The 922,746-nt window shown below is 41.4% G+C and carries 794 protein-coding genes, 35 tRNA genes, 7 rRNA genes, 5 pseudogenes and 1 riboswitch (2 of these 842 running past the window's edge); of the genes and pseudogenes, 526 read left to right on the top strand and 315 right to left on the bottom strand.

What is annotated here, in order from left to right:
• From KQP93_RS15185 to priA, 5 genes are all read right to left on the bottom strand, one after another.
• Nucleotides 1–177: the start of a gamma-butyrobetaine hydroxylase-like domain-containing protein gene (locus tag KQP93_RS15185; protein ID WP_217875071.1), read on the bottom strand. Its footprint begins 198 nt before the window's first position; only the first 177 of its 375 coding nucleotides appear in the window; its start codon is at nucleotides 175–177; the stop codon falls past the left edge of the window.
• 70 nt (nucleotides 178–247) lie between these two features.
• The gene (hslU, locus tag KQP93_RS15180; RefSeq protein ID WP_217875070.1) at nucleotides 248–1,576 is read right to left on the bottom strand and encodes an HslU--HslV peptidase ATPase subunit; all 1,329 of its coding nucleotides are present in this window, start codon (nucleotides 1,574–1,576) and stop codon (nucleotides 248–250) included.
• Between the two features lie 11 nt (nucleotides 1,577–1,587).
• On the bottom strand, nucleotides 1,588–2,106 hold the full coding sequence (gene hslV, locus KQP93_RS15175; protein WP_054552816.1) for an ATP-dependent protease subunit HslV: 519 nt from the start codon (nucleotides 2,104–2,106) through the stop codon (nucleotides 1,588–1,590).
• An 80-nt stretch (nucleotides 2,107–2,186) separates the two neighbouring features.
• Nucleotides 2,187–2,714 carry an SPOR domain-containing protein gene (locus KQP93_RS15170; protein WP_054563328.1) on the bottom strand — a complete coding sequence of 176 codons (528 nt, stop codon included), beginning with the start codon at nucleotides 2,712–2,714 and terminating at the stop codon, nucleotides 2,187–2,189.
• 16 nt (nucleotides 2,715–2,730) lie between these two features.
• Entirely contained in the window at nucleotides 2,731–4,911 is a 2,181-nt protein-coding gene (priA, locus tag KQP93_RS15165) for a primosomal protein N' (protein WP_217875069.1), read from the bottom strand.
• Between the two features lie 233 nt (nucleotides 4,912–5,144).
• Between priA and rpmE the strand changes: the two genes are divergently transcribed.
• Together rpmE and KQP93_RS15155 are read left to right on the top strand one after the other, a co-directional pair.
• Nucleotides 5,145–5,360, top strand: coding sequence for a 50S ribosomal protein L31 (gene rpmE, locus KQP93_RS15160; RefSeq protein ID WP_036973208.1), 216 nt, complete (start codon nucleotides 5,145–5,147; stop codon nucleotides 5,358–5,360).
• Between the two features lie 576 nt (nucleotides 5,361–5,936).
• The gene (locus KQP93_RS15155) at nucleotides 5,937–7,178 is read left to right on the top strand and encodes a malic enzyme-like NAD(P)-binding protein (protein WP_217875068.1); all 1,242 of its coding nucleotides are present in this window, start codon (nucleotides 5,937–5,939) and stop codon (nucleotides 7,176–7,178) included.
• 99 nt (nucleotides 7,179–7,277) lie between these two features.
• Here KQP93_RS15155 and metJ read toward each other — a convergent pair whose 3' ends face one another.
• Nucleotides 7,278–7,598 (bottom strand): met regulon transcriptional regulator MetJ, encoded by a 321-nt coding sequence (gene metJ, locus KQP93_RS15150; protein WP_054563330.1) that lies wholly within the window; start codon nucleotides 7,596–7,598, stop codon nucleotides 7,278–7,280.
• Between the two features lie 224 nt (nucleotides 7,599–7,822).
• On the opposite strand from metJ, the gene metB reads away from it, so the two are divergent.
• Nucleotides 7,823–9,082 carry a cystathionine gamma-synthase gene (metB, locus tag KQP93_RS15145; RefSeq protein WP_217875067.1) on the top strand — a complete coding sequence of 420 codons (1,260 nt, stop codon included), beginning with the start codon at nucleotides 7,823–7,825 and terminating at the stop codon, nucleotides 9,080–9,082.
• A 5-nt stretch (nucleotides 9,083–9,087) separates the two neighbouring features.
• On the top strand, nucleotides 9,088–11,433 hold the full coding sequence (gene metL / locus KQP93_RS15140) for a bifunctional aspartate kinase/homoserine dehydrogenase II (RefSeq protein WP_217875066.1): 2,346 nt from the start codon (nucleotides 9,088–9,090) through the stop codon (nucleotides 11,431–11,433).
• Between the two features lie 83 nt (nucleotides 11,434–11,516).
• Here metL and KQP93_RS15135 read toward each other — a convergent pair whose 3' ends face one another.
• On the bottom strand, nucleotides 11,517–14,021 hold the full coding sequence (locus KQP93_RS15135) for a penicillin-binding protein 1A (protein WP_217875065.1): 2,505 nt from the start codon (nucleotides 14,019–14,021) through the stop codon (nucleotides 11,517–11,519).
• Nucleotides 14,022–14,153: 132 nt separating this feature from the next.
• Here KQP93_RS15135 and KQP93_RS15130 point away from each other — a divergent pair, with 132 nt between their 5' ends.
• The 9 genes from KQP93_RS15130 (at nucleotide 14,154) to KQP93_RS15090 (ending at nucleotide 23,093) form a co-directional block, all read left to right on the top strand.
• Nucleotides 14,154–15,233, top strand: coding sequence for a pilus assembly protein PilM (locus tag KQP93_RS15130; RefSeq protein WP_217875064.1), 1,080 nt, complete (start codon nucleotides 14,154–14,156; stop codon nucleotides 15,231–15,233).
• Nucleotides 15,221–15,793, top strand: coding sequence for a PilN domain-containing protein (locus KQP93_RS15125; RefSeq protein WP_217875063.1), 573 nt, complete (start codon nucleotides 15,221–15,223; stop codon nucleotides 15,791–15,793). The genes KQP93_RS15130 and KQP93_RS15125 overlap by 13 nt, the downstream gene beginning before the upstream one ends.
• A complete protein-coding gene (locus KQP93_RS15120) occupies nucleotides 15,783–16,388 on the top strand; it encodes a type 4a pilus biogenesis protein PilO (protein ID WP_054563336.1) in 606 nt (201 codons plus the stop codon). The genes KQP93_RS15125 and KQP93_RS15120 overlap by 11 nt, the downstream gene beginning before the upstream one ends.
• Nucleotides 16,385–16,921 (top strand): pilus assembly protein PilP, encoded by a 537-nt coding sequence (locus tag KQP93_RS15115; RefSeq protein ID WP_217875062.1) that lies wholly within the window; start codon nucleotides 16,385–16,387, stop codon nucleotides 16,919–16,921. The genes KQP93_RS15120 and KQP93_RS15115 overlap by 4 nt, the downstream gene beginning before the upstream one ends.
• Nucleotides 16,908–19,001: a type IV pilus secretin PilQ gene (locus KQP93_RS15110; protein ID WP_217875061.1), complete on the top strand. Its 2,094-nt coding sequence runs from the start codon at nucleotides 16,908–16,910 to the stop codon at nucleotides 18,999–19,001. Before KQP93_RS15115 ends, KQP93_RS15110 begins: the two co-directional genes overlap by 14 nt.
• Before the next feature lie 179 nt (nucleotides 19,002–19,180).
• Nucleotides 19,181–19,699: a shikimate kinase AroK gene (gene aroK, locus KQP93_RS15105; RefSeq protein WP_036973192.1), complete on the top strand. Its 519-nt coding sequence runs from the start codon at nucleotides 19,181–19,183 to the stop codon at nucleotides 19,697–19,699.
• 27 nt (nucleotides 19,700–19,726) lie between these two features.
• Nucleotides 19,727–20,797 (top strand): 3-dehydroquinate synthase, encoded by a 1,071-nt coding sequence (gene aroB / locus KQP93_RS15100; RefSeq protein ID WP_217875060.1) that lies wholly within the window; start codon nucleotides 19,727–19,729, stop codon nucleotides 20,795–20,797.
• On the top strand, nucleotides 20,797–22,197 hold the full coding sequence (locus KQP93_RS15095) for an AAA family ATPase (protein WP_217875059.1): 1,401 nt from the start codon (nucleotides 20,797–20,799) through the stop codon (nucleotides 22,195–22,197). Before aroB ends, KQP93_RS15095 begins: the two co-directional genes overlap by 1 nt.
• A gap of 53 nt (nucleotides 22,198–22,250) precedes the next feature.
• Nucleotides 22,251–23,093 carry a Dam family site-specific DNA-(adenine-N6)-methyltransferase gene (locus tag KQP93_RS15090; RefSeq protein ID WP_217875058.1) on the top strand — a complete coding sequence of 281 codons (843 nt, stop codon included), beginning with the start codon at nucleotides 22,251–22,253 and terminating at the stop codon, nucleotides 23,091–23,093.
• On the opposite strand, the gene KQP93_RS15085 is transcribed toward KQP93_RS15090, so the two are convergent.
• Both KQP93_RS15085 and KQP93_RS15080 read right to left on the bottom strand, forming a co-directional pair.
• On the bottom strand, nucleotides 23,065–23,250 hold the full coding sequence (locus KQP93_RS15085; RefSeq protein WP_054563341.1) for a DUF2970 domain-containing protein: 186 nt from the start codon (nucleotides 23,248–23,250) through the stop codon (nucleotides 23,065–23,067). The genes KQP93_RS15090 and KQP93_RS15085 overlap by 29 nt on opposite strands.
• Nucleotides 23,251–23,255: 5 nt before the next feature.
• Nucleotides 23,256–23,552, bottom strand: a complete 297-nt coding sequence (locus KQP93_RS15080; RefSeq protein ID WP_054552801.1) for a hypothetical protein — start codon at nucleotides 23,550–23,552, stop codon at nucleotides 23,256–23,258.
• A 333-nt stretch (nucleotides 23,553–23,885) separates the two neighbouring features.
• Between KQP93_RS15080 and rpe the strand changes: the two genes are divergently transcribed.
• The 3 genes from rpe to trpS are packed head-to-tail and all read left to right on the top strand — an operon-like array spanning nucleotide 23,886 to nucleotide 26,289.
• Entirely contained in the window at nucleotides 23,886–24,572 is a 687-nt protein-coding gene (gene rpe, locus KQP93_RS15075) for a ribulose-phosphate 3-epimerase (protein ID WP_217875057.1), read from the top strand.
• Nucleotides 24,569–25,234: a phosphoglycolate phosphatase gene (locus KQP93_RS15070; protein ID WP_217875056.1), complete on the top strand. Its 666-nt coding sequence runs from the start codon at nucleotides 24,569–24,571 to the stop codon at nucleotides 25,232–25,234. The genes rpe and KQP93_RS15070 overlap by 4 nt, the downstream gene beginning before the upstream one ends.
• Before the next feature lie 50 nt (nucleotides 25,235–25,284).
• Nucleotides 25,285–26,289 (top strand): tryptophan--tRNA ligase, encoded by a 1,005-nt coding sequence (gene trpS / locus KQP93_RS15065; RefSeq protein WP_217875055.1) that lies wholly within the window; start codon nucleotides 25,285–25,287, stop codon nucleotides 26,287–26,289.
• A 128-nt stretch (nucleotides 26,290–26,417) separates the two neighbouring features.
• Here trpS and KQP93_RS15060 read toward each other — a convergent pair whose 3' ends face one another.
• Both KQP93_RS15060 and KQP93_RS15055 read right to left on the bottom strand, forming a co-directional pair.
• Nucleotides 26,418–27,311, bottom strand: a complete 894-nt coding sequence (locus KQP93_RS15060; protein ID WP_217875054.1) for a TraB/GumN family protein — start codon at nucleotides 27,309–27,311, stop codon at nucleotides 26,418–26,420.
• 55 nt (nucleotides 27,312–27,366) lie between these two features.
• Nucleotides 27,367–27,561, bottom strand: coding sequence for a hypothetical protein (locus tag KQP93_RS15055; RefSeq protein ID WP_217875053.1), 195 nt, complete (start codon nucleotides 27,559–27,561; stop codon nucleotides 27,367–27,369).
• 277 nt (nucleotides 27,562–27,838) lie between these two features.
• On the opposite strand from KQP93_RS15055, the gene KQP93_RS15050 reads away from it, so the two are divergent.
• Nucleotides 27,839–28,084 (top strand): hypothetical protein, encoded by a 246-nt coding sequence (locus tag KQP93_RS15050; protein WP_058583841.1) that lies wholly within the window; start codon nucleotides 27,839–27,841, stop codon nucleotides 28,082–28,084.
• A 14-nt stretch (nucleotides 28,085–28,098) separates the two neighbouring features.
• On the opposite strand, the gene KQP93_RS15045 is transcribed toward KQP93_RS15050, so the two are convergent.
• A complete protein-coding gene (locus tag KQP93_RS15045; RefSeq protein WP_217875052.1) occupies nucleotides 28,099–29,154 on the bottom strand; it encodes a hypothetical protein in 1,056 nt (351 codons plus the stop codon).
• 12 nt (nucleotides 29,155–29,166) lie between these two features.
• Nucleotides 29,167–31,986: an excinuclease ABC subunit UvrA gene (gene uvrA / locus KQP93_RS15040; RefSeq protein WP_217875051.1), complete on the bottom strand. Its 2,820-nt coding sequence runs from the start codon at nucleotides 31,984–31,986 to the stop codon at nucleotides 29,167–29,169.
• 162 nt (nucleotides 31,987–32,148) lie between these two features.
• Here uvrA and KQP93_RS15035 point away from each other — a divergent pair, with 162 nt between their 5' ends.
• From KQP93_RS15035 to KQP93_RS15025, 3 genes are all read left to right on the top strand, one after another.
• Nucleotides 32,149–33,516 carry an MFS transporter gene (locus KQP93_RS15035; RefSeq protein WP_054552792.1) on the top strand — a complete coding sequence of 456 codons (1,368 nt, stop codon included), beginning with the start codon at nucleotides 32,149–32,151 and terminating at the stop codon, nucleotides 33,514–33,516.
• Nucleotides 33,517–33,536: 20 nt separating this feature from the next.
• Nucleotides 33,537–34,241 carry a single-stranded DNA-binding protein gene (gene ssb, locus KQP93_RS15030; RefSeq protein WP_217875050.1) on the top strand — a complete coding sequence of 235 codons (705 nt, stop codon included), beginning with the start codon at nucleotides 33,537–33,539 and terminating at the stop codon, nucleotides 34,239–34,241.
• Between the two features lie 275 nt (nucleotides 34,242–34,516).
• Nucleotides 34,517–36,217 (top strand): EAL domain-containing protein, encoded by a 1,701-nt coding sequence (locus KQP93_RS15025; protein WP_217875049.1) that lies wholly within the window; start codon nucleotides 34,517–34,519, stop codon nucleotides 36,215–36,217.
• On the opposite strand, the gene KQP93_RS15020 is transcribed toward KQP93_RS15025, so the two are convergent.
• Nucleotides 36,214–37,113, bottom strand: a complete 900-nt coding sequence (locus tag KQP93_RS15020) for a 1-aminocyclopropane-1-carboxylate deaminase/D-cysteine desulfhydrase (RefSeq protein ID WP_217875048.1) — start codon at nucleotides 37,111–37,113, stop codon at nucleotides 36,214–36,216. The two genes, KQP93_RS15025 and KQP93_RS15020, sit on opposite strands and share 4 nt — an antisense overlap.
• 239 nt (nucleotides 37,114–37,352) lie before the next feature.
• On the opposite strand from KQP93_RS15020, the gene KQP93_RS15015 reads away from it, so the two are divergent.
• The 10 genes from KQP93_RS15015 (at nucleotide 37,353) to KQP93_RS14970 (ending at nucleotide 50,443) form a co-directional block, all read left to right on the top strand.
• Entirely contained in the window at nucleotides 37,353–39,380 is a 2,028-nt protein-coding gene (locus KQP93_RS15015) for an SUMF1/EgtB/PvdO family nonheme iron enzyme (protein WP_217875047.1), read from the top strand.
• A gap of 132 nt (nucleotides 39,381–39,512) precedes the next feature.
• Complete coding sequence (locus KQP93_RS15010; RefSeq protein WP_054552787.1) at nucleotides 39,513–40,556, top strand: rod shape-determining protein; 1,044 nt, start codon at nucleotides 39,513–39,515, stop codon at nucleotides 40,554–40,556.
• The gene (mreC, locus tag KQP93_RS15005; protein WP_217875046.1) at nucleotides 40,556–41,398 is read left to right on the top strand and encodes a rod shape-determining protein MreC; all 843 of its coding nucleotides are present in this window, start codon (nucleotides 40,556–40,558) and stop codon (nucleotides 41,396–41,398) included. Before KQP93_RS15010 ends, mreC begins: the two co-directional genes overlap by 1 nt.
• The gene (gene mreD / locus KQP93_RS15000; protein WP_058583828.1) at nucleotides 41,391–41,870 is read left to right on the top strand and encodes a rod shape-determining protein MreD; all 480 of its coding nucleotides are present in this window, start codon (nucleotides 41,391–41,393) and stop codon (nucleotides 41,868–41,870) included. Before mreC ends, mreD begins: the two co-directional genes overlap by 8 nt.
• Nucleotides 41,870–42,439, top strand: a complete 570-nt coding sequence (locus KQP93_RS14995; RefSeq protein WP_217875045.1) for a Maf family protein — start codon at nucleotides 41,870–41,872, stop codon at nucleotides 42,437–42,439. Before mreD ends, KQP93_RS14995 begins: the two co-directional genes overlap by 1 nt.
• A gap of 1 nt (nucleotide 42,440) precedes the next feature.
• On the top strand, nucleotides 42,441–43,913 hold the full coding sequence (gene rng / locus KQP93_RS14990) for a ribonuclease G (protein WP_054563357.1): 1,473 nt from the start codon (nucleotides 42,441–42,443) through the stop codon (nucleotides 43,911–43,913).
• On the top strand, nucleotides 43,913–47,770 hold the full coding sequence (locus tag KQP93_RS14985; RefSeq protein ID WP_217875044.1) for a YhdP family protein: 3,858 nt from the start codon (nucleotides 43,913–43,915) through the stop codon (nucleotides 47,768–47,770). The genes rng and KQP93_RS14985 overlap by 1 nt, the downstream gene beginning before the upstream one ends.
• Nucleotides 47,760–48,590: a carbon-nitrogen hydrolase family protein gene (locus KQP93_RS14980; protein WP_217875043.1), complete on the top strand. Its 831-nt coding sequence runs from the start codon at nucleotides 47,760–47,762 to the stop codon at nucleotides 48,588–48,590. Before KQP93_RS14985 ends, KQP93_RS14980 begins: the two co-directional genes overlap by 11 nt.
• Nucleotides 48,587–50,026, top strand: coding sequence for a metalloprotease TldD (gene tldD, locus KQP93_RS14975; protein ID WP_217875042.1), 1,440 nt, complete (start codon nucleotides 48,587–48,589; stop codon nucleotides 50,024–50,026). The genes KQP93_RS14980 and tldD overlap by 4 nt, the downstream gene beginning before the upstream one ends.
• A gap of 168 nt (nucleotides 50,027–50,194) precedes the next feature.
• Nucleotides 50,195–50,443, top strand: coding sequence for a hypothetical protein (locus KQP93_RS14970; RefSeq protein WP_217875041.1), 249 nt, complete (start codon nucleotides 50,195–50,197; stop codon nucleotides 50,441–50,443).
• A 58-nt stretch (nucleotides 50,444–50,501) separates the two neighbouring features.
• Here the strand turns inward: KQP93_RS14970 and KQP93_RS14965 are convergent, their stop codons facing one another.
• The gene (locus KQP93_RS14965) at nucleotides 50,502–51,236 is read right to left on the bottom strand and encodes a glutaredoxin family protein (protein WP_217875040.1); all 735 of its coding nucleotides are present in this window, start codon (nucleotides 51,234–51,236) and stop codon (nucleotides 50,502–50,504) included.
• 183 nt (nucleotides 51,237–51,419) lie between these two features.
• Nucleotides 51,420–52,781, bottom strand: coding sequence for a glutathione-disulfide reductase (gorA, locus tag KQP93_RS14960; protein ID WP_217875039.1), 1,362 nt, complete (start codon nucleotides 52,779–52,781; stop codon nucleotides 51,420–51,422).
• A 151-nt stretch (nucleotides 52,782–52,932) separates the two neighbouring features.
• On the opposite strand from gorA, the gene prlC reads away from it, so the two are divergent.
• From prlC to KQP93_RS14935, 5 genes are all read left to right on the top strand, one after another.
• Nucleotides 52,933–54,984 carry an oligopeptidase A gene (prlC, locus tag KQP93_RS14955; RefSeq protein ID WP_217875038.1) on the top strand — a complete coding sequence of 684 codons (2,052 nt, stop codon included), beginning with the start codon at nucleotides 52,933–52,935 and terminating at the stop codon, nucleotides 54,982–54,984.
• Between the two features lie 109 nt (nucleotides 54,985–55,093).
• A complete protein-coding gene (locus tag KQP93_RS14950; RefSeq protein ID WP_217875037.1) occupies nucleotides 55,094–56,272 on the top strand; it encodes a response regulator in 1,179 nt (392 codons plus the stop codon).
• Nucleotides 56,273–56,315: 43 nt separating this feature from the next.
• Entirely contained in the window at nucleotides 56,316–57,071 is a 756-nt protein-coding gene (locus KQP93_RS14945) for a class I SAM-dependent methyltransferase (protein WP_217875036.1), read from the top strand.
• Between the two features lie 149 nt (nucleotides 57,072–57,220).
• The gene (locus KQP93_RS14940) at nucleotides 57,221–59,146 is read left to right on the top strand and encodes a methyl-accepting chemotaxis protein (RefSeq protein ID WP_217875035.1); all 1,926 of its coding nucleotides are present in this window, start codon (nucleotides 57,221–57,223) and stop codon (nucleotides 59,144–59,146) included.
• 106 nt (nucleotides 59,147–59,252) lie between these two features.
• Nucleotides 59,253–59,726, top strand: a complete 474-nt coding sequence (locus KQP93_RS14935) for a peroxiredoxin (protein ID WP_063529354.1) — start codon at nucleotides 59,253–59,255, stop codon at nucleotides 59,724–59,726.
• Between the two features lie 75 nt (nucleotides 59,727–59,801).
• On the opposite strand, the gene KQP93_RS14930 is transcribed toward KQP93_RS14935, so the two are convergent.
• Nucleotides 59,802–61,937, bottom strand: a complete 2,136-nt coding sequence (locus tag KQP93_RS14930; protein WP_217875034.1) for a S8 family peptidase — start codon at nucleotides 61,935–61,937, stop codon at nucleotides 59,802–59,804.
• Between the two features lie 323 nt (nucleotides 61,938–62,260).
• On the opposite strand from KQP93_RS14930, the gene KQP93_RS14925 reads away from it, so the two are divergent.
• From KQP93_RS14925 to KQP93_RS14910, 4 genes are all read left to right on the top strand, one after another.
• Nucleotides 62,261–63,445 (top strand): NAD(P)/FAD-dependent oxidoreductase, encoded by a 1,185-nt coding sequence (locus KQP93_RS14925; RefSeq protein ID WP_217875033.1) that lies wholly within the window; start codon nucleotides 62,261–62,263, stop codon nucleotides 63,443–63,445.
• Nucleotides 63,446–63,681: 236 nt separating this feature from the next.
• Nucleotides 63,682–63,963, top strand: a complete 282-nt coding sequence (locus tag KQP93_RS14920) for an Imm27 family immunity protein (protein ID WP_058583814.1) — start codon at nucleotides 63,682–63,684, stop codon at nucleotides 63,961–63,963.
• A 399-nt stretch (nucleotides 63,964–64,362) separates the two neighbouring features.
• Nucleotides 64,363–66,858: a dGTP triphosphohydrolase gene (dgt, locus tag KQP93_RS14915; protein WP_217875032.1), complete on the top strand. Its 2,496-nt coding sequence runs from the start codon at nucleotides 64,363–64,365 to the stop codon at nucleotides 66,856–66,858.
• A gap of 554 nt (nucleotides 66,859–67,412) precedes the next feature.
• Complete coding sequence (locus tag KQP93_RS14910; protein ID WP_217875031.1) at nucleotides 67,413–68,678, top strand: sensor domain-containing protein; 1,266 nt, start codon at nucleotides 67,413–67,415, stop codon at nucleotides 68,676–68,678.
• 51 nt (nucleotides 68,679–68,729) lie between these two features.
• Here KQP93_RS14910 and KQP93_RS14905 read toward each other — a convergent pair whose 3' ends face one another.
• The 5 genes from KQP93_RS14905 to coaBC all read right to left on the bottom strand — a co-directional run bounded on the left by KQP93_RS14905 (nucleotide 68,730) and on the right by coaBC (nucleotide 77,930).
• Entirely contained in the window at nucleotides 68,730–70,427 is a 1,698-nt protein-coding gene (locus KQP93_RS14905) for a diguanylate cyclase (protein ID WP_217875030.1), read from the bottom strand.
• A gap of 136 nt (nucleotides 70,428–70,563) precedes the next feature.
• The gene (gene katG, locus KQP93_RS14900) at nucleotides 70,564–72,777 is read right to left on the bottom strand and encodes a catalase/peroxidase HPI (RefSeq protein ID WP_217875029.1); all 2,214 of its coding nucleotides are present in this window, start codon (nucleotides 72,775–72,777) and stop codon (nucleotides 70,564–70,566) included.
• 189 nt (nucleotides 72,778–72,966) lie between these two features.
• The gene (locus tag KQP93_RS14895; RefSeq protein ID WP_217875028.1) at nucleotides 72,967–75,720 is read right to left on the bottom strand and encodes an alpha/beta hydrolase family protein; all 2,754 of its coding nucleotides are present in this window, start codon (nucleotides 75,718–75,720) and stop codon (nucleotides 72,967–72,969) included.
• A gap of 316 nt (nucleotides 75,721–76,036) precedes the next feature.
• Nucleotides 76,037–76,624, bottom strand: a complete 588-nt coding sequence (slmA, locus tag KQP93_RS14890) for a nucleoid occlusion factor SlmA (RefSeq protein ID WP_054554189.1) — start codon at nucleotides 76,622–76,624, stop codon at nucleotides 76,037–76,039.
• A gap of 112 nt (nucleotides 76,625–76,736) precedes the next feature.
• Nucleotides 76,737–77,930, bottom strand: coding sequence for a bifunctional phosphopantothenoylcysteine decarboxylase/phosphopantothenate--cysteine ligase CoaBC (gene coaBC, locus KQP93_RS14885; RefSeq protein ID WP_217875027.1), 1,194 nt, complete (start codon nucleotides 77,928–77,930; stop codon nucleotides 76,737–76,739).
• 144 nt (nucleotides 77,931–78,074) lie between these two features.
• Between coaBC and radC the strand changes: the two genes are divergently transcribed.
• From radC to alr, 17 genes are all read left to right on the top strand, one after another.
• The gene (gene radC, locus KQP93_RS14880) at nucleotides 78,075–78,749 is read left to right on the top strand and encodes a RadC family protein (RefSeq protein ID WP_217875026.1); all 675 of its coding nucleotides are present in this window, start codon (nucleotides 78,075–78,077) and stop codon (nucleotides 78,747–78,749) included.
• A 273-nt stretch (nucleotides 78,750–79,022) separates the two neighbouring features.
• Nucleotides 79,023–79,259 (top strand): 50S ribosomal protein L28, encoded by a 237-nt coding sequence (gene rpmB / locus KQP93_RS14875; protein ID WP_036973115.1) that lies wholly within the window; start codon nucleotides 79,023–79,025, stop codon nucleotides 79,257–79,259.
• Nucleotides 79,260–79,270: 11 nt separating this feature from the next.
• Complete coding sequence (rpmG, locus tag KQP93_RS14870) at nucleotides 79,271–79,426, top strand: 50S ribosomal protein L33 (RefSeq protein ID WP_022946036.1); 156 nt, start codon at nucleotides 79,271–79,273, stop codon at nucleotides 79,424–79,426.
• Between the two features lie 228 nt (nucleotides 79,427–79,654).
• A complete protein-coding gene (rpsF, locus tag KQP93_RS14865; RefSeq protein ID WP_135926189.1) occupies nucleotides 79,655–79,996 on the top strand; it encodes a 30S ribosomal protein S6 in 342 nt (113 codons plus the stop codon).
• A 67-nt stretch (nucleotides 79,997–80,063) separates the two neighbouring features.
• A complete protein-coding gene (priB, locus tag KQP93_RS14860) occupies nucleotides 80,064–80,366 on the top strand; it encodes a primosomal replication protein N (RefSeq protein WP_135926322.1) in 303 nt (100 codons plus the stop codon).
• A 12-nt stretch (nucleotides 80,367–80,378) separates the two neighbouring features.
• On the top strand, nucleotides 80,379–80,606 hold the full coding sequence (gene rpsR / locus KQP93_RS14855) for a 30S ribosomal protein S18 (protein WP_002962753.1): 228 nt from the start codon (nucleotides 80,379–80,381) through the stop codon (nucleotides 80,604–80,606).
• Between the two features lie 35 nt (nucleotides 80,607–80,641).
• Nucleotides 80,642–81,094: a 50S ribosomal protein L9 gene (gene rplI, locus KQP93_RS14850; protein ID WP_054554192.1), complete on the top strand. Its 453-nt coding sequence runs from the start codon at nucleotides 80,642–80,644 to the stop codon at nucleotides 81,092–81,094.
• A 303-nt stretch (nucleotides 81,095–81,397) separates the two neighbouring features.
• Nucleotides 81,398–81,829 (top strand): type IV pilin protein, encoded by a 432-nt coding sequence (locus KQP93_RS14845; protein ID WP_308200367.1) that lies wholly within the window; start codon nucleotides 81,398–81,400, stop codon nucleotides 81,827–81,829.
• 5 nt (nucleotides 81,830–81,834) lie between these two features.
• Nucleotides 81,835–82,287, top strand: coding sequence for a GspH/FimT family pseudopilin (locus KQP93_RS14840; RefSeq protein WP_217875025.1), 453 nt, complete (start codon nucleotides 81,835–81,837; stop codon nucleotides 82,285–82,287).
• Entirely contained in the window at nucleotides 82,284–82,685 is a 402-nt protein-coding gene (locus KQP93_RS14835) for a type IV pilus modification PilV family protein (RefSeq protein ID WP_217875024.1), read from the top strand. Before KQP93_RS14840 ends, KQP93_RS14835 begins: the two co-directional genes overlap by 4 nt.
• Nucleotides 82,682–83,206: a prepilin-type N-terminal cleavage/methylation domain-containing protein gene (locus KQP93_RS14830; RefSeq protein ID WP_217875023.1), complete on the top strand. Its 525-nt coding sequence runs from the start codon at nucleotides 82,682–82,684 to the stop codon at nucleotides 83,204–83,206. The genes KQP93_RS14835 and KQP93_RS14830 overlap by 4 nt, the downstream gene beginning before the upstream one ends.
• A complete protein-coding gene (locus KQP93_RS14825; protein WP_254907683.1) occupies nucleotides 83,199–84,947 on the top strand; it encodes a DUF7305 domain-containing protein in 1,749 nt (582 codons plus the stop codon). Before KQP93_RS14830 ends, KQP93_RS14825 begins: the two co-directional genes overlap by 8 nt.
• Before the next feature lie 142 nt (nucleotides 84,948–85,089).
• Entirely contained in the window at nucleotides 85,090–85,641 is a 552-nt protein-coding gene (locus tag KQP93_RS14820) for an RNA polymerase sigma factor (RefSeq protein ID WP_054554197.1), read from the top strand.
• Nucleotides 85,628–86,113, top strand: coding sequence for a hypothetical protein (locus tag KQP93_RS14815; RefSeq protein WP_217875022.1), 486 nt, complete (start codon nucleotides 85,628–85,630; stop codon nucleotides 86,111–86,113). The genes KQP93_RS14820 and KQP93_RS14815 overlap by 14 nt, the downstream gene beginning before the upstream one ends.
• Before the next feature lie 11 nt (nucleotides 86,114–86,124).
• Nucleotides 86,125–87,066 carry a DUF4097 family beta strand repeat-containing protein gene (locus tag KQP93_RS14810; protein ID WP_217875021.1) on the top strand — a complete coding sequence of 314 codons (942 nt, stop codon included), beginning with the start codon at nucleotides 86,125–86,127 and terminating at the stop codon, nucleotides 87,064–87,066.
• A gap of 111 nt (nucleotides 87,067–87,177) precedes the next feature.
• Complete coding sequence (gene dnaB / locus KQP93_RS14805) at nucleotides 87,178–88,557, top strand: replicative DNA helicase (protein ID WP_217875020.1); 1,380 nt, start codon at nucleotides 87,178–87,180, stop codon at nucleotides 88,555–88,557.
• Complete coding sequence (gene alr / locus KQP93_RS14800; protein WP_217875019.1) at nucleotides 88,557–89,636, top strand: alanine racemase; 1,080 nt, start codon at nucleotides 88,557–88,559, stop codon at nucleotides 89,634–89,636. The genes dnaB and alr overlap by 1 nt, the downstream gene beginning before the upstream one ends.
• A gap of 5 nt (nucleotides 89,637–89,641) precedes the next feature.
• On the opposite strand, the gene KQP93_RS14795 is transcribed toward alr, so the two are convergent.
• Nucleotides 89,642–89,881: a DUF2960 domain-containing protein gene (locus tag KQP93_RS14795; RefSeq protein WP_054554201.1), complete on the bottom strand. Its 240-nt coding sequence runs from the start codon at nucleotides 89,879–89,881 to the stop codon at nucleotides 89,642–89,644.
• Between the two features lie 115 nt (nucleotides 89,882–89,996).
• Here KQP93_RS14795 and KQP93_RS14790 point away from each other — a divergent pair, with 115 nt between their 5' ends.
• The 3 genes from KQP93_RS14790 to KQP93_RS14780 are packed head-to-tail and all read left to right on the top strand — an operon-like array spanning nucleotide 89,997 to nucleotide 91,705.
• Entirely contained in the window at nucleotides 89,997–90,254 is a 258-nt protein-coding gene (locus KQP93_RS14790; protein WP_054563401.1) for a YkoF family thiamine/hydroxymethylpyrimidine-binding protein, read from the top strand.
• A gap of 20 nt (nucleotides 90,255–90,274) precedes the next feature.
• Nucleotides 90,275–90,898: a nicotinamide riboside transporter PnuC gene (gene pnuC, locus KQP93_RS14785; RefSeq protein ID WP_217875018.1), complete on the top strand. Its 624-nt coding sequence runs from the start codon at nucleotides 90,275–90,277 to the stop codon at nucleotides 90,896–90,898.
• On the top strand, nucleotides 90,899–91,705 hold the full coding sequence (locus tag KQP93_RS14780; protein ID WP_217875017.1) for a phosphotransferase family protein: 807 nt from the start codon (nucleotides 90,899–90,901) through the stop codon (nucleotides 91,703–91,705).
• Here the strand turns inward: KQP93_RS14780 and KQP93_RS14775 are convergent.
• Entirely contained in the window at nucleotides 91,702–91,884 is a 183-nt protein-coding gene (locus tag KQP93_RS14775; RefSeq protein WP_054563404.1) for a helix-turn-helix domain-containing protein, read from the bottom strand. The genes KQP93_RS14780 and KQP93_RS14775 overlap by 4 nt on opposite strands.
• Before the next feature lie 219 nt (nucleotides 91,885–92,103).
• On the opposite strand from KQP93_RS14775, the gene KQP93_RS14770 reads away from it, so the two are divergent.
• Nucleotides 92,104–92,178: transfer RNA gene (locus tag KQP93_RS14770), tRNA-Arg, on the top strand.
• A gap of 47 nt (nucleotides 92,179–92,225) precedes the next feature.
• Here the strand turns inward: KQP93_RS14770 and KQP93_RS14765 are convergent.
• Nucleotides 92,226–93,137 carry a pirin family protein gene (locus tag KQP93_RS14765; protein WP_217875016.1) on the bottom strand — a complete coding sequence of 304 codons (912 nt, stop codon included), beginning with the start codon at nucleotides 93,135–93,137 and terminating at the stop codon, nucleotides 92,226–92,228.
• A gap of 366 nt (nucleotides 93,138–93,503) precedes the next feature.
• Here KQP93_RS14765 and KQP93_RS14760 point away from each other — a divergent pair, with 366 nt between their 5' ends.
• Both KQP93_RS14760 and KQP93_RS14755 read left to right on the top strand, forming a co-directional pair.
• Nucleotides 93,504–95,120, top strand: coding sequence for a hybrid sensor histidine kinase/response regulator (locus KQP93_RS14760; RefSeq protein ID WP_217875015.1), 1,617 nt, complete (start codon nucleotides 93,504–93,506; stop codon nucleotides 95,118–95,120).
• A 58-nt stretch (nucleotides 95,121–95,178) separates the two neighbouring features.
• Nucleotides 95,179–95,400 carry a Rho-binding antiterminator gene (locus KQP93_RS14755; RefSeq protein WP_217875014.1) on the top strand — a complete coding sequence of 74 codons (222 nt, stop codon included), beginning with the start codon at nucleotides 95,179–95,181 and terminating at the stop codon, nucleotides 95,398–95,400.
• Here the strand turns inward: KQP93_RS14755 and zntB are convergent.
• On the bottom strand, nucleotides 95,395–96,366 hold the full coding sequence (gene zntB / locus KQP93_RS14750; RefSeq protein WP_217875013.1) for a zinc transporter ZntB: 972 nt from the start codon (nucleotides 96,364–96,366) through the stop codon (nucleotides 95,395–95,397). The two genes, KQP93_RS14755 and zntB, sit on opposite strands and share 6 nt — an antisense overlap.
• Nucleotides 96,367–96,526: 160 nt before the next feature.
• On the opposite strand from zntB, the gene KQP93_RS14745 reads away from it, so the two are divergent.
• The 4 genes from KQP93_RS14745 to KQP93_RS14730 all read left to right on the top strand — a co-directional run bounded on the left by KQP93_RS14745 (nucleotide 96,527) and on the right by KQP93_RS14730 (nucleotide 99,499).
• Nucleotides 96,527–96,949: an ATP-dependent zinc protease family protein gene (locus tag KQP93_RS14745; protein ID WP_217875012.1), complete on the top strand. Its 423-nt coding sequence runs from the start codon at nucleotides 96,527–96,529 to the stop codon at nucleotides 96,947–96,949.
• Between the two features lie 59 nt (nucleotides 96,950–97,008).
• On the top strand, nucleotides 97,009–97,914 hold the full coding sequence (rimK, locus tag KQP93_RS14740) for a 30S ribosomal protein S6--L-glutamate ligase (RefSeq protein ID WP_217875011.1): 906 nt from the start codon (nucleotides 97,009–97,011) through the stop codon (nucleotides 97,912–97,914).
• A 46-nt stretch (nucleotides 97,915–97,960) separates the two neighbouring features.
• Nucleotides 97,961–99,019: a succinylglutamate desuccinylase/aspartoacylase family protein gene (locus KQP93_RS14735; protein ID WP_054563408.1), complete on the top strand. Its 1,059-nt coding sequence runs from the start codon at nucleotides 97,961–97,963 to the stop codon at nucleotides 99,017–99,019.
• 312 nt (nucleotides 99,020–99,331) lie between these two features.
• Nucleotides 99,332–99,499 (top strand): hypothetical protein, encoded by a 168-nt coding sequence (locus tag KQP93_RS14730; RefSeq protein ID WP_254907682.1) that lies wholly within the window; start codon nucleotides 99,332–99,334, stop codon nucleotides 99,497–99,499.
• Between the two features lie 25 nt (nucleotides 99,500–99,524).
• On the opposite strand, the gene KQP93_RS14725 is transcribed toward KQP93_RS14730, so the two are convergent.
• From KQP93_RS14725 to recQ, 4 genes are all read right to left on the bottom strand, one after another.
• On the bottom strand, nucleotides 99,525–100,085 hold the full coding sequence (locus KQP93_RS14725) for a mechanosensitive ion channel domain-containing protein (RefSeq protein WP_254907681.1): 561 nt from the start codon (nucleotides 100,083–100,085) through the stop codon (nucleotides 99,525–99,527).
• 64 nt (nucleotides 100,086–100,149) lie between these two features.
• Nucleotides 100,150–101,865 (bottom strand): BamA/TamA family outer membrane protein, encoded by a 1,716-nt coding sequence (locus tag KQP93_RS14720; protein WP_217875008.1) that lies wholly within the window; start codon nucleotides 101,863–101,865, stop codon nucleotides 100,150–100,152.
• Nucleotides 101,866–101,932: 67 nt separating this feature from the next.
• A complete protein-coding gene (locus KQP93_RS14715) occupies nucleotides 101,933–102,229 on the bottom strand; it encodes a DUF3630 family protein (protein ID WP_217875007.1) in 297 nt (98 codons plus the stop codon).
• A gap of 7 nt (nucleotides 102,230–102,236) precedes the next feature.
• Complete coding sequence (gene recQ, locus KQP93_RS14710; protein WP_217875006.1) at nucleotides 102,237–104,060, bottom strand: DNA helicase RecQ; 1,824 nt, start codon at nucleotides 104,058–104,060, stop codon at nucleotides 102,237–102,239.
• Between the two features lie 225 nt (nucleotides 104,061–104,285).
• Between recQ and rarD the strand changes: the two genes are divergently transcribed.
• Nucleotides 104,286–105,209: an EamA family transporter RarD gene (gene rarD / locus KQP93_RS14705; protein ID WP_217875005.1), complete on the top strand. Its 924-nt coding sequence runs from the start codon at nucleotides 104,286–104,288 to the stop codon at nucleotides 105,207–105,209.
• Nucleotides 105,210–105,211: 2 nt separating this feature from the next.
• On the opposite strand, the gene KQP93_RS14700 is transcribed toward rarD, so the two are convergent.
• Together KQP93_RS14700 and KQP93_RS14695 are read right to left on the bottom strand one after the other, a co-directional pair.
• On the bottom strand, nucleotides 105,212–106,447 hold the full coding sequence (locus KQP93_RS14700; protein ID WP_217875004.1) for a GGDEF domain-containing response regulator: 1,236 nt from the start codon (nucleotides 106,445–106,447) through the stop codon (nucleotides 105,212–105,214).
• 78 nt (nucleotides 106,448–106,525) lie between these two features.
• Nucleotides 106,526–106,900 carry a DUF413 domain-containing protein gene (locus tag KQP93_RS14695; RefSeq protein WP_217875003.1) on the bottom strand — a complete coding sequence of 125 codons (375 nt, stop codon included), beginning with the start codon at nucleotides 106,898–106,900 and terminating at the stop codon, nucleotides 106,526–106,528.
• A gap of 90 nt (nucleotides 106,901–106,990) precedes the next feature.
• Between KQP93_RS14695 and KQP93_RS14690 the strand changes: the two genes are divergently transcribed.
• Both KQP93_RS14690 and KQP93_RS14685 read left to right on the top strand, forming a co-directional pair.
• Entirely contained in the window at nucleotides 106,991–107,845 is an 855-nt protein-coding gene (locus KQP93_RS14690) for a LysR family transcriptional regulator (RefSeq protein WP_217875002.1), read from the top strand.
• Nucleotides 107,846–108,041: 196 nt separating this feature from the next.
• The gene (locus KQP93_RS14685; protein WP_054563416.1) at nucleotides 108,042–108,974 is read left to right on the top strand and encodes a porin; all 933 of its coding nucleotides are present in this window, start codon (nucleotides 108,042–108,044) and stop codon (nucleotides 108,972–108,974) included.
• A gap of 84 nt (nucleotides 108,975–109,058) precedes the next feature.
• Here the strand turns inward: KQP93_RS14685 and recG are convergent, their stop codons facing one another.
• The 3 genes from recG to asnC are packed head-to-tail and all read right to left on the bottom strand — an operon-like array spanning nucleotide 109,059 to nucleotide 112,399.
• Nucleotides 109,059–111,140, bottom strand: coding sequence for an ATP-dependent DNA helicase RecG (recG, locus tag KQP93_RS14680; RefSeq protein WP_217875001.1), 2,082 nt, complete (start codon nucleotides 111,138–111,140; stop codon nucleotides 109,059–109,061).
• Nucleotides 111,141–111,179: 39 nt separating this feature from the next.
• Nucleotides 111,180–111,896 carry a tRNA (guanosine(18)-2'-O)-methyltransferase TrmH gene (gene trmH / locus KQP93_RS14675; RefSeq protein ID WP_217875000.1) on the bottom strand — a complete coding sequence of 239 codons (717 nt, stop codon included), beginning with the start codon at nucleotides 111,894–111,896 and terminating at the stop codon, nucleotides 111,180–111,182.
• A gap of 44 nt (nucleotides 111,897–111,940) precedes the next feature.
• Entirely contained in the window at nucleotides 111,941–112,399 is a 459-nt protein-coding gene (gene asnC / locus KQP93_RS14670) for a transcriptional regulator AsnC (protein WP_217874999.1), read from the bottom strand.
• Nucleotides 112,400–112,596: 197 nt separating this feature from the next.
• Between asnC and asnA the strand changes: the two genes are divergently transcribed.
• A complete protein-coding gene (asnA, locus tag KQP93_RS14665; RefSeq protein ID WP_054563419.1) occupies nucleotides 112,597–113,592 on the top strand; it encodes an aspartate--ammonia ligase in 996 nt (331 codons plus the stop codon).
• Between the two features lie 49 nt (nucleotides 113,593–113,641).
• Here asnA and KQP93_RS14660 read toward each other — a convergent pair whose 3' ends face one another.
• The 6 genes from KQP93_RS14660 to KQP93_RS14635 form a co-directional block, all read right to left on the bottom strand.
• Nucleotides 113,642–115,246: a DUF342 domain-containing protein gene (locus KQP93_RS14660; RefSeq protein WP_217874998.1), complete on the bottom strand. Its 1,605-nt coding sequence runs from the start codon at nucleotides 115,244–115,246 to the stop codon at nucleotides 113,642–113,644.
• Between the two features lie 153 nt (nucleotides 115,247–115,399).
• Nucleotides 115,400–115,792 (bottom strand): RidA family protein, encoded by a 393-nt coding sequence (locus tag KQP93_RS14655; RefSeq protein ID WP_054554223.1) that lies wholly within the window; start codon nucleotides 115,790–115,792, stop codon nucleotides 115,400–115,402.
• Nucleotides 115,793–115,803: 11 nt separating this feature from the next.
• Entirely contained in the window at nucleotides 115,804–117,909 is a 2,106-nt protein-coding gene (spoT, locus tag KQP93_RS14650; RefSeq protein WP_055021901.1) for a bifunctional GTP diphosphokinase/guanosine-3',5'-bis pyrophosphate 3'-pyrophosphohydrolase, read from the bottom strand.
• 130 nt (nucleotides 117,910–118,039) lie between these two features.
• Entirely contained in the window at nucleotides 118,040–118,315 is a 276-nt protein-coding gene (gene rpoZ / locus KQP93_RS14645; protein WP_058583782.1) for a DNA-directed RNA polymerase subunit omega, read from the bottom strand.
• Between the two features lie 102 nt (nucleotides 118,316–118,417).
• Nucleotides 118,418–119,038, bottom strand: a complete 621-nt coding sequence (gene gmk, locus KQP93_RS14640) for a guanylate kinase (protein WP_054563423.1) — start codon at nucleotides 119,036–119,038, stop codon at nucleotides 118,418–118,420.
• 169 nt (nucleotides 119,039–119,207) lie between these two features.
• Entirely contained in the window at nucleotides 119,208–120,068 is an 861-nt protein-coding gene (locus KQP93_RS14635) for a YicC/YloC family endoribonuclease (protein WP_217874997.1), read from the bottom strand.
• 181 nt (nucleotides 120,069–120,249) lie between these two features.
• Here KQP93_RS14635 and rph point away from each other — a divergent pair, with 181 nt between their 5' ends.
• From rph to rrf (KQP93_RS14610), 5 genes are all read left to right on the top strand, one after another.
• Complete coding sequence (gene rph / locus KQP93_RS14630; RefSeq protein WP_054554228.1) at nucleotides 120,250–120,963, top strand: ribonuclease PH; 714 nt, start codon at nucleotides 120,250–120,252, stop codon at nucleotides 120,961–120,963.
• Between the two features lie 22 nt (nucleotides 120,964–120,985).
• Nucleotides 120,986–121,630 carry an orotate phosphoribosyltransferase gene (gene pyrE / locus KQP93_RS14625; RefSeq protein ID WP_217874996.1) on the top strand — a complete coding sequence of 215 codons (645 nt, stop codon included), beginning with the start codon at nucleotides 120,986–120,988 and terminating at the stop codon, nucleotides 121,628–121,630.
• A 608-nt stretch (nucleotides 121,631–122,238) separates the two neighbouring features.
• A 16S ribosomal RNA gene (locus tag KQP93_RS14620) occupies nucleotides 122,239–123,779 on the top strand.
• 280 nt (nucleotides 123,780–124,059) lie between these two features.
• Nucleotides 124,060–126,942, top strand: a 23S ribosomal RNA gene (locus KQP93_RS14615).
• 123 nt (nucleotides 126,943–127,065) lie between these two features.
• Nucleotides 127,066–127,180 (top strand): 5S ribosomal RNA (gene rrf, locus KQP93_RS14610).
• The 16S, 23S and 5S rRNA genes sit together here, the layout of an rRNA operon.
• A gap of 531 nt (nucleotides 127,181–127,711) precedes the next feature.
• Here the strand turns inward: rrf (KQP93_RS14610) and KQP93_RS14605 are convergent.
• Entirely contained in the window at nucleotides 127,712–127,963 is a 252-nt protein-coding gene (locus tag KQP93_RS14605; RefSeq protein WP_175081208.1) for a LexA family protein, read from the bottom strand.
• Nucleotides 127,964–128,022: 59 nt separating this feature from the next.
• Between KQP93_RS14605 and KQP93_RS14600 the strand changes: the two genes are divergently transcribed.
• The gene (locus tag KQP93_RS14600) at nucleotides 128,023–129,138 is read left to right on the top strand and encodes an IS630 family transposase (protein ID WP_217874995.1); all 1,116 of its coding nucleotides are present in this window, start codon (nucleotides 128,023–128,025) and stop codon (nucleotides 129,136–129,138) included.
• A gap of 240 nt (nucleotides 129,139–129,378) precedes the next feature.
• Here the strand turns inward: KQP93_RS14600 and KQP93_RS14595 are convergent, their stop codons facing one another.
• Genes KQP93_RS14595 through gpmM form a run of 4 tightly spaced genes read right to left on the bottom strand, consistent with a single transcriptional unit; the run spans nucleotide 129,379 to nucleotide 134,164 of the window.
• Nucleotides 129,379–130,137 (bottom strand): divergent polysaccharide deacetylase family protein, encoded by a 759-nt coding sequence (locus KQP93_RS14595; protein WP_217874994.1) that lies wholly within the window; start codon nucleotides 130,135–130,137, stop codon nucleotides 129,379–129,381.
• Nucleotides 130,138–130,172: 35 nt separating this feature from the next.
• Entirely contained in the window at nucleotides 130,173–131,441 is a 1,269-nt protein-coding gene (locus KQP93_RS14590; RefSeq protein ID WP_217874993.1) for a S41 family peptidase, read from the bottom strand.
• Between the two features lie 35 nt (nucleotides 131,442–131,476).
• Entirely contained in the window at nucleotides 131,477–132,616 is a 1,140-nt protein-coding gene (locus tag KQP93_RS14585) for a murein hydrolase activator EnvC family protein (protein ID WP_217874992.1), read from the bottom strand.
• A 3-nt stretch (nucleotides 132,617–132,619) separates the two neighbouring features.
• The gene (gene gpmM, locus KQP93_RS14580; protein WP_217874991.1) at nucleotides 132,620–134,164 is read right to left on the bottom strand and encodes a 2,3-bisphosphoglycerate-independent phosphoglycerate mutase; all 1,545 of its coding nucleotides are present in this window, start codon (nucleotides 134,162–134,164) and stop codon (nucleotides 132,620–132,622) included.
• A gap of 192 nt (nucleotides 134,165–134,356) precedes the next feature.
• On the opposite strand from gpmM, the gene KQP93_RS14575 reads away from it, so the two are divergent.
• Genes KQP93_RS14575 through gpsA form a run of 4 tightly spaced genes read left to right on the top strand, consistent with a single transcriptional unit; the run spans nucleotide 134,357 to nucleotide 136,614 of the window.
• Complete coding sequence (locus KQP93_RS14575) at nucleotides 134,357–134,788, top strand: rhodanese-like domain-containing protein (RefSeq protein WP_054562817.1); 432 nt, start codon at nucleotides 134,357–134,359, stop codon at nucleotides 134,786–134,788.
• 30 nt (nucleotides 134,789–134,818) lie between these two features.
• Nucleotides 134,819–135,076, top strand: a complete 258-nt coding sequence (gene grxC, locus KQP93_RS14570) for a glutaredoxin 3 (protein ID WP_054550973.1) — start codon at nucleotides 134,819–134,821, stop codon at nucleotides 135,074–135,076.
• 41 nt (nucleotides 135,077–135,117) lie between these two features.
• Complete coding sequence (gene secB, locus KQP93_RS14565) at nucleotides 135,118–135,603, top strand: protein-export chaperone SecB (RefSeq protein ID WP_054550974.1); 486 nt, start codon at nucleotides 135,118–135,120, stop codon at nucleotides 135,601–135,603.
• Nucleotides 135,604–135,606: 3 nt separating this feature from the next.
• On the top strand, nucleotides 135,607–136,614 hold the full coding sequence (gene gpsA / locus KQP93_RS14560; RefSeq protein WP_055022087.1) for an NAD(P)H-dependent glycerol-3-phosphate dehydrogenase: 1,008 nt from the start codon (nucleotides 135,607–135,609) through the stop codon (nucleotides 136,612–136,614).
• A 74-nt stretch (nucleotides 136,615–136,688) separates the two neighbouring features.
• Here the strand turns inward: gpsA and KQP93_RS14555 are convergent, their stop codons facing one another.
• Together KQP93_RS14555 and trmL are read right to left on the bottom strand one after the other, a co-directional pair.
• Nucleotides 136,689–138,572 (bottom strand): putative bifunctional diguanylate cyclase/phosphodiesterase, encoded by a 1,884-nt coding sequence (locus KQP93_RS14555; protein ID WP_217874990.1) that lies wholly within the window; start codon nucleotides 138,570–138,572, stop codon nucleotides 136,689–136,691.
• Between the two features lie 103 nt (nucleotides 138,573–138,675).
• Nucleotides 138,676–139,140, bottom strand: a complete 465-nt coding sequence (trmL, locus tag KQP93_RS14550; protein ID WP_058586636.1) for a tRNA (uridine(34)/cytosine(34)/5-carboxymethylaminomethyluridine(34)-2'-O)-methyltransferase TrmL — start codon at nucleotides 139,138–139,140, stop codon at nucleotides 138,676–138,678.
• Nucleotides 139,141–139,241: 101 nt separating this feature from the next.
• Here trmL and KQP93_RS14545 point away from each other — a divergent pair, with 101 nt between their 5' ends.
• The gene (locus tag KQP93_RS14545; protein ID WP_082401648.1) at nucleotides 139,242–140,150 is read left to right on the top strand and encodes a cation diffusion facilitator family transporter; all 909 of its coding nucleotides are present in this window, start codon (nucleotides 139,242–139,244) and stop codon (nucleotides 140,148–140,150) included.
• Here KQP93_RS14545 and KQP93_RS14540 read toward each other — a convergent pair.
• From KQP93_RS14540 to KQP93_RS14530, 3 genes are read right to left on the bottom strand one after another with little or no spacing between them, the layout of a single operon-like run.
• A complete protein-coding gene (locus KQP93_RS14540) occupies nucleotides 140,129–141,070 on the bottom strand; it encodes an alpha/beta fold hydrolase (protein WP_217874989.1) in 942 nt (313 codons plus the stop codon). The two genes, KQP93_RS14545 and KQP93_RS14540, sit on opposite strands and share 22 nt — an antisense overlap.
• Nucleotides 141,071–142,456: an ATP-binding protein gene (locus KQP93_RS14535; protein ID WP_217874988.1), complete on the bottom strand. Its 1,386-nt coding sequence runs from the start codon at nucleotides 142,454–142,456 to the stop codon at nucleotides 141,071–141,073. It lies immediately after the preceding gene.
• A gap of 1 nt (nucleotide 142,457) precedes the next feature.
• A complete protein-coding gene (locus KQP93_RS14530; protein WP_217874987.1) occupies nucleotides 142,458–143,147 on the bottom strand; it encodes a response regulator in 690 nt (229 codons plus the stop codon).
• A 171-nt stretch (nucleotides 143,148–143,318) separates the two neighbouring features.
• Between KQP93_RS14530 and KQP93_RS14525 the strand changes: the two genes are divergently transcribed.
• Nucleotides 143,319–143,846, top strand: a complete 528-nt coding sequence (locus tag KQP93_RS14525) for a Spy/CpxP family protein refolding chaperone (RefSeq protein WP_217874986.1) — start codon at nucleotides 143,319–143,321, stop codon at nucleotides 143,844–143,846.
• 57 nt (nucleotides 143,847–143,903) lie between these two features.
• Here the strand turns inward: KQP93_RS14525 and yacG are convergent, their stop codons facing one another.
• The 7 genes from yacG to nadC form a co-directional block, all read right to left on the bottom strand.
• Nucleotides 143,904–144,137: a DNA gyrase inhibitor YacG gene (gene yacG / locus KQP93_RS14520; protein WP_054562797.1), complete on the bottom strand. Its 234-nt coding sequence runs from the start codon at nucleotides 144,135–144,137 to the stop codon at nucleotides 143,904–143,906.
• Between the two features lie 73 nt (nucleotides 144,138–144,210).
• A complete protein-coding gene (gene pilB / locus KQP93_RS14515; protein WP_217874985.1) occupies nucleotides 144,211–145,887 on the bottom strand; it encodes a type IV-A pilus assembly ATPase PilB in 1,677 nt (558 codons plus the stop codon).
• A gap of 193 nt (nucleotides 145,888–146,080) precedes the next feature.
• Nucleotides 146,081–146,680 carry a dephospho-CoA kinase gene (gene coaE / locus KQP93_RS14510; RefSeq protein WP_217874984.1) on the bottom strand — a complete coding sequence of 200 codons (600 nt, stop codon included), beginning with the start codon at nucleotides 146,678–146,680 and terminating at the stop codon, nucleotides 146,081–146,083.
• A 2-nt stretch (nucleotides 146,681–146,682) separates the two neighbouring features.
• Entirely contained in the window at nucleotides 146,683–147,579 is an 897-nt protein-coding gene (locus tag KQP93_RS14505) for a prepilin peptidase (protein WP_217874983.1), read from the bottom strand.
• A 123-nt stretch (nucleotides 147,580–147,702) separates the two neighbouring features.
• A complete protein-coding gene (locus tag KQP93_RS14500; RefSeq protein WP_217874982.1) occupies nucleotides 147,703–148,926 on the bottom strand; it encodes a type II secretion system F family protein in 1,224 nt (407 codons plus the stop codon).
• A 1,099-nt stretch (nucleotides 148,927–150,025) separates the two neighbouring features.
• Nucleotides 150,026–150,484: a pilin gene (locus KQP93_RS14495; RefSeq protein WP_217874981.1), complete on the bottom strand. Its 459-nt coding sequence runs from the start codon at nucleotides 150,482–150,484 to the stop codon at nucleotides 150,026–150,028.
• Nucleotides 150,485–150,979: 495 nt separating this feature from the next.
• Nucleotides 150,980–151,828 (bottom strand): carboxylating nicotinate-nucleotide diphosphorylase, encoded by an 849-nt coding sequence (gene nadC / locus KQP93_RS14490; protein ID WP_217874980.1) that lies wholly within the window; start codon nucleotides 151,826–151,828, stop codon nucleotides 150,980–150,982.
• A gap of 187 nt (nucleotides 151,829–152,015) precedes the next feature.
• Here nadC and ampD point away from each other — a divergent pair, with 187 nt between their 5' ends.
• The 11 genes from ampD (at nucleotide 152,016) to KQP93_RS14435 (ending at nucleotide 167,346) form a co-directional block, all read left to right on the top strand.
• The gene (ampD, locus tag KQP93_RS14485) at nucleotides 152,016–152,558 is read left to right on the top strand and encodes a 1,6-anhydro-N-acetylmuramyl-L-alanine amidase AmpD (RefSeq protein ID WP_217874979.1); all 543 of its coding nucleotides are present in this window, start codon (nucleotides 152,016–152,018) and stop codon (nucleotides 152,556–152,558) included.
• A 21-nt stretch (nucleotides 152,559–152,579) separates the two neighbouring features.
• The gene (gene ampE / locus KQP93_RS14480; RefSeq protein ID WP_217874978.1) at nucleotides 152,580–153,431 is read left to right on the top strand and encodes a beta-lactamase regulator AmpE; all 852 of its coding nucleotides are present in this window, start codon (nucleotides 152,580–152,582) and stop codon (nucleotides 153,429–153,431) included.
• Nucleotides 153,432–153,959: 528 nt separating this feature from the next.
• A complete protein-coding gene (pdhR, locus tag KQP93_RS14475; RefSeq protein ID WP_036965924.1) occupies nucleotides 153,960–154,709 on the top strand; it encodes a pyruvate dehydrogenase complex transcriptional repressor PdhR in 750 nt (249 codons plus the stop codon).
• A gap of 84 nt (nucleotides 154,710–154,793) precedes the next feature.
• Nucleotides 154,794–157,460 carry a pyruvate dehydrogenase (acetyl-transferring), homodimeric type gene (gene aceE / locus KQP93_RS14470; RefSeq protein WP_217874977.1) on the top strand — a complete coding sequence of 889 codons (2,667 nt, stop codon included), beginning with the start codon at nucleotides 154,794–154,796 and terminating at the stop codon, nucleotides 157,458–157,460.
• A gap of 9 nt (nucleotides 157,461–157,469) precedes the next feature.
• Entirely contained in the window at nucleotides 157,470–159,365 is a 1,896-nt protein-coding gene (aceF, locus tag KQP93_RS14465) for a pyruvate dehydrogenase complex dihydrolipoyllysine-residue acetyltransferase (protein ID WP_217874976.1), read from the top strand.
• Between the two features lie 188 nt (nucleotides 159,366–159,553).
• Nucleotides 159,554–160,978 (top strand): dihydrolipoyl dehydrogenase, encoded by a 1,425-nt coding sequence (gene lpdA, locus KQP93_RS14460; RefSeq protein WP_217874975.1) that lies wholly within the window; start codon nucleotides 159,554–159,556, stop codon nucleotides 160,976–160,978.
• A gap of 207 nt (nucleotides 160,979–161,185) precedes the next feature.
• Entirely contained in the window at nucleotides 161,186–161,848 is a 663-nt protein-coding gene (locus KQP93_RS14455) for a tRNA-uridine aminocarboxypropyltransferase (RefSeq protein WP_175078513.1), read from the top strand.
• A gap of 790 nt (nucleotides 161,849–162,638) precedes the next feature.
• Nucleotides 162,639–163,643, top strand: a complete 1,005-nt coding sequence (locus KQP93_RS14450; protein WP_209327232.1) for a Fe(3+) ABC transporter substrate-binding protein — start codon at nucleotides 162,639–162,641, stop codon at nucleotides 163,641–163,643.
• A gap of 77 nt (nucleotides 163,644–163,720) precedes the next feature.
• Nucleotides 163,721–165,355, top strand: a complete 1,635-nt coding sequence (locus KQP93_RS14445) for an ABC transporter permease (protein ID WP_217874974.1) — start codon at nucleotides 163,721–163,723, stop codon at nucleotides 165,353–165,355.
• The gene (locus tag KQP93_RS14440) at nucleotides 165,352–166,395 is read left to right on the top strand and encodes an ABC transporter ATP-binding protein (protein WP_217874973.1); all 1,044 of its coding nucleotides are present in this window, start codon (nucleotides 165,352–165,354) and stop codon (nucleotides 166,393–166,395) included. Before KQP93_RS14445 ends, KQP93_RS14440 begins: the two co-directional genes overlap by 4 nt.
• Nucleotides 166,396–166,446: 51 nt before the next feature.
• On the top strand, nucleotides 166,447–167,346 hold the full coding sequence (locus tag KQP93_RS14435; RefSeq protein ID WP_217874972.1) for a Dyp-type peroxidase: 900 nt from the start codon (nucleotides 166,447–166,449) through the stop codon (nucleotides 167,344–167,346).
• Here KQP93_RS14435 and argR read toward each other — a convergent pair.
• Nucleotides 167,343–167,810, bottom strand: a complete 468-nt coding sequence (argR, locus tag KQP93_RS14430; RefSeq protein WP_054551012.1) for a transcriptional regulator ArgR — start codon at nucleotides 167,808–167,810, stop codon at nucleotides 167,343–167,345. The genes KQP93_RS14435 and argR overlap by 4 nt on opposite strands.
• A 225-nt stretch (nucleotides 167,811–168,035) precedes the next feature.
• On the opposite strand from argR, the gene mdh reads away from it, so the two are divergent.
• Complete coding sequence (mdh, locus tag KQP93_RS14425) at nucleotides 168,036–168,971, top strand: malate dehydrogenase (RefSeq protein WP_105181340.1); 936 nt, start codon at nucleotides 168,036–168,038, stop codon at nucleotides 168,969–168,971.
• A gap of 89 nt (nucleotides 168,972–169,060) precedes the next feature.
• On the opposite strand, the gene ispB is transcribed toward mdh, so the two are convergent.
• Complete coding sequence (ispB, locus tag KQP93_RS14420) at nucleotides 169,061–170,032, bottom strand: octaprenyl diphosphate synthase (protein WP_217874971.1); 972 nt, start codon at nucleotides 170,030–170,032, stop codon at nucleotides 169,061–169,063.
• A 410-nt stretch (nucleotides 170,033–170,442) separates the two neighbouring features.
• Here ispB and rplU point away from each other — a divergent pair, with 410 nt between their 5' ends.
• The 5 genes from rplU (at nucleotide 170,443) to KQP93_RS14395 (ending at nucleotide 173,361) form a co-directional block, all read left to right on the top strand.
• Nucleotides 170,443–170,754 (top strand): 50S ribosomal protein L21, encoded by a 312-nt coding sequence (gene rplU, locus KQP93_RS14415; protein WP_036965957.1) that lies wholly within the window; start codon nucleotides 170,443–170,445, stop codon nucleotides 170,752–170,754.
• A 16-nt stretch (nucleotides 170,755–170,770) separates the two neighbouring features.
• The gene (gene rpmA, locus KQP93_RS14410; protein ID WP_054551015.1) at nucleotides 170,771–171,028 is read left to right on the top strand and encodes a 50S ribosomal protein L27; all 258 of its coding nucleotides are present in this window, start codon (nucleotides 170,771–170,773) and stop codon (nucleotides 171,026–171,028) included.
• Nucleotides 171,029–171,190: 162 nt separating this feature from the next.
• Nucleotides 171,191–172,345 carry an Obg family GTPase CgtA gene (cgtA, locus tag KQP93_RS14405; protein ID WP_054562776.1) on the top strand — a complete coding sequence of 385 codons (1,155 nt, stop codon included), beginning with the start codon at nucleotides 171,191–171,193 and terminating at the stop codon, nucleotides 172,343–172,345.
• Between the two features lie 79 nt (nucleotides 172,346–172,424).
• Nucleotides 172,425–172,904 carry a type 3 dihydrofolate reductase gene (gene folA / locus KQP93_RS14400; RefSeq protein WP_440590141.1) on the top strand — a complete coding sequence of 160 codons (480 nt, stop codon included), beginning with the start codon at nucleotides 172,425–172,427 and terminating at the stop codon, nucleotides 172,902–172,904.
• Between the two features lie 79 nt (nucleotides 172,905–172,983).
• Nucleotides 172,984–173,361 (top strand): DUF3718 domain-containing protein, encoded by a 378-nt coding sequence (locus KQP93_RS14395; protein WP_062566166.1) that lies wholly within the window; start codon nucleotides 172,984–172,986, stop codon nucleotides 173,359–173,361.
• Between the two features lie 481 nt (nucleotides 173,362–173,842).
• Here the strand turns inward: KQP93_RS14395 and KQP93_RS14390 are convergent, their stop codons facing one another.
• The 7 genes from KQP93_RS14390 to lptD all read right to left on the bottom strand — a co-directional run bounded on the left by KQP93_RS14390 (nucleotide 173,843) and on the right by lptD (nucleotide 182,571).
• Complete coding sequence (locus KQP93_RS14390) at nucleotides 173,843–175,858, bottom strand: methyl-accepting chemotaxis protein (RefSeq protein ID WP_217874969.1); 2,016 nt, start codon at nucleotides 175,856–175,858, stop codon at nucleotides 173,843–173,845.
• Between the two features lie 141 nt (nucleotides 175,859–175,999).
• Nucleotides 176,000–176,815 carry a symmetrical bis(5'-nucleosyl)-tetraphosphatase gene (locus KQP93_RS14385; protein ID WP_217874968.1) on the bottom strand — a complete coding sequence of 272 codons (816 nt, stop codon included), beginning with the start codon at nucleotides 176,813–176,815 and terminating at the stop codon, nucleotides 176,000–176,002.
• Between the two features lie 6 nt (nucleotides 176,816–176,821).
• Nucleotides 176,822–177,211: a Co2+/Mg2+ efflux protein ApaG gene (gene apaG / locus KQP93_RS14380; RefSeq protein WP_054550996.1), complete on the bottom strand. Its 390-nt coding sequence runs from the start codon at nucleotides 177,209–177,211 to the stop codon at nucleotides 176,822–176,824.
• Nucleotides 177,195–178,001, bottom strand: coding sequence for a 16S rRNA (adenine(1518)-N(6)/adenine(1519)-N(6))-dimethyltransferase RsmA (gene rsmA, locus KQP93_RS14375; RefSeq protein WP_054550997.1), 807 nt, complete (start codon nucleotides 177,999–178,001; stop codon nucleotides 177,195–177,197). The genes apaG and rsmA overlap by 17 nt, the downstream gene beginning before the upstream one ends.
• The gene (pdxA, locus tag KQP93_RS14370; protein WP_054562772.1) at nucleotides 177,998–178,990 is read right to left on the bottom strand and encodes a 4-hydroxythreonine-4-phosphate dehydrogenase PdxA; all 993 of its coding nucleotides are present in this window, start codon (nucleotides 178,988–178,990) and stop codon (nucleotides 177,998–178,000) included. The genes rsmA and pdxA overlap by 4 nt, the downstream gene beginning before the upstream one ends.
• Nucleotides 178,991–178,995: 5 nt before the next feature.
• Nucleotides 178,996–180,288: a peptidylprolyl isomerase SurA gene (surA, locus tag KQP93_RS14365; protein WP_217874967.1), complete on the bottom strand. Its 1,293-nt coding sequence runs from the start codon at nucleotides 180,286–180,288 to the stop codon at nucleotides 178,996–178,998.
• Between the two features lie 36 nt (nucleotides 180,289–180,324).
• Nucleotides 180,325–182,571, bottom strand: coding sequence for an LPS assembly protein LptD (lptD, locus tag KQP93_RS14360; RefSeq protein WP_217874966.1), 2,247 nt, complete (start codon nucleotides 182,569–182,571; stop codon nucleotides 180,325–180,327).
• A gap of 103 nt (nucleotides 182,572–182,674) precedes the next feature.
• Here lptD and KQP93_RS14355 point away from each other — a divergent pair, with 103 nt between their 5' ends.
• The 3 genes from KQP93_RS14355 to djlA are packed head-to-tail and all read left to right on the top strand — an operon-like array spanning nucleotide 182,675 to nucleotide 185,225.
• Complete coding sequence (locus KQP93_RS14355) at nucleotides 182,675–183,676, top strand: aminoglycoside phosphotransferase family protein (RefSeq protein WP_217874965.1); 1,002 nt, start codon at nucleotides 182,675–182,677, stop codon at nucleotides 183,674–183,676.
• Complete coding sequence (murU, locus tag KQP93_RS14350; RefSeq protein WP_217874964.1) at nucleotides 183,673–184,329, top strand: N-acetylmuramate alpha-1-phosphate uridylyltransferase MurU; 657 nt, start codon at nucleotides 183,673–183,675, stop codon at nucleotides 184,327–184,329. The genes KQP93_RS14355 and murU overlap by 4 nt, the downstream gene beginning before the upstream one ends.
• Nucleotides 184,330–184,352: 23 nt before the next feature.
• Nucleotides 184,353–185,225 (top strand): co-chaperone DjlA, encoded by an 873-nt coding sequence (gene djlA / locus KQP93_RS14345; protein WP_217874963.1) that lies wholly within the window; start codon nucleotides 184,353–184,355, stop codon nucleotides 185,223–185,225.
• On the opposite strand, the gene KQP93_RS14340 is transcribed toward djlA, so the two are convergent.
• Both KQP93_RS14340 and rluA read right to left on the bottom strand, forming a co-directional pair.
• Nucleotides 185,208–186,131 (bottom strand): DUF3530 family protein, encoded by a 924-nt coding sequence (locus KQP93_RS14340; protein ID WP_217874962.1) that lies wholly within the window; start codon nucleotides 186,129–186,131, stop codon nucleotides 185,208–185,210. The genes djlA and KQP93_RS14340 overlap by 18 nt on opposite strands.
• Nucleotides 186,132–186,212: 81 nt before the next feature.
• The gene (rluA, locus tag KQP93_RS14335; protein ID WP_082401641.1) at nucleotides 186,213–186,866 is read right to left on the bottom strand and encodes a bifunctional tRNA pseudouridine(32) synthase/23S rRNA pseudouridine(746) synthase RluA; all 654 of its coding nucleotides are present in this window, start codon (nucleotides 186,864–186,866) and stop codon (nucleotides 186,213–186,215) included.
• 133 nt (nucleotides 186,867–186,999) lie between these two features.
• Here rluA and KQP93_RS14330 point away from each other — a divergent pair, with 133 nt between their 5' ends.
• Nucleotides 187,000–187,230, top strand: a complete 231-nt coding sequence (locus tag KQP93_RS14330) for a hypothetical protein (RefSeq protein ID WP_217874961.1) — start codon at nucleotides 187,000–187,002, stop codon at nucleotides 187,228–187,230.
• A gap of 25 nt (nucleotides 187,231–187,255) precedes the next feature.
• On the opposite strand, the gene nadS is transcribed toward KQP93_RS14330, so the two are convergent.
• The 3 genes from nadS to rapA all read right to left on the bottom strand — a co-directional run bounded on the left by nadS (nucleotide 187,256) and on the right by rapA (nucleotide 190,895).
• Nucleotides 187,256–187,540 (bottom strand): NadS family protein, encoded by a 285-nt coding sequence (gene nadS, locus KQP93_RS14325; protein WP_217874960.1) that lies wholly within the window; start codon nucleotides 187,538–187,540, stop codon nucleotides 187,256–187,258.
• Between the two features lie 68 nt (nucleotides 187,541–187,608).
• Nucleotides 187,609–187,872: a type II toxin-antitoxin system RelE/ParE family toxin gene (locus tag KQP93_RS14320; RefSeq protein ID WP_254907680.1), complete on the bottom strand. Its 264-nt coding sequence runs from the start codon at nucleotides 187,870–187,872 to the stop codon at nucleotides 187,609–187,611.
• A 128-nt stretch (nucleotides 187,873–188,000) separates the two neighbouring features.
• Entirely contained in the window at nucleotides 188,001–190,895 is a 2,895-nt protein-coding gene (gene rapA, locus KQP93_RS14315; RefSeq protein ID WP_217874959.1) for an RNA polymerase-associated protein RapA, read from the bottom strand.
• Between the two features lie 299 nt (nucleotides 190,896–191,194).
• Here rapA and KQP93_RS14310 point away from each other — a divergent pair, with 299 nt between their 5' ends.
• The 3 genes from KQP93_RS14310 (at nucleotide 191,195) to KQP93_RS14300 (ending at nucleotide 196,975) form a co-directional block, all read left to right on the top strand.
• Nucleotides 191,195–192,592, top strand: coding sequence for a PhoH family protein (locus tag KQP93_RS14310; RefSeq protein WP_055197676.1), 1,398 nt, complete (start codon nucleotides 191,195–191,197; stop codon nucleotides 192,590–192,592).
• Between the two features lie 62 nt (nucleotides 192,593–192,654).
• Complete coding sequence (locus KQP93_RS14305) at nucleotides 192,655–196,083, top strand: response regulator (protein WP_217874958.1); 3,429 nt, start codon at nucleotides 192,655–192,657, stop codon at nucleotides 196,081–196,083.
• Nucleotides 196,052–196,975, top strand: coding sequence for a GGDEF domain-containing response regulator (locus tag KQP93_RS14300; protein ID WP_062566143.1), 924 nt, complete (start codon nucleotides 196,052–196,054; stop codon nucleotides 196,973–196,975). Before KQP93_RS14305 ends, KQP93_RS14300 begins: the two co-directional genes overlap by 32 nt.
• Before the next feature lie 37 nt (nucleotides 196,976–197,012).
• Here the strand turns inward: KQP93_RS14300 and KQP93_RS14295 are convergent, their stop codons facing one another.
• Both KQP93_RS14295 and KQP93_RS14290 read right to left on the bottom strand, forming a co-directional pair.
• Complete coding sequence (locus KQP93_RS14295; RefSeq protein WP_054562759.1) at nucleotides 197,013–197,393, bottom strand: DUF3192 domain-containing protein; 381 nt, start codon at nucleotides 197,391–197,393, stop codon at nucleotides 197,013–197,015.
• A 163-nt stretch (nucleotides 197,394–197,556) separates the two neighbouring features.
• Nucleotides 197,557–198,501, bottom strand: a complete 945-nt coding sequence (locus KQP93_RS14290; protein WP_217874957.1) for a D-2-hydroxyacid dehydrogenase — start codon at nucleotides 198,499–198,501, stop codon at nucleotides 197,557–197,559.
• 94 nt (nucleotides 198,502–198,595) lie between these two features.
• Between KQP93_RS14290 and zntR the strand changes: the two genes are divergently transcribed.
• From zntR to KQP93_RS14270, 4 genes are all read left to right on the top strand, one after another.
• Nucleotides 198,596–199,009, top strand: a complete 414-nt coding sequence (gene zntR / locus KQP93_RS14285) for a Zn(2+)-responsive transcriptional regulator (protein WP_082874003.1) — start codon at nucleotides 198,596–198,598, stop codon at nucleotides 199,007–199,009.
• Nucleotides 198,993–200,267, top strand: coding sequence for an SO_0444 family Cu/Zn efflux transporter (locus tag KQP93_RS14280; protein ID WP_217874956.1), 1,275 nt, complete (start codon nucleotides 198,993–198,995; stop codon nucleotides 200,265–200,267). The genes zntR and KQP93_RS14280 overlap by 17 nt, the downstream gene beginning before the upstream one ends.
• A 155-nt stretch (nucleotides 200,268–200,422) precedes the next feature.
• Complete coding sequence (locus KQP93_RS14275; protein WP_217874955.1) at nucleotides 200,423–201,553, top strand: 1-acyl-sn-glycerol-3-phosphate acyltransferase; 1,131 nt, start codon at nucleotides 200,423–200,425, stop codon at nucleotides 201,551–201,553.
• A gap of 99 nt (nucleotides 201,554–201,652) precedes the next feature.
• Nucleotides 201,653–201,898, top strand: coding sequence for a DUF1289 domain-containing protein (locus KQP93_RS14270; protein WP_055021180.1), 246 nt, complete (start codon nucleotides 201,653–201,655; stop codon nucleotides 201,896–201,898).
• Here KQP93_RS14270 and KQP93_RS14265 read toward each other — a convergent pair.
• On the bottom strand, nucleotides 201,895–202,596 hold the full coding sequence (locus KQP93_RS14265; protein ID WP_254907679.1) for a transporter substrate-binding domain-containing protein: 702 nt from the start codon (nucleotides 202,594–202,596) through the stop codon (nucleotides 201,895–201,897). The two genes, KQP93_RS14270 and KQP93_RS14265, sit on opposite strands and share 4 nt — an antisense overlap.
• Before the next feature lie 153 nt (nucleotides 202,597–202,749).
• Between KQP93_RS14265 and KQP93_RS14260 the strand changes: the two genes are divergently transcribed.
• From KQP93_RS14260 to KQP93_RS14250, 3 genes are read left to right on the top strand one after another with little or no spacing between them, the layout of a single operon-like run.
• Entirely contained in the window at nucleotides 202,750–202,950 is a 201-nt protein-coding gene (locus KQP93_RS14260; RefSeq protein ID WP_036966037.1) for a DUF3283 family protein, read from the top strand.
• Nucleotides 202,951–202,952: 2 nt separating this feature from the next.
• Entirely contained in the window at nucleotides 202,953–203,378 is a 426-nt protein-coding gene (locus KQP93_RS14255; RefSeq protein ID WP_217874954.1) for a GNAT family N-acetyltransferase, read from the top strand.
• Nucleotides 203,379–203,393: 15 nt separating this feature from the next.
• Nucleotides 203,394–207,899 carry an EAL domain-containing protein gene (locus KQP93_RS14250; RefSeq protein WP_217874953.1) on the top strand — a complete coding sequence of 1,502 codons (4,506 nt, stop codon included), beginning with the start codon at nucleotides 203,394–203,396 and terminating at the stop codon, nucleotides 207,897–207,899.
• Between the two features lie 22 nt (nucleotides 207,900–207,921).
• Here KQP93_RS14250 and KQP93_RS14245 read toward each other — a convergent pair whose 3' ends face one another.
• Together KQP93_RS14245 and KQP93_RS14240 are read right to left on the bottom strand one after the other, a co-directional pair.
• A complete protein-coding gene (locus KQP93_RS14245) occupies nucleotides 207,922–208,875 on the bottom strand; it encodes an ion transporter (RefSeq protein WP_054562751.1) in 954 nt (317 codons plus the stop codon).
• A 9-nt stretch (nucleotides 208,876–208,884) separates the two neighbouring features.
• The gene (locus KQP93_RS14240) at nucleotides 208,885–211,554 is read right to left on the bottom strand and encodes a bifunctional acetate--CoA ligase family protein/GNAT family N-acetyltransferase (RefSeq protein ID WP_217874952.1); all 2,670 of its coding nucleotides are present in this window, start codon (nucleotides 211,552–211,554) and stop codon (nucleotides 208,885–208,887) included.
• A gap of 169 nt (nucleotides 211,555–211,723) precedes the next feature.
• Here KQP93_RS14240 and KQP93_RS14235 point away from each other — a divergent pair, with 169 nt between their 5' ends.
• Complete coding sequence (locus KQP93_RS14235) at nucleotides 211,724–212,440, top strand: SIMPL domain-containing protein (protein ID WP_054562750.1); 717 nt, start codon at nucleotides 211,724–211,726, stop codon at nucleotides 212,438–212,440.
• Here KQP93_RS14235 and KQP93_RS14230 read toward each other — a convergent pair.
• The 9 genes from KQP93_RS14230 to KQP93_RS14190 all read right to left on the bottom strand — a co-directional run bounded on the left by KQP93_RS14230 (nucleotide 212,429) and on the right by KQP93_RS14190 (nucleotide 220,694).
• The gene (locus KQP93_RS14230; RefSeq protein ID WP_217874951.1) at nucleotides 212,429–213,685 is read right to left on the bottom strand and encodes a lipopolysaccharide biosynthesis protein; all 1,257 of its coding nucleotides are present in this window, start codon (nucleotides 213,683–213,685) and stop codon (nucleotides 212,429–212,431) included. The two genes, KQP93_RS14235 and KQP93_RS14230, sit on opposite strands and share 12 nt — an antisense overlap.
• 4 nt (nucleotides 213,686–213,689) lie before the next feature.
• Nucleotides 213,690–214,373: a hypothetical protein gene (locus KQP93_RS14225; protein ID WP_217874950.1), complete on the bottom strand. Its 684-nt coding sequence runs from the start codon at nucleotides 214,371–214,373 to the stop codon at nucleotides 213,690–213,692.
• A 99-nt stretch (nucleotides 214,374–214,472) separates the two neighbouring features.
• Nucleotides 214,473–216,308 (bottom strand): DUF885 domain-containing protein, encoded by a 1,836-nt coding sequence (locus KQP93_RS14220; protein ID WP_217874949.1) that lies wholly within the window; start codon nucleotides 216,306–216,308, stop codon nucleotides 214,473–214,475.
• A 40-nt stretch (nucleotides 216,309–216,348) separates the two neighbouring features.
• Nucleotides 216,349–217,482: a radical SAM family heme chaperone HemW gene (gene hemW / locus KQP93_RS14215; RefSeq protein ID WP_217874948.1), complete on the bottom strand. Its 1,134-nt coding sequence runs from the start codon at nucleotides 217,480–217,482 to the stop codon at nucleotides 216,349–216,351.
• The gene (locus KQP93_RS14210) at nucleotides 217,479–218,078 is read right to left on the bottom strand and encodes an XTP/dITP diphosphatase (RefSeq protein WP_217874947.1); all 600 of its coding nucleotides are present in this window, start codon (nucleotides 218,076–218,078) and stop codon (nucleotides 217,479–217,481) included. The genes hemW and KQP93_RS14210 overlap by 4 nt, the downstream gene beginning before the upstream one ends.
• A gap of 7 nt (nucleotides 218,079–218,085) precedes the next feature.
• Complete coding sequence (locus KQP93_RS14205; protein ID WP_217874946.1) at nucleotides 218,086–218,526, bottom strand: DUF4426 domain-containing protein; 441 nt, start codon at nucleotides 218,524–218,526, stop codon at nucleotides 218,086–218,088.
• 58 nt (nucleotides 218,527–218,584) lie between these two features.
• Complete coding sequence (locus KQP93_RS14200) at nucleotides 218,585–219,118, bottom strand: YggT family protein (RefSeq protein ID WP_054562743.1); 534 nt, start codon at nucleotides 219,116–219,118, stop codon at nucleotides 218,585–218,587.
• A gap of 23 nt (nucleotides 219,119–219,141) precedes the next feature.
• Nucleotides 219,142–219,963: a pyrroline-5-carboxylate reductase gene (gene proC / locus KQP93_RS14195; protein WP_217874945.1), complete on the bottom strand. Its 822-nt coding sequence runs from the start codon at nucleotides 219,961–219,963 to the stop codon at nucleotides 219,142–219,144.
• 17 nt (nucleotides 219,964–219,980) lie between these two features.
• The gene (locus tag KQP93_RS14190; RefSeq protein WP_217874944.1) at nucleotides 219,981–220,694 is read right to left on the bottom strand and encodes a YggS family pyridoxal phosphate-dependent enzyme; all 714 of its coding nucleotides are present in this window, start codon (nucleotides 220,692–220,694) and stop codon (nucleotides 219,981–219,983) included.
• Between the two features lie 2 nt (nucleotides 220,695–220,696).
• On the opposite strand from KQP93_RS14190, the gene KQP93_RS14185 reads away from it, so the two are divergent.
• The 3 genes from KQP93_RS14185 to KQP93_RS14175 are packed head-to-tail and all read left to right on the top strand — an operon-like array spanning nucleotide 220,697 to nucleotide 223,758.
• The gene (locus KQP93_RS14185; protein WP_217874943.1) at nucleotides 220,697–221,737 is read left to right on the top strand and encodes a type IV pilus twitching motility protein PilT; all 1,041 of its coding nucleotides are present in this window, start codon (nucleotides 220,697–220,699) and stop codon (nucleotides 221,735–221,737) included.
• Nucleotides 221,738–221,751: 14 nt separating this feature from the next.
• Nucleotides 221,752–222,885 (top strand): PilT/PilU family type 4a pilus ATPase, encoded by a 1,134-nt coding sequence (locus KQP93_RS14180; RefSeq protein WP_217874942.1) that lies wholly within the window; start codon nucleotides 221,752–221,754, stop codon nucleotides 222,883–222,885.
• Nucleotides 222,886–223,758: a hypothetical protein gene (locus KQP93_RS14175; RefSeq protein WP_254907678.1), complete on the top strand. Its 873-nt coding sequence runs from the start codon at nucleotides 222,886–222,888 to the stop codon at nucleotides 223,756–223,758.
• On the opposite strand, the gene ruvX is transcribed toward KQP93_RS14175, so the two are convergent.
• From ruvX to KQP93_RS14145, 6 genes are all read right to left on the bottom strand, one after another.
• Nucleotides 223,755–224,204 (bottom strand): Holliday junction resolvase RuvX, encoded by a 450-nt coding sequence (gene ruvX / locus KQP93_RS14170; protein WP_217874941.1) that lies wholly within the window; start codon nucleotides 224,202–224,204, stop codon nucleotides 223,755–223,757. The two genes, KQP93_RS14175 and ruvX, sit on opposite strands and share 4 nt — an antisense overlap.
• A 19-nt stretch (nucleotides 224,205–224,223) precedes the next feature.
• On the bottom strand, nucleotides 224,224–224,781 hold the full coding sequence (locus tag KQP93_RS14165) for a YqgE/AlgH family protein (RefSeq protein ID WP_217874940.1): 558 nt from the start codon (nucleotides 224,779–224,781) through the stop codon (nucleotides 224,224–224,226).
• A gap of 24 nt (nucleotides 224,782–224,805) precedes the next feature.
• The gene (gene gshB / locus KQP93_RS14160) at nucleotides 224,806–225,759 is read right to left on the bottom strand and encodes a glutathione synthase (protein WP_217874939.1); all 954 of its coding nucleotides are present in this window, start codon (nucleotides 225,757–225,759) and stop codon (nucleotides 224,806–224,808) included.
• 68 nt (nucleotides 225,760–225,827) lie between these two features.
• Nucleotides 225,828–226,562 carry a 16S rRNA (uracil(1498)-N(3))-methyltransferase gene (rsmE, locus tag KQP93_RS14155; protein WP_217874938.1) on the bottom strand — a complete coding sequence of 245 codons (735 nt, stop codon included), beginning with the start codon at nucleotides 226,560–226,562 and terminating at the stop codon, nucleotides 225,828–225,830.
• A gap of 69 nt (nucleotides 226,563–226,631) precedes the next feature.
• Complete coding sequence (locus KQP93_RS14150; RefSeq protein WP_217874937.1) at nucleotides 226,632–227,093, bottom strand: hypothetical protein; 462 nt, start codon at nucleotides 227,091–227,093, stop codon at nucleotides 226,632–226,634.
• Nucleotides 227,094–227,121: 28 nt separating this feature from the next.
• Complete coding sequence (locus tag KQP93_RS14145; RefSeq protein ID WP_054562733.1) at nucleotides 227,122–228,015, bottom strand: DUF350 domain-containing protein; 894 nt, start codon at nucleotides 228,013–228,015, stop codon at nucleotides 227,122–227,124.
• Between the two features lie 72 nt (nucleotides 228,016–228,087).
• Here KQP93_RS14145 and glnE point away from each other — a divergent pair, with 72 nt between their 5' ends.
• Nucleotides 228,088–230,874 carry a bifunctional [glutamate--ammonia ligase]-adenylyl-L-tyrosine phosphorylase/[glutamate--ammonia-ligase] adenylyltransferase gene (gene glnE, locus KQP93_RS14140; protein ID WP_217874936.1) on the top strand — a complete coding sequence of 929 codons (2,787 nt, stop codon included), beginning with the start codon at nucleotides 228,088–228,090 and terminating at the stop codon, nucleotides 230,872–230,874.
• On the opposite strand, the gene KQP93_RS14135 is transcribed toward glnE, so the two are convergent.
• The 3 genes from KQP93_RS14135 to tolC all read right to left on the bottom strand — a co-directional run bounded on the left by KQP93_RS14135 (nucleotide 230,871) and on the right by tolC (nucleotide 233,880).
• Nucleotides 230,871–231,446, bottom strand: a complete 576-nt coding sequence (locus tag KQP93_RS14135; RefSeq protein ID WP_217874935.1) for a TcpQ domain-containing protein — start codon at nucleotides 231,444–231,446, stop codon at nucleotides 230,871–230,873. The two genes, glnE and KQP93_RS14135, sit on opposite strands and share 4 nt — an antisense overlap.
• 59 nt (nucleotides 231,447–231,505) lie before the next feature.
• Entirely contained in the window at nucleotides 231,506–232,432 is a 927-nt protein-coding gene (gene lpxL, locus KQP93_RS14130) for an LpxL/LpxP family Kdo(2)-lipid IV(A) lauroyl/palmitoleoyl acyltransferase (RefSeq protein ID WP_217874934.1), read from the bottom strand.
• A 107-nt stretch (nucleotides 232,433–232,539) separates the two neighbouring features.
• Complete coding sequence (gene tolC / locus KQP93_RS14125; protein WP_217874933.1) at nucleotides 232,540–233,880, bottom strand: outer membrane channel protein TolC; 1,341 nt, start codon at nucleotides 233,878–233,880, stop codon at nucleotides 232,540–232,542.
• Between the two features lie 150 nt (nucleotides 233,881–234,030).
• Here tolC and KQP93_RS14120 point away from each other — a divergent pair, with 150 nt between their 5' ends.
• From KQP93_RS14120 to parC, 7 genes are read left to right on the top strand one after another with little or no spacing between them, the layout of a single operon-like run.
• Nucleotides 234,031–234,663 carry an NUDIX domain-containing protein gene (locus KQP93_RS14120; RefSeq protein ID WP_217874932.1) on the top strand — a complete coding sequence of 211 codons (633 nt, stop codon included), beginning with the start codon at nucleotides 234,031–234,033 and terminating at the stop codon, nucleotides 234,661–234,663.
• 9 nt (nucleotides 234,664–234,672) lie between these two features.
• Nucleotides 234,673–235,131, top strand: a complete 459-nt coding sequence (locus KQP93_RS14115) for a DUF1249 domain-containing protein (RefSeq protein ID WP_217874931.1) — start codon at nucleotides 234,673–234,675, stop codon at nucleotides 235,129–235,131.
• On the top strand, nucleotides 235,118–235,900 hold the full coding sequence (locus KQP93_RS14110) for a metallophosphoesterase (protein WP_217874929.1): 783 nt from the start codon (nucleotides 235,118–235,120) through the stop codon (nucleotides 235,898–235,900). Before KQP93_RS14115 ends, KQP93_RS14110 begins: the two co-directional genes overlap by 14 nt.
• Nucleotides 235,885–236,445, top strand: a complete 561-nt coding sequence (locus KQP93_RS14105) for a YqiA/YcfP family alpha/beta fold hydrolase (RefSeq protein WP_217874927.1) — start codon at nucleotides 235,885–235,887, stop codon at nucleotides 236,443–236,445. Before KQP93_RS14110 ends, KQP93_RS14105 begins: the two co-directional genes overlap by 16 nt.
• Before the next feature lie 33 nt (nucleotides 236,446–236,478).
• Nucleotides 236,479–238,368: a DNA topoisomerase IV subunit B gene (gene parE, locus KQP93_RS14100; protein ID WP_217874926.1), complete on the top strand. Its 1,890-nt coding sequence runs from the start codon at nucleotides 236,479–236,481 to the stop codon at nucleotides 238,366–238,368.
• A 52-nt stretch (nucleotides 238,369–238,420) separates the two neighbouring features.
• A complete protein-coding gene (locus KQP93_RS14095) occupies nucleotides 238,421–239,521 on the top strand; it encodes a PQQ-dependent sugar dehydrogenase (RefSeq protein WP_217874924.1) in 1,101 nt (366 codons plus the stop codon).
• A 10-nt stretch (nucleotides 239,522–239,531) separates the two neighbouring features.
• The gene (gene parC, locus KQP93_RS14090) at nucleotides 239,532–241,829 is read left to right on the top strand and encodes a DNA topoisomerase IV subunit A (RefSeq protein ID WP_217874922.1); all 2,298 of its coding nucleotides are present in this window, start codon (nucleotides 239,532–239,534) and stop codon (nucleotides 241,827–241,829) included.
• A gap of 37 nt (nucleotides 241,830–241,866) precedes the next feature.
• Here the strand turns inward: parC and KQP93_RS14085 are convergent, their stop codons facing one another.
• The gene (locus KQP93_RS14085; RefSeq protein ID WP_217874921.1) at nucleotides 241,867–244,182 is read right to left on the bottom strand and encodes a M66 family metalloprotease; all 2,316 of its coding nucleotides are present in this window, start codon (nucleotides 244,180–244,182) and stop codon (nucleotides 241,867–241,869) included.
• Nucleotides 244,183–244,489: 307 nt separating this feature from the next.
• Between KQP93_RS14085 and KQP93_RS14080 the strand changes: the two genes are divergently transcribed.
• The 3 genes from KQP93_RS14080 (at nucleotide 244,490) to KQP93_RS14070 (ending at nucleotide 246,910) form a co-directional block, all read left to right on the top strand.
• Nucleotides 244,490–245,176, top strand: coding sequence for a 1-acylglycerol-3-phosphate O-acyltransferase (locus KQP93_RS14080; RefSeq protein WP_082665677.1), 687 nt, complete (start codon nucleotides 244,490–244,492; stop codon nucleotides 245,174–245,176).
• Nucleotides 245,176–245,511 carry a ribonuclease E inhibitor RraB gene (rraB, locus tag KQP93_RS14075; RefSeq protein ID WP_054562721.1) on the top strand — a complete coding sequence of 112 codons (336 nt, stop codon included), beginning with the start codon at nucleotides 245,176–245,178 and terminating at the stop codon, nucleotides 245,509–245,511. Before KQP93_RS14080 ends, rraB begins: the two co-directional genes overlap by 1 nt.
• A gap of 181 nt (nucleotides 245,512–245,692) precedes the next feature.
• Complete coding sequence (locus KQP93_RS14070) at nucleotides 245,693–246,910, top strand: HD-GYP domain-containing protein (protein WP_217874919.1); 1,218 nt, start codon at nucleotides 245,693–245,695, stop codon at nucleotides 246,908–246,910.
• On the opposite strand, the gene KQP93_RS14065 is transcribed toward KQP93_RS14070, so the two are convergent.
• On the bottom strand, nucleotides 246,870–247,193 hold the full coding sequence (locus tag KQP93_RS14065) for a hypothetical protein (RefSeq protein ID WP_054562719.1): 324 nt from the start codon (nucleotides 247,191–247,193) through the stop codon (nucleotides 246,870–246,872). The genes KQP93_RS14070 and KQP93_RS14065 overlap by 41 nt on opposite strands.
• 336 nt (nucleotides 247,194–247,529) lie before the next feature.
• Here KQP93_RS14065 and KQP93_RS14060 point away from each other — a divergent pair, with 336 nt between their 5' ends.
• Entirely contained in the window at nucleotides 247,530–248,807 is a 1,278-nt protein-coding gene (locus KQP93_RS14060; RefSeq protein ID WP_217874917.1) for an outer membrane protein transport protein, read from the top strand.
• A gap of 113 nt (nucleotides 248,808–248,920) precedes the next feature.
• Here the strand turns inward: KQP93_RS14060 and KQP93_RS14055 are convergent, their stop codons facing one another.
• The 3 genes from KQP93_RS14055 to pepA all read right to left on the bottom strand — a co-directional run bounded on the left by KQP93_RS14055 (nucleotide 248,921) and on the right by pepA (nucleotide 253,887).
• Nucleotides 248,921–251,776 carry a valine--tRNA ligase gene (locus KQP93_RS14055; protein ID WP_217874916.1) on the bottom strand — a complete coding sequence of 952 codons (2,856 nt, stop codon included), beginning with the start codon at nucleotides 251,774–251,776 and terminating at the stop codon, nucleotides 248,921–248,923.
• Nucleotides 251,777–251,799: 23 nt separating this feature from the next.
• Nucleotides 251,800–252,246 (bottom strand): DNA polymerase III subunit chi, encoded by a 447-nt coding sequence (locus KQP93_RS14050; protein WP_217874914.1) that lies wholly within the window; start codon nucleotides 252,244–252,246, stop codon nucleotides 251,800–251,802.
• Between the two features lie 126 nt (nucleotides 252,247–252,372).
• Complete coding sequence (gene pepA / locus KQP93_RS14045; protein WP_054552638.1) at nucleotides 252,373–253,887, bottom strand: leucyl aminopeptidase; 1,515 nt, start codon at nucleotides 253,885–253,887, stop codon at nucleotides 252,373–252,375.
• A gap of 322 nt (nucleotides 253,888–254,209) precedes the next feature.
• Here pepA and lptF point away from each other — a divergent pair, with 322 nt between their 5' ends.
• Together lptF and lptG are read left to right on the top strand one after the other, a co-directional pair.
• A complete protein-coding gene (gene lptF, locus KQP93_RS14040; RefSeq protein WP_217874912.1) occupies nucleotides 254,210–255,322 on the top strand; it encodes an LPS export ABC transporter permease LptF in 1,113 nt (370 codons plus the stop codon).
• Nucleotides 255,319–256,386, top strand: coding sequence for an LPS export ABC transporter permease LptG (gene lptG, locus KQP93_RS14035; RefSeq protein ID WP_217874911.1), 1,068 nt, complete (start codon nucleotides 255,319–255,321; stop codon nucleotides 256,384–256,386). Before lptF ends, lptG begins: the two co-directional genes overlap by 4 nt.
• A 74-nt stretch (nucleotides 256,387–256,460) precedes the next feature.
• Here the strand turns inward: lptG and KQP93_RS14030 are convergent, their stop codons facing one another.
• The gene (locus KQP93_RS14030) at nucleotides 256,461–256,961 is read right to left on the bottom strand and encodes an RDD family protein (RefSeq protein WP_217874909.1); all 501 of its coding nucleotides are present in this window, start codon (nucleotides 256,959–256,961) and stop codon (nucleotides 256,461–256,463) included.
• A gap of 140 nt (nucleotides 256,962–257,101) precedes the next feature.
• Here KQP93_RS14030 and KQP93_RS14025 point away from each other — a divergent pair, with 140 nt between their 5' ends.
• The 5 genes from KQP93_RS14025 (at nucleotide 257,102) to KQP93_RS14005 (ending at nucleotide 263,409) form a co-directional block, all read left to right on the top strand.
• Complete coding sequence (locus KQP93_RS14025) at nucleotides 257,102–258,754, top strand: acyl-CoA dehydrogenase family protein (RefSeq protein WP_217874907.1); 1,653 nt, start codon at nucleotides 257,102–257,104, stop codon at nucleotides 258,752–258,754.
• A 176-nt stretch (nucleotides 258,755–258,930) separates the two neighbouring features.
• Nucleotides 258,931–259,015 (top strand) — tRNA-Leu (locus KQP93_RS14020).
• Between the two features lie 750 nt (nucleotides 259,016–259,765).
• Entirely contained in the window at nucleotides 259,766–261,937 is a 2,172-nt protein-coding gene (locus KQP93_RS14015) for a putative bifunctional diguanylate cyclase/phosphodiesterase (RefSeq protein WP_217874906.1), read from the top strand.
• Nucleotides 261,938–261,983: 46 nt separating this feature from the next.
• A complete protein-coding gene (locus KQP93_RS14010) occupies nucleotides 261,984–262,997 on the top strand; it encodes a fatty acid desaturase (RefSeq protein ID WP_217874904.1) in 1,014 nt (337 codons plus the stop codon).
• Between the two features lies 1 nt (nucleotide 262,998).
• Nucleotides 262,999–263,409, top strand: coding sequence for a GFA family protein (locus tag KQP93_RS14005; protein ID WP_217874902.1), 411 nt, complete (start codon nucleotides 262,999–263,001; stop codon nucleotides 263,407–263,409).
• Nucleotides 263,410–263,423: 14 nt separating this feature from the next.
• Here the strand turns inward: KQP93_RS14005 and KQP93_RS14000 are convergent, their stop codons facing one another.
• The 3 genes from KQP93_RS14000 to rhlP form a co-directional block, all read right to left on the bottom strand.
• Complete coding sequence (locus tag KQP93_RS14000) at nucleotides 263,424–264,608, bottom strand: MFS transporter (RefSeq protein WP_217874901.1); 1,185 nt, start codon at nucleotides 264,606–264,608, stop codon at nucleotides 263,424–263,426.
• Between the two features lie 96 nt (nucleotides 264,609–264,704).
• Nucleotides 264,705–266,762: a TonB-dependent receptor gene (locus tag KQP93_RS13995; protein ID WP_217874899.1), complete on the bottom strand. Its 2,058-nt coding sequence runs from the start codon at nucleotides 266,760–266,762 to the stop codon at nucleotides 264,705–264,707.
• A gap of 88 nt (nucleotides 266,763–266,850) precedes the next feature.
• Nucleotides 266,851–267,663 (bottom strand): rhombotarget lipoprotein, encoded by an 813-nt coding sequence (rhlP, locus tag KQP93_RS13990; protein ID WP_217874898.1) that lies wholly within the window; start codon nucleotides 267,661–267,663, stop codon nucleotides 266,851–266,853.
• A 251-nt stretch (nucleotides 267,664–267,914) separates the two neighbouring features.
• Here rhlP and KQP93_RS13985 point away from each other — a divergent pair, with 251 nt between their 5' ends.
• Nucleotides 267,915–268,349, top strand: a complete 435-nt coding sequence (locus KQP93_RS13985; RefSeq protein WP_217874896.1) for a hypothetical protein — start codon at nucleotides 267,915–267,917, stop codon at nucleotides 268,347–268,349.
• 102 nt (nucleotides 268,350–268,451) lie between these two features.
• Nucleotides 268,452–269,525 (top strand): endonuclease/exonuclease/phosphatase family protein, encoded by a 1,074-nt coding sequence (locus KQP93_RS13980; protein WP_217874894.1) that lies wholly within the window; start codon nucleotides 268,452–268,454, stop codon nucleotides 269,523–269,525.
• A 47-nt stretch (nucleotides 269,526–269,572) separates the two neighbouring features.
• On the opposite strand, the gene KQP93_RS13975 is transcribed toward KQP93_RS13980, so the two are convergent.
• Nucleotides 269,573–270,949 (bottom strand): NAD-dependent succinate-semialdehyde dehydrogenase, encoded by a 1,377-nt coding sequence (locus KQP93_RS13975; protein ID WP_217874893.1) that lies wholly within the window; start codon nucleotides 270,947–270,949, stop codon nucleotides 269,573–269,575.
• A gap of 166 nt (nucleotides 270,950–271,115) precedes the next feature.
• On the opposite strand from KQP93_RS13975, the gene KQP93_RS13970 reads away from it, so the two are divergent.
• From KQP93_RS13970 to KQP93_RS13960, 3 genes are read left to right on the top strand one after another with little or no spacing between them, the layout of a single operon-like run.
• Nucleotides 271,116–272,153 (top strand): NAD(P)H-dependent flavin oxidoreductase, encoded by a 1,038-nt coding sequence (locus KQP93_RS13970; RefSeq protein ID WP_217874891.1) that lies wholly within the window; start codon nucleotides 271,116–271,118, stop codon nucleotides 272,151–272,153.
• On the top strand, nucleotides 272,150–272,716 hold the full coding sequence (locus tag KQP93_RS13965) for a Crp/Fnr family transcriptional regulator (RefSeq protein ID WP_217874889.1): 567 nt from the start codon (nucleotides 272,150–272,152) through the stop codon (nucleotides 272,714–272,716). Before KQP93_RS13970 ends, KQP93_RS13965 begins: the two co-directional genes overlap by 4 nt.
• 49 nt (nucleotides 272,717–272,765) lie before the next feature.
• On the top strand, nucleotides 272,766–273,260 hold the full coding sequence (locus tag KQP93_RS13960) for a YgjV family protein (RefSeq protein WP_217874888.1): 495 nt from the start codon (nucleotides 272,766–272,768) through the stop codon (nucleotides 273,258–273,260).
• A 7-nt stretch (nucleotides 273,261–273,267) separates the two neighbouring features.
• On the opposite strand, the gene KQP93_RS13955 is transcribed toward KQP93_RS13960, so the two are convergent.
• Together KQP93_RS13955 and KQP93_RS13950 are read right to left on the bottom strand one after the other, a co-directional pair.
• On the bottom strand, nucleotides 273,268–273,801 hold the full coding sequence (locus KQP93_RS13955; protein WP_217874886.1) for a cytochrome b: 534 nt from the start codon (nucleotides 273,799–273,801) through the stop codon (nucleotides 273,268–273,270).
• An 81-nt stretch (nucleotides 273,802–273,882) separates the two neighbouring features.
• A pseudogene (locus KQP93_RS13950) lies at nucleotides 273,883–274,394 on the bottom strand (NUDIX hydrolase).
• Between the two features lie 216 nt (nucleotides 274,395–274,610).
• Between KQP93_RS13950 and KQP93_RS13945 the strand changes: the two are divergent.
• From KQP93_RS13945 to KQP93_RS13925, 5 genes are read left to right on the top strand one after another with little or no spacing between them, the layout of a single operon-like run.
• The gene (locus KQP93_RS13945) at nucleotides 274,611–275,951 is read left to right on the top strand and encodes a sigma-54-dependent transcriptional regulator (protein WP_217874884.1); all 1,341 of its coding nucleotides are present in this window, start codon (nucleotides 274,611–274,613) and stop codon (nucleotides 275,949–275,951) included.
• A 10-nt stretch (nucleotides 275,952–275,961) separates the two neighbouring features.
• Nucleotides 275,962–276,171 carry a histidine kinase gene (locus KQP93_RS13940; RefSeq protein ID WP_217874883.1) on the top strand — a complete coding sequence of 70 codons (210 nt, stop codon included), beginning with the start codon at nucleotides 275,962–275,964 and terminating at the stop codon, nucleotides 276,169–276,171.
• Between the two features lie 22 nt (nucleotides 276,172–276,193).
• The gene (locus KQP93_RS13935; RefSeq protein ID WP_217874881.1) at nucleotides 276,194–277,672 is read left to right on the top strand and encodes a sensor histidine kinase; all 1,479 of its coding nucleotides are present in this window, start codon (nucleotides 276,194–276,196) and stop codon (nucleotides 277,670–277,672) included.
• A complete protein-coding gene (locus KQP93_RS13930; RefSeq protein WP_062566100.1) occupies nucleotides 277,672–278,133 on the top strand; it encodes a response regulator in 462 nt (153 codons plus the stop codon). The genes KQP93_RS13935 and KQP93_RS13930 overlap by 1 nt, the downstream gene beginning before the upstream one ends.
• Before the next feature lie 50 nt (nucleotides 278,134–278,183).
• Nucleotides 278,184–280,151 (top strand): response regulator, encoded by a 1,968-nt coding sequence (locus tag KQP93_RS13925; RefSeq protein WP_217874880.1) that lies wholly within the window; start codon nucleotides 278,184–278,186, stop codon nucleotides 280,149–280,151.
• Here KQP93_RS13925 and KQP93_RS13920 read toward each other — a convergent pair.
• The 3 genes from KQP93_RS13920 to KQP93_RS13910 are packed head-to-tail and all read right to left on the bottom strand — an operon-like array spanning nucleotide 280,114 to nucleotide 283,842.
• Nucleotides 280,114–281,136: a LacI family DNA-binding transcriptional regulator gene (locus tag KQP93_RS13920; protein WP_217874879.1), complete on the bottom strand. Its 1,023-nt coding sequence runs from the start codon at nucleotides 281,134–281,136 to the stop codon at nucleotides 280,114–280,116. The genes KQP93_RS13925 and KQP93_RS13920 overlap by 38 nt on opposite strands.
• A gap of 21 nt (nucleotides 281,137–281,157) precedes the next feature.
• On the bottom strand, nucleotides 281,158–282,489 hold the full coding sequence (locus KQP93_RS13915) for a glycoside-pentoside-hexuronide (GPH):cation symporter (protein WP_217874877.1): 1,332 nt from the start codon (nucleotides 282,487–282,489) through the stop codon (nucleotides 281,158–281,160).
• Nucleotides 282,490–282,513: 24 nt separating this feature from the next.
• A complete protein-coding gene (locus KQP93_RS13910) occupies nucleotides 282,514–283,842 on the bottom strand; it encodes a GH1 family beta-glucosidase (protein WP_217874875.1) in 1,329 nt (442 codons plus the stop codon).
• A 230-nt stretch (nucleotides 283,843–284,072) separates the two neighbouring features.
• Here KQP93_RS13910 and KQP93_RS13905 point away from each other — a divergent pair, with 230 nt between their 5' ends.
• From KQP93_RS13905 to KQP93_RS13895, 3 genes are all read left to right on the top strand, one after another.
• Complete coding sequence (locus tag KQP93_RS13905) at nucleotides 284,073–285,341, top strand: sugar MFS transporter (RefSeq protein WP_217874874.1); 1,269 nt, start codon at nucleotides 284,073–284,075, stop codon at nucleotides 285,339–285,341.
• 47 nt (nucleotides 285,342–285,388) lie between these two features.
• Nucleotides 285,389–287,866, top strand: coding sequence for a glycoside hydrolase family 3 protein (locus KQP93_RS13900; RefSeq protein WP_440590140.1), 2,478 nt, complete (start codon nucleotides 285,389–285,391; stop codon nucleotides 287,864–287,866).
• Between the two features lie 106 nt (nucleotides 287,867–287,972).
• Entirely contained in the window at nucleotides 287,973–288,584 is a 612-nt protein-coding gene (locus KQP93_RS13895; RefSeq protein WP_217874871.1) for a fumarylacetoacetate hydrolase family protein, read from the top strand.
• Here KQP93_RS13895 and KQP93_RS13890 read toward each other — a convergent pair.
• From KQP93_RS13890 to KQP93_RS13880, 3 genes are all read right to left on the bottom strand, one after another.
• The gene (locus KQP93_RS13890; protein WP_217874870.1) at nucleotides 288,535–289,461 is read right to left on the bottom strand and encodes an ABC transporter substrate-binding protein; all 927 of its coding nucleotides are present in this window, start codon (nucleotides 289,459–289,461) and stop codon (nucleotides 288,535–288,537) included. The two genes, KQP93_RS13895 and KQP93_RS13890, sit on opposite strands and share 50 nt — an antisense overlap.
• 136 nt (nucleotides 289,462–289,597) lie before the next feature.
• Entirely contained in the window at nucleotides 289,598–290,650 is a 1,053-nt protein-coding gene (locus tag KQP93_RS13885) for an aldo/keto reductase (RefSeq protein ID WP_217874869.1), read from the bottom strand.
• Nucleotides 290,651–290,662: 12 nt separating this feature from the next.
• Nucleotides 290,663–291,091 carry an acyl-CoA thioesterase gene (locus tag KQP93_RS13880; protein ID WP_217874867.1) on the bottom strand — a complete coding sequence of 143 codons (429 nt, stop codon included), beginning with the start codon at nucleotides 291,089–291,091 and terminating at the stop codon, nucleotides 290,663–290,665.
• A gap of 153 nt (nucleotides 291,092–291,244) precedes the next feature.
• Here KQP93_RS13880 and KQP93_RS13875 point away from each other — a divergent pair, with 153 nt between their 5' ends.
• From KQP93_RS13875 to KQP93_RS13860, 4 genes are all read left to right on the top strand, one after another.
• On the top strand, nucleotides 291,245–291,451 hold the full coding sequence (locus KQP93_RS13875) for a hypothetical protein (protein ID WP_217874866.1): 207 nt from the start codon (nucleotides 291,245–291,247) through the stop codon (nucleotides 291,449–291,451).
• A gap of 61 nt (nucleotides 291,452–291,512) precedes the next feature.
• Nucleotides 291,513–292,565 (top strand): DNA polymerase IV, encoded by a 1,053-nt coding sequence (dinB, locus tag KQP93_RS13870; RefSeq protein ID WP_217874865.1) that lies wholly within the window; start codon nucleotides 291,513–291,515, stop codon nucleotides 292,563–292,565.
• 106 nt (nucleotides 292,566–292,671) lie between these two features.
• Entirely contained in the window at nucleotides 292,672–294,354 is a 1,683-nt protein-coding gene (locus tag KQP93_RS13865) for a carbon starvation CstA family protein (RefSeq protein WP_063529047.1), read from the top strand.
• 104 nt (nucleotides 294,355–294,458) lie between these two features.
• Entirely contained in the window at nucleotides 294,459–295,982 is a 1,524-nt protein-coding gene (locus KQP93_RS13860; protein ID WP_217874863.1) for a M17 family metallopeptidase, read from the top strand.
• Between the two features lie 72 nt (nucleotides 295,983–296,054).
• Here KQP93_RS13860 and KQP93_RS13855 read toward each other — a convergent pair whose 3' ends face one another.
• Both KQP93_RS13855 and KQP93_RS13850 read right to left on the bottom strand, forming a co-directional pair.
• Entirely contained in the window at nucleotides 296,055–297,689 is a 1,635-nt protein-coding gene (locus KQP93_RS13855; protein ID WP_217874862.1) for a methyl-accepting chemotaxis protein, read from the bottom strand.
• Nucleotides 297,690–297,838: 149 nt separating this feature from the next.
• Nucleotides 297,839–300,064 carry a S9 family peptidase gene (locus KQP93_RS13850; RefSeq protein ID WP_217874860.1) on the bottom strand — a complete coding sequence of 742 codons (2,226 nt, stop codon included), beginning with the start codon at nucleotides 300,062–300,064 and terminating at the stop codon, nucleotides 297,839–297,841.
• 112 nt (nucleotides 300,065–300,176) lie between these two features.
• Between KQP93_RS13850 and KQP93_RS13845 the strand changes: the two genes are divergently transcribed.
• The gene (locus tag KQP93_RS13845; protein ID WP_217874859.1) at nucleotides 300,177–300,581 is read left to right on the top strand and encodes an HIT domain-containing protein; all 405 of its coding nucleotides are present in this window, start codon (nucleotides 300,177–300,179) and stop codon (nucleotides 300,579–300,581) included.
• 63 nt (nucleotides 300,582–300,644) lie between these two features.
• Nucleotides 300,645–301,394: a substrate-binding periplasmic protein gene (locus tag KQP93_RS13840; protein ID WP_217874858.1), complete on the top strand. Its 750-nt coding sequence runs from the start codon at nucleotides 300,645–300,647 to the stop codon at nucleotides 301,392–301,394.
• 72 nt (nucleotides 301,395–301,466) lie between these two features.
• Here KQP93_RS13840 and KQP93_RS13835 read toward each other — a convergent pair whose 3' ends face one another.
• Nucleotides 301,467–303,167, bottom strand: coding sequence for a dipeptidyl-peptidase 3 family protein (locus tag KQP93_RS13835; protein ID WP_217874857.1), 1,701 nt, complete (start codon nucleotides 303,165–303,167; stop codon nucleotides 301,467–301,469).
• Nucleotides 303,168–303,440: 273 nt separating this feature from the next.
• Here KQP93_RS13835 and KQP93_RS13830 point away from each other — a divergent pair, with 273 nt between their 5' ends.
• Nucleotides 303,441–304,283 carry an HDOD domain-containing protein gene (locus KQP93_RS13830; RefSeq protein ID WP_217874855.1) on the top strand — a complete coding sequence of 281 codons (843 nt, stop codon included), beginning with the start codon at nucleotides 303,441–303,443 and terminating at the stop codon, nucleotides 304,281–304,283.
• A gap of 59 nt (nucleotides 304,284–304,342) precedes the next feature.
• Here the strand turns inward: KQP93_RS13830 and rdgC are convergent, their stop codons facing one another.
• Both rdgC and KQP93_RS13820 read right to left on the bottom strand, forming a co-directional pair.
• Entirely contained in the window at nucleotides 304,343–305,251 is a 909-nt protein-coding gene (gene rdgC / locus KQP93_RS13825) for a recombination-associated protein RdgC (protein WP_054552583.1), read from the bottom strand.
• A 90-nt stretch (nucleotides 305,252–305,341) separates the two neighbouring features.
• Complete coding sequence (locus KQP93_RS13820; protein WP_217874854.1) at nucleotides 305,342–307,105, bottom strand: sensor histidine kinase; 1,764 nt, start codon at nucleotides 307,103–307,105, stop codon at nucleotides 305,342–305,344.
• A 236-nt stretch (nucleotides 307,106–307,341) separates the two neighbouring features.
• On the opposite strand from KQP93_RS13820, the gene KQP93_RS13815 reads away from it, so the two are divergent.
• The 4 genes from KQP93_RS13815 (at nucleotide 307,342) to thrC (ending at nucleotide 312,599) form a co-directional block, all read left to right on the top strand.
• Entirely contained in the window at nucleotides 307,342–307,716 is a 375-nt protein-coding gene (locus KQP93_RS13815) for a response regulator (RefSeq protein ID WP_054562669.1), read from the top strand.
• Nucleotides 307,717–307,943: 227 nt separating this feature from the next.
• The gene (thrA, locus tag KQP93_RS13810) at nucleotides 307,944–310,361 is read left to right on the top strand and encodes a bifunctional aspartate kinase/homoserine dehydrogenase I (RefSeq protein WP_217874852.1); all 2,418 of its coding nucleotides are present in this window, start codon (nucleotides 307,944–307,946) and stop codon (nucleotides 310,359–310,361) included.
• Nucleotides 310,362–310,370: 9 nt separating this feature from the next.
• On the top strand, nucleotides 310,371–311,297 hold the full coding sequence (gene thrB, locus KQP93_RS13805) for a homoserine kinase (protein WP_217874851.1): 927 nt from the start codon (nucleotides 310,371–310,373) through the stop codon (nucleotides 311,295–311,297).
• Between the two features lie 18 nt (nucleotides 311,298–311,315).
• Complete coding sequence (thrC, locus tag KQP93_RS13800) at nucleotides 311,316–312,599, top strand: threonine synthase (protein ID WP_217874850.1); 1,284 nt, start codon at nucleotides 311,316–311,318, stop codon at nucleotides 312,597–312,599.
• Nucleotides 312,600–312,642: 43 nt separating this feature from the next.
• Here thrC and KQP93_RS13795 read toward each other — a convergent pair whose 3' ends face one another.
• Nucleotides 312,643–313,011: a hypothetical protein gene (locus KQP93_RS13795; RefSeq protein ID WP_217874849.1), complete on the bottom strand. Its 369-nt coding sequence runs from the start codon at nucleotides 313,009–313,011 to the stop codon at nucleotides 312,643–312,645.
• Nucleotides 313,012–313,302: 291 nt separating this feature from the next.
• Between KQP93_RS13795 and glyA the strand changes: the two genes are divergently transcribed.
• The 10 genes from glyA (at nucleotide 313,303) to KQP93_RS13745 (ending at nucleotide 323,692) form a co-directional block, all read left to right on the top strand.
• On the top strand, nucleotides 313,303–314,559 hold the full coding sequence (glyA, locus tag KQP93_RS13790; RefSeq protein ID WP_217874848.1) for a serine hydroxymethyltransferase: 1,257 nt from the start codon (nucleotides 313,303–313,305) through the stop codon (nucleotides 314,557–314,559).
• Between the two features lie 108 nt (nucleotides 314,560–314,667).
• Nucleotides 314,668–315,117, top strand: coding sequence for a transcriptional regulator NrdR (gene nrdR, locus KQP93_RS13785; RefSeq protein WP_054552576.1), 450 nt, complete (start codon nucleotides 314,668–314,670; stop codon nucleotides 315,115–315,117).
• A gap of 2 nt (nucleotides 315,118–315,119) precedes the next feature.
• On the top strand, nucleotides 315,120–316,259 hold the full coding sequence (gene ribD, locus KQP93_RS13780) for a bifunctional diaminohydroxyphosphoribosylaminopyrimidine deaminase/5-amino-6-(5-phosphoribosylamino)uracil reductase RibD (protein ID WP_217874846.1): 1,140 nt from the start codon (nucleotides 315,120–315,122) through the stop codon (nucleotides 316,257–316,259).
• Between the two features lie 4 nt (nucleotides 316,260–316,263).
• Nucleotides 316,264–316,917 (top strand): riboflavin synthase, encoded by a 654-nt coding sequence (locus KQP93_RS13775; protein ID WP_054562663.1) that lies wholly within the window; start codon nucleotides 316,264–316,266, stop codon nucleotides 316,915–316,917.
• A 42-nt stretch (nucleotides 316,918–316,959) separates the two neighbouring features.
• Complete coding sequence (gene ribBA / locus KQP93_RS13770; RefSeq protein WP_217874844.1) at nucleotides 316,960–318,075, top strand: bifunctional 3,4-dihydroxy-2-butanone-4-phosphate synthase/GTP cyclohydrolase II; 1,116 nt, start codon at nucleotides 316,960–316,962, stop codon at nucleotides 318,073–318,075.
• A gap of 105 nt (nucleotides 318,076–318,180) precedes the next feature.
• Nucleotides 318,181–318,645, top strand: coding sequence for a 6,7-dimethyl-8-ribityllumazine synthase (ribH, locus tag KQP93_RS13765; RefSeq protein ID WP_054562661.1), 465 nt, complete (start codon nucleotides 318,181–318,183; stop codon nucleotides 318,643–318,645).
• Between the two features lie 15 nt (nucleotides 318,646–318,660).
• Nucleotides 318,661–319,071, top strand: coding sequence for a transcription antitermination factor NusB (gene nusB / locus KQP93_RS13760; protein WP_054552571.1), 411 nt, complete (start codon nucleotides 318,661–318,663; stop codon nucleotides 319,069–319,071).
• Nucleotides 319,072–319,115: 44 nt separating this feature from the next.
• Nucleotides 319,116–320,090, top strand: a complete 975-nt coding sequence (gene thiL / locus KQP93_RS13755; protein WP_054562660.1) for a thiamine-phosphate kinase — start codon at nucleotides 319,116–319,118, stop codon at nucleotides 320,088–320,090.
• A complete protein-coding gene (locus KQP93_RS13750; RefSeq protein ID WP_054562659.1) occupies nucleotides 320,087–320,572 on the top strand; it encodes a phosphatidylglycerophosphatase A family protein in 486 nt (161 codons plus the stop codon). The genes thiL and KQP93_RS13750 overlap by 4 nt, the downstream gene beginning before the upstream one ends.
• A 33-nt stretch (nucleotides 320,573–320,605) precedes the next feature.
• Nucleotides 320,606–323,692 (top strand): ligand-binding sensor domain-containing diguanylate cyclase, encoded by a 3,087-nt coding sequence (locus KQP93_RS13745; protein WP_217874843.1) that lies wholly within the window; start codon nucleotides 320,606–320,608, stop codon nucleotides 323,690–323,692.
• Nucleotides 323,693–323,752: 60 nt separating this feature from the next.
• Here KQP93_RS13745 and dxs read toward each other — a convergent pair whose 3' ends face one another.
• The 3 genes from dxs to xseB form a co-directional block, all read right to left on the bottom strand.
• Nucleotides 323,753–325,615, bottom strand: a complete 1,863-nt coding sequence (gene dxs / locus KQP93_RS13740) for a 1-deoxy-D-xylulose-5-phosphate synthase (protein WP_217874841.1) — start codon at nucleotides 325,613–325,615, stop codon at nucleotides 323,753–323,755.
• 89 nt (nucleotides 325,616–325,704) lie between these two features.
• Nucleotides 325,705–326,592, bottom strand: a complete 888-nt coding sequence (gene ispA, locus KQP93_RS13735) for a (2E,6E)-farnesyl diphosphate synthase (protein ID WP_217874839.1) — start codon at nucleotides 326,590–326,592, stop codon at nucleotides 325,705–325,707.
• A 4-nt stretch (nucleotides 326,593–326,596) separates the two neighbouring features.
• Complete coding sequence (xseB, locus tag KQP93_RS13730; protein ID WP_217874838.1) at nucleotides 326,597–326,839, bottom strand: exodeoxyribonuclease VII small subunit; 243 nt, start codon at nucleotides 326,837–326,839, stop codon at nucleotides 326,597–326,599.
• A gap of 272 nt (nucleotides 326,840–327,111) precedes the next feature.
• On the opposite strand from xseB, the gene pomA reads away from it, so the two are divergent.
• The 4 genes from pomA (at nucleotide 327,112) to KQP93_RS13710 (ending at nucleotide 331,388) form a co-directional block, all read left to right on the top strand.
• Nucleotides 327,112–327,879, top strand: coding sequence for a flagellar motor protein PomA (gene pomA, locus KQP93_RS13725; protein WP_054552564.1), 768 nt, complete (start codon nucleotides 327,112–327,114; stop codon nucleotides 327,877–327,879).
• Nucleotides 327,880–327,882: 3 nt separating this feature from the next.
• A complete protein-coding gene (locus KQP93_RS13720; protein ID WP_058586203.1) occupies nucleotides 327,883–328,806 on the top strand; it encodes a flagellar motor protein MotB in 924 nt (307 codons plus the stop codon).
• Between the two features lie 129 nt (nucleotides 328,807–328,935).
• Nucleotides 328,936–329,412, top strand: a complete 477-nt coding sequence (locus KQP93_RS13715; RefSeq protein ID WP_217874837.1) for a hypothetical protein — start codon at nucleotides 328,936–328,938, stop codon at nucleotides 329,410–329,412.
• A 65-nt stretch (nucleotides 329,413–329,477) separates the two neighbouring features.
• Complete coding sequence (locus tag KQP93_RS13710; protein ID WP_217874835.1) at nucleotides 329,478–331,388, top strand: DNA topoisomerase III; 1,911 nt, start codon at nucleotides 329,478–329,480, stop codon at nucleotides 331,386–331,388.
• A 1-nt stretch (nucleotide 331,389) separates the two neighbouring features.
• Here KQP93_RS13710 and KQP93_RS13705 read toward each other — a convergent pair whose 3' ends face one another.
• Nucleotides 331,390–332,703 carry a M20 metallopeptidase family protein gene (locus KQP93_RS13705; protein WP_217874834.1) on the bottom strand — a complete coding sequence of 438 codons (1,314 nt, stop codon included), beginning with the start codon at nucleotides 332,701–332,703 and terminating at the stop codon, nucleotides 331,390–331,392.
• Between the two features lie 83 nt (nucleotides 332,704–332,786).
• Between KQP93_RS13705 and KQP93_RS13700 the strand changes: the two genes are divergently transcribed.
• The 16 genes from KQP93_RS13700 to ung all read left to right on the top strand — a co-directional run bounded on the left by KQP93_RS13700 (nucleotide 332,787) and on the right by ung (nucleotide 349,245).
• Nucleotides 332,787–333,644: a tetratricopeptide repeat protein gene (locus KQP93_RS13700; RefSeq protein WP_217874832.1), complete on the top strand. Its 858-nt coding sequence runs from the start codon at nucleotides 332,787–332,789 to the stop codon at nucleotides 333,642–333,644.
• A gap of 616 nt (nucleotides 333,645–334,260) precedes the next feature.
• Nucleotides 334,261–335,801: ribosomal RNA gene (locus KQP93_RS13695) — 16S ribosomal RNA — on the top strand.
• 280 nt (nucleotides 335,802–336,081) lie between these two features.
• A 23S ribosomal RNA gene (locus KQP93_RS13690) occupies nucleotides 336,082–338,965 on the top strand.
• 124 nt (nucleotides 338,966–339,089) lie between these two features.
• Nucleotides 339,090–339,204 (top strand): 5S ribosomal RNA (gene rrf, locus KQP93_RS13685).
• 77 nt (nucleotides 339,205–339,281) lie between these two features.
• A 5S ribosomal RNA gene (rrf, locus tag KQP93_RS13680) occupies nucleotides 339,282–339,396 on the top strand.
• Between the two features lie 657 nt (nucleotides 339,397–340,053).
• Entirely contained in the window at nucleotides 340,054–340,482 is a 429-nt protein-coding gene (locus KQP93_RS13675; RefSeq protein WP_138601813.1) for an FKBP-type peptidyl-prolyl cis-trans isomerase, read from the top strand.
• A gap of 84 nt (nucleotides 340,483–340,566) precedes the next feature.
• A complete protein-coding gene (locus tag KQP93_RS13670) occupies nucleotides 340,567–341,184 on the top strand; it encodes a histidine phosphatase family protein (protein ID WP_217874831.1) in 618 nt (205 codons plus the stop codon).
• A gap of 60 nt (nucleotides 341,185–341,244) precedes the next feature.
• Nucleotides 341,245–341,312: riboswitch (cobalamin riboswitch) on the top strand.
• Nucleotides 341,313–341,415: 103 nt separating this feature from the next.
• Nucleotides 341,416–342,246, top strand: a complete 831-nt coding sequence (locus KQP93_RS13665; RefSeq protein ID WP_217874830.1) for an ABC transporter ATP-binding protein — start codon at nucleotides 341,416–341,418, stop codon at nucleotides 342,244–342,246.
• Complete coding sequence (locus KQP93_RS13660) at nucleotides 342,239–343,228, top strand: FecCD family ABC transporter permease (protein WP_254907677.1); 990 nt, start codon at nucleotides 342,239–342,241, stop codon at nucleotides 343,226–343,228. Before KQP93_RS13665 ends, KQP93_RS13660 begins: the two co-directional genes overlap by 8 nt.
• 3 nt (nucleotides 343,229–343,231) lie before the next feature.
• Complete coding sequence (gene cobT, locus KQP93_RS13655) at nucleotides 343,232–344,293, top strand: nicotinate-nucleotide--dimethylbenzimidazole phosphoribosyltransferase (protein WP_217874827.1); 1,062 nt, start codon at nucleotides 343,232–343,234, stop codon at nucleotides 344,291–344,293.
• A gap of 1 nt (nucleotide 344,294) precedes the next feature.
• Nucleotides 344,295–345,101, top strand: a complete 807-nt coding sequence (locus KQP93_RS13650; protein WP_217874826.1) for an adenosylcobinamide-GDP ribazoletransferase — start codon at nucleotides 344,295–344,297, stop codon at nucleotides 345,099–345,101.
• The gene (gene cobU, locus KQP93_RS13645; protein ID WP_217874824.1) at nucleotides 345,098–345,625 is read left to right on the top strand and encodes a bifunctional adenosylcobinamide kinase/adenosylcobinamide-phosphate guanylyltransferase; all 528 of its coding nucleotides are present in this window, start codon (nucleotides 345,098–345,100) and stop codon (nucleotides 345,623–345,625) included. The genes KQP93_RS13650 and cobU overlap by 4 nt, the downstream gene beginning before the upstream one ends.
• Nucleotides 345,625–347,109, top strand: a complete 1,485-nt coding sequence (locus tag KQP93_RS13640) for a cobyric acid synthase (RefSeq protein WP_217874823.1) — start codon at nucleotides 345,625–345,627, stop codon at nucleotides 347,107–347,109. The genes cobU and KQP93_RS13640 overlap by 1 nt, the downstream gene beginning before the upstream one ends.
• Before the next feature lie 9 nt (nucleotides 347,110–347,118).
• Nucleotides 347,119–347,718 (top strand): cob(I)yrinic acid a,c-diamide adenosyltransferase, encoded by a 600-nt coding sequence (gene cobO, locus KQP93_RS13635; RefSeq protein ID WP_217874822.1) that lies wholly within the window; start codon nucleotides 347,119–347,121, stop codon nucleotides 347,716–347,718.
• A 1-nt stretch (nucleotide 347,719) separates the two neighbouring features.
• On the top strand, nucleotides 347,720–348,577 hold the full coding sequence (locus tag KQP93_RS13630; RefSeq protein ID WP_217874821.1) for a cobalamin-binding protein: 858 nt from the start codon (nucleotides 347,720–347,722) through the stop codon (nucleotides 348,575–348,577).
• Nucleotides 348,574–349,245 (top strand): uracil-DNA glycosylase, encoded by a 672-nt coding sequence (ung, locus tag KQP93_RS13625; RefSeq protein WP_217874820.1) that lies wholly within the window; start codon nucleotides 348,574–348,576, stop codon nucleotides 349,243–349,245. Before KQP93_RS13630 ends, ung begins: the two co-directional genes overlap by 4 nt.
• Before the next feature lie 21 nt (nucleotides 349,246–349,266).
• Here the strand turns inward: ung and KQP93_RS13620 are convergent, their stop codons facing one another.
• Both KQP93_RS13620 and tal read right to left on the bottom strand, forming a co-directional pair.
• A complete protein-coding gene (locus KQP93_RS13620) occupies nucleotides 349,267–349,455 on the bottom strand; it encodes a DUF3545 family protein (protein WP_054562330.1) in 189 nt (62 codons plus the stop codon).
• 186 nt (nucleotides 349,456–349,641) lie between these two features.
• A complete protein-coding gene (tal, locus tag KQP93_RS13615; RefSeq protein WP_217874819.1) occupies nucleotides 349,642–350,592 on the bottom strand; it encodes a transaldolase in 951 nt (316 codons plus the stop codon).
• A gap of 222 nt (nucleotides 350,593–350,814) precedes the next feature.
• On the opposite strand from tal, the gene yaaA reads away from it, so the two are divergent.
• The 5 genes and pseudogenes from yaaA to KQP93_RS13590 all read left to right on the top strand — a co-directional run bounded on the left by yaaA (nucleotide 350,815) and on the right by KQP93_RS13590 (nucleotide 353,834).
• Nucleotides 350,815–351,594, top strand: a complete 780-nt coding sequence (gene yaaA / locus KQP93_RS13610) for a peroxide stress protein YaaA (RefSeq protein ID WP_217874818.1) — start codon at nucleotides 350,815–350,817, stop codon at nucleotides 351,592–351,594.
• Between the two features lie 130 nt (nucleotides 351,595–351,724).
• Nucleotides 351,725–352,660, top strand: a complete 936-nt coding sequence (locus KQP93_RS13605) for a mechanosensitive ion channel family protein (protein ID WP_217874817.1) — start codon at nucleotides 351,725–351,727, stop codon at nucleotides 352,658–352,660.
• A gap of 212 nt (nucleotides 352,661–352,872) precedes the next feature.
• Entirely contained in the window at nucleotides 352,873–353,079 is a 207-nt protein-coding gene (locus KQP93_RS13600; protein ID WP_217874816.1) for a ribbon-helix-helix domain-containing protein, read from the top strand.
• A gap of 183 nt (nucleotides 353,080–353,262) precedes the next feature.
• Nucleotides 353,263–353,541 (top strand): annotated as a pseudogene (locus KQP93_RS13595) (type II toxin-antitoxin system RelE/ParE family toxin).
• On the top strand, nucleotides 353,541–353,834 hold the full coding sequence (locus tag KQP93_RS13590; RefSeq protein WP_054554253.1) for a HigA family addiction module antitoxin: 294 nt from the start codon (nucleotides 353,541–353,543) through the stop codon (nucleotides 353,832–353,834). The pseudogene KQP93_RS13595 and the gene KQP93_RS13590 overlap by 1 nt, the downstream one beginning before the upstream one ends.
• Nucleotides 353,835–354,118: 284 nt before the next feature.
• Here KQP93_RS13590 and serA read toward each other — a convergent pair whose 3' ends face one another.
• The 5 genes from serA to KQP93_RS13565 form a co-directional block, all read right to left on the bottom strand.
• Nucleotides 354,119–355,348, bottom strand: coding sequence for a phosphoglycerate dehydrogenase (gene serA / locus KQP93_RS13585; RefSeq protein WP_167659130.1), 1,230 nt, complete (start codon nucleotides 355,346–355,348; stop codon nucleotides 354,119–354,121).
• A gap of 14 nt (nucleotides 355,349–355,362) precedes the next feature.
• Nucleotides 355,363–356,016: a ribose-5-phosphate isomerase RpiA gene (gene rpiA / locus KQP93_RS13580; protein ID WP_054554255.1), complete on the bottom strand. Its 654-nt coding sequence runs from the start codon at nucleotides 356,014–356,016 to the stop codon at nucleotides 355,363–355,365.
• A gap of 54 nt (nucleotides 356,017–356,070) precedes the next feature.
• Nucleotides 356,071–356,667, bottom strand: coding sequence for a 5-formyltetrahydrofolate cyclo-ligase (locus KQP93_RS13575; RefSeq protein ID WP_217874815.1), 597 nt, complete (start codon nucleotides 356,665–356,667; stop codon nucleotides 356,071–356,073).
• Between the two features lie 13 nt (nucleotides 356,668–356,680).
• Nucleotides 356,681–357,247: a hypothetical protein gene (locus KQP93_RS13570; RefSeq protein ID WP_217874814.1), complete on the bottom strand. Its 567-nt coding sequence runs from the start codon at nucleotides 357,245–357,247 to the stop codon at nucleotides 356,681–356,683.
• Nucleotides 357,248–357,365: 118 nt separating this feature from the next.
• Nucleotides 357,366–358,883 (bottom strand): S10 family peptidase, encoded by a 1,518-nt coding sequence (locus KQP93_RS13565; protein WP_054562323.1) that lies wholly within the window; start codon nucleotides 358,881–358,883, stop codon nucleotides 357,366–357,368.
• A gap of 244 nt (nucleotides 358,884–359,127) precedes the next feature.
• On the opposite strand from KQP93_RS13565, the gene KQP93_RS13560 reads away from it, so the two are divergent.
• From KQP93_RS13560 to mrcB, 5 genes are all read left to right on the top strand, one after another.
• Nucleotides 359,128–360,357, top strand: a complete 1,230-nt coding sequence (locus KQP93_RS13560) for a diguanylate cyclase (protein WP_062566702.1) — start codon at nucleotides 359,128–359,130, stop codon at nucleotides 360,355–360,357.
• A 181-nt stretch (nucleotides 360,358–360,538) separates the two neighbouring features.
• On the top strand, nucleotides 360,539–360,877 hold the full coding sequence (locus KQP93_RS13555) for a P-II family nitrogen regulator (RefSeq protein WP_054554260.1): 339 nt from the start codon (nucleotides 360,539–360,541) through the stop codon (nucleotides 360,875–360,877).
• A gap of 9 nt (nucleotides 360,878–360,886) precedes the next feature.
• Nucleotides 360,887–362,116 (top strand): ammonium transporter, encoded by a 1,230-nt coding sequence (locus KQP93_RS13550; RefSeq protein ID WP_054562321.1) that lies wholly within the window; start codon nucleotides 360,887–360,889, stop codon nucleotides 362,114–362,116.
• 161 nt (nucleotides 362,117–362,277) lie between these two features.
• On the top strand, nucleotides 362,278–362,439 hold the full coding sequence (locus KQP93_RS13545; RefSeq protein WP_082401591.1) for a YqaE/Pmp3 family membrane protein: 162 nt from the start codon (nucleotides 362,278–362,280) through the stop codon (nucleotides 362,437–362,439).
• Nucleotides 362,440–362,530: 91 nt separating this feature from the next.
• Nucleotides 362,531–364,858, top strand: coding sequence for a penicillin-binding protein 1B (mrcB, locus tag KQP93_RS13540; RefSeq protein ID WP_217874813.1), 2,328 nt, complete (start codon nucleotides 362,531–362,533; stop codon nucleotides 364,856–364,858).
• Nucleotides 364,859–365,126: 268 nt separating this feature from the next.
• Here the strand turns inward: mrcB and hemL are convergent, their stop codons facing one another.
• From hemL to KQP93_RS13510, 6 genes are all read right to left on the bottom strand, one after another.
• Nucleotides 365,127–366,407: a glutamate-1-semialdehyde 2,1-aminomutase gene (gene hemL, locus KQP93_RS13535; RefSeq protein WP_217874812.1), complete on the bottom strand. Its 1,281-nt coding sequence runs from the start codon at nucleotides 366,405–366,407 to the stop codon at nucleotides 365,127–365,129.
• Nucleotides 366,408–366,478: 71 nt separating this feature from the next.
• Nucleotides 366,479–367,495, bottom strand: coding sequence for an aspartate carbamoyltransferase (locus tag KQP93_RS13530; RefSeq protein ID WP_055197864.1), 1,017 nt, complete (start codon nucleotides 367,493–367,495; stop codon nucleotides 366,479–366,481).
• Nucleotides 367,496–367,599: 104 nt separating this feature from the next.
• Nucleotides 367,600–368,034 (bottom strand): CopD family protein, encoded by a 435-nt coding sequence (locus KQP93_RS13525; RefSeq protein ID WP_054562318.1) that lies wholly within the window; start codon nucleotides 368,032–368,034, stop codon nucleotides 367,600–367,602.
• Nucleotides 368,035–368,054: 20 nt separating this feature from the next.
• Nucleotides 368,055–369,737, bottom strand: a complete 1,683-nt coding sequence (locus tag KQP93_RS13520) for a chloride channel protein (protein WP_054562317.1) — start codon at nucleotides 369,735–369,737, stop codon at nucleotides 368,055–368,057.
• 99 nt (nucleotides 369,738–369,836) lie between these two features.
• Nucleotides 369,837–371,144: a transporter substrate-binding domain-containing protein gene (locus KQP93_RS13515; protein ID WP_217874811.1), complete on the bottom strand. Its 1,308-nt coding sequence runs from the start codon at nucleotides 371,142–371,144 to the stop codon at nucleotides 369,837–369,839.
• 95 nt (nucleotides 371,145–371,239) lie between these two features.
• On the bottom strand, nucleotides 371,240–373,615 hold the full coding sequence (locus KQP93_RS13510; protein ID WP_217874809.1) for a diguanylate cyclase domain-containing protein: 2,376 nt from the start codon (nucleotides 373,613–373,615) through the stop codon (nucleotides 371,240–371,242).
• Between the two features lie 180 nt (nucleotides 373,616–373,795).
• Here KQP93_RS13510 and erpA point away from each other — a divergent pair, with 180 nt between their 5' ends.
• The 3 genes from erpA (at nucleotide 373,796) to KQP93_RS13495 (ending at nucleotide 378,406) form a co-directional block, all read left to right on the top strand.
• On the top strand, nucleotides 373,796–374,134 hold the full coding sequence (gene erpA, locus KQP93_RS13505) for an iron-sulfur cluster insertion protein ErpA (RefSeq protein WP_054562313.1): 339 nt from the start codon (nucleotides 373,796–373,798) through the stop codon (nucleotides 374,132–374,134).
• Nucleotides 374,135–374,237: 103 nt separating this feature from the next.
• On the top strand, nucleotides 374,238–375,329 hold the full coding sequence (locus KQP93_RS13500; RefSeq protein ID WP_254907676.1) for an efflux RND transporter periplasmic adaptor subunit: 1,092 nt from the start codon (nucleotides 374,238–374,240) through the stop codon (nucleotides 375,327–375,329).
• 2 nt (nucleotides 375,330–375,331) lie between these two features.
• Nucleotides 375,332–378,406: an efflux RND transporter permease subunit gene (locus KQP93_RS13495; RefSeq protein WP_217874808.1), complete on the top strand. Its 3,075-nt coding sequence runs from the start codon at nucleotides 375,332–375,334 to the stop codon at nucleotides 378,404–378,406.
• A 39-nt stretch (nucleotides 378,407–378,445) separates the two neighbouring features.
• Here the strand turns inward: KQP93_RS13495 and KQP93_RS13490 are convergent, their stop codons facing one another.
• Complete coding sequence (locus KQP93_RS13490) at nucleotides 378,446–378,619, bottom strand: hypothetical protein (RefSeq protein WP_217874807.1); 174 nt, start codon at nucleotides 378,617–378,619, stop codon at nucleotides 378,446–378,448.
• 311 nt (nucleotides 378,620–378,930) lie between these two features.
• On the opposite strand from KQP93_RS13490, the gene KQP93_RS13485 reads away from it, so the two are divergent.
• Complete coding sequence (locus KQP93_RS13485; RefSeq protein WP_054562310.1) at nucleotides 378,931–379,170, top strand: helix-turn-helix domain-containing protein; 240 nt, start codon at nucleotides 378,931–378,933, stop codon at nucleotides 379,168–379,170.
• Between the two features lie 117 nt (nucleotides 379,171–379,287).
• Here the strand turns inward: KQP93_RS13485 and KQP93_RS13480 are convergent, their stop codons facing one another.
• From KQP93_RS13480 to KQP93_RS13465, 4 genes are read right to left on the bottom strand one after another with little or no spacing between them, the layout of a single operon-like run.
• Nucleotides 379,288–380,667 (bottom strand): AmpG family muropeptide MFS transporter, encoded by a 1,380-nt coding sequence (locus KQP93_RS13480; RefSeq protein ID WP_217874806.1) that lies wholly within the window; start codon nucleotides 380,665–380,667, stop codon nucleotides 379,288–379,290.
• Between the two features lie 36 nt (nucleotides 380,668–380,703).
• Nucleotides 380,704–381,321: a peptidylprolyl isomerase gene (locus KQP93_RS13475; RefSeq protein WP_217874805.1), complete on the bottom strand. Its 618-nt coding sequence runs from the start codon at nucleotides 381,319–381,321 to the stop codon at nucleotides 380,704–380,706.
• 2 nt (nucleotides 381,322–381,323) lie between these two features.
• Nucleotides 381,324–381,875 (bottom strand): YajG family lipoprotein, encoded by a 552-nt coding sequence (locus KQP93_RS13470; protein WP_217874804.1) that lies wholly within the window; start codon nucleotides 381,873–381,875, stop codon nucleotides 381,324–381,326.
• A 13-nt stretch (nucleotides 381,876–381,888) separates the two neighbouring features.
• The gene (locus KQP93_RS13465) at nucleotides 381,889–383,022 is read right to left on the bottom strand and encodes a methyltransferase (protein WP_217876794.1); all 1,134 of its coding nucleotides are present in this window, start codon (nucleotides 383,020–383,022) and stop codon (nucleotides 381,889–381,891) included.
• 41 nt (nucleotides 383,023–383,063) lie between these two features.
• Between KQP93_RS13465 and KQP93_RS13460 the strand changes: the two genes are divergently transcribed.
• The 12 genes from KQP93_RS13460 (at nucleotide 383,064) to KQP93_RS13405 (ending at nucleotide 394,228) form a co-directional block, all read left to right on the top strand.
• Nucleotides 383,064–383,651, top strand: coding sequence for an alpha-ketoglutarate-dependent dioxygenase AlkB family protein (locus KQP93_RS13460; protein WP_217874803.1), 588 nt, complete (start codon nucleotides 383,064–383,066; stop codon nucleotides 383,649–383,651).
• Between the two features lie 73 nt (nucleotides 383,652–383,724).
• Nucleotides 383,725–384,036, top strand: a complete 312-nt coding sequence (locus tag KQP93_RS13455) for a BolA family protein (protein ID WP_217874802.1) — start codon at nucleotides 383,725–383,727, stop codon at nucleotides 384,034–384,036.
• 178 nt (nucleotides 384,037–384,214) lie between these two features.
• The gene (fabV, locus tag KQP93_RS13450; protein ID WP_217874800.1) at nucleotides 384,215–385,408 is read left to right on the top strand and encodes an enoyl-ACP reductase FabV; all 1,194 of its coding nucleotides are present in this window, start codon (nucleotides 384,215–384,217) and stop codon (nucleotides 385,406–385,408) included.
• 348 nt (nucleotides 385,409–385,756) lie between these two features.
• Nucleotides 385,757–387,100 (top strand): Na(+)-translocating NADH-quinone reductase subunit A, encoded by a 1,344-nt coding sequence (locus KQP93_RS13445; RefSeq protein WP_217876793.1) that lies wholly within the window; start codon nucleotides 385,757–385,759, stop codon nucleotides 387,098–387,100.
• Between the two features lie 4 nt (nucleotides 387,101–387,104).
• Complete coding sequence (locus KQP93_RS13440) at nucleotides 387,105–388,307, top strand: NADH:ubiquinone reductase (Na(+)-transporting) subunit B (protein WP_054554279.1); 1,203 nt, start codon at nucleotides 387,105–387,107, stop codon at nucleotides 388,305–388,307.
• A complete protein-coding gene (locus tag KQP93_RS13435) occupies nucleotides 388,300–389,052 on the top strand; it encodes a Na(+)-translocating NADH-quinone reductase subunit C (protein WP_217874799.1) in 753 nt (250 codons plus the stop codon). The genes KQP93_RS13440 and KQP93_RS13435 overlap by 8 nt, the downstream gene beginning before the upstream one ends.
• The gene (locus KQP93_RS13430; protein ID WP_054554281.1) at nucleotides 389,052–389,684 is read left to right on the top strand and encodes an NADH:ubiquinone reductase (Na(+)-transporting) subunit D; all 633 of its coding nucleotides are present in this window, start codon (nucleotides 389,052–389,054) and stop codon (nucleotides 389,682–389,684) included. The genes KQP93_RS13435 and KQP93_RS13430 overlap by 1 nt, the downstream gene beginning before the upstream one ends.
• Before the next feature lie 10 nt (nucleotides 389,685–389,694).
• On the top strand, nucleotides 389,695–390,303 hold the full coding sequence (gene nqrE / locus KQP93_RS13425; RefSeq protein ID WP_016708692.1) for an NADH:ubiquinone reductase (Na(+)-transporting) subunit E: 609 nt from the start codon (nucleotides 389,695–389,697) through the stop codon (nucleotides 390,301–390,303).
• A 19-nt stretch (nucleotides 390,304–390,322) separates the two neighbouring features.
• Nucleotides 390,323–391,549, top strand: a complete 1,227-nt coding sequence (nqrF, locus tag KQP93_RS13420) for an NADH:ubiquinone reductase (Na(+)-transporting) subunit F (protein ID WP_217874798.1) — start codon at nucleotides 390,323–390,325, stop codon at nucleotides 391,547–391,549.
• A gap of 112 nt (nucleotides 391,550–391,661) precedes the next feature.
• A complete protein-coding gene (locus tag KQP93_RS13415; protein ID WP_217874797.1) occupies nucleotides 391,662–392,693 on the top strand; it encodes an FAD:protein FMN transferase in 1,032 nt (343 codons plus the stop codon).
• Between the two features lie 78 nt (nucleotides 392,694–392,771).
• Complete coding sequence (gene nqrM / locus KQP93_RS13410; protein WP_055020649.1) at nucleotides 392,772–392,984, top strand: (Na+)-NQR maturation NqrM; 213 nt, start codon at nucleotides 392,772–392,774, stop codon at nucleotides 392,982–392,984.
• 266 nt (nucleotides 392,985–393,250) lie between these two features.
• The gene (locus KQP93_RS13405; protein ID WP_217874796.1) at nucleotides 393,251–394,228 is read left to right on the top strand and encodes a transposase; all 978 of its coding nucleotides are present in this window, start codon (nucleotides 393,251–393,253) and stop codon (nucleotides 394,226–394,228) included.
• Nucleotides 394,229–394,441: 213 nt separating this feature from the next.
• On the opposite strand, the gene KQP93_RS13400 is transcribed toward KQP93_RS13405, so the two are convergent.
• Complete coding sequence (locus KQP93_RS13400) at nucleotides 394,442–395,797, bottom strand: M14 family zinc carboxypeptidase (protein ID WP_217874795.1); 1,356 nt, start codon at nucleotides 395,795–395,797, stop codon at nucleotides 394,442–394,444.
• 415 nt (nucleotides 395,798–396,212) lie between these two features.
• Here KQP93_RS13400 and KQP93_RS13395 point away from each other — a divergent pair, with 415 nt between their 5' ends.
• From KQP93_RS13395 to cyoE, 6 genes are all read left to right on the top strand, one after another.
• Nucleotides 396,213–396,632 (top strand): hypothetical protein, encoded by a 420-nt coding sequence (locus tag KQP93_RS13395; protein WP_217874794.1) that lies wholly within the window; start codon nucleotides 396,213–396,215, stop codon nucleotides 396,630–396,632.
• Nucleotides 396,633–396,868: 236 nt separating this feature from the next.
• The gene (cyoA, locus tag KQP93_RS13390; protein WP_217874793.1) at nucleotides 396,869–397,783 is read left to right on the top strand and encodes a ubiquinol oxidase subunit II; all 915 of its coding nucleotides are present in this window, start codon (nucleotides 396,869–396,871) and stop codon (nucleotides 397,781–397,783) included.
• Nucleotides 397,784–397,785: 2 nt separating this feature from the next.
• Nucleotides 397,786–399,774: a cytochrome o ubiquinol oxidase subunit I gene (cyoB, locus tag KQP93_RS13385; protein ID WP_217874792.1), complete on the top strand. Its 1,989-nt coding sequence runs from the start codon at nucleotides 397,786–397,788 to the stop codon at nucleotides 399,772–399,774.
• Nucleotides 399,771–400,406 carry a cytochrome o ubiquinol oxidase subunit III gene (gene cyoC / locus KQP93_RS13380; protein ID WP_217874791.1) on the top strand — a complete coding sequence of 212 codons (636 nt, stop codon included), beginning with the start codon at nucleotides 399,771–399,773 and terminating at the stop codon, nucleotides 400,404–400,406. The genes cyoB and cyoC overlap by 4 nt, the downstream gene beginning before the upstream one ends.
• Nucleotides 400,406–400,765 carry a cytochrome o ubiquinol oxidase subunit IV gene (gene cyoD / locus KQP93_RS13375; protein ID WP_135923748.1) on the top strand — a complete coding sequence of 120 codons (360 nt, stop codon included), beginning with the start codon at nucleotides 400,406–400,408 and terminating at the stop codon, nucleotides 400,763–400,765. Before cyoC ends, cyoD begins: the two co-directional genes overlap by 1 nt.
• 142 nt (nucleotides 400,766–400,907) lie before the next feature.
• Nucleotides 400,908–401,792, top strand: a complete 885-nt coding sequence (gene cyoE / locus KQP93_RS13370) for a heme o synthase (protein WP_062566718.1) — start codon at nucleotides 400,908–400,910, stop codon at nucleotides 401,790–401,792.
• Nucleotides 401,793–401,872: 80 nt separating this feature from the next.
• On the opposite strand, the gene KQP93_RS13365 is transcribed toward cyoE, so the two are convergent.
• From KQP93_RS13365 to ettA, 3 genes are all read right to left on the bottom strand, one after another.
• Nucleotides 401,873–402,781 carry a histone deacetylase family protein gene (locus KQP93_RS13365; RefSeq protein WP_217874789.1) on the bottom strand — a complete coding sequence of 303 codons (909 nt, stop codon included), beginning with the start codon at nucleotides 402,779–402,781 and terminating at the stop codon, nucleotides 401,873–401,875.
• 53 nt (nucleotides 402,782–402,834) lie between these two features.
• Nucleotides 402,835–403,200: a PilZ domain-containing protein gene (locus KQP93_RS13360; RefSeq protein WP_217874788.1), complete on the bottom strand. Its 366-nt coding sequence runs from the start codon at nucleotides 403,198–403,200 to the stop codon at nucleotides 402,835–402,837.
• A 115-nt stretch (nucleotides 403,201–403,315) separates the two neighbouring features.
• Complete coding sequence (gene ettA / locus KQP93_RS13355; RefSeq protein ID WP_217874787.1) at nucleotides 403,316–404,989, bottom strand: energy-dependent translational throttle protein EttA; 1,674 nt, start codon at nucleotides 404,987–404,989, stop codon at nucleotides 403,316–403,318.
• Between the two features lie 246 nt (nucleotides 404,990–405,235).
• Here ettA and KQP93_RS13350 point away from each other — a divergent pair, with 246 nt between their 5' ends.
• The 4 genes from KQP93_RS13350 (at nucleotide 405,236) to KQP93_RS13335 (ending at nucleotide 411,263) form a co-directional block, all read left to right on the top strand.
• Entirely contained in the window at nucleotides 405,236–406,183 is a 948-nt protein-coding gene (locus KQP93_RS13350) for a homoserine O-succinyltransferase (RefSeq protein ID WP_217874786.1), read from the top strand.
• Nucleotides 406,173–407,240 (top strand): homocysteine S-methyltransferase family protein, encoded by a 1,068-nt coding sequence (locus tag KQP93_RS13345; protein ID WP_217874785.1) that lies wholly within the window; start codon nucleotides 406,173–406,175, stop codon nucleotides 407,238–407,240. The genes KQP93_RS13350 and KQP93_RS13345 overlap by 11 nt, the downstream gene beginning before the upstream one ends.
• A gap of 9 nt (nucleotides 407,241–407,249) precedes the next feature.
• Complete coding sequence (gene metH / locus KQP93_RS13340; RefSeq protein ID WP_217874784.1) at nucleotides 407,250–409,880, top strand: methionine synthase; 2,631 nt, start codon at nucleotides 407,250–407,252, stop codon at nucleotides 409,878–409,880.
• 342 nt (nucleotides 409,881–410,222) lie between these two features.
• The gene (locus KQP93_RS13335; protein ID WP_217874783.1) at nucleotides 410,223–411,263 is read left to right on the top strand and encodes a GGDEF domain-containing protein; all 1,041 of its coding nucleotides are present in this window, start codon (nucleotides 410,223–410,225) and stop codon (nucleotides 411,261–411,263) included.
• Between the two features lie 40 nt (nucleotides 411,264–411,303).
• On the opposite strand, the gene KQP93_RS13330 is transcribed toward KQP93_RS13335, so the two are convergent.
• A complete protein-coding gene (locus KQP93_RS13330; protein WP_217876792.1) occupies nucleotides 411,304–411,501 on the bottom strand; it encodes a CsbD family protein in 198 nt (65 codons plus the stop codon).
• A gap of 196 nt (nucleotides 411,502–411,697) precedes the next feature.
• Nucleotides 411,698–412,465, bottom strand: coding sequence for a substrate-binding periplasmic protein (locus tag KQP93_RS13325; protein ID WP_055020661.1), 768 nt, complete (start codon nucleotides 412,463–412,465; stop codon nucleotides 411,698–411,700).
• Nucleotides 412,466–412,633: 168 nt separating this feature from the next.
• Here KQP93_RS13325 and hrpB point away from each other — a divergent pair, with 168 nt between their 5' ends.
• Entirely contained in the window at nucleotides 412,634–415,054 is a 2,421-nt protein-coding gene (hrpB, locus tag KQP93_RS13320) for an ATP-dependent helicase HrpB (RefSeq protein WP_217874782.1), read from the top strand.
• 151 nt (nucleotides 415,055–415,205) lie between these two features.
• Nucleotides 415,206–415,643, top strand: a complete 438-nt coding sequence (locus KQP93_RS13315; protein ID WP_217874781.1) for an acyltransferase — start codon at nucleotides 415,206–415,208, stop codon at nucleotides 415,641–415,643.
• Nucleotides 415,644–415,647: 4 nt separating this feature from the next.
• On the opposite strand, the gene KQP93_RS13310 is transcribed toward KQP93_RS13315, so the two are convergent.
• Both KQP93_RS13310 and KQP93_RS13305 read right to left on the bottom strand, forming a co-directional pair.
• Nucleotides 415,648–416,739, bottom strand: a complete 1,092-nt coding sequence (locus KQP93_RS13310; protein ID WP_217874780.1) for an alkene reductase — start codon at nucleotides 416,737–416,739, stop codon at nucleotides 415,648–415,650.
• Between the two features lie 98 nt (nucleotides 416,740–416,837).
• Nucleotides 416,838–417,725, bottom strand: a complete 888-nt coding sequence (locus tag KQP93_RS13305; RefSeq protein WP_217874779.1) for a LysR substrate-binding domain-containing protein — start codon at nucleotides 417,723–417,725, stop codon at nucleotides 416,838–416,840.
• A 110-nt stretch (nucleotides 417,726–417,835) separates the two neighbouring features.
• Between KQP93_RS13305 and KQP93_RS13300 the strand changes: the two genes are divergently transcribed.
• The 7 genes from KQP93_RS13300 (at nucleotide 417,836) to KQP93_RS13270 (ending at nucleotide 425,658) form a co-directional block, all read left to right on the top strand.
• Nucleotides 417,836–419,017, top strand: coding sequence for an MFS transporter (locus KQP93_RS13300; protein WP_217874778.1), 1,182 nt, complete (start codon nucleotides 417,836–417,838; stop codon nucleotides 419,015–419,017).
• 88 nt (nucleotides 419,018–419,105) lie between these two features.
• Nucleotides 419,106–419,573, top strand: coding sequence for a nuclear transport factor 2 family protein (locus tag KQP93_RS13295; protein WP_217874777.1), 468 nt, complete (start codon nucleotides 419,106–419,108; stop codon nucleotides 419,571–419,573).
• Nucleotides 419,574–419,866: 293 nt separating this feature from the next.
• Nucleotides 419,867–420,457 (top strand): transcriptional regulator BetI, encoded by a 591-nt coding sequence (gene betI / locus KQP93_RS13290; RefSeq protein WP_217874776.1) that lies wholly within the window; start codon nucleotides 419,867–419,869, stop codon nucleotides 420,455–420,457.
• 1 nt (nucleotide 420,458) lies between these two features.
• Complete coding sequence (gene betB / locus KQP93_RS13285; protein ID WP_217874775.1) at nucleotides 420,459–421,922, top strand: betaine-aldehyde dehydrogenase; 1,464 nt, start codon at nucleotides 420,459–420,461, stop codon at nucleotides 421,920–421,922.
• The gene (betA, locus tag KQP93_RS13280) at nucleotides 421,922–423,592 is read left to right on the top strand and encodes a choline dehydrogenase (protein WP_217874774.1); all 1,671 of its coding nucleotides are present in this window, start codon (nucleotides 421,922–421,924) and stop codon (nucleotides 423,590–423,592) included. The genes betB and betA overlap by 1 nt, the downstream gene beginning before the upstream one ends.
• Nucleotides 423,593–423,721: 129 nt before the next feature.
• A complete protein-coding gene (locus KQP93_RS13275) occupies nucleotides 423,722–424,939 on the top strand; it encodes a BCCT family transporter (protein WP_217874773.1) in 1,218 nt (405 codons plus the stop codon).
• Nucleotides 424,940–424,950: 11 nt separating this feature from the next.
• The gene (locus tag KQP93_RS13270; protein ID WP_175082308.1) at nucleotides 424,951–425,658 is read left to right on the top strand and encodes a TorF family putative porin; all 708 of its coding nucleotides are present in this window, start codon (nucleotides 424,951–424,953) and stop codon (nucleotides 425,656–425,658) included.
• Between the two features lie 77 nt (nucleotides 425,659–425,735).
• Here the strand turns inward: KQP93_RS13270 and KQP93_RS13265 are convergent, their stop codons facing one another.
• From KQP93_RS13265 to KQP93_RS13255, 3 genes are read right to left on the bottom strand one after another with little or no spacing between them, the layout of a single operon-like run.
• The gene (locus KQP93_RS13265; protein ID WP_054562273.1) at nucleotides 425,736–425,951 is read right to left on the bottom strand and encodes a hypothetical protein; all 216 of its coding nucleotides are present in this window, start codon (nucleotides 425,949–425,951) and stop codon (nucleotides 425,736–425,738) included.
• 48 nt (nucleotides 425,952–425,999) lie between these two features.
• Nucleotides 426,000–426,890 carry a dienelactone hydrolase family protein gene (locus tag KQP93_RS13260; RefSeq protein WP_175079996.1) on the bottom strand — a complete coding sequence of 297 codons (891 nt, stop codon included), beginning with the start codon at nucleotides 426,888–426,890 and terminating at the stop codon, nucleotides 426,000–426,002.
• Nucleotides 426,891–426,938: 48 nt separating this feature from the next.
• On the bottom strand, nucleotides 426,939–428,090 hold the full coding sequence (locus tag KQP93_RS13255) for a hypothetical protein (RefSeq protein ID WP_175079995.1): 1,152 nt from the start codon (nucleotides 428,088–428,090) through the stop codon (nucleotides 426,939–426,941).
• 127 nt (nucleotides 428,091–428,217) lie between these two features.
• Here KQP93_RS13255 and KQP93_RS13250 point away from each other — a divergent pair, with 127 nt between their 5' ends.
• Both KQP93_RS13250 and KQP93_RS13245 read left to right on the top strand, forming a co-directional pair.
• Nucleotides 428,218–428,682, top strand: coding sequence for a MarR family winged helix-turn-helix transcriptional regulator (locus KQP93_RS13250; protein WP_217874772.1), 465 nt, complete (start codon nucleotides 428,218–428,220; stop codon nucleotides 428,680–428,682).
• Between the two features lie 86 nt (nucleotides 428,683–428,768).
• Nucleotides 428,769–429,518: an RIO1 family regulatory kinase/ATPase domain-containing protein gene (locus tag KQP93_RS13245; RefSeq protein WP_062566739.1), complete on the top strand. Its 750-nt coding sequence runs from the start codon at nucleotides 428,769–428,771 to the stop codon at nucleotides 429,516–429,518.
• 32 nt (nucleotides 429,519–429,550) lie between these two features.
• Here KQP93_RS13245 and KQP93_RS13240 read toward each other — a convergent pair whose 3' ends face one another.
• The 7 genes from KQP93_RS13240 to KQP93_RS13210 form a co-directional block, all read right to left on the bottom strand.
• Nucleotides 429,551–430,963 (bottom strand): family 43 glycosylhydrolase, encoded by a 1,413-nt coding sequence (locus KQP93_RS13240; protein ID WP_217874771.1) that lies wholly within the window; start codon nucleotides 430,961–430,963, stop codon nucleotides 429,551–429,553.
• Between the two features lie 250 nt (nucleotides 430,964–431,213).
• Entirely contained in the window at nucleotides 431,214–431,684 is a 471-nt protein-coding gene (locus tag KQP93_RS13235) for a hypothetical protein (RefSeq protein ID WP_217874770.1), read from the bottom strand.
• Entirely contained in the window at nucleotides 431,684–432,835 is a 1,152-nt protein-coding gene (locus KQP93_RS13230; RefSeq protein WP_217876791.1) for a PepSY-associated TM helix domain-containing protein, read from the bottom strand. Before KQP93_RS13230 ends, KQP93_RS13235 begins: the two co-directional genes overlap by 1 nt.
• A 101-nt stretch (nucleotides 432,836–432,936) precedes the next feature.
• The gene (locus tag KQP93_RS13225; RefSeq protein WP_054562265.1) at nucleotides 432,937–433,776 is read right to left on the bottom strand and encodes a mechanosensitive ion channel family protein; all 840 of its coding nucleotides are present in this window, start codon (nucleotides 433,774–433,776) and stop codon (nucleotides 432,937–432,939) included.
• A gap of 33 nt (nucleotides 433,777–433,809) precedes the next feature.
• Entirely contained in the window at nucleotides 433,810–434,520 is a 711-nt protein-coding gene (locus KQP93_RS13220; protein ID WP_175082312.1) for an LrgB family protein, read from the bottom strand.
• Entirely contained in the window at nucleotides 434,510–434,863 is a 354-nt protein-coding gene (locus KQP93_RS13215; protein WP_175079990.1) for a CidA/LrgA family protein, read from the bottom strand. The genes KQP93_RS13220 and KQP93_RS13215 overlap by 11 nt, the downstream gene beginning before the upstream one ends.
• 69 nt (nucleotides 434,864–434,932) lie before the next feature.
• A complete protein-coding gene (locus KQP93_RS13210; RefSeq protein WP_217874769.1) occupies nucleotides 434,933–435,724 on the bottom strand; it encodes a crotonase/enoyl-CoA hydratase family protein in 792 nt (263 codons plus the stop codon).
• A 257-nt stretch (nucleotides 435,725–435,981) separates the two neighbouring features.
• Here KQP93_RS13210 and KQP93_RS13205 point away from each other — a divergent pair, with 257 nt between their 5' ends.
• The 5 genes from KQP93_RS13205 (at nucleotide 435,982) to KQP93_RS13185 (ending at nucleotide 442,085) form a co-directional block, all read left to right on the top strand.
• Nucleotides 435,982–437,184: an efflux RND transporter periplasmic adaptor subunit gene (locus tag KQP93_RS13205; protein ID WP_254907675.1), complete on the top strand. Its 1,203-nt coding sequence runs from the start codon at nucleotides 435,982–435,984 to the stop codon at nucleotides 437,182–437,184.
• Nucleotides 437,185–437,193: 9 nt separating this feature from the next.
• A complete protein-coding gene (locus tag KQP93_RS13200) occupies nucleotides 437,194–440,307 on the top strand; it encodes an efflux RND transporter permease subunit (protein WP_217874768.1) in 3,114 nt (1,037 codons plus the stop codon).
• Nucleotides 440,308–440,425: 118 nt separating this feature from the next.
• The gene (locus tag KQP93_RS13195; RefSeq protein ID WP_054554325.1) at nucleotides 440,426–440,746 is read left to right on the top strand and encodes an HI1450 family dsDNA-mimic protein; all 321 of its coding nucleotides are present in this window, start codon (nucleotides 440,426–440,428) and stop codon (nucleotides 440,744–440,746) included.
• Nucleotides 440,747–440,814: 68 nt separating this feature from the next.
• Nucleotides 440,815–441,600: a DUF481 domain-containing protein gene (locus KQP93_RS13190; protein WP_254907674.1), complete on the top strand. Its 786-nt coding sequence runs from the start codon at nucleotides 440,815–440,817 to the stop codon at nucleotides 441,598–441,600.
• Nucleotides 441,601–441,614: 14 nt separating this feature from the next.
• Entirely contained in the window at nucleotides 441,615–442,085 is a 471-nt protein-coding gene (locus tag KQP93_RS13185; RefSeq protein WP_175079988.1) for a hypothetical protein, read from the top strand.
• 37 nt (nucleotides 442,086–442,122) lie between these two features.
• Here KQP93_RS13185 and KQP93_RS13180 read toward each other — a convergent pair whose 3' ends face one another.
• Nucleotides 442,123–442,608 carry an FKBP-type peptidyl-prolyl cis-trans isomerase gene (locus KQP93_RS13180; protein ID WP_054554327.1) on the bottom strand — a complete coding sequence of 162 codons (486 nt, stop codon included), beginning with the start codon at nucleotides 442,606–442,608 and terminating at the stop codon, nucleotides 442,123–442,125.
• 12 nt (nucleotides 442,609–442,620) lie between these two features.
• The gene (gene ygfZ / locus KQP93_RS13175; RefSeq protein WP_217874766.1) at nucleotides 442,621–443,532 is read right to left on the bottom strand and encodes a tRNA-modifying protein YgfZ; all 912 of its coding nucleotides are present in this window, start codon (nucleotides 443,530–443,532) and stop codon (nucleotides 442,621–442,623) included.
• Between the two features lie 120 nt (nucleotides 443,533–443,652).
• Here ygfZ and KQP93_RS13170 point away from each other — a divergent pair, with 120 nt between their 5' ends.
• Together KQP93_RS13170 and KQP93_RS21625 are read left to right on the top strand one after the other, a co-directional pair.
• The gene (locus KQP93_RS13170) at nucleotides 443,653–443,904 is read left to right on the top strand and encodes an FAD assembly factor SdhE (RefSeq protein WP_054562257.1); all 252 of its coding nucleotides are present in this window, start codon (nucleotides 443,653–443,655) and stop codon (nucleotides 443,902–443,904) included.
• Nucleotides 443,897–444,304 (top strand): protein YgfX, encoded by a 408-nt coding sequence (locus tag KQP93_RS21625; RefSeq protein WP_353956869.1) that lies wholly within the window; start codon nucleotides 443,897–443,899, stop codon nucleotides 444,302–444,304. The genes KQP93_RS13170 and KQP93_RS21625 overlap by 8 nt, the downstream gene beginning before the upstream one ends.
• On the opposite strand, the gene nadB is transcribed toward KQP93_RS21625, so the two are convergent.
• Nucleotides 444,279–445,901 carry an L-aspartate oxidase gene (gene nadB, locus KQP93_RS13165; protein ID WP_054554331.1) on the bottom strand — a complete coding sequence of 541 codons (1,623 nt, stop codon included), beginning with the start codon at nucleotides 445,899–445,901 and terminating at the stop codon, nucleotides 444,279–444,281. The two genes, KQP93_RS21625 and nadB, sit on opposite strands and share 26 nt — an antisense overlap.
• Nucleotides 445,902–446,294: 393 nt before the next feature.
• Here nadB and rpoE point away from each other — a divergent pair, with 393 nt between their 5' ends.
• The 10 genes from rpoE to pdxJ all read left to right on the top strand — a co-directional run bounded on the left by rpoE (nucleotide 446,295) and on the right by pdxJ (nucleotide 454,816).
• Nucleotides 446,295–446,876 carry an RNA polymerase sigma factor RpoE gene (gene rpoE / locus KQP93_RS13160; RefSeq protein WP_036969086.1) on the top strand — a complete coding sequence of 194 codons (582 nt, stop codon included), beginning with the start codon at nucleotides 446,295–446,297 and terminating at the stop codon, nucleotides 446,874–446,876.
• A 1-nt stretch (nucleotide 446,877) separates the two neighbouring features.
• Complete coding sequence (locus KQP93_RS13155) at nucleotides 446,878–447,504, top strand: sigma-E factor negative regulatory protein (protein WP_054562254.1); 627 nt, start codon at nucleotides 446,878–446,880, stop codon at nucleotides 447,502–447,504.
• Between the two features lie 4 nt (nucleotides 447,505–447,508).
• Nucleotides 447,509–448,462 carry a MucB/RseB C-terminal domain-containing protein gene (locus tag KQP93_RS13150; RefSeq protein ID WP_054562253.1) on the top strand — a complete coding sequence of 318 codons (954 nt, stop codon included), beginning with the start codon at nucleotides 447,509–447,511 and terminating at the stop codon, nucleotides 448,460–448,462.
• A 3-nt stretch (nucleotides 448,463–448,465) separates the two neighbouring features.
• The gene (locus tag KQP93_RS13145) at nucleotides 448,466–448,915 is read left to right on the top strand and encodes a SoxR reducing system RseC family protein (protein ID WP_217874765.1); all 450 of its coding nucleotides are present in this window, start codon (nucleotides 448,466–448,468) and stop codon (nucleotides 448,913–448,915) included.
• Between the two features lie 70 nt (nucleotides 448,916–448,985).
• Nucleotides 448,986–450,773, top strand: coding sequence for a translation elongation factor 4 (lepA, locus tag KQP93_RS13140; protein WP_217874764.1), 1,788 nt, complete (start codon nucleotides 448,986–448,988; stop codon nucleotides 450,771–450,773).
• A 26-nt stretch (nucleotides 450,774–450,799) separates the two neighbouring features.
• Nucleotides 450,800–451,735: a signal peptidase I gene (gene lepB / locus KQP93_RS13135; protein WP_175079984.1), complete on the top strand. Its 936-nt coding sequence runs from the start codon at nucleotides 450,800–450,802 to the stop codon at nucleotides 451,733–451,735.
• 2 nt (nucleotides 451,736–451,737) lie between these two features.
• Entirely contained in the window at nucleotides 451,738–452,415 is a 678-nt protein-coding gene (gene rnc, locus KQP93_RS13130; protein ID WP_054554337.1) for a ribonuclease III, read from the top strand.
• Nucleotides 452,405–453,337, top strand: coding sequence for a GTPase Era (era, locus tag KQP93_RS13125; RefSeq protein WP_054554338.1), 933 nt, complete (start codon nucleotides 452,405–452,407; stop codon nucleotides 453,335–453,337). The genes rnc and era overlap by 11 nt, the downstream gene beginning before the upstream one ends.
• Nucleotides 453,338–453,354: 17 nt before the next feature.
• Nucleotides 453,355–454,041, top strand: a complete 687-nt coding sequence (gene recO / locus KQP93_RS13120; protein ID WP_217874763.1) for a DNA repair protein RecO — start codon at nucleotides 453,355–453,357, stop codon at nucleotides 454,039–454,041.
• Between the two features lie 43 nt (nucleotides 454,042–454,084).
• Nucleotides 454,085–454,816 (top strand): pyridoxine 5'-phosphate synthase, encoded by a 732-nt coding sequence (gene pdxJ / locus KQP93_RS13115; protein ID WP_054554340.1) that lies wholly within the window; start codon nucleotides 454,085–454,087, stop codon nucleotides 454,814–454,816.
• Nucleotides 454,817–454,884: 68 nt separating this feature from the next.
• On the opposite strand, the gene KQP93_RS13110 is transcribed toward pdxJ, so the two are convergent.
• Nucleotides 454,885–455,211 carry a hypothetical protein gene (locus KQP93_RS13110; protein ID WP_217874762.1) on the bottom strand — a complete coding sequence of 109 codons (327 nt, stop codon included), beginning with the start codon at nucleotides 455,209–455,211 and terminating at the stop codon, nucleotides 454,885–454,887.
• 76 nt (nucleotides 455,212–455,287) lie between these two features.
• Nucleotides 455,288–458,056 carry a two-component sensor histidine kinase BarA gene (gene barA, locus KQP93_RS13105; RefSeq protein WP_058586457.1) on the bottom strand — a complete coding sequence of 923 codons (2,769 nt, stop codon included), beginning with the start codon at nucleotides 458,054–458,056 and terminating at the stop codon, nucleotides 455,288–455,290.
• A gap of 80 nt (nucleotides 458,057–458,136) precedes the next feature.
• Here barA and rlmD point away from each other — a divergent pair, with 80 nt between their 5' ends.
• The 5 genes from rlmD (at nucleotide 458,137) to eno (ending at nucleotide 465,633) form a co-directional block, all read left to right on the top strand.
• Nucleotides 458,137–459,462, top strand: coding sequence for a 23S rRNA (uracil(1939)-C(5))-methyltransferase RlmD (gene rlmD / locus KQP93_RS13100; protein WP_217874761.1), 1,326 nt, complete (start codon nucleotides 458,137–458,139; stop codon nucleotides 459,460–459,462).
• Between the two features lie 7 nt (nucleotides 459,463–459,469).
• The gene (relA, locus tag KQP93_RS13095) at nucleotides 459,470–461,629 is read left to right on the top strand and encodes a GTP diphosphokinase (protein ID WP_055197911.1); all 2,160 of its coding nucleotides are present in this window, start codon (nucleotides 459,470–459,472) and stop codon (nucleotides 461,627–461,629) included.
• Entirely contained in the window at nucleotides 461,629–462,429 is an 801-nt protein-coding gene (mazG, locus tag KQP93_RS13090) for a nucleoside triphosphate pyrophosphohydrolase (protein WP_217874760.1), read from the top strand. Before relA ends, mazG begins: the two co-directional genes overlap by 1 nt.
• 157 nt (nucleotides 462,430–462,586) lie before the next feature.
• The gene (locus KQP93_RS13085; RefSeq protein ID WP_054562242.1) at nucleotides 462,587–464,221 is read left to right on the top strand and encodes a CTP synthase; all 1,635 of its coding nucleotides are present in this window, start codon (nucleotides 462,587–462,589) and stop codon (nucleotides 464,219–464,221) included.
• A 113-nt stretch (nucleotides 464,222–464,334) separates the two neighbouring features.
• Entirely contained in the window at nucleotides 464,335–465,633 is a 1,299-nt protein-coding gene (gene eno, locus KQP93_RS13080) for a phosphopyruvate hydratase (protein WP_055020681.1), read from the top strand.
• A 50-nt stretch (nucleotides 465,634–465,683) separates the two neighbouring features.
• Here eno and mutH read toward each other — a convergent pair whose 3' ends face one another.
• On the bottom strand, nucleotides 465,684–466,355 hold the full coding sequence (gene mutH, locus KQP93_RS13075; protein ID WP_217874759.1) for a DNA mismatch repair endonuclease MutH: 672 nt from the start codon (nucleotides 466,353–466,355) through the stop codon (nucleotides 465,684–465,686).
• A gap of 540 nt (nucleotides 466,356–466,895) precedes the next feature.
• On the opposite strand from mutH, the gene rppH reads away from it, so the two are divergent.
• The 17 genes from rppH (at nucleotide 466,896) to KQP93_RS12990 (ending at nucleotide 482,705) form a co-directional block, all read left to right on the top strand.
• Nucleotides 466,896–467,414: an RNA pyrophosphohydrolase gene (gene rppH, locus KQP93_RS13070; RefSeq protein ID WP_054562240.1), complete on the top strand. Its 519-nt coding sequence runs from the start codon at nucleotides 466,896–466,898 to the stop codon at nucleotides 467,412–467,414.
• Between the two features lie 33 nt (nucleotides 467,415–467,447).
• Nucleotides 467,448–469,724, top strand: a complete 2,277-nt coding sequence (gene ptsP / locus KQP93_RS13065) for a phosphoenolpyruvate--protein phosphotransferase (protein ID WP_217874758.1) — start codon at nucleotides 467,448–467,450, stop codon at nucleotides 469,722–469,724.
• Between the two features lie 150 nt (nucleotides 469,725–469,874).
• Nucleotides 469,875–470,684 carry a sulfite exporter TauE/SafE family protein gene (locus tag KQP93_RS13060; protein ID WP_054554352.1) on the top strand — a complete coding sequence of 270 codons (810 nt, stop codon included), beginning with the start codon at nucleotides 469,875–469,877 and terminating at the stop codon, nucleotides 470,682–470,684.
• Between the two features lie 14 nt (nucleotides 470,685–470,698).
• On the top strand, nucleotides 470,699–471,502 hold the full coding sequence (gene lgt, locus KQP93_RS13055; RefSeq protein ID WP_054562237.1) for a prolipoprotein diacylglyceryl transferase: 804 nt from the start codon (nucleotides 470,699–470,701) through the stop codon (nucleotides 471,500–471,502).
• Between the two features lie 13 nt (nucleotides 471,503–471,515).
• Complete coding sequence (locus KQP93_RS13050) at nucleotides 471,516–472,367, top strand: thymidylate synthase (protein ID WP_217874757.1); 852 nt, start codon at nucleotides 471,516–471,518, stop codon at nucleotides 472,365–472,367.
• A gap of 26 nt (nucleotides 472,368–472,393) precedes the next feature.
• Entirely contained in the window at nucleotides 472,394–473,275 is an 882-nt protein-coding gene (gene galU / locus KQP93_RS13045) for a UTP--glucose-1-phosphate uridylyltransferase GalU (protein WP_217874756.1), read from the top strand.
• A 348-nt stretch (nucleotides 473,276–473,623) separates the two neighbouring features.
• Nucleotides 473,624–474,193 carry an SPOR domain-containing protein gene (locus tag KQP93_RS13040; protein WP_217874755.1) on the top strand — a complete coding sequence of 190 codons (570 nt, stop codon included), beginning with the start codon at nucleotides 473,624–473,626 and terminating at the stop codon, nucleotides 474,191–474,193.
• 73 nt (nucleotides 474,194–474,266) lie between these two features.
• Nucleotides 474,267–474,872 carry an SPOR domain-containing protein gene (locus tag KQP93_RS13035; protein WP_217874754.1) on the top strand — a complete coding sequence of 202 codons (606 nt, stop codon included), beginning with the start codon at nucleotides 474,267–474,269 and terminating at the stop codon, nucleotides 474,870–474,872.
• A 111-nt stretch (nucleotides 474,873–474,983) separates the two neighbouring features.
• Entirely contained in the window at nucleotides 474,984–475,583 is a 600-nt protein-coding gene (locus KQP93_RS13030) for a DUF4402 domain-containing protein (RefSeq protein ID WP_175082323.1), read from the top strand.
• 18 nt (nucleotides 475,584–475,601) lie between these two features.
• Nucleotides 475,602–476,069: a DUF4402 domain-containing protein gene (locus tag KQP93_RS13025; RefSeq protein WP_058586446.1), complete on the top strand. Its 468-nt coding sequence runs from the start codon at nucleotides 475,602–475,604 to the stop codon at nucleotides 476,067–476,069.
• 8 nt (nucleotides 476,070–476,077) lie between these two features.
• Complete coding sequence (locus KQP93_RS13020) at nucleotides 476,078–476,869, top strand: fimbrial biogenesis chaperone (protein WP_175082324.1); 792 nt, start codon at nucleotides 476,078–476,080, stop codon at nucleotides 476,867–476,869.
• Between the two features lie 20 nt (nucleotides 476,870–476,889).
• A complete protein-coding gene (locus tag KQP93_RS13015; RefSeq protein WP_217874753.1) occupies nucleotides 476,890–479,856 on the top strand; it encodes an MSCRAMM family adhesin SdrC in 2,967 nt (988 codons plus the stop codon).
• 13 nt (nucleotides 479,857–479,869) lie between these two features.
• The gene (locus KQP93_RS13010) at nucleotides 479,870–480,472 is read left to right on the top strand and encodes an SPOR domain-containing protein (RefSeq protein ID WP_217874752.1); all 603 of its coding nucleotides are present in this window, start codon (nucleotides 479,870–479,872) and stop codon (nucleotides 480,470–480,472) included.
• A 54-nt stretch (nucleotides 480,473–480,526) separates the two neighbouring features.
• Nucleotides 480,527–481,120 carry a FlgO family outer membrane protein gene (locus KQP93_RS13005; RefSeq protein ID WP_055020737.1) on the top strand — a complete coding sequence of 198 codons (594 nt, stop codon included), beginning with the start codon at nucleotides 480,527–480,529 and terminating at the stop codon, nucleotides 481,118–481,120.
• A gap of 14 nt (nucleotides 481,121–481,134) precedes the next feature.
• Complete coding sequence (locus tag KQP93_RS13000; protein WP_058586441.1) at nucleotides 481,135–481,809, top strand: FlgO family outer membrane protein; 675 nt, start codon at nucleotides 481,135–481,137, stop codon at nucleotides 481,807–481,809.
• A 3-nt stretch (nucleotides 481,810–481,812) separates the two neighbouring features.
• The gene (locus KQP93_RS12995) at nucleotides 481,813–482,478 is read left to right on the top strand and encodes a FlgO family outer membrane protein (RefSeq protein WP_217874751.1); all 666 of its coding nucleotides are present in this window, start codon (nucleotides 481,813–481,815) and stop codon (nucleotides 482,476–482,478) included.
• Nucleotides 482,479–482,630: 152 nt separating this feature from the next.
• Nucleotides 482,631–482,705, top strand: a tRNA-Arg gene (locus KQP93_RS12990).
• A gap of 25 nt (nucleotides 482,706–482,730) precedes the next feature.
• Here the strand turns inward: KQP93_RS12990 and KQP93_RS12985 are convergent.
• The 3 genes from KQP93_RS12985 to KQP93_RS12975 all read right to left on the bottom strand — a co-directional run bounded on the left by KQP93_RS12985 (nucleotide 482,731) and on the right by KQP93_RS12975 (nucleotide 486,377).
• Nucleotides 482,731–483,795 carry a zinc-binding dehydrogenase gene (locus KQP93_RS12985; RefSeq protein ID WP_217874750.1) on the bottom strand — a complete coding sequence of 355 codons (1,065 nt, stop codon included), beginning with the start codon at nucleotides 483,793–483,795 and terminating at the stop codon, nucleotides 482,731–482,733.
• A 187-nt stretch (nucleotides 483,796–483,982) separates the two neighbouring features.
• A complete protein-coding gene (nhaD, locus tag KQP93_RS12980) occupies nucleotides 483,983–485,416 on the bottom strand; it encodes a sodium:proton antiporter NhaD (RefSeq protein ID WP_082422933.1) in 1,434 nt (477 codons plus the stop codon).
• Nucleotides 485,417–485,648: 232 nt separating this feature from the next.
• Entirely contained in the window at nucleotides 485,649–486,377 is a 729-nt protein-coding gene (locus KQP93_RS12975; RefSeq protein WP_062566773.1) for a glutathione peroxidase, read from the bottom strand.
• 109 nt (nucleotides 486,378–486,486) lie between these two features.
• Here KQP93_RS12975 and KQP93_RS12970 point away from each other — a divergent pair, with 109 nt between their 5' ends.
• Nucleotides 486,487–487,386 carry a LysR substrate-binding domain-containing protein gene (locus tag KQP93_RS12970; protein WP_217874749.1) on the top strand — a complete coding sequence of 300 codons (900 nt, stop codon included), beginning with the start codon at nucleotides 486,487–486,489 and terminating at the stop codon, nucleotides 487,384–487,386.
• On the opposite strand, the gene KQP93_RS12965 is transcribed toward KQP93_RS12970, so the two are convergent.
• Nucleotides 487,369–488,559, bottom strand: coding sequence for a flagellar assembly protein FlgT (locus KQP93_RS12965; protein WP_217874748.1), 1,191 nt, complete (start codon nucleotides 488,557–488,559; stop codon nucleotides 487,369–487,371). The two genes, KQP93_RS12970 and KQP93_RS12965, sit on opposite strands and share 18 nt — an antisense overlap.
• A gap of 110 nt (nucleotides 488,560–488,669) precedes the next feature.
• Between KQP93_RS12965 and KQP93_RS12960 the strand changes: the two genes are divergently transcribed.
• On the top strand, nucleotides 488,670–489,128 hold the full coding sequence (locus KQP93_RS12960; RefSeq protein ID WP_054562225.1) for an LPP20 family lipoprotein: 459 nt from the start codon (nucleotides 488,670–488,672) through the stop codon (nucleotides 489,126–489,128).
• 113 nt (nucleotides 489,129–489,241) lie between these two features.
• Here the strand turns inward: KQP93_RS12960 and flgN are convergent, their stop codons facing one another.
• The 3 genes from flgN to flgA all read right to left on the bottom strand — a co-directional run bounded on the left by flgN (nucleotide 489,242) and on the right by flgA (nucleotide 490,769).
• Nucleotides 489,242–489,673 (bottom strand): flagellar protein FlgN, encoded by a 432-nt coding sequence (flgN, locus tag KQP93_RS12955; protein WP_130166620.1) that lies wholly within the window; start codon nucleotides 489,671–489,673, stop codon nucleotides 489,242–489,244.
• Nucleotides 489,666–489,986, bottom strand: a complete 321-nt coding sequence (gene flgM / locus KQP93_RS12950) for a flagellar biosynthesis anti-sigma factor FlgM (RefSeq protein WP_054553314.1) — start codon at nucleotides 489,984–489,986, stop codon at nucleotides 489,666–489,668. Before flgM ends, flgN begins: the two co-directional genes overlap by 8 nt.
• Nucleotides 489,987–490,064: 78 nt before the next feature.
• Nucleotides 490,065–490,769: a flagellar basal body P-ring formation chaperone FlgA gene (gene flgA, locus KQP93_RS12945; RefSeq protein ID WP_217874747.1), complete on the bottom strand. Its 705-nt coding sequence runs from the start codon at nucleotides 490,767–490,769 to the stop codon at nucleotides 490,065–490,067.
• 142 nt (nucleotides 490,770–490,911) lie between these two features.
• Here flgA and KQP93_RS12940 point away from each other — a divergent pair, with 142 nt between their 5' ends.
• The 21 genes from KQP93_RS12940 to KQP93_RS12840 all read left to right on the top strand — a co-directional run bounded on the left by KQP93_RS12940 (nucleotide 490,912) and on the right by KQP93_RS12840 (nucleotide 513,174).
• Nucleotides 490,912–491,844, top strand: a complete 933-nt coding sequence (locus KQP93_RS12940) for a chemotaxis protein (protein ID WP_054562222.1) — start codon at nucleotides 490,912–490,914, stop codon at nucleotides 491,842–491,844.
• 21 nt (nucleotides 491,845–491,865) lie between these two features.
• Entirely contained in the window at nucleotides 491,866–492,696 is an 831-nt protein-coding gene (locus tag KQP93_RS12935; RefSeq protein WP_054562221.1) for a CheR family methyltransferase, read from the top strand.
• A 135-nt stretch (nucleotides 492,697–492,831) separates the two neighbouring features.
• Entirely contained in the window at nucleotides 492,832–493,242 is a 411-nt protein-coding gene (gene flgB / locus KQP93_RS12930; protein WP_054562220.1) for a flagellar basal body rod protein FlgB, read from the top strand.
• 2 nt (nucleotides 493,243–493,244) lie between these two features.
• The gene (gene flgC / locus KQP93_RS12925) at nucleotides 493,245–493,676 is read left to right on the top strand and encodes a flagellar basal body rod protein FlgC (protein ID WP_058586423.1); all 432 of its coding nucleotides are present in this window, start codon (nucleotides 493,245–493,247) and stop codon (nucleotides 493,674–493,676) included.
• 13 nt (nucleotides 493,677–493,689) lie between these two features.
• Nucleotides 493,690–494,370: a flagellar hook assembly protein FlgD gene (locus KQP93_RS12920; RefSeq protein WP_058586422.1), complete on the top strand. Its 681-nt coding sequence runs from the start codon at nucleotides 493,690–493,692 to the stop codon at nucleotides 494,368–494,370.
• Between the two features lie 51 nt (nucleotides 494,371–494,421).
• Nucleotides 494,422–495,789 (top strand): flagellar hook protein FlgE, encoded by a 1,368-nt coding sequence (gene flgE / locus KQP93_RS12915; RefSeq protein ID WP_063529168.1) that lies wholly within the window; start codon nucleotides 494,422–494,424, stop codon nucleotides 495,787–495,789.
• A 160-nt stretch (nucleotides 495,790–495,949) separates the two neighbouring features.
• Entirely contained in the window at nucleotides 495,950–496,714 is a 765-nt protein-coding gene (locus KQP93_RS12910) for a flagellar basal body rod protein FlgF (RefSeq protein ID WP_054553307.1), read from the top strand.
• A gap of 21 nt (nucleotides 496,715–496,735) precedes the next feature.
• On the top strand, nucleotides 496,736–497,524 hold the full coding sequence (gene flgG / locus KQP93_RS12905) for a flagellar basal-body rod protein FlgG (protein WP_054553306.1): 789 nt from the start codon (nucleotides 496,736–496,738) through the stop codon (nucleotides 497,522–497,524).
• Between the two features lie 15 nt (nucleotides 497,525–497,539).
• Entirely contained in the window at nucleotides 497,540–498,223 is a 684-nt protein-coding gene (flgH, locus tag KQP93_RS12900; protein ID WP_054562216.1) for a flagellar basal body L-ring protein FlgH, read from the top strand.
• Between the two features lie 12 nt (nucleotides 498,224–498,235).
• Nucleotides 498,236–499,330, top strand: a complete 1,095-nt coding sequence (locus KQP93_RS12895; RefSeq protein WP_217874746.1) for a flagellar basal body P-ring protein FlgI — start codon at nucleotides 498,236–498,238, stop codon at nucleotides 499,328–499,330.
• Nucleotides 499,331–499,518: 188 nt separating this feature from the next.
• The gene (gene flgJ, locus KQP93_RS12890) at nucleotides 499,519–500,487 is read left to right on the top strand and encodes a flagellar assembly peptidoglycan hydrolase FlgJ (protein ID WP_217874745.1); all 969 of its coding nucleotides are present in this window, start codon (nucleotides 499,519–499,521) and stop codon (nucleotides 500,485–500,487) included.
• Nucleotides 500,488–500,500: 13 nt separating this feature from the next.
• Entirely contained in the window at nucleotides 500,501–502,549 is a 2,049-nt protein-coding gene (flgK, locus tag KQP93_RS12885) for a flagellar hook-associated protein FlgK (RefSeq protein ID WP_217874744.1), read from the top strand.
• A 2-nt stretch (nucleotides 502,550–502,551) separates the two neighbouring features.
• Nucleotides 502,552–503,784 carry a flagellar hook-associated protein FlgL gene (flgL, locus tag KQP93_RS12880; protein ID WP_217874743.1) on the top strand — a complete coding sequence of 411 codons (1,233 nt, stop codon included), beginning with the start codon at nucleotides 502,552–502,554 and terminating at the stop codon, nucleotides 503,782–503,784.
• Between the two features lie 346 nt (nucleotides 503,785–504,130).
• Nucleotides 504,131–505,090 carry a flagellin N-terminal helical domain-containing protein gene (locus KQP93_RS12875; RefSeq protein WP_217874742.1) on the top strand — a complete coding sequence of 320 codons (960 nt, stop codon included), beginning with the start codon at nucleotides 504,131–504,133 and terminating at the stop codon, nucleotides 505,088–505,090.
• A gap of 428 nt (nucleotides 505,091–505,518) precedes the next feature.
• On the top strand, nucleotides 505,519–506,487 hold the full coding sequence (locus KQP93_RS12870; protein WP_217874741.1) for a flagellin N-terminal helical domain-containing protein: 969 nt from the start codon (nucleotides 505,519–505,521) through the stop codon (nucleotides 506,485–506,487).
• A 160-nt stretch (nucleotides 506,488–506,647) separates the two neighbouring features.
• On the top strand, nucleotides 506,648–507,607 hold the full coding sequence (locus KQP93_RS12865) for a flagellin N-terminal helical domain-containing protein (protein WP_217874740.1): 960 nt from the start codon (nucleotides 506,648–506,650) through the stop codon (nucleotides 507,605–507,607).
• An 89-nt stretch (nucleotides 507,608–507,696) separates the two neighbouring features.
• Nucleotides 507,697–508,113 (top strand): flagellar protein FlaG, encoded by a 417-nt coding sequence (locus tag KQP93_RS12860; RefSeq protein WP_217876789.1) that lies wholly within the window; start codon nucleotides 507,697–507,699, stop codon nucleotides 508,111–508,113.
• A gap of 23 nt (nucleotides 508,114–508,136) precedes the next feature.
• Entirely contained in the window at nucleotides 508,137–509,540 is a 1,404-nt protein-coding gene (gene fliD / locus KQP93_RS12855; RefSeq protein ID WP_217874739.1) for a flagellar filament capping protein FliD, read from the top strand.
• Between the two features lie 40 nt (nucleotides 509,541–509,580).
• Nucleotides 509,581–510,003, top strand: coding sequence for a flagellar export chaperone FliS (gene fliS, locus KQP93_RS12850; RefSeq protein WP_217874738.1), 423 nt, complete (start codon nucleotides 509,581–509,583; stop codon nucleotides 510,001–510,003).
• On the top strand, nucleotides 509,993–510,289 hold the full coding sequence (locus tag KQP93_RS12845) for a hypothetical protein (protein ID WP_217874737.1): 297 nt from the start codon (nucleotides 509,993–509,995) through the stop codon (nucleotides 510,287–510,289). The genes fliS and KQP93_RS12845 overlap by 11 nt, the downstream gene beginning before the upstream one ends.
• A gap of 11 nt (nucleotides 510,290–510,300) precedes the next feature.
• Nucleotides 510,301–513,174: a 6-hydroxymethylpterin diphosphokinase MptE-like protein gene (locus KQP93_RS12840; protein WP_217874736.1), complete on the top strand. Its 2,874-nt coding sequence runs from the start codon at nucleotides 510,301–510,303 to the stop codon at nucleotides 513,172–513,174.
• Between the two features lie 66 nt (nucleotides 513,175–513,240).
• Here the strand turns inward: KQP93_RS12840 and KQP93_RS12835 are convergent, their stop codons facing one another.
• From KQP93_RS12835 to KQP93_RS12815, 5 genes are read right to left on the bottom strand one after another with little or no spacing between them, the layout of a single operon-like run.
• The gene (locus tag KQP93_RS12835; protein WP_217874735.1) at nucleotides 513,241–513,936 is read right to left on the bottom strand and encodes a class I SAM-dependent methyltransferase; all 696 of its coding nucleotides are present in this window, start codon (nucleotides 513,934–513,936) and stop codon (nucleotides 513,241–513,243) included.
• A gap of 2 nt (nucleotides 513,937–513,938) precedes the next feature.
• Entirely contained in the window at nucleotides 513,939–516,125 is a 2,187-nt protein-coding gene (locus KQP93_RS12830; protein WP_217874734.1) for a class I SAM-dependent methyltransferase, read from the bottom strand.
• A complete protein-coding gene (locus tag KQP93_RS12825; RefSeq protein WP_217874733.1) occupies nucleotides 516,119–518,422 on the bottom strand; it encodes an HAD-IA family hydrolase in 2,304 nt (767 codons plus the stop codon). The genes KQP93_RS12830 and KQP93_RS12825 overlap by 7 nt, the downstream gene beginning before the upstream one ends.
• Before the next feature lie 12 nt (nucleotides 518,423–518,434).
• The gene (gene tagD / locus KQP93_RS12820; RefSeq protein WP_217874732.1) at nucleotides 518,435–518,893 is read right to left on the bottom strand and encodes a glycerol-3-phosphate cytidylyltransferase; all 459 of its coding nucleotides are present in this window, start codon (nucleotides 518,891–518,893) and stop codon (nucleotides 518,435–518,437) included.
• Between the two features lie 3 nt (nucleotides 518,894–518,896).
• The gene (locus KQP93_RS12815; RefSeq protein WP_217874731.1) at nucleotides 518,897–519,784 is read right to left on the bottom strand and encodes a LicD family protein; all 888 of its coding nucleotides are present in this window, start codon (nucleotides 519,782–519,784) and stop codon (nucleotides 518,897–518,899) included.
• A 186-nt stretch (nucleotides 519,785–519,970) separates the two neighbouring features.
• On the opposite strand from KQP93_RS12815, the gene pseG reads away from it, so the two are divergent.
• From pseG to KQP93_RS12770, 9 genes are read left to right on the top strand one after another with little or no spacing between them, the layout of a single operon-like run.
• A complete protein-coding gene (gene pseG, locus KQP93_RS12810) occupies nucleotides 519,971–520,942 on the top strand; it encodes a UDP-2,4-diacetamido-2,4,6-trideoxy-beta-L-altropyranose hydrolase (protein WP_217874730.1) in 972 nt (323 codons plus the stop codon).
• A gap of 24 nt (nucleotides 520,943–520,966) precedes the next feature.
• Complete coding sequence (gene pseI, locus KQP93_RS12805) at nucleotides 520,967–522,043, top strand: pseudaminic acid synthase (RefSeq protein ID WP_217874729.1); 1,077 nt, start codon at nucleotides 520,967–520,969, stop codon at nucleotides 522,041–522,043.
• Nucleotides 522,040–522,780: a cytidylyltransferase domain-containing protein gene (locus KQP93_RS12800; RefSeq protein ID WP_217874728.1), complete on the top strand. Its 741-nt coding sequence runs from the start codon at nucleotides 522,040–522,042 to the stop codon at nucleotides 522,778–522,780. The genes pseI and KQP93_RS12800 overlap by 4 nt, the downstream gene beginning before the upstream one ends.
• 1 nt (nucleotide 522,781) lies before the next feature.
• Nucleotides 522,782–523,321: a GNAT family N-acetyltransferase gene (locus tag KQP93_RS12795; protein ID WP_217874727.1), complete on the top strand. Its 540-nt coding sequence runs from the start codon at nucleotides 522,782–522,784 to the stop codon at nucleotides 523,319–523,321.
• A gap of 1 nt (nucleotide 523,322) precedes the next feature.
• A complete protein-coding gene (locus tag KQP93_RS12790) occupies nucleotides 523,323–523,565 on the top strand; it encodes an acyl carrier protein (RefSeq protein WP_119853507.1) in 243 nt (80 codons plus the stop codon).
• Entirely contained in the window at nucleotides 523,555–524,301 is a 747-nt protein-coding gene (locus KQP93_RS12785) for an SDR family NAD(P)-dependent oxidoreductase (RefSeq protein ID WP_217874726.1), read from the top strand. Before KQP93_RS12790 ends, KQP93_RS12785 begins: the two co-directional genes overlap by 11 nt.
• A 1-nt stretch (nucleotide 524,302) precedes the next feature.
• Entirely contained in the window at nucleotides 524,303–525,649 is a 1,347-nt protein-coding gene (locus KQP93_RS12780; protein WP_217874725.1) for an AMP-binding protein, read from the top strand.
• Nucleotides 525,633–526,676, top strand: a complete 1,044-nt coding sequence (locus tag KQP93_RS12775; RefSeq protein ID WP_217874724.1) for a LuxE/PaaK family acyltransferase — start codon at nucleotides 525,633–525,635, stop codon at nucleotides 526,674–526,676. Before KQP93_RS12780 ends, KQP93_RS12775 begins: the two co-directional genes overlap by 17 nt.
• Nucleotides 526,660–527,793, top strand: coding sequence for an acyl-CoA reductase (locus tag KQP93_RS12770; protein WP_217874723.1), 1,134 nt, complete (start codon nucleotides 526,660–526,662; stop codon nucleotides 527,791–527,793). Before KQP93_RS12775 ends, KQP93_RS12770 begins: the two co-directional genes overlap by 17 nt.
• On the opposite strand, the gene pseC is transcribed toward KQP93_RS12770, so the two are convergent.
• Complete coding sequence (gene pseC / locus KQP93_RS12765; protein WP_217874722.1) at nucleotides 527,785–528,960, bottom strand: UDP-4-amino-4,6-dideoxy-N-acetyl-beta-L-altrosamine transaminase; 1,176 nt, start codon at nucleotides 528,958–528,960, stop codon at nucleotides 527,785–527,787. The genes KQP93_RS12770 and pseC overlap by 9 nt on opposite strands.
• An 8-nt stretch (nucleotides 528,961–528,968) precedes the next feature.
• Nucleotides 528,969–529,970: a UDP-N-acetylglucosamine 4,6-dehydratase (inverting) gene (gene pseB / locus KQP93_RS12760; RefSeq protein WP_217874721.1), complete on the bottom strand. Its 1,002-nt coding sequence runs from the start codon at nucleotides 529,968–529,970 to the stop codon at nucleotides 528,969–528,971.
• 208 nt (nucleotides 529,971–530,178) lie between these two features.
• Here pseB and KQP93_RS12755 point away from each other — a divergent pair, with 208 nt between their 5' ends.
• From KQP93_RS12755 to KQP93_RS12745, 3 genes are all read left to right on the top strand, one after another.
• Complete coding sequence (locus KQP93_RS12755; protein WP_217874720.1) at nucleotides 530,179–530,964, top strand: flagellin N-terminal helical domain-containing protein; 786 nt, start codon at nucleotides 530,179–530,181, stop codon at nucleotides 530,962–530,964.
• A 52-nt stretch (nucleotides 530,965–531,016) separates the two neighbouring features.
• The gene (locus KQP93_RS12750; protein WP_217874719.1) at nucleotides 531,017–532,291 is read left to right on the top strand and encodes an MBL fold metallo-hydrolase; all 1,275 of its coding nucleotides are present in this window, start codon (nucleotides 531,017–531,019) and stop codon (nucleotides 532,289–532,291) included.
• Between the two features lie 147 nt (nucleotides 532,292–532,438).
• Complete coding sequence (locus tag KQP93_RS12745; protein ID WP_217874718.1) at nucleotides 532,439–533,878, top strand: sigma-54 dependent transcriptional regulator; 1,440 nt, start codon at nucleotides 532,439–532,441, stop codon at nucleotides 533,876–533,878.
• Between the two features lie 475 nt (nucleotides 533,879–534,353).
• On the opposite strand, the gene KQP93_RS12740 is transcribed toward KQP93_RS12745, so the two are convergent.
• Nucleotides 534,354–534,941: a DNA-3-methyladenine glycosylase I gene (locus tag KQP93_RS12740; protein ID WP_217874717.1), complete on the bottom strand. Its 588-nt coding sequence runs from the start codon at nucleotides 534,939–534,941 to the stop codon at nucleotides 534,354–534,356.
• 127 nt (nucleotides 534,942–535,068) lie between these two features.
• On the opposite strand from KQP93_RS12740, the gene KQP93_RS12735 reads away from it, so the two are divergent.
• The 31 genes from KQP93_RS12735 (at nucleotide 535,069) to KQP93_RS12585 (ending at nucleotide 565,728) form a co-directional block, all read left to right on the top strand.
• Nucleotides 535,069–536,181 carry a sensor histidine kinase gene (locus KQP93_RS12735; RefSeq protein WP_217874716.1) on the top strand — a complete coding sequence of 371 codons (1,113 nt, stop codon included), beginning with the start codon at nucleotides 535,069–535,071 and terminating at the stop codon, nucleotides 536,179–536,181.
• Nucleotides 536,178–537,581 carry a sigma-54-dependent transcriptional regulator gene (locus tag KQP93_RS12730; RefSeq protein ID WP_175080831.1) on the top strand — a complete coding sequence of 468 codons (1,404 nt, stop codon included), beginning with the start codon at nucleotides 536,178–536,180 and terminating at the stop codon, nucleotides 537,579–537,581. The genes KQP93_RS12735 and KQP93_RS12730 overlap by 4 nt, the downstream gene beginning before the upstream one ends.
• A 170-nt stretch (nucleotides 537,582–537,751) precedes the next feature.
• On the top strand, nucleotides 537,752–538,084 hold the full coding sequence (gene fliE / locus KQP93_RS12725) for a flagellar hook-basal body complex protein FliE (protein WP_217874715.1): 333 nt from the start codon (nucleotides 537,752–537,754) through the stop codon (nucleotides 538,082–538,084).
• 20 nt (nucleotides 538,085–538,104) lie between these two features.
• The gene (fliF, locus tag KQP93_RS12720; protein WP_054562182.1) at nucleotides 538,105–539,820 is read left to right on the top strand and encodes a flagellar basal-body MS-ring/collar protein FliF; all 1,716 of its coding nucleotides are present in this window, start codon (nucleotides 538,105–538,107) and stop codon (nucleotides 539,818–539,820) included.
• Nucleotides 539,813–540,853 carry a flagellar motor switch protein FliG gene (fliG, locus tag KQP93_RS12715; RefSeq protein WP_130052073.1) on the top strand — a complete coding sequence of 347 codons (1,041 nt, stop codon included), beginning with the start codon at nucleotides 539,813–539,815 and terminating at the stop codon, nucleotides 540,851–540,853. Before fliF ends, fliG begins: the two co-directional genes overlap by 8 nt.
• Nucleotides 540,854–540,856: 3 nt before the next feature.
• A complete protein-coding gene (gene fliH / locus KQP93_RS12710) occupies nucleotides 540,857–541,675 on the top strand; it encodes a flagellar assembly protein FliH (RefSeq protein WP_217874714.1) in 819 nt (272 codons plus the stop codon).
• 17 nt (nucleotides 541,676–541,692) lie between these two features.
• Nucleotides 541,693–543,027, top strand: coding sequence for a flagellar protein export ATPase FliI (gene fliI / locus KQP93_RS12705; protein WP_055197963.1), 1,335 nt, complete (start codon nucleotides 541,693–541,695; stop codon nucleotides 543,025–543,027).
• Nucleotides 543,027–543,482: a flagellar export protein FliJ gene (gene fliJ, locus KQP93_RS12700; protein WP_217874713.1), complete on the top strand. Its 456-nt coding sequence runs from the start codon at nucleotides 543,027–543,029 to the stop codon at nucleotides 543,480–543,482. Before fliI ends, fliJ begins: the two co-directional genes overlap by 1 nt.
• A 100-nt stretch (nucleotides 543,483–543,582) precedes the next feature.
• A complete protein-coding gene (locus KQP93_RS12695; RefSeq protein WP_217874712.1) occupies nucleotides 543,583–546,021 on the top strand; it encodes a flagellar hook-length control protein FliK in 2,439 nt (812 codons plus the stop codon).
• 72 nt (nucleotides 546,022–546,093) lie between these two features.
• Nucleotides 546,094–546,615 (top strand): flagellar basal body-associated protein FliL, encoded by a 522-nt coding sequence (fliL, locus tag KQP93_RS12690; protein WP_054562177.1) that lies wholly within the window; start codon nucleotides 546,094–546,096, stop codon nucleotides 546,613–546,615.
• Nucleotides 546,616–546,624: 9 nt separating this feature from the next.
• A complete protein-coding gene (gene fliM, locus KQP93_RS12685) occupies nucleotides 546,625–547,716 on the top strand; it encodes a flagellar motor switch protein FliM (protein ID WP_054553268.1) in 1,092 nt (363 codons plus the stop codon).
• Between the two features lie 22 nt (nucleotides 547,717–547,738).
• The gene (gene fliN / locus KQP93_RS12680; protein ID WP_054553267.1) at nucleotides 547,739–548,140 is read left to right on the top strand and encodes a flagellar motor switch protein FliN; all 402 of its coding nucleotides are present in this window, start codon (nucleotides 547,739–547,741) and stop codon (nucleotides 548,138–548,140) included.
• Complete coding sequence (gene fliO / locus KQP93_RS12675; protein ID WP_054553266.1) at nucleotides 548,137–548,520, top strand: flagellar biosynthetic protein FliO; 384 nt, start codon at nucleotides 548,137–548,139, stop codon at nucleotides 548,518–548,520. Before fliN ends, fliO begins: the two co-directional genes overlap by 4 nt.
• 4 nt (nucleotides 548,521–548,524) lie before the next feature.
• The gene (gene fliP / locus KQP93_RS12670; RefSeq protein ID WP_175080825.1) at nucleotides 548,525–549,265 is read left to right on the top strand and encodes a flagellar type III secretion system pore protein FliP; all 741 of its coding nucleotides are present in this window, start codon (nucleotides 548,525–548,527) and stop codon (nucleotides 549,263–549,265) included.
• A gap of 39 nt (nucleotides 549,266–549,304) precedes the next feature.
• The gene (gene fliQ, locus KQP93_RS12665; RefSeq protein ID WP_036970111.1) at nucleotides 549,305–549,574 is read left to right on the top strand and encodes a flagellar biosynthesis protein FliQ; all 270 of its coding nucleotides are present in this window, start codon (nucleotides 549,305–549,307) and stop codon (nucleotides 549,572–549,574) included.
• On the top strand, nucleotides 549,575–550,354 hold the full coding sequence (gene fliR, locus KQP93_RS12660; RefSeq protein WP_217874711.1) for a flagellar biosynthetic protein FliR: 780 nt from the start codon (nucleotides 549,575–549,577) through the stop codon (nucleotides 550,352–550,354). It abuts the gene before it with no gap.
• A gap of 9 nt (nucleotides 550,355–550,363) precedes the next feature.
• Nucleotides 550,364–551,494, top strand: coding sequence for a flagellar biosynthesis protein FlhB (flhB, locus tag KQP93_RS12655; protein ID WP_217874710.1), 1,131 nt, complete (start codon nucleotides 550,364–550,366; stop codon nucleotides 551,492–551,494).
• A 71-nt stretch (nucleotides 551,495–551,565) separates the two neighbouring features.
• On the top strand, nucleotides 551,566–553,677 hold the full coding sequence (gene flhA / locus KQP93_RS12650) for a flagellar biosynthesis protein FlhA (protein ID WP_217874709.1): 2,112 nt from the start codon (nucleotides 551,566–551,568) through the stop codon (nucleotides 553,675–553,677).
• A 20-nt stretch (nucleotides 553,678–553,697) separates the two neighbouring features.
• Nucleotides 553,698–555,179, top strand: a complete 1,482-nt coding sequence (gene flhF, locus KQP93_RS12645; RefSeq protein WP_217874708.1) for a flagellar biosynthesis protein FlhF — start codon at nucleotides 553,698–553,700, stop codon at nucleotides 555,177–555,179.
• A complete protein-coding gene (locus KQP93_RS12640) occupies nucleotides 555,172–556,032 on the top strand; it encodes a MinD/ParA family ATP-binding protein (protein WP_054553259.1) in 861 nt (286 codons plus the stop codon). The genes flhF and KQP93_RS12640 overlap by 8 nt, the downstream gene beginning before the upstream one ends.
• A 26-nt stretch (nucleotides 556,033–556,058) precedes the next feature.
• Entirely contained in the window at nucleotides 556,059–556,769 is a 711-nt protein-coding gene (locus KQP93_RS12635; RefSeq protein WP_130166705.1) for an RNA polymerase sigma factor FliA, read from the top strand.
• Between the two features lie 40 nt (nucleotides 556,770–556,809).
• On the top strand, nucleotides 556,810–557,193 hold the full coding sequence (gene cheY / locus KQP93_RS12630; RefSeq protein ID WP_016708035.1) for a chemotaxis response regulator CheY: 384 nt from the start codon (nucleotides 556,810–556,812) through the stop codon (nucleotides 557,191–557,193).
• A 17-nt stretch (nucleotides 557,194–557,210) separates the two neighbouring features.
• On the top strand, nucleotides 557,211–557,978 hold the full coding sequence (locus KQP93_RS12625) for a protein phosphatase CheZ (protein WP_130166643.1): 768 nt from the start codon (nucleotides 557,211–557,213) through the stop codon (nucleotides 557,976–557,978).
• Between the two features lie 15 nt (nucleotides 557,979–557,993).
• Nucleotides 557,994–560,297: a chemotaxis protein CheA gene (locus KQP93_RS12620; RefSeq protein WP_217874707.1), complete on the top strand. Its 2,304-nt coding sequence runs from the start codon at nucleotides 557,994–557,996 to the stop codon at nucleotides 560,295–560,297.
• A gap of 62 nt (nucleotides 560,298–560,359) precedes the next feature.
• Nucleotides 560,360–561,523 (top strand): protein-glutamate methylesterase/protein-glutamine glutaminase, encoded by a 1,164-nt coding sequence (locus tag KQP93_RS12615; RefSeq protein ID WP_217874706.1) that lies wholly within the window; start codon nucleotides 560,360–560,362, stop codon nucleotides 561,521–561,523.
• Nucleotides 561,516–562,280, top strand: a complete 765-nt coding sequence (locus KQP93_RS12610; RefSeq protein WP_130166646.1) for a flagellar motor protein — start codon at nucleotides 561,516–561,518, stop codon at nucleotides 562,278–562,280. The genes KQP93_RS12615 and KQP93_RS12610 overlap by 8 nt, the downstream gene beginning before the upstream one ends.
• 6 nt (nucleotides 562,281–562,286) lie before the next feature.
• Nucleotides 562,287–563,246, top strand: a complete 960-nt coding sequence (locus tag KQP93_RS12605; protein ID WP_054562169.1) for a flagellar motor protein MotB — start codon at nucleotides 562,287–562,289, stop codon at nucleotides 563,244–563,246.
• An 11-nt stretch (nucleotides 563,247–563,257) separates the two neighbouring features.
• The gene (locus KQP93_RS12600) at nucleotides 563,258–564,028 is read left to right on the top strand and encodes a ParA family protein (protein ID WP_054562168.1); all 771 of its coding nucleotides are present in this window, start codon (nucleotides 563,258–563,260) and stop codon (nucleotides 564,026–564,028) included.
• A 2-nt stretch (nucleotides 564,029–564,030) separates the two neighbouring features.
• Nucleotides 564,031–564,789, top strand: coding sequence for a chemotaxis protein CheW (locus KQP93_RS12595; RefSeq protein WP_217874705.1), 759 nt, complete (start codon nucleotides 564,031–564,033; stop codon nucleotides 564,787–564,789).
• A 21-nt stretch (nucleotides 564,790–564,810) separates the two neighbouring features.
• Nucleotides 564,811–565,308 carry a chemotaxis protein CheW gene (locus tag KQP93_RS12590; RefSeq protein WP_054553251.1) on the top strand — a complete coding sequence of 166 codons (498 nt, stop codon included), beginning with the start codon at nucleotides 564,811–564,813 and terminating at the stop codon, nucleotides 565,306–565,308.
• Nucleotides 565,309–565,323: 15 nt separating this feature from the next.
• Nucleotides 565,324–565,728 (top strand): DUF2802 domain-containing protein, encoded by a 405-nt coding sequence (locus KQP93_RS12585; protein WP_055020709.1) that lies wholly within the window; start codon nucleotides 565,324–565,326, stop codon nucleotides 565,726–565,728.
• A gap of 30 nt (nucleotides 565,729–565,758) precedes the next feature.
• On the opposite strand, the gene KQP93_RS12580 is transcribed toward KQP93_RS12585, so the two are convergent.
• Both KQP93_RS12580 and fliK read right to left on the bottom strand, forming a co-directional pair.
• Nucleotides 565,759–566,067 carry an EscU/YscU/HrcU family type III secretion system export apparatus switch protein gene (locus KQP93_RS12580; protein ID WP_217874704.1) on the bottom strand — a complete coding sequence of 103 codons (309 nt, stop codon included), beginning with the start codon at nucleotides 566,065–566,067 and terminating at the stop codon, nucleotides 565,759–565,761.
• A gap of 5 nt (nucleotides 566,068–566,072) precedes the next feature.
• On the bottom strand, nucleotides 566,073–568,859 hold the full coding sequence (fliK, locus tag KQP93_RS12575) for a flagellar hook-length control protein FliK (RefSeq protein WP_254907673.1): 2,787 nt from the start codon (nucleotides 568,857–568,859) through the stop codon (nucleotides 566,073–566,075).
• A gap of 102 nt (nucleotides 568,860–568,961) precedes the next feature.
• On the opposite strand from fliK, the gene ccmA reads away from it, so the two are divergent.
• The 10 genes from ccmA to KQP93_RS12525 are packed head-to-tail and all read left to right on the top strand — an operon-like array spanning nucleotide 568,962 to nucleotide 576,677.
• On the top strand, nucleotides 568,962–569,582 hold the full coding sequence (gene ccmA, locus KQP93_RS12570) for a cytochrome c biogenesis heme-transporting ATPase CcmA (protein ID WP_095209716.1): 621 nt from the start codon (nucleotides 568,962–568,964) through the stop codon (nucleotides 569,580–569,582).
• The gene (gene ccmB / locus KQP93_RS12565) at nucleotides 569,582–570,268 is read left to right on the top strand and encodes a heme exporter protein CcmB (protein WP_217874703.1); all 687 of its coding nucleotides are present in this window, start codon (nucleotides 569,582–569,584) and stop codon (nucleotides 570,266–570,268) included. Before ccmA ends, ccmB begins: the two co-directional genes overlap by 1 nt.
• 1 nt (nucleotide 570,269) lies before the next feature.
• Entirely contained in the window at nucleotides 570,270–571,007 is a 738-nt protein-coding gene (locus KQP93_RS12560; RefSeq protein ID WP_217874702.1) for a heme ABC transporter permease, read from the top strand.
• Nucleotides 571,008–571,009: 2 nt separating this feature from the next.
• Nucleotides 571,010–571,213 (top strand): heme exporter protein CcmD, encoded by a 204-nt coding sequence (gene ccmD / locus KQP93_RS12555; protein WP_054553244.1) that lies wholly within the window; start codon nucleotides 571,010–571,012, stop codon nucleotides 571,211–571,213.
• On the top strand, nucleotides 571,210–571,689 hold the full coding sequence (gene ccmE, locus KQP93_RS12550) for a cytochrome c maturation protein CcmE (protein WP_054562161.1): 480 nt from the start codon (nucleotides 571,210–571,212) through the stop codon (nucleotides 571,687–571,689). The genes ccmD and ccmE overlap by 4 nt, the downstream gene beginning before the upstream one ends.
• Nucleotide 571,690: 1 nt before the next feature.
• A complete protein-coding gene (locus KQP93_RS12545; RefSeq protein WP_217874701.1) occupies nucleotides 571,691–573,646 on the top strand; it encodes a heme lyase CcmF/NrfE family subunit in 1,956 nt (651 codons plus the stop codon).
• Nucleotides 573,643–574,212, top strand: coding sequence for a DsbE family thiol:disulfide interchange protein (locus KQP93_RS12540; protein WP_217874700.1), 570 nt, complete (start codon nucleotides 573,643–573,645; stop codon nucleotides 574,210–574,212). The genes KQP93_RS12545 and KQP93_RS12540 overlap by 4 nt, the downstream gene beginning before the upstream one ends.
• Nucleotides 574,212–574,673, top strand: coding sequence for a cytochrome c-type biogenesis protein (locus KQP93_RS12535; protein ID WP_054562158.1), 462 nt, complete (start codon nucleotides 574,212–574,214; stop codon nucleotides 574,671–574,673). The genes KQP93_RS12540 and KQP93_RS12535 overlap by 1 nt, the downstream gene beginning before the upstream one ends.
• On the top strand, nucleotides 574,674–575,936 hold the full coding sequence (gene ccmI / locus KQP93_RS12530; RefSeq protein ID WP_217874699.1) for a c-type cytochrome biogenesis protein CcmI: 1,263 nt from the start codon (nucleotides 574,674–574,676) through the stop codon (nucleotides 575,934–575,936). It abuts the gene before it with no gap.
• A gap of 9 nt (nucleotides 575,937–575,945) precedes the next feature.
• Nucleotides 575,946–576,677 (top strand): MlaA family lipoprotein, encoded by a 732-nt coding sequence (locus KQP93_RS12525; protein WP_054562156.1) that lies wholly within the window; start codon nucleotides 575,946–575,948, stop codon nucleotides 576,675–576,677.
• A gap of 59 nt (nucleotides 576,678–576,736) precedes the next feature.
• Here KQP93_RS12525 and KQP93_RS12520 read toward each other — a convergent pair whose 3' ends face one another.
• Nucleotides 576,737–577,960, bottom strand: coding sequence for an EAL and HDOD domain-containing protein (locus KQP93_RS12520; RefSeq protein ID WP_217874698.1), 1,224 nt, complete (start codon nucleotides 577,958–577,960; stop codon nucleotides 576,737–576,739).
• A gap of 371 nt (nucleotides 577,961–578,331) precedes the next feature.
• Between KQP93_RS12520 and putP the strand changes: the two genes are divergently transcribed.
• Nucleotides 578,332–579,843 (top strand): sodium/proline symporter PutP, encoded by a 1,512-nt coding sequence (putP, locus tag KQP93_RS12515; RefSeq protein WP_054562154.1) that lies wholly within the window; start codon nucleotides 578,332–578,334, stop codon nucleotides 579,841–579,843.
• A 49-nt stretch (nucleotides 579,844–579,892) separates the two neighbouring features.
• On the opposite strand, the gene KQP93_RS12510 is transcribed toward putP, so the two are convergent.
• On the bottom strand, nucleotides 579,893–580,207 hold the full coding sequence (locus tag KQP93_RS12510; RefSeq protein WP_217874697.1) for a YebG family protein: 315 nt from the start codon (nucleotides 580,205–580,207) through the stop codon (nucleotides 579,893–579,895).
• Between the two features lie 246 nt (nucleotides 580,208–580,453).
• Here KQP93_RS12510 and KQP93_RS12505 point away from each other — a divergent pair, with 246 nt between their 5' ends.
• On the top strand, nucleotides 580,454–580,747 hold the full coding sequence (locus KQP93_RS12505) for a ComEA family DNA-binding protein (protein ID WP_054562153.1): 294 nt from the start codon (nucleotides 580,454–580,456) through the stop codon (nucleotides 580,745–580,747).
• A 28-nt stretch (nucleotides 580,748–580,775) separates the two neighbouring features.
• On the opposite strand, the gene KQP93_RS12500 is transcribed toward KQP93_RS12505, so the two are convergent.
• From KQP93_RS12500 to KQP93_RS12490, 3 genes are all read right to left on the bottom strand, one after another.
• Nucleotides 580,776–581,078: a DUF6170 family protein gene (locus tag KQP93_RS12500; protein ID WP_055197970.1), complete on the bottom strand. Its 303-nt coding sequence runs from the start codon at nucleotides 581,076–581,078 to the stop codon at nucleotides 580,776–580,778.
• Complete coding sequence (gene dsbB, locus KQP93_RS12495) at nucleotides 581,078–581,596, bottom strand: disulfide bond formation protein DsbB (protein WP_217874696.1); 519 nt, start codon at nucleotides 581,594–581,596, stop codon at nucleotides 581,078–581,080. Before dsbB ends, KQP93_RS12500 begins: the two co-directional genes overlap by 1 nt.
• 129 nt (nucleotides 581,597–581,725) lie before the next feature.
• The gene (locus KQP93_RS12490) at nucleotides 581,726–582,877 is read right to left on the bottom strand and encodes a chorismate mutase (protein ID WP_217874695.1); all 1,152 of its coding nucleotides are present in this window, start codon (nucleotides 582,875–582,877) and stop codon (nucleotides 581,726–581,728) included.
• A 334-nt stretch (nucleotides 582,878–583,211) separates the two neighbouring features.
• Here KQP93_RS12490 and KQP93_RS12485 point away from each other — a divergent pair, with 334 nt between their 5' ends.
• A complete protein-coding gene (locus KQP93_RS12485) occupies nucleotides 583,212–586,211 on the top strand; it encodes a bifunctional diguanylate cyclase/phosphodiesterase (protein ID WP_217874694.1) in 3,000 nt (999 codons plus the stop codon).
• Nucleotides 586,212–586,239: 28 nt separating this feature from the next.
• Here the strand turns inward: KQP93_RS12485 and KQP93_RS12480 are convergent, their stop codons facing one another.
• Nucleotides 586,240–586,569 carry a translation initiation factor gene (locus KQP93_RS12480; RefSeq protein WP_058586369.1) on the bottom strand — a complete coding sequence of 110 codons (330 nt, stop codon included), beginning with the start codon at nucleotides 586,567–586,569 and terminating at the stop codon, nucleotides 586,240–586,242.
• Between the two features lie 133 nt (nucleotides 586,570–586,702).
• On the opposite strand from KQP93_RS12480, the gene KQP93_RS12475 reads away from it, so the two are divergent.
• From KQP93_RS12475 to KQP93_RS12460, 4 genes are all read left to right on the top strand, one after another.
• A complete protein-coding gene (locus tag KQP93_RS12475; protein WP_054562148.1) occupies nucleotides 586,703–587,008 on the top strand; it encodes an STAS domain-containing protein in 306 nt (101 codons plus the stop codon).
• Nucleotides 587,008–588,678 (top strand): ATP-binding SpoIIE family protein phosphatase, encoded by a 1,671-nt coding sequence (locus KQP93_RS12470; protein WP_217874693.1) that lies wholly within the window; start codon nucleotides 587,008–587,010, stop codon nucleotides 588,676–588,678. The genes KQP93_RS12475 and KQP93_RS12470 overlap by 1 nt, the downstream gene beginning before the upstream one ends.
• A gap of 45 nt (nucleotides 588,679–588,723) precedes the next feature.
• Nucleotides 588,724–589,383, top strand: coding sequence for a GAF domain-containing protein (locus tag KQP93_RS12465; RefSeq protein ID WP_217874692.1), 660 nt, complete (start codon nucleotides 588,724–588,726; stop codon nucleotides 589,381–589,383).
• A gap of 73 nt (nucleotides 589,384–589,456) precedes the next feature.
• Complete coding sequence (locus tag KQP93_RS12460) at nucleotides 589,457–590,647, top strand: amino acid aminotransferase (RefSeq protein WP_217874691.1); 1,191 nt, start codon at nucleotides 589,457–589,459, stop codon at nucleotides 590,645–590,647.
• A 77-nt stretch (nucleotides 590,648–590,724) separates the two neighbouring features.
• Here KQP93_RS12460 and KQP93_RS12455 read toward each other — a convergent pair whose 3' ends face one another.
• The 8 genes from KQP93_RS12455 to KQP93_RS12420 form a co-directional block, all read right to left on the bottom strand.
• On the bottom strand, nucleotides 590,725–591,474 hold the full coding sequence (locus KQP93_RS12455) for a DUF3379 family protein (protein ID WP_217874690.1): 750 nt from the start codon (nucleotides 591,472–591,474) through the stop codon (nucleotides 590,725–590,727).
• Complete coding sequence (locus KQP93_RS12450; RefSeq protein ID WP_055020716.1) at nucleotides 591,474–591,989, bottom strand: sigma-70 family RNA polymerase sigma factor; 516 nt, start codon at nucleotides 591,987–591,989, stop codon at nucleotides 591,474–591,476. Before KQP93_RS12450 ends, KQP93_RS12455 begins: the two co-directional genes overlap by 1 nt.
• 111 nt (nucleotides 591,990–592,100) lie before the next feature.
• Nucleotides 592,101–593,750, bottom strand: a complete 1,650-nt coding sequence (locus KQP93_RS12445) for a BatD family protein (protein WP_217874689.1) — start codon at nucleotides 593,748–593,750, stop codon at nucleotides 592,101–592,103.
• Nucleotides 593,744–595,621 (bottom strand): vWA domain-containing protein, encoded by a 1,878-nt coding sequence (locus KQP93_RS12440; protein WP_217874688.1) that lies wholly within the window; start codon nucleotides 595,619–595,621, stop codon nucleotides 593,744–593,746. The genes KQP93_RS12445 and KQP93_RS12440 overlap by 7 nt, the downstream gene beginning before the upstream one ends.
• A gap of 1 nt (nucleotide 595,622) precedes the next feature.
• Nucleotides 595,623–596,609: a vWA domain-containing protein gene (locus KQP93_RS12435; RefSeq protein ID WP_217874687.1), complete on the bottom strand. Its 987-nt coding sequence runs from the start codon at nucleotides 596,607–596,609 to the stop codon at nucleotides 595,623–595,625.
• Complete coding sequence (locus KQP93_RS12430) at nucleotides 596,602–597,042, bottom strand: DUF4381 domain-containing protein (RefSeq protein WP_217874686.1); 441 nt, start codon at nucleotides 597,040–597,042, stop codon at nucleotides 596,602–596,604. The genes KQP93_RS12435 and KQP93_RS12430 overlap by 8 nt, the downstream gene beginning before the upstream one ends.
• Before the next feature lie 2 nt (nucleotides 597,043–597,044).
• On the bottom strand, nucleotides 597,045–597,989 hold the full coding sequence (locus KQP93_RS12425) for a DUF58 domain-containing protein (RefSeq protein WP_058586362.1): 945 nt from the start codon (nucleotides 597,987–597,989) through the stop codon (nucleotides 597,045–597,047).
• Between the two features lie 3 nt (nucleotides 597,990–597,992).
• Complete coding sequence (locus KQP93_RS12420) at nucleotides 597,993–598,949, bottom strand: AAA family ATPase (RefSeq protein WP_054553219.1); 957 nt, start codon at nucleotides 598,947–598,949, stop codon at nucleotides 597,993–597,995.
• Nucleotides 598,950–599,285: 336 nt separating this feature from the next.
• On the opposite strand from KQP93_RS12420, the gene fadI reads away from it, so the two are divergent.
• The 3 genes from fadI (at nucleotide 599,286) to KQP93_RS12405 (ending at nucleotide 603,484) form a co-directional block, all read left to right on the top strand.
• Nucleotides 599,286–600,596 (top strand): acetyl-CoA C-acyltransferase FadI, encoded by a 1,311-nt coding sequence (fadI, locus tag KQP93_RS12415; RefSeq protein ID WP_054553218.1) that lies wholly within the window; start codon nucleotides 599,286–599,288, stop codon nucleotides 600,594–600,596.
• Complete coding sequence (gene fadJ / locus KQP93_RS12410; protein ID WP_217874685.1) at nucleotides 600,596–602,821, top strand: fatty acid oxidation complex subunit alpha FadJ; 2,226 nt, start codon at nucleotides 600,596–600,598, stop codon at nucleotides 602,819–602,821. Before fadI ends, fadJ begins: the two co-directional genes overlap by 1 nt.
• A 132-nt stretch (nucleotides 602,822–602,953) precedes the next feature.
• Nucleotides 602,954–603,484, top strand: coding sequence for a GNAT family N-acetyltransferase (locus KQP93_RS12405; protein ID WP_217874684.1), 531 nt, complete (start codon nucleotides 602,954–602,956; stop codon nucleotides 603,482–603,484).
• A 13-nt stretch (nucleotides 603,485–603,497) separates the two neighbouring features.
• Here KQP93_RS12405 and KQP93_RS12400 read toward each other — a convergent pair whose 3' ends face one another.
• Entirely contained in the window at nucleotides 603,498–603,884 is a 387-nt protein-coding gene (locus KQP93_RS12400) for an MmcQ/YjbR family DNA-binding protein (protein WP_217874683.1), read from the bottom strand.
• A gap of 190 nt (nucleotides 603,885–604,074) precedes the next feature.
• Here KQP93_RS12400 and efpL point away from each other — a divergent pair, with 190 nt between their 5' ends.
• The 7 genes from efpL to KQP93_RS12365 all read left to right on the top strand — a co-directional run bounded on the left by efpL (nucleotide 604,075) and on the right by KQP93_RS12365 (nucleotide 611,353).
• Entirely contained in the window at nucleotides 604,075–604,647 is a 573-nt protein-coding gene (gene efpL / locus KQP93_RS12395; RefSeq protein WP_055020721.1) for an elongation factor P-like protein EfpL, read from the top strand.
• 146 nt (nucleotides 604,648–604,793) lie between these two features.
• Entirely contained in the window at nucleotides 604,794–605,522 is a 729-nt protein-coding gene (locus tag KQP93_RS12390) for an RDD family protein (RefSeq protein ID WP_217874682.1), read from the top strand.
• Entirely contained in the window at nucleotides 605,519–606,469 is a 951-nt protein-coding gene (locus KQP93_RS12385) for a stage II sporulation protein M (protein WP_217874681.1), read from the top strand. The genes KQP93_RS12390 and KQP93_RS12385 overlap by 4 nt, the downstream gene beginning before the upstream one ends.
• Nucleotides 606,459–607,919 carry a hypothetical protein gene (locus KQP93_RS12380; protein ID WP_217874680.1) on the top strand — a complete coding sequence of 487 codons (1,461 nt, stop codon included), beginning with the start codon at nucleotides 606,459–606,461 and terminating at the stop codon, nucleotides 607,917–607,919. The genes KQP93_RS12385 and KQP93_RS12380 overlap by 11 nt, the downstream gene beginning before the upstream one ends.
• Nucleotides 607,909–609,057, top strand: coding sequence for a DUF4350 domain-containing protein (locus tag KQP93_RS12375; RefSeq protein WP_217874679.1), 1,149 nt, complete (start codon nucleotides 607,909–607,911; stop codon nucleotides 609,055–609,057). The genes KQP93_RS12380 and KQP93_RS12375 overlap by 11 nt, the downstream gene beginning before the upstream one ends.
• Nucleotides 609,054–610,037 (top strand): AAA family ATPase, encoded by a 984-nt coding sequence (locus tag KQP93_RS12370; RefSeq protein WP_217874678.1) that lies wholly within the window; start codon nucleotides 609,054–609,056, stop codon nucleotides 610,035–610,037. Before KQP93_RS12375 ends, KQP93_RS12370 begins: the two co-directional genes overlap by 4 nt.
• Nucleotides 610,034–611,353 carry a DUF58 domain-containing protein gene (locus KQP93_RS12365; RefSeq protein ID WP_217874677.1) on the top strand — a complete coding sequence of 440 codons (1,320 nt, stop codon included), beginning with the start codon at nucleotides 610,034–610,036 and terminating at the stop codon, nucleotides 611,351–611,353. Before KQP93_RS12370 ends, KQP93_RS12365 begins: the two co-directional genes overlap by 4 nt.
• Before the next feature lie 73 nt (nucleotides 611,354–611,426).
• Here KQP93_RS12365 and KQP93_RS12360 read toward each other — a convergent pair whose 3' ends face one another.
• A complete protein-coding gene (locus tag KQP93_RS12360) occupies nucleotides 611,427–611,903 on the bottom strand; it encodes a DUF4234 domain-containing protein (RefSeq protein ID WP_130166674.1) in 477 nt (158 codons plus the stop codon).
• A 222-nt stretch (nucleotides 611,904–612,125) separates the two neighbouring features.
• Here KQP93_RS12360 and KQP93_RS12355 point away from each other — a divergent pair, with 222 nt between their 5' ends.
• A complete protein-coding gene (locus KQP93_RS12355; RefSeq protein WP_058586342.1) occupies nucleotides 612,126–612,320 on the top strand; it encodes a hypothetical protein in 195 nt (64 codons plus the stop codon).
• On the opposite strand, the gene KQP93_RS12350 is transcribed toward KQP93_RS12355, so the two are convergent.
• Complete coding sequence (locus KQP93_RS12350; RefSeq protein ID WP_370317884.1) at nucleotides 612,317–614,431, bottom strand: sensor domain-containing protein; 2,115 nt, start codon at nucleotides 614,429–614,431, stop codon at nucleotides 612,317–612,319. The two genes, KQP93_RS12355 and KQP93_RS12350, sit on opposite strands and share 4 nt — an antisense overlap.
• A gap of 176 nt (nucleotides 614,432–614,607) precedes the next feature.
• Nucleotides 614,608–617,328: an insulinase family protein gene (locus tag KQP93_RS12345; RefSeq protein WP_217874676.1), complete on the bottom strand. Its 2,721-nt coding sequence runs from the start codon at nucleotides 617,326–617,328 to the stop codon at nucleotides 614,608–614,610.
• Between the two features lie 195 nt (nucleotides 617,329–617,523).
• On the opposite strand from KQP93_RS12345, the gene sixA reads away from it, so the two are divergent.
• The 4 genes from sixA to KQP93_RS12325 are packed head-to-tail and all read left to right on the top strand — an operon-like array spanning nucleotide 617,524 to nucleotide 619,591.
• Entirely contained in the window at nucleotides 617,524–618,000 is a 477-nt protein-coding gene (sixA, locus tag KQP93_RS12340; protein ID WP_054562123.1) for a phosphohistidine phosphatase SixA, read from the top strand.
• 49 nt (nucleotides 618,001–618,049) lie between these two features.
• On the top strand, nucleotides 618,050–618,400 hold the full coding sequence (locus tag KQP93_RS12335) for a RidA family protein (protein WP_054562122.1): 351 nt from the start codon (nucleotides 618,050–618,052) through the stop codon (nucleotides 618,398–618,400).
• Complete coding sequence (locus KQP93_RS12330) at nucleotides 618,384–618,860, top strand: ASCH domain-containing protein (RefSeq protein WP_217874675.1); 477 nt, start codon at nucleotides 618,384–618,386, stop codon at nucleotides 618,858–618,860. Before KQP93_RS12335 ends, KQP93_RS12330 begins: the two co-directional genes overlap by 17 nt.
• Nucleotides 618,857–619,591 (top strand): SDR family oxidoreductase, encoded by a 735-nt coding sequence (locus tag KQP93_RS12325; RefSeq protein WP_217874674.1) that lies wholly within the window; start codon nucleotides 618,857–618,859, stop codon nucleotides 619,589–619,591. The genes KQP93_RS12330 and KQP93_RS12325 overlap by 4 nt, the downstream gene beginning before the upstream one ends.
• A 2-nt stretch (nucleotides 619,592–619,593) precedes the next feature.
• Here the strand turns inward: KQP93_RS12325 and KQP93_RS12320 are convergent, their stop codons facing one another.
• Together KQP93_RS12320 and smrB are read right to left on the bottom strand one after the other, a co-directional pair.
• The gene (locus KQP93_RS12320; protein WP_217874673.1) at nucleotides 619,594–620,514 is read right to left on the bottom strand and encodes an AEC family transporter; all 921 of its coding nucleotides are present in this window, start codon (nucleotides 620,512–620,514) and stop codon (nucleotides 619,594–619,596) included.
• Between the two features lie 24 nt (nucleotides 620,515–620,538).
• Nucleotides 620,539–621,096 (bottom strand): endonuclease SmrB, encoded by a 558-nt coding sequence (smrB, locus tag KQP93_RS12315; protein ID WP_130052001.1) that lies wholly within the window; start codon nucleotides 621,094–621,096, stop codon nucleotides 620,539–620,541.
• A gap of 101 nt (nucleotides 621,097–621,197) precedes the next feature.
• On the opposite strand from smrB, the gene prmB reads away from it, so the two are divergent.
• Nucleotides 621,198–622,133 carry a 50S ribosomal protein L3 N(5)-glutamine methyltransferase gene (prmB, locus tag KQP93_RS12310; protein WP_054553196.1) on the top strand — a complete coding sequence of 312 codons (936 nt, stop codon included), beginning with the start codon at nucleotides 621,198–621,200 and terminating at the stop codon, nucleotides 622,131–622,133.
• A 65-nt stretch (nucleotides 622,134–622,198) separates the two neighbouring features.
• Nucleotides 622,199–623,299: a chorismate synthase gene (aroC, locus tag KQP93_RS12305; RefSeq protein ID WP_217874672.1), complete on the top strand. Its 1,101-nt coding sequence runs from the start codon at nucleotides 622,199–622,201 to the stop codon at nucleotides 623,297–623,299.
• 87 nt (nucleotides 623,300–623,386) lie between these two features.
• On the opposite strand, the gene KQP93_RS12300 is transcribed toward aroC, so the two are convergent.
• The 3 genes from KQP93_RS12300 to KQP93_RS12290 all read right to left on the bottom strand — a co-directional run bounded on the left by KQP93_RS12300 (nucleotide 623,387) and on the right by KQP93_RS12290 (nucleotide 627,252).
• On the bottom strand, nucleotides 623,387–624,532 hold the full coding sequence (locus tag KQP93_RS12300; RefSeq protein WP_217874671.1) for a lipase family protein: 1,146 nt from the start codon (nucleotides 624,530–624,532) through the stop codon (nucleotides 623,387–623,389).
• On the bottom strand, nucleotides 624,529–625,173 hold the full coding sequence (locus KQP93_RS12295; RefSeq protein ID WP_217874670.1) for a DUF6795 domain-containing protein: 645 nt from the start codon (nucleotides 625,171–625,173) through the stop codon (nucleotides 624,529–624,531). Before KQP93_RS12295 ends, KQP93_RS12300 begins: the two co-directional genes overlap by 4 nt.
• Nucleotides 625,174–625,251: 78 nt before the next feature.
• The gene (locus KQP93_RS12290; RefSeq protein ID WP_217874669.1) at nucleotides 625,252–627,252 is read right to left on the bottom strand and encodes a fused MFS/spermidine synthase; all 2,001 of its coding nucleotides are present in this window, start codon (nucleotides 627,250–627,252) and stop codon (nucleotides 625,252–625,254) included.
• A gap of 130 nt (nucleotides 627,253–627,382) precedes the next feature.
• On the opposite strand from KQP93_RS12290, the gene KQP93_RS12285 reads away from it, so the two are divergent.
• Entirely contained in the window at nucleotides 627,383–629,383 is a 2,001-nt protein-coding gene (locus tag KQP93_RS12285) for a winged helix-turn-helix domain-containing protein (protein WP_217874668.1), read from the top strand.
• A gap of 13 nt (nucleotides 629,384–629,396) precedes the next feature.
• Here KQP93_RS12285 and KQP93_RS12280 read toward each other — a convergent pair whose 3' ends face one another.
• Nucleotides 629,397–630,236 (bottom strand): LysR family transcriptional regulator, encoded by an 840-nt coding sequence (locus tag KQP93_RS12280; RefSeq protein ID WP_217874667.1) that lies wholly within the window; start codon nucleotides 630,234–630,236, stop codon nucleotides 629,397–629,399.
• Nucleotides 630,237–630,337: 101 nt separating this feature from the next.
• Here KQP93_RS12280 and KQP93_RS12275 point away from each other — a divergent pair, with 101 nt between their 5' ends.
• From KQP93_RS12275 to KQP93_RS12240, 8 genes and pseudogenes are all read left to right on the top strand, one after another.
• Nucleotides 630,338–630,988: a glutathione S-transferase family protein gene (locus tag KQP93_RS12275; protein ID WP_217874666.1), complete on the top strand. Its 651-nt coding sequence runs from the start codon at nucleotides 630,338–630,340 to the stop codon at nucleotides 630,986–630,988.
• Between the two features lie 175 nt (nucleotides 630,989–631,163).
• A complete protein-coding gene (locus KQP93_RS12270; RefSeq protein WP_217874665.1) occupies nucleotides 631,164–632,327 on the top strand; it encodes a GGDEF domain-containing protein in 1,164 nt (387 codons plus the stop codon).
• Nucleotides 632,328–633,281: 954 nt separating this feature from the next.
• A pseudogene (locus tag KQP93_RS12265) lies at nucleotides 633,282–634,874 on the top strand (HD-GYP domain-containing protein); the annotation flags it as partial.
• Between the two features lie 122 nt (nucleotides 634,875–634,996).
• Entirely contained in the window at nucleotides 634,997–638,173 is a 3,177-nt protein-coding gene (locus KQP93_RS12260; RefSeq protein WP_217874663.1) for an HD domain-containing phosphohydrolase, read from the top strand.
• Between the two features lie 90 nt (nucleotides 638,174–638,263).
• Nucleotides 638,264–638,833: an elongation factor P hydroxylase gene (locus KQP93_RS12255; protein ID WP_303396559.1), complete on the top strand. Its 570-nt coding sequence runs from the start codon at nucleotides 638,264–638,266 to the stop codon at nucleotides 638,831–638,833.
• Entirely contained in the window at nucleotides 638,823–639,965 is a 1,143-nt protein-coding gene (locus KQP93_RS12250; protein ID WP_217874661.1) for an ATP-NAD kinase family protein, read from the top strand. Before KQP93_RS12255 ends, KQP93_RS12250 begins: the two co-directional genes overlap by 11 nt.
• 2 nt (nucleotides 639,966–639,967) lie before the next feature.
• Nucleotides 639,968–640,246 (top strand): YfcL family protein, encoded by a 279-nt coding sequence (locus tag KQP93_RS12245; RefSeq protein ID WP_217874660.1) that lies wholly within the window; start codon nucleotides 639,968–639,970, stop codon nucleotides 640,244–640,246.
• A 152-nt stretch (nucleotides 640,247–640,398) separates the two neighbouring features.
• Nucleotides 640,399–641,958: an AbgT family transporter gene (locus KQP93_RS12240; RefSeq protein ID WP_217874659.1), complete on the top strand. Its 1,560-nt coding sequence runs from the start codon at nucleotides 640,399–640,401 to the stop codon at nucleotides 641,956–641,958.
• A 143-nt stretch (nucleotides 641,959–642,101) separates the two neighbouring features.
• On the opposite strand, the gene KQP93_RS12235 is transcribed toward KQP93_RS12240, so the two are convergent.
• From KQP93_RS12235 to KQP93_RS12225, 3 genes are all read right to left on the bottom strand, one after another.
• The gene (locus KQP93_RS12235) at nucleotides 642,102–643,919 is read right to left on the bottom strand and encodes a DEAD/DEAH box helicase (RefSeq protein WP_217874658.1); all 1,818 of its coding nucleotides are present in this window, start codon (nucleotides 643,917–643,919) and stop codon (nucleotides 642,102–642,104) included.
• Between the two features lie 147 nt (nucleotides 643,920–644,066).
• Nucleotides 644,067–644,330 (bottom strand): GrxA family glutaredoxin, encoded by a 264-nt coding sequence (locus KQP93_RS12230; RefSeq protein ID WP_054553185.1) that lies wholly within the window; start codon nucleotides 644,328–644,330, stop codon nucleotides 644,067–644,069.
• A gap of 118 nt (nucleotides 644,331–644,448) precedes the next feature.
• Nucleotides 644,449–644,907 carry a TlpA family protein disulfide reductase gene (locus KQP93_RS12225; RefSeq protein WP_248527758.1) on the bottom strand — a complete coding sequence of 153 codons (459 nt, stop codon included), beginning with the start codon at nucleotides 644,905–644,907 and terminating at the stop codon, nucleotides 644,449–644,451.
• A gap of 330 nt (nucleotides 644,908–645,237) precedes the next feature.
• On the opposite strand from KQP93_RS12225, the gene KQP93_RS12220 reads away from it, so the two are divergent.
• Nucleotides 645,238–645,684: an Hsp20 family protein gene (locus tag KQP93_RS12220; protein ID WP_054562102.1), complete on the top strand. Its 447-nt coding sequence runs from the start codon at nucleotides 645,238–645,240 to the stop codon at nucleotides 645,682–645,684.
• A 63-nt stretch (nucleotides 645,685–645,747) separates the two neighbouring features.
• On the opposite strand, the gene KQP93_RS12215 is transcribed toward KQP93_RS12220, so the two are convergent.
• Nucleotides 645,748–647,298, bottom strand: coding sequence for a cryptochrome/photolyase family protein (locus KQP93_RS12215; protein ID WP_254907672.1), 1,551 nt, complete (start codon nucleotides 647,296–647,298; stop codon nucleotides 645,748–645,750).
• A 131-nt stretch (nucleotides 647,299–647,429) separates the two neighbouring features.
• On the opposite strand from KQP93_RS12215, the gene KQP93_RS12210 reads away from it, so the two are divergent.
• Complete coding sequence (locus KQP93_RS12210) at nucleotides 647,430–648,203, top strand: DUF4124 domain-containing protein (protein ID WP_217874657.1); 774 nt, start codon at nucleotides 647,430–647,432, stop codon at nucleotides 648,201–648,203.
• On the opposite strand, the gene KQP93_RS12205 is transcribed toward KQP93_RS12210, so the two are convergent.
• Nucleotides 648,198–648,659 carry a hypothetical protein gene (locus KQP93_RS12205; RefSeq protein WP_217874656.1) on the bottom strand — a complete coding sequence of 154 codons (462 nt, stop codon included), beginning with the start codon at nucleotides 648,657–648,659 and terminating at the stop codon, nucleotides 648,198–648,200. The genes KQP93_RS12210 and KQP93_RS12205 overlap by 6 nt on opposite strands.
• Before the next feature lie 244 nt (nucleotides 648,660–648,903).
• Between KQP93_RS12205 and KQP93_RS12200 the strand changes: the two genes are divergently transcribed.
• The 22 genes from KQP93_RS12200 to purF all read left to right on the top strand — a co-directional run bounded on the left by KQP93_RS12200 (nucleotide 648,904) and on the right by purF (nucleotide 672,381).
• Nucleotides 648,904–648,980: transfer RNA gene (locus KQP93_RS12200), tRNA-Met, on the top strand.
• Between the two features lie 289 nt (nucleotides 648,981–649,269).
• Nucleotides 649,270–649,725, top strand: a complete 456-nt coding sequence (gene rimP, locus KQP93_RS12195; RefSeq protein ID WP_217874654.1) for a ribosome maturation factor RimP — start codon at nucleotides 649,270–649,272, stop codon at nucleotides 649,723–649,725.
• Between the two features lie 38 nt (nucleotides 649,726–649,763).
• Nucleotides 649,764–651,263 carry a transcription termination factor NusA gene (nusA, locus tag KQP93_RS12190; RefSeq protein WP_217874652.1) on the top strand — a complete coding sequence of 500 codons (1,500 nt, stop codon included), beginning with the start codon at nucleotides 649,764–649,766 and terminating at the stop codon, nucleotides 651,261–651,263.
• 25 nt (nucleotides 651,264–651,288) lie between these two features.
• A complete protein-coding gene (infB, locus tag KQP93_RS12185; protein WP_217874651.1) occupies nucleotides 651,289–653,946 on the top strand; it encodes a translation initiation factor IF-2 in 2,658 nt (885 codons plus the stop codon).
• 110 nt (nucleotides 653,947–654,056) lie between these two features.
• Nucleotides 654,057–654,461, top strand: a complete 405-nt coding sequence (gene rbfA / locus KQP93_RS12180; protein WP_054553174.1) for a 30S ribosome-binding factor RbfA — start codon at nucleotides 654,057–654,059, stop codon at nucleotides 654,459–654,461.
• Nucleotides 654,461–655,405, top strand: a complete 945-nt coding sequence (gene truB, locus KQP93_RS12175) for a tRNA pseudouridine(55) synthase TruB (RefSeq protein ID WP_063706762.1) — start codon at nucleotides 654,461–654,463, stop codon at nucleotides 655,403–655,405. The genes rbfA and truB overlap by 1 nt, the downstream gene beginning before the upstream one ends.
• 110 nt (nucleotides 655,406–655,515) lie before the next feature.
• A complete protein-coding gene (rpsO, locus tag KQP93_RS12170; protein WP_054553172.1) occupies nucleotides 655,516–655,785 on the top strand; it encodes a 30S ribosomal protein S15 in 270 nt (89 codons plus the stop codon).
• A 244-nt stretch (nucleotides 655,786–656,029) separates the two neighbouring features.
• Nucleotides 656,030–658,159: a polyribonucleotide nucleotidyltransferase gene (pnp, locus tag KQP93_RS12165; RefSeq protein WP_217874650.1), complete on the top strand. Its 2,130-nt coding sequence runs from the start codon at nucleotides 656,030–656,032 to the stop codon at nucleotides 658,157–658,159.
• 128 nt (nucleotides 658,160–658,287) lie between these two features.
• Nucleotides 658,288–659,166, top strand: coding sequence for a lipoprotein NlpI (nlpI, locus tag KQP93_RS12160; RefSeq protein WP_217874648.1), 879 nt, complete (start codon nucleotides 658,288–658,290; stop codon nucleotides 659,164–659,166).
• Entirely contained in the window at nucleotides 659,150–660,352 is a 1,203-nt protein-coding gene (locus tag KQP93_RS12155) for a hypothetical protein (RefSeq protein ID WP_217874646.1), read from the top strand. Before nlpI ends, KQP93_RS12155 begins: the two co-directional genes overlap by 17 nt.
• Before the next feature lie 211 nt (nucleotides 660,353–660,563).
• Entirely contained in the window at nucleotides 660,564–663,356 is a 2,793-nt protein-coding gene (locus KQP93_RS12150; RefSeq protein WP_054562093.1) for a monovalent cation/H+ antiporter subunit A, read from the top strand.
• On the top strand, nucleotides 663,356–663,700 hold the full coding sequence (locus KQP93_RS12145) for a Na+/H+ antiporter subunit C (RefSeq protein ID WP_054553167.1): 345 nt from the start codon (nucleotides 663,356–663,358) through the stop codon (nucleotides 663,698–663,700). The genes KQP93_RS12150 and KQP93_RS12145 overlap by 1 nt, the downstream gene beginning before the upstream one ends.
• Nucleotides 663,697–665,214: a monovalent cation/H+ antiporter subunit D gene (locus KQP93_RS12140; protein WP_217874644.1), complete on the top strand. Its 1,518-nt coding sequence runs from the start codon at nucleotides 663,697–663,699 to the stop codon at nucleotides 665,212–665,214. The genes KQP93_RS12145 and KQP93_RS12140 overlap by 4 nt, the downstream gene beginning before the upstream one ends.
• Nucleotides 665,214–665,750 (top strand): Na+/H+ antiporter subunit E, encoded by a 537-nt coding sequence (locus tag KQP93_RS12135; protein WP_209327053.1) that lies wholly within the window; start codon nucleotides 665,214–665,216, stop codon nucleotides 665,748–665,750. Before KQP93_RS12140 ends, KQP93_RS12135 begins: the two co-directional genes overlap by 1 nt.
• Nucleotides 665,744–666,013 (top strand): K+/H+ antiporter subunit F, encoded by a 270-nt coding sequence (locus tag KQP93_RS12130; RefSeq protein ID WP_217874643.1) that lies wholly within the window; start codon nucleotides 665,744–665,746, stop codon nucleotides 666,011–666,013. The genes KQP93_RS12135 and KQP93_RS12130 overlap by 7 nt, the downstream gene beginning before the upstream one ends.
• A gap of 8 nt (nucleotides 666,014–666,021) precedes the next feature.
• Nucleotides 666,022–666,354, top strand: coding sequence for a Na+/H+ antiporter subunit G (locus tag KQP93_RS12125; RefSeq protein ID WP_054553163.1), 333 nt, complete (start codon nucleotides 666,022–666,024; stop codon nucleotides 666,352–666,354).
• 141 nt (nucleotides 666,355–666,495) lie between these two features.
• A complete protein-coding gene (gene truA / locus KQP93_RS12120; RefSeq protein WP_217874641.1) occupies nucleotides 666,496–667,290 on the top strand; it encodes a tRNA pseudouridine(38-40) synthase TruA in 795 nt (264 codons plus the stop codon).
• Nucleotides 667,291–667,448: 158 nt separating this feature from the next.
• Nucleotides 667,449–668,324, top strand: coding sequence for an acetyl-CoA carboxylase, carboxyltransferase subunit beta (gene accD / locus KQP93_RS12115; RefSeq protein ID WP_130051967.1), 876 nt, complete (start codon nucleotides 667,449–667,451; stop codon nucleotides 668,322–668,324).
• Nucleotides 668,325–668,349: 25 nt separating this feature from the next.
• Nucleotides 668,350–669,615, top strand: a complete 1,266-nt coding sequence (gene folC / locus KQP93_RS12110; RefSeq protein ID WP_217874639.1) for a bifunctional tetrahydrofolate synthase/dihydrofolate synthase — start codon at nucleotides 668,350–668,352, stop codon at nucleotides 669,613–669,615.
• A gap of 11 nt (nucleotides 669,616–669,626) precedes the next feature.
• Nucleotides 669,627–670,280 (top strand): SPOR domain-containing protein, encoded by a 654-nt coding sequence (locus tag KQP93_RS12105; protein ID WP_217874637.1) that lies wholly within the window; start codon nucleotides 669,627–669,629, stop codon nucleotides 670,278–670,280.
• 61 nt (nucleotides 670,281–670,341) lie between these two features.
• Complete coding sequence (locus KQP93_RS12100) at nucleotides 670,342–670,836, top strand: CvpA family protein (RefSeq protein WP_130051964.1); 495 nt, start codon at nucleotides 670,342–670,344, stop codon at nucleotides 670,834–670,836.
• An 18-nt stretch (nucleotides 670,837–670,854) separates the two neighbouring features.
• Entirely contained in the window at nucleotides 670,855–672,381 is a 1,527-nt protein-coding gene (gene purF / locus KQP93_RS12095; protein WP_217874636.1) for an amidophosphoribosyltransferase, read from the top strand.
• A gap of 51 nt (nucleotides 672,382–672,432) precedes the next feature.
• Here the strand turns inward: purF and KQP93_RS12090 are convergent, their stop codons facing one another.
• A complete protein-coding gene (locus tag KQP93_RS12090; protein WP_217874634.1) occupies nucleotides 672,433–672,984 on the bottom strand; it encodes an HdeD family acid-resistance protein in 552 nt (183 codons plus the stop codon).
• 155 nt (nucleotides 672,985–673,139) lie between these two features.
• Here KQP93_RS12090 and KQP93_RS12085 point away from each other — a divergent pair, with 155 nt between their 5' ends.
• From KQP93_RS12085 to yegD, 6 genes are all read left to right on the top strand, one after another.
• The gene (locus KQP93_RS12085; RefSeq protein WP_254907671.1) at nucleotides 673,140–674,834 is read left to right on the top strand and encodes a mechanosensitive ion channel family protein; all 1,695 of its coding nucleotides are present in this window, start codon (nucleotides 673,140–673,142) and stop codon (nucleotides 674,832–674,834) included.
• Between the two features lie 368 nt (nucleotides 674,835–675,202).
• Nucleotides 675,203–677,464: a TonB-dependent receptor gene (locus KQP93_RS12080; RefSeq protein WP_217874633.1), complete on the top strand. Its 2,262-nt coding sequence runs from the start codon at nucleotides 675,203–675,205 to the stop codon at nucleotides 677,462–677,464.
• 110 nt (nucleotides 677,465–677,574) lie between these two features.
• Entirely contained in the window at nucleotides 677,575–677,874 is a 300-nt protein-coding gene (locus tag KQP93_RS12075) for a hypothetical protein (RefSeq protein WP_217874631.1), read from the top strand.
• Between the two features lie 48 nt (nucleotides 677,875–677,922).
• Nucleotides 677,923–678,579 (top strand): HAD family hydrolase, encoded by a 657-nt coding sequence (locus KQP93_RS12070; RefSeq protein ID WP_217874629.1) that lies wholly within the window; start codon nucleotides 677,923–677,925, stop codon nucleotides 678,577–678,579.
• A gap of 97 nt (nucleotides 678,580–678,676) precedes the next feature.
• Nucleotides 678,677–679,516, top strand: a complete 840-nt coding sequence (locus KQP93_RS12065) for a DNA ligase (RefSeq protein ID WP_217876785.1) — start codon at nucleotides 678,677–678,679, stop codon at nucleotides 679,514–679,516.
• Between the two features lie 67 nt (nucleotides 679,517–679,583).
• Entirely contained in the window at nucleotides 679,584–680,951 is a 1,368-nt protein-coding gene (yegD, locus tag KQP93_RS12060) for a molecular chaperone (RefSeq protein WP_217874628.1), read from the top strand.
• Nucleotides 680,952–680,982: 31 nt separating this feature from the next.
• On the opposite strand, the gene KQP93_RS12055 is transcribed toward yegD, so the two are convergent.
• The 4 genes from KQP93_RS12055 to KQP93_RS12040 form a co-directional block, all read right to left on the bottom strand.
• Nucleotides 680,983–681,447, bottom strand: a complete 465-nt coding sequence (locus KQP93_RS12055) for a methylglyoxal synthase (RefSeq protein WP_054551787.1) — start codon at nucleotides 681,445–681,447, stop codon at nucleotides 680,983–680,985.
• A gap of 8 nt (nucleotides 681,448–681,455) precedes the next feature.
• Complete coding sequence (locus tag KQP93_RS12050) at nucleotides 681,456–682,088, bottom strand: LysE family translocator (RefSeq protein WP_217874627.1); 633 nt, start codon at nucleotides 682,086–682,088, stop codon at nucleotides 681,456–681,458.
• Nucleotides 682,089–682,186: 98 nt separating this feature from the next.
• Nucleotides 682,187–684,028: a S8 family serine peptidase gene (locus KQP93_RS12045; protein WP_217874625.1), complete on the bottom strand. Its 1,842-nt coding sequence runs from the start codon at nucleotides 684,026–684,028 to the stop codon at nucleotides 682,187–682,189.
• A gap of 223 nt (nucleotides 684,029–684,251) precedes the next feature.
• Nucleotides 684,252–685,424 carry a multidrug effflux MFS transporter gene (locus KQP93_RS12040; RefSeq protein ID WP_217874623.1) on the bottom strand — a complete coding sequence of 391 codons (1,173 nt, stop codon included), beginning with the start codon at nucleotides 685,422–685,424 and terminating at the stop codon, nucleotides 684,252–684,254.
• A 177-nt stretch (nucleotides 685,425–685,601) separates the two neighbouring features.
• On the opposite strand from KQP93_RS12040, the gene KQP93_RS12035 reads away from it, so the two are divergent.
• The gene (locus tag KQP93_RS12035; RefSeq protein ID WP_217874622.1) at nucleotides 685,602–686,078 is read left to right on the top strand and encodes a hotdog fold domain-containing protein; all 477 of its coding nucleotides are present in this window, start codon (nucleotides 685,602–685,604) and stop codon (nucleotides 686,076–686,078) included.
• On the opposite strand, the gene KQP93_RS12030 is transcribed toward KQP93_RS12035, so the two are convergent.
• The 12 genes from KQP93_RS12030 to bcsR form a co-directional block, all read right to left on the bottom strand.
• The gene (locus tag KQP93_RS12030) at nucleotides 686,075–686,563 is read right to left on the bottom strand and encodes a bactofilin family protein (protein ID WP_217874621.1); all 489 of its coding nucleotides are present in this window, start codon (nucleotides 686,561–686,563) and stop codon (nucleotides 686,075–686,077) included. The genes KQP93_RS12035 and KQP93_RS12030 overlap by 4 nt on opposite strands.
• Complete coding sequence (locus tag KQP93_RS12025) at nucleotides 686,553–687,701, bottom strand: M23 family metallopeptidase (protein WP_217874619.1); 1,149 nt, start codon at nucleotides 687,699–687,701, stop codon at nucleotides 686,553–686,555. Before KQP93_RS12025 ends, KQP93_RS12030 begins: the two co-directional genes overlap by 11 nt.
• 151 nt (nucleotides 687,702–687,852) lie before the next feature.
• Nucleotides 687,853–689,166 carry a fumarylacetoacetase gene (gene fahA, locus KQP93_RS12020; protein ID WP_217874618.1) on the bottom strand — a complete coding sequence of 438 codons (1,314 nt, stop codon included), beginning with the start codon at nucleotides 689,164–689,166 and terminating at the stop codon, nucleotides 687,853–687,855.
• Between the two features lie 155 nt (nucleotides 689,167–689,321).
• Nucleotides 689,322–690,368, bottom strand: a complete 1,047-nt coding sequence (gene hppD / locus KQP93_RS12015) for a 4-hydroxyphenylpyruvate dioxygenase (protein WP_217874616.1) — start codon at nucleotides 690,366–690,368, stop codon at nucleotides 689,322–689,324.
• A gap of 315 nt (nucleotides 690,369–690,683) precedes the next feature.
• The gene (locus KQP93_RS12010) at nucleotides 690,684–693,407 is read right to left on the bottom strand and encodes a metallophosphoesterase (protein WP_217874614.1); all 2,724 of its coding nucleotides are present in this window, start codon (nucleotides 693,405–693,407) and stop codon (nucleotides 690,684–690,686) included.
• 115 nt (nucleotides 693,408–693,522) lie between these two features.
• Nucleotides 693,523–694,953 carry a peptide MFS transporter gene (locus KQP93_RS12005; protein ID WP_217874613.1) on the bottom strand — a complete coding sequence of 477 codons (1,431 nt, stop codon included), beginning with the start codon at nucleotides 694,951–694,953 and terminating at the stop codon, nucleotides 693,523–693,525.
• Nucleotides 694,954–695,196: 243 nt separating this feature from the next.
• Nucleotides 695,197–699,009 (bottom strand): cellulose synthase subunit BcsC-related outer membrane protein, encoded by a 3,813-nt coding sequence (locus KQP93_RS12000; protein WP_217874611.1) that lies wholly within the window; start codon nucleotides 699,007–699,009, stop codon nucleotides 695,197–695,199.
• On the bottom strand, nucleotides 699,000–700,115 hold the full coding sequence (bcsZ, locus tag KQP93_RS11995; RefSeq protein ID WP_217876784.1) for a cellulose synthase complex periplasmic endoglucanase BcsZ: 1,116 nt from the start codon (nucleotides 700,113–700,115) through the stop codon (nucleotides 699,000–699,002). Before bcsZ ends, KQP93_RS12000 begins: the two co-directional genes overlap by 10 nt.
• A complete protein-coding gene (bcsB, locus tag KQP93_RS11990; RefSeq protein WP_217874610.1) occupies nucleotides 700,115–702,364 on the bottom strand; it encodes a cellulose biosynthesis cyclic di-GMP-binding regulatory protein BcsB in 2,250 nt (749 codons plus the stop codon). The genes bcsZ and bcsB overlap by 1 nt, the downstream gene beginning before the upstream one ends.
• Entirely contained in the window at nucleotides 702,361–705,027 is a 2,667-nt protein-coding gene (gene bcsA, locus KQP93_RS11985; protein ID WP_217874609.1) for a UDP-forming cellulose synthase catalytic subunit, read from the bottom strand. Before bcsA ends, bcsB begins: the two co-directional genes overlap by 4 nt.
• On the bottom strand, nucleotides 705,017–705,739 hold the full coding sequence (bcsQ, locus tag KQP93_RS11980) for a cellulose biosynthesis protein BcsQ (protein ID WP_217874607.1): 723 nt from the start codon (nucleotides 705,737–705,739) through the stop codon (nucleotides 705,017–705,019). The genes bcsA and bcsQ overlap by 11 nt, the downstream gene beginning before the upstream one ends.
• Nucleotides 705,736–705,963: a BcsR/BcsP family cellulose biosynthesis protein gene (gene bcsR, locus KQP93_RS11975; protein ID WP_217874605.1), complete on the bottom strand. Its 228-nt coding sequence runs from the start codon at nucleotides 705,961–705,963 to the stop codon at nucleotides 705,736–705,738. Before bcsR ends, bcsQ begins: the two co-directional genes overlap by 4 nt.
• A gap of 121 nt (nucleotides 705,964–706,084) precedes the next feature.
• Between bcsR and bcsE the strand changes: the two genes are divergently transcribed.
• The 3 genes from bcsE (at nucleotide 706,085) to tyrR (ending at nucleotide 711,111) form a co-directional block, all read left to right on the top strand.
• Nucleotides 706,085–707,710 (top strand): cellulose biosynthesis protein BcsE, encoded by a 1,626-nt coding sequence (gene bcsE, locus KQP93_RS11970; RefSeq protein ID WP_217874603.1) that lies wholly within the window; start codon nucleotides 706,085–706,087, stop codon nucleotides 707,708–707,710.
• A gap of 169 nt (nucleotides 707,711–707,879) precedes the next feature.
• The gene (gene bcsG / locus KQP93_RS11965) at nucleotides 707,880–709,460 is read left to right on the top strand and encodes a cellulose biosynthesis protein BcsG (RefSeq protein WP_217874601.1); all 1,581 of its coding nucleotides are present in this window, start codon (nucleotides 707,880–707,882) and stop codon (nucleotides 709,458–709,460) included.
• Between the two features lie 94 nt (nucleotides 709,461–709,554).
• Nucleotides 709,555–711,111 carry a transcriptional regulator TyrR gene (gene tyrR / locus KQP93_RS11960; protein WP_054561931.1) on the top strand — a complete coding sequence of 519 codons (1,557 nt, stop codon included), beginning with the start codon at nucleotides 709,555–709,557 and terminating at the stop codon, nucleotides 711,109–711,111.
• A gap of 79 nt (nucleotides 711,112–711,190) precedes the next feature.
• On the opposite strand, the gene KQP93_RS11955 is transcribed toward tyrR, so the two are convergent.
• Nucleotides 711,191–711,679, bottom strand: coding sequence for a hypothetical protein (locus KQP93_RS11955; RefSeq protein ID WP_217874599.1), 489 nt, complete (start codon nucleotides 711,677–711,679; stop codon nucleotides 711,191–711,193).
• A 109-nt stretch (nucleotides 711,680–711,788) separates the two neighbouring features.
• On the opposite strand from KQP93_RS11955, the gene KQP93_RS11950 reads away from it, so the two are divergent.
• The gene (locus KQP93_RS11950) at nucleotides 711,789–712,319 is read left to right on the top strand and encodes a thioesterase family protein (protein WP_054561929.1); all 531 of its coding nucleotides are present in this window, start codon (nucleotides 711,789–711,791) and stop codon (nucleotides 712,317–712,319) included.
• Nucleotides 712,320–712,378: 59 nt separating this feature from the next.
• Here KQP93_RS11950 and KQP93_RS11945 read toward each other — a convergent pair whose 3' ends face one another.
• The 10 genes from KQP93_RS11945 to KQP93_RS11900 form a co-directional block, all read right to left on the bottom strand.
• The gene (locus KQP93_RS11945) at nucleotides 712,379–713,623 is read right to left on the bottom strand and encodes a DUF642 domain-containing protein (protein WP_217874598.1); all 1,245 of its coding nucleotides are present in this window, start codon (nucleotides 713,621–713,623) and stop codon (nucleotides 712,379–712,381) included.
• Between the two features lie 347 nt (nucleotides 713,624–713,970).
• Entirely contained in the window at nucleotides 713,971–715,212 is a 1,242-nt protein-coding gene (locus KQP93_RS11940; protein ID WP_217874596.1) for a DUF642 domain-containing protein, read from the bottom strand.
• 269 nt (nucleotides 715,213–715,481) lie between these two features.
• Nucleotides 715,482–719,570, bottom strand: coding sequence for a poly-gamma-glutamate synthase PgsB (locus tag KQP93_RS11935; protein WP_217874594.1), 4,089 nt, complete (start codon nucleotides 719,568–719,570; stop codon nucleotides 715,482–715,484).
• The gene (locus KQP93_RS11930; protein ID WP_217874592.1) at nucleotides 719,563–723,837 is read right to left on the bottom strand and encodes a hypothetical protein; all 4,275 of its coding nucleotides are present in this window, start codon (nucleotides 723,835–723,837) and stop codon (nucleotides 719,563–719,565) included. Before KQP93_RS11930 ends, KQP93_RS11935 begins: the two co-directional genes overlap by 8 nt.
• Nucleotides 723,822–724,565: a hypothetical protein gene (locus tag KQP93_RS11925; protein WP_217874590.1), complete on the bottom strand. Its 744-nt coding sequence runs from the start codon at nucleotides 724,563–724,565 to the stop codon at nucleotides 723,822–723,824. The genes KQP93_RS11930 and KQP93_RS11925 overlap by 16 nt, the downstream gene beginning before the upstream one ends.
• Nucleotides 724,555–726,822, bottom strand: coding sequence for a hypothetical protein (locus KQP93_RS11920; RefSeq protein WP_217874589.1), 2,268 nt, complete (start codon nucleotides 726,820–726,822; stop codon nucleotides 724,555–724,557). Before KQP93_RS11920 ends, KQP93_RS11925 begins: the two co-directional genes overlap by 11 nt.
• Nucleotides 726,809–729,922, bottom strand: coding sequence for a poly-gamma-glutamate biosynthesis protein PgsC/CapC (locus KQP93_RS11915; RefSeq protein WP_217874587.1), 3,114 nt, complete (start codon nucleotides 729,920–729,922; stop codon nucleotides 726,809–726,811). The genes KQP93_RS11920 and KQP93_RS11915 overlap by 14 nt, the downstream gene beginning before the upstream one ends.
• Nucleotides 729,922–731,817, bottom strand: coding sequence for a hypothetical protein (locus KQP93_RS11910; protein WP_217874585.1), 1,896 nt, complete (start codon nucleotides 731,815–731,817; stop codon nucleotides 729,922–729,924). The genes KQP93_RS11915 and KQP93_RS11910 overlap by 1 nt, the downstream gene beginning before the upstream one ends.
• A 9-nt stretch (nucleotides 731,818–731,826) precedes the next feature.
• Complete coding sequence (locus KQP93_RS11905; protein WP_217874583.1) at nucleotides 731,827–733,995, bottom strand: CapA family protein; 2,169 nt, start codon at nucleotides 733,993–733,995, stop codon at nucleotides 731,827–731,829.
• 376 nt (nucleotides 733,996–734,371) lie between these two features.
• Nucleotides 734,372–735,025, bottom strand: a complete 654-nt coding sequence (locus KQP93_RS11900) for an OmpW/AlkL family protein (protein ID WP_054561921.1) — start codon at nucleotides 735,023–735,025, stop codon at nucleotides 734,372–734,374.
• A 234-nt stretch (nucleotides 735,026–735,259) separates the two neighbouring features.
• Here KQP93_RS11900 and KQP93_RS11895 point away from each other — a divergent pair, with 234 nt between their 5' ends.
• Complete coding sequence (locus KQP93_RS11895; protein ID WP_217874581.1) at nucleotides 735,260–736,678, top strand: MATE family efflux transporter; 1,419 nt, start codon at nucleotides 735,260–735,262, stop codon at nucleotides 736,676–736,678.
• A gap of 70 nt (nucleotides 736,679–736,748) precedes the next feature.
• Nucleotides 736,749–737,927, top strand: coding sequence for a succinyl-diaminopimelate desuccinylase (dapE, locus tag KQP93_RS11890; protein ID WP_217874579.1), 1,179 nt, complete (start codon nucleotides 736,749–736,751; stop codon nucleotides 737,925–737,927).
• A 212-nt stretch (nucleotides 737,928–738,139) separates the two neighbouring features.
• Here the strand turns inward: dapE and KQP93_RS11885 are convergent, their stop codons facing one another.
• A complete protein-coding gene (locus KQP93_RS11885; RefSeq protein WP_217874577.1) occupies nucleotides 738,140–739,858 on the bottom strand; it encodes a lysophospholipid acyltransferase family protein in 1,719 nt (572 codons plus the stop codon).
• A gap of 123 nt (nucleotides 739,859–739,981) precedes the next feature.
• Between KQP93_RS11885 and KQP93_RS11880 the strand changes: the two genes are divergently transcribed.
• Nucleotides 739,982–740,902 (top strand): 2-hydroxyacid dehydrogenase, encoded by a 921-nt coding sequence (locus KQP93_RS11880; protein WP_217874575.1) that lies wholly within the window; start codon nucleotides 739,982–739,984, stop codon nucleotides 740,900–740,902.
• Between the two features lie 97 nt (nucleotides 740,903–740,999).
• Nucleotides 741,000–741,134, top strand: a complete 135-nt coding sequence (locus tag KQP93_RS21490; protein ID WP_254907670.1) for a hypothetical protein — start codon at nucleotides 741,000–741,002, stop codon at nucleotides 741,132–741,134.
• 62 nt (nucleotides 741,135–741,196) lie between these two features.
• Here the strand turns inward: KQP93_RS21490 and smrA are convergent, their stop codons facing one another.
• From smrA to KQP93_RS11865, 3 genes are all read right to left on the bottom strand, one after another.
• Nucleotides 741,197–741,778 (bottom strand): DNA endonuclease SmrA, encoded by a 582-nt coding sequence (gene smrA / locus KQP93_RS11875; protein WP_054551764.1) that lies wholly within the window; start codon nucleotides 741,776–741,778, stop codon nucleotides 741,197–741,199.
• 411 nt (nucleotides 741,779–742,189) lie between these two features.
• Nucleotides 742,190–742,435 carry a hypothetical protein gene (locus KQP93_RS11870; RefSeq protein WP_054551958.1) on the bottom strand — a complete coding sequence of 82 codons (246 nt, stop codon included), beginning with the start codon at nucleotides 742,433–742,435 and terminating at the stop codon, nucleotides 742,190–742,192.
• A gap of 100 nt (nucleotides 742,436–742,535) precedes the next feature.
• Nucleotides 742,536–742,979 carry a hypothetical protein gene (locus tag KQP93_RS11865; RefSeq protein ID WP_217874573.1) on the bottom strand — a complete coding sequence of 148 codons (444 nt, stop codon included), beginning with the start codon at nucleotides 742,977–742,979 and terminating at the stop codon, nucleotides 742,536–742,538.
• Between the two features lie 151 nt (nucleotides 742,980–743,130).
• Here KQP93_RS11865 and KQP93_RS11860 point away from each other — a divergent pair, with 151 nt between their 5' ends.
• Nucleotides 743,131–743,514, top strand: a complete 384-nt coding sequence (locus KQP93_RS11860) for a response regulator (protein WP_217874571.1) — start codon at nucleotides 743,131–743,133, stop codon at nucleotides 743,512–743,514.
• Between the two features lie 99 nt (nucleotides 743,515–743,613).
• Here the strand turns inward: KQP93_RS11860 and rpsT are convergent, their stop codons facing one another.
• Nucleotides 743,614–743,874: a 30S ribosomal protein S20 gene (rpsT, locus tag KQP93_RS11855; RefSeq protein ID WP_054561913.1), complete on the bottom strand. Its 261-nt coding sequence runs from the start codon at nucleotides 743,872–743,874 to the stop codon at nucleotides 743,614–743,616.
• A 285-nt stretch (nucleotides 743,875–744,159) separates the two neighbouring features.
• Between rpsT and murJ the strand changes: the two genes are divergently transcribed.
• From murJ to KQP93_RS11780, 15 genes are all read left to right on the top strand, one after another.
• Entirely contained in the window at nucleotides 744,160–745,698 is a 1,539-nt protein-coding gene (murJ, locus tag KQP93_RS11850) for a murein biosynthesis integral membrane protein MurJ (protein WP_440590139.1), read from the top strand.
• Between the two features lie 73 nt (nucleotides 745,699–745,771).
• Nucleotides 745,772–746,698 carry a bifunctional riboflavin kinase/FAD synthetase gene (gene ribF, locus KQP93_RS11845; protein ID WP_199529263.1) on the top strand — a complete coding sequence of 309 codons (927 nt, stop codon included), beginning with the start codon at nucleotides 745,772–745,774 and terminating at the stop codon, nucleotides 746,696–746,698.
• 25 nt (nucleotides 746,699–746,723) lie between these two features.
• On the top strand, nucleotides 746,724–749,549 hold the full coding sequence (gene ileS, locus KQP93_RS11840; protein WP_217874569.1) for an isoleucine--tRNA ligase: 2,826 nt from the start codon (nucleotides 746,724–746,726) through the stop codon (nucleotides 749,547–749,549).
• Nucleotides 749,550–749,558: 9 nt separating this feature from the next.
• Complete coding sequence (gene lspA / locus KQP93_RS11835; RefSeq protein WP_054561910.1) at nucleotides 749,559–750,059, top strand: signal peptidase II; 501 nt, start codon at nucleotides 749,559–749,561, stop codon at nucleotides 750,057–750,059.
• Nucleotides 750,056–750,496, top strand: coding sequence for an FKBP-type peptidyl-prolyl cis-trans isomerase (gene fkpB, locus KQP93_RS11830; protein WP_055020954.1), 441 nt, complete (start codon nucleotides 750,056–750,058; stop codon nucleotides 750,494–750,496). Before lspA ends, fkpB begins: the two co-directional genes overlap by 4 nt.
• Nucleotides 750,496–751,425, top strand: a complete 930-nt coding sequence (gene ispH, locus KQP93_RS11825; protein ID WP_217874568.1) for a 4-hydroxy-3-methylbut-2-enyl diphosphate reductase — start codon at nucleotides 750,496–750,498, stop codon at nucleotides 751,423–751,425. Before fkpB ends, ispH begins: the two co-directional genes overlap by 1 nt.
• Before the next feature lie 38 nt (nucleotides 751,426–751,463).
• Nucleotides 751,464–752,489 carry a sensor histidine kinase gene (locus KQP93_RS11820; protein ID WP_217874567.1) on the top strand — a complete coding sequence of 342 codons (1,026 nt, stop codon included), beginning with the start codon at nucleotides 751,464–751,466 and terminating at the stop codon, nucleotides 752,487–752,489.
• Complete coding sequence (locus KQP93_RS11815) at nucleotides 752,486–753,196, top strand: LytR/AlgR family response regulator transcription factor (protein ID WP_369598762.1); 711 nt, start codon at nucleotides 752,486–752,488, stop codon at nucleotides 753,194–753,196. The genes KQP93_RS11820 and KQP93_RS11815 overlap by 4 nt, the downstream gene beginning before the upstream one ends.
• 180 nt (nucleotides 753,197–753,376) lie before the next feature.
• Nucleotides 753,377–753,931, top strand: a complete 555-nt coding sequence (gene pilV, locus KQP93_RS11810; protein ID WP_217874565.1) for a type IV pilus modification protein PilV — start codon at nucleotides 753,377–753,379, stop codon at nucleotides 753,929–753,931.
• A 1-nt stretch (nucleotide 753,932) separates the two neighbouring features.
• Entirely contained in the window at nucleotides 753,933–754,922 is a 990-nt protein-coding gene (locus KQP93_RS11805; protein ID WP_217874562.1) for a PilW family protein, read from the top strand.
• Nucleotides 754,910–755,392 carry a pilus assembly PilX family protein gene (locus tag KQP93_RS11800; RefSeq protein ID WP_058585470.1) on the top strand — a complete coding sequence of 161 codons (483 nt, stop codon included), beginning with the start codon at nucleotides 754,910–754,912 and terminating at the stop codon, nucleotides 755,390–755,392. The genes KQP93_RS11805 and KQP93_RS11800 overlap by 13 nt, the downstream gene beginning before the upstream one ends.
• A 15-nt stretch (nucleotides 755,393–755,407) precedes the next feature.
• Entirely contained in the window at nucleotides 755,408–758,434 is a 3,027-nt protein-coding gene (locus KQP93_RS11795; RefSeq protein ID WP_254907668.1) for a PilC/PilY family type IV pilus protein, read from the top strand.
• A 451-nt stretch (nucleotides 758,435–758,885) separates the two neighbouring features.
• Complete coding sequence (locus KQP93_RS11790) at nucleotides 758,886–759,398, top strand: pilus assembly PilX family protein (RefSeq protein WP_130166997.1); 513 nt, start codon at nucleotides 758,886–758,888, stop codon at nucleotides 759,396–759,398.
• Between the two features lie 12 nt (nucleotides 759,399–759,410).
• Entirely contained in the window at nucleotides 759,411–762,620 is a 3,210-nt protein-coding gene (locus tag KQP93_RS11785) for a PilC/PilY family type IV pilus protein (RefSeq protein WP_217874561.1), read from the top strand.
• Between the two features lie 152 nt (nucleotides 762,621–762,772).
• The gene (locus KQP93_RS11780) at nucleotides 762,773–763,198 is read left to right on the top strand and encodes a type IV pilin protein (RefSeq protein ID WP_217874560.1); all 426 of its coding nucleotides are present in this window, start codon (nucleotides 762,773–762,775) and stop codon (nucleotides 763,196–763,198) included.
• A gap of 6 nt (nucleotides 763,199–763,204) precedes the next feature.
• Here the strand turns inward: KQP93_RS11780 and KQP93_RS11775 are convergent, their stop codons facing one another.
• Together KQP93_RS11775 and KQP93_RS11770 are read right to left on the bottom strand one after the other, a co-directional pair.
• On the bottom strand, nucleotides 763,205–763,744 hold the full coding sequence (locus KQP93_RS11775) for a GspH/FimT family protein (protein WP_217874558.1): 540 nt from the start codon (nucleotides 763,742–763,744) through the stop codon (nucleotides 763,205–763,207).
• Nucleotides 763,745–763,816: 72 nt separating this feature from the next.
• Complete coding sequence (locus tag KQP93_RS11770; RefSeq protein WP_217874557.1) at nucleotides 763,817–764,365, bottom strand: GspH/FimT family pseudopilin; 549 nt, start codon at nucleotides 764,363–764,365, stop codon at nucleotides 763,817–763,819.
• A 138-nt stretch (nucleotides 764,366–764,503) separates the two neighbouring features.
• Between KQP93_RS11770 and KQP93_RS11765 the strand changes: the two genes are divergently transcribed.
• Nucleotides 764,504–764,842 carry a P-II family nitrogen regulator gene (locus KQP93_RS11765; protein WP_054551748.1) on the top strand — a complete coding sequence of 113 codons (339 nt, stop codon included), beginning with the start codon at nucleotides 764,504–764,506 and terminating at the stop codon, nucleotides 764,840–764,842.
• A gap of 326 nt (nucleotides 764,843–765,168) precedes the next feature.
• Here the strand turns inward: KQP93_RS11765 and KQP93_RS11760 are convergent, their stop codons facing one another.
• The gene (locus KQP93_RS11760) at nucleotides 765,169–765,927 is read right to left on the bottom strand and encodes an outer membrane protein assembly factor BamD (protein ID WP_054561898.1); all 759 of its coding nucleotides are present in this window, start codon (nucleotides 765,925–765,927) and stop codon (nucleotides 765,169–765,171) included.
• 129 nt (nucleotides 765,928–766,056) lie between these two features.
• Here KQP93_RS11760 and rluD point away from each other — a divergent pair, with 129 nt between their 5' ends.
• From rluD to clpB, 3 genes are all read left to right on the top strand, one after another.
• A complete protein-coding gene (gene rluD, locus KQP93_RS11755) occupies nucleotides 766,057–767,034 on the top strand; it encodes a 23S rRNA pseudouridine(1911/1915/1917) synthase RluD (RefSeq protein ID WP_217874555.1) in 978 nt (325 codons plus the stop codon).
• A gap of 5 nt (nucleotides 767,035–767,039) precedes the next feature.
• Nucleotides 767,040–767,762 carry a peptidoglycan editing factor PgeF gene (gene pgeF / locus KQP93_RS11750; protein WP_217874554.1) on the top strand — a complete coding sequence of 241 codons (723 nt, stop codon included), beginning with the start codon at nucleotides 767,040–767,042 and terminating at the stop codon, nucleotides 767,760–767,762.
• A 98-nt stretch (nucleotides 767,763–767,860) separates the two neighbouring features.
• The gene (clpB, locus tag KQP93_RS11745; protein ID WP_217874552.1) at nucleotides 767,861–770,437 is read left to right on the top strand and encodes an ATP-dependent chaperone ClpB; all 2,577 of its coding nucleotides are present in this window, start codon (nucleotides 767,861–767,863) and stop codon (nucleotides 770,435–770,437) included.
• Nucleotides 770,438–770,496: 59 nt separating this feature from the next.
• On the opposite strand, the gene KQP93_RS11740 is transcribed toward clpB, so the two are convergent.
• Nucleotides 770,497–772,044, bottom strand: a complete 1,548-nt coding sequence (locus tag KQP93_RS11740) for a methyl-accepting chemotaxis protein (RefSeq protein ID WP_217874550.1) — start codon at nucleotides 772,042–772,044, stop codon at nucleotides 770,497–770,499.
• 392 nt (nucleotides 772,045–772,436) lie between these two features.
• Here KQP93_RS11740 and gshA point away from each other — a divergent pair, with 392 nt between their 5' ends.
• Both gshA and KQP93_RS11730 read left to right on the top strand, forming a co-directional pair.
• On the top strand, nucleotides 772,437–774,011 hold the full coding sequence (gene gshA / locus KQP93_RS11735; RefSeq protein ID WP_217874549.1) for a glutamate--cysteine ligase: 1,575 nt from the start codon (nucleotides 772,437–772,439) through the stop codon (nucleotides 774,009–774,011).
• A gap of 136 nt (nucleotides 774,012–774,147) precedes the next feature.
• Nucleotides 774,148–774,756: a transglycosylase SLT domain-containing protein gene (locus KQP93_RS11730; RefSeq protein WP_054551741.1), complete on the top strand. Its 609-nt coding sequence runs from the start codon at nucleotides 774,148–774,150 to the stop codon at nucleotides 774,754–774,756.
• 89 nt (nucleotides 774,757–774,845) lie between these two features.
• Here the strand turns inward: KQP93_RS11730 and queC are convergent, their stop codons facing one another.
• Nucleotides 774,846–775,502 (bottom strand): 7-cyano-7-deazaguanine synthase QueC, encoded by a 657-nt coding sequence (gene queC, locus KQP93_RS11725; RefSeq protein ID WP_217874547.1) that lies wholly within the window; start codon nucleotides 775,500–775,502, stop codon nucleotides 774,846–774,848.
• 146 nt (nucleotides 775,503–775,648) lie between these two features.
• Here queC and queE point away from each other — a divergent pair, with 146 nt between their 5' ends.
• Nucleotides 775,649–776,314, top strand: a complete 666-nt coding sequence (gene queE, locus KQP93_RS11720; RefSeq protein WP_054564069.1) for a 7-carboxy-7-deazaguanine synthase QueE — start codon at nucleotides 775,649–775,651, stop codon at nucleotides 776,312–776,314.
• Between the two features lie 177 nt (nucleotides 776,315–776,491).
• On the opposite strand, the gene bcp is transcribed toward queE, so the two are convergent.
• A complete protein-coding gene (bcp, locus tag KQP93_RS11715; protein WP_055199277.1) occupies nucleotides 776,492–776,971 on the bottom strand; it encodes a thioredoxin-dependent thiol peroxidase in 480 nt (159 codons plus the stop codon).
• A 10-nt stretch (nucleotides 776,972–776,981) separates the two neighbouring features.
• Nucleotides 776,982–777,515, bottom strand: coding sequence for a glycine cleavage system protein R (locus KQP93_RS11710; protein WP_054553746.1), 534 nt, complete (start codon nucleotides 777,513–777,515; stop codon nucleotides 776,982–776,984).
• 367 nt (nucleotides 777,516–777,882) lie between these two features.
• On the opposite strand from KQP93_RS11710, the gene bamC reads away from it, so the two are divergent.
• Both bamC and KQP93_RS11700 read left to right on the top strand, forming a co-directional pair.
• Nucleotides 777,883–778,944, top strand: coding sequence for an outer membrane protein assembly factor BamC (gene bamC / locus KQP93_RS11705; RefSeq protein ID WP_217874546.1), 1,062 nt, complete (start codon nucleotides 777,883–777,885; stop codon nucleotides 778,942–778,944).
• Between the two features lie 71 nt (nucleotides 778,945–779,015).
• Nucleotides 779,016–780,383, top strand: a complete 1,368-nt coding sequence (locus KQP93_RS11700) for a YjiH family protein (RefSeq protein WP_217874545.1) — start codon at nucleotides 779,016–779,018, stop codon at nucleotides 780,381–780,383.
• 33 nt (nucleotides 780,384–780,416) lie between these two features.
• Here the strand turns inward: KQP93_RS11700 and KQP93_RS11695 are convergent, their stop codons facing one another.
• Nucleotides 780,417–780,563, bottom strand: a complete 147-nt coding sequence (locus KQP93_RS11695; protein WP_217874543.1) for a DUF2897 family protein — start codon at nucleotides 780,561–780,563, stop codon at nucleotides 780,417–780,419.
• A gap of 39 nt (nucleotides 780,564–780,602) precedes the next feature.
• Entirely contained in the window at nucleotides 780,603–781,139 is a 537-nt protein-coding gene (locus tag KQP93_RS11690) for an acyloxyacyl hydrolase (protein ID WP_217874541.1), read from the bottom strand.
• Between the two features lie 235 nt (nucleotides 781,140–781,374).
• On the opposite strand from KQP93_RS11690, the gene KQP93_RS11685 reads away from it, so the two are divergent.
• Together KQP93_RS11685 and KQP93_RS11680 are read left to right on the top strand one after the other, a co-directional pair.
• The gene (locus KQP93_RS11685; protein WP_217874539.1) at nucleotides 781,375–781,968 is read left to right on the top strand and encodes an MlaC/ttg2D family ABC transporter substrate-binding protein; all 594 of its coding nucleotides are present in this window, start codon (nucleotides 781,375–781,377) and stop codon (nucleotides 781,966–781,968) included.
• Between the two features lie 300 nt (nucleotides 781,969–782,268).
• Nucleotides 782,269–783,606, top strand: a complete 1,338-nt coding sequence (locus tag KQP93_RS11680; protein WP_217874537.1) for an ankyrin repeat domain-containing protein — start codon at nucleotides 782,269–782,271, stop codon at nucleotides 783,604–783,606.
• Between the two features lie 85 nt (nucleotides 783,607–783,691).
• Here KQP93_RS11680 and KQP93_RS11675 read toward each other — a convergent pair whose 3' ends face one another.
• The 5 genes from KQP93_RS11675 to KQP93_RS11655 are packed head-to-tail and all read right to left on the bottom strand — an operon-like array spanning nucleotide 783,692 to nucleotide 787,227.
• Nucleotides 783,692–784,147, bottom strand: coding sequence for a DUF2069 domain-containing protein (locus KQP93_RS11675; protein WP_054563600.1), 456 nt, complete (start codon nucleotides 784,145–784,147; stop codon nucleotides 783,692–783,694).
• Nucleotides 784,144–784,698 carry an NAD(P)H:quinone oxidoreductase gene (gene wrbA / locus KQP93_RS11670; protein ID WP_217874535.1) on the bottom strand — a complete coding sequence of 185 codons (555 nt, stop codon included), beginning with the start codon at nucleotides 784,696–784,698 and terminating at the stop codon, nucleotides 784,144–784,146. The genes KQP93_RS11675 and wrbA overlap by 4 nt, the downstream gene beginning before the upstream one ends.
• Nucleotides 784,698–785,045: an arsenate reductase (glutaredoxin) gene (gene arsC, locus KQP93_RS11665; protein WP_054563602.1), complete on the bottom strand. Its 348-nt coding sequence runs from the start codon at nucleotides 785,043–785,045 to the stop codon at nucleotides 784,698–784,700. The genes wrbA and arsC overlap by 1 nt, the downstream gene beginning before the upstream one ends.
• Nucleotides 785,046–785,099: 54 nt before the next feature.
• The gene (locus KQP93_RS11660; protein ID WP_217874534.1) at nucleotides 785,100–786,560 is read right to left on the bottom strand and encodes a M48 family metalloprotease; all 1,461 of its coding nucleotides are present in this window, start codon (nucleotides 786,558–786,560) and stop codon (nucleotides 785,100–785,102) included.
• Nucleotide 786,561: 1 nt separating this feature from the next.
• Entirely contained in the window at nucleotides 786,562–787,227 is a 666-nt protein-coding gene (locus tag KQP93_RS11655; protein ID WP_217874532.1) for a hypothetical protein, read from the bottom strand.
• A gap of 155 nt (nucleotides 787,228–787,382) precedes the next feature.
• On the opposite strand from KQP93_RS11655, the gene KQP93_RS11650 reads away from it, so the two are divergent.
• From KQP93_RS11650 to KQP93_RS11640, 3 genes are all read left to right on the top strand, one after another.
• Nucleotides 787,383–787,601: a hypothetical protein gene (locus KQP93_RS11650; protein WP_054563605.1), complete on the top strand. Its 219-nt coding sequence runs from the start codon at nucleotides 787,383–787,385 to the stop codon at nucleotides 787,599–787,601.
• Nucleotides 787,594–788,661 (top strand): AI-2E family transporter, encoded by a 1,068-nt coding sequence (locus KQP93_RS11645; protein ID WP_217874530.1) that lies wholly within the window; start codon nucleotides 787,594–787,596, stop codon nucleotides 788,659–788,661. Before KQP93_RS11650 ends, KQP93_RS11645 begins: the two co-directional genes overlap by 8 nt.
• A gap of 118 nt (nucleotides 788,662–788,779) precedes the next feature.
• Nucleotides 788,780–791,035, top strand: coding sequence for an aminotransferase class V-fold PLP-dependent enzyme (locus tag KQP93_RS11640; protein WP_217874529.1), 2,256 nt, complete (start codon nucleotides 788,780–788,782; stop codon nucleotides 791,033–791,035).
• Between the two features lie 71 nt (nucleotides 791,036–791,106).
• On the opposite strand, the gene KQP93_RS11635 is transcribed toward KQP93_RS11640, so the two are convergent.
• On the bottom strand, nucleotides 791,107–792,138 hold the full coding sequence (locus KQP93_RS11635; protein ID WP_217874528.1) for a LacI family DNA-binding transcriptional regulator: 1,032 nt from the start codon (nucleotides 792,136–792,138) through the stop codon (nucleotides 791,107–791,109).
• A gap of 348 nt (nucleotides 792,139–792,486) precedes the next feature.
• Between KQP93_RS11635 and pgi the strand changes: the two genes are divergently transcribed.
• The 5 genes from pgi to KQP93_RS11610 all read left to right on the top strand — a co-directional run bounded on the left by pgi (nucleotide 792,487) and on the right by KQP93_RS11610 (nucleotide 801,638).
• Nucleotides 792,487–794,133, top strand: coding sequence for a glucose-6-phosphate isomerase (gene pgi / locus KQP93_RS11630; protein ID WP_217874526.1), 1,647 nt, complete (start codon nucleotides 792,487–792,489; stop codon nucleotides 794,131–794,133).
• 267 nt (nucleotides 794,134–794,400) lie between these two features.
• Nucleotides 794,401–795,873, top strand: a complete 1,473-nt coding sequence (zwf, locus tag KQP93_RS11625; RefSeq protein ID WP_054563610.1) for a glucose-6-phosphate dehydrogenase — start codon at nucleotides 794,401–794,403, stop codon at nucleotides 795,871–795,873.
• A 5-nt stretch (nucleotides 795,874–795,878) separates the two neighbouring features.
• A complete protein-coding gene (pgl, locus tag KQP93_RS11620) occupies nucleotides 795,879–796,589 on the top strand; it encodes a 6-phosphogluconolactonase (RefSeq protein WP_058586230.1) in 711 nt (236 codons plus the stop codon).
• Nucleotides 796,590–797,299: 710 nt separating this feature from the next.
• Nucleotides 797,300–799,840 carry a TonB-dependent receptor gene (locus KQP93_RS11615; protein ID WP_440590138.1) on the top strand — a complete coding sequence of 847 codons (2,541 nt, stop codon included), beginning with the start codon at nucleotides 797,300–797,302 and terminating at the stop codon, nucleotides 799,838–799,840.
• Nucleotides 799,841–800,126: 286 nt separating this feature from the next.
• The gene (locus KQP93_RS11610) at nucleotides 800,127–801,638 is read left to right on the top strand and encodes a tryptophan halogenase family protein (protein ID WP_217874522.1); all 1,512 of its coding nucleotides are present in this window, start codon (nucleotides 800,127–800,129) and stop codon (nucleotides 801,636–801,638) included.
• Nucleotides 801,639–801,675: 37 nt separating this feature from the next.
• Here KQP93_RS11610 and KQP93_RS11605 read toward each other — a convergent pair whose 3' ends face one another.
• On the bottom strand, nucleotides 801,676–802,386 hold the full coding sequence (locus KQP93_RS11605; protein ID WP_217874521.1) for a DUF6445 family protein: 711 nt from the start codon (nucleotides 802,384–802,386) through the stop codon (nucleotides 801,676–801,678).
• A gap of 243 nt (nucleotides 802,387–802,629) precedes the next feature.
• On the opposite strand from KQP93_RS11605, the gene KQP93_RS11600 reads away from it, so the two are divergent.
• Together KQP93_RS11600 and KQP93_RS11595 are read left to right on the top strand one after the other, a co-directional pair.
• The gene (locus KQP93_RS11600; RefSeq protein ID WP_217874519.1) at nucleotides 802,630–803,334 is read left to right on the top strand and encodes a SapC family protein; all 705 of its coding nucleotides are present in this window, start codon (nucleotides 802,630–802,632) and stop codon (nucleotides 803,332–803,334) included.
• Between the two features lie 125 nt (nucleotides 803,335–803,459).
• A complete protein-coding gene (locus tag KQP93_RS11595) occupies nucleotides 803,460–804,494 on the top strand; it encodes an isoaspartyl peptidase/L-asparaginase family protein (RefSeq protein WP_217874518.1) in 1,035 nt (344 codons plus the stop codon).
• A 68-nt stretch (nucleotides 804,495–804,562) separates the two neighbouring features.
• On the opposite strand, the gene queF is transcribed toward KQP93_RS11595, so the two are convergent.
• Nucleotides 804,563–805,408 carry an NADPH-dependent 7-cyano-7-deazaguanine reductase QueF gene (gene queF / locus KQP93_RS11590; protein ID WP_217874517.1) on the bottom strand — a complete coding sequence of 282 codons (846 nt, stop codon included), beginning with the start codon at nucleotides 805,406–805,408 and terminating at the stop codon, nucleotides 804,563–804,565.
• Between the two features lie 59 nt (nucleotides 805,409–805,467).
• Here queF and syd point away from each other — a divergent pair, with 59 nt between their 5' ends.
• The gene (syd, locus tag KQP93_RS11585; protein WP_217874515.1) at nucleotides 805,468–806,007 is read left to right on the top strand and encodes a SecY-interacting protein; all 540 of its coding nucleotides are present in this window, start codon (nucleotides 805,468–805,470) and stop codon (nucleotides 806,005–806,007) included.
• A gap of 61 nt (nucleotides 806,008–806,068) precedes the next feature.
• Here syd and KQP93_RS11580 read toward each other — a convergent pair whose 3' ends face one another.
• From KQP93_RS11580 to KQP93_RS11570, 3 genes are all read right to left on the bottom strand, one after another.
• Complete coding sequence (locus KQP93_RS11580; RefSeq protein ID WP_054553724.1) at nucleotides 806,069–806,842, bottom strand: Zn-ribbon-containing protein; 774 nt, start codon at nucleotides 806,840–806,842, stop codon at nucleotides 806,069–806,071.
• Nucleotides 806,842–807,108, bottom strand: coding sequence for a hypothetical protein (locus KQP93_RS11575; RefSeq protein ID WP_054553723.1), 267 nt, complete (start codon nucleotides 807,106–807,108; stop codon nucleotides 806,842–806,844). Before KQP93_RS11575 ends, KQP93_RS11580 begins: the two co-directional genes overlap by 1 nt.
• Nucleotides 807,109–807,263: 155 nt before the next feature.
• Nucleotides 807,264–807,494, bottom strand: a complete 231-nt coding sequence (locus KQP93_RS11570; RefSeq protein ID WP_036969581.1) for a DUF2789 domain-containing protein — start codon at nucleotides 807,492–807,494, stop codon at nucleotides 807,264–807,266.
• A gap of 147 nt (nucleotides 807,495–807,641) precedes the next feature.
• On the opposite strand from KQP93_RS11570, the gene KQP93_RS11565 reads away from it, so the two are divergent.
• A complete protein-coding gene (locus tag KQP93_RS11565) occupies nucleotides 807,642–808,289 on the top strand; it encodes a GNAT family N-acetyltransferase (protein WP_217874514.1) in 648 nt (215 codons plus the stop codon).
• Nucleotides 808,290–809,049: 760 nt separating this feature from the next.
• On the opposite strand, the gene KQP93_RS11560 is transcribed toward KQP93_RS11565, so the two are convergent.
• Together KQP93_RS11560 and KQP93_RS11555 are read right to left on the bottom strand one after the other, a co-directional pair.
• Complete coding sequence (locus tag KQP93_RS11560) at nucleotides 809,050–809,349, bottom strand: DUF3301 domain-containing protein (protein ID WP_054553721.1); 300 nt, start codon at nucleotides 809,347–809,349, stop codon at nucleotides 809,050–809,052.
• Nucleotides 809,350–810,378: a DUF3549 family protein gene (locus KQP93_RS11555; protein WP_217874512.1), complete on the bottom strand. Its 1,029-nt coding sequence runs from the start codon at nucleotides 810,376–810,378 to the stop codon at nucleotides 809,350–809,352.
• A 106-nt stretch (nucleotides 810,379–810,484) separates the two neighbouring features.
• On the opposite strand from KQP93_RS11555, the gene KQP93_RS11550 reads away from it, so the two are divergent.
• The 10 genes from KQP93_RS11550 (at nucleotide 810,485) to KQP93_RS11505 (ending at nucleotide 820,489) form a co-directional block, all read left to right on the top strand.
• Complete coding sequence (locus KQP93_RS11550) at nucleotides 810,485–810,799, top strand: YqcC family protein (protein WP_217874510.1); 315 nt, start codon at nucleotides 810,485–810,487, stop codon at nucleotides 810,797–810,799.
• A 1-nt stretch (nucleotide 810,800) separates the two neighbouring features.
• Complete coding sequence (truC, locus tag KQP93_RS11545; RefSeq protein ID WP_217874509.1) at nucleotides 810,801–811,574, top strand: tRNA pseudouridine(65) synthase TruC; 774 nt, start codon at nucleotides 810,801–810,803, stop codon at nucleotides 811,572–811,574.
• Complete coding sequence (locus KQP93_RS11540; protein ID WP_105175164.1) at nucleotides 811,561–812,007, top strand: flavodoxin; 447 nt, start codon at nucleotides 811,561–811,563, stop codon at nucleotides 812,005–812,007. The genes truC and KQP93_RS11540 overlap by 14 nt, the downstream gene beginning before the upstream one ends.
• Before the next feature lie 128 nt (nucleotides 812,008–812,135).
• Nucleotides 812,136–812,867 carry an RNA methyltransferase gene (locus tag KQP93_RS11535; protein ID WP_217874507.1) on the top strand — a complete coding sequence of 244 codons (732 nt, stop codon included), beginning with the start codon at nucleotides 812,136–812,138 and terminating at the stop codon, nucleotides 812,865–812,867.
• A 60-nt stretch (nucleotides 812,868–812,927) separates the two neighbouring features.
• Complete coding sequence (locus KQP93_RS11530) at nucleotides 812,928–816,329, top strand: chromosome segregation SMC family protein (RefSeq protein ID WP_217874505.1); 3,402 nt, start codon at nucleotides 812,928–812,930, stop codon at nucleotides 816,327–816,329.
• Between the two features lie 33 nt (nucleotides 816,330–816,362).
• On the top strand, nucleotides 816,363–817,097 hold the full coding sequence (zipA, locus tag KQP93_RS11525; protein ID WP_217874503.1) for a cell division protein ZipA: 735 nt from the start codon (nucleotides 816,363–816,365) through the stop codon (nucleotides 817,095–817,097).
• A gap of 86 nt (nucleotides 817,098–817,183) precedes the next feature.
• Entirely contained in the window at nucleotides 817,184–819,205 is a 2,022-nt protein-coding gene (gene ligA, locus KQP93_RS11520; RefSeq protein WP_217874501.1) for an NAD-dependent DNA ligase LigA, read from the top strand.
• Nucleotides 819,198–819,542: a DUF3392 family protein gene (locus tag KQP93_RS11515; protein ID WP_217874500.1), complete on the top strand. Its 345-nt coding sequence runs from the start codon at nucleotides 819,198–819,200 to the stop codon at nucleotides 819,540–819,542. Before ligA ends, KQP93_RS11515 begins: the two co-directional genes overlap by 8 nt.
• On the top strand, nucleotides 819,539–820,027 hold the full coding sequence (locus KQP93_RS11510; protein WP_217874498.1) for a DUF2919 domain-containing protein: 489 nt from the start codon (nucleotides 819,539–819,541) through the stop codon (nucleotides 820,025–820,027). The genes KQP93_RS11515 and KQP93_RS11510 overlap by 4 nt, the downstream gene beginning before the upstream one ends.
• 9 nt (nucleotides 820,028–820,036) lie before the next feature.
• Nucleotides 820,037–820,489 (top strand): hypothetical protein, encoded by a 453-nt coding sequence (locus KQP93_RS11505; protein WP_217874497.1) that lies wholly within the window; start codon nucleotides 820,037–820,039, stop codon nucleotides 820,487–820,489.
• A gap of 61 nt (nucleotides 820,490–820,550) precedes the next feature.
• Here the strand turns inward: KQP93_RS11505 and KQP93_RS21620 are convergent.
• A pseudogene (locus tag KQP93_RS21620) lies at nucleotides 820,551–820,631 on the bottom strand (hypothetical protein); the annotation flags it as partial.
• Between the two features lie 67 nt (nucleotides 820,632–820,698).
• Here KQP93_RS21620 and msrB point away from each other — a divergent pair.
• Nucleotides 820,699–821,013 (top strand): annotated as a pseudogene (gene msrB, locus KQP93_RS11500) (peptide-methionine (R)-S-oxide reductase MsrB); the annotation flags it as partial.
• Nucleotides 821,014–821,031: 18 nt separating this feature from the next.
• On the opposite strand, the gene KQP93_RS11495 reads toward msrB, so the two are convergent.
• The 12 genes from KQP93_RS11495 to KQP93_RS11440 all read right to left on the bottom strand — a co-directional run bounded on the left by KQP93_RS11495 (nucleotide 821,032) and on the right by KQP93_RS11440 (nucleotide 827,400).
• Nucleotides 821,032–822,981 (bottom strand): ATP-binding protein, encoded by a 1,950-nt coding sequence (locus tag KQP93_RS11495; RefSeq protein WP_217874494.1) that lies wholly within the window; start codon nucleotides 822,979–822,981, stop codon nucleotides 821,032–821,034.
• Nucleotides 822,978–824,354 carry an extracellular solute-binding protein gene (locus tag KQP93_RS11490; RefSeq protein WP_217874493.1) on the bottom strand — a complete coding sequence of 459 codons (1,377 nt, stop codon included), beginning with the start codon at nucleotides 824,352–824,354 and terminating at the stop codon, nucleotides 822,978–822,980. The genes KQP93_RS11495 and KQP93_RS11490 overlap by 4 nt, the downstream gene beginning before the upstream one ends.
• A 6-nt stretch (nucleotides 824,355–824,360) precedes the next feature.
• Nucleotides 824,361–825,995 (bottom strand): response regulator, encoded by a 1,635-nt coding sequence (locus KQP93_RS11485; RefSeq protein WP_217874492.1) that lies wholly within the window; start codon nucleotides 825,993–825,995, stop codon nucleotides 824,361–824,363.
• A gap of 376 nt (nucleotides 825,996–826,371) precedes the next feature.
• Nucleotides 826,372–826,447 (bottom strand) — tRNA-Val (locus KQP93_RS11480).
• A 99-nt stretch (nucleotides 826,448–826,546) separates the two neighbouring features.
• Nucleotides 826,547–826,622: transfer RNA gene (locus KQP93_RS11475), tRNA-Val, on the bottom strand.
• A 39-nt stretch (nucleotides 826,623–826,661) separates the two neighbouring features.
• Nucleotides 826,662–826,737: transfer RNA gene (locus tag KQP93_RS11470), tRNA-Val, on the bottom strand.
• Nucleotides 826,738–826,780: 43 nt separating this feature from the next.
• Nucleotides 826,781–826,856: transfer RNA gene (locus KQP93_RS11465), tRNA-Val, on the bottom strand.
• Between the two features lie 38 nt (nucleotides 826,857–826,894).
• Nucleotides 826,895–826,970, bottom strand: a tRNA-Val gene (locus KQP93_RS11460).
• A 26-nt stretch (nucleotides 826,971–826,996) separates the two neighbouring features.
• Nucleotides 826,997–827,072: transfer RNA gene (locus tag KQP93_RS11455), tRNA-Val, on the bottom strand.
• Nucleotides 827,073–827,110: 38 nt separating this feature from the next.
• Nucleotides 827,111–827,186 (bottom strand) — tRNA-Val (locus tag KQP93_RS11450).
• Between the two features lie 26 nt (nucleotides 827,187–827,212).
• Nucleotides 827,213–827,288 (bottom strand) — tRNA-Val (locus KQP93_RS11445).
• Between the two features lie 36 nt (nucleotides 827,289–827,324).
• Nucleotides 827,325–827,400 (bottom strand) — tRNA-Val (locus KQP93_RS11440).
• 644 nt (nucleotides 827,401–828,044) lie between these two features.
• Between KQP93_RS11440 and KQP93_RS11435 the strand changes: the two genes are divergently transcribed.
• The 13 genes from KQP93_RS11435 (at nucleotide 828,045) to KQP93_RS11375 (ending at nucleotide 836,097) form a co-directional block, all read left to right on the top strand.
• Nucleotides 828,045–828,120 (top strand) — tRNA-Ala (locus KQP93_RS11435).
• Between the two features lie 39 nt (nucleotides 828,121–828,159).
• Nucleotides 828,160–828,235 (top strand) — tRNA-Glu (locus tag KQP93_RS11430).
• A gap of 130 nt (nucleotides 828,236–828,365) precedes the next feature.
• A tRNA-Glu gene (locus KQP93_RS11425) sits at nucleotides 828,366–828,441 on the top strand.
• Between the two features lie 169 nt (nucleotides 828,442–828,610).
• Nucleotides 828,611–828,686: transfer RNA gene (locus KQP93_RS11420), tRNA-Glu, on the top strand.
• A gap of 78 nt (nucleotides 828,687–828,764) precedes the next feature.
• Nucleotides 828,765–828,840: transfer RNA gene (locus KQP93_RS11415), tRNA-Glu, on the top strand.
• Between the two features lie 169 nt (nucleotides 828,841–829,009).
• Nucleotides 829,010–829,085, top strand: a tRNA-Glu gene (locus KQP93_RS11410).
• Between the two features lie 78 nt (nucleotides 829,086–829,163).
• Nucleotides 829,164–829,239 (top strand) — tRNA-Glu (locus KQP93_RS11405).
• 78 nt (nucleotides 829,240–829,317) lie between these two features.
• Nucleotides 829,318–829,393 (top strand) — tRNA-Glu (locus tag KQP93_RS11400).
• Nucleotides 829,394–829,609: 216 nt separating this feature from the next.
• Nucleotides 829,610–830,557 carry an HlyD family secretion protein gene (locus tag KQP93_RS11395; RefSeq protein ID WP_217874490.1) on the top strand — a complete coding sequence of 316 codons (948 nt, stop codon included), beginning with the start codon at nucleotides 829,610–829,612 and terminating at the stop codon, nucleotides 830,555–830,557.
• Nucleotides 830,554–831,480, top strand: a complete 927-nt coding sequence (locus KQP93_RS11390; RefSeq protein WP_217874489.1) for an ABC transporter ATP-binding protein — start codon at nucleotides 830,554–830,556, stop codon at nucleotides 831,478–831,480. Before KQP93_RS11395 ends, KQP93_RS11390 begins: the two co-directional genes overlap by 4 nt.
• Nucleotides 831,481–831,485: 5 nt before the next feature.
• Nucleotides 831,486–832,631, top strand: a complete 1,146-nt coding sequence (locus tag KQP93_RS11385) for an ABC transporter permease (RefSeq protein WP_217876780.1) — start codon at nucleotides 831,486–831,488, stop codon at nucleotides 832,629–832,631.
• Nucleotides 832,632–832,699: 68 nt separating this feature from the next.
• The gene (locus KQP93_RS11380) at nucleotides 832,700–833,863 is read left to right on the top strand and encodes a sugar ABC transporter substrate-binding protein (protein WP_217874487.1); all 1,164 of its coding nucleotides are present in this window, start codon (nucleotides 832,700–832,702) and stop codon (nucleotides 833,861–833,863) included.
• Complete coding sequence (locus KQP93_RS11375) at nucleotides 833,860–836,097, top strand: HAMP domain-containing hybrid sensor histidine kinase/response regulator (RefSeq protein WP_217874486.1); 2,238 nt, start codon at nucleotides 833,860–833,862, stop codon at nucleotides 836,095–836,097. Before KQP93_RS11380 ends, KQP93_RS11375 begins: the two co-directional genes overlap by 4 nt.
• A gap of 10 nt (nucleotides 836,098–836,107) precedes the next feature.
• Here KQP93_RS11375 and gloA read toward each other — a convergent pair whose 3' ends face one another.
• Nucleotides 836,108–836,506, bottom strand: a complete 399-nt coding sequence (gene gloA, locus KQP93_RS11370; RefSeq protein WP_054553771.1) for a lactoylglutathione lyase — start codon at nucleotides 836,504–836,506, stop codon at nucleotides 836,108–836,110.
• 252 nt (nucleotides 836,507–836,758) lie between these two features.
• Nucleotides 836,759–838,666: an aminotransferase class V-fold PLP-dependent enzyme gene (locus tag KQP93_RS11365; protein ID WP_217874484.1), complete on the bottom strand. Its 1,908-nt coding sequence runs from the start codon at nucleotides 838,664–838,666 to the stop codon at nucleotides 836,759–836,761.
• A 243-nt stretch (nucleotides 838,667–838,909) separates the two neighbouring features.
• Between KQP93_RS11365 and KQP93_RS11360 the strand changes: the two genes are divergently transcribed.
• A complete protein-coding gene (locus tag KQP93_RS11360) occupies nucleotides 838,910–840,445 on the top strand; it encodes a S10 family peptidase (protein ID WP_217874483.1) in 1,536 nt (511 codons plus the stop codon).
• Nucleotides 840,446–840,563: 118 nt separating this feature from the next.
• Here KQP93_RS11360 and nth read toward each other — a convergent pair whose 3' ends face one another.
• The 12 genes from nth to KQP93_RS11300 all read right to left on the bottom strand — a co-directional run bounded on the left by nth (nucleotide 840,564) and on the right by KQP93_RS11300 (nucleotide 850,139).
• Nucleotides 840,564–841,196 carry an endonuclease III gene (nth, locus tag KQP93_RS11355; protein ID WP_054553695.1) on the bottom strand — a complete coding sequence of 211 codons (633 nt, stop codon included), beginning with the start codon at nucleotides 841,194–841,196 and terminating at the stop codon, nucleotides 840,564–840,566.
• A 38-nt stretch (nucleotides 841,197–841,234) separates the two neighbouring features.
• Nucleotides 841,235–841,933, bottom strand: a complete 699-nt coding sequence (locus KQP93_RS11350; protein ID WP_217874482.1) for an electron transport complex subunit E — start codon at nucleotides 841,931–841,933, stop codon at nucleotides 841,235–841,237.
• Complete coding sequence (gene rsxG, locus KQP93_RS11345) at nucleotides 841,933–842,568, bottom strand: electron transport complex subunit RsxG (protein ID WP_217874480.1); 636 nt, start codon at nucleotides 842,566–842,568, stop codon at nucleotides 841,933–841,935. The genes KQP93_RS11350 and rsxG overlap by 1 nt, the downstream gene beginning before the upstream one ends.
• The gene (gene rsxD, locus KQP93_RS11340) at nucleotides 842,568–843,623 is read right to left on the bottom strand and encodes an electron transport complex subunit RsxD (RefSeq protein WP_217874479.1); all 1,056 of its coding nucleotides are present in this window, start codon (nucleotides 843,621–843,623) and stop codon (nucleotides 842,568–842,570) included. Before rsxD ends, rsxG begins: the two co-directional genes overlap by 1 nt.
• The gene (rsxC, locus tag KQP93_RS11335; RefSeq protein WP_217874477.1) at nucleotides 843,620–846,301 is read right to left on the bottom strand and encodes an electron transport complex subunit RsxC; all 2,682 of its coding nucleotides are present in this window, start codon (nucleotides 846,299–846,301) and stop codon (nucleotides 843,620–843,622) included. Before rsxC ends, rsxD begins: the two co-directional genes overlap by 4 nt.
• Nucleotides 846,302–846,309: 8 nt before the next feature.
• Nucleotides 846,310–846,864 (bottom strand): electron transport complex subunit RsxB, encoded by a 555-nt coding sequence (rsxB, locus tag KQP93_RS11330; RefSeq protein WP_054563643.1) that lies wholly within the window; start codon nucleotides 846,862–846,864, stop codon nucleotides 846,310–846,312.
• Between the two features lies 1 nt (nucleotide 846,865).
• Nucleotides 846,866–847,447, bottom strand: a complete 582-nt coding sequence (rsxA, locus tag KQP93_RS11325) for an electron transport complex subunit RsxA (protein WP_054553689.1) — start codon at nucleotides 847,445–847,447, stop codon at nucleotides 846,866–846,868.
• A gap of 176 nt (nucleotides 847,448–847,623) precedes the next feature.
• Nucleotides 847,624–849,567 carry an EAL domain-containing protein gene (locus tag KQP93_RS11320; protein WP_217874476.1) on the bottom strand — a complete coding sequence of 648 codons (1,944 nt, stop codon included), beginning with the start codon at nucleotides 849,565–849,567 and terminating at the stop codon, nucleotides 847,624–847,626.
• A gap of 195 nt (nucleotides 849,568–849,762) precedes the next feature.
• Nucleotides 849,763–849,839 (bottom strand) — tRNA-Asn (locus KQP93_RS11315).
• Nucleotides 849,840–849,868: 29 nt separating this feature from the next.
• Nucleotides 849,869–849,945 (bottom strand) — tRNA-Asn (locus tag KQP93_RS11310).
• 19 nt (nucleotides 849,946–849,964) lie between these two features.
• Nucleotides 849,965–850,041: transfer RNA gene (locus KQP93_RS11305), tRNA-Asn, on the bottom strand.
• 21 nt (nucleotides 850,042–850,062) lie between these two features.
• Nucleotides 850,063–850,139: transfer RNA gene (locus KQP93_RS11300), tRNA-Asn, on the bottom strand.
• 1,063 nt (nucleotides 850,140–851,202) lie between these two features.
• Between KQP93_RS11300 and KQP93_RS11295 the strand changes: the two genes are divergently transcribed.
• From KQP93_RS11295 to KQP93_RS11280, 4 genes are read left to right on the top strand one after another with little or no spacing between them, the layout of a single operon-like run.
• Complete coding sequence (locus tag KQP93_RS11295) at nucleotides 851,203–852,582, top strand: MATE family efflux transporter (RefSeq protein WP_217874474.1); 1,380 nt, start codon at nucleotides 851,203–851,205, stop codon at nucleotides 852,580–852,582.
• On the top strand, nucleotides 852,579–854,573 hold the full coding sequence (gene uvrB, locus KQP93_RS11290) for an excinuclease ABC subunit UvrB (protein ID WP_217874473.1): 1,995 nt from the start codon (nucleotides 852,579–852,581) through the stop codon (nucleotides 854,571–854,573). Before KQP93_RS11295 ends, uvrB begins: the two co-directional genes overlap by 4 nt.
• A 5-nt stretch (nucleotides 854,574–854,578) precedes the next feature.
• Nucleotides 854,579–855,508 carry a class I SAM-dependent methyltransferase gene (locus KQP93_RS11285; RefSeq protein WP_217876779.1) on the top strand — a complete coding sequence of 310 codons (930 nt, stop codon included), beginning with the start codon at nucleotides 854,579–854,581 and terminating at the stop codon, nucleotides 855,506–855,508.
• Nucleotides 855,508–856,164: a tRNA (adenine(22)-N(1))-methyltransferase gene (locus KQP93_RS11280; RefSeq protein ID WP_217874471.1), complete on the top strand. Its 657-nt coding sequence runs from the start codon at nucleotides 855,508–855,510 to the stop codon at nucleotides 856,162–856,164. The genes KQP93_RS11285 and KQP93_RS11280 overlap by 1 nt, the downstream gene beginning before the upstream one ends.
• A 15-nt stretch (nucleotides 856,165–856,179) precedes the next feature.
• Here the strand turns inward: KQP93_RS11280 and KQP93_RS11275 are convergent, their stop codons facing one another.
• The 9 genes from KQP93_RS11275 to KQP93_RS11235 all read right to left on the bottom strand — a co-directional run bounded on the left by KQP93_RS11275 (nucleotide 856,180) and on the right by KQP93_RS11235 (nucleotide 864,077).
• Nucleotides 856,180–856,422, bottom strand: coding sequence for a hypothetical protein (locus KQP93_RS11275; RefSeq protein ID WP_217874469.1), 243 nt, complete (start codon nucleotides 856,420–856,422; stop codon nucleotides 856,180–856,182).
• Nucleotides 856,423–856,491: 69 nt separating this feature from the next.
• Nucleotides 856,492–857,379 (bottom strand): DMT family transporter, encoded by an 888-nt coding sequence (locus KQP93_RS11270; protein ID WP_217874467.1) that lies wholly within the window; start codon nucleotides 857,377–857,379, stop codon nucleotides 856,492–856,494.
• A gap of 72 nt (nucleotides 857,380–857,451) precedes the next feature.
• The gene (locus KQP93_RS11265; RefSeq protein WP_082401733.1) at nucleotides 857,452–857,610 is read right to left on the bottom strand and encodes a YbaM family protein; all 159 of its coding nucleotides are present in this window, start codon (nucleotides 857,608–857,610) and stop codon (nucleotides 857,452–857,454) included.
• Nucleotides 857,607–857,879, bottom strand: coding sequence for a late competence development ComFB family protein (locus tag KQP93_RS11260; RefSeq protein ID WP_217874466.1), 273 nt, complete (start codon nucleotides 857,877–857,879; stop codon nucleotides 857,607–857,609). The genes KQP93_RS11265 and KQP93_RS11260 overlap by 4 nt, the downstream gene beginning before the upstream one ends.
• Before the next feature lie 46 nt (nucleotides 857,880–857,925).
• Nucleotides 857,926–858,819, bottom strand: a complete 894-nt coding sequence (locus tag KQP93_RS11255; RefSeq protein ID WP_217876778.1) for a histone deacetylase family protein — start codon at nucleotides 858,817–858,819, stop codon at nucleotides 857,926–857,928.
• Nucleotides 858,816–859,424 (bottom strand): primosomal replication protein, encoded by a 609-nt coding sequence (locus KQP93_RS11250; RefSeq protein ID WP_217874465.1) that lies wholly within the window; start codon nucleotides 859,422–859,424, stop codon nucleotides 858,816–858,818. The genes KQP93_RS11255 and KQP93_RS11250 overlap by 4 nt, the downstream gene beginning before the upstream one ends.
• Nucleotides 859,425–860,201: a TSUP family transporter gene (locus tag KQP93_RS11245; RefSeq protein ID WP_217874464.1), complete on the bottom strand. Its 777-nt coding sequence runs from the start codon at nucleotides 860,199–860,201 to the stop codon at nucleotides 859,425–859,427. It abuts the gene before it with no gap.
• Nucleotides 860,201–862,276 carry an ATP-dependent DNA helicase DinG gene (gene dinG, locus KQP93_RS11240; RefSeq protein WP_217874462.1) on the bottom strand — a complete coding sequence of 692 codons (2,076 nt, stop codon included), beginning with the start codon at nucleotides 862,274–862,276 and terminating at the stop codon, nucleotides 860,201–860,203. Before dinG ends, KQP93_RS11245 begins: the two co-directional genes overlap by 1 nt.
• An 85-nt stretch (nucleotides 862,277–862,361) precedes the next feature.
• Nucleotides 862,362–864,077 (bottom strand): tetratricopeptide repeat-containing sulfotransferase family protein, encoded by a 1,716-nt coding sequence (locus tag KQP93_RS11235; protein ID WP_217874461.1) that lies wholly within the window; start codon nucleotides 864,075–864,077, stop codon nucleotides 862,362–862,364.
• A 68-nt stretch (nucleotides 864,078–864,145) separates the two neighbouring features.
• On the opposite strand from KQP93_RS11235, the gene KQP93_RS11230 reads away from it, so the two are divergent.
• The 3 genes from KQP93_RS11230 (at nucleotide 864,146) to KQP93_RS11220 (ending at nucleotide 871,314) form a co-directional block, all read left to right on the top strand.
• Entirely contained in the window at nucleotides 864,146–866,494 is a 2,349-nt protein-coding gene (locus KQP93_RS11230) for a DNA polymerase II (protein ID WP_217874459.1), read from the top strand.
• 255 nt (nucleotides 866,495–866,749) lie between these two features.
• On the top strand, nucleotides 866,750–869,608 hold the full coding sequence (locus KQP93_RS11225; protein WP_217874458.1) for a TonB-dependent receptor domain-containing protein: 2,859 nt from the start codon (nucleotides 866,750–866,752) through the stop codon (nucleotides 869,606–869,608).
• 59 nt (nucleotides 869,609–869,667) lie between these two features.
• A complete protein-coding gene (locus KQP93_RS11220) occupies nucleotides 869,668–871,314 on the top strand; it encodes a tetratricopeptide repeat-containing sulfotransferase family protein (protein WP_217874457.1) in 1,647 nt (548 codons plus the stop codon).
• 40 nt (nucleotides 871,315–871,354) lie between these two features.
• On the opposite strand, the gene KQP93_RS11215 is transcribed toward KQP93_RS11220, so the two are convergent.
• Both KQP93_RS11215 and KQP93_RS11210 read right to left on the bottom strand, forming a co-directional pair.
• Nucleotides 871,355–873,145 (bottom strand): putative 2OG-Fe(II) oxygenase, encoded by a 1,791-nt coding sequence (locus KQP93_RS11215; RefSeq protein WP_217874455.1) that lies wholly within the window; start codon nucleotides 873,143–873,145, stop codon nucleotides 871,355–871,357.
• Nucleotides 873,146–873,420: 275 nt separating this feature from the next.
• Nucleotides 873,421–874,596: a DUF547 domain-containing protein gene (locus KQP93_RS11210; protein WP_217874453.1), complete on the bottom strand. Its 1,176-nt coding sequence runs from the start codon at nucleotides 874,594–874,596 to the stop codon at nucleotides 873,421–873,423.
• A 638-nt stretch (nucleotides 874,597–875,234) separates the two neighbouring features.
• Here KQP93_RS11210 and KQP93_RS11205 point away from each other — a divergent pair.
• The 6 genes from KQP93_RS11205 (at nucleotide 875,235) to KQP93_RS11180 (ending at nucleotide 888,743) form a co-directional block, all read left to right on the top strand.
• A complete protein-coding gene (locus KQP93_RS11205; RefSeq protein ID WP_217874450.1) occupies nucleotides 875,235–877,871 on the top strand; it encodes a TonB-dependent receptor in 2,637 nt (878 codons plus the stop codon).
• A 630-nt stretch (nucleotides 877,872–878,501) separates the two neighbouring features.
• On the top strand, nucleotides 878,502–881,144 hold the full coding sequence (locus tag KQP93_RS11200; RefSeq protein ID WP_217874449.1) for a TonB-dependent receptor plug domain-containing protein: 2,643 nt from the start codon (nucleotides 878,502–878,504) through the stop codon (nucleotides 881,142–881,144).
• A gap of 52 nt (nucleotides 881,145–881,196) precedes the next feature.
• Complete coding sequence (locus tag KQP93_RS11195; RefSeq protein WP_217874447.1) at nucleotides 881,197–882,147, top strand: methyltransferase domain-containing protein; 951 nt, start codon at nucleotides 881,197–881,199, stop codon at nucleotides 882,145–882,147.
• Between the two features lie 172 nt (nucleotides 882,148–882,319).
• Nucleotides 882,320–886,513 (top strand): ATP-binding protein, encoded by a 4,194-nt coding sequence (locus KQP93_RS11190; protein WP_369598765.1) that lies wholly within the window; start codon nucleotides 882,320–882,322, stop codon nucleotides 886,511–886,513.
• A 110-nt stretch (nucleotides 886,514–886,623) separates the two neighbouring features.
• The gene (locus tag KQP93_RS11185; protein ID WP_063707100.1) at nucleotides 886,624–886,929 is read left to right on the top strand and encodes an H-NS histone family protein; all 306 of its coding nucleotides are present in this window, start codon (nucleotides 886,624–886,626) and stop codon (nucleotides 886,927–886,929) included.
• A 68-nt stretch (nucleotides 886,930–886,997) separates the two neighbouring features.
• Nucleotides 886,998–888,743, top strand: coding sequence for a DEAD/DEAH box helicase (locus tag KQP93_RS11180; protein WP_217874443.1), 1,746 nt, complete (start codon nucleotides 886,998–887,000; stop codon nucleotides 888,741–888,743).
• Between the two features lie 27 nt (nucleotides 888,744–888,770).
• Here the strand turns inward: KQP93_RS11180 and KQP93_RS11175 are convergent, their stop codons facing one another.
• Nucleotides 888,771–889,103: a ribonuclease E inhibitor RraB gene (locus KQP93_RS11175; protein ID WP_217874441.1), complete on the bottom strand. Its 333-nt coding sequence runs from the start codon at nucleotides 889,101–889,103 to the stop codon at nucleotides 888,771–888,773.
• A gap of 201 nt (nucleotides 889,104–889,304) precedes the next feature.
• On the opposite strand from KQP93_RS11175, the gene KQP93_RS11170 reads away from it, so the two are divergent.
• The 6 genes from KQP93_RS11170 to KQP93_RS11145 all read left to right on the top strand — a co-directional run bounded on the left by KQP93_RS11170 (nucleotide 889,305) and on the right by KQP93_RS11145 (nucleotide 900,566).
• On the top strand, nucleotides 889,305–891,002 hold the full coding sequence (locus tag KQP93_RS11170; RefSeq protein WP_217876777.1) for an autotransporter assembly complex protein TamA: 1,698 nt from the start codon (nucleotides 889,305–889,307) through the stop codon (nucleotides 891,000–891,002).
• Nucleotides 891,002–894,688, top strand: coding sequence for an autotransporter assembly complex protein TamB (tamB, locus tag KQP93_RS11165; protein ID WP_217874440.1), 3,687 nt, complete (start codon nucleotides 891,002–891,004; stop codon nucleotides 894,686–894,688). Before KQP93_RS11170 ends, tamB begins: the two co-directional genes overlap by 1 nt.
• 91 nt (nucleotides 894,689–894,779) lie before the next feature.
• Nucleotides 894,780–895,670 carry a peptidylprolyl isomerase gene (locus KQP93_RS11160; RefSeq protein WP_217874439.1) on the top strand — a complete coding sequence of 297 codons (891 nt, stop codon included), beginning with the start codon at nucleotides 894,780–894,782 and terminating at the stop codon, nucleotides 895,668–895,670.
• 213 nt (nucleotides 895,671–895,883) lie between these two features.
• Entirely contained in the window at nucleotides 895,884–899,774 is a 3,891-nt protein-coding gene (gene hrpA / locus KQP93_RS11155) for an ATP-dependent RNA helicase HrpA (protein ID WP_217874438.1), read from the top strand.
• Nucleotides 899,775–899,949: 175 nt separating this feature from the next.
• Complete coding sequence (locus KQP93_RS11150) at nucleotides 899,950–900,261, top strand: response regulator transcription factor (protein ID WP_440590136.1); 312 nt, start codon at nucleotides 899,950–899,952, stop codon at nucleotides 900,259–900,261.
• Between the two features lie 8 nt (nucleotides 900,262–900,269).
• The gene (locus KQP93_RS11145; protein ID WP_062566996.1) at nucleotides 900,270–900,566 is read left to right on the top strand and encodes a PilZ domain-containing protein; all 297 of its coding nucleotides are present in this window, start codon (nucleotides 900,270–900,272) and stop codon (nucleotides 900,564–900,566) included.
• Here the strand turns inward: KQP93_RS11145 and KQP93_RS11140 are convergent.
• Nucleotides 900,563–901,753, bottom strand: a complete 1,191-nt coding sequence (locus KQP93_RS11140) for a class I SAM-dependent methyltransferase (RefSeq protein WP_217874434.1) — start codon at nucleotides 901,751–901,753, stop codon at nucleotides 900,563–900,565. The two genes, KQP93_RS11145 and KQP93_RS11140, sit on opposite strands and share 4 nt — an antisense overlap.
• Nucleotides 901,754–901,888: 135 nt before the next feature.
• Between KQP93_RS11140 and KQP93_RS11135 the strand changes: the two genes are divergently transcribed.
• Together KQP93_RS11135 and KQP93_RS11130 are read left to right on the top strand one after the other, a co-directional pair.
• Nucleotides 901,889–902,536 (top strand): HD domain-containing protein, encoded by a 648-nt coding sequence (locus KQP93_RS11135; RefSeq protein ID WP_217874433.1) that lies wholly within the window; start codon nucleotides 901,889–901,891, stop codon nucleotides 902,534–902,536.
• Complete coding sequence (locus KQP93_RS11130; protein ID WP_217874431.1) at nucleotides 902,529–902,930, top strand: VOC family protein; 402 nt, start codon at nucleotides 902,529–902,531, stop codon at nucleotides 902,928–902,930. The genes KQP93_RS11135 and KQP93_RS11130 overlap by 8 nt, the downstream gene beginning before the upstream one ends.
• Nucleotides 902,931–902,946: 16 nt before the next feature.
• Here KQP93_RS11130 and KQP93_RS11125 read toward each other — a convergent pair whose 3' ends face one another.
• Nucleotides 902,947–903,936: a response regulator gene (locus tag KQP93_RS11125; RefSeq protein WP_217874430.1), complete on the bottom strand. Its 990-nt coding sequence runs from the start codon at nucleotides 903,934–903,936 to the stop codon at nucleotides 902,947–902,949.
• On the bottom strand, nucleotides 903,933–907,262 hold the full coding sequence (locus tag KQP93_RS11120; protein WP_217874428.1) for a PAS domain S-box protein: 3,330 nt from the start codon (nucleotides 907,260–907,262) through the stop codon (nucleotides 903,933–903,935). Before KQP93_RS11120 ends, KQP93_RS11125 begins: the two co-directional genes overlap by 4 nt.
• A gap of 137 nt (nucleotides 907,263–907,399) precedes the next feature.
• On the opposite strand from KQP93_RS11120, the gene KQP93_RS11115 reads away from it, so the two are divergent.
• Complete coding sequence (locus tag KQP93_RS11115; protein WP_217874427.1) at nucleotides 907,400–908,470, top strand: GGDEF domain-containing protein; 1,071 nt, start codon at nucleotides 907,400–907,402, stop codon at nucleotides 908,468–908,470.
• On the opposite strand, the gene KQP93_RS11110 is transcribed toward KQP93_RS11115, so the two are convergent.
• Nucleotides 908,467–909,447: an ion channel gene (locus tag KQP93_RS11110; RefSeq protein WP_217874426.1), complete on the bottom strand. Its 981-nt coding sequence runs from the start codon at nucleotides 909,445–909,447 to the stop codon at nucleotides 908,467–908,469. The genes KQP93_RS11115 and KQP93_RS11110 overlap by 4 nt on opposite strands.
• Nucleotides 909,448–909,549: 102 nt before the next feature.
• On the opposite strand from KQP93_RS11110, the gene KQP93_RS11105 reads away from it, so the two are divergent.
• Nucleotides 909,550–910,230, top strand: a complete 681-nt coding sequence (locus KQP93_RS11105; protein ID WP_217874424.1) for a M48 family metallopeptidase — start codon at nucleotides 909,550–909,552, stop codon at nucleotides 910,228–910,230.
• Nucleotides 910,231–910,373: 143 nt separating this feature from the next.
• Here the strand turns inward: KQP93_RS11105 and KQP93_RS11100 are convergent.
• Both KQP93_RS11100 and KQP93_RS11095 read right to left on the bottom strand, forming a co-directional pair.
• Nucleotides 910,374–910,458: transfer RNA gene (locus KQP93_RS11100), tRNA-Tyr, on the bottom strand.
• Between the two features lie 49 nt (nucleotides 910,459–910,507).
• A tRNA-Tyr gene (locus KQP93_RS11095) sits at nucleotides 910,508–910,592 on the bottom strand.
• Nucleotides 910,593–910,704: 112 nt separating this feature from the next.
• Between KQP93_RS11095 and KQP93_RS11090 the strand changes: the two genes are divergently transcribed.
• Entirely contained in the window at nucleotides 910,705–911,220 is a 516-nt protein-coding gene (locus tag KQP93_RS11090; RefSeq protein ID WP_217874422.1) for a VC2046/SO_2500 family protein, read from the top strand.
• Between the two features lie 151 nt (nucleotides 911,221–911,371).
• Nucleotides 911,372–911,671 carry a DUF6172 family protein gene (locus KQP93_RS11085; RefSeq protein WP_217874420.1) on the top strand — a complete coding sequence of 100 codons (300 nt, stop codon included), beginning with the start codon at nucleotides 911,372–911,374 and terminating at the stop codon, nucleotides 911,669–911,671.
• A gap of 73 nt (nucleotides 911,672–911,744) precedes the next feature.
• Here KQP93_RS11085 and KQP93_RS11080 read toward each other — a convergent pair whose 3' ends face one another.
• The 3 genes from KQP93_RS11080 to KQP93_RS11070 all read right to left on the bottom strand — a co-directional run bounded on the left by KQP93_RS11080 (nucleotide 911,745) and on the right by KQP93_RS11070 (nucleotide 915,826).
• On the bottom strand, nucleotides 911,745–912,185 hold the full coding sequence (locus tag KQP93_RS11080; protein ID WP_054564020.1) for a hypothetical protein: 441 nt from the start codon (nucleotides 912,183–912,185) through the stop codon (nucleotides 911,745–911,747).
• A gap of 155 nt (nucleotides 912,186–912,340) precedes the next feature.
• Nucleotides 912,341–913,309: a cysteine synthase A gene (gene cysK, locus KQP93_RS11075; RefSeq protein WP_058583732.1), complete on the bottom strand. Its 969-nt coding sequence runs from the start codon at nucleotides 913,307–913,309 to the stop codon at nucleotides 912,341–912,343.
• Between the two features lie 195 nt (nucleotides 913,310–913,504).
• Nucleotides 913,505–915,826: a DUF5916 domain-containing protein gene (locus KQP93_RS11070; RefSeq protein ID WP_440590135.1), complete on the bottom strand. Its 2,322-nt coding sequence runs from the start codon at nucleotides 915,824–915,826 to the stop codon at nucleotides 913,505–913,507.
• A 227-nt stretch (nucleotides 915,827–916,053) separates the two neighbouring features.
• Here KQP93_RS11070 and KQP93_RS11065 point away from each other — a divergent pair, with 227 nt between their 5' ends.
• The 13 genes from KQP93_RS11065 (at nucleotide 916,054) to KQP93_RS11005 (ending at nucleotide 922,086) form a co-directional block, all read left to right on the top strand.
• Entirely contained in the window at nucleotides 916,054–917,205 is a 1,152-nt protein-coding gene (locus tag KQP93_RS11065) for a dicarboxylate/amino acid:cation symporter (protein ID WP_054553767.1), read from the top strand.
• Nucleotides 917,206–917,313: 108 nt separating this feature from the next.
• Nucleotides 917,314–917,964, top strand: a complete 651-nt coding sequence (gene uvrY / locus KQP93_RS11060) for a UvrY/SirA/GacA family response regulator transcription factor (protein ID WP_054564041.1) — start codon at nucleotides 917,314–917,316, stop codon at nucleotides 917,962–917,964.
• A gap of 8 nt (nucleotides 917,965–917,972) precedes the next feature.
• Nucleotides 917,973–919,796: an excinuclease ABC subunit UvrC gene (gene uvrC, locus KQP93_RS11055; protein ID WP_217874416.1), complete on the top strand. Its 1,824-nt coding sequence runs from the start codon at nucleotides 917,973–917,975 to the stop codon at nucleotides 919,794–919,796.
• 42 nt (nucleotides 919,797–919,838) lie between these two features.
• Nucleotides 919,839–920,384, top strand: a complete 546-nt coding sequence (gene pgsA / locus KQP93_RS11050) for a CDP-diacylglycerol--glycerol-3-phosphate 3-phosphatidyltransferase (protein ID WP_054564017.1) — start codon at nucleotides 919,839–919,841, stop codon at nucleotides 920,382–920,384.
• Between the two features lie 139 nt (nucleotides 920,385–920,523).
• Nucleotides 920,524–920,599: transfer RNA gene (locus tag KQP93_RS11045), tRNA-Gly, on the top strand.
• A gap of 12 nt (nucleotides 920,600–920,611) precedes the next feature.
• A tRNA-Cys gene (locus tag KQP93_RS11040) sits at nucleotides 920,612–920,685 on the top strand.
• 34 nt (nucleotides 920,686–920,719) lie between these two features.
• Nucleotides 920,720–920,806, top strand: a tRNA-Leu gene (locus KQP93_RS11035).
• A gap of 60 nt (nucleotides 920,807–920,866) precedes the next feature.
• Nucleotides 920,867–920,942, top strand: a tRNA-Gly gene (locus KQP93_RS11030).
• 39 nt (nucleotides 920,943–920,981) lie between these two features.
• Nucleotides 920,982–921,068, top strand: a tRNA-Leu gene (locus tag KQP93_RS11025).
• A gap of 111 nt (nucleotides 921,069–921,179) precedes the next feature.
• A tRNA-Gly gene (locus KQP93_RS11020) sits at nucleotides 921,180–921,255 on the top strand.
• 18 nt (nucleotides 921,256–921,273) lie between these two features.
• Nucleotides 921,274–921,347: transfer RNA gene (locus KQP93_RS11015), tRNA-Cys, on the top strand.
• A gap of 34 nt (nucleotides 921,348–921,381) precedes the next feature.
• Nucleotides 921,382–921,468: transfer RNA gene (locus KQP93_RS11010), tRNA-Leu, on the top strand.
• A gap of 171 nt (nucleotides 921,469–921,639) precedes the next feature.
• Nucleotides 921,640–922,086, top strand: coding sequence for a hypothetical protein (locus KQP93_RS11005; RefSeq protein ID WP_217874414.1), 447 nt, complete (start codon nucleotides 921,640–921,642; stop codon nucleotides 922,084–922,086).
• A gap of 17 nt (nucleotides 922,087–922,103) precedes the next feature.
• Here KQP93_RS11005 and KQP93_RS11000 read toward each other — a convergent pair whose 3' ends face one another.
• Nucleotides 922,104–922,746: the end of an alanine/glycine:cation symporter family protein gene (locus KQP93_RS11000; RefSeq protein WP_217874413.1), read on the bottom strand. 776 nt of this gene lie beyond the right edge of the window; 643 of the gene's 1,419 nt are visible here — the last part of the coding sequence; its start codon lies off the right edge, out of view; its stop codon occupies nucleotides 922,104–922,106.

Raw genomic sequence — 922,746 nt, 5'->3', positions numbered from 1 at the left:
TACTTGTTGCTTACCAAGTACGAGTTTCATAGGTTCATTGCCATGACCTTGTACTTCAGCAGAAGGTGAGTGAACACGCAAAAATTCAGCACTAAATTTGGCAATAGTTTGATCATCAAAATGAACATCTAATAATTTGCTAACCCTGTGATAATGCACTTTAGTGACTTCTTTCATGTGAGCCTTACCTTATATAAACTAAAAAGCCTCCAACTGGAGGCTTTTGATTATAACGCTAATTTGTTGATTAAAGAATGAAGCGACTTAAGTCTTCATCTTCAACAAGTGCACCTAAATGCTGCTCAACGTAATTGGCATCAATTGTTAGTGTTGAACCAGCTTTTTCTGAGGCATCAAATGAAATTTCTTCCATTAGTTTTTCCATCACTGTGTGCAAGCGACGAGCACCGATGTTTTCGGTTTTCTCATTTACTTGCCAAGCCGCTTTCGCGATACGTTCAATGGCATCATCAGTAAACTCAACGTCAACTTGCTCTGTTTTTAACAGCTCACGTTGCTGCTCAGTTAATGAAGCATGAGGCTCAGTTAAGATACGTTTAAAGTCATCAGCACTTAGTGCTTCAAGCTCAACGCGGATTGGTAAACGGCCTTGTAGCTCTGGGATCATGTCTGACGGTTTAGCCATTTGGAATGCGCCAGATGCGATAAATAACATGTGGTCAGTTTTAACCATGCCATGTTTAGTGCTTACTGTTGAACCTTCGATTAATGGTAGTAAGTCACGCTGAACACCTTCACGGCTAACATCTGGGCCAGACGCTTCACCACGTTTACAGATTTTATCGATCTCATCGATAAACACGATACCGTTTTGTTCTACTGCGAAGATAGCTTGCTCTTTTAACTCTTCAGGGTTAACAAGTTTTGCTGCTTCTTCTTCAACTAATAGCTTGAACGCTTCTTTGATTTTTAGCTTACGGTTGCTGCGCTTATCACCACCCATGTTTTGGAACATGCTTTGAAGCTGGTTGGTCATTTCTTCCATACCGGGAGGAGCCATGATCTCAACATTTGGCTGAGCTTGTGCAACATCGATATCAATTTCTTTATCGTCTAACTGACCTTCACGTAATTTCTTACGGAAAGATTGACGAGTAGAAGAATTCTCTTCAGTTTTTGACTCACCAAAGGTATCGCGTGCTGGTGGTAAAAGGGCATCTAAAATACGCTCTTCTGCCGCTTCTTCAGCGCGATGTTTGAATTTTTTGGTTTGCTGTTCACGCGTCATTTTAATTGAGATATCAACTAAATCACGGATGATCGTTTCAACTTCTTTACCAACATAGCCCACTTCGGTGAACTTTGTTGCTTCAACTTTAATGAAAGGCGCATTAGCAAGTTTAGCTAAGCGACGTGCAATTTCAGTTTTACCCACACCTGTTGGACCAATCATTAAAATGTTTTTTGGTGTTACTTCACTACGTAAATCATCGCTCAGTTGCATACGGCGCCAGCGGTTACGTAGCGCGATTGAAACTGCTTTTTTAGCTTTAGCTTGGCCAATAATATGTTGATCAAGCTCGTGAACGATTTCTCTAGGCGTCATCTCAGACATGGCAGTTCCTATTACAATTCTTCAATAGTTTGGAAATTATTCGTGAATACGCAGATGTTGCCTGCAATTGTAAGGCTTTTCTCTACAATATCACGTGCACTTAGGTCGGTGTTTTCTAGTAGCGCTGTGGCTGCTGATTGCGCGAAGTTACCACCACTGCCAATCGCAATTAGGTCGTTTTCTGGCTGCACCACATCACCGTTACCTGTGATAATTAATGAAGCAGTTTCGTCTGCGACTGCTAATAGTGCTTCGAGCTTTCTAAGTGCGCGATCACTACGCCAATCTTTGGCCATTTCTACGGCAGCTTTGGTTAAGTTGCCTTGGTGCATTTCTAGTTTGCTTTCAAATCGTTCGAAAAGGGTGAAGGCATCAGCAGTACCGCCAGCGAAACCAGCGATTACTTTGCCATTATAAAGACGTCGAACTTTGCGGGCGTTGCCCTTCATTACGGTGTTACCAAGTGAAACTTGGCCGTCGCCACCAATAACGACCTTGTCGTCGCGGCGTACACTTACAATAGTGGTCATGATTATTCCTCATCATCGAGCGGCAAGGCCGCTCGTAAAAAGCGATTGATGAGGTGTTTATATGGGTGAATGAACTAAAATCAAGTCCAAAGCCAAATTCCGCAGCCCATTATTTTGATGCGTTTAAGTTTATTCTTGTCACTTTCGGCTAAACGTTTGGTTTCGTATGGGCCTAAGCGCACTTTATACCAAACACCATTGCTGCCTTGTGTTTTCTTAACCTCGGCCACTAAGCCAGCAAAAGCGATTTTAGCTTTTAATGTTTGTGCTTGCTCTAATGTTCTAAAAGAGCCGCATTGCATTACATATGGACCTTTTTGTTCAATCTCTTTTACTTCAACCTGAACTTCGTGCTCTTTAATCTCTTTGATAAATTCAGGTGTTTTAGGTGGTGGAATAACCACTTCTTCTTTTTTAGTCGGGTTTGCTTGCTGCTCTACTAACTCAGGATCGGCATTATGTTTGATATACCATAGGCCGTAACCAAACCCGCCTACTAAGATAAGCGCAATTAAAACAAGAATAATAGGGAAAGGCTTTTTCGCCGGGGCTTGTTTTTTATTATTTCGATTTGCTGGTTTTTTATTTATGTAATCGTGTTGTGCCATGACTCTTAATTGGCCTTTAAATCATATCTATAGGATCAACATCTAAGCTCCAACGCACCTTTTGCGCTAATTTACTGGTACTTATATAGTCGACCATTTGCGCTAAATATTGGTGTAAGTGGGAGCGTTCCTGCGCCTGAATATGTAACTGAAAGCGATATTTACCTGCCACTCGTTCCAGTGGTGCAGGTATCGGACCGAGCAATTGTATACCAGATACGTTCTGGACAGGAACCAAATCAGTTAAAAAATCCATGACTTGATTTATGTTATGTCCTTCGGCACGAACCATAGCCATATTTGTGATTGGCGGAAGTTGCGCGTCTTCTCGCTCTGTGAGTGCATAACGGGCAAAATCTTGATAACCATTATTAACTAAGTCTTGCAGTAGCGGGTGCTCAGGAAAGTGAGTTTGTAATAATACTTGCCCAGGTTCACCACTGCGACCAGCACGGCCTGCCACTTGCGTAACCAGTTGCGCTAAATGCTCTGTGGCGCGAAAGTCACACGAATATAATCCACTGTCGACATCTAGGATTAAAACAAGGCTAACATCGGCAAAGTGGTGGCCTTTTGCCAACATTTGCGTGCCAACTAAGATACGCGCACCGCCTTGGTTAATATCATCAAGCGCTTTTTCTAAGCTGCCTTTACGACGTGTTGAATCTCGGTCGATACGACTAATCGGAATATCAGGGAAGGTTTGTGTTAAAAACTCTTCGATTTGCTCAGTGCCTTTGCCATTTGGAAAAATCTGCGTGCTGCCACAATCGGGGCATTGATGAGGCACCTGATGTTGTTCACCGCAGTGGTGACAAATCATCTGGCCAATGGCTTTATGAAAGGTTGCGCTGGTGCTACAACGTGAGCACTCACTTAGCCAACCACACTCATGGCATATTAGGGTAGGCGAAAAACCTCGACGGTTTAAAAACACCATTACTTGCTTACCTCGTTCTAAATGCTGGCGCATATAGGCAAGGCTGGCATGGGCAATCCCCGCTTGTTCAGGCTGGCCTTTCATATCCATTAAGTGGAACTGGTTATCAGTGCTGGTTTGAGCACGCTCAGTGAGGCTCAACAGCTGATATTTGTTATTAATTGCTTTATGTAAGGTCTCAAGTGCCGGTGTGGCACTACCTAGAACGAGCGGAATATTATGTTGGTATGCTCTATAAGCGGCTAGGTCTCTAGCATGATAGCGCAATGTATCTTGTTGTTTAAACGAGCTGTCGTGCTCTTCATCAACGATGATCATGCCAAGTGATAAAAAGGGCAAGAAAATACTCGAACGTGTGCCGATCACTATGGCGCAGCTGCCTTTTTCACAGAAACGCCAAGTTTGTAAGCGTTCGTTATCTGTTAGAGCTGAGTGCCATAGCATAATCGGGGTATCGGGAAAGCGACGACGAAAACGGTTGACTGTTTGTGGTGTTAAGCCAATTTCAGGCACTAATACTAAGGCTTGCTGACCTTTTTTGAGTACTTCTTCTAGGCATTGCAAATACACTTCGGTTTTACCACTTCCGGTAACCCCTTCAAGCAAAAAGCTTGTAAAGCCACGAGCTTGGTTAATGCTGGTGCAGGCAACAGCTTGCTCTTTATTAAGCACCGGCTTGCTACCAACAGTCGGCGCGCGTTGCTGCCATTGGTTATCATGTTCAATAAACTGAGTGATCAGTTCTTTATCGAGCAGACTGTCGATGGTTTTTTTGGTAAATCCGAGTGCTTTTAATTCTGTAACCGATGATTTGCCCGATTCGGCTAGCTGTTTCAATAAACTTAACTGGGTTTTTGCTTTTAGCGACGGCAGCTTTGCACCTTTATCGGTCAGCTCAACCATGTTAATGCTGGTTTTATCTGGGCATTCGCCTTGTCTTAATGCAGCTGGAAGTGCTGTATGAATGGTCTCGCCCAATGGGTAACAGTAGTAGCGTGCTGTGAATTTTAGTAATGCTAAATGTTGCTCAGATAAAACAGGCGTGTCGTCTATAACATCAATAATCGGCTTTATTTTGTCAGCTGGAACATCGGTTGATGTTTTAAGAGCCAAGACCACGGCAATCTTTTTTTGGCTACCAAATGGCACGCGAACACGCATACCTGGCTTTAACTCAGGGCTATGCAGCAGCTGTTCAACTTTATAATCGAAGGTACGCTGTAAAGGGACTTTTATGGCAACTTCTACAAAGTGCATAACAACTCAACTGAAACAAAGATAGAAAGATAATGTACTAAAATTACTGTTAAAAACCTACCAACAAATACTGAACAACAGCCCACTTGATTATTTTTTTAGCGAAAGATGCATTTAAAGCTTGTCGCAAGGTCACTTGAGCTATAAAATACGCGGCCTATTAATTGTATTAACTGCGTATGGTGCCAGACTTCGGGTTTGGAGAGCGATACGGCCTTAACTAGAGGTTCCCTATGAAAGAAGGTATTCACCCTAAGTACGAAGCTATCACTGCAACTTGTTCATGTGGTAACAAATTCGAAACTAGCTCAACTCTTTGTAAAGACATCCACTTAGACGTATGTTCTGAGTGTCACCCGTTTTACACTGGTAAGCAAAAGATTTTAGACACTGGCGGCCGTGTTGATCGTTTCAACAAGCGCTTCGGTGCACTTAGCAGCAAGAAGTAATCTCTGCTGTTTAGTTAAAAAAAGCACCTTAGGGTGCTTTTTTTATGCCTAAAATTCACAAAAGACATTTTTAATACTGCCACTTACTCATCATCTTCACTTATGTATCTTGCATAACTATTTCTGAGTGTTATGCCCATTATGTCGCTAATTTTGCAGACAAAGTGCCATCCCTTAGCTATATTCTTTTTTGTATAAATTGAGTATACCAATCCGCAATAATACTTAATTAAGCGTATTGGTATCTAAAAGTTATTAAAAATAATAAATTTAAATAATTTCGCGAGTAAATGCTGTGAACTTCGTTGAAATGGTTGTTTTTGGCTAATTTCGGCTATTTGCAGTGTTCGTGCGTATAAAATACAAAAACACGTGCTTAAAAGGTCATAAATAGGTGAATTTTTATGTCTGATTAATCGCAACTATGCACAGAAATTGTTGGGAAATCCTTTAAAATTAAGCGATATAGCATATAACAGGATAGACCTGATAATACTTGGAATTTTTATACATTACAGGTATCGTACTGATGCAAGCTCTCTCACTTTTTAACTTTTTGCAGGATACTATCGCGTTATGTCAGATTTTCGTGAACAAGCATTACATTACCACGCTCACCCCGTCCCAGGTAAAATTAGTGTTGAACTAACTAAACCAGCCGAAACGGTTAACGATCTCGCTTTAGCTTATAGCCCTGGTGTGGCTGAACCAGTCCGTGAAATTGCTGCTGATCCAGCAAATGCCTATAAATACACAGGCAAAGGCAACATGGTTGCGGTTATTTCAAACGGTACCGCGATTTTAGGTTTAGGTAACTTAGGTCCACTTGCATCAAAACCTGTAATGGAAGGTAAAGCGTTACTATTCAAACGTTTTGCTGGCCTTGACTCAATTGATATTGAAGTTAAACACCGCACAACAGAAGATTTCATTAATACGGTTGCTAACATCGCTGATACGTTTGGTGGTATCAACCTTGAAGATATTAAAGCGCCAGAGTGTTTTGAAATCGAAAAAGCGCTTATCGAGCGCTGTGATATTCCAGTTTTCCACGATGACCAACATGGTACAGCTATTGTGACTGCTGCTGGTATGCTTAACGCTCTTGAAGTGCAAGGTAAAGATATCGAAGATGCCATCATCGTATGTTTAGGTGCCGGTGCTGCTGCTGTTGCTTGTATGGAGCTTTTAATTAAATGTGGCGCACTGCGTGAACACATTTATATGCTTGACCGTAAAGGTGTGATCCATACACGTCGTGATGACTTAAACGAGTATAAGCAATTATTTGCTAACAATACCGATAAGCGTACATTACAAGATGTTATTGCTGATGCTGATGTTTTTGTTGGTGTATCAGGTCCTAACCTGTTAACTGCAGATGATCTTAAACTGATGGCTGATAAGCCAGTAGTATTTGCATGTTCAAACCCTGATCCTGAGATTGCTCCAGAAGTTGCACACAGTGCGCGTAACGATTTAATTATGGCAACGGGTCGTTCAGATTTCCCTAACCAAGTAAATAACGTGCTTTGTTTCCCATTTATTTTCCGTGGCGCGTTAGATGTTCGTGCAAAGGCAATTAATGATGAAATGAAAATTGCTGCAGTTCACGCTATTCGTGGCATCGCGAAAGAGCCTGTACCAAGTGAAGTATTAAAAGCAGCTGGCGTTGAGTCACTTGAGTTTGGTGCCGAGTACATCATTCCTAAGCCTATGGATCCGCGTTTATTACCACGTATTGCACGTGCTGTTGCTGAAGCTGCAGTAGAGTCGGGTGTGGCGCAAATCGACATGCCAGAAGGTTACATGCGTTAAACTTAATTAGCTATTAGGTATATCGCGCAATAAAAAACTCAGCCTAGGCTGAGTTTTTTATATCTGCGATTATCGGCGGTGATCCGATGGCCGAAATACTTATTCTGAATCAAGCACAGGGATATCTAATCCCATTTCTTGCATAATCTTTTTAACTTCTTCAGGTACCTTTTCAGGGTTGTCTTTACGTAGGTCGTCATCATTTGGTAATGGTTGACCTGTAAAAGCATGTAAGAAAGCTTCACACAATAACTCACTGTTCGTCGCATGACGCAGGTTATTGATCTGACGGCGTGTACGCTCGTCAGTTAATACTTTTAATACGTTAAGTGGGATTGATACGGTAATCTTTTTTACTTGTTCTGATTTTTTACCGTGTTCTGCATATGGGTGAATGTATTCACCGTTCCATTTAGCCATAAGTTGTTTCGTTGCCTCGGTTGTCAGTGATTTACGCCTTATTCACAGCGCAAGATGCGGAAATTCTATCTCTTTAAAAAAGATAGTCAAATACTAGTTATTTAGCCATCTAGTCGTGTAAATGTATAAACTTCTATGTGTGAGCCATAAATGCTTTGACTTCTCATATTTGATCATCTAACCTTTTAGACGTCTAAACATCCAATTTAAGAATAGGTGATGAAATGAGCGAAAAAAATAAAGCGACGATTGCTGTTCGTCACGGCATCGAAGCCGATAAACACCATGGTGCGGTTGTACCGCCAATTTACTTATCAACCACCTATTCGTTTGCTGATTTTGATACTAAGCGCCAGTATGACTATGGCCGCAGTGGTAACCCGAATCGCGATATTTTAGCTGAAACCTTAGCTGAGCTGGAAGGTGGTGCAAGAGGTATTATAACTGCAACAGGTATGTCTGCTGTGCATTTAGCCACTCAGCTTTTAAACAGTGACGATACGTTAGTGATCCCACATGACTGTTATGGCGGTAGTTACCGTTTATTCACCTCGCTTGAAAAACGTGGCCTGTTAAAACTAAAAGTTTTGGATTTAACTAAAACTGAAAACCTCCAAGAAATTTTAGCGATTAAACCTAAGTTGATTTGGATTGAAACGCCAAGTAACCCAATCTTGCGTTTAACAGATATTAAAGCAATCACTAGCATTGCTAAGCAGTGTGGTGCTTTGGTTGCGGCTGACAACACCTTCTTATCACCTGCATTACAAAACCCAATTGAGTTTGGTGTTGATATTGTTGTGCACTCAACCACTAAATACATCAATGGTCACTCTGATGTAGTGGGCGGTGCAGTGATTGCTGCAACGCAAGAGCTAGGCGATGAGCTTGCTTGGTGGGCGAATAATATCGGTATTACTGGAGCACCATTTGACAGCTACTTAACGCTTCGTGGTTTACGTACTTTAAATGTCCGTTTAAAGCAGCACCAAGAAAATGCCTTTGCCATTGCTGAGTATTTAGAGAGTTCACCTTATGTAAGCCAAGTTTACTACCCTGGCCTTGCTTCTCACCCACAACATGAGCTTGCTAAAGCACAGCAACGTGGTTTTGGTGGCATGGTGAGCTTTGATATTAAAGGCGACATTAACGATGCTGCTGCGTTTTTAACTAGTCTTAAAGATTTTAGCCTTGCTGAGTCGCTAGGTGGGGTAGAAAGCTTGATTTGTCACCCTGCAACAATGACGCACGCAGGCATGGAGCCTAAAGCGCGCCTTGAAGCTGGTGTGGGCGATACGCTGATCCGTATTTCTGTAGGCATTGAAGACGTAAAAGATCTCATTGCAGATTTAGACCGTGTTTTCAATTTAGTAAAACCAGGTCAAGGCCAACAAGTTACAAAAGCTGAAGCTAAGCTAACACAGCAAGATACACAGCAAAACGCGTCATTTAAGTTAACGCCAGCACATACGGCATTGTGGTAGAAGAAATGGTAAATATTGTTCATAAATTTGGTGGTTCAAGCTTAAGCTCGGCAGATCGTTATCATGCGGTAGCGAACATCGTTCTTGCGAATACTGAGCAGGGCGATTGCGTAGTTGTGTCGGCATCGGGTAAAACAACCGATACCCTAGTAAAGCTTTGGCAAAGTTACCAGCAGCAAGATAGCCAGGCTGTTAGCGATATTCTATTGCTTATTGATAACAATCAACGGGCTTTAATTGAGCAGCTACTTACAGGTCAGAATAAACAACAGGCCTTGGCACAGTTAAAAGATGAACTTGCCGTATTAAATGAATTAATTAGTCAGCAGCAGTTACTTGAAGCACCTTTACTTGCTCATGGTGAAGTGTGGTCGGCGCGGTTATTGGCTGCTTACCTAAATCAGTTAGGTGTTGATGCGCAAGATGTTGATGCAAGACAGCTGTTTACTCTAAATGATGGTCAGCTTTTACATCAAAAAAACCAACAGCAATGCAGTGATGCGATTAGCAGAACACATATCAACGTAGTAACGGGTTTTATAGCTGCAGATTGCCAAGGTAATACGGTGACATTAGGCCGCAATGGCAGTGATTACAGTGCCACCTTGTTAGCGAGTTATACTTTTGCTAAGCAAGTGTCTATCTGGACAGACACACAAGGTGTATTTAGTACTGACCCTCGTAAAGTTAAAAATGCAGTTAAGTATGCCAAGGTGTGCCGCGAGCAAGCTAACTTATTAGCGCGTTTGGGTAACCCAGTATTGCATGCAAAAACCTTGTCGCCGTTAAAAGACACAGAAATTAAATTGGTGGTAAGAAGTAGTTTTGATTGTGATGCAACGCCAACCGAAGTAGTAAAAGAAGGCTACAGTAAAGCAAAGCGTTTTATTACTACCTTAGATAACATCGATTTATTACGGGTTGATAAACTAAGCAGTGGTGAAGTCGGTGAGCTTAGTCAGTTAATTCAACACAGCCTGCACCACTTTACTAAACAGGGCGATACTTACTTGTTAGTACCTGGTCAAAGTACTCATCAGGTTGTGAGCCATTTAGCGGGTCGTGCCAATATTGTCGAGTCTAATTTAAGTGGTTGTGCAGTGGTTGCACCAACAGCTGATGTAATTGCCCTAACAGAGCAAGCAACAGCGCTTTTAAAAGAGCAAAGCATTCACCCTCGTTTTGTACAGCAAGACGATAACTATGTGTTGATCTTAAATGATCAAGCAATTGATAGTGATGTTTTAACTCTTCTACATGACAAGCTGGTAAACAAAGGCCAAGAGTTGGCCATTATCGTTGCTGGCCTTGGTAATGTAGGCGAGGTGTTCTTATCGCAACTCCAAGCTCAGTTTGCTCGTTTATCTGCCCATTATAAAATAAAAGTGGTTGCTCTTCTCCGCTCTAAGCAAATGCTATTTAGTGCCAGTGGTTTAAATAGTGAAACATGGCAGGAGCAGTGGCACAACGAAGCGCAAAGCTACGACAAAGCTGAATTATTAGCACGTATCAATGAGCTAGATTATGAGCACAAAGTGATAATTGATATCACAGCGAGTGAGGCTTTTAGTCAGTTGTATCCTGATTTTGTAGAGCTTAACTGTCATTTGATCAGTGCGAACAAATATGCAGGTACTGCTGCGAATAGTTGGTATCAAAACTTACGCACTAATTTAGCTGAGCGAAATCTACTATGGCGCTACAACACCAGTGTAGGCGCAGGTTTACCGATTAACTTTGCTTTGGCTGATTTGCAAAATAGTGGAGACAGCATTAACCGTATTGAAGGGGTATTCTCGGGTACTTTATCGTGGTTATGCAGCAGTTATGATGGTAGCGTGCCGTTTTCAGATTTAGTGCTACAAGCACAGCAAATGGGTTATACAGAGCCAGATCCTCGTGAAGATTTATCTGGCCGCGATATGCAGCGTAAACTGCTTATATTAGCGCGAGATCTAGGCCTTGATTTAGAGCTAGATGAGATAGCTTTAACACCTCTGATGCCTGAACAGCTTGCAGCAGGAAGCTGGCAAGATTTCCTTGCAAACAAACAGCTACTCGATGAATTTATGACAGAAAAAGCAGCCCAAGCTGCAGCTGAAGATAAAGTAGTGCGCTACACCGGTGCTATCACACTCGTTGATGGTAAGGTTCAGGCTCAAGTCGGTTTAGTCAATGTTGGTAAAGATGATGTATTAGCAAGCCTTAAACCGGGCGATAACATCTTTGTGATCAATTCACAGTGGTATACAGACAATGCATTAGTGATCCAAGGCCCCGGCGCGGGTAAAGAAGTCACTGCCGCTGGGGTGCACTCAGACCTATATTGGCTGGTAAATAACCTAAAATAATTTTGCTGATCTTAGTTTAAATAGCTAAGCAAAAAGCGCCTTAAAGGCGCTTTTTTATTGTTTCAAAATAGCAATTCACTTATTTAGAACAACTCTTCCTCAGTGCTGAGCTTTTCTTCAAATACGTCTGTTGGTTGATCAAGTACGTACTTGGTTGGTGCTGTGCCTTTGATAAAGTATTCAAAACGACTGGTATAGTCATTCTTATGGCTTAAAAGACCTGTTGCTAAGTCGATACGAACCGATACCAAACCTTCAGGAAACTCAATAGGTGCTTCTGGCATGCCATCGAGGGCAGCACGCATAAAGTCGACCCATGCAGGTTGTGCTGTTTTAGCCCCCGATTCTGCACCAGAGATTTGTGACTTATCGAGGTTACTATTGTAGGTCGAACGGCCAAGGGCTTTTCCAGGGTTATCAAAACCAACCCATACCGAGGTCATCACATTGCGGTTAAAGCCACTGAACCACGTATCAACCGAGTCATTGGTAGTACCTGTTTTACCTGCTAGATCACGACGGTCAAGCGCCTGTGCACGCCAGCCTGTACCACTCCAGCCTGTTTTGTGAGTCCAGCTACCACCACCCCAAATTGCACTGTGCATAGCTTGCGAAATTAAGAATGCATTTTGCTTTGAAATGATACGCGGTGCACAACGTGGAGTGCTCAAACCTTCTGATTGATTCAACTGATTATTATTTAGTGATGCAAACTCAGGTGTTACAACTGGTTCTGGTTCATCACAGGCAAGTTCTGGCTCGGTTTTGAATAACACATTACCAGCAGAATCCTGAATTTCAGAAATAAAGTAAGGTGTAATTAAGTGGCCGCCATTGGCGAAAGTACTCATCCCGCGAGCTAGTTCAAGAGGTGTGATTGAGGCACTACCCAGAGCCAATGACTCGCTACGGTTAATATCGCTATTTGAAAAGCCAAACTTAAGTAAGTGATCTGCAGTACGCTCAAGACCAACACCACGTAGTAAGCGTACAGAAATTACGTTTTTCGATTGAGCGAGTGCACGGCGAATACGAATAGGGCCGTTATAAACAGCAGGGCTGTTCTTAGGTCGCCATGCCACACCTTGGCTTTTATCCCATTGATTAATAGGTGCATCGTTGAGAATTGAAGCAAGTGTGTAGCCGTTTTCAAGTGCCGCTGAATAAATAAATGGCTTAATGTTTGAACCAACTTGGCGCTTTGCTTGAACTGCGCGATTGTATTGGCTTTGTTCAAAGCTGTAACCACCGACAATGGCTTTAATACGACCATCTTGTGGGTCAAGTGAAACAAGTGCGCTCGATGCTTCTGGTACTTGGCTAAGGATGTAGCTTTCATCTGCATTTTTACGCAGCCAAATTTGCGCTCCCGCTGATAAAATTTCAGTAGCCGTTTTTGGTGCGAAGCTTTGACGGTAACGGGTAATATACTTACGTGCCCATTTTAGGCCATCCCACTCAACAGTCACTTGTTCACCGCTTTTTAGTAATACATTGATTGACTGTTCAGCAACATTCGTTACAACACCAGCTAATAGTGGGCCAAACTCTTTGACATCTTTTAATTTAGATAAGATCTCTTCTTGGCTAAGTGGACTTTCGTTTTCGCTGTCCCATAACTGAGCCGTAGCACCACGATAGCCATGACGCATATCGTAAGCGTGTAAGTTATCAACAATGGCATCTTGTGCGGCTTGCTGAATATTTGAGTCAACACTGGTGTAAACTTTAAAACCAGTATTGTAAGCCCGCTCATGACCATAGCGTTTAACCATTTCAGCTCGCACCATCTCAGAGATATAAGGGGCGTAAACTTCAATTTCTGCGCCGTGGAATTTTGCTGTAATTGGGGCATTGATAGCCTCTTCGTATTCACTCTGTGTAATATACTTCTCGGTATACATACGGCCTAGTACAACGTTGCGACGTGACTTTGCGCGTACCGGATTACGAATAGGGTTAAGGGCTGATGGAGCTTTTGGTAGACCCGCAATCATCGCCATTTGTGCTAAGGTTAGTTCATTAAGGTCTTTGCCATAGTAAACTTGCGCAGCTGCACCAATACCAAAAGCTCGGTTACCTAATTCAATTTTATTTAAATATAATTCGAGGATTTCGTCTTTAGTTAATATACTTTCGATATGTAAAGCAATGAAGATCTCTTTGACCTTACGAATGTATGCTTTTTCTCTAGTTAAGAAGAAGTTACGGGCAAGCTGCATTGTTACCGTACTTGCGCCTTGTTTCTTTTCGCCTGTAGATATGAGTACAATGGCTGAACGGACAATACCAATTGGATCGATACCGATATGCTCGTAAAAACGGTTATCTTCTGTTGCTAAAATTGCATCGATTAATGGTTGGGGGATTTGATCTATTGTAACGGGAATGCGGCGTTTTTCACCGAATTGGTTAATCAATAATCCATCACGTGAGAATACCTGCATAGGTGTCTGTAATTGAACGTCTTTTAAAACCTGAACGCTAGGAATGTCAGGTTTAACGTAATAGTATAGACCAACTAAAGTGATTAGCCCCAAGAATGAGCAAATGATAATAAATTGTAAAGTTCGCTTTAATAAAATCACTTATATTTTCCCTAAATGGACTCCCAATTAGAATCGGAGACTGCTAGTATATATTGATTAAAAAATGAATAATATTTTTTCAGACAAAAATTATAACTTGTTTATTATTAAAACAAAGGCCAAGTTGCAAACATGCTAAGTCAGCTATTTAAAAAGCCTTCATCTATGATGGTAGGAATCGACATTGGGTCGCACTGTATTAAAGCAGTGTTGTTGCAAGAGACAGACGCGGGTATGCGGCTTGAAGCGTTAGCTATTGAACCTATGCCAAAAGGCGCTATGTCTGAGCGTTCTATTCAAGATATTGAAGCGATTGGTAATGTTATCGCTAAACTAAAAAGAAAAATTCCTAAATCAGCTCAAACCGCTGCCGTCGCCGTGTCAGGGCAAACAGTAATCACTAAGGTGATCTTTATGGATGTAACATTAACTGATGCTGAATTAGAGTCACAAATAGCGATTGAAGCTGATAGTTTAATCCCTTACCCGCTGGATGAAGTCAATATCGATTTTGAAAAACTGGCTATTAACGAAGCTGATCCAAGTAAAGTGAATGTACTGCTTTCAGCTGCGAGAACGGAGAGTGTTCAAGCGCGAGTCGGTGCTCTAGAAGTTGCAAATTTAAAAGCTGGGGTTGTTGATGTAGAAAGTTATGCACTAAGTAGAGCGATGGATATTTACTATCAACAATTGCCTAGTGATGCGTACAACAAGTGCGTAGCTGTGGTTGATATTGGCGCTGTACTTATGCTTGTAAGTGTAGTGCAAGAAGGCGAAACAATTTACACCCGTGACCAAGTATTTGGTGGTGACCAATATACCAACAGTATTGTTGCGTATTACAACAAGAGTTTTGATGAAGCTGAAATTGGTAAAACAACGGGAGATTTACCACCCAATTACACTTTCGAAGTTTTAGCCCCATTCCAAACTTCATTGTTACAACAAGTTCGACGTGCTGTGCAGATGTTCTTAACAACCAGTGGTAAAGACCAAGTTGATTATATTGTTTTAACTGGCGGTACCGCCATGATCGAGGGTTTAGATAGACTGCTAATTGAAGAGCTAGGCATTCACACCATAGTTGCAGAACCATTTGCCAACATTGAGATTTCGCCAAAAGTTGACCGCAATATGTTGCAGCGCCATCGTACTCAGTTTGCAATAGCTACTGGATTGGCATTAAGGAGTTTTTCATCATGCCACATATAAATCTGTTGCCATGGCGCGAACAACAACGAAAAGACTCCCAGAATAAGTTTATTACTATACTGTTTGGCGTAGTTGTTGCTAGCTTCCTAAGTATGTACTTACTAAGCTCTTTTTATGGTGGTTTACGCGAAGGACAAAATGTAAAAAATAATTTTTTAAATACAGAAATTGCTTTACTGAACCAACGTATTCGTGAAATTAACGAACTCGATAAGAAAAAAGAGAACTTACAACAGCGAATGCGCCTCATCGAAGAGTTACAGAGTAACCGTAACCTAGGGACGCAAATTATGGACGAAGTCGCTAAGATTGTTCCTGCTGGGGTGTATTTAACTAAACTTGAACGCCGTGATGACCGCATCCATGTAATCGGTCGCAGTGAATCAAATAACCGTTTATCTACCATGCTGCGTCAAGTTCAAGGCTCGTATTTATTAGAGCGACCTATTATGCAAGGTATCGTTGCTGGTGAGCAAACCTCAAGATTATTGAGTGATTTTAATATGGATTTTTACGTTAAGCCGTTTGATCAGATAGGTGAGGTGCGCGATGAACCTTGATATCAAAGCGTTAACAGATATAGATTGGAATGAAATTGAGCTTGAAAACATGGGCGATTGGCCCATCGCTGTTAAAGCTTTGTGCTGTGCGTTTGTGGCTGCGCTGGTTTTATACTTTAGCTACAGCTTATTAGTGTCTGACGAAATTGCCAGCTACCACAGTGCAGTAGCCAAAGAAACTGAGCTTCGCCAAACATACAAAGCAAAATACGCTATTGCGAGTAACCTAGAAATATATCGTCAGCAAATGGTTGAAATGGAAGATAAGTTCTCGCAGCTATTAAAGCGCTTACCAACCTCGAACGAGACACCTGGTTTGTTAGATGATTTATCTTACGTCGGCACCACGAGTGGTTTGACTTTCTTGAAAATTGGCTGGTTACCTGAAGTTGAAAAAGAGTTTTATACAGAACTACCAATTAAAATAGAAGTCGTCGGGACGTACCATGAATTTGGTGAATTTGTTGGTAAAGTTGCTCAGTTACCGCGTATTGTAAGTTTACATGACTTTACTATTCAAACTCTTGGCAATAATGAACTCACTTTTAGTGTTGTTGCCAAGACTTATCGTTATGAAGGGGGCACTAAAAAATGAAAAAGCTTCCCTTAATTATTGTCATGACTCTTGTGCTCAGTGCATGTAATGACGATACTTCAGAACAAAAAGAGTTTATTGATCAAGTAAAAGCAAGTACAACGCCTAAAGTTGAGCCGATACCTGAGATCACTAAGTTCGAGCATTTTGCTTATAATGCCGGGAAATTACGCAGCCCATTTGTGGCGCCTAAACCGGAAATTATCCAAAGCAATTTAGTGCAAGTTAAAAACTGCTTACACCCCGATCCTGATCGTGTTCGCCAGCCACTTGAAAAGTACCCGCTAGACAACCTAGTTATGCAAGGGACTATTGGCCGTGTTGGTAATACGTGGGCGTTGATAAAAGCTGCAGACGATACACTTTATCGAGTTACTGTAGGTAATTATATCGGTTTGTATCATGGTGAAATTAAACAAGTGCACGACAATTATATAGAATTATTAGAATTAATCCCGGATGGGGCTGGTTGTTGGAAAGAGCGCCTGACTAAGCTAGAAATGTTAGAGGCGAATACAAATGGTGCAAGTTAATCTTATGAAAGGTAAAAAGAAGATGCATATAGGAATGGCTTGGTTAAAACACATGCATAAATTCATGTTAGCTGCATTAGCCTTATTTTTGGCCCAGACGGCAATCGCTGCCCCTCTGTTGTATGATGTGCGTTATAACCCGTTAATGAAAGGCGAAACACAATTACAACTAGTATTTGATGAAGCCCTTACATTCGAACCAAAAGTTCAGGTGTATAACTCACCAGCTCGTATTGAAATGCTATTTAGCAATGTGGGTGTTGATAATGAAGTGCGTGATGTACCTGTTAATCAAGCAGGTATCCAGCATGTAACCAGTACCATGACTGCCGATGGTTTAAAAGTTGTTGTAACGTTAGACAAGCTAAAAATTTATAAAACAATGGCGAAAGATAATATTGTTACTTTACATGTTTCAGATAACCCAATCGCAACAGATGAATCTGCGGATGGGTTGACTGCTTCTAGTAACTTTATTAATACGGTGCAGTCGATTGATTTTCGTCGTGGTGAGAAAGGCGAAGCACGCCTGCTAGTTTTTTTACAAGATACGCAAGCTGCAATTGATGTACATGAAAGTGGCGGCAAAATTATTGCTGAGTTCCACCACACAGATATTTTAGATGATTTATTGTATCAATTAGATGTGATGGATTTTGGTACGGTTGTCAGTAACATCGAAACCTTCAAAGAAGGTAATATGACGCGCATCGTGGTTGAACCCAATGCAGCGTTTAAGTTTACTCACCAACAAATTGAAAATATCTTTACGCTAACTGTTGAAAAAGATGATACACAGCGTGCATACCTTGAAGGTGGTATTGAATATCAAGGTCGCCCTATGAGCCTTAACTTCCAAGATATTCCTATTCGCTCTGTGCTACAGATTATTGCGGGCTATAACGAGTTTAACTTAGTAACAAGTGATTCAGTAACAGGCAATGTTACATTGCGTTTAGACGGTGTTCCTTGGGATCAGGCACTTGATGTAGTACTTAAAATTAAAGGTCTTGATAAGCGTATGGATGGCTCTATTTTGATGGTTGCGCCATCAGAAGAGCTAGCTGCGCGTGAAGCAAAAGAGCTTCAAGCTAAACAGCAAGTTGAAGATTTAGAGCCGCTTTACAGTGAATATATCCGCCTTAATTATGCTAAAGCTGAAGAGTTTGCTGACTTATTGAAAACAGACACCAACAGTATTATTTCAGCACGAGGCAGTGTGTCTGTTGATAAGCGTACTAATACTCTACTTATCAAAGACACTGCAAAAAGTATCGAAAGCGTGCGCCGTATGGTAGAAACCTTAGATATTCCTGTTAAGCAAGTGGTAATTGAATCACGTATGGTGACAGTGAATGATAACGTACAAGAAGACTTAGGTGTTCGCTGGGGGATCAGTGATGTAGGTAGTGACGGCGCTATTTCTGGCACATTAGAAGGTGCTGGAGGCATGTTTGGTGCTGGCTCTTACGATAATATCCCAAGTATTTCTGACCGCTTAAATGTTAACTTACCGGTTTCTAGCCCTGCGGGTAGTATTGGTGTGCAAATAGCTAAGTTGGCCAACGGCACAATATTAGATTTAGAGCTAAGTGCCCTTGAAGAAGAAAACCGTGGTGAGATTATCGCAAGTCCACGTATTACTACGGCTAACCAACAAAAAGCGCGTATTGAGCAAGGTACTGAGATCCCCTACGTTGAAGCAGCATCAAGTGGTGCAACGACAGTAACCTTCAAAAAAGCAGTACTGAGCTTAGAAGTAACGCCACATATCACCCCTGATAACAAAGTAATTTTAGATCTCGTTATCACACAAGATACACGTGGTGATACCGTACAAACACCAACGGGTTCTGCTGTGGCAATTAATACCCAAGAGATTCAAACTCAGGTATTAGTAGAAAACGGTCAAACTGTGGTGCTTGGTGGTATTTTCCAACAGCAAATCGTTAACTCAACTAAGAAAGTACCTCTGTTAGGTGATATTCCATACCTTGGAGCGTTGTTCAAAAGTACGAGTGAATTTAACGAGAAGAAAGAGTTGTTAATCTTTGTAACACCAAAAATTCAAATCGATTAAGTGATTTTTTCTTAAGCAACGAGCAATTAGCATGTTTAATTGCTCGTTATCTGGCTTTTTATGCTAATTGACTTGAAATACCCAAGCAATTACTGAGATAATCCCCTCCTTAATTTTGGGGCCAGGTCGTTAGGCGGGGTTTTATTTCAAATTTTAGAGTTCGTTTGTACTAAAAAGATATGGCTGAGAAACGTAATATATTTCTAGTGGGCCCTATGGGGGCTGGCAAAAGCACAATTGGTCGTCACATTGCTGACCAATTACACCTTGAATTTTTCGATTCAGATCAAGAGATCGAGCGTCGTACTGGAGCAGACATTGCTTGGGTATTCGATCTTGAGGGTGAAGAGGGCTTTCGACTTCGTGAAGAAACTGTAATTTCAGACCTAACTGAGATGCAAGGCATTGTTCTTGCAACTGGTGGTGGTTCTGTGATCAGTAAAGAAGTGCGTAATAAGCTATCTGCTCGCGGTATCGTTGTATACCTAGAGACACCAATCGAAAAGCAAGTTGCACGCACGCAGCGCGACAAGCGTCGCCCATTATTGCAAACAGAAGAAGCACCGCGTGATGTATTAGAACGCTTAGCTGAAGAACGCGAACCGTTATACAAAGAAGTTGCTGATTTTGTTGTCCGCACTGATGAGCAAAGCGCGAAAGTTGTTGCTAATCAAATCATCGAGAAATTAGATTTTTAAAAACCAATAATAAAAAGGAAACTAGCTATGCTTGAATTAACAGTTAATTTGGACGAGCGAAGTTATCCTATTTATATTGGTCAATCTGCTCTTAAAGAGACTGGTCGGCTACGCGAGCACATCGGCGATTGTCGACCAATCATTATCACCAACGACACCATTGCACCTTTATATCTTGATGATGTAATGACGTCGTTGGCTGATCTTAACCCGTTATCTTTTACCATCCCTGATGGCGAACAATTTAAATCACTTGAGTGGTTTGAAAAGATTTCGGCGTTCTTACTTGAACATAACTGTGGTCGCGATACATGCCTTATTGCCTTAGGTGGCGGTGTTGTGGGTGATCTAACTGGTTTTGTTGCTGCATGTTATCAACGTGGCGTGCCTTTTATTCAAGTACCAACTACCTTGCTTTCGCAAGTGGATTCATCGGTTGGTGGCAAAACGGCAGTAAACCATCCACTTGGTAAAAACATGATAGGTGCGTTTTATCAGCCGCAAGCAGTATTTATCGATACGCAATCACTTCATACTTTACCTGAGCGTGAATTCGCAGCCGGTATGGCAGAAGTAATTAAATACGGCCTTATTTACGACACAGAGTTATTTGCTTACCTAGAGCAAAATATCGCTAACCTTAAATCACTTGATGAGCAAACTTTGCAGCATGTAATTTACCGTTGTTGTGAAATCAAAGCCTTGATTGTTGCGCAAGATGAAAAAGAAGCTGGTTTACGTGCACTACTAAACCTAGGGCATACCTTTGGCCACGCTATCGAAGCGCAAATGGGTTACGGTAACTGGCTACACGGCGAAGCCGTTGCGGCAGGTATGGTGCTGGCAGCACGCCTTGCACATACCCGTGATGACTTAGCTACTGCAGAAGTTGAACGCATTGTTAAATTGATTGCTGAGTATGATTTACCAGTCGATATTCCGGCAGAAATGACTAGCGAGCAGTTTTTAACGCACATGCGTAAAGATAAGAAAAACAAGAAAGGCACGATTCGCTTCATTTTACCTACTCAATTTGGTCAATGTGCGCTGGTAAGTGATGTTACTGATCAGCAGGTTTGTGATTTAATAGCGCGCTAATGCAATCGCAAATATTGCCTAGCCGTGCTGCGCTAGTTGATCGAATCGCTCTGCAGTTTGAATATGGGCAAAATCTAATTTGCTTACTTGGCCCGTCAGGCCTTGGTAAAAGCTATTTATTAGAAACCTTCATTACTGATAAATACCTCGACTTTAATAAAGCGTTTGTTCAGTTGTCTGGAAAGATGACCGACCAACAGTTTATGACTGAACTGTTAGAGCAAAGCTTTAGCAACCCGCTAATTGATCATTCTTTAAGTTTGTCTGAAAACTTCTATCAACTCTACAAGCAACAGCCTTGTGGTGATTGTTTATGGGTGATTGATGGAGGGCGTCATTTATCTGAAGAGTTAATTCAGCAATTAGAAATTATCGCCAAGCAAAGCCCGAGCACGTTATACATATTGATTGCATCGCAATCAGTCGGACAGTTTACTCAAGCGGTCGAAATTCACCTAGAAGCGCTTAACTTGAGCGAAAGTAAGCAACTTATGCGTTGGTTTTTCGACAACCTCCCTGTTGAAGAAGACCCTGTGTTTCGCACATTTTTACAGGAAGCACATGGTAACCCAGCCTTATTACTAGCTTGGCAGCCTGAACAGCAAACTGCGGATATTCGCGCACCTGAGAAAAGCTATAAACTGCTGTATTTAATTTTGGTCTTAATCACAACCATGCTGTTGATCATTGGCTTTTTATATAAAGCTGATATGACCGAGTGGTGGAAAGCACATTACCAACAAGATACAACAAGCTCTGTGGCAACGGCATTACCTGCAGAAGCAGTAATTAATGGCCCTGTAGAGAGCAAAGAGATCGTTACAGAACAAGCTCAAGATGAGCCTCAAGCCGAGCAGCAAGTTGCTACTAATGATGATGAAAAAACGACTCAGGCTGCCGGGATGCCAGTTGATGACTCTGATAGTAAAAACCATGAAAATGAAAGTCATAACAATAACGTGGCTGCGATTGTTGATAGCCTTTTGCCAGCAGAGTCATTAACAGAAGAGACTGAACAACCAACGACAGATGAAGTTGTAGCAGCCATCATCAGCGATGCTGAGCAAGCCGAGTCTGCAATTGAGCCAGAGCAGCCATTAGTGGGGAATGCGTGGTATTTATCTCAGCCAGACGACAATTTTGTAATCCAATTACTAGCGGTCACTAAGCAAGAGATCAGTGATAAGTTTATTAATGAAAATGGGTTGCAAGGGCAGGTAAATATTTACCAAAGCTTACGCAGCGGTAAGCCGTGGTGGATTGTCACTTATGGCAGTTATGTCACACTGAATGATGCTAAGAAAGGCGTAACAACACTTTCTGATAATGTGCGTAAAAATCAGCCGTTTTATAAAAAAATAAGTAAAATTAAGCAAGAAATCGCTTCACTAAATCAGTAAATTAAAACTGATTAGTGTAAAATCGCGCAACACCGAATTGAAGTTAAGAGCAAATGCAGCAAAAGACCAGAGCCTTCCTTAAATGGGCGGGTGGAAAATACAGCCTAGTTGAAGATATTCGTACCCGCTTGAAGCAAGCGAGTATGGATGCTGACACCTTAGTTGAACCTTTCGTTGGTGCTGGCTCTGTATTCCTCAATACCGATTTTAAGCATTATATTTTAAACGATATTAATGCGGATCTGATCAACCTGTACACTGAACTAAAGCGCACGCCTGACGAATTTATTAGCGATGCAAAAAAGCTATTTGTAGAGCTCAATAACCATCCTGAAGCCTATTATGAGTACCGTGTTCAGTTTAATCAGAGCAGCGATGTGTATGAGCGCGCAATTTTATTTTTATACATGAATCGTCATGGTTATAACGGTCTGTGCCGCTACAATCTTAAAGGTATTTTTAACGTTCCTTTTGGTAAATATAAGCGCCCGTATTTTCCTGAAAAAGAAATGCACTTCTTTGCTGAAAAAGCCCAGCAAGCAACCTTTACGTGTTTAGGTTATGACGAGGTCTTTAAGCTTATTCCTGATAATGCGGTTGTATATTGCGATCCACCTTATGTGCCTTTGAGTAAAACAGCCTCATTTACTTCCTACGCTAAGGGCGGTTTCAATTTAGATGACCAAGCAAACTTGGCGAACTTAGCTGAGCAAGCAGCATTCGAAAATAACACGCCGGTACTTATTTCTAACCACGATACGGTGTGGACTCGTAAGATCTACAGCCAAGCATCACTGGATGAAATTCAGGTAAAGCGCACGATTAGCCCGAAGGGCGGTTCACGCAATAAAGTGAATGAGCTAATGGCTATGTATTTAGCACCAAAGAAACGGTGAAATAAATCGCTGCTACAAACAGGCTGAATAAAACGAGGGCAATGACGATAATAGTACTGAGCGAATGCTCTTTGAAGTCAGCTTGACGCTTATTTTCTGATTGCACACCAAAAAATGCCGCAAAGACACTTTGTAATGCACTAATGAATTTGTTCATGCGATTTAGAACTTAGAACCTAAACCGCTAACTTTCTTTGATTCTTCACTACTTGTTAATAACTCAAGTAAATCAAGATAATGGAACTGAGCGCTGCGGCTATCACCCGTTAACCAAGAAAACCATCCTGTTTCTTGTTCTGCTTTCATACATTGAGCAGAAGATGATGATGCGTTAAGCGTATTGCATGAGCAACCAGACGCCGCTGCTAAAAAGTCGTCTTCATCAGCAGATGAAAAAGATACAAACGCAGCAACCGTAAGTGCGGACGCGATTAAGATCCCTATTTTAAAAGCACGCATGAGAATAACCCTTGTTTGTGTTATTTAGACAAGCATACATAACAATTGCTCAAATAACAAACTTAATTACGGCTGAATTAAATAAAAATTTAATAAAATTAGTCTTTTAAAGTAAATTTTATGTTTATATTTTGTTTCATTTAAATGCATTTATGCAAGCTGCTGAATAGAGTTATTGTTCAATTTTTGATTAAATTTACTTTAATTCAATAAGCTAAAAGGATTAGCCTTAAGTAATCCACTTTTAACCGTTAGCTGTGGTGTTTTAATCAGCTGTCGATTGGGTTACATTATGCGCTCTTCTTGCAGTCGCAAATTATGATGGAATCTCTCATGTTGGAAACATTACAAAAGTATTTAATAGCCCCTTCTATTTTATCAGCTGACTTTGCTCGTTTAGGTGAAGATGTTGATCGTGTGCTAGCAAGTGGGGCAGATGTTGTTCACTTTGATGTAATGGATAACCATTATGTGCCAAACCTAACTTTTGGCCCGATGATTTGTAAAGCACTGCGCGATTACGGTATTACAGCCCCGATTGATGTGCATCTTATGGTTAAGCCTGTCGATCGCCTAATTCCCGACTTTGCCGAAGCGGGCGCTTCTATTATTAGCTTTCACCCTGAAGCTAGCGAGCATATTGACCGTACCTTACAAATTATAAAAGACAGTGGTTGCCAAGCAGGGCTTGTATTTAACCCTGCAACTAGCCTTAGCTACCTTGAGCATGTGCTCGATAAAGTCGATGTGGTGCTATTAATGTCGGTTAACCCTGGTTTTGGCGGCCAAAGCTTTATTCCTCATACCCTCGATAAGCTTCGCCAAGCGCGTAAAATCATTGATGACTCAGGTCGTAATATTCGTTTAGAAGTTGATGGTGGCGTTGGTGTTGATAACATTGCTGAAATTGCAGAAGCGGGCGCTGATATGTTTGTTTCAGGCTCAGCGATTTTCAATCAACCAGATTACAAAGCGGTTATAGATGCGATGCGCAGCGAGCTTGCAAAGGTTGAGTCATGAAATACGATGCGGCATTTTTCGATTTAGATGGCACCTTAGTCGACAGTGTTTATGATTTATACATTGCGATGAATCTGACTCTAACTGACCTCGCATTTCCGGTTGTTACACAAAAGCTAGTTGAGAGCTGGGTAGGTAATGGCATAGAAACACTTGTAAAGCGTGGTTTGAGTGGTGATATGCAAATCAGTGAGCATTTAGATGAAGCCCTTACTGAGCGTGCAATTAATTTGTTTTATCAGCACTATGACCAAGTTGTAGGTGACTACAGTGCGCTTTATCAACATGTAGAAACTGGGCTTGCTGCACTTGCTGGTATTCCTAAAGTGGTGATCACCAATAAGGCACGTCGTTTTACCGAAAAGTTACTTGATAAGCTTTCACTGACTAGTCATTTTCAGTTGATTGTCTGTGGTGATGATATGGCAAAGAAACCATCACCTGAGCCTTTACTATTTGCTTGTCAGCAATTAGATGTCACCCCAGCCAAAGCAGTTATGATTGGCGACTCAAAAAGTGATATTTTGGCAGCAAAAGCTGCTAAGGTTGACGTTGTCGCACTCGGTTATGGCTATAACCAAGGTGAAAACCTCGCTGATTTCAATCCAGAGTACCTCTGCGAGAATTTCTTAGATATAATACCCGTTCTTACCCAAAGGTAAGTGCATTTTAATTTCGTCTTTTTAGTTTAGTAAAAATATAAAGGAACATCATGAGTAAACCAGTAGTGTTAAGTGGCATTCAGCCAACCGGTGGTATGACAATAGGCAACTATGTTGGCGCTATTAACCAGTGGCTTAAGCTACAGGAAGACCACGAAAGTTTCTTTATGTTAGTAGATTTACACGCCATTACTGTACGCCAAGATCCTGATCAGCTACGCTCGCGCGTGCTGGACGGTATTGCGCTTTATGCTGCATGTGGTATCGACCCAGAGAAAGCTGCGTTATTCGTACAATCTCAAGTGCCAGAACATGCACAGCTTAGTTGGGTGTTAAACTGTTATGCTCAAATGGGTGAGCTTAATCGTATGACGCAGTTTAAAGACAAGTCTTCTAAGCATGCGAATAACGTCAATGTGGGTTTATTCTCTTACCCTGTACTGCAAGCTGCAGACATCTTGTTATACCAAGCAGATCAAGTGCCAGTGGGTGAAGATCAAAAGCAACACCTAGAGTTAACGCGTGATATCGCAACACGTTTTAACAACCTATACGGTGATGTGTTCAAACTACCTGAGCCGTACATTCCTGAATTCGGCGCACGTGTAATGAGCTTACAAGATCCGCTCAAGAAAATGTCTAAATCAGATGAAAATCCAAACGGTTACATCATGTTATTAGATGAGCCGAAGAAGATTGAAAAGAAACTGAAGAAAGCAGTAACCGATTCAGACGAGCAAGCTCGTATCTACTTTGATCGTGAAGAAAAACCAGGTGTATCTAACTTACTTACTTTATTATCAGTTGCAACTAAGCGCTCAATTGAAGACTTAGTGCCTGAATATGAAGACAAAATGTATGGTCACCTGAAAAAAGACACGGCAGCAGCGGTCGTTAATATGATTGAGCCAATTCAAGCTCGCTTTAAAGAAATTCGCGAAGATCAGTCACTACTTGATAGCATTATGAAGTCAGGTGCTGAAAAGGCGAGTATTCGCGCTGAAAAAACATTAAAAGCAGTCTACGATGCGGTAGGTTTTATTCCTCGCCCGTAAGCTTGCACAAATTATTGAAATAAAAATACCGCTTTAAAGCGGTATTTTTTTATTAAAAACTCAGCACAATTAAAACAGTAAATAAGCAGATAAGTGCGGCAGCGGTTTTGTCTGTTTTTTCCATTTTCTTACTCCTCATCAGCGCTCAACTGTGCAATCACGTAGCCTTTACTTTCTAACAAGGCTAATAGGCTATCTTCACCGGCCAAATGAGCAGCGCCAACAAGTACCAACTCTTTTTGCTGGTCAGTAAAGTAATGCTCAATATGATTAAGCCAATTCAAATTACGTTGCTTAATGAGTATTTGGTAGGTGAGGGGATCATGTTGTTTTAATGGCATGATAGTAAGCTCATTCATTGCGTGCATATCGCCATTGCGCCATGCATCAAGCATTGCACTGTAAAGCGCTTGGTAACTTGATACTTGCGCTAACTGCGACTGAATAAAGGCATCTTCGTCTTGGCTGCCTAATTGCTTAAAAAGGTGTAATTGAAAAGCCAAGGTCTCAAGGTAAGCTAATTCTTTGCTGTCTTGTTGGGCTCGCTTTGCGAAATAGCTATCAACACCTTCACCGAAAAGCTGTTGTTTTTGTAGTTCTAGCGACATCATCAGCAAGCTCACCATAAAAGGGCGAAAGCTGTCGAGTTCGCTAAGTTGCATATCGTATTGAGTAAGCTGTGCTTCTAATTGTTTTTTTACTGTTGCAGAGAGCTTACTACTTAATGTTTCACCAGTTTCGTAACTCAGTGCTTTAAGCATAGTAAGTTGTGCTGAGCTATTACTCGGTGCTGGCACATCGGCTTCAAGTACTAGGGTATCGGCTTGTTTATATGCTTGATTAAATTCTGCAGGGAGTGGAAGCTCCTCGGGCGGTAAAGCATGAATTGAACCAGCAATATATATAAATTCATCGCCTTTGCTTACTTGCCAAACCGCACTTTTAGCAATGCAAAAATGACTTGTTATTAAGCTTGATGCTCCAAACGTTGAGATAAGTAAGCATTGAGTCAATGTTTTCATTATTTTAACCTGTAAATCGAGAGAGGCTTGCCCAATATATTGGGCAAGCAGAGCATTACTTGTTGAGCTTAAGCTCAATTTGCTGATCTATTTTATTGTTCATTTGCTCAATAGAGGCTTCGATAGATGTCTCTAATTGCTGGTTTAGTTTTTGATTACCTTCTTCGCTATTAAGCAAAGTATTAGGTGCTGTAACAACGAGTGCACTTACTGCTAGTATCGACATCATTTTTAAAACTGAATTGCTCATAATGTAATTCCCTTAATTGGTTTATTGGTTATATCAACGAAGCAAAGTTGGTTGGTAGCCCGTTGATGGAAACTACAATAGCGAGGAAAGTTGCTAGAGTCGCTTATCTAGTTCTAAGCGATTTATTTATAAGGTTTTAAAATTTTAATTTGTTTAATTTCAACAGTTTAAGCTTAATTGTTATGGGGGGAATAAGGTTTTAAAGTCTATTATTTTTGAGGCTTTGCATTTTGATGATAATGTGGGTGTATTAAAATAGGAACTGATAGGTTTTGTTATGGGCTTTAAAGTAAAACATTATGCGGCTAAAACAGTGGCTGCGAATAGCTCATTAGAATGGGAGCTAATTTTAACCGAACTGATTATTGGTAGCCTTTGCGCTGCATTCGCTAAGATCGGCTATGATGCTGCTATGTTACTTATTTTTATACCCAATTTAGTTATCGCCTTAGTTTGCTTTGGTTTTATTGGGCTTTCGGTATTTCATTTCATAAGAGAAAAACGCAGTAAACCAAGCGAGTAATATTGATTACTACGCTATTTTTCTACTGGGGTAACACCTGGCGAGTCGCAAGCAATCACTTCAAATTGATAGCCGTATTCGGCATGGTGATCAGGGGTTACTTGCACTATTTCGTAATCATTCAGCTCAACGGCTTTACTTTTTTCTGCTTTTAAACAGCGTGAATAGCTGTCGGCTTCAAAGCTGTAAGCAAACATCGCAATTAAACGTTTGCTGCGCTCAAAATAACCTTTGGTATCTAGAAACTGACGTAAGTTTTCGGCGGTTTCGCTGTCACCTTCTATATTAACGTCTTGGCTTGGGGCTGAGCTTTCTTCATTACCAGGAAGTTGTTGCTCGAGCTTCTCACCGAGTTCTTCGACTGCTTTTTGCTGCTCTTCACCGGATTCTTTGGCAATGACTTTGCTATCTAAAAAGGTGCTAACCATGTTGTTGAGTACTTCTTCGGGAGGCTGATCGTCGATAAACGAAATCAGGTTAATAAATACTACTGATGCTAAGACAAAGCGTACGATGGCAGTTAATAGAGGTGAGTAGCTTTGGCTTATAAATTTAATTCGCTCAGAGCCAAAGGGTTTTATCAGTAATAAAACAAATATATAGAAAGGTAAGAAAAGTTGAAATAACAATAAAGTACCTAGGGTTATTCCCATTGCCCAAGGGGGTAAATATAACAGGGTGGCAAAGTTATGGGTGTAATTAAAGTGATTAGCTGAGACATGAGTTACATCATTAACTATGCCGCTCGCACCGGCCAACACAAAATTAGCGATACTGGCGTAGAAGATTAAAATCAGTGCTTTGCCGGCAAGCGAGTGCCAAAGTTGATTAAACTTGGGCCAAAATTCAATAACAAGCGCAATAATGGTGATGGTGGCACTTAACCAGCCCGATTGCAGAACAATCAGGCTGCTTAATGCTAAAAGATAGAGCTTTTGTGCGGTACTTAAGTTAAACCAAATGGCTTGTAATCGTTCAACCAGCCTCGTTTTATGAGGCTGCCAGCTACGTTGCTGTTGTTGAAACTGTTTATTAGCGCGCCATTTTGCAATTTTTAAATACCTACGCACGCAATATCCTTTTTATAGTAGTGGTTTTAAGTACCTTCCTGTGTGTGAACGCTCACACTCGGCAACGTCTTCAGGTGTACCAGAAATTAAAATTTCACCACCGCCAGAGCCACCTTCTGGGCCTAAGTCGACAATCCAGTCTGCGGTTTTGATCACATCAAGGTTATGCTCAATAACAACAATGGTATTACCGTGATCGCGTAAGCGGTGAAGTACTACTAATAATTGCTGAATATCAGCAAAGTGTAAACCCGTAGTTGGTTCATCAAGAATATATAAGGTTTTACCAGTATCGCGTTTTGAAAGTTCACGAGCCAGTTTCACACGCTGCGCTTCACCACCCGAGAGGGTAGTAGCAGCTTGACCTAAGCGAATATACGACAAGCCTACATCCATTAATGTTTGCAGTTTACGTGCAATAGCCGGAATTTTATCAAAGTAGTCACGGGCATCTTCTACGGTCATTTCGAGTACTTGGTGAATGTTTTTACCTTTGTACTGTACTTCGAGGGTTTCACGGTTGTAGCGCTGACCTTTACATACATCACAAGGTACATATACATCAGGTAAAAAGTGCATTTCTACCTTGATCACGCCATCACCTTGGCAGGCCTCACAGCGACCACCTTTAACGTTAAAGCTAAAACGACCGACCTTATAGCCACGTGAACGGGCTTCTTGAGTACCCGCAAATAGCTCACGAATACCGGTAAAAATACCGGTGTAAGTTGCAGGATTTGAACGCGGAGTACGGCCAATAGGGCTTTGGTCAATATCAATCACTTTATCAAAATGATCTAGACCCTTGATTGACTTATACGGTGCCGCTTCTGCGGTCGTTGCGCCATTTAACTCGGTATGAGCCAGTTTAAATAAAGTGTCGTTGATAAGTGTCGATTTACCTGAGCCTGACACACCGGTGATACAGGTCATTAAGCCAAATGGAATACGTAAATCAACGTTCTTTAAGTTGTTACCTGTGGCACCAAATAACTCAAGCCATTTGTCGTTGGTTTGATGGCGAGCCTCAGGTACTTCAATTTTCTTCTCACCAGAGAGGTACTGACCCGTGATTGAATCTTTGCTAGCTAGAATATCGTCATGGGTACCTTGTGCAATAACATGGCCGCCATGAACACCGGCACCCGGGCCGATATCGATAATATGATCCGCAGCGCGAATAGCATCTTCGTCATGCTCAACCACAATGACCGTGTTGCCTAAATCGCGTAAGTGAATAAGGGTTTTTAGTAAGCGGTCGTTATCGCGTTGGTGCAAACCAATTGAAGGCTCATCCAGTACGTACATAACACCAACAAGTCCTGCACCAATCTGGCTTGCTAAACGAATACGCTGCGCTTCACCACCTGACAGGGTGTCGGCACTTCGCTCAAGCGATAAATAATTAAGGCCTACATTGATTAAGAAAGATAAACGGTCACGAATTTCTTTGAGAATTTTTTCGGCAATTTGTGCGCGCTGACCAGTTAGATTCAAGCCTTCAAAAAATGCCATGCTTTCGCCAATACTCATCGTGGTGATCGCTGGCAGGTTTGTTTGGCCAATAAATACGTGACGAGCTTCTTCACGAAGTCGCGAGCCATGACAGCTCGGACACGCTTGGCTTGTTTGGTATTTAGCAAGCTCTTCGCGAACTGAGTTTGACTCGGTTTCACGGTAGCGGCGATTCATATTATTTAAAACGCCTTCAAACTCATGGTTACGCGTAATTAAGTCGCCACGGTCATTGCGGTAGTTAAAGGCAATTTTAGTTTTGCCAGAACCTTCTAGAATCACCTTTTGCGCATCTTTTCCAAGCTCTTGGAAAGGCGCTTCTAAGTCAAACTTATAATGCTCTGCGACAGCTTGCAGCATTTGGAAGTAATAAAAGCTACGTTTGTCCCAGCCTTTAATTGCACCACCCGATAGGCTTAGCTCTGGATTTTGCACAACACGATTTGGATCAAAATACTGACGCACACCTAAACCATCACAGCTTTGGCATGCACCGGCCGGGTTATTAAACGAGAATAAACGTGGCTCAAGTTCACTCATGGCATAGCCACACGTTGGACAGGCAAAATTAGCAGAAAACAGCATGTCTTCGCTTAGAGAGTCGTCCATTGCCGCTACATGGGCAATACCACTTGACAGCTCAAGGGCTGTTTCGAATGATTCAGCTAAGCGCTGTTGTTGACCATCTTTCACTTTAAAGCGGTCAACCACAACCTCGATAGTATGCTTTTTATGAAGCTCAAGGGTCGGTGGATCTGATAAGTCACATACTTCGCCATCGATACGGGCGCGAATAAAACCTTGGCTTGCGAGTTGCTCAAGCAGTTTAACATGCTCACCTTTACGATCTTTTACCACCGGTGCTAATAGCATTAGCTTGCTACCTTCAGGAAGCGCTAAAACCGTGTCGACCATTTGGCTGATAGTTTGTGCGGCAAGTGGCAAGTCGTGAGTAGGGCAGCGAGGCTCACCTACACGGGCAAATAATAAACGTAGGTAATCGTAAATCTCGGTAATAGTACCGACCGTTGAACGCGGGTTATGCGACGTTGATTTCTGCTCAATAGAGATAGCTGGCGATAAACCTTCGATGTGATCAACATCGGGTTTTTCCATTAGCGATAAGAACTGTCTTGCATACGCTGACAGTGATTCAACATAACGACGTTGCCCTTCTGCATACAAAGTATCAAACGCTAAAGACGATTTCCCTGAACCAGATAGGCCAGTGATAACTATCAGCTTATCACGGGGAATGGTTAGGCTGATGTCTTTTAAATTGTGCGTACGGGCGCCTCGGACTTCAATGTTTTCCATGCTATCTCGTTTTATTACCTAATTATTTTTTCAGTATCTCATAATACGCGATAAGATTAATCCTTGATCAAAGAAAAAATCATCACTTACAGGTGATTATTTAGTTTTCGCTTGTGGTAGAATCCACGCTCAAATTTTAATAGACAGCAAGATCAGTAATTCATGACAGCATCTTCACTCAACTCTCGAGAAAAACGCGCTGCCGTTTCGTTGGCGAGCGTATTTGCATTCCGTATGCTTGGCCTATTTATGCTGATGCCAGTATTGGCTATCTATGGTCAGCAATTAGAAGGATTTTCGCCGCTTTGGATTGGCTTTGCTATTGGTGCTTATGGTTTAACGCAAGCCGTGCTGCAAATTCCTATGGGTTGGTTGTCTGATAAAATTGGTCGTAAAAAAGTGATTATTGGGGGCCTTTGTGTGTTTGCACTTGGCTCTGTTATTGCTGCAACCGCTGAGTCTGTGCAAATGGTTACGCTTGGGCGTGCACTACAAGGCATGGGGGCGATTGCCAGTGCCTTATTGGCGCTTGCTTCTGATTTAAGCCGTGATGAACAGCGTCCGAAAGTTATGGCCGTGATTGGTATGTGTATTGGTATGAGCTTTGCCGTTGCTATGCTACTTGGGCCAATTGTTGCTGCATCGTGGGGAGTTGCTGGGGTATTTTGGCTGACCGCTGGACTGGCCATTTTAGGTATTTTAATAGTGTTGTTTTTGGTGCCAAATGCTGTCAATAAGGCGCCAAAAGGTGACACACTTGCTACGCTTGATGATATTAAGCAACTGATTAAACATCCACAATTAGCACGCCTTGATTTTGGTGTGATGCTGCTTCATCTTACATTAACTACCGTATTTGTAGCCTTACCAGGCCAGCTTATAAAAGATGGCTTAGTTGCAGACCATCATTGGTATTTATATATCCCTGTGCTGTTTTTAGCGTTTTTCTTGATGGCACCAATGATGATTGTGGCGATCCGTAAAGAAAAAGAAAAACAAGCCTTTATTGGCTCAATCGCGCTGCTTGTTTTAAGTATGCTAGCGATGTCGTTATGGGTTGATTCGGTGATTGGCATCGGTATTTGTATGTTGGTTTACTTTATTGCCTTTAACTTTTTAGAAGCAACCATGCCTGCACTTGTTTCGCGTATTGCCCCTGCAAACCAGAAAGGTTCTGCGATGGGAGTATTTTCATCTACGCAGTTTTTTGGTGCCTTTTTAGGTGGTTTATTAGGGGGTTACGTTGCTCAAGCATTAAGTGCGCAAGCAGTGTTTGCGGCGGCGGCACTTGTTGGGGTAATATGGCTTATCCTTGCTTGGAATATGCAAGTCCCACCAAGAAGTAAAATAATTAGCTTAATGACTGAATTAAGTTCAGAGCAGCAGGCACAAGCGCTTGCTTCTCGTCTTGTTGCTTTACCGGGCGTAATTGAAGCAACGGTTGTCTGTGATGAAAATCGCAGCTATTTAAAGATTAATGATAAAGAATTTGACCTAGACCAAGCACGCAAAGTGGCTGGTTTAATCTAACGTTTTATAGGAGAAGTTCCATGGCACGCGGTGTGAACAAAGTTATCTTGGTTGGTAATTTAGGCCAAGATCCAGAAGTACGTTATATGCCTAATGGCAATGGCGTAGCGAATATCAGCATTGCTACGACAGATAGCTGGAAAGATAAAAACACAGGGCAAATGCAAGAGCGTACTGAATGGCACCGTGTCGTGTTATTTGGCAAACTAGCAGAAGTTGCTGGTGAGTACCTTCGTAAAGGTTCACAAGTGTACATTGAAGGTCGTTTACAAACGCGTAAATGGACTGACCAATCAGGCCAAGAAAAATACACTACAGAAATCGTGGTAGACATGGGCGGTCAAATGCAAATGTTAGGCGGTCGTGGTGAGCAGCAAGGTGGTGGCTATCAAGGTGGTGGCTATCAAGGTGGTCAATCACAAGGCGGTTACCAAGGTGGCCAACAACAAGCTGGCGGTTACGGCGGTGGTGCACAGCAATCACAAAGTAATAATAGCTATGCTCCACAGCAACAGTCTGCGCCAGCACAGCAGCAACAGCGTCCACAACAGCAATCTGCACCACAACAACAAAGCAATAACCAATATGGTGGCGGTTATGGTCAGCAGCAAAGCAGCGCACCTCAACAAGGCGGCTTTGCTCCTAAACCACAAAATGCACCACAAGGCGGTGCATCAAACCCAATGGAACCACCTATCGACTTTGATGACGATATTCCGTTCTAGGTCCTGACCCCTTTAAGTGTTTGAAATATTTTAAACCCAGCCTAGTTGCTGGGTTTTTTATTTGTCTAATACTTCGTTATCACTACTTTTACTTGAGTAGTTAGATTTACAAAATAATTCTCATTAACTTTTTTTGCTAGGTGTTTAAAATTAAAAAACTTTTGACAGCGCTGGTTCTAGGATATTTCTGATATTGCTTTAAATCGCCCTGCAGCCTTGTATTTATAGGGTTCTTGAACAACACTTTGTATATGTTTAAGCAACTAACCTGTGAAATGAAACGATACTTAGCTTCACAAATAAAGCAACCGGTGGTCATCTATGTGGCGGCCGCTTTTTTGCTATTAGTTGTTTTTAATATTTTCTTAAGTGATGTGTTGCACGACAAAGTTCATCGCACCGGTACTGAGCTTGCCAAGCAAGTGTATGAATTAAACCTCGACCCGATTGCTTCGCAAGATATTATTGCGACCTTAGTTAAAAGCCAAGGTTTTGCAATGAGTGCCAGTGATGTACCGCATAACTTTGCAAATTTTATCGATTTAGAGCAAGAAGTGTTTAGCTATAAAACGGTTAACTTGCGTTTATTTCATTGGCCTTCTTGGTTGGTTGAAAGTCACTTATTTATTTTCCTAAATTTAATATTGCTTGGCACTGGGTATTGGGGTTTCCGCTGGTGGAAAAAAATGTTCAAGCAATTAGCAATACCAGAAAAGCCGCTGAGCAAACCATTTGAACAATTAAACACCCAGGTTACAGCCAAGAAAATTGCATCACCTAAACCTTTAGGTCATCAGGATTTAAATATTTTGTATGGTGTGCCAACAAACTATAACCATTTGTTTGCGCTATTTTTTTGGAAGAACCCTTTTCCTGCTAACCTCGACGTTGATAATTACTTTAAGTTAGTCATTGCAAAAGGATTTGGTGAACTTGTAAATCGCTCTGTGAAATTATTGCCATCAGGTGGTATTGCCGTAACTTTAAACAGTGTTCCTGCCACCGAAGTTGATAAATACACAAAGCGATTACATCAGGTTATATATCAAGCTTGTTTAAATTATCGTAGTGACTTGTCTCGTGCTGATATAAAAATTGGTGTGTGTAATTACCGCACAGGGGCTGATCAGGCCGTGGTTTATCAGCTTACTAAATCAGCATTAGCGCTGGCGAAACAAAGTGCTTGGCAGCACATTCATCGCTTACCCTTTGGCCATACCCAGTCAAGCATGCTCGCTGATAGTAAAGAGCACCTATTTGAGTACATAAAGAAAAAACATTTTATGTTGTTTTTTCAGCCTTTGTTCGACTTACAAACAGGCGATATTTTACAGCATGAGGCGTTGATCCGTATTCGCCATAAGAGTTTAGGCTTGCTTGCGGCTCGGCATTTTATTCCTCATATGAGCAGTAAAAAAGATGTCTTGTTATTGGACCAAACTGTGATTTCTCAAGTGAAGAAAATGCTGCTGAATGAAACGGGGTCATTAACGGTGAGTATAAACTTACACGCAATGAACTGGTTTAATGACGAGTTTTGGCTGTGGTTTAAACAGGAAATGGAAGACTTTAATAGCGCAGACAAATTGCAATTTGAATTAAGCGAAGATGATTATCTAAAACAGCATAAAAAGCTGAGTGAACAGTTTGAATGTTTAGAGAAATTGTCTGCTGGTATTGTTATTGATAACGTGCGTAGCGCAGAGCATATAACAACTTATAGAGATATCAAAAATGTATGTAGTATTAAGTTAGCATTTGAACTGATACATAATATAGATACCAATACCCAACAGCAAAAAATTGTAAAGCAAATAATCTCTAAGGGTACTGAGCTAAACTTTCCTGTTTATGCGGTTGGAGTAGAAACACAGAACGAACTTGCGACCTTAAAAAACCTTGGGATCATTGCGGCTCAAGGCTTTTACTTTGCTGAGCCATTGCAAAAACTGGCGGATATTACACCTTACAGCTAGTCAATTAGTCCTCGGTACTTAAGGCCGTCTAAACCTTGTAGCCCACCAGTGTGCACTGCAATGATATGCGTTCCTTCACTAAAGTAACCTTGCTCTATTAATTGCCAAACGGCATAGAGCATTTTGCCGCTGTAGATTGGCTCAAGCGGGATTACGTGCTGCTCAGTAAAGGTTTGGCAAAATTGCCACAAGTCATCGCTAAACTTTCCGTAACCACCATCATGAAAGTCGCAAAGCAGCTGCCAGTTTTGTTGCTGATTTGCTTTATTACTAAGCTGCTTTATCTCATCAATTAAGTAGTGCGCTTGCTTCAGTACTGCGACACCTAACAACTTTGTGTGTTGTGGTGCACCTTCGATTAAACCTGCCAGTGTGCCGCCACTACCAGTTGGGCAAACAATCACATCAGAGCTTGGTAGGCTTTGCGCTAATTCTTTACAACCTAAAAGAGCTGCTGAGTTGGTACCACCTTCTGGCAATATATAGGCATTCGGAAACTGCGCTTGTAACTGTGCTAAATACGTTTGGTCGTGCCTTAAGCGGTAAGTAACTCGATTTACGGGGTGTAAGCTCATACCGCATTGCTTTGCGTAGTTGAGTGTTGGATTTGCTTCGTCTAATTCAGGGCCGCGAATAATACCGTAAGTTTTAAAACCAAATAGTTTACCCGCAGTTGCCGTGGCATGAATATGATTTGAAAACGCACCACCGAAAGTGAGTAGTTCAGATTTCCTCTGTTGCTGCATAGCATCAAGGTTAAACTTTAGCTTACGCCATTTGTTGCCACTAATTTGTGGATGAATAAGATCATCTCGCTTGATGCTCAGCTGAATTTTACGTGCAGCTAATAAGGGATGGTGGATTGTTTGTACTGGTGATTCAAAAGAACTATTCACGGCATTAATTTTCGTAAAAAAAACACGCCTAATTGTAGCAAAGTCGTCTTACAGATAGAAATTAGTCAATTAAACCAAAATGATTTTGTTATTTACTGGCATCAACTAAGGTAATAGATGTAAACTCAGATAATAATTGAACAAAGCTTGTGTTTTGCCTTGCAAGTACATAGCATAAGAGTTTAATTATAAAAAAATAATAATGACCAAATAATTGCCGCTTTTTGGGAATGGAATATATGCGAATTGCTCCTTTATCTCTGTTAATTTCAGTTAGTTTGCTAGCAACTAGTGCATTTGCACAAGATACTGCTACGGTAACTGGCATTCAATCAGAGATCAGTAAAAAACAAGCCGAATACGATAACTCGACCCTAATCCTCGAAAAACACCTAAAAGAAGAAAGTCAGTTACAAAAACAACTCGAATTATTGCGCGCCCGCTCAACTGAGCTAGACAAAGAAAAAAACCAAGCGTTAGATGCAATGAACGAGATGTATCGTCGACTGATTGATGACCCAACCCTTGATATCAGCAATGCGCAGTCGCGCTACCAAAAAGCTGTGGTTGATCACAAACAAAACAAAGATGATATTTCGATGCAATTGGCGGCAATTGCTTCACATAGAAAAGACATTGAGCAAATTCGTGTATCAAAGCACACCCAGTTAAACACCTTAGAAAGCTTAAAAGAGCAGTTAGCAACGGCACGTGTTGAGCGTTTACGTAACGAATTCACTCGTGAAGGCACATTAGAGGTTAATCACACGATTAACTGTAAGCGCACCGAAACACTTGCTGCCTGTGAGCAGCGAGGTCAACAAATGGGCTTACAAAAAGCCACTAAACGTTTTGTAGACCAGATTTTTGCTAACTTAACTGAAGAGCGTTTAGTTGAGCCAAAACGTAACCTTGCCGGTGCACAAGTTAAGATTTTAAGTAGCCATGTCGTGAATAGCGCGTTCAGTGGCCAAGGCAACTACAACGTAAACCTAAGCGTGACGATGCGCGGTGATGTAAACAGCAGCCGTTTATGTAGCTTACTTAACTTAGATAATCGTTTTTGTGCTGACTACGGCACGCCTTTGGCAGGTAACTTTCAACCAAGCTACGGCACCACATACTCAGATAGTCAGTTAACATTCAGTGACTCTCAGGATAATGGGCAGGTGGTATCGGTTTCACGTATGAGTGAGCAACCAGTAAGTGATTATTCTGTAAAAAAGCCAATAAAGGTTGAACCATTACCTGATCTAAAAAAATCTAAAATGGTTGAATTAACACTACGTTCAAATGTTTATGATGACGAAGTGTTTATTGATGGTGTGAGCTACGGCGCAACTAGGTTAACGACATCATTACCAACAGGTTTTCATGATATTGAAATTCGCAAACGTGGCTACAAAAGCTATAAAGCGCGAATTGATCTGCGTAAAGCACAAACCATTAATGCTAACTTAGTTAAAGTACCAGAGCCTGTTGTCGCTGAAGTGACTGCTCCGCCAGAGCAACCTGTAACAGCACCCGTTGCAAGTATTGTTAATAAAACCAGCTCTGCCAGCATTGTAGTTATTCCCGCTGGTAAATTTAAGATGGGTGACATTAACGGCAATGGGTTAGCGAATGAGCGCCCAGTGGTAGAAAAAACCATTGCTAATTCATTTGCAATGCAAAGCAAAGAAGTAAGCGTTGGCGAGTATGAGCAATTCGTTGCGAATACTGGCTACAAAACAGAAGCAGAAAAAGATCGCGGCTGTGCGTATTACTTAAATGGTGAACCAGTATGGGAAGCAACCTTAAACTGGCGTAATCCAGGCTTTGATCAAGAAAGTGATTTTCCGGCGGTTTGTTTAACTTATAACGATGCCAAAGCATATGCAGATTGGTTATCGGGTCAAACAGGCCAGCTATTTCGTTTACCAAGCGAGGTTGAGTGGGAATACGCTGCACGTGCAGGTAAAGAAACTGAATACCCTTGGGGTAACGAAATTGGTAAGAATCTAGCGAACTGCGGCTGGTGTGGTAGCGAATGGTCAAACAAGAGTGCTGCACCATCAGGGTCGTTTTCTCCTAACGCATTTGGCCTATACGATACAGTAGGTAATGTGTGGGAATGGACAAACAAAAAGTCAGGGCAGTCTGATGTGGCTGTTCGAGGCGGTGCATGGAATTTTGCTCCTAGCCTAGCACGCGTATCAACGCGCTTAATCTTAGCGCCAGATTTTCGTGCAAACTATATCGGTTTCCGTTTAGTACGCGAACGATAAGAATTTAAAAAGGAAGCAATGGATGCTTCCTTTTTTAGCATTTTAATTAAAGCAGTTGCGCTTTTTCATGATTAGCATGATAGAGTGAGAGCAGCTAGTATAAGAACGAATTTTCAAAGGTCATCCAGCCTCATGTTTAAAAAACTCCGTGGTATTTTTTCAAACGATCTATCGATCGACTTGGGTACAGCCAATACCCTAATTTATGTAAAAGAAGAAGGTATTGTATTAAACGAGCCTTCAGTTGTTGCTATTCGTCAAGAGCGTGCTGGTGGCCCTAAGAGCGTTGCATCTGTAGGTACTGAAGCTAAGCAAATGTTAGGCCGTACTCCGGGTAACATTAAAGCAATTCGTCCAATGAAAGATGGTGTTATTGCCGATTTCTACGTGACTGAAAAAATGCTACAACACTTCATCAAGCAAGTGCATAACAACAACTTTATGCGCCCAAGCCCACGTGTACTTATTTGTGTGCCATGTGGTGCAACGCAAGTAGAAAAACGTGCTATTCGTGAGTCTGCAATGGGGGCCGGTGCTCGTGAAGTGTATCTAATCGAAGAGCCAATGGCTGCGGCTATCGGTGCGGGCTTACCAGTATCTGAAGCAACCGGTTCAATGGTTGTTGATATCGGTGGTGGTACAACTGAAGTTGCCATTATTTCACTAAATGGTGTGGTTTACTCTTCATCTGTACGTATCGGTGGTGACAAATTTGATGAAGCTATCATCAACTATGTACGTCGTAATTTTGGTAGCTTAATTGGTGAAGCGACAGCTGAAAACATTAAGCACCAAATCGGTTCGGCTTTCAAAACAGACGAGCCAATTGAAATTGAAGTGCGTGGTCGTAACCTAGCTGAAGGTGTACCGCGTTCATTCACGCTTAACTCACACGAAATCTTAGAAGCACTGCAAGAGCCATTAATGGGTATTGTAAGCGCGGTAATGGTTGCATTAGAGCAATCTCCACCAGAGCTTGCGTCTGATATCTCTGCTCACGGTATGGTATTAACCGGTGGTGGTGCATTATTAAAAGACCTAGACCGTTTATTAATGGAAGAAACAGGTATTCCAGTTGTGGTTGCTGATGATCCATTAACCTGTGTTGCACGTGGCGGCGGTAAGGCGCTAGAAATGATTGATATGCACGGTGGTGACGTATTTAGCTACGACTAATGAAGTTACTTTTTGGTCGTACCATCTCTTTGCAACTGCGACTTTTTGTCGCAGTGCTTTTGAGTGTCGTGCTGATCGTGGGCGATCGCTACACTCAAGGTGGTACAACAATCCGCACCAGTCTAAACACTTTAGTTAGCCCACTTATTTATCTTGCCAACTTGCCCTATGAGCTATTTAGTATTGGCGCAAAAAACCTGCATACCCGCGAACAGCTTTTAACCGAAAACGAAGCACTAAAAAAGAAGCAGTTACTACAAAGCGAACAACTACAACAACTGTCATTTTTATCTCGTGAAAACGATAAGTTACGCGCCTTACTAGGTTCATCGGCTAAACAATCAAATCGTAAAATTATTACGCAAGTCCTCTCTGTTCATTCCAACCCGTATAGCCACCAAGTGGTTATTAACCGTGGTACAACAGATGGCCTAAGTGAAGGCCAAGCTGTGATTGACGAAATGGGTGTAGTAGGGCAAATCACCCAAGTTGGTTCAACTACCTCGCGTGTACTGCTGATGACTGATACAACCCATGCCACACCTGTGCGTATTTTACGTAACGATGTGCGTACTGTGGTTGAGGGCATTGGTAAAATTAACGTGGTAAAGCTTTCGCATGTACCGCATAGTCTTGATGTTCGCATTGGCGATATTTTGGTTACGTCTGGTCTTGGTGGCACCTTCCCAGAGGGTTATCCTGTTGCAGTGGTGACCGAAATTAACCGTGATGAAGGGCGTCCTTTTGCGCAGGTTTATGCTGAGCCAATTGCGCAACTTGACCGTATTCGCTTATTGGTTGTGCTGTGGCGTAATCAGCAGGAGAGCATCAGCAATGAATAGTCGTCACTTTTTGCTGATTGCTATCAGTATCTTCTTTGCATTGGTAATGGCATTAATGCCGTTGCCGATTTCGTTTGAACCATACCGCCCAGACTGGGTGTTAATGGTATTAATGTATTGGTCGTTAGCGGTGCCACACCGTTTAAATATTGGCACAGCTTGGGTCGTTGGTTTATTAATGGACCTTGCATCAGGCTCGCCACTCGGTGTGAACTCACTGACTTACTCGGTGTGTATATTTATCACAGCTAGTAACTTCCAAAAAATTAGAAACTTTTCTTTATGGCAGCAAAGCATTTTAATTGCTTTGTTTTTAACGCTTTACCACCTCATGCAGTTTTGGCTTAACCACTTTTTAATGGGCGTTTATTTTAGCCCGCATTATATGTGGCCAGTACTAACCGGCATGCTTTGTTGGTGGTGGATATTCTTAATTTTGCGTAAATATCGCCGTCATTTCAGGATTAGATAATGCAAACCGCAATTTATTTGGCGTCTGCATCACCGCGCCGAAAAGAGTTGCTCAGCCAAGTTGGCGTTGAGTTTTCTCAATTTAGCGTTGATGCTGACGAAAGCCAATTCCCAAACGAAGCCCCGCGTGACTATGTAGAGCGTCTTGCTAGACTCAAGGCGCAATCGGGCGTTGCTATGGGTTACACTGACCGTCCAGTACTTGGCAGCGATACCGTGGTTGTCATTGATGATACCGCACTTGGTAAGCCGCTAGACCAAGCTGATTTTACCGCTACCATGAAGCGCTTATCTGGCCGTACCCATCAAGTGATGACGGCTGTGGCAATTGCTGATAGTGAGCAAGTAAAAAGCTGCCTTGTTGTCACCGATGTTACATTTAAACCGCTAAGCGATGCTGAAATTGATGCTTATTGGCATAGTGGTGAGCCGCAAGATAAAGCCGGTGGTTATGGTATTCAAGGCTTAGGTGGCCGCTTTGTTAGCCATCTTTCGGGTAGCTATTTTGCGGTTGTCGGCTTACCTTTATATGAGACAGAGCAGTTATTAAACGAATTTTTAAGAGGGTAACATGAGCACCGAATTACTGATCAACGTTACACCGAGCGAAAGTCGCGTTGCGCTTATCGAAAATGGCGTACTGCAAGAAATCCAACTAGAGCGTATTGGCAACCTTGGGATTGTGGGCAATATTTACTTAGGTAAAATTAGCCGCGTACTACCGGGGATGCAGGCTGCGTTTGTCGATATTGGCTTAGAGAAAGCCGCCTTTTTACATGCATCAGACATTGTAAACAGTGCCTCAATTGTAGAAGGCGTTGATGAGCAGCCAATCAAAAAAGTACAAGATATTCGTGAGCTTGTGCGCCAAGGTCAACATATCATGGTGCAAGTGGTTAAAGACCCGCTAGGAACCAAGGGCGCGCGCTTAACAACCGATATTACTATTCCTTCTCGTTATTTAGTGTTTATGCCAGATGCAACACACGTAGGTGTAAGCCAGCGCATTGAAACGGAAGAAGAACGTTCGCGTTTAAAGAAAATTGTTGCCGAATATGGTGATGATGACGGCAGCTTTATTGTTCGTACCGCAGCAGAAGGGGCGTCGGAAGCTGAGCTACGTCATGATGCGGAATTCTTAAAAAAACTGTGGCAAAAAATCGTCACCAAGCGCAAAAAAACCAGTAAAGAAAGCATCTTGCATGAAGATTTAACACTGGCGTTTCGTACTCTACGTGACTACGTAGGTGAAGACATGGAGCGTATTCGTGTTGACTCAAAACTAACCTATCAAGAGCTTAAAGAATTTACTGAAGAATTTGTGCCGCTGTTATCGGGAGCACTAGAGTACTACCCGGGTGAGCGACCTATTTTCGATTTATTCGATGTTGAAACCGAGATCCAAAAAGCGCTACATCGTAAAGTTGAGCTTAAATCGGGTGGTTATTTAATTATCGACCAAACCGAAGCGATGACAACCGTTGATGTAAATACCGGTGCGTTTGTTGGCCATCGTAACCTAGAAGAAACCATTTTTAATACTAATATCGAAGCGACCTCAGCAATTGCTCGTCAGCTACGTTTACGTAACTTAGGCGGCATCATTATCATCGACTTTATCGATATGGTTAGTGATGAGCACAAACGCCGAGTCTTGCATTCACTTGAGTCTGCGCTTGCAAAAGATCGTGCAAAAGCCAACATAAACGGCTTATCTGCACTAGGCTTAGTAGAGATGACCCGCAAACGCACCCGCGAAAGCTTAGAGCACATTCTTTGTGATGTGTGTCCTGCGTGTTCAGGGCGCGGCTCGCAAAAAACAGTAGAAACGGTTTGCTACGAAATCTTGCGTGAAATCGTTAGGGTAAACCGTGCTTATGCAGCTGATAAGTTTATGGTTTACGCAGCTCCTTCGGTAAGTGAAGCATTGATCAACGATGAGTATCACAACCTTGCTGAGCTGGAACTATTTATCGGTAAGCAAGTCAGTATTCAAACAGAGAGTTTATATAACCAAGAACAGTTTGATGTGGTAATGATGTAATGAAGGCAAAAACGGTCTGCTTTTATTGTTTACGTAAGTTATGGCAAGTATTTGCTATTACTCTCGTACTGCTGGCCGTTATTGTCTCTGTGGTAAAGTATTCACTGCCATACGCAAATGATTATAAAGATGACATTGAAGCGTTTTTGTATGAACGCTTTGATGTAAATTTAGCGATTGGCTCAATCTCAGCCAGTTGGCATGGCCAAGGTCCTGCATTGGTCATCGAAGATATTTCTTTTGAAGATAACCAAACCTCACCGATTGCCCTCACCATTGATAAAGCGAGCCTTGAAGTTAATTTATGGGAGTCAGTAAAAACCCGTCAGCTTAAATCGAACTACTTTGTGATCAATGGTTTTCATGCTGATGTTGATTTACCCACTATGCTTGATTTGGGGAATAACCAGCAAACCAGCAACTTTGAGCAAAAAGAACTAATTGAAGGCTTATTCCTTGGTGAAACTGGTCACTTTGCGGTGCAAGACAGTAGCCTTAATTTTACCCTCAATGATGGTAAAGAGCGCAAGCTTATCCTCGAAAACATTGTCTGGCAAAATACTCCTGAGCAACATCAAGGCTCAGGCACGTTAGCGTTACCGGGAATTTCTGTGGGTAGCTTTGACGCCCGAATGGCGCTGAATGGTTCGACTCTTGAAACCATGGCTGGCGATATCTATGTGCAAGCAGCTAACGTCGATGTGTCTAAGTGGCTGGCGCAATATATTAATACCGACAAGCAGCAGCTTACTTCAGACATCAATTTACAAACCTGGTTTAGTCTTGAAAAAGGTCTGATCAGCGATGTGAAAGTGCAGTGGCTACCGAGTTTTATCAATTGGCAACAAAACCAAGAAGCACACCAAATAAGTTTAAGCGAAGGTGGTTTTCATTTATTTCCAAAGCAAAATGGCTGGCGCTTAAAAAGCACCGGACTCACCTTTGAAAGTGACTTAAAACAATGGCCAACCTTACAGTTTGAAGCTCAACTTGGCGATAAAAGCCAAATTTGGTTAAAGCAATTTGATTTTGCATTACTGGCAAAGTTATCGCAGTTAAGTAATTTTGAAGTACTTGCCCCGTTTTTAGCCCGTCAACCCAATGGTCAGTTAAGTGATGCCTATCTTGAGTTGGGTCAGCAGGATAACTGGCAACTTTGGTTTCAGGGCGAACAAATCAATTGGCTGTCGCTGCAGGGCATTCCTGGCGGTCAGGCGATTCGTGTTGATGGCTTAATTAATCAATCAGCTGGGCGAATTCAGCTATATGGCGAGAACAATCAACTGCTAACGAACGGCAGCTTTAGCCAAGATATTGCCTATAACCAATTAAATGTAGAGCTCGACCTTCACCATTACGATGATGGCTGGCGCATTAGTAGCGATAATATCTGGCTTGATAACGACGAAGTGACTGTGGCTGCTGAGATGATGCTCAGCCTGACCGATGAACCGCGGTTAGATTTATATGCTGAAGCCTATGCCCCTGATGCCAAAGTCGCTGGGCATTATTTCCCGTTACCTGTAATGAGCGAAAAGCTGGTTAATTACCTTAATGGCGCAATTAAGGGCGGTGAAGTCAATAAAGCTCAAGTGCTGTTTTCAGGGCCATTTAAAGGTTTCCCGTTTAAAGAGCAGCAAGGTCAATTTGAAGTGTTAGCGAATGTTGAAAACGCTAAATATAAGTTTTCACCAAGCTGGCCTGAAGTTGAAGATGCCAACGTCATTTTACATTTCGAAAATGAGCGCATGGATATCTATAGTAAGTCGGGCAAGCTGGTTAACCTCTCTCTAGGGGAGAGTGTTCATGTCAGTATTGCTGACTTAATGAATGCAGAAATCTTAAAAGTTGCCATTAATAAACGTGCTCATGGCGATAAGCTTAATCCTTTCTTCACGGCAACTCCGCTTGCCAAGCCTTTGGCGAGTGTTTTTGAAGTTGTGCAACCGCAAGGCGAAGCGACGGCCGATATTGAGCTGTTAGTTAATTTACGTTCGGGTCATGTGGATGCGATAGGCGAAGTTGAATTGGCTAATATTCCAGTTTACCTGGCACAACCTGGGATCACGCTTAACCACATGACCGGTATTGTTAAGTTTAATAACGATAAAATCGACTTAAAAAATGCCAAAGCAGATTGGATGGGCATGCCACTTACTGCCAACTACAACAGTGAAAATGTAGCAGATACCTATCGCGCCGAAATTGAGGTAAAGCTGGGCCTTGAAGCTGACCCTTTAATTGAACAAGCTCATGGTTTACTGGCCGGTTACTTAAGCGGTCAAAGTGATGTTGATATTAATGTGTCGCTTAACTTTTTACCAAATGACTTTAATTACCGCGCTGATGTGAATGGTAATTTAATCGGTGTGACCAGCAAGCTGCCTGCACCTTATAGCAAAAGCGCAGAGCAGAAATGGCCATTAACCGCAGTGGTACAGGGCGACCGTATTTCTAACTTGATCACCGCTAATGTTGATGAGCAGTTATTCTTTAATGCGATCTTAGATAACGGCGAAAAGAAATTTAGTAATGCCCATTTAATTTTAGGTGCGCAAGATTTAGGTTTGAATCGTGAAGGTTTTGCGGTATCAATCGATTTACCAAAAACCGAAATAGTGCCTTGGTTTGGCTTAATTGATCAAATTATTGCGCTTACCAAAGTTAAGTCTGATGCGCCAAGTGTGATGCCTGCGTTCAACAACGTAACGGGTAAATTTAATAAACTGGCACTACACAATATCGATTTTAATGATTTTGAATTTCGCTTAGCACCAAAGCAATCAGATTTAGAGTTAAAGCTAAATGCTAAAGAATTACGTGCCGACGCGCTTATTCCAACCGGTGAAACACGCAGACCAATTCAAATTTTTACTGACTACCTGCGTATTAATTTTAACGAAGTCGCAGATCAAACAGAGCAAAACGCTGAACCAGAAGATTTAAGCTGGTTAACCCGAGTCCCAGCCATCGAGTTTAACTGTGAAGATTGTAAAGTGGCTGAGTATCAGCTTGATAAAATTAAAAGCAGCTTAGTTGGGGAGAACGATAAACTCTTGTTTACTGAGCTGGTCATCGACAAAGGCGACCACGTATTACGTGGTAAAGGACAATTTGCTGATGGGCAAACACGCTTTAGTGGTAACTTACAAAGTGACGATATTGGCGAGTTATTTGATGAGTTTGATATCACCACTACAGTAAAAGATTCAGATGCCAATATTAAGTTTGATCTTGCATGGCAAGGCGCACCTTATAGCTTCGATGTATCAAGTTTAGCTGGTGAGTTAGATTGGCGTTTAGGTGAAGGGCACCTTGCTGAGATCAGTGATGGTGGTGCGCGAGTATTCTCTTTACTGAGTTTAGATTCGTTAGTGCGTAAGCTAAAACTGGATTTTAGAGATGTATTCTCTAAAGGCTTTTTCTATAACAGTATGCAAGGCACCATGCAGCTAGAAAAGGGCATAGCTTACACCCAAGATACCAAACTTGATGGTGTGCCTGCTGATTTAACGATTAAAGGCCATACAAACTTAAACACCTTTGAAATTGATTACGACCTAGCGGTTGCACCGCAGGTGACGTCGAGTATTCCAGTGATTGTGGCATGGATGGTAAACCCGGTAAGTGGCCTTGCAGCGTTGGCAATTGATAAAGTGATTCACTCGGCGCGGGTGATCTCAGAGATCAACTTTAAAGTAACAGGTAGTATGAACGATCCTGTCGTTGAAGAAGTAGATCGTAAGAGCCGTGAAGTGACGTTACCGCAAGCCGCGCAAAGCCAGCCGCAGTCGTCGACACAACTAAAATTAAAAGATGCCGCATCTTCAGCGAGTTTAGATAACAATGAAGGCTAACCCTCATCCACACGTTGTTGCTGTGCAAATGTGCTCAAGCATGAATGCTGAGCAAAACCTCGCTTTATTAGCAGAGACATTGAATCAGTTACCTGCAACTCGGCCATTGCTAGTGTGTTTACCCGAAAGCTTTTTGATCTTTAGTAAGCAAAGCCAAGCAAGTTATGAATTAGGTCTGCAAAGTGAGTCATATAAAGCGAAGCTTGCTGATTTATGTAAGCAACATGATATTTGGTTAGCTGCTGGAACCCTGCCTGTTTCACAGCAAAATGGTAAGTATTTAGCTGCCTCGTTTTTATTTAACAACCAAGGCGATGTGGTTGCGCAGTACAATAAAATTCACTTATTTGATGTGGATGTTGCCGACACTACGCGCAGTTACCGAGAGTCTGATGCGACGCAAGCAGGCAACGATATTGTGGTGGTCGACTCGCCATTTGGTAAAATTGGCTTAGCAGTATGTTATGATCTACGTTTTAGTGGCTTATTCACCGCCATGCAGCGCCAAGGGGCTGAGCTTATTTTAGTGCCCAGTGCCTTTACCACAGTTACCGGTGCTGCTCATTGGCATATTTTATTAGCTGCACGTGCAATCGAAACACAATGTTATGTGATTGCCGCAGCGCAGTGGGGTGAGCACGAGAATGGCCGCCACACTTATGGCCACAGCATTATTATTTCACCATGGGGAGAAACGCTCAGTGAGCTTGCCTCTGGTACCGGGTTTATCAGCCATGAGCTTGATTTAAACCGCTTGAATACAATTCGCCAAGACATGCCTGTGCAGTCTCAGCAACGATTTAGAGAGCATTTATTATGAACACGGTTGAACAGCATTTATTACATAACAGCCAACTAACGAGAGAAGAATTAGAAAAAACGCTCGCTTTTATCCATCAGCACCAAGTTGACTATGCCGACCTGTATTTTCAATCAAGCCATCACGAATCTTGGGTGCTTGAAGATGGCTTAGTGAAAGAAGGCTCATACAACGTTGAACGTGGTGTGGGTGTGCGTGCTGTTAGCGGTGAAAAAACCGGTTTTTCATACTCAGATGCGATTAACCTTGAAGCGTTAAACAAAGCCGCAACGGCAGCACGCAGCATTGCCAATGCTGGCGAAAACAAAACGATTCAGGTGTTCAGTGATGTAGCTGCTAAAGAGCAGTATGCGCCGCATCAACCAATTCAGAGCATGAGCAACGATGACAAAGTAAGCCTGCTACGTGAACTTGAAAACTATATTCGTCAATTAGCGCCGGATGCTGAGCAAGTGATCAGTTCAATGTCGGCGGTTTATGAAGAAGTATTAATTGCTGCAAGTGATGGCACCTTTGCCACCGATATTCGCCCGCTTATTCGCTTAAATTGCTCAGTGTTACTTGAGAAGAACGGCCGTCGTGAGCGCGGTGGTGCAGGGGGCGGTGCGCGTTTAGATTATGGTTATTTTAAAGAATTAGTTGATGGCAAACCGCGTTGGATGGAATACGCTGAAGAAGCTGTTCGCCAAGCAAAAGTAAACCTAGAAGCAATCGATGCACCTGCTGGTAGTATGGAAGTCGTACTAGGCGCAGGTTGGCCGGGTGTGTTACTACACGAAGCGGTAGGCCATGGCCTAGAAGGTGACTTTAACCGTAAAGGCGCATCTGCGTTTAGCGGTAAAGTAGGTCAAAAGGTGGCATCTGAGCTGTGTACAGTCGTGGATGATGGCACTATTGCTGATCGCCGTGGTTCATTAAACGTGGATGATGAAGGGACACCAGCTGCGTATAACGTGCTTATTGAAAACGGTATTCTAAAAGGCTACATGCAAGATAAGCTAAATGCCCGTTTGATGGGTGTTAACCCTACTGGTAATGCGCGCCGCGAATCCTACGCTCACTTACCTATGCCGCGTATGACCAACACCTATATGTTAGGTGGCGAGCACAGCCAAGCCGATATCATCAGCTCGGTGAAAAAAGGTATCTTTGCTCCTAACTTCGGTGGCGGCCAAGTAGATATTACGTCAGGTAAGTTTGTATTTAGTGCTTCTGAAGCTTACTTAATTGAAAACGGTAAAATTACACAACCTATCAAAGGTGCAACACTGATTGGCAATGGCCCTGAAGTGATGCAACAAATTTCGATGGTAGGTAACGACTTAGCGCTTGATAAAGGTGTTGGCGTGTGTGGTAAAGATGGTCAAAGCGTTCCTGTTGGAGTGGGCCAACCTAGCCTTAAAATTGATAACTTAACCGTGGGTGGTACGGCTTAAAACCATTTGCTCGTTTTATCTTATGGCAGGTTAAACTCTTAACCTGCCTCATTTTAGTTTGCCTACTCTTTACACAAAAACTTACATAAAAGCAGTACCAATACAGGTACTTTTTAGTTAACTTATTGCTTACAGTAAAAATAAAAACGTAAGTTTAGGGGTAACGATATGAAAGTTTTTACAGTTTTAATAGCGCTTTTAATGTTTACAGGCTGTGCATCACAGGCAGTAAAAGATGGCTCTGCAAATGAGGTTTATGCTGAACATGAGTGTTTAGGCGGTGAACTCGAAACTGATTATAGTTATACCATTTTTAGTACAGATGACGATGACAGCAATAAAGGTTCGGTGAAATCGACCTGTCACCCGGTTAAAACTGAAAGTGAATTTGAGCGCGACTTACGTACCGGTGGTTAACATCTAATCTAAAGTGGCTTATTTATTTAATTAAGCCACTAGAAATACTAATAAAACGCTAAAAAGTAATAAGCATCCATATACCTGCGGCAATCATAAATAAGTTTTCACTTAGTGAGATAAAGCCGAGCGGCACATTACTGTCGCCACCAACACAGGCACATTTCAGTTCTCGTTTATCGATATACACAGCCTTAATAACCGATATCGCACCTATACCACCAATAAATAATGAAAATGGTGCAACAGCTAAGGCGGGTAATTTAGCCACCATACCTATCGCTACATACGCCTCGATAAATGGATATACATAGGCGTAGGGCACGACACGCATGGCTAGTAAGTCATAGGTAATAAATGAGTTAGAAAAGCTGAATAAATCTTGCAGCTTTTGTATCGCTAATACCGCCATTGATAATGCCACGAACAGCATCAGATTTTGCATAGAAAATAAAGCTTCACCGCTGGCATAAGTAAAACCGCAGCTTAGTAACATGGTCACTGCAAAAATCGCTAATACAGGGGTGTAACTAGTACCTTGCTGACCTGCCTCGGGCAGATTAAAAAAGTCGCGCAAATCATCGTAACCGCCAATGCGTTTATCATTGATAAAGGTTTGTGGTGTGGTTTTTACATCATGCTGCTGTTTGAATTCGTCAGTTTGCTCACGGCTGGTTAAATGACGATCATCAACATCGTAGCCATGACGCTCTAATAAATCTTTTGATTTTAAACCAAATGGGCAAATATGCTCATCGGTCACCATTCGATATAAAATTGCTGACTTAGACACCGTGCCTCCTTGTAAAAATGCCTTGTTTACTGCGTAATAATTGCTTAATTACACAGTAAATGAGGGCAAATTCTTGCTATAACTGGTTACTTTATTAACAGTTACAAGGTTTGTGCCAGCTTTAAGCATAAAAAAACCTTGTGGCAGCACCACAAGGTTTTAAAATTGACTCGCAACGCGAGTTTATCTCATCGTTACAAATTCTTCAGATCCAGTTGGGTGAATTGCCACAACAGCATCAAAGTCTGCTTTGGTTGCGCCCATCTTCATTGCAACTGCAAAGCCTTGGATCATTTCATCAACGGTAAAACCAATGCCGTGTAAGCCAACAACTTTTTCGTCTTCGCCAGCACACACAAGCATCATGTTACATGCTTGGCGATGCTGAGTAACCGCTGTGTACATTGCTGCAAAGCTTGATTTATATACTTTAACGTTATCGCTGCCGTATTGATCAATCGCTTGCTGCTCTGTTAAACCAATTGTGCCGATTGGTGGATGGCTGAATACCACTGTAGGTACTAGCTCGTAGTCCATTTTTAAATCATCAGGTAATTCTTTATTGAATAAACGCTCTGATAGAGTACGACCTGCTTTAACGGCTACTGGCGTAAGCTCAATACCGTTTTCGATGATATCGCCAACTGCGTATACGTTTTCAGCTGTCGTGTTTTGGAATTCGTCTACTTTAACGTAACCGCCTTCAGTTACTTCAACACCTGCCGCAGCAAGATTGATCTTGTCAGTTGTTGGTGTACGGCCAATTGCCCAAATAACTTCATCAACGTTTTGGCTGTGACCATTTTCAAAGTGAATTGTTAAGCTACCATCGCTTTCTTTAACTACTTCTTTAGGTGTGCAATCAGTGTGAAGAGTCGGGCCTTCTTTCGCCATGATCTCGACAAGCGTATCAACGATGTATGGGTCAAAAGTACGAAGTGGTTTGTTTTTACGAACAAACAAGTGTGTTTCTGTACCAAGGCTATGAAGTACACCAGCGATTTCAACGGCAATGTAGCCTGCACCAACAACTGCAACACGCTTAGGCTGTGCGTCTAGTTCAAAGAAGCCATTTGAATCAATACCAAGCTCAGCGCCTGGAATGTTAGGAATAGTAGGGCGGCCACCAACAGCAACAAGAATATGGTCTGCCGTGTATAGCTCACCATTTACTTCAACTGTTTTGTTATCAACAAACTTAGCAAAGCCATTGATTACAGTTACACCATTGCTAGATAAGTACTTGTTGTAACCTTGGTGAATACGACCAATATACGCTTCGCGGCTTTCAACTAATTTAGCCCAGCTAAAACCTTTTAATTCAACATCAAAGCCGTAGTCAGGTGCATATGCGTTAATTGCTTCAGCAATTTGTGCGCCGTGCCACATTACTTTCTTTGGAACACAACCCACGTTTACACAGGTACCACCCATGTGTTTTGCTTCAATAAGAGCGACTTTTGCGCCACGCATTGCTGCACGGTTTGCAGAGGCAATACCGCCACTACCACCACCAATTGCAATGTAATCAAAATGCTGAGCCATAGTTTGTCCTCAAAAATAGATAATTCTTTATTAATTAATCGATTTAGTAATAAGTTGATAATAGCATAATAAAGACCAAGGTTAAGCCCCTTGTATTTCATCAATTCGCCCCAACTTCAAAATCATCTTCGCATAAAATTTGAGAACGAAAATGACAATTGCAGAAAATAACCCACTCATTGGTTTGGAAGGGCTTCCGCCGTTTTCTAAAATCAAACCAGCACACGTAGTGCCAGCATTAAAAGCGGCGATTGCTGAGTGTCGTACCAAAATTGACGAGGTACTGGCAACTAAATCATACACATGGAATGATTTGGTGCTTCCGCTTGAAGAAGCTGATGACAAGTTATCACGCTTATTTTCACCGGTATCACATATGAATTCTGTCGTTAATAACGACGAGCTACGTGAAGCTTATGAGCAATGTTTGCCGTTGTTATCTGAGTATTCAACGTTTGTTGGTCAGCATCAAGGTTTATACGATGCTTACAATGCGCTTCACAACAGTGACGAATTTAAAACACTAACGATTGCCCAGCAAAAAACCATTACTAATGCACTGCGTGATTTTGAGCTATCTGGTATTGCTTTAAAGCCTGAGCAACAAAAGCGTTATGGCGAAATCAGTGCGCGTTTATCTGAGCTGGCCTCTAAGTTTGGTAATAATGTAATGGATGCCACTCTCGCTTGGCAAAAGCATATTACAGATGAAAGCGAACTGGCTGGTTTACCAGAGTCTGCGTTAGCCCTTGGTGCAGATACAGCTAAAAGCAAAGAGCTAGATGGCTGGGTATTTACGTTAGATTTTCCATCTTACCTACCCATTATGACTTATGCTGATAACCGCGAGTTACGTGAAGAGTTTTACACTGCGTTTGTGACGCGTGCCTCTGATCAAGGCCCTAATGCCGGTGAGTTTGATAACTCTGCCATTATGAGCGAAGAGCTTGCCCTTCGTCATGAGCTTGCCGAGTTACTTGGCTTTAACAGCTACGCTGATATGTCATTAGCGACTAAAATGGCAGAAACGCCAGAACAAGTTTTCTCATTCTTAGAAGATTTAGCAGCTAAGTCTAAACCACAAGCTGAGCAAGAGCTTGCTGAGCTAACTGCTTACGCAAAAGACAAGCACGGTGTGACTGAGCTTGCTGCATGGGACTACGCTTACTATGGCGAAAAACTTAAGCAAGAGAAGTATGCTATTTCTGATGAAGTACTGCGCCCATATTTCCCTGCCAATAAAGTTTTAAGTGGCTTATTCACTACTGTAAATCGTTTATTTGGTATTAGCGTAAAAGAAGTCACAGAGTTTGATACTTACCACCCTGATGTACGTTTTTTCGAAATTTACGATAGCAGCAATACTTTACGTGGTCGTTTTTATCTAGATTTATACGCCCGTGATCGCAAACGCGGCGGCGCGTGGATGGATGACTGCATGGGTCGTAAAGTACGTGCTAACGGCGAATTACAAACCCCTGTTGCGTACTTAGTGTGTAACTTTAATAAAGCTGTGGGTGATAAGCCTGCTTTGTTTACGCATAACGAAGTGACTACGTTATTCCATGAATTTGGTCATGGTATTCACCATATGTTGACACAAGTTGATGCTGCGCCAGTTGCAGGTATTAACGGTGTTGCATGGGATGCGGTTGAGTTACCAAGCCAGTTCCTTGAAAACTGGTGCTACGAAGAAGAAGCGCTAAGCTTTATTTCGGGCCATTACGAAACAGATGAGCCGTTACCAAAAGAGTTATTAGATAAACTCCTAGCGGCGAAGAACTTCCAATCAGGTATGCAAATGCTGCGTCAGCTTGAGTTCTCGTTGTTTGACTTTACTATTCACCATACTTACAAAGTGGGTGAGCCATGTAACATTCAAGCAACTCTTGATGATGTGCGCAGTAAAACGGCCGTTGTTAAAGCGCCAGCATTTAACCGCTTTCAACATGGCTTTAGCCACATTTTTGCTGGCGGTTACAGCGCAGGTTATTACTCTTACAAGTGGGCTGAAGTACTTTCGGCTGATGCGTTTTCTAAATTTGAAGAAGAAGGCATCTTTAACCAAGCAACGGGCGAAGCTTTCTTAAAGAACATTTTAGAAAAAGGTGGCAGTGAAGAGCCAATGGAGCTATTTAAAAAGTTCCGTGGACGCGAACCACAAGTTGATGCACTACTTAGACATAGCGGCATTGCTGCATAATAAAGTTTGTTGATCTAAAGCGCCGTAAGGCGCTTTTTTTATTAATATTTCTTCGCAAATTCACGCTCTCGTACTATCCTTCTTAAAAAAGAGTTTATAGGAATTAAGCATGTCAAAACTTGTATTAGCCATTGATGATGATAAATATATCCATCATGTGATTGAGGAATCGCTATCGGGCTTTTGCACACTGATCCATGCTAAAAATGGCGACGAAGGATTAAGACAGGCGTTAAAGTACAACCCTGACATCATTTTACTTGATATCGAAATGCCGGGTAAAACAGGCTTTGAGGTATGTAACGAATTAAAAGCAAACCCGCAAACAAAAGACACACCTGTAATGTTTTTATCAGGTAAAACTGACCTGCCAGACCGTGTAAAAGGTTATAACGCAGGTGCTGCTGACTATATTGTAAAACCATTTAATGCTGAAGAACTCATGGCACGTATTCGCGTGTTGTATCAATATCGTCAGCACTCTAAAAAGCTTAAAAGTGATGTAGAGCGAGCGCAAATCACTGCCGAAATCGCAATGACAGATTCAGGCGATATGGGTCGTATAATGCGCTACGTTGGGCAAAGCTATCATGCACATGATATCAAAGCCTTATCTGAGCATATGTTTGAGTTTTTTAATCCGATGGAGCTCGATGTCGTACTGGCGTTTTGGTATCAAGATGTAGGCATATTTTGTAGTGCTGAGGGCGGGGTGTGTCCACTTGAGCAAGAGTTACTCGAAAAACACCGTGATGCAAATCGTTTTGTTGATTTTAGCCACCGCACAATTATTAATTACCCTAAAGTGTCGATGCTGGTTAAAAACATGCCACTGGATGATGCCCAGCTTTATGGTCGTTATAAAGATTTATTCCCGCATATTCTTGAAGTGACTAACGCCAAAGTACAAGACATGGAAAACAATGAGCGGGCACTGACTCAGGCGCAGCAAATTGGTAATTCTTTTAATGAGCTATCTGATCAAATGTACCAAAACAGTGATTCGCGCGAACATGCTGTCGAGAAATTTGCCGCCCAACTTGATGAGCTAAACAAGTCTATTGAGCAAAGTGGTTTATCGGGCAGCGACGAAGTCGCATTTCACTTGCAGCAATTAAAACAAACTCAGCTGATATTTACCTCACTGAATGAAGACTTATCGTTTATAAAGTTTCAGCTAAAGCATATTATCGAATCGCGTAGTGAACTTTTAGCGAGCTTACAAAAAATGGCTGAGCCGAGTGAGACCGAAGATGTGACTTCACAAACGGATATCGAGCTATTTTAAGCCATGCTATACTGGCGCCGAATAATATAGCTCGGAGTTTTGCGTGGTAATTTATTGTCCTTTTAAAGAAATGCGTCCTTATTTAGATGCGATTGAGCAACGTTTTGGTTTGGCTAAATGGGCTGAGCAAAATGCAGGATTTTCGCTTCATTATGACGATCAAGGTTTGAGCTTGAAAAAAAAGGACGAGCCTAAGCTTGGTGCTATTCATGTTGATTTTGTAACTGGTGCTGCAGCCCATCGACGCAAGTTTGGTGGTGGTAAAGGGCAGGCTATCGCAAAAGCGGTTGGCTTAAACAAAGGTGCCACGCCAGTGGTGCTTGATGCCACAGCAGGCCTTGGCCGCGATGGCTTTGTACTGGCATCATTAGGCTGTAAAGTGATTTTGCATGAACGCCATCCAGTGGTAGCTGCACTATTATTCGACGGCCTAGAACGCGCCTATAACGATGCTGAAATTGGCCCTTGGATGAAAGAAAACATGAGCCTAATATTTGGCTCTAGTCATACGTTACTGGCGCAGTGTAGTGATACTCCTGATGTTGTGTACTTAGATCCTATGTTTCCTCATCGTGAAAAATCAGCCCTCGTTAAAAAAGAGATGCGAGTATTCCAAGAGCTTGTTGGTGGAGATAGCGATGCCGATGATCTATTAGAATTTGCTTATCCGCTTGCTAGTAAGCGAGTCGTTGTGAAGCGCCCTGATTACGCCCCATTTCTAAATGACAAAACCCCGAGTATGCAAATCAAAACCAAGAAGAACCGCTTTGATGTATACGTAAAAGCTGCAATGGTCTGATACCATCCGCAATATTAAGCGAATTGGTATTTATTTAACCCTTTTGGGTTAGTTGCTATCGCTTTTACCTGTTATTTTTTACGGTTTACATCAAATTGTCATAAAAGGTTAATATTCTACGCGCGTAACGTTACTTGGGAATATCGTTTATGCGCGTGTCATCATTTACTCGGCTATTGGCCGTTTTACTCACACTCGCCAGTATCTTACTGGCAGCCACTCTGTTCTGGGCTAGTCAAACCTTACTCGGCTTAGAGCAGCAAGATAACGCTTATAATAAGCTGAAAAACACCATCATTATTGATTTAAAAAGTTACCTTGATGATTATTTAGAGCAAGGTGACAGCCAACACTTAAATAAAGCCTCAACGCTGATAAGCGATGTTAAAAAGCAGCACTTAGCTGAGCTACCTAATGAGCTAGCGGGTCAACTAAATAGCCAACTGACGGCCCTCGATAAAGACATTAACGGTAAGTATCGTGCTTTAGGTAAGCTATCGGGTAACGAAATGGCGCTGCTTGATAACTCTTTAAGACAAATGGCAGGCTCTGCCTCATCATTGATTGGCTATGCAAGTAAAGCCGAGCCGCAAACAGCGCTTGCGCTTGAATATTATCAACTTGCTGCTGACTACTACAGCGAAGTGACATCACTTGCTTTATATACTTACAAGTTAGTGATCAACTTTGATCAAGACACTAAAAACAGCCTTAATCAAAGTGTTGAAAACTTAAATGCCCTTGCTACTAAAATCGACAGACTCGAAAACCTAGGTGTAATGAGTGAAGTGGATGAAGACGCTTTATTTTTTGGTGAAGAGGCAGAAGATTTAGCCGGTGATATTAAAGCTGAGCTAACAAGCTGGCCTAAACGTTTCCCTCGTGATTTAGCATCAACACTTGAGCAAGCTGAGCAACGACAAACGGGCATGCAAGCACTGCGCGAACAAATCGGTGCGCTTTCAGCAACGGTACTCGGTGCAGAGCAAAAACTAAAAGATGAACAAAGCCAGCTTAAGCAACAAGTTTTCATCGTGTTTTGTGTCGCTATTGGCATGCTGGTGGTTTTAGCTGCGGGTGTGTATTTCGTACAGCGTAACCAAGTACTTAACCCTCTGCGCCAATTGCGTGATGGCTTTGCCTTCTTGATTGAAAGTAATGAGCTTAAAAACATTGAGAGTAAAAACCCGAAAACCGAAGTTGGTGAAATTGCTCATTACTTTAATCAATTGATTGAACGCCAGCGTGGTGAGGCAGAAGAGCGAGCACAAATGCTTAAGGTTATAAATGACTTTATGCTAGAGATGAGCGAGCACTTACATACCATTGCTCAGCAAACGGATGCCAGCCACTCTCAGGTTGAACAAAACCAAGGTTTACTTACTGATATTCAACACATTGGTGAGCAGGTCAATAACATTAATGGTCAAGTTGCTGATAACGCCAAACAAACCTTTGGTGCGATGGAGCAGAGCTTAGGCTTTGCCGACAGCATGTTAACTGCAAGCTCTCGCACTGAAGAGCGCGTTGAGCAAGGCCTCGGTAGCTTAAAAGAGCTATTAAAAGGCGTTGATGACGTTGGCCAAGTTATTGAGGTGATCAAAAACATTGCTGAGCAAACAAACTTGCTAGCATTGAATGCGGCGATTGAGTCGGCACGTGCAGGTGAGCATGGTCGAGGCTTTGCGGTTGTCGCCGACGAAGTACGAAAACTTGCCAGACAAACGCAAGGCTCGCTTGATGATATTAACAATCAGCTAAACCGTTTAAGTGAAAACTCAACCATGGTATCAGAGCAAATTAGTGCACTGGCTACTGATGCCGAGCTGCAAACACAAAATGCTCAAGAGCTTAAACGTAACTCAGAAGGCGTTGCCGACAACGCGCAAGATGCTAACAAGGTAGCGTTTGATGCCATGGAGCTTGCTAAGCAACAAAATGCCTTACTCGAAAACTTTAGCCAATCAATGCAAAGCATGAAAGGGCAGGTAAGTGAGTCGAACTCACTGGTTAGTGATATTCAGCATCGCCTACAAGAGCAAATGCACACCATTAAAACCAGCTTAGGTTTATAACTCTTCAAGGGGCGAGCAATGGTTTGCATTGTTTGCCCTTAAATCATGCGGTATTCAATTTTTTGGGTATATACTCTGTACTCTTATTTTCTTTCAAGGAATCACGATGATCGAACAAGGCCAAACTTTACCTGCAGCAACCCTTAGCGAATTAACCAGCGAGGGCATGCAAACCCTATCAACAGAGGCATTATTTGCAGATAAAAAAGTGGTGCTATTTGCGGTGCCAGGTGCATTTACGCCAACCTGCTCAAATGCTCACTTACCTGAGTTTATTACGTTAGCCGATAAAATTACCGCTAAAGGCGTTGATGCAATTTACTGCGTATCGGTGAACGATGCATTTGTAATGAAAGCATGGGGTGAAGCTCATAACGCTGAGCATATTCGGATGTTAGCCGATGGTGATGCAAGCTTTACAAAAGCACTTGGTCTAGATAAAGACACGGCTGGCTTTGGTGGCGTACGTTCAAAGCGCTATGCGATGATCGTTGAGAACCAAACGGTAACAGGGCTGTTTGTTGAACAAGACAAAGAGTTTGTAGTAAGCCGCGCTGAAGCTGTGCTCGAAAAGCTTTAATAGCAATATAAGTACAAAAAAGCCGGACGTAAGTCCGGCTGAAAAGTCCCAGGGGGGAACTGGGGAGATCAACTATTAAGGTTGATACTGTGCATCCAATGTTACACCAGAGAAAGTACGGTAAGCATTTAAGCTTAAGTGCCACGTACCTGCTTGTGGGTTACTGAATGTACATGTTTCTGCGTTACCGTTTTTGTACGGACGACAGTCATAACTTGAAGTGGTTGGTTGGCTACCAAACTTAACAAATAAGTCAGAATCACCTGTACCGCCAGACGTAGTTACTGTGAAGCTTGCCATACCTGCTGGTACTTCTAGCGTGTAGTGTTTCCACTGACCTGCACTTGCAGAGATATCAGTCACTGTGCCGCCACCTGCTTGTGGTGAACCTGAGCCTGAACCACCGCCAGAAGTTGTTAAATCACCCACTAGGCTAACACCTGAGTATGCAGAGTAACCATTCAGCATTACATGGTAAGTGCCTGCTGTTGGGTTATCGATAGAACATACTTCGTTGTTACCACCTTTATACGGGCGACAATCATAGGTTGACGTTGTTGGTGCACTACCTGCACGAACGTATAGGTCAGCATCACCTGTACCGCCACTCATTGTGAAGGTTACGTTAGTCGCACCTGTTGGAACTTCCATTGTGTAGAAAGTTTGGCTGCTAGCAGAGCCACTTAAACCAGTTAGTGCTTGACCATCTTCTAATACGTTACCCGTTGGTGGTGGCGGTGTTGTGCCTGATGCTGCTGCAACAGCGGCTGCTGCATCAACAATACCCGTACCACAGCTTGTACATGTTGCTGGGAAAGAACGCGTTGTTGATTTTAAGATGCTTTCGATTTCATCAGGCGTTGCAGAAGGTTTAGCTTGCTTGATTAGCGCTGCTACACCCGCAACATGTGGTGCTGCCATCGATGTACCTTGCGAGTAGTGGTATGAATCACTGCTTGGGCCTGTAGAACCTGAGTTGTGTGTTGATAACACACCTTCAGAGTCATTCGCAAAGCTTTGCGCGCCACCCGGTGCTGCAACGTCAATGTTGCTACCGTAGTTTGAGTAGTAAGCACGACCACCGTTACGACCAACAGATGCAACGTTTACAACGCCATTACAGTTACCTGGGTTGTAGTTTGCAGAGTTATCGTTATCGTTACCCGCAGCGATTACGATCACAGTGCCGTTGTTACGTGCTTGGTTGATAGCGCTTTGTGTTGTAGAGCTACATGAACCGCTACCACCTAAACTCATGTTGATAACATCAGCAGGGTTAGCATTTGCTGGTACGCCAGAAACCGAACCACCTGAAGCCCAGATAATACCGTCAGCGATATCAGAAGTTAAACCACCACATTTACCAAGTACACGTACTGGAACAACTTTTGAGTTGTAAGCAACACCAGCAACACCTTCACCGTTGTTAGTCACTGCTGCAACAGTACCCGCAACGTGCGTACCGTGCCAGCTTGAGTTTTGCGCACCATGTGTGTAACCACATTCGTTAGCGCTGATTGCATCACCTGGATCGCGTGCATCGCTATCACGACCACCACCATCGTTAGCTACAGACACATTAGAGATCATGTCATAGCCTTGAAGGATGTTGGCATTTAAATCAACATGAGGACGGTAACCAGTATCAAGTACCGCAACAACTACACCGCTACCCGTTGCTGTATCCCAAGCTGTAGGAAGGTTAAGACCACCCGCTTGCTCGTAGTAGTGCCATTGGTCGTCATAACGTGGGTCGTTAGGCGTTGCAAATGGCTTTAACATTTGGTCGATTTCGATGTATTCAACGTTACCAGATGCAACCATCTCTTGCATGAATTCTTGTGCTTCTTGAGCAGAAAGTTTTTTATCAGCACGCATAACGTGGTGATTACTCATCGCCATTGCGCGAACGTATTGCGCTTTTACTTTACCTTTTTTGCTGGTGAAGTTTTTAACAAAGCCTTTTGCTTTTTTGTTCATCATGGTTGGCGATTGTTCTGCTGCCGACATCGTCATCATTTCATCACTGTTGTTTTTATACTTGATGATGAATTGTGTACCAAAGCCTTCTTGGCCTTGTAATTTCGCCGCAGTTTCCTGCATAGATGGTGACATTAGTTGGTTTGGAGTAGCCATTGCTGCCGTCGTCCCAAACAACGCAGTCAAGCTCAGTGCAATTGCGCACTTCTTCAAGTTGTTGTTAGTTGTCATAATGATCCCTAGATTGTTATGTAAATCTCCACGATATTTTTCGCGAAGGGGGACAAAGGTAAAATAAATGTAAATTTAGTTAAAATATCGTTTTATTATGATTGTCTCTATTTTGGTTATAACTAAGTGTATAGACGTCTAAACTGGCCTTTTTATGGTGTTTTTCTACGCATTTCTCATAATAAAGTTATAATTTGTTGGTTTTGAGTTTTTGCTTTATTTCGTTTTTTGGTTTTATCTTTTTTGTAAAAACACCTCAGTGTTAACACAGCAGCGACAATAACTTGTTATAATCAGCTAAATTTTTTTAGTGAGTATGAGTAATGACCCAAGTAGATGTAATTGTGATTGGCGCCGGTGCCGCAGGTTTGATGTGTGCTGCACAAGCAGGCTACCGTGGTCGCAATGTTACTGTGCTTGATATGGGCAAAAAGCCTGGCCGTAAAATATTAATCAGCGGCGGCGGGCGTTGTAACTTCACCAATGAAAACGCAAGCCCAGACAACTACTTGTGTGGCAATCCTCACTTTGTAAAATCGTGTTTAAGTCGTTATACCCAGCATGACTTTATAGAGCTGGTGGACCGTCACGGCTTGGCGTATCACCATAAAACGCTGGGCCAGTTATTTTGTGATAACAGCGCTCAAGATATCGTCGACATTCTTTTAACTGAGTGTGAGTGGGCGGGTGTTAACATAGCGCTGCGTAACGAAGTACTCAGCGTGACAAAAACCGATGCGGGCTATGAAGTTATTACCGAGCAAGACAGCTATCAATGTGAGTCGTTAGTTGTCGCATCGGGTGGATTAACCATGCCTAAGCTCGGTGCATCACCAATTGGTTATAAAATTGCCGAGCAATTTGGTTTAACAGTGTTACCAACCATGGCGGCATTAGTGCCATTTACGTTGCACCAGCATGATAAAGATCGCTTTGATGGGTTATCGGGGATCAGCATTCCTTGTCTGCTTACCAGTGAAGATGGCACCCAGTTTAAAGAAAACATCTTGTTTACTCACCGTGGCCTTTCGGGCCCAGCGATTTTACAAATCAGTTCTTTCTGGCGCGCAGGGCAAACTGTGTACATCAACTTGTTACCTGAGCTCGATTTAAAACAGCAGCTTGAGCAGTGGCGTCAAAGCCAAGGGCAAAAGTCACTAAAAAATACCCTTGCGACAATTTTACCAAAACGCTTTGTTGAAATGCTGCACGATACTAAAGCTATCCCTGATTGCAATGTAAACCAACTAAGCCATGCGCAAATCGACGCGTTACATGACTACATTCACAATTGGCAAATTAAACCCAACGGCACCGAGGGTTATAGAACAGCCGAAGTAACGCTTGGCGGTGTAGACACCGACGAGTTAAGCTCAAAAACCTTCGAAGCGAAAAAGTCACCGGGCCTCTATTTCATCGGCGAAGTCACCGACGTCACTGGTTGGCTAGGCGGCTACAACTTCCAATATGCTTGGAGCTGCGGCTTTGCAGCAGGGCAGTATTGTTGATTTGAGTTGTTAGTTGCTAGTTGCTAGTTGCTAGTTACTAGTTACTAGTTGCGAGTTGCAAGGGGAAAGGTGTTAGTGGTCAGGTCATAGGCGCTAGGTTCTAGGAACTAGGTGCTAGGAGCTAGGCGCTAGGAGCTAGGTTAGCACTTGCTTGTAGGTCGTGCTTTAGCGCGCTGGAGTGATTTGTAATCCCAAACTGAAAAATACCAGAAGAATAGTATTTTGGTTGATAAGATATGAATCTAAGAAAAGATGAAAATAAATTAATCGGTAAGCATGTTTTTTTAAGCGGTAAAGTTGTGGCGGATAAAGTGGCACAGCGAATTGATTATTTAAAAAATAACGTAATGTTAGTCGTTGCATATTCCGATGATGGGTGGTCAACTTTACTGCGAGATCCTAATGATGGGCGACTCTGGGAGCTAATATACGACGACTCAGGCTCTCATGGCGCAGGTGCACCGAGTTTGATTCACTTAACGCTGGATAATGCGAAAAACAAATACAAATTCAAGTAAGAGAATTAATGAACAGCTAACGCTGTCGAATCAAAAGCCTCGCACTCGCGGGGCTTTGTTTTTAATAAACAGAGACTCAAAGAAGAAACTCTATATCTTATATTTGCGCCTAGACCCAAAACTAGCACCTAAAACTAGACAACTATAAGGTTACCCATTTATTTTTCATGCATATGATTGGTGATAAGTAGTTAAGTAAAACCATTGGGGTTAAGCTAAATTATTTTCTGATGCCATGGGCGAGGTAGTGGCAAAAAGAAAGACCTGATCCTATGAGTTTTATTGTTAATTTTCGTGAAAATTGCACACTTAGGTAAGGTTGTTTGATATGAGCTTACTCGATAATACAATTTAATGTATGATTCCATTGAAATTTAATTATGAATCATGGAGAGTAGTATGGTCTGGGAAAAGCAATTAAGACTCAGAATTCAATACTTAAGAAATCAAGGGTTTAAAACCTTAGAGGAAATTGTTCCTTATTGCGAAGGTGCTTCTCCTAGTGATGTAGAAATGCAAATGAAGGAGATGGGAGATAATGGTAAAAGTGAAAATATTGCTTCTTTGGATTACAGGAATAAGTTTTTCTTTAATTTACCTGCACCTAACCCTCTCTATTATCAATGGTGGTATACGCTAGGTTCACAGGAAGAGTTTGTTGGTAAAGTTTTAAGCTCACATGATAATGCTAAGGTTTTATGTATTGGAACCCCAACCATTGCTTCCGCACTCAACTCTTATGGAGTAGATGCCACACTTCTAGACATTGATCTTGATATAATCAAATTATTTAAAAAAACTTACGGGGACAAAAACGAAAGTCAGCACTATGATATTTTTGATGAACTTCCTCAAGAACTTCATAATAAATTTGATTTAACTATCATTGATCCTCCATGGTACAAAGAATATTTTGAAGCTTTCTTATCTCGGTCTATTAAGGCAACTAAAGATGGAGGTTTAATTTATTGTTCTATTCCTCAAGTTCTTACCCGGGCAAGTATTTCTGACGAACGAAAAGAGTTAATAGAATGGTTGAAAGGTAGTGGTCATGAAGTACTTTGTATTGAAAAGTCATCCTTTAAATATATTGTACCTGAGTTTGAAGGTATTTCATTTAAAGAGAAAAAACTAGATATGTCCAGCCAGCCTTGGAGAGCTTCTGACCTTCTTGTTATTCAGGTAAAGGGTAATAAAGAATTAGCATTTTCAGGGGGGAGAAATAATTTAATACGTAGTTTCTCAAGAGAAGGCAGTCAGTCAATCTTTCGAGTTTTTTTAGAAGAAAAAAATATAGTAACCGGTGTGGGCCCTCGACGTTCTGAGGGGTTTAAAGAAAGTATTAGTCGGAGAGAACATAAAGAGGAAGTGAATGTTTGGACTTCTAAAAAAGATGGTTTTCAATTTGAAGACTTGAATGTGGTAGAAAATGTGCTTTCATGTTGGTCTGATGGGAAATCGAAGGCAGAAACTATAGAGGCTCTTCAACCTGAATATCAAGAAATAAAGAATATAGTTGAAAAACATGATGAATTGCTGGAGTTATGGAGTCGACATGCGGATGGTGATGTCCGTCGAACAGCCAGAAAAATAAAAGAAATAAATGATTCTTCTCATAGCCAGTGGGCTTCTCAACCAAGTGCTAGAGAGTATGGAAGTAAAACTGATGGGTTTCGAATTGAGTTTCAACGTGATCGAGATCGAGTAATTTGGTCAAGTGGTTTTAGAAAGTTAGCAGACAAAACCCAGCTATTCCCATTAGATCAAGATGAGAATTTAAGGCAGCGCTTAGCTCATAGTATTGAAGTGATGCAGCTTGCTACAACAATATCAAACAGTTTTGGTTTGAATAATGATTTAGTGGAGGCTGGTGCCTTGGCACATGATGTTGGTCATACACCTTTCGGCCACGCTGGAGAAAATGCTATTGATCGCTTGTTTGTTGCTCTTGGGGTTGCGTGTGGTTTTAATCATTATGAACATGGGGTTGATGTAGTTAGGTATTTAGAAGGATCCTATCAAAATAGTGCTTTTGAAATTCATAACGGGCTAAATCTTACACCAGAGGTTTGTGACTGTATTTTAAAGCATACCTATTGTCATTCCGGCGGTGTGGGGAGCCATAAAGATGTTTGGGATAAATCTAAACACAAAGAATATTTGAAATGTTCGGGTTTTAGTCATCTTGAGGGACAAGCTGTAAGAGCTGCGGATAAAATATCGTATTTACTGTCTGATATTGAGGATGGAATTCGTTTAGGAGCAATATCTCATCAAGACCTTATGTACTGCAGATTATTTCACCGCTCTCCAATCGATTTCAGAATGAAAAGCGATGATATTCTTTATCTGAAATTTATTGAGCAGCGGGGAGCTATAATTAAATTATTGATGGAAGATATCATTCTTGAGTCATCTAAGCGAATTAGTTCATTAACTTCTATAAATGAAGTTCGGAATGCTGATGATTATTGTATTTATCATAGTCGAGAGATTATGGCTGATATGAGTGAAATTTGGGAAAAGATACAAGTAAGAAGGTTACATCGCGATCCTAGGGTCATAACGGCTAACTTGAAGGCTTCAAAAGTTGTAACAGAGCTTGTAATTCTTTTCACCTTATTCCCAGAATACATTGATGAAAGATTTCGTAAAGAGCATGAACGGCTGAGGACTTCTGGCTATATGAAACATTATGAGTCAGACTGCCCTAAAGTAAATATCCCTGAAAACTTTACTTCATTTCTGCCTTTGAACTTCATGATAGACTTTAGTACGGCAAAGCTAAATGGGATACCAATATACGACTTAGTAATTGCAAAAGACTACGTTGCTAGTTTTTCCGACAATAAATGCAATCAATTGCACCGAGAGTTACTAACTAGTAAATTTTGATTTTGTATAAATGTGATTGTTGATAATGTAAGCTTCATTTTGAAGTTTATATTATCAATTTTAGTGAGTAACTGGGATTGTTATTTATTCCGTGCTTTCGTATAACTGCTTACTATGAACTTAAGTTATAAAATAAAAAGCAGCTTTTCCTTCCAGTGAAGTTCTCACTTATTTAGTTAATTGCTTAGAGTCATATATTTTCTTATTATTCAGGGGAGTGCTTTACCTCTGTGTGATCGTCGTCAATTTGCAACTATCAAGTGAGCTGTCAAATTTATTTAAGCTTATGTAGCTGTATACTGCAGGTAACAAAGGTTTTTCAGAGAAACATATTGTTTTGCTTACATGTAATTTAATTTCTGCACATACATTTATTAGTGTTATATGGAATAAAGATGGAGTCGTACTGGATAAGTTAGGTACTAGACACTAGCATCACAAATAACGACCGACATGATCGAAAGTTCCAGCTCCCCGCTTAAAGCTAACTTCCGATTTATAGTCTATTATTTCATTTTACTGAGTAGTAATAATGTATTGGACTCGAGTTACCCATGAAACTTAATGACGTGCAGATGTTTGTTAATCCTATTTATCGGTTAATAGAAATTACACCTATCCCTGTCATTGTTTCCTCGCCTAGCGGTAAACTCGAATATGCAAACCCGGCACTAAAACAACTATTAGGTTACGAAGGCGATGAAGTGTACGCAGATGATGTTGTTATAACTCATGCTGATGACAGAGAGTTAAATAAAATTATTCGTGCCAAGCTTAACCAGTTTCCTGAGCAGCCCCTACAAATCGAAAAGCGTTACATGCATAAGTTGGGTCATGCTATTTATTGTCAGCTGAATATTGTTGCTGAGATGGATAATGACGGTAATGTTGTGCGTTATATTTCGCAAATTATTGACTTAACAACAGTCAATAAAGAGGCGGCCGCGGATATTTTGCTGACCTATTTGGTTGATAAATCGAATGATGCCATCTTTGTTGCAAACCCTCAGTTTGGTCAAATCCTTAATTGTAATCAATTTGCTTATAGGTGCTTAGGTTATGAAAAGGAGGAGCTTTTAAAACTAACCATTCCAGACATTAACCCTGACTACGATACCAAGGCTAAATGGCAAGAAAGGGTGGTGCGTATAAAAGCTCAAGAAACCACTATTTTTGAGTCGAGCTTAAAACAAAAAGATGGTCAGGTTTTTCCTACAGAAGTGAGTGTTTGTCATATCGACCACCAAGGGAAAAGCTATCTTCTTGCGATTGTCCGTGACATTTCAGCTCGAAAAAATAAAGAGCAGGCTTTGATTGAGCTTGCTAACCTTGACCCGCTTACTCAATTACCGAACCGTCGTTATCTAGAGCAATTATTAAATGATATATTTAGTGAAAATGGTGATGTGGCTGAGGGAATGGGCTTTATTTATATCGACTTAGATGAGTTTAAACAAATCAACGATCAGCATGGTCATGCACTAGGCGATGAAGTTTTGGTATGGGTTGCAAAGCAACTTAAAGCTGCCGTCAGAAGTACCGATTATGTGATAAGAATGGGGGGAGATGAGTTTTTAGTGGCTATTTCAGGCGTAACTAACACGACGATTCTGAATCGCTTGGCACATAAAATAGCGGATCAATTTTCAGCCCCTTTTAGTTGTAAAGGTAAGTCAATTGAAGTCACAGCAAGTATCGGTGTGACAGCGCATTTTCTCGGCGATGGTGTGTATGCAGCAAACCAGCTAATTGAAGAAGCGGATGCGGCTATGTACCAAGCTAAAAAGCAACCCGGAACAACCATCATTCATTTCAGCTAATGGTTTTAACGCCTTAAGTTGCTCTGAAACTTGAAACTTGAAACTTTCTCCTCAAGCAGCCACTTCAACACAATTACGGCCGTTACTTTTCGCTTTATACAATGCTTTGTCGGCAATGGTGAGGGTTTCTTTCACGGTTGTTGAAGCATGAGCTACGCTGTGTACACCAATACTCACGGTAAATTGCACGGTTTGCACCTCATCAATGGTGATGTAGGTTTCTTGGGCTTTTTGGCGAATTCGCTCGGCAACTTGCTTGGCATCAAGTAGGTTACAATTGAGTAGTAACACAAACTCTTCGCCGCCGTAACGGCAGGCTATATCAGCAAGGCCTTGCTCTGAGGTGAGTATGTTGGCAAATGCGATAATGACTTTATCGCCAACATCGTGACCATATGTGTCGTTGATGTTTTTGAAGTGGTCGAGATCAGCAATTAGGAGGGTTAACTCTTGCTGATTACTTGCCATCGCAGCAATCAATTCCTCACTTTTTCTGTCAAAGTAACGGCGGTTGTAAAGGCCTGTCATAGGATCTGTATCGACCAAGCGATTGAGCTCAGTTTGCTGTGCTTTAATTTTTTCGAGGCTCTTAATTCGATAAGAAAGAATAAACGCCATCATTAACGCTTCGAGCAAAATACCTATGCCTACACCGTGGCTATTAATCACGTTTGCGTCGCTGATCCCCTTGTAATAAAGCACCGCCAGCATATTAAAAATAACGAACATAGAGTGGCCGAGCAAAAAGTATTTTGCCAGTGTGTTACCTTTGCGCCACAGCGAAATAGATACTCCAAATGTCACCGTCATCATTAAAGCTGCTAAGCTGCTGGCAGGTTTTAATGCCCCCACAATATCGAACAAGCTATAGATAAAGTCAGCAACCAGTAGGAACAAAATAATCGACAGCGCGATATGCTCTTTAGGGTAATGCTTTTTGGTTTCGAAAATGAGCATGACAAAAATAACTAAAAAGCTTGGCATGCTCAGTAAGTTAGAATTGAGCTGTAGTAGCTCGGCACTAAAAATACCAAAGAAGTTAGCAGCAACACCATAAGATAGCGCCACCCACACCGTGCCAGAGATAAGATACAGCGCGTAAACAATGTTCTCGATTTTACGTGCCGATAAATACAAGAAGAAGTTATAAATCATTAGCGCTAACATCATCCCGACAAGTAGCGCAATGTAATTACCATTCCCGACAAGGGCTCGCTTTGAATGCTCTTCATCAAAAATAGCTAATGCAAACCACTGATGTGAAAAGGTCACGCTTTTTACGTAAATTGTTTTTTGTTGGTTGGGGGCAATATAAAACGAAAACACGGCACTGCCACCAAACATATTGGCTTTAGGGCCTGTTTTATCAAGTTGTATAACCGATTGGTTTATCAGTTGTGCTGATTGCGTTTCGTAAAAGCTGACTTCTTCTAAATGATAGGCATCTGGGTTATGCACAAATAAGCGTAGGGTATCGCTGTAGCTATTTTTTATAACTATTTTTGACCACGTCGTTTTAGCGTTAGTGCCCAAAGTAAGCTCGTTTTGACTGTTGGTAAAATTTTGCTGCTGAACTTGCGAAAGAGCCATGGCACCAGTGCTATCAATAAAATAGCTCATAGCAAATTGAGTGAGGTCAACGCTACGTTGTTCGATATTAACAATCGGGGAGTTATCTGCACGGCTTTGGGTCGTCATGCTTAGGCATAATGAGTAGATAACAAAAAGCAGTAAAAAACGCGCAATCATCCCTAATGCCTGTGTCCAAATAAATATAATAATAAAGTTTTATTTTTAACGTAAACCGCTGCCTTGTCGAGTAAATTATCAACGAAAATAAAAAAAGCCGCTAATTTAGCGGCTTTGTTGGTTGCGAAAATAAGAATTAACGTAGGTCGAAACGATCTAGCGTCATTACTTTAGTCCATGCTGCTACGAAGTCATCAACGAACTTTTGTTTAGCATCGTCAGAGGCATACACTTCAGCAATTGAACGTAGCTCTGAGTTTGAACCGAAGATTAAATCTACTGGTGTTGCTGTCCACTTAAGTTTGCCTGACTGACGGTCACGGCCTTCGTAAACACCTTCTTCAGAAGACTTAGACCACTTCGTTGACATATCTAATAGGTTAACGAAGAAATCGTTGCTTAATGTGCCAGGCTTTTTCGTGAATACACCGTGTTTAGTTTGGTCAGTATTCGCGTTAAGGGCACGCATACCACCTAGTAATGCAGTCATTTCTGGTACTGATAAGCTTAGTAAATCAGCACGTTCAACTAACATTTCAGCCGGTGATTTCCATGCTGAGCTGTAGTAGTTACGGAACGCATCTGCCGTTGGCTCAAGTACTTCGAATGATTCAACGTCAGTCATTTCTAATGACGCGTCCATACGACCTGGCTTGAACGGTACTGCGATAGAGAAACCTGCGTCGCTTGCTGCTTTTTCGATTGCAGCCGCACCACCAAGAACAATCATATCTGCTAGTGAAATTTCTTTACCGCCAGATGCTTTTTTGTTGAACTTAGTTTGGATTTTCTCAAGTTTGCTAAGTACTTTAGCTACTTCTTTCGGGTTGTTTACCGGCCAATCTTTTTGCGGAGCAAAGCGAATACGTGCACCGTTTGCACCACCACGCATATCTGTGTCGCGGTAGCTTGCTGCTGATGCCCAAGCAACACGCACTAGTTCAGATACAGATAAACCTGAATCTAAGATGCTAGCTTTAAGTGACGCGATATCTTTGCTATCAACTAGTTTGTGGTCAACCGCAGGGATGTAGTCTTGCCAAATTAATACTTCTTCTGGCACTAAGTCACCTAGGTAACGAGCACGTGGGCCCATATCGCGGTGGTTTAGTTTGAACCATGCTTTAGCAAATGCCAGTTCGAACTCTTTCGGGTCGTTTAAGAAACGCTGTGAGATCTTACGGAACTCAGGATCTGCTTTTAACGCGATATCAGTTGTGAACATGATAGGTGCATGACGCTTACCTTTAATATGCGCATCTGGCACTAGGTTAGACGCTTGACCATTTTCTGGGATCCACTGAGTCGCACCTGCAGGGCTCTTAGTTTTAACCCACTCAAAGCTGAATAAGTTTTGTAGGTAGTTGATTGACCAACGTGTTGGTGTCACTGTCCATGCACCTTCAAGACCTGAAGTGATGGTATCTTCAGAGTGACCTTTACCACATTTGTTTTTCCAACCTAAACCTTGCTCTTCAATACCTGCAGCTGCTGGCTCTTTGTCTAAACACGTCGCTTTTTTCGCGCCGTGTGCTTTACCAAAGCTGTGACCACCGGCGATTAGCGCAACGATTTCTTCATCGTTCATTGCCATGCGGCCGAATGATAAACGAATGTCTTCTGCTGCTAGAAGTGGATCAGGGTTGCCGTGAGGGCCTTCTGGGTTTACATAGATTAAGCCCATCTCTACTGCCGCTAATGGGCCTTTAAGTTTACCTTTTTTGTCACGACGTTCGTCAGTTAACATTTTGCCTTCAGGGCCCCAGTATACGTAATCTGGCTCCCAATCGTCTTCACGACCACCGGCATAACCGAAGGTTTTGAAGCCCATTGATTCAAGTGCAACGTTACCTGTTAACGCCATTAAGTCAGCCCAAGAAATGCTGCGACCGTATTTTTGTTTTATAGGCCAAAGTAAACGACGCGCCTTATCAAGGTTCGCGTTATCAGGCCAGCTGTTTAATGGGTCGAAACGTTGTTGACCACCGCCTGCGCCACCACGGCCATCAAAAGTACGGTACGTACCTGATGCGTGCCACGCCATACGGATGAAGAACGGACCATAGTGACCGTAGTCAGCAGGCCACCAATCTTGAGAATCAGTCAATACTTTCTCAATATCAGCTTTCACTGTGTTTAGGTCTAACTTTAAGAATTCTTTTTTGTAATCAAAGTAAGGACCCATAGGATCAGACTCTGCGCCATGGGCACGAAGTTGGCTAAGATCTAATTGCTCTGGCCACCAGAATTGGTTTGATTTGATGTCGTTTGTAGCTTGTACGCCTGTTGCCACCAACAGTGATACCGCAACAGCTACTTTAGACAAAGCTGACGTTGATTTCTTAAACATTGTGTAGTCTCCAGTTAGAAGTTGGATGAAATATAGATTTGTTCTGGTTAACTTTCCACTTACAAACTGGGGTTTAAATCGATTGATAAAATCGAAAAAATAGATGGTTTGATTGATTTTATAGAATAAAGCCAGCAAAAATGCTGGCTCTGGAGGAGGTGTGCAGTCAGCTTAAATTCAGCTTATTGCTTATTCTTCAATAAAGGGTGCGCCGTTTTTGATCCACTCAGCGGCTGGTTTGCCTTTTAAGTAGTGATCAAAATATTCCATCATGCGTACTGAGAAATCCACTTGGTTAGGGAATTTCTTCAGGTGATGTGGTTCACCTTCGTATTGTAAGAAGGTGGCATCTTTACCCGCACGGCGAAGCGCTAGGTAGTATTGAACACCTTCGTGCCATGGCACAGCATCATCTTTGTCGCCAAACATAATCAGAATTGGGGTGTTCACCTTATCTGCGAAGAACACTGGTGAATTTTCGATGTATAGCTCTGGCGCTTCGAATAACGTTTTACCAATGCGGCTTTGACCTGTTTCGTATTGGAACTGACGCGCAAGGCCTGATTTTAAGCGAATACCACTATAAGCACTGGTCATATTAGATACTGGCGCACCCGATACAACCGCCTTAAACATATCTGTTTGAGTGATCATAAAGGCGCTTTGGTAGCCTGCCCATGAGTGACCTTGTAAACCAATTTTATCTGGATCAGCAATGCCTAAATCAATTAACTTTTGAGTGGCGTTGATCATCGTTTGGGTTGACGATTTACCCGGATGGCCAATTTCAAAACGGATATCAGGTAAGAAAATCGCATAACCATTTGAGGTAAACATTGGGAAGTTAGGGCGATGATTTAACTCCATTTTCGGGAAGTCATACATGCGTTGGCTCATATAGCGGTAGAAGTACACAACCACCGGAACCTTATCGCCTTTTTTGTAGCCCGCAGGTTTGATTAATACGCCTTGTAAGTCTTCACCATCAAACCCTTTATAGCTAATAAGCTCAGGTTTTTCACCCCATGCAAAGTTGCTAATTTGTGGGTTTAGATTGGTAACACGCTGTGGCTTTTTGAAGCTGAAATCAGTTTGATAGTAATCAGGGAATTGCTGATATGTTTGCGCAGTAAATAGGTATTTGTCGGCATTTTTTGCCTTTTTCACCACATCATAGCGCTTTTTACCCGAAAGTACTTTGCTTACTTTATTGCTTGTTAAATCAAGCTTAGCAATTTCAGTTTGCTTATCTTGCAGGTTGGTTGCGCTTAGTAATAATGTTTCGTCTTTGGCAAAGCCCACTTGGTCTTTATCAAGTTTAATAACACGATATTGGGTATTGGTTTCTTTACCTTGGGTTAGGCGCGTTGCTTTTTGTGTTGCGACATCAAAAGCCCAAATATCAAATTTACTGTAAACCAGTACTTGGCTGCTATCGTTTAACCAGCCAGCAAAACCATAACCCGGCTGAGGTGATGGGTAGTCATGTTTATCATCAGCAAAAATAGCTTTAATTGCTTTAGATAAGCTCGAAACCTTGTTGTTACCTAAATCTTTGAGCTGTACTTGGCTGTCTTGGAAAAATGCCGCAAATTGACCATTTGGCGCAAGGCTTGGTCTAAACGGATAGTCGCTGACAATAGCGGTTTGTTTACCGGTTTTAACATCAACGCTGAAGTAATCTGCGTAAAAACCGCCATACATAACACGTTCTAGGTAAGGTCGGTCTGAATAGCCTAATAGCGCTTCGCGATGAGTATTAAGTGAAACCTCAGGCATATTCGGCGTGCTTAACTGCACAACTTGCTGACCATTTACATGATATACCGCTTGGTAGTGACGAAGCTTATTCGCTTTGTTCCATTGCTGCTCTTCGCGTGGCTTAATTTCAGCGTCTTTGTTGTGCCAAACGTTAAGGCCTTTTTGGTCGCGAATGGTATCGAAATCATATAAAGAAGCTTCATCTTTGTATTCTTTTGCGGCAACTTTTGCAGCGAGTTTAGGGTGGTTTTCAAAGTATAAACGAGCACCATCTTCAGACCATTTTAGCGATGCTGTTTTGCCAATAGTCCAACTGCTATCTGCAGAGTGAATGGTTGAAAGCGCCCCGTTTTGTAAAAGCTGTAAGCTGTGATCACGACGGCGTGTATCATCATTCACATAATTACCAATTAACAGCGCTGCGGTATTGCTGTTTGGCTGCCAAGCAATTTTGTTTGCCACAACGCCCGGCTCATCAATCAGTACACTCGTTGCAAAGTCATTATTAAGCGCAACTAATACAACTTGGTTGTCGGCACCATTACTGTAGCTTTGGCTTGCTAATAACTGCTCTCCGGTGCTGCTAATCGCATAGCTGAATACATTATTTACGGTGTGAGTGGTTTTGTTTTGAAGGTTAACAAGCACTAAATCAAAGCTTTTGTCTTTTTTGTCTGGCTTGATTTCGCTGCTGTTTTCGTCTTTTTCTTGGTCGTCTTTTTTATCTGCTTTCTTATCGAGTCGGTAAGCAAGCCATACACCATCATCCGATAACGCGTAGTCTTTTACATCGTTAAACGTTTGTTGCTCACCATTTTTAGTACTCACTAAAACAAGGTTGTTTTTTAGCTCATCTTTTTTCTTGGTGGTTTCTTTTTCAAGTAAGCTTGGTACCTGAGTAAAAGCCACCCAGTTTGCTGCTTTATTAATAGTTGGGCGAGTACCGCGCACAACGCTAGTTAGCAAGGTGTTGCTGTTTAATGTATAAACCAAACCTTGTGCATTACCGCGATACGGGTCGGCACTAAAGCTAAGAATTTGGCCATCTTCAGAAAGTTGGGTGCCTTTTGCATATTTAAAATCAAACACGTCTTTAAATTGCAGAGCTTCTTTTGCACTAACTTGTGCACTACCAAGGCTTGTCACCAAGGCTAAGCTCAAAAGTGATAATTGCGCTTTCATTTATCTTTCTCGTTGTTTTTAAATTGATGCACCCAGTGTAGCGTTTTTAATAAACAATTCGAGTAGATACGATAAGTGGCGTGTTTGGGGAGGTGGAAGGGGAAAGTTAGCGAGATTAAAGCTTGTAGGCGTGAAATTTATTTCACGCGAAAAAATTGCACAAAGAGAAGTGAATGAGAAAAGAATGAGGAAAGTTAGAAAGCAGCCTGCTAACTTTGCTCTTTCCCCTAGAAGCTCGCTAACTGTTTGGAATTCAATCTGATAGCTGACGGCTGAAGGCTGACAGCTCCAACTTTACTCTTCCCTTAGCAACTCACTACAACCAAATCTTCTGTAGCTCTGGCCATTGTTTTTCAAATTGTGCACTTGGTTTTGCTTTAAAGTCGCTGCGCACGAATTGATTCATCTTACCTTCTACATAGGCGAGTAAGAAGTTGGCTAGGGTGCTTTCGTCTGACTGGAATGCTTTACCTTCGCGAAGTTTGCGTTCGCGTAGCACTTGCTTGAACTGAGTTTCTAGCTTTTCAAATAAGCCTTGTACACGTTCACGTAAACGCTCTTGTTCACCTTGTAAGGCATCACCAGTCAAAATGCGGGTAATGCCCGGGTTTTTCTCGGCAAAAGCTAACAATAACAGCAAAATATTGTATACACGTGTTTGGCTTTCTTTCTCATTTTCTAAAATGAGGTTAATGCGTGATAACAGGGTATCTTCAATAAACTCGATTAGGCCCTCAAACATCCGTGCTTTACTCGGAAAATGGCGATATAACGCAGCTTCAGACACACCTACCTCAGCCGCGAGCTTTGCGGTGGTGATACGTTGACCTGGGCTGGTTTCTAACATTTGTGCGAGTGCTTGCAGAATCTGCTCTTTGCGATTACTTCTTTTTGTCGCAGGCATGACCATTCCTTTCTTATAATTTATTACTTGCGCTGTTGGGAGTCAGACAAGCCATTTTTTGTGCAAATGAGTGGCTTATGTTAATGTTTTATTCAGTTTCTTTCCAGCATTTTTACAAACGCTTGGCAAGCTCAGTCATTACGCTCATGGCTAAATCTTTTTTACTTCCCATTGCTAAATCTAGCTGCTCATTGTGCCAGAAGAGTGTTAAAGCATTATGATCAGAATTAAAGCCAAGGCCTTCTTTTGATACGTCATTTGCGCAGATCATATCGAGGTTTTTATTCTTTAATTTACCTTGTGCATAGCTTGCAACATCTTGAGTTTCTGCCGCAAAGCCAACGGTATAAGGGCGGTTTTCGCTAAGCGCAGCGACGTTAGCGATAACATCTGGGTTCTTAACTAAAGTAAGGGTTAGTTCATCGCCTTGCTTTTTCATCTTTTGCTCATGAATTGCTTCTGCACGGTAATCGGCTACTGCTGCACAGCCTATAAAGGCATCTGATTGCACGGCTAGCTCCATTGAGGCAGTGAGTAATTGTTCTGCACTTTCAATAGTAGTAAGCAGGGCATTAGCAGGTGCTTTAATTGTCACGGGGCCGGAAATTAGGTTGACCTTTGCACCTAAAGCAAGTGCAGCCTCGGCAAGGGCATAACCCATTTTGCCAGAGCTGTGGTTAGAGATATAACGAACAGGGTCGAGGGCTTCTCGGGTTGGTCCTGCTGTAATAGTAATGGTTTTGCCGGCAAGTAATGGCTCAACTTCAGGTTGTGTACAAAGTGCGACTAACTCATGAGGCTCTAACATGCGTCCTGCGCCTACATCACCACAGGCTTGCTCGCCTTTACCAGGGCCCCAAATAGCCACGCCGCGTTCGCGAAGTGTGGCAATATTTGCTTGTGTAGCAGGGTGGGCATACATTTGTTGGTTCATGGCTGGTGCTACAGCCACTTTTGCAGGGGTGGCTAATAGAAGTGTTGTTAGTAAATCATCGGCAATACCCATTGCCATTTTCGCTAAAATATTACTGGTTGCAGGGGCAACTAAAATAAGGTCGGCCCATTTGGCAAATTCGATATGACCCATCGCGGCTTCTGCTGCTGGGTCGAGTAATGAATCAGAAACAATCTCACCGCTTACCGCTTGCATAGTTAAAGGAGTAATAAAGTGTTTGGCTGAGTCGGTCATGACGACTTTTACTTCACAGCCTTGATCTTTTAAACGGCGAACAAGTTCTGCGCATTTATAGGCTGCAATACCACCACTCATACCTAGCAGGATTTTTTTATTTACTGATTTTTTCATTACGTGAAATTTAACCTTTGTCGATATGGGCTAACGATAGCAAATCTTTACCTATAGCATGAAGTTTTCTTTTATACAGACAGGAAAAAACTAAATTTTATAGTACAGTTTAATAAGTGGAATAGTTGTTTTAAGGATGAAGCAATGCCATTAACCGATCTACCTTTATCAGCAAGGCCGCGGGAGAAGTTACTTGCCCAGGGCGCCAAAGCACTCTCAGATGCAGAGCTATTAGCAATATTTTTACGCACAGGCGTGCCGGGCATGAATGCTATTGAGCTTGCAGAGCATTTACTCAGTATAAATAGTACATTGCAAAACTTGTTTAACGCGAGCGAACAAGAATTCTGCGCACAAAAGGGCTTAGGGGCGGCTAAGTATGTTCAGTTGCAAGCGGTACTTGAATTAAGCCGGCGCTATATGCTTGAGCAATGTAAACGCGAGGCATTATTTAATTCGCCGCAAGCCGTGTATGACTATTTAACTATTCAGCTGCGAGGCTTACAGCAAGAAGTATTTATGGTGCTGTACTTAGATAGTCAAAACCAGCTAATTAAAGACGAAGTGCTTTTTTACGGCACTATAAATGCAGCTTCTGTGTACCCACGCGAAGTTGTTAAAGCAGCACTGCGTAATAATGCGGCGGCACTCATACTTGCTCATAACCACCCAAGTGGGGTTGCTGAACCTAGTCAGGCCGATAAATTAATCACTACAAAATTACAGCAAGCCTTAGCCTTAATTGACATAAATGTGCTGGATCACATCATAGTGGGAGGTGAAAACTGTGTTTCGTTTGCTGAAAGAGGGCTTATATAGAGCTAAGTGTATAAGAGAGTGTGTTAAAAATGAGCAGTTTAGGGCGATTTTAGAAATTAGTTTAATTTAAATGCAGTTTTTACTTTCCCTAAGGGCATTCGATCTTTATAATTAGCCGCTATCAAATTTACACATGAGCTGATTGGATAAGATCTGTTACTTGATCTTTGCCTGTATAAGCTGTATAAAGAGCGCCCTTCGATTTATCCCGGGGCACAAATACTGGCCTAAGGGAAAATTAAGCTCGAGCGAAGTTATTGGAGATATATAGACATGTCTAAAGTATGTCAAGTTACAGGTAAGCGTCCAGCGGTTGGTAACCACCGTTCACACGCGAGAAACGCGACTAAACGTCGTTTCCTACCTAACCTACAAACTCACCGTTTTTGGGTTGAAAGTGAAAAACGTTTTGTAACACTACGCACTACTACTAAAGGTATGCGTATTATCGATAAAAAAGGCATCGACGCGGTTCTTACAGAAATCCGTGCTCGTGGCGAAAAAGTTTAAGGAACTGAATCATGCGCGATAAGATCCGTTTAGTTTCAACTGCTGGTACTGGTTTTTTCTACACTACCGACAAGAACAAGCGTAACATGCCTGAAAAAATGGAAATCAAAAAATACGATCCTAAAGCTCGTAAACACGTGATTTTCAAAGAAGCTAAAATCAAGTAATTTTAGTTTTCAGAATCTCAAAAACCCAGCCTCGGCTGGGTTTTTTGTTTTTAGCGCTTAGAAAATCTTATTAGAGCACAATTATCTAGCTTGGCTTGCTGTTTTATCTTGCTTAATTATCAATCTAAGCGTAAAATGCGCGCTCATTTCGGCTTATTAAATTTAATTCCTTGCCTTAAACCGACTGGCCGAAACGGTAGAAGGCTCTATTAACCGTAAGGAATATCCATGCGTCATTACGAAATCGTATTCATGGTTCACCCTGATCAGAGTGAGCAAGTAGCTGGTATGATCGAACGTTATACTGGTTCTATCACTGAAGCTGGTGGTACTATCCACCGTCTTGAAGACTGGGGCCGTCGTCAATTGGCTTACCCAATCGACAAGCTTCACAAAGCTCATTATGTTCTTATGAACGTTGAAGCACCTACTGAAGTAATCAGCGAGCTAGAAACTACTTTCCGCTACAACGATGCAGTGCTTCGTAACTTAGTTATGCGTACTAAAGACGCTGTAACTGAAGCATCTCCTCTTGCGAAAGAAGAGAAGAAAGAAGCACCAGCTGCTTAATCGTTTTGAGTTCAAGCATGGCGCTTGCAGTTGAGACAAAAAGATGAGCCAACCGCTTAATCCTTATATGAATCAGCTGACACTATCTGGGGTTGTATGTAAAACCCCAAAATATAGTCAAAGCCCTGCTGGTATACCGCATTGTATTTTTGTTCTTGAACATAAATCGATGCAAGTTGAAGCAGACCTTAACCGTAATAGTTATGTCAGGCTTCAAGTTGTTGCCAGCGGCACGCCATTGCAACAACAGACTCAACAATTGCACGTTGGGCACCAAGTGCAGGTGACGGGGTTTTTAAACCGTCACGAAGGTCGAAACGGCTTAAGCCAATTGGTCTTGCATGCTCAACATATAGAAAGAATTTTTTGAGGAATTTTACTCATGGCACGTTATTTCAGACGTCGTAAGTTCTGCCGCTTTAAAGCGGAAGGCGTACAACAAATCGATTATAAAGATCTAGCTACTCTTAGAAACTATGTTACAGAAAGTGGCAAAATCGTACCTAGCCGTATCACAGGTACTAGCGCTAAATATCAGCGTCAGCTAGCAACTGCTATCAAGCGTGCTCGCTACTTAGCCCTTCTTCCATACACTGACTTACATAAGTAAGCAGCGGATTAACAGTTTTTAAAAGGTGTAGAGACATGCAAGTTATTCTACTAGACAAGATCGCAAACCTAGGTGGCCTAGGTGACCAGGTTGTAGTTAAATCTGGCTTCGCACGTAACTTCCTTTTCCCACAAGGTAAGGCAGTTCCTGCAACTAAAGCTAACATCGAAACTTTCGAAGCACGTCGTGCTGATTTAGAAGCTAAGATCGCTGAAGATCTAGCTGCTGCTCAAGCTCGCGCTGACAAGTTAGAAGCATTAGCTGAAGTTACACTAGTTTCTAAAGCTGGTGACGAAGGCAAGTTATTCGGTTCTATCGGTACTCGCGACATCGCTGAAGCTATTTCAGCTGTTGGCGTTGAAGTTGCTAAATCAGAAGTTCGTTTACCTCTAGGTACTATCCGTGAGACTGGCGAATTTGACGTAGCAATCGCAGTACACTCAGACGTATCGGCTACTATCAAAGTAATCGTTATCGCTGAAGCTTAATAGCAATATTAAGTAAAAAAGGCCGCACTTAGGTGCGGCTTTTTTGTGCCTGAAATTTATAAATTGTAGCATTTTGTACCGCTATTGCTTCTTCTATGATCATTCAATAGCATTGCTTTCTACATTTTAAACACATAAATACCAATCCTATAATCTTACCTATTTTACAAACATGCATTCTTTTTTCTTAATTTTATTTTTCTTATTAGTATAATCGAATGAGTAAAAGTAAATTGGTTAAAATTGACACTGACAACGCTGTCATTTATATTGTGCTGGTTAAAAAGTATTAAGGGGTTGAGGTTGAAAAGTGCATTAGTACCACATGGAATGGGTAAACAAACAGGCTTTACATTAGTAGAAATTCTTATCGTGATCGCTATTTTGGGGATTCTGTATAGCGTAGCACTTCCTGCTTACACTGAGCACATGCAACGTAGTCGCCGTGCTGACATTCAACAAGAGTTACTGCAATACAGCGCCAGCCTTGAACGTATTTATTCACGAAATGGCGGCTATCCCAATGCATTTGCAACTCAAAATACTGACTATTACACCTTTACCTACACAGCAACAGATAAAGTATCAGGTGCTGTAAGCGATTTTAAAAATCGTGGCTACAGTTTAAAAGCCGCTCCTAAATCGGGTTCGGCGCAAGCAAGTGATCGCTGTGGTGACTTAACCGTTAAACATGATGGTAGTTATAGCGCTTCATTTAGTGATTGCTGGGAGTAACACAATTGCGTCGAATTGCAGGGTTTACCTTAATTGAGTTAATGGTTGTGCTGAGTGTTATTGGCATTATGGCAGCCCTTGCTTTTCCGTCTTTTAGTCAGCAAATTTTGCAAGATCGCGTGGTAACAACTGCAAATCAATTAAATAGCGCCTATAAATTTGCACGTAGTGAAGCGGTCAAACGCGACAAACCTATTAACCTAGTTGTCAGTAATAATAGTTGGCAAGTGACCTTCAACGAGGGCGGGGTAGACACGGTTTTAAAAGAATTTTCGGTCACAAAAAGCGGTGTTACCGTCAACTTAGTCGCATTGGCCATTACTGCCAGTGGCGAAGTTGATAAACAAGCTGAAATTCTAGTTAAAGATGAGCATACAAATACCACAGATTACGTGATGTGTGTGCTTAAAAGTGGCCAAAACTGGTTAGTAGAAAATTCACAGCGAGGATGTGCATGAATAAGCAGGCAGGCTTTTCATTATTAGAAGTGATGATTTCAGTGGTGATTGCTGGCATTGCATTACTGGGGTTGGCGGCAGCGCAGCTGAAATCGCTGCAATATGCAACCAATAGCTTTAATTACACCGTGTCACTTATTCAAGGGCAAAATACCATTGAGCGTTTGTGGCCGCGTATTTGTGAAATTCAAAAAACCAATACCACACTTTTTCAAGACGCGACATTTAGAGCTTCGCTCGCGCCACAAGTCAGTGATTATCAGCTGACGATCCCAGCTACTTACAGTGATGATATGCAAGTGAATGTGGCTTGGGTCGATAAGCGCATGACAGACAATGCAGAAAATCAAATTAGTCTAAATGCCAGTTTCCCTGATTTAACGGCGGTGTGCTCATGAATAAACGCGTTCAGGGTTTTACCTTAGTAGAATTGATGGTGGCATTGGCAGCTGGCGCGTTTTTATTAGCGGGAGTAAGCTTGTCTTACTCAGCGATTAAAAGCACGATTGAAGTGAGTAAAGAGCTTGAAAACGCGCAAGAAGTAATTCGCTATACCAGTAAAGTATTCAACCGCAGCATAAAGCAAACACAACTAACACCGATCATCAGTGCAGATAAAAGCACGATTACTATTACTCAGCCTAGCGGGGTCATTGCCTGTGATGGCTCTGCGACAACTGCGCAGGTGGTTGAAGTATATAGCTTAAATGGTGGCAACTTAATGTGTTCACTCGATGGTGCTGCCTCAGAGCGATTACTGACAGGTATCGAAACTTTGTCATTTGATATCACCGGGGAGCTTGTAACCGTTACTGTAAAGCCAAATGATTTACCTGCTCAATTTGGCAATGGCATTAATATTGATATTGCCTTAACCAATGCAATATTAGTCAAAGCATACGGAGCTGGCAGTGTATAACAAGCAAAATGGTTTCACCCTAATTACAGTGTTGATCTTAACCAGTATGGCCAGCATTGTGGTGCTTAGTTCGCTGCGTGAAAACATTGTTCAAGAGCGCTTAAGTGGTAACTTTCAAAAGAAATTAAACAGCCGCTTATTGGCAGAAAAAGGTGTGTTTGAACAAGCTAAGTTATTGCAACAAACCTTGAATGACGAAGGTGTATTAGCGGTTGAAGATTTGATCAGTAAAACCAGTAACGCATCGGGCTCTGGTGTTATCGCTGATGATGCCATTTTTAATGCCAGTTTAAGTCAAAATGCTGCCGGTGAGCTTGAAATTGCAAGCTTAGGGCAACGATTTGATGGTGACGCACAAAGTAACTTAGTCGCCCGTTTTGCAGTACAAGGCGCGAAAGGCAGCTCTATTTTCACTAATGCGATGGTGGGCTGTAAAGGGGTTAACTTGTCGGGTAGTGGCAGTATCGATAGTTACGATTCGAGCAAAGGCACCTATGAAGAAACCAAATCTAATGATGGTGATGTTTCAACGATTACTGGTGATTCAGATGTGGTGCTATCGGGCCATTCACCGATAAAAGGCGATGTAAAAGCAACCGGGGTTATCTACTTAAATGGTTCATCACCAATTATTGGTAATATCCATTCAAATACCGGCGTTTATATTTCTCCTGGCAGTGGTTTACGTGTTGACGGTAATGTCTATACCCGAGGTTATTATACCCATCGCGGCGGAACTGTTTCGGGGGTTGTGCGAGCGAATGGTGATGCAAAAATGCAGTGGTCAACATTCATCACTAATAGCCAAGACGAAGCGTTGGATATTATGTATGGCGGCTCAGGCGATTTTAAAGACACCTACAATAATCAACAAGATGGTGTGCACTACAGTGATAGCAAGTTTAACGTAAACCCGAATGTTGAGCCTATAACCGTTGCTGACCCAACCGCGCCCGATTATGACCCTACAAATCCAGACACCAGCTGCGACCCGTTAATTTTGCCAGAGAAAATGACAGACATCACAGACCAAGTGAGCAGTTATAGTTCTGTTTCGATTGGTCCTACGCAACAATTTAAACTTAATACTGAAAGGGGCTTTTTTAGTAGCGGTGGTAGCCAAGTTATTTTGCCAAGCCTTGCCGATGTTTTCTTGTTTAACTCTAAAGCGCAAAACCAAGCTAATGGCAGTAACAGTAAAGAGTATATCTTTGCACTTGATAGGCTCAAAATGACCAGTGACGGCAAAATGGAAGTTTCTGGTGGTGATGTTATTTTACTGATTGATGGCGACTTTTCGATGGAAGGGGATACCAGTTTAACAATCAAAAAAGACAGCAGCTTAACAGTGTTATTAACCGGAAAAGTAAATATTGGTGCAGGAGCAAAAGTCATTACTGAGCAGGAAGGATTAACCACCAGTGGCCATCCGTCGTTATCATTTTATTCATCATTTAATGGTGTAAATGGTGTGCAATTTAGTGGTGCTGCGAATTTATATGCGGCTATTTATGCACCTTTGACAACAGTGAAGCTATCGGGCAGTGGCGAGCTGTTTGGTAGTGTACGTGGCTCAACAATTACTGCATCAGGGGGCAGTGGTGCTCACTATGATGCAGGTTTATTACAAGTACAAAATGGTGGCTCGCCTGCTTCTTCGGCACGCATCGTATTTTTAGGTTGGAGCTACAAAACCACAGAAACAACTGAAGAAGAAAGCGAAGCATCACCTGGAGAATAACGCAAAGCCCCAAATAAAATTGTGTAAGCTCAATTATTTGTAGCTTACACAAAAAAATTTAATTTCATTTAAACCTTTTGAATCCCTCCTTACGTCTAATACACTAAATTCACAACAATAATCATAAAGGACAACATCCAGGATGTTGATAGATGCAGAACAAGCGTTCGCCCAGCAAAGTGAGCATGCCTTGATAGAGCGCGTAAAAAGCGGTGATCAAGCTGCCTATGCAACACTTTATGAGTTGCATGTGAAGCGGGTTTATAGCCTTTGTTTGCGATTGCTTGCAGACAAAGAGCACGCCGAAGATGCAACACAAGAAGTGTTTGTACAGTTGTGGCATAAAATCGCTAACTTTGATGGACGCTCACAATTTTCGACTTGGTTACATAGTGTTACCAGCAATATTGCGATTAGCTACATTCGCAAACATAAAAGCTGGTTTCAAAAAGTAGTGAGTTTTGAACAAAGCGGTATGGATGAACAAAGCGCCGCAGATTGCGACGGCTTTAACGGCCTCGACAAATTAGTACTGAGACTACCTGAGCGAGCACGTATGGTGTTTGTACTTCATGCAATTGAAGGTTATCGCCACGAAGAGATAGCAAGCATGCTTGATATGGCGGTCGGTTCAAGTAAATCGCAATTTCACCGTGCAAGGCAGTTATTAAAAGAGTGGTATGAAAATGAGTAAGCCAGAATTTGAACAATTTTTAAATGACTCGCTTAACCAGAAGCAAGATATTAGTCCAGACAAAGATCTCTGGCCCGGTATTGAGCGAGCAATTGCAACAGGGCAACCAGAGCAAGTTGATAAGCCAAACCATGGCTGGAATAAACTCGCTGCAGTTGCCGCTTGTTGTATTGCCGCACTATTGACCGTACAGCTTTTTGTTGGCCAAGGTGAGCCAAATAGCATGATGGCAATGAGTGACTATTTTACCAAGCAAAAGCAAGGTTTGTTGGTGCAGTATCAAAATCAACCTGCATTAACAGACAATTGGCAGCAACAGCTAAAAGAGTTAGAAGAAGCCGAAAGCGCCATTAAGCAAGCACTTGAGAATGAACCTGAAAACCCAGCTTTATTACAAATGCTATCGCAGGTTTATCAGCAACAACTGGACTTAATTAACAAGGTGCATGCACCTAAGTGGCAAACGATTTAGGAGTGACAATTATGAAATTACTAGCCTTAACTTTAGGATTACTGCCACTGATGGCAATGGCAGGACAAACCATTAATGAACAAATTGATGTACCTGCGAATAAACGCATTTTTATTGAAAACCAACGTGGTGATGTACGCATTGAAGGGTGGGATAAACCACAACTTAAAATCGAAGGTGAGCTTGACGATAAAGCACAAGGCTATCGTTTAGAGGTAGAAGGTAGCCGTGTTGAATTTATCGTAAAAATGCCGCGTAACTTAGGTGGCTGGAATAGCGGTGACGGCTCTCGATTAACCATTTACATGCCAAAAAGCAGTGAGCTTGAATTTGCTGGGGTGAATGTAACCGTTAGTGCTAAAGAGCTTGAAGCAGGCGCAGAGATTGATACCGTCAACGGTGATATCACAGTGCAAGATATTAGCGGCAACATGAGCTTTGAAACGGTCAATGGCGATGTAAATGCCCACGACTTAAACGGTGATATTCGCTTTGAAACAGTCAATGGTGAAATTAACGATAAAAACTCGCAAGGTGCTTTACGCTTTACCGCAGTGAATGGCGACATTAAGTCAAAAACCAAAGCACAAGATGTTCGCCTTGAAAACGTAAACGGTGATATCGACTTTGCTTTTGATGCAATTAAAAAGCTGCGCATCAATACCGTAAATGGTGAAGCAGAAGTTCACATCAACAAGTTACTAGCAGATGCCAATATTCGTTTTGAATCAGTCAGTGGTGATGCAGAATTTTACTTCCCTGCAGATGTATCGGCAACGTTTGAAATTGAAGCTCACGCTAACGGTAAAATCGTTAATGAGCTTAGTGATGACAGAGCAACGAAGGCGAAATACGGCCCATCTAGCGACTTAGAATTTAGTATTAACGGTGGGGATGCTGATATCGAAATGGATACGATTAGCGGACGCATTGAACTTCGTAAACAGAAATAGCGATTAGAGTACACTCAATTACAATAAAGCGGGAAGTTTTCCCGCTTTACTATTTGCACAGCCTTTGCAAGTCGATAGAATAGAGCCATTCAATTTTAGTTTTGTGATGTTATGGCCAAACCAGATAAGCAAGTCGATACGTTAAAAGTCCCTCCCCATTCAATAGAAGCTGAGCAATCTGTTTTAGGTGGTTTAATGCTTGATAATCAAGCGTTTGACCGTGTTGCTGAGTTAGTGGTTGCACAGGATTTTTACACCCGCACCCATAAGCTGATTTTTGAGGCTATGGTTAGTCTTGCTGAAGGCGGTGATCCAATCGATTTGATCACTATTTCTGAGAGCTTAGAGAAAAACAATCAGTTAAGTAGTGTTGGTGGTTTCGCCTACCTCGCTGAAATTGCTAAGAACACGCCAAGTGCGGCAAACATTGATGCCTACGCAAATATCGTGCGTGAGCGTGCTGTTATTCGTGAAATGATTGGTGTTGCGAACGAAATTGCAGAAGCCGGTTTTAGCCCAGAAGGGCGTACCAGTCATGACTTGCTCGATTTTGCTGAAAGTAAAGTATTTAAAATTGCAGAGCAACGCACAAAAAGCACCGAAGGCCCACAAAACTTACACAGTATCTTAGAAAAAACCGTTGATAAGATTGAAGAGCTTTATCAGTCGCCACAAGATGGTGTGACGGGTGTAAGCACCGGCTATGCTGACCTAGATAAAATGACGGCAGGTATGCAGCCTTCTGACCTTATCATTGTGGCGGCACGTCCATCGATGGGTAAAACAACCTTTGCGATGAACTTAGCCGAGCACGCAGCCATGACACAAGATAAGCCTGTACTTATTTACTCACTAGAGATGCCTTCAGAGCAAATCATGATGAGGATGCTGGCATCGCTAGGTCGTATTAACCAAACTAAAGTTCGTACCGGTCAGCTAGATGATGACGATTGGGCGCGTCTGTCGTCAACCATGGGCTTGTTGATGGAAAAAGGTAAGATGTATGTTGATGATGCATCGGGCCTAACACCAACAGATGTGCGTTCACGTGCTCGTCGTATTGCCCGCGACCATGGCGGTATTAGTATGATCATGGTCGATTACTTGCAGTTAATGCGTGTGCCAAGCTTGTCGGACAACCGTACCTTAGAGATCGCTGAAATCTCTCGTTCATTAAAAGCACTGGCAAAAGAACTGCAGTGTCCGGTTATTGCACTATCGCAGCTTAACCGTACCCTAGAGCAACGTGCCGATAAACGCCCAATCAACTCCGACTTACGTGAATCAGGCTCAATCGAGCAGGATGCCGACTTAATCATGTTTATTTACCGTGATGAAGTGTATAACGAAGACAGTACAGAAAAAGGCGTGGCCGAAATCATCATAGGTAAGCAACGTAATGGTCCAATCGGTAAAGTACGTTTAACCTTCCAAGGTCAATTCTCGCGTTTTGATAACTACGCGGGTCCAGCTATGGACGACGAATACTAATGCGCTTAGCCATTGCCGAAATCAACCTAAAAGCACTTGCTCATAATTTAGCACAAGTGAAGCGCTTTGCGCCTGGTTGCAAAGTAATGGCAGTGCTTAAAGCCAATGCTTATGGCCATGGCTTAGTTAAAATTGCTCAATACCTAAATGATGCCGATGCATTTGCGGTTGCTCGAATAGACGAAGCGTTAGCGCTACGTGCAGGTGGACTGACAAAACCGATTGTATTGCTTGAAGGTTTTTTTCATAAAGATGATTTACCTATCTTACTTGCCAATAACTTTCAAACCATTATTCATGATGAAAATCAGCTCGCAACGCTTGAAAATACAAGCCTTGATGCACCAATTGCGTGTTGGTTAAAGGTGAATACGGGTATGCATCGATTGGGTATTGCGCCATCGCAATTTGAGTCTTTCTACAGTCGCTTAAAAGCAAGCCCAAATGCCCGTGATGACATTAAGTTAATGACGCATTTCTCGTGCGCCGATGACATCAATGATGAAAAGACCGCTCAGCAAATTGCCTTATTTGATTCACTGGCAGATGGCAAAAGTGAGCAGCATTGTCTTGCAAACTCTGCTGGCATTATTGCTTGGCCAAAAGGCCATGGTGAGTGGGTGCGCCCTGGCTTGATGCTGTATGGCGTATCGCCAATGCTCAATGGCGTAGGGCAACAGCACGGACTAGAGCCTGTTATGCGTTTAACAACGCGAGTTATCGCGATACGCGATGTCGATGCCGATCAGTGTGTTGGCTATGGTGGACGCTGGCACAGCGATAAACCGACTAAGCTTGCGGTAGTTGCGATGGGCTACGGTGATGGTTATCCACGTCATGCTGAGCAGGGCACACCGGTTATTATTAAGTCGCAGCGCTATGGTATTGTTGGCAGTGTGGCGATGGATATGATCACGGTCGATATTGGTGATAACCACGACAATATCAAAGTAGGAGATGAGGTGATCATGTGGGGGCCTGAGCTTCCCGTTGAAGAGATTGCCCAGTGCGCAACTACCATTCCTTACGAGTTACTGTGTAATATCACCCCACGTGTAAGCTACGAGTATAAAGAGTAACTTTGTTACTCTTTAATAAAATACACGTCACTGAAACCCATTCGTGCGAATTCTTGGTCACGAAAGTTACGTACTGCTGCAGAGCCTTTTGAAGTCATTTCGACTTGTTGTTCCATCTTTAAGTAATTAGTTAAATCAATGCCTTCAGCCGCAGCAATGGCATGGTACATATCGCGGTATTTATCTTTTGCAAAATTGATTTCGCGAGGCTGGTTCTTAAATTTGTAAGTGATGCGGCGTGCCATAATGAATCCTCAATGTTTATCGGGGCTGATTTTACACTAAAAAATAACCATAGCCATGACTTGTTAGTATAAGCGGGTTACAATGCAATACTTTTCAAAGACTCGGTAAATCATAATGAAACTTTCAGTAGAGATCAGTAAGTACCCACTACATCAAGACTACATTCCGTTTATCAAAGGTTTTATTGACCGTGTAAACAGTTACGAAGGTCTTAAAGTGATCACCAACACCTTATCTACTCAGATTTTTGGTGATTATGATTTAGTGATGTCTGTACTTAATACTGAAATCAAACGTTCTTATGAAGAGTTTGGTAAAGCTATTTTCGTCTGTAAATTCTTACATGGTGACTTGTCGCCTAGCGAAGACTAAACCCTAAAGTAGCGCGTGTTATGGAATTTTTAAGCGAAACCTTCTCTGGCTTTACTGCCATGTCGCATTGGGAATATATTGCTGTTGCCTTATCGATGGCGTATTTACTGTTAGCGATTAAAGAAAGCTTATGGTGTTGGCCAGCCGCGTTTGTGAGCACCTTTATTTATACCGTAATGTACTGGAATGGCGCACTGTTGATGGAGTCGCTACTTAATTTTTACTACATGTATATGGCGGTATATGGTTGGGTGGTTTGGCGCAGGGGCATGAATAATAAAGATCATTTGCCCATTATTTCATGGTCGTTACAGCGTCATGCGGTGATTTTGCTTGCCACCTCATTGGCCTCAGTTGCCATTGGTTTTGTGATGACCAATTACACGCACGCTGATTTTGCTTATTTAGACAGCTTTACTACCTGTTTTGCGGTGGTGACAACCTACCTTGTTGCCAAGAAGGTACTGGAAAACTGGTTGTACTGGATTGTGATTGATGCAGCATCTATGTACCTATACTTTGAAAAAGGGTATTACCCAACCTTAGTACTTTTCGTGTTTTACACCATTATGGCCGCGTGGGGCTTTAAAACCTGGTATGAAGAATACGAGCAGCATCAGGCTAAGCCGCTTGCACAGCTATAGATGAAAACTGAGCAACAAATTTACGCGCTTTTTACGCGCTTCAACTCACGTTTAGTTATCACCTCAATCAGCCCGCTGGTTGAGGGACTAAGCAATGATAACTACCTAGTTAAAACAGCAAGCCAAGATTTTTTGGTTAAGCACTATCGCGACCACTGGCCGGCGATTGGCCTTGCAGCGCAAGCGCATTTTGCAAAGCAAAGCTGCTGCCCAGCCCCTATTTGGTTAGAACAAGCAACCGATACGGCTATTTTCGAATACGTGGCAGGCAGCATTGCCAGCGGTGAATTTTGTAGTAGCTTATTGCCCGACTTAGTTAATTTACACCGTTACCCTGTGCTTACTGAACCGATGGATATTGCCTACGAAATTAATTATTACCAGCGAACAGCGCGCTATCAGCAACATGCTGAGCTAATTAACCAGTCACTGGCTTATATTGCTTCAGCGCCTAAAGACATGGGCTTTTGTCATAATGATTTAGTGAAAGAAAATATCATTGTGAATGAGTCGGGTATGTTTTTAATCGACTTTGAATATGCCAAAAGTAACGATGTTTACTTTGACTTAGCTGCGTTGGTGGTGAGCTTTGCGTTAAATGATGAGCAGCAACTGGCGTTACTTAAACGTTACCAAGCGTTAGTGTGCGAACATCACGAGTTTTACTTATCAGTTGAAAAGCTCGCGGCATTTCATGCGCTGTTTTTGCTTTTATGTATTTGCTGGTATGAACAACGTGGTGCGATGGATAAAGTGGCGCCACTGCTAACACAGCTTAACCACTTCATAGAAAAAGCTAAAAATTAAAGACCGCCAATTCGCTCGGCAAGTTCTTTATATTTTTTTACGTCTTCTGGATCAAACAAAGGTTCACCTTTGTCATCTTGTGATTTCGAGATCAGTAAATGCTCGCGGGCAAGACGTTTTACGCGTTCGACTTTTACACCTAAAAACTCCGCGACTTGCTCTGTAGACATTAAACTCATGATCAAATTCCCCTTACATGGCAATACTGCCACCTTGTTATTAATTTTATTAAGTATACGTTAATACCTTGGTTCTGCACGAAAGTGAAGTGTTTTAATGCAAATTGCTGAATTTATGTGCATATAAAGGCCTCGATGCTAGCATTTAGCGCAAGATGCCATTATCATTGCCGGGTTGTCATGCTGATATCGCGAGTGAGTATTGACGACGACAAATGTGCTCTCGTGGTGAAATGGATATCACGTGGCCCTCCGGAGGCTAAGTTGCAGGTTCGATCCCTGCCGAGAGCGCCATTTGCTCTGATAAACATTAAGCTAGTTTCAATGGCTATGTAAAGAGGTTAGGGCAATGGAATAAACTCCTTCTCATCACCAACCACGTCTGGAAATTCTTTACTTTGCCAAGCTTTTTTAGCCTCTTCTATACGGTCTTTGCTTGTAGAAACAAAGTTCCACTCAATGTAACGTTTACCTAAGCTTTTGCCGCCTACCATTGCTATACGGCTGTTTTGGTTAGCTGTTAGTTTAATACCCTGTGGGCTATCAAATACTGCCATCGCATGCATAGGTATATGAGTATCTCTACATTGCATATCCCCTTTAACTACGTAGACACCAAGCTCACTTGTATTAGGTAAAACAAGTGATTGCCCTTGTTTTATTTCCGCTTCAATATATAAAGTCTCTGAAAAAGTTTTTACTGGTGATTCAACGCCATAAGCTGCTCCTATCATGACAGTAACTGAGACGTCGTCTATAACTGTTTTTGGGATACTAGTGGCAGGGTAATGATGAAATTCAGGTGAGGTTTCTTGAGCTACTTCAGGAAGTGCCAACCAAAGCTGTAAGCCTTCAATATTATGTGTCGAGTTACGTACCTCATCTCGTTCTCGTTCTGAGTGTACAATACCACGACCTGCTACCATCAAGTTTATATCACCGGGTTTGATAGACTGTTCACTACCTAACGAGTCACGGTGCAATATGTCACCAGAAAATAAGTAGGTAACGGTAGCAATACCAATATGTGGGTGAGGACGAACATCAATGCCAGTACCTGCTTGAAATGTTGCAGGCCCCATATGATCAAAGAAAATCCATGGGCCAATGGTTTTAAGTTTTGCCGTAGGTAAGGTTCGCCTTACAGAGAAACCACCGAGATCTTTATCTTTTGGCATTAATACCATTTTAATGGCGCCACATGAGTCTAGCTGTTTGCAATCACTTATTACATGCTCTGATTGGATACTCATATTTTACCCTAATGAAGTTGGTTGTTATTCGAGATTCATAGGTTGGATTTTAAAAAGCTTGAGCTCTGTTAAGTGTCAAATAGTTGCGCGAACGAAGACAGAGTTCACATCATGATTAACCAAGCTATAAAGCTAATTAAAGTTCTTATTTAACAAAGCATCAAACTTAAAGTGTTGAAACTATGAATCAATAAGTAGTTTTTCTTTATTTTATTTACTTATACAGCTATTTTTTACTAATTAAAGAATAACGGCGCCTACCTACTAGCAAGGGTATGTTCGATACTCTAGTTTCAAAGTTTGATTAAAGAGTTTTTTTGAATATTGGAGTAAAGCCTCAGACAATTTAGCGGGCAGAAAAATAGTATGATAAAAGCCAACATACCTAAAAATGAAAAGCAAAGGTTAGAAGCCCTTTACGACTATGAAATCGTAGACAGTGAAGCCGAAAAAGTATTTGACGACCTAACTACATTAGCATCTGAAATTTGTGAAACCCCTATATCATTGATTAGCTTGATTACGCCAGATCGCCAATGGTTTAAATCAAAAGTGGGCTTAGACGCTGATGAAACAAATCGAGAAATCGCTTTTTGTTCGCATGCGATTTTAGAGGATGATGTGTTTGAAGTATCAAATGCATTAGAGGATGAGCGCTTTTCAGATAACCCGCTAGTTTTAAGTGATCCTAATATACGGTTCTACGCAGGTGCTCAGTTGGAGACTCCGGGTGGGTTTAAAATAGGTACTTTGTGTGTTATTGATAAAAAACCTAAGACACTGAATGAGCATCAAAAAGTTGCTCTAAAAATTCTAAGTCGAGAAGTCATTAGTCAATTAGAGCTCAGAATAAAGAACAAACGACTAATTGAAATGAGTGAGCGTAAAACTGAGTATCTATCTAATATTTCACATGAATTAAGAACTCCACTCAATGCTATTGTCGGCTTATCTGAGCTAATTTTAATGCATGAAAAAATTGCCGATGTTGATGCTGAAATTCGTTCGCACGTGGATCACATTTGTTTTAGTAGTAAGAATTTGTTGGATATTATTAATGCTGTGCTTGATATAAGTAAAATCGAGGCCAACAAAATGGAGTTAAATGAGGAAAATATCAATTTAACCGATTTACTAACAAACATCATAACACTTCTCAAACATAAAGCTGAGCAGTCGGGTGTCACTTTAAATGAGCACTTTAACTTTGAATCTTGCACCTTAATAAACATTGATAGTCAAAAGCTCTCGCAGATCCTTATTAATGTTATTACCAATGCGATTAAATTTAGTGGCGCTGGCAAGTGTGTAGATGTGACAGCTTTTTTGCGAAATGAGCAGCTATGTATTGAAGTTAAAGATCAAGGGATTGGGATTTCAGAGGCAGATTTAAAATTATTATTTAATAAATTTGCGCAAGTTGGGAAGGCTAGTACATCACAAGAGGGAACAGGGTTAGGGCTTTCGATTACCAAAGGACTGGTTGAGTTAATGGCTGGCAACATTTCTATTTCTAGTGATGAGGGGGTTGGCACTACTGTAAATATAACACTTCCGTATTTACTCGAAATATCGAGTGCTCCTATATTGAAAAGTAGGTCAATAAACCAAGTCACTTTAAGCCAACGCAAAGCGTTAATTGTAGAAGACAATAAAGTGAATCAAGTTGTAATAGTTTCAATGCTAGAAAAGCTCAATATGACGTATGAAATTCTTGATGATGCAAACAATGTGCTTTCGAAATTAAAGAACAATCATGTTGATATAATTTTAATGGATATTAATTTACCTGGGATTAGCGGTGTTGAGGCTGCAAAGCTTTTAAAATCTAATCACATTGATATTCCTATTCTAGCTCTTACTGCTGATGTATTCTTAAGTTCAGAAGATAAGTCGGTGTTTAACGGCTTTTTATCTAAGCCCCTGCAATTAGAGTTGCTCGAACAGGCGTTGCTTAGAGTGTTTAATCAAGAGACTCAGTAATAAATGCATTGTGTTATTCATAATGTGCTGAATCTCAGAGCATAAATAAGGGGGCGGTATGCCTTATCAGCCTATCGCCTGTGGCGACTATGATAAATACGAATTATGGTGCATGCATAAATCGCTATTACATATTGCCTTAGTATCTGGTGAACAATTAGAAGGAAAAGCTGAGACCCTTAAGATACTCAATCCCGATGGCGAGCACCTGATTTTGGCTACAAAAAAAGGCGAACATGCCGTTCGCCTTGATTTAATTAAAGAGGTTGTCGAGTTATAGCCACTTCTTATTTTTAAAGTAAATGCCAATCCCGACGGTAAGCACCACCAAGAAAATAATAAAAAAGCTAAATGCGTAAGGGCTTTCAGTGCCCGGTATACCGCCTACGTTTACACCTAGTAAGCCAGTTAAAAAGCCAAGTGGTAAAAACAGTGCTGCAACCACCGACATCACATACATGCGCTGGTTTAGTTGCTCAGACACTTGGCTAGTAATCGCTTGTTGAATAATTTGCGCGCGTTCAATTGAGCTATCTAGCTCTTCTAAGTAACGGATCAACATATTGGTTGTTTCGTTTAAGCGTGCCTTATCGTCTTCATCTAACCACTTATACTTGTTGTTTAACAAAGTAATAAGGGCTTCTTTTTGTGGCCTTAGATAACGTTTTAACGCGATTGTTTGGCGGCGAATTTGCGCTAATGATTGATGATCAAAGCCCTTGTTTGGTTCATCAATTTCATCTTCAAAGCCATCGAGTGTGTCATCTAAACTGTCGATAACAGCTTGCATACGCGAGGTTAGGTTTTGTGCCAATTGGCAAACTAGTTCAGAAATTGAGATTGGGCCATTACTGTCAGCAAATGATTCAACAACATCTTGCACCGATAGTAAACGGCGTTTGCGCGTTGTTATGAGTATATTTTCGTTGATAAATAAGCGTAACGAGACCATGTCTTCAGGGCTTTGCGCAGGGTTTAGATTAACTCCACGCAAAAACAGCATATTACCATTAGTGACTTTGCTTAAACGCGGACGTGTTTCATCGGCAATTAGGGACTCAAGCTCGAAATCAGTTAATAAATTACTTTGCTCAAGCCACTCAACGGCTTCAGCTTGGCTGTAATCCATGTGCACCCAAAGTTTTCCGTGTTCGGGTTGCCAATTTTGCAGCTCAGTACTATTGTCAATAGCACGTGCACCGCCTTGTTCGTCTAAAATTAAGACATGAAGTAACCCATTGATCATATTGAACTCTCGTTTTACAAATAGTGGGATATGGTTGAGTATATACATTAGTATAGTCAAGACTATATTAATGAAATCGACTTATCGAGTGGATAAATATATTTCGTTGGTGTTTCTAGCTCTGTAGCGTATAAGACACTTTTTTAAAGAGGGCACATTAATGAGCGCAAAAATTATTGTTGGCTGGCGAGAATGGCTTGGCCTGCCTGAACTGGGAATAGAAAAAATCAAAGCAAAAGTTGATACCGGAGCAAGAACTTCATGTATTCATGCTTTTGACATTGAGGAATTTTCAGAAAATGGCGAAGCATGGGTGAAATTTACTACCCATCCTCTACAAGACGATGTAGAAACAACGGTAGAGTGTCGCGCCAAAGTAGTTGAGCGTAAGTATGTGACCAGTTCAAGCGGTCAGCGTGAGCTACGCTACTTTATTGAAACAAAATTAGTCGCAGGAACCCAAAGCTGGCCTGTAAAGGTGACTTTAAGTAACCGTTCAACAATGAAGTTTAGAATGTTGTTAGGGCGTACAGCAATGGAAAATCGCATAGTCGTTGATCCGGCTTTATCTCATTTATTATAGGAAAAGGACTTATCACACGTTGCTACGTGTATGAGTTTATCAGTTAAGGTTTTTAACTTATGAAACTTGGTATTTTATCTCGCAACCAAAATTTATATTCAACACGTCGCTTAATTGAAGCAGCAGAGCAGCGTGGCCACGAAGTGAAAGTAATTGATGCACTTCGTTGTTATATGAACATCAATTCAGAGCAGCCTGAAATCCATTACCGTGGTGAAAATTTAAAGGATTTTGACGCTATCGTGCCGCGTATTGGTTCGTCAGTGACTTTTTATGGCTGTGCGGTATTACGTCAGTTTGAAATGATGGGTGTATTCCCTGTCAATGAATCTGTGGCGATCACTCGCTCACGCGACAAGTTACGTTCACTTCAGCTACTCTCTCGTAAAGGTGTGGGTATGCCAGTGACAGGCTTTGCAAGTAAACCAGATGACGTAAAAGATTTATTAAGCATGGTGGGTGGCACGCCAGTCGTTATTAAGCTACTTGAAGGTACCCAAGGTATCGGTGTGGTATTAGCTGAAACACGCAAAGCTGCAGAAAGTGTAATCGAAGCGTTTATGGGCTTAAAAGCCAACATCATGGTGCAAGAGTATATCAAAGAAGCGGGCGGTGCTGATATTCGCTGCTTTGTATTAGGCGATAAAGTAATTGCCGCCATGAAGCGTCAAGCGCAAGAAGGTGAATTCCGCTCTAACTTACACCGTGGTGGTAGTGCGACTTTGGTTCGTATTACTCCAGAAGAAAGAAAAACAGCTGTTGCTGCAGCTAAAGCGATGGGCTTAAACGTAGCGGGTGTTGATTTACTTCGCTCTGCACGTGGTCCATTGGTGATGGAAGTAAACTCATCACCTGGTCTTGAAGGTATTGAAGTTGCAACCGGTAAAGACATTGCAGGCATGATTGTCGAGTTTATTGAAAAAACAGCGGCATCAAAGAAAACAGCAACTCGTGGTAAAGGTTAAGCCTTTACCCATAGGAAAATAAGCGCTCTATTAAAAGGAAAAGTGCGTGGCTAAGGTTAAGAAAAATACACCGTTTTCAATTTTAGGCGATACGGTGGGTGTTGGCGAACGTAAAACATTTGCAATTGAAGCTGCCAAGCTTTACACCCACTCGCCGTTAAATATTCCAATTGAAGTCGTCAATGGTGTGCAGCAAGGACCTGTATTAATGGTGTGTGCTGCAATTCACGGTGATGAGCTCAATGGTGTTGAGGTTGTTAGGCAGTTGCTTGCTAAAATCGATCCTGAGCAATTGCGCGGTACTATTATTGCGGTACCGATTGTGAATGTGTTTGGTTTTATTCATAAGTCACGCTACTTACCAGACCGTCGTGACATGAACCGCAGTTTTCCGGGCTCAACGCGTGGCTCGTTAGCTGGGCGAATGGCGAATGCGTTTTTTACTCAAGTGGCGATGCATTGTACGCATATTATTGATTTACACACAGGGGCAATTCACCGAACTAACTTGCCGCAAATTCGCGCTAATTTGAGCGACCCTGCAACGGCAGCCATGGCAAAAGCATTTGGCACTCCAGCAGTGATTGATGCGTCACTTCGAAATGGTTCATTACGCAGTGAAGCGGCCAATTTAGGCATACCCGTTATTACCTACGAAGCCGGTGAAGCGCTGCGCTTTGACCCAATTGCTATTGCTGCAGGTGTGCAAGGTGTTGACTATGTGATGCGCCATTTAAAAATGGTGCGCGGTAAGCGTGCTAAAAAGCTACCAGAGCCGATTATTGCAAGCTCGACGAGTTGGATACGTGCCGAAGTTGACGGTATTGTTCGTGCACAAGTATCACTGGGTGAGCGAGTAATGAAAGGGCAGGTTCTCGCTTATATAAGCAGCCCACTTGGTGATGCTGAACTTGAACTACTCGCGCCGCGAAGTGGTATTGTGATTGGTCAGCAAACTATGCCGCTTGTAAACGAGGGGGATGCCGTATTCCACCTTGCTTACTTTGCTCACGCTAACAGCCTAGTTGAGCAACAGCTCGAAAACTTTATTGATGAAATAAGTGATATTGAAGACGAGTTAAAGACCGCAGATTTAAATAACTAATAGCCTATTCTGTAATTCAAAAAGCCAAACTATCTGTTTGGCTTTTTTGTATCTGCCTGCCCGCATCTATTACTTGACCTTAGAGCAAGTACAAGGTTTATAGTTTTTTTACTTATACCAATCCGCAATAATACTTAATCATTTTGAGGGATTAAACCTGTCGCTACCTGCGTTAAAAATTTCTCATTTAGAACAACTAAATAACGAAATTTTTGCCTTGTTATCAACAAGGTTTTCTTGCCTCAAAATAGACTACTTAATTAAGCGAATTGGTATTACTGAATTGTCGCAACAATGACTAAAGGATCAAAGATGAAAATATTTCTATTTTACACAGGCTTAATTACGCTTGCTGTTTCACTTACGCACGGCTTTTTTACTGAGCAAAGTGTTGTTCATACTTTGTTATTTCACCCTTTAGTCATTTTATTTAGTTTTATATTAATCGCCTATGGAAGCAGAAAAATAGCACCTTTTTAACAAGCATCTCGTTAACTTTAAGCCGTTACTTTTTGGGGCCTAAAATACGTTTTATGGTTGGCGCTTTAGTCGCTGTAGGTGGGGTCTTTAACACCATTACAGGGCGGGTGACAAAGATGTTGTTTGGGTAAATCACTTTGTGACCATCAACATGCTCAAGTACGACATTCATCAAGCCCATTTCGATAATGCGGCCTTCTAAGAAATTTGCACCGTCAATTACTCTCACCCAAAAGCCAACACGGCAGTCGTTTTGAATAAACATCAACAAGAAGGCTGTTAGGTTACTTAGTAACGACCAGGCGGCAAAAAGCGCGACACCTAACATGGCAAAAATTGATGAGCCAAGTACTAATAAGCCGCGTAATTCTATACCCCAAAAAACTAGCACTAAACACAGCATAACAATGGCAAGAATGATATTGAGCAACAGCTCAGCGCGGTATTCGCGATGCGGATCAGCCTTGCCTTTAATTGCTTTTAACAGCAGCTTTTTGGTGGTTTTACGCAGTAGCGGGTAGAGCAAAACCGCGATAACAGTCACGATTAAATGATATTGCTCGTTAAAGAATTCGACGAAGTCCAAAAGGGTTCCCAAGTTAATAATTGACGTATCGATTTTAGCTTTTTAGCTAAACAATAACACTACTTTAAAAAGTATTTTTAACCGTTACTAGCCATTGCACAGAGTCAATATCGTCATCTTGTTTGTTAATAGGTGCGGCAATATCTAGGTGAATAACCGTACCGGCATTGGCACGGCTTGGTGCTAAGCGCAGGCCTACGCCTACATTTTGTAGTACGTTACCATTGGCACCATTGTCTTTGTCGTTATACCAGGCTCTACCAATATCATAAAACGCGGCACCACCCACTTTAAACAATTGCAGTAAGTCATATTCCCAGTAGTAGCGTTTTTCTAAAGTCACTAAAAAGCTGCGGTCGCCTACTTGGTAGTCAAGCGGGTAACCACGCAGGCCATTTTCACCACCAATAGTCAGCTGTTTATCAGCAGTGAGGTTTTCAGCATATTGTAAGCGTACTTTGGCGTACCAGCTTTGCCTTAGTGTGGTATTGAGATAATACTGTAGCTGCGTGCTAGCGAATAGGTTTTCGACATCATCGGTTTCTTCATTCCAGTAGCCATCAAGGTCTGCTTTAAAGCGCCATAACTGGTTATCTCCAGAGTAATGCGCTTTTGATAAAGATAACGAATAAATAGTACGGCTAGCATCGTCGCTAAAATCTTTACTCGAATAACCGAGTAAGGCATGGATATTCCAACCAAGATTTAAATCTTCAGTACGGTAGATACTATCGAAGTTTCTAACCTTAACGTAGTGATCTTCAAACCATTGACCACTAACATAAGGATAGCTCAGCGTTCTATCTTCAGCGATAGGGAAGCGCGTGAATGACGTTTCTCGAAAGGTTTCTTCGCGGTTTTCGATGCCAAGCTTAATACGCTGAGTCCAACTATTACCAAGTTGTGATGAATGACCAAAGTAAGCGCGGTTTAATAAGGTTTTTTGCTCAAATTCGCTAACTACATCGCCGCGATAGTAAAGTGACTCTCGGCGCTGATCTGAGTAACTTGTAACACCGTAACTGTAGGGCGTATCAATCGAGAAAAAAGGATAGCTTACATCGAGATAATGACGTTTACCGTCATCGTTATCTGAATATTCTAAACGGCCTTGATAACGGCTAGAGAATATATGCGGATCGTCATACACAAACAGGTAACCTGTGCGGTCAGCATCACGGGTGCGACTAAACGACACTCGTTTACCCCAGCCTAAAAAGTTAGATTCACGAAAGCCAATACTCGACTCATTTTCTCCGCCACTGCGGCTAAAGCTTATTTCAGGTAATAAGGTCCACAGATCGCGCGTAATGACTTTTACATGCACGTTGCCATCACAATCGAGCTTTGCGTTGATACGTGCATCATACAAGTAGCCTTGTTTACGCAGTAATCGCTCTGACTCTAGCAATTTACGTGGATTGTAAGCATCACCTTCTTCAAACAATAAAACGCTGTGTATTACATTAGGCTCTGTAGTCATGTGAGCGCGATTGGCAAAGCGGAATAAAAAGTTGTTTTCCTCTTCTAGCTCAGTGTTAAAGACGTTCAGCTGTTCAAGTTCAATAGAGACTATTTTACGGTTATTAGCGGCATCGGGGAGTGGGTTATCGGCATCGAGCTGGCGGCGTAAGTTATTATCTTGTGATTTAAGCGTGCGTTGGTTTTGACAATAATTATTATCGTCAGTGAATAACTGCTCTGCATGAACATTGGCTGCTATACAGATTGGTAATAGTGTTATTAACCTAGCAACAAAGTACGACTGCTTAAATCCCATTTACACCCTTAGTTGAGTATGTCCTGTGCAACTACTACATACTAAGCGTGGGAAAATGTCTAGCTTATTATTGTAATTGCGCGACTAAATACTGATGAAGTTGTGGTAAAACTGCGCTGGCTTCAACGCCCTCAGCATTGATCCAAATACTTTCACTATAATGTTCAAAGTTTAGATTAAAACTATGATCTGTAAAGTGAAAGCGTAATTGATGACGATCAGCACCAGCATCAAAGTCGGCGGTTGTTATGGCTGGCGCGTGCAAGAAAAGGGTTGCCCAAAGTTCAAAGTCTTCATCGTGTGGAAGCTCACTCGACGTTATGAGGATAATCTCATGCTCGGCATCATAGGTTAGTTCAGTCATAGCAGTCCTAATTGGTGGCAAGATAGTCGCGAATGGTATTTAAAAACGGTGCGCCGTACTTATTGAGTTTAGTGAAACCAACACCTGACACCTTTAAAAACTCACTGTCGTTGGTTGGCATGAGCTGCGCCATTTCAGCGAGGGTTTTATCATTGAATACCACATAAGGTGGTACATCATCGGCATCTGCCAACTCTTTACGTAAAGCGCGTAATTTCGCAAATAGCTTTTTATCGTAATTAAACTGAGCGAGTTTGTCTTGGTAAACGTGCTTAGCTTGTAAGCGAGGTTCAGCAAGTTGCAGTGCATATTCACTTTTAAGAACCGCACGAGCGGCTTCGGTTAAGCGTAATGAAGAACCTTGGGTAATATCTTGGCTTAATAATCCTTGATGGATAAGCTGCCTTAAAATACTCAGCCAAAACTCTACACTGTGCTCTTTACCTATGCCATAGGTGCTTAGCTGGTGGTGATTGTTATCTCGAATGCGGCTAGTGTTTGCACCGCGAAGTAACTCAACGATATAGCCAATACCAAAACGTTGCTCAGCACGATACACACATGACAAGGCTTGTTGCGCGACAAGTGTGCCATCAAAGCTAGTAGGTGGGTTTAAGCAAATATCACAGTTGCCACAGGTTTCGCGCTTATATTCACTGAAATAATTGAGCAAAATTTGTCTGCGGCATGTTTGTGCTTCGGCGAAGCTTGCCATCGCATTAAAACGCTGCTCTTCAACGCGGCGTCGCTGCTCGTCTTCAATGTCTTCAAAAAAGCGGCGTACGCGGCCTATGTCTGCCGGATCAAAATACATAATCGCTTCTGCAGCCAGACCATCACGGCCTGCACGACCGGTTTCTTGGTAATAGGCCTCAATGCTTTTTGGAATATCGTAATGCACCACAAAACGTACGTTTGGTTTATTAATCCCCATGCCAAAGGCAACGGTCGCAACCACAATTTGAATATCGTCTCGGGCAAAGCCCGATTGCACAAATTGGCGCTGCTCGTTACTCATTCCTGCATGATAGGCTGCGGTATTAAAACCTGCATCAGCAAGTTTTTCAGCAACATCGTCAACCCGTTTACGACTGGTGCAGTAAATAATGCCGCTTTGATTCTGCTGCTCTTTTAAATAGCGAAGCAGTTGCACCATAGGTTTGAATTTTTCTTCTATGGTGTATCGAATGTTAGGTCTATCGAAGCTGCCTGTGTGCACGTAAGGGTGGTTAAGCTGAAGCTGTTCAATAATATCGTAACGAGTTGCTTTATCTGCTGTTGCTGTAAGGGCCATCATGGGTACATGCATAAAGCGTTGCTTTAACTCGTTGAGCCGACAGTAATGTGGCCTAAAGTCATGACCCCAATGCGACACACAGTGGGCTTCATCAATTGCAAAAAGTGCGAGTTTTAGATGACTTAAGCGTTCTAAAAATTCGTGTTGCAGTACTTTTTCTGGTGCAACATATAACAGCTTAATTTGCCCATAGTGCAATTGCTGATAAACAGCTTGCTGCTCTTCAAAAGGCAGGCTGTTATTGATATATGCCGCTTGCACGCCAAGTGCTCTTAGTTGGGCAACTTGGTCTTGCATCAAGGAAATAAGCGGCGAGATAACCACAGTCACACCATCAAGGATCAATGCTGGTACTTGATAGCATAATGATTTGCCTCCACCCGTTGGTAGGAGAACAAGCGAGTCTTGTCCGTCTAGCGCTGCGGCTATAATCGCTTCTTGGCCATCACGAAAGTCCTTGTAACCAAACACTTGTTTGAGTACGGCTTGTGGTGATCGAACGGGTGTGTTGGACGTTGCGGTATTGGTATTCATCGCCGAGCATTTTAGTGGTTTTTTATAGCGATGTCTTTAGCAATATACCCAAACCACCTCAAAATGCAGAATTCAGCGTTTCACAGGTGCTTAATATTCAGGCGTTACTTTGCAACAATGGCAGTCCCTTTTAAGAAGTAAATACACGGGTTTATTTAGCGCGTTTTGGTTGCGTCACTGCTTAGGGGGCGTAAAATAGCGTTTTTAAACTATAAAGCCAAACTTATGCCTACCAACATTGAGCAGCGAAAAGGCGTTATTTTCGCTTGTTTAGCCTTTTTTATGTGGGGCCTTGCGCCCATTTACTTTAAGTTTCTACAGCAAATTTCTGCTTTTGAAATCTTAATGCACCGTGTTATTTGGTCGGTGTTATTTTTACTTCTTATTATTGCTGCTCGTCATCAATGGCAGCGTATTCGTGTGGTGCTCGGACAACCTAAATTACTTTTGATGTTGGTAATAACAGCAAGTTTACTAGGCTTTAACTGGGGGTTATTTATTTGGGCAGTGAACAATAATCACATGCTCGATACCAGTTTAGGTTATTACATCAATCCACTGCTCAATGTATTACTCGGTATGTTGTTTTTAGGTGAGCGACTGCGTAAGTGGCAAGGCGTTGCGGTTGGCTTAGCGCTTTGTGGTGTGTTGCTACAGCTTGTGAGTTTTGGTTCATTCCCTGTGGTTGCTTTCTCATTAGCAGGATCGTTTGCTATTTATGGTCTACTACGTAAAAAGTTACCAATAGAATCATTGCCAGGGTTATTGCTTGAAGCACTTATTTTATTACCTGTTGCACTTATTTACTGGTGGTTGATGGCGCCTTCTGCAAGCTCTGATTTAACTGCAAACGATTGGCACATTAATTTGTTACTCATTAGTGCCGGTGTGGTGACAACCTTACCGCTGTTATGTTTTACTGGTGCAGCAAAGCGTCTGCAATACAGTACGCTTGGCTTTTTTCAGTACATAGGCCCAAGTTTAATGTTTATGCTTGCCGTGGCGTTTTACGGTGAGGTATTTGATGCTGAGCGAGTTGTTACTTTTGCGTGTATTTGGAGTGCTTTAGCATTATTCAGCTGGGATTCGTACCGTCAAAGTCGTAAGCAACGCAAAGCGCGATTAGAAGCCGTAACTAAGCCTGTATAGGCTTAGCTTACTAATTTGTTGCGTCCAGATTCTTTTGCTTGATAAAGCTTTAAATCGGCCTGTTTTATTAGTTCATCTAAGCTGTAAATAGGCCCATTATGAAAACCAATCGACAGCGTAAATTTGATATGGTCTTTGCTAAATTCAGAGCTGTGCTTTTCAACAAACAAGCGGAATTTCTCTAAACGTTGCAGAGATTCTTGTGGGTCTTGATCAGCAAAATAGACCGCAAATTCTTCACCACCAAAGCGGCCTACTAAGTTATCTTCAAAATACTTTGCCATACATTGCGATAATCCCTTAAGAACCTCATCACCGGCATCATGGCCGTAGTTATCGTTTATTGATTTAAAGTGGTCAATATCAATCATGGCTAAAGCGACTGAGGTATCTGCTAGTTTTGCAGCTTTTAGGTGGCTGTTTGCTTCACCAAAGAAATAGCGGCGATTAGGCAGTTTAGTGAGGTAATCAGTGTTTGCTTGTAAACGAATCGTTTTGATGTTTTCAAGCATGTCGACGTTTTGGCTGAGCCGACAATAAAACTCTTCATTGTTGAATGGCTTGCGAAGGTAATCGTCTGCGCCAGATTTCAAAAAGCGCGTCGAAAGGTGTAAAGTATCGAGTGCAGATATGCCAATCACGGCTTTTTCATCATTAGAATATAAACGACGAATTTCAACACAGAGCTCATCCCCATTCATGTTAGGCATTTCGTTATCGGTAATGATCACCGATATTTTGGGGTTTTCAGCCAGTACTTTTAAAGCATCAACACCATCAACAGCTTCGATGGTTTGGTATTTATGACGGTTTAATAAGTGACAAATATGGTGGCGTGTTGCTGCTGAATCATCGACTACTAATACTAATATTTGCTCATTACGAGGTAAGCGAGCAAGTTGTTTTTCTAGATATTGATAGGCTTGTTTATTTTCTTTGGTGATGTAATCAATGATGGGGTGTTTTTCAACGATATTACGCGTTGTTTCGTCAAGATTACCGGTCATTACAATGGTCGGTATGTCGGCAGCGATAGTGCAAGGAACTGCTTCACCGGCTGGCGCATCAGGCAGAATAAAATCTACTACGGCACAAAAGTAACTGTGCTTGCTAATAAGCTCTTTTGCCTCAGCTAAGCTACCAGCTATGTCAGCTTCATAGCCAACTTTCTGCGCGATGTGTTTTTGCACCCGCGCAATGGTTGGCGTATCTTCAATTATTAATATTCTTCGAGTCACAGCTTGCCTTGTAATAACTTATTGGCGAAACAAAAGTTATTACAAGTTTTAACCCTAAAAGGGTAAAAAAGCAAATTCTTATAGGCTGTCTGGCTCAGAATAGTATTCAACACTTTGTGTTGTTGGGTTCGCGATACGAGAGCGCCCAAATAACGTGTGAAACTTGGTTTTACAGGTTGTTTGCTTAAGGTATTTGATCCAAGCGCGCTCAATTGGATTGGTCGCTTCAAGGTTACCGGTAACAACTTGAACAAATTGAGTTTGAAATTCATTTTGTGGTTCTAGGGTTTTGTTGTATAAACCCTTTAGAACAACACCATGCTGCTCGAGAATGTCGGCTTCTAGCAAAGTGAAGTGACCACTACGACCAAAACCGCGTGGGAAATTTTGATCATCATAGAATTGACGTTGGCTTGCAAATGCCTGACGAAGTGATGAAATGTCATTGCTCATGGCTTTATCCTCATGCCCTAATTTCTTGCTGGAGTATGGATCAAGTTGTCGATTTTATTAAACAAATTATTTTTATCGTAAGGGTAAAAAATGGATATCGATTTATTGAAGACTTTTGTTGAAGTGGTTCGTACGCGCCATTTCGGTAAAGCAGCTGAAAATTTATATATTACACAGTCTGCGGTGAGTTTTCGGATCCGACAATTAGAGCAAGGTTTAGGCGTTAACTTATTTATTCGTCAACGAAACAACATACAGTTAACGGCGCCGGGTGAGCGGCTACTGCCACACGCACAAATGATCATAACGGGTATGCAGCGCGCAAAAGTTGATGTGGCACTTGCTGATAATATGCATAAGCAAATTAGCTTAGCGGGAACACCTAATATTTGGGATGCATTTTTACAGTTTGGTATTACTAATATTGTTTCTGCTATGCCGGGTGTGTCGTTAGTTGCCGAAGTCAAAGCACAGCAAGAGAGTACTCGCTTGTTATTAGAACGTACTTTGGATTTGGCGGTGTTGTTCGATCCCCCTAAAGTAGATGAACTGGTTGTACAGCGAATTTGTGAGCTACCTATTATTCCTGTGAGCGCCTTTGAAACTGCAGATAGTGAAAACTTTTTCGATAATCAATATGTCTATGTCGACTGGGGTACCACCTTTTCTTTATGGCATGCTCGTGAGTTTAACGGCCACGCTCCTCCTTATTTCAGAACCAGCACAGGTCGTATTGCGCTTGATTTAATTTTGAAGTGCGGCGGTAGTGCGTTTATTCCTCAGTTATTAGTTGAAGAGCAGCTTGAATCTGGTGAGCTTTATCATGTTGAAGATGTTGCGCATACCTCGCGCGATGTGTTTGTGGCTTACCACAGAGATAATGAGCAAACCCCTTTATTAGAGAAGTTAGTGACCTTATTAACTGAACTACAAATAAAAGCTTAAAATTAATTTAATTTAGCTTTCATAAAAAATTAATGCTGCAACAGTAAGTTACGTTTTTATTTCAAAAATAATTACATTTTATGAAGCTAAATTGACGCTTTTGTTTCAATTGTCATCTTTCTGTCATTTTTCGCTGTCAAACTGCGCACATTGAAACACAACATGTGTTTTTTGTTGCGATTATTGAGGAAACGACATGAAATTTGCAAAGTCTAGCTTATTCCTAGCTTTATTTGGTGGTTTATCTTTTTCTGCATTAGCTGATGTAGATGTATATGGTAAAGCAAACGTGACTGTTCAATCATCAGATGATGGCGAAGGGTCTTTCACTGAAATTAAAAGCAATAACTCACGTTTTGGCTTAAAAGGTTCAGAAAAAATTTCTGAAGGCTTAGAAGCTGTTTATAAATTTGAGTTTGGTGTAGACGTATCTGACGCTGATTCAAAAGGCGACAATGACGATAACATCACCGCGCGTAACCAATACGTGGGTGTTAAAGGTAGCTTTGGTCAAGTTGTTATCGGTCGTAACGATACAGCAATGAAGCAGTCTCAAGGTAAAGTTGATTTATTCAATGACCTTGAAGGTGATATTAAGAACGCATTTAAAGGTGAAAACCGTTTAGGTGACACAATTTCTTATGCCTCTAAAGACTTCAGTGGCTTCAAAGTATTAGCAACTTATGTAGCTGAAGATGATGTAGATGCTGATAACGGTTACTCAGTAGCGTTAACTTACGGCGATGCAAAACTTAAAGAAAGCAAACTTTATGCATCAGTTGCAGCTGACAGCGAAGTAAAAGGTTACGACATTGTTCGTGCAACAGTTCAAGGTAAACTAGGTGACTTTAAACTAGGTGCTATGTACCAAACACAAGAAAAAGTGGATGGTAGTGCAGAAGCTGATGGCTACTTAGTAAATGCTGCTTACCAAATGAATAGCAATACTTTCAAAGTGCAGTACCAAGTAATTGACTTTGATGAAGGCGACAAGAAAACAGCTATTTCTGCAGGTGTTGATCACAAGCTTAGCAAAAACACCAAAGTATTTGGTTTCTACTCAACGTTTGATACAGACAATCAAGTTGACCAAGACTACCTAGGTGTTGGTATTGAATACAAGTTCTAATCCAACCTTTGGATAACTCCCTGACTTGTCAGCCCAGCTAATTAGCTGGGCTTTTTTGTTCTAGCAGAAAAGTTAGATTTGCGATTAAGCTTGTGCGTAGTTTGATTTGCCAGCAAGCCAACGTTGAATCAATTTATCGGTAAGCTCTGGATAGTCGTTCAAAATTTTGAAGGCAATGGGTCTTACATGATCGAGTGTTTGTTTATCGCGGTTTAGGTCGGCGATTTTAAATTCGGCTAGGCCTGTTTGTTTGGTACCAAGTACTTCACCAGGGCCACGAATTTCGAGATCTCGCTCAGCAATCACAAAGCCATCATTACTTTCACGCAGCACACCTAAGCGTTTTTGCGCTGTAGCTGATAATGGCGCGTGATAAAGTAAAACACAGTGTGATGCCGTTGCCCCACGACCAACACGGCCGCGTAGCTGGTGGAGTTGCGCAAGCCCCAACCGCTCAGGGTTTTCAATAATAATAAGGCTCGCATTAGGCACATCAACACCCACTTCAATCACCGTTGTGGCAACGAGTACATGGATATTGCCCGCTTTAAACTCACTCATAACGGCTTGTTTTTCGGCGGCTTTCATCCGGCCATGCACTAAGCCAACGTTTAGCTCTGGCAGTGCTGCTTTTAATTGCTCTGCGCTATCTTCCGCTGCTTGGCATTGCAGTACTTCAGATTCATCAATCAGAGTGCAAACCCAATACACTTGACGACCTTGCTCTGTACACGCTGTTCTCACACGTTGAATTATTTCGTCTCGGCGTGCATCAGGAATAGCCACCGTTGTAATAGGCGTTCTACCGGGTGGTAACTCATCAATCACTGAGGTTTCTAAGTCAGCGTAGGCTGTCATTGCTAGCGTTCGTGGAATAGGCGTTGCCGTCATCACTAATTGATGCGGGTAACAGTCACCAAAGCGGCCTTTTTCACGCAGTGATAAGCGCTGATGAACACCAAAGCGATGTTGCTCATCTATGATGATTAAAACGAGATTGTTAAACTCAACCTGCTCTTGGAATAATGCGTGGGTGCCAACAATCATTTGCGCTTCCCCAGAGGCGATTTTTTCCAAAGTCGCTGTGCGCTCTTTACCTTTACTTTTGCCACCTAACCAAGCGACTTCAACACCGAGTTGATTAAACCATTGGCTAAAGTTGATGCCATGTTGCTCTGATAAAATCTCAGTTGGTGCCATTAAAGCAACTTGGTAGCCTTCGCTGATCGCGGTGAGCGCACTGAGTGCTGCAACTAAGGTTTTACCAGAGCCGACATCGCCTTGTACTAGGCGCATCATCGGAAACGGGTGTTGTAAGTCACTTTTGATCTCTGCCACAACACGACTTTGCGCGTTGGTTGGGCTAAAGGCTAAATTAGCTAAAAATTGCTGCTCAAGTTGGTTATGAGGCTTTAAAGCAACCGCTTTTACCGTTTGCCCTTTTTGGCGTAGCTTTAAAAGGCTTAAGTTTTGCGCAAGCAGCTCTTCAAACACTAGCCGTTGCTGGGCAGGGTGCATACCTTGTTCAAGGGCAGTTAAATCAACATCGTTTTGTGGACGATGTAAGGTCATTAAAGCATCGGCTAAACGCATTCCGGTTGGCTGAAACTGTTCTGGCAGTAACTCTTCGACAGGGTATTTAGTTAATAGTGCAAGTGCTTGATCGCTAAGTGCACGAATAGATAACTGTTTAAGCCCTTCGGTAACAGGATAAACCGGCGTAAGCGTGGTGTTCGTTGGTTGCTCAGAAGGGGTATCCGATAAGCTGTATTCCGGATGTGTCATTTCAAAGCCAACACGGCCACGGCGGATCTCACCAAAGCAGCGAATGATTTTACCTGTACTTAAGGCATTTTTTTGAGCTGCGCTAAAGTTAAAAAATCTGAGCGTTAAACGGCCCGTGCCATCATTTACTTGGCAAACCAGCATGCGTCTTTTACCAAAGGTAATTTGGCTGGTTTCAATAGTGGCTTCAACACTAACATGGCTGTGCGGTTGGAGTTCGCAGATTGGGTGAATGCGGGTGCGGTCTTCATAGCGGTGAGGCAAATGAAACAGCATGTCTTGCACCGTATGAATATTTAGCTTAGCAAGGCGCTCGGCCATTTTCGGGCCGACGCCTTTTAATTCTGTAATTGGGTATAACGCTAAGCTAGGATGACTCAAAGGTAACTCAAATTATTAATTAGTAGACTGTTTTTCAGTTTACTTGCACTCGTTAGTGGCTTCAAGCGGTTGCGTGTGTTTTAAAATGTTCCAGAACCTTTCATCAGCAACAATTTCACCATTTTCATCGAGCTCAGGGTACGGTAGCTCTTTTTCGCGACATTGTTCGGCAATGATAGGGTGGCAGCCTTCAAACAAGATGCGGTGCTTAATTTTCGCATCAAGCATATCGCGGTTGTAAAGTCCGGCTTCTTCACGTTGGCGCTGTGCTTCAAATAGAATAAGTGCAGCAGCAACAGATACATTAAGAGATTGCACCATTCCTTGCATTGGGATAATGATATTTTTATCAGCATGAGCGAGGGCGCGTGGTGAAATACCATCACGTTCTTGGCCAACAATAACAGCCGTCGGTTTGGTGTAATCAATTTCACGAAAGTCGACTGCGTCGTCGCTGAGATGAGTAGCTAAAATTTGTACTTCAGGATTTTGTGCACGCATCATGGCAACAGCTTCATCGATATTACGATGCAAGTGAGTTTCGAGCCAGTTTTTACTACCACCTGAGGTATTGTTAGTTAACCATTTTTGATTCTCTGGCCATACAGCATGAACATGATGGCAGCCCGTCGCGTCAGCTGTGCGGGCAATGGCTGATAAATTATGATGCTTATGTACTTCTTCTAAACAAACCGTTAGGTCCGTTTGGCGGCGGTCTAACACGCGCTTAACACGCTCAAAGCGAGTTGTATCCATAGTTGTGTGCTCGTTGACGGATTCTAATTGGCGCTGATTATACCCTAGGGAACAACAGCACGGCTAATAGGGTTTTGTAATGAGATCAGCGTTTCTGTTGATTGAATAGCTTCGATGGCTTGTATTTTGTTAATTAACACATCTTGTAGATGATCAATTGAGCGTGTCATCACTTTGATAAATATACTGTAATTACCCGTGGTGTAATAGGCTTCGACAACCTCTTCTAGTTCTTTTAAATGCAGTAAAGTTTGTGGGTAATCACGGGCATTGTTGAGGTTAATACCAATAAAACAGCAAACATCGTAACCAAGCTGTTTGGCATCAATACTGACTTGGGTGCCAGTAATAATTCCAGCCTGTTTCATCTTTTCGACCCGAACATGAATAGTTCCGGCACTTACTGCAAAGCGTTTAGCGAGTTCTGCATACGCTGTTCGCGCATTTTCCATTAACGCATTAAGGATGTTTTTATCGAGATTATCGATTTGATAATTTTCCATAGTATTTTTTAGTGTTAATTATTGAATCAATAAATTTTATAGCATTATTTTTATGAAAATTTCAATGTTAAGTTCTTTTTATTGCGGGTTGTTGAAAATTATCTTTGTTTAGTTGAGGATTGTTTTAACAGGAGGGGCCAAGCAGCGGGTTTCTCTAATTAAGCAAGTAACAATAACTGGGAATGAGGCCAATTATTATGAGTTCACACTACCTGCAGCAACAGCAGCAAATTAGTAAAGTAAAACAGTTTTTTTCAAGCCAATTAGAACAACAATTAGGGTTAGTTGAAGTACAAGCGCCGATCTTGGCAAAAGTAGGCGATGGTATTCAAGATAACTTAAGCGGTACTGAAAATGCTGTATCGGTAGCAGTGAAAACAATTCCGGGTAGCCAATTTGAAGTAGTCCATTCATTAGCTAAGTGGAAACGCAAAACCTTGGCTGATTACGATTTTTCGGTAGGTGAGGGGCTCTATACGCACATGAAGGCGCTTCGCCCTGATGAAGAATCTTTAAGCCCAATTCACTCGGTATATGTTGACCAATGGGACTGGGAAAAAGTGATTTGCGAGAGTACAGAGCGTACCTTAGACAAGTTAAAAGAAACCGTGACATCACTTTATCAGGCGATTAAAGCAACAGAACGCTTTGTCGCAAGCGAGTTTGATTTAACGCCGTTTTTGCCAGAGCAAATCACCTTTGTACACAGTGAACAGCTACGTCAGATGTATCCTGACTTTACAGCGAAACAACGTGAAAAAGCGGTAGCACAAGAATACGGTGCGGTATTTTTAATTGGTATAGGCGGCACACTTGCAGATGGCAAAATTCATGACGTACGAGCACCGGATTATGACGATTGGTCAACACAAACCTGTAGTAAATTTGCAGGCTTAAACGGTGATATTTTAGTTTGGAACCCAGTACTTGAAGATGCATTTGAAATCTCTTCAATGGGCATTCGTGTAAGTCCTGATGCCTTAGCTACTCAATTAGCGATTACAGGCGACCAAGCTCGCCTAGAGTTTGATTGGCATAAACAGCTACTGGCGAAGAAGTTTCCGCAAACAATAGGTGGTGGAATTGGTCAATCACGACTCGCTATGTTGTTGTTACAAAAACAGCATATCGGGCAAGTACAAGTTGGTGTTTGGCCTGAGCAGCTAAAACAGCAAGTGGAAGGAATTCTTTAAATTAAGATTTAATGACCCTGGTAAAAAGAGGCTTTAAGCCTCTTTTTTATTAACTGGTTTTAAACTCTACCTCAACCTTGTTTTCTTCAAGCTTTACCTTACACGGTGGGTATTGGCGGTTAGTGAGTAATACTTTTTCGAAAATGTGAATTTCGACCCCTGAATGCAGTTTTTTATTAACGACCAACTGCGCATCTTCCAGTAAATCATGCAGGTGATGCTCTAAGCTAGAGAGCTTTTTCTCAAGCATTTCAGCTTGCTCGCAATAGTGCATTTGTGTGGCACCAATCTTTGCGAGTAACTGTTTTTTCTTTTCGGCGTCTTTTACTTGATCTGCTTTTTCGATAGCTGATTGTAATGTATCAAGTTGCGCATCTGTTTGTGCTAAGTCTTTTAAGCACTGATCTGTTTGCGCGGTGACATCAGCACCCGAAGTTGCTAAGTGAATGACCATTTTAGCACCCGATTCATTGCCGATTTCGCCGGCAATTAACATTTGTGCGTCTAAGATTTCTCCGCCGAATAGCTTGCCTTGCGGATTATCTTCTTGGCCTATTTGCAGTAGCTTAGTGGCTTTCATTATGCAATGGCTAGCTTGGCGTTCAATAAGAATATTATTGGCTTCAAGGTAGCAGTATTGACCATGTGATAAGTGAATATCACCTTGGCTGATAATATTACACGACAGTTTTTTATCTTCGAGCTGGTGGCCAATTACACCTTGTTTTATAGTGATATCGCCAGCTGCTGATAAATGACCAGACTCCACTGTGCCCATAACTGTGATATCGCCTTTGGCATTAATGCGCATGCCTGGTTCAACGTTATGAGTCACAATAACGCTACCTTCAAAATCTACGTGACCACTTTTTACGTTTACATCGGCAATAGTAAAAATATCATCGACACGCATACCGTTGGCAATATCAACGGGTACGCCAGCGATCACAGAAATTAGCTCAAGCGGGTTGTTCTTAGATATCTCAGTCCCTTCACCGGCCACTAATGTACTGTTTTCCCCCGGTTTAGCGGGTAGTACATCACCAGTAACGGTAAAGCCTTCTTTGCCAGGAGTAGCAGGAATTTGTTTGATGAGTAATACACCAGGTTCGACACTGGCGAGCTTACCAAAGTCACGCATATCGGCCGTGCCGTCTTCACGTAGCTTAGGTTTTTTTAAGCGATCTTTTAATGTCTCAACCTGTGGTACAAATTTGGATGGCTGGCCATCAATCGGTAACCGGCCTTTTGCGAGCACACCTTTAGCAACTTCACCCGCAGGTAACTCAAACTGTTGTTGTAATAACTTTTCTAAGAAAGCTTGCTTATAACCGCGGGCAACACCTGCTTTGATAAGCTCTTTTTTAGCATCGTCAAGCGTCATGACTTTGCCACCTTCAGCTAAAGTCAGCTCGCCTGTAGCCATCATTTTATCATCACTCAGGGTGACAACTAGGCTCGCATCATGTTTAGAGGCAACAACAAGCATGCGCTCATTTGAGTCGCTTTTAAAGAAATTATTGATAGCTTCATGATCCACTCTGCATTCGCAAAATGGTGACTTTTCTAATGCTTCGATAATAAACGCAGCACTAGGAGGCGAGTTTTCATGAACATCTAATAAAACGTTGCCGTTGTGAGCGAGCTTAAACACCTGGAGATCCTTTTTTACTACATTAGCTAAAGGTTTTACTTGTTATAACAACAGAGTGCTAGAGATTTGCTATTGAGTCAAGAATTTCGGTTGAGGGAAGTAATAACTTTTTCTAAAAAAGTGCCAGCAACTTTGCGTTGCTGGCAGGGCTGATTAGTTTGTTGAAGGTAGCTCCATGATACCGTCAATTTCAACTTGAACACCTTTTGGTAGCGCACGTACGCCAATTGCGGCACGTGCAGGGTATGGTTGCTTAAAGTACTGGCTCATCACTTCGTTAACAATCGCAAAGTTAGATAGGTCAGTTAAAAAGATATTCACTTTTACCATGTCTTGAATTTGACCGCCAGCAGCTTGGCAAACAGCTGTTAGGTTTTTGAATACTTGGTGAGTTTGCTCAGTAAAGTCTTCAGAGATCACTTCCATTGTTTCTGGTACAAGTGGAATTTGACCTGATAAATAAACTGCCGTGCCTACTTTAACTGCTTGGCTATAAGTACCGATTGCTGCTGGTGCATTATCAGTAGAAATAAAAGATTTGTTCATGATTATCCTTGTTACTTTTTACGATAGACTCTTTGCACATCAGGCATAACGCGAATGCGGCGCATAATGTTAGCAACATGAACGCGGTTTTTAACCGTGATGCCTAAATCTATCATGTATAAATTACTTTCTTTTTCGTCAGTTGCTATTTCAACAATATTGGCTTGGGTTGAGGCAACAACATTGGTTAATTTAGCCAGCGCACCTTGGTGATTGATAATCTCAATACGAAGGGCTGCAATATATTCTTTCTCTGGGTTATCGTCCCATTTTACAACTAGGTATTTTGAACGCTCTTTTTCCCAACCACGAATGTTTTTACATTCTTGGCGGTGAACAGTAAGGCCTTTACCTTGGCTGATATAAGCTGTAATAGCATCACCTGGGACTGGTCGGCAGCATTTAGAGTAATTAACTAACATGCCTTCAGTACCGATGATGGTCGCTTTTGCTTTTTGTGCTAGGTCGTCTAGGTCGTCTGCATCAACTTGCATCAAACGTTTTGCTATAAGCACACTCATTAGATTGCCTGAGCCTATTTCGACTAATAGCTCAAGTACGGTATTTAGTTCATGCTCTTGAAGTACACGGCGAATGTTTTCATCTGGAATATCATCGAGTTTGGTTTCACCAAGTGCTGAGTCTAGTAAACGTCGACCGAGCAGCATGGCTTCTTCATGCTGTTGGCTCTTCAGGTAATTGCGAATACCTAAACGTGCTTTACCTGTTACAACAAAGTTTAACCAAGTTGCATTAGGGTGCGCTCCAGAGCTGGTAATGATTTCGACTGTTTGCCCTGTATCAAGTGCTTTGCTTAGTGGGTGAGGTTTACGGTTAACGCGTGCACCTACACAGGTATTACCTACATCAGTATGAACTGCATAAGCAAAGTCGACTGCTGTCGCACCCATAGGTAGCTCAACGATACGACCATCAGGGGTGAAAACATAGATCTCTTCAGGGAATAGCTCTGTTTTAACGTTTTCAACAAACTCAAATGATGAGCCCGCACTTTGCTGAAGCTCCAGTAAGCTTTGCATCCATTGGCGAGCACGTTGTTGTGCTGTATGGCCTGCGCTATCACCGGCTTTTTTATACATCCAGTGAGCAGCCACCCCTTTATCTGCCATATGATCCATATCGTGGGTACGAATTTGAATCTCAACAGGAATACCATGAGGGCCAACTAATGAGGTATGAAGCGACTGATAACCGTTGGTTTTTGGTACAGCAATATAATCTTTAAAACGGGTTTCGATTGGTTTGTAAAGGTTATGAGCAACACCTAATACGCGATAACAGGTATCCATATTATCAACATTGATACGGAACGCGTAGATATCCATCACTTCGTTAAACGACAGCTCTTTATTAAGCATTTTTTTGTAAATGCTATAAAGGTGCTTTTCGCGACCAGATATAGTTGCTTCGATGCCAGACTCTTCTAAACGCGCTTCAATTTCAGTCTTAATATTACTGATAACTTCTTTACGGTTACCACGTGCTTTGACTACTTCTGATCTTAATGCGCGATGACGCATCGGGTATAACGCTTGAAAGCCTAAATCTTCTAATTCATTTTTAATATCATGAATACCAAGGCGGTTCGCAATTGGCGCATAAATCTCTAGGGTTTCACGGGCAATACGACGGCGTTTGTCAGGACGCAGTGCGCCTAAAGTACGCATGTTGTGAGTGCGGTCAGCCAGTTTAATTAAAATCACGCGAATATCTTGAGTCATCGCCATGATCATTTTGCGGTAGTTTTCGGCTTGGAATTCTTTTTTATCTTTAAAGCTGAGTTTATCTAGCTTACTCACCCCTTCAACAAGCTCGGCAACCGTGTCGCCAAAAATTTCAGCTAAGTCTTGTTGGCTAAAGTCAGTGTCTTCAATCACGTCATGCATCAGGGCAGCCATCAGCGTTTCGTGGTCTAAGTGCATGCCGGCAAGTATTTGTGTCACTTCGACAGGGTGGGTGATATAAGGCTCGCCACTTGAGCGTGTTTGGCCTTCGTGGGCTTCGCGAGCGACCACGTATGCTTTTTGTACCAGCTCAATATCAGCAGGTGGTAAGTATTCGGATATTTTCTTTTTGAGGCCTTCGAATAGATACAAAGTCACACTCCAATGCGCAAATGAAGTAAATCGGTAACGGTATGAATAGAATATACGATGAAAAGAAGGGCTTGCCAACGGCTAGTGTAGAAATACTAGCCGTATAGCTAAATCAAAGCGGGGAGCTTGATTACTGGTTGCCACCTACGATAGCAGCCACAGCAGCCATTTCTGCTGCTTCTTGATGTTGTTGTTCTTCACGATCAATTACGTCCATAGAAGAGCTATCTACTAACCCTTTCTCAATTTCACGTAAAGCAATAACCGTTGGTTTGTCATTTTCAGCATCAACGAGTGGATCTTTACCACCAACCGCGATTTGGCGGGCACGACGAGCCGCAACTAAAATTAAGTCAAAACGATTACCAATTGCATCTACTGCATCTTCAACAGTTACGCGAGCCATCTTAGCACTCCAAATAAATTCTTAAGCAAAGGCGTAGTTTACTGTACCAAGTTAAATTCGCCAATAGCTTGTGGTTAATTTTTATCTTATTCTTAAAAAGTATTACTTAAGTAAGTTCTCTAATAACGCCTGATGGCGCACAGTTTGGCTTTTTAACGATAAACGTTTAGCCATAACGATAGTTTCGATTTCTGTAAGTGCAGTATCAAAGTCATCGTTAACCACAACATAATCATACTCATTATAGTGTGATGTTTCTGATTGTGCTTTTGCCATTCTTCCTGCTATTACTTCAGCTGAGTCTTGGCCACGGTTATTTAAGCGTGATTCAAGTTCTTCTTTTGATGGTGGAAGAATAAAGATAGTCTCAACATCATCAACTAATTTGCGGATTTGCTGAGCACCTTGCCAATCGATATCTAAAAATACGTCAATACCAGCTGCAAGTTGGCTTTCGATTGCTTGCTTAGACGTACCATAGTAGTTATCAAACACTTGCGCCCATTCAAAAAAGTCATTTTTCTCAATTAGCGCTTTGAACTCATCCACAGAAACAAAATGATAGTGCACACCGTTTTCTTCGCCCGGGCGAGGTGAGCGAGTAGTGTGCGAAACTGATACTTTCATATCGCTGTGTTTCTTTAGTAAAGCACCAATTAAGCTTGATTTACCAGCCCCTGATGGAGCTGACAAGATAAATAAATTTCCGCGAGTTTGCGCCATGATCTGTCTCTAATAAAAAATAAACAGGCTCGGACTATCGCTAATCCAAGCCTTTAATTAAACTATTGTACTTTATTTCACTAAAAGTGCTCAAGTTTGCCCGCTTTTAGACTTTCAAAACAAAAGACCCAGCAGGTGCTGGGTCTTGTAAAAATGCTGTAAAGTGCGTTTATTCAATATTCTGAATTTGTTCGCGCATCTGCTCGATTAACACTTTTAGCTCTACCGCAGCGTTTGTGATGTCACTGTTGATAGACTTTGACGCTAACGTGTTTGCTTCACGGTTAAACTCTTGCATCATAAAGTCTAGGCGTCGGCCACATGCGCCGCCTTTAGTTAAGATTTTTTTGGTTTCTTTAACATGCGACTTTAAGCGGTCAAGTTCTTCAGCAACATCTTGCTTTTGCGCAAGATAAATAAGCTCTTGCTCAAGGCGAGACTCATCGATGTCAGTTTTTAGTTCTTCAAGCTTTTGGTTTAGTTTTTCGCGCTGCCATTTAGCGATTTCAGGTAAGTGAGCTTCAACAATGGTTACTTGCTCTAAAATAGCATCAAGGCGAGTTGCTATCATTTCTTGTAAGTTTGCGCCTTCATCGCCGCGAGCTTGTTTAAAATCTTCAATTACTTGGTCAAACCCTGCAATTAGCGCAGTGTTTACGCTATCCATGTCGAGCTCTTCGGCTTCCATAACGCCAGGCCAACGTAAAATATCAACAGGGTTGATGTCACCATTGCTTTGGTTTTGCACCCATTGTGCGCTTTTTATTAATTGCTCAGCGAGTGATTCGTTAATTGTTAACTCACCAACATGCGCTGGATTTGCAGCAAACTTTAAGAAAACTTCAACCTTACCGCGTTGTAAATGTTTACGTAAACGCTCACGAATAACCGGTTCCATGCCACGAAATTGCTCAGGTGCGCGGATAAAAGTTTCAAGGTAACGTTGGTTTACTGAACGAATTTCCCAAGTGCCAGTGCCCCATTCGCCTTTAATTTCGCGGCGCGCATAAGCTGTCATGCTGTGGATCATGGATGATTTCCTAGTGTTATTAAATTTACAAAGTTGACTGATTATACCGAATCAGCTTTTAACCTCTAGCGTAAATTTTCTGAAATGTGATTTTCTGATGCAGTTAATTATGTAAATGAACATGGCATCTGGCACCACATCGACTTATAATGTGGCAAATTCAGAATTAAGGGGATCGTTAATGCGTCCAAGCGAAAGAACACCTAACCAAATTAGACCGGTTACATTTACACGTAATTACACTATGCATGCTGAAGGTTCAGTATTAGTAGAGTTTGGAAATACTAAAGTTTTGTGTACAGCAACTGTTGAAGCTGGTGTACCACGCTTTATGAAAGGCCAAGGTAAAGGTTGGGTTACGGCTGAATACGGTATGTTACCTCGTTCAACACATACTCGTAATGGTCGTGAAGCATCGCGCGGTAAGCAGGGCGGTCGTACTATGGAAATTCAACGCTTAATCGCACGAGCACTTCGTGCTGCGGTTGATTTAAAGGCGTTAGGTGAAAACACCATTACTATCGATTGTGATGTTATTCAAGCTGATGGCGGTACGCGTACAGCATCAATCAGTGGCGCATGCGTTGCATTAGTTGATGCGCTTACTTACATGCGTAGTAAAGGTATGATTAATTCAAACCCACTTAAGCATATGATTGCGGCAATTTCAGTTGGTGTATATAAAGGTCAACCAATTAGTGACCTTGAGTACCTAGAAGATTCTGAAGCCGAAACAGATATGAACGTGATCTTGACCGAAACTGGCAAAATCATCGAAATTCAAGGTACAGCTGAAGGCGAACCTTTCTCATTCGACGAACTTGATGAGCTACTTACATTAGCTAAGCACTCAATTCGTGAAATTATCGACGTTCAAAAGCAAGCATTAGCTTAATAAAGAAGTAGGTTTATTAGTTATGAAAGATTATCAAAAAGAGTTTATTGAATTCGCACTTGAAAAGCAGGTGCTAAAATTTGGTGAGTTTACTTTAAAGTCTGGCCGCACTAGTCCTTATTTCTTCAATGCTGGTTTATTTAATACCGGTCGTGACCTTGCACGCTTGGGTCGCTTTTATGCCGCGGCACTTGAAGATTCGGGCATTGATTACGATGTATTATTCGGCCCTGCTTATAAAGGTATTCCAATCGCAACAACGACAGCAGTTGCTTTAGCTGATCATCACGACAAAGATGTACCATATTGTTTTAACCGTAAAGAGAAAAAAGCACACGGTGAAGGTGGTACATTAGTAGGTTCTGAACTTAAAGGTAAGATCATGTTAGTTGATGACGTGATCACTGCGGGTACAGCTATTCGTGAATCTATGGAAATCATTGCAGAAAATGGTGCAGACTTAAGTGGTGTTTTAATTGCACTTGACCGCCAAGAGAAAGGTAAAGCTGAGTTATCTGCTATTCAAGAAGTAGAGCGCGACTTCGGCACTAAAGTTATCTCGATTGTAAAACTAGCTGACTTAATTAGTTACCTAGAGGCGAAAGGCACAATGGATGAGCATTTAGCCGCAGTAAAAGCATACCGTGATCAATACGGCATTGCTTAACGCCTAGAAATGCGAATTTTTAAAAGCCCAGCTATATTGCTGGGTTTTTTTGTTTTTAGAGTATTGTACTTTTATGGCCTTAAATACGGTTAAAAAGTTATTGAAGCGTTAATAAAGTTTCTCTTTTGTGGTGTTTAGACTAAAAAGGATACAAAAGGCAGATTTTTTTAAGTTTTCTCAAAAAAGTGCTTGCGTTAATTCGCGGCATCCCTATAATGCGCATCCATCGACACGGCGGACTGCTTACAAACAAGCAAAACAACGAGTCGATTGAGTCAAGTAAAACTGAGTTTTGAAAAAATAAACTTTTCTCAAAATTAAGTGTTGACAAAAATAACGGCTTGCGTAGAATGCACAGCCCTTGAGACGCAAAAGTATCTCAAAACGTTCTTTAACAATATAAAGCAATCATCTGTGTGGGCACTCGTACAGATTGAGTTCTAACAGCAGATTCTAGTTCGCTAGATGACGCAAACAAATTTAGAGTCTCAATTGAACTGAGTGACCAACGGAAACAAGTTTACTTGTTTCAGCACAGTCAATTCGATATCGAAAGATATCAAAATTCAGAATTCATTGAGCATGTCCTTCGGGACAGAAAAAACTTTTAATTGAAGAGTTTGATCATGGCTCAGATTGAACGCTGGCGGCAGGCCTAACACATGCAAGTCGAGCGGAAACGAAGAGGTGCTTGCACCTCTGGCGTCGAGCGGCGGACGGGTGAGTAATGCTTGGGAATATGCCTTATGGTGGGGGACAACAGTTGGAAACGACTGCTAATACCGCATGATGTCTACGGATCAAAGTGGGGGACCTTCGGGCCTCACGCCATAAGATTAGCCCAAGTGGGATTAGCTAGTTGGTGAGGTAATGGCTCACCAAGGCGACGATCCCTAGCTGGTTTGAGAGGATGATCAGCCACACTGGGACTGAGACACGGCCCAGACTCCTACGGGAGGCAGCAGTGGGGAATATTGCACAATGGGCGCAAGCCTGATGCAGCCATGCCGCGTGTGTGAAGAAGGCCTTCGGGTTGTAAAGCACTTTCAGTAAGGAGGAAAGGTTAAGTGTTAATAGCACTTAGCTGTGACGTTACTTACAGAAGAAGCACCGGCTAACTCCGTGCCAGCAGCCGCGGTAATACGGAGGGTGCGAGCGTTAATCGGAATTACTGGGCGTAAAGCGTACGCAGGCGGTTTGTTAAGCGAGATGTGAAAGCCCCGGGCTCAACCTGGGAACTGCATTTCGAACTGGCAAACTAGAGTGTGATAGAGGGTGGTAGAATTTCAGGTGTAGCGGTGAAATGCGTAGAGATCTGAAGGAATACCGATGGCGAAGGCAGCCACCTGGGTCAACACTGACGCTCATGTACGAAAGCGTGGGGAGCAAACAGGATTAGATACCCTGGTAGTCCACGCCGTAAACGATGTCTACTAGAAGCTCGGCTCTTCGGAGTTGTTTTTCAAAGCTAACGCATTAAGTAGACCGCCTGGGGAGTACGGCCGCAAGGTTAAAACTCAAATGAATTGACGGGGGCCCGCACAAGCGGTGGAGCATGTGGTTTAATTCGATGCAACGCGAAGAACCTTACCTACACTTGACATACAGAGAACTTACCAGAGATGGTTTGGTGCCTTCGGGAACTCTGATACAGGTGCTGCATGGCTGTCGTCAGCTCGTGTTGTGAGATGTTGGGTTAAGTCCCGCAACGAGCGCAACCCCTATCCTTAGTTGCCAGCGATTCGGTCGGGAACTCTAAGGAGACTGCCGGTGATAAACCGGAGGAAGGTGGGGACGACGTCAAGTCATCATGGCCCTTACGTGTAGGGCTACACACGTGCTACAATGGCGCATACAGAGTGCTGCGAACCTGCGAGGGTAAGCGAATCACTTAAAGTGCGTCGTAGTCCGGATTGGAGTCTGCAACTCGACTCCATGAAGTCGGAATCGCTAGTAATCGCATATCAGAATGATGCGGTGAATACGTTCCCGGGCCTTGTACACACCGCCCGTCACACCATGGGAGTGGGTTGCTCCAGAAGTGGATAGTCTAACCTTCGGGAGGACGTTCACCACGGAGTGATTCATGACTGGGGTGAAGTCGTAACAAGGTAGCCCTAGGGGAACCTGGGGCTGGATCACCTCCTTATACGATTTAGAACTTATTTGTTCGTAGTGTCCACACAGATGATTGTTAGTTAGCTAAACCGCTTGGTTTAACTAATTAATATGCTCTTTAAAAATTTGGAAAGCTGATATTAAAATTCTTATAGATAACATTGTTATTTATAAAGAGTTTTCAAAAGTAAAAATATGCCATTAATCGAAAGATTAATTGGTATCTACTTTAGTATTCTCATCATTATTTGATGAATTAACTTCTGGCGAAGTTAACAGCTGTCACTAACAAAGACCCGTTTGGGTTGTATGGTTAAGTGACTAAGCGTACACGGTGGATGCCTTGGCAGTTGGAGGCGATGAAGGACGTATTAACTTGCGATAAGCCTAGTCAAGCTAGTAAAAAGCGCTTGAGACTAGGATTTCCGAATGGGGAAACCCACCTGCTTGCAGGTATCTTACACTGAATACATAGGTGTAAGAGGCGAACGCGGAGAACTGAAACATCTAAGTACCCGTAGGAACAGAAATCAACCGAGATTCCGGAAGTAGCGGCGAGCGAAACCGGACCAGCCCTTAAGCTTATTATGTGTTAGTGAAACATTCTGGAAAGTTTGACGATACAGGGTGATAGTCCCGTACACGAAAATGCATCTTAAGTGAAATCGAGTAGGTCGGAGCACGTGAAACTTTGACTGAATATAGGTGGACCATCATCTAAGGCTAAATACTCCCAACTGACCGATAGTGAACCAGTACCGTGAGGGAAAGGCGAAAAGAACCCCTGTGAGGGGAGTGAAATAGAACCTGAAACCGTGTACGTACAAGCAGTAGGAGCCCTTCGAGGGTGACTGCGTACCTTTTGTATAATGGGTCAGCGACTTATATTTTGTAGCGAGGTTAACCGATTAGGGTAGCCGTAGGGAAACCGAGTCTTAACTGGGCGTATAGTTGCAAGGTATAGACCCGAAACCCGGTGATCTAGCCATGGGCAGGTTGAAGGTTGAGTAACATCAACTGGAGGACCGAACCCACTAACGTTGAAAAGTTAGGGGATGACCTGTGGCTAGGAGTGAAAGGCTAATCAAACCGGGAGATAGCTGGTTCTCCCCGAAATCTATTTAGGTAGAGCCTCGGACGAATACTTACGGGGGTAGAGCACTGTTAAGGCTAGGGGGTCATCCCGACTTACCAACCCTTTGCAAACTCCGAATACCGTAAAGTACTATCCGGGAGACACACGGCGGGTGCTAACGTCCGTCGTGAAGAGGGAAACAACCCAGACCGCCAGCTAAGGTCCCAAAGTCATAGTTAAGTGGGAAACGATGTGGAAAGGCCCAGACAGCCAGGAGGTTGGCTTAGAAGCAGCCATCCTTTAAAGAAAGCGTAATAGCTCACTGGTCGAGTCGGTCTGCGCGGAAGATGTAACGGGGCTAAACTATGCACCGAAGCTGCGGATTCAAACTTTGTTTGAGTGGTAGGGGAGCGTTCTGTAAGCCGTTGAAGGTGTACCGGGAGGTATGCTGGAGGTATCAGAAGTGCGAATGCTGACATGAGTAACGATAATGCGGGTGAAAAACCCGCACGCCGGAAGACCAAGGGTTCCTATCCCATGTTAATCAGGGTAGGGTAAGTCGACCCCTAAGGCGAGGCCGAAAGGCGTAGTCGATGGGAAACGGGTTAATATTCCCGTACTTGGTATAATTGCGATGGGGGGACGGAGCAGGCTAAACAAGCATGGCGTTGGTTGTCCATGTGAAAGTGAGTAGGTTGAGAGTTTAGGAAAATCCGGACTCTTAAGACTGAGACACGAGACGAGCACCCAAGGGTGTGAAGTTGTTGATGCCATACTTCCAGGAAAAGCCTCTAAGCTTCAGATTATACCGAATCGTACCCCAAACCGACACAGGTGGTCAGGTAGAGAATACTAAGGCGCTTGAGAGAACTCGGGTGAAGGAACTAGGCAAAATCGTACCGTAACTTCGGGAGAAGGTACGCTCCTATCTGTGATGAGACTTGCTCTCTAAGCGGACGGGAGCCGCAGTGACCAGGTGGCTGGGACTGTTTATTAAAAACACAGCACTGTGCAAAATCGCAAGATGACGTATACGGTGTGACACCTGCCCGGTGCCGGAAGGTTAATTGATGGGGTTAGTTTTCGGACGAAGCTCTTGATCGAAGCCCCGGTAAACGGCGGCCGTAACTATAACGGTCCTAAGGTAGCGAAATTCCTTGTCGGGTAAGTTCCGACCTGCACGAATGGTGTAACCATGGCCACGCTGTCTCCACCCGAGACTCAGTGAAATTGAAATCGCAGTGAAGATGCTGTGTACCCGCGGCTAGACGGAAAGACCCCGTGAACCTTTACTACAGCTTGGCACTGAACATTGAACCTACATGTGTAGGATAGGTGGGAGGCTTTGAAGCAGAAACGCTAGTTTTTGTGGAGCCGTCCTTGAAATACCACCCTTGTAGTTTTGATGTTCTAACGTTGGCCCCTAATCGGGGTTACGGACAGTGCCTGGTGGGTAGTTTGACTGGGGCGGTCTCCTCCCAAAGAGTAACGGAGGAGCACGAAGGTTGGCTAAGTACGGTCGGACATCGTACGGTTAGTGTAATGGTAGAAGCCAGCTTAACTGCGAGACAGACACGTCGAGCAGGTACGAAAGTAGGTCATAGTGATCCGGTGGTTCTGAATGGAAGGGCCATCGCTCAACGGATAAAAGGTACTCCGGGGATAACAGGCTGATACCGCCCAAGAGTTCATATCGACGGCGGTGTTTGGCACCTCGATGTCGGCTCATCACATCCTGGGGCTGAAGTCGGTCCCAAGGGTATGGCTGTTCGCCATTTAAAGTGGTACGCGAGCTGGGTTTAGAACGTCGTGAGACAGTTCGGTCCCTATCTGCCGTGGGCGTTTGAGAATTGAGAGGGGTTGCTCCTAGTACGAGAGGACCGGAGTGAACGAACCGCTGGTGTTCGGGTTGTCATGCCAATGGCATTGCCCGGTAGCTACGTTCGGAACTGATAAGCGCTGAAAGCATCTAAGCGCGAAGCAGGCCTCGAGATGAGTTCTCACTAGACTTTTAAAGTCTCTGAAGGGCCGTTGAAGACTACAACGTTGATAGGCAGGATGTGGAAGTGGTGCGAGCCATTAAGCTAACCTGTACTAATTACCCGTGAGGCTTAACCATACAACGCCAAACGCGTTTTGTGACATCGTAACAGACAGAAGTTAAGAAACTAAAGTAGACATTTACTGATATCAGAATTCCGAATTTTAGTTAATTGCCAAGGCGATTAACGAACCAAATTTGCTTGGTGACAATAGCGTTTTGGACCCACCTGACCCCATGCCGAACTCAGTAGTGAAACGAAACAGCGCCGATGATAGTGTGGCATTTGCCATGTGAAAGTAGGTCATCGCCAGGCTCCAAATAAGAGAAAGCCCGATTCGAAAGAGTCGGGCTTTTTTGCGTTTAGAGCTGTCAGTTGAACTGTGGGGTTGTCCTGTACAGAGTCGTCCTCAGCACTCTCCTTGCTCACCCTTGTAGGATTTGCAGAGCAGAGCGAAACCCAACACGAGTTAGCGAGTTGCAAGTTAGCAAGGGTAAAGTTGAACTGCAGGGTTGTTTAGTACAGAGTTACCTTCAGCAACAACCCCCCGTAGGAGGCACTTCAGTGCCGAATCTAGACCTTTACAAACACATTCATGGCTAAAGCCATTCCTACAAGTACACTTTGCCTAGAACCTAGAACCTAGAACCTAGAACCTAGAACCTAGAACCTAGAACCTAGAACCTAGAACCTAGAACCTAGAACCTAGAACCTAGAACCTAGAACCTAGAACCTAGAACCTAGAACCTAGAACCTAGAACCTAGAACCTAGAACCTAGAACCTAGAACCTAGAACCTAGAACCTAGAACCTAGTACTCTTTCACATATATTTTGATCAGTTGCCCCTACTTAAATTCAGGTAACTGATCTTTTTCAATCAATAATTCAATACTCCTGCTTTTTCCAGTAACTGATGTTATAAATTTCTTCTTCTTAAGAACTGAAATCATTGAATGAACACTTGAAGATGCGGTTCCAAAGTAGCGCTCAAAATCACTTTCAGCAGGCGCAATCCCATTCACTTTTGTGTAGTAATAAATAAATGCTAAATACTGACCTTGCTTTGCTGTAAACAGTGGCGACTCTTCTTTATTCATAATGAACTTTTACCCTAATCAACGATCCTTTAACTCATATAAACTTACTTAATATTGTTATGAACCGAAAGTATATTGTTGAATTATCAGAAGAAGAAAAACAAGAATTAATAGACTATTGCAAAAAAGGCATGGTCAATGTTCGAAAGTACAAGCGTGCTGCTATTTTATTAAAAGCTGACCGTTGTAGATATACAACAGAGCAAATATGTGAAGCAGTTCAAGTGAGCTCTTCTACCGTATTTCGAGTCAAACGCCAGTTTGTTGAAGAAAATCTAGCGGCAGCTTTGAATGAAGGTGCACGAAGTGGTGCAATGAGAAAAACTTCTGCGAAAGATGAAGCAACCTTAATCGCCACAGCTTGTACTAAGCCACCAACAGGTCACGCTAGATGGACATTATCTTTACTTGGAGAGCGATTAGTTACACTAACAGATTTAAATAGTATCTCGTATGAAACAATACGGAGGCGTCTTAAAGAGAATGCACTAAAACCATGGCAAAAAAAGATGTGGTGTGTGGCGACAATGGATGCCGAATATATCGCGCGGATGGAACATGTGCTCGAGTTGTATGCTGAGCCAGCAGACGAGTTAAGCCCCATAATTAACTTTGATGAGGCGATGAAACAACTTGTAGATGATACTCGACCGGCACAACCAATGAAGCCGGGGCAGACTAAGCGGTTAGATTATGAATATAAACGTGTAGGTGTGGCCAACTTATTTGTATTCTTCGATCGCCATCGAGGGTGGCGGCATGTTAAAGCAACAGAAAGAAAGACGAAAATTGACTTTGCTAATTGTATGAGGGATTTAGTTGATCTTCATTATCCACATGCGAACAAAATAAAAGTTGTGTTAGATAACTTATCAACTCATACAGAAGGAGCGTTATATAAAGCATTTTCTCCACAGGAAGCACGCCGGATTTTAAATAAACTAGAATTACATTACACACCAAAACACGCGAGTTGGTTGAATATGGTCGAGATAGAAATTGGTAATATGAATAAGCAATGTTTAGATAGACGTATAGCAAGTATGGAAGAACTAAAGACAGAGCTCGCGGCCTGGGAATGGAGCAGGAATAAAGAAAGAACAAGTATAAACTGGATGTTTAATGTTGAATTAGCTCGTGAAAAACTTCAGCGGGCTTATGGTGCCCTCAACTAGTCAGAACTTGTGTGATGAAGTACTAGAACCTAGAACCTAGAACCTAGAACCTAGAACCTAGAACCTAGAACCTTCGTTAGAGGGAGACGCAGCACCAAACACCCACACTGTGCGGCTGATAGCTGACGGCTGAAAGCTGATAGCTCTGTGTTTGGTTTCGCTTCGCTCTACCCAACCTACGCCAGACTTCCAAACTTTCCCATCGCAAACTTTAATCTCGCTAACTCTCGTTTATAACGCTCATTCCCCTTGCCTTTGCTCTGCTTTGGCTAGTTGAATGTATTTTGTTTCGACTAGTTGTGAGAGGGGAACAAGTTCGAAGCCTTGTTGCTGTAGTTCTGGAAGGGCTTGTTGTAGAAAAGCAACGGTTTCTGGGTAGGGATGGGCAATGGCGATTGCGTAGTTGAAGTGTTCAGCTTTGCTTTTTAGTTCTTCAAGTTGATGTTGTAGCTGACTTTGGGTGACATTGTTATCAAGAAATACATGACGAGATACGTTTGCAACACCATACAGGTTAGCAACATTTTGTGCTTCACTTTGACTCGTTGTACGGCTATCTAAGAAGTACAAACCGCGTTTCTTTAATATTTCCATCGTCCATTTCATTGGCTGTGTAAGTTGTGTTAACTCAGAGCCCATGTGGTTATTTACCCCTTTTACTTGTGGTAGAGAGGCTAACGCATGACCAAGTGTTGTTTGTAACTCTGACTTACTCATAGTATCAGTGAGTGCACCCGGACCAAGTGCTTTAGTTTTATCAAGCGCTTGCATTGGTACATGTAAAAGTAGTTCTTTATGAGTTCTACTAGCACGTTCAGCAAATATTTGCGAATAGGGTGTATGGGGCAAGATTGAGAAGCTCACTTGCCCTGGTAAGTTTAATATTTCAAGATCTCGCTGATGGTTGCCTATATCATCAATTACTATGGCTATTTGCTTTGCTTGGCAAAATAGCGGTAGGCAACATACGGCGAGTAATAAGCCTGTTTTTAAATTCACTTTTTGTAATTATTATATCCGTTGTGAGCATTTACTTACTGCATAATAAAGAGCTGCTTTGCTGTAAGTTGCTTTTTGTCTTGTCCATCTAGAAGTGAGCTAAAAAGCGCCAATTCTTGGATGTTTTTTATTATAACGCCTTGGTCAATTTCTGAAAGCATTGTTTGATTAATACTCACATCTGGGGTGATCCCCTTCCCATCGATAGATTGACCCGAAGGTGTGTAATAACGTGCTGTAGTCAGTTTCAATGCGGTATTACCGTTACCGAGGGGTATCAAGGATTGCACTGAGCCCTTACCAAAAGAAGTTTCGCCAATTAGCACCGCTCGTTGATTATCTCTTAATGCTGCTGCAAGTATTTCAGCCGCAGAGGCAGAGTTTTCGTTAATCAGTACAGCAATGGGAGCGCCACTGAGTATGTCGCCTTTATGGGCTTTATACTTCTGATTAGCTTCATTAAAGCGGCCTTTGGTTGATACTATGGTGCCTTTATCTAAAAACAGATCTGCAACTTCAATGGCCCCTTGTAATGTACCGCCTGGGTTATCACGTAAATCAATAATTAAACCTGAAAGAGGGAAACTATTGGTAACCTGCATTTTTGCAAGTTCCCGAGCAACATCGTGTAATGTGTGGTTATTGAATGAGTTGATACTGATAAGCGCAACGCCTGTATCTGCTAAATGGCCATGAACGCTTTGTAAGTTGATTTGTTGGCGCTTTATCGAGAAATTTAACTCAGTATCTTTCTCTCTTTTAACTGCGACATCGACAGCACTTTGACCGCTTTGGCGAATTAATTTAGCCACTTCTTCGATACTTTTGTCTAAAATAGGTTGTTGATTAATCGCTATAACTTCATCATTTACCTGAAGACCCGCAACCGCCGCAGGTGAGTTATTAATAGTGTTAACAATATACACGCGACCATCTTCAACTTTTACTTCGATACCGAGTCCCGTGTATCTACCATTAGTGCTACTGAAAATCGCATCGAGCTCAGTTTCGTCGAGGTATTTTGAGTATGGATCAAGGCGTTCGAATAACGCTTCGACTTGTAAGTTATCAGGCTGGGTTACAAATGTGTTTTGTAGTTTCAGATCATCAACATAATATGTATGGATATTAAATAGAATTTCGTTTAGTTGCTGATGCTGTAGTGACTGTAACGAGGGTTTTGCAACAGCCTGAAACGATTGCAGTATCAGGCATAGCAAGCTGACAAGTAATAAAAAAGACAGCTGAGTAAAAAACTTAGCTGGGGATAAATGAGCTTTGTAAGAGTAAGTTGTGTTTAGCATCAGCTGCTCCTCATAGAGTGCAGCTATTTAATCAATTAAATGCGTCTGCACCATTTTACAGGATTTACTGCGCGTCCTTTGTGGCGTATTTCAAAGTATAGACCAGGATCCGGTTGTCCGCCGCTTTGACCGACTAATGCAATTGTTTCGCCTTCTCTAACAAGGTCGCCAACATCGCGAAGTAGAGTTTGAGCGTGACCATATAAGCTCATAAAGCCATCGCCATGATCAATAGCGATAACCCAGCCAAAGCCATTTAGCCAGTCTGCGTAAACAACTTGGCCGTTCTGTACGCTTTTAACATTACTGCCTTCTTTAGCGCTGATAAGTACGCCTTTCCAATCTATGTTGCCGTGCTTGCGCTGCCCAAAGCGGTGGCGTAATGCCCCTTTGGTTGGCCAGTCGAGTTTGCCCTTACTACTTTGTAAGCCTAGTAATTCAACCTTTTCACTTCGCTCTTGTTCAAGCTCTTCAATAGCGGTGATCAGGGTTTGCTCATTTTCTTTTAAGTAATCAATAGAGCTTTTAGTTTCTTTTAACGCTGACTGGAGTTTATTGAGGTTAGTTTTACGCTCTTGTTGTGCATTGACCAGAGCTTGCTGGCGTCTTTTTTGCTCATCATATAAGGCAACTAGACGTTGTTTGGTTTTTTCAAGCTCAGCTTGGTTGTCTGCAATTTCTTGCTGTAGTGCTTTGAGCTCTTCAATTTGCTCAATACGTGCTTTATTTAAATAATTATAATAACTTAGTGTGCGCTCAATTTTGGCTGTATCTTGTTGGTTAAGCAACATTTTTGAGTAGTCATGGCTACCCGCCATGTAGGCGCTTTTTAGTTGTGCGGCTAATAAGGTTTGGCGCTCTGCTTGCTGGGCTTTAAGTTGCTCGGCTTTAGCTTGTTGTTCTCGCTGTTGTTGCTCATTTTCTTTAACAGATTGGGCGGCAAGGTTTAATGCTTTGGCATTTTGAGCTATGTCGAGTTCATGGGCGCGCAGATCTTTACGCATTTGGGCAATGGACTTGCGTTGACCTTTAAGCTCAGCCTCTGTTTTTTGTAAAGCTGATTGAATGTCTGATAAGTCTTTTTTGGTTTGATCTTCATTAGCAACAACCGAAGTTGCTACTAATGAAGTCAGTATTAAACCAGTTTTAAGGAAGTGGTTAATACATTTACTCATAGCTTATTTCAGCGTCATGATTGGTTTACCAGTCATTTCACTTGGCTGCTCTAAGCCGAGTAGGTGAAGCATAGTTGGAGCCACGTCACTCAATGTTTTACCATCATGTGGTGTTGCATTACGGCCAACATAGATAAATGGCACTGGCTCACTGGTGTGTGCGGTATGTGCTTGGCCCGTTGCTGGGTTAGCCATTTGTTCAGCATTACCATGATCGGCTGTAATAAGCGCTTCACCACCATGTTCTTCAAGTGCTGCAACTACACGACCAATACAATGATCAACTGCTTCACATGCTTTCACTGCTGCTTCGAATACGCCAGAGTGACCTACCATGTCTCCGTTAGGGTAGTTACAGATGATAGCATCGTATTTACCGCTAGCGATTGCTTCAACCAATTTATCGGTCAGCATTTCAGAGTTCATTTCTGGTTGCAGATCGTATGTTGCAACTTGTGGTGATGGAATTAGTTCGCGAGTCTCACCAACAAATTCATCTTCACGACCACCGCTGAAGAAAAAGGTCACGTGTGCGTATTTTTCTGTTTCAGAAATACGTAGCTGTGTTTTACCTTGCTTCTCTAACCATTCGCCTAATACATTTGTTAAAGGCTCTGGGGCAAACGCAATCGGCGCTTTAATGTCTGCTGCGTACTCTGTCATCATCACAAAAGCGCTTAACTGTGGTGATTTTTTCTTATCAAAACCACTGAAGTCAGCATCAACAAAGGCACGAGTCATTTCACGTGCTCGGTCTGCTCTGAAGTTAGCAAAGATAACAGTGTCGCCGTCATTGATCTCAGCAGCTGCTTGGCCTTCTGGCACAACAGTTGTTGCTGCTACGAACTCGTCGTTCTCGTCACGTGCATAAGCCGCTTCTAGTGCGGTTACACCGTCAGTGTAGCTGTATTCAGCAATGCCACTAACCATAACATCATATGCAAGCTCGACACGATTCCAACGGTTATCGCGGTCCATTGCATAGTAACGACCAACAAGCGTTGCTAAGCGGCCACAGCCAAGCTCTGCAAATAAGGCTTCGATGCGCTCAATTGATGCTTTTGCACTACGTGGCGGTGTGTCACGGCCGTCTAAGAAACCGTGGAAGTAAACTTCTTTTGCACCGCGCTTAGCAGCAAGTTCAATCGTTGCCAAAATGTGGTCTTCATGACTATGAACACCACCTGGGCTTAAAAGCCCCATAATATGCACGGCTTTGCCTGCATTTACAGCTTTGTCGATATTATCAACAAGCGCTGGGTTGCTATCGAACTCACCATCATCAATGGCTTTTGTGATGCGAGTAAAGTCTTGATAAACGATACGGCCAGCACCTAAATTTACGTGGCCTACTTCAGAGTTACCCATTTGTCCTGCAGGTAAACCAACATCAAGTCCCGAACCTGAAATTAATGTATGTGGGCGGGTTGCCCAAAGGTTGTCGAGTACTGGGGTATTAGCAGCAAGTATGGCGTTACTTTCTGTGTCTTCACGGTATCCCCAACCGTCTAAGATCATTAATACCAATGGTTTTTTATGCTCTGTCATTATAGCTCCTGAAGATTGGCACTTATATATCACTAGCATACCGTGTTTTATGGTTTTGATCAGCTATCAATATGTCATATTAAAATATTTCACGCCCTAGCATTTTCAATTCAAGCACGTATACTTGCGTGGCAAATTTTAATTAACCCATGGCTATGCGCTGTGGTATCTAAATTTCTTAGTGGAAAACGCATGGATCAATATATTGAATTTATCTCAAATCATCCGGTTTTGAGCATTATCTGGTTAGCATTAGTCGCTATGCTGATCAGCAGTTGGTTTAAAAGTAAATTTTCGGCTATCCGTCAAATCAACCCACAGCAACTTACCTTGCTAATTAACCGTGATGATGGTCAAGTGATTGATATACGTGCACAAAAAGAGTTTAACTCTGGCCGTATTGCAGGCGCAACTCACTTAAATCCGGAAAAAGCAAAGCAATCTGATTTTTCAAGCCTTGAAAAGTTTAAGACTAAACCCATTATACTAGTATGTACCACGGGCATGACTGCCTCAGGTATCGCAACTGCAATGCATAAAGCAGGTTTTGAGCGTGTTTATGTATTAGCGGGCGGTATGGGCGCTTGGCAATCAGCTAGCTTACCTACAACGACCGGTCGTTAATAAGGCTCACTGCCCGATAGAGGAATTATTATGAGTAATGTTGTTCTTTACACAAAAGCATACTGTCCATTCTGCCAACGTGCTTTGGCGTTATTAGACAGTAAAGGTGTAGACTACACGAATATCGATATTGGTGTTCACCCTGAGCGTCGTGATGAAATGATCGACAAAGCAAATGGTGGTTACACAGTTCCGCAAATTTTCATTAATGATGAACATATCGGCGGTTGTGACGACATGATGGCAATTGAAGCGCAAGGCCTTTTAGACGCAAAGCTTAACGCTTAATAAATTTTAAATATAAAAACGAATACAAGTTAGGAATTACAATGAACGAAGAAAATCAAAACGCAGCAGCAGAACAAGCCGGCGCTCAATTCTCAATCCAACGCATCTACACTAAAGATGTTTCTTTTGAGACGCCTAACTCACCTGCTATTTTCCAAAAAGAGTGGACTCCTGAAGTTAAGCTTGACTTAGATACTCGTTCTAACAAATTAGAAGAAGGTGTGTTTGAAGTTGTTCTTGCTTTAACAGTAACGGCTTCAATCGGTGAAGAAACAGCATTCCTATGTGAAATCCAACAAGCGGGTATTTTCACAATTGGTGAAGTTGAAGAAGTTCAACTTGCACACATGTTAGGTGCTTTCTGCCCGAACGTACTTTTCCCTTACGCACGTGAAGCAGTATCAAACCTAGTTAACCGTGGTACTTTCCCACAATTAAACTTAGCGCCAGTTAACTTTGACGCACTATTTGCTCAATACATGCAACAACGTGCAGCTCAAGATCAACAGGCAACTGCAGACGCATAAGCTATGAGTACAGCACAATCAGCTGTTACAGTATTAGGGGCGGGGTCTTATGGCACCGCCCTTGCTATTTGCTTTGCCAGAAATGGCCACCCAGTGACCTTATGGGGCCGCAATAGCGATGACGTTGCTACGCTTGCAGCTGAGCGAAAGAATCAACGTTATGTTCCAGATGTTAGCTTTCCTGAAACCCTCCAACTAGAAGCCGATTTAGAAACGGCAGTTAAAGCAAGCAAGATCATTTTGGTTGTTGTGCCGAGTCATGCTTTTGCTGGCACGCTGCAAAAAATCAAACCTTGGTTGTCAGAAGGTGCTGAAGTTGCATGGGCTACCAAAGGTTTAGAGCCAAATACAGGGCGTTTACTGCAAGAAGTAGCGGTACAAGAGCTAGGCGATGATGTTCCTCTGGCTGTGCTTTCAGGGCCTACTTTTGCAAAAGAAATGGCAATGGGCTTACCAACCGCTATTTCGGTGTCGTCGACCTCGAAAGACTTCGCTAAGCAATTAGCTGACCTTTTACACTGTGGCCGCTCATTTAGGGTTTATAACAATGATGACTTCATTGGTATACAGCTTGGTGGCGCAGTTAAAAATGTGATTGCGATTGGCGCAGGTATGTCTGATGGTTTTGGCTTTGGTGCCAACGCACGTACTGCCTTAATCACTCGCGGTTTAGCTGAGCTTTGCCGTTTAGGGTGTGCATTAGGTGCCCGTTCAGATACCTTTATGGGTATGGCTGGCCTTGGTGACTTGATCTTAACCTGTACAGATAACCAATCTCGTAACCGTCGCTTTGGTCTTGCTCTTGGCAAGGGGGAAGGCGTAGAAGCTGCAATTGAATCTATTGGTCAGGTTGTTGAAGGCTATAGAAATACCAAAGAAGTGTATTTACTTGCTGAGCGCACAGGTATTGAAATGCCAATAACGGAGCAAATTTACCAAGTACTTTATGAAAATAAAGATGTAAAAGAAGCTGCGATGGCACTACTTGGCCGTGAGCAAAAATCTGAATAATTTAGATTGTGCACTGTTAAATAAAAAACGCGATTTATTAATCGCGTTTTTTATTTGATGTACCGTTGCAACCACTAGCTAGATTGCTGTTTTTCTAGCGTGTCATTAATAAACTCGCTGACTTGGTTGGCTTTTAATGGCTTGCAGTAATAGTAACCTTGTTGAAAATGACAGCCCATAATATGCAGCATGTAAGCTTGCTCTTCAGTTTCTACTCCTTCAGCAACCACATTTATGTCCAAATACTTAGCTAGCCGCACTATGGTGGCGGTGATATTACGATCTTGGTCGTTTTTATCGATATCTTTTACGAATGACTTGTCGATTTTGAGTGTATCGATTGGAAAACGCTTTAAGTAACTGAGTGATGAATGACCCGTGCCAAAGTCATCCAGCGCGATATGGACACCAATCGATTTAATACGTTTCATTTGCTGCTCTGCAAATTCAGGGTTATCCATCATGGCGCTTTCTGTGATCTCGAGTTCTAAGCAATGTGCCGGTACGTCAAATTTAGCTAAGTTGTCGATGAGTGTTTCAATAAGGCTACTTTGCTGAAAGTGTAAGGCTGAAATATTAATAGCGACATTACCAAATGAAATGTTTTGTTTTCGCCACTGGGCCAGTTGATTAAGCAGCTGCTCCATCAGTAATTGGGTGAGCGGAATAATGGCACCATTTTGTTCGGCAAGCGGAATGAACTCATCGGGGTTAATAACACTGCCATCTTCTTGAGGCCAGCGAACTAATGCTTCAAAGCCGTATAACTGATTATGCTGGGCATCAAACTTAGGCTGAAAATAAAGCTCAAACTCATTGTTGGTAATGGCTTTAAATAAAGCGCTCTCTTTGGTTAACTCGGTTGGGTCGAGAGTATGGCGCTCTTTATCAAAAAATTGATACGTATTACGGCCCATTTTTTTTGCATGATTCAAAGCACTATTTGCGCTGCGCATTAAGTATTCACAGTTGTAGGCGTTGTCTGGATAGATAGCAAGACCACAGCAGGCCGATAGCGAGGTCTCAAAACCATCTAACATAAATGGGGTTTTAAACTGCTGAAGGATGATGTCTGCGGTTTTTTTAGCAAAGAATACGGTTTGACCTGAATAAAGATAGGGCGGCACGAGTACCGCAAATTCATCTGCACCGAGCCTTGCAATAGTAAAGCCTGAATTTAGTGAGTCAGTTAAACGACAGGCCACTTCTTTTAGCAGTACATCGCCAATTGTGTGACCGAGCGAGTCGTTAATCTTTTTGAAATTATCTATGTCGATAAAGATGATTAGTAGGCTAGGGTAAGTGTCGTTACAAGCATTGATTGCTTTTTCAAGGGACTCTATAAAAATGGCACGGTTTGATAAGCCTGTGACACTGTCTTTGGTAGTGAGCTTGAGCATAGTTCGCTCGTTATTCTTACGAGCAGTTACATCAGAAAACATACCAACGTAACGTACAGAGCTTTTTGCAAAGCGTGGTGTGGTCACTTTTGTAATACACAAATCAATGGCGTAGGGTTGCCCATCTTTGCGTAAATTCCAAATTTCGCCAGACCAATAACCATCATTACTCAGCTCTTGTTGGATGATTTCTTCGAGTTGTGTATCACGACCAGCTTGCGTTAATGCTTTGAATTTTTTACCAAGTACATCGGCTTTTTTATAACCCGATATTTCACTAAATGCGTTATTAATTTCTATGATCCTAAACTGTTCATCGGTGACCCAAATACCATCTTTAGACTGGGAAAGTAGAGCATCCATCAGCGTCATCTTTTGGTTTCTTTGATAATAGATAACCGCACCAATGAGGATGACAATCGCTAGAAAGATTAGTAGTAATAGGGGAGTCGTATTGGGGGCTTGTGAGTTAGAGGGATTAGACACAGCAGCAGAAGCAGCACTAGAAAAGTGCTGCATCAGCAAAATGATACTGCATACTCGGGCAAAAAAGCGCATTAAATCCATCTTTAGGAACAAACTCACCTATTTAGGTTAGTCCATAAAAAATGGTCGTGCTAAACAATTAGTGAATATTTATTACAAGCGCTTTTTCAATGAGTTATTGACCGTTCACAAAACCCAGCTGACGCCAAGATTCATAAACAAATACAGCAACTGAGTTAGATAAGTTCATACTACGGCTGTCTTTTTGCATTGGAATACGTACACGTTGCTCTTTAGGCAACGACTGAATTAGATCATCAGGTAAGCCACGTGTTTCAGGGCCAAACACTAAACAATCGCCGGGTTGGTATTGTGCTTGATGATGAAATTGGCTGCCCTTAGTGGTGCAAGCATAGACTTTTTTCGGTTGGCATTTTTCTAGATATGCTTCAAACGAGGCATGGCGCTGTACATGACTAAACTCATGATAATCAAGACCTGCACGTTTTACGCGTTTATCATCCCACTCAAAACCAAGGGGTTCAATTAGGTGTAACGCATAACCTGTGTTTGCGCATAAGCGAATGATATTACCCGTGTTTGGTGGAATTTCTGGTTGGTACAACACAATATCAAGCATGTGAATCTCATTTATAAGGATTTGATCTGCTGCTGAGTATACACGAACTAGAATTAAAAGATGATATACTCAACACAGTTACTCACTAAAGGTAAGTTGTTGTGCAGCATCGTAGTTATGAGTTTTGGGTTAAAACAGCCAGTATAGTCACCATTGTTATGGTGAGTCTGATGATCGCGGCAAAAAGCTGGGCATGGCTTGCATCTGGCTCGGCGTCAATGCTGGGTTCATTGACCGATTCGTTAATGGATATCACCGCATCATTGATGAGTTTTTTAGTGCTAGGTTATGCACTACGCCCTGCTGATGACGACCATCGCTTTGGTCACGGTAAAGCCGAAGCATTAGCCGGGCTTGCACAAGCTGCTTTTATAGCTGGATCAGGTTGCTTCTTAGCGTTTCATGGCATTGAGCGCTTATTTAATCCTGTTACTTTAAAACATTCAGATCTTGGTATTTGGGTCAGTATTTTCGCTATTGTTTGTACGCTCGTGGTGGTATTTGTGCAAACTAAGGTGATAAATCACACCGAATCAATCGCCATTAAAGCAGACTCGATTCATTATAAAGGCGATTTAATCTTAAATTTGGCCGTACTACTGGCAATTGTGTTAGCGAAGTACGGTGTCGCTTATGCCGATCCATTGTTTGCTATTGGGGTGGCTGTTTATTTACTTTATAACAGCTGGGATATTGCTCGCGAAAGTGCTGATCACTTAATGGATAAAGAGCTCCCAGATGAAGAAAAACAACAAATACTAGCCATTGTGAATAGCCATCAAGACGTATTTGGCGCCCATGATATTCGCACCCGCCAAGGTGGTAAAATTAAGTTTATTCAGATGCATTTAGAGCTGGAAGACTCATTATCATTGATAAGAGCCCATCAAGTTGCTGATGAAGTAGAGGCGTTAATTCAAACGCATTTTGATTGTGAAATGGATATTTTGATGCACCTAGACCCACTTTCTGTGGTTAACAAAACACGTCAAAGCTCAGCACAAAATTGATAAAAATCGCTGAGTATTGTTTGTCTGATCTCGTCGCGTTCACACAATAGTTCGTGGCGAGCGCCCGCGTAGCTTTTTAGTTGTGCTTGCTTTTGCCTATGGGTAAGTGCAAATTGCGCAGCGTTATCGACCACAGTATCTTGCTCGGCGCTTGCGATAAACAAAGGAATATTGACTTTTTTATCGACTAATGAGGCAATAAAATCAAACGACGCATTGAGCCAGCCATAGGTTACACCACCTAGTTGTAAATCACCTTCTGCTGCATAAAGCTCTCTGAACAGTTTATATCGAATTTCACTACTGGTTAGTTCATTAGCTGCAAAGTCGACTGGTAAATAATCGCGTTGGCCAAATGCGTAACTGCGGCCAAGACCAAGTAAGGATGCAATTTTAGCAGCCAGTTTTGCTACAGGCTTTGGCGTGCCTTTGGTATAGATATCAAACATCGGCGCTGATAAAAAAGCACCCGCAAATTGATGCTGATAGCGCGATAGGTAATCATAGGCAATGGCACTGCCCATAGAGTGACCAAGCAAAACCTGCTTTCCTTGCCAGTGTTGATGCACCACTTTTTCTATAAATACAGCAAAGTCATCTGCGTAGTCAGTAAAGCGGTTTACATAACCCTTATGAGTGTTTTTTAAATGACGATAAGAGCGACCTTGCCCCTGGTGATCAACACTAAAAACTGCAAAGCCATTTTGATATAGCTCCCAAAGCAACTCTTTGTACTTAATCAAAGACTCTATACGTCCAGTACTGATAACGATGGCCGTTTTTGCTTGTTGAGGAATTGCATAGCCGTAATAAAGCTTGCCATGAGCGGTGCTCAGAAAGTCTTGCTGTAATTGCTCAGAAAAAAACTGATTAATATTAGGTAGGTTATTAACAAGACTTGCTTCGCTACTATAAAACATTTACTCACTCTTATAAGGTAGGCGGATGTTTACGCACAGTCCGCCATGTTCTTGGTTTTTAAGTGTTAGTGTACCATCATGTGCTGAGATAGCATTCTTTGCAATAGCAAGACCTAAGCCCGTGCCACCTGTGCTTCTATCACGAGCATGCTCTTGGCGAAAGAAGGGTTCACACAGCCTTGCTAGGTTTGCTTCATCAACCCCTTTACCGTCATCACAAATAGTGATGTAGATAGCATCTGATTCAACTAAGCCTATTGAGATTGAATGTTCTGCGTATTTAATGGCATTGCGAAGTACATTCTCAAGCGCGCTGGCTATTAAGGTTTCATCGCATTTTAAATCGGCTGTTAGTGTACCATTTACAATAAGCTCTTTATTACTTTGCTTGGCCTCAAATTGAGCATCGTTGAGTACATGATCTACAATCACTTGTAAGGATTGTGTACTCAACGCCAGAGTCTGGCTTTTGGCTTCTAAGCGTGAAACTTGAAGTACATCGGCAATCATTTTATCGAGCTGATTGGCCTCTTTTTCAATACGCTCTAAATAAGCGTGTTGAGCATCATCGGCTTGCATTTGTGCAAGGCCTGTGGCCATTTTTAAACGCGTTAATGGTGAGCGTAGTTCATGAGAAATATCTGCTAGCAGTCGTTTTTGAGCGCTAATAAGCTGCTCAAGTTGCACCGCCATGGTATTAAAGTCACGACCAAGTACACCTAACTCATCTTGACGAGTAGGAGATACATCGGCACGGGCAGTTAAATCGCCATGAGCAAGCTTTTTTGCGGTTTCTTTTAAGCTATTAATAGGTGCAATTAAGTTACGGCTAAAGAAGAAACTCAGCATCAAGGATGCAACTAAAGCTATCAGTAGTTTAAGCCAAACAGGCATTAGCCATAGGCTGACAAAAAACGGTTTCTTGCGTTTTTCATCGATTTCATAAAGATAAAACTTACCTTCAGGCACATTCAAAGCTACCGGTCCATAAGCTTGGTATTCATCGGTAAAAATAATTTGCGGACGCATATATTTGGTAAAGTTCAGCAAGCTTAAATCAATGTCTTTGGATACAGGTTCGCTAAGCATTTCAACACCATGAACCTCACCGTTTAAGTACAGTAATTTATGCTTTGATAAGCGCGGATGAGATAAAACCTCTTGAGTTGGTTTACCGTGCTTAGCAACAATACGCTCAATACTTTTAGCAGTGTACTCAAGATTTTTCAGCATGGGTCCACGCAGGTCGTCATTGCCGACATTGCTCGTTAACTGGCTTAAAAACACCAGTATTGTGATAGTCGCTATGACAGTAACCCAAAACCAAGCAAATATTTTTAAAAACAAATAATGGCGGGGATGCTTTAGCCAGCTTGGAGTTTGCATATTATTCGCCTTGTATTAATACATAACCACTGCCACGCATGGTTTTGATCCGTTCGTTACTAACGTGCTCTGCTATCTTTTTACGGATATTACTCACATGCATATCGATCGAACGGTCAAAAGGAGCAAGGCGTCTACCTAATACTTGCTCACTTATTTGCTCTTTGCTGATCACTTCACCAGCATGTTGCACTAGCATGGCAAGAATCTCATACTCAGTGCCGGTTAGGCTGAGTACATTGTCATTAACAGAAGCCTCACGAGTTGCGAAATTAACATTGATGCTGTTAACACTCAATGAGCTGGCTTGTTGGCTCGATAAGCTATTGATATGTTCGATGCGACGGGTAATTGCTTTAACGCGAGCTAGTAGCTCTCTGTGGTTAAATGGCTTAGGAATATAATCATCTGCGCCTAGCTCTAAACCAAAGATACGATCAAAATCTTCGCCTTTCGCGGTTAACATGATCACCGGTGTGAGCTTGTGTTGCCTTAATTGTTTTAGCACCTCAAAGCCATCCATAGATGGTAGCATCACATCAAGCAATATAAGCTCGTAGTTATGCTTAATAGCTTGCTTTAGGCCTTCAGCGCCATCATGAACACACTCTACCGTAAAACCTTGTGCTGATAAGTACTCGCTGAGTAATTCGCACAATCCTGTATCGTCGTCGATCATTAATAGTTTCATTCTGACACCTAGCTATTTATTTCTTTAAGGTTATTTTACTCAGTAAATTGTGCAAAAGTGAATCTTTACACAACCTTTACACTGGTTTGCGTTCCTTTGCATTGAATTAGTTATAGTTAACCCATCAGTCGGAAACGACAACAGAGCACAACCCAACAAAAGGTAATGATTATGACTATTTCAAATAAGCTTTCTAAATTCGTACTTGTTTGTGGTTTAGCAGCAGCCAGTGTAGGTGCTACATCAGCAATGGCGAAAGGAGACTTTAACCGTGGTATGAACCCACAGGCTCGTTTTTTACTTTCTGAGCGTGGTATTGATAAATTACAACTTACCGAAGAGCAGCAAACGCAACTTAAAGCGATTTTTGCCGAGCAGAAAACACAATTTGAAGCACTGCGTGGCGATAAAGATGCAATGAAAGCCGCTCGTGCTGCACACAAAGAGAAAATGGATGCGTTATTAGCAACAAAAGCATTTGACGAAAATGCCGCATTAGAGCTGATTAATGCGCGCCAAGAAAAAGGTCAGCAGTTTGCAATGCTAAAAATGAAATCTGACCATGCGATTTGGCAGGTTTTAAATGATGAACAGCGCGAAAGCTATCAAGAGATTAAAAAACACCTGCGTAAAAAAGGTCACAAGAAGGGCCACCATGGTCATCGAGGCGAACGCAAAGCTGAGCGTTCTGAAGGTTAAAAGTGATAGGTTATATTAAAAAATGCGGCAAATGCCGCATTTTTTGTATTTGACGCTTTATTCTTTAAAGAATGAATCATCGTTCTTAGCCAGCATTGCTTCGATATCTTCAATCATATCTTGGCTCAAATCATTAGCATTGCTAATTGGGCTAGAAATTTTATTGTTCTCAAACGACCACTCGCCTAAATCAATTAGCTGGCAGCGTTTTGAGCAAAATGGACGATGCGGGCTTTGCTCTGACCATTCAACTTTGGCTTTGCATGTTGGGCAGTTTACAACTGTTGGCATGGAATAACTCTCAAATAAGCACTTTTGTCAGATCTTACTGAACAGTAAACTGATAATCCAGTAACGAATTTGTTTAGAAACTCGTTACTCGGTTTATTTCTGCTAGAGAGGTAACACCGTCGGCGGCTTTTTTCAGGCCTGATAAACGCAGATCATTAAAGCCTGAGCGCAGAGATACTTCAGCGATTTCGAGTGAGTTACCACCACGCATAATAATTTGCGCTATTTCAGGGGTAATTTGCATTACCTCGTAAATACCAACTCGACCTTTATACCCTTCAGTACAGCTGTCGCAGCCTTTTGGAGCGAATAACTGAACTTCATTGAGCTTGTCTTTATCAAAACCTTGGCGAATTAACTCTTCATCAGGCAGTTTTTCTGGTGTTTTACACTTAGGGCAAAGTCGTCTTGCTAGACGCTGCGCAATAATAAGGCTGATTGAACTTGCAACGTTATAAGCAGGAACACCCATATTTAAAAGACGAGTAAGGGTCTCAGGCGCAGAGTTTGTATGCAGAGTTGATAATACTAAGTGACCAGTTTGCGCCGCTTTAATTGCTATTTCAGCGGTTTCAAGGTCACGGATCTCACCAACCATTACTACATCGGGATCTTGTCGTAAGAAAGCCTTTAATGCATTGGCAAAGGTCATGTCTGCCTTTGGATTAATTTGTACTTGGTTAATCCCTTCAAGGTTGATCTCTACCGGATCCTCGGCAGTACTGATATTGCGCTCTGGCTGGTTAAGAATATTCAAACCTGTATAAAGTGATACCGTTTTACCAGAGCCCGTTGGACCAGTTACTAAGATCATACCTTGTGGTTGCTCAAGTGCGTCCATGTAGAGTTTTTTCTGCTCAGGCTCATAACCAAGCACATCGATACCCAGCATGGCACTTGATGAGTCGAGAATACGCATAACGATTTTCTCGCCCCAAAGAGTAGGCAATGTACTGACACGGAAGTCGATACTTTTACGTTCAGTGATTTTAAGCTTTATACGGCCGTCTTGAGGTTTACGTTTTTCTGCTATATCTAGTCGTGACATAACCTTGATACGCGCGGATAAACGGCTCGCTAAGGTATTTGGCGGACTTGCCATTTCATGCAAAATACCATCGATACGAAAACGAACGCGGTAGCGGTGTTCATAAGGCTCAAAGTGTAGATCCGATGCGCCTTTTTTAATTGCGTCCATCAAAATTTTATTGATGTAAACGATAATAGGGGCATCGTCTTTATCTTCATCTTTGCTAGTTAAATCGCGAGGGGCTTCTGTTTCAAGCTCACCAAGTTCTTTAAACTCATCTTCACTTAAGTTTAGGCCTCCTGCGGCATCAAGTAATTGCTCGATTTTGTTTTCAAGTTGCGTGTAATCAACAACGACCACTTCGCATGAAAGGCCGGTACTAAATTCAAAGTTTTCAAAGGCACCGTAGTCGGTTGGATCTGAGGCTGCAATGTAGAGCTTACGACCTTTTTTAACTAGAGGTAGAATGTGGTGCTCACGAATTAGTTTGTCTTTAACTAGTTCTTCGCTAATGTTCGCAACGTCAAAGTCTTTGATGTCAAAATAAGGCACACGAAAAAGGTCTGTACATTGCTCTGCGAGCTCATGGCCAGCCATTCCACATGTTTTAGAAATAAGCTCTGCAGTAGAGTTATATTCGCGCTGCTTTGATTTTACGGTCTCTGCATCAATGCGACCGAGTGTAATAAATTTTCGAAGTAGCGGTGAGTTTATATTCATTGCGCACCTAGATTGATCCTTTATTGCCACAATCTAACAGAAAAAGTAAGGCTATTACATCAGTCTTGTCTGATTTTAGAAAAATTGCAAAAAAATTAACCTAAAACTCAGTTGTTTAGAGTTCGAGTTGGTACTTTTGTATTGGTTTCGGGGGGCTTCTATTGAATAAGAATCTATAAATAAAATCAATAGCCTAGTGAGAGTGTATTAGATACTTTTCATGCAGTTTTTGCACATCCGTTTTTACTTCTTCAAGAGGGCGGTTATTATCTAAAATATCTCCTGCTTTTTGTTGTTTATCAGCTCTGCTCATTTGAGAAGCGATAATTTGCTTAGCTAATTCTACAGAGACATTATCACGGGCTGTAGTTCTTGTAATTTGTACATCAACCGGAACATCAATTAGCAAGGTATGGTTGCAGTATTTTTCTAAGCCATTTTCAAAAAGTAAGGGAGCAACTAAGATGACATAATTGCTGGTGGCTTGCTTTAATTGGCTCAGCATTGATTCTCGAATAAGTGGATGCAATAAGTTATTTAGCCATTGCTTTTGTGATTCATTGGCAAAGATAATTGCTCTTAGTTTTGCGCGATCAAGCGTGCCGTTATTCGTGAGTATTTCATCACCAAAATGTGCTGTAATTTTTGTAAGGCCGACAGAGCCAGGCTCAACGACTTCTCTGGCAACTATGTCGGCATCAACCACTTGAATACCAAGCTCTTCAAACATGGCGCTTACTGCACTTTTTCCTGAGCCAATACCACCGGTTAGCCCTAAAACCCAGTTTGCCATAATTAGTAACCTAAATAGTTAAAGTAATAACTTTTAATTTGCTCACCCCAAAGTAAGGTGACCCATCCTGCGATGGCAAGGTAAGGCCCAAATGGGATTGGCGTGGTTTTGTCTTTACCTTGAATAATGATTTGCGCTATGCCGATTATGGCACCTACGACACTTGATAACAGCACGATAGTTAAAATATCTTGCCAGCCAAGTAGCGCACCAAACACGGCTAACAGTTTAAAGTCGCCATAACCCATGCCTTCTTTACCTGTAGCAAGCTTAAACAACCAATAGACACTCCATAAGCTTAGGTAGCCAACTGCTGCGCCGATAATGGCATCGCTCGGTGCAATGGTAATATCCATAGTGGCAGCAATCAGCGCTAACCAAACGAGTGGCAGGGTGAGCTGGTCAGGCAATAACATCTGATCTACATCGATAAAGGTTAATGCAACTAAAAACCAAGTAATCAATATATATAGAAGAGCTAGCTTTGTCGGGCCAAAAACAACGGCGACAACTAAACTTAGAACCGCAGTAAGCATTTCAACAATAGGGTAGCGCACAGAAATCGGTGTTTGACAATTTGCACAGCGACCTTTTAGCAATAGCCAACTTAAGACAGGGATATTTTGCCAAGCTTTAATCGGTGCTTTGCATTTAGGGCAGGTCGAATTAGGTTTTACTAAATTAAAGGGAGCTTGTTCTGTTTGCTGTTTTGAGTTGAGCTCATCGGCCAATACAATACGGCACTCAGTTTGCCATTCTCTTTTCATCATCAGTGGTAAACGGTAAATCACCACATTTAAAAAGCTACCAATACACAGGCCTACTAAGCCTACAGTCAAAAAATAAAACCACTGCTGACTTTGCATCGTAGTGGTTATATCAAGAAAAAAGTTTTCCATTAAAATACCTAACATCTGGCCATTTAGAGGCCGATTTTACTTCGCTGTATTGAACTATTCTTATTATTTATTTTATGAAGCAAGTAATCAATCAGCTTTTAGAGTTTTGCTTACAGCTATGTGTTAAATCACCGAACCTAATTGGAATATAGGCAAGTACATAGCAACAATTAAACCACCAACAAGCACACCTAATACAGCCATAATCAGTGGCTCAAGTAAGCTCGATAAACCATCTACGGCATCATCAACTTCTTGTTCATATATCGTTGCCACTTTAGCAAGCATACCATCAAGTGAACCAGACTCTTCACCTATGGCCACCATTTGCACCACCATATCAGGGAAGATTTTAGCGTTTTTCATCGCCCAGTTCATTAAGTTACCCGAACTTACCTCGGCTTTTATTTCTAAAATAGCATAACGATAAACCGCATTCCCGGAGGCACCAGCAGCTGAATCAAGCGCATCAACTAAGGGCACACCGGCAGCAAAGGTAGTTGAAAGCGTGCGAGCATAACGTGCAACCGCCGCTTTATTTAAAATCATACCAATAACAGGCAGTTTTAATATAGCTCTATCATTTGCATCTCTGAGTTTTTTACTTTTAAGTAGTGCTTCTTTGTAAACATAACCTGTAGCGACAACAGCAATAAGTATCATCCACCAATATTCCTGCATAAACTCAGAAATACCAATCACCATAAGGGTAAATGCAGGTAATTCAGCACCAAAACCATTAAAAATATCTTGGAATTGCGGTACCACGAATATAAGCAGAATTGACGTAACGATTAAAGCAACCACTAACACCGCAACGGGGTAAAACATGGCTTTTTTGATTTTTGACTTTAATGCCTCAGCCTTTTCTTTATAAAGTGCTACTCGGTCAAATATTTTATCGAGGGCGCCTGATTGCTCGCCAGAGGCTACCAGATCGCAATATAAATCATCGAAGTGTCGTGGATGTTTGCGAAGAGCTTGAGAAAGTGGCACACCAGCTTTTACTTCATCGCCAATTCCTTCCATTAATTTGGTGACACTTTTATTCTTTGCGCCAGAAGCAATCATTTCTATTGTTTGTATTAAAGGAACACCTGCAACGAGCATAGTTGCGATCTGACGGGTTATTAGAGCAATGTCTTTTGCTGTTATCTTCTGTACTCTTGTTCCAAATAATGGTTTCGGTTTACGCTTTACTTTAGAAGGCGTAATACCTTGCTTTCTAAGTTGAGCTTTTACAAGAGCAATGCTTTCACCAGATAGTTCACCTTCTAATTTTTTTCCTCGCGCACTTAAGCCAACCCATTGGAAAGTGTCCAGTTCTTTTGAGTTTTTTTCTTTCATTGATTCTTACCAGTGGACATCATATTTGTATGAAAAAGATATTTAACTACCTGATTATTTTCCCTTCTCCACATTCTACTATCTAAAAAGTAATGGTGTATATTTATAAAAAATATTACAGATATCAAAAAAGTGTGATTCGATATTTCACCGAATTTTATCATTGAGTCTAATTCAGTAGGGATTATATAAAAAATTAGGGCTGAAACTACAAATGGGACTGACCAAAAAAAATTCAAAAAGCTTACTCTTTTCTCTTGTTTTTTATTTTTATTATATGCGTATGTAAATAAAATGTATTGCAAAGAGTGGAAAAAAGGAATCATATAAAAGAAAACTTCATTTTTTAAAGCAGGAGACAGCCAAATGAAGACGCACACAAGAGGGGTAAGGGATGTAATAGACAGTCTATTTTTCTCTCTAGCGTAGAATAGTATTAAAGTTACAATAATTGGAGCGGCACACATTAACGTAATCAAACTTAACTGTTGAGAAATTTGTGATAAAAATCCATAAGTTTTATATTGTAAGCCCCAATAAGATTTTATGCTATCTGAGGTGAATATATTAAAAAAAGAACTTAGCCATAAGGCGTAAAGTGATACCTTAATTAAATTGATTTGTTGTTTTGTGAAATTAGAGCCACGTAAGCGGGAATATATCAGAAAACAACCAAAGGATTGTTTTATATAATGCCAGCCAACGGTAAAAAACATTAGATATAAAAGAAATACGAAGACATATTTGTTATTATTACGCAAACCCAAGAAAATAGTTAGCATTAAGAATGCTGGTACTAAATTTCCAACAAAGAAAAATGGAAATGACTTGAATATGTTGTTTTTAAACTCAAAATAAAAAATCTTATAACTCATTATAAAGTGTGGACCATTTACAAAGAAACTGAGTACCCACATAAGAAAAACATAATCAAAATCGATGAGGGAAGTATTTGAAAAAAAAACTAGAGAATAGACTATTAAAGAGAGCCCTCCAATGAACATGAAATCGGTTACAGGGGATATTAAACAACTTTTTTGAGTAACTGTCATTGAGGGAAGTAAGAGGTTAAAACCTCTTACTGTATCCTAAAGTAAAATTAAGGCGTAGCAGGAACGGTACAAGAACTTGGTAACCAACTAGCTTTCGCAGAACCTGAAACTGAGCCAGTACATACCCACTCAGAAATAGTGAATCCAGTTGTAAAGTTTGCAGCAGTAGCATCATTTGCACCATTTTTTGGCGTTAGAATAATCTTAAGGCCTGCCATGTCATCTTGTCCTGTTGCTTCGATTACACCAGCAGCAGATACTGTAGTGCCACTAACATACTTAGTTGCAACAAAACCTGTATCACAGTCATCAGGAGATTGACCAACTTGAGCCTTTTCTGATGCACAAGTTCTTGCTGTACTTGCTGCTAGCATTAGTTCTGTGCCCTTCGCTCTGGCTGTGTAATCTTGATAAGCAGGCAGTGCTACTGCTGCCAAAATACCGATGATTGCAACTACAATCATTAATTCAATTAGGGTGAAACCCTGTTGCTTTTGTTGTGTCATTTGTTCCTCTCCTAAAGGATATGATGATTTAGTAAGTTTAGCTGTAACTTCAGCGTTGTAAAATCAAGGCTTAATTTACAGGATAAATCTTACAATTTTACTTAAAGTTAGTTTGAGTAAAGCTTGATTATTAATAAAGTTTTACTAGAACGTACTATGTTCAGAGTTCATAAAATTACTTTAGCATTATTAAGCGTTTTTGGAAGCCATTTTCCTGTTAATAAAGTAATTTTTCAGAACTTTCCTACCTTTGTTTGATGTAAAATAAGCTTAGTTCTACATAGTTGTACTATTTATAAACACCGCACCCGCTCAGGAACTTATTGAATTGATTGCAATCTTGAGTAGGTTCAGGATGTGGGTATACAAAATAGTCAAAAGCGCTAAAAAGATATTGATTTTTTGTTATCTTCTCAGGTTTTTAACGTATTTAATGCTTTTTTTATTTTCTTGTCAACGAATTAGGTAAAGCATTAAATACGTAAGGGGAGGGGGTTAGGCGTTAAATCGCATTGAAAGATCGATTGATTGTAAATTTTTTGTAAGTGCGCCACTTGAAATAAAGTCAACACCGGCCTGTGAATAGGCTTTTAAGGTTTCAAGTGTCATGTTGCCAGAAACTTCAAGCTTTGCTCGCTTATCTGTAAGCACAACTGCTTGTTGAATTTGCTCTACTGTAAAGTTATCGAGCATTATGATATCAGCACCCGCTGTGATCGCTTGTTCAAGCTCATCAAGTGACTCTACTTCTACTTCAACAGGTTTTGTAGGGTGGTTGATTTTTGCTTGAGCAACGGCTTTATCAATACCACCGCAGGCAGCAATGTGGTTTTCTTTAATTAGGAATGCATCAAAAAGGCCTATGCGATGATTAGCACCACCACCACATTTTACAGCGTATTTTTGCAGCGCACGTAAACCTGGAATTGTTTTACGTGTGTCGAGTAGCTGCGTAGTCGTGCCTTCGAGCTCTTTTACATAATGAGCGGTTGTTGTTGCTGTACCAGAGAGTGTTTGTACAAAGTTAAGGGCAGTGCGCTCTGCGGTTAAAATTGCGCGAGCTGAGCCTGATGCTGTAAAGAGTGTACTATTTGCAGCTACTTTGTCGCCGTCATTTACGAGTACTTCAACGTTTACTGTAGGGTCAACTTGCTTAAATACTTCTAAAATAATGTCTTTACCACAAAATACACAGTCTTCACGGGTAATTACTTTGGCATTGGCTAGCTCATTTTCTGGAATTAGTTGCGCGGTAATATCACCGTCATTTGCGCTTTGGTAATCTAAATCTTCATCAAGGGCGAGTTTTACCAGTTGGCTAATTAAAGTGTGAGGGACTGACATGTCGAAAGCTCATTGTTTATTAATAAATTGGCGAAATTTTACTATGTTTAACCCCTTAATAGAAGACAAAGATCGACCACAGTCAAGTACCCTTACTCTTACTTTAAGTGATTGAATCAAAGCAACTAGACCCTGAGATTTTAACCCTTTACACTATTTAACTTTATTGTCATCGTTAGTTTTTAATATGCATATAAATGAATTGGGTCAACTAAACAATGTGTTACAAAGACCCTGTACACATTACGATGAGCGTCCTGAGGGCGAGGTGTCATTACTTGTTATTCATAATATTTCATTGCCAGCAGGGCAGTTCGCCACGCCTTATGTTGATGATTTATTTATGGGGGCAATTGATTGTACGGCACACGAAAGCTTTGCAGATTTAAAAGGCTTAAGAGTCTCTGCGCATTGCTTTATTCGTCGTACCGGTGAAGTTATTCAGTACGTGCCTTTTGAAAAACGCGCTTGGCACGCCGGTATCTCAACGTTTGAAGGCAGAGAGCGCTGTAATGACTTTAGCGTGGGCATTGAGCTTGAAGGTACAGATACGCAAGCGTATACCCAAGCCCAGTATAATGCATTACACTTAGTGACTAAGGCGTTGATGGCAAAGTACCCTGAGATAAACCGTTCACGCATTGTAGGCCACTGTGATATTGCACCGGGCAGAAAAACTGACCCTGGTGCGAGTTTTGATTGGCAATACTATTTTGATTTAGTGTTTTAGTTAAAGGATATAGGTAAAAGCATGATCTTAATTTCAATAATTATTGCTTTAGTGATTGAGCGCTTAGGGGCTCGCGCTAATTATTGGCAAATCGGTTTTTATGCCAATACCTATCTTAAGCACTCGCAAAAACAACTCTCAGAAAAAGGCTTATTTAATTCACCAACTGGTTTTTTAATTTGGTTAATGCTGCCTGTCGTTGCCGCAGGTTTAGTTTATCAACTCTCTGATTTTATTATTTGGCAGTTGGCTGTGAATGTTGCTGTGCTGCTGGTTTGTTTTGGCTGTGCTAAGCAACGTGCTCTATATAAGTCTTACTTAAATGCGTTAACCCGCAACGACCAAGAAGCGGCGACCTTATATGCATTACAAATGGGTCAAAAGAAGACAGAAGATGATCCTCAAGGTGAGACTTTTGGTCAAACTTTAGCTTGGCTAAATTTTCGCTTTTACTGTGCAGTTATTTTTTGGTTTGTGGTCTTAGGTGTACCTGGCGCGGTTCTTTATGCGCTAGTTCGAAACTTTGCTGATAAAGCCAGAGACGACCATAAAGTGGCTTACGCTAAACGTTTTAAACTGATCCATAGCTTACTGTTTTGGCTCGATTGGTTACCAGCACGGGTTGCAAGCTTTGGTTATTTAGTGATTGGTAACTTTAATAAAGGTACCAGTTGTTGGCTGAAATATGTGCTCGATTTTTCAGTGAGTAACCGAAAAGTGGTTACACAAACCGCACTTGCCGCTGAGCAAATCGAGCAGCAACATTTTGGCTGCACTTACGAAGCCACTTGCATGATGAAGCTTGTCAAAAGAAATGTATTGTTCTTTTTAGTGATCATCGCAGCATTAACCCTGTTTGGTGGCTTGGCGTAGCGTTTAAAGTTAGCGTGTTACGAGAGGTAGGACTGGCTTTAGCCGGGAATGTGTTTGAGTTAGCAAGTTTCAAGAGTAAAGCTTGTAGGAATGACTTTAGTCATGAATTGCTTTGTTAATGCACTTCGATTGAGTTTTAATTTTTCAGTACTGAAGTGCATCCTACTTCTAATTGTTTCCAGCACTCGACTCAACGACACGGTGGGGAACCCGCTGCTACGAAGCTACTCAATTCATCTAACATCTTAAATCTGGCCTCTAATAGCTTTGTCTATCAATCTGGTCTGACCATTTATTTTTTATTGTTTTTTCCTTCAGAAAAAGCCACTTTAATCCATACTGTTTAATCTTTAGACGAATTACGTTAGGGTGTAACTAGGCGCTGAACGTAGTGAAATTGACAGAAATACGGGTTTTTGATAACGTATGCGACAAATTTGGTATGACCAATTTACCTTTTTGGTCAAGGCACAAGGCTAAATACCCGATATTTATGGGGTTAGCGCATAACAATGCGGACGTTAATAAATGTCTTTAAAGATTAAAGCAGCAAAATTATCTGATGTAATTTTACAACAACTTGAGAATATGATTCTTGAGGGTTCGTTGGCGCCAGGCGAAAAGCTGCCTCCTGAACGTGAATTAGCGAAACAATTTGAAGTATCGCGACCTTCGCTGCGTGAGGCGATTCAAAAGCTAGAAGCTAAGGGGTTAGTAACGCGTCGCCAAGGTGGTGGAACGTTCGTAAAAAATCAGCTTGAAGAGGGGCTCACTGATCCGCTTTTTGATTTGATTAGTAAGCATCCAGAGTCACAATTTGATTTACTCGAATTTCGTCATGCCCTTGAAGGAATCGCAGCATATTATGCAGCTATGCGCGGCACTACGAATGACTTCAAAAAAGTAAAACAAAGCTTTGACAACATTGCGCTCGTTAATGACGACATTGTGCAAAAAGCAAAAGCAATTAATGCATTCCATTTTAGTGTGGCAGAAGCGTCTCATAACGTTGTACTGCTACATTTAGTTCGTGGTATGCAGGCCTTGCTAGAGCAAAATGTATTACAGAATTTAACTGTACTGTTAAAAAAACCACAGATCAGCCAGCAGCTCGCAGAACATAGACGACTGTTGATGGATGCGGTTATTGAAGGAAACCCAGAGCAAGCTCGTCTTGCTAGTAATGCTCACTTAGCCTTTATCGAAGAAGCCTTACTAGAGGCTGGCAAAGAGCATTCGCGGATTGAACGTAGTTTAAGACGCACCAAACAACATTAAGCAAGTGATTAGCTAAGTTTAGTTAACTACTTAATTTAAGATTTATTAAAATAATTAGTATTTTAAACATAAGGAAACCTCCATATGTCTGAAGTCAATAAAATTGACGTAGACGCGCTAGAAACACAAGAGTGGTTACAAGCCCTTGAGTCTGTTGTGCGTGAAGAAGGTGTTGAACGTGCTCAATTCTTACTTGAGCAAGTGTTAGAGCAAGCCCGTTTAGACGGTGTTGATATGCCTACTGGCACAACCACTAACTACGTTAATACCATTCCGGTAGATCAAGAACCTGCTTACCCAGGTGACGTAAACATTGAACGTCGTATCCGTTCAATCATTCGTTGGAATGCGATCATGATCGTATTACGCGCGTCGAAAAAAGATCTAGACTTAGGCGGCCATATGGCTTCTTACCAGTCTTCAGCTGCATTCTATGAAGTATGTTTTAACCACTTCTTCAAAGCACCAAACGATGTAGATGGTGGTGATTTAGTTTATTACCAAGGTCACATTTCTCCAGGTATCTATGCACGTGCATTTGTTGAAGGTCGTTTAACAGCTGAGCAGCTTGATAACTTCCGTCAAGAAGTTGATGGTAAAGGTCTTCCTTCATACCCACACCCTAAGTTAATGCCTGAATTCTGGCAGTTCCCTACGGTATCTATGGGTCTTGGTCCAATTGCCTCAATCTACCAAGCTCGTTTCTTAAAATACCTAGATGGTCGTGGCTTAAAAGACACTAAAAACCAACGTGTATACGCTTTCTTAGGCGATGGTGAAATGGATGAACCAGAATCACGTGGTGCAATCTCATTCGCTGCGCGTGAGAAGCTGGATAACCTATGTTACCTAATCAACTGTAACTTACAGCGTTTAGATGGCCCAGTAATGGGTAACGGTAAGATCATTCAAGAGCTTGAAGGCCTATTCAAAGGTGCAGGCTGGAACGTGATTAAAGTTGTATGGGGTAGTGGTTGGGATATCCTACTTGCTAAAGATACATCAGGTAAATTACTGCAGTTAATGAACGAAACTATTGACGGTGATTACCAAACATATAAAGCAAAAGACGGTGCATATGTTCGTGAGCACTTCTTCGGTCGTTACCCAGAAACAGCAGCACTTGTTGCTGATATGACTGATGAAGAAATCTTCGCACTTAAGCGTGGTGGTCATGAGCCTTCAAAACTATACGCTGCATTCAAAAAAGCGGAAGAAACCAAAGACCGTCCAACTGTTATCCTAGCTAAAACTGTAAAAGGTTACGGCATGGGTGAAGCGGCTGAAGGTAAAAACATCGCGCACCAAGTTAAGAAAATGGACATGACTCATGTTGAGCACTTACGTTCACGTTTAGGTCTACAAGATTTAGTTTCTGATGAAGAAATTAAAGACTTACCATATCTTACTCTTGAAGAAGGCTCTGAAGAGTACAAGTATCTTCACGCTCGTCGTGAAGCGCTTCAAGGTTACACACCTAAGCGTATTCCTAAGTTTTCTGAAAGCTTAACATTGCCAGAAGTTGACGCGTTTAAGCCAATACTTGAAGAGCAAAAACGTGACATCTCTACAACAATGGGCTTTGTACGTGCACTTAATGTGTTACTAAAAGACAAAGGCATTGGTAAAAACATCGTTCCTATCATCGCTGATGAAGCGCGTACATTTGGTATGGAAGGTTTATTCCGTCAAATCGGTATTTATAACCCGCATGGCCAAAACTACACTCCGCAAGACCGCGACATCGTTTCTTACTATAAAGAAGCAACATCAGGTCAGGTACTACAAGAAGGTATCAACGAGTTAGGTGCAATGTCATCATGGGTTGCTGCTGCAACATCATACAGCACTAACGATTTACCAATGATCCCATTCTACATCTACTACTCAATGTTTGGTTTCCAACGTGTAGGTGATATGGCGTGGATGGCCGGTGACCAACAAGCACGTGGTTTCTTACTAGGTGCTACGGCAGGTCGTACTACACTAAACGGTGAAGGTTTACAGCACGAAGATGGTCACAGCCACATTCTTGCTAACACGGTTCCTAACTGTATTTCTTATGACCCTACATTTGCATACGAAGTAGCGGTAATCATGCAAGACGGTATCCGTCGCATGTACGGTGAAGACCAAGAAAACGTGTTCTATTACCTAACGCTAATGAACGAAAACTACCATCAACCAGCAATGCCTGAAGGCGCTGAAGAAGGTATTCGTAAAGGTATCTACAAGCTTGAAACAGTGGCTGGCGATAAAGCGAAAGTACAGTTACTAGGTTCAGGTACTATCATGATTGAAGTGCGTAAAGCGGCACAAATCCTGAGCGAAGAGTATGGTATTGGTTCAGATGTATTCTCTGTAACATCATTCAACGAGTTAACTCGTGACGGTCAAGATGCTGAGCGTTTCAACATGCTTAACCCTGAAGCAGAGCAAAAGACTGCTTATATCACGAACGCATTAACAGATGCCGTGACTGTTGCAGCAACAGACTACATGAAGAACTACGCAGAACAAGTTCGTTCATTCGTACCAAGCAGCAACTACAAAGTGTTAGGTACTGATGGTTACGGTCGTTCTGATAGCCGTGAAAACTTACGTCGTCACTTCGAAGTGAATGCTGGTTATGTTGTGGTTGCAACACTATCTGAGCTTGCTAAACGTGGTGAAGTTGAGAAGTCAGTGGTTGTTGAAGCAATCAAGAAATTCGACATCGACACAAACAAAGTTAACCCGCTATACGCATAAGAGGTTCCAATGAGTATTGAAATTAATGTACCAGATATCGGTGGCGATGAAGTTGAAGTAACCGAAATCCTTGTTAGCGTTGGTGATAAGGTTGAGGTTGACCAATCGTTATTAACGGTTGAAGGCGACAAAGCATCAATGGAAGTACCTGCTGCACAAGCAGGTACGGTTAAAGAAATTAAAGTAGCTGAAGGTGATACGGTAACTACAGGTTCACTTATCATGATCTTCGAAGGTGAAGAACAAGCTGCGGCTCCTGCAGAGGTTAAAGAAGAAGCGCCAGCTCCAGCAGCTGCGCCTGCAGCTTCTGCTGTGCAGGAAGTAACAGTGCCAGATATCGGCGATGATGAAGTTGAAGTAACTGAAATCATGGTTGCGGTAGGTGACACGGTTGAAGAAGAGCAATCTTTATTAAGCGTTGAAGGCGATAAAGCATCAATGGAAGTACCTGCTCCAATCGCGGGTACGGTTAAAGAGATCAAAATCGCGACTGGCGATAAAGTGAAAACGGGCTCTCTAATCTTCGTTTTTGAAACAGCTTCAAGCGGTTCAGAAGCGCCTGCTGCAGAATCAGTACCAGCTGAAGCTGCGCCGGCAGCAGCGGCATCAAGCACTAAAGAAGTTAACGTGCCTGATATCGGTGGTGACGAAGTTGAAGTAACCGAAGTGATGGTTGCTGTTGGCGATAAGGTTGAAGAAGATCAATCAATCTTAAACGTTGAAGGCGATAAAGCATCAATGGAAGTACCAGCACCATTTGCCGGTACTGTTAAAGAAATCAAAGTAGCAGCTGGGGATAAAGTATCAACTGGCTCACTTATCTTTGTATTTGAAGTAGCGGGTAGTGCACCAGCACCAGCAGCAGCACCTGCTCCTGCAAAAGCTGAAGCCGCTCCTGCAGCAAAAGCGCCTGCGGCTGAAAAGCCAGCATCAGCACCTGCAAGCAACGAAGGTTTTGCAGATAACAAAGCGTATGCACATGCATCACCAGTTGTTCGTCGTTTAGCGCGTGAGTTTGGTATTAACCTAGCAAACGTAAAAGGCACGGGTCGTAAGAATCGTGTAGTGAAAGAAGACGTACAAAACTACGTGAAAGACCTTGTGAAGAAAGTTGAGTCAGGTCAGCTATCTGCAGGTAAAGGTAATGCCGGTGGCGGTGAGTTAGGTCTTATCCCTTGGCCTAAGGTTGATTTTGCTAAGTTTGGTGAAATTGAAGAGAAGAAACTTTCTCGTATCCAGAAGCTATCAGGTGCTAACTTACATCGTAACTGGGTGCAAATCCCGCATGTTACACAGTTTGACGAAGCTGATATCACAAGCCTTGAAGCATTCCGTAAAGAGCAAAATGCCCTTGCAGAGAAGAAAAAGCTGGGTGTTAAAATCACACCACTTGTATTTGTGATGAAAGCAGCGGCGAAAGCATTGGCTGAATTCCCAACGTTTAACTCTTCACTGTCTGAAGACGGCGAAAGCTTAATCTTGAAGAAATACATCAACATTGGTGTTGCAGTTGATACGCCAAATGGCTTAGTTGTTCCAGTGTTCAAAGATGTTGATAAGAAAGGCATCATTGAGCTTTCTCGTGAGTTAATGGATATTTCTAAGAAAGCACGTGACGGCAAGCTAACGTCATCTGATATGCAAGGCGGTTGTTTCACAATCTCAAGCCTTGGTGGTATCGGTGGTACAGCGTTTACACCAATTGTGAATGCGCCAGAAGTTGCTATCTTGGGTGTATCTAAGTCAGAAATGAAACCTAAGTGGAATGGCAAAGAGTTTGAACCTAAATTAATGGTTCCATTATCAATGTCATACGACCATAGGGTTATTGACGGTGCACTAGCAGCACGCTTTACTGTGACGCTAGCAAGCTACATGAGCGATATTCGTCAATTGGTGATGTAATCGCCTCATAAATTATAAGAATCAAATCCCAGCAAGTTGTTTTTTGCTGGGATTTTTACCATTGGCAATGATACAATCTTTGCTATAGAACAATCTTGGTATAGATATCTGCTCTCCCTTTCTGCCTTGCAGAAACATGGCAGTTAAACTTAGGGGCAGTGTCCCGTTCAAACATTTAAGGTAATAGCATGAGCAACGAATTAAAAACTCAAGTTGTTGTACTAGGCGGTGGTCCTGGTGGTTATTCTGCGGCTTTCCGTGCTGCTGACTTGGGCTTAGAAGTTACACTGGTAGAATCTCGCAACACATTAGGCGGTGTATGTCTAAATGTGGGTTGTATTCCTTCAAAAGCACTTTTACACGTAGCTAAAGTGATTGATGACGCAGCTGAAATGTCATCTCACGGCGTTACTTTTGGCAAGCCTGAAATCGACCTAGACAAAATCCGTGATTGGAAAGAGTCTGTAATCGGTCAACTTACTGGCGGCCTAGACGGCATGGCTAAAATGCGTAAAGTGAAAGTAGTTAGCGGCTACGGTAAATTCACTGGTAGCAACACACTTGCTGTTGAAGGTGAAGACGGTACAACAACAATCACTTTTGACAATGCTATTATTGCAGCGGGTTCTCAGCCTGTTAACTTACCTTTCATCCCTGAAGATGACCGTGTAATTGACTCAACAGGTGCGCTAGAGCTTAAAGACGTTCCTGAGAAACTACTTGTTTTAGGTGGTGGTATCATCGGTCTTGAAATGGGTACTGTATACCGTGCACTAGGTTCTGAAATCGACGTAGTTGAGTTTGCTGATCAATTAGTACCAGCAGCTGATAAAGACGTTATCAAGATCTACCAAAAATACGTTAAGAACAAGTTCAACGTAATGCTTTCTACTAAAGTTGTTGGCGTTGAAGCGAAAGAAGACGGTCTATACGTTTCATTCGAAGGCAAAAACGCACCAGCTGACGCAGTACGTTACGACAAAGTACTTGTTGCTGTTGGTCGTACACCTAACGGTAAATTACTTGACGCTGATAAAGCAGGCGTTAACGTGGATGAGCGTGGTTTCATCAATGTTGATAAACAGCTTAAAACAAACGTTGATCACATCTTCGCTATCGGTGATATCGTTGGTCAACCAATGCTTGCACACAAAGCGGTTCACGAAGCTCACGTTGCTGCAGAAGTTATCTCTGGTCAGAAACACTTCTTTGATCCTAAGTGCATTCCTTCAATCGCATACACAGATCCAGAAATCGCATGGGTTGGTGTAACTGAGAAAGAAGCTAAAGAGCAAGGCTTAAGCATCGAAACTGCTGTATTCCCTTGGGCTGCTTCTGGCCGTGCAATTGCTTCAGCACGTACTGAAGGTCAAACTAAGCTAATCTTCGATAAAGACTCAGGTCGTGTTATCGGTGGTGCTATGGTTGGTATCAATGCAGGTGAAATGCTAGGTGAAATCGGCTTAGCTGTTGAAATGGGCGCAGACGGTGAAGACCTAGCGTTAACTATTCACGCTCACCCAACATTAAACGAATCAATCGGTCTAGCTGCTGAAATCTTCGAAGGTTCAATCACTGACCTTCCAAACAAAAAAGCAATTAAAAAGAAGTAAGTTCTTTTGACTAATCGTTTTAAAAACCCAGCTCCGGCTGGGTTTTTTATTTTTAGCAATAAGTCATCAGCTTTCAGAACACTCTCTCCTTATAGCTCGCAGCTTAAAACTTAGATTAATATCTATTCCCCATATTTTTAGCTACAATACGCGCCGTTTAATTATCTGGTAAATATAGTGGCTACTATCTCAAATAATTCAGTGTTAATGCTTCGTGCTCAGCAAATGACTGAGTCTCGTCGTGAATTCAAAGCGCGAGGAGCAAAGCTAACGCGTTGTGAGCGTTGTTTATTAGCCGAACACTATTGTATTTGTGAAGGCGTTGAGCAAGCTCAGTGTGATGCCGCGGTCTGTTTACTTATGTACCATAATGAGAGTTTTAAGCCGTCAAATACTGGCCGTTTAATTGCTGAAATCGTGCCAGATAACCATGCCTTTAAGTGGGATAGAACAAATCCAGATGAAGCCTTATTAAGCTTGTTGGCAGATCCTCAGTATCAGCCAATGGTTATTTTTCCTGCCAGCGATGTTGATGATGAAGAGCGCGTGATCACCGAAGTAACTCCTGTTGAAGGTAAGCGTCCATTGTTTATCTTCTTAGATGGTACTTGGCGCGAAGCAAAGAAAATGATCCGTAAAAGCCCTTATCTAGATAATTTTCCTGTGCTTTCAATTACGCCTGAAAAGCTATCGGATTACCGATTGCGTGTTGCTCCGCATGAGCATCAACTAGGCACCGCTGAAGTGGCTATTATGGTACTTGCCCTTGCGGGTGAAGAAGATGCTACACAAAAGCTTGAGCAACATTTTATTAAGTTTAGAGATGCTTACCTGCTAGGTAAGCGTAATAAGGGACGCCCAGAGAAATAACTCTTTACTAAATTTTAGGCAAAAGAAAAGCGCGTACTATCTCTAGTCGCGCTTGCGGAATCTTCTTAATTTTTTGCATCCTGCAATTGAATCTAATCAACTCCCTAAACTTTGCCAATCCATGCTATTACACTTTACTTATTGGTTCTGTGCAATATAAGGCAATCCCGCCTTGTTTCCTTGTTAGTCCTTTACATCCATGCTGGTAAATACTTTACCACTCCCTTACGTGTCATCCTGACACTATCCCTTTATTTGCAAATCCGTTGCGATGCCCTAACGGCCTGTCCTTTATTCCACTTTTTGAACTTCCTGTATAACAACGTCCTGTTGTTATGCCATTCCACATCATCCTGATGTTGTCCGTAGGTTGTCACTCCATTGCGTTACTCTTCCTGAGCCTGTCCTTGATTCCTTATTCTCCTAATGAACCTTATTCCGCGGTATTATGAGTAATGCTTCCTTATCCATCTACTCATTAAGCTTCTTGCTTAGTTGATGTAAGTAATTATAGAGAAATGGGAAAAGCTGAGTAGGTCAAAATCTTACTTAATCTGCTGGTTATTTTATTGTCATTTAAAGTATATTGTTATATTTCAAATATTTATCTTGTTTTGTGCAGTGTTTGCTGGTGGTTTTTACTCAATAACTGCCATGTGGGTGAGATATGTCTTACATGCAAATTCCTAAATGGCAGTTAGGTTGATTGAAATATAAGTTTAAACGGGTGCACTTTGCCCTAACTCTAGGTAAAATATTTTGATAATTGTTACTATTTAGGTGCTATAAAATGAAGAAAACAGCCTTAGTATTACTTAGCGCATTATTAAGCGCGCCTACATTTGCTGCAGATGTAGTAAATATTTACTCGTTTCGTCAACCATTCTTAATTCAGCCTATTTTGGATGATTTCACTAAGCAAACAGGTATTAAAACTAACGTGGTTTTTGCCAAAAAAGGGTTAATTGAACGTGTAAAGCGTGAAGGTAAGCACAGTAAGGCTGATTTAGTATTAACCTCTAATTTTAGTGCGCTGATTCAATTAGAGGACTTAGGCTTAACGCAATCAATTAATAGTGATGTGGTTAATGCGAATGTGCCAAGCACTTTTCGCGATGCCGACGGTCAATGGATAGCACTTACTAAACGTGTACGTAATGTTTACTCTGCAAAAGAGCGTGTTGGTGCACTTGGTGAGTTAACTTACGAAGATTTAGCGGACCCAAAATACAAAGGTAAAATCTGTACTCGCTCTGGCAAACATCCATACAATTTAGGTTTAGTTGCTTCTATGGTCGCTCACCATGGCGAAGCAAAAACTAAGCAATGGCTTGAGGGCGTAAAAGCCAATTTAGCACGAAAGCCGCAAGGTAATGATAGAGCGCAAGTCAAAGCCGTGAAAGAAGGTTTATGCGATCTGGCGTTAGGCAACAGCTATTATTTCGGCAAAATGATGCAAGATGAGCAGCAAAAATCATGGGCTGAAGCGGTATATATTAATTTCCCTAACCAAACAAACCGCGGTTCTCATATCAACGTATCGGGCGTTGTTATGACCCGTTATGCTAAAAACCCTGAAAATGCCTTGAAACTGATTGAGTATATGACCGACAATAAGGCGCAAAATATGTATGCTTCAGTTAATATGGAATACCCTGTAAAGCAAGGGGTTGCATTATCTGAAATGGTTGCATCATGGGGTGAGTTTAAAGAAGATAGCCTCCCTCTTGATGAGATCAGCAAATATCGCCCTGTGGCACTGAAGCTGATTGATGAAGTAAAGTTTGATTTATAACGAGGATATTTCTCGTAACACATTTTTATAAAAGCTGTTTTTTAACAGCTTTTATTTTATCTGGTATTAATCCACTTATGCATGTGAAGTTTTCGCTGTCGCGTTGGCAGCTTATAGCCTGGCTTATTGGCCTGTTGCTTGTTACGCCATTAGGCTTTTTATTATTTGAATCTCTGCAAGGAGATTCAGATGTATTTCAGCACCTTTTCGATACCGTGCTTTGGGATTATACCCGTAGTACTCTCATACTTATTGCAGGGGTGGGGCTGCTGAGCTGTGTAATTGCATTGCCGTTAGCTTGGTTAACTGCATATTGTGAGTTTCCTGGGCGTAAGCAATTTGAATGGGCATTAATGTTGCCATTAGCAATGCCAACTTATCTTATCGCTTATGTGTATACCGACTTACTTGATTACGCAGGGCCAGTACAAATCGCCCTTCGAGACTGGTTTGGTTGGCAATCACCAGACGATTACTGGTTTTTTGATATTCGTACACTAACTGGGGCTATTATTATGATTGCCTTGGTACTCTATCCTTACTTATTCCTTATTTTTAAAACGGCACTCAGAGAGCAGTCTTTTAAACTAGTACAAGCTAGTCAGCTGATGGGGTTATCACCATTACAAAGCTTTTTACGCGTTAGTTTGCCCCTTGGTCGTGGGGCGATTGTGGCAGGCGTTACATTGATCAGTATGGAAGCGATGGCTGATTTTGCTACGGTTAATTACTTTGCTGTGAGCACACTGACGACCGCTGTTTACGATACTTGGCTTGGCTATTACTCATTAACTGCAGCGGCGAAAATTTCAGGCATTATGTTACTGATTTTGTTTTTAACCATCATGGTTGAACGCTTTAGTCGTCGCAACCAAGCTGTGTATGAGCGTCAGTCAAGCGTTAACAGCGCAACCTTGTATCGCTTAAAAGGCGGTGGGGCATGGGCTGCAAGCTTGGCTTGTACCGTTGTGTTGGTATTGGCTTTTATCTTACCAGTTGGGGTGTTAGTTAAATACGCCATTGTCTATGCAGATGAAGCATGGAATGGGGCATTTTTTAATTACGCTTGGCAAAGCTTTAAAGTGGCTGTTGTGGTGAGTATTGCAACTATCCTATTGAGCTTATTGGTATTGTTTTATCAGCGCATTGCGAAACAAGCTTACCCTTTGATCCCTGGGCGTTTAGCAAGTACTGGCTACGCCTTACCTGGTACGGTGTTAGCCATTGCCGTATTACTACCATTAACTCAGCTAGATGATGCATTAAACAATTGGCTTGAGCCTTTTGGTCTATCACCGGGCTTACTTTTGAGCGGCACTTTATTTGCAATGATTTTTGCTTATGTTGTACGTTTTTATGCGATTGCGCATGGCGCGCTTGAAAGCAGTTTTTTACGTATTAGCCCATCGCTAGATATGGCCAGCCAATCAATGGGCAAAGGGCCCTTACAAACCTTGTGGCGAGTACATTTACCACTGTTAAAGCGCGGCATTCTAACAGCTGGCTTGTTAGTATTTATTGAGTGCATGAAAGAATTACCTGCAGCTCTATTACTCAGGCCTTTTAATTTTGAAACCCTAGCTACTCATGTTTTTCAATATGTTAGTGATGAGCAATTGGAGCTTGCGTCAATTTCAGCCTTGTTTATCGTGTTAGTTGGGTTAATCCCTTTGTATTTCGTTAATCGTTCGATGGAGCAAAATCACTCATGAGTCATTTGATAATTAAAGACTTAGCTTATCAGTACAATGCGACTCAGGTGTTGAGTGAACTAAACCTCAATGTTGAACAAGATGAAATCGTCTGTTTGCTTGGCGCTAGTGGCTGTGGCAAAACCACAACCTTAAAGGCAATTGCCGGGATTTTACAGCCTGAGCAAGGCTATATGAGTATAGATTCAAAAGTAGTCAACGATAGTGGGCTGTTTGTTGCACCGGAAAAACGTAATATTGGCATGATGTTCCAAGACTATGCGCTGTTTCCTCATTTAACGGTAAGCGACAACATAGCGTTTGGCCTAAGCAATATGAGCAAAGGGCAAAAGCGAGAGCGTGTAGATGAAATGCTCAGCCTTGTTAAACTCGATGGTTGTGCACAGCGATATCCGCATCAGCTTTCTGGTGGTCAGCAGCAACGAGTGGCAATAGCCCGTGCACTTGCTTACAAACCAAGTTTATTATTACTTGATGAGCCATTTTCGAATATTGATACACAAGTGCGTTTTGAGCTGATTGCTGATATACGCCGCATTATTAAAGCTCAGCAGGTTTCTGCGGTATTTGTTACCCACTCTAAGGAAGAAGCTTTCGCATTTGCTGACACGCTTGCGGTTATGCATGGCGGAAAAATCGCCCAACAAGGCTCTCCTGAGCAGTTATTTAGCCAACCTAACTCAAAGGTGGTTGCAGAGTTTCTTGGTACGGGCATATACTTAACGGCAAAAGTATTAACGCCAACTGAATACGAAACGGCGTTTGGTGTGGTTCACTCATTGACACCGAACAATGCAGATTGTCAGCAAGGTCAAGTGTATATAAGGCCGCACCATATTCAGTTGTGTGAAGCTGCGCACAGTGACGCAAACAGTTTAACCATCTTGCACAGGCGCTTTATCGGTACGCGTTATGTATATCGAATCAATATTGCAGGGCAAGAGTGTGAAGTTGCTGCAGAGCAAGACCGCGTGTTAGCTGTTGAGCAGCCTGTAAAAATAAAAATAATGCCGCACACAGTCAATTTTTTTCATGATTAGTAATCTTGGATCCTTGGCTTTGTGCAAATAACGAGAAGCTAAGGATTCACTATGGCGCAAGCGCAATCTGGGATTTGTGCTGAAGCAAACTTACATGGTTTGCACCTGTTTTTTAATGTTTACGATGGCCATGATGAGTCATTACGTAAAAAACTAAAACGCGTTAGCATCATTCAAGATGAGTTTGCTGATCAGTTCTCAGAAGCCATGCTATCGTGCGTGGTTGCCCTTGGTGCTCAATATTGGCCGCATATTCTGCCCGAGTTTATCCCTAGCCAATTGCAAAGCTTTCCGAATGTGACTCATAGTGAGCATGTGATTAGTGCTCAGCCATTTGACTTGTTTGTGCAAATTCGCTCAGACCGTGAAGATGTAAACCACCTATTTGCTCTGCAAATTCTAAAATTATTAACACCGGATGTTGAGCTGGTGGAGCAGGTCCGTAATTTTCGGTTTTTAGATGGACGTGATTTTAACGGCTTTATTTATGCAGGCGATACACCTCATGGCCGTCAAAAACGCAGCACAGCACTTATCAACAAACCGGGTCACTTTGAAGACCAAGGCAGTTATATTCATGTTCAGCGCTTTGTGCATGATTTGAGTGTCTGGCAGCATTTATCGTTGTCTGAGCAAGAGCAAATCATGGGGCGCACGCGTCTAGATAACACCTTGATTGTGCCTGCTGTAGAAACCAGTCATGCGGTTCGCAGTGAATTAAAAGATGAGCATGGACAGCCGCTATTACTTAACCAAAGTATGCCATTTGGTGATGTGCATAAGCAGGGGATTTTAATGGTTTCGTGTGCTGCGCAAGGGGATGGGTTTGAACAGGTATTAAAAAGTCGCTTGGGGCAGGGCGATTGCTATGATCATTGGCTCGATTTTACTCAAGCCGATATGGGATCTGCCTTTTTCGCCCCGTCAGTAAACTTCTTAAAGCAACTTTAAACGGTATCGAATAAAGTGCGCACGCGATCAAGCGTCACATCGATTTCAGAAATCTTCGCAGGGGCGATAAAAATAGTGTCGTCGCCTGCAATGGTGCCGAGTACACCATCCGCCTTACCGAGTGAATCAAGTAAACGAGCAATTAATTGTGCTGCACCTGGACTGGTGCGAATAATAATCATCATTTCGTTATGCATAATATCAATAACAAGCTGACGCAGTGGGCTTTTCGCTGTTGGCACACCCATTTCAGCCGGTAAACAATAGACCATTTCTTGTTTTGCATTACGAGTACGTACTGCACCGAACTTGCTTAACATGCGAGAGACTTTACTTTGACTAATATTATCAAAGCCTTGCTCTTTTAATGCTTCGACAATCTCACCTTGTGAGCCGAAGTTTTCTTCTTTTAATAGCGCTTTAAACGCTTTGATCAGTGCTTCTTGTTTGTCTTGTGGTTGCATGTTGCCGTTTCTTTATTCATAAAATGTAGGGTAATTCTACACAACTCTGCATATTTATGCAGTATTAGTTTACAAAGTCGTCCAAAATGCTGTGTCTTTACAGCCAAGTTTACAACTATGGTCGAAATTATACGCGAAATAAGCAGGATAAATTTGTTTTTAGTCGCTAATTTCATTATCTTTAGGGCCACAAATATTTCCTACCTCAAATTACGGAGAATTCCAATGAAAGTTGCTGTTTTAGGCGCAGCTGGCGGTATCGGCCAAGCATTGTCTTTATTATTAAAAACAAGTTTACCTGCAGGTTCTGAATTATCGTTATACGATGTTGCCCCTGTTGTTCCTGGTGTAGCGGTTGATCTTTCTCACATCCCAACAGACGTTAAAGTTGAAGGCTTTGGTGCTGACAGCCTAGACGCAGCATTAGCTGGTTGTGATATCGTTCTTATCCCAGCGGGTATGCCACGTAAGCCAGGCATGGACCGTGCGGACCTTTTCAACGTAAACGCAGGTATCATCAAAACATTAGCTGAAGGCATCGTTAGAAACTGTCCTAAAGCGTTAGTAGGTATCATCACTAACCCAGTAAACGGCACAGTGCCAATCGTTGCTGAAGTATTCAAAAAAGCGGGTACTTACGATGCTAACCGTGTATTCGGTATCACAACGCTTGACGTGATCCGTTCAGAAGCATTTGTTGCTGAACTTAAAGGTTTAAGCGCAACTGACGTTAAAGTTCCAGTGATCGGTGGTCACTCAGGTACTACAATTCTTCCGCTTCTTTCTCAAGTTGAAGGTGTTACTTTCACTGACGAAGAAGTTGCAGCATTAACTCCACGTATCCAAAACGCAGGTACTGAAGTTGTTAACGCTAAAGCGGGTGGTGGTTCAGCGACTCTTTCAATGGGTGCTGCAGCAGCACGCTTCTGTATGTCTTTAGTTAAAGGTTTACAAGGTGAAGAAGTTGTTGATTACGCATATGTTGCAGTTGAAAACGGTGACGCAGCATACTTCGCACACCCAGTTCGTCTAGGTAAAAACGGCGTTGAAGAAATCCTTTCTTACGGTGAGTTAAGTGCATTCGAAGAGCAAGCTAAAAACGACATGCTAGCTACACTTAACAAAGACATCCAAGAAGGTGTTGATTTCATCAACGGTTAATTCCGACAGATGATAGGCGATTTTTAAAATCGCCGAAAACAAAAAAGCCTGCAAATGCAGGCTTTTTTAATGGCTCGAATAAATAGCGTTTAGTGATCGCGGGCAACGGCGATGCGTGCCAAACTCTCTAAGGCTTGTTTGTACGGTGTGTCTGGTAAGAACGCAATACAAGCAATTGCTTTGTCAGCTTCTTGCTCAGCTTTTTGCATTGCAAACTCAAGGGCCTTAGTGTCAGCTAATGCCGCTAGAATGCTCTCTAAGTGGTCCATACCATTACCAAGCTCAATTGCTTCGCGTACTAGCTTAACTTGCTCTGGTATGCCTTTTTGCATTGCGTAGATAAGCGGTAGGGTAGGTTTACCTTCAGCTAAATCATCGCCAATGTTTTTACCAAGTTGCTCGGCATCAGCGTTGTAATCAAGAACATCATCGACTAATTGGAATGCAGTGCCAAGATGCATACCGTATAAGTTTAATGCTTCAAGGGTTTGTTCGTCTTGCTCGGTAATGATTGCAGCAAGGCCGGTTGCAGCTTCGAACAATTTTGCCGTTTTGCTGTAAATAACCTGCATATAGCTTTGTTCTGTCGTGTCAGGGTCATTACAGTTCATTAGCTGTAACACTTCACCTTCAGCGATGACATTGGTTGCATCAGCTAAAATTTGCATGATTGGCATTTTACCTAGGCCAACCATAAGCTGAAATGAACGTGTATAGATAAAGTCACCGACCAAAACGCTCGCTGCATTACCAAACTCTGCGTTTGCTGTAGGCGTACCACGGCGCAAATGTGACTCGTCGACAACGTCGTCATGCAATAAAGTTGCGGTATGAATAAATTCGATGATAGTGGCAAGCGTAATATGGTCTTTGCCCTCATAACCAAGAGCTTTTGCCGCTAAAATAGCCAACATAGGACGAACGCGTTTACCACCGCTGTTTACTATGTATAAACCGAGTTGGTTAACCAATGCGACATCTGAGCGCATTTGGGCATGTATAAGTTGATTGACGTCATCCATTTCATTTTCGATTAACGTCTGGATAGCTTTTATATCCATTGATCTCCGAGCCAATATTTATGGGTATACGGGGCTGATTGTACAACAAAAAAAGCACTTGCTCGATATTTTGTGATGATTCAGTAAAAAAACACTGTAAAGTTTTTTATTTAAGAGCAATTTTGGCAAGATAAATTTATAACCTTGATTAATAAGTGATCAGCTTTTTGAATTTTAAAGGTGCGTATTATTAGCGTAATTTAATTGTCATGAGATCGTAAAAACCGCTTGGCATGTGGTGTTTTTAGGATAGAATAGGGGAAAATATTGAATTGCTCTCAATGCAGCTATTTTTTATTCATTTTATCGAAAAAGAGGCTTGCTAGTTTTTGCACATTAGCGTAAACTTCGCGCCCTATTGAAGAATATTTTAGTTGCGTCGATTTGAGGGCGCACAGACGGAGTTAATTATGTACGCGGTTTTCCAAAGTGGTGGTAAACAGCACCGTGTGACTGAAGGTCAAACAATTCGTCTTGAGAAATTAGACGTTGAAACTGGTGCAGCAGTTGAATTTGATTCAGTACTTTTAGTTGCTGATGGTGAGAAAATCGAGATCGGTGTACCGTTCGTAAACGGTGGTAAAGTAACAGCTGAGGTTGTTTCACACGGTCGCGGTGAGAAAGTTAAGATTGTTAAATTTAGACGTCGTAAGCATTCTCGTAAGCAAATGGGCCATCGTCAATGGTTCACTGAAGTTAAAATCACTGGCATTAGCGCTTAATTAGAGGTACTGAGAAATGGCACATAAAAAAGCAGCTGGTAGTACTCGTAACGGTCGCGATTCAGAAAGCAAACGCCTAGGTGTTAAGCGTTTTGGTGGCGAATCAGTTCTAGCGGGTAGCATCATTGTTCGTCAACGTGGTACTCGTTTCCACGCTGGCGCAAACGTAGGTATCGGTAAAGACCACACTATCTTCGCAAAAGCAGATGGTAAAGTTCAATTCGAACAGAAAGGTCCTTTAAACCGTAAATACGTAAATATCGTAGCTGAGTAATCATCTCGATATTTGAAAAACCCCGCCTTTGCGGGGTTTTTTGTTTTAAGGCACATAATAGTGCGTATAAATATATACCTAAGCGCCTTGGCATTGGGTGCCGAATAGGGCACTTAGGTATATAATAGAGTTATTAACAAGCCAATCTTAAAGTGAGTAATCATGAAGTTTGTAGATGAAGTAGAAATTCGTTGTGACGCGGGTGATGGCGGCAGCGGTGTCGTATCTTTCCGACGTGAAAAATATGTACCAGATGGCGGTCCTGATGGCGGCGACGGTGGCGATGGCGGCAGCGTTTATCTACAAGCCGATGAAAACTTAAATACGTTAATTGATTACCAATTTGAGCGTTTTCATAAAGCAGAGCGCGGCACAAATGGTCAAAGCCGTAACATGACTGGTAAAAAAGGCGCTGATTTAACGCTTAAAGTACCTGTTGGTACGCGTATCATTGATGTTGATACTGAAGAGTCATTAGGTGATTTGACCCAGCATGGTCAAAAGGTTGTTGTTGCAAAAGGTGGTTTCCATGGCTTGGGGAATGCACGTTTTAAATCAAGTACAAACCGCGCTCCGCGTCAAAAAACACTAGGTACACCTGGTGAAGTTCGCAGCTTACGCCTAGAGCTAATGCTACTTGCAGATGTTGGCTTACTTGGTTTACCAAATGCAGGTAAATCAACGTTTATCCGCAGTGTTTCTGCAGCTAAACCAAAAGTGGCTGATTACCCGTTTACGACGCTTATTCCTAATCTTGGTGTAGTACGCCCAGATGCGAATAAGTCATTTGTAATTGCTGATATCCCTGGCCTAATCGAAGGGGCTTCAGATGGTGCTGGCCTTGGTATTCGCTTCTTAAAGCACTTAGAGCGTTGTCGTGTATTACTGCATATCATTGATGTTATGCCTGTTGATGGCACAAATCCGGTTGATAATGCCTTTGCGATTATTAATGAGCTGCACCAATACAGCCCTAAACTTGCTGAAAAGCCGCGCTGGTTAGTATTTAACAAAATTGACCTATTACCAGAAGATGAAGCTGAAGCGCTGTGTAATGAAATTGCCGAAGAGCTAGGTGAAGAGGTTAATGTTTACCGTATCTCTGCTGCAAATAAGCAAAATACCCAAGCGCTATGTCATGACATTATGGCGCTACTTGATAGTATGCCAAAAGAGAAATTCGCTGAAGAAGAGAAAGAAGAAGTTGAGTTTAAATGGGATACTTACCATCAGAAAGCGACCTCTCAAGACGATGATGATTGGGATGACGACTGGGATGATGATGACTACGATGTAGAAGTTATCTACCAACGATAAAATTTAAAACTGAAAAGGAGCCATGCGCTCCTTTTTTATTAATAAGAAAAAAGTATTAAGGTTTAGTGTGAAAATTTCAATGATTGCTGCTATGGCAAATAACCGAGTAATTGGCCAAGACAACCAAATGCCATGGCATTTACCCGCCGATCTGCAACACTTTAAAAAAGTAACTATGGCAAAGCCTGTGATCATGGGTCGTAAAACGTTTGAATCAATAGGCCGCCCTTTACCAGGTCGTCAAAATATTATTATCACGCGTAATGCTGAATACACAGCTGAAGGAATTGAGGTAGTTACTTCTCCAGAGGCTGCGCTGGAATTGGTTGCTGATGTTGAAGAAGTAATGATTATAGGTGGCGGTAATATATACGAACAATTTCTATCTCAAGCAGATCGTCTATACTTAACATTCATCGACCTTGAAGTGGCCGGTGATACGCAGTTCCCAGATTACGAAAGTGTTGCTAATTGGACGATTGCCGAGCAAGAACAGCATCAGCCTGATAACAAAAACCCTTACTCGTATACTTTTGTAACCCTGTACAAAAACTCGTAACATTATTGCGGTAAAATTAATTAGTTGGTACAATATTACACAATCTTGGTAAGAAGAAAGTATTACATAAGGGCAAAATATGATGAAGTTACCAAATATGTTACTTGCAGCGGCTGTTGTTTCAGCGTCAGTTGCGTATACAGCACCAGCAAAAGCTGATGACCAATTAGCGGTTTCTATCTGTGAGTATATCGCAGCTGATGATAAAAACCGTTTACGTAGTAAGCTGAAAAGCTCACGTGTGAAAATTCGTAACATCTTTGATGCTGTAAAATGTAACGGCAACAATATGCTTCGTCATGCAATTGAAAGCGGCGCTGCGGATGCTGGTGAATACATCGTTAAGAACTTATCTAAAAGCTCTTTAGAAGACGGTGCAGACATCGCATGGGCAGAATCAAACGGCCACGGTGGTTCTCCACTAATCGCTGTTATTAAAGACCGCGCTGGCCTTTAATTTAAACGCCAATAGAATTTAAGAAACCGCACTCGTTGCGGTTTTTTTGTGCCTGAAAAACGCTTCGTTAACTTCATACCAATCCGCAATAATACTTAATCATTTTGAGGGATTAAACCTATCGCTATCTGCGTTAAAAATTTCTGATTTAGAGCAACTAAATAACGAAATTTTTGCCTTGCTATCAACGAGGTTTTATTGCCTCAAAATAGACTACTTAATTAAGCGAATTGGTATCATACCTACTCGCAATAATACGTTATTATTTTGTATTAAATAATGTGCCTGCATGGGTGTAGGAGGCAGGAAAATATTAAGAGTAATCACCTCAAAAGAGCATTTAATTAAGCGAGTTGGTGTGAATAGATACAAAAAAACCGTGTTTGCTTTCACAAACACGGCTTCTATATTTGTTAGCTCGTAGCTCGTAGCTCGTAGCTCGTAGCTCGTAGCTCGTAGCTCGTAGCTCGTTTACAGCTTCTTAAACTTTAAACGCATCGACCGATAAACGTAGTTCTTCCGCTAATTTAGCAACTTCTGAACTTGAAATATTGGTTTGGTTTGCGCCTTCAGCTGTTTGTTCTGCAATTGCTACAATCGACTCTAAGCGTTCGCTAATCTCTTGTGAAACTTGCTGTTGCTCATGAGCAGCTGTTGAGATTTCTTCACTTACGTTATGGGCCTGTGCAACGGCTGCAGTGATTGAATCAAGGGCCGTATTTGCAAGGTCTGATTGCTCAACACACGACTCAGCTTGTTGCTTACCTTTCGACATTGCCGATACAGCAGCCTCAGCGCCAACCTGAAGCGATTCAATCATAGCTTGGATCTCTTGGGTCGACTCTTGAGTCTTGCTCGCTAGAGAGCGTACTTCGTCAGCTACTACGGCGAAGCCTCGGCCTTGTTCACCAGCACGGGCTGCTTCAATGGCTGCATTAAGCGCAAGTAGGTTTGTTTGCTCTGCAATGCCACGAATAACATCTAAGATGCCACCAATTGATGCGCTATCTTTGTGTAGCTTATTGATAACTTGTGAAGCATCATCAACTTCACGGGCAAGTTGTTCAATAGTCGCCTTGTTTTGCGAAGAAATACCTTTAACACGGTCAGCTTCTTTATCAGCGTTCTTGATTTCGCTAAGTGCCTGTTGAGCACTGCTGCTTACCGCTTGTGATGTGCTGCTCATTTCAGTGGTTGCTGTGGCAGCCTGTTCTACTTGCGCTTGTTGATTACGAATAGCTTGGCTTGACTCTTCAGTGATTGCTGAAGTTTCTTCAGAAGCCGCAGCAAGCTGGGTTGAGCGAGAGATAATACCTTGAATAAGCGTACGTAAACTTTCGATTAGCGTATTACAACTACGTGATAGTTCACCGAACTCGTCTTTAGCTGAGTCGTCTAGACGTTGAGTCATATCGCCGCTAGCAACAATATCAAGAATACGGTTTACTTCAGAAAGAGGCTTAGTAATACGGCTAACAGTAACTGCCGCCACAGCAATGGCAATTAAAGTAGCAATAACCATAGCAACCCAAGTCCAAATGGTTGCCGTAGATACGTTACCACTTACATCTTGTTGTAAGTCAAAAGCAAGTACCGTTGCTTGGTCAACAAGCTCTTTAAGTTGCTTTAGGGCTTCGGTCGTTGATTTTTCTGCATTGGCCAGCTCAGCTTGAGTTTGTGAAATTGCATCAATTAAACGTTTTTTATTTGCAGATAGGCTGTTGTTGCCACGTACGTTATTTACAAGGTTTTCAACATAACCGTTTAGGTCGTTATATAAATCAGCGTTATTTTCTATGATTGCTGGGCGAATAAGGCCAAGGCTTCGCTCTACTTCTTCTAGATAATAAACTTGTTCGTTCTTCACGATATCTAACGTGTTAAGAGTTTTAACCGTTAACATATCGGTACTATTAGTCACTACCGACTGGAAGTTGTTTTCCATGTTGTTAGCAGCTTGGTAGGCGCGTGCATTGTTTTCTTCAAGGCCATCAATATCAATGATATCAAGCACAACAGAGTTAGCATCTTCGGCGCTGATTTCGATATTTTCAAGCTGAGTGCGTAGTGTATTGTTAAGCTCGAGTTGAGTTTTTTTATCTTTAAAAAGATTATCGACAGACTTGGCAAAGCGCTTATAAGTTTGCTCAACCTCTTGGCTGCTTTGTTTTAATTTAGGATCGTTACTTACGATCTGCTGCAGCTCTTGATAAGAGCTATCGTAACGCTTTTTCTGCTCAGTAAAGTTCTTGCGAAGAGCTGCTAATTCATCTTGTGATGTGGTGTAAAAGCTCGCTTGCGCTGATTTACTCATCAGGATGAATTCAACCTGCAATTCATAACTTTTGTCGAGGGCCGGTAATGACAGCTGATTAACTCGCTGTGTCGATTGATCAATGTTGGTAATTCTGATCAACGAGTTACCACCAATAAAAAGCAGGAGTAACGTAATAACAATAAAGCCACCCCAAATACGCTGTCTAACGGTCAAGTTCATATGTAATTCCAGAAAATAGTACTAATCATCACTTATCGGCAAGGTTGCCAATTAGTTAAGTATTTAAATTTAATTAGCTTTAAATTAAATTAACTTTAATTGTTATAAATCTAACAGATGTTCAGCTATTTTTCAGTTTATTTAGATAAAAGAGTGGGATTTTTCGACAAAACAGTCTTTTTGACTGAGTTCCATGAGGGTCATCGCGCCTCCCCATACACAGCCAGTGTCGAGGGCATGAATATTTTCGGCTTTAACTTTACCTTCTAAAGCAGCCCAATGACCAAATGTGATCTGTTGCTTGAGCTTACTTATACTCGGATGCTCAAACCAAGGGATTATTGAGCTATCTTCACTAATGCTGGTTTTGTTGCTGAAATCGAGTTTACCAAGTAAATTAACGAAGCGCATACGCGTGAAATAATTAACGATATAACGAAATTTAGCCTCGTTAGGTAGCGTTGATTGCCATTCTAATGGGTGGGGGTCATACATATTGGCAAAGTAATGATGGGCATCATTACCTTGGTAGCAACTTTCGGCAAAGCGAGCGCGTTTTAATGCTTTTTTTATTGACCAATTTGGGTTTAAGCCAGCATGGCTTATCAGCATGTCATAGCGTTCAAGCCAAATAGCTAATGGCTGTTGTTGCAAAAAGTGAATATATTCAGGGAGCTTTGGGCTGTCAAAAACACCAGCAAGCTTATCTTTTGGATTTGCTGGTTTATTTAGATAATGACAAGCAATTAGGTGTAAATCATGATTACCAAGAGTAATAGTTACACTGCCTTGCATAGTATGAAGGCGCTCGAGGCAAGCGAGTGAGTCAGGGCCTCGAGCAATAATATCGCCAACTAAGTAAAGGTGATCTTGACTTGGGTTGAAGTTGACACGTTTTAGTAACGCATCAAATTCACTGTAACAACCTTGTAAGTCACCAATTGCGTAGTCAGCCATTATTACCTAGTGCAAAATGTTTGGGCGGGCTAAACGAAACACCTCGATTGGCGCTTCAAACTCAGTGCCAAATTCGTTACGCATAGTGTAATGGCCTTGCATCGTCCCAACAGGGGTATCAAGCACTGCACCACTGGTGTATTTATAGCTTTCACCTGGGGCAATGGTCGGTGTTTCACCCACAACCCCTTCACCTTGTACTTCCACTTCTTTGCCGTTGGCATCGGTAATTAACCAGTAACGACTCAATAGCTTAGCACTGCATAAACTGTGGTTTTTTATGGTGATTGAGTAAGCAAAAACGTATTTATCTTGTTCAGGCTCTGATTGACCTTCTACATAGAAGGTCTCAACCGACACCTTAATTGGAGAACCTAAATTACTGCTTGTTGTCATAAATCCAATTAGCTATATCAATAAATTGTTGTAAAGACAGGCTTTCAGCACGCAGAGTGATATCAATGCCTATGCTTGTTAGTTCTTCAGCTGTCAGTAAGTTAGATAAACTATTACGTAAAGTCTTACGGCGTTGATTAAAGGCTTCTAAACATACCGTGTTTAATAGCTTAGTGCTTTTAGCTGAACGTTGCTCAGGCTTTTTAGGGATCAAGCGAATAACTGCTGAATCTACTTTAGGTGCTGGCTTAAAGCACTCTGGCGGCACATCAATTACTGGCATTGCGTGACAGTAATATTGTGTCATTACACTTAAGCGACCAAAGGCTTTACTGCCCGGGCCTGCGACCATACGTTTGACCACTTCTTTTTGCAGCATAAAATGCATGTGCTCTACGTTATCCGCGAACTCAAATAAATGGAATAACAGCGGAGTCGAAACGTTGTATGGTAAGTTACCAAAAATCTTTAACTTTTCGTCAGACTTGATCAAAGAGCTAAAATCGAATTTCATTGCATCGCCTTGATGCACTGTTAACTTTGGCCCTAAGAATGGGTGGCTCGTTAAACGTTCTGCTAAGTCTTTATCTAGCTCAACAACCGTTAGGTGGCCACTTAAATCAGCGACTGGCTCAGTGATTGCACCAAGACCCGGGCCGATTTCTACTAAATTGTCTTCAGGTTTAGGATCGATAGCCGTGACGATTTTGTCGATGATCATGTCATCGTTTAAAAAGTTTTGACCAAAACGCTTACGCGCGCGGTGTCCTAAATGTACTTTATCTGTCATTGATTCTGTGCTTTTTCATGGGCGAGCTTAATTGCTTCGCGGATCGCTAATTCAAAACTACCTACATCAGCAGTCCCTGTGCCGGCTAAATCGAGAGCCGTACCGTGATCTACTGAGGTGCGAATAAATGGCAGGCCAAGGGTGATATTGACCGAATTGCCGAAACCCTTGTATTTTAGCACAGGTAATCCCTGATCGTGATACATTGCAAGCACGGCATCTGCTTGCGAGAGATATTTATCTTGGAACAGGGTGTCAGCAGGCAATGGTCCAATTAAGTTCATGCCTTGATTATTTAACAGCTCTAACGTTGGCGCTATGGTATCAATTTCTTCAGTGCCTAAATGGCCATCTTCGCCAGCATGTGGGTTTAGACCACATACGAGGATACGCGGTTTTTCAATACCAAACTTAGTTTGTAAGTCATGGTTTAAAATAGTGGCAACTTTACTTAAACGTTCAACGGTGATTGCGCGCGATACATAAGCAAGCGGTATATGCGTCGTAACAAGCGCCACACGTAAGCCTTCTGTAGCTAACAACATCACGACATCGGCAGTATTCGATTGCTGCGCAAAATACTCAGTGTGACCGCTGAATGAGATACCTGCTTTGTTGATAATCCCTTTATGCACAGGACCAGTAACAACAGCGGCAAAGGTACCATCCATATTTTTTTCACTGGCAATGCGCAGTGTATCCAGAACATATTGACCATTGGCGTCATTAAGTACGCCCACTTCAACATCAGAGCCTAAATCTACTTGGTGTAAGTAAACGCTGCCTGCAGGGGCAATGCTTGGTGCTTGGCTGTCATCGAAGTCAATTAAATTGATATCTAAACCAAGCAACTTAGCGCGCTGTTTTAACAGCGCGCCATCAGCAATCACCACCAGTTGGGCATCCCACTGGTGCTGGGCTAACTTGATAAGTAAATCAGGGCCAATACCGGCTGGCTCACCTGGGGTAATTGCAATTCTAATGGTCATAATTTTTATTCTGTTGGGAAAATATCAACGTGCGCTTGTTCACGCATTTCTTGCTGCCAGTTGAAACTTTCTTCTTTAAATTTACGATTAAACAGTAGTTGGTGAGCGCGGTTACGCTTAGCTTGCTCTGTTTTATCAGCTACACGCTTATCAAGTAGCTGTACAATGTGCCAACCAAACTGTGTTCTGAATGGCTCACTGATTTCATTTTTATCTAGAGAAAGCAGGGTATTTTTAAATTCTGGTACATAAGTGCTTGGATCAGTCCAATCGTACTCGCCACCTTTTAATGCAGAACCCGGGTCTTCAGAGTATTCTTTAGCAAGTTCACCAAAGTCAGCTTTGCCTTCACGTAGCTCTTTTGCAAAACCTTTTAGCATGTCACGCGCTTTTTCTTCGCTTAAGATGATAGAAGGCTTAATTAAGATGTGACGTGAACGAACTTCTGTAGTTTCAACTACTTGGCGACCACGAACATCTTGCACTTTAATAATGTGGAAACCAGCACCTGAACGAAGCGGGCCAACGATATCGTCTTTTTTATGGCCTTTTACCGCTTCAGCAAAAAGTGATGGCATTTCGTTGATGCTCATCCAACCTAGCTGACCACCTTCAAGGGCTTTTGAACCGCTAGAAGATGAAATAGCGATACGCTTGAATTCTTTGCCTTCTTTTAAAAACTCGATAACTTTATCTGCACGTGTTTTAGCACTGGTGATTTCATCAGCTGTTGCATCACTTGGGATATCAATCAAGATATGACCAATATCATACTCTTCGGCATTCTTGCCTTGAGTTTCCATGATTTTAAGAAGGTTATCGATTTCTTGTGGGCTAATATAAATACGACGGTCAACGTTCGCACGCATTACTTGTTGCGTGGTGATTTCTTTACGAATTTCTTCACGATATGCTGGGTAGCTCTCACCTGCAGCCTCGATAGTACGGCGTAAATCAGCGATTGTACCACCTTGCTCACGAGCCATATTTTCAAGTGTTTGGTCTAACTGAGAGTCAGAGATTTCTAAACCCATGCGCTCAGCAAGTTGCATCATCAGAGTTTGGTTTACTAAACGCTCGATCGCTTGAATGCGAAGCGTGTCATCTGAAGGTAACTCTTGACCTTGCTCTTGCGCTTGAGTTTTTACGCGATTGATAATGGTGTCTACTTCACTTTGTAAAATAACACCTTGGTTAACTACACCAACGACTTTGTCGATTTCGACAGGTTTTGCGAAAACGCTTTGGCAAAGGCCAACTGTTAATAATGCAGATGCAAATAATTTTTTTAAATTCATACTTTTTCTAATACTCTTGCTAATAGTACTGCGGTACTAGTTATTAAGAAAATACGGTCTACGATAGCCAAAAATACCTTGTTGTAATAATTTTTGTGCATCATAACGGCTTTTACTACCAAGCCCTTTTAATACGATATTGAAGCCAATACTGGTATCAAAGGTTGCTTGCTCTTGACCAATCGCCTGGTTTAAATCAGTTTCGATTTGACGACGGCCTGTGATTTGAAACGCCCAACAGCACGATTCATACTGAAGACCGCTGAAAACCTCAATACTACGACCACTTTCTAAATCGCGGTGATAGCTGCCAACAAACTGCCAATCTTGCGATAGCGGAATGCTGGTAAATAGACCAACTTGCTCGATTGTATTGCCTGAGACATCATTTGCATAGCGATGGTTCAATTGCACGAGCTGTTTATCGTCACCTTTATAATCTAAGGTGATATTTGATTGAATAATTTCTTTACCATCAGTGTCGTATTGAATACCACCTGATAAATACCAGCGACGGTGCCAATGTAACATGGTTTGCGCTGCGAACAAGGCATTGTAGTTAGTATCAACATTAATACCTTGTGATGTAGGCTTTGCATCATCGCTTAAATAGAAGATTTGGCCTGCGCTGAAATTAAATACTTCTTCGTTTTCATTGCTAAATAAGCGAGTAGTCGCACCTAACGTAAATTGGTTCGCAGTGGCAATACGGTCGATACTTGAGAAGCGACGGTCTCTAAATAAACCAAAAAAGTCATCTTGTAATTTTGCTGTATCGTAAAGGCCAATATTTGATTGGTCTTTGTTTGGCGTATACAAGTACTGAATTTGTGGCTCAAGTGTTTGAATACCATCTTTGAAGAAAAACGCTGTATCACGCTCAAAATTTAATTGGCTGTATAAACGTACTTTTGGCAGGGTACGGGTGACTTTTTCGTCGTAGTCGGTCCCTGCTAAATCACCATGCTGGTTATATTCAGTATGCAATACGCTAAACTCAGATAAAAATGACCATGCGTATTCTTGATAACCAAAGCTTGCTTTAGGTTCTATGTGAACACGGCTTGCTTCATCAATAACAGCGTCATCATTAGTGAAATAACTAAGTTCACCATCAAGGGTTAAATCAACGCCATAAAAATCATACGCATCAGTTTGCGAAAAACTAATTTGTGGCAGTGCCGCATATGATTCGCGGTGATCACCAAGTACTTCAAAACTCTGTAGCTTAATATTAGTACGCCAAGTGTCACCTAAGTGGGTGAGTGAGCCCGTACGGTATAACTGAGTATCAGTGCGAGTAGCATAACCAGAATTTAAATCGGTTAAGTAGTTATCATCACTAACGTTGGTAATATCGATATTACCGCGCCAGTTTTCACCAAAGTAACTTTGCTGCTGCCAATGGAATAGATAACGCGAGTCAACATTTGGCTCTTCATCATCTTTATCTAAGTACTCAACGGCAATGAGACCGTTGTTTTGCTCTGTTAAATAACGAAACTCACCAATCATTTGCAAACCGCGCTTAGACATGTAGCGAGGCGTAATGGTGGCGTCGTAATTTGGAGCAATATTCCAGTAATACGGGGTGATAGTTTCAATACCGTAGCGGCCTGAACTTGAAAAGTTAGGCGTTAATAAACCGGATTTACGACGGTCATCTAACGGAAACGTAAAATAAGGAACATACAGAACCGGCGTATCAAATACCCGTAATACGGTATTGTGAGTTTCGCCCCAGCCATCTTCACTTGATAAGTCTATTTCGTCAGCTTCAATTGCCCACACCGGTGTTTCGCCAGGGCAGGTAGTAAAGCTTGCGTTCATCAGGTTTAGGCCAGACTCGTTGACTGTTAGTTTTTCTGCGCCACCATGACCAAGTTGGTCGGTGAGCTTATAATCAGCACCAAGCAAACTTAATTCAGAATTATTTAAATCCGCATTGAGCCCAGAACTATTAATTTGGCTTACTTTATCGCGATAAACGATAGGGCCGGTTGCATTAAGTAACCCACGTTGTTTGTCAATCAGTGCACTTTGTGCGGACAAATTCATCGTTAGGGTGTTAATATCTACATTACCGGTAAATTCTGCGCTTTGGGTACCCAATAGTTCAATATCATCGGATTTGATATCGATCATATTAAGTTCAAGGCCAGGGAGCGGTTGCCAAGCTCTGGTTTGCATTGAATTGCCACAAAAATTGTGTGTCAGTTCAGTTTCGGCGAACGATGGTGCGCTAAGTACGCTTAGCATCATTATGCCCCAGGTTTTGCTCATTTAATGACCTTAATGCTCTTTGGTTGGATATAAGCTAGACATAATAAAGGAAAACAATGGCAAATACAGTAATTGACTTAGTGAAAAATAGATATCTTACTAAATGAATCGTTATAAAAGTTTACAGCAGTTTTTAAATCCTCATTTTAAAGAGGATGAATATCAATTAGCCGCCATCACAGGGGATGCGAGTTTTCGCCGTTATTTCCGCGTAAATACAAGTGATCAAAGCTATATTGTCATGGACTCAGATCCAGATAAATTAGATAACACGCCTTATATAGAACTCAATAAAGTGTTTTCTCAGCATGGTTTTAAGTTACCAAAAATTCTTCAGGCAGATGAAAAACAAGGCTTCTTCTTACTAAGTGATTTAGGTAATACTCACTTAGCTGATTTATTAGGTGATGAAGACCGCACTTTACACTACAAACATCTAATCAAGTTAAGTGCACAATGGGCGCAAATCCCACCTGCCCAATATATGAAAGTATTTGATGGCGAGTTTTTACAGTTTGAGCTGAGTATTTTTAAAGATTGGTTAGTCGATAACTTTATTGGTGAGCAACTTTCTGCTGATGAGCAGCAAATGTGGCAACAGGCTTGTGAGTTATTAGTTAACAATGCCCTTGAACAACCAATTGTGACGGTGCACCGAGACTTCCATAGCCGTAATATTATGCGCACAGGGCAGCAATGGGCAATCATTGATTATCAAGATGCGGTGCAAGGGCCGGTGTGTTATGACCTTGTGTCGTTATTAAGGGATTGCTATTTCAAGTTACCAGAGCAAGAGCTAGATTACCTTTTACATTACGCTTATGACGAATTTAGCGAGCAACAGCTATTGCAAGACACCTCATTTGCGATGTTTAAGCGCTGGTTTGACTTAACCGGCGTGCAGCGTCATTTAAAAGCTGCAGGTATATTTTGCCGCTTAAAATTACGTGACGGTAAGTCTGGTTATTTGAATAATGTGCTGCCAACCCTTACATACATTAGTAATGTCAGTAAAGAATACCCAGAGTTAACAGCCCTTGGCCAGTGGATAGAGCAGACTATTATTCCACAGACTAAGCAGCGTTTAACGAAAGAGTCCAAATGAAAGCAATGATCCTAGCGGCGGGCCGTGGTAAACGCATGATGCCGCTAACAGAAACGATGCCAAAGCCGATGCTAAAGATTAACGGTAAGCCATTATTAGAGCATCATATTAATAACTTACGCCAAGCAGGGGTTACCGATATTGTCATTAACCTTGCCTGGCAAGGTGACAAAATAACAGAGTATTTTGCTGATGGATCGCAGTTTGGTGTATCGATCACTTACAGCCAAGAGCAGGCTGGGGGGCTTGAAACCGCCGGGGGCATCATTCAAGCATTGCCGTTATTGGGTGAGCAATTTATTGTCATCAATGGTGATGTGTTTACTGATTATGATGTGACTTCGTTGATGCAGCTTCATCTGCAAGCAGGGGAGGCGCATATTGTCCTTGTTGAAAATCCTGCGCATAACCCTGATGGTGATTTTGCACTGAGTCATCTAAGCCCAGATAGTCAAAAGTATACTTTTTCCGGTATAAGTCGCTATCATGCTGATTTCTTTAAAGGTCTCAGCGCAGGTATTCGTCCACTTGGGCCCATTTTGCGAGAAAAGCTCAGTGAACATCAAGTTTCGACTGAGCTTTATTTGGGGCAATGGGATGACATTGGCACACCAGCCAGACTCGACGAAATCAATCAACGTTTCGCTTTGTAATAACAACAGAGGTTTGCCAAATTATGTGGGGAAAAGTACTCGGTTTTTGTTTTGGCTTTATGTTTGGCAAATTTATTGGTGCCTTACTAGGCCTATACCTTGGCCATATGTTCGATCGCAGCTTAAAACAAGACTTTGATAAAGCAGGTGGTTTTTCTGGTCTGTTTAAAGGCGATGATATTAACGAACGTCAAGCGCTTTTCTTTTCTAGTTGTTTTGCGGTGATGGGGCATATTGCCAAATCAAATGGTCGTGTTAGTGAAACGCATATTCGTGCTGCCAGTGTCTTTATGGACGAAATGGGTTTATCGGGCGATGAGCGCAGAGAAGCACAAGATGCCTTTCGTAGTGGTAAAGAAGCTGACTTTTCATTAAAAGAAACCGTTCATGACTTTAAAGAGCGCTTTGCTCGACGCCATGATTTATTGCAACTGTTCCTCGAAATACAAATTCAAATGGCCTTTTCTGATGGCCACCTTGCAGAGCAAGAAAAGCAGCTCTTGCAAGAGGTAAGCAAGCAGTTAGGTATTTCACGTACTCAGTTCGCATTTTTATTAAAACGCTACCAAGCCGAATTTGCATTTCGCCAGCAACAACAGCGTTTTTATGAACAACAACGTCAACAAAGCCAGCAAAACCGCAGCAGTCATAGTGAACAAAGAGGGCACAGTGTGCCACCGAATAATGGTATGAATCGCGCCCAAGCGTTGGCTCTTTTAGGCTTAAACAATGATGCTTCAGCGAGAGATATTAAAGTAGCCTATCGAAAGCTCATGGCTCAGCATCACCCCGATAAATTAGTATCGCAAGGTTTACCAAAACACATGATGGAAGTCGCGGTAAAGAAAAGCCAAGATATTCAAGCGGCTTATGAGTATTTAAAAAAGGCGGCGTAAAAAGCCGTCTACTTCTTTGAGCAGCCGCTGGTGCTGCTCAGGCTCTGAAGGCACACCAAATAGCTCTCTTTGTCGGTAGTCATATTTTGCGTGTTTTCTTACCCAACGTTTTCTGTCTTTAACACTTTGCAGCGTGTCAGGGTTGCCCTCACTATAAAAAATATCCAGTAAAGGTGGGCTGATAGTAGAAAGCGTCGCATTGAGATGCTGGTTACGAACACTGTTAGGTAAATAACTACCTAGGCTAATAAAAGCGTTCAGTTCGTTATTTGGAAAGCTAGCATAATGCTCAATCAATAGCCCCGCACTGGCACCTTGTGCCACGACAATAATATTGCCGCCTTCATCCATAGCACTGTTATACAAAGCATTAAATCTGGCAATTAACTTTAGTTTGTAATCATCAAGCACGGCTTCACTAATATTAGGCTCACCTGTAACAAAGTGCGGCTCTTGTTGTGTTTGGGCTGGTGGAGCAGAAGCTGCTTGCTCATCGCTTTGTGTTGTTGACTCAGCTTCAGAGCTTTCAGGTAACTCGGGCGTTGCCATATCGACAGGGTGCCAATCAATATCAGGCATGGTCATGGCAAGGGTTGCATAGCCAATTTCGTTTAACTGCTTACGTAAAAAGTTAATACCGGCATTATTAGTGGGTAGGTGCTGCCAATCAGGAATAATGAGCACAATTCCGCGTTGGCTGGCTGCCATCGATTGACGATATAAGCTAATGAACTCATCTTCACCGGCAAGCAGAGTACGTACTTCATCACTTGGTAAAAAGCGTTGAATATCATGAGTGACCAAGCTTGACCAAGGGGTTGGTTTAATAAAATCGGCAGCATTCACATTGCCCATCAACGCAAAACAGGCTGCGTAAACTAAGCGATGTGCGGATTTTAAATTCATGCCGATATTACCTGAGTCTAAAATTAAATCAGTGATTAAATTAATTATCGGCAGTGTTGGTAAAATATTTAGCTAATTGTCTTAAAACTCAGGAGCAGCTTCAAAAATCAGTGTTTCACCGCTTGCTGGGTGAGCCAAGGTAAGCATTTCAGCATGCAGCTGTAAGCGGGGAGCCATGGCGAATGCCTCGGGGTGAGCATACAACTTATCGCCTAAAATAGGGTGACCTAATGACAGCATGTGCACACGTAGTTGGTGAGAACGCCCAGTAATTGGAGTCAGCTCAACACGAGTCGCATTCTGTTCATACTCAAGCACTTTAAAATGGGTTAATGACGGTTTGCCATTGTCGTGATCAACCATTTGCTTTGGTCGGTTCGGCCAATCACAAATAAGTGGTAAATCTACCGATCCAGTTTCTTGTTCAAGCTTGCCAAATACGCGAGCAATGTAGCGTTTCGCGGTTTTTCTATCTTGAAACTGAATGCTTAAATTACGATGCGCTTCTTTGTGCATGGCTAAACAAATAATGCCTGAGGTTGCCATATCAAGGCGGTGAACAATTTTCGCCGTTGGAAAAACGCGATTAATGCGAGCAATAAGGCAGTCAGCGTGTTTTGGATCTTTTCCCGGCACAGTAAGTAAACCACTTGGTTTATTCACAATAAGCAAGTCATCGTCTTGATAAACAATACTTAAATAAGGTGTCATTGGGGGATTATAATTGAGTAACACAGCCAGCCTCGATGATATGCAAGGGCGCTATTTTAAAGGAGTATGAGCGCATACACAATGCCAGTGCTGGCTTTCGTGTAGCAGCTAAGATACAGTAAATTCAGCTATGGAGTTTAAATAAAAGGACAAGTGAATGTTTTGCCTTGGCTTAATTCGCAGTAAACCTTGTACACGTTGTGGCCTAGAAGTTAATGACCTAGAGCCAGAATGCCCACACTGTAAAGGTTTTTCAGACCTACAAGCAGTATATTTGAAGCAAGCTTACAAAGACGATTTAATACAAAGAAACAAAAGCTTAGCTAAGTTATTTTGCAAGCTAGCGGCAGTGGCCGTAATTATTACCCTTGTGGTGTTTTTTGTATAAACATTCATCATGGCTTTGCTGTTAGCTAATGAGCCGCAATTTCAAAATAGAAGTTAGGGTTATCTTGAATCGTAGCCAGCACTTTGGCAGCTAACCCAGTTGGGTTTCTCCGTTTAGTTTCCCAGCTTTTTATGGTGTCTGCACTGGTCCCAAGTGCCTTAGCGAATTCTGCTTGAGAAACATTCAGTTTCATACGTATGGCTTTTACATCGGCGATATCGAATTGAGTACTACGTGCTGGAGCGACTTTTTGCTTTTCAATTTCAACAGCTTCTTGTAAAGAAGTTTTCAACTCATCAAATAAGCTCATGATTATTCAACTTTTAGTTTAATAACTAACTCTTTTAGCTGAGCCTTTTCAGACTTACTAAGAGTAGTTTAAGTTGCTTTATGATATGCCAAAACAAAGTAAATACGTTCTAAATGAGCAACAACATAAATAACTCGGGTGCTACCGCTTTTACCTTTGTGACCCGTTGCCATTCGTACTTTTCTAAGCCCACCAGTCTCTTTTATTAGCTCTCCTTTCAGAGGGTTGGCTATTAGTTCAACTTGCAAACTTCGTAACTCATCGTCAGTGGCAATTTGCTTTATTTGCCTAGTGAAGATGGAGGTTTCTATAAATTCAATTGCATGTGTCATAGCATTAATTCCATTTAATCTATGTTGTGTACAGTGTACACCTTGTTTCGGTAAGGTCAATGTGAGGGTAATAAAAAACGCGATGTGAAAGCACATCGCGTTTATGGTTTTAGCTTAGCGATTTAACGTTAGTGTGAAACGACAATTAAACGAATTGCATCCAGTTTAACTTGGGCTTTTTCGATGTAAGTCGTGAGTTCGCTACGCTGTTTATCAAAAAAGCTAAGCTCCTCATCACGAATATTCGGGTTGATCTGCTTAAGTGCCGTTAAACGAGCTTGCTCTTCACCAAGGGCAGTTTGCATTTTCTCTAGTGATTCAGCACGCAGTGCTTCTAGCTTGGTTTGTGCCATGCCTTGTGCGCTGGTGATCATTGGATGAATGGCACTTTGTAGCGCGCTTGCTAATTTACTTGCAGTTTGGCGACCAACCGCAGACAACTGCTGATTGAAAGCATCAAAAGCAACATTATCAGCCAGATTGTTACTGCCCTTATCTAATAAGATACGAATAGGCGTTGGCGGCAAGAAGCGGCCAACCTGAAGTGCTTTAGGCGCCATGGCTTCAGCAATGAAAATAAGCTCAACAAAGAAGGTACCAGCAGGTAGCTTTTTGTTTTTCAGTAATGCCACAGAGGCAGTACCAAAGTCATCATCACAAATCATGTCTAAGCTGCCTTGCACCATAGGGTGGTCCCAGCTGATGAAGTGGGCGTCTTCTTGCGAAAGCGAGGTGCTGCGATCAAACGTTACTGTGATGCCATCATCTTTTAAGCATGGGAAAGATGGATTTAGCATGTGCTCAGTTGGTTTTAAGATAATGGTATTTTCACCTTTATCTTCTTGGCTTACACCAAAGGTGTCGAAAACATTGATCATATAGCTTGGTAGCGTGAATTGATCGTCTAACTCTTCGATATCAGCCACAAGGCTTTCTGCTCGGCCTTGGCCACTTGAATGCAGCTCTAGTAAGCGGTCACGACCACTTTCCATTTGCTTACGAAGCTTGGCATTTTGACCTGCAACTTGTTCTAGTAGTGGGTCTAGCTCTTCTTCGTCGCAATTGTGTGCACCAATAAACTCAAGCAATTCTTCGCCATACTCTTTATACAGCATTTGCCCTGTTGTCGATGTTGTTTCAAACGCATCTAAGCCTTCGTTGTACCAACGAAGTAGCACCTCTTGTGCGGTGTTTTCAAAATACGGCACGTGAATGTTTACGTCTTGAGTTTGACCAATACGGTCAAGACGACCAATGCGTTGCTCAAGTAAGTCTGGATTAAGTGGTAAATCAAACAATACTAGGTGATGCGAGAATTGGAAGTTACGACCTTCAGAACCAATTTCAGAACAAAGTAGAATTTGGGCGCTGTCGTACTCATCGGCAAAGTAAGCCGCTGCACGGTCACGTTCAACAATCGACATGCCTTCGTGGAAAACAGAGGCTTTAATTGCTTCACGCTCACGTAAAATCTGTTCTAGGCTAAGTGCGGTTTCGGCTTTAGCACAAATAAGCAGTACTTTTTCGTGTTTAAGGTTTTTTAAGGTTTCGATTAACCAATCAACACGTGGGTCAAATGCGCCCCAGCTGGCATTTTCACCTTCAAACTCTTGGAAGATCTTTTCAGGGAATAGAGCACGAAGTGCCGTTAATTCAGCATTTTGAATGCCGCCCATGTTACCCAGTACCGACATCGCCGTTTTATATTGTTTAGGCATTGCCATAGGGTATGCATGAAGCTTACGGCTTGGGTAACCATCAATACCGCTGCGGCTATTTCTAAATAAAATACGACCCGTACCATGGCGGTCCAGCAGCATTGATAAAATTTCGTTGCGCGCCGTTTCATCACCTTGCTCTGCTTTGGCTAAAAGCTCAGTGATATCGGTTTCTTTTAATAGCTCTTTTAATGTTGCACGAGATGTATCATCAAGGCCTTTTTCACCCAGTAATTGATTAGCAGCTTCAGCAACCTCTTTGTAGTTACTTTCTTCTTCAACAAACGCATCGTAGTCGTAGAAACGATCTGGGTCGAGTAATTGCAAGCGGGCAAAGTGACTGCGGTGACCAAGTTGGTCTGGCGTTGCAGTTAATAAGATAAGACCCGGAATGTCTTGGCTTAACTCTGCCATACGTTGGTATTCAGTGCTTGGCTTACCATTATTGATACTTAAATGGTGCGCTTCATCAACAACCAATAAATCCCAATCAGCCAGAGTTGCTTGCTCAAACCAGCGTTTTTTCTTGCTTAAGAACTCAAGGCTAGTAAGTACTAACTGTTCTGTTTCGAATACGTTTGGAGAGTCTGCAAATGCTTCATCACAACGTTCTTCATCAAAGATTGAAAAACGTAAGTTAAAGCGGCGTAGCATTTCTACTAACCACTGATGCTGTAAGTTTTCAGGCACAACAATCAATACGCGGCTAGCACGGCCACTGATGATTTGTTGATGTAAAATCATACCTGCTTCAATGGTTTTACCTAAACCCACTTCATCAGAAAGTAATACGCGTGGTGCAAAACGTTTACCCACTTCTTGTGCGATATAAAGCTGATGCGGAATAAGGTTTGCACGTTGACCAACTAAACCTTTTAAAGGTGATTGTTGGCGCTCAAACTGGTGCTGCCAAGTTTGGTAACGAAGCGTATAGCGGTCAAAACGGTCCACTTGGCCCGCAAATAAACGGTCTTGAGGTTTATTGAATTTGATAAAGTGATCTAAAAAGGTTTCTTTTAACTGCGCTTTTTCACCATTATCAACGCGAATGCCGTGATAGCATAGTAACTCGCCTTGTTCTTCAACAGACTCGACTTCTAATTCCCACTCTTCAACGCTGCGAATAATATCACCTGGATTAAATGCGACACGAGTAACAGGTGCTTCTGTTAAAGAATAAACTCTGTTTTCTCCACTGGCTGGAAATAAAATGCTGACCTGACGGCCTTCAAGGGCAACAACGGTGCCTAATCCTAAATCTGACTCAGTATCACTGATCCAACGCTGACCTAAGGAAAAATTCATGTATGTCTCGTCTATGAAGAAAAAAGGCGGCTATGTTACCTGTAACGCCATGCTACTTCAAGGCAGTAAACTCGCCGCACACAATTAAATTTAGTCAACCTTTTTAAGCCATTATTAATGGTAAAAATTGTATGTATTTTAACCAGTTAAATAATTGTATATTTGTTTGTCATAAAAAGGACTTTTGTCGTAAATAGACTAAACTGAGTATATACCTGACGAATAAACCATAGCTTCATCCGCCGCTTGTTTAGTTTATTGGGTATAGCATAAAAATCATAAAACGTAAGGAAAGTGCTATGGAAAAAGCTTCGAACCTTGATAGTAAAATGTATGTGCTCGATACCAATGTATTACTCCACGAACCCCTCGCTTATTTATCTTTCCAAGAACATGATGTTGTTATCCCCATGACAGTATTAGAAGAGCTCGACCACATTAAAGATAGGAAACATGACGTTAGCCGTGACGCCCGTGTTGCTATTCGTGGTTTAGATGAAGTGTTAAAGGACGCTTCGCCAGAGCAAATGTTGCAGGGTGTCGCGCTCCCTAGTAACAAAAAGGCTAAATCAGAATCTCGTGGCCGCTTAATTATCGTTAATGACCATTTATTTGCAGACAGTATTTCGGGGTTACCAGGCAACGAAAACGACCATCGCATCATCAATTGTGCTGTTCATTTACAGAAGCAACACAGCGATAGCAAGGTGGTGCTTGTCACTAAAGACATCAATATGCGCCTCAAAGCGAAGGGGGCAGGGCTTAAATTTGTTGAAGACTACAGAACAGACCAATTAATTGACGACATAGCGTTGCTTACAAGCGGCTATAAAAAAATTGAAGGTGATTTTTGGCAACAGGTTGGAGAGTGCGAAACAGAGCAGCAAGGCCGAGATACCTATCATCATGTGGCAAAAAGCACGATTAGCGATGTGTTCTGCAATGAATATATTTTAGATGAAAGCGACCACTTTGCAGCTCGAGTAACAAGCTACGATGATAAACAAATTACTTTAAAGGATATTAGTGTTGAGCGCTTGATGAGCCACACCGCTTGGGGCGTTAAGCCAAAAAATGTGTATCAAGGGATGGCACTTGATGCGCTACTTGACCCAAGTATTGAATTGGTGATTTTAACAGGCCCTGCCGGCTGTGGTAAAACCTTACTCGCTCTTGCTAGTGCCCTTGAAATGATTATTGAAAAAGGTATTTACGATAAAGTTATTGTCACTCGTAATACCCCAGAAATTGCTGAATCAATTGGCTTTTTACCGGGCACTGAAGAAGAGAAAATGGCGCCGTGGTTAGCTGCTATCACAGATACTTTAGAAGTGCTGCATAAAGGGGATGAAAATCCAATTTCGAGTCGTAATTACATTATGGAAAAAGCCAACGTACAGTTTAAATCAGTAAACTTTATGCGTGGCCGTAGTATTCAAAACGCGGTTGTTATTTTGGATGAAAGTCAAAACTTAACCGCTTCACAACTGAAGACCATTATTACTCGCTGCGGTGAAGGCACTAAACTCATTTGCTCAGGTAACTTGGCGCAAATTGATAGTAACTACCTCACCCCAGTTACCTCAGGCTTAACCTATATTGTTGAACGTTTTAAAGATTTTCAGGGCAGTGCTACCGTTAACTTAAACGGTGTGGTACGTAGTCGCTTAGCCAGCTTTGCTGAAGAAAATTTATAACTTGCCAGTATTCCTATGCCTCGTTAACCTAGCTGTTAACGAGGTAAGGTACTTATAAGCCAGTGAATTTTTTACCGTTAAAGCATTATTATCGCTCTTTAGCAGTGGCACTTATTGTGCCGCTGCTGGTGGCGTTTTTTTTGTGTTTACACCTATATAATTTAAAACTTGAGCGGGCGATAGAAAGCAGGCAAAACGGCTTTAATAATATTTCAGCTCAGCTTAGCCATGCTATGCGTGCCGCAGATGGCCTCATAGACACCATGTTCAAGCTTTACGAGCAGCCACTTTCATATGATTTTGATCCTAGTTGGGCACGTAATGTGAATCAATACGATCACTATTACTATCAAAGTGTTGGCGATGGAGTGGGGGAGATAGTCGGGCAAGGAAAGTTCGCCTCAACGGCTTATGCAATTAATCAATGGCGGCGAGTTATTGCCCTCGGTCCGTCTTTTAATACCACGCTGTCACTTATTCAATCTTTAGAAGCCGTGGCTTATGTTAATGAGCAAGGCTTTGTTTATATTAAGCGCCGAAGTACAGCAAAAAGTGAGTTTCTGACCAGTGTGTTAGATAACAAATTTCGACCTTTATCAATAAATAGCAACAAACTTGCTTCGAGTTCTGTGTTGACGATTAATGGTCATGCCTACTTTGCTATTGGCAAGCAACGAGCCGCTAGTAGTCGCGATTACATCGTGTTGATTTATGACCTTAAAGCAATTTCTAACTGGTTAACAAAAATAGCGCCTAACTATGGTGAGTATATTTTTATCAACCAAGATAACCAAGTCATTGCCAGCTCAAAAACAGCGCTTAATACAGCCGTCAGTGCTAGCGAACATTGGCCCAATGTCACGGTAGATATGCGCAAGAGTAATCACAGTCATTTAGTACAAGAAGCTACCAACTTACCTATTTACACTCGTTTCTATGAATCAAAGCAAGCCCTGAGTGAACCTGTAGGCTACGACATTTTTTTAGAGTTCGCATTTTTGAGTGTGTTCTTAGTAATGATGTTCAGCGCTGTTTTTTGGTTGAGTCAGCGCATTTTTGTAAAACCAATGACACACTTAATGAATTATCTTGAGCAGCATGATGAAGGCAAACAAGCGTTGGTTCATTATCGTATTCCTGTCGATTGGCAGCCTTGGTTCAGCCGTGTGAAAAAAGTGTTTAGCCGTAATGAAGAGCTAGTCCAATCATTACAAGAGGCAAATAAAGCGCTTGATTCGCAAGTGCAGGTAAAATCAAAACAATTGCGTCGTAGTATTGATGCGAAAGAGCGTCACTTAGCGCTATTAAATACCATGCTTAATAACGTACCTGATCTAATTTATTTTAAGAATATTGATGGTTCGTTTTTAGGCTGTAATAAGGCGTATGAGCGCTATATTGGTTTGCCACAAGAGAAGCTTGTAGGCCAGCAATTATGTGATATTAGTGATGATAACGGCGAGTTAAACGAGCTTGAAAAGCAAGTACTCAAAGACCGCCAAGCTTATCAAAAAAGATTGACCACCGAAGATAACAGTTATCTATTTAGCATCGTGCCATTTTACAACGAGCATCAGCAGTTTCTTGGCACCATGGCGATTGGTCGTGATATTACCGAGCAGCATAATGCGCTCAATGCATTACAAAGCTCCGAAGCAAAATTACGTAGCGCCATGGAATATGCCGCTAATGGGGTGCTGTTGGTATCACTTGATGATCAGGTGCTACAAGCAAACAAAGCGGCACGCAAAATATTTGCAATTGAAAACGCCAATGACCTCAAATTAATAGACTTATTTGCCGAGACGTCTTATCAGACGTTAAAAAATACCCTGACAGAGCTGTTGCATGAGAAGAAAAAAGTTTATCACTTTAGTCTTGAGCAACAAGAGCAGCAGCGCTGGCTACAAATTAGTGTGTCATTAGTTTGGAATGCTGAGCAAACACCTGATTACTATGTTGTTCATGTACAGGATGTGACAGATTTAGTAACAGCAAAAGATGACGCAGAGCGGGCAACATTAGCTAAAAGCCGATTTATTGCTAACCTCAGTCATGAAATTCGCACACCACTCAATGCAGTACTAGGCTTAATTGACGTGATTGCATTGCAAGGGCTAACACAGTCGCAGCGTAACCATGCCGAACAAGCTAAATCAGCGGCCAATAGCTTGCTTACTTTATTAAATCGTATGCTCGATTTTGCCCGCGCTGAAAGCTCGCAAGTACAACTTAATAAAACCCCTTTTAGGGTGCCTGACTTAATCGACTACTGTGAGGGAATTACCGCTCCATTATGTGCAAATAAAGATATCGAGTTTAAAGTTGAATGCGATAAAAGCATTAGCGATAACTTAGTGGGTGATCAAATTTGCTTGCAGCAAGTACTGGCTAATTTACTGACAAACGCTGCAAAATTCACCGAACTGGGCACAGTGACACTAAACTTAATGCTGGTGGAAGAGTCAGCTGAGCAGCAACTCATTTGTTTTACTGTTAAAGACACGGGCATTGGTATTAGCAAGGCAGATCAAAGCCGCTTATTTGATGCATTTACTCAAGGTGATGAATCATTAACGCGCTCTCATCAGGGGGTTGGCTTAGGCTTAGCGATTGTTAAGTACGAAGTTGCGCTAATGGGAGGCGAAATTAAGCTTGAAAGTGAAAAAGGTAAAGGCAGTGAATTTTGCTTTTGCTTACAGCTTGATAAAGCCGCGGAGCCTGTGAAAAAAGAACTGGTTTCATTGCCTTCTAGTACTGATTTATCTGGCACGTTAGTGCTGGCTGTGGATGATAACCCGCTTAATTTAAGCATTATTAAAAGCATTTTAGAGCAAATTGATGTCACCGTTGTGTGTGCACACAGTGGTGAAAAAGGCATTGAGCTGGCAAATAGCTTAAGGCCCGATCTCATTTTTATGGATATTCAGATGCCAGAAATGGATGGTTGTCAGGCAACGCGTATTATTCGTCAGTCATTCACCAAAGAGCAAATGCCGATTTACGCACTCACTGCACACAGTGAAAGCGAAGATATTGAGCATTCAATCGCGGCGGGTATGAATAAGCATTTAACTAAACCGATTGTTGCTAGTAAGTTGTTTTTAGCAATGAGTGAACTCGATAACACAAAAGAAGTCTTTTTTGATCAAGCTTTTATACTGTCTCAGTTTGCAAACAATACTAAGTTAGTATTAACTATGTTGTCGAAGTTTGCGACTATGGCAGCAGAGCAGTTATTACAAATCTCTACATTAAAAACTACCGATGAGTTGGTCCGTGTGGTTCATAATGTAAAAGGGTCAGCCGGAAATCTCGGTTTTAAGCGATTGTCAGCGTGCGCTCAGCAATGTGAAGCTAGGCTTAAGGCCGATGGCGAACTGCCCGAACAATTAAATGATGAGTTGCAATGGCAAATGAAACAGGTCATCGCATTTATCATCGAACAAGGATCTACTGATGTTGAAAAGAGCCAAGGTACTGATTGTTGATGACGATCCGTTAAACCGCTTGGTATTAGAGAAAACATTGCAGCAAGACTATGATGTTTTTTGTGTTGAGAGTGGCGAAAAAGCACTGACGTTTTTAAAAACGCAAACTGTTGATTTGTTGATCTTGGATATTGTAATGCCCGGCATTGACGGCTACGAAGTGCTTACTAAATTAAAAGAAAGCGCGACCACCAGTATGCTGCCTGTAATATTTATTTCAGCCAATACCAGCCATGATGACGAAGCGAAGGGCCTTGAATTAGGCGCGATGGACTACATCACTAAACCATTTAGTGCTGCTATCGTGCGTGCTCGAGTGCGCAATCAGCTGCTGATCAAACAAAAAAATGACTTACTCGAAATGCTCGCCTCAATTGATGGCTTAACAGAGATCCCAAACCGACGTTATTTAGATGAAAATTTAGCGCGAGAGTGGCGTCGTTGCCGTCGAGATCAAACCCCGTTATCGGTGTTATTGATGGATGTTGATCACTTTAAACGTTACAACGATTGCTATGGTCACCGAGCAGGTGATGATTGCTTAAAACAAATTGCTCATGCCTTAGTTGGAGCTTGTGAACGAGGCAGTGACTTTGTTGCTCGTTATGGTGGTGAAGAGTTTGCTGCGGTGTTACCCAATACTTCAGCGAAAGAGGCTATGTCGTTTGCAAATAAATTGCGCAATGCCGTGAATGATTTAAACATTCCACACAAAGCGTCGCTAAATGCTGACCATGTCACAATTAGTATAGGTATTGCGACCACAGAAAATGGTCAGGTTTATGCAGAACAAACTTTGCTTGAAGAAGCTGATTTAGGTCTTTATCAGGCTAAGGATGCCGGACGAGATCAGATAGTATCGAGAATGATAGCGGTGAGCGAACATAAGTAGGCAATAGCTGCCTACTTACAGAACTTAAATATGCTAATTAGCCGTTACTTAGCGATTTATAAATCGTATCACCCACGCCAATTAACTTATCATTTTTAAATACGAGTGGCGTACACTCGTCTTTAGTCATCTTGCCATCAGAGTGAATACTATGCGTTGCATAGAATAATACTTGGTAAACATCATCACCTTGCTTTAATAACTCGGTAAAGTTAGGTGTATTTAGTTTATTTAATACAGTTTGGTAGCTCGTATCTAATGCAAGGTTAGAAATCACTTCACGGTTGTTTTTATGCTGTTTCTGCCAGCTAGAAGAGTTACCTGCCCAATGTGTGTCAGCTTCACCGTCAGAAACAGCAATGACACAACCAGTTAAAAATGGTGCAGTTAGCGCGGCAATTAGAAGTGCTTTTTTCATGTTATTTTATCCCGAAGAAATTGTTTTATAGTTATTCACTTAATAGCAAGCTGCTTGCCAAATTGTTAAATCATAACTAAATCAATTATTTAGGTTGTTTTTAGTCAATAGACTAAGTAATAAATTACTAACTACTTAGCTCTATTGACTAATAAATTGCTATTTAGACCAACCTGTTACGAGTTTCGTCTTGATTAAATGCTTGGATATTTAACGCAATTTCGTTAACTAAGCGCACGATAGACTCTTGGCTGGCCCATGCAATGTGTGGGGTAAGTAATAAGTTTGCACCTTTGTATTGTGCCAGCGGGTTTTCGTGCTCTGCGGGTTCTTTACTGAGTACATCAACACCAGCTCCGGCTATGACATTATTAGCTAATGCATCAGCTAAATCGGCTTCATTGATGATCCCACCACGAGCAGTATTAATGATGATAGCTGACGGTTTCATCATGCTTAATTCTGCCGCGGCGATTTGGTTGCGTGTTTCATCAGTAAGCGGGCAGTGAACACTAATAATATCGGCCGTGGTTAGGGCATCATTGAAACTAACACGACCTTCACGAGGCGTTTGGCCTTTTCGTTCACTAATGATGACATTGGCACCAAAGGCGCGTGCTACATCGGCAACGGCTTTACCCAGTGAGCCATAGCCAACAATAGCCAGTGTTTTGCCGGCAATTTCATTAAAGCTGTAATCTAATCGGCAAAACATAGGGCTTTGCTGCCATAAGCCTTGCTGGCAATCATTAATGTATCTGTGAGTATTGCCCAATAAATTAGTGATGAGAGTAAAGGTATGCTGCACCACACTCGGTGTTGAATAGCATGCGACATTGGTCACAGCGATGTTATGTTCTTTGGCTGCATCTAAATCAATGTTGTTAGTACCCGTCGCTGCAACACATATTAATTTTAAATTAGTTAATTTGCTCATGGCGTGCTGATCAATCACCACTTTATTACTGATAACGACATCGGCATCTTCGCAGCGCTCAACAACCTGTTCTTGGGCGGTTAAGTCGTAACAGGTTAATTTACCTAATTGCGCTAGGGCATCTAACGAAGTGTTGGCTAATGTCGCTGCATCAAGGACAGTAATATTCATGTGCTTTCCTTTTTTAATTTATTGCTTGACCTTGGGGTGTACTCCAAGGTTTATAGTGAGCATAATAATTAAACGCTTCACAATGGAGACGGTGATGAAAATAGGTGAGTTTGCCCGTCAGTTGGGTGTCTCAACAGATACGCTACGGTACTACGAAAAGCATGGTTTGTTAACGCCTAGTTCGCGTTCAGACGTGGGATATCGTTTTTATTCTGAGAATGACTATAAACAAATGGCGTTTATTCTCAGAGCAAAGAATGTTGGCTTTAGTCTGGCTGAGATCAAAGAGTTGCTGCAAATTAAGTTTCATAAAGATCAGCATTCTTGTCATGAAGTTAAAGAAATGACGTTACAAAAACGCGATCTCGTTGCACAACGAATTGCAGAGCTAACTCGCTTTTATGACTCACTTTCATTATTGGCAGATAAATGTTGTGGCGGTGAAGAACCTGCTGAAAATTGCTCAATACTAACGACGCTGGAGGATATCGATGGACTTACTCAATAATTTTTGGCATCTGTTTTTACTCTCAGCGCCTTGGTTAATGCTTGGCTTATTCATAGCGGGTCTTCTCAATGTGTATTTGCCTGCTAACTTTCTTAACCGGCATTTAGGCAAAGAAGGTTTATGGACCACAGTTAAAGCAGCCTTTATTGGGGCTCCAATGCCCTTGTGTTCATGTGGTGTGATCCCTGCGGCCATTGGTTTAAGAAGGGCGGGGGCGTCAAAAAGTGCCACCACGGCATTTTTAGTTTCAACCCCTGAAACAGGGGTCGATTCGGTTTCGGTATCTTATGTGTTACTTGGCCCATTTATGGCGGTAATACGCCCTATTGCAGCCGTGTGCAGTGCCATTGTGGCCGGTGTCTTAGTGGGCAAAGACAGTGAACTTCATCAACCGCAAAGTACACAATCAGATAAAGAAAGCACCAAAACAGACTCTTGTTGTAGCAGTAAACAGCCAGAGCCTGTGACCACATCAAGCTGTTGCAGTAAAAAGACACCTGCTAAGCTCGCAAAAAGCTGTTGTAGTAAGCAAACTCTTAAAGAGCCTGTTGAAACAACAAGTTGTTGTAGTAGTAAGGAATCGCAACCTACACAGGAGCAGCAACACAGTTGCTCAACAGAAAAAGCTGCACCTTCGCAGAAAAGCTGTTGTAGCGCTGAGCAATCAACTAAAGCCGTTGAAAGTCGTTTTAGCAAATTCAAACGCGCGGTGAGCTTTAGTTGTAACAAGCTGCTTGAAGACACCATGATTTGGCTAATGATCGGCTTATTCTTTGCTGCTCTAGTACAAACTTATGTACCAGAATCTTATTTAAGCCAGTGGGGTAATGGCATCATTGCGATGCTGGTGGTTATTTTAATCAGTATTCCTATGTATATCTGTGCGACTGCATCGACACCCATAGCGGCAGGCTTATTACTCAGCGGTGTGTCTCCGGGGGCAGTGCTAGTGTTTATGTTAGCTGGACCGGCAACCAATATTGCAACGCTTGGTGTGGTTGGAAAAGAGCTTGGCAGGCGTGCGGTATTTGCTTACTTAATAGGGGTGATTGGCACGGCGCTAGCATTTGGCTTTTTAACCGATTATTTAGTGGCGCAATATGGTTTTGTGGTGGCGCCGATGATGGGCGAAGAACACGAAGTTCTACCTCATTGGTTAAGCCTTACAGCAGGTATTGTGTTGGCAATTTTAATGCTTAGATTACTGCTAAAAATGGTATTAAAAAAGTCGTCGCAAACTGGTAAGAGCATTGCTTAATTATTTGTTATAGATATATATTTTCTACATTAATTGGCATTTAATTTGGTTAACTATCGCGTCTCGGTTCGCATTTAAAATTGTCTGAGTTATAATCCGCCAATTATTTTTAACGGCACGCTCTGCGTGCCGTTTTTTAACTTAAGTAGTTTTTAATGAGTGAGAGTGTGGATAAATACGCCGACATAAGACCTTACAATGATGATGAAGTAGCTGATTCAGTAGCGCGTTTGATTGCTGATAATGCCTTTGTAGATGTAATCGCTAAGTATAACCTACCGCGCTTTTTATCGAACTTCCCATTTATTACTCGCCCATTAGTGCGCAGCCAGCTGCGTAAAAAGTGGGGCAGCACCGCATCGGTTGAGCAAGTTCAACATGAAGTGGCTGATTATTTAAATAAGCTAATCACCCGTACCACCTCAGAAGTAACGTTTTCTGGCATCGATAAACTAGACCCAAAACAAGCCTACTTATTTATTTCGAATCACCGCGATATCGTGCTTGATCCAGCGCTGGTGAATTGGGGCTTGTTCAAGCACAACATGCCGACAGTTCGCATCGCCATTGGTGATAACTTACTGCAAATTCCGTATATCACTGAGTTAATGCGTTTAAACAAAAGCTTTATTGTAAAGCGCTCAGCGAAAGCACCGAAAGAGATGTTAAAAGCGCTGTCGCAGTTGTCTGCTTATATCTATGACTCACTTGCTGAAGGCCACTCAATTTGGATAGCGCAAAAAGAAGGCCGAGCAAAAGACGGTTTTGACCAAACAGATCCTGCTCTACTTAAAATGTTGCAGTTACAAGGTCGTAAGCAGAAAAAAGAATTTGCTGAGTACGTACGCGAATTAAAAATTGTGCCTGTGTCTATCTCTTATCAATACGAGCCATGCGCGATTGCTAAAGCGAAAGAGCTTTATCACAAACAGCAACATGGTCAGTATGTGAAACAGCAAGGTGAAGACATTGCTAGTATTGTTGAAGGTTTTAGCACAGCCAAAGGACATGTACATTTAGCGTTTGGTGAGCCAATTGAGTCGGGCTGCGAATCACCTGAAGAGCTGGCAAAAACCATTGATCAGCAAATTGTTGATTCGTTTTTCTTGCACCCAGGTAACTATATAGCGGGTGGTTGTACGCAAGCTGTGATTGACGAAAAAGATGCAGCTGCCTTTAACGAGCGACTAGCAAAAGTGCCAGAGGAGCTAAAACCTTTGGTCTTAGCCATGTATGCTAAGCCTTTTCATCGTAAAGCAGAACTTGCCACAAGCGAGTCTGAGTAAGCGATACAGTTAGTTTAAGAAGCCACTTTTTAAAGTGGCTTTTTTTATGGTTAATTTTCAGGCTATACTTTTAGTATTGTTTATTAACTGGCATTTGTGATGCAACAAATTGAAATATTTGAAATTCCAAGCCCTTGCAAAGGGATATGCCAAGTTAATAACCGAGGCTATTGTAAAGGTTGCTACCGTAGTCGCGATGAGCGCTTTTATTGGAATAAGTTTACCAATGCAGAAAAACGTAAAGTAATTAGCTTGTGCCAACAGCGCTATAAACGTTTCCTTCAGAAAAAACAGCAGGCAGAGCAGCAACAAACAAATCCTGAGCAAGGCGGTTTTGATTTTTAAAATTTACTGAGGTTGTATTTCGATTTTAAAAATTGCACCGTGCCGTTTTCATCAAGCTTTTTAAGTACTTTAGTCAGTTGCGGAATTATCGCTTTATGTCGTTTATGCACAAAATGAAAGCTCTGCATTGGCATTAAAACCTGTTTATGAAAGGCTGTTTGATCAAACCCCGGATGCTTAGTCGACAATAAAAAGTCTAGTAATATTGTTCCTTCAACACGTTTTTGCGTTAGTAAGTTAAGCTGCGCAGTGACATTTCTTACTTTGATTACATCACCATCAAATGGATTACTTTCGATATAACTCTGTGCTGCCGGGTAGCTTGACTGAATTGCTAACGATTTAAGATCTTCATATTGGCATTCTTGGCAGTTTTTCAACAGCACTAGATTAAAATCAAAAAGCGGATAGTCTACTTTTAATAAATTTGGGTAATCATCTTTAACATTAGCAATGCGGCCTAGCTGCCCATCGAGCACACCTTGGTTAGCAGCAACTAACGCATTTTGATGATTGAAATCGATAATATGTATTTCATAACCGATTTCTTTGTATGCCATTTTCATTAAATCAATAACATAGCGAGCTTGTGGCGTATCGGCAGGGCGATTAAAGATCAGTAAATTGGTGCTGGCACTACATGATAAGCAAAAAAACAGCAAAAATAAGGCAAATCCGTGACTCAGATACTTCGACAACGTGCGTTCCTTGCGTACATAAATTGCACGTTAATTTACTGATATGTGTCTCCAAAATCAAGCTTATCCACGGGCTTTTTAAGCTAATAAAAGGGATTAAAGCCTGTTAATTTTGTTATACTAGCTAAATCAAAAATTTATTGCTGAGAAAGTATGAGTTTCAATCTATGTAAATTGCCACGAGAGCAAAAATATCAAATTCAATTGGATTACGAAGCGTCTTTTTGGGCTTATCAAATAAAGCGCGGTAAAAACACCCGCGAAGGCGTTTACACTGCAATAAACAACCGTCCTATGTCTGAGCAGGCTTTTCTTAAACAGCAGTTTGAGCATTACCTTTCGTTAATGAGCTAACCATGGCTGCGTTTAGATTTTGTTTACTTGAGCCAATTAAAACGCCGTTAGTAAACAAATTTTATGATAAACACAATGCCCGCGGCCGAGCGAGCAAAGCTGACCAAGTATGGGTTGTTTACAAAGAAACAGAAATAATTGCAGCATGCCGGGTTCAGGACCAGTCAGGTCAGTTATTTTTGTCTACCCTTTATGTTGATGAAATATGGCGGGGTCAAAAGGTCGCCTCACAATTACTTGCAACTGTAACCGCCGCACAAAAAGGGACAGTTTTTACCTTCGTGTACCAAAATCTGATTGATTTTTATCTACAAAATGGGTTTAACTATGCATTAACATTACCCAATTCTTTGCAATCGTTGTTTGAGGTATATGCGCATCGAAACGTAGTTGCGATGCACTTTACGCGTGACACAGTGCCAAGTTAGCAATTTGGAACGTCAATGACTAAGTTCTTCTCCAGTATAACGTTATTTTTTATTTTAACCTGTGGCTTGTTCAGTCATTCAGCTTTTTCGCAGGTAAAACGTTTGTCAACCAGTGAAGGCTTATCGCAAAGTTATGTAAACACCATGCTTATCGATAACAGTGGCTACTTGTGGTTATCGACTGAAGGTGGCCTCAATCGCTACGATGGTTATCAGGTGGTTCATATCAAAGGTCCTAATGGTGAGCTTGAAGATGCCATCATTGACCGTATTTACCAAGATCCACAAGGCTATATCTGGATAGCTTCACTACAAGCGGGTTTATTCCGCTATGATCCCACTTCCGATACTTATCAGCAGTTTATTGCTAAACCAACTACTGAAGAGCAAATTTTTATTGAGTCGGTGTTTAGCATGGTGGCTGTTGATGACAAAACACTTTGGCTAGGGCGAGGTTGGGATTTTGCCAAATTAGACTTAGAAACGAAAAAAATTACCTCTATTTTTGAAATACCTGAGCGGGTTAAAAGCAGCGTTATTCGAGAGCTTTTCGCGTACCAAGGCTATATTTTTATGGGCACTAGTAATGGTGCTTATGTCTATGAGCTGGCATCCGGAAAAGTCCGCAAACTTGAGCATCTCCAAAATGAGCCAAGTCATATTTATCAAAATTATGTGAAATCGTTCGCTATTATCAATGAACAAACATTGCTAGTGGGCGCCGTTAGGGGCCTTTATCAGGTTGATATTAGCAATTTAAAAGCAATGTTTGATACCCCAGACATCGCCTTTAAAAATAAAACGCTGATCAGTGAATTAAATATTTGGAAGATTATTCCTGAGGCTAACTCTATTACGCTTGGCACTGATAAAGGATTATTTGAATATAACCTTGAAACGGGCGAGTTAGTTAAGAATATGCGCTTAAAGGAAAGTGGTTACACACTAGCTGACACCAGTATTATTGATATTGTGAAAGACCGCTCTGGTGGAATGTGGCTGGCAACCAAAAATGATGGTGCGTTTTATCAGTCATACGACAATTACAATTTTATCAATGTGACAGCCAACACATTAACAGGTGATGGGCTATCGCATCATTCAATTTGGAGTATCACTGAGTTTCAAAATCGGCTCTGGCTTGCCACCCATAATGGTTTAACAGCGGTTGATTTAGAAACCTACGAAAGTGAAGTGTTTTTAAAAGATTATCAGGTTGACCTGATTACTACTGAATTCAGTATTTACCAAATCATGCCCTACAAAGATAAGTTATGGCTGCATACTAATCGCGGTATTTTAAGCTTTGATCCGAAAACCGGGCAGGCCACCCCAGTCAAAGCCGCAAATCCCGAGAACCAAGTTTTAATTAACGATTGGGTGCATGGCATACTGTTGATGCCATCGGGAGATCTTTACTATGTTCACCCTGATTACGGCATGTTTGTTTATAATATTGATAGTCAAAAAGTAACCCGACTAGGTGGCAAGTTTGATGAGTTTGAGCCGTTTTTAGCCTACGGATTTTTACCTGCGTTGTCGTCAAATCCAGAAGCGCCGTTATTTTATAATGCGGGTATTCTGTATCAAGTTGATCCCGAAACTTACGAGCTGTCGACGATTTACAAAGTGCCTGAACAACATGAAAATGTTGCTGTGAATGTGATGTCTTACATCATTGATAACAACAATGTGTTGTGGTTATCGCTTTCAAACTTTGGCCTAATCGGCTTAGATGCCAGCACTTACGAGCATATTTATACCATCGATCTTGAGAAGAATAAGTTAGGTACCTTGTTATACGACATGGTACTTGATGAAGCGGGCATGATCTGGATGAGTAGTCACAAAGGACTTTGGCGACTGAACCCTAATAATCTACACTTTCAACAATTTACTGGCTCAGAAGGGTTATTCTCAACCGAGTTTAATAGCGGAGCTTTCACTAAGCTTGAGTCAGGGCAAATTGTCTATGGTACGCTAAAAGGCTTTACCTATTTTTACCCTATGGATAACCATTATCAGCAAGCTTTAATTGATCACGTAAATATTACCAACCTTGATTTAATGTCGCGCGATTTACCCGCTGAGCTAAAACAGCCTATCGATAGTGTCGTCCTTGAGCATGATGATATAGGTTTAGAAGTTGCATTTTCGGCGATGGCATTTAACTATCAAGAACGTATCATTTATGAATACCAGCTGGGTGATGGTCAAAAAACTTATACCCGTAATAACAACCGAGTGTTATTCCCAAAACTCAGTGCAGGAAAATACCATCTTAAGGTATGGGCAAAAGATCCATTAACCGGAGAGTTAACGCCGCCGGCAATTTTAAATATCGAAGTGAAATACCCACCTTGGCGTGCACCTCACTTTATTGTTTTGTATGTGATTTTGATTGCACTGTTTGTTGCTGCATGGGTGTTTAGACGTAACCGTATGCAACAAATATTGCTAGCCGCCCATAAAGAAAGTAAAGAGAGTGAAGCACGACTGAAGCTTGCCCTCGAAGGTAGTCATTCAGGGGTGTGGGATTGGTCATCGCAAAGCCCAATTATTTATCAACCACGCCTTAAAAATGAGTTAGGCTATGAAACTGACAGCGTTAATTTAGATGATTATTTAGCAAAGATTCACCCCCATGATAAGCAAACTTTCCGGTTAGAGTGGTTAGAGTTTTTATCTACGCAAAAAGGCTACTTTAATTGCACTTACAGACTGCGTCATGCCGATGGTAATTGGCGCTGGTATAAAGACTTTGGCAAAGTGGTTGAGTGGCAAGACAGCGCCCCTGAAAAAGTAGCGGGCACCTACACAAATATGACCCGTGAACTGGTATTTGAAGAAAATGCCCGCTTGTTTGGTGCAGCGTTTGAACAAACTCGCGACTGGGTGTTTATTTTAGATAAAAACCTGCGTATTCGCGCTACCAATAAGTCATTTCAAGATGCCTTTGATTTTCCTGCAGAGCCTCGCTCTAGCCGCTCGCTAACACTTGGTATGCCTATATCTACCCGTATTCATTACTTGCGCATTATGCAAAAGCTTGAATCGGGTGAGCACTTCTCTGCCGAAGATGTGGTTGAAGTTGCTGGTGGTGAAAAGCGCCAAGTATTGATAAAAATAAGTGCGGTTGAAGGTAATAATCGCCAACTTGATAGCTATGTGATTATAGTTACTGATATTAGTGCGCAAAAGCTGGCTGAAAACGAGCTGCATTTACTCGCTAATTACGATGCTTTGACAGGTCTACCAAACAAGACCTTGTTCAACGACCGAGTCGTTCACGCTATTGAACAGGCTGATTACCATCAAACAAAAGTAGCGTTATTAAACGTTAATATTAAGCGCTTTAAACACTTTAATGATTCGCTTGGGCGTGAAGAGTCTGATGAATTAATTAAGCGCGTTGCTAAGCGTTTAAAACAGGTGTTGCGTCCACAAGATAGCGTGGCACGTTTCGATGGTGACGAGTTTGTTATCCTTGCCGAAGATTTAAAACAGCTTGATGAGTTACTGCTGCTGTGTGCAAAAGTGATGGATTGTGTCGATACCCATATTGAACTGAGCCAGCAAGCTGTAAAAGTGAATCTTAGTGTTGGTGTTGCTGTTTATCCTGATGATGCAAAGGACACTAAAGCCTTATTAAAAGCCTCTAATGTGGCGCTGTACCACGCGAAAAGTCATGTCGAAGGCTGTTATCAGTTCTATAAGCAAGAAATGAACTTACAAGTACAGCGTACTTTGCATCTAGAGTCTCAGCTAAGTAAAGCTTACTTAGAACACGAGTTTTGTAATTTTTATCAGCCAATCGTGAGCGCAGAGACTCGCCAAGTGTCAGGGCTCGAAGTCTTATTACGTTGGCCGAGTAATGATGAATATAAACCAGAAGACTTTGCAAATGCTGCAGAAAGCTCAGGGCTAATTACCAAAATTATGCTCCAGACTCTATCAAGAGCATTGATTGAGCTGCGCCAATGGCGTACCACGCATCCTGATTTATATATTTCGATTAATCTCTCAGCTCTTGATTTTGAAAGCGAAAACCTGGTTGAGAAAATACATCAATCAATAAGCGCCATTAAGGTTCCTGCGAGCGCCTTAGTGTTTGAGATCACCGAATCAGTGATGATGCATGACTCAGATAAAGCGCAGCAAAGTATGGAAAAACTCAAAGCGCTAGGCTGCCGTATTTATATGGATGACTTTGGAACGGGCTATGCGTCACTGACCTACTTAAAACGTTTTCCGGTTGATGTGCTTAAAATAGATAAAAGCTTTGTTAATGACATTGGTATTGATAAAGGTGATGAAGCGATTATCAATTCAACGCTTACCCTGGCAAAAAGTTTGGGTAAAGAGTGCGTAGCCGAAGGGGTTGAAAACTGCACCCAATTGCAGTTCTTACTCTCTTTAGGCTGTGAGTATTTCCAAGGTTACCTGTTTAGCAAACCTGTGGCAGGTGACGAGGTGAAAGCGCTTTTAGATACCCAGTGGGATGATGAATTTTTAGGGTAAAGCTAAAACTTTACCCTTTTCGTTAATCTTGGCGTTTACCACAGTGGCGGCAATACAGATTGCGATTGCGGTTTTTAAGCTCGTTATGAATCGCTTTATTCGCCTCTTGCTGACTTAAACCCAGTTTATACCGTAAGTTTTCTAAGTGCTCTTCTTCAACAGGTGATAAGTGCCCATCTTCAACGGCTTCATGCACTGCATCGGTAAACACTTGTCTGCGTTTACGTAACTGCTCAGAAAAGCTTGAGGCTAACAAACCAGTTGGAATAGCCACCATGCCCATACTTACCAGTGTAATAGCACCACCAAATAAACGACCAAGGGGAGTCACAGGCACGACATCGCCATAACCAACGGTTGTTAATGTCACCATAGCCCACCACATTGCAGCAGGGATAGAGCCAAATTTATCTGGCTGTACATCGTGTTCAATTAAGTAAATACCGCATGAAGCAATGATCAGCACTACGGCCATAATAAAAAAAGCCGCAAGCAGTGAGCTGCTTTCTTCTTTGAACGAGTTCAATAGCAGCTGCATTGCCCTTGAATAGCGTGTCAGCTTGAATATACGCATTAATCTAAGCACTCGTAAAAAGCGTAAATCAACACTCACAAAGACCATCAGAATGGTGGGTAAAATCGCGATAAGATCAATCAGCGCCATGGGCGAAAAGAAATACTTAATGCGAATTTTTGAATTTGTTAGTGTACTTTCTTTATGCACGCTTTTATCAACACAGCACCAAAGCCTGAGCACATATTCTAAGGTAAATATACCGACAGAAATCAGCTCAATCATTAAAAATTCGTGATGATATTGCTTTGCTAAAGGGCCGACTGACTCCAACACAATCGCCACCACATTAATCATGATCAACGACATTAAAAACACGTCGAGAGCGCGTCCTATACGTCGATATTTACCGTTACCTTCAAAAACTCGTGCAGTGTAATTTCTTAAACGATGCAAAATAATGGTCCAGTTTTAGTTAAGTTTTAGCACCATATTAATGCTGCCCTCTTCAAAGTCACGGGTGATCTTAAACCCGAGTTTTCGTGCCAGTTCAATCATGCCGGTGTTTTCTGGCAAGGTAATACCAGCAATTTGTTTTACGCCTTGGTTTTTACAATGCTCAATCGCCGCGTTCATTAATATTGTGCCAAGTCCTAAACCTTGGCAATCAGAGCGCACCACAATTGCAAATTCCGCATCGAGCTTGTCTGGATCCATCAATACACGAGACACCCCTAATGTACAGGCTGAACCATTTTGCTCTTGGCTGACAATAAACGCCATTTCTCGGTCATAATCAATTTGCGTCATTTTCGCGAGCTGATCATGGTTAAATTGCGGTAATTCACCGAAAAAACGCTTATATCTGTCTTCTTTACTTAATGATTGATCAAACTCTAAGTGTGCTTGCTCATCTTCCGGTTTAATTGGTCTTAGCTGTGCTTGGGTATTGTTTTTAAGTGTTACTTCTTTAACCAATTCAATCGGGTAGGGGCGAATGCACAAGCGTTTACGGTTCGCTTTTGCTTTATAACGGCTAAGACCGATAGTCGCATCAAGGACCAAAAACTGCCCGTTGCTGGCTAAAATAGGGTTTAGCTCAACACTGGTAATGTCAGGTTGGTCGATAACAAGCTGCGAGATGCGGGTGAGTAGGGCGCATAAACGGTATTTATCGACTTTTTCTGGTAGCACGCGATCTTTAAGTACCCCTTTATCGTGCGCCGCAGCAATCAGGTATTTTGCCAAGTTCATATTAAGTGGCGGTAATGCCACTGCAGCTTGAGCGAATTCAAGTCCGGTGCCTGCTTCACCAAGTAAGATCACCGGGCCAAAGTTAGGCTCTGTTTTAATAGCGATTCGTAGCTCATTAGCACCGGCTCGCGGCGCCATCTTTTGCAATGAAAAGCCTTCTATATGGGCGTCAGGGTAGGTGTTTTTGATTCGTAGCAGCATGGCAAAGGCTGTTTGTTCTACTTCTTGTGCATCATTTAAATTAAGGACCACACCACCGACTTCTGATTTTGAAGGAATACTTGGGCTAATTAGTTTTAACGCTACCGGAAAGCCCAGCTCAATGGCTTGCTCTTTGGCTTCAGTTGGCGTGTAAGCAACCTCAGTTTGAATACAATCAATACCATAATGAGTGAGAATTTGGCTTGCTTCATGGGTTGATAAATAGCTTTGCTCTTCGGCTAAAAACTCATTTACGACAGTGCGCGCTGCGTCTTTATTTATTTTTGCATCATCGGTGTTTGATTCTGGCGTTTGCGTTAAATGCTTTTGGTTACGACGATAACTTACCAAGTGCATAAACGCACCAACCGCACCTTCAGGTGTACGGTAGGTCGGAATGGCATTATTAGCGCAGACCTTTCGCGCGGCATACGCGGCATCTTCACCCATAAAGTTCGTCATAACATAAGGGCGAGCCATCTTCGGGATTTTCTCTAAGGTTTCGACAATGATCTCTGCATAATCTTCACTCGGTGCAAGCGCAGAAGGGGTATGAATGATCAGCAAGTTTTTAACTTCTTTGGCTTGCAGCAAGATTTCTAAGGCTTGTTGATAGCGCCTTGGTGCTGAGTCACCAAAAATATCCACCGGATTTGAGGTCATTTCTGATTGCGGAATAACTTTATTAAGCGCTGCTCTTGTCTCGTCGCTAAGCTCTGCCAGCTTTCCTGAACTTTGCAAGAGTGTATCAACTGCCATGACTCCCGGTCCGCCGCCATTGGTTAAAATAGTCAGTTGCTCGACTTTAAGTAGTTTTGGGTGCATTGCCAGCGTTTGTGTAGCAGCAAAAAGTTCTCGTAAGTCATTTACCCTTAGCATACCCGCTCGCTGGAATAGCGCATCATAGACCGCATCAGAGCTTTGTTTGCCACCAGTGTGGATTTCTGCGGCAAGGGCACCGGCACTGGTTTTTCCGGTTTTAATGGCAATGACGGGTTTACTAAACGCAGCGGCTCGTGCTGCGGAAATAAAGTTGCGAATATCCTCTATATTATCGATATACAACAAAATAGCCTTGGTTTTTGCATCTCGGCCTAAAAAGTCGAGTAACTCATCAAAGTCGATATCAAGGCAATCACCTACAGACACAAAATATGAAAAGCCAATCTCTTTGTTCTTCGCCCAATCAAGAATCGTTGAGCAAACCGCGGCCGATTGCGACACAAAAGCGAGCTTTCCTGGGCTTGCAACTGTATGCGAAAAACTAGCATTTAAGCCAATGTGAGGAATCAGCAAGCCCAAGCAATTAGGCCCAAGTAAAGACACATTAGCCTCAGCAGCTGTTTCTTTCAGTGCGAGCTTTTGGTCGGCGTTTAAACCGGCCGCAATCACCACCGCATGTTTACAGCCAAGCTCCCCAAGCTCATTTATGATGTTGATTAAGGTGTTTTTATTAGTACAAATAACCGCAAGGTCGGGCACTTTGGGCAGTGCAGCAATGCTCGGATAGGCTAACACGCCGTGTACAGCGCTGTGATTTAAACTAACAGGCATGATTGGGCCTTTAAAGCCCCCTTGTAAAAGGTTGCGCATAACCACAAACCCCGCTCGGTTAGGAGAATTTGAGGCGCCAATGACCGCGACTGATTTAGGGTTAAAAAATTGGCTAATACGTTTAACGCTCATGCTGTTTCCTTCGCTTGCGCTGTTTGTTAAAACTTCAGGGTCTGTTAAGTTTAATACACCCAAACTAGAACCGACACGCTTCTAAAGTATTAAAAGTTATACTCATAAGATAACCTGTTTATAACTACTTTTCGAGTCAAAAACAGTGACCTACATCAAGGAGAAAAGCATGAATAAAGCGCAACCATTTAATATCGTTATTGCAGCGTGTGCATTGGCGGTTGGTTTGCTCGGATTAGGTTTTATTTTGAAAAGTGCAGCCCTTGATGTGAAAGGCATGGAGCGCACTGTTCACGTTAAAGGGTTAGCTGAAATGGAAGTGCCAGCCGACACCGTAATTTGGCCATTGCAGTTTTCTGATGCCGATAACAACCTTGAAAAATTAGTGGGGCGGGTTGAAGAGAAAAGCGATGCAGTCGTCGCCTTTTTAAAGCTACATGGTTTTAGTGATGAAGAAATCAGCCTTGGTAGTCAGTCAATTATTGATAAACAAGCCCGTGAGTATGGCGGGGAGAATCAACAGTTTCGTTATATTGCCCGTAATAATGTCATTGTTTATTCAAATGACATCGAAAAAGTGCAACATGCCTTAGGCGCAGTAAGCCAATTAGCCAAGCAAGGCATTGCGATAGTACAAGACAATTACGAAACGCGTATTCAATATTTATTTAATGGCTTAAATGAAATTAAGCCAAATATGATTCAAGAAGCAACCGAAAAAGCCCGTGAAGTGGCAATGAAATTTGCCAAAGATTCACAGTCTAAATTAGGTAAAATTAAAACTGCGCGTCAGGGGCAGTTTTCAATTTCTGATAGAGATTCAAACACACCTCAGCTGAAAAAAGTGCGTGTTGTTACCAGTGTTGAATATTATCTATCTGACTAAACCCAATACCACAGATAAAGGCAGCCGCATGCGTGTGCATACAATTACCATGCGGCAAAGCGCACCAAGCATAAAGCCGCCACTAAATGCCACAGCCACCCCCAATAAGCCAAAATGATCTTTTAACAGTACTGCCATTAAAACCGTGACACTGGTTGCGCCAAGTAATACGTACAAGTTAATAAGCGGGTTGCCTTTTAACTTGATCATACTACTGGCTAAAATTCTTGCTGGTAATAATAGCTGCCCGAGTAACAGCAGCATTAAAATCCAAAACCCTTCCTGCAATTGGCTTTCGCCATAGAGGTTGAGTAGCGGCTTTGCGAGCAGGGCAAGCAGTAAAATAGCGGCAAAGTTAAAACGCCATACCACTTTCATTAACTCGCTAAGTTGCTGCTCGGTCGTTTCATCTGCCATTAAAATGGGTTTTAAATATTGGTTGGCGGCATTGCCTAAAATAGTCAGTAAGCCAGCAATCACTACCGCAGGAAAGAAGATACTCACGCCTTGTGCACCAAACCAGTGATGCACCAGTAACACATCGAGTTTTGCTACTAATACGGTGCCTGCGCCACTGGCGAGCATGATCAAGGAGTCTTTACACCATTGCTTGGTTTGGTATCGGGCAGTACTTGCGACGATCATTTTTTTGATTAACCAATATTGATAAATGACTACGCACAAGATGCTACAAAACAACAAGATACAAATTTCGACTAAAGATAAGTCGCCACGTATCAAGTACACGAAAAAACAAAACCCAGCTGTTAGCAATTCAAAGATACACTGCTGCGTTATTAGGCCAATTTTTGGTTTATTCAAAGCCACTAAAAAAGCCGATTGGCTTTGCATAATAGCGCCAATCGGCACCAATAACAGTAAATAGACCACATGCTCTTGAGCGCTTTGGTGCGGTGAAATAGCCTGAAAGCTAATCACCACAGCAGCGACAAAAATTACCCCGAATAAACACGATGCCGCTAAATAAACATGTTTTAAGCCACGTAGTAAATCATGTTGCTGGGCCTTGTAGAGCGGATAACTAATACGCATCAAAGATGATGCAAAGCCCATACTTGCGGGTAATAACAGAATTTCACAAAGTGCGAGTAACGCCGCGAAAGTACCAAACTCATCAGTACTTAATAACCTTGCAAGGCACAAGGTAAGCACAATACGGCTACCGTGGTTAAGGGTTGTAAAACTGCTGAGCGATAAAAACGCTTTAACAACATCCTTATTCATGGAGTTATTGGTTAAGCGCGTTTAATAACTGCGCTGTTGGTACTTGCAAATAGGCCGCGCACAGTAGCACTTTGCTGTCGCTATTCGTTGGTTGATTGGCACCATAAAATTGCTTAAGGGTATTTACCAAGGCGCTGACTGCGCTAGGGCTGTGGCTTTGGTCGACTTCCATCATGGCTAATAATGCAGAGAACTCATGTTTTGCTAGCATTTGGGTTGTGCTGTTTTGCGCTATAAAGCAACCAATAGGAGTGAGCTGCTGCTTATTTAATGTTTTTAATGCTATGCCCAAGCTTTCGTTGCTTTCAAATAACATTAACGAACGCAAGTAATTAAAGGGTAGGTTATCAGCCTTACACTGCGTAAATAAGTGATGTAGTAGGGTATTGCCCTGATTGTCTGTTACACAAAAAGCACTTTGAAACTTAAGACCAGGCGTGAAAAAGTTCAGTTTATCGATATCATCAATTAAGGCTACAGCTTCACTTGGTAGCGGGCTTGCTTCGAGTAAATGCGCTGCCACATTTTGTAAAAACAAGTATTTAACTTCACTACTGCAAGCTAACTGATAGATATGCTGTAATTGCGCCGCTTGCAAAACTCCCGATAAACTTTGGTAATCGGCAATGAGTTCTTTTAACTGATGATGTTGAAGTCGGCTGTTCAATTGCTCAATCGCGCTTTGCATGGAAATTCTCGTTTTTTATTATTTATACATTTATAGCTCAACTACTTGTTTAAATAAATAAAAAAGGCCGCTGAGCGGCCTTTTTCAAGTCTTTATTGGTTAAGCTGCTTGTTTTTTAGCAACCCATTGGTCAACAAACTTTTCTAGTACATTTAATGGTACTGCACCATTTTTAAGAACTACATCGTGGAATTCACGAATATCGAATTTATCGCCTAGTTTTTCTTTAGCCGCTTCACGAAGCTCTAAAATCTTCAGCATGCCCACTTTGTATGCCGTTGCTTGTGAAGGCATTACAATGTGACGTTCAACCATTTTAACGCCATCAGACGTCGCATTTGGTGTGTTATTTACGTAGTAGTCGATACCTTCTTGACGTGTCCACTTCATTGCGTGGATACCTGTATCTACTACTAGGCGACATGCACGCCATAATTCCATCGCAAGACGACCAAAATCTGAATACGGGTCTTCGTATAAGCCCATTTCTTTTGGTACTAGCTCAGAGTATAAACCCCAGCCTTCAACATACGCTGTGTAGCCGCCAAACTTACGGAACTTAGGTACGCCTTCAAGCTCTTGCGCGATAGCAATTTGCATGTGGTGACCCGGAATACCTTCGTGGTATGCAAGTGCTTCCATTTGGTATGTTGGCATTGCTTCCATGTCGTAAAGGTTTGCGTAATAAATACCTGGGCGTGAACCATCTGGCGCAGGTTGTTGGTAGAACGCTTTACCTGCTGCTTTTTCACGGAATGCTTCAACAGCTTTAACTTTAAGGTCAGCTTTTGGCTTAACAATGAATAGCTCGTCTAGACGAGACTTCATGTTATCGATAAGCGCCGTTGCTTCATCAAGGTAACGTTGTTTACCTTCTGCTGTGTTAGGGTAGTAGAACTGCTTATCAGTTTTCATGAATTGCATGAATGCTTTAAGGTCACCTTTAAAGCCTACTTTGTCTTTAATCTCACGCATTTCATCGTGAATACGCGCGACTTCAGCTAAACCGATTGTGTGAATTTCTTTAGCAGTTAAATCAGTGGTTGTGGTACGTGCTAAGGCATTATTGTAGAACGCTTCGCCGTCAGGGAATTTCCAAGCACCATCGCGGTCATCAGCGCGTTTTTCTAACTGAGCTAAGAAGTTAATTAGCTTAGTGTAAGAAGGTTTTACAGCTGCTTTTAAGGCTTTTTCAGCGTCGCTGATAAGTGCAGACTTTTCGCTATCGGCAATCTCTAATGCATTAACTTTACGTTTAAAGTCAGCTAGTAACGTTGAGTCTTCACCGTCATTGAATGGGGCGCCGCGTAAGATATTATTGCTTGAATCAATCACGTGTGGGAAAACAAACTTAGGCGCGATAATCCCTTTATCTGCACGTACTTCAAGGTCTTTGATTAGTTGATCAATAACCGTTGTAACACCGTTTAAACGTGAGATATACGCTTTAGCATCAGATACATCGGCAATTTGATGTTGGTTGATTAAAAACGCAGGGATCATCGAGTGAACACCAAACATTTGGTTCACAGGGTAGTTGTAATGACGCCATTTGAAATCAGCAATTTCGTTTTCTAAATCTTGCTTTTTAAGGTCATAGCTTACTTTTGTTGCGTCATCTAATTGGTCGCGGTTAATTGCGTTAAGCGCAACTAGGTCAGCTTTAGTTTGTTCAAAGTCTTCTAAAACGCGCTCTTCGCTGCCATCGTCCCATTTGTCGTAATCTTTTTTGATGCCCATGTATGTTTGATAGATAGGGCTTTTCATTACATCACGGTTAAAAGTATCTTCAAAGAAGGCATTGGCTTTATCGATTTCACTTTGTACAGGTTGGCTTTGTACACTTGGTGCAGGCTTCGGTTGCTCTTGCATTTGTTGGCAGCCGCCAAGTAATGCAACACTTACCGCCGCAGCGATGAAAGTCAGTTTACGCATTATCGTTCCTTTGTAGTTGTTAGAAATTTAATTATAATTCTTAAACGAATAATTCTAGCAGGTCATTTAAAAAGCGGTGGCCTTTTTGGCTTACCTGCCAGTTATCTTTATCATCAATTAGTAAGCCTTTTGCAATTGCATCAGTCAAGGCTTGTTCCTGACCTTGCAGTGACAAACTTGTAAGCAAAGGTAAATCAGCTTTTGGGCAGGGTTCGACTAAACGAAAACGATTCATAAAGAATTCAAAAGCTAAGTCGTCTTTTGCTACTTGCCATTGTTCGTATAAATACGGTTTGGCAAGATCCATATAACCTCGTGGGTGTTTTACTTTCACGGTACGGGTGATGACTTTATTTTCATCAGTAATTTTACCATGGGCACCGCAGCCGATACCGAGATAATCGCCAAATCGCCAATAATTCAAGTTATGACGGCATTGGTAGCCGGGCTTCGCGTAGCCTGAGATCTCGTATTGCTCATAACCTGCTGCGGCTAGTAACGCTTGACCTTGTTCTTGAATATCCCAAAGGGTGTCGTCGTGAGGTAAGGTTGGTGGCTTAGAAGCAAACTGAGTATTTGGCTCAATTGTTAGTTGATACCACGAGATATGAGGTGGATTTAGGGCGATAATTTTTTCAAGGTCGCTTAAGGCGTCTTCAACAGATTGCCCAGGTAAGCCATGCATTAAATCAAGGTTAAAGCTGTTTAGCCCCGCTTGATGCGCCTGTTTAGCCGCATAACTTGCTTCATCAGCACCATGAATACGGCCAAGGGCTTTTAGTTTGTCATTTTGCATGCTTTGCACACCAATCGAAATACGATTGATGCCAGCGGCAACATATTCTTTAAAGCGACCTGTTTCGACGGTACCTGGGTTTGCCTCTAGGGTAATTTCACAGTCATCAGTTAGGCCTATTAATCTGTCAACTTCACCAAGTAGGCGAGTATATGCGTCACCAGTTAATAAGCTTGGGGTGCCGCCGCCAATAAAAATGCTGTGGATTTTACGCCCTTGCACTAAGTGCAAATCGGCCTTGAGATCATCAATAAGATGCTGAACGTATTCTTTTTCGGGGATGGTGCCTTTTTGGCCATGGCTATTAAAGTCACAGTATGGGCACTTTTGCACGCACCAAGGCACGTGCACATATAAACTTAAAGGCGGTAAACTCACAGGCCGCCTTTTTGCTGCAATTGCGCAAGTAGTTGTTTTAAAGCTTGGCCGCGATGGCTAAGGGCATTTTTTTGCTCTTTAGTTAACTGAGCGCTCGTGCATTGCTCAGACGGTACGTAAAAAACAGGATCATAGCCAAAACCACCCTGACCATCTTGGCTATAGGTGATTTCGCCTTCCCAACTGGCACTACAAATAAGTGGTGTAGGGTCGTCGGCGTGGCGCATTAATACTAACACACACCAAAAACGCGCACTGCGAACTGGGTTATCAGCAAGCTCTTTTAGTAGCTTGTCGATATTATCTTGATCGCTGGCACCCGCTCCGGCAAAGCGTGCAGAGTACACACCCGGTGCACCATTTAGGCCGTCTACTTCAAGACCTGAGTCATCAGCAATCGCAGTCAAGCCTGTGATCTTTGCTGCATGGCGCGCTTTAATAATCGCGTTTTCAACAAATGTAGTGCCTGTTTCTGGCACGTCTGGTACTTGAAAATCGCTTTGTGGAACCACGTTAATATTAAGTGGGCTGAGCATGCTTGCCAGCTCTTTTACTTTGCCAGGGTTACCGGTGGCTAAAACCAAGGTGTTGTTCATAGGTCTATTAATCTACGTAAAATTTTTGCTGAAACTTCAGTGTTTGTACTTTGCCATTTTGATTAATTTCGATATCAAAACGGTAAATTTCTTCGTTGCTGTAATCGATTTGCGCGAGGTAATAAATCGCATCGCCTTCAACAACTTCTTTAAATGTAAGCTGCTTTTTATTACCAAGCAGGTTACGTGCAGTGCCAGTTAAAGTTGCAGTCTGCGCTGTTTTATCGCTGTTTTTTAATACCGAAATATTAATAATCCCTTTGCTAGGGCTACGCTCTAAATCATAGTTTTTAGCAATGCTTGGCTGAATAAAAGTCGATGGAAATGCAATGTAATGAACTTCCCAAGGGCCAAGAACTTTGTACTGGGCGCCTGCTTGTTCATCTGCTTTGGCAAAGGTTGTAAATAAACTCAATACAATCAAAGAAAAATAAATAAATTGCTTCATGGTATATCTCACTTAACAAAAGAGGCCTTTCGGCCCCTTACTGCTTCACGTTAAACGCTTAGCCAATTAAATCCATTACTAAAAACTGTAAAAACTGTAGACCAATAATCAACACTAAGATTGATAGGTCTAGACCACCTAATGGTGGGATAACCTTACGAATTGGACGTAACATCGGCTCAGTTAGCTGGTGGAATACAGCCTCAATTGGGTTGTAGCCTTGGCTTACCCAACTTAGTAAAGCACGAATAATTAATACCCAAAACAGTAAGTTTAAGCCTTCTTTAACGACCGTAATTAACGCTTGAATAAATACCGGTCCTGGCGCCCAAGCGTTATAAAACATCAGAAAAATAACACTGAGTTTTGCTACAGCAACTAAATAAGCAAGCACTAACGAGGCAATATCAAAGCCACCCACTCCTGGGATGATTTTACGAAGTGGGTTCACTGCGAACGAAGTGGCTTTCACCACAAACTGGCTCATAGGGTTGTAAAAGTCAGCTTTTGCCGCTTGTAACCAAAAGCGTAAAAGGACCACCATTAAAAAGAGATCAAAAATAATCCCAACTAAAAAGTGCATGGCTTGCATAGTTTTACCTTCAAAAAGTAAGCTTAAAGTTCTTTTTCCATCGCTTCAGCGCGAGCAATACAGGCATCCATTGCATCTGCAACAGTGCCGACTAAACCTTGTGATTTAAGATGCTCAACAGCTTCGTGAGTCGTACCCCCTTTAGAGGTTACGTTTGCACGTAGCTGAGAAATACTGATGTCTGGTTGCGAAAGAGCCATTTCGGCAGCACCCAGTGCGGTTTGTTGCACTAAACGGCGCGCATCTTCATCACTAAAGCCAAGTGCTTTAGCTTTTTCTTCGATAGCTTCCATAAATAAGAAGAAGTAAGCTGGTGATGAACCTGTAACAGCAATGACGTCGTTGATTTGTGATTCTTGCTCAACCCAAACAACAATGCCTGTACACTCAAAGACTTGTTGTACAAACTCGTGCTCTTCAGCGGTTTCACCCGCGCCATATAGACCTGAAACACCGCGACCTAGTAATGATGGCGTATTTGGCATACAACGTACCATTTTCACATCTTGACCTAACATTTCACGTAAACGGTTTACGGTAAGGCCTGCTGCCACTGAAATAAATAGCTTGTCGCTAAAATCAACGCCTGAATCTTGGAATGATTGGCAAAGATCGCCCATCATTTGCGGTTTAACAGATAAGACAATCACATCTGCATCGCGAAGTGCCGCGTTGTTATCCGCGGTAGTTTGTACCCCGAAATCAGCAGCAACCTTAGCTAATTTTTCTTGGTTGCGATTGGTTGCAATGATGTTTTTTGCTGCAAAACCGTTCTTTACCATGCCGCCAATGATGGCGTAGCTCATGTTACCCGTGCCTATAAATGCGATTTTTTTGTCTGACATATGTCTGTTATCACCTTTTAATTTCGTTGGCCAAATATATCCGTGCCAATGCGTACCATGGTTGAACCTGCTGCAATCGCCGCTTCAACATCGTTACTCATACCCATCGACATGGTGTCTACTTGGGGATATTGGGCCTTTAGTTTATCAAAGCAAGCGCTTAATTGCTCAAAATATTGTAATTGTAGCTGGGCATCGTCGGTTTTGGCAGGAATCGCCATCACACCGCGCAGGCATAAATTAGGACATTGACTGATGAATTCAGCCAGTGCCATTAGCTCGTCTGGGTGGCAGCCTGACTTAGCCTCTTCTAAACTAATATTAACTTGAATTAAAACATTGAGCGGGGCTTTGTCGGCTGGTCGTTGCTCATTAAGACGTTTTGCAATTTTAGTGCGGTCAACGCTTTGCACCCAATCAAAATGCGTGGCTACTTGGGCACTTTTATTTGATTGAATAGGGCCGATAAAGTGCCAAACAATGTCTTTATAATCAGCCAATGCTGTGACTTTTGTTACCGCTTCTTGTACGTATGATTCGCCAAACTGGCGTTGACCATGCTTATAGGCAGCAATAATATCGTCGGCAGGTTTTGTTTTTGAAACAGCCAATAGGTTGATTGATTGCTCATCGCGGTGATTATTTTTTGCAGCTTGAGCAATTCTTGCGTAGGCGGATGTAAGTCGTTCTGCTATTGTAACCATATAATTATCAGTTGGTTGTGGAGTCATAAATGGATATTACCGAATTATTGGCCTTTAGTGTGCAACACAAAGCCTCGGATTTACACTTGTCATCAGGCGTATCACCTATGATACGTGTTGATGGTGATGTGCGTCGTATTAATATTCCAGCATTAGAACAAAAAGATGTAAATAGTCTGGTATACGATATTATGAACGATAATCAGCGTAAGGACTACGAACAAAACCTTGAAGTGGATTTTTCTTTCGAAGTACCAAACCTTGCGCGTTTTCGTGTTAACGCATTTAATTCAAACCGTGGCCCTGCGGCGGTGTTTCGTACTATCCCAAGTGATGTTTTAACGCTGGATGATTTAGGTGCGCCTGATATTTTTAAAACCATTTCCGATAATCCACGTGGTTTGGTGCTAGTCACCGGGCCAACGGGTTCTGGTAAATCAACCACATTAGCGGCGATGGTTGATTACATTAACCAAAATAAGCATCACCATATTTTAACTATCGAAGATCCAATCGAATTCGTACACGAGAATAAACTGAGCCTTATTAACCAGCGTGAAGTTCATCGTGATACACATAGCTTCTCTAATGCGCTTAGAAGCGCATTACGTGAAGATCCGGATGTAATCTTAGTGGGTGAGCTGCGTGACCTTGAAACAATTCGCTTAGCGATGACCGCGGCAGAAACAGGTCACTTGGTGTTTGGTACCTTGCATACCACATCTGCACCAAAAACCATTGACCGTATTATTGACGTATTCCCAGGTGAAGAAAAAGACATGGTACGTTCAATGTTGTCAGAATCATTACGTGCCGTAATCTCGCAAACTTTACTTAAAAAAGTGGGCGGTGGCCGAGTAGCAGCTCACGAGATTATGATAGGAATTCCTGCAATCCGAAACTTGATCCGTGAAGATAAAATTGCACAAATGTATTCATCAATTCAAACCGGTGCATCGCATGGTATGCAGACCATGGATCAATGTTTAGCAAGCTTAGTTAACTACGGTATTATTACAACCAATGATGCGCGTGCTAAAGCGCAAGATAAAACCCAGTTTGGTGGTTAACGGAGCTATTTAAAATGTCTTTACCTTTAAATCATTTTTTACAAGTTATGATCGATAAAAAAGCGTCTGACTTGTTTGTTTCTAGCCAGCTGCCAGTCAGTGCAAAAATCAACGGTGAGCTAGTGCACCTTACCGACGAAAGGCTTTCGGATGATGCTTCCCTTGCGTTAGTTGAGTCGGCTATGAATGATAAGCAACGCAAAGAGTTTCATGACACTAAAGAGTGTAACTTTGCGATTGCAACCGATGAAGGTCGTTTCCGTGTTTCTGCTTTTTGGCAGCGTGACAGAGCCGGTATGGTTATTCGCCGTATCGTGACGCAAATCCCAGATGTAAACGAATTAGGTTTACCATCAACGTTAACCGATGTGATCATGGCAAAACGTGGTTTAGTACTATTTGTAGGTGGTACAGGTACCGGTAAATCGACCTCGCTCGCTGCGCTTTTAGGTTATCGCAACCGCAATCAACGTGGTCATATTCTTACCATTGAAGATCCTATCGAATTTGTTCATGAACATCGTAAAAGTATTATCACTCAACGTGAAGTTGGTTTAGATACTGAAAGCTTTGAATCTGCGCTGAAAAGCTCGTTACGTCAAGCACCTGATGTGATCTTAATTGGTGAGATCCGTTCACAAGAAACCATGGAATACGCACTCAGCTTCGCTGAAACTGGTCACTTGTGTGTGGCGACACTGCATGCGAATAACGCTAACCAAGCCATTGACCGTATCATGCACTTAGTGCCGAAAGAAAAGCACGATAAGTTAAAGTACGACCTAGCACTTAACCTTCGTGCCATTGTCGCGCAGCAGTTGGTGCCAACTGCCGATGGGGAAGGGCGTGTTGCTGCTATCGAAATTTTGCTTAATTCACCTATGGTGGCAGAACTCATCAAGCGTGGTGACATTGGCTCTATCAAAGAAACCATGGCTAAATCGAAAGAAATGGGCATGCAGACCTTTGACCAAGCGTTATTTGAGCTTTATAAACAGCGCCGTATTAACTACGCTGATGCGCTACACCATGCTGACTCGCCAAATGACTTGCGCTTAATGATTAAGCTGCAAAACAATGAACAAAGTGGTGCGGGCTTCTTACAAGGCGTGACTATCGATGGCCTTGATGGAAAGAGCGACAAATAAATGCGATTGCGAGTAAATTTAATCGGTTGGTTATTTTTATTGCTGAGTACCTTTCAGGTATATGGCAATGATAATAAAAGCGTGGTTATTTTTATTCGCGATGATGTTTATGACGATTACAGTCGTTTTTTGAATGGCCGTAAACCACTTGAAGTTAAAGACTTCAGCGGTGCTTACATACGCCGTGATGTAGTCGATATGATTATCGCTCAACAAGCATTGAGTTTAGGCGGTTTTACTAAGCCATTTCGCTACCATAAAGGCAATGTTAATTACCGCAATACTAAGCTGTTAGAAGATGGCCAGCTCCTATTAAGCTTCGATAGTGTCTGGTCTGTTGATGCAAAACAGCTTATTGATTCGGTATATATTTCAGACCCGGTTATTCGAAATGGTGAGTATTTCGCGGGCATATTTACTTCACCAAACAATAAAAAAGTGCAGCAAGTAAAACAGCTTGATGACTTTAAACTATTAACCGCAGTGTCAACGCCACGATGGCAAACTGATTGGCAAACGTTATCTGCTCTACCACTAAAAGAACTGCTCAGAGAAGATGAGTGGCTTGGGCAAGTTCGCACTGTATCGATGCAGTGGGTTGATTTTATGATGATGCCCTTAATGCCTAGCCTCAATAATCGCTATAGCTTAGAAAACATTGAACTGGTTGCAGTGCCAAATCTTGTACTTCAGCTCAATGATAGCCGTCATTTTATTATTTCGAAGAATCACCCCGATGGCAAAGCGGCTTTTGTTGCAATTCAAAAAGGGCTTGCGCAGCTTCGTAAAACAGGCGCAATTGAAAAAGCCTACCGAGAGGCAGGCTTTATTCCAGATTTAAAAGATTATACGGTGATTAATAAAGCGCTTTAGTCGCCATAAAACTGCTCAAAAAAGCTTTCTAAGATGATCACCGCTGACATGTTATCAACATTACCTTTACCAAGGTTTCGGTAGCCACCTTGATCAAACAAGCGTGCTTTGGCATCTGCCGTTGTTAATCGTTCGTCCTGCGTTTCAACCGGTATAGCAAAGTGGTTGTGTAAGCGGTTTGCGAACTTCTTAGCTTTAAAGGTAACTTCTTGATTGGTGCCATCCATATTAAGCGGTAAACCAACCACCATTAAATCTGGTTGCCACTCGTCAACTTGTTTTTTAATCAGTTGCCAATCAGGAATACCATCTTTCGCTTTTACAGCTTGTAAGCTTGATGCTGTTCCTGTGAGTTCCTGACCAATGGCAATGCCAATACTTTTGGTGCCAAAGTCAAAACCCATTACGGTGCGTTCACCGAGTGCCTTAAACGTTCGTTTTGTCATAGTCTTAAAATTTATAAAGTTAGGCGTGGCCAGCTTCAGAGCTTAGTTGCCCGATATCAAAACCCAGCATAGAAACGGCTTTTTCCCAACGTTTTTCAACGGGGGTATTAAAGATGATCTCAGGATCTGCTTTGATAATTAACCATGAATTCTCTAGCAGTTCTTGCTCTAGTTGTCCTTGATCCCAGCCTGCATAACCCAGAGTGATAATAAATTGTTCAGGTGCTTCACTCGTGGTTAAGCTTGCTAACACATCTTTTGAAGTGGTGATCATAATATCACTACTAAGTTTTTGGCTCGCTGCATAACCTGGTTTTGGTGAGTGCAAAACAAAACCTCGATCGGTTTTTACAGGCCCGCCTGCATACACAGCTAAACCTGCAGCTTGCTTGCTTTTGTCGTTATCAATTTCGATTTTATCGAGTAGCTCGCCCACGGTGATATTGATAGGCTGGTTAATTACCAAGCCCATCGCACCCTCTTGGTTGTGCTCACAAATGTAAGTGACAGCACGCTTAAAAAAAGGGTCTTGCATGCTCGGCATTGCGATTAAGAAATGATTCTCTAATGACTGCATAGGTCGCCCCTTTTGTTGTTTAAATTAAGTATGGCTCAGTTTTCTTTCAATGGCATCAAATAAGTGACCAGTGATTGAAATGTCATAAGCGGCTTCAATCTCTTTTACACACGTTGGCGCAGTGACATTGATTTCAGTTAAACGGTCGCCAATGATATCTAGACCAACAAAAATAAGGCCTTTTTCTTTTAATGTAGGTGCAACAGCCTCTGCAATTTTACGGTCTGAATCGCTAATTGGGCGTGCTTCACCTCGGCCACCTGCTGCCAAGTTACCGCGCGTTTCGCCATTTTGCGGGATACGCGCTAGGCAATACGGCATTACTTCACCATCAACCACAAGTACGCGTTTATCGCCTTGCTTGATTTCAGGGATATAGTTTTGTGCCATTGCAAAACGGCTACCATGTTCGGTTAATGTTTCGCAGATCACACCAATATTGGCATCATCTTCTTTCACTCTAAAGATAGATGCACCACCCATACCATCCAGCGGTTTTAAAATAATATCTTTATGTTCAGCTAAAAATGCACGAATGTCTGCTTGGCTGCGTGTTACTAAAGTGTCCGGCGTATGTTCGCTAAACCAAGCAGTAAATAGCTTTTCGTTAGCATCACGTAAGCTTTGCGGCTTATTGATTATAAGCGTGCCAGCTTGCTCAGCACGCTCTAAAATATAGGTTGCGTAGATATACTCAGTATCGAAAGGCGGATCTTTACGCATTAAAATAACGTCTAAATCAGCTAAAGCAATGGTGGCTTTTTCTTCTAATTCATACCAGTGATTTACATCATCAAATACACGGGCTTTGGCGGCTGTTGCATAGCCTTGACCTTGGCGAAGAGACAGGTCATCCATTTCCATGTAGTAAATTTCGTAACCGCGCTTTTGCGCTTCCATCATCATTGCAAAGCCAGTGTCTTTTTTAATATTAAAGCCACTAATTGGATCAGAGATTATGCCTAGCTTAATTGCCATATTTTTGCCTTAGAGTCGTATGCCATACTGTGTTTTGTTACTTTGATATATGGGTGTTTTTACGGTTTTCAATTCGCTAAATCGCCAAACTGTAATTGTAATGCGCTTAATACTGTCAGAGCGGCTGTTTCTGTACGCAGAACGCGTGGGCCTAAACGAATATCAACAAAGTGCTGTTGTTTAGCTATATCTATTTCTGCATCGGTAAAGCCACCTTCAGGGCCGACTAAAAAGCGCACCCCTTCGTTTGGTACTTGAATAGTTTTAATGCTGTGCTCAGCACGCGGGTGCAAAGTAAGTTTTAACGCATCACTTGCTTGTTCTAGCCACTCTTTAATATCAATAGGAGGGTGCACAATAGGCACAAAGTTGCGGCCAGATTGTTCTGCGGCGGCAATTGCAATTTTTTGCCATTGTTGATGTTTTTTAGAAAGGCGATCGCCACTTAGTTTTACGCCACAACGTTGGCTAAAAATAGGGGTGATTTCTGTGATACCCAGTTCAACAGATTTTTGAATAGTGAAATCCATTTTATCGCCTCGAGAAATGCCTTGGCCCAAGTGAATTTTTAAGGGCGATTCAACATCATGATCAACAAATTCTTGTGGCTCAACGACGACATTTTTTTTGCTTACTTCAATAATTTCACTGAGGTATTCACCTCCTTCACCATTAAAAATCGAGACCTTGTCACCGACTTGCATACGCAATACGCGGCCAACATGACCTGCGGCATCATCATCAAGTGTTACTGGGGTGTTTAAAGAAATCGCTGAAGGTTGGTAAATATGTGGAACTCGCATGGCTGTCACTTATCAATAAATTTATCAATATGGTAAGTATACAGCGGCTTAGGTGCAATTATTTATTTGTTATTTAAATTCGTCTTTGGCGCTTAAAAGATGTGCGGTGGTTTCGGCAATCTCAGATTGGCAAGAAAGATGGTTAATATGAGCAGCATCTGGGCAAGGTGTAAAGCTAAAGCTATGCCCATCTTGTTGCACTAAATAACGTATTTTGTGCAATGAGTTATAAATAAACTTTTGGGCATCATTCGCCAATTGGTAGTCGGTCTGATTGATCAGTACACCTTGAATATCGTGGTGTTCATGTAAATAGCTGGCAAGTTCTGAGACACTAATTTCATTACTAAAATCGCAGTAGCAATAATCTTTTACTAGTTCATTGAACATAAGTTTAACCATGTGGCGGCTATTAGCGCCAGCCACCACCAAGGTTGAGCCCTCTACGTTTGCAAAGTAGTGTTGTGCAAAATTGCTACTGAACTCATTATCTATATCAACTAATAAATAATTATTAACTTTAAATGGCATAACGCCTCACGGTTCAAGAACTTCCATATCAAATTGAAAACATACTTATTAGTAAATAGCCTATTGCACCGAAAACGGCAAACTCAATACAGGCTATGCCAATGTTATCTTGGTGATCTACTTCTAACGATGTGTCGATATTAGGTAGAGATATATATTTAATAATGTAGCTCAAAATATATAACAATACCCACATTGCACCGCAATGAGATACTAGAGTGAATAAATTTTCTACCATCTTACCACTAATAAATGATGCACTGGCAAGACCAGCATAGCCCGCAAGTGCCAAGCCGATAGACTTACCCGCGTAACGAATGCCAATAGAGGTATTTTCAAGGTTAAAATTACTTTGTAGCGATGCGCCTTGGTTGGCTTTAGCAAATCGATACTCACGGATTTTACTATCAAGGGCAAACATACCTTGCAGCACAAAAAAGCTTACAGTGGCTATCAGTAAGCTGCTATAGCCTTGAGTATGGCACCAGTTATATAGCCCAAGAGCTATAATACAGTTTGCGATTAACATGCCTGAATCGACCAAGGCGGCACACACATTTTGCTTTAGAATGGCTGCTTCTTCATTAAAGCGATGCAATATCCATTTACGATGAATTAAATGGCCTATTTTTATAAAAGCAAACAACAGCACAATGAGTAAAAGTACTTTTAGCGGGTTTGACTGGGCTGCACTTAAGCTAATTTCATCAAATATATAAGCGATAGTGGCTATAACGACCATAATTTCGCTGGCAAAGCTGATCCCCATGGCAAAGTTATCATGTTGCGCAAGCTCTTCTTTAAGCGCTTGTTTTGCTTTGATTTGCGTTAGAATACGTAGCAGTACTATAGTGACGCAAATTACAGCGAAACTAATAGCAATCGCGACTAAACTAGTGTTAGATAGTGATAAATATGACATGCAGGTCCCTGCTAAATAATTCTTTGATAATCATTCTAGTACGGTTATTGGCAAGTTAAAAGAGAGTATTTAATGAGTAATTTACACGCGCTTCCCGAGTCACTTCATCAGTTAGGCCAAACCCGCTTTGCGAGCTTGTATGAGGGGCAAACAGAACAACAAAAAATTATTTACTTGTTGTCTTTAAGTGACTTTGCGTGGAACTGCTTACAATCTCAGCCAGATTTAAAAGAGTGGTTACTTGATGATAAAGAGCTTGCTAACCGCGCAGTTGAACCTCCTCTAAGTAGTACAGAAATCAATGAGCTGGATGACAATGCTGCGATGGCAAAGCTGCGTTTGTATCGAGAAAAATACTGGCTGAAAGTCGCTTTTCTTGATTTGTGCTGTGCAAACCCAATTGCCGATAGCATCGCTTATATTTCTGCGCTTGCAAACCAGCTTATCGATAGTGCCAATCAGTGGGCGTTTGCGCAGGTAGCAAAAGTCAGTGGCATGCCGCTTGATGATGACGGTAATGCAATGCCAATGTTAGTTTTAGGTATGGGGAAACTTGGCGGGGGAGAGCTTAATTACTCATCTGACATAGATTTAATTTTTTCTTACCCTCGTGATGTTGCAACGCAAGGGGGGCGCCGCTCCATTGAAGCCCAGGTGTTTTATACCAAAGTGGCGCAAAAGCTAATTATGGCGCTTAACCAAACTACGGTAAATGGCCAAGTGTTTCGGGTTGATATGCGCCTGCGTCCATTTGGTGAAAGTGGTCCTTTGGTAATGAGTTTTCATGCAATGGAAGATTATTATCAAGAACAAGGACGTGAGTGGGAACGCTACGCCATGCTAAAAGGGCGATTAATTGGCACTGAAAATCAGTATTGGGATGAGTTTTATGAACTGCTACGGCCGTTCGTTTATCGCCGCTATATTGATTTTTCGGTGATTGAATCGCTGCGCAAGATGAAGCAAATGATTGCCCAAGAGGTACGCCGAAAGCGCCTTACAAACAATATCAAATTAGGTGCAGGCGGCATTCGAGAAGTAGAGTTTGTAGTACAAGCACTGCAAATGGTTCGAGGCGGCCGTGAAGCTAACCTACAAACTCAGTCATTACTGGTTGCTTTAAAAGAGCTGGTTAACAACCAAGTGATGTCGAATAAAGAAGCTGAGCTACTAACACAAAACTATTTAGACTTACGTCAAATTGAGCAGTACCTACAGATTTTCGATGATAAGCAAACGCAAACACTCCCTGATGACGAGTTAAACCAGCAACGTTTATGCTATTTGCTCAATAAACATGACTTTAATCAGTGTTTAACTAGCATTGAGCAGATCATGTCTCAAGTCCATGGTGAATTCGAACAAGTGATTGGCTTTGAAAGCGAAACCGCGGATCCGTGTGAAAGTGAGTACATTAGCGCTTGGGAAATGACTGATGTTAGCCTGATGTGTGAGCCGAATCTTGACTGGCAAGCGGCGCTTGAAGATTTTAAAGCGCGCTTAACTAAGGCGAAAATTGGCAGTCGAGGCCGTGATATCCTCGATAAATTAATGCCGCTTTTACTTAAACAGCTAACAGTTACAAAAGCCAGTAGCGATGCTTTTACGATGATTTGCCAGGTGTTGAATAAGATCATCTCACGAACTGCCTACCTAGAGCTTTTATATGAAAACCCTGGAGCCTTAAATCAACTGGTCGCACTTTGCTGTCATAGTAAATGGATTGGTGAACATATCTCTCGATACCCCATTTTACTTGATGAGCTGATCGATCCTCAGGTGCTTTATAAGCCGACGCCTTTATCTGCTTACAAAGATGAAATTAGGCAATACTTCTTGCGAATAGAGCATGGCGACTTAGAGCTGCAAATGGAAGCGCTTCGTCAGTTTAAACAAACGCATCAGTTACGCATTGCTGCAGCCGATGCAACGGGTGTACTGAGTGTGATGAAGGTAAGCGATCACCTTACTGCGCTTGCTGAGGCTATTGTAGAGCAAGCGGTCAATATTGCCTGGCATGCATGTGTTGAGCGCTTTGGTCGGCCAGCGAATACCTCAGATCAAGAAAAGGGCTTTGCGGTTATTGCTTACGGTAAAACGGGGGGCTTTGAAGTTGGTTACGATTCAGACCTAGATCTGGTATTTGTGCATAACCACGATGGCAGCAGTTATACCAATGGTGATAAGTCGATTGATTCGCGTCAGTTTTACTTAAAGCTTGCGCAGCGCTTAATGCATCTATTCAACACGCGAACTGCGTCAGGCATATTGTATGAGCTTGATACTCGTTTACGTCCCGAAGGGGCATCGGGTTTACTGGCCATTAATTTAGAAAGTTACTACCACTATCAGCAAACTCAAGCATGGACCTGGGAACATCAAGCTTTGGTTCGTTCACGTATGATTTATGGGCAAGATTCGTTGAGAGAGCGTTTTGCACAAATCCGCAAAGACGTTTTATGCCAAGCCCGCGATAATGAGAAGCTTAAGACTGATGTCGTTGATATGCGAGAAAAAATGCGTGCTCACCTTGCTAAAGGCAATGATGATCTGTTCGATTTAAAGCAAGATAGAGGCGGTATCACAGACATTGAGTTTATTACGCAGTATCTGGTGCTAAATAATGCAATGCAGCACTCTGAGCTGACGACATGGTCTGATAATGTGCGTATATTAGCTGATGCTGCGCGATTAGGCTGTATTACTGAGCAAATGCAGCAAGAATTAGTGGCTGCGTATATTGCCTATCGTTCACGTTATCATGTGATGAGTTTGAATCAGCAGGGACGTTGTGCGCCACGTGCTGAGTTAATTCAGCACATCGACTTAGTAAGTCAGGCGTGGCAGCAGGTGTTTTAGCTTTTTAAGCGACGGCAGTTTTCGCGCACATAAGCAGAGGGCAGCTCAGTGATAACCGCGGCTCTTTGCTTAAAGCAGAAATAGGTGTAAACCTCATTTTCGAAATCATCGTTGATGGCGCGGCCAACCTGATAAAGGGTTGAGACAAAGTTACTATCAACGCGAAAATGATCTTTTACAACATAGTCTTTGCTTAAATACCAGTACAGTACGATATCTTCGTGACGGGCATAGTCAGACAGCACATCTTTTAGGGTATTGCCATTTTCAAAGCGGCGCGGTTGAATATCACCAGTCCAGTTAGGTGATGAAGGTTCTACGACTTTTTCACGTTCAAAAAGTGCGACATCTAAGCTGGTTTCTGGCGTAGGTAATTTAAGAACGTATTTATCGCGCTCATTATTTTTGTTATTCACTTGGTTACGTAGCGCTGCATAAAAGCGTGATAAACCTTGTGCGGCTGCATTTTTGGTGTCTTTCATGTCCAATACAGGACCACTACCAAATAAAAAGTAAATAGCAGCAGCAATTAAAATAAAAGCTAATGATAAATGCTTAACCCAAAACCACATTTCTAATACTCTTGTTGTTAATTAGCTTAATAAAACCATACAAACAGCAAAATGTCACTCTACTTGTAGTAAGAAGGTGCATTCTTATCTGGGCGAGTTTTAAAGCGACGATGAAGCCACATATACTGCTCAGGCGCTAAATCAATAGCTTGTTCCATACGTTGATTTACGTGGGTAACATCTGCAAGGTTGTCGCCACTTGGGAAGTTTTCAAGTGCAGGTAATACTTCTAGGTGGTAGCGACCCTCTTCATCACGACGACTTGTTAAGCTCACTGTTTCGCAGTTGCGGCTACTTGAAAATAACAGCGTTCCCGTTGTTGTTGCTGCTTCTTTTACTGCATAGAATGGCGCAAATTCGCAGCGGTTACGGCCGTAATCTTGATCTGGCAGATAGTAGCAAACCTTTTTATTTTTAAGCGCTTGCAGTAAGCCTTTAACATCTTTTTTGCCAATTAAGTATTCATTAGAACGAAGACGACCGTTAGTCGTGAAATATTCCATCAAAGGGTTGTTATGCGGTCGATAAAAGCCAATACCTTGGTGTTTTACACCCATAATACGGCTCGCCATTTCTAAGTGTAAAAAGTGTGGCACAAGTAACAGTACACCTTTACCTGATTGCTGAGCTTTTTCAAAGTGTTCTAGGCCTTTAACAGAACCAAACACTTTATTGATTCGCCACTGGGGCCACCACCAAGCCATGCCGGTTTCCATCATTGCAATACCGGTATTTTCCATATTCTTACGAACAAGTTCGCGTTGTTCATGTTCAGGCATATCAGGAAAACATAAACGAATATTTACCTCTGCAATATGGCGACGACGTTTCATAAAACGGTGTACTAAACGGCCAAGCAGTTTTCCAAGCGCTAATTGTAATTTATGTGGTAACCAAGAGATGAGATATAAAAAGAACACGCCAATCCAAGTTAACCAGTAACGAGGGCCTAAAAAAGACGCTTTAAAAGGAGATGAACTAACCACAAAAAAATCTCTAAAAATAAAAAAGCTAGTTTAACTGTATGTCTTTAAAAATACAAAAAAGCCAGCTCGAGGCTGGCTTTACAATAAGGACTTTACAGAAGAAATGCTTAGATTTCTTTTAAACCTTGGTTAATTGCAACAAGGTCTTCGCCAGTTAGTGTACCAGCAGCTTGTTTCAAGCGTAGTGTTGAAACAACATAACGGTAACGAACGTTTGCTAAGTTACTTTTTGCATTGTAAAGGTTCTGCGTGCTGATCAGTACGTCAACGATAGTACGTGTACCAACTTCAAAGCCTGCTTCAGTTGCTTTAAGCGCACTTTCAGCAGAAACAACAGCTTGTTGTAGCGCTTTGTAAGTAGCAATGTCAGACACCACTTGGTTGTACGATGTGATAACCGAGCGAGTTACTGCACGCAAACTTGCTTCTAAATCTTCACTTGCCGCAACATAGAAAGCACGTGCTTGGTCAGTTGCAGCTGTAGTTGCACCACCTGAGTAGATAGGTAGGCTGAAGTTAACACCAATACTTGCACTGTCTTCGCGTGGTTGGTGTGAGTTGCTGTTTAGATCCGTTAGGCTGTCTCCGTATGAAGCGCTTAATGTTAGCTTCGGATAGTGGCCAGCTTTTGCTAAATCGATTTGATCTTTAGCAATATCAACCGTTACTTTTGAAACTTGCAGATTTAAGTTGTTGTCTTTTGCAATATCGATGAATTCAGTTGACTGTTTTTTTGGTGCAACAGTTGAAAACGTTTCAGTATTCAACATGTCTAGTTTCGCGTGATATTTACCCGTGATTTCGCGAAGTTGCTCACGAGCTGTTTCAACACTGTTCTTAGCAACGATTTCTTGTGCTACAGAGTTATCGTACTGAGCTTGCGCTTCGTGTACGTCAGTGATGGCTGTTAAACCTACCGCATAACGCTCTTTCGTTTGTTGTAATTGGCGCTCGATGGCACGTTTTTCTGCTTGAACAAACTCAAGGTTATCGATTGCACTTAGTACGTTGAAGTAACCTTCAGCTACACGAACGATTAAGTCTTGGCGAGCAAAATCATACTGAGCGCTTGCTTGTAATGCTTGCTTGTCAGCAATACCTAGTGAATTCCATGCACCTAAATCAAACAGTGTTTGGCTCAAGCTAATACCACGGCTAAATTCATCAGGCTCGTAGTCATATCCTGTATAACCCGTTGCGTCATTACCTTCATAAAGATCTGATTTGGTTGATTGGTAACCAAGACTTAGACCAATTTGTGGTAATAGAGCACTTAACGCACGATCGCTCTCATAGGCTTGTGCATCTGCTTGGGCTTTTGCTTTAAGTACGGTAGGATCGTTTGCTGTCGCAATTTCGTAAACTTGTAGTAAATCTTCAGCGTAACTAGCTGTTGCAGTCAGTGCGCTTGAAAAACCGATCAGCGCAGCGAGTAGTGTTTTTTTCATTGTTCGTTCAGTCCTTAGACAATTTTGTACTGTGACCATGGTACTCTTTTTTAATGAATAACCAAAAAAAAATTACGTAAATCTGCATGTCCAAGTGTAACAGAATATAATTGGCCGTAACATTTACTTAAAACGCAAAGGAAATAGTGAATGAAAATATCAGCAATCTCACAATTTAATCATGATGACATAGAGTTAAAGCCGATTGAGCGTGTTTATGATGGTTTCTTTAAAATTAATACTTACCGCTTTCATCATGCATTGTTTGCAGGTGGCAAATCAGTAGAAGTTAAACGCGAAATTTTAGAGCGCGGTCATGCTGTTGCTGTACTTCCTTATGACCCTGCAACTGACCAAGTTTTGTTAATCGAACAAATCAGAATCGGGGCGCTCGCATCAAAGCAGTCACCTTGGTTACTTGAGTGTATTGCTGGTATGGCAGATGGCAGTACTGATTACGAAGAGGTTGCAAAGCGCGAAGCGTTCGAAGAAGCCGGTATTGAGCTTAACGAGCTGGAATTTATGATGTCGTATCTTTCAAGCCCCGGCGGCACCACGGAGCGTTTGTATTTATATTTAGCGCGCACTGACTTGGCAGGGTATCAAGGCGGTATTTTTGGCCTTGATAATGAAGATGAAGATATCAAAACCCATGTAATGTCATACGATGAAGCTATGCTGCGCCTAGAACAAGGTGAAATAGATAATGCAGCGACAGTTATCTCATTACAGTGGTTAGCACTGAATAAGCAACGTATACTGTCTGATTGGAAAAACTCATAGGGGATTATTTTGTCGTACGTCAGTGCCCAGCAGCGTTATATTCAAAGTTTACCTAAGTACTTAACTTTATGTGAGCATAACTACGTGCGTGCGCTCAAACTATTACCTAATGAGCGCCGTGTCGGTCAGGAGCGTAAGGTGCAATTAGGGCATAGCACTTTTGCGGTTAAAGTCGACGATACAGCAAAATACACCACAGATATTTCTATCAAACAAGAAGCCGGTCATTTACCTTCGGTTAAGCCTTTGTACTTAACTGTGCGTATGTATCATGATGCGAAAGTCGCTGAAATTGTGCATCATGATTTTCATCAGCGCATCAAGCCTTCGTATGCTTACCCGAATCCGAATATGCATCAAAAAGATGAAAAATATCAGCTTAACGCCTTCTTATATGACTGGCTGGTGGCTTGTGTTGAAAACGGCCGAGCAGTTTTAAATTGGGATGTAAATAATGGCTTGGTTTAGTAACGCCTACCATTTTGAGAAAACAGCACTGAAAGTTGCCCATATCACTGATTGCCACTTATCAAAAGACACCCGTGGTGAATACTTTAGCGTGAATACGGCAGCGTATTTTGGGCGCTGTTTACAGGCTATTGCTGAGCTCGATTTAGATTGTGTGGTATTTGGTGGTGATTTGACACAAGATCACAGCACGGAGTCTTACCAGCTTTTTGCTAAGTTAATAGCAGACTCAGCGCTGAGTTGTCCGGTGTTTTGGTTGCCGGGTAATCATGATGAACTTGCCGAATATAAAAAGCTTACAAGCTCGCAAATTTTAAACAATAAACGCATTACCTTTTTAGGTGGACAGCTGCTGTTGGCAAACTCAAAAGGCCCGACGCCAGCAGGTTGGGTAACACAAACGCATTTAGATGAATTCAGCCAAGCGGTAGGGCAGGTACCTAGCGTGGTGTTTTGTCATCATAACCCGTTACCTATTCAAGCCTACTTAGATAAGCATATGCTAGAAAATGGCCCGCAGTTTTTAAATACCTGTGTTAATACTGAGCTGTGTGTGGGGGTATTTCATGGTCATGTGCATCATGAGTACACGCAAACCTACCGTAATCTTAGTGTGTATGCGACACCTGCCAGCTCAATACAGTTTACCAAACACACGATGGCGTGGCAGCAAGAGGATTTGGGCCCCGCATTTCGACTCATCGACTTAAAAATTGATGCGCAACAAAACTTACGGTTAAGCACGGAAGTAGTATGGCTAAACGAGTAATTTATATTCATGGCTTTAATAGCTCAGAGAAGTCTTATAAAGCAGTTCGTTTTGGTGAGCACATGGCGCAATTTGATGTCGATTATCAGGTGCCGCGATTAACTCATGAGCCATTACATGCAATTTTACAATTAGAACAACTGCTAAATGATGATACTGTATTACTAGGTAGTTCATTAGGCGGTTTTTATGCGACCTATTTGTCGCAACGTTATTCGATACCCGCGGTGATCATTAACCCTGCGGTTCGCCCATTTGAGTTACTCGATAACTATTTAGGGGAAAACTATAACCCGTATCAAGACAGTCACTATGAACTTGGTACTCGTCACATGGATGCATTGCGCAGTTTATATTTGCCGCAATTAGACACCCCTTCATTGATTTATTTGCTACAGCAAACGGGCGATGAAGTACTGCCGTTTCAGCAGGCGGTTAAATATTATTCTCAGTGTAAGCAACACGTTGAATTTGGAGGCGATCATAGTTTTATCGGCTTCGAACAAACCTTTGCAAGTATTGTAGATTTTCTTAAAATCACGTAAAACATAGCTAAGCGCATAAAAGATATAAAAACTATGAGTCAGCAAAATTATAACGCCGAAGCAATTGAAGTCTTAAACGGATTAGAACCCGTAAAACGCCGCCCAGGTATGTATACCGACACGGTTCGACCTAATCATTTAGGTCAAGAGGTTATCGATAACAGTGTCGATGAAGCAATGGCAGGCCATGCCACTAAAATAGATGTCATCCTTCACGAAGATAACTCCCTTGAAGTTATCGATGATGGCCGTGGTATGCCGATTGATATTCACCCTGAAGAAGGTATTCCGGGTGTGGAACTTATTTTTACCAAGTTGCATGCCGGTGGTAAGTTCTCTAATAAAAATTATCAGTTTTCGGGTGGTTTACACGGGGTAGGTATTTCGGTTGTAAATGCGCTATCGACTCGTGTTGAAGTCACTGTGCGCCGTGATGCGCAGCAATTTCGTATGGCCTTTGAAAACGGTGACAAGGTTGAAGACCTAAACGTCATTGGCACTGTGGGTAAGCGTAACACAGGTACAACCGTGCGTTTTTGGCCTGATGCGAGCTATTTTGACTCAGCTAACTTTTCTATCACTAAGCTTAATCACTTATTAAAAGCCAAAGCGGTATTGTGCCCAGGCCTGCGCATTAAGTTTACTAACAAGCAAACTAAAGAAAGCCAAGAATGGTATTACGAAACTGGCTTAAAAGATTACCTAGTTGAAGCTGTTAAAGGCTTTGAAGTATTACCAAAAGAGCCATTCATTGGTGAGTTTTCAAGTTCAACAGAAGGCGCTGACTGGGCTGTTGTTTGGCTACCTGAAGGCGGTGAATCAATTGCTGAAAGTTATGTAAACTTAATACCTACTGCGCAAGGTGGTACACACGTTAATGGTTTACGCCAAGGCTTGCTTGAAGCAATGCGTGAATTCTGCGAATTCAGAAACTTATTACCACGTGGTGTAAAGCTAACGCCAGATGATATTTGGGAGCGCTGTAGCTACGTATTATCGGTTAAAATGCAAGACCCACAATTTGCTGGCCAAACAAAAGAAAAGCTTTCATCTCGCTCATGTGCTGCGTTTGTATCTGGTGTGGTTAAAGATTCATTTAGTTTATGGTTAAACGAGCATACAGAAACTGCAGAATTATTAGCAGAGTTATGTATCTCAAATGCGCAGCGCCGTTTACGTGCTGCGAAAAAAGTCGTGCGTAAGCGTGTTACCTCAGGCCCTGCATTACCGGGTAAATTAACTGACTGTAGCGCCCAAGATAATGACCGTACTGAACTGTTTTTAGTAGAGGGTGACTCAGCGGGTGGTTCAGCAAAACAAGCGCGTGACCGTGAATTCCAAGCCATTATGCCGCTGCGTGGTAAAATCTTAAATACCTGGGAAGTTGAATCTGGGCAGATTTTAGCATCGCAAGAGGTGCATGATATTTCTGTCGCTTTGGGTATTGACCCTGATTCAAGTGATTTATCTGGCCTGCGTTATAACAAAATATGTATCTTGGCCGATGCTGACTCGGATGGATTACACATTGCTACCTTGCTTTGTGCGCTGTTTGTTCGTCACTTTCGATCGCTTATCAAACAAGGCCATGTGTATGTAGCGATGCCGCCGCTATTTCGTATCGACATTGGTAAAGAGGTTTACTACGCCCTTGATGAAGATGAAAAGAACGGTATTTTAGCGCGCATTGAAGCTGAGAAAAAACGCGGTAAGGTTAATGTTCAACGCTTCAAAGGTTTAGGTGAAATGAACCCGTTACAATTACGCGAAACCACCATGGATCCTAATACGCGTCGTTTAGTGCAATTAACCTTAGACGAAGAAGAGCAAACCATGGAAATGATGGATATGCTACTTGCGAAGAAACGTTCGTCAGACCGCCGCCAATGGTTAGAAGATCACGGTAACCGCGCAGAAGTTTAATAATAGGTGTAGCAACCTAGTTGCTAGCAAAGAATTAAAGGGCAAGACAAAAATGAAAAAACTACTGACCTCATTACTATCGCTGAGCTTGTTATCAGCGCCTGTAATGGCAAAAGATATTCTTGATAAGTTAACAGTTGCCGATGGCTTTTCTATTAGCCTGTTTGCCGATGATGTTGAAAATGCGCGTCAAATTGCGGTATCAAAAAGAGGTATTGTTTACGCAGGCTCGCGTAAAGCAGGCAATGTTTATGCACTGATTGACCACAACAGTGATGGTGTCGCAGATAAAAAGATTGTCATTGCCACAGGCCTTGAAATGCCATCAGGTTTAGCGATTAAAGATGGTGATTTATATGTGGCTGAAGTGTCACGTATCATTCGTTTTAAAGATGTAGATAAACATTTAAAAGATCCTAAATTCGACGTGGTATACGACAAGTTTCCAACTGATCGTCACCATGGTTGGAAGTTTATTAGTTTTGCGCCAACTGGTGAGCTAATTGTGCCTGTGGGTGTACCATGTAACATTTGTGCTGAAGACGACAAGTATGGTCGTATCTTCTCGTTAGATGTTGATACAAAAGAAATTAAAACAATTGCCAAAGGCGTTCGTAATTCAGTTGGTTTTGATTATCACCCTACAACGAATGCATTTTGGTTTAGTGATAACGGCCGTGACATGATGGGCGATGACATGCCACCATGTGAAATTAACCGTGTTGGTGAAGGTGAAGAGGGCGCGCATTATGGTTTCCCTTATGTTCACGCTGGTGCGATTTTAGATCCTGAGTTTGGCAAAGGTAAAAGTATTGCTGACTACAAATCGCCAGCCCTGGCACTAGGTGCTCATGTTGCTCCTCTAGGTATTCATTTTTATAACGGTAAGCAGTTTCCTGCTAAATACAAAGAGCAGCTTTTTGTTGCTGAGCATGGTTCGTGGAACCGTAGTAAAAAATCAGGCTATAAAGTGATGCTAGCGAATGTTGAACAAGGTCGTATTACTAAGTACACCCCGTTCATCACAGGCTTTATGCAAAACGAAGAAACATTTGGTCGCCCGGTTGCATTTGCAGAGCTTGCAGATGGCAGCTTATTGATCTCAGACGACTTTGCTAATGTGATCTATCGCGTTAGTGCTAAGAAAAAATAGGTAAGCGTTAATGAGTGATACAGATACCTTGCTGATGCAAGGCATAGAACAACAAACAATGGGGCGCTTTACTGAAGACGCCTACTTAAACTACTCAATGTACGTCATTATGGATCGTGCCTTACCTCATGTAGGTGACGGTCTTAAGCCTGTACAGCGTCGTATCATCTATGCAATGAGCGAACTGGGGTTATCGGCGCAAGCAAAATATAAAAAATCAGCCCGTACCGTGGGTGATGTACTGGGTAAATACCACCCTCATGGTGATAGTGCTTGTTACGAAGCGATGGTGTTAATGGCGCAGCCGTTTTCTTACCGCTACCCGCTGGTGGACGGTCAAGGTAACTGGGGTGCTGCAGATGATCCTAAGTCATTTGCTGCAATGCGTTACACCGAAGCGCGTTTATCTAAGTTCTCAGAAGTTCTACTAAAAGAATTGGGTCAAGGCACTGTCGATTGGACCGCAAACTTTGACGGTACACTTGATGAGCCAATGGTATTACCTGCGCGTTTACCGCACATCTTACTGAATGGTGTAACCGGTATTGCGGTAGGTATGGCAACCGATATTCCACCACATAATGTGCGTGAAGTTGCTAGTGCCTGTTGTTTATTACTTGATAAGCCAAAAACTGAAATCGAAGAGTTGCTTGAGTTAGTACATGCGCCTGACTACCCAACAGAAGCTGAGATCATCACACCGAAAGACGATATTCGTAAGATTTATCAAACCGGGCGTGGTTCTATCAAGATGCGTGCAATTTACACTGAAGAGCAAGGTGACATAGTGATCACCGCGCTGCCTCATCAGTGTTCAGGTGCTAAAGTGCTTGAGCAAATTGCAGCGCAGATGAATGCTAAAAAGTTACCGATGGTTGCCGATTTACGTGACGAATCTGATCACGAAAATCCAACCCGTATCGTGATTGTACCGCGTTCTAACCGCATTAAAGCTGAGCCGTTAATGGCACACCTATTTGCAACCACAGACTTAGAAAAGAACTACCGCGTAAACTTAAATATGCTTGGCCTTGATGGTCGTCCGCAAGTTAAAGATTTACGTAGCATCTTAACTGAGTGGTTAACGTTCCGCCGTGAAACAGTTCGCCGTCGCTTACAGTACCGTTTAGATAAAGTGTTAGCTCGCCTGCATATTTTAGAAGGTTTATTAACGGCCTTTTTAAACATTGATGAAGTCATCGAAATCATCCGTACTGAAGATAAGCCAAAGCCTGTATTAATGGAGCGCTTTGGTATTACTGATATTCAAGCGGAAGCGATTTTAGAGTTAAAACTACGTCATTTAGCAAAACTTGAAGAGTTCAAGATTAAAGGTGAGCAAGATGAGCTTGCCCTTGAGCGTGACAAGTTAGAGCAAACGCTTGGTTCAGAGCGTCGTATGTCGACCTTGATGAAAAAAGAAATCCAAGAAGCGGCTGAAATGTATGGCGATGATCGTCGCTCACCAGTTGTTGAACGTGTTGAAGCGAAAGCGCTAAGTGAAAAAGACCTTATCCCTTCAGAGTCAGTGACCGTTGTGTTATCTGAAAAAGGTTGGGCACGTGTTGGTAAAGGTCATGATTTAGATGTTGAAGGGCTAAGTTATAAGTCAGGCGACAGCTATAAAGCCTCAGCGCGAGGTAAGAGTAACCAGCCTGCAGTGTTTTTAGACTCAAGTGGTCGTGCTTTTGCTACTGATGCACACAGTTTACCTTCAGCTCGTAGCCAAGGTGAGCCAATGACAGGGCGCTTTAACTTAAGCGCAGGCGCAAATTTTGAGCATGTGGTGATGGCAGAAGACAACCAAGTGTTGTTAATGGCCTCAGATGCAGGCTATGGCTTTATAAGTGACTTTAAAGATCTGGTGAGTAAGAACAAAAACGGTAAAGCGCTGGTCAGTGTCCCTAAAGGTGGTGAATTACTCACACCAATTAGAGTAACTGACGTAGCAACAGATTACTGTATGGCAATTTCTAATGAAGGCCGCATGTTGTTATTCCCACTGCGTGATTTACCTAAACTTAGTAAGGGTAAAGGAAATAAGATTATTTCTATCCCAAGTGCGAAAGTACAAGCCCGTGAAGAGTTTGTAAAAGTGCTCGCTGTGGTGCCTGCAGGCAGTAGCGTAACCCTGCATGCAGGTAAACGAAAACTGACACTTAAACCGGCTGATCTTGAGCATTATCATGGTGAACGTGGCAGACGAGGTAACAAATTACCTCGAGGCTTACAGCGTGTTGATGAAGCTGTAGTCGAAGTGATTCAAACAGATGATAGTGATGAGTCCCCAAGCGAAGTAACAGAGTAAAAAATAAAAGGCCTGCAATTGCAGGCCTTTTATTGTGTTAGTTTGCAACGACTCTCATTGAAACCGGTCTAGAAAAGTTAAGGTATTGACCATTATCAGCTTTTACATCTTGTAAATCTTGATGGCTGGTACTTTCATTAAAACGAGCTGTATGTCGATAAGATAGGTTCGGCCAGTCAGAAAGAATAACAGACACTCCTGGCGCTGCTTTAACGTAGACAGGATGTTTATTGATATAAGCAGGTAGTCTGTAGTTTGAGCGCTCATTTGCTTTTAAGCAGTATTCACTCTGATCTAACAAGCTAACAATACAACCTAATGGCTCTTTTGAGCTAAATACTCGCATAGAACGCGGCTTAGAGAAATCTAAGTACCGGCCATTTCTTGCTAAAACATTTTTTAGTTTGTTATTTTCAACGGTGCCATTAAAAGTCGCAATACGGTTATAAGACAAGTTTGTGTAATCAGATAACATTACTTGTAAACCTTGTGGCGCTTTCACATATACGGGCTTTCGATTGATAAAAGCAGGGAGGTAGCTTGCTTTTTGTCCATCTTCAAGACAAAACTCCTCTTTAGTTTCAATATTTACAATACAGGCTTTTGGCTTTTCAAATGTCGTAACCACTGACGTTGCTAAATTCTCTTTAGCAGGCTCGAGGGTTTTTGATGCGAGTAAGTTTGAGTCACAGCGGATCGTTGCACTAACAGGGTTTAGCGCTGCTTCAATATTGATATGAAACTTGTTCATTTTATCTGTATTTAAACGCGTGGCTGGTAAATTAAATGTTTTTCTGCCTGCTTTTTCTGTTTCAACGGCAAGTTTACAACGTGAATTTGAAAAGTTGTCAGTGTATACGGCACCTGAAGAGCCATGTAAGGCTGGGTAAATAAAACTTGTTAACTGTTTATTTGGATCGTAATAACCAACTAACGTTGTGATTGCTACGTCTTGTTTATAGGGAACTCTATTCACATACTGCATGGTATTTGTATCTAACACTTTATTTGTCCAGGGTTGCATCGATTGAGTGTTAGAGTTCCACTTAGTAAACCCGGTACTTGAGCTAGTGTCAAAATTAGCTTTTTTCTCGAAGAAGCTTTGGATACGACTTAATTCAAACGGGGTATGTAAGGTGTATTTGTTGAATTCATAATACATAGGGCCGCCACCTGACATAGAGCCAGTTCCATATTGATGGCCATTAAATGGAGCGACACAGGTTTCTTTATAGCAACGGTCTTTATAAGTTACTGAAGCCGCAAAGTTAGGTATAAATTTATCTAAATCAGCATCCCAGCCCCAGGTCGAATTACGCTCATCAGCAGGACGATGTAATACGCCATTTACACCGCCAGGATAATGTCCCATACCATAGTTATGGCCTAACTCATGACTGAACTCATTACCCTCAGAACGAATTAACGTAACCATGCCAGCGCCACCAGATAAGCCATGCACAAAAGTACCATTGTCATACTTACCTATAGAAGTGTGTGCAGTTAATTGTGCACTACTAAATGGATGCGCAGTTGAGCCTGATACACCTGAGGCATTAATCCCATAATTAGCATTGTTGATGCCATGTGACATCAAGCTCTTAGCAATAAGGTGACGCATATCGCCACTATAAACACCGCCTCTGCTCGGATCTGAGTCTGTTAATAAATTACCATTTGGCAGCATCACTTCTGTAAGGTGCATCGCCTCGAATTTATTAACCGTTAGCTTAGTGATCGGAACTTGTTGGAAATACTGGCGATGTAAATCAGGATTCTTTTGAAAAGTAAATTTATCGCGGTACGGAGTCAATAAACCAAGATCGATAGTATTCAGTATTAAATTTCCGTTACCACCGACAGTGATGTCTTCTAGCTCACTTTGTTTATTGCCAAACTGAAAAGAAACCCGCATGCCCGGTTTTATTACAGTCGCAGGTATAATGCTTGAAAATGTGTCTTCGCTATAGCTAAGTGGCTCTGTACCTTCCTCATAACCAAACGGTTTTGTGAACTCCTTTGGTGAGCGCATAAATGCTTGATAAAGTAGGCTGTTATTATTATCAAATACACTTATTAAAATTTTTGCATCATTACTCAATTTATCATGTGGTTCAAACATGATCATTGTTCTTCGCTCTGCTACCAAGTGAGGTTGAATGTCATCTTCGACACCATTGTGTGATGGCATAATTGAGTTTTGTGCAAAAAGCACTGTGGCAGGGAAGTTTCCTGTTGTATCACTATAAAACTCATTTTGATTAAATGTATTCTCATCTGCACTATAGACTGCTGATGTATGAGATATAGCGAGAGAACAGAGTAAAGCTATGGCTATCGGTGATTTTTTCATTAGCGCTTACCTTTGAGTATTGTTTTTTTAGGGTAGGGGTATCTAACTTGTCACGTTAGCACTGAAAGAAAAGTAACACTTTAAGAGTCTTCATAATCTAAATTGAGAAAAATCTGTAAATAAAACCCTGGTGATTGTTGTGTGTTTTTAAATTGTTTATTCACTCTTTGCTAAAGGTGAGTGTAGGAAAAGCTTTTAAGCGTACACATGTGCGCTTAAAGCTATTGTAATAGCATTTTTCACGTTATAATGCGCGTTGATTAGTACGAGGAGAATTCGTTTGTTAGCTATTTTTCGCATAATTTTCATGGCTTTATTTATTATTTTAAGCTGTGTTTTTGGGCTGCTTTTATGCATTGTGAAGCCGTTTCATACCAATAACGTGCATATTATTTCGGGTTGGTTTTGCAAGGTAGCTAAAATTTTAGGTGTCAAACTAGAGCTTAAATATCACGAGACTCCAAAAAATATTGGCCCTGCTGTCTATGTAGCAAATCATCAAAATAACTATGACCTATTCACTTTACCAGCCATGGTGCCAGAGAATTGCGTAAGTCTAGGTAAAAAAAGCCTCAAATGGATCCCGTTTTTTGGCCAGCTTTATTGGTTATCGGGAAATATCTTAATTGACCGTGCTAACCGCTCAAAAGCCGCAGGCACAATTTCTAAATCAGCTGAGAAAATAAAACAAAAAGGCCTATCGGTGTGGATGTTCCCTGAGGGCACGCGAAGCTATGGCCGTGGTTTATTACCTTTTAAAACAGGGGCATTTCACACAGCAATGAGTGCTGATGTGCCAGTTGTGCCAGTTTGTATGAGTACAACACACAAAACTATTAAGCTAAATCGCTGGGATAATGGTACAATTTACCTCGAAATGTTAGCGCCGATTTATCTTGATAAAGACGTATCTGCTCGTGACCATGCTTCACATGTTCATCAGATTATGGCTGCTAAAATAACTGAATTAGATGCTCAAGTGAGAAACAAATAATGGAAAATTGGCGCGAAATTACTGAAGACATCGTTACTTCATTACTTGAAGATGGCTCAGATCCTGAAGTACTTTATGAAGTGGAACACCACTTTGTTAGCGAAAATTTTGAAAAGTTAGAGCAAGCCGCTTTAGCCGCTTTTAAACTAGGTTATGATGTTGAAGAGCCTGCAGAACTTGAGCTAGAAGACGGCGAGAAAGTATGGAGCTTTGACGTGGTTGTTGAGTGTGAACTTGAAGTAGAAGCCATTATGGAAGACGTAGACAAGCTAGAAGCGCTTGCTCAGCAAACAGACGTTGAATACGACGGCTGGGGCACTTACTTTCAGGAATAAACAGCTAGAGAGCTGTCAGCCGTCAGCTTTCAGGGATAAAGTTAGCGAGTTGCTACTTTCTAACTTTACTCTTTCTAACTCTTTCCTCATACCTATTTCGTATTCGCTATCCAATCTATAGACATTTGTAATCAATTAGCGATAATAAAAAACTCGATGTTTTTATGCGCTAAGCTCACATATGCTTATTACCTTACCCATTGCCGAACTTGTACCAGGGATGTTTGTTGACAGTGTCAGTAAGCAACACGAGCATGTAAATAGTATTAAGATCAAAACACGTGGTTTAGTGCGTGATAAAACGATTATTCAACGTCTGATCTCTGAGGGTGTTGAAGAGCTACTCATCGACTTTACACAAAGCGATGTTGCACTACCTAAAAAATACCAACCAAAAACTGAAACTGCAAAAACCAAAGTTGAACAAAAGCCTGCCGCTAACGAAGCACCGCAAGGAGTTACCGTTCAACAAGAGTTTCTAAAAGCCAGTGTGCATTACGAGCAACACAGTCGAAAACTGCAAAGCTTCTACTCTGATATTACATCGGGTTTGAAGGTGAATGTCGCTGTGCTTGATGATATCGCCGTTGATATAGTCAGCTCGGTATTTCGAAATCACAATGCATTAACGATTTTAACTCGCCTTAAAGATAAACATATTTATAACTGGCGGCACATGATCAACACCGCTATTTTGGTGAGTGTGTTTGCTAAGTACCTAGGCTACAAAGAAAAGACAATTAAAGAGCTGGCAATGGGTGCATTGATGCACGATATCGGTCAGGCGAAAATGCCACAAGGTGTATTGTCTAAACCAAGTGCTTTGAACGACAACGAAATGCAAGTTGTTAAAAAGCATGTGGCGCAGAGTTTAGGTTTAGTGAAAGGCGAAAAGGGCATTACCCCGTTAATGCTCGATATGATAGTGAATCACCATGAGCGTTTAGATGGTACAGGTTACCCTCGCGGTATTGCGGCTGAAAAGCTCAGTCGTGCAGCACGTATCATGGCAATCGTTGATGTTTATGATGCCATGACAGCAGACAGGCCTCATCAAATGGGAGAAGAGCCAATCTCAGCGCTGCGTTATTTACTTGCCAATAAGCAATTGTTTGACTCTGAGTTGGTGCAACGCTTTATTAAATGCTTGGGGGTACACCCTGTTGGTACGATTGTTAAGTTGAATAATGAGCGCTTGGCGTTAGTGATGGAAGGTAACCACGAAAACCCAATTAAGCCGAAAATAAAGATCTTCTATAATGCCAAGCATAAGCATCATATTACTGCCAAAGATGTCGATTTAAGCGTAGAAAAAGAACTAAAAATTATTGCCAGTATTAAGCCATTAGATTATCAGCTTAATTTGGCTCGTTTGTTAAAAGAGCATCTGCTTGTTTAGACTTAACACAGCGTTTTTTGGCACTGCGTTTTGCTGATATAAATGCACCACTAAAACAACTCGTCATTAATACCAACCATAGTAAGGTGCCTTTTTCTACGTGTAAGGCCACGCAACATAATAATAATGATAAAACAGCACTCAGCATGGCGCCAAGCCAATAGTGATTGACTGGGTTATCGCAATCACCCGCTTTAGTGCACGCGCAATAGTTTGCTTTACAAAAATAATGAACACTCACACCGCACAACATCAGTGCCGCAATAATCAATGCGATTTCCATACTCAAACTCAACAGTAAAACCTTTACTTTTAGTCTAAAGGGACAAGAAATAGATGTCAATGCAAATGATAATTACTACCGTTTGTTGTTTTTGTAATCAGAGCTCTGATGAGTTTTAATAAGTTGTTATCTTGTTGTTAAAATGCGGGTTTTTTACCTATTTCTAACGAAAAATTACAGTTTTTTGATCTTAATTAAGGTAATGTTCGAAAGTTTGTAATCATTAGAATAAAACATCTAATACCAACATACAGCGCTAATCTTTTATGCTTAACTAATAGGTTGCCCTCATTGTTGGATTAGCTTTCGCACAAGTTTGCAAGAGGACACAGATTTATGAAGTTCACTAAAACACTAATTGCAGCATCACTTGCTGTTGTTTCTGCTGACAGCTTCGCTGCAGCTTTCCAATTAGCAGAGCAAAACGTTTCAGGTTTAGGTCGCGCATACGCTGGTGAAGCAGCTGTTGCAGATGACGCATCAGTTGTTGCTCGTAACCCTGCACTTATGTCTTTATTCAAAGACAAGCAAATCTCAGTAGCAGGTATTGCTGTAATTCCAGATGTAAGCTTAAAAGGCGAAAGTGCTGCATACGGCTTAGATGAAAGCTCTATCGATGACGATAGCATCGCACCATCTGCATTTATCCCTGCAGGTTACTTCACAATGCCTTTAAACGATAAAGTGTCTTTAGGCTTTGGTGCTTTTTCAAACTTCGGTCTTTCAACTGAGTTTAAAGATGACTACGCGGCAGGCTCTATTGCTGGTGAAACTGAAATCGTTACCGTTAATATGAATGCAAGCGCTTCATACAAAATCAACGAACAGTTCAGCCTAGGTCTTGGTTTAAACTATGTTTATGCTGATGCGAAAGTTGTTCGTAATGCAGGTACTAACCCGTTTGGCATACCAGCGAGCACGCAAATCGCTCACCTTGAAGGTGACGACTACGGCTTTGGTTGGAACATTGGTGCTATGTATCAGTTAGACGAAAACAACCGTTTTGGTTTTAACTACCGCAGTGAAACAGATATCGACTTTGAAGGCGAGTACTCAAACCAACTTCCAGCTGCAGTTGGCGGTTTAGCGGGCACTGTAGTACCAGGTGAGTTAAAACTGACTTTACCAGCAATTGCTGAGTTCTCAGGTTCACACCAAATCGATAAGAAGCTAGGCGTACACTACAGCATTTTATGGACTGGTTGGGACAGCTTCCAAAAATTAGAAGCTTACGTACCAGGTGTTGAATCTCCAGTATTCTCTAAAGAAGAGAACTTCTCTGATTCAATGCGTTACTCTATCGGTACTGACTACCAGTACAGCGATGCACTTTTACTTCGTGCAGGTATTGCATACGATGAGTCACCAGCAGACCAATCACACCTTTCAATCTCTATCCCTGATACAGATCGTTTCTGGTTCTCGTTTGGTGGTAACTACGCATTAAGCGAAAACTCAAATGTTGACTTAGGTGTAAGTATCCTTCGTGGCAAAACACAAAACTTCTCTGAAAAAGACAGCCTAGCAGCTTCTTTAGGCCAAGATGTTTCATGGGAGTATGAATCAAAAGGTCACGCAGTTCTAATTGGTGCTCAGTACAACTACAAATTTTAAGTAACGCGACCTAAAGTCGCTGCTACAGAGCATTAAAAAGCCGCGCTATAACATTGTTATAGCGCGGCTTTTTTATAAGCGCTATAAAAATTTATAGCGCTGTATATATGCTGTTATAGACTTTCGATTTTCGCTTTTTGCGCTAATAGTTTGTCTTTCGCATCTGTAAACTCAGCCAGCTTAGCATGCTCTTTCGCAAGCACAGCTTCTGGCGCATTATTTACGAACTTCTCGTTAGCTAATTTGTTATTAACTTGAGCTAAGCCTTTCTCTGCTTTTTCAAGCTGCTTCGCGATACGAGCTAATTCAGCTTCAACATCGATTAGGCCAGCCATTGGGATCATGATCTCAAGGTTACCAACATACGATGTTGCACACGCAGGTGCTTCGTCTTTGTTATCAAGAAGCGTGAACTCTTCAAGCTTAGCAAGAGATGCTAAGAATGCTTCGTTTTCCGTTAAGCGGCGTTTGTCTTCGTCAGACGCATTAGCAAGCAATACCGATAATGGTTTGCTTGGGCTGATATCCATTTCACCACGGATGTTACGAATAGCAAGAATGAACTGTTTAACCCATTCTAGGTCGTCCATCGCTTGGCTATCAACATTTGCTTCATTGTATACAGGGAAACCTTGAACCATGATGCTAGTGCCCGCAGTTTCGATACCTGCAAGTGGTGCCACGCGTTGCCAAATAGTTTCTGTGATGTATGGCATTAACGGGTGCATTAAGCGAAGTAGGCTTTCTAATACCGTGATTAAGGTATGACGAGTACCACGTTGCTGTGCTTCGTTACCTTTAAACAATACAGGTTTAGTAAGTTCTAGGTACCAGTCACAGAATTGGTTCCAAGTGAACTCATAAATGGTGTTTGCTGCTAGGTCAAAACGGTAGTTTTCTAGATGCTCAGTATAGGTTTTAACAGTTGCTTCAAACTGGCCTAAAATCCAACGATCAGCGAGTGAGTACTGTTTTTCAGCATCTGTAGCGAAACCACAGTCTTGCTCTTCTGTGTTCATCAATACGTAACGGCTTGCGTTCCATAGTTTGTTACAGAAGTTACGGTAACCTTCAAGACGGTTCATATCCCAGTTGATATCACGACCTGTTGAAGCCATTGCTGCAAGGGTGAAACGCAGTGCGTCTGTACCGTGTGCTTCGATACCGTTTTCGAATGTTTTACGAGTGTTCTTCTCAATCTTCTTCGCTAGTTGTGGCTGCATCATGTTACCAGTGCGCTTTTCAACTAGGCTTTCAAGATCGATACCGTCAATCATGTCGATAGGATCAAGTACGTTACCTTTCGATTTAGACATCTTATCGCCGTTTTCATCGCGGATAAGGCCAGTTACGTAAACGGTTTTAAATGGTACTTGTGGCTTGCCGTCTTCATCTTTGATGAAGTGCATGGTCATCATGATCATACGAGCAACCCAGAAGAAGATGATGTCGAAACCTGTTACCAATACGTCTGACGGGTGGAAAGTTTTTAAGTCATCAGTGTTTGCAGGCCAGCCTTGCGTTGAGAAAGTCCAAAGCGCAGATGAGAACCAGGTATCTAAAACGTCTTCGTCTTGCTTAAGTGCAACATCATCAGAAAGGTTGTTATCGCGGCGTACTTCAGCTTCGTCACGACCAACGTATACGTTACCTTCGTTGTCGTACCAAGCAGGGATGCGGTGACCCCACCAAAGCTGACGTGAAATACACCAGTCTTGTACGTCGTTCATCCACGAGAAGTACATGTTCTCGTATTGTTGAGGTACGAACTTAATGTCGCCATTTTTAACTGCTTCTTTTGCAGGCTCAGCAAGTGGTGCTACGCGCACGTACCACTGATCGGTAAGAAGAGGCTCAATCACTACGCCAGAACGGTCACCGTAAGGAACTGTTAGGCTATGATCTTCAATTTTTTCTAATAGACCAAGTTCTTCAAATTCGCTCACAATCGCTTTTCGTGCATCAAAGCGGTCAAGGCCATGTAGACGCTCAGGAATTGGCGCGTCTAATTCAAGCTCTTTACCGTCGAATGTGTAGCTTTCGCCTTCGCTTAATACCGCTGCATCTTTATTGAAGATGTTGATCATTGGTAGTTGGTGACGTTTACCTACTTCGTTATCGTTAAAGTCGTGGGCAGGCGTGATTTTCACACAACCTGTGCCTTTTTCCATGTCTGCATGTTCATCGGCAACAATTGGAATACGACGGTTTACGATAGGCAGTAAAATTTCTTTACCGATCAGATCTTGGTAACGCTCATCATCAGGGTTAACAGCAACACCTGAATCACCTAGCATTGTTTCAGGACGTGTTGTCGCAACAATGATGTAGTCTTTACCATCTTTGGTTTTTACGCCATCAGCAAGTGGGTAACGTAGGTTCCACATGTGACCTTGTTTGTCTTTGTTTTCAACTTCAAGATCAGAAATCGCAGTGTGTAATTTTGGATCCCAGTTAACTAGGCGCTTACCACGGTAGATTAAATCTTCTTTGTGAAGACGTACGAATACTTCTTTAACCGCTTCAGAAAGGCCTTCGTCCATAGTGAAACGCTCACGGTCCCAATCTACAGAAGCGCCTAAACGACGTAATTGTTTAGTGATCGTGCCACCAGAGTGGTTTTTCCACTCCCAGATTTTATCGATAAATGCTTCACGGCCAAGGTCGTGACGTGTTTTACCTTCTTCAGCAGCAAGCTTACGCTCAACAAGCATTTGCGTTGCAATACCTGCGTGGTCAGTACCTACTTGCCATAAAGTGTTGTTGCCTTGCATACGCTTTAAACGCGTTAGCGTATCCATGATGGTATCTTGGAATGCATGGCCCATGTGTAAGCTACCCGTGACGTTTGGTGGCGGGATCATAATTGAGTATGCGTCACCTTGGCCAGACGGTTTAAAGTAGCCATTTTCTTCCCAGCCTTGGTATAAAGACTGTTCAATATCTTGCGGATTATAGGTTTTATCCATTACACAGAACCTTAAATAAATGCTTAAATGTCAATTTCTTGCGTTGCAATATGGGCGCCCAGTTGGCGAAGCTTTTTAAACCGCTCACGGGCGGCTTGCTTAGCATTTGGCTCAACGGGTACGAAATCATAAACCTGCTGAAAACGGCGAATAAAATCCGGTAGGTGTTCAGCTAAGTTGATTAATATTTTTCTGTTGCCGACAGGTGGAGTCATACCAATTTCAACCAGAGCGCCACCTTTAGGGCCTTCACCTTGTAAGTTGTGTGGTACAAAACTATCTGGTTCAAATGACCAAATGATGTCGTCGATTGTGTGGGCCGTGTCGGTGTTATCAGCGTAAATAAATACGCGATGACCTAGACGATACTGATCCGCAGCAATTTTAGCTGCCAGATCGAAAACAGCGCCAGCCGTTTGGTGGACACTATCATCTTGTTTTAGAACGTAAAATTGTGCGTTCATATTCATAGTGACTTTCGTCCCCACAGATACACAGATCAAAGCAGGGATTTTGACATAGAACGCGAATTGCTTCAATTAATAAGGCGCCATTTGGCGCCTTATTTAGGGTTAGTTTTAAGCTTCCGGTAAGTCTTAATCGTGACTTGCTTCACTCACGCCTGCGCGGTTCAGTAAATACTGAGTCAACATAGGCACCGGACGACCGGTTGCACCTTTGTTTTTACCGCCGCTGCGCCATGCTGTACCTGCGATATCTAAATGCGCCCAGTTATATTTTTTGGTGAATTTAGATAAGAAGCATGCCGCTGTAATCGTACCTGCAGCACGGCCACCTAAGTTGGTGAAATCTGCGAATGGGCTTTCAAGTTGCTCTTGATAGTCATCCCATAAAGGTAACTGCCATGCGCGGTCGCCACTTTGCTCAGACGCTTTTAGTAGGTCATGGGCAAGTGGGTTGTGGTTTGATAGTAAACCTGTGGCATGTGAACCCAGCGCGATAATACACGCACCTGTCAGTGTTGCTACGTCGACAACGGTATCTGGTTCAAAGCGCTCAACATAAGTGAGTGCATCACACAGTACTAAACGGCCTTCAGCGTCGGTATTTAACACTTCAACTGTTTGACCTGACATAGTTGTTAAGATATCACCCGGGCGATAAGCGTTTGAGCCAGGCATGTTTTCACAACCCGCTAAAACACCAACAACGTTAATCGGTAATTGCATTTGCACTAAAGCGCGCATAGTACCAATAACACCTGCTGCACCACCCATGTCGTATTTCATTTCATCCATGGCTTCACCTGGCTTGATTGAAATACCACCTGAGTCAAAGGTTAAGCCTTTACCCACTAACACGATTGGCGCTTGGTCTTTGTCGCCACCTTGATAGTTAATCACCGACATAACCGATTCATTAGCACTACCACGGCCAACTGCTAGGTATGAATTCATACCCAGCTCTGCCATTTTTTCTTCACCAATAATATCAACGCTTACATTATCGAAGTTATCAGCAATTTCTTGTGCTTGCTCACCTAAATAAGCTGGGTTACAGATATTTGGCGGCATGTTAGCAACGTCTTTACATAACTTGCTACCTGCAGCGATGGCTAAGCCATGCTCAATTGCACTTTCGCCAATGGTTAACTCGCGACGTGTTGGTACGTTGAAAACAATTTTACGTAGTGGGCGACGCGGGTCGCTCTTTTTGCTTTTCAGTTGATTGAAGGTGTACAAGCAGTCTTGAGTTGTTTCAACTGCTTGGCGTACTTTCCAATAAGTGTCACGGCTTTTAACGTGTTGCTCAGTTAAAAAGCATACCGCTTCCATCGAACCGGTTTCGTTTAGCGTGTTAATCGTTTTTGAGATGATTTGTTTATATTGTTTGTCATCAAGCTCACGCTCTTTACCACAACCTACTAGTAGTACACGCTCGCTCAGTACATTAGGTACATGATGCAATAGCAATACTTGGCCTGGTTTACCTTCAAGGTCACCACGGCGTAGTAAGTTTGAGATATAACCGTCACTGATTTTATCTAATTGTTCACCAATGGGGGATAAACGACGTGGCTCATAAACGCCTACTACAATACATGCGCTACGTTGCTTTTCTGGACTACCACTTTTTACGCTAAATTCCATTGTTACTCCTGATATTGAGTCGTATAACCTTAGTTTATAAGGGTAAGAAATTCTTTTTCGAGTCCTTTCTTACATTTTTTAGTTTAATAGCACTAATCTTAGTACATAAACTATGACTCTATTTATGTGTTTTTGAACTTTATCTTAATGTGAATATCAATATCACATAATAGACGCCATCTGCACCATTTATGCAAGATTATATGTTCTTGCTAGGTATGATATTTAACTTTGATGGCATATAATAAAGTGAGTAAAATAACTAGTTTACTCAAAATTCCTTACTATTCCAGTGAAACTCGATGTTTAACAGGGGCGAGCATTGCTAATTTTTCGTTATTTGACCACTGAAGTCTTCAAGTCGCAGGTCGCCGTATTTTTAACTTTGATGACTATTTTTGTGTCTCAAAAGTTTGTTGTTATTTTAGGAGACGCCTCTGAAGGGGGTCTTCCAGCTAAACTTGTGCTTTCGATGATTGCACTAAAACTTCCTCAACTTGCTTCCCTTATCTTACCTTTGAGTATCTTCTTAGGGATTATTTTGGCATATAGTCGCATTTATGCAGACAGCGAAATGACAGTTTTCAAAGCCTGTGGTGTCAGTGAGTGGTATGTGGTTCGTGTCACGCTTATCTCAAGTACTGCGATGGCTATTTTAGCGGGTGCGCTTACTCTTTATGTTGCGCCATGGGCCAGTGAGCAAGAATATCAATTAAAAGAGCAAGCCAAAGCAGATGCAGGCTTATCGGCATTACGTGCAGGGCGTTTTCAGCAAACGGGTAATGAGAAAGCCGTAGTCTTCATTCACAATATGGAAAATGGCGGAAAAGAGCTACACAAGGTATTTGTTGCGCAGTTACCAGATCGTGAAAAAGGTGACTTAGCCCGTTTAGTATATGCAGAGCGTGGTGTGGTGATTGAGCAAGATAACGGTGAGCAGCAACTTGTTCTTAACGATGGTAAGCGCTACGAAACAGATGGCGAGTCTGCTGCGTTAAACCTAACAGAGTTCGATGGTTACAGTGTACAAATTCAAGATCAAGAGATAGAGCATCAGCGTCGTAAATTAGAAGCTATACCAACGTTTGATTTATTCAAAATGAAGACCTCTGAAGCCATTGCGCAGTGGCAGTGGCGTTTAGCTATTCCGCTTTCAATTCCGTTATTAACTTTACTTGCAGTGCCTTTGAGTGTGGTGAATCCGCGCCAAGGTAAATTCGCTAAATTAGTGCCTGCAATCAGCTTGTATTTAGGGTACTTCATTTTATTGAATGCCGCTAAGTTTGCTGTTGAAGATGGTAAAATTCCGCCTTCAATTGGTTTATGGTGGATCCATTTATCAGCCTTGTTTATTGGTGGTTTCTTGATTATTAAAGGTCGTCCGCTCGGCGCATGGTTAAAGGCAGTTGTGACTAAGCGGGAGTTAAGCGCATGATGAAAACACTCGACTGGTATTTAGGTCGCAGCATAATTCAAACAACCGGTTTTGCTTTAATGGTGCTGGTAGGTATTAGTACCCTGATTAAGTTTATTGAGCAGTTAAAATCGGTTGGCCGTGGTAGCTATGATATTGCAACCGCGCTGATTTACACCTTGTATAGCATGCCGGGTGATTTAGTTATTTTCTTCCCAATGGCGGCGTTGATTGGTGGCTTAACTGGTTTAGGTGCATTGGCCTCAAACAGTGAGCTGGTCGTTATGCAAGCTGCGGGTATGTCACGCCTGCAAATCATTGTATCAGTCATGAAAACCGCGATGTTTATGGCGATTTGTATGATGGCGCTAGGTGAATGGGGTGCCCCTGAAGCACAGCTCAAAGCTAAAGAAATACGCAACCAAGCGATTTATGGTGGTGATGTATTTAATGCTAAGCAAGGTGTGTGGGCGAAAGATGGTAGCAACTTTATTAATATTGAAGATGTCGATCAGCAAGGCACTTTACGTGGCGTGCACATGTATCACTTTGATAAATCGTTACAACTTACCCAAATTACCAAGGCAGAAGAAGCAATAAACCGTAAAGATGGTTGGTTACTTCGTGATGTAAATAAAGTCATGATCACGCCAGAGCAGATCAGTACTGAACAGCACAAAGAAGAGTTTTACGACTCGCAACTGACCGCCGAGAAATTAGGAGTGGTGTCGGTTAAGCCCGAAGCGCTTTCGTTTACTGGGCTTTGGTCATATTTAGGTTATTTGCAGCAAAATGAGCAAGACACCAGCACTTATGAGCTAGCGCTATGGCGTAAGATCATGCAGCCAGTATCTATCGCCGTTATGTTGTTAGTTGCTTTATCGTTTATATTCGGCCCGCTTCGCACAGTAACTATGGGTGCACGTATCATCATGGGTGTTATAACCGGTATTACTTTCCACTTAACCAATGAGATATTTGGTCCTGTGGTGATGGTATACCAAATTCCAGCTGTGGTTGGTGCCGTATTACCAAGCCTACTGTTTATTGGTTTTGCGACTTATCTATTGAATAAACGAGTTTGATAGTCGTTTAAAAAGCACAAAAAAAAGCGTGGTTTGAGCCACGCTTTTTTGTGTTTGATGTGTTGCTTAATCACTTAATCAAGTGAGCGATAAATTCGTTTATTTTCTTCTTTGGTGAGGGTGATCACTTCTGTTTTTGCGATGTAATCTTGCAAGGCACGCTTATTTTTAAAATCGACCAACACCACTAAGTTACCTAAACCTAATAGCGCAGTAGTCGCTCTGATAGCACCTTGATGCCAGCTAATTAAATGACCATCGAGGGTTTGCACCTTTAAACGCCATGCGCGCATACCAATAGTTTGGCCGCTCTTAGCCCAAAAGTAGCTAAAGAAACTAATACTCACTACTACCAATAATGCACTACGAATGCCATACAGTAGTGGCGAGTTTTGAATGAAAGCAGATACATCTTCAGCGTCACCAATACTTAGTAAGTCTAAAGAAATTAGCCCTTGAACGGCTAATAAATACAGTACGGTTGTCAGCATCGCAAAGGCAATGATAACCAAGGTATCGTAGATTAAAGAGGCAAAGCGGCGCCAGAAACCGGCACGTGGAAACTCAGCTGACATAAACAATCTCATCCAATTAAATTGCGCAGTAGTTTAGCAAAGTCCTTCGCAAACAAGAAATACTTAACGGCCGTTTAGCAAGTCGACAAACAGGTCTGACCTGCTATAGTTGAGAAAATAATAAAAATGAGCACACAACTATGGCTGTTTCTCAAAGCGAAACTCACCAAGTATTTAATCAACCCAAACCACTTGAAAACTACAACGCCTATGAGGCCGACACGGTAATTCAATACTGGCAAAATCGTTTTGCTGGGCAATGGGGGACTGCGCATTTAACGGCTTTTGGGGAGCAAGTGGGTGGTGCATTACTGCAAGCTGGATTCTTAGCAAACAAACACTTACCCGAATTAACCACTCACAGCCGCTTTGGCGAACGCATAGACCAAGTTGATTATCATCCAAGTTACCATCAGCTAATGCAGCATGCGATAGAGCAAGGGCACTGCGCTTTGCCTTGGCAGCAAAAGAAAGCCGGTAGCCATGTTGTAAGAGCGGTAATGGCGGTGCTGCACAATCATGCTGATCCGGGCTCTGGTTGCCCATTAACCATGACGTTTGCCAGTGTGCCTGCCATTGCGAGTCAAGAAAATGTCGCCGCTGTGTGGCTACCTAAAATACTGGCAAATCATTACGATTCAGACAATAAACATTGGACCGAGAAAAAAGGTGTCACCATAGGTATGGCGATGACCGAAAAACAAGGTGGCTCTGATGTTCGGGCTAATACCACTAAAGCCCATGCCATCAATGAAAGTGGTGCAGGGCAATTATATGCTTTAACCGGGCACAAATGGTTTTGCTCAGCGCCCATGAGCGACGCCTTTTTAGTACTCGCTAATACCGATGAAAAGCAATTATCTTGCTTTTTAGTGCCGCGCTGGCTCGAAACTGGCGAGAAAAATGCCATGTACATTCAGCGCTTAAAAAATAAGTTAGGTAATCAATCAAATGCGAGTTCTGAAATTGAATTCAGGGGTGCACATGGCTGGTTGCTTGGCGAGCCGGGGCGAGGCATTGCTACTATTATTCAAATGGTTGCTTTAACTCGTTATGATTGCATGCTGGGTTCAAGCTCGCTGATGTTACAAGCAGTAAAAGAAGCAATTTGGCATACAGCTGGGCGTAGTGTGTTTGGTAAAAACTTGCATCAACAGCCACTCATGCTCAATGTACTGGCAGATTTAGCTATCGAAGCAGAAGCCGCACTTGCCATTTCAATGCGTATTGCCCATGCCCTTGATAACCAAGATGATAGCAATGAAGTGGCATTAATACGCAGCGCTACAGCAATCGGTAAATATTGGATCTGTAAGCGGGCAGTGCAGCACACTTATGAGGCTATGGAATGTATTGGTGGCGTGGGTTATGTACAAGACAACATTACCAGCCGTCTTTATAAAGAAGCACCGGTTAACTCTATCTGGGAAGGCTCTGGTAATGTGCAATGCCTTGATCTTTTACGCGTGTTCAGCCGTGAGCCCGAGTCACTTGAGGTGCTTATCAATGAGCTTGAAAAAGCGCGCAGTTTGCATCCTGATTTTGCGATAAAGCTCGATGAACTTAAAGAGATGCTCACAGATACCGCAAATCTCGAAATGCATGCACGGCGCATAATTGAAAAGCTCGCGCTACTTTGGCAAGCTGCAACGCTATTACAATTTGGCGAGCCACTTATTGCCGATGCGTTTGTAAAAAGTCGTTTAAGTGACGTAGGGTTTAGTCAGTATGGCTGCCTTAGTCATGATATCGATTGTCAGGCGATTGTTTCGCGAATGATGCCAAAACTCTAAAGTTAACAACTTGTTTAATTATTGTGCGGTTGATCAGTAGCGCGACACAAAACGCTTGCTGCCTTACCCATTCTTTGTATAATGCTTGGCATAGAGACAAAAGCAGTTAAAAAAGCTTTTGCTCTAAAGTGGTTTTTCTTTATCTTCTCGTGTTTAGAAGGTTAAAGAAAAATGAAGCCAGTATGATGGAATTGGTAGACATGACGGATTCAAAATCCGTTGCCTTCGGGCGTGGCGGTTCAAGTCCGCCTACTGGTACCACTTTTTAACCCTAGCCAATTGGTTAGGGTTTTTTTATGCCTGAAAAAAGTAGTTAGCGGACTTGAGCGCCACGCAGGGCGTGGCACTGAAATAAGTAAAAGTCCGCCTAATGGTACCACTTTTATGACCCCAGCAGTTTTGCTGGGTTTTTTTTATGCCTGAAAAAGTAGTCATCGGACTTGAGCGCCACGCGGGGCGTGGCACTGAAGCAAGTAAAAGTTCGCCTACTGGTACCACTTTTTAACCCTAGCCAGTTGGTTAGGGTTTTTTTATGCCTGAAAAAAAACAGCCATCAGCCATCAGCTGTCAGTTTTTAGCCGAGCGGTGCGGTTGTTGGGTTTTGAAACCACCCTTAGCAATTTAATTCGTAAAAGCATTGTAGGAAGTAGTTTACTGCCGAACCAGCAATAACTACCCAAATAACACCGAACCAGCAATGTTGAAAAACATAACTCATAGCTAAAGCCATTCTCACGGGTATACTTTGCCTAGAACCTAGCGTCTAGAACTCAAATCTAAGTATCAACCCCACCTCTATTTAAGCAACTTTTGTTCTATTTCTAAGCGGTCAAGTTCAAACTATGCTTAATCTAAAAATAACCCTGTAAAAAGTGTGTTTATTTGATTGAAAATTAATCATTTTAGACTAGAGTACGATGGTGTTTGAATACATCTTATAATACAATTTGTGGCCTTAAGTATAAGTGAAGTCAATCACTTAGTGCACATTATCGGGTAAGGTAGCATATCGTGGGTACATACGACTTAAAGCGTATTGTTGAAAGTATTTCAAATCTTAAAAGTGAGAACTTTTATAATGCAATATGCCTGTCTTTATCAGAAGTGCTTGGTGCTTCTCATGTTTTTTTAGCTCAAGTCGATGAGTCAACTTTGCATGCAACGACTATAGCTTTATGTGCGCATGACGAAATTGTTGAAAACATCAGCTACGATATCCGCTGTACGCCTTGTAACGATGTGAGCTGTGGCAGTATCTCTAGTTACAGTGCAGGAGTTCAGCAGTTATTCCCAAATGATCAGCTACTTGTCGATATGGGCATTGAAGCCTATGTGGGTGTGCCTTTACAAAGTATATCGGGTAAAACCGATACTATTCTTGTCGCGCTATTTCAGCATGAAATAAATGATGCGATGCAAATTGAGTCATTTTTCTCGTTATTTACTGGTCTTATCCAGCGTGAAATCGAAAAAGACCGCTTTATAGCTAAACTTGATTTTGCAAACCAATTGATTGAGCAAAGCCACGAAGCAATTTTTATTTGCGACCACAATGTGCATATTACCTACGCAAATACTGCATTTACTAAAATGACGGGCTATTCGTTGGATGAAGTCTTGGGGCAAAATCCAAATATTTTAAGCTCAAACAAGTATGATCCGCATTTTTATAAAGTGATGTGGCACCAAATTAATACTGAGGGTAAGTGGTCTGGGGAAATCACTAATAAAACCAAACAAGGTAAGTTGTATACGCAATTTTTATCGATAACCAAAATGCAAAATAATGGTGAAGATTGCTATGTGGCATTTATTTTGGATATCACCGAGAAAAAAGAAGCTGAGCAGAAAATCTATTTTCATGCTAACCACGATCAACTTACCGGTTTGACCAATCGTTTTTACTTCAAAGAGTACTTATGCCAGTTGCTATCATCTTTGTCGTATCAAGATGATGAGAATACTAACCTAGCTGTGATCTACTTTGATGTTGATAAGTTTCAAGATATCAACACCGTTTACGGTTTAACCTTTGGTGATAAGGTTTTATGCGAGCTTTCAGAGCGACTCAATAGCAGCTTTAAAGAATCTGCTTTTTCGCGGATCGATGGTGATAGTTTTGCAATTTTACAAACTTATCAGCATATCAGCGAGCTTGAGCATGTTTGTAAACAAATTACCGCGTTACTCGTTGAGCCCGTATCTATTGGCGGCATTAGTCAGCAGGTGTCAGTTACGCTGGGCATTAGTCGGTTTGAGCAAACTGGCGCGGTTAGTTCACAAGAAAAAATCGAAAAAATAGCTCGTCGTTTAGTTCGCCAAGCTGAGCTTGCCACTTTGAATGCCAAACAAACAGGCGATGAGTACCTGTTTTTCTGTAAAGAAATGGATAACAAGGTCAAAAAACATAACTTGCTGGTTGAGCAGCTTACTCAAGCGGTGAAGAACAACGAAATTGATGTGTATTTTCAACCTATTATTGATATTGAAAATAACACGGTTGCTAAATTCGAAAGTTTAGTGCGTTGGAATAACCAAGGACAATGGGTATCACCTGCCGAGTTTATTCCGCTTGCAGAAGAGTCGCGGGTGATTATTCCTCTCGGTGAACTTGTGTTGATTAAAACCTGTCAGCAAATAAAAGCGCTAGAAGCACAAGGCTATGAAAACTTTGTTTTTAACGTAAACCGTTCTTTATTTGAGTTTACTGAGTTTAACCCTGAACGTAATGCATGGCTTGAGATTATTAAAGGGCAAGGGGTTAAACCATCACAAATTTCATTTGAATTAACTGAGAGTGTTCTAGCGCCAGAAAATACGAACCATCTCGATGTGTTAAAGCAGTTGAAGCAAGCTGGCTGTTTAATTTCATTAGATGATTTTGGTACCGGTTATTCGTCTCTTAGCTACTTGCGCCGCTTTCCAGTTGATGTACTTAAGCTAGATAAGTCATTTATCGATGAAGTACATGTTGATTTAGGTGACGAAGCGCTGGTTAAATCGATTATTCAAATGAGTCGGGTGTTGGGTATTAAAGTCGTTGCTGAAGGAGTTGAAGAGCGCGAGCAATTAGCTGTGTTAACCGAAGCCGGTTGTGATTATATTCAAGGCTATTACTTTTCTAAGCCGTTGCCTGCAAATGATGTAGTACCATTTTTAACGCAATTTTCTCGAGAGCAGTAGGTAATTACGGTATGATTTTGATATCAACCAGTTAGCAAAGCTTGTGATGTCAAAATTAACCGCAAAGCAAAACATAAAGGCGATTGTTACTGCCATTAAGGCCGAAGAGCAGTCGCTTAGAACACGTTTCCCTATACTCAACCAGCAAAACACCATTGCGATGGTTATTTTACTAATGTCGTTAAGCGCACTGATTGGCGTTGCGACACTTTATTACCTAGCTATTATACCTGCATGGCTGTGTATCATTCTGGCTGCTTTTATTACCTCGATATCGCATGAGCTTGAGCATGACCTTATCCATAAGCAGTATTTTAGTAATCGTCCTTTTATACATAACCTAATGATGTTAACCGTGTGGCTTATGCGGCCCAATACGGTTAATCCTTGGTATCGCAGAAAAATCCATTTGCATCACCATAAAGTATCCGGCACCTCACAAGATTTAGAAGAGCGTTTAGTGGGCAATGGCATTAAATCGCCATTTTTGAGAGCCTTAGTCATTACTGATTGTCTGCTAGGTTTGCTAGTTAATACCAAGCGATTTAGTAAAGAAATTAGTGGTTTTAAGTTTTTACGCGTGTTTAATGCAGGCTTTCCGATTGCAACCGCGTATTTTGCGATTCTTTATGGGGTAATTGCTTATTACGCAGTGCAGTTTGTACAGCCATTTACATTGCCGCCATGGGGAGCTGAATTACTGGCGATGGCAGAGTTTTTAATGGTGGTACTTATTGTGCCTAATATTATTCGTTCGAGTTCTCTTAACTTAATAACATCTTCAATGCATTATTATGGCGGTGTAAATAACTTGCTTGAGCAAACGCATGTGATCACCAGCCGTTGGTTTTTACCGTTTCAACTATTTTGTTTTGATTTTGGCCGCACTCATACAGTCCATCATTTTGTGCCGAATCAGCCCTTTTACATAAGGCAATTGATAAGCAAAAAAATACGTCCTATTATGGCCCAGCATGGGGTACGTTTTAATGATTTCCAAAGCTTAAAACAGGCTAATCATTACCCAGTAAAAGAGCAGCCATCTCAACAAGGAGTTTAATATGAAGGTTACCGGTCGTTGTCATTGTGGTGAGGTAACTTACCACGCAGAAGTTGATGAAAATAAAGTGATTAACTGTCACTGCACTGACTGCCAAATTATCTCGGGCGCGCCTTTTCGCACAGTTGTGGTGTCTGTGCCAGATGGGGTTACTTTTACAGGTGCTGAGCCAAAAGAATATATAAAAATTGCCGAAAGTGGTAATCAGCGTGCGCAAGGGTTTTGTGGTAACTGTGGTACAGCTTTGTACGCGACTTCTGTAGGTGCAGGTGAGCGCATCTATGGCTTACGTATTGGCGCTGTCGAGCAAGCTGATGAGCTTATCCCCAAAGCCCATATTTGGTATCGCTCACATAAACCTTGGCTAGATAGCCTTAGTAATATGAGCGCCTTTGAAACCGCACCTAAGTAGCTGCGGTTTCATATTTATTGTTGGCCGATGGTGATATTTCGGCCACTCAAGTAACCAAATAAAGCACACAATAGGCTAGATGCAATACACAGCCAAAGTGCACCTTCCCAATTATTAAAGTAACTATGTAAGGCGCCCGCAATAATAGGGCCTGTTGCAGCCAATAAATACCCGATACACTGTGCCATACCCGATAACGCCGCGGCTTGCATTGAGTCATGAGTTCGCAGGCTTACAAATGATAAGCCCAATATAAAACAAGCACCTGAGCAAAACCCTAAGGTGACTGACCAAAGCATCGCAAAACTAGGCGCAACTAATAATCCAAAAGAACAAAGCGCGCCAAGTAACGCCAAGCTTAGCGTTAAGATGCGTTGATCTTTTAATTTGGCAAGTAGTGGAATAAGTACAATACCTGGCAGCGCTGAGGCTACTTGAAAGGCGCCTTGCAAAGCACCCGCGTGCTGCGCACTATGGCCGCCTTCTATTAAAATGCTGGGTAGCCAACCTAGCATGATATAAGTGAAAAATGAGTTAAAGCCGAGCAATAAGGTGATTTGCCAAGCAAGTGCAGAGTGCCAAATTTTGCTTTGTGTACTGTTTGAAACGGATGCCTGTTTTGGCATGGTATGTTGCTTAAGTTGTGGTAACCACACCACAATAGCTAGCACAACTAATAAGGCATAACTGGCAAGCGCCAATTGCCAACCAAGTTCTTTGTATTCAGCTAGCGGAATGATGAGTGCTGAATAGCTGCCACCAAATATGCCCATCGCCAAAACATAACTAGACGTCATTACTGCCACTTTGTGTGGAAAGTCACGTTTTATCAAGCTTGGTAACAACACATTACCAATCGCGATACCGACACCAATTACAGCGGTGCTAATAAATAGCACGGTGGCAGAATCAATAACACGAGAGACAACCCCTATGCCTATAAGTACCAGGGCTATAAACAGTGATACTTCAAGGCCGCACTTTTTAGCAAGGCTTGTTGCCATAGGTGAGGCAATGGCAAACGCGATTAAAGGTAAAGTTGTCAACATGCCGGCTTGTGATGCATTTAACTGAAACTGTTCAATGATCTGTTCAAGTACCGGTGCAATACCAGTGATAGGGGCTCGCAAACTGGCTGCAATAAGAAAAATGCCCAGCACTAAAAGAAGGTTACGAATTAGATTTTGAGAAGATGACACGCTGTTTAGGAACTATAGCAATAGGTACATTTATCATACCAAAACACTAAACAGCGTGGGTGAACTATGAGATAGCTCACCAAATAATGCGGTTATTTAAAACTGATAACTTGCTGATAACATGGCGTTGCGCGGTCTACCCGGAAAATAGCGGTCGCCACTAAATGTGGTGTAGTCAGCACGCTCTGCGTAACGCTCGTCGGTTAAATTATTTATTCGTGCAGTTACAGTAAAGTTATCTGTTAGCTGCCACGCCGCTCTTAAGTTTACTAATGAGTGACCTTCGTAGCTATGCTGGTTTTCAGGATCAGTAAAGTAGCTGCTGGTGGTATGTAGCTCAAGCCCAACACGCGTTATGTCGTTTGCTTGCCAAAGTAGTTGTAAGTTAGCGATGTTACGCGGTGCAGTATCAATGAGATTACCATTGATATTAACCCCGCTGAGTAATTGGTCATAACTGTATGTATGCTTGGCGTGGCTCGCGGCTAACTGCATCGATAAGCTTGGCGTAATGGCATAGGCTAATTCAAGCTCAACACCACGATGCTGGGTTTGGCCATCATTGACGTAATAAAAATCACTGTCGCGGAAAATCGTGTTCTTTTTGTTCATTGCATAAATACTAACTACATAATGCAGCTTAGCTTGTTGGCCTTTTAAACCAAGCTCTAGGTTTTTAGCTGTTTCAGATTTAAGATCTGCGACATTTTGTTCGCGTTGTAACTGATAAAGCTCTGCCGCTTGCGGTGCTCGATAACCTTCTGAAGCATTGGCATATATAAACTGGTTTTCAGCATATTGATAGCTTAAACCAAGCTTAGGCGAAAAGTTAGTAAAGCGATTTTCGCCGCTTTCTGGTCGAGAATAGCGACATCCGCCCATTGCGCATGCTGTGCCATCTTCTTTTGTGCGACCAGCCAACATATGGTTGTCGTAGTCATAACGCATACGCTCGTATCGACCACCAAGGCTGATAAGTAACTCATCAAGTTGCCAATCAAGATTCACAAACGGTGCTAATAGGGTGCTAGTTACTTGATAGTCGTAATGTTTACCTTGTGGCACGGTGGCGACTAAAAATGCTGAGCCTTCAGTTGGGCTGTCTTGATATTGTAAAAAATCAGCATCCGTAAGCTCACCATCAAAGCCAACAGTTAAGAGGCTAGAACCCGTTAACTTATGCTGCCAGCTTGATTGTAGGCCAACACCTTGCTGAGCATTTTCTTCAAGGGGAGTACCCGGTAAAAAATGCTTAAAGAAGGTCATGTTTTGGTCGCGGATATAAGGCGTTAGGGTAAAGCTGTTAGCCTCATCTTGTGTCCAATTTAGCTTTGACCAAACACGTAAAGAGCGGGCTTTACGAAATGCATCAGGATCAAAATTAGACTGAGCTATTTGCTCATCCTTATAGCTTTCAAAGCCCTCGATGTAGCCAGCTGTTTGCTGATCTAAATGGGTGTAAGTCAGGCCTGTACTTACACTTAATTTTTCGCCATCAAAACGGTGACGCAGTGATAGCTTTTCTTGATCAACACTTTCGTCATCACGATAACCCGTATCTCGAGTGATCGTGGCATTAATGCCTAAACCTTGCTGGCCAAAGTCACGGCCCGCACCAAGTTTGTAGCGAGTGTAGCCAAACGAGCCGTAATCAAAACCAAGTTGGTTGTGGTCATAGGTTGTATCTGGCGTGATCACGTTGACTACACCATGTACTGCGTTTGAACCGTAAAGAGCAGAGCCCGGGCCTTTCAGTACTTCGATACGTTCAGCCATTTCTGTGTGGGCTTCGAATAACTCATTGATGTTGCAAAAACCAGCTGCGCGAAGTGGAATACCATCTTCAGCGGTAAGTAAGCCGCCGCAGGCACCAGCACCAGAAAGTACAGGTGAACGTAGAGCGGGTAAATACTCTTGGCCGTTACCGTGTTGAAGATTAGCACCTGCAACTTGCTTAAGGGCTTGTTCAATATGGGTTGGAGCGATAAGCGCCAGTTGCTTTTGTGAAATACTGCTGACCACAACTGGCAATGGATCTGCCAACACTTCGCTGCGCGAGGCGGTTGTTGTAATATGTTCTAGCTCATTATTAGCGAAAGCTTGATTGTGAAATAATGAGGAGCTTACAAGCACTGAGAGTATCGACAACTTCATGAAAACCCTTTGGTTAGGTACAACAAAAACCAAAGGGTAACTGCTTTTTAGGATGGGTAAAAGCTTTCGCGATTAATAACTTTGTCTGTTATGCGCTACGGCGATGTACGGCAAAACCTGCCAGTACTGCAACTAACCAGAACAAACTACTGCCGCTACCGCCGTTTCTATGCGTAACATTCGCTACTTTTTCATCTTTAACGCGGGTTTTAAATTGCGCCAATTCGGCATCGAGATTCGTGATCATGTCATCAACAGCGCCATTAAAGCTTACCAGCGACTGCTCTTTAGCGACTTCATCGATGCCAATCGCTGTGCTACGTTGCTCTGCTTTATGAATACCTGGAGCGCGAAACAGCATTTTTCGGCTTTTTACGTCAAATACGGCGGTATCTACAAAGGTTTGTATTGAGTTTTCATTGCCCGGAATCACATATAAACCAACAATCGTTAGATATAAAAAAGCAGCGTTATTTTCTAAGCTTTGCGACACTTGGTCGTATGAAACAAGCGCCATAATATCCACATCATATAAACGTGATACTTGTTCTAATGTGGTAAACCCTTCGCCACCTTTTAAATATGTGCTTGGGATCACTTCAATGCGGTCAATGTAGTCATATTGCATAAACTGCTTTTTAACTTTGTTCAGCAGTGCCACTTCGTCACCGTGGTGTAAGCCATCATTGTACTTGTTAGGAATAAAGGCAATCCCAACAGTGGCAGGTAAGTTCAAAGTTGGGATCGTTGCTTGATGGACTGCTCTGTCCTGCTGGTCTGGGTAAAGGTACTCAACCAATGAACTTGATTGCGTTTTTTGATTGCCATATTGGCTCATCATGGCACTACAGCCCGTTAGTGCAGTAATGCTAATGACCAAACACCATTTTAGTAGATTCATAAATTATCCTTATTATGTAGTGAGGAAGCGTTTGTTTATGTTGCAAATATAACGACAAACGCTCAAAACGGAACTGTAACTCAGACCCGGCTTTTCTTAAATAGTGCCAAAGTAGTTTAAAGAAATGTAAAGATTGGCTTTCTAATGTGTTGATATGTAAACAGTTGTGTTTTTAAATTGTAACCCTTCATCTATGATTCAGGCTAAAACGTTAGGCTTTTTATCAAGAGCAAACGTTAAGGGTCTCTATTATGAACAAATTACTTACTATCTCAGTTGCCGCTTTAGGTTTGAGTTTGATGCCTATGGAAGCAAACGCGAAACATGATCGTGACCATGATAGATACGAACATAAGCACGAACGTAAAAAGCATAAAAAGCATAAAAAACACCACAAACATCACCATCATGACAGACATGATCGTTACGATAGATACGACCGTTACAGCTACCGTGATTTACCACCCGGTTTATACAAAAAAGTAGGGCATGGTGGTGGCTTACCACCAGGTTGGTATAAGCGTTATCACCATGGTGATATTCTTGACCGTGATATATATCGTCATGGGCGAGTGATTAAACGTCGCGACCGAAATGGGATTATTGCCATCGAAATCGATGACCGCCTTATTCATCTAGTACACGATACGCGAGAGATTTTATCAATCGTTACTCGCCATCGTTAATCCTGTCAAAAGCCGCTTAGCGGCTTTTTTATTAATTTTAATATATTGTTCAGACGTAAATGCTAGACTTGTAAGATAATAAAAACATAACGAGGGAAGTTAATGATAATTACTTTAGGGGCGGTTGTATTAGCTTTACTGATAGTTACCTTATTGCCATTCTCATACTCCCAACATTACTTAATTCGTAGTTGTGACTTTGTACGCTTACAAGTGGTTTACCTTGCTTGTGCAAGTTTAATTGCTGCAAGCTATTTAATCAGTCGTACGGGCTCCGCGCTTTATATTGGTTGTGCTTTGGCTAGTATCCTAGTGCTGCTATTGCAAGTTGGCTGGATTTACCCTTATACAAGACTAGCTAATAAAGAAGTTGCCTCAAGCAATAAAAGCGATAAGCACAGTATTCGTATTATGTCGGCAAATGTACTGATGTCGAACACCGAATATGACAAACTCATTGGTTTAGTTAAAACGCATCAACCTGATTTCCTAATTACGTTAGAGTCTGATCAAACTTGGCAAAATAAACTGAGCAGTTTAGAACAAGAGTACCCATATCGAGTGTACTGCCCAAAAGATAATCGTTATGGCATGCACTTGTACAGCAAGTTTAAAATCAAACAACAGCAAGTTTGTGAGCTTATAGAAAGCGATATCCCCTCAATCCATATTTTGTTTGAAGATGCAGATGGTGTAGAAGTACAAGGGCACTTTATTCACCCTGCTCCTCCGAGTCCAACAGAAGAAGACAGTTCACGACCCCGTGATACTGAGTTGATAATCTTAGCGAAAGCACTTAAAAACAGACAGCGACCTTGTATCGTTGCCGGTGATCTAAATGATGTTGCATGGTCGCGTAGTACCCGCTTGTTCATGCGTATTAGTGGTTTGTTAGACCCACGTAAAGGGAGAGGCTTTTTTAATACGTTTCATGCCAGTTATTTCTTTATGCGCTGGCCGCTTGATCACCTTTTTCATAGTAATGAGTTTAGTGTTAAGCGCATTGAGCGTTTGGCAAAATATGGCTCAGATCATTTTGCACTACTTACTGAACTTGTTTATAACCCCGATTCTGACAATCAAAAACAACAAGAGCAGATTGATAAAGAAAAAGCAGTGGATGAGTTAAAAATGCCATCAGCCTCCAAGCAGCAAGTACCAATGTTTGAAAAGTGATGACAATCAGATATGAAAAAGGGCTCTAATGAGCCCTTTTTTTGTGGTTAGTCGTTGACCATAATGGTTTTGATATTAACAAATTCACGTAGCCCAAAGCCGCCGTGTTCACGGCCATAGCCACTGTCTTTTACACCACCAAATGGTAAGTTCGGCTGCGCAAGACCATAGCCATTAATATTAACCATGCCGGTATCAAAATGGTGCTTTGCAAGCTCAATGGCTGCTTGTTCGTCTTTTGAGAAAATACCGCCACCAAGACCATAGCGAGAGTCATTAGCAATTTGCATAGCCTCATCATTATCTTTTGCCCTGATAAGCGATGCTACAGGGCCAAATAATTCATCATCATAGGCGGGCATGCCCGGTTTAATGTTTTCAAGCAGAGTCGGGGTGTAATAAAAGCCTGTGTGCTCAGCAACTTTACCGCCGGTAACAATGCTCGCACCTGCATTTACTGAATCAGTCACTTGCTGATGAAGTTTATCGCGTAAATCTTTACGGGCCATTGGACCGAGCGTGGTTTTTTCATCATTAGGATCACCAAGAACAACTTGTTCAAATTGCTCTTTAATTAAGGCTTTAAAATCATCGTATAAAGCATCAACAACAATAAAGCGTTTTGCTGCAACACAGGTTTGCCCGTTATTGATCAAGCGCCCTTGTGTACATGCGGTAATCGCGGTATTTAAGTCAGCATCATCAAGTACAACATAGGCATCGTTACTGCCAAGTTCAAGTACGGTTTTCTTAACATGTTTACCTGCAAGCTCAGCAACTTTTTTGCCTGTTTCGTCGCTACCAGTAAATGTCACACCTCGAATAGCTGAGTGCTCAATAAGTTTGCTTGCGGTTTTGCCGTCAATTAATAAGTTTTTAAAGCAATAGTCATCAAAGCCTGCTTGAGTAAATAATTGCTCAATTTTTTCGGCCATGCCAAATACATTGCCAGCATGTTTTAGCACCGTGGTATTACCCGCCATGATATTCGCGCAAGCATAGCGAATAACTTGATAAAGCGGGAAGTTCCAAGGTTGGATACCTAAAACGACACCGATTGGTTGGTAGCTAATAATTGCACGACCGTCTTGCATATCACGGCTTTCATCAGCAAGCACTTTTGGCCCTTGCTCTGCGGTATAGCGACAAATTGCAGCGCAAAGTTCAACTTCTTGTAGGCCTTGTTGATATATCTTACCCATTTCATCGGTCATCAACTGGGCTAATTCTTGCTGATTTGACTCTATCACTTGTGCAAGTTGATTGAGTAATTTAGCGCGCTGCTCATGGGATGTGGTGCGCCACTTTAAAAAAGCTTGATGACATTGGTCAACTTCACTCTGTGCTTGTTGCAATGACAATAAATTATACGTATTTAAGGTTTGCTCATTGGCTGGATTGATTGTAGTAACAGTATCAGTCATCATTATCTCCTTACAAAATTGTAGGAAAAGGTTTGCAAGGCTAATACCTATTTTTTTGCTGAACTAGCTGTCTGATTTAATTGGTTTTTATTTTATTTTGATTTTAACTAGGTACTCTTTTTCTGTAAAAACTGCAACAGGCTGCAAAACTTACAAGGAATATGTAATGACAAATTCTGTGTTAAATACCGAACTTGCGATTATTCAAGCGCCGATGGCGGGTGTGCAAAATGCCAAGCTGACAGTGGCTGTGTGTGAGGCAGGGGGGCTTGGCTCGTTACCTTGCGCTATGCTCTCGGCTGAGCAGCTTGTCTCAGAGCTTGATTACATTAGTCAGCATACGGACAAGCCGTACAACCTTAATTTCTTTTGCCATCAAACATCTGGCTATACACTGGCTCAACAAACTGCTTGGCATAATGTGCTTGAGCCTTATTTTGATGAGTTTGCTGTCGATGCCTCACAATTTACCCGTAACGCTTCACGCCAGCCAATTAATCAAAAAGTGATAGATATTATCGCGCCTTATAAGCCCGCTGTTGTGAGTTTTCACTTCGGTCTGCCAAGTAAAGAGATTGTTTCTCAGATTAAAGCGTGGGGCGGAGCGGTTCTTTCATCAGCTACAACATTAGATGAAGCGCGCTGGTTACAAGCAAATGGTGCCGATGCGGTTATTGCACAAGGGATTGAAGCAGGCGGCCACCGCGGCCATTTTTTATCGATGGATTTATCGCTGCAATCAACCACTGTGCAATTAGTGCGAGAGTGTGTTGAGCTTGAAATACCGGTTATTGCAGCGGGTGGAATTTGCACAGCAGAAGATGTAGCTCAGTACCAAGCATTAGGTGTAGCAGCAGTCCAAGTGGGGAGCGCTTACTTACTCTGTGAAGAAGCCACAACAAGTGCTTTACATCGTGAAGTATTAAAAACGGCTGAGACAAATTCAACTGAATTGACGACCTTATTCTCTGGCCGCCCAGCACGAGGAGTTAGCAATCGAGTGATGCAAGAGTTAGGCGCGATGCCAGAGCAAGCGCCGCCTTTTCCGTATGCGTCGATTGCGATGACGGCATTACGCTTAAAAGCAGAGGCTAAAGGCGACAGTGGTTTTTCTCCTCTTTGGTGTGGTGAGCGCTTTGTGGTTCGAGAAGGAGTTAACGCCCAGCAAATTACTGAACTACTAATGCAAGGTTGGCAATCTTGACTGATACCCAGTTACTTCCACTCGGTGATAGTTATCATCAGCTAGCCTGTGAATTTCGTAACAAGCTTGCAGGGCAATACGCTATAAGGCGTTACGCTAAAGGTGATGTTTTATTACAGCAAGGCGACGAACAAGATGCAGGTTACTTAATTATATCTGGGGTGCTTGGGGCGTTACATGCATCATCGCAAGGCACGCAAAAGTGTAAAGAGTTCTATTTTCAAGATGAATTTGCACTGCTCTACGGTAACTGGTTAACCAAAACCCCAGCGCTTTACCAGCTTAAAGTAATACGTGATGCTGAGCTTATTAAGGTGCCTTTGGCTTTATTTGATAGTACCGACTGGCAAGCAATAAAACATAAACTAATTAGTCAGCAATTATTGTTTAAAGAAGCAAAAGAAGCGTTTTTATTACTCAATACCCCTGAGCAGCGTTATCAATATTTACTAGAACAAAAGCCGCATTGGCTTGAACAACTGAGTTTAAACGAGGTTGCAATGTATTTAGGGATCTCTGCGATTTCTTTATCGCGAATTAGACGGCGTCTTAACTTAAGTTAAGGCGCAGCAAAATAGTGAATATTACACTGCTGATTTTTCAGGAGTCGTTATGTTTATTTTATCTCAGTGCTTAGTTGCCATTGCAACATTACTCGATTTAGCTTCATTTCAGTTTAAACAAAGGCAAGCAATTTTAGCTTGTTTATTTAGCTCGGTTTTACTGACATCTGTGCACTTTATGCTGCTCGATAACTTCAGCGCTGCATGTTTAATGCTGATTGCAGCACTACGTTATGGCTATTGTATTTTTGCCCGCAAAACCTGGGTGATGATAGCTTTTATGCTTTTGAGTATTAGCGCAGTACTATTTACTTGGCAAAGCTGGGTTAGCTTTATCGCGCTGTCGGCAACGTTACTGCAAACTTATGCTTCATTCCAAGGCAAAGATTTTACCTTACGCATACTGATGATTGTTGGCACGATTGGTTGGATAGTCCATAACATCTTGGTTTTTTCACCATTGGCAGTGCTTATGGAAACGGTTTTTTTAATAAGTAACTTAGTGGGCTTATGGCGCTTTTATGCTCACCCTAAGCCCGCTTAAATTTGATTTAAGACTTACCTAGCATGCGGCTCAGCATGCCATCTTTGTCAACAAACTGGTGTTTAAGTGCTGCGGCAATGTGTAAGGCTAAAATCACCACAATGATAAGCACTGAACTGTGATGCACAAAGCTGCCTGCATCAGCAAGCCAAGGTGTTTTCTCTGGTGCGCTTAATAATTCAAACTCAAAGAAGCTAATTGCACGACCACCCGTATAGCTCATGATAAAACCAGATAACGGCATAGCTAGAGTTGCAAGTAATAATAAGCCATGAGTGAGGTGGGCAATCGCTGTTTGCCATTTAGGCATTGCAGATGTCGCGGGTAATGCACCTTCTTTAATACGCCAAATAAGCCTTGCGATGGCAAAAAACAATACCACTAAGCCCATTGATTTATGCCAACCCATATAAGTAAATTTAGCGGGTGGCTCGGCAAAATCAGCAACATAAATGCCCATCGCGAATACGCCGATAAACAAAATGGCAACGGTCCAATGTAAAAGGATGGTTGGCTTTGAAAGGGGGGCTACTTTACTCATGGTTTACTCTCATAATTGGTTTTAACTATAAATATAGACTGCCACAATATCTGATGGTTGCGTAAAGTAATGTAAAGTAACTTAAATAGTGTCAACAATGAGCTTTAATAAAAAGGTTTCGCGCTGAATCGATAGGCCCTGTTTTTCACTCATTGCCATGGTGGTTTCGTTGTGTGCGATGGCATCAAAAATATTCACCCACTTAGGGTGCATGCCATTTTGCACTTCGTAATGCTCCATTTTAGGATCTGCAAATTCATCGCTAATTTCACAGAAGTAGCAATAGGACTTGATATGAACACAATCAAAGTCGTCTTTATACCAAGGCCTGATTTCTTCGTATAATCCTAATGGCTGCTTTATTTGAATTTGTAGTGCACCCGTTTCTTCATGTAACTCTCGCAGGAGTCCTTGCTCAATGCTTTCGCCTTCATCAACGCCACCGCCAGGTAGGCTGTAGTCATCATAACGGGCGGTATATAAAGTAGTATTTGTTCATCTTTTAAAACAATGGCGCGGGCAGTGTGACGAATGAACACCGTACCATAGTCATTACTTAAACTTGGGTGAATTACTTTTCTTAATAACTTCATGGAATTACAACTCTAAATTAATGCAAGTACAGCTTGGCTTAATATTGAACTCGCCATAATAACCTTTTTTCCGAATTTAATTCATTATACTTACCCCAAATTGAAACTAATAAGGTAATATAACTGGAATTAAGAACTATTTAGGTATCTATCCTGTTTAGTTTTATTTTCGAAAAAACTTTGCGTAGAATGATAGAAAAAGCTTAGAGAATGAATATGTTAAACGTACTTTTAGTCGATGATGACAGTGAATTTAGCGATGTAGTTTGTCACATAGTTGAGTTCCTCGGGCACAATATAAATACCGCAGCTAACCTTGCTGAAGCGGAGCAATGGTTTGAAAACAATACGTTTGATCATGTCTTTTTAGATTTCATGCTGCCAGATGGCAGCGGTCTGCATTTACTAGAGCATTTAAAAGCAATCGGTCAATCGCCTCGTGTTACGTTAATTTCAGGGCACCCTTCAGTAAAAGGTAAGCTGGCGGAAATGTGTGAGCCTAATGTAGGCCACCTAGTCAAACCACTGCAACGCGAAGACATTGAGCGTGTACTCAACCCGAAAAAAGCGACCCCTAAGAAAAAATCAACGCCAGCAATAAAACGCCACTTTGGCACCCTGATAGGTGAATCTGAGGTGATGCAAAAGCTTTACACTATGATTGAACGTGTTGCGGCCACTTCTGCCAATGTAATGTTGATGGGTGAAAGTGGTGCCGGTAAAGAAGTAGTGGCGCAGGCGATACACAATGCGACTGAGTGTGATGGTCCGTTAGTGGCAACCAACTGTGGTGCATTTTCAAAAGAGCTGATCGGTAGCGAATTGTTTGGTCATGAAAAGGGCGCGTTTACAGGGGCTATTGCGCGTAAAGAGGGTGTGTTTGAACAAGCTGCTGGTGGTACTTTGTTTTTAGATGAAGTGACTGAAATGCCAATTGATATGCAGCCAAACTTACTACGTGTACTTGAAAGCAAAAAAGTAACCCGAGTGGGTGGCACAAAAGAGCAAGCAGTAAATTGCCGTGTTATTTCTGCAACCAACCGCACCTTGACCGACCTTGCGCAAAACAATGTTATCCGTGAAGACATTTACTTTCGTTTAGCAGTATTCCCTATTGATATTCCACCACTTCGTGAGCGAAAAGAAGATATTCCACTGCTTGCAAATGCCTTTTTAGAGCAGCTAAATGAAGAAAACGGCACCGACTTTAAATGGCAAACGGCGCAAATTAAAGAGCTTGAAGCCCATGATTGGCCAGGTAACGTGCGTGAACTGCGTCACGCCATTCACCGCGCCTTTATTATGAGTGACCCTAAAGGCACTGCTATTACTTTACCTGAATCGCTAGAGTCGCCATTTTCTAAAGTGAATAAAGAGAGCCAAGCAAACCAAGTTGTTGCTGGGCAAACCATTGAAGAAGTTGAAAAAGAATTGATCCACGCTACTTTAGATAAAGTACAAGGTAATAAGACTATTGCAGCACAAATGCTGGGGATCAGTACTAAAACACTTTATAACCGTTTAAATGCTTATGGAGGCATTGGCGACTACAAATAAAAGGATAGCTATGAATAATAACGAGTCTTTACGAAAAATGGTGCACGATGCCCGTGCGCCGCTGAACCGTATTTCAATGAATGCAGAGTTAGTTAAGCTCGTATTAGAAAATGATATGCCAATACAAAAAGCATTAGAGGCATTAAATAAAATAATAGCTAATTGTCAGCAGTGTAGTGAGCATTTGCAAGAAATAAGTGACACTCACACAGCTGATTAAGCACTCATAGATTAGGAAGTAAATGCAAAAACAAAAAGGAAAGATAGCGGTCAATTGGGCTGGCTTTATAGCTGTGGTGCTATGTATTGTGGTGGCTAATGCGTTTTTAGCCCTTGATAGCATCCGGTCATTGACAGAAACGCAAAATAGCCTCGATAACACCAATTCACTTAATACTGCGATAGAGCGACTGCACTTATCTGTAGTGCAAGCGGAGTCAGGTCAGCGTGGTTATTTACTTAGTGACCGTGAGGATTATTTACTGCCTTACAATGATGCAATTGCGTCAATGCAAGCGCAGATTATGCTTGTGAAAAGCTTGCATTCAGAAATTGAAGGGCAAGCAGACCGCATTGCTCGTTTAATACATTTAGTAAACGACAAAGTGGCGGTAATGACTAAAACAACTGACCTGGCTTTGGCGAATAAAGACGTTAAAGCTCGCCGCTTGTTACTAACAGACCAAGGTCGAGATCTATATAAAGAAATCCGTGAAGCAGTTGATGAAATACAAATGCGAGAGCTTAATTTTAAGATAGAGCAGTTCGCGAAGCTCTCGCAAATCAAAGATGATGCTAAGCTAACATTTGCTATTACGGCTATGACCAGTACCTTATTGATTATAGGTATGTTTGTATTAACTCGTATCAACTTACGTAACCAAGCTAAGTACAGAGCTGAACTTGAAAACCAAAACGAGAACCTAGCGGCAAAGGTTGCAGAGCGCACGCAAGAGCTAACTATCTATTCAGATGAGCTAAGCCGCTCAAACAGAGAGCTTGAAGACTTTGCTTTTGTTGCAAGTCATGATTTGCAAGAGCCACTGCGTAAGATCCAAGCTTTCAGTGACCGGCTTGAAAAGATGTTTAAAGATGAGCTTGGTGAAAAAGGCATCGACTATATTAGCCGGATGAAAAATGCGGCGCAGCGTATGTCTAATTTAATCAATGATCTGCTTGAATTCTCACGCGTAACCACCCGTGGTAAAGATTTTACTGATACTGATTTAAATGAAGTTGTTGCGGAAGTTCTTGATGATCTTGAAATTGCGATAAAAGAATCTGAAACCACAGTTAATCTTGATACTTTACCGCATATTCAAGCCGATCCAAGCCAAATGCTGCAATTGTTCTTAAATATTCTTTCTAATGCAGTGAAGTTTAGACAGGAGAATGTTGCGCCTGTGATTGATATTACATACCAGCGAACGTCAGAATTTAGCGAAAATCATAATAGCGATGTGGAGTGGGAAGTTATTACCATTTCAGATAACGGCATCGGCTTTTCTGAAGAGTATCTTGAAAAAATATTTGTTCCGTTTCAGCGACTGCATGGTCGTTCTCAATATAAAGGCACTGGCATAGGCTTATCGGTTTGTCGTCGTATTGTTGAGCGTCATGGCGGAGAAATAACCGCAAGCAGTCGCGTTGGTGAGGGTGCAAGCTTCACTATTAAATTACCCGTGGAAGCATCGCTTTTCACATTACAAGGAGAGGCGTAATGCCACTTAATAAAGTTAAACCAATTACCATTTTAATGGCTGATGACGACGAAGATGATCGTTTATTAACCCAAGATGCATTGGCCGAAAGCCGTGTACTGAACGAACTATTTTTTGTTGAAGACGGTGTAGAGCTGCTTGAATACCTTGAGCGTAAAGGCAAATTTAGTGAAAAAGAAAACTCGCCTCGTCCGGGCTTGATTTTACTCGATTTAAATATGCCGCGTATGGATGGCCGAGAAGCATTACAAGCCATCAAAGCCAACCCTAACTTAAAGGGGATTCCGGTTGTGATTTTAACCACATCAAAACAAGAAGAAGATATGGTTAAAGGTTACGATTTAGGCGCTGCATCATACATCACTAAACCGGTTACTTTTGAAGGTTTAGTTGAGTTAATGCAAACATTAGGAAAATACTGGGTAGAGTTTGTAGAGCTGCCAACATCACAGAACGATTAATACCAATTAGCAATAATACTTAATTAAGCAAACTGGTATAAGGAACAAGAATGTTAGATAAGGTAACCCGATTACTCTTAGTAGAAGACGACGAAGACGATTATATTCTTACTTGCGACTACCTAGACCAATTAGGTTCCCATACATTCGATGTTGAGTGGTTAAGTTGCCCTGAACAGGCCATTAGTGTGCTTAGCGAAAACAAACATGATATTTGTTTGTTAGATTATCGCTTAGGTGCATCAGATGGTCTCGAAGTACTAAAACGGGCTGTGGCAAATGGCTTTCGCGGCCCGATTATCATGCTAACCGGGCAATCAGATGAAGCCTTAGATTCTGCAGCGCTCGATGCCGGTGCGGTTGATTATCTGGTTAAAAGCGAGATGAACTCTAGCCGCTTTGCCCGTGCTATACGCTACGCTTTAGCTCGCCGAGATGTTGAAGATGAGCGTGTTGAGCGTTTAAAAGCAGAAGCTGAAAACCGCTCTAAAGACCGCTTTTTGGCTCATTTAAGCCATGAGTTACGCACACCACTATCATCTATCTTGGGTTACACCGAGTTACTGATGCAAAGCGGTAAGAACCAGCACGCTCAAAATGAGTTGGGTGTGATTTACCGAAATGGTAAACACTTACTGAGTTTGCTTAATGATGTGCTCGACCTATCAAAAATTGCTGCCGATAAACTTGAGCTAAACTGCAGTGATGTCAACCTAGATAGCTTAATGGCTGACGTTTATACCTTAATGCACGTTTCAGCGCTTGATAAAGGTTTATCGCTTAAATTTGAGTCACAGCAAGCTTTGCCTTTAGTAATAAACACCGATGCTACGCGGTTACGCCAAATCCTAATTAACATCATAAACAACGCAATCAAGTTTACCAACCAAGGCGAGATCACAGTGCGTGCTTGGACTGCTTGGGTTAATGAACGAGAAATGCTGTTTTTTAGCATTAAAGACACTGGCCTTGGTATTCCAGCCGAAAAACAAGCACTGATTTTTAAACCATTTGAACAAATTGCTGATGTAGAATCACGAGATGTCGGTGGAGCAGGGCTTGGTCTTGCTATTTGTTCAGAGCTACTTAGCCGTATGCAAGGCTCTATTGAACTTGAATCAACGCAAGGGGTGGGCTCTGAATTTACCCTTTCGATTTACCCTGGCAATATTCGAGATATTGAACGCCAAGTGCTGAGTTTTGATTCAAACCCCGATTGTCAGCAAAAACTAGCAACTCTTAAAACAAGTGGGCGAGTGTTAGTAGTCGACGACCTAAAAGATTTACGTAATCTTGTTGGCCATATGATCACCAGTACCGGCGCAGAAGTTGAGTATGCTGAAAATGGTAAACAAGCGATTGAAAAAGTAGCCAGTACAGAGCAAGCGGGTAAGCCTTTTGATATTGTATTTATTGATTTGCATATGCCGGTTATGGGCGGTAAAGAGGCCACTATAGAGCTACGTAAAATGGGTTATTCAGGACCAATTATCGCACTCACTGCCGCTACCATGAAAGGGGTGAAAACTGAGTTAAGCGCGCTTGGTTTTAACGATATGATTGCCAAGCCGGTTGATTCTGGATTGCTTTACCAAGTGCTCAATCATTATATTTGCGAAGGCAATACTGCACCTGTGGTTGAGCAAGACGACAGCCCTGAAATGACATTACAAAGCACGCGCTATTTACTGGTTGAAGACGACAGTGATGCGGCGCAAATCACTCAATTACTGCTGGAAAGTTTAGGTGTTGAAACTGTTATAGCACCAAGTTGTGCAGCGTGTCTTGCGACACTGAGTGATGATCAAAACTTTGCTAAAGTGTTACTCGACATGCACTTGCCCGATGGCGAAGGGCTTGATTTAGCCCATGAGATAAAACAGCGCCACCCTGACTTAAATCTAGTCATCGTTAGTGGCGCAGAGCCAGAGCCAGAAAAAATTGAACAACTTGAGATTGAACAAGTGTTATTAAAGCCTATTAACCTTGGCTTGTTATCTGAGCTGATTGGCGGCTAATTGAATGCCTAACTATCAGTTCTGGTTCAAATAGCGTTTGTAGAGGTGGGGTTTGTTTTTGATAAACATGATTTAACACCCAGTCCGCTGCCATACGACCCATTTCATTTATGGGATAATTAATCGTGCTCAATTGCGGGTATACGTGACGGGTGAAAAATACGTTATCGTAACCCATAATCGACAATTGCTTAGGTAAAGTTAACCCTAAATCACGCGCGCTTGCCATGGCACCCACTGCCATTTCATCATTGGCACAGATGAGTGCTGTGAATGGATGCGTTTGTTGATGAAGTGCTTTTAAACCTTCATAACCACTCGCTTCCATGAAATCACCTTGGAATAATAGGTTTTCATCAAACTCAATATTAAACTCAGCAAGAGCCTGTTTATGACCTTCTAAGCGGTCTTTAGCATCTCGTTTCCATAGCGGTCCGCTGATGTAGGCAATTTCTTTATGACCTTGTTCTAACACATGCTTAGCAGCTAAGTAACCACCTTTAATATTGTTAAGCAAAATACAGCGGTCACTGAGTTCGCTGATATAGCGGTTGATCAATACAAACGGCGTACGGCCTTTACTGAGTTTTATAAGGTAATCGTCGCTGACCGCTTCAACATGTAAAATAAGGCCATCGCAGTTACGGCTAATTAAAAACTCAATTCCTTGCTTTTCACGCTCTTCATCACTGTGACCCGCGGCAATAATCAAATGCTTGCCTTGGTTACGAAAGGTATTTTCAATGCCACTCATCATTGGCCCGTAAAACGGACCTTGTAATTCAGAGACCAGTAGGCCAACACTGTTCGAGCAATTTGATGCCAATGATTGAGCAATTGAGTTAGGTCTATAGCCAAGCTCATCCATTGCGGCAGTGACCTTTTTACGAGTTGCATCACTGACATTTGCGTTGTTGTTCATTACTCGTGAAACGGTTGCAAGAGAAACACCTGCAAGTTTCGACACCTCGTAAATGGTGGCCATGTTATTCCTTTCTAAACAAAGTTATGGATGCTGCTTTAACGATAAATCGGCACTGATCTGCTCAACCGTTTGGTTATCCAGAATATACCTTTTCATGATAAATGCGACAAGCATACTACCTATTGCTGGGTAAAGGGTAAACGAAATTAAGATACCTGAAAGCGTATGTTCGCTTAGTTCTGTATTGGCTTCATAGCCATAAAATGCCAGTAACCAGCCAGCAATGGCACCGCCAAGGGCAAGACCAAGTTTAATAAAAAAGACCACGCTTGCGTAGACTAGGCCTGTGAGTCTTTCACCGGTTTTCCACTGCCCGTAATCTATGGTGTCGGCCATTTTTGCCCATAATAGCGGGGTTGCCATTTGCGTGAAGAAACACCATAAAAAGTATACGGCAAAGGCAAGTATTAGTTGTTCGCCCGGCAACCAAAATGCCACGCAACTAATTGCCGCTGAGATATATTGCAACCGAATATAGGCGGTTTTCTTATCAACGCGTTTGCTGAGTGGGTTTGCACAGGCACAGCCAAGAATATTACCTATCATGCCGATGGTAACAAAATAGGTGACCAGCTCTGCTTCACCAAGTACATATTTTACATAGTAAATGGCAAGGGTAGTGCGAAGTACCATGCTGGTTAACAGCATAAATGCAGCAAAGCACAGCACTTTGAATGGGCCATTTTGCCATAACGTGTTCATGCGGGTTTTCCAGCTCAACGATGAGTTGTTATGAGCTGCTACGCGCTCTTTGGTAAAGCGAAAACAGATCAAAAACAAGATCACCCCAAAGCCACTCATTAAAGCCATAGTGAGTTGGTAGCCCGTTGCGTTATCACCTTTGCCAAGCCAATTTACCAAAGGCAAAGTACAGGCACTGACAATTAAGCCGCCCAGCATACCAAACACAAAGCGGTAAGATTGAATGGATACTCGCTCTTTAGGGTCGCCACTTAATACCCCACCTAACGCTGAGTAAGGAATATTAATCGCGGTGTAAACCAGCATTAGCAAAGTGTAAGTGACAAACGCGTAAATGACTTTGCCTGACTCAGGCAGGTCTGGTGTGGTGAAGGTGATCATGCTGATCACCCCAAATGGTAAAGCAAGCCAGAGTAAGTAGGGGCGATAGCTTCCCCACCTAGTGCGGGTTGAATCGGTTAAGGCTCCCATTAATGGGTCGGTAATTGCATCAACGACTCTCACCACCAAAAACAAGGTGCCAACAATCGCGGGTGAAATACCAAAGATATCAGTATAGAAAAAAGTTAAAAATAACATCACCGTTTGAAAGATGATATTACTTGCTGTATCGCCTAATCCGTAGGCTATTTTTTCTCTTTTTGTCAGCATGTGTGTTCTCGATTGTTGTTATTTTTATCGCTGTTTGAGCAGCGCGCGATATTGTTTTGCGCTTTCTTTTAAAATGCGTTGTTGGCTTTGGTAGTCAATATAAACTAACCCAAAGCGCTTTTCGTAGCCATACGCCCATTCAAAGTTGTCCATTAAGCTCCACGCAAAGTAGCCTTGAATATCGACGCCTTTTCTAATTGCATCACACACTGCATTTAAGTGAGTATGATAATAATCTACCCGCTCGATGTCGTTCACTTCACCGTTTTCTAGTGTGTCGGCCATGGCTGCGCCATTTTCGGTGATGTACATTTTTGGTAAGTCATATTGCTGGTGCAATGATACCAAAAGCTCAGTTAAGCCTTGTGGGTAAACTTCCCAGCCCATATCGGTAACACGTACATCCGTTAGGCTTGCTTCTTCAAACCAGTTATCAGCGGTATTTTTGTAGTGTATGCGGGTATAGTAGTTAACGCCAATAAAGTCGACGGCTTGACTAATAATTGCCATATCGCCAGCAATAATAGTTGGCTTAACTTCATCAGCTAAATCATTAAATAAAGATGGATAAGCGCCTTCTAAAACCGCTTTGATATACCATTGGTTGTGGTATTGATCAGCAAGCTCAGCGGCTTTTTTATCATCGGCGGTTAAAGGGTAGGTCGGGCTGAAGTTTAATACGATACCTGCTTCTGTGTCTGGGCAGTTTTTACGTAATACTTGCATAGCAAGACCATGGGCAAGCAATAAGTGGTGCGCAGCTTGTCGGCCAGCTTGTTGCGATTTTATACCTGGTGCATGTACACCCACTTCATAACCTAAGTAGGCACTACAAAATGGCTCGTTCAAGGTGGCGAATGAATCAACTAAATGGCCTAAATGTTGAGTTACAAGTTCGGCATAGTCTTTAAATTTATAGGCCGTTTCGCGATTTAACCAACCGCCATTATCTTCAAGGTATTGAGGTAAATCCCAGTGATATAAGGTGACATAGGTCTTAATATTACGTGCTTTTAACGCCGATAATAGCTGAGCGTAAAACGCTATACCTTGCTCGTTAACCGAGCCATCTTGCTGCATGACTCTCGGCCAAGAAATAGATAAGCGGTAAGCATCGACAGCCAAATCTGTAATCATCTCGATATCTTGCTGCCAGCGTGCAACATGATCACAAGCTACATCGCCATGGCTGTTATCTGCAATGGTGCCAGGCTCTTCGCAAAATGTATCCCAAATACAATCGAGGCGTTTATCGCGTGCCCCTTCAATCTGAAATGAGGCTGTTGCCACCCCAAAAGTGAATTCTGGCTTGAGCAAAGCCGAATCTGGTAACAGTGAAATTGATTTATACACAGTTAATACTCGTCCTTCGGGTTAGTGTAAGGCTTGAATATTTAGAGCTTTGACTCGGCTGTAAGCGCTTACATTTTTTCTGCAAATAAATTGCTAAATATGATTTATATGTTATAAATGTAAGCGCTTACATTTAATGTTGCAACATTTTTCGCTATTTGTTGTTAGTGATTAAGTACCAGGGTTTGCTGTAACAAACTGATAAATATAATTAACTAGAGAAGAAAATTATGGCTCATGTATCAACTCCTGTTTCGGCTGCAGCAGGCCAAGCAGATATGCCAAAGCAGCACTTTGCGCTGGCATCATTGACCACATTATTTTTTATGTGGGGGTTCATCACTTGTCTCAATGACATATTAATCCCTTACTTAAAAGACATGTTTTCACTTAACTATACGCAGGCTATGCTCATACAGTTTTGCTTCTTTGGTGCGTATTTTGTGATGTCGATCCCGGCAGGTAAGTTGGTCAGTCGTATTGGTTACCAGTTTGGTATTGTTGTCGGCTTAGTGGTAGCAGCCATTGGTTGTGCGCTGTTTTACCCAGCTGCGGTTGCTCATGTGTATGAGTTATTTTTACTGGCTTTGTTTGTACTGGCCTCTGGCATCACGATTTTACAAGTATCTGCAAACCCTTATGTAAGTGTTCTTGGCCCACAAAAAACAGCGTCTTCACGTTTGACCATGACACAAGCATTTAACTCATTAGGAACAACAGTCGCGCCAATTTTTGGTGGTTGGTTGATTTTATCAGAAGTTAGTCAAGCCACTGCAGAAGAAGTAAAGCTTCCTTATTTAATGTTATCGTTAAGTTTATTGGTACTTGCAGTTATCTTTGCATTTTTAAAACTGCCAAAACTAGGCAAAGAAAGTGATAGCGAAGCGGCGCACCAAGACCTAGAAGACTTTGTTGATTTAGGCAGTGTTTGGCGTTACCGCCACCTAATTCTAGGTGCTGTAGGTATTTTTGTGTATGTAGGCGCAGAGGTGGCGATTGGCAGCTTCTTGGTCGGCTTTTTGACCCTAGATAACATTGCTGGTTTACCTGAAAATGAAGCTGCGCATTATATTAGCTACTATTTTGCAGGAGCCATGGTTGGCCGTTTTATTGGCGCAGTGGTAATGCAGAAATTTAATGCCGGTAAGGTACTAGCGTGCCATGGCTTATTAGCTGTATTGCTTGTAATTATTGCCATGACAGGTGAGGGTAGCCTGGCTATGTGGGCAATTTTACTAGTGGGTTTATGTAACTCGATTATGTTCCCAACGATTTTCAGCCTTGCTCTACATGGCCTTGGTAAGTACACCTCTAAAGGCTCAGGCATTTTATGTTTAGCGATTGTAGGTGGTGCGATTATTCCATTACTACAAGGCGTATTAGCGGATTCTATTGGCGTGCAAATGGCGTTGTTTTTACCTATCGCATGTTATTTATACATTACTTACTTTGCGCTGGTTGGCTCAAAAGTATCGACTCAGACTCAGCAATCTTCATAGGTGTAAAAATGAAATTGAAAAAAACATTCACACTCTTCTCGTTAATGATGGCAGGCGCCAGCATGACAGCTTGCACTGGGCAAGATAAGGTGGCAACCGTGGGCGCTGAGCAAGAAATTTGGCCAAACATCGAAACGGGCATTGCTGCAAATCCAGAAATGGAAGCAAAAATTGCGAAAATGCTGGCAAATATGACCCTTGAGCAAAAAATTGCGCAAATGATCCAACCAGAAATTCGCGATATTACCGTTGAAGATATGCGCAAATACGGCTTTGGTTCTTACCTCAATGGCGGTGGCGCATTCCCAAATAATGATAAGCATGCCAGTGCCGCAGATTGGATTGATCTTGCTGAAAAAATGTATCAAGCCTCAATTGATGACTCGCTCGATGGCAGCTCAATTCCGACTATGTGGGGCACCGATGCTGTGCATGGTCACAATAACGTTATTGGTGCAACGCTCTTCCCACATAACATTGGTTTAGGGGCAACAAACAACCCTGAGTTAATCGAAAAAATTGCAGCCGCTACCGCGCAAGAAGTGATGGTAACAGGCATCGATTGGGTGTTCGCACCAACAGTCGCAGTTGTTCGTGACGACCGTTGGGGCCGTACTTATGAAGGCTACTCTGAAGACCCTGAAATTGTGAAAGCATATTCGGCAGCCATTGTTAAAGGGTTGCAAGGTGCGGTTGATGACGACTTTTTATCTGATAAGCGTGTGATCAGTACGGTTAAACACTTTTTAGGTGATGGCGGAACAGAAGGCGGTGATGACCAAGGTAATAACACGGCATCTGAGCAAGAGTTATTTGATATTCATGCGCAAGGGTATGTGGGCGGCTTAGGTGCTGGCGCACAAACTGTAATGGCATCATTTAATAGCTGGAATGGTGAAAAAATTCACGGTAGTAAATACCTACTTACCGACGTACTAAAAGGCAAAATGGGCTTTGATGGTTTTGTTGTTGGTGACTGGAACGGCCACGGTCAAATTCCGGGTTGTACTAATGGCAACTGTGCGCAAGCAGCAAATGCCGGTCTTGATGTGTACATGGTACCGACAGATGCATGGAAACCTCTTTACGAAAACCTTATTAAGCAAGTTAAAAGTGGCGAAATTGCACAAAGCCGCATCGATGATGCAGTAACACGTATCTTACGTGTGAAAATGCGCGCAGGTTTGTTTGATAAGCCAAGCCCTGCTAAGCGTCCGCTTTCTGGTAAAACAGAGATCATTGGCAGTGCGGAGCATCGCGCAGTTGCAAAACAGGCAGTGCGTGAATCACTGGTTCTTCTGAAAAATAAACAACAGTTGTTACCGCTATCAGCAAATTCAAACGTATTAGTTGCCGGTCAGGGCGCTGATAACATTGGTATGCAGTCAGGTGGTTGGACAATCACATGGCAAGGCACAGGTAACGAAAATAGTGACTTTCCGGGTGGTTCTTCAATTTTTGATGGGATAAAAAATACGGTTGAGCAAGCCGGTGGTCAGGTTCAATACAGTGTGGATGGCGAGTTTGAAGCTAAGCCAGATGTTGCGATTGTGGTGTTTGGTGAGCAACCGTATGCAGAAGGTAATGGTGATTTAGATAACCTTGAATACCAACGCGGTAATAAAACTGATTTAGCCCTGCTTAAAAAGCTAAAAGATGCCGGTATTCCTGTAGTGTCGCTATTTATTAGTGGCCGCCCAATGTGGGTGAATGCTGAGCTCAATGCCAGTGATGCCTTTGTCGCAACTTGGTTACCAGGTAGTGAAGGTGATGCAATCAGCGATGTTATCTTTAAAAAGCAAGATGGCTCTATCAATCATGACTTTAAAGGTAAGTTGTCTTTCTCATGGCCAAATAACCCAGTAGGTAACCAAAACCGTGGCGATAAAGATTACGCGCCACTGCTGCCTTATGGTTTTGGTTTAACTTACCAAGATAAAAATACATTAGCAGATGACTTAAGCGAAAAATCACAAGTTGCCGCTAAATTAGAAGACTTAGTACTATTTGAGCGTGCCGTAAAAGCACCATGGTCACTACAGTTGCAAAGTGGTTCTGAGCTCCAAGCCATGACTAGTAGTCGTGCAGCACTTAACGCTGTTAGTGTAAAAACTTTTGATAAAGACGTGCAAGAAGATGCGCGTGCAATCAGCTTTAATGGTAAAGAAGCGGCTGCGGTTAGATTAATGGCGGCGTTCCCGTCGGATCTTCGTTCATATGTTGAAAAAGCGGGGCAGTTAGAAATGCAAATAAAGGTAGACCAAGTTGCTGATGCGCCGTTAATGCTGGGTATGCAATGCGGTGAAAACTGTGACGGCCAATTTGATATTAGCAAGCAGGTTAAAGCTGCAAATGATTGGCAAACCCTGACAATTGATTTGAGCTGCTTTGCAGAGCAAGGTGTGCAACTTGGACAAGTGTTCTCACCTTGGCAGCTAGCCACTGAAGGTGCATGGCACGTATCGATTGCTAAATTGAATGTGACAACCTCGAAGAAAAACGATACTGCTATTTCTTGCAACTAACTTTTTTCTCCCTTAATGTTCCTCATGGCTAACAGGTGCTGTCGCATCTGTTAGCCTTTTTTATGTAAAGGCCATTATTTGGTATAAATTACTTAACGGAGGAATAATGCATAAGGTTAGATTTGCAGATAAAACGTTTTTACCTAGTAAAATCATTTGTGTTGGCCGTAATTATGCAGCGCATATTGCAGAGCTAAATAACGAAACGCCTACAAATATGGTGCTGTTTGCAAAACCAAATAGTGCTATCACCGATTCTCTCAATAGTGAACACTTAGGTGAGACTTTACATTACGAAACAGAGCTTTGTTTTTTAGTTAAAAACAAGCAGCTGGCAGCGGTTGGGCTTGGGCTTGATTTAACTAAGCGAGGCCTACAAAGCTCTCTTAAAGAAAAAGGCCTACCTTGGGAGCGTGCAAAAGCATTTAATGGTTCAGCGCTTTTTACTGAGTTTGTTGCTGTTAATTCCAACTTACACTATCTATTTAGTCTAAAGATTGATGGTAAAGACATTCAACTAGGCGATACAAAGCTAATGCTTCATAACGCAGAGCAAATCTTAGTTGAAATCAGTGAATTTATGGACCTAGAAGATGGCGACATCATTATGACAGGCACGCCTGAAGGAGTAGGGAAGGTAGTCGCTAATTCAACCTTTTCGGTAACACTTATGGATGGTCAGCAGACGTTGTTATCTCATCAATGGCAGGCTCTTTAAGCGGGTCTAAAATGTAGCGCTGATAATACGATGAAAACTCAGGAAAGCTTTGTTTGAGCCAAACTCGTTGGCTTTGCTGGTATCTCTCACTTGGTAATACCTTGTTTTTCAGTGCTTCATTAATTTCTGCTAGCACTTTTTCGGCATAATTATTAGGTGCGCTTGTCGAGCAGCCTATGGCACCAAAAACCACATTCTGGGCTGGGTTAACAATAGTAAGCTTTTGAATATTCTTTTGGTGTTGTTGGTTGTAATAATCAGCTACAAATGGGTAATCAATGGTGTAATCAATGTAGCCATGCTCTAACTGCGATAGTAGCGCTTGGTTTGCATGGCTGCCGGTGCCACTTAATGCTGCACTTTCATAGAGCTTGGTATTTTTCGCTATAGTATCAAGCTTACTGCCAAATTTACGCGCATCATTTTGCCCAAACATAAAATTTGCATCAGTCAATAATGAGATTAATGACACTGGATTACCGTGTTTTTGCTTAATCTTTAGCGCCTTTTCTTCAATACTTAATACGCTAAACGGTGGGTACACTGTGGTTGGAACTGAGTAAGTTGCACGGTTAGTTTTTTTATCTCGATGGATCATACAGGCATAGCAGGCAAGGTGTCCTTCGTCGAGATATTTGCTCAAACGTTTTGGTGGTAATAGTGATTTTTGGTGCTTAAAGTTTGGCATAGCTTCAATCAACTGGTCGGTTATATTGTTACATAAGCCACCAAAAGGATATTGCTCTGATTTATCAAGAAAGAAAGGTTTGTTATCAGTTTCAAGCCAAGTAATAGAGAGCTTTTCAGAGGCATGAGTAATCGGGGCTAGCAACATCCCTGCAACCACGCATAATACTTGCTTTACGTATCTACTCATCAACTACCTACAAAGTTAAATGCTATGAGCAACTATACACTAAAGTATGGATAAACCTGTAGGTGAAACAGAAAAACAATAAATTAGTATTAATAAGCCTGTCAGGTAACAGGCTTATAATAATGCAAATAATTGCTTAGAAAGGCATCGGATAGCGGGTAAATACGTCAGCGATTTTATCGTTGGCTTCATCGCTTAATTGCACTGAGAAAGCATCGACATTTTCTTTTAACTGTGTCATTGATGTTGCACCAATAATCGTTGAACTCACACCATCTACTTGGTCGCACCAAGCAAGCGCGAGTTGTGAAGGTGTTAAATTAAAGGCGTTAGCAATTTCAACATATTCAGCAATCGCAGCGCGTGATTGTGCTGTGTCTCTAAATAGGCCATTACGTTGCACTAGCGTCCAACGACTACCTTCAGGGCGAGCACCATTTAAGTACTTACCACTTAGCATGCCGCCACCTAGTGGTGACCAAGGTAGGTAAGCAATATCTTCATGAATACATTGTTCAATCAAATACGGCCAATCTTTGGCGTGCAGTAGACTAAATTCGTTTTGAATCGATACCATACGCGGAAGGTTATGCTGTTCACTTAAGCGTAAGTACTGGCTGATGCCCCAAGGTGTATCGTCTGATAAACCACAGTGCTTAATTTTACCAGCCTTGATACAGTCATTCAGCCCTTCAAGAATATCTAACATACCCGCGATATTTTGATCAGTGTCAGCCTCTGAGAAGCACACTTTACCTGGCCATTGTTTACCAAAGTGCGGTGATGTACGGTTAGGCCAATGTAACTGGTATAAATCGATAACCTCAGTTTGTAAGCGCTTAAGAGATGCATCAACGGCTTCAACCACCGCTTGGCGAGTAATATCGCCTCCATCGCGTACCCAAGGTAAGCCGTTACCCGCAATTTTAGTGGCAATGACAAGATCATCGCGTTTGTCTTTATTACGCGCTAACCAATTACCAATGATTTCTTCTGTCTTACCGTAGGTGTCTGGAGAAGGTGGAACGGCATACATTTCGGCGGTATCAATAAAATTAACGCCTTTATCTAATGCATAGGCGATTTGTTCATCGGCATCGGCTTGGTTGTTTTGCATCCCCCATGTCATGCTACCTAAGCAGACACGAGATACATCAATACCACTTCGACCAAGTGGGCTATAAAGCATAATAGATCCTTGTTAATCGCTAGAATGGGCTTTAAGTGCAGTTAATAACTCATCATTTAACTGCGCTTTTTTACCTGTTTTAAAATTAAACATAACCACTTGTGATGAGCCAATGGTTGTGACTGCGTCTTGGCTTTCACTAAATACAGTGTAATGCATCATAAAACGATCTTGTTCAATGTCACTAATCTTAACACCAACATGCACAGTATCAGGAAATGTCACCGGGCGTTTATAGCGAGCATTATTTTCGCTGATCACCGGACCCACACCTGTTGCTTGTAAATCTTTAAGAAACCCTAGTTGAGTAAAAAAATCGATACGGGCTGTTTCAAAGTAGCGAAAATAAACCACATTATTGACGTGCTGTAGGGCATCCATTTCACCCCATGCAACATTAATTTTTGTTCTGATAGGGTGTTGTTCTATAAACGATTGCATAGTAAATCTTCATTGATTGTGAGAAAACTTAGGTTAGCAATATGCTGCTTTTAGCTCAAGGAAATTAGAAAACTCAGTAGATTGTGCTAGATTTATAAGTTCACGCTTACGTAAAGTGTGAGCAAAATGAACACACATTAAAGGACCTTAATTATGCAGCAACTAACCTTGAGGGTGATAAAGTGGATTGTACTTTTCATCTTACTCGCTCTAGCTTTGCTCTGTTATAGCATGGGCACAATGTCAGGATTTATCGCTTTAATTGTCGTGGGCTTGTTATTAGAAGCCGCGTTTTGGTTATTTGGTTCACGGCTTATTAGCCGTAAAAAACCAAACCAACAAACAAGCCAAACCTCTTAGCTTGCACTCTCAGGAAGTTTAAATATAATAGCTGTATATATAAACAGTTGTTGTGTTCCTGATGAAAAAATTCATTCACATCGATATGGACTGCTTTTATGCAGCCGTTGAGATGCGTGATAACCCTGAGCTTGCCAATGTGCCACTGGCTATAGGTGGTAATAGTCGTCGCGGGGTGCTTTCAACTGCTAATTATATTGCCCGTAAATATGGAGTGCGCTCGGCGATGTCGAACTATCACGCTAAACAACTGTGCCCCGATCTGGTTATCGTGCCGGGACGAATGCAGGTTTACAAAGAGATCTCCACGCAAATTCGCGCCATTTTTGCAAAGTACACCGACCTTATTGAGCCATTATCGTTAGATGAAGCCTACCTTGATGTAACCGACAGTACCGCATGCAAAGGCAGTGCAACACTGATGGCACAGCAAATCCGCCAAGAAATCTACGACACCACAGGACTAACAGCATCAGCGGGCGTTGCGCCAATTAAGTTTATTGCCAAAATAGCTAGCGATGAAAATAAGCCTAATGGTCAGTTTGTGGTATTGCCTGATGAGGTTGATGACTTTTTAGCGAGTTTACCGCTTGGTAAAATCCCTGGCGTTGGCAAGGTGACATTAGAAAAGCTGCAACTTAAAGGGCTTTACACTGGGGCTGATGTGCGCGCGAAAGGGGTTAATTGGATGCAGCAGCACATCGGTAATTTTGGCGTGTCCTTATACCAAAAGTGTGCAGGGGAATACGTTGGCAAAGTGTCAACTGAGCGAGTACGAAAGTCACTCAGTGTTGAGCACACCTATGAATACAACAAAAATAATTTAGACGAGTGTTTAAGCCAGTTACCCCGCTTGATGGATGAATTAACACGTCGTCTTGATAAACAGCAATTAAGTAACCGCATCAATAAATTATCGGTAAAAGTAAAGTTTGCCAATTTTGTTGTTACCAGTGCCGATCAAAGCCATCACCAATTAGACGAACGCATTTTTGCTGAGTTAATGAGCAAAGCCTATGAGCGAGGTAACAACCAGCCAGTACGCCTGTTAGGGATAGGTGTCGGAATAAAGAGTCAGGCTCACGAGCATTTTCAGCTAAGTATATTAGACTAAAGGTTAACACCTTGGTGCTTGAAAGTTTGTTAGTGTCTAGTTGGGGTGCTAGGCCTGCCTAGTTCAACACCTTAGACAACATTATAACTTAATAAGAGAGATGACTATGCAATCGGTCGTAATCGTGCTGCTCGGAATAGTCGGTATGTTGTTCGGATGGTTCTTTTATTCGAAATTCATCGCCGAAAAAATATTTAAAATGGATGATAATTTTGTCACACCTGCTCATGAACTTGAGGATGGTGTGGACTATGTGCCAACTAACAAAGTTGTGTTATGGGGCCACCATTTCACCTCTGTTGCAGGTGCTGCGCCAATTGTTGGCCCTGCGATTGCCGTATATTGGGGCTGGGTGCCTGCGGTACTTTGGGTAGTATTTGGTACTATCTTTTTTGCTGGTGTTCACGACATGGGGGCTCTTTGGGCCAGTGCGCGTAACAAGGGTAAATCAATGGGCGCTTTATCTGAAAGCGTAATTGGTAAACGCACCCGTGCGTTATTTATGATTGTTGTGTTCTTAGTGCTGCTGATGGTGAATGCAGTATTTGGTGTGGTGATTGCCAAATCATTTGTATCTCAACCTAACGCTGTATTCCCTGCTTGGTCTGCGATTGTCGTGGCCTTAGTTATTGGCCAGTTACTACGCCGTAAAGTGTCGTTAATTCCGCTTTGTTTAATTGGTGTGGGGATCCTTTATTACACCATTTACCTTGGTAGTGGCATGCCGATTTCATTACCTGATGAAATGTTTGGCTTAAGTGCTAATGCAAACTGGATCATTATCTTATTTATCTATGCAGCCATTGCTTCATTATTGCCAGTATGGATGCTTTTACAGCCTCGCGACTTCATCAACGGTATGCAGTTATTGGTTGGTTTAGTGTTACTTTATGGTGCGGTGTTTGTGTCAATGCCGGATATCACAGCGCCTGCGTTTAATACTCAAACGGCGGTAGATACACCAAGTATTATTCCATTGCTATTTGTGACCATAGCTTGTGGTGCGGTATCGGGTTTCCACGGTATTGTGTCTTCAGGTACCAGCTCTAAGCAGTTGAACAAAGAAACCGATGGCCGCTTTGTAGGTTACTTAGGTGCAGTAGGCGAAGGTATGCTTGCGCTTATTACGCTAGTTGCAGTAAGTGGTGTTGCACTTGCGGTATCGCCTGAAGAGTGGCACGAAATTTACAGTCACTTAGGTGCCGGTAGTGTGAGCGCCTTTATTAATGGTGGCGCTAACTTAATTGAAAGTGGTTGGGGTATCTCGCAAGAGGTGGCATCAACCTTACTTGCCGTAATGGTGGTCTTGTTTGCGGGTACTACGATGGACTCTGGCGTGCGCCTGCAGCGTTATATCATCCAAGAATGGGGTGATATTTATAATATCAGCATCATTCGTAATGGTATTGTAGCTACACTCATTGCAGTACTTAGCTGTTTACTGCTTGCCTTTGGTGCTGGTGGCGCTGATGGTAGCGGCGGTATGATTATTTGGCCATTATTCGGTTCGACTAACCAAATCTTAGCAAGCTTAACCCTACTGGTTATCTCGGTAATGCTTATTAAAGCGAATCGCCCGGCTAAATACACTTTGATACCAATGAGTTTTGTACTAGTTATGGCGTTCTTTGCTGGGGTTATTAAACTTGGCGAGTACTACCAACAAGGCAACTGGTTACTGGTGACACTTGATTTGTTAGTACTGGTGGTGAGTGTTCTGGTTATGCTTGAAGCTTGGTCTGTGATTGTTAAGCATCGTAAAGACTCAGCACACATTACAGAGCAGTAAACTTAGCTTGCCAGCCATATCGTAAGCTGTCTTACTTGGCTGGCAATAGCGCCCTAAATCAATGATAATAAGGTCCTATGTTTCTAACAGCAGGACCTTTTTTTATGGCATACCCTCATGCAGTTGCAGCCCCGCAATTAGCGGATTCAAATCACGATGCATTGATTATTATCGGTGATGATTTTTCTTCTTTAGCAGACGCAAGCTTAAGCCAAGCTATTAGCGCTCAACAAGCTGTAGACGCACGTATTGGCAAACAAGTGACATTACTTGTAATTGACTCTAAACGCGTTGTTTTAGCGCCTACAGGCCCTCTAAACCGTGATTATGATGATGTACGTCGTTACTTTGATGCAGCAAAGCAAGGTGTACTAGAGGCGAAAGCATCGGGTAGCACTCAGCCTGCAATTTTACTTGCTAATGTAAATCAAGACAGCCGTTACAAGCATGCCCTTGAAGTGGCTTATTTAGGTGCTTGCCAAGCGCTATGGCAACCACTTGAAGCTCGTGAGTTCCACGGCCAAGCAATTGAACCAATTAGCCAAATTAGCCTAGTGGGTGCAGATGAGGCAATGAGCAAAGCACTTAATGCCATTGCTGCGGGTCAATACGCTGCACGTGATTTATGTGGTACAGAACCTGAGCGTATGGCACCACCGCGTTTTGCAGATTACTGCGTTGAGTTATTTGCTGGTAGCAAGGTGTCTGTTGAAGTGATTGCAGATATCAACACTATCGATAAAGATTACCCAATGATGAGCACAGTAGCGCGCGCATCCTACGCTGTTGAGCGTCATCATCCGCGTGTTGTAAAACTAGAGTATGTTCCTGAAGGCGACGTTGAGCGCACCCTAATGTTTGTTGGTAAAGGTTTAGTTTACGATACCGGTGGTGCTGACCTTAAAGTGGGTGGCTTTATGGCTGGTATGAGCCGTGATAAAGGCGGTGCAGCTTCGGTTGCTGGCTTTATGAAATCAGTGGCTGACTTTGCACCAAAAGGCGTAAAAGTGATTGCTTATTTAGCCGTAGTTCGTAACTCAATTGGTTCTGATTGTTTTGTTCCTGATGAAATCATTACCAGCCGTGAAGGCGTTCGTGTTCGTATCGGTAACACAGATGCTGAAGGCCGTTTAGCAATGGGTGACTTACTAAGCGAAATGAAAGATCGCGCTTTAAACGAAGTAAATCCAGAGTTATTCACTGTTGCAACACTAACAGGCCACGCAGCACGTGCGATGGGCCCTTACAGTGCGTATGTTGAAAATGGTCCAGCTCGTGCAGCGAAAATTTCGCGCCAAATTGCTGACTTAGGCGATTTATGGGCAGATGGCGCCGAAGTATCTCGTAGCCGCCGTGAAGATTATGACTTCATTCGTCCTCGCACGTTAGCTGATGATGTATTATCAAGTAACAATGCCGCTTCTGCAGTAACTGCACGTGGTCACCAGTTCCCAATGGCATTCTTAGCGATTGTTGGTGGTTTAGACAAACATGGTACTGAATCTGCCAAGCCATTACCGTATGTTCATATGGACATCGCAGGTAGCGGCGTAGAAGGCGGTGATTGGCAACATGGTAAGCCTACCGCAGCAACAGTAAGTAGCTTATTCGCTCGTTATTGTTTATAAGCTAAAAGCTATAAATTTTAAGTTTTAAGTATGAAAAGCCCCGCACAGCAGTGCGGGGCTTTTTTTGTGGTGTTAGTCGAGCTTGAAGCGGTTAACGACATCACTTAACGCTTGTGAGCTTTGCTTTAAGTTTTCACTGGCGTTCGATAGCCCTTCGGTATTCGACAGTGATTGCTCAGTTGATTGTGAAAGCTCATTAATTCGTAAATTAACCTCATCTGCGGCGCTAGTTTGTTGCTCGGTAGCGCGGGCGATTTGGCTGTTCATATCTTTGATAATAGAAACAAGTCGCTCAATCTCACTAAGCGAACTATTTGCTTCACCCGCTTGTGAAACCGTTTCGGTTGATAGCTGTTGGCTTGCCGAAACTGCATCAACAGCAGCTTGTGCGCCGGTTTGTAGTTTACTGATCATGGCTTGAATTTCGTCGGTACTTTTACCTGTGCGACTTGCTAATGTACGCACTTCGTCAGCCACCACGGCAAAGCCTCTACCTTGCTCACCAGCTCGAGCCGCTTCAATGGCAGCATTGAGTGCCAGTAAGTTGGTTTGCTCAGCAATGCTACGGATAACATCCAATACTGAGCCAATGTTGTTACTCTCTGCAGCAAGGTCGGCCGTTACCTTACTCACTTGTTCAATATTATGCGACAGGGTTTCAATGGCGGTAATGGTCTTGTTAAGAACCTGCTTGCCCGCTTCAGCATTTTGCGCCGCTTCATTGGCAGCGTGCTCTGCTTGGTCGGCATTTTGACTGACATCATGAATTTGATGGGTCATTTGTTCCATCGCGGTTGCTACTTGTGTTGAGCTGTCGTTTTGTAGCTCAATAAAAGAGTGATTTGTTTTACTGGCATCATCAACGCTATGAGCAAACTGATTTACTTGCTCTGCATTGTGGGCAACATGCTTAAGTGACTCACGCATTTTTGCGGTGTACAAGTTAAAGTAGCGCGACAAACGAGACACTTCGTCATTGCCATTTTCATCAAGCTTTTGGGTCAAATCGCCTTCGCCTTGTGAGATGTCTTTCATCATGTTTGCGGCAAGTTGGGTCGGGCGAAGAATACTATTGGCAATTAGGTAGCTTAGCGCAACCAGTAGGGCAATGATCACTACCGCGGTAATAATCACATGGTTACGTAGCGAAGAGAATGCTCCTTCGATGGTATCAATATAGACACCAGAGCCTACAATCCATTGCCATTTATCAAAGCCTTTTACGTAGGCAATTTTATCAACCGGCTTATCTTTACCTGGCTTTGGCCACTTGTAGGGAATAAAACCTTCACCTTGTTTTTTGACGATATTAACCATATCGACAAATAACAACACGCCATCTGGATCTTTACTGCCCGCTAGCGATTTACCATTTAATTCGGGCTTAAATGGGTGCATGACCATCACGGGTTGATAATCGTTGATCCAAAAGTAATTACTGTTGTCGTAACGAAGTGCTGAAATTGTTTCGAGGGCTGCTTGTTTGGCTTGTTGCTCACTCAGCTTACCTTGCTCAAACAACGCATAGTTATGCTCAATAATAGAGTAAGCAGACTCAACAAGGTTTTGGGTCTTAATGTATTGCTCTTGCTTTAGCGAGCTGTATTGCTGCGTTAAACTCGAGACGCTTAAAAATATCAGCCCTATCACGACCACACTCACTAACATGGCGAGGCGCTGAAAAATTGTAAAACGGCGTAAATTCATGTGTATTCCTTCGTCATGCCCATAGGAGCAATGTATTAAGCGTAGCTAAAATAGGTCGAAAATCTAGTTAAATAGTAGAATACATTGAGACAAAAAAAAGGCTGATTTAACAATCAGCCTTTAGTCTAAGTCACCGAAATTAAACGTGATTACTCAACGTTAAAGTGTCGGTTGAAGAAACTTGTGATGGTTTGGTGTAGGTGCGTTTGTACGCTCTTGCCACGTAAACTGTGTTTTGAACCCGGGTAAGTCATCATTTCGAACTGCTTTTCTTGATCTTGCAGTTGTTTGAATAACTTAGTGGCGTGAGTGAATAACACGTTATCATCTGCCATACCGTGGTAAATCATCAGTGGGCCTTTTAAGCCTTCGGCATATGGGAAAACTGCACTTGCTTCGTAACCTTTCGCGTTAGTTGCAGGGTGACCTACATAACGCTCAGTGTAGTGAGTGTCGTAAAGTGCCCAATCAGTTACTGGCGCACCAGAAACACCGGCTTTGAAGTAGTCGCCCGCTTTAAACATCGTCATAAGCGCCATGTAACCACCGTAGCTGTGGCCATAAATACCGATACGCTCAGGGTCAACGTAATCAAGGGTACGTAAGAACTCGACACCTTTAATTTGGTCTGCCACTTCAGCAACACCTAAGTGCTTATAAATCACGTCTTCAAACTTTTTACCACGGTTGTATGAACCACGGTTATCAAGTTGGAAAATAACATAGCCTTGTTGTGCCATGTACTGGAAGTATAAGTTTTTACTACGCCAGCTGTTCGTTACGCGCTGAGCATGAGGGCCGCCATACACGTTAACAATAACAGGGTGCTTTTTACCATCTTGGTAATTAGTTGGCTTGAATAAACGGTAATGCATGATTTGTCCGTCTTCAGCCGTTAGTGTGCCGTATTCAGGCGTGATCAAATCAGCTTGGTAAGGCGTTAATGGGTGTGACTTATCTAACTTGTTTTCTTCAAGCCAAGTGATAAATTCGCCATTAATTTTACGTAATGCTGCAGAGCCAGGCTTATTCACTGATGAGCTGTTATCGATAAAGGTTTTGTTATCTTTAGCAATCACCACATTATGGTAAGCACCTAGCTCAGTTACACGCTTAATTTCACCTTTTTTGAATAGCGGTACGCTGTAAAGGTGGCTCTCAAGTGCTGTATCTTTGCGACCTGCAAAATAAACGATGCCTTTTTTCTCATCGATACCTTTTAAGCTATCAACAACCCATTCACCTTGGGTGATTTGACGGATCATTTCACCGTTTGTGCGGTATAAATAAAGGTGTTTAAAACCGTCGCGCTCAGATGCCCAAACGAAATGTTTCTTATCGTTCAAGAACTGCAAATCAAAGTGCAGGTTAATCCAAGTATTACTGGTTTCTGTTAGGGCAACCGTTTGTTTTTTAGTGTCGCTATTATAAAAACGTAACTCTAAGTTATGTTGCGAGCGGTCTTGCCACTGATAAGAAAGTGTTTTGTTATCTTTTAACCATTTTGCGCGAGCGATATAGATGTCTTGATCGTCGCCTAAATCAACCCAGTCAGTTTTTTGATTGTTGATGCTTACAACACCTAACTGAATTTTAACGTTGTCGGTACCTGTAAACGGGTAGCGTTGATTAAATAGCTTTACTTCATCGGCGTAAATTTCATTACGGATCGCTTCTTTTACTGGGCTTTCATCAACACGGGTATAAGCGATTTTAGACTCATCACCAGACCACCAGTAGCCAGTCATACGGCCCATTTCTTCTTGCGCAACAAATTCGGCCATACCGTTTTTAATAACGCCGCCGCCATCTTTACTTAATTGGATTTCTTGACCCGTTTTTAAGTTAAGTGCATACAGGTTTTGCTCACGAATAAACGACACAAAGTGCCCTTTAGGTGAGAAACGTGCATCGGTTTCAAATGCTTCTGTGTCGGTTAATTTGCGGCTTTTAGCTGAAGCAAGCTCATAATAATAAAGGTCGCCATTAAGCGGGAATAAAAGCGCTTTGCCGTCTTTTGACCATTTATATTCTAAGATCCCTTTACCAAAAATACGCTGGCGTTCACGGCGTGCTTTTTCTTCGTCAGATAAGTTTTCTGGACCAGAAAATAGCGCAGCAGAGTCAACTAATAAGCGGTTTTTGTTATCTTTTAAGTTGTATTCCCATAAGTCGTAACGGTTGTAATCATCGGTTTTACCTTGCAGGTAAGTAACACGACTGCCATCTGGAGAGAATTTAAGTTGTACAGGCGCTTTGCCTGCTAAGCTTGGATCGTCAAAAATACGCTCAAGAGTAAGCGGTTCAGCGGTCACACTGAATGCTGTTGCCACCACTGGCAAAGCAAGTGAGAGAGATTTAATTTTTTTTAGCACAGGAGTACCTTCGCTCGAATAAAAACTGCCACGATGTTAATGGTAAGCTTAGGCAACTGCAACAAAATGCTATAAAGTAGGGTTTGTTTACCCAATATCAAAGGATTTATTGATGAAAAATACTGATACGCCGTTTTCTTTGGCCCCAGAACTACAACGCGACTGCATTGAGCTTGCTGATTGGCCACTGTGTAAAGTATTACTGATGAATGATAGCCAATACCCTTGGTTTATTTTAGTGCCAAGAGTCGCTGGCGTTAAAGAGATAATCGACCTTTCTGAAGAGCTACAAATTACCTTATTACAAGAGTCGGGCAAACTGAGTAAATTATTACAACAGGTATTCAACCCAGACAAACTCAATGTAGCAGCACTAGGGAATATGGTATCGCAATTACATGTTCATCATATTGCGCGTTTCACAACTGATGCAGCTTGGCCAACACCAATCTGGGGTAAATTACCTGCAGTGCCTTATAGCGACGAACAAATTGCGGCATTAAAAGGGCACTTTTAAACTGTTTGTTCTGGCAAGATTGGACTAAGCTAAATGGATGATGCACGAAGGGGTACAGAATAAATGAAACACACAGTGTTTGCCGTGTTGCTTATTCTGAGCTCTTTTTCATGTGTGGCTAAAAGTTACTATTTTGTTGGTAGCCACTTTCCTGCGATTTTAGAACAAGACCAACAAGGCACAGTGGTTGGCTTAGGTGCCGATATTGCCCACGAAATTTGCAGGCGTTTAGGGCATGAGTTGGTTATAGATATTATGCCACTAAAACGTGCTCTAAAAATGGTCGAGCAAGGTCAGGCTGATGCCATTATCGGCCCTTACAAATCTCTCATGCGTCAGCAGTATATGCAATTTAGTGACTTGCCCTTTTACGAAGACCCGATTGTTTTATATACCAAAAAGAACAATGATGTGACTTGGGTTGGTAATTTTGCCAGCCTTCGTAAAGATATTATTGGTACCATTCGAGGTTGGAACTATGGTCCTGAATTTAAGCGTAACGAGGCAAATTTATCGCTATCTGAAGTGGGTAATGTGCGGGCTAGTTTTTTACAATTGATGCATAACCGAGTTGACTTAATTCTTACCCACCCTCGGGCTGCAAAGCCTGTGATCGACAGTTTAGATATAGCAGATAAAGTGATTATGTTATCGCCGCCGGTGACGGTTAATCAGGGCTACTATGGCTTTAGTAAACAACGCGAACTCGATGAATTTATTGATGCTTTTAATGCAGAGTTTCAAAAAATGCTGATCAACGGGGATATTGTAGAACTAAACTCCAAATATGGTTTGAACTTCGTGGCAAACTAGTCGTGCTTTACTCGATTTCAGGTAATAAAAAACGCTGCAATTGCAGCGTTTTTTGTTAGAGAAGAATAAGGCTTAAAGACCTAATACTTCTTTACCTTGTTTGAAAGTAACATCAACAGGGATGTTAGCTTGGCTTAGCTTTTCTAAGTCTTTAGCTAGTTCAGCTTTGATGTCGCCATGAGTTGCGATTAGCTGATCAACTTTTTGGTAATCACCGTCACCTTGAATAGTAAGGATAAGGTTAGATAGTTTCTCCATTGCCTGGCTCATTTTCTCCATGTTAACGCTGTATAAGCCGTCAGCATTTTTAGAGAATGCACCTTCTTCAGCGAAGAAGTTAAAGCGGATCATGTTCGCTTTACCGTGTGCGCTTGATGCACCAAAACGCACTGAGCGGAAGATACCAGCCATAAAGGTGATGTAGTAATCTTCTAATGTGCCCTCTGTGATCTCGCCTTTCTTAAGCAATTGCTCAACCATGTAAAGACCTAAGATATCCGCTTTACCTTCTTCAAGAGCACTTGCATGTTCTTGTAGTGATTGGCGAACAGTTCCTTTATCAGTAATGGTGTTTTTAATACCTAAACCGTGCGCTACCTCGTGGAACATGGTGTTTGCGAAGAAAGCATCAAAGGTAATGTGTTTACGTTGCTCAGGAACAATTAACTGCTCTGAAATTGGCACTAAGATTTTATCGAATTTAGCGCGCATTGCGTTTTTAAGCTGTAATCGACGTGTGCCTTTTTCTAACTGTACTTGCTCATCATTTGGTAGGTTAATAGCAATTGTTTTACTACCTGCATTTGAGTGGCCTGCGTAATAAACAACATCGTAAGCATTTAGGTCAGCATCAGAGCCAGGGACTTCTTGCTTGTACTTTTCGTCTACAGGTAAACCTTTTTGTAGCTCAGGTAAGAAAGCGGCAAATTTAGCTAAACGCTCGCTCCATGCTAAATCTTTAATTAATACATAAGATTCATACGCTGCACGGTAACCAAATAATTGATCTTCATAGGTTTCGATAGGGCCAATAACCACGTCAATTGGGTTATTTTTCATATCCATCCACGCAAAATCAGATGGTTGGAAGTCATCACTTACTAGTGCGTCTGCGCGCATGCTTAGGTAGTTAGCGAATTCTTTATCATCAGCCAGTTTACTTGCTTCGCGTAATAAATTAGCTGCTTTTTCTAGTTCTTGTGCATACTCAACTGAGTAAGCCACGCTATAAAGAAGACCTTTTTCATCGCGCTTGATCACCGAGTAAAGACCGGTTTTGTCATCAACGATTGCGTTGTTTAATTCTTCTTTAGTGATATCGCTTGGGTAAAACTCAGCGCCTAGTGGCTTTTCTTCATAACCCGATAAGAAAACCTGGTCACCGTTTAAGCGATCCCAAGGGCCGTAGTTGATATCTGCAAACTTCTGAACTTTTTCATCATTAATTTTTGCTAAGAAAGCGTCTTTGCTCTCACCAAATGCTTGGCGCCAAAATAGCTCATCCATGATTTTTGAGGCATCGATTAACTTGCCAATCATTTGCTTCTGGTTATCGCTTAAGTGGCTAAGATCAGAAGTAAGCGTAAAGTCAGTGTAAATGTCTAAGCGGCTTTTCTCAGCATTGATAAGTTGTGGGTTGTTTTGTTCAGTAGTTTGCTTTGTTTGCTCTGCGGCAGGCTTAGTTTGAGAAGTGGTGGCTTGCTCGTCAGAACATGCACCAAGGAAAACAGCACCTGATAAGATAAGTGCTTGGCTAATTTTATTTAATGTCATTTTTTTGCCCGTTAAAAAAGTGAGAGTCATTGCTTAGAAAACAAAAAGTCTATGCATTAAAGCAAACCTGACATATATATGGCAAGTTTACAGCGCTAGAAGCAATATTTATTTATGAGTTAGGGAGTTAAAAAATATAAAAAATAGATAATTTCTGTGAATTTCTTAACTTTAGCGCTAAGTTAGACAATACTAAAACTATAACTAATCTAATAATGTCAGTCATTAGTCTGTCTTTGTTTAGGCGGGCTAACCCAAGAGGATGGCACACATATGTCAACAGAAAATGCATTACTGACCATATTGGTCGACAGAATAAATAATGACACTTTAGTGTTACCTACCTTACCAGAAGTTGCAGTGAAGGTAAGGCAAGCCGCGGATAACCCCGAGGTAAACTTGATGGATATGGCAGATGTCATTTCGCATGATCCAGCATTGTCGGCACGGATGATCAAAGTCGCTAATAGTGCATTTATGGGGCGCTCAGTTAAAGTTACAAATCTACACCAAGCTGTAACACGAATTGGCCTGCGTCAAATTAAGAACATTGCAACTGCAATGGCAATGGAGCAGCTGTTTGTATCGCATAATGAGCTTATCAAAGGCTATATGGACAAGGCATGGCAAAAAACGCTTAAAGTAGCGTGCCACTCAATTACCTTGATGGATTTCTTCTTACGTAGAAATAAGCAAACCTCGCTTAATCGCGACACAATTACCTTAGCGGCATTGGTTTATAACATTGGCGTACTGCCCATTTTAACTGAAGCTGAAAAGCACCCAGAGGTGTTTGCAAATCCAAGCTTCCTTGCTCATGCTATTCAAAAGCTGGGTGGTAAAGTAGGTGGCGCAATTATGCGTGCTTGGGGCTTCACTGATGAGTTTGTAGAAGTAGCTGAAAGCTGGGCAAATCCAAACTATCGTCCAGAACATATTTGTTATGTTGATTTCATTCGTATTGGTGCGATATTAGAAGGAATTTTACAGGTTTCTGATAAGTCTGCGGCATTACAAACTTACATGGACAAAGGCGTGATTGAATCACTTGATATGTTCAGTGACGATGAATATCACGATATGCTTAATGAAGTAAAAGCGATTTTTACTGACTAACGGCATCAAAAAGCGCGACTAAGTCGCGCTTTTAATATTAACCATTATCTGGGTTAAATTTATAGATCTTCTGCGTCGCCTAAGCCTTGGGTTAGCTCTTCTAGCAACTGTTTAATTTCTTCTGACGCTAAGATAAAGTCAGCATCAAGTTTTACCGCCATATCTTCTTTTGGAATGTCGGCGTTTTCTTCTTTTAATGTTTCTGAATAGCTTAAACGCTTAATCGAACCATCGTTTTGTAGCATGAACTTAACGCGTTCTTGCCAATCAAGAGCCAGCTTAGTTACGCGCTTACCATTTTCTAAGTGTGACTTTACTTCGTCGCACGATAAGTCATGGCCTTTTAATTTAACCTGAGCGCCACTGTCATCGGCTTCTTCAAGCTCCGCATCGTTACCGATAGAAAAGCCTTCAGGGGTGCTGAAATTAGTTAACCAATCTGTTAAAAATACATCTAAATCGTAGTTTGCAAATGCAGGTACGACAGGAAGCGTGCCAAGTGATTTACGTAATAGGGCTAATAGCTCTTCTGCTTTATTAAAGCTTGCGCTATTAACTACAACCCAGCCATTCTTTTGGTCAATAAACGCAAACTGTAGGCTCGATTTTTTGAACGCTTGAGGCAGTAAAGTGTGTAGAATATTTTCTTTTAGTTCGTCTTTTTCTTTTTTCTTTACTGGGCGGTTTTCTTCCGCTTCGATTTGCTCAACTTTCTCTGCAACCAATTCGTTGATAACGGCAGCTGGCAGTACTTTTTCTTCACGCTTAGCACATACTAAAATGCTGTCTTGAGAGAAGTGAGACAGGGTTTGACCATGCTTACCAAAGGCTTTTGTCCAACCAAATGTTGAAAGCTCTTGGCCTGTACATGAGCGGAAAAGATCTTGTTCTAGGGCTTTGTCGAAGTCTTCTTGAGAGTATGAAACGTCTTGTTTAAAACGGTAACAGATAAGGTTACTAAACCACATAATTAGGCTAATCCTTTCAATAAATTTGTCCAATCATAGCAATAAAAAACTGATGCCGAAATGAATCATTTCACCATCAGCGCTAATTGCTTATGAGTTAAACATTGAAAGTGGTTTTGGCATGTTTTTCGGAAAACTAATATGGTAGTGCAAGCCTTTACCGACTTCGCTTGATACCTCAATATCGCCACTCAGGGTTTGCTTAACGAGGTTAAAAGTAATATGTGTGCCCAAGCCACTGCCGCCTTGGTCGCGCTTGGTTGTAAAGAATGGGTCGAATAGCTTTTCTAACTGCTCTTTTGATACGCCATTACCATTGTCTTTAAAGTCGATAACGACTTCGTCATCTTCTTCTTTGATCACAATATCAATGATGCCACTTTCAATCCCTTCGAAACCATGAATGAGTGAGTTCATAATCAAGTTTGTGAAAATTTGACTAATCGCACCCGCAGGCAGGTTAAGTGTTAAATCATCAGGGCAATCTAAATTAATATGATGCGATGTTTTCTTAAGTTTGGGATGAAGTGAGCGGATCACTTCACCTAAATACTCTTTAAAGTTAATGGTACGTACCGCTTCACTGGCTTGGTCCACTGCAATTTGCTTAAAGCTTGCAACCAGCTCAGAAGCTCGGTCTAGGTTACTAGTGAGTAGGCTAGTACTTTGCTTGGCGTCATTAATAAACTCTTCAAGCGCTTTTGGCGATAGGGTTTTTTCTTTATATGCCGCTTCAATTTGGTCCAAGCGTTCTTGTAAAAATGAGGTCGCAGTCACACCAATGCCAATTGGCGTGTTTACATCATGGGTGATACCCGCCACTAAGCCACCTAAAGCAGCCATTTTTTCTGAGCCAACTAAGCGTTCTTGCGCCATATTTAGTTCATCAAGATAGCGTTGTAACTCAGTTTGCTTGGTTATGAGTTCTTGTTCAGTTTGTTTACGTAAATCGATTTCTTCAGTTAGTGTCAGCTTTTGTTTTTCTAGCTCGTATTTTTGTTGCTGCAAGTCCATCATCGCTTGGCTTAGGTTTGATGTTTTGCGCGCTACTTCTTGTTCTAACTGTAAATTATGTTGGTCGAGCTTTTCATTACTTATCAAAAGCTCTTTTTGCGTATGTTCGAGCTCTTCACGGTAAAGTACTACCTTATCAATTAAGCGGTTGAAAGACTCTTCCATTACTTTTAATTCGTTGTGCTCAACGGTTTTGATCTCGATATGACGGCCTTCTAGGTCGTTTAGTTCAAGATCTTCAATTTGTTCTGTGAATTGTGCTAGTGGCTCGGTTAAGCGCTTTCTAAATGCAAGTAAGAAAAGAATGATCAAAAAGGTGGTTTTGATCATCGCATTACCAATTAAAAAGTAGATAGAAATCATGATGCGGCTAAATACCACTTCACGACTTGAGAACAGGGTTACATCACCTACTTGGGTTGTTTTACCAGAGGATTCAAAAATGAGTGGGAATGTGTAACCGAATAAGCCTGATGGCGTATCTTCGATAATCGCTTCTTCTTGCACTAACTGCTGACTGTATAGCTCGTGAATATCTAACGAACGACCTAATTGAGAGAGTACCTCGCCGCTATCATCACGCACAATAATACCCTCGATCATAGGGATTGCCAGTAAGCCCTCAGCAGTGGTGATGGTTTGTTTATCGTTCAGTTCCCAAATAGCGCGGGTTAAACTACGGCTAAATGTTTTTTGTAAAGTCGTTAACTCGTCGCGGATGTAATCTTTGGTATTAACGTACTCAGCAATAACTTGTCCACAGGTCACTACAAAAGTAAGTAAAAAGTAGACTGAGAGTACATTTGTTAATAATTCTTTGGACAGGCTTTTTTGTAGCATGGAATATCCATAGCTCCTTGGTGACAATTGTAATACATTCAGCTAGTTCTAAAGTTAGCTAATAAATGGTTAAAAAGAAATAAATATATCCTTTTTTACTGGAACATTTATAAATTGTTAGTAAATTTTGAAAAAACTTGCCCTTACTGCACTTGAAAAAGTGTGTTATAAATTTATTCCATCTTTAATTTAGCCTTTTTTGATGTTGTATATGCTACAGCGAAGATTTTTATTTCATGAATAATCCTAATTTTTCAGTACTGGTCTGTGATGATTCAAATATTGCCCGTAAGCAGGTAGTACGCTGTTTAGGGGATTGCTTGGATGCAGATGTTCAACAAGCCACTAACGGCCGTGAAGCTCTAGCCTTATTACGCGAGCAAAACTTTGATCTATTGTGCTTAGATTTAACCATGCCAGAATTGGATGGCGTAGCTGTGCTCGAAACGATCAAAGCAGAGAAAATAGAGTGCTTTGTTATAGTGATTTCGGCTGATATTCAGGCTGAAATGAAACAAAGAGTAGTAAAATTGGGTGCCATTGACTTCATTGATAAACCGATAGATCTTGTGCGACTAAAAGCAACTTTGCATAAATTTGGTATTCACTAATCTTTTATATAACACAAACGCATAATTTATCTTTTCTTTAAGGGTTGACAGCCTGGCTATATTTAAGGCAGTCTACAGGCTATGAAAACATTTAATCACGCAACGACCATTATTATTACAACCATCATCCTTACGGGATAGTGGCATAGGTCGATGCAACAAAATTATAGGCCTGTGTTCACTAGAACACAGGCCTTTTTCGTTTATGGAATGAGGAAACATAAATAATGCGAGTATTAAAATTTGGTGGGTCGTCTTTGGCCGACTACGCATGTTTGCAACAGGTAGCTCAGTTAGTCAAAGAAGAATTACGCGATGAAATGCTGTTAGTGCTGTCAGCACCGGGTGGCATGACAGACTCATTAGTAGCATTAGCAAGTGCTGCAGAGCAGGGGCAAGATTTTAGTGAGTTATGGCAAGCATTGGTTGCGCGCTGCGAACAACTAAAAGCTGCTGTTGAAGCTGACTTTGGTCAGGTAGCAAGTTGGCCTGATTTGAGCGAACTTAAGAATAAACTAGATGGTGTTGCACTTTTAAAGTGCTGCCCAGACCAAGTACGTGCTTATGCAATCAGTTTTGGTGAGCGCGTAAGTGTAGCCTTGATGGAGTGTATGCTTAAAGAAAGTAATGCTCGTTATTTAGAAGCGACAGATTGCATAGCTTCAGTGGGTGGCTACATTGATGCTGAAGCTGACTTGGCCGCAAGTAAGTTACGTTTTCAAGCAGCATTAAAAGCGGCACCGAGCACTATTTATATCATGCCGGGTTTCACTGCTGCCAATGAGCAAGGCGAGCTAACAACACTTGGCCGCAATGGTTCCGATTACTCAGCAGCTATTGCGGCAGCATGCCTAGAAGCCGAAGTATGCCAGATCTGGACTGATGTTGACGGTGTTTACAATGCAGACCCGCGTTATATCAAAAAAGCATCTAAGGTTGATTCGTTATCTTATAAAGAAGCAATGGAGCTTTCTTACTTTGGTGCGAAAGTATTGCACCCGAAAACGATTTTACCTTGTGCCAAAGCAGGGGTTCCGTGCGAGATCAAAAATACGCATAACCCACGTGCAGAAGGTTCAGTGATCAGTAACGACAGTGTGTCGAGCGATCCAGTTAAAGCGTTATCAAGTTTACAAAACCTCGCTATGTTAACGGTGTCTGGCCCAGGTATGAAAGGTAAAGTGGGCATGGCGTCAAAAGTATTTAATGCACTGGCGCACGACAATGTTTCAATTGTGCTGATCACTCAATCTTCGTGTGAATTTAGCATCAGTTTCTGTGTGCATGAGAGTGACCTATCACTTGCTTTAGAAGCATTACAAACTGCCTTCGAATTAGAATCACAAGCTGGTTTAATCGAACCAGTACAAGTGCAGCGTAACCTTGCGATTGTTACTCTAGTTGGCGATAACATGCGTGCGCACAAAGGTTTAGCTGCTAAGTTCTTTGCTTCATTAGCTCAAGCGCAGGTTAATATTGTTGCTATTGCACAGGATTCAACTGAGAGTGCTATTTCAGCGGTTATCGACGGTGAACTATGCAACGACGCAGTAAAAGTATGCCATGAGAACTTCTTTACTCACATTCCTTCAATCGATGTGTTTTTACTTGGCTGTGGCTTAGTTGGTCAAGAGCTTATTCAGCAGCTGGAACGTCAACAAGCATGGCTTGAAAAACGTAATATTAAACTGAACTTATATGGTGTTGCTAACTCTAGACAGCTTTATCTAGATAGCGAAGGCATTGCTTTTGATGGCTGGCAAGACAAACTGGCTGAGTCAGAACAGGCATTTGATTTAAATCTGGTTGAGCAATTTGTTAAACAAAACCATTTAATTAACCCTGTGATCGTAGATTGTAGCTCAGCCGATAAGCTTGCTGGACAATATGTTGATTTCTTGAATGCCGGTTTTCATGTGGTTGCGGCGAATAAAAAAGCCAATACAAGTTCGTATGCTTACTACCAAGATTTAGTTGCAGCAACACAAAAGAATAACCGCAAGTTTTTATACGAAACAAATGTAGGTGCAGGCTTACCTGTACTTGATAACCTGAAATCACTATTTGGTGCCGGTGATGAGCTTATTAAGTTCAGCGGTATCTTATCGGGTTCACTATCGTATATGTTTGGTGCGCTACAAGATGGTTTATCACTTAGCGAAGCAACGTTAAAAGCAAAAGAAAGTGGGTTTACAGAGCCAGATCCGCGTGATGATTTATCAGGCACTGATGTTGCTCGAAAACTACTGATCATTGCTCGTGAATCGGGTCTTGAGTTAGAACTTAGCGATATCGAAGTTGAATCAGTTTTACCAAAAGGGTTTGCAGAAGATGATTCTGTAGCAGATTTCATGGCAAAACTACCATCGCTTGATGCACAGTTTAACGACCGCATTCAAAGTGCGGCAAGTGAAGGTAAAGTACTTCGTTATGTGGGCACTATTGAAAACGGTCAATGTAAAGTAGGCATTGAAGCCGTAGACAGCAGCCATGCCTTATACGATATCCGTGACGGTGAAAATGCATTGGCAATCTTAAGTCAATATTATCAACCACGTCCGTTTGTGATTCGTGGTTATGGCGCAGGTGCTGAAGTAACGGCTGCAGGCGTATTTGCTGATATCTTAAAAACGTTAACACGTTAGGAGCTGGTCATGATCCGTGTATATGCACCCGCTTCAATTGGGAATTTTGCTGTCGGCTTTGATGCTCTAGGTGCTGCGCTGGCACCTATCGATGGTACGTTATTAGGTGATGTTGTAGAGGTGAGTGCTGCTGAGCAAGATACTTTTGTATGCTCAGGCGACTATGCCCATAAACTGCCTGCTAATGCTGAAGAAAACTTGGCTTATCAATGTTTAATTCATTTTAAAGAACACGTTGCACCGACTATGCCAGCGGTAAAACTTGAGCTTAAAAAGAACCTACCAATTGGTTCTGGGTTAGGTTCAAGTGCGTGTTCTGTAGTGGCAGCGTTTGCTGCCCTTGATAAATTTGCAGAAACCAATTTATCTCAAGAGCAACTTATCGAGTTAATGGCTGATTTTGAAGCCATAGTAAGTGGCGGCCGTCATTACGATAACATCACGCCGTGTTATTTAGGTGGCTTGCAATTAACTGGTGAACTCATTCCGAACAAGTCAATTTCGTTACCTGTTGATAATCAATGGTATTACGTAGCGGCTTTTCCTGGTTTTTCACTGAATACCGCAAAAGCGCGCTCGGTACTGCCAACGCAATTATCAATGCACGACAGTGTTGAGTTTGCGCAGCGACTGTCTGCATTTAGCAGCTTATTGCTAACTGGTCGCTTTGATGCTGCGTTATCAATTATGAAAGATGAAATCGCTGAGCCACATCGCGCGCCATTAATCCAAGGTTTTGCAGAAGCTAAAAGTGCCTTGCCAGAACTTGGCGCTGAAATTGTCAGTATTTCGGGGGCGGGCCCAACATTATTTACTGTGTGTAAGAGCCTTGAAGCTGCACAAAAGTGTGCAGCGTGGCTGAATGATAATTACATAAATGAACAAGGTTTCAGCCACATCTGTAAACTTGATCAGCTTGGCACACGACAGCTTTAAAGAATTTAAGGAATAAACATGCAATTACATAATTTAAAAGATGAAACACAACAGGTGTCGTTTGTTGAAGCGGTAAAAACAGGGTTAGGGCGTAACCAAGGGGTGTTCTTCCCAGAAAGCCTTTCGCCAATTCAAGACATTGATGCGTTACTTGATTTAGACTTTGTTAGCCGTAGCAGCAAGATTTTATCGCACCTAATTGGCGATGAACTACCTGCCGATACCGTTGCACAAATGGTACAAAATGCTTTTAACTTTGATGTGAAATTGGTTGAAGTAGAAAAAGATATTTATTGCTTAGAGCTATTTCATGGTCCAACGCTTGCTTTTAAAGACTTTGGTGGCCGTTTTATGGCTGAGTGTCTTGCGCAATTTAACCAAGGCGAAAAAGTAACAATTTTAACGGCAACATCGGGCGACACGGGGGCTGCGGTTGCTCATGCATTTTATAATAAGCCAAATATCGATGTCGTGATCTTATACCCGAAAGGTAAAATTTCATTAGCGCAGCAAAAGCTATTTACAACGTTAGGCAATAACATTCACTGCTATGCGGTTGATGGTAGCTTTGATGATTGCCAAAGCATGGTAAAACAAGCGTTCTTAGACGATGAAGTTAAACAAAAGCTAGGTCTAAATTCTGCTAACTCAATCAACATCAGTCGTTTAGTTGCGCAAGTATGTTATTACTTTGAAGCTATTGCTCAATTACCTAAAGAGCAGCGTAGTAAAGCACATATCTCAGTACCAAGTGGTAACTTTGGTAATGTGTGCGCTGCAATGATTGGTGCTGTGCTTGGTATGCCTGTGGCTAAATTAAGTGCTACTACTAACCAAAACGACACTGTGCCACGTTTCTTACAAAGCAAAGAGTGGGCACCGAATGACACGCTTGAGTCGTTATCGAACGCTATGGATGTTAGTAAACCGAATAACTGGCCACGTGTTCAGTTTATGTTGGATAACAAATGGTTTAGCTATGATGACTTTTATTCAAGCTGTGTTGGTGAAGAAGAAACAAAAGAGGTGATGAAAAAAATTCATCAAACGGGTTATATCGCAGAGCCTCATACTGCAATTGCTTATCAAGGCTTGAAAGAAAATCTAGCCGATGGCAGCGCAGGTATCTTTTTAGCGACTGCACACCCAGCTAAATTTAAAGACAGTGTAGAAGAAATTTTAGATATCGAACTGCCTATGCCGAAACCGCTTGCTGATGCATTAGCAAAGCAGTGTTTGGCCGAAGATATTAAGTTTGATTATCAATTACTTCGAACTGAGCTGTTAAATAAATTAGCATAACCTTGATAAAAGAGCGGCTAAGCCGCTCTTTTTAATGCAGCGTTTAATGAAGTAAAGAATGACTATGTCGGTTTAAAATCCGCATGCTTAGAATGACCCCTGCCGAGATACACAGCAAAATACTGATCACCGAGACGAGTTCATTTTGCGTCCATTGCATCAAGGTGAATGCCGAAATAAAAATAATAAAAGGTTTAAATTCATAGTAATAGCGACGTTTTCTTTGTTTAACTCGCTGACTTGAATGATCGGTTCTTCTGGCTTCTGAACGCATGCGCCAAATGTTAGCACCTAATAAAAATAAGATTACACCGATTAATGTAGGCACATAATTATTGGCTAATGTGATACAACTGATGCCGAGAAGGAAGTATCCGTAGGGGACTAATTCGTATATTGGTTTAGCTAACATGTACTTATACCATCCTTGATATTGACTAGTTATATAAGCTTAGTTTGCCCTAATAAAAACGCAATTTTACAGAGCGATTTTTTGTTGAAGTAACATTTTAAATATCTATGAAATATTTTAAATTTATAAATTTTTGTTATGTATCAATAAAAAAATATCATTATTAAAACACTGTGAAATAAATTCAATCCCTGTTTAAATATGTTCATCTTTACAAGATAGGCAAAAGTGCGTTTTAAGCGTACAATACAGCCTTTAAAAAACACCATACACGTTGCCTTAGGAGACCCCATGTTAGAACGTAGCATGAATATTTCGGATTTCGATCCAGAGTTATTTGCAGCCATCAATAAAGAGACGGCTCGTCAAGAAGAGCACATCGAACTGATCGCGTCTGAAAACTACTGTAGCCCACGCGTACTTGAAGCGCAGGGTTCTCAGCTTACCAACAAATACGCTGAAGGTTACCCAGGCAAACGTTACTATGGCGGTTGTGAGCATGTTGACGTTGTTGAGCAACTAGCAATTGACCGTGCAAACGAATTATTCGGCACAGATTACGCTAACGTTCAACCACATGCGGGTTCACAGGCAAACGCAGCTGTTTTCCAAGCACTTCTTCAGCCGCACGATACAGTACTAGGTATGAGCTTAGCTCATGGTGGTCACTTAACTCACGGTTCACACGTTAACTTTTCTGGTAAAACGTACAATGCAATTCAATACGGCCTAAACGACGAAACAGGCGAAATTGATTACGCTCAAGTTGAAGCACTTGCATTAGAGCACAAGCCAAAAATGATCATCGCTGGTTTCTCTGCATACTCAGGCGTTGTTGACTGGGCTAAATTCCGTGAAATCGCTGATAAAGTTGGCGCATACTTATTCGTAGATATGGCTCACGTTGCTGGCCTTATCGCAGCGGGTGTATACCCTAGCCCAATCCCTCATGCACACGTTGTTTCAACAACAACACACAAAACATTAGCAGGCCCTCGTGGCGGCCTAATCGTTTCTGCATGTGGTGATGAAGAGATCTATAAAAAGCTAAACAGTGCTGTTTTCCCTGGCGGTCAAGGTGGTCCTTTATGCCACATCATTGCTGCTAAAGCGGTTGCTTTCAAAGAAGCATTACAACCAGAATTCAAAGCGTACCAAGCACAAGTTGTTAAGAACGCTCAAGCGATGGTTGAAGTACTGCAAGAGCGTGGCTACAAAGTTGTTTCTGGTAAAACAGACAACCATTTATTCCTTCTTGACCTAATCGACAAAGATATCACAGGTAAAGATGCTGACGCTGCTCTAGGTAACGCTAACATCACTGTTAATAAAAACTCAGTACCAAACGACCCACGTTCACCGTTCGTAACGTCTGGTCTTCGTATTGGTTCTCCGGCTATTACTCGCCGTGGTTTCAAAGAAGCTGAGTCAAAAGAGCTTGCTGGCTGGATCTGTGACGTACTAGACAACATCAACGATGAGTCTGTACAAGCAGAAGTAAAAGAGAAAGTTAAAGCTATCTGTAAAAAATTACCAGTTTACGCTTAATTACTGGTTAAACCGTAATTAAGATAACAATAGCGTTGTTTTTTGCTATTATAAAGGCCGCTTACTAAGCGGCTTTTTTTTGTTTTTTATAAACGGAAGTTGAACCCTATGCATTGCCCTTTTTGCACCGCAAAAGATACTAAAGTAATTGATTCTCGACTTGTTGGCGGTGGTCACCAAGTGAGACGTCGACGTGAATGTAACGAATGCCATGAGCGCTTTACCACCTTTGAAGGCGCTGAACTTGTGATGCCAAGAGTCATCAAGCAAGATGGTAGCCGCGAACCATTCAATGAAGACAAGTTACTGAATGGCTTGCATCGCGCTTTAGAGAAGCGCCCAGTCAGCACTGAGCAGGTCGACGAAGTCGTTAATATCATTAAATCTCAACTTCGTGCTACGGGTGAGCGTGAAATCTCTAGCCATTTAATTGGTGAGTGCATCATGGAGTCACTGAAGAAACTCGACAAAGTAGCCTATGTGCGCTTTGCATCGGTTTATCGTTCATTTGAAGATATTCGCGAGTTTGGTGAAGAAATCGCTCGTTTAGGTGATTAATCATGTCGTTTACAGAGCTTGATACTGCTTACATGGCGCGTGCCATTGAGCTTGCTAAGCAAGGCCGTTTTACCACGACGCCAAACCCGAATGTTGGCTGTGTTTTGGTTAAAAATGGCGAAATAGTCGGTGAAGGGTTTCATCAATTAGCTGGGCAGGGGCATGCTGAAGTGAATGCCTTGGCTGTAGCTGGCGACAACGCGAAAGGCGCCACTGCATATGTGACTTTAGAGCCTTGTAGTCATTATGGACGCACTCCACCTTGTGCCGAAGGTTTAAAAGCTGCAGGTGTAAGCAAAGTGATTGCTGCTATGGTTGACCCAAACCCTGCGGTGAGTGGTCGTGGCCTACAGATTTTAGCTGACGCAGGTATTAGCGTGGCATCTAGTTTACTTGAACAACAAGCGCGCGATTTAAATAAAGGTTTTTTAAAGCGTATGGAGTCTGGATTGCCATATGTAACTTGTAAAATGGCATGTAGTTTAGATGGTAAAACCGCGCTAAATAACGGCCAAAGTAAATGGATAACAGGCCCCAAAGCGCGCCAAGATGTGCAAGCATTTCGTGCGCAAAGCTGTGCTATCTTAACCGGTGCAGACACCGTTATTACTGATAATGCCAAACTTAATGTCCGTGTTGATGAGTTGCCATTTACCATGCCAACCTCGTTGCCTTTGCGCCAACCAACCCGAATCATTATTGACTCACAAAACAGGTTAACGCCTGACCTTGCGTTATTCAGCATCGAGAGCCCGGTGATAATTTTTACCACTTCGCTTGATAATCACACCAAGTGGCCTCACTTTGTTAAACACGAAGTGGTGCCAACAAATAACAATAAAGTTGATTTATCGGCGGTTTTAAGGCGTCTTGCTGAACTACAATTTAATCATATTTGGCTCGAAGCAGGTGCAACCCTTGCTGGCGTGTTTGCTGAGCAAGATTTAATTGACGAATACATTGTTTATATTGCCCCAAAGTTAATAGGTGATATGGGCAAAAGCTTACTAAACTTTGCAGAAGTTACCATGATGAGTGATATCACTGAACTGACCTTTACTGATACAGTGATGATTGGCGACGATATTCGCTTAACAGCGATAAAAGCAAAGCAAGCCACAGACATTGAAAATAAAGAGTAGCACTATGTTTACTGGAATTATTGAAGCAACAGGTAAAATTGTTGAACTAACACAAAAGCAAGGTGATCTAGCTATTCGTATTCAAAGCCCTAATTTGGATATGAAAGACGTCAAGCTCGGTGACAGTATTGCCACCAATGGTGTGTGTTTAACGGTTGTCGCTAAACATAGCGATGGTTTTAGTGCTGACTTATCAAACGAAACAATCAGCTTAACTGGGTTTGCACATTATAAAAAAGGTCAAACAGTTAACCTCGAAAAAGCCATGCAACCGGTTTCTCGTTTAGGTGGCCACTTAGTGTCAGGCCATGTTGATGGTATTGCGACTGTCGAAAGTATTAGCCCCAATGCTCGTGCAACCGAGTACTGGTTAAGCACAGACAATGATTTAATGAAGTACATTCCGTACAAAGGTTCGGTGTGTATTGATGGCATTAGCTTAACCGTCAACGAGGTTGAGCAAAATCGCTTTAAGCTGACGATTGTTCCGCATACAGCAGAGCAAACAACGATTGCAGAATTTCAGGTGGGGACTCAGGTGAACTTAGAAGTTGACCAGATTGCTCGCTATTTAGAGCGCCTAATTAAAGGGGCTGAACAACCTTCCCGTTCAGACATATCAATGAGCTTGCTAGCACAAGCTGGCTTTATTAAATAAGCACAGATACGTCACTATTAATCATACTCTCATGGGCACATTATGAATTTACACAGCGCACAAGAAATTATCGATGACATTAAAGCCGGTAAAATGGTTATTTTAATGGACGATGAAGACCGAGAAAATGAAGGCGATTTAATCATCGCAGCAGAGCATATCAGTGCTGATGCCATCAATTTTATGGCAACACACGGCCGTGGTTTAATTTGTTTAACAATGACACAAGAGCGTTGTCAGCAGTTAGAATTACCACTTATGGTGAAAAATAACGGTGCTGCTTTTTCAACTAACTTCACTATGTCGATTGAAGCGGCGAAAGGTGTAACTACAGGTATTTCAGCGGCTGACCGTGCACGTACCGTTCAAGCTGCAATTGCTAAAGGTGCCGTACCGAGCGACATCGTTCAGCCTGGGCATATTTTCCCAATTATGGCGCAGCCTGGTGGCGTGTTAACACGTGCAGGTCATACTGAAGCAGGTTGTGATTTAGCGCGTTTAGCGGGTCTTGAGGCGTCATCTGTGATTGTTGAAATCTTAAACCCAGATGGCACCATGGCCCGTCGTCCAGATCTTGAAGTATTTGCTAAAGAGCATGACTTAAAGATTGGCACCATTGCAGATTTAATCGAATACCGAAACCTAAACGAAACCACCATTGAGCGCGTTGCTAAATGTAAACTGCCAACAGATCACGGTGAGTTTGATTTAGTGACCTACAAAGACACCATTGATGGTCAGCTTCACTATGTTTTACAAAAAGGTGAAGTATCGAAAGACGAACCACCGTTAGTACGTGTTCACTTACAAAGCACCTTTAACGATATTCTATTATCAGATAGAAGTGCTGATCGTAGCTGGGGCTTATCAGATGCTATGGCTTATATCGCTGAGCACAACGGTGTGCTGGTTATCTTGGGTAAACAAGAGTCAACAGAAGACCTAGAAGCAACCGTTAAAGCCTTTGCCGCTGAAGATGCTGGCGAAAATGTCAGTCATCGTAAATTCCAAGGTACATCGCGTACTGTGGGTGTGGGCTCGCAGATTTTGGCTGATTTAGGTATTGAAAAGATGCGCTTAATGAGCCGTCCTAAGAAGTACCATGCGTTATCTGGTTTCCACTTAGAAGTGGTTGACTACGTTGAGCCTCGCTCTTAATTAGGGAAAACAGATTTACTAGGCTACTTTTATATTTTTGTGGTATTATGCGCCGTAATTTTTGCGCAATCGCAACCGCTTAAACTTATTTTTTAGGGTTATTAAATGAAAATTATTGAAGGTAACAAATACGCACCGGGCAAAAAATTTGCCATTGTCATTTCTCGCTTTAATGACTTTATTGGTAGCAGCCTATTAGCAGGTGCTGTTGATGAGCTTAAGCGCACAGGTGGCGTATCTGAAGACGACATTACCGTTGTTTACGTACCAGGTGCCGTTGAATTACCTTTAGCAGCGAAACGCGTTGCAGCAAAGAAAGAACACGATGCAATCATCGCTTTAGGCGTAGTGATCAGAGGTGGTACACCACACTTTGATTTAGTCGCTGGCGAATCAAACAAAGGTCTTGCGCAAGTATCTCTTGAGTATGATATCCCGGTTGCATTTGGCGTATTAACCACTGAAAGCATTGAGCAAGCAATTGAGCGCGCAGGTACCAAAATGGGTAACAAAGGCGGCGAAGCTGCTTTAGGTGCGCTTGAAATGGTTAATGTGTTAGACAAAATTTAAGTTTAAGGAATCTCTGTGAAACCAGCAGCAAGACGTAAAGCACGTATCTTAGCACTTCAAGCCGTATACTCTTGGCAGTTAAGCGGTAACCCAATTGCTGATATTGAACAGCAAATGTTAATTGAAAATGATGTGACTAAGATCGACGTCGAATATTTCAAAGACCTAGCACGCGGTGTTGTTGTTAACTGTAAGCAATTAGATGAAATCGTTGCACCACATTTAGCACGCCCAGCTGATGAGTTAGACATGGTCGAAAAAGCAATTTTACGTCTGTCTGGCTATGAGCTGAAATTCCGTGAAGACGTACCTTACAAAGTGGCAATCAATGAAGGCATTGAGCTTGCTAAGATGTTTGGTGCTGAAGACAGCCATAAGTTTGTCAACGGTGTACTTGATAAAGCAGTGAAAGAACTGCGTAAGTAAGTAACCCCGTAAAGGAGAGCCGGCTTGGGCCGGCTTTTTTGTGTATGAAGGAATTTGAACTAATCAATCGTTACTTTAAGGGGCGAGGCATTATTCGCCGTGATGTGAACCTAGGTATTGGTGACGATTGTGCCTTAGTAACTGTGCCTGAAAACTGTCAATTGGCGGTAACAACAGACACCTTAGTTGCGGGCGTACACTTTTTTGATGACATCTCTGCGCGTGCCCTTGGGCATCGAGCGTTAGCTGTTAACTTAAGTGATCTTGCGGCAATGGGCGCTGAACCTACGTGGATTTCGGTAGGCCTAACTTTGCCTGAAGCAAATATAGAGTGGCTTGAAGAGTTCACTGAAGGCATGCATGAAATTGCAGAGTACTTCAATGTGCAAATCATTGGTGGTGATACCACTCAAGGCCCTTTAACTATTACGATTTGTGCTAAAGGCATCGTGCCTGAAGGCAAAGCACTGCGCCGTAGCGGTGCTAAAGTTGGCGATTGGATTTATGTAACTGGTCCATTAGGTGATGCTGGTGTAGCCATTGAAGCCCGTAAACAAGGCCTCGATATCGCCCCTGAACACTTAAGCTATTTAAATAATCGCTTTGATTATCCGACACCACGTGTTGCAGCTGGTCAGGTTCTGCGAGGCGCTGCCTCTGCAGCAATTGATATTTCCGATGGCTTATTAGCTGACTTGGGCCATATTTTAGCGCTATCGCAAGTTAGTGCGGTGATCAATGTTGATAAAGTGCCTGTTTCTGATGCATTAAATTCGTCTATTCCACGTGCAGAGCAATTTGACTACATCTTAAATTATGGTGACGACTACGAGTTGCTGTTTACTGTGCCAGAAAGCAATAAAAGCATGGTTGATATGAAACTGCGCCAATATGGTGTTGAAGCAAGTTGTGTGGGTCAAATTAAAAGTGGCGAAGGTGAGATTGAGCTATTACTTGATGGTGAGCAATTTAATTATCAAGGTAAGGGCTTTCAGCATTTTACGAAGGAGCCGGTTTGAGCAGTAACCGATTATTCAATTTAAAACGCCCACACCAATTTTTTGGTTTGGGTTTTGGCTTAGGGCTTGCCCCTAAAGCACCTGGCACCTTTGGTACCTTTGCTGCCTTGCCATTTATTTTCACCACGATGTACTTTCCGCTGTGGTTACAGATTGTGTTTGCCATCGTGATCAGCGTGTTTGGTATTTGGGCGTGTGGTAAAACAGCAGATGACTTAGGGGTACATGATCATCCAGCCATTGTTTGGGATGAAGTTGCTGGTTATTATATCACCATGATTGGTGCTGCACTGAGTTGGCAGTCACTGTTGGTTGGTTTTTTATTGTTCCGCTTTTTTGATATCGCTAAACCAGGCCCTATCCGAATTCTAGATAGACGTTTACACGGTGGCTTGGGCATCATGGCTGATGATATTTTAGCAGGTATATTTTCATTAATTTGTGTTCAAGCCTTGTTTAAAGCAGGCTATTTGCCTTTTTAAACGATGAGTTAAGTGTTACTTGGTGGCAAGTATATGATGCGATTTCTAGTTGTCTGTTTGTTGATGCTTTGCAGCACGCCTGCGTTTGCATCTATTACTGACTATGTCGTCAAACAGTGGAACATCCAAAATGGCTTGCCATCGCAATCTTTAAAAAGCATTGCTCAAGATGAGCAAGGTTATATGTGGCTGGGTACTCAGTTTGGCTTAAGCCGCTTTGATGGTAACACCTTCACTAACTTCAATACGCAAAACAGCGATTTCCTACCAAGTAATGGTATTAATAAGCTCTTAGTTGATAGTACTGGGTTACTTTGGGTTGGTACCAAAAATGGCTTGGTAACACTTGATCCTAAAACCATGATGTCGCAAACCTTTAACGTTAAAGGTCCGGTTCGCGATATTCTTGAAGACTCCAAAGGCAGTATTTGGATTGCAGCGAATGGCCTTTATTACGTTGCTCGAAATCAAGTCACACTCAATCAAAACTCAGCTTTAATTGTGCCGGTATCTAATGCCACTGCAATTACGCAAATTGTGGGTTCAGTGAGCCAAATGGCGTTGTCGCCAGAAGGCATTTGGCTGGTCAATGAGCGTCATTTATTGCGTTTAACCAATACCTCTTCTGACTTTGCAAAGTTACGATTAGAGCTCACTGCCAAAGTTTCATTACCTGAGCGTTTAGCGCAAACCATTATTCATGACATGGCTTGGCTTGAAGGAAACTTATACCTTGCCTCAGAGCTTGGTGCTTACTTTCTTGATTTAGATGACGAGCTGCGTCCATTCCCACTGCCAAATGCCAGTAATTCTGCCGTTTATAAGTTTATGAGCGACTCTGATGGGGCGCTCTGGATTTCGACCTATGGCCGACTGTTATTTCGTGATAACTCAGGGGATTGGCAATGGGTTGAGCCAAGCCAGCTCGATCAAAGCATTTGGTTTGCTGATATTTTCCGTGACAATCAAAATAACATTTGGCTGGCAAGCTTCAGTGAAGGTTTATGGCTTGCTCATGAAGGGCGCATTGAACGTCACTCCGCTATTTCAAATATGACCGAAGCGGTGATGGCGATTAGCCAAGCACCTGATGGCAAATTATGGGTGGCTAACCGCAGCGGTGTTGGCTACTTCGATTACAACAAGAATTTTGTAAATCAAATTCCGAGTAACCAGTTTGGTCGAGCAGCAGTGCACGACTTACAATTTGATGGTGACCGTTTATACATCGCAACAGGCCGCGGTGTGTTTTATTACGAAAACCAAAACTTATACACGGTGCCGGGGCGAGCACTACGCGATAACCCAGTATTCGCAATTAGCCGTTCTAGCAAAGGCGGTTTTTGGCTCGGTACTGGCCGTGGTATGTATCGCTTAAGCTACGGTGGTTTAACACCTTTTGCATACAATGCCTTCTTAAGCAGTAAATTTATTACCTATGTTCATGATGAGCAAAACTTTGGCTTAATTGGCACGAGTAAAGGGGCTTATTACTTTACCGACCGCGGTATTGAAAAAATTGGCGACCAAACTAGCTTAGAAAGTGCTTACGTTACCAGTATTTTGAATATTGAAGGGGTGGGGATATTAATTGGCTCACTTAACGATGGTTTATTTTATCGCAGTACCAAGGGCCAGTGGCGTCAGTTAGATGCGACCGATGGTCTGCCGTATGGTTCTATTTTTAGTCTTGTTTACGATAAGCAATTAAAACGTATCTGGGTCAGTACCATGAAAGGTGTATACCGCATGCCGGTAGAGCAGTTTGGTACTGATATTGAGAGCTTAAAAGTCGAACAAGTGATCTCATCGTTTGACCGTCAACTTGATGGTAAAGCCAGTCAGTGTTGTGCTGGCCTTGGCCATGATGCTGTAGCAGACACCGGTAACTCTATTTGGTATCCAAGCCTACAAGGTGTGGTAGAAATCCCAAAGAGCGTTGAGCTTTTTGGTGTTCAAGCTCTTAAGCCTCGTATTGAAAGTTTGATCACGCCACTTCGTCATTTAAGTACCGCAACTTTAGGCAGTAAGCCAGAGCTACATATTGATGAACGCGATGTAACGTTAAAATACACTGCGATTGATTATTATGCCCCTTCAAGTATCGAGTTCCGTTACCGTTTAAGTGGCTTAGACAGTGACTGGCGTTATGCCAATACTCGTCGTGAGGCAATCTATACCAACTTACCGCCGGGTTCGTTTTTATTCCAACTTGAAGCAAAGCGCCGTGGTGAAGATTGGCAAAAAGCACGTCGTACTGAGTACAGTTTTGTAGTGCCGCGTCGTTTTGATGAGACTATTTATTTTAGACTCTTGATCACCAGTAGCTTTATTTTACTTTTCTACCTTGTATTTTGGGTATTTAGAGCGCAAGAGAAACGTAAGCAATTAGCCCTTGAAAGCTTAGTAACAGAACGTACCGTAGAGCTTCGAGAAGCCAACGATAAGCTTAATCAAGTGAATTCACAGCTTAAGCTAGTAAGTCACTCAGATGAGCTTACAGGCCTACGTAGTCGCCGCTTCTTGTTTGATCAGCTCCCTAAAGATATCGAACACTTCCAGCGTAACTCGCAGTCATTGCAAGCGCAGGGTAAGTCGCTAGTGCTATTGATAATTAACTTTGATAACTTCAGTCGCATTAATGATGCATATGGCCCGCTTGCTGGTGATAGCTGTTTACAGCAAATGGCGACTTTACTAAATAGTCGAACTCAAGGTTCTGACTATGTTGCACGCTGGAGTGGCGATGAGTTTTTACTCTTACTACGTGATTTCAAACGCACAGCAATAGACAATTATGTGGCCGATTTATGTGAAGCAATTGCAGCAAACCCATTTAGATTACCGAATGGAGAATCGACCACGATTACCGCGTCGGTTGGCTGGTCTTTCTATCCATTACCTTTATTAGGTGGCCAAGTTATTGGCTGGGAAACCTCAGTTAACCTTGCTGATATCGCCCTGCATCAAGTTAAAAAGCGCGGTGGCGATGGCGTTGCTAACATTACCTTTGACGAGCAATTAGATGCCTTTGAGTTCGAGCAAAGCCACAATGTTGATCAGCAGCTCAGTGCACTACAAGCTAATGGTTTAGCCGATATTAAAATTTGGATGCGCTAGCGTTTCTATTGGTATTAAAAAAGGAGCCTTAAGGCTCCTTTTTAGTGAATGCTGTTTGGCTTAAGCCATGAACTCTTTGATGCTAGTTAAGATACCATTAGCATCTAAGCCCATTTCGGCGTGCATTTCGTCTTGTGTGCCATGCTTAATGAATTCATCTGGAATACCTAAGTTTAAGATAGTCACATCGGCTTTGATTGCAGCTAAGTATTCATTTACAGCAGAACCTGCACCGCCAGCAATGGCGTTGTCTTCTAGGGTAACAATGACATCATGGCTGCCAAGTAACTCACTAATAGCATCAGTATCAAGAGGCTTAATAAAGCGCATATCAATGACTGTTGCGTTAAGCTCATCAGCAGCTACTTTAGCGTTCTCTAACAGCGTACCAAACGACAAAATTGCCACTTTATTACCTTGTTTGATACTACGCGCTTTACCAATTTCAATCGCGCTCATTGTTGATTCAACCTCACAATTGCCGGCACTACCACGCGGGTAACGAACAGCGACAGGTTGATTGCATTGATAGCCAGTGTAAAGCATTTGGCGGCACTCGTTAGTGTCGCTAGGTGCCATGATAACCATGTTAGGAATACAGCGCATAAAGCTTAAGTCATAGGCGCCTTGGTGAGTTTCACCATCAGCGCCAACAATACCAGCACGGTCAATAGCAAATAAAACTGGTAAGTTTTGTAATGCTACATCGTGGATAAGTTGGTCGAACGCACGTTGTAAAAAGCTTGAATAAATAGCAACAACAGGCTTCAACCCTTCACAAGCAAGGCCAGCTGCAAGCGTTACAGCATGTTGCTCAGCAATTGCTACATCAAAGTATTGCGCTGGGTACTCTTTAGAAAAGCGTACCATGCCAGAACCCTCACGCATCGCAGGGGTTATTGCCATTAGCTTGTCGTCTTGAGCTGCCATATCGCATAACCAGTCACCAAACACATTTGAGAATGTGGCAGCGTCAGGTTTAGATTTTGGTAATTTTGACATGCTAGGATCAAATTTTGGTACGCCGTGGTAACCAATTGGATCTGCTTCGGCAGGCTTATAACCTTTACCTTTTTGCGTTTTAATATGTAGTAATTGCGGGCCTTTAAGGTTACGCATATTACGTAAGGTATCAACCATCATATTAACATCATGACCATCAATTGGGCCGATGTAATTAAGGCCTAACTCTTCAAAGAAAGTGCCCGGAATGACCATACCTTTTAAGTGTTCTTCCATTCGGCTGGCAAGCTCTTTCACTGGCGGTAAACCAGAAAGAAGCTTTTTACTGCCTTCACGAATATTGGTGTAGAAGCTGCCAGATAAAATGCGGGCAAAGTGATTGTTTAGTGCACCTACGTTTTCTGAAATCGACATTTCATTATCGTTTAAGATAATTAACACGTTAGGGTTAACATCACCCATGTGATTCATCGCTTCAAATGCCATACCTGCTGTGATCGCACCATCGCCAATAACAGCAACAGTTTTACGATCTTTACCTTCTTTTTCTGCTGCAATGGCCATACCTAGGGCTGCCGAAATAGAAGTGCTCGAATGGCCAACACTGAAAGTATCGTAAGGGCTTTCATCACGGAATGGAAAAGGGTGCAAACCGTCTTTTTGACGAATAGTATGCATTTGGTCACGACGACCCGTTAAGATTTTGTGCGGGTATGCTTGATGACCCACATCCCATACTAAACGATCTTCAGGAGTGTTATAAACATAATGCAGCGCAACGGTTAGCTCAACAGTGCCTAAACCTGATGCTAGATGACCACTACTTTGCGAAACTGAGTTAAGTAGGTATTCGCGTAACTCTTTACTAAACGCAGGTAACTTGTCTTGCGCTAAATCACGCAGCTGTGCTGGTTCGTCAACCAAACTTAATAATGGATACTTGCTACTATCAAGTGTCATGATTTTTTATACATCCTTCGCTAACCAGAGTGCATTATAGCCCATTGCTGCTCTGATTTTTTAGTTATTTTGTCTTTCTTTTTTAGGCACTAATAATTACGTTCAACGATATAGCTAGCAAGGCTTGCCAGTTCGCTGGTATCGTAATCAATTGCCCCAAGAGCTTGATGAGCTTGAGCTAGTAAATCTTGTGCTTTTTGCTTTGCGCCAGCCATACCTAGTAAAGCAGGGTATGTTGCTTTATTAGCCGCAATATCTGAACCTTGTGGCTTACCTAATGTTTCAGTATCAGCTTCTACATCAAGGATATCGTCTTGTACCTGAAAAGCCAGTCCTATTGCTTGGCCAAATAGGTTTAATTGCGCGAGAGTATGTTCATCACAGCTTTTTGCACTCAATGCACCGAGTGTAATAGCACAATTAAGCAAGGCGCCCGTTTTTAGCTGATGAATGCGCTCTAACTGCGCAACTGAAATTTCTTTATCGGTCGCTTCAATATCCAGTGCTTGTCCACCTACCATACCTTCAATACCTGAGGCTTTGCTTAACGAGGCAATCATTTTTACTTGCTGGCTCGCAGGAACGGCAAATTGATGGTTGGCAATTAAATCAAATGCCAGCGTTTGTAATGCATCGCCCGCAAGTATGGCTTGCGCTTCGCCATAAACAATATGACAGGTAGGGCGGCCACGTCTTAAGTCATCATCGTCCATTGCTGGTAAGTCATCATGAACTAAAGAATAGCTGTGAATGCACTCAATAGCGGCGGCAAGAATATCAAGATCGGCTTTGTCTGCGCCCATCATTCGACCCGTTGCATATACAAGGTAAGGGCGTAAGCGCTTACCACCATTTAAAACACCGTAATGGGTGGCTTCTTTGATGGTTTTTTCGGTATTAAGAGGTTGTTCGAAATAGCGATTTAAATGTGCTTCTACGTCTTCACGAGCGCGTTGTAATTGTTCTTTTAATTGCACTTAATTAGTCCAAGTTTGAATCAAAATTGCTAAGAGGCGCTTGGCTATCGTTACCCATTAAAATGGCAACCTTTTGTTCGGCTTGTTGTAACTTACCAGATGAAGCATTTGCTAGCGCAATGCCGCGTTCAAATTGTTTTAGTGATTGTTCTAGAGACAATTCACCTTGCTCCATTTGTGCAACAATGTGAGATAATTCATCCAGCGCTTCTTCAAAGCTTAAGTTTTCTGGTTTCTTTGTTGCCATTGTGGCCTCGATAGCTGTTAGAAAGTGAGGCCAATTTTAGGGGGAATGCTAAACTAGGTCAAAGAATGATGTGTTTTTTTACGCATAATCCATTTTCAATATGCTATTTTTACGGTTTTAGATACAGCTTAAACTTGTAGCTTAAAAATCTTACATTAAAATAAAATTAATTCATTTAATGATTTAAGTATTTCAACTGCTTGCCGATAAGCAGTTAATAATAAAAATTTGATACCTGAGGGTGTCGTGTAATTGTTCCTCTGGAGGGGTATGTGGATTTAGCAACCATAATAGGTATTCTTGGTGCCATAGGCTTAATTGCTATGTCGATGGTGTTAAGTAGTGACGGCCAAGTTGCAATGTTTTACAACACGCCTTCGGTGGTCATTGTATTTGGTGGTTCGATTTTTATCGTATTATCGAATTTCACTATGGGGCAATTTTTGGGCATAGGTAAAGTCGCTGCGAAAGCCTTTATGTTCAAAATCGAATCTCCAGAAGAATTAATTGAAAAAGCAGTAGAATTAGCTGATTCAGCACGTAAAGGTGGTTTCCTAGCATTAGAAGAAGCCGAAATCCCCAACGGTTTTATGCGTAAAGGGGTTGATATGCTAGTGGATGGTCATGATGCTGATGTTGTTCGTGCCACACTACAAAAAGACATTTCTCTTACAGCTAACCGTCATGAACTAGGGGCAGGGTTATTCAAATCACTTGCCGATATCGCTCCAGCGATGGGCATGATCGGTACGCTAATCGGTCTTGTTGCTATGTTATCAAACATGGATGACCCAAAGGCAATCGGCCCAGCAATGGCGGTTGCACTTTTAACTACTCTCTATGGTGCGTTTTTAGCTAACGTTGTTGCTATTCCAATTCAGGTAAAACTAGAGCTTCGTAAAGACGAGGAAGCGCTTAATCAACGTTTAATTCTCGATGCGGTACTAGGTATTCAAGATGGTCAAAACCCGAAAGTAATTGAAGGTATCTTGAAAAACTACTTAGCCGAATCAAAACGTAAAGTTGATACCGAGGAGTAGGGTATGTCAGATGAAGAGTGCAAATGCCCACCACCGGGTTTACCCGCCTGGATGGGAACCTTCGCAGATTTAATGTCATTATTAATGTGCTTCTTTGTACTCTTGCTTGCTTTCTCAGAAATGGACGTACTGAAGTTTAAGCAAATTGCCGGCTCTATGAAGTTTGCTTTCGGTGTACAAAATAAAATTGAAGTAAAAGATATTCCAAAAGGGACCTCGGTCATTGCCATGGAGTTCACTCCGGGTAAACCAGAACCCACTCCTATTGAAACGATTCAACAACAAACCGTAGAAATGACGCAACAAATGCTTGAGTTTCAAGCTGGCGACGAAAGCTCCGCCGGTGGTCGACAAGAACAGCGCGGTAATAAACGTGGTGGTGAATCGCAAAGTACGGCTCAGCAACAAGCGTTAGAGCAGTCAATTTCAGCAGCTGATCAAGAACAAACAAATGAACTTGTGAAGAAAATTGCTCAGCAACTAGAACAGCAAATTATGGATGGTGCAATTGAGCTCGAGTCATTAGGCCAGCAAATTATTATTCGCATTCGTGAGAATGGTTCGTTCCCATCTGGCAGTGCTTTTTTGCAACCAAAATTTAAACCTATTATTCGTGATATTGCTACGCTGTTAAAAGATGTGCCGGGTGAAATAACTGTGTCAGGGCACACTGATGACTTCCAAGTATCGAATGAGCTTTATACTAATAATTGGGATTTATCATCAAAGCGTGCGGTGGCAGTTGCCAGTGAAATGGAAAAAGCGCCCGGTTTTGATAAGTCTCGTATGATGGTTGTAGGTCACGCAGAGACAAGGCCTCTTGTACCGAATGTGACCGATGAAGATCGTAAGCGAAATCGCCGTGTTGAAATCTCTATCATGCAAGGCAAGGCACACGAATCTGACCCTATTGATGTAAGGCAATAAATCAATTAAAGTGAAACTTCATTAACACATGTAATGGAGTATAAAAATGAAAAAAGTTGATAAATATAGCTATATGCCAGGTAATGGTGATGGCGGTGATGATGATAAAACTGATTAAGGCGCTACATTTTGCCTGATTGGTTTGTTGAAATTAGAGTTATCTTAAGCAATAGCTGGGTGTTCATTTTGAGCCCAGCTATTATTATTTTTTATCTTCGTAAAGATTGGCCTGCTTTTTATTTTTCTGTCATTACTGCTGCTTTTTTCCTTTATGGGACTCTTATCTATTCTGCTTTAAAAGAATTTGATGACATCTATATCTGGCGCTATGTCGTCTGGGCTTTTAATGATATTGCTTGGATGGCTGTCATTGCTTACTTGGGTATTAAAGATAAAGTCTACTTATGGCAAAGTGTTTTGGGGCAGTTGGTTGTGATAATGGCGCCCATTTTGCAATTGTTCCGTTTAGTTGACCGTCACCTTTGGGATTTGTCATATAGCACTTATATGTATAAGACCCTTCTACCGCTAATCAATATTGGTACTGTGGTCGTCTGTTACCTACCACTTATCTACCTCTTTACTCGACGAAGCCAGCAAGCTTAAGCATTTCTTCATTAAAAATCCTGTGCTAGACTACTGTTTATAAAAACAGTATTTAGTGTTGCGTTATGAAACTTTACATTGCCGAAAAACCATCCTTGGCGCGAGCCATTGCAGATGCATTGCCAAAACCACAAAAAAAGCATGATGGATATATAGAGCTAGGTAATGGAGATTGTGTCTCTTGGTGTATTGGTCATTTGCTTGAGCAAGCAGAACCTGATGACTACGATGCAAGTTTTAAAAAGTGGCGGTTTGAGCATTTACCTATCGTGCCTGAACTGTGGCAATTAAAACCTAAATCAAAAACACGTAAACAACTCACAGTATTAAAAAAGCTCATTAAGCAGGCTAGTACAATAGTTCATGCCGGCGACCCAGATAGGGAAGGCCAGCTATTGGTTGATGAAGTGATCGAACAGGTTAAACTTAGCCAAGCTAAAAAACAGCAAATTCAACGACTCTTGATCAGCGACTTAAACTTAAGTGCAGTTAAAAAAGCGCTGAATAATTTAAAGTCGAATCGCGAATTTATTCCATTGAGCGTATCTGCCTTAGCTCGCTCACGTGCTGATTGGTTATTTGGCATGAATTTAACTCGGGCTTATACGCTTGCTGGGCAAAAAGCTGGATTTGGTAATGTGTTATCAGTAGGTCGTGTCCAAACACCTATTTTAGGTTTAGTTGTAAATCGTGATAATGAAATAGCGAACTTTGTAGCAAAACCTTTTTATGAAGTATTAGCTCATCTTGAAACAGATCAGCAGCAAACTTTTGCTGCTAAATGGCAGCCAAGTAAAGCATGTGAACCGTATCAAGATGAAGAAGGGCGGGTATTACATAGAGGGCTTGCTGAAAATGTTGTGTCACGCATAACTAATCAACCAGCGAAAGTAGTTGAGCTTGAACAAAAGCAAAAAAAGCAACAAGCGCCACTGCCTTATAATTTGTCGGCTTTACAAATTGATGCGGCAAAGGCGTTTTCAATGCCAGCACAAAAGGTGCTCGATACCTGTCAAAGTTTATATGAGCGCCATAAGTTAATTACGTATCCTCGTTCAGATAACCGCTATTTACCAAAAGATCATCATAAAGATGCCGCGAGTATTATTGCCGCCATCGCAAATAATGAAGGTCAAGCAAGTGAAGCTTGCAAGCAAGCTGATACCAGCAAGCGGAGTAAGTGTTTTAATGACAGCAAGGTTGCAGCTCACCACGCTATTGTTCCTACCGAAAAACAACTTCGCTCAGCATCATTAAGTAGTGATGAACAAAAAATCTATCGGTTGATCTGTCGTCATTACTTAATTCAGTTTTATCCAGACTATGTTTTTAATGAAACCAAAGTAACGGTCGAAATTGCGGGTGGTTTTTTTAAAGCTGCTGCTAAGCAAGATGTTAGCCTAGGCTTTAAAACACTGATGGGCAAAACAGAGTTAAATGATGAGCAAACCTTACCTGCTCTTGAAAAAGGCCTGCCGCTGCATTGTAATCAAGGTGAAGTGGTAGACAAAATGACGACACCGCCAGCGCATTTTACTGACGCTACCTTATTAAGTGCTATGACTGGCATCAGCCGCTATGTGAAAGACCCTGAAATTAAAAAGATCCTTAAAGAAACCGACGGCCTAGGCACAGAGGCTACACGGGCAGGTATTCTTGAGCTTTTATTCAAGCGCCGCTTTTTAGAGCGGCAGGGTAAAAATATTCTTGCTACAGCAACAGGTAAAGCACTCATAAGCACATTACCAGAGCAGCTTGCTAGTCCTGACTTAACAGCTAAGTGGGAAGCGTCGTTAGGGAATATAGCTGAACAGCATATGAGTTATCAGCAATTTTTAACACCATTGTTGGCAGAGTTACATGCTTTAGTTGAGCAAGCGAAGCAGTGCGACAGCCAAGTCTTTGCCCAGTTACCAAAAACGCCGCAAAAGCGACGTTTTAAAAGAAAAGCTAAGCCTAGAGCTAAGTCAGCCTAAACTATTTTTTGTTGAACAGGGCAACCGCGGCATTACTCATCGCAGTAATCCCAGTCGGGAGCGCCTTCTTGTAATCAGGTGCAAACTTACTTGAGTGTAAAGAAGGTAATGTTGCGCCAGATTGCATTGCTGCATCATATTGACTCGGTTCAACACCGCCTAACCAAAACAAAGTAATGGGTACATTTTGTTCTGTACGACCGTATAGACCAAAGTCTTCACCAGCCATTACAGCTTCAGTTTCAAGTACATTGTCTTCACCAATAGCATTAGAAATTGCTGAACGCACTACATTGGTTTGTGCAGGGTTATTGTAAGTTGAAGGAATTGACTCATCTTCATGCACAAATACTTCAGGAGCTAAGCTTTCATCAAGGCCAGCACTTAATGCGATGCCTTTAGAAATTCGTTTAATCGCCGCGATTTGTTGTAAGCGAACTTCAGGGTTATAACTACGCAGTGTCAGTTGTAGTTTTACTTCATCAGAAATGACATTGTGTTTAGAACCACCATGAATTGAGCCAACGGTGATCACTGACGGTTCAAGTGGTGACAATTCACGACTAGTAATAGTTTGCAGTGCCAATACAATACGTGAAGCAATCACTACTGGGTCTATTGTTGTGTGCGGGTAAGCACCGTGACCGCCTTTACCCTTTACTGTAATATCAACAGAGTCAACACTTGCCATCGTATATTCAGTTTTCATGCTAACTTTACCAGCAGGAACGCTGGCACTTACATGTAAACCAATAACATGGTCTGGAGTAGGGTACTTAGTAAAAAGCCCTTCTTTAAGCATTGCTTTTGCACCACCGCCTACTTCCTCTGCAGGTTGTGCGACCATCATTAGCGTACCTTGCCACTGATCTTTGTGGGTCATTAACTGTTGTGCTGTGCCAATAAATGAACTCATGTGAATATCATGACCACAACCATGCATTACGCCAACGGTTGCACCAGCATCATTTGCCACAGTCACTTTAGAGGCGTAAGGTTTTCCAGTTTGCTCAACAATTGGTAATCCATCAGTATCAGTGCGGATCATTACTGTTGGGCCATCACCGTTTTTATAAATACCAACAACGCCGTAACCACCCACATTATCAGTAACAGTAAAGCCCAACTTTTTTAATTGCTTTGCTAGCTTATGACCAGTTTGTTTTTCGTGGTAAGACAACTCAGGAGATTGATGCAAGTCTAAATAGAGCTTTTCAATTTCAGGCATACTCTTTTGAAGGTTTAAATCGAGCGTTGTTGCTTGTGCGAATGGACTAAGAAGTAATAAAGCTGCAGAAATAGCAGATAATTTCATAATGACCTCGACCCGTGGGGCTTGTAATTGTTATGTTTGCCACTATATAAAAACCTAAATACTTATATAGTGCAATCGATCAAATGAATAATATGATAAAACTTACCCAGCAAAATTTGCAGCAAGCACTGGGTGAAACGTCCGCTGAAAAGCTAGTGCTACTTACTTTTTACTCTGCGCAAAACCCAGAGTGTCATCAGCAAGCTGCAATTTTAGAAAAAATCGCACATGAATATGGTGAGCACTTATTAGTAGCAACATTAGATTGTGATGTTGAGCAAGCTCTTGCAGGGCAACTTGCACAGCAAATTGGTTTACAAGCATTACCTACGCTTGTGATGTTAAAAGATTCAGCACCTGTCGATATGTTACCGGGTGCTCAAACAGAGCAGCAAATTCGCGATGCGCTAGCTAAACATTTACCAGCTCAACACGAGTTATTACTAGAGCAAGCTAAGCAAGCGTTAATTAATCAAGATTTAAATAATGCTTTTAACTATGCAAAGCAGGCTTATGAGCTTGATCCAAACCACACACGTGTAAAGTTAGTTTTAGCTGATATCTGTATTCAAATTCATAAATTAGAAGATGCACAAGCATTATTAGATTCGGTTGCAGAAAATGAACGTGATGCGTATTTCACAAACATTCAAGCAAAATGTGAACAAGCATTAGCTGCAACAGATTCACCAGAAATAAAAGCACTGCAAGATAAAGTTGAAAAATACCCAAATGATTTAGAGATCAAAGTAGAACTAAGTAATGCTCTTAATAGTGCGGGTCGTAAAGAGGAAGCTTTAGAGATGTTATTTAATGTACTTAAAAAAGATCTTAACTACGCAGATGCAAAACCAACCTATCTAGAGATTATCGCTTCTTTACCTGATGGCGATGCCTTGGCATCTAAGTATCGCCGTAAGTTATATAGTATCTTGTACTAATTCAGAGTTGATTGATAAAAGCGCCATTAAAAATAGTGGCGCTTTTTTTATTTAAAAACTTGCGTATTACCTAATTTCGATAATACTTAAGATCCTCTCGAGAAAAGTTGACTGTATTTTGTACAGTAAACTGTGTTTTTTACTGCCTTTAGCTTGTTTTTTGCGCGAAAGGTAAGTTTTTAGTAGTTTTCTACAAAAAGTGCTTGCGTTAATTCCTCGCATCCCTATAATGCGCATCCACTGACACGGCGGGCAGCAACGAAAGACGCTGAACAAAGTGACAGAGAGTTAAGTAAAACTTCGGTTTAAAACGGTCTAAAAAGAAAGTTTAAAATTAAGTGTTGACTCGAAAAATTAAGGATGTATTATACGCATCCCTAGCGACAACGTCGCAACGTTCTTTAACAATATAAAGCAATCATCTGTGTGGGCACTCGTACAGATTGAGTTCTAACAGCAGATTCTAGTTCGCTAGATGACGCAAACAAATTTAGAGTCTCAATTGAACTGAGTGACCAACGGAAACAAGTTTACTTGTTTCAGCACAGTCAATTCGATTCGAAAGAATCAAAATTCAGAATTCATTGAGCATGTCCTTCGGGACAGAAAAAACTTTTAATTGAAGAGTTTGATCATGGCTCAGATTGAACGCTGGCGGCAGGCCTAACACATGCAAGTCGAGCGGAAACGAAGAGGTGCTTGCACCTCTGGCGTCGAGCGGCGGACGGGTGAGTAATGCTTGGGAATATGCCTTATGGTGGGGGACAACAGTTGGAAACGACTGCTAATACCGCATGATGTCTACGGACCAAAGTGGGGGACCTTCGGGCCTCACGCCATAAGATTAGCCCAAGTGGGATTAGCTAGTTGGTGAGGTAATGGCTCACCAAGGCGACGATCCCTAGCTGGTTTGAGAGGATGATCAGCCACACTGGGACTGAGACACGGCCCAGACTCCTACGGGAGGCAGCAGTGGGGAATATTGCACAATGGGCGCAAGCCTGATGCAGCCATGCCGCGTGTGTGAAGAAGGCCTTCGGGTTGTAAAGCACTTTCAGTAAGGAGGAAAGGTTAAGTGTTAATAGCACTTAGCTGTGACGTTACTTACAGAAGAAGCACCGGCTAACTCCGTGCCAGCAGCCGCGGTAATACGGAGGGTGCGAGCGTTAATCGGAATTACTGGGCGTAAAGCGTACGCAGGCGGTTTGTTAAGCGAGATGTGAAAGCCCCGGGCTCAACCTGGGAACTGCATTTCGAACTGGCAAACTAGAGTGTGATAGAGGGTGGTAGAATTTCAGGTGTAGCGGTGAAATGCGTAGAGATCTGAAGGAATACCGATGGCGAAGGCAGCCACCTGGGTCAACACTGACGCTCATGTACGAAAGCGTGGGGAGCAAACAGGATTAGATACCCTGGTAGTCCACGCCGTAAACGATGTCTACTAGAAGCTCGGCTCTTCGGAGTTGTTTTTCAAAGCTAACGCATTAAGTAGACCGCCTGGGGAGTACGGCCGCAAGGTTAAAACTCAAATGAATTGACGGGGGCCCGCACAAGCGGTGGAGCATGTGGTTTAATTCGATGCAACGCGAAGAACCTTACCTACACTTGACATACAGAGAACTTACCAGAGATGGTTTGGTGCCTTCGGGAACTCTGATACAGGTGCTGCATGGCTGTCGTCAGCTCGTGTTGTGAGATGTTGGGTTAAGTCCCGCAACGAGCGCAACCCCTATCCTTAGTTGCCAGCGATTCGGTCGGGAACTCTAAGGAGACTGCCGGTGATAAACCGGAGGAAGGTGGGGACGACGTCAAGTCATCATGGCCCTTACGTGTAGGGCTACACACGTGCTACAATGGCGCATACAGAGTGCTGCGAACCTGCGAGGGTAAGCGAATCACTTAAAGTGCGTCGTAGTCCGGATTGGAGTCTGCAACTCGACTCCATGAAGTCGGAATCGCTAGTAATCGCATATCAGAATGATGCGGTGAATACGTTCCCGGGCCTTGTACACACCGCCCGTCACACCATGGGAGTGGGTTGCTCCAGAAGTGGATAGTCTAACCTTCGGGAGGACGTTCACCACGGAGTGATTCATGACTGGGGTGAAGTCGTAACAAGGTAGCCCTAGGGGAACCTGGGGCTGGATCACCTCCTTATACGATTTAGAACTTATTTGTTCGTAGTGTCCACACAGATGATTGTTAGTTAGCTAAACCGCTTGGTTTAACTAATTAATATGCTCTTTAAAAATTTGGAAAGCTGATATTAAAATTCTTATAGATAACATTGTTATTTATAAAGAGTTTTCAAAAGTAAAAATATGCCATTAATCGAAAGATTAATTGGTATCTACTTTAGTATTCTCATCATTATTTGATGAATTAACTTCTGGCGAAGTTAACAGCTGTCACTAACAAAGACCCGTTTGGGTTGTATGGTTAAGTGACTAAGCGTACACGGTGGATGCCTTGGCAGTTGGAGGCGATGAAGGACGTATTAACTTGCGATAAGCCTAGTCAAGCTAGTAAAAAGCGCTTGAGACTAGGATTTCCGAATGGGGAAACCCACCTGCTTGCAGGTATCTTACACTGAATACATAGGTGTAAGAGGCGAACGCGGAGAACTGAAACATCTAAGTACCCGTAGGAACAGAAATCAACCGAGATTCCGGAAGTAGCGGCGAGCGAAACCGGACCAGCCCTTAAGCTTATTATGTGTTAGTGAAACATTCTGGAAAGTTTGACGATACAGGGTGATAGTCCCGTACACGAAAATGCATCTTAAGTGAAATCGAGTAGGTCGGAGCACGTGAAACTTTGACTGAATATAGGTGGACCATCATCTAAGGCTAAATACTCCCAACTGACCGATAGTGAACCAGTACCGTGAGGGAAAGGCGAAAAGAACCCCTGTGAGGGGAGTGAAATAGAACCTGAAACCGTGTACGTACAAGCAGTAGGAGCCCTTCGAGGGTGACTGCGTACCTTTTGTATAATGGGTCAGCGACTTATATTTTGTAGCGAGGTTAACCGATTAGGGTAGCCGTAGGGAAACCGAGTCTTAACTGGGCGTATAGTTGCAAGGTATAGACCCGAAACCCGGTGATCTAGCCATGGGCAGGTTGAAGGTTGAGTAACATCAACTGGAGGACCGAACCCACTAACGTTGAAAAGTTAGGGGATGACCTGTGGCTAGGAGTGAAAGGCTAATCAAACCGGGAGATAGCTGGTTCTCCCCGAAATCTATTTAGGTAGAGCCTCGGACGAATACTTACGGGGGTAGAGCACTGTTAAGGCTAGGGGGTCATCCCGACTTACCAACCCTTTGCAAACTCCGAATACCGTAAAGTACTATCCGGGAGACACACGGCGGGTGCTAACGTCCGTCGTGAAGAGGGAAACAACCCAGACCGCCAGCTAAGGTCCCAAAGTCATAGTTAAGTGGGAAACGATGTGGAAAGGCCCAGACAGCCAGGAGGTTGGCTTAGAAGCAGCCATCCTTTAAAGAAAGCGTAATAGCTCACTGGTCGAGTCGGTCTGCGCGGAAGATGTAACGGGGCTAAACTATGCACCGAAGCTGCGGATTCAAAATTTATTTTGAGTGGTAGGGGAGCGTTCTGTAAGCCGTTGAAGGTGTACCGGGAGGTATGCTGGAGGTATCAGAAGTGCGAATGCTGACATGAGTAACGATAATGCGGGTGAAAAACCCGCACGCCGGAAGACCAAGGGTTCCTATCCCATGTTAATCAGGGTAGGGTAAGTCGACCCCTAAGGCGAGGCCGAAAGGCGTAGTCGATGGGAAACGGGTTAATATTCCCGTACTTGGTATAATTGCGATGGGGGGACGGAGCAGGCTAAACAAGCATGGCGCTGGTTGTCCATGTGAAAGTGAGTAGGTTGAGAGTTTAGGAAAATCCGGACTCTTAAGACTGAGACACGAGACGAGCACCCAAGGGTGTGAAGTTGTTGATGCCATACTTCCAGGAAAAGCCTCTAAGCTTCAGATTATACCGAATCGTACCCCAAACCGACACAGGTGGTCAGGTAGAGAATACTAAGGCGCTTGAGAGAACTCGGGTGAAGGAACTAGGCAAAATCGTACCGTAACTTCGGGAGAAGGTACGCTCCTATCTGTGATGAGACTTGCTCTCTAAGCGGACGGGAGCCGCAGTGACCAGGTGGCTGGGACTGTTTATTAAAAACACAGCACTGTGCAAAATCGCAAGATGACGTATACGGTGTGACACCTGCCCGGTGCCGGAAGGTTAATTGATGGGGTTAGTTTTCGGACGAAGCTCTTGATCGAAGCCCCGGTAAACGGCGGCCGTAACTATAACGGTCCTAAGGTAGCGAAATTCCTTGTCGGGTAAGTTCCGACCTGCACGAATGGTGTAACCATGGCCACGCTGTCTCCACCCGAGACTCAGTGAAATTGAAATCGCAGTGAAGATGCTGTGTACCCGCGGCTAGACGGAAAGACCCCGTGAACCTTTACTACAGCTTGGCACTGAACATTGAACCTACATGTGTAGGATAGGTGGGAGGCTTTGAAGCAGAAACGCTAGTTTTTGTGGAGCCGTCCTTGAAATACCACCCTTGTAGTTTTGATGTTCTAACGTTGGCCCCTAATCGGGGTTACGGACAGTGCCTGGTGGGTAGTTTGACTGGGGCGGTCTCCTCCCAAAGAGTAACGGAGGAGCACGAAGGTTGGCTAAGTACGGTCGGACATCGTACGGTTAGTGTAATGGTAGAAGCCAGCTTAACTGCGAGACAGACACGTCGAGCAGGTACGAAAGTAGGTCATAGTGATCCGGTGGTTCTGAATGGAAGGGCCATCGCTCAACGGATAAAAGGTACTCCGGGGATAACAGGCTGATACCGCCCAAGAGTTCATATCGACGGCGGTGTTTGGCACCTCGATGTCGGCTCATCACATCCTGGGGCTGAAGTCGGTCCCAAGGGTATGGCTGTTCGCCATTTAAAGTGGTACGCGAGCTGGGTTTAGAACGTCGTGAGACAGTTCGGTCCCTATCTGCCGTGGGCGTTTGAGAATTGAGAGGGGTTGCTCCTAGTACGAGAGGACCGGAGTGAACGAACCGCTGGTGTTCGGGTTGTCATGCCAATGGCATTGCCCGGTAGCTACGTTCGGAACTGATAAGCGCTGAAAGCATCTAAGCGCGAAGCAGGCCTCGAGATGAGTTCTCACTAGACTTTTAAAGTCTCTGAAGGGCCGTTGAAGACTACAACGTTGATAGGCAGGATGTGGAAGTGGTGCGAGCCATTAAGCTAACCTGTACTAATTACCCGTGAGGCTTAACCATACAACGCCAAACGCGTTTTGTGACAGCGTAACAGACAGAAGTTAAGACACTAAAGTAGACATTTACTTGATATCAGCATTCCGAATTTTAGTTAATTGCCAAGGCGATTAACGAACCAAATTTGCTTGGTGACAATAGCGTTTTGGACCCACCTGACCCCATGCCGAACTCAGTAGTGAAACGAAACAGCGCCGATGATAGTGTGGCATTTGCCATGTGAAAGTAGGTCATCGCCAGGCTCCAAATTCAGTCGAAAGACTATAAATTAAGTCGAAAGACTATAAATAAAAATAATAAGAAAATTGAAAAGAATTTTCTTGGTGACAATAGCGTTTTGGACCCACCTGACCCCATGCCGAACTCAGTAGTGAAACGAAACAGCGCCGATGATAGTGTAGCAGCTGCTATGTGAAAGTAGGTCATCGCCAGGATCCTATTAAAGAGAGCCCGATTCGAAAGAGTTGGGCTTTTTTGCGTCTGGAGCTGTCAGCTTTCAGCCGTCAGACGTCAGCTGAACCGTGGGGCTGTTTGGTACAGAGTCATACTCAGCATTAACCCAGTTCATTCTCCAGGTAGGTTGGGTAGAGCGGAGCGAAACCCAACGTGAGTTAGCGAGTTGCAAGTTAGCAAGGGTAAAGTTGAACTGCGGGGTTGTTAGGTAACTGAGTCACCCTCAGCAACACCCCCGTAGGAGGCACTTCAGTGCCGAATTCAAACCTTAACAAACGCATTCATTGCTGAAGCCATTCCTACATGATGAGAATGTCAGACTTCAGATATTAGCTCTGTGTTGGGTTTCGCTGCGCTCTACCCAACCTACGGCAGACCTGCACTTTTCCTTGCTAACTAGCAACTCTGAAGTGCCTCCGGCAGAGGGAGACGCAGCATCAAACACCTCCACCGCGCGGCTGATCGCTGACGACTGAAAGCTGATAGCTCTGTGTTGGGTTTCGCTGTGCTCTACCCAACCAACGCCAGACCCTCAAACTTTCCCCTTTCTAATTTGCAACTTTACTCTCGCAAACTTGCTTCCCTTACTTTGTTATGCGATAAAGCGTTTTATATTTGTAATACAATTAAGGTTTACTGTGTCTCGCAAAAAAACAACTAAGTCAAAAGGCTCTTCCGGTTTAAATCGTAAAAATAGTGAAGCATTTATTGCTAAGTTCTCATCTCACCCAGATACACATCTATGCCCATCAGGTTTAATGTATAAAGTGATTGATGAAGTTGAAGGTGAACGCATATCAGAATTCGATACAGTGGTTATTAATCAACGTATTATGCTTGCTGATGGCAATGTGATTGCCGACAGTTATAAAGCCGGTATGCCAGAAGTGTTCGCTTTATCCGAAGCTATAGAAGGGTTAAGAGAAGGTTTGTTATTAATGAATATCGGTTCTCGCTATGAATTTGTGATCCCTCCAGAGCTTGCTTGGGGTAAAAAAGGTAACGGTGGCAAGATTGGCGCAAATGCAGTGCTACATTTTGACGTTCGTTTAATGCGTTTAGCTTAACTCTCTTAGCATAACAGCCTTAGCATAAGTCGACAGAGTATTTAAAACGCGTTAACGTTCACTATTGGTTTACTGAGGAACATTATGGACGCATTTACTTCACGAGTTTACTTTCTTCGCCATGGCGAAATCGCTACGCCAGGTATTCTTTCTGGGCAAATCGATGTTGAATTATCAGAGCTTGGTCTTAAGCAAATGCGCCAAGCATCTGCTGAACTCATAAATTTAAATGCTATATATAGCTCACCGCTAAAGCGTTGCTCAGTTCATGCTGATTATTTAGCAAATCAACACACTTTGCATGTACAGTATTATAACGCGCTAAAAGAGTTTAATTTTGGTGATTGGGATGGCCAAGACTATCAACAGCTTTGGCAGCAAACCAGTAAACCTCATATCGGTGATTTTTGGCAGCACCCTTGGCAAGTAAAAGTACCCAATGGTGAATTTATGGCAGACTTTTACGCTCGGGTAGAGACATGGTGGCACACGTTTTTGCAATCCTTGTGCGAATCTAAGGATGAACAGTCATTGGTAATTAGCCATGCTGGAGTGATAAAGCAAATTCTCGCTATTGTTTGTCAGATGCCAAAACAATCAGCCACACATTTAAATGTTTTTCATCTTCCATATGCAGGGCTTATTACACTTGATGTATATATAGATGAACAAGGACAAGCTTGGCCTAAAATTGTTTTTTAGCCATCTAGAGCGATATTCATTGAATTATTTACTTAGCCCGCCATAATACCTATATGCTATGGAATGGAGTGAAACTCTCCAGCTGTTCCCGCAACTGTAATCCATCTTAATAATGGTCAGCCAGATACTTAGCACTAACAACTAATCATCGAGCGGGTCAACTCACATCATTTTCTGGTACTTACCAGTGTTTTCTTGTGCGTTGCGATTACTCGCCAAGAGAGAATAAGCTTGCAACAAAATAGCCTTAGCGCTGCGCCATTAATATCAGTGTCTGATTTAAGTTGGGGTACTGCGAATAAAACTATACTTAAATCAATTAACCTTGAGTTAAAAGCAGGGCAATTTATCGGTCTACTCGGCCCTAATGGTGCGGGTAAATCAAGCTTGCTGCGTTGTCTTTATCGTTACTTGAAACCTCAGCAAGGGGTTGTGCTGCTAAGCGGTCAAGATATTTGGCAAATCAGTGCTGATGAATATGCAAAGCAGGTTGCAGTGGTTTTACAAGAGTCTCCATCGCAGTTTAATTTGTCTTTGTTCGATGTAGTGAGTTTAGGCTTAACACCTCATAAGCGACTTTTCAGCGGCACGTCTGCCAATGATAAGCAGCGAATATATCAAGCGATAGAGCAGGTTGGTTTGTCTCATCATAGTGAGCAAACATTTGATTCGCTCTCAGGTGGCGAAAAGCAAAGAGCGCTCATTGCTCGCTCTATCGTACAGCAACCTAAACTGTTGATCATGGATGAGCCTACCAGTCACCTTGATGTTAAATACCAAATTCAAATAATGGAATTAGCAAAGTCCCTCGATGTGACTGTGCTTGCCTCTTTCCATGATTTAAACCTCGCAGCGAGTTTATGTGATGAACTCATCGTGATTGATGAGGGGTGCTTGGTTTGTCAGGGGCAACCAAAAGCGGTGCTTACTGAGAAGCTGTTGAGTGATGTATTTGGCGTCTGTGCAACGGTATCTGCTCACCCACAATCAAGCACTGATAAGTTTATTCCGCACATCACTTATTTTTATGGCTATCAGACACAGGAGCATCAACATGACTGATGTAATGCGTTTAAGTGTCTGTATTGTTGTAGGGCTTATTAGTTGTTTTTTAGCTCTGAGCTTTGGAGCTGCAAATACACCGCTGAGTGACGTTTTTAATGGCTTGTTTAGCCAAGGTAGCGATGAATTTGTGCAGCGTATTATTTGGCAGTTGCGTATGCCAAGAACGGTGCTGGCATTTTTAGCAGGCTCAGGGCTTGCTCTGGCAGGGTTAATTTTGCAGACCGTAACCCGAAACCCGCTTGCTGATCCTTACTTGTTTGGTATTTCTTCTGGGGCTTCATTTGGTGTGGTGTGCTTTATAGCCCTAACCGGTGTGAGTTTTGGCTTTAGTATGTCAGTTGCAGCATTTGCCGGAAGCTTACTTTCTATGCTGTTGCTTATTGCTATTGCAGGGCGTCGCCATGTTGGCCAAGTTGAAGCCATGTTACTCGCTGGTGTTGCTTTATCTTTCTTTTTTAGTGCTCTGACTAGTCTGCTGCTTTATTTTAGCGATCCTCAAGCTATAACCGCCATTTTGTTTTGGACGATGGGCAGTTTTTCTCGTGCACAGTGGGACACTCTTTGGCTGCCGTTTACAGTAATTATTGCCTGTATGACGCTGATGATTGCATTTCGTCGTCAGCTTAATGCAATGCTGCTTGGTGATGAAAGTGCTGCAACCTTGGGGATTCATGTGCAACGCTTTCGAATCATGATGCTGCTGTTAAGTTCATTGATCACAGCGGTGCTTGTTGCGATGTGTGGGGGCGTTGGTTTTGTCGGCCTGATGATCCCACATATTGTGCGCTACTTTTCGCCGCAAGGCAGCAGCCATAACTTAGTTATGACATCCTTGGTCGGTGGTATTTTTATGGTGTGGGTAGATGTGTTATGCCGAACCCTACTGAATAACCAAGAACTACCTGTAGGTGTGATCACAGCCGCTATCGGTAGCGTGTTCTTTTTATTCTTACTTTATTTTCGTAAACAGAGCAGGTAGCTAATGTTTAACATCATGCCTATTAATCAGCAATTTTCAGCTGTTATTCAACAAAAAATAGACCTTAAAACAAAGCCGTTAGGCGCTTTAGGTCGGCTTGAAAGTTGTGCTAAACAATTAACGCTTATTTTTTCAAATCAGCTTGATAGTGAGCAGGCGCTACTTGCCTTTAAACCAGTTATTTCAAACCCTTCTCTAGTTGTATTTGCTGGTGACCATGGTGTGGTAAGCCAAGGGGTGTCAACTGCTCCTAGCAGCGTTACATCACAAATGGTGGCAAACTTTGCAGCAGGAGGCGCAGCGATTAATGTATTTTGTCGCCAGCTTGGCTGGCAGCTAGAAGTTGTTGACGCTGGAACACTCAGTACTTCACACAATAAAAGTGTGCATAACCAGCGTTTAGGTGAAATCACTGCACCACTGAATACTGAAATGGCCATGTCACTTAGCCAGGTTGAAAAAGGGTTTGAATTAGCCAAACAGCGAGTTCATTCACTCTATGAGCAAGGTTGTAATACCATCGCCTTTGGTGAGATGGGCATTGGCAATACCACAAGTGCTGCGGCATTAATGGCTGCCTTGTTGTCGTTACCTGCCAGCCAATGTGTTGGTAAAGGCACAGGTGTGAGTGACGAGGTTGTTGCTAAAAAAATCAAGGTTGTCGAGCAAGCCCTTCAATTACACCAAACTCATTTTAGCGATCCACTAATGACGCTTGCGGCATTAGGTGGTTTTGAAATTGTTCAGATCACGGGTGCCATTTTAGCTGCTGCCGAGCTTGGTATGGCTGTGATTGTTGATGGCTTTATTTGTAGCGCAGCGGCGCTTGTTGCAACTCGCATTAATGCAAAAGCTCGCGATTATATGTTATTTGCTCATGCTTCTGATGAGCAAGGGCATAAAGCAATGCTCAATGCCTTGCACGCATCACCTTTATTACAACTCGATTTAAGATTAGGAGAGGGCACCGGGGCTGCGCTTACCTTACCTTTACTGCAAGCATCTTTGGCTTTTTACAATGACATGGCAAGTTTTGCTGATGCCAATGTTGAGCAAGTAGTTTGATATGAGCGCTGAACAACACACTTTTGACTCTACCCCAAGTCAGCTTCAGCTATTTTTACTGGCGCTTAGCTTTTTAACGCGTATACCCGTTAAGTTAAACTTTGCAGTGTCGAGCACGGCACTCAATCAGGCCAGCCGTTATTTTGCATTGGTCGGTGTGATATTAGGTGCACTTTTAGCGCTGAGCTTTTTGCTGTTAAGTTGGTTATTCCCTGCAGCCATTTCAGTCGCGTTAGTTATGGCGTTTAGCTTGATAATCACAGGGGCATTTCATGAAGACGGCCTTGCTGATGTCTGGGATGGCTTTGGTGGAGGTTGGCACGTTGCAGATAAGCTGAGCATTATGAAAGATAGTCGCTTAGGTACCTATGGTGCTGCGGCATTAGTGATGGCCTTATTAATTAAATACCAAACACTCGTTGCACTCAGCGAGGCAACCAGTACGCTGATTATTGCACTTGTTTTAGGGCAAAGCTTGAGCCGGGTTGTAGCAACAAGTTTAATTGCAGATATGGACTATGTGAGTCAAGACGCTACATCTAAAGTAAAACCAATTGCGATGCATTTAAGCACGCAAAGTTATCAAATACTGCTAGCAACTGGCGGTGCGGTGTTAGCAATTGCATGGTTGTTTTTTGGCTTCACTTTAGGGCAATTATTAGTCCTCATCAGTGTACTGTTTGTTACTCGTTTACTATTGAAGCGCTGGTTTGAAAAACAGTTATCAGGCTACACCGGTGATTGTTTAGGAGCAGCCCAGCAAGTGACAGAGCTTGTTACCTACCTTTGCTTGGTTAGCTTATTATGAGCCAGCAACATACTTTAATTTTAGGCGGTGCTCGCAGCGGTAAAAGCCGTTTTGCAGAGCAGCAGGCAACAGACTCAAACAAGGCGCTTATCTACATTGCCACAGCAAATGCGGGTGATGAAGAAATGACAGCCCGAATTAATATGCATCAAGCAGATCGCGCTAAGCATTGGCAACTTGTTGAGGAGCCTTTGTATTTGGCTAAAGCACTACAACAACATAGCCAAGCAGAAAACTGTATTTTAGTGGATTGTTTAACCCTTTGGTTGAGTAATTGCCTATGCCAGCAAGGTGAAGCATTTTGGCTTAAGCAAAAAGCGGCCTTACTCGATGTGCAAGCAAAATTGCCGGGTGAGGTGATTTTTGTCAGCAATGAAGTGGGGCATGGCATTGTGCCGCTCGGTGAATTAAGCCGTCAGTTTGTTGATCATTCAGGTTGGTTGCATCAAGCCTTAGCACAGCAAGTTGCACGTGTTGAGTTTGTGATTGCAGGTCTTGCACAAACCTTAAAAAGAGAACAATAATGAACACATTAATGGTGCAAGGCACGACCTCAGATGCAGGTAAAAGTACTCTTGTAGCAGCACTTTGCCGGATCTTTGCTGAGCGAGGCATAAAGGTTGCGCCCTTTAAGCCACAAAATATGGCGTTAAATAGCGCTGTAACCGCAGATGGTGGCGAGATAGGTCGCGCTCAAGCTTTGCAAGCTGTAGCGGCAAAAGTCCCCGCAGAAGTCGATTTTAACCCTATCTTATTAAAACCTAACAGCGATACCGGGGCGCAGGTAATCGTTCATGGTAAAGCCCTTTCGAATATGGAAGCGGGCAGTTATCACGACTACAAAAAAGTGGCGATGGATGCCGTTCTTACTTCGCAGCAGCGCTTAAGTGAGCGTTTTGAATTACTGGTTGTTGAAGGTGCTGGGAGCCCTGCAGAAATTAACCTGCGAGAAAACGACATTGCGAATATGGGTTACGCTGAGGCGGTTGATTGCCCGGTGATCATTATTGCCGATATTGACAAAGGCGGGGTGTTTGCCCATTTAGTCGGAACGTTAGCCTTGTTGTCTGAGTCAGAGCAGGCTCGCGTTAAAGGCTTTGTGATTAACCGTTTTCGGGGCGATATTGCGTTATTGCAAGGTGGCCTTGATTGGTTAGAGCAATACACCAATAAACCAGTGCTTGGGGTATTACCTTATTTACATGACTTAGCGCTAGATGCTGAAGATGCCGTTGCTATAACTAATCAGGTCGATATGCCGCAATTACGCATAGTAGTGCTGCTACTTCCTCATATTAGTAATCACACAGACTTTGACGCACTGCGATTACAACCAGAAATTGATTTACAGTATGTACGTCATACGCAGACTATTCCAAGTGTTGATCTGATTATTATTCCGGGCAGTAAAAATGTACTGAGCGATTTAGCGTTTTTAAAAAATGAAGGCTGGCATAAACAAATAACACGTCATTTACGCTATGGCGGTAAAGTGCTGGGAGTATGTGGTGGGCTGCAAATGTTAGGCAACTACCTTGGTGATCCACATGCTGTAGAATCTAATTTAGGCAGTGCAGCAGGGCTTGGGCTTGCTGACTTTGAAACGCAATTAGGCCAACAAAAAGTACTAAGCCAAGTTTCTGGCATACTCCATTTAAATAATAGCGATAAAGCAATTTCAGGTTATGAAATTCACGCCGGGATTAGTCAAGGGCCCGCATTTGAAAAGCCATTTTTAAGTTTTAATAATCACCCAAGTGGATTCAAAGTAGATGGTTTTATTAGTGATGATAATCAAGTAGCAGGTACTTACTTACATGGCTTGTTTGATACCCCTGAAGGCGTATCTGAGCTAATAACTTGGCTTGCATCAAATAGCCAAATTAAGCCAATTGATATTAATTTAAACCGTGAACAACAGTTAAGCCGTTTAGCTAGTGTAGTAGCAGAGAATCTCGATATTGAACAAATCATCAATATTTATGAGAACTTCAATTTAGAGACATAAGGAACAACAATGAGCGAACAGAATCAAGATAAGCACCAACAACGCCAACAAAAAGTAAAACAAAAAGTCGACGAACGAATTGCTGCTGCACAAAAAGAGCAGGGTATTTTTCAGGTTATAACTGGCAATGGTAAGGGTAAATCGACTTCTGGTTTTGGGACTGTCGCACGTGCGGTAGGTCACGGAATGAAAGCCGCTGTGTGCCAGTTTATTAAAGGCACATGGGAGTGCGGTGAGCGTAACCTACTCGAGAAAGCGGGGGTTGAATTTGTTATTATGAACACCGGTTTTACTTGGGAAACACAAAATAAAGACTCAGACACTGCTGCTGCGCAGGTGACATGGCAAGAAGCGAAAAGAATGCTGAAGGATGAGTCGATTAATCTCGTTATGCTAGACGAAATAACCTATATGATCACCTACGGCTATATTGATTTAGACGAAGTGCTAGAAGCAGTTAGCTCTCGCCCTGCTATGCAATCGGTGATAATTACAGGTCGTGGTGCGCACCGTAAACTAACCGACTTAGCTGATACAGTCAGTGAAGTCAGAAACGTAAAACACGCTTTTGATGCAGGAATAAAAGCGCAAAAAGGGTTCGATTTTTAACATGAGAACCATCAAGTTTGCACTCTTAGGGGCTTTATTTTATTTACCAACATTGGCTCAAGCTCATGAAATTAAAGAACCACAGCGTATTGTTGCTTTAGCACCGCATATCGTTGAAAACCTATTTGCGATTGGAGCAGGAGAGCGCATTGTTGGTACCGTTGACTATGCAGACTTTCCTCATCAAGCGAATGATATCGAGCGGGTAGGTGGCTATTACGGTATTAACATGGAAAAACTGTTGTCGTTAAAACCAGACCTTGTTTTGGCTTGGAAAACGGGTAACAAAGCCGAAGATCTCGCTTACATTGAAAAATTAGGTATTCCGGTAGCGTACAGCAACCCAAATCAGGTTGATAATGTGGCTGATGAACTACGTAAACTAGGCACGCTTACGCATTTGCAAACCAAGGCAAACAAGATAGCCAAAGAGTTTGAAACTAAACTCGATGCTATTCGTACAGCGCAAGAAGGCAAACCGAAAGTGTCGGTGTTTTATCAATTATGGCCTGAGCCAATGATGACCGTTGGCGGAAATACCTGGATCAATCAGCTATTAACTATTTGTCATGCGGATAATGTATTTGCTAATAGCGATACAGACTACCCGCGCATTAGTATTGAAAATGTATTGGTTGCCAATCCAGAGGTAGTGATTATTCCAGATGAAAAATCGAAAAAGCCTCAGCCTAAAATTGATTGGCGACAATGGCCTGAATTGCCAGCGGTGCAACATAACCAGTTTATTAGTGTAAACGCAGACTTATTGCACCGTTTTACAACCCGTATGCTTGATGGTTTAACTGATATGTGTGGTAAAATAGACGTTTCTCGTCAGCAAATACAGGCTTCAAAATGAACGATTGGCAAACATTTCTAGATACCGAACTTGCTAAGCCCTACATGCAAGAAACCTTACAATATGTGGCCGATAGACGCGCAGCAGGCGTTACCGTTTATCCGAAAGACGAACTGGTATTCTCAGCTTTTGATGCTACACCTTTAAATGAAGTTAAGGTGGTTATTTTAGGGCAAGATCCTTACCACGGAGAAGGGCAAGCCCATGGTTTGTGCTTTTCGGTATTACCTGAAGTTAAAAAATTACCACCGTCTTTGAAGAATATGTACAAAGAGTTGGCAACCGATATCGAAGGTTTTGAGATCCCTCACCATGGCTATTTGCAAAGCTGGGCTGAGCAAGGCGTGTTCTTACTCAACACGGTATTAACTGTTGAGCAAGGGCAAGCTCATTCTCATAAGCACCTTGGCTGGGAGCAATTTACTGATGCTGTAATTGCGCTTATTAATCAGCACTGTGACGGTGTGGTGTTTGTGTTATGGGGGGCACATGCTCAGAAAAAAGGTAAACACATTGATACCTCGCGTCATCATGTGATCCAAGGCCCGCATCCATCACCGCTTTCTGCACATCGTGGCTTTTTTGGTTGTCAGCATTTTTCAAAGACAAACCAGCTACTTACTGATCAAAATAAAGCGCCAGTAAATTGGTCGTTGCCACAAATGTAAAAGGCCCTTGCGGGCCTTTAATTAAAAGTCTAATTCATCAAGCTCAATGCTGTCTGTGAAATAGTCTAACTCCTGTAGTTCTTTGCGAAGTCTATGCTTATCTTTCAAAGCTTCGATTTCGCGCCATTTTCTCTTTTTATTTTTTGTAGAGGTCTTTTTTGTTTTACTAGGACCTTCTAATATTTCTAAAATATCGTCTAGGCTATCCATGAACTTCTCCTATTGATTTTTTGAACCTCGGAAATACCTATACCACAGGCTGCTCAAAAATAGAATAAAAAAGTGACAATACTGTTACAGAAGTGTGATTGATAGATGAATAGATCAAAGGTTTAGTTATTTTAGAAACAAAAACGCCACCTAGCGGTGGCGTTTAAAAAAATGCTGTAATTTGAATTACATTGCTTTAAAGCGTGCTTCTAATTCAAGCTGTGCTTGTGCAAAAGAGCGAATACCTTCAGCAAGTTTTTCTGTCGCCATAGCATCTTGGTTATGTAACCAACGGAACTGCCCTTCAGTTAGTGGTGCTGGTTTGTCTTCAACAGTAAAGTCGCTCTCTAGTAGGTACTCTTGTGCATCCGTTAATTGGCCTAACTCTTCTAAAAGACCTGGGCTAATCGTTAATTTATCACAGCCAGTAAGTGCGATGATCTCGCCTGTGTTACGGAAGCTTGCGCCCATAACAACTGTTTTATAATCGTGGCGTTTGTAGAACTCGTAAATGCTACGTACAGATTGCACACCAGGATCGTTTAGCGGATCAGTTGGTTTTTCCATACCGTTAGCAACGTGCCAGTCTAAGATACGGCCAACGAATGGTGAAATTAAAAATACATTCGCATCGGCACATGCGCGTGCTTGTGCTTCAGAGAATAACAGCGTTAAGTTACACTTAGTGCCTTCTTTTTCAAGCTGCTCAGCGGCTTTGATACCTTCCCAAGTTGATGCAACTTTGATTAGGATTTTATCTTTGCTAACACCTTCTTTTTCGTAAAGGCTCAGTAAAGTGTGGGCTTTGTCGATAGTCGCTTGGGTATCAAATGATAAACGTGCGTCTACTTCTGTTGAGATATAGCCCGGTACGATTTCGCTAATTTCTTTACCAATTAATACAGCAAAGTAATCACATGCTAACTCAAGTTGTTTAGCTGCATCTTGCTCGGTTTCTTTGGCATATTGCCACGCTTTATCTAAATAAGGCTTATACGCTTCAATTTCACTGGCTTTTAAAAGTAGAGATGGGTTTGTTGTTGCATCTTCTGGTTGGTGCTTTTTGATAGCTTCGATATCACCTGTATCTGCAACAATAGATGAATGCTGTTTAAGCCTTTGTAGTGCTGAAGTCATTTGCTTTCCTCATTCCAAGCAAGTTAAAAGAAAATCCATTATAGCGGCCTTTATGCTGCAACACTATGACAGTGTTTAATAGGTCAAATGTCCTTAATACAGAAAACTAGAACATTATGTATGAAAAGAACAGCGGATAAAGGCAGGACGAAACAAAACGTGCATTTTGATTCGATTAATGTTGAAATTGACATCAAATAAATTACAAGTCAATAGCTAAGTATGATCACTGTTATTTCACCTGCAAAAAATTTAGATTACGAAACACCAGCCACGACCGATAAATTCACTCAACCTGAATTACTCGAGCACAGCGAAGAGTTAATGTCAGTTTGCCGTGATTTAACACCAGCGCAAATTGGTAGCCTAATGAAAATCAGCGATAAACTAGCTGGTTTGAATGCGGCACGCTTCGCCGAGTGGTCACAGCCATTTACCCAAGATAACGCAAAACAAGCCGTGCTAGCCTTTAATGGCGATGTATACGGTGGCTTAGATGCGCAAACTCTAAGCGGTGCTGATCTTGATTACGCACAGTCGCACTTACGAATCTTGTCTGGTCTTTATGGTGTGCTTAAACCATTAGATTTAATGCAAGCTTACCGCCTTGAAATGGGCACTAAGTTAGAAAACCCACGCGGTAAAAACTTATATGAGTTTTGGGGCAGTGTTATCGCCGAAAAGCTTAATACAGTGCTTGCCGAGCAAGATAGCAAATATTTGGTAAACCTTGCTTCGAATGAGTATTTTAAAGCGGTTGATAAAAAAGCATTAAATGCACAAATCATCACTCCACATTTTAAAGACTGTAAAAACGGCCAATATAAAGTGATTAGCTTCTATGCGAAAAAAGCCCGCGGCATGATGGCACGTTACATTATTGAAAATAAAATCACCCAATTAAGTGATTTAAAAGATTTCACCGCTGCAGGTTATTACTTTAGTAGCGATGCAACAGCAAAAGAATTAGAGCCTGTTTTCTTACGAGAAGAGCAGAACTAATTTTTTAGGAAAATGAATTAGAAGAGCCGTGCTAAGCACGGCTTTTTTTATGGTTTTAATACTCTAAATTAGAAATGGCGTTCATCTTGCTAAATACTTTGTTGAGCAATTAATTCAACAAGGTACAAAAATGTTAAAAATTCCGACAGTAAGTGAAGCAGAAAAGCTGATAGAAGAAAAACTCGGTGGCTGGGTTGATATCATCATAAGCCATATTCCAAACTTTATTGTCGCAGTAATTATTACTATCGTGTTTTCACTGCTGGCGCGTATTGTTGGATCAATGCTTAGAAAGCTATTACGTCGTTCGTTAGAGTCTTCGCAAATCGCTGACTTAATGTCATCGATAGTGAAGGTTATCGTGTTATGCGTAGGCTTATTTGTAGCCCTAGATTTCTTGGGCCTCAGAGGCACGGTCACCTCATTACTAGCTGGTGCTGGTATTGTTGGTCTTGCGATTGGTTTTGCCTTTCAGGATATGACAGAGAACCTTATAGCGGGTATTGCTATGGGTGTTCGCAAACCATTTAAAACAGGAGATGTAATCCGCACCGAAAGCGTGTTCGGTACCGTTAAGGCGATTAACCTAAGAAACACCCTCATTGAGAACTTTTATGGGCAACTTATCTTAGTGCCTAACAAGATTCTATTTAGAAATATACTCAGTAACTACAGTACCTTAGGTGTGCGTCGTATCGAAGTGCCTGTGGGTATTTCGTATGCTGACGATCCAGAACAAGCCGCTGAGGTAATTGTTAAAAGAATCAATGAGTTTGATTTTGTGATTAAACAAGAAGAAACCGCCGTTTACGCCGAAAGCTTTGGTGATAGCAGCGTTAACTTACTGGTTTGGTTTTGGATTAAATACCCCGGCGAAGCGGATTTCATGACCGTTCGTCACAAGGCTGTTGTGGCAGTTAGAAACGCCCTAAGCGAAGCTGACATGACCATCCCGTTCCCAATCCGCACGTTAGATTTTGGCATCAAAGGCGGCGAGAAATTAAACGCTATGATAAGCGAAAAACAGCAAGATAAAGACGCTGAGGCACCACAAACTGATGAGTAAAATTTACTGACTTATCGGCGAGATTTACACAGGGAAGTGTGTTTGAGGAGGGGAAGCAAAGTAAAAGGTATAGTTGATTGCTAGCACCAATGAGCTAAGCTTGATTGTAGTAGTATAAAATAGGATTATATCTGGATTTGATCTATTCAAGATGAGTAAATTATGGCGATGGTAAAAAAAGTATCACTGTGACTGCCCAACAATAAAAATGGATGCAAGCACAGCTCGCTTCAGGAAATTATGCGAGTGACAGTGAGTTACTTCGAGATTTGATTAGAAAAGAGCAAATGCGAGCTTCTGAAATTGAAGCTATTCGTATGAAATTGATTGAAGCAGAAAAAAGTGGACTCTCAGATAAATCACCAAATCAAATGTTAGCTAGTTTCAAGGAAGAAGCGAGTAAGGATGGGAAGTCTTAACGCGAAATAAATTTCACGCCTACGGTGAGCCTTTTTTGACTTAGAGCTTAAAATTTCCGGCTTAAAGTTGGGGTCCGTTTTGGTCTTTGCTCCGCTTCAAATTTTAGTCCACGGTTATTCCCCCTAAGCGAGGGGACTATAATTAAAGTGGACACCTGTTGCGCAGCACGCTACACTTTGGCAATGATCAAGACATTCAAACATAAAGGCTTGAAAAAGTTCTTCGAGACTGGAAGCAAAGCAGGGATTCAAGCCAAGCACGAGCGTCGTTTGAGAATGTAACTAGCCGCTATAGATACCGCTTCGATTATTGAAGATATCGACTTACCTGGATTTAAGTTGCATCCATTAAAAGGTAATCGTGATGGTGTTTGGTCAATAACTGTAAATGGTAATTGGCGAGTAACATTTGAATTCAAAGATGGTAACGCCTACATATTAAACTACGAGGATTATCACTAATGACTATGCATAATCCACCGCATCCGGGTGAATTTATTTCCGATGTATATATGGAGCCTTTCGGTTACAGCTGTAGATTTGTCGCGAAACAGTTGGATGTCTCACCTTCAACTCTTAACAGAGTCCTTAAGGGGCAGAGCTCTATTACTCCTGAAATGGCATTAAGATTATCTAAGGCTTTGGGTAGAAGCCCTGAAAGTTGGCTATCGATGCAGGATAATTACAATCTTTGGCAAGCTAAACAAAACGTTAACCTTACCAAGGTACACCCTATTAGTTTTGCAGTAGCGTAATGCGAATAATCACAAGCTTGCTGCTACTTTGGCTGTTCACCTGAAATTTCTTGTGTGTTATTTATAAGAAATAAGCCATCGCGCGAAATAAATTTCACGCCTACATTAAAGTATTGCACCCTAACAACAGGTGAGCACAATCGGCTGATAGCTTAAGGCTTAAAGCTCTCTAGCGTGTTGGGTTTCGCTACGCTCAAACCAACCTACGAGCTTAAAGTTTTGTCCTACAAAAAAAGCGCAAGCAGTTTAACTGGTTGCGCTTTTCTTATTCGATATGCCAACGATTAGTGAAGGATACGTGCTCTGATTGTACCTTCAACAGCACTTAGCTCTTTAAGAGCGACTTCTGATTGGTCTGTATCTACATCAATTACTACGTAACCAATCGCTTCGTCAGTTTGTAAGTACTGGGCTGCGATATTAATGCCGTGCTGAGCAAACGCTTGGTTAATTTGCGTTAGAACACCTGGGCGGTTGTGGTGCACGTGTAATAAGCGGCTGCGGTTTGCAAGCTCAGGCAGTGATACTTCAGGGAAGTTAACCGCCGTAATGGTTGAACCATTATCTGAGTACTTAGCAAGTTTGCCTGCTACTTCAATACCGATATTTTCTTGTGCTTCTTGTGTTGAACCACCAATATGCGGAGTCAGAATCACGTTATCGAACTCGCGCAGCGGTGATACGAACTCTTCATCATTTGATTTTGGTTCTACAGGGAACACGTCGATTGCAGCGCCGCTCAGTTTTTTATCACGAAGTGATTCTGCTAGAGCGTCAATATCAACAACAGTACCGCGAGAAGCATTGATCAAGATGGCACCTTGCTTCATCACTTCAAGCTCAGCCATACCGATTAAGTTCTTCGTTTGCGGTGTTTCTGGTACGTGTAAGCTAATAACGTCAGCACGTTGTAGTAACTGAGTTAGGTTATGAACTTGCGTTGCATTACCCAGTGTTAGTTTGTCTTCGATATCGTAAAACTCAACGTTCATACCGATATTTTCAGCCATGATACCTAGCTGTGTACCAATGTGGCCGTAACCAATAATACCTAACGTTTTACCACGTGCTTCAAATGAACCATTAGCTGATTTTAACCAACCACCGCGGTGTGCTAGGGCATTACGCTCTGGAATACCACGAAGTAATAATAAGATTTCACCAAGTACTAACTCTGCAACAGAGCGAGTGTTTGAAAATGGTGCGTTAAATACCGCAATACCACGCTCACGAGCACCTTGCAGGTCGACTTGGTTAGTACCGATACAGAAGCAGCCGATTGCGACTAGCTTTTCAGCTGCTTCTAATACCGCTTCATTAATATGAGTGCGAGAACGAAGGCCTACAAAGTGCACATCTTTAATGCGCTCAATGAGCTCGTCTTCAGGTAAGGATGTTTTTACGTAATCAATATTACTGTAGCCATTACGCTTAAGCGTTTCTACAGCACTTTGGTGCACGCCTTCCAGCAAGAGAATTTTAATTTTGTCTTTTGCTAACGATACCTTACTCATATCCTCATTCCTATTTACTTGATTTGCGGCCCATTTTTGGTGCCGATAATGACTTTATCTGCGCCGCGATGGGCAAATAAGCCGTTTGTTACTACACCAACAATCTGGTTGATTGTTAGTTCTAATTCTTTGGCGTTGCTGATATCTAAATTGTGCACGTCTAAAATGACGTTACCGTTATCTGTTACAACACCTTCACGGTAAACAGGGTCACCGCCTAGTTTTACTAGTTCACGCGCTACATAGCTGCGTGCCATTGGGATCACTTCAACCGGTAGTGGAAATGCGCCTAATGTTGTAACTTCTTTAGATTCATCAACAATACAAACAAATTGTTTTGCTACCGCTGAAACGATTTTCTCGCGTGTCAGTGCTGCACCACCGCCTTTGATCATCTCATTGTGTGGGTTGATTTCGTCTGCGCCATCAACATACACATCAAGGCTTGATACATCGTTTAGTTCGAATACTTCAATACCCAGCGCTTTTAACTTTTCAGTTGAAGCCTCAGAGCTTGAAACCGCACCAGTAATGGTGTCTTTTACAGTATCAAGTGCATCAATAAAGTGATTCACTGTAGAGCCTGTACCTACACCAACAATGGTATTTTCATTTACAAACTCAAGTGCTGCCCAGGCAGCGGCTTTTTTTAATTCATCTTGCGTCATAATTATGTGCTCAGTTAGCTGTCAGAGAGGGCCTATAGTATACAAACAGTTTGCTTACCATTGGTAGATTTTCTCTGGGGTTATAATGTGTTTTAACGGTACATCCCACGATTCAATTGGCAATGCTAAAACATGCTGACATTGATGGGCAAGGCCTATCAAAATCGGTTTTTGCCAGTTTTCTTGGTAATACCGAGCCAACGTTTTGTCATAAAACCCACCGCCCATTCCTAAACGGTTACCTTGATCATCAAATGCCACTAATGGCATAAGTAAAATATCAAGCTTATCTAAAGGACATATTTGACTGCAATTTAACTTGGGCTCCAAGATACCATAGCGGTTTGCAGTCATGGGTGAATTTTCTTCATACCTCTGAAAGTATAAAGTTGTGCCATTGAAGGGGTGGATTATAGGTAGATACAAATGCTGATCTTGTATCCATAATTCTTTAATTAACAATGAAGTGTCTAATTCGCCATCATTGCTGAAATAAATGCCAATATGGGCGATTTTAGGTGTTTTTAGCGATTTTAGGTGTTGAGTAAAATTCACTTTTAGCGCAATTGCTGCATTTTTTTGTTGTTCAATAGTCAGTGAATTGCGCTTTTTTCGAATAGATTGTCTGATTTCTGCTCGTGTGTTGCTCATGTCAATATTAGTGTTAACTTTCTAAAAAGGAGAAAAGTTCAGGAAAAAGCTCCACAACACCCAAAATGATCAATAACACAATGACCATTGCAATAAGCGAATAGAGTAGGGTATTTGAGCGTTTTTTAACAGGTTCTGTTAATTCATCTTCAAGTAGCAAGTCATCTTCTTGCCAGCTATCGTCGCTATCAGCAACGCTATTATTCTCAAGCTCAGGTAAACGTTGCTCTAAGTCATCAAGTTTTTCTTCTAGGCGAATAAGGCTACTGGTGATGTAATCGAGGGCATCAAAAATACGTTCTTCACGCTCTTTAGCCTGTGCGGCTGTATTGCCTGATTGGCTGCTGGTGGCTGCTTGGTTAATCGGTTGGAGCTTGGCTTTAATACCAACACTGGCGAGTAACTTTGCTTGTTTTAGTGCTTTATCTTGCTCACTTGGTGCAAATAATGGCTTATGCTCAAACAGGGTCGCAACTTTGTCTGTTGTTGTTTTTAGTTTTGCAGCTAGTTGCTCTGTTGCTTGTACTTGGTCGACACCGGCTTCAAGCCCTGCAAACATAACGCGAAATTTTTCTGCCATTTGCTGATTATCCAAATCATTAAATCAATGACTTGAGTATATACCCAAAAAGATTAGTGGAAAAACAAAAGCCCGTATAAAACGGGCTTTTTCTATTATGGTTTTGCAAATACGCTGTTTAGTACTTTGCTGCTTTGCCTTCGGCTGGGAGTGATTTAAGGATAAAATCACGTAAGTCATTATTTGATGACTCTAAATCAGCATGACGTAAATACATCATGTGACCACTGCGATAGCCTTTAAAGCTTAAGCGATCTTTCATTTTGCCACTTGGATCTAATTGCCACATTGTGTATTTAGCATCAAAGTAGTTTGTTGCACCGTCGTAGTAGCCAGATTGAATCATCACGTTTAAGTATGGGTTTTGTGCCATTGCTAAACGTAAGTTTTCACCTGTGTTGTTGCCTGAGCGATCCCAAGGGTGAACATTACCAAATAGGTTATATTTGATATCGGTTTTGTAGTTAAGCTCTTCACGTAGGTAATAGTTAATCGCTGGCGTGAATGAGTGTAACCATGAAGTAAGCTCAGCCCAGTAATCAGGTGACTCACCTGCATCACGTTTGTCGATACCTAGGTAACGAGAATCTAAACGGCCCACAGTTTGGCCGCGCTCACGTAATAGCTCTTTCCAGAAGAAGTTATTTGGAATATCAAGGTTATTTTGCTCAACAAACTTTTCAGATAAACCTGCGTATTTTGCTGCTTGCTTGATGATGGCACGTTTTTCATCAGCAGGTAAAAAACCACCTTTAGCAATTGCAGGTAAGAACTTATTCACGGTGAACTGTTCAACTTCAGGAAGTAACTCGTCTAAGTCTTTTGCCTGTAAGTCTGCGCTAAGGGCTTTGTGGTACCAAGCGGTTGCTGCAAAGTAAGGCAGGCGGTTAGCAGCTTCTACAGGGCCTTCACGTTTAATACCAATTTCAGTTGGTGATACTAGAATAACGCCGTTGATATACATCCATTGGCGATTTTGTAATTCGTGAGCAAGACCAGAAACACGAGTCGTACCATAGCTCTCACCAATTAAGAACTTAGGTGAACGCCAGCGCTCGTTGCGAGAAACAAAGGTATTTAACCATTCAGCTAGGTATTTGATGTCAGCGTTAACACCAAAGAACATTTTTTGTTGGTCTGACTTACTTGGCAACTCACCTTTTTCGTTTTCAAGAACGCGCGAGTAACCGGTGTTAACTGGGTTGATATAAACAATATCAGCCACGTCTAAAATTGAGTAAGGGTTATCTTTTACGCCATAAGGTTGAACAGGGTAACCTTCGTCATCAATTTTTAATACACGTGGTCCAGTATAGGCAAGGTGCATCCATACTGACGCAGAACCTGGGCCACCATTAAACGAAAAAACTAAAGGACGTTTTGTTCTATCGTCTACTTTATCGCGGGTATAATAAGTATATTGCAGCGTTGCAACGGCATCGCCTTGCTCATTCCAAACTGGTTGTGTGCCTGTGGTTGCGGTATATGAAAAGCGCTCACCATTAATGCGGGCTTTGTGCTCTGTTACCACTTTGCTGTCAACGTCAATACGACGTCCATTATCAGCAAAGCTTGGAGTACTGAAGGTCAGTGTTAGTGCTGTCACTGACAAGCCAATAAAACTAACTAGTTTCATGTTGATTCCTTATTATTCGAATTGCAGCTATTAAAAAGTAAAGCAAACTCGATGACAAACTAATGAGACTAGTGACCAATATTAGCTGTTAAACAGAAAAATAACCGAAAATGCTGAGCTGGTTACAAAAAAGTGCATTTTTTTAGCAAAGATATTTTGCTTAATTATTTAGCTAGATTAAAAAATGGCGTATATTTAGCGTGTTTATAATCTGTGTACACGTGCTTAAGAAAGAGAAGTTGCAATGCAAAGAGTATTAGTAGTTGAAGACAGTAAAGTAGTACAGCAAGTGTTACGTCACCTCGCTGCTCACTATTTAGATGTGGCTGTCGACTTTGCGTGGTCTTTAAAAGAGGGCGTCTCTTTAATTTCAGAGCACGATTACACCTTGGCTTTAGTCGATTTAACGCTACCTGATGCGATGAATGGCGAAGTAGCTAAATACACCTTATCAAAAAACATTCCGACCGTTGTCCTAACATCAAAAATTGATGAATACATTCGCCAGCAGATGTTAGAGCTTGGTGTGGTTGATTACGTGGTTAAAGATAACCGCGACTCATACCATTATGCGATCAAACTTGTTGCACAATTACTTAGAAATGATGGTAGCAAAGCGCTGGTGGCTGATGACTCAGTACTAAGTCGCACTTTGATGAAGCAAATGCTCGAAAAGCAGTTGTTTGATGTACGTGATGCTCAAGATGGTGAACAAGCACTACAAATGCTTAAAGACGATCCTGAAATCAAGCTGCTTCTTACGGACTATGCAATGCCAACAATGGATGGTTTTGAGCTCGTTAAAGCGGTGCGTAATTTCCGCGGCCGTGATGATTTAGCTATTATCGGTTTATCAGGTGCCGGTAAGCATGGTTTATCGGCGCGTTTTATTAAATACGGCGCTAACGACTTTTTAACTAAGCCGTTTATGAATGAAGAGTTTCATTGCCGTGTTATGCAAACAATGGAGCAGCTTGCTTTAATAGCCGATATAAAAGAAAGCGCATACCGCGACCATTTAACTGGCTTGCATAATCGTCGTTATTTTTATCAATACGCAGAAAAACTGCTTAAAAATGTTGAGCAAGAAAACGTATTGGCCTTGCTTGATATCGACTTCTTTAAAAATGTGAACGATCAGTTTGGTCACGAAGCCGGTGATCAGGCGCTAAAACAAGTGTCTTCATTTTTAAAGACTAAGTTTGATGACTTCACTATTGCAAGAATTGGCGGCGAAGAATTTGCCGTGGTACTGCATAATATGGACTTAGCTAAGGCCGAATCAAGGCTCAATACCTTCAGAGAGCAGTTAGCAAGCCATGCTTTTTCAATTAATGGTGAGCCTTACTCATTAACCATGAGTATTGGTATGACCCAATTCCAAAAAGTATCGCTTACAGCTGCAATGCGCATTGCCGACAAGGCCTTATATCAAGCCAAACAGCAAGATCGGAACTGCTTAGTTAAACTATAGTTGTGCTAATTGCACCAGCGCTGGTTAATTGTTAAAAAAATGCACCAATAGGGTGCATTTTTTTTGTGCAAAAACCAAGTTTTGTTTTTAAATTATTGAAATTAAACAATAAAAAATAGTGGCACAAAGGTTGGATTGTATAAGCCAACAGGATAACAATAAGCGTCCGAAGGGGGCCACTATGAAAATGATTAGTGCAATAATAAAGCCATTCAAACTTGATGATGTACGTGAAGCATTGGCTGATTTAGGCATTGAGGGGATGACAGTTGTCGACGTTAAAGGCTTTGGCCGTCAACGTGGTCATACTGAGCTATATCGTGGAGCTGAATACCAAGTCGATTTTATTCCAAAAATCAAACTTGAAATTGCAACTCGTAGCGAAAATTGTCAACGCGTTGTTGAAACCATCACAAAAATTGCTTCAACAGGCAAAATTGGTGACGGCAAAATTTTTGTTTACGACTTAGACCAAATCGTTCGTATCCGTACGGGCGAACTTGATGAAGAAGCAATTTAAGGGGGAATTATGGAAAACACTATCGTAGAGTTGAAGTTCTCACTCGACACTTTTTACTTTTTAATGTCGGGTGTTTTAGTAATGTGGATGGCGGCTGGTTTCGCTATGCTTGAAGCAGGTTTAGTCCGTGCAAAAAATACAACAGAAATCCTAACTAAAAACGTTGCACTATTTTCTATTGCCTGCACTATGTTTTTATTAGTGGGTTACAACATCATGTATGTTGATAACGCAGAAGGTGGTTTCATTCCTTCATTTGGCGCATTAATCGGCACTCAAGCTGCTGATGCGGATCACTCTTTAGAGTCTGATTTCTTCTTCCAAGTTGTGTTCGTAGCAACTGCTATGTCAATCGTATCTGGTGCGGTTGCTGAGCGTATGAAGTTATGGGCATTCTTAATTTTCACGGTTGTTTTAACTGGTTTCATCTACCCAATCGAAGGTTACTGGACTTGGGGCGCAGGTTTCTTATCTGAAATGGGCTTTGTTGACTTCGCAGGTTCTGCAATCGTTCACGGTGCAGGTGCTGCGGCAGCGCTAGCTGGTGTGCTTTTCCTAGGTGCTCGTAAGGGTAAATACGGTAAAAATGGTGAAATCTATCCAATTCCTGGTTCTAACTTACCGTTAGCAACTCTAGGTACATTAATCCTTTGGATGGGTTGGTTTGGCTTTAACGGTGGTTCACAGCTACTTGTTTCTGACGCTGAAAACGCAACAGCGGTTGGTAAAATCTTCTTAAACACTAACGCAGCAGCAGCGTGTGGCGCAATCGCAGCACTATTCGTATGTAAAGTGTTATGGGGTAAAGCTGACTTAACTATGGTTCTTAATGGTGCACTAGCAGGTCTAGTAACTATCACTGCAGAGCCTGCATCTCCAACGCCATTACTTGCTTGTTTACTTGGTCTATTAGGTGGCTCATTGGTTGTATTTAGCATCGTTGCACTTGATAAAGCGAAAATCGATGACCCTGTAGGTGCTATCTCTGTACACGGTGTATGTGGTGCATTAGGTATCATGTTAGTACCACTTTCAAACTCTGATGCAACCTTTGTTAATCAATTAATTGGCTTAGTATGTATCTTAGGATTTGTGTTCATCGCGTCATCAATCGTATGGGCAATCCTGAAAAATACCATGGGTATCCGTGTTACCGAAGAAGAAGAACTAAACGGTATGGATCAACATGACTGTGGTATTGATGCTTACCCTGAGTTTGTATCAGTTCGCAGTAACTAATCTTGGTGCGTGCAAATAGCACGCCCATAACAATATCATTGTGTGTTCAAATCAAAGCTCTACGAAGGTAGGGCTTTTTTGCGTTTAAATAAGTCTTTTCTGATAGGCGAAGTAGCTATTTTTTGACTATGCTTAGTGTTCAAAACTAACAAGGAAAAACGATGGATAACAAACTCTTGCTTATAATCATTTCGCTTTTTTTACCGCCTGTTGCGGTATTTTTAAAAGCGGGTGCAGGTAAAGATTTAGTGATTAACATTATTCTATGCTTTATCTTTTTTATACCTGCTGTGATCCACTCACTCTGGTTGTGTACACGCTAAACGAGTTTAAGTGACTGTTAATTTTACAGGTGTTAATATTGCGCTGTTCAAGGTGTAATCCTGTAAAATTAACTGACCAATAGCGAACTCAATGGCTGATAAAAAAACTCCTGCAAAAAAATCGTCTAGTAAATCGAAGGCGACATCAAAAAAAACTACCGCTAAGCGCTCACGCGCACCTAAAGGGCCAGCTAAAGCGAGTGTGCTAAGAAAACTTTGGTCAATTTTTTGGAAGCTTTCACTTGCTGTGATTGTTGCCATGGTGCTGTATCTAATTTATTTAGATGCAAAGATTACTCGCCAATTTGAAGGCAATAAATGGCAGTTACCTGCACAAGTGTATGCTCGTGCAATGAGTTTTTATCCTGGGCAGTATTTGTCTCAGCAAGAGGTTATTTGGGAGTTAAACCGCTTAAATTACTCATCTGTAAACAAGCTAAGCCGTACAGGTCAGTATGTTAAATCAGCTAACAGTATTAAAGTGTACCGTCGTGAATTTGAGTTTTATGACGGCCTTGAAGATTCACAAGTGATTGAGCTGCGTTTTTCGGGGCAGAAATTAGCAACCATCAAAGATAAATTTGGCCGCCGTTTAAACAGCGCTCGATTAGAGCCAGTTCAAATAGCCCGCATCGGTAATGATTCAAAACAAGACCGCGAGTTTGTGCCGCTAGATAAATTTCCGCCGATGCTAAAAGACACTTTACTAGTGGTTGAAGATCGTAATTTCTATGACCATCACGGCGTATCGGTGTGGTCAATTATGCGTGCTTTGTATAGCAATATTAAAGCAGGGCGTACCGTGCAGGGCGGCAGTACTTTAACTCAGCAATTAGCAAAAAATATCTACTTAACTCGTGAGCGCTCTTTAGTACGTAAATTTAATGAGGCGCTAATTGCCTTAATTCTAGATTACCGTTACAGCAAAGATGACATTTTAGAAGCTTACCTCAATGAAGTGTATTTAGGTCAGTCATACAACCAAGGCGTTCACGGTATGGGTCTTGCCGCTGAGTTTTATTTCTCAAAACCTGTGGATGAACTTGAATACGACCAAATTGCCCTATTAGTGGCTATGGTAAAAGGGCCATCGTATTACAATCCTCGGCGTTATAGTGAACGCGCAATGGAGCGTCGTGATCTAGTACTACGCTTAATGGTTGAAAATAAACTTATTGATACGCGTGAATACCGTGCGGCATTAAAGCGCCCAATTGATATTGCACCAATGAAAGATAGTCTGCAAAAGTCGTATCCGGGTTACTTAGAATTAGTTAATCGAGAATTAAAGCGCTTGCTACCTGATCAGCAAGTGTTAGATGCCGGGGTGCGTGTATTCACCTATTTTGACTTACAAAAGCAAACGGCCATGGAAGAGTCGGTTGAGGCAAGTCTACCTTATCTAGAAAGACGCCCTAAAACAGAAGAGCTTGAAGCAGCGATGATCTCTGTTAACGTTGAAAAGGGTGGAGTGTCGGCGTTGGTCGCAGGCCGTGACGTACGTTATTTTGGTTTTAACCGTGTGCTTGATACTAAACGTAATATTGGTTCACTCGTTAAGCCTGCCGTCTATTTAACAGCATTTGAAAGTGGTCAGTTTAATGTTGCCACGTTGGTGGATGATTCTCCGCTGCAAGTGACTAATGAGCAGGGTAAAGTATGGCAACCTGAGAACTTCGACAAGCAGTTCCGCGGCCCTATGCCACTATACAAAGCATTTAGTAACAGTATAAATATTCCTGCCGTTAATACGGGCCTTGATGTTGGAGTTGATAAAGTAGCCGATACCTTGAAGCGTTTAGGTGTAGAAGGGCGTATTGATCAATACCCGTCATTACTTTTAGGTGCACTTGAGCTTTCTAGCTTTGAAGTGGCGCAGCTTTATACAACGCTTGCTGCTGATGGTCAGTACCGCGAGTTAACGTCTATTTCGGCACTGACTGACTCAGTAGGTAAAGTGCTTTACAAGCATGATGTCAGCTCACAAAAACGCTTTGATGATGCATCAATCTACATGACCAAATACGCAATGAAGCGCGTGACTAAAGATGGCACGGCTAAACGCCTAAATGCTCATTTCCCATCAATTCAGCTTGCTGGTAAAACAGGCACCAGTAATGACTTACGCGATAGTTGGTTTGCAGGTTTTGACCAAAACACGGTGACTGTTGCATGGATTGGTCGCGACGATAACAAGAGCACAGGTTTAACAGGCAGTGTTGGCGCACTAGAAGCTTACATTCGTTACCTTAAACCACTCAACCCTGAAGCCATAGCGGATACTCGCCCTGCTTCTATTCGTTGGGCATTCATTAATGAAGAAACCGGTCTGCAAGCGCCTCCTGGTTGCGGCAAAGTAGTGCAGCTACCTATACGTGCCAGTGAGTTTGAGCCTAGACCGACTTGTGTTAGAGATTAACAACACTAACTCGCATTAATACTTATACCAACCCGCAATAATACTTAATCATTTTGAGGGATAAAACCTGTCGCTAACTGCGTTAAAAATTTCTCATTTAGAACAACTAAATAACGAAATTTTTGCCTTGTTATCAACGAGGTTTTATTGCCTCAAAATAGACTACTTAATTAAGCGGAATGGTATTAAATAAACGAATTGGCAAAGAATAAAAAAAGCCCCAGCATTGAAAAATGCTGGGGCTTTTTATTAACTTGCTTAACGCTTATTATAGCTTCGCGAATGCGCGCTCTGCTGCTGCAATGGTGTCGTTGATCTCTTTTTCAGAGTGCTCAGCGCATACAAAGCCTGCTTCAAACGCCGAAGGAGCTAGGTAAACACCTTCTTCTAGCATTAAGTGGAAGAACTTTTTGAAGCGCTCTAAATCACACTCAGTCGCTTGTTGGTAGCTTGTTACTTTTTCTTTATCGGTAAAGAAGAAACCGTACATACCACCTGCGTAGTTTGTTGTAAGTGCAATGCCTGCTTTTTTCGCAGCGGCTTCAAAGCCTTCACAAATTGCTTTGCTCTTTGCTTCAAGCTCATCGTGCAGGCCTTCAGCACTTAATAGCTCTAAAGACTTTAAGCCAGCAGCCATGGCAATTGGGTTACCTGATAATGTACCCGCTTGATAAACTGGGCCAACAGGTGCGATGTAATCCATGATTTCTTTCTTACCGCCAAAAGCACCTACTGGCATACCGCCACCGATCACTTTACCTAAGCAAGTAAGGTCTGGTTTGATGTTGTAATAAGCCTGTGCGCCACCTAAAGCAACACGGAAACCTGTCATTACTTCATCAAAAATAAGCACAGATTTGTATTCATCACACACCTCACGTAAACCTTCTAAGAAGCCTGGTACAGGTGGAATACAGTTCATGTTGCCAGCAACTGGCTCAACGATGATACAAGCGATGTCGTCAGCATATTTTGCGAAAATTGCTTTTACTTCATCAAGGTTATTAAACGACACAGTTAATGTGTGCTTAGCAAAGTCTTCAGGAATACCTGGTGAATTTGGTACACCCATAGTCAGTGCGCCTGAGCCTGCTTTTACTAGTAGTGAGTCAGCATGGCCGTGGTAACAGCCTTCAAACTTTAAGATTTTGTCACGGCCAGTGAAACCACGTGCTAAGCGAATTGCACTCATTGTTGCCTCAGTACCTGAGCTTACCATACGTACTTTTTCGATTGATGGTACGAGCTCTTTTACTTTTTCGGCCATTAAGATTTCAGTTTCGGTTGGTGCACCATAACTTAAGCCATTTTCTACGGCTTCTAATACCGCTTGCTTAATAGCTGGGTGGTTATGACCCATGATCATTGGTCCCCATGAACCAACGTAATCGATATAACGGTTACCATCAGCATCAAAGGTAAAAGGGCCTTCAGCTTTAGTAATGAATAAAGGAGTACCGCCAACGCCATTGAAGGCACGAACTGGTGAGTTAACACCGCCTGGGATTGATTCTTGCGCGCGATTAAAAAGATCTTGGCTAATTGTCATGAATAGTCCTATTGGGTTGTCACGTTAAATGAGTTGGTTTGCAAGGGCTCAAAGAGCCCAAACGAAGTAGCTTAGCTATTACGTTTACGGCTAAACCAAGGCACGTCGACTTCATATTGCTCAACTTTGTCGGCAACATCTAAGGTTAGAGCAAACAACGCCATGCGAATTAACACGCCATTTTGCACTTGGCGGAAAATTGCTAGGTTGTCGTTGCTATTTAAATCGTTATCTAGCTCGTTTGCTTCCAAACGGCTGTCACGAGGAAGAGGGTGCATCAGTACTGAGTTAGGCTTACAGTGTGCGTTGTAAATTGCCTGACTGATACGGAAACCACCACGGTATTTGTTAGCTTCTTCTTGTGAAGGGAAGCGCTCTTCTTGGATACGGGTTTGATAAACAATATCGGCGGCCAAGTTGCCTTCCATTTTATCTACTACTTGAATTTTATGACCTGCGTTATCAACAGCATCTAAAATGTAGTCTGGCATTTGTAAGCCATCAGGTGCCACCATAGAGAATTTAACGTCTTTATAATGGCAAAGTAATTTAGATAAAGAGTGCACAGTACGGCCGTATTTTAAATCACCTACTAGGGCAATATGCATACCGTCGATACTTTGGTTGAAACGACCTAGCTCACGTTCAATCGTTAGTAAGTCAAGTAGGGCTTGTGTTGGGTGTTCATTTGAGCCATCACCGCCATTGATTACTGGAACATCACACCCGGTGGCAAATTCAGCAACAGAGCCTGCGTCAGGGTGGCGCATTGCGACTGCATCTGCATACGCTGAGATCACGCGAGCGGTATCATACAAAGATTCACCTTTTGCTAGCGCTGAGCTTTGCATACCCGTTGTTTCACGAACTAAGCCACCTAGTAAGTTAAATGCAGTACCAAAACTTACACGAGTACGCGTGCTTGGTTCAAAGAACAAGTTCGCTAAAATTGCGCCCTCTAAAACATTGGTGCGCTTTTGCTTTTTAGCATAAGGCTCCATTTTCTTAGCAACTGCAAAAATACGTTCAATACAATCTCGATCAAGCTGATTGACCGACAGGATATTTTCACCTTGGAAACTTAGCATGGGGTTTGTTCCTAATCACATTTATAGGGCGCTGGCACTCGGTATGGGAGGCCGCATAAATTTGCGCAGTACTATAGCAAATTTTTAGCGTTCACAGCAGCAAATTATAAGTTAGGTTTAATAATTGCCAGTGCCACTATAGCTAAAAGGATGAGTACCGGAACTTCATTAAAAATACGGTAAAAGCGATCGCTACGTGTATTGCGGTCATGCTTAAAGTCAGCCAGTAATTTAAAGCAATAGCCGTGGTATATATAGAGAATAATCACTAGCACCAGTTTGTAGTGCAGCCACATGCTGTACCTAAACCAATCTCGTCCATATTCAAAAATGGTCAGTACGCCAAACACCAATGTTAAAACAGCAAACGGCGTCACAAAAAACAGTAAGCGGCGTTCCATTACTTTCAGCATTGAGTTACAGGCTTTTTCTTCACTCATTGCGTGGTAAACAAAAAGACGTGGCAGGTAAAAAATACCGGCAAACCAAGCAATCATAAAAAATACGTGGAAGGTTTTATAAACTAATAGCGCAGTCATTTAAGCATCCATTTTAATTGTTATAACAAACTGTTGCGTATGGTAAGGATATGTCTGATTTGGTCCCAACGCAAAAGGCCCATAATCTGTTGGTTATCAAGCAGGTTGTAAATATACACCGCACCGCTGCGTTTATCTTTCAATAAGTCAAAAGCATCGGCTAAAGTTGCTTGGCTACTAAGACCAGCAAGGCTGACATACTTGATGTTACTTTCTTGGTCAGACATCAGGCTTAAATCATATTCGGCTAGACGATAGCCGTTTTCTTCATCATGAACAATAAGCGGGGTTTGGCTATCAAGGGCATCGAGCGACTCTTTAATTTGTTGTTTGTCGTCACTGTAAAGCAGCTTGAACTGCTCATCCATTTCATCCATCACGCCCACTTTTTGTAATGCTTCGGTAGCTGGCGATATTTGATACTCAAGCCCTTGGAAATCAAGCTGTTGCATAAAAATAGAGCGGTTACCAAAAAACTGCAGTGCCGTGACATAAGCCGTTGAGATCACCAACATGGCTGGCACAATGATCTCGGGGCTTGAGGTTAGCTCCATAACCGTAGTGAGAGCTGCCAGTGGTGCGTGTAATGTTGCAGCCAATAATCCCGCCATGCCAAGCATGCTATAAGTCCCAGTGATATCAACACCCGGACTAATAAACTGCGCAAAAAAGGCCATTAAGGTGCCCATTAATACCCCAAGCCCAATAACAGGGCCGATGATCCCACCTGGAATACCTAAACCAATGGCAAATAAAGTGGCGAGTAATTTGGCAATCAAGATGGTAGTTAAAAACTGCACATCATCTGGTGATTCAATAGCAATAGTGATAGCACTCATACCTGAGCCCATTGCATGAGGAACCATATAAGCAATTAAGCCTGCTATTAATCCTGCGAGTAATAGACGGGGGAACATACTTAGTGGTTTAAAAGTACGGATTATAAGCATCAAGTTTTGGTTAAATGCATAGGCAACAGCACCAAGTGCCATACCAAAAATGATTAAAAATGGGTAATGCCAACCACTCAATGGGTTCATGGTAATAAGAGCGAGCTCTGAAGCGTCACCAAAGACAAATTGAGTGGCTAATGCGCCGGTAACCGCTGCGAGCATAATCGGCACGAAAATATGCACTTTATATTCCCTAAGTACCACCTCCATAACAAAGATGACGGCTGCAAGTGGGGTGTTAAATGAGGCAGCAATACCGGCTGCAACACCACAACCGGTGAGGGTACGCATTGCATTGTGTGGTAGATGTAATTTATCGGCCAGTAAACTGGCACCCGTTGCACCCATATGTACTGATGGGCCTTCTCGACCGACCGAAAAACCACTAATAAGGGCTAATGCACCACCGACAAATTGGTTTACCGTGTTGTAAAGCGGCATATGGCCATAATGTTTTTTAATACGGTGAATTACAAATGGAATGCCAAGACGATAATGCTTAAAGCCTGTTAGGGCGGCGAATAAGGCAATTAATAAGGCTGCACCAACTGGCAGTATCATCCGCTCATAGGTTGGTAAAGTGGTGAAGTCATCAGGCTTATCTAAAAATAAGCTTTGAAAAAACATGATTGTGAGGCGAAAAAGTATGATCAACACTGCCGCAATTAACCCTGCACTTACACCAAGTAAGCACAATTGCACAGATGTTTTAGGCTTTGCTAGGCGACGTCTTAGTCTCTCAAGCCACATGCATATTTCCTCACAGCACTTTTGAGCCGCAGTTTAGCAAATCAAATTAACTAAGTCGTTGGGATTTTATAATTTTATCTGCATTTTGGGTAAATCTAGCTAATCTTTACTGTCGTTATTAATTTGCTGCATTAATTCAGGCAAGCGAGCTGTTATAGCTTTGGATATTTCATCTACCAGTGGGGCATGTTTTTTATGAATAACCGTGTTGATAGCCATTTGCCTTAGTACAATTAAAGAAAAGTCTTTTTTAAAGGTAGTTATATCGTTATTGAGCGCAGGATAAAGTGCATAATCGACACGACCTCTTTTAAGCATTTTGATGGTATGGTTTAAGTCTTCGTTATGGATTATGTCTGCTTTGATATCAAACTCGTTAAGAATTTCGATATCACCAATAGAGCTTATAATTCGGTTGCTTGGGTTGTATAAATTATCTCGATCGCATGGCAGCGATTTTCTACATAGGAGCACTAAGTTGATAACGCCAAGACTTGGCTCCACGGCAATAATATTCTCGAATTTACGCATATTACTTTGTGAGCGCACAATATCGCCGTCAACGATGCCTGCATTTAGTAATAACACACCTCTTCGAGATGGTGTTGCTTGCATCTGAACTTTGATATTTAAATCATTATAAACATCACTCATTAATGTTTTAAATGGCGCTACACGTGGAATATCTATATAAGTTAACAACAACTTTTTTGGCCGAGAGTAATTTGTTGCAGACGGCTTTGCGCCAGCAAATAAATCATTGAGTAAGGCTATTTTAGCTTGGTTTTCAGCGCTATTTCGTATGCCAATCACTAATGGGGTGTCGGTAAACTGAGTTACAATTTTTGGTTCAGGTAAGCTTTGTTGCTCAGCAAAATAGTTAAGCACTTTTGGCGCACTAATCGCAAAATTAATCTGCTCAGTTTGCATTAAGTGAAATAGCTCTTCATCGTTTGCGGTTTGCACTATACTGCCAGCAAAAGATTGAATCACTTTTTCGACCACACCCGGGTAAATATAAGGCTCAACAACGCCGACTTTGTGCTCATTAAAAAGCTGTTCAAGACTTTCAAAATCTTCTGGATTAGACTGAGTGGTAATGACAGCTAATTGAGAATTTAAAATAGTGGGTGAAGCAATAAAGCCAGGCATTATTTCAGATGGCCAAGCGGGGTAATAACCCAGGTAGCCAGTTAACTGGGCTTTTTTTATTGCATCTTGCCAAGGTAAATATTCAACTTCGAGGTTTATCGATTTTTTGGCAAGCGTGTCTCTTAATAGTGCAATAGCATCACCACCATTTGCCATTATACTACTTGCATATGGCGGGGCTTCTAGAGAGGTGATTTTCCATGTTTCTTGGTACGCGTTATTGGCAACTGCCAATGAGCTGAAAATAAGTACCATAAAAGAATAAAAGCGAGTAAGCATGGAAAAAGAATTATTATTAATTGTTTAATAAGTATACGTCTAAATTGGACTTTTTAGCATTATTAATTTGCTTATTTACAGTTCATAACATTACAGCTAAAGCAGTGATGTTTTTGGTCATACATACGCTTGTCGGCCACGCTAAGCAATTCGTCAAATGATTGCGCATCGTCAGGATATAGTGCAAAGCCAACACTCGCTTCTACATGCAAGTCACCACACTCTGATTTTATCGGCGCCTTAATCGCACAGATCAATCGTGATAGTGCACGGTTTATTTGTACTTGGTTTTCTATGTCGGTAACAATAACTACAAACTCATCACCACCAATGCGTGCAGCACAATCGGTTTTGCGAGCGGTGTCTTGTAGGCGTTTAGCAACCTCTACCAGAACTTTATCTCCCATTGCATGGCCATGGGTATCGTTGATTGGCTTAAATTTATCAAGATCAAAATACAGGCAACCTACCTTAGAGCCTGTGCGCTCAACACGGGCAAATTCGTGTTTGATGAATCGCTCAAGCGCACTACGATTTGCTAAACCAGTAAGGTAGTCTGTTTGTGCTAATTGCCTAATTTTCTTCTCTGCCATGACGCGCTTTGTGACATCGAAATTAACACCAATCATCCGGTTGCCGTATATTCGTCCATCTGCATTGATATAGCGGGTTTTGCCAGAGGGCAGAACAATCTGAAATTCTGCATGGAACTCTTCGCCATTTAAAATTGCGAGTTTTAGCTTGTTAGTCACGTCTTCATATTCATCTGGGTGTAAGCTATTAGCCCATGCTGAATAGTCCCCTTTGAATTCTGATTTTGGAATGTCAAATAAGGTATGCATCCAGTCATCCCAAATCAGTTCATTAGTGTCAAAATTCCACTCCCATATACCAATATGGGCCGCATCTGCAGCCATAGACATGCGTTGGTGTAAGCTTTCAAGCTCGGTTTTTGCTTGTTTTAATTCAGTAACATCTTCAGAAACGTCCAATAAATATTGCGCTTTACCATTACTGTCTTTAATTGTGAGTTTCCGTGTTCTTAAGTAATGAGTATTGTCATCAATAGTAACCGGCTTTTCCTCTATAGTTAGGGTGTCATCACTTTTCAATACATCGCGATCGGTTTGCACGAAACTGACTGCTTGTTCATTACTGAAAATATCAAAGTCATTTAAACCGATTAGTTGGTCTTTATTTTTACCTAGTAGTTGCTCACCCGCTTTATTTACATGGCTAAATGTTAGATGCTCAGCTTCTTTTACAAACAACATGATGGGTAAATTATCGAAAATAGTTTGTGTAAAGGCTTCTTGGTTTCGAATATCAGAGAGATCTTTTATTGTCGCCACATAAGGACCTGACTCTTTTTTACCAATAGAGCTAATGGTTAACGTAATAGGAAAACGTTTTTTATTGGCTCGTTGTCCTTTTAAGAGCCGACTGCTACTTTTACCCGCTGTTTTTTTGCTAAGCTGTGAATCTCGGAGTATTTCATCAAGTTCTAACGATCTTTCAGGGATCAGGGTACGAATATGTTTGCCTATTAAATCTTGCGGCTGATAGCCAAAAACATTGATAACAGCCGGGTTTGCAAATTCAATTTTTCCTTCATTATTAAAGCTAATAACCACATCTTGTACGGTATTAAGTACCGCTTTTAATTTCGCTGATAATAAGCTTCTTGCTCTAAGCTCAACAGCACCTAATACAAACAGACTTAATGCCACCAGAATAAAAATGATAAGTTGTGCTAACGTCGAATAGTCGTGGGTTGTAACATAGGTGGTGTATTCAGTTTCAAAAACAGACATCGAAATCATGCCGATGTAATGCATTCCGGAAATTGCACTGCCCATTATCAAGGCCACAACCAAGTTCATCCGTGTTTGATAAACTCCTTTGGCAAGTCGAAAATCATTAATTTTTAATGCGATACCTGACAGCACAATAGCGACGATAATAGATAAAGAGAACAACCAAGGCTCATAAGCCATTTTTGCAGGCATCACCATCGCCATCATGCCAACAAAATGCATCGAGCCAATCCCTGCGCCCATTAGCACACTTCTAATGAGTAGTCCTTTATCAGTTTGAAGTGCCGGAGAAAGCACGATGTAACTAGCAAACACACTTGGCAAAATTGATATTAAAGTAATGCTAATGTTGTATTCAATAGGGATGGGTAAGGTATAGGCAAGCATACCTACAAAATGCATACCCCAAATACCTATACCTAAAAAACACGATGCCATGATGGTCCAGATCTGACTTTCATTTTTTAGATAAGAGTGTTTGATGCGAGCAGATAATAAAAAAGAGATATACGAAGCAAATACGGCTGTGAGGATTGAAGCAAAAACAAGGAGTAAATCGTATTCAGCTGGAATAAACTGCGCACTGCTTAAATTATCAGTTATAAAATGCAGCTTGAAATGCTCTATCACAATTATCTTTCCTCAGTGCAAACTCATGCCAGCCCAAATGTAGTACAAATTAACTTTAGTCCAAGGCGAATAGCTTAGCCAGTTGCCCTCACCATAATTGAGATGCTCTTCTGGTGATACTTGATTAAAACACTCGGGTATTAGATAATTGCGGCCAATATAGGTTTTGAGGGTTTTGGTATGTCAGATGAGTTGCCAATCAAGTTCAGCGATGCAGCAGCTGTTCGTGTTAAACAGTTAATCGAAGAAGAAGAGAATCCAGATCTTAAACTACGTGTTTATGTAACAGGTGGTGGTTGCTCAGGTTTCCAATATGGTTTTACTTTTGATGAAAAAGCTAACCCTGGCGATTTAGAAATTGTTAAAAATGGTGTAACGCTAGTAATTGACCCTATGAGTATTCAATATTTAGTTGATGGTACCGTGGATTACACAGAAGGGCTTGAAGGCGCACGCTTTTTTGTTAATAACCCAAATGCAACAACGACCTGTGGTTGCGGAGCCAGCTTCAGCGTTTAACGAATTATTTAAAAAAGCCACTTTATGTGGCTTTTTTATTGCTTTAATTTCTCATAATATCTCGCCTCTGCTAAATTTTACGCATTATTAGAAGGAATTTTGCGTGCCAAATATAACTACAACAATAGAAAAGAAACCCTATATTTTAGCTATCGCCATTGTTTTGGTGATTGTACTGTGGATGCTATCTGGGGATAGCAAAGCAGATCAAAAAGCACAGCAAAGTGATGAGCAAGTTCAAGAGCGCTTGCCTAAAGTGCAAGTGATGCCGTTGGTCGCAAAGAATATTAATAAAAACCTAACTTTTTATGGAAAATCAGAGCCTGACAAAATCGCGAATATCAGCGCCAGACAAGCAGGGCAAGTACTCGAAATATTGGTTGAAGAAGGCCAATCTGTAAAACGAGATCAGGTTATTTTACGCCTAGATAAATCTGACTTGGCAGCACAAATCACATCTGCAGAAGCCCTAGTAGCACAGTATCAAACTGAATACGAAGGCGCACTCAAGCTTAATCAGCAAGGTTTACAAAACAAAGTATTGACCATGCAAGCACAAGCAATGTTGCAACAAGCAAAAGCAACCTTGGTTAGCCTTGAATTAAAGTTAGAACGCACTGAAGTACGCGCTGCTTTTGATGGCGTTATCAACAAACGTTTAGTCGAAATTGGTGATTATGTTGGCATAGGCGACCCTATTTTACAGCTCGCTGATTTAGACCCGTTAATTGTCAGAGCCGATGCGACTCAAAAAGAAGTGCAAGGCTTAGAAGTCGGGCAAGCTACCTTTGCTCATGTGCTAAATGACAAAACCTATCCGGGTCGAATTCGTTATATTGCATCTGTTGCTGATGACAGCACCAATACATTTCGTATCGAAGCGGCGTTCGAAAACCCAGGAATGAAATACAAAGCAGGTTTTTCGACTCAGCTAAATATTGAGTTGCCAACTGAGCCTGCCATGTTATTAAGCCCGGCTTTTATGGCCTTAGATGAGCAGGGTAATATCGGCGTAAAAGTCGTGAATGAAGACAATATTGTAGAGTTTAAATCGGTAAATCTAGCTAAAAGTACCGAGCAGGGCGTTTGGCTTTGGGGTTTAGGCGAACAAGCGAATGTTATTACCCTTGGTCAAGGTTTTGTGCGTGCCGGTGACAAAGTTGAGCCTGTGTTTACTGAAGCAACGAGCAACTAAGTATGAAAAACTTAATCGAAGCGTCGTTGACTCACACGCGTACAGTATTATCTATTTTCATCTTGTTGTTGATCTCGGGCTGGGTGACATATCAAACCATCCCTAAAGAAGCGAATCCTGATGTCACCATTCCTTTTATTTATGTGTCGATTATTCATGACGGTATTTCCCCTGAAGATGCTGAGCGGCTATTAGTTAGACCGATGGAGATTGAGCTTCGCTCAATTGAAGGCGTAAAAGAAATGTCTGCGGTGGCAAGTGAGGGGCATGCCTCTGTGACCCTTGAGTTTATCGCGGGTATGGATCCCAAAGAAGCCTTAGCTGATGTACGAGATAAAGTTAGTTTAGCTAAGGCAAAGCTGCCTTCTGAATCAGAAGAGCCAGAAGTTCATGAAATCTTGATGGAAGATCAGCAGCCAACAATCACATTAACGTTATCCGGTGATGCGCCAGAGCGAGGTTTACTAACTCTTGCCCGTAATCTTAAAGATGAACTAGAAAGCATTTCTAGCGTATTAGAAGTTGATGTAGGTGGTGACCGCGAGGATATGGTCGAAATTGAGGTCGATCCATTGGCGATGATTTCTTATGGCCTAGAACCGAATGACATCATTCAACTGCTATCAAATAACAACCGCTTAGTTGCTGCCGGTACACTTGATACTGGTAAAGGGCGCTTCGCTGTAAAAATCCCGTCGGTATTTGAGACGATTCAGGATGTGATGGAGCAACCCGTGAAAGTCGTTGGCGATAGGGTGGTGCGTTTTATGGACGTAGCAAAAATTCGTCGAGCGTATAAAGACCCAACTTCAATCGCACGTATTAATGGCCGCCACGCGGTTTCGCTGGAAGTAAAAAAACGTGCTGGTGAAAATATTATTGATACGGTCGATCAAGTTAAAAAAGTGGTGAATGAGGCCAAGAAAATTTGGCCTGACCATATACAAGTTGATTACACCGGCGACATGTCAAAAGACGTGAAAATGATGCTCTCTGATCTGCAAAATAATGTGCTGTCTGCTGTATTGTTGGTAGTTATTGTAATTGTAGCGGTACTTGGTGCGCGCACGGCATTTCTGGTAGGTATTGCCATTCCGGGTTCATTCTTAACCGGGATTTTAGTGATCTCTGTGTTTGGTTTAACGGTGAATATCGTGGTGCTTTTTGCACTTATCATGGCTGTCGGTATGCTGGTGGATGGCGCAATTGTTGTTAGTGAGTTTGCTGACAGAGCAATGAGTGAAGGCAAACCGCGCAAGGCTGCTTATAAACTAGCTGCTGAGCGTATGGCGTGGCCAATTATCGCTTCTACGGCAACGACCTTAGCGGCCTTTGCACCGCTAATATTTTGGCCGGGAATGATGGGCGAGTTTATGAAATACTTGCCGATTACGCTTATTGCCACCTTGACTGCATCATTACTTATGGCATTGGTGTTTGTGCCAACCATTGGTGGATTAATAGGGAAATCAAGGCCGCTTTCAGAGCAGCAAAAACATGATTTAGAGTTAGCTGAGTCTGGTGACTTAACACAAATTAAAGGGATGCTTGGGCGTTATATTCGAGTGCTTGATTATGCAACAGAGCGCCCTTGGTGGAGCCTTGCTGCTGCAATTGTGTTTTCTATTTTGGTGTTCTTTGCATTTGCGGTTTCTAAACTAGGCGTTGAATTCTTTCCTGATGTTGAGCCAAATGGCGTCAATATCAAAGTACGCTCTTACAGTGACTTATCTATTTTTGAAAAAGACATGATCATGAAAGATATTGAGTCACGCATTTTAAAAGTGGAAGGTATTAAAACTTTGTATGCTCGTACTGGCGGTAAAGATCAGGTGGGCACGTTTAGAATGAATCTAAAAGATTGGGATGAACGTCCACCTGCCGAAGATATAATCAGTCAAGTTAACGAAATCACGGCAAGTTATGCCGGTGTCGAAATTGAACTTCGTAAAGATGAAAACGGCCCAGGTGGTGGTAAAGCGTTAAGTATTGAACTGAGCTCTCGGTTTGTTGATGTGCTTAACAGTGAAGCAAAACGAGTAAGGCAAGCCATAGAGAGTGATGGTGCGTTTCGAAATGTAGATGACAGTGCTTCAAAACCAGGTATCGAGTGGCAACTTAAATTGAATCGTTCGGATGCGGCTCGTTTTGGTGCGGATGCCAGCATGCTAGGGGCCAATGTTCAGCTTATTACCAATGGTTTAAAACTAGGGGAATACCGCCCAGATGATGTTGATGACGAGATTGATATTCGCGTACGCTTTCCTCATGACAAGCGAGATTTAGGACGACTTGAAACGCTGCGTGTAAAAACTATGCATGGGCAAGTGCCAATTAGTCACTTTGTTGAGCGTCAAGCAGCTCCTAAAGTCGATACTATCCGCCGTGTTGACTCTCAGCGCGTTGTTACCGTTAATGCTGACATGAAACCGGGTGAACAACTTGCCAAAGCGTTGCCGCGCTTACAAGCGCAGTTAGAGGAGCAAGGGCTAGATCCGCGCGTGAAAATAAAAGTGCGCGGTGAAACAGAAGATCAAGATGAATCAGAAGCCTTCCTTGAGCAGGCTTTTGTGGTTGCTCTATTTGTGATGGGTATCATTTTGGTGACGCAATTTAATAGCTTTTATCAAGCATTTTTGATTTTAAGTGCTGTGCTATTTTCAACTGTGGGTGTGCTCTTAGGTTTAATCGTATTACAGCAGCCGTTTGGTATTGTGATGTCAGGTATTGGGGTTATCTCGCTTGCTGGTATTGTGGTTAATAACAATATTGTACTGATTGATACCTATAATGTTTTACGCAGTCAAGGTCTGGCAGCAAAGGATGCTATTTTGCGAACAGGTGCTCAGCGTTTACGTCCGGTACTGTTAACTACCGTGACCACAATTTTGGGATTAATGCCGATGGTACTGCAAGTAAATATCGACTTATTTAACCGTCATATTGATTTTGGTGCGCCATCTACCCAGTGGTGGGTGCAATTGGCAACGGCTGTTGCTGGTGGATTAACATTTGCTACTGTGTTGACACTGGTACTTACGCCTTGCTTATTGATGTTACGAGATCGTCGTCGGTAATCGGTAAATTCGTTACTGATTAATTAAAAATGAGTGACCCTAGTGTTGGGTCACTTTAATCATCAGTAAAAAGAAGCCTAAAACTAACGCAGAGGCGATTAAAATATACACAAACCCTTTCTTGCCTTGCTTAATTGGTACACGATTGTGTTTTAAAAACAGGTACCATGCTACACACAGTACAATTGGCAACAAAAATAATATACGAAACATTTCCTAGCCTTTTTCAGTATTTACATACACTTTAAGCATAAATATGTAGAATTTAAAGCGATACTTTCATCTTGTTACACTTCCAATTGATCAATTTTTTGGTACAGTTAACCAGTTAACTATAGAGCACATGCTTTAATTTTAGCTACACTTAGGTTTGTATACTAAAACGGTCCATACCTAAAAAGTGGACATTTGTATAATTAATCATTCAAAGTGAAAATTATTAGTATATAATGTGTCCAAGAGTGAGACGGGCAAATTTCACTCTTAAATTATTAACTTGAATCATCTAGTAGGAGATGTATTTTATGATGGGTAAAACAGTTTCTTCTGAAGAAAACTCGAAACTAACGAAATGGCTTAAAACTAAACGTCATGAGAAAGGACACACAATGCGCAGCCTTGCACAGGTTTTAGGTACGCCGCATTCTTTCATTGGTAAAATTGAAAACCAAGAACGTCGTTTAGATGTTATTGAATTCATGCGTTATTGCGACGCTTTAGAAGTTGACCCGTACGAAGGTCTTAACTTGCTTAAAGACGCTTAATTATTCATTACTAAAAGCGAAACGCCGCTTTTAAAGTAATACAAATAGTGCAAGGAAGCACTATTAAAACCTCTCCCTTGCATTTCTCTATCTTTAATCACATACGTATTAAATATGTTAATTGTTTTGATGATAGTTGTTTTCTAACGCATAAAGCTTATGGCGAATTAAGAATAAAAATACCAGTGATGGGATCACCATTAGTGCTGTTAGCACAAAGAACATCGCCCAATTCCCCCCTAACCAGTCATCAATAACCACGCCGCTGTAGCTCGACAGTAAGGTTCTTCCTAAATTACCTAACGAAGCAAGTAGTGCATAGTGGGTCGCACTAAATGCTCTATCGCATAACATTGATATGAACGCCACCATGGCAACCAGTGACCAAGCTTGGGTAAAACCATCAATAATAATAGCAAACGCGTAAAGGCTCAGTTTAGGGCCTGCAATTGCTATCCACGCAAAAGCTAGGTTTGAAGCTGCCATCGCAATACCGCTAATAAACAAGCCTTTTACAATGCCGTAGCGTTGATTGAATAAGCTACCCAAAAAGGTGAAAGCAATGGTAAGCACTGCAGTACCCACTTTTGAGAAGGTAGCTATGTCACTATTTGAAAAGCCCACTTCTTTATAAAACACGATAGACATTCGTCCTAAAAAGGCTTCACCGATTTTAAATAAGAAAATAAAGGCTAATAAAGCTAAAGCTGTTTTTACGCCATTACGGGCAAAGAAGGTTCTAAAGGGGTCAAAAACGGTTACAGCAAGCCAGGCAACCATTTTAGCAAAGCGGGTTTGTGTGCTATCAGCAAGCTTTTGTTGATAGTTTTGTTCAAGCTCAGCCTGAACTGCTTCGCGGTTTGATTCTGGCTCTTTTGCCCACAATACACTACTCATCAATAGCAGCATCACCACAGACAAGAAAAAGTAGACCTGCGGCCAATCAATTGAAGGGATGTCAGCCATATAAAATGGTAGGGCGCCCAATAAGGCATAACCACTCCACCAACCTGAGGTGGCCATTGCGGCCGCTGCTGTGGTTTTATGACTTTCATTTTCGGCTAAAGTGTCGATACGAAACGCATCAATGGCAATATCTTGAGTCGCAGAAGCTATTGCAATAATTAAACATAGTGCGGCTGCAAACCAGAGGTTGGCTTTGATATCGAGCCCAGCAAGTGAAAAGGTGCCAATAAAAATCACTGACTGGCAAAGTAAAATCCAACTACGGCGCTGGCCTAGCCAGTTAAATAAAACAGGTAACTTTACCCGGTCAACGAGCGGTGACCATAAAAAGTTAATGCTATACGCACCAAACACGATGCCAAATAATCCAATCATACTGCGGCTTAAGCCTTCGTCTTTTAGCCAGGCCGACATAACAGAGCCAATTAATACCCAAGGAAAGCCACTGCTGATACCAAAAATAAAAATATTGATTAAACGTTTATCTTTGAAGTACGAGAAATACTCTGAAATAGAAAGGGTTTTTGTCATAGTGTTGCCAGTTTTAGGGGCGTGCGCCCCTATTTATTATTGGTTAGCGTCTAGCACTTTTACGTTTAAGATAACAACAGGTGTTTTTGGTACAAAGCTGTAACCGATTTTTTCGTTGAAAGCTGTTTCGACACGCATTATTTTGTCTAGTGTCTCATAGCCATCCATTACCATACCGAATACGGCAAAGCCCCAGTCTCGACCAGGATTAAGGTGATCGTTATCATCCATGTTAAAGAAAAACTGGCGAGTACCTGAGTGAGGTTGACGGTCTTGGTATGCCATAGCAATACTGTACATATCGTTCTTTAAACCGTTGCCACTCTCATTAAAAATTGGGTCACCTTCGTACAGGCCATCATAGTCTTTATCGTAACCACCGCCTTGAATAACAAAATCACGTTCGTTATCTTCATCACGTTCAACACGGTGAAATACACTCCCTTGATAGCTACCATCGGCAACGTAAGTTAGAAAGTTGTTTACTGTAATTGGTGCGCGTGAACGATCCATTTCGACCACAATACTGCCAAGCGTAGTGACAATTTCTACGCGTGGAAACATGTTATCTTTTTGAATAAATTTACCCTCAGTCGCTGCGAATGAACTGTGAGCAAAAAACAATATAAAACTAAGTAATAAAATACGCTTCATAGTTAACCTTCTAAATAGGCGATTAATTCTGGGTCAGATACAATGCGGGTAATTATTTGTTCAGTCAACTTATTCAGCTGACCTTCTATTTTTGCACGGTCATGTCTTAGTGGTCCTTCAAGAGCTGCATTACCTTGGTAAATTTTATTGAAAGTGCTCGCATTTTTGACCACTCGGATACCAAACTCAATTGTTGCATTGCTGCTATGGGTCATCATTTTTTCTGTAACAACTGCTTGTAGTTTATGAATATCTAATTCAAAACGCGTTGTTGATAGGTTTGAAACATTTGCTCCATTACGACTTAACGCACTGTCTAAGGTGCTTTTCACTGAATCTGCAATACCGGGGCTGGCAAGCGTTTTGATTTTATCTGATTCAATGATTTTTAAGGTCACGTTGTCGCCACGTAAATCAATTACACTCGTGCTAACATTGCTGTTAATAGTTGAAATTTTGCCGCCTTGATAAACAGGATTCAAAATTAACTGATTTGGCTGGTTGCTACACGCAGTAAGTGCAGCTAGCAAACATAAAGGAAGTAATTTTTTCATTAAGTTAACTCCATTAATTATTCTTTGTAGCACTTAGTACGACAAACTTTTTATTAGACCCAAGTAACTTACAATTGCCGAACATGCGTTTTAATTTTTCATGATAGTCTAGATGGCGATTACCAATAATTCTTAATTCACCACCTTGCTTTAAGGTTTGTTTTGCCTGTTTGAACATTTGCCAAGCAATGTGGTCGGTTACCGCTTGAGCTTGGTGGAATGGCGGATTACATAAAACAAGATCAACACTATTAGGTTGAAAATCGGTTAAACAATCGTTTTGAACAAATTCACACTGTGCTAATTGCTCTGGTAGATTGTGAGCGACGTTTAATTTAGCTGATTCAACGGCCATAAACGATTCATCAACGAAGGTTACATGGGCTTTAGGGCAACGCTTTAAGGTCATTAAGCCAACAACACCATTGCCACAGCCTAAATCAATGATGCTGCGGGCTTTGCTTGTTTGTGGTAAATAATTAAAGAAAAAACGCGCGCCAATATCTAATGAGTCCCGAGAAAAAACATTGGCATGGTTTTGTATTTCAAACTCACTGCCTTCAAGTGGCCAGTTAACAGGGAAGGGAGCGACTTTATTAAGACCACTGGTTTTACTGATGATTAAGCGGGACTTTTTAACAGCTAAGCTGGTTGAGGTTTCACCGATATACTGACTAAAAGCCTTAATTGTTGAGTTATGAATGTCTTTTGTTTTTCCAGCAGCAATAACATCAATGTCGGCAGGTAAAGCTGCACTGATTGCGGCAAGTTGATGCTGAAGGTAGCCTAAATTGCGTGGCACTTTTAATATCACTAAATCAACCTGACTAGGTAACGCAGCTAATGAGTCCAGTTGCGTTAAAGAATCTGTTGATAACTCATTAGCTTGTAAATTATAGCGGGTAGCTTGATGGCCAATATACGAGTCGTTAACTGAATAAACTGTTAACGTATTAAAGGCACAGGCTAAAGCGCCAAAGCTGTCATTGAGTATCAGGATTGAATTTGCATCTGGATAGTGCTCTTGTACATAATTAATAAGGTACTCATCGCCTGAGTCCCACGCTTGAAGACTGCGATTTTTTTGATCTAACGGAAAGCGTTCTAGGGTATAGGTGTTATCACCGAGCTGTGCTTGGGTGGTCATCATGATTTTACGAATGTATTAATGTATAGGTAAATTCTAACATGCAACAGCCAAACACCAACCCTAATCATTTACCTGATGGTTTTTCTTACCAAGCTAATGCATTGAGTGCACAAAAAAGCCTTGAGTTATTTTACTATCTTCAGCAGCAACTTAATTGGCAGCAACCAACTATAAAAGTGTACGGGAAAAGCCATGTGATCCCACGTTTGCAATGCTTTATTGCTGACCAAAATGTAAATTATGGTTACTCGGGTTCAAAATTAATCGTTGAGCCTTGGCCGGATGTGCTTGATGCTATGCGCAAGCGTTTATCCAAAACACTGGCTATTCCATTCAATGCCTTATTAGTTAATTTATATCGAGATGGTCACGATTGCATGGGCTGGCATAGTGACGATGAGAAAGAACTTGGGGAGCAACCAACAATTGCTTCTGTATCACTAGGGGCCGAACGGGTATTTAAAATAAAGCACAAACATAATAATGAACAGCATAGCATTGTACTGCAAAGTGGCAGCTGTTTAATAATGAATGGTTTTAGCCAGCGCGATTATCAGCATAGTTTGCCAAAGCAGCAAAGACTCAAACACCCTCGAATTAACCTTACCTTTCGTTCAATCATATAAAATCATTGGCAAAATGAGTCATGCCCTTGATATAGTAGCTGCCAATTATTTTCTTATTAAAGGTCTATGACACATGTCAATGCAACAACAAATTGAGCAAAAGCTTGCTGCGGGTATCGAATGTAAACACCTGAATGTTGTCAATGAAAGCCATATGCATAGCCGTGGAACCGAATCGCATTTTAAAGTGGTGGTTGTGAGCGAAGAATTTGCAGGTAAACGTTTGCTTGCCCGTCACCGTCAAATTAATGAGCTATTAAAAGATGAATTAGCAAACCACATTCATGCATTAGCGATTCACACATTTACTCCAGAAGAGTTTAGTGAACAACAAGGACAGGCTCCTGAATCACCAAAATGCTTAGGTGGCTCAAAGTTCGACTAAATTAGCGGGACAGTCACTCAAAGTTAGCAGGACAGTCACTCAAAACAGCTTGTTACTTGGGTGTTTTAAGCTCGAAAGATTTAAGTGGGTCTGAAAAGTTTTACTGATCAGACCTGTATTTTAACTATTAGCCTTTAAACTAGCGCTAATTTTTATTGTGATAGATATAGGATGATCAATGGTCATTAAGCCGAAAATTCGTGGATTTATCTGCACTAACGCGCATCCAGTAGGGTGTGCTGAGCACGTACAAGAACAAATTAATTATGTGAAAGCGCAAGGACCACTGAGCAATGCACCTAAGAATGTATTAGTGATTGGTGCGTCAACAGGTTACGGCCTAGCATCACGTATCACGGCTGCATTTGGTGGCGGTGCTAAAACGTTAGGTATTTTCTTTGAAAAAGAAGGTAGTGAACGTAAAACGGGTTCGGCAGGTTGGTACAACACAGCAGCATTCCAAACAGCCGCTGAAGAAGCAGGTTTATGGTCTAAAAATATCAATGGCGATGCGTTTTCTAACGAAATCAAGCAAAAAGCAATTGATACTATCAAAGCTGATTTAGGTAAAATTGATTTAGTTATCTACAGCCTTGCGTCACCTCGTCGTACTGATCCAAATACAGGTGAGACTTACTCATCAACACTTAAGCCTATTGGCTCTGATATCACAACGAAGAACCTAAACACTTCAAAGCGTGTGATTGATGAAGTAACAGTTGAAGCAGCAAGCCAAGAAGACATCGACAATACAATTAAAGTAATGGGCGGTGAAGATTGGGAAATGTGGATTGACGCACTAAAAGAAGCGGATGTGCTAGCTGATAACTTCAAAACAACAGCTTACACTTATATCGGTAAAGAGTTAACGTGGCCAATTTACGGTCATGCGACAATTGGTAAAGCGAAAGAAGATCTTGACCGTGCAACTCAAGCAATCAAAGAGTCTACAAAAGGCTTAAATGGTGAAGCGTATGTTTCTTCATTAAATGCTGTTGTGACACAAGCAAGCTCGGCAATTCCAATTATGCCTTTATATATCTCTGCTTTATTCAAAGTAATGAAAGCAGACGGTACTTACGAAGGTACCATTGAGCAAATTCATTCACTATTTACTGAAAACCTTTACGGTGAAACACCACGTTTTGACGAAGGTGGTCATTTATTCCAAAACTACAAAGAGTTAGAAGATGATGTTCAAGCTCGTGTACAACATGTTTGGGATACAGTAGATACAGATACGATTGACGAATTAACGGATTACGTGGGTTACCACAATGAATTTTTACGTTTATTCGGTTTTGGTATCGACAGTGTAGATTACGAGCAAGATGTGAAACCTGATGTTGCGATTTCACAACTAATCGATTAATCGCTGAACAAACTTGATTTTGAAAAGTCGCTTTTTTAAGCGACTTTTTTGTTTCTGGATGAAAATAAAACATCATCAATAGCACTTTGGTCTATATTGAATTTTATTCAAAAGGTTTTTGTAGTCTAAATAACCGTATCTGTCGTATAAATTTCATATTTGCTCTCGCATAGTCACCCTGATTGATGTTAAAATTCGGGCAATATATGTGAGGAGTTTACTGCGTTGCTTGTTTGGGGTGTTAAACAGGCTATTCTTTGATACTTAGAGTTTAACTTGAGCATATCAAATGGCGACGTGGTTGGTACGATTTTTCAGTTTCTTTCCGTTAATGTAATGCAAGTGCGTATGATCAACATAAAAAAAGGTCTGGATTTACCGATAGAGGGCGCACCTCAGCAAGTTATTCACGATGGTTCTGCCGTCAAACGTGTAGCTGTGCTAGGTGAAGAATATATTGGTATGCGTCCAACCATGCATGTTCGCGTGGATGACCAAGTCAAAAAAGGCCAGGTACTTTTTGAAGACAAAAAGAACCCAGGCGTCTTATTTACTGCACCAGCTTCTGGGGTAGTTAAAGAAATTAATCGTGGTGCTAAACGTGTGCTGCAATCTGTTGTTATTGAAGTTAATGGCAGTGAGCAAATCACCTTTGACTCTTTCAAGGCCGACGAGCTTTCGGGCTTAGACCGTGAAAAAGTTAAAGAAGTACTAGTTCAGTCAGGTCAATGGACAGCACTACGTGCTCGCCCATTCAGCAGAGTAGCTGCTTTGGATGCAAATCCTAGCTCTATCTTTGTAACGGCTATCGACACTAACCCGCTAGCTGCAGATCCTGCAGTAATCATTGCTGAAAACACTCAAGCATTTGAAGCAGGTTTAGCTGTGGTATCTCGTTTAACTGACGGCAAAGTATTTGTTTGTAAACAAGCAGGTAGCCAAGTGCCTAGTTCATCAATCCCTCAAGTAGAAGTACATGAGTTTGGTGGCAAGCATCCGGCAGGTCTTGTTGGTACACACATTCATAACTTAGACCCAGTTTCTGCAAGCAAGCAGGTTTGGCACTTAGGTTACCAAGACGTAATCGCGTTTGGTAATTTATTCCTAACAGGTGAAATCTTCACAGATCGTGTTGTTTCTCTTGCGGGTCCTCGTGTTAAAAACCCACGCTTAGTGAAAACTCAGCTAGGTGCATCTTTAGATGATTTAGTTGCTGGTGAATTAGAAGACGGTGATAACCGTGTAATTTCTGGTTCTGTATTATCTGGCGCTATTTCTCAAGGTCCACACGCGTTCTTAGGTCGTTACCATGTTCAAGTATCTGTATTACTTGAAGGTCGCGAAAAAGAGCTATTCGGTTGGATCGCACCAGGTGCTAACAAGTTCTCAGTAACACGTACCTTCTTATCTCACCTTGCTCCTAGCCGTCTATTTGACATGACGACTTCGACAGGTGGTTCGAAGCGTGCCATGGTTCCAATTGGTAGCTATGAGCGTGTTATGCCTTTAGACATCCTACCTACACTATTATTACGTGATTTAATCGCACGTGATCTTGATAGTGCTATTTCGTTAGGTGCGCTAGAGCTTGATGAAGAAGATTTAGCATTATGTACCTTCGTTTGTCCAGGTAAATACGAGTACGGTTCAATCCTACGCGATTGCTTGACTACGATCGAGAAGGAAGGCTAGAGAGATGGGTTTAAAGAAATTTCTAGAAGATATTGAGCCGCATTTTGAACCGGGTGGTAAACACGAAAAATGGTATGCGCTTTACGAAGCTGCAGCGACTATTTTTTACACGCCTGGTTATGTAAATAAAGGCAAAACACACGTTCGCGATAACATCGACCTAAAACGTATGATGATTTTAGTGTGGATGGCGACGTTCCCTGCAATGTTCTTTGGTATGTTCAACATCGGTCATCAGGCCGCTGGTGCTTTAGCGCAAGGTTTTGAACTAGCAAACACATGGCAAGTTGGTCTGTTCCAATTATTCGGTGGTGAGTTAACTGCTGATTCTGGTTGGGGCGCGAAAATGTTTTACGGTGCCTGCTTCTTCCTACCAATATACGCAGTAACTTTTGCTGTGGGTGGTTTCTGGGAAGTACTATTTGCTTCAGTGCGTAAGCACGAAGTAAATGAAGGTTTCTTCGTAACATCTGTATTATTCGCACTCATCCTGCCTGCGACTATTCCTTTATGGCAAGTTGCACTAGGTATTACGTTTGGTGTTGTAATCGCTAAAGAAATCTTTGGTGGAACAGGTCGTAACTTCCTTAACCCTGCTCTTGCCGGTCGTGCGTTCTTATTCTTCGCATACCCAGCGCAAATTTCAGGTGACACAGTATGGACAGCAGTAGATTCATTCTCTGGTGCAACTATGCTTGGCCAAGCTGTTGTTGGTTCACTTGATTACAGCAACATGGAGCTATGGTGGAATGCATTCTACGGTTTCATTCAAGGTTCTATGGGTGAGACGTCAACACTAGCACTATTAATCGGTGGTTTATTCCTAATTTACGTGCGTATCGCTTCATGGCGTATCGTACTAGGTGTATTCCTAGGTATGGTTGCAACGGCATTCTTACTAAATACAATTGGTTCAGAAACCAACGCTGTATTTGCTATGCCTTGGCACTGGCACTTAGTTCTTGGTGGTTTTGCATTTGGTATGTTCTTCATGGCAACAGACCCAGTATCTGCATCATTCACAGACAAAGGTAAGTTCGCTTACGGTGCGTTAATCGGCTTTATGGTTGTAATGATCCGTGTTGTTAACCCGGCATTCCCAGAAGGTATGATGCTAGCAATCTTATTTGCTAACTTATTTGCACCTTTATTCGATCACTTTGTAGTGCAAGCTAATATCAAGCGGAGGTTGGCACGTAATGTCTAGTAATAACGAATCAATCGGCAAAACGCTAACCGTTGTTGTTGCACTATGTTTAGTGTGTGCAATCATCGTATCGTTTGCTTCAGTTCAGCTTCGTCCTTTACAGCAAGCTAACAAAACACAAGATATCCAACGTAATATCTTAGCGGCTGCAGGCATTGAAGTATCAGGTACTGTGTCAGATACCTTTAACTCAAAAATTGAAGCACGTGTTGTAGACATGAACACAGGTGAGTTTGTTGAAGGTACTGATCCTAACTCATTTGACTTCGAGAAAACAAAATTCGACCAAGCTCGTAGCTTTGCGTTGAAAGCAGAAGGAATTAAAGACATCGCTGGTATTCAGCGTATGACAAAAAATTCACCTGTATATATTTCGAAGAAACCTGATGGTTCTATCGATGCAATCATTTTACCAATCCAAGGTTACGGCCTTTGGGGTGTAATGTACGGCTTCTTAGCGCTTGAAAGCGATGGTGAAACAGTTAAAAACATCAACTTCTTCAAGCACAACGAAACGCCAGGTCTAGGTGGTGAAATCCAAAATCCACAATGGACTGCTAAATGGCAAGGTAAAGAGTTACCAATCAATATCATGAAGAGCGGTGCGAAGAACGAACATCAAATCGATGGTCTTTCTGGTGCAACATTAACTTCAAACGGTGTTGATCACACAGTTGACTTCTGGACTGGCGAGCATGGCTTTGGTCCATTCCTTGCGAAAGTACGTGAAGGAGCGTTGAAATAATGGCTGATACTAAAGAAATGAAGTCGGTCCTATTTGGTCCGGTATTCGCAAATAACCCGATCGCATTACAAGTACTAGGTATTTGTTCTGCGCTAGCGGTAACATCAAGCTTAAAAAATGCACTAATCATGTCAATCGCATTGACACTAGTAACTGCGTTTTCTAGCTTGTTTATTTCGTCAATTCGTAACCACATCCCATCATCTGTACGTATCATCGTGCAAATGACGATCATCGCATCGCTTGTAATCGTTGTTGACCAAGTACTGCAAGCATTCTCTTATGCAACTGCTAAAGAGCTTTCAGTATTCGTTGGTCTAATCATTACAAACTGTATCGTAATGGGTCGTGCTGAAGCATACGCAATGAAGTCACCACCGTTAATGTCTTTCTTAGATGGTATCGGTAACGGTTTAGGCTACTCAGTAGTACTACTAACTGTTGGTTTCATCCGTGAGTTATTCGGTAAAGGTTCACTATTCGGTGTTGATATTATTCCATTAGTACAAAATGGTGGCTGGTATCAACCAATGGGTCTATTGATTTTACCACCGAGTGCATTCTTCATTATTGGTTTATTCATCTGGGTACTTCGTACCTTCAAGAAAGACCAAGTAGAAGCAAAAGCGTAAGGGGCGAGCAGTGGAACATTATATTAGTTTATTTGTAAAAGCAGTTTTCATTGAAAACTTAGCTTTAGCCTTCTTCCTAGGTATGTGTACTTTCCTTGCTGTATCAAAGAAAGTAACAACGTCAATCGGCCTAGGTGTGGCAGTTATCGTGGTACTAGGTATCTCTGTACCTGTAAATAACTTGGTTTATCACGCTGTTCTTGCACCAGGTGCATTAGAGTGGCTTGGCTACCCAGAAGCAGACCTTAGCTTCTTACGTTTCTTGACTTTCATCGGTGTTATTGCAGCACTTGTACAAATTCTTGAAATGGCATTAGATAAGTTCTTCCCTGCACTTTACAACGCGTTAGGTATCTTCTTACCACTGATCACAGTTAACTGTGCGATCTTCGGTGCGGTATCTTTCATGGTTGAGCGTAACTATAACTTCGGCGAGTCTGTTGTTTATGGTATCGGTTCAGGTGTGGGCTGGGCACTAGCAATTACTTTACTTGCTGGTATCCGTGAAAAAATGAAGTACTCAGACGTTCCTGATGGCTTACGTGGTTTAGGTATTACTTTCATCACTGTTGGTCTTATGGGTCTTGGCTTTATGTCATTCTCTGGTATTTCACTTTAATAGGTAGCGAGGATAAATCATGAATGAGATTTTCTTAGGCGTTGGTGTTTTCATCGCTATCGTTGTTATTTTAGTTTTAGTTATCATTGGTGCTAAATCTAAATTAGTAGCAAGCGGCGATATCATCATCGGAATTAATGGCGACCCAGAAAAAGCTATTAAAACATCTGCAGGTAGCAAGCTATTAGGTGCGCTATCTGACTCAGGTATCTTCGTTTCATCTGCATGTGGTGGCGGTGGCTCTTGTGGTCAGTGTCGTGTACACATCAAAGAAGGTGGCGGCGATATCTTACCAACAGAACTTGATCACATCTCTAAAGGTGAAGCTCGTGAAGGCTGCCGTTTAGCGTGTCAGGTAAATGTTAAGAACGACATGGAAATTGAACTTGAAGAGTCAATTTTCGGTGTTAAGAAGTGGGACTGTACAGTTATCTCTAACGATAACAAAGCAACGTTCATCAAGGAACTTAAGTTACAAATTCCTGATGGCGAGTCAGTACCGTTCCGTGCCGGTGGTTATATTCAAATTGAAGCACCAGCTCACCACGTTAAATACGCTGATTTCGATATTCCAGAAGAGTATCGTGGCGACTGGAACCACTTCGGTTTCTTCAACCTGGAGTCTAAAGTAGACGACGAAACAATTCGTGCATACTCTATGGCTAACTACCCAGAAGAAGAAGGCATTATCATGCTTAACGTGCGTATCGCTACGCCGCCGCCAAGAGACCTAAGCCTTCCATGTGGTAAAATGTCTTCGTACATTTGGTCATTAAAAGAAGGTGATAAAGTGACTATTTCTGGTCCATTCGGTGAGTTCTTTGCGAAAGACACTGATGCAGAAATGGTATTCGTAGGTGGTGGTGCAGGTATGGCACCAATGCGTTCACATATCTTTGACCAACTTAAGCGTTTACAATCTAAGCGTAAGATGAGCTTCTGGTATGGTGCGCGTTCTAAGCGTGAAATGTTCTACGTAGAAGATTTCGACGGCTTAGCAGCAGAAAACGATAACTTCGTATGGCATACAGCACTGTCTGATCCACAACCAGAAGATAACTGGGAAGGTTACACAGGCTTCATCCATAACGTACTTTATGAAAACTACTTGAAAGATCATGAAGCGCCAGAAGATTGTGAGTTCTACATGTGTGGTCCACCAATGATGAACGCGGCTGTTATCAACATGCTTAAAGATCTTGGTGTAGAAGACGAAAACATCTTATTAGATGACTTCGGTGGCTAACACCATACACAAAACAATAAGTTTTGGTTAGAATACAGGCCTCGTAGCACACAGTGTTACGAGGCTTTTTTATTTCTATACCGAACCCTGTGGTATCTAAAAGGTGAATGCTATGAATAGAGTGTTTTATCGCCAAGGCTTGATGGCCTTTTTTCTATTAACTATGACTTTACTCATGGCTGGCTGCAGCCAAGCTGATAAGGCTGAAGAGCTTTATTTTGAAGGTAAGACAATGGGCACCACTTATCATATTAAGGTGTTTGCAGAGTCTTCAAAGGTTGCAGGTGTTGATTTACATCCTGAAATTAAGCAAGTGCTTAAAGATGTAAATCAATCTATGTCGACTTATATTCCTGATTCAGAAATTAACCAGTTCAACCAGTTACCAGCAGGGCAGGTAATGCCAGTTAGCGCTGATTTTAGAAACGTGGTCGCTGAATCAATCCGCCTTGGTGAATCAACAAAAACGTTAGATGTGACTATGGGGCCACTAATTGACTTGTGGGGCTTTGGTCCAGATAAAAAGCCGACTAAACGCCCAAGCGATGAAGCCTTGGCTGCAATGGTTGCTAAAATTGGTGTTGATAAGCTTAAACTTACAGATGCTGGTCTAATGAAAACAATTGATGGTTTAGAGTTGTCGTTTTCTGCTACAGCAAAAGGTTATGGCATTGATAAAGTAGCACAAGTGATTGAAAGTCATGGCTTCACTAATTATATGATTGAGATTGGCGGTGAGCTGCGTGTATCGGGTATTAAGCCAAACGACATCACTTGGAAAATAGCTATTGAACAGCCTGATGCTGAGCCTGGCGTTCGTAAAGTACATAAAGTGATTGAGCCGGGTACTAATGGTATTGCGACATCAGGTGATTACAGGATTTTTTACGAAATGGATGGTGTTACCTATAGCCACTTAATTGACCCTGTAACAGGCATGCCGAGCCGCCATGATTTGGTATCAGTTACCGTTTTACACCCATCAGCGATGACTGCAGATGGTTTAGCGACAGCTATCACAGTGATGGGCATGGAAAAGGCGCAGAAATACGCCGAAGAGCACGATTTACCAGTGTACTTAATTGGTAAGTCAGACAATGGCTTAGTAACTTATTCAAGCCCTGCATTTAAACCATATTTGTAGCAGGGCAAGAAGCAGTTTATAATACATGCAGCCTAATTAGTTGGGCTCGATTTAATTGCTGACGATAGGGGCAAAGCAATGTCACTTTTTCTTCTTACATTTGGTCTACTTATTTTAATTGTGGCAGCGATGGCTGTCGGCATGATAGTGCAAAAGAAATCTATGGCCAGTAGCTGTGGTGGCCTAGGTGCTGTTGGTATAGACAAAGCCTGCGACTGCGACGACCCATGTGACAAGCGTAAAAAACGCATGGCAAAAGAACAAGTCTGGAAAGAGAATCAAATTCTTTAACCACAAAAAAGCGCCTAAGGCGCTTTTTTAATACCTAAATTTTACAAGGACAGTCACTTTTATTTGTTAACTTATTCTTGCAGAATTTTACAAGGACAGTCACTTTTATCTGTTAACTTCTTCTTGCAGAATTTTACAAGGACAGTTGCAGAATTTTACAAGGAGAGTCACTTTTATTTGTTAACTTATTCTTGCAGCAAAGAAGATTTTGTCTAAACTTTAGTTACAGCTAATGCATTTCAAATTATCAGTTCAAGGAGTGAACGATGGCTTTAGCAAGGAAGCGGCAAATCTGCTTGTCGAACACCAAGTATTATCACTGCGTATCCCGTTGCGTTAGACGCGCTTACCTTTGTGGAGAAGACGCACTCACTGGTAAATCATATGAACACCGCCGAGGATGGGTCGAAGAGCGCCTGCTTGCTCTTGCAAAGGTATTTTGTATTGATGTGTGTGCTTACGCAGTGATGAGCAATCATACGCATTTTGTTCTTTATATTGATGATAAAAAAGCAAATAGGCTAACCGATAAGTCCATCCTTTTACGCTGGTTTAAGCTCAGTAAAATGACCCCTTTAGGCCAAAAATTTCTCTATGGTGAGCCGCTAAGTGATGGTCAGAAAGTATTCTTAAATAAAGAGGTTGCAGAATATAGAAAGCGCCTTTCAAGCATTAGTTGGTTCATGCGAATGCTTAATGAATATATTGCCAGACGTGCAAATAAAGAAGACGAGTGTACAGGTCACTTTTGGGAAGGGCGTTTCAAAAGCCAAGCGCTCCTTGATGAATCAGCACTTTTAGCATGTATGGCCTATGTTGATTTAAACCCTGTTCGTGCTAAAGCTGCGAGCACGCCGGAGCAATCGGACTATACCAGTTTTAAAAAGCGATGCCAGGGCGCGAAGGAGTCAAAGCAACCTAAGTTACTAGCTCGTTTTATTGGTGGTATGAACAAGTATAAATCAAAGGGAATAGCTTTTGAGTTAAAGTCATACCTGTTACTTGTGGAGCAAACAGGGCGTTGTATCAGCGCGGATAAGCCGGGATATATAGAGCATAATTTACCTCCTATTCTTGAAAGGCTGAATTTCGAACCGGAAAAATGGTTAACACTAACAACCCAATTTGAAAACTTATTTCATGGAGCTGCAGGTCGAGTAGATGCAATTGAAAGTTATTGCAGTAAAACTGCTCGTAAGCGACGAAGTAACCTAACAAGCTGCAAGTTATTACTTGCTAGTTAATCTTAAATTTCTCTCGACTTTTATTTTTTGCAAACACTTGCAGTTAAGTTGTGCTCTCAATTCTCATAAAGCTAAACTTTTTTTCTTGGTTTTTATTATTAGATTGAGCTAATAGGGTGGTTTGCTTAAACAACGATTATTTTAGGTAACAAAATTAAGGTATTTGGAGATTTAACAGGCACTTTTAACAGTGCCTGTCCTCTTAAATCGTGTTTAATCTAAATTAATTAGCTCAGCCCCTAAAACTGCGTACTTATTTTTGCCGTTTGCTTGTAAGAAAAAGGCGGCGGGTGCATGAAGTGAAGGTATTGATGTAAATACACTTTTGCAAGCGTAAACTGGCCATTTTGTGGCGTTTTCTAGCATATTAATATCGCCAGAAAAGCAACTATACCCTTGTTTTAAAAGCTCTTTATATTTATTTTCTGTAAGCATTATCGACTCATTTAAAACAAAGCTGTTACCGGTTCTAAAGCTTAGGTTGCTTGCATCTAAACTGGTGTAACCTTGTCGGATACTGCTTATATCACCCAATTCTTTAATTATGGGTGACTGTCCTTTGTTGTTTATTGCAATATCTATCTGGTAATCACCAAGTTCACTCTTTACTGTTACATCGTCTATTAGTAAGTCTACCCAATTGTCTTTAGCGTTAAATGGAATAGCGTGGTATTGGGTTATTTTAGCGCTTTGCCATTCTCCTGAAGTTATTGAATCAATAGCCTTTTTATATAAAACACGGTTAACTTTACGGGCTATTTGGCGATTTGGATCGTTTGGGTAAGCGCCTGATTCAATTAATATAGTTCGGATACCTTTTTCTGAGAAAGTATCTCCAAAACTGCGATAAGAGTAACTGTCGTTGTACTTGCCTAAGTGCCCGGGGATCATTGATTCAACCGTTTTGGCTAAGTGGGCAATAAATTGCATAGCCTCACCACGACTTTTATTTATTTCTCTTGCTTCATTATAGGCGGGAGCAAGCACTGAAATGGTGGCTTGTTTACCCATTTTGCCGGCACCGTAATATGCATTCTGATCATGTAAATTAAAGCCGAAATCAGGTTTGAATTCATTTGCAGCGGCCATGAGTATTTGTCCTTCTTTTGTGCGAAGGGCTTTTGCATCACGATTTAAATCAATACCTTGTGCATTATGTCGGGTCTGAGCAGCGGCGCCGTCTGGGTTCACCATAGGGATAATGAGAAGAGTTATTTTCTGTTGCCAGCTTTCTAGCCATTGTGCGTTTTCATCTGCGGTTATAAAGCTTAAAAAATCCATTAATGCAGCAGTTGCTGTATTTTCGTCGCCGTGCATTTGGCTCCACATCATCACTTTGATTGGGCCGGTGCCGATTTTAAGAGAGTTAAGTGCCTGTCCTTGGAAAGAGGTGCCGATTTGTTTTAGTGTGACGCTTGGGTGTTTTGCTGCGCTTTTTAAGTGTGGCTCTATATCGGCGTAGTAAATCGCAGGTTTATCTAAGCCAGCTACAGCGGTGTCTTCAATCGTATTTGCGAATGTACAGGTACTTAATGCTAAAAGGGCTGTGGCGAGTGCATATAGGCGCATAACTATCTCTTTTATTCTTTATTTTAACATTCTGTAGAATATTATATTTACACTCGTTTGGCTAATCCTTGTTCAGTATTAAAGCTTTGATTGCTACTGACTAAGTATGCTTTAAATCGCTATTTTTATGCTATTTTCTTTTTCTTCATTGCTTTTCGCTATATAAAATACAGTATTACTTTTAAAGGCTTAGCTTTAATAAGTTGGTTTTTTTACAGTTTGTTATCAAACGGCTAAACAACACTTAACCTTGTGTTGTTAATTTCTACTTGTACCGTCTGTTGACTTTGTTATACTCCACATCGAAATTTCAGTAATTACTGAAACTTTATTGATGAAGATCATGTTACCGCATTAAAAAATAGGGTAAGCCACTTACCTCAAATGCAGTAAAAGCGATAAAAAGGCGTGAGTTTTGCGAGCAATTAATCAGTCACAAGGTGTCAAACAGTCTAGCTTAGCTAGATTGCAATTGGCTGCGCGTGCGTTTTTTGCTGGTAAAGAACTAATGTCAGTTTTAGCCTTGTTGCTGATTAATTCAGCCATGCTAATCAACGGCACATTAGAAGATGCTCAAGGGCTAAGAAGCTTATTAAGCGAAGGTGCTTTATTCGAAACACCATTACTTAATGTTTTGAGTTTTTTAGCTTACCCTGTGGTGTCTTGCCAATTACTTATTGGTTTATGCTGGTTGGTCTTCCATTTCTTCCCTGCGCGTCGTGCAGGTGTCATTTTACGTAAAGCGGCCTTCGCTGCGCGTGAAACGATAAAGTCTTTAGTAGTACACAGCGCTCATGGCTGTCGTGCTCCTCCTCGTGTAAGTGGTTGTCTGTAAATAAGCTTTGTTGCTTAAGTTCAGCCATTTAGTCGATTTTCTAAGTTGTCTTAACTAAGCACCTAGTGGGATTTTTACGCCCAAATTTCAGTCAGCCAACCTAAACTCCCTCACTTTTTAGCGTGCCTATTTGTCGTGCTCGTTATTCAGCCGAGGGGTATCTGTAGCATCTGTTGCAGAAAAGCGTCGTGTACTTATTTCGACAAGTGTTAACTTTTAGGTTGTAGGATATTCCTTTGTCAATTCGAAACCTTTGTAATATTGCTCTAGCGTCTTTAGTGCTGGCTTTGTCTGGCTGTAAAGGCGGGGTACTCGATCCAAAAGGTCAAATTGGTGTCGACGAGAAGTATTTAATTATCGTAGCTACGGTGTTAATGCTGATTGTTGTGATTCCAGTTATTGCCATGACAATTTATTTTGCATGGAAATACCGTGATGGACGAGATCAAGAAATTTACGCTCCAAAGTGGGCGCACTCTAATAAGATTGAAGCTGTAGTTTGGACCATTCCTATCATCATCGTTGCGATTTTAGGTGTGATCACGTGGCAGTCAACGCAACAACTTGACCCATATAAACCACTTGAGGGTAAAGGTAAGCACCTTACTGTTGAGGTTGTTTCTTTGAACTGGAAATGGCTATTCATTTATCCAGAGCAAGGCATCGCCACAGTGAATGAGCTTGTTTTTCCTGCCAATGTGCCAGTGCAGTACAAGATCACCTCAGAAAGCACCATGAACTCGTTTTTCATTCCACAGCTTGGTAGCCAAATTTATTCAATGGCAGGCATGGAAACAAAGCTTCACTTAATTGCTGATGAGCCAGGTACTTTTAAAGGTTTCTCTGCTAACTACAGCGGTGCAGGTTTCACTGGTATGAAGTTCGAGGCCATTGCAACAGCCACAGAAGCTGATTTCGATGCATGGGTTAACAAAGTAAAAAATACCGGCTCTGCACTGACTAAGCAAAGCTATGTTGAACTTGCAAAACCAAGTGAATACGACCCAGTTAAATACTATGCCAGCGTAGATAAAGATATGTTCCATTCAATTGTAATGAAATATATGCAAGCGCATGGCTCTCACGGTGCAATGCAACACGCTATGCCTGAGCATTCAGCTCATAAGAAGCACAGCGAGGACGAGGAATAATCATGTCGTTGTTAGGTAAATTAACATTAGACGCAATCCCGTACCATGAACCAATTATCATGGTTACCATGGCGGTCGTTGCTGTCTTAGGTCTGTTAGTGGCAGGCTTAGTAACAAAATATAAAAAATGGGGCGTGATTTGGCACGACTGGATCACCTCAATCGACCATAAGCGTTTAGGTGTTATGTACATCATTCTTGCGCTTATCATGCTTTTCCGTGGTTTCGCGGATGCCATTATGATGCGACTGCAATTAGCAATGGCTACCGGCGGTGCAAGTGGTTACTTACCACCAGAGCACTATGACCAAATCTTTACGGCGCACGGGGTGATCATGATCATCTTTATGGCGATGCCGTTTATGATTGGTTTAATGAACATCATCTTACCTTTGCAAATTGGTGCCCGTGATGTTGCATTCCCATTCTTAAATAACCTTAGCTTTTGGTTAACTGCTGGCGGTGCAATCCTAATCAATATCTCATTATTCTTTGGTGAGTTTGCGAAAACGGGTTGGGTTGCATATCCACCACTGTCAGAGTTGTCATTCAGTCCAGGTGTCGGGGTCGACTATTATATATGGGCCTTGCAGATATCCGGCTTGGGTACCTTATTAACATCGGTAAACTTCTTAGCGACTGTATTTAAAATGCGTGCACCAGGCATGACATTAATGAAAATGCCTATTTTTACTTGGGCATGTACGTGGGCGAATATCTTAATTGCAGCATCGTTCCCAATTTTAACTGCTGTACTGGCAATGTTAACGCTTGACCGTTATCTCGATTTCCACTTCTTCACGAATGAATTAGGTGGTAACGCGATGATGTACATCAACTTATTCTGGGCATGGGGTCACCCTGAGGTTTACATTCTGATCTTACCTGCGTTTGGTATTTTCTCAGAAGTTATCTCAACGTTTGCTGGTAAACGCCTGTTTGGTTATAAGTCGATGGTTTACGCAAGTGGTGCAATTTCGATTTTAGGTTTTATCGTTTGGCTTCACCATTTCTTTACTATGGGCTCAAGCGCTAACGTTAATGCCTTCTTTGGTGTTATGACCATGGTTATTGCAGTGCCGACCGGGGTTAAGTTGTTTAACTGGTTATTCACTATGTATCGTGGTCGTTTACGAATTACTGTGCCTGTCCTTTGGACTTTAGGTTTTATGGTGACTTTCACTATCGGTGGTATGACCGGCGTGTTACTTGCTATTCCTGGCGCTGACTACGTATTACATAACAGCTTATTCTTAATCGCTCACTTCCATAACACCATCATTGGTGGTGCGGTATTTGGTTATTTAGCTGGTTTTGCGTTTTGGTTCCCTAAAGCAATGGGCTTCAAACTTGACGAGAGCTGGGGCAGAAGATCTTTCTGGTGTTGGTTAATTGGTTTCTTCGTGGCATTCATGCCGTTATACGTACTTGGTTTCTTAGGTATGACACGTCGCTTAAACCACACTAACAACCCTGATTGGAACATTTGGTTATACATTGCAGCTGGCGGTGCGGTGATCATTATGTTCGGTATCTTGTTCCAAGTTGTGCAACTTGTAGTGAGCTTCAAAAACCGCGAGCAACTTGATGATACAACGGGCGATCCGTGGAATGGTCATACGCTTGAGTGGGCATCTGCTTCACCTCCACAGTACTACAACTTTGCGAAAATCCCACATGTTGATGACATCGATGCGTGGACAGACATGAAAGAAAAAGGCTTAGCTTACAAACAAGAAGCCTCTTATAGCCCAATTCATATGCCAAAAAATACATCGGCAGGTGTATTAATGAGTGCAGCTTTAACAACCTTCTGTTTTGCCATGATCTGGCACATTTGGTGGCTTGCAGCCTTTGGTTTACTGGGTGCAATCGTGGTGTTCATCAAGCGTTGTTACACCAGCGATGTTGATTACTACGTGCAACCAGATGAAATTGTTGAACTAGAAACGGCTCACAATACAGCCGCTACTAAGGAGGTGAATGCATGAGTAGCATTTCTGCAGGGCTCGACACCTTAAACGGCGCACACGGTCATGTCGATGCACATGACCATGAGCACCACGATACAGGTGGTAACACCGTATTTGGTTTCTGGCTTTATCTTATGACTGACTGTTTGTTGTTTGCATCATTCTTTGCAACCTACGCAGTATTGTTCATGAACACTGCTGGTGGTGTGTCGGGTAAAGACATTTTTGAACTTGATTTTGTTGCGGTTGAAACCGCAGCTCTACTACTTAGTAGTATTACTTTTGGTTTTGCGATGATTTCTGCTCACGGGCAGAAAAAAGCGGCTACGTTAACTTGGTTGCTGGTTACCTTTGCCTTTGGCGCAATGTTTATTGGTATGGAAGTGTACGAATTCCATCACCTAATTGCGCACGGTAATGGCCCTCAGCAAAGTGCCTTTTTAACATCGTTCTTCTCTTTAGTGGGCTTACACGGTCTTCACGTTACAGCCGGTCTTATTTGGATGACTATCCTGATGATTGAAGTTGTGCGCCGTGGTTTAAACCCACAAACAGTGACACGCCTAAGTTGTTTAAGCCTATTCTGGCACTTCTTAGATGTGGTGTGGATCTGTGTATTTACCGTTGTTTATTTAATGGGAGCAATGTAATGAGCCACAGTGAATCACATGTAATTAATAACTTAGAAGTTCATGCACATAATGAACAATCACATGGCAGCGTTAAAGACTATTTAATTGGTTTTGTATTGTCAGTGGTTTTAACGGCTATTCCATTTTGGGCTGTGATGAGTGGTTCGTTTTCTAAAACGACCACTGCATGGTGCATCGTGAGCATGGCGATTGTGCAAATTTGGGTGCATTTAAAATATTTCTTACACCTAAACTTCAAAACAGAAGACGGCAAGGCAAGTTCATTGTCGTTTATCTTTAGTGCTTTAATCATTGTAATGGTGGTTGGTTTGTCGGTGTGGATCATCTACGAATCGAACGCCATGATGATGTACTAATAACAATTACTTGGTAATTGGTAAAAAGATTTACGAAAGGAGCTGGTTAGTCTGAGGTTGTGTCTCCAGTTCTTACAGTCTGTTACTAACTAGTTTCTTTCGTAATATTGCGTTTGTGCTGAAAATTAGAGGAGTCGAGGAAGTGTTTCGACGTTATTTAAATGTCACTAAACCTGGCATTATCATGGGCAATTTGATCTCTGTCGCGGGGGGATTCTTGCTAGCCTCTCGTGGTGATGTTGACCCATGGTTAATGATCGCAACCTTACTAGGGTTATCTTTAGTAGTGGCATCAGGATGCGCGATCAATAACGTAATTGATCGTGATATTGATGTTGCTATGGCGCGCACTCGCAAACGCGTCACAGTGACTGGCGAAATGTCAGCAAAGGCGGCTATGGCACATGGCATCGTGCTTGGTGTTATTGGTTTCGGGTTATTAGCTGTGTATACCAACGTAGTGGCACTCTTATTTGCTACTTTTGGTTACGTCATCTACGTAGGTGTTTACAGCTTATACATGAAACGTCGTTCTGTGTACGGCACCTTTGTAGGAAGTTTATCTGGCGCAGTACCGCCTGTTGTGGGTTATTGTGCCGTAACTGGGCAGTTTGATGCTGGTGCTGTGATTTTATTGGTTATGTTTAGTCTATGGCAAATGCCTCATTCATATGCAATTGCAATCTTTCGTTATAACGACTACCAAGCGGCCAGAATTCCTGTGTTACCAGTAGCGCAGGGGATCGAGAAGGCAAAGCATCACATTGTTTTATATATCGCCGTGTATGCGTTGGTTGTGATGTTATTAACCATTAGTGGTTATACAGGTTTAGCCTTTATGGCTGTAGCCTGTACAACGAGTTTTTGGTGGTTGCTAATGGCGCTTCGTGGCTATCGTCGCAATATTGATGTCAGCGGCTGGGCGCGCCAAGTGTTTGCTTTTTCAATTGTAAACATCACGGTTTTGAGCATAGCTATGGCTTTAGATTACCATTCGGTAGCTCCACAGCTACTTGTTTTAACTTAGAAAAAAGTTGCTAACATATCCCAATGTTACAGTAGCAAAGGCCCGGTTTTTTCTCCCCGGGCCTTTTTTCTTTGTCGCTTTTAAAAACGAGCAGCTTGTTCAACTACAATGCCATGGCGAGCCGCTAAACGGCGATGGTCTTTATCATAACCACCACCAATTACTGTTGCGACAGGTACATTGTGCTCAAGGCAACGCTTGAGGACTAAATGGTCGCGTTGCACTATCCCTTGCCAGCTTATATCAAGTTTTCCTAAGCCATCTTGCAGCCACACATCTACACCTGCATCATAAAGCACTAAATCTGGGTTTAGGGTGTTTAATAAATAACTCAGCGTATCGTCAACAACGCCTAGGTATTCACTATCAGCGACATTCGGTGCTAAACCTATGTCTAAATCGCTGGCTGATTTTCGAAATGGAAAATTCTTTTCACAGTGAATAGAGCAGGTATAAGCATAGGGCTGATGCGCCAGCATTGCTGCGGTACCATCACCTTGATGAACATCTAAATCAAAAATAAGTATATTGGTTACTTCACCACTTTTTATTAGGGTTTCGCTGGTGAAAGCGAGGTCGTTTACCATGCAATAGCCTGAGCCAAAATCGGTATGGGCATGATGAGTGCCCCCCGCTAAGTGACAAGCGATGCCATGTTTAAGGGCTAAACGTGCTGTTTGTAAGGTGCCCAGAGGCGCGGTAAAGGTACGTGCCATTAGCTCTTTTGACCAAGGTAAGCCAATACGGCGCATCGCTTTTTCATCTAAGCGGTTGTGCCAAAGGTCGTTGATGTAGTTTTCGCAGTGCACTAATTCAAGAGGCTCAGGGCTGCCAAGCATCGGTTGAGTTAGGTTGTCATTTATTAATCCAAGGTTTTGTACATGCTCATATAAATAAGCAAACTTACTCATCACAAAGCGATGGTTAGGATCGAAACTAAACGAGTAATTTGGGTGATACACCAAGGGTAAGTGGGGATTTAACTGCATAGCTCATTGAATAGCTGAATTTGCTACAGCATAACGAATCTACCGGCAAATGTTTACTCTGGCGCGTGAATTAAATGAGCTAACTCGCGATGTAATAATGCCTCATCACCCAGATTTAGCTCAATCAATCGTTTTAAGTGAGTAATACTATCAATATCGATATGTTCGCAGCGAAGGCCTGCATGCTGATGCTCAACATGGCACAGCTCCACTTGCATTTTAATCTCGATAGTTGACTCTGGCAGGGTAAAGATTAAGTCAGCTTTACTATGAATAGGCACTAAAAATGAATCACTTTTAGTAATGAGTGCACCTTGCAAAGATAAATCAAGTAACTGACAGTGATAGTCGTTATCTTTGATACGAAGGATCGCAGGGCAAGAAAATAATACCCGCGAAAACTCTCTGCGTTCATTCATAGCTGTATCTCCCACTTTAGTTACTTAATGAGTATAGATCATAATGGAGTGAGTGATAGTAAAGCTTAATGCAACAAAAAAGCCCCTAGGTAGGGGCTTTTTGAGTATCAGCTAATTAGCCAATTTTTTTGTATTTAATACGCTTAGGTTGTGCCGCTTCTGCGCCTAAGGTTTTCTTCAACCACTCTTCGTATTCTGTGTAGTTACCATCGAAGAAGTTAATTTGGCCTTCATCACGGTAATCAAGAATATGTGTAGCAATACGGTCAAGGAACCAACGGTCATGCGAGATACACATTACACAGCCAGGGAACTCTAAAATAGCGTTCTCAAGTGCACGTAGTGTTTCAACGTCTAGATCATTGGTTGGCTCATCCAGTAGTAATACGTTACCACCTGCTTTTAATAGCTTAGCTAGGTGTAAACGGTTGCGCTCACCACCTGATAGGTCTTTAACAAATTTTTGTTGGTCGTTACCTTTGAAGTTAAAGCGGCCAACATAGGCACGGCTTGGGAATTCAAAGTTACCAATTTTTAATACGTCTTGGCCGTTAGAGATTTCTTGGAAAACCGTGTTGCTTTCGTCCATGTCGCCACGGAACTGATCAACCGTTGCAAGCTCAACAGTGTCACCAACAAGGATCTCACCGCTATCAGGCGTTTCTTCACCGCTTAGCATTTTGAATAGCGTTGATTTACCCGCACCATTGGCACCGATAATACCTACGATAGCGCCTTTCGGCATTGCAAAGTTTAAGTCATCGATTAGTACGCGGTCGCCAAAGCTTTTCTTCAGGCCTTTTACTTCGATAACTTGGTCACCTAAGCGTGGACCCGGTGGAATGAATAGCTCATTCGTTTCGTTACGCTTTTGGTAATCGTTTTGCTGAAGCTCAGAGAACTGTGCCATACGTGCTTTAGACTTAGCTTGACGGCCTTTCGGGTTTGAACGAACCCATTCAAGTTCTTGCGCGATTGATTTTTGACGTGCTTTTTCAGATTTCTGTTCTTGTTGTAAACGTAAATCTTTTTGTTCAAGCCACGATGAGTAGTTACCTTCCCAAGGAATACCTTCACCACGGTCAAGCTCTAATATCCAACCTGCTACGTTATCTAAGAAGTAACGGTCGTGGGTTACAGCAACCACGGTACCTTCGTAGTCGTGTAAGAAGCGCTCTAACCAAGCAACTGACTCAGCGTCTAAGTGGTTGGTTGGTTCGTCAAGAATAAGCATATCTGGTTTTTCAAGTAATAAACGACAGATCGCAACACGGCGACGCTCACCACCCGAAAGGTGTTCAATTTTTGCATCCCAAGGTGGTAGGCGTAATGCATCAGCAGCACGCTCTAACACGTTGTCGATATTGTGACCATCGTGCGCTTGGATGATAGCTTCTAATTCGCCTTGCTCTTTCGCAAGTGCATCAAAGTCAGCACCGTCCATTGCATACTCGTTGTATACTTCATCAAGGCGGTTTAGTGCATTTTTAACTTCGCTAACTGCTTCTTCTACTGTTTCGCGAACTGTTTTGCTTTCGTCTAGCTGCGGTTCTTGCGGTAAGTAACCGATTTTAGTGCCTGGTTGAGGGCGAGCTTCACCTTCAAAGTCTTGGTCAACACCAGCCATAATGCGAAGTAACGTTGATTTACCTGCACCGTTTAGACCTAGCACACCAATTTTTGCGCCTGGGAAAAAGTGTAAAGAAATATCTTTTAAGATAGTGCGCTTAGGTGGCACAACCTTAGAAACTCGACTCATCGAGAATATAAACTTGTCTGGTAACACCATGAAAGAAGCCTTCAATTTATAAGAAAAATTAACAGAAAGTATTGTATACCCAAACTACCTCAAAATACAGAATTCAGCGTTTATGATAGGCTTAATATCAAGGTGTTATTTACTCAAAGAGTCATACATTTTAATTAATGACCACTCAGATATACCACTTCATTTAGACATCTAAACATCTAGAGGTTGAAATTTCTAACTATCCGTTCATAATTAGCAGTCAGATAAGTATGCTCGGAGCCAGCTATGCCCATTACAGTAAAAGATGAATTGCCTGCCATTGCAAAGTTACGTCAAGAAAACGTGTTTGTAATGCCAAAAAGTCGTGCTAAAACGCAAGAAATCCGCCCAATGCGTTTGGCCATCTTAAACTTAATGCCAAACAAAGTTGAAACCGAAGTGCAGTTTATTCGCTTGTTAGCAAACTCACCGCTGCAAGTTAATGTTGAGCTGTTGCGCTTAGATACCCATCGCACCAGTAGTAACTCTGAGCAGCACATGGATACGTTTTATCGTTATTTTTCAGAAGTGAAAGATAATAACTACGATGCCATGATTGTAACGGGCGCACCGCTTGCTCATTTAGAGTATGACGAAGTTGCTTACTGGGACGAACTAAAAATTATTTTAGATTGGGCAGAGCAGCATGTTACGTCTACGCTGTTTTCGTGTTGGGCGGCCCATGCTGGGCTTTATCATCACTATGGCCTTAAACGTGATCTGAAACCAAACAAACTCAGTGGCGTATTTACCCATAAAAGCTATTTTGACCATGCAGCGCTAACGCGTGGCTTTGATGATACCTTTTTAGTGCCGCATTCTCGTTATGGTCATATTGATATCGATAAGATCACTGCCTGCGATGAGCTCGTAGTGTTAGCCGGATCAGAGCGAGTAGGTGCCTACTTAATTAAAAATAAATCAGGTAGCCAAGTGTATATTACTGGCCATCCAGAGTACGATGCTCATACCTTAAAAGGGGAGTATTTACGCGACCAAGAAAAATCAGCGGATGCACCTAAGCCAGAAAATTACTTCCCTGACGATAACCCAGATAACGAACCGTCGAAAACGTGGCAAAGTCATGCCTTTTTATTGTTTTCGAATTGGTTAAACTATTATGTGTACCAAACTACACCGTATGATATTAACTTAGTTAGCCAAGATGTAAGGACTAACAACTATGCCGAGTAATGCAGTGAATAAACGCGAACAATTAACCGAGGCGCTAAAACAGCGAATTTTAATCCTCGATGGCGCGATGGGCACCATGATCCAAGAACATAAATTAGAAGAACAGGATTATCGCGGTGAGCGCTTTAAAGACTGGCATGTACTTATTAAAGGCAATAACGATTTATTAAGCCTGACTCAGCCAAAAATCATTGCTGATATTCACCGTGCTTATTTAGAAGCTGGTGCCGATATCATTGAAACCAACACCTTTAATGCCACGACTATTTCGATGGAAGATTACGATATGGCGAGCCTTAGCCGCGAAATCAACCTCGAGTCAGCGAAGCTTGCCCGCAGCGTGTGTGATGAACTTGAAGCAAAAGATCCTAGCAAACCGCGTTATGTAGCTGGTGTACTTGGGCCAACGTCAAAAACCTGTTCTATTTCACCAGATGTAAATGACCCAGGTTATCGTAATATCAACTTTGATAAGCTGGTGGCTGCCTATGTTGAGTCAACACTGGCATTAATGGAAGGTGGTGCTGATCTTATTTTAATAGAAACCATCTTTGATACCCTTAATGCTAAAGCGGCTTCGTTTGCTGTAGAAGAAGCATTCGAGCAAGCTGGTCGCAGTTTGCCTGTGATGATCTCAGGCACCATTACCGATGCCTCTGGCCGTACTTTATCAGGGCAAACAACCGAAGCATTTTATAACTCAATTCGTCATATTAAACCGCTATCAATCGGCCTTAACTGCGCCCTTGGCCCAGACTTACTGCGCCAGTATGTTGAAGAGCTATCGCGCGTTTGTGAAACCTTTACCTCGGTGCATCCAAATGCAGGATTACCAAACGAATTTGGTGAATATGATTTAGAAGCCACTGAAATGGCTAAAGAAATTATCGATTGGGGCAAATTTGGCTTTATCAACATTGTAGGTGGTTGTTGTGGCACCACACCGGCTCATATTAAGGCGTTTGCGAAAGGCCTTGAAGGTGTTAAACCTCGCCAATTACCTGAGCTTGAAGTGCGTATGCGCTTATCTGGCCTTGAAGCGTGTAACTTAAACTAGGAAACCGACATGACTGACCAAATTGCTGTATTTACTAACGTCGGTGAGCGTACCAATGTAACAGGCTCGGCTAAGTTTAAGCGCTTGATCATGGAAGAAGATTACGAGACCGCTCTCGACGTTGCCCGTGAACAAGTAGAAAATGGCGCGCAAGTGATTGATATCAATATGGATGAAGCCATGTTGGATTCGAAAGCGGCGATGGTAAAGTTTTTAAACTTAATTGCCTCAGAGCCTGATATCTCAAAAGTACCTATCATGGTCGACTCATCTAAATGGGACGTGATTGAAGCTGGCTTAAAGTGTATTCAAGGTAAGGCCATTGTTAACTCAATTTCACTTAAAGAAGGTGAAGAGCCGTTTATACGCCAAGCTAAAATAATCAAACGCTTTGGTGCTGCTGCGGTGGTTATGGCGTTTGATGAAACCGGGCAAGCAGAAACTGCTGATCGTAAGTTCGATATCTGTCAGCGTAGCTACAATATACTTGTTGATGATATTGGCTTTCCACCAGAAGACATTATTTTTGACCCGAACATTTTTGCCGTCGCAACGGGCATTGAAGAACACGATAACTACGCGGTTGAATTTATTGAAGGTACGCGCCGAATTAAGCAAGGCTTACCGCACTGTAAAGTGTCGGGTGGTGTATCGAATGTGTCGTTCTCGTTCCGTGGTAACAACCCAGTACGTGAAGCTATTCACTCAGTGTTTTTATACCACGCGATTAAAGCAGGTATGGACATGGGCATTGTAAACGCGGGCCAATTAGCGGTTTACGACGATATCCCCGAAGAGCTGCGTAAAGCTGTAGAAGATGTGATCCTCAATACCGACCCAGGTGCCGGTGAGCGACTTGTTGAACTTGCACCCAAATACTCTGGTATGGCGCAAGCAGAGAAAGTTGAAGATTTAGAATGGCGTACCTGGCCTGTTGAAAAGCGCCTTGAACATGCACTAGTAAAAGGTATTACCGAATACATCGATGAAGATACCGAAGAGTGCCGCAAGAGCAAAGCTAAGCCTATCGAAGTGATCGAAGGCCCGCTTATGGATGGCATGAATGTAGTAGGTGACTTATTCGGTGCGGGTAAAATGTTCTTACCTCAGGTTGTTAAGTCAGCTCGTGTAATGAAGCGCGCCGTTGCCTATCTTGACCCTTTCATTGAAGCTGAAAAAGAAGAGGGCGCAACTAACGGTAAAGTGGTTATGGCAACCGTTAAGGGCGACGTACACGACATTGGTAAGAACATTGTAGGCGTTGTACTGCAATGTAATAACTACGAGGTTATTGACCTTGGAGTGATGGTGCCGGCAGAGAAAATCTTGCAAACCGCCATAAACGAGAAAGCTGACATTATAGGTTTATCAGGACTGATTACCCCATCACTTGATGAAATGGTGCATGTTGCGAAAGAAATGACTCGTCGTGGTTTTGAATTACCGCTACTGATTGGTGGTGCAACAACTTCTAAAGCGCATACCGCGGTTAAAATTGAGCCTCAGTATGATAAAGGTGTGGTCTACGTAAATAATGCCAGCCGCGCTGTGGGTGTGGTTTCTAATTTATTGTCGAAAGAGTTAAAGCCGGCATTTTTAGAGAAAACCAAGGCTGAGTATGAAAAAGTACGTGAACAACAAGCGCGTAAAAAACCTCGCTCAAAACCCGTTACTTTACAGCGTGCTCGCGACAATGCAGTAAAACTTGATTGGGACAACTACACGCCACCAGTACCGAAAAAGCTGGGTGTGACTGAGTTTAAAGATGTTTCGATTGCGACGTTAAGACAGTACATCGACTGGACACCTTATTTCATGACGTGGTCAATCGCTGGTAAGTACCCACGTATTCTTGAAGATGAAATTGTTGGTGAACAGGCTAAAAGCTTATTCGCTGATGCTAATGCAATGCTTGATGAGCTTGAGCAATCAGGTGCGCTACAACCTTTAGGTGTCATTGGTTTATTCCCTGCAAACCGAGTAGGGGATGACATTGAGATTTACACCGATGAGTCGCGTACAACGCTTTTAACTACATCGTGTCATTTACGTCAGCAAACAGAAAAAACTGACTTTGCTAACTACTGTTTAGCTGATTATATTGCGCCAAAAGGCACCCCTGATTACTTTGGTGCTTTTGCGGTTACCGGAGGTCTTGAAGAAGATGACCTTGCCGATGCCTTTGATGCCCAGCAAGATGATTACAACAAGATTATGGTTAAAGCCGTAGCAGACCGTTTGGCTGAGGCATTTGCGGAGTACTTGCATGAGCAAGTGCGTAAAGAGTATTGGGGCTATGCGGTAGATGAAAATCTATCGAACGATGAACTTATTCGTGAAAACTACCAAGGTATTCGCCCAGCGCCAGGTTATCCTGCTTGTCCTGAACATACAGAGAAGAAGAAAATCTGGCAGTTACTTGATACCGAACAGCGTATCGGCATGAAGCTAACAAGTTCATACGCAATGTGGCCGGGTGCGGCGGTTTCTGGTTGGTATTTCTCTCACCCTGAAGCTAAGTACTACGCAGTGGCGCAAATTCAAAAAGATCAGGTTGAAGATTACGCTAAGCGTACCAACATGACTCTTGCAGAAGCTGAGCGTTGGTTATCGCCTAATTTGGGCTATGAGCCAGAATAATAACCTTTAGTTATTAGCTTCTGTTTAAATTAAAAACGAGCCCCAAATGGCTCGTTTTTTTATGCCCATTTTTTATCACGCTTTTTTCTTTTTAATTGCTTTAATACTGGCAAATTCCTTCTAATTTATATATTTGTGTTAAAGTTATACCAATTCGCTTAATAAAGTGGTCTATTTTGAGGCAATAAAACCTCGTTGATAGCAAGGCAAAAATTTCGTTATTTAGTTGTTCTAAATAAGAAATTTTTAACGCAGGTAGCGGCAGGTTTAATCCCTCAAAATGATTAAGTATTATTGCGGATTGGTATTATTAAGATTGATCAAGAAATCTAAGGTGAAATTGTGATTGATACAGTGAATGCGAGTGAGAAAGATAAAGCGCGATTTTTACGTGTTTTTGCATTTATTGGTTCGATCACCTCGTTTTTAATGGCGATCACCAGCTATCAAGATGGTTACCACCCCCTTAGCTATTTATTAATTATTGGCGGCTTTGTGTTTGCCTCACCTTTCGTTATTAAAAATCGTGACGAAACCATCGCAGTACTTATGCTGTACGCCCTCTATTCGATGATGTGTTTTTTAATTGTTTCTGGGGGGAGTAATGGCACTGGGCCATTGTGGCTGTTTATTGTATCCCCCGTGACATTTTTTATTCGTGGTTTAAAGCGCGGAGCATTTGATCTTATCTTGCTTGCCAGTATTATCTCGGTGCTTTTCTATTTTACCGATCAATTTGGTTATTACAGTTATCCGAGTCACTACTTTCCTACACGTGTCATGCTGTGTTTCTCGATTTTATGTATTTTGGCCGGCTTCTATGAATATTACCGTAACAAATACAGCTTGCAGTTAATGGAGCAACTTAAACTTAATCAAAAACTTGCTCGCACTGACGCGATGACAGAACTCGCTAACCGTCGCTACGCAACAGAATGCTTGCAAGATAAGCGCTTTGGCGAAGGGGCAGTGTTCTTGCTGATGGATGTTGATAACTTTAAACAAATCAACGACACCTACGGTCATCAAGTGGGCGATGAGGTGCTAATATTTTTCGCTGATGTATTTAAGAACGTGTGCACAGAAGAAGATGTTATTTCCCGTTGGGGCGGCGAAGAGTTTTTAATAGTGATCCCAACAGGGCATGAGCTTAGAGCCAGAAAAGTCGCTGAAAAAATCCATAAGAAGCTCGCTGAAAAGCCATTTACGAGCGGCCTGCATCGTTTTCATGTCACCTTAAGTATTGGCTTGTACGTGCGTGTCGCTGATGAGAGCATGGATCACTGTTTGAACATTGCCGATAAACGGCTTTACCGCGCTAAATCGCAAGGTAAAAATCAAACGGTTGCTGAAGTCGATTTAGCAAAGCATGAGCCAGCTTGATAAATAAAGCCGCAATTAGCGGCTTTATTAATTGCACAAATTAATGGCTTTTTTCTAAGTCGCTTACTTCACGCTCAGCTTCTTCCTTCGATTTACCGTATTTTTGCTGAAGTTTACCAACCAGCTCTTTACGGCTACCTTCAATTTTATCTAAATCATCATCGGTAAGGTCACCCCATTTACGTTGTGCTTTACCTTTAAGCTCTTTCCAGTTGCCTTCTAAACGATCGCTGTTCATCATAATCTCCTTACTTTGTTAAACATTCATCTTAGTAAGAGCAATCGCTGTACCAATTTGGTGAAATTTATTAACTGATTGATTTATAATTGTTTTATGCTTTTACATATAATGAGTGGAATTTATAAGTTTGCAATTACTACGTAGTTTTTAGAATCAGCCTGTAATATTTTCTGTTGCGCTAATTTTTAGATGCTTAGTGGCTCTTAGATGTGTAGCGATTGATTATCCGCGTGTATTCTTCAGTTGATTTTAGTTTACGCAAGTTCTCGTTAAACAGGTCTCTTAAGGCTTCGTCTCGAAATAAAAAGCCACTGGGGTTTTTGCCAAATAACGCAAATCGTTGCACAGGTTTAGAGACATCAATTTCGTCATTGATATTAATTAACGCTCGATAATAATCAAAAATTTTACCGTCCATCTGGATCACCTCGTAGCGCTCTCGATACAAAAGCTGTACTTGTGCAAGTTGATCATAGGTTTCTGCGTATTGTGGGTTTTCTCTGGCCATTGCTTGATATTCTGGTGTGAGTAATTCTTTTGCACCTTGCCATGAAAGAACACTAAAGTGTTTTAATTGTGCAATAGAGCTAAGCTGCAGGTTTTGCTTGGCCAGACTAAAAGCGAAGTTCTCGTAGCTGTAAGCAATATCTGAAAAGTAACCGCTCATTTGATGGGTTTCGATAACTTTTTCATTAATATCAGACACAACATCAACTAAGTTCTCAGTATACAAAGGGATCCGTCTTGCATAGGGAACGTAGACAAAGTGTATTTGATAACCGTGAACACCGAGTGTTGCACGAAGTAAGTCAGGAATAATGCCTGTGTTGTCTTCAACCATCACCCAAGGTGGTAGTGTATTGCCAAGTGCAACCGTAATTTTTTGCTGACTAAACGCTTTTTGAAACGGGAAAACTAAAAGTAGCAAGGTGATTAAAATACGGGTGTAAATCCTGAACAAGTTAATTCCTTATTCTGATTATTGTTTAGTCGTTTAATCAAGAATAAGTCTAAACTGGCAGAATGCAATGTTTTCACTTCTAAAGCCGAGATAGAAAATAAGCCTATAACCATCGCAATTTTTTGTTTTTTGATACAATGCGCGAAAAGAATGTAAGAGATACCTAACGTGCTGCCAGTTCAAGATATTTATCAATCCCTGTTAACCACATTACAGAGTAACCCAATGGCTTTATTGCAAGCGCCACCGGGAGCGGGTAAATCGACATGGCTGCCTCTTACCCTAATGCGCGAAGGTCACTTTAAACGCATTGTTATGTTAGAGCCAAGACGACTGGCCGCACGCAATATTGCCCAGTATTTGGCAAGTCAGCAGAATGAAAAAGTCGGTAACAGTGTCGGCTTACGCATTCGTGGTGAATCAAAAGTAAGTTCTGCAACTAAACTCGAAATTGTCACCGAAGGCATGTTGACGCGTATGTTGCAAAATGACCCAGAGCTTAGTGATGTAGACTTACTTATTTTTGACGAGTTTCACGAGCGCTCAATTGCCGCAGATACGGCTTTGGCATTTGCCCTCGAAACACAGGCGGCACTTCGCGATGATTTAAAAATCTTACTGATGTCGGCAACCTTAGACGGCGATCGTTACAGTGAGTTTTTCAGCTGTCCGATTATTTCATCACAAGGACGAAGCTACCCCATTGATGAAGTGTATATTCCACTTAAAGACGAAAGCCGTTGGCTTGATGACATACCTGCACTAATAAAACAGGCGCTTAGTGAGCAAACGGGCTGTGCTTTAGTATTTTTGCCAGGGCAGCGTGAAATCATGCGCGTTCAGCAGTCTTTAAATGATTTAGTTGATAGCGTCGAAGTATTTAGCTTGTATGGTGAGCAAAATAAAAACGAGCAACAAGCTGCTATTGCGCCCGCTAAAACTGGCAAACGCAAAGTAGTGTTAACCACCAATGTCGCTGAAACCAGTTTGACCATTGAAGGAATACGCATTGTGGTTGATAGCGGCAAACGCCGTGCTGCCAATTTCAATTTAAAAACCGGTGTCACTGAGCTTGTTACGCAAAGTATTTCTCGTTCTTCAGCCATACAGCGCGCTGGTCGTGCTGGGCGAATTGAGCCGGGGGTTGTGTATCGATTAGGCTCTAAACAAACTTTTGAGCGCCGTAACAGCCATGATGCGCCAGAAATTCTGACCAGTGATATTAGTCAATTGTTATTAGAGGCAAAGCAGTGGGGGGCATCACTTGCTGAGCTTAGCTTACTCGACCCACCTAGTAGCCAGCAGGTTAAACAGGCAACGGCACTTTTGAAAATGCTCGAAGCCATTGATGAAAATGAAAAGCTGACACCCCTTGGTAGTCAAATGCTGAGCTATGGAGCCGATATTCGCCTCTCGCACATGCTCATTAAGGCAAAGCAACTAGAGCAGCGTACGCCTGGTATTTATGTATTAGCGGGGTATTTAACTGCACTGCTTGAAAGCCGCATTAGTATGCCAGCGGATCTTAATTTGGCATTGCATAGCCAGCACAGCAAACCGCACCCAGTATTTAAGCAGCAATTAAATTATTGGCTATCGCGCTTGCAACTCAAGCCGGTTAATGAGCTTAAAACAGAGTACTTGTCGCTGCTGGTGGCGCTTGCCTTTCCTGACCGCCTAGCCAAAAAGCGCGGTAATGGTTATTTACTTGCCAATGGTGCAGGCGCCGATTTAAGTGAGGAGTTTTGGCATAACGATGATTATATTGCCATTGCGCATATGGGCGGCCATAAGGGAAACCGTGTTTTTGCTGCTGTTGCCTTTATGCCAAGTGAGCTTGAAGATGAGCTTTCGCATTTATTTACTGAGCAAACTCGCTGCGAATACGATGAAAAAGCAGGGCGTTTTATCCATCAAGATGAGCTAAAGCTCGGTGCTATCACCATAGCGAGTCAACCAAGTAAACAGCCCCTAGATAAGAGCGAGCGTACTAAAGCGTGGTTAAACTTATTTAGTAAGCAGGGCTTTTCGTTATTTAATGAACAGCCCGACAGTGAGCAGTTACTTATTCGAATGAGCTTGGCAAGTAAGCTGTTACCAGAGTCATTCCCGCTTTTAAATCAAGATGAATTAATTGCCGATAACCAATGGCTTGCACCTTATTTGGATGATATTAAAAACCTTGAGCAATTAAAAAAGTTCAATTACAGCGAAGCAATTAAAAGCTGTTTTGATTGGCAGCAGCAAAGCCTATTGAATGAACACCTGCCCTTGCGATTAACTGTGCCAAGTGGTTCAAATGTAAAAGTGACCTATCAGCTCGATGGCCCAGCAAAGCTCAGTGTGCGCATGCAAGAAGTGTATGGCATGACCAGCACGCCTTTGCTTGCGCAAGGTAAACTGCCGTTATTAATGGAGTTATTATCACCAGCGCGGCGACCGCTGCAGTTAACTCAAGACCTAGCTAACTTTTGGCAAACGAGTTACCGCGATGTGCAAAAAGAAATGAAAGGGCGTTACCCAAAACATTTTTGGCCAGACAACCCCGCCACCAGCCAAGCGACTAATAAAGTAAAAAGTAAGATGTGACTTTAATGAAGCTGAGTGCTTAGCTCAGCTTCATCACCAACCTTAGATCTGCGCGCTTCATAAACCGTTACAATTTCAAGCCTTGTTTTGGTTTCTCTTTTGTTGGTTGTTTAGTAGTCTGAATTAGTCATTAGTAAAAAAGAGAAAGCCGGTGTCTGCAGCTATTACCCTTGCTCAATACGTTAAAAAACGCACAGGTGTGCCCCTTGGGCATAAAGATTCGTTGCGCAATATGCTGACACGTTCTCTAGGTGCTAGCTCATTTTATTTATTTTGGCGATATTGGAACCCGGTCTGGAGCTATTATTTGTCTCGCTATGTGATGAAGCCTTGTAATGACATTATGCCGGCTTGGTGTGCCCTTGTTGTGACTTTTGCAGTCAGTGGGGCGCTGCACGATTTAGCGGTGAGTTTAGTGAAGTTAAAGCCAATATTCTTTTTTACTCCTTGGTTTACTGTGATGGGCATTTTGGTATTAGTAAGCAAGCACAGCCAACTCCAGTTTAGCTCTGCTCCTTGGTGGTTAAGAGCGCTCGCCAACATCAGCTTTATTGTGCTGGGCTATTGGTTGACGAGCCACCTTTTTTAGCGCGTTACTGCGTTGCTAAAGGGTAGTCAGTGTAACCTTTAGCACCGCCTCCAAATAAGGTATCTGGATCATGCTTCGCAAGTTCAATGCCTTGTTCAATACGAGCTGGCAGGTCAGGGTTTGCAACAAACGGGCGACCAAAACCTATTAAATCAGCCCAGCCTGCGGCTAGTGCTTGCTCTGCTTTCTCGCCAGTGTATTTGCCCGCATAAATCATTAATCCAGCATAGTTTTCACGTAGCGCTTGCTTAAAACTTTGCTCCATTAAAGGCGCATCATCCCAATCAGCTTCAGCAATGTGCAAATAAGCAACGTTAAGGTCATTGAGTACTTTTGCTGCGCCAATATAGGTTTCAAATGGGTTATCATCGACCGTCCCATTGAGGGTTGTGAGTGGAGCAAGGCGTACGCCAACACGCTCAGCGCCAATTTCATCACAAACCGCTTGTGTCACTTGTTGTAAAAAGCGTAAGCGGTTTTCTAAACTGCCGCCGTATTCATCAGTGCGTTGGTTTGACTCTGAATCAATAAATTGATTAATTAAGTAACCATTGGCAGCGTGAAGTTCAATACCATCAAACCCTGCATCAACTGCATTACGGGCTGCTTGGCGGTATTCGTTTATAACCTGTTTGATGTCGTCATGGCTCATTGCGCGAGGCTGTGCTGTGGCAACAAAGTCGGGTTTGTCATCTTCATCAATAAAAACTTTAACGTTTTTAGCGGCAATAGCAGATGGCGAAATTGGTTGCTCGCCACCTGTATTACTTGGGTGAGATACTCGGCCAACATGCCAAAGCTGAGCGAACATAATGCCACCAGCTTGATGAACTTTGTCGGTTACTTTCTTCCAGCCAGCAATTTGCTCGGCAGTATAAATACCCGGTGTCCAAGCATAACCCTTACCTAGGGCTGATATTTGTGTACCTTCGCTGATAATTAAGCCGGCGCTGGCACGCTGTGCATAGTAGTCGGCCATTAACTCATTGGCGATATCACCCGGTTGTGATGAGCGAGAGCGGGTCATCGGTGGCATAACAATGCGGTTTTTTAATGTATGACCGGCAAGTTGTACGGTATCGAATAATTTGTTCATTACGGCTCCTTGAAAGCGAATATGCTTTCAGCATAACGAAAATCATTTATGAAATTAATGCCACTAATCACAAAACACTTTTGTTAAAAATGCAAAAACTAGAGCGTTAACCTTGGTGCTATAAAGTCTAAAAACACTAATACTCGTGATGACACACCGCTGTTTTGATAATACACCGCATGCACTTTTTCGCGGCGATTAGGGCTCAGTACCTCGCCTTCGAGCACTTTTATTAAACGGCCTGCTTTTAAATCTTCGTTGATCATAAATTCCGACAACAAGGTAATGCCATGACCTTGAATACAAAGCTGGCGCACAGTTTCACCACTTGATGCACTGATTGAAAATTTAAGGTCTAAAGGCGTGGTTAGTGGCCAGTGATTTAAATGCGGCGCATCGGTAAAACCAATAAGCTGGTGCGAGGCTAAGTCGGTTAGCTCATTTAATGGTGGTGCCGCTTTTAAATAATCAGGGCTGGCAACGAGCTGTAGTTTACTTACACCTAAAGTGCGTGCATGCAAGTTTGAGTCAGCGAGTTCGCCAATACGAATAGCAATATCGGTTTTATGCTCAAGCAAATCGATAATGTTGTCGTGGCTGGTGATCTCGAGTTTTATGTCAGGATAAGCTTGGGTAAAGGCTTTTAAATGTGGTGCTAATTGATGAAACACAAAAGGACTTGCGGCATCGACTCTTAATTTTCCTGATGGCGCACAGTGCAGAAGCTTTAAGGATTCTTCGCCTTGTGCTAGCTGACTCAGTGCTTCTCTAGCATAGCCTAAAAATAACTGGCCTTCTTCGGTAAGCTCAATGCGCCTTGTGGTGCGGTTAAATAAAGTAACGTTTAAGGATTTTTCGAGCCGAGTTACCGCCCGTGATATTTTTGCTACTTGCTCATCTAAGGCATTGGCTGCACTTGAGAACCCGCCGGTATCAACCACGCTAATAAATGCTTCTAAATCTTGGGTGTTGGAGATCACGCTCATGGCTTTACCTTTTCATTTCTGACAAAAGTATTTTGTCACTACTGCTATTTTTTGCAAATTTAATTTTAGCCACAATAGCCGCACTTTCAAAATTAAACAGAGGATATGTGATGCCAATAGCATTACTTGCGTTAACTCTCAGTGCGTTTGCCATAGGCACCACTGAGTTTGTGATTGTCGGCTTAGTGCCAACCATCGCTGATGATTTAGCGGTTTCGTTACCGAGTGCTGGGCTACTTGTTAGTTTGTACGCATTAGGTGTTGCGGTGGGGGCGCCAGTATTAACCGCGCTTACCGGACGCTGGAATCGAAAGCATGTATTACTTAGTTTAATGAGCCTATTTGTAATCGGTAATTTACTGGCTTGGCAAGCACCTAGTTATGGCAGTTTGATCACAGCAAGGGTTCTAACAGGCTTTGCCCATGGGGTGTTTTTCTCAATTGGTTCAACGATCGCAACAGGGCTTGTCAGTAAAGATAAAGAAGCCAGTGCCATCGCGATTATGTTTACAGGTTTAACGGTTGCATTAGTAACCGGTGTGCCATTAGGAACTTGGATTGGTCAGCACTTTGGTTGGCGAGCGACCTTTTTAGTGGTGTCTTTACTGGGCTTAATTGCACTTGTTGGTAGCGCGTTTTTAATTCCGAGTAACTTAAAGCAAAGTAAATCCGCTACTTTGGGTGAGCAGCTAAAAGTAATGGTGCAACTTAGGCTTTTACTGGTGTACTTGATGACCATACTTGGTTATGGCGGCACATTTACTGCCTTTACATATTTAGCGCCCATTCTAGAGCAGCAAACTGGTTTTGCATCAGCCACCATCAGCTTAATCATGCTGGTATATGGGGTATCGGTTGCTGTTGGTAATATCTACGGCGGTAAGTTAGCCGATAAAAAAGGCCCGATTAGTGCGTTGACTATTATCTTTAGTGCTTTAAGTATTGTGCTCTTGGTGCTGACCTTTACCATGCAATCTAAAGTCGCTGCGGTACTCACCATACTCGTATGGGGGACATTTGCGTTTGGTAATGTGCCTGGGCTGCAAGTTTATGTGGTTAAACTTGCCGAAAAGTTCACCCCGAATGCCGTCGATGTGGCATCAGGGTTAAACATTGCAGCGTTTAATATCGGTATTGCGCTGGGCTCAGTGTTAGGTGGTGTTGTCGTTGAAAACTACTCATTGCAAGACACTGCTTGGATTGGCGCTATCATCAGTTTAGCTGCGTTAATTGCAACACGATACAGCGGTTATTTAGATAAACGCGAGACCCCAAAGCCACAAACAGCTTAAACTAAAATATTGATAGTTGGGGGCTTTGTCGTTATTTTAGATTCGTAGTTTGATTATTAGTCAATAACTAAAACCACAAGGAATAACGATGAAGCACCTTTATTTTCTGGCTATTTGCCTGTTGAGCACATTTAGCAGCCAAGCAAAGCAAGCTAACCCAGAGCTCACAGCATTAGCACAACAGTACTTTAATACCATGGTTGCAACACAAGCACCCAATGCCACCAACAAAGAGTTAGAAGCCTTTTTAGCTCTATTAACTGACGATGTAGCAAACCAACACTTACCTTATCAAACAGATGATGCAAGAGAGCCAGATGGCAAAGCGATGATGCGTAAAGGCATGACTTTTTACCTTGGGGCACACACTGAATACCAAGCAAACTTACTCGATACCTTTATTTTTAATGATTCTGCCATTGCCTTGCGTTATACCCATCATGCTAAAGGTACACACCCGCAAAACCAGCAAGAAATTGAATACACGCAGACCATTATGGATGTGCTCGAAATCGAAGATGGCAAGATAGCGGTTATTCGTAAATACCACGAATGAGCTTAACTTAACTTTTAGCCTAACATGAGCGCTTTTATAAGCGCTTTTTTATTAAAAATACGCCTGCAATAAATATTCTCTTTTTTCCGCATTTCAGCCTAAATTCATACTTTTTAGGCTTTATTTTGAATAAATTTAAAACTTTTTTATATATCTGATAATGAGCGTAAGAACAGTGGGTTAGCTTAACTTACGAGTGTAACTTTGCGGCTGTTTACAATTTGTCAACCTTGAATTGCCATGCTCATTACCTTAACCTTTATTTTAATTGAACGTTCAATCAATAAAAAATTATGCCGAAAGTTGGAATGGAACCTGTTCGTCGTCAGCAGTTAATTGACGCCACAATAGAGTCGGTTGCAGAGCTTGGTTTGCAAGGCACCACCATAAATAGCATTAGTAAAAAGGCAGGCTTATCGTCTGGTATTATCAGTCATTATTTTGGTGGTAAGCAGGGCTTAATTGAAGCCACTGTGCGTTATTTATTGACCAGCTTAAAGCAAGCACTTTTGAATCAAGTAACGCCACAAACTAGTCCAGAGCAACGATTAATGTTTATCGTTGAAGCAAACTTTTCGCGTATTCAGCAGCAAAGCAACAACACCAAAACTTGGTTGAGCTTTTGGGCACATTCAATGCACGACGCCCAGTTGCATCGCTTACAAAACGTAAATAGTAAACGTTTATTTAGAAACTTATTAAGCTCATTCAAACAGTTAATGAGCGATAGCGATGCCAATTTAGCTGCTGAGCTAAGTGCAGCCATGATCGATGGTTTATGGCTAAGAGCCGTATTAAGTAAGTCAGACCAAGATCAATTCGAAAATTGTGAGCGATTAGCCAAAGACTACATTCGTTCACTGATAAAACAGTATGGAGCCTAAAATGACCACACCTGTTTACGAAAATTTTATTAATGGCCATTTTTTAAAGAATCAAACTGGCGATACCTTTGCAGTTAAGAATCCTGCAACGGATGAAGTGATTTATCACGTTGAAATCGCTGATGAGTTTATTCAAAACGCGGCAATCGAAAGCGCAAAACAAGGGTTTGCAGCATGGTCTGCAATGACACCAATTGAGCGTAGCCGTATTCTATTAAAAGCCGTGGCAATCTTACGCGAACGTAACGATGAACTGGCAAAAGTAGAAGTACTTGATACGGGTAAGCCTTGGCAAGAAGCTGAGTGTGTCGATGTTGAAACTGGCGCCGATGTTATCGAATATTTTGCTGGTCTTGCTCCTGCGCAAGTGGGTCAGCAACAAATGGTTGGTAATGATTTTTACTACACACGTAAAGAGCCTTTAGGTATTTGTGCCGGTATTGGTGCATGGAACTACCCACTGCAAATTGCTTGTTGGAAATCAGGCCCTGCACTGGCTGCGGGTAATGCGGTTATTTTCAAACCTTCTGAAGAAACACCACTTGGTGCAATTAAACTTGCAGAGATTTTCATCGAAGCGGGTGTACCTGCTGGCGTATTCAACGTTGTGCAAGGCGCTGCTGAAGTAGGGCAATGGTTAACAGCAAACCCAAATATTGAAAAAGTGTCGTTCACTGGTGAAGTGGGCACAGGCAAAAAAGTAATGGCAAGTGCTGCTGGTTCACTTAAAGATGTAACCATGGAGCTTGGTGGTAAGTCACCGTTATTAGTATTTGATGATGCCGATGTATCACAAGCTGTTAGTGCGGCAATGCTAGGCAATTTTTATACGCAAGGCGAAATTTGCACTAACTGTACGCGCATTTATGTGCATAAAAATGTTTATCAGCAGTTTATTGATGAGCTGAAAACACGCACAGAGCAAAATATTATCGCTGGCGATCCAATGGATCCTGAGGTGAATTTAGGGGCGCTTATCTCTAAAAAACACCAAGAGCTTGTACTTGGCTATATCGATAAAGGTATTCAAGAAGGCGCAACCTTATTAACCGGCGGTAAGGCACTGTCACCTGCATCGGCGCCAAACGGCTACTTTGTGGAACCGACCGTTTTTGTCGACTGTAATGACGACATGACCATAGTTAAAGAAGAGATCTTTGGCCCGGTAATGAGCGTGTTGGTGTTTGATGATGAAGATGACGTTATTCAGCGTGCAAACGATACCCACCTAGGCTTAGCCGCAGGCGTGTTCACTAAAGATATTCAGCGTGCACACCGCGTGATCCACCAGTTACAGGCCGGTATTTGTTGGATAAACAGCTATGGTAATTCACCTGCAGAAATGCCAGTAGGTGGTTACAAGCAATCAGGTATCGGCCGTGAAAACGGTATCGAAACTTTAGATCACTATACCCAAACTAAATCGATTTATGTGGGTATGAGCAATATAGAGAGTCCATTTTAATGAGTACACAGAACTATGATTACATCATAGTCGGTGCTGGCTCAGCAGGCTGCGTGTTGGCAAACCGACTATCAGCAGACCCTTCTAATAAGGTGTTATTACTTGAAACGGGCGGTAGTGATAAAAGCATTTTTATAAAGATGCCTACCGCGCTATCAATCCCAATGAATACTGACAAATATGCATGGCAATTTCATACCGAGCCAGAGCCATATTTAGATAACCGTCAAATGCACTGCCCACGAGGTAAGGTGTTAGGTGGCTCATCATCGATTAACGGCATGGTCTATGTACGTGGTCATGCCAAAGATTTTGATGAATGGCAGCAACACGGCGCTAATGGTTGGGATTACCAAGCATGTTTACCGTACTTTAAGCGTGCGGAATCATTCTACTTAGGTGGTAACAGTTACCGTGGCGATAACGGCCCATTAGGGGTTAATAACGGTAATGAAATGGCTAATCCGCTTTATAAAGCCTTTATCAAAGCGGGCCAACAAGCAGGTTATGCGCAAACTGATGACTACAATGCAGCCCAGCAAGAAGGTTTTGGGCCAATGCATATGACAGTTAAAGATGGCGTAAGAAGCTCTGCTAGCCGTGAGTATTTAGACCCAGTTAAGTCACGTAAAAACTTAACGCTAGTCACCGGTGCTTTAGCTGAAAAAGTTTTGCTAGAAGGCAAAAAAGCCGTGGGCGTTGAGTATTCAGTATCTGGCTCTAAGCAGCAAGCATTTGCAGCAAAAGACGTTATTTTAAGTGCGGGCCCAATTGGTTCACCGCATATTCTGCAATTATCGGGTATTGGTGATAAAGACATCCTGAGCGAAGCGGGTGTTGAGGTTAAACACCACTTACCAGGTGTTGGCCAAAACTTACAAGACCACTTGGAGTTTTACTTCCAATATAAGTGTAAGCAACCAATTACTTTAAACGGCAAATTAGGCCTTGTTTCAAAAGGGCTAATTGGTGCTCGTTGGTTATTAAATCGCTCAGGTTTAGGGGCGACTAACCATTTTGAATCATGTGCATTTATTCGCTCAAAACCGGGTGTTGAATGGCCAGATATTCAGTATCACTTTTTACCAGCAGCCATTCGTTATGACGGTAAGAGTGCCTTTGATGGTCATGGTTTCCAAGTTCATGTTGGGCATAACAAACCAAAAAGCCGTGGTGCAGTAACGATTAAGTCAGCGGATCCTCAGGTTGCGCCTAAGATCCAATTTAACTACTTACAGCATCAAGATGACATTGAAGGCTTTAGAGCTTGCGTACGTCTAACTCGCGAGATTATTGAGCAAAGTGCGTTTGATGAGTATCGCGATGGTGAAATTCAACCCGGTAAAGATGTTCAAAGCGATGAAGAAATCGATGCTTTTGTTCGTCAAGCGGTTGAGAGTGCTTACCATCCGTCATGTTCGTGCAAGATGGGTGAGGACGAGATGGCCGTGGTTAACTCGCAAACTCAAGTACACGGTATCGAAGGTTTACGGGTTGTGGATTCATCTATCTTCCCAACCGTTCCAAACGGTAATTTAAATGCGCCAACCATTATGGTGGCAGAAAAAGCGGCGGACCACATTTTAGGTAAGCCTGTGTTATCGGCATCAACTGCAGATGTTGCTATGGAAAAACAATGGCAATCAACGCAGCGTAGTTCGGAGATCTAATAAGGCCACCCGCAGTTTCGGCTGTGGGGCTTGCAGTGGCGCGCATCACGAGTTGTTTGTGGTGCGTTAATGCGAGGAATAAAACTGGAGAAACAATGAAGTATTATTACTTATTTTGGGGGGGTAACTATGACCTTTTGGCTTAGTGCTGGCATCATTTTTACCCTGTTAGCAATTGCGGTTATTTTATTTAAATGGGGTACGGTTAGGTGTGTTGGCGTCACACCGGTTAGAACGTTTACGTTCATTGCAATTTTATTTACATCGGGCCTAGACGTTGGCTTGATTATGTTTCCACTGACAGAGTTTGCAGGTTATGCAGACATAAAAGCAAGCCCAGAGTATGCGTTTGCCAATCCTCTAGCCATTGAATTTGGTTATTGGGGCTTCTTGATCTGGGGATTTTATTTCCTTACGTGCTTTTATTTCTGTGTAATAGAACCCAAAGTAAAGTTCTTTGAAATTGCTTGGGTAAAACTAATTAATAACATCGTTATTATTGGTACGTGCGCATTTACTGCATTTTTACTGCTGTCGAATTTACCTTGGTATTTGCCGTCGCTTGGTGATGGTGAGTCAATTATTCCGACATTCTACTTAATGGTGTTTGCAGCGATTTGTTTTGCTGTTTATTCGAGCACAGACATTAAGTATGTACGCTTTTTAAGTATTTCTACTACTTGGTTGTTTATCGCTTTAATCGCATTTATGTGGTTCGGTGCCTTTGTTGGTTCTGATGCACAAACATCAGCATTTGTTGATAACCTTGCGTTGATCGGCGGTTACTTTGGCAATATCAATGAATTTATATTACCGCTGAATGATTACCATGCCTTCTACCTGTTTTGGTGGTTTGCTTGGAGCATCATGATTGGTCAATTTACCTCACGTTTTGTGGGTGGTTTAAAAACTTACCAAGTTCTGGCGGCTATGTTGATTTTCCCGTCTATTCCAATCGCTATCTGGTTTAGTGTTTTGTATCAATATCATGAAGCGGGTATTGCAACAGCAGGCCTGAAAAACATCGCTATGGTGTTTGTTGGTGTGGTGTTTGTGATCAACTCACTTGATTCTTTGATCCGTTTATACACAGATAACCTAAACTTAACGGTGAGGCGTTTAGGTAAATTTAATTATATTGCCTTGAATGTGGTGGCGCTTTCATTATTAACCCTGCTGTTTAAGTTCGACTTTTTACAGATCCAATGGGTTGGTGCGCTCGTTATTGCGTTATTTTTCGGCTGTGCTGCGTTTATTGGCTACAGCAAGTTAAAAACAGTGAAAAATATCGAAGGTTCACCAAAAGACAATAAATTAGATTACACAAAAATAGAAACAGTTAGCTAAGGGAAACCAACATGACAACAAGACAAACAGTATTAGCAGCAGCGTTGCCATTGGCATTACTATCGACATCAGCCATGGCTGACTTATCGACTACGGTTACATTGGCATCAGATTACACCTTCAATGGTGTAAGCCAAACTATGAATGACCCAGCGATTCAGGGCAGCTTAGATTATGCCTTTGCAGATTCAGGTATGTATGTAGGTACCTGGGCTTCAAATGTAGATTTTGGCGATGGCACAGACATCGAGTGGGATGCGTATTTTGGTAACTATGCTGAGCTAACTGACACCCTTAGTGTTGATTATGGTATTGCTTACTACTCATACCATGGTGAAGATTACTCAAGCGATGGTAATTATTTTGAGACTTATGCAAAGTTTGGCTATACCAATAGCCTAGGTTTCACAGAACTTAACTTCTGGTACGCTTGGGATTACTTTGGTACCGATGCAGGGCATGTGATTTCTATGGTTGCCCATACCTTTGAAATTGCGCCAAATCATGCAATTCGTGCCAGCTTTGATATTTCTAACTCACTCGATGGTAATAAGTTTGCTTGGGATGGTAATGATAAGTCGTACAACCATTATCGTTTAGCCTATCAAACAAGCTTTGCAGGTTTTGATTTTGAGCTTGCTGGCGAAAATACCAGCCTTGACTGGGATACCGCAGATGAGCGAATTGTCGCGTCTATTTCACGTAGCTTTGATTTATAAGTAGAGCGTTATAATCTCGGCTTTAAAATGAAACGGCTAACCTTGTTTAGCCGTTTTTTATGCCTAGAATATAAGAATTAAATTTCTTCGCCTTCGTGTTGCATTGCTAAATCATCAAGCTCTGCAAGAGTGTAATCAAAACCACTGGTATCGACTTCGTAGCGTATTTTTACGCCATAACCACCTTGGCAAAGACTCGCAGTGACTTTAGCCACCGACCAGTGTTTAAGCTTGTTTAAAAACCGATTGGCGGTTTGCTGTGAGTCAAAGCGATAACTGACTTGCGATTCCATCTATTTTCTAGCCTAAAATTTTTTCGAGAGTGTATGAAATTGCTCTGTTTAAATCAATTGCTCATTGAAAAAGGCCAATGTGCGTTGCCACGAAAGCTCCGCCTGTTTTTCATCATAACGAGATGTAGAGTCGTTATGAAAACCATGATTTGCTTGCTCATACATGTGCATAGTGTAAGGCACTTGATGCGCTTTTAAGTCGCTCTCGTATTCTGGCCATGTTGCATTAACGCGTTTATCAAACTCGGCTAAGTGTACAAGTAGTGGGGCTTTGATGTTTTGTCTGAGTTCTTTAACGGCCGGAGTGCCGTAATAAGGCACGCCCGCATCAATCAGTTTGCTATCAACTGCTGCTAGGTAGTTAACCATATATCCACCAAAGCAAAAGCCTACCGCACCAAGTTTGCCGTTACTATTTGGGTGTCTTTTTATGTATTCTGCTGCGGCGATAAAGTCTTGTTGGATTTTTTGTTTATCCATAGAGCGTTGCATGGCGCGGCCTTCATCGTCATTGCCAGGGTAGCCACCAAGAGGGTGTAATGCATCTGGCGCAAAGGCAATAAAACCGGCTTTGGCAAGGCGGCGAGCAACATCTTTAATATAAGGGTTTAAGCCCCTGTTTTCGTGGATCACTAATACTATTGGGAGCTTGCCCGTTAAATTAGCGGGTTCGACTAAATAGCCTTTACCTTCGCCATGACCTTTAAACGAATCAAAGGTTTTATAACTGGCTTTAATATCAGGGTCATTAAAGGATACTTGCTCAGCTAATGCGTAGTTTGGCAGTAAAGCGCTACTTAGCATTGCCATTGAATAACCAAGGGCGACTAAGCCACCCAGCTTTTTCATAAAGGTACGGCGGTCCATCAAGCCATGGGCGTATTCATCGTACCAATCGAAAGCTTCTTGGGGAATGTGGTTATGGCGTTGCTCAGTCATACTTATATCCTTTAAAAACGAGTTAGGTTTATAACTTTAGCTGAAATATCAGCGATTAACAGCCAGTTGCTTTGTTTGTATTACTACGTCCATAAAGCGGCGCTGCCAAATGGCCTTAAAGGCTTTGTTAAATAGGTATAAAAAAATCAACGGCATTAATAACAGTTTTAAAATCAGCAGTGACAAGATATTCAAAAAGTCGATAAATAAGTCTTCGACGGCTGCCACCATGTTGCTAATGCCAGAGGTGACGGTGTCGATAATTTTACTCACCTGCGACGATTGGTCTTGATTGAGTGATGCGTTAAGGTTTTCTAGTTGTTCGTTTAAGGCGTCTTTGTCTAAGTTCAGCTGTCTTTGCTGGTTTAGTACCGCATTAAACTGCGCTGTTAATTGCTGCTTTTTATCAAGTAATGGCTTTGCTTGTTCAAGCTCAGTAAAGGTCAGTCGCTCAGACAAGCTGCGGGTTGCTTGAATCGCTTCTATTTGGGCTTCGAGCTCTGCTAAATCACCTTTGAGCTCAGTGGCTCGCTGGTGGTTTTTAATCTGCTGCTCATTTAATAGAGAGAGCTTGTCGAAGATGGTTTGTTTTTCACTATCGACCTCAGCTTTTAGCTTGGCTGATAGGGCAGAGGTGTTATTTGCACTACTATTCACCGTCTCGACTTTTTCGCTCACGATTTCACTTTGCTGGTTTATTTGCTCATCTAAGAATATTTGGCTCACGAGGCCTGTTGTAAGCACCACAGCAGGCACTAAAAAGCGAATTAAAATTAAGCTCGCCATAATCTTATGACGTAAGTTAGGAAAATAGTTACGCCATTCACATATAAAGTAAGCGACGACCGAAACAGTAAAAACACCACTAAAAATAACCCCAGAAGAAATGGTGTATAAAATGCGCTGTAAAAATAACGAGCCTATAGCGAGGCGCATAGCATCCGACATGTATTCAGCTAAGTCATTGACTGGGTCGAGTAGTTGTGCAGGTTGAATACTCGCAATACCAATGCCCACTTCGGCTGATTGCAATAGCGATATAGCAGCATTAACTGTACGAGATGAAGCATACACTAGGGTTGATTGCACAAGGGCGCTGTCGATAAAGCGCATAATGAAATGGTTATAATGCTCTAGCCAACAAAGAAGTAGCAGTATTGTAAGAGATAAATACTTGATAATATGTTGTTTAGTTAGCATAACGCCCCCGACAGTTAGTAAGCTTGTTCACGCTACACTATTCATAGCCGTTGAAGCAATCTAATAGGATTGAATTATTTTGCCTATTAACTGTCTATGAATTGCTATTCATCGCTTTAGAGGAAATATGAAAGAACCTGCATCAATTGGCCAGTGCTGCATTGAAGATTTAGATCCAGTGCAAGACTTAGGTCGCTTAGTCTCTTACTTACGTTCAAACCTAGTGACTCATCTTGATAATGCTTTAGAGGATAAAGAGCTAACCTCGGCTCAGTACATTGTGGTTGTGCTACTTGCGCGTGGTAAAGTAAATACCTTGGCTGAGCTTTGTGAGCACATGATGTATGACCGCGGTGCCATGAGTCGGTTACTTTCTCGTTTAGAAGACAAGGGCTTAGTTGCAAAAAAGCAGTCAGTTGAAGATCGCCGTTCAACTCTTTTATGCCTCACAGAAAAAGGCCAACAGCTTTACCCAGAAATTTTACCCACTGTAAATGATATCTATCGCAAAGCACTTACAGGCTTCTCTGATGATGAGCAAGAGCAACTCGCAAACTTATTGTTTAGAGCAATTCATAATTTAAAAGCATAAATTTCTCTAAGCGGTACATTGTCGCTGTAGACGCATTTTGATAATATAGTTGCCTAGGCATTTAATTTTAACAAGTCCAGGTTGTTATGTTTGAATCATCTTTGCTTGCAGAGCTTCACGCTCAATTTCCAGCTCATCAATTTAGCCCAGAAGGTTTGTCGGTTGTTCACACAGGCCGCTTTGCCAATGCCATTGTTTATCGTTATAAAGACGCGAAATTTGATTTAATTATTAAAGATTTTCAGCACAGCCCATGGTGGGTGAGAAAAACAATCGCGCCGCTTTTTATCAATCAAGAGTACAAGGGGCTGGCACGCCTGCAAGACGTAGACGGAGTGGTTGATAACTTTTGCCGCTTGTCATCGATTGCTATTGCTTATGATTTTATTGAAGGCACGCCACTTCGCCAGCTTGCCTTGCAACAGCAGCATTTACCGAGTGAGTTCTTTAAAGAATTTGAGCGTTTGGTAGCAAAAATGCATCGCCGCGGCGTGGTGCACCTCGACTTACGTAATTTAGGTAATGTTATTTGTTCAAAAGATGGCAAGCCTTACATTATTGATTTTCAGTCCGCGATTCGCTTTGCACGCTTTCCGCGCTGGTTACAGCGTTTTATGCGTGGTGCCGATATGAGTGGGGTTTATAAAGCATGGCATAAGTTAGCCAAAGACTCGTTACCGCAAGCAAAGGCTGATTATTTGCACGACTTTAATCATGTGCGTAAGCGTTGGATTTTTAAAGGTTACCCGATTCAACGTGCCTATTTGTGGTGTAGTGGGGCAGTAACTCAGATTCTTAATTCTGAATTTGTTCGCAGTATATTAGATAGATTGTAAAAAGCGCGCTTGCACGCGCTTAGTGGGGAGAACTAGTATTTAGGCCAACCATTAGCATCCCAATTCAGGGTGCTGATGAGCAATTTAGGGGTACCATTATCACCTGCATCATAAGCATGACGAACAATCACATCGGTATTTAAAATGTCTTGTCTACCTGGACCTACCCATTGGCTATTACCCGCATCTAGAATGCTCCCGCCGCTAGCTAGCATGTCGGTGCCATTTTTATCTAGGTATGGACCGCGGATGTCACTAGAGCGACCATACGCAATACGGTAAGTACTATTCGTGCCATCACAGCATTTGCCAACTGAAACAAACAAATAGTAATAGCCTTGGCGATACACTATGGTAGGTGCTTCGATGCCACCAGAGCGACTTGCTAAAGAGTAGATTTGACCAAATGGTTTCATGGTCATTGGGTTAATACGCGTTAGTTTAATACCCGAATTCCATGAGCCAAAGGCAAGCCAAGGTGCACCATCTTTTGCTACCACGAGATCGGGGTCAATGGCGTTATAATTATTGCTATTGGTCGTGTTAATTACTAAACCATCATCACGCCAATCACCGGCTGCCACACTACTTGCTGAGGTAAGGCCAATAGCGCTAACACGTGAACCAAAGGTCGAAATCGAATAATAAAGCCAGCTACGACCATTGTAGCTTTTTAATTCAGGCGCCCAGACATCAATTCCATCATGATCTGGTACATAGTTACTCCACCAGCTTAAACCATTTGAGAAAATTGGCTGCGCATCATTCCAATCTACACCGTTGCTTGAATATTTACCGTAAATACCAGGGCCTGTTTGAAAAACCCACCAAGTGCCATTTTCATAGCCAAGGGTTGGATCGTGGGTGACTAAATTACCAGTAAGTGGCCAGTGATCTGCAGCGCCATTGGTTGTGGATGGATCCCAAGGGGTTGATTCAACATTAGCAAGCTTGGTTAGCTGCCACTGCTGTGCATCGCTGCCGTTGTAGCTCCACTGGCTAATATTAGCGCCATCGTTGCCATCAAAAGCATAAAGGTCGAGTGCCTTACCACTGTGATCGTTAATGAAGCTGAAATAGCCGCTACCTTCATCATTAATTTGCCAGTGTTGGCTGGCAAGATTAGCGTACTCATATTGCACCACATTGCCGCCATCGGCAGTCGAGAAGTCAAACACCTCTAGGGCTTTACCACTATTTAAGTTAATAACCGAATAGTTGCTGCCACCTATATTAGTAATTAACCAGCGCTGGGTGTCGTGATTCGTGTCAGCCCATTGACTAACATTCGCACCATCGTTGGTTTGCGCGCTGGCTACTTCAACAAACTTAGCACTGTACTTTGATTTAATGGTGTATACGCCATTATCAATCGCATAAGCATTGGGCAGTATGAGTGTTGTTGCCAAGCTGAGTGCAGCTAGGGCTTTTTTTGAAAGTATCATTGTGTCTCCAAATCATTGTTATTGAGCTTTCCTTGTGTGTTCTGCTCCTTGGATGAGTTTTGATCAACACCAACTCTCTTAAGAGGATTAGTGCAAATGAAAACTATTTATAATACTTTATTATATTATTACATTTGTAAAGGTGATCGGTAAAATAATTAACAAAAATTTTACCTTTAACTGTTTTGGAAGGGACTTTAGTGTTTAGCTGAGATACAAAAAAGCCACTCAGTGAGTGGCTTTTCGGATGTTATTGAGTAATAAACTGGCTGGGAATATCCCATTTGAGGGTATGCAGTTGGCCTTGCCAAGTTTGTATTGTGATCCACAGTTTATCATCAGCTGAGATGATTTTAGGGGCTATCGCGTGGGCGTGCTGACCATGATTGGTGCCATGCATTATGCCTTCTTCATCTTTAGCAAACTCCGTTAGTGCTAAAGGCGCTTGGCCAATGTTTAAATACGCCTGACGAACATTGCTTATGTCACCTTGATTAAAGGCGATAAAGAAATCTTTCACATACTCATTGTGGTGTGAGTACGGGGCATCTTCATTTAGTGGCATCGGGGCGATTTTAAATTCGCCCGCTTGTTGCTCTTGCCAAAGTGCAGGAAACTGAGGGTTTAATGACTGATAAATAAACCACACAGGCAAAGCCAGTACCACAGCATGTAAAAGATACTTTTTACGCTGCCACCAAGTTGCTTGTAAACGAGCCATTAGTTTGCCTCCTGAACGTTATTTACTGGCGCTGATTGGCGCGCTTTTACAGGTTTGTTATTTACTAATTTCGCGGCGTACATCATAAAGCCAGTGATCGACATACCACTTAAAATTAAACCAAAGATAAACCAAATAACCTTTGTCCACAGACCGCCAATATTACCGTAATGCAGCGGATCGGCGATATGTGAAAGGGTGAGTAATCCCGACATGGTTTCTGGGCTTTTGCTTGCTGCAATTTCACCCGTCCAAGGATTGATTGAGGTTGAGTAAGCGTAGTTATCGTAGAAAATAGTATCGCCACTACCCATGATATTAAACATGCCGCGGTTATGCTCTGGCAGCATCACATAGCTAGGTTTGAAATCTGGGTATTTCTCTTTGGTAATAGCCAGTGCCGCTTTTAAATCGGTTGGCGGTGTTTGTTTATCCGCAGGTAAAGTTGAAACCGCCACGAGCGGTGCGTGCTCTTCTATGTCTATTTCGTTATGCCACATGATGGCTTGCACTAAATACCACAGGCCTGTTAGTGCCATTACTGCCATAAACCAAATTGACCAAACGCCACTTAAGGTATGTAAATCTTTTAGAAAGGTTTTTTTACCTTGATTAAAACGTAGTTTTGGCTGGCTAAATGCACGCCAAAAGTTTTTATAAATCACTAAGCCTGTTACTAGTGCACCTAAAAGGACAAAAGCCATGGCGCTGACGAGGTAGTAACCTACGCTGTAACCTTCTTGCCAAGGGAAGAATAGCCAGCCGTGTAGGGTACGCATAAATTCAATGAATGAGATAGTGTCATTAACCGCTTGTACTTCGCCGGTGTATTGATTGACGTAAGCTACAGCATAAGGTTTGTCGGTATCAGTGAAAATAACCGCATTAACCAAGTAAGGCTCATAAGTAAGTACACTCATTACATCGGCAGTCGGGTAGGCTTTTTCAACGCTATTAATAACTTGATCAACACCAAGTGATGGTAAATCATTTGGGTTGTTTGCTCGTGCTTCACTGTTGGTCAGCCAAGTAAGCTCATGGCTAATAACCGACACAGTACCTGTGACGCAAATAAAGCAAAATAGCACCCATACTGGGAGCGAAAACCAACCATGTAGTTGGAACCAAAGACGTTTACTCATGGTAAAAATAGCCCGACGTTAATTGATGATAGTAATTGTTATCATTTAAATTGTACTACAATCTTTTGAACAAACACAATCTCTGTCGACGAGCTGCAAAAAAGGCGCTATTAAGCGCCTTTATCATTAGTTTGATTGAGGGTAACAATTCGTTGTGGGAAAGGAATTTCGATATCCGCCCCTTGAATTGCTTTAAATACATTGCGGTTCACCGCTAATTTGGTCTCAATAATTTTGGTGGTTGGCACCCAAAAGCGATAGCTCAAGGTAACACCGCTCTCAGCAAAACGCTCAATACCGACTTGTGCATGAGGAGAGTCACTAACTAGTTCATGCTCGTCTAACACTTTTTCGATAAGCTCAATAGCGAGATCTGCATTGGCATCATAAGCGATGTCTATTTCACCTTTAACTAATGAATAGCTAAACGAGTTATGTAAAATTTCACCAACAATATGTTTGTTAGGAATGGTGATTTCGACTTTTTCTTCGTTAATCAGAATTGTGTGACCAAGCTCAATGGTTTTAACTTGCCCACTCACGCCTTTTACTTCAATCGTATCGCCAACAACAAATGGCCTTGTTGCAATGATGGCAAGGCCCGCACCGTAGTTTGAAAGCATGCCTTGCATTGCTAAACCAGCACCGAGTGATGCAGCACCAATGGCAGCGACAAATGGGGTCACGCTAATGCCAATTTTGCCAAGGGCAATAACCAAGAACATAATGATCAGCAATACTTTGATGACATTACTGACAAAGTTGGTGAGGGTGATATCGATATTGTGACGCTGCATGAGGCCAGCAACCATATTCGATACTTTTTGCGCAATCCATAAACCAATAAATAGAATTAAGATGGCACCTAAAATTTGCATACTGTAGGTGACCAAATATTCCATAATCAGATTGTAGTATTTTTCGACTTGCTGAATTTCTGAGTCAATCATGTGTTTTCCTAACAAGGTTACTGCGAATTCTGACTATACCAGAACATGCTGAATAACAGGATAGAGTATCGGCACTATTATAGCGCTGAGAAGCGCACTTAATGCCATCGCCACAGAGGCAAAGGCACCTGCTTTTGGCTGATCACTAATCAGTGATGCTGTGCCAATGGCATGGCAAGCGGTACCAATGGCAACACCTTTTGCTTGGGCATTGCGGATATTGATAAGCGAGAAAATCAAATTACCAAATATAGCCCCAAGTACGCCAATAAAAATCACCATGGCTGCTGCTAAAGAAGGGATGCCGCCTAGTGACTCTGTTACTAACAAGGTGATGGGTGTTGTTACAGATAAACTTGCTAGGGATGCGCTCAGCTGAGCAGGGGCTGCAAAAAAATAACATATTAGCGAGGCTACCAAGGTGGCATTGATCACCCCTAAGCTACAACTTATGAGGATTAGCAGCAGGTTCTTTTTGACATGGATAAATTGCTGATAAAGCGGTAAAGCCAATGCCACAATGGCAGGCTCAAGCAACCAGCTTAAAACTTTACTGTGCTCGGCAAAAGGCTCATAAGGAAGCTTTAGTGCTACTAACAAGGCTGCAGTTAATATAATTGCCCAGCACACAGGATTACTAAGCGCTTTGGCAGTGGCATGCTGGGTTTTCGCGTTTAAAAAACGCAGTACTAAGAAAAGCGCAATAATGCACGGAACGCAGAGCCACCATAAACTAACTGTCATTTTCGCGGCCCTTAAAATAAGCGATAACAGCGCCTATGAGTACAACACTACTCAGCGGCACGACAATAAAAATAGTTAGTAATAAAGGCCAGTTCTGCGAAATTAAACCTAGGTGCTCAATAATGCCAACCCCTGCAGGGATGAAGAACAACGGCATGTAATTAAGTAAAGGGCTGGCTGTTGGTTTTAAATGTTGTTCTTTTACGAGGCCCGTTAATAGTAGCACGAGCAGTAACACCATACCGAGTAATGGGGCAGGGAAAGAGCTTTCAAGCAAAGCCGTTAAAAACTTGGCAACGGCTAAGCAGGTAAGAATAATGACACTACTGATAAGGTATTTCATAAGTCAGGATAATTGCGAATAAAGTACAACTACATCATACCCTTGTCAGTTGTACTATGCGACTTTAGCTTACCATGATTTGGCATTATTAAATTGAATATCCTCTGCACCTTTCGCCTTTGCAATCGCCTTTTTAGTATTAGGGTTCATCAGTAAGCGAATTTGACTCCAGGTTTCTTTAGCGAGAATTTTACGCTGCTGTGAACGGTAGCTTTGCTGAGTAATTCGTTTAATTGCTGCCAAGGTATCTGGCGAACGCGCCATGAGGGTTTCTAGTAAAGCATCGGTTTGTTTATCAACGTCATCAGTGAGTTGTGTAACTAAGCCATACTCCTTAGCATCTTCAGCAGAGACTGGCCCTGCATGACTTGCTAACCAAAGTGCTTGGTCACGCTTCATTAAACCTGCAAGCACCACGTTAGCCCCCATATCAGGGCATAAGCCCCAACGAGCTTCCATGATCGCTAATTTAGCGTTTTTATCGACGATGCGGTAATCAGCACCAAGTGCGATTTGCATACCCCCGCCAAAACAGTGCCCGGTCACTTTTGCAATCACCGGAATACTTAAGTCTTGCCAACCTAGCACTACTTTTTGCGCTAAGTTTTGGTTTCCTGGTAACCACTTGAATAAAAGCTTGATGATATTGCTTGGCTTTTTCATCACCGCAGCAACATCCAGTCCAGAGCAAAAGTGTTCGCCTTCGCCAGAGATAACCACCGCACGTAAGCTGCGATCGCCTTTAATTTTTTTGATTACGTTTGAAAGCTCGACAAACATGGCAAAACTGAGTGCATTTTGTTTCTCGGGACGAGCAAGGCTAACCCATGCGACTTGTTGTTTTATTTCTAGTTTTATCATGGTAACTCCTCTGACCTGTTTGTTAGAGCTTACGAGTTAATTACAACTAAGTAAAGAATTGCTGATGTGTCGCAAGGAATTATTATTTTTCCAAAAATGGGTAACCTTGTCATATATTTAGTTACAAATTGGTGTATATTTTTAAAACAAAGATGCTAGTTCATCGCTAGTTTGATTTTGTGATTAGTTAGATACTTTCGCAAAATCCCATGACACGACTAGACTTAGCTTTAAGTCGCGCTACAAGGAGTAAATATATGCTGATGCGCAAAACAGCTCGCATAACAAAACAATCATCTCGTTCTTTGGCTTTTGCTGCAATTTCTGTCGCATTAACAACCACATTGGTTGGCTGTTCAGATGATAAAGCACAACAACAAGCTACGCCGCCACCGGCTGTATCAGTATTTAATGTCGTCACACAAGAAGTTGGTAATTACCGAGAATTTGTTGCACGCACTGAAGCATTCCAAGAGGTTGCGATTAGAGCCCGTGTTGAGGGTGAACTCATTGAACGCCACTTTAATGAAGGCTCATCGGTTGAAAAAGATCAGCTCTTACTGCGTATTGACCCATCTGAGTACCGCTCGACTGTGTCAGAAGCTGAGGCTGATTTAAAAAGTAAAATTGCCGCAGCAGGCGCCGCTGAACGCGATTTAAAACGTGGTAAAGATGTGGCTGCGCAAGGTTTCATTTCACAATCAGACCTCGATAAACTAACCACCAATTTTGAGCAAACCACTGCAGCTGTTAAAGCCGCAGAAGCTGAACTTGAAAAAGCAAAACTCAATCTAAGTTATACCGAAATTCGTGCGCCGTTTGCAGGGCGTATTGGTAAAGTGAACTATGACGTGGGGAATATTGTTGGGCCATCATCCAATGAGCTTGCGGAGCTGACCGATGTTGATCCAATTTATGTGAGCTTTCAAGTTGAAGAAGCTGACTACATCTCTTATCGTCAAAATCATCAAGCACCGTCAGATAAAGACCCTCGTGATGTGCCTATCGATTTAACTTTACGCTTACCGAATAATTCGACCTTCGCTGATAAAGGCGTACTTGATTTTGCTGATACCAAAATTAACCGCAATACAGGCACGGTTGAGCTTAGAGCCGCTTTTGATAACCCAGATGGCATTGTCATGCCGGGCTTATTTGTCACCTTGATCGTTGAAAGCACCAATAAACAAGACTTGGCACTCATTCCTCAAGTAGCGGTACAAGAAAACCAGCAAGGTAAGTTTGTGCTCGTTGTTGATGATGAAAACAAAGTGGCTATGCGGATTGTTAAACTGGGTCGACGTATTAATGCGATGTGGGTGGTTGAGTCAGGCTTAGAGGCCGGTGAAAAAGTCATTATTGAAGGTTTACAAAAGGTACGCCAAGGCGCTGAAGTGAAAGCAGTTGAAAAAAATGTCGATGAAACAACCGGCACTATTTCTAGCAAAGCTAACTCTTAGGAGTGAGATATGATCAGTAAAACTTTTATATCTCGCCCAAAATTTGCCTTGGTAATTTCGATTGTTATTACCATTGCGGGTTTAATTTCAATGGCCTTGCTGCCAGTGAATATGTATCCGCAAATTACCCCTCCGCAAGTTCAAATTAGTGCTAGTTACCCAGGTGCAAGTGCGCAAATTGTCGAAGAGTCGGTGATCCGGCCCATAGAAGAGCAAGTTAATGGCGTTGAAGATATGATGTATATCGAATCAACATCGTCTAATAACGGCACGGCCAACATAACTGTTTATTTTAAAGTCGGCACAGATACAGATATTGCCCAAGTTAATGTGCAAAACCGTGTGGCACTTGCTGAAGCAGGCTTACCTGAAGAGGTTAAACGCCAAGGTGTGTCGGTTAAGAAAAAATCGAGCTCGATGTTACTTGGTATCAACTTATACTCGAATCAAGAAAATATCGACGCTATTTTTTTAAGCAACTATGCAACCAACTACTTAACCGAGCCTCTTGGCCGTATTAATGGGGTTGCATCAGCTGAGGTAATGGGTGAACAAACCTATTCAATGCGCTTGTGGTTGCGCCCTGATCGAATGGCATCATTGGGTTTAACTGTGTCAGAAGTTCAAGCTGCGCTGCAAGAACAAAATACTATCGTAGCAGCAGGTAAACTGGGGGCTGCACCCTCTGCACCGAGCCAGCAATTTGAATATTCGATTCAGGCAAAAGGGCGTTTAAAAACCCCTGAAGAGTTTGGTCAAACCATTATTCGCTCGAGCAAAGATGGTAACTTTGTGCGCCTGCACGATATTGCCCGAATTGAATTAGGTGCAGCAAGCTACAGCACAACAGCAAAGTTAAACCAGCAAGACACTGCATTTATTGTTATTTATCAGCTAACAGAAGCGAATGCGACGCAAGTTGCCAACGATGTAAAAGCACGTATGGCTGAGCTTGCTAAACAGCTACCTGATGGCGTTGAGTACTCAATTCCTTATGACACCACAGAGTTCATCAATCGCTCGATTGATGAAGTGGTCGTCACCCTTGTCCAAGCGGTTGGCTTGGTTATTTTAGTGGTATTTTTATTCTTACAAAATTGGCGCGCTACGCTCATTCCAACGGTGGCTATTCCGGTATCCTTGGTGGGGACTTTCGCGTTTATGATGATGATGGATTACTCCATCAACTTAATCACCTTGTTCGGTTTAGTGCTCGCAATCGGTATTGTGGTCGATGATGCCATTATCGTTATTGAAAACGTTGAACGAATACTTAAAGAAGAAAAGCTGCCAATTAAAGAAGCGGTTACCAAAGCGATGGAGCAGGTATCTGGGCCAATAGTAGCAACGACCTTAGTATTGCTTGCGGTGTTTGTGCCAGTAGGCTTTATGCCGGGAATAACCGGGGAGCTTTATAAACAGTTCTCGGTGACGATTTCATTTGCAGTACTCATTTCATCTTTAAATGCACTGACATTAAGTCCTGCTTTGTGTGCTTTATTGTTGAGTGAAAAAGCCATGAAGCCGATTAAATGGCTAGCACCATTTGAGAACATTATTACTCGTTCAACCAATGGTTACAGTAAAGTGATTAACTTTATCCTCAAACGTACAGCAAGAATGGCATTGTTTGCGGTGGTTATTTTTGCTGCTGCAGGTTGGTTGGTAAAAACGGTGCCTACAGGCTTTGTACCAGCAGAAGACCAAGGCTTTCTTTTTGTTGATGTGCAATTACCTGATGCGGCAGCAAGCGGTCGTACCCAAGATGTAATGCATAAGCTGGGGGATATTGTTAAAAATGAACCAGCGGCAACCGATTTTATTGCGGTTTCTGGTTTTTCATTACTCGGTGGTGCGGGTTCTAATAATGCGCTTGGTATCGTAGTACTTAAAGACTGGGAAGAACGAACTAGCCCTGAACTTGGTTTACGTGCGGTACTAACGCGCTTGATGGGGCAGTTTTGGGCAATGCCAGATGCGCAAATCATGGCCTTTAACCCGCCTTCAATACCTGGACTTGGTACAAGTGCTGGCTTTGAATTTAGGTTACAAGACAGTGAAGGGCGCGAGCCTGCTGAGCTTGCGCAAGTATTAAATGGCCTGATTTATGAAGCGAACCAACGCCCAGAGCTATCAAATGTTTACAGTACATTTAGAGCGAATGTGCCACAGTATTTCCTTGAAATTGACCGTAATAAGGCAAAAGCTCAAGGGGTCCCGCTTAGCGATATTTTCTTAACCTTGCAGGCGCAGCTAGGCTCGTTATACATTAATGACTTTAACCAATTTAGCCGTACTTACCGCGTTATCATGCAGGCGGAAAGCCGTTTTCGCCAAAACCCAGCTGACTTACAGTACTACTATGTACGTAATGATGAGGGAGCAATGGTGCCGCTCACTACATTGGCTAAACTTGAGCCAATTCTGGGTCCTACAAGCTTAACGCACTTTAATTTATACCGAAGTGCAAGCATTAGCGGACAACCTGCTGCGGGGTATGCTAGTGGTGATGCCATTAAAGCAATGCAAGAGTTGGCCGAGCAATTACCTACAGGCTATGTGTATGAGTGGGCTGGGCAGTCTAAACAAGAGATTGAAGCGGGTAACACTGCGCCAATCTTGTTTGGCTTAGCGGTAGTATTTGTGTATCTATTCTTGGTTGCTCAATACGAAAGTTGGACAATTCCGTTTTCGGTCATTGCAGCGGTGCCGCTGGCATTATTTGGTGCCATGCTTGCGCTGTATGTGATTGGCATGGAAAACAACATCTATGCACAGGTTGGTTTAGTGCTACTGATTGGCCTGTCCACCAAAACCGCCATTTTGATTGTTGAATTTGCTATGGAAGAACGCGCTGCAGGCAAAAGTATTTTTGAAGCGGCTCTTAACGCGGCAAGATTACGCTTTAGAGCGGTGTTGATGACGGCACTGTCGTTTGTACTTGGCGTATTACCGCTGGTGTTTGCAAGTGGTGCAGGGGCAGGCAGTCGAATATCGCTCGGTATTACCGTGTTATTCGGGATGTTAGCTGCAACCATTTTTGGCACCTTACTTGTTCCGCTATTTTATACGCTCGTGCAATCAATGCGCGAAAAAATAAAAGGCACAGCAAGTGCTGAGTAAAATCTGTTATTAATTACAAAAAAGTCAGGGCAACCTGGCTTTTTTTTTGGTAAAACTCAAAAGAGGTTTGTTATCATAGCCAGATTCAAAGCGATACACATGTGCAGAGGTTTAAGGAATGGCTGGTCCACGCTTATACAGTGAAGAAGAAGTAACTCATCAGGCTTATGATATCTTTTTAGAGTTAGCACCTGATAATTTAAGCGAGCAAGATATTGCTGATTTTAACGAGCACAGAGAAGAGCTTGGCTTTATTGAAGAAGGTGAGCCTGACGAGCAGTGGCAAGATTTTGTTGCACTAGAAATTGAACCTGAGCTGTTTGTACAAGTCTTAGTAGGACTTGAATTCGACAATCAAGATATCTTGTTTGCGAAAATTTTAATTAGCCGAGACAAAGATGCACCGTTTTGCCACATTCTTTGGAAAGATAGCGAATAACTCTCCAGCCGATGTTTGACTCTACTTTTAGTTGTTTTAATTCAATAAAACGAATTATTTTGCCCGCCATGCTAGTTTGCAGTTGGCAGGCTTTTGCTGTTGATCCGTTTGAAGACTTTCATGAGTACGGGCAATTATCAGAAGAAGAAATCCATAAAATTCATAAAGGCGAGTTGCTGTACGGAGATATGGAGTTTGGTTTTATGGTAAGCCGTGGCAATACCAACTCAACCAGCTTCAAACTTAAAGGTAACCTATACCAAGATTTCGAAAAGTGGCGTAACCAATTTAAGCTCGATACTTTATACAAACGTGACCGTAATGAAGAAACTGGTGATGAAGAAGTCTCTGCAGACCGTATTTTTGTATCGGGCCAAGGTAACTATAAGCTAAATGTGAAAAATGAGTCATTTTTCATTTATGGTGACTATGAGCGAGATAAGTTTAGTGGTCTTGAGTTTAAGAGCACCATAGCGACGGGTTACGGTAACCGCATTTACCAAGGCAGCAAGAATAAAGTCGATATCGATGTGGGGCCGGGTTTATACCGCTCGGTGGCTGATCAAGAGACTGCAACAGAAGAAGATGAAACAAAAACCGGTTACCTGCTTCGTTTAGCGCTGCAGTGGGAGCGTACAGTCTCTGCTCGTACTCGCTTTAATCAAGATGTCAGTTATGAACAATCATTGTCAGGGTTAAACTCGCGTTTAAAGTCAGAAACATCCCTGATCAGCAAAATTATGGGTGATGTATCACTCAAATTTACTTACATGTATCGCTATAACTCAAAACCAGAGGAAGATAAGCTCAAGTACGATTCTGAGCTGAGTGCAACCTTTGTTTATAGCTTTTAAGAGAATACTTCAGAATGTATCAACATAAACAGTACGCTATTTTTATTTTTGTTATCTTAGGCTGGATTGGCGCCTTCATTGCCTTAGCTTGGAACTTAATTGGTGCAGATATTCCTCTTATGGTGTTTAGCGCTATCTTAGTGCTGGTGGCCTTTTTGTTTCATGGCTTAACGATTAAGGTGAGCGATAAAACAGTAAGCTGGGCATTTGGTCCGGGGGTATTTGGTAAAACAGTGACTTTTGATGAGATTGAATCTGTTCGAGCGGTAAGTAATTCATTTCGACATGGTATTGGTCTGCGTATCACGCATGATGGCTGGGTTTACAGTGTATCTGGATTTAGTGCTGTAGAATTGGCAATGAAAGATGGCACGCACTATCGCTTAGGAACCAATGACCAAGAAGGCTTACTTGCTGCGCTTAGAGAGCATATTGCTGAACCAGAGCCAGCACTGGATGCACAGAAAGCAGCTGAACAGATATAAAAAAAGCGCCAATGGCGCTTTTTTTTATAGAAATGGTTTAGTGGCTGTGACCACAACCACCTTCACCGTGCACATGACCATGTGCTAATTCTTCTTCAGTTGCATCGCGTACTTCAAGTACTTCAACATCAAAATGAAGGGTAATACCTGAAAGAGGGTGGTTACCATCTACAATAACGTCTTCGTCTTGAATTTCAATGATCATTACTGATTGGTCGCCAGCGTCTGTCGTAGCGCGGAACTGCATACCAACTTCAATTTCCATACCTTCAAACATTGATTTTGGCACTGCTTGCATTAGGTCATCGTGACGCTCACCATAGCCTTGCTCTGGCTCAACTGTTACGCTGAATGTGTCGCCCGCTTCTTTACCTAATAGCGCATTTTCGAGGCCTGGAATTAAGAAACCCGTGCCAACGATAAACACTAGTGGCTCGCCATCGAAAGAGTTGTCGATGGTGTTTTTGTTATTATCCAATACTGAATAATGCATTTTTACCACTTTGTTTGCTGCTACGATCATAGTCATTCCTATTTATTCATCTTCGAGAGAGTAAGGCAGAGCTTGAATTGATAACTCTACCTGAGGGAGGTGTTTTGCTCGCAAAATTTGGCCTGCTTCATTGTCGTTAGGAAGCACAACCAGACCCATTAAGGTTTGCGTTTGTTGATTAAAACTTTGGCTAATAAGCTTGCCAGCACGGCGCCAGTTTTCGCCCAGTTGTGTTTCGAGCTCAAGCTCATCAAGTAAGCCTTCAGCTTTGCCCGAAACTATATACATAGCACGTTTATTTTTGCCTAGGTATTTCATACGGGCGACGGTTTCTTGCCCTGTGTAGCAGCCTTTTCTGAAACTGATACCACCAAGCGCTTGCAAGTTAACCATTTGCGGTACGTATTCGCCAATAGCGTCGCTGTTTAATGACGGCTCGCCAGCGGCAATAGCTGCCTGTTGCCATAACGCGTCATCATCAAGGGCTGTTATGTCATCAGGTAAGCTAAATTCGTCGTTGACCATAAGCAATACGCGGTTATCTGCAAGCTTTAACGCTTTACCGCCAGCAAAATCGACTGCGCTGTGCTCGTCGTCAAAATTAATTGCTAAGGTTTCTAGAGTCGCTGTTAGGTCATCACCTAGTAAGCCAATTAGCGGTTTTTCAGATTGCTGAATGTCTACTTGCGAAAATACCGCATATTTTTTTAACTCGACTAGCGATTGCTCTACCTCAGGTTTTGAGCCCGCAAGGTAATAGCTATCAAGGTATGAAAACAATCTAAACACACCCCAAAGCTTGCCTTTTGCATTACAGTGGCCAGCCCAAAGGAAGTTATCATCAGTTAATTTGTTGATATCTTGCGTAATTTGTCCGTGAAGGTAAGACAACTTATCTTTGCCAGTTAGGCTGATAAGTGAATAAGATAAAGGACATGCGTAAACAGTCGACATAAAAACCTTCTTTACGATATGAATGAGCGCTAATGATAACTTAGTTAGGGTAGCAATTTAAATAGCTGTTTATTCGATAGCAATTTGGTAAACTGCAGACAAATAAGTACGAGGTTTAAAATGACTGAAATTCACAGTAAAGAACGTATTCGTTGGGCATGCCGTCGCGGTATGTTAGAACTAGATGTTTTATTTATGCCATTCGTTGAAGAAGCGTTTGACTCACTATCAAAAGAACAGCAAGCCGTTTTTCAACGCTTACTTGAGTGCGATGATCCTGATTTATTCGCCTGGTTCATGGGTCATGAAGAGTGTAAGGACCCAGAACTGAACGGTATGGTCGCGTTAATTTTAGACCGAGTTCGTGTATAGATTTACCGTTACAAACAACACCACAGACCACAAACCCTTTGTGGTCTTTTTTTGCTTAACAGCCATCACTTTATGCTTTGTTTACCAGCATGTTTTCGCTCAACTTTTGGCTTGTTTAGCGTGCTTTTGCTTAGCCATTCTTAGTTTTAAAAAAGTCCAACAAGCACAGCCTGAAAAGGGTTTTATAATTTTAGAGCAAGCAGAGCTCAGGTTTGTTAACGACAAACTTAAAATTCAAGGCCAGATAACAGCTAAAAGTTATGTGTTTGCTAATTTTGTAGTGCTGAGGTTGGCTGGGTTTTATCAATCACACTGGCTGATTATAAGCTCAGCCAGTGTTGATGAAGAAAGTTTCTCGCGTTTAAAGCGTGCGATTATTGCAGTGCAGCGACCGACTTAGGCGTTAAAATTGTCGGCGTTGGATTTTCGTTTTGCTCTGGGTAATCAATCGTGTAATGAAGACCACGACTTTCTTTACGCTCAAGGGCGCTGCGAATAATAAGCTCTGCAACCTGTACTAGGTTTCGAAGTTCTAATAAGTTATTTGTAACTCTAAAGTTTGCGTAATAGTCGTGAATTTCTTGCTGCAGTAATTCAACGCGGTGGAGCGCACGTTCTAAACGTTTTGTTGAGCGTACAATACCCACGTAATCCCACATAAATAACCTTAGTTCATGCCAGTTGTGGGTAATAACGATTTCTTCGTCTGAGTTAGTTACGCGGCTTTCATCCCAAAGTGGTAAGGCTTCAAGGGCAGGGCTTGCATCGATTTTGCTCAGAATATCTTTCGCGGCAGCATGGGCAAACACGATACATTCGAGTAGCGAGTTACTCGCCATACGATTAGCGCCATGTAAACCTGTGTAAGCTACTTCGCCAACCGCGTATAAGTTATCTAAATCTGTACGGCCATTAAAGTCGGTCATAACACCGCCACAGGTATAGTGTGCAGCAGGCACCACAGGAATGGCTTCTTTCGTAATGTCTAGGCCAACACTTAAGCATTTTGCGTAGATAGTTGGGAAGTGCTCAATGATAAAGTCTTTATCTTTGTGACTAATATCAAGGTACACACAGTTCGCACCAAGGCGTTTCATTTCAAAATCGATAGCGCGAGCAACAATATCGCGAGGGGCAAGTTCTTCGCGCTCATCAAAGTCTTTCATAAAGCGAGTGCCATCAGGGCGTTTTAAATAAGCACCTTCACCGCGCATTGCTTCGGTGATCAAAAAGTTTTGCAGCTCTGGGTGGTACAAACTTGTTGGGTGGAATTGGTTAAACTCCATATTGGCAACACGGCACCCTGCACGCCATGCCATTGCGATACCATCACCACTCGATACATCAGGGTTAGAAGTATATAAGTACACTTTACTTGCGCCGCCTGTTGCCAGTGATACGAACTTAGCTGCGATAGTTTCAACTTTTTTATCTACACAATTCCAGACGTATAAGCCGTGAACATGCTTGCCTTTTTTAGCTAAGCTTTTATCTGTGATTAAATCAATGGCATTGTAATTTTCTAACAGGGTGATGTTAGGGTGTGCTTGTACTTGGCTAATTAAGGTGGTTTGCACTGCTCGGCCAGTTGCATCGGCGGCATGTAAAATACGGCGATGACTATGACCACCTTCGCGAGTTAAATGAAAACGCTCTTTACCTTTTGAATCGAACTCCATGTCAAAAGGCACACCTTGCTCAATTAGCCACTTTAAACATTTTTTTGCATTGCTCGCTGTGTAGTGAACCGCATCACGGTCACATAATCCGCCGCCTGCATCTAGAGTGTCTTCAACATGAGATTCAATACTGTCATTCTTTTTATCAAATACCGCTGCAATACCACCTTGAGCATATAAGGTAGAACCTTCAGTTAATGCGCCTTTACTAAGTACTGTCACCTTACAGTGATTAGCAAGCGATAAAGCAAGAGAAAGGCCAGCGGCGCCGCTGCCAATGATAGCGACATCAGTAATGTGATGTTTATTTTGGTTCATGTCTGTGGTCTTTGCAGTTACAATGCTCGGCTAGTAGTGCCAAAAGTTTGAGCAAATAAATTTTTATGTGGTATACGTATATGTACCATATTTGCTTTAACACTATTAGTCATTTTAATACGTTATACCAATCTTATTAGTTTTATCGTCACATAAACAGTTTATTGTTAGCTGTTTTAAATTGTGAATTTAATTTAGATAACCGTTGATTCTTAAGCAGTTATTGAGGTTGTCGTGTAATAAGATTGGTATGACTCAATTTATTTGCGTGCTATTTTATAAAAAAATCATTTTAAACTGAACTTTTATATTCATGGTGCAGTCAGAGTTTGTGTAAACAATGGCGAGTATATGAATAGCAAGCAAGAATCAAACAGAGGAGTACCGGCTCGAATGAGCGAGCAGGATTTGGATTTAGCGCTAGTTAAAAGGGTCCAGCAAGGAGATAAAAACGCCTTCAACCTATTAGTTAGAAAATATCAGAATAAAATTGCAGGTTTGATTTCACGTTATGTATCGAATCAAGGTGATGTTGCTGATGTCGCACAAGAAGCTTTTATTAAAGCTTACCGTGCTTTACCTAACTTTAGAGGTGATAGCGCTTTTTATACTTGGTTGTACCGTATCGCCGTAAATTGTGCTAAAAATTACTTAGTTGCGCAGGGTCGTAAACCCCCAGCTAACGATGTTGATGCCGAAGAAGCAGAATTTTATGACAGTGCAGATGCAATGCGTTCAAACGCATCGCCAGAAAACCTGTTATTAAGTGACGAAGTACGTGCTGTAATTTTTAATACGATTGATAGTTTGCCTGAAGATCTAAAAACCGCGATTACCCTTCGTGAAATTGAAGGTATGAGCTATGAAGAAATAGCCGTGGTTATGGATTGCCCTGTGGGAACGGTGCGTTCACGTATTTTCCGTGCCCGTGAGGCGATTGATAATAAATTGAATCCATTAATAGGTGAGTCTTAGTATGACAAAAGCAGACGTTAACAAGTTGGATAATGAGCAGTTGTCCGCGTTACTTGACGGCGAGCAGCAGTTAACTGATCAAGCGATCACAAACGACGATGTGTCTACATTTGGTCGTTACGCAATGATTGGTGATGTAATGCGTGCTGAGGCAAATAACAACGCTTTTAATTTTGACATTGCAGATGCAGTGGCAGAATCACTTGAGCAAGAACCTGTTTACGCAGATTTCGCGAATAAAACAACGGCACCAAAAAGCGAAGAGATCGTGGCGGCAACAGGCACTGATAACGTGGTAGCATTTAATTGGCGTCGTCCATTTGCCCAAGTGGCTATTGCTGCTAGTGTTGCTATGTTTGCGATTGTGGGCGTACAAACATTGCCACAAAACACCGAGTCTCCGCAAAGTGACATTCCAACATTACAAACAGTACCATTAACAGGTATGGCTTCTCCTGTAAGTTACTCATCAGAGCAACCTGCATTAGAAAATGCAGAGCAAGGTTTACGTGAGTTACAACAGCAGCGTATTGGTGCATTAGTTCTTGAGCACCAACGTCAAGCACGTGTTGCATATTCGCTAGAAAAATCGCAAACTGCAGAAAATGCAGACGAGGAAAAAAACTAATTAAATGAAAGTTTTTACTTTTATTTTGTCGCTGGTATTAACGGCTCCAGCCATTGCCAGCGACGAAAATCCCGCCAAGACTTTATTAAATGATATGGCTACGGCCGTTCATACTCGCAACTTTGACGCATCATTTGTGGTTGTAAAAGGCCAAGCTATGGAACCTTATCGCTGGTTACATGCAAAACAAGGTGATATTGAACTTGAGCATCTAAGTTTACTCAACGGCGCTGGCCTAGAAATGGTGCGCGTTGACGATCAGGTGACCTATTTTGAGCCTCATTCAGAGCCTTATTCAGTTAAAACAGACTCTATTGCCGGGCCAATTCCTGAAGTACTTTTTAAAGATATTAACCGACTAAGCGCTCACTATGATTTTGTGCTTGGCGGAAAAGGACGTATTGCAGGGCGCTCAGCACAGTTAGTGCGTATCGAGTCAAAAGATGAATACAAATATAACTATTGGATTTGGCTAGATACTGAGTCTTCGTTGTTACTTAAATCTGCCTATGTGAATCACAAAGGTGAGATGCTTGAGCAGTTACAGTTAACTCATATCAGCGTAACAGAGCAGCCTGCTCCTATGTTAGTTGAAATGCAAAATCGTGATTTTCCAGCAGTACTTGCGACTAACGATTTAGCCAATAATGAAGACAGCGCAGCGAATGATTGGAAAATTGGTTGGTTGCCAGATGGCTTTAAGCTATTAAAGTCAGATCGTCATAAACTTGATTTAAATAATGAACTTGCTGACTATTATTTATATTCAGATGGGTTTGTTGAAGTGTCTGTTTTTATTCAAAGACCTTTACCGGGTAAGCGCGCAAGCGGCGCTTTAACCTCAGGTGCAACGACTGTGTATGTGCACAATGGTGGTAGCTTTGATGTATCGGTTGTTGGTAATATTCCTGCTATGACAGCCAAAGCTATAGCTGAGTCGGTAGCGCGACCTCTTTAAATCATGATTGAACAAACACTCACTGTCGTGTCGGTTAAAGGCACGATAGCGAATTTAGAAGCAGAACAAAAGCAAGCCTGTGCCGGCTGTAATGGTCGTTGTGGTTCGCAAGTTTTTGCAAAGTTGTTTGGAACAGCTAAAAAAACCTTTCCTTATACCTTCGAAAAAGAGCTCCAAGTAGGGCAAAAAGTAACTTTAGCACTTGATGATAGCCACTTAGTTAAACATGCTATGGCTGTTTACATGCTACCCCTTTTGTTTAGTTTAGGGTTTGCTTTAATCGCATTTTCGGCTTTTTCACTTGCAGAAGGCTGGCAAATTTTAGCCGCCGTGATTGGTGGCTTAACGGGCTATGCTATAGCAAAATCAAGGGTTAAGAGCCTTAAGCATGATATTAAAGTAATAAAAATTCACCCAATTACTATTCCTTTCACTCAAATAGATGGTGATTAAAGCCAATTAAATGTAAAATTGTCGCTTTATACACTTAGTCCATTTTATATAGAAGTTTAGAATCCAGTTTATGAAGCATATCCGTAATTTTTCGATCATCGCCCATATTGACCATGGTAAATCGACTCTCTCTGACCGTCTTATCCAAGTTTGTGGTGGTTTAACAGACCGTGAAATGCAGCAGCAGGTGTTAGACTCAATGGACATTGAGCGTGAGCGTGGTATTACCATCAAAGCGCAAAGTGTAACGCTAAATTATAAAGCTAAAGACGGCGAAACATACCAGTTAAACTTTATCGACACGCCAGGACACGTTGACTTCACATACGAAGTATCGCGTTCACTTGCGGCCTGTGAAGGTGCACTTTTAGTTGTTGATGCGGGTCAAGGTGTAGAAGCACAAACCTTAGCTAACTGCTACACAGCAATCGAAATGGACTTAGAAGTTATTCCAGTTCTAAATAAAATCGACTTACCACAAGCCGATCCACTTCGTGTAGCAGAAGAAATTGAAGACATCATTGGTATCGATGCCCTAGATGCTGTGCAATGTAGTGCTAAAACTGGTATTGGTATTGAAGAAGTATTAGAAATCATTGTTAAAGATATTCCGCCACCAGAAGGTGACAAAGATGAGCCACTACAGGCGCTTATCATTGACTCATGGTTTGACCCATACCAAGGCGTTGTATCATTAGTACGTATTAAGCATGGTGAATTGCGCGCGGGCGATAAAATTAAGATCATGTCGAATGATCAAGTTCATATTGCTGATAAAGTGGGTATTTTCACACCAAAACAAACCAACACGGGTATCCTAAAAACCGGTGAAGTAGGCTTTGTTATTGCGGGTATTAAAGAAATCCATGGTGCACCTGTAGGTGATACCATCACTTTACAACGTAATTCTGCTCCAGAGCGTTTACCAGGCTTCCAACGCATTAAACCGCAGGTTTATGCTGGTATGTTCCCAATTTCATCAGATGACTATGAGTCATTCCGTGATGCACTTGATAAATTAAGCTTGAACGATGCGTCGTTATTCTTCGAGCCAGAAAACTCAACAGCACTAGGCTTTGGTTTCCGTTGTGGCTTCTTAGGCATGCTACACATGGAAATCATTCAAGAGCGTCTTGAGCGTGAATACGACATTGACCTTATTACCACTGCGCCAACAGTAATCTACGAAGTAGAGACAAAAGATGGAACTCAACAGGTTGATAACCCGTCTGACTTACCGCCGGTGAATAATATTCTTGAAATCCGTGAGCCAATTGTTGAAGCTAACATATTAGTTCCGCAAGAATTTTTAGGTAATGTAATTACGCTTTGTGTTGAAAAGCGTGGTGTACAAACTAAAATGAGCTACCATGGTAAGCAAGTTGCGGTGACGTACGAATTACCGATGGCTGAAGTAGTCATGGACTTCTTTGATAAGTTAAAATCAACAAGCCGTGGTTTTGCATCGCTTGATTATAACTTTAAGCATTTCCAAGCTTCAGACATGGTACGTGTTGACGTATTAATTAATGGTGAGCGTGTTGATGCGTTAGCGATTATTGTACACCGCGATATTGCACAATCACGTGGTCGTCAGTTAGCTGAAGCACTGAAAGACTTAATTCCACGTCAGCAGTTTGATATTGCGATTCAAGCAGCGATTGGTCAGCATGTTATTGCCCGTACAACAGTTAAGCAATTACGTAAAAACGTAATCGCGAAATGTTACGGTGGTGACGTGAGTCGTAAGAAGAAACTACTACAAAAACAAAAAGAAGGTAAAAAGCGAATGAAGCAACTAGGTAACGTTGAAGTACCTCAAGATGCATTCTTAGCTATCCTTAAAGTTGGTAAATAATTAGAAGTAAATAAAGGAATTAATGCATGGCGGGTTACTTTTCTATTTTCTTAGTGTTGTTAACGCTAGGCTCAGGATTAATTTGGTTAATTGACCACTTTATGTTTGCGCCAAAACGTCAGCAACGCATTGCCCTTGCTCAAAATGCAGCAGGCGGCGAATTAGACGAAGAAACCGCTGCATTAATTGCGCCTGAGCCAAGTATCACTGAAACGGCTAAGTCAATTTTTCCGATGATTGCAGCGATCACTATTTTTCGCTCTTTCATTTTTGAACCGTTTCAAATTCCATCAGGCTCAATGATGCCAACCCTATTAGTGGGTGACTTCATTTTAGTGCAGAAGTACTCATATGGCATCAAAGACCCAATTTGGCGCAGCCAGTTAGTTGATGTTGATGAACCTGAACGTGGTGATATTGTGGTATTTAAATACCCATTAGACGAGCGCGTGGATTACATTAAACGCACGATTGGTTTACCGGGCGATAAAATTGTATATCGCAATAAGCACCTTTATATTCAGCCAAAATGTGCCGAAGGTGAAACGCAGCAAGGTGATTTGCTGTGTAATGAATACAACAAAATTGATATGGAAATCCTCAATAGTGACGAGTTCAAGCAGGGTTCGATGAATTTAGTGCGCTTAGAAGAAAACCTAAGCACAGTGAATCATAATATTTTAATTAACCCGCAAGCTCCTGAAATGAAAGGCCGTTATTATCAACAACCAGGTACACGCTCAGACGAGTGGGTTGTTCCTGCCGATCATTATTTCATGATGGGTGATAACCGTGATAATAGCCAAGACAGTCGCTTTTGGGGCTTTGTACCTAAAGAAAACTTGGTAGGTAAAGCCGTCTTTATATGGATGAGTTTTGAATTTGAGAATGGCCCAGATGACTTTTTACCAGGCTGGGTTCCAACTGGTGTTCGTTTTGAACGCCTAGGTAATATTCAGTAACGATGAAAAAAAACGTAACAGAGTTATACAACAAAATAGGTTATACATTTACTGATCAAGCTTTGCTTGAGCAGGCAATGACGCACCGCAGTCATAAAGGCCAACATAACGAGCGCTTAGAGTTTTTAGGTGATTCGATTTTGAGCTTTGTGATTGCGAATGCACTTTACACTAAATTTCCAAAAGCACGCGAAGGTGATTTAAGCCGCATGCGTTCGACCCTAGTTCGTGGTCAAACGTTGGCTGAGTTTGGCCTAGAGTTTGGCTTAGGCGATTACTTACGCTTAGGTCCGGGTGAGCTTAAAAGCGGTGGTTTTCGCCGTGAATCAACCCTTGCTGATGCCGTAGAGGCGATTATTGGTGCAGTGTTCTTAGACTCAAACATTGAACAATGTGGTGAGTTAATTTTAAGTTGGTACGAGTCGCGTCTTGACGCAATTTCGCCGGGCTTAAATCAAAAAGATCCGAAAACATTACTTCAAGAATACTTACAAGCGCGCAAATTATCGTTACCTGGCTACACTGTAATTGATACAAAAGGCCAAGCGCACAATCAAACATTCACGGTTGAATGTATTGTTGAAGGGATGGATAGCATTATCTCAGTAGGTAGCTCACGTCGTAAAGCTGAGCAAAAAGCCGCTGAAAAAGCCTTAAAGATACTTAAAAATGAATCTTGATGATTTAATTAGCAAAGAACCTGCAGAGCTAGATACGCACTGCGGTATGGTTGCCATTGTTGGCCGCCCAAATGTAGGTAAATCAACCTTACTTAACTATATTGTTGAGCAAAAGGTGTCTATTACCTCACGTAAGCCACAAACCACACGCCACCGTATCATGGGTATTCATACCGAAGGTAAATACCAAGCTGTTTATGTTGATACACCAGGCTTACACGTCGAAGAAAAACGCGCTATTAACCGTTTAATGAACCGTGCTGCATCAAGCTCAATTGGCGATGTGGAACTTATCATCTTTGTGGTTGAAGGCACACACTGGAACGAAGACGATGAGATGGTACTAAATAAAGTACGTCAGAGTGGTCGTCCAGTATTATTAGTGATGAATAAAATTGACCAAGTTAAAGACCGTGATTTAGTGCTTCCGCACATGCAGTTTTTAGGTGGTAAATTTGATTTTGTGGCTATTATGCCGGTCTCTGCGAAGCAGGGTAAAAATATTGATTTAATCAAAGATGAAGTGAAAAAGCGTTTACCGCTTTGTGAGTTTTACTTCCCTGAAGACTACGTAACAGACCGTTCAATGCGCTTTATGGCAGCTGAAGTGATCCGTGAAAAGCTGATGCGCTTTATGGGTGATGAGCTACCATATTCGGTCACCGTTGAGATCGAGCAGTTTAAATGGCAAGAAAACGGTGTCTGGCAAATTAATGGTTTGATCCTCGTTGAGCGTGAAACACAAAAGCGTATGGTGATCGGCAATAAAGGCGAAAAGCTCAAAGTGATTGGCCGTGAAGCTCGAAAAGACCTTGAAGATATGCTTGATAACAAAGTGTTTTTAGAACTTTGGGTAAAAGTGAAGTCTGGCTGGGCTGACGATGAGCGTGCGCTACGTAGCCTTGGCTATGGTGAAGACTAAGTAAAGTCTTACACGCCATGGATAGCGAATTCTACACAGCATACTTGCTGCACCGACGTCCATTTAGCGACTCGCAAGTCATGCTCGATATGCTGGTAGAAGGCGTAGGTCAGCTGAGAATGCTGGCCCGTGTTAGTGGTCGCCAGGCCACTAAACACAAAGCACAATTACAACCTTTCCAATCTCTGCTCGTACAATATAGCGGCAAGTCTGATTTAAAATACATTAATCGTTTTGAACCCCATGGCCGGCAAACTATGTTGCAGGGTACCGAGCTTTATTGCGGCTTCTATATGAACGAATTAACCAATCGTATCGTACCTATTAGTGAGCCGATGGAAAGTGTTTATCATCTTTATAAGCAGCATCTAGACGAATTATCAACCACTAAAAACCTACAAGCTGTGCTGCGCTCTTATGAGTTTCAGTTACTTGAGATGCTGGGTTATGGCGTTGATTTTAGTGTTGATGCCGAAGGTGATGAAATTAACGATGCAGCAAATTACCAGTATTTTGCTGAATACGGTTTTTTACTGCATGACGACCCCCATAGTGGCTTTTCAGGAAAGCAATTAAATGCCATAGCAGCTCATGACTTTAGCGCCCCTGATGTGTTATATATGGCAAAGCAATTAAGTCGATACCTACTCAAGCCTTTACTTGGTAAAAAGCCATTAAAAAGCCGTGAGTTATTTATTAAGTAGGCTGATGTTCAGCCTTGAATCGTTGTATTAAACAGGTAAAAAAATGAAAGATATTCTTCTTGGTGTAAACGTTGATCACATTGCCACTTTACGCCAAGCGCGTGGCACGAGTTACCCAGATCCTGCGCATGCTGCAGCTGTTGCAGAGCATGCTGGTGCAGATGGTATCACCATTCATTTGCGTGAAGACCGTCGTCACATTCAAGACCGCGACGTATATGTGATGGCAAAAACGATTCAAACACGTATGAATCTTGAGATTGCAGTCACCGATGAAATGATCGACATCGCCCTTGAAGTGAAACCTGCTTATGTTTGTTTAGTGCCTGAAAAACGTGAAGAGCTCACCACTGAGGGCGGCCTAGATGTTGTGGGTAATTTTGAAAAAGTAAAAGCAGCAACAGAAAAGCTAACAGCTGCGGGAATTAAGGTTTCGTTATTCATTGATGCCGACAACGCACAACTTGACGCTGCAAAAGCGTGTAATGCTCCATACGTTGAAATTCACACAGGTGCTTATGCTGATGCTGAAAATGACGAAGAGCTTCACACTGAGCTTGAGCGTATACGTAGCGGCGTACAATATGCTGATAGCTTAGGTTTAATCGTTAATGCCGGCCATGGTCTTCATTATCACAATGTAAAACCCATTGCGGCAATGCCAGAAATTTATGAGTTAAACATTGGCCATGCGATTATTGCCCGTGCAGCGATTGATGGTTTAGAAAAAGCAGTCAGCGATATGAAACGTTTAATGATTGAAGCAAGACTTTAACTGACGTCCTTAATAAGAGCCAGCAAATTTGAATACTGAACGCGGTGGATATAATATCCATCGCGTTTTTATTTACTCAGATAAACAATAAATTGTGCAAGTAATGAAGATAGCCAAGGCGAAAGGCAGAGTAGGGCGACTAAATATTGATACTTTTTCTTAAAGCTTTTTAAAACATCATCATCTATTGCCGACAGTTCACCTTTCTTGATTGAATGAATAACCATTGAGTCAGATTTGGCCTTCATCAAACGGGCTTTACTTTCGTATTCTTGCCACTGCTCTGTGTAATTGATCTTTACGTAATCGTTTGCCATCCCACTAAGCTTTTTAGAACTGAGTATGAACCAAAAGAACGATAATGATGTAAAAAACAAAAATAAAATAAAAAACATTAATCTTCCTTGATATTCTTTCTAACTTTCTAACTTTCTAACTTTCTAACTTTCTAACTTTCTAACTTTCTAACTTTTATCGTTGTTGCTCAACCATACCTGCATCACTTAACAAATTATTCAGCTCATCAACAAGCTCAAATAATTCAGGCTCAATATAATTTAAATCGCAATCGCCTTTTAGTGCAGTCTCGAGTGTTTCGGCAAGTGATTTTAGTTTTGGTACGCCTGTGTAACAACATGCGCCATGGAACTTGTGTACTATGCTAAGTACATGTTCACAATCTTCTTTTTCTATAGCTTCATTGAGTAGGCGCAAGGTTTCAGGCACGCTGAGTAACAACATATTGAGCATTTCAAGCGCTAGCTCTTCTTTTCCGCCTGCGCGTTGAAGTGCCAGTTGCCAATCGAGGCGGGCACTTTCAAATGGAGGTTCTGAGTCAACTGCGGCAGTTTTACTACGTTCACGATTAATCGGCGATTGCGGGCTATGATCGCTAATTATTTGTTTTAGCATGTCCTCATCAATAGGCTTAGTTAAGTAACCTTTAAAGCCATCTTTAAGAAGTTGCTCTTTTTCACCTGCGAGGGCGTGAGCAGTCACTGCAATGATAGGGGTATCTTCATTAAGAGATGACTCGCGAATAAGTTTACATGCGGTAATACCATCCATAATTGGCATTTGGATGTCCATAAAGATCAAGTCATATTTATGGCTTTTACTTAAGCTGTAAGCTTGTGAGCCATTATGTGCGGTATCTATTAGCTCAATTTGTTCTTCAAGCAAGGTGCAAATTAGTTTTAGGTTAGCATCGTTATCGTCAACAACCAGTACTTTAAGTGGTAATAATTTTTCATCACCTTGCTCAATGTTATGCACCGGGTGGTCAAGACGGTAAGGCGCAGCAAGTACCTCACATAATTTACGGTGGTTAAGCGGTTTACTTAAGCAAGCATCTGCGCCGCTACCAACAAAGGCTTCACGCATATTATGCGAAACCGTATTAAGCATTATGTATAAATAATCAGTGACAGGACGCACTGCTTTTACATAACTCTTAAGTTGCTGCATATCGTCAATAGTAGCGGTATGGCCAATAATACAAATATCGTAGCTGAAGTCTTTGTTGATCTCATTTAAGAAGCTTTCTTCATCCATGCAGGCGGTAACACGAGTTTGCCATTCATGCAGTAGCGATAACGTTGCTTGATGGGTATGCTCATGAGGCTCAAGATACAAAATACGTTTATTGATCAGTGATTGTGTTGGTAAGTCACTGGTAATTGAGTTACTTGGCGTTCTGAATACGGCGTTGAACGTAAAGCAGGTACCATTACCAGGTGCTGAGTTTAGAGTAATGCGGCCATTCATCGCTTCAACAATATGTTTAGTGATGATTAACCCAAGACCTGTGCCACCAAATTTACGTGTGATACTAGAGTCTGCTTGGCCAAATGGTGTAAACAACGCATCTTGTTTATCCATAGGGATACCCACACCGGTGTCGGTGACAGACACCAAAATCGAGGCGCGCTCTTCATCCAGTAAACGGTAGCCAACATCAACCTTGATTGAGCCTTTTTCAGTAAATTTAATGGCATTACTTAATAGGTTTATCAAAATTTGTTTAAAGCGGGTCGGGTCGCCAGTTAGGTTGTCTGGCACTTGCGGATGGATAAATATTGAAAGCTCAAGTTGCTTTTCGTGGGCACTTGGTGCCAACAAGGTCATAACTTCATTAATATTGTCACGGAGCTGGAATTGCATTGACTCAAGTTCCATGGCACCGGCTTCTAATTTCGAAAAGTCTAAAATATCACTGATAATTGTAAGTAAGCTATTTGCCGACAGTTCAATGGTATCTAGATAATCTTTTTGATGCTTATTGAGCGGGGTTTTATAAAGCTGGCGCGTAAAACCTATTACACCATTTAATGGTGTACGTAATTCGTGACTCATTTTAGCTAAGAAATCAGATTTAACTCGGTTCGCATCTTGCGCGTCTTTTTTAGCAATACTTAACTGAATATTTTGGGTTTCGTATTGTTCGAGTGTTTCGCGGTAATCAGAGGTTGCTTGGTCAATGTGCTTTTGCATCTCATCACGTTGTACAACCATGGTTTCTGAAATGGTATTTAAACCTGTGCGTAATAGCTCAAATTCGCCAAACATTTTTTGATCAAGCCCTGTGTCTACTTTACCTTCAATGAGTTTGTCGGTAGCTAGTACTAACTTATTAAGAGGCTGAATAAACATGCGAGTTAATCTAAACGCTAATACGGTGGCAAGTATGAGCGCGAGTAAAATTACCACGCCACTGACTAATAATGCCCGTTGCTGGCCAATAATGGCTTGTTGTTTGTTGAGCATGATCACCACAGTGCCTAGCGATGCTTGGTAGCTGTGATGATTCCAAATCATGTCTTGGCGGCTATGATTAATTATGGCAGTAGAGAATGTTAGATAGTGCTCAGAATTTTGTACTTGAATGCCATCCATGCTGTTTGCATTGCTGCTAACAATTTCTTTGAATTCACTTTGGTATTTACTAAAAATCACTAACTCATTGTTTTCATCAAAAATAGCAATTGATTGGATAGCAGGGGAGTGTTTGTTATGTGTATGACTAACTAAGCGAGTTAATAAGGCTTTATCACGCTTTATTAATGGTTGCTCAACAGCAATGGCGAGGGGCTCAATAATAGTCACGCCCTGTTGATACAAAATTTCATCGAGCTCAATGTAACGATTTATTGTAAAATAACCGCCCAGCAACAAGCCTATGATCACAGTCGGTATAAGTGTAAGGGTTAAGACTGAGTCACGTAAGCCAAATTTAGTCATAAAGAATGTTGTTATCATTATTATCGTTGTTTAAGAGTATATACTTACTCCCGCTTTATCAATAATTAAGGTGTTGCCCGATGGCACAGATTTTCAAAGCCAAAAAGAAATCCGTTTCGCAAAAAATGCTAACCCTCAATGTCACTGCTATGGATCACCAAGGGCGAGGCGTTGCTAAGCAGGGAAATAAAGTCTGTTTTGTTAATGGTGCTTTGCCGGGTGAAGAAGTAAAAGCGTTATTGATTGAAGATAAGGCACGTTTTGCCAGTGCTGATTGTAAAAAAGTACTATCAGCCTCAGCGCATAGGGTTACTCCTTTTTGTCAGCATTATCAGGTTTGTGGTGGTTGCCAGCTACAGCACCTTAATGCAGAGCAACAATTGGTTGAGAAGCAAGCTGCGGTGAGCCAGCTGTTTAGCAAGTTTGCCAAAGCTGATGACTTAAATTGGCAAGCACCTCTGCTTAGTGAAGAGCGCCATTACCGTCGCTCTGCGCGTATTGCTGTAATGCATGACAAAGCCGCAAAGAAAATGCGCGTAGGATATCGAGCTCAAGGCTCTAAACAATTGGTGAGTATTGAAAGCTGTGATGTGCTGAGCAGCACTTTTAAAGACGTTTTTTCAGTTTTTGATGTTCTTATCAACAGCCATTCAGGTCTGAGTAGTATTAGTCACTTACAATTATGTGAAGCTGATAATGCGGCCTTTGTGGTTATTAGGCATACCAAAGCTATTAATGCAGAGTTAAAAGCCATAGTCGTAGCGGCGTGTGATGAATATAGCTGGCGTGTTGTGTGGCAATCACAAAGTGGTGAAATTGATCACAGTGACCATCCAATGCCGTACTACCAGATACCAGCTTATGATTTACGCTTTGAGTTTGGCCTTGAAAACTTTATTCAAGTTAACCCACAAGTTAACCAAGCTATGCTACATCAAGCAAGACAGTGGCTTGATTTACAAGGTCATGAACAGGTATTGGATTTATTTTGTGGTATTGGTAACTTTTCATTATTGATTGCAAAGTATGCTAAATATGTTATTGGTGTTGAAGGGGTCGATTCTGCGGTTGCATTAGCAAAACAAAATGCGCAAACTAACTCATTGTCGAATACCGATTTTTATTGTTTTGATTTAACAAAATCAATGCAATCAGCTGCTTGGTTTAGTGCCGAACTTGACGTGTTAGTTCTTGATCCATCACGTACTGGCGCAATGGCTATTTTAGAGCAGTTACCACTTACTCAATTTAAAACGATTTTATACGTCTCTTGTGATCCTGTTACTTTAGCCCGTGACAGTGCAATTATTTTACAAGCAGGCTTTAGCATTGAAAAAATTGGGCTTATGAATATGTTCCCGCATACTGGGCATATTGAAACGATGGCGTTATTTCACAGGAGGTAAAGCGCACATGGTAGCCACTAGACAGTCACATCAGCTAACTAAGCCGAGTGATTTTGCCAGCCGTATCGAGCTGTTAGCGCTAACAGAAGACAAACATACCTTATTAGAGCAGGCTCACCAACTGTGCCTGCACTGCGATGATGCAAAACGTGAAAATACAGCCATTGAGATGGTGGAGATTTTAGCTGAGCTAAATTTAGATGCAGACTCGCTTGCCACTGCTTTTTTAACGCCTTATTTTTTAGCCGAAAAAATCTCAATTGAGACAGTCACCGAAAAGCTGGGTAATCACGTTGCGTTATTACTAACAGGCGTAAGCCAAATGGCTACCATCAGCACCTTAGCCCATCAAGGAAAAGGCACAGTACAAATCGATAATATTCGCCGTATGCTGTTAGCCATGGTTGAAGATGTGCGCGCCGTAGTGATTAAACTTGCAGAGCAAGTGTGCCACCTGCGTGATGTGAAAGACGCCAGTGAAGAAGAGCGTGTCATTGCCGCTAAAGAAACACGCGACATTTTTGCGCCCCTAGCTAATCGTTTAGGGATTGGTCAGCTTAAATGGGAACTTGAAGATCTTTCGTTCCGTTATTTGCACCCAGATACCTATAAAAATATCGCCAAACAGCTGGATGATAAGCGCCTTGCCCGTGAAGCTTACATGGAGAACATGGTTGCTTTAGTAAAAGCACGCTTGGCTGAAGCAGGTATTGAAGGTGAGGTGTATGGCCGCCCTAAGCATATCTACAGCATCTACAAAAAAATGGCACAGAAGAACTACGAGTTCGACCAGCTTTTTGATATTCGCGCTATGCGCATAGTGGTAGAGCGTCTGCAAGATTGTTACGCTGCATTAGGTATCGTGCATACTAACTGGCGCCATTTAAATAAAGAATTTGATGATTACATCGCAACACCTAAGCAAAACGGTTATCAGTCAATTCATACCGTGGTATTTGGTCCAGAAGGCAAAACCGTTGAAATTCAAATTCGTACGAGCGAAATGCACCAAGATGCTGAGCTAGGTGTTGCTGCGCACTGGATGTACAAAGAAGGTGCATTGCCAGGACGTGGTTCAGGCTACGAGCAAAAAATTAGCTGGTTACGTAAGTTACTGCAATGGCAAGAAGAAGTTGTTGATGGCAGTGACTTAGCGGAAGAGCTTAAAAACCAAGTAGTAGAAGACCGTGTTTATGTGTTTACGCCTAAAGGGGATATTTTCGATTTGCCGCTGGGTGCAACACCACTTGATTTTGCTTATTACATTCACTCAAATGTAGGGCATCGTTGTATTGGCGCAAAAGTGTTTGGCAAAATTGTGCCATTTACTCACCAATTAAGCACCGGCGATCAGGTTGAAATTTTAACTCAAAAGCAACCTAACCCAAGCCGTGATTGGTTAAACCCATCGCTAGGTTATATTAAGTCTTCACGAGCACGCTCTAAAATCCATCATTGGTTTAAGCAGCTGGATCGCGATAAAAACTTAAGTGCCGGTAAAGAAATACTCGAAACTGAGCTGCAAAAGCTAGATTTAACAACCAAAGATCTAGCGCCAGCAATCGAGCGCTTTAACCTTAAAGGCCTTGACGACCTTATGGTTGCGGTAGGTGCTGGAGATGTTCGCTTAAACCAGTTATTAAACTTTATTAGTGACCGTGAGCATGACGAGCCACAAATTAAGTTTAAAAAACCAAAAAGTGTCACCGGCGATAAGAACGGTATTGTTGTAGATGGGGTAGGTAGCTTAATGAGCCATGTTGCTAAATGCTGCCGACCTGTGCCGGGCGATGAAATTATTGGCTACATTACGCAAGGCCGAGGGATTGCAGTTCACCGTGAAGATTGCGATTCGTTTGAGAAACTTCGTGAAAAGCATCCTGAGCGGGTGATATCAGTAAGTTGGTCAGACGATGTCAATGGCTCTTACTCATTGACGATTAAAGTTGAAGCGACCGATCGTTCAGGCCTTATTCGAGATATCAGCTCAGTACTTGCAAACGAAAAAGTGAATGTGCTGAACATGAACGTCAACACAGTAGAAGATAAGCAGCTTGCGCTGTTTTCAATGCAGGTTGAAGTACATGACTTATCAAGCACCAACCGCTTATTGTCTAAGTTACACCAAATCGAAGGTGTACATGATGCAAAGCGTGGTCATTCGTAATGGATGATAAACAGGCAATTGAGCAGTCGCTTGCAATTATGGCTAAACTACGGGACCCAGAATCTGGGTGCCCGTGGGATTTAAAACAAGACTTTAAATCAATAGTGCCGCATACCCTTGAAGAAGCTTACGAAGTAGCAGACTGCATTGAAAAAGGTGAGCTTACCGAGCTTAAAAGTGAGCTTGGCGATTTACTGTTTCAAGTCATCTTTTATGCTCAACTTGCCAAAGAGCAAGGATTATTTGATTTTACCGATGTGGCTAATACGCTTAATGATAAATTAGTGCGTCGTCATCCCCATGTCTTTGCAGAACAAAGTGAGCTGACTGACGCTGAGCTTTCGGCGCAGTGGCAGGCTATTAAAGCACAAGAGCGAGCAGAAAAAGCAGCTTCACCACAAATGAGCCTGTGGCAAGATATTCCCGATGCAATGCCGGGGTTATCAAAAGCGAAGAAGATTCAACAGCGTGTAGCAAGCCTAGGGTTTGATTGGCCAAGTTATCATGGTGCGCTCGATAAAGTTGCTGAAGAAGTAGACGAAGTAAAAGAAGCGCTGGCTCACGACCCTTATTCAGAGCACAGTGCAGAAGAGCTTGGCGATTTACTGTTTGCAACAGTGAATGTTGCCCGTCATATTAAGCGCGATCCTGAGCAATTATTACGAAGTGCCAATGCTAAGTTCGCGTCACGCTTTGAAAAAGTGGCTGCTTATTTAGGTGAACGTGGCCAGAGCCTAGAAACGGCTAGCCTCGAAGAAATGGACAACGCATGGGAAGCCATAAAAAAACAAGCCAGGTAAGTGCATTGTAGAGCAGTTTGGGTACAGTGTAACCAAGCTCGTTTTTTGTGCACTTATTTGCTAATTTTATCTGGATTGATAGCAGCCCCTTTGCTATAATATCGCCCCGTCTTGATTCTATATTATTCCTTTTAATTCCTGATATTCTAGGGTTCGCATGAGTACAAAATTTATCTTCGTAACTGGCGGGGTTGTTTCTTCGTTGGGTAAGGGTATTGCAGCAGCGTCATTAGCCGCTATTTTAGAAGCACGTGGTCTTAACGTGACTATTTTAAAGCTGGATCCTTACATTAACGTTGACCCAGGCACTATGAGCCCAATTCAGCACGGTGAAGTATTTGTAACTGAAGACGGTGCAGAGACTGACCTTGACTTAGGTCACTATGAGCGTTTCATCCGTACCAAGATGACTAGCCGCAACAACTTCACACAAGGTCGTGTTTATGAAGATGTATTACGACGTGAGCGTCGTGGTGAGTACCTTGGTGCAACAATTCAGGTTATTCCACACATCACAAACGACATTAAGCAACGTGTATACGACGGTGCTGAAGGTCGCGATGTAGCAATCGTTGAAATTGGCGGTACAGTTGGTGACATCGAGTCACAACCATTTTTAGAAGCAATTCGTCAGCTTGGCACTGAAATTGGCCGTGAGCGCGCATTGTTTATCCACCTAACGCTAGTGCCATTCTTAGGCCCTGCAGGTGAAGTTAAAACTAAGCCAACACAACATTCAGTAAAAGAATTACGTTCGATTGGTATCCAACCAGATATCTTGATCTGTCGTTCTGATCGTAAATTACCAAATAACGAGCGCGCGAAGATCGCACTTTTCACTAACGTTGAAGAGAAAGCTGTTATTTCATTACCAGACGTAGAAAGCATCTATAAGATCCCTGCGTTACTTAAGTCACAAGAATTAGATAACTTCGTATGTCGTCGTTTCTATCTTGAGTGCCCAGAAGCAGATTTATCTGAGTGGGAACAAGTGTTATACCAAGAGTCTAACCCAACAGGTGAAGTGACAATTGGTATGGTTGGTAAGTACATCGAACTACCAGATGCATATAAATCAGTAAACGAAGCATTAAAGCATGCAGGTCTGAAAAACCGTTTAACTGTGAACATCGAATACGTTGATTCACAAGATTTAGAAAGCAAAGGTACTGAGTTACTCTCTCACCTTGATGCTATCTTAGTTCCAGGTGGCTTCGGCGGCCGTGGTGTTGAAGGTAAGATCTTAGCGGCTAAATATGCACGTGAAAATAAAGTTCCTTATTTAGGCATTTGTTTAGGTATGCAAGTAGCGCTTATTGAATATGCGCGTAACGTTGCAGGCCTTGAAGATGCAAACTCAACAGAGTTTAACGCTAAATCAGCACACCCAGTTGTTGGTTTAATCACTGAATGGCAAGATGCTGACGGTAACGTTGAAATCCGTGATGAGCAATCTGACCTAGGTGGTACTATGCGTTTAGGTGCACAGAAGTGTCACTTAACACCGGGTTCTAAAGTAAGTGAAGTATACGGTAGTGACGAAATTGTTGAACGTCACCGTCACCGTTACGAAGTGAATAACCACTTTGTAGAGCAGCTTGAAAAAGCAGGCTTAAGTTTCACTGGTTTATCTGAAGATAAGAAACTAGTCGAAATTATCGAGAATAAAGATCACCCTTGGTTTATTGCCGCGCAATTCCACCCGGAATTCACGTCAACACCACGTGATGGTCACCCGCTATTTGAAGGGTTTGTTGCAGCTGCACATACTCACCAAAAAGCGTCATCGTAATTTAAATAGGCCGTGCTTTATGCACGGCTTATTTGTTTTAATAAGCCAATGGCATTAAGGATAATTAATAAAATTGGCACTAACTCACCATTTTCGGGAAAAGAGGAATCAAGATGTCAGAAATCGTAAAAGTGATTGGTCGCGAAATCATGGACTCGCGTGGTAACCCAACTGTTGAAGCTGATGTACATTTAGCTGATGGTTCATGGGGCCGTGCTGCAGCACCATCTGGTGCATCAACAGGTACTCGCGAAGCGCTTGAATTACGTGATGGTGATAAAGCACGTTACCTAGGTAAAGGTGTTTTAAAAGCAGTAGGCTATATCAATAACGAAATCGCTGAAGCGCTTAAAGGCCAAAACGCAGTTGACCAAAAAGCGGTTGACCAAGTAATGCTTGACTTAGATGGTACTGAAAACAAAGAAAAACTAGGTGCTAACGCTATCTTAGCTGTGTCTTTAGCTACGGCTAAAGCGGCTGCTAACTCTAAAGGTGTTGAGCTTTATGAGCACATTGCAGACCTAAACGGCACATCAGGTGTTTACTCAATGCCATTACCTATGATGAACATCATCAATGGTGGTGAGCACGCTGATAACTCTGTTGATATTCAAGAGTTCATGATCCAGCCAGTTGGTGCTTCAAACTTCCGTGAAGCATTACGTATGGGTGCTGAAGTTTTCCACAGCTTAGCCAAAGTACTTAAAGCTGAAGGTCACTCTACATCAGTAGGTGATGAAGGTGGTTTTGCTCCTAACCTTGAATCAAACGAAGCGGCACTTGCTGCAATCAAGGTAGCTGTTGCAAATGCAGGTTATGAGCTTGGTAAAGATATCACTCTAGCTCTAGACTGTGCGGCATCTGAGTTCTACGACAAAGAAGCTAATATCTACGACCTTAAAGGCGAAGGTAAAAAATTCACTTCTGAAGAATTCAACCACTTCTTAAAAGGCCTTACTGAGCAATACCCAATTGTTTCAATTGAAGACGGCTTAGATGAGTCTGATTGGGATGGTTTCGCACACCAAACACAACTAATTGGCGACAAAGTACAATTAGTAGGTGATGACCTTTTCGTAACTAACACGAAGATCTTAAAGCGTGGTATTGATAACGGTATTGCTAACTCAATCCTAATCAAGTTCAACCAAATCGGTTCATTAACTGAAACGCTTGCTGCTATCAAAATGGCTAAAGACGCTGGTTTCACAGCTGTTATCTCACACCGTTCAGGTGAAACTGAAGATGCGACAATTGCTGATTTAGCAGTAGGTACTGCAGCTGGTCAAATCAAAACGGGTTCATTAAGCCGTTCTGACCGTATTGCTAAGTACAACCAACTACTTCGCATTGAAGAAGTATTAGGTGAGAAAGCACCTTACAACGGTCTTAAAGAGGTTAAAGGTCAGTAATCAGGCTTAGCTTCATCAAGACTTTAAAAAACCTCCTTCGGGAGGTTTTTTTATAGCTGAAATTGTTGTTTTAGGATTTCGGCAGTAAAGCTGGTTTTTAGATAAAAGCCGCGAGGTAAGGTTTGTATTATCTGGCCATTTGGGCCAATTGCATCTGTTAGCGCTCTACTGTTGGCTGCTTTTGGCCTTATTTGCATTACATCGCCTAAATGCCCTGAAATTTCATCCACGCGACCAAGGGCGATTAGCTCCATTTGTTCTTCCCAATCACGCTGTAAAAGGGCATCTTGCTCTGCACTTGGCTGCCATAAAAAGCCACTGCCTATGGTACGGTGAAAAGGTAGTATCTCGCGCTCGCCTAAAATCGGTAACCACAAAACATGATTCAACTTTTTACGAACCGTACTTTGCTGCCAAGTCATTCCGGTTACATTTAATAGCGGTGTTACCGAAACAAAGGTTGTTTCGAGGGGCTTGCCTTTAAATGAAATAGGTAGGGTTTTTAGCTCAATGCCTAACTCTTCAAAATCAGGTGTTGGTTTTGAACCCGCTGTTGCACCAAGCACATATTCGATAAGTTGCCCGGTCCAGCCTTTTTCACGAAGTAAATCGTCAGGGGTTTTGAACTGATATTGCTCGGCTAGCTGCCCTAGGGTGAGGCCAGCAATATCATCAACACGTTGCATTAATTCGTTTATAGAAGCGGGTTTTATTGGTCGCATAAGGCGTTTATTTGATTGTCTAATTAACCGTATCATGATAGCAAATGCGTGCCTTAGTGGATATCTTTGTGTTTGGGTGTTTTTTGCGCACGTTAAGAGTGGGCTAAAAATAATCAGTTTTACTTTTGGATGTTCTGGTCTAACTAACTGATATTTAATTGTTTTGCTGTTTTTTTATGTTGTTTCTATTTCATTAATTAAACAGTTGTTTGTATAAATACAGATATATAAACATGTTTATCCACAGTTTCTGTGGAGAAAGTGGATATTTCAACTGTGGATTGTGGATTTGTTTGCAATTTAGGCATGATTTATAAAAGTTATGCACAAGCTGTGGGTAAGGTGGTAAAAATACGGTTGTAAATAGTTATTTTAATCAAACTGCACATTTTTATAATAATTACTTCGTAACATCTTGATTAAACATGTTTGTTAAAAAATAAATTTCCAATCTAATTTAGGCTTAGGTGTAAAGTGTTTGCTGTATCGCAGGTTATGTGGAACAATCAATAAAAATCGACTTACAAATGAGGCACTAAGGTGATTGATGCCGAAGGTTTTCGTGCCAATGTCGGAATTGTAATTTGCAATAATCAGGGACAAGTATTTTGGGCTCGTCGCTATGGTCAGCACTCTTGGCAATTTCCCCAAGGTGGTGTTGATGACGGCGAAACAGCAGAGCAAACCATGTACAGAGAATTACACGAAGAAGTGGGCTTGCTTCCTGAAGACGTTGAGATCGTCGCAAGTTCTAAACATTGGTTACGCTATAAATTACCCAAACGTTTAATTCGCAGAGACTCAAGTCCTGTGTGTATTGGGCAAAAACAAAAATGGTTTTTACTGAAACTTCGTTGTAAAGATGAAGATGTAGATTTACTTAAAACTCATCACCCCGAGTTTGATGATTGGCGATGGGTGAGTTATTGGTATCCGGTTAGGCAAGTTGTTTCGTTTAAGCGCGATGTATATCGTCGAGTAATGAAAGAGTTTGCTCCGTTTGCAATGCCGTTTAATAAACGAGAGCAACACAAAGATCATTGGCGACATAAACGATAAGGGCAACCTTATTTAAATCAAAGGAGCAGCATCATGTTAGCCACGCTCAGATCAATTGCTGAGGCAGTGTCGCAACAGGCGGACTTAAATAGTGCGCTGGGGTGTTTTGTGCAAATGGTAAAAGATGCCATGCAAACACAGTGCTGCTCGATTTATTTTGCAGATTATAGTCAAGATAACTTTGTATTGATGGCCACCCAAGGCCTCAACCCAGATGCAGTGGGTAAGTTTCGTATAGGCTTTACTGAAGGTCTCGTGGGTCTTGTTGCTCAGCGTGAAGAGCCTATCAATATTGCTTTTGCTAAGTCTCACCCTCGTTTTAAACTCTCACCTGAAGTTAATGAAGAAGGCTATAACGCATTTTTGTCAGTGCCAGTCGTGCACCAGAAAAAGGTTTTAGGGGTTATTGTTGTTCAACAAAAACTAGCCCGTGTTTTTAGCCCTGACGAGGAATCATTCTTAATTACGCTCTCGGCCCAGCTAGCTTCTCAGTTAGCTCATGCAGAAATAAAAGAAATATTACGCGTTGATGAGTTTTCCCACCAAACCTCAGTACTAAAAGGGGTATCAAGTGCACCAGGTATTGCCATAGGTGAAGCCTTTGTGGTGATCCCTAAACTTGACTTTAGTTCTATTGAACTGCAAAAAGACGACGATGTGAGCACCCAGCGTAAGCTATTTACCCAAGCTGTGGCTGCGACGCGTAACGAGTTTAATACCTTATCTATGACTCTGAGCGACTCTATTCCGCAAGAGGCACTGGCGGTATTTGATGTTTATCAGCAGTTACTTGATGCCAAAAGTCTTGGTCAAAATGTTGAAGCGCAATTACAACAAGGCTGGAATGCTAAAAGCGCCCTGAAAATTGTAATTGAGAAATTGGTGACTCAATTCAATGCCATGCAAGATCCTTACATTAAAGAGCGTGCTGTTGATGTTAAAGATATTGGTTTACGGGTTTTACATCACTTAGTTAATACTGAGCATGCGGCAAAACCTTACCCTAAAGACACTATTTTAATTGCCGGTACATTAACCCCCGCAATGCTTGCTGAAGTACCTAAAGGGCACCTCGCTGGGGTTGTGAGTGTTAATGGTGCGGCAAATAGTCATGCTTCTATATTAACTCGTGCTATGGGGATCCCTGCTATTTGGGGCATTGAAGATGTGCCGTTATTGCAATTTGAAGGCAAGCAAATGATTTTAGATGCCTATGCAGGGCGTTTATATATTTCTCCTTCACAAATGCTGCAAGAGGAATACAGTCAGCTCAAATATCAAGAAGCCTTATTGAACGACCGTTTTGTAGCAGAGCAAAACCTAGATGCCGTCACTAAAGATGGCGAACACATTAGCTTGCTACTAAACGCGGGTCTTGAATTAAATACCGAGCATGACAATAAGCCATTTTGCGATGGGGTAGGTCTTTATCGCACCGAAGCCTGGTTTATGCAAAAAGGCCAATTTCCTTCACAGTCAGAACAAGAAAGCTGGTATCGTGAAGTGCTCACTAGTTACCATCCTAATCCTGTGGTGATGCGTACACTCGATATTGGTGGCGATAAAGTTTTAGATTACTTCAATATAACAGAAGAAAATCCATTTTTAGGTTGGCGTGGTATTCGCGTGACCTTAGACCATCCAGAGCTATTTTTAGATCAGCTCAAGGCAATGTTAAAAGCCAACATTGGGTTGGGTAATTTAAAAATCATGCTGCCGATGATCAGTGGCTCAGAAGAAGTGGATGAATCGTTAAAACTGCTCGAACAAGCCTACTTTGAGTTAAGTGAACAATACCCTGAGCAAGCCATTGAGCGCCCGGAAATCGGCGTGATGTTAGAAGTACCTTCGAGTGTATTTATGCTTGAAGAGTGGTCGCAAAAAGTCGATTTTTGCTCTGTAGGTAGCAACGATTTAACCCAGTATATGCTGGCAGTTGATCGCTCTAATGCCCGCGTTGCTGAGCTATTTAACCCTTATCACCCAAGTGTACTTAGAGTGCTGTTAAAAATAGCACAAGAGTGTCAGCAACATGAGTTGCCATTTAGTTTATGTGGTGAGTTAGGGGGCGACCCTGAAGGCGCTTTACTGCTCATTGCGATGGGGTATCGAAGCTTGAGCATGAACTACGCTTCGATTAGTAAAATTAAGTTTGTGCTTAGGCGATTAAATGTCAGTGATATGGAAAAGTTACTTGCAGAGTGCTTATTACAACCAACGGCAAAGCATGTACTTAGGTTGACACGTAACTTTATGATCGAACATCAACTCGGTGAGCTTTTTTACACCCCAAGCCAAGGTCAATCATGAGGGAAAATTGTGCTGTGAACCACTATTACTTGCAATCAATGCCTTGCCTAAATCGCTTTTAATTCCAACTGAAACTCGCATCTTGAGGTGGTTTGGGTATATATATTAGTTTAGTATATGTATATAACAAATTGAATATATGAGTGTGCTATGCATGACGTAATACTTTTAATGGTGTACTGCGCAATTTTGGGCAGCGTGGTTGGATTTTTAGCAGGATTATTAGGTATTGGTGGCGGTCTTATTATCGTACCGGTGCTTAGTGCGCTATTAGTGTCGTTTAATGTTGCCGACCCAAGCCATGTATTAGTTATCGCGATAGCAACCTCGTTAGCATCCATTATTTTTACCTCGACTTCTTCAGCCTTTGCTCATCATCGTAATGCTAACGTGCCTTGGGAAATTGCTCCTTGGGTTATGACTGGCGTTGGTCTTGGCGCATTGATCAGTGGCTTTGCAGCAAGCTTTATTCCTGAGCAATTGCTGCGCTTTGTTTTTGCCGGTAGCGTGGTGTTTATCGCACTTAGAATGGTGTTATCGACACGTAAAAAAGCCGCCAGTGAAAAGCCGCTTCCATCAGGGCCTATTCTTGGCTTTTTATGTGCCATAATGGGGGCGCTGTCAGGGCTAATTGGTATTGGTGGTGGGGCGCTTATTGTGCCGCTACTGCATTATTTTTCCGTTGATATTAAAAAGGCCATTGGTTGTGCTGCTGCATGTGGTATTGTCATTGCGCTGTTCGGCTCGGTGGGTTACGTATCTGCTGGGTGGCAATTAACATCTTTCAGTGATGGATTTGCCGGATTTGTGTATTTACCTGCGTTAGTCGGGATTGTGGTTACCTCGTCGCTCATTGCGCCAATAGGTGCCAAGGCCACGCATTACTTGCCTGTGGCAACAATAAAAAAAGTATTCGCGCTATTACTTGTCATAATTGCGCTTAAAATGGTGTTTAGTTAAAGGTTTTTATTTTTATGGCTCTTCAATTTCCAGATATCGATCCGGTTATTTTTTCGGTAGGCCCGCTCAGCGTACGTTGGTACGGTTTAATGTATTTAATTGGTTTTGCTTTGGCGATGTGGCTTGCTAATCGTCAAGCAGAAAAACCAAACTCAGGTTGGACAAAAGAACAAGTTAGTGACTTATTATTTTACGGCATGCTCGGGGTAATACTCGGTGGCCGTATTGGTTATGTATTGTTTTATCAGTTCAGCTACTTTATTGAAAACCCACTGTACTTATTCAGAATTGACCAAGGTGGTATGTCGTTCCATGGCGGTACGCTAGGTGTGATTACAGCCATTGCTATTTTTGCCTGGACACGTAAAAAATCATTATTTGAAGTGGGCGATTTTGTAGTGCCACTGGTGCCGCTTGGTTTACTAGCTGGACGTATTGGTAACTTTATTAATGGCGAACTATGGGGCCGAGTGACTGATGTACCTTGGGCGTTTATTTTCCCATCAGGGGGCCCAGAGCCTCGTCATCCATCACAATTATACGAAGCCTTTTTAGAAGGTTTGGTGCTGTTCTTAATCTTACAATGGTTTATTAAAAAGCCTCGTCCAGCGGGAAGTGTTGCTGGGGTGTTCTTACTTGGCTATGGCGTGTTTAGATTTATTGTTGAATATTTCCGTGAGCCAGATGCTCATTTAGGTTTATTCGCAGGCTTTATCTCGATGGGGCAAATACTGTCATTGCCGATGGTAATTGGTGGCCTTGGTTTGTTAATATGGGCCTATAAAAAGCCGCAACACAGCGTGGCAAGTAAAGCATAACAAGAGCAAATCAATGAAACAGTATTTAGATTTATGTCAGCGTATTGTTGACGAAGGTGTGTGGGTTGAGAACAAACGCACTGGTACCAAGTGTTTAACCGTTATTAATGCCGATCTTGAATATGATGTGGCAAATAATAAGTTTCCGCTAATAACAACGCGCAAGAGCTTTTATAAAGCGGCGATTGCGGAGTTACTTGGTTATTTACGTGGTTACGACAGCGCTGCGCAGTTTCGTGATATCGGCTGTATGACTTGGAATGCTAACGCAAACGAAAACAAAGCTTGGCTAGAAAACCCGCATCGTCGTGGTGAAGATGATATGGGTCGAGTGTATGGTGTGCAAGGCCGCAGTTGGCAACGCCCGGATGGCAGCCACCTTGATCAACTTAAAAAAGTTATCGATAACTTGTCAAAAGGGATTGATGATCGAGGTGAAATCGTCACTTTTTATAACCCAGGTGAGTTTGAGCTAGGTTGTTTACGTCCTTGTATGCACACGCACACCTTTTCTTTGTTGGGCGATACTCTATACTTAACATCATACCAACGTAGCTGTGATGTGCCGTTGGGTTTGAACTTTAATCAAATTCAATGTTTTGTGTTGCTTGCATTAGTTGCGCAAATCACTGGTCACAAGCCGGGTAAGGCGTATCATAAAGTAGCGAATGCGCATATTTATGAAAACCAACTTGAGTTGATGCGTGATGTGCAGCTTAAGCGTGAGCCTTTCGCGTCGCCAGAATTAAAAATAAACCCAAACATTAAATCACTAGAAGACATTGAAACCTGGGTTACAAAAGATGATTTTGAAGTAGTAGGTTATCAGTGTCACGATGCAATTAAGTATCCGTTTTCAGTGTAAGAACAATAAAATTTAAGGAGAAATCAATGAAAGCTGTGATCCCAGTTGCTGGTCTTGGCACGCGTATGTTACCTGCAACAAAAGCAATTCCTAAAGAAATGCTTCCTATTGTTGACCGCCCGTTGATTCAGTACGTTGTAAATGAAGCAATTTCAGCAGGAATTAAAGAAATTGTTTTAGTAACGCATTCAAGTAAAAACTCAATTGAAAACCACTTTGATACCAGTTTTGAGTTAGAAGCTACGCTTGAAAAACGTGTAAAGCGCCAATTACTTGCAGAAGTACAATCAATTTGCCCGAAAGATGTCACGATTATTCAAGTTCGTCAGGGTGAAGCGAAAGGTCTCGGCCATGCTATTAACTGTGCAGCTCCTATCATTGGTAATGAACCATTTGTAGTTATCTTGCCGGATGTGATCATCGATGATGTAGCAAGCGACCTTAAAAAAGATAACTTAGCTGAAATGATCCAGCGTTTTGAAAGTACGGGTGAAAGCCAGATTATGGTTGAACCTGTGCCACAAAACGAAGTTGATAAGTTTGGTGTAGTAGATTTAGGTGATGTAAAAATTCAACAAGGTGAAAGCGCTGCTATTTTAAACATGGTTGAGAAACCTCCTGTTGATCAAGCACCTTCAAACCTTGCTGTTGTAGGTCGCTACGTATTGAGCAAAAATATTTGGCCATTACTTGCAAAAACCCCAGCTGGTGCTGGTGATGAAATCCAATTAACAGATGCCATTGCTATGCTAATGGAAAAAGAAATTGTTGATGCTTATTCAATGAAAGGTAAAAGCCACGACTGCGGCAGCAAAATTGGTTATTTAAAAGCCATTGTTGAATTTGCACTGCGTCGTGATGAATTCAAAGGTGAGCTAACAGACTTCATTAAGTCGCTGGTTAAATAAGCAATGCAAACCATCTAGTTAAAAATTATGTAAAAAAAGTGCCTATATGGCACTTTTTTATTATTTACATAAACCTTACAATTGCCGATTATTACCCAATAAAGGATTTTTCTGATATACCTTTGTCTTAACTCATTGTTACTATTGAATGTAAATTAATTGTTTCATCTTAAGTTTTTTCAATTCAGAACTAAAATAAAAAATTATAGTCGAAACGTTAATTTGTTAGTGGTTATGTTTTATATCTCAAATTATCTTATTAAGTGTTGATGTACAGGTAAGTACTAACAGTGTGCTCTTCTTTGGATAAGAAGTTGTTTTTTAATGGTACTTTAAAGAATCCTGATTATGAAATGCTACTTAAAGTCTTTACGTTACAGTTTATACCTAGTGGTGTTACTAGCTGTATCTGGCTGTAGTAATAATCCTTGGCATTATTTTCTTGAAAATCAAACTCTAAACTTAGATTTTCCCAACCTTTTTAATAAATCGTTCAATCAGCCAAGTACTTATCATGTGCAAATGCAAGCGAGCCCAGATAGGGTAAGCACAAACTATTCATCAGTTAAAACTGTTAAGCAGACTTCAGATAAAAAATTTAGCTCTGTGCCAGAGTCATCGGCAAAGGCTGAGCTTTCTAATCATAGTTATAGTTTTGCTTTACAGCTTATGTCTGTTGGATCTGAACAAGGCCTGGCTTATTCATTTAAAAAAATGGTTAAGCGTGCTCCAAGCATCTTTCAAGGTAAACCGATACTCAATGTTGAAGTAGCACAAGTAAATGAGCATACTTATTATCGTCTTAAGTTTGGCCGTTATAAGTATTTAAAAAATGCGAAAGCCGATTGTGAAGCTATTAAACGACAAGGCATTGATTGCTGGGTAAGCAACTACACTGACAACCGAATTTATTTTTAGCGTCAAATATTCACTCTAAAGGTGGCATTTTTATTGCTAAGATTTAAGTCTGTTTTTTAGAATTGACGTCACCATGCATTTTTCTATTTTCTCTAAATATCTACTGATAACCATCAGCTTAACTGCTTTGACAGCATGTATGATGAGCCAAGAGCAAACTCAGCCAGCTTATACTGAGCAGCAAGTACAGCAATTTGCTGCCGAGTGGCAAAATCAACAGCCGAGCATTGAGCGCCTTTCAGCTATGGAAAAAGACCTTGCGTTGTTAATCGAAGTGCTATCAGCTAATAGTGATTTAACTGCGCTGCAATCAGAAGAGCCACAAAATGATGTGATTATTCATCAAAGCGAACAAACGCAAGTACTGAAAGCATCATCAACAGACTCACTTGAGGCGATTATTGCAGCAAACAAAGCGGCTGAAGCGGGTGTGCAATTAGGTTTATATTTAACGCCGAAAAAAGTTAGTTATCAGGTCTTAAAGCTCAAACGTGATTATCCTGCTGTTTTAAATGGCCTTGATTTTCGTTTTAAAACACGAGAGCAAAAAGGCGTAACCTTGTATGGGTTAAGGGTTGGTCCATTTGCAAATTATACTCAGGCAACTGCATTTTGTGAGATAGCCAAAAGAATGGGGCAAACCTGTGTGACGGCACCATTTATTGGAGAGATGCTTTAAGCATCTTTCCTCTTAAAAATTAGGTAATTAATCTTAAAGTATTTGTTCTAGAGGTCGATAAAGCTTAAGATACAGAAAAATGGCTTAGCCATTTAATTATAAGGACTTAATATGAAATTACCTCTTTCTTTACTTTCTCTTAGTGTTATTTTCGCCTCATCAACTGCCTTTTCTGCTACTGAAACTTTTCGTGCTGAAGTTACAGTTCAAAACACTGTTGTTTTGACCAAAGATAGTGACCTTAATTTTGGGACTATTCGTGCTGTTGCAGACCCATCTGGAAACGATCGAGCAAGGCTTACAGTTAATGCGACACCAAATGCTAGTCCAATATCAGTAAGTACCAATAATACAGAAAACGCTTTATTTGCTGTCATTGAAGATGGCGAGCCTGCAGCGTTTACTGTGTCTGAAGCTGTTCCAAATGCTATTTTATCGATTACTGAGCCTACTCAGACTCAATTAGAATTTGAAGATGGACAAGATACTGACCGTCCTGACTTTGAAATTGGTAATTGGTTATTCGTTATTACTAGCGGGCCAAACGCAAATGCGAACTACAATTCTGGTACACCTAACTTACAGGTTGCGCAAGACGGTACTGTGTCATTCAATATTGGCGCAAGCTTAGATACATCAGATCGTACTACCACAAAGCCTTATGCTGATGGTGTTTATGCGGGGACTTTTCAAATCGAAGTCGCTTATTAATTATTTTAGGTAATTTTTATGCGCTTTTTGCTTTTAGCCAGTGTGCTATTTTCTGTTTTCTCTTTGCCTCTACAAGCAGCGAGCACAGAGCAACAAGCGCTTGATTTTGGCACTCTTGTTATTTTAGCTAATACAAATACCAGCTCTGTAATTGTCAAAGATGATGGCAGTATCAATACTCAGGGCTCAGTTTATGTACTTGAAAATGGCCACCCTGCAGAATTATTACTTACTGACTTTCCTGCCAGAACCCAACTAACTATGAATCTAGTTGCTCCAGTTGACTTAATACATGATGTAGACGGCAACACGAGTGCTGAGTTTTCTGTGCGCCTTAATGGTTTTCCTAAATATGTGATCACCAATGAGTTTGGTGAGGCGAAAGTATTTATTGGCGGTATTTTAACAACAGATCGTAGCGCTAAAGCATACGCAGATGGTCATTACTCTTCTTCAACTTATTTAGAAATATCAGTCGATTACTAAGGATAGATATGTTCGCAAAACGTCTTTTATGTGGACTCTTTTTTGTTTTATTCAGTCAATACGCAACGGCAAATTTACTTATTTCACCAACTCGAGTTTCATTTGATGAGCGCCAACGTAGCGCAAAAGTCACCGTCATTAATAGCTCAGATGAATATAGAACATATCGCGTGGTATGGAGCGAAAAATTAGCGCTTCCTAGTGGGGGGTATCAAACATTGAGTGAGCCTGTAGCAAGGAGCCTTTCACCAATGACGCGTTTATCCCCAAAGCAAATTCGCTTAGCACCGGGCGAAAGGCAAACGGTTAAAATAGCGATTAGAAAGCCTAAGAATTTGGCTAAAGGGGAGTATCGTTCTCACTTATTGTTTCAAGCATTACCCAATGAAGTGAAAAGCACTAAACCAGGTATTAAAGTGAACATGATAATGAGTTTTAGTATTCCAGTTGTATATCGTGAGCAAGGCGAACAACCGAATGTTAAAATTAGGGACGTTAAGCTGGTTGAAGACTCTATTAATAAAAAACTTAGTCTTGCAGTTAAGTTAACCGAAAGCCAAGGCTTTAGTAGTTATGGGAGGCTCAGTGCGTATGCAACTAATACAGCGGGTAAACAAGAGAAAATCGCTGAAATTGGTAACTTGAGTTTGTACCCTGAAGTCAATGAAACAACAGCTTACCTAGCTCTATTTACCGATAAAAAACTACCGAAGAAAGGGCCTATTGAGATTAAATATGAAGGTGCTGATGAGTATGAAGGTATAGTTTTTGACTCATATTCATTTGCTATTCGACATTAGGGATTAATGCGAAAAAACTTATGAATCGCTTATTTGCGTTAGGGCTTATGCTATTAAGCCCTATTAGCTTTGCTAATTCGACTGTGAGTACAGAGGATGTACTAGCTAGACTCAATGCCATAAAGGCTAAGCTAAATGGCGAGCAGCTTCATGCTCCACAATCAAAGCATACACCTGCTGTCAATCATTCTGCAGACACCTTAGACACCCAGCAGCGAATTGCGACTGGGGAGTTTTTGCTATTTTCAATTTATTTAAATGAAAATTACCTCGGTGAGATTTTTGCCCTTAAGTCTGATCAAGACATATTGTTGGGGCTTTCAGGGCTAGTTGATATCTTACAATTAGCAATCAATGTCGATTTATCAGCCGAGAGAGCAGAAGGTTGGTTCATCAACATTAATAAAACCTTTCAATTAACAGCTCAAAAAGAGCTGATTACAGATAACAAAAAGTGGCAGCTTACTGAGCAACAAATTAGTGTTGACGATGATATTTATATTGAGGCAGCAGTACTTGCAGAGGCTTTAGAATTTAAGCACCGCTCTGACTACGCAAGCTTAGAGCTACATATTGAAACTGAGTCTGTTTATCCGGTTGTCGCCCAAGCGCAGCGTCACAAAAAACAACTGCAAAGCTATAGTACTCAAAAACAAGCAACCTTACCTTGGAAACCAAGCCCATATCAGGCCTTATCTGTCCCTGTGGCTGACTTACAATTGAATTATACTCAAGATAATGATGGCAGTCAGGCTAGTTACTCATTACTTGGCTCGCAAGATTTTGCATATTTAACGATGGAATACTTTTTATCGGGTCGTGAAAGTAATTTATTGAATAACTCAAGGCTAACTTTCTCCAAGCAAGATGTGAATAATCAATTGTTAGGTCCACTTGCTGCAAGTCTTATTGAAGTAGGTGATGTCACAGCTACGCAAGTTGGCAGCCGTTATAACAACCAATACGGTCGCGGGGTTAAAATTTCGAATTATCAACAAGGGCAAGCTATTGATAATAATCGGGTGAATCTAACTGGTGCAGTACAGCCAGGTTGGGATGTTGAATTATATCGTAATGGCATTCTAATTGATCAGCAACTGAGCTTGACTGATGGTCGCTATGTTTTTGCTGATATTGATTTACTGTTTGGTGAAAACAGCTTTGAGTTGATCTTTTATGGCCCACAAGGACAAGTAGAGCGAAAAACTGAGTATTACTACATTGATGGCACGCAGCTTGAGCAAGGGGAAGCTGTTTATGAGCTTTCTGTTTCAGAGCAAGGTGAGCAGTTACTTGGCAGCAGTAACTACAGTGCCAACAAGGGCTGGGTTGCTGCAGGGCGATACCAATATGGTGTGAGTGATAACATTGCCATGTATTCAGGCTTCATGGCGCAAAAACGAGAGCAAGATGAGCTATATCATGTTGCTCTAGGAACGAACCTTAGCTTGTTAGACAGGTTTTTGGTTAATCTGGAATATGAAGAAAACAATCAACAACAAAGAGAATTTGAATTAACAACAAGAACTAAATTGGCTGATCAGTCTTTGCTATTCAGCGCAACGAACCGTACTGATAATCAGAATGGTCGAGATATAACGCTGAAAAGCTATCAGTTTGATATGTCTGGTGAGCTGATGAAAAATGATTTTGGGCGGCTCAATTATCAGAATAACTTTCTGATTCAACACGCACAAAGTGGTGATTTAAAGCAAATTTATAATCGTTTAAATTACAACTATGCAAACGTCTCTATAAATAATTTATTGCAGTGGCAAGACTTAAGTGTTGGGCAAGAAAGTGTTGATGGTACGACGCGTTTACAAACACGCCTAGGTAGAGTGTATAGTCGATTTGGGGTTAATTATCGACTCTCTCCGGTTAGTGAAATAGTGAGTTATGAAGCTGAGTTTAGCAGAAGTTTAGGCCCAAGCTTACAAACAGAACTAACTTTAAGGGATTCTCTAGATTACGATGTTCAGTCTGCCGAATTAGGATTAACGTGGCAAAATGACAGGATTAACTTAAGCAGTAATGTCAATTACGACAGCAATGAGCAATGGCAAATTCGCTTAAATAGTCGATTTAGTTTTGGTTTTGATAGTCAATATAATCAGCCATTTATGAGTAATCGAACATTGACCAATACTGGTAGCTTGATGGTTAATGTGTTTTTAGATGAAAATGATAATGGCCTTAAAGACTACAATGAAAAAGGCTTGGCGGGTGTTAAAGTAAAAGGCTTACAAAATTATCGCCAAGCTATTACCGATGAACAAGGTATTGCGATTCTTTCAGCTATGCCAGCTAATCGCACAACAGATATAGTGCTCGATCGTGACAGTTTTTCTGACCCTTTTATGATCCCCGCCCACGATGGTTTCTCCATAACACCACGAGCAGGTTTTGTTGAGTACATGGATTACCCAGTAAATAATGCCAGCGAAATAGAAGGTACTGTTTATCAGCAAACAGAGCAAGGCTCTAATGTTCAACCTTATGCCCAAATTACTTTAGTGGATGAACAAGGTAATGATGTAGCTACTACGCAAGCGGCTTATGATGGCTATTACTTGTTTACTGATATTAAACCCGGTAAGTATAAAGCGGTTGTTGATAAGCAATACCAAGAGCAAAAATCACTGACCAGTGCTCAAACACACAAAATACAATTATCGCCTAAAGGTGATGTGCTGGTGGGGGTTGATATTACTTTGCGACCACTCGAAAAGCGCCAAGGATATATAGCGAGTATTGGTAAGTTTAATTCACTGAAAATTTTAAAAGTGTATTACTCATTGGTGAAACAGCGTTTGTTACAGCAAGGGTTACATAACGCTTTTTATATACACGATAAAGCAAATGCACACTACACGCTTGCGATAGGCTTTGACCCACAGTCTGCAAACGAGCTTGAGCAGCAATGTGTGCAGCTAATATCACAAGCAATTAAATGCCATGTAACAGAACAGCATGTTCAACACTAGCAAGGAGCAAATTATGGTTTTTACTACTTTTCAAAATCTGAAGAAAGTACGGTTAGTCTTACTGGTTACTCCTATCATTGGTTGCCAAAGCATGTCAGAGCCACAAGTGAGTGAAGAAAACTTAGTAAAAATTAGCCAGCAAGAGCTTATAGAGCTGAGGCAGTCGCATCAGCAATTCCAAGCGATGAAGCCAGAGCTTGAACGCTTGCTGACAATAGAAAGTGAGTTAACCTTACTCACTGAACAACTTACTTTGCTAAATGCGCAGCAAACTGAGCCTGAAAAGACTAAACAGTCATCCGTAACCGCACCTCAGTTTATAGCTGAGCCTACAGCCAAATTTGCACTACAACTTGCTTCCGTAACAGAATTACCTCGACTAACAGCTCGCCTTGCTGAAATTAAAAAACAAGCGCCGGCGCTATTTAATGGCCAGTTTATTGCTAATGTAGAGTCAGTAACAGTGAACGGCAGCACTTTTCATCGTTTGAAAATTGGTGCATATCAACAAAAACAGCAAGCAGCTAATGATTGTAAAAAGTTAGCATCAGTCGGGGTGGCATGCTTGGTATCACATTATGTACAGAATCCGCTTGATTTATCTCATCAACAATAATACTTAGGCATAATTATTGCTTCGTACTTACTAAGTTTAGTGAGGATGGCAATTATGCGTCTGTTATTTTATTCCGTTTTTTTAGTGTTGGTGGGTTGTAGCTTAACTGAAGAGCCACAAAAAACGCCCCCTAGAGAAACCCCAAAATCGCCGATGGCACCTTATACGGTGCATCAATACGTTGCTGATTTAAGTAGTCAGCTGAGCCGTATTCAAGGCCCTTACAAAGGCAATGCACGTATTGCTGTGACCAGTTTTTATATGGCTGATGGCTTAGGTACTGATTTAGCAGAAGATCAGGGCAGTGGCTTGAGTCAGCAAATTCAAGAAAGTTTATTAACGCAATTTACTCAGCTTGGTTTTCATACCATTGAGTATCGATTAGAAAATACTTTAAATTTGCAGCAATCGGCCGATAGTGTACTTAGTCGTGATGTAAATACCTTACGTCAACGTCAGAATATTGACTTTGTTATTACCGGCACACTGACGCGGCAACAACATGCCTACATAGTAAATGCCCGATTAGTGAATACCAAAGATCTGCGAATTGTGTCAGCAGCAAGCACTGAGATCCCTATCAATGTAATGTGGGGCGCTGAAAAAGTTCAGCAACGTGATGGCCAGTTGTATCGAAGCGAATATTAAGAGGAACTCATTTAATGAAACGTTTAATTTTAACTTTATGTTTGCCTTTTGGCTTTGGTTGCTCATCAATGTTAACTGGTGATGTAACACAACACGATAATGATCCTCAGTTAGCTGCGCAAAGAGAAGTCGCCGCGCCACATAGTAACGACAGTGTGTTTCAAACCAATCAGGCGGTGATGAATAACAGCACCTTTACAGCAGCACCAACGCGTAAAAATATTAATCACTATGTGCGTGGCATCATGCAGGATCTTGTTGAAAACTTGCAATATGTTAGCGATAGCACGCCGGTTGCTGTTTCAAGCTTTATATACCTTGATGCAGATTACAACTCAACGAATTTGCTAGGTAATCAAATTGCCGAAAGTTTCATTCATGAGCTTCACGCATTTGGTGTACCTGTCATTGATTTTAAAACCACTGATTATATGCGTGTCACGCCAACTGGTGACTATGTTTTCAGTCGTGATTATTTAGAGCTAAGCCAAGATCAAAACTTCAATTATGTATTGGCAGGTACTTTGGTTAATCATCAAAGTGGTGTGCTCGTTAATGCCCGAATTGTTGGTTTAGCAAGCAAAGCTGTTGTAGGGTCAGCGCAAGGTTTTATCCCGCAATCAGTGGTTGATGCCCTTGATAGTACCAACCGCAGTGATGGTATTACACTAAAACAAGCAAGTGAGTAAGCTATGAAAGGTTTTATTTTAGCATCGTTAACGCTCGCACTATCTGGCTGCCAATTGCTGCCAGAGCAATCAGCAGAGCCGCAAAATACAGCTCAAAATGTACCTGCATCAGCAAATACTCAAGTCGATTACGTTGCTATGCTACAAGCGCTTGAACAAAATGATATGCAGCAGGATAACGCTAACCATCGTTTATTTGTGCCTTATCAACATCATAAAACCGTTGTTAATTATGTCGAGCAAATGGCCCTTGAGTTAGTGGATACCATGCAACAAGAAAGCGAGTTAGGAATAGCCATAACTAGCTTTGTTGATTTAGATGCGAGCCTAAAAAATAGCTCTCAACTTGGTAATCAACTCTCTGAAACAATGATGCACCAGCTGCAAAAATTTGGCTTTGGCGTTGTTGATTTTAAAGCGATGGATATCATTAGTGTGACCTCTCGTGGTGATTTTGTGATGTCGCGAGATGTAGAAGAGTTAGCCGAGCGTCGCATCGCGAGCCATGTACTTACAGGCACGCTGATATACCGCCCAAATGGTGTTGAAGTGAATGCTCGAGTAATTAACTTAAACTCAAAGCTGGTTATTGCCAGCGCACAAAAAGTGATCCCTTATTTTGTGCTAAAAAATGAGTCAATCAAATCAGCAACTGCTCGCGTTAACTAGCCTCATTATTTTGCCAATCGACTTACTAACAAGTCGATTGGTTTATTCTCTTGATTACCAAAGCCTTAGACCGTTATAATTTTCTGTAAGCTGTAAGCTGTAAGCTGTAAGCTGTAAGCTGTAAGCTGTAAGCTTTACCTCAGCTTTTGAGTGGCCTCTTAGTTAAATGGATATAACGGCCCCCTCCTAAGGGGCAGTTACAGGTTCGATTCCTGTAGGGGCTACCAAGTTTCTTCAGCAGCCCCAATTAAATTAACCCGTTACTTTTTCAAGCTCGCCTGTGCGCCATGGTTCAATGATGATTTTGATATGGTCGTTTGGTTTAAATAAGGTATCAAACGCACCTTGTACGCCGTCTATGCCGACTTTACCTGTGCGCATTTTTTGCCATGCAATTTTGCCTGACGCGATGTTCTCAAGTGATTGCGCAAACTCTTCTGGCTGGTAGTAATAAGAGAAAATAAGGTCTAACTCTTTCACTGTGGCATAGGCAAAGTTAACGTTTAGCGGCGCGGTATGTACACCCGTTACAATGATTTTTGCTTTTGCTGGCGCACGTAAAATGTAGTCGTTCAATAAGCGGCTTACACCGGCACATTCAAAAATAACGACCTTGTTGTTACCCGCAAGTGCTGCGGCTTTAGCAACTTCATCATCTGCCATAGGGTTAACATATTCTGTAGCGCCAAATTCAAGGGCAATTTGTTTTTTGCTCTCTTGTGGATCAGAGGCAACGATGTGTTTTACGCCTTGAAGCTTTAACGCGGCAATCGCTGCAAGGCCAATTGGGCCACAGCCAACCACAATAGCTACGTCATCATTATTCATTTGTGCGCGGTTCACTGCGTGCAGGCCAACAGCAAGTGGTTCTGTAATGGCTGCCGCTTCTGATGGAACAGCATCAGGAATAGGTAATAGCAAGGCTTCATCAACAATAAAGTATTCAGAATAGGCACCATATAGCCCTGGGGTTACACCTACGCCAGCGCCGCCAGCAGAAAGTAAAATTGGCACTGAGGTTACACGGGTGCCTTTAGCTAATTCGCCTTTAGTATTTGGACCGTAGCTAACAATTTCTGCCGCGTACTCATGGCCTAATAATATTTCTTGGTCATCGCCTGCATCTTTAGCCATGATGCCAAGGTTTTTATAGATATCGAATACATCGCTGGTGTGGCGGGTTATATGAATATCAGAACCGCAAATGCCGCAAGCTAGGCTTTTTACCAGTACTTGGCCGGGTCCAGGTGTAGGGATATCAATTTGTTTTACATGCAGCTTGCCATTTTGCATGGCAACAGAATTCATTTGGCTCATATGTGTGTCCTCAATTCACCTTATTTGTGAATTATTAGACTAAAGTAAAGCGCCTGCCTTAATCTTGACTTTTTACGACAAAAATACAGCTTTTTACGACACTGCTGTTTATAAAATGCTCATTTTGGAGTGTTTAAAGTTAAAACCCTAAAAACGATTAGGGTTTTAACTTTGACATTACATAGGTTTAGCCAAAGTAGGCAGTATTGAGGTATAAATGAGTTAATACTCCAGCAAAGTAACCTAGTAAAATGACTGGCGACCATTTTAAGTGGCTATTAAAGGTGTATATTCCTCGCGCTTGACCCATTAGTGCAACTCCTGCCGCAGAGCCAATTGATAACAGGCTGCCACCAATTCCTGCTGTTAGCGTAATAAGCAGCCATTGACCGTGCGACATATCAGGCATCATTTGTAATACTGCAAACATCACTGGAATGTTATCGACTACCGCTGACATTAAACCAAGAATAATGTTCGCACCGGTAGCAGACCAGTTGTTATAAAGTAAGTCAGAAAGCAGCGCTAAGTAGCCGATAAACCCTAAGCCGCCAACACAAATAACGATGCCATAGAAGAACAAGAGCGTGTCCCACTCGGCTCTCGATACACGGCTAAATACATCAAAAGGAACAACATTACCTAAGCGAGATAAGCGCTCTTTGTCGCCTTCACGCTCTGCCATGGCGCGTTTTCTGGCAAGAGAGCCGGGGAGTGTCACGCGTAAGAAGTAACCAAAAAACTGTAAATAGCCAAGACCCATCATCATGCCCACAACCGGTGGTAAACCAAAGGCGGTTTTTAGCACCACCGCGGTGAGTATTGTCAGTAAGAATAAGCACAATATGCGAAGCGCACCGCGTTTAAGTTCAATATCTTCATCGGCCGTATCCGGGTGACGGTTATTGATAAATAAAGACATAACAAATGCAGGAATAATATAGCTGACTAAAGCTGGTAGGAATAAAACAAAAAACTCGGTAAAGGCAACAACATCGGCTTGCCAAACCATCAGTGTCGTGATGTCACCAAATGGGCTGAATGCGCCACCGGCATTTGCGGCTATTACAATATTTACGCACGACATAGCAATGAAGCGGTTATCATTTGCTGCTACCTTCATTACCACTGCACATAAAAGTAGGGCGGTAGTTAAGTTATCGGCTACAGGTGAAATACAAAATGCCAGTACACCGCTTATCCAAAATAATTGTTTGTAGCTAAAGCCCCTTGCAACCAGCCAGCTTCTTAGGCCATCAAATAAACGACGTTCTTCTAGGGCATTGATGTAGGTCATCGCAACGAGCAAAAATAGCATTAACTCCGAAAACTCTAACAAGGCGTGACGAAATGCGTCGGTGCTAAGATCAGATAAGTTTTGTGCACTGTACTGCCAAGCAATAAGGGTCCAAATAATCCCGGCTGCAACCAATACGGGTTTTGATTTGCGTAAGTGAATTTTTTCTTCGAGTATGACGAGCACATAAGCAAAGATAAAAATAACAAGGCAGATAATGCCAACAGGATGGGTGAGTAAATCGATAGTACCAGTTGACGCAGCATGAGCTTGGCCACCGAAACATAGCAAGGAAAGGAGCAATCCTTGTGTTAGTTTTTTCATTGTATATTCCAATTAAATCATCTTAATTTCGTTACGGTTTAAGTAAATGTAGCTGCAGACATTTTAGATTCATTCTTTGCTTTATGTAACAAATTGGTAACTAAGATGTTGGTATTTTGAATATAAATACGGGTGATGGCGAGAGCAGACCAGTTGTATAATTTATAATTTAATCAATGTGTTGTGGTTTTAAAATAATAAAGGGCTGCAATTAGCAGCCCCAACTTGAAAATTATGCAAAGTGTTTTTCTAAATCGTCAGAGCCACCAATGTGCTCACCGCCTATAAATACTTGCGGCACTGTCTCACGACCAGAAATTGCTTTTAAACTAGTTAATGAAGCGTGTTGACCTAATACAATTTCTTCGTACACATAACCTTTGGCCTCTAGTAACGCTTTAGCTTTTGTACAGAACGGGCAATTAGGCTTAGTAATAATGCTCACAGATTCTGGTTTTACCTGTGCTGGGTTAATGTATTCGAGCATGGTATCTGCATCAGACACTTCAAACGGGTCGCCAGGCTTTTGTGGCTCGATAAACATTTTTTCGATAACGCCGTCTTTAACTAGCATAGAATAACGCCAGCTACGCTTACCAAAACCTAAGTCGTTTTTATCGACTAGCATACCCATGCCGTCGGTAAATTCGCCGTTGCCGTCTGGCAATAAAGTGATATTTTGCGCTTCTTGGTTTTGTGCCCATGCATTCATTACGAAGGTATCGTTTACAGAAATACAGACAATGTCATCAACACCGTTTTGTTTAAATACAGCCGCAAGCTCGTTATAACGTGGCAAGTGAGTTGATGAACATGTTGGTGTAAATGCACCTGGTAATGCAAATAGCACAACTGTTTTACCTTTAAAAATTTCGTCAGTGGTCATTGATTTCCACTGCTCGTCTACACGTGTTGCGAATGTAACGTTTGGTACTTTTTGGCCTTCGATATTGTTTAACATTGTTTTGATTCCTCTTGATTTGTTGAGTGCCATTATGCGATTTAATTTATGATAGCTCCAATCGTTTGTTTGTATTAGTATGATAGGTAAAAGCTATTGGTGGTTTAATATGAATTTAAAAGACTTTGAATACGTAAAAGCGGTTGCACAATACAAGCACTTCAGAAAAGCAGCTGATGCTTGCTATGTCAGCCAGCCGACATTAAGCGGGCAAGTTAAAAAGCTTGAACAAGAGCTGGGGGTTGTTATTTTTGACCGTTCAACAAAGCAGGTCACGTTGACTGTGCAAGGTGAACAACTTCTTAAGCAGATCACACTGATCCTAGATCAAACCCAAGTGCTTAAAGAAATAGCCGCCAGCTCACATGACCCACTAAAGGGTAAAATCAATGTAGGTATTATTCCTACCATTGCACCTTATTTACTGCCAACACTCTTAACTTCTATGAAGCAGGCCTTTAGTGAAACCCAGTTTTCATTTATAGAAATGCAAACAGCGCAAACGCTGGTGGCTCTTGATAATGGTGAGATTGATATTGCAATTGTTGCTGATGTGGCTGATTTAGCGCCTTATCATGTGTCACCGCTTTATAAAGAAGACTTCTTAGTTGCAGTTTCTGAGCAACACGCTTTAGCAAAACATATCGAAGTTGCCTTAGCTCAATTACATGAATGTGACTTATTAATGTTAAACGAAGGGCATTGCTTTAAGGAGCAAGCAGAGCAATTTTGTTTTTCAGCTGGGGTTGAAGTCTCGAACCAATATAAAGGTAACAGTATAGAAACCTTACTTGCGCTGGTGGCAATGGATGATGGGGTAACCTTTGTTCCTAAGCTTGCATGTACACCACGTGAAGGAGTGAAGTACTTAGCTATAACACCTAATCAGCAACGCCAAGTTGTCATTGCAACTCGTAAACACTACCCACATATAGCTGGTGTTGAGCAATTAGCTAGTTGGCTAAATGCTCATGAAGGCCTACAAGCTCATTTACTCGCTAGCAGCTAATTCAACAATATCGTTAATTTGAATGTTAGGTAGTGGTTGCTTATCTATACTCATGGCAACCGCTGATTGCTGATAAAGCTGAGTCACTTTTACCTGATTAAGTGTAGTGATTTTGTGCGGGAGCTTATTACCCTGTGCATCCGTTAGGTAATTATGATGGGCAATATTTAAAATTTGCCCTTGCTCAAGCCCATGCGCCTTACCCAAGTTGATGATTAGCCTGCCGTTTTCGATATGCAGTATTTTACCTTGCGTGGGTAAGCAGGCCATAGCTGCTTGTAAGTCATAGGTTAGGGTTTGGTTTATATCGCTAATAGCTTGGCCATAGTCAGTTGCCCAAAATCGGTCGCTATATACATCGATGATCTCAGTCTTTTTATACGGCCAAATACCTTCTGTTTGGTAGCTTTTTTGCCAGAGCTTTTCGTAAGTGGTGCCATCAAATAAGACGTAATCTACTTTGTATGCACGCTTGAAACTATCATCTTGCCAGAATGCATAATCGTTGTTGATCTTATGGTTAACCGATAAATCACGAATACGGCTCAGTAATACATATTGCGAGTTACTGCGGCTAGTGATCTCTTCAAGTAGCGCATTACTGTAATCGTATTGCTGAGTGAAAAAATGATCTACTCGCAAAGGCATATTGTAATAGGCTGTCGGTTTAGCTGCCATTTGCGTATTACTTAAGCTGGCATATAAGTGTTCACTAATGGCTTTGTTTACGTCAAAAATTTGGCCCATACGCGCTTGCTCGCGATTGGCGAGTTGGCTTTGTGTCACGGCAATAAATTTGGTGTATTGGTTTGCAGGGCATTCTTCTGCTTGAGCAAAAATATCGAGGCGAAGCGTGATGGCATAGGTGTCGTTATGGCGGTCTTCGCTGATCAATTCTATTTTCTGGATTTCACCATGGCTGCTTATTTTCAGCTGATCTTGCGTCAAAACCCCGTCAACTAGTGTCTGTACAGAGCTTACTCGAGCGCCAGAAAACACTAAAGCCTGAGTTATGGCGTCTTTAATGGCGGCAGATTTGGCTTGGCTCGTATCGCCATTTTTTACAACTGCATGGCCTGTAGATTCAAACCACTGAGCTAAGCTATTGTTAGAAAACAAAATTGTAAAGGCTAAGCCAAGGCCTTTTAAGCTGGCTTTTGTTTTATTTTTCATGCTGACACCTAGCATTAAAACCAATGAATAACCTAAATGAGCAAGGACTGTACCACAGTGGCATTAAACGTGCATATTTGTAGCCAAAGAGTTTTAAGCGGAAGCAAATTATGCGAGCACTTCTATTCGGTGGGCTGGTTGCCTGCGCAGCATTAACAGGCTGCAGTAGTATTTTTGATAAACATGTAGAATACACTTACATTGAGCCAGATAGCTACCCAGTGCTAAAAGCCGTGGGTTATGCGCCAATTAGTGCTCAACCAGGTAGCAATGAATCGCAGCGTACTCTACTTGCGATTAAAGCCTCAAAGCTTGAAGCTTACCGCGAGCTTGCTGAGCAAGTTTACGGGCAAAGAATTTCCGCAGGCACTACAGTGCAAAACAGCATTGCTCATAATGATCAATTACAAAGCCAAGTACAAGGTGTGATCAAAGGTGCACAGGTTATTAAAACCTATGCAGTAGGGGATACTTACGCAACTGAATTACAGCTTGATATGAAGCGAGTGCACGATTTATACATCGGCGAAGTAAAACCGCGCCAAGTGAAAAAAGTAACATATTATTAGGTGCAACTTAGTCTAGTTGTAACCTATTGGCTTGCCGCATAAGTCCAGCAAATTCTGCCAGCATTAAAAAAGCGCGATAACTTAGTTATCGCGCTTTTTTAATGAAATAGTATTTAGGCTTTCAAGTTGTGAACGATTTTCTTATCGCCTTGGATCACGCTGCCGCCTTGGTCGTAGGTCATCGATGATGGTGCACCGATTAAAATATCTTTAAGTTGCTTAACACTCAACTGTGCTTGATGAGCCGCGTGAGCGTTTACATCATTTTTCTTCTTGCAGCTTGCTAGGAGAGTATTTACTTGCTTAATGAGTGCATTTACTTCGTCATCTTGCGATTCGTTGTGCGCAACAAGCTTTTGCACTTCTTTATCAATGGTTTGAATTTGTTGGAGCAATGAGATTTTTTGTTGGGCAATACTCTTTAATCCGTCACCACGCTTTGCAGCAATGGCTGTCAACTCATCATCTAACAGCGCAGCAATAGACTCCAAGCACGAAACTTGTTGTGTTAATTTGCTAGCTATTAAATGATTATGATCAGCCATAGACATCAAACTCGAATGCAGCGATGTTCTTTGCTAGCTTTTCAGCATCAATTTGGTATTTACCCTCACTGATTGCTTTTTTCAGCTCAGCCACTTTATTGCTATCAAAGCCAGATGATTGCTCTGCTTTTTCTTGCAAAGATTTTAGCTGTTTAGCTTGAGGAGTTAAGCTCACAGAATCTGCACTTGCTTTTGGTGCGGCCGATTTTGCAGCGGCTGCATTAGCATTATCTTTTTGTAAATCAAGCTTTTTTTGCTTGGTATTTGTCAACACAGAAGGCTGTTGTTGACCATTATTGACATTGCTTACCATAATTTTGACCTATACATTACCCAACATATGCCTTTATATCGGCGGGCACAGCGGATACTTTAGCATAAATATAAAAAATTAAATATTTACTTGTACAGACTCGACCCCATCCACACGTGCATTTAATACTTTACCTGATTTTTTGTTTTTTACACGTACTAATTCGTCTAACGTACCATCTTCTAGAGCAACTCCGGTGGTTTTAATTCTTAACCCGCGTAATGAAGCATAGATAGTTACATTATCGCCTTTACAAACCATACAAACTTGGCTCATAACAATAGGTGTGCCGTCACGTAAATTGCGCTTACTGCGACTGCCAATAAGTATAGCCTCATCTTGAACATATTGCGTTCTAACAAATTGCTTGGGCTTCATTTCGAGGCGTAAATGTTCAGGGCGAATGACCTCTCCACGGGCTAAATTAGTGGTAACAACAACCACAGGTTCGAGCTCAATAATGCGCACGTGAACGTATTGAGTCCAACTATTTAAATCTTGGCACTTAAGTTGTACAGTTACCTGCCGATTAAAAGGAGGCTCAGTTGGTAACTCTTTGTTAATTGGTGACTCACATAACCTCTCAGGAATGCGACTATCTAATGGTAAAGCACTAATTTGAGGTGTGGTGTCCAGATCAGGGAGCTGCTCGCTAACAAAATCGATGGCGATTTGTTGAAGTTGCTCGGTATTATAAACTTCTGCCTGTAGTTGTGTTGTAAACAACAGGCTAGTAAGAAAATAAAAAACACTGTATCTTCGGCTTTTTTTTAACAAACTCATATTGTTTCGACTATGCTTATGGTTGAAAACAAGGTATAAATATTTTGCGTCAAAAAACAGACGCTTTGTAACCTTATGTAGCTTTAACACAAAGAAGGCAATTATTGTTCCAGCTCTGATTGTTTATCTTTAGGAGATTGAAATGGCAGGCATTTTAGACTCAGTTAACCAGCGTACTCAGTTGGTTGGGCAAAACCGCCTTGAATTACTATTATTCAAACTCAGAGGGCGACAACGCTTTGGTATAAACGTGTTTAAAGTAAGAGAGGTTCTGCAATGTCCACCACTTACTAACATGCCTAAATCAAATGCGTACATTCGCGGTGTTGCGCATATCCGTGGTCAAACTATCTCTGTTATTGATTTATCGATGGCTGTAGGTGGCCCTGCAATTGAAAATATCAAAGACAGTTTTATCATCATTGCTGAGTACAACCGTTCAGTGCAAGGGTTTTTAGTTGGCGGTGTTGAACGAATCGTTAATATGAACTGGGAAAAAATAATGCCGCCGCCTTCGGGAGCCGGACGTTATTCTTACCTAACTGCGGTCACTGAGATTGAAAACGAATTAGTTGAAATTCTCGATGTAGAAAAGATATTAAACGAAATTTGCCCAGTTAACACTGAAGTGAGTGCTGAAGTAGTTGGTGAAGGTGAGATTCAGCGTGACTTAGGTGAGCGTATTGTCTTTATTGCTGATGACTCTGCAGTAGCTCGAAACCAAGTTAAGCGTGCGCTTGAACCTCTAGGTGTACAAACTGAACTAGCTAAAAACGGAAAAGAAGCGCTTTTACGTTTAAGAGAGATTGCTCAGCTCGATTGTCAAAATGATATTACTGAACGTGTTGGTCTATTAATATCTGATGTAGAAATGCCAGAAATGGACGGTTATACCTTAACCGCTGAAATTAAGGCTGATCCAAAATTATCACCTTTGCATGTGATCTTGCATACCTCTTTAAGTGGGGTGTTTAACCAAGCAATGATCGAAAAAGTGGGTGCTGATGATTTTATTGCAAAATTTAACCCAGATGAATTAGCGACAGCTGTGAAGAAGTGGGTTCATTGTGATTAATTATTTATAGGTGGTATTACTTTGGAAAATAAGCATTTACAACAAAGCGAATACGATCAATTCCGCTCTTTTTTAGAGCAACAATGTGGCATTGTGCTTGGCGATAATAAACTTTATTTAGTTAAAAGCCGCCTTGCGCCGCTTATGGCGCGTTTTAATGTTGAGTCTTTATCACAGTTGGTAAGTAAAACACTAAGCCCTCATGAGAGGCAGCTTCGTGCCGCTGTCGTTGATGCGATGACAACCAATGAAACGCTTTGGTTTCGTGACCAATATCCGTTTGAGTTATTGAAAACAAAACTATTTCCTGAGCTTAAAGATGTGCGTAGGCCACTAAAAATATGGTCAGCGGCAAGTTCATCAGGACAAGAGCCGTACTCAATTGCCATGTCGGTTGCCGAGTTCCAATCTAAAAACCCAGGCGTATTAAAGATGGGTGCGCAAATTATTGGCACTGATATCTCTAATACCATGCTTGATATGTGCAAGAATGCTGAGTATGACTCGCTGGCGCTCGCTCGTGGCTTGTCGATGGAGCGTCGTCAAAAGTTCTTTAAGGACAGCGGTAATGGAATGGCTCAGGTAGTTGACCCTATACGTAAAATGGTCAGCTTTAGACATTTAAACTTACTCGATTCATATGCCCTAATGGGCAAGTTTGACATCATATTTTGCCGTAATGTGTTGATTTACTTTTCACCAGAAGTAAAAGCTAAAATCATTTCGCAATTTGCTCAAGCTTTAAACCCGAAAGGTTACCTGTTTTTAGGTGCGTCAGAATCAATGGCGGGCTTAAGTGATAGCTTTGATATGGTTCGTTGTAACCCGGGTATCATCTATCAGAAAAAGTAAACTCTCCTTAGCAACCTAGTCCTTAGGTTGCTAAATTTATCTATTTTTCAGTCTGTTACATAAACATAATCATCTCTTTATTCTTGGCTTAGCTTTTGCATTAACCACTGCAGAGTCAATTTTTTGGAGATGGTTATGGCTATCAGTTTTGATAAAGCATTTGGTGTTCATCCTCATGCGATGTTGATCCGTTCACAACGCGCTGAGTTATTAGCGACAAATATCGCTAATGCTGATACGCCGGGCTATAAAGCGAAAGATATCGATTTTGCCTCGGCATTAAAAGCGGCAAAAAGCAACCAACAAGGCGGCAATAGCATGGTAAGAACCGATGCTAAACATATTGCCGGGGGCAGTCGTTTTGTTGGCAGTGCGGAAATGTTTCGTACGCCAAATCAAGCAGATACAGGTGATGGTAACTCAGTCGATATACAAGTGGAACGAAACTTGTATGTACAGAACTCATTAGAGTATCAGGCAAGCCTGCAATTTATGAGTAGTAAAATTAAAGGCCTTAAAAAAGCCCTCGGTAGTCAAGGAGCTTAATCATGAGTTTGTATAATGTTTTTGATATTTCAGCAACCGGTATGAGTGCGCAAAATGTTCGCTTAAATACCACAGCCAGTAATATTTCGAATGCGAATACGATTAGTTCCAGCCAAGATCAGACATACCGAGCGCGCCATCCTGTTTTTGCTGCAGAGCTGACTAAAGCGTCATCATCACAAAGCAATCCTCAGGGCTCTTCTGTTGGCGTTAAAGTATTAGGTGTTGTAGAGAGCGATAAACCTCTGCAAATTGAATATAACCCGAACCACCCAAGTGCGGATGAAAATGGTTATATCTACAAACCTAACGTTAATGTTGTAGAAGAAATGGCAAATATGATTTCAGCCTCTCGCTCTTACCAAACAAATGTGCAAGTTGCTGATGCAGCTAAGCAAATGTTAAGTAAAACACTGTTGCTTGGGCAGCGGTAACCGAGGATAAGTTATGAGTAACGACATCAGCAGTGCGTCATCAACGTATTTAGATAATTTACGTTGGCAAGACAATCAAAATAAAACAGAAGAGAAAGATGATACTTTAACGCAAGAAGACTTCTTCTCACTTTTAACACAACAGTTGTCGTTTCAAGACCCAAGCAAGCCTGCTGACAACGATCAAATGATTGCGCAGATGACGAATTTCACTATGGCTGAGGGTATTTCAAACTTAAATGAGAAGTTTGAATCACTAACTGCATCAATGACATCTAACTCTGCGTTACAGGCTTCAACGCTTGTTGGTAAGCAAGCGTTACTTGAGTCTGACACCATTGATTTTGATGGCGAAAATCTCGCTAAAGGTTCTGTGGTTGCAGAGACTGCTGTTGAATCTTTAACGTTGAGGATCACGGATTCATCGGGTCAGTTAGTACGCACCATGGAACTTGGTTCGCAATCAGCGGGTGCACTTCGTTTTGAGTGGGATGGCAAAGATAACGATGGCAATGTACTCCCTGAAGGTGAGTATGACATCAGTGCTGAAGGCTTTGTAAATGGAGACTACAGCAGTATGCCAATGGCGACCTTTAAGAATATTGAAAGTGTCAATATTAATGGCGCAAGCGGCATTATCGTAAATACAAAAGAGGGTGCGGTTAGGCTAACTGATATAGCTGAAATCGCATAAGTAAAAAAGGTTTGGGTTAGCTTAGGCTAAGAGATAGGTTAGAGGTGAGTTATGAGCTTCAATATTGCATTAACAGGTTTAGCAGCCGCGCAAAAAGATTTAGACGTTACCGCAAATAACATTGCTAACGTTAATACTACGGGCTTTAAAGAGTCTCGTGCAGAGTTCGCTGATGTATACGCATCATCAGTATTTAGTTCTGGTAAAACAAAAAATGGTGACGGTGTAAGAACGACAATGGTGGCACAGCAATTCCACCAAGGCTCGTTATCTTTCACAAATAACTCGCTCGACTTAGCGATCACTGGTGAAGGTTATTTCGCAATGGCGAATGACCTAGGTGCGCAAGACTTCACATATACTCGTGCAGGTGCGTTTAAATTAAACCAGGATAACTTCATTGTTGATGCAAGCGGTAACTACTTACAAGGTTTCCCTGTTGATGAAGCAACCGGTGATACCACTTCTGTTAGCTTAAGTACATCTTCGGCGTTACAAATTCCTGATGCGTCAGGTTCACCGCGTGCAACCACGAATGTTTATTCATCATTTAACCTAGATTCACGTGCCTCTGCGCCAACAGTGACACCGTTTGACCCTGAAGCAAGTGCTACATATAACAGTTCAACATCAACAACTGTGTATGATTCATTAGGTGAACCACATATTTTACAATTCTTTTTTGTGAAAACAGACTCAGCGACAACAGGTAATGAAAATGAATGGGAAGTGTATGCAACACTTGATGAAAAACCATTTGATGCAAGTGGTGTAGAGCAAACAACAACGCCTTATACACCACTAACTACATTCCAATTTGATTCAAGTGGTTTACCACTTAACACGGATGGTGTTGCTAATACTGATGCATCATTTAACCCATTAACTTTACCAAATGGCGCAGGCGCTGCGACAGGTTTATCTGACTTACTATCTAATGGTGCTAGTTTCCCTGATGATGTAACGATGAACTGGCGTGATGAAGCGGCAACAGCGAACAAAGTACCTACTCAATATGCTAGTAACTTTGAAGTAAAAGCACTTGAACAAGATGGTGCGACTGTAGGTCGTCTATCAGGTATCGATATCGGTTCTGACGGTAAAATTGTTGCTTCGTACAGTAATGGTGACACTTCATTCTTAGGTCAAGTTGCCATGGTACGCTTTTCGAATTCACAGGGTTTACAACAAGTGGGTGATACTTCTTGGAAGAAGAGTTTAACGTCAGGTGAGCCTATTGCTGGCGAACCAGGTTCAGGTACATTGGGTTCAATTAACTCATCTGCGCTTGAACAATCAAACGTAAACCTAACTAACGAACTTGTTGACTTGATTAGTGCGCAGCGTAACTTCCAAGCAAATTCACGTGCGCTTGAGGTTAACTCAACACTACAGCAAAACATCCTACAGATCCGTTAATTTTAACGGCTCTAAGCTTAATCCGACACGAAGGCTGCTCCCTCTATTGGCAGCCTTTTTTCATTCTAATTATTCATTTTTCTCTTCTATTTTAGCGTCAATTTTACTTTGGCACTTTTATTGCATTTCTTAGTTATCGTATTTTTAGTGAGTCAATGTTATGGACAAAATGGTCTACATTGCCATGTCGGGTGCTAAGCAAAGTTTGCGAGGTCTTGAACTCAAGGCCAACAACCTTGCTAATGCTAACACCACTGGCTTTAAAGCTGATTTTGCACAAGCTCGCTCTATGCAAGCCTTCGGTGAAGGTCTGCCATCTAGGGTGTTTGCAATGCAAGAACGCCCTGGATCTAATATGGAATCGGGTGGTTTTGTTGAAACTGGCCGCGAGCTTGATATCGCGATGAGTGACCGTGGTTGGTTGAGTGTACAAGATGCATCAGGCAATGAGGCGTACACCAAAACTGGCACATTAAACATTACTCCAGATGGTGCGTTGATCACTAGCCACGGCCGTCAAGTAATTGGCGAAGGTGGTCCAATCATTTTGCCATTACCTATCGAGAAAGTTGAGTTTAGTGAAGACGGTGCTATTCAGGTTCGCCCACAAGGAGCGCCAGCAAACTTTTTGGAAGTGGTTGATCGCTTAAAAGTGATTGAGGCTGATAACACTCAGCTTGAAAAAGGTAATGACGGTTTATTTCGACCAAAAGAAGACATGTTGGTCAATGACCTTTGTGGTTTTTGTGATATTTCACCAAACGTAAAAGTACTGTCGGGTACGCTTGAAATGTCGAACGTAAACCCAGTACATGAAATGGTCGACATGATCAGCAATCAACGCCAATTTGAATTACAAGTTAAATTAATGAAAACAGCCGAAGAGCTCGACGAGCGTCAAGATCAGCTGTTACGCATTGTTTAAGATGACTGAGAGGGTAGAGTTATGAATCCTGCATTATGGATCAGTAAAACCGGGCTTGACGCCCAGCAAACCGATATTTCGGTGATCTCAAATAATCTCGCGAATGCCAGCACGGTCGGTTACAAAAAAAGCCGCGCCGTATTTGAAGATTTACTATATCAAAACATCAATCAACCAGGTGGTCGTTCATCTCAAGACACTGAAATGCCATCGGGTTTAATGCTTGGTGCAGGTGCCAAAGTGGTAGCTAACCAAAAGAACTTTTCACAAGGTAACATGCTTACCACAGAAAATTCATTGGACTGGATGATCTCAGGTCCTGGTTTTTTTGAAGTGCAATTGCCAGATGGCAACATTGCCTATTCACGTAATGGTCAATTCACCACTGACGAAGATGGCCGCATTGTGACCTCGGGCGCGGGTTTTCCATTACAGCCAGAAATGAACGTACCAGACGATGCACAATCAATTACTGTTTCGCAAGACGGTGAAGTGTCGGTACGTATTTCAGGTCAAGCAGAGAACGTGGTAATTGGTCAGCTAACAATTAGTGACTTTATTAATCCATCAGGTCTTGAGCCTATGGGGCAAAACTTGTACACCGAAACCGCTGTGAGTGGCGCACCTGTGCAAGGGAACCCAGGTATCGATGGTTTAGGTACTGTGGTTCAAGGTTCACTAGAAACGTCTAATGTGAATGTAACAGAAGAACTCGTTAACTTGATTGAAACACAACGAATTTATGAAATGAATTCAAAAGTGATTTCAGCGGTTGATGAAATGCTTAGTTACATCAATCAACAGCTTTAATGGCTAGGAGGCAGCATGCGTAATATTATCTTAGTCACATCGGCAGCATTAATGCTGGGTGGTTGTATGACAACGCAAAATCATCATGTGGTTCAGGATGACCCTTACTATGCGCCTATGTATCCGGAGCCAACAACAGAGCCAATGGTTCCAACGGGTTCGTTGTTTGATAGTTATTCAGCAGATGACTTGTACTCAGATAAAAAGGCATTGCGCGCTGGCGATATCATCACTGTTAAATTGCAAGAATCAACGCAAGCCACCAAAGCGGCAAAAACCGAAACCGACAAAGAAACGGACGCTAGTTTAGATCCTGTTATTGGGCTTGGTGGCAATCCAGTTAACATTGGCGGTGATAGCATTCAGTTTGGTATTGGTTCAGGAGCATCGTTTAAAGGTGATTCAAAGTCTAACCAATCGAATAGCTTATTTGGCGATATTTCTGTCAATGTGATGCGTGTTTTACCTAATGGAAACTTGGTTATTCGCGGTGAAAAATGGCTTACTTTGAACACAGGTGAAGAGTTTATTCGCTTAGAAGGCTTAGTTCGTCCTGAAGATGTGCAAGCAGATAACACGGTCACATCAAACCGTATTGCTAATGCGCGAATTCAATACTCAGGTAAAGGGCAAATTCAAGAAACGCAAAGTGCAGGTTGGCTGTCTCGTTTCTTTAGTAGTTCGCTTTTCCCATTTTAGAGGAATAAAGTCATGACTGGGTTTAAATACATCATCGCTCTTTGCTTAATTAGCCTGCAGTTTTCTGCACAGGCTGAGCGAGTCAAAGATGTATCTATGGTTGAGGGTGTTCGCTCAAACCAATTAGTGGGTTATGGTTTGGTTGTCGGTTTGCCCGGCACAGGTGAACAAAGCCGATTTACTCAACAAAGCTTTAAAGCCATGTTGAATGGCTTTGGTATCACTTTACCTGATAGCTTAAAACCTAAGATTAAAAATGTTGCAGCTGTGGCTGTACATGCAGAATTACCAGCATTCAGAAAACCCGGTCAAACCATTGATATCACGGTGTCGTCTATCGGTAGTGCGGGTAGTTTACGTGGCGGTACCTTATTACAAACCTTCCTAAAAGGGGTTGATGGCAATACCTATGCGATTGCACAAGGCAGCTTAGTCGTTGGTGGCCTAGGTGCGGAAGGAGCAGATGGTAGCCGTGTAATTATTAACACACCAACAGTGGGCCGTATTCCAAACGGTGCCATTGTAGAGCGTGCTATTAAGAGCCCGTTTATGCAAGGTGACTACATTACTTTTAATTTAAATCGCCCAGACTTCACAACGGCTAAACGCTTAGAGCAAACGATTAATGATTTAGTGGGTCCTGATAGCGCTCAGGCAATCGATGCAGCGTCAGTACGCGTGTTAGCACCGCGTGATGCATCTCAACGTGTTGCTTATTTGTCGACACTTGAAAACTTAGAGTTTAAGCCAGCAGACACAGCAGCAAAAATTATTGTTAACTCGCGCACAGGCACAATAGTAATTGGCAAAAATGTGAAGCTACAGCCTGCGGCTATTACTCATGGTGGTTTAACGGTCACCATTGCTGAGCAGCAAAATGTGTCACAGCCAAATGCTTTAAGTGATGGTGAAACTACCGTTACCAATCAAAGTATTATTGATGTGAACGAAGATGATTCACGTGCTTTTGTATTTAACCCGGGTGTTAATCTTGATGATCTCGTGCGTGCAATCAATGAAGTTGGGGCTGCACCGGGTGATTTAATGGCAATCCTAGAAGCTTTAAAAGAAGCGGGCGCGATAAACGGGCAACTGGTTATCATTTAAATTAAAACGCGCTTTCGAGCGCGTTTTTTGTTTCTATACCTTAATCGTTCAGCATATAAACATCAGCCAAAATCTTGGCTCTGAAGTTACTCCATTCCTGTATCAGTTATTAGCCAATCTATAAAGTTTTTTGTTGGCGCAATTTTTGCATTCTAATTTTCATTATTAACTATTGTGTCAAAAAGCTGATGGATACTAATCATCTCGACAAGCAAAACTTTTTTGATTTAGGCAACTTAGACTCATTACGTCAAAATGCCTTAAAAAGTGATGCCTCTAGCGATGCGTCAAAAGAGGCGCTGAAAAAAGCGGCGGCACAATTTGAATCTATCTTCACTCAGATGCTGCTTAAAAGTATGCGTAAAGCAAATGAAGCGTTTGAAGATAAAGACAGCCCATTTAATTCAAGCGGCGTTAAATTTTTTGAAGAGATGCATGACCAACAAATGTCGGTTGAGCTTTCATCAAATGGCTCGTTGGGTCTAGCTGACTTGATTGTTCAGCAGCTCTCGCCAGACGGTAAAGAGTTTACACCAGGTTCTGTACTAAGAACGACGGCTGATTTTGCTAGTGATAAACGCGCAAGCGGTGTCCTTGATAGCACTACTGAGGCTCAGGCTAAACCACAAGCTGTCGAGGATACATCAGCGAACGAGCAAACAGAAAACCGCTTTGAAGATGCTGAGTCTTTCATTCGCTCTGTTTGGGAGCACGCTAAAAATGCGGCTGAGAAAATTGGCTTAAATCCAGCTGTGATGGTTGCTCAAGCAGCACTTGAAACGGGCTGGGGTAAACACATCATCAGTAAAGCTGATGGCACAAGTAGTAACAACTTATTCAATATTAAATCGGATAGGAGCTGGCAAGGTGATAAAGCAAGCAAAGTCACGCTTGAATTTGAACAAGGTGTGCCAGTTAAAAAGCAAGCAAGTTTTCGCTCTTATCAATCGATTAAAGATAGTGTGAACGACTTTGTGGATTTTTTAAATGAAAACCCACGTTATCAAGAAGCACTTAATAATACCGCAGAGCCTGCAGCCTTTTTAGATTCGTTACAAAAAGCAGGCTATGCAACTGATCCAAATTATGCCGATAAAATTAAGCAGGTATTGAAGCGCGTTGAGCTTCAAAGCGTCGCTGCTTCATTGGTACGTTAAGGAGTAGACCCTCATGTCATTTAGCTTATATGACATAGCAAATGCCGGTGTAAGAGCTAACTCTGAGCTTTTACAAACCACCAGTAAAAACATCGCCAACGTTAATACCGAGGGCTATGTGCGTGAGCGTACCGAGTTCACAACCATGATCGACAACCAAGTCGGTCGTGGTGAGACTTATCGCTTATTGAATGAATTTGCGCAAAAGCAATTAAATAGAGATACCTCAAATAAAGCATTCTTTGATCAGTTTGTAACTGAAGCAAGCCGTGTAGATAGCTTGTTTTCAGAAGAGTCAAACAGCTTATCAACGAGCGTAAACTCGTTTTTTAATAATGTTCAAGAAAGCTTAAATCAACCGTCATCAACAGTCGCTCGTTCACTGGTCATGACGGATGCGCAAAATTTGATTGATCAAATGGACAGGTTGTCGAGCATTGTGGTTGACCAAAAAGCAGTGGTAAATGAGCAGCTAGAAATCTTTTCAGATGAAGCTAATAACCTGATCCAAAATATCAGTGATTTAAATACCAAGATTGCTTCGGTTCATGGTACTGATCGTGAGTCAGTATCAAGTGGTTTATATAATGAACGTGATAAAGCAATTCGTGACTTATCAGAGCTGATTGATATTGAAACACTCGATGGTAATAACGGCGAAAAACAAGTGTACTTAGGCTCTGGTCAAGCTCTTGTTATGCAAAGTGGCACATTTAACCTGTTTTCATTCAGTGGCGATCCTGATCCGAACTTTAAAGAATTAAAACTTGATGTAAACGGTGGCAAAGCCGTGCCGCTTGAAGTTGATGTGAGTAAATTGAAAGGCAAAATTGGTGGCTTACTGGCATTTCGTGACGATATTTTAGTGCCTGCGCAAAACCAGCTTGGTCAAATGGGCTTATCATTAGCCGACGCCTTTAATCAGCAAAACCGTTTAGGTATGGACGCTAATGGTGAAATTGGTGGTGATATTTTTGCTATTCCAACGGTTGATGCGTTCGGTTATCAAGCTAATACGGGTACATCAACAATGACGGCAACGGTTGAACCAGGTAAAGGCAGCGAATTGCCAGCAAGTGATTTTATTGTGAAATACAGTAATACGAATGAAGTTGAAATTTACCCCGTTGATTATAAAGGCGAGACGATTAAAGATGCCAGCGGTAATGATATTTTTACTACAGCAGCCGTTGATCCAGTGACTGGTAAGGTCAATTTAAAAGATAACCCTACAAATAGTGGCTTAGATCTGTTTGGCTTAGAAATAACTCTCGATATGAGTAACCCACCAAGTGTTGATGACCAATTTATGGTGAAGTTGAACTCTCAGGCTGCAACGAGTCTAGAGCTTGCAACTGAGCGCCCTGAAGACCTAGCGTTAGCATCGCCTATTCGAACTGCGAACGATATCAATAATACCAGTGATGCAAGTATTTCTGCTGGCACAGTGTCTGATATTGATAACTCAACGGGTATTACCGTGGGTCCTCCACCGAGTTTGGCGAATGGCGATATCACGTTAGTGAAAACGGCGAATGCTAACGAGTATCAAATTACAGATGGTAACGGTACATCGACCTTTACCATTACACCACCTACTGAGAATATTCTTGCTCAAGCAGGGGCGCCTTATGATAGTTACGGTTTTGACTTCAATATTGAAGGCTCCCCTGCTACTGGCGACACCTTTACATTAGAGTTTAACACCGGTGGTTTTGATGATAACCGTAATGGTTTGCTATTGGCCGATTTACAAAATGGTGAGCTAGTGCGTCAAAATGTTGAAGCAAGTAGTACAGCCGATAATCATAAAACCTTTAATCAAGCCTATTCAGGCATTGTCACTGATATTGGTGTAGTGACTAGTCAAGCCCAAACGAATGGTGCGGCCTTTACAGCATTGGCTGATCAGTCTGAAGCTTGGTATGAATCGCTATCGGGTGTAAACCTTGATGAAGAAGCAGCTAACTTACTGCGATTTCAACAATCGTATGCAGCATCAGCACAGGTCCTTTCAACAGCACGTACTATTTTTGACACCTTATTAAGTGCGGCGAGGTAATTATGCGTATTTCAAATAACATGATGTATAAGAATAACCTGAATTCTATTCTTAACTCACAGCAAAATGTTAATAAGGCACAAGAGCAGGTTAATACTCAAAAGCGCGTATTAACTGCTGCTGAAGACCCTTCGGCTACGGCTCGCGCATTACTTTATAACGATCGCATTCAGGGTAATGAACAGTTCACAAAAAACATTACTATGCTGAATAGCCGCCTGACAACAGAAGAAAGTGTGCTGCAAAATATTAAAGGTGCGCTTGAGTCTGCTTATACTTTATCTATTCAAGCTGGTAATGGTGCCTATAGTGATATCGACCGTGAAGGTATTGCTGAAGAAGTTAAAGCATTACAAAGTACAGTACTTGATCTTATGAATGCTAAGACTGAAGACGGTAAATTTATCTTTTCGGGTTACCAAGATAATACCCCTTCTTATAGTTACAACAGTACGTCTGGTCGCTATGAATATGGTGGCGATCAGGGGCAACACAAAATCAAAGTGGCTGAAGGTGTAGAAATCAAATCAAGTGACAATGGTTTTGATACATTCGAAAAAGTAGACGCACGCCTAAATGTTGCCTCAAACGATGGCACCGTTTCGGGCGGAATAACAAGCTCAAAAGTATATGTTACTGAACAAGCTGATTTCGATAAATTCCATCAGGCAAATTACAACGCAGATCCTGCCGCAGCGGCAAACGCTAATACACTAAGCTTTATTACTACCACAGGCACACCAGATACATTTGTTGTACAGCAAGCAGGTGTAACGATTGATAGTGGCAGCTTTGAAAACGGAAAAATCGTTTATAAAGGTATAGAGGTGAACATTGAGCCTGTTGCAAACGGCCAAGTTGATGTTGATCTTGAAGCACCGCAAAAAGAAAATGCATTGAATACTCTGGATGATCTTATTGCAGGCTTAACTGACCCTAACTTAACGCAAGAAGAGTTTGATCAGGTTTTAGCAGATGCTGTTGTACAGCTAAATAATGCTAAAAACCAGGTTTCACTTGTTCAGGCAGGTTTAGGTGGGCGTTTAAATACAGCTGAGAAAATTGAAAGATCTAATGGTGATCTAGATACAAGTAATAAAGCAGCGAAAGCTGAGCTTGTTGAACTTGATATGGCAGAAGCAATTACTGAACTCACTAAACAAGAAACTTCACTGCAAGCGGCTCAGGCAACATTTGGCCGTTTGGCTAACCTTTCATTATTTGATTACTTATAATTTGCTAAGGTTAAGCTCATTTAATGAGCTTAACCTTCAAAACCTTCCTTAACTTTCCTTTTAAAAACCTATTTAAGCGTACTCTTTGTAGTGTTATGAGCTCTCAAAGTATATTTAAAAGAATGATTCTGTTGGGCCAATAAAGCAGTTTTTAAAATAATTTAAAGATATTTTTTGTTTTAATACAAGGCGTTAAATAAAAAAATAAAAATTGTTTAAAAATTCGCTAAAGGATTTTTTGACCGGACCGATAACTTAATTAACCAAGCAACGTAGCAAACAACTGCTACAGCTTAATTAGAGTAAGTTTAAGAGTAAATGATAAGTTTACTTCGGGAGAAATATCATGGCACTTTATGTAAATACAAATGTTAGTTCATTAAACGCACAAAGACAATTAATGAATTCTGGTAACTCACTTGATACTTCATTCAAGCGTTTATCATCAGGCATGCGAATCAACAGCGCAGCAGACGATGCGGCAGGTCTACAAATTTCTGACCGTTTAACATCACAAATCAACGGTCTTAACCAAGGTAACCGTAACGCGAATGACGGTATCTCTTTAGCCCAAACAGCTGAAGGCGCACTAGACGAAGTAACGTCAATGTTTCAACGCATGCGTACACTAGCTCAACAGGCGGCGAATGGTTCAAACACAGATGAAGACCGTCTAGCGATTCAAGACGAAATGCGTTCTCTTTCATTGGAAGTAAACCGTGTTGCAAGTGATACAACTTTCGGTGGTCAAAACCTTTTAGATGGCACTTATGATGCGAAGTTCCAAGTAGGTGCTGATGCAGTGCAAACTATCGACTTCAGCATGCAAACTGTGGGTGCAACGACAAATAGTCTAGAAGCAAATGGTGGTTTCACTATCTCTGGTATCGCAGGTGTTGCTGCAGGTGTAACTGGTAATACTCTTACTGAATTAGCTGACGGCGTGAGTGCAATTTCAGGTGCAGCTAATAGTTATACATTTGAAGGCACTTTTAAAGCTGCGGATATAAGTGTATCTACTCAAGCAAACGCACAAGCTGTTCTTGCTGGTATGGATTCTCTAATTGCAGTCGTTGATAAAAAGCGAGCTGAGTTAGGTGCTGTACAAAACCGTTTCCAATCAACTATTCGTAACCAATCGAATATTGCTGAAAACCTTAGTGCTGCGAAATCACGCATCAAAGATACAGACTTTGCTCAAGAGACAGCGAACTTAACTAAGATGCAAATCTTACAACAAGCTAGCCAAACAATTTTAAGCCAAGCTAACCAACGTCCTCAAGCGGCATTAAGCTTACTAGGTTAATAGTTGGGGATTTGAGTTAAAGTGAAGTCAAAACTTTGACTCAAAAGAAAAGCGCCTTTGTCTAATGGGGTATTAACAAAGGCGCTAAGATAGGATTATAAAGCGGAGGCGCTCAAAATCCTGACAGTAGCGTTCTAACATTTGTAAGAACATAAAATAGTTAGCACAAATTATGCCATAGTTTGTGAAAAAGAACCCACTCTCAAACTTATCTCTTCCAAGGCTCCTATTAGGAGCCTTTTCTCATTCTTAAGTGTTTAGTTAATAGTTGGCCTATTAATTGCTCTAATTCTTTTAAGTTAATCAACTAATCAGCAAAGTGGCAGTTTTTTGCCCTAGGCGACTTAGAATTGCCGTTGTAAGGGTCACTTTGTCAAGTTCACTTTTAAAAACTGGCTTTACTTTGACAGATAAGAAGAGAGTAAATTATGGCTTTATATGTAAATACTAACGTGAGTGCATTAAACGCACAAAGACAACTAGATAGAACCGGTGGCGATTTAGATACCTCGTTTAAGCGTCTTTCATCAGGTCTACGTATTAACAGTGCGGCTGATGATGCTGCAGGTTTACAAATTTCTGACCGCTTACAATCTCAAATTCTTGGTTTAAATCAGGGTAACCGAAATGCTAACGACGGTATTTCGCTTGCGCAAACTGCTGAAGGTGCGCTTGATGAAATTACCTCAAGTTTTCAGCGCATCAGAACATTATCACAACAAGCAGCTAATGGTTCAAATACAGATGAAGATCGTTTAGCTATCCAAGAAGAAATTCGTCAGTTATCAGCAGAAGTAAACCGAATTGCTTCTGATACCACCTTTGGTGGCCAAAACTTACTAGATGGTAGTTATTCAGCGAGTTTTCAAGTAGGTGCGGATGCTGTACAGACAATTGGCTTTAGTATGCAATCAGTTGGCGCGACGACGAATAGTTTAGAGGCTAATGGTGGATTTACTCTGTCGGGTATTGCTGGTATTGCAGCAGGCGTAGCTGGTAATACACTTGAAGAGCTTGCCGCAGGTTTAAGTGGTATTGATGGAGTAACTCAAGCTGACTCAGTAAGTTTTTCGTCGGTATTTACTGCTGGTGGGATTAGTGTTTCAACCCAAGTTAACGCACAAGCTGTGCTTGCTGGTATGGACTCGTTAATCGCAGTAGTAGATAAAAAGCGTGCAGAGCTTGGTGCTGTACAAAATCGTTTTCAATCTACGATTCGCAACCAATCTAATATTGCTGAAAACTTAAGTGCTGCAAAATCTCGTATTAAAGATGCTGACTTCGCTGCAGAAACGGCAGCGCTAACAAAAAACCAAATTTTACAACAAGCTAGCCAAACCATTTTAGGTCAAGCAAATCAACGACCCCAAGCGGCTTTAAGTTTGTTACAAGGTTAAATTTAAAAATAATTTAAAAAATTTACAAATAAAGCTAAAGCTTTCGCTTTGTCGGACGATAAGCGAGTTAGAGAACTATAAATCTAGGACTCTAAGTCGGTTAAATAGCAGGGTAGGGGTATCCCGCGTTTAACTATAAAATGATAAAGCGGAGGCTAATATGGCTTTATATGTAAACACTAATGTGAGTTCTTTGAACGCACAGCGCCAGCTAATGAAATCTGGCAACTCATTGGATACTTCATTCCAACGTCTATCATCAGGCTTACGTATTAATAGTGCGAAAGATGATGCTGCAGGTATGCAGATCACTAACCGTTTAACTAGCCAAGTTAACGGTCTTAACCAAGGTAACCGAAATGCAAACGATGGTATTTCACTTGCGCAAACAGCTGAAGGTGCACTTGATGAAGTAACTTCAATGTTCCAACGTATGCGTACTCTTGCGCAACAAGCATCGAATGGTACAAATACTGATGAAGACCGTTTAGCGATTCAAGATGAAATGCGCTCTCTTTCATTAGAAGTAAACCGTGTAGCTGCAGACACTACGTTTGGTGGCCAAAACCTTCTTGATGGTAGCTATGATGCTAAGTTCCAAGTAGGTGCTGATGCAGTACAAACTATCGATTTCAGTATGCAAACTGTGGGTGCAACGACAAATAGCCTAGAAGCAAATGGTGGTTTCACTCTTTCGGGTATCGCGGGTGTTGCTGCGGGTGTAACTGGTAATACTCTTACTGAATTAGCTGACGGCGTGAGTGCAATTTCAGGTGCAGCTAATAGTTATACATTTGAAGACACTTTTAAAGCTGCGGATATAAGTGTATCTACTCAAGCAAACGCACAAGCTGTTCTTGCAGGTATGGATTCTCTAATTGCAGTCGTTGACAAAAAGCGTGCAGAGTTAGGTGCGGTACAAAACCGTTTCCAATCAACAATTCGTAACCAATCGAATATTGCTGAAAACCTTAGTGCTGCGAAATCACGTATTCAAGATACAGACTTTGCGCAAGAAACAGCTAACTTAACTAAGATGCAAATCTTACAACAAGCTAGCCAATCAATTTTAAGTCAAGCAAATCAACGTCCTCAGGTAGCTCTGTCGCTACTTGGTTAATATACTTGATTTATAAGCCACTTTGGACATAGGTATTTTTTACTGAAGTGGCTTATACTCTTTAAGAGAGAAAATTTTGAGGTGTTATGATGATAGATCTTAATTCAACTCAAAGGTCGAGTGAAAACCTTTCAACAAGTGCTAGCGGCAGTGTAAAAGCAGAACTTAACGATGCTAAGTTACTAAAAGGCACAGAAGTTGCTGGAAGGGAACCAATCGATATCGAGAAGACAAGCAAAGCTGAGCAAAAAGACAAAAAAGATCTGATTGCTGAAGTTAAGCAAAATTTAGAAAAACTGAATGACTTTATTCCAGTTACTTCAACAAATTTAATTTTTGAATTTGATGAGAAAGGTGATCCGCCAATAATCAAAGTTTTAGATAGAGAAAACGATGAAGTTATTCGCGAGATCCCAACGGAAGAATTTCGTGAAGTTGCTAAAGCTTTGGAAGAGTTTGCCGATAAATTAAGCAATAAAGGTTTTTTGTTCGATAGAACTGCATAAAGTTAGTATTTAGGAGTATTACAATGGCATTAATAACATCTGCAGGGGTTGGCTCTGGGCTAGATCTAGAGAGTATAATCAGTGCATCACTTGCAGCTGAGAATACCCCTAAACTACAAGCGTTTGCAGAAAAAGAAGAGAATTTACAGGTTGAGTTGTCTTCTCTTGGAGAAGTAAAGTCTGCGATGTCTAAACTGCAAGATACCATTGAAAAACTTGCTGATATCGATAACTTTAATCAACGTATTGCGAATATTAAGCAGCCAACAAGTGATGATGGTGACTTAATTTCAGTTACAACGACATCTAAAATCACCCCAGGGGATTTTAACATTGAAGTTGTTGAGTTAGCTCAAGGCAGTCGAGCTACCTCTAATGCGGGCTTATTTACCTCAACAGATGATGTGGTGACCGCATCGGGCGGTACTTTGTCTTTTGCCGCGGGTGATAAAAGCTTTGACTTAACCCTTGATGCAGGAGCAACGCTTGCTGACTTACGTGATGCAATCAATGATTCTGACGATAACTTTGGTGTAACAGCAAATATCATCAACACAGGTACTGAATCAAAATTAGTACTTACATCAAATGTGTCAGGTACAGGTAATGACTTAGTTATTACTAATGACAACGCCGAATTAGATAATGTTTCAACGCTTGCTAACGATGGTGTGAGTGCTGGTGGTATTGCTATTGCTGCAGGTGATGAAGCCAAAAGTGCTGAGATCAAAGTTGATGGTATTTCTATCGTTAGTGATACCAATACATTTAAAGATGCTGTTCAAGATATGACTATCGTCGCTAAGCGTCAGAGTGTTGACAATGAAACAGCTAAGCTTTCTGTTGAAGTTGACAGAGACAGTGTAACTAAGCTCGTCGATGAATTTATAAAAAATTATAACAATTTAATTGGTCAAATAGGCTTTCAGACTCGTGTTGGAAAACCTCTTAATGGTGATTCAACAATACGTTCATTTGATTCTCAATTAGTTAATGCTTTATCTTCAGAGATAACAGACGCTGGCCCGTTTACTAGCATTTTTGATATTGGCTTAGGCGTAGATAAAGATGGATATCTAGAAAAGTCTACCTTAGTTCGTAGTTTGAATGAGGTTATGGATGAGAACTACGATGATATTGGCAAGGCTTTTGCAGGTGAAAACGGTATCGCTAAGCAGTTAGAATCTCTTTTAGACAATTATGTTGATTCTAAAGGCATTATGAAGCAGCGAGAAGATTCATTAAATTCACAATTAGATGATTTAGAGGATGATGTGATTAATCACGAATACCGTATGGAGTCTTTAGAAGCTAGGTTAAGAGAGCAGTATGCTGGTTTAGATGTTTTGCTTGCAAACATGCAGTCAACCCAATCTTATTTGTCGGCTCAGTTATCTAGCTTACCAGGGTTCACTAAGTCGTCTTAATAGTTGAATTAATAAATAAATTTATGACCAAAGGTGATGTATGTATAACGCCAGAGTAAAGAACTATCAAAAAGAAGCACTGAAAACGCGAGTAGCAGGTGCTGATAGATATGAAATCATCCAAATGCTAATGGCTGGGGCCATAGAAAAGATGGTTTTAGCTAAAGTGGCGATAGATAAAAAACACTTGGAAGCCAAAAGTGAACATTTATCAAAAGCATCCGCTATTCTTGAAGCTCTCAGAGGTTGTTTAGATTTTGAAGTGGGCGGTGAAGTAACTGAAAATCTTTACTCGCTTTATTCTTACATGATTGACAGGCTTATCGACGCTAGTATAAAAAATGATACTTCTATCGTTGACGAAGTTTCTGGTTTGTTGAAAGAAATCAAATCTGCATGGGATGCAATTCCAGCCGATATCCGCAATCAAACTTTCGCTGAAAACAGTGCTCATGCAAGCTAGGTTGGAACAGCTAGAGTCAACGCTATCTCAGTTAGAAAAGCATGTTGGTGAGTTAGAGATAGAAGAGTCTAACTCACAACTTCAAAACCTATTGAGTGACTTAAAGACAATATTCTCATCAGAAGAATCTATATCTGATTCAGATAAAGACGCTCTTAATACTATTAACTCTCGTATTATCACGCTTTGTAATGATCTAGCTGAATTAAAAGAGCAAAAAAAACGAGAATTATCTACAATAGTTAAAAATAAGAAAAAGGTTGGGATGTATAACCAACTGAAATAGGCATACTACTTATGACCCTCCCAGAAAATTTTAACGAAGAATTTAAAAAGCTCGAGCAAAAATTAACTGATGCGCAGGCGCATGAACTAAGAGAGCAAAAGTTTGCTGTTGAAGCAAATGAACGATTTTCTAAAAACCTCGCAGCCTTTGAACAATACTACCCAGACGTATTTAAAGCGATTCAGGAGTTTCAACCGAGAGAAGATTTTTGTCTTCATGTGACTAAGTCTGGTCATGGCAATTTTATTCCTAATTTGGCTGAATCCCCTTTATACAATGATGACCCTTTAGAACAGTCTAAATTACAATTAACCAGAGCTTTAACTTCACCAGATATTGTTAAGTTGAAAATTCATGATGGGAATAAGTGGAATCTAGACTGCCGACTTCATATTAGGTATATGGAGAAATTAAGCGTAGAAATAAATGAGTTTTATGAAACTAATAAACCAAAACTAAGAACAAAAATAGAGAGTAACTATCCAACTGTTGTATTTTTTGGTCTTGGTCTTGGTTATCAACTCCAAGAGTTAGTGAACTCAGTTTCTATAGATCATATTTTCTTGGTTGAGCCTGACATTGAAGTGTTTTTTGCAAGCCTTTTTTGTATTGATTGGCATTTAATACTTGAAAAACTAGACTCGGAAGGTAAATGCCTTTTTTTACTATTAGGGGCAACTAGAGAAACATTTATTGAAGATATCTATAATATTGTTGATGATATTGGGCCATATTCAGTTGCATCTTGTTTGATTATTAAACATTTTCGTACAGATCTGATAAATGACTTAGTATCTGATTTTAGGAAAAAGTTCTTCAGCTTTCATTATGGCTTTGGGTTTTACAATGATTCAGTAACTGGCATAGCACATACGCTTAGTAACTTGGAAAATTCAATACCAATTTTTACTAAAAATAAAATCGAGCCTGCCAATAAAGAAACGCCAGTTTTCGTAATTGGAAATGGCCCTTCTCTTGACCTGAATTTAGACTATATTAAAAAGAATTCTAAAAAGGCAATAATTATAGCTGCTGGATCAGCTCTTGGGAGCTTAATTAAAAATGGAGTGATTCCCGATTTCCATGTTCTTTTAGAGCGGCCATTTAGGAATTTTCAGGTAATCGAAGACCTTGCTTCTAAAGAAACATTGAAGAAAATAAATTTACTTGCTGTTAATACTGTGTTCCCTGATACATTTGACCTATATTCTTGGTCAGGTATGACTTTAAAAGGGGCTGAAGCAAGTTCAGATTTCTTAAACTTAGTTAACTATAGTGTAAAGAAAGAAAGCGCTCATTTTATTTCATATTGTAACCCATTAGTTTCAAACACTGCTCTTTCTTACGCCTTGGAACTAGGCTTTAAGAATATATATCTATTCGGTGTTGATAATGGAACTGTTCATGATAAATTACACTCTGAGTACAGTATATATAACCAAGGTGGTAAATATGGTTATAATGAAATGAAGTTGGATACTGATTTAGTGCCAGGTAATTTTGGTAAAGAGGTAAAAACGAACAATACTTTTCGAAGTTCAATAAGTCAGTTTGAGAAGCTTGTAAAGTTATATTCAGATGCAAGTATTTATCATGTTGGCGATGGCGCTAAAATAAATGGTGTCATAGAAACATTACCAACGGAGTTATTGGATTTAGTAGTCGAAATTGAAAAAAGTGTAATTGTTGATCGTATAAAAGCCAAATTTGAAGTTTTAAACGTCGATAAATTTAAAATAAGAAAGCTTTTAAATGTAGGTGCTACCCTTAAAATGGTAGATGGGTTGTTGGAAATATCAGGCGACCAAGTTAATAGCCTACAAGATTGCTTGTCAAACTTAAAAAGACAAGAAAGGTATCTTTATGCGTATAGAGATACTATTGAAAGGCATAACTTTAATCTTATAAAAGGTTCTCTTCTTTATTATCATACTCCAATCATTAGTGAACTTTGCTCATTGAAAAATGAGGTAGATATATTAGATCTTTATCATAAAGTTAATGTGTTATGGCGATCTTATCTAAGAGATATAAGAGAAGATTACCCTAAATCTGTCTATGAAGTGTGTGACTGGGGGATGGATTTAACTAACTTAGTTGAACCCGCTAATGAAAATGACTTTAAAGTGCCAGTTTTACATATATTTAGCATGGCTATGAGTGGTGAAACATTGCTGTTAAGAGCATTGTCCGCACACCCACAAATTTCAATTGTTCATAACCTCAGGGAAAAAGAGCTTTTAGAGGATTTAAGATTATTTAATTATTTGAAAGAGTCTAAAGAGCAGTTTGTTTGGGGGAAAAGTAAAATGTGTCTCCATAAAGACTTAAAGCGAAAAGATATATTAGTTCTTAAACAAGGTGTTTGGGAGCATAATTATGAATATAAAGGTTTTTCTCTTATTCGAGATCCAAGAGCAATTTTTAGCAGTTTAATATCCTATGATAAAGGCTTACCTGATGAGCAACAAAAAGAAAACTTTAAAACGAGGATATTAGCTTGGGCTAAAGGAATTGATGAACAATTATTTAATGAGTTAAATAAAGATATTTCAAACTTAGAAAGGTTTGTTCTTTTTTATAATAGACGAATGGCAGCTATTAGAGATGATTTAAGTATTTTTCGTTATGAAGATATGTGTGAAAATCCACGTGAAGTTTTAACTAAGATTATAGATGACTTAGGTTTACCCCAACACGAGAATGTATTTAATAGTCATCTCCTTTTTGAAAAAGGTAAAAAAGGACATGGGAAGATAGATTTATCTAAGCCAATAAACTCGCAAAGTTTGAATAATTGGAAGTCAGTTTTGTCAAAAAAAGACATTGATTATATTAATGAACATTGTGGATATTATATGAAAACTTTTGGTTATTCTATTTGAAATATAAATCGAGCAGCCTACTTAAGTATGCAATATTCTTAAGTAGGTACCTATTATATAGATTAATTAAGTAATTTTCACTGCAACCTGGTGGTGCCCTATCGCCAGATATTCGTATGAAAGGTTGCTATTTTCAATAAACTCTTGAAAAGCTTTATATTCGTGGTTTTTCCAGTTTGGGTAATTGAAGTATTCATCAAAAACTATAATCGTACCTCTGACTATTTTTGATTCCAGTTTAGATAAAACTGTTTTTGCAGATGAATAAAGGTCAGAATCGATATGGAGTAGTGATATACTGTTGAACTGATTTGAAGATAGAAAGGCATCAATACTCTCATCAAACCAGCCAGGGATAAGTGTTACATTATTTTCAACATGGGGGAGCTTTTCGAGATTAAAGTCGCCTTGCTTACCAATATAACCATTCCACTGCTCTGGCAGCCCATCAAAAGAGTCAAAACCATAAATTCTCTTTTTAGGTAATAACTTTGCAATATGATTAATTGTTGTGCCTTTAAAAACTCCGAACTCTAGAACTTGTTCTAAATCTGAGTCTAGCATCTTAGAAACGTAGCTAAGGACCTCGAGTCTATCTCGTAGTAATATCGCATTACTAGCATGTTTCTTTATGTATTCTAAAGTTGAAATACTAGCATCAAGCTGTAAAAAATTCTTTGGCTTATAAATAGCTGAGTAAGGATCTGAAATTAATTGAGATATAGATTCAATTAATGCATAAGACAATTCTTCTTTATTCATTTTTAACCTTTAATGTTTATGTAAATATTAGGTATATTTTTTGGTATTGAATTACTTATTTTTTCACCAGAAGCGACAGAGCAAATGATAATTAAATCAGGTTTTTCTAAAAATGCTTTTTCCGGAGTTAGTATTTTTTTTCCTAAACTCGCTTCAGAATGCTTTTCAGGTGTGCTATCGATGAAAAAGTAGTTACTTTTAATACAATCTGCTAATGAGCTTTCTAGCTGCTTTGAAAGCGGGGATATGCCCCAAAATGCAACTTTCTCGGGTCTAATGCTTTGAACTTTTTTTATGATATTAGCTTCTATAACCTTGAAAATTTTTTCGAAGTTTGAGCTTCCTTTGTTTTTTACTAATCTCAATAATTTTTCTGTTAAATCAAATAAACCGAACCTCCGAGAATTGATAATTTTTATTATATTTAATTTTGCTTTTGTGAGGTTATCTTTTTCTAATGTTATTATGCATCGATTAATACTATCTCCTAAATCCATTATCTCTGCCATTTCTGTCCACAGGAAAGGAGCTTTTTTATCATTATTATTTTTTATTTCTGTAGTTAATTCTTCTATTTTTTTAATTGTATTTATTCGAGCTTTTTCTAAGTGTGAAGTGGCGGTTTTTACATCATTTTTGTAAAGACATATTATTGCTAAAAACACTGATGACTGGCTTGTCTTTGTTACAAGTAGAGGTGTAAATTCACTAACTTCGATATTTTCTAGCTGACTAAAGATTTGTTGAGCTTCAGAAAGTTTTTTATCATTAAACAGCTTATATCCAATTAGATAACGTAATGAAATAGACCACCTTAGCAAAAACGGAGTTTTTAATTGCTTTTCAGCTAATTCCAAGAGCTGTAAGTTTTGTTCGAACCATTCAGTAGGTGGCTCTACTGTTGAATAGCCAATTACAGTGTTAAGCATTAATTTATCACAGATGGAAAGATCTAGTCTTAGTAATTCCTCGCCATAGTTTTTTCTTTTATCGTCACTTGCAATACGTTGGCCTATCTGGATAATCTGCCTGTGGAACCATGGGATGCATTCTGAGTTGGCGAAATCTATATATTTAGGTATTTCTTTAAAATCGTATTCTGGGTTTAAGTACTTTGTTTCATTTAGCTTATGTTTCCAAATAGGGTTAGATAAGTCAGGGGTTGCTACGACTAAAACCCACTCGGTATCAAGCTCGCCACGTTCAGGATCAATTTCAATAAACTCCCTCAAAGCGTTTGCTAACTTAAACCCTCCAGGAGCTGTTTGTGAATATCTTTTTTCAATTAAATAACCATAAGAAAGAAAAAGAGTTTTAAGTTTCAGCCAATCAAATTCGTGAAAATGATAAGGGTTTGGGTCTTTGCCGCTTTCATCTACCCACATATAGGGTACGCTGACAATTAATCTTCCATCTGGCTTTAGGTGTTTTGAGCTGAATTTGAAAAAATTGTCGTAGTTTTTTAAGTGCTCGATAGTTTCAAATGAGATAATACAATCAGCTTTAGGAAAGTTCGCAGCTGCTACATTATCCAAATCAAAGCAATTGAATGATAAGTCATTAGAACCATATGTTTGATTAGCGTAGTTAACGCTATCACTACAAATATCAAGACCTAATACACTTTTTGATTTTGATAGTTTAGAAATTAAGTAAGCGCCGTAACCTAAGCCAGAAGCACAGTCCATTACGGAGTCAGATTCTCTTATATAATTCGATGCCCATACATATCTATATGTATGAGCGTCAGATCTTGGCCCTGTCTCTCTTAGCATATCCATATGCAGATCTCTATTATTTATAAGCCAATTATATGTTTTTTTTGCGTTATGTATATTTCCTAAATAGTTATATGTTCCTATTAAAAAGTTTTGATTGTTTTGGATTTCTTGATAGTCAAAGTAAGAGTAATCAATAAATGATTTAATGAAACAATTTTTGAATAGAATAGTTTCTATATCTTCTTTTTTAACATTAGAGTTTTCATTAATAAGTGTAAGAGTTACTCTTGTTTTTTCTGTTAATGACTTGATAAATTTTAAAGTTTCTTCAATTTTATCAATGTTATTAATAATATGAATTGATGGTCCATATAAGCCTTCATTTATTGATTTTTTCCTGAGATCAACTACAGAAAGAGGGTCAAATAGAAATGTTCTTTTTTCTAATTCATTATCAAACTTTAACATGTAATTATAACTCCATTACAGATGTTGAGAGAGTTAATATTTTGTTTAATCTCATCAAGGAAAGCTTCAGATGCAACAATTATATTGTTTTTATTCATTTTTTTTGCATTTTCTGGGCTGATAACTTTATAGTTTCTTTTGGTAAAGCTACCTAATGTTGCTTTTTTATCGATTAAAAATTCAATTTTAATATTTTCTGAATCTAATAATATTTCTAATTCATCAAAAAATTCTCCAGCGCCATAAACAATCGCCGTTTTATTTCTTAAAGGAGGAAGTTGTGCTGCTATTTTTAACAGAGATTCAGCATGTTTGTGTTCATTTTCTTCTAAAAGGAAAACATTTTTTGCTAAATAGTCATGTTCTAATTTTGTTATTAAACCATGTGGCCAAGTGATACGATGAGATAGAGTGCCTTTGTAAGTTTTATGCTCTTTCCAGAACTCATGAATGCCTAGCTTTGATACTTGGTTTATTTCTTCCTCTTCTATAATCTTGTATTGGCTGTCTGCACCAAAGTTATCATTATGACCTAAATCACCTAAAAATTGTACTTCCTCCAAGGTAGGAAAAGTTACTTGTCGAGTTAGTACTGAGATAGCAGCTAATCTGGCTTCTACAGAACCTTCATCATGATCAAATGCATTTGTTGCAGCGATATAGCAATCTACGCCATGGTTGAAAGCATCGATTAACTTTTTGTTATAAGGTGATGTTTTATTTGTACATAAAACAGGCTTTATTGTATCGTTAACTTTTTCGTAATCTAAGGTTGTTGTATTTTTTCCAACTAAGAAAAACTCAAATATTTCAGGGCTTCTATATAAATAGTTAATATTTTTACGAGTATCATCATTTAGAGGCAGAAATGATGAAAGGCTCAGCTTATGTGTTCTGCTATATGCTCTATCGGTAGCATAAAACAAGAAGTGATGAATCGCAGGTTCTTCTAGAGCTTTTGTTATCTGATAATTAATAGTTGCTCCAGCACCAAAATCTATTAAAGCAGGTAACTGACCATTTAAATGCTCTTTAGTATAGGCTTTAAAAATAGCTTTTTTATCTTGTATTTTTTCAAGAATTTGTATTTCACTTTGCTCTAGTGCTTCTCTTAGCTTTTTGGCTTTTTGTATATCACTCGTAATAAATTGAATCTCTTCACCTGCAATTGATTCCAAAGTTTCAATCATTTGAGTTGGCAAATATAAATCTTGAGCTAAATTCTTAACAGTATAGTTTTTTCTTGAAAGTACTTCTGAGATTTCTTTATTTAGCTCCTCTGTAGAAATGGAAGGTAAATATGTCGCTTTCCTCGAGGCATACAATACCTCACTGTTAGATTTTTCGAAAAAGTAGTCAAAAATTCTTTTATATATTTCACCTTCTCTCATTAAAAAAAGATGTTTTTCAATACCTCTAAGTTCAGATTCCTTTCTGATCCATTTTACAAAACCCACGATAGTTGGGGCATGAATAGCACAACCATTAAGAAATGCCATTGTCTCTTCATGGCTATAGTTATTTGGTGAAAGTAGCGATGCTGTAACTCTTGCTTTTTGAATAAAGGTAGAGTATTTGTTTTGGAAAATATTCTCTCTTTTAAAAGCCCTCTCTAACCAGCTGGGGCTATTGTAATGAAAAGCCTTAATTCCCATTTCGATGGCATTGTTAAAATCTGATTTTACATTATCACCAATATGAATTAAGTTTTTAGCATTTATCTTTAACTCGTTCAATACATGGGAATACATGTCCCCTGATGCTTTTGTTAGTTTTGTTTCACTAGAGATAAATATCTGTGAGAAATGTATTTTGGGGAGTAGCTTAGATAATAACCCTGAAATAAAACTAGAGTCTAAGTACATATCTGAAATAGCAATTATTTTCTTAGACTTGCTTACTTCAGCTACTAACCTATATGCGATAGGATCTAAAGATAAAGATTCAAGCTCGGCTCTTTTTTCTATTTCAATTAATGCTTGTTGTGTTTTTTTTGGATATGGAGAATTTGCGTAAATCTCATGAAGAGTTACGTCTTGATTTGTGCTATTCAGCCTAGCTTTTTTTTCGAAGTAGATTCTGCTATTTCGAAAAGAGTCTGAATCACAATTAATTAAAATACCTTCTAAAATTGCTTTTTCGGCTATTCGAGTAAAAATATCGCTCGGTTTATTACAGTTTCTTCTTACAAGAGTGTCAAAAATATCAAAAGATACAAACTCAATTGCATCATTTTTGATTGCATTTAAAATTTTTATACGAAAATCACTATTTAAATAAAAGTCTGACAGTGACATATTTAGTTCTCACTATTCAATGGTATAAATTATTGTTTTTATGCTATCTAAAGCAAATTTTAATTCATCAATTTTTGCAGCATTTAGTGCGTTTATACTTTCTTTCACTGCGGTTGATGAGATATTTTCAGTCCTAGGCAGGTAAATAACTTCGCAATACGATTTCAATTCGTCAAATTTACCTTGCCAGTCATTCCCAATTGCGAAAACATCAACATTATACTTCTGAATATCCTGTACTTTTTGTTTCCAGCTATGTTCTGGGATTACACAGTCAACATATTCAAGTGCAGCTACTATATCGGCACGATCCTGATATTTATAAATACTTTGTTTGCCTTTTTCTAAATTAAATTCATCAGTAGATACGCCGACGATAAGACGATCTCCCATACCTTTAAGTTTCTTCAGTAAGTTGAGATGGCCTATGTGAAAAAGATCAAAGGTGCCGTATGTAAGTATTGTTTTCATTAATTAACTCTCAAATACTGTTGCACTTTTGATCATACTTAAATTCCAGTCTTTTTTAGGGGTTTGCCAATCGTCACCGTAATGTGTTGCTAAGTAACTTGTCGCATTAGAGGGTAAGTTGAGAGTGATATTATTAAACTGGTATTTTTCTGTAGTTAAAAGGTGTGAACTAGGCATAGTAAATCCTCGCGATGAAATAACATAATGCATTAGCTCCTCATCAACGTATTTAATAAAAACGTCAAGTTGTGCAAGTTTGCGCTGAGCTTTGATTGGTCTTAACTTAAATGAAGCGCAATCACCTTTATGGATACTGTTATAGTCATTACGCGCTTTATTTATAAAGAGCTCCCAAGGTGTATTAAATTCTAGCTCTAGTCTTTCAAGCAGGGAGGTAATTGATTGAAAACACTTATCTGTGTCTGTGCTATTTATGGCTATATCTAAGTCATCATCCCATGGGATAAGCGCATTATCTCGAACTATACCGAGCAAAGTTCCTGCATCGACATAATATGCGACATTATCTTTGTTTAATGTCTCTGTCACTATCGCAAGTAACTTAAGAGCATTTTGGTTGGCTTCTGTATTACCTAATTGAATTCCTTTGATTGCATGTGCAGGGAGGATACGTATTTTATTTACATTAATTGCTAATTCAGTTTGTAGTTGGCGTTCAATTTGTTCAAAAAACTCACTCGCGACATAAATATAATCAAATTGCATTTTTAGCAATTCTTCTGGCGCATGCACTGTTAAACCTGCCAGTTTATTAGCCTGTTTGGTTGTGTCATTATCAACAAAGCCCAGTACCTGGAAGTCATTTTGCAGGTATTTCAAAGCGGCCTTACCGGCTTCACCTGCACCAAAAATAAAAATAGCGTGCGACATAATATAATTCTTTGGTATTTATAGTTTTTTTGTAAGCAAATTATAGACCATAATAAAGTGGTCATTTAGCCTAATGGTTCTGGTTGTGGACACGTTTCTCTATTAAGCTTGCCACACGACGTGATAAAGTGACTTTAATTTAAGCTAACTTATAACTTTTTCAATAAGTTAATATAGGCATTCAGTATGATAGCAATCTATGCAAATGCAAGCCAGCAAATTGGCTATGGGCATGTAATGCGACAAATAGCGTTGATCGAAGTGCTGCTTAACAAACAGCATAAGGTCACACTTTTTTACCGTGATTTAGCCCCACAGTTGCATGGTAAACTCAGCGGGATGGGGGGGGTTCTTGAGTGTGTTGTAGATGAAGTCACTCTTGTAACCATGCTATCAAAAGCCGATATTTTAATTGTTGATGATTATGCTCTATCAAGCGAAACACTAATTCAGTTAAAAAACACAGTAAAACAACTTGTTATATTTGATGATGGCACATATCAGGGGCAATTAGAATTTGATTTAATCGTCAATCCTAGCGATGTAGTCGATACAATTCATAAAGCGCCTAGGGTGTTACAAGGTTTAGATTATCGGCTAATAAGAAGTGAGTTTAAATCGTATAGGACGCGCGAAAGCTTTATTGAAAAGAGTATTTTTATTAGTTTAGGTGGTACGGATGTCAAAATGTTGACTCCCGAGCTTTGCCAAAAACTTGTTGCTAGTAATGATATTACAAAGCTCGTTGTTGCAGTGAGTAGTAGCTGTTCAGAAAATACACTTACTTTGCTCAATAGGTTAAAGCAACATGATCAGTTTGAATTACATATTGATTATCCAAATCTAGCTAGATTAATGAGTGAAGCTGATATTGCTATAACGTCAGCAGGGGGGAGTTTGTACGAATTAATGTATTTAGGCGTACCAACGATTGCTTTAGTTTTGGTTGATAACCAATCTCAAGCATTAGACTCAACACTAAACAATGCGGCTTATCAATGCATAGATTTTAGAAATGAGCAGACTGACTTTGCTAATGTAGTAAAACAGGCTCTATTTTTGCTTAATTCAGCCGATAAAAAAAGAAAGTTGTCACTTTATGGCCAACAGGCAATTGATGGTATGGCAGCAGAGCGCATTATTGAAGCGCTAGATTAATCAAATAATGGTCGAAGTAATATAATGAAAAAATTTGATGTTGGGCAATTGCACAAGAGTATCAATATTGATGGTGTCGATATTGGTGAAAATTATCAACCTTACACGATTGCTGAACTTTCAGGAAATCACGGTGGCGATATTAATAAAGCACTTGAACTAATTGATGCAGCAGCAAAAACGGGTGCAAGTGCAATTAAAATTCAAACTTATCGTCCAGATACAATTACCCTGGATCATGATGGTCCTGAATTTGTTGTGAAAGATAAATTATGGCAGGGTCGCACTTTATATGAATTATATGAGGAAGCACATACACCTTGGCATTGGCACGAGGCATTATTTGCACGAGCTAAAGAGCATGGCATCACTTTGTTTTCTTCACCATTTGATAAAACAGCAATTGATTTACTCGAAGATTTAAATTGCCCTGCATATAAAATAGCCTCATTCGAAATTACTGATATTGGTCTGATTCAATACGCTGCTAAAACGGGTAAGCCTATCATCATGTCGACGGGGATGGCGACGCTCGCTGAGATTGAAGAAGCAGTCACTGCTGTGAAAGAAGCGGGTGGCACGCAGTTAGCTATTCTTCATTGCGTGAGTGGGTATCCTACTCCAATTGCTGATTGTAATCTTTCAACCTTGACCTATTTACATCAGTATCTAGATATACCTGTGGGTTTAAGTGATCACAGTTTGGCGGATACTGCTGCGATTGCCTCTGTTGCCTTAGGTGGCAGTATTATTGAAAAGCACTTCAAAATGGCGAACGATACAACAAGTGTCGATGCCGCTTTTTCATTAGATCCAAATGAATTTTCTCGCATGGTGTCTGCGGTTAAAAATACCAAAAGCGCACTGGGTGAGCCTAGTTTTAGACTGGCAAAAAGCGAGCAAGATAATGTTGCATTTCGTCGTTCACTTTATATTGCAGAAGATATTAAAGAGGGCGAGTTATTTACCGAACAAAACCTGCGTTCTGTGCGTCCTGGCTTGGGATTGCATCCGCGTTATTTAGACGAGTTAATTGGTAAACCTGCGAAACAAGCGTTAACGAAAGGAACACCGATGAAACTAGAGTACGTAACACAATGAAGATTGTAGCCTGCTCACAAGCGCGACTTGATTCAACACGGTTACCTGGAAAAGTATTGCTACAGGTTGGGGGGAAGTCGTTACTTGACTACCACATCAGCCGTGTTACTCAAGCTACAAAATTGTTTGAGCATGTTATTGCGACCAGCGAGAATGAAAATGACAATAAGATAGTCGCATTTTGCGAGCAACGAGGCGTTATAGTTATTAGAGGCAGCAAAGATAATGTACTGCTTCGTTTCAACGCAGTGGCAGATGAATTAGCATTAGATAACGAGGACCGTATTATTCGTTTGACGGCTGATTGCCCATTAGTTGATGGCAAATTGATTGATGAGTTAGTTAGTAGTCACTTAGCGCAAGGTGATGACTATACAAGTCTTAATGCGGGCAATCTTATTCGTGGATTTGACGCAGAAATTATGTCAGTTGCAGCACTTAGGTATGCAGCTAAACAAGCTACTAAGGACTATGAGCGTGAGCACGTTACACCGTACATCTATCAGCATCCTGAGTTATTCAAATGTGGTAACTTTAAAGCGTTGAGTAATATCAGTAGTGCTGCGAGGTTATGTATTGATGAGCCTGCCGATTTTACAATGTTTGAAGCGCTAGTTGCTACCTACCCTGATGATCTTCTGTGTGCAAGCAGTCAAGATATAATGGCTTTTTTAGCACAGCATCCAGCTATTGCGCAGCTTAATTTACATGTACATCAAAAGCGCTTAGGTGAATAATATGCACATCGCAAATTATGCTGTTACATTAAAGCGGGTAACCGAACAAGATTGTGAGCGTGTCTGGCAGTGGCGCAACATGCCACATGTGCGTCTGCAAATGACCAACCAACAATCTATCCCATGGGATGATCACCAAATTTGGTTTAAGAATATGTTGGTTGATAATTGCCAACGTCATTTTGTTATTTACTACAAAGAGCAGCCAATAGGCGTGATTAATGTTAAGTCAGATCAGCCGATTGAAAACGCCAACCGCGCTGAAATTGGTATTTATATCAGTGACACTCATTTTTTGGGTAATTTAATTGCCTTTGCGCCTTCGCTTGCATTGATTGATTATCTTTTTAATGAGTTAAATGTTAAAGAGTTATATTCAGAAGTAAGGCGAGAAAATACAGCGGCAATCCGCTATAATCAACAACTTGGCTACCAATTGGCAGACCACCCAACAAACCAGGCGTTAGTCAGTATTTCGTTAACTCATGACGACTATTTTCATGCAACGCCTAAACTTAAGTCATTTTTAAACCGAGGTTAATGTGTCACTTAATAAACTGACAGATGCGTTTGTTAGCGTATTAGAAATCGAACAAGACGAAGTATGTGACCAGTTAAGCTATTCAGAGCATCCCAAATGGGACTCTATGAGCCATATGATGCTGGTGGCAGAATTAGAAGCGCAATTTGATATTATGCTTGATACGGATGATATTATTGATATGAGTTCGTTTTTAAAAGCCAAACAAATTCTATCAAAATATGGGGTGTCATTTGACGAGTAATAGCAGCCGAGTATTGATCACTGGTGGTAGCAGCGGTATTGGCTTTGCGGTGGCAAAGCGACTGCTAGAGGATGACTCAAAACTATTATTGGTAGCGCGGGACGAACAACGTTTACAAGCAGCGCAGCAAGCGCTTAAAGCGGATTATCCAGATGCAGATGTTGTTGTTTTTGTTGCTGACACGTCTATTCCTGCTGAAATAAAGAAAATATTTGCTTATTTGCAGCAACAAAAATGTTCATTGTCAGGGCTTGTCCATTGCGCGGGAAGTATGCTTGAAGCGCCATTGATGATGGTACGAGAAGAGCAAATTGATGAGCAATACGCTGTCCATTTAAAATCTGCACTAATGCTTTGTCAAAGCGCCAGTAAAATGATGCTTAGAGCGAAACAGGGCAGTTTAGTCCTGGTAAGCTCTGTTGTGGCTGAACAAGGAAGCAGTGGGCAAGTTGTTTATGCAAGTATGAAATCAGCGATGAGCGGATTGGTTAAAAGTCTTGCCCAAGAGCTTGGTACATTTAATATTCGTGTTAACTGTGTAAGCCCGGGCGTAATAGACACTCCTTTGCTTGCTCACTACGATGATGAAAAAAAGCAGCAACTAGCTGAAAAGTCAGCACTAAAACGCTTAGGCGCGGCAAGCGAAGTCGCTAATTTAGTTCGTTTTTTATTAGCTGATGAAAGTCGCTATATTACAGCACAAAATATCGCTGTTGATGGTGGTTTAAGGTTGTAATATGCATGGTGAGTTTTGGCAATTAGAAAATAAAAACCCTGAGGCAAAGCTTTATTACAAAGACCATTGCATAGATTACAATGAGCTAGAAGCTCAAGTGCAGCAGGCCGTAAACGCATTGCCATCTGAGCGCTGTTTAATTGCTTTAGTCGCGCAATCAACTCTCGACTTTGTCATTTTTTACTTAGCAGCTCTTAGACAATCTCATGTTGTGTTATTAGTTGATGCAGGCCTCGCTGAAAACGACATAAATGAGCTACTAGAGCACTATCAAGTTAATCTGCTTATTGAAGGAAATAAAATTCACTCATTAAGTGATTACACACATCAATTAGCTGATGAACTATGTTTGTTACTATCAACTAGTGGTTCAACAGGCTCCCCTAAGTTGGTAAAGTTAAGTAAAGCTAATTTGGCTGCAAACTGCGCTTCAATAAATCAGTTTTTACCGATACTTAAAGATGATGTGGTAATGACCTTTTTACCGTTATCCTACTCGTTTGGTTTGTCTATTTTGCATACCCATTTAGCAATGGGAGCGAGTATTGTGTTTCAATCAGATAGCCCTATGTCGGCTGATTTTTGGCATAATTTTGAGCACTATAAGGTGACCAGCTTTTATGGTGTACCACTGAGTTATCAATTACTTAATAGATTGGGCCTTGAAAAAATGCCACTTGGCAATGTTCGTTATATGGCACAAGCTGGTGGTAAGTTACTCGCACGTGATTGGCAATTATTAAGTGATTACACGCACAACAATGACATTGATTTTTTTGTTATGTATGGTCAAACCGAAGCAACAGCGCGCATAGCCTATTTACCCGCAGAGTATTTTAGTCGTCAAATTGGTTTTATTGGTAAAGAGATCCCCGGTGTTGAGCTACAGCTTCTTGACTCAGAAGGTGAACGAGTTGAGCAGTTTGATAGCCAAGGTGAGCTGTGTGTTCGTGGTGGCAATATATTTGGCGGTTATAGTGAAACACTGGCAGAGCTGGGCTATTTCGAAGATATTTCTTTGCTCCATACCGGCGATATTGCAATACAATCGCCATCGGGTTTATATCAAATTGTCGGGCGCTCTAAGCGCATCTGTAAAATAGCTGGGCGTCGGATTAATCTTGATGAATTGCAATCGTGGCTCGACGCTTTGTGCCAATTTGAAGTGGTCTGTGTTGGTAGTGAAGATGAAATAGTTGTTTACTCAGAGCAACCTATCGAAGCGGAAGTAATAAAACAATTAGCCGCTAAGCTTAAGTGCCATAGTCGTTTAATACAAACAGTCGTGCTCGAAGCGATCCCAAGACTAAGTAACTCTAAGGTGGACTATAATGCACTTAAGCAATGAGCAACTCCTCGAGTTGCCAATTTATGGCTTAAACAAAGCGCAAAAGCAGGCGTTTCTTGCATCGCAATTAAGCTTTTTAGATAACTACCATCTTCAGCACTGTGCCTTGTATCAGCGCTTGCAACAAGGCTGTGAGCAAGTATCTCCTTTGACAGTACCATTATTTAAAGAGTTTTTGTTAACCAGTATTACAGCCGAGGATCAGCATCGTTTGCTAACCTCATCAGGCACGCAAGGACCTACCTCTAAAATAACGTTAGATTCTGAAACTGCGCAGTTACAAAGCCGAATTTTAACGAAAGCCTTACAGCATTGGCTAGGGAAGCAACGGCTTCCAATGCTTGTTATTGATGCAAAGGCAACCATACAAAAGAAAGCTGGTATGTCCGCCCGCGCAGCTGGTATTCAAGGCATGTTGTTTTTTGGCCGCGATCCACATTTTGCATTAAACGATGACATGACATTAAATATTGAAGTCATTGAGCAATTTTTTGAGAAGTATAAAGACACCCCAGTTTTTATGTTTGGCTTTACTTTTATTGTTTGGCAGCAGTTTATTCAACAGCTGGTGCAAATGGGGAAACGCTATTCGTTTTCAAAAGGCATGCTACTTCATGGTGGTGGCTGGAAAAAAATGCAGCAATCAGCGGTAAGCAATGATGTGTTTAAGCAGCAAATAGCTCAATCTCTTGGTGCTATTAGCGTGCATGATTATTACGGTATGGTTGAACAAACTGGTACCATTTATATTGAGTGTGAACATGGTCATTTACACGCACCTGTTTGGTCAGATATAACTGTTGTTGATGCAGCTACCGCTGAGCCGCTTGGTAACAATCAAGCGGGCGTGATTCTTCTTAATTCGGTTTTGCCAAAGAGTTACCCTGGTCATCGATTATTGACCGAGGATTTAGGAGTGATCCATGGTGAAGATGATTGTGCTTGTGGTCGCTTAGGTAAATATTTTTCAGTGCTTGGCCGTTTGGCGAAGTCACAGGTGAGGGGTTGCAGTGATACCTTTAGTTGATGATCCTCAAGTAGAGTTTTTATTTAGTAACCCGGCTAACTTGAGCTGTTTAGACACCGCATTTAGTGATGATGTCATAAATGAAATAACTGCTTTTTCAACTTTTCTTTTAAAAGCACAGCACTCTAATGCTCATTCGGCGTTGGGCTTTTGGTGCCGTAAAAGTAACGTATTGGCAATGAAGAGCGATTTTAAAAGTTTTGCTCACTCATCACCGAAAGGGCTTATCTTTCATATTACCCCAGCAAATGTTGATACCGTTTATTTTTACAGCTTAATCCTTAGTATTCTGTGTGGTAACAGCAACATAGTGCGCATTAGTGATCGAAGTGGGGATGAAGCATATAAGCTAATTGATTCTCTAAAGCGTTTTTTAAGTCAGCGCCCTCAATCAGTATTACATGCTTTAATTTGTATTGTTTCTTATCCAAGTTCAGCTGAAGAGCTAACACGGTATTTTAGTGAACTATGCGATATGCGGGTAATTTGGGGCGGTGATGACGCAATTGCTAAAATTAACCAGCAATCACCCGTAACTAACCAGATTTGCTTTCCAGATCGCTTCTCCATTGCCGTGTTACACCTTGAAAGTGAAGCTGAAATGGAAGATGCTGCTATACGCTTTACACGTGATTATGTACCTTTCTCACAACAAGCTTGCTCTTCTATAAAAGCGGTTTTATGGCATAAAACAAGCAAATCCTTACAAGCGTTATTCTGGCAGTCTTTAAAGGATAAAGTGCAGCACAGTGACGAAGCATTTTCACAAACCGCTCAATATAATCGTTTATATAACTTTCAGCGATTATTACTGATTCATCAATTTAGTGTCGAAAACACTTATAAATCTGTTGCGGGTTTAATTTGTGAAGCTGCCCCGTTTGATTTAGCAATTTTAGCTGATCACAAAGGTGATGGGCTTATATTAAGCTTTGAACTGGACAATTTTGATTTTACAACACATGCAAAACTGCAAACAGTCTCTTGTTATGGCTTAACCACTTCAGAACTTGAAAAGTTATCTTCCCAAGCGCTTAGAATAACACCTCTCGGTTCAGCGTTAACGTTCAATTACCTATGGGATGGCGAAAATCTATTAATGGCGTTTTCAAATTAATTGCTGATGGGTTTTGAGCACTGTCTGCTTAATATATTCAATGTCTTGTGATGACAAAGATGGATGCAATGGAATTGTCATTGCTTGTTGGTAATACTGCATGCTTTGCGAGAAGTCACACTTATTAAACCCAAGTTCTTGGTAGTAAGGCTGTAAAAAAATCGGAATGTAGTGAAGGTGAGCTTGAACACCTTGTTCTCTTAGCCGTGTTACCATCTGAGCTTGTTGTTGCTGGGTCGTAAAGTTGATTTTCAAGATATATAAGTGATAACTGCTATAACTCTCTGACTTTTGTTTCAACGGCTCAAGCCCTTGGCTAGTAAAATACTTATCAAAATCTTCAGCTATTTTGTTCCGAACAGAAATAAAGTTATCTAATTGTTTTAACTGGCTAAGCCCTAATGCAGCTTGCAATTCGGTCATTCTATAGTTAAAACCAAGTTCAATTTGTTGATAATACCAAGGGCCGTGACTTGGCTCCGTCATTTCATCAGGGTGGTTTGTAATGCCATGACTACGTAAGCGTTTCATCTTTTTGTCAAGCGCTTCACAGTTGGTAACCGCCATGCCACCTTCAGCAGATGTGATTATCTTAACTGGATGAAAGCTAAAAACAGTGATGTCAGAGTAATCACAACTGCCAACAGGGTTGCCTTTATACTTGGCGCCTATAGCATGAGAGGCATCTTCAATCACCTTAAAACCATATTCTTTGGCAAGTTCATTGATTGCTGTCATATCGCATGACTGGCCTGCTAAATGAACTGGGATCACAACTTTAGGGAGTCGCTGGTTTTGTTTGGCTATCGTTAGTTTTTCTTTAAGGGCAACAACAGACATATTGCCTGTTTCAAGGTCGATATCAACAAAATCGACACTTGCGCCACAATACAGTGCGCAGTTACTCGAGGCGGCAAAGGAGATTGGTGATGTCCATACGATGTCACCAATACCTACACCTAAAGCAAGGCAAGCAATATGTAAGGCTGAAGTAGCACTGTTAGTAGCACAGGCATGTTTAGCACCGCAATATTCAGCAATGGCACTCTCAAACGCGGGTACTTTAGGGCCTTGTGTTAACCACTCAGATTTCAAGACATCAATTACAGCATTGATATCTTCTTGCGAAATACTTTGCTTACCGTAGGGAATTAGCTTATTCGTCATGAGAAGTATTACAGTAAAGCTTGAACATTAAAGTTTTTAATCTCTTCAATGCTCATATAATCAGGGTTATCAAGTGAGTTATACTCGAATCCTTGCGCTACTTTTTTACCCTTCTCACCAATAGCATTAACTGTAAAGTCGTTACTGCGGCTACTAAATTTAATGCCCGGTGCGATAACAAAATGATCATTGTATTCGTACGTTTCAAAGCATAAGTCGGCCGGGCACATGACCTCATGTAACTTTTCACCTGGGCGAATACCGATAATCTTAATTGGTAAATCAGGGGCCATGGCTTTGGCAAGATCTGTAATGCGAATTGAAGGGATCTTAGGAACGAAAATTTCGCCACCCAGCATTCGCTCAAAATTAGTTAAAACAAAATCAACACCTTGTTGCAGGCTAATCCAAAAGCGAGTCATTTCTTCATGAGTAATCGGAATATGGTCACGACCTTGATCGATAAACTTTTGGAAAATAGGCACTACAGAGCCACGCGAGCACACTACATTACCGTATCTAACTACAGAAAATGTTGTTTTGTGACCGCCTGCAATATTGTTAGCAGCAACAAATAACTTATCTGATGCAAGTTTTGTCGCACCATATAAGTTGATTGGATTCGCCGCTTTATCAGTCGACAGTGCAATGACTTTTTCTACGTTATTATCAAGGGCTGCATCAATGACGTTTTCGGCACCATTAATATTGGTTTTAATGCATTCCATTGGGTTGTATTCAGCGGCAGGAACTTGTTTTAGTGCAGCTGCGTGAATCACATAGTTCACGCCGCGCATGGCACGGCGAAGCCTGTCTTTGTCACGCACATCACCAATGAAATAGCGCATACAAGGTTGGTCAAACTCTTGTTGCATTTCAAACTGTTTGAGTTCGTCGCGTGAAAAAATAATGATCTTTTTAGGTTTATAGCGTTCGAGCAGTGTTTTGACGTATTTTTTACCGAATGAACCGGTACCACCGGTGATTAAAATCGTTTTATTGTCGAACATAGCGTTACCTAAGTAATTTATCATTGGCGTAGTTGTTATGAAAGTGAAGTACGCAAAGTGAGAATTTTGACACAATTCTCAGTAATTTAACTATTAACTAATACACTAGCAAGTCAGATGCCAAGTTAATTTATCTAAACCATGGTACAAAGTACAAAATTTGGCAAATTAAGCTATAATTTAAGCAATCGGTTTGTCGGAGGCCGCCATGAAAATTCAATCACCCAATACTGGGTTTTTAAACCAAACTCAGCAAACGAGTAATAAGCTTGCTGAGCAACTAGCATCAGGTAAAAAAGTAAATTCAGCGGCAGATGATGCCGCTGCATTGCAAATTATTGATAGATTAACATCGCAGCAAGATGGCTACAGTCAAGCAATTAATAATGCGTACGATGGCATTTCTTACTCGCAAGTAACTGAGTCAAATCTATCTGGTGTAAATGATGCCGTTTCTCGCATTCGAGAGCTATCTATTCAAGCGGGTAATGGTGCGCTCACAGATAATGACAGAGCAGCATTACAAGAAGAAGTGTCGCAATTGCAAACGCAAATTTCAGAAACATTCGAAAATGCCACATTCGGTGGTAAGCCTTTATTTGATGGTGAGCAAGTGTCGTTTCAAGTTGGTCCTGATGCCAACACCACTCAATCAGTTACGCCATCTGATGGTAGTATTGCTTCAGTTATTGCGGGGATCGATATTTCTACCCAAGCAGGTGCTCAAGCTGCCATTGATATTAGCGATCAAGCAGCTGAGGAAATTAACACCCAAAGAGCTGAGCTAGGCGCTTTTCAAAATACCTTGGCGAGTACTATAAAAGGTTTAGGTAACCAGCGAGAGAACATTGCTGCGAGCCAAAGCCGAATAGAAGATACTGACTATGCAAAAGCTGTGTCTGATCAAGTAGCTAATGATATTCTATCGCAAGCATCGATTGCCTTACGTGGTCAGGCAAATCGTTCAGCCGAATCTATTTTAGGTCTGCTTTAATACTTTTTTGTTGTAAACTCTTTCCTTTCATAGAAATATTTAAGGAAAGAGTATGAAAGTGAGGTATATCTACAGTGCTTGTATTGAGATCGAAACGCCAGACATCAGAATATTAACAGACCCATGGTTTACTCCAGGCGCCTACGATGGAGCATGGTACCAGTTTCCTGAATTGAAAGAGCCTCTTTCTGTGATAAAGGAGCCTGATGTAATTTATATTTCTCACATTCATCCTGACCATTATGATCCAATATTTATAAAAAAATTATTTGAAAGATATGGTGAAAAACCCGTTTTAATTCCTAGTTTTGAGAAAAATTACCTTTATCATAAAGCGAAAGCTGACGGGATTCGTGTAACGGAAGTCAATGAAATCAAATATGGTGATACCAATATTCATATCATACCGAATGTACATGGCTCAGACTCTGATATAGATTCAGCACTTTTTGTTAATTACAAAGATAAAAATTTACTAAACTTAAACGATTGTATTGAAAGCCCAAAACATGTTTATGAGCTTAAAACTATAATTAATCAATATTGTGATAAGCTTGATTTACTGGCTTTAGGATACACTGGAGCTGGACCATTTCCCCAAACATATTATGAATTATCCGATCCAGAGCTACTAATTAAAGCCGAATTAAAAAAGCAGCAATTCTTTAAGAGATATATAAGCTACACAGAGCATTTTGATTCAACATATCATTTACCATTTGCAGGTAAGTACATGCTTGCAGGAAAGCTTACAGAATTAAATGACTTTAGAGGAGTCGCGGATGCATTTGAAGTGAAATCATTTGATTCTAAAGCGATTGTTCTTGCAGATCATGGTAATGGAGAAATAGATTTAGCATCGGGTCACATTTCAGCTCAAAGGGAGCAACTATACTCCCACCAAGATTATGAAGCTCGTAAAGCAGAGTTAAAAGATAAAAAACTTGATTATGAAAACGAAATTTATGTACCAATAGAGAAAATTAAATTTCGAAAGTTACTTTTTGAAAGTTTAGTTAAGGCAAGAGCAAAATCAGAACTCGCGGAAGATTATTTTTTTGTATTTCATATCCATATTAACGACAAAAAAGTACTAACCTTAGCGCTAAACTGTAATAAGTACTCGGAGGTTGAGCTACTTGAACAGTATGAAGGACTAGAACCTAGAAGTGAGTACCACGTTGATTATAGGCATTTTTTTGGATGTTTAACGGGTTTGTATCATTGGAATAATGCTGAAGTTGCTAGTTTTATTAATGTTCGAAGGGTACCAAATATCCATAATGCAAGAGCTCAGGCATTCTTAAATTTTCTTTCTGTTGCCTAAATCTAGTTACTTAGTATGAAATAAAGCTTACTTCGGCATTTTTTTGGCGTTGATGTCAATAAATTGCCGCTTAGCGCTTGCATCCCTCCTAAACTCGCTTACAATTTAGAAATTAACTAACCTCGTGGTAACTGTGGTTCGCCAATAATGATCTTAATTTTAGACAATAATAATAATCGTGCGATAGGTTTACATGCAGCACTTACCTTCATTGGTGAAACTGCACAATTAGTTGATGAGACTTCATTACAGTCTTTTTGTGAAAAACATCAACAGCAAGAATGCATGGTCATTCTTGGTGCTTTACAGCAGCTAAATCACGAGGCTGTGATCAAACAGTTTCCTGCCATTCCGTTTTTATTAATTGGTGAAACACTCAAACCGTTACTAAGCATTGCAAATGTAGTAGGTTTAATTTGTGAGCCATTTAACCATGATGTAACTACTCAGCTATTGCATGATTGTCAGCAATATCAGCGCATGCTACCGGGTGACCATAAACAAGCTAAATCTAACAAATCATTTGATGGTTTAGTAGGTGAAACCGAAGCTGTAAAAGATGTGCGCTTTTTAATTGAGCAAGTAGCAAAAACCGATGCCAATGTGCTGATCTTAGGTGAGTCAGGCACAGGTAAAGAAGTTGTTGCACGCAACGTTCATTTACTCTCTAAACGCAATACCGGGCCATTTGTGCCGGTAAACTGTGGTGCTATCCCAGGCGAACTACTTGAAAGTGAGCTATTTGGCCATGAAAAGGGTGCCTTTACGGGCGCTATTTCTGCACGCAAAGGGCGTTTTGAATTAGCGCAAGGCGGCACGCTGTTTCTAGATGAAATTGGTGATATGCCTTTGCAAATGCAGGTTAAACTACTGCGTGTGTTGCAAGAGCGTAGCTATGAGCGAGTAGGGGGTACTAAGCCTATTCAAGCAGATGTACGCATTATTGCTGCGACTCACCGCAACCTTGAAGAAATGATTGAAAAGGGCGACTTCCGTGAAGACCTTTTTTATCGCTTAAACGTGTTTCCAATTGAAAATCCTTCGCTTAGTGAGCGTGCCGACGACATTCCTCTGCTTTTAAAAGAGTTAATGCGTCGTGTGAACGAGCAAAGTGGCACAACGGCCAAATTCACTGAGCGTGCGATTCAAAGCTTAAAAGAGCATGCGTGGCCGGGGAATATTCGTGAGCTTGCTAACTTAGTTGAACGCATGGTGATCATGTTCCCTGATAAAGTGGTTGATGTGCCAGACCTACCAGCTAAATATCGTTATATCGAAGTCGAGGCTTATGAGCCTGAGTACCCTGAAGAGTTGATGGAGCGAGATGCTTTCAACGATATTTTCAGTACCGGCTTTAGTGATTATGATGAGGAAGAGCTTGATGTACCAGCAACAACGGCTGACTCAGGTTTATTACCAGATGAAGGAATTGAGCTCAAAGAGTATCTTGCTGAGCTAGAAATTAGCTTAATCAGCCAAGCATTAGAGCGCTATGATTACGTTGTTGCACGTGCAGCAGAAATTTTAGGTGTTCGCCGCACCACACTAGTCGAAAAAATGAAGAAATATAACCTAACGCGTGATTAATAGCCAAGAGCAGGTTTTAGTCGGCAGGTAGTAGGTTTTAGGCAAAAATTAACTAAGTACTATGGTTATGAAGCCTATAGAGTGAGCTTTGTCATTATTTATAGGCGCTAAGCTTGTAGGCACGCTCACCGTCTTTTTTCGGGGTGTGCTGTGGTAATAAATCACTAAAAGCTTTTTGCACAAAGAGAAAACAATGAGGAACAAATGAGAAACCAAGCCCTTTCTTTTAATATTTAAAGCGCAATATTCCTTTAACCTGTTTGTGAATCAGGCTTTTAATACTTTTACCACCAAGGTAATCGAGGTGCTGCGCGCTACACCTAGTAGCCTAGAACCTAAAATTTAACACCTTTATTTTTACCTCATAAGCGCAGCGTCTCTTAGCCTCTTTGTGAATAAATACTTAATTAGATTTTTACCACCGGACGTTGCTTGATGCACTAAGAAGGTAAAAGGCAAGCTTAGCCCTTATCACTTAATAACTATCAATAATCTCTTGTTTTCTAAAGCAATCATTACTGTGGTCGTTAACCATGCCGCAGGCCTGCATGTGGGCATACACCGTAGTCGGGCCCAAAAACTTAAAGCCGCGCTTTTTTAAATCTTTGGCGAATGCTGTTGAGGCTTCAGTAATAGCCGGATAGTCCGCTAATTTATCGAGGTCGTTTACCAGTGGCTTGCCACCCACAAACTGCCATTGGTAGTTTGAGAAACTGCCAAACTCTTTTTGAATTTCAATAAAACGCTGCGCGTTATTGATAGTGGCAGCGATTTTAGCACGATTACGAATAATACCTTCAAACTGCATTAATCGTTCGACGTCGTCTTCGGTCATTTTGGCAACGTCTTCAACAACAAAGTTTTTGAAGGCACTGCGATAGCCATCACGCTTTTTAAGTATGGTATACCAACTCAGTCCCGCTTGTGCTGACTCTAAGGTTATAAATTCAAATAAGCGGTGATCATCATATAATGGCACCCCCCATTCTTGGTCATGATAGGCCACATAATCTTCTTTGCTGGTATCGAGCCATGGGCAACGACAATGGTGTTCTTTTTGCATTATTCCCTCGCGATTGTCATTTTTTTGTCAGTGTTGTTTTGTCTTTAATTTATTGAAATAAAACAAAAATAAATTTGGTACGGATTGTGCATTTAGCTAGGTAGACACGATTTTTTGAGTATCGATTATGGCCTTAGCAAATGTCCTAAAACCACAATTTATCACAGCCAAACAATATAACCCATGCTTACAGCAAGAAGAGTATGTGGGTGAATTGAGTGATCTGCGCCAACAAGCCAGTTGGTTAGGCCACTTGGTTGATACCATGCCTGCGGGTGTGGTGGTTTTAGATGGCCGAGGCATGATCGCAAAAGCCAATCAAATTGCCATTGATATGCTAGGTGAACCCCTTGAAGGTGAAAAGTGGTTTAGCGTTATTCAACGCTCATTTCGACCAAAGCAAGACGATGGACATGAAGTATCACTTAAGGATGGCCGTTTAATAAAGCTTGATATTACTGCGCTTGCTCCAGAGCCAGGGCAGTTAATTTTAATGACAGATTTAACTGAAACCAGACGCTTACAAAAGCGAGTAGCACATATGCAGCGCTTAAGTGCGCTTGGCAAAATGGTCGCTTCGCTTGCTCATCAAGTCAGAACACCGTTATCAGCGGCCATGCTGTATGCCGCAAATTTAGGCTCAAAGCGATTGCCAGAAAGCTCGCGTGGCAACTTTCATACAAAGTTAATGTCGCGTTTAAAAGATTTAGAAACTCAAGTGAACGATATGCTGTTATTTGCCAAAAGTGGTGAGCAACAAGTGGTCGAAAGCGTTTCAATGCAGCAGTTACTTAATGAAGTAAAAGCCGGTGCTGATGCTATGGTTGCGCAAAATAACAGTGAACTAAGCGTGAACTTACCAGAACCTGATATTGAAATTATGGGTAATAAAACGGCTCTGGCGAGTGCTATTCAAAACCTGATCCACAATAGTATTCAAATTATTGGTACTGAGGCTGTGGTAACCCTGAGTGCCGAACGTGACGAAACTAGCGAAAACTGTGTTCGCATCAGTGTCAGTGATAATGGCCCGGGTGTTGATTTACGTCATGCCAACAAATTATTCGAACCTTTTTACACTACCAAAAGCCAAGGCACGGGGCTTGGACTTGCTGTTGTAAGTTCAGTCGCCAATGCGCACCAAGGACGGGTTGAAGTGGCTAATAATGCTCATGGGGGAGCATGTTTTAGTTTGATCTTGCCAATTAGTGCAGAACCAATGTCAGCGGAGGCAAAATGAATACTAACTCTATTTTAGTCGTTGAAGACGACGCAGGCTTACGAGAAGCACTGATTGATACCCTTGAAATGTCGGGTATTGATTGCGTTGCTGCAGATAGCGCCGAACAAGCGATGATCTTGCTTAAGCAAAATAGCTATTCATTGGTTGTTAGTGATGTGCAAATGGGCGCTATGAGCGGCCTTGACCTACTACGTAGCATTAAACTTAATTATCCTGAGCTGCCGGTATTAATGATGACGGCCTATGCCACTATCGATGATGCTGTAGAAGCAATGCGTTTAGGCGCGATTGATTACATGGCAAAACCGTTTGCTCCAGAAGTGCTCCTTAATATGGTTAGCCGTTATTTGCCTGAAAAAGAAAAAGAAACCGATGGTCCAATCGTTGCCGATCCATCAAGCATTAAGCTATTAGAGCTCGCGAGCAAAGTTGCCCGCTCAGATGCCAGTGTCATGGTACTCGGCCCAAGTGGCTCGGGTAAAGAAGTGTTGGCTCGTTTTATCCACGATAAATCAAATCGTAGCGATGCTCCCTTTGTGGCTATTAACTGTGCTGCTATTCCTGAAAACATGCTTGAAGCAACCTTATTCGGTTACGAAAAAGGGGCGTTTACCGGCGCTATTCAAGCTTGCCCGGGTAAATTTGAGCAAGCTCAAGGTGGTACCATCTTACTTGATGAAATTACTGAGATGGATTTAGGCTTACAAGCTAAATTACTGCGTGTACTTCAAGAGCGCGAAGTAGAGCGCTTAGGCGGTCGTAAAACCATAGAGCTTGATGTTCGCGTTCTAGCTACAAGTAACCGAGATTTGAAAGAAGCGGTGAGCGAAAATCTATTTAGAGAAGATTTATATTATCGCTTAAATGTATTCCCGCTATTGTGGAAACCATTAGCCGAGCGTCCTGGCGACATTATTGTATTGGCTGAGCATTTAATAGAGCGTCATTGCCTGAAAAGTAAAGAGCCTATAGCTCAACTAAGTGAGGGTGCGAAACAAAAGCTGCTATCGCATGCTTGGCCAGGTAACGTACGAGAGCTTGATAACGTTATGCAACGGGCATTGATATTATGTGATGGTAATAGTATTCATCAAGATGATGTCTTTATTGAAGAGTTGCTTACGGTGGATATCAAGCCAGTCGCTACGCCACCACACAACGCTCCGGTATATCAAGAACAGCCTGTTGAAGTTAATTTAGATACCGTGCCACAAGTGAGTGAGCAAGGTAATTACAAAGACGAGCTGAAAGACAAAGAGCATCGTATTATTTTAGAAACCTTAGCTCGCTGTAATGGTAAGCGTAAAGAGGTTGCAGAAACCTTAGGTATTAGTCCTCGCACGTTACGTTATAAACTGGCGCAAATGCGAGACTTGGGTATCGCCTTACCTGCATAAACTCCTTCCAAAAAGTTACTCAAGCAAGCTCACATTTTTGTGAGCTTGTTTGCTGTCAAAACTCTGACATGCAAAATTAATGGTTCAAGCTATTGAATTTGCTTGTTTTATTTTGTGGCACGGTTTGTGCTTTATCAGTGCATAAGTAAACTGCATTGTCAGAGAGTATTATGAAAGTTCAAAACAGCGCATTATTTCAAGAAATGCAAGCTATGGCTTCAGAAGTAGGCCGTAGTAACTCAATTAATAATTTACCAACACAAACTCAGCCAACATCGTCGGCACAGTTTGGTGATTTACTTACCAATGCACTTGATACAGTGAATGGCTTACAAAAAGACGCTAAGCAAAAAGTAACAGCAGTGGAAATGGGCGATCGCAGTGTTTCTTTAGCTGACGTAATGATTGCTTCGCAAAAATCATCAGTCGCTTTTGAAGCTACGGTGCAAGTTCGAAATAAACTTGTTGAAGCTTATAAAGAAATCATGAACATGCCTGTGTAACTAGGTAGTGGAGAATTATTGTGGCGCAATCTAATCAATCAACTGATCTAGCCTTAGCAGGCGGCGGTATCGACTCAACCGATACTGATGATCAACAAGAGCAAAAGTCAGGCTACCTAAGTGCCTTAAACGGTGTAGATGTTTTACGCCAGGTTACTTTAGTGATCGCTTTGGCAATCTGTTTGGCTATCGCAATTTTTATTATTATTTGGGCTCGTCAACCAGATATGCGTCCGCTTGGCAAAATGCCAACGGAAGAGCTTATTCAAACGCTGGACTTTTTAGACGCTCAAAAGATTGATTACGAACTTGATGGTAACGTCATCTCTGTTGAAGAAGGTGAATACCAAAACATTAAATTATTGATGGCTCGTGAAGGCCTGGAGCAAGCGCCAAGCTCAGGTACTGACATCATCATGCAAGACATGGGGTTTGGTGTTAGCCAACGCCTTGAACGTGAACGTTTAAAACATGGTCGTGAGCAACAGCTTGCACGTACCATCGAAGAGCTAAAAAATGTTACTCGCGCCAAAGTACTTTTAGCTATTCCAAAAGAAAACGTATTTGCTCGTCGTGAAAAACAACCTTCAGCGACGGTAGTGCTTACCTTAAAACGCGGTCGTACACTTGACGGTGAAGAAGTTGACTCAGTAGTTGATATTGTTGCCTCAGCAGTCCAAGGTTTATCGCCAGAGCGTGTTACTGTTACCGATCAAAATGGTCGCTTACTTAATTCAGGTTCACAAAACTCACTTGCTGCTCGCTCTCGTAAAGAGTATGAGATTGAACGTAAGCGTGAAGAAGAGTACTTAAATAAAATCGATAGCATCCTTATTCCAGTTGTAGGCTTAGGTAACTATACCGCGCAAGTCGATTTAAACATGGATTTTAGTGCAGTCGAAGAAACACAAAAACGTTATAACCCAGACTTACCAGCAGTGCGCAGTGAAACCACGTTCGAAGAAAACAACATCGGTGGTCTTGCAGTGGGCATTCCTGGTGCGCTAACGAATCAGCCGCCAGTTAACTCTAATATTCCAGAAATTGCAGGCCAAGGTGGAGCAGGCTCAGCAACGAACCCAAGTCGTTCGCATAAAGAAGCAACACGTAACTATGAGCTTGATACAACAATTTCGCATAAGCGTCAGCAAACCGGTGTTATTCGTCGTATCAGTGTTTCAGTTGCCGTTGATTATGTACCGCAGGTGGGTGAAAATGGTGAAACAACCATGGTTCCTCGCTCTGTAGAAGCATTGTCAAATATTCGTCGTTTATTACAAGGCGGTGTTGGTTTTGATATGCAGCGTGGTGATGCACTTGAGGTTGTCACAGTGCCATTTGTTCGTGAAGATGCTGGTGAAGCGATTGAAGTTCCACTTTGGGAGCAAGATTGGTTCATGAAGATGCTACGCTTAGCATTAGGTGCACTGGTTATCATCGTACTGATTGTCTTTGTAGTAAGACCTATGCTGAAACGTCTAATTTACCCAGACGATACACTAGAAGAATACGATGAAGATGCATTAAGTGCCGGTGTAGATATTGGTGATAGCACGCTAGATATGCTAAATAAAGACTTTGACTCTGCTGCTGTAGGATTCTCAAGTGATGGTACACTACAGCTGCCAGACTTACATGGCGATGAAGATTTACTCAAAGCAGTTCGTGCATTGGTTGCAAATGAACCAGAACTGTCTTCTCAAGTAGTGAAAGCGTGGTTAACAGAAGATGACTGATCAAGAACAAAAACAACTACCACCGGCGTTTGATGTTGATAAATTAGACGGTGTGGATAAGGCGGCAATCTTATTGCTGAGCTTATCAGAAGAAGATGCTGCGCAAATCCTTAAGCACTTAGAGCCAAAGCAAGTGCAAAAAGTGGGTATGGCAATGGCTGCGCTAGATGATTTATCGCAAGCGAAAATTAGCGCAGTTCATAATTTGTTTATTGAGCAAATTCAAAGCTTCAGTACCATTGGCTTCCAGTCTGAAGACTTTATCAAAAAAGCCCTTACAGCAGCGCTTGGTGAAGACAAGGCAGCCAGCCTTATTGACCAAATTGTTATGGGCTCAGGAGCGAAAGGTCTTGATTCATTGAAGTGGATGGATTCAAAGCAAGTGGCGAATATCATTCGCAACGAGCACCCGCAAATTCAAACCATTGTTTTATCCTATTTAGAGCCAGAGCAATCAGCGGAAATCTTGTCGCAATTCCCAGAAAAAGTGCGCTTAGATTTAACCATGCGTATTGCTAACCTTGAAGAAGTTCAACCAGCAGCATTGCAAGAGTTGAATGAAATCATGGAGAAACAGTTCGCAGGTCAAGCTGGTGCGCAAGCTGCGAAAATGGGGGGCTTGAAAGCGGCTGCTGATATCATGAACTACCTAGATACCAATGTTGAAGGTCAGTTAATGGATTCAATCCGTGAACACGATGAAGAGATGTCACAGCAAATCCAAGACCTTATGTTTGTCTTTGAGAACTTAATGGATGTTGAAGACCGTGGTATTCAAGCGATCCTTCGTGAAGTACAGCAAGATGTATTAATGAAAGCAATTAAAGGTACTGACGAAGCATTAAAAGAGAAGATTTTAAGTAACATGTCTAAACGTGCTGCTGAATTACTCGCTGATGATCTTGAGGCAATGGGCCCTGTTCGTATTAGTGAAGTAGAAGCGGCACAGAAAGAAATTCTTTCTACGGCACGTCGTTTAGCTGACTCAGGCGAAATTATGCTTGGTGGCGGTGGTGGTGAGGAGTTCCTGTAAGCCATGAGTACGTCTTCATTTCATACAGGACGCCCAGTGCATGCCAGTGAAGCAGCCGATGAATTATTGGAAAACTGGCCAATTCCTGAAGTGACGCAAGATACAACAAAACTCGCCGGACGCTCAACGGCGTATGGCACGCCTTTAGCTGACTTATATCGTAAAGAGCAGCAAAAGCAGCAGGCCGAACAGCAGCCAGAAGAGCCTGAAATTCCGTCATTGACCATGGCTGAGCTTGAAAAAATCCGTCAAGACGCCTATGAAGAAGGGCTAAAGCAAGGCCATGAGCAAGGCTATATAGATGGTTTTGAAAAAGGCGCACATGAGGGAAAAGAAGCTGGCTTTAAAGAAGGTGTTGAGCTTGGTAAGGAGCAAGGCCAAGAAGAAATAAAGCCAATTTTAGAAGAGCAGCTGACCAACTTAAGAAGCTTACTTGATAGCCTTTCTCAACCATTATCTAAAGTCGATGAAAGTGCCGAAAAGCAGTTAGTGCAGTTAGCTGTGATGTTAACTGAAGTTTTAGTTTACCAAGAAATTAAAACCTCACCAGAAGTCATTTTACATGCTTTGAAGCAAGCTATTGATGCGTTAGGTGAAGAGCAAGCGAAAGTACGTATTCACTTACATCCTGATGATATTACTTTAATTACCGAAAGTTATGGCGAACAAACTATCGCAGATAACCATTGGCAGTTAGTTGCAGAACCGACTTTAGAACGGGGTGGCTGCGAAATTAAAACCCCGCAATCATCCCTCGACATGACAATAAAAACCCGCGTCAAAGAAACGTTGGAAAACTTTTTGCATAGCAGTGGTATCTAACACTTTTTAGGCTTATTATGAGTGCTCAATCAATGACACTTAGCGAACGCTTACAGCGCTATGAAAAAAATATCAAGGCCCCAAAACCAGCTGTTGCCGGTATTTTGACGCGTGTCGTTGGTTTAACGCTAGAAGCAAAAGGGCTTAGAGCACCTGTTGGCAGTCAATGTAAAATTGAAACCATTAACGGCTTTGTTGATGCTGAAGTCGTTGGTTTCAATGACCAAACACTTTACTTAATGCCAAATGATCATATCTCTGGCGTATTGCCTGGTGCACGAGTTATCCCAAAACTAAACGAAACAGGGTTGCCTGTTGGCATGAGTTTACTTGGCCGCGTAGTGGATGGCCTAGGTCGGCCACTTGATGGCTTAGGTGCCATTAATGCTGAGCATCACTTAAAGTTTGCGCAAAACTCAATTAACCCTCTTGCAAGACGACCAATTAGTCAACCGATGGATGTAGGTGTAAGAGCCATCAACTCCGTTATTACCGTAGGTCAAGGACAGCGTATGGGTCTGTTTGCAGGCTCTGGTGTCGGTAAATCAGTATTACTGGGTATGATGACTCGCGGCTCTGAAGCAGATGTAATTGTGGTAGGTCTTGTGGGTGAACGTGGTCGTGAGGTAAAAGAGTTCATTGAAGAAATTTTAGGTGTTGAAGGGCGTAAGCGCTCAGTGGTGGTTGCAGCTCCTGCGGATGCTTCACCATTAATGCGTTTAAAAGGCTGTGAAAGTGCAGTGACCATTGCGGAATACTTTCGCGATCAAGGTCTTAACGTATTGTTATTACTTGACTCCGTTACCCGTTATGCCATGGCGCAACGTGAAATTGCCTTAGCAGTTGGCGAGCCTCCTGCGACTAAGGGGTATCCGCCTTCAGTATTTGCTAAACTGCCTGCGCTGGTGGAACGTGCCGGTAATGGTGGTGAAGGGCAAGGTTCAATCACCGCGTTTTTCACTGTGCTTAGTGAAGGGGATGATATGCAAGATCCAATTGCTGACTCTGCTCGCGCTATATTAGATGGCCACATTGTTTTATCTCGAGATTTAGCTGACAGTGGTCATTATCCGGCTATTGATATCGAAAAATCGATTTCTCGTGTTATGCCACAAGTTGTATCTGAAGCGCATATGCAACAAGCTCGTGTGCTAAAACAAGTGTATTCAATGTACCAACAGAACAAAGATATGATCACACTAGGTGCGTACCAAAAAGGCACCGACCCTATGCTTGACCAAGCAATTAATATGATGCCACGTGTGAATCAATTCCTTCAGCAAGGCATGAAAGATGTGATCAGTTATGATGATGGTCTACAAGGTCTTGCGCAGTTATTAGGACAAGGTTAATGGCTCAAAGTAAACTTGATTTATTGCTAAAGCTTGAGAGCGATAAAGAAGAATCTTTACGCATGGATTATTTAAAAGCCCAGCAGCACTTACAAAGTAATCAACAAAAACTGCAAGGGCTGAATAACTTTCGCATGGAGTATTCTCAGCAATTGCATTTGAAAGGTCGCTCTGGTTTGTCTAGTGCTGGGTTTAGTCAATATCATGCCTTTATCGCAAAAATTGAAGAAGCGATACGCCAGCAAGCCAGCACAGTGAATACTGCAAAACAGGTTGTTACGCAGCGCAAAGCATTGTGGTTAAAACAGCAAGTGAAAGCAAAAGCAGTGGCGAAATTAATCGAAAAGCAAGCTGAAAAACAAGCAATGCAAGTGGCTAAAGCGGAGCAAAAAATGCTGGATGAGTTCGCTTCAAATCAGTTTTATCAACGTCAACTTAAAAACGCACATCTCTAAAATACTATCTTTTTTAGGCATGTTAATTGCATTTACCTAACCAGTAGCATTAATTTTGGCACTTGCGGCGGCAAATTGCCTCTTTAGTTTTAGGTGAATTATGGCGATCAGTGATATCAATTTGCAGGTTAAAACTGAGCAAGGTACTGGTTTTTCAGGCAAAGACTCAGAGTCTAGCGACAAAACATCGGGCTTAAGTTTTTTAACTTCACTTACAGAAGCAAGTGAAGCGGCAAACGCGCAAGCAAATACCACCCCTCAAACAAAAAGTGATGCAGATACTCATTTTGTTGATGAAACTAAAGCTATCAGTATTTCTGAAGAGCCTAAATCAGATGCCAAATTAGGTGATGAAAACACAACTGCTGATGCTAAAGTTGCAACTGCTACCACGTCTACAGAGCAGCAATCTAAAACAAGTCCAGATATTCGTAATGAAGCTGTAACTAAAGAGCAAAGCGATGAACTTGCTCTTGTAGAAGATGAAGAAAACTCACTGCTTTCGCAAATTAATGCGGCTCAAGCTATGAGTACACGTGTTAATAAATTGATTGAAAATAATGACTTTAGCCCAGTAGTTGTTGATAAAAAACCAACCCCAATCGATACCATTACACCTGTTATACCTTCACCGATGACAGACGTTGCACAAACCGATGATTCAAAAGCCGACGCGGAAGGCGACAATTCAATAGCAAGCTTATTACATAAGTCTAAAGTTGCGACAGCGGTAGATAGCCAGCTAAAAGCGATTGGCGATTTACCACCAAAAGATAGCGTGACTCCGATTGTTGATGGTCCATTAACAGACAAAGAAAAGCAGGGTGTTTCAGCTGTTAATACACCGGATACAAAGCCTCAAGTAGCTAACTTTGCCAGTTCAACACAAGCAACTGACAACAAAGAAACCACAGTTGATGTAGACGCTCTGTTAAATAGCGCTCAGAAACAGGCTGTGAATTCAGACGCTACAAAAACATCTGAAGGCAAAGAACTTGGGGCAAATGAGACAAGTAAAACTGTTTTAAATAAGGTGGTTGCAGATTTAAATAGCGATGCTCAAGTAGATACAAAAACAGCTGAAGTTAATTCAAAACAAACACAAAGCTACACTGACAAAACGGCAGCAAATTTCAGTGCTGAGCAAAGCATTGCTAAAAACATTGAAGCTGGCACGGCAAAAATGGCAGATAAACCAGCTGACGCAGCTGCCAAAATTGATCAAGCCGTAACAGAAAAACCAGTTTTAGATAAACCAGTAACAGATAAGTCAATCGTTAGCTTGCTGGCCAAAGTACAAAGTGGCGATGGGCAGGCTGTAAGTGAGTTCGCTAAAGGTTTATCGCTAACCTCTGAGCAACAAAAGCAACTTGAGCAACAAATAAATCAACTTAAAGCTGATAATAAGCTCGGTGCTGATGAGGTGGCAACAATCAAGTTGCTATTGACTGATGTGAACAGTAGTAAGCCTACAACGCAAGCTGCACAGAGTCCTGTATCACAACTTGCTGTAGAGCAAGACATTGCTGAAGAAAGCCAGGCAAAACAAGATGCTAAATTAGCTGACAATAAGGCTCTCGATAACAAATTACCTACAGGTGTAGAAAAGCAAATCACGGCGCTGACTAAGGATGAGCAGCAAGCATTGTTAAACAAAGTGAACACTCAGCTGCAAACGTTAACGCCGGGCACTGCTCAGTACGAAAAATTGGCTGCAGCTCAAACTGTGCTGACAGAGGCTATAAATGCCCCTGCAACAGCCAGTACTGCGATGCCAGTAACCGCAGCAACAGTTAATGTTGAAAATAATAAAGCGAAACAAAATAATACCGCGCAAATTACAGCCGATGTGACAAAAGTAGTTGCTAGTGAAGAAGTAACCACAGAGCTTGATACAAAAATTAATACAGAACGTACACAGGAAACTGTTACTGTGCGTGTAGCTCAATTATTTACCCAGCTAACGACTCAAGCAAATGCAACAACACAACCAGGTGCCTATGAGATGGCTCATCAGCAATATGAGCAAGCACTAGACGTACAAACAATGCATACACAAACAACTGCGCAAACTCAGACTCAATCTAAATCAGTGAATGTTGACCCTGGTGTAATGCAAGCGATTAATATCATAAAAAGTGATGCTGCAAAGATGCTTCAAGAGCGAGTTAGCGCGTTACTAAATATTAATAATAAAGAAGCTGAAATTCGCTTAGATCCGCCAGAAATGGGCAGTATGCAAATTCGTATACGTAGCGATGCGGAGCAAGCTCAAATTAATTTTGTTGTTCAAAATCAGCAGGCTAAAGAAGCTTTAGAGCAATCAATGCCACGTTTACGAGAAATGCTTGCACAGCAAGGTATTGAACTTGGTGAAAGTAGTATTCAGCAGGGTAACCCTGAGCAACAACAAGAGCAGTCTGGGCAAGGTCAGCTTGCTGGAAATCAACAAGCTGAGGAGCAGCAGCCAGAAGTAACAGCACAAAGCGCAGAAACTTCTCGACAACAATCTTCATCATCAATAGATTACTATGCATAAGTCCTGCTATTATAAGAAATAAAATAGTTACAGCGCGATAAACAGCTTGCTGTAACTTTGAGGGAAGTGACAATGGCCGAAGAAGCAAATTTAGAAATAGAAGATACGGGTAAAGGCAAAAAGAAGCTGATTATCATCATTGCAGCTGTAGTGTTGATTGCTGGTGCTGCTGCGGGTTACTTTTTATTTATGGGAGATGATGCCCCTGAAGAAAGCCTAGCAGATGAAACCACAGTGACAGAGGCTGCTGCACCATCTAGCTCTGCACAGATTGGTTCGGCTCTGTATGTCGCAATGCCACGCCCATTTGTATTTAATGTACCCGGTGCTAGTCGCGACCGAATTGTACAAATAAAAGTTCAGCTACTTGTTCGCGGTGAAGTGAACGAAGAAACTGCCAAAAAGCATATTCCACTTATCGAAAGTACCTTACTTGGCGTTCTTTCAACAACGACCGCAGATGAATTAGGTACCAGTGAAGGTAAAGAGTCAGTACGTGTTGCTGCACTTGAAAAAGTACAATCAGCATTAAGTGATGTTGAAGGTAGCAAAGTGATAGAGCGGGTATTATTTACCGGCTTTGTGATGCAATAAGGGGTCAGCGTGAGCGATTTATTATCTCAAGACGAAATTGATGCGCTCTTACATGGCGTTGATGAAGTCGAAGAGGAAGATATTCACGAAGGTGATGACTTAGACAGTAATACCTTACAGTATGACTTCTCATCACAAGATCGTATTGTTCGGGGTCGTATGCCGACCTTGGAGATCGTGAATGAACGTTTTGCCCGTCATATGCGAATTAGCCTATTTAACATGATGCGCCGCACCGCTGAGGTGTCGATTAACGGCGTACAAATGATTAAATTTGGCGAATATATTCATACCTTATTCGTGCCAACTAGTTTGAACATGGTACGTTTTCGTCCGTTGAAGGGCACCGGCCTAATTACCATGGAAGCCCGATTAGTATTCATTTTAGTGGATAACTTTTTTGGTGGTGATGGCCGCTATCATGCAAAAATAGAAGGCCGTGAATTTACCCCAACAGAACGCCGTATTGTTCAAATGCTGCTTAAAATCATCTTCGAAGATTATAAAGAAGCATGGGCGCCGGTAATGGATGTGTCTTTTGAGTACCTTGACTCAGAAGTTAACCCAGCGATGGCTAACATCGTAAGTCCAACTGAAGTGGTTGTTATTAGCTCTTTCCATATTGAGCTAGATGGTGGTGGCGGTGATTTCCATATCGCATTACCTTATTCAATGCTTGAGCCAATCCGTGAATTACTCGATGCGGGTGTGCAATCCGACACCGAAGACACTGACTTACGTTGGAGTAAAGCATTACGTGATGAGATCATGGATGTTGAGGTCGATTTATCGACTCAATTGCTTGAGGTTGATCTAACGCTACAACAGATTATGGAGCTTAAAGCTGGCGATATTATCCCTGTTGAAATGCCAGAACATATCACCGTATTTGTAGAAGAATTGCCGACCTTTAGAGCGAAAATGGGCCGCTCTCGTGACAATGTGGCACTACAAATTAGCGAAAAAATTAAACGCCCTGAATCAGTTAAGTCAGAACTACATGTGTTCACAAAAGGTGGCAAAAAACTGGATTCAGATGCAGAATTAGCAGAACTAGAAGAAGATCTACATCTATCTGAAGGTGTAGATTTAGACTGGTAGTCGATTTATAAGGTTAAACATAATGAGTGATGATCAAGATACAATGGACGAATGGGCTGCGGCACTAGCCGAAGCTGAAGAAGCTGAGGGTGGCTCAGGTGATGCTGCTGTAGCGGAGCTTGATGAGTTAAAAGATGAAAGACATGAGCTGTCTGGCGACGAAAAACGTAAACTTGATACCATCTTGGACATTCCAGTTACTATTTCGATGGAAGTGGGTCGTTCAAAAATCAACATTCGTAACTTATTACAGCTTAACCAAGGTTCAGTGGTAGAACTAGACCGAGTCGCTGGTGAGCCACTTGATGTATTGGTTAATGGCACCCTGATTGCGCATGGTGAGGTGGTTGTCGTAAACGATAAGTTCGGTATTCGTTTAACGGACGTTATCAGCCAAGTTGAGCGTATTAAAAAGTTACGATGAATGCTTTAGTCGCTTTAACAAGTGCGTCGAGCACTGCATTTCCTACGGCATCACCGACGGCAGATTTACTGTCTATGGTGATGTCTTTGCTTTTAGTGCTGGTGGTTATTATTGCTTTGGCTTTTTTGGTTAAAAAACTAAATCCAAATCTTGCTAATAGTGATGAATTTAAAGTAGTGCGCAGTTTGCCTTTAGGCTCTCGTGAGCGCTTGATGGTCATTGAAATCGATAACGCTCAGCACTTAATTGGTGTGACCCCGCATAGTATTAACTACCTGCATAAACTAGAAACACCATTACAAGAAAAAGAACTGCCAGAACTTGCCAAAAAATTTGGTAAGTTGCTGAACCCACAATCACCTTCAAATAAAAAGAATTAACGCTATGATCAAGTGGATACTTATTTTAGCAAGTGTGTTGTTTTTGCCGTCGGTTAACGCTGAAGGCATAGAAGCACTGACCATTACCACCAACCCTGATGGCTCTCAAGATTACTCCGTAACGCTACAAGTGTTAGCGATTATGACGGCGCTGAGTTTTATTCCGGCAGCGGTCATTATGATGACTTCATTTACACGGATTATTGTGGTTCTGGCGATATTACGCCAAGCAATAGGCTTACAACAAACACCATCGAATCAAATTTTGTTAGGCATGTCGCTGTTTTTGAGTATTTTTATTATGGCGCCAATTTATCAGCAGGTGAATGAGCGTGCCATTGAGCCGTATTTGAATGAACAAGTTACCTCAGTGCAAGCATTAGAACTTGCCAAAGAGCCAATGAAAGCGTTTATGCTCTCGCAAGTTCGTATAAAAGATTTAGAGACCTTTGCGAAAATAGCGGGTTATGAGCAATTAGATTCGCCAGAAGACACGCCGTTGATTGTATTGATCCCCGCGTTTGTTACCAGCGAATTGCAAACGGCCTTTATTATTGGTTTTATGTTTTTTATTCCATTTTTGATTGTGGATTTAGTCGTTGCTTCCGTATTAATGGCCATGGGTATGATGATGCTTTCGCCGATGATTGTATCTTTGCCGTTTAAGATTATGCTGTTTGTATTAGTAGATGGTTGGGGTCTTGTGATGGGCACACTGGCGAAGAGCTTTGGACTCGGGGTGTAACAATGCATTTTAAGGCATTCTTTAGGTAGGGGAGACAAAATGGAACCAGAAATTTTTGTCGATATACTCAGTGACGCACTATTTTTAGTCATAAAGTTAGTGTCTGCAATTGTAGTACCAGGCTTATTGGTTGGTCTTGTAGTGGCAGTTTTCCAAGCGGCAACATCTATCAATGAGCAAACCTTAAGCTTTTTACCTCGTTTGCTAATTACCATAAGTGCATTGATATTAGGCGGTCATTGGTTCACACAAGAGCTTATGGACTATTTTACTCGCTTAGTGATGTCGATACCGGAGATTGCAGGTTAAATGGAGTTTCCATTTACTGTGGTAATTCAATGGCTTAGTGATTTTTTACTGCCATTGGTGCGTATTAGCTCCATGATTATGATTATGGCAGGCTTGGGTGCGAAGAATGTACCAACACGAATTAAACTTGGTTTAGCTGTAGTTGTAACCTTTGTTGCTGTACCTATGCTGCCACAAGCAACATTCAACAACTTATTTTCGTTTGAAATGATTCTCGTGGTCATTCAGCAAATGCTTATTGGTGTGGCTATAGGCTTTGCTTCAGTTCTATTACTCAATACCTTTGTTCTTGCTGGGCAAATACTCGCGATGCAAACAGGTCTTGGTTTTGCATCCGTTGTTGACCCATCGAATGGTATGAATGTTCCTGCAGTTGGTCAGTTTTATTTAATCTTGGCTACCTTACTATTTTTCGTTTTTAATGGTCATTTAATGATGATTCAAATGGTCATTCATAGCTTTGAAGTGCTACCAATTGATGGCAATTGGTGGGCGGTTGACCATTACTGGGATATCGTCACTTGGGGCGGTTGGATGTTCACCACAGCCTTGGTGCTTGCTTTGGCACCATTGACAGCTATGCTGGTGATTAACATGTCGTTCGGTGTAATGACCCGTGCTGCACCACAGTTAAATATCTTTTCGATAGGTTTTCCGTTTACCTTAGTGGCTGGTCTTGTAATCATATGGGCGACGTTAGGTAACTTCATGACTCAATTTGAGTTTCAGTGGTTAAAAATGGTTGAGTTAATGTGCAGCCTTGTCGGTTGTACACCTTAGGAGCACGCCATGGCTGAAGATTCAGGTCAAGAAAAAACCGAAGAACCCACCGGGAAGAAAATAGAAGATGCCAAGAAAAAAGGCCAGGTAGCTCGCTCGAAAGAGTTAGGTACCATGTTTGTACTTATTTTTTCAGCGATTTCTTTGTTGTTGTATGGCCCTGAAATTGGCAAAGGTCTTTATAATGTGATGGGGCGCTTATTGAGCCTTAATCGAAATGAAACTTACGACACCACTAAAATGTTTTCAGTGTGGGGAATAGTTGCAGATGCGTTGTTATTTCCTATGGCGATGTTTGTTTTTATTATCGTTATTGCCGCTTTTGTAGGTAATACGCTGCTCGGAGGGTTTAACTTTAGTTGGCAAGCAGCAGCACCAAAAGCAAGTAAGATGTCGCCGGCTAAAGGTATCAAGCGTATGCTGGGTCCTCAAGCGGGGGTAGAGCTTTTAAAATCGATTTTAAAGTTTGCAGTGGTTGCTGGCTTTGCGGTGTTTTTAATTAATACCTTCTTTGATGAAATACTTCATTTAAGCCAAGAGAGCGCACCTAGCAATTTTATTCATGCACTCGAAATTCTATCTTGGATGTTTCTAGGGCTTACTTGTACATTAATTATTATTGCTGCTATTGACGCTCCTTATCAAAGCCATAAACATCACAAAGAGTTAAAAATGACCTTACAAGAGGTAAAAGACGAATTTAAAAACTCTGAGGGTGATCCGCAAATAAAAGCGCGTATTCGTAGAACTCAACGTGAAATGTCGCAAAGGCGGATGATGCAAGACGTGCCTGATGCCGATGTGATCGTAACCAACCCGACCCACTATTCTGTAGCACTAAAATACGATACAGCTAAAGCTGGAGCGCCTATTGTTCTTGCCAAAGGCGTGGACGAGCTTGCTATGCAAATTCGTAAAGTAGGCAAGGGTAATGACGTGCCAATTGTTGAATCACCCATGCTTACACGTGCGCTGTATCACACCACCGATGTTGGCCATCAAATACCCGATCAGCTATTCACTGCCGTTGCGCAAGTGCTGGCTTATGTTTTCCAGTTAAAACGCTTCCAAAAAGGGCGCGGTAAACGCCCTGTACCACTTAATAAAAAGCTCCCAATACCCGATGCCTACAAATACTAAACAGTAAATTTATAACTTGGAATAGTTATTGCAAATTCCGTGTAGTGTCAATTTTTTGAAATTGTTGAATTATGGAATTTAAAGCGGTATTACAACAACTTAACAGAGATAAAAAAGAGTATGCGAAGGGTATCGGCACGCCGTTAATGGTACTTGCTGCGCTGGGCATGGTGATTTTACCCCTGCCGCCATTTCTTTTAGATATTCTATTTTCGTTTAATATCGCGTTAGCACTGGTGGTGTTACTAGTTACTGTTTACACCATGAAACCACTTGAATTTGGTATGTTCCCTGCGGTTCTACTAATTGCAACCATCATGCGCTTAGCACTGAATGTCGCCAGTACCCGTGTGGTATTGCTAGAAGGTCATAACGGTGGAGATGCAGCCGGTAAAGTTATCGAGGCCTTTGGCTCGGTGGTTATCGGCGGTAACTATGCAGTTGGTTTAGTGGTCTTCCTAATTTTAATCATTATTAACTTTGTGGTTATCACCAAAGGTGCTGGCCGTATTTCTGAAGTATCAGCTCGCTTTACTCTTGATGCAATGCCAGGTAAACAAATGGCGATTGATGCTGACTTAAACGCCGGTTTCATCAGTGCAGAACAAGCCCGTGAACGTCGTGAAGAAGTTACTCGTGAAGCCGATTTCTATGGTTCAATGGATGGTGCAAGTAAGTTCGTAAAAGGCGATGCGATAGCGGGTATCGTTATTCTCGTGATTAATATCGTTGGTGGTTTATTTGTTGGTATGATCCAACATGATTTATCGTTCAGCCGTGCGATGGAAGTGTACACCTTGCTAACCATTGGTGATGGTCTAGTTGCACAGCTACCTTCACTATTACTGTCAATCGGTACCGCAATCGTTGTTACCCGTCAAAATGAATCGCACAATATGGGCGATCAAGTTAAGACACAGCTAGGTAACGAAAAATCACTTTATATTGCATCGGGTATTTTGATCATCATGGGTCTTGTACCAGGTATGCCGCATATTGCATTTTTAAGCTTAGGTGCATTACTCGGTTACCTTGCTTATTTCACACAACAACAAAAAGCCAAAGCAGAAGCCGAAAAAGCAGAGCAAGAAGCAAATGGTGGTGCACCAGGTACAGGTGTTGCCAACAAACAAGAACAAAAAGAACTGGGTTGGGATGATGTTCAGCAAGTTGATGTTATTGGTTTAGAAGTGGGTTATCGCTTAATTCCACTTGTTGACCAATCTCAAGGTGGTGAACTGTTAAATCGTATTAAAGGTGTGCGTAAGAAGCTTTCTCAGGAACTTGGTTTCTTGGTACCTCCTGTGCATATTCGCGATAATTTAGAGCTCGACCCTAACGCTTACAGAATTACTATGATGGGTGTTTCGAGCGGTGAGGGTGAGCTTAAGCATGGTGATGAGTTAGCGATTAATCCGGGCCAAGTATTTGGTCCAATCAAAGGGGTTGCCACTACAGACCCTGCATTTGGATTAGATGCGGTGTGGATCAAACCTGACCAAAAAGATGAAGCTCAATCACTTGGCTATACCGTCGTTGATTCTGCAACTGTGGTTGCAACTCATATCAGCCAGTTACTTACTAACAGTGCTGCTTTACTACTTGGTCATGAAGAAGTTCAAAACTTACTAGATATGTTAGCGAAGAGTCATCCACGTCTTGTTGAAGGACTGGTTCCTGACGTATTACCACTCACTACTATCGTAAAAGTGCTACAAAACTTACTCAATGAAGGGGTGGCAATTCGCGATATGCGCTCGATTGTTCAAACCCTTGTTGAGTATGGCCCACGTAGCCAAGACCCAGATTTACTAACGGCTGCAGTGCGAATTTCACTGCGCAGACTAATCGTTCAAGACGCTGTTGGTATGTCTTCTGAGATCCCTGTCATAACCTTGGCGCCTGAGTTGGAACAGATGTTGCATCAGTCACTTCAGAATGCGGGTGACGAAGGTGCCGGAATAGAGCCAAGCCTTGCAGAGCGACTTCAACAATCATTGAATGAAGCGCATCAAAACCAAGAAATGGCCGGTGAACCTTCGATACTGTTAACGTCAGGAATGTTAAGAACTGTGTTATCTCGCTTCGTTAAGTACACCATCCCAGGTTTAAGGGTGATGTCTTACCAAGAGGTACCAGACGAAAGACAGATTAAGATTGTCAGCTCAGTAGGCCAACAATAGGATAGTAAAGGGGTTGAACCATGAAAATTAAACGTTTTTTTGCTAAAGATATGCGCACAGCACTGAAAGAAGTGAAAGATGAACTAGGTGTTGATGCGGTTATTATGTCGAACAAAAAGCTTGCTAACGGCGTTGAAATCGTTGCAGCTGTTGATTACGACAAAGCAGCCCCGAAAGCCGAAGCTAAACCAGCCGTGGCACAATCAGCACCTGCTCCAGAGCATAACTTTGTTAAACCTGAGCCAATGCGTGCTAAACCTGAGCCGCAAGCGAAAGTTGCTGATAGCCTACAAGCGTTACTTGAGCGTCAAGCCCCACGCCCTCGTTCGCCAGAGCTTGCGTCAATGTTTAGTCAATCTGGTATTGATACGAGTGAACACTATCAACCAAAAGAGCCAAGCTTTGAGCAGCAACAGCCTGAATATAAGCAAGCTCCTCGTTATCAACAGCAAGCAGCACCTCGTGTACAAACTCAAGCACATAGCTTAGGTTTTGATGACGACTTAGATTCTGGTTTTGATGATTTAGATTCACTAGCCGAGCACCAAAACTCAGCACCTGCTAATCAATCAGAAATGACGACCATGCGCGAAGAAATGAATGCGATTCGTCAATTACTTGAACACCAAGTATCTGGCCTAATGCAACAAGATATGGCACGCCGCGATCCGACTCGTGCATGTATGATTGACCGCTTAGCAGGTATGGGCATTGAACGTGATGTTGCTGAGCAAATGGCGTGTTTCATTCCTGACGACGTATCACGTCAACAAGCGTGGCAAGCACTTCTGCAAATGGTTGAAAACCAAATGCATACAACGAATAACGAAATCCTGCGTCAAGGTGGTGTATTCGCATTAGTGGGTCCAACAGGCGTTGGTAAAACAACCACAGTTGCAAAATTAGCTGCACTGGGTGCACAAAAATATGGTGCTGATAAAGTGGCGTTGATCACCACTGATACCTACAGAATTGGTGCCTACGAACAATTGGCTACTTATGGTCGTATTATTGGCTGTGGTGTTAAGCAGGTAAAAGATGCGAATGAATTAGCTGAAGTGTTATACCATTTACGTAATAAGCGTCTAGTATTAATAGACACAGCGGGTATGAGCCAACGTGATTTACGTTTAACTGAGCAGTTAAATACCCTAATGCGTAATCAGCGTGTTGATATTCGTAGTTATTTAGTATTAAGTGCTACAGCACAGATAAATGTGTTGCAAGAAACCGTAAGACACTTTAAAAAGGTTCACCTAAGTGGCTGTATCTTCACTAAATTGGATGAATCTTTAAGTTTAGGTGAGATTATTAGCATAGCGATTCAAAATCGCCTGCCAATAGGGTATCTTACTAACGGTCAGCGCGTTCCTGAGGATATTCGCGTAGCGAATGCTGAAAAACTAGTGAAAAAAGCTGAACAATTGTATTTAAAACGAGCAAAAGCACAACATTCAAGACGTCAAGCAGTAGCGTCGAACACAGTAGGGATGTATGATTAACACAGTATTAGATCAAGCAAGCGGCCTGCGCAAAATGAATCAAAATAATAATAGTGGCGTTAAAGTTATCGCTGTTACTGGCGGTAAAGGTGGAGTGGGTAAAACCAACGTTTCACTCAATACCGCAATCGCATTAGGTCAGCAAGGAAATCGTGTATTAGTATTAGATGCCGATTTAGGTTTGGCAAACTGTGACGTAATGCTTGGCCTTCGTGTTGAACGTAATTTATCTCATGTTTTGTCAGGCGAGTGTGAGCTTGACGAAATTCTTGTTGAAGGCCCTGCGGGCATCAAAATTGTACCAGCGACGTCTGGTTCACAAAGTATGGTTGAATTAACGCCATCTGAGCATGCAGGCCTTATTCGCGCTTTTAGCGAGTTAAACACCGAGTTTGATATATTAATTGTTGATACCGCCGCAGGTATTTCTGACATGGTATTAAGCTTTTCTCGTGCAGCCCAAGACGTTGTTGTGGTTGTATGCGATGAACCTACCTCAATTACTGATGCTTACGCACTTATTAAAGTGCTTAGCCGTGAGCATGGCGTATATAAATTTAAAATTGTTGCCAATATGGTGCGCAGTTTGCGTGAAGGGCAAGAATTATTTGCTAAACTTTCAAAAGTAACGGATCGTTTTTTAGATGTTTCAATGGAGTTGGTAGCAACCATTCCTTATGACGAGAACATGCGTAAATCTACGCGACGTCAAAAGGTGATTGTTGAATTATTCCCGAACTCTCCGGCAGCGGTGGCGTTTAAAACATTAGCAACAAAAGCAGTTAAGTGGCCGATCCCTAATCAACCGTCTGGCCATTTAGAATTTTTTATTGAAAAACTAGTAAACGGCTAACTATGACAACATCGGTGAATAAAGCGATGGGATATCAATCAGCACAGAATTTAAATGCGATTGTCGAAAAACATGCCTCTTTAGTCAAAAAAGTGGCATGCCATCTAATTGCTCGTTTACCTGCCAGTGTGCAACTCGATGATTTAATTCAATCAGGCATGATAGGCCTAATTGAAGCGTCAAAAAACTTTGATGCTAGCAAAGGTGCTAGTTTCGAAACCTTCGCTGGAATTCGTATTCGTGGTGCGATGTTAGACGAAATTCGTAGAGGTGACTGGGCGCCACGCTCTGTTCACCGAAATGCCCGCCTTGTGGCTGAAACCATTTCCGAATTAGAAAGCTCTTTAAATCGTGAGCCCAAAGATACTGAAGTCGCTGAAAAACTTGATATTACGCTAGATGAGTACCATCATATTCTACATGATGTAAATTCGAGTAAAGTATTAGGTATTGAAGATTTAGGTGTAGATGAAGACGTTATCACACCAGTAGGTCAGGATTTAGGACTAGACAAACCGTTTAATAACGTTAAAAATGAGCGGTTTAACCAGTCTCTATTAACGGCTATCCAATCGTTACCAGAAAGAGATGCTCTCGTTTTGTCTTTGTACTACAACGACGAAATGAACTTAAAAGAAATAGGACACATACTCGATGTTAGCGAGTCGCGTGTGAGTCAAATACATGGTCAGGCGATGATTAAGCTCAAAGCAAAAATCAATGACTGGATTAATTAGTAGTAAGTAAATAAAGGTTCAAACCTCACCGGAGGATGTTTTGGATAAAAACATGAAAATTCTTGTTGTTGATGATTTTTCTACAATGAGACGTATCATTAAAAATCTATTAAGGGATTTAGGTTTTACCAATGTGCAGGAAGCTGACGACGGTTCAACAGCATTGCCAATGCTACAAAATCAAGAATTTGATTTTGTTGTAACAGATTGGAACATGCCTGGTATGCAAGGTATTGATTTGTTACGTGCAATTCGTGCTGATGATAGCCTTAAGCATATTCCTGTTTTAATGGTGACAGCTGAAGCGAAAAAAGAACAAATTGTTGCTGCTGCTCAAGCAGGTGTAAATGGCTATATCGTTAAACCATTCACTGCTGCGACACTTAAAACCAAATTGGAAAAAGTGTTTGAACGTCTAGGTTAATCTAAGGGGAGAGGCTTATGTCAGCACTTGCTGCGCCTCAAATAAGTTTAGAGCAAGCTCGTCAACTTGTTGAGTATCTTGAAAATGGTGAACAAGAAAAAGCGGATAAGCTCATTCTTGACGCTGCATCAAAAGAACAATCAGAGTTGTTTGCTGAAGTCGGCAAATTGACGCGTCAGCTTCATGAAGCATTAAAAAACTTTGACCTAGATACTCGTCTCACTGATTTAACTACCGAAGCGATCCCAGACGCTAAGCAGCGCTTAAATTATGTTATGGAAATGACAGAAAGCGCCGCCAATAAAACCATGGATGCGGTTGAAGCAAGTTTACCAATAGCGCAACAACTTGCTGATGAAATTGCCGCAATCAAACCTACGTGGGATCGTTTAATGAACCGAGAAATTGAACTCGGTGAATTTAAATCGTTATGTCATAGCTTAGATAAGTTCATGAATAACTCGCATACCAAAACCGATGAGCTCCAAGGTTTGATGACTAATGTGCTGATGGCGCAGGATTATCAGGATTTAACCGGACAAGTTATTCGCCGTGTTATTGAGTTGGTGCGAGAGGTAGAAGACAGTTTAATTAATCTCTTAACTGTGTTTGGCAGTCAAGAAGATGGTCATCAACAACAAGAAAAACAGGCCATAGAAAAAGCACCTGCAACAAGTGACACACTAGCAGGTCCTGAAGGGCCAATTATTGATAAAGAGTCTCGCGATGATGTTGTCTCAGGACAAGATGAAGTCGATGATCTATTATCAAGCCTGGGCTTCTAAGAGGAGAGTAGCTGCATGAGCTTTGAAGTCGATGAAGATATATTACAGGATTTCCTTGTTGAAGCAGGAGAAATCTTAGAGCTTTTGTCAGAGCAATTAGTCGAGCTTGAAAACAACCCAGAAGACAAAGATCTATTAAACGCCATTTTTAGAGGCTTCCATACTGTTAAAGGTGGTGCAGGCTTCTTAAGTATGACTGAACTTGTAGATGCGTGTCATGGTGCAGAGAATGTTTTCGATTTATTACGCCAAGGTCTGCGCAGTGTAACACCAGAACTAATGGACGTAATTTTACAGGCTCTCGACACTATCAACGAAATGTTCGCTACGATTCAAAATCGCGAACAGCCAGAGCCTGCAGACCCAGCCCTATTAGAAGTCCTTCATAAATTAAGTCAGCCACCGACTGCAGAAGAGCTTGCAGGTGAAGATTTATCTGTAGCAGACGTTGTTGCAGTTGCACCTGAAGAACCCGCAGTTGAAGAGCCAGTTGTTGATACGCCTGAAGTCACAGCAGAAACAACAACAGACAACATCGATGAAGATGACCCATTTGCGTTTGATATGTTATTTGATGGCGGCGGTCTTGCAGATAGCAACGCTGAGTCACAAAATATTGACGAAATCACCGAAGACGAATTTGAAAGCCTACTAGATGAACTTCATGGTAAAGGCCAAGGCCCAGCAGCACCTGCTGCAGATACTGTAAGCAATGACAGTGACGATATTACCGATGATGAATTTGACAGCTTATTAGACGAACTGCATGGCGTTGGTAACTTTGGTGAAGTAAAACAAGATACTCCTGCTCAGTCTGAAGCTACAAAGCCTGCACAGGCTGCTCCTCAGGCGTCTGCAGCAGAACCTTCAAGCAATGACTCAGACGATGAAATTAGCGATGACGAGTTTGAAGCACTGCTTGATGAATTACATGGTAAAGGTACTGCTCCTCAGTCTTTAGAAACGACTGCGCCAGAAAAAGCGCCTGAACCACCAAAAGCAGAACCTGCAAAACCAGCACAGCCTGCAGTATCAAAACCGGCACCTGCGCCTAAACCTGCTGCCGCAGCGCCTAAACCGGCTCCAGCACCTGCAAAAGCACCAGAAAAATCGCCTGCTGCTTCTGCTGCACCGAAAAAAGCGCCACCACCACAGGCAGAAACAACGGTACGTGTTGATACTAAACGTCTCGATGAAATCATGAATATGGTGGGTGAGCTGGTATTGGTCCGAAACCGCTTAGTGAGCCTTGCTAATAACAGCAATAGCGAGTCAATGGGTAAAGCCATCTCTAACCTAGATGTGGTAACCGCAGACTTGCAAGGCGCGGTGATGAAAACCCGGATGCAGCCAATTAAGAAAGTATTTGGCCGTTTCCCACGGGTTGTTCGTGACTTAGCCCGTAGCTTGAAAAAAGATATTAACCTGCAGCTAGTTGGTGAAGAAACCGATTTAGATAAAAACCTTGTTGAAGCACTTGCTGATCCATTGGTGCACTTAGTGCGTAACTCTGTTGACCATGGTATTGAAATGCCAGACGTGCGTGAAGCCGCAGGTAAACCACGTACAGGTACCGTAACGCTTTCGGCATCACAAGAAGGTGATCACATCCTACTAACCATTCGTGATGATGGTGCAGGTATGGATGCTGAGAAACTGAAAAAAATCGCAATTAGCAAAGGTGTGATTGATCACGACCAAGCAAGTCGCTTGTCGGATACCGAAGCGTACAACTTAATCTTTGCACCAGGTTTCTCAACCAAAGAAGAAATCTCTGACATCTCAGGCCGTGGTGTCGGCATGGATGTTGTTAAAACTAAAATCACTCAGTTAAATGGCTCGGTTAATATTCAGTCTGAGCTGGGTGTAGGTACTGCACTTGAAATCAAGGTGCCATTAACACTTGCTATCTTACCGACCTTAATGGTTGTTGTGGGTGAGCAAACCTTCGCATTACCACTTGCTGGTGTTAGCGAAATTTTCCACCTTGATTTAACTAAAACTAACGTAGTTGATGGCCAACTGACAATTATTGTACGTGAAAAAGCGATCCCGCTTTTCTATTTACAACATTGGTTAGTAAAAGGTGCTAACCGCCAAGAGCGTAAAGCAGAAGGTCACGTGGTTATTGTACAAATAGGTACTAAGCAAGTGGGCTTTGTAGTTGACTCGTTAATAGGTCAAGAGGAAGTTGTTATTAAACCTTTAGATGCCTTATTACAAGGCACACCAGGTATGGCAGGTGCGACAATTACTTCTGATGGTGGGATTGCACTGATCCTCGATGTGCCTAGCATGCTTAAACACTACGTTGGCTAATAATAAATAATAAAGTGTAGCATTTAGCTGCACTTTGAATGATATAAAACAAGAGAGTGCCAATGGCAGTCAAAGTATTAGTTGTTGATGATTCAAGCTTTTTTCGTCGCCGTGTCAGCGAAATTTTAGAGCAAGACAGCAATATTCAAGTGATTGGTTTTGCCGTAAACGGTCGTGAAGCGGTAGATAAAGCCCGTGAATTAAAACCTGATGTAATTACTATGGATGTTGAAATGCCGGTTCTTGATGGCATTAGTGCCGTGAAAGAAATAATGGCAGCAATACCAACTCCTATTTTAATGTTCTCATCACTCACCCGTGATGGTGCAACTGCAACCCTAGATGCACTTGATGCTGGGGCGCTAGATTTTTTACCGAAAAAGTTCGAAGACATTGCGCGCAACAATGAAGATGCAATCGCGCTTTTACAAAATAAAGTAAAAGAAATTGGTCGCCGTCGCCTTTCTCGTTTTTCGCGCCCAGCATCTATTTCGCGACCAACTCCGGCTCCTGCACCAAGGAGCAGTAGCACTGCAAATACGAGTAGCGGTATTGTTCAACCTGATCGCAGCTTTAGCCGTCCAGCTCCTGCTAGTTCGCCTGCCGCATCGTCTTCGAGTACGAGTAACATTCGCGCTTCGGGCAAGCAATATCAGTTAGTTGCTATTGGCACATCAACCGGTGGGCCTGTAGCGCTACAAACAATTTTAACTCAGCTGCCAGCTAACTTTCCGCATCCTATTTTGCTTATTCAGCATATGCCAGCTGCGTTTACACCTGCTTTTGCTGCACGCCTTAATGGCTTATGCAGAATCAATGTGAAAGAAGCGCAAAATGGTGACCGTTTAGTGCCTGGTACCGCTTATTTAGCGCCAGGTGGTCAACAAATGCTAATAGAAGGACGAGGCGGCTCTCGCACACTGCGTGTGTTTGAAGACGACAGTCCGCGTATTACTTACAAACCGAGCGTTGATGTCACCTTTGCTAGTGCTGCAAAAACCTTTGGTGGTGATGTGCTAGCTGTAGTTTTAACGGGCATGGGCGCAGATGGCCGTGATGGTGCGCGTATGCTTAAGCAAGTCGGTGCTACTATTTGGGCGCAAGATGAAAAAACCAGTGTGGTGTATGGTATGCCACAAGCTGTTGCAAATGCGGGGCTAGCGAGCGAGAGCTTAGCACTCACTGATGTTGCAGCTCGCCTAACGCGTGAGACTGGCTGTGGATAAGCTATCTTTTCTTGGCTTAATTGTCGCGATAAGTGCCATCGCCTTTGGTTATGCATTAGAGGGCGGGGTTGTTTCTGCACTGTTTAATGGTCCTGCGCTTATCATCGTACTCGGTGGTACGCTTGGGGCTGTGATGCTTCAAACCCCTGCAAGTGTTTTTACTAAAACACTGAAGATCAGTCATTGGGTGTTCTTTCCGCCGTATCACGATATTGATGCAGCCATTGAACAAGTAAAGCGTTGGTCACACAAAGCACGCCAAGAAGGATACTTAGCCCTTGAGTCTGATGCGCTGTCGCATTCAGACCCGTATGCGGCAAAAGGCTTGAGTCTACTTGTTGATGGGGTTGATGAGCAAAAGCTTAGAGATACCCTTGAAATTGATTTAATGCTTGAGCGCGAGCGCTTACTTGAGGTAAGCCGAGTTTACGAAGCCATGGGCGGTTATAGCCCTACAATTGGTATTCTAGGTGCGGTACTCGGTTTGATTCAGGCTATGCAATTTATCACCGATCCTGAAAAACTGGGTGCCGGTGTGGCTACTGCGTTTATCGCTACTATTTACGGTGTTGGTTTAGCTAACTTATTATTCTTGCCGATGGCGAATAAACTTAAGCAACAAGTTGAGCAAAAAATGCTGTATCATGAACTACTTGCTGAAGGCATTATTGCTATTTCGCAAGGTGAAAGCCCACTAAATATCGAACTAAAACTTGAGGCGTACCGTGTAGAGCGCCCAAGCTTAGTTGACGAGTAATTTATTATGATGCGCCGTCGTCTGCGTCATAACACGTCAAAAAACCAACATACTGAACGCTGGCTTGTCTCTTATGCCGATTACATGACCATCATGTTTGCTTTTTTTGTGGTCATGTATGCTATCGCAATTAGTAAAAATGAAGACTTTCAGATTCTCTCAGACTCACTGGAGCAGGTGTTCGAAAAATCAGCTCGTCAGCAACAACAGGTTGGCACTGGGGTTAACGGCACAGGCATATTAACTGACAGAGTTAGTCCTGAGAACGACATTCTATACGGTGAGAGCATTCGTAAAGATGAGCAGGGTCCTGAATTACTCGATGGACAAAGCGAAACCAGCAATATTGAGAAAAAACATCTCGGCAAGCCTCTCGACAGCTTACTTACTAAATTACAGTCTGCGCTTATTGATGAAATTCGTGATGGCGAAGCGAGTTTAGAGCTTCACCAAGATTGGCTTATCATCGAATTAAGTTCAGGTATGTTATTTTCATCGGGCAGTGCTGTTGCACAGCAGCGTGCCAAGCAAGTTGTTGGTTTAGTGAAAGATATTATCGCGCCGGTTGATAACTACATTCGCGTGCGTGGTTATACCGATAACGAAGGTATTCGTAATGAGATGTTTCGCTCAAATTGGGAGCTATCTGTAGCGCGGGCTACATCCGTACTGGTTGAGCTTGAGAGTTTAGGCATTAACCCTGCGCGTATGGCTATTGAAGGTTACGGTCAGTATTCGCCCTTCGCAAGTAATGACACTGAGCAAGGCCGCGCAGAAAACCGCAAAGTGGTTGTTGCATTGTCTAAATATGGTTTACCGCCAAAAGAGCCAGAAAATACTGAACAAGAGTCACAAAACCAACCGCAACAGACGACAGAAATTGAGTTGCCAAGCGATGACAACAGCATTAAAGTGATTCAATTACCACATGGTGGCATTAGGATTACCACGCGCAATGAACAATAATAAGGTGTGATGTGAAAGTTTGGACCGTAGCGAATCAAAAAGGTGGGGTAGGGAAAACCACCACAGCCGTTAGCCTTGCTGGTATTCTCGCTTTACAAGGAAAACGCGTGTTACTTATTGACACCGATCCGCACGCATCATTGACTTATTATTTTGGTATAGATTCAGAAGACTTAGAAGTTAGCGTGTATGATATCTTTGCGCGCGGCAATAACATGGCCAGTGAAGAAATTTTACAGGCTCTATGTCCATCAACACTTGAAAACCTTGATATCTTACCTGCGACGATGGCAATCGCGACGCTTGATAGAAGCATGGGCAATAAAAATGGTATGGGCTTAATACTAAAAAAAGCACTGGCCAAAATTAGTGACCATTATGACTATGCAATTATTGATTGCCCGCCTGTTTTAGGGGTTTTGATGGTCAATGCTCTTGCAGCTAGTGAGCGAATTTTAGTGCCAGTACAAACAGAGTTTCTGGCCTTAAAAGGGCTTGATCGTATGATGCGTACGATGGAGTTGATGCAAACATCGCAAGCAAAACAGTACCAATATACAATTATTCCTACAATGTACGATAAACGTACTAAAGCATCACTTGAAGCTTACAAGACTCTGCAGGATAATTACAAAGATAAAGTATGGTCAGGCGTGGTTCCTGTCGATACAAAGTTTAGAGATGCTAGTTTAGCACAACAAGTGCCGATTCAATTTTGCCCGCGTTCGCGTGGGGTATTTGCCTATCGCGCGCTGCTTGATTACTTAGTTGCACAAGGTTAAAGATGAGTAAGCATTTATTTGCCAATGAAAAAGTGATGACCCAATATTTGGGCGCTTTGTTGTGTGAAGATGAGCCTACAGACCAAAATCTTGAGCCAGTCGCAAAGCTGCTGGAGCAGGTTAAAGAGCCTGAAACTAAGACGGAAGAAAAGCTGACAGACGTTCAGCTTACTCCAGAACCTGTTTTACCACCCCCAGAACCGACTAAAGAGCTTGAGAAAACCGAGAACCAAGCTAATATCAAAGATATAGTCACAGAACCTAAAGCTGAACTGGTTGCAAAAACCTCGTCTGATCGTCAAGAAGACTATTTTGATGGTGAATTTCAGGCATTATTCTTTGAGGTTGCAGGGTTAACGCTTGCTGTACCGTTAAAAGCATTAGGGGGAATTCATCAGCTGGCTGAGGTTAACCAATTATTTGGTAAACCTAAATGGTTTAAAGGTGTAATGCTAAACCGTGAAGAAAAACTAAATGTTGTTGATACTGCACGTTGGGTTATGCCAGAAAAGTATGATGAAAAATTAGAACAATCATTAGATTATCAGTATTTAATCACCTTAGGTGACAGTCAATGGGGATTATTGGCTGAAAAGCTCGTAAATAATATTACGCTTCGTAAAGAAGATGTAAAATGGCGAGCAAAATCAGGTAAGCGGCCTTGGCTTGCAGGTGTTATCAAAGAGAAAATGTGCGCCTTGATTGACGTTGAAAATTTAAATCAATTGCTAGAGCAGGGCTTAGACAGCCGTGAGCAGTAACTATTTTTACGGAGTAATAGCATGAGTGAAGAAAGACTACTGTCAGCAAATAAAAACGCTGATAGCAACGATGAAGTGTTACAGTGGGTAACCTTTAAACTTGAAGAAGAAACGTACGGCATTAACGTAATGCAAGTACAAGAAGTACTTCGCTATACCGAAATTGCTCCTGTACCAGGTGCGCCTTCTTATGTATTAGGTATTATTAACCTACGTGGTAATGTTGTTACTGTTATCGACACTCGTGCACGTTTTGGCTTAATGGGTGCTGAGGTCACTGATAACTCTCGTATCGTTATCATTGAAGCTGAAAAGCAAGTGATTGGTATTTTAGTCGACAGTGTCGCAGAAGTGGTTTACCTACGTAGCTCTGAAATTGACAGTGCGCCAAATATTGGCACAGAAGAAAGTGCTAAGTTTATCCAAGGTGTATCTAACCGTGATGGTGAGTTACTGATCTTGGTTGATCTTAATAAATTATTAAATGACGATGAGTGGGACGAGCTAAGCGCACTATAAGCGTTTGGAAATTATATGCTGTTATACTCTTTGTTTGGTGCCTCAATCTTACTTGTATTAGTGTGTTTGGGGCTTATTTTTGTCAATAACAATAAGCAAGCGGCGGCGATTCAAGCCAAGCAAAAACAGTTACAAGAAGCTCAACAGCAATTGAGTATTTTACGTAGCGAAGTGGCTGAGATGCGAGCTGGCATGCTGAGTATTGGCAAACGCGTTGTTGCTGTTGAAGAAAAAAGTAAAGAGCTTGAACAGCTACAAGATGCACAAAAATATGATGATCCGAATGCGAAAATTTATTCGCGAGCGGTTAAAATGGTTGAGCTAGGCGCTGATTTAGAAGAAATAATTCGTGAATGCGAATTACCCAGAGCCGAAGCTGAGCTACTCATGTCACTTCATAAACAAAAAGGCGCCCAATAAGGCGCTTTTTTATTTGAGTACATTTGAGCACTAGGCTTGAATGTTGAGCTTACCTTGAAAGTCTTGCCAACCTGGTGGAAATTTACCACGCAATACGTACGAAAAAGCAATTAACTCGGCAATGACATAATAGAGCTCTTTCGGTATTTCTTCACCTAACTCAAGATGCGATAAGGTTTGGGCCAAATCCGCATCTTGGTGTATCAAAATACCTTTTTGCTCAGCAAGTTTGACGATTTCTTCAGCCAATTCACCAAAGCCTTTACTGGTTACTCGTGGCGAGCTACCAGCTTCGTAGAGTAAGCCAATTACTGATTTATGCACCGCTTGTTCACTCATAAGAATTACACCTTAATGTTAATAATCGCATGGGATTTATAAAAAGCTTGGTGGCTTGACGTCCCTTGTTGCAAGTTTAACTCACCTACATTTAAGCCATGGCCTGCTAATTTATGACGCAGCGTTTCTAAATGCGGATGAGCAAGCGCTGTCACTTCTTGTGAAGACGCTAGCAACTGGCAATCAACCGCTTTATCCATCACCTCTGCGGTAATTTGTAACTTGCCAAGCTGAGCATAATCAAAGTTTAATCGCACAAACCAGACATTTTTCGCTTCGAGTTTATTTTTACTTGGCTTTTTATATTGTCCTAAGCTGATTTCTGTTTGCCCTGTTTCAGGAGGTAACTTCATCGGTAAGAAAAACTGCGCTAAAGCACTATTATCTTGTTGCTGATTGATAGGTGTTGTTTGCACCTGAGCCAACGTGTTTTTTAGTTGTGAGGCTTCAGCCGCCATGGCTTGCATCGCAGGCTGCTGTAGCTGCTCGAGTAATTTATTACCGTTAACGGCTTTAAAGTTGGGCACTAACACTTGCAGTAAGGCATCAAGACCAGTCTGATTATTAAAACTAAGGTTGGTTGGTGCTTGATTAATAATTGGCGCGGCAAGTGAAGCCACTGCTAATTGTTCTAACCCTTGGCTAAAGCTCGCTTGCTGAGTCTGGCTAGGTAATGCTGTTGGCCTGAGGATACTTAAAAGCTCTCGTTCAATCGTAGTAGGATGCATGTTTTGACTCGAGATCATGCGATTAAATGCTTGATTTACGAGTCGATTTAAATCTACCGAAGACGATGTGTTTTGCTCACTCAGAGCTACAAGTTTTTCTGTTAATTGCACTGGTAGAGGTGTGCTTGCTAAAGGTTTGCTTTCAGGAAGCGGTAATAGCTTCGCAATCAGCGTGGCCTCAATCGGTCTTATCGGCAACAATGGCTGACTCAAGTTAGGTTCTTTCAAAGCTAAGTAGGGGGCATGTAATTGAGTTTGCTGCTGAGCAACTTTTTGTAACCCTGCTGTTTGCTCAGCTGCTGTTCGAGTCGCTGAGTTATTCTGTTTTATTTGTTCATTAGGCGTTGCCGCTACAAGGTTTTTAGCCACTGTTTTTATTGCTCGACCAGCTTGTTGTTGCGAAGGAGCAGGTGCCCCTTTTAAATCTGGCTTTGCATTTTGTGCAGTAGGGTTGGGCGCTGAGTTTAATGTCGCTTGTTTAGTTTGTGTAATCTGCTCACTAAGATTTTTAACTACTGAATTAGCAAGGTTATTTTTAGCTTGAGCGAGCTGCTCTGTGGCTGGTCTGTCAGATTTCATGGCAGTAACAGCGCCGCTAACCGCTTTGTTGTCTACAGGCGCTTTTTGCAAATTGTTATCTGTGCTCAGCAATGGTGGTTGTGTTTTGCTACTGTTTATTGCTGTTTGACTCGCCTGAGTTTGTGCACTAGCAATCGGCTCTAAACTGACTTTTATCCGTTGCAGTAACTGTATTAATGGTGGAGCCTTGTTATAACTCACGGGTAAGCTAACTTGCTTTGTAGACTGACTTTCGGTTAATGGCTCTGTCTGTTTAGTCGCAGGTAATGGCGTATTTGCTGAAACTGGCCCACTGATTTTTTGCGCTACTTGGGGGGCGGCGTGTTGTAGCGAGCTTTGTTGAATAGCGGCAAACTTTACTATATTGATTTTATTAGCATTAAAGCCCAGTTGGCTAATCGTATTTTTGCTTTCAATCAGCTGATGCGTTGACTGGTTAACAGCCGCTTTGGTGGTAGCGGGGAGCTTTTCAAAATAGCGCACAGCATCACTAATACGCGTTTTTAAATCAGCAAAACTGTCTTTTAGCCAAGAGCTAATGGGGGAATTTGAGCTGCTCGATGGCGCTATCAACGTATTCTTAGGTTCAACAGCTTGGCTTTTTAATGCTTGATTGAATGTCTCTGATAACGAGTTCTTTAACAGTATTTGTTGCACAGGTGCTTTATTTATAAGTTCAACAGTATTTTTAACTTGCTGGGGTATTAGTTTTAATGCATGAGGATGAAATTGCCACTGGGCTTGAATTTGCTTAGCTTGTTTTGGCGATATTGTAGGTAGCGGTAAAGTTAATTCATTACTTTGCTTGTTTGCAACGCTTAACTGTACTTGTTGCCCAGCTAATTTTAAATTCATTTCAGGGGTTAGCTTAGCCACCAACTCGGCTACTTTTTGTTGGCTAACACTTTGCTGATGAAGTGAATCCCCAAAGCGATTAATTATGTTTAAATTAAAGCTATTTTGTTGGTTGGTAGCAGGCAGCAAAATGGCTTTAAGTGGTGCTTCAGCTTTTAAAAGAGCAACCAGGCTATTGTTAAGAGCAAACTCAGCTTTTAATGTTGGTAGTTGTAGTAAAGGTTTACTTGGCGCAATCTGAGCAGGGTGCGGCATATTTGTATTTGCGCTCCCTTGCGTTAGCAAGTTCAGTAGTGCTTGTAATTGCTGGCTTTTGCCAAGTGTAATAGTCAGCGGTGCTGGTGTGATAGTCAGCTGTTTACCATCACTACTTAATTGAATATTGGCCGCTAAAAAGCGCTCAGTTTTAAGATTTTCTTGCTCTGTTGATAAGCGCAGTGTTTGCCATGAGTTATTGATTAGCACGTCCATTTGCACGCTTTGCTTACCAATCACGATATTTCGGGCAGTTAAGCTCTGCTCAGCCAGCATTTTTAAGGCATCATTAGGTGATTGCTGTGATGCACTGCTGATTGCTTTTGAGTCTAGATTAAGCTGAGTGCTGAGAGTCAACTGGCTTTGTTTATTCATTATTTTAGATCAAATATAAGTTAATCGTTTTAAAGCAATATTCGTATTACCCTATCATTATGGTAGACTAACGCCTAATTTTGGGTATAGAGAATCGTCATCTTGTTACACATTAAGGCCGTCACCTGCATCAAGCAAGATCGTTGTTTGTTTGCGGATCTTAATTTCAGCTTGAAATCGGGACAAATTATGCAGTTAGCTGGTCCGAATGGGGCTGGTAAAACATCATTATTGCGTATTATCGCGGGTTTCGCTATGGCGGATGAAGGCGATGTTTTGTTCCAAGAACGCTCGATTACAAAATACTATGATGAATATGCACAAGAGTTATTATTCATCGGCCATAAAACGGGTGTAAATACACAACTTACTGCTCTTGAGAATGTCGCATTTTGGCTAAAAATTAATGGCTACGATAGCAAACAAGACTTGTATCCGATCCTAGCTAAAATTGGCTTAGTGGGTCTTGAAGATGTGCCTGTTCGTATGTTGTCAGCAGGGCAACAGCGCCGTGTCGCTTTAGTAAGACTGTGGCTGAATAGTGCCAAACTATGGATCCTTGATGAGCCATTTACGGCCCTTGATAAAAGCGGTGTGGCATTTTTACAAGAACGCTTTGTTGAGCACCTAAATGCTGGTGGCGCGATTCTTTTAACTACCCACCAAGACTTAACGACACATTTTAGTGACCTACAAACAGTGACTTTGGAGTATCGCCACTGATGGTAAAACAGCATTCGTATTGGCAATTATTCACTGCGGTTTTTTCTAAAGATCTTAAATTAGCGTTTCGTCAGCGTGCTGAAATCGTTAACCCTATCTTGTTTTTTCTTATTGTTATTACACTTTTTCCTTTAGCAATTGGCCCTGAACCCGGTCTACTTGCTCGTATGGCACCGGGCATTATTTGGGTCGCTGCGTTACTCTCAACTATGTTGGGCCTAGATAAGCTATTTCGTGATGATTATCACGACGGAACATTAGAGCAATTAATTGCATCATCATACCCATTACCGTTAACTGTCCTTGCAAAAGTGGCAGCGCATTGGGTGATCACGGGGCTGCCTTTAGTGTTAATGACCCCGGTATTTGCTTTGTTATTGAATTTAGAAAGTTCAGCGCTTTTAGCAACCGTTCTGACCTTATTGTTAGGTACGCCATTGCTTAGCTTCATTGGCGCAATTGGCGCTGGACTTACTGTGGGACTACAAAAAGGCGGCATTTTAATGAGTTTGCTTGTTTTGCCTTTGTATATCCCTGTACTAATTTTTGCAACCTCGGCTATTGATACCAGCTCTATGGAGCTTGCCTATAGCGGACAGCTTGCAATCCTTGGTGCCATGCTAATCATAGCGATTATAGCGGCGCCAATTGCCATATCGTCAGCATTGAAAGTGAGTGTAAGTTAATATGTGGAAGTGGTTACATCCCTACGCAAAAGCAGATCGTGCTTACCAATTGTGTAACACCTTACTGCCTTATTTCGCCGTCGTTACGGTGGTTTGTATGATTGTTGGATGGGTCTGGGGGCTTGCTTATGCCCCAGCCGATTACCAACAAAAAGACAGCTACCGAATTATTTTTATCCATGTGCCTTCAGCTATTTTATCTATGGGCGCTTACTCTTCTATGGCGATTGCAGCAGTGATCGCACTAGTATGGCAATTACGTAATGCAGAACTTGCAGTGATTGCAATTGCACCTGTCGGGGCATGTGTGACAGCGATAGCATTAATTACCGGTGCAGCATGGGGTAAACCTATGTGGGGCGCATGGTGGGTGTGGGATGCACGTCTTACCTCTGAGTTAATTCTGTTATTTTTATACCTTGGTGTGTTATCGCTTTATCATGCTTTTGAAGATAAGAAAGCAGCGGGGCGTGCTGCTTGTATCTTAGCCATTGTTGGGGTTATCAACTTACCGATTATTCACTTCTCGGTGGAGTGGTGGAATACCTTGCATCAAGGTGCAACCATTACAAAGTTTGATACTAAAGCTATTGATCCAAGCATGTTTTGGCCATTAATGGTTAACATTGTTGCGTTTGCAGGTTTTGTTGGTGTGGTGACGTTAATCCGTCTTAAAAACGAAATTCTCCAACGTGATAAGCATCGCCCTTGGGTGCGTGATATGGTTGAGCGAGGTTAATCATGCAGTTTGATTCTTTTGCAGATTTTATTGCCATGGGTGGCTATGGCTTTTATGTATGGTTGTCTTTTGGTAGCTGTGCATTAATTTTACTTGGTATTTTATTTAGTTCGTTAAACGATACAAAACGTATTTTCTCTTCAGTAAAGCAGCAAGCACAACGTGAAGAGCGCATTAAGAAAGCGAAGCAAGAGGCAGGGCAATGAATCCAAGACGTAAAAAACGTTTATTAGCTGTTGTAGCCATTATTTTTGGTGTGGGTGCAACGATTGGTTTAGTGCTATACGCACTGCAAGAAAACATCAATTTATTCTATACCCCAAGTGAACTTGTTGAGGGTAAAGGACCAAACAAAGAAAAACCGCATATTGGTCAGAAGCTACGTATTGGCGGCATGGTTGTACCTGGCTCAGTTGTTCGTGACGAATCAAGCTTAAAGGTAAGCTTTAAACTGATTGATAAAGGCCCTATGGTGACAATTAATTATCAAGGGATTTTGCCGGACTTATTCCGTGAAGGCCAAGGGATTGTGGCGCAGGGCGTGCTAGTTAAAGCCAATGAAATTGATGCCTTTGAAGTACTTGCAAAGCATGATGAAGAGTACATGCCTGCAGAAGTTGCTGAAGCTGTGAAGGGTATCAAGCACGAAAAACCGACGTATAACTTAGATAACGGCAATTAATATGATCCCAGAACTCGGTTATTTTTCTTTAACACTGGCCATGGTGCTCAGTGTTCTATTGTGTATTTTTCCTTTGTGGGGCGCGCATACCGGCAATTTACGTTTAATGCGTGCCGCCCCATCACTGGCAATTGGACAATTCGTATTTGTACTTTTGTCTTTTGCTGCACTTGTTTATGCCAGTTTAACCGACGACTTTACTGTTTCGTATGTTGCTTATCACTCAAGTAGCACCTTACCTTGGTACTACAAGATAACCTCGACATGGGGTGGTCATGAAGGGGCAATTTTACTCTGGTTAGTAATGCAAGCGGGTTGGACCGCTGTAGTTGCTATGCGTTCGCAATCATTACCTTGGGTATTACGTGCTCGTGTACTGGGTGTACTAGGCTTTTTAGGTGTTGGCTTTATGTTATACACCTTATTAATGTCGAGCCCATTTGAGCGCTTATTGCCTTATTTCCCTGTTGAAGGTCGCGATTTAAACCCGTTATTGCAAGACCCGGGTATGATCATTCACCCGCCATTGCTTTATATGGGCTATGTGGGTTTATCTGTGTCGTTCTCATTTGCTATTGCAGCGTTACTTACAGGTAAGCTTGATAATACTTGGGCTAAGTGGTCTCGTCCTTGGACTATGACAGCATGGGGCTTTTTAACACTCGGTATTACCATTGGTAGTTGGTGGGCATACTCAGAACTTGGCTGGGGTGGCTGGTGGTTCTGGGATCCAGTTGAAAACGCATCATTAATGCCATGGCTTGTGGCAACAGCATTGCTGCACTCATTATCAACCACCGAAAAGCGTGGTGTGTTTAAGTCGTGGACCGTATTGTTGGCTATTGCAGCATTTTCGTTAAGCTTACTGGGTACCTTTATTGTTCGCTCGGGTATCATAGTATCTGTGCATGCTTTTGCCTCAGATCCTAACCGCGGTATGTTTATTTTAGCTTTCTTAGCCATGGTCGTTGGTGGTGGTTTATCGCTTTATGCATTACGCGTTTCACAGGTGAAAAGTGAAGGCCGTTATAAGTTTGCCTCACGTGAAGTTGTGCTTTGGCTAAATAATATTTTCTTAGTTGTGGCAACGCTGATTGTATTGCTAGGTACATTACTGCCAATGATCCACAAAGAACTTGGCTTAGGTAGCATTTCGATTGGTGAGCCGTTCTTCAATAAGATGTTTGCTATTTTACTGGTACCGTTTGCCATTTTAATGGGTATGGGTCCGCTGTTACGTTGGAAACAAAACAAGTGGTCGATGTTGCAAAACAAGTTTGCACTATCGGCTGTAGTTAGTCTCGTGGCTACGGCAGCGTGGTTATATTCAAGTTACGATGTAATTGCGCCTATTACATTTATTGCAACTGCGCTAGCGGTATGGATTGTTGTTACTACAGTGGTTGATTTAGCGGCAAAAGTAACTATTCACAAAACCTTAGGCGAAGGCTTTAAACGTTTAGGGCTAAGCTATTGGGCGATGGTTTTAGGCCACGTTGGTTTAGCGTTCGTGATTGCAGGTGTAACGTTAACCTCTGCTTATTCAGTAGAGCGTGATGTATCAATGAAGCCGGGTGACACTGTGGCGTTAAATGAATACCAGTATCGTTTTGATGGTGTTAAGTCTATCCGCGGCGCAAACTATAGTGGCCATGCTGGTGTTGTCACAGTGCTGAAAAACGATAAACAAGTAACCGTTTTACATGCTGAAAAACGCCGTTATGACATTGGTATGCAGTTTATGACTGAAGCGGCTGTTGATGCAGGCTTCACACGTGACTTATATCTAGCGCTTGGTGAGCAATTAAGCCAAGGTGCGTGGTCTTTACGTATTTACCATAAGCCTTATGTTCGTTGGATGTGGCTCGGTGGTATCTTGATTTCACTGGCAGGCTTTTTAGTGCTTGGTGATAAACGCTACCGCCAAAAATCGACTAAGCAGGAGGCTTCAGCATGAACCGTAAACTACTCGCACTAGCACCTTTACTGGTTTTCGTTTTACTGTGTGTGTTTTTATATCAAGGCTTGTTTGCTAACCCGCGTGAGCTGCAAACAGGGCGTATTGGGCAGGCTATGCCAGCTTTTAATCTGCCAGATTTGATGGATGAGTCAAAGCGTTGGGCAGATAATGATTTAAAAGGTGAAGTTTACTTACTAAATGTGTGGGGCACATGGTGCCCGACCTGTTTAGCTGAGTTAGGCTATTTAACCGAGCTTAGAGAGCAGGGCGTTAAGATTGTTGGCTTATACTACGAGCAAGGCTATGACCCTGACTTTGATGGTCAGTTTGATATTAACGCACTACGCGAAGATGTCACTAGCATGCTTAATCGTGCTGGCGACCCATATCAATTTAATATCTTAGATTTAAAACGCACATTAGCCCTTGATTTAGGTGTGTCTGGCGCACCAGAGACCTTTTTAGTCGATAAGCAAGGCACTATTTTGCTACACCATACCGGCGATATTAATCCGCGTGTGTGGCGAGCCAAATTCGCACCGTTAATGCAGGAGTTACAGTAATGAGACTCGTGATTTTTTTAGCAAGTTTGCTCATCACGTTTAGCGCATTTGCAGAGCAAGACAAGTATCAATTTGATGATAAAGAGCAAGCTGTTCGCTTTAGTGAACTAACCAAAGAGCTGCGTTGCCCTAAATGTCAAAACCAGAACATTGCCGATTCAGACGCCGTTGTAGCCAAAGACTTACGTGACAAAGTGTTAACGCTGGTGAAAGATGGCAAAAGCAAAGATGAAGTCATCGATTATATGATTGACCGTTACGGTTACTTCGTACATTACGATCCACCAGTAACACCAGCAACCTTAGTGTTATGGGTATTGCCAGTATTAATTGTGGTACTTGGCTTTGGCTTTATTGTTTTACGCCAACGTAAGGCATCTGTAAAACAAACATGGACAGAGCAAGACGAGGCACTGCTTGCAAAGTTAATTGAACAAAATCAACGTCAGGAGCAAAGCTAGATGGCATTAATGTGGGCTTCTTTTGTTTTACTCACACTGGTTGCATTGCTATTTGTTGTCGTTCCGTTTTTTAAACGCGAACGTATTCAACGCCTTGATCACAATGCAAACTCGGAGTTAATCCGAATTTATCATCAACGTTTAGACGAGCTTAAAGCTGACTTAGATAACCAGCGTATTGATGCACAAATGCACGATGAGTCAGTTATCGAACAAAAGCGTCGTTTACTCAATGAGTTGTCTCCAGAAAAAGCGCTAAATAGTAAAGGTAACAACCGTATTTTTGCCCTTACTGGCGCAGGCTTTTTAATTGTTTTAACGGCTATCTTTTATGGCTACACGGGTAGTCAGCAGCAAATTAAAGGCTGGCATGACGCGATGGCAAACCTTAAGGCGTATGGTGAGCGTGCCGTAATGCAAGATGGTGAGCCGTTAACACCGAATGAGCTGCAAGCATTTGCTTTAGCATTGCGTACCAAGCTTGATCAAAGTGGTGATGATGAAGTGGCGTGGATGCTGCTAGGTCGTGTTGCGATGTCATTAAATGAATTTGATATGGCAATGCAGTCATTTGATAAGGTTCTTAAAATGAACCCAGATAACAAGCAAGTGCTGATCAGCTACTCGCAAGTCCTGCTAATGGAAGGCAGTGATGCGAATATGTCTCGTGCCGCGACTATGTTATCGAGAGTGTTGAAAGCAGAGCCGACCAATATTGATGCTATCTCATTGCTAGCCCTAATTGCTTATGAGCGTAAAGATTGGCTGCAAGCAAAAACGGCGTTTGAAGTACTGCTTGCAAGTATGCAGCAAAATGACCCGCGTTATAGCATGATTGCAGAGCGTATTGCTGAAATTGATGCCCATTTAAATAATGAGCAGCAAGTTACAAATACAAAACTCGCAGAAGCTTCAAGCAGTGAAATTAGCATCACTGTTGATTTAGACTCTGCACTTGCAGATTCGCAGCCACAAAACGGCACGTTATTCGTTTTTGCAAAAGCAGCCAGTGGTCCACAAATGCCATTAGCTGTGGTAAAAATGACCGAATATAGCTTTCCGTTAACCGTGACGTTGAGTGATACAAATGCCATGGTTGAAGGTTTGAACCTATCAAGTGTCGATAAAATTATTTTAACTGCGCGTTTATCAAAAGATGCAACTGTGGTAACTTCTAGCGGCGAGTTGGAAGGCAAGTCGGATGTTTTAGAGCGTGCAAACGTAAAAGAATATTCGTTGCTAATTAATGAGTTAATACCTTAAGGATAGCCGATGTTTAGGCACAGTATATTTTTTATCTTTTTTGTAGTGCTTGCAGGATGCGCACAAATACCTGAAGAAAAAGCGGATGAGCGAGACCCATTACAGTCGTTCAACCGTCCTATGTATGATTTTAATATGGACGTGCTTGACGCTTATATTCTTCGCCCAGCAGCTGTTGGCTACGTTACAGTAACGCCAACACCAGTAAGACGCAGCATTGTTAATTTTACCGATAACATCACTGCACCAACGGATATGGTCAATGCTGGCCTGCAAGGTAAACCTGGCAATATGGGTATTAGCTTGGCGCGCTTTTTAGTGAACTCTACGGTTGGTCTACTCGGTTTTTTTGATGTCGCTTCATCGCTGGGTTTAGAAATTGTCGATGAGGACTTTGGCCAAACTCTAGGTGTATGGGGTGTAGGTGATGGCGCTTATTTGATGATCCCGGGTATGGGACCAAGTACAGCACGAAACCTAACTGGTGATGTGGTAGATAACTTTGTCTTACCTGAAATCACGTTAACGACACCACAGACAATACTAGTCTTCGCGCTGAAAGCGGTTGAGGCCCGTGCTTCATTAATGCCACAAGAGAGCCTATTAAATGAGTCGTTAGACCCATATATTTTCGTGAAGGATATTTACTTCCAGCGTCAATTATATGAGCTACATGATGGTAATCCGCCAGTTGAAAAAGAAACGGATGATTTTGACGAAGACTTTTTAGAGAATCTTTAAGTCATAAAAATGCCAGCAATTGCTGGCATTTTTAATATCAATTGAGGGCTTGGTATTTATTAGTCGCCAAACACACTCATCTGCTCATTAGACCAACTTAGAGCATCGTGATAAGCATCAGGTACTTCCTCAGGTTTGAGCCCTAACTGTTGCTGAATCTCTTTTGCGTTGTCCCAATCTGCCTGTTCATAGAACTTAACAAGTGATAAGTAAGTTGCCAGCAAACCTTCACCATGAAGAAGGGCACCTTTTATTTCATTCGTTAATGGCAGTTTGCCCATTACGCTTGGCATATCTTCATCCAATATAGCATCCATTAATGACATCATGCCTGTTAAGAATGCCATCCCGGTATCACGTAATTTACCATGACTGATTGCTAGTAATTCAGCAAAACGGGCGCGGGTTAGTGATAAACGTATTAACTCAGCAGGTTTATCTGCGGCAACTTGCGCAGCAAATAAAAGTGATAAGAAACGTTTGATTTCTTCACTACCTAAAACAATAAGTGCTTGTTTAATCGTGCTTATTTCGGCGCGGCGTTTAAAAGCAGCTGAATTCGAGTAGCGAAGCAGTTTGTAAGATAAGTTAACATCACGCTCGAATACCTCAGTGATTTTTTTGAGGTTTAAATCCATGCTTGACGTTTCATACAATAGCTCGGCAAGGGCCATCTCTGAGGGCGGTAAGGTTTTGCTTTGAACCATCTCAGGTTTTGAAAAGAAGAAGCCTTGAAAGTAACTAAAGCCCATTTCTAGAGCAAGTTGGTATTTCTCGTAAGTTTCGACTTTTTCGGCAAGCAACTTGATGTGCGGGTGAGGTTTTATTGCCTCAATAACTGCTTCAATTGACTCTTTGTCTGTGGTTAAAAAATCAATTTTGATCATATCGATAAACGGATAAAAATGGCGCCAGACAGGTTGATGTATGTAATCATCAAGGGCTAGAGTATAGCCACGCTCTTTTAAATCTTTAACCAGTGCAAGTAAACGCTTGCCAGGTTGAATAGTTTCAAGAATTTCGACAACGACTTGCTCTTTGCCCAATAACAGAGGGTAACCTTTTTGGAGCGTCTCTAAAGTGAAATTAATGTAAGCTGGTTTGTTATCCGTTAAATCTTCTAAACCAAAATTAAACTGACTACCTTCAATGAGCCGTGATGTTGCTTCATCGCCATCAATGTCTGGAAACACGTTATCTACGCCATCCCTAAATAGGAGTTCGTAGCCGACAAGTTTCTTTTCCTTATCTAAAATAGGTTGGCGTGCAGCGTAAAAATACATAGTCCTGGCATGTCCACTTCGGTTAATTCATTTATCCATCAGCAATATATGTCATTGTGCCTGAAATAGCATTAATTAAATGCGAATTATTGAGGATAAATACTGATTTTATTTTTACCTTAAGACTAGGATAATTTGTAATTGAATTCTATAACTTGCGATTAAATATCATATTTTTGTTATAAAAAGGTTGAAATTGTAAACTCTGTCACTGATCGGCTTGATTGGAGTTGTGGGGCAGAAGCATGTTATAGTCATGGATGATATCGGTTTTTACCCCAATAATGTCTTAAAATTAAATAACTTGCGAGTCATTATTCGGATTAAAAGCCAACATTAAACAACTTTTGGAGGCTAATTTGGAAACAGGAATGATAATTTCGTTAGCAATGTACTTCATCGTCATGCTGGGGATTGGGCTGTATGCTTATAAGCAATCTACCGACGATGTATCAGGCTATATGCTAGGTGGTCGTAATTTATCACCAAGTGTTGCTGCGCTTTCAGCTGGCGCATCAGACATGAGTGGTTGGCTGCTAATGGGTCTACCGGGTGCAATGTATTTGTTTGGTTTAAGCAAGGTTTGGATTGCCATAGGTCTAGTACTCGGTGCTTGGGCTAACTACTTCTTAGTCGCGCCTCGTTTACGTGTTTACACAGAAAAGGCGAATGACTCAATCACCATTCCAGATTACTTCGCGAACCGCTTTGATGATAATAAGAATATTCTGCGTGTTATCTCTGCGATTGTAATCATTGTTTTCTTCACCTTGTATACCTCATCAGGTGTTGTTGCAGGCGGCAAGTTGTTCGAAAACTCATTTAATATGAGCTACGAAATGGGTCTGTACATCACAACAGGTGTTGTCGTGTTATATACCTTGTTTGGTGGCTTCTTAGCAGTGAGCCTGACTGACTTTGTACAAGGCTGTATCATGTTTATCTCGTTGCTGGCTGTGCCAATTGCAACGTTTACCATGCTTGATCAGCCAGTTATGGATACACTTGCAAATGCACGCTATGACTTATTATTAAGCTCACCAAAAGAATCAGAAATTCATGCACTTAATATGATGGATTGGTTTGCAGGTGGTTCAACGATAGCGATTATTTCTGCCATGGCATGGGGCCTTGGTTATTTTGGACAACCACACATTATTGTGCGTTTCATGTCTGTGCGCTCTGTGAAAGATATGCCGACTATGCGTCGTGTGGGTATGTCGTGGATGACGCTTTCAGCTATTGGTGCTGTGCTAACAGGTCTATTTGGTGCTGCTTATATGCTTGAAAACCAAATGCCAATTGATGATAAAGAAACGATTTTCTTAGTGTTGTCTGAGCTAATCTTCCATCCTTTAATTGCCGGCTTCTTATTGGCAGCTATTTTAGCGGCGATTATGAGTACTATCTCATCGCAGTTATTAGTGTGTTCAAGCTCACTAACCGAAGATTTTTATAAGATTTACTTAAACCGTAGTGCATCTCAAAAAGAGCTGGTTTTAGTAGGTCGTATTAGTGTTATTTTGGTTGCTCTATTTGCTATTTACCTAGCCTATGACCGCGATAGCTCTATCTTAGATTTAGTGAGTAATGCATGGGCTGGTTTTGGTGCTGCATTTGGTCCACTCGTATTACTGAGCCTTTACTGGAAGCGTATGAACTTACAAGGCGCTATTAGTGGTATGGTTGTTGGTGCTGCAACAGTGCTGTTTTGGATTTACGCGCCAATTACAATTGATGGCCAAGCATTAAGTGCAATCATTTATGAGATTGTCCCAGGCTTTATTTTATCAACAATTGCTATTGTTGTTGTTAGCCTTACAACTGCTGAGCCGAAAAAAGAAATTACAGACTTATTTGATGAAGTTGAGTCGTCACTGTAGTTTTTGATTAAACACAAAAAGGGCAACATCTGTTGCCCTTTTTTATGATCTAAATTTGCGTTTTGCTTGCCGCTTTTTCTTTTATATCAGCAACGTTGTCGTCTGACTTTGCTTTTTTAGGCTTAGCTGGGGCGTCTTTTGCACCTTTAAGTACCGCCATAAATTGGTCTTTTTCTTTTGCCATTTCAAGCGCCAGTGACTCAATTTGTTGCTCGCTTAATGGTACATCAACTTTTTCAAGCATTAGTTCTAATGACTCAGCAATGTCGAGCATTTTGTCATACGCATCAGCTTCTTTCTTAGTAGTAAACGTCATGCGCTCGACTCCGTTTCTTTCTACAACATATTTAACAACAACAGCCATGATTTCTCCTGCATTTAAGCGTGGCATTTGCAGCGCAATACCGCTACTTTGATTACTGTTTTTATATACAGTAATGCTTCGAGGCTTACTTTGCAAGTAACTTGAGAAAAATTTTATTTAACAAATTTGACAATAGTAGGGACATTAGCTTTATTTAAATTGTTACCCAAAGTTAAACACAAGCGATGGAGTGAGTGTTGGGTAATAGCTAACTACCTGTCCAAGATGGACATCATGGAGGAAATTATGAAATTACTATCAAGTATTTTACTTGCCACAAGTATTGCGTTACTACCTGCTACATCGGCATTCGCCGTTAAACCAACAGAAGCAACACAAGTTAAAATGCAAAAGCTCAGTATAAACAAAGCCAGCATAGATCAACTTACTCAATTACCGGGTATTGGGGAGTCAAAAGCTAAAGCAATTGTTGAGCACCGCAAAAAACAGGGACCGTTTAAGTCGGTAGAGCAATTAAAAGAAGTAAAAGGAATAGGCGATAAGCTATTTGCTAAACTTGAGGGGAAAATTACATTATAAACAGCAGGCTATACACCTAAACAGGGCGTTATTCGCCCTGTTTAAATTCATCGATAGCTTTGTCTAAATGCGCTAATGCGAACATGTTTTCGATAGGTGTTGTAATAAGTGGGTAACTTAAGCCTGCTAACAACAACCAAGGAATAAGCATCCAACCTTCAAAGTAGGCTAAGCCTAAAAATAATGGCGCTAAAAAAGCAAGCTTACAAACCGATAAAATGATCTTTTTGCTTGGACTTAAATGAGCCAAAGCAAGAGCAATTATTTGCTGACGTTGCCTTACTTTAAAGCTTTTTAAAGCAGGGATTTGGCTAGTAAAAAAATAAATCATTATAGCGACTTTTCGCTCACTAATCGGCTAACTAAAACAGCCACAAATACCACTGAAAATGCTGCAAAAATCACTTCCATCCATGCTGGCATACTCATAGAAGCAAACTGCCAATCGATATTTCCGCAATCACCTGTGGCGGCAAAGAAGCTAGGGATCCATTCATGCAAAGGCATAAAACTTGGGAAGTTAGGTTCAAATGCACAACTAAATGCAAAAGGGTCAGTATTGTTTTGCATTGCAATGTGTTCTTTGGCAATAAAGTAACCCCAAATTGCAGAGACACCCCAAGTGGCAAATGCGACTAAGCGAATAACCATATTTTGTGGGTTAATTGCACCAATAACTCCCGCTGCAAGTAAGCCTAAAACAGCGGTACGTTGATATATACACATGATGCATGGCTCAAGGCCCATGTTGTATTGAAAAAATAACGCAGTGATTTCAAATGCGAGGGAAATAACGGCTAATAATAACCAAGGTGTTCTTTTAGTTGCTAATTCTGCTAACCAATTCATGAAAGTTCCAATTTCAAATTGTTTTCAAGATTATGCTTAGACAGGGCATTGGGTGCAAGTATCTAAGATGAAATTATACGAAAAAGGAGCCAACCAGCTCCTTTTCATTAATCATATCTAGGCTGCTTATTAAACACTAACAGCTTGCAAAGACTCACTTTGATAACAGCCTAATACACGTGTGTACTGGGTGTGTTCTTTTAGCTCTTCAAGCGCTTGCTTAACATGCGAGTCATCAAGGTTTGCTTCAAGGTCAACATAAAACACCTCTTCCCATGGGTTTCCTGGTACTGGACGAGATTCCAATTTTACCAGGTTAATTTGATGTTGTTTAAAAATCATCAAGGCATCAGCCAATGAACCCGCTTGTTGTTTGGTGGCCATAATTAAACTAGTTTTTGTTGGAATTTGCTTAGATACTTGCAACGGGTTACGCGCGACGACAATGAAGCGGCTATGGTTTTCGCTTTGGTTTGCAAGGCCAGACTTAACGACTTCTAAACCTACATTTTTACCTGCTTGTGCTGAGCCGATAGCGGCGCTGTTTGTAGTTTCAACCGCTGATTGTAATGCATGGAAGGTTGAGTCACAGGTTTCATGTTGAATATCACCTAAACCCTGAATGAAGCGGCTACATTGAGCAAAAGGCTGTGGGTGAGCAAAGATTTTATTAATGTGAGAAAGCTCAGTACCTGGCATTGCTAATAAACAGTGCTCAACGCTGTGAGTGACCTCACCGACAATTGATACTTGTGCATGTTGTAATAAATCGAACACTTCATTGATACTACCTGAGCTGGTGTTTTCAATTGGCAGTAAGCCGAAATCAGCTTGGCCACTTTCAACTTTGCCAGTGATTTGATCAAAGCTCGAACAGCCCATCTCAATCAGCTTACCTGGGCGACGGCTAAAATATTTATGGCAGGCTAATTGGCTATAAGAGCCTTGACCACCTAAGTAAGCAACACGATGACTTTCGCTCATTGCTTCAGGGTTTAGATTCTTTTGTAGCATTGCTTGTTGATTCAAAACAGAATCTTCAAGAATAGTTTGGAACACATTATTGATGTAGTACGCATCTAGACCTAGCGACTTACCATAATTAATAAGCTTTTCGAGTAATGCTTGTTCGCGGGCTTCATCGCGAATTGGTTTGTTATTTGCAATTTTATATTCAACTACGCTGTGGCTAATACGGCGTCTTTTAGCCAGTAACACCAATAAGTCGGAATCTATTTCATTAATATCGTGTCGTAACGCATTTAATGTATCAATGCTCATGTTGGTTTCCTCATTCCAAAACAGTGCACAAACAAAAAAGCCTCCCAAGTGGGAGGCTTTAGCTATTCGGTGAATTTATCTCGCAAACAGTTAAGCCTCCTCTATCTAAAGAAGCTAAAAAACGAAAAATAAGTGCGAGAGATAATTTGTTTCATTGAACTAATGTAAAAACACTTGTATGTAAAGTCAACTGCCTATTGCAGCTAATTTAGAAAACATCGGTGTTTACTCAGAAAATTCATTTATATTTATAAAAAATTTATAAATATAAAAATGAATCTGGTATATTTGTTTTTGCACAATAAATAATAACAATTATTAATAAGGTAGTCCTGTGGTGTATCGACGACCGCCATCACGTTTTGGTGTGAATTCATTAAGTATGAAATTGTCGCTGCTGATCTCTGCGATTTGTTTGATTGCAGGTATATGTGCTGCGGCTTTGATGCTTAAATCTGAAGAAAAACAGCTTGTGTTTGAAGAGCACGAACTTTTAAAGCACTCTAGTGAACGCTTGAGTCGTCAATTTAACCGCTTGATCAAAACCAAAATCAATATTGCTGAGCAGGCGAATAACGTCGTAAGCAGCCAACTCCTTCACAACGAATCGCATTTACAAAGTAAACGCAGCGCAGAACTCAAATTTGCCCTCGATGGCAGTATCCGTAGTACCTCAGAAGATGGCTTATCGGCTGCGTTTCTCCCTCAAGATAAATATTCTGAATTTTATAAACAGCTTATAAATGATTCTGAATCGCTATGGAAAATCGTTTCACCGACCTTAATTCAAGATTTCTTTAATTTTTACCTTGTCACCAAAGATAACTTTATTCGAATCGCGCCACCAAACTGGGCACTCAATGTACCTGGTGACTTTGATTTTACTAAAGGCGAAACCTTCAATTACGCTCAGGCTGCAACTAACCCAAGCCGAGAAGCGGTGTGGTCAAAAGTGTATTACGATACTATTTGGCATAAGTGGGTGGTGAGTGTGCTAGTGCCTATTTACTTCGAAAACGAATTTTTTGGAGTAACAGGCAGTGATATTGCTCTTGAAACTTTATTGGCACAACTGCCTATCGGTGACCGTGAACAACATCTATTGGTGTTTGATGCAAAAGGTCAGCTATTAGCTCACCCTGATTTGGATAAAACAACACTTGAGAAATATGGTCGTGAAGGTAAAAAATTACTCACCGAAGACTTTGTAAACCCTGATCTGCAAAAGCTAGTCTCTGAAACAATTCGTTTAAAGTTACCTGAGTCGGCAAATTCATTTGTACAAGATGGCGAAACACACATTATTAATATTCGTAAAGTCGAGAACTTAAACTGGTATATTGGTATTTATAAAAAACGTTCGTCGGCACTTTCAGCACTTGAAGAGCTAAAAGTAAAATTCTTCGGCTTGTTTATCTTGTACGCAATTTTAGTTGCCTTGTTATTGCATCAAGCACTTTATCAATTAGTACTGCGTCGCATTCATTCGTTGGTTAATGCGGTAGTTAGTTTTGGCAAGGGGCAATTACAAACTGAGTTTCCAAAGGCTAATAAAGATGAAATTGGCACGCTAAATGGCTCGTTTAGAGACATGGCTATTGAAATTCGTAAGTTGATCGATGGCTTAAACCAGCGCATTAGTGAAAAAGAAATAGCTGAAAAAGCGGCGAATCGTTTATCTAAAGCTGTGGCTTTCTCTGGTACCGGTGTGGTGATCACCAATCAAGATTTTGAGATCAAATACGTGAATCCGAAAATGGTTGAAATGACCGGTTTTGAAGAGCGTCACTTTATTGGCTCGCCGCTGCTGAATATCATTTCACAAGAAATGGCGATTTTAGTCGATGATATTGATATCGATTTGCGTAGCCGTAATTATTGGCGCGGGGATACCTTATTACAAGGGAATGAACGCCAATCAGTTTGGGTTTCGTTAAGTATTTCACCAATTCGTGAAGATGGTGGTGAAATCACCAGTTACGTGGCATCAGCTCAAGATATTTCGTTTGTGAAAGAAAGCCAGCGTAAAATGGAGCAATTGGCTTACTTTGATACCTTAACTGGGCTTGCTAACCGTACTTTCTTCAGAATGCAGCTGCGTAAATCAATGGCACTGGCTGAACGTGGTCATTATGCATTTGCCTTATTCTATTTTGACTTAGATGAATTTAAACGTATCAACGATACACTAGGGCATGATGCAGGGGATCAGTTATTAGTTGAAGTGGCTAACCGTTTGAAAAAGCGTTTGCGTACGGAAGATACAATAGCGCGTTTAGGCGGCGATGAATTCGCGGTCCTGTTAAGTGGTATTGAGCATCAAACACATGCCATGGAAGTGGCTAATACGATTCAGCGCACACTTAATGAGCCAATCAAATTAGGTAACAATGAAGTGATCATCAGTGCCAGTATTGGTATCACAATGGCACCATTTGATAGCCAAGAAGAAGATCAGCTACTTAAACATGCCGACCTTGCGATGTATGAAGCAAAAGCGAAAGGGCGTAATACTTTCCACTTCTATAGCCAAGAGCTTAATGCTGCAGCAAACGAGCGCTTATTCATTGAAAATGAGCTTCGTACTGGTATTCGCGAAGGGCAGTTTAGGGTTTATTATCAGCCACAAGTTGATTGTAGAAATAACCAAGTGGTTGGCTACGAAGCACTTATTCGTTGGTTCCATCCTAAAGAAGGGATGATCCCACCAACTAAGTTTATTCCTATTGCTGAGGCAACTGGTTTAATTGTTGAATTAGGCGCATGGATACTGCAAGAAGCGTGTGAGTTTGCTGCACGTTTAGCAAGCCAAGATTTAAAGAATAATATTTCAATCAACTTGTCGGCACGTCAATTTAAAGATGCGAACTTGGTGTCGACACTGGATAAGATCATCAAGCAAACAGGTGTTGAGCCTAAACGCTTACACCTTGAGCTAACAGAAAGTATGCTAATGGGGCATGTTGAAGCCGCTATTTTACAACTGCATCAGTTAAAAGCCTTGGGTGTATCAATTTCAATCGACGACTTTGGTACTGGCTATTCTTCACTGAGTTACCTAAAACGTTTCCCTGTGGATATTTTGAAAGTTGATCGCTCGTTTGTGAAAGATATTCCACAAGACAGTAATGATATGGAAATTACCGCTGCGATTATTGCTATGGCACAAAAGCTAAAGCTTAACGTTGTTGCCGAAGGGGTGGAAACTATCGAGCAGATTGAGTTTTTACAAAACAACAACTGTTATATTGTGCAAGGTTACTACTATAGTAAGCCTATCCCTGAAGATGAGTTGCCTGCACTTTATGAACAGCTCAACTCGTTGAATTCATAAAATACAGAACGCAAAAAAGGGGGGGTGATTAGCCCCCTGCAATTTTAACTTTAAACTTTAGTCCTTCGAGAATCGCTTTTAGCTTATCTCTGTCATCACCTTGAACTTCGATGATACCGTCTTTTACTGCACCACCTTGGCCCATTTTACTTTTAATGGTTTTGGCTAATTTTTTTAAGTCGTGCTGCTCGCTGTCGATACCAACAACTAACATCACGCCCTTACCTTTGCGCCCTTTGGTTTGACGTTCAATGCGTAAAAAGCCGTCTTTAAAAACTTTACCTTGGCTTGGTTTACTTTCTTTAGGTTGCTCAATGCGACCCGTTGCAGTTGAATAAACTAGATTATTATCGCTCATGGTAGATCTCGTTATAGAAGCTTGGCTAAATGATAACAAATTTCATCCTAAGTGTTTTAATTTTTGGCTTATTTGTTTTAAGCGGTTATATTTAGTTAAGTATCAGGAAAGATTTGTTTATTAGGAGTTTATTATGAGTTTAACGCGCAGCACTTCTGCTGATGGCGCTATATTAACTGTACAAATCAAAGGAAAATTTGATTTTAATTTGGTGCAATCTTTTCGTCAGGCGTATGCCGATCTCAACGACAATATCGATAAAGTGGTTATAGACCTTAGAGAAACAGATTACATGGACAGCTCAGCGTTAGGCATGTTGCTGAACATGAAAAAAAACCTAACAGGCAAAGTTGAAACAATTCAAATTAGTAACTGCCAACCGCAACTGAAAAAAATCCTGCAAATCTCACGTTTTGATAAAAAGTTCGATATTGATTGATGCTTAATATTCTGGTTGTAGACGATCTTGCCTTAAATCGTCGCTTATTAACCGTGATGTTAGAGCAGCAGGGCTACCGTGTTTATACCGCTGAGAACGGTCTTGTTGCTTTAAATCTGCTCGAAGAACACACCATTGATATTGTGTTACTCGATGTCATTATGCCTGTGATGGACGGCTTTGAAACCGCAGCGATTATCAAAGAGCGCTTTAGCCAAGTTTACTTACCGATTATTTTTATTACCTCATTAGAAGACGAAGCGAGCTTTGAGCGTTGCCTATCGGTTGGTGGTGATGACTTTTTGCATAAGCCGTTTCAAGAAGTGATTCTTAACGCGAAAATTAAAGCGCATAGCCGGATCCGTAATTTAAGCCAAAAGGCAAGAGAGCAAAATCTACAACTTGAATATCATCAAAATCAAGTCGACCGCGAACATGAAATAGTCGAACATATTTTTAATAATGCTCTTGAGAACCAACAATCTTTTCCTAAGCATTTAGATTTTCATTTATCGCCTGCGGCTATGTTTAATGGCGATATGTTTTTGGTCGCACAAAGCCCATTAGGTAGCTTATATTGCATGCTTGGTGATTTTACTGGTCATGGTTTAGCCGCTGCAGTCGGAGCTCTCCCTGCTTCAAGAGTATTTTATACCATGGTGAGTAAGGGCATGTCGGTGAGTGATATTGCCGCAGAAATCAATTCAGTATTAGGTAAGTTATTACCAGGCCACATGTTTTGTGCTGCAACCATCATAGAGCTTAGCAGTACCGGAAAAAGTATCTCGGCATGGCTGGGGGGCTTACCCGATACCTATATCATCAACCAAAGCGGTGAAGTTATTCGTACCCTTGAATCTCAACACATGGCACTGGGTATTTTAGAAGAAGATGAATTCGAACGTGCACTTATTCATATTGAAGTAGAGGACACATGCCGTATTGTCATGGCAACCGATGGTATCATTGAAACAACGAGTCCACATGACGAGTATTTTGGTGAGCATCGCTTTAAAAAAGTGCTCGCTTCAAAACCAGCTATTTCTTCTGAGCAAGTACTTGAACGAGTCAATAAATTTGCTCGTGGGAATAAACAACAAGACGACTTGAGCTTAGTATTATTAAATTGCTTAGCCATGAGTGAGCCTGAGCAAAAGTCTGAGCCGCTATCCGCATTACCTTTTAACTTTTCATTGAGCCTAAATTCAAAGCAAATCAAAAGCACCGATCCGGTACTGGAAGTCGTTGATGTAATAAGCAAAGTAGCAGGCTTAAACGCACATCGCGCTAATATCTTTTTGATACTCTCAGAGGCTTACAATAATGCCTTAGACCACGGGGTGTTAGGCCTCGACTCAGAGGTAAAAAATCAAGAAGATGGCTTTTTAATTTATTATCAGCAGCGTGAAGAGGCACTCGCAAATTTAACCGATGCCTTAATTATTATTGATATTCGTTATTGCCCAGAAGAACTTGCTTTATATTTTACTGTTTGCGACTCAGGAAATGGTTTTAGTAAAGAACAGGCAAATCAACAAAGCCTTGCAAGAGAGCATGGTAGAGGCTTGTGCTTGCTTGGGGAAGTAGCTTCAAAAGTGACCTTCAATAGTGCAGGCAACCAAGTCGAAATTTATTATCAATTAACAGCAAGCAGTACTAGCTCACACTAAAATCGCATGTTATCATTCTGGCATTATAGATGTTTGGATGGCTAAATGGTTTCTAACTACTTATCGACAGCTCAGCTTAAATTACCAGAAAATTTGGTTGCTGAGCAATTATCAAACCTTGAACATTATCTTGCAGAGTCAGCTTTACCAGCTGTACGTTGGGAGTATCAAATTCCTGAGCTAGGCGAGGGTGGTGCGTGTAGCTTGTTTGGCTACTTACAAGATGAACCATTCAAGTTAAATGATTATGTTGCCGATGATGCTACCAATACTGAAAAACTGGCTAAGCTGCAACAAATTATCGATTTTGTTGTTGCCCAAACTCACGTTGATTGGTTTGGTATTTATCAAGCGACAGAGACTAATGAAGGTTCTCAGTTATTAAAGCTGGTTTATCATGGTGCACCGAGCCGTCCATTATTCCCGCTAACTGAAGCGTTTGCTAAAGGTAGTAACAATGTTCAAGTTGCGCTTTCTAAACAAGGGCGTGTGATCAATAACGTAGCCGATTACCTTGCACAAGGTGGTGAGTATTATACTTGCGACCCGAAGGTGAAAGCCGAGACTTGTTTACCATTATTATCAGACAAAAATGAATGCTTAGGTATTATAGATGCAGAAGCATTTAATAATGATTTCTTTGATCAGCAAACCCTTGCATTACTTGTGGCTTGTTGTATTAAAATTCCTCAACTCTTGGTCTAATTTAACTAGTAATCAGGCTGGGTTTTTATGTTAAGCTAGTGGCAACGCTAACCCCTATAAAAAGAGATAGTCAATGTTCTCAGAATTAAAACCATTACCAACAGATCCTATTCTTGGCCTAATGGCGGCCTTTAAACAAGATACAAACCCAAAGAAAATCGATTTGGGTGTAGGTGTTTATAAGGATGAGCAAGGCAATACGCCTGTATTAAAAGCGGTTAAAAAAGCGGAAGCGTTTCGTTTAGAAAACGAAACCAGTAAATCGTACATTGGCTTGGCAGGTAACCTAGATTACTGTCAAAAAATGGAGAACTTATTACTGGGTGAGCATCCAGCACTTTTAGCTAACCGTGTTCGCACTGCACAAGCACCAGGTGGTACAGGTGCATTACGTGTTGCAGCTGAATTCATCAAGCGTTGCAACAAAGATGCGACGGTATGGGTAACTACGCCAACGTGGGCAAACCACATCAGCTTATTTGAAGCGGCGGGCTTAACAGTAAAAGAATACCCTTACTACGATTACGAAAATAAAGACCTTTTATTTGATGACATGATTAATACCCTTAAGCAAGTGCCTAAAGGTGATGTTGTGTTATTCCACGCATGTTGTCACAACCCAAGCGGTATGGATTTAAATGCTGAGCAATGGAGCACAGTTGCTGATCTTGCTGTTGAAGTTGGTTTCACGCCACTGGTTGATATTGCTTATCAAGGTTTTGGTTCAAGCCTTGAAGAAGACGCAGCGGGTCTTCGTAAATTAGCAGCAGCGGTAGAAGAGCTAATCATCTGTTCTTCATGTTCGAAAAACTTCGGTCTATACCGCGAGCGTATCGGTGCATGTTCAATCATCGCTAAAGATGCAGCGACTGCTGATATCTCAAACTCTGTATTATTAAGCGTTGTACGTAGCATCTATTCAATGCCGCCTGCACATGGTGCTGATATTGTTAGCACGATTTTAGGTAGCACTGAGCTGACGCAAATGTGGCATGACGAGCTTGATGAAATGCGTAATCGTATTAATGGTTTGCGTACTTTAATCAAAGAAAGCTTAGCAGCGAAAGGCATTGAGCAAGACTTCTCATTTATTGACCGTCAAAATGGTATGTTCTCATTCCTGGGTATTAATAAAGAGCAAATCGAGCGCTTACAAAAAGAGTACTCAATCTACATTGTTGGTTCTAGCCGTGTAAACGTTGCTGGTATCAGTGATACAAACATTGATTACTTTGCAAATGCAGTAGCAGACGTTTGTAAGTAACCTGCTTTATAGCGATAAAAAAACCGCAGTGACTGCGGTTTTTTTATGCCTGTAATATGTGTTACTACGAGTAGGTATTAATGCAGCCAGCGAATGGCGTCATTAATCATACTGTTGTAGCTATCAAGTGGAGCGCCAATACTCGCTATTAAGATAGTATCCGCTCGCTCACCGCGGTTGATGTGGCCAGCGAAACGCTCATCATTGAAATCATCAGAGCCGGTGCCAAATGGTTGTTCGTCAGAAGGGACAATGAATACTGTCATCGGGCCAAAATCAGACTCAAACACCAAGTGCAGGCCTTTTTTGCCTTGAAAGTCACAAAACATTAAATAGGTTACTTTACCTGGTAGCTCATCTAAATGTCCGCCAATGGTGGCAAACTTTTCGTTCACATAGGCAAGATCTATCGCTTCATGTTTATCCAGCGAGCCTATCTCATGGTATAGGTGCGCAAAGGCATGCTCACCCACGCTGTATAACGTATGTTGTTTGTTAGTGACAAAGAACACACTAATTGCCACTAAGAATGACGCTGCAGCGGCTAAATACAAGCGATTAAAGGCAAAGCGCGACTTAGCCTCAATAATGGTGTCTAGCGGCTGTTCTGAAGGCGTGTCTTCAGCTGCATAGGTATTATCAATAATTCGCTTTGCTAAATTTTCAGGCACGGGGATGTTAAGTGCATTACTTAGTTCATCATCTAAAGCGCGCACATCATCAATAAACGCCTGTTTATCTTTGTCCTGCTCGGCAAACGCTTCAAGTTCCTTATCAATAGTGCTTGGCTCGGCGAGGATGCGGCGGCGAAACTCGAGTTCATCCATTAATTTGATGCTCCTCTAAGTTGATCATCATCACTGCTTAAAGCCTCTTTAAGCTGGTTTCTGGCACGGAAAAGTCGTGTCATGACAGTATTTTTATTTAAATCGAGGATCTGGGCGATTTCATCGCCAGAGCAACCCATTACTACTTGTAGTAGCAACGGCTCTCGATACTCTTGTGATAACTTTCCTATTTGTCGTTGAATCACTGTTTGTTCCATTTCAGCATCAAGGGTTGTACTTTGTTCATCTACAAGGGTGTCGTTTTCAACATCGGCGTAATCAAATTGTTTACGTTCAAAGCGGCGTGCATTTTCGCGGCGCAAAATAGTTAACAGCCAAGGTTTGACTGCTTGTTGATCTTGCAGTGAATCCAAGGCACGCCAAGCCCTCAGGAAGGTTTCCTGCACTAAGTCTTCAGCAATGTTCTGATCACGACACAACCAATACGCAAAGCGAAAAAGCTCACTGTGGTAGACATGAACCAGCGCTTCATATCGCTTTTGTTTTTCTGTCATAGTAACTAAGACCTGCCTATCAGAAAAAAACTTTCTGAGATTATTATTTTTTTCTTAAAAAAACGGCTAATTCAAGATTAGCCGTTTATATTCAACCTATTAGGTTAATAGTTAATCGTAAAGATTTTTTAATTCAGTAGCATTACTTGTCGATTTCGTTTGCTTTGCCGCTTGGCTTAGCAAGCTGACGATTAAACTTAAATCAACGTGCTCATCTGCTGAACTATAAAGTTTAGTGCGTAATTTAGCAATTTCATCATTAAGTTGTGTGTTTTTCAGCGATGCTAGTAAACACTCGATGGCCGCTGCATTTTTACCTGTCTGCTGTTTTGCATAAAGGTTCAATGCGTTATAAAACCCTGAGCTATTGTTTTGCTTTGCAAACTGCTTAAGCTCATTCAACGATGCTGGTGAACCACTGGTAGGTAGTGGCTCAGCTGCCGAGTGCTGAGGACGCTTTTTAATATAAAGCACCAAGGTGACTAGCCAAAGCCCATAGCCGGCAACTGCTACGATAATAAGCCACATAGGGGTCGTGACTTGCGTAATGGTTTGTACATTAGTTGGCATATCACTCAGCTCATTAGAGCTTGCTGTTTGCGGCTCTGCGATAGCAGGGGCTGCCGGTGTGAGTGGGTTTGTACTTGGCACAACGGTTAATGTACGAGCAGGTATGGTCGCATAGCTAATACGATTGATTTTAGTATTAAACCAAGGCAGCTTTATTTCAGGCAATGTGTAAGTGCCCGGCGTTTGCGGTAATAAAGCATAAGAAGCCGTTTGCTGTGAAATAACACGGCCATCACGTACCAGGTGGTTACTCTCTTTTTCATCAGGGTAACTTCTAAAACCTTGCACCTGCGGCATATCGATATCAGGAAGTTGTTCTTTAGTAACCCCCAATGCAGTTAAGGTGATAGTTCGAGTGATCGGCGTGCCAACTTCAACGGTGTCATCTTTTGGTTGCCATTGCTCATCAAGGTTAACCAGTTCACTTGGTAACCATGCACCTGTGTAGTTTTCTGGAATTGGCTTGATTTCAACATCAACATCTTCGCCCATCGCTGACACAGCCATTTGGCGATAGTTTTGACGAATACGGCCATTGAACACAGGTGCCGTAATAGTATTTACACCACTTTTTTGTGGCTGCACTAAGTACTCACGGGTGATCACTAAATAGCGTTTGCCATCAATTAACTCATAGTCTTCAGATTGCTTGTTAATTGGGGTTAGCTCAGCATTTTCCATTTCTGGCGTAGTTAAGTTGCCATCAAGCAATTCTTTGTTGTTGTCTAAATACAATTTAACCGTATAAACACCGGCTTCTTGCACGTATAAGCTACTTGGCTTGATGCTTGTTTTAATGAAGGCTTCTTTATTTTGCTCTGAGGTTTGACTGCGCTTAGCTACCGTTAGCTCAATCGGTTTTGAACTAACACCGGCAACAGTAAATGCAGGGATGGTATAAGTGCCTTCTTTACGGGTCATCAGCTTTACAGACCAGTTAGTTTGCTTACTGATTTCACCATTAATAATATTAGTGCGTGAGCTGACACTGGTCGGCCCAACAACAAAGTCTTTTAATAGCACCGAAGTGTCTGGTTGTTCGCTGTTAATAGAGTCGTCTGCTGAGATGGTTAAAACAAAAAACTCACCGGCAAGGACAGGGTTTTTGTCAACACTTGCCTGTAACTGGGTGGCAGCCCAAAGCGGCGCTGCCGCGATTAGCAATAAACAACATAATAATCGCATTACCATGATTTTTCGGCTCCTCGTGGACGACGTTGGTAGTTTCGTTTTTGTGCTTCTAATTGCATTTTATTTCTTAATAAGATCGCTGGATCATCGGGAACTTTACGCAGCAACTGGTTAAGCTGCTGGGCTTTTTCTTTCTCTTCATTTGTCAGTTCAGCCGCTTGTGCCTGCATAGCCTGTTGCTCTGCTTGCTGTTTAGCTTGTTCGTCGCTTTGTGATGGCTGTGGCTGGGCATCTTGTTGCTCGGGGGATTGCTCTGTCTGTTGTTCTCCAGATTGTGACGACTTGTCTGCTTGTGATTCCATTTCAGGTTTGTTTTGCTGGTCACTATTAGACTCGCTTTGCTCACCTTTTTGATCTGATTGCTCACTTTGCTCTGACGGTTGTTGGCCATCTTGCTGTTCACTCTGCTCAGATTTTTCGCCTTGCTGTGAATTTTCACCCTGTTGCTTTTGCTGGTTATCTTGCTGGCCATCAGAGTTTTGTTGATCATTGTTTTGCTGTTGCTCTTGTTGCTGCTGTTGTTGCTCTTGCTGCTGCAATAACTGTTCAACGAGGGCTTGGTTTTCTTTAGCTTCAGTGAAGTCATTTTTAAGCTGTTGGGCTTGCTTATACGCTTCTATGGCTTGTTCTAGCTCACCTGCCTTAGCAAGGGCATTACCGTAGTTGTACAAACCCGTCGCAGATTTAACTTCACTAAACGCATCCATGGCCGCTTGGTAATTACCTTGCTGATAAAGAGCAGCGCCTTTTAATTGCGTGTTTTGTGCTTGGGCGGCTTGTTCAAATTGATTTTGCTGATAGGCATCAAGAGCACGTTGGTCTTGGTTCTTAAACACCTCTGGTAATTCAGCGGCGTAAACCTGTTGCTGAGGTAACAACATAACAAACAAAAAGCCAACTACTAGGCTACTACGGCGAATTAAAAAGAGCGCTAGCGGCAATAAAATAATCAGGCCGTAAATACCTGCATCAACACGCCATAACGCTTGGCTTTGCTTCTCATCTTTGAGTACTTCAGCATTGGCTGTTGGGGCAAATGTTTGAATATCCTGATTACTGGTTTGATACAGTGCAAATTTGCCACCGCTGTTGCGCGCAAGCGAACTTAAGCGGCTAACATTAAGTGTCGGAATAACAATCTGCCCTTGTATGTCTTTTAAAAAGCCTCCTTCAGGTAGCTTAATCGGCGCACCTTGCTCAGTGCCGACTCCGTAGACATTTAAACGATAATTTGACTGAGCGGTAAAGCGACTAATATCTTCTTGATCTAGACTATCAACTCCATCGGTGACTAAAATAATATCACCATCTAAATAGCCAGCTTGTTTAAGTAAATCGTCGGCTTTTTCTAGGCCTTCAATAACATTTGAACCTTTGCTCGGCATGATATCAGGGCTTAGGCTTGGGATAAGGTTAGCCAAAGTGCTAGCGTCATTGGTTAGCGGTGAAATAGTAAATGCAGAGCCTGCATAAGCCACTAATGCCGTATCACCTTCTTTGAAAAGCTCAATCATATCAAGTGCTTTAAATCGAGCCTGCACTAATCGGCTTGGTGCGATGTCGGTACTGAACATGGAGTACGACATATCCATCACAATAACTCGCGCATTCTTTGCTTGAAACACCGGGACTTGTTTCTTCTCAAAGCTTGGGCCTGCAGAAAAAACGATGGCTAACAGGGTAAACATAGCAACCAACCAAAGCGGTTGGCTTTGTTTTTTATGGTTGTCGCTCATTACAAATTGTGCCAAATGAGGGGCAATTAAATCAGCTGGGGCGCTTTTTTTGTTGCGCACCAACAGCACACTAAAAATAATCAGCGCGGGAATTAATAACCAAAGTAGGGCAGGGCGAATAAATTCAAAATCCATACTAGCTCTCCTGCTTAAATTGGCGAATAAAATTGACGAGCATTGCTAAGCTTATTAAGCCTAGCGCCACAAGCAGTGGAATATAAAACAACGAAATTTGTGGGCGGAACGTTTGTTCATCGCTACTAATAGGCTCAAGCTTATCGAGCTCTTGATAAATTTGCTGTAAGCCAGCCACATCTTTTGCTCTAAAGTATAAGCCGCCTGTTTGCTCGGCAATGCGCTTGAGTAAGCTTTCATCTAAGTTACCGCCACTCATACCACCCATATTAAACAGGCTAAATCCACGAGGGTTATCAGAGCCAACACCTATGGTATATACCTTAATGCCTTCTTCGCGGGCTAACAGTAGGGCATCTTCTGGATCAAGGTTACCCGCAGTGTTTTGGCCATCAGTTAATAGTACAACGATACGGTTACTTTCATCTTTATTAGCAAAACGCTTTACAGATAAACCTAATGCATCACCAATGGCTGTTGCTCTACCTACTAGACCAATTTGCGCTTCGCTGAGCATTTGGCTTACGGTTTTAACATCACGAGTAAGAGGCGTTTGTAAAAATGCGGTATCACCAAATAAGATAAGACCAAGTCGGTCGCCTTGACGCTGTTCAATAAAGTCACTGAGTACAGCTTTTACCATGGTGAGTCTATCAACATATTGATTCTGGTAGGCCATATCTTGCTCTGTCATCGAGCCAGATAAATCCACCGCCAGCATAATATCGCGGCCTTCATTAGGCAGCGTGATAGGTTCATCAAGCCAAGTTGGGTTTGCAATAGCGACAACCAATAAAACCCATACTAGCCACTCGAGCAATGAGACTTTTCTGCTATGTTGCTGCACTGCTTGATTATTTAAACCCAGTTTAGCAAAGCCCGGGATACGTAAACGTAACTGCCCTTGCTGCTTTAACGGCATAAAGCGGCTTAATAACCAAGGCAGAGGTAAAAGCACAAAACACCATGGCCAACTAAACTCAAACATTAATTGGCTCCTTGAGTTTAAAGTTGCTAATAGCACTGCGTAATTTAGCCCCTAGCTCAGCATTATTACTTTGTTGTTGATAAAGCGGCATCAATTCGTCGTAACTAAAGTTATCGCCACTCAGTTTCGATAAACTTTCAGACCACTTTGCCAAAGGCTGAGAAGCAAGCTGACTGCTGTAATAATGACGAGTTAAGCGTTTTAAAATAATGTGTAGCTCTTGCGCGTCATCATCGCCAAGGGTTTTACTTAACTTAATGGCTTGTTTTTTGGCTTTTTTAAATTGCTGGTTTTTATATAAAAGCACTAAGCCGATAATTAATAACGAACCAACTAAGGCGATAATCAGCCACCAAATTGGAGCAAGTGGCCACCATGCAACCTCGGTCGGTGCAATGACATCATGTAAGCCATCTAGCGGATTTTTTTGCATTGTTACTTTCTCACTAATTGCAGCTCAAGAGGGGTGGCTGCACTGAATGAAATTAAACTAAGCCCAGATTTTTGTAAGCGTTTTAATCTGTTAGAAAACGACTCTTCGGCAGACTTAGCAAAGCGCTCGCGAAATTGCTTATCCATTAGTGGTAAAGCAAGTTCTTGGCCATTTGCCGACACAGTCACCGTTTGTTTGAAAGCTGGTAATTGATGCTCAAATGGATCACTAATATGGCAGCCAATCAATTCACAGTGCCTGCTCAGCATTTCAAGTTGTTTGAAGCTGGCTTCATCAAGGGCACTAAAATCAGAGACGATATAAACCAAGCTCCCTGGTTTTGCTAAATGATTAAGACGTTTAAGGTTTTCGCTAAATAAGCTGGTGGCTGTTTTATCGATATTAGTCAGAGCTTGGCTGTGAATATCACATAAGTTGTGACAAAGCTTTAACACTGCTTTTTCTCGAGAGGTCGGTTTTAATTCGTGATGACCTTGCTGATTAAACACCAAGCCACCGATGCGATCACCTCGTTGACACGCCGACCAAGCAACCAGTGCGCTAATGTGCGCTGCTTGCACTGACTTTAATAATAACTTTGAGCCAAACAGCATCGAGTTAGAAAAGTCGGTAAATACGAAAACAGGGCGTTCTTTTTCTTCTTGAAACAGCTTAGTGTGGGTTTCGCCAGTACGTGCAGTAACACGCCAGTCGATAGAACGTATGTCATCACCGGCTTGGTAATGGCGCACCTCGGCAAACTCCATACCACGCCCCTTGTGAGGCGCAAGGTATTGCCCAGCCAAGCTGTTTTTGATTTTTACTTTGGGCGCAAGTTCGAGCAAACGAGCTTTGGCTTTGTAATACATCAACTCTTTGAGTGATAAATTAACGCCTTGACTATGACTCGCTGCTAACCACGCCGCTGTATCAAATTGGCTCGACATAGCTTATGGCACTGCCACCAATTCTAAAATACGGCTGATCACATCGTCTTTACTGATGCCATCGGCCTGTGCTTCATAGCTTAAGATAATACGGTGACGCAATACATTATGCAGCACTGCTTGAATATCATCTGGGGCAACAAAGTCACGACCTTCTAGCCAAGCATGCGCGCGGGCACACTTATCAAGGGCAATGGTTGCACGTGGGCTTGCGCCATACTCAATCCAGCGACCAAGTTGCTCATCAAGCTCTGCAGCTTCACGAGTGGCAACAATTAACTGTACTAGGTATTTCTCAAGCGGTTCAGCTAAATATAAACCTAATATGGCTTTACGGGCAGCAAATAGCTCACTTTGACTAATTTGTTGTGTCGTTGCTTGCTTATCAGAGATGGCCTCGCCACGGGTTAAGCGTAGGATATCTAATTCGTGTTCAGCACCCGGGTAATCAATGCTCAAATGCAATAAGAAGCGGTCAAGCTGAGCTTCTGGTAGTGGGTAAGTGCCTTCTTGCTCTAGCGGGTTTTGGGTTGCCATAACCATAAAGAGATCAGACAGTGGATAGGTGTTTTTACCTACCGTTACTTGGCGTTCAGCCATGGCTTCTAGTAGGGCTGATTGCACTTTAGCAGGAGCACGGTTAATTTCATCAGCCAAAATTAGGTTATGAAATAACGGGCCCTTTTCAAATACGAACTCACTGGTTTGCTGGCGATAAATATCGGTACCAGTTACATCTGCAGGTAATAAGTCTGGGGTAAATTGCACACGTTGGAAGCTGCCTTCAACGCCTTTCGCTAAGGCGTTGACTGCACGCGTTTTCGCAAGACCCGGAGGGCCTTCAACTAATAAGTGACCATCTGCCAAAATTGCGATTAACAGTGCTTGAGTTAATTGTGGTTGGCCGATAATTTGCGTGTCTAGGTATGATTTTAATTGTGAAAATGCGTTAACTGCCATAATAAAAAGACTGTCCTAAAAGCGTGAGTCAAAAATTGTTTTTGTTATGCACCAATGCGTTATATTCAGTACCGATAAACTCTTTGCGCGGTACCGTTGTGGGGCGCTATTAACAAGTTATAAGGATTCAAAAGTTATAACACAAGTGTTAGACACAAAATCCTCAAATAGTTCGTTATTTTTTAAGGATTTTTAGCCTACCATATAAATACGGTGTTTTTTTGTAAATAGGCCGAAAAAAGCCTATGGTTGAAAACTTACTATTGGCATTCGTACACGGGTTGTTTTAGAATCAGGAAAAACAAACAGGTCAGACCTGTCAGCGGGAGAGCATAAATGTCTGAGCAAAATATACTTAAAACAGCAAAAGGCGATCGTATCGCTATCGTTAGCGGCCTGCGAACGCCATTCGCAAAGCAAGCCACAGCATTCCATCATGTACCAGCCCTTGATATGGGTAAGTTAGTTGTCAACGAAATGCTTGAACGACTTAACTTTGATAAATCTGAAATTGACCAACTTGTATTTGGACAAGTAGTGCAAATGCCAGAAGCGCCAAACATTGCCCGTGAAATCGTATTAGGTACGGGTATGCCTGTTTCTGTTGATGCTTATTCTGTTTCGCGTGCGTGTGCGACAAGTTTTCAAGCCATTGCTAACGTAGCCGAGTCAATTATGGCAGGTTCAGTGCAAGTAGGTATCGCAGGTGGTGCTGACTCATCGTCTGTATTACCAATTGGTGTTAGTAAAAAATTAGCGGGTAGCCTTGTTGATTTAAACAAAGCACGTACGCTTGGTCAGCGATTAAAGATTTTCTCTAAACTACGTTTAAAAGATTTACTTCCTGTACCGCCAGCGGTCGCTGAGTACTCTACTGGTTTATCTATGGGTCAAACAGCAGAGCAAATGGCGAAAACGCATAGCATCAGCCGTGAAGATCAAGATGCCTTAGCGCATCGTTCGCACACCCTTGCAAGTCAGGCGTGGGCTGATGGTAAACTTAAAGATGAAGTAATGACTGCCCATGTTGCACCTTATAAGAGCTTTATTGAGCAAGACAATAACATTCGTCATAACTCAACAGTTGAAGGCTACGCGAAATTAAAACCAGTATTTGACCGTCAGCACGGCTCAGTTACCGCGGCTAACGCAACGCCATTAACTGATGGTGCCGCTGCGGTATTAATGATGAGTGAGAGTAAAGCAAAAGCATTGGGTTACGACATTCTAGGTTATGTACGCAGCTTTGCTTTCTCAGCAATTGGTGTGCATGAAGATATGCTAATGGGGCCGGCGCACTCAACGCCAATTGCCCTAGATAGAGCCGGTATCACATTAGCTGATTTAGATTTAATCGAAATGCATGAAGCATTTGCAGCGCAAACACTGGCAAATATGAAAATGTTTGCGTCAGATAAATTTGCACAAGAAAAGCTAGGTCGCAGCAAAGCGATCGGCGAAATTAACATGGACAAGTTCAATGTATTAGGTGGCTCACTTGCATACGGTCACCCATTTGCGGCAACAGGTGCACGCCTGATCACGCAAAGCTTACATGAACTTAATCGTCGCGGTGGCGGCTTAGCGCTTACGACTGCGTGTGCAGCGGGTGGCTTAGGCGCAGCCTTTGTATTGGAGAGTGCGTAATGACAGATTCAGTATTTAGTTTATCAGTGGCTGATGACGGCGTAGCCGTTGTAACCATTGATGTGCCGGGTGAGAAAATGAACACCCTGCGCAGCAGTTTCGCAGAAGATTTAAAAACCTTACTCAAAGACGCACAAGCGCAAGCAGTAAAAGGCATGGTATTTATCAGTGGTAAAAGCGATAACTTTATCGCCGGTGCTGATATTAAAATGCTTGATAGCGCCAATAGCCGTGAAGATGCATTAGCGTTAAGCGAAATGTGTCAGCAAGCATTTTTCGATATGAAAAAGCTGCCTTTCCCAACAGTAAGTGCTATTCATGGTGCTGCATTGGGTGGCGGTTTAGAGTTTGCTTTAGCTTGTGATTATCGCGTGTGTTCAGACAGCGATATCACCAAGCTTGGTTTGCCAGAAGTACAGTTAGGCTTATTACCTGGTGGCGGCGGCACTCAACGTTTACCTAAATTAGTTGGCCTGCAAAAAGCACTTGAGTGGATGCTTACAGGTAAGCAAGTGCGTGCTAAGCAAGCGAAGAAAACAGGCTTAGTAAATGACTGTGTACCACACAGTGTATTACTTGACGTTGCTAAAGAGTTTGCTCTGAAAGGTAAGGCGAAGGCTACTAAACCTAAGCTAGACCGTTTAAGTCAATTACTTGAGTCAAACCCATTTGGTCGCAATATTATTTTCAAAAAAGCACAAGAAAACGTGCTGAAGAAAACAGGCGGTCACTACCCAGCGCCTTTAGCTATTATTAAAGCCGTTCGTGCAAGTGTTGAACTTGATCAGTTAAAAGCATACAAAACTGAAGCTGAAGGCTTTGCCACGCTGGTAATGAGTGATGAGTCAAAAGCATTACGCGGTATTTTCTTTGCAACCACTGAAATGAAAAAAGAGTGGCGTAATGATGATGCACCAGCAATCGCGAAAGCGGCAGTATTAGGCGGCGGCCTAATGGGCGCGGGTATTGCCCATGTTAGTGCTGTAAAAGCGGGCGTTCCAGTGCGCATTAAAGATGTGGCTGAAAAGGGCATCAGCAATGCAATGAACTACAGCTATAAGATTTTAGATAAAAAGCAAAAGCGTCGTATTTTATCTAAAGCTGATCTACAACAAACCATGAATCGCATTACCGGTACCACCGATTACAGCGGCTTTAAACACATTGATATTGTCATTGAAGCAGTGTTTGAAGATCTTGCTTTAAAGCAAGGTATGGTGGCTGATGTAGAAAGTGAGTGCCAAGACAACACGATTTTTGCAAGTAATACCTCTTCATTACCGATTGCACAAATTGCTGCAGATGCAGCACGTCCAGAAAATGTAATTGGTCTGCATTACTTCTCACCTGTTGAGAAGATGCCACTTGTTGAGATCATTCCACATGAAGGTACGTCTGAAGAAACCATCGCACGCGTTGTTAACTTTGCCCGTAAGCAAGGTAAAACACCGATTGTGGTTAAAGACATGGCTGGTTTCTATGTAAACCGTATCTTAGCGCCTTATGTCAATGAAGCGGCTAATTTACTGCTTGCAGGTGAGCCAATTGAAAAGATTGACCAAGCATTGGTTGAGTTTGGTTTCCCGGTAGGGCCTTTAGCGTTACTTGATGAAGTAGGGATTGATATCGGTTCTAAAATTGCGCCAATCCTTGAAAAAGAATTGGGCGAGCGTTTTAAAGCACCTGACGCCTTTAATCGCTTAATCGATTCTAAGCGTTTAGGTCGTAAGACTGGCCGTGGTTTTTATCTTTACGACAAGAAAGATAAAAAAGTGGATGAGTCAGTTTACGAGCTACTTGGTGTTACGCCATCACCTCGTTTAAACAAGAGCGAAATTGCTAAACGCTGTGTTGCGCAAATGCTTAACGAAGCGGTGCGCTGTTTAGATGATGGCATTATTGCAAGCCCGCGTGATGGTGATATTGGTGCTATTTTTGGTATTGGTTTCCCACCATTCTTAGGCGGCCCATTTAGCTATATGGATAAACTGGGTGCAGCACAAGTGAGCTCAGAAATGGCGACTTTTGCTAACTACAACCCAATTTTCACACCTTGCGATACGTTAAAAGCAATGGCTGAAAAAGGTGGTCGTTTTTACCAAGCAGAAAGCGAAGAGCCTGAAGTAGCGCAAGCTGCGCCTGTCGATCCGGTTGAAGTAACCAAAGAAGTGGTCGAAGACGAGCAAGCATCAGAAGACGCTGATACAGAAACGACTAAAAGCTAATTTTTTAAATTAGTTAATTTTAAAAGCCCTGCTCATTGAGCGGGGCTTTTCTTCTATATTGGCCATAAGTGGTATTTAACTCTCGAAATCAGTTTGTTATAACTAGATTTATTTACTAAGCGATTAATCACCATGACTCTCACCACTGCGCGATTAGCACTACGGCTGTTAAATGCCGATGACTGGCCATTGTTTTATACTTTGCATAATGATGCCCAAGTAATAGCGAAATGCTTCGATAAGCCCTCAGAGGCGCAGCTGAGAGCTAAGTTTAATGAACGCTTAAAGCCTTGGCGGCCAAATTCGAATTCACCACTGTGTTTAGTTATTGTTGAAACCAGTACGGGTAAAGAGGTGGGGGTAACTGGGTTTACTTCATCAACAGTGCCAGATAGTCAAGAAGTCGGTTATTTGTTGCTGCCTAATTTTTATGGTCGTGGCTATGCCACAGAGTCTTTGCAAGCAGTGCTTGATTACGCCAAATCAGAACATGCCGTACGTGAATTTAAAGCGGTTGTCACCGAGGGTAATATCGGTTCAGAAAAAGTACTTGAGAAATGTGGTTTTCAGTTAGTCGATAAGCAGCTAGATGCGTATGCTATTGGCGGTGTTTTGTATACCGATCATCATTTTCATTTAAGTTGCACTGATCACAGAGCGTGATCAGTGCGCAATTTTACAGATGAAGCTCAATTGCTTTTCTGTCTTTTTCTGGCATATTCGCAACCACTAAATCAAACGAATTATCAATCATTCGTTCAATCTCTCCTTGTGGTACGGTGCCGTCTAAAATAACCGTATTCCATAAACGTTTGTTCATGTGATAACCCGGGATCACCGACGGGAAAATATCACGCAATGTTTGGGCTTCATCTGGATCGCATTTCAGATTTAGCCACCATACAAGGTTTCCCTCATCGTCTGTTTGGCCTTCTTTGCCCTCGGCAAGGGTGGCAAACATTTTATGATTTACCTTATAAACGTCGACATCTTGGCCAAATGGTTGGGTGATCATCACCAATGGCTTTTTCATTAAATATTCGTGTACTGTGTGTTGATTCATGATCCAATCCTTGAAGTCATTTTTCGTAGTTATAAACATAGCAGCTTTTTCGTAGTTTTGAGACAACTATTATCATAATTTGCTGAAAAGTCGAATAAATAACGGCTGCGAGTCAAAACTGTAAATTTTTATTGAACAAAAGCCATTACGTGGTAAATTTCTGTCATCAAAAAACGATAGGAATACACCCATGCCTAAGGCAAGTGAAGTTAAAAAAGGCGCCGCTATCGAGCATAACGGCCGTGTTTTAGTAGTTAAAGATATTCAACGTTCTGTACCACAAGGTCGTGCTGGTGGCAGTTTATACCGCATGCGTTTATACGATGTGGTAACAGGTGGTAAAGTTGATGAAACATTTAAAGACAGCGACATGCTAAAGCTTGCTGATCTCATTCGTCGTGAAGCTATGTTCTCTTACATTGACGGTGAAGAGTATGTTTTCATGGATAACGAAGACTACACGCCATATAACCTAAATAAAGAAGCAATCAGCGAAGAGATTTTGTTCGTTAATGAAGAAACTCAAGGTCTTCACGTTATTGTGATTGATGGCTCGCCAGTTGGCTTAGATTTACCATCGAGTGTTGAGCTTGTAGTTGAAGAAACAGACCCTTCAATCAAGGGCGCTTCAGCAAGTGCACGTTCAAAGCCTGCACGTTTAACAACGGGTTTAACGATTCAAGTTCCTGAGCATATTTCAACAGGCGACCGTATTCGTATTAATACCGTTGAGCATAAATTTATGGGTCGCGCAGAAAAATAATTCTGTAACCCCTTTGAAAGCCGGCTTATAGCCGGTTTTTTTGTTTTATTTGTAACGCGCTCATAACAAAATTCATTGAAAAAGGAACGAAAAACGCGCATTATTATTGGCTTACGAAAACAATAATAAATACCAGTAGTAGATTAATGTTGAACCACGGATTGGAAAACAGAGAATACATCAAACTCCCCGAAGGCGTTGATATCGCCATTACTCCCGCTGGCGTTGTTGCCCGAAGCTATGCCTACATTATCGATTTTATTATCCGTAGTTTGGTTTTACTTGCTGTAGGTACGGTATTGGCATTTTTTGGCGATGCTGGGCAGGGACTTATATTAATTGCTTACTTTTTAATTTCATGGGGTTATAACATCCTGTTTGAAATGGAAAGTGGCCAAACGCCGGGTAAAAAACGCCTTAAAATCCGTGTTGTGCAAGACAATGGCTTACCAGCAAGCTTTTCGCAAATTGTAGTGCGTAACCTACTACGCCCAGCCGATATGCTACCTATAGGCTATTTCTTAGGCCTTGTGGTTATGTTGTTTAACAACCGTTTTAAACGCATTGGTGATTGGGCTGCAGGCACCATGGTTATTTACGACGATGAGTTAGCTACGCGCCCTGAATTATCTCAAGGTGAAGTGCATATTCCTACCATTAGCTTAACGACCGAAGAGCAATTAGCGGTGCTTGCTTTTGCAGAGCGTCATGATGAATTATCTGATGCAAGGCGCCGTGAGTTGGCAGCTATTTTAGCAGCACCGTTTTCTGCTGAAGAGCATGAGATTGAGGCGCAGCTCGTTAGCTATGCACGCCACTTTGCAGGTCAAGTTCAACACGATAACGATTACCCGCAGCAGGAGGGTAAGCAATGAAGCAAACTCAATTTGTAAAATCAAATAGCGTCAGTTGGGATGAGTTTGAAGCGCTTTGCGAGAAAAATAGTGCGGAGTCTTTACCTGTTAATTTCCCTAACTTGTATCGCAAAGTCTGTAATGATTTAGCCATTGCCCAAAGTCGTCAATACAGCCCGGTGTTGATTGAGCAAATAAACAGGTTGGTACAGTTAGGGCAGAAGCGTCTTTATTTATCTCGAAGCAATCAATTTTCTGAAATATGGCATGTGGCCCGCACGGCATTTCCGCGTGCACTGTATGAAAATCGTTTAATGCTTGGTATTAACTTATTGGCATTTTGGGGATTGGCCTTAATTGCTTTTATTTGGGTGACAATCGACCCTGATGCTGCGTATACATTTTTAGGGCAAGGCACAGTACTTAATATCGAACAAATGTATAACCCTAGTGGTAGCGTTCAATCGGCTGAGCGCGGCGCATCGCAAGATCTGATGATGTTCGGGGTCTATATCTACAATAACATTGGTATCGCATTTCAGATGTTTGCAGGTGGCGTATTGTTCTGTGTTGGCGCTGCTTTTTTCCTATTGTTCAATAGTTTTTATTTTGGTGCTGTTGCAGCTCACATTGTGAATGTTGGATTTGAAGGGCCGTTTTTTTCGTTTGTAATAACCCATGGCTCGTTTGAGTTAACCGCTATCATCATTGCCTCAGCGGCCGGGTGTCAAATAGGTTACGGCTTGTTAAATCCTGGGCAGTATACCCGTGCACATGCAATGAAACAGGCTGCACAAAAAGCGCTTCCACTGATTGTTGGAGCATTTTTGATGTTAGTCATTGCCGCTTTTATCGAAGCATTTTGGTCACCCCGTGATATTGCTAACGAAGTTAAATATTTAGTTGGCAGCGGTTGTTGGGCTTATGTCATTTTTCGCTTATACAGAGGAATGCGCTATGGAGCTTAATCGCCTTAGCTTCAATCCTCGCAAGCGCAGTGCTTACGAAACCTTTGATTTAACAGTGTTGCTAGTTAAGCAGCATGCTGTGGCATTGGTTTCTTTGTATTTGATGATGGCAGTACCCGTATTTTTGATTGTCGGCTTTTTATTAAGCTGGGGCATAGGTGGCTTTGTTGTTTGGTGGCTTAAACCTGTATTTGAGCGACCTTTACTCGATTACATGTCAAAAGCGGTTTTCAATCAGCCAGTCAACATAATGAGTAGCTTAAAGTCACTCAAGCAGTTAAAAATCGCTGATATGTTAGCGCATTTAACCGTTTTTAGGCTCAGCCCAAACAGAGCATTTTTAGCCCCTGTAGAGCAACTTGAACGACTATCAGGTGAGCGCAAAACTAAGCGTAAGCAGGTGTTGTTTGCTTCAACTAAGCCTAAGCAGACATTGTGGATGCTGTTCTGTGTACATTTTGAGTTTATCTTATTAATGGGTATATCTGCGCTGACAATTGCACTTGTGCCCCATTCATTCTCTGCACAAGAAGCCATGTACCAAATATTCGAAGCGCCAATCTGGGTTGAGATAGCGTTTAACTTTATTTATATCTTCAGTATTTCATTAGTGGCGCCGTTATTTGTCACAGGTGGATTTCTTGCATATTTACACCGCCGAGTTGAACTAGAAGGCTGGGATATCGAGCTGGCATTTAAAAATATTCGCACCCGTCTTGCAGGCGTAGTCAGTGCTGTAGCACTACTTATGCTGACAACGTTTACGCTGCAACCATCAACAAGCTATGCAGAGCAAATCGATAAGCAAGCGGTAAAAGAGCAAGTTACGGCTCTTTATAATGAGCCCAATGTCATCGAAACTGAGACTACTTGGGTGCCAAATGTCGAAGCGAAAGCGAGTTCATCAGAGGGTGACTGGTCTTGGCTTATCGATGTGTTTACTGCCATTGGTGAAGTGTTTGGCGTGTTAGTTTGGGTATTGGTCGGTTTATTAGTTATTTGGCTAGTTTATTATCTGATGCAAAAGCGTGGCTTTTTTGCCAACTTAAGCTTGCCTGAGCGCAGTAAAGTGAATGAACAGCCAGTTATCCCAACCTTATTTGCAGAAATTAAAAAGAAGGATTTACCAGCAGATTTAATTGCTGCAGCAAAGCAATGTTTTGAGCAAGGTGAGCACCGCTTGGCACTGGCGTATTTGCTTCATCATGCGCTGAGTTGGGCGCAGCAACAGCATGAAGTGCGCTTGCACCGCTCGATGACTGAGCGCGAATGTAAACGTGCAATTGATGCTAGGGTGCCAAATCAAGGGCAAGCAATTTTTGCCCGCTTATTTTCTGCGTGGGTCACGGTTGCGTGGGGCCATAAAACCCCTGATATCGACTTTATCGAGCTGACTGAGCAAATTACGGCAATGACCGCAGAGACTAAGGAGCAAGCCCATGAAGCTTAAATTTGTGCTCATAGCAGTGCTAGTGGTGTTTAGCTTATTTGTTATTGCTGGTATTGCTTCTTTAGATTGGCAGAAAAAAGAAATCGAAATTGGCTTTCATAGTGATGTGGCAAAAGATAACTTTACGATGGCTAAGCGGCTACTTAAAGCCAATGGTATCGATTGGAATAAAAACAAACGCTTGGCAGAGCAAGCACAAAGTGATGAGTTAAACATAGACCCACAAAGTATCTTAATTTTGGATGAGGCGGTGCTTGCTGACTCTTACCAGTTAGATGTACAACTTGCTGATTGGGTCGCTGATGGCGGACGTTTAATTTATGTATTAAACAGGCAACGTGATGAGCTGGCGATTGATAGCACAGTATTTTTTAGTCAGCTTGGCCTCAATGTAGAAAGCCAAGAAGATGTGTTTGAATATGATTTTGCGATGCTCAAAGAAGGGAATAAAAATAGTAATTTATCAATTGATGAAAACACTCAGCTTGACCTTGAGCTAAGCCGTGCCTTTTTTATTGAAAACTGCCCCGGTGTGAGTACCAATAATGATAATGGCGACACCTTGATGTGTGACTTTGCATTTGGTCAAGGTAGGGTCATTGTGATGCCATCGCTGTTACCTTTTACCAATTACCGACTTCGCCATCTGGATCATGGCAGTTTATTACTTTGGTTAAGTAAAGGGGCTGAAAAAGTAACCTATGTACCTTACCTGACTTACCCAAATTGGTTTGCCAAATTATGGCACTGGAGCTGGCAATTTGTGGTGACGTTGCTGTTATTAATTGTGCTTGCGGTGTGGCATATCAGTAGTCGCATCGGCCGCTCTTATGCTCCTGACTTCGATATAAAAACCAGCTTTAACCAGCATATTCGAGCAGTAGCAAACTTTTATTCTGAGCATGGTCACGAAGCCGTGTTATTTACTGCACTCAAGAAAGATTTTTACGCCAAAGTAGAGTCGCGAGTGCCTAACTTTAAGATGCTTAGCGCTGAAAAGCAGGCGCAGATCATCGCTAATTTAACTCATTTTGAAAAACAACAGGTGGCTGAGTTGCTTGCTAGCAAGTTGCCTGAGTCCAAAGAACAACGAACAGAATATATAAAACGATTTAAACAATTAAGGAATGCCTTATGAGCACGGAATTAGACACTAATCGCATGAGCTTAGTTGAGGCAGCTGATGCAGTAAAACAAGTAAAGCATAACATTTCGCGTGTGTTAGTTGGTCAAGATGCCATTGTTGAAAATGTGCTTACGGTACTCTTTGCGGGCGGCCATGTGTTACTTGAAGGGGTTCCTGGGCTTGGTAAAACGCTACTGGTTAGAGCTTTAGCAAAAAGCTTAAATGTAGACTTTTCGCGAGTGCAGTTTACACCGGATTTAATGCCTTCAGATGTTGTTGGCCATAGTTTGTATGATATGAAATCAGGTGAATTTAATATCAAAAAAGGCCCAGCATTTACTAATATTTTGCTGGCTGATGAAATCAACCGTGCACCAGCTAAAACGCAATCAGCTCTTCTTGAGGTGATGCAAGAGCAACAAATCACCATTGATGGCGAGTCATTATCTATTGATTCACCGTTTATGGTATTAGCCACTCAAAACCCATTAGATCAAGAAGGGACGTACCCACTGCCTGAGGCTGAATTAGATCGCTTTATGATGAAAGTGGAGCTTGGTTTTCCTTCTCATGAATCGGAAGTTGAGCTTTTAAAACTGAATACACAAATTGTCTCTAATGAAACCAAAGTAGAGCAGCTGCCAGCAGTCTTGGATGCTAAGCGTATTGCAGAAATTAAACAGCTTTGTGCAGATATCTTAGTAGACGAACAAATACTTAATTATGCAGTTGATATAGTGCGTAGTTCACGAACTTGGCAAGGTGTACTGCACGGCGCAGGGTTACGTGCGTCAATTAATATCATTAAAGCGGCAAAAGTAATGGCATTAATGAATGGCCGTGACTTTGTAACCCCAGATGATGTGAAGTCAGTGTCAGTGAATATTTTAAGACACCGATTAATTTTATCGGCTGATTTGGAGCTGGAAGGGGTGTCATTCGATGAAGTGATCAATGCCATTTTAGCCAGTGTTGAAGCGCCACGCTCATGAAACGCATCAAGCATAGACCTGCAAAACGCTTAATACAATTAACAGCTTTGCTGCTGTTATTGTTGCTTGTCTGTGCCATTGCATCAGTTGATAGCTTAGTGCTAACGGCCTTGCTCTTAGTGCCTTTATTGGCTGCATTTGTAGATTATATGGCAGCGAAGTCAGAGCCTTTAATTGAAGTAAGTGCACAAACGAGTCTCAACATGGCTTTGTATCGCCGCCAAGCATTGCAGGTAGTGATTAAAAATAAAGCGAAGCATGCGACCATGCTAGATGTCAGTGTTCATTTAAGTAATGCAATTGAGCTACAAAAGCCACAGCAAACGGTGTTTATAGATGCAATGCAACAAGCAAAGCAGAGCATTAGCTTACGTGCTCACAAACGAGGTGATGCGCAAATAAGTGCCATTGAGCTTAGGGTCGGGTCGCCATTTGGCCTTTGGCAAACAAACTGGTTAGCTGCGCAAGCAATTCAATTAAAAGTGTATCCCGATTTTAGCCGGGTTACTTCAAAGCAGCATTTAAATGGCGTAGTGAATAAGCCTATTTCAGGCTTAAAGCTCACTAAAAAGCGCGGTGATGGTATCGAGTTTCAGCAGTTACGTGAATATCGCCAAGGTGATAGTGTTAGGCAGATAGACTGGCAGGCGACCAGTAAGCGTCGAAAACTTATTTCTCGTGAGTATCAAGAAGAGCAAAATCAACATGTCATAGTGATGCTAGACGCTTCTAAAAAAATGGCCATAGAAGCCAATGAAGGCAGCCACTTTGATCATGCTTTAAATGCATTGCTACTACTGTCGCACACAGTTTTAAAGCAAGGTGATTGGTTTAGCATGCAAAGCTTTAACCAAAACCTGCGCTGGTTACCCGATGTAAAAGGCGCGCAGAATGTATCACGGGTGATGAATCACTTTTATGATCTATACCCAGATAAGAGCAGCAGTGACTATTTAGTGGCTGTAAACCAATTAATCGCCAAGCGCAGTAAGCGCTCTTTAGTGTTATTAGTCACCACCCTTGATGAGCAAAGCATTGATGAGTTAATGCCTGCAATTAAGCTATTACAAAAACACCACTTAGTGGCACTTATTAATATTAATAATCGGGCGGTAAATGAGGTGCTCGATGAGCCTATTGAAAAGTACGAAGATGCAACCAGCTATTGTGCAGCATTAGCGCTTTTAAATTCACATAAAGCCAATATGGCGAAGCTGAAAAAACAAGGGGTAATAGCTATAGATTGTAACCCTGAGCAGCTACTACCGCATGTGCTTAACACCTATTTAAATGTGAAGCACTCCGGGGCATTGTAATTACCTAATAGCAACCCGCAATAAAAAAGGCATTGAATTCAATGCCTTTTTTATTCGCTAATAAGCGAAACGATTATTTTTGATTATCAATGGCTTCATTAATTTTGTATTGGAAATAAATAGCATAAAAGAAAAATGTCAGTATGCCACTTAAATGCACTGGTTCGTTACTGCCTTCATTAATTAGCTCTTTAAGTGAGGCACGTAACGAGAAAATAAATACTAGGCCAACAATAAAAGTAATAATTGAGATTATAGAAGAAAATACTTCAGGTATTGATGTAAACGCTACTGCAATGTTAATTACGTAAAGGGCAATGTAACCATAAACTAGGTTTTGGTTAACTTGATGTTTGGCAAGCGCGTTTGCTTTGTTTGTGCGGCTTACTAGCCAGTAAATTGCGTATATACCCAATGTGATAAGACTTAAAAAGAATACGCCCCAAGCAGAGAAGCGGTCAAAGTTTAAAATAGGTTTATTACCGCCGGTATTTTGCTGAGTAAGCTCAGCTTCTGGCGCTTCATAGATGTTAGCTGATTCTTCAGACATAACGATTCCTCATAATTATTTTTTGTATATTCCTTTGTGCTGATAGCACGTTCCGATAATAGCAAAAAGGTTGGTTTTTGTACATCATTTCAACAGCCTAGCAAGTAAGGTTAATTACCATAAAGGTCAGTATAAATAAGCCTTATAGAGGGTATAGCATGAGTGAAGTTTTAAAGCCTGCTGAAATTATGTACACTGCCGCTGATTTTAATGAGGTGCTGTGTGTTATTTGTATTTTTGAGCTGTGTATTTATTTTGGTGATGTATTTAGAGTCTCTATCTAAAGGAATGCCGGTAAAGCGTTGGATGCTGTTAGGTGGAGTGCTTGGGCCTGTCGCTTGGTGTTTATTTAACGTGCATTATCGCCGCGCTTTTGTGCGCCATGTTGGCCGCCAATCTTGTGGCTGGCGACCTTAAATTTCTGCTGTTTTTAACAGGCTAGGCGCAGATTTATCGAGTTGTTTTTGTAGGAAGGCGGTAAATTCAGGCTGAGACAGTGGCTTAGAGTAATAGTAGCCTTGAACCGTCTGACACTTTAACTGCTCTAACATCACAACCTGTTCGGCTTGTTCAACCCCTTCTGCAACTACATGCAAATCAAGGTTATGGGCAATGGTCACAATTGAGTCGACCATATTGCGGCCACGCTCTGATTGCATATCATCAATAAAGGCTTTATCAACTTTTAAGGTATTAAGCGGGAACTGCTTAAGATAGGCTAAAGATGAGTAACCCGTGCCAAAGTCATCCATCGCAAGGTGAATACCACGAGCACTGAGTGAACGCATGACTGCAATTGCTTCGTTTGGGTCGTCCATAACTGTACCTTCGGTGATCTCAAGTTCAAGGAAGTAAGAGGGCAGTTCATTCTTTTGCAAAATCACATCAATTCGAGTGGTTAAATCAGGTAAGCTAAACTGCTTAGCCGATAAGTTCACAGCAACACGGCCGTTAAATAAGCCTTGATCTATCCATGCCTTCACATCGCGGCATGCTTTGTTTAAAACCACTTCACCAATTTCGATTATTTGCCCAGTTTCTTCAGCGATAGGAATAAACACTCCTGGGCTAATCACACCTTTTTTCGGGGTAATAAAGCGCACAAGTGCTTCCATACCATCTAGCTTACCTGTACGAATATTCATCTTCGGTTGGTAATACACTTCAAAGTGATCTTCTTTTAGGCCGTAACGCATTAAGTTTTCGATTTGTAAGCGTTTAACTGCTTCACGGTTCATAGTGTCGTTGAAAAACAGATAGCTATTGCCTTTTTTCTTAGCGTGATACATGGCTGTATCCGCATTTTTAAGTAATAGCTCTGGGGTATTGCCATCTTCAGGGAACAGCACGATCCCGACACTTGAGGTGATCACCAGTTCGTGACCCGCCATATTAAAAGGTGTGGCAATTGCAGCTAAAAAGAGTTTGGCCATGCGAGTAATGGTATGAATATCGTTGGTACCCGACATTACCAGTGCAAACTCATCACCGCCTAGGCGATAAAATACATCTTTTTCACGGGTTAACTTATTCAAGCGCATTGCAAGCTTAGATAGCAAGCTATCACCAAGTTGGTGACCCAGAGAGTCGTTAATCTTTTTAAAGTTATCTAGGTCAAACACTAATAAAGCGTGATGGTTATCTTGCTTAGCGAGCTTTTTCAGGTTGGTGAAAAATAAGTTTCGGTTAGGTAAGCCCGTTGTGCGGTCTCTGTTCGATAAGTTATGTAATTGTGATTCGGCTTTTTTACGCTCAGTTTGATCAGAAAACACAACGACATAGTTACATATTTGGTTGTGCTCATTTTTGATTTCATCAATTGAAATTTCAATTGGTAACAGCTGTCTTTTCGCGTTACGAAGTTTTACCTCTTGCTGCCAATGCTCCGTGGCTTTTACGGTGGCTTTAATTTCATCCACATAGCTTTGGTCATAGCCATTTAAGGTAAAATCTTTCTTTAAATATTGCTCTCGGGTACCACCAAATAGCGTTAAGAAGCTTGGGTTTAAGTCAACCAGCTTAAAGTTTTTATCGAAAATGGCGATAGCGTCAGTTAGCGACTCAACGCATTTAGCAAATAGGTTTAAACGGGCTTCTGTTGATTTAAGCTGAGATATATCTCTTACAGTGCCTGTCATACGCAAAGGGTTTAGATTTGCGTCTTTTTCGATGATCTTGCCGCGATCTAGCACCCAATGCCAACGACCGAGGCTGTCTTTAATCCGGTAACTTGCTTCAAAAAAGGCGGTGTGTTCGGCAAAGTGTTTTTTTAGGGCTGTTTCGACGTGTTGTAAGTCGTGTGGGTGAATCAATTCGCGGTTAGGGGGAAAGCCGCTGCTACTGTTTGTATCTGAGGTGTATTTATCATTAATTCGCAGCACTTCTCCGGTTTTAATATTCCAATCCCAGAGGGTGTCGCCACTGCCTTCTACGGTACTTTTTAAGCGATGTTCTGAAATACGCAGTTGTTTTCGAGAGCGCTTTAATTTGAAAATTATAAATAATAGGTACGGCAATAACAGCATCATAATAGCACTTGGAATAAGCAGCAATGTGCTCTGTTCAAGCTCTATGGGGCTGGCAGATGCTGAAAAAATCCCAGCCATACTTATTGTTAAAAAAGCAGAAATCATTTTTATTATTTTTATCATTAATGCATTACCGTAATTCGCACCAATTAATCTAATCTAAGCTCGCGTTCGAGTCAAAGAGAATGCGAAGAAAGTGTTGCTTTTGGCTGTTTTTTGGTCTTTGGCTCACTTAAAAGTTCTATTCTTGGTCTGTTATCACTAAACGTTTCGGCTATATATTGCAGCATCTGATCAAGAGTTAACTTATCAAGCGCCTCTAAAAGCTGCTGCTGCATATTAAATTCAGTATCGCGATTGCCAATAGCTAACCATAGGCGCTGTGAGCGTAGGCGTAAATTTTTATCTTTTTCAGCTATGTGAGTGATCAGACCCGCTTTAGTGTCGAGCCATTGCTGCTCAGAAATGTTGTTTACTTGCGACACATAGTTAGTAATAAATTGCTGGTGGCGCTGAAGTATCTCATCTGCACTATGCTTAGGTGACTGCACATAAAAAGCAATACCTGCACGGGTATTGAAAGGCGCATAGCCTGCACCAACTAAATAGCCGAGCTGTTGCTTGGTTCTTAGCTCATTAAAATAATCTTGATTTATTAAATGATTAAGTACCATCATTTGCACCTTTTCGGTGGTCTCGTCCGTTTGTGCTTGATAGTAAAGCACCATCGCATTATCGCTGCAATTTAACGTGAAGCGCTGTTGATCTACTTTGGTTATATCGTTAAGTGGTCGCGTTAAATCAATAATTGTTGTGCTGTCAGCTAGGTGCTCAGTCACTTGCTTTTGGAACTTAAGCGCATCAGAGCGTTGCCAGTTACCATGTAAAAAAGACTCAACGTGCAAGGCTTTAAAAAACTCATTTCTAAAGCAATTAAATTGATGGAAGCTCGTATCTTTTAAAGCTTGTGCTAAGGCATTCGGCTCAGGGTTCCAAGGCATGATTTGCGCACCCAAAATACTAAATAGCTCACTAACAGGTTTGTTTTGATTGCTGTTTCGCCAGTGTCTAACGAGCTGCTTTTTATATTCAGCAAAGCGTTTTGCGCAGATTTCAACATTAAAGAGTGCTTCAAGTAACTCATTAACCAGCTCTAACTGACTCGATGAGAGACCCGCAGTATGTAAGGTTAAGCCACCTTGGTGCGAGGTTAAGTGATAACTAAGACCAGCCAACTCTGCTGGATAAAATTGTTCAGCAACACTGTCCATAAATAGGTCAGCAAATAAGCGCGTAAGGGCCATATGTTTAACATCTTTAATTGCAAAGGTTGAGTCCATTGCTAAGTAAAAATGCCCTTTAGCTACTCTGAAAGTTGCGTCTTGTTTAAACCAAAAATCAAAGCCGTCTCTTGTGACTAAAAGCTCAGGTGACTTATTTGGCTCGTCTAATGGTAATAATTCAACATCTTTTGTGAGGTATGGGTTAGCACTTGGTAAGCACATCTGTGGTAATGGCGTGTTTATTTCACTAAGCGCTTCTAACCAACTTGTTGAGATGTCTTCTACTTTATAGGGGGTGTTGTACCAAGCTGTAGTGTGCTCAGGCTCAACACCTGGATGAATGAGTACCAAGCGCATGTTATCAGGTGTTAGCCATTGCATGGCAATTTCATGAGCGCAGCGGTTAAAGCCCTCCATTAAATAATCGCCTTGCACATAGTTGGCTTCATCGTAATGCTGCATATTAATGCTTAAGTTACTCACCCAATCAATTAAACGTGCTTTTTCTTGGTTATCAAAGGCAATTTGCAAGAGGTTCTTTTTGTCTTGATAAAGACGTGGCAATTTATCGCAGTTTTGGTTAATTAAGCAGATATACTCAAACACCATTTCTACGATATCTTCATAGTATTCAATACCTTCATCAGTCAACGCCATGCTTACGTTAAAATCTTTGAAGTTACTGCCATTAATGCCACCACCTGCTGAGAGCGCATTGATCCAGCCTTGCTCTTTTAAAATAGAGTACAGCGACCCTTTGCCTTCGTAGCCGAGTAAGTGGGCAATAAAACTAACGGTTTTGTGACGATAAAAGTCATCTATATTTGGCATCGCAAAGCTAATAATGAGCTTTTGCATATGTTTATGTGGCTCAATATGCAGCACCTTACCTAAGTCTTGTTTACGGTAAAGTGGCTGCTCTATGATCTCTTTACTTTTTGGCTGACCTTTAATTTCGCTAAAAAACTGTTTAACCCACGTAGTCATGGTCGCAATATCTTCATTGCTACAGACCACCAGTGTCATCCACTGAGCCTGATAGTGGCTATCGAAAAAAGCACGTAGCTCATCACTGATACAGCTCTCACGATCCGCGAGGGTTTGCTGGTTACCAACCGAAAACTTTGCAAAAGGGTGTGCTGGGTTCACAGTTTCTTTATGAGCCTGATAAATTCGTCGGCCATCATCTTTTATTTTTAGCTTAAACTCTGCGTCTATGGCGTTACGTTCTTTTGTTGTCTCTTTAGGGTTTAGTAGTGGTGCGATAAAAAAACGACTGAATTGTGCCAGTGCTTCAACAAATTGTTGGTTATTAATATCAAAGAAGTAGCAAGTGTGCTCAGTGCCAGTCCAGGCATTGGTGTTGCCACCAGATTGTGATACAAAATTAGAAAAACCGCCCGATTCTGGGTACAGGTCGGTGCCTAAAAAAAGCATATGCTCTAAAAAATGCGCGAGACCTTGCCTATCAAGGGGATCGTCGAAATGGCCTGCATTAATAGCCATAGAAGCCGCTGATTTTGTTGACTCTAAGTCTTGCACTAAAAGTACTTTTAGACCATTGTCCAGTGTTAGGGGTTGATATGTTCTGTTATCATTGCGGCTGATATTCAAAAGATGCTCCTGAAAGAGTGCGTTAATGTCCTAACAACAGATGATATTTTCAGGAAAGCTAAAAAAGACAGAGCTACGAAAATCTACCTGAATATCATAAGCGGATGTTTAATGTATCTAGTGATGATATTCTAATATAGCGAACAATCAAGCAAACTGGCTACTGTTTTATATTCTTTAATCGGTTGATTTTTTATGAAAACAATCTTAATCATGCGCCATGGCGAAGCTACGCCAATGCAAGCAGATGATGCAGCAAGACAACTGACCGAGACCGGTCACCAAGAAGCCAGTCGAATGGGGCAGTGGTTAGCGACACACCATAAACCTGATGCTCTGTTGGTAAGTCCTTACATTCGCGCACAACAAACTGCTTTGGATGCGACGCAACATATTTCGTTACAATTTAACGAAACCTGCAGTGATATTACCCCCGATGGTGTACCGCAAATTGCTGCTGATTACCTAGAAACCTTGATTGCTATGCATCCAGACTGCAATACCTGGTTGGTCGTTGCTCATATGCCAATTGTTAGCTACTTAGTTGACCAGTTAAGCCCTGGTCATATGCCAATCTTCAATACAGGGGCGGTTGCTGTTATCGAATATGATGAACACAAACAGCGCAGTCAGTACCTCAGTATTCACTCGCCAAATAACGTCGAAATCTAACAGTGGATTTGCTAAATTAGCGCCACTGTTAATTTTTTAAGTTCTTACTATGACAATCGAACGTTTACAAACCGGTGCGCGTATGAGCCGCATCGTAAAGCATAACGGCACAGTATACCTATGCGGCCAAGTTTGTGCTGATGCCGAAAAAGATATCACCGAACAAACTCAAACCATGCTAGATAAGGTCGAAGCGCTACTTATTGAAGCAGGTAGTAGCAAAGAGCACATGCTAAGTGCCACAATTTACCTGAAGAGCATGGAATACTTTGCACAGATGAACGCTGTTTGGGATGCATGGGTGCCACAAGGTCATGCACCAGCTCGCGCTTGTGTTGAGGCAAAAATGGCGCGCGATGCATTATTAGTTGAGATTTCTGTCGTTGCAGCCGTTAAGTAACGAGCAGCGTATCGCGCAGATGATTGCTCGCTTTAATGAGCAATCAGGGCGCGCAGTGATTGAACTACCACATTGGCATTTTTGCGACAATGAGCAAGATGCCAATGACTGCGCATTGCTGGTTTTAAATGGCGTAAAACAAGCCACAACCCCTTCTCTTTATTGGTTTAAAGCCAATAATGAAACCCTTCCTGAAGTTGGTGATTTAGCCATTTTTACCAATTGGCAGGGACAGCCCCTCGGCATTATTGAAACCGTCTCTGTAACCATCACCCCATATAATCAAATAAGCGCCGATTACGCCGCATTAGAAGGCGAGGGCGACAAAAGCCTTGAGTATTGGCAGCGTGTGCATTTGGATTATTATCAGCGAGAGCTAGCAGGCACAGAGTATCAATGTCACCCTGAGATGCCCTTGGTGTGTGAGCAGTTTAGGTTAGTTTTCAAGGGGTCAGAATGAGCACGAGTCCTGTGGTTCTTATTACCGGAGGCGGCCGCGGTATAGGTGCAGCGACAGCAAAGCTGTTTGCTAAACATGGCTATGATGTGTGTATTAACTATAAGTCAGATCAAGCAAGTGCAAAGCAGGTCGCTGATGAGATAAAAGCGCTTGGCGTGAATGCCTATTTGTTGCAAGCTGATATTGCCGATGAGCAGCAAGTACTCGCCATGTTCGCTAAATTAGATGCTAAGGTTTCGCGGTTAGATGTGTTAGTTAATAACGCAGCGATGATGATGCCGCAAATGTCGTTGTTAGAGATGGATGCTAAGCGTATCAACGCTATTTTAAGTTGTAATGTTACAGGTGCATTTCTGTGTGCGCGAGAAGCAATAAAGCGTATGGAAAAAGGCAGTATTGTGAATGTTTCATCGGGTGCGTCACGTACAGGCTCGCCAAATGAATACTTGGATTATGCCGCTTCCAAAGGAGCGCTTGATACCTTCACGATTGGCCTTGCCAAAGAAGTCGCGAGTGAAGGTATTCGGGTTAATGGGGTAAGGCCAGGCCTTATTTATACCGATATGCACCGCGATGGTGGTGAAGCAAACCGAGTTGATAGGTTAAAATCTAAGTTGCCGCTAGGGCGTGGTGGTGAAGCAGAAGAGGTCGCTTCAGCAATTTACTTTTTGGCAAGTGAGCAAGCCTCATTCACAACGGGCAGTTTTATCGATGTATCCGGTGGCTTATAAAACTAAAGTAAAATACTTAACCAGATACTAAAGCTCACCACACTCAATACAGTTGAAAGCACAACGCTACTTGCTAGTGTCGCTTGGTGTTGCTTAATTTGATTGGCGATTAGGTAAGCGTTGACCCCTAAAGGAGAGGCACTTAAAAGTACTAACACGTTCAGTAATGATTGCTCTAGATGGAATACGCTGCCTGCAAAAAAGTAGACCCCGCACGGTAACACAACAAGCTTGATGATGGTTGCAATGAGCGAGGCTTGTAAGTTGTCGGCCACTTTATAAAACGCAAGGTTCGCCCCTAATACAAATAACGCACAAGCTATGGCTGGTTTCGCAAGGAGGCTCAGGCCATTCCCTAAATCATCAAAAAGTGTAAAGCCAAGTAGGTTAACAGCCAAGCCGCTACTGATGCTTAACACGACTGGATTCAGTAGCATGTTTTTAGCAAATGCTCGCCAAGAGAATGTTTGCTGCGATTTAGCGCTGAGCAAAAAGGTGAGGGTAAACAAAAGTGCGCTATGAAAAGTAATGATCATAAACACAATGCCGACCATCTGTTGCCCAAGTGCAGCAATAATAATAGGCAAACCTACCAGTACCGTATTTGAGTAACTACTGCCAAGGGCTAATACTGCATGACGTGACGGCGCAGATTGCTTGCTAATGAGATAGCGGTCAATAACATAGCCGAGGGCATAAATGGCCAATACCGGGATATAAAAACTCAAAAACCCCGCAATAGATACACTATTTTGTAAATCGGCTTGGGCCATGTTTAAAAATAGAAAAGCCGGCACACTGATGTAAAAAGTAAACTTACTTAACCCTGCTATATGCTCTTTCGATAAAAACGTGCTTCGCGAGCTGATGTAACCACTTAACACGATAAAAATCAGTGGAAAGATAATCGAAAAAATATGCACTTTAGGCCTTATGATAAAAAGACGTTAGCGTCTGAACTCATCACTTTGTGGAAGATTAATTAAAATAAGTACTGCCCCTTTGCCTCCAAATTCAAGAGGTGCTTGGTGCATCGCAATCACATCAGGGTGTTGTACTAAATATTGCGGTACCTTGTGTTTAAGTATGCGCTCACCAATGCCATGCACAACACAAGCGCAATAGTAATGCTGCTTTTTACACTCATGAATTAAACCCGCTAGCTCATCTTTGGCTAATTCTTTATTTAAGCCATGTAAATCAAGGGTTAAATCAGGTGGGTAATCTCCACGGCGAAGTTGTTTTGCCAAATAGCTATCGTGACCAGGTTTGACATAACTCACTGTGCCATGAGTGTCGATGTCTGGTACATATTCATCAGAAAAGAAAAATTCTGCCTGATGTTGCTTTTTTTGCTGGGAAAATTGCTTCGCTTGTGACACTTTAGGCTTATTGGTGAATCGAATAGTGTCTTGTTTAAATGCTTTGGCACCACTAATACTCTGACGAAATAAGTCAATATCGTCAGTGCTAATGTGATTGTTGGCGTGGGGATCTTTTTTCATGGCGGCAGTCTAAACAAAAAAACGCTAAAAATCGAGTAAAAACCAACTGAAAAGACGGTACAATACGCGTCAGAACAGACTTTGAAAGTTAAGGAACATACATGAACCATTTCCAGATAGAAGACGCAATTTTAGACGAGGCAATTGCAGAACTTTCAACGTTGCATGATTGGTTACGTTGGACAACCAGTCAATTTGCCAGCAGTGGTATTTTCTTTGGGCACGGTACAGATAATGCGTGGGATGAAGCAGTTAGTTTACTATTGCCAGCATTAAGCTTGCCAATCGACGCGCCAAAAGAGCTAATGCATGCGCGTTTAACCAGCACCGAGAAAAATCGTTTAGCTGAACTAATTGCAGAGCGTATTAATGATTGTACGCCAGTACCGTACCTGACCAACACAGCGTGGTTTGCAGGTATGCCTTTTTATGTTGATGAGCGCGTGTTAATTCCACGTTCGCCATTTGCAGAGTTAATTAATAATCGCTTTGCACCTTGGTTAGAAGAGCCAAGCTCAGTAACGCGCATTCTTGATTTATGTACCGGCTCTGCATGTATCGCTATTGCACTTGCGCAAGCATTTGAAGATGCACAGGTTGATGCGGTTGACATTTCATATGAAGCGCTCGAAGTTGCTGATATTAATATTAGCGATTACATGCTAAATGACCGTGTACTGCCAATTCAGTCAGACGTGTTTAGTGGTGTTCCGGGTCAAAAATATGACCTGATCGTAGCTAACCCACCGTATGTTGATGCTGAGGATATGGCTGATTTACCACGTGAATTCCATCACGAGCCAGAGCTTGGTTTAGCATCGGGTCATGATGGTCTTGATGTTACTCGTACCATCCTAGCTGAAGCTGCCGAGCATCTAACTGATAACGGTTTGTTATTTGTCGAAGTTGGCAACTCTATGGTACATATGGAAGAGCTGTACCCAGGCGCACCATTTGAGTGGGTTGAATTTGAACAAGGTGGTCTTGGCGTATTTGTGATCAGCAAACAGCAACTTGTTAACTATTTCGCAGATTAACAGCGGATTTTAAAAGCCGAGCCTGAGGGCTCGGTCTCAGTAGTCATTAGGAATGAGGAAAATTAATGGCAGGTAATAGCATCGGGCAACTATTTAAAGTGTCCACCTTTGGTGAGAGCCACGGCGTTGCATTAGGCGGCGTTGTTGATGGCACACCAGCAGGCCTTGAAATTAGCGAGGCCGATTTACAAATTGATTTAGACCGTCGTAAGCCGGGGCAAAGTCGTTATACAACACAGCGCCGCGAAAGTGACGAAGTAAAAATTCTTTCAGGTGTGTTCGAAGGTAAAACCACTGGTACTAGCATTGGTTTACTGATTGAAAACACCGATCAACGTTCAAAAGATTACGGCAAAATTGCCGAGGTATTTCGCCCAGGTCATGGTGATTATACTTATTGGCATAAATACGGTATCCGTGATTACCGAGGTGGTGGTCGCTCTTCTGCCCGTGAAACTGCGATTCGTGTAGCCGCAGGTGCAATTGCAAAAAAATACTTAAAACAGTTTCATGGTATCGAAGTGCGTGCATGTTTGAGCCAGCTTGGACCAATTAAAGCTGAAGATTACAACTGGGATGAAGTAGAAAATAATGCATTTTTCTTTCCAGACACCAGCAAGCTAGAAGCACTTGATGAATATATGCGTGACCTAAAAAAGCAAGGTGATTCGGTAGGCGCTAAAGTTAAAGTGGTTGCTAAAAATGTGCCTGTAGGCTTAGGTGAGCCAGTATTTGATCGCCTAGATGCAGAGCTTGCGCACTCATTAATGAGCATTAATGCGGTAAAAGGCGTTGAAATTGGTGATGGCTTTGATGTGGTTGAGCAAAAAGGCTCTGAGCACCGTGATGAGTTAACTCCTGATGGTTTTACATCAAATCACGCGGGCGGTGTACTTGCTGGTATCTCGACAGGGCAAGATATCATTGCCTCTATCGCACTTAAGCCAACTTCAAGCATTACCATACCGGGTAACAGCATTAATACTAGCAACGAAGCCGTAGAGATGATCACCAAAGGACGTCATGATCCATGTGTAGGTATTCGTGCAATTCCTATTGCTGAGGCGATGATGGCGATTACCTTAATGGATCACTTATTGCGCCAACGTGGTCAAAACCCACATGTAAACCACGAACATGGACCAATCAAAGGTTCGATTGATTAACTTGGTTTGATTTAGCAAAGAACTATAAACTTAAAACGCGGCTCTAATATTGCCGCGTTTTTGATTGCAGAAGGTCAATAAAGAAACTTAAATACGATCAATTGCCTGCTTTGCTACCATGTATAGCTTTTTGATCATTAAACCTAATACCCAACGAATAAATTGAGCGGTAAGCTCTTTGACTTCATATGATGCTTTACCAACAAATGCGAGCATATGGCCAATTAACCCTTTTAACTCTTCTGTAAGCTCGACAAATTTAACCACTGATTTATATAGGCAGCGGGCTAAAATATCATAAAAAGTTAACCCGACAGTTAAACCTGCCTGTGCAGAGATGAAGGCGTATTGTCCTGTTTTCTTTAAAAAAGTAATTAAGCCATTGGTAATTACTCGTTGCCAGTTAAGCGAGAATCTAACATTAAAACGCTGATCATACTTTAATACAGTATGGTTGTAGTGAAGGGGTTTAATTGAGCTTTCCATGCTGGCGTAGTCTTGATAGGCGGCAACAGTATTAGCGTAACCAGGAGCATCACCTTCCATAGAATGAGCTGCAATATTAAAAAAAGCCCCCTCATTCATTGCCGTTTGATATTCGCTAGATGTATGGCTAAACGGCCAAGCAGGCACGCACGGGACGGGGTCTGCGCCATGTGTAACGCGATACTGGCCAATATTGTGAGCGGCAGAATGTACGGAGTGGTTTAATACAACCCGCGGCGCACCAAAGGTATATAAATTTACAGGAAGCCCTTTTTCACTTGCCCAAATTGCCGTAAGTTGTGCGATGGCACCACCAAGGCTATGCCCAACAAGGTGCAAGCACTTAGGTTTATGACTTTTTACATAAGCCTCAAACATGGGTTTCATACTGGTAAATGCTTTTTCGAAACCAGAGTGTACCTCTAAGTTTTTAGGTCCGTGAGTAATGGCCACATTTAAATTGGTTAGCCAATCAGAGCAGGAGGTAAAAACAGTTCCGCGGATACCTATAATATGATGGCCTTTAAATTGGGGGGTAGCACCTTCTGCTGTTAAGGCAAACCCAGTACTGCGATTTAGAAGTTGGTTAATTAAGCCACCACTGACACCTTTGATTTGATTGGTGGTGATTTTAAAGTTTTCAATAAAATCAATGTCAAACTCCCTTTTATAACTGTTACTTTTCCTTATGTCATATACTCTTGCCGCAATGCTCGCAGCTGTACTCGGTGACAACTTATTATTCATAGCTCAACTTCCTTCCCTGTAAAAAGCTCTGTGATCTTATTGAAATCTCCATCATGTATTTTGTACTTTATCTCTCCGTTCTCTATGATATGTGTTGGTATATAGTCTTTTTCCCATCTACAAATACTGGAGGCTATCCTATTTAAATGTTCATTATTGTAATTCTTGAACTCAAACCTAACTAATGTATTTGTTATCTCGCAATTTAAGAATGCTAATTTGTTGGTATATTCTGGTATTTCTTTTATTCCAGACTGATTAGCGCTCCAGAGTTCAATTTTATTTTCTCCATTTAGGATAAATACTTCTTGGGAAATACGGTTTTCAACTATAAGTTTATTAGGAATTGAGGAGAAAATAGTTATTTTTGGAAAGTGAAAGCGCCCACCTTCATCGGTAATTGCTGTGTCTCGACGGTCAATTTCATCTAAATACATTAATGAACGTATTATTTCTAAGTTAGCGATGGGTTGACCATTTTCAGTCACAATACCATTGACTTCTGGGCTTAAAAATACTTCTTTTTTCTTTCTGAACCAGCTAAACATATCGTCTCCTTGACCTATAGCTGTGGAAATAATTACACACGCAGAGAGAGCTAGAATAATGTGGGTAATTTTGTTTGTAATTGATTTTTTCATAAGCAATCCGTGCGTATTTAGGGGACTTTAATAAATAGAAAAACAGATGTAAAGTTGATTGTTCCTTTTTTATGCCTGTTAGAATTTTAATAAGGGGAGTAGGCTGTGTTTGCTATCAGTCCACATTGCCTGCTCGCTATGTGGGTAGCGTTTAATTGGCGACAAATCACTGATAGATACACGATTTAAAAAAGCCTGATTATCAGTTAGCACCACCCAGTCTGAGCCTATGTCTGATGGGCTATGGCCTTGATAACTAAACTTTAATATTGCCTTATTAAAGTGTTGGCTATGTGCCTGTAATACAGGCAGTAAGTCGATATGATTATTTGAGATATGCACAATCAATACGCCATTTTCATTGAGCCTTTGCCAATAAAGTGACATTGCTTCTTGGGTTAGCAAATGCGCAGGAATTACATCACTGGTAAATGCATCAATAATTAATACATCAAATACTTCGTTCGCATTATTTTTTAGAGCAATACGACCATCCCCTAAGCTGACTGTGAGCTTGGCTTCACTGTTTTCTAAATATGAAAAATAACGCTTTGCCATCTCGTACACAGCAGGGTTTAGCTCAAAAAAGTGAATACTATCCTGTTGGTCTGCAAACCGAGCTAAAACGCCTGCACCCAAGCCAATCACGCCAATGTTCAGTGCGCTGTGTTGCTTTAGTATGGCAAGTGATTTAGCGACACCAGTATGCTGGTGGTAATAACTTTGCTCAAACTGTTGGTTTGGATTTAGTGGCTCTGAGCCATGAATAGTGGTGCCGTCAATTAAGCGCCTTTCTTTTATTGATTGAGTGTTTATATCTTTTACCGCTAAATAGCCATAAAAGTTGCGGCTAGTGGCAACGTTATATTGGTTAAAATTTACCGCTAAAAAGCAATAGCATGCCAGCCAAGCAATGGAGCTGGTTATGAGAGTGAATTTGAGCTGTTTTGTTTTAGCTTTTAATTGGTAGTAACACACAAAACTAAAAATAACCGCTAATGTAAGTAAATACTCGTCAATTTGGACGAATAGCAATGGGGCAATGAGCGCACTGAAAAGCGAGCCTAACACACCGCCAAGGGCGATATAAAAATAAAAAACGGTAAATTGCTCGTTTTCAGGAGCTTTGTTTCTCAGCTCACCATGACAGACCATGCCGGCGGTTAATAGAATCAGGCTGTAAATTATAAGCTGGGCTAGGGCGTTGAATAAGCTGCCAAAATAAAACATCAGCAGGCCTGCAAAAGCCGAAAATATAAACGCATATGCCCACACAAAACGCTGATAATTTGCTTTATTGGCAAACGTGTAACTAAAGGTGAGCAAGTAAATTACAAGAGGTAACGACCAAAGTAATGGCATAGGTGGAATATTAGTGCTGATCATATGCGTGGTAGATACCAACATGGCTGAGCTTAAGGCACTTAATAACAGCCATTGACCTTTACCTTTTAAAAGCGCGACAGGCCTAGTCTGAATAGACGCTCTTGATAAATCGGGCGCTTTTTTTAGTAAAAATATAATAAGAAGTGCTAGTAACAAGCTGTAGCTGATAAGTCCAAATAGCCAGTAGGTAGTTTGCTGCTCTAAAGAAAATAGTAATTCATAAACGAGCGGGTAGCTCATTAACGCCAGTAAAGACCCCAAGTTTGAGATGGAATACCAATGGTAAGGCACCTGTGCTGAAGCAGTTTGCACATACCATCTTTGTAAAAGTACGCTGGTAGCGCTCAGTAGAATAAATATTGGACCAATTTCTATAAATAAATTAACAAACACTGCAAGCGTAGGCGGCCAATTTGTAAGATTTGGGGCTGCAAACTCTGTCACAACAATGAGTGTGGCAAAGGTGACTAAAACTATATGGGTGACTACCTGCAACTTAATATGAAAGCGACCCATGTTATGCGCATAGAAATAGCCAATAAGTAACATGACTTGATAAAACACTAAACTTGCTGACCAAATAGATGCACCACCACCAAATTGCGGTAGAAGTTGCTTTGAAAGCATCGGCTGAATTTGAAAAATTAAAAAAGCACTGATGAAAATAGTGAGCGTTGATAAATATTTATACATTGTTTTCATTACCTATTTTGAGATAGCAAAAACAATCCAATAGCCAGAGCAAAGTGACAATGGAGTAACCCTTGAGTTTCTCTTAAGAAAACCTTAATCTTTGATTAGTAAATATTTATTGGAGAAGTAAGTGGCGCGTTATCGAATCGGTAAATTTGCAATTGATGAGAGTCGATGTTTAATTTCATCGCAAGATTATGAGCAAATAGTCGAGCCAAAGGTCATGGATGTATTACATACCCTTTATTTAAATAAAGGTGAAGTTGTAAGCCAAGAAGTAATCTTTGCTAAAGTGTGGCCTAATGCTACCTATAACCCCAGTTCGGTACAGCGTTGTATCGCATTGCTACGAAAAGCACTCCAAGAAGATGCCAAAAATCCGCAGTATATAATTACACACCCTAAGCGCGGTTATAGCCTTGAAAAAGTCACACAGGGGCAAAGCAAAAAACTAAAAGCGCAACATCTTGGGTTGCTGTTTGTTTTATTAATAAGCCTTATTGCTATTGCGTGGCAACTAATCCCTAAACAGCAAGATACTGCTCACTTTACCCAGTTGATGCCACTCACTTCGAGTGAACTAAATGAAGCTAATTTGTCACTTTCACATAGTGGTAAGTACCTTGCTTTTGTTCGAGGTAATAAAGGAAGTCAGCATATTTGGATGAAAGAGCTTGCGACTGAGCGAGAGGTGAGGCTAACTGAAGACGCAGCAAGCTACTACGCTTTGGGGTGGTCTAACTCCGATAATGCGATTACGTTTGTGAAAAGCGCAGAGCAGAAACAATATCTGAACACATTAAGCATTGATGTATCGAAATTTCAGCCATTAGAACAAGCGACGGTGAGTGTTTTAAATGACACCGTTGTGACCAGTCACCATATCGATTGGCATGCTGATAAGCTTTATTACATAGAAAAAGATAAACTACACAACGATACTCGACTCGTTTCACTCAACTTAGAGTCTAAACAAAAGGCACATTTACTAGTTGCCACACAGCAAGATTGGTTACTTGTTAATGCGTTATCGAAAGATGGTAGTAAAGTCGCAATGGGAATTGAAGCGGGGCAAAACAAATACCGTATTGATGTACTCGACCTAGCCAGTAAAAAAATACAAACTATTGCCATTATAGAAAACGGTATTCAAGGGTTAAGTTGGCACCCGAACAATCAAGCGCTATTGATTAGTCAACGAAATCAGCTTATTAATCTAGAGCTAGAGGGTGAGCTTCAGCTAATTTCATTTAATAATTATCAAATAATTCGTGATGCCCAGTACACACCAGACTCTGAAGCCATTTTGATGGAGTTAGTGAATGTTGATGTAGATATTGTTAGCCAAACACGCGCCACCCCTGACAAATTGACCAAACTCGTTGATACCTCATCAATCGACTTTCTACCCGTGTTTTCGCCAGACTCAACGAAATTTGTTTTTGAGTCACATCGTTTTGGATTAAAACAATTATTTTTATACGATAATGGCAAGCAAACGCGCATTTTTGCTAATCTTGATAACCATGAGTTATTTGGCATTGTTTGGAGCCAGGACGCACGACAGGTGTACACCGCAAGTAAAGATACATTGTTTAAAATTGATTTAAGCAGTGGCACTTATGAAACAATTCCTCATGGAAATCACTCTTTTTACTTGCGAGAAATGTATCACAATCAAGACGCGATTTTAGTTTCATATCGAGCGGAGGATGGACAGACGTTTCATCCAGCAAAATTCGATTTAACAAGCCTAACTTTGACACCTTTCACAGGCTCAGGGAAACGTTTAAGCTGCTATGGCATGGATTTAGATGAGCAAGATCAGATCTATTTTTCAAATAGCAACGAAGTGTTTCGAGTTAATAGCCGAGGAGATACTGAGACTGTTTGGCAAGCTGCTAACAATGACATCATTGGTATATCTGTAAGTAACCAGCAATTAGCGGTCACTATGGAGCATACTGATAAAATTAATTTTCAGCGTATTGATTTGGCAACCGCTGCAACAGAAAGTTGGCAATTAACTCAACCTAAGCAACATATGCTGATCAACAGTGCCCATGATTTAACAGAGTTTTTATACCTTACAGAGCCTAATAGAACTCGTAAGTTAGTAAAGCTTCTTTAGCTTGATATGTTTTTTACGTCTTAATCAACTCCACAAGCTGCTTAAGTTGTTCATGACTGAGAGGATTGTGGGTATGATTACCATATAGCAGGACGATATCAATGATAGGCAGCGTGGGTAGGGAGTTGTCGCTCGCCTCTTCCACACCCGATTGCATGCTTATTCGTGCCATACTGCCAATTGCCAGTCCCTGTTTAATTAAGCCATGCAATGCTCCTGCTGAGCCACAACAGGCAATAATATTAAAACGGCGTTCGGCCTTTAATAAACCCTCAATACTGGCTTGGTGAAACTTACAGTCTCGTTGAAACAAGGCGATTGGAAGTGGGGTTGAATCTTTAATCTCAAAAGCGGGGCTTTTCACCCATACGCCTTGGCTTGATTGTAATAAGTAACCTTCTTCGCTGTCTGGCGAACGAGTGGCAATTACTAAATCGAGCATACCTTGGTCTAGCTTGGCTCTAAGCTCGGTACTTGGGGCGCAGCTTATTTGTAAATCTAGCGCATTAAACTGTTGGTGTAAGGCATCAACAAGCTGTGGTAGCAAAGAGTGGGCATAGTCGTCAGGACAACCAATGCGCACACGTAAATTGCCAGTGCCTGCTTTTAATTGCTTAAAGGCTTCATCATGAAGCGCTATGAGTTGCTTTGCATAGCTTGCTAGCTGGTGGCCTTGATGGGTTAGCACCAGCTGACGACCTTGCTTTTCAAATAGCGGGCTTGCAATGTCTTGTTCAAGCTTTTTCATTTGCATACTTACCGCAGATTGGGTTCTGCAAATTTGTGCTGCAGCGCGGGTGAAACTGCCTGTATCAACAAAGGCACAAAAAGTCCTAAGGGCATCAATGTCCATAATGTATCAACTTTACTTATAGGTAGCATAAAAACAATTGGCGAGTAATTTACCACTTGCTGTTTTATAGTGAGCTTAATCTAAACGTTAAAGGAAGCACAATGCAATTATTTATTGGCAATAAAAATTACTCAACTTGGTCATTGCGGGCGTGGTATTTACTGAGTAAATTCAATATCTCTTTTACAGAGAAACAATTAGTTTTAGATACGCCTGAGTTTTATGAAGCATTAAAAAATAAGTTTCCAGTGCAAAAAGTGCCAGCCCTTATTGATGCAGAGTTAACCGTGTGGGATTCACTCGCTATTTGTGAATACATCAACGATGCTTATCTAAATGGTGCTGCTTGGCCTAGTGACATAGCCCAAAGAGCAAAAGCGCGCAGTCTAGCTGCTGAGATGCACTCTGGTTTTGCTGCACTTCGTAATGAAATGCCAATGAATATCCGCGCTAAAAGGCATGTTGAACTATCAGAGCAAGCTAAAAAAGACATTGCGCGTATCGATGAGATATTTTCTACTCAGCAGCAAAGATACCCTAATGCGTGGTTATTTGGCGAGTTCTCTATTGTTGATGCGATGTTTGCACCCGTGGTGCTGCGCTTTAAAACGTATCAGGTTACGCTTTCGCATGCTGCACAAGCTTATTGTCAGCATGTACTTGCTTGCCCTGTTTTGCAAAGTTGGATCTGCGAAGCCCTTAAAGAAACAGATATCGTAGACTGTGATGAAGCGGGTGAAGAAATTAACTAACTGAAATTTAGAATATTTTCCTATTTAATTTGCTGCTTACTATTCTTTTGTTTGGGGTTTTTTGTCGTATTTTTATACAAAAATACTAGTTCAATTAGTGGTCATACACTTTATACTAGAGTAGTTGCTCTTTAATCGAACACCCCACATTCCCTTTCGTAGTAGGCATTTATTTATGGGCGCTTTTGCAGCAAAATTATTTAATCAAGATATGACGATAGAGCGCTACGCCTGTCAATTCAAGACATTACAAGTTGAACACGTGTATTTGCAAAGTAAGTTTGCACAAGATAAAAAAATAGCTCAGTTTCTTGCCTGTCTTATCGCCATAGTCACTATGCTTGTTACATTTTTTGATAGGATGATTATTCAAGCCGAGTTTTGGCCTGAAATAGCTTTGATGGGACGTGCAGTAAGTGTTTCTGTCTGTGTACTAAGCGCTGTAGGCATAAATTATGTCAAAACACCTCCGCAACTCCGAATTGTCATTGTGAGCTTCATGGTGTTTTTATTTTTGAGCATACAATTTATGGTGATCACTTATGAGCGGCACTATTTCTTACATATGTTTTTTGATGTAATTGTATTAATTACTTTTTATTTCTCTACGCTACTCTCGTTGAAACTATCTCTTTTGTTGGGGGTATCGTATAGCGTATTTGCTGTTAGTGTTATCTTCTTAAATAAAGATCTAACAGCACATTCTTTTTACATGGTGGTTTTAGCGCATGTGGCATCGAATTTAGCGGGTATGATCATGGCTGCTCATGAACATATTATTCGTAGGGAGCTGTTTGTCAGGAATACCCAGCTTGCGCAGCTTGCCCATGAAATGAAAACCCAAGCTCTTAAAGATGCCCTTACTCAGTTACCTAACCGCCGCGCATTTGATAATGCTTACCCAGAGTACCAAAGGCTCACTCAGCAGCAACAAGGTGAGTTAAAACAGGTCTGTGTTATTTTGGCAGATATTGATTATTTTAAACGTGTTAACGATACCCACGGTCACGAGGTGGGTGATGTAGTATTACAACGTTTTTCAGCATTTTTAACGCAGTCGTTACGTACTTCTGATGATGTATATCGCTTTGGAGGTGAAGAGTTTGTGATTGTGCTACCACTATGCTCTGTACCAGATGCAACAGTCATTATTAATAGTATGATCTCAAGGTTAAATAGTGAAATGTGCGAGGTTGGTGAATTGTCTTTACCTATTCGTGCCAGCTTTGGTTTAACTGTGATGCGAGAAGAGCCTAAAAAATCAGTCATCTCAAGAGCTGACGCTGCGCTTTATCAGGCCAAAGATGCTGGACGTAATCAATTGGTTATTAAAATTTAATAGCTTAAAAGTGAGCTAAAACATGTACCTTATAGTCTTTTCGGTATAATCTTTAATCATAGTATTTTCTTATAATCTAAATTATTAGCAAGCAAGGAGTCGCGAATGCTAACACGCCACGACAAAGGCTACAAAATTTCAATTAGATCCAGTGTTTTGCTGGTTTTTGCCCTTGCAAGTTTACTCACAGGCGTGGTGGCGATTAGTCTGCATTATTATTTTAGTGAAAAGCTGATACTGCAAACTAAATCTGAGCAATTTAAACAAACTAGCCAGCAAATAGCCGATCGTATCACACGAATCAACCAGCGTGCCGACAATACCTTAAGCGTTATGGTCCACGACACGCGACTCTTTTCGAATAGCCAAGATAATAAAGACATTTTACAGCATGTACTGCTCGAAATTTTAACGCGCCATCCAGACTTTTATTCACTCCTTCTTGGTCATGCTAATGGTGACTTACTACAGGTTATTAATTTAAAAGGCTATGCAAAGCTTCCTTCATCGTTCCAACTTGATGAAGACGATCATTGGTTGGTGTATCAAATATCTGGGCTGGGTAGCGAGCGTAAGCAAGTAACCACGTATTTAGATGAGTCGCTCACTGTTCGTAAAAGAGACACGCAAGCGACGGATTACGACCCGCGAACCCGTGTTTGGTTTCAGGATGCAACCAGTACTTCTGTAACTAAAACTGAGCAATATGTGTTTAACGTGTTTGAGGTGCCAGGTTACACCTATGCAATAAAGTCAGCAGATACCGGTGATGTACTAGCAATTGATATTGCCAGTGCAAGCTTGGATCATTTTTTAACCGCGCAACAGACTAAAATGCAGCATTTGGTCAAAAGTGAAATGTATGTTTATCGGGGTAATGGCCAAATTATTGCGAGCAGTAATAATCAAAGCCATCAGCATAGCTTTGCTGACTTATCTCAGTTGATTAAATTGGATGAACAGCAATCAGGGCTTGCAAATAAAACGCATCAATTTGGCAAAATGCTGAGTGTCCATGAAAGGGGCATAGAAAAGTACATGTTTGTGCTGCCACTGCCGCTAAGTAGCGATATGCAATCTGATGAAGTGGATTATTTCACCGTACTGGTATCTAAAGATGACGTGTTAGCGGTGATTAAAGAGAAAATACGTATTTCAATTTTAGTGACGGGCTTATTTTTACTCTTGCTGCTGCCCGTTTCTTGGTTTTTTGCCTCTTCAATTGTTAACCCGATCCTTAAATTAGTGGGTGAGAATAAAAAAATTCAACAGCGTGATTACAATGAGGTTTCAACGCTATCGAGCCATATTTTAGAAATTCACTATTTGGCCAGTTCGATGGTCGATATGAGTCGCTCCATTGAGCAACATGAAAACTCACAAAAAGCGCTGATGGAGTCCTTTGTCGAGCTTATTGCGCAAGCCATTGATGATAAATCACCTTACACGGCAGGGCATTGTGAGCGGGTGCCAGAGCTTGGTATTTGGCTTGCAGATGCAGCATCTGGTTCAACTGATGAGGCGTTTTCTGAGTTCAGCTTTAAAACCCCTGATGAGCGACGCGAGTTTCGTTTAGCGGCGTGGTTGCACGATTGCGGTAAAATCACCACACCAGAGCATATTGTTGATAAAGGCACTAAGCTAGAAACCATTTATAACCGTATTCATGAAGTACGCACCCGATTTGAAGTACTGCTACGAGATGCAAAAATTGCGTACTATGAGCAACTATTAGCACATCCAGAGCAGCATTCGGTGCTTAAGCAAAAGCTTGAGCAACAAACTGAAAAGTTACATGCAGACTTTAGCTTTATTGCCGCCTGTAATGTTGGTGGTGAGTTTATGGATGAAGCGCAGCTGTCTCGTTTACATGAGGTCGCTAGCATCAAGTGGCAGCGCCATTTTGACGCAAGTTTAGGTTTATCGCCCCTTGAAGAAATGCGTATGGCTGATTTGAAGAATCAGCATTTACCTGTCGAAGAGTCACTGCTAAGTGACAAAGCAAGTGATTTAATTCCACACGAAAAAGCCGTTGAGTACCCAGACAGTTTGGGCATTAATATGCCGATTCCTGAGTATAAATATAACCTTGGCGAAGTGTATAACTTGTCGGTGGCGCGGGGCACGTTAACAGCGGAAGACCGATTTAAAATTAATGAGCATGTGATCAGCACGATTCGTATGCTTGGTAGTGTGCCATTCCCGAAAGAATTAGCGAAAGTTCCGCGTTATGCATCAACCCACCACGAAACCTTAAAAGGCACCGGTTATCCACGAAAGTTAACCGCTGAGCAGTTATCAATACCTGAACGTGTGTTAGTACTTGCTGATATCTTCGAAGCATTAACCGCGGCCGATAGACCTTATAAAAAAGCTAAACCTTTGAGTGTTGCTATTGATATTTTAGCGAAAATGGTCGATGACGATCACATTGACCGTGATGTATTTGAGCTCTTTTTAACTTCAGGCATTTACCTAAAATATGCAAATCAGTTTTTACATCAGTCGCAAATCGATTCGGTCGATATTCAAAAATATCTAAGATAATTATTTGCTTATGCTTTAGGCTAATATTGCAGTGTTTTTGTTTGTAATACAAAGTTATTGGTGTATACATATTATACAAGCTAATATTATTTACGAACAAAGCATTGCAAGGAGATGCATAAGTGCTGCTATCTGCTTTTCAAAAACTCAAACAAAAAATTCGTTTTTCGATTCGTCTTACCGTTGTCGCGGTGTTCGTATTAGCCACCTCATTAACAGCCCTGATTGCAATTAGCCTGCAATATTATTTCAGTGAAAAAATGGCTCTAGAAGCCAGTGTTAAAAACTTTAATTTAGCCACCGGCTCCGTTGCTGATTACCTTACTGGGGTGAATGAAAAGTCAGAAAACACATTAAGTGTGATGGTACAAAACAGCAGCCTTATCAGCGCCGACAGCGCAGATAAAAGTGAACTGAGAGATGTCATGAGTGAAATCATGCAGCTCAATCCATTGTTTTATGCTTTATATGTCGGCTATGAAAATGGTGACTTTTATGAATTAATTAATTTAGAAAGTAGTGAAATTGTTCGCCAGCAGTTGAAAGCCATCGAAGCGGATCGTTGGGTAGTGATCCATATTAGCGGTGAAGGGGCGGAGCGTGTTCAGCACACTCATTACTTTGATCAGAAATTTAATTTGCGTATCTCTCAAACAAAGAGTACCCGCTATGATCCGCGAGAGCGTTTGTGGTTTAAGCAAGCAAACTCGACCCGAGTCAATAAAACCAAGCCATATTTTTTCACTCACCTGCAGGCGCCCGGGCAAACCTATTCGATAAAGTCGGCAAGAGAAAACAGTGTATTGGCGTTAGACGTGAGCCTGTCGAGCATTTCTGAGTATTTAAGTAAACAGCAAAGTAAAATGAGCAGCCAGTATTTAAGTGAGCTGTATATTTACAATAAAGAAGGTGAAATTGTTGCCTCTAACCAACAAAAAAATAGCTTACTATTGCCAAAGCTTGAAAAGCTAGCTCTTACTGAAGATCAGCAAAGTGTATTGGCGAAGTACCCTTATTTAAGTGTTTCTAACGAAACCAATTGGCCACCAATGGACTTTAGTGTTGGCGGAAACCCAAAAGGCTATAGCATTGATTATATTAATGGTTTGGCTGAGTTACTGGGAATTAAGGTGACTTTTATCAATGGTTTTACTTGGGCTGAGTTTTTAACGCAATTTGCAAAAGATGAAATAGATATTATTCAGCCTATTTTTAAAACGCCTACCAATGAGCCGCTTGGTCTTATGAGCGAAACTATGGCGACCTTACCGTTCAGTATCATTACAGCAAAAGGGTCCACACCAGTTGTTAGCATGAAGCAGTTAGCGGGCAAACAGTTGGCAATAGGCGAAGGCTGGTCGGTGATTAAAGTGATCAAAGAGCACTTTCCCGACATCGATATTGTTGAGCTACCAAGTACAAAAGCGGTGCTTGATGCAGTAAGCCAAGGGCGCGTCTATGCTGGTTTAGATAACGAGGCGGTATTCAAGTACACCCAAAAGCAGTTTTTTATCGATGGTATTCAGTACAATCAGCTTGATAGTTATAGCCACGATCTACTTCCCGATACCCTGCATTTATTGTTTCATCCAGAGGATGCAGCGCTTAAAGACTTAATCGATATGGCAATCACTCAATTGCCTAATTCGTACATTGCGGCACTCGAACGTAAATGGTTAGGGAGCGATCCCAATCAGCAATCACAAGTGATTGGTACCGTGCCATATCCTGAGTTTTTAAGTTTAATCACAGATAAAACAAACTTTGCCCATTTACGTTTGATGACCTTAAATGGCATTGAAAAATATGTGTATATCACTCCGCTTTCAGAAGGGGGCAGTAATAGTGATTACTTAGCGATAGTGGTGCCGAAAGAAGGCGTTTTGAGCTCTACCCGTGAAAAAATTAAGCTCTCTATTTTTATCACTGCCGCATGCTTAATTATGGTATTGCCGGTGTCATGGTTTTTTGCCTCACCCATCGTTGCACCTATTAAGACCTTAGAGGGCGAAAACTTAAAGATAAAGCGCCGTCAGTTTGACCAAGTTTCAACGTTAAAGAGCAGTATTAAAGAAATCAATAATCTGGCCAGCTCTATGGTGCAAATGAGTCAATCTATTCAGCAGCATGAGCAAAAGCAAAAAGCCTTAATGGAATCATTTATTGAGCTTATTGCACAGGCTATCGATGATAAATCGCCTTATACTGCAGGGCACTGCGAGCGAGTGCCTGAACTGGGTATTATGCTGGCCAAAGCGGCCTCAAACTCAAACGAACACGCTTTTAAAGAGTTTGCCTTTAAAAATAAAGACGAGCTAAGAGAATTTAGCCTCGCAGCTTGGTTACATGACTGCGGTAAAATCACCACCCCAGAGCATATCGTCGACAAAGGCACGAAGTTAGAAACCATTTATAATCGTATCCACGAAGTGCGTACACGTTTTGAAGTACTATGGCGAGATGCAGAAATCGCTTATTTAAAAGCGTTACAAACCTCACCAGAAAAGCAACCTGAGCTTGAAGCCGAGCTTGGCAAATGCCAAGCACAATTGCGCAGTGATTTTTCGTTTATCGCAGCGTGCAATGTGGGTGGCGAATTTATGGATGAAGCAAGCCTTAAGCGTTTAGAGGCGCTCAGTAACATAACGTGGCAGCGACATTTTGACGATAAGATAGGTCTTTCGCCAGTTGAAGAGCTGCGAGTTCACAGCAATGATGAGCAACTGCCTGTTACTGAAAAGCTACTTTCAGATAAGCCTGAACACCTGATCACCCACGATAAACCCATTGAGTATGACGAGCGCTTAGGCATTAAAGTAAGCATTCCTGAGTACAAATATAATCTTGGTGAGCTGTATAACTTAAAAATTCAGCGCGGTACGTTAACAAACGAAGATCGCTTTAAAATTAATGAGCATATTATTAGTACCATTAGAATGCTCGATAATGTGCCGTTCCCTGAAGAGTTAACACGTGTGCCACGTTATGCTTCAACCCATCACGAAACACTCAAAGGCACCGGTTATCCACGAAAGTTAACCGCTGAGCAGTTATCAATACCTGAACGTGTGTTAGTACTGGCTGATATCTTCGAAGCATTAACCGCGGCCGATAGACCTTATAAAAAAGCCAAGCCACTCAGTGTTGCCATTGATATTTTAGCGAAGATGGTAGCCGATCAGCATGTTGATCAAGATGTGTTCAAATTATTTTTAACATCAGGTATTTACCTTGAATATGCAAAACGCTATTTGAACCCAGAGCAAATCGATGATGTTGATATCGCAAAATACCTGTAACTGAGGGCGGTTGCTTTTACTTTAGAGTGAAAAGTCCGTACAATTCGCCTCGTTTTTAGTGACGCTTTTAACGAGATGAATTCAAGCCGTATGCATCAGATTGCTGACTTAATCGCTATTTTTGAAAGCACTTTTTATCAAAGCCATAACACGCGTTTGATAAAAGGTGAAGATGAACCTATTTACCTGCCTGCTGATGAGCAAACGCCTTATCACCAAATTGTGTTTGCCCACGGTTTTTATGCCAGTGCTTTACACGAAATTGCCCATTGGCTGGTGGCTGGTGAGGCGCGTCGGTTAAAAGAAGATTATGGTTATTGGTATTGCCCAGATGGTCGTGATAAGCACCAGCAAGCTGAATTTGAAGCAGTTGAAGTAAAGCCCCAAGCTATTGAATGGGCGCTCAGTACTGCAGCAGGTTTCGATTTTAATGTATCGGTTGATAATCTAAATGGCGAGCAAACCTGTCGATTCGATTTTCAAGCGCGAGTTCACCAGCAAGTGTTGAGCTTTTTAGCATCTGGCTTTAATCAGCGCACGTCAGCACTTCTTAAAGCATTGAGTGATTTTTATAAAACCCCATGGCCACTAACGGCTGCACAGTTTACGTGGCAGCGCGATTTTCATGGCAACCCAGGAGCTTTATCTGATGCAGTTTAAATTAGGTTTGATTGTTAATCCGGTTGCCGGCTTAGGTGGCAGTGTCGCACTAAAAGGCAGTGATGGAGCAGATACCGCAGCAAAAGCAATGCAACTTGGTGCTGTGCCAAAAGCAAACTTACGCACCCGAGCGGCACTTGAAGTGCTGCTTGCCCATCAAGATGACTTAATCATTTACACTGTAAACGGTGAAATGGGCGAGCAAACGGCAAAGCAACTAGGCTTTCAAAGCCAAGTGATTTACCAAACAAACGATATCACCACCCCAGGTGACACAGAGCAGGCTGCCAAGCTATTAGTTGAGCAAGGTGTCGACCTTATTTTATTTGCTGGTGGCGATGGCACTGCCCGCAATATTTGCCATGCGGTTGGCGATAGCACTCCTGTATTAGGTATTCCTGCTGGCTGTAAAATCCATTCTGGGGTTTATGCTATTACCCCAAAAGCAGCTGGGCGTGTTGTTGAGATGCTCGTTAAAGGTGAACTTGTAAGCCTTGGCGATGCCGATGTAATGGATATCGACGAACAGGCATTTCGCGAGGGCACGGTAAAAGCTAAGCGCTATGGTGAAATGCAAGTGCCTAGTGAAGTACGTTATGTACAGGCAGTTAAAAATGGCGGTAAAGAAACCGATGAATTAGTGCTTGCCGATATTGCTGCCTATGTTGTTAGTGAAATGGATGAAGACTGCTTATATGTGATGGGCAGTGGTTCAACGGTCGCGGCAATTATGGAAGAGATGGGCCTTGAGAATACCTTGCTGGGTGTAGACTTAGTGGCAGACCAAGAGCTTATCGCGCAGGATTTAACTGCTCAGCAATTACTTGAACTCACACAAGGTAAAGAAACCAAATTGGTGATCACCTTAATTGGTGGCCAAGGCCATATATTCGGCCGAGGTAATCAGCAATTAAGCCCTGCATTAATCCGTGCGGTTGGTCGTGATAACATTATTGTGGTAGCCACTAAAACTAAATTACAGGCCTTAAATGGCCGACCACTGATTGCCGATACGGGTGACAGTGAGTTAGACGATGAATTAAGTGGTTATATTCGTGTAACCACAGGTTTCAATGACCATATTATGTATGCAGTGGGTCATCAAGATGGGCTGCACCCAGAGGAGAAGTAACAATGAGTTTAGTAAGTTATATTGATGCAGCGCAGCAATATTTTGATGATTTAGTCGATAAAGCAACTGACGACGAGCTATTTGCTGGTGGTTATTTACGTGGTCACTTTGACTTAGCTGTAGGCTATGCACAAGTAGAAGAATTAAACTTATCGATTGATGAGCTTAATAATCAAGTTGAATCTAGCCTAGTTAAAGCTTATCGCAACGGTGAGTTAAACGAAGAAGATAAAGAGCTAGTTGTGCGCCTATGGGATGAAGTCAAAACACTCGCAGCCTAATCTAATTAATTAAATAAAATTCTGTAAAGCGGCCTGTGTCGCTTTTTTTACATAATCATTTTACCTTTATCAGGTAATTCTATTAACTTAAAATTTACCTTAGTAGTTAGATACGTTAAGGTTAACGAGATATTTTTCCAAGGAATTTGAAAATGAATAACAATAATGATGTGCAGGCACCAAGTGGTGCAATCGCGCGTTTTCTAAATACCATAGAAAGGGTGGGTAACAAGCTGCCTGATCCGGCGATTATCTTTTTAGTCGCTATGCTACTTATTTGGTTTTTATCTTGGCTTTTCTCGGGCACTACATTTGATGCAATCGACCCGCGAACTGGCGAAGCCATCGTTGTAAATAACCTATTAGCAGGGGACTCCCTTGCTACCTTCTTGTCTTCGATGGTGAAAACCTTCACTGGCTTTGCGCCACTTGGTGTAGTGCTGGTTGCTATGTTGGGTGTTGGTGTTGCTGAGCACTCTGGCTTTATCAATACCGGCCTAAAATTAATGTTAAAAGTAACGCCTAAGCAGCTTTTAACACCGTCTATTATTTTAGTGGCGATTGTCAGCCATACCGCCACTGATGCCGGTTATGTATTAGTGATCCCACTTGCTGGGGTTATCTTCTATGCGATGGGGCGTCATCCGCTTGCTGGTATTGCCGCAGCGTTTGCTGGGGTAAGTGGTGGCTTTAGCGCAAACTTTATTCCATCAGGCATTGATCCGTTACTGCAAAGCTTTACCCAAAGTGCGGCGCAAATTATTAATCCAGATATGGCGATTAACCCGCTTAATAACTGGTTTTTCACCTCGGCTTCGAGCTTATTTATTATCTTATTAGGCTGGTATATCACAGATAAAATCATCGAGCCGCGTTTACAAAACACGCCACTTGATGGAGATACTGAAGACTTACCTGCATTTGATGAAGCGCGCAGTGATGAAAAGCGTGCGTTCTATATTGCAAGCACAGTGATGATTGCTGGCCTTGCTTTACTTTGGTTTGTTTCGGCCCCGGCAGATTCAGCAATGCGAAGTAGTGATGGCTCGCTAACTAATTTCCGCTCGCCGTTAATGCAATCAATTGTGCCACTTATCTTCTTACTGTTTTGGATCCCTGGTGCCGTCTACGGTTTTACCGTGGGTACCTTTAAAAGCTCTAAAGATATGATCGATGCAATGAGTAAAGCGATGAGCGGTATGGCTTACTATATTGTTATGGCGTTCTTCTGTGCGTTATTTATTGCTGCATTTAGTAAATCAAACCTAGGCGCATTACTTGCGATTGAAGGTGCAGAGCTGTTAAAAGCAATGGCACTGCCAAGCTCAGTCACTGTGGTAGGTATTATCTTTTTAACGGCGTTTGTGAACCTATTTGTCGGCTCAAGTTCAGCAAAATGGGCGCTATTAGGGCCAATCTTTGTACCCATGCTGATGCAACTGGGTATTTCACCTGATTTAACGCAAGCTGCGTACCGTGTAGGTGACTCAAGTTCGAATATCATCACGCCACTAATGCCATACTTCCCACTGGTTGTTGTGTACTGCCAAAAGTATGTTAAAGGCACAGGTATCGGCACCTTAATTGCGATGATGTTACCGTATTCAATCGCCTTCTTAATCGGTTGGAGTATCTTCTTACTCGCGTACTGGGGCTTAGGCATTCCACTTGGCCTACAATCAAGCTACGCATACCCAGCCATGGGTTCATAACGATTAAAGTAACAAAGCCTCAGCAATCCAGCTTGAGGCTTTAAAAAACTGAAGTCTGATAGTTGACGGCTGACAGCTTTACTACAGACACAAAAAAACCTTGTCACTCTCATGACAAGGTTTTTTATTGCTTACAGCTTCGATTAGTTCGAAGTGAAGCTCACTGGACGACGCTCTTTACGAGGGCCACCACGTTTTTCGCCACGGTCTTTGAAGTTACGCTTCTTATCACCACGGTCACCGCTTGGGCGCTCAGAGCGAGGAGCCGCAGGACCTTGATCTTGCGTTAGCGTCATATTCATAGGACGTTTACAGATAAATACCTTTTGGAAGTGATCAAGCACATCTTTTGGCATGTCCTGTGGTAACTGTACTGTACTGTGACTGTCATGTAAGCGGATATCACCAATGAATTTGCTTGAGATATCAGCTTCGTTAGCAATCGCACCAACGATATTTTTAACTTGTACACCGTGCTCACGACCTACTTCGATACGATAAGTATCCATAGGGCCCATGCTGCGGCTATTGCGCTCACGCGGCTCACGTGGTTTACGCTCGCGTGCAGAACGCTCACCACCACGATCACCACGTTCGTTGCGACGACGGTCGCCACGATCGCTTCGTTCGCCACGCGGTTGAACTTTAACTTCTTCAACCTTGATTGGTGATTGTTGCTGCGCTAAACAAAGTAACGCACCTGCTAAGTCTTCAGTACTTAACTCAAGTTTTTCTGCCATGTTAGCAGCAACTTGATTGAAGAAAGTGATGTCTTTGTTTTCAAGAGCAATCGTTAGTTTGTCTTGAAGCGCTTTAATACGCTTTTCTTCAACGACTTTTGCAGTTGGCAAATCAACTTGTGCGATATCAGATTTCGTATGACGAATGATATTTTTAAGTAAATAACGCTCGTTATGTTTTACGAAAAGAATCGCTTTACCAGTACGACCCGCACGACCAGTACGACCAATACGGTGAACGTAGGCTTCTGAATCTTGTGGGATATCGTAGTTGATAACTAAGCTTAAACGGTCTACATCAAGACCACGTGCAGCAACGTCTGTTGCAATAACGATATCAACTAGGCCGTTTTTCAAACGATCTACTGTGCGTTCACGTGCTTGTTGGTTCATGTCACCATTAAGTGGTGCCGCAGAGAAACCTTCGCGCTCAAGTAATTCAGCTAACTGTACCGTGTCGTTACGTGTACGTACGAAAACAATTGCGCCATCGTATTGTTCAGCTTCTAAGAAGCGAACGATTGCTTTGTTTTTGTGTACGTGCGCATTCCAAAATACTTGCTCAACAGTTGATACCGTTGAGTTACGCGCAGAGATATGAACTTGCTCAGGCTCATTCATATATTTGCTGCTGATATTTTGAATTTGCTTAGGCATGGTCGCAGAGAAAAGACATGTTTGCTTTTCACGTGGCGTTTTCTCCATGATGCTTTCTACATCATCAATGAAGCCCATGCGTAACATTTCGTCTGCTTCATCAAGAACAAGGGCTTGTAAGCTCTCAAACTTGATTGTGCCACGGTTAATGTGGTCAATTAAGCGACCTGGCGTTGCAACAATGATTTGCGCGCCACGACGAAGTGCACTTAGTTGGATGCTATAGCTTTGGCCACCATAAAGGGCTAAAACTTCAACACCACGAGTATGCTTAGCATATTGTTCGAATGCCTCAGCTACTTGGATCGCAAGTTCACGCGTAGGCGTTAAAACAAGGATCTGTGGCTGCTTCACAGACGGGTCAATATTATTTAGTAACGGCAGTGCAAATGCTGCTGTTTTACCTGTACCCGTTTGCGCTAGTCCCAGTACGTCCTTTCTTTCTAGCAATAACGGTATACATTGAGCTTGGATTTCAGATGGAGTCTTGTAACCCAACTCTTCAACTGCTTTAAGGATTGCAGGAGAAAGATTTAGAGATTCAAACGTGACTGGTTCTGACATTAATACGCCTCAACGAATTTAAAGAGGCGCGCATTGTATAGGAAATACAAGGCAATTGCTTGTATAAATTACAACTAATTTGTATGTGGTTGATGTTGGTCATAATTTAATCAGTTTAAATTTACCAAAATCAACCATGTTTACAATTTATTGATATAACCCTAAATTTTCTTTAGCGTACGCTTCGAATTCAGTGAAGCCACCAATGTGAGCTTGGTCAATAAAAATCTGTGGTACGGTTGGGCAAGGTTTACCTGCAGACTGTTCTAAATCTGCTTTGCTGATGCCTTCTTTAATGATATCGATATAACGGTATTTAAAATCGTCACGCTCATTTGCTAGTTTTTCTGCAACGTCTTTTGCACGAACACAGTATGGGCAGCCTTCACGGCCAAAAATTACAGTTAACATATCGCTCTCCTCGATGTGAATGTGTTTATCTGGTTATCATCTTAACGAATTAAATGAATAAAAACAGCGCATAAAATCGATTGCACTATTCTGTTTTTTCTCAATAAAAGCGATTGAGCTAATCAAGTGTGCGCATCCTGAGCCCAAGTTCTGTTGAGTAACCCATAGAATGCGCAGTAATAGCCAACTGCTCATCAATAACATAATAAGTTGGGTAGGCACTGATTTTATAATCTTGACCCGTACTTTTACTGCCAAGTAACACCGGCATCGTTAATTCGAGTGAATCGGTAAACTGTTTAACTTCAGCAATGTTTTGGTAATCGAGGGCAATTGCTATGGCATTCAACTTACCTTGCTGATGAGCCTTTTCTAAATTTGGCATACTGTAGCGACAAATTGAGCACCAAGGCGCAAAGAAATACACCACTGTTTGTTTTCCTTGTAATTGTGCAATGGTCATCCGCTCTGTCGGGTCTTTTAGCGTGGCTAAATTAAAATAGGGGGCAGGAGTTTTATCTGTTGAGAGTAAATTACGTTGCTGAAATGCGGTCACGGCATACACAACGACCGCCATTAACACGACATTTTTTAGCACACTGATAAATTTTTTTAAAAAAGTTGGATTTTTTTTCATTGTTATTTTGTACGCGGTTAGCCCTTTAAAATCAACTTATTCAGACCCGTTAGAGGGTGTTTAAATTTCAATTAATTTAAAAAAACTGCACTTTTTTTTGCTAAAAATCTTGAAAAGATTTTACCCGCCCATAAATAGTTTAGTGAGGACGCCTGATGGGTCCCAAACAAACTAAAGTAATTGAAATATATAAATATTAATTTAACTTTGTTAGCGCTGGTTCAATAGAAGAGTACTAACAAAATATCGCTTAAATATGAGGATATAATTATGCGTACAGTAGACTTATCACCACTTTATCGTTCATTCATCGGTTTCGATCATTTAGCATCATTAATGGATGCGGCAGCTCGCACAGATAAGCAGCCAAGTTTTCCTCCGTACAACATCGAAGCACTCGATAAAGACAAATATCGTATCACTATGGCTGTAGCCGGTTTTAGTGACAGTGAATTGACCATTGAGTCAGAAAACAACACATTGAAAGTCAGCGGTACTAAAGCTGATAAACAAGATAATGCTGAACGTAAGTTCATTCACCAAGGCATTGCAGAGCGTAACTTTGAGCGTAAGTTCCAATTAGGTGACCACGTTAAAGTGCTTGGCGCAGACCTTGAAAATGGCTTACTAAGTATCGATTTAGAGCGTGAAATTCCAGAAGCTTTAAAGCCACGTAAAATTGAAATCGGTAATGGTAAATTACTCGAAAACAAGTAATACCCTACAGCATTGTTTCCCCTAGTTAGTTTTGCCGCCTCATTTGAGGCGGCTTTTTTATTGTTAAAGCTTTTCTAAATTATCCAAGCACCAGTTAGCACGTTTGAGAGTGGCTTGCTGAACTGACTCATCTTGCTTATACCAGTTGTTATAAATCATACCGATACGTGGGTTTTGCGATAGCTGTTGTTCGTGCTCTAACATAAAATACCAATACAGGCTGTTGAATGGGCAAGCATCCTCAGTGGCTTTTTCTTTAATGTTATAACTACAGTGTTTGCAGTAATCACTCATTTTGTTGATGTAATTACCACTGGCAGCATAGGGTTTAGTGGCAATTAATCCCCCGTCAGCAAATTGGCTCATTCCCCGAGTGTTGGGCATTTCTACCCATTCTATGGCGTCGATATAAATACCAAGGTACCAGTCATCTACTTCACTTGGCTCAATAGCGGTTAATAAGCAAAAGTTACCTGTGATCATCAAACGTTGTATGTGGTGTGCATAAGCCGTTTGCAGACTTTGTGTAATGGCATGGTGCATACAATTCATGTTTGTTTTGCCATGCCAAAAATAGTCGGGCAGGGCACGCTTGGCATTTAAGGCATTTTTGCTGGCGTAATCAGGCATGTTTTGCCAATAAATACCTCGTACATACTCACGCCAGCCGAGAATCTGCCGAATAAAACCTTCGACTTGCGCAATATCAATAGGTTGCTTATCAAAGCTAGTTAACACTTGCTCGATGACCTGCATCGGGTGCAGCATTTTCGTATTAAGAGCAAACGATAAGCGGCTGTGGTACAAAGACCATTGGTGCTGGGACTGGCATGTCATGGCATCTTGAAACTGACCAAAATGAACCAGTAAGTGGTCACAGAAAAAATCGAGTAACTGCTTTGCTTCAGAGCGAGTAGTTGGCCAAATTAACGTATCGCTGCATTCACCGAAGGTGTTTACTTTGTGCTTTTCTATCCGTTTAAGGATTTGACTAACATCATGACCAAAACACAAAGGTTCTGGGATTTCTTTAAGATCGCTCGGTTTTAACTTGTTTCTATTTTGCTGATCAAAATTCCATTTGCCACCACGAGGTTGGTTATCATCGTCCATTAAAATATTAAAACGTTTGCGCATAGCACGATAAAAAAACTCCATTTTCACCGGCTTATTTGGCTTAAAGTGCTGGTCAATATCATTAAAAGGTAGTAGAAAGTGTTCCGAATCAACTGCATTGACATTAAATTCGCTCTGCTGTGAAAAGTCTGCAAGTTGCTTTTTAAGGCGGTATTCGTCTGGGTATTGATACTCAATATTTTGACACTGATAATGCTTAGCTAACCGAGTGAGTAGCTCTGGAAGTGAGTCATCACCTTGTGTGTCATCGAGTGTCATATGCAGGCAGTTTAAATTTGCTTTTGTCAGTGCATTAGCAAAGTTTTCCATTGCAGCAAAGAAGGCGACCACTTTTTGTAGGTGATGTTTTACATAGTCGGTTTCTTGTTTTAATTCGGCGATGACATAAAGTGTGTCTGGTTGTGATTTATCTTTAAACCAGCTGTGGCTTGCATTGAGTTGATCGCCAAAAATAAATCTTAGGGTGGTATATTGCACTTCTAATAACCTTTGCAGCAACAAGTAATCTAGGTAATTACGAAGCAATCACAAAGATAGATCGATAAAGATGGTCTATAAAAGGTACATTAGTGGCATTTTTAATGAGTCATTACTAAGGAAGGGTCGAGATGAAAATTAGCTTACATTTACTATTTATAAGCCTGTTAGTTTGCCCTTTGGCCCACAGCACTGTTTACCACTGTGAAAAAAACGGTGTTGCTGAATTTAGCCAACAGCCCTGTGGCAAAGATGCAAAGTTGATTACTGTAAAAGAGCAAAACCCACACCTTTCGAGCGCGTCAGATAACGCAGCACAAGCATCAGCAGGTCAAGATACCGCTGAGATTGATCGTTATATTCGTTTAAAGCAAATTGATGCGCAAATAGCAGAACATAACAATAAAATTGACACATTCAAGCTCAAAATGGACAGGGAAATAGTGGCTTTATCTGAGCAATCAGATGCTCAGCTGCGTAACTTGGTGGGGGCTAAAAAACAAGCTGCAATCGCCAAGCAAATGACCGCGGTATCTGAGCGTTACGGCGTACTTATCGACAATGAGCAGCGCAGTATTGATAGACTCACGGCTGAAAAATACACTTTAACATCATCTGCTAATACGGTTGCTAATAATGAGGTTGCTAGTTTTATTCGCTCAAAACAAATTATGCGTAAAATTTCAGAGCATGAAAATAAAATTGATACCTATCAAAGTGAGTTAAACATGCAAATGTCAGAGCTTGAGCAACAACTAAGTAGCCGCCCTCGTAATTTGGCTGATGCGAATAGCGATAACGCACTAGCTGACAAAATGACAGCTTTAACGAGTCGTTTTAACACCTTAATCGCCATTGAACAAAAACAAATAGATAGGCTCAACAGCGAATTGACCAAGCTATGAGCTTAAGCGTGCAGGGCAATAGGCGCTAAACGACACTACATTTGAATAAGCGAACAAGTAACTCTTTACGATATTGGCAAATATTCTCGTCGCTTGCAGCCAAGCTTGATGTAATTGCGTGCTAATGTGATGAATATACGATTTGCGAGTATCAATAAAGGCTTCGCAAAGGGTATCGATATCCTCAAATGACACGTTTAAAAAGCTTAGATTATTCGCTAAATAATGAATAAATGGCGTGACTTGCTGTAAGTCATCGAGGTGGCTTACTACTTTGTTGAGCGCACAGTAAAGAATATAGCTGCGCTTAGTTATGCTTTCTTGCTCAGGAACTGTCATGGTTAATTGACGAGAATTAAGGCTGTGATGATATGCGCTCGTAAACTGGTGAAAATCCGGTTTTAGCAATTCAATATCTTGTAGTAACAGTCTTTTTTGAAATGAAGATAGACTCATAGTAAATCGCTTAATAGCCAAAGCTATAGGTTGTTCTTATTATATGACTAAATATAGACGAGAATTTTCGATTATGGGAAATTTTATGACAAGGCTGTCATAAAAATTTTAGGCAAAAAATAGTCTAACTAATTCATGTAGGAAGGTTGCTAATTGAGCGCTACATGCTTATAATAGCCGCCATTGAATTGAGGTGTTAAGCACTCGATTAAATGATATTAAGTTACTTTTTAATATCTATTGGCGCGGGATGGAGCAGCCTGGTAGCTCGTCGGGCTCATAACCCGAAGGTCGTCGGTTCAAATCCGGCTCCCGCAACCAAATACATGCTAAGGCATTGTAAGTGTACTTAGTATGCACAGTAATTTTTACTGTATGAAGTCGCGCATTCTGGTAATGCGCGTTTTGCGTTTAGGCTATCTAGTTTAATTTAGTCAGGTGACTGACTCGCAACCAAGCTTGGCCCTAGGCCACACAGTTTTATGCTTTAGGTGTGACGCCCCGCTTGGTTCGGGGCGTTGTTGTATCTGCTTGGCGGTGATTTTAAATCATTATTAAACTCAGTATTTCAGGGCTATATGCCCTTTTTTTGTTTGTATGGAGGATTTTCGTGACAAAACTTGAGCAAGATTTATTAGCCATGCTCTCACCGGCCGTTGAAATGTTAGGCTTTGAGTTACATGGTCTTGAGTTTGTGCAAGCTGGTCGCCACTCTACATTACGTGTTTATATCGATCACGATGCAGGGATTACGGTTGACAATTGTGCCGACGTTAGTCGTCAAGTTAGCGCAATTTTAGACGTCGAAGACCCAATTACAAATGAATATGATTTGGAAGTTTCGTCTCCTGGTGTTGATCGTCCATTATTCAAACAAGATCACTACGAGAAGGCGCAAGGAGAAGAAGTACGCGTGCGTACTAAGCTTCCGCAAGATGGTCGTCGTAACTTTAAAGGCGATTTAGTATCAGTTAGCAGTGATATGATCACACTTTCAGCAGATGGCGCTGAGCATATGATTATGCTTAGTAACATTGAACGTGCGAACATCATCGCAAAGTTTTAATTCGAGTGCGAAGGAATAGGGCAAGCGAGGCATAACCCATGGCAAAAGAAATATTATTGGTTGCTGAAGCCGTCTCTAATGAGAAAGCGGTTCCAAAAGAAAAGATTTTTGAAGCGTTAGAGTTCGCATTAGCGACTGCAACAAAGAAAAAACACGATGGCGAAATCGAAGTTCGCGTATCAATCGATCGTAAAACTGGTGATTACGACACATTCCGTCGTTGGAAGATTGCTGAAGTTCTTGAAGATGGTTCTTTAGAAAACCCTTACAGCGAAATCACACTTGAAGCGGCACAGGTTGAAGACGAAAGCCTACAATTAGGTGACTACGTTGAAGAACAAATCGAGTCAATCAAGTTTGACCGTATTACAACACAAATGGCTAAGCAAGTTATCGTACAAAAAGTACGTGAAGCTGAGCGTGCATTAGTTGTTGAGGAATACAAAGATCAACAAGGCGAATTAGTAACTGGTGTTGTTAAAAAAGCAACCCGTGACGCTATCGTACTTGACCTTGGTAACAATGCTGAAGCGGTTATTTACCGTGATGATATGTTACCGCGTGAAAACTTCCGTCCAGGTGACCGTATCCGTGGTCTTCTTTACGAAGTTAAGCCTGAAGCACGTGGCGCGCAGTTATTTGTAACGCGTTCTAAGCCAGAAATGCTAATGGAACTTTTCCGCATTGAGGTGCCAGAGATTGGCGAAGAGATGATTGAACTACGTGCAGCTGCACGTGATCCAGGTTCTCGTGCAAAAATCGCGGTAAAATCTAACGACAAACGTATCGACCCTGTAGGTGCGTGTGTTGGTATGCGTGGTGCACGTGTACAAGCTGTTTCAACTGAGCTTGGTGGTGAGCGTGTTGATATCGTTCTTTACGATGACAACCCAGCGCAATTCGTTATCAATGCAATGGCGCCAGCAGAAGTTGCGTCAATCGTAATGGACGAAGATACACATTCAATGGATATCGCTGTTGAAGCGGATAACCTAGCACAAGCAATCGGTCGTAATGGTCAAAACGTTCGTCTTGCTAGCCAGTTAACTGGTTGGGAATTAAACGTAATGACAGTTGATGACATGCGTGAAAAGAACGAAGCTGAATCAGATAAGCTAATCAACTTATTCACTGAATACCTAGATATTGATGATGAGTTTGCAACATTACTTATCAACGAAGGTTTCTCAACGCTTGAAGAAGTGGCTTATGTACCTGCATCAGAATTCTTAGAAATCGACGGTTTAGATGAAGAAACAGTTGATATCTTACGTTCACGTGCAAAAGACGCATTAACAACTAAAGCGCTTAAAACTGAAGAAAGCCTAGAAGGTGCAGAACCTGCAGAAGACCTACTAGCGCTTGAAGGCTTAGAGCGTCACCTTGCATTTGTTATGGCAAGTAAAGGTGTAGTAACACTTGAAGACTTAGCTGAACAAGGCATTGATGAGTTAGTAGACATCACTGAACTTTCAGAAGAAGAAGCTGGTAAGCTAATTATGGCTGCGCGTAACATTTGTTGGTTCGCAGACGAGTAATTTATTAACGGAGGTATTACACACTATGGCAGAAGTAAATGTTGAAAAACTAGCCGGAGATATTGGTACAACTGTTGATAAATTACTACAGCAGCTAGAACAAGCCGGTATTTCTAAAAAAGCAGGTGATATGGTAACTGAGTCTGAAAAGTCGACGTTATTAGATCACCTAAGCAAGCAGCACGGCGGCACGGGCTCAGAAGGCCCAGCTCGCATGACTTTGCAACGTAAAAGCAAAAGTACGCTAAGCGTAACTGGCTCTACAGGTAAAGCGAAGTCTGTGCAAGTTGAAGTACGTAAAACACGTACTTACGTTAAGAAAAGCGCCATTGAGCAACAGCAAGAAGAAGAGCGTTTAGCTGCAGAAGAAGCTGCACGTAAAGCAGCAGAGCTTAAAGCCCAGCAAGAAGCTGAGGAGCTTAAAGCGAAACAAGAGGCAGAGCGCAAAGCGAAAGAAGAAGCTGAGCGTAAAGCCAAAGAAGAGGCTAAACGTAAAGCTGAAGCTGAGCGTAAAGCGAAACAGAAGCAGATGACCCCAGAGCAAAGTGCTAAGTCTGAACAAGATCGCGCCGAAGCTGAGCGTCTGCAAAAAGAAGCAGAAGAGGCCGCATTGAGAAAAGCTGAAGAAGAAGCGAAACGTCAAGCAGAAGAGGCAAGAAAGCTAGCTGAAGAAAATGAAGCTCGCTGGAAGAAGGAAGAAGAAGAGCGTAAGCAGCGCGAAGAAAGCGCTGATCACCACCTTACGACTTCAACTTACGCACGTGAAGCAGAAGATGAATCTGATGCACGTGAAGAGAATAGCGCTCGTCGTAAGAAAAAGAAAAAAGGACCTCAAAAAGATAAACAGGCTGCCGGTCCTAAAGGTAAGAAAGGCAAGCTTAAAGCACCAACGTCTTTACAACATGGTTTCCAAAAACCAACAGCTGACGTGAAAAACGAAGTTCGTATCAGTGAAACTATCACTGTTGCTGAGCTTGCATCACGCATGGCAGTTAAAGGTGCTGAAGTTGTTAAAACGATGATGAAGATGGGTGACATGGTTACCATCAACCAAGTGATTGACCAAGAAACAGCACAACTTGTTGCTGAAGAAATGGGTCACAAGGTTATTATCGTTAAAGAAAACGAATTAGAAGAGAAAGTTCTAAACGACCGTAGCGAAGAAGGTACAGCTATTCCTCGTGCACCGGTTGTAACAGTAATGGGTCACGTTGACCACGGTAAAACGTCAACACTTGACTACATTCGTTCTGCAAAAGTTGCTTCAGGTGAGGCCGGTGGTATTACTCAGCACATTGGTGCATACCACGTTGAAACGAATGGCAACATGATTACTTTCTTAGATACTCCAGGCCACGCCGCGTTTACATCAATGCGTGCACGTGGTGCTAAAGCAACGGATATCGTAATCCTAGTCGTTGCTGCGGATGATGGTGTAATGCCACAGACTAAAGAAGCGGTTCAGCACGCGCGTGCTGCAGGCGTTCCTTTAATCATCGCAGTAAACAAAATGGATAAAGAAGGCATCGACCCAGATCGCGTTAAGAACGAGCTAGCACAATTAGACGTTATTCCAGAAGAGTGGGGTGGTGAAACACAGTTTGTACACATCTCTGCGAAAACTGGTTTAGGTATTGATGACCTACTTGAAGCGGTATTAATGCAAGCTGAGCTACTTGAGCTAACTGCGCCAGCTGAAGGTATGGCTGCGGGTGTTGTAATTGAATCGCGTCTTGATAAAGGTCGTGGTCCAGTTGCGTCAATCCTAGTTCAGTCTGGTACGCTTAACCAAGGTGATATCGTACTATGTGGTCTTGAATATGGCCGTGTACGTGCGATGAAAGATGAGAACGGTAAAGACATTAAGTCTGCGGGTCCGTCTATCCCAGTTGAGATTTTAGGTCTATCTGGTATCCCAGCTGCTGGTGATGAAGCAACAGTAGTTAAAGATGAGCGTAAAGCGCGTGAAGTAGCACTTTACCGTCAAGGTAAGTTCCGTGAAGTGAAGCTTGCTCGTCAACAAAAAGCGAAGCTTGAAAACATGTTTACGAACATGGCTGAAGGCGATGTATCAGAAGTTAACATCGTTCTTAAAGCTGACGTACAAGGTTCAATTGAAGCAATCGCTGATTCATTAACTAAGCTTTCTACTGATGAAGTTAAAGTGAAGATTGTTGGTTCAGGTGTAGGTGGTATCACTGAAACTGATGCAACGCTTGCAGCGGCGTCAAACGCAATCGTTGTTGGCTTTAACGTACGTGCTGATGCATCAGCTCGTAAAGTGATTGAGTCAGAAAACCTAGACTTACGTTACTACAGCGTAATCTACAGCCTGATTGAAGAAGTTAAACAAGCGATGTCAGGTATGCTTGCACCAGAATTCAAGCAAGAGATCATTGGTCTTGCCGAAGTTCGTGACGTGTTCAAGTCACCTAAGATTGGTGCAATCGCAGGTTGTATGGTTACTGAAGGTATCGTTAAGCGTAGCGCACCTATCCGTGTACTTCGTGATAACGTGGTTATCTATGAAGGTGAACTTGAGTCACTACGTCGCTTTAAAGACGACGTTGCTGATGTTCGTAACGGTATGGAATGTGGTATCGGCGTTAAGAACTACAACGATGTTAAAGTTGGCGACCAAATCGAGGTATTCGAGACGGTTGAAGTACAACGTTCACTTTAATTTCGTTTAAGTTATTGCTTTAAATGGGGGCCTAGCCCCCATTTGTGTATTCGTAATTAAATTAACTTATTCTTTAACATCAATAAGTTATTATTTTAGAGTGAAATAAAATGAGAGAATTTTCTCGCACTGATCGTGTTGCACAGCAAATTCAAAAAGAGATTGCTGTTATTCTTCAACGCGAAATCAAAGATCCACGCTTAGGCATGGTGACAGTGTCTGCGGTTGAGGTATCTCGCGACTTATCTTACGCAAAAGTATTTATCACAGTGTTCAATACGGATGATGAAGATAAAGCCAAACAAAGCGCTAAAATCTTAAATGAAGCAACGGGTTATATTCGTTCTTTATTAGGTAAACGCATTCGTGCGCGCATCATGCCAGAGTTACGTTTTGTGATCGATAACTCGCTTATGGAAGGTATGCGTATTTCAAACTTGGTTGACTCAGTTATTCGTGAAGACAATGCCAAGCATGTAGACGAAGATGACAGCGAAGAAGGCACTAAAGACTAATGGCTAGACGCAGTAAAGGTCGTGCTATTGACGGCATCTTATTACTAAATAAGCCGCAAGGTATTTCATCAAACAAAGCATTGCAGCAAGCAAAAGGAATTTACTTTGCTCAAAAAGCAGGCCACACCGGTGCGCTTGATCCGCTCGCGACGGGTATGCTGCCTATTTGTTTTGGTGAAGCGACTAAGTTTACCCAGTTCTTGCTTGATACTGACAAAACCTATGTTGTACGCGCCAAACTTGGTGAGCGAACCACGACCTCTGATTCAGATGGTGAAGTGGTTGAAACGCGAGAAGTATCGGTCACCCGTGAACAATTAGCTGAGCAAATTGCCAGTTTTTTAGGTGAGTCGGATCAATATCCTTCGATGTACTCTGCGCTTAAATATCAAGGTCAACCTTTGTATAAATATGCCCGCGAAGGTATTGAAGTGCCGCGTAAGTGTCGAAAAATTAATGTATTTAGTTTAACGCTTGATGAGTTTGATGAAGCTAATAACGAAGTACAAATGACGGCACACGTGTCTAAAGGCACTTATATTCGTACTATTGTTGACGACTTAGGTGAAAAGCTTGGCTGTGGTGCGCATGTCATCATGTTACATCGCAGTGCAGTTGGCCATTATCCAAGTGAAAAAATGGTCACTCTTGAGCAACTTGAAGAAAAGCTACAGCAAGCAAAAGCAGACGATGTTGCGCCTTCAAGCTACCTCGATGAGCTCTTACTGCCAATGGATACTGCTTTGGTTGATTTACCTGTGATTGAGATAACTCAAGAGCAGGGCGTGGCATTTAGCCATGGTCAAACAGTTGTGATTGGTAAGCCTGTACCAGATGGTGTGGTAAAAGTAATGGCTGATGGGGTGTTCATTGGTACTGGTGAGCGTCATAAAGATGGTCACTTAAAATCAAAGCGTGGCTTATCAAATCAACTGCCTGAGTAAAGATTACCTTGTAGTTATTAGCAAAGCTGGGTAGAATACGCCCCGCTCAATCGTTTTGGCTGAATTAGTGATCGGCTAAAACACAATTTAAATTAATTTTTGGAGTTACTATGTCACTAAGCAATCAAGAAAAAGTTGAAATCATCGCTAAATTTGCACGCGCTGAAGGCGACACTGGTTCACCTGAAGTACAAGTTGCACTTCTAACTTTCGATATCAACAAGCTTCAAGGTCACTTTGCTAGCCACAAGCACGACTTCCACTCACGTCGTGGTCTTCTTCGCAAAGTAAGCCAACGCCGTAAACTGCTTGACTACCTTAAAGGTAAAGACATTGCACGTTACACTGCGTTAATCCAAGAGCTTGGCCTACGTCGCTAAGAACTAGATTACGAGAAAAGGGGCTATTTAGCCCCTTTTTTTGTGCGCGTATGAAAGGTATACTAGCGCACATCTTAGTAGGTGAATCTGCTAAGTGATTGAAAAAACATCATTGCCAATTGTAGTACTTAATTAATTTTTATTAAGTTTAATTAAGTACTGTAATTGGTACTTTGATGGACTATATTTTTACCAATTCGGAGCTCTGCTCTGAGTTGCTTTTACATTTAAAGGATATTTTTAAGTGCAAGCAATTATTAAAGAATTTCAACTAGGTCAACACACTGTGACTCTAGAAACTGGTGCTATCGCTCGTCAAGCTGACGGCGCAGTACTAGCAAGCATTGGCGATACTTCAGTATTAGTTACTGTTGTAGGCAAGCGCGATGCACAACCAGGTCAAGACTTCTTCCCACTAACAGTTAACTACCAAGAGCGTATGTACGCTGCGGGTCGTATCCCAGGTGGTTTCCTTAAGCGTGAAGGTCGTCCTAACGATGGCGAAACACTTATCGCTCGTCTAATCGACCGCCCAATCCGTCCACTTTTCCCAGACGGTTTCGTAAACGAAGTACAAGTAATCGCGACAGTTGTTTCTGTTAACCCAGAAATCCAACCTGACATGGTTGCTATGATTGGTACTTCAGCAGCACTTGCTATCTCTGGTATTCCATTCAATGGTCCTATCGGTGCATCACGTGTTGGTTTCATCAACGGTGAATACGTACTTAACCCAACACTCGCTGAGCTTGAAGAAAGCCAGTTAGATCTAGTTGTTGCTGGTACTGATAACGCAGTACTTATGGTTGAATCAGAAGCTGAAACACTATCTGAAGACGTAATGTTAGGTGCGGTTGTTTATGGTCATGAGCAATCTCAGGCTATCATCAACGCAATCAACGAGTTCAAAGCTGAAGCAGGTAAACCAGCTTGGGATTGGACTGCTCCAGAGAAAAACCTAACACTTGCTGAGAAAATCTCTGCAATTGCTGCTGATAAAGTAGGTGAAGCATACCGCATCACTGACAAAGTAGCCCGTAAAGAAGCTCTTGGTGCAGCGAAAGAAGAAGTTGTTGCTACATTAACTGCTGAACTTGCTGAAGGCGAAGCTCTAGATACTCAAGAAGTTGGTAAACTATTCGGTTCTTTAGAAAAAGAAATCGTTCGTGGCCGTATCATTGCTGGTGAAAAACGTATCGATGGTCGTGAACCAGATATGATCCGTGCATTAGACGTAATGACAGGTGTTTTACCGCGTACTCACGGTTCTGCAATCTTCACTCGTGGTGAGACGCAAGCACTTGTGACTGCAACGCTTGGTACAGAACGTGATTCACAGTTAATCGATGATTTAACTGGTACTAACAAAAATCACTTTATGCTTCACTACAACTTCCCTCCGTTCTGCGTAGGTGAAACTGGCTTTGTAGGTTCTCCAAAGCGTCGTGAAATTGGTCACGGTAACCTAGCTAAGCGTGGTATTGCAGCAGTATTACCAACGTTAACTGACTTCCCATACTCAATCCGTGTTGTTTCAGAAATCACTGAATCAAACGGTTCATCGTCTATGGCATCAGTATGTGGTACGTCACTAGCACTTATGAATGCAGGTGTACCAATTAAAGCATCAGTTGCTGGTATCGCGATGGGTCTAGTTAAAGAGGGCGAAGATTTCGTTGTTCTTTCAGACATCTTAGGTGATGAAGATCACTTAGGTGACATGGACTTTAAAGTAGCGGGTACTTCAAACGGTATCACTGCACTACAAATGGATATCAAGATCGAAGGTATCACTAAAGAAATCATGCAAATCGCTCTTAAACAAGCGAAAGCAGCACGTCTACACATCTTAGGTGTTATGGACGAAGCGATTGCAGCACCTTCTGAAGAGCTATCTCAATTCGCACCACGCATTTACACTATGCAAATCCCTGCGAAGAAAATTGCTGAAGTTATCGGTAAAGGTGGCGCAACTATCCGTCAACTTACTGAAGAAACTGGCACAACGATTGAAATCGAAGATGACGGTACAATCAAGATCGCTGCAACTGACGGCATCAGCGCAAACGATGCAATCAAGCGTATCGAGCAATTAACTGCTGAACTAGAAGTAGGTACTATCTACACTGGTAAAGTTGTACGTATCGTTGATTTTGGTGCGTTCGTTAACATCCTTCCGGGTAAAGACGGTCTAGTGCACATTTCACAAATCAGCACAGAGCGTGTTAACAACGTAACTGACCACCTAAGCGAAGGCCAAGAAGTTAAAGTTAAAGTTCTTGAAGTAGATCGCCAAGGTCGTGTACGTCTAAGCATCAAAGAAGCTATGGAACCAGCTGCTGAAGAAAAAGCAGAAGAGTCTAAAGACGCTTAATGATGATTGAATAACCAGTTATTTGCTGGATATAAGAAAAAGGGGCTGTTTAGCCCCTTTTTTTATGCTTTAATGAAACCTATCCGCTTCGCCTTTGTCTACAGAGAATTCAGGTATTAAGGAATTTAATGATTTTTAAACACTTAGCATTGACCGCTGTGGCTATTTTTTCTTTAAGTGCATGTCAAACAACTTCACAACCTGAGTCAGTCCCTATTGTTAATGTGCCTTTTACCGCACCATTAGCGCCTGATTTTCGTAACGAAATTACGATTGCTCGCTATTCTGAACTACTAAACCGTGCTGATTTAAGTGCGGAGCAACAAGCCAAACTTTATTATGACCGTGGTGTATTATTTGACAGCTTAGGTATGTCGACCTTGGCGCGTATTGACTTTAACCGTGCGATTAAGCTCAAACCAGACCTAGCAGAGGTGTATAACTTCTTAGGCATTCATCACACACTAATGCAGCAGTATGAACAAGCTTATGAGTTTTTTGATTCGGCACTTGAGCTTAACGAGCAACATGAGTATGCCTACTTAAATCGTGGTATTGCCCTTTACTATGGTGACCGTCCATCACTTGCACAAGATGATTTAAAGCAGTTTTTAAATCGTTCACCAAGCGACCCTTACCGTGTGCTATGGCTTTATTTAGCTCAATCAGAAGCTGATAAAGCGCAGGCCTTAGTTGACTTAAAAGCTAACTCGCAGGGTGTAGATGAGTCTCAATGGGGTTACCAACTGTTGGCACTTTATTTAGGTGACATCAGTGAGTTTGAGTTTTTATCTGGCATCATTGAAGGTGTGACTTCAGAGCAAGAGTATGCGCACCGCTTATGCGAAGCTTATTTCTACCTAGCGAAGATGCATCAAGCGGCGGGGGATAACTACCTTGCTGCCGATTACTTTAGACTTGCTCTTGCCACCAATGTGCATGAGTTTGTTGAATACAAATATGCCCGTTTAGAGCTTGAGTTAATGGCTGGTGAAAACGCAAGCTAAGGTTTTTTTTACTGTTATTCTATTACTGAGCTTGGGTTTTGTCTCAAGCTCAGTGTCTCGTTTTATTCCCGCTTACGCTTATTACGCAAATACTACTCCTTCACAAGCAACAGCTATTTATCACTTGGCGCCCAGCGCCATTAATTTGCAGCATTTAGTGCTGAGCAACTCAGAGCTTCGCCAGTTAGCAAAGCTAAATGATAGTAATGCTGCATATCAGCTTGCGCTCAGCTTTTTGCAGCAACAAGACTACACTGCAGCAAAATTATGGTGGCAGCCTTACTTTGCTAAATTCAATTCAGCTCAGCAACAAACCTTAGCGGAGCAGCTAGTTAGAGCAGAACAATGGCTCGATTTAAGTAACCTAGGTAAGGCTGGCAAGCTGCCTGAGGGAAATGCTAAGCAAGCTTGGCTGTTGCAACAGAAAATACCGTCAGCTCAAATTGACACAGCTTATGCGCAGCAACAGCAATTTGTCTTATCAACATTAAGTATACAAGCAAGTAGCCTGTGCCAATTTAATGTTTTAATGATGACAGATCATTACAAGGGAATTGATACTTTAAAGCGGTATAAGCGGCAATATAGTAAAGCGCCTGAGCCTGCAAAAGGCAGCTTTTGTTTAACGGATGTTGTTTATGTCGCCGATAAGTTTAGCTGTGATGGCAGCGGTGGGGCGCTTAAGTGTAATTGGCAAAATGCGGCAGCGCATCCGTGGCCTGAAGGTTTTGACTTTATTGTGATGATGTCAAAACAAGGGGCAGCCAATGTTCGAGGTGGCATTATGCATATAAACTCATCACAATCTTACGCGGTATTTCTACATGAGCTAATGCATTTTAATGGCTTTGAAGATGAATATGTTTTAGCAGAGCAAAAACAACAGTGGCTGTGTAAGCAACAGGGGCTGGTTGCGCCAAATCTGTTTATTGCAAATAATGTTTCCCCACCAAAAGGCTGGCAAAAAAGTATCGCTTGTAGCAATCAGCTAGCCTATAAACCAAGCCATAATTGGTCGATTATGCAGTACCAAACTATGAGCCTGTCTGAGCAATACCGTGAGCTTTGGCAAAAACAAATTAACCAGCCCTTAACAAAGCCGATTCGGTTTTCTGAATATTTTGCCTTTTTAGGCTTAAAGCCAGTGTTTACAACAGCTTCCAAAGAGCAGAATTTTTCTGACTAATCGTCTATTTATTGCTATTTTAGTATGCAAAGTGGTTAAATGTTGTCCGAATAGGTGTGTCTCCTATAGACAAAATAGCACCTGATCAGTATAACTATACGCATTGTAAGCTTTTTTTGAAGCCAACTTTTAACCATCCAAATGAACAGTACGCAACTAATTAAAACTAGAGCGGTATTGATATTCTTATGACACTAAAAGGCTCCTAATTATGACTTTGCTCTGGATACCCCTGTTATCCTTAATCGGCAGTGTTATTTCATCCTGCACTTCAAAACTAACACGTAACCAAAGCACAGCTTTGACCATGTTAGCGCCTTTGATTGCCCTTGGAATTGTATTTTCGTATACCCCTGCAGTCTTTTCTGGCGAAACAATTCGCTACACTGCTGAGTGGATCCCTCTTTTAAACATGCAAGTCTCGTTTAGACTTGATGGTTTAACGTTGCTCTTTCTATATATGATCTTGGGTATCGGTACCCTGGTGATTTTTTATGCACGTTATTACTTGAGTAGTAGCGACTCAATGCCAAAGCTATACTGCTATTTAATGCTATTTATGACCGCAATGGTCGGCATCGTGATGTCGAACAATGTGATCCAGCTGTGGTTTTTCTGGGAGCTCACCAGTATTAGCTCGTTCTTATTGATTAGCTATTGGTGGCATAAGTCAGAAGCTCGCAAAGGCGCACGTATGGCACTAGCTATCACCGGTGCCGGTGGCCTTGCGTTACTAGCAGGCTTATTACTAATTGGTGATATTGTTGGTAGCTATAATCTTGATGTGATTTTAGCAAGCAAAGCACTTATTCAGTCTCATGCACTTTATGAAGCTGCGCTGGTATTAGTGCTTTTAGGTGCATTTACTAAATCTGCACAATTTCCATTTCATTTTTGGTTACCACATGCGATGGCGGCACCGACACCAGTCAGTGCCTACCTACACTCAGCAACGATGGTTAAAGCGGGTATCTTTTTATTAGCGCGTTTTTACCCAGCGCTATCAGGCACAGATACTTGGTTTATCTTAGTGGCAATGACGGGTCTGGCGACTTTGTTGGTTGGCGCTTATATCGCGTTATTTAAGCATGATTTAAAAGGCTTGCTGGCTTATTCAACAATCAGCCACCTAGGTTTAATTACATTACTCTTAGGTTTAGACACTGAGCTTGCGACAGTGGCTGCTATCTTCCATATTATCAACCACGCAACGTTTAAAGCGTCTTTATTTATGGCAACGGGTATTATTGATCATGAAACTGGCACCCGTGATATGCGTAAACTTAATGGTATGTGGCGATTTATGCCGTATACCGCCACACTTGCTATGGTAGCAGCGGCAGCAATGGCGGGCGTGCCACTGTTAAATGGTTTCTTGTCGAAAGAAATGTTCTTTGCCGAAACACTACACCAGCAAGTGCTTGGTTCTATGTCGTGGTTAATTCCAGTGTTAGCGACGATTGCTGGTGCGTTATCTGTCGCGTATTCAGCACGCTTTATTCACGACGTGTTTTTCAATGGCGACCCAATCGATTTGCCAAAACAGCCCCATGAGCCACCACGCTATATGCGTGTACCAATCGAAATTTTGGTTGTGCTGTGTTTACTCGTTGGTATGTTCCCGCACTTTGCGGTAAGCGATATTCTAGCTTCGGCATCTTTCGCAGTGCTTGGTGATGCAGCCCCTGATTATAAGCTATCTGTATGGCATGGCTTTAACTTACCACTGTTAATGAGCTTTATTGCTACAAGCGTGGGTGTGATGATTTATGTGCAGCGTAAGCACCTATTCCACTTTCAAGCATCGTTGCCAACTCTGAATGCTAAAAAAGGCTTTGAGCGTGGCTTATATAGCTTGATTAAGTGGTCACAAGAAAAGATTAAACGAATCGAAAATGGCTCGTTACAGCGTTATGCCTTTGTAATGATTGCGGTGGTGCTCATGTGTGCAGGCTGGCCTTTATTTGAAATGCGCCAGTTAGCAGGAGCAAGCGAGTTAACCCCAATCGATTTCCATAATGCTATCGGTGCAGGCTTACTGATAATTGGTGCGTTGGCAACGGTTATTTGGCATCGTTCACGAATGATATCGTTGATTATGATTTCAATCGTAGGCCTGATGGTATCTGTTGCATTTACTCGATTCTCTGCGCCAGATTTAGCGTTGACCCAGTTAACCGTTGAAGTTGTTACCGTAATGCTACTGATGCTTGCACTGTTCTTTTTACCGCAGCGCACTCCGAAAGAATCAAGCTCACTGCGTATTCTGCGTGACCTAGGTATCTCATCGGCTATTGGTGTGGTTGTGGCAAGTATTTGTTATGCGCTTCTGACAAGACCACTTGAGTCGATTTCTGACTTCTTTGTTGCCAATGCAAAAACTGGCGGTGGTGGTACTAACGTTGTAAACGTTATCCTCGTTGACTTTAGGGGTTTTGATACCCTAGGTGAAATTACCGTACTAGGTATTGCTGCATTAGGTATTTATAAGCTTCTTATTAACTTGCCGCTGTTTATGCCAGCAAGTGATAGTGAAGGGCGCCCATGGGCAAGAGAGCGTTACCCAATTCTACTGTCGAGTATTTCACAAAGCTTGTTACCACTTGCATTACTTGTGTCTGCGTATATTTTCTTACGTGGTCATAACTTACCAGGTGGTGGCTTTATTGCAGGACTGGTTACCGCGATTGCATTTATCTTGCAATATATGGCTAATGGTTCGCACTGGATTGCAGACAGATTTGACGTGAATTATCGTAAGATTATTGCGTCAGGTATTGCTATTGCATTGTTTACAGGTATTGGAAGTTGGTTCTTCGAACGTCCATTCCTAACAACCTGGTTTGATTATTTTGATATTCCGCTAGTCGGCAAGACAGAACTTGCTAGTGCTATCGTATTTGATTTAGGTGTGTATTTAACTGTTGTAGGTGCAACGCTGATGATTTTAGCAAGTTTAGGTAAATTAACTGCTGATACACCCAAGCAAGAGGTAAATATTTAATGGAAGTATTGTACGCATCGTGCGTCGGCGTGCTGGTTGCATGCGGAATTTACTTAATATTACGGGCTCGTACATTCCCAGTGGTACTCGGCCTGACTATGTTGTCGTATGCAGTTAACCTGTTTTTATTCTCTTCAGGTCGTTTAACTATTAACAAAGCTGCTGTACTTGGTACAGGCAGTGAGTATGCCGACCCACTCCCTCAAGCGCTGGTTTTGACCGCGATTGTAATAGGCTTTGCGATGACCGCTTTTGTAGTTATTTTAGCAATTCGTGGTCGTGCTGACTTGGGTAATGACCATGTTGATGGCCACCTTGTTAAGTCATCGAAGGAGCAAAAATGATTCAGCATTTAGCTTCTTTACCGATTCTAATTCCAATGTTGGCAGGCGTTATTTTACTCATGCCGCCATGTGGTAAAAACTTACATATACGTCGTGTTTCGTCGGTTATTTTGTCGATTGTCACACTATTGGTAAGTGCTTATCTATTACTTCATGTTAATAGTACCGCACCGCTTGTTTACGCAATTGGTGATTGGTCTGCACCATTTGGCATCGTGCTGGTTGCCGATAGGCTAGCAACGCTACTTGTGCTACTTACTAGTTTCCTCGGTGCAGTTGTGGTGCTTTATAGCTGTGCAGGTGATGATAAAAAAGGGAGCTTTTTTCATCCGTTAGTACACTTTTTAGTGTTAGGTGTTAATGGCGCTTTTTTAACTGGCGATGTATTTAACCTGTTCGTATTTTTTGAAGTGCTGTTGATTGCTTCATACTCATTATTGATGCATGCCGGCAACAAACAAAGTACCCGTGCTGCACTGCAGTACGTCATTTTAAACCTGATTGGTTCAAGCGTATTCTTAATTGCGCTGGGGGTGCTTTATGGTGTGCTGGGCACATTGAACATTGCTGATTTAGCGCAAAAAGTACCACAACTGACGGGCGATGATGTTTACCTTGCCAAAATTGGTGGCTTGTTGTTAATCGTGGTATTTGCGTTAAAAGGCGCATTATTACCGTTACATTTATGGCTACCGAATACCTACGCCAGTGCAATGCCATTAGTTGCTGCATTATTTGCGATTATGACCAAGGTTGGTGTTTATGCCATGCTGCGCGTGTATACCGTAATATTTGGTGATAATGCTGGCGAGCTTGCTCACATGGCACAGCCTTGGTTATGGGGCTTAGCACTTGCGACCATAGTGATGGGTGGTATTGGTGTGTTAGCAAGTCAAGATTTTAGAAAGCTTGTTGCGAATCTGGTTGTTGTCTCTGTAGGTACTTTAGTGGCATTGGTTGCGATTCAAAATGTTTCTGCAACAGCTGCATTACTATACTACTTAGTGCATTCAACTATTATTTGTGCAGCACTATTTTTAATTGCTGATTTAATTGCTCAACAGCGCGGTAAAGTTGCCGACCGGTTAGTCGCAGGGCGCGCCGTTGCACAGCCATATTTACTTGGTATTTGTTTTGTAGTGGCTGCGCTTGCCGTTGTTGGTATGCCACCGTTATCTGGCTTTGTCGGCAAGGTATGGATTTTAAAGAGCACCCTAGATAGTGAAAAAGCCATGTTGTTTTGGCCAATATATCTAGTTTCTAGTTTAGCGTTATTAGTGGCGGTTTCACGAGCTGGTACCAGCTTATTTTGGGATCACACTCATAAAGACAGTGAAGCAATTGAAGGCACCAAAGCACATCCTGTTAAAGTGATAGCTGTGGTTGCGCTACTTGCGTGCTCACCATTAATGGTTGTATTTGCAGGGCCGATTTCAGACTATATGCTAGCAACGTCAGAGCAGTTGTTTGATATCAACACTAGCATCAACACTGTATTACAAGGAGGCCAATAATGCGTTTAGAAGCTCGCTTTCGTTGGTTGCCAACACCATTTCGCAGTGTTTTATTATTCATTGTATGGTTGTTGTTAAATAACAGTGTGTCGCCGGGGCACCTGTTTTTAGCTGCATTTTTTGCTATTACCATTCCGTGGGTCACATTCCCGTTTCGTGATCCACAGCCGCTTATTGTTAGGCCAGGTCTTGCGTTTAGGCACTTATTGTTAGTGCTGTACGATATTGTGACTGCCAACTTACAAGTTGCCCTGTTGATACTTGGGCCAACGAAAAAGTTACGCCCAGGTTTTATCAAAGTACCATTGGATTTAAGCCATGAAATGCCAATCACTATTTTGGCAAGCACAGTATCTTTAACGCCGGGTACTGTGAGTGCAGAGGTTTATCCTATTCCTGAGTCACTCGAAGAGGGCGAAGAAATTCAGCAGCGCTACTTATTGATTCATGTACTCGATTTAGCTGATGAACAAGCGTTAATTAATACTATTAAGCAGCGCTACGAAGCACCGCTTAAGGAGATTTTTCGATGCTAGATACCGTTTTTCTAATTGTTTATGCGATGATAGCCATATCTTTATTGTTGAACCTATGGCGTTTAATTGTTGGGCCGTCGGTACCTGACCGTATTTTGGCTTTAGATACTATGTTCATTAACACTATTGCTTTGATTATTCTGTATGGCATGAGCATGGGTACCGATTTATATTTTGAGGCCGCATTATTAATCGCCATGCTTGGCTTTGTTAGCACAGTAGCGGTATGTAAATACCTGCTGCGTGGCGATATTATTGAATAAGGTAACAAATGATGAGTGAATGGATTGTATCAATCTTATTATTAATTGGTGGTTGCTTTATTCTTATAGGTTCAATCGGACTTGTGAAAATGCCTGACTTTTTTATGCGTTTACACGGTCCAACTAAAGCAACAACGCTTGGCATGGCATCATTGCTAATTGCTGCGATGGTGTATTTTAGCTACACCCATGATGGTATTAGTGTGAAAGAAATTCTGATTTCGATTTTCTTACTGATCACCGCACCTATTAGCGGCTATATGCTGATCAAATCAGCCATCCATCATAAGCTTCGTGCTAAAGATGGCACCAAGGGCCTCGATAACATCGAAGAAGATTAATACCAGCTCGCAAAAATAGTTAAGCGAATTGGTGTGATATCTGAGCAATCAGAACAATGTGATCTACTACAGTGGCTTTTATTGCGCTCGTAGATCGCATAAAATGCCCCGTCATTTAGTACAGTAGGTAAATAGAGCATTATGCGAGTAGCACTTGGAGTAGAGTACAACGGCGCGCGTTACAGTGGTTGGCAACGTCAATCACACGTCAATAGCGTACAACAAGAAGTAGAAACGGCGTTGTCGCGTATTTGTAATCATCCAGTCGAAATTGTTTGTGCAGGGCGCACCGATGCGGGTGTACATGGCACTGGGCAGGTGATCCATTTTGATACTCACGCTGAACGTGAAATGGTCGCGTTTACGATGGGTATGAATACCTTACTGCCAAAAGATATTGCTATTCGCTTTGCCGAGCCTGTAAGCGAAGACTTTCACGCTCGTTTTAGTGCCACAGCACGTCGCTATCGCTATGTGATTTATAATTATACCTATCGCGGCGCTATTATGAGTGAAGGGGTGACCCATTTTCATCACCCATTAGACGAAACTAAAATGCAAGAAGCCTGTCAGTATTTAGTAGGTGAGCATGACTTTACTTCGTTTAGAGCACTACACTGCCAAGCAAATACAGCCAATCGTACTATTCACCATTTATCGGTAAAACGCCAAGGTGATTATGTGATCATTGATATTAAAGCCAATGCGTTTTTACATCATATGGTACGAAACATCACCGGGTGTTTGATGGACATTGGTCTTCATAAGCATGAACCTGTGTGGTTAAAAGAATTACTCGATTTAAAAGAGCGCGCAAAGGCAAGTGCAACAGCAAAAGCCGCTGGCCTTTACTTAGTTGACGTGGATTACCCAGAACATTTTGGCATTCCTAAAACACCATTAGGGCCTTTGTTTTTACCTGATTCAGACAGTTAGTCTTTAGTGCACGACTACTAAGACCAGTTTTTTATATCGTCTGCGGGTAATTCATGTTTTAATTGAAAAAATCTGTCTGTTTATTTGTTATCAGAAACACAAGAGAGTGTTTCCAATTAAACAGACTGCGACACAGAACAGCATTAAGAGAGTTGCAAATGAGTTGGTTAGAAAAAATCTTACCTAAAACGACTAAATCGTCAGGTCGTAAAGAAATCCCAGAAGGGGTTTGGGCTAAGTGTACAGACTGTGATTCAATTTTATATAAAGCAGAATTAGAAAAAGCACTCAACGTGTGTCCTAAGTGTGATCACCACATGCGTTTAAGTGGCCGTAAACGTCTTGAAAACTTTTTAGATGATGCTGATCGTCAAGAACTTGGTGCAGAGCACGAACCAAAAGACGTATTAAAGTTTAAAGATTCTAAAAAATACTCTGACCGTATTACCCAAGCACAAAAAGCAAGCGGTGAAAAAGACGCGCTTGTGGCAATGAAAGGCCGTTTAAAAGGCATTCCTGTTGCTGCTGTTGCTTTTGAGTTCTCGTTTATGGGTGGTTCAATGGCGTCTGTAGTAGGTGCTCGTTTTGTTGAAGCTGTAGACCAATGTTTAGAGCACGACATGCCACTTATTTGTTTCTCTGCATCAGGCGGTGCACGTATGCAAGAAGCACTTATGTCATTAATGCAAATGGCTAAAACAAGTGCTGCGCTTGCGAAAATGAGCGAAAAAGGCTTACCGTTTATTTCAGTATTAACTGATCCAACAATGGGTGGTGTATCTGCATCACTGGCAATGCTTGGTGATGTAAATGTTGCTGAACCTAAAGCGCTTATCGGTTTTGCGGGTCCTCGTGTAATCGAGCAAACAGTGCGTGAAACGCTTCCTGAAGGTTTCCAACGCAGTGAGTTCTTGCTAGAGCATGGTGCAATCGACATGATTGTTGACCGTCGTGAAATGCGTGACACCCTTGCTCGTATCTTAGCGAAATTTATGAACTTGCCTTCTACTGAACAAGAGCATAGAGTAGCGTAAATTTCAGCTTAACTGATTAAACGCTATGACAGAAATCCTTCCTAGCCAATCATCAAGCCTTGATGATTGGCTTTGTTATTTAGAAAGTGTCCATCCTGCCAATATCGAAATGGGTTTAGAGCGCGTAGAACGCGTGGCAAACCAAGTAGGCTTACTCGATACATCAAGCAAAATTATCCTGATTGCAGGCACTAACGGTAAAGGGACTACAGCCCGTTGCCTAGAAAGCTTATTACTTGCACAGGGTTTTAGTGTCGGTACTTATGCTTCGCCGCATCTTATTCGTTACAACGAGCGCGTACGTATTAATGGCCAAGAGCTTGACGACCAATTCCATGTTGATGCTTTCGATATGCTTGAAAAAGGCCGTGGTGACACGCAACTTACTTATTTTGAGTATGGTACCTTAGGCGCACTGGCTATTTTTAAACGTCACGCCGTTGATTATGTGCTGCTAGAAGTAGGTTTAGGTGGTCGTTTTGATGCGACTAATATCGTGAACCCGCATGCTTGTGTGATCACCACCATAGATTTAGACCATAAAGAATACCTAGGTGATACTCGTGAACTTGTTGGTTACGATAAAGCTGGTATTTTCCGTACCAATACACCGGCTATTGTTGGCGATTTAGCGATTCCGCATACAGTGACTGATTATGGTAATGAAATTAACGCTGATATGGTGCTATCAGGCTGTGATTTCATATTCACAGAAGACAGTGAAGGCTTTAACTGGCAGTACAAAGGTAACGATTGGCGCTTAGCTAAGCCTGCTATTCCTTGTCAAAATGCAGCAACCGCGTTGACCTTACTAGCAAAACTTGAGCTGTTGCCAAGTGAAAAACAAGTTCGTGATTGCTTAGCGAGTCTTACAGTAGAAGGGCGCTTTCAGCAGTTAAGTGAGCAGCCGCTTATTTTTACCGATGTTGCGCATAATCCTGAGTCAGCTCGATATTTGGCACGCAAATTAAGCGTGTATAAAGATCAAGGGTTTAAAATTCATGCATTAGTCGCTATGCTTGCAGATAAAGATAAAGTGGCTGCAATGTCGGCCGTGGCAAATGTTGTTGACCAGTGGTCGTTAGCAAGTTTAGATTGTTTTCGTGGCGACAAGGTTGAAAACCTTGCTAAAGCTCTTGCCGAAACAACATCATCAGCACCTAGCACGCACTATGAGAGTGTTGAAACTGCGCTAGATACGTTATTACCAAATGTTGATGAAAACACGTTAGTGATTGTGTTCGGCTCGTTTATAACTGTGGCTGCAGCCATCAATTACTTTAAAAAATAGAGAGGAAATCGGTGAACGCAGGGTTTATTAATCGCTTAGTAGGCACCACGATTGTGGTTGTGGCGGCTATTGTCTTCATTCCAAACATTTTGGATGGTGAGAAGGTTCATTATAAAGAAGGCTTTAAAGCTATTCCTGAACGCCCTGAGTTCACTACGATAGACTTGCAAGAGGTGATTGATAATAAAGTTGCCTCTGCCGAGCAACCTTCGCAAGTTCCGGTTGAAGATACTCAGGCAAACGACGCTGATCTTGTCGCAAATGAAACCCAGCAAATTGATGCTGCACCGCAAATGGTTGAAGCTTCAACCGGTGAGCCGGTGATTAACAGAGCTGAGCCAAAAATTGCAGTGCAAGAGCCTGCAAAGCCAGTTGTTAAAACTCCTGAGCCAACCCGTAAGCCAGAAGAGAACCTCACACAAATGGCTTATGTTATTCAACTGGGCAGTTTTTCTCATGCACCTAATGTGAAATCACTACAAGAAAAATTAAAAGCGAATGGTTTCAAAACCTTCACTCGTCCAATCAAAACCCCGAACGGCACACTGACAAAAGTCTTTGTAGGACCTTCACTTAGCAAGAAAGAGTTAGAAAGTAAGCTTCCTGAGTTAAAGCAGTTAACCAAGTTAAACGGCAAAGTTACTCAGTTTGAAATTACAAAATGATCTGGCAATTCTATAGGTAGTCTTATAGAATGCGCCCCAAATTAACGACTAGTTGGTTCTTATGATCTGGGTTGATTACGCCGTACTTGGCATTATTGCACTATCCACTATCATCGGCTTAATACGTGGCTTTGTAAAAGAAGCAATGTCATTAGCTGTATGGGCTGGCGCATTTATCATCTCTAGTTTGTTTTACCAATATTTAGCATCCTTCCTAACAAGTATTTCAGAACCCCTTTTAAGAAATGCAGCCGCAATAGCCATATTATTCTTTGCGACACTCCTGTTAGGTGGGTTACTAAACTATATTTTAGGTGAACTTGTACAACGTACTGGTTTATCTGGCACAGACCGTGTTTTCGGCATAGTGTTTGGTGCTCTTCGTGGCGTGTTGGTCGTAAGCGCGTTACTCTTCTTTCTTGATGCTTTTACCGGTGCACCTAATACGCATTGGTGGGGCAACTCTATTTTGATTCCAGAATTTGGCTTTGTTGTTGAGTGGTTCTTTTCGTACCTCGAAAACAACTCGAGCTTTTTAAATTCTGTAAACCGTTAATCGGCGAGGATAAATTTAATGTGTGGTATCGTTGGCATAGTCGGAACTTCTCCTGTTAATCAGGCGTTATATGACGGCTTAACTGTTTTGCAACACCGCGGTCAAGATGCAGCTGGCATCATTACCATTGAAAACAACACGTTTAGCTTACGTAAAGCCAATGGCCTTGTAAAAGATGTATTTCATACCCGTCATATGAAACGTCTGCAAGGTACAATTGGTATTGGCCATGTTCGCTACCCGACAGCTGGTTCTTCTAGCTCGTCTGAAGCGCAACCTTTCTATGTTAACTCGCCATTTGGTATTGCACTTGCGCACAATGGTAACTTAACAAACGCAGAAGCATTAAAGCAGCAATTGTTTTCAGAAGCTCGCCGTCATGTTAATACAACATCTGACTCTGAAATTTTACTTAACATTGTGGCACATGAGTTAAGCAAATCAAACAAGCTAAAACTTGATGCTGAAGATATCTTCACTGCGGTAACTGAAGTGAATAATAAAGTAACGGGTGGTTATGCAACGATTGCAATGATCATTGGTCACGGTATTGTTGCGTTTCGTGATCCGAACGGTATCCGTCCACTGGTATTCGGTAAGCGTGAAACTGCAAACGGTACTGAGTACATGTTTGCATCAGAAAGCGTTGCTTTAAAAACAGACGGTTTTGAGTTTGTTCGTGACGTTGCACCAGGTGAAGCAATTTACGTAACTGAAGATGGTCAGTTTTTCTCACAAGCGTGTGCTGAAAAAGCAACTTATTCGCCGTGTATCTTTGAGTTTGTTTACTTTGCGCGTCCAGATTCAACAATTGACCGTATGTCTGTTTATGCAACGCGTGTAAACATGGGTACTAAGTTAGGTGAGAAAATCGCACGTGAATGGGCTGACAAAGACATCGACGTGGTTATTCCAATCCCAGAAACATCATGTGATGTAGCTCTTGAGATTGCATCAGCGCTTAACCTGCCATACCGCCAAGGTTTTGTTAAAAACCGTTACATTGGCCGTACGTTTATCATGCCAGGTCAAGAAATGCGTAAAAAGTCAGTTCGTCAAAAACTGAATGCTATTGACCGTGAGTTCAAAGGTAAAAACGTATTACTTGTTGATGACTCAATTGTTCGTGGTACAACGTCAGCGCAAATCGTTGAGATGGCTCGTGAGTCAGGTGCTAAGAACGTTTACTTCGCGTCAGCAGCGCCAGAGATTCGCTTCCCGAACGTTTATGGTATCGACATGCCATCGGCAGCTGAGCTAATTGCTCATGGTCGTGAAGTTGAAGATATCAATGCAAGCATTGGTGCAGATGGTCTTATCTATCAATCGCTAGATGACTTAATCTCAGCAGTAAGCCAAGAAAACCCAGAAATCACCCGTTTTGAAACATCAGTATTTGATGGTCAATACATCACTGGTGATATCGACCAAGATTACCTAAACCACATTGACCGTTTACGTAATGATTCAGCAAAATCAACCCGTGAAAATGCGATGTCAGCGAGTTTAGAGTTACATAACCAAGAAGAAAACAGCGCTGATTAATCAGCCCTAGTTTGATGGTATAAAAAGGAGCTGAATAGCTCCTTTTTTGTTTTATATTTGAGAGTGTTGCATTTTTTTTAGCTTAAGTGCTAATAGTACCATCATTATGCCAAATACGACGGCATAGGTTGCAACCAGCCAAAGTAGGGTAATGATACCCGCGCCAGGGTTAAATATCAGATATCCACCAAAGATAATCGAAATAATACCGCTGCCAATTAACAGCCATTCATTACTAATTTCTTTACGTAGCTTACTCGCAATCAATATTTCAATCACACCGATGGCAATGGCCCATGCGGCAATAAAGTACAGCATTAAGATAGCTGTTACGTTGGGAGCAAACAGGGTTACAAGTGCAGCAGCAATTGAAATTAAACCACCCACTAATAGCATCCACCAAAGTGGGTTTTCATTTTTTGAAGCAATAGCTAACCAAGTTCTAATGGCACCATCGACAAAAAAGTAAGCAGCGAAAATAAACATCAGAATCGCTAATGAGGCTTCTGGGGCAAACCAACCACACAAGCCAAAAACGATGGCAATGGCACCGTGGATCATTAATGATGACCAGTGGGGGATCAGTGAACTTGAGATTTGCATAATAGTATCCTTTGCTTAAGTCTTTATATAACTAACATCTCAGCAGTTAGTTGCAAAGAGTTTTAATTATTTTTTGTACAGTTACACAAACCATGCTCTAATTTAATTAGCTGATTATTTCAGCGATTTAATGTTTATCGAACAAGGAATAAAGTGTGAGCCGTTGTAATACCAAGTTTTCATTACAATTTAGTAAGTTATTAGTGTGTTTTTTACTGTTGTTTAATGCGCCATTATGGGCAACAACCACACCCGAAGTGACCGTTAAATCCTTAATTGATAAAGACAATAAGGAAGATCAAGCCGAACAAAAGCCAGCCAAGCAAGAGCCTGAAGTCAGTACTCCAGCAGCTAGCGAAGAAAAAGAAACTGCTTTAGAAGACGATTTAGCCTTCGACACATACGGTCGAATGACACCACGAAGTTCAATGCAGGGTTATTTGAAAGCGGCCAGAGCTCGTGACTTTGAACGCGCTGCTCAGTATCTTGATTTTCGAAATCTGCCTCAGGATGTGGCTATTATTGGTCAGTCTCAACTAGCCGAAAACTTATCTGTAGTACTTGATCGCACACTCTGGGTAGACATTGATAACTTAAGTAACAAGCCCGAAGGAAAGCAAAAAGAAAGTGTACCAAGTTATCGTGACTTAGTGGGGGAAATATCAACCTCACAAGGTACAGTTCAAATTTTATTACAGTTGATCCCAGACCCTGAAAGTGGCAATCGCATTTGGAAAATATCGAATGCAACGGTAAGCCAAATTCCCTTACTAACAAAAGAGTATGGTTATAACCGAGTTGGTGAATGGTTATATAAGAATCTGCCAGATGTAGAGTTTTTAGGGATATTACTTTGGCAATGGATTTACTTTGCCTTTAGTTTTTTGTTTTTCCTTGCGGTAGCAATCATTGTGACGCGTATTCTCACATTTGTACTTGGCCATTTAAAAGTGCCTGTTGAAAAAGATGTGATAGCGTTCATTAATGGACCTGTTTGCTTATTGCTGGCTGTATTAATGTCTCGTTCTTTGAGTGATCAATCTAATGTAACAATTGCAGTACTTGCTTTATTTCATGGCGCAACAGTGCTGTTAATTGCATGGGGGTGGATATGTCTTCGTGCAGTTGATATTGCAAAGCATAGACTGAGCCAACGCTTTATAAACCAAGACAGACCGCAAGTAGTCTTTTTACTGCGACCACTGAGTAACGTAGTAAAAACCTCAATAGCCATTATCTTACTATTCATGTGGTTTGAAAACTTAGGCTTTAATGCCACTACTTTACTGGCTGGTTTAGGTATTGGTGGACTTGCAATTGCCCTTGCAGCGCAAAAAACGGTTGAGAATATCATTGCAGCAATCACTCTATATATTTCTGCACCAGTAAAAATAGGTAGTTTATGTAAGTTTGGCAGCCAGTTAGGCACGGTAGAAGAAATAGGGCTAAGAGCAACGCGAATTCGAACGCTTGATCGCTCGGTTATCTATGTGGCGAATGCAAAGTTTGTTGATATGCAGCTTGAGAATGTCTCGGAACGAGAGCGTATTTCTTATCGACCTAAATTGATGCTCAGTGCCAATACTAAGCAACAAAACCTAATGTCGTTTATGCAAGCCCTAAGAGAGCTTTTAGAGCAACATAAGCACATCGCTTTTGAGCCTTGTCGTGTTCGCTTTAAAGGCTTCACACCTTGGGCTTTACAAGTGGATGTACTAAGCTACGTAGAGACTGTCGACTTTGCTTTTTATATGGAAGTAATCGAAGAGTTAAACTTAGCAATTTTAGGCTTATTAAATGAGCATGAATGTGAATTAGCTAACCCAGAATTCGCACGAGTGACTGATTAGTTGCTAAAAAAGGGGTAAATGAAAGCGGCTCTCATTTGTACATAATGTCTACACATTGTTGCAATTAAATGCACAGGACATATGTCCGCTTCAATGAAAAATAATTGCATAAAATCTTCTAAATGCGGCGATGTTGCCGCTAATTGTTGTAAAAAAATTGTATATTTCTAATTTTTAATGCAGTAAAAGTGTCATGAAGTGTTATAATCGTCAGCGTTCGTTCAGCCTCTTTACTTCGTTTTGCACTCTCGAACTAGAGGTCCGCGCAGCTTATTACAAGGCGCGAAAAATTGGCCGAGCCCGTCAAATGAATTGACGCAACATCATCACCGTTGAATAAGAGTGCATAAAAAAGGTTAAAACCCGACATGAAAGCAATGAAAAGATCTACGTTAGCAACACTTATCAATGCAACGTTGTTCTCTGCCGTAGCAGGTACTTCATTTTCAACTCTTGCTGCCGACGAAGCGACAGCAGCAAAAAACAACCAACTAGAAGTTATTCAAATCACCGCTCGTAAACGTGTAGAAAATGCACAGGAAGTACCTGTAGCTGTATCTGCATTACAAGGTGACAGCTTAGACGCTTACAGCTCAGCTGGTATGGATATTCGTTTTATGAATGCGAAAATCCCAAGTTTATCAATCGAATCTTCGTTTGGTCGTTCTTTCCCACGCTTTTATGTTCGTGGTCTAGGTAACACTGACTTTGACCTAAATGCTTCTCAACCAGTTTCGTTAGTTGTAGACGAAGTTGTTCAAGAGAACGCAATCTTAAAAGGTTTCCCTGTATTTGACGTAGCACGTGTAGAAGTTCTACGTGGCCCACAAGGTACTTTATTCGGTCGTAACACACCGGCTGGCCTTGTTAAATTTGATACAGTTAAACCATCACAAGAATTTGAAGGCTATGGCTCAGTATCTTACGGTAGCCGTGGCGCAGTTGATTTTGAAGGTGCTGTTGGCGGTGGCTTAACAGACCGTTTATCAACGCGTGTTTCTGTACTTTGGCAAGAAAAAGACGATTACATCGATAACCGTGCACCAGGCTTTGAACAAGATGACGTATTAGGAGGCTACACTGAAAAAGCGGCACGTGTTCAGTTTTTATATGAAGGTGACGATTTCACAGGTCTTTTCAACTACCACGTTCGTGATATGGATGGTACGCCAATCGCATTCCGTGGTAACGCTATTAAAGCTGGCACAAACGATTTAGTCGATAACTTTGAGCATGATGTGGTTTACCACGATGCTGCTTCTCGTGCGACACAGCAAGTTGAATCTCAAGGCGCAAGCTTAAAGCTTGAGTGGGATATCAATGATTTAACTCTTACGTCAATCTCTGCATGGGAAAGCGCTGAAATCTATTCTCGCGCTGACATCGACGGTGGTTACGGTGCAAGCTACTTACCAGATATGGGCCCAGGTTTTATCCCGTTCTACTCTGAAAGTGCTGACGGTATTCCAGATCAAGATCAATACACGCAAGAACTTCGTTTATCAAGCAACTATACTGGCGACGTAAACTTCCAAGTAGGTGTTTTCTACTTTGATGAAGCGCTAACAATCGAAAACTTCAGCTACGACACTTATGGTTCAACACCTGGTGAGTTAAACGGCTATGTTATCCAGCAGCAAGATACCAAAGCATGGGCGGTATTCGGTTCATTAGATTACACAGTCACTGACGACTTAAAAATCACTGCGGGCCTTCGTTACTCAGATGACGAAAAAGAGTTCTCTGCAAACCGTACTTTAAGCCCTGCAGGTGGCGGTGCGTTATTCCTAACAGAAAACCCAAGTGACGACCACGTTAGCTGGGATCTATCTGCTAACTACAAGATCAACGATGACGTAAACTGGTACGCACGTGTTGCAAACAGCTTCCGCGCACCAAGTATCCAAGGTCGTATCTTATTCGGTGATGAAGTAACTGTTGCTGAGTCTGAAACTGTGACGTCTTTCGAAACAGGTATCAAATCAGACGTACTTGACGGCCAAGGTCGTGTAAACGCAACTGTGTTCTACTACACAATGGATGACCAACAATTAACAGCTGTAGGTGGTGGTGCAAACTTCAACCGTTTAGTTAATGCCGATAAGACAACTGGTTACGGTTTTGAGTTAGACACTGAGTGGGTATTAACTGACAACCTAAACGCTACATTTAACTTAAGTTATAACAACACTGAGCTTGACGATAAAGACCTAGCCGTTGACGTATGTGCGCAGTGTACTGTAACAAACTCATTAAACAGCGCAGGTCAAGCTATCCTTGATGGTAACAGCTTACCGCACGCACCTGAGTGGATCTCTAACCTTACATTACGCTATAGCCGCGAAGTAGCTGATGGTGAATTCTTCACTTACGCTGACGTGTCTTACCGCAGCGAAATCAACTACTTCTTATACGAGTCAGTTGAGTTTGAAGGCAAGCCATTAACTGAAGTAGGTTTACGTGCAGGTTATGCTTGGGCTGAAGGCGACAACGAATATGAAGTATCAGCATTCGTTCGTAACATGTTCGACGAGCAACAATCAATCGGTGCTATCGACTTCAATAACAACACAGCAATGGTGAACGAAGAGCGTTACATCGGTGCTGAGTTCAAAGTAAGCTTCTTCTAAGCTGAAATAATAAGTCCTATTAAAACCCGCTGTATAGCGGGTTTTTTCGTTTATAATCGCGTTGGTAACTGCTAAAGTGGCAGGATTAATTGAAGAGAAAGAGAATAACTATGGCTGGATTTTGGAACTACCGTGTAATTTTTTGTGAAGCAACAAAAGAGGAAGCGGCACAATATCAAATTCATGAAGTTGAATATAACTTAAATGGTAAAGTGACTAACTGGTCAGAAACCGGTGCCGCACCATTTGGTCATACAGTCGAAGAACTTGAAGCAGATGCAGATCGTTTAAAAACAGCGTTTTCTAAGCCCATTTTGAAAGTGGTAAGAAAGCAACGTGGCTACGAGCTGGTTGATGTAGAAACAGGCGAAGAAGCGTTTGCTGAGCCACCTGCGGGTTTAACAGAATAATCATATTTAAAGGTGCCTATGGCACCTTTTTACTTTGAAGGAATGAGGATGACTTTAAAAGCAGTATTGTTTGATATGGATGGCACTTTGGTTGACTCTGAAAGTGTGCACTTTAATATTTGGAATGATTTGTTAGCTCCTTTTGGCGTGCAGTATGATGAAGCTACCTTTTGCCAGCGTTTTTCAGGGAGGCCAACTCTTGAAGCCGCTAAAGAGGTTGTTACAAATTATGGGTTAACTATCAGCCCCGAGCAGTTAACGGATGATAAGTACGCTGCATTTGGCCGTTTTGTTAGTACTAATTTACCCGCCTATATGCCTCATGCAAAAACAGTGCTTAGGCAAGTCAAAGCCAGTGGTTTAAAAATGGCATTAGTAACAGGTAGTGCAAAAGATGAAGCTTATCCTATTTTAAAAGGCTATGGCATTTTCGATTGGTTTGACTGTGTGGTTACCAAAGATGATGTTGATAATCCTAAACCTGCTGGTGACCCTTATCAACTAGCCCTAAATACGCTAAATATCACAGCCAATGAAGTTGTGGCAGTCGAAGATACCTTTACCGGTGTTACCGCTGCGAGCAACGCTGGTGTTGCTGTGTATGCGGTACCAAATCATTTCACATTAGAGCATGATTTTAGTAAAGCCGCGGGTGTGTTTGCTGATTTAAACGAATTTTTCAAATGGCTACAAACTAAACTATAATTAGCTGACTATTGCTAAGCTGCTTTTGTTAAGTAGCTATTGTTAAGTAGTCAAAGCCAGAGCCAGTTAATACTCACAAATTTGCAAGGAAGCAATGATGGTTAAATTCACTCGTGCGCTTTTGTGCGCAATCACGTTATTTATAGGCTTTTCAGCCGAAGCGCAACAAGCACCTTCAGTCCTTTTAGCAAACGTCTATCAAGCCGAGAAGGTTAATGTATCTGACTATTTAGTTAGTGAAAAATATGATGGCGTTCGGGCTATTTGGACAGGGAGTCAATTAGTAACCCGAAATGGTAACCCAATTTATGCGCCCAAGTGGTTCACAGATCCACTGCCAGGTGTTTGGCTTGATGGAGAGCTTTGGACTAAGCGCCAAGACTTTGCCAATGTGAGCGGGATCGTTCGAAAAGTCACACCTGTAGAATCAGAATGGCAAACCGTCAATTACATGATATTTGATATGCCGGATGCGACAACGCCATTTAGTCAACGTTATGAAAACTACACAAGGTTAGTAAACCAGCTGCAAAGTGAGCATATTAAAGGCGTTGCGCAAATGCACTTTAACGATAACAAACAACTTAGTTTGTTTATGGATAAACTAATCGCACAAGGAGCTGAGGGCGTCATGCTGCATCTAGCAGCTGCTAAGCATAGTGCAGGGCGTAGTGATGCATTGTTAAAGTTAAAGCCTTATTTTGACGCTGAAGCAGTTGTAATCGGTTATATCGCAGGAAAGGGTAAGTATAAAAATATGCTAGGTGCACTCAAGGTGCGCAGTAGTGATGGTACCGAATTTAAAATTGGCTCGGGATTTACCGATCAACAAAGATCATCGCCCCCAGCGATAGGTAGTACCATTACCTACAAATATCATGGTTTTACTAAAAATGGTTTACCACGTTTTGCAAGCTTTTTGCATGAAACGCCATAGCATCATTCAAAAACGGCTGCGACTGTGGTAAATTTCGCGGCCTTTTTATTGATGTATAGGTGTTAGAATGTTTGCAGGCTTTGATTACGGTAGCTCAAATTGTGCAATCGGTGTAATGAATAACGAGCAACAAGTCTCTTTAGTGCCGCTTGAGCAGGGCAAGCAATATTTACCATCAACACTTTATACTCACCACAGTGCATTAGTTGTCGATTTTGTGACAAAGCATCTTACGGGTAGCCCATTTGAGCACGACTTTAAAACTGAGCGCCAAGCCCTTTTAAATACCATTCCTCGTATTAAATCTGATCTCGATATTCAAGCTGGTGATGAGACCTTATTTATAGGTCGTGAAGCAATTAGCGAGTATGTGCAATTTCCAGAAGAAGGTTACTTTGTAAAGTCACCTAAATCATTTTTTGGTGCAGTAGGCTTAAAACAAGGGCAAATAAACTTTTTTGAAGACATTGCCACGGCGATGATTTTAAAAATTAAACAACGTGCCGAGCAATCACTGCAAGACACATTAACTGAAACGGTAATTGGACGACCGGTAAACTTTCAATCAGTCGGTGGTGAAGAGTCTAATCAACAAGCGCTGGGTATTTTAGAGCGAGCAGCAAAGCGCGCAGGCTTCAAAGAGGTGTCGTTTTTGTATGAGCCATTAGCGGCGGGGATTGATTATGAAACCTCATTGCAGCAAGACCAAAAAGTGTTGGTTGTCGATATTGGCGGGGGTACTAGCGATTGCTCATTTGTACAAATGGGGCCGAGCTTTCGTGATAAGCAATGCCGTGACAATGACTTTTTAGCTCACAGTGGTAAGCGTGTGGGTGGAAATGATTTAGATATTGCGCTGAGCTTTCATGGTTTAATGCCATTACTAGGTTTAGGCACTGAGTTTAAATCGGGTCTTCCACTGCCGAATCAACCGTTTTGGCAAGCCTGTAAAATCAATGATGTAAATCTGCAAAGCCTGTTTTATAGCGATGCCCATCATCGTGAGTTACTGACTCAACTTCGAGAAGTTAAAGAGCCTGCGCTTTTTAAACGCTTAATTCAATTGCAGCAAAATAAGCAAGGTCACCAATTGGTGCAGCAAGGCGAGGCGGCAAAAATTGCGCTCTCGTCAGCGAATGAATTTACTACAGATTTGCGCTTCTTAGATTCAGACTTAACGCAGTGCTTAACGCTAAAAGATCTCGCTTTAGCTGTTGATGATTCGATAAGTCAGATAGTGAGCCTAGCTAAACAAGCGATTCAAGAAGCAGGCACAACGCCTGATGTCATTTACTTAACGGGCGGTAGTGCGCAATCACCGCTGATCAAGGCTGCGTTAAAAGCTCATTTAGGTGATATTACTATGCTGAACGGGGATCACTTTGGTAGTGTTACTGCAGGTTTAACTAAGTGGGCGCACAAGCTTTATAGCTAATAGCCCCCACTTAGAGATACGACTTATAGAACTAAAGAGTCACTTGGCGCGTTGCAAGGTATTTTTCGTAATCTGGCAACGTGCGGCACAGCTCAGTTTCCATCATAGGTGAGCTTAATAGCATATCGGCACTGACTTCATTACAGGCAACAGGAATATTCCAAACCGCAGCTAAACGCAGTAATGCTTTTACATCTGGGTCGTGTGGCTGCGATGCAAGTGGATCCCAGAAAAACACCAGCATGTGCACTTCATGTTCAGCAATTTTAGCACCAAGTTGTTGATCGCCCCCCATAGGGCCGCTTAGCAGCTTAATCACTTCAAGCCCTGTTGTACGCTCGATTAAATGACCTGTTGTGCCCGTACCGTATAGCGTGTGCTTACTTAAAATGTCTTGGTGTTTTTCACACCACGCCTGAAGGGCAGCTTTTTTACCATCATGGGCTACGAGGGCAATATTCTTTTTGGCTGGTAAGGCTTGTTGTTTTTGTTCCATAAGTGCTCTTATATCAATAGGTTAATTGCTAGTGCAATAAACACCAGCCCCGTGATCCGATCAATCCAAATTTGGGTTTGCGGGTGCTCAAGAAAATAACTGGCTATCTTATCGCCGAAATAAATATACGTGCAGTCGATAGGAAAAGCAAAAAGCGGGTATAGTAAACCAAAAAAAGCGAGCTGAAAAGTTGTTGAAGACAAGCTCGGATCGACGAACTGCGGAATAAACGCAATAAAGAATAGAGCGACTTTTGGATTAAGTACCTCGGTCATCATTGCTTGAAACATCACATTTTGCTTTTTACTGGTACTTACATGAGGTTTTTCGTCGCAGTCTGACTCAGGCTGTGTGAAGGTGTCTTTTAACGTCATTACGCCCAAATAGCACAGGTACGCCGCACCTAAATACTGAACTGTGGTATAGGCAACAGTAGACGCTTTTAAAATTGCCGTTAAACCCACCACCGCAAAAAAAGTATGCACCACACCACCTAAGGCAAAACCAAAGGCACTTTGCATTCCGGCTTTACGGCCATTGGCAAAGGTTTGTGCCATTAAAAATGCATTAGAAGGGCCGGGGGCTACGGCAATTAAAAAGCTGGCGCCTAAAAACGACAGTAGAAATTCTGGATTGATCATCGGCACAAAAATAAAAAGCTAGGTAGTTGATTTTAACAAGCTTCTAGAAAAAGAAAAAGCGGGCAATCAATGCCCGCTGATTTGGGTTGGGGAAAGTATTAGAACGTCACAGTGCTGTTGTTTGAACAAACAGTTGTACTTTGTGCTTCACATACTTGGTAAGTGTAAGTACCACCACCTTTTGTTGTGATAGTGTCAGTGTAGCTGTTAGTGTTTGCCACTGAGCCTACCTTGCTACCATTACGGTATACATCGACAGTGCTTGTAGCAGCGCCACTCCAGCTTAAATCAATGTATTTAGTGCCTTTTGACTTATAGCCTGAAGTAGAAAGACTAATATCATCACCACCTGGTGTTGTGCCACCGCCATTATCGCCACCACCTGCACAGCCATTGGCTGTTAGGTATGCATCTGCGTCAGCTGCTTTAACAATACCGTGACCGAAGTAAACATCGTGACCAGAAGCTCCTTGATCTTCTGCCGTTGCTTTTAGTGCATCACGGATTTCTGTACCCGTACACTCAGGGTGATTTGACCATACTAGCGCTGCGATACCTGAAACAGCAGGGGTTGCCATTGATGTACCGCTCATGAAACCATAATCACTGGTACCAATTGCGATATCAATAGTTGTGCTTGAAAGAAGGGTTGAGCGGTCTTCAAATGCAGCACCTACAGCTGGAATCGTTGTATCGTTAGTTTCGCCTAATGTAGCGTATAACATGCCAGCTTCGTTATTGATGATAACAGCGCCGATACCACCTGAATTCTCGCAATTATTTACCTTGTCATAGAACGAGATATTACCGCGGTCAATCATACAAATTTTGCCTGCTGCGCCAGAATCTACGCTCTCAGCAGTACCCATGTAATACGCCGTGCCTGATGCATTACCTGAGTTTTCCATTGATGAAGTAGCAAAGCCTGCGCCATCAGCTGCTAAGCTAGCTGAAGTTGCCATACCTGCAGGGTAAGTAGAAAGAGTATCAACACCACCTGCTGTTACTTCAACACAGATAGTTCCATCTGTAGTAGCGCGTTTACCGCGACCAGATGTACAGCTAGGGAACTGCGAGAAATCTGCAATTTGGTTGTCCGCATCATTTGCACCAATCATCATTACTGATGGATAGCCTGCAGGGTATGAACGTACGTTGTTACCATCGTTACCCGCTGCAGCAACGACTAAACCGCCAGCACTTGTGAAATTAGCAAATGCGTTAGATTCGGTGCTATTTGAACCACCGCCGCCAAGACTCATGCTGATGATATTTGCACCTGCTTGAGAACATAAATCTGCTGCGTGTGCTAAATCTGAAGAGTAACCCCAGCCTTCAGCGTTGAATACTTTGATGATGTGCATTGCCACACCTGGTGCCATACCAACCACACCAACATTGTTGTCTGCGGCGCCAATAGTACCTGCTACGTGAGTACCATGTGGGCCACCATTGTCGAACCAGTTGCCTGTGCCACTGTCATTATCACCTGTAATGTTACCCCAAATGAAGTCAGGGTTTGTTGCATCTAAACCTGAGTCAATCACACATACTTTCATGCCAGCATTCGCATCGAAGGTAACTTTATCAGCTTGTGATTGGTAAACTGCGTATGGCGTTAATTGCTGCTGCATTGCATTACCAGCGTCATCGTTATAAAGCGCCATTGGTACACGCTTTTGGTCTTCTTCAACCAGTTTGATGTGAGGGTTGTTTAGTAAGCCTTTTACACTTGCAAGGTCATGACCTGTAAATTGCGCTGCAATAAAGCCATTACCATCAACTTTAATATCACCACCAAGCTTTTTAGCGAGTGCTTTAACTACGCCTTTTTTATTGTTGTCTACTTGGATGATGTAACGGTCATTTGCTGCGTTTGCAGTTCCTGCTGCACATAGTCCACTGATGATCAGTGCTAATGCTAATTTATTCTTTTTCATGATTCGTATCCCAAACATGTTGTTGAGTTAACCAGATGTTAACATGAGTAAACAATAGATTAATGATGCTATAGGTACAAGCAAAATAATCCACAAAACTGGAACAAATCATTCTAGAAAGGTGCTTTTTATAACAGTAGGGAATAACAGGATGTCTAAACGGGTAAATAGAGTATAACGATTCTCATTTACCCATTATGACAAAAAGTATGATAAAACTTTTTTATGACAAGTGCTTATGTTTGAACAATAGGTAGGTAAATGGGATGAGCATTAAAAAGTGCACGCCAATTAATACAGGTGTAGTCAAATTTGACAATTGCGTTATAAACACTAATAAGCTTGCACCACTCATTTGCATTAAGCCAATAAGTGCTGATGCTGTGCCTGCTTGCTTAGGAAACAAACTTAGTGCACGGCCTGCTGATGAGCCAAGTGTCAGTGCAAAACCAAACGCAGCAATAAACATCGGAAACATCAACGCAAGCGCTGTACGTTGTTGGCTAAAGGCCAACATTAAGGCTCCTGCGATTACAAGCAACAATAGTCCTGCTTTTAACGCGCGTTTTGGTTGGCGTTTGATGTACAGTGGCATAATAAAGCTTGCAACAATGCTCAAGACCGCATTACAGGTAAACCAGAAAGTAAAGTCGGTAACACTGCCACCTAATTCAGTAATAAGCCAGCCAGGTGCTAAGGTAACGAAGACTAAAATAGCCGACATAGTTACCAAGCAAATTAAGCTATGGAATAAAAACAATGGCGTGCTGATAATTGGCATAAAACGGCGCAGGTCAAGAATATGACCACTATATACACTATCGGCAGGGCGGGTTTCTTTATACATTAACAAGGTTATGAATAAACCAATGAGTGCAAATACAGCCATGAATAAAAAGTTCATGCGCCAGCCAAACTGTACTGTGAGCCAAGCGCCTAAAATTGGCGCGAGGGCAGGGATAAAGCAGACGATACCATTAAGATAAGTAATGATTTGGCCGCTGCGTTCACTACCAAATCTATCTCTTACAATGGCAAATGCTACTACAAATGTGGCACAGGCCCCCAAACCTTGTAGTGCTCTTGCAATCATCAGGCTTGCAAAATCAGGTGCCAGATACGCGCCAAAAGCCGCTAAACCATAAATTGTCACACCGGTAATTGCCACAGGCTTACGACCAAATTTATCTGCTAATGGCCCTGCAATGAGCTGTCCAAGCCCAACGGTAAGCATAAAAATAGCGACGGTTTGCTGAATTTGCTTTTCTGAAGCGCTGAATTGTTCTGCAATGGTCGGAAACGCGGGTAAGTAAATATCAATTGCTAACGGGCTAAAGATAACCAGAAGGCCAAGAATAAATAGTAAGCTGAGGTTTTTGTGCTGGCGTGACTGCATTCGCTCTCCTTTAAAACGGTATTTTATGTGCCCCTAAAGGAAAAGAAAAGCGTTCAGGTAGCGAAAAGTGTAATACATACGTAATCATCAAAACTGCTTACAAAAATTTTCCATTTCGCTATCTGGTCTGATGTGTTAGTTTTTTATCTCACATCATAAAAATAATGGATAAACGTCGTGAGCTCACCATCATCATTATTAAAAATTTGGACTAAATGCCAGTCACTGCCAAAGGGTAACTGGTTGTTTAGTAAAGCCGTGTGTTTTAAAGCCCCTTACTTTGGTTCAATAAAACCATTGATCACAAATTTAACCGCTGGGCATTGCAGCGCAACTGTTAAAAATCGCCGAGCAATCCATAATCACATTGGTACTATCCATGCAATTGCACAATGTAATGTGGCAGAGCTATGCGCCGGCTTAATGGTTGATGCAACTGTACCAGCAAAAACACATCGCTGGATCCCAAAAGGCATGACAGTGAACTATTTAGCAAAAATTGACACAGACATGCGTGCTGTTGCAAAGATTGAAGTGCCGAGTGAGTGGTTAGACAAGCAAGACTTGCTAGTGCCGGTGAAGGTTTATAATAGCCGCGATGAGTTAGTGTTCACCGCGGATATTACTATGTATATAACGGCTAAAAAACGTTAAGACTTATCAGCGGCTTGTTTGTTCACAAACGACAAGTCGTTGTCATCATCAGCCAGTATTGATGGGCTACTTTCATCGCTTGAGCTTGGCTTGATAGGAGCAATTTTATCTTCTTCATGACGATGCTTTAAGCTGCCTTCGATATTAGCACCTGCTTCAATACTTAATGTATCGTGAAACACATCACCGTGGACTTGAGCTGTACTTTCTATGGTCACCTTATTCGCAATCAAGGAGCCAATGATCTTGCCTTTAATTACGATACTATCTGCTTCTATAAGACCTTCAACCATGCCTGTTAGGCCGATAACAAGATGTTTTACTCTTAAATCACCGTCAATACGACCATCAAGTTGAACTTCACCTTGGCTTACTAAAGTGCCAGTTAAGCGAACATCTTCTGCAATAATAGAGGGAGTATGGTTTGTTCTTTTTAAAGTAGAGCTAGTTGAGCTAGCTGGAGCTTGTTTTTTTTTACCGAACACGAGAAAGCGCCTTTGTTATTTTAACTGGGTTGACATGTTTGCCATTCACTAAAACTTCGTAATGTAGGTGAGTGCTGGTACTACGGCCTGTACTACCCATTAAACCAATGACATCGTCTTTAGTTACTGTTTGGCCTTTTTTAACCTTAATTTTATTAAGATGTCCGAAGCGAGTGACGAAGCCATTTTTGTGTTGTAGTTCGATAAAGTTGCCATACCCGCCATTTCGACCAGCACGTAAAACGGTGCCATCAGCGGGAGCAAAAATCTCGGTTTTATGCCAACCAGCTAAATCAACCCCCTTATGAAAAGCGCGGCGGCCATTCATTGGATCTTTACGAAGACCAAAACTACTTGATATATAGTAATCAGCAGCAGGGAGTGTTTGTGGTAATTCGCTGAGTAAATTTTCTAAGTTATTTAACGCTAAAAGGTTATCGGCAATCGCTAAAAACTCAGCCGGAATTTTTGACTCGTCAAATAAGTCTAACGGGCCACCTTGCGCTGTGTCTGAGTTTTCAAGCACAGTTGCATTGGCAAGGCTGCTATCAAGGCCAGCGCCTTCTAACATGGCAACTATTTCTTGATGACGAAGTTTGATTTGCTGATCTAATACAACAAAGCTGTTGTTGTAAGCGGCATCAAGACGCACTAAGCGCTCAGACATGCTTTCTATGCGTTTAACTTGTTTTGGTTGATCATCTTCTAATGGAGCGTGAAACTCTTCTGTGTGTTCCTGGACAGGTAAAAGCAATGGCTCTGCGTCAGTTGCTAATGCAGGTTTGTTCATTGACTCAGGTAGCGACTCAATCATGCTTTGCAAGAGCGCTTGCTTTTGTTCAAGAATTGCAAGTTGCTCTAACTGTTTTTCATAGGCCGCTTGTTGCTGGTAGCGCTGTTGCTGCCACTGTTGTTGTTTGCTTAGTTGATTTTGTTCAATGCTGATGATTTGGTCAGCTTGTGACATGATCTGTAGTGTCGAAATACTTAGCCAAACAATGGCAGTTAAAATGACTAGGAGTGCAGTTAATTGTAACCATGGAGCTAATATTAAGTGCTTTACTTCGCCATTTTGACGGATCAACAGCTGTCTAGCTGGAAATAACGTGCGATAAAAAGACTTAAGTTTAACTAACATAGCGTATAAAATTTAACTAATAACCGAGTTAAGATAGCAATCTGATTTAAAAAAGCCAGAAAAAAATTGTAACTCAATTGATAAAAGGCAAATAAAAAGGGCAAAAAATGCCCTTAATCGTTGTTCTGGAAATAAAAATAGCGAGTTACTTTTATTTAGCAGGTAGTACTGTACCTTCTACTGAACCAAAACCAATGCGTGCAAAACCGTCTTTCTCGCACCAACCACGCATGATTACGTTGTCGCCATCTTCCAAGAAAGCACGTTGCTCGCCATTAGCAAGGGTGATCTTTTCTTTGCCACCGCGTGATAGTTCTAATAATGAACCTGCTTCTTCGTGCTCAGGGCCTGATTGAGTACCTGAACCTAACATGTCGCCTGGTTGGAAGTTACAGCCATTAACAGTGTGGTGAGTCACCATTTGCGCGACTGTCCAGTAAGAGTGCTTGAAGCTTGATTTAGATACTTGTGTTGGTGCTTCGCCAGCTGCACGCATCTTTTCAGTTTCAATTTGTACATCCATTTTGATATCGAATGCACCAAACTCACGGTTATGAGCTGACTCTAAATAGTCCATTGGTTGTGGATCGTTTTCGTCACGTGTCCAGTTTGTTCTAAATGGAGCCAGTGCTTCTGTTGTAACAATCCAAGGAGACACAGTCGACGCGAAGTTCTTCGCAAGGAATGGACCAAGAGGTTGGTATTCCCACGCTTGTAAATCACGTGCAGACCAGTCATTAAATACACAGAAACCAAATACGTGGTTTTCAGCATTTTCGATGGCAATAGCATCGCCTAATTCATTACCTTTACCAAGGTAGATACCTAACTCAAGTTCGTAGTCTAGGCGTTTACAAGGGCCGAATGATGGTACTTCTGCATCTGGCGCTTTGGTTTGACCGTTAGGGCGGTGGAACGTTTGACCTGAAACATCAATTGACGATGAGCGGCCGTGATAACCAATTGGTACCCATTTGTAGTTAGGTAGAAGTGGGTTATCAGGGCGGAATAGACTACCTACCGCTGTTGCGTGGTAAATAGACGTATAAAAGTCAGTGTAATCACCAATACGGCACGGTAGCGCAAATTCGATGTCTGCTTGAGAGATAAGCGCTTCGCTTAATTGCGCTTGTTCACTCGCACCTTCACGGAGTGCTTTTGATAACGCTAGACGAAGTGCAGACCAATACTGCTGACCAAGACCCATAAATTCATTGAGTGTAGTTTGGCTTGCTGCTTTAACGGCAACCTGTGCATCACCAGAGAATAAACCAAGTTCATTTACTTTTGCTAAGTCGATAACTTGGTCACCAATAGCGACAGCGCCACGGAACGCTTCGTCTGAATTTTTACGACGTACTTCTGCAAAAGGAAGATTTTGAATTGGGAAGTCACAGTTCGCTTCGTTAGCAGATGCAACCCAGCTTTTTAGATTAATATCGTGGGTTTCGTTAATTAGGCTCATACTCTTTCCTTATTGGTTCGCGCTGATTTATTAGTTATCTATATGGAGGCAATCAACGCAATTTAAACAGTTAGTTTAAAACAGAATTTAAAACGACAAAAAGCAGCGTGTGAATATACCCAAACCACACGCTGCTTTTTATTCATTATGATGATTTAGATTACACCACGGCGCTCTTGATCACGTTCGATTGATTCGAACAGCGCTTGGAAGTTACCTTCACCAAAACCGCCGTCGTCTACACGTTGGATCATCTCGATGAAGATAGGACCAAATAGGTTCTTCGAGAAGATTTGCAGTAGGTAACAGTTTTCGCTTTGGCTATCTACTAGGATTTGATGCTCACGGATCTTCTCTTTATCTTCTTTAACCCAAGGCACACGGTCAAAAATGGTGTCGTAGTACTCAGGAATGATATCAAGCGTGGCAATCGTTGATTGGTCAAGCTTATCAAGTGAACTTACTAGGTCATTCGTTAGGAATGCTAAATGCTGTACACCTGGACCATTGTACTCATTTAAGTACTCATCGATTTGGTTGTTGTTGTTATCTTTACCTTCGTTGATTGGAATCGAGAAAGTACCGCACGGAGATTTAAGTGCGTAAGATAATAACGCTGTTTTTTGACCTTTAATGTCGAAGTAACGAACTTCTGTAAAACCAAATACGTCTTTATAGAAGTTAGCCCATGTTTCCATTGTGCCTTTATAAACGTTATTGGTTAAATGGTCGATACGGATGAAGCCTTTGTCTTCAACAATGTTTTGCTCGCTTAAATCTTCAAAATCTGACTCATAAATAGAACCTTTGTCGCCAAATTGCTCGATGAAATAAATTAAGCTGTCGCCAATACCGTAAATAGCAGGGTATGGTAAATTTTTGTGAGTTGAGTCTGTCGCTGGTTTTGCACCGCGCTCAACAGCAACTTCGAATGCTTTTTGTGCATTCTCTACACGCCAACCCATAGAACAGATTGCTGGGCCGTGGCTTTTAGCAAATTCAGCAGAGAAACCTTCACGCTCATTGTTTAGTAAGAAATGAATGTCATGTTGGTTGTAGTAAACAATGTCTTTACCTTTGAATTTTTTTAGCTTTGAGAAGCCAAAATCAGTAAACACTTTGTCCATGTAATCTGCATCAGGTGTTGCGTATTCAGTGAATTCAATGCCCATTAGGCCTAATGGATTATTTACTTCGCTCATTGTCATTACTCCCGCAATTATAAGCACTGCGCTAAAAAAGAATTATTGTTCTGTAATGAGCGGATGATTAACCAGAAACTTGATAAGGGGAAGATCCCCGCACTATTTAGCCAAAGCCCCTTTTGTAAATTAAATGGGACAATGATTTTAATTTCAGCAATTGACCTAACAAAGGCAATGAGTAAGTCACTAGGTTGACTAAAAAATGTTATCCTTTTTCATGTCTATCTATATGTATTTAATGGTAAATTTCAGTGTTTCTTAGGTAATAAAAAAGGCCTGAAACGGCCTTTTTTATTAAGTTGATTGTATAGTTTAGTTTACGGTTTGGCGCGCTTTGTTAAAAAACTTGCTGCGTTGTTGTAACCAAGGGTTATTCATAATTTGTGGTGCAGCTTGATAATGGCGCTCAACCACTTGGTTTAAGGTACGGGTTGATTGCGTAAAATTAAGTTGCTGCTGTGCAGCACCCATATTAGCAATTTCGGCATCTGTCATTGCACGACCAGCAAATAACAAGGCGTTTAAGTAACCCGGCTTAGTTTCATAGTCATTATCGGTTAAAAGTAAGGCTGCATTGTTGATTGCCCAGCGCTTATTGATTTCACCTTCATCTTTAATACCAATCAGCTCGCCATCAAGATAAATTTTTAGTGCCCCGTTGTTTGGAGCAGCATAAAACACAAAAGCAATACGGTGCCAGCTGTTTGCCAAAAGCTCGCCAAAGTAACCACTGTCACTGGTAGCAATACCGATGGCGTTATCTCGGCTAACGTAAAGGTCTGCGTCATCACTATTGGTAAGATCTGTTTGTAGTAATGAGCGCCACTCATTGGTGCTTTGCTCTGGCCACATAATATCCATCACTAAAGTGTAATCAGCGATAAGGCCTTCTGTTTGGTAATCACCGTTGGCAGCACTATTAGCCGTTAAGGTTAAGCCTTGTGTTGGGCTGTGGCGGGCAAAGGCGAGCACGCCTGAAGCACCGTTTGGTAAATCAGCTATTTCAAGCTCACTGGTGGTGGTAAATTGGCTATCTTCTGGCCCCCAATTTTTGTCTTCAGGGTCATAAAAGTTGAGTGTTGCAGGGCCAAAGTCACTGTTAAAGCCTTGATTGGGATTATTAAAATTCCATACTGTGACTGCATCATCTGCTTTACAGGCATTAAGCATGTTATCGGTATCGAGATATAAACATTGGCTGGTGCGTGCTCGCGCGTAGTTATCAAGCAGCCACCAACTCTCTGCGACCAATTGCGCTTCTAAGTTTGGCAGAGCAGGGAAGAACAACTCGCTATTTAGCGCTGGGCCTTTAAATAGAGCAACGTGGTAAGTGGTTGCATTATCAATGTTATCTGGCACTAAAGAGACCCATTCTGGCTGGCTTTCGAGCATGCTTTTTAACTGGCTGCCAGTCACCGCAACTTGATAAATTGAATTAAAGCCCGGGGTATTCGATGGTTGGCGTTCAACCTTAAACGCGGCATGAAAGTCTTCTTGGGTTAATGTACCCGGTAGCCAACGATCTTGTACTTGGCTTGCATCAAGTAAGGCGGCATCAATAGCAGGGAACTGCTGCATAGTCGCTTTGGCTGTAATCGTGGTGAGTTCTTCAGCAGTGGGGTAATTTTCTGAAACGGCAATTTCGGTGTTTGCATCTGGAGCATAACGTCCCATGATTTCATCGATGGCGGTTTTAGTGCTCTCATCTCGGGTCGTAATGCTGGTGGTTGGAACTGTATTGTAACCAACATCTGCAAGAGTTTTGTCTTCAAGGTTAAAGGTTAAGGTAAGATCAGTTAGCCCTTGTGCAAAGAAGTTTGGTTGAATAACAATGCTACCGTTATCTAATGTTTGATAGCTTTCACCGCCATGGGTGTGCCCACCAAGCACTAAATCAATCCCTGCAACATTTTGTGCAATACGGGTGTCAGTGCCTTCACCTAAGTGACTCACCATGACCATGTAATCAACATCTTGACGGTATTGGTTAACAATCTGCTCAGCCACGTCTTGCCACTGCCAATTCATTTTGAAATTAGCGATAAAATCAGGAATAGGCTCGTCTTCAACTGGTTCATCAAGTTCATTCCAAGGTACTGAAGTCATGCCAAAAAAGCCTATTCGAAGGCAACCTACTTGGACAACTGAAAAATCGACACCGGCAAACGGCGTCTCGCTGCTACCATCATATTCGGTGTTACTTGAAAGCACGATGGCATTATCGTCATCGGCAAAGTCCAGTAGTTGCTCAGGTCCCCACGCATAGTCGTGGTTACCAATCACACGTACGTCAAAGGCCATCGCTTTTATTGCTTCTACTGTCGCTAAACCTTGTGATGTTTGTTCAGCTACGGTGCCTTTTTCATAATCGTCACCGCCATTGGTGAATAAGGTGTTAGGGTTTTCAAGTTTTGCATTGTCGTAGTAACTGCGAATACGGCTGAATAACTGCTCTTTAAAGCCAAAGCGCGCGTGTAAATCAGCAACATGAATGAAGCGCACTGTTTGGTTACTGGCTGTGTCATTACATTGCTCGCCAATGGTTTTACTAACCGGAGGAATTGTGCGCGACATTAAAGCAAAACTACCAAATTCTGTAATAGCACTGACTGCAAATCCATCATCGCTTTGTTCAGTACTGAGAGTTTGCCATTGCTCATCGACTAACTGCACTATGCTAAAGGCAAGGTTAGTTCGTTCATCTGGTAATTTAATCGCTAAACTTAATGGCTCAGCAAATATTAGGTTATTGGGGCGAAAGGTATGAATACTCGAGACAATACCTTGCTCCATATCTGTGCTTGAGGCGGCTGTTTCAGAGTAAGTAAACGTGGTGTCTGTCGTAACCGTGTTACTTATTGCATTAAGTGTGACATCACCCTGTGCAAATTCAGCTGATAAGCCATTTTCGACAGAAATAATTAAACCAGACTGATCAGGAGCTGTTGCGACTTCTTTTGTTGTTTTATCGCCACCGCATGCTGTTAGTAATAAGCTAGTCAGAATAATGACCAGTAGTTGAGTGTTAGAGCGCACTTACTCAGTTCCTTTGCAAACCAAATTAATATCAGAATATAGTATCAGTTTTAAGGACGCAGAGGGAATAGGGGAGAGAGAAATTCCCCGCAGCGGGTGCTACGGGGAATAAGTATTATTGCTTTTCAGCTGTCACTTCTAGCTCTTCAGCTAGGATGTGCTCAGTAGTTTGTGGCTCGTGTTGACCTTCAGCACCGTGCATCCAAGCAACTAGTTTGTCACTTAGTAAGTACATGATCACAGCAGAAAGAACCGCTGTTGCGCCTAAACCAATGAAGATACCCATCGCGTTGTCTAGCGCTTCTTCACCTTCACCTAGGAATGAACCTACGAAACCAGCAATCTTGTTTGCAACGGCTGTACATAGGAACCAAATACCCATAAGCATTGAAGCTAAGCGTAGAGGTGCAAGTTTACTCACCATAGATAAACCAATTGGAGATAAACATAACTCACCTAGCGTGTGGAATAAGTAGAATAATACTAACCACATCATGCTGATTTGTAGGTGCTCACCTTGACCTTGTGTCATAAGCGCTAGGATCATAGTAATGAAACCTAATGCTAAGAAAATAAGTGCAATAGCAAACTTAACTGGTGAATTAGGTTCACGTTTATCAAGCTTTAACCAAATAATGGCAACTAAAGGTGCAAAAACAATGATGAAAATTGAGTTTAAAGATTGGAACCAAGAAGCTGGCACTTCAAAACCAAGTAACATACGGTCAGTGTAATCGTTAGCGAAAAGGTTCATTAAACCACCCGCTTGTTCAAAGCCCATCCAGAAGATGATGCTGAATACACTCATAGTGAAGATAACTTTAATACGATCAGTTTCAACTTTAGTTAGTGGCTCTTTAGTATTTGACTCAGACTGTGCTTGAGAAAGCTTAGCTGAAGGCACAACACCGATTTCGCCTAAGTATTTGTTGCTTAAAGCAAGTTGTAAAAGTACAGATAAAACCATACCAACACCCGCTACGATGAAACCCCATTGCCAGCCCATTGCAGCTGCAGCATAACCCGCAACTAGAGGACCTAATGCACCACCTAGGTTGATACCCATGTAGAAGATAGTGAACGCGCCATCACGACGTTGATCACCTTCTTTGTATAGATCACCTACCATAGTTGAGATGTTTGGCTTGAATAAACCGTTACCAATACAAAGAAGTGTTAAACCAATATAGAATACGTTTTCTTCTTGGCCAGCTAAGTAGCTGTGTGGGATACCCATAGTGAAATGGCCTGCAGCCATCAATAAACCACCAAGGATAATTGCTTTACGTTGTCCTAATACGTTATCGGCTAACCAACCACCAAATAGTGGTGTGATGTATACAGCCATTGTGAAGGTACCATAAAGGCTTAATGCGTCTGCATTTGACCAACCAAAACCACCTTCTTGTACAAGCGCTACTAAGTATAAAACTAAGATGGCGCGCATGCCGTAATAACCGAATCGTTCCCACATTTCTGTGCCGAACAACAGGAATAACCCTTTAGGATGCCCTAAAAAGTCACCTGCTTTAGGTAATGAACTCATATTTACTTCCTAACTCTAAGTTTTTGTTTGAGGCCTTATTGTTTTTGCTTTGGTCGTTCTATGTATTTATTTAGTGAACGGGCGGCCATGTTTTTGATGCAGCTAAGATAATGGTTTGTTGCTCAAGTTTTGTACTTGAAGGAAAGGGACACACCCTTATCCTAGCTACAAGTGCGCTACAGTATACATAGACCTTATGGTGAGGGGAAGAACTTGCGACACTTGCCCCTTGTGATGCGACAGTTAGTAGCTTGCATAAGGCACAACAGGTTTACCCGGGAAAGCCAGTTCGCTATACACCGGATTAAAGTAATAACGAAAGTACAGCTGAGCATAATTCGGCTCGTAAAAATCGGCTCTATCTAAGTTGACGTAACCACCAAAGAACCAATGAGGCGTGAATCGATACTCAAAACTTGCCCCTAAGTTATACGATAAGCCACTGCTGGTATCGCCTTCAAAGTAAGGTACAACACCCGTAACAGCTGTTTGAGCCTCTGCTTGGCCTTGCAAAATAGGGTCGTTAGGGAAAAACGCGATGTCGTCTGTCGTGGTGGTTGACCAAGATACGCCAGCGCGCAGTCGGTATACAAAATTATGACCAACTCGCTTATCAAAAATCACAGGTAATGAAGCGCCCAAGTAGTTTTGTGGGCTGTAATAGCCACCGTGACCCCAGGTTTCTTCGCTTAAATTATACTTATACGACCAGTGTAATAAGTTAAGACCTAGGCTTAACTCGGTGTTTCTTTCGCGAATATAGCGATAATAACTACCACCCATTAGGCTGTAGCTTTGATTATCTTTTACGTTTTTACCTTGCAAGATTTGATAGTTGGTACTACCCCAAAAACCCCAATCTAGGCCTAGGTCATGAGATAGGCTAAGTTGTAATTGCGTAGCTCTAACGCCACCCCATACTTGGTTGGTAAAGACATCTTCAAGTCCGGCGTAAGATAATACCGAGCTGGTAACCGGGCGTTTATTAAACGTGACGCCATAACCTAAGTCGCCTAAATCACCATTGTAATTAACGCCCCACACGATATCTTCGACTAAAAAGCCAAGTGGGGTGGTACCAAGATCAATGCGCCATTGCTCGTTTTGCCAAGCAAGGCCAATATCCATACCTTGTTGCTTTGGTTTTATACTTAAAAGTGGGCAGTCAAAAATACATAGGGCCCCTTGACCATAGCGGCTACCAGCAAAGGTTTCATCAAAGCGGGTTTCTTGGCTCGATATTGTCATTGGGTCTAATTTCACAATCCCAGTGCCACCCCATAGCGGGAAACCTGCTTCTATAGGGGTTGCACCAGCGCCGAGTGTGGACTCATTTTGTGTGCTGGTTTGGCTACTTAGGTTGATTGCAGCAGTGATATAAGCTTGCTCATCGCGCTCAATATCTTGCAATTGGCGCTTGGCATTATTGACATACCAAGCTTCATTTTCATTAAGGGCATACAGCTCATAGTTCTGCTCATCGCTTAAGTTGCTCGTTGCCGTATCTGGATCAACTGCAGCGCGGTACCAGCTTTGAGCAAGCGTAGTTTGTTGCTTAGCTTGCGCAACCGCTGCTGCTTGATAATAAAGCTCTTGGTTGTTGTTTGATTTAGCTAGCAATTGCTCAGCTAGATTTATTGCGCTCTGTTTATCTTCAAATTGTTCAAGGGCAGTCATCAATTGCTGCTGACGATAGCTTTGCTCACTCGAAACTTGATTAATTTGCCCAGCAATGATGCGATCTGCTAGATCATCTCTTTGCTGCTGACGAGCAAGTGTCGCAATAGCTAAAGCAGTATCCGTTGACACAGTTTGCCTTTTTGCAACGTGCTGCTCAAAGTGTGTAATAGCCTGGTTACTATTGCCTTGCTCGATATGAGCATTGATCAGCGCCTCTGACAGTTCTGGGTTATCAGGGTAACGTGTTGCAAGCTCTGAGAGTTTAGCTATTCGTTGGTTACTATCACTAAAGCGATTAACGTAATTAACTTGTAGTGCTAACCATTGTGATTGCTCTGCATCGGTTGCGTTACTCGGCAGTTGATAGTCTGCAAACCAGCTATCAGCAGCGTTTTTATCGTTGCTTTCAATTAGCCAATTTGCATATGTCATGTGCCAATATGGGCTCAAACTTGGGTCACGAGTAAGAGCTTTTTTCAGTTGCCTTATTGCATACTGCTGCTCATTAATTTGTTGCCATTGACTGGCAAGCTCAGCTTGCATTAAAGGTGTTAATGGCTGTGCTTCTAACTCGGTGAGCTTATAAATCACCGTGGCTTTATTAGTGGCTGTATTGTTGGCAGAGAGTCTTTCTAGTTTGGTATTAATGCTTAGCTGCTCTGTAAGCACATTAATTTGTTCCGTGCGCGCATTATTAGGAATGTAATCTAAGGTTGCCAGTGCTCCTTGGTAATCATTCAACGAACGTAAAAATAGGGCATGGCTATAACGTAAATCTGCATCTAGCGGAAATTGCCACAAGGTTTTTTTATACAGAGCTTTGGCATGATCAACTAAACCCTGTTGCTGGTATAAATTTGCAAGGTCGTAGTAAAGCCAGCTTTGACGGGGGCTTTGTTTAATTGCCATAAGCAGCACATCAACTGCTTCATCAAGTTGACCTTCAGCAGTAAGCTCATCAGCACGGGTTCTTAGTTGCTGTGTTTGTAGAAGGGTATAATCTTCAGCAATCAATGCCTGTTGCTGACGAGTTAAGCCATTATAAAAACGATGACTACGAGCATAATTACCATCTGAGGCGGTTAATTCAAGCATGGCACGCAAAGTAGGCTGTTGCAGAGGATCGTCTTTTAGCACTTGCTTATATAGGTTCATCGCATTTTGGAGTTGCCCTGATTGTTTGGCAAGTTCAGCGCGGTAAAACAATACAGTATTAGGGTCTTCATTTAAGGTGTCAGCTAAATCCAGCTTAAGCGCAGCCTGTTTAAGTTCATTGTTACTAATGGCTGATTTAGCTTCATCTATGTATTGCCAAAAACGAGCAGTATTGGCGAGGCCTTTTAACACTGTTATACGGTTTGCATCTATGCTGTATTTTTGAGCTTTTTTAAAGTACTGGTAAGCATTGGCATTGCGACCTTGCCTTAAGTTTAATAAACCTAAGCTATTGTATATTTCAGGATCTTGAGGACGACCTCGCAGTGCTTTATTGAAAAGCTTTTCTGCTGCATCAAAGTGGCGTTTTTCAAGTTCGACACTGCCTTTGAGCCATGTTTGATAAGCAGGGTCTGCTTGCTTTTTTTGTTCAGCTAAATGCGCTTTCTTAAAGTCACTAAATTGTAGCTGACCTTTACTGCTTTTAGGGTAGGCTGCAAAGTAACGCTGATATTCACGCTCGGTTTGTTTATTAAGCGGCATATCCTCAAGGGCTGCAAGCCACGCAAACTCAGCTTCAACACCATATTGGTTACTGTGAGCATAATGGCTCAGTAATTCAATGGCTTCTTTATTTGTTGGGTTTTGCTTTAACAGATGTCTTGCGTAGGCAAGTTCAAAACGGCCACTATTTGGGTAGCGTTTTAGTAAAGAACGATAACCGCGCAGTGCTTGCTGATATTGATTTGAGTCTTGAGCAAGCCAGTTTATGTGCTCCAGCTCATATTCAATATTGGGGTAGGCGGATTTAAATAGCCGGTTGTAGATTTTTACCGCGTCACTGTATTGTCCGGCTCTGGCACGAAGTCTGGCTTGTTGAACCGCTTCTTTGTCTTGATTATTGACGCGTGCAAGTAGGGTTAAGCTTGTTACGCACGAATGTGATAGGTTACTAAGCTCTGCTAAGCGCACATTGGCTTTGTCGGTTTCTTTGAGGCTATATAAAACACGCACCTCGGCGCATTGCACTTGAGTATTTTTAGGTGCAATGCTTTGCAGCTTTTCTAAGCTGTCGCTCATCAATTGATTATCACGTTCAATTTCACCAAGTTGTACTTGGCTAATTAACCAATCAATTGATTGACTATCAAGGTCTTTGTTTATTGCTGCGGATGCACTGGAGCTTGCTAAAACTGCAGCAAGTAGCCACTTTATCGGCATTCATTGCTCCAGTTAGTTGTTAAAGCCCCGTTTTTATCAATACTAAAACGTTTGTTCAATGCGCTGTTACCAAACAAATACAACACGCTGTCGTAGTAGCGGCTGGTGGTAAAGCGGGTATCCATCATTATTTGCTGTTGTAAAGCTGTCACAGTTTGTGATGCATTATCTTCAGCAAGCAATGGCAATAAGGCGGCAACAAAACCACTTGGGGCGTTGCCTGCCGTTTTGCCTGTGACAGCATTGGTTTCTAATGGCACTTTGCCTGAAGAAACAATGCTATCAACAAAAGGTTTAAACTGCTCTGTAAGGGCATTTTTATAGGGGGCATCCTCTGCCATCATGCTGGCCCAGAGGTAAACGCGGATAGCATTGTAACTACCTGTAGCAGGGGCGCTTTTATCATGATAAAAGCCTTTTTCCACGCTGTAATTAACCCAATCAGGGCTCACGCCTTTTGGTGCTGTATCTATTAATAACTGCGCCGAGTTATCGTGTAATGTTTGCCAAGGCGAGTGCGGGTATAGGTGCGCAAATTGCGCAAATATAAATAGCGGTGCATAGCTTGGATTTAATTTCCAGCTACTGTCTTTTTCAAAACCTGTTGGCCCAGGTAAAAGAGTCAGACCGAGGTTTGGTATCTGCGCTGTTTCTTCACGAATGATGCGCTCAGCAAGCACTGAGCTGAGCACTGCGTAGCGTCTTTCATTCCATAAGATAGCCGCTTGTGACAGGGTATAAGCAATCCATAAATCTGAATCAGAAGCTGGATTTGAATCAAGGATTTGTCCTTGATTTTGCTTTATTCCCCATTGCCACGCTGGTAAACGGGTGCTTAAGTCACCTTCAGAAAGGTGTACTTCAGTCCACTCAAGTAACTTATCGAAGCTGGCTTTATCATTGGCTAGTAAAGCAAAAAATAGCGCATAAGATTGCCCTTCAGAGGTGGTAATACTGTAGTCACTGCCTAAATCAACAACTCGACCTTCTGGTGTAATAAAGTGAGTTTTAAAGTTATTCCACTGCGGCCAAGCGCTGCAGCTTAACTGAGCTAATGCGTTGCTTGAAAAAACAAAAACGAATAGTAAAGAAGCGATAGTTTTCATCATGCCTTATCTCCTTCAGATAAACGTTTTTTGGTCAGTAGCGCGAGTACTCGCCATAACATAAATGAAATAAGTAATAGGGTTAGTAGCGACAGAATCGCTAACAGGACTGGGCGGTCTGAAAAGTGGAACCAAATGAGAGTATGAATAGGTACGTGACCGACAAAATACTGCTCATCGGTTTTAATCGTTTTGATGCCTTGGTTATTGATGATGGCTGAGCTTCCCATTATTTGAGCTGTCTTATCATCATTGAGCAGTGCATCAGTGAGAAGTGCAAAAGCATTTTCATTACTGGCAATCAAAGACACCACTGAACGGTCTGAATCAAACGGTGACTGGAACCCAGACATCACGGCTAAACGACCAATGCTGCTGATGTTTACTTTAATTTTTTCAGCGCCTTTTGTGTCGTAGGCACCATTATAGATAGCTTGATCAACAATGCGTTGGTTGTTGTTGATAAGCACACTGAGGGCGCTGTCTTTGGCAAGTGAGTTTATGAAAGAGTCAGGCTTACCAATAATAATAATGTCTTTATCGTTTAGCGCCAATTGGTTACTAGGAAATTGAATGTCTAAACGGTGCGCTGGGTAGCCTGTTATGGCACCCAAATGACCTGTGAAATTAAGCAATAAACTAATCGCGTTAACTGAGCTGTTAGCTTCCATTACAAGCGTGCTTTGGTGTAAATCGGCATATTTGGTGAATGGGAAACCGCCATTTGCAAAGGCGCGTAGGTTTGGCATGGCAATATAGTGATGGAAGTCACTTACATCAATGGTAGAGCTGCCATCAATTGCACCAAATTCACCGCCGGCAGGAATGGCGCTACACTCACCGGTTTTTACGACTGCAAAATTAAAATCATAAGTCAGCTGGTTATTTGTTGTTAAATCTAACCCTGTTAGCTCAAAGTCTTGACGAGTTTTGGTTGGATTGAACTCGGATAAAAGCGGTAATAAGGTATCTGTTGTAATCGTTTTTCCGCCTTCGTTATCAAGAATAAAACCATCCACAAACTTGCCGTTAATCAGCATGTTCAAACGCGATAACATGTTTTGCTCAACAGGTGTGTTGCGGTAATTCAAGGTAATAGGAATACCATTTTCACGCCAAGTGAATAAATCTGGTGCAAAACGTAAGTCTAACCGAACAGGCAGACCGCGATAGCCTTCCGATTGCAGCTGAGTTGGGTATTCAATAAATTCATCAAAGCTTAATGGGCGGTCTGAACGCACCCACAGTGGCGCATCGTAAGCTTCTCGAAGTGGTAAGTTGCTAATGGCATCAATTGTTGCACTGCGACCCGTCATTACTTTATAGCCAAAGACTAAACCAACTACGGCTTCTTTCAATTGTGCTGTGTCTTTACCTAAAACAAGCAGTACTTTGGCGTAGCGCTGAGTCGGACTGCTGATAATTTCTACAGTCGGCTTTTCAACATCAGGGTAATTCAATAAAAAATCAGGCTTGTTGTCGTTTGTTGCGAATACGACACTATGTTCTGTTGGTGTTGCATTAATTTGCACAGGGAACTGTGCTTTGCGCCATTTTGCTTGTGCGCCAAAAAAGCTTGATAGTGCAGCTGCTGCTTCGAGTGTGTTTTCATCAGGTTGTGATGCAAACACAAATGGTAAATTGACCTTGTTGTAATCTCGCGAATCAAAAAATGGTGCAGGGAAATACTCAAGTAAGCTCTCAAGAGCCAGTGACTGACGGTCAATAGAAATACGGCTGCTTTTACTAAGCTCGGCCCATATTGTTTTACTATAGTCATCCTGACAAACCAGATCGTAAAAACCGACTAGTTCGAAGCGAATTTGGTTAAAGTCTTTGATTAGCTTAGGGTTAAGCGCAATGCTTCGCTCAGAGACTGTGCCAATTAGTGTTGCCTTGTCATCGATAGGTAATACAGTGACAAGGTTTTCATTTAAGAAAATTTTCAAATGTGACACACGACCAATGAGAGATGGCGAGGTTGTGTAAGAAAAATCGAGGGTTAGCTTTTTCCCTAATTTATCGAGGCGGTTTGTAAAATCAACACGGGTACTATTGCTCACACCATCAAGTTTGAATTTGCTTAAACCAAGCTTTTCAAAGCTTAGCGTCATGCTTTCGATTGGCGCTTGCTCAGGATAACCATCATCAAAAATTGCTTTATTAGAAAGAGGCTCAGCACTTATCGCCCAGCCAGATATGCCGAGTGTGCTAACAGCTAATAACAAGGTTAAAAGAGTTTTTATCATGATGTTTTTAGTACTTTTGTTGGTTTTTTGGGTAATAACGACGCCACAAAGTACAAGACTCTTGATGCAAACGCAATCGCTGGTCTTAATTCACTTGGGGCATGGAAAATCAAGTTCTTAAAGCCTCTTAGACTGGTATAAAAAACGTGAGAAAAGCTGTATGAAGGCTTGTCGTGTTTAAAGTTTTCTTGCCAATCAAGCCAAGCATCAGCACGTGAGAAAGTGCATTGGATAAAGGCTTTTTGTTTTTCTAAATCTAAATCTCTGAGGGTAAGACCCAGCTGCTTATCGCGGGTGTTACAGATATAAGTTGGGAATGAAAACTGCTTCAAGCCACGGCTCATGAGCAGCTCGACTTTATCATTTACACGGCAAAGGTGATTATGGTCAGTTTCAAGGCCAACACCATTATTTGAGTAGTCCGTAATTTTCACTTTAATGGTACGGCCATTAGCAAGGCGAATAGCAGCAGGGAAATTTGCTTTAATGCGGTGTGAGCTACGTACTTGTTTGGCTTCAGCGGCAACAGCGACAGCTGCACCCAAAATTATCACGTTATAGCTTGCCCACAGCATGCTAATGACGAGTACACCTATTTGTGAACTATCGCCGAAGAGCAATCTAAACACGCCGTAGGTCATTCCCAAAACGTTAACAAGTAACAAGATTATATAAGGCTTTGAAATCGTCCAATCGTAGTGATCTTGCTTGTTTAAACCGCCTTTTTCAGTCACGTTAAATTTGCCTTTATTCGGGTTGATAAGCGCAACTGTGGTGGGTTTTAAAATATACCAAGCAAGTACAGACTCATAAACTTCGCCCCAAAACGAATAGCGGTATTTACCTTGAATTCTGGAGTTGGTTATTTTTACCTGTAATAGGGTTGGCACAATATAAAGAAAGATGGCAACAAACGGCGCATAGATAATTTGCGCATTGAAATAAATTAATGCCAGTGGCGCTGTTAAGAATACAATACGCGGTATACCCGATAAAAAGTGCAACATAGCGTTTAAATAGCACAAGCGCTGCGCGATATTTAGGCCCTTACCAAACAGCGGGTTATCTAATCGGAATATTTGTGCCATGCCGCGTGCCCAGCGAATACGTTGACCAACGTGGGCAGATAAACTATCTGTAGCCAGGCCGGCGGCTTGTGGAATATTAATATATGTTGTTTTGTAGCCAGCGCGCTGCATTCTTAGCGCGGTGTGGGCATCTTCAGTGACGGTTTCTACGGCAAAACCACCAATTTCTTCAAGGGCACTGCGCCTTAAAACAGCACACGAACCACAAAAGAAGGTTGCATCCCACATATCATTGCCATCTTGAATTAAGCCATAGAACAACATATTTTCATTTGGGATTTTCCGATGGTTTTTGAGATTGCGCTCAAATGGATCGGCAGAAAAAAAGTGGTGAGGTGTTTGTACTAAACACACTTTACTGTCATTGATGAACTGCCCCATTGTCATTTGTAAGAATGAGCGAGCAGGGATATGGTCACAGTCAAAAATAGCAATGTAGTCGCCACTAGTTACTTTCATCGCATGGTTCATGTTACCGGCTTTGGCGTGTTTGTTATCAGGGCGAGTTAAATAACCAACACCAATTTGCTTTGCGAATTCGGCAAATTCAGGGCGCTTACCATCATCTAAAATATAAATGTTAAGCTTATCTGCAGGCCAATCAATACTTTGCGCGGCGATTGTTGTTGGCTTCACAACATCAAGCGGCTCATTATAAGTAGGAATATAAATATCAACTGTTGGCCAGTTTGCTGTGTCTTTTTCTAACGCGATCGGTTTACGATTTAATGGATTGATGGTTTGGAAAAAACCTAATATTAGAACTAACCAAGCGTAACTTTCAGCAAGCAGCAAACCAATCCCTAGGGTAAGGGCTAAAGGGTCACCCCAGTTAAGAGTGTCAGTGTAGCGCCACCATAGATAACGTGTAGAGGTTGTAACAGAAAGGGTGATCATCACAATAGTGGCCATTTTCCCTTCAACCCGCCTTAGAGAATAAGCAACAACCAAAATTAAACTAATGAACACTGCTTGTGCTTCAATACTAAATGGCACGGTTACAAATATAGCCACCGCAAAAATAATGAGAGTGAAAAAAGCGACCTTTAAGGTGCTGTTTCTCCAAAGTGGAGAGCGACTCACTGCTTTATATGATTTAGTTTTTGTTTGCTTTCTAGCAACTAACCAAAGCCCTTTAAAAGAGCGTACTAGTTTACTGTCTGCCAGTCTCAATAAGCGAGCTGAACGCGTGATTTTACGCCAAGATTTACGCTGCTCAACGGCGATATGTTGCTGTGAGGTTGTGGTGGTATTGAATAGCGCAAGGTACACACTTTGCAATGCAATCCGAATGCAATTGCTTGGTGTAAGTACTGGTTGAGAAACATGAGGATACAAGCGTTTAAGTTTAAGCTTTAACTCACGTTTTTTATTGTTATCTAATTTAATAAACAATGACAAAAAAAGCACAAAGAAGGGGAGTAAAATCGCTCCCAATAGGCTCATTTTGTGTTGGTTGTAATAACTATAAAATTTTATAAATACGAAGCGGACAAGTTGCTTCGTTAAAAACAACCCTAAAATACCTTTAAGTAGTCGGTGCGAAACACCGAGTGAATGGATGCTATTGGTCATTCTGACTCGCGCGGCTTACAAGCCAACCGGCTAGCGTTTCAAAGTCATCATTAGCAACACTGTATGGAGCACAGTTAATTGCCACATTTCTAAATGCAGTTGCTTCTTTGATGACTTCATCTTTGTTGATATATAAAGGTGCAATTAATGGTAATTCAGTTTGCCAAAGCTGCAATAAATCTGATTCAAGCTCAGAGGCTGAATTATATTTATTGGTTAAAAAATAATGCTGCCAAGATGATTCAGCCTGCTTAAGCGTGTTTAAACGTTTGAACGCAAAACTGTGACAAATAGCATCACAATTAATAATCTCAAGGAATATATCGTCTTCATTTAGTGAATAGCGGTGCACATCAACATGGGCTGGGCAGTCAAATAAAAACCAGCTGTCATCGCTGTCATTAAGCTGCTGACAACTCTCTATAATGCTTGAAAAGTCTAACCCTAAGTTCGAACGGCTGCCATAGGGTAAAAACTTTACGCCGTCGTTATCTTGGTGAAACTGCTCACATGCAGAGGCAAAGTTTGGGTAATCACTCCAGCCTAGCTGATGCTCCCAAGCAAGACCAAGGTGTAGGCCTAAGTCGCCTTTTGGATCTAAATCGATGGCATACACAGGCACATTTGATTTTCTCAAAGCACAAGCAAGGTTGGCCACAATAGATGTTGTACCAGTGCCACCTTTAATTCCTTTTATAAAAATTCGCTTCATTTATGATTCTTTATTGCGTTTTTGTTAACTTTTTTCGTGCTCTGTGTTTGTGTTGTTGCTAATGCGATATCGTTAAGCAAAGGGTACTTTTTAATCGTTTTACGATTTTTTTCTACATCAACTATTTCGACATAATCTGTTTCTTTGCCACCAAACTGACGTATTAGCTCGTCAATGTCGTATTGAGTTAGGGTATTTGATTTTTTTACTGCAAAGTTATTCATTTTAAAAACCGTAATGAGAAAAATAAGCTTAAAAATGTTCACGATCCATGGACATAATCTGCATTATATATAGAATAGCGTTTAAAACTAGTACTAAAGTATCTTTTTTAAGGGTTTGTTGGTGCCTCATTTAAATATTACAGGACTAAACGGAGCTTTCTCTGAGCTAATGCGAGGCGCAAACTATGCTTTACTTGCCCCGCTAGATAATCAGCTATTAGAGTTAACAAGGCATCTTTTAACCAATCATAAAGACTCGGTTTTTTTGCTTTCTGAACAAGTCGATTTGTTTTTCGAAGGAGAGGGGAGCGAGTTATTATTTACCTTGTTTGAACAAGGGGTACTACGTCCTTTCCATTTACATCATAATGAAAATGTATCAAAAAGTTTGCATTTTTCCCGTGGTGTTATTAACGAAATAAAACAGTATGAGCAACTGAAAAACAGTACGGTTATTGTGCATGTCGATTCAGAACATTTAGTCTCTTTGAGCGAACAGCAGCTTGGTGAAAAACTCAAGCTCTATGTTGCTTTGTCACAATCAAAAAATGTCACTTTAGTGTTTTTAATGTCAGGTGCTTATGTCAGTGAATTGAGGCGTCAGCTATTAGCCTTAAGCCGTTTCTTTGGTGGCCTTATTTATATAACTCAAGAGGCATCAATTCGCACTCTTGAGTATGATTATTGGTGTCATAAAGAAGGAGTTATTGCTGGGCGCTCGGTTAATTTACAGCTTCATGATGGTCAACTTGCATTAGTTGAGGTAGAGCAAGAGGCAGATGACAAGTCGCAAGCAACGGAGCAAGACTTTGATGAAGACGAGGTATGGCTAACTCGCAGTGCTGTACCTGAGGGTACAAAGCTACCTGTGTTTTATAAAATAATTGACGATAATGATGCTCTTTTTTCTAAAGGGCTTACTAAAAAATCAGCGACGTTAGTTTTTGCTGTTACCCGATACACTGATTTAAAAGCGTTAGCCAAAGATTGTTTCTCTCTTCGCAAGAAATGTGGTCGCCGACTGAAATTAGTAATTCAAAATGTTGATGGTATTATTCGTCATCAGGACGAGTGCTTATTTTTAACTTTAGGGGTTAACCTTATTTTATATAGTTATTCTGAGCCTTCGCGTTTACTGTCACAAATTCAGTCAATTCAAGGGTTTCAGTTTTCAAGGCCTCTTCCGAAATCAATTGATGATGTTCTAAAATACAGTGAAAATGTATTAGCTAAAGGTTATTTGCCTCCAGATAAGTTCGTGCAGCAGGTTGCTAAACATAGTGACTCTGCCGCCAATCTGGGTGTAAGTGGCGTGCTTGTTATGTTGCAGCTTTTACCGCGTATTGATGCCATACACCCATTACATTTATTTCATGTAAAACGCGAAGGGGATATTTTTAGTTTTGCTGATGGCACGGTTTACCTTTATCTACATGCTTGTCGAGAGCACGATGTGGAAAGTGCGATTAAACATTTATTTAAATTACAGGTAAGCGACTTTTTTATGTCAAAAAATGTCATTGCTGATCATTTTTATATTCAGCAAGAATGTCGCCGCATGCAACGTCATTTTGCTAATACTGAAATAACTGACTTTACCCAGCAGTTACAAGAAAATGTAAGTTATATTTTTGATACAAAAACAGCAGATATTGCAAATTTAAATACAGAGACACCGGAATTCAAAAAAGTGATTCGACCTATATCTGAGCCAATAAAGGTGACCTTAAAAGGTGAGCTATCATGAGCTTAAATCAGTTTTTTATTACTTTTATCATTGCAATGTTAATCGGTATTTTGCTGAGTAATACAGGTAAGGTATTGTTTAATAAAGCAGTCGTGCTCTACCGAAAACTAACATTTAGGCATGTATTATTAACGCCCTATACACCAAAACGACATAAGAAGGATAACAAGTGAGGCTTTCAGGATTAGGTATTTGGAATTTATACTTTTTAGTTAAGTTTGTTCTGTATAGCCGAGGTGATATTTCTTTTGATTTATTTGCAAACTTAGCATTTTTTGCTTTTCTAGCTATCTCTTTTCAACATGTTTGGTTGTCTCGTATCAAACACGCTATGAGTGTGATGGTAGGTGTGGTCTTGTTGTATCACGACTCCTGGTTGCCCCCGATCTCTAGACTCACCAAGCAAGCTGGCAATGTACAAGACTTTAGCATCGGCTACTTTTTTGAGATCACTGCGCGCGTTATTAGCCTCGATATGATTTTTGCGCTTTTCGCTTTAGTGGTTTTTTATTGGTTTACTGTGAAGTGGTTGCGTTACACCAGTATTTCAATAATTGGCTTTATGTATGCGTTTTGGTTAGGTGGGGCTGTTACGAGTGGTGAGGTTACAACGCAAGTTGCAAGCAATAGCCAAACTACAAAAAAACAAGTACCCGTTTTAGTGTCTGATACAGCAAAACAAAAGACACCAGATCAACAGTTAAAAGACTTTTACCAGCAACAGAATTTACTACAAAGCCAGTTTCCTGACGTATTTAATGGTCAACCATTTGATGTTGTTGTGCTGAATATTTGCTCTCTAGCAACGGCTGACTTAAATGCAATTGGTGTTGAGCCACGTAACTTATTTGCTAATTTTGATATTTTATTTAGTCAATTTAACTCAGCTACTTCGTACAGTGGCCCTGCGGCAATTCGTTTATTACGAGCAAGTTGTGGGCAAACAAGTCAGGAGCAACTATTTAAACCTGTTGATGAGCAATGCCAGCTATTCACTAATCTTGCTGAGCTTGGCTATAAAACCAGTGTGGCTCTTAACCACGATGGACATTTTGATGACTTTATAGGTTTGATCAGGCAATACGGTGGTGTCTCTGTACCAAAACTGGATTTTAGCCAATTTAGTGCTGCGCAGTATGGGTTTGATGGCAAACCGATTTATTCTGATGCGGATATACTCACTAACTGGTTGAAAAAACAAGGTACAAGTCAGCAGCCTAGGGCTCTTTATTACAACACCATTAGCTTACATGATGGCAATCAACTTGCTGGTCGTGAACGTATGAATAGTTTTGAAAGCTACCCGCTTAGACAACAGCGCTTATTTAATGACATTGATAAGTTTATAACTGAGTTAAAAGCGCAAGGTCGAAATGTAATGCTGGTGGTTGTGCCGGAACATGGGGCTGCCTTAAAGGGTGATAAACTACAATTCTCTGGTTTGCGCGAAATTCCGAGCCCTTCAATAGTTTCAGTGCCAACAGCGGTTAAATTTATCGGCCCTGATATAAAGCATGATGGGCTTAATGTCGTCGATGAAACAATGAGTTATTTTTCACTGTCAGAGTTAATCAACAATACGATGAAGCTCGACCTGTTCGCAGGAAAAGCCCCCATTAACCGCGTGCTTGATAATTTACCAACCTCAGCCAAGGTCGCCGAGAATGAAGATACGGTAATGATGTATATAAAAGGGCAGCCTTACATCCAATTAGATGGCGGGGAATGGACCAAGTACCCGACTAATTAAGTTATTTGTCCAAAATTGTTTACAATAGACTACCCAGCTGCAGGGAGTTAGCGTATTATTCTCATACTATAGGTTCCCGTTTTTTGAGGATGTAATGCGTTTAGATATCCACTGTGCTGACCGAATTGGTATCGCACAAGAGATTCTCAATATCTTGGTGAGTTACCAAGTTGATTTAAAAGGCATCGAGGTAGATTCGGTTAATTGTCGAATGTACGTGAGCTTTCCGCCTATTGAGTTTGAACAATTCCAAAAAATTATGCCATCTATCCGTTTGATAGATGGCGTGAAAGACGTTCGCACAACTGCATTTTTACCTTCTGAGCGAGAGCATAATGAGTTAAATACATTACTACGTGCATTGCCAGACGGTGTGATATCTATTGACGCTAAAGGCTGGGTGCGTTTATGTAATGATGCCGCGTGTCGCGACCTGCAATTATCTGAAAGCGAAGTGATTGGCGCTAACATCAATAACTTACTCAAAGGCTTTAACTTTACGCGTTGGCTTGAAGGCAAAGAAGTACTTGGCCAAACAACTCGTGTTGAAGTTGCTGGCGAAGACTTTATTGCCGATATTCTACCTATTTCAGTCCCCCAAGGTGCTGAAGGGGATGTGTTAGCCGGTGCAGTTATCAATATCAAGTCACAAAGCCGCTTAGGCCAACAAGTCAGTGCGTTCCGTCGTTATGGCCAAGAAAGTTTTGCAACCATACATAACTTTAGTACTGCAATGCGCCGTGTGGTCCGTGAAGCGCGTAAAATGGCACAGCTTGAAGCGCCAATCCTTATTACTGGTGAAACCGGTACAGGTAAAGAGCTACTTGCTCGTGCCTGTCATTATGCATCAAACCGCTCAGTAAAACCGTTTATTGCTTTGTCATGTGCTTCGTTGCCTGATGATGTCGCTGAGTCTGAACTATTTGGTTACGCAGGCTACGAAGAAAACGCAGCACCAAAACGCGGCGTTTTAGAGCAAGCTGATGGTGGAACGGTATTTTTAGATGAAGTTGGCGAAATGTCTACTCAGCTACAAACTAAGCTACTGCGTTTTTTACAAGACGGTACCTTCCGTAAAGTCGGCGATGAAAACGAAGTTAAAGTAAATGTGCGTATTGTTGCTGCAACCCAAAAGGACTTGCCTGCGATGGTTCAAGAGGGAACATTTAGAGAAGACCTCTATTACCGAATTAATGTTTTGACCTTAGAAATTGCTCCATTACGTGATAGAAAAGCTGATATTGGCCCGTTAGCAGAGCATTTTATTCAAAAGTATGCCCAGCAAAATGGTCATTCTGTGCCTGTAATGTCTGAAGATTGTTTACGCTTTTTACAAGACTATCCATGGCCGGGTAACGTGCGCCAATTAGAAAACGCGATTTATCGTGCGGTATCCTTGTTAGATGATAACGAGTTGCGTATTGAGCACCTACAGTTACCAACATTTACTCATGATCTAGGTTATCTGGAGTCTGACTTTGAAGGAACCTTAGACCAAGCAGTAAAACGTTTTGAGGCGACTTTACTTCGTAAACTTTATCCTGCTTATCCAAGCTCTCGTCAGCTTGCAAAGCGTTTAGGATTGAGTCATACCGCAGTGGCAAACAAACTTCGAGATTATGGTATTAACCGTAAGACAGTGAAGGTTTAAAGGCAGCAACTCGCACAATACTTTAAATTAAGCAAAAAGCTTGAGTGAAAACCCAAGCTTTTTTCTTTTCGATTAAATACTATTGTTTTGTACCCATATCTTTGGTAACACCATCAATAGCGATATTTTTAATCCCCTCATTGTCGAACTTAACAACAATACTGATGTTATTGCGGGCAAAAAAGTAATCGCGGTTATCTAGGCTTATAACGTAATCACCTTTTACAGAATCGCTAAATTTGCGCTTTTCGAGTTTTAGTGTGTGATCAGCAATTTGCCAGTTGAAGCCTTCAATAAAGCCATTATTAAATTCTTGTACCCACACTTGATCCTCGTCTTTACTGAGCGTTATTGCTACAGAATATGACTCTGGAAGAGACATGTCATAGCTTTTATCGCCAATAGTGAACTTTTCAGCACCTTGTTGCCAAGCAAAACCAAATTTAAAGGCTTTCTCAACACCTGTTGGATATTTCAACGAGCCTTCACCAGGAAAGTTGAAGTCAGCAAATGCTGAGCTGGTGAACAAGCTTGCACTGTATAAAGTTACCAAACTAAATAATTTCATTAGGTTATTCTTTTTTTATACTAATATATGCACAGATTAGAGCAGAAAATTCTCCTTAGCAATATGCTGTGATACACTTTGTTCATTATCAACTGGTTAGACCTTTGCCGTGAACCTCTATTTTCGACTTATACTACTGTTTTTTAAAATTAAACGTAATCGTGATTATCAACAATTGTTAGACACGATTGATATTGAATTCAAAGCGTTACCAACCGATTGCGATATCAATTTTCATCTAACTAACTCTCGATATTTGGCGATGATGGATCTTGCCCGTACTTGGATGACTGAGCGAGTAGGTTTGTTAAAGCACATAATGAAACGCCGCTGGTTTCCAATCGTTAATGCAACTGCAATTACCTATATTCGCGATATTAAGCCAATGCAAAAGTACACAGTTAGCACTCGTTTGGTTGGCTGGGATCATAAATACTTTTACATTGAGCAAAAATTTCATTCAGAAAGAGGTTTGCATGCAATTGCTTATGTGCGTGGTGTATTTAAACGTAAAAAAGGTGTTGTGAGCGTTGAAGAGATGCTTGAAGTTGCAGGCTTTAGCGGAGTTGCACCTATTTTGCCAGCAGAAGTGATGCACTGGAAAGAAATGTTAGAGCAAAAGAAGCTCACAAATAAATGATGCCAAAGATTAGTAAAAAAATGCCAGCTAAGCTGGCATTTTATGGCTTTAAACACAGTTTACTCTGCTGCGCAAACTGCTTCACTAACAAACGTTAAATCGTTTACGTGTGCTGGACCATCCATTACGAATGTCGCTTCAGCGGTGTTTTGATTTAAGGTATAGATTTTTGCATTTTCGCCGCTTTCTCTACCTGAAATATAAATTGTACCGTCATCAGCAATCGCAATACCTGACGCCCAGTTTACACCGTGCTCACCGATTTGAATTAATTCAAGGCTGCCTTCATCTAATGTGTAAAGTGCTTTACCAGTTAATACGTAAAGTACGTTGTAGTCACTTGAATAAGCAATGTCGCCGTCTGCAAATGTATCGCCTGCATACGAAAGCTTACCTAATACCGTTTTCTCACCTGTCGTCAGGTCAAAATCATACATGTATGTTTTGCTTGTCGCACGTAAAGACAGACCATCCGCAGTCACTGTTGAGCGATAAATAGGGAATGATGTCGCATCTGCAACTTCAGCTTGCGTGTTTGTAGCTAAATCTAAGCTATAGATTTTTGACGCTTTGCTGCTGCTATCAAGCTGCTCCATGAAATACAACATACCGTCTTTGCTGGCAATGTTTGATGCTGTATTGTTAAGACCAGCAACTACAGTGATAGCGCTTGATTCTGGATTGAAGTGGTATACATAGCCTTCAGTCTCAGAGCCAAAGTTATTAATACCATATAAACCGGTTACAACTGCACATGGTGCCGGAATTTCAGTCACTACGACGTTATCGATGAATGCACCTACCGAATCAGATGTCCCCGCGCCTGCAAAGCTTAGTACTGAGCTTGCACTATCAGCTTCAACTGTAAAGCTGTATTTAGTCCAGCCTTGTGTGCTGCTATTTAAAACAGCTAATGATTCACCATTCCATAAAACTTCTGCTTTATTCGTTTGTTCATTACCAACTACACGCGCTGAGTAATAAAAGCTTAATTCGTACTGATTACCAGTCGTCGTCGCAATAGTTTGCGAAATGCTGTAGTTGGCTGTTGAATCAAGTTCAATGTGCTGCTCACCATCTTGTGCTGGAACAATACCAAGTTCATTTGTTTGAATTTCAAACTTAGCATTAGTACTGCGGGTCCAGCTTGGAATTACATCAAATAACTGCCATTGACCATTGTGATCAGTGACAGCATCTGTATTTTCGAATGATCCGTTTTCTACTAAATTTGTGCTAGCCATTGCAATACCCGATGCAATAGCTAAAGGTAAAACCGCTAGTTTACTAACCAAGTTTCTCATGACTTTTCTCCATTATGTTGTTGCATAGAAATTTTAATATTTTTCTAGTTTATTTTAAATAAGTAATAATTATTTACTGTTCGTGTTTCTTGGTGTTTTTATTTAAATTGCTGTATTTAATTGGTTTGTTTTTTTCTAGGAAATTTCTGATTTTTACTGGGTTTTTATTTTCTTTTTTATTTTTGATATTTAATGGTGGTTTTTTGTTTTCTGTCTAGTATTAAAGTTTTTTTGTGGAGGGTTTATGGTGAGATTTTTATTTTTCTAATAAAGGGTAGGTTTTTAGTTATTTATACTTAGAAATAGAAATGCCAGTTATAAAACTGGCATTAAAAGACTAATTAGCTTTACTCTTCTGAGCAAACTGACTCACTAACAAAGGTTAGATCATTTAGGTGTGTAGGACCACGCAATACAAAAGTCGCTTCAGCTGTATTTTGGTCTAGTGTATAAAGCTTTGCGCTTTGACCACTCTTTCTTCCAGTAACATAAATAGTACCATCATCGGCAACCGCAAGGCCTGATGCCCAGTTAACACCGTGTTCACCTACTAGTGTAAGTTCTAAGGTGCCTTGATCAACAGTGTATAGTGCTTTATCAGTTAATGCATAAAGTACGTTGTTATCACTTGAATAGGCAATATCACCGCCTACAAACTCTTCACCTTCATAGCTTAATTTACCTAAAACTGTCTTTTCACCTGTTTCAAGGTTGAAGTCATACATGTAGGTTTTGCTTGTTGCGCGTAAGTTAAGACCATCAGGAGAAACTGCAGAACGAATAATAGTATAAGAGTTAGTATCTGCTACTTCGCTTTGCGTATTTGATGCTAAATCTAGACTGTAAATTTTTGAATCTCTAGTCTCACTATCTAGCTTTTCCATATAGTATAGCTTGCCATCCTTGCCTGCGATGTTTGCTGCGGTATTAGTAACACCAGCAACTTTTGTTACTGCTGATGTTTCTGGATTTAAGTGATAAATATAGCCTTCTGAATCAGAACCATATTTATTAATGGCATATAAACCCGCTTGTACTGAGCAGTATTCTGTAGCTTCACTCACTGAAACATTATCGATGAAGCCACCCACACCACCGCTGCTACCAACACCTGTTAATGTGATCTCTGAGCTTGCACCCGTTGCTTCTACATTAAAGCTGTACTTCGTCCAGCCTTTAAATTTAGCATTAACAACACCTAATGATTCACCATTCCATAGTACTTCAACTGTGCTTGCTGTATCATCACCAGATACACGAGCTGAGTAATAGAAGCTAATTTCATACATTTTACCGGCTGTTGTAGCTACGGCTTGAGAAACGCTATATTGCTGTGTAGAGCCAAGTTCCAGATAATTTTGGCCATCTTTCGCTTTAAGAATTCCAAGATCACTAGTTTGTACTTCAAATTGTGCGTTTTCGCTACGTGTCCAACCAGTAATTTCATCAAATAATTGCCATTGAGCGTTATTGTCAGTGACAACCTCGGCTTCGAATGATCCGTTTTCAACCAAATTTGTGTTAGCCACAGCAAATGCAGAGGTAACAGCCAGTGGTAATACCGCTAATTTAAAAAATAAATTCTTCATATAACTTTCCTTTGTTGTAGATAAAATGATTTATCAGTTATATTTTTATATTTAATTAATATATTTTCAATTTAGGTACGGTTTTTTATTTCAATTAAACGCTCGTTTTTTCGTAAGTTTTTGATGGTTATGTTTATTTGTTGCTTTAGGAAATTTCTGATTTTTTTAAGTTCTTTATGTTTAGTTTGAATGTTTGTTGGTGTTTATTATTGTTTATTGTTCTTTTTAATTGTGTTTTTGTTTTTGTATAGTTATAAAGTTTTTTGTTTTTATTCTTTAAACTTTCGTTTTTTGGCAAACCAGCCAGCTTTTTGATTGCGGTTCATTTCGCTAAGTAATTTTATTGCTTTTTCTAATGTAATTCGCTGTTCAGCAATATCATCGTAAATCTGAATAGCAAGTTTTTTACGTTTTACAGCAGCGCCTGCATCTAAAAATGATTCGATCATTTGGTTAAAATAACGAGCTGGACGAGATTGCAAATTGTCATCCTCTAGTTTTAAATTTTCCTCATTTATTTTTTCTTGAAGAGTTGTTATTTCTGCTTGGCAGAATTCATTTTGTGCAAGTTGGTTTTTCTTAAGAATAACCAACTTTTCCTTTAAGTAATCTGTTTCAAGCATGTTAAATGAGACAATCATATTTAAATTTGTTAATGCCGTTCTGAACTCTTTAGCGGTGCAGTGCTTATTCAGCATACTCGTAATAGTTTGTGATACTTTTTGCCATTGCTGCCATGCGTAAACGTAATTTAACCCTGCTCCTTTAATGTTTTGCATACCAACAACAACTTGATGAGTATTGGGTAAAGCTAAATCAGCAATAATATTGGTTATCTCATCTGCAGATATATTGCTGTCGTCAACTAAGGTGACTTTAGATTGGACGATAGAAATCAAGCGCTCTTTTATTTGTTTACTATTTTTTTCAATATCACTTTTTAGAGAGTTCAAGTGTATTCTCTGATAATAGGTGCGAAGGGTATAAATAATTGTGCTGAGTTCTTGATTGGATATCTCGCCAGTGATTTCTTTTATACAGGATTTATTCAAGACCCCTTCGCTAAGTGTAAGTAAGTTCTCAGCAGCCATAGCGCCATATGCGACTTTTAACCTTGCTTTCACTTCAGCTTCACTGAGGATATTAAATTGCACTAGAAGCTTATCTAGGCTATCAATAGCATTGATTTCAATTAGCTTTTCGACTCTTTCTATAAATGCATCGAGAAAGTAACTGTAAAATCCATCTACATTACTTCCTATTACCACAACACGGTCAAAACGTAAGTCATTACTAAGCATGGTAGCAAAAACCTTTGAACGCGCGACACGATCGTTACGGTTATTTATAAGCGCGATTACCTGGGTTTTAGGGTCGTTATTTAATCCTTCAAGGTTAAGGCGCTGCCAGTTTTCTAAGGTAGCCAAGCGTTCGTTTGCAGACATGCTATTGACGAACGATTGACTAATTCTTCCAATGGGCGCTTCAGTAAAGAGCTTTAAAACGCCAATATCAGGCACAATTCGTGCGGACGTTTCTTTGAAGACATAATCTTTATTTAAGCCAATATGCTCAGCCATTTTGCACACCAGTGCAATATTGGACGGATGCTCCTGGTAAGGATACAAGGAGCGAATATCATCCGTTATTTGCAAGCCATCGGCCCAGTGAACTTGAATTAAGTTAGAGTTTTTCTGTTTTGCATTTAATTCTAGAATTGGAGCCATGTTTTGCTCGCTTGTGAACACTAAACTATTCTCACCGATAAAATGGCTTGTTTCGTTTGCAACATCAATTCCCGTTGGGCCTAATATATCCTCATGGTCTGGGTAAGCATTGGTTATAGTTGAAAAGTTATCAGCCATCCAATTCCTTAATATTTTTACATAGCGCGGGGTCAAACCCATACATTCCCACAGAAATACATCTGCTTTTACTTTTGTTGCAAAGTGCAAAACATCGCTTTGTTCCCAAATACTCGCTTTATCAAAAGGTCTGAATAATGGAATTTCGAATTGCTCTCCACTTGCTCTTGCATAAATAAGAGTTGCTTCACAACCCGTTGTCTTACTGATCACTTTTAGAGTTAAACTACTAAATAATGCTGCTTTTAAGCGCTCAGTGCCTGACTTTCCTCGCGTTCCCCAGCCACCAATAGAGACCGGTATCTTTGCTCTGTCTGACTTTATTTGCCTACTTATCCTTATATGGCGTGCCCAAAAGTACGCTGAGAAAGCTAAAACAAAAAATATCAGTTGGCCTATGCTATTTTGATAAAGCGAATAAGCATACTCTTTAAAACTTGACCACATATTGAATAAGAAGGGCGTGAGCGACAGCTTTTGATATAAGTTGGCAATACTCGATTCAACAGGGAATTCGGCATCAAGCACAGAACCATATTGTTGAAAATCAAGTTTGAAGCCTTTCGCTTTTATTAACTCTAGATAGTCTTGTTGTTCATGCTCAGAACCATTACGTAAATCATCCAACCTTTCAAAGTTGAAAGAAATCCAACTGTATGCATACATGCGCTTGAATACATTGGAAGGAGGTGTGACGATTAAAATACCATCAGGCGTGAACGATTTAGCAGGTGTTTTCAGGTTGTCTTGCGACAATGCACTCAACAGAAAATCAAGCATAGGTAAATGAGGTCGGGCACTAAACTGCTCGGCATCAAAGCGAGGCTCTCCTGGAACTTCCGTCTGACTAATCTCCGCAACGGTACAGCTCGGCACATGCATAAATGCACTTGGTTTTCGCCCTTGTACATGATTAAAGCTTTGGCGTTTACCAGTACTTGGGTTTTTAAATTCATGCCAGAGTCGCCAAAAACGAAAGCCTCGCTTGTAACCACGTTGTATTTGCCAGCCTTTATTTTTCATTGCTACATTAAAGGCTTCATTATTCTGCGCTTGCCTACTCAAAAGTCGGCCAAGTAAATCTTGGTCAACCCACTCTGAGTTTAAATTAATGCTTAAGTTTGAGTTTAAGTTAAACTCTAGCTCCGCGACTTGTTGTTGGTACATAAAACATACAAGCTGCTCTCTAACCCGGCTAATAACTCGTTTGATTGCAATATTTTTCTCATTTTCAAGCTGCGTATTTAAAACATTGATAAAAGACTTAAACAATAAATCTGCTTGGCTTTGCTGCTCATAATCAACTTGTAAATTGAACATAATCCTTGGTGTTAATTCGAGTAATAAGCGCTTCTGGGCAAAGCTTTGCGCAATTTTTAGTTGCTTGCGCCAAATGTGAAAAACTTGCAACTCTTCGGTTAAGCGAGGATCTGTTAATTGTTTAATGAGTGTTAGTTGTATCGCTTCATGGGTTTCTTTTTGTAGTCGCACAGTTAATAGTTTTAGAGCAAACGCCGCAGGTAATACTGAGCACTGCTCAATGACGCTCTGCCTTACTCGAGGGTAAGTGTGCTTAGCAAGTAAAATAAGTAGTTTATAATTAGTTGTACTTAATTTAGGTTGCTTACATATGATTTTTGAAAATGCAGTCAGTAAAAACAGGTGTTGAGCTTCGACTTTTTCATTTGGTAAAACTTCTAAGTCAATTTGGGAGCGCATAAAATAGTGAGTAAAAGTGGGTCTTAAGTTGATCAGGATTTCTAAAATATCCACTTTTGCAGCATGCGGAGTCGATTGCTTTTCAAGAGATAGTAATAACACCTCAACAAGATCAGAGTCGAATTGAGTTTCATCTACATATTCGCTAATTAAGTTTACTTGGTTGGCGAGGGCACGAAAAATAGAGTTACGAATAGCTTCGTTCTCACTTTTTTCGAGTAGCCCCAAAAAGAAGCTTTCTAAATTAAGCGTTAACCATGATTTAGTTATTTCTCCCGAGTGGATCCGTAAATAGCGATTGGTTAAATCACCTAATTTACCAATTAAAAACTTAAGTGACTGCTCAAGTTCAGAGAGTTTATCTTGGTATCGGTTTACAATCGCTCCCTCATCAAACCAGCGTTGAAAAGCATCTTGGTCTTTTTTTAACTGTTCTCGGTCTGCACCTAAAGTGTACGCATAATCAAGAATATGAAACTCACGCTCGGCTTTTAATTCGGCATGATTCAAACGCTCGATAAAGCGTCTGTGCTCGACATCAATTTTGATTAATTGACTTTGCAGGGTATCAATCTTATGCGTCAAAAATGAAATAGCTTGCAGCAATAACCAATCATCTTCTTCATAGTCCTCAGGCTGATTTTTTATTAATTCCCACTCACTAAGTTCATCAACGAGTTCGCGATATTTTTGACGATATAAGTCTAACCAAAAACTGGCAATGTCTGCGAAAAGCAAGTTTTCAAGGCGTTTTGTAAGCAAGTGATTACTCATAGTCAGTGTGCTCTAGCAAATGATTTAATTGAAGTGTTGGGAATATAATTTCATCATGGGCAAAAGGCTCAAAACCGGTATGTTGGTTGTTACCAGATGAAAACTCGATACTTATATTGTGGTTATCCCACACCCAATCCTGTTGTAGTCGTACCTTAAGCCAACCATGTGAGAAATCACCTAAACTAATTTGTGTTTGCCATGCAAATTGTGTGATGTATTGCCACGTGGCTGTAGCACGGTTGTCATCTTTAAAGCGGTAATAGCTATCAATGCCAAGCTGGAAAATGTGATCATGATAGTATTGATTCCAACTGGTGTTGAAGCGCAGATAGTCCAAGCTCGTCCAATCATCATTTGAGCTTGATGATACGCCGAAATTTAAATAATTATCGACCCAAGGTTGATAACGGTATTGGTAAAACCCTTGCCACCCCGATGCATGGTTTTCTCGATAAAAATTAAAAACATTTGAATTAATTAGGTCATCACTGAGGTAATCATTTAAATCAGCGCTACTGTAACGAATAAATGGAGTTAGCTGCCATTGATGACGATGCGTAGAATCACGTTGCCATTTTTGTCCTACACTGAGACTGCCATCAAGGGCATATTGAAGATCAAATCCATTATGACTAGGTTGCCAACGGCTTTGAATTTGCGCATCAACATACCAAGGGGTTGTATTATCTTGCCATGAATAGTAACCATTGAGCGCAATCAAATCCGCTTGTTCTTTACTAAAAGAGTAATAACCTTCTAATTGGTACCAATCATTATCGTCGTTAAAACGCAAACGTGCGCCAATATCAATGTCTTGTCGGGTTGCAATATTTTCAGCGGTTTGAAATATTTCTTGTTGATCATACTTTATAAAACCTTGCCAATTAAGATCATCACTTTGAAATGATTTTTGTTCACTTACTATTGTTTGCTTTTTTGGTGCTATATATGTAACTAAGTCAGGCAAGGGAACTTGCGCTTGTGTGAACTCTGAAATCTTATTATTCAGATCACTAAGCTCCCAAGTATATAGTCTTACGTGTTCAAGCTCCGCAGATTTGACTTCAATTTTCCCTGCAGGGTGAAAAAACTGTCGCTCGCTTCGACTATAGCTGTTCATCTTTTCTAACTTGATTAAACGATCTGCATTTAATGTTGCAAGCAAAGGGGTAGAGGGAATAACCGAATAAAAAAGTAGCGTTGTTGGTAATTCTAACTTTCTCCATCGACCCGCAGTATATTGCTGTACTTCAACTTTTAGTTGTTGAGATAAATAGGGGTTAAGCCAGTGTAAGGCAATGACGTTGTTATCTAACTCCCGCTTATTAAAGGTAAAGGGAATACTTTGTTGCTCGGTAACAGACCACACTTTTAGAGAATTAGCTAGTTGAATAGATAAGTTTGCTACATTAGCTTGGGCAAGCTCTGCGGTAGAAAAATTAAAGACAAAGCGAATTTGTTCTCCCTCTGTTTCAGCCAAATCTATATAAAGGGTATGAAATGGTCGAATCAATAAACCATCATTATTGTATAGATGCGTCTTGAATTGGTTAAACCTATCGGCAAAACTGGTTTGTGCTGAACTTTGAATATTAAAAAGACGCGTACCTGCATAATCGATTAGGCTTTCTAAGGGTTGCCAATGACCAAAGCTTTCTATTCTATTTTGTAAAAAGGTCGATGAGGCACTCGCTGGAATTGTGGCTATTCGCTGTAATAGTTGCGTGTATTCATTATTGTTTAAACGCTTTTTAGATAATAGGTATAAACCATTAATTAACAAGTCATTTTGTGATGCATCATAGGCATAAATTAATGACATAATATCGCCTGTAATAAACTGGTTTGCAGCATCAGAGCGGTAATCAAAAGCCTCATATAACGCATCAGGTATATTTTGAACCTCTATAAAGGCTTTGTGATCAGCTGATAAAGTAAGTGTTTCTCCAGCTTGCAGACTCACAATCATTGTTGAGGCAACCGACGTTGCTTTTTGACTTTCAACAATGAGTGTTGTCGACGGGATATCGCTGTAAATGGGCATTAATTTATGTTGGTACTGACTATCAGCCATTAACCAAGCAGTTTGATACTCGCCATTTTGCTTGGCTTCTGTGCGCGCTTTTATACTCAAATGAACCGCTTCTAATGCAGTGTACTTCCATGGCATGTGCTGAGAAAGCACTGTGCTTTGCAACTTTCCACTAGAGTTAATTAACGTTTCTTGGGCACCTGAAAGTAACTCATATTGCTTATCTTCAGCTTTGAAACCGGGACTTAAACTGTGGTAGTTCAGTGCCATATAAGCTTGCTTAGTTGTATGAGTTTTATCCTTTTTATTTAAAAGCCATAATGCGAGTCTATTTTTCTGTTGTTTAGTCGCAAATTTGGTGAGAATACTATTACATTCTTCCAATAAGCTTTGGTTACCGGCACATAACGCAAACAACTTTATTTCTTGGTGTTCAGCCTGGTAGGTATCTAATAGAGACCTTAAAGCAAACTCTTGTAACTCCCTTTGTTGAGTACTCTTATAAAGTCCTTCTAAGTAACTGGTAGCAAGATGAAACTGTTGTTGTTCACGCAAAATACTTATTTTAATTTGCCATGCTTCAACAGCTACCTGTGGGTTTGGGTTTTGGGTTAATGGTTTTAAAAAGGCAAGCGCATCTAGAGGTGCAGACTTAGCCAGATCTTTGGCTGTCAGCAAAGATTGCTGCCAATTAAGTAATTTAGTTTTTATTCTTGCTGGGGCATAAGGCTCTATTAGCGCTAAATAATCACTATACAATTTCCTTAAGTGCTCTGTTATTAGCTGTGCTGTAATAGGGCTTTTTTCAGAAAGGGTTCCCGGTTGTAAATAAAGTACTTCATTACTTGGAAAATCTGTAAGTGTTCGAGCATAAACAGCAAAATCAATACTTGGCACATCATCAGTGGTTTTCTGAATGGTCATCGTTTTGCTGTCTAGTGGCACTGAGACATGAATTGTTTGGTATTCTTGTGTCGCTTTAATATTAACCAACCAGCTTTTATCACCGACATTAAGCTTAAATTGACTATCTTTATTACTACGGGCAACGAAGGTTAGCCACGGTGTGACTCTTTTTTGGCTTGATAAGTCAAAATTTAAAGTCATCTGTGAAAGTGACGTAATATGTCTGACCTGTTTATTAATGCGAGGATAAAACTGATCATCAACTAATCGCTGCTCTTCAAGTTCATTAATTAGCAGTTTTTTTGATGGGCTCGAAGCATGAACGACACTACTCCCTTTTAGTAAAGTTTGTGTGGACATTAAGCCAAGCAAATCATAGTAGCGCTTAACAGCGAGGGAGTTATTTTTTGTAAATACGCTGTCACTAAAAACATTAAGCGAATACTCGTTGTAAACTGATTCCATTGCATCATTGGCAGTTTTTAACCAGTAGGGAAGCAGTAGTTTTTCTTCGACTTTTATGGCTGTCGAATCATCGTATATGGCTCTGTGGCTTTGCGATATTTTTATATACGCATCGGCTTGGCTTTTTATGGTTAAATATTGCCCCGCATCAATAGCTAAATAGTCACTATTCACCAGGCCTATCTGTTGGTTGTGGTATTCAAGGGCCGGGTTATTGATGATATTAACTTTTGCAGTAAGAACTTCATCTGTGTACGCGTAGACAGCACCATGACTATCTAATGACTCCATATTTTTTCTGACCGAAAGCTTAATTTTTTTTGCATCAGGAAAATATAGAGTGACCTCATCACCTTTATCGAATTGATAAAACCGTTCGCTGCCTTTTCTCGAAGAGAGTAATATTGATGGCTTGGCAAGTTTTAGGGCTCGTTTAAAGCTATCAACAGTGGTTTTATAGTGACCAACTTGCGCAGAAAACTTAGCCTGCACATCTTGGCGGTTTTGAATTGCAACAACACGGTTATGTCCAAGCGCAGGAAGCTGACAGCGCTTTTCTAAACATAATAAGTCACGATCCACTTGGATCCGTTGCTGGATATACTGTGTATTGCCGACACTCATAATGAACTTATCAAATAATTCAGGATTGAACTCTAACCAGTGTCCTTCGGGTAGCCATAAATATTGATGTTCATACGAATCAAATTGCATCGTTTGTGTAGTGGCTAACACGTCTAGCTTTGGAGATGTTTTTAACCAAATAGGAGGCTGCAGTACAGCATGCTCTTGTTGTACTGCAAAAGCAGGTTTAAAGGCTAGCAGTGTTAATGTTAAGAAGGCTATTATGAAATAAGGCATAGGCTAAACTGCGTTAAAAGTTGGTTGTTAGTTATTAGCTGCTCTCGCAGCTGGCGACTTAACTCGATATGGAAAAACTGACTATTAACAGGAGCCAGCGAATTAAGAACATTGTGTGTTCCGCCCAACTCATGCACATCGCGCCCATAAACAAATGCATTAATACCTAGTTTATTGTTAAGGCATTTAGCAATATTTAAAGTTCGTTTAGACGCGGATACATGGCCTTCGCTTAAAATGATATCTGCTTTTCGTCCTTGCTCTGTGGTTCGCTTTTCCTTTGCAAATCCATGGATTTGAAAAATCGAAAATGATTCAATTGTACTGCTATACGCAAGTATAAATGCGTTACTACTGCTATTTTTATATTTGCCAAAATCAATTATCTTGCCATGAGTATCACGGCTATTTCGGTGCTTCGTATTGGTCAATAGCACTTGGCACTCACTAAATAAGGCTTTAGCAATTAGTAATGTGTGTTTATCAAAATATCTATGCGGAGCATAAGAAATACAGGCTTTGCCTTTTGCTTTAAAATGTATCTCCCCCCCAGAGTCCAAAGAATTTTTGGCAACCAAAGCACCATTGCTAAAGGAAAAATGCTCAGGTACACGCTGTTGGTTATTCAACCAAACTTGTAGGCTAGACGTGAGCTTTTCTAGCTGAGCGGCCTCACAACATGCAGCGGTAAATAACATAAGAACAGAAACGATAATTTTATTGTTCATTATTCCACCACCTTACTTTTCGATCCTTTACTGGGTACTCTTCAAGTATAGATAGCCAGATCGTTTCGGAAGAGGTTAAATTCACGGACTGTAAAAACTCTATATCATTAGCGACTTTGAATGTAACGCTAGGATAGCTAGTTAATTGGCTCTTTTTGGGGTGAATTAAAAATGACGATAATAATTCAGAGCTATGCAACTGATAGCTTTGTTTCGCAATACTATATTCACTTGTTAGGCCAAGTTTGTAATTAGCAATATGATCAATACTTAATGTAATTGGTTTATTACTTTGAGTACGAAATGCTTTTACAACAATGCTAGTTGGGTGCTTTTTCTTATCATAAAGCAGCTTAATCGGTTTATTTTTATTTAATTGGTATAGGCGTTGTTTTACCCAAGGGCGATGACCATACCAATTTTGATAAACAGTATTCGACTTTTCAATCAATTTCATTTTTTCTGGCAAAGAGATATCAGCCATTTTGACTTCATTAGCACTACTGTTATTTAGTTTGAATATCAGTCGATTATCGTTTTCGACAGAAGAGGGGAAGTAGTGATTGTTATTATAGATCCCAAAATTAAATTCTTGTGCTGGCTCTGGCTTTTCATAGTATCTGCTGGGGCTTAAACCAAGTGCCACATTTGATAATGGTAAAATATTAAATAACTCCTTAGATTGGTAGTATGTTGTTGTTTCATCAATATCTCTAGGTGGGGTGAAAGTACGAATATTTACAAAGTTTTCTCGCTGCGCCAACTCGTAATGGTTACTTGCTTGTTGTTCATACCAGGCTGCAATATCATAAAAGCCATCTGTTGATTCAGTGGTAAGTGGTTGATGTGCAGTGCGGCGTTGATAATGAAAGTTTGCGAGTCTTGACTTTACACGCAGGTATACATCGTCGCTAGATTCAACTTTAATAGAGTGTGCTTGTTGCGGTGTACGTAGGTAATACGATGTGAGCATGCCTACCGCTTGCCTTTGGGTGTTATTAGCAATTAAGCGATCGAACTTAGATGCTTCCCCTTTTATAGTGACGGCATATCGCTCGATTTGTTTTTTATTTTTGTCGTATAAAGTAACGTGTAATTGGCTGCTCTTTAATGCTCTAAGTTCTAAATTAAGATGACTTGCAGGGACAATATCAAATTCAACTGAGGCTTTAGGATTTATCAAATAACTGCCAGCATAACTTGTTAAAATAACAGCCCCTGACTCTGCTCGCCATTGAGTTAATAACTCTTCTTCACTGCAAATTGTAAGGAGTCCCGCATTGAGCAATGGGGTTTTGTAAGTGTTTGCTTCATCAGTTTGAGTAAAGCTTATTTCTTTTGGTGCTTCAAACTGAAGCTTGTCATACCAGACCAATGAAGGGGGATTCTGGTTATTACTGACGGTGAAAATCAAGCTATCACTGTTATCTAACCTAATACTGGCACATAAGCTTTCATTAGTGTAATAGGCTGCAAGGCTGTATTGCTGCTGATTGAAGTCATAGGTAATCACATTATACGGTAAGGTTTCGTATAAAATGTCTGACTTAAAGTCGATTCCAGGAATACCCTGTGGTGCAATTTTTTGCCACCAAAATGCCATTGCATTCGCTATTTCAGTATTTGTTAACGTATTTTCACCCATGGTGAGATAATCAGTCGCACGCTTACGTCTATCTACTGGTCTTTTTAACCAACTATTAAGTGGATCAACGTTTTGGTCAGGGGTTTTTGCATGCACTCTAACTACCACGCCTTGAATTGATTTTTCTTCAGGAATAAGTAATAAAGCTAGGCTTTTTGCCTCAGGGTAATGAGCGATAGGTAGGTAAAATGATTGCCCAGAAGCAACATTAAGGGATTGCTTATTTTCAATAATCTGCTTAATTTGTTGCTCTTCACTGTTATTAACTAGCTTTGAAGCATGGTGGTAAATTTCATCAAAAATCACCTCTTTTTTATCATTATAAAGTGTATATTTGATGGCATAGTTTACCGGTTGATCAAGCGTTACCGATTGATCAAAGACCGCATTTGAAAGTATACGCAGTGAGTGAGTCCGCTGGTTAGAAAATGTGTAATTCAGTGGCTTTTTAGTATTTAACCACTGTACTTTAGAACGAGTTTCTTTACTTGCTTGTGGATTAACTGGCTCAGCTGAATCCAACCAAATCAAAAAGCTATTCCAAGCAAACAGGGCGACTAATAAAACCGTGATAATAGCCAAAATGGCGAAGAGGCGTTTAATTAGATACATTAAAGCCTCCAACCATCATGTTGTTAAAAACATCCATATCAATCAGCTGATTACTAGCCGGATTGTATATAGCAATTAGGGTATTTTGTTTTTTGATCATCAAGGCGAATTTATTCAACTGCTCTAATTTTATTGTTTGTAATACACATTCATTTAGTTCTAAACATATTGTTTTTAAGATCGCAATTTCTTTATCAGTAGAATATTTATTAATCTTTCGCTGGATTACTTGTTTATCCACATTATTGAGCGCAGCCCAGTTAGATGGTGATAAAGTAGCCAGATTAATAGTCGTTACAGTCGGTTTAGTCGAAATAGCAAGGAGCCGCATCAAAAGGCTATTTTGATCAATTGAAAACTGTTCTTTAAAATCAGACGCGATCCACAAAGTTGCTAGTTCACTGTTTGCATTAAACTGTTGATATCCGTACTGTGGGGAACTACCTATTTCAAGTCCACGAGTGGCTTTGTGACCTTCGACCACTTGGTAGCTAACTCCCAAGCTGCTTAAGTCTTTCGCGAGTTTTTCCATGAGAGGTTTTGCGATATCTCTTACTTGGGTGTTTGAAAATGCTATCGCGTTAGGGCGGATCCATGACGGTGCACTGTGGCTACGAATTTGTATATTTAAGCTTGGTTGTTGTGCTTTAAAGCGTGAATAACTTTGATGAACAACATTGAATAATGAGTCGACATTATTCGCTGCTAGTACATTAGCCTTTGGGTGCGCATAAGGATGTGCACCTGCAATTAATAAGTTAGCAGCATTTGAATTAGTGAAAAGCCCACTTGCGAAACTTAACGTATTACCTTCGAATATTGGCCTTGGAACACTCAAACTGATTGCTTCATGCTTACTCAGTGAAAATGCATATAAGCCTTGCCCAAGAGCCTCGGCATCATCATTTTGCAATGGGCCAAGCAGTAGGTATCGTCCATTATTATTTTGTACAAGTTGTAGCTGATAATCCAGTAATTCGGCTGTACTATTTATTTGCTTAAGATGATTTAAAACATCTTCATTAAGTGATGTGTTGCCAATTTGTTCAATTAACCTATAAAGTGGTGTTAAGACTTCAAATTCCCAAAGGGCTACTTGGCTGTCTGTTAATGGCTGATAATTGAGACTGCCTTTACTGCTGATATAAGCGGAAAAGTTATCGACAATTTGGGCCATATCTTCATTAATTGTATTAAGTTTTAAGTTACTATAGCGATAATTTTCACGGTAGATATACGCCAAAATATTGGTGTAATTATCTCCATCAAGAAAGACCTCAAGCATAGAGCCCGTAAAGTCTGTTGCGGGTAAACTACTTTGCGCCGCTTTGCCAAAAAAAGTTGCTTCACTGCCTAAAAATTCATGGATCTCGCGCTGACTTATAGAATCTGGAAGTCGATTAAAAATCCAATATTGGCTTTTTACATCACTAGGCGTGCTCTTGAGTAAAGCGGCAGTATAACGATTTGATTCGCGTACCTGTAACAACTCATTAATTTCTAATACATTGATAAAAGCCTGGTAAAATGCGCTTTGTTGATTTTCTTTTGCTAACGTTACTTGAGGTGTTTTTGTTGCGCCAAAAACAAGAGCCTTGCTTTTTAAATGCTGGAAGATAAGAGCTGCTGAGTCACTCGCAAGGCCTTCAGTTATAGGGTAAGGCACAGTGATGATTAAATTTTTTTGTGGTGTTTTATTAATCACAAATAACCCACGTTGTTGATCTTCAACAATATCGATTAGATAAACATAATTTTCATCACTCACAAGCTTAAAGCCGATAGCGTTGAACAACGCACTGAGGTGGCCCGGTTTTTGTTTATTCTCGATGGCTTGGTTCAATTGATAAACAGCATATTTGAAGTCAGACACCGCTTGGCTTGCTTTATAGCTACTTACCGTTACTTTGTTTGAGCGAGTGGTATATAAATAGCTTTTGTACTGACTCACTTGTTGATTGAGCGTGATAACTTGTAAGTTTTCTGCTTCAGGGCTAATACTTTGTTTTATTAGTAAAGAAGGTATAAGCATAACTAAAAAGCCAACAATAATAGCAAGGCTTCCACCTATGACAGAAGTTTGAAAAGTAGCCCTAAGTACCAAGCCCAACGTATTTTTTTGATAAATTTTAAGGGCAAGCAAGGTGGCAAGCATGTACCCAAATGCAAAGGTGTCGGTCACTTTAACCGTTGGAAAGAACCAAACGACGAAATAGTTTAAAATAAGCTTAAAAACAAAGCCTATGGTAAAAAATAGCATCAATAATCTGGCACCTTCGATATGTGCATGCTTGAGGCGAGTGTAATGAATAAGGGAGCTACCTACCGCTAATATAACGGCAGTTTCTATAAATGAGGTTAAAATTTTACTTGGTTGCGTCAGCTGTAAAGCTAATAACGCAGGCAGCATGATACCGTTAAACTCCCAGCCATATTTAATATTTGCGCGAGAGGCAAGAAAAGCGGTAATAACTAGGATGATATAGGCTTTGGGAGCTGCAATAATCGACGCAGCGACGGCTTCGTACATAATACCCAAATTAGCAATACTAAAGTTTGTAAAAGGCATGAGCACAAAACGTACGAGAATAAATGTAATAAGTAACTGAATAAAAGTCACTTTTAAGCCATATTTAAAGCCCCCATTCCACATTACATTGGCTGTTAAAGCGATAATGATCAGACCTAGGGAATAGAGCTGTGAAGCATAATCAAAGGTGATATCCCATTGACTTAATTGGTTTGCAATTAACGGCCAAAACAAGGTATCCATGCATACACGGACTAAGATACTGATTAAGATGATGGCAAAAAAGCGATCTCTGCCAAACATTTCGCTATAACCAAAGCGCTCCATCAAGTAACTTGCACCCAGTCGCATAAACCCATACACAACAATAGCTTCTATGATGATAACTACCGCTGAAGTGGGGCTAATTATGAGTAGAGGCACAATATAACCAGGGACTACAAGGCCTGTAAGTGGAAAACCAAAGCGCAAATTGAGTAGGCATACAACAACAGTGCCGACCCAAACTGTTGTAATAACTGATTGACCCAGTCCGCTACCTGCAGGGAAAAGCGCTAAAACAAAGTCCATTAGAGCTTATCCTCTAGAACTGCTTCAGAAGTGTCTTTAATAAACTCAAATAGTATTCCTGACACTTGAAAAGGCGCTCCTGAGGCGGTTTGTGTGTTATCGGAATGAAGCGCTCTAATAATAAGCGTGTAAGGCTGCTTACCTAGGTATGCAGGTAATTCAACAGTCGCTTTATTTAAGGTTATGTAGCGTAATTTTCCTTTTGCCGTTTCGATATCAAGTGCGCAGCTTCGACAAAGTAGATCAAGGGCTGTCGTTTCAAAAATAGCAATTTGGTGCTGCTTAGCAAAGCGTTCTAAAGAAGCATTGGTTTGAATAATTTGACCAAACAAGTTAAATAAAACAGTCGCAGGGCTTGTGTGGTTAAATACCATCTCTAAGGTGGTTAGCTTTTGCTCCATTTCGTTAAGTGAGCTTTTCACCTTCTGACTAACTGACTCATGAAGCTTAAATGTCAGTAGTCTATTAATTAGAGTACGATTCTTAGCCTGTGTAGTTTTAAAAATATGGTAATGGAATAGCAGCTCAGCAACCTGGGCAGCAAACTTATTAACGTTTTTTTCAAACGCCTGCTGATTAAAGCCTTGGTTTGGGACAATTGATAGTGCCCAAAAGCCACGCACATCACCAGCGTATACAAGTGGTGCAATGAATTCGATTTCACCGTCAATAATTTGTTTAAAAAAAGGACGATTAATTTTCACAATGCCTAAAGACTTTAACGCATTACTGTAAGGTGTGCGTTGATAGTCTCGCCTCATTTCTTGAATATCATCTAGTTGGCAATTTATTGCGCGAATTTCGACTACTCGGTGATCGTCTTCTTTTCGGGCAAGAAAAATTGATTTCTCCAGATCTAATTGCTGACTAATTAATTGAATAATAGGATCCCACGGAGATGGATGCTCAATAAAGCTTTGCGGAATATAACGGCCCATCATCATTTGCTGGATGTTATTGACATCGGTCGTGAGTTCTTTGTCTTCAGTAATTTTGCGAGCCACCACAACCCACACTAAAGTCGAAAATGTCAGTATGATGTATTGGCCAATTGGGATGAAAAGCTTTGTAAAGTTCACTAAAAAGTAGCCGGCTGCACACCAAAATATAGTTATGCCGAAAGCGACTAGAAATGAATAACTTATAGATATTTTTTGATAGAAAAACAGTAAAGCAAATACAAATACCAGCGCAAATACTATCGATATAGCAAAATTCAGATCATTTACAGTTCTATTTTTATCAAGACTATCAGCGATATAAGCAAAAAGAAGTAAAGGATCATTTAAACCCTCAAGTTTAGGAGCATGTATATTTACATTAAACTCTGCTGCTTGTTGACCAACAATGATTACTTTATTTTCGAGTTGTTCACTCATAACGTCGTAGTTAAGTACTCGCTTAGCAGAAAATTTAGGAAGTGCAGATACGTCTAACCTAAAGTTAATCAATCTAGATTTGTCATGGTTATAATTAAAAACTGCTTGCCAGACACTTTCACATTTAAGGTTATCAGCAGCAGGGATACGCATTTGATAGGTTGCCCAAATCTCTACTTTTGGCATGCAATACTTACTACCGTCATAAGGGTAGAAAACCCCTTCCTTGATCACAGGTTGTAGTGGCTCATCAGCTAAGATAATGATTGATCTTGGCTGATACTCGGCTAGCTGAGTGACTAAGTCTGAATGATTAGCACTGAGGCTTTCACTCGTGATGAGTACGACGTTTGTTTGCTGAGTGCTGCTAAATGAGCTTATTTTTTTATAGAAAAATGCATCACTTGCTTGAAATATATTCAGCAGGTTACTAAAAAGCACAATCGCAAATAAGAAAACAGTGAACCAAAAGGCTCTTTGTCGCGCTAATCGCAACAGCTGTTGTAGTGCGGCCAAAATTCCTCCTTAATCAAGTACAGTGAATGTAAGCTTTAAACTAACCTCACCACTTGAATTGACTTTTAAAAAGTCGAAACCGTGCATTTTATCGGTCTTCCATTGTCCGTTTTCTAGATTAATACTTTGCTGCCAGCTAATCATAGCGACATCATCTAAGCGAGTGATTGCTTCACCTGTATTGGGTGGATAGTGCCTAAACTGTAACTTAACGCCACGAGGGGGGAGCTCTTTAGGCCCAAGCGTCTGTTCATCTGAAGGTAAACTAAAATCATGACTAAAAGCGTGCCATGGCTGATCGCCTCCTTCGCTGACTGGAACACTGTTTTCAGCAAAGGTAAGGTCATCTATTTCAGTGGTGTAGGTCAATAACGCTTCGAGCTGCCCCCCGTTCTCTGACTGCAAATAGGTCAGTAACGAAAAGTCTTTACTAAGATCAAGTTCGCCTGATCCGTCGGTTAATTCCATGACTCGCATTGTATGTCTAAATGGAATGATAGAAGGGGTATTATCAAACTTATCACGCGTTGAGCACAGAGCCTGCAAGCCATTAAGTGGCTTATCAGTACAAGGTAAAACACTTTCACTGCTGTGATCCCATCGACTTACTTCAAAGGCTTCGGTGTCATTGTCCCAATCTTCAAAATCACCAAACACCATAATATCGCGGCCAAGTAAAAGGCTATCAAGTGCTTCATTGTTCACTTCAATAGAAGAAACATAGGCTGCTGAAGATGGCGAATACTGTCTTAAATCGATGATGTCTGTAGTCGCGTCAACCTCTATGGTTACTTGCTGAGAACTTTTACTTGCTTGATTTGCTGTAAAGTATATTTCTGCGTAGTTTTCACGAGGGATAAGGGTAATATTATCATCAGAAAGCTCGGCGATTCTTCTCAATAAATAATGACTTAAAAAACCGTTTGTGAATCGAGGCTTATAATCCTCTAAATATATTGGGTAGGCAAAGCCGCGATTAATAGTTTGGCTTTGAGTATCAAGATCTAGCATCACAGCAAGACCTAACAAAGTGTCAAGTCTCGGTTGGTCAAATACAAAATTGCCTAAACCTAATACCGCAGGTATTCCGTTATATACAGCAAACCCTTGAGCAATATGAGGATGATGACCAATTAATAAATCGGTGTTCTGCGATGAAAGAACTTCAAATCGACTACCAATATAGGGTGAAGGTGTATATGAGTATTCATCACCGCCGTGCATTTGCGCGATTACAAAATCATTAGCGTTAAGTTGCTCAAGTACAGCTTTTACCTCTGCTGAGTTAGTTAAATCTGCAGCCCCACCTTTATTTTCATCAGCAACATAGGTGTATTGATGTTCTCTCCCTGTAATTGTGGTTGCTGCAAAAAGCGTTAAGGTAACATCTTCAAGGTTATGCGAAACTGTTTTGAATGCTTCAGTTTCGTTAAGACCAGCGCCGCTATTAAGAAACCCTGCACTTGAGACTTCAAGTAAAGTATCTTCAAGGCCATTTTGTAAATAGTCATAGATGTGATTATTCCCAAGACCAACATAGTCAATACCAATCTCTGATAGGCTTTGCACTGATTCTGGTAGTGAAAAAAAACTGAATTCTTTGGTTGGGTGTACACTTGTTGGCATTGTCGTCACTGGCGACTCAAGATTTACTGATGAAAAGTCAGCCGCTCGAAAAAGTGCCGCCACTTGGGTCGTAATTGCAATGCTGTCTTCTCGTGCTGAGTCTGGTCTAATTAGCGCATTACTAACATCAGGCACTGATGTACCCATGGTATCTAGTTTAGGATCTAGGAAGCGTCGACCAAACATAGTATCACCTGCAAAGAGTAAGCTTTTTGAGTTGGCAGGTTTTGTTTCTAATTGAATTTGAGAGGTCAAAAAGTTAGGTTGATTCACTAAAATGCCGGCTTTGGGAAAATAGCCTTCTTGTGAAATGAAAACTGCATGGTTACCAAATGAAAGGTTATTGATAGAAACACGACCATTTGTATCTGAGAGATATTCTTGACCCGTTACTGTAATAGTGACGTTGCTAAGAGGCGCTTGATTTTCATCTATTACTGAAAATTCGATGTCAGCAGTGCCGGCAATTAATGCTTCACGGTCACTAATTGAATCTTTCTTTAGTTGTTCTGGTTTATCTTCGCTAGGGTCTTTGACTTTGCACGATGTCAAAGCTGCGCAAAGAATTAAAACCAAAGAATAGAAAGCTATTTTCAATTAACACCTCACGCTGACAACTAATTTACATTAAATAGGTCAAAATTATTACACTCATTTTATAATCGTGAGTGAATAGGAACAACACGTCTTTGGCTCTGAAAATTCAGATATTGAAGTGACAAATCTCAATATAGTGGTTGTTTAACTAAATGAAATTTAAAAACTAATAAAAAGGCGCGTTGTATTTTTGAAGTGTAGTCCAAATTCATTAGAATATGTTTTTGTCTAATAATTGAACTGTTTTTATAAGATGAGTTATGAGTCAGGAGAAAATAAAAAAGGCCAATAAATGGCCTTTTTGTGCGTATGGGCTTTCACAAAATGAAAGTTAGAATTTGTATTTAACACCGAACATAGCAACAACCGGGTCGATTTCTACAGTTGAAGTTAACGCTTTTGCGCCGTCAGCATAAACAGTTGCATCTGTATCGATGTCGATTAGTGAAACCATGCCATGAAGGCCCCAGTTTTCACTCATCATGTAGTTAAAACCAGCTTGAGCTGCAAAGCCAAATGAATCATCTAGTTTAACTTCTACGTCGTCAGTACCTAGTGTTGCTTTTAGTGCAGCTGAAGGCTCTTCATCAAAGAAAACAGTATAGTTTACGCCTACACCCACAAATGGACGAAACTTATACGTTGAGTCTAAGAAGTGGTATTGCGCTAAAAGTGTTGGTGGTAAATGTTTGATTTTCGCAATTTTGTTACCTGCTAAACCACCTGCACCTTGAACATCATGACTAAAAGGTGTTGCTGCTACTAATTCAATTACCCAATTGTCATCAAGCGCATAATCTACAGTAATACCTAGCTGAGTATCATCATCTGCACGTAGACCTAACGTTGGTGCTTCATTGATTTTTGAGCTGTCGTTATCAGGGTTTACATTAATTGCACCTACGTTCACGCTTAAGTTTGCGTTTGCAACAGGAGAGAGTGCTAATAGTGAAGTAAGTAATGCAATGCTTAATTTAGTTTTCATGTTGTTCTCCGCGAACTACTTGTCTTATTTGGTTGAGGCTATTATTACTAACTTGAAGCGGACAAAACCTGTTCTAGATCAAAGTTTCAAAAATGTTTGAACTAAGTGAAGCCATTTATTGATTTAGATTAAGTTTTTAAACAGGTACAGCAAAAAAAAGATTGACTCTTATTGACTCTATATTCAGTTGTGGCTGGTAAACTAACGGTGTTATTTGCTTTTTAGGTGTTTTTCATGGCTGATCCTCAGCATTTATTTCTTCATGGCTCGATTTCAAAAGCGCTACTTAAATTAGGTATCCCGATCATCTTAATCAATATTTTGCAGTCGGCTTATCAACTGACCGATTCATTTTGGGTAGGGCGCTTAGGGGCTGAGCAAGTGGCTGCCGTTTCTGTCAGTATGCCGGTCACTTTTTTAGTGATTGCTATTGGTTCTGGGTTGGCAATGGCGGGCGCTATTTTATCCGCTCAATACATGGGAGCTGGTCAGCAAGATAAGGTAAACCATGTTGCTGCCCAAACTATGTTAATGGTGACAATTACCGCAACCATACTTGGTTTAATAGGCTATGTGCTTTCTCCTTACTTTTTGACTTTATTAGGTGTTGAAGATCAAGTGTTTGGTGATGCGCTTAAATTTATGCATGTATCTTTTATTGGCGTTGTGTTTGTATTTATTTATGCCATGTTTCAAGCCTTAATGCGTGGCATAGGGCAAACCAAGGTACCGCTTTATATTGTAAGCGCTACTGTATTACTCAATTTTGTGCTCGACCCTTTACTGATTTTTGGTTTTGGTGACTTTGCTGGATTTGGCGTAATGGGGGCTGCACTAGCCACACTAATCACGCAAAGCTTAGCGGCTGCAATCGGGGTATGGGTGTTTTTGCGAGGCCGCCACGGCATCCAACTTAAACTCTCTAGCTTTAAACCAGACTGGCAATATATGAAGCAGGCTTTCTTTTTAGGGGCTCCTGGCTCGGTTGAACTCTCTGCGCGAGCCTTTGGTTTAATCATTATGTCGTTTTTGGTGGCAAGCTTTGGTACACACACCATTGCCTCTTATGGTGTTGGCTCTAATATTTTGCAAATGGTAATGATCCCTGCAATGGGTCTTTCAATGGCTGTTTCAACCTTGGTTGGTCAAAACATGGGGGCAAGAAATCCACAGCGTGCAGCACAAATAACACGTTTAGCCTCGCTTTGGGGGTTACTAGGCCTAACATTAGTGGGCGTTGTTGTTTATCTGTTTGCTGAATACTTTGTGGCTTTTTTCATTCCTGATGATGAGTCTGTGATTGCTGGTGGCGCAGAGTTCATTCGTGTTATGTGTTTAACTTGGGGCGGAATAGGCGTGCAGCTTTGCGTAGTTGCTGCATTTAGGGCTTCAGGAAACATGCTCAATGCTATGGTTGTGTCACTGCTTTCGCAATGCGTTATTCAATTTCCTACCGCTTATATTTTGTCAAAGCATACTTCACTTGGACCACAGGGCATATGGTATTCGTTTGCTATTACTAATGTACTTGTGGCGATTATTACTTATCTTTGGTTCGCAGCTGGTCGTTGGCAACGAACACAATTAACCAAAGAAGACAAAGACATTGCTAAGGTGACCCAAGAAACCCTGATCGAAGAAGGAAATCATTAATTTAAGTTTCACACTGAGGTCATAATCTCTCGTTGTAATAACCCAAGCTTTCTAACTGACTAGGGTTATTATGAGTTTGATATCAAATGCAGGATTAGCAACGCGCTCAGTAGTGCAATCAGAGGTGGTAGAAACATTACAAACCTTGATCCGATTTAAATCGGTAACGCCCGCTCAAGCTGGTGCAATTGATTGGCTTGAAGATAACTTAAGCCAGCTCGGCTTTGATTGTGAAGTATTTAGTTTTAATCATGTAACTAATTTAATTGCTAAAATCACTTTTGGAGAAGGCCCTATCGTTGCTTTTTCTGGCCATATTGATGTGGTACCTGCTGCACAAGGTGATTGGCGAGTTGATCCTTTTAGTGGCGAGATAGTGGATGGCAGTGTCTATGGCCGTGGCGCAGCAGATATGAAAGGCGGCGTTGCTGCAATGCTTTGCGCAACCAAACGTTTTTTAGCGCAAAATAGTAATAAACGCGGCACATTTTACTGGTTAATTACCTCAGATGAAGAGGGCGAAGCTGAATACGGCTCCTTACTGATTGCTGAGCGGTTAGCCAAACAAGGTGTTGTGCTAGATGGTTGCTTGGTAGGCGAGCCGACGAGTCATTTGCATGTGGGTGATACCATTAAAAATGGCAGACGGGGTGCATTGTCTGCTCGATTATCTATTCAAGGTAAAGCTGGGCATGTTGCCTATCCAGCAAACACTATAAACGCAGCGCATTTAAGTGCAGAGGTTGTGAAGCGCCTAACGGCAATTAGCTGGCACAAAGATGAAGCCAGTTCGGCTACAACACTGCAAGTGACCGGAATTAATATTGCCAATGTGGTAGATAATCTTGTTCCTGCTCAATGTGAGCTCACGTTTAACGTACGTTATAGTCATGGCTATAAAAGTAAAGACATCAAAGAAGAAATTCAGTTTGCATTGACGGATTTAGCATCACAGCTAACGCTTGTTTGGGAACGCCCGTGTGAATCATTTTATACTCTGCATCAAGCCAGCAATTGCTTATTGCAGCAGCTTGAACAAGCCGTGCATGAAGTAACTGGCAGCTTCCCTATGCTTAGTACCAGTGGTGGTACATCAGATGGCCGCTTTTTTGCTAATGAGCACACGCAAGTGATTGAATGTGGTGTGCGAAACCATACCATTCATCAAGTTAATGAACACGTTCCCATCACAGATTTAAAAACTATTGAGCAAATATATTTAGCTGCGCTTCGCAATATCTTTAGTTAAAAAAAAGTCGGCAACATGCCGACTTTTTCTTTTATACTAATCCGCTTAATTAAGTAGTCTATTTTGAGGCAATAAAACCTCGTTGATAACAAGGCAAAAATTTCGTTATTTAGTTGTTCTAAATGAGAAATTTTTAACGCAGTTAGCGACAGGTTTAATCCCTCAAAATGATTAAGTATTATTGCGGGTTGGTATTAGCTATTTTATAACGACTATTCGCGTGTCTGTCCTAAGTATCGTTTGGCTTTACTTGCTTTTACTTTATCTAAGTCGACAAGCACTAAACCATCAATGCAGTTATTAAACTCAGGGTCGATGCTAAAACTTAAAAATTGCACGCCTCCTAGCTCACAAAGCTCAGTGTATTGTTTGAATAGGGTTGGGACTTGCGCGCCAATATTGGCAAGCACATGCTTAAGTTCAACAAAATCTTCTTTAATATCATTCCCAGCAAATAACTGAGCACATTGCTCCTTTTGAGATTCTGTATGGCGATATTCATTATTGGGGATAGCTAACACTTGTTTAGCACCATAATAATGCTGGTAATAGTGAACAAGTAACGATTTAGCTTGTTCTGGTAGTGCATTAGATACACTGACCGCACCAAACAAATAGCGGTATTGCGGGTAACGGTTCACAAATGCGCCGATGCCGAACCACAAATAGTCTAGGCTCTTTCTACCCCAGTATTTGGGTTGCACAAAGCTGCGACCAAGCTCAATACCTTTTTCAAAATACGGCGCCATATCATCGCTGTAGCTAAATAGGCTGTCGGTATATAAACCTTTGCGGCCATGTTTTTCTATAATGTCTTGTGCGCAGGCAAGTCGGTATGCGCCGACTAGTTCAAGTTGCTTCGCATCCCACAGTACAAGGTGTTGATAATCCATGTCGTATTTATCTATATCTCGGCGTTTGCCGCTGCCTTCACCGACTGCACGAAACGCAATTTCACGAAGTCGTCCTAGCTCACGGAAAATCGGTGAGCTACCACAGTATTGGTATAAGTAAATTTTCATACCATCAGAGGTTTCACCTAATAGCTCACACTCTTCAATGGCTTTTTTAAGGTCTTTAGTTGCCTCTGGACTGGCAATGGGGGTTTGCGTTTTTAACGGCAGCGGTTTTTTAGTGATAAGTCGATACAACTGCTTTCTTATCAGCTGAGCTATTTCTTTATCTTTTAAATTTTCAATTAGATATGACTCAGGTGGGATGGACGCGCCAATTTCAAACTCTAATGATTTTTGTCGTTGTTTAAACATCTCTTTGACTAATAACAAACTGGCTAAGGGTTTGTAGATCATTGAGGTGCCGTAGAATAACGGGCTGTTTTTCGCTTTGATGTAAATAGGCAAAATAGGTGCGTTGGCTTTTTTTGCCATACGTAAAAAACCACTGTTCCATTTACAGTCTTTAATTCCCGTTGGACTTAAGCGCGATACCTCACCTGCAGGAAAGATTAATAATGCACCGTCTGATTTTAAATGCTGTTGGATATTAGCAAGCTCTTTCTTTTTGCTTGTACCAGAGAGGTTATCAACGGGAAGAAGTAATGAGTGCATCGGAGTGATTGACATCAGCATGCGGGTTGCAACGACTTTTAAGTCAGGGCGTACACTTGATAAGACTTTTATCAGCGCTAATGCATCAAGAGAGCCGATAGGGTGGTTAGCGACAATAACGACATTATCTTCACTAGGAATATGTTCCATTTGCTTTGGCTTGTAGCGCGTGTCAAAGTCTAGCTCATCAAGTACTTGCTCTACAAACTCAAGTCCTTGTAAATGTGGGTATGCATCACCAAAGGCAACAAACTCTTGCTCATGTAATAAATAACCCAGACCTTTCTTTACTAAGCCTTTTACTTTTGGTGAATTTTCTAACTGTGGTAAATTTGCTTCTATTACTTTATCAACACTGATCATACAAACCTCAAACATAAACGCATTCAGCGATGAGATTAGGGTAAGAGTTCGCTGTGACAGTTAGGTTGCAGTTGTGTGACTTTTTAAAGAGCGCTTCGAGTACGAGGCAAAATGGAGAAGACAATGATTTTACTTGTAGCTGTAACAGGCCGAGATTGCAGCCAATTAATTGCCCGATTACAAGCGTTATTACCAGAGGTTGACGTGCAGCTTTGGTCTGAGTGCACTGATTACCAAGCCGTTGAGTTTGTACTGGCTTGGAATGCCCCTGCTGACTTATGGCCTAAGCTGGTAAATTTAAAAGCGGTTTCTTCATTTGGGGCTGGCGTTGATAGCATCGACTTAACGAAGATAGCGGCGCACGTCCCCGTTGTTAGAATTGTTGATGATAATCTTGCAAATGATATGGCAGAGTACGTGTTGACCCATGTGTTGGCACACAAGCTGAGACTCAAAGAATATTATTTAAAACAATCAGCCAGTACTTGGAAGCCAAAGCGAGCGTATTCACATCAACATGTGGGTATTTTGGGTTATGGTGAACTAGGTAAAGTCTGTGCTAAGCGGTTACTCGCAAATGGCTTTAGAGTGAGTGCTTGGTCTAATAGTGAAAAACACGATGCTGAAGTAAGTACCTATTACACACAGCAGGGGTTAGATGACATGCTTGGTCAAATTGATTATCTCGTGTGCTTGCTGCCACTTAACCAACACACTCAGGGTATCATTAACAAATCACTGCTAAGTAAATTGCAAAATCATGCGGTGCTTATTAATGTTGCCAGAGGCAAGCATGTTGTCGATGAAGATTTGCTTGAAGCACTTGATAGTGAGCAATTACTCGGCGCTACCCTTGATGTATTTAGCGAAGAGCCTTTACCTAAGTCGCATGCTTACTGGTCTCATGAAAAGGTGACCTTAACACCTCACTGTGCTGCATTATCAGATTTAGAGACTGTGACTTTGCAAATTGCGGGTAATGTCAAAAGATTAATTGAAGGTAAAAATCTAATAAATCAGGTTGATAGAACAAAAGGTTATTGACACATTACAAATTAGTTTAATGTACACCTTGTTAACATCTGTAACTTTGCTATTCTGTTGTTGCTCAATAAAAAAACAACAATAAAAAAGAGGCGTTATGAAATCTAATCAAGGTGGAGCTAAATTTAGTCTAGTCGTAGTGTCAGTAATCGTTCTTGGTGTTTCAGCATGGTTTAATCAAGCGAATGCGTCGGAGCAGCCACCTCAGGCTATTGAAGTTAGCCAATCATAACCAAGCAATCATAGTTAGTATGTGCAGCATAATTTAATGCTGCACTTTAATCACTTTGTCTATTAACTTCTTTTTGAATGGATTTCTCTGTTCTCGTGTTTCTTCTCGTCTGACTTTTTAATCATCACATATGTTGCACCGCTACCACCATGATGCTTAAGGGCGCTATGAAAGGCTAAAACCGCTGGAATTTCTTGCAGCCACTTATTTGTATAACTCTTTAAAATGCCCGGCTGTGATTTATTTTTGATGCCAATCCCATGGCGAATAAGTACGACACGAATATTTCGTTTATGACAGTCATCAATAAAATTAAAAAGCGTACTGCGAGCTCGCTGAAGAGGCTGACCATGCAAATCAAGCGTGGCATCGAGTTGATATTTAGCTAAACGCAGATTTTTATATACTTGGCCTTGTACGCCATCTTTTTTGAATGCCAATATGGCATGAGGATCTAATAGCTCGACAAACTCACTGCGTAAATAGTTTTCATCAATGGCTAAATCACATTCAGCTGCTTTACGTTTTTCTTGTTGCGCTAAAGAAGGGCCTTGTTTCGTGGAATCAAATTGAACAGTGTCATGCTTAAGAGGTTTTACGTCTTCCATTGATGAGAGAAATAAGTCGAAGTCGTTTAATGACATAATGTACCTCCAAATTATCAATACCCAAACCACCTCAAGGTGCGAGTTTCAGTTGGAATTAAAAGCGATTTAGGCAAGGCATTGATCGCAAATAATAGTGGTTCTATTGTTAAAATCAATAACGCAGTATAAATCGCTTTTAAACCAACCCTCTGGGCGTTTCACAGGCACTTACTCTCATCGTTGTTACTTCTTAAAAGGGACCACCATTCTTGCAAAGTAACGCCTTGATATTAAGCACCTATGAAACGCTGAATTCTGCATCTTGAGGTGGTTTGGGTATATATACGCCGTTAATGGTATCTCAGTTCAATCATTTTGTAAGTAAAAAAAAGCCCAAGCAGAGGGCTGCTTGGGCATAAAAGCTGATAGATGGGATAGCCTATTCTATCAATTTATCTTAGGAGAAGATTAACCCTGATTGATATTCAACTGGCCAAATGTGTAGACCTTGAATAAATAAAATGTGTTGATCAACACCAAGCTCATATTTGAGATAACGCTTGAAGACATCAGATCTAAACTAAACGATAAAAATAATAAACTACACGCGCTAATCGCTGCAAAACGCAGTAATGTAAGCTGGTTAATAAAAAATGCACCTAGTCCTAGTGCAAGTAACGTTAAGTTTAAAAGCCAATCTAGCTCGTTTAGCATGGTCGTATCTGATCGTGTCTGTGTTGAAAAAGGAGCGCCATTATGGTGATCTTTTACACAGCTTTCAACCAAGTAATTTTAAATTTTCGGATTAGATTTTTTAATCCATTATTAGCTTTTTCATGGCTGCAAGAAATCCACTTTGCTCTGTCACACGATACTTCTGGCAGGTATCTGGTTTGCGCTTATCTTGGCACAGGTAAATAACGTTGCGGCTAAGGTCTGCACGGGGGCTAAGGGTTGAATCAAATAAGTTTGCACCATACCCAAAAACCCCTGGCCAAAATACACTTTGCGAGACCATACCTAGCTTTTCATAAGTGATTAACACAGGTTTGGGCGTAATTAGCAGAATTAATACAACTGCTGCGAGTGTATACCATCGTGTTTTACTTTTTTTTAGCTCAATTTCAGGTGCACTATGCTGCTTAGCTTGTGCACGCGCCTGTTGTTGGGGTGCTGGTCTTTGACGCTTTGCTTGTGTTGGTTTTTTTCGTTCGGGGGTTTTACCAAGCAAAGATTGTTTTTTTATTTTATTAGACATAAAGCTTATCTGGCCTTTTAAATATAGGTCTCTATAATGAGATTATAACGAAGTTTTTGATATAATAGTCAAATTCAAATCACTTATAGCTTAAATGCGTTACACTCTACAGTGCAATGAGTGTTTATCTTCATAGTTTAAGAGGAATAGTATGGATACGCAGCTTTCAATTCTTATTGTGGACGACGTAGGCACAGTTCGCAGTTTTTTAAATCAAACATTGATGCACCTAGGTATCGATAATGTGCGTGAGGCTTCTACGGCCGCGCAGTGTTTAAGCTCATGCAAGGAAAAAGAGTTCAATATTATCTTTTTAGATATTGAATTACCCGATGGTGACGGCAAAGAGATTATCTCGCAAATCAACGAAATTTCGCCTGAAGCGAATGTAGTGATGGTTTCGGCTCATTCAACAGTCGAAAACGTTAAAGAAGCGATTGAGAAGGGCGCTAAAGGGTTTGTAGTAAAACCTTTCACACCTAAGAAGATTGCCGCTATGCTGAAAAAGTTTTACCCAGAGCTCGAAATTGTCTAGCTAACTACTTTAATGAGGCATATAGATCACGTGTCCTGTTAAATTACAGATAAAAAAAAACCGGCAAAAGCCGGTTTTTTCATATTCATCAAAAACAAATTATAGCGCTTTGATTTTAGCTGCTAAACGGCTCTTATGACGAGCTGCTTTGTTTTTGTGGATTAGACCTTTAGTTGCGTAACGGTCTAGGATAGGTGTTGCAACAGCGAATGCTGCTTGTGCAGCTTCTTTGTCGCCCGCTTCAATAGCAGTAACTACTTTTTTGAAGTAAGTACGCATCATTGAACGACGGCTTGCGTTATGTTGACGATTTTTTTCGCTCGTAATAGCGCGTTTTTTTGCAGACTTGATGTTAGCCAAGGTTTGCTCCTAACAATCTTAAAATAAGCTTAATTTAAAGGCCGTGGAATATGCCTGTTTTTATCATGAATGTCAACGAAATTTTGACATCTCAAGAAAAACTGCTCCTTATAACGAACATCAATTTGCCGCTTTAGCAGTTAATATCGCTATTGTAACAAAGGGTCGGGTTCGAGCCTAGTGCTTTAAAGATATTTTAGGCATAATCGCCCATCTTAGAAGTTTTTTGATAATAGGTTTAAGGTGGCAAAAGGATTATTTCGTTCTGGGATGATTGTTAGTGCAATGACGATGATCTCGCGTATTTTAGGGTTAGTACGAGATGCTGTTGTGGCAAATCTGCTAGGTGCCAGTGCTGCTGCGGATGTGTTTTTATTTGCCAATCGAATTCCTAACTTTTTAAGACGTTTGTTTGCCGAAGGAGCCTTTGCCCAAGCTTTTGTGCCGGTTTTATCTGAAATAAAAGAACAGCAAGGCGATGATAAAGTCAGGCTGTTTGTGGCTCAAGCTGCCGGTACCCTAGGAACTATTTTATTAATTGTTACCTTGTTTGGGGTGGTTGCCTCTCCTGTCATAGCAGCCTTATTTGGAACTGGCTGGTTTATCGATTGGTGGCAAGGAGGCGAAAATGCTGAAAAGTTCGTATTGGCCAGTGCACTGTTAAAACTGACTTTCCCTTATTTATTTTTTGTAAGTCTGGTTGCCCTGAGCGGTGCGGTTATGAACGTATATAATCGCTTTGCTGTGGCGGCATTTACGCCTGTGCTGTTGAATGTGTCAATTATCACGTGTGCTGTTTTTCTACACGATAAATTTTCGGTGGGGGCATACGCGCTTGCCATTGGGGTGTTTGTAGGGGGCTTAGTACAGTTATTGTTCCAGTTGCCATTTTTGTATCGTGCCCGTATGTTGAGCCGCCCTAAATGGGGCTGGCAAGATGAAAACGTTAAGAAAGTCCGAAAACTCATGCTACCAGCCTTGTTTGGCGTATCTATCAGTCAAATAAACCTGTTACTCGATACCATGATTGCCTCGATGTTGATGACTGGCTCTATCGCGTGGCTTTATTACTCTGACCGTTTAATTGAGTTTCCTCTTGGCTTATTTGGTATCGGTATAGCAACGGTCATACTGCCTGCATTGTCTAAGTTACATAGCACCAATAGCACAAAAGATTTTCAACTAACCCTCGACTGGGGGGTGAGATTTGTTATTTTCTTAGGCTTGCCGGCCATGTTTGGTTTAATGGTGATAAGCCCGCTCATTATTACGGTTTTATTTGATCATGGTGCGTTTCAAAACGGTGAAATTGATCATGTAAAAGCGGTAAGTTACGGTGTGATGGCCTACTCAGTGGGACTGGTTAGCTTTATGTTAATCAAGGTATTAGCTCCGGGTTTTTATTCACGTCAAGATACTAAAACGCCGGTAAAAATAGGCATTAAAACACTGGTGTTAAATATGGTGTTTAACATTATGTTAGCTCCATTTATTGGCTATTTGGGGTTAGCGTTAGCAACCGCGATGTCGGCCAGTTGTAATGCCTATTTGTTGTATCATCAATTACGTAAAGAAGGCGTTTATCAGTTTTCTACGATGAGTCTTGGCTTCACCTTTAAGTGTTTGTTTTCAAGTTTATTAATGGCTGCTTCAGTGTGGTATGTTGGCCAGCAGTTTGCGTGGGAAACATGGCACTTTACTGAACAAGTGCTGCTGTTGAGTGGGTTATTAGTGCTGGCGGTTTTTGTTTACTTTACGGCCTTATTCATTTTAGGTGTGCGACTAAATACGATAAAAAGTGTTGCAACTACTGAATCAAACTAAAAAAAAGATTATAATCGGCGCTTCAAGCCCGATATCAATGTTTTGGGCTCGCTGATAAAGGCAAAAAGGTGGCATGGAGTTAATTAGAGGTATTCACAATATTCGTGCGCAGCATTATGGCTGTGTGTTGACCATTGGTAATTTTGATGGCGTGCACTTAGGTCATGCAGAAGTGATTAAAGGCTTGCTGCAAGATGCAGAAAAGCATCAATTGCCAAGTACCGTGATGTTATTTGAGCCTCAGCCACAAGAGTTTTTTGCTAAAGATAATGCACCTGCGCGTTTAACTCGACTACGTGATAAGCTCAGTTTGCTTGCTAAATTAGGCGTGGAGCGAGTGATTTGTATTAGCTTCAATCAGCAATTTGCCAACATGGAAGCAGAACAGTTTGTCAGCCAAGTACTGGTTGAAAAACTAGGTGTTAAAGCATTAACTGTTGGTGATGACTTTTGTTTTGGCAAACGTCGTCGTGGCGATTTTGCATTACTAAAAACCATGGGCACTGAGCTGAATATGGATGTGAAAAGTACTGCAAGTTTTCGCAGACTCAATGATAGAGTAAGTAGTACCCTTATTCGCCATGCGCTTGCTGCAGGGCAATTAGAAGATGCAAAAACCATGTTAGGTCATGGTTATGCGATTTCTGGACGCGTTATTCATGGCTGGGCGAAAGGTCGTGAATTAGGGTTCAGAACTGCCAACATAGCACTAAAACGCCAAGTATGCCCTGTAAATGGGGTATTTGCGGTTCGAGCTAAAGTGGGTGATAAAGAGTTATATGGGGTTGCAAATATTGGCAACAAACCCACATTTAATGGAACACGCGCATTGTTAGAAGTCCATATTTTCGACTTTGCGCAAGACATTTACGGACAATTTATGCACGTGGAGCTAATTAAAAAGCTTCGCGATGAGAAAAAATTCGAGACATTAACACAACTGACGGCGCAGATTGCAGATGATGTAACCGCCGCTAAGCAGTGTTTTGGTTTAAATTAGGTAGCCGATACGGAAAGTAGGATTAATGAGCGACTACAAACATACTTTGAATTTACCGGAAACAGCGTTTCCAATGCGCGGCAATTTGGCACAACGTGAACCAAAGATGCTTAAGACATGGTATGAAGACGATCTTTACGGTCAAATTCGCAGCGCTAAAAAAGGTAAAAAAACCTTCATTTTGCATGACGGCCCTCCGTATGCAAACGGTGATATCCACTTAGGCCACTCGGTAAACAAAATTCTTAAAGATATTATTGTTAAGTCAAAAACCTTGTCTGACTTCGACGCACCTTACGTGCCGGGTTGGGACTGTCACGGTTTACCAATTGAATTAATGGTTGAAAAGAAAGTAGGCAAGCCGGGCGTGAAAGTGTCTGCTGCTGAGTTCCGTGAAAAATGTCGCGCATACGCTAAAAAACAAGTCGAAGGTCAAAAAACAGACTTTAAACGTCTTGGTGTATTTGGTGACTGGGACAAGCCTTACTTAACAATGAACTTTGACTTTGAAGCGAACGCGATTCGCGTACTTGGTCGCATCATTAAAAATGGTCACTTACACAAAGGTGCTAAGCCTGTTCACTGGTGTACAGATTGTGGCTCAGCACTTGCTGAAGCGGAAGTTGAATACCAAGACAAGCAGTCTCCTGCAATCGATGTACGTTTTCAGTTTGCTGATCAAAATGCAGCTATTAACGCGTTTGAATTAGCTGAAGGCCATGAAGGTACAGGTGCTGTTAGCACAGCAATCTGGACAACAACACCTTGGACATTACCAGCTAACCGTGCAGTAGCGGTTCACGAAAAGCTTGAATATGCTCTTGTTCAAATTGATGATGAAGGTGCACAGCAACGTTTAATTTTAGGTTCTGAGCTAGTTAAAGATGCTATGGACCGTTATGGCTTCAAACATTACCACGTACTAGGTTATGTAAAAGGTGCTGCACTTGAGAACTTACAAGTTGCTCACCCATTCTATGACTTCACAGTGCCTGTGATTGTTGCTGATCACGTAACGACTGATTCTGGTACTGGTGTTGTTCATACTGCACCTGGTCATGGTCAAGAGGATTTCGCGGCAGGTCTTGCTTATGGTTTAGAAGTGGCTAATCCGGTTGGTGCTAACGGTGTTTACTTACCTGACACACCAATGTTTGCAGGTCAGCACGTATTTAAAGCGAATGCGAGCGTTATTGACGTATTAACTGAAAACAATGCGTTATTGCATCATCATGCGCTTACGCACAGCTACCCACATTGCTGGCGTCATAAAACACCTATTATCTTCCGTGCTACGCCACAGTGGTTCGTAAGTATGGACCAAGCTAACCTTCGTCAAGATTCATTAAGCGAAATCAAAAAGACTGAGTGGTTACCTGAGTGGGGCGAGAGCCGCATTGCAAACATGGTTGAAGGCCGTCCTGATTGGTGTATTTCACGTCAACGTACATGGGGTGTGCCAATTGCATTATTCGTTGATAAAGACACTGGTGCGCTTCACCCGAATACACAGGAGCTTATCGAAGAAGCTGCGAAATTGGTTGAAAAATCAGGTATTCAAGCTTGGTATGACTTAGACCCAGCTACTTTACTTGGCGATGACGCTGAGCAATACATGAAAGTACAAGATACGCTAGATGTATGGTTTGACTCTGGTGTGACTCACGCATGTGTGGTTGATGCACGTGAAGATTTAACCGGTCCTGCTGATCTTTACTTAGAAGGTTCTGACCAACACCGTGGTTGGTTTATGTCGTCAATGATGACATCGGTTGCTATCAATGGTCATGCGCCATATAAGCAAGTCCTAACACATGGTTTCACGGTTGATGAAAATGGCCGCAAGATGTCTAAATCATTAGGCAACGTAATTTCGCCACAAAACGTGATGAACAAACTAGGTGCTGACATCTTACGTTTATGGGTTGCATCAACTGACTTTACAGCTGAAATGACTGTATCTGATGAAATCTTTAAACGTTCAGCTGACCGCTATCGTCGTATTCGTAACACGAGCCGTTACTTACTTGCGAACTTAAATGGTTTTGATCCAAAATCGGATCAAGTTGCTATTGAAGACATGGTTGAGCTTGACCGTTGGATTGTGGGCCGTGCAGCTGAACTTCAAGATGAAATCTTAGCGGCTTACGACAAGTATCAAATGCTACTTGTAACGCAAAAGCTAATGAACTTCTGTACTGGTGAGCTTGGTTCGTTCTACCTAGACGTAATCAAAGATCGTCAATACACAGCGAAAAGCGACAGCCACGCACGTCGTTCATGTCAAACTGCGCTTTACCACATTGCTGAAGCAATGACGCGTTGGATGGCACCGATCTTAAGCTTCACCGCACAAGAAATCTGGGAAGCATTACCAGGTGAACGTGATAATTTTGTGTTCACTTCAGTGTGGTACGATGGCTTGCAAGCCTCTTCACAAGGTAAATTCAGCAACGATGATTGGTTAACAATCCTTAATGTGCGTGATGAAGTAAACCGTGTACTAGAAGCAGCTCGTAAAGAAGAAGTTATTGGTGCAACATTACAAGCAAATGTAAGCATCTACGCAAGCGAAGAGCTAAGCGCGAAATTAGCAGCATTAGGTGATGAACTGCGCTTTGTGCTATTAACTTCAGGCGTAACCGTCGAAACTGTGACAGCACAGCCAGAAGATACGCAAGCTACAGAAATTGATGGCTTATACATTAAAGTTGCTGCAACAACCGCTGAAAAATGTGAGCGTTGTTGGCATTACTGTGATGATGTAGGTGCTGATCCTGCTCACCCTGAGATCTGTGGCCGTTGTGTAAGCAATGTTGATGGCGATGGTGAACAGCGTCAGTTCGCATAGGAGTTGTTTGTGAGCAAACTAGCCGGAAAAAGTGGCTTGGTTTGGTTATGGCTTAGTCTACTACTTTTGGTAGTAGACTATGCGACAAAATCACTTGTCGTTAGTACCATGGCCTACGAAGAGTCGATTGATATTCTGCCATTCTTTAATTTCACTTATGTACATAATTATGGTGCGGCCTTTAGCTTTTTAAGTGATTCAGGTGGCTGGCAGCGTTGGTTCTTTAGTTTGATTGCAGTGTCGATCAGTGTGCTTTTAGTGTGGTGGCTGAAACGCTTACCAGCGTCTAATAAAGTATTATGTTCTGCTTATGCGTTAGTATTAGCCGGTGCGATTGGCAATTTATATGACCGCATCGCTTATGGCTATGTCATTGACTTCCTGCATGTATATTACGAAAACTGGCACTTTCCTGTTTTTAATATTGCCGATTGTGCAATTTGTATCGGTGCCGCATTACTTTTATTTGATGCCTTCACAGGCGAAAGTCCTAAGGAGCAACAAGCATGAGCCAAGCTGTAATTGGTGAAAACTCTGAAGTGATCTTTCATTTCTCAATTAAATTAGAAGATGGCTCAGCTGCCGATTCAACTAAGGTACATAATAAACCTGCAAAATTGCGAATGGGTGATGGTAGCCTGACAGCAAACTTTGAAAAGTGTTTACTCGGTTTAGCGGCTGGTGACAGTAAGTCATTTGCATTAGAGCCAGAAGATGCATTTGGTCAGCCAAACCCAGATAACATTTATTATGTTGACCGCAGTAAGTTTGGTGCAGACACTCCAGCTGAAGTAGGTAACATTATTGCCTTTACTCAGCCTGATGGCACTGAGCTTCCGGGTCTTGTTCGTGAAGTTCAAGGTGACTCAGTCACGATTGACTTTAACCACCCACTTGCAGGGCAGCGCTTAACCTTTGAAGTTGATATTTTAGAGGTAACAGGCTAATGGACATTTTATTAGCAAATCCACGTGGCTTTTGCGCAGGTGTAGACCGTGCAATTAGCATTGTGGAGCGTGCACTGGATATCTTTGAAAAGCCAATTTATGTGCGCCATGAAGTCGTTCACAACCGATATGTTGTTGATGGCTTAAAAAATCGCGGTGCTGTGTTTGTTGAAGAGCTAGATCAGGTTCCTGACGACAGCATTGTTATCTTCAGTGCGCATGGTGTATCGCAGGCGGTACGTAGTGAAGCAAAACGCCGCGACCTTAAAGTGTTCGATGCCACTTGCCCGCTTGTGACAAAAGTACATATGGAAGTAACACGCGCAAGTCGTAAAGGCACTGAGTGCGTGTTAATTGGTCACCATGGCCATCCTGAAGTAGAAGGCACAATGGGGCAGTACGACAACGAAGCGGGTGGTATTTACTTAGTAGAAACCCCTGAAGATGTTGCTGGCCTAACGGTTAAAAACCCTGAAAACCTGTTTTACTGTAGTCAAACGACGTTATCAGTAGATGATACGGCAGATGTGATTGATGCACTTCGTACTAAGTTTCCGGCAATTGATGGCCCGCGTAAAGATGACATTTGTTATGCCACGCAAAACCGTCAAGATGCGGTTCGTGACTTAGCTGACAAAGTGGATGTCCTGCTTGTAGTAGGGGCTAAAAATAGTTCTAACTCAAATCGTTTACGTGAGCTTGCTGACAAAATGGGCACCACTGCTTATTTAATTGATGATGCAAGTAACGTTGAAGCGGAGTGGTTTAACAGTGTCAATGCAGTGGGTGTAACTGCAGGTGCATCTGCACCAGAAGTTTTAGTTCAACAGGTTATTGCTCGTCTAAAAGAATTGGGTGGTAATCAAGTTGTTGAAAATCCTGGCGAAGAAGAGAACATAGTATTTGCCGTTCCTGTTGAGCTACGCTAATCTAAGCAAATAGTAGCCAACAGTTAAAAGAGGAGCCCATGAGCAAACAGCCTAATTCAAACGGCTTGCTGATTGCGGCTCTTTTTCAATCCCGTGGTGTCCTTGCCACACTGATCGTCAGCCAAGTCATCGCTATTTTGCTTGCTTTCTCACCCATGAGCTTAGGTGATGTTTGGTTACGCCTTGCTATATTTAGCTGTTTTTTACATCTAATCTTTCTATCAAGCTTGTCGTTACTGTATTTATGCCGAGCTTTACTTACAAAGCTGTCACATCCTAAACAGTTATTCATTCTGATATCTACTTTACTGGCATTAACGTCTGTTTTTAGTTGGCTGTTTTTGTCCGTGTTTTCAGATGTATTCTCTATGGAGTCGAGAGCTAACTTTATTGTCAGTAATTTACTGATCATATTTTTAGTAACGGCACTATTTAGTCAGTTTTTGCTTATTCATAACCAAAAAGAGCAGCAAACGAAAGCGCTAGCGCAGGCTGAGCTTGATGCATTACAAGCAAGAATTCGCCCCCACTTTTTGTTTAATAGTTTGAACACTGCTGCTGAGCTTACCCATTATGATGCTGATGCGGCTGAACAAGCCATTTTGGCGTTGGCGGCGCTGTCACAGGCTGCTATGCGTAGTGGTAAAGCCATAAAGCTTGCTGATGAAATCACTTTGTGCCAACAGTATGTAGCTCTTGAGCGTTGGCGTTATGGTGAGCGACTAGCATTAAGTTGGAAATTACCTGAAGAGTTGCCAGAGATTGATATTCCGTGTTTGACAATACAGCCAATTATTGAAAATGCGGTATTTTATGGCGTCGAGCCAGCAGAGCAGGGCAACATTTCTGTCGAGATGCATCAATCGGATAAAGCTTATACCTTCATTATAACTAACCCAGTAGCAAAACAAGTGAGCCATTCGCGGACAGGCAATGGTATGGCACTGGATAATATTCGCCAACGTTTGGCGCTTTTCTATCTACAAAAAGCGCAACTGACGACGACTATTCGTGATGGAATTTTTAGAGTGAAGCTGGTTATACCAAAGCAGAGGGGCACATGATAAAAGTATTGATTGCTGATGATGAGCCTTTAGCAAGGGCGCGTATCAAACGTTTATTATCTACTAATGAAGATTACATCGTTGTTGGTGAAGCAAGTAATGGTGAGCAAGCAATAGTGCTATGTAAGCAACTACAGCCCGATTTAGTGATGCTTGATATTAATATGCCTAAGCAGTCTGGCCTTGAAGTGGCCGCAGAGCTAAAACAGTTTTCGATCCCGCCTGCAGTTATGTTTTTAACGGCCCATTCAGAGCACGCATTAACTGCATTTGAGCTCGCTGTTGATGGCTATTTAGTTAAACCTGTTTCTGAGCAGGCATTAACCAAAGCAATGACGCAACTGAGTAAATTAAACCGTACTCAAGTAACTGCCCCCGAAAATAACTACATTAGTTATCAACTTGCAGGTGTAATACGACGAGTTAATGTAGATGATGTGGTTTGCTGTATCGCAGAGCAAAAATATACTCGAGTAGTGTTTTTTGAAGGTGAGGCACTTGTTGAGCAAAGTTTAAAGCAACTAGAGCAAACCTATCCGCTGCAGCTACTTAGAATTCACCGAAATACACTTGTGAATAAGCAACATATTGTTAGCCTTAATAGCCCATCTTCAGGTGGGCATACAGTTACGATGAAGCAGTTTGAAGAGCCTTTGGCAGTTAGTCGCCGAGAGCTTAAAAATGTAAAAGCTGTAATGGGTAAATAATAACAATCTTCATTGCAGCATCTTATCTTCAATAATTACTTTCTTATTAGTCACTATCTAACTTTGAGCAAAGTTTAAGTACCGTTTATCGCGCATTTTGACCGCTCGTCCATATACAGATTGTTATTTATTTGTGTCGTAATACTCTTACTGTATGTAAAAGTATCCATGAACTTCACCATGATTAAACATTCTGAGCAGCAAGGCTTTACCCTTATAGAAGTACTTATTGCCTTTGTTATTTTAAGCTTTGGTTTATTAGGCGCCGTGGCCCTGCAAGCAAAAGCGAAGCAGGCAAGCTTTGATTCTATGCAGCGTGCAGCTGCTGTAGCACTTGGTAATGACATTATCCAGCGTATGCGAGCGAACGACTCACCTGGCTTTGCAGCGTTATATAATGGCACTTTCGATAGTGATACAGCTCTAAATACGAGTTTGAGTTGCTATAACTCAGCATGTAGTGCTCAGCAATTGGCAGAATTAGATAAACAACAGTGGGTGCGTGCAATTCAGGCTCGTGAAAACACCGGCGCTTTAGACGATGCAACTGTGTGCATTAGTAGTACTCCCGTTGCTGCAGGCAATGCCAGCGAATTCAATATTGAGGTTGTGATCAGTTGGCAAGGCCGTCAAGAACTTAGTGCTAATAAAGATACAGCTGCAATTAATTGTGGTTCTAAAGGCGATAAGCGACGTTTGATTGTTCTACAAAGCTATATTTATTTAAGGTCTTGATATGAAAAAGCATAATGGATTTACTCTCGTCGAGATGATGGTTGCTTTATTCATCGGAGGTGTGGTGCTCGGCGGGGTGATGTTTACCTATATAAGCATGAAATCAACAACTCGTGACACGATGACAATTGGTGAGCTGCAAGAAACTGGTAGACTGGCTATGAATATCATGCAACGTGATATTGAACAGATTGGTTTTTGGGGCACGTTTTATGAAGACTCTTTCTCAGATGCAAATACAAACAGTTTAGGAAATCCCGGTAATGATTGTTCAGAAGGCCTTAATAATGGCAGCTTTCCAGATACAGCTGCAACCAGTAACTTTCGCTCCGTTTATGCAGTGCAAACAAGCGGTAACTCAGCCCTTGGATGTATAAACAATGTTGAGAAAAATACAGATGTACTGCAAATTAAGTTTTTAGAAGGCTTACAAATTCAACCTGTCGATACTAGCGATAACTATTACTATTTTATTGCCGAGCAAGAGCTTGCTGAGTTTCAGCGCGGCCCAATCGCGGCAGCAGCTGTAAATGGTAATGCTACGATTTGGCGTTATCGACATCATGTTTATTACATAACAAAGCAAACCTACACCATTAATGACCAAAGAGTGTCTGTTCCTTTACTTAGACGTAAACGCTTAACTCCTTCTGGGGGCATGACAACTGAAACGGTTATGGAAGGGGTAGAAAATATGCACTTTGTGTTTGGTCTTGATACTACAAATAACAGTCGTGTTGATACATATAAAAGTATCAGCCAGATGACCAACACTGATTGGGAAAATCGCCGTGGTATTTTGACAGTGCAAGTATTCTTACTTGTGAGATCGCTTTTACCAGATTCAAACCTTAAGTTGAAAAATCAAACTTATACATTGGGTGAAGACGCAAATAGCCGCGTTCTTACATTTGACGATAACTACCGACGCGCACTATTTACGACCACTATCCGCTTGAACAATGTTGGGGCAAACTTATGGCGCATTTAACTATGATGCATAAGCAACAAGGTGTTGTATTAATCGTTGCTTTGATCATGGTTATTGCGATAACCGGTATTGCTGTGACTTTGATGAGCAGCAGTAGTGTAGATATTAAAATCACAAATGCCGCTCAAGAGAGAGAAGCGGCAGAGAATGAATTAATTGGTGATGTACAAAACGTCATTGCTAATGAAGCAAAAAAATTAGGTAACAGCCGGTTTTTCTTTAGTAGAGGGCAAGTTCCGGAAACAGGCCTCGATCTAGGTAATACAAATGACACATCTAATACCATGTTTAACAAAAATGAAGGCCCTATGGCTTTAAGGTGCCCAAGACGTTTTGATGATACTGCAGGCTTAAGATGCAATATGGTTGAGATTAATTCAGTGATTGAATATGGCTCTAAAAGTAAGCATAACCTCACTATTACAACAGGGATTGCTCAAGAAATGCTGAGCTTAAATAGTGGAAATTAATGGAGTAAGGCGAGTATGAAAATGAAGTTAAACAGCCTATTTTTTATTTTTGCATGTGTATTTTGCCAAAACCTTTATGCTGAAGATATAGATCTATATGTAAATTATGACGTAGCGGAAGACGAAAAATTACGGGTCTTACTTGTTTTTGATACATCAAATAGCATGGCATTCTCTATAGAAACGGGCAAAGCCTGTAGAGATAAAGGAAAACTAATACTATGCCCTGAAGGAAGTCGTTTAGAAGTCGCACAGGAGGCGATGATTAAATTAATCAATGACAATACTGATATTGAGTTTGGTTTAATGCGGCTTATTAAAGGTACTGGTGGTTATATTGTCCATGGGATTGGAACAAATCATAATGCGATTAAAAATACTCTCAGAAATTGGGACATCACTGATCTAGAATTAGGAACCCCATTAGTTGAAACTATTACTGAAACATGGCGATACTTAATAGGAGATGACCTTTTTTTCGCGAATCTGGTTGAACCAGCTAAAAGAGATAGTTCAACAGAATCAAATGGTAAGTATATTTCTCCTTTCAAGCAGAACTTAGGTGATCCAGTACGATGCGATAATAGCGTAAATATTATATTGATGACAGACGGTGAACCTTACTATGATGTCGGTCAGGATAAATATATAGAAAACTTATATAAAAGTATTTATGGCACTTCACCTAAAAAAGTGGGTAATAGTCATTTACCCTCAATGGCAACAATTCTTCATGGTAAAGAGAAAGAAAATAGGGATATATACCCTGAAACAAGTGTTGTAGATGGCGCAAATGTTTACACGATTGGTTTTGGTAAAGGCTTAGTTAAAAACGCAGGAGACATTTTACAGGCGACTGCTGATAATGGTGGGGGTAGTTATATTTTCGCAGAGTCTGCAAAAGCGCTAAGTGATGCATTTGATGATGTTCTTACCGATATCAGAGAGGTCAACTCAACTTTTTCTTCGCCATTGGTAGCATCAAATAATTCAGATAAATTATCACATCGTGATGCAGTTTATTTTCCTATGTTTTTACCTTCAAACGATGCTCGGTGGCGAGGGAACCTTAAAAAGCTAAAAGTATCTGGTGGTGTCGTAGTTGATGTTAACCTTGCCTCCGCCCTTGGTAATGACGGGGCGATTCTATCAACAGCAAAAACGTATTGGCAATCCAACAGCAATCTCATTGCTGATGGTGGATATGTTGAGAAAGGCGGTGTAAATGCTTATCTAGCTGAACAATCGAGTATTCCAAATAAAGGCCGGAAAGTGATCACAAACTTATCTGGTGGTCGAATGCTCAACTTTACGGCTTACAGAGTCATAATCCATTATGGAAATCGATTTAAGGCTGCAGTTGATTTTGATTCAGACCCCGATGAAGTCTTTGATCTTATAAACTGGTCTCGTGGACTTGATGTTGATGATGAAGATCAGGACGGTTCAACAGACGATTCTCGCCATGATATTTTTGGTGATGTACTGCACTCTAAGCCTGTTACGATAGATTACGGCTACAATGATGTTCGTATTCTTATTGGTACTAATGCGGGCTATTTACATATGTTTAGGGACAGAAACGATGTATTAATCGAAAGCTGGGCATTTATGCCTGCGGAACTGTACTCAATTATTAAGCCATTACGCGATAAAAAGTTACACACAAAAGTGTATGGAGTGGATGGCCCTATAACCGTTTATTTTGATGATAAAAACGAAGACGGCATCGTTAATAATGATGACAGGGTATGGGCATTTCTCGGATTACGTCGAGGTGGTAGTAGCTATTACGGTTTAGATATAACTAACCCTAATTCACCTTCTCTGATGTGGGGAGGGCCATTAAAAAGTGGTGATGGAAAATTTTTAGAACTAGCACAAACATGGTCTAAACCTCAAATTACATTTATCAACCTTAAAGGCTATGAAGATAGACCGCTATTGGTTTTTGGTGCTGGCTACGACACGAATAAAGATAATTCAATCTCAACAGATTCTAAAGGGCGAGGCTTATACATTGTTGATGCAGAAACTGGAAAACAAGTTTGGGCTTTAACAAACTCAGAAGGTGGCTTTAAAGGGCAGCACAGTATAGCGTCAGACATACATTTACTTGATTCTGATTACGATGGTTACACTGACAGATTGTATGCAAGTGATACTGGTGGTGGGATCTGGCGAGTTGACTTGGCAACAAACAACAAAAAAAATTGGACGCACTTTCAACTTGCAAAATTAGGTAATAATAACCGCCGCTTTTTTTATGAGCCATATGTTTCAAGAACTCTGTTCAGTAAAGTAACAGAAACAACACTTGATGATGAAACAACTTACTCAAGAATTGATACCCCATTTGATGCAGTACTGATTGGTAGTGGTGATCGCACAGATCCATTGAATTTAAAAGTTGCTGATAAGCTCTATATGATTCGAGATGTAAATACAGTAACTCGAAGCTTTGAAGAGGATGAAATTCCAGATTTAATTTGGCAATCAGATTTAATGAATGTAAATAGTGATCCGTTTGCCAAAGTGACCGACAGTTTGGAAGACTTTGTTGAATTAGAAGCTGATTTAGCTGAAAAAGATGGTTGGTTTTATAATTTGGGGTGGGGTGAAAAGGCTACTTCGAAGGCTACCGTGTTAGGAGGCGTTGCTTACTTTACTACCTATAAACCAGATACCAGTTCATCATCGGATTCACAGTGCTCAATTGCAGAAGGACAAGGTTATCTTTATGCATTTCATCTTCACTACGGGACTAAAGTGTATGATTGGTTAAGAACCCCAACAGCGGCAGAACTACCAGATACACCAACTATGTATGTTGAAGATGGTGATGTGTATATATTTCCATTACCAAATAAAGACCCAAATTGTACTGAAAACTGTGAGAAAATTGCGGCTAAAGTAGTTAATGGGCCAACTCCTAGCGTTGATGAAAATGGCAATGTTCGGCTTTATGATGAGGAACCACTTAAATTAGAAGTTCATCAAAGTTATATTTATAAGCAAGAAAGAAATGATAATAGCTTATAATTAAACTGTTTGTTTCTTAATTTTTATATTTAATTTTTTCTTTATTGAAAATGTGTTTTCAACCCGGGAATTTGTCTGGGTTGAATGTTTTTTATAATCGCTATTTTATTGCTGGTTATCTAATTCTATAACCTCCTCTCGTAACTTTGTCCTGAAAAGTTTACATTTAACCTGTTGTAATTTGGTTGATTTTTTCTCTTGATTCTAGGCGTTTTGTAACATTTTAAATTAATTGAGATTTTATTTTTTAATTTTCTTCTTTTTATTTTATTAAATCTTTAAATATTTTAATAAATGACTGGAATGATGTTGTGTATTTATTATAATACTAATTAGTTAGCATTAATTGGTTGCGTGTTTTAAATTTAAAAACACTTTTACCTGATTTTGTTTTGCTGACTTGGATATTACTAGGCGAGATGTAGATGAAATATCAACACGAAGGTTTGCTATGAAAAACTTTTCAATTAATCGAAATAGAAAAAACAGTGTTCCTAATATACGAAAACAGCAAGGCATTGTGCTTATTATTGCTTTGATTATGGTCGTTGCTGTGACAGGTATAGCTGTGACTTTAATGAATAGCAGCAGTGTAGATATAAAAATTACAAACTCAGCTCAAGAGCGTGAGACTGCAGAAAATAGTTTAATTGGTACAGTGCAAAAAGTTATTGCTAATGAAGCGGCAGCAGGTGGCAATAGTGCTTTTTTAATGAAGGCATCTGAAATACCTGAGGGCGGTTTTGGTATGGATGATATGGATGGCGCATCTAATACTATGACAAATCTAAATAATGGTGCGCTAGATTTACCATGCCCACGTAAATTTAACTTTACCGCCGGTGTGTCATGTAACATGGTCCAAGTAGATACCACTATTACTTATGGCACTAAGAGTAAACATACCTTAACGATCAGCACAGGCGTTGCCCAAGAAATGGCTAGCCTCAATACCGGTGGTTAGTGGAGAAAAGTGATGAATTTAGAAAAAATAACTCAACGTATACTGCTAACTTCTTTAGCAGTGTTTAGTTTTTTGGGTCACGCTGAAGATATTGAATTATATGTCAATCACAATGCCAATCTAGATGAAAAGCCTCGGGTTCTTATTGTTTTTGATACCTCAGGTAGTATGGCTTTTTCAACTAGTTCAGGTAACAGTTGTGGCTTCTCAAATGGTTTATACATTCCATGTTCAGATAGTCGTTTAGGCGTTGCGCAAGATGCTATCACTAAACTGGTTGATGGTAACGATGATATCGATTTTGGCTTAATGCGTTTTAACAGCACCAATGGTGGCTATGTGCTTGCTGGCATTGGCTCAGATATATCTGCCTTAAAGACTACAATTGCGGGTCTTCCAGCCGATGGCGGGACACCACTGACCGAAACGCTTTGGGAAGCCTATCTTTACATTACTGGGCAAAGCCTTTTCTACGGCGAAAAAGTTAATGCCGCACTACGTGATACCACAATAGAAAGAGGAACGCCTTATACGACATCAGTTAAGGTGTGCTCAGGTAAGGGGTGGAGAAGATTTTGTTGGTACGAGCCACGCATTGAATATACCTATTCATACATTTCACCATTTGATAATACTGAAGAAGTAAAACGCTGTGATAACTCAGTTAACATTATCTATATGACTGACGGTGACCCGTCAGCTGGTTCTGATAATGAACAAGACTCTAATATTAGCGCGTTACACAAGTCGTACTTTGGTAGTTCTTTGAGTGATGACGATAAAATTGCCGGAGTGTATTTACACAAGCTTGCAAAAGTCATTCACGGTACTGATGATGTAGAGGTGGACTTAAGGCCAACGACGACAGATATTCACGAAACAGGTCGAGTCTATACCATAGGTTTTGGTTCTGGAATGAGTGACAATGGTAAGCGGTTACTATCTGAAACAGCAGCTGATGGTGGTGGTAAGTACCTACATGCCAATACTGCAGAGCAACTTTCTGAAGCCCTTAAAAATACGATTACTCAAATTCGAGAAGTGAACGATACTTTCACGGCGCCATCTATAGCAAGTAATAATGTTGACCAAACACGCAGCCGAGAATCAATTTATTATGCGATGTTTTATCCTAAAACTGGGGCTCGTTGGCGCGGAAATCTGAAAAAGCTAAAAGTATCTGGCGATCAAATTATCGATAAAGATGGTAAATCTGCTTTAAATGAAGATGGTTTAATCGATAAAGACGCTAAAACCTTTTGGCTGCCTAGCGGTGAAAGCGCTGATGGTAATTCAGTTGAGTTAGGTGGTGTAAATCTGTATTTGTCTAACTCTTCTAGCGTGCCGAATGAAGGGCGTAAAGTACTAACGAATGTAAATGGTCGCATGCTTAACTTTACCCGTTATCGTGTTGTATTCCATTATGGAACTATAGACAAGGCTGCTGTTGATTTCGAAGCTGATGCGGGTGAAGTTGAAGACCTTATTAACTGGTCAAGAGGTCTTGATGTTGATGATGAAGACAAAGATGGATCGACAACCGATTCACGTAAAGACATATTTGGTGACCCACTGCATTCAAAACCTGTAACAATTGATTATGGTAATGATGACATCCGAGTTTTAATAGGCACTAATGCCGGTTACTTGCACATGTTCCAAGATAAAAATGATGTGTTAAGTGAAAGCTGGGCGTTTATCCCTAGAAGCTTGTATAAAATAATAAAGCCGCTTCGTGATAACCAAGCAGATACCAAGGTTTATGGTGTTGACGGGCCAATCTCAGTATTCTTTGATGATAAAAATAGTGATGGAGTAGTAAATGGCTCAGACCGAGTTTGGGCATTCTTTGGCTTAAGACGCGGTGGAAATTACTACTACGGGCTCGACATAACTAACCCAGACTCGCCAAGTTTACTGTGGGATCAACCAATTGTAGGTGGCACAGGTGACTTTAAAGAACTAGGGCAAACTTGGTCTAAACCTTCTGTTACTTATGTGAATCTAGATGGTTATAAAGACAGACCAGTGCTTATTTTTGGCGCGGGTTACGATACAAACAAAGACAATGTTATTCGTACAGACGACACTCATGGACGTGGTATTTTTATTGTTGATGCTGAAACGGGCAAAAAAGTGTGGGCATTAACGCCGAGTGAGAATGGCTTTTTAGGTAAGCATAGTATTGCGTCAGATATTAGTATCTTTGATTCTGACTATGATGGTTATATTGACAGGCTATATGCAACGGATACAGGCGGTGATGTGTGGCGTGTTGATATGCCTTCTGACAGCCCCACAGATTCAGAGAACCCATGGACACATTTTAAATTAGCAAGCTTAGGCAGTGCACTTTCAACCCAAGATCGCCGCTTCTTCTATAAGCCTTTGATTGCACGAACTATGTTCAGCAAAGTATCAGAAACGGCCGTCAATGGTGAAACAATAACTACACGAATTGATACGCCATTTGATGCTGTGCTAATAGGTAGTGGTAACCGCTCTAAACCAACGGGCACTGTTACCAATGATCAGTTATTTATGATCCGTGATATCAATACGGTAACTCAGCCATTCCTAGGCAGTGATGTACCAGCAGCAATTACACAAGCAGACTTGATGAATATGGATTCTGATCCATTTGGAAATGCACTGGACGACGTGGATAAATTTACTGACTTAGAAATTGAGTTAGGTGAGTATCACGGTTGGTATTACAATTTAGCTTCTGCAGGTGAAAAATCCCTTGCAGCAAGTACAGTTATCGGTGGTGTCGCTTATTTCACAACCTATACACCAGCTTCATCTACAGAAACAGCGAATCAGTGTTCACTAACTGGTGGTTCAGGAAGTTTATACGCTTTCCACTTACATTACGGTACAAAAGTGTATGACAGCTTGAAATTTACTACCTCGAATGATGTTCCTGATACTCCTCAACTTTATTTTGGCGTAGGTGACAGCTGTGTTGATGGTAATAGCGATGGTTACTGCGATGACAACACAGATGAAAAGGTTAAAGAGCAAAGCCAGTTTTTAACCATTGGTCCAGGTATCAAAGGTGAGCAAAATCCACTGAAAGTACAGGAGATCCAAGGTCCAGGTTTAGTTATTGAAGATGGTAAAATTAAGCTTGTTAGTGATGCAGTGCCTATTGGCTTTGGCTTTAAAACACAACAAACTTTCATCTATAAACAAGAGCGAAACGATAATAGCCAATAAAGCACTAAGTGAATGCTCTGCCTTACATGTTTAGGCAGAGCATGTGGTAGCTATTTGAATACTCGCCTTAATTGCATAATTATTGTTAGGCATCTAAGATAAGAACAAATAGAGGTAATTCCTCTAAAAACAATTATATAGGTTTTTAAAAAATGAACTTTATAAGAACAAAGAGTCATAACGGTTTTACGCTAATCGAGTTGATGATTACCGTAGCTATCTTAGGAATCATCGCAAGCATTGCTATTCCTAGTTATTTTGAGCACGTAAAACGTACCGCTCGAACAGAGGCAATTACTTCGTTATTAGATGCAGCTAATAAACAAGAGCAGTACTTTGTCGATAATCGAGAATATACAAGCACAATTGCTGATTTAGGTATTTCTACGACAACAGAAAGTAACTTTTATACCATTAGTGTCGAGGTAGATAATGACGCAGGTACATTTACATTTAAGGCAACACCTAAATCTGGCCCACCGTTACAAGATGATGAATGTGAAACATTGTCTATTTCTGATACGGGTTTAAAAACGTCAACAGGGTCTGCTGACTCAAGCACCTGTTGGGGTAAATAAGCTTTATCAATTATCAGTTTGACATTTATCTGTATCAATTAATCTAACTCGGCCTATTGGGCTGACTCTAATTGCAAGCCCTTTGAGGTTTGTTTTTATGTATTCTGGGCAATAGATAAAAGTACCATTGCCTAATCCCATCGGCATACCCGCTGGACTAAACGTAACTGCATGGCGTGGGTATGTTAGCATGTCGAACTTACTTATTGCTTCGATTTCCATTAGTTTAGTATCACCACTTTCAAATACACCTAGCACGCCTTTGTCTACAAAAATGGTTAACGATTTATGCCATATAGCTTTATTGCATCTGTTATGTTTTAAGGCGCAGAAGGTGACATAGGCATCATTTGTTTGCGCTTTTAGACGAGTAAATTGCAGCGCTCTTTTCACCGTTTGCATGTTGTTTTCTAAACGGTTTGTAGCCAGAAGTGGCTTATATTCAAATAAGGCGATATGCAGCAGGAGTGATAAAATTGATAGCACTACGAGGCTTTCAATTAACGTCGCTCCATTGAGGCTGCGCAGAGTTGTAAATGCCTTCATCCTTGAAGACTCCAAAATTGCGACTGTTTATTTAACTATAATTCGAGACTGTGGGCTGTCAATTTACTAAGCTTAATTACAGACATCTGTCGTATTACCAATATATAAAGCAGTCCCTGAGGTAAATACTTCTAGTTGTTTGTTATTATCGTCATCAGCTTTTGAAGGGCAATAAGTGAATTTTCCAGAATTTGATGTGAGCATTCCGCTGGTATCAAAGATGATAGAATTATCACCAGTGAAATTTAACTGACTGTTCTCTGGAACTTCTTCCATGACTCTTAAAATGATATCGCCAACTCTTGGGTTGTAAACACCATTTTGGTTTGAATCGAAAAAGACGAATACAGTACCTTGGCTCCAATCGTTTAAGCATGGAACTCGTCTGTTACTTTCAACTCTTGAAGTGTTGCCACTACAAACAACAATAATTGCATCACTACTTGTTGCTTTTGCGCGTGCAAAACTGAGTGTGCGTTTTAACTCTAATAAATAGCTCTCTGCACGGTCATTTTCAAGCATGTCTGAGCTATCCCATAGTGCTATCAGTGCAACGATACCCACAATGGCAAGCGTGACCATAAGCTCCAATAATGTAAAACCCCGTTGTAATGATTTCATTGATATCTCTATTTTGAATCACTTTGTTTAATAATATCATGACTGCTGATTTAATCACCGTAATTCATAGCTTTGTTTGCCATCAGCAATGGGATTGTCTAAAATCGAGGCAATCGAGAAATAATAAGTAACCTGAAAATGAAAAAAATCGAAGCAATTATTAAACCATTTAAGCTTGATGATGTACGCGAAGCATTATCAGATGTTGGCATCACAGGTATGACGGTAAGCGAAGTCAAAGGCTTTGGCCGTCAAAAAGGACACACCGAGCTTTATCGCGGTGCTGAGTATATGGTGGACTTTTTACCTAAGGTAAAACTAGATATCGTATTAAGCGACGAAGATGTTGACCGTGCTATCGATGTTATCGTTAAAACATCGCAAACAGGTAAAATTGGTGACGGTAAAATCTTTGTTACTGATGTAGAGCGTGTAGTACGTATTCGTACTGCTGAAGAAGATGAAGACGCGATTTAATTAGTATACCCAAGCCACCTCAAGATGCAGAATTCAGCGTTTCACAGGTGCTTAATATCAAGGCGTTACTTTGCAAGAATGGTGGTCCCTTTTAAGAAGTAACAACGATGAGAGTAAGTGCCTGTGAAACGCCCAGAGGGTTGGTTTAAAAGCGATTTATACTGCGTTATTGATTTTAACAATAGAACCACTATTACTTGCAATCAATGCCTTGCCTAAATCGCTTTTAATTCCAACTGAAACTCGCACCTTGAGGTGGTTTGGGTATATTCGATCGCAAACATTAAAAAAGGCGCCTAAGGCGCCTTTTTTGCTTTTGGTCTATTTTAACGCTTGTTAGCTTCTCGCGTTGCTTTAGCGTGTTCACTTAGCTCAGGTAAGCCAAGTTTGTTGTAGCTTTTTTCCATGATCTCTAGTGCTTGATCAAGATAGCTGCTTTGTGAGTAGTGCTCAACCACATATTTACCACGGTTTGCTGCAGCAAGGTATGCCTCACGCTCATAGTAGTATTCAGCAACTTTTAACTCGTAGCGTGCCATTTTGTTCAGTAACCATACTAAACGCTTTTTCGCTTCTGGTGCATACGCACTGTTAGGAAAACGTTTTAATAACGTTGATAAATCAGTAAAAGCGACACGAGTACGGTTTGCGTCTCTGTCGGCACGGTCTACACCAAAATATTCTTGGAATGCGTTTTCATCCGCTTTGATATTTACCAAGCCACGCATGTAATACATGTAGTCTAAATCTTTGTGGTTTGGGTTTAAACGAATGAAACGGTCGATAGTTGCAAGTGCTTGTTCAGTATTACCTGCTTGATAATGCGCAAACACTAAGTCCATTTGTACTTGTTTTGATAGAGGACCAAAAGGGTAGCGAGAATCAATAGCGCTTAATAGCTCAATTGCACGAGCATATAAGCCAGAATCTAATGTTTGTTTTGCATCTTCGTATAAAGCTTGCGCAGATTTATTAGGAACGCGTTGGATATCTTCTTGATCTGGTGCTGATGAACAGGCACCTAAGCCAAGTACAGATACTGAAAAAACTATGGCGAACGCACGTTTCCCTATTTTATTTATCATTTTATTTCTTACCTTCGATGTCTTCGGCTAGGCCAAGTGAGGAAAACCGAGTAAACTATACGTATTATATTAAAGCGATTCTAACCCAGTCGAGCACAGCTTGCACTGGTAAATTGGGTAAAGTTACTAATGTCAGAGCAAATTTCTCTCCAAGCCGAGGTTCCAATTGACCTTGGCGGTAAACGTCTAGACCAAGTATTAGCGCAATTGTTCCCTGATTATTCTCGTTCACGTATAAAAACGTGGATTTTGGATGATAAAATCACTGTAAACGGCGAAATATTAAACACACCGCGCGAAAAACTACTCGGTGGCGAAACGGTGAGTGTAGAAACAACCATCGAAGCCCCTCGTGAATACGAGGCACAAAATATCAAATTAAACATCGTTTATGAAGACGATGATATTTTGGTGATCAATAAACCTATGGGATTAGTTGTACATCCAGGTGCGGGTAATCCAGATGGCACAGTACTAAATGCTTTGCTACACCATTATCCTGATATCATTAATGTGCCTCGTGCGGGTATTGTGCATCGTCTAGATAAAGACACCACAGGTTTAATGGTGGTGGCGAAAACTATTCCGGCACAAACACATTTAGTCTCTGCATTACAAAAACGTGAAAACTTCACTCGTGAATACGAAGCAATTTGTAATGGCACCATGACTGCGGGTGGCATGGTTGAAAAACCAATTGGTCGTCATGCAACAAAACGTACTCACATGGCCGTGCATGAAATGGGCAAACCAGCGGTTACGCATTACCGTGTTGCAGAAAAATTCAGAGCACATACACGCTTACGTTTACGCCTAGAAACAGGTCGTACTCACCAAATTCGTGTACACATGGCTTATTTAAACCATCCATTAGTTGGCGATCAACTGTATGGTGGTCGTCCGCGTCCGCCAAAAGGCGCGACACCTGAACTGTTCCAAATACTACGCGACTTCAAACGCCAAGCGTTACATGCTGTTAAGCTATCAATTGCGCACCCAATCACAGGTGAGCTAATGACCTGGCAAGCGCCAATTCCAGATGATATGGCAGCAATGACAGAAGCATTACGCGCTGATACTAAAGCAAACCCAAATATTGAGCTTTAAGCGTTATGATCACACCAGCATGGACTGCCCCAAAAACTGTTAGTGCACTAAGTACCACCCGACAGGGCGGGGTTTCGGTTGCACCCTTTGATAGTTTCAATGTGGGTTTACATGTTGGTGATGATGAGCAAGCTGTGCTTGCAAATCGCGCCTTACTTACAAATCAGCTGCCAAACCCAGCTGTGTGGTTAAACCAAACACATAGCAGCGATGTAGTCGAGGTTGATGAACTGTCTGATTTAAGCGAAGTACGCTCTGCAGATGCACTTTACACCCGTCTAGTAAAGCAGCCACTTGCGATAATGACTGCAGACTGTTTACCTGTGTTACTTTGCTCGAGTTCAGGCGATGAAGTCGCTGCAGTTCATGGTGGCTGGCGCGGTTTAGCGCAAGGTATATTGGCAAGCACGGTTTCTCACTTTCAAGCGCCAGCAAGTGATATTATTGCTTGGTTAGGCCCAGCTATTGGGCCTTTGCAATTTGAAGTTGGGCAAGAAGTAAAAGAGTGCTTTTGCTCGCAAAACCCAGTGCATCAACAAGCCTTTACAGCCAAGCACGAAAAATACATGGCTGACATCTACTTAATAGCACGTCAGCAATTAGCACAATTAGGCGTGGTTAATATTTATGGTGGTGAGCATTGCACCGCCACTGACAAAACACAGTTTTTCTCTTATCGCCGCGACGGACAAACAGGTCGTATGGCTAGCTTGATCTGGCGCAATTAATACGCCTTTTTTGCGATTAAATTTTCTTCTTTTACTTGAACAAATCACTAAGCATACCCATTAATTAAGCAATTAGATTTTTTAATAGGTAAACCTTTATGCGTTTAGATAGATTTACAAGTAAATTTCAATCTGCGCTTTCAGATGCGCAGTCATTAGCACTTGGGCGCGATCATCAATTTATTGAGCCTGTGCATTTGATGTATTCATTGCTTCAGCAAAACGGTTCAAGCGTGCGTGCGCTACTTGCACAAGCAGGTGTCAGTGCTGATGAGTTAAACACCAAGTTATCCCAAGAAATCGAAAAACTGTTTAAAGTTGAAGGTATTGGTGGCGATGTTCAGCTGTCAAATAACCTGATTTCGTTAATTAACTTATGTGATAAATATGCTCAAAAGCGAAAAGACAAATTCATTTCGAGTGAGTTATTTGTCCTTGCAGCGTGTGATGATAAAGGCCCATTAGGCGACATTTTTAAAGCGTTGAATATTACTTCTAGCAAGATCGAATCTGCAATTGAAGCTATTCGTGGTGGCCAAAAAGTAGAAGACCCAAATGCTGAAGAAACTCGTCAGGCATTAAAAAAATTCACTATCGATTTAACAGAGCGTGCAGAGCAAGGCAAGCTTGATCCTGTTATTGGTCGTGATGACGAAATTCGTCGTACTATCCAAGTGTTACAACGCCGAACTAAAAATAATCCGGTGTTAATTGGTGAGCCGGGTGTAGGTAAAACAGCGATTGCTGAGGGCCTTGCACAACGTATTATCAATGGTGAAGTACCTGAAGGCTTAAAAAACAAGCGAGTATTATCGCTCGATTTAGGTGCTTTGGTTGCTGGCGCTAAATACCGTGGTGAATTTGAAGAGCGTTTAAAATCGGTATTGAATGAACTTGCCAAAGAAGAAGGCCAAGTCATCCTTTTTATTGATGAAATCCATACTATGGTAGGCGCAGGTAAATCAGATGGTGCAATGGATGCGGGCAATATGTTAAAGCCTGCACTTGCCCGTGGTGAGTTACATTGCGTGGGTGCTACAACCCTAGATGAGTACCGTCAATACATCGAAAAAGATGCGGCACTTGAACGTCGTTTCCAAAAGGTGTTTGTAGATGAACCATCGGTTGAAGACACCATTGCGATTTTACGTGGTTTAAAAGAGCGTTATGAGCTGCATCACTCAGTTGATATTACCGATCCGGCCATTGTTGCTGCGGCGCAGTTGTCGCACCGTTACATCAGCGATCGCCAATTACCAGATAAGGCGATTGATTTAATTGACGAAGCAGGTTCTTCAATTCGTTTGCAAATTGACTCAAAGCCAGAGTCTTTAGATAAACTAGAGCGTCGTATTATTCAGTTAAAACTGGAAGACAATGCGCTGGCGAAAGAAAAAGACGAAGCGAGTCAAAAGCGCCGCACCGAAATGCAAGAGCTGATCACTGAACTTGAAGTGCAATACCGCGAACTAGATGAAGTGTGGAATGCTGAGAAGGCTTCACTGCAAGGTACGCAAGTTATCAAAGCTGAGCTTGAGCAGGCACGTCTTGATTTAGACGTGGCACGCCGTGCCAGCGATTTACAGCGTATGTCTGAGCTGCAGTATGGCCGAATTCCTGAGCTTGAGCGCAAACTAGACCTTGCTTCACAAGCAGAAATGCAAGAAATGAGTTTGCTTAAAAACCAAGTGGGTGAAGACGAAATCGCAGAGATTTTATCGCGTTGGACAGGTATTCCGGTATCGAAAATGCTGCAAGGTGAACGTGAAAAGCTACTGCAAATGGAAGATCAATTACACCACAAAGTGATTGGTCAAGATGAAGCCGTTGTAGCTGTTGCGAATGCAATACGTCGTTCTCGCGCAGGACTTGCTGATCCAAATCGCCCAATCGGCTCATTCTTATTCTTAGGCCCGACAGGGGTGGGTAAAACTGAGCTGACTAAAGCACTCGCCAGCTTCATGTTTGACACTGAAGATGCCATGGTACGCATTGATATGTCGGAGTTTATGGAGAAACATTCGGTGGCACGTTTAGTTGGTGCACCTCCAGGTTATGTTGGCTATGAAGAGGGTGGCTATTTAACTGAAGCGGTACGCCGTCGTCCGTATTCCGTCATTTTATTGGATGAAGTCGAAAAAGCGCACCCTGATGTATTTAACATCTTACTGCAAGTTCTAGATGATGGCCGCTTAACGGATGGTCAGGGCCGTACCGTTGATTTTAAAAATACGGTGATCATCATGACCTCTAACTTGGGTTCAGATATTATCCAAGAGCAAGCAGGTTCAAATGACTATGCTGGATTAAAAGAAAAAGTGATGGGCGTATTAGTCAGTCAGTTCCGTCCTGAGTTTATTAACCGAATCGACGAAACTGTGGTATTCCATCCACTTGCTAATGAGCACATTAAGGAAATTGCTGACATTCAGTTAAGTAAGCTACGTGAGCGATTAACTGAAAAAGGCTACATTCTTGAAGTTACGGATGCAGCTTTAGACCGCATAGCAGAAAGTGGTTTTGATCCTGTGTATGGGGCAAGGCCTTTAAAACGTGCTATTCAACATACCATTGAAAACCCATTAGCACAGCGCCTGCTCGGTGGCGATTACCAACCAGGTGCCATCATCCATATTGATGCTGATGAGAATGGACTTGTTTTCTCGAGTCGTTAATTAGCCCTAAAAACAAAAGCCGCATCAATTATGATGCGGCTTTTTTGTATCAGTTAAGTTTAAACTTTAAAAGTTAACAGCATATCGTTAACTTTGCGTGAGCCTTCTACAAGCCCCGCTGCATCTTTAGCCACGTTGTAGCTAAGCTTTAAGTTCTCTTCGCTGTGTCCTTTAATGCTTTCTACATTTTCGCGTATATCGGTGCTAACAACTTGTTGTTCCTCAGCAGCCGTCGATATCTCAGTCGCAAGGCCTGATATTTCATCAATTTGTGCGAAGATGCTCGCAAGCTCAGTTTGAGTGTGAGCAGTCGTATCAACACAACTATCTGCTTGCGCTTTAGTTGATTGCATCACTTTAGACCAGCTAAATAACGTATCTTGGATCTCTTTAATTGAGCTATGAATTTGTGCTGTCGCATTTTGAGTACGTGAAGAAAGCGCGCGTACTTCATCTGCTACAACCGCAAAACCACGGCCATGCTCACCTGCACGTGCTGCTTCAATTGCTGCATTCAGCGCTAATAAGTTTGTTTGTTCAGCAATGCCTTCAATTTCACTCATTACTTGGCCTATTTTGTCGGCTTCACTAGCAAGAGAATTAGCGGTAGTGGCTGCTTGCTCTACTTGGTTAGCTAGATCAGACACCATGCTGCTATTATCTTCAATATGCAGTTTGATATCGTTACAGCTTTGGTAAGTGGTTTTAACCTTATCAGCAGTGTGATGAGTATTTGCTGAAATCTCGCCAATAGTTGCACTCATTTGTGTCATTGCCGTAGCAATATCACTTAAACGTTGACCTTGTGCAGCAATACCTTGCTCGGTTAGTGACGATTGTTTATCTAAGTTGGTAGCAATGTCTTTGAATGAGTAAGTAGAGTCTTTAACACGACCCAACACAGTTCTAAGCTTAGCGAACAGCATTTGCTGATTATAGGCAGCAATACTAAATGGGTGAGAGCCTGAATATACATAACGTGATACTGAATCAAACTCTGCACGTTGCTGCTTCAAATGGCTTGGCGTAACAACCAATTCGTCATAATTTAAAGCAAAAAGTAGTGCTACAAGGACACATGCGGCTAAAGCAACCATCCATGAGGCGGTCATTGCTAACCCAACAATACCTGCAAGCAATAAAATCGCAGACACTATTTGTCTAAGTGAAATATTCTCACGTAATGATGCGATTGATTTACCGTCATTAATTTTAGTGTACAGAGCCATCGCACGGGTTTTTAATTGTTCCGACGGTTTAGTACGTACTGACTGATAGCCAACTAGCTGACCATGCTCATATATTGGTGTAACGAACGCATCGACCCAATAGTAGCGACCATCTTTACAGCGATTTTTTACCATGCCACGCCAAGAGTGGCCCTCTTTAAGTTTTTCCCACATCTCTTTAAATGCCGCTTTAGGCATATCAGGGTGGCGTACAATATTATGATTTTTTCCGAGAAGCTCTTCTTCGGTGTAACCTGCTATAGTACAAAATTCCTTATTTACGTATGTGATTACACCGCGTAAATCTGTGGTAGAGACAAGCTCTTGATTATCTGAGTATGTCACTTCTTGATTGACGATTTCTTGCCCACGACGCATATGAGTCCTCGAAATATACTTTTTTATGGTGTGCGGATTATAGTCTCAGAAAAATGTAAGGGAAGGGGGAGCATATGGTTAACTGTGAAACTTTTAATAATTTCACCTTCCCTTTGATCTAAAACAATATCTTACCTAAATTATTATGTTTAGCCTCAGACTTTTATATTAGTTAAAAGGTCTAATATCCTCAAGGAAAAAGCCTAAATTGTATTTTTAACCGTTTTAGCAACAATGAAGTGCCACCAAAGCAATTGTATATTGTGACTCACAATGGCAAGATTGAGCTTCAAGTGTATGGGTAAATAATGAAACTGATATTTCTGACTTGAGTAATTGTTTTTTGCCCCCATACACTTAGGATTACAGCCACGCGGCTCGAGGAAGCATTTTTGATAAAACATGATTTAAATAAAACGCTAGAAGCGTTAACGGCACAATTTCCTAACGCAATTAATGGGATTCAACGTGGTATCGAGCGAGAAGCATTAAGGATTAAACCAAGTGGTGTTATCTCACAGCAAGGTCATCCACAAGGCGTGGGTAGCGCTTTAACGAATGATCATGTCACCACTGATTTTTCAGAATCACTTTTAGAATTTATCACTCCGGTTAGTTCATCTGCAGAGCAAACACTCGCGCAGCTAAAAGACTTGCAAAAGTTCACCTTATCGCAGATGGACGATGAGCTGTTATGGCCGATTAGTATGCCATGCTTCATTGAACATCAAGATGACATTGTACTCGCACAGTTTGGTGACTCAAACATTGGCCGCATGAAAACACTTTATCGTGAAGGCTTAAAGAACCGTTATGGCAGCATGATGCAGGCCATTGCAGGTGTGCATTTCAATATCTCTTTCCCTGAGAGCTTATGGCAAAGCCTGTATAGCTTAAACGGCAACCAAGGTACTCTCGCTGAGTCTATTTCGAATGGCTATTTAGGGCTTATTCGTAACTTTAAGCGTGAGCTTTGGTTAATAAGCTTTTTATTTGGTGCATCACCAGCATTATGTAGTTCATTCTTACAAGGGCGCGAAACTGATTTACCATTCAAAAAGCTAGGTAAAGGTACCCTTTATTTAGAAGTGGGCACAGCGCTGCGTTTGGGTAACCTTGGCTATACAAATAGTGCGCAATCGTCTTTACGTGTTATGTATAACTCACTAGAAGAATATGTAGCAGGCTTAAAAGAAGCAATTCATACGCCATCAGATATCTATGGTCATATTGATGATTACACGAGCGCGGAGCCAAAGCAGTTAAATAAAAATATTCTGCAAATCGAAAACGAGTTTTACTCGCCAATTCGTCCTAAGCGCAATGCAGCATCGGGCGAAACACCGACAGATGCATTACTCCGCGGCGGCATAGAATACATCGAAGTACGTGCGCTTGATGTTAACCCGTTTAGTGAAACGGGTATCGATTTACAGCAAATTCGTTTCTTAGACGTATTCTTAACTTATTGCTTATTGAATGACTCGCCAGAAATGGATTGGCAAGAGCAAAAATTAAGCACTACTAACCTTGACGCGGTTGTCAATGAAGGTCGAGACCAAGAGCTAATGCTCAACAAGCAGGGTGAGATGGTGCGTCTAACAGATTGGGCTGGGACAATTTTTACTCAGTTAGCAGCCGTTGCTCGTTACATGGATAATGCATATGGCGTGAGTTATTACAGCGAAACCATAGCTGAGCTTGCAACTTGGGTGAACAATCCAAGTAAAACGTTCTCTGGCAAATATGTTAGTGCGCTGGCAAAAGAGAACCAAGATAATGGTCATTTCGCTTTAGCACTTGCACAGCAGTACAAGCAAAGTCACCTTGATGCTGATTACCAATTTTATGATCAAGCATTTTTGGCAAAGCAAGCGACTGACTCTGTACTTAAAGAGCGTGAAGTTAAAGCGGCAGACAGTGTATCTTTCACTGCATTTTTAGATGACTATTTTGCTAAAGCTTAGTATTGTGAAGGCATAAAAAAACGCAGCCTAGGGAGGCTGCGTCAAAGATTCTTCAGGGATGAAACAATGCTATACTGCTGCATTCATAAGTTCAGACTGACCTGATGAGAAAAAGTTCAGCGAGATCCATAAAAAAATGAAAAAAAGTATAATTATTTTATCGCTGGCCGCATCTTTGGCTGGTTGTGCAACGGCTCCCCCTGAGCAACCTCATGATATATGTAAGATTTTTGAAGAAAAACCTGACTGGTATTACGATGCTCGTGATGCACAAGAAAAATGGGGTTCGCCAAAACATGTGTTAATGAGCATGATGTATCAAGAAAGCTCATTTCGTCATGATGCAGCGCCGCCAATGGAATATTTCTTGTGGGTTATTCCAATCGGCCGTGCCAGCTCAGCATATGGCTACTCTCAAGCGAAAACCCCAACATGGTCGGATTACATTCGCGAAACAGGTAACAGCGGTGCAGACAGAGATGATTTTGACGATGCTATCGACTTTATGGCTTGGTTCGTTTACAAAACTCATAAAGTAAATGGTATATCGAAATGGGACGCCTACGCGCAGTACCTAAATTACCACGAAGGGTGGGGCGGCTATAAGCGAGGTACTTATAAAAGTAAAAAATGGCTAATGAGCGTTGCTAATAAAGTTAAACATCGAGCAAGCCGTTATGGTGCACAACTCAAAAAGTGTGAAGCTGATTTAGACAAAAACTGGTTTGAACGTTTATTTAGTTAGTAAATTAACACAGTTTTTGGATGTTAAGCATTTTACTACACTGATTCATAAAAAAAGGCTATCAAAATTTTGATAGCCTTTTTTATGCTTTATTCGTATTCGAGAGGGTCTGTAACCTTATTTAATGCAAAGGCTTCTAAGCGCTCTTGGCAAGCACCACATTTACCACAGGCTTTGTCGCGGCCGTTGTAACAGGTCCATGTTTGGCTGTAATCAAGACCCATTTTTAAACCGTCTGTCAAAATGTCGATTTTGCTATTGTTTAAGTACGGGCTGAAAATTTCAACAGCGTCGTAATTGGCAATACGGCAAACATCATCCATTTTTTGTACGAACTCAGGGCGACAGTCTGGATAAATTGCATGATCGCCTGAATGGGCACCGTAATAAACTTTGCTAGCTTTTAAAGACACCGCATAGCCCACAGCAAGTGATAGTAAAATCATGTTGCGGTTAGGCACAATTGTGCTCTTCATGCTTTCTTCTTCGTAGTGACCTTCTGGTACTTCGATATCATCAGTTAGTGATGAGCCACCAATTAACTGGTTGATCGCTGAAATATCAACAATCTTGTGAGAAACACCTAACTTTTCACATACTTGAGCAGCTACTTTAAGCTCTTTAACATGACGCTGGCCGTAGTCGAACGACAGGGCATACACTTCGTGGCCTTGTTGCAGGGCTTTATTTAATACGGTAAACGAATCCATACCGCCGGAATAAATCACAACTACTTTTTGCGTCATATCTGTTTTGCTCTTACTTTTGATAGAGGTTTACTTCAGGGCGCGATATACTACACGGCTCGGGCCTAAATAACAATTTTTGCGCGTGTTTTTGGTTTTTTTGATGGTATGTATTTTATACCGTTGCGTCGTAAGTGAGATGTCTTTTGTACAAAATTAACGAAGTGTTTGAAACAATTCAAGGTGAAGCGAGTTTTACGGGTACACCTTCAATCTTTTTACGTTTACAAGGCTGCCCAGTGGGTTGTGCTTGGTGTGATACCAAACAAACATGGGATGTTGATAATGTATATAAAGTGTCACTTGATGACACTGTTGAGAAAAAAGCAGACTCAGATCATTGGGCTGAAGCAACAGCTGAGCAAGTGTTAGCGCTATTTATAGAGCGAGGCTACAACGCAAAGCATGTGGTGATCACAGGTGGTGAGCCTTGCATGTATGACCTAAATCCAGTGTGTGAATTATTACACGCAAATGGCTATTCGACTCAAATTGAAACCAGCGGTACATTTGAAATTTTAGTCCCAGAGCAGACATGGGTCACTGTATCACCAAAAATTAATATGCGTGGTGGCTATAAAGTATTACGCAGTGCTATGCAGCGCGCTGATGAAATTAAACACCCAGTGGCAATGCAAAAGCATGTGGAAGAACTCGAAGATTTATTCTTAAAAACAGGCGTGAATCCGCGTTTAGTGTACTTGCAACCAATTAGCCAAAAGACCTCAGCGACCAAACTTGCCATTGAAACTTGTATTGCAAAGAACTGGCGTTTATCGGTTCAAGTACATAAGTATTTAGGAATTAGCTAGGGTTTAGCCGTCAGCCGTCAGCCGTCAGCCGTCAGCCGTCAGCCGTCAGCCGTCAGCCGTCTGATCTGTGATCTGACCCCCGATAAAGTAGACACGGGGTTTAATATTTCCAGTTAAAACAAAAAAGCGTTGCACTATGGCAACGCTTTTTTACTATGTTCTCGTAACTCTTAACTATCAATTCTGCGCTAAATAATCCAACACTACCTGATGATGGTCTTTGGTTTTAAACTTATCAAACACATGTTTGATTTTACCGTCTTGGCCTACAAGGAAACTAATACGATGAATTCCTTCGTATTCTTTACCCATAAACTTCTTATAGCCCCAGATACCAAAGGCATCAGCAATTGCGTGATCTTCGTCAGCTAACAAATCAAAGTTAAGCTCTTTTTTGGTTTCAAAATTCTTTAAACGCTTGATTGGATCTGGGCTGATACCCACAACACGCGTATTTAATTTAGCAAGCTCAGCTTTTTCATCACGTAAGTTCTCTGCTTGTACAGTACAACCTGGTGTTGACGCTTTAGGGTAGAAATAAACCAGTACTTGCTGCTCTTTTAAAAGATCAGCTAGCACGATAGTTTCGTCATTCTGATTTTGTAAGCTAAAAGCAGGGGCTGTATCGCCTGCTTGTAATGGATTAATTGTTTTCATGCTTTGCTCCTTAGCGAATGCGTCTGAAAATATAATCTACGTTCAAACTACGAGAAAGATCTTCAAAGCTCACTTTAAAGTTATCAATATCGACTTCAACAGGAATATTAAACTCTAGTTCGCAGCGCATTTTAAGTTCGTCATCTTCATCGTAAGTGTCTGACTTAAGTGAACAAATACTGATGTTGTTATCAGCAAAAAAGCGTGTCACTTTACTTAATGTTCCTGGTGTATCAATACCTGTGTATTCGAGTGTGTAACCGGCACAAAATTCACATGCAACATGGCTTGCTGTGCGTTTCATCATGGTTAAAAGACCAAGTTCCATACCTTTAGTTGGCAATGTATGTTCAATACGGCTAATTGCCGACATATCACCTGCTAATAGCATGATAAAGGTAAATTCGTTGCCCAAAATAGCAATGCGACTGTCAATTATATTGCAATGGCAATCACTCACTAACTGAGTTAATTCGCTAACGATACCGGGTCTATCTTCGCCAATCGCAGTGAGCACTATCTGATGATTTGTAAAAGCAGTCATGGAATTTTAAATACCTAGTAAATAACAATACCAATGGATATAAGCTTAAATAAGCTTTGATTTCACGTGAGTTTAATACCGCACGGCGGCGAAGTTTAACATAATTTGCTCCGTTAACGATAGCGGCGATTAATTAAGCCGTGAATAAAGTGCGCTCTTTCTTGTTTTTAGGGGCATCAGAAAGTACCATAGTTAAAATTTTGCAAGGCGATAAGCAATCAAATACGTTACGCTAGCCCAATCTATTCGGGTTTTTTGCATAAAAACAATAAATGTAAAGTTAAAAGTGATTTTACAGTGAACCAAATCGGCATTACCCACTCATATATTTGTTAAAAAATTAAGGGTTTGCTAAGGAGAAATATCTGTGCAGTATTGGATCTCAAAGGCGCTTGCTGTAAGCGTAATGGTAAGTTTAACAGGGTGCGGTGTTTTTACCGATGAAGCGCACCACAAACGCAATTATCGTGCTAACGAAGCGGTGAAAGCTCCAGCAGGATTAGCGCAACCAGCTCAAGATCCAACTTATAAAATGGATGTTGCGCAATACGACAACAATCCTGAAGCTAAAAACTATCGTCCGCCAGCGCAAGTAGTTACCATTGCTCAAGGTACTTGGGTTGAAGAAGGCGACACAGAAGCGCGTGTCTATTTTGATAAAAACGATGGTATCGAAGATTTAGATGTATTTATCTGGGATTCTATCAAAGCCGTTCTAGCAGAAAAAAATACCGCCGCTTTAAAAGAAGACAAAGCCTCAAATTCAATTGAAACAGGTTGGTATGCCATTATTAAACCTGAAGAAGGTTGGTTCTGGGAAACTGAAACTGAAGTATCACAGCAGCGCTTTATCTTTACAATTGAAGAAAAGTCACATCAGCGTACAGCTTCGTTAACATCTAAGCTTGCTGATTATAAAAGCGACTCAGTACCGTTAACACCATTACTACAACAACAGCTTGAAGTGCGTGCATTAAACCAAGTGATTGCAGAGTTTGATTATCGTTACCGCCAACTTGAAGTTGATATGCGTAAACAACAAGGCATTATTTCATTAGAAATGGGCTTTGATAACAAAGGTAATGCGGCACTGGTTACAGAGCAAGATTACAACATGGTGTTTGATCGTTTCTCAGGTTTCTTAGAGCGCTTATCTTTCACTATCGTAGAGATTGACCAAGAGCGTGGTTTGATCACGGCTGATTACAAAAAGCCTGAGTCAAGCGTATGGGATTCAATTTGGGGCGAAGAGTTAGCTGAACTACCAATTGAAGATGGCCAATACCAAATTCTTGTTAGTCGTACTAATGATGGCGGCACAAGTTTAACTTGGATGGACTCTGAAGGTTCGACATTAGAGCCTGGTACAATGAATGACCTCCAGCAAGCATTAGAAAATGCACTGCGTCAGCGCGGTATCAATATTTAATAATTAAAAAAGTCAAAACCACCACAAAAAGAGCTTAGCCGCTCTTTTTGTGGTTTTTACAGGTTGAAAATATGTCTAACTTAAACACAGCAAATCGCAGTGACTTGCGAACCTTGTTTACCTTTTTCGTTCCTTCACTTATAGGTGTCTTTTTGTTTATGACGCCGGTACCCATAGGTGAAGCAATGACCATTCCGATTGCTGTTATGGCAAAAGCAGTGCAAGAATGGATTGGCCCATTTGCACTGGGTTTAATTACCAGCATTGTTTGTATCACCGGTATTTTATCTTTAGTGATAAAGTTGTTTAAACCACAGCCATTACTTAAGTTCTTTATAATTAAACATTTATTTGATGTTAGTTGGCTTTGGCTGAGTGTTCGATTACTGGGTATGGTTTTTATCGTTTTGACCTACACCAAACAAGGGCCAGAAATGATTATTTCCGGTAATACCGGTGCACTGGTTTTGAACGACTTGTTGCCAGTATTGTTTTCTGTGTTTGTTTTAGCGGGATTATTATTACCGTTATTATTAAACTTCGGCTTGTTAGAGCTAGTTGGTACCTTATTAACTAAAGTTATGCGCCCACTTTTTGGTGTGCCAGGCCGAAGTGCGGTTAACTGTGTAGCATCATGGTTAGGTGATGGCAGTGTGGGTATTTTGATGACCGCTCGTCAGTATGAAGATAAACATTATACGCAACGCGAAGCGGCCATTATTGGTACCACTTTCTCAGCTGTATCAATTACCTTTTGTTTAGTTGTGATTGGTCAAGTAAAGCTCGAGCACCTTTTTGCACCATTTTACTTAACAGTGTGTTTAGCAGGTTTAGCCGCAGCGCTAATCGTGCCTCGTTTACCACCGCTACGCTTTAAAAAAGACCTTTATGTAGATGGAACTGAGCCTGATAAAGACGCAGAATCAGTGCCTGAAGGTAAAACATTAGTTTCTCATTCACTTGATGTGGCGCTTGCTAAAGCACGCACTGCGCCGGGCTTTGCTGGTACAGTAAAAGAAGGCTTACATAACGCATTTGATATGGTATTTGCTGTATTACCTGTGGTTATGGCTGTGGGCACATTTGCCTTGATTATTGCTGAATATACGCCAGTTTTTGAATATATGGGCAAGCCGTTTGTACCGTTCTTAGAGCTATTACAAGTACCAGAAGCTGAAGCTGCTGCACAAACAATTATGGTTGGCTTTGCTGATATGTTTATTCCGTCGATTCTTGCGGCTGGTAGTATCGAAAGTGATGTAACACGCTTTATCGTTGCTGCAATGAGTGTGACGCAATTGATTTATATGTCGGAAGTAGGTGCACTGCTTTTAGGTAGCAAAATTCCGGTTAATATTATCGAATTGTTCTTTATCTTTATTTTAAGAACCTTAGTGACATTACCAGTTATTGTCTTAATGGCACATTGGTTAGTGTAAACTAAGCTAAAACCTTAAATAGAAAAGCCCTGATTATTCATTAGGGCTTTTTTTATCTTCATTATCATCGCTTTTAGGCACTTTGAAGTCCATTTTTGCTGCATGTTTTAGCAACATAAGGTTACCAATTACTACACCAAATACGGCAACAACAATGGCTATAATTTGCCAAGTTTCCATCTTGAAATCCTGCCGATATACACCGCAGTATAGTAGCACTTAAAATCGTCTTGCATAAGACAGTGAAATAAAATCAAGGCCGGGGTTAGGGCTTTTGAAGCCCGCATTTGAGTAATGTAAATATCTAAGTGCTAAGGTTGAGTTGTCACCTAAGTCTGTAACTAAACCCAGTCTATCCTCAAATTGATAGTGAGTACTAACGTTTTTTCCTGCAAAATGGGTGTCATCTAACAGTGAAACGCCAATCCCAAACTCCACATAAACAGGCATGTTTTTCACATTAAATACAGGGTATTGGATCACCGGAGACATAGCTAACACAATATTAGTTTGATGTTTGTTGTCTTTGCCATACTGCCAAATATTAAAACTAGACTCGAAGTACAAACGGGCGTGTTGAAAGGGCAACTTTTCAATGGGGATATGGTATTGGTAGGCCAGCTTTAAGCCTTTTACATCACCTTCACCTTGAATGTAATCAACGGCATAGCCATGGTTTGAAGCAGCATAAGTTGGTGTTGCTAGTAGGGCGGCTACACTTAACATAAGTGCTTTTAGTGGGTGTTTTAGTTTCATCTCGGTACTTCTGATTATGACTGTGAGCAAGTAGATAAGGGCGGGGGTAAGAGCTTTTCAATGTGCGTAAAAACACAGATGCTGTGCACACTCTCATATTTTTTAGCAATTAACTGAAAACTATGGGAAAAATAGATTGGTGCTTAATTGGCATTAAAACGGTGTCAGATTGTTTCTTTTTTTATGGGTTTAATATCGGTATATTAGCGAAAATTTTCGTTGAGAGGTGAATACGATGACCAAACTAGTTAACTCATTTTTGCTAATTGCAGCACTTTTTACTGCATCTGCTTTTGCCAGCGAAGACCGTTCGCCTAAGCAACTATTAGAATCAGTCACAGCCGATTTATTTGTTGATATCGCAAATGTAAATGCAAAAGGCGATGCAAGCTCAGAAGCAATGGCGAACATTGTAGAAAAACGCCTATTGCCGCACATGGATATTAAGTTTGTATCGTATAAGCTTTTAGGTAAGCATATTAAGGGCCTTCGTCGTGAACAAGCCGTTGATTTTATTGCAGCGGTTGAGCATTACTTAACAATAACTTATGCTGGCGCGCTGATGAAATACACAGGCCAAAAAGTTATTTTTGATCAATCACAACTCATCGACGATGGTTATGCAACAGTTAAAACGCAAATTGTTGATGACAATGCGCCAGCCATCGATTTGCACTTTAAATTACGCCAAGGCAAAGATAAGCAGTGGAAAGTATACGATATCGTTGCTGAAGGTATTTCACTGTTAAGCGCGAAGCAAAAAGAAGTGCTGCAGCGCATCAGCCAAGTAGGTATTGACGAAGTCACACACGAATTAGCAAGTAAGTAAGTTAGTTTAAAGCTCGATTACCTTCACCTCATCGAGCATTTTAGCTACTTTCAGTCTCCAACCAAGCAGTGAGTACCGTCCATGTGCCGCTGCTTTTCTATTTTCTTTAAAAATCACCTACTTTGCGCTAGCACCTGTAACCCTCTGTGGTAGAATCATGCTACTTTACTTGTTTACCAAAGTATCTGTTCAGATACTGTGTTATTGGTCGCAATATTAAGCAAACTGTCAGTTAAATTTTGCTATAACTAGTTGCTTAATAAGACATCGAATAATGTGCAGCGGAGTTGTGTTTTTTTAATGGAAAATGTACTGATTTGGCCAAAGGAATACCCGTTACTGATCAAAGGATTAGCTGAGCAAAACGGGGCCTATATTTTAGATGCTTTAGAAGCTTGGCCGGCATGTCGTTCTACTAATGAAGATGACGGTGTGTGTACGACGGTTCTTCCGCCTATTTACTACCTTACTTGGTTGACTCCTCTTGAACCGTTTGAAGAGTGTTATTTCCAACATATTTCTGAGTTTGATGAAGCTGCGTTGCATTATATTAATGCTATGAAAACGCATTTTTTAGAAAACGACTACACCCCTGAAAGTCTCGTTTTAATGTTATGCCAGCGCTTAGAGAAGTACGCTAGCGCATTTGCTCAATCGGCCCTTAAAACCCCTATAACTCTTATCCACCAGTTATTTAATCGTCGCTATTTTACTGTGATTGAACATGTACTAAATCACGGTGCAAAAATGTCTGCGGACGATGTATTAGAGCTGTGGACCGAAGTTGACTTTAGAGAGCGCTTTAGTGGTTTTATCCCTGACTCAGTGGCTGATCTTGAACCATTAACAGCGCTTGCGGCTGAAAAAGTTGCTCACGGTGAAGATTACTTCACCTTACTAAAACTTGTATCACCAGATGTTGATTCAGCATCGTTACTTGAACAAGCTTTACTTGCCCACTTAAGCCACGAAAATGCTAAACAAACCATGGCAAAGCGTTTTATTGAGCAAGGTGCAACAGGTGCATTAGCTGACGAAAACGGTAAAACAGCGTTTATGTGGGCTACTGAAAAAGGCTATGTGAATGTTGTTGAGACAATACTTGAACATCAAGATAAGAAGGCCCAAGACAATAAAGGGAACACAGCATTACATTACGCTGTGTTAGCCGAGAATGGGCCTTTATTGGTGTTGCTTTTAAAAGCAGGCTATGACTTTAGGGTTCGTAACAACGACGGCCTAAGTTGCTATCGACTAGCAGTTAGCATTAAAGCGGATAACTTAGTGAAGTGCCTTGAGCATGACTTTGGCATTAAAGAGCTTTCGCCAGAAGGGCAGTTTGATCGCGTTAAAAAAGTACACTTACTCCATGCGATTGTAACCGTGTTACTACCTGTGCAGTTGTTCTTCTTTTTTGACGATAGCATTGCTATTAAAAGTGAGTTAACGCTAAGCTTTACGTTGGTTTCGATCTTATGCTTTTTCTTTGCCACAAGCTTGAAACGCTGTGCGCTTTACCCGCATATTCGCCATCCATGGGGGCTGTTTATTTTAAGGTTGTTCTCATTATTTAGCTTAATTGGCCAAGTCGGTCTGGCAAGTATTGTCGCGCTAGCCACCTTAGCTGAGTTGGTGTGAACGCATAAAAACCATATAAAGTGACATAAAAAAACGGCAACCTAGGTTGCCGTTTTTTGTTTCATTTTTGATAAACGAATCGGTATTATTTATCGTGTTCATGTGCGGCTTTTTCTTCGGCCAGCTCTTCTTTTAATTTACGTATCTTAAGGCCAAGCTCTTGTCCGCGATGGCGAGCATAATAGGTGCAGCCAATAAACATCAGACTAGCAAAGATTAACTCAAGTAATACCCAAATCAGCTGCTCTTGTGCGACCCATAGTAATGTAAAACCATGAATAAAATAGAACATCACGATAAAGTTCGCCCACGCGTAGGTGTAAGGTTTATCTTGAATAATGCCCTTAAGTGGTAACAGTAGAGGCAGTATATAAACAACAAAGATAAAGGCGTTACTGTGGCCTTCTCTTGGGGCAATTAAAAACAACCAAATTGGCATTAAAACTAATAAGCCGATATAGCCAATCAGCGCAAAACGTTGGAATCGTTTTGTAATTGGTTTTTTGGCAACTGGCTGATTTAACTCAGGTTCCAAGCTCATTGTAATTTACTCGCAATTAGTGCCAAGCGTTTACCAACGCTTTGGCAAATTTTAATTTCGTCTTTACTTAATACATTGCTGTTATTGCTACCGGCCACATGAGTCGCTCCGTAAGGTGTACCACCGGTTTCAGTTGCTAATAACTCAGGTACCTCATAAGGCACGCCAAGCAACATCATGCCGTGATGTAACAAGGGCAGTGATAGATTCAACAAGGTGGCTTCATTACCACCATGCATACTGCTTGATGACGAAAAAACGCAAGCAGGTTTATCTATTAGCTGACCTTTGAGCCATAGATCACTGGTGGTTTCCCAAAAGCTCTTTGCTTGTGAGGCCATCATGCCAAATCGAGTAGGGGTGCCAAAGGCTAAGCCATCACAATGAATTAGATCATCTTTACTGATCACAATATCGTGTGGCTGACGCTTAACAAACGTGCGCAATAAGGCAGTAGCACCTTGTTGCTCAATCGACTCGGCTATCTCATGTGCCATTGCTTCTACAGAGCCATGGCTTGAGTGGTATAGCACAACAATGTTTATAGACATTAAAGTACGCTTAATACGTTTTCTGGTGGACGACCTAGAGCAGCTTTGCCGTTATTTTCAACAATTGGGCGCTCGATTAGTTTTGGATTGGCAGCCATTGCAGCAATTAATTTGTCTTCGTTTTGTTCGTTTTTAAGCTCAAGCTCTTTGTAGATGTCTTCTTTAGTACGCATTAACTCACGCGCTGAAGTAAAGCCCAGTTGGCTAATTAAAGTCGAGATTTGTTGCTCATTAAGCGGTGTTTTTAGGTATTCAACAACACTTGGTTGTACGTTATTGCTTTCTAATAGGGCAAGTGTTTCACGCGATTTTGAACAACGTGGATTATGATAAATAGTCACAGACATGGTGTGTTCTCACATTTAATAATTTGGCTTATTTTAGGGCAAGCGCCGCGAGACTTAAAGTCTCGCAAGCTCTTTTTGTAATTGACGGTATTGTGTAAGTAGGGCTTTTAAACGTTGTTGTTTAACTAGCTCTTCAGGCTCAACAAAGTTTAGTGCTTTTTGAATTTCATCAGCTGCTTTTAAATAAGCGCCATATTGGGCAAGTACATCGGCATGCGCTTCATGGTAGGAAGCCATATTTTCTTGCTTTTTATAGACATCAGCAATGAGCTCTTTGGCAAGGTTGTTCTCAGGTTTTGCTAACAAGTAAGATTTTAAAATACGTTCAGCAAGCTCAAATTGTTTAGCTTCAATAGCGGCATTTGCATAGTTTAAGGCAATTACCTGATTGTTAGGTCTATCGATATCTAGCTTAGCTAAAAACTCTACTGCTTCATTCGCTTTACCTTGCGCAATGAGTAAGTCGGTGTGGGTATCGATATAAAATAAGTTCTTCGGATCTTGCTCAAGCAATGGATTCAAAATGCTGACCGCTTCATCAAGCTTTTTTTGATCCAACAAACTAATACCTAAACCATATTTAAGTGCAGTGTCGTTATGAACTGTATTTTCACGCATTAATTTACGAAATAAATCTTCAGCGGCTTTTGACTTTTGCTGATAACGAGCAATAACACGACTTTTAGCTAAATTGAACTCTAGGCTATCGGAGTAGTGCCTTTTTGGATACTGCTCGGCACGTAATCGCACATCAGAAACACGGCTTTCAGGCAATGGGTGAGTTAGCAAAAAGGCTGGCGGCTTATATTTGTAGCGAATTTGAGCAGCAAGTTTAGTTAAAAACTCGCTCGATTGGCGAGGATCAAACCCTGCATTGTTTAAGGTCTGCATACCGATACGGTCTGCCTCTTGTTCAGCAGCACGGCTATGAGTTAATTGACTAAATGCTGCTTGTGTTTGGTTTGCTGAGATAATTGCTATGCCAGCATCAGGTGCAACAACGGTAGCTAAAATACCCGCAATCATACCTGCTATAGTTAACGCGCTGTTATCCTGCTGTTGTTGAATACGGCGGGCTAAATGGCGCTGTGTTACGTGAGCAATTTCGTGCCCAAGTACTGAGGCAAATTGGCTTTCGTTATCGGCTTGTGCGATAAGACCCGTATGCACACCCACATGTCCACCATAAAAGGCAAAAGCATTAATTTCAGCGTTGTTTAACCAGAAAAATGAAAATGGAAAACGCACATCGTTGGCGTTTGCGACTAAACGACGGCCCAAAGTGGTCAGGTACTCATCAAGAACAGGGTCACTGACAACGGGTGATGAGCCACGAATTTGCATCATCATCACTTCACCGATCGCTTGCTCTTTTTCAATCGGCAAAGCTTGTAAAGCTGAGGTCCCTAAATCGGGCAGCTTAAAGTTTGTTTGTGCCTTCAACGGCTCACTATGCAGTATTGAAAACGTCAGTAATGCACTGCACAGTGTAATAAAGGCTGATTTTAGTCGCATCTTATTCCTTGTTGATTTGCTCACCTAACATGACTTTTGCTATGTCTATTTCGTCGCTGCATGCTCGGCTGTCTTTTTCGCACAATTGATAGAAATCTTTTATTGTGACTCCATCTAGCTTAACAACGTTCAACTCTCGTTGTAAAAAAGTTATGATTTTATGCGCTACTTTATGGGCGTGCAGAATTAAGGCTTTGTCAGCTTTATCGCCTCTTTCAAAGTAAAAAGCGATGAATTTATGAAGCTGGTTAAAGCGAATAAGGTTTTTCATGGTGTGCGGATCCCACACCTTAAACTCCATAAAGCGATTGTCTTTGATGTATTGGTCTACCGTAACATCTTTTGCATAAGGGTAGGCCCATAATTCGAAACCTCGGTCCGTAAAGCTTTGATGCAAAGCAATGCGTGGTTTTTGCTCACAGACAATTTCGCCCATGTCAGTCTCATGACCACCTAATAAATCAAGGTTCCAGTTGCGTGGATCAATTAATTGTTTAACGGCATTATCAAAACCGTGGTCTAAAATCCCTTCAGATTCGCTAACTGATGATGCGACCATATGATAAAAAGGCGGCAGCTCGCCCCAGTTTATTTGTTTTTTATACCAGTTTATCTCTTTAAGAGTTGGATTCGCAGGTAATTGCGCTTTATTATGCGAGCCAGGCATCGTGTTTCCTTTACTACCAGTTATTGATTAAGGATAAACTATTGTTTTGCGTGTTTTAAGAAAAAAATGAGTTGTTTCTCATTATAAAGACTTATTTTCGCAAACGGCCTACACCTTATACTTATTATTCATATTAATAACGCAGTTGATTCGCTATGTTAACGGTTGATTTAAGAGGCTATAAGTGCCCTCAACAATTTATTCAGTTTAAATTAGGGTTGAATAAGGCAACATCAATCAAACAACCCGTGACTTTTACATTTAATGCTGCTGAGGCAACGGACGATATGCAGCGATTTTTAGAAAAACATCATTACCATTTTAAAATTGACCTAGAATTAGGTGTACTAACTGTGGAGCCCATTCGTGTTTGAGTATGTAAAAGCCTGGTACGAAAATAAATTTTCTGATCCCCATTCAGTAACCTTGTTGTTACTGCTTATTGCAACCTTTGCATTTTTCTATTTTTTTGGTTCGTTAATCGTGCCTGTTTTAGTTGCCTTGGTGATTGCCTATTTACTAGATTGGCCTGTTGCTCACCTAGAAAAGCTGGGTTTAAAACGTTTTACTGCAACGATTCTTGTTATGTTGGTATTCAGTGGCTTGATGATCATGATTATTGTCGGCATGGGGCCTGTACTTTGGCAGCAAACCAGTAATCTAGTTCAAGAAACGCCGTATATGATTGAAAAAGGTAAAGCGCTGCTTTTACATCTCCCTGAAGATTACCCAAGTTTGATTACTGAAGATCAGGTTAAATCAATTGTTACCAGTGTTGAAACCAAAGCTATTGAGTTTGGTCAGTTGGTGTTATCGGTGTCATTAACTTCGATAAAAGACGTGGCAGCTTGGCTGATTTATCTGATTTTAGTGCCGCTTTTAGTGTTCTTTATGCTTAAAGATAAATTAGAGCTGACGCAAAGTGCTGAGCGTTTATTGCCTAAGCAGCGCCGCTTGATCATTCAAGTTTGGCAAGAAATGAATCAGCAAATCATGAACTATATTCGCGGTAAGGTATTTGAAATTTTAATTGTTGGTACTTCATCTTTTATCGCTTTTGCTGTGCTTGATCTTCGCTATGCTGCTTTACTAAGTGTGTTGGTTGGCTTATCGGTGCTTATTCCATTTGTAGGGGCGGCATTGGTGACCATTCCTGTCGCTGCGGTGGCGTTATTCCAGTTTGGTTTAGAAACACAATTTTGGACCATATTAATTATCTATGGCGTGATCCAAGCACTTGATGGCAATGTGTTAGTGCCGTTACTGTTCTCTGAAGCGGTAGATTTAAATCCGGTGTTTATCATCGTTGCTGTGCTGTTTTTTGGAGGGTTGTGGGGCTTTTGGGGCGTGTTCTTCGCAATACCGCTGGCTTCATTAGTAAAAGCACTTATAAATGCCTGGTCTTCTAAGAAGGTTGAGCTAATAGAAGGTTAGCTTAGTCTTAAAAAGTATAGAAAACGCACTTTACTGATTAATTGATTATTATAATTTAGCCGTGAAAAATGTAAAATAGGTTATAAGATATATCTTTTAGTAATATGGTGCGTTTTACATGGCAAATTTTTACCTTCCTGACGATGCTAATCAGCAAATTTATTTAGATGCGAATGCAACGACTCCTGTACTTCCTGAAATTGCCGATGTGGTTTCGCACACAATGCAAGTCTGTTTTGGTAATCCATCAAGCTCTCATATTACGGGTATTCAAGCAAAACACTTATTAGAACAAACGCGTAACAAAGCGCGTGAAGTCATTGGCGCTACCGACGGTGATATTTTATTTACCTCTGGTGCAACCGAAGGTATTCAAACGGCGGTTGTTTCAACGCTTATTGCTGCAAAAAATCATCAAATCGAGAATCCGGTATTACTTTATGGGGCAACAGAGCATAAAGCGGTGCCAAATACCCTAAAACATTGGAACAGCGTGCTTGATATCAACGCACAGGTGTTAGCTATTCCAGTAGATAAAAACGGTATTTTAGATCACGAATTTATTCGCAAACATGCTGCAAATGCATTGATGATTTGTACTATGGCAGTAAACAACGAAACCGGTGTATTCCAGGATTTAAGCGTTATTGAGCAGGTCATTCGTAGTGAAAACACCCATGTGGCTTGGATGGTTGACTGCGTACAGGCATTAGGTAAAACCAGCTTAGCGCTAAGCCAAACAACCATTGATTACGCCCCTTTCTCTGGCCATAAATTGTATGCCCCTAAAGGCATTGGCGTACTTTATATTCGTAAAGGCAGTGCGTATACACCATTTATTGCTGGTGGCGGCCAAGAAAGTGGTATGCGTTCAGGCACCGAAAACTTACCGGGCATTGCCGGTTTAAATAAGTTGTTCTCGTTATTACTTGATAAACAAAATCAAACATTTAAGCCAATTGAGCAGCTACATGCTTTTCGCGAGCAATTATTAGGTGCATTAACAGACACCTTTGGCAGCATCACGTTTAATCACAGTTTCGAGCATTCAGTGCCAACAACATTGAACTTTGCTGTGAACGAATTAACCAGTAAAGAAGTGATGGATTTATTTGATGCGGCGGGTATCCGTGTAAGTGGCGGCTCTGCGTGTAGCTCAGGCGCAAACCGTAGCTTTGTTTTAGATGCGATGGGAGCCAGTGATTGGCAAAGTGAAAACGCGATACGTATGTCGTTTGGCCCTGCTGTTAACCAACAAGAGATTGACTTTGCTTGCGATAAAATTCGCTCTTTAAAACCGATTCTAGAAGCAAACTGCTTAGTTGTATCTGATAGTACATCGCCTCAACACGAAGTTTGTGCGATTGGCTTAACACAGCTTCGTCATCAAGCAGCGTGCTGTTGGCTATATGTAGACAGCGATAAAAACGCAGTGGTGATTGATCCTATTATCGAGCTTATTCCACGTATGGCGAAAATTGTCGCAACACAAGGTCTAACAGTAAAAGCGATTTTAGATACTCATAATCACCAAGAGCGTTTATCGGCTCGTTGTTTATTATCAAAAGAGCTCGCAGAACGTTTTGTTGCTGACGAGATAGATGAACTTGGCTGGCCAAAAGACTCAGCAACCATCGAATTAAGCGATGCACGCTTAACTAAAGTAGCGACACCGGGTCACAGTGACGATAGTGTTAGCTATTTATTATTAGATACGCAAAGCGGTGATATCAGCTATTGCTTCTGTGGTGATTTAATCTTACCAGGTGGCTTAGGTAACACAGCAATTAGCGGTGGTGATGCTGCGAGAATGGCTCAGTCAATAAAACAGCTTGCTATAGCAGTTCAAGATTCTACGGTAATTTGTTCAGGACATGATTATCAGCAATGTTTTGCTATGGATTGGCATGCACAAAAGGCGACGACGCCGTTATTAGCAAAGCTATTAAATGAGCAAGTATCAGATGATGAGTTTGTTGAATTAAAGCAACAAGCGGATGAGCAAAAGCATACTGTAAGTCATTCTTTATGCGGCTATGTTGAAACACTTGAAAGTGCGCCAATGAAACAGCTTGTTGCAAGCGATGCTAAAGCAATGCTAGACGATAAGGCAGCTTACCTAATTGATACACGCGAACCGTATGAGCATGGTGCGAATAATTTAGCTGAAATATTCACTGTTGCTGATAGCAAAGTGATCAACATTCCACTCAGTCGTATGGCAAACGCTATCGTGCAAGGGCAGCTTGATAAAGACCATAGCTACATTTTGGTTTGCCGAAGTGGTAACCGTTCTAAACAAGCGGCAAACAATTTGTCGCAGTTAGGGTTTGAAAACGTTTATAACTTAAATGGCGGTTTAGCATTGCTTTAATGTTTAGTGAGTACATATAAATTAGTCATTAAAAAGCCGCTATAAAGCGGCTTTTACGTAACTTGAATAAATTAAGCTGAGGTTGGGCCTGAGCTTTCCCGTACCACTAATGAAGGGGTAAAGGTCGTGATGATGTCTTTGTCTTGATTACGTGCACCACGGGTTTTTCTAAACAGTAAACGCGCTGCATGCTGCGAAATCACATCGTTCGCCTGATGAGCTGTAGTGAGTTTAGGCCAAGTTTGACGCGAGAACGGTGAGTCCTCGAAGCCGGTAATTGATAACTGCTGTGGAATTTCGATACCCATTAAGCGTGAGGCGAATAACGCGCCTGCTGCCATTTCATCGTTACCGCCAAGAAGGGCAGTGATGTTTTTCGGGTTATTCTCACTTAATAATGCTTTTGCACCTTCTACACCTGATTCGAAAGAATACTGGCCTTCATAGATCAGCTCATCATTCATCGAGATGCTGTGATCTTTTAATGCGGCCTGATAACCCTCTAAGCGTTCAGTTGTTGATTTATGCTCTTTGTCACCACATAAAAAACCAATATTTTTGTGGCCAAGCGAGAGTAGGTGAGAAGTAATTTCGTATGCAGCGGCGTAGTCGTTCACATAGATACAAGTGTCTTGGTCTTCTTCTGTAGGGCGACCAGAGAGTACGCGTACATAATGAATGCCCATTTCATCAAGCATATCGATAATGCTATTTTGTTCTGACAGCGGTGGTGTTAATACAAGGCCTGCCAAGCGAGAGCGCTTGATCATGGTTTTAAAGTCTTCTTCCATGTTGCCATCAAGGTAGTTACATGGATGAATTACCAGCTCATAGCCTTCTTCTTTACAGCGCGACAACACACCATTTTGCATATCGATGACATAATAAGCATTAGGGTTGTCATAAACTAAACCAACAGTAAAAGACGATGTGCCTGCTAGGTTACGAGCTGCAAGGTTTGGTTGATAGTTCAACGTGTTAACAGCGTCCATCACTATGTCGTACGTTTTTTTTCTGACCGATGGCTCTTTATTAATTACTCGCGAAACGGTTTTCATTGAAACACCAGCGAGCTTGGCTACATCATTTATGGTTACTTTCATACTGTTACTTTATAGTTAGTTATATTTGTATTATAATAATATCGAAAAGTGTTCACCAGAGCGCTTTTTCTTAATAGGTACATTAATATTTAATATAAGTTGGTTAGTGTATCTAATGTTCTACCAAATTAGCAGTAAAATAATTGAGATAATTTTTATGATACCGGTGTCAAAAGAGAAAAATTGCGCTATTATCTCGACTATAAAATGTAAAAGTAGAACATTGACAGCGTTGTCATTTTAACTTAGTGTTAATTTTCATCGTATTTTTAATTGCTGTCTTTATTCAACATTAATAAAAAGATAGTTAAAGATCAGTTTGTTGCAAGTTTTGAGGGGATTATATATATGAGCAGCCGTTCGCAATTAGCTAGTTGGCAAGCACTATCTGAAAGTGCTAAGAAGATGAAACAAATTCATCTTAAAGATTTATTTGCCAAAGATAGCACGCGTTTCGAGCAATTATCTGCTCAGATCCCAGGTGTATTATTCGATTACTCAAAACAACAAATTGATAAAACTGTTTTTGAACAATTAATTGCTTTAGCGAAAGAGTGTGACATTAGCGCATGGCGCGACAAAATGTTCAGTGGTGAGAAAATCAACATTACTGAAGACCGTGCTGTACTTCATACTGCTTTACGTAACCGCGCTAACTCAGCTGTGATGGTTGATGGTGAAAATGTAACAGACGCTGTGAACGCTGAGCTTGCTAAAATGAAAGCTTTTGTTGGCAAAGTACGCAGTGGCGAGTGGTTAGGCTACACAGGTAAAGCTGTAAAAGATGTTGTTGCAATTGGTGTAGGCGGTTCAAACCTTGGTCCGCAAATGGCAACCGAAGCGCTTGCTGCTTATGCTGACGACACATTAAATGTTCACTATGTATCAAATGTTGATGGTGTTCAGATTGCATCTGTTTTACAAGGTTTAGACGTTGAGACAACATTATTTGTTATCTCATCTAAAACATTTACAACCTCAGAAACCATGACTAACGCTAAATCGGCTGTTGAGTGGTTTTTACAAACAGCACAAGCGCAAGAACATATTGCTAAGCACTTTGTAGCTGTAAGCACCAATTTAGAAAAAACAGCGGCCTTTGGTATCGCTGATGAAAACGTATTCACAATGTGGGATTGGGTAGGCGGTCGCTTTTCTTTATGGAGTGCGATAGGATTACCAATCGCCTTGTACCTAGGCTTCGACGCGTTCGAAGAGATCCTAGAAGGTGCGTTTGAAATTGATGAGCATTTTAAAAATGCTGAATTTGAAAATAACGTACCATTGTTAATGGCGCTTTTAAGTGTTTGGAACACTAGCTTTTTAGGTTATACGGCACAAGCTATTTTACCGTATGACCAAGCACTACACATGTTACCGGCGTATTTACAGCAAGGTGAGATGGAAAGTAACGGTAAGCATGTTACTTTTGCTGGTGAAACGGTTCCTTACACGACGGTTCCAATTATTTGGGGTATGACAGGTATTAATGGTCAACATGCTTTTTACCAATGTCTGCACCAAGGTAATGTAATAGTACCTGCTGACTTTATTGCCTCAATTGAGCCGCAAGTAAATGTTGGTAAGCACCATGATATTTTATTATCAAACTTCTTTGCACAAACCGAAGCGATGATGGCCGGTGTTGATGCAGAGCAAGTAACTGCAGATTTAACCGCAAAAGGTAAATCTGAAGCAGAAATTGCAGAATTATTGAATCATAAGATTCACCAAGGCAATCGCCCAACAACGTCAATGTTATTAGATAAAGTTGATGCGAAAACGGTAGGACGTTTAATTGCGCTTTATGAGCACAAGATCTTCTGCCAAGGCATTATCTTAGAAATCTGTTCATTTGACCAATGGGGTGTAGAGCTAGGTAAGGGACTTGCCTCTAAAATTGAAGCTGAATTATTTGATGAAGCAGTCAGTCATCCACACGACAGCTCAACCAACGGACTGATCGCTTACTATAAAACACATCGTAAGCAGTAATAGATTCGCAGCAACAGCTGCAAACCGAATACCTTTGAACGGGTAGCGCTGGAGTTCTTAGGGCCTGTATTTTTGTGAGAGGATTTACAGAGCCCCTAAGACTCATTTACTTCAGCCAACATAAGAATAATGAGTAAACTACTTACAACAAATTCAACAGGCTTTGTTAAAGGGATCATTTAACACAGCCAATCAACCAGATAACAACACGCACTGCCATACTGCATGAGTCGATTAACATGGCATTGCCAATGTAGAGAGTGATATATGTTAAATCCATTTGATATCGTAATTTTTGGGGGCGGCGGTGATCTTGCGTTACGTAAGTTACTTCCTGCAATGTATCGCGCTTATCAAGAGGGCAACCTTCCTCAAGGTTCTCGTATCCTTCCTACGGTACGCGAAGAAAGCAAACGTAAAGAATACATCGAAACAGCACATAAAGCGTTACAAGACTTTTTAGGTAAAGGTGAGTACAACGCAAAAGATTGGAAAGCATTTTCAGCTTATCTTGTGCCGGTTGTAACTAATGTAACTGAAGCCGATGACGACTGGGACAAACTAAAAGATATCCTTGATGAACACGATGCTGATAAGTCTCGTGTTTTTTACCTTTCATTACCACCTGCAGTGTACGGTAGCTGCTGTGAAATCTTATCTAAGAAAGGTCTGATCACAGAAACGTCACGCGTTGTTGTTGAAAAGCCGATTGGTTACTGTGGTGAGTCTGCTGAAGCAATCAATGCAAAAATTGCTGAATACTTCAAAGAAGAGCAAGTATTCCGCATTGACCATTATTTAGGTAAAGAAACAGTACAAAACTTAATGGCACTGCGCTTTTCAAACTCACTGTTTGAAAACCTGTGGGATGCTAAATCAATCGATAATATCCAAATCAGCTTATCAGAAACGGTTGGTTTAGAAAGCCGTGCTGGTTTTTACGACAAAGCAGGTGCATTACGCGATATGGTACAAAACCACTTGCTACAATTACTTTGCTTAGTGGCAATGGAATCACCAAACAAATTAAACGCAAACAGCATCCGTACTGAAAAATTAAAAGTACTTGAGTCGTTACGTCCGTTAGTGGCTGAAGATGTTGATGCAAACATTGTACGTGGTCAGTATGTACCAGGTAACTTAGACGGTAAAATCGTCCCAGGTTACTTAGAAGAATTAAACGAAGGTGCGAGTAAAACAGAAACTTTTGTTGCTATTCGTGCGCATATCGATAACTGGCGTTGGGCAGGTGTGCCTTTCTATCTTCGTACTGGTAAACGTATGAAAAAGCGTTGTGCTGAAATCGTTGTTGAATACAAAAAAGTATCTCACAACGTTTATACCGACAACGTAGGTAACATTGAGCCAAATCGTCTTGTTATTCGTTTGCAACCAGAAGAAACAATTCAATTAACACTGATGTCTAAGCGCCTTGATAACCTTGAGATGCAATTAGAACCAGTAACCATGAACATTGAGTTATCGCAAGCGTACAGTAATGGTTTCCATTCAGATGCTTACAAGCGTTTAATGTTAGATGCCGCAGCAAATAACCCATCACTGTTTATTCACCGTGATGAAGTGCGTCAAGCATGGAAATGGATTGACCCAATCATTGAGCGTTGGCAAGAAAAAGGCGCACCATCGTTATACCGCGCTGGTACATGGGGCCCTGAAGATGCAGATGAGCTTTTAGAAGAAAACAACCACGTTTGGTTTAACACAGGCGATAAGGCGTAATTAAGATGGCAACAATTGTTGAAAAATTCTTTGCAAACAAAGACGAATTAACAGCTGAGCTTTCTTCAAGCCTTGAACAAAGCCTTGTTGCTGGTATTAAAGAAGATGGTCGCGCGGTACTAATGGTATCGGGTGGCTCATCGCCAGCACCTGCTTATAAGCACTTATCAAACCTTGAGCTTGATTGGGCAAACATTGATGTTGCTATGGTTGATGAGCGTTGGGTTGATGCTGATCATGAAAAAAGTAATGAAGCATTTATCAAAAGCACGCTATTACAAAACCATGGCGCAGCAGCTAATTTCGTGACAATGAAAAATGATGCATTAACGGCGCAAAACGGTGTTGCTGAATGTGAAGCTGCATACAAAGCATTAAAGCGTCCTTTTGATGTGACAATTTTAGGCATGGGTCCAGATGGTCATACGGCTTCACTTTTCCCACATGCTGAAGGTTTAGAACACGGTCTTGCGACAGATGATTTAGTATGTGCAATTAACGCCATTGAAAGCGACGTGACGGGTAAAATCACTGAGCGTATGACGTTAACTTTAGCTGCGATTGCAGACTCTAAAGTAGTGAAGCTTTTAATTAGCGGTGAAGAAAAGCTCGCTGTTTACAAGCAAGCGAAAGAGGGCGGTGCAGTTGCTGACATGCCTTTACGTGCAGTATTGAATCACCCACATATCAATATTGAAGTTTATTGGGCGCCTTAATCGCCTGATTAAACTCAATGTCAAAAGCGAGCTATTATGCTCGCTTTTTTGTTTTAAATTCTCATCTTTAACAAACAGTATTGAATAAATACGCTTTCTTTAAATAGCCCGATAAAGTGTTAGACAAGTACTAAAGGGCTCTATACAATAAAAAATGACAACGCTGTCATTGTTATTGATTGTTATTTGCAACACCCCCTTTAACTCATTCTGCCCAGAAAAAGTTAAAAATAATTTGAACATGACAGCGTGCTTTTAGAAATAGGTTAGTTTACTAAGCTAATTTATTGTTAGATAACAGGTTTTATATAACTTTTAGTTATGGTTAATAAACACCCAATGGAAACTAAAGCTTACAAAAACACATGTAATTTTTAGCAAATTTCAAAAACTCATCCTTTTGGTCTTTTCATCTGCAATATCACTCATGCTATATTTGCGCCGTTTATTTGTAACAATTCTTAAAAACTCAATATTAAATATTAGTTATATCAATTACTTGATTATTTCGTTGTAAATTTTTTGCACAAATTAACCAAAAAGATGTAGCACAAATGTAATTTAGAGTGTATGGTTTGTTACTAGATGACAGCGTTGTCATCATCACTGGGCAGAAGTGATATAAAAAACCAACAAAATGATTCAAGGGGAATCCTGTGTTAGCTAAAAATTTTAAGAAAAGCTTATTAGCAGTTAATATCGGCCTCGTAATGAGTGCTGGGTTCACTGGCGCTGCATACGCAGCAGAAGAAACTAAAGTTCAAGAAGATGTTGAAGTAATTGAAGTTCGCGGTATTCGCCGTTCACTTGAAGCTTCAATGAATACTAAGCGCTTCTCTGACAGCGTTGTCGATGCTGTTTCTGCAGAAGACATCGGTAAATTTCCTGATGGCGATGTAGGTGAAGCACTTGGTCGTATTTCAGGTGTTGCCGTTAACCGTCAATTCGGTCAAGGTCAGCAAGTGTCTATTCGTGGTGCATCAAGCCAATTAACACGCACACTTTTAAACGGTCAAACTGTTGCATCTACAGGTTGGTATGACCAACAATCAATCGACCGTAGCTTCAACTACACGCTTTTACCACCTGAACTAGTTGGTGAAATCCAAGTTTATAAATCTTCTCAAGCTGACGTTGTAGAAGGTGGTGTTGGTGGTACTGTTATTGTTAACACTCGTAAGCCACTTGATCTTGACGCAGGTACGACTTTCTTAAGTGTAAAAGGCGATTACGGCACAATCTCTGAAGAAACAGACCCTCAAGTTTCTGGTTTATTTAGCTGGAAAAATGACGAAGAAACATTCGGTTTATTAGGTTCAGTATCTTGGGCTGAAACAAACTACCAACGTAACGGTATCGAATCACTGATCGGTTGGGGTGATATTGTTCCTACTACGTTCCAACAAGAGCGTGAGCGTACAGCATTAAATGCAACTTTCCAGTATCGTCCTACAGAAAACCTAGAGCTAGGTTTAAACATTATGAGCCTTGAGTTAGATGCAAACAATGCAAATACCTCAAACTTCGTAATGTTCCCTGACGACAAAGAAGCAGCTTGTGAGCAAACAAATGCATCAGGTACATGTACTTTCTACCGTCGTACTGGTGAAGGTGCAAATCCAGGTTGGACTCAAACTTGGGCGCGTATCGCAAGCATGTCATCTGACACAGCTGATTTCAGCCTTAAATACGAAGGTGAAAACTTCACATTAAAAGGTCGTTTCGGTACAACTGAATCAGAAGGTGGTACAGACCTAACTGCAAACTACGGTAACTTCATTGGTGTTCCATCTGATTATGCAGGTACTTATGATGCGACTGGTGATGTGATCAAAATTGATATCAATAACAAATACTTTGAACCATCAGATTTTGCAGGTCCATTATCTCCAGCTGGTTGGGCACTTAAAAAGCAACCTAACACAGATGAAGAAACTTACGCACAGTTAGACCTTTCATTCCCTGTTGATTTTGGTGCTATCACAGCAATCAAAACAGGTTTCCGCTGGGCTGACCATGAAGTAAAACAAGAGACTTACTCAACTACTTTAGTTGATACATTACCAAGTGGTGATGGTGAGACTTACTACTCAGGTACAATGTCATCAGGTGCAGGTTTCACTTTACCTGAGCCAGATTTTGACAAAATGGTAGCTGATGCACGTGCTGCAATTGCAAGCTTCGATAATGATTCAGCTGTATACCGCTCAGGTTACGGTACAATCGAAGAGGAAAACTTCGCAGTTTACGCAATGGCTGAGTTCTCTGCAGAATCTATCCGCGGTAACTTCGGTTTACGTTATATCTCTACAGATGCAGAATCAGATTACTACGGTTTTGCAAATGGTGAGTACGAAAGCTCACTAAGCACAGATAAAGCGAGCTACAACGACGTATTACCTAGCATCAATATCGCTTTCGATTTAGCTGAAGATGTAATTTTACGTACCTCTGCAGCACAAGTTATTGCTCGTCCTAACTACACAGATATGTTCTCAGCATCATCTTTTGCAGGTTACGCTGATGGTACAGCAAATAACGAAGTACTAACTAAAGGTAACGTAGGCCTTAACCCATTCAAAGCAACTCAAGCTGATTTAGGTATCGAGTGGTACTTTGATGGTGACGGTATGGTAAGTGCAACTTACTTCTTCAAAGACATCACATCATTTGTTACTTCAAGCCAAATCTTGAATCAACAAATCGGTGTTGTAGACCCAGATACTCAAGGTGATAACTGGACGCTATCGACTAAGCTTAATGCAAGTGGTGGCCAAATCGAAGGTATCGAGCTACAAATTCAAGATGGCTTTGACAGTGGCTTTGGTTACTCAGCAAACTACACATTCGTAGATGCACCATCAGAAGCTGAAAACTACCCAGATATGATCCCATTATTCTCAGATTCGTCTAAGCATACTGTGAACTTAGTGGGTTACTATGAAACAGATACTTACTCAGCACGTTTAGCTTATAACTGGCGTTCAGAGTACATGATCCGTGAGCTTCCTGGTTTCTACGGTAACCGTGAGCACCAATCATACGGTACGCTTGATTTCAGTGCTAACTACAGCGTAACTGATAACATTGACGTAACGTTTGAAGCTGTTAACTTAACTGAAGAAGACAGCGTACAAATCGGTGTTGCTCCTTCTGATGCAGAAGTAGTTCCTGAGCTTCGTAACGGCTACCCAGCATGGAGCTTTGAAGGTGAAGCACGCTACAAGCTAGGTGTATCACTACGTTTCTAAGTTTATTTAGATAACGAAATTAAGAAAGCCCAGCTCGCACTGGGCTTTTTTGTGAGTAATACCAATCCGCAATAATACTTAGTTATTTTGAGGGATTAAACCTGTCGCTACCTGCGTTAAAAATTTCTGATTTACGACTGCATGGATGCAGAAGGTAGAGCAATGCAGGAGCAATTGCCGAGAACAACTAAATAACGAAATTTTTGCTTTGTTATCAACGAGGTTTTATTGCCTCAAAATAGACCATTTAATTAAGCGAATTGGTATAAAAAGTGGGCGAGTAAAAATGATAAAAAAAATCGCAATTGTTGGTGGCGGAACCGCAGGTTGGTTAGCCGCTAACCATTTGGGTCATGCGCTTTTGCAAAGTGGCATTGAGATAACGTTAATCGAGTCTCCTAATATTGCCAGCATAGGTGTCGGTGAAGGTACTGTTCCTTCGATGCGCAACTCTTTGCAAAAGTTTGGTATCAGTGAAAGTGACTTTATCAATGAATGTGATGTTACTTTTAAACAGTCAATCAAGTTTGTAAATTGGCTAGATAAACACAAACATGGTGCTAACTTTTACCATCATTTATTTGATCACCCACATATATTCGGTGAGGAGTTAACGCAGCAGTGGCTTGCTGAGGGTAACGGTAATGATTACGCAGACTTTGTTTCTAAGCAACATGCGTGTTGTGAAAATAACCTAGCACCGAAAACAATTGCGACACCTCAATATGCAGGTATAAACGGGTATGCCTATCATTTTGATGCTAAAAAGTTTGCTGCATTCTTAGGAAGCCATGCCACGCAACATTTTGCTGTAAAACACCTGTTTGCAGAAATTAAAGATGTCAGCTGTGATGAGCAAGGTTTTATTACACACCTAATCGACTCAGAAGGTAACGCCTTAGAGTTTGACTTTATTATTGATTGCTCCGGTTTTTCGGCTGCCTTTATTGGGCAAAAACTAGGGGTGGGTTTTGTTGATAAATCAGCTAGTTTATTAACTGATACTGCAATCACATTGCAAGTACCGACACAAAGCGATGATGAAATACCGCCTTACACTATTGCTACGGCACACCAAGCCGGTTGGATCTGGGATATTGCGCTCACAGAGCGAAGAGGAGTGGGGTTTGTTTATTCATCTAAGTATATGAGCGATGAGCAAGCACACGCTAAATTGCATCATTATTTAGGTAATAAATTTGAGCACTTAACGCCAAGAAAGATCCCGATGAAAGTAGGGCACAGAGAAAAGATGTGGCACAAAAACTGTGTCGCTATAGGCTTGTCGCAAGGATTTGTTGAGCCACTTGAAGCAACTGCCATCTTAATTGCAGACTTTTCTGCGGGGTTATTAGCAAAGCGTTTTCCGCGTACTCGAGATGACATTAACTTAGTTGCAGATGATTACAATCAGCAGGTGAATTATGTATGGCAACAAACGTTCGATTTTATAAAAATGCATTACTGTATTTCGGATAGAACTGATTCAGCCTTTTGGCGTGATAACAAAAAAGCCGACCAGTTATCAGACAAACTAAAAAATAACCTAGCACGCTGGCAGCGCTTTACACCAGTACGTGAAGACTTTGCCAGTAAGTTCGATTTGTTCGACTTAGAAAACTATTTATATGTATTGTTTGGTATGCATTATCTACCTGCCAAACAGCAATCTAAGCAGAGCGACAATCAACAAGTTGCTGAATTTAAACAGCAGCGCGTTAAGCAGTTATTAAGCGAGTTACCTAAGCACAGAGAGTTGTTAAATAAAATAAAGAAATTTGGCTTACAGAAGTACTAATTTTATTAACTGAGCTGGCTAAAAAGTGTTAGCCAGCTTAGCTAATTCTAAAAAACGAAGAGATAGATAAACGGCTGTTATTTAGATCATTGCTGTACTTTTTGTGATTAAAAAGAGCTGCGCTATGTAGTAGGTTGCTCTTATAAATTACGAGCCTATTGATCTTCGCTTCAATATCCACCACTTTTTCAAAAAGCGCTGTTGTTTCATTTAAATAGCCTTGATGAGTTGCGCTGTGCTTTTCTGTATCAGCAATCATTTTATGCACGCTATTTTGGTTATCAGCTGTCACTTTAATGATGTTGTCGGGCAGGTATTTGTATATGCCTGTGCCGCCCCATTCTTTATCTGACAAATAATGCACTGCTGCAAATGTTTTATCATCCGTTGAATCAATATGTGGTATACGCTGCAAGGTATTTAATTCATCCGCATTTTGAGTAACTAATGAAAGCTTACAGCGGTGAAGATATAAATTATTTTCGCCGCTTGTAATGATTCCTTGCTCTAAAAGTTCATTAAGTAGCTGCTCAAAAGCTCGGTAGTAAGGCGCAGGCATTTCATCTCGTTTGCCTGGGTAGAGTGTGCCATCGCTGCCAAAAGGCTGGAAATAGGCCGTATCTGTGGCAAATTGATAAATAGGCTCAAGGCTGTGTAAAAAGTTATCAACAATAATAACGGATTCATTAATTTCACCAATAAACACTTGGCTTACTTTATAGTCTTTATTTAATTGATAGCCTTCCATTGTTTGCCTCATTCTTCCCATAATTTTTGAATATACTAACAAAAATAGTGGCTTATGCGTGATAATATTTACTTGCTTAGAGCTTGTTTTTTCATCATTTGGGGTTGATTGGTAATGTAGGTAAATTTGTTAATTTATAATGTACAAACTGCCACAAAATTTTCACTTCCTTTTTGTTGCCAAAACCTTTAGGCTTTGGGCACTAACAGCAAAAACATATTATAAAATTAATGGAGCAGTATCATGGCGGAGCAACAAGTACAGCCTTTACATAACGAAAAACATGCCAACACTAAAATTCAAAATGGCATCAACATTGAGTTCATGAAAACTCAGCACTTAGTACCTGTGGTTGCACACGAATTTGCACGCATCGCAAATGAATTCCCAATGGCATTTGTTAAAAACAACGAATCAGGTCAATTCCAAGCAGTTGCTTTATTTGGTCTAGAGCCAGGCGAGAACCTTTTCATTCAAGACGACAAATGGACAGCTGCATTTGCACCTATGTCTATGACTCGTTACCCACTTGGTCTTGTTAAGCACCCAGAAGCTGACCAATTTGGTATCGTAATCGATGAAGCAAGCCCACTTGTAAGCGAAGAAACAGGTAATGCACTTTTCGAAAACGGTGAAGAAACTGAGTACCTTAAGCGTCGTAAAGAAGCACTTGTTTCTTTCATCGAGTTCTCTCAAGTAACTGAAGCATTCACTAAGTTCCTTGCAGACAAAGAACTACTAGTAGCGCAAACGCTAACTGTAGAAATCAAAGGTGAGAAAAAAGACATCAACGGTATTTACCTTGTTGATGAGAAAAAACTTAACTCACTAAGTGATGAAGAGTTCTTAGAGCTTCGCAAGCGTGGCTACTTAGCACCTATCTACTCTTTCTTAACGTCTACTCACCAAGTAGCACGTTTAGCACGTTTAAAAGCAGCTCAAGCTTAATTTTAAACTGCTGAAAAAAAGCGCCATTTGGCGCTTTTTTTGTTTCTTTCATCGGTTAAAGCTTGAAATGCAGCGCCGAATTATTCACATTGGGCTTACAAACTAAAATAAATATAAGTGCCCTTATGCTAAAAACATTACTCACCTCAGCCATTGCGATTAGCGCATTATCATTTAGTACTTTAAGCCACAGTAGTGATCAACCTTTTGCTATCGCCATTCATGGTGGTGCAGGAACGATCGAAAAAAGCCGCTTCACGCCAGAACAAGAAAAAGCTTACCGTGCAAAACTAAAAGAAGCCGTTGAAACAGGCTATGCCGTGCTCGAAAAGGGCGGTGAGAGCCTAGATGCCATCACTGCGGCAATTAATGTGCTGGAGAACTCGCCGTATTTCAACGCTGGTCGCGGTGCTGTATATACTTATGACGGCGCACATGAGCTTGACGCATCGATTATGGATGGTCGTACACGCCAAGCAGGAGCTGTTGCTGGGGTTAAACATATTGAAAACCCAATTAACCTAGCGCGCTTAGTGATGGAAAAATCAGTGCATGTTATGCTCAGCGGTCAAGGTGCTGAAGAGTTTGCAAAAACTCAAGGCGTGCCACTGGTTGAAAACAATCTATTCGATACTGAAAATCGCTACAAAGCCTTATTAAAAGCAAAAGAGAAGCTCGATAAACAAAAAGTCACTAGCAAAGACTACCAAGCTGCACACAAAGCCTTGCCAGTTAATTATAAAATGGGCACTGTTGGTGCTGTTGCACTTGATAAAAACGGTAATATCGCCGCTGGTACTTCTACAGGTGGCATGACAGCAAAACGCTTTGGTCGTGTGGGTGATGCACCCGTGATTGGTGCAGGTACCTTTGCTGAAAATGAATCATGTGCAGTATCTGCGACAGGCCATGGCGAGTACTTTATTCGTTACAATGTGGCAGCTGACATTTGCGCTCGCGTAAAGTACCAAGGTAAAACCATTATGGAAGCGGGGAACGAAGTGATCCACGATGTATTAATGCCTGTAGGGGGCACAGGCGGTGTGATCATCATTGATGCTAAAGGTAACATTAGCTTGCCGTTTAACACCGCTGGCATGTACCGTGCGAGTAAATCAAATACATCACCAACGTATGTGGGTATTTTTAAAGACGAGTAATTATCTGTAACGAATATTCAGACAATAAAAAACCGAGTTCACAACTCGGTTTTTTATTGTCACCAAAGTTATTGGCGATTAATTTTTACCTTGAAGGGTGTTTCATCTTGATTCGTTGAGCGATAAGGGTTGATATCTAAACCACCACGGCGTGTATAACGGGCATACACTTCTAACTCTTCGAGATTTAACTGCTGCATTAAATCGCAGTAAATACGCTCTACACATTGCTCATGAAATTCGTTGTGAGTTCGAAACGAAATTAAATATTTTAATAAGGCTTCATGGCAAATCGCTTGGCCTTTATAACGAATAATCACACTCGCCCAATCAGGCTGTGAGGTGATCAAACAGTTCGATTTTAGTAAGTGACTGTGTAGGGTTTCTGAGACAATCTCATCACCATTATGGCGAAGTGAGCTTGCATCAATATCATAGCTGGTGATTTCGATATCCAGATCATCAATACATTCGCCCGGTAACGCTGAAAATGGTAAACAATTGAAATCATCTGCTTGGTATAAAGTAACTAAGACCTGTGCATTTACCGCATCTGACAAGTCTTTGCTAAGTGCTTGATGTACGTCATCCAGCGTCTCAAATCGAGTCTGATTAAAGCTATTTAGGTACAGTTTGAATGACTTTGACTCAATGATATGACTGCTTTGACAAGGAAATACAAATGTTGCCACAGCGACCATTGGCTTACCCTTGCTATTCAGCCACGATAATTCATAGCCAGTCCAAATATCTTGGCCTTTAAACGGTAAGTTATCTTCGCTAACACCTAATGCATCACGGTTTAATTTACGGGCAATAGGAAACAGTAAACTTGGTGTGTAGGTATCTACATACTCTGTGCTTTTACCAAGAACGCTGTTTTTCAGTTCGGGTGAGTTGCTGTAATCTGTCATCTTTACACTTTTGTAGTTACAATGAAGGCATTATACCTAAAGCCAATGAGTTTCGCAGTATGTCTGTTTCTACAAAACTAGATAAGTTACATCAAGCATTTAGTGAAAAATGCCTCGAACGCACAGGAAAGCTTCCTGTTATTGAACATGATACAGCATGGCCAAGTCCATGTGAGCAGGGCGAAGTCGATGAGCAAGGGCTTATTCAGTGGTGTGCAGTTCCACAACAACCTGCTGGCAGTTTAGAAGACTTAGCCAAGGCACTCGAGTTATCGTTTCCTGAAGATTTAAGCCCATTGTTTGGTCATGTCTATGCGGGTAATTTGTTATTGAGTATTGATGATCATCACATTGAACTGCTACAAGCATGGAATGAAGATGATTTTAGCCGCTTACAGCAAAATATTACCGGTCACGTGTTAATGAAGCGCAAGCTAAAGCAGCCAGAAACCGTATTTATTGGTCTTACAGAGCAAGATGATCTGCTGATCACTGTATTAGTCGAAAGCGGTGAGGTTTGTTTAGAGTATGTGGGTAAAAAACCACATCATGTGCTAGCAACTAGCATCAGTGAGTTTTTAGACAAAGTAACGGTATAAATTTAATAAGTAAAAAGGGGCGATTGCCCCTTTCGTGTATCTGGTTATTGCCTTTATTAAGTTACTGAAAATCCCACGAGATATTCGAAACAATGCCACAGGGCTCACAACGAAAATCAAATAAGCCAAACCATGGCTCTGGTAATTTCCACTCGCCATCGCAGCTTGGGCAGCGACGTTTAAGCTCTGACTCTTTGTCAACGCCGCCTACACGGTATAAATAGTAATAAACCGGCTTCTTGGTCAGAAAGCTAATACGTTTAGTGATATCACGACCACGGCGGTATAAGTCACTCTTGATACTAGTTAGCTCTTCAAGCGCAGGAAATTCACAACGGGTTGCACCATTGATCTGAATTTGATCGCACGCTTGCCAGTCTTCTTGCCATTTAATGAGTGTTTTGTAATCGCCATTGGCAATTGCTGGAATGCGAAATAACGGCACAGGCAAAAAGTCATCACCACAATAAAGCGGGCTACAGGTGTGCACGTACGTGGTATACAAAATATAGCACGACGGATCATGACACATGTCAGCGCCATTTGAGTGAATGTCTTGGCCGACCACTTTAACTTTTGGTGCCAGTAAGCCTGCAGTGTTTAATTGCTCAATGCTATGTTTTACAAACGGACTATGGTTGAGCGGATGCATCGCATCTTCGGTCGGGCACATTACACGAGTAATGAAAAATCCATCTTTTAAAACCGTTGGAAACTCATCACCAATAATTTGGCCGTTAAAACGAAGCGCATTGACCAGGCGGTTAATCGCCTGCTCAGCAAGCTCTAGGGTAGTATCTTGGTAGCAATCAAAAGTCAGATCGACAACAAACATTATTTTTTCTCAAGCAGTGCTAATAACCTATCTAATTTAGCTTCAATACGATCCAATTGACTTTCTTTTGGTGTACTCAGTTGTTCATTTGACGGGTTATTGATGAAATTATTAATTGAATCCGGATTGTTTTTATATTGGCTAACCGCAGCGATGATCACAGGCATCGGCATAGGTTGGGTTAGCTTACTTTTAGTTAAGGCAACAGTTGGGGTTTTACCTTCATCAAGAAGGGTTTTAATTGCATCAAATACAACGGCATTCATTTTTGTATAAACTCTTTTATAAAGACTAAAAAGCACCGCAGTATATGGGCTGCAGTGCGCGCGTATGGTAGCAATAATAGATGTGGAGTGAAATTACTTTCCTAATTTACGAGCTAAAAGAATGTTATTTAAGCTCGTAAATTAGGTCGCAGGCGTTACTGGCGTAACCTTGCGTCTAATTCATCAATCACCTCGCTCCAAGCACCATCTTCTGCAAGTGATTCTGCTAAAAAGTGTTGCTGAGCTTCATCCCAAAAAGGCGCTTCCTGCAATAGGGTTGTATCAGACAGTTGATGGGATGCTATAAAAGCATCTATTTCACTTTCTTTGCTCGGTAAACCAAGTTGTGCAAATAGGGTCGAAATATCATGTTTTGTCGTATCCATAGTTCTGCTCCTTGTGTATGGCGATAATTATTACTGCTTGAACTTAATGATGATGAACCGCAGTTTAACTTACGCTGAATTTGTCTTTAATCGCCGTTAGGTATATACCTTATAGTCTAGTACGAAAATAATAAAACAAATAAAAGGATGAGTATTTTGACAGTTGCTGAACCCGAAACCTTAAGTGTGCAATACCTGAGTGCTGAAGATATCAGCACTGCCGCAAGCCTTATTTATCAAGCCTATCATGATGATCCTGTTCTTCAGAATGTATTAGGTTTTCAACAAGATAATCCAAGTAAATATGAAACTAAATTACGTGCTTTAGTGCGTGAAGAGCTAGCAAGTTTCTGGCAAGAAAAACAGCCTCTAATAGGCCTTTACTCAGAAAGTAGATTAAAAGCAATTGCGTGTGTATTTGATTCGGCAAGTGAACTGCAAGCTGAGCGATACTGGCATTGGCGCTTAAAACTGATGCTTAGTGCGGGTTACTTGCAAACCAATCAATTGATAGAAAAAGAACGCACTATTCGCGAAGCGCTCTCGAGTAAAGGCCATTATCTGTTTTTAGCCTTTATAGCCGTTGACCCACATTTTCAGGGGCAAGGTTTAGGCAGATATCTGTTACGAGGTCTTGATTATTTAGTTGAATCAAGCAATCAAGCAAGTGGTTTAGCCGTATTTGTTACCCGTTCTGAACAGCGCGAATTCTTTAGCTCTGAAGGGTTTGAAGTGTTCAAAGCATTAAGCTTTAACCAAGTTGAAGGCGACTTGATGTTCAAAGCAGCAAATTGACAAAAGGACGTTTTGGAAATAGCAATGTGAGATAAATCTCACATTGCTGTGCGCTTTATCAGTTTAATGCCTTAAAATCTGTACCTATAATTGCTTATTTTAATGATTTTAAAGGATTTATTGTTTTTGTCATTTTTGTGACTTAGAAAAAATTACTTTTTATGCCTACCAAGATATCCGCATTTCTCTAAACTTAATCATGTCAAGAAGACGCAGGTTCAATGATTGAACTGATGCCAAGGATTAGGATTATGGCAACAAAGCAAGATGCTTAGCAGGAAGCAAAGGGACAAGAACTAGGGAAGCAAGGAAGAACGAGGACACTGCCAGGATGCAGCACAATCGCGGAGCGATTGAAAAGGACTAACCAAAGGATGATTTTAGCAGGAAGCTAAAGGAGCGTTTGGAAAACGAAGTGGATAGCCATTGACGGCAAGAGGACGGCACTAGGATGTGTTAAATGTTACATGAAGTAGCATGGTGGGTGTATCGGATGTATACCCGTTCAGGGGAAAGATAAAAAGGCAGCTTCGGCATAAGTAAGGATACTTAATCATGGAAGTAGCAAGATTGGGGCGTGGCTATTAGCTACGCCTTAGTTCTTTCTGGAGGTTGCACTTCTCAAACAGGCAATTATTCTTGTAAAACTCGCAACTCGCAACTCGCAACTCGCAACTCGCAACTCGCAACTCGCAACTCGCAACTCGCAACTCGCAACTCGCAACTCGCAACTCGCAACTCGCAACTCGCAACTCGCAACTTAAATCTTGTGTGGCGGTATAACTACACTTTTAAGTAATTCATTTTCCATGATCAAAACACCTTGATACACGTTTTGTCCATCACTTGAAAACTCAAAAATAAATTCGCTTTTGATACCTGGTTTGCCGCTTTTTAAAATGCCAAGTCGGCGTTTATTGCAAGCAACACTCATCAATTGCACATTTAATTGCTCAATTTGTCTTTGTGCATGAAGATTAGCTGCTTCGGCCACTTTTCTGTTTAACCAAAAAAAGTAGATGATGCTGCCAATGATGATGAGTGTCCACAAGCCTGCCATTTACGAAAATAACCTTCCAATTGCTCGAGCGAGTGTTTCGCTACGATTTTCTTTTCTTAATAAACCTAGTAGGTGAGGGCGAATACTAGGAATTGCAACTAAATCGGTGAAAATACTCACAAACAGTTGCTCAATCTCAGTGTGGTGTGCACAGCAATCCATAAACACATGTAAGCGTTCTGGGTCTTCTAGTGTGCTAAAACAACGCCCCGCAATCGTTAATAGTACATCTGACTGGGTGTTCATATCAGAGCGTAATACAGCATCAACCAGTTGCGCAGTTAAACCTTGCGCAGGTGTTTTTGATAAGCTTCTAAGGGCTGCAACAAGGGCGATGTCGTCTTTATGCTCTATGGCGTTTAAACCGTAGGCTAACAATTGTTCTGCAAATACGGGGTCGATTGCAACATGTTCAAGCATTGCACTTAGCGGCTGTAATACTTCGACTGGTAATTGCCCCCAAGCGGCTTGTAGATTTGCTAAATTGTTGTCGTTATCTAAACGCATCGCAAAGTCTGCAATACCTTGTACTGCAACACTTTGCCAGTTATCAAAACCCAGTTTGCCAGAAAAATACAGCTGCGCATATTCGTAATACTGTGAAGCACTTTGTTTAAGCAAACATTTAACCTGTGCATTAAAAGCTGCTAGCTTGTTGGCGTTTGGCGTAAATACATACGGGTTGTTGTCTAATTTGCCTTCAGCATTTTCACCGGTAATTTCTGTACCAAGTGCTTCAATTACCATGTTTGCGAAATGGTCGCGGCTTGCGCTTACTAGGCGGCTCTGCTCATCTAGTGGGAATTTTAAAAACCATACATAAGGTTCTTTAGACGCTTTTACATCCCAAAATTGAATAGCAAGCCAAGCATGACCTGCAAGCGGGTAAGGGTAAGGGATTTTTGTTTCTTCAATGGCAAGAAATTGTTTTTTGTCTAATTTAGTGATGTGTCTGCCAATATCGAAGGCACGCCAAGTGGTACCTGCTGCATCCAGAAGTTGCCCTAAAGTGGCGATCTGCTCAGTCATAAAATCTCAATTACCATTATTAATCTATATCAGCTGCGAATTATACGCCATACCATGGCGCCTTGGAACAGGGTATACTAAGCGCAAAGGTATTAAGAGTTTTACAATGCATCAACAGACTTTGGCGCTGCTGCGCGAATTAGAATCCACATTACAACGCCATTCACTTTGGCAAACAACACCGATTGACCCAAGTGCACTCAATTCTAGTGTGCCGTTTTGTCATGACACCATGGCTTTTGAGCAATGGCTGCAATTTGTTTTTCTTGAAAAAATGCACTCCCTCATTGCACATGCCCAGCCTTTACCTCGTAATTTTGCAATTGCGCCTATGACTGAAATGATGCTGGCACAACACAGCGGCGGTAATGATGTGATTAACGTTTTACAAAAACTCGATCAACTTTTGAGTGATGACTAAGATGCAAGAGAGTGTTAAGCCACAATTTGATGAGTTAACGATTCTGTACCGCGATGAAAATTACATTGCGATTGATAAACCATCAGGTTTATTGGTTCACCGTTCGTTTTTAGACAAACACGAAACCCAATTTGCTATGCAAATGCTGCGTGACCAAATTGGTCAACACGTGTTTCCTGTTCATCGTTTAGATAGACCAACGTCAGGCGTATTATTGTTTGCGTTAAGTTCAGAAGCAGCCCGTGATATGAATCAGTTATTTATTGATGGGCAAATTGAAAAGCGTTATTTAGCTTTAGTAAGAGGCTTTTTAAACGAATCAACCTTCTTAGATAAACCCTTAAAAGAAGAGCTTGATAAAATTGCCGATAAGTTTGCTGATCAAAATAAAGCGCCGCAAGAAGCACAAACACAATTTCATTGCCTGCACCAAGCAAGCTTACCTATTCCAATAGGTAAGTACCCAACAGTTCGGTACTCGCTGGTGGAGTGTTTTCCAAAAACTGGCCGTAAACATCAAATTCGTCGTCATTTAAAACATTTATCATTGCCAATTATTGGTGATGTAAATCATGGTGATAATCAGCATAATCAATTTTTTAGAGAGCATTTCCAGCTTCGTCGTTTAATGTTATTTGCCTCTGAATTAAAGTTTGTGCACCCTTATAGCAAGCAACCAATAACAATTAGAGCGCCTTTAGGCGATGCAATGTTAACGATTTGCCAGCAACTTGGCTGGCCAACAGAAGAAAAGGATTATTATGGCAACCATTAGTATTTTTGTCGGCAGTGTTTACGGCGGTGCTGAGCGTTTAAGCGAACAAGTTATTGAAGTCATTGAAAAGTCTGAGCATCAAGCGCAATTAGTTGAAAATGGCACGGTCGATGACATGCTGGCTGCGTCACATATTTTAGTGATCACTTCAACGACGGGTCAGGGCGATATTCCTGACAATTTAATCGCTTTATATAGCCAATTAAATGATCAATTTCCACTGTTAACAGGTAAGCAATACGGCATTATTGCTATGGGCGACCGCAGCTATGGCGATACGTTTTGTGGTGCAGGTCGCAGTTTTGATGAGCTGTTTCGCGATTTACAGGCAAAACCTGTTGGTCATCGTTTAGAAATTGATGCCTGTGAAGATTTTGAGCCTTGGCCTGTTACTGAGCCATGGTTAAATGAGTGGCTGACGAAAATTAGTTAATGCCTCTTATTAGCTAGTGTCTCTTAAAAGTGCTGATTGAATAAGCAATTGGCACTTTCCCCTTGGTTTTTCGAGTACAGAATCTGTGACCTTGGTGATATACTAGACCATCATTTTATGAGGCTGTTATGATTTCAAAAAACCAACTGAAACTAATTCGTGCATTAGGTCAAAAGAAATACCGTAAGCAATATAACCAGTACCTTGTTCAAGGCGAAAAAAATGTACTTGAATTACTAAACAGTGGTTTAAGTATTGCTCATATATTTGCGACTCCTGCATTTATTTCTGCGCACCAATCAGCACTTGCAGCCCATCAAGTCATTGAAGCAGACGAAGACAGCCTAACTAAAGCTAGTACGCTTGTTAGTAACAACGCCGCCATTGCTGTTGTTGATATGCCAAGCGAGCAAGCATTACCAACATCGGGGCTTATTTTAGCTCTTGATGGCGTGTCGGATCCGGGGAATTTAGGAACGATTATTCGTGTTGCTGATTGGTATGGTATTAAGCATATTGTTACCAGCACAGACAGTGCGGATGCTTATAACCCGAAAACTATTAGCGCAACCATGGGTTCATTTGCTCGCGTGTGTGTCTCACAAACTGATTTAACCAGTTACTTAGCTAACTTAAATCTTCCTGTGTATGGTGCATTTTTAGAAGGTGAGAACATCCACAAAACTGCTCTTAAACAAGATGCCGTATTACTAATGGGCAGTGAATCTCATGGTATACGTACTGATTGCGAAAGCTTAGTTACTGATAAAATCACTATTCCGGCTTATGGCCAAGCAGAGTCGCTTAATGTAGCGATGGCAACGGGTATTATTTTAGATAATTTTAAGCGCCACGCTTAACCTTTTACCCTAAAATGGGTTAAATTGAAGAATAACAATAAAAATCGGTAAAACAATTAGATGCGCTTAAGCACCATAAAATTAGCGGGTTTCAAATCGTTTGTTGAACCCACTAAGATCCCATTTCCTGATCAGATGACCTGTGTTGTCGGCCCGAACGGCTGTGGCAAATCAAATGTCATCGATGCAGTGCGTTGGGTGCTCGGTGAAAGCTCAGCTAAAAACTTACGTGGCGATGCCATGACCGATGTTATTTTTAACGGCTCAACTAATCGAAAGCCAATTTCACAAGCCTCTGTTGAGTTGGTGTTTGATAACACCAGTGGCCATTTACCGAATACCTTTGCTGATCGAAACCAAGTGGCGATAAAACGCTTAGTAACCCGAGATGGCCAGTCAATTTATTTTCTAAATGGCAGTAAATGCCGTAAGCGTGATATTACCGACATCTTTTTAGGCACAGGTCTTGGCCCGCGCAGCTATGCAATTATTGAGCAGGGCATGATCTCGCGTTTAATTGAGAGTAAACCGGCTGATTTACGTGTTTTTTTAGAAGAAGCAGCGGGGGTTTCAAAATACAAAGAGCGTCGTCGTGAAACGCAAACCCGCATTAAAAGCACCCGCGAAAACCTTGAGCGATTGCTTGATGTAAGGCAGGAGTTGCAAACACAGCTCGATAAACTTGCAGTGCAATCAGTCGATGCAAAAAAATACCGAGAGCTAAAAGCCACTGAGCGCACCTTAAAAGGGCAAATTGCGGTTTTAAAGTGGCAGAAGTTACACCAACAACAAATCGATAAAGCTGAGCAAATCAATAAACTTAAAGAGCAAATCCAGTTCTTTAAAGAAGCGCATTCTGGTCACGATGATGTTTTAGCAAGCCTTGAAAATCAGGTGCAGCTTGAGCAGCAAAAACTGCAAGACGCACAGCAGGCTCAGCATCAAACACACACTGATTTGACGCGCAAAGAGCAGCAACAGATCAGCTTAAAGCAGCAACAGCAAACACTTAGCCAAAACCTTATCAAACAGCAACAACTGCAGTTACAAAATAAAGAGCTGCAAGAAGAGCAACACGCCTCAGCCGCCATTTTACAAGAGCAGCTACAAGAAGCGATTGAGCAAAGTTTACTGTGCGCTGAGCAAGTTGCAGAGGTTGAAGAACAAGTCGCACAGCAACAGCAACAAACGCAAAGCGCCAATGAGCAATATCAAAGCACCTTACAGAAAAGCCAAGCTCATAGCAGTGATATTAATGTTGCAAAGAATCAACAGGCTCACTTTGCCCAGACTGTTGCGCAACTTGAAACTCAGCAGACACAACTTGCCGCTGAAATTAGTGAACTTGAAGCGACTCCAGTTGCAGCGCAAATTGCTGAGCAACAACAGCATATTCAATCACTGACGAAAGAGCTTGCGCAGCAACAAAGTGCGCTGAATAAGCTCACTCAAAATCTAGAACAAGCGGATAAAGAGCAGCAGCAATTAGAGCAGGATTTAAAGCGGGTTCAGCAGCACAGTAATGAAAACAGAGCCAGCATAGCGGCGCTTAATTCTGTGTTATCAGAGCAAACCGACAGCGACAGTGTCTCTTTATTAGCGCAGTTAAAGGTGGCTTCTGGCTTTGAGCCGCTAATTGAACAAGCCCTACTTGGCCTTGAGCATCTAAAGGTCAGTCAACATAAAGAGCCTAACAGTGTTTGGCCTGTAACTAATAATGCTGAGTTACCAAAAGAGTCATTAGCCAATTATATCGAATCGGGTGCTTACCCTGATTTATTAACACGGTTTGCTTTTCAACCTAGTTTTGATGACGCTATTTTAGCGGATCCATATTGGCTGGCAGTGATTGATGAAGAGGGCTGTATGCATGGTCGTAACTTTCATACCGATGCTAATAAAGACGCCGACAATTCTTTGCTTTTAAAGCATGCTCAGCTAAGTGATGCACAGCAGTTAGATGAAGAGCTCAACGAGCAATTAGAAACCAAGCAACAATTGCTAAATGAGCATCTAGCTCACAAGAAAACGCTCATCGCCGACAAAGAGCAATACAGAGAACGAATTCACCAAGCGGCTCAGCAGATTGCATCGGCTAGCACTCGACGCGATATGCTATTAGAGCAGCAAACGCAGTGGCAAAACCAGCTTGTTAAGTTACAACAACGTCAAACGTTACTCGCTGAGCAAAAGCAAAATGCCGACCAACAGCAACAAACTCAGCAGTGTTTACTAGAACAACTGTTAGAGCAGCAATTAGAACTTGAAACTGAGTTAGAGCAAGCAAAACATCAACAAGCTGAGGCAAATAACAACTATCGCCAAGTGGCTTCTCAGCTTGAGCAATATAAAACGCAAGCACATCAAGCTAATTTGGCTGAACAAAAAGCTCGCAGTGAGTGTCAACTTAGCGAAACTAAACTACAGCATGCTAATGCTGCCCAAAGTGCTGCCAGTGAAGCAGTATTAGAGCTCAACGAGCAACTAGAAGAGTTAGTGATCCCGCTTGAAGAAGTAGCAGAGCAGATTATGCTATTGCTTGAAAAGCATCAACAAAGTGACGTTGAGCTGAAAAACTTGCATGCGGCCTTGAGTCAAGCTAAAAAGGAGCTTGCTGATAAGCAAACAGCGTTGAAATCATCGCAATCTGAGTTGGTGACGTTACAAGAGCAATTGCAAGCATTGGCACTGGATGAGCAAAGTTTAATCGTTAAGGCGCAAGCTGCGTTAGAGCCACTTGAAGAACTGGAACAAAATTTAAAAACAGTACTTGAAGAACTGCCTGACAATGCCAATTTAAATAGCATGCAAACTTTGCTTACAAAAACCACGCAAGCTTTAAATGAACTTGGCGCGGTGAACTTAGCGGCAATAGATGAGTTTGAGCAGGCTAAACAGCGCAGCGATTATTTAAATCAGCAGCTTGATGACTTAACACAAGCATTAAATACCCTTGAAGGGGCGATTCAAAAAATCGACCGTGAAACAAAAAACCGTTTCAAGGCGACCTTTGAACAAGTAAATACAGACTTTGGGGAGTTATTCCCAAAAGTGTTTGGTGGCGGTAGTGCTTACCTTGAATTGACCAGTGATGATCTACTAGAAAGTGGGGTGAGCATCATGGCAAGGCCACCAGGCAAGAAAAATTCGACAATTCACCTGCTTAGTGGTGGAGAAAAAGCGCTGACCGCATTATCATTGGTGTTTTCAATATTCAGGCTCAATCCAGCTCCATTCTGTATGCTAGATGAAGTGGATGCGCCATTGGATGATGCGAATGTGGGTCGTTTTTGCCGTTTGGTAGAAGAGATGTCACAATCAGTACAATTTATTTATATCAGTCATAACAAGATTGCCATGGAAATGGCAGGCAGATTGACCGGTGTAACTATGGCGGAACCAGGTGTATCACGTATGGTCGCTGTAGATATAGAACAAGCTGTGCAAATGGCACATGCATAAAATTTAGGCATATCAAATAATAAAGGTGAGGGGATGGCCGAAGAATTAAGATGGGCTTTAATCGTAATCAGTGTATTTGTCATTGGTGGTTTATTAATTCACGGCTTATGGTCGGTGCGTAAAAAGGACAGCCCAGATACGCCTTCAGTTGAACGGGTTGAACCGAACGAAACAACCAGTGAGGTTCAAGAGCCTGCAACTGCAAAACCGCAAGAGCGTGATGAGCCAGAGTTTGGTGATTTAAGCTTTTCAGCAGAAAGTAATGATGAACCAGCTGTTTCAGAACAGGTTGTTGAAGAGCCAGAAGCAGAAACTCAGCAACAAGAAGCAGAAGAAGAGCCTGCTGATGCACAAGCTCCAACCGATTTCATTATTGTGCATTTACAAATGCCAGAAGGTTTAACAATGGATGGCAGCCAATTATTGCCAGCCGTTAATATGTTAGGCTTTAAGTATTCTGAAGAAGGTTTCTTTAACCGTCACTTAGACCCAGCAGGTACAGGCCCGGTGTTATTCCGTTTAGTGAATATGTACAATCCAGGCACGTTCGATATTGATAATATGGAACAGTTTAGCACGGCAGGTGTTAGCTTATTTATGACCTTACCATGTGATGGCGACGGTCTAAGTGCATTCAACATGTTGCACAGTGCAGCTAAAAAGCTAGCCGATGAATTTGGTGCAACGATTTTAGATAGCAACCGTGAAGAAATGACGGTTGAAAGCGTTCGTGAGTATGTTGAGAAAGTTCGCAGCTTTTCAGCTTAAACGTTCGTTTGTATAAATGATAAGTGTTTGGCCACTTGGCGTTAAGTCGTCTAAGTGGCTTTTTTATGTAGATTTTTGAGGTTTTCATGTCCAGCCCTATCTTTGAGCAAATTAGCCAACTTCGTGCCCAGTTAGAAGAGCATAACCATAATTACTATGTGCTGGATGCTCCAAGCATTCCTGATGCTGAATATGACCGTTTAATGCGCGAATTAAGCGCCCTTGAAGAAGCTAATCCTGAGTTTCAAAGCCCTGACTCACCAAGCCAAAAAGTCGGTGGCGCTGCACTTGATAAGTTTGAGCAAGTTACTCACCAAGTGCCGATGTTGTCACTTGATAATGCCTTTTCAGAAGAGGAATTTGCTGCCTTTAACCGCCGTATCAAAGAGCGAGTAATGGATAACAAGGAGCTGACTTTTTGTTGTGAACCAAAGCTTGATGGTTTAGCGGTATCGATTATTTATCGTGATGGTGTTTTAGTTCAAGCAGCTACCCGTGGCGATGGCATGGTAGGTGAAAACATCACCCAAAACGTGAAAACAATTCGTAATGTGCCGCTTAAGTTACGTGGCGATGACTTCCCAGCAGAGCTTGAAGTGCGCGGTGAAGTATTTATGGACAGCGCTGGTTTTGCCAAACTAAACAGTGAAGCCGAAAAACGTGGTGACAAAGTCTTTGTTAACCCGCGTAATGCTGCAGCCGGTAGCTTACGTCAGCTTGACTCTAAAGTAACAGCAAAACGTCCACTGATGTTTTATGCTTACAGCACAGGGCTTGTTGCAGATGGGCAGTTACCAGAAGATCACTATCAACAGCTTGCTAAACTTACCGATTGGGGTTTACCACTTTGCCCAGAAACAAAACTGGTTGAAGGCCAGCAAGCTGCACTTGATTACTACCAAGATATCTTGACGCGTCGAAGTAGCCTTGCCTACGAAATTGACGGTGTGGTTATTAAAGTAAACGACAAAAAACTACAAGAGCGTTTAGGCTTTGTGGCACGTGCGCCGCGCTGGGCAATTGCTTTTAAATTCCCTGCACAAGAAGAAATTACCCAATTACTTGATGTTGAGTTTCAGGTAGGGCGCACTGGCGCAATTACCCCTGTAGCACGATTAGAGCCGGTATTTGTAGGTGGCGTAACGGTATCTAACGCAACGCTTCATAATGGCGATGAAATTGCCCGCTTAGGCGTTAAAATTGGCGATACCGTGATTATTCGCCGTGCAGGTGATGTTATTCCACAAATTACCCAAGTTGTCCTTGAACGTCGCCCAGACGATGCTAAAGACATTGAATTTCCTGCTACCTGCCCAATTTGTGACTCACATGTGGAGCGCATTGAAGGTGAAGCGGTTGCCCGTTGTACCGGTGGTTTAGTGTGCCAAGCGCAGCGTAAGCAAGCAATTAAACATTTTGCGTCACGTAAAGCCCTTGATGTTGATGGCTTGGGTGACAAAATTGTTGATCAACTTGTTGATCGTGAACTGATCAAAACGCCTGCTGATTTATTTATCCTTAAACAAGGCCATTTTGAATCACTAGAGCGAATGGGCCCTAAATCTGCTAAGAACTTAGTTAATGCGCTGCAAGATGCTAAGCAAACAACCTTAGCTAAATTCCTATACTCGTTAGGTATTCGCGAAGTGGGTGAAGCAACCGCGCAAAACTTAGCAAACCACTTTTTAACCCTTGAAAAAATCACTCAAGCAAGCGTTGATGCGTTAACTGAAGTAAGTGACGTAGGTGAAATCGTTGCCAAGCATGTACGTGGCTTCTTTAGCGAAGAGCACAATATGGCGGTTGTAAATGCATTGGTTGAGCAAGGTATTCACTGGCCAGAATTAGCAGCGCCGAGCGCCGATGCGCAACCATTAGCGGGCTTAACTTACGTACTGACCGGCACATTAAGCGAGCTTAACCGTAATGATGCAAAAGCCCGTTTACAAGCGTTAGGTGCAAAAGTATCGGGTAGTGTATCGGCGAAAACAGATGCGCTTATTGCAGGTGAAAAAGCAGGCTCAAAATTAACCAAAGCACAAGATTTAGGTATTGATGTGTTAACTGAGGCTGACCTTATTGCGCTTTTAAGTGAGCACAATGGATAGTCTATTACAGGCATTGTCGTCAGTTGCTTTAACAATTGGCAGTTGGCTGCAACCACACCTTTACAATATTTCATTACTGCTGGTGGTGTGTTTTATATCTTTGTATGCAAACGATATTATTAAAGTGACCAAGCGCTTTGTAGCGCGTCGTCACTTTATTATTCGCGTGCTTTGCTTTGTGTTGGTCACTGGGTTTGGCATGGGCTTACTTGTGGTGTTTGTAACCCCATTTTTAAGTAAGCTGCTAATGCTACTCGGTGTTAAATGGCTGGCGCTTACACTTACAGCTGCGTTTTTGGCACTTGGTATCATTGCCGATAAGAAGAACCAAATATGAATCGCTACGGTCCAGAATACTGGGATAAACACGGTGCTTATCGTACCCCAGTAGCGTTTCATTTAACGTTATTAGTGCTGTTACGCAGTTACTTTATTTGGATTATGGCGGCGCTGAGCCGTCGCCCTGATTTAGATATCATGTCGCTGTTTTTTAAATCGAAAAGTGATTTCTTTACAGCCATTGCCATAGCTGCAATCGCCTTATTACCGGCGGTGATCTTTTGTTTACGCCGACCTCAAGAAAATGCTGAAAGTGCGAAACGTCTCGCGTCTATTTGGCGATTTATGCGCTGGCCATTAATTTTGTGTGCAATCACAGATTTAAGTTGGTTAACCTATCAGGCTGCGCACAGTCACTATCAGTTTTCGTTTTTCTTAGCGTGCCAAATGGTACTGGTGTTATGGGTACTGTTATATTTATTAAAAAGCAGATATCTGACGGTCTTTTTTAATGATTGGCCAGATCCAATTGAAAAAAAGTAGGGCAACACTATGTTGGCAATTAATAAGCTTTTAGCAAAAATTTCACTCACTATCGCGCTGGTATTAATTGCTTTATGGGTGTTTACGCCACTTTGGCACAGTGCTGCATTTTCGTTGTTTGTGATGTTGTGGGGCTTTATTACTTTATCAAGCTTATATAGGGTAACTCCGTTATTTGTAGCGCGTAATCCCATTGCCGATTTACTCAAGCGCGATGTGAATCAGCTAGCACTGATAAGTCTGGCTGGTTTATTCGATTTTAAACGCAAAGCTGAGTTTGTATTAATTGGCCAAATTAAGCAGATTGAAATCGGCGAAGGGATCATTCATGTAACGGATGTCAATGAACAGCAGATAACCGCCGTATTGAGTGTTAATAGCAGCCAAATTAATAGCCATTTAGCACAGCTACTTTCTGAGCGTGAACGTGCACAAATAGATATTCGGCTGCAAACACAGTAATTACTAGACGCACGTTGCTTGCCCTTAATAGGGCTTGTGATGTACTGTGCAACTGTTGTATTCAACCCTGAGGGAGCACTATGTTAACTTGGCAAGATATTTTAGAGTTTGCCCATAACGGTAACCCAACACCTTCACGTCGAGTCGAAAAATCGCCATCTGAATGGCAAGCTGAGCTCGAACAAGATACATTCTATGTTACCCGTTTAAAAGGTACTGAACGTCCGCACAGCTCTGATTCATGTACGATATTTGAACCAGGTCAATATGCGTGTGTATGTTGTGACAACTTACTTTTTGATGGCGATGAAAAGTTCGATAGTGGCACAGGCTGGCCGTCATTTACTCAGCCTAGCAGTGTTGAAAGCATTGCCTATATCGCGGACTCTAGCCATGGTATGCAGCGTATTGAAGCTGTCTGTAATGTTTGCGATGCACATTTAGGGCATGTATTTCCTGATGGTCCAGCGCCAAGTGGCTTACGCTATTGCATGAATGCTATAGCGATGAAAAAACGCGACTAATGCGTGTCTAATCTCTACCTAATCTAAGTATTGAGCAATGATGAAAATAAGGTGCTCACGGTGAATTGGCTTACTAATTATATAGTCTGTCAAAATACTGGATTGCGCCTTATCATCTTTTAATACCGACGCTGTAACCGCAATAATCGGAATATGCTTGAAGCGATCATCACTGCGAATTAACTGACTTGCCTCTAACCCGCCCATTACCGGCATTTTTAAATCCATAATGATTAAATCAGGCTGGTGCTGCTCAATTTTTTTAAGGGCATCTTCACCATTGATAGCCGTGTCTACGGTAAAGCTCCAACGTGATAAGAAGGACTCTAAATAGTCACGGTTATAAGGAATATCATCAACAATCAAAATGCGAGCAGGATTAAAATGATAGCTTGAAATAGCAGGGTAGTTACGATGTTCCACTTCGTTTTTAGACTCGGCTAATTCAACGTTCGGTAACGACACGATAAACTCACTGCCTTTATCTTTATCGCTTATCACCGATAACTCACCACCCATCAACTTGATAAAACGCAATGAAATCGCAAGACCTAACCCCGTTCCACCAAACTCCGAACTACGTTGACCTTGTACTTGTTCAAAGTCATTAAAAATAAGATCTTGTTGATCTTTAGGAATACCTTTACCTGTGTCTGTGACATGAATATTAATATCAATATTGCTGTTGTCATCGTGGACTTTAAAATCGAAATACACCTTAACACTGCCTTGTGCAGTGAACTTAATGGCGTTACTGATTAAGTTGGTTAGTACTTGGCGAACTTTATTGCTATCAAGTAACACTGGGGTTGTTAACTCTGGGTGAGAGCTTATTTGTAAATCGAGATCCTTTTGCGCACTGAGTTGTAAAAACATCATATTAAGCTCATGGCACATTTTAGGGATTTCTACACGCTCAATATCGAGTTGCATTTTACCAGCATCGATTTTTGATAAATCGAGAATGTCATTCAATACATTAAGCAGTGAATTACCAGAGATTGATATTGCTTCTAAGTAACGACGCTTATTTTTATCTGTTTCGCTATCTTGTAGTAATTGGCTAAAACCTAGCACTGCATTGAGCGGAGTTCTTAATTCATGTGACATATTAGCTAAAAAGCGACTTTTAGCCTGATTTGATTGTTCAGCTTGTTCTTTAGCATCAAGGTACTCTTGAGTACGCTTTGCAACTGTGTCTTCAAGCAAGCTATGTTGTTCATGCATGCTGTTGATCTGCTGCCTAACCGCAGCACGCATCATTTTAAAGCCACTAGCGAGGGTACCTATTTCATCTTGGCTTTTTATATTTATAGGGCAGTTTAAATCACCTGTGGTCACAGCATGAGAAAACTCCACGAGCTGATCAATGGGCTGCAAAATAATACGGCGAATAATGATATAGGCGATGATAAGTGCGGTTAACAAGTAAATAGCAAACAGCGAAACCGCATTACTAATAATCGATTTAGTCTTTAACGCTAAGTCTTTATCTGAAAAGCTTACGATAACGTAACCGATGTTTTCCCCCTGAAAATTGCTAATTGGCACAGCAACAGCATATTGCTGATCCATGGCTACAATGGCATTTTGCTTAGGGTTGAGCTGTTTTAGCAGCACTTGGTTAGTTTCTAGGGTATCTACTTTACTGTTATCTGGGTGTGCAGCGATAAAATTATTTTGGTCGATAAAGTAAATCGTTTTTAAATCATCAAAGGTATTATTTTTTAAAATATTTTTTAATGTAATACCCTGAATTTTAAGCACCCAACTCCCCACGGTATTGTCTTTTGTGAGGCTGTTTATTTCTGACAACATGGGCGAGACAATCGCATCGGCTTTTTCACTCATGTTCAAAAGTGTTTGCTCTTTTAGCTCCATTACATGCAACGACGTACTTGCCCCTAAAATAAGAGTAATGGTAAAGCCAATGATCATTAAAATTTTGTGGGCAATACTAATTCTCATTGCTCAATATTGCTCCGTGCTTTTAATGCTTGCATATTAGCGTTTATTTTTTCGTCAGTGCTTTTGATTGATTGTTTTATATCTGCACCATAGAAAATTTGGCTAAAGGTTTGCGAAATAATCTCGCCAATAACAGGGAACTCTACCATGCCAGCCTGAAGGCGATCAGGCGTTGCATGCTCAAACACCCATAACATGGCTTTATTAAAGCCAGGTTTGTTTACGAGAGTAAACAGCTTTTCGTGCCACACTTTTTGTCTAGGCAGTGAGCCACCTGTACTAAGTAGTGCGGCGGTCTGCTCACTGGTTGCCCATTGAATAAATAACCATGCAGCATCTTTGTTAGTTGATTTGCTATTAATTGCAAATGCCCATGCCCAAGGAGATGTTTCTCTGGCGATTGGACCAGTAGGCAAGGGGGCTGCTTCCCATTTATTCCAAATATCTGACTCTTCGGCGGTATCGATCTCATTATAAAAATGAGAGGCCAAAAAGGCCGAGGCAAGGCGGCCTTCTTTAAACAGGCGACGAATTTCATAAAAATGCAGTAAGCGGCTGTTATCTGGATTGCCGAACCCTGTTACAAGGTCGCGATACACTTGTAGGCTTTGTGCCGTTTCAGGGCTATTAAAAACAGACTGGCCCTGCGCGTCGATAACTTCAGCGCCATAAGCACGCATAACAGGTAACACAGTCCAAGTGTTTAATCCTGCCCCCGGCAGCGTACGTGAGGCAAATGCATGCATACCATTTAAAGAAGGGGTACGGTCGATTTCTCGTTGTAACTTAACTTTGGTTGCTTGTAGTTGCTCGTAGGTATCGGGAACTGCCAAGTTAAAACGTTCGAAAAGATCTTTGCGATAAAAATAAATCGGCGCAGAAAAATCAAACGGTAATGAATATAGCGTGTTATCAATTTTACAAAGCGCTAGGCTACGTTCACTAATGTCTTCTAACTGATACCAAGTTTTATCTGTCAGTTTTGGGTTATCAATGTAAGGCTGCAAGGGCTCAATCCAGCCTTGGCTTTTCGCTTCGCCTAAAAAGGTAATCCCCATCGGCAGTACATCGTAAAGCCCTGAAGCTTCGGTTAAGTCTTGATGGCGACGAACACGCATTTGTGATTGTTCCAAAGCATGAAAGCCAACAGAAATTCCTGTTAGCTGCTCAAATAAAGGAATGTAGGGTTTTAACGCCATAAATGCAGGCTGCTCATCAGCCAAAATATTGATATGGCTACCTGCTTCACTTTGCCAATTAATACTGGCTTGTTGCCAATGTTGTAATGTTGCTGAGGCAAAGCTGTATTGGCAAAAGAATAAAAGCGCAACGCTTAGGAGGGGCTTTTTAAAATTAAAAAAAGAAGATGCCATACGCAATTACTCAGCAAGCTTAATTTTTAACTTTGCAGCCAGAGCTTTAATTTTTTCAAAGCGGATTGCTTGTTCATCTTCTAATGTTTGTGCATCTAGCAAAGCAAAACATTTTTTCGCCAGCGCTAAATTAAATGATTGGCCTTGGTTATTAGTATCGAATAAACATTGCAGTAGATTTAAAGCGATGCTGGCATTTTTAGGCATGATCCTAAATGCTTGGCTGAAGGCTTCAAGCGCCGTATTGAGCTGACCTTTATTGAATTGTGTTACAGCGTGATTATTGAGCTCTTTAGGCCCGAGTTTAATATCTCGTCGTTCAGTTTGTTGTTGTTGAATATAACGTAAATACACCGGATCGCTAACCGATGGGTGGCGTTCACAGTGAGTTATTATTTGGTTAAACAGCATCTGCGCTTTGTGGTGAAAACCAAGTTCATGAAACGCTTTCGCTTTATCGAGCGCACCATCTACTGAACGAATTTGAGTGTCACTTTCATCAAGCTGATTGATAAGTGCTTTAGCCTTTTGATGTTCATCCTTTAAATAATGCAAACGCGCATTGAGAACATCAATTTGTGTTTGATTATTACTATTCGGAAACTGCTTTTTTAAATCACTTAAGTACTGGTTTGTCTGTCTTGAAATGCGATTAACTTGATCGGTTTGATCCGTCGTTAAAGCAAAATCAATTCCTGCGCGCGCCGCATTTAAATATACATCTGGGTTATCATGAATTGAGTGCTTTGCGTAACTGGCAATATCTTTTTGAGTTAAATAGTTTTTTTCATAATCATGATTTAAAAGCGAAACATGACTCAAGGCTTTTTGGCGGTCAATGTTACGCGGGGCAATCTCAACAGCTTTACTAAAAAAGTCCTGAGCCTCATCAAACTTATTGAGTTTTATTTCTAATCGACCCAGTAAATCAAGAGCAACTAGTCTCGTTTCACTGCGCTGCAACATCGTCTTAAGCATGCGGTGTGCTAGGGTATGTTCATTATTAGCAATAAGCGCTTCGACTAAACCAACTTTTGCCCAAGTAAATTTTTGAATATCGAGCACTGATTTAAAAAATGTTTTGGCATCTTCAAAGCGCTTAAGGCGAAGAAGGGCGTCACCTTTTAATCTTAATAGAATGGCGCTGTAACTATTACCTTTGTTTTGCAGCAAGGTATCAATTTGTTTAATTGCTTTGGAGTCATTCCCATCATCAATAAGTTGATAAATTTGATGTAGGTTACTTTTGCGCAATAACACTTTTTCAATACGATTTTTTAATTCGTTAATTGTAAAGGGTTTAACTAAGAAATCATCTGGTTGTAGCTCGAGTACACTGTGAACTAACGAGCCACTTGTTTCAGCCGAAATAAAAATAAAGCCGGTAGAGTTTTTTATAAGACGCTTCATTTTCAGCTCTTCATAAAGCTGATAACCATCTTGATGTTTACTAAGGTTAAATGAACAAACGATGAGATCGAACTGCTCAATTTGACATTGTTCTTTTGCTGCAATTGCATGCTCCGCAAAACGCAACTGACGAAACCCCAACCCCTCTAAGGATTGTTTCATATAGCTTTGAGCAAGTGGCTGCTCTTCAACTATTAAAATTTTGGCTTTCGAAAAAATCTTTGCAGGCATTGGACTTGCGACTAAGTGACATTAACGATGACTATAATAAACAGTCTAGCTGCTGACAAGGCAAATTACAGCTTTTGCAATGATTTAAAGTTTAGCTTTGGGTCATATCAATAAAGGGAGCAGTGAGTAATAGGTTTTAGAAGTTAGATATTAGAAGTTAGATATTAGAATTGATTTTTATATGTGGTGGGTCGTACTGGACTTGAATCATCGAGCCTGTGTTTTGTAAGGAGTGGCGATGCTTTTTAAAACTAGAGATAAAATAAGGAGGTTTTATATGTGGTGGGTCGTACTGGACTTGAACCATCGAGCCTGTGTTTTGTAAGGAGTGGCGATGCTTTTTAAAACTAGAGATAAAATAAGGAGGTTTTATATGTGGTGGGTCGTACTGGACTTGAACCAGTGACCCTCGCCTTGTAAGGGCGATGCTCTCCCAACTGAGCTAACGACCCACATATAAATTTTTAAGATTAAATGGTTGTTCTTACTGAACTTAACCGCCGAGCCTTTTCATTGTAAAGAGTTGCGATGCTCTCTGCTTCAAAAAGTAATGGTGGGTCGTACTGGACTTGAACCAGTGACCCTCGCCTTGTAAGGGCGATGCTCTCCCAACTGAGCTAACGACCCATATAATCTTTTTCTTCGCTACCATTTTCAAAAAGTAAATGGTGGGTCGTACTGGACTTGAACCAGTGACCCTCGCCTTGTAAGGGCGATGCTCTCCCAACTGAGCTAACGACCCGCGAAGAATAATCTAAATGAAAACACCACCAAAGTTTGTTTAATGGTGGGTCGTACTGGACTTGAACCAGTGACCCTCGCCTTGTAAGGGCGATGCTCTCCCAACTGAGCTAACGACCCATTTAGATTTTTGTAATATGAAACACCACTTTAAAAAATGGTGGGTCGTACTGGACTTGAACCAGTGACCCTCGCCTTGTAAGGGCGATGCTCTCCCAACTGAGCTAACGACCCATATTACATACAGCAAATTTTCTTAATGGTGGGTCGTACTGGACTTGAACCAGTGACCCTCGCCTTGTAAGGGCGATGCTCTCCCAACTGAGCTAACGACCCATTTAGATTTTTGTAATATGAAACACCACTTTAAAAAATGGTGGGTCGTACTGGACTTGAACCAGTGACCCTCGCCTTGTAAGGGCGATGCTCTCCCAACTGAGCTAACGACCCATATTACATACAGCAAATTTTCTTAATGGTGGGTCGTACTGGACTTGAACCAGTGACCCTCGCCTTGTAAGGGCGATGCTCTCCCAACTGAGCTAACGACCCATTAAGAATTTAGATATGAACACCATTAGTGAATAATGGTGGGTCGTACTGGACTTGAACCAGTGACCCTCGCCTTGTAAGGGCGATGCTCTCCCAACTGAGCTAACGACCCATATCTAAAACAACTCATTGCTGCGTTGTTGTGGGGCGCTATTATAGATAGAGTTGTAAATGTGTCAACACTTGAATGAGTAAAAATGTGTTAGATGCAGCTTTTATAAACAATGACATGGCATTTAAGCATTTTTTGGCGAACAAATATGCAATTTATATTCATAAGCTTATATTTAGAGCTTGATCTTTAGCTCTATGACCTGTGCAAGTCATTCTAAAATGATATGAATACAGTAAATTTTTAAAACAGTTTTTTCATACCAATAAATATGCATCAGTTAAAAGCTCTATACTTAGCACGATTAAAAACAAAAAAGGGTAGGGCGAAATCGTTTTGTTCAATGCTTTAAATAATGAACTTTGTTTTGCATATAAATGTATACCTTTTTTAAGAGAGTAAATTCAAATGCAGAGAGTCTTTGATAACAAACCAGCAATACAAGAAGCCCAAAATAGCTAATTTGATAGCACTTTGTATAAAATGCCTCCGTAACGGATTGATATTTAGTCAGCTTGTTGAAATTTAAATCATTTAAATAAACTTAGATAAAAAACTGTTGACTTTATTTGGGGGGCTGCATAGAATGCGCCCCGCACTCAGCGATACACAACCAACATTAATTGGCGGTGTGTATGCAAGTCGGGGCTATAGCTCAGCTGGGAGAGCGCTTCGCTGGCAGCGAAGAGGTCTGCGGTTCGATCCCGCATAGCTCCACCAGATTTGCATAGTGTTTGTCCTAGGGTTGCAGTTTTCTGCGTCCCCATCGTCTAGAGGCCTAGGACACCGCCCTTTCACGGCGGTAACAGGGGTTCGAATCCCCTTGGGGACGCCACTTACTCTTAGTAAGTGAGCAATTGCCAAGAGAATAAATATGTTGGTCTCGAGTACTTACATGTTATTTTAGTAACCTTAACTCCGATATGAGTCAAACTATCATTTAATGTCCTAGTGACACATTATGTGTCCCCATCGTCTAGAGGCCTAGGACACCGCCCTTTCACGGCGGTAACAGGGGTTCGAATCCCCTTGGGGACGCCACTTATTTAAGTAGGTTATGTGTAGTGGGGCGGTGAACACCGCGCAATCTATGCACGACGTTATCAAGAGTACGAATCTCTTGGGGACGCCACTTACTAAAAGTGTTGTGTTATTAAGAGCTCGTCTGAATCGAGTCTAACTATTCAGTTGTCCTAGTGACACATTATGTGTCCCCATCGTCTAGAGGCCTAGGACACCGCCCTTTCACGGCGGTAACAGGGGTTCGAATCCCCTTGGGGACGCCACTTTCTAAAAGTGTTGTGTTATTAAAAGCTCGTCTGAATCGAGTCTAACTATTCAGTTGTCCTAGTGACACATTATGTGTCCCCATCGTCTAGAGGCCTAGGACACCGCCCTTTCACGGCGGTAACAGGGGTTCGAATCCCCTTGGGGACGCCACTTATTTAAGTAGGTTATGTGTAGTGGGGCGGTGAACACCGCGCAATCTATGCACGACGTTATCAAGAGTACGAATCTCTTGGGGACGCCACTTACTTTAAGTGATGTGTTATTAAAAGCTCGTCTGAATCGAGTCTAATTATTCAGTTGTCCTAGTGACACATTATGTGTCCCCATCGTCTAGAGGCCTAGGACACCGCCCTTTCACGGCGGTAACAGGGGTTCGAATCCCCTTGGGGACGCCACTTACTTTAAGTGTTGTGTTATTAAGAGCTCGTCTGAATCGAGTTTAACTATTCAGTTGTCCTAGTGACACATTATGTGTCCCCATCGTCTAGAGGCCTAGGACACCGCCCTTTCACGGCGGTAACAGGGGTTCGAATCCCCTTGGGGACGCCACTTACTTTAAGTGTTGTGTTATTAAGAGCTCGTCTGAATCGAGTTTAACTATTCAGTTGTCCTAGTGACACATTATGTGTCCCCATCGTCTAGAGGCCTAGGACACCGCCCTTTCACGGCGGTAACAGGGGTTCGAATCCCCTTGGGGACGCCACTTACTTTAAGTAAGTTGATGTGTTGGAAAGACTATCTATATATCATTTCAAATAGAACTAAGATTTTTCAGCTTAATATTCCTTATTCTCCATATATCTTTACGATATAGACTCCATATATTTCTAAAACTTTAATTCCTATAGATCACTTTTACAGATCATTTTAATACTTTATAGTATCTAGCAACTCATCAGCTAACCATAAGGAAATTAAAATGTTAGCTAAACGTGTTGTACTCATACTAATTTCTTTAGTCATTACTGCTTGTTCAGACTCAAATGAGGGAGTAGCGCTAGGAACGCTTGAGCGTGAGCGTGTGATCCATCCTGCAACGACTAACGAAATACTGATCGATTTACCCGTTTCAGCAGGCCAGTTGGTCGAAAAAGGGCAGGTGATTGCAAAGTTCGATGCCGAACTACAACAAGCGATTGTTGCTAAAGCACAAGCTCAACTAGCTCAAGCCACTGCATTTCTTGAAAAAACCTTGAATGGTGCTCGCCCCGAAGAAGTTGCTGCCGCATCAGCCAAAGTAGCAGCAGCTAATGCTGCATATACGCAAAGCGAAGCTAATTTTCGCCGTGCAAAAACCTTAGTTAAGGATAAACTCGCAAGCCAAGAAACCTTAGATAGTGCAACCGCTGCACGTGATGAGACTTTCGCTAATTTAGAATCAGCAAAGCAGAACTTAAATGAATTAACAAATGGTTCTCGCGTTGAAGATATTAATAGTGCGAAAGCGCAAGTTCAGGCGGCAGAAGCAGAACTAAAAGTACAGCAAAAATACCTCTCAGACCTGACAATTAAAGCGATGCGTGCTGGCAGGGTCGATAATTTACCTTGGCACGTAGGTGAGCGAGTTACTAAAGGCAGCCCAGTCGTTATTATTCAAGCAAACAGCGCACCTTACGCTCGCGTATATATCCCTGAACCATATCGTGCCAAGCTCAATCAGGGCATGACACTGACAGTTCGTGTCGATGGCATAGATAAAGATATACAGGGTGAATTGACCTGGATTGCCTCAGAGCCTGCGTTCACGCCTTTTTATGCCCTTAATCAGGAAGAGCGTGCGAGATTAATGTATCTTGCTGAGGTAACACTACCGGTAAGTGAAAATAATTTACCGACAGGCGTACCTGCTCAAGTGATTATGCCATGACTGAATCGGTGATCCATGCCAAAGGTTTGGTAAAACAATTTGGCGACTTGAAAGCGATTGATAACCTTGATCTAGACGTTGAGCAAGGGCAAATTTATGGTTTTTTGGGCCCTAATGGCTGTGGTAAAACCACCGCAATCCGTATGCTTACAGGGTTATTGAAGCCAACCTCTGGTGATATCAATGTGCTTGGCTTGAGTCTGCCAAAAGATGCTGAAAAGCTCAGAACGCAACTTGGTTATATGACGCAAAAGTTTTCACTTTATAGTGACTTGACCGTACTTGAAAACCTAAAGTTCATGGCGGCGCTTTACCCTTTTAAAAAGCTGCAAAAACAACAAAGAATTGACGAATTGCTCCATACCTATGGTCTTGATCAAAGAGTAGATCAAATGGCCGGAAGTATGAGTGGGGGCCAACGGCAGCGCTTAGCATTGGCTGCTGCAGTGATTAATAAACCGAAAATTTTATTTCTTGATGAACCAACATCGGCAGTCGATCCACAAAATCGCCGTGATTTTTGGGAAACACTGTTTGATTTAAGTAATGCCGGTACCACGATATTAGTCACCACCCATTACATGGATGAAGCTGAGCGTTGTCATCGTTTAGCCATTTTAGAATCTGGTATTAAACGCGCGGATGGCTCTCCAAAGCAATTAATGACAGACATGCACGCTCATGTTGTAGAAATCGCAGGGGCGCAAACCAGGGAATTAAAAAAACAGCTCGCAACAATCGACCATGTTATCTCAGCCACTCAATTAGGTGCACAGCTGCGAGTATTAGTAAAAAAAGATGTTCAAGACCCCGTTGAGTTCATAAAACAGCAATCATTTTGTCAGGATACGTGGCAAGTAAATAGTGTGCGCCCAAGCCTTGAAGACGTGTTTGTCACCTGCACAGGGCAGGGCAGACAATGAGTATTATGACTTCATTAAGCCGGATAAAAGCAATTGTAAACAAAGAATTATTACAATTACGCCGCGATAGAATGACCTTTGCGATGGTGGTGATGATCCCTCTGATCCAACTGATTCTTTTTGGTTACGCTATTAACACCAACGTTAAAGATATCCCTGTTGCTGTTGTCGATCATAGTCAAACTGCGCTCAGTCGTATTTTAGTACAAACAGTATCGGCGACAAATGTGGTTAAAGTGACGGATTATTACGACAGTATTGAGCAGGCACAAACAGCAATCGCAAGTGCGAAAGTGCGTGCTGTGCTGTTTATACCCCACGATGTGGCAAACCGACTAGCTCAACACCCAACCGTTGGCTTTGGATTGCCTGATGGCAGTAATGAGTCGTTAGTCAGGCCAATTGCGCATTGGTTAGTTGATGGCTCAGATACAATGGTAGCGTCGAGCATAAAATCGCTACGTAATATGCCCCTTGCAGAACTTCTCGATAAGCCTGCGAATAGAACGTCCCCAACCTTTGAAACGACCTTATTTTATAACCCAGAGCAACGCTCTGCGGTGAATATTGTGCCAGGTTTAGCTGCTGTTATTTTAACCATGACGATGATTATGTTTACTTCTGCTGCCATTGTTAAAGAGCAAGAGCGAGGTAATATGGAGCTTTTAATCACCTTACCGTTAAGCTCACTGGAATTAATGATTGGTAAAGTGGTGCCTTATATCTTCATTGGTTTTATTCAGTTATTTATTATATTAGGCATGGGTAAGCTCTTGTTTCACATTCCTTTTGGTGGCGGTTTAGTCGCATTGGTTGTCGCAACCTTTGCGTTTATATGTGCCAGTTTAGTGCTTGGCTTAGTACTTTCGACCATAGCTAAAAACCAGCTTCAAGCAATGCAAATGACAATTTTTATTCTATTACCCTCTATTTTATTGTCAGGTTTTGTATTTCCCTATGAAGGTATGCCAAAGGCAGCGCAATGGCTTGCTGAGTGTCTACCCGCAACGCATTACCTAAGGTTAATACGTGGAGTAGTGCTAAAAGATGTCAATCTAATAAGTATGAGCAGTGACTTACTTTGGCTGTTAGCCTTTACTATTTTGGGCTTGGCTGTGGCTGCATTTAGGTTTAAGAAAACCCTTGATTAGGCTGGGCAATTTAAGGCATATGTGCTTAACTAAAAAGTAATTTTAATTCATTTTGAGTAGACATTAGCGTGTGGCGAGTATTTTGGCTGGCGGTGCTATTAGTTACGTTTGATGGCTATGCAGCAACGATAAACCTAGCCCATACCATGAAGCATGAACACTTTAACCAATTGCTTGGTGAGTTTGCAGAGCAAAGCGGTTTAACGGTTAACTCTGTATTGGTTGACCAAAAGGCGCTTAAGGTAAGGTTGGTACAAAATACTAGTGCCAGCAACTCAACAGACGTAATTATTGTACCCGCTGATCACCTAGGCCTTGATAAATATGCCAACTACAGCGTTATCCCGGACTCACTCATAGCTGATACCACAGACAAACGAACCTTAGAAACTGCAAAGCTAAACAACAAGCTCTTAGGTATACCCATCATTCAAGGGAATCACCTGTTACTTTTTTATAATAAGCAGTTTGTTAAACAACCAATAGAAAATTGGCAGGATATATACCAAATTCAACCATCATTGCCTGAAAAAGTGAAACTCGTTACATGGAGTTTTATGGAAATGTATTGGTTTATCCCGTTCTTATCGGCTTTTAATGGCGATCTACTTGTAGATAATCATGTTCAGCTAAATACACCAGCAATGAAATCAGCTCTCAAATTTGTTTGGGACTTAAATAAAGAAAACCTGGTTGATAGACAATGCGATTACACTTGCTCAAGTAATGCATTTAAAGCGCAGCAAGCCGCCTTCACCATTGATGGTGCTTGGGCATTAAAGACGTATGAAGAGGCATTGGGTAATAATTTAGGGGTACAGCAATTACCGAAACTCAATGGTGAGTATATGCAGCCTTATTACTCAACCTTTGTGCTAGCATTTCCAAACGATGCTTTAAATGGCGTTAATAAAGACAATTTGATCCAATTTGCTAAATTAGTTCAAGCAGAAAAATTTCAAACCCTGGTTTGGCAAAAGCTTCAAGATATCCCCGTTAATACTAAGGTTTTAAATAATCTAAAAGCACAACAAGGTACAGAGTTAGCAACCTTAATTGATGCTATGCAATTTACAAAAGCGATGCCTTCAACCGCATCGATGATCATCGTATGGGAAGTATTAAATAAAGGATTTATTCGCTATGGCAGTGGTGCCTTAACTGCTGAGCAAGCGGGGCTTTTTATGCAAGGGTTGGCAGAACGTTCGATTGCCAATGAAGGGGATGAATGAGAAGTCCACGCTTTAGTCGCGCCTTATTTATCAGTGTATTACTACTGGTTATTATTCCCCTACTGATCCTTGCAGGTTTGATGATAGGGCGATTCTATTTAAGCTCAATTGACCAAGCAAATACGAGTTTGCAATGGCAAGCTAGAAATAATGCGGCCAGTCTTGAACAACTATTATTTAAGCTTGAGAAAAACAGCCAATTACTAAGTAGCACTAAAGCGATTACTGAGCTGCCAAATAAAGTGGTGTATTCACAGTTCGCGCTTGTGCAACTGCAGGAGTTTGTTGCCCAAAACCCACAGATAAAAGCCTCGATTGTAATTGATAATCAAGGGTTTATAGTTGAAGGTTACCCTATTACCTCTTTAAATTTGAACTATAAACTCACAAAAAGCATTCTCGACAGCGCTCGAGCATCAACAGAGCAAAACACAGTTCAAATTATCGATAACCCCCAAGTTAGTGAATTATTTGCGCCTGCCGAGGCAAAACAAAATGCCTTACTGGCAATTACATCTACATTGCTACATGAGCAAGATTCTCTCAGTGAGCCAATAATTAAAACGGGCGTGTTAGTGTCTTTTGTGCCTTTATCAGAGGCGTTAAAGTGGCTTGCAATACACAATGAGCAACCGGTTTATCAAGCGGATAAGCAGGTACAAATTACAGCACAAGATAACATTTTATATAGCGTGGGCGATGCTGGCGATAACGGCAAATTAATGGGGCAGGCCTCAATCAGTAATGTTTTTTTTGCAGGTAAGCCAACCAGTTTACAGTTCCAAATTAATGAAGCAAAAACCACCTACACCAGCGCTGTAAAGCAAACGGCTATATTGGCAGGGTTGTTAATTGTAGGACTCTCTATTATTTCATTTATCTCAGTGCGTTGGTTGACGGCACGTCTTCATAACCCACTAAATCGTATTACTGCTCTTAGCCGAGAATATGCATTAGGTAATTACAAACAAGATACCGATGATTTTCATTATCAAGAGTTTAAAGATATTGCAGATTCGCTTAGCAGCATGGCTGATACCATTGATATACAAATTACTTCATTGCAATTAGAAAAACTTCGCGCTGAGCGCTCTGAGCAAGTTAAAAGCCAATTCTTAGCCAATATGAGCCATGAGATACGCACTCCGATGAATGGTATTGTGGGCTTTTTGCAGCTACTCAATAAAAGCACGCTAACACAAGAGCAAGCAGAGTTTGTAAGGCAAATTAATAACTGTAGTGATGTGTTATTAACCGTGATTAACGATATTCTCGACTTTTCAAAAATAGAGGCCAATAAAATAGAGCTCGAGTCACGACAATGTGATTTAGTCGCGCTTTGCCATGACCTTATTTTACTATTTAAACCGAGCTGTGATGCCAAAGGGGTTGACTGCCGGCTTGAGGTCTCCTCATTACAATCGCTGAATGTAGAATGTGATGAAATACGTGTTAAACAAGTGCTGATTAACTTGCTCTCTAATGCCGTTAAGTTTACCAATCAAGGAGAGATTATTCTTTCGCTTACTCTGCAAAGCCGTGATGAACACCAGACAGCTGTCGAGTTATCGGTAAAAGATACAGGCATAGGTATCGCTGAAGATAAATTAACGGCTCTGTTTAATCCCTTTGTTCAAGCGCAAAGTAGCACCACTCGTGAATATGGAGGGACCGGTCTTGGGCTTGCCATCAGTAAGGGGATGATTGATTTGATGGGAGGCAATATTGCTATCGACAGTGAGCTTGGGAAAGGTGCCGAGTTTACGATTAATGTTAATTTTAAATCACTAAACCCACAGGGTGCTAGCGCAAAAGAACATCAACCTGATGAAGACACTCAATTCGATTTTAAAGCCGTCGACAAGCCAATATTGATTGTTGAAGATAACCCGATTAACCAAATTGTTATCACTAAGTATTTAACTCAATTAGGTCTAAATTATGAATTGGCAGAAAATGGTCAAATTGCCTGTGAGAAAACTCTAACACAAGATTACGCACTGATTTTAATGGATATCCAAATGCCGGTGATGGATGGATTAACTGCCAGTGAAAACTTACTCGCAAGGCCAGATTTTGATACGCCGATTATTGCCATCAGTGCTAATGCTATGAAAGACGACATCGAAAAAAGCGCAAAAATTGGTATCAGTGACCATATCGCAAAGCCAATTAATTTTGCTGAACTTGAAAAAGCACTCGCAAAGTGGCTATCTCAGCAATCGCTGAAATAGCCAGTATGAATCAAAAAGTGTTGTTATCTTTTTTCTGAATTAACTCAATCGCATAACCATCAGGGTCTTTAACAAATGCGATCTCAGTTGTACCGCCTTTTACAGGACCCGGCTCACGACTGACATTGCCGCCAGCAGCTTTAATGTCTTCGCAGGCTTTATAAATATCATCAAACTCGATAGCGATATGGCCGTATGCATTACCCAAATCATAGCTGTCTGTATCCCAGTTATAAGTAAGCTCAAGCACGGTCGAATCTTTTTCGTCACCATAACCGACAAAAGCAAGGGTGTAGCGGTACTCTTCGTTGTCTGCACGGCGCAGCTCTTTCATACCTAATACCTGCGTATAAAATTCAATTGATTTATCTAAATCAGCAACGCGAAGCATTGTGTGTAATAAGCGCATTTTAAGCATCCTCTTTCTTGTCTTTAAATTCGTACAATTTCAATAACGCAGCATGGTTTAAAGCTGCGCATTAGAATTATCAAAAATGGATTATAAGTTATTTCGATTGCATGCACAGTAGCATTGAGACAAAGCGTAAAGACTATGCTTCTAAATTAATAGCTACGCTTCTGATATGAAAAGGGGGATGTTATGCAGCAATGAATAGGGACTGCTGCATAACAATGAGGTTTTTGCGGTATAAGCGAAAGCTTAGCTTTTCACTTTACCTTTAAGAACATAAATTTCGCCATCAAAGCTCCCTTGAATTGTCAGGCCCTGACCTGCCAACTCTTTAAGATATTCGATATGCTCATTAGTGATATGTTGCCCCGGCACTAAAAGAGGGATACCAGGAGGATAAGGAGTGACTAATCCAGCACAAATTCGGTTGTTACTTTTGCTAATGGGCACAGATTCACGTTCGCCATAGAATGCATCACTAGGAATACAGGCTAAGTCTATATCGGGTAAATTCTCTGGTAGGCGTGTGCGTCTCATTGAAGTGGCAAGTTTTACTTTACCGCTATCGAGTTTCTTCAGTGCATTGTAAAGACGTATGATCTTTGAGCGTGTTCCGCCAAGAGTCAGTAAAACTAAAATGGTGCTGTGTGTGTATTTTTCTATTTCAAGGCCAATTTCATCTAACAGAAATTTATGAATATCCTTTAATGAATACGGTAACTCGCTAATATCGATAAGGATCTTCAATGGGTCGTGGCCCATGTTATCGCCACTAAAATGTGGGAATATATCCATGAAATCTTGTTTGTCGAGCACTTTAATATGTTTCAGTGAAGCCATTTGCTGTTTAAACTCTGCAACGTGATTCAGCAGGGCATTCAGTAATTTATAACCTTCCATTTCTAATTGCTTTTGGCATACATCCAGCGAGGCAATAAGTTGATATTTTGGCGAGGTACTGGCGTAAATACTGTAGATCTCACGGAAGAAATCAGCATCGAAATCAGGGTCGTTCACATGAATATAAGACGCCTGAGAGAACGCTGAAACCACTTTATGTGCTGAATGGGTAACATAGTCTGCGCCAGCATTTATAGCTGAGTAGTGGCGTAAACTTGGATGGAAAAGCGAGTAAGCAAACCACGCTTCGTCGATAAACACTTTAATACCGTGCTGATGTGCAAATTCAACCACTTGTTTTAAATCGCTAAGTAGACCATCGTAAGTACAGCCAGTTAAAACCAGTAATTTTGCATCGCTATTTTGTTCAATCGCTTGCTTTATGTCAGCCAGTGAAGGGGGCGCGAAGATACCATATTTAGGATTTAAAATACTCGATAAATAAATAGGTAAACTAGCCGATTGCAAAATGCCGTAATGTACTGATTTATGGCAGTTTCGGTCGATGATCACCTTATCGCCTTTACGCAGTAAAGTTTGCAAAATAATCTTATTTGAAGTGGATGATCCATTGGTAACAAAGTAGGTATGTTTTACTTCAAATGTCGCTGCAGCTGATTCTTGAGAGCGGCCTATGGTGTTGGTGCTGTCTGATAATGAGCCAAGCGAGTCGACAGAAACCGACAGGTCGCCAACAAATACGTTACGGCCATAAAACTGATAAAAGTCTTTAATATACGGAGAATTTCTAAAGCTAGCACCACCGCTGTGGCCAGGTGTGTGCCATGAATCGTTCGATTCACCCACATAACGACGATAGGCGGTCCAAAACGGGGTTTCTGAACGGTCATCAAAGTCATTGATCATATAGCCCAAGATTGCTTCAGGGTCTGAAATGACTTCGTCTTTAAAAAAGAAAGATTCAATTTCTTCTGACTCGTTAACTATCTCCAAGCCTTTCGTATCATCACCAATAACATAAACAGGCAGTTCTAGGCGTATGCCCTTTAATTGCTCGATAAAACGGCTATAGGTGCGCTCGCCATTGTTCAATACATCCCAACTAAGTACCACAGCTTGAATATCGCCATCTTCCTCTACATATTTCAACGCCTGCTTGAGCTCAATGCACTCAATAATGTCGATATCAACATCACTGCGCTCAAAATTAGGGATTGTTTTTGCTAGGTTCGTTGAAAGCTCTTTTAAGGTGGCAGGATCTTGCTCAATTAACAAGATACGAAGTAAAGGTAACATAGCAACTCTCATAAAAAATTTCACATTACTCAACAGCATAACGAAAGGATGGAAGCTTGTGAAATTAATACTTTGATATTCTTTGTTCTGATACTGATTAGGCTTTTTTGCGTGTTAATCGCAGATAGTTGAAATTACATGTGCTTGCTGTAAAAGTAATCGCTTAAGTAAAAGGTTAATTGCACACTGAGTGATAAAGCCACTCAAGCCAGATACAGATAAGCCTGCTAGGGAGAATAAAACATGGCGTATGTTGCCAATTTCAAAATTGTAGTCATCTCTACATTGTTTGCGTTTTGTACGAACGCAGTTAATGCAGATGAAGTCTCAGATTCAAACAATAAAAAGTCGATACCCGAAGCCACTAAATTTGTGACCCAGCATAAAGGCACATTCAATGGCAAAAGGCTGAAATACAAAGCTGTAGCCGGTGAAACTTATTTATTAAACAAAAACGAAGAGCCTACAGCTGCTATCTTTTCGTTTGATTACATAGCCGCAAGCGATAACAAAAACAGACCCGTTACATTTATCTGGAATGGTGGCCCTGGTTCATCGTCTAACTGGTTACATATGGGGGCCTATGGTCCTAAACGAGTTGTTGTACCAAGCGATGCTTCACATCCCGGAATGGCGCCTTACGAATTAAAAGATGCGCCTGAGACGATACTTGATGTGACTGATATGGTGTTTGTGGACCCTGTTGGTACAGGTTACTCGCGCGCCTTAGGTAACACTGACAGCAAAGCCTTTTGGGGCTTAAATCAAGATGCATCTTCTATTGCTGATTTTATTGCCCAGTGGCTAACAAAAGAAAATCGCTGGAATGCGCCAATATTTTTATTGGGGGAGAGCTATGGGACAACTCGAGCAGCAGCGGTTTCTAAAGTACTGATGGATAAACACCTGATTAATGTAAATGGCATTATTTTTGTGTCACAAGCTTTAGACTATCAAGGTTCAAGCCCTTATGTAGACGATAACATCATATCTTACATCACTTACATACCCACACTTGCTGCAACCGCTTGGTATCATAAAAAAGTAGACACATCTGGAGATTTTGAAGCATTTATAGATGCGAGCCGAAAATTTGCAGTTGATGAATTACTTCCAGCATTATTCAAGGGTAATGCCCTTAGTAAAGCTGACAGAAAGCGAATTGTTGACGGCCTTCACCGTTATACAGGGCTTAGCAAACAATATATTGAGCAGGTTGATTTACGCATTAACGCCTTTAGATTCGCTAAAGAGTTATTGCGTGATGAGGGCGTCGCAGTAGGTTTTCTTGATGGACGTTATAAGCTTGATGAACGAGACGATTTAACGGCGGCTCCAAAGCAAGATGCGTCAAAAGTGATAGGGCCAGCATATAAAGCGGCACTGATGAAATACATGCGTACAGATTTAAACGTACAGTGGAAAAGAAAATACTTAAACCCTGGCGACCCTGAGTTATCAGATAACTGGCGCTGGCGCACAGCTCCTGATGGACAAGGATGGGAGCCAAGATACGTTAATACAGCGCCAGATTTATCTTATGTGCTTCGCAGTAATCCACAAATGAAAGTGATGGTCGCCTCAGGGTATTACGATATTGTCACGCCATTTTTTGATGCTGAATACACCTTAAACAGACACGGTATATACGCTGATAAAATTGACTATCACTATTATCACGGTGGTCACATGATGTATGTTCACGAACCAGCAAGAGTGGCGCTGTTAAGAGATACGCGAGAGTTTATTAAAAAGCAGGTGAGCCAAAACCCACGATAATGACTAGGCTAAATGTGCCACACTATATGTTTGGCACATTTAGCAAAATGAGCTTATGGAGTAATGGTGGAAAGTGAAGAGCATCACCTTTAAATTGTTTGCTTAGAGTAGACTTTAACTACTCAGTCTTTTCTTTAAACTCACACAAGTCTTCGATAATACAGCTGCCGCACTTAGGTTTACGAGCCGTGCACACATAGCGACCGTGCAGGATTAACCAGTGGTGTACATCGACCTTAAATTCTTTAGGTACCACTTTTTCTAATTTTTGTTCTACAGCAACTACATCTTTGCCCATGGCAAACTTAGTGCGGTTAGATACGCGGAAAATATGCGTATCAACAGCAATTGTTGGCCAGCCAAAGGCACAGTTTAAAACAACATTCGCGGTCTTTCTGCCAACACCGGGTAATGCTTCGAGCGCTTCACGATTCTCTGGTACTTCTGAGTTATGTTTATTGACCAGAATCTCACACATTTTATAGACATTATTGGCTTTAGAATTAAACAAGCCAATGGTCTTAATGTAATCACGAAGGCCTTCAAGGCCTAAATCAAGAATCGCTTGAGGCGTGTTAGCAACAGGGAATAGCTTACGGGTTGCTTTATTAACACCCACATCTGTAGCTTGTGCTGATAAGGTAACCGCAACTAATAATTCAAACGGGCTTGAGTATTCAAGCTCTGTTTCTGGGTGTGGGTTTTGCTCACGTAGACGAGATAAGATCTCATAGCGTTTTTCTTTATTCATGGTTGCGTAAAGCACGCAGTGACGGTGCGTGCTCTCCTTTAAGTTAAACTTGTTACTCGGGCTCTTGGGCCTTTTTCTGCTTCTGGAGTAACAACTTGCTTAGATTTTATTTGTGTATCAATGACATTTTTTGCAGCAATCAATAAACCAAGCCCTAAAAAGGCACCCGGTGGTAAAATTGCCAATAAAAATTGGTTATCAAAACTGAATACTTCAATTCGAAGTGCAGCAGCCCATGGCCCTAATAATAAATCGGCGCCATCAAATAGCGTACCTTGACCAATAAGCTCTCGCATTGCCCCTAGCACCACTAAAACTAACATAAAGCCAAGTCCCATCATCAGTCCGTCAAAGGCTGAAAGTGGCACTGTATTTTTAGAAGCGAATGCTTCTGCGCGGCCGATAATGGCACAGTTGGTAACAATCAGTGGAATAAAAATCCCAAGTGATTGATAAAGCCCAAATGTATAGGCATTCATCATTAGCTGCACGATGGTTACAAAGCCTGCGATGATCATCACAAAAACAGGAATACGAATATCTTTAGGCACCCAGTTACGCACAATCGATACGGTGACGTTAGAACCAACCAGTACCAATAAAGTCGCTAAACCAAGGCCAAGAGCATTGGTAATCGTAGAGGTAACGGCAAGTAGCGGGCATAAGCCTAATAACTGCACAAGGGCAGGGTTATTGGCCCACATGCCATCTTTAAATAAAGTTTCAACTTGGCTCATTACTTGGCTCCTTGACAGATGTTTGGTGCAGCAAACAGATTATCAAATTCAACTTGAGCAAACAGCACCGCTTGTTTAACTGAGCCGACAACGGCACGCGGTGTAATGGTTGCGCCAGTAAATTGATCAAATTGGCCACCATCTTTTTTAACAGCCCAGCGGCTATCATCTTCACCCAGTACATTTTGCCCTTTGAAAAGGGTGATCCAGTCTGATTTTTTGACCTCAACTTTATCGCCAAGGCCCGGTGTTTCTTCGTGCTTAGTGACACGAACACCCGCTATTTCACCATTAGCAAAAACCGCCGTTAATAAGTTGATATCACCACTATAACCACTTGGTGTTACATGGCGCATCACTAAAGCATACGGTTTATTGTCTTTGTAGGCGCGGTAAATAACTTGCTCTGGACGTGGGCCAAGGCGCTCATCGGTTATCACAACACAATCTTTGTACAGTTGATTGTCATAATGATGGGCATCAAGTACTTGTTGAAGTTGCTCTGCAAGTTGTTGCTTTTCTTGCTCTTCAATACGCTCAGCGGTCAGGCTATGAGTCAGGGCTACAGTGCCTGTGGTAATAAGCGCAAATGCTGTAAGAATAGCGCCGTTTTTAGTCATTGAGGAAAGAATCATTATTTCACCCCATGGCCGTAAGTACGTGGTTGCGTGTAGTAATCAATTAAAGGCACCGCCATATTTAACAGCAATACACTAAATGCCACAGCATCAGGGTAACCACCGAAAGTACGAATTAAGTAAACAAGTAGACCAATTAACGCACCGTAAATTAAACGGCCTCTATTCGTTGTTGATGCAGAAACTGGATCGGTAGCAATAAAGAATGCCCCTAGCATTGTTGCACCACTGAATAAATGAAATACCACGCCCGGCTCTGTGCCAGGAGCTGCAATATAACCAATACCACTGCACACGGCCAATGAGGCTAAAAAGCTAACAGGGATATGCCAATTAATGATGTTAGCTTTTAATAAATAAAGCCCCCCGATTAAAAAGCCGAGGTTAACCCAGCCCCAGCCAAGACCAAACCAGTCATTAAAAAGAGGTTTACTCATACTCTCAGCCACCGTTAGGTGATGGGCTACATCTGTTTTAACGGTATCAAGCGGTGTTGCCATGGTTGTGCCATCAATCGCTACACGTAACTGATCGACACTAAATCCAGCGCTGGTAAAGCCATTGAAAATAACAGACAGCTGCTGTGAGAAGCTTATCGGAGATGCAAGTAAATCACTAACAGGTAACCAGCTTGTCATTTGCACCGGAAACGATACAAGTAGTAATACATAAGCTGCCATAGCAGGGTTAAATAAATTAAAGCCAAGGCCGCCATAAAGCTGCTTTACAATAACAATTGCAAACATACAGCCAATTACGATAATCCACCAAGGCGCTAAAGGCGGAATACTCAACGCCAGTAATACGCCTGTTAACCACGCACCACCATCACTGAGTGTTGGCCAAACTTTGCGTTTACGAAGCATCAATACAGCAGCTTCACAAGCGCTTACTGTAATAAGCGCGAGAACAAGCTGAATTAAAACAGCGCTACCAAAAAAGAAAACTTGCGCGATTAAGCCTGGAATACACGCAGCAATCACTGTCATCATTAATCGGCTTAATGATTTATGGCTATGATTATGCGGCGAACTCGCCATGGTTAGTTTCATGACTTATCGTTTCCTTCTTGTTGTAACTTTTTCGCTTTAGCTCTTGCAATGGCACGCGCGACCGCTGCTTTTTTCTTATCTTCGCTAGACTCAGGTTCATCAACCTGCGGTTTTGAATTATCCGTATTGCTTGAATCATCAAGTTGTTCTGATGATTCGTCACTCTGTACTTGCTCTTTAGCGGCTTTTTTCGCTTTGGCTCGAGCTATGGCAGCTGCAACAGCGGCTTTTTTCTTATCTTCGCTAGACTCAGGTTCATCAGACTGCGGCTTGGCATCAGCCTCATCATTTGAATCATTTATTTGCTCTGAAGAATCGTTACTCTGTGCTTGCTCTTTAGCGGCTTTTTTCGCTTTGGCGCGAGCGATAGCGGCAGCAACGGCGGCTTTTTTCTTATCTTCGTTAGATTCAGGAGCGTCAGGTTTTGGCTGGGCATCTGCCTCAGCACTTGAATCATTAGTTTGCTGTGAAGAGTCGTCACTCTGCGCTTGCTCTTTAGCTGCTTTTTTCGCTTTAGCACGGGCGATAGCAGCTGCAACAGCAGCTTTCTTGTCATCAACTGGCGCGCTATCTTCTTCAGCTTCAGTTTGATTCTCAGCAGCTTGCGCTGCTTTTTTCGCTTTAGCACGAGCGATTGCAGCAGCAACAGCAGCCTTTTTGTCATCAACTGGTGCACTTTCTGCTTCAGTTTGATTCTCAGCAGCTTGCGCTGCTTTTTTCGCTTTAGCACGAGCGATTGCAGCAGCAACAGCAGCTTTTTTGTCATCAACTGGTGTACTTTCTGCTTCAGCTTCAGTTTGATTTTCAGCAGCTTGCGCCGCTTTTTTCGCTTTGGCACGAGCGATTGCAGCTGCAACAGCAGCTTTTTTGTCATCTTTTGGCGCAGCGTCAGTTTCAGTAGAAGCGTTTTCCTCTGTAGCTTGTGCGGCTTTTTTCGCTTTTGCGCGGGCAATAGCGGCAGCAACAGCAGACTTTTTATCGTCTTTATCGACGCCTTCTTCACCTTGCTCTAGTGCTTTTTGCTCTTTGTATTTACGTGCTTGTTCTTTACGTGCTGCACGTTCTTTAGCCACTTCAGAGTTATCAGGCTCAATCTCTGCACCTTGCTTTTTCGCTTTCGCACGGGCAATAGCTGCAGCGACAGCTGATTTACTGTCTTTATCATCAGATTTAGATTTAACACGCGCGAGTGCATCGGCCACTTTTTGTTTTTCGCCATCTGACTTAGCAGCCGGCTTACGTTTATGGCGGTTTTGACGCTCTTCTTGTTCGCGCTCTAAGCGCTCTTTACGTGCTTCAAAACGTTCTTTTGCTCGCTCTGCTTTAATTTGCTCTGCTTGCTGCTCTTTGATTTCAGCTTTAGCAACACGATAGTACTGCACCAAGGGGATTTCGCTTGGGCAAACATAAGCACAGGCGCCACATTCAATACAATCGAATAAATTGTGCTCGTTGAGTTTGTCGTATTCTTTAGACTTAGCAAACCATTGTAATTGCTGAGGTAACAAAGAAGCAGGGCAGGCGTCAGCACAGGCACTACAACGAATACAGGCTTTTTCATCACCCGGCTCAGCAAGCTCTTGGTGATCTGGCGCTAAAATACAGTTCGTCGTTTTAACGACACCAATGCGAACAGTTGGCAGAGTAAAGCCCATCATTGGACCGCCCATAACCACACGTTGCTGTGGAACCGGAGAAAAGCCTTGGCAGTCTAATAAATGTTTAATTTCAGTGCCTAGTAAAGCCCACACATTACCTTGTTTATGAATGGTGTTACCGGTTACCGTTACTACACGCTCTATAAGAGGTTTACCTTCATGTACGGCTTGATTTACCGCAAACAAAGTACCGACATTTTGCACCAACATACCAATATCGGCAGGAATACTACCACTTGGGACTTCTTTGCCCGTTAGCAGTTTAATTAGCTGTTTTTCACCGCCAGAAGGGTAAACCGTTGGCACTGTTTGCACTATGATGCTGTCGTTATGTTGTGCTGCTTGTTTCATGGCAGCAATAGCATCGGGTTTATTATCTTCAATACCAATAATTGTCAGCTGTGGGCTTAACAGCTGCTGCATTAATTCAATACCGGCAATTATGCCATCGGCATGTTCGCGCATTAGCATATCATCAGCAGTGATATAAGGTTCACACTCAACGGCATTAACAATTAAAAACTCGATGGCTTTACGGGTATCTGCTTTTACATAGGTTGGGAAACCTGCGCCGCCCATACCTGCGATACCACTTTGATGAATAATATCAACAAGCTCATCATGCGACAGTACTTTGGCATCAGGCACAGGGTTAAGCTCGCACCATTTATCTTCACCATCAGGTTCAATAATAACGCTAAGCTCAGGCAATGCTGAAGGATGAGCAGATGGCATTGGGCAAATATCGCTGATAAGTCCAGATGTTGGCGCGTGCACAGGCACTGACCAATTGCCGCTTGGTTTAGTTAATGCTTGGCCTTTTAGAACCTGCTGGCCTTTTTCAACAATAAGTTTACCGTTAGCACCAATGTGTTGTTTTAGAGATACAACGAGCTTGTCTGGTAGTGGCAGTCTTGCAATGGCTTGTGTTGTTGATTGCAGCTTTTGACCAGGTGGGTGAATGCCCCCAGGTATAGACCACACTTTGCCTTGTTTAATTTGATCTATTAACTTTTCCATCTGTGCTCCTAATCTACCTGAGTCACAGGGATTGCGTTTAACTGCCACTTCCAAGTTTGTTTGGTTTCTTTTACAGGCAGCATATCAATACAGTCTACAGGGCATGGTTCAACACATAAGTCACAACCGGTACATTCATCAATTAATACAGTATGCATTTGGCGGGTTGCGCCAACGATGGCATCAACAGGGCAGGCTTGAATACATTTGGTACAGCCAATACATTCATCTTCACGAATATAGGCAACGGTTTTAACAGGATCTGCTTGCTCACCGCCTGCCAGCGGTTTTGCTTCAACACCCATTAAATCAGCGAGTTTTTTTACCGTGGCTTCACCGCCTGGTGGGCATTTATTGATTTCGTCACCATTGGCAATTGCTTCTGCATAGGGGCGACAGCCTGGGTAGCCACATTGGCCACATTGTGTTTGCGGTAAAATGGTATCAATTTGATCAACAATAGGGTTGCTCTCAACGCGAAAACGCACGGCGGCAAAACCTAAAATTAAACCAAATATTAGCGCTAATGAACCTAACGCTATCAAAGCATAAAACAAGGTCATATTAAAACTTCACTAATCCTGTAAAACCCATAAAGGCCATCGACATAAGGCCTGCGGTGATCATCGCAATTGAAGCACCCTTAAAAGGAGCAGGGACATCAGCCGCAGCTAAACGCTCACGTAATGCGGCAAAAAGTATTAACACCATAGAGAAGCCCACTGCAGCACCAAAGCCGTACACAGCGGATTGTAAGAATGAGTGGTCTTCTTTGATATTAAGTAGGGCAACACCTAATACAGCACAGTTAGTGGTGATAAGCGGTAAGAAAATCCCTAATAAGCGATAAAGTGTTGGGCTGGTCTTTCTCACCACCATTTCGGTAAATTGCACGACAACAGCGATAACCAAAATAAAGCTCATGGTACGCAAAAATTCGATATCCAGCGGGATCAAAATATAATGATTCACCAGATAACTGGTCACGGAGGCAAGTGTAAGTACAAAGGTTGTGGCTAAAGACATACCAATCGCGGTATCTAACTTACCCGATACACCCATAAACGGGCATAAACCTAAGAATTGAACTAAAACAAAGTTGTTGACTAGTACAGTGCCAATCAATAACAAGACATACTCTGTCATGCGTGCCTCACGAGAATAAAAACGGCTCTATTATCCTTTTTTATGGGGGCTGACACAACACATGAGGGACGAATAGCTAAAATTAACAAAGCTGTTTACGATTAAAGTGTTAAAGCTAAGTTAACAGATGGAATAGGCCCAAAAACTGTAAGGTTTTTTGGGCCTTAAAGAGAGGATTAGATATCTTTTGGCTTTTCGATGTAATAGCCTTGCACACCATCTAAACACAGTGTTTCGATGATATGTTTTTCTTCTTGGCTTTCTACGCCTTCAGCAAATACACTCACACCAATACGATGAGCAAGATCAACCATTAAACGCATAAAGTATTGGTTGTTTTTATCTTCTTCAAGGCCGCGGGTGTAGCTTGCGTCCATTTTGATAAAGTCTGGTTTTAAGTCTCTAAAGAATTTAAATGAAGTTAAACCCACACCAAAGCGCTCTACGGTAATACGTGCACCCACGCGATGCACCATATCGATAAAGCGTTTACTTGCTTTAATGTTTTGTTGTAATCCAAACTCGCTGACTTCAAATATAAGCTTAGAGGCGATATTGCTGTCTTTAAGTAATCGGCGCTCTAACCAGATCACAAATTGATCATTGTGAGCGCTTGATGCAGTAACATTAATACCAAAGAATTTTTCAGAGAAATTACGGGTTTTAATTTTTTCTAAAGTGGTGTCGATAATTAAGCGATCAATTTCCATCGCCATATCAAGCTTCTCTGCCATAGCAAGGAAAGAGGCGGTAGGCAGCATTTGGTTTTCTGCGGTTTTAAAACGAACTTGGATCTCTGCATAGGCCTTAACACTTTTACCTATTGGCATAATGTTTTGCATAACCAAGTGCACACGTTTTGTTTCGATCACTTCATTAATTACTTTGCGCCAGTTTTGATTACCAAAACCTGCGCTAGCATTATTAACTAAGTCAGTTTCGCGCTGCACATGCCATGCATTCGCTTGTTTTGATTGCGCCATACTCATAGCATTATCAACAATTGATAATAACTCACCAAGCGGCTTACCTTTTTCGTAACCGACAATACCTGTGTTGGCAACTGAGCTTAATTCTTGATTTTGTTGATACTGAGTAAAGCGAGACTGTAAGTTATCGCCAAAGCGTTCCGCTTCTTTAAGAGGAGTGTTAGGCAATACCACAGCAAAGTCAGAGCTATTTAAACGGAAAACTTGGCTTCCTGTGTAAGTGCCACTGATATGTTTAATAATATCTGCAACAGCTTTTACGTATTCATCACCTTTTTGGTAGCCTCTAGTTTGGTTAATCGCTTGCAGTTCGCTACAACGAACCATTGCAAGCGAGCCAAACGTGCTCTTTTCTGCGTTTTCAATGTGTTTTTCGTAGTACTCAACAAACATATTTCGATTGCCAAGGTTTGTGACTACATCTTTATACGCTTCTTTTTTAATGCTTAGAGCATTATTTTGAATATCATCATGCTTAGTTTGTAAGAAATGAGACAGGCGATTGAATGATGGAATTAAATCTTTGCTTAGTCTTTTTAAACGAGAAGTATCCATTGCTTGCTCTAGACCATCATCAATTTGGTTTTGATTAATATAAATATCTACAATATCTGCAACGGTAGTACTAATTTTACGATTAAGGCGGCTGAACATACTCTTCATATAAATAATAGGAAGTAGGGCAATCAAGCCTGAAATTAAAATGACTACAAATAAAGATTGTTGTAAAAGTTCGGCTAAGTCATGCGCATTGATCGTAAATTCAACTTTTATATCGGATGCTTGATTAACAGCAAATTGAGGACGGATTGAATTTAAACTGTTATTTACAATTTCAGCAAACAAGGGAAGAGGGCGGCTTGACTCAACCATGGTAACTACTTCACCAGATTTATTACGTAAAACAAACTTTGAAAAAGTGTCGCCATCGGCAAGAGTTTGTTTAATTTTATCAGGTGAGAGATCTTCTATAGTTTGTAAATTAATGTATGTGTTAACGACGCGTTGTGCTTTATGCTGAGCATCACTGACTGCACTATCAAAACTAAGTGCAATAAAATAACCACCTAATAAAGCAAACAGCAGCCAAGATATCAGTTGTATAAATATAAGTTTTTTAAAGCCAGCCATGTTTATTTTCTTTTAAAAGCCTGAAAGGAAGGAATCAATTCCATGATTGATCGCTTTTATTAAAGTTATTGTAATCTATCGTAAGAAATAGAAATAACTTTAGAAATAACTTTAATGTAGGGTAGATTATAAGTGCTTTAAAGTCTAATACAATCGAAGAATAGTAGTAGATAAACTTGATTATTTTCTGTGAGTTGGCTCCCCCTCCCCGACTCGAACGGGGGACCTGCGGATTAACAGTCCGTCGCTCTAACCAACTGAGCTAAGGGGGAACTAAATAGAGTAGTGTGGTGCTATGATTTGGCTCCCCCTCCCCGACTCGAACGGGGGACCTGCGGATTAACAGTCCGTCGCTCTAACCAACTGAGCTAAGGGGGAACAATCATATTCATAAACTTGGCTCCCCCTCCCCGACTCGAACGGGGGACCTGCGGATTAACAGTCCGTCGCTCTAACCAACTGAGCTAAGGGGGAATCGTTTATGATTGAAAAACTTGGCTCCCCCTCCCCGACTCGAACGGGGGACCTGCGGATTAACAGTCCGTCGCTCTAACCAACTGAGCTAAGGGGGAAGCGTCATGCCTTTCAACGGGGCGAAATATTAATGACAGCATTGCAAAGTGTCAACATAAAAACTTCATAAATTCAAAAAAGAAGCTTATTCGATGTTTTTATGTTCGATCTGGGCAAAATATAGCTGAAAAGCGCAACTTTTTTTGCTTAGCAGCGGGAGATCTATGTTGAATAGATCACTTTTTTGCATGCTTTTTGAGCTGAGTCATTTCTTTAAAAAAATAAAAAAGGTTTCTTTGCTAAGTCATTCTTTACCAAATCGAGGAAATCGCTACTTATATAATGTTTTCTTCGGATGGCAAAAAATAGATCTAATTCTTTTCGTGGCAGTTCCCACTCCTGTTATTTCTTCGTGTATTTCCTTTTTAGGGTAAAGGGAAGCTTCCTTGATTTTTGATGGGAAATTCAAAAATCAGTTGGCTTCAATTATACACCACTTTACTTTACTTCTTTATATCAGATGGTTAGCTTGTAATCTTTCCTTGTATTTTAATTGTCATACTTAAGTTCGCGTTGCGGCAGAACAATTTTTACGCTTTCTTTTCTAGAAACTTACAAAAGGGTTAAAACAATAGGCTTTGTTATTTTCAGTATAAAGAGCTGAACACCCACCTCAAAAGCCTTTATATTTGCGGCTTCTAGTGAGTTATCCACGGTTTCTGTGGATAACTCTGTTCATTAAACTTTAAGAACAGCTATAGTGCTAGGATTTTCGAGGGCTACAGCAATTTCAAGTATTTAATTCATTTTTTTTAACTCATTTTAAATCAATGTGTTAGTGTTTTTATCTGAAGCCTTACTGAATTGATAAGTAAATTTATTCGTGACGATGAAATGACGCTATTTATTGTGTAAAAAAACAGCGAATACTGCCTTTTAATTGTAACAAAGCTATTAAACTTGTTTTTATATTGTTTTTTATGAGGGTTAGTGGTTATTTTTATGTCAAAGCGTCAAAAGTAATAGTTTTGTGTATGAATTTTGATTCTGTTAATAAAGCATAGCTTGCAGGAGAAGGATGCTTTAAACTTACAGGTTCAGAAAAAGAGGCAAAGTATTCCCATGAGCGTGAAACCGCAGAGCAAAACTAAACCTGATCTTTTAAACTCACCCATTCTGCCAACCTTGAAAAAAATGACCATCCCAATGATCTTTGGCATGATCACTCTAATGATGTTTAATTTGGTTGATACCTTCTTCATTAGTTTGTTAGGTACAGAGCCTCTCGCCGCTGTTAGTTTCACCTTTCCTGTTACCTTTACTGTTATTAGTCTTGCAATTGGTTTAGGGATAGGTACCTCTGCGGTTATAGCTAAAGCACTTGGTAGTGATAAGTTAGATGAAGCCCGTTTTGATGCCAGTATGTCGTTGTTGGTAGCGGTGGTAATGGTATTTTGCTTATCTGTAGTAGGTTATTTACTAATAGATCCTATCTTTAAGTTACTGGGTGCTGGCGAATTAGTCTTACCGCTTATTCATGACTATATGAGTGTGTGGTTCTTAGGTAGCGTATTTCTAATTACCCCTATGGTTGGCAACTCTGTGCTTAGAGCCAGTGGCGATACCAAAACACCGAGCATTGTTATGGGTGGAGCAGGGCTGATTAACGCTATTTTAGACCCTATGCTTATTTTTGGCTTTGGACCTATTCCGGCATTAGGTATTCAAGGTGCTGCAATTGCTAGCGTGATAGCTTGGTCAGTTGCTGTCGTCATCATTTTATATATACTAGCGGTAAAAAATGGCTTATTGAGTTTGCACGCTGGTGTGCAAACGCCGCTTAGTTCGATTCGCAAAATTCTTAAAATTGGTTTGCCTGCGGCTGGCGCAAACATGCTGACACCTATTGCCATGGCGGTTATGACTGCATTAGTGGCTAAACATGGCCCTGAAGCGGTTGCGGCGTTTGGTGTAGGCAGTCGCATTGAGTCTATCGCAAGCCTTGTGGTGCTTGCATTGTCGATGACCTTGCCACCGTTTGTTAGTCAAAACTTTGGGGCAGGTAACTTTGAACGTGTCAAAGAAGCCTACTCAAAAACCTTGAAATTCGTGATGATTTGGCAGTTCGCTATTTATATTGTACTGCTGTTAACCTCTGGCTTTATTGCGGATGTATTTGGTAAAGAGCAAGCGGTAATGGATGTGATTAAGTTATTCATTTATATCTTGCCACTGAGTTATGGCCTGCAAGGGGTGATTATTTTATCTAACTCTTCATTTAATGCCCTGCATAAACCAATGAATGCACTGATTTTAAGTGTGGTACGCCTGTTTGTTTTTTATGTCCCTTTTGCTTATATAGGCAGCGAAATTGCAGGCTTAACCGGTTTATTTATTGGTGCGGCGATTGGTAACTTATTCACTGCAATGGTTGCTTATAAATGGTTTATTAAAGAAGTTGATGGGTTAAGTGAGTCATATATGAAGGAGTGTCATTCATGAGCGACCATTTCCAACTAGTTTCTAAGTTTCAGCCAAGTGGTGACCAACCAACGGCAATAGCACAGTTAAAAGATGGCCTAGAAGCAGGGCTTGCGCATCAAACATTACTAGGGGCTACGGGAACGGGTAAAACCTTCACCATGGCCAATATTATTAATGATTTGAATCGTCCAACTATCATCATGGCGCATAACAAAACGCTCGCTGCACAGCTTTATGGCGAAATGAAAGAGTTTTTTCCCCATAATGCGGTTGAGTATTTTGTATCTTATTACGATTATTACCAGCCAGAAGCCTACGTTGTTGCCAGCGATACCTTTATTGAAAAAGATGCGTCTATCAATGAGCACATTGAACAAATGCGTTTGAGTGCCACCAAAGCGCTGCTTGAACGACGCGATACCATTATTGTGGCTTCGGTGTCTGCTATTTATGGTTTGGGTGACCCAGACTCATATATGAAGATGATGCTTTTACTGAAAGTGGGTGAAACCGTCGATCAGCGCGATATGCTGCGTCGTCTTGCTGAACTGCAATATACACGCAATGACATTGAATTTAGTCGCGGTACATACCGTGTACGTGGTGAAGTGGTCGATATATTTCCTGCTGAATCGGATACTTATGCCGTTCGTGTGGAAATGTTTGACGATGAAATTGAACGTTTAAGTATTTTTGATCCACTTACGGGGGCTGTTGAAAAGCACATAGTGCGCGCAACTATATATCCGAAAACCCACTATGTAACACCCCGTGAAAAAATTCTCGATGCCATAGATAAAATTAAAGATGAGTTGAAAGACCGCCGAGCTCAATTACTCAGTGCCAACAAACTTGTCGAAGAGCAACGTATTGCGCAGCGCACCCAGTACGATATTGAAATGATGACCGAGCTTGGTTATTGCTCAGGCATCGAAAACTACTCGCGTTACTTATCTGGTAGAACACCGGGCGATCCACCTCCGACATTATTAGATTACTTACCTGATGATGCATTGATGATTATTGATGAATCACACGTTACTGTGTCGCAAATTGGTGCCATGTATAAAGGCGATAGAAGTCGTAAAGAAAATCTTGTTGAGTATGGCTTTCGCTTGCCATCGGCATTAGATAATCGCCCATTACGCTTTGAAGAATTTGAAGCCATCGCGCCGCAAACTATTTATGTGTCGGCAACACCTGGTAATTTTGAGCTTGAGCGTTCGTCAGGGGAGGTCGCTGAGCAGGTTATTCGTCCAACCGGCCTTATTGATCCTGAAATTGAAGTGCGCCCAGTGGGCACCCAAGTCGATGATTTACTATCTGAGATCTATAAACGAGTTGAAGTGAACGAGCGGGTACTTGTTACTACTTTAACTAAGCGCATGGCAGAAGATTTAACCGACTATCTCAACGACCATGATGTAAAAGTTCGCTACTTGCACTCAGACATCGACACCGTTGAACGAGTCGAAATTATTCGTGATTTACGTGCCGGTGTGTTTGATGTGTTAGTGGGCATTAACTTGTTGCGAGAAGGCCTCGATATGCCAGAGGTTTCACTGGTTGCGATACTTGATGCTGATAAAGAGGGCTTCTTACGTTCGACTCGCTCGCTTATTCAAACCATTGGTCGTGCTGCACGTCACTTAAATGGTAAAGCGATTCTTTATGGCGACCGCATAACTAACTCGATGCGACAAGCCATTGATGAAACAGACCGTCGCCGTGAAAAACAACAAGCTTATAACCTTGAGCATGGTATAGAGCCGCAAGCACTGGTTAAAAGTATCACCGATATTATGGATGTGGGTGAAGAGGCAAGTCCGAAAGATAACCTTAAGTTGGTGCGTAAAGAGTCTAAACAAGTGCTCAGCGCGAAAGATATTGCTAGCCAAATCAAAACCCTTGAAGCGAAAATGCATGCTTATGCTAGCGATCTTGAGTTTGAAAAAGCGGCGTCTGTGCGTGATGAAATTCACGAATTACAACAACAGTTAATTAACTAAAGATGATGACAAACGATTTTTCTGCCATTTTAAATGCCTTAGCAGAGGCTCCACTTGCTGCTAATGAATTATGTCGTGTATTCCATGGCCGTGGTCACTCAGTCGCTGAGCTGAGCCACATAAACTTAGACTTTTATCCGCCCGCACTTTTTTTAGTTTCATATGAAGAAATAGATGAACAAGTGCTTGTGCAATTAACTGATACCCTGTGGCAATGGGCGCAACAGAATGCGCCAGAGCTTGTAAGTGCATTGGTTTACCAACAACGTAGCGGCATTAACACTCGTAATGCCCTGATGTTTGGTGAATTACCCCAAGAGCACCATGTCAGTGAAAATGGTATTAAGTTTAAAGTCGATTTATTGAGTCGCCAAAATACTGGGATTTTCCCTGATATGCGCCGTGGCCGAGAGTTTGTTCAAGCCAATAGTAAAAATGCAAAAGTGCTTAACTTATTTTCGTACACGTGTGGCTTCTCTGTTGCAGCAATGCAAGGCGGTGCTGACCAAGTTATTAATATGGATATGAATAAAGGGGTGCTGCGAACTGGTAAACAAAACCATCAGTTAAATGGTTTTGCTCAAGGGGTTAGTTATTTTCCGCACGATATTTTAAAATCATTCGGTAAACTAAAAAAATCAGCGCCGTATGAATTAATCATTGTTGATCCACCGAGCTTTCAAAAGGGCAGCTTTATATTGACCAAGGATTATCAAAAAATCTTGCGTCGTTTACCTGAGCTGTTAAATGAAAACACCCAATTATTACTGTGTGCTAATAGCCCTGAGCTTTCAGAGCAGGCGTTTAAAGATCTCATTAGCGATCATACACAAGGAGCAATTAGTTTTGTTGAGCGATTAGCTCCTACCGATGGCTTTATTGAAGTAGACAGTGATCGCAGCTTAAAAGCGTTAGTTTATAAAACAGTAAACTAATGGCACTGAGTAAACGACTATCAGCCATCATTGATGTGGTAGATCCAGGTTATGACGAAATCTGGGATTGTTGCTGTGATCACGGTTTGTTAGGCATTGAGCTGCTACTGCAAGATAAAGCACCGCTTATACATTTTGTTGATATTGTGCCTGAGTTAATGCAGGCACTAAGTGATAAACTCGAACGTTTTGCTACAAGAGAGCAACGCGGCCGTTGGCAGGTACATTGCCAAGATGTAGTAATGATTTCACTAGACACTAAAAAACGCCATCTTGTTATTATTGCGGGAGTGGGTGGTGAGTTGTTAGTGCAGTTCTTAGCGAAGATAGTTTGTCAAAACCCAAATACGCATATCGACTTTATTGTTTGCCCAGTACATCACAGTTATCAAGTTCGCAGCTGTTTACAAAAACTGCCATTGGGGCTCGTCTCTGAGCAGTTGGTGTGTGAAAACAAACGCTTTTATGAAATTATTGCTATGAGTGCGTCATCTTCGCAGCCGATCACTCGAGTAGGGCACTCAATGTGGCAGCTAACAAGTAAAGAGCACCAAACGTATTTAAAGCAGTTATGTGCTCATTACCAACGTATGTTAAATCAAGACGCCGATTATTATCAGCCAGTGCTTGAACAATACAGTGCCTTATTAACTTGATTTGAGTTAACTTAATTAAAGTCTATTAATCTCTTGTTTTACGTTGTAGCTAGAGTCAGTAACAATGGCTTCGAGGGTTTGTACACGCTCTCTTAGCTCTTGCAGCTCTTTTGTCACTTCTGCTACGTGTTCGTTTGCTTCTTTTGAATTTTTTAAAGTTCGTGATTTAAACTCAAGGTGTTTTTTATACATATCATAAATTACCCCAGAGCCGACCGATATCAGCACAATTAACACCACCATGGTAGTACCTGACATACTATTCTCCTTCCTTTTTTAGTACCTAATAGAATATAGATTGTATTTAAAAATGCAATTCCCATTCTGTTACAAGGTATTTCGTCTTAAAAATGGCTTGATACGAATAAAGCCTGTGACTAGCATGGTGCCTGCGATAACACACAGTGCGCCAACTAAGGTATTTGGGCCAATTTGCTCATCTAGAATTAAATTTCCCCACACTATGCCAAAAAGTGGAATCAAAAAGGTAACAGTCAACGCAGAAGTTGGGCCAATGTCATCAATCAAACGGAAGAACAAGATGTATGCTACTGCAGTACATAGCACGCCGAGTGCCACTACACCAAGCATAACTTCATTGCTTGGTATTTCTCTGGCAGGAATAACAAAAATAAGCGGCAGTACCATGATACTCGCCGCCCACATACTGCCATGGGCATTATTAAAAGCAGATAACTTAGGTGCGTGTTTAGTGTAATGGGATGCGATGGCGTAACTAAGCGAGGCACACAGTGCCGCAACAATTGCTGTGATAGCTTGGCTGTCGATCGTCAGGCTATTTTGTCCCACTAAAATGGCTACGCCTGTTAAGCCTAATAGCAAGCCAAGCAGCATACTTTTAGTGGGTTTTGTTTTACTCCAAATAATACCTACGATGGCACCCCAAATTGGCGTTGTTGAGTTTAATATGGATAAGGTAGATGCATTAATTGTTTGTGCTGCATAGGCAAACAATAAGAAAGGAATGGCGGAATTAAGTGCGCCAATAATGAAAAAATGCTTTTTGTGGGTCGCGAACGCAAGTTTCTTTCGTAAGTAAAGCGCAAAAATAAACAGTGTTATTGCTGCAAAGCCAACTCTTAACTCAATTAATACCGCAGGGCCTAAGCTATTAGCTGCCATGCGCATAAATAAGAAGGAAGCGCCCCAAATAGCAGCAAGGATGAATAAGCGTAATAAACTTGGCAATGACATGGTTTTACATTCTTAAATTATAAAACCTGAGCATACCAAATTTGTGCCCCAATACTCGCCATTTTCGGACTATTAATCAGTTGATTGTGGGAGTTTCTTTTCGAAATCAGACTTTACGATTTCTAAAGCTGCTAATACATCTTCGGCGGGAACGTCGTTTTGTTCTAAGAGCATAATGAGATCAACAGCGATCTTTATATAGTTAGGTGCGCTTTCTAACTCACTGCTCATGCTTTTAGTTCCTTTTTCTTAGCAACTTGACTGATGGCCACATCGATAGCAGTTTGCACTTGCTGCTCCATTTTAATGCGCTCTGTTTGCGGCAAATAAAATTCCATATCAACATCATAGCGAATGTAGCGGGCTGGCAGTTGATTTAATACGGTGCAGCATAAATCTGCCATAACATCATCACTATAGGTTGATTCTAAGTTGCGCTTAGTGATGTCTTCGACAACTAATTTTTCATAGTAGTTGTGAATGTCGTCATGCAATTTCATACAGAGTGAGCCTAATTAAAAAGTCTATTTAAGTGTATACCAAGCTTTAAAATAAATCGACAGCAGCCCTAAAAAGCTGACCATGAACATCAACCAAACGGCTTACATTTCGTTGATAGCCACCGCCCATAGCTGCAAACACTGGGATTTTAGCTTTCTTAGCTTGATTTAATACAAAATAGTCACGTTGATACACTCCCTCTAAACTCACTTGAAAGTGTCCTAACTCGTCATCTGTTGCGATGTCTGCGCCGGCGTTATACAAAATGATATCTGGCTGGTGGAGTCTAGTTGTTAGGGCTAAAGCTTGTTTGACGGTCTCTAGGTATTCAGCATCTGTAGTGCCATGCTCAAGTGCAAAATCGTAGTTTGATTGCTGCTTAATACGCGGGAAGTTTTGCTGACAATGAATTGAGCAGCTAATTATTTGAGGATGTACTTGCGTAACTTCAGCTGTGCCGTCGCCTTGGTGAACGTCACAGTCAAAGATTAATACGGTGTCGGCTTGATCAGTATCAATTAAGTGTGCAGCAGCTATCGCTAAGTCATTAAAAATACAAAAACCACTACCATAGCCCGTAAAAGCATGATGATAACCACCACTTAGGTTAAAAGCAGCACCCTGTTGTAAGGCAAACTCAGCACCTTGAATACTTGCGCCAACAGAGTAAAGTGTTCGTTCAACCAATTCAGTGGACCAAGGAAAGCCCATTTTTTTAATGGCTTTGCTATCAAGACTACCAGCTAAAAATGCGTCGACATACGCGGGGTTATGGCACAGAGTAAGCTGAGCTTTAGTGGCTTGTTGTGGGGTAATGAAATATTGTTCATCAATAAAGTTGCTGACAAGCTGTTTTAACAAGCGATATTTATCAATGGGAAAGCGGTGACGCTCAGGTAAAGCTAACGCTGAATAACTTGGATGATAGTAAAACATTATCTCAGCTGCTGTTTTTCTACTTGTTGAATTTTGTCTTCAGTGGCAGAAATTGCCTTACGACAACGGCCAAGTCTTGCGTGTAATGCGAGTATTTCTTTGTTAATTTCGCTGGCTTTTGCTGGGCTAGCTTCATCAAGTTTTAGTTTTCGCTCTTCGATCATTAAAACTAAGCGGCGCTCAAACTCATGGTTTTGCTTTAGCTCGTCATACAGTTCATGGGATGACTGCATGATTTTTTTAACTGCTTGCTTATAAACCTGTGGCTTAGCTTTTGGCTTAAAGCTGTACTTATTTTCTTTGGCCCAAACCGGGGTTGATTTGATCACATTAAATACCGCTTGCACCTGAAGGGTAATGCGCTCAAGTGCATATTGGTAGGCATGGCGATGCTCAGCAGGCGGTAGGCTGCTTAGTTCATCTTCGATTTCGCTTACATAGTCGGCAAGTTTCATACTTTTTGTACTAAACACGGCTTTATCAAACAAGCTTGGCTGAGCTTGCATATAGCGATTTTTAGCAAATAAATTACCCTTATCAAATTGTGTGGCTAATTGTTTGAGCCTTTCAATTTGTGAACGTAGTTTATCAAAAGCAGTTGATTGCATTTATAAGTAAGCCTCATAGATTAACTTTAATGCTAACACTATAACCACAGTGTTAAACACTGGGCGGATCATTTTACTACCAAACTTAATTGCTGAATGTGCTCCTAACCATGCTCCAAGCATCAAGAAAAAGCCCATTGTGATACCAAGTAAAAAGTTCACATGGCCAAGCGCCACGAAGGTGATCAACGAAATAAAGTTTGAAACAAAGTTCATCGAGCGGGCAAGGCCACAGTTAAGCAATAAGCTCATTTTATATAATAGGCTATTTGATGCGGTCCAAAATGTACCAGTACCTGGGCCAGCTAAACCATCAAAAAAACCAAGCCCAAGACCTTGTAGCCATTGTTTAATTTTAGTTTTGCTATCAAGCTCTGGTAACTCGTTATGCTCAGTTGTACTCAAACTGCCAAATAAGCTGTAACAAGCGACTAAAATAATCACTACCGGTAGTAATTTATTTAAAAATTCAATACTTAAGTAATCAACCACTAAAGTACCTACGAGTGCCCCAATGGCTGTCGCTAAAATAGATGCAGCCCAAAACCGTGGGTTGAACAACTTTTTACGAAAATAAGTCACGCTGGCCGTCAATGAGCCAAAACTCGCTGCAAGTTTATTGGTGCCTAAGGTGAGGTGGGGCGGCAAGCCTGCAGTTAATAGCGCTGGCACAGTTAACATCCCGCCACCGCCTGCAATTGCATCAATAAAGCCCGCTGCCAGTGCGACTGCGCATAATAGTGCCCAGGTTGCTGGGTCTAAAGCTAATTCAAACATTAATAATCAATTTGTCTTTTAAAAGGTGGCAAGGTATCGAGCATGGCTTTGCCATATCGCTTGGTCACTAAACGGCGATCAAGGATAGTAATGCGACCCTGATCATTTTCTTTGCGCAGCAGTCTACCACAGCTTTGTACTAATTTCTTTGCCGCATCAGGTACGGTTATCGAAAGAAACGGGTTGCCACCTTTACTTTGCACAAACTCAGCCTGCGCTTCTTCTATTGGTGAGGTGGGTACCGCGAATGGAATCTTTGTTATTACCAGGTTTTCTAAGTACTTACCTGGTAAATCAAGGCCCTCTGACAAACTTTGAGTGCCAAATAAATAGCTAGCACGGCCTAAATCTACATTGGCTTTATGCTTTTTAAGCAGAGCTTCACGGGACATTTCACCTTGCACTAAGACCTCAATTCCTTTGCTACGCAGCGCTTTAACGACATGATCCATTTGCCAATAAGAAGCAAACAACACTAAATTTGCTTTTTTATCATCAAGGAACTTAGGTAATTGCTCAGCCAAGTGGTCGCTGAACGCTTTATCGATTGGCTCAATATGACTGGCAGGAATATGCAGCGTCGCTTGTTTAGGGTAATCAAACGGAGAAGGGACTTTTATGTATTTTACGCCTTCTTCTTTGGCAAGACCGCATTCATAGGCAAAGTGATCAAATGAACCCAATGCAGTTAAGGTGGCTGAACAAAGTACGGCACCCGCACATTGATTCCATAATTTATCTTTTAGGTAATAGCCAACTTCAATAGGGCAATCACTGAGTAAATGGTCGTGATGGTTCTTATATTCTAAGCGTTTGATCCATCGCGCATGGGGAACACCTTCGCCTTTTGTGGCGTAACTAAACCACAGCTTGTTTAATAACTCTAAACGGTTAATGTACTGACCACTTTCAGCCAAGATTGGATCGGCCACATAAGGTTTTATATCGCCATCACTTACGTCTTGCACTAGGGTATCGTGCATCTTGTTGAGTGCTCTTAAGGCATCAAGGGTGGCATCGCTAATATCTTTTGCTTTGGTATGTAAAGATGCTGGGATTTCACCGTGCTCAAAACGATAGGTGTCATCACTGTTATAGTTAAAGTCTGCGTTATCAAGAATATCACGCACCACTTTTAAGTTTTTGCCAGCGTCATTGATACTATCACTGAGCTTAAAGTTTTGCCCAATCGCTTTTTGACCGACGAGCACATTGGCCATTTTACCTGCAAATTTTACCAGCTTGTCGAGCCAGTCTATGGTGCCTTTAATGGTTGCTGCAGCAGAAGAGAAGTCGCGGGTGATATGCGCTAAATGGTGCGCTTCATCGATTACATAAATCGTATCGTCAGGCTCAGGTAGAATTTTACCGCCACCCAAATCAAGATCAGCCAGTAATAAAGAATGGTTGATCACTAGCACATCCATTTGCATAAGACGCTGTCGCGCCATATGAAAAGGGCAGAGCTGATGAGCGCGCATTTGTCGTTGGCATGAATGCTTATCACAGGCAATTAAATTCCACACTTTATCAGGGATGGTATCAGCCCAGCTATCGCGGTCGCCTTGCCATTGCTTTTTTGAATAAGCATCATAAAGTTGCTTCAAGCATTTGGTTTCCATATCAGAAAGCGGCGATGATAGGGTCGGCATAAACTCCATTTGCGTTTGACTGTCACCATTAACGGCGGCACTGAGTTTTTGTGCACAGATATAACGCTGTCGACCTTTCACCAAATCAAACTTGATGTCTAGGCCAGAGTGCTCTTTAAAAAAAGGCAGCTCCTTACTAATTAACTGCTCTTGTAGGGCAACAGTTGCCGTCGAAATCACTAATTTCTTTTTCTTGGCCATCGCTAAAGGCAATGCCCCTAAACAATACGCCAGTGACTTGCCGGTCCCGGTGCCTGCTTCAATAACACAAATTCGTTGGCTCTTGTGATACTCGCCAGCTAGAGTTTTTGCTATCTCGGCAACTAAATAGTTTTGACTGCTTCTTGGGCGGTAATCGGTGAGGTTATCAGCAACATGCTTATGAATTTGCCGAATTGTTTTTTTTAAAGAGTCAGAAAGCATGCCCAGAAAACCTAAAGTATGTATATAATTACAGTAATGAATTTTAGAGATTTAACTGGGCAACTACAAGCGACTTGTTCGATTATTATTTTATTAGCTTTAATAGCGGCTCTAAGTGAACTTTATAATTTGTCCATTGCGTTAAAGCATCTTTGTAAATCGGTTGTCTTACTTGCTCTGAGCTTGGTGTCATTATCGGACGCTGATGATTATAAAAGCTTATGCAGCTTTCATGCATTTCTAAACTACAATAATTTAGCAACTCAGAAACTGTATTGGAAAAATCATTAACAAGGTTTTGATAGTCAACATTGAAGATTTCATCTGGATAAAGAACGTGCCAGTGCGACATTAAATCTGCGTAATCATTTATATATTGTGCAAGCGATTTGAAATCGTAGCTATAGGCGTGGCCCTCAGAAAAAGAATGCTTGTATAAACTCCATGCTGTTGCGGCTTTATCTCTCGTTACTTCGAGAATTTTAGCGTTTGGAAATAAAGTTTTTATTAATGCGATATGATGAAAATTTGCGGGTTGTTTGTCGATAAAGACCTTATTTTTTCCGCGTAATGGAGCAATAAAATTTAAATACCTTGCGGCATAGTGAGCCTTATCTTGTTCTGAAAGTTTATCAAGGCCATAAGGTACATCTGAGAGTTTTTTACTCTCAAGCTCTCGCGCAATTGCGTTAATTTCTGTTAATTCATAACTTGCATCAACATCAGGGTGGCTTGCTAAAATTTGCTCAACTAAGGTAGAGCCACTGCGGGGTAAGCTGACGATAAAAATCAGCTGTAACGACTCATCAAATGCATTATGAGGCATTGGCTTTTGAGTTAAATGTTGCGTGCAACGAGAAGTGAAATTGCTCGGCTTGTAGGGAGTTAGTGACTTTTGAATATTGTTTGCTTTTTCTAACATCGCAAATGATAAGCTGAAGTTACCTTGTTGTTCATATGCCTTTGCGAGCGCAAAATAGAATTGAGCACTATTAAGGTTTGGCTTAGCAGCTTGCGTGAGCTGTACTAGGATGTCTACACCCTTTCTGTCAAAAGTGTATGTCTTTAAGTTTGCTAAATTCCAGTAAGCCTCACCAAGTTTTTTATCTATTTGCAGTGCTTGTTTGTAGTGATCTATAGCAAGCCCAGTATTACCTTTTATTTTTTCAATGTTGCCAAGGCGAAGGTGGCATTGGGCTGCGTAATAGTTTGCATCAAGTAACTTATTATAGATGGTTGTAGCTTCATCAAATTGCATTAATTTTACATGAGCGATCGCTAATAGGCTCTCAACGTATAACGTCGATGAAGATATCGAAGAGTGGTAAAAAGAGATTAACTCATCAAATTGCTTGGTATTGAGTAGGGCTTTACAGTAGCTTTCTTTAACAGTTTGTCTTTGCGAGTTGTTCTCAAGGTTATGTTTTGATATTGCAAAGTAAGCTTTGCTATCACCCACTTTAAATGCGATCTCAGCCAGCGTATCAAGTGCTCTATATTCATTTGGTACTAATTTTAATAATTGCTGAATGGTATGCTGCGCTTGCTGAGGGTTTTGATTGGTTAATTGTTGTTTCGCAGTGTCTAGTTGTTTATTAAACCAATAGATCATTTCATATTGTTTTAGTGCACTTTGCTGTTGTTCATGCTCTTGCAGTAGTTTGTGAGTATCAGCAAGTAAAGCCCAGCCATCGTGATATTCTGGATTTTCATTGAGTACTTCTAACAACATAACTTTAGCTTTATGTGGTTCAGTAGCAATGAGTGTCTTTGCGTTATTAATCGCATCAATTGGGCTCATAATTGGCTCTTATAATTTTATGTAGTTAGGGTGTACTATACCCCTTCCGTAATAGATATTTGAAGTAAATGGTTACAGATACAGGTTTTATCCTTTCTAAAGAAGCGTTTGATAGCTCATCAGGGGTTAGTTTTGTGTTTTGGCTCTGGTGCGACAATGGCCCTTTAAAAGTACAGGTTGAACACCAAGAGGTGGTATTTTTCATTCCTGAAAACCAAGTAACTGCTGCAAAGCGACTATTACAAAATCAAAACATTCATGTTCGTTTTGCTGATGCCAAACTAAAAAATTTCCAAAATCAGTCGGTGGTATGCTGTTATTTTAAATCGTTAAAAGATTACTACAGCGCCATTAAGGTTTTAAAAAGTTCACAACTAGTTACTTTTGAAGATGATGTTAGGCCAATTGACAGATTTTTGATGGAGCGTTTCATTAAAGGCTCTGTATGGGTAAAAGGTGAAATTCAAATACGAAGCGGTTATCGACTGTTAAAGAACGCAAGATTAAAACCAAACAATGAATTTAGACCTTTTTTCAAACATGTTTCTATTGATATTGAGTGTAATGGCGAAGGCGTATTATTCTCTATTGGCTTAGTCGGAGATGGCATTGATAAAGTCTTAATGATAGGTCGCCCAGAGCCAACTACTCATCTAGATTATCAAATCAACTGGTGTGAAGATGAAATAGATCTTCTTACTCAGTTTGAAAATGAAATTCAGCGAATTGACCCTGATGTATTGATTGGTTGGAATGTTATTGAGTTTGACTTCAGTGTGCTTAACGCAAGAGCTGAGGCATTAGGTATTTCTCTAAAGCTTGGCCGCAATAAAGAAAAAATGCGCGTGCGCTCGGGAAACATTACTCGGATAACAATGCCTGGTCGCATCGTTGTTGATGGTATTGATACGCTAAAAAATGCCACCTATCATTACGACAGTTTTAGCCTTGCCAATGTAGCCAGTATTGAGCTTGGCGAAGAGAAGCTGATCAGCACAGATAATCGCCTTGAAGAAATTATTCGTCAGTTTAATGAAGACAAACTGTCTCTTGCTAATTACAACAGGCAAGACTGTATTTTAGTTTTGCGGATTTTTGAGAAATTAAAGTTACTCGATTTTGCAGTTGTAAGAAGCCAACTCACCGGACTTGAATTAGAACGAATGGGCGGCTCAGTAGCGGCCTTTACTAATCTATATTTACCTCTGCTGCATAGAAGTGGCTATATAGCCCCTAATTTAGGCGATCATGGGTTAAGTTTTGACAGCCCAGGTGGTTATGTCATGTCATCGCAGCCAGGTCTTTACAAGAATATCCTGGTGCTTGATTACAAAAGCCTCTATCCATCAATAATGCGTACATTTTGTATAGACCCTCTTGGTCTAGTTGAAGGGTTAAAAAAGCCAGATGACGCAATCGAAGGCTTTAACCAAGCACAGTTTTCACGTACTGAGCACCATCTGCCTGAGCTTATTCGTGAACTTGCAGCAACAAGACAAATGGCCAAAGATAAAAACCAACCTATGCTCTCGCAGGCAATTAAAATCATCATGAATAGCTTATATGGTGTACTTGGCTCTAAAGGTTGTCGCTTTTATGACCCGAGATTGTCGAGTTCAATTACTTTGCGTGGCCATGAAATAATGCAAACAACTAAGCAATGGATAGAAGAGTGGGGCTACAACGTCATTTATGGTGATACAGATTCGACCTTTGTTAAGCTTGATGATGATCTAAATTCACTAAACTGTAATGAAATCGGTACGAAACTGGCGGAGAAAATTAACAAACGCTGGCAGCAGGTTTTGCAGAAAGACTATAAAATAGACAGCTTTTTAGAAATTGAGTACGAAACTCACTATAGCCCATTTTTTATGCCCACTATTAGAGGCAAAACAATGGGTTCAAAAAAGCGTTATGTAGGAAAAGTCGAAAAAAATGGTGCTTCAAAATTAGTTTTTAAAGGTATGGAAACCGTAAGGAGTGATTGGACAGAACTTGCTCATGAGTTTCAAACAGAATTATTTGAGATATTATTTGCTGAAAATTATAGCCAAGAATTAATTTTTCAAGCCTTTGATAGGTATGTTAAAAAACTATATGCAGGTGAGTTTGACGCTAAGTTAATCTATCGCAAACGCCTGGGTCAGCATTTAACTGATTACCAAAAAAACATCCCTCCCCACGTTAAAGCAGCGAAACAGTACTTAGCTGACAATCCTCATCTTGCATTCCAGCGTGGACAAATAATTAAATATGTTTACACCGCTAACGGCGCTGAGTACTACACAGGTCACCATAATTACGATTATGGCATTTATGTTAACAAACAATTGTTGCCAATAGCTGAAATGATTGTTGTTGATTTGGGTACTAAAGTTTCGTCACTAAGTGACCGTCAGATACAGCTTTTTTAGAAAAATTAACATTTTTTTGACTCTTTGTTGCGATGAATGATCGGTAAGCTCAGTTTAAACGCTTATTTGTGTGTTTTTTGTCCACAAAACAAGAAAAAGTAAACTTTTTGCTGCTTCATTAAAAAATTGTAAATAAAGGGCTGGATATTTTGGTTTATTTGTTTATTATTTGTTTGTCGCAGTCCTGATGCGATACAAATAATAAACAAGCTTATGCTAAATATAGCCACAATATAGTGGTCCAGGGAGAATCAAATGTTAAATAATAAAGTTTCAAAAGCAGTTCGCTTAGCGCTTGCTTTTGGTACAGCTTCAACAGCTGCGTTTTCTGTAAACTCTTATGCTGCTGAAGAAGAAGCAGCAGAAAAAGTTGAACGTATTGAAGTTACAGGTTCACGTATCAAACGTACTGATATTGAAACTGCAAGCCCAGTTCAAGTTACAACAGCTGAAGAAATCGCTGTAGCTGGTTTTACACGTGTTGAAGACATGATGAATAGCTTGCCTCAACTTGAAGCTTCAAACACAGCGTTCCAATCAAATGGTGCTTCTGGTACAGCTACTCTTGATTTACGTGGTATGGGTTCACAGCGTACTCTAGTACTTATCAACGGTCGTCGTATGCAAGCGGGTGGTATCTACACTCAGTCGGCTGATATTAACCAAATCCCAGCTGCACTTATCAAGCGTGTTGACGTAATGACTGGTGGTGGTTCATCAACTTACGGTGCCGATGCGGTAGCGGGTGTTGTAAACTTTGTAATGAACGATGAGTTCGAAGGTTTTGAAGTAAGCCTAGGCTCAACTGCATATCAACACGACAATGATAATGAATACATCCAAGGTTTAATGGATGAGCGTGACTTCGACTACCCAGAAGGTAGCTCAGGTTTTGACGGTTCTTCTTTTGACTTCTCAGCTACATTAGGTGGCTCTTTCGATAGTGGTAAAGGCCATGCTGTTGGTTATTTCACTTACCAAAAGCAAAATGAATTACGCCAAGGTGCTCGTGACTATTCTTCATGTGCTCTAAATGCTGCAGGTACAGCGTGTGGTGGTTCTGGTAACGCTGTAATTCCTAACTTCTATATCTCAGCGCCTACAGACAGCGGTGCATTCGATTGGGATGATTACGATTATTGGACACTTGGTTCTGATAGTAGCTTCATTCCTTCAAGTGGTAACGTATATAACTATGCTCCAATTAACCACTTCATGCGTCCTAACGAGCGCCACACCTTAGGTTTATTCTCTAAGTACGAAATTAATGATCACTTCCAACCGTTCATGGAAGCGATGTACATGCGTGACCGTACTACAGCGCAAATCGCTGAGTCTGGTACGTTCTTTAACGAAAACTATGTTATCGATTACGATAGCCCGCTTCTTACAGATGCACAGCGTCAAAACCTAACTGATCGTTTTGGTTTAACTTCTGGTGATGAGTTTGCAACTTACATCGGTAAACGTAACGTTGAAGGTGGCCCACGTGCTGATAGCCTTGAGCATAACTCATTCCGCTTAGTACTAGGTAGTAGAGGTGAAATCAGTGACCTTTGGTCATACGAAGCATTCGTACAATACGGTTCTTCGTCTTCATCTTCAGCATACGAAAATGACTTCTTCGGTCCGCGTATCAGTACTGCACTTTCTGCAAATGGCGAAGACTGTTCAGCAACATCTGGTTGTATCCCTTACGAAGTATTCACGTATCAAGGTGTTACTCCTGAGTCAGCTGGTGCACTAACTGGTACTGCGATTCTTAATGGTGTTACAGAGCAGTTTATCGTGAATGGTTTCGTTACTGGTGAATTTGAATGGGGTCTTCCTTCTTCAGATTACCCAATCGCGGCAGTATTTGGTGCTGAATACCGTGAAGAAACTTTCAGCCGTACAGCGGATGAAGTTTACGCACAAGGCTTATTACTAGGTCAAGGTGGTACAACTAAGAGCTTAAACGGTGAATATGACGTAACTGAATTCTTCGGTGAGTTAAGCTTACCAATTGTTGAAGATGTAACAGGCTTCGAAAGCTTATTGGTTGAACTAGGTTATCGTTGGTCTGATTACAGCACATCAGGTTCAGAGCCTACTTATAAAGTAGCTGTAAACTGGGATGTTACTGAAAACTGGAAGATCCGTTCAAGCTATAACCGTGCAGTTCGTGCTGCGAACAACGGCGAGCTATTCGCACAACAAAGCACAGGTTTATGGGCCGGTACCGATCCTTGTGCGGGTGCAACACCATCTCTTAGCCAAGCAGAATGTGCTAATACAGGTGTTCCAGCATCTCAATACGGTAACGTAGGTAAGAGCCCTGCTGACCAATACAATGGTTTCTTCGGTGGTAACCCGAATCTTAGCCCTGAAATCGCTGATACAATCACTTTAGGTGTTGTTGGTAACCCGTTTGAAGACTTTAATTTCTCAATCGATTACTGGGATATTGAATTAGAAGATGCAATTGGTGCGATTGACGCAGAGCTCATTGTTGAGCAATGTGGTAAAACAGGCCAAGCAGTATTCTGTGATAACGTACAACGTACGCCTGGTAGTGCTAGCCTTTGGATTGGTTCTGGTCAAGTTGTAGCAACTAACACTAACTTAGGTAACATTCACTATGAAGGTGTTGATTTAAGTGCTAACTACGACATGGAAATCGGCGGTGGTACACTTTCTACAAGCCTTATCGGTACTTACATGATGACTAAGGAATTTGATAATATTCCTGGCGTAAGTGAAGTATATGACTGTGTTGACACGTTAAACGATGGTTGTTACCCACAACCAGTATGGCGTCATGTTCTTAGTGCAAGCTATGACACAGGCAGCTGGTGGAGAGCAACAGCTAAATGGCGTTACTTCGGTGCTGTAAGTGACTATGAGGGTAGTGATACTTTAGCTCAAGGCGGTATTAGTTCACAAAGCTATCTTGACCTTAAAGGTTCATTCACTGTAAATGATTACACTTCAGTACTTATTGGTGTGAATAACGTTCTAGACAAAGAGCCGCCAATGGTAGGTGGTTCACTATCTACAAATGGTAACGCGATTGCTGGTTTCTACGACACATTAGGTCGTTACTTCCACGCAAGCGTAACGTTAAAATTCTAATTTGAATTAATTAATGTATTATAAAGCGAGCTTCGGCTCGCTTTTTTTATGGGGAAACAATGACATCAGAACAACACGCGTTTACCCAAGCTGTTGCTTTACTTCAGCAAGGTAAAGTTAGCCAGGGGATAGAATTATTAAAACCGTTAACATATAACAGTGAATTAGCTGAAAAAGCGTTACAGATCCTTTTCAAAGTTGCTATGCAGCAACAAGACACTGAAACAGCCATTGCTTATTGCCAGCAACTGGTATCGATTGCTCCAACAAAATTTGATTACGTACTGACCCTAGTGCAAATAAGTTTAAGTTGTGGTGAGTTCGAAATTGCAAAAAACGCGCTATTACCTTTATATACAGCAAATCCGCAGCAAGCTGATATATGTTTTCAGCTAGGTACTATAGAACGAAAGCTTGATAACGCCGATGCAGCGATACGCTTCCTCGAGCAAGCTCTCACATTATCTGAGCAGTTTAAAGTACCCGCTTTAATAGAAATTGCTTATGTGCATAATGAACAGTTACATCAACCGAGTGTTGCAATACAGTATTTAGAACAAGCGATTAGGCATGATAATAAGAGTTTGCAAGCCAACTTCGCATTGGCAAATATTTACGAACAACTCGGTAATAAAGATAAAGCGAAAAAGGGCTTTCAACAGGTTTTAAAAATAGATGCATTTAACGCGATGGCACAAGCAAGGCTGGCTGACATCGAAACATTTTCTGAACAAGATGCGACTAACTACGAACAAGCATGCCTAGCTATATTACAACGAGAGTCAGATGATATTGCCTGTGCTGATCTTTATTATGCACTTGGTAAAGTGTTTAATGATTGCAAAAATTATCAGAAAGCTTGGCACTATTATGTAAAAGCAAATCAATACAATAAAAAGTATTTACCAGTTTATGATCGCCAGTCTATTGAAGCGGTAACTGACTACACCTTAGCGCGTAATATCACTCTTCAAGCAGCGAATACCTCTATTACGCCTATCATTATTTGCGGTATGTTTCGTTCTGGCTCAACACTGATTGAACAAATTATCAGCTCTAACGAGCAAATAGCAGCAGGTGGTGAGATTGCCTATTTACATTCATCGTTATTCAATTTAATTAGTGATGAAAAGGCGCTTGCAAATAAGGCTAAAGATCCTGAGTTTATAAATGGTTATAACGAGCAACTAACTCTTCGAGCCGAAGGTGCTATTTACGTTACAGATAAACGCCCAGAAAATTACCTTTATTTAGACGTTATTAAGCAGCTATATCCAAATGCGAAGATCATTTGGACTGAGCGAGATATCAAAGATAACAGCTTATCAGCTTATTTCCAACATTTAGGCCCGAGTTTAAACTACGCGGTGTCACTGAATGATACTTTGCATCACTATGAGCAGCAGCAACGCATTAAGTTACATTGGCAGTCGTGCTTTAGCGATGATATTTTTACGATAGATTATGATTTACTTGTTGAGTCACCTAAGCAGGTATTAGAACAATTGTTTAGTTTTTTAGGGCTAGAATACACTGATGAAGCACAGCGATTTCATAATAAATCTGGCACTGTAAGTACAGCGAGTGTATGGCAAGTTAGAAAGCCACTTTATAAGTCATCCTCAGGACGATTTGCAAATTACCTTGAACACATACAGGCCGATGAAGAATCCTATCTAGATGCAAAAGCGCTGTTAAATAAGTAATTGGTAATAAAAAAGACCATCATTTAGATGGTCTTTTTTATTATTTTAAGGGCATGATATCACATGGAATAGTTAGCCGAGGGCTAGTGCTTTTTAGTTGGTATGTACCATGCCAAATATAGCTTGGAAATATAATAATTTGACCTTCCTCAGGGCATATTTCACGAGCTATAGACTCACGCTCACCTAAGTTAAGACTGGTTTCTCCTAGCTTAAGCCAGCCATTTTTAGTTTCATCATCTTTACTCATCTCATTAGGAATAGAAATATAGCTCGGCGCTGATAACCAACCTTGAGGGTGGATATGATTAGCATGAAAACCACCTTCTTCTAGTTTTACCGACCAACTACCTCTGGCAACAAAGCGTTTATGATTACGCGCTAATAGAGGGTGGTTAGCATCCTCTGGTAGCTGCATCAGGTATTGATTAATGCATTCATTCATAGATGACTTAAATAAATCAATAAGTTGGTTTGAACGGTGTAACAAGTGACCTTGGGTTTGACTACCGCTGCGCACACTTTGATCTAATGGTTGTAGTTTATTTGTGTGAAGGCTGATCATTAGCTCCTGCAACTGCTTATTAAAATCAGCAAAGGTCTTAAAACCAGGCGGAGCAGGTAGCTCCATCACTTTAACGAATTTATCTAGGTCAGTTAACCAGTGATATTTATCATTATTTGATAGTCGCCAAGCAATACTTAAATATGCCCAAAGCTCTTGGTTGTGAGGATTCAATTTTACTGCGGTTTCTAAATGAGAGATCGCTGAGCTGTAATCGCCTTGTTGTATGTAAAAGTTTGCTAAATCAATACAGTAACGAGCATTTTGTGGGGCTGCTTTAACGAGCTGTTGAAGGAGTGAAAATGCTTTTTCTTCTTCACCTGTTCTATCTAGAATAATACTGTGGGCATGATGTAAATCTAAGTTTTGTGGATGGTTTTGGGTTGCGTTACTGCTTACTAATAATGCATCTTCTAGCTTATCTAGTTGCAGTAGTTGGCCAATTTGTGAATGGATCAGAACAGGGTTTGCATCATAGTTCTTGAAAGTTTGAGCATAAGAACTCATTAATTGGCTCTGCGAGTGTTCCCAGTAGAGCTTGTTAAGGCTTTCATGTGCTGGTACATAGTTAGGAGCAAGCTCTAAGCATGCCTTAAGATGAGCTTGTGCTTGTTCATACTGCTGTAAATCATAGTATGTACAACCAATTATGTAATGCAATTCGGCGCTTGGTTGCTGTTTTAAAAGCATTTGCAAAAGCGCTAACGCCTCGGGAAATTGACCTAGATTTCGATAATTACAGGCATGTTTATAAACGAAATGAAATTGCCCTTTTAATTGGTCTGGCAATTTTGTTTGAAAATAGTTTTCGATTTGTTGTAAGTCACCCAGTCGCTCGAAAAGTTCTAAAGTGAGCCAGTGGTAACGAACTAATGCGTTCAGCGAGGGCGATGTTTCGCTTAGTAATTGTTCAGCTTTTAATAATTCATCTTGATTAATTAGGCTTTCAATGTAATTGAGGCGTGGCTTTTCAAGTGACAAAGAAGCTGTGTTGTATTCACAAAACTGAATACAGTCTGCATACTTTTTTTGTTTACATAGTAGATTGGTGTAGTTGTCTAAAAGGCCGACATGATTACTAAACTGGCTTAAGCCTTGTAAGTAACACTGCTCAGCATCAGTTATTTTGTTTACAGCTGATAAACATAAGCTATTTAATGTATACCAATCAGCGGTTTTGTTTGTGTGTAAAGAAAGGAGTTGTAATGCCTGCACATATTGTTGCTGATTGAATGCGTGCAAAGCTCTTTGCAATGAATAATTCACTCGTACACCCTGTTTTTGCTTTATGTTAACAGGGTGTACTGTAAAGTAAAATATTACTATTGATTTACATCAAGGTTTCTGATTTCTTCGGTGTGCTTACTGTCTTTTACTTGTTGGTGAAGGGTTATAAACAGCCCTGAAAGTTAACTTAGTTTAGGTTAGCTTTGGTTTTTTTTTGTAAGGCCTGATCTGGTTGTGAAAAGCTGACTTAGCATTAAGATTTCTATTCGAAAAAAACCGCATGCCGCTGATTACTAACATGCGGTGCTTAGCGATTAATTGTTTGAATCTATATCTTTGATCTCAACAGTACCGCTATTGTCTTGGCGTTTTAAGTTAAGCTTTTTAATTTTTTCTAACATTTCAGGTGAGAAGCGACCAAAATCCATCGTTCGCATCATGATAGAGTCATTAATAAAGTTAACATTAACGGCACCCATGCCTGAGCTACTGCCATCTGCAGAGACTGGTATATCAGAATTACTCACTACAGCGTTTAACATAGCCGCAGGGTTAGTTGAGGCAGATGCACCAAAACTACGTTCTGTTCCAAATAAGTCGGTTATATTCCAATCTTCAATGTCAATTTTAAACCGTTTTGCGTATTTAACATCGCTTTTCATTTGACCTTCAGCGTAGTCCTCTAAATGTTCACGTAACTCAGTTTCGAAGTCAGTAAACAATGATTCAGTTTGCTCATAATACTTAGATACATAAAGGCGGTTTTTACGCTTAATTTGCATACCCCTATTCGAGTTTACAAACTCTTCACCGTTTTCAACTAGTTGATGGTATACTTTGCTGCCTTTATAAGCTTCATTACGCAGGTTTGGGCTACCAATATTACCTTGATAAAAGCCGTACATAACAATTGGTTTCTTTTTACCGAACTTTTCGAAAACGATTTTATGTTGGATATCATTCAATGAAAGCTTATAACCAGCAACGGTTAAAAATTCTTCATCTAAAATTGAATCATCATCAAAAAGAAGGTCTTCTGTATCGCGAACAGGGTAGTGCTCAATTAACTTTTCAATCATCGCTGTATTGTAAAGGTTAAGCCAGTAGGCCAATTGCTCATCAAGGCTAAGTTCGTTCAGAGAAATTTCGTCAGGTACTTTTTCTAAGCTAACACGAATTTTGTGAAAGCCATCTTTTATTTCTGATTTGGTTACTGCCTCAAATAAAAAACGATTAGCCTCCAAAGCTGTATCATTATTTTTGTGGGATTTCATTCTTGTGCCAATTGATGACTTCGATTTACGTGAGCTTCTATCTGACCTACCCATATCAAGAACTGTTATTTCAAGTAAGTTATCAAGATCCTCATATGAAATTTTTATATCTCGATTAAGGCTAAAGTCGGAGAATTCTTCTGGTAGTTCATTTATTTTTGCGTACGAAGAAAGTGAGCAAAAAGTAAATGCAATTAGTAATAATTGTTTAAGCATGATTTTTCCTTGTTGTTTTAACAATCTAACTATTGCCGATTGTTACATTTTTTTCAAGTTGATATGTACCGAATACATTACTACTTGGCATGGTTATCCTAGTAAATTAGGAGGGTTAAGGTTTTTTATTGAGTCGGTTGATTGGGGTTGGTTAATAGAATGTTCATTCTATTAACTTTTGCATTGTTAATCTGGTAATTTCTATTTAACTATCATTTTATCTAGGTAATTTGTGGTTTCGTCTTTATCTCGTGGGTTTAAGTTTTCAAATTTTAAATTTAAGTGATAAAAAAATCTAAAATACAAACCGGTCTTTTGTTGCGTTTATTGCAAGTATGTTGTGTTATATTGATGCGTACCCTTATTGATACTAAATAGTGGGATTCTTCTTATCCTTTGTAATTCATTGTGAATGGTGCTCTACCCTTTATGGTTTAAGGGTTTTTCGTGTGTTAAATTTGTTTTTAACTCTGTGGTGTTTTTATATTTATTGTTAAAAGTTGAACTTTTGCGTTACTGAAGTGTTGACCTTTGAGAGTGGCGAGTATTATTATCAAAGCTCGAAATGTCTGCGTAATATGCATTTATTTTGAATAACTATAAATATTCCATGAATAACATGGTCCAGGGAGAATCAAATGTTAAATAATAAAGTTTCAAAAGCTGTTCGCTTAGCGGTTGCTTTTGGTGCAGCTTCTACAGCTGCATTTTCTGCTAGTACATTTGCAGCAGATGAAGAAAATGCAGGAAAAGTTGAACGCATCGAAGTAACAGGTTCACGTATCAAGCAAGTTGATATGGAAACTGCCTCACCAGTGACAGTTATTACTGCAGCTGATATCCAGTTATCTGGTGAAGCGACAGTTGCAGATGTATTAAATAACTCGTCTGTAAACAGTTTCGGCTCTTGGCGTGGTATGTCAGGTTATGGTTCAGGTGCCGCCGCAACTTCAAACGTTAATATGCGTGGTCTTGGTGCAAACTACACACTAGTTCTATTAGACGGCCGTCGTATGCCTGGTACTAGCTCTTCTTCAGGTGCAGCTGCTGATACGTCACGTATTCCAATGGCAATCGTTGAGCGTATTGAAATTCTTCGTGAAGGTGCATCTGCGGTATACGGTTCTGATGCGGTTGCTGGTGTAATTAACATCATCACTAAAAAAGATTTTAATGGTTTAAACTTCACATATGACACAGAGTTACCTTCAGTAGAAGGTGGCGATACTAATCGTTTCTCTGTGACTGGTGGTTATGCATCTGATAAAGGTAATATCACATTAACTTACGAACACTATAAAGCAGATGCAGTTTATGACCGTGATATCTGGGAATTAGATTCTGAATTATACGGTGCATTCTCGTCTTACAGCTCTGTTCCAAACGGTCAAGGCAAAGATTCTAAAAACTGGTACTCAGCAGACTCATGTGATGCTGCAGATAATACGGTACCAAGTAGTGATGGCCGTTGTTTATACAGTTATGGTGCTGTAACTAAGCTTTTCGCTGATGCAGAACAAGATTCAATTCTTTCAAACTTTAAGTACGAGTTAACTGACGACTTATATTTCCGTGGTCGTGCAAGCGCTTCAATGTCTAAGACTGATGCTCGTTATGCTGGTACACCTGTATCAACTACAAAACCGACTATGTATGCTGATAACCCTATGAACCCTTATGGTGAAGATATTTCACTAAGCATGCGTTCTGCTAACTTGGGTAATCGTGATACACGCGTTGAAATTGCTAACATCGATTTTGTTGGTGGCTTAGTAGGTTATACTGATATTGGTAACGGATTTGACTGGGAAATCAATGCTCAGCGTAGCCGCTCTACGACTGAATCATTCAACCGTAACCTAATTAATGACCCACTTGTACAATCTCTAATTGATACAGGTGAGTACGATATCTTTAATACTACAGGTATGGACTTTGCGTCATGGGATGCACAAATGGCAGAGCTTTATGCTGGTGCAGCTCACATGGGTACCTATAAAGCAGAGTTCGAAAGTACTCAATTTGACGGTTTAGTTTCTACAACGCTTGTTGATAATGAATCATTTACTTTAGCAGGTGTAGTAGGTGCTGAATTTGAAACTATCGACTTTACTCAGTATTCAGATCCTCTATCTGCTTCAGGTAATGTGTCAGGTGGTTCAGGCGGTGATGATGTATTTGCAACACGTGACCGTACTTCTAGCTACTTAGAGCTTCAAGCTGCTTTCCCATTCGGTTTAGATTTAAATGCGGCGGTTCGTTACGATAAATATGAGCAAGAAGGTGACGTAGGTGCATCTGTTGTTGCAGGTGAATTCGATAACGTAACTAGTCAACTAGGTGCTGCTTGGCGTATCACTGATGACTTATTAGTACGTGCAAGCTGGGGTGAGTCTTTCCGTGCTCCAAACATGGGTGAGATGTTCTCTAGTCAATCTTTAAGCTTCGAAACTAACTACGATACACTTTGGTGTGATAACCAAGGTAACGCTGCAAGCGATACTGTTTACTGTGCGCCAAGTGGTTCACAACACAAAACTTGGTTTGGTGGTAACCCAGATTTAGAGCCAGAAGAAGGTGAGTCTCTAACTGTTGGTACAGTTTGGAATGTGACAGATACACTTTCAATGGAAGTTTCATACTACAAAGTAAAAATTGATAACCGTATAGCTGCAATCAGTACAGATCGTTTACTGTCTGATGAAATTGAAAATGGTTCTAACCCAGCTGTTGTGCGTGATGCAGAAGGTAAAATTGACGTAATGTACAGCTTTGACCAAAACATGGCTTCTTTAGAGACGTCTGGTTTTGACTTTAAAGCGAACTACACTCATGAAACTAACATCGGTGATTTCTCATTACGCGGTGAAGCAAGCTATGTTGAAGAGTTTGTAGAAATCACAGAAGCAGGCGCAGATCCTTTCGATTACTCTGGTCTTCAAGACTACCCAGAGTGGCGTGCAAATATGACGCTTGATTGGAAATATGACAACTTTGGTGCTGCTTGGTCTACTTACTACATTGGTAAACAAGAATCAGGTGCTGAAGAGTTCAATTATGATGCATTGGCACCAGTACCAAGCTACTTCAAGCATAATGCGCAAGTATCTTACATGCATGATTGGAATGGTAAAGTAACATTTGGTGTTAATAACATCTTTGACCGTGAAGCACCTAAGTGGTATGACGGTTTCTATGACTACCGTGATGCTTCTACAGCACTATACGATGTGCTTGGTAGAACAATTTTCTTAAAAGTAGAACAAACGTTCTAACTTTAAAGAATGCATAAGCTTTAAAAACCTCGCCTCATAATAGCGAGGTTTTTTTTTATAAAATAAAAAGCAATTAGCTCTAGGGATAAAACGAATTACACCATTGCAACATGTAGATAATATTAAAGCGCCAATAATGATAGTGTAAAGTGCGAAAAACCCGCGTGTAGATAAGCAATATGTGACCGATTTACGCGATGAATAGGCAAAAAAGGAGTAATTTTGTCTGATAGTGAATAAATCATGAAAGAAAATGAAGGTCACGGTTTTCAAAAGCAAGAAAATAAAATTGAGTTTTATACAAAAATGGAAAAGTTTTTGGCTAGATATTTGAAACAATCAATTACCAATAAAGTATGAGGTGCTCAGAAATTAAGGTTAGAACCTTGTTCTGATTTTTTTATTGTTTTGAATATATAAATTAATGTGAAATATATGTAATGAAATTTTTCTTTAATTAAATATTTACCTGAAACTTAAAATTTACATTTAAAAACAATGGTTAAAAAGCTGTTGACCAAATGTTGTCCCTAATATTAGTATTTAATCCCCTTATGAGGTACTAGTTCCTTTTTTGGGGTTAAAATAAATTAATAAAGTCATAACATGGATATGACCAGGGAGAATCAAATGTTAAATAATAAAGTTTCAAAAGCAGTTCGCTTAGCGATTGCTTTTGGTGCAGCGTCAACTGCTGCATTCTCAGCAACGAGCTATGCTGCTGATGACAAAAGTGTAGAAGAAGTTGAACGTATCGCTGTAACCGGTTCACGTATTAAACGTACAGACTTAGAAGGCTCAATTCCAGTAACCGTTATTGACCGTGCAGCAATCGACTTTTCAGGCCAAACGTCAGTTTCTGATTTAATTCGTAATACTAGCTTTAACTCTGCGGGTTCATTCCGCCCTCAATCTGGTAGTTCAGCTCAAGGTGTCTCGCAAGTTAACTTACGTGGTTTAGGAGCATCACGCTCTTTAATCCTAGTAGATGGTCGCCGTCTTCCTAAATCACCTTCGACAGGTAACTCACAAGACTTAAACTCAATCCCAATGGCTGCAGTAGAGCGTATCGAGATTTTATCTGATGGCGCTTCAGCTGTTTATGGTTCTGATGCGATTGCAGGTGTAATCAACATCATTACACGTAAAAACTTTAATGGCGTTGAGGTACGTCTAGGTGCGGGCGATGTAAGCCTTCCTGAAGAGGGTGGTGATCGTGAAGAAGGCTCAGTAGTTTTTGGTGCATCGAGCGATAATGCATCAGTGATTGGTGGTATTTCTTGGAATAACCGCGATATTATTTATGAACATGATTACCCTTGGGTTCAACCTGGTGCATCTAGCTTTGGTGTTAACGCTTTAAAAGAAGCTGGTTACAGATCGATCATTTCTCAAGAAGAATGTGACAGCTTAGAAAACTTCATGTATGGCTCAACGGGTGCCTGTGGTTATAACTTCAACGCAACCAATGCTAATGAAGCGTCAACAGGTAACCAATCTGCTTTCCTAAAAGCAGAATATGAGATTAATGACGATTGGAAAATCTTTTCGCATACGCTTGTTTCTAAAACAAAATCATTTGGTCGATATGCACCTTCTTTGAATGATGCAGGTGATGCAGCCTTCTTATCAGATGATAGCCCTAACAACCCTATTAACCCAAATAGCCCTTTTTACGATGCAGAATTTGCGAGCTACATGGCTGATAAGCGAGCTGGTGAAATTGCCAATGGCGATGATCCAAGTTTAGTTCAAATCCGTCACCGCTTTGCTGCACTAGGTAACCGTGATAACAACGTAGATAACTGGTCTACAGATTTCTTATTCGGTGCTGAAGGTTCAATTGGTGATGTTTTTGTTGATTTTGGTGCACGCAAAACTAAAACTAAAACATACGAAATCGGTCGTAACTACTTAATGGGTAGTAATGCGCGTGCTGCAATGGATAGCGGCGCTTATATGTTAAATGACCCATTTGGTTCTCGTTTTACAACGGATACTGAAAAGAGCGATTATCAAGAGCTTTTAAGCGGCCTTAAAGTAACCACTTCTCGTATTGGTGAATTCAATCAAGAAGAGCTATTCGCTTCAGCATCGTTTGATGTAATGGAAATTGGCGGTGGTATGATCCAAGCAGTAGTTGGTGCTGAATACCGTAAAGAAGAGTATCAAGATACGTATGATTCGCTTTCTGAAGCTGGTCAAGTTGGTGGTTCATCAGGCAACAGTGCGGGTGGTTCTCGTGATGTTAAAGGTGCTTATTTCGAGGCATTATTCCCGTTAATGGAAGATCTTGAGATGACTCTTGCTGGCCGTTATGATGAATATTCTGATTACGGTAGTGATTTCTCGCCTAAAATCTCATTTAAATATGACGTAATGGAAGGTTTAGTACTTCGCGCGTCATACGGTGAAGGTTTCCGTGCGCCAACACTTGATATCACGACTGCTAAGCCAGCTCCTGATAACCCAAATGTTAGCGATGATCCTTCATGCTTAAACTTTGGTCTTGAAGCCGGCTGTGATGTTCAAGTTAACGCAGTTACTCTTGCCAACCCAGAAATTGGTTCTGAAACATCTAAACAAACGTCATTAGGTTTAGCATATCAGCCAACAGATTGGTTAAACTTCTCTGCTGATTATTATGATATTGAAATATCAAATATGATCCGTTTCTTTGGTGCAACAACGATTCTTAACCGTGAGCAAACAGGCGATCCAATTCCTGCGGGCTTAGGTGTTGAGCGCTTAAGCAATGGTGGTATTGATCTAATCACTCAAGGCTACGCAAATGAAGGTAGCTGGTCTATCAATGGTTTAGACTTAAACTTAAATACTACCTTTGATTTTGGTGATGCGGGCACATTCAAGCAAACTCTACAATGGAGTCACCAGTTTGAAAGCGTAGTAGATGGCGGTCGTAATACACTGAAAGATCCAGGTGAGCCTCAAGATCGTGCAGTTCTAAACAATACTTATACTTGGAGTGATTTTGACTTTGTATGGAATATCAATCTAATTGGTAAGCAATATGAAGACGTTACTCAAAATGATGATGGTTCTTTAGATAAGACAGGTAATATTGCAACTTGGGTAACACATGATTTGCAAGTTACATATAACATGTCAACGGGTACGCAGATTTCTCTAGGTATGCAAAATGCCTTTGAGAAAGAGCCGCAATTAAGCCCATTTGGCGGTCGTAACTATAACTTCGATTTATATGACGCATACGGACGTATTACATACCTTCGTTTCCGTCAATCATTCTAAATAAATCAATATGAAGGGTGGGCTTAAGCCCACCTTTTTTTCGGGAGTAAGTGTGAAACATTGGGATTCATATTGGTTATCTACTGAGACTTTAAGTAGTTTTGCCCAAAGTAATCATAAAGATGGTTATCAAGGCGATGTTTTATATTTTTGGAATGCTATTTTTAAAGAATTTCAAAATTCAGCGAATCTTTTAGATATAGGTTGCGGAAACGGTGCATTGGCCGTCTTGGCTGAGCAATACCCAAATGAATTTAAGATCACGGCAATTGATGCTGCAAAGATAGATCCTATCAAACATTTTAACAACAATGAGAAAGTCTCTATTTCATTGAATAAAATAAAATTTATAAGCCAAGTGCACTGTGAAAACCTAAGCTTTGACGATTCATCCTTTGACTATCTCATTAGCCAGTTTGGCATTGAATATTCAGACATAAAACTATCTCTTCCTGAAGCTAATCGAGTTCTTAAAAGTGGTGGTGAAGTGATTGCACTAGTTCATCATAGAAACTCTTTCATAACTCAAGATTGTCAGCAAGGAATTAAAGTTCTCTCACAATTCATTAGTAAAGGCGGGCTCGCGTATAAAGTTAAAAATTTTATTGAGTTCAGCATTCATTATCGTCGACTAGAAAAGCCAACGACACAAGAACAAAATGAATTCTTAGCAAATAACGAAAACTTATTACAAGACTTCAAAAAAGTGCAAATTAATTTAAGTTCTGAAGTTGAACAGGATTGGTTTGGACAGCTCGCACAAAATTTTATTCCGATGATAGTAAATTGGAGAGAAGTTTCAGTGCATCAAATTGACAGTCTAATAACGGAACTTATTAACTATCAATTAAGAATAAATGAGCAAATCAAAGCTTCTTGGAATGAAGATGATAAAAAGGCAATTAGTTCTAATCTGAGCTCAGATTGGAAAACAATTGATATCACACCTAAAGAGATTGATGGAGAGTTGTTCTGTTGGGTTTTAAGAGCTAAAAAGCGATAGTGGAACTATTACCTATTACTAGCAATTATTATTAGTTTTTTAAGCTTTACTTATCCAGTCATTTGATATTGTGAGAGTTTAGTTAAATAAAAAGCAACTTTAAGCAATAAACAAAAATTGAGAATTTAAATTACACTGCTAGAATGTATTTAGTTTTAGATTTTTTAATGGCCTGGCTCTGATAAGACTACTTCTATTTTACTTTTCTGTTATCACGCTTTTATTTTCTAGTGAAGCTTTAGCCACACAACTTAAAGCGGGTATCGTTAATTATAACTTTTTTCCTTACCATACTCGGGATGCTGACGGGCAGTTTTCGGGCGTTATTGTTGGCTACAGTAATGAAATTGCTCGCTTGGCAGAAGCCGATCTTGAATACCGTGTCTATGACAGCTTAGATGAGTTGTTAGATGCACTGAAAGTGGGTGATATCGACTTTGCCGTTGGCCTAAATAAAACCTCACAGCGTAAAAAGCATTTCTTATTTTCAACACCATTTATGGAAGCGCCTAGGGGGATAGTTGCGAATAAGTCCATCGCGAATGACGCATTAAAAAATTTGGCGAGCCTTCGCTGGGTGTGTATTACGGGTAGCTCACATTGTGAATATTTAGTTGAAAATGGCGCGCTATTTATTAATCGTTTTATAAAACCAGAAGACGCCTTTAAAAAAGTAGCAGATGGCTCGTTTGATGCGTTTATGGGTGATTACTCAGTTTTATCTCACCAACTAAAAAATCGTTCTCAAGAAAACCTGAAAGTTGTGAGCCCAATTTGGTTATCGAGCGAAACCTTGCATGTAATGTTTAATAAAAACAAAACTGCATTACGCAACCAAGTTAACTCGGTTTTAGCCGCTATTTCGCCAACCACGAAACAACTGTGGGAAAGTTCTGCTAGTGAAGAATATTTAGCCGCTAAAGCGTATAGTCAATTTAAGCGTGATTTTAATCGCATTGAAAAGAAAGAAGAAAATAATTACTTACTGACATTTTCTTTTGTCGATGGTTTATATCCAATTCATGCAACAAGTAACTTAGGGGAAGCTGATGGCTACTTAAATGATACCCTTGAGCTTTTAGCGCAGCGCAGTGGCTTTCAATTTAAGTATATACCTGCAGCTAATTCGAAAGAGTTGGAACGACTATTTTTAGCCAATAAAGTTGACTTAATTCCGACCATGAACCCCACAAAAATTGATGAGGGGGTGTTGATAGCACTGCCTGCTCACTACGGTTTAGAGATGGTGTTAATTTCTAAACGAGCAAGCCAAACTAAACGGATTGGTTATTTAGAAGTGTTTGCTGATCCTAAGCAAAAGCTTGTAACGAATGAACTCGTTGAAACGGTATCATTTGACTCAATTAAAATGCTATTTTATGCACTGAGAAATGACAACATTGATGCTGTGATATTGCCGCAAAGTATTGCGGCATACCAATTAAACCAGTTCTATATTGGTGAGTTTTATATAAATCCAAAATACCGTTATACCCAGCCTATTTATTTTTTAGTGAATAAGCACTTTTCAGAGTTTGCTACTTTGCTTGATAGCCTGTTTAAAACATTGACCAGCAACGATTTTAGCCATGTTGTCAATCGTCATGGCATTTTTAGTATTGAACGTGGCTACGACCGTAAAACAGTGAATACCACGGCAATTCTTATTTTAATTTTAATCGCTGTATCGGTGATTTATTTTATTAGCTGGCGGTTAACTATTAATCGCGAAATTGCAAAGCGTAAAGAAGCTGAAGAAGTGGCATTGATTAAGCTCAACTTTACTCAAAAACTCATAGATGACTTACCCACTATGGTGGTGATACAAGATCAGCATCAAAAACGTGTTATGTGGAATAAAGCCTACAAAGAAAATTTTGCTCACCTGTGGGATGAAAATAACCAATATCTGCGCGGCGATATTAAAGTCGTCAAAAAACTGATTTCACAAAATGAACAAAGTATAAATTCAGGCAAAGTCATTAATCAGCATATTAATTACACTAACAAAGCAGGCAAAGAATTGGAGCTGCTTTACACTAAAAAGCCGTATTTGGGATTAGATGGTGAACTAGCAGGCATCATGACAGTACTTACTGATGTTACCGAGCACCGCCATTTGCAGCGTGAGAATCAGTCAGTTCAACAGCTTCTGCAAACAATCACAGATACCATACCCGGCGGCGTATTCCAGTATGAGTATTATGACAATGGTGAGGGGTGTTATACCTATATAAGTAAGGGCGCGCAAAGTTTATTAGGGGTTACTTCACGCATGATTAACCAGCGCGGTATGACGGGATGTATTTCCCCCTTTATTGTTGATGAAGATCGCGTGCAAATCGCCAAGAGTTTTAAAGCCGCGACAAAATTTAACAAACTGATTGATATTGAGTTTCGGATAAATAATCTCGGCCAGCAAATTTGGTGTCGTTATATAGCTAATGCTGAAATTAATAAACGAGATGATAAGCAAGGTGTGCGTTGGAATGGGATCTTACTCGACATCAGCTTGCTTAAACGTCAACAAGCAGACTTGAGTAAAGCCACTCAACTCGCACATCAAGCTGATCTAGCAAAAAGCCGCTTTATTGCCACTATGAGTCATGAATTAAGAACGCCAATGTCTGGGGTAAATGGCTTTATAGAGTTGTTAAAATCATCAACGCTTGATGAAGAACAGCATTACCTTGTTGAGCACATCGACAACTCTGTAACTAAGCTTCGCACATTAGTGGATGATATTTTATATTTTGCCAACACCACGACAGGCAACATTGAAGTTGAATTACGAGAGGTCGACTTAGAAGCACACTTATGCCGTGTTATGCGTGCCCATGAATACCTTGCTAAGCAAAAAGGGCTTGGGTTTAACGTGATATGGCGCACAGCTGCTTATAGCCTGGCTTCAGTTGATATAAGCCACTTGATGCAGGTTCTCTCTAATGTTTTAAATAACGCTGTGAAGTTTACTGAAAAAGGCTCAATAAGCTGCGATGTTTTATTTGAAAAGCAGTCTTTAAAAATTGAAATATCAGACACAGGCAAAGGCATGACGGCTGAGCAATTGGCGCATACATTTACCCCGTTCGAGCAAGCTGATAACTCAATTCAACGACGTCATGGAGGTACAGGTTTAGGTTTGAGCTTGGCAAAGCAACTTGTTGAAGCCATGCAAGGTGAAATATCCATTTCAAGTACTTTTGGTAAAGGCACCCATGTTTATATTGCTGTGCCACTTAAAAAAGTCAGCAAACAAAAACTGCAGGCTGTATCAGTAAATTGGGCTGTGTGTACTCAAGACCATCAGTTATTAAATAATCTAGCTAATATGGGTGTAAAGCATCATCAATTAAGTTGGCCAATAGATAAAGACGCATTTACGCAAGAAGATAATATTCTTATTGATGAAAGCTATATTAAAACGCTATGGGGCGCTAATTGGCTGCAATCAATCAGTACAGCAAACAATAATTACATTTTAGTTGCAAGCGCAAAGAAAGTGCATAGGTCGGCTAATTGTAGCTGTCATATTCTCCCCGTAGAGCCATTATATCCAGATACCTTACGCGAGCTTATAAACAGCATACATACCAACAAGGATGAGGGTTTGGCTGCGCAAAATGCTCAGTTACATGGGCAAATATTAATTGCAGAAGATAATAAAACAAATCAATTATTACTCGAAAAACAATGCCAAAAACTCGGTATCAAAGCGGTGATGGTTGATGATGGTATTGCTGCACTCAGAGCACTTGAAACAGGACAGTTTGATTTATTATTAACCGACTGTCATATGCCCGATTTAGATGGGTTTAAATTAACAGAGCAATTGCGCAATCAAGAAAAGTTTAAACATTTGCCAATTATTGGCTTTACTGCAGATGATTCAAAAGAATGTTTTAACAAAGCATTAAAATCAGGAATGAATAGCGTTTTATTTAAGCCTTATAAACTTAATGAATTATATAATCGTCTGGCTGAATTCATAGATTTGAGTTCTAACGACTTACCAAAAAGTAATGGAAATAATGATATAAGCTTGCAAGGAATAAAAGATAAACAACATTGGTTAACTGTTTTTGGTAATGAGAGTGATGCGAAAATGCTTGCCGACGTATTTATTAACAGTTTGCAAAGTGATTTAAACACTCTGCAAGAACACTTGGAAGCTCAAGATTTAGAAAAGGTTTCAGCTGCAATACACAAACTTAAAGGCGCTATTGTCATGCTACAATATCCGCCTTTATCAGAACTTATTGTGACAACTGAAAGTACCTTTAATCAACAGCAAGATACATTAATTGTGGAACAATTAATTACTGAGTTAAGGGATGTAATAGATAAAATTAAGCTATGGTTATAATGAAAAAATAGGATAAATAAAAAACATAGAATAGATTATTTCATTAAATCCACATATACTAGCTCTTGTTGAACATTTAACTTTACTTTTAATTTTTAAGAGAGCTCTCAATGAAAGAAATCCGATCTTTTGTAAAATCTGCGTCATTATCTGAATTAGAAAAAGCAAAACAGCTAATTGACACAGCAATCGAGAAATATACTCAACAGCAAGAAGCTAAAAAAGAAGTACTCGATTTACTAAAAGAAAAAGGACTTACATTAGAAGATCTACAGGATGTAGCAACAACAGATAAACGTACTAAGGTTAAACCAAAGTACCGCATCGAATTCAATGGCGAAATTGTTGAATGGACAGGCCGTGGCAAACGTCCTAAAGCATTCCAAGGTGTCGATTTAACAAAACACCTCGCTTAATTTTTGCTTTAAAGAATATCAAGGGAAGCGTATGCTTCCCTTTTTTATGTCGATTATAGTCAGATAACATGAAGTACGTACTCAGACCCTACCAACAAGAGGCCGTAGCACGCACGGTTGCTCACTTTCGACAAACTGACGACGCTGCGCTGATTGTTTTACCAACAGGGGCAGGAAAAAGCCTTGTTATTGCTGAACTTGCACGTATTGCCAAACAAAAAATTCTGGTGCTTGCACATGTTAAAGAATTGGTAGAGCAAAACGCCGAGAAATATATGAGCTTTGGTTTTAAGGCGAGTATCTTTTCTGCAGGGTTAAAACAAAAGTCTTTAACAGAGCAAGTCACTTTTGCGAGTGTGCAATCACTGGCACGCAATACAGAAAAGCTCACCGATGCTTATTCTTTGTTGATCATTGATGAATGCCACCGTGTAAGTGGTGATGAACAGAGCCAATACGGGCAGGTGATAGCAAGCCTTCAAAAACAAAACCCCAATCTTAAAGTACTTGGCTTAACCGCAACACCATTTCGTATGGGGATGGGCTGGGTTTATCATCATCACTATCATGGTTTTGTTAGAGGTGATAAAGATGCACCGTTTAAGAAGTGTATTTTTGAGTTACCACTGCGCTATATGATTAAGAACGGCTATTTAACGCCGCCCCATGAAGTCGATGCTGCCATTAGCCATTATGACTTTTCATCATTACCGAGTGATTCATTTGGTCGGTATAGCATTGAGAATATGAATGCATTATTGAAAGATAATACACGCGCAACAAAAGCCATTATCAATCAAGTTATAGAATACAGTGAACAGCGTCATGGCGTGATGATCTTCGCAGCAACCGTTATGCATGCCAAAGAAATTACCAGTTACTTACCTGAAGATAGTACGGCACTTATCACCGGTGATACTGATAATAACGAACGTGATCGGATTATTAATCAATTTAAAGCAAAAAAAATAAAGTATTTAGTTAATGTATCTGTACTCACGACGGGTTTTGATGCACCTCACGTTGATTACATTGCGATTTTACGGCCCACCGAGTCGCTCAGTTTATACCAACAGATTGTCGGTCGAGGCCTTCGTTTAAGCGAAGGGAAAAAAGACTGCTTAGTTATTGATTATGCTGGTAACGGCTTTGATTTGTTCTACCCAGAGGTCGGCAGTAAAAAAGCGCAAAGTGATAATGAGCCTGTTCAAGTGCTGTGTCCAGGCTGTGGATTTGCGAATATTTTTTGGGGTAAAACAGACAGCGAGGGCAAAGTGATTGAGCATTTTGGCAGACGTTGCCAAGGTTTGCTGGACGATGGTGAAGAACAAGTACAGTGCGATTATCGTTTTCGGTTTAAAGAATGTGAGCAGTGTGGTGAACAAAATGATATTGCTGCAAGGCAGTGTCAGTCCTGTGGTGCCATGATGGCAGACCCTGATGATAAACTACGAGAAGCACTAAATTTAAAAGATGCCTTGGTATTAAGGTGTAGTGGTTTGTCAGCTCAGGTGCTCGCAAAAGGTTTACTTAAAATTAGCTATTATGATGAAGATGGAGCCAGTTGTGATGAGGTATTTAACTTAGCAAATGATACAGGGAGATTTATTTTTAATAAGCAGTTTGGTAAGCGAGCAGCACCTGGTTTTACCCCAATGGATTGGCAAAGCGCGGAACAGGTTGTCAATTTACAACAGCAACTACTTGCACCCGATTTTGTGATTGCGCGTAAAAATAAGAAATACGGTTGGAAAGTGGCAGAAAAGCTATTTGATTATCAGGGCAATTTTCGTAAGGCGAATCAACTAAATTGATTCCCCTTACGATGTTGTGGGAATGGTTTATTCTTCTTCAGCCATCAACCCCCAGCCATCGCCATAACCATTATGGCCATTAGCAATGCTTTCTAAGTATTGTTCAGTTTGGCTAAGTAAGGTGTGATCAGGCACCATCTTCACACGAGTAATTACTTCCCACACCCCTGTATCTGGGCATTTAGTTAACTCTGTTGAAGGGGCAAGTTCATCACTTGTAATCGCTTCAGCAAATTTTTCTGCTTCAGGCTTTTGTTCAAAAAGAATATAGAAATCGATAGTTTGCATACTGGTTAAATCGACACCAGCGTCAGCAATTTCAGCTAATAATTGACCGTTTTCGTCATCAGGGAAGTGCATTTAGTCGCTCATTCATTATAAATCTAGGTATTATCCGCTATTGTAGCGAAAATAAGTGTTTAACGCGTACTAATTTTAACATTTCAATTATGTCAGTGGCTATGGCACTGTGCTAGTATCTTTTTGTACTCATTTTTGATTGTGACTCTTCCAAAAAAGTAAGGATATTTTTTGTATACTCGGCATTTCTTTTTTGTCTTTTTGCTTATCTGCTTTTCATACAGCCAGCACGCGATTAGCGCCTCAACTGTTATCAAAGATTATAAAATTCAAGGGATCAGTGATGAGCTCGAAAAAAACGTAGAGCTTTACATTAAGCAACTGGTCGATGAAAAAACTTCCAAGGCGTTAAGGCGTCACGCAAAAAGCCAGGTTGAAATGAGTTTAAAAGCGCTTGGTTATTATAAGCCGACAATCAAAATTAGTTTCGATAATGCACAACAGCTTTTAATTGTCGATGTTGAACGTGGTCCTGTTACCCGAATTGCAGATATAAACGTCACTATCACAGGCGACGGTAAAGATGACGCTGAATTCATGTCTGCCGTTAACAGTATCAAAATCAAACAAGGTGACTTTTTAAATCACGGTAAATATGAGGCCGCAAGAAAACGTATTGAAAGCCAACTATTAGACTTAGGTTATTTTGATGCAAAATGGCATGAGCATAAATTGGCAGTTTCGCTAAAAAATAATAGCGCAAAAGTCATTTTTAATGTCGATACTGGACCCCGTTATCAGTTTGGTGACATCACCATTGGTAGTGAGACCCCAGCCGAAAAATACATTCGTTCGCTGGCTGAATTTAAACAAGGTCAGCCTTATAAAGCGACCGAGATTTCTGATTACAACTTAGCACTGTCGAGTACCCCTTACTTTGCCAGTGTTCGTGTGTATGCAGATATTGCAAAACGTAAGAATAACCAAGTGCCTGTGAATGTTGATGTGTTACATAAGCCTGCCAATAGTTATGAAGTGGGTGGCGGTTATAGCACTGACCTTGGACCAAAAGTCCGTTTTAAATGGACGAAGCCTTGGATCACCGAAGATGGCCACTATTTAGAAAGTAACCTCAATGTGTCTGAGCGCCAGCAAGATATTTCACTTGGCTACACGGTACCAGTTGACGACCCTAATGATGATCTTTGGCGCTTTTCTGTAGGTTACAAACTCGAAGATGAATTAACCAATGATTTATACAGCCGTATATTCACGGGGCAGCTTCAGCGGCAGTGGCTCACTGATGACGATTGGGTACGTACTGCTTTTTTAAGACGTGATTACGAGACCTATCGAATAGGGGATGAAGAACAAAGCGCAAAAATGCTGATGCCTGGTATTAGTTATGCCAAAAAAGACACCGAGGGGGGTACAACGCCTTATGAAGGCTATCAATGGATGATGTCAGTAGAGTTTGGTTTAAAAGATATGATGTCTTCAACCAATATTTTGCGCTTACAACTGCAAAATGCCTGGTTAACTACTTTTGCAGATCGCCATATGCTTTTCTTAAGAGCCAACCTAGGTGCCATGCTCGTCGATAATATAAATGATGTGCCGTTATCACTGCGTTTTTATGCCGGTGGTGATCAGAGCGTGCGTGGTTTTGCCTATGAATCTATTTCGCCTGAAGATGATGAAGGGCGCTTAATTGGTGGTAAATATTTAATGAGTGGCACCGTTGAATATAACTATCAATTTGCTGAGCATTGGCGCGCAGCTTTATTTGTCGATAGTGGTACTGCGACTAATGATTTTAGTGATCGCGTCGAAGTCGGTGCCGGTTTTGGTTTTCGGTATTTAACGCCGGTTGGCCCGGTGCGTATCGACCATGCTTGGGGTTTAACAAAAGAAAGTAAAAGTACCCGATTAAGTATTACCATAGGGCCTGAAATCTAATGAAGATGTTAAAAAAGATAACCAAGGTTCTATCAATCACGTTGGCAAGTTTGCTAGTTATTGTGTTTTGCTTGCTATTCACCGCACCCGGTAATCATTTTATTGCATACACAGCGAATAAGTTAGTTGATGGCTTAAAAATCAACCTACCATCTGGGCGTTTTTTATATAACGATGCGTTTGATGTTCACTTTGAAAATCAAGGCATCAAGCTTGATGCAAAGCAGCTAAAAATTGATTTATTCTGGTGGCGTTGTGATGGTATTTGCTTGGATAATTTAAGCGCCCAGTCGATTGATCTAAGCATTAAAAGCCAAGCTGTATCAACTGAGCAGAGCACTGAAGCAGAGCCTGAAGTTGAACAAGCTGGTCAAATCAGCTTACCTATGAAAGTTGCAGTTAAGCGTGTTGCAATTAATCGCTTTAATCTTGTGCATCCGAGTGCCGATGTAACAGTCAACAAATTAAATTTAAGTGGTCGCGGCGAAGCATCGGATATTACAGTGGATACACTAACCATTGCTGATGTTGTTGTGATGCTGCACGAAGCAAAAGAGCAGCCTAAATCAACGCCATTAACAGAGCTGCCAGCATTACCATCACTCGATATTACACTACCGATTAATGTTGAGTTAAAGCAATTTCAAATCAGTAAAGTTGCCGTTACCCCTTATGGTGCTGAAGAGGCTCAGCTTGTAGAAAATATCGAATTAGTTGCGTCTGCAAAGGGGAGCGATATTAATCTTGAAAAGCTTGCTGCAAGTTATCAGCAATGGCAATTGCACTCTAATTTAATGGCAGAGCTTTCTGGTGAAAATACAATTGAGGGAGCAGTGTATGTAAAAAGCACTAAGCATCAAGCTAAGTTATCGCTTTCAGGCCCGCTTGAGGATTTAAAGTTAGATTTAGTAACGCAAGGAACATACCCAGCAGAGTTAAAAGGGGCTGTGAACCTACAACAAACAAATTACCCATTTGATTTAATGGGCCAGATAGCAAAGTGGCAAATAGCGACAGATACACAACAGCTGCAATTATCGGACTTTGATTTAATAGCGAAAGGCCATGCCGATGCTTATGCTGTCGATTTGAGCCTTGTCACGCAGTTAGACGCATTACCTGCAATGACTGTGAAATCGCAATTACAAGGTAGTTTAACAAACGCAAAACTTGAACAGTTAAGCCTCAATGCAAATGACAGTAAAGCAGACATTAACGCATCAGTTGATTGGTCGAATGGGGTAAAAAGCGAATTTGAAGGAGTTTTAAGCCACTTAAAAGCCCAATACTTAACGGATGCACTAAGCAGTGATTTATCTGGTGAATTTAATGGTTCATTTAACTTACGCGCAGGTGAGTGGCAGCTTGCCTTAGATAACACACAATTAAATGGTTCAGTTAATGAAGTGCCAGTGACCTTGTTGTCGGATTTTGAACTTGATAGCAGCCTGCATGCGAGTTTTAAAAAACTTGAAGTGAAAAGCGGTAAAAATGAAATTGCGCTATCGGGACAGGTTGATGATGTATGGCGTGTCGACGGTAAATTGCGCTTAGATGCAAGTGGTCAAGATATCTTGCCTATGCAAGGCAAGGGCTTTGCAGATTTGAGCTTACGTGGTGAGCGTCTTGCGCCAACGGTTGATTTAAATCTAGTTCTTAATACATTGAGCTATCAAGATATTCAGGTTGATGGTTTAACATTAAAAGGGCAATTTGATTACGCTGCAGACTGGCAAACGGATGTGTCATTGGTGCTTGATTCTGCATCTATTAGCGAACACAAAATTAATCAAATAGAGTTAGACGCCAGTGGCGATAAAACAGATCACCATTTAACTTTTTTACTCGATGCAGCTCAAGGCAAGGCATCATTTGATGTAGACGGTAAATTTAATAAAGAAACCTGGCAAGGTGCGCTGAGCCAAATTCTTGTTACCGATAATCAGGTGCGCTTTGGCACTAATAAACCGGTAAATATTCAACTAAATACCAAAACCTTTGACTTTAATGTAGGCGCGCACTGCTGGCAAAGTGATAACTCAAAACTATGCTTTGAGACCTTGCAGCAAACTAAGCAACTAGGCCAGTTAAATGCACAGCTTGCAGCGCTATCTATTGCTGAATTTAAACACTTCTTACCCGATAACTTGAAAGTAACAGGCGATGCAAACGGAGAGTTTGTTGCTAATTGGAATAATGGTGCACTAAAAACCATTCGTGCCAATATCAAAACTCAGCAGCTTGAAGCATCTTTAATTGATGACGCAAATGTTTATAAATTACCGATAGAGGTTTTAGATATCTCGGCAATGAGTGATGAGCAAACGGGTAAACTTAATGCCACAGTTGATTCATCTGTATTAGGTAAAGTGACGTCAGAGCTCCACATTGATGATATTCAAAATCAACAAACCTTAGCGGGCGATTTGGTTATTGAGAAAATTGAGTTAACAAACCTACGCCCCTTTATTGCTTCACTTGAGCAATTAACAGGCGACATAAAAGGCCGGTTAGCAATCGCAGGTACTTTAAAAGAGCCATTACTTAATGGGGATTTTGATGTCGAAAAAATCAATCTAGAAGGGGCAACCTTGCCGGTATCGCTGCAAAATTCTTATGTGAACATTGCCTTTAATAACCAGAGTGCAAAGCTCACTGGCGAGCTCAAAGATACCGAAGGGGGCGCGCTTAATTTATCTGGCGGTGTTGATTGGCAGCAAGATTTACCTGACGTTAACGTGAAGTTAAATGGTAAAGAGTTCTTTGTGCGTGCCCAGCAAGATGTCACCTTTAAAGTGTCGCCAGATTTAACTATGTCGTTAAAAAATAATGCGTTTAATCTTGATGGCCAAGTTGTAGTGCCATGGGGACGTATTGCCATTGAAGAGCTACCAGAAGGTGCTGTGCAAGTCAGCGATGATGAAGTGATTGTTGATATTGAGCAGCAACAGTCAGAAAAAGTCCCTTTTGACTATGCCATAAATCTAAAGGTGTTGGTTGAGAATGATGTGCGCGTTGATTCGTTTGGCTTACAATCGAAAGTTGAAGGCGACATAAACATCAGCATGGACCAAGTTACACCTATGATAGCAACGGGTGAATTGAACCTTGTTCAAGGTACCTATCGTGCCTTTGGGCAAGACTTGCAAATTCGCACCGGTCAGGTGGGCTTTAGTGGCTCTATTGATAAACCGTACTTGAACATTAAGGCAATTCGTAATCCGGATAATACATCTAATGGCGTGATTGCAGGTATTACGTTAACGGGTAATGTTGAACAACCTTCATTAAAAGTATTCTCAGAGCCTGCGATGGACCAAGCCCAAGCATTGGCTTATTTATTAAACGGGCAACCTCTTGATGAAGGAGATAGTTCAACCGATGCGATGCTCACCCAATTACTACTTGCCCAAGGTGTAAATCGCAGTGAAGGTGTGGTATCTAAAATCGGTGAAAGCTTTGGTTTGTCTGATGTCAGCTTAAGTTCAAGCGGCAGCGGGGATGACACTAAAGTTGAAATATCTGGCTACGTTACACCGGGTATTCAAGTAAAATACAGTGTTGGTATTTTTGATTCATTAAGTGAAGTGGCAGTTCGTTATCAATTGTTGTCGCAATTGTACATCGAGGTCACCAGCGGCCTTTATCAAAATGTTGATATTCTTTATAAATTTGATTGGGACTAATACCTGTACTTGTGATCAAGCATCGCTTTTACTTGCTTATTAGGGCATAAGTTAATAGGCTGAATTGTCAATTACTTAAAAGATAATAACAATGAAATTAAGTCTATTAACTCTGTGCTTTGGCGTAGCATTAGCTGCACCAATTGCTGCAAAAGAAACAAGCCAAAAACGTTCTGCTGGTGAAATCATTAAAACCGCAAGTAGCAGTGAGTGGCGAGCAGTCAGTGCCGAGAACGTCATTAAATTAACCTTACCTACGGGTGCTGCTTATATTGAACTAAACGATAAACTAGCGCCCATTCATGCAAATAACATGCGACAGCTTGCCAAAGAAGGGTTTTATCAAGGCCTCAGTGTGTATCGTTTTGTTGAAGGGTTTGTCGCGCAGGGCGGGGATGCCAGCGAAAGTAAGCCCGTTAAAAATGCCAAAAAAGGGTTACCTGCTGAGTTTTATCTAAGCACTGAGACTCCTTTAACGATTACAGAGCTTAAAGGGCCTGATGGCTATGCCACTAAAACGGGCTTTTTAAATGGCTTTGCTGTGGCACAAAACCAAAGCCAAACCGAAACATGGCAAGTTCATTGCCCAGGAATTTTTGCCATGGCACGCGGGAATGATATCAATTCCGGTGGTACCGAATTTTATGTCACCATCGGCAATAGCCAGCGCTATTTAGATCGTAACATCACCGTGTTTGGTCGTGTTTTAGAAGGCATGGAGCATTTTAATCTATTGCAGCGTAAAGCCACTGAAGGTCAGGTATTTAATCCCATCACAGATATGCAAGTTTTAGCTGATATTAAAGACACTGATAATAGTGAGTTTCGGGTGATGAAAACAGACTCAAATGCGTTTAAAGACCTCATCGAAGCGCGTAAAAATCGAGTGGAGGCGTGGTTTGTCGAAAGCCCTGATCACATCGATGTTTGTGCAATGCCAATTCCAACTGAACGGATTATGCCAACTCGCAATAATACTTAATCATTTTGAGGGATTAAATCTGTCGCTAACTGCGTTAAAAATCTCTCATTTAGAACAACTAAATAACGAAATTTTTGCCTTGTTAGCAACGAGATTTTATTGCCTCAAAACTGTTCACTTAATTAAGCGAATTGGCATAAATAAAGCCATGACCACCTGATAGATTATTTGATACAATATCAGTCTATTGGTTAAGAAATATAAGGGTATCGGGTGGTTAACCTAGGTCCGCTGTTCGGCGAATTAAAAACGTGTTTACGCAAAGATCAATTCATCTTCAAAAAACGCCTTCATGGCATTAAAAAAATCAACGATGAGACTAAGCAAGCAAACATAGCGCAAAAAATCGCAGAAGATATTAGTCGTTCGCAGCAATTGCGCGAGCAACGTTTGGCTGCATTGCCTAAAGTGACCTACCCAGAGCAACTTCCTGTTAGCCAAAAGAAAGATGACATTAAACAGGCGATTGCCAATAACCAAGTGGTGATCATCGCCGGTGAAACTGGCTCTGGTAAAACGACGCAGATCCCTAAAATGTGTTTAGAGCTTGGCCGCGGTGTTGATGGATACATTGGCCACACCCAGCCTCGTCGACTCGCGGCTCGAAGTGTCGCGAATCGTATTGCAGAAGAAATGCAATGCGAGCTAGGTCAACAAGTGGGTTTTAAAATTCGCTTTAGTGATCAAGTTTCTGACAATAGCTACATTAAATTGATGACAGACGGTATTCTGCTGGCTGAAATTCAACAAGACAGATACCTAAATCAGTACGATACTATCATCATCGATGAAGCCCACGAACGTAGCCTGAATATCGATTTCATCTTAGGCTATTTAAAAAATTTACTGCCAAAACGTCCTGACTTAAAAGTTATTATTACCTCAGCGACGATTGACCCAGAGCGTTTTTCTAAACATTTTGATGATGCACCCATCATCGAAGTATCCGGTCGAACTTTCCCAGTAGAGCTTCGATATAGACCAACCACTGAAATCAACAAAGACGAGATGGAAGCGGATGGTGACCAATTGCAGGGGATATTTGATGCCGTTGATGAGCTTTGCGATGAAGGCCCCGGCGATATTCTGATTTTTATGAACGGTGAACGAGAAATTCGCGATACCGCTGATGCGTTATCAAAGCGAAACCTCAAAGGCACTGATGTTTTACCGCTCTATTCGCGTTTATCAAACGCAGAACAAAACCGAATTTTTGCGCCGCACAGCCGCCGTCATATTATTTTAGCCACCAACGTGGCTGAAACATCACTAACGGTGCCGGGTATTCGCTATGTTATCGATCCTGGTACCGCGCGCATCAGCCGTTATAGCTATCGTACCAAGGTACAACGATTACCGATTGAGCCAATTTCACAAGCCAGTGCCAATCAGCGAAAAGGCCGCTGTGGTCGTATTGAAGCGGGTATCTGTATTCGTTTATATAGCGAAGAAGACTTTAACTCGCGCCCAGAGTTTACCGACCCTGAAATATTACGTACCAACTTAGCTTCTGTTATTTTGCAAATGCTTGGTTTAGGGCTTGGCGACATGCAGCAGTTCCCGTTCGTGCAAGCGCCGGATAGCCGAAATATCAACGATGGTTTAACGCTACTTGAAGAACTCGAAGCAATTAAGCCAGCTAAACGTCACAAAAAGACTGAGCTTACTAAATCAGGCAGAAGCTTAAGTCGTTTACCGGTTGATCCACGGTTAGCTAAAATGGTGCTGACTGCCGATGGCTTAGGTGCACTACGTGAAGTGATTATTATAGTTGCGGCATTGTCGATTCAAGACCCAAGAGAGCGACCACAAGAAAAACGCGGTGCAGCGGATGAAAAGCATGGCCGTTTTGATGACCCTGATTCAGACTTTATCGCCTTTTTAAATCTGTGGAATTACCTTGAAGAGCAGCAATCTGAATTGAGCAATAGCCAATTTAGAAAGTTATGCCAAAAGGACTTTTTGGCCTATATGCGGATCCGCGAATGGCAAGATATTGTTTATCAGCTATCAACGGTATGTAATGAAATGGGCATGAAGGCTACTACCAATGTTGCTGATAGCGAGCGAATTCATCAATCTTTATTAAGCGGTATGTTAAGTCATATTGGTTTTAAAGATGAAAAACAAATTTATAAAGGCGCACGCAACAGCCAGTTCCATATTTTCCCAGGCTCAGGATTATTTAAAAAGAGCCCAAAATGGATCATGTCGGCAGAGCTTGTTGAGACCAGTAAGCTTTATGCTCGCATCAACGCGCGCATAGACCTAAAATGGGTTGAAGGCTTTGCACAGCATTTAGTAAAGCGTAGCTACAGCGAACCGCACTGGGAGAAAAAGCCGGGTGCAGTTATCGCGTTTGAACAGCAAACCTTGTATGGCCTATTAATTGTTAATAAGCGCCGCTGTGTTTATAGCAATATTGATCCGAAAGTAAGTCGCGAGTTATTTATTCGCACCGCCTTGGTAGAGCAAGAGCTGGGTCAAAATGAAGGATTTTTACAATATAACCAAGAGTTAATAGAAGATATTCAAGTTCTTGAAAATAAATCTCGTCGCCGAGATATCTTGGTTGATGAACAAACCTTATTTGAATTCTACGACAAGAAAATTCCGCAAGATGTAAATAATCGTGCCGCGTTTAATAAGTGGTGGAAAGGGCAAAAACAAAAAGATAAGCGCTTTTTGCATATGTCTCGAGAAGAGTTAATGCAGCATGGTGCCGATCATGTTACCGAGTTCGATTACCCAGATACATGGCAGCAAGAAAACTTGCTATTACCACTGGCATATCACTTTGATCCAGGGCAAGCCGTTGATGGTGTTGCGGTACAAATTCCAGTAGCGCTGTTAAACCAAGTACAAGAAACCGGTTTTGATTGGCATATTCCTGCATTTAGGCATGAGTTAATTTGTGCGCTTATCAAGTCGCTACCAAAAACAATTCGTCGCAACTTTGTGCCTGCGCCAAACTACGCCGATGCGGTACTCGCTGCAATTGAGCCGATGCAAGGTAACCTAATTGATGCAATTAGCACGCGTTTATTGCGCATGACAGGAGTGCGTGTTGAGCCTGATGCATGGGATTTATCAACTCTTGCACCGCATTTACGCTTACAGTTTGAAGTACGCGATGAACACGATAAGTTACTCGCTCGTGGTTTAAATCTATCTAAGTTAAAAGCCCAGTTACAAGGCAAGGTAACGGATACCTTATCGAAAGTAGCCGACAAAGGCATAGAAAAAGCTGATTTGACCGAGTGGAGTTTTGGTGAACTACCAAGTTCTTACGTGAAAAAACAAGGCCAATATGAGATTAAGGCGTTTCCAGCGCTGGTGGATAAAAAAGACTCAGCCGCGGTTGAGTTATTTGATAATGAACACAAAGCACAGCAGGCTCACCAACAAGGTTTACGCCGCTTAGTGTTATTAAACGTGCCATCACCGATTAAGTATTTACAACAAAACTTACCGAACAAATCTAAATTAGGTTTGTACTTTAATCCGTTTGGTAAGGTCAATGACTTAATTGATGACTGTATTGCTGCTGCCGTCGATAGCTTATTAATTAAATATGGCAATATTCGCACTGCAGATGCGTTTGAAAAAGCGAAAGAGCAAATTCGCGGTGAGCTTGGTGATACGGTTGTTGAGATCGCTACCCAAGTAGAACAAGTGTTGAGTATTGCTCATGGGTTAAATAAACGTATGAAAGGACGCGTTGATTTAACCATGATAACAGCGCACGGTGATATTAAATCACAGTTACAAAGCTTAGTGTTCAAAGGCTTTGTTAGCCAGCACGGCGCAGCAAAAATGACAGATTTAATTCGTTACTTAAAAGCCATTGAGCGCCGCTTAGAAAAGCTCCCTGTTGATCCTAACCGTGATAGGTTGTGTGTGCTTGAGCTTGAAAAAGTAGCTGAGCAATATCAAAAATTAGCGAATAAAATTCCTAAGGGTATGCCAACTCCTGAAGAGATCAGTGCGATATTTTGGATGCAACAGGAGTTACGTGTTTCTTTATTTGCACAAACACTAGGGACGCCTTATCCTGTATCTGCTAAACGTGTTTTAAACGCAATTAAAGAATGTGAGTTATAATACTAAGGAATGAGCAATGAGGTTTACGCCTCCTTGCTGTAAGTTACAAACACTGGTGCTAAAAGGAGATTATGTGGGCATTGAAAAGGAAAGACCTATCTCAGTTTCTGAGCGTACGGTAAATCGACCGCGACCAACTATTTTGGTCGTCGATGATGAATATTTTAATTTTGAAATGCTCAAAGCAAGCCTTGGAGATGAGTTTTCATTAAGTTATGCAAACTCAGGCGCATCGTGTTTAACTTCAGCCATTGCAGAGCCGCCAGATGCTATACTACTAGATGTTTGTATGCCGGGCTTAGATGGTTATGATACGTGCCGCTTACTAAAAAACACTCCAGAAACAGCGCAAATTCCTGTTGTCATGGTGTCTGGGCTTGAAACCGAGCTTGAACAAAAAGCAGGGTTTGATGCCGGGTGTGACGCCTATGTAGTGAAGCCTTTTTCTGTTAAAACATTAATAGAGAAAATAAAAACACTGGTATAGGAGGCCATATGTTTCATGAGGAGAAACGCGACTTTCGCCGCATGCAAATTCATACCCCTGCAAAACTAATCCCATTAGATGTTGTTAATGGCGAAGAAATTCAGGCAATGTGCACTGATTTAAGTGCAACAGGGCTGGCAATTCACCTTGATGAAGTTTTAGAAATAGGCAGTCTTTATCGGGTGTTAATTGCTTCGACTAGCACGGCGATTACTTCATTTGATGCAACAGCCCGTGTTATACGAGCAACCAAGGAGCAAGATGGCTCCTTGAGTGCCGGTTTAGAAATTGTAAATTTTAATTAGTAAACTTTACAGATCAGGCCTTTAAGATAAAAGCCTTCTGGGTAGCTGCCAGCAATTGGGTGGTCGGCAGCTTGGTTTAGTCGCTCCATAATTAATAAGTCTTTACCTGCATCAAGGGCAGCATCCGCTACCACTTTTTGAAATAAATTTTGTTCCATTAATCCAGAGCACGAGAAGGTAAGTAAGGTTCCACCTGGTTTTAAGATTTGCATCGCAATCATATTAATATCTTTATAACCACGGCATGCACCCGTTAACTGCGCTTTGTTGTCAGCAAATTTTGGTGGGTCCATAACAATAGTATCAAATTGCACACCTTCATCACGGTATTGGCGCAACAACTTAAAAACGTCTTGTTTCACGAAATCAATTTTAGATAAATCAAGGTTGTTATGCTCAACGTTACGCTTTGCAGTTTCGAGCGCTGGCTGTGATACATCGACGTTAGTAACGTGTTTACAACCACCACGCAAAGCATAAAGCGAGAAAGTACCTGTGTAGCTAAAGCAGTTTAATACGGTTTTGTCTTTAACAAAGCGCTCAAGGGCTGCACGGCTATCACGTTGGTCTAAGTAAAAGCCTGTTTTGTGGCCTTCAAGAATGTCTACTTCGAGTTTTAAGCCATTTTCTTTAATGATGACTGGCGCTGTTGGCTCCTTCCCCCAAAGTAGGCCCTTGATTGGCTCAAGGCCTTCTTTGGTACGAACATCAACATCTGATCGCTCATAAATATCGCAGCCTGGGAAAATAGTCATAAGTGCGCCAACAATTTCACCTTTATGACGCTCTGCACCGGCACTTAGTAGTTGGCACACCAGTACATTATCAAATTTATCGATAGTGATGCCTGGCAAGTAGTCAGACTCAGCAGCGCTTAAACGAAAACCCGTTAAACCGCCTTCGCTGATCACCTGTTCGCGCGCATCATAGGCACGGCGTAGACGTTTTACAAAAAATGCCTGGTCAATGATTTCGTTTTGATCGAAGCTCCATACGCGAGCGCGAATTTGCGACTGCGGGCTGTAAGCTGCAATCGCTAAAAACTTGCCGTCATTGTCATAGATAGTGACAGTATCACCTAGGCCTGGCTTACCTTTTACTTTTTTAATGGCTTTTGAGAACACCCAAGGATGTTTTCTTTTTAATGATTTTTCTCGTCCAGCTTGCAGGTAAATAGCAGATGACATAGGGATTCTCGCGTCAAACAAAAGGGGGCATAGTTTAATGAAGCAGTGGCAAACATACAATGAATGTTTTGAACAAATCCAGCAACCACGCTAAAGTAAGCATAATTTCAATCAGTTAATGGTGATAGCTAGTATATGCAGCCAGAAATAGACTTTGCAGCGTTAGAAACTCAGTGTCGAGACTTTATTTTGTCTTTACTCCATGCCGATGTCGCACACGATATTAGTCATATTGAGCGAGTCGTGAGGGTTGCAAAACAATTATGTATTGCCGAGCAGGCAGAAATGGCTGTGGTGTTACCCGCAGCTTGGTTACATGATTGTGTTGCGGTTGCTAAAAACCACCCCGATCGGGCAAAAGCATCAACCATGGCTGCAGACAAGGCGTTAAGCTTTTTAGCTTCAATTAATTATCCTGAGCAGTATTTTAGCGCTATTCATCATGCTATTGCGGCACATAGCTTTAGTGCCAATATCAAAGTAGAAAGTGTTGAAGCGCAAATAGTGCAAGATGCAGATCGAATGGATGCATTAGGTGCAATTGGTGTGAGTCGCTGCATGAAAGTAGGGGGCTCAATTGGTCGCTATCTGTATCATAAAGACGATCCATTTTGTTTAAACCGCGAACCTGACGATACAAAATACACCCTTGATCATTTTTTCATTAAGTTATTACACATTAGCGAGAGTATGAACACGCCATCAGCGAAAGATGAAGCCAAACGACGCACAGCTTACATGCTTGAATTTTTAGAGCAGTTAAAAACCGAAATTGGTGAGTAATATGGCTATTCCATCTTTATGTGGTGTTGATCATTGCCACTTAAATGTTGATGATTTATCGACTGCGCTAAAGTGGTATCAACAAGTGCTCGGTTTTAGTGTAGTACCAGAGCTTGCTTTTTGGGATGAAGGAAAAGGGCCTTTAACTTTAGAAGACCAAGCAAAAACAATTCGTTTAGCATTGTTTGAAGCTGAGGGTAGAAGCAAAGGTATTGCCTTTGGCGCAAATGCAGCACAGTTTTTAGCGTGGCTTGAGCATCTAGCTCAATTTGATATTAAAACAATTGTTGCCGATCACGGTGTTACTTATTCAATGTATTTTAAAGATTGTGCAGGTAATAGCCATGAAATAACTTCTCATGATTATGATGCAATTAAAAAAGGCCTCAAATGAGACCTTTAATTCGTCATTAGCTAGTATAAGTGTTTTTGATTTCTATAATGCTATCTATTTGGCCAATAAATAAATCAACTAATTGCGGATCAAAATGCTTACCTGCCTCATCTTTTAATAAGTCGAGGGCTTCTTCAACCGACCACGCTTTTTTATAAGGGCGTTTTGATGTTAATGCATCAAACACGTCAGCAATTGTGACAATACGCCCTTCAATACTGATCTCTTCGCATTTCAGGCCATACGGATAACCCGTACCATCCCACTTTTCATGGTGTTCAAGGGCAAGCTTATGAGCAAGCTGTAATAGCGGCGAAGTTGAGTTCTCTAAAATTTTCGCACCGATTAAGGCATGCTGTTTCATGTGCTCGTATTCGTTTTCGTTTAAGCGACCAGGCTTTAATAGTACTGAATCAGGAATGCCTATCTTACCAACGTCATGCATCGGCGCTGCCTGTTTAAGCTGCTCTGCCTCGTACTCGCTCATGCCATAGGCAAGGGCGAGTACTTTACTGTAGCGGCTCATTCTTGCAATGTGCTCACCGGTGTCGGTGTCTTTGTATTCTGCAGCGCGGCCTAAACGTTGGATCAAATCAATATGGGCTAATTGCAGTTGCTCAGCTTGCACTAAAGATAAATGATTTTTAACCCGCGCCCTGACAATCGCAGGGCTAATTGGTTTGGTAATATAATCGACTGCACCTAGAGCAAAGCCTTCAGACTCATCCTGCTCATGGGAAAGTGCGGTAACAAAGATAACAGGAATATGAGCGGTTTTAGGATTTGCTTTCAATACTTTACAAACTTCAAAGCCGCTCATATCTGGCATCATAATATCGAGCAAAATCAATTTAGGAGGTTCGTTCTCAATAAGCTGAAGAGCAAGCTCGCCAGATTTTGCAAATGATAAGCGATAATCATTAGCGAGTACTTCACGGATCACTTTTAAATTGGCTGGTTCATCATCGACGACCAAAATTCTTGCACGTTCTGAGATTTGCGTCATACGTGTTCCTTAGCAGCTTGGAGAGTATGCTTTAAAGCTGATAAAGCAGTGCTTGCTGCATCAAAGTCAAAGTTTTCAAAATGCGCACAAATTTCAACAACCTGATCTTGGTAGGTTGCCGGTGCTTGGGATTGCACCAGGCTTAATAAATCATCGTCTATTTCTGCATGCTCAGCTTGCGCTTGCAGTGCCTCTATTTGGTTAATAAATGCGCCCAACGACGTTTCGAGTATAGGTTGCTGATTTGAACTAGGTTGTTGCTGCTCTGCAAGCAATGCAATCAGCGTTTGCCATTCCTGTTCGCACTCGGCAATGAGTGTAGGGAAGCTTTCCTTTTCACGTTCTTTCTCAGCGTTTGATAACAAATATAATAATTTTGCCAGGGCTAAATTACCTGCGACTCCTTTTAGAGTATGCAAAATTGCTTTTTGTTCTTGTTCGCTGAGTTTCTGATCCTTCAGTTGTAGAATACTCTGCTGATGATTGCTTAGGAATAAGCCAATTTCCGTATTTAACTTTTCTTTGCTTCCCCACATCAAAACGCCTTTGTCGTAGTTGATGTGTTTTTTCTCATCAGCGCTTTTATTACTAGTGACTTTATTTACTTCTAAACCAAGCACTTTCGCGATTTCATGGTTCAGCTGGTTAATATCAACGGGTTTATTTGCAAAGCCATTCATACCAGCTTGTTTTGTGGTAATTTTATCTTGTTGTAAAACACTCGCCGTCAACGCGATGATAGGTGTAATTTTTAAGCATCTGGCTTTTTCAATTTCACGGATTTCTTTACAGGCCGTAATGCCGTCACATTCCGGCATATGAATATCCATTAAAATCACATCAAAGCTTTGCTGCTCGAATGCTGCAATGGCTTCAAGGCCATTTTGAGCGGTAATGATGGTGTGTCCAGCTTGCGATAATAAAATGTTCAATAGCTCAACATTTTGTTCAATGTCATCAACCACTAATATGCGAAGTTTTGGTAAGTTTAATTGGTTGCAAGTTAAGGTATCGACTTGGCTGATATCACCTTCTTGTAATGGTAGGGTAAAGTAGAAGCAGCTGCCTTTGCCTTCTTCACTGATAGCACCAATTGAACCACCCATTAATTCAACAAGCTGCTTACTAATAGTTGTGCCAAGACCTGTGCCACCAAATCGGCGTGTCATGGTACCATCGGCTTGTTCAAAAGGCTGAAAAATAGCATCTAAGCGGTGCTTGGCTATACCAATACCACTGTCTTGCACTTCGAAAAACAATTGCTTGTTTTGAGTTTGGCTCACAGTGATAGTCACAGAGCCTTGCTCTGTAAACTTAATCGCATTACCGATGAGGTTATTCATTACTTGGCGAATACGAGACTCGTCACCAATATAAATAGGCGCAATATTTTCAGAGATGATCAAATCAAGCAGGATATCTTTTCGCTTCGCCTCAAGCCAAAAGGTCGATACGATGTTGTCTAGTAGTGCTTGTAAGTTAAAGTGCTCTGCATGAATATCGAGTTTGCCTTTTTCTAATTTTGCAGAGTCAAGCACTTCATTGAGTAAATGCAGCAATGAGCGAGCCGATTTATTTACGGTAATAATATGTTTTTGTTGCTCTTTACTGAGTGGGCTATCCATTAATATATCGCTAAAGCCGATTATGGCATTCATTGGTGTGCGAATTTCATGACTCATATTTGCCATAAATGATTGTTTTGCTTGTGCTGCGGCTTCCGCTTCTTGTTTTGCCTTTTTTAGGGATTCTTCATATTCGTGACGAGCAGTGATATCAACGAGTACACCATCAATCCACTTTTGTTGAGTATCACTATTTTCGTTAATTGTTCCTTGGTCTAAAACCCAGACAACTTTCCCAGTTCTGTGGCGAATACGGTACTCAACAGCATATTGGTTTTTTTCTGCTATGGCTTTTTCAATAACTTCATCAATATGCGCTACATCATCATTATTGATGATTTGGGCAAATGTAACGGTGCCATCGGTAAACTCTTGAGGGCTATATCCTGTTAAATCAGCAACACTCGGGCTTATAAATTTCATTGTCCAGTGCTCGTCTAATAAGCAACGGAATACAGCGCCGGGAGTATTGTTCATTAAGGTACGGTATTGTTGTTCTTTTTCTTCAAGACTTTGCTGCAGTGCACGTTGCTCAGTTAAATCAGTTATAAAGCCTACAAAAAGTGTCTCTGCGTTAGGTTGTTTAACTTCACCAAGGCCTAACCGAATCGGGAATAAGTGACCATCTTTATGTTTTGCAAATACATTACGGTTAACGCCTATAACTTTTTTGACTTCGTGCCTGCTACTATCTGCTAAGTAACCATCGTGTTGTGCGGCAATATCGTCGTTCATCAATAGTTTTACGTTTTTGCCAAGCACTTCGTCTTGGCGCCAACCAAAAATAGTTTCTGCGGATTTATTAAAGCTTAGAATAATTCCATGAATATTAATCGTTACGATGCCATCTATTGCAGTGCCTAAAATGGCATCTAGGCGCGACTCTTCAGCTGATTTTTCTGCTAGTAATAAACGAAAACGCACCATGCCATTAATAATGCCAACCAGAGCAGTCAACAACACGGTGGCAAATGAAACGCTTATAGCTATAAAAGTGAGTTGCGACGTTTGAACGTTTTCAGATAATAAAGGAGAGGTTGCAACAAAGCGTGTTGCGGCCATTCCCATGTAGTGCATACCTGCCACAGCAAAGCCAAAGATAATGGCGCAGGTGACGCGGGTTTGTAACACTGTGAGCTTTTTAAAATGCTCACCTAAGTGAAAGCGCGTATATAAACCGACAAAAGATAATGCAACAGCCACCAAAATTGATGCTGCAAACCAAGCCGGGTCGTAACGAAGAAGAGGGCTCATTTGCATGGCTGCCATGCCTGAATAGTGCATCGCACCAATGCCAGAGCCAAGTAATACAGAGCCAATTAGTAGCTTTATTGTTTTTGGTATTTGCTTTAGATCTTTTCGTTTAAAAAATGAAAAAGTGGTATAGCAGGCTAAAAATGCAGGAATAAACGAAAAAAATGTCAGCGCTGGGTCGTACTCTATGGTGGTGCATAAAGAAAAAGCCAGCATGCCGATAAAGTGCATACTCCAAATGCCGCCAGACATCACTAAGGCACCTGTCGCACAGCCTAATTTACGGTATGAATCGAATTGTGTTCTGTTTGCTAAATCAATGATATGAAGCGAAAAATAAGCAGCAAAAATAGCCGTAGCAATAGAAAGAGCAACTAAACTTGGATCATAAACGCCACTCACAATTAAGCTTGGGTCTTGATCGGTGATAAAAAATTTCGCGAGCATAATATTTTTTTGAAACGGCTTGTAATAGCAGTCTAATACAAATTGTGGTGAATTTAGAGAAAAACCTATCACTTAAGTACGTAGGATTCAAAACCTTGGCTATATTTAATTATAAAGGAGTAGTTTGAGGTGGGTAGATGAGAAGAACCGAGCAGACTTTAGTTGAGCAAATGCAGATTAATGATGTAGAAATCCAACACAGAATGAGCTTATTAGGGCTGACTTCAAATAGTCTGTCATCTCTTTTGAACTATAAACCTATAATCGAATCAGCCATCGAAAATATGGTCAATGAGTTTTACAAAAAGCAAACTGAAGTGGATGAAATTTCGTTATTAATTGGTGATGCAGATACCTTAACGCGGCTAAGAGATGCGCAAAGGCAGTATATCATCGACTTATTTTGTGGGCGCTACGAGCATGAATATGTTAATAACCGCTTACGGATTGGTATGGTGCATAAGCGTATAGGTGTTGAGCCAAAACTCTACCTATCGGCAGTGTGTACCTTAAAAGAGCTTATTTTTAATGTACTTCGCACCACTATAAGCGATCAAGATGAGTTAAATCATACCCTTAATATCATTGATAAATTGATTTACTTTGATACGACCTTGGTCTTTGATACTTATATTGATAGCTTAGTGGGTGAAATTGAAAATGCGAAGCGTCGTACCGAAGTCTACGCGAAAGGCCTTGAAGAAAAAGTTGCTCAGCGTACTCAAGAACTTGAGAAGCTCGCTAAGCTCGACCCTCTCACTAACCTCTACAATCGCCGTGTAATGCAAGAGTTATTACAACGCGACCTTGCCAGAGCCAGACGTCACAAATCGCCATTAACGGTTGTTTATTTTGATTTAGATGACTTTAAGTCGGTGAATGATACGCAAGGCCACTTAAAAGGCGATGAAGTACTTAAGTATATAGGTCAATACTTAATTGAAAATATTCGTGAGATTGATATTCCGTGTCGTTATGGAGGGGATGAATTCTGTATCATTTTACCTGACTGCGAATTAGATAGCGCCTTTAGTATTTGTGAAAAACTCATAGCTGCATTCGAACAACAATATCCCGAACTTCATCTAAGTTTTGGTCTTATCGCAGCGCCTCTTGATAGCACAGTTGATGCTGAAGAATTAATTAATCGTGCAGATAAAAAAATGTATCAGGCGAAAGAGCACATAGGTTCATACATTATGCGTTAGCGAGTCATACGCTTTACAAAAACAACAACGAATAAAGCAAGCGAGAAGCTTCCACAAAATGCTTCTATTGCTGCGATTAACCTCGAAAAACCAATTGGCGTAATATCACCATAGCCAAGCGTGGTAAAAGTCACCACGCTGAAGTAAAAACTATTCAGTAATGCTGATAAATTGCTTTGAAATGAGTTTTCAAAACTCAGTTGCATCACAGAATCTTGATAACTAACCCCAAATAAGAAATAACAAAAGGCACAGCAAATAATCAGTGATAAGCTAAAGCGAATGACGTTTTCGGGCTTTTCGCCATAACCACATAGCATATCTATAAAGCTGGAAGTAATTTGCTTGGTTGAGCCTCTAGGGTATTGTGCATGGCGCATTCTTAATTCTTTGTAGGTGAAGTTACCTGCGAGCTCAAATAATCCTTGATGTTCAGAGGCTTTTCTTAAGTTGCGGTATATTTCTTCAGATTGCTCAAATAAGTCTCGTGCTTCATCATGCTGCTTATTTTTACGTGCTTTAAATGCAGCCGCTTCTTGTAATAATTGGTCACCCAATTCGATGTTATCAATTCGGCTGTCATTGAGTTTTATACCCAGTAAATTGGTATTTCTTAAGTCACAGTAATGCAAGCTTGCACTATGTAAATTGGCTTTCATCAATGAGGCATTCGAGATTTTGTTATTAAATAAGTGAGCGCCCGTTAAATTTGCGCGATAAAAATTACAATATGAGAGATCATAGCCATCTTCATCGTCCTGCTTAATTAAGTTCAGCCCTGAGAGGTTCGCTCTTTTCAGTTGTAAGCCTTCTAACAAGCCACCTTTTTTTGCATACCGCTCTAATTTTTGGGTTAGATCTAGCCCTGATTTATCAAATTTACTATCATGCCAAAAGCAAAATCCAGAGCCCATATCTGTTTCTTGGCACTTGTTACCTGTTGGCGAGGTATAACTACAACATGGTTTGTCAGGCATAAGGATGAAAACTTATTTGTGAGTCATCTTTATAGATTAGCAGCTATTTAGCAGGGTAAAATGGAATCTCTCATTTTTATTAATTGAATTGGCTAACTTTTGTTGGATTACACCTTAAAGCGTAGTAAACGCAGAACAACCGTGGCAATTAAAGTTGCCGAGCAAAAACTTACCGTTTATGCGCCGTTTTATGTTCCACAAACTGAAATAGATGCCTGGCTTAAGACCAAGCAAGATTGGGTGGCTGAACAAATAGCCAAACAATCCATTCATGCTGAGCGCCGTCAACTACCACTAGTAAACGCCACTATTAAGTTGTTTGGGCAAAATGTGCCGATAGTATTTGCAAAAAGCCCGAAAAGCACGTGGCGACAAGATGAACACGCTCAGCTTACCTTATCAATATCATCACGCGTCAAACATCAAGAAGCTAACTACCTAGCTTTGCTGGAGCAGTTTTTACATGAAAAGCTTGAGAGCTATATCGAAATGCGTGTGCATGATTATTGTTTGCAGATGTCAGAAACATTACCGACAAAGCTTAAAATTCAACATTATAAACGTCGTTGGGGCAGTTGTAATAAGCGCCGTGAGTTGACCTTTAATCTACATCTAGCAAGTGCGCCAACCTGGGTGATTGATTATGTGGTTGTACATGAGCTTGCACATCTTTTACATATGAACCACAGCGCTAAGTTTTGGCAACGTGTGAGCCAGTTTTATCCAGATTATAAAAAAGCAGAGCAGTGGTTAAAAGCAAATGGTAGTAGTTTGAGTTGGTAGCTTAAGTTAGCGAGAGTAAAGCTAGAAAGAGTAAAGCTAGAAAGAGTAAAGCTAGAAAGAGTAAAGCTAGAAAGAGTAAAGCTAGAAAGAGTAAAGCTAGAAAGAGTAAAGCTAGAAAGAGTAAAGCTAGAAAGAATAAAGAGTGGTGGAGGGAGCTGGATTCGAACCAGCGAAGGCTGAGCCGTCAGATTTACAGTCTGATCCCTTTGGCCGCTCGGGAACCCCTCCACACAAATTTTTACTATTGCATTTGGCCCCACTTTTCTAAAAAGGAAAGTGGTGGAGGGAGCTGGATTCGAACCAGCGAAGGCTGAGCCGTCAGATTTACAGTCTGATCCCTTTGGCCGCTCGGGAACCCCTCCAATGCAACGGCGCTGATAATAGCAAACTTATTATTTAAGTAAAGAAAAAAACTAAAGAAAAATGCATAAATGCCGATAACTGGTTAATCAAGAAACTATTTGGCTAAAGACTATGCAAATTGATGGTTTGTTGCTCACAGAGAGTCAACTCGATAATCGTCTAAATAAAAGTGTTCACGAGCACCGCTCTGGAGAGTTTGCTTTATTACTAGCAATGCTGTCTCATGATGCGCTCGATTTTAGCCAGTTTCACCTGCCAAAAACTGAATTAAGCAATCCTGAAGTATCTGAATCTGCTTTGCGCACCGAATTAGGCGCAGGCCCTACACAACCATTAGCACCCGAACAGTTTGATATGCTGATTGGCCAAGATAATGCTTTTAGATTACTGCAAGGTGGTTTATCAGATATCAGATTACGTCATTGCTTAAACCCAGAGCCACTGAATGTTCGTGATGATAAGCAGCATGTGCCGCTAGAGGTGATTGATAACTGTGAGCCTGCAGTTAGAAAACGCTTTTATGAAAAAAACAAACCTGTTGAGCGCCCACAAATCGACGCTGCCGCTTTTTATGACAGCCTTACCGACGAGGCGATACATCAACCTCTGCACTTAGCTACAGCTTAGGTATAAGTGGCATAATAGAAATGTCACAGACTAAGAATAAACTTATATTTAAGTAAAACTGCAAAAAGTACAGCTAAATTAAGATGTGCTTGTTATAATAGCAGTCTATGGCTTAATGCCATTGTCATTGAACCAAGTTACTAGGACTATAATGAAGAAAACATTCACGCTAAACCACGAGAAAATTAAATACCCTCGTATGGTTGATGCAGCCAAGCACGAAGTAAAAAAATACTTAAAACGTGAGCGTAATAAAACACTCCCGGCAGGCGCCGACTATTGGGCGTTTGACTGTAAGTTTGGTGAATCAGCGGATGAGGCCAATGTCGTTCACGTGGCAGAGATCAATAAATGTATTAGCGATATCGAAGCAAAACAGCTTACATCGTTTTACGTTGAGATCTTAGCGCGTCCTGCACAGCGTCAAGATCAAGAGTTTGACGAAGAGTAGTACTGATATCAATTTTCAGTAATACTCTAAAACTAAAAAAGGGCCATCAGGCCCTTTTTTAGTTTTTGTAACATTAACGCGCAAATGGATCGGCATTAATTTTTTCTATGTACCACTTGCCTTTTTTACGCATCATTTTCACACTGCGCATATCATCAATTTTCTTACCATTAAAATAACCCGTAAAAATTAAATTGATATTGGCTTTATCGCCATACTGTTCGCGTAGGCTCATGTTAGTCATATCGACTTCAATCACCACTTCATCATATTGCATGTTAACCAAGTTACGAGCGAACTGCCCAGCGGTACCATAAGATTTCATAATTCGCGCCATTTTAGGCGTGGCATATTCCATCGCAAGATTTAAATCGTTTTGGTTGTATAAAGCATCAAAATAGAGAGTCGCTACATTACCTGGGGTGTTTTTTTCGCCCTTTGGTGCGTCTTCAGAACCGCAACCGAAAAGAATGCTGCTACTTAGAAGGATAAAAGTTAAAAGTATATTTTTCATTGTTGTAGTTTTTCGAGTGAACTTAAAATTAAGTGTGTGACTAAATGAGCATGATGTAAAGTTAACTCGGTAAAATTATTGGTTTTATTTATTTTAGGTAATAAAAAAGGACGCATGTCTGCATCCTTTTTTAACAACTAAGAGATTCTTAGTGGTTACTGAACTAGCTCTTTATCGCTGAACTCTTCAGCAAATAATGGGCTAGATAAGTAACGCTCAGTCGCGCTTGGTAAAATTACCACAATGTTCTTGTCTGCGTTCTCAGGTTTTTCAGCAAGGCGTTTTGCCGCAACTACTGCTGCACCAGAAGAAATACCCACTAAAATACCTTCGTTTTTCATCAGTTCATGAGCCATAGCAATCGCATCTTCATTTGATACTTGCTCTGCAGCGTCTACAACTTCTAAATCAAGGTTGCCAGGAATGAAGCCTGCACCGATACCTTGGATTTTATGAGGGCCTGGTTTAACTTCTTCACCAGCTAAAGTTTGGCTAATAACTGGAGAGTTAGTTGGTTCAACAGCAACCGATTGTACATTTAAACCTTTTTCTAGCTTAAGGTAACGGCTAACACCCGTAATAGTACCACCAGTACCAACACCTGCTACGAAGATATCGATTTTACCGTCCATTGCTTCATAGATTTCAGGGCCCGTTGTTTCAAAGTGAATTTTCGGGTTAGCTGGGTTTTCGAACTGTTGTAAAAGAATGTATTTTTCAGGCTCACTCGCTTGAATTTCTTTTGCTTTTTCAATCGCGCCATTCATACCCTTAGCGCCATCAGTCAATACTAGGTTAGCACCTAAGGCTTTTAATAATTTACGACGCTCTAAGCTCATTGTGTTAGGCATAGTCAGGGTTAGCTTATAGCCACGAGAAGCAGCTACAAAAGCAAGTGCGATACCTGTGTTACCTGAAGTCGGCTCGATTAACTCTTTTTCTTTGGTTAATACACCTGACTTTTCTGCTTCCCAGATCATTGAAGCGCCAATACGGCATTTAACACTGAAGCTTGGGTTACGTGATTCAACTTTAGCAAAAACATTACCTGAGGTTACGCGGTTAAGCTTTACAATTGGTGTATTACCAATCGTTAATGAATTATCTTCAAAAATGTTAGACATAGTGTTCCCTTGGAAGCAATTTATTCAATCGTTGATCAACTAGCTAAGGCTAGTGATCTGTAATAGTCACACTTTACTGTGGTGAAATAAAAACGAAAGTAAAGTTTGGCTATAACATATAGCGAATAGGCTTATAGCATTTAGTAATAAGGTGGGAAAAGAAGGGCGCGCACCAAAAGGTGCGCTAATAGGGTCTTAAAGTAACCAAGCGTAGCTAAATTTAGCAAATAACGTACGCTGCTCTTTAGTAATTGATGATAGCTCATCATCTTGATAGCCATTATCTGAGTAACCTGCAAAGAAAACCGTTTGCGGGTTCAGCTTGTAAGAATACAACAGCTGAGTGGCTAGGTTTTTATATTGGCTATCTACATCATCAATGTAATTAGCCTGATTGCGTTCTAAATCGGTATAAATGACTGCAAGGCGTAAAAAGCTATTCACGTTGAATTGGTAAGTTAAACGCACATCACTTAGGTTGGCGGTAAATACTTCACTGCCATCGGCTTCAAGCTGCTCATAAGTATGGCGTAAACGCACTTCAAAATGCTTACCAAGGTTCATATTCAGCACAGGGCGTATATGGAACTTATCACCAACGCGGTTGTTCGCTAAATCAACGGCATTACCTGTATACATATATAAAGAAGCAAATACCCCAGCTTTTGGTTTAAAGTCACTGTAAAAGCCAACGCCATTTTCGCTAAACAAGTCAGTGTTGCCGTCGATATCTAAACGTGATTTATCGTGGCGAAGGCCGGTGCGGTTACGGTGTTCAACAGAGACTTCAAAAAAGCTCTGTAACGGGCCGCTGACTGAAAAACTAGTTTGTGCTTCTTTTTCAAGAAGTTCGTTATTTTCGTTGTGGGTAATATCCCAATCGGCGTAAAGGTTAGCGCGATTCCACCAATTGCCTTTATCGCCATACCAGCGGTATTCCCCACCAGTTGTAAACTTTTTAAAATCAACTTGTGAGATAAAGCCCAAGTCAGCTCTTAAATCAGCATCGCGATAATTATAATCAGCGAAGGCACGCCAGTACTTCTCGTCGTGTTGATACTTTAGGTAGTAGCCAGTACCTGATTGCTGTTCTCTACTTAAAACACGAAGTACGCCTTCGTTATAGTCGCAGTCACTATTTAATTCACAAATTACTTGCTCGGGCTGTAAGCAGTTATCACCATCACATAACTCATCGATAAAATCTTGGCTGTATTGCGTTTGTGACTTTAATACTTGTACTAAGAAAACATCGTTCACTGTTGGTTTGTATTTACTATCAATACTGTAAACCGTGTTTTTATAATCATCACTTTGTCTGTGTGTTGCCGTTGAACCGAGTGATAATCCTGATTCAAAATCGTATCGATAACGCAGGGCACCGTTTTCACTTTTCTCGTCAAGGGCAACAAGAGATGAGCCTAAATTGCCCGGGATTAACACATTGGTTTGTGTATCATTGGCAATGAAGCCGGCAAATGTATGGCCATTTTTACTTCCGGTGATTTTCGTGCCGTAATCTGGCTGGGCAATATTACGGGTATGAATAAGGTTAAGTGTTGAGGCAAAGTAGTCAGCGTTATCTAAAAAGAAGGCACGCTTTTCTGGGAAGAATAAACTGAAATTATTGTTCACACTCAATTGTGCTACATCCGCTTCAACCTGAGAAAAATCAGGATTAATCGTCGCATTTAAGGTGATATCTGGGGTGATCCCCCATTTAACATCGAGGCTGGCTTCAGTGTTGTTCTCTGACTCCCAGTCATCAACTTGTGCGCCATCAATATCACGTGTCTCATTTTTGCCAAGCACCACAGATGGAATAATCGCCACGTTGTTGCCTTGCTTTGCTTGTTCAAAACCTTGGTAACTTGGCATTTGGCAAATCCAACAGTTGTTACCATGGTCAATTTGCATATTTGAGATACGTAACCGTTCACTGCGCGGTAAAAAGCGTAAAAACTCCATCGCCATAGTCTTACTTGCTACGCTGTCGTCAAAATTCAATACGCGTAATGGAATGGCAACTTCAACTGTGTAGCCTTTATCATGAATAACACCGACGCTATCCCAAATACCGTCCCATGATGAGCTTTCATGTTTGGTCAGTTCGTTTTCTATTGAATCTTGTTGTACGCCAAGTGGGTTAATAAAAAATTGATAAGCTAATTGAGAATTATTGTATGAATCAATTTTTAGCCCGACTAAGTCATCATCCCAGGCTGCGTCACGGTCACGGTAAAAAGCACGAATAAGTTCTGGATTTGGGTCATTTGCTTCAAAGCCAATAAAAAGTGTTTCGCCATTTTCATAAACATAAGCGTAGGTGGTGACTGGGCTTTTACTGTTTTCGTAAGGCCAAGTAACGTTGTCTATGGTAATTTTTTTGGCACGTTGCCAACTTGGCTCATTGAGCTGGCCGTCAATTGTTGCCTGCTCTGCAATAAAAGGAAGGGTGACAGGTTGGCTGGTGGCCAAGCTGGTAAAAGGCACGCTTAATAGAGCGGCACTTAACATTGATTTATACATAAGCACTATACGGGTATTCAAAACTGCGAGCATGTTATTAATTTGCAACTTTGTTAACAAATGCAACGCGACAGGGCGCATATATTTACGTTCAAATTAGATTCTAACAAGCTGTGGTGGTAATTTGCGCAGTTAAACGTTAATTTGGCTGTTTTATAACAAAAGTAAACTAAAACGTGGTAAAAGATTACCACCTAAAAATTGAAGTGATCGTTATGAATTTAATTCTAAAATTAATTGCTGGTATTGTTGCCGGTATTTTAGTGGGCTTATATGTGCCACTAACAGGTGTTGAACTCCTTTACACAGTAAAAGAAATAATAGGTCAGTTGATCACCTTTACCATCCCGTTAATTATTTTATTTTTTATCGCATCAGGTATTGCTGGTTTACCAAAAGGGTCAGGCCACTTGTTAGGAAAAACAGTTGGCTTTGCATATGGTTCAACCGTTATTGCTGGAACCTTAGCGTTTTTACTTGTCAGCGCTATGATCCCATTGTTTGATGGCGGTTTAACGTTTGAAGCAGAAGTTGCTACAGAAGTGGGGAGCTTTATTGATTTAGAAATTCCACCACTTATGAGTGTAATGACAGCTCTTGCTGCGGCATTCATTTTTGGTATTGGTATGAGCCAATTACAGCTTGATACTTTAAAGAAAGTATCAGATCAGGGCCGTGATGTGATTGATGGCTTACTAGCAAAAGTAATTATTCCTGCGTTACCTTTCTACATTGCCGGTGTATTCGCGGAAATGACAGTTGCTGGCACCGTGGTTGATACACTACAAACCTTTGGCATTGTTTTACTGGCTGCATTAATTATGCATTGGCTATGGCTGACTGTTTTATATGTATCTACAGGCCTTTTACTAAAGCGTAACCCATTAGAGCTTGTAAAAAATATGCTACCCGCTTATTTTACTGCTTTAGGTACAATGTCGAGTGCAGCAACCATTCCAGTTTCACTTCGCTCAAGCAAAGCAAATAACGTAAAAGAAGATGTTGCTAACTTTACAGTGCCTTTATGTGCAACTATCCATTTATCGGGCTCAACAATTACGATTGTGACATGTGCAATGGCTGTGATGTTCTTATCACCGAATATGGATGTACCATCGTTATTTGGTATGTTGCCATTTATCATGATGTTAGGTGTTGTAATGATTGCTGCGCCTGGCGCACCAGGTGGGGCAGTTATGTCGGCATTGGGTCTTTTAACAAGTATGCTTGGTTTTAATGAAGGTGCGGTTGCATTAATGATTGCACTTTATTTAGCACAAGATAGCTTTGGTACTGCCTGTAATGTTACAGGTGATGGTATCATTGCCCTATGGGTTGATCGTTTCAGCGAGAAAGCATCAGCTTAAAATTAATTAGTGAAACGATATTTTGATTTATCGTTTCACTTTTTCTGTGCTAATGTGGCACATTAAATTGTGCGAAAGCAGCTATTTGGGTTATTTGAGGATGTTCCATTGATTAATGTACTTTTAGTTGATGACCATGAACTTGTACGGACAGGGATCAGACGTATACTTGATGATGTTCGTGGTTTTAAAGTGGTGGGTGAAGCTAAAACCGGTGAAGAAGCGGTGCAATTTTGCCGTCAACATTCACCTGATATCGTGTTGATGGACATGAATATGCCTGGTATTGGTGGTTTAGAAGCGACCAAGAAAATTTGTCGTTATTGCCCAGATGTAAAAATTATTGTGCTTACTGTGCATTGTGAAGATCCATTCCCAAGTAAAGTAATGCAAATCGGTGCTCATGGTTATCTGACAAAAGGTGCCGGCTCTGATGAAATGGTTAACGCCATTCGTGCGGTTAATGCAGGGCAACGTTATATTGCACCTGAAATTGCACAGCAAATTGCCCTTGCCCAGGTAAGCGGTCGCACAGATGAAAACCCATTCCAGAGTTTGTCTGAGCGTGAGCTGCAAATCATGCTGATGATCACTAAAGGTGAGAAAGCGCAAGATATTGCGGATCGTTTGAACCTGAGTTCAAAAACAGTGAATAGCTATCGCTATCGCATGTTTGAAAAGCTAAATGTAGGGGGTGATGTTGAACTTACCCATTTAGCAATTCGTCATAAAATGATCGACATTGATAGCTCGCATTAATTTGCTCAATGTCTGATTTCGAACCAGCCCGTTTTCTAAAAACACTATCAAGTGAGCCCGGTGTCTACCGAATGCTTGATAGTGAGGGGCAAGTTATCTATGTTGGTAAGGCTAAAAATCTAAAAAAGCGCGTAAGTAGTTACTTCCGTAGTAATGTCACTGATAGTAAAACGCGTGTATTAGTAAGTAATATTTGCGGTATTGAAGTCACCCTGACCAACACTGAAACCGAAGCCTTATTACTCGAAAACAACCTAATTAAAAAATATCAGCCTCGTTACAATATTTTGCTGCGAGATGATAAGTCATATCCGTATATTCTGTTAACTGATCATAAGCACCCGCGACTCGCTTTTCATCGTGGTAGCCGAAAAATTAAAGGCGAATACTTTGGTCCATTCCCAAGTGCAGGAGCGGTATCTGAAAGTTTGCGTTTAATGCAAAAAATTTTTCCGGTTCGCCAATGTGAAGATGCTTATTACCGAGCTAGAAGCCGTCCATGTTTACAATATCAGTTAAAACGCTGCTCAGCGCCGTGTGTAAATAAAATATCCGATGAAGAATATCAACAAGAAGTTGATTTTGTTCGCAAGTTTTTGCTGGGCAAATCTCATGAAGTTATTGCTGATTTAGTTACTAAAATGGAGCAGGCAAGTAAAGAGCTTAAATTTGAGCTTGCGGCCAAAGTGCGAGACCAAATCATGTTGCTTCGAAAAATGCAGGAGCAACAATCTATTTCAGGTAACCATGCCGAAATGGATGTAGTGGGTTTTGCGCATTTAAATGGTTTAAATGCGGTTCACTTATTAATGATCCGCGACCATAAAGTGCTTGGCAGTAAAACCTATTTCCCTAAAGTACCAAAAGATTCAGGTGAAGAAGAGATTCTAACCTCTTTTTTAGGTCAATATTACTTAGCACCTGGGGCAACGGGGCGTATTGCCAAAGAAATTATATTACCGTTTAGTATTGAAGAAAGTGAGCCATTAAGCGAAGCCCTTACGGCAATCTCTGAACGTAAAGTGAGTTTAAAAGTTGCTAATCGCGGTGAGCGGGCACGGTATTTAAAGCTTGCTAATAAAAATGCACTCAACAGCATTAGTGTTAAGCAAAGCACGCAGGACTCAATCAACAAACGCTACGCACAATTAAAAGAAACATTACGTCTAGATGATATTAATCGTATGGAATGTTTTGATATCAGTCATACAATGGGTGAAAACACGGTAGCAAGTTGTGTGGTGTTTGATTCGCAAGGGCCTAATAATAAAGAATATCGCCGATTCAATGTTACTGGCATCACCGGTGGTGATGATTATGCTGCGATGGAATTTGCACTTAATAAACGCTACAACAAAGTAGTCGATGAAGAAAAAATTCCAGATGTCATCTTCATCGATGGTGGTAAAGGTCAATTATCTCGTGCTGAGCAATATTTTGAAAACTGGCCGCATAATAAAATGCCATTGCTGGTGGGTGTTGCAAAAGGTACTAGTCGGAAACCAGGTTTAGAAACGCTATTAATTGATGGCGGACGTAAAACAATACCACTTGATTCAGATGCACCAGCGCTGCATTTAATTCAGCATATTCGTGATGAGTCGCACCGTTTTGCCATTGCAGGGCATCGTAATAAACGACAAAAACAACGCACACAATCATTGTTAGAAGAAATTACCGGCGTAGGACAAAAGCGCCGACAAGCAATATTAAAATATTTAGGGGGCATGCAAGGGGTAAAAGCTGCTAATATAGATCAATTAAAACAAGTTCCTGGGATCAGCCCTGAAATGGCTGAAAAGATATTTAATCATTTGCATGACAAGGCGTAGCCTTCGTGCGAATATAGTAAAAAAAGACATCTCCAAGTAGTTATGTGGAATATTCCAAACACACTCACAACCTTTAGACTTTTTCTTATCCCCATTTTTTTGGTGATATTTTATTTGCCTTTCTCATGGGCGTTTTTCGCAGCTGCGTTTGTTTTCTGGCTTGCGTCAATTACAGATATCCTTGATGGCTATCTAGCGCGTCGTTTAAATCAGTCAACGCCTTTTGGTGCGTTCTTAGATCCTGTTGCCGATAAAGTAATGGTGTGTGCTGCACTGGTTGCTTTATCAAGCCACTACCAAAGTTTGTATATGACTATTCCTGCATTAGTTATTATTAGCCGTGAAATTGTTATCTCTGCATTACGCGAATGGATGGCAGAGCAGGGTAAACGTGACAATGTAGCTGTATCAAACATGGGTAAGTTTAAAACTGCAGCACAAATGCTAGCCATTATTGGTTTGATCTGGCAGTTTGATACATGGATGATCTATTTAAGTTATGGGCTTTTATATGTGGCAACATTCTTAACGCTTAGTTCTATGTTGCAGTATTTAATAGCAGCATGGTCAGAATTGACCAAAAATTGATCCTAAACGTTTAATTACACACCGTTTTAGATAAAAAATAAGCAAACAGTTCAAAACTAGCATTTTTTATATTGACGCGTTTAATAATCTCTGTAGAATGCGTCCGTGTTGAGAGGGCATAGCCCCCAAGATAAAGAAAGCGGCACTAGCTCAGTTGGTAGAGCGCAACCTTGCCAAGGTTGAGGTCACGAGTTCGAGCCTCGTGTGCCGCTCCAATTATCTATCTTGGCGGAATGGCAGAGTGGCCATGCAGCGGATTGCAAATCCGTCCACCTCGGTTCGACTCCGGGTTCCGCCTCCATTCAACACTCCACACGCTCTTTGAGCAGCCCGATGCCCGGGTGGTGGAATTGGTAGACACAAGGGATTTAAAATCCCTCGCTGGTAACAGCGTGCCGGTTCAAGTCCGGCCCCGGGCACCATTTTGTGGTTAACTACAATACCAAATGTAGTTATAAAAATGATATTAGAGTTAATATGATGCGGCACTAGCTCAGTTGGTAGAGCGCAACCTTGCCAAGGTTGAGGTCACGAGTTCGAGCCTCGTGTGCCGCTCCATATTAGCTTTATCCACTTGCTTTAAATAGCAAACCCGATGCCCGGGTGGTGGAATTGGTAGACACAAGGGATTTAAAATCCCTCGCTGGTAACAGCGTGCCGGTTCAAGTCCGGCCCCGGGCACCATTTTTAGTGGTAACTAATCAAAAATTGCGGCACTAGCTTAGTTGCCAGAGCGTTGTCATCGCAACCCCAAGGTTGTGCACCAACGGACAAAACACTGACAGTAACAAATTTGCGGCACTAGCTCAGTTGGTAGAGCGCAACCTTGCCAAGGTTGAGGTCACGAGTTCGAGCCTCGTGTGCCGCTCCAATTATTTGGAAGCGATAAGGCGGAATGGCAGAGTGGCCATGCAGCGGATTGCAAATCCGTCTACCTCGGTTCGACTCCGGGTTCCGCCTCCATATAATACTCCACATGCTCTACGAGCGACCCGATGCCCGGGTGGTGGAATTGGTAGACACAAGGGATTTAAAATCCCTCGCTGGTAACAGCGTGCCGGTTCAAGTCCGGCCCCGGGCACCATTTATATAAAATACCTCTTCTCTATTTCATTTATATTTCTTTTTATAATCTCATCAAATTATTTTTTAATTGCCAAAATAGTTCTATAGTTTCCTTAGTCTTTTTAAATCAGCTAACGCGTTTCAAGTTTTCAGCACTACTGAATTCACTAAATAGGATCAAGGAAAGATAATGGAGCAATTTAAACGTGGCTTAAATCAGTTTTGGGTAGGCGCGGTATTTGGGCTTTGTCTAGCGATCTCGTTAGTACTCATTCCCATTGCGATTATTATGTCGAACATTAACGACGTACTGAAAATTCATGAGGTGAGCGTGCTTGTTGGTAAAGTATCGACCGTCTTCGATAAATCAGAACAAGCCATTAGTAATGCCAAAGCAGCGCTAACCGATTTTGATAATGACGTGGTGATGGATATGCTCACTGCTGTGCAATCTTATCACCAACAATCGCAGCCATTATTAACCGCAGAGCAAAAACAAGCATTGAAAGCGCAAATTAAAGAGCAGCTTGTTACCCAGCTTGAGTCCAAACTTAACGAACAGCAGATCACATTTATATTGTCTGCTTTTGAAAAGTTAGCAAATACAAAAAAGGGAGCACAAACGCTCCCTAATTAAGAATTTACTTTACTAGCTTATTTTCGCCATGCACCTTTAGGAATGGTTTGATCTAGCTTTTTGTTTTGCGAAGGATCAAAAGTAGGTAATTTACCTGCTTTACGTTGTGTGTTGTAATCCTTCGCGAGCCAAATAACGACACCCGATAACATAAATAAAGCGATGACGTTAACAATAGCCATTAAACCCATCGAAACATCGGCAAGGGTCCATACTAGTGGCAATTCACCAAGCGCACCAAACATCACCATACCAAGTACCAGTAATCGGAAGATCAGCATACCCGAAGCATGGTTATGCTCTAAGAACAATAAATTAGTTTCGGCGTAAGAATAATTTGCAACAATCGAGGTAAATGCAAAAAACAAAATTGCAATCGCAACAAAGGTTGCACCCCAACTACCAACGTGTTCTTCAAGGGCTGCTTGTGTCAATGCAATCCCTGTCACACCTGAATCAGGAATAAGTTGCTGTGATAATAAAATAAGGGCTGCAGTTGCAGTACAAATAATAATTGTATCTACAAATACGCCGAGCATTTGTACATAACCTTGTGAGGCAGGGTGCGGTGGGTTAGGTGTTGCCGTTGCAGCAGCATTTGCAGCGCTACCCATACCCGCTTCATTAGAGAATAGGCCACGTTTAATACCCTGGATCATG

The sequence above is a fragment of the Pseudoalteromonas shioyasakiensis genome, assembly GCF_019134595.1.
GTDB classification, from domain to species: Bacteria; Pseudomonadota; Gammaproteobacteria; order Enterobacterales; family Alteromonadaceae; genus Pseudoalteromonas; species Pseudoalteromonas shioyasakiensis_A.
This window is presented reverse-complemented; position numbering and strand designations above follow the sequence as displayed.

Excerpts from the sequence above, each read along its gene's own strand:
- KQP93_RS14765 (WP_217875016.1), bottom strand. The coding sequence starts at position 93,137 with ATGAGTATCCAATCAGAGCATGTAATAAGTGATTGCAAACAGCTAGAC.
- KQP93_RS15035 (WP_054552792.1), top strand. The coding sequence starts at position 32,149 with ATGACAGCATCTTCACTCAACTCTCGAGAAAAACGCGCTGCCGTTTCG.
- KQP93_RS11595 (WP_217874518.1), top strand. The coding sequence starts at position 803,460 with ATGCTAAAAACATTACTCACCTCAGCCATTGCGATTAGCGCATTATCA.
- putP (WP_054562154.1), top strand. The coding sequence starts at position 578,332 with ATGATAATTTCGTTAGCAATGTACTTCATCGTCATGCTGGGGATTGGG.
- prlC (WP_217875038.1), top strand. The coding sequence starts at position 52,933 with ATGACAATTGCAGAAAATAACCCACTCATTGGTTTGGAAGGGCTTCCG.
- gpmM (WP_217874991.1), bottom strand. The coding sequence starts at position 134,164 with ATGACAGAGCATAAAAAACCATTGGTATTAATGATCTTAGACGGTTGG.
- flgC (WP_058586423.1), top strand. The coding sequence starts at position 493,245 with ATGAGTTTGTATAATGTTTTTGATATTTCAGCAACCGGTATGAGTGCG.
- KQP93_RS13945 (WP_217874884.1), top strand. The coding sequence starts at position 274,611 with ATGTTAAACGTACTTTTAGTCGATGATGACAGTGAATTTAGCGATGTA.
- dsbB (WP_217874696.1), bottom strand. The coding sequence starts at position 581,596 with ATGAATTGGTTAGCAGAATTAGCAACTAAAAGAACACCTTGGTTATTA.
- KQP93_RS12255 (WP_303396559.1), top strand. The coding sequence starts at position 638,264 with ATGCATCAGATTGCTGACTTAATCGCTATTTTTGAAAGCACTTTTTAT.
- KQP93_RS12730 (WP_175080831.1), top strand. The coding sequence starts at position 536,178 with ATGAATACTAACTCTATTTTAGTCGTTGAAGACGACGCAGGCTTACGA.
- KQP93_RS13970 (WP_217874891.1), top strand. The coding sequence starts at position 271,116 with ATGACAAATTCTGTGTTAAATACCGAACTTGCGATTATTCAAGCGCCG.
- KQP93_RS13170 (WP_054562257.1), top strand. The coding sequence starts at position 443,653 with ATGACTGAAATTCACAGTAAAGAACGTATTCGTTGGGCATGCCGTCGC.
- nqrM (WP_055020649.1), top strand. The coding sequence starts at position 392,772 with ATGTCACTTTTTCTTCTTACATTTGGTCTACTTATTTTAATTGTGGCA.
- lgt (WP_054562237.1), top strand. The coding sequence starts at position 470,699 with ATGGCTCTTCAATTTCCAGATATCGATCCGGTTATTTTTTCGGTAGGC.
- fliH (WP_217874714.1), top strand. The coding sequence starts at position 540,857 with ATGAGTACGTCTTCATTTCATACAGGACGCCCAGTGCATGCCAGTGAA.
- KQP93_RS11570 (WP_036969581.1), bottom strand. The coding sequence starts at position 807,494 with ATGGATACGACAAAACATGATATTTCGACCCTATTTGCACAACTTGGT.
- KQP93_RS11295 (WP_217874474.1), top strand. The coding sequence starts at position 851,203 with ATGAGCGTGAAACCGCAGAGCAAAACTAAACCTGATCTTTTAAACTCA.
- dinG (WP_217874462.1), bottom strand. The coding sequence starts at position 862,276 with ATGCTTTCTGACTCTTTAAAAAAAACAATTCGGCAAATTCATAAGCAT.
- KQP93_RS12505 (WP_054562153.1), top strand. The coding sequence starts at position 580,454 with ATGAAATTACTATCAAGTATTTTACTTGCCACAAGTATTGCGTTACTA.
- KQP93_RS12325 (WP_217874674.1), top strand. The coding sequence starts at position 618,857 with ATGAGCACGAGTCCTGTGGTTCTTATTACCGGAGGCGGCCGCGGTATA.
- KQP93_RS14255 (WP_217874954.1), top strand. The coding sequence starts at position 202,953 with ATGGCTGCGTTTAGATTTTGTTTACTTGAGCCAATTAAAACGCCGTTA.
- KQP93_RS11600 (WP_217874519.1), top strand. The coding sequence starts at position 802,630 with ATGGCGGAGCAACAAGTACAGCCTTTACATAACGAAAAACATGCCAAC.
- flhF (WP_217874708.1), top strand. The coding sequence starts at position 553,698 with ATGAAAATTAAACGTTTTTTTGCTAAAGATATGCGCACAGCACTGAAA.
- proC (WP_217874945.1), bottom strand. The coding sequence starts at position 219,963 with ATGTCAGACAAAAAAATCGCATTTATAGGCACGGGTAACATGAGCTAC.
- KQP93_RS13590 (WP_054554253.1), top strand. The coding sequence starts at position 353,541 with ATGACTATGCATAATCCACCGCATCCGGGTGAATTTATTTCCGATGTA.
- bcsR (WP_217874605.1), bottom strand. The coding sequence starts at position 705,963 with ATGAATAACTTTGCAGTAAAAAAATCAAATACCCTAACTCAATACGAC.
- KQP93_RS13745 (WP_217874843.1), top strand. The coding sequence starts at position 320,606 with ATGATGCGATTTCTAGTTGTCTGTTTGTTGATGCTTTGCAGCACGCCT.
- queF (WP_217874517.1), bottom strand. The coding sequence starts at position 805,408 with ATGACAGATTACAGCAACTCACCCGAACTGAAAAACAGCGTTCTTGGT.
- KQP93_RS13015 (WP_217874753.1), top strand. The coding sequence starts at position 476,890 with ATGAATCGCTTATTTGCGTTAGGGCTTATGCTATTAAGCCCTATTAGC.
- KQP93_RS11115 (WP_217874427.1), top strand. The coding sequence starts at position 907,400 with ATGAGAAGAACCGAGCAGACTTTAGTTGAGCAAATGCAGATTAATGAT.
- KQP93_RS11900 (WP_054561921.1), bottom strand. The coding sequence starts at position 735,025 with ATGAAAACTAAATTAAGCATTGCATTACTTACTTCACTATTAGCACTC.
- priA (WP_217875069.1), bottom strand. The coding sequence starts at position 4,911 with ATGCACTTTGTAGAAGTTGCCATAAAAGTCCCTTTACAGCGTACCTTC.
- KQP93_RS14175 (WP_254907678.1), top strand. The coding sequence starts at position 222,886 with ATGCGATTGCGAGTAAATTTAATCGGTTGGTTATTTTTATTGCTGAGT.
- yacG (WP_054562797.1), bottom strand. The coding sequence starts at position 144,137 with ATGCCAACAGTTGTAAACTGCCCAACATGCAAAGCCAAAGTTGAATGG.
- KQP93_RS14395 (WP_062566166.1), top strand. The coding sequence starts at position 172,984 with ATGATGAAGTTACCAAATATGTTACTTGCAGCGGCTGTTGTTTCAGCG.
- KQP93_RS14695 (WP_217875003.1), bottom strand. The coding sequence starts at position 106,900 with ATGAGCAATGACATTTCATCACTTCGTCAGGCATTTGCAAGCCAACGT.
- thrB (WP_217874851.1), top strand. The coding sequence starts at position 310,371 with ATGATCCGTGTATATGCACCCGCTTCAATTGGGAATTTTGCTGTCGGC.
- KQP93_RS11280 (WP_217874471.1), top strand. The coding sequence starts at position 855,508 with ATGGCACTGAGTAAACGACTATCAGCCATCATTGATGTGGTAGATCCA.
- syd (WP_217874515.1), top strand. The coding sequence starts at position 805,468 with ATGTCTGTTTCTACAAAACTAGATAAGTTACATCAAGCATTTAGTGAA.
- KQP93_RS13455 (WP_217874802.1), top strand. The coding sequence starts at position 383,725 with ATGTCAATGCAACAACAAATTGAGCAAAAGCTTGCTGCGGGTATCGAA.
- flgN (WP_130166620.1), bottom strand. The coding sequence starts at position 489,673 with ATGGCTGATCATAATCATTTAATAGCTAGCAAATTAACACAACAAGTT.
- ribH (WP_054562661.1), top strand. The coding sequence starts at position 318,181 with ATGAAAATTATTGAAGGTAACAAATACGCACCGGGCAAAAAATTTGCC.
- KQP93_RS14715 (WP_217875007.1), bottom strand. The coding sequence starts at position 102,229 with ATGACTGAACTAACCTATGATGCCGAGCATGAGATTATCCTCATAACG.
- trmL (WP_058586636.1), bottom strand. The coding sequence starts at position 139,140 with ATGCTTGATATTGTGTTGTACCAACCAGAAATTCCACCAAACACGGGT.
- KQP93_RS13620 (WP_054562330.1), bottom strand. The coding sequence starts at position 349,455 with ATGGATAGCCTAGACGATATTTTAGAAATATTAGAAGGTCCTAGTAAA.
- rimK (WP_217875011.1), top strand. The coding sequence starts at position 97,009 with ATGAAACTTGGTATTTTATCTCGCAACCAAAATTTATATTCAACACGT.
- KQP93_RS13820 (WP_217874854.1), bottom strand. The coding sequence starts at position 307,105 with ATGCTACAAAAAAGCCTGTCCAAAGAATTATTAACAAATGTACTCTCA.
- cobU (WP_217874824.1), top strand. The coding sequence starts at position 345,098 with ATGAGCCAGCAACATACTTTAATTTTAGGCGGTGCTCGCAGCGGTAAA.
- KQP93_RS12335 (WP_054562122.1), top strand. The coding sequence starts at position 618,050 with ATGACAATCGAACGTTTACAAACCGGTGCGCGTATGAGCCGCATCGTA.
- fabV (WP_217874800.1), top strand. The coding sequence starts at position 384,215 with ATGGTCATTAAGCCGAAAATTCGTGGATTTATCTGCACTAACGCGCAT.
- KQP93_RS14085 (WP_217874921.1), bottom strand. The coding sequence starts at position 244,182 with ATGAAAAAATCACCGATAGCCATAGCTTTACTCTGTTCTCTCGCTATA.
- KQP93_RS11350 (WP_217874482.1), bottom strand. The coding sequence starts at position 841,933 with ATGAGCCAAGTTGAAACTTTATTTAAAGATGGCATGTGGGCCAATAAC.
- KQP93_RS13955 (WP_217874886.1), bottom strand. The coding sequence starts at position 273,801 with ATGAGTAAAGTAGCCCCCCTTTCAAAGCCAACCATCCTTTTACATTGG.
- dxs (WP_217874841.1), bottom strand. The coding sequence starts at position 325,615 with ATGACACTTGATAGTAGCAAGTATCCATTATTAAGTTTGGTTGACGAA.
- pnuC (WP_217875018.1), top strand. The coding sequence starts at position 90,275 with ATGGAATTTTTAAGCGAAACCTTCTCTGGCTTTACTGCCATGTCGCAT.
- KQP93_RS12865 (WP_217874740.1), top strand. The coding sequence starts at position 506,648 with ATGGCTTTATATGTAAACACTAATGTGAGTTCTTTGAACGCACAGCGC.
- KQP93_RS11490 (WP_217874493.1), bottom strand. The coding sequence starts at position 824,354 with ATGGCATCTTCTTTTTTTAATTTTAAAAAGCCCCTCCTAAGCGTTGCG.
- KQP93_RS12745 (WP_217874718.1), top strand. The coding sequence starts at position 532,439 with ATGATCTTAATTTTAGACAATAATAATAATCGTGCGATAGGTTTACAT.
- KQP93_RS13885 (WP_217874869.1), bottom strand. The coding sequence starts at position 290,650 with ATGCTTTATAGCCCACTTGGTCGAAGTGGTATTGATGTATCTCGTGTC.
- KQP93_RS14820 (WP_054554197.1), top strand. The coding sequence starts at position 85,090 with ATGTTGATAGATGCAGAACAAGCGTTCGCCCAGCAAAGTGAGCATGCC.
- KQP93_RS11955 (WP_217874599.1), bottom strand. The coding sequence starts at position 711,679 with ATGAAATTATTTAGTTTGGTAACTTTATACAGTGCAAGCTTGTTCACC.
- rsxC (WP_217874477.1), bottom strand. The coding sequence starts at position 846,301 with ATGGAAAAGTTAATAGATCAAATTAAACAAGGCAAAGTGTGGTCTATA.
- mreC (WP_217875046.1), top strand. The coding sequence starts at position 40,556 with ATGAAGTTACTTTTTGGTCGTACCATCTCTTTGCAACTGCGACTTTTT.
- KQP93_RS14635 (WP_217874997.1), bottom strand. The coding sequence starts at position 120,068 with ATGATCCACAGCATGACAGCTTATGCGCGCCGCGAAATTAAAGGCGAA.
- purF (WP_217874636.1), top strand. The coding sequence starts at position 670,855 with ATGTGTGGTATCGTTGGCATAGTCGGAACTTCTCCTGTTAATCAGGCG.
- efpL (WP_055020721.1), top strand. The coding sequence starts at position 604,075 with ATGCCTAAGGCAAGTGAAGTTAAAAAAGGCGCCGCTATCGAGCATAAC.
- KQP93_RS14330 (WP_217874961.1), top strand. The coding sequence starts at position 187,000 with ATGTTTTGCCTTGGCTTAATTCGCAGTAAACCTTGTACACGTTGTGGC.
- KQP93_RS11695 (WP_217874543.1), bottom strand. The coding sequence starts at position 780,563 with ATGGAAACTTGGCAAATTATAGCCATTGTTGTTGCCGTATTTGGTGTA.
- KQP93_RS14940 (WP_217875035.1), top strand. The coding sequence starts at position 57,221 with ATGCGCGTGTCATCATTTACTCGGCTATTGGCCGTTTTACTCACACTC.
- KQP93_RS13010 (WP_217874752.1), top strand. The coding sequence starts at position 479,870 with ATGGTTTTTACTACTTTTCAAAATCTGAAGAAAGTACGGTTAGTCTTA.
- KQP93_RS12860 (WP_217876789.1), top strand. The coding sequence starts at position 507,697 with ATGATAGATCTTAATTCAACTCAAAGGTCGAGTGAAAACCTTTCAACA.
- ccmD (WP_054553244.1), top strand. The coding sequence starts at position 571,010 with ATGCAGTTTGATTCTTTTGCAGATTTTATTGCCATGGGTGGCTATGGC.
- KQP93_RS14720 (WP_217875008.1), bottom strand. The coding sequence starts at position 101,865 with ATGGGATTTAAGCAGTCGTACTTTGTTGCTAGGTTAATAACACTATTA.
- KQP93_RS11515 (WP_217874500.1), top strand. The coding sequence starts at position 819,198 with ATGGATAGTCTATTACAGGCATTGTCGTCAGTTGCTTTAACAATTGGC.
- fliR (WP_217874711.1), top strand. The coding sequence starts at position 549,575 with ATGGAGTTTCCATTTACTGTGGTAATTCAATGGCTTAGTGATTTTTTA.
- KQP93_RS13265 (WP_054562273.1), bottom strand. The coding sequence starts at position 425,951 with ATGGAATCGCAAGTCAGTTATCGCTTTGACTCACAGCAAACCGCCAAT.
- surA (WP_217874967.1), bottom strand. The coding sequence starts at position 180,288 with ATGAATTTAAAAAAATTATTTGCATCTGCATTATTAACAGTTGGCCTT.
- rsxD (WP_217874479.1), bottom strand. The coding sequence starts at position 843,623 with ATGAAACTAACCATGGCGAGTTCGCCGCATAATCATAGCCATAAATCA.
- KQP93_RS13905 (WP_217874874.1), top strand. The coding sequence starts at position 284,073 with ATGGCTCATGTATCAACTCCTGTTTCGGCTGCAGCAGGCCAAGCAGAT.
- KQP93_RS12815 (WP_217874731.1), bottom strand. The coding sequence starts at position 519,784 with ATGTCGCACGCTATTTTTATTTTTGGTGCAGGTGAAGCCGGTAAGGCC.
- KQP93_RS11770 (WP_217874557.1), bottom strand. The coding sequence starts at position 764,365 with ATGAAATCATTACAACGGGGTTTTACATTATTGGAGCTTATGGTCACG.
- KQP93_RS11185 (WP_063707100.1), top strand. The coding sequence starts at position 886,624 with ATGAAAGAAATCCGATCTTTTGTAAAATCTGCGTCATTATCTGAATTA.
- rbfA (WP_054553174.1), top strand. The coding sequence starts at position 654,057 with ATGAGAGAATTTTCTCGCACTGATCGTGTTGCACAGCAAATTCAAAAA.
- fadI (WP_054553218.1), top strand. The coding sequence starts at position 599,286 with ATGTCTGAGCAAAATATACTTAAAACAGCAAAAGGCGATCGTATCGCT.
- rpsR (WP_002962753.1), top strand. The coding sequence starts at position 80,379 with ATGGCACGTTATTTCAGACGTCGTAAGTTCTGCCGCTTTAAAGCGGAA.
- KQP93_RS13880 (WP_217874867.1), bottom strand. The coding sequence starts at position 291,091 with ATGCAATCGTTTATAGAACAACACCCTATCAGAACAAAAATTAATGTT.
- KQP93_RS12750 (WP_217874719.1), top strand. The coding sequence starts at position 531,017 with ATGAAAGTGAGGTATATCTACAGTGCTTGTATTGAGATCGAAACGCCA.
- tyrR (WP_054561931.1), top strand. The coding sequence starts at position 709,555 with ATGCGTTTAGATATCCACTGTGCTGACCGAATTGGTATCGCACAAGAG.
- KQP93_RS11005 (WP_217874414.1), top strand. The coding sequence starts at position 921,640 with ATGGAGCAATTTAAACGTGGCTTAAATCAGTTTTGGGTAGGCGCGGTA.
- KQP93_RS14205 (WP_217874946.1), bottom strand. The coding sequence starts at position 218,526 with ATGAAGCAATTTATTTATTTTTCTTTGATTGTATTGAGTTTATTTACA.
- KQP93_RS12910 (WP_054553307.1), top strand. The coding sequence starts at position 495,950 with ATGGACAAAATGGTCTACATTGCCATGTCGGGTGCTAAGCAAAGTTTG.
- KQP93_RS13875 (WP_217874866.1), top strand. The coding sequence starts at position 291,245 with ATGCAGCAACTAACCTTGAGGGTGATAAAGTGGATTGTACTTTTCATC.
- glnE (WP_217874936.1), top strand. The coding sequence starts at position 228,088 with ATGAGTAATTTACACGCGCTTCCCGAGTCACTTCATCAGTTAGGCCAA.
- KQP93_RS11575 (WP_054553723.1), bottom strand. The coding sequence starts at position 807,108 with ATGAATGCCGTTGTATTTGATGCAATTAAAACCCTTCTTGATGAAGGT.
- KQP93_RS13920 (WP_217874879.1), bottom strand. The coding sequence starts at position 281,136 with ATGGCCACCATTTACGAGGTGTCGAAACTTGCAGGTGTTTCTCTTGCA.
- KQP93_RS11110 (WP_217874426.1), bottom strand. The coding sequence starts at position 909,447 with ATGCCTGACAAACCATGTTGTAGTTATACCTCGCCAACAGGTAACAAG.
- KQP93_RS13835 (WP_217874857.1), bottom strand. The coding sequence starts at position 303,167 with ATGACATTAAATAAAATTAGCCAAGCACTTATCTTATCAGGTGCTGTT.
- KQP93_RS13050 (WP_217874757.1), top strand. The coding sequence starts at position 471,516 with ATGAAACAGTATTTAGATTTATGTCAGCGTATTGTTGACGAAGGTGTG.
- KQP93_RS12360 (WP_130166674.1), bottom strand. The coding sequence starts at position 611,903 with ATGTCTGAAGAATCAGCTAACATCTATGAAGCGCCAGAAGCTGAGCTT.
- fliE (WP_217874715.1), top strand. The coding sequence starts at position 537,752 with ATGAAAGTTCAAAACAGCGCATTATTTCAAGAAATGCAAGCTATGGCT.
- KQP93_RS13215 (WP_175079990.1), bottom strand. The coding sequence starts at position 434,863 with ATGAAATACCTTATCAGTAGTGTCATTATTCTTACCTGCTTAGCCGTT.
- fliI (WP_055197963.1), top strand. The coding sequence starts at position 541,693 with ATGAGTGCTCAATCAATGACACTTAGCGAACGCTTACAGCGCTATGAA.
- KQP93_RS11675 (WP_054563600.1), bottom strand. The coding sequence starts at position 784,147 with ATGAGCTTGGAACCTGAGTTAAATCAGCCAGTTGCCAAAAAACCAATT.
- KQP93_RS11145 (WP_062566996.1), top strand. The coding sequence starts at position 900,270 with ATGTTTCATGAGGAGAAACGCGACTTTCGCCGCATGCAAATTCATACC.
- truB (WP_063706762.1), top strand. The coding sequence starts at position 654,461 with ATGGCTAGACGCAGTAAAGGTCGTGCTATTGACGGCATCTTATTACTA.
- KQP93_RS14980 (WP_217875043.1), top strand. The coding sequence starts at position 47,760 with ATGAAGGCTAACCCTCATCCACACGTTGTTGCTGTGCAAATGTGCTCA.
- pseB (WP_217874721.1), bottom strand. The coding sequence starts at position 529,970 with ATGTTCGACAATAAAACGATTTTAATCACCGGTGGTACCGGTTCATTC.
- fliP (WP_175080825.1), top strand. The coding sequence starts at position 548,525 with ATGATCAAGTGGATACTTATTTTAGCAAGTGTGTTGTTTTTGCCGTCG.
- rluD (WP_217874555.1), top strand. The coding sequence starts at position 766,057 with ATGTCAGAGCAAATTTCTCTCCAAGCCGAGGTTCCAATTGACCTTGGC.
- KQP93_RS12995 (WP_217874751.1), top strand. The coding sequence starts at position 481,813 with ATGAAAGGTTTTATTTTAGCATCGTTAACGCTCGCACTATCTGGCTGC.
- KQP93_RS15060 (WP_217875054.1), bottom strand. The coding sequence starts at position 27,311 with ATGAAAACATTGACTCAATGCTTACTTATCTCAACGTTTGGAGCATCA.
- nqrF (WP_217874798.1), top strand. The coding sequence starts at position 390,323 with ATGAATGAGATTTTCTTAGGCGTTGGTGTTTTCATCGCTATCGTTGTT.
- KQP93_RS13570 (WP_217874814.1), bottom strand. The coding sequence starts at position 357,247 with ATGGCAGAAAAATTTCGCGTTATGTTTGCAGGGCTTGAAGCCGGTGTC.
- KQP93_RS13520 (WP_054562317.1), bottom strand. The coding sequence starts at position 369,737 with ATGTGGCTTGAGAGACTAAGACGTCGCCTAGCAAAGCCTAAAACATCT.
- KQP93_RS13720 (WP_058586203.1), top strand. The coding sequence starts at position 327,883 with ATGTCAGATGAAGAGTGCAAATGCCCACCACCGGGTTTACCCGCCTGG.
- yaaA (WP_217874818.1), top strand. The coding sequence starts at position 350,815 with ATGATCACTGTTATTTCACCTGCAAAAAATTTAGATTACGAAACACCA.
- KQP93_RS13860 (WP_217874863.1), top strand. The coding sequence starts at position 294,459 with ATGGCATACCCTCATGCAGTTGCAGCCCCGCAATTAGCGGATTCAAAT.
- tal (WP_217874819.1), bottom strand. The coding sequence starts at position 350,592 with ATGACTTCAGCACTACAAAGGCTTAAACAGCATTCATCTATTGTTGCA.
- KQP93_RS14440 (WP_217874973.1), top strand. The coding sequence starts at position 165,352 with ATGAGTCATTTGATAATTAAAGACTTAGCTTATCAGTACAATGCGACT.
- metJ (WP_054563330.1), bottom strand. The coding sequence starts at position 7,598 with ATGGCTAAATGGAACGGTGAATACATTCACCCATATGCAGAACACGGT.
- KQP93_RS12875 (WP_217874742.1), top strand. The coding sequence starts at position 504,131 with ATGGCACTTTATGTAAATACAAATGTTAGTTCATTAAACGCACAAAGA.
- KQP93_RS12740 (WP_217874717.1), bottom strand. The coding sequence starts at position 534,941 with ATGCAAAAAGAACACCATTGTCGTTGCCCATGGCTCGATACCAGCAAA.
- ygfZ (WP_217874766.1), bottom strand. The coding sequence starts at position 443,532 with ATGTCGACTGTTTACGCATGTCCTTTATCTTATTCACTTATCAGCCTA.
- KQP93_RS13150 (WP_054562253.1), top strand. The coding sequence starts at position 447,509 with ATGAAAGTTTTTACTTTTATTTTGTCGCTGGTATTAACGGCTCCAGCC.
- KQP93_RS12365 (WP_217874677.1), top strand. The coding sequence starts at position 610,034 with ATGAAACGCATCAAGCATAGACCTGCAAAACGCTTAATACAATTAACA.
- pgl (WP_058586230.1), top strand. The coding sequence starts at position 795,879 with ATGGCAACAATTGTTGAAAAATTCTTTGCAAACAAAGACGAATTAACA.
- rpmE (WP_036973208.1), top strand. The coding sequence starts at position 5,145 with ATGAAAGAAGGTATTCACCCTAAGTACGAAGCTATCACTGCAACTTGT.
- KQP93_RS12400 (WP_217874683.1), bottom strand. The coding sequence starts at position 603,884 with ATGAATCAACACACAGTACACGAATATTTAATGAAAAAGCCATTGGTG.
- KQP93_RS12920 (WP_058586422.1), top strand. The coding sequence starts at position 493,690 with ATGAGTAACGACATCAGCAGTGCGTCATCAACGTATTTAGATAATTTA.
- KQP93_RS11785 (WP_217874561.1), top strand. The coding sequence starts at position 759,411 with ATGAATTTAGAAAAAATAACTCAACGTATACTGCTAACTTCTTTAGCA.
- KQP93_RS12500 (WP_055197970.1), bottom strand. The coding sequence starts at position 581,078 with ATGATTTATTTTTTTACTAGCCAAATCCCTGCTTTAAAAAGCTTTAAA.
- recO (WP_217874763.1), top strand. The coding sequence starts at position 453,355 with ATGGATAGCGAATTCTACACAGCATACTTGCTGCACCGACGTCCATTT.
- hppD (WP_217874616.1), bottom strand. The coding sequence starts at position 690,368 with ATGAGCGAAGTAAATAATCCATTAGGCCTAATGGGCATTGAATTCACT.
- KQP93_RS11510 (WP_217874498.1), top strand. The coding sequence starts at position 819,539 with ATGAATCGCTACGGTCCAGAATACTGGGATAAACACGGTGCTTATCGT.
- KQP93_RS11375 (WP_217874486.1), top strand. The coding sequence starts at position 833,860 with ATGAGAAGTCCACGCTTTAGTCGCGCCTTATTTATCAGTGTATTACTA.
- KQP93_RS12835 (WP_217874735.1), bottom strand. The coding sequence starts at position 513,936 with ATGAATAAAGAAGAATTGTCTTATGCATTAATTGAATCTATATCTCAA.
- KQP93_RS14925 (WP_217875033.1), top strand. The coding sequence starts at position 62,261 with ATGACCCAAGTAGATGTAATTGTGATTGGCGCCGGTGCCGCAGGTTTG.
- nth (WP_054553695.1), bottom strand. The coding sequence starts at position 841,196 with ATGAATAAAGAAAAACGCTATGAGATCTTATCTCGTCTACGTGAGCAA.
- KQP93_RS13030 (WP_175082323.1), top strand. The coding sequence starts at position 474,984 with ATGAAATTACCTCTTTCTTTACTTTCTCTTAGTGTTATTTTCGCCTCA.
- ispB (WP_217874971.1), bottom strand. The coding sequence starts at position 170,032 with ATGGATATAAAAGCTATCCAGACGTTAATCGAAAATGAAATGGATGAC.
- asnC (WP_217874999.1), bottom strand. The coding sequence starts at position 112,399 with ATGGAAAATTATCAAATCGATAATCTCGATAAAAACATCCTTAATGCG.
- KQP93_RS14095 (WP_217874924.1), top strand. The coding sequence starts at position 238,421 with ATGAAAAAACTACTGACCTCATTACTATCGCTGAGCTTGTTATCAGCG.
- KQP93_RS12055 (WP_054551787.1), bottom strand. The coding sequence starts at position 681,447 with ATGGAACAAAAACAACAAGCCTTACCAGCCAAAAAGAATATTGCCCTC.
- KQP93_RS14525 (WP_217874986.1), top strand. The coding sequence starts at position 143,319 with ATGACTATTTCAAATAAGCTTTCTAAATTCGTACTTGTTTGTGGTTTA.
- KQP93_RS13995 (WP_217874899.1), bottom strand. The coding sequence starts at position 266,762 with ATGAAGTTGTCGATACTCTCAGTGCTTGTAAGCTCCTCATTATTTCAC.
- KQP93_RS11090 (WP_217874422.1), top strand. The coding sequence starts at position 910,705 with ATGCAAATTGATGGTTTGTTGCTCACAGAGAGTCAACTCGATAATCGT.
- KQP93_RS13525 (WP_054562318.1), bottom strand. The coding sequence starts at position 368,034 with ATGACTGCGCTATTAGTTTATAAAACCTTCCACGTATTTTTTATGATT.
- bcsA (WP_217874609.1), bottom strand. The coding sequence starts at position 705,027 with ATGACCAATAGCATCCATTCACTCGGTGTTTCGCACCGACTACTTAAA.
- trmH (WP_217875000.1), bottom strand. The coding sequence starts at position 111,896 with ATGGATACAACTCGCTTTGAGCGTGTTAAGCGCGTGTTAGACCGCCGC.
- KQP93_RS12130 (WP_217874643.1), top strand. The coding sequence starts at position 665,744 with ATGCTAGATACCGTTTTTCTAATTGTTTATGCGATGATAGCCATATCT.
- KQP93_RS11655 (WP_217874532.1), bottom strand. The coding sequence starts at position 787,227 with ATGCCTGGCTCGCATAATAAAGCGCAATTACCTGCGAATCCAACTCTT.
- priB (WP_135926322.1), top strand. The coding sequence starts at position 80,064 with ATGAATCAGCTGACACTATCTGGGGTTGTATGTAAAACCCCAAAATAT.
- KQP93_RS11365 (WP_217874484.1), bottom strand. The coding sequence starts at position 838,666 with ATGTTACCTTTACTTCGTATCTTGTTAATTGAGCAAGATCCTGCCACC.
- KQP93_RS11640 (WP_217874529.1), top strand. The coding sequence starts at position 788,780 with ATGGCAAATTTTTACCTTCCTGACGATGCTAATCAGCAAATTTATTTA.
- KQP93_RS12455 (WP_217874690.1), bottom strand. The coding sequence starts at position 591,474 with ATGGATGAACTCGAGTTTCGCCGCCGCATCCTCGCCGAGCCAAGCACT.
- KQP93_RS12545 (WP_217874701.1), top strand. The coding sequence starts at position 571,691 with ATGATCCCAGAACTCGGTTATTTTTCTTTAACACTGGCCATGGTGCTC.
- KQP93_RS13980 (WP_217874894.1), top strand. The coding sequence starts at position 268,452 with ATGATAATTACTTTAGGGGCGGTTGTATTAGCTTTACTGATAGTTACC.
- metB (WP_217875067.1), top strand. The coding sequence starts at position 7,823 with ATGAGCGAAAAAAATAAAGCGACGATTGCTGTTCGTCACGGCATCGAA.
- pdxJ (WP_054554340.1), top strand. The coding sequence starts at position 454,085 with ATGAAAGATATTCTTCTTGGTGTAAACGTTGATCACATTGCCACTTTA.
- KQP93_RS11065 (WP_054553767.1), top strand. The coding sequence starts at position 916,054 with ATGAATTTAATTCTAAAATTAATTGCTGGTATTGTTGCCGGTATTTTA.
- parE (WP_217874926.1), top strand. The coding sequence starts at position 236,479 with ATGAGTCAGCAAAATTATAACGCCGAAGCAATTGAAGTCTTAAACGGA.
- KQP93_RS13530 (WP_055197864.1), bottom strand. The coding sequence starts at position 367,495 with ATGCTAAGTTTCCAAGGTGAAAATATCCTGTCGGTCAATCAGCTTGAT.
- KQP93_RS14320 (WP_254907680.1), bottom strand. The coding sequence starts at position 187,872 with ATGACACATGCAATTGAATTTATAGAAACCTCCATCTTCACTAGGCAA.
- parC (WP_217874922.1), top strand. The coding sequence starts at position 239,532 with ATGAGTGATACAGATACCTTGCTGATGCAAGGCATAGAACAACAAACA.
- pseG (WP_217874730.1), top strand. The coding sequence starts at position 519,971 with ATGATAGCAATCTATGCAAATGCAAGCCAGCAAATTGGCTATGGGCAT.
- KQP93_RS14935 (WP_063529354.1), top strand. The coding sequence starts at position 59,253 with ATGATCGAACAAGGCCAAACTTTACCTGCAGCAACCCTTAGCGAATTA.
- KQP93_RS13415 (WP_217874797.1), top strand. The coding sequence starts at position 391,662 with ATGAATAGAGTGTTTTATCGCCAAGGCTTGATGGCCTTTTTTCTATTA.
- KQP93_RS11800 (WP_058585470.1), top strand. The coding sequence starts at position 754,910 with ATGGCGCATTTAACTATGATGCATAAGCAACAAGGTGTTGTATTAATC.
- grxC (WP_054550973.1), top strand. The coding sequence starts at position 134,819 with ATGAGTAATGTTGTTCTTTACACAAAAGCATACTGTCCATTCTGCCAA.
- ssb (WP_217875050.1), top strand. The coding sequence starts at position 33,537 with ATGGCACGCGGTGTGAACAAAGTTATCTTGGTTGGTAATTTAGGCCAA.
- KQP93_RS13660 (WP_254907677.1), top strand. The coding sequence starts at position 342,239 with ATGACTGATGTAATGCGTTTAAGTGTCTGTATTGTTGTAGGGCTTATT.
- KQP93_RS14585 (WP_217874992.1), bottom strand. The coding sequence starts at position 132,616 with ATGAGTAAATGTATTAACCACTTCCTTAAAACTGGTTTAATACTGACT.
- KQP93_RS12220 (WP_054562102.1), top strand. The coding sequence starts at position 645,238 with ATGCGTACAGTAGACTTATCACCACTTTATCGTTCATTCATCGGTTTC.
- dapE (WP_217874579.1), top strand. The coding sequence starts at position 736,749 with ATGAGTTTGATATCAAATGCAGGATTAGCAACGCGCTCAGTAGTGCAA.
- KQP93_RS11235 (WP_217874461.1), bottom strand. The coding sequence starts at position 864,077 with ATGAGCCCAATTGATGCGATTAATAACGCAAAGACACTCATTGCTACT.
- KQP93_RS14050 (WP_217874914.1), bottom strand. The coding sequence starts at position 252,246 with ATGAATATGAACGCACAATTTTACGTTCTAAAACAAGATGATAGTGTC.
- KQP93_RS12520 (WP_217874698.1), bottom strand. The coding sequence starts at position 577,960 with ATGTATTTTTACGCTGCACGCCAACCTATTTTAGATAAGGAAAAGAAA.
- KQP93_RS14685 (WP_054563416.1), top strand. The coding sequence starts at position 108,042 with ATGAAATTTGCAAAGTCTAGCTTATTCCTAGCTTTATTTGGTGGTTTA.
- KQP93_RS15155 (WP_217875068.1), top strand. The coding sequence starts at position 5,937 with ATGTCAGATTTTCGTGAACAAGCATTACATTACCACGCTCACCCCGTC.
- KQP93_RS12150 (WP_054562093.1), top strand. The coding sequence starts at position 660,564 with ATGACTTTGCTCTGGATACCCCTGTTATCCTTAATCGGCAGTGTTATT.
- KQP93_RS12245 (WP_217874660.1), top strand. The coding sequence starts at position 639,968 with ATGAGTTTAGTAAGTTATATTGATGCAGCGCAGCAATATTTTGATGAT.
- flgJ (WP_217874745.1), top strand. The coding sequence starts at position 499,519 with ATGGATACTAATCATCTCGACAAGCAAAACTTTTTTGATTTAGGCAAC.
- KQP93_RS15055 (WP_217875053.1), bottom strand. The coding sequence starts at position 27,561 with ATGAGCAATTCAGTTTTAAAAATGATGTCGATACTAGCAGTAAGTGCA.
- KQP93_RS13975 (WP_217874893.1), bottom strand. The coding sequence starts at position 270,949 with ATGACTGATACTGTTACTACAATCAATCCAGCCAATGAGCAAACCTTA.
- KQP93_RS13700 (WP_217874832.1), top strand. The coding sequence starts at position 332,787 with ATGAATAATATGATAAAACTTACCCAGCAAAATTTGCAGCAAGCACTG.
- KQP93_RS13020 (WP_175082324.1), top strand. The coding sequence starts at position 476,078 with ATGTTCGCAAAACGTCTTTTATGTGGACTCTTTTTTGTTTTATTCAGT.
- rpe (WP_217875057.1), top strand. The coding sequence starts at position 23,886 with ATGTTGGAAACATTACAAAAGTATTTAATAGCCCCTTCTATTTTATCA.
- KQP93_RS14385 (WP_217874968.1), bottom strand. The coding sequence starts at position 176,815 with ATGGCTGACTACGCAATTGGTGACTTACAAGGTTGTTACAGTGAATTT.
- KQP93_RS13900 (WP_440590140.1), top strand. The coding sequence starts at position 285,389 with ATGGCAGGCGCCAGCATGACAGCTTGCACTGGGCAAGATAAGGTGGCA.
- rpsO (WP_054553172.1), top strand. The coding sequence starts at position 655,516 with ATGTCACTAAGCAATCAAGAAAAAGTTGAAATCATCGCTAAATTTGCA.
- KQP93_RS12695 (WP_217874712.1), top strand. The coding sequence starts at position 543,583 with ATGGCGATCAGTGATATCAATTTGCAGGTTAAAACTGAGCAAGGTACT.
- pseC (WP_217874722.1), bottom strand. The coding sequence starts at position 528,960 with ATGACGAATAAGCTAATTCCCTACGGTAAGCAAAGTATTTCGCAAGAA.
- KQP93_RS11870 (WP_054551958.1), bottom strand. The coding sequence starts at position 742,435 with ATGCTAAACGAGCTAGATTGGCTTTTAAACTTAACGTTACTTGCACTA.
- cyoD (WP_135923748.1), top strand. The coding sequence starts at position 400,406 with ATGAGCCACAGTGAATCACATGTAATTAATAACTTAGAAGTTCATGCA.
- KQP93_RS15025 (WP_217875049.1), top strand. The coding sequence starts at position 34,517 with ATGAAACGATACTTAGCTTCACAAATAAAGCAACCGGTGGTCATCTAT.
- KQP93_RS12755 (WP_217874720.1), top strand. The coding sequence starts at position 530,179 with ATGAAAATTCAATCACCCAATACTGGGTTTTTAAACCAAACTCAGCAA.
- KQP93_RS11915 (WP_217874587.1), bottom strand. The coding sequence starts at position 729,922 with ATGGACTTTGTTTTAGCGCTTTTCCCTGCAGGTAGCGGACTGGGTCAA.
- uvrB (WP_217874473.1), top strand. The coding sequence starts at position 852,579 with ATGAGCGACCATTTCCAACTAGTTTCTAAGTTTCAGCCAAGTGGTGAC.
- fliS (WP_217874738.1), top strand. The coding sequence starts at position 509,581 with ATGTATAACGCCAGAGTAAAGAACTATCAAAAAGAAGCACTGAAAACG.
- thrA (WP_217874852.1), top strand. The coding sequence starts at position 307,944 with ATGCGAGTATTAAAATTTGGTGGGTCGTCTTTGGCCGACTACGCATGT.
- KQP93_RS12985 (WP_217874750.1), bottom strand. The coding sequence starts at position 483,795 with ATGAGCCAAATGAATTCTGTTGCCATGCAAAATGGCAAGCTGCATGTA.
- KQP93_RS14810 (WP_217875021.1), top strand. The coding sequence starts at position 86,125 with ATGAAATTACTAGCCTTAACTTTAGGATTACTGCCACTGATGGCAATG.
- arsC (WP_054563602.1), bottom strand. The coding sequence starts at position 785,045 with ATGTCTGTGACTATTTATCATAATCCACGTTGTTCAAAATCGCGTGAA.
- KQP93_RS14200 (WP_054562743.1), bottom strand. The coding sequence starts at position 219,118 with ATGCAAGCCATGCACTTTTTAGTTGGGATTATTTTTGATCTCTTTTTA.
- KQP93_RS12205 (WP_217874656.1), bottom strand. The coding sequence starts at position 648,659 with ATGAGTCTATCTTCATTTCAAAAAAGACTGTTACTACAAGATATTGAA.
- KQP93_RS12825 (WP_217874733.1), bottom strand. The coding sequence starts at position 518,422 with ATGTCACTGTCAGACTTTTATTTAAATAGTGATTTTCGTATAAAAATT.
- KQP93_RS12775 (WP_217874724.1), top strand. The coding sequence starts at position 525,633 with ATGCACTTAAGCAATGAGCAACTCCTCGAGTTGCCAATTTATGGCTTA.
- KQP93_RS13490 (WP_217874807.1), bottom strand. The coding sequence starts at position 378,619 with ATGTTTCGTATATTATTTTTGTTGCCAATTGTACTGTGTGTAGCATGG.
- KQP93_RS12250 (WP_217874661.1), top strand. The coding sequence starts at position 638,823 with ATGCAGTTTAAATTAGGTTTGATTGTTAATCCGGTTGCCGGCTTAGGT.
- KQP93_RS13845 (WP_217874859.1), top strand. The coding sequence starts at position 300,177 with ATGAAAAATACTGATACGCCGTTTTCTTTGGCCCCAGAACTACAACGC.
- coaE (WP_217874984.1), bottom strand. The coding sequence starts at position 146,680 with ATGGCAAACTGGGTTTTAGGGCTAACCGGTGGTATTGGCTCAGGAAAA.
- KQP93_RS13440 (WP_054554279.1), top strand. The coding sequence starts at position 387,105 with ATGGGTTTAAAGAAATTTCTAGAAGATATTGAGCCGCATTTTGAACCG.
- KQP93_RS11080 (WP_054564020.1), bottom strand. The coding sequence starts at position 912,185 with ATGAAAAATATACTTTTAACTTTTATCCTTCTAAGTAGCAGCATTCTT.
- flgG (WP_054553306.1), top strand. The coding sequence starts at position 496,736 with ATGAATCCTGCATTATGGATCAGTAAAACCGGGCTTGACGCCCAGCAA.
- KQP93_RS13245 (WP_062566739.1), top strand. The coding sequence starts at position 428,769 with ATGTTTGAATCATCTTTGCTTGCAGAGCTTCACGCTCAATTTCCAGCT.
- aroB (WP_217875060.1), top strand. The coding sequence starts at position 19,727 with ATGCTTGAATTAACAGTTAATTTGGACGAGCGAAGTTATCCTATTTAT.
- ampE (WP_217874978.1), top strand. The coding sequence starts at position 152,580 with ATGATCTTAATTTCAATAATTATTGCTTTAGTGATTGAGCGCTTAGGG.
- KQP93_RS12420 (WP_054553219.1), bottom strand. The coding sequence starts at position 598,949 with ATGGCAGTTAACGCATTTTCACAATTAAAATCATACCTAGACACGCAA.
- KQP93_RS21490 (WP_254907670.1), top strand. The coding sequence starts at position 741,000 with ATGAAATCTAATCAAGGTGGAGCTAAATTTAGTCTAGTCGTAGTGTCA.
- lepB (WP_175079984.1), top strand. The coding sequence starts at position 450,800 with ATGGCGGGTTACTTTTCTATTTTCTTAGTGTTGTTAACGCTAGGCTCA.
- pseI (WP_217874729.1), top strand. The coding sequence starts at position 520,967 with ATGAAAAAATTTGATGTTGGGCAATTGCACAAGAGTATCAATATTGAT.
- KQP93_RS14235 (WP_054562750.1), top strand. The coding sequence starts at position 211,724 with ATGAATAAAGCGCAACCATTTAATATCGTTATTGCAGCGTGTGCATTG.
- KQP93_RS14070 (WP_217874919.1), top strand. The coding sequence starts at position 245,693 with ATGCTTATTACCTTACCCATTGCCGAACTTGTACCAGGGATGTTTGTT.
- KQP93_RS14250 (WP_217874953.1), top strand. The coding sequence starts at position 203,394 with ATGACTAAGTTCTTCTCCAGTATAACGTTATTTTTTATTTTAACCTGT.
- KQP93_RS13775 (WP_054562663.1), top strand. The coding sequence starts at position 316,264 with ATGTTTACTGGAATTATTGAAGCAACAGGTAAAATTGTTGAACTAACA.
- KQP93_RS11685 (WP_217874539.1), top strand. The coding sequence starts at position 781,375 with ATGACCAAACTAGTTAACTCATTTTTGCTAATTGCAGCACTTTTTACT.
- KQP93_RS13895 (WP_217874871.1), top strand. The coding sequence starts at position 287,973 with ATGCATAAGGTTAGATTTGCAGATAAAACGTTTTTACCTAGTAAAATC.
- tamB (WP_217874440.1), top strand. The coding sequence starts at position 891,002 with ATGAAGATGTTAAAAAAGATAACCAAGGTTCTATCAATCACGTTGGCA.
- KQP93_RS13305 (WP_217874779.1), bottom strand. The coding sequence starts at position 417,725 with ATGAGCGTGATCTCCAACACCCAAGATTTAGAAGCATTTATTAGCGTG.
- KQP93_RS11885 (WP_217874577.1), bottom strand. The coding sequence starts at position 739,858 with ATGATCAGTGTTGATAAAGTAATAGAAGCAAATTTACCACAGTTAGAA.
- KQP93_RS13345 (WP_217874785.1), top strand. The coding sequence starts at position 406,173 with ATGCCGAGTAATGCAGTGAATAAACGCGAACAATTAACCGAGGCGCTA.
- fliK (WP_254907673.1), bottom strand. The coding sequence starts at position 568,859 with ATGAATAAACAAAGCCAGTTGACTCTCAGCACTCAGCTTAATCTAGAC.
- KQP93_RS14240 (WP_217874952.1), bottom strand. The coding sequence starts at position 211,554 with ATGAGCGTTAAACGTATTAGCCAATTTTTTAACCCTAAATCAGTCGCG.
- rpmA (WP_054551015.1), top strand. The coding sequence starts at position 170,771 with ATGGCACATAAAAAAGCAGCTGGTAGTACTCGTAACGGTCGCGATTCA.
- KQP93_RS14655 (WP_054554223.1), bottom strand. The coding sequence starts at position 115,792 with ATGAACAAATCTTTTATTTCTACTGATAATGCACCAGCAGCAATCGGT.
- KQP93_RS11250 (WP_217874465.1), bottom strand. The coding sequence starts at position 859,424 with ATGCAATCAACTGCTTTTGATAAACTACGTTCACAAATTGAAAGGCTC.
- KQP93_RS13555 (WP_054554260.1), top strand. The coding sequence starts at position 360,539 with ATGAAAATGATTAGTGCAATAATAAAGCCATTCAAACTTGATGATGTA.
- flgL (WP_217874743.1), top strand. The coding sequence starts at position 502,552 with ATGCGTATTTCAAATAACATGATGTATAAGAATAACCTGAATTCTATT.
- KQP93_RS14555 (WP_217874990.1), bottom strand. The coding sequence starts at position 138,572 with ATGCGCTTTTTTGCCCGAGTATGCAGTATCATTTTGCTGATGCAGCAC.
- eno (WP_055020681.1), top strand. The coding sequence starts at position 464,335 with ATGTCAGAAATCGTAAAAGTGATTGGTCGCGAAATCATGGACTCGCGT.
- ileS (WP_217874569.1), top strand. The coding sequence starts at position 746,724 with ATGAGCGACTACAAACATACTTTGAATTTACCGGAAACAGCGTTTCCA.
- KQP93_RS13430 (WP_054554281.1), top strand. The coding sequence starts at position 389,052 with ATGGCTGATACTAAAGAAATGAAGTCGGTCCTATTTGGTCCGGTATTC.
- KQP93_RS14005 (WP_217874902.1), top strand. The coding sequence starts at position 262,999 with ATGAAGGTTACCGGTCGTTGTCATTGTGGTGAGGTAACTTACCACGCA.
- rsmA (WP_054550997.1), bottom strand. The coding sequence starts at position 178,001 with ATGACAGATAAAGTACATTTAGGACACCGCGCGCGTAAGCGTTTTGGT.
- argR (WP_054551012.1), bottom strand. The coding sequence starts at position 167,810 with ATGCAACCACAAGACAAACAAGAAGCACTGATCAAAGCGTTTAAAGCG.
- KQP93_RS14340 (WP_217874962.1), bottom strand. The coding sequence starts at position 186,131 with ATGAATTTAAAATCCGCACATCGCTTAGTTTACGCAGCCTGTTTTGCG.
- KQP93_RS12940 (WP_054562222.1), top strand. The coding sequence starts at position 490,912 with ATGGCAGGCATTTTAGACTCAGTTAACCAGCGTACTCAGTTGGTTGGG.
- ribF (WP_199529263.1), top strand. The coding sequence starts at position 745,772 with ATGGAGTTAATTAGAGGTATTCACAATATTCGTGCGCAGCATTATGGC.
- KQP93_RS11605 (WP_217874521.1), bottom strand. The coding sequence starts at position 802,386 with ATGGAAGGCTATCAATTAAATAAAGACTATAAAGTAAGCCAAGTGTTT.
- ribD (WP_217874846.1), top strand. The coding sequence starts at position 315,120 with ATGTCGTTTACAGAGCTTGATACTGCTTACATGGCGCGTGCCATTGAG.
- KQP93_RS11175 (WP_217874441.1), bottom strand. The coding sequence starts at position 889,103 with ATGCACTTCCCTGATGACGAAAACGGTCAATTATTAGCTGAAATTGCT.
- KQP93_RS13565 (WP_054562323.1), bottom strand. The coding sequence starts at position 358,883 with ATGAAACTAGTTAGTTTTATTGGCTTGTCAGTGACAGCACTAACACTG.
- KQP93_RS13195 (WP_054554325.1), top strand. The coding sequence starts at position 440,426 with ATGGCTGGTCCACGCTTATACAGTGAAGAAGAAGTAACTCATCAGGCT.
- KQP93_RS13220 (WP_175082312.1), bottom strand. The coding sequence starts at position 434,520 with ATGACAGTTAGTTTATGGTGGCTCTGCGTTCCGTGCATTATTGCGCTT.
- fliL (WP_054562177.1), top strand. The coding sequence starts at position 546,094 with ATGGCCGAAGAAGCAAATTTAGAAATAGAAGATACGGGTAAAGGCAAA.
- KQP93_RS13210 (WP_217874769.1), bottom strand. The coding sequence starts at position 435,724 with ATGATAAAACTAGAAATAAAACAACAAGTCGCATGGGTTAGCCTTGCT.
- ligA (WP_217874501.1), top strand. The coding sequence starts at position 817,184 with ATGTCCAGCCCTATCTTTGAGCAAATTAGCCAACTTCGTGCCCAGTTA.
- KQP93_RS12510 (WP_217874697.1), bottom strand. The coding sequence starts at position 580,207 with ATGGCTGTTGTTGTTAAATATGTTGTAGAAAGAAACGGAGTCGAGCGC.
- KQP93_RS14435 (WP_217874972.1), top strand. The coding sequence starts at position 166,447 with ATGGCGCAAGCGCAATCTGGGATTTGTGCTGAAGCAAACTTACATGGT.
- KQP93_RS11160 (WP_217874439.1), top strand. The coding sequence starts at position 894,780 with ATGAAATTAAGTCTATTAACTCTGTGCTTTGGCGTAGCATTAGCTGCA.
- KQP93_RS15170 (WP_054563328.1), bottom strand. The coding sequence starts at position 2,714 with ATGGCACAACACGATTACATAAATAAAAAACCAGCAAATCGAAATAAT.
- hemL (WP_217874812.1), bottom strand. The coding sequence starts at position 366,407 with ATGACAATTAGCCAAGATCTTTTTAATCGCGCGCAAGAATCAATCCCA.
- KQP93_RS11880 (WP_217874575.1), top strand. The coding sequence starts at position 739,982 with ATGATTTTACTTGTAGCTGTAACAGGCCGAGATTGCAGCCAATTAATT.
- KQP93_RS12090 (WP_217874634.1), bottom strand. The coding sequence starts at position 672,984 with ATGCAAATCTCAAGTTCACTGATCCCCCACTGGTCATCATTAATGATC.
- KQP93_RS12430 (WP_217874686.1), bottom strand. The coding sequence starts at position 597,042 with ATGCAAAAAAATCCGCTAGATGGCTTACATGATGTCATTGCACCGACC.
- KQP93_RS12045 (WP_217874625.1), bottom strand. The coding sequence starts at position 684,028 with ATGAAAAAGAATAAATTAGCATTAGCACTGATCATCAGTGGACTATGT.
- KQP93_RS11535 (WP_217874507.1), top strand. The coding sequence starts at position 812,136 with ATGATTTCAAAAAACCAACTGAAACTAATTCGTGCATTAGGTCAAAAG.
- gloA (WP_054553771.1), bottom strand. The coding sequence starts at position 836,506 with ATGCGCTTATTACACACAATGCTTCGCGTTGCTGATTTAGATAAATCA.
- ccmE (WP_054562161.1), top strand. The coding sequence starts at position 571,210 with ATGAATCCAAGACGTAAAAAACGTTTATTAGCTGTTGTAGCCATTATT.
- KQP93_RS14030 (WP_217874909.1), bottom strand. The coding sequence starts at position 256,961 with ATGTCAGCTGAGTTTCCACGTGCCGGTTTCTGGCGCCGCTTTGCCTCT.
- KQP93_RS12225 (WP_248527758.1), bottom strand. The coding sequence starts at position 644,907 with ATGGCGGTCGTTGTGTATGCCGTGACCGCATTTCAGCAACGTAATTTA.
- KQP93_RS11260 (WP_217874466.1), bottom strand. The coding sequence starts at position 857,879 with ATGAAATTGCATGACGACATTCACAACTACTATGAAAAATTAGTTGTC.
- KQP93_RS12460 (WP_217874691.1), top strand. The coding sequence starts at position 589,457 with ATGTTCTCAGAATTAAAACCATTACCAACAGATCCTATTCTTGGCCTA.
- KQP93_RS11740 (WP_217874550.1), bottom strand. The coding sequence starts at position 772,044 with ATGCGTCGTGGGCAAGAAATCGTCAATCAAGAAGTGACATACTCAGAT.
- KQP93_RS13400 (WP_217874795.1), bottom strand. The coding sequence starts at position 395,797 with ATGCGCCTATATGCACTCGCCACAGCCCTTTTAGCATTAAGTACCTGT.
- KQP93_RS11775 (WP_217874558.1), bottom strand. The coding sequence starts at position 763,744 with ATGAAGGCATTTACAACTCTGCGCAGCCTCAATGGAGCGACGTTAATT.
- rpmB (WP_036973115.1), top strand. The coding sequence starts at position 79,023 with ATGTCTAAAGTATGTCAAGTTACAGGTAAGCGTCCAGCGGTTGGTAAC.
- KQP93_RS11125 (WP_217874430.1), bottom strand. The coding sequence starts at position 903,936 with ATGACGCAAATCTCAGAACGTGCAAGAATTTTGGTCGTCGATGATGAA.
- coaBC (WP_217875027.1), bottom strand. The coding sequence starts at position 77,930 with ATGAAAAAATCAGTAAATAAAAAAATCCTGCTAGGTATGAGTGGTGGT.
- pyrE (WP_217874996.1), top strand. The coding sequence starts at position 120,986 with ATGAAAGATTATCAAAAAGAGTTTATTGAATTCGCACTTGAAAAGCAG.
- KQP93_RS13465 (WP_217876794.1), bottom strand. The coding sequence starts at position 383,022 with ATGACCACCCAAGCACAGCTCGGTGATAACACCTATACCCTAGAACGC.
- KQP93_RS12625 (WP_130166643.1), top strand. The coding sequence starts at position 557,211 with ATGTCAGCACTTGCTGCGCCTCAAATAAGTTTAGAGCAAGCTCGTCAA.
- KQP93_RS13185 (WP_175079988.1), top strand. The coding sequence starts at position 441,615 with ATGTATCAACATAAACAGTACGCTATTTTTATTTTTGTTATCTTAGGC.
- mreD (WP_058583828.1), top strand. The coding sequence starts at position 41,391 with ATGAATAGTCGTCACTTTTTGCTGATTGCTATCAGTATCTTCTTTGCA.
- alr (WP_217875019.1), top strand. The coding sequence starts at position 88,557 with ATGCGCTTAGCCATTGCCGAAATCAACCTAAAAGCACTTGCTCATAAT.
- KQP93_RS13000 (WP_058586441.1), top strand. The coding sequence starts at position 481,135 with ATGAAACGTTTAATTTTAACTTTATGTTTGCCTTTTGGCTTTGGTTGC.
- erpA (WP_054562313.1), top strand. The coding sequence starts at position 373,796 with ATGTCAGATGAGTTGCCAATCAAGTTCAGCGATGCAGCAGCTGTTCGT.
- KQP93_RS12840 (WP_217874736.1), top strand. The coding sequence starts at position 510,301 with ATGACCCTCCCAGAAAATTTTAACGAAGAATTTAAAAAGCTCGAGCAA.
- KQP93_RS15015 (WP_217875047.1), top strand. The coding sequence starts at position 37,353 with ATGCGAATTGCTCCTTTATCTCTGTTAATTTCAGTTAGTTTGCTAGCA.
- rnc (WP_054554337.1), top strand. The coding sequence starts at position 451,738 with ATGAAAAAAAACGTAACAGAGTTATACAACAAAATAGGTTATACATTT.
- KQP93_RS11550 (WP_217874510.1), top strand. The coding sequence starts at position 810,485 with ATGCATCAACAGACTTTGGCGCTGCTGCGCGAATTAGAATCCACATTA.
- KQP93_RS14950 (WP_217875037.1), top strand. The coding sequence starts at position 55,094 with ATGTCAAAACTTGTATTAGCCATTGATGATGATAAATATATCCATCAT.
- rhlP (WP_217874898.1), bottom strand. The coding sequence starts at position 267,663 with ATGAATCTACTAAAATGGTGTTTGGTCATTAGCATTACTGCACTAACG.
- zwf (WP_054563610.1), top strand. The coding sequence starts at position 794,401 with ATGTTAAATCCATTTGATATCGTAATTTTTGGGGGCGGCGGTGATCTT.
- KQP93_RS13330 (WP_217876792.1), bottom strand. The coding sequence starts at position 411,501 with ATGAACAGCGATCGTTTAGAAGGCAACTGGAAAGAGCTTAAAGGTAAA.
- KQP93_RS14455 (WP_175078513.1), top strand. The coding sequence starts at position 161,186 with ATGCTTCGTGCTCAGCAAATGACTGAGTCTCGTCGTGAATTCAAAGCG.
- KQP93_RS12050 (WP_217874627.1), bottom strand. The coding sequence starts at position 682,088 with ATGATCAATCCAGAATTTCTACTGTCGTTTTTAGGCGCCAGCTTTTTA.
- KQP93_RS13225 (WP_054562265.1), bottom strand. The coding sequence starts at position 433,776 with ATGATTGACTCAGAAATTCAGCAAGTCGAAAAATACTACAATCTGATT.
- KQP93_RS14300 (WP_062566143.1), top strand. The coding sequence starts at position 196,052 with ATGTTGAAAAGAGCCAAGGTACTGATTGTTGATGACGATCCGTTAAAC.
- KQP93_RS13630 (WP_217874821.1), top strand. The coding sequence starts at position 347,720 with ATGAGAACCATCAAGTTTGCACTCTTAGGGGCTTTATTTTATTTACCA.
- KQP93_RS11285 (WP_217876779.1), top strand. The coding sequence starts at position 854,579 with ATGACAAACGATTTTTCTGCCATTTTAAATGCCTTAGCAGAGGCTCCA.
- KQP93_RS14185 (WP_217874943.1), top strand. The coding sequence starts at position 220,697 with ATGGATATTACCGAATTATTGGCCTTTAGTGTGCAACACAAAGCCTCG.
- lpdA (WP_217874975.1), top strand. The coding sequence starts at position 159,554 with ATGAGCAACGAATTAAAAACTCAAGTTGTTGTACTAGGCGGTGGTCCT.
- KQP93_RS11615 (WP_440590138.1), top strand. The coding sequence starts at position 797,300 with ATGAGTGCTGGGTTCACTGGCGCTGCATACGCAGCAGAAGAAACTAAA.
- KQP93_RS13545 (WP_082401591.1), top strand. The coding sequence starts at position 362,278 with ATGGATAACAAACTCTTGCTTATAATCATTTCGCTTTTTTTACCGCCT.
- pilV (WP_217874565.1), top strand. The coding sequence starts at position 753,377 with ATGATTAAACATTCTGAGCAGCAAGGCTTTACCCTTATAGAAGTACTT.
- KQP93_RS14910 (WP_217875031.1), top strand. The coding sequence starts at position 67,413 with ATGAAACTTAATGACGTGCAGATGTTTGTTAATCCTATTTATCGGTTA.
- KQP93_RS14540 (WP_217874989.1), bottom strand. The coding sequence starts at position 141,070 with ATGTTTTATAGTAGCGAAGCAAGTCTTGTTAATAACCTACCTAATATT.
- KQP93_RS13985 (WP_217874896.1), top strand. The coding sequence starts at position 267,915 with ATGAACAAATTACTTACTATCTCAGTTGCCGCTTTAGGTTTGAGTTTG.
- KQP93_RS14135 (WP_217874935.1), bottom strand. The coding sequence starts at position 231,446 with ATGTGGTTTTGGGTTAAGCATTTATCATTAGCTTTTATTTTAATTGCT.
- flgK (WP_217874744.1), top strand. The coding sequence starts at position 500,501 with ATGTCATTTAGCTTATATGACATAGCAAATGCCGGTGTAAGAGCTAAC.
- smrB (WP_130052001.1), bottom strand. The coding sequence starts at position 621,096 with ATGAAAAAAGATCCCCACGCCAACAATCACATTAGCACTGACGATATT.
- rraB (WP_054562721.1), top strand. The coding sequence starts at position 245,176 with ATGGAAAATTGGCGCGAAATTACTGAAGACATCGTTACTTCATTACTT.
- KQP93_RS12635 (WP_130166705.1), top strand. The coding sequence starts at position 556,059 with ATGGGATATCAATCAGCACAGAATTTAAATGCGATTGTCGAAAAACAT.
- KQP93_RS13040 (WP_217874755.1), top strand. The coding sequence starts at position 473,624 with ATGAAATGCTACTTAAAGTCTTTACGTTACAGTTTATACCTAGTGGTG.
- KQP93_RS12800 (WP_217874728.1), top strand. The coding sequence starts at position 522,040 with ATGAAGATTGTAGCCTGCTCACAAGCGCGACTTGATTCAACACGGTTA.
- KQP93_RS12290 (WP_217874669.1), bottom strand. The coding sequence starts at position 627,252 with ATGTATAAATATTTATCAACGCTCACTATTTTCATCAGTGCTTTTTTA.
- KQP93_RS11150 (WP_440590136.1), top strand. The coding sequence starts at position 899,950 with ATGCTCAAAGCAAGCCTTGGAGATGAGTTTTCATTAAGTTATGCAAAC.
- aceF (WP_217874976.1), top strand. The coding sequence starts at position 157,470 with ATGAGTATTGAAATTAATGTACCAGATATCGGTGGCGATGAAGTTGAA.
- wrbA (WP_217874535.1), bottom strand. The coding sequence starts at position 784,698 with ATGTCTATAAACATTGTTGTGCTATACCACTCAAGCCATGGCTCTGTA.
- KQP93_RS13300 (WP_217874778.1), top strand. The coding sequence starts at position 417,836 with ATGCCAATAGCATTACTTGCGTTAACTCTCAGTGCGTTTGCCATAGGC.
- KQP93_RS11205 (WP_217874450.1), top strand. The coding sequence starts at position 875,235 with ATGTTAAATAATAAAGTTTCAAAAGCTGTTCGCTTAGCGGTTGCTTTT.
- KQP93_RS11805 (WP_217874562.1), top strand. The coding sequence starts at position 753,933 with ATGAAAAAGCATAATGGATTTACTCTCGTCGAGATGATGGTTGCTTTA.
- KQP93_RS12295 (WP_217874670.1), bottom strand. The coding sequence starts at position 625,173 with ATGAAAAAATCAATTACAAACAAAATTACCCACATTATTCTAGCTCTC.
- clpB (WP_217874552.1), top strand. The coding sequence starts at position 767,861 with ATGCGTTTAGATAGATTTACAAGTAAATTTCAATCTGCGCTTTCAGAT.
- KQP93_RS13025 (WP_058586446.1), top strand. The coding sequence starts at position 475,602 with ATGCGCTTTTTGCTTTTAGCCAGTGTGCTATTTTCTGTTTTCTCTTTG.
- KQP93_RS14505 (WP_217874983.1), bottom strand. The coding sequence starts at position 147,579 with ATGGAAAACTTTTTTCTTGATATAACCACTACGATGCAAAGTCAGCAG.
- KQP93_RS14995 (WP_217875045.1), top strand. The coding sequence starts at position 41,870 with ATGCAAACCGCAATTTATTTGGCGTCTGCATCACCGCGCCGAAAAGAG.
- KQP93_RS15050 (WP_058583841.1), top strand. The coding sequence starts at position 27,839 with ATGGGCTTTAAAGTAAAACATTATGCGGCTAAAACAGTGGCTGCGAAT.
- KQP93_RS12435 (WP_217874687.1), bottom strand. The coding sequence starts at position 596,609 with ATGTTTGAGTTTAGTTGGCCATGGTGTTTTGTGCTTTTACCTCTGCCT.
- KQP93_RS15120 (WP_054563336.1), top strand. The coding sequence starts at position 15,783 with ATGAACCTTGATATCAAAGCGTTAACAGATATAGATTGGAATGAAATT.
- lptD (WP_217874966.1), bottom strand. The coding sequence starts at position 182,571 with ATGAGCAAAACCTGGGGCATAATGATGCTAAGCGTACTTAGCGCACCA.
- KQP93_RS14775 (WP_054563404.1), bottom strand. The coding sequence starts at position 91,884 with ATGAGTTTAATGTCTACAGAGCAAGTCGCGGAGTTTTTAGGTGTAAAA.
- slmA (WP_054554189.1), bottom strand. The coding sequence starts at position 76,624 with ATGCCTGCGACAAAAAGAAGTAATCGCAAAGAGCAGATTCTGCAAGCA.
- tolC (WP_217874933.1), bottom strand. The coding sequence starts at position 233,880 with ATGAAAAAAACACTACTCGCTGCGCTGATCGGTTTTTCAAGCGCACTG.
- zntB (WP_217875013.1), bottom strand. The coding sequence starts at position 96,366 with ATGATCAATGGGTTACTTCATGTCTTAATTTTAGACGAACAAGGCGGT.
- KQP93_RS12270 (WP_217874665.1), top strand. The coding sequence starts at position 631,164 with ATGGGCGCTTTTGCAGCAAAATTATTTAATCAAGATATGACGATAGAG.
- KQP93_RS13200 (WP_217874768.1), top strand. The coding sequence starts at position 437,194 with ATGATCAGTAAAACTTTTATATCTCGCCCAAAATTTGCCTTGGTAATT.
- KQP93_RS12590 (WP_054553251.1), top strand. The coding sequence starts at position 564,811 with ATGAGTGAAGAAAGACTACTGTCAGCAAATAAAAACGCTGATAGCAAC.
- asnA (WP_054563419.1), top strand. The coding sequence starts at position 112,597 with ATGAGTTCACACTACCTGCAGCAACAGCAGCAAATTAGTAAAGTAAAA.
- KQP93_RS13310 (WP_217874780.1), bottom strand. The coding sequence starts at position 416,739 with ATGAACAAATTATTCGATACCGTACAACTTGCCGGTCATACATTAAAA.
- KQP93_RS14500 (WP_217874982.1), bottom strand. The coding sequence starts at position 148,926 with ATGAAAGAAAAAAACTCAAAAGAACTGGACACTTTCCAATGGGTTGGC.
- KQP93_RS14295 (WP_054562759.1), bottom strand. The coding sequence starts at position 197,393 with ATGAAAAAAGCACTTCTAATTGCCGCGCTAACTGCACCATTTTTAACT.
- flgA (WP_217874747.1), bottom strand. The coding sequence starts at position 490,769 with ATGAGTTTGTTAAAAAAAAGCCGAAGATACAGTGTTTTTTATTTTCTT.
- KQP93_RS12040 (WP_217874623.1), bottom strand. The coding sequence starts at position 685,424 with ATGCAGTCACGCCAGCACAAAAACCTCAGCTTACTATTTATTCTTGGC.
- KQP93_RS14970 (WP_217875041.1), top strand. The coding sequence starts at position 50,195 with ATGAAAGTTTTTACAGTTTTAATAGCGCTTTTAATGTTTACAGGCTGT.
- ccmI (WP_217874699.1), top strand. The coding sequence starts at position 574,674 with ATGGCATTAATGTGGGCTTCTTTTGTTTTACTCACACTGGTTGCATTG.
- bcsZ (WP_217876784.1), bottom strand. The coding sequence starts at position 700,115 with ATGAAAACTATCGCTTCTTTACTATTCGTTTTTGTTTTTTCAAGCAAC.
- KQP93_RS13605 (WP_217874817.1), top strand. The coding sequence starts at position 351,725 with ATGTTAAAAATTCCGACAGTAAGTGAAGCAGAAAAGCTGATAGAAGAA.
- KQP93_RS14110 (WP_217874929.1), top strand. The coding sequence starts at position 235,118 with ATGGCTTGGTTTAGTAACGCCTACCATTTTGAGAAAACAGCACTGAAA.
- KQP93_RS12735 (WP_217874716.1), top strand. The coding sequence starts at position 535,069 with ATGGCCTTAGCAAATGTCCTAAAACCACAATTTATCACAGCCAAACAA.
- KQP93_RS13295 (WP_217874777.1), top strand. The coding sequence starts at position 419,106 with ATGAAGCACCTTTATTTTCTGGCTATTTGCCTGTTGAGCACATTTAGC.
- KQP93_RS14025 (WP_217874907.1), top strand. The coding sequence starts at position 257,102 with ATGGCTGTTTCTCAAAGCGAAACTCACCAAGTATTTAATCAACCCAAA.
- KQP93_RS13550 (WP_054562321.1), top strand. The coding sequence starts at position 360,887 with ATGGAAAACACTATCGTAGAGTTGAAGTTCTCACTCGACACTTTTTAC.
- KQP93_RS12425 (WP_058586362.1), bottom strand. The coding sequence starts at position 597,989 with ATGTCGAGCCAATTTGATACAGCGGCGTGGTTAGCAGCGAGTCATAGT.
- infB (WP_217874651.1), top strand. The coding sequence starts at position 651,289 with ATGGCAGAAGTAAATGTTGAAAAACTAGCCGGAGATATTGGTACAACT.
- dnaB (WP_217875020.1), top strand. The coding sequence starts at position 87,178 with ATGGCCAAACCAGATAAGCAAGTCGATACGTTAAAAGTCCCTCCCCAT.
- KQP93_RS11940 (WP_217874596.1), bottom strand. The coding sequence starts at position 715,212 with ATGAAGAATTTATTTTTTAAATTAGCGGTATTACCACTGGCTGTTACC.
- KQP93_RS14150 (WP_217874937.1), bottom strand. The coding sequence starts at position 227,093 with ATGCCATTTAAAGTTAATAATTATTTATTAGTTGATATAGATAATGAG.
- KQP93_RS15090 (WP_217875058.1), top strand. The coding sequence starts at position 22,251 with ATGCAGCAAAAGACCAGAGCCTTCCTTAAATGGGCGGGTGGAAAATAC.
- KQP93_RS15070 (WP_217875056.1), top strand. The coding sequence starts at position 24,569 with ATGAAATACGATGCGGCATTTTTCGATTTAGATGGCACCTTAGTCGAC.
- truA (WP_217874641.1), top strand. The coding sequence starts at position 666,496 with ATGCGAGTAGCACTTGGAGTAGAGTACAACGGCGCGCGTTACAGTGGT.
- KQP93_RS14080 (WP_082665677.1), top strand. The coding sequence starts at position 244,490 with ATGGCTTTATTTATTATTTTAAGCTGTGTTTTTGGGCTGCTTTTATGC.
- KQP93_RS11680 (WP_217874537.1), top strand. The coding sequence starts at position 782,269 with ATGGAAAATGTACTGATTTGGCCAAAGGAATACCCGTTACTGATCAAA.
- KQP93_RS13035 (WP_217874754.1), top strand. The coding sequence starts at position 474,267 with ATGCATTTTTCTATTTTCTCTAAATATCTACTGATAACCATCAGCTTA.
- KQP93_RS11895 (WP_217874581.1), top strand. The coding sequence starts at position 735,260 with ATGGCTGATCCTCAGCATTTATTTCTTCATGGCTCGATTTCAAAAGCG.
- KQP93_RS12125 (WP_054553163.1), top strand. The coding sequence starts at position 666,022 with ATGATGAGTGAATGGATTGTATCAATCTTATTATTAATTGGTGGTTGC.
- KQP93_RS11700 (WP_217874545.1), top strand. The coding sequence starts at position 779,016 with ATGTCTAACTTAAACACAGCAAATCGCAGTGACTTGCGAACCTTGTTT.
- djlA (WP_217874963.1), top strand. The coding sequence starts at position 184,353 with ATGTGGGGAAAAGTACTCGGTTTTTGTTTTGGCTTTATGTTTGGCAAA.
- KQP93_RS15115 (WP_217875062.1), top strand. The coding sequence starts at position 16,385 with ATGAAAAAGCTTCCCTTAATTATTGTCATGACTCTTGTGCTCAGTGCA.
- KQP93_RS11230 (WP_217874459.1), top strand. The coding sequence starts at position 864,146 with ATGGTTACAGATACAGGTTTTATCCTTTCTAAAGAAGCGTTTGATAGC.
- KQP93_RS12525 (WP_054562156.1), top strand. The coding sequence starts at position 575,946 with ATGTTTAGGCACAGTATATTTTTTATCTTTTTTGTAGTGCTTGCAGGA.
- KQP93_RS12535 (WP_054562158.1), top strand. The coding sequence starts at position 574,212 with ATGAGACTCGTGATTTTTTTAGCAAGTTTGCTCATCACGTTTAGCGCA.
- pilB (WP_217874985.1), bottom strand. The coding sequence starts at position 145,887 with ATGAATATAAACTCACCGCTACTTCGAAAATTTATTACACTCGGTCGC.
- KQP93_RS13145 (WP_217874765.1), top strand. The coding sequence starts at position 448,466 with ATGATTGAACAAACACTCACTGTCGTGTCGGTTAAAGGCACGATAGCG.
- KQP93_RS13575 (WP_217874815.1), bottom strand. The coding sequence starts at position 356,667 with ATGAGCAACACACGAGCAGAAATCAGACAATCTATTCGAAAAAAGCGC.
- zipA (WP_217874503.1), top strand. The coding sequence starts at position 816,363 with ATGGCCGAAGAATTAAGATGGGCTTTAATCGTAATCAGTGTATTTGTC.
- KQP93_RS13710 (WP_217874835.1), top strand. The coding sequence starts at position 329,478 with ATGAAACTTTACATTGCCGAAAAACCATCCTTGGCGCGAGCCATTGCA.
- KQP93_RS13240 (WP_217874771.1), bottom strand. The coding sequence starts at position 430,963 with ATGATACTTTCAAAAAAAGCCCTAGCTGCACTCAGCTTGGCAACAACA.
- KQP93_RS12390 (WP_217874682.1), top strand. The coding sequence starts at position 604,794 with ATGTTGAACCACGGATTGGAAAACAGAGAATACATCAAACTCCCCGAA.
- KQP93_RS13460 (WP_217874803.1), top strand. The coding sequence starts at position 383,064 with ATGCAACAGCCAAACACCAACCCTAATCATTTACCTGATGGTTTTTCT.
- KQP93_RS11495 (WP_217874494.1), bottom strand. The coding sequence starts at position 822,981 with ATGAGAATTAGTATTGCCCACAAAATTTTAATGATCATTGGCTTTACC.
- KQP93_RS11730 (WP_054551741.1), top strand. The coding sequence starts at position 774,148 with ATGAAAAAAAGTATAATTATTTTATCGCTGGCCGCATCTTTGGCTGGT.
- KQP93_RS14355 (WP_217874965.1), top strand. The coding sequence starts at position 182,675 with ATGAATCGTTATAAAAGTTTACAGCAGTTTTTAAATCCTCATTTTAAA.
- KQP93_RS12595 (WP_217874705.1), top strand. The coding sequence starts at position 564,031 with ATGAGTAAGCATTTATTTGCCAATGAAAAAGTGATGACCCAATATTTG.
- KQP93_RS13705 (WP_217874834.1), bottom strand. The coding sequence starts at position 332,703 with ATGAAATTATCTGCTATTTCTGCAGCTTTATTACTTCTTAGTCCATTC.
- KQP93_RS12370 (WP_217874678.1), top strand. The coding sequence starts at position 609,054 with ATGAGCACGGAATTAGACACTAATCGCATGAGCTTAGTTGAGGCAGCT.
- KQP93_RS12780 (WP_217874725.1), top strand. The coding sequence starts at position 524,303 with ATGCATGGTGAGTTTTGGCAATTAGAAAATAAAAACCCTGAGGCAAAG.
- pgsA (WP_054564017.1), top strand. The coding sequence starts at position 919,839 with ATGTGGAATATTCCAAACACACTCACAACCTTTAGACTTTTTCTTATC.
- KQP93_RS14310 (WP_055197676.1), top strand. The coding sequence starts at position 191,195 with ATGGAAAAAGCTTCGAACCTTGATAGTAAAATGTATGTGCTCGATACC.
- KQP93_RS13365 (WP_217874789.1), bottom strand. The coding sequence starts at position 402,781 with ATGCAGTTAAATCCCCACTTACCCTTGGTGTATCACCCAAATTACTCG.
- nadC (WP_217874980.1), bottom strand. The coding sequence starts at position 151,828 with ATGTCAGTCCCTCACACTTTAATTAGCCAACTGGTAAAACTCGCCCTT.
- rapA (WP_217874959.1), bottom strand. The coding sequence starts at position 190,895 with ATGAATTTTTCCTTAGGTCAGCGTTGGATCAGTGATACTGAGTCAGAT.
- KQP93_RS15080 (WP_054552801.1), bottom strand. The coding sequence starts at position 23,552 with ATGCGTGCTTTTAAAATAGGGATCTTAATCGCGTCCGCACTTACGGTT.
- KQP93_RS13640 (WP_217874823.1), top strand. The coding sequence starts at position 345,625 with ATGAACACATTAATGGTGCAAGGCACGACCTCAGATGCAGGTAAAAGT.
- metH (WP_217874784.1), top strand. The coding sequence starts at position 407,250 with ATGACTGACCAAATTGCTGTATTTACTAACGTCGGTGAGCGTACCAAT.
- KQP93_RS13205 (WP_254907675.1), top strand. The coding sequence starts at position 435,982 with ATGCTGATGCGCAAAACAGCTCGCATAACAAAACAATCATCTCGTTCT.
- smrA (WP_054551764.1), bottom strand. The coding sequence starts at position 741,778 with ATGTCATTAAACGACTTCGACTTATTTCTCTCATCAATGGAAGACGTA.
- KQP93_RS12380 (WP_217874680.1), top strand. The coding sequence starts at position 606,459 with ATGGAGCTTAATCGCCTTAGCTTCAATCCTCGCAAGCGCAGTGCTTAC.
- KQP93_RS13060 (WP_054554352.1), top strand. The coding sequence starts at position 469,875 with ATGCATGACGTAATACTTTTAATGGTGTACTGCGCAATTTTGGGCAGC.
- KQP93_RS11200 (WP_217874449.1), top strand. The coding sequence starts at position 878,502 with ATGTTAAATAATAAAGTTTCAAAAGCAGTTCGCTTAGCGATTGCTTTT.
- KQP93_RS11275 (WP_217874469.1), bottom strand. The coding sequence starts at position 856,422 with ATGTCAGGTACTACCATGGTGGTGTTAATTGTGCTGATATCGGTCGGC.
- KQP93_RS12490 (WP_217874695.1), bottom strand. The coding sequence starts at position 582,877 with ATGAGCATTGATACATTAAATGCGTTACGACACGATATTAATGAAATA.
- KQP93_RS13255 (WP_175079995.1), bottom strand. The coding sequence starts at position 428,090 with ATGCTAACTAAACAACATATTATCAAGTATTTATCTCTTACAATACTG.
- KQP93_RS14795 (WP_054554201.1), bottom strand. The coding sequence starts at position 89,881 with ATGGCACGCCGCATCACTTACAAATTTAAGAACCAGCCTCGCGAAATC.
- truC (WP_217874509.1), top strand. The coding sequence starts at position 810,801 with ATGCAAGAGAGTGTTAAGCCACAATTTGATGAGTTAACGATTCTGTAC.
- KQP93_RS11085 (WP_217874420.1), top strand. The coding sequence starts at position 911,372 with ATGAAGAAAACATTCACGCTAAACCACGAGAAAATTAAATACCCTCGT.
- KQP93_RS14815 (WP_217875022.1), top strand. The coding sequence starts at position 85,628 with ATGAAAATGAGTAAGCCAGAATTTGAACAATTTTTAAATGACTCGCTT.
- rsxB (WP_054563643.1), bottom strand. The coding sequence starts at position 846,864 with ATGACCTTGTTTTATGCTTTGATAGCGTTAGGTTCATTAGCGCTAATA.
- KQP93_RS14830 (WP_217875023.1), top strand. The coding sequence starts at position 82,682 with ATGAATAAACGCGTTCAGGGTTTTACCTTAGTAGAATTGATGGTGGCA.
- sixA (WP_054562123.1), top strand. The coding sequence starts at position 617,524 with ATGAAAACAATCTTAATCATGCGCCATGGCGAAGCTACGCCAATGCAA.
- mazG (WP_217874760.1), top strand. The coding sequence starts at position 461,629 with ATGGATGATAAACAGGCAATTGAGCAGTCGCTTGCAATTATGGCTAAA.
- KQP93_RS11210 (WP_217874453.1), bottom strand. The coding sequence starts at position 874,596 with ATGCTTAAACAATTATTACTAATTGCATTTACTTTTTGCTCACTTTCT.
- KQP93_RS13155 (WP_054562254.1), top strand. The coding sequence starts at position 446,878 with ATGACAAAAGCAGACGTTAACAAGTTGGATAATGAGCAGTTGTCCGCG.
- KQP93_RS11930 (WP_217874592.1), bottom strand. The coding sequence starts at position 723,837 with ATGCCTTATTTCATAATAGCCTTCTTAACATTAACACTGCTAGCCTTT.
- KQP93_RS12470 (WP_217874693.1), top strand. The coding sequence starts at position 587,008 with ATGCTTAATATTCTGGTTGTAGACGATCTTGCCTTAAATCGTCGCTTA.
- KQP93_RS11560 (WP_054553721.1), bottom strand. The coding sequence starts at position 809,349 with ATGGCAGGCTTGTGGACACTCATCATCATTGGCAGCATCATCTACTTT.
- KQP93_RS14105 (WP_217874927.1), top strand. The coding sequence starts at position 235,885 with ATGGCTAAACGAGTAATTTATATTCATGGCTTTAATAGCTCAGAGAAG.
- KQP93_RS13795 (WP_217874849.1), bottom strand. The coding sequence starts at position 313,011 with ATGTTAGCTAAACCAATATACGAATTAGTCCCCTACGGATACTTCCTT.
- KQP93_RS13930 (WP_062566100.1), top strand. The coding sequence starts at position 277,672 with ATGCCACTTAATAAAGTTAAACCAATTACCATTTTAATGGCTGATGAC.
- ampD (WP_217874979.1), top strand. The coding sequence starts at position 152,016 with ATGCATATAAATGAATTGGGTCAACTAAACAATGTGTTACAAAGACCC.
- fliD (WP_217874739.1), top strand. The coding sequence starts at position 508,137 with ATGGCATTAATAACATCTGCAGGGGTTGGCTCTGGGCTAGATCTAGAG.
- KQP93_RS14270 (WP_055021180.1), top strand. The coding sequence starts at position 201,653 with ATGCAACAAATTGAAATATTTGAAATTCCAAGCCCTTGCAAAGGGATA.
- xseB (WP_217874838.1), bottom strand. The coding sequence starts at position 326,839 with ATGGCAACAAAGAAACCAGAAAACTTAAGCTTTGAAGAAGCGCTGGAT.
- flhA (WP_217874709.1), top strand. The coding sequence starts at position 551,566 with ATGGAATTTAAAGCGGTATTACAACAACTTAACAGAGATAAAAAAGAG.
- KQP93_RS12975 (WP_062566773.1), bottom strand. The coding sequence starts at position 486,377 with ATGTTAAACAATATCGAAGGCCAAAAAGTACCAAACGTTACATTCGCA.
- rng (WP_054563357.1), top strand. The coding sequence starts at position 42,441 with ATGAGCACCGAATTACTGATCAACGTTACACCGAGCGAAAGTCGCGTT.
- accD (WP_130051967.1), top strand. The coding sequence starts at position 667,449 with ATGAGTTGGTTAGAAAAAATCTTACCTAAAACGACTAAATCGTCAGGT.
- KQP93_RS13435 (WP_217874799.1), top strand. The coding sequence starts at position 388,300 with ATGTCTAGTAATAACGAATCAATCGGCAAAACGCTAACCGTTGTTGTT.
- galU (WP_217874756.1), top strand. The coding sequence starts at position 472,394 with ATGAAAGCTGTGATCCCAGTTGCTGGTCTTGGCACGCGTATGTTACCT.
- rarD (WP_217875005.1), top strand. The coding sequence starts at position 104,286 with ATGCCTACCAACATTGAGCAGCGAAAAGGCGTTATTTTCGCTTGTTTA.
- KQP93_RS14180 (WP_217874942.1), top strand. The coding sequence starts at position 221,752 with ATGTCTTTACCTTTAAATCATTTTTTACAAGTTATGATCGATAAAAAA.
- bcsB (WP_217874610.1), bottom strand. The coding sequence starts at position 702,364 with ATGATAAAAACTCTTTTAACCTTGTTATTAGCTGTTAGCACACTCGGC.
- KQP93_RS14145 (WP_054562733.1), bottom strand. The coding sequence starts at position 228,015 with ATGTCATATTTATCACTATCTAACACTAGTTTAGTCGCGATTGCTATT.
- KQP93_RS13475 (WP_217874805.1), bottom strand. The coding sequence starts at position 381,321 with ATGAAGCGTATTTTATTACTTAGTTTTATATTGTTTTTTGCTCACAGT.
- fadJ (WP_217874685.1), top strand. The coding sequence starts at position 600,596 with ATGACAGATTCAGTATTTAGTTTATCAGTGGCTGATGACGGCGTAGCC.
- KQP93_RS11360 (WP_217874483.1), top strand. The coding sequence starts at position 838,910 with ATGGCGTATGTTGCCAATTTCAAAATTGTAGTCATCTCTACATTGTTT.
- KQP93_RS15130 (WP_217875064.1), top strand. The coding sequence starts at position 14,154 with ATGCTAAGTCAGCTATTTAAAAAGCCTTCATCTATGATGGTAGGAATC.
- KQP93_RS11485 (WP_217874492.1), bottom strand. The coding sequence starts at position 825,995 with ATGCCTGCAAAGATTTTTTCGAAAGCCAAAATTTTAATAGTTGAAGAG.
- KQP93_RS13670 (WP_217874831.1), top strand. The coding sequence starts at position 340,567 with ATGGACGCATTTACTTCACGAGTTTACTTTCTTCGCCATGGCGAAATC.
- KQP93_RS12445 (WP_217874689.1), bottom strand. The coding sequence starts at position 593,750 with ATGGTAATGCGATTATTATGTTGTTTATTGCTAATCGCGGCAGCGCCG.
- ettA (WP_217874787.1), bottom strand. The coding sequence starts at position 404,989 with ATGGTGTTACCAGACAAGTTTATATTCTCGATGAGTCGAGTTTCTAAG.
- cobT (WP_217874827.1), top strand. The coding sequence starts at position 343,232 with ATGTTTAACATCATGCCTATTAATCAGCAATTTTCAGCTGTTATTCAA.
- era (WP_054554338.1), top strand. The coding sequence starts at position 452,405 with ATGAATCTTGATGATTTAATTAGCAAAGAACCTGCAGAGCTAGATACG.
- KQP93_RS11815 (WP_369598762.1), top strand. The coding sequence starts at position 752,486 with ATGATAAAAGTATTGATTGCTGATGATGAGCCTTTAGCAAGGGCGCGT.
- KQP93_RS14450 (WP_209327232.1), top strand. The coding sequence starts at position 162,639 with ATGAAGAAAACAGCCTTAGTATTACTTAGCGCATTATTAAGCGCGCCT.
- KQP93_RS14690 (WP_217875002.1), top strand. The coding sequence starts at position 106,991 with ATGGATATCGATTTATTGAAGACTTTTGTTGAAGTGGTTCGTACGCGC.
- KQP93_RS14590 (WP_217874993.1), bottom strand. The coding sequence starts at position 131,441 with ATGCTAAACACAACTTACTCTTACAAAGCTCATTTATCCCCAGCTAAG.
- dinB (WP_217874865.1), top strand. The coding sequence starts at position 291,513 with ATGAAAAAATTCATTCACATCGATATGGACTGCTTTTATGCAGCCGTT.
- KQP93_RS11505 (WP_217874497.1), top strand. The coding sequence starts at position 820,037 with ATGTTGGCAATTAATAAGCTTTTAGCAAAAATTTCACTCACTATCGCG.
- KQP93_RS13260 (WP_175079996.1), bottom strand. The coding sequence starts at position 426,890 with ATGACTGAGCAACGCCATAACCACATTCCCCAAGAAGCTTTCGATTGG.
- KQP93_RS14575 (WP_054562817.1), top strand. The coding sequence starts at position 134,357 with ATGGATCAATATATTGAATTTATCTCAAATCATCCGGTTTTGAGCATT.
- KQP93_RS13360 (WP_217874788.1), bottom strand. The coding sequence starts at position 403,200 with ATGAATGAACGCAGAGAGTTTTCGCGGGTATTATTTTCTTGCCCTGCG.
- KQP93_RS13600 (WP_217874816.1), top strand. The coding sequence starts at position 352,873 with ATGCAAGCACAGCTCGCTTCAGGAAATTATGCGAGTGACAGTGAGTTA.
- glyA (WP_217874848.1), top strand. The coding sequence starts at position 313,303 with ATGTTAGAACGTAGCATGAATATTTCGGATTTCGATCCAGAGTTATTT.
- ispH (WP_217874568.1), top strand. The coding sequence starts at position 750,496 with ATGGACATTTTATTAGCAAATCCACGTGGCTTTTGCGCAGGTGTAGAC.
- rpiA (WP_054554255.1), bottom strand. The coding sequence starts at position 356,016 with ATGACGCAAGATGAATTAAAAAAAGCCGCTGCCTGGGCAGCACTTGAG.
- KQP93_RS11070 (WP_440590135.1), bottom strand. The coding sequence starts at position 915,826 with ATGTTAAGTGCCGCTCTATTAAGCGTGCCTTTTACCAGCTTGGCCACC.
- KQP93_RS11945 (WP_217874598.1), bottom strand. The coding sequence starts at position 713,623 with ATGAGAAACTTGGTTAGTAAACTAGCGGTTTTACCTTTAGCTATTGCA.
- KQP93_RS12300 (WP_217874671.1), bottom strand. The coding sequence starts at position 624,532 with ATGAATAATAAGTTGTCACCGAGTACAGCTGCGAGCATTGCGGCAAGA.
- KQP93_RS12895 (WP_217874746.1), top strand. The coding sequence starts at position 498,236 with ATGACTGGGTTTAAATACATCATCGCTCTTTGCTTAATTAGCCTGCAG.
- yegD (WP_217874628.1), top strand. The coding sequence starts at position 679,584 with ATGTTTGCAGGCTTTGATTACGGTAGCTCAAATTGTGCAATCGGTGTA.
- KQP93_RS11270 (WP_217874467.1), bottom strand. The coding sequence starts at position 857,379 with ATGTCATTGCCAAGTTTATTACGCTTATTCATCCTTGCTGCTATTTGG.
- KQP93_RS13480 (WP_217874806.1), bottom strand. The coding sequence starts at position 380,667 with ATGACAAAAACCCTTTCTATTTCAGAGTATTTCTCGTACTTCAAAGAT.
- KQP93_RS13005 (WP_055020737.1), top strand. The coding sequence starts at position 480,527 with ATGCGTCTGTTATTTTATTCCGTTTTTTTAGTGTTGGTGGGTTGTAGC.
- KQP93_RS12065 (WP_217876785.1), top strand. The coding sequence starts at position 678,677 with ATGGTTAAATTCACTCGTGCGCTTTTGTGCGCAATCACGTTATTTATA.
- ribBA (WP_217874844.1), top strand. The coding sequence starts at position 316,960 with ATGAATTTACACAGCGCACAAGAAATTATCGATGACATTAAAGCCGGT.
- KQP93_RS11540 (WP_105175164.1), top strand. The coding sequence starts at position 811,561 with ATGGCAACCATTAGTATTTTTGTCGGCAGTGTTTACGGCGGTGCTGAG.
- fliN (WP_054553267.1), top strand. The coding sequence starts at position 547,739 with ATGAGTGATGATCAAGATACAATGGACGAATGGGCTGCGGCACTAGCC.
- KQP93_RS11320 (WP_217874476.1), bottom strand. The coding sequence starts at position 849,567 with ATGGCTGGCTTTAAAAAACTTATATTTATACAACTGATATCTTGGCTG.
- gshB (WP_217874939.1), bottom strand. The coding sequence starts at position 225,759 with ATGGCAATTAAGCTAGGCATAATCTCTGATCCAATTAGTGGCTTTAAT.
- KQP93_RS14120 (WP_217874932.1), top strand. The coding sequence starts at position 234,031 with ATGAAAATATCAGCAATCTCACAATTTAATCATGATGACATAGAGTTA.
- KQP93_RS11610 (WP_217874522.1), top strand. The coding sequence starts at position 800,127 with ATGATAAAAAAAATCGCAATTGTTGGTGGCGGAACCGCAGGTTGGTTA.
- KQP93_RS11920 (WP_217874589.1), bottom strand. The coding sequence starts at position 726,822 with ATGTATCTAATTAAACGCCTCTTCGCCATTTTGGCTATTATCACGGTT.
- fliQ (WP_036970111.1), top strand. The coding sequence starts at position 549,305 with ATGGAACCAGAAATTTTTGTCGATATACTCAGTGACGCACTATTTTTA.
- KQP93_RS15095 (WP_217875059.1), top strand. The coding sequence starts at position 20,797 with ATGCAATCGCAAATATTGCCTAGCCGTGCTGCGCTAGTTGATCGAATC.
- tagD (WP_217874732.1), bottom strand. The coding sequence starts at position 518,893 with ATGAAAACAATACTTACATACGGCACCTTTGATCTTTTTCACATAGGC.
- ccmB (WP_217874703.1), top strand. The coding sequence starts at position 569,582 with ATGGTAAAACAGCATTCGTATTGGCAATTATTCACTGCGGTTTTTTCT.
- KQP93_RS13915 (WP_217874877.1), bottom strand. The coding sequence starts at position 282,489 with ATGCTGACAAAAAGAGAAAAAATAGCCTACGGATTAGGCGATACAGCA.
- KQP93_RS12005 (WP_217874613.1), bottom strand. The coding sequence starts at position 694,953 with ATGAGTTCATTACCTAAAGCAGGTGACTTTTTAGGGCATCCTAAAGGG.
- nrdR (WP_054552576.1), top strand. The coding sequence starts at position 314,668 with ATGCATTGCCCTTTTTGCACCGCAAAAGATACTAAAGTAATTGATTCT.
- ptsP (WP_217874758.1), top strand. The coding sequence starts at position 467,448 with ATGTTAGCCACGCTCAGATCAATTGCTGAGGCAGTGTCGCAACAGGCG.
- aroC (WP_217874672.1), top strand. The coding sequence starts at position 622,199 with ATGGCAGGTAATAGCATCGGGCAACTATTTAAAGTGTCCACCTTTGGT.
- KQP93_RS12100 (WP_130051964.1), top strand. The coding sequence starts at position 670,342 with ATGATCTGGGTTGATTACGCCGTACTTGGCATTATTGCACTATCCACT.
- trpS (WP_217875055.1), top strand. The coding sequence starts at position 25,285 with ATGAGTAAACCAGTAGTGTTAAGTGGCATTCAGCCAACCGGTGGTATG.
- rplU (WP_036965957.1), top strand. The coding sequence starts at position 170,443 with ATGTACGCGGTTTTCCAAAGTGGTGGTAAACAGCACCGTGTGACTGAA.
- mutH (WP_217874759.1), bottom strand. The coding sequence starts at position 466,355 with ATGCGACCAATAAAACCCGCTTCTATAAACGAATTAATGCAACGTGTT.
- cgtA (WP_054562776.1), top strand. The coding sequence starts at position 171,191 with ATGAAGTTTGTAGATGAAGTAGAAATTCGTTGTGACGCGGGTGATGGC.
- KQP93_RS13250 (WP_217874772.1), top strand. The coding sequence starts at position 428,218 with ATGAAAGAACCTGCATCAATTGGCCAGTGCTGCATTGAAGATTTAGAT.
- KQP93_RS14260 (WP_036966037.1), top strand. The coding sequence starts at position 202,750 with ATGAGTTTCAATCTATGTAAATTGCCACGAGAGCAAAAATATCAAATT.
- fliJ (WP_217874713.1), top strand. The coding sequence starts at position 543,027 with ATGGCTCAAAGTAAACTTGATTTATTGCTAAAGCTTGAGAGCGATAAA.
- prmB (WP_054553196.1), top strand. The coding sequence starts at position 621,198 with ATGAACCATTTCCAGATAGAAGACGCAATTTTAGACGAGGCAATTGCA.
- KQP93_RS11790 (WP_130166997.1), top strand. The coding sequence starts at position 758,886 with ATGAAAAACTTTTCAATTAATCGAAATAGAAAAAACAGTGTTCCTAAT.
- flgH (WP_054562216.1), top strand. The coding sequence starts at position 497,540 with ATGCGTAATATTATCTTAGTCACATCGGCAGCATTAATGCTGGGTGGT.
- KQP93_RS14930 (WP_217875034.1), bottom strand. The coding sequence starts at position 61,937 with ATGACAACTAACAACAACTTGAAGAAGTGCGCAATTGCACTGAGCTTG.
- folA (WP_440590141.1), top strand. The coding sequence starts at position 172,425 with ATGATTGCTGCTATGGCAAATAACCGAGTAATTGGCCAAGACAACCAA.
- KQP93_RS14390 (WP_217874969.1), bottom strand. The coding sequence starts at position 175,858 with ATGAACTTGACCGTTAGACAGCGTATTTGGGGTGGCTTTATTGTTATT.
- fliG (WP_130052073.1), top strand. The coding sequence starts at position 539,813 with ATGACTGATCAAGAACAAAAACAACTACCACCGGCGTTTGATGTTGAT.
- KQP93_RS11690 (WP_217874541.1), bottom strand. The coding sequence starts at position 781,139 with ATGAAACTAAAACACCCACTAAAAGCACTTATGTTAAGTGTAGCCGCC.
- KQP93_RS12385 (WP_217874681.1), top strand. The coding sequence starts at position 605,519 with ATGAAGCAAACTCAATTTGTAAAATCAAATAGCGTCAGTTGGGATGAG.
- KQP93_RS13650 (WP_217874826.1), top strand. The coding sequence starts at position 344,295 with ATGAGCGCTGAACAACACACTTTTGACTCTACCCCAAGTCAGCTTCAG.
- nlpI (WP_217874648.1), top strand. The coding sequence starts at position 658,288 with ATGATTTTTAAACACTTAGCATTGACCGCTGTGGCTATTTTTTCTTTA.
- KQP93_RS13560 (WP_062566702.1), top strand. The coding sequence starts at position 359,128 with ATGCAAAGAGTATTAGTAGTTGAAGACAGTAAAGTAGTACAGCAAGTG.
- KQP93_RS14745 (WP_217875012.1), top strand. The coding sequence starts at position 96,527 with ATGAGCGCAAAAATTATTGTTGGCTGGCGAGAATGGCTTGGCCTGCCT.
- KQP93_RS13085 (WP_054562242.1), top strand. The coding sequence starts at position 462,587 with ATGAGTACAAAATTTATCTTCGTAACTGGCGGGGTTGTTTCTTCGTTG.
- KQP93_RS12620 (WP_217874707.1), top strand. The coding sequence starts at position 557,994 with ATGAGCTTTGAAGTCGATGAAGATATATTACAGGATTTCCTTGTTGAA.
- rplI (WP_054554192.1), top strand. The coding sequence starts at position 80,642 with ATGCAAGTTATTCTACTAGACAAGATCGCAAACCTAGGTGGCCTAGGT.
- flhB (WP_217874710.1), top strand. The coding sequence starts at position 550,364 with ATGGCTGAAGATTCAGGTCAAGAAAAAACCGAAGAACCCACCGGGAAG.
- thiL (WP_054562660.1), top strand. The coding sequence starts at position 319,116 with ATGAAGGAATTTGAACTAATCAATCGTTACTTTAAGGGGCGAGGCATT.
- folC (WP_217874639.1), top strand. The coding sequence starts at position 668,350 with ATGACAGAAATCCTTCCTAGCCAATCATCAAGCCTTGATGATTGGCTT.
- KQP93_RS13940 (WP_217874883.1), top strand. The coding sequence starts at position 275,962 with ATGAATAATAACGAGTCTTTACGAAAAATGGTGCACGATGCCCGTGCG.
- KQP93_RS13495 (WP_217874808.1), top strand. The coding sequence starts at position 375,332 with ATGAAAAACTTAATCGAAGCGTCGTTGACTCACACGCGTACAGTATTA.
- ruvX (WP_217874941.1), bottom strand. The coding sequence starts at position 224,204 with ATGACAAAACGAACGTTTAAGGCACTCGGTGAACGCACCGTAATGGGT.
- ung (WP_217874820.1), top strand. The coding sequence starts at position 348,574 with ATGAACGATTGGCAAACATTTCTAGATACCGAACTTGCTAAGCCCTAC.
- KQP93_RS11650 (WP_054563605.1), top strand. The coding sequence starts at position 787,383 with ATGTTAACGGTTGATTTAAGAGGCTATAAGTGCCCTCAACAATTTATT.
- pdhR (WP_036965924.1), top strand. The coding sequence starts at position 153,960 with ATGTCTTTAAAGATTAAAGCAGCAAAATTATCTGATGTAATTTTACAA.
- KQP93_RS15125 (WP_217875063.1), top strand. The coding sequence starts at position 15,221 with ATGCCACATATAAATCTGTTGCCATGGCGCGAACAACAACGAAAAGAC.
- KQP93_RS14275 (WP_217874955.1), top strand. The coding sequence starts at position 200,423 with ATGAGTGAGAGTGTGGATAAATACGCCGACATAAGACCTTACAATGAT.
- KQP93_RS13830 (WP_217874855.1), top strand. The coding sequence starts at position 303,441 with ATGTCAACAGAAAATGCATTACTGACCATATTGGTCGACAGAATAAAT.
- KQP93_RS14230 (WP_217874951.1), bottom strand. The coding sequence starts at position 213,685 with ATGAATAAGGATGTTGTTAAAGCGTTTTTATCGCTCAGCAGTTTTACA.
- KQP93_RS12830 (WP_217874734.1), bottom strand. The coding sequence starts at position 516,125 with ATGTTAAAGTTTGATAATGAATTAGAAAAAAGAACATTTCTATTTGAC.
- queC (WP_217874547.1), bottom strand. The coding sequence starts at position 775,502 with ATGACGCAAAAAGTAGTTGTGATTTATTCCGGCGGTATGGATTCGTTT.
- KQP93_RS14985 (WP_217875044.1), top strand. The coding sequence starts at position 43,913 with ATGAAGGCAAAAACGGTCTGCTTTTATTGTTTACGTAAGTTATGGCAA.
- KQP93_RS11120 (WP_217874428.1), bottom strand. The coding sequence starts at position 907,262 with ATGCTCGCGAAATTTTTTATCACCGATCAAGACCCAAGCTTAATTGTG.
- bcsQ (WP_217874607.1), bottom strand. The coding sequence starts at position 705,739 with ATGAAGCGAATTTTTATAAAAGGAATTAAAGGTGGCACTGGTACAACA.
- KQP93_RS12375 (WP_217874679.1), top strand. The coding sequence starts at position 607,909 with ATGAAGCTTAAATTTGTGCTCATAGCAGTGCTAGTGGTGTTTAGCTTA.
- thrC (WP_217874850.1), top strand. The coding sequence starts at position 311,316 with ATGCAATTACATAATTTAAAAGATGAAACACAACAGGTGTCGTTTGTT.
- KQP93_RS12075 (WP_217874631.1), top strand. The coding sequence starts at position 677,575 with ATGGCTGGATTTTGGAACTACCGTGTAATTTTTTGTGAAGCAACAAAA.
- KQP93_RS11795 (WP_254907668.1), top strand. The coding sequence starts at position 755,408 with ATGAAAATGAAGTTAAACAGCCTATTTTTTATTTTTGCATGTGTATTT.
- rpoE (WP_036969086.1), top strand. The coding sequence starts at position 446,295 with ATGAGCGAGCAGGATTTGGATTTAGCGCTAGTTAAAAGGGTCCAGCAA.
- KQP93_RS12240 (WP_217874659.1), top strand. The coding sequence starts at position 640,399 with ATGAATAACAATAATGATGTGCAGGCACCAAGTGGTGCAATCGCGCGT.
- KQP93_RS11780 (WP_217874560.1), top strand. The coding sequence starts at position 762,773 with ATGAACTTTATAAGAACAAAGAGTCATAACGGTTTTACGCTAATCGAG.
- aceE (WP_217874977.1), top strand. The coding sequence starts at position 154,794 with ATGTCTGAAGTCAATAAAATTGACGTAGACGCGCTAGAAACACAAGAG.
- KQP93_RS11135 (WP_217874433.1), top strand. The coding sequence starts at position 901,889 with ATGCAGCCAGAAATAGACTTTGCAGCGTTAGAAACTCAGTGTCGAGAC.
- KQP93_RS12235 (WP_217874658.1), bottom strand. The coding sequence starts at position 643,919 with ATGTCAGAACCAGTCACGTTTGAATCTCTAAATCTTTCTCCTGCAATC.
- KQP93_RS12350 (WP_370317884.1), bottom strand. The coding sequence starts at position 614,431 with ATGATGCTGTTATTGCCGTACCTATTATTTATAATTTTCAAATTAAAG.
- flgB (WP_054562220.1), top strand. The coding sequence starts at position 492,832 with ATGGCTATCAGTTTTGATAAAGCATTTGGTGTTCATCCTCATGCGATG.
- KQP93_RS13275 (WP_217874773.1), top strand. The coding sequence starts at position 423,722 with ATGACCTTTTGGCTTAGTGCTGGCATCATTTTTACCCTGTTAGCAATT.
- KQP93_RS11925 (WP_217874590.1), bottom strand. The coding sequence starts at position 724,565 with ATGAACAATAAAATTATCGTTTCTGTTCTTATGTTATTTACCGCTGCA.
- fliO (WP_054553266.1), top strand. The coding sequence starts at position 548,137 with ATGAATGCTTTAGTCGCTTTAACAAGTGCGTCGAGCACTGCATTTCCT.
- nusA (WP_217874652.1), top strand. The coding sequence starts at position 649,764 with ATGGCAAAAGAAATATTATTGGTTGCTGAAGCCGTCTCTAATGAGAAA.
- serA (WP_167659130.1), bottom strand. The coding sequence starts at position 355,348 with ATGAGTAAGGTATCGTTAGCAAAAGACAAAATTAAAATTCTCTTGCTG.
- KQP93_RS11555 (WP_217874512.1), bottom strand. The coding sequence starts at position 810,378 with ATGACTGAGCAGATCGCCACTTTAGGGCAACTTCTGGATGCAGCAGGT.
- uvrC (WP_217874416.1), top strand. The coding sequence starts at position 917,973 with ATGTCTGATTTCGAACCAGCCCGTTTTCTAAAAACACTATCAAGTGAG.
- KQP93_RS14190 (WP_217874944.1), bottom strand. The coding sequence starts at position 220,694 with ATGACTCCACAACCAACTGATAATTATATGGTTACAATAGCAGAACGA.
- KQP93_RS12580 (WP_217874704.1), bottom strand. The coding sequence starts at position 566,067 with ATGAGTGAACAAGCGGTGCATAAATCAGTAATTGGCTTACTCTACGAA.
- nhaD (WP_082422933.1), bottom strand. The coding sequence starts at position 485,416 with ATGAAAAAACTAACACAAGGATTGCTCCTTTCCTTGCTATGTTTCGGT.
- KQP93_RS12965 (WP_217874748.1), bottom strand. The coding sequence starts at position 488,559 with ATGAAAAATAAAACAAAAGCCAGCTTAAAAGGCCTTGGCTTAGCCTTT.
- KQP93_RS12640 (WP_054553259.1), top strand. The coding sequence starts at position 555,172 with ATGATTAACACAGTATTAGATCAAGCAAGCGGCCTGCGCAAAATGAAT.
- KQP93_RS13960 (WP_217874888.1), top strand. The coding sequence starts at position 272,766 with ATGTTTATTTTATCTCAGTGCTTAGTTGCCATTGCAACATTACTCGAT.
- KQP93_RS11865 (WP_217874573.1), bottom strand. The coding sequence starts at position 742,979 with ATGTCTAATAAAATAAAAAAACAATCTTTGCTTGGTAAAACCCCCGAA.
- KQP93_RS13445 (WP_217876793.1), top strand. The coding sequence starts at position 385,757 with ATGATCAACATAAAAAAAGGTCTGGATTTACCGATAGAGGGCGCACCT.
- murU (WP_217874964.1), top strand. The coding sequence starts at position 183,673 with ATGAAAGCAATGATCCTAGCGGCGGGCCGTGGTAAACGCATGATGCCG.
- mdh (WP_105181340.1), top strand. The coding sequence starts at position 168,036 with ATGAAAGTTGCTGTTTTAGGCGCAGCTGGCGGTATCGGCCAAGCATTG.
- lepA (WP_217874764.1), top strand. The coding sequence starts at position 448,986 with ATGAAGCATATCCGTAATTTTTCGATCATCGCCCATATTGACCATGGT.
- betI (WP_217874776.1), top strand. The coding sequence starts at position 419,867 with ATGCCGAAAGTTGGAATGGAACCTGTTCGTCGTCAGCAGTTAATTGAC.
- KQP93_RS14905 (WP_217875030.1), bottom strand. The coding sequence starts at position 70,427 with ATGATTGCGCGTTTTTTACTGCTTTTTGTTATCTACTCATTATGCCTA.
- KQP93_RS12870 (WP_217874741.1), top strand. The coding sequence starts at position 505,519 with ATGGCTTTATATGTAAATACTAACGTGAGTGCATTAAACGCACAAAGA.
- KQP93_RS11760 (WP_054561898.1), bottom strand. The coding sequence starts at position 765,927 with ATGATAAATAAAATAGGGAAACGTGCGTTCGCCATAGTTTTTTCAGTA.
- KQP93_RS12280 (WP_217874667.1), bottom strand. The coding sequence starts at position 630,236 with ATGGACATTGATGCCCTTAGGACTTTTTGTGCCTTTGTTGATACAGGC.
- KQP93_RS12960 (WP_054562225.1), top strand. The coding sequence starts at position 488,670 with ATGCGAGCACTTCTATTCGGTGGGCTGGTTGCCTGCGCAGCATTAACA.
- KQP93_RS14495 (WP_217874981.1), bottom strand. The coding sequence starts at position 150,484 with ATGACACAACAAAAGCAACAGGGTTTCACCCTAATTGAATTAATGATT.
- KQP93_RS12440 (WP_217874688.1), bottom strand. The coding sequence starts at position 595,621 with ATGGATTTTGAATTTATTCGCCCTGCCCTACTTTGGTTATTAATTCCC.
- KQP93_RS11265 (WP_082401733.1), bottom strand. The coding sequence starts at position 857,610 with ATGAGCAGTGAGTTAGAAAGCGCACCTAACTATATAAAGATCGCTGTT.
- KQP93_RS12585 (WP_055020709.1), top strand. The coding sequence starts at position 565,324 with ATGCTGTTATACTCTTTGTTTGGTGCCTCAATCTTACTTGTATTAGTG.
- hslV (WP_054552816.1), bottom strand. The coding sequence starts at position 2,106 with ATGACCACTATTGTAAGTGTACGCCGCGACGACAAGGTCGTTATTGGT.
- murJ (WP_440590139.1), top strand. The coding sequence starts at position 744,160 with ATGACGATGATCTCGCGTATTTTAGGGTTAGTACGAGATGCTGTTGTG.
- KQP93_RS14065 (WP_054562719.1), bottom strand. The coding sequence starts at position 247,193 with ATGGAAATCGCATTGATTATTGCGGCACTGATGTTGTGCGGTGTGAGT.
- KQP93_RS13405 (WP_217874796.1), top strand. The coding sequence starts at position 393,251 with ATGGCTTTAGCAAGGAAGCGGCAAATCTGCTTGTCGAACACCAAGTAT.
- KQP93_RS11565 (WP_217874514.1), top strand. The coding sequence starts at position 807,642 with ATGAGTATTTTGACAGTTGCTGAACCCGAAACCTTAAGTGTGCAATAC.
- KQP93_RS11530 (WP_217874505.1), top strand. The coding sequence starts at position 812,928 with ATGCGCTTAAGCACCATAAAATTAGCGGGTTTCAAATCGTTTGTTGAA.
- betA (WP_217874774.1), top strand. The coding sequence starts at position 421,922 with ATGAGTACACAGAACTATGATTACATCATAGTCGGTGCTGGCTCAGCA.
- fkpB (WP_055020954.1), top strand. The coding sequence starts at position 750,056 with ATGAGCCAAGCTGTAATTGGTGAAAACTCTGAAGTGATCTTTCATTTC.
- rpmG (WP_022946036.1), top strand. The coding sequence starts at position 79,271 with ATGCGCGATAAGATCCGTTTAGTTTCAACTGCTGGTACTGGTTTTTTC.
- uvrA (WP_217875051.1), bottom strand. The coding sequence starts at position 31,986 with ATGGAAAACATTGAAGTCCGAGGCGCCCGTACGCACAATTTAAAAGAC.
- KQP93_RS12615 (WP_217874706.1), top strand. The coding sequence starts at position 560,360 with ATGGCAGTCAAAGTATTAGTTGTTGATGATTCAAGCTTTTTTCGTCGC.
- katG (WP_217875029.1), bottom strand. The coding sequence starts at position 72,777 with ATGTTTAAGAAATCAACGTCAGCTTTGTCTAAAGTAGCTGTTGCGGTA.
- pdxA (WP_054562772.1), bottom strand. The coding sequence starts at position 178,990 with ATGACCATTAGAATTGCAATTACCCCAGGTGAGCCAGCCGGTATTGGC.
- KQP93_RS11935 (WP_217874594.1), bottom strand. The coding sequence starts at position 719,570 with ATGAGTAATCACTTGCTTACAAAACGCCTTGAAAACTTGCTTTTCGCA.
- KQP93_RS14755 (WP_217875014.1), top strand. The coding sequence starts at position 95,179 with ATGCCTTATCAGCCTATCGCCTGTGGCGACTATGATAAATACGAATTA.
- KQP93_RS13180 (WP_054554327.1), bottom strand. The coding sequence starts at position 442,608 with ATGATCGTAGCAGCAAACAAAGTGGTAAAAATGCATTATTCAGTATTG.
- pepA (WP_054552638.1), bottom strand. The coding sequence starts at position 253,887 with ATGGAATTTAGCGTAAAAAGTGGTAGTCCAGAAAAGCAACGTAGCGCA.
- KQP93_RS15085 (WP_054563341.1), bottom strand. The coding sequence starts at position 23,250 with ATGAACAAATTCATTAGTGCATTACAAAGTGTCTTTGCGGCATTTTTT.
- recQ (WP_217875006.1), bottom strand. The coding sequence starts at position 104,060 with ATGAATACCAATACCGCAACGTCCAACACACCCGTTCGATCACCACAA.
- KQP93_RS14010 (WP_217874904.1), top strand. The coding sequence starts at position 261,984 with ATGTCAAAATTAACCGCAAAGCAAAACATAAAGGCGATTGTTACTGCC.
- relA (WP_055197911.1), top strand. The coding sequence starts at position 459,470 with ATGGTAGCCACTAGACAGTCACATCAGCTAACTAAGCCGAGTGATTTT.
- KQP93_RS12000 (WP_217874611.1), bottom strand. The coding sequence starts at position 699,009 with ATGCCGATAAAGTGGCTACTTGCTGCAGTTTTAGCAAGCTCCAGTGCA.
- KQP93_RS14165 (WP_217874940.1), bottom strand. The coding sequence starts at position 224,781 with ATGCAGTCATTAGAGAATCATTTCTTAATCGCAATGCCGAGCATGCAA.
- KQP93_RS14210 (WP_217874947.1), bottom strand. The coding sequence starts at position 218,078 with ATGAACAACACCTTGGTTTTAGCCACCGGTAACCCTGGCAAAGTAAAA.
- KQP93_RS14060 (WP_217874917.1), top strand. The coding sequence starts at position 247,530 with ATGAAGTTCACTAAAACACTAATTGCAGCATCACTTGCTGTTGTTTCT.
- pgeF (WP_217874554.1), top strand. The coding sequence starts at position 767,040 with ATGATCACACCAGCATGGACTGCCCCAAAAACTGTTAGTGCACTAAGT.
- nadB (WP_054554331.1), bottom strand. The coding sequence starts at position 445,901 with ATGAACCAAAATAAACATCACATTACTGATGTCGCTATCATTGGCAGC.
- KQP93_RS12080 (WP_217874633.1), top strand. The coding sequence starts at position 675,203 with ATGAAAGCAATGAAAAGATCTACGTTAGCAACACTTATCAATGCAACG.
- KQP93_RS13485 (WP_054562310.1), top strand. The coding sequence starts at position 378,931 with ATGATGGGTAAAACAGTTTCTTCTGAAGAAAACTCGAAACTAACGAAA.
- KQP93_RS12070 (WP_217874629.1), top strand. The coding sequence starts at position 677,923 with ATGACTTTAAAAGCAGTATTGTTTGATATGGATGGCACTTTGGTTGAC.
- KQP93_RS14835 (WP_217875024.1), top strand. The coding sequence starts at position 82,284 with ATGAATAAGCAGGCAGGCTTTTCATTATTAGAAGTGATGATTTCAGTG.
- rph (WP_054554228.1), top strand. The coding sequence starts at position 120,250 with ATGCGTCCAAGCGAAAGAACACCTAACCAAATTAGACCGGTTACATTT.
- KQP93_RS12970 (WP_217874749.1), top strand. The coding sequence starts at position 486,487 with ATGAATTTAAAAGACTTTGAATACGTAAAAGCGGTTGCACAATACAAG.
- KQP93_RS13350 (WP_217874786.1), top strand. The coding sequence starts at position 405,236 with ATGCCCATTACAGTAAAAGATGAATTGCCTGCCATTGCAAAGTTACGT.
- cyoB (WP_217874792.1), top strand. The coding sequence starts at position 397,786 with ATGTCGTTGTTAGGTAAATTAACATTAGACGCAATCCCGTACCATGAA.
- hslU (WP_217875070.1), bottom strand. The coding sequence starts at position 1,576 with ATGTCTGAGATGACGCCTAGAGAAATCGTTCACGAGCTTGATCAACAT.
- KQP93_RS11635 (WP_217874528.1), bottom strand. The coding sequence starts at position 792,138 with ATGAAAGTAACCATAAATGATGTAGCCAAGCTCGCTGGTGTTTCAATG.
- KQP93_RS14290 (WP_217874957.1), bottom strand. The coding sequence starts at position 198,501 with ATGAATATTACTGTCCTTGATGCAGCGACATTAGCCAACACTTCGTTA.
- KQP93_RS14790 (WP_054563401.1), top strand. The coding sequence starts at position 89,997 with ATGAAACTTTCAGTAGAGATCAGTAAGTACCCACTACATCAAGACTAC.
- KQP93_RS12275 (WP_217874666.1), top strand. The coding sequence starts at position 630,338 with ATGCAATTATTTATTGGCAATAAAAATTACTCAACTTGGTCATTGCGG.
- cysK (WP_058583732.1), bottom strand. The coding sequence starts at position 913,309 with ATGTCTAACATTTTTGAAGATAATTCATTAACGATTGGTAATACACCA.
- lptG (WP_217874911.1), top strand. The coding sequence starts at position 255,319 with ATGATGAAAACACTCGACTGGTATTTAGGTCGCAGCATAATTCAAACA.
- KQP93_RS12560 (WP_217874702.1), top strand. The coding sequence starts at position 570,270 with ATGTGGAAGTGGTTACATCCCTACGCAAAAGCAGATCGTGCTTACCAA.
- KQP93_RS13865 (WP_063529047.1), top strand. The coding sequence starts at position 292,672 with ATGCAATCGGTCGTAATCGTGCTGCTCGGAATAGTCGGTATGTTGTTC.
- KQP93_RS14600 (WP_217874995.1), top strand. The coding sequence starts at position 128,023 with ATGAACCGAAAGTATATTGTTGAATTATCAGAAGAAGAAAAACAAGAA.
- KQP93_RS11245 (WP_217874464.1), bottom strand. The coding sequence starts at position 860,201 with ATGTTTGAATTAGCTTTAGACCCAGCAACCTGGGCACTATTATGCGCA.
- secB (WP_054550974.1), top strand. The coding sequence starts at position 135,118 with ATGAACGAAGAAAATCAAAACGCAGCAGCAGAACAAGCCGGCGCTCAA.
- KQP93_RS14780 (WP_217875017.1), top strand. The coding sequence starts at position 90,899 with ATGAAAACTGAGCAACAAATTTACGCGCTTTTTACGCGCTTCAACTCA.
- rsmE (WP_217874938.1), bottom strand. The coding sequence starts at position 226,562 with ATGCGAGTTCCACATATTTACCAACCTTCAGCGATTTCTTTAAACACC.
- rpsF (WP_135926189.1), top strand. The coding sequence starts at position 79,655 with ATGCGTCATTACGAAATCGTATTCATGGTTCACCCTGATCAGAGTGAG.
- KQP93_RS13235 (WP_217874770.1), bottom strand. The coding sequence starts at position 431,684 with ATGGCTCGTTTACAAGCAACTTGGTGGCAGCGTAAAAAGTATCTTTTA.
- KQP93_RS11390 (WP_217874489.1), top strand. The coding sequence starts at position 830,554 with ATGACTGAATCGGTGATCCATGCCAAAGGTTTGGTAAAACAATTTGGC.
- KQP93_RS12210 (WP_217874657.1), top strand. The coding sequence starts at position 647,430 with ATGAAAATTAGCTTACATTTACTATTTATAAGCCTGTTAGTTTGCCCT.
- KQP93_RS14055 (WP_217874916.1), bottom strand. The coding sequence starts at position 251,776 with ATGGATAAAACCTATAATCCGCAAGATATTGAACAGTCTTTATACCAA.
- KQP93_RS14760 (WP_217875015.1), top strand. The coding sequence starts at position 93,504 with ATGATAAAAGCCAACATACCTAAAAATGAAAAGCAAAGGTTAGAAGCC.
- KQP93_RS11395 (WP_217874490.1), top strand. The coding sequence starts at position 829,610 with ATGTTAGCTAAACGTGTTGTACTCATACTAATTTCTTTAGTCATTACT.
- radC (WP_217875026.1), top strand. The coding sequence starts at position 78,075 with ATGCCATTAACCGATCTACCTTTATCAGCAAGGCCGCGGGAGAAGTTA.
- flgM (WP_054553314.1), bottom strand. The coding sequence starts at position 489,986 with ATGGTAAGCAATGTCAATAATGGTCAACAACAGCCTTCTGTGTTGACA.
- fahA (WP_217874618.1), bottom strand. The coding sequence starts at position 689,166 with ATGAGCCTAATTAACGAAACCCACGATATTAATCTAAAAAGCTGGGTT.
- KQP93_RS13935 (WP_217874881.1), top strand. The coding sequence starts at position 276,194 with ATGCAAAAACAAAAAGGAAAGATAGCGGTCAATTGGGCTGGCTTTATA.
- gpsA (WP_055022087.1), top strand. The coding sequence starts at position 135,607 with ATGAGTACAGCACAATCAGCTGTTACAGTATTAGGGGCGGGGTCTTAT.
- tldD (WP_217875042.1), top strand. The coding sequence starts at position 48,587 with ATGAACACGGTTGAACAGCATTTATTACATAACAGCCAACTAACGAGA.
- KQP93_RS14225 (WP_217874950.1), bottom strand. The coding sequence starts at position 214,373 with ATGCAAAGCGCGATTGAGCAATTGAACAGCCGACTTCAACATCATCAG.
- KQP93_RS14730 (WP_254907682.1), top strand. The coding sequence starts at position 99,332 with ATGAAAATATTTCTATTTTACACAGGCTTAATTACGCTTGCTGTTTCA.
- KQP93_RS12140 (WP_217874644.1), top strand. The coding sequence starts at position 663,697 with ATGATTCAGCATTTAGCTTCTTTACCGATTCTAATTCCAATGTTGGCA.
- rpoZ (WP_058583782.1), bottom strand. The coding sequence starts at position 118,315 with ATGGCTCGCGTAACTGTTGAAGATGCAGTAGATGCAATTGGTAATCGT.
- KQP93_RS14280 (WP_217874956.1), top strand. The coding sequence starts at position 198,993 with ATGGACTTACTCAATAATTTTTGGCATCTGTTTTTACTCTCAGCGCCT.
- KQP93_RS12795 (WP_217874727.1), top strand. The coding sequence starts at position 522,782 with ATGCACATCGCAAATTATGCTGTTACATTAAAGCGGGTAACCGAACAA.
- KQP93_RS13270 (WP_175082308.1), top strand. The coding sequence starts at position 424,951 with ATGACAACAAGACAAACAGTATTAGCAGCAGCGTTGCCATTGGCATTA.
- KQP93_RS11765 (WP_054551748.1), top strand. The coding sequence starts at position 764,504 with ATGAAAAAAATCGAAGCAATTATTAAACCATTTAAGCTTGATGATGTA.
- KQP93_RS12475 (WP_054562148.1), top strand. The coding sequence starts at position 586,703 with ATGAGTTTAACGCGCAGCACTTCTGCTGATGGCGCTATATTAACTGTA.
- KQP93_RS13470 (WP_217874804.1), bottom strand. The coding sequence starts at position 381,875 with ATGAAAAAATTACTTCCTTTATGTTTGCTAGCTGCACTTACTGCGTGT.
- KQP93_RS14605 (WP_175081208.1), bottom strand. The coding sequence starts at position 127,963 with ATGAATAAAGAAGAGTCGCCACTGTTTACAGCAAAGCAAGGTCAGTAT.
- KQP93_RS13855 (WP_217874862.1), bottom strand. The coding sequence starts at position 297,689 with ATGAATTTACGCCGTTTTACAATTTTTCAGCGCCTCGCCATGTTAGTG.
- KQP93_RS13110 (WP_217874762.1), bottom strand. The coding sequence starts at position 455,211 with ATGTTTTTTATTTTATTTTTGTTTTTTACATCATTATCGTTCTTTTGG.
- bcp (WP_055199277.1), bottom strand. The coding sequence starts at position 776,971 with ATGAAAACAATTAATCCATTACAAGCAGGCGATACAGCCCCTGCTTTT.
- KQP93_RS12230 (WP_054553185.1), bottom strand. The coding sequence starts at position 644,330 with ATGTTAACTGTAATTTTTGGCCGTGAAGGCTGCCCATACTGTGTTCGT.
- KQP93_RS13515 (WP_217874811.1), bottom strand. The coding sequence starts at position 371,144 with ATGGTACTTATTTTCAGCTCATTGGCAGTTGCCAATAACGCGTACCAA.
- KQP93_RS15110 (WP_217875061.1), top strand. The coding sequence starts at position 16,908 with ATGGTGCAAGTTAATCTTATGAAAGGTAAAAAGAAGATGCATATAGGA.
- KQP93_RS12605 (WP_054562169.1), top strand. The coding sequence starts at position 562,287 with ATGATGCGCCGTCGTCTGCGTCATAACACGTCAAAAAACCAACATACT.
- KQP93_RS12405 (WP_217874684.1), top strand. The coding sequence starts at position 602,954 with ATGACTCTCACCACTGCGCGATTAGCACTACGGCTGTTAAATGCCGAT.
- pgi (WP_217874526.1), top strand. The coding sequence starts at position 792,487 with ATGAGCAGCCGTTCGCAATTAGCTAGTTGGCAAGCACTATCTGAAAGT.
- KQP93_RS11710 (WP_054553746.1), bottom strand. The coding sequence starts at position 777,515 with ATGACTGCTTTTACAAATCATCAGATAGTGCTCACTGCGATTGGCGAA.
- nadS (WP_217874960.1), bottom strand. The coding sequence starts at position 187,540 with ATGAGCTTATTTGATGAGTTGAAAACTTCTTTACAAGAAGCTGTTGAA.
- aroK (WP_036973192.1), top strand. The coding sequence starts at position 19,181 with ATGGCTGAGAAACGTAATATATTTCTAGTGGGCCCTATGGGGGCTGGC.
- KQP93_RS12845 (WP_217874737.1), top strand. The coding sequence starts at position 509,993 with ATGCAAGCTAGGTTGGAACAGCTAGAGTCAACGCTATCTCAGTTAGAA.
- KQP93_RS11140 (WP_217874434.1), bottom strand. The coding sequence starts at position 901,753 with ATGTCATCTGCTATTTACCTGCAAGCTGGACGAGAAAAATCATTAAAA.
- KQP93_RS14530 (WP_217874987.1), bottom strand. The coding sequence starts at position 143,147 with ATGAAACTATTAATGATCGACGACGATACAGGATTGTGCGAATTACTC.
- KQP93_RS11660 (WP_217874534.1), bottom strand. The coding sequence starts at position 786,560 with ATGCGACTAAAATCAGCCTTTATTACACTGTGCAGTGCATTACTGACG.
- KQP93_RS12540 (WP_217874700.1), top strand. The coding sequence starts at position 573,643 with ATGAACCGTAAACTACTCGCACTAGCACCTTTACTGGTTTTCGTTTTA.
- KQP93_RS14535 (WP_217874988.1), bottom strand. The coding sequence starts at position 142,456 with ATGCAAACTCCAAGCTGGCTAAAGCATCCCCGCCATTATTTGTTTTTA.
- KQP93_RS14920 (WP_058583814.1), top strand. The coding sequence starts at position 63,682 with ATGAATCTAAGAAAAGATGAAAATAAATTAATCGGTAAGCATGTTTTT.
- KQP93_RS12465 (WP_217874692.1), top strand. The coding sequence starts at position 588,724 with ATGGTTTCTAACTACTTATCGACAGCTCAGCTTAAATTACCAGAAAAT.
- zntR (WP_082874003.1), top strand. The coding sequence starts at position 198,596 with ATGAAAATAGGTGAGTTTGCCCGTCAGTTGGGTGTCTCAACAGATACG.
- KQP93_RS11580 (WP_054553724.1), bottom strand. The coding sequence starts at position 806,842 with ATGTTTGTTGTCGATCTGACTTTTGATTGCTACCAAGATACTACCCTA.
- KQP93_RS14895 (WP_217875028.1), bottom strand. The coding sequence starts at position 75,720 with ATGAAAGCGCAATTATCACTTTTGAGCTTAGCCTTGGTGACAAGCCTT.
- rlmD (WP_217874761.1), top strand. The coding sequence starts at position 458,137 with ATGGCACAGATTTTCAAAGCCAAAAAGAAATCCGTTTCGCAAAAAATG.
- KQP93_RS12135 (WP_209327053.1), top strand. The coding sequence starts at position 665,214 with ATGCGTTTAGAAGCTCGCTTTCGTTGGTTGCCAACACCATTTCGCAGT.
- KQP93_RS11225 (WP_217874458.1), top strand. The coding sequence starts at position 866,750 with ATGTTAAATAATAAAGTTTCAAAAGCAGTTCGCTTAGCGCTTGCTTTT.
- KQP93_RS15010 (WP_054552787.1), top strand. The coding sequence starts at position 39,513 with ATGTTTAAAAAACTCCGTGGTATTTTTTCAAACGATCTATCGATCGAC.
- KQP93_RS11860 (WP_217874571.1), top strand. The coding sequence starts at position 743,131 with ATGGATACGCAGCTTTCAATTCTTATTGTGGACGACGTAGGCACAGTT.
- flgE (WP_063529168.1), top strand. The coding sequence starts at position 494,422 with ATGAGCTTCAATATTGCATTAACAGGTTTAGCAGCCGCGCAAAAAGAT.
- KQP93_RS11820 (WP_217874567.1), top strand. The coding sequence starts at position 751,464 with ATGAGCAAACAGCCTAATTCAAACGGCTTGCTGATTGCGGCTCTTTTT.
- KQP93_RS12480 (WP_058586369.1), bottom strand. The coding sequence starts at position 586,569 with ATGAGCGATAATAATCTAGTTTATTCAACTGCAACGGGTCGCATTGAG.
- betB (WP_217874775.1), top strand. The coding sequence starts at position 420,459 with ATGACCACACCTGTTTACGAAAATTTTATTAATGGCCATTTTTTAAAG.
- cobO (WP_217874822.1), top strand. The coding sequence starts at position 347,119 with ATGAGCGAACAGAATCAAGATAAGCACCAACAACGCCAACAAAAAGTA.
- dgt (WP_217875032.1), top strand. The coding sequence starts at position 64,363 with ATGGTCTGGGAAAAGCAATTAAGACTCAGAATTCAATACTTAAGAAAT.
- KQP93_RS14445 (WP_217874974.1), top strand. The coding sequence starts at position 163,721 with ATGCATGTGAAGTTTTCGCTGTCGCGTTGGCAGCTTATAGCCTGGCTT.
- rsxG (WP_217874480.1), bottom strand. The coding sequence starts at position 842,568 with ATGATTCTTTCCTCAATGACTAAAAACGGCGCTATTCTTACAGCATTT.
- rdgC (WP_054552583.1), bottom strand. The coding sequence starts at position 305,251 with ATGTGGTTTAGTAACCTTATCTGTTACCGTTTTAAACAAGACGTTTCA.
- gorA (WP_217875039.1), bottom strand. The coding sequence starts at position 52,781 with ATGGCTCAGCATTTTGATTACATTGCAATTGGTGGTGGTAGTGGCGGT.
- KQP93_RS11180 (WP_217874443.1), top strand. The coding sequence starts at position 886,998 with ATGAAGTACGTACTCAGACCCTACCAACAAGAGGCCGTAGCACGCACG.
- KQP93_RS13840 (WP_217874858.1), top strand. The coding sequence starts at position 300,645 with ATGAAACACACAGTGTTTGCCGTGTTGCTTATTCTGAGCTCTTTTTCA.
- mrcB (WP_217874813.1), top strand. The coding sequence starts at position 362,531 with ATGGCTGATAAAAAAACTCCTGCAAAAAAATCGTCTAGTAAATCGAAG.
- rsxA (WP_054553689.1), bottom strand. The coding sequence starts at position 847,447 with ATGACAGAGTATGTCTTGTTATTGATTGGCACTGTACTAGTCAACAAC.
- metL (WP_217875066.1), top strand. The coding sequence starts at position 9,088 with ATGGTAAATATTGTTCATAAATTTGGTGGTTCAAGCTTAAGCTCGGCA.
- KQP93_RS11220 (WP_217874457.1), top strand. The coding sequence starts at position 869,668 with ATGACATCAGAACAACACGCGTTTACCCAAGCTGTTGCTTTACTTCAG.
- KQP93_RS13190 (WP_254907674.1), top strand. The coding sequence starts at position 440,815 with ATGCTAGTTTGCAGTTGGCAGGCTTTTGCTGTTGATCCGTTTGAAGAC.
- KQP93_RS13925 (WP_217874880.1), top strand. The coding sequence starts at position 278,184 with ATGTTAGATAAGGTAACCCGATTACTCTTAGTAGAAGACGACGAAGAC.
- barA (WP_058586457.1), bottom strand. The coding sequence starts at position 458,056 with ATGACTAAATTTGGCTTACGTGACTCAGTCTTAACCCTTACACTTATA.
- KQP93_RS12025 (WP_217874619.1), bottom strand. The coding sequence starts at position 687,701 with ATGTTAGTTAAACTTAAGTCTTTTTATCGCACGTTATTTCCAGCTAGA.
- KQP93_RS12450 (WP_055020716.1), bottom strand. The coding sequence starts at position 591,989 with ATGACAGAAAAACAAAAGCGATATGAAGCGCTGGTTCATGTCTACCAC.
- KQP93_RS14220 (WP_217874949.1), bottom strand. The coding sequence starts at position 216,308 with ATGCGTAAACTGACTTTCATCGCTGCGGCGGTAAGTGTTGCATTACTT.
- KQP93_RS11385 (WP_217876780.1), top strand. The coding sequence starts at position 831,486 with ATGACTTCATTAAGCCGGATAAAAGCAATTGTAAACAAAGAATTATTA.
- KQP93_RS12145 (WP_054553167.1), top strand. The coding sequence starts at position 663,356 with ATGGAAGTATTGTACGCATCGTGCGTCGGCGTGCTGGTTGCATGCGGA.
- KQP93_RS13815 (WP_054562669.1), top strand. The coding sequence starts at position 307,342 with ATGAATAATCCTAATTTTTCAGTACTGGTCTGTGATGATTCAAATATT.
- gmk (WP_054563423.1), bottom strand. The coding sequence starts at position 119,038 with ATGGCGCAAACTCGCGGAAATTTATTTATCTTGTCAGCTCCATCAGGG.
- KQP93_RS13890 (WP_217874870.1), bottom strand. The coding sequence starts at position 289,461 with ATGAGTAGATACGTAAAGCAAGTATTATGCGTGGTTGCAGGGATGTTG.
- cyoC (WP_217874791.1), top strand. The coding sequence starts at position 399,771 with ATGAGTAGCATTTCTGCAGGGCTCGACACCTTAAACGGCGCACACGGT.
- apaG (WP_054550996.1), bottom strand. The coding sequence starts at position 177,211 with ATGACAACAAGCAGTAATTTAGGTTCTCCAATTAAGGTGTCGGTTGAG.